We start from the raw sequence: 922,746 nt of genomic DNA on the forward strand, positions 1-922,746 counted from the left end.
GGGCAGCAGGACATCGCGCTGACAGGCCACGCGATCGAGGCCCGCGTCTGCGCCGAAGACCCCTCGCGCGGCTTCCTGCCGTCCGGCGGAACCGTCCTCGCGCTGCACGAGCCGCAGGGCGACGGCGTGCGGACCGACTCCGGCCTGAGCGAGGGCACGGAGGTCGGGAGCCTGTACGACCCGATGCTGTCCAAGGTCATCGCGTACGGCCCCGACCGCCCCACCGCCCTGCGCAAGCTGCGGGCCGCGCTCGCGGAGACGGTCACCCTGGGGGTGCCGACGAACGCGGGCTTCCTGCGGCGGCTGCTCGCCCATCCGGCGGTGGTGGCAGGCGACCTGGACACCGGACTCGTGGAGCGTGAGGCCGAGGACCTGGTCCCCAAGGGCATCCCCGACGAGGTGTACGAGGCCGCGGCAGCCGTCCGCGCCACCGCCCTCGAACCAACCGGTGACGGCTGGCGGGACCCCTTCTCGGCCCCGAGCAGCTGGCGCCTCGGCGGCACTCCCGCCCCGCTGACGCACCACCTGCGCGTGCCGGGACACGAGCCCGCGGCGCACATCGCGGGCGAGGGCCCGCGCACCGTGGAGCCCGGCCGCGTCACGGTGCACGTGGACGGGGTCGCCCACACCTTCCACCGCGCCGCCGACTGGCTCGGCCGGGACGGCGACGCCTGGCACGTCCAGGACCACGACCCCGTGGAAGCCGGCCTGACCGGCGCCGCCCACAGCGGGGCCGACGCCCTCGCCGCCCCCATGCCCGGCACGGTCACGGTCGTCAAGGTGGCCACCGGCGACCGCGTGGCCCAGGGGCAGAGCCTCCTGGTGGTGGAGGCCATGAAGATGGAGCACGTCATCTCCGCCCCGCACGCGGGCACCGTCAGCGAACTCGACGTCACACCGGGCGCGACGGTCGCCATGGACCAGATCCTCGCCGTGGTGATCCCCGACGAGGCCGAGGGAGACACGGAATGACCACCGACGCACGGACGGGCGGCCTCCCCATGACCGTCCCCTCCCCGGCCCTGCCGCCCCGCGTCCGTATCCACGAGGTCGGCGCCCGGGACGGCCTGCAGAACGAGAAGGCGCTCGTCCCCACGGAGATCAAGGCGGAGTTCATCCGCCGCCTCGCCGCCGCGGGCCTCACGACCGTCGAGGCGACCAGCTTCGTGCACCCCAAGTGGGTGCCCCAACTGGCCGACTCCGAGCAGCTGTTCCCGCTCGTGCGGGACCTCGCCAAGGACGGCGGAGTGCAGCTTCCCGTGCTGGTGCCGAACGACCGGGGCCTGGACCGCGCCCTGGCGCTCGGCGCGCGCGGCGTCGCCGTCTTCGTCAGCGCCACGGAGTCGTTCGCCAAGGCCAACCTCAACCGCACGATGGCCGAGGCGCTCGCCATGTCGGAGCCGGTCGTGGCCCGCGCCCGCGAGCACGACGCGCAGGTGCGGGGCTACCTCTCCATGTGCTTCGGCGACCCGTGGGAGGGCCCGGTGCCCATCGCCCAGGTCGTCCGCACCGCGAAGGCGCTCCTGGACATGGGCTGCGACGAGCTGAGCCTCGGCGACACCATCGGCGTGGCCACCCCGGGCCATGTCCTGGCCCTGCTCGCGCAGTTGAACGAAGCGGGGGTGCCGACGGACCGCATCGGCGTGCACTTCCACGACACGTACGGCCAGGCGCTCTCCAACACCCTCGCGGCCCTGCAGCACGGCGTGCGCACGGTCGACTCCTCGGCGGGCGGCCTCGGCGGCTGTCCGTACGCGAAGAGCGCCACCGGCAACCTCGCCACCGAAGACCTCGTGTGGATGCTCGACGGCCTCGGCATCGAGACCGGCGTCGATCTCGGCAAGCTCACCGCCACCAGCGCGTGGATGGCCGAACAACTGGGCCGACCCAGCCCCTCCCGCACCGTCCGTGCCCTGTCGGGCACCTCCCACCAGGAGCAGTGAAGAACGATGGACCACCGTCTGTCCCCCGAGCACGAGGAACTCCGCCGCACCGTCGAGGAGTTCGCGCACGAGGTGGTCGCCCCGAAGATCGGCGACCTGTACGAGCGCCACGAGTTCCCGTATGAGATCGTCCGCGAGATGGGCCGCATGGGCCTGTTCGGCCTGCCCTTCCCCGAGGAGTACGGCGGCATGGGCGGTGACTATCTCGCCCTCGGTATCGCGCTCGAAGAGCTGGCGCGCGTCGACTCCTCGGTGGCGATCACTCTGGAGGCGGGCGTCTCGCTCGGCGCGATGCCGATCCACCTCTTCGGTACGGAGGAGCAGAAGCGGGAGTGGCTGCCCCGGCTCTGCTCCGGTGAACTCCTGGGCGCCTTCGGCCTGACCGAGCCGGACGGTGGCTCGGACGCGGGCGGCACCCGCACGACCGCGGTGCTCGATGGCGACGAATGGGTGATCAACGGCTCCAAGTGCTTCATCACCAACTCCGGCACGGACATCACGGGCCTGGTCACGGTCACCGCCGTCACCGGCCGCAAGCCGGACGGCCGTCCGCTCATCTCCTCGATCATCGTGCCGTCCGGCACGCCGGGGTTCACGGTCGCCGCTCCGTACTCGAAGGTCGGCTGGAACGCCTCGGACACCCGCGAGCTGTCCTTCGCGGACGTCCGGGTGCCCGCGGCGAACCTCCTCGGCGAAGAGGGCCGCGGCTACGCCCAGTTCCTGCGGATCCTGGACGAGGGCCGGGTCGCGATCTCCGCGCTCGCGACGGGCCTCGCGCAGGGCTGCGTCGACGAGTCCGTGAAGTACGCCAAGGAGCGGCACGCCTTCGGCAAGCCGATCGGGTCGAACCAAGCCATCCAGTTCAAGATCGCCGACATGGAGATGCGGGCGCACATGGCCCGGGTCGGCTGGCGGGACGCGGCGTCACGCCTCGTCGGCGGCGAGTCCTTCAAGAAGGAGGCGGCGATCGCGAAGCTCTACTCCTCCACGGTCGCGGTCGACAACGCGCGCGAGGCCACCCAGATCCACGGCGGGTACGGCTTCATGAACGAATACCCCGTGGCACGGATGTGGCGGGACTCCAAGATCCTGGAGATCGGCGAGGGCACCAGCGAGGTGCAGCGCATGCTGATCGCCAGGGAGCTGGGATTCGCGGGATAAGCACCCCCGCGTCGGGGAAGGCGCCCGCGGGGGCCACTGGACAGCACCTTAGGTTAGGTTAACCTAAGCGCTAGTTCCGGCCAGTGGCCCCACCGTGCCGCCGTCCTCACGAAAGCAGAGACCCACATATGTCCCACGCCCGCTTCCCTCAGCCCTCCCGCCGCGGCATTCTCGCCGCCGGTGGCGCCCTCGGCCTCACGGCCCTGCTGGCAGCCTGCGGTGACGAGAAGAAGAGCGGCTCGGGCAAGGCGGACGCCGGTGACTCCGGCCCCTGGAGCTTCAAGGACGACCGCGGCAAGACCGCCCAGGCCAAGAGCACGCCGCAGAACATCGTCGCCTTCACCGGCGTCGCCGCGGCGCTCTTCGACTACGGCGTCGAGGTCAAGGGCGTCTTCGGCCCGACGAAGACCAAGGACGGCAAGGCCGACGTCCAGGCCGGTGACATGGACGTCAGCAAGCTGACGATCCTCGGCAACGAGTGGGGCAAGTTCAACATCGAGAAGTACGCGAGCCTCGCCCCCGACCTCCTCGTCTCCACGATGTTCGACACCGCGGGCACCCTCTGGTCCGTCCCCGAGGACAGCAAGGACAAGATCCTCAAGCTCGCCCCGAGCGTCGGCGTCAGTGTCTACGACCGCAAGATGACCGAGCCCCTCCAGCGCCTGCTCGCGCTCGCCGAGTCGCTCGGCGCGGACGTGAAGGCCGAGAAGGTCGTCAAGGCGAAGAAGCGCTTCGAGGCCGCCGCCGAGCGCCTGCGCAAGGTCGCCAAGGCGAACAAGGACATCAAGGTCCTCGTCGGATCGGCGAGCCAGGACATCTTCTACGTCTCCGGGACGAACCTCTCCGCGGACCTCGAGTACTTCAAGTCCCTGGGCGTGAACTTCGTCGAGCCGTCCGTGGCCGCCAAGAAGGCGAGCGGCGGCTGGTTCGAGAACCTGAGCTGGGAGAACGTCAACAAGCACGACGCGGACATCATCATGATGGACAACCGCACCGCCACCATCCAGCCCGCCGACATCGAGAAGCCGACCTGGGCGAAGCTGCCCGCGGTCAAGGCCGGGCAGGTCATCCCCCGCGTCACCGAGCCCATTTACTCGTACGACAAGTGCGCCCCGATCCTCGAGGACCTCGCCGACGCGATCGAGAAGGCGAAGAAGGTCAGCTGACACCTGCCGCCCCTTGCGCACCCTGCGCCCGAGCACAGCCCTCTCCGCATTTCGGAGAGGGCTGTTCCGTTTTCCTGCCTCTTCGTGACCACAGGGACCCCCTGGGTTTAACCACGGGGGTAGTTAGGTTAGGCTTACCTCACTTCCCCCAAGTCCCCTCACCCAGAGGAAGTTCATGCGCTCGCACCTGCTCAACGACACCACCGCGGAGCGTTACCGCAGCTCCGTGACCGAAGGAGTCGAGCGGGTGGCGGCCAGAATCGCCACCACCTCACGCCCCTTTACCGGCGTCTCCGTCGACGATCTCGCGCCCCGCATCGAGGCCGTCGACCTGGACGAGCCCCTGCACGACACCATCGCCGCCCTGGACGAGCTCGACGAGCTCTACCTGCGCGACGCCGTGTACTTCCACCACCCCCGCTATCTCGCGCACCTCAACTGCCCGGTCGTCATACCGGCCGTGCTCGGCGAGGCGGTGCTGTCCGCCATCAACTCTTCCCTCGACACGTGGGATCAGTCCGCCGGCGGCACACTGATCGAGCGCCGTCTCATCGACTGGACCGCCGAACGCATCGGGCTCGGCCCGGCCGCCGACGGCGTGTTCACCAGCGGCGGCTCGCAGTCCAATCTCCAGGCCATGCTGCTCGCCCGCGAAGAGGCCGCCAAAGCCGGAAAGCCCGCAACCGAGCTGCGCATCTTCGCCTCCGAGGTCGGCCACTTCAGCATCCAGAAGGCCGCGACGCTGCTCGGCCTCGGCGAGGACGCCGTGATCGTCATCCCCACCGATCACAACAAGCGCATGCAGACCGTGGCGCTCGCCCGCGAACTGGAGCGCTGCCGCGACAACGGCCTCACCCCCATGGCGGTCGTCGCCACCGCCGGCACCACCGACTTCGGCTCCATCGACCCGCTCCCCGAGATCGCCGAACTCTGCGAGCAGTTCAACACCTGGATGCATGTCGACGCGGCGTACGGCTGCGGGCTGCTCGCCTCGCTCAAGAACCGGCACCGCGTCGACGGCATCGACCGCGCCGACTCGGTGACCGTCGACTACCACAAGTCCTTCTTCCAGCCGGTGAGTTCCTCCGCCGTCCTGGTGCGGGACCGGTCCACGCTGAGCCACGCGACGTACCACGCGGAGTACCTCAACCCGCGCCGCATGGTGCAGGAGCGCATCCCCAACCAGGTCGACAAGTCCCTGCAGACCACGCGCCGCTTCGACGCGCTGAAGCTGTGGATGACCCTGCGCGTGATGGGCGCCGACGCCATCGGCGAGCTCTTCGACTCCGTCTGCGACCTGGCGGGCCAGGGCTGGGAGCTGCTCGCCGCCGACCCCCGCTACGACGTCGTCGTGGAGCCCCAGCTCTCCACGCTCGTCTTCCGCTACATCCCCGAGTCGATCTGCGACCCGTCCGCCATCGACCGCGCCAACCTCTACGCCCGCAAGGCCCTGTTCGCCTCCGGTGACGCCGTCGTCGCGGGCACCAAGGTCGGCGAGCGCCAGTACCTCAAGTTCACCCTGCTCAACCCCGAGACCACGGTCGCCGACATCACGGCCGTACTCGATCTGATCGCCGGCCACGCCGAGCAGTACCTGGGAGAGACCCTTGACCGCGCATCCTGATGACCGAGAACCACTGGACTTCGTCGGCATCGGCCTTGGCCCCTTCAACCTCGGCCTCGCCTGCCTGACCGAACCCATCGACGAGCTGAACGGCCTCTTCCTGGAGTCCAAGCCGGACTTCGAGTGGCACTCGGGCATGTTCCTGGAGGGCGCTCACCTCCAGACCCCGTTCATGTCGGACCTCGTCACCCTCGCGGACCCGACGTCCCCCTACTCCTTCCTCAACTACCTGAAGGAATCGGGGCGGTTGTACTCGTTCTACATCCGCGAGAACTTCTATCCCCTGCGCACCGAGTACAACGACTACTGCCGCTGGGCCGCCGCCAAGCTCTCCTCGGTCCGCTTCAGCACGACGGTGACCGAGGTGACGTACGAGGATGATCTCTACGTCGTGCACACCTCCACCGGCGACACCTTCCGCGCCCGGCACCTCGTCCTCGGCACCGGCACACCGCCGCACATCCCCGAGTCCTGCGCGGGCCTCGGCGGGGACTTCATCCACAACTCCCGCTATCTGCAGAGCAAGGCGGAGCTCCAGCGGAAGAAGTCGATCACGCTCGTCGGCAGCGGCCAGTCCGCCGCCGAGATCTACCAGGACCTGCTGAGCGAGATCGACGTCCACGGCTACCAGCTCAACTGGGTCACGCGCTCCCCGCGCTTCTTCCCGCTGGAGTACACGAAGCTGACCCTGGAGATGACCTCTCCGGAGTACGTCGACTACTTCCACGCGCTGCCGGAGGCGACCCGCTACCGCCTCCAGGATCAGCAGAAGACCCTCTTCAAGGGCATCGACGGCGACCTGATCAACGACATCTTCGATCTGCTCTACCAGAAGAACATCGGCGGCCCGGTCCCGACGCGTCTGCTCACCAACTCCTCGCTGCAGAGCGCCCGTCACGAGAACGGCACGTACACCCTCGGTCTCCACCAGGACGAGCAGGGCAAGGACTTCGAGCTGGAGTCCGAGGGCCTGATCCTGGCCACCGGCTACCAGTACGTCACGCCCGACTTCCTTGAGCCCGTCCGCGGCAGGCTCTGCTGGGACGGCCGCGGCCGCTTCCAGGTCGCCCGCAACTACTCGATCGACACCACGGGACGCGGCATCTTCCTGCAGAACGGCGCCGTGCACGCCCACTCGCTGACCAGCCCCGACCTGGGCATGGGCCCCTACCGCAACGCGTACATCATCGGTGAGCTGCTCGGCTCCGAGTACTACCCCGTCGAGAAGTCCATCGCGTACCAGGAGTTCGCCGTATGAGCACCACAGCAGCACTGACCCTGCGCCCCCTCGACCCCCTGAAGGACGCCGAGCTCCTGCACGGCTGGGTCACCCACCCCAAGGCCTCGTTCTGGATGATGCAGGACGCGACGCTGCCGGACGTCGAGCGCGAGTACATGGCGATCGCCGCCCACGAGCACCACGACGCGTTCATCGGCCTGCACAAAGGCGTCCCCGCCTTCCTGATGGAGCGCTACGACCCCCGGTACGTCGAGCTCGTCGGCCTCTACGAGCCGCAGCCGGGCGACGTCGGCATGCACTTCCTCACCGCGCCCTCGGACGTCCGCATCCCCGGCTTCACCCGTGACGTGATCACCGAGGTCATGCGGACGCTCTTCGCCGACCCGGCGACCCGGCGCGTCGTGGTCGAGCCCGACGTCGACAACACGGCCGTGCACGCCCTCAACGAAGCCGTCGGGTTCCGGCCGGCCGAGGTCATCCAGAAGCCGGAGAAGAAGGCTCTGCTGAGCTTCTGCACCCGCGAGCAGTTCGAACAAGCAGTACGCGAAAGGGAATTGGCGATATGACCCTGTCCGACGCAACGGCGCACCTCTCCCCCGAGCGCTGGGAGCAGGCCAACCGCCTCCTCATCCGCAAAGCCATCGCCGAGTTCTCCCACGAGCGACTCTTCACCCCGGAGCCGCTGGGCGAGGACAAATACGTCATCCGCAGCGACGACGCCCTGACCCGCTACCGCTTCACCGCCAAGCGGCTGCGGCTCGACCACTGGCAGGTCGACGCCGACTCGATCTCCCGGCACCGCGACGGCACCGAACTCCCCCTGAACGCCCTCGACTTCTTCATCGAGCTGCGTACGGCCCTCGGCCTGAGCGACGAGATCCTGCCGGTCTACCTGGAGGAGATCTCCTCCACCCTCTCCGGCACCTGCTACAAGCTCACCAAGCCCGCGATCCCGGCCGCCGAGCTCTCCCGCTCCGGCTTCCAGGAGATCGAGACGGGCATGACCGAGGGCCACCCCTGCTTCGTCGCCAACAACGGCCGGCTCGGCTTCGGCGTCCACGAGTACCTCTCGTACGCCCCCGAGACCGCGAGCCCCGTGCGACTGGTCTGGCTGGCCGCGAGCAAGCAGCGGGCCGCGTTCACCGCGGGCGCCGGCATCGACTACGAGTCGTTCCTGCGCGCCGAGTTGGGCCAGGAGACCCTGGACCGCTTCGACCGCAGACTCCGCGACCAGGGCCTCGACCCCGAGGACTACCTCCTGATCCCGGCCCACCCCTGGCAGTGGTGGAACAAGCTCTCCGTGACCTTCGCGGCGGAGGTCGCCCAGCGGCACCTGGTGTGCCTCGGCGAGGGCGACGACGAGTACCTCGCCCAGCAGTCGATCCGCACCTTCTTCAACACCAGCGACCCGGCCAAGCACTACGTCAAAACGGCCCTGTCGGTCATCAACATGGGCTTCATGCGCGGGCTCTCGGCCGCGTACATGGAGGCGACCCCGGCGATCAACGACTGGCTCGCGAACCTCATCGACACCGACGAGACCCTCAAGTCGACCGGCCTGACGATCATCCGCGAGCGCGCGGCCGTCGGCTACCGCCACCTGGAGTACGAGGCCGCCACCGACCGCTACTCGCCGTACCGCAAAATGCTCGCGGCCCTGTGGCGCGAGAGCCCCGTCCCGTCGCTTGCCGAGGGCGAGCAACTGGCCACGATGGCCTCGCTGTTGCACACCGACCTGGAGGGCGCGTCCTTCGCGGGCGCCCTCATCGAGCGCTCCGGACTCACCCCCGCCGAGTGGCTGCGCGGCTATCTGCACGCCTACCTCACGCCGCTCCTGCACAGCTTCTACATGTACGACCTCGTCTACATGCCGCACGGCGAGAACGTCATCCTGGTCCTCAAGGACGGCGTCGTACAGCGGGCGATCTTCAAGGACATCGCCGAGGAGATCGCGGTCATGGACCCGGACGCGGTGCTCCCGCCCGCGGTGGAGCGGCTGCGGGTCGAGGTCCCCGACGACCAGAAACTCCTGTCGATCTTCACGGACGTCTTCGACTGCTTCCTGCGCTTCCTGTCCGCGAACCTCGTCACCGAGGGCCTGGTGGACGAGGAGACGTTCTGGGGCGCCGTCGCCGAATGCGTGACGACCTACCAGGAGGCCACGCCCCAACTGGCCGACAAATTCAAGCAGTACGACATGTTCGCCCCGGAGTTCGCCCGCTCCTGCCTGAACCGGCTCCAGCTGCGGGACAACGAACAGATGGTGGACCTCGCCGACCCGGCGGGCGCGCTGCAGCTGGTCGGGACGTTGAGGAACCCGATCGCGTAGGCACACGCCCAAGAAAGCAGGCGCACCCTCATAAGCCGAGTGGGGCTCCCGAGACGGTCCTCGGGAGCCCCACTCTCATGCTCAGGCGGGTGTCACTTCGACGGCCAGGGCACCTCCGGCGACTTGAAGTAGCCGATGCCGAGCGCGTCCCAGCGCGGCCCCTGCTGGGCGAGCCGCTCCTTGTACGCGTCCCAGTCGTGCGTCGACGCCGGCGACCAGCCGAGCTCGGCGATGCCGGGCAGCCGCGGGAACGCCATGTACTCGATGTGCGCGGAGGTCGAGAGCGTCTCCGACCACAGCTCCGCCTCGACACCCTGGATCGAGTCCGCGGGCGCGCCCGTCAGATACGTCTCCGGGTTCCAGTCGTAGCTGCGCTGCACCGAGACGTAACCCGCCCAGGACAGGCCGAGCGGGGTGTCCTTGTCGTACTTCATGTCGAGGTACGAACGGTCGGCGGGCGAGAGGACCAGCTGCGTGCCCTTCTTCGCCGCGTTCACGACCTGCTCACGCTCGGCGGCGCCGGTGGCGTCGTAGCCCCAGTACTGCGCTAGGGCGCCCTTGGCGGGCGTGGCGCCGGTGAGCTGGTGCCAGCCGACCACGGTCTTGCCGTACTTGGCGACGACCGGCTGGACCCTGTTCATGAACTCCACGTAGTCCTCGTGACTGGTGGAGTGCGCCTCGTCGCCGCCGATGTGGATGTACTTGCCGGGCGTCAGGGCGGCGATCTCGCGGATGACGTCGTCCACGAAGTCGTACGTCACGTCCTTCTTGACGCACAGCGAGCTGAAGCCGACCTCGGTGCCGGTGTAGAGCGGGGGCGCGACGCCGTCGCAGTTCAGCTCGGCGTACGAGGCGAGCGCGGCGTTCGTGTGGCCCGGCATGTCGATCTCGGGGATCACTTCGAGCTGCCGCGATGCCGCGTACTGGACGATGTCCTTGTACTGGGCCTTCGTGTAGTAGCCGCCCTTGCCGCCGCCGACCTGCGTGGAGCCGCCGTACGTGGCGAGCCTGGGCCAGGAGTCGATGGCGATGCGCCAGCCCTGGTCGTCGCTGAGGTGCAGGTGCAGCTTGTTGACCTTGTAGAGCGACATCTGGTCGATGTAGCGCTTGACCTTGTCGACCGAGAAGAAGTGCCGCGACACGTCGAGCATCGCGCCGCGGTGCTCGTAGCGGGGCGAGTCCTTGATGGTGCCGCCCGCGACCAGCCAGGGGCCCTTCTGCTTGGTCGTCTTCTCGGCGGCCGCGGGCAGCTGCTGCCGTAGCGTCTGCACGCCGAAGAAGAGGCCCGCGGGCTTGCGGGCCGTGATGGTGAGCGAACCGCGCTTCGACTCCAGGCGGTAGCCCTCGGCGCCGAGGGACTTGTCCTTGGAGTTCAGCCGCAGCCGGATGCCGTCGCGGCCCTCGTCGTCGGTGACCTTCAGGGGGTAGCCGGTGGAGGGGCGCAGGACGCCCGCCAGATAGCCGCCGATCCGCTTCGCGTCACGCGAGTCGTCGACCCGGATGCGTGTCTTGGAGTTGATCTCGTACGGGGAGCCGCCCGGGTCCGTGGACGCGGGAGCCGGGATGACCTGGCCGAGCGGGGTCGGTGTGGTGGCCGTGGCTGCCTCCTTCGCACCGCTGCCACCACCGGGCGCGGCGGCCACGGAGGAGAATCCGGCCGCGGCGACGAGCAGCAACGAGCCGAACAGGCGGGTCGATCTGTGGTGCTGTCTCACGAGCGGGTCCCTTCGACGGGCCATCACTGTGGTGCATCGCAATCGAACGGTCACCATGGGTACCTTGCGCCCCGGAGCGGGTCAAGGGTGTAGACCACTTCCGCCGCCCTCCGATGGAAGAATCCTCGCATGGCGGAAATCATCCAGCGCGACGGGACATGGACCTTCGACGGAGAGACGCTGCGCCTTGTGCCGGGGCGCGACAAGAACGTGTCGCTGCTGCGTAAGTCGCTCGGAGAACTGGCTATGCCGGTGGGCGCGTTGGCGGGCATCGCCTTCGAACAGGGCAAGAAGTCGGGGCGGCTGAGACTGCGGCTGCGGGACGGCGCGGATCCGTTGCTCCACGCGGCCGGCGGCAGACTCGGGGACGCGGCGGATCCGTATCAGCTCACCGTGGAGCCGGATCGCTACGGGGTCGCGGAGTACGTCGTCGACGAGGTCCGCAACGCGCTGCTCATCGAGCAGGTGCCCGCCGCACCCTGCGACAGCTATCTGCTGCCGGGCCCCTCGGTGCCGCTGTCGGTGTCGGCGGGTGACGGCACGGCGAGCTTCGACGGCGAGACCATCCGCCTGGAGTGGAACTGGAAGACGGAGGAGGCGAAGTCCGCCGCCGGTGCGCGCACGCTGGCCCTCTCCGAGGTCGCGGCCGTGGAGTGGCAGCCCGCGGTGGGGCTGGAGAACGGCTACCTCCGCTTCGCCGTCCGGCACGCGCCGACCAAGGCCCCGCCGAAGTACGACCCGAACTCGGTCGAGCTGTGGGGCTTCAAGAAGGATCCGCTGATGGCGTTGGTCGCTGCGGCTGTGCAGGTGCGGTTGCCTCATCCGGCGGGAACGGGTGTCTCGAAGTCCCCGGCGGCTCCGGCCGCGCTGCCGGCGGCTGCCGTGCCCGCCCCTGCCCCTGCGGAGGACAGCCATGACGCGTTGCTGCGGCGGCTTCGTGAGCTGGGGGAGCTGCACCAGGCCGGGGTGCTCACGGAGGCGGAGTTCACCACGGCCAAGCAAGCGGTCCTGAAGCGGCTCTGAGCCAAAAGACCTTCCCTCCCACCACCCGATTGCCCCGCAGCGCCCCCATCAGGGCCGAAACTCGACGCGATCCTGCCCGGTATCGGGCAGGATTGTTGCACCCGGAGGGCTCTTCATCCAGGATCAACGAATGCACGACGACCTGGTGGATCACCTGACCCGCAGCACCCAGCTCCAGCGGGGCGAAGCGCTGCGTGTCATCCAGGACGTGCTCGCCTACTTCGACGAGACGACCGAGGATTTCGTCCGTCGCCGCCACCGCGAACTGCAGGGTCAGGGCCTGCTGAACGCGGCGATCTTCGAACAGATCTCGGCGGATCTCCATTACCGCGCGGTCGCGCCGCCCGAGCTCACCCTCAGGCAGCTGCGCCGCATCATCTACGGCTAGGACACCCTCCATGTGCGGAATCGTCGGTTATATCGGCAAGCGTGACGTCGCCCCGCTGCTCCTCGAAGGCCTCCAGCGCCTGGAGTACCGCGGCTACGACTCCGCGGGCGTCGTCATCACCAGCCCCAAGGCCACCGGCCTGAAGATGGTCAAGGCGAAGGGCCGCGTCCGCGACCTCGAGGCCAAGGTGCCCGCCCGTTTCAAGGGCACCACCGGCATCGCCCACACCCGCTGGGCCACCCACGGCGCCCCGTCCGACGAGAACGCCCACCCGCACATGTCGGGCGACGACAAGGTCGCCGTCGTCCACAACGGCATCATCGACAACGCCTCCGAGCTGCGCGCCAAGCTCACCGCCGACGGCGTCGAGTTCCTCTCCGAGACGGACACCGAGGTCCTCACCCACCTCATCGCCCGCGCCCAGGCCGACAAGCTGGAAGACCGGGTCCGCGAGGCCCTGCGCCACGTCGAGGGCACGTACGGCATCGCCGTCCTGCACGCCGACTTCAACGACCGCATCGTCGTCGCCCGCAACGGCTCCCCCGTGGTCCTCGGCATCGGCGAGAAGGAGATGTTCGTCGCCTCGGACGTCGCCGCGCTCGTCTCGCACACCCGCCAGGTCGTCACCCTCGACGACGGCGAGATGGCCACCATCAAGGCCGACGACTACCGCACGTACACGACCGAGGGCTCGCGCACGACCGCCTCGCCGACCACCGTGGAGTGGGAGGCCGAGTCGTACGACATGGGCGGCCACGACACGTACATGCACAAGGAGATCTTCGAGCAGCCCGACGCCGTGGACCGCGTCCTGCGCGGCCGCATCGACGACCGCTTCTCCACCGTGCACCTCGGCGGCCTGAACCTCGACGCGCACGACGCCCGCAAGGTGCGCCGCGTCAAGATCCTCGGCTGCGGCACCTCGTACCACGCGGGCATGATCGGCGCCCAGATGATCGAGGAGCTGGCCCGCATCCCCGCCGACGCGGAGCCGGCGTCCGAGTTCCGCTACCGCAACGCGGTCGTGGACCCCGACACCCTCTACATCGCGGTCTCCCAGTCCGGCGAGACGTACGACGTCCTTGCCGCCGTCCAGGAGCTGAAGCGCAAGGGCGCCCGCGTCCTCGGCGTCGTGAACGTCGTCGGCTCGGCGATCGCCCGTGAGGCCGACGCGGGCGTGTACGTCCACGCGGGCCCGGAGGTCTGCGTCGTCTCCACCAAGTGCTTCACGAACACCACGGTCGCCTTCGGCCTGCTCGCCCTGCACCTGGGCCGCATCCGCGACCTGTCGGTCTCCGACGGCAAGCGGATCATCGAGGGCCTGCGCAAGCTGCCCGGCCAGATCTCGGAGATCCTCAAGCAGGAGGACGAGATCAAGAAGATCGCCAAGGAGTACGCGGAGGCCCGCTCGATGCTCTTCATCGGGCGCGTACGGGGCTACCCCGTCGCCCGTGAGGCCTCGCTCAAGCTCAAGGAGGTCTCGTACATCCACGCCGAGGCCTACCCCGCCTCCGAGCTCAAGCACGGCCCGCTCGCGCTCATCGAGCCCGCGCTCCCGACGGTCGCGATCGTCCCGGACGACGACCTCCTGGAGAAGAACCGCGCCGCCCTGGAGGAGATCAAGGCCCGCAGCGGCAAGATCCTCGCGGTCGCGCACCAGGAGCAGGAGAAGGCCGACCAGACGATCCTCGTCCCGAAGAACGAGAACGAGCTCGACCCGATCCTGATGGGCATCCCGCTGCAACTCCTCGCCTACCACACGGCGTTGGCGCTCGGCCGGGACATCGACAAGCCGCGCAACCTCGCGAAGTCGGTCACGGTCGAGTAGTCCCGGCCTCTCAGCACCGACCCGCGGAAATGAACGACCCCTCGCGCGTGCCACCAAGCGTGCGAGGGGTCGTTCTTCAGGGGCCAGGGGCGCCCATTCCCCCGACCCGCGCCTGCCTCGGCCGGTAGCCGTCACTGCCCGGTCGGCAGGTGGTCGTGCCCCCAGTACGTACCCTTCACAAGGGCACAACCCACCTGTACGCACGAGTAGATTTATCTACACAGCAAGGAAGTTGACGCCTCGCCACCCTCACCCCACCTGGGACGGAGGGGCGTTACGGAATGAGGGGCGTTACGGAATGACCACGACGGGGCGTTGCGCGCGGCGCGCGAGCCGGCCCGCGACCGAGCCGAAGATGCGCCCCACGATTCCGTGCGTCGATCCGACGACGATCGCGTCCGCGGAGTACTCCCGGCCGACCTCTTCGAGTTCGTGGCAGATGTCGCCGCCGCGCTCGACCAGGATCCACGGGACTTCGGCGAGATAGTCCGCACAGGCCAGTTCGAGGCCGAGCACTTCCGTGCGGTGATCCGGCACATCGACGAAGACAGGTGGCTCGCAGCCGGCCCACACCGTGGTGGGGAGCCGGTTGGCCACATGGACGATGATCAGTCCGGATCCGGAGCGATGGGCCATCCCGATCGCGTACGAGAGAGCGCGCTCACTGGAGGTCGAGCCGTCGAATCCGACGACGACCCCGTGCCGGAAGGCCGGATCGCAGGAATGACGTGGCTGTTCCGCCGCCTGGGGGGTCGCCGTGGGGTCGGCGACCTGCCGCTTGCGGTCCGCTGGTTCGGAGAATTCGTGACCGGCCATGGGTGTCTCGGCGAAGGAGTCCTCTGTGGGAGGGTCGGCTCTGTTCGGGTCGTGCGGCGCAGTTATGGGGCGATACGGACAGGATCGGACAGGGACGAGGAGGAGCGGCGACCACCGGAGCTGTGTCCGGGAATCATCTTCCCAACCCCATACCCCCAAGGGTACGGCGACACTCCTCTCCTGCCCAGAGCTTGCTTCCGGCCCTGCGGGAGCCTCACAGCGTTCACCGGAGCATGCATGAGCGGCGCCCGTATGGCAATGGTTGCTGCCTCGTACAGGCGGTTTGGGCACCCACCCGCGTGGGCCGCCTTCGGCCACAAGGTTCACGCCAGTGACCGGCCGCGTGACCACGCGTTGAACGTGGGTACGCCACCGCCACAGGGAGCCCGCCGTGCCTGGACCGCCGTCCGTGTCCTCACAAGTCACGACGTCCTCACAAGCCACGACGTCCTCACACGTCGCCACGCAGAGCCACCGACGCCCGCCGGAGGGGGCGCGTGAGCGCCCGCGCGGTGGCGTCCCCTCGCCACGCGCCGAGGGGACGCCACCCACGCCCGCGCAGGACTCCGCGAGCGATGTCGTCCGCTGGGCGGCATTCAGCTGCGTCCTGGTTCCCGTCGTCCTGGTCTGGTACGGGACCTCACTGGCGGGAGCCGCCGGGTCGGCCCTCGGACTCGTGGCCGTGACAGGGGTCTGCCGGTTGCTGCTGCGGCAGTCCGAGCGCGGGGCGGCGCGGCTGGTCGATGAGCAGGGCCGGGGGCGGCACGGACGGTCGGGTTCGGGGGCGCACAGGGGCGGTCGGCATGCTGGTGGGTCCGCGCCGGGGGACTGACCGATTCGCGCGCACTCACCCATAACTTTTCAGCCAACTTCCTATGGCCATGCATTCCTTGGCCGAAGGGGCGCCCAACCCCGGTCCGACCAGGGCTGAAAGGCATGCGGAAGGCGGCTGAACCCTACGGGGACCGGCCACGGAGCCGAGGCGCACTTCCCAGCAACGCCCGTGAGTGCAACGCTTCGTGATCGACTGCTTCACGCCAAGTTGCCATGTCGACATAGTGCCGGGTCCTTAACTGGTCACCCCGGCAGCACGGGACGCAGTAGATTCGATCATGACTGTATTACGGCGGGGGACTGGTGGAGGACCGAGGGGAAACGTGCAGGAGCGACAGGTCCGACAGGAACGCCAAGAGCGCCGGGAACACAGAGACCGCAGAGACCGCAGAAAACAAAGAGAAAACAGAGCACGCCAAGAACAGGGAGCCGCGACGACCGAGGGGGGCTTAGCGCCATGAGCCACGACTCCACTGCCGTGCAAGAAGCCGCGTCGCGGAAGCTTTCCGGACGCCGCCGCAGGGAGATTGTCGCGGTGCTGCTGTTCAGCGGTGGCCCCATCTTCGAGAGTTCCATACCGCTCTCCGTGTTCGGGATCGACCGGCAGGACGCCGGGGTCCCCCGCTACCGGCTGCTGGTGTGCGCCGGTGAAGAGGGACCGCTGCGGACGACCGGGGGGCTCGAACTCACCGCGCCACATGGCCTGGAGGCCATCGGGCGTGCGGGCACCGTCGTGGTGCCGGCCTGGCGGTCGATCACCTCGCCGCCGCCGCCGGAGGCACTCGACGCGCTGCGCCGCGCGCACGAGGAGGGCGCCCGCATCGTGGGCCTGTGCACCGGCGCGTTCGTGCTCGCCGCCGCCGGTCTGCTCGACGGCCGCCCGGCGACCACGCACTGGATGTACGCACCGACGCTGGCCAAGCGGTATCCATCCGTCCATGTGGATCCGCGCGAGCTCTTCGTCGACGACGGGGATGTACTCACCAGCGCGGGGACCGCGGCCGGAATTGATCTGTGCCTGCACATCGTGCGCACGGACCACGGCAACGAGGCGGCGGGCGCGCTCGCCCGCAGGCTTGTCGTGCCTCCGCGCCGGGCCGGCGGTCAGGAGCGCTATCTCGACCGGTCGCTGCCCGAGGAGATCGGCGCGGATCCGCTGGCCGAGGTCGTCGCCTGGGCGCTGGAGCATTTACACGAACAGTTCGACGTGGAGACGCTGGCCGCGCGCGCGTACATGAGCAGGCGCACCTTCGACCGCAGGTTCCGCTCGCTCACCGGGAGCGCTCCCCTGCAGTGGCTGATCACTCAGCGCGTACTGCAGGCACAGCGGCTGCTCGAGACCTCCGACTACTCCGTCGACGAGGTCGCGGGCCGCTGCGGCTTCCGCTCGCCCGTGGCCCTGCGTGGCCACTTCCGGCGCCAGCTGGGCTCGTCGCCCGCCGCCTACCGGGCCGCTTACCGCGCCCGCAGGCCGCAGGGGGGCGAGCGGGCGCTGCTGGAATCCGCGCCGCCCATGCCCACCACGGCGCCGGTGAACGCGGAGAGCACGGGTCCCGTCCCGTCGCAGACACGGCGCACGGCGGCGGCGAGTGCCGTCGGCCCGTCGGCTTCGCTGTCCGCGGATCCGGGGAAGCCGAGCTCGGATGTGTACGCGCCAGGCCGTCCGCCACTGCCCGGCCAGAGGAGCGCGCCGTAGGGTAAGACGCATGAACGATCGCATGGTGTGGATCGACTGCGAGATGACCGGGCTCTCGCTGACGGATGACGCACTTATCGAGGTGGCCGCACTGGTCACCGACTCGGAACTGAACGTGCTCGGCGAAGGTGTGGACATCGTGATCCGCCCGCCGGACGCGGCGCTGGAGACCATGCCCGAGGTGGTGCGCAAGATGCACACCACCTCGGGGCTCCTCGACGAGCTGGCATCGGGCACGACGCTGGCCGACGCCGAGGAGCAGGTCCTGGCGTACGTACGTGAGCACGTCAAGGAGCCGCGCAAGGCTCCGCTCTGCGGGAACTCGGTCGGCACCGACCGGGGCTTCCTGCTGCGCGACATGCGGACGCTGGAGGAGTTCCTCCACTACCGCATCGTCGACGTCTCCTCGATCAAGGAACTGGCCCGGCGGTGGTACCCCCGGGCCTACTTCAACAGCCCGGACAAGAACGGCAACCACCGGGCGCTCGCGGACATCCGCGAGTCCATCGCCGAGCTGCGCTACTACCGCGAGGCGGTCTTCGTGCCGCAGCCCGGCCCGGACTCGGACACGGCCAGAACGATCGCGGCCAAGCACGTGCTGCCTGCGGATTAGCCTCCGCGGAACCCCTGTGTACGGGGTCCAGAAAAGGCGTGCGCGAGCACCCCTTCGGACCCTGTACACTTTTTCTCGGCCGGTCGGAAGAACGCAGAACGACCGGACATGGTGGGTGTAGCTCAGTTGGTAGAGCACCTGGTTGTGGTCCAGGTGGCCGCGGGTTCAAGTCCCGTCACTCACCCTGATTGATCAAGGCCCGGCCTGCGAAAGCAGACCGGGCCTTCGTCATGTCCGGACTCCCCCCTCGCGCCCGCGCCGCGCCGGGCCTCTTAGTTGCGTGTTTGCCAAGTGAGTGCCAAAATCGCAAGTGTACGATTCGCACGACCTTGGGGGATTTCCACATGGACCCGCAGACCGCCGCCGACCAACTCGCCACCGCCGAGCGGGCACCCACTCTCAACCGGCCCGCCCCGACAGGCGAGCGCGTAGCGGGCGTGGTGTCGTCGGCAGCGTTGTTCGGCGCTCTGTGGGCGGCTGCCGAGCAGAGGGTGCCGCTGGCACTCGGCATCCCGTTGTGCCTGGTGGGGCTGGCAGTGGTGGTCGGTTGGAACTACTTCCATCGCGAGCGTGCCCTTCGCCGCCCCCACACCTCGTTGGAGAGTGGCCTCGGGATCGCAGCGGGCTTCCTGCTGGGTCTCCCGGCGGGCAATGTCCTGTGGGACACCCCGGACTCCACCATCGGCATCGTGGTTCCGGCGGCAGCCCCCGCGCTGGCCCTGATGGGCTACTTGACGTCGCGGTGGAGGGCCTGATGAGCGAAGGGGGAGAACACCGGCAGGCACTGACCACGCTGATGCATTCGCCGGTGCGCCTGGCCGTGCTCGGCACCCTGCGGCGCGTGCACAACGCGTCGTTCGCTGATCTGTGTGAGGCCCTCGAACTCGATTCGCCAGAACTCTCACGGCAGTTGCGCGTCCTGGAGGAAGCGGGTGTGGTGGAGCTGGCCAAGCTGCGCGACGGCCGAGAACGCCGCGTGCGCACGTTCGTGCGCCTGTCCGACGACGGACGCACACGCTTCGAAAACTACCTCGCGCACCTGCGGGCCTTGGTCGGCGAAAGCTGACGGACCTCAGGGAACAGTTCAATTCGGGGCAAAGTGATGCCTCCCACGGGCGGTTCATGGAACCCCCGGGGCCTTGCACCCGTCGCGGCCGTGGCGCGCCGCGCTGTCGCTCCGGCTCAGACCGTCAGAGGCACAGGGTGGACCTCGTCGGCCTTGTGACCGGCGCGTTCGTGGATGCGCTGGACCGCGTCGGCCGATGGTGCTTCGGAGAGGCAGTAGACCGTCCCGGACTCCGGGTCCGCCCAGGCCTTCTTGAAGTGGACCCCTTCTTCCTTCTCGATGGCGAGGTCCGCCTGGTGGGCCTGCATCAGCTGGTCGGCCGTGATGTCCTTCATCCCGTGGTGGACGTCCATGAACTGGGACATGGCGTCGCACCCCCTTCCGGCATGCGCGTTCGAGCATTCGGGGCCGCCAAGGCCGATCGCCGGCCCCACTGTCTCCATCGTGCGCCTGTACGGGCACGGATGCGACGTCGGGGCCGCTGGCCGTTTGTCCCGGGCGGGTGTGTTCTCACACGGGGCGTGAAAGCCGGGCTCATGTGCGGGTCGCGCACACCCTTCCCGCTCTCGCGGGGGCGGTGCAGAGTGCGTGTGGCGCTTCGTGAGGTCCGTGTCGGTACGGGGCTCCGGGGCGCAAGGGCCGTCGGTTGCCTCCCGCGTCGGCGGCCCGCCCCACCCCGCCTCCCGCCGGTCCCTCAGGACGACGAGCGCTCCACCAGTTGCGTCGGCAGCACCAGTTGGCGGTGATCGAGGCGGCGGGCGGATGCCGGGCGGTCGTCCGCGATCTCGGCGAGCAGCAGGTCGATCATCGCCCGGCCCATCTCCTCGATGGGCTGGCGCACGCTGGTCAGCGGCGGGTCCATGTGACGGGCGATCGCCGAGTCGTCGAAGCCGACGAGCGCCACGTCGTCGGGTATCCGGCGCCCGGCCTCGCGCAGGACCTGGCGGGCGCCGGCCGCCATCACGTCGGAGCCCGCGAACACCGCGTCCAGGTCCGGGCAGGCCGCGAGCAGCTCGGTCATCGCCCTGCGGCCGCCCTCCTCCGTGAAGTCACCCGGCGCGACAAGACGCTCCTCCACCTCGCGGCCCGCGTCCGACAGGGCGGAGCGGTAGCCGTCCAGGCGGCGCTGGGCGCCGTAGACGTCCAGGCGGCCGGTGATGGTGGCTATGCGCGTGCGGCCGCGCCGCAGGAGGTGCTCCACCGCCGAGTGCGCACCGGCGAAGTTGTCGGAGTCGACCGAGGGCAGCGCCTCGTCGGCCGAGCGGCGGCCGCTGATCACCGCCGGGATCTCCAGCTGGGCGAGGAGGTCCGGCAACGGGTCGTCCGCGTGGACCGAGACCAGGAGGACGCCGTCGACGCGGTGGGCCGCGAGGTACTGGGCGAGGCGCTGGCGCCTGCGGTCGTTCCCGGCGAAGATCAGCAGGAGCTGCATCTCCGTCTCGCTGAGCTCCGCCCCGACCCCGCGCAGGACATCGGAGAAGTACGGCTCGGCGAAGAAGCGGGTCTCGGGCTCCGGCACGACCAGGGCGATGGCGTCGGTGCGGTTGGCGGCCAGGGCGCGGGCCGCGGTGTTCGGGACGTAACCCAGTTCGGCGACGGCCGCCTCGACCGCCGTACGGGTCGCCTGGCTCACCCGGGGTGAGCCGTTGATCACCCGGGAGACCGTCCCGCGGCCCACCCCCGCCCGCGCGGCGACCTCCTCCAGGGTCGGTCGCCCGCCGCTGCGGCCGCGTGGTCCGTGAGCTGGCATGGTCCGCCTCCCGTCGCAATCCCCCGGGCGAGGAATGTAGAGGAATGTAACAGCCCGATCTTCACCGGTCCGATGGGCCGAACGCGGGAGCGCACACGTGACGGCGCGAGCCCCCTCGTAACAGCCCGATAACTGAAGACATGTGTCTCTGTCCGGTCCCTTGACACCCCCGCCCCCAGCCACGACTCTTCAACTCATCACGTGTGGGAGCGCTCCCACACTACCTGACACGTACACATCCCGCACGTTCCCCGCCCGAGCCGAAGAGTCAAGCAACGGGGCAAGAAGTGCAGTTGGCCGGGGGGTCGGCACGTCAGGCAACAGGAGGACGCATGCACACGAGTTCCCGCCGACCCGGTCGGCTGGTGGCCATCGCGGCCGTGACCGCGCTGGCCGGCAGCCTGCTGGCCGGTTGTTCCAGCGACGACGACACCAGCTCCGAGGGCGGCGACGGCAAGGTCACGCTCAATGTGGGCACGTTCGGTGTGCTCGGCCTGAAGCAGGCCGGCCTCTACGCCGAGTACGAGAAGTCGCACCCGAACATCAAGATCAAAGAGAACGTCATCGAGCGGAACGACGCCTACTACCCGAAGCTCCTCACCCAGCTCCAGTCCGGCGCGGGCGTCAATGACGTCGCCGCCATCGAAGTCAGCAACATCACCGAGGTCGTGCAGACCCAGGGCGCCAAGTTCGAGGACCTGGGCAAGGCCGAGGGCGTGGACAAGTCCACCTACCTCGACTGGAAGTGGAAGCAGGCCACGACCGAGGACGGCAAGACGGTCGGCCTCGGCGTCGACATCGGCCCCACCGCGCTGTGTTACCGCAAGGACCTCTTCAAGAAGGCCGGTCTGCCCACCGACCGCGAGGAGCTCGCCAAGGAGTGGGCCGGCGACTGGGACAAGTACGTCGCGCTCGGCGAGAAGTACATGGACAAGGCCCCCGACGGCACCAAGTTCGTCGACTCGGCGTCCAGTGTCTACAACGCCGTCTTCGCCGGTGCGAAAGAGCGGTACTACGACAAGAGCGGCAAGGAGATCTACGAGGACAGCCAGGGCCGCAAGGACGCCTGGGACGCGGCGATGAAGGTCGCGGACGGCGACATGTCGTCCAAGCTCAAGCAGTTCGACCCGACATGGGACCAGGGCTTCGCCAACGCCAAGTTCGCCACCGTGGCCTGCCCGGCGTGGATGGCCGGGTACATCCAGGAGAAGACCGGCCCCGAGGGCAAGGGCCAGTGGGACATGGCCAAGGCGCCCACGGACGGCAACTGGGGCGGGACGTTCCTCGGCGTGCCGAGCGCGGGCAAGCACAAGAAGGAGGCGACGGAGCTCGCCGTCTGGCTGACGCAGCCCGAGCAGCTCGCGAAGGTCTTCGCCAAGCAGGCCAGCTTCCCCTCCACCCCGTCGGCGTACGACACGCTGAAGCCGTCGCCCGCGACCAAGGCGTACTTCAACGACGCGCCGATCACGGAGATCTTCGCCGACATCGCGAAGAACACCCCCTCGGCCGTCTACGGCCTGAAGGACGCCCAGATCGGCCAGTCCATCACGGACATCGGTGTGCTCCAGGTGGAGCAACAGGGCAAGTCTCCGGCGCAGGGCTGGGAGGCCGCGCAGAAGGAGATCAAGGATGTTCTGGGACAGTGACGCGCATGTCCGAGACCGCTGAGTACGCCGAGACCGCGTCCCCCGGTGAGGGGGACGCGGCCCCGGCCGCGTCCGGGAGGCGCAAGGCCTCTCCCACGTCCTCGTGGCGCAGCCGCCTGTACCGCTGGGACATAAAGGCGTCGCCGTACGTCTTCGTCGCCCCCTTCTTCCTCTTCTTCGGTGCCTTCGGGCTCTTCCCGCTGCTGTACACGGGCTGGGCGTCGATGCACCGCCTGTCGTTGACCAACCTCGACGGCAGCACCTGGATCGGCCTGGAGAACTACACCAACCTGCTGCGGAGCGACTACTTCTGGAACGCGCTCGGCAACACCTTCACCATCGGCGTCATCTCCACCGTCCCCCAGCTCGCCGTGGCGCTCGGCATCGCGCATCTGCTCAACTACAAGCTGCGCGGCTCCACTCTGTGGCGGGTGGCGATGCTCGCTCCGTACGCCACGTCGGTGGCGAGCGCCTCGCTGGTCTTCACGCTGCTCTTCGCGTGGGACGGCGGGATGGTGAACTGGATCATCGGGTCCGTGGGCATCGATCCCGTCAACTGGCGTGAGTCGTCCTGGGGTTCGCAGTTCGCGGTGTCCTCGATCGTCATCTGGCGGTGGACCGGCTACAACGCGCTGATCTATCTGGCGGCGATGCAGGCCGTGCCGCACGACCTGTACGAGTCGGCCGCGCTGGACGGCGCGTCGCGCTGGCAGCAGTTCCGGCACGTGACCATCCCGATGCTGCGGCCGACGATCCTGTTCACGGTGGTCGTATCGACCATCGGGGCGACCCAGCTCTTCGGTGAGCCGCTGCTGTTCGGCGGCACGGCCGGGTCCAAGGGCGGCGCCGACCACCAGTTCCAGACGCTCGGTCTCTATCTGTACGACCAGGGCTGGATCAACGGCCATCTGGGCCGGGCATCGGCCGTCGCCTGGCTGATGCTCGCGATCCTGCTGCTCATCGCCGCGGTCAATCTGCTGATCGCCCGACGTCTGAGGAAGGACCGATGAAGTCCCGCACATCGGGCCCCACGACGGACCTCGCCCCCGATCCGCCGGGCGATGTGATCACGAGCCCACGGAAGAGCCCCGCCCCGGGCCCGAAGCCGGCCCGCCCGCTGGGGCTCAAGGCCGGCCGCACGATGCACGCCGGGCCCGTGACCTACGTCGTCCTCGCGCTGTTCACGGCCGTATCGCTGGCCCCGCTGATCTGGACGGCGATCGCCGCGTCCCGTACGAGCGGGCGGCTCGCCCAGACCCCGCCGCCCCTGTGGTTCGGCGGGAACCTCTTCAAGAACCTGGAGCGTGCCTGGACCGAGGCGAGCCTCGGGGACGCGATGCTCAACACCACGATCGTGGCGGGCACCATCACCATCGGCACCGTCCTGTTCTCCACGATCGCCGGATTCGCCTTCGCCAAGCTGAAGTTCAGGTTCAGCGGTGTGCTGCTCCTGCTGACGATCGGCACGATGATGGTGCCGCCGCAGCTGAGTGTCGTACCGCTCTATCTGTGGGTCGCCGACCTGCAGTGGACCAATCAGCTCCAGGCGGTGATCCTGCCGACGTTCGTGAGCGCCTTCGGGGTGTTCTTCATGCGGCAGTACCTGGTGCAGGCGCTGCCGAGCGAACTCATCGAGGCGGCGCGGATGGACGGGGCGAGCAGTCTGCGCATCATCTGGCACGTGGTGTTCCCCGCCGCGCGGCCCGCGATGGCGGTGCTCGGCCTGCTGACGTTCGTGATGGCCTGGAACGACTTCCTGTGGCCGATCATCGCGCTGAACCAGTCCAACCCCACCGTGCAGGTGGCGCTCAACTCCCTCGGTACGGGCTACATCCCGGACCGGGCGGTGATCATGGCGGGCGCGCTGCTCGGCACACTGCCGCTGCTCCTGGCGTTCGTCCTCTTCGGCAAGCAGATCGTGAGCGGCATCATGCAGGGCGCCGTCAAGGGCTGAGGCCCCCGCCGCCCGTCACGGGCCGGGGCCTCCGCCGCCCGTCAGCCGGGGCGTACGTCGCCCGTCAAGGGCCGGGGCCCCCGCCCGCCTCACTGCCGGGTGCCAGGGCCGGGCCGCCACCTCGGCCCCGGCACCCCGCCTCTCTCTTCCCCTGTCCGCCCACCCCACCCATGGGAGCGCTTCCATGCCTGAATCCCTCGCCTTTCCGGCCGATTTCCTCTGGGGCGCCGCCACGTCCGCGTACCAGATCGAGGGCGCCGTACGTGAAGACGGCCGCACCCCCTCCATCTGGGACACCTTCAGCCACACACCGGGCCGGACGGCCGGCGGTGACACGGGGGACGTGGCCGTCGAGCACTACCACCGCTACCGCGACGACGTGGCACTCATGGCGGACCTCGGCCTGAACGCCTACCGGTTCTCCGTCTCCTGGTCGCGGGTGCAGCCCACCGGACGCGGGCCTGCCGTCCAGCGCGGGCTCGACTTCTACCGGCGGCTCGTGGACGAGCTGCTGGCCAAGGGCATCAAGCCCGCCCTGACCCTCTACCACTGGGACCTGCCGCAGGAGTTGGAGGACGCGGGCGGCTGGCCCGCGCGGGAGACCGCCTACCGCTTCGCCGAGTACGCGGGCTTCGTCGCCGAGGCCCTCGGTGACCGCGTGGAGTCCTGGATCACGCTCAACGAGCCGTGGTGCAGCGCCTTCCTCGGCTACGGCTCGGGCGTGCACGCCCCTGGCCGCACCGACCCGGCGGCCGCCCTGCAGGCCGCGCACCACCTCAACCTCGCGCACGGCCTCGGCACCCAGGCGCTGCGCGCCGCCCTGCCGGCCCGTGCCCAAGTCGCGGTGAGCCTCAACTCCGCGGTGGTCAGGGCGGTTTCGGACGGCCCTGAGGACCAGGGAGCCCGCCGCCGCATCGACAACCTCGCCAACGGCGTTTTCCACGGCCCGATGCTGCACGGCGCCTACCCCGCGAACCTGTTCACCGACACGGCCCGGATCACCGACTGGTCCTTCGTGCGCGACGGCGACCTGGCCGCCGCCCATCAGCCGCTGGATGCCCTCGGCCTGAACTACTACACGCCCGCGCTGGTCTCGGCCGCGCAGCACGACCCCGCGAACGCACGCAACGACGGGCACGGCGCCAGCGAGCACTCCCCGTGGCCGGGCTCCGATGACGTGGCCTTCCACCAGACGCCGGGCGACCGCACCGAGATGGGCTGGACCATCGACCCGACGGGCCTGCACGAGCTGATCATGCGCTACACCCGTGAGGCGCCGGGCCTGCCGCTGTACGTCACCGAGAACGGCGCGGCCTACGACGACAAGCCCGACCCGGAGGGCCGCGTCCACGACCCGGAGCGCATCGCCTACCTGCACGGCCACTTGGCGGCCGTCCGCCGGGCCATCACGGACGGCGCCGACGTCCGCGGCTACTACCTCTGGTCCCTGCTCGACAACTTCGAATGGTCATACGGCTACAGCAAGCGCTTCGGCGCGGTGTACGTCGACTACGACACGCAGGCCCGCACCCCCAAGTCCAGCGCGCACTGGTACGCGGGCGTCGCGGCCGGCGGTGAGCTGCCACGCGAGTACGCCGCGGACTGACCCGCGGGTCCGGCAGCCCCGAGGGGCCGAGTGGCACCGCGCCACGCGGCTCCTTAGGTTGCCCATATGGCACATACAGCAATAGAGCGGGCACGGTGAGCGCCGGTGGGCGTACTCCGTGATCACCCCGAGTTCGCACTGTTCATCTGCCTCGCCCTGGGCTATCTCGTGGGCAAGGTGCGCGTCGGCCCCATCACGCTCGGCGGCATCTGCGGCACCTTGATCGTCTCGCTGCTTCTCGGCGCGTGGGCCAAGGTCGTCGTCTCCGACGACGTCAAGACGATCTTCTTTGCACTGTTCATCTTCGCCCTCGGCTATCTCGCGGGCCCGCAGTTCTTCTCCAACCTCAACCGCGAGAGCCTGCGCTTCTTCGTGCTCTGCGGCATCGAGCTCGTCTGCGTCCTCGGCATCGCGCTCGGCCTCGCCAAGGCCTTCGACCTGGACGTCGGCACCGCCTCGGGCATCCTGGCGGGCGCGGCCACCGAGTCGGCCGTCGTCGGTACGGCGACCGAGGCCATCGGCAAGCTCGACGGCCTCACCCCGGACCAGATCACCCAGTACCAGGGGCACGTCGCCACCGCGTACACGGTCTGCTACCTCTTCGGCCTGATCACCATCGTGCTCTACACCAGCCAGATCATGCCGATGATGCTGCGCATCAACCTGCGGGACGCCTCGCGCGAACTGTGGGAGAAGATGCGCGGCTCGGGCGGCGGCCTGGAGTCCGACGAGCGGCAGGCACTGCCCGGCATGGTCGGCCGCACCTACCTGGTGACCACGGGCGACGGCAGGACCGTCGGCGACCTGGAGTCCGAGCTCGAAGGACGGGTCACCGTCGAGGCCGTCAAGCGCGGCAGCAAGCAGCTCACGCCCGCGCCCGGTCTGGCGCTCACCCTCTCCGACCTGGTCCTGGTGGTCGGCCGCCGCGCCAACGTCATCGAGTCCGGACACCTCATCGGCCCCGAGACCCCTGGCATCCCCGGCGTCGACACCCCCCTCGCCACGGCCCAGGTCTCCGTCACCGAGAAGTCGTCGGACGGCAGCAGCGTGGACGAGCTCCAGCGCGCGCACCCCGAGTTCATCAAGGACGGCGTGTACGTCACCGACGTACTGCGCGGTGATCAGCATCTGCCCGCGGCCGGCAACACCACCGTGCGCCGCGGTGACGTGCTCACCCTGGTGGGCGCGCGCTCGGGCCTGAACAAGGTGGTCGGCAGGATCGGCGCGGTCGTCAAGAACGACGCCACCGACTTCATCTACCTGGGTCTCGGCATCGCGGCCGGTTCCCTGCTCGGCCAGGTCGTCGTGCACTTCGGCGACGTGCCCATGTCGCTCGGCACGGGTGGCGGCTGTCTGGTCTCCGGGCTGCTCTTCGGCTGGTTCCGCTCCCGCAAGCAGACCTTCGGCGCGTTTCCGCCGCAGGCCGCGAACACGCTCAAGGACATGGGCCTGGCGATCTTCATCGCCTGTACGGGGCTCGTCTCGGGGCCGCAGGCCTGGCCGCTGCTCAAGGAGTACGGCGTACTGCTGCCGTTCGCCGGGATCGCGATGGTCCTCGTACCCGCGACGATCTCGCTCATCGTGGGCAGCAAGCTCCTGAAGATCGAGAAACCGCTCCTCATCGGCGCCATCGCGGGCCAGCAGTGCTCGACCCCGGCGATCACCTCCGTCACCCAGGTGGCCCAGAGCTCGGTCCCGCTGCTCGGCTACACGATCACCTACGCCCTCTCGAACTTCCTGCTGCCTCTGACCGGGCCCATCCTCGTCGGCGTACTGGGGGCTTAGACAATGATCGACTTCCTCAACCGGAACATCTTCCAGCCCCATCCCGAGCTGCTCGTCTTCATCACCGTGGCGCTCGGTTTCCTCTTCGGGAAGCTGCGCTACCGGGCGATCGGGCTCGGCGCGGTCACCGGCTGCCTCATCGCGGGGCTGCTGCTCGGGGCGCAGTTCAAGGTCGAGATCGACGGGACGGTGAAGAACCTCTTCTTCACGATGTTCCTCTTCGCCCTCGGCTACAAGGTCGGCCCGCAGTTCTTCCGCGGCCTGAAGAAGGACGGCCTTCCGCAGGTCCTCAACGCGGTCGTCGTCTGCGTCACCGGCCTCCTCGTCTGCTGGGCGTTCGCCGCGATGCTCGGGTACGGCCCCGGCCTCTCGGCGGGGCTGCTCGGCGGGGCGCTCACGCAGTCCGCGGTCATCGGTGTCGCGGGCGACGCGATCTCCAACCTGCCGGGGCTCAGCTCCGCGCAGGCCAAGAGCGAGTCGAACCTGGTCGCCATCGGCTACGCCGTCACGTACCCCCTCGGCACGATCCTGTGCGCGATGCTGCTCGCCAACGTGCTGCCCCGGCTCTACCGCAAGGACCTCGCGGCCGAATCCGCCGCCCTGGCGAAGGAGTTGGACGCACCCGGAGACAACCCCGACCTGGCCGAGGGCTACTACGAGGTCGTCCTGCGCGCCTACACCATCCAGCGCCCGGACCTCGCCGGCCGCACCATCGAGGACTTCGAGAACCAGCAGCGCGAGCTGGGCCGCCGCCTCTACATCACGCGCGTACGCAGGGAAGGGAACATCCTCGACCACGATCAGCACACCACCCTGCGCGAGGGGGACGTCGTCGCGCTGAGCGCCTTGCGCGGCTCGCTCGTCGAGTTCGACCCCCGTACGCACATCGGCTCGGAGACCGACGACGTGGAACTCCTCGGCTACCAGACCGAGTCCCTGCACGTGGTGGCCTCCGAGAAGGAGCAACTCGGCAAGACCATCGGGGACTTGCGCCGCGAACCGTTCATGGTCGGCGTCTACGTCGACAAGCTGTACCGCTCCGGAGCCGAGTTCCCCTACCGCCTCTCCACGAAGCTGGAGCGCGGCGACACCCTGATCCTCACCGGCCCCAAGCGCCTGGTCGATCCGGCGGGCAAGGAGCTCGGCAAGCCCGTGCCGACGTCCTTCGCCACCGACATGATCTGGGTCGGCCTCGGCATCTTCCTCGGCGGCTGCATCGGCATCCCGGCGCTGACTGCGGGCGGCGTGCCGATCTCGCTCTCCACCTCCGGCGGCGCGCTGATCATGGGGCTCGTCTTCGGCTGGATCCGCGGCAAGTACCCGACGTACGGGAACGTCCCGCCCGGCGCCCAGTGGTTCATGGACACGCTCGGGCTCTGCCTCTTCGTCGCGGTCGTCGGCATCAACGCCGGGCCGAGCTTCACCTCCGGGCTCTCGACGGCGGGCTGGGGCCTTCTCCTGTTCGGCGCGATCGCCACGGTGATCCCGCTGATCGTCGGCTTCCTCTTCGGGCATTACGTGCAGAAGATCCGCTTCCCGATCCTGATGGGCGTCCTCGCGGGCGGCCAGACCACCACCGCGGCGATCGGCGCGATCAACGAATCGTCCAGGTCGCAGATCCCGACGCTCGGCTACACGATTCCGTACGCCGTCGGCAACGTGCTCCTGACCATCTGGGGCGCAGTCATCGTCCTGCTCCACCACTGACCCCCGCTTCCCCCCCACGTGAGGAACGAGCTGTGCCCAAGACCACTTTCACCCGCGCGGAGATCCAGTCCTTCGCGCAGCTCAGCCCCTTCGAGCTGAAGGACAAGTTCATCCAGATCGCCCAGGCGGTACAGGCGGACAAGCCGGGGCAGAAGGAGACGTCCAGCGTCCAGCTGCTCAACGCGGGCCGCGGCAACCCCAACTGGGTGGCCACGGGCCCCCGCGAGGCGTTCTACGCGCTCGGCTACTTCGCCCTCTCCGAGTCCCGCCGCGTCTGGACCGCCGACGACCTGGGCGGCATGCCGGAGAAGAAGGGGTCGGGCGCCCGCTTCGACACCTTCGTACGGCAGCACCCGGACCTGCCCGGCATCGAGCTGCTCCAGAAGTGCGTCGAGCACGCCATCGAGCGGTTCGGCTTCGACCGGGACGACTTCATCCACGAGCTGACGGACAGCTCGGTCGGCGACAACTACCCGGTGCCCGACCGGATGCTGAAGCACGCCGAGCAGATCGTGCGGGGCTATGTCGCCGACGAGATGTTCGACAGGAAGCCGCCCGCCGACAACCTGTCGCTCTTCGCCACCGAGGGCGGCACGGCCGCCATGTGCTACATCTTCGACTCGCTCATGAAGAACGGCGTCCTGCACAAGGGCGACAAGATCGCCCTGATGGTGCCGGTGTTCACGCCGTACATCGAGATTCCCGAGCTCGACACGTACGAGTTCGACGTGACGTACATCGAAGCGAGCATGTTCGCCGAGGCGGGCGTGCGGGAGTGGCGCTACCCGGAGGAGGAGGTCGCCAAGCTCGCGGACCCCGACATCAAGATGGTCTGCCTGGTCAACCCCTCCAACCCTCCCTCGCTCGCGCTCAGTCGGCGGGTCGCGGACCAGATCGAGCAGATCGTCACCACGTCGAACCCGAACCTCCTGATCGTGACGGACGACGTGTACGGGACGTTCGTCGAGGGCTTCCGCTCCATCGCCGCCGACCTGCCGCGCAACACGCTGCTCGTCTACTCGTACTCCAAGCACTACGGCGCCACCGGCTGGCGGCTCGGCGCCATCGGGCTGCACGACGACAACGTCATCGACGAGCTGATCGCCGGGCTGCCGCAGGAGGAGAAGGACCGGCTGGCCAAGCGGTACGGGACGCTGACGCTCGACCCAGGCAAGATCAAGTTCATCGACCGCCTGGTCGCGGACTCCCGGCAGGTGGCGCTGAACCACACCTCGGGGCTCTCGCTCCCGCAGCAGATGATGATGGCCCTCTTCTCCCTCTTCGACATGCTGGAGGAGGGGCAGGCGTACAAACACCGTATCCGCGCGATCGTGCGCCAGCGGCTCGAACTGCTCCTGGAGGGCGCCGAGATGAAGATCTCGGAGGACCCGGAGCGGGCCTGCTACTACATCGAGCTCGATCTGCTCGCCGAGGCCGAACGCGTCCACGGCAAGGACTTCGCCGACTTCCTGGAGAAGAACTACGAGCCGGTCGATCCCCTGTTCAGGCTCGCCGAGCAGACCCATGTGGTGCTCCTGAACGGCGGCGGGTTCGAGGGTCCGGAGTGGTCGGTGCGGGTGTCGCTGGCCAACCTGGACGACCTCGACTACCTGAAGATCGGGCACCACCTGCGCGCGATCTTCAACGACTACGCGTCGGAGTGGCAGGCGAGCAAGGCCTGACCGCACGAGTGGCGCCCCGACCGGGTGGGGGGATGCCGGTCGAGGCGCCGTGGGGGGTGGTGGCTTGGGGCCTACTTGAAGGCGGCGAACGCCTTCGTGAAGGCGAGCGGCTCCTGCTCGATCGACGAACAGGTGGGCTGCGCACCGTTGTTGGCGCCGCCCTCACAGGCCTTGTCGCGGGTCGAGGACCACATGTGCAGCCGGCCGATCCCCTTCTCCTCGGCGAACTTCACCAGTTCCGTGGCGTCGTCGACCTTGAAGATCTCGGTGGTGACGTCGTTGACGCCGATCATCGGGGTGACCGCGACGGCCTTCCAGGCCGCCTCGTCGGACAGGTCGAGGGCGCCCTTGATCTGCTTCTGCGTGGCGGTGGCCGCGTCGATGGCGTACTTGCCCATGTCGCCGCTGTAGGACGGGCCGTAGTCCATCGCCATGATGTTGACGGCGGAGACCTGCACGCCGTTCTTCTTGGCGTCGGCGACGAGGTCGACGCCCGGCTGGGTCAGGCCCTCGGGCATGACGGGCAGCGTGAACGAGACGTCCAGGCCCTCGTGCTCCTTCTGGAGCTGCGCGATGGCCTGCGCGCGGCGGGTGTTGGCCGCGGTCTCGGGAAGGGCCGCGCCCTCGATGTCGAAGTCGACCTTCGTCAGCTTGTACTTGTCGACGACCTTGCCGTACGCCTTCGCGAGCTCGTCGGCGCTGTCGCACTTGAGGCCGAGCTCGGAGCCGGCCGCGCCGCCGAAGGACACGCGTACGTCGCCGCCCTTGGCCCGCAGGGCATCGATCTGCGAGGCGACCTTGTCGTCGTCGAGCCCGGTGGTGCCGCCCCAGAGCGGCTCGCAGCTGCCTCCGGAGGTGATGAAGGCGAGGGTGAACTCCTTGACGCCGGTCTTCTCCGCGGTGTCGACGAGGTCGTACGCGGGGGCGAGGGACGTGTCCACGAAGGGGGAGAACTTGGCGCTCTCCGCGGCCTTGACGGTGTCCTGCGCGGGAGCCTTCGTCGCCAGTGCCGTCCCGGAGAAGAGGAAAGCGCCGCCGCCGACGAGGCCGGCGGCCACGAGCCCGCCTATGACCTTGGACTTGGTGCTCACCGTGCGTCGATGCGTACTGCTCATCGCGTGCCTGCCTTAGCTGTGCGGGGGGGTGGGGTGCGTGCAGCACGCTAGCCGCGCGGAGGCGGGACATTGCAGGCAATTGGGGCTCTGCACTGGAACTTAGGGTGGGCTTAAGGGAGCGATCGGGGCCGGTTAAAGGTCGCCGGGGAGCTGCGGGGTAATCGGGTGGGTGGGCGGGAAAATATCCGCCGCGAAGCGGCGGTTCAGGGGCTAGCGGACACTCGGGGCGCGCTTTCGGCGGCGTACAGCGGCACCCCGGTGCCCCCGCCCCCCGGCGACAGGCCGACGCCCGTCAAGCTGAATCCAAATCCGCACCTCCGTGCCGCCCAGCACGGACCGCCCGATGCGGACATCGCCACCGGTGGACTCCGCGAGCTGCCGCACGATGTCGAGCCCCAGGCCAGTGGACCCATCGGCCCCCGACCCCGCGCCCCGCGCCAACGCCGCCTCAGGATCGGCGATCCCCGCCCCCGCGTCCGACACCAGGACAATCACCGCATCCTCGCCACTGTGCACGTCCACCGCGAACGCCGCGCCCTCCCGCGTGTGCCGGAAGACGTTGCCGAGCAGCGCGTCGAGGGAGGCGACCAGCTCGGGACGCGCCACCGGGATCCACACCGGCCGCTCCACCCCCGCGACCCGCACCTCGCGCCCCTCGTCCTCCGCGAGCGCCGACCAGAAGGCCATCCGGTCCTGGATCACCTCGGAGGCGTCGCAGCCCGCGCCGGGGCCGACCGCGGCGGTCTGCGGCTTGGCGTCACGGGCGGTGCGGATGATCGTGTCGACCTCGCGCTCCAGCTTCTCCACCGCGATACGGGTCTGCTCGGCCGCTGGGCCGTCGCCCAGCGAGGCCGCGTTGAGCCGGAGCACCGTCAGCGGGGTGCGCAGGCGGTGCGACAGGTCCGCCGCGAGCTCCCGTTCGTTGGCGAGCAGCTGCACCACCTGGTCGGCCATGGAGTTGAACGCCACGGCGGCCAGGCGCAGTTCGGTCGGCCCCTCTTCCTGGACCCGCGCGCCCAGCTTTCCGTCGCCGAGCGACTGCGCCGCGCCCACGAGCCGCTTGGCGGGCTGCACCATGCGTACGCCGAGCCGGTCCGCCACCGCCACGGAGCCGATGATCAGGGCGACGCCGACGCCCGCGAGGACCAGCCACGCCGTGGTCACGCCGTTGCTGACCGCGCCCTCGGGCACGAAGATCTCGACCACGGCGATCTGCCCGGAGCTCAGCGCCGTCGGCTGGAGCAGCGCGAAGCCGCCGTCGACGGTCGCCGTCCGGGCCCGTCCCTCCTTGCGTGTGGTCTCCACCGCGTGCGCGTCCGCCCGCCGGTCGCCGATCTCCAGGGCGGGCGCCTTGCCGATGGGCGGCACATACACGGCCATGCGGCCCTCGCCGCCCGCCTCGGACGTGGCGACGGCCCGGGTCAGCTGATCGCGGTCGGTGGTGATGGAGAGCGTGGGGCCCATGCCGGCCGCGTGCCGCTCGGCGTTCGAGAAGGCACGGTCGCGCGCCATCTCCTGGATGACCAGGCCGAGCGGCACCGCGAAGGCGACCACGACCATCGTCGTGACGGCCAGGCACACCTTGACCAGTGCCCACCTCACAGCGGTGGCTCCAGCTTGACGCCGACACCCCGCAGCGTGTGCAGATAGCGCGGCCGGGCGGCCGTTTCGCCCAGCTTCCGCCTCAGCCACGACAGATGTACGTCGATGGTCTGGTCGTCCCCGTAGCTCTGCTGCCACACCTCGGCGAGCAGCTCCTTGCGGGGTACGACGACTCCGGGCCGCCCCGCGAGAAAGGCGAGGAGGTCGAACTCGCGCCGGGTCAGATCGAGCCGCGCCCCGTCCAGCTCGGCCTGGCGGCGCAGCGGGTCGATGGCGAGCCCGCCGACCCGTATCTCCCGGCTAGGCGGGGCCTCGCCCGCCGTGACGCGCGAGCGGCGCAGGACGGCGGCCATCCGGGCCGAGAGATGCTCGACGGAGAAGGGCTTGGTCAGGTAGTCGTCGGCGCCGTCGTTCAGGAGCCTGACGATCTCGGTCTCGTCGTCGCGCGCGGTGGCGATGATCACGGGGACGTCGGTGATCCCGCGCAGCATCTTCAGCGCCTCGGAACCGTCCAGATCGGGCAGACCGAGGTCCAGGATCACCACGTCGAACTGGAAATGGGCCACCTCGCGCAGCGCCTCGAGGGCGGTGCCGACGCTGCGCACGGTGTGCGATGCCTCGGTCAGATGCCGGATGAGAGCGGAGCGTACGAACTGGTCATCCTCGACGACGAGCACACTTGCCATGGGCGGCACCGTACGCCATATGAGTGACCCCGGTCCTCCTGGTCCTCCCCGGTCCTGCCCGGTCCTCCGGCGACGCCGACGGCTCCCGTGGTGCAGTATGGCTCGCGATGCGCAGAGGACTCATACACGCAATGGCCTGGTCGCTCGCCACGGGCGCGGCGGTCACGCTCTCCTGGTGGGGCGTCCACACCGTCATGGCGGGCACCGCCTACGACCCGCCGCGTGCCGTACCGCTCGCGTCCGACGGCGAGCGTGCCGAGCCGCTCTCCTCGTCCACGCACCGCGCGGACCCGACGCCGACCCCCTCGCCCTCGAAGTCGAAGAAGCCCTCGAAGTCGTCGAAGCCCCCCGAGAGCAAGCCCTCGAAGACCAAGTCCGCGAAGCCCAGCAGCCCCTCCGCTCCCGCTCCCGCACCCGGCAACGTGAAGAGCTACTCCACCGAGGGCGGCCGGGTCGTCTTCGACCTCGGCAAGGATTCCGCGACGCTGGTGTCGGCGACCCCGGCGGCGGGCTGGTCGGTGCAGGTGTGGAAGCAGGACACCTGGATCAGGGTGGAGTTCACCTCGGGCGCCGACAAGGTCTCGGTGTTCTGCACGTGGCACGACCACGCCCCGGCCGTAGAGATCAACGAGTACTGACCGGTCGGTTCGGCGGAACGACCAGACTTCGGAAAATCCGGCGGAACGTCCTCAGCGGACCGCCCTCAGCGAGCCGTCCTCAGCGAACCGGTCTCAGCGGAACACCGAGGGCGGCGGCGCCGGTGACGCCACCGCGCTCGCGTCCGTGACCGCCGCCGCTCCCCCGCTGAAGTCGATGAGCGCCCTGCCGTGCTCGACCCGTGCCGGATGCGAGTCCCCCGCGCTGCGCCGGGTCAGCTCGGCGATCGGCAGCGGCCGGTCGGAGCCGACGAGCACCGCGTTGCCGAAGCGCTTGCCGCGCAGCACCGCCGGGTCGGCGATGAGCGCGAGCTCCGGGAAGAGCGTGGCTGCGGTGGCGAGCTGGCCGCGCAGATGCGCGAGCGGCGGTCCGTCGGCGAGATTGGCCGCGTAGAGACCGCCGGGCTTCAGGACCCTGCGTACGTCACCGAGGAACTCGGCGCTCGTGAGGTGGGCGGGGGTACGGGCGCCGCTGAAGACGTCGGCGATGACGAGGTCCGCCCAGCCGTCCGCGATCTTCGCGAGGCCTTCGCGGGCGTCGGTGCCGCGCACCCGGACCCTCGCCTGCGGGTCCAACGGCAGTGCGCGGCGTACGAGTTGGATGAGCGCCGTGTCGCGCTCGATGACCTGCTGGGTGGAGCGCGGCCGGGTCGCGGCTATGTAGCGGGCGAGGGTGAAGGCGCCGCCGCCCAGGTGCAGGGCCTGGATGGGCTTGCCGGGCGGCGTGACCAGGTCGGCGACGTGGCCGAGCCTGCGCTGGTACTCGAAGTCGAGATACGCCGGGTCGTCGAGGTCGACATGGGACTGCGGGGCGCCGTCCACGAGCAGCGTCCACGCGCGCGGCCTGTCCCGGTCGGGCATCAGCTCGGCGAGCCCGCCGTCCACCTTCTCGACGACGGCTTCCGCCTCTTCCCGGGACCGCCTGTTCCTTGCCATCGGACCATTATCGGCGTACGCGCGGTGGGCGGCCCGATGACCTTGGGAGCACCGCCCCGTCGCGGGCTCAGCGGCAGTTGTCGGCGGCCTCGATGGTGCGGGCCGCCTGGCCGAGCGCCGCACGCAGGACGGCGGGGTCGGTGACCGGATCGGCCTCGTCGGGAGGCAGCAGCCAGCCGGTGCCCGCGACCGGAGGTGGCGGGGGTACGGGCTCCGGCTCGGCGTGCAGGCGCATGCCGCGCCCCGAGGTCTGCGTACAGGCGCTGCCCGGCAGGTCCCAGGCGTCGGCGGTGCCGGGCGGGACCAGGAAGCCGAGGGTGTCGCAGCTCCCGTCGTGCAGGACGGGGCCGACGGCGTCGCCCGCCCCGCGGCGCAGGATGTCGACGGCTTCGAGGCCCTGGCGGGCCGGGACCGTGACGAGATCGCAGCAGTCGGCAGCCTCCGCGGGGCGGGCGCCCTGCTGGGGTGGTGCGCTGCGGTCCTGGGTGGGCAGGTGCCGTGCCGTGGTCAGCGACGCCCGCGATTCGCCGTTCTCCACGCCGATCTCCAACAAGGGGACCCCTCCTCGCCAGGGTGGAAGCCGCGTCGCTCCCTCTCCTCATGGTTCAACGCGGGACGGCGTCAACAGCTACGGCGCAATGCCGCCGCAAAGGATGGCAGTTCATGGCGGATCGTGGGTGAGATATCCGGTTTGTAGCCAAACTCCGCGTGCCGTCCCCATCACAGCGGGTACGTTCGTGCTCCGCCGGAACAGGGGCAGCACCGTCGGATCCACAGGATTCGGCGCGATCCGGCACGATCCGTACGAGAGGGTCAGGCCATGGCGTCGTCACCGATGGCATCGTCAACTCCGTCCCCACGACCGAATCTCTCCTTCCGGCAGCTGCGCGGACAGCGCTCGCCGGGCGAGTTCGCCGCGCTGATCCGCAGGGCCGCTCGCGAGATCGGTGAGCGCGTCAGCTGCGACGCCCGGTACATCGGACGCGTGGAGGCGGGCGAGATCCGTTGCCCCAACTACGCGTACGAGCGGGTGTTCCTGCACATGTTCCCCGGCCGGACGCTGACGGATCTGGGGTTCGCACCCCGCTCCGCGGTGCGCGGACGGGGGGCGCGCACCGAGTCCGACGCGCCCGCGTCACACACCACGATCCAGCTGTATGAGTCTCCCCCGTCCGGGCCGGTGGGCCCCGAACTGCACGAGTGCGACCCGTACGAGATCCAGAGTCACGAGGAGATCGACGTGCGGCGTCGCGCATTCATGAGCGGTACGGCCACCGTGGCCGCCGCCTCTCTGGGACCCTTCGGGCTCGCGGAACCGAGCCCTGCCGAAGCCACCGCGCAGAACGGCGGCCGGGCCGGCGAGGCCGAGGCGACCGCGGTCGAGGAGGCCGTGCGCAGGATCCGGCTGCTCGACGACCGGCACGGCGCCGACGGCCTGTACCGACGCGCGGCGGCCCCGCTGCGGACCGCCTACGCGCTGCTCGACGCGGGCACCACCCGCCAGACGATGGCCGACCGGCTCTACACGGGCGCCGGAGAACTCTCCATCTCCGTGGGCTGGTTGGCACACGACTCGGGCCGCTTCGACGACGCCCGCTCGCACTACGCGGAGGCTCTCGCGACGGCCCGTATGGCCGGTGACCCGGCCCTGGAAGCACACGCCTTCTGCAACACGGCCTTCCTCGCACGCGACGCCGGGCGGCCCCGCGAGGCGGTGCGGGCGGCCCAGGCGGCGGCGCGGGCCGCCCGGCACCTCTCGTCGCCGCGGCTCCTCTCGCTCCTCGCGCTGCGGGAGGCCGGGGGCTGGGCGGGGCTCGGCGACCGGGCGGGCTGCGAGCGGTCACTGTCCCACGCGCACGCCCTCTTCGACCGGGGCCCCTCGGACGCCGACCCGGAGTGGATGACCTTCTACGGCCCCGGCGAACTGGAAGTCCTGGAGGCCCAGTGCTGGTCGGCGCTCGGCGACTGGGAGCGGGCCGCACGGCACGCGCGGCGCGCGGCGGGCATCGCGTCGGCGCAGACCCCGCAGTTCACCCGCAACATCGCCCTCTACACCGCGGAGCTCGCCGACGACCTGGCCCGCGCGGGCCGCCCGGACGAGGCGGCGACGGCGGGGATGCGCGTGCTCGGGCTCCTGGACGAGGTGCAGTCCTCGCGCATCCAGTCGATGCTCGCCACGACCGCCCGCGTGCTGCTCCCGCACCGGCGGGCCTCTGGTGTGTGCGGCTTCCTGGAGCGGCACGCTTCCCTGCCGCGGGCGGTGTAGCCGGCCCCCGCTCCCCCGGCGACTGCTGCTGCTACTGCTCCGCCAGGTGTCCGGTGTCGTTCCAGGATTCGATGGCCGGTTCGCCGTAGGCCCAGCCCAGGGTGGAGATCGAGGTCGGGTTGAGGCGGATGCGGGCGGCGAAGTCGATGCCGAGGCCGAGCCAGCGCGCTCCGATGGAACGCAGGATGTGCCCGTGCGCGAAGACCAGGACATCACGGTCCGCGCTGCGGGCCCAGGCCACCACCTCGTCGGCGCGGGCGGTGATCTGCTCCAGGGTCTCGCCCCTGGGGACGCCGTCGCGCCAGATGAACCAGCCGGGGCGTACGCCCTGGATGTCGGCCGGGGTCATGCCCTCGTAGGAGCCGTAGTCCCACTCCATGAGCGCGTCCCAGGTGGTGGCACGGTCCCCGAAGCCGGCGATCTCGCAGGTCTCCCGCGCGCGGGACAGCGGGCTGGTGCGCACCTCGACGCCCGGGAGGCCGTCGAAGGGCGCGCGGTGCAGGCGCTCACCCAGGAGCTTCGCGCCGCCCCGGCCCTCTTCCAGGAGCGGGACGTCCGTCCTGCCGGTGTGCTTCCCGGACAGGGACCACTCCGTCTGTCCGTGGCGGGCCAGCAGGATGCGCGGTGCCATGTCGAGCCTTTCCGAGCCGACAGCCGTCGGTGGAGACCATCAGGCCATCGGCTGCCATAGAGCGAATTCTGTGGACAGCGAACCGTCCGTACCCTCCATCATCACTCACGCACCCCGTCGCGATCACTCGTGCCCGCGAGGAGCAACCCGGTCGTCGATCTCTGCGTCTAAGACGACCGGGGACCGCCTCAGCGGGCTTTCGCGTACGCCGTAAAGTGAGGCGGCGGCGAACACCGCATGACCAAAGACAGATGGGGGACCGACCGGATGCCGCAGACCCACGCTCCGGGCACCGGGGGCATAGTCGGGCGCCGGCTTCGCTGGTGGACCGAGCTGCCGCTGCTCGTGCTGGTGTACGCCGCGTACTCGGCGGGACGGCTGCTGGCCCGCGGTGACGTGTCGGGCGCCGTCGACAACGGCCTGGACATACTCCACGTCGAGAAGCTCCTGCGCCTCAACGCCGAGCACCCGCTGAACCGTCTGTTCACCGACCACTCCTGGATAGGCGTCCCCGCCGACTTCTGGTACGCGTCCCTGCACTACCTGGTCACGCCCCTGGTCCTCGTCTGGCTCTTCCGCAGCCGCGCGGTCCACTATCGCGCCGCACGCGCGTGGCTGATGACCTCCACCATGATCGGCCTGATCGGTTTCACGCTCATGCCGACCTGCCCGCCCCGCCTGCTGAGCGAGGGGTACGGCTTCGTCGACACCATGGCGCAGTACAGCGACTTCGGCTGGTGGGGCGGCGAGGCGAGCGCGCCGCGCGGGCTCGGCGGCATGACCAACCAGTACGCGGCGATGCCGAGCCTGCACGTGGGGTGGGCGCTGTGGTGCGGGGTCGTGCTGTGGCGTCACGGGCGTTCGCCGCTGGTCAGGGCCGCGGCGGTGGCCTACCCCCTGATCACCACGATCGTCGTGATGGGCACCGCGAACCACTACTTCCTCGATGCCGTCGCGGGCGCAGCGGTGATGGGCGTCGGGCTGCTCCTCGTACGGCCGGTGCTGCGGGTCGCGGACCGGATGAAGGCCAGGGTCGGACTGCCGTTCGACGCCGCGCGGCCTTCGGCCGAGGTGCGGGCCGGGGCGCGGTCCAGGTCCTTCGCGGGCTCGCCCGCTGCCTCTTCCGCCCCGGATTCCTCACTTGTCAGTGGCGGGTGCCAGACTTCGACGGGTGAGCGAATTCCCCGGCCGCGACAGCGGCCTGCCGAGCCAGGCGCCGAGCCGAGTGCCCGCCCCGCCGAAGCGGGGGACGGCGCTAAGACAGCGGCTCGCTGAACTGCGCGGACCCGACGTGCCCGCGGCGCCGCTGGACGCCCGCGCGCTCGCGGCCCTCGCCGCGAATCCGGGGTGCAGGCGGCGCGCGCTGCTCGACGGCGCGGGTGTGGACAAGGCTGCGCTCGCCCAGTCGCTCGGCTCCCCCGCGCCCTTCGGTCAGTCTCAGTTCGCGTTCATGCGGGGCAATGCCTTCGAGGCGAAGGTCAAGGCGGACGGCGGCGCGGAGCTGCTGCGCCTGGTGCACGGCCGGCTCGGCGGCGGCCCGGAGCCCGTGCCGGGCGAGTCGTCCGTCCCCGACCTGGCCGCGGTGGGCCCCGAAGGCCGCGCGGCCCGCACCTCGCTGGCGCTGCGGGAGGCGACCGAGGCGACCGTCGCCACCGAGGAGGCGACCGAGGCGACCGTCGCCACCGAGGAGGCGACCGAGGCGACTTCGACGGGGGGCTGGACCCTCCTTGACCACCCCATGCTGGCGCTCGACGTCGCGGGGACGCCCGCCTTCCTCGAACCGGACGCGGTGGTGGTCCACCCCGACGGCAGCTGGACGGTCGTCGAGATCAAGTCCTTCCCGATGATCGACGGTTCGGCGGACGCGGCGAAGGTGGGCGCGGCGGCGCGCCAGGCCGCGGTGTATGCCCTGGCGCTGGAGCGGGTCGCGGCGCACATGGACCCCGCGCCCCGCATCCGGGACCACGTGCTCCTGGTCTGCCCCAAGGACTTCTCCAACCTCCCCACGGCTTCGGCGATCGACGTCCGCAAACAACTCTCGGTGGCGAGGCGCCAGTTGGCCCGCCTGACCCGCATCGAGGACATCGCGGCGGCGCTCCCGGAGGGCACCACCTTCGACGTGAACCGCCCCGCGCCCGACCTGACGGCGGCGGTCGAATCGGTCCCCGCGACCTACGCCCCCGAGTGCCTGGCCGCCTGCGAGCTGGCCTTCCACTGCCGCGAACGCTCCCGCGACGAGGGCTCGGTGACGTCCCTGGGCCGTTCGGTGCGGGGGGAGCTGGGCAGCCTGACGACGGTCGAGGACGTCCTGTCCGCGGCCACCGGCGCCTCGGGCGACCCCGCGGACCCGACAGTGGCGGCGCTGAGGAGAGCGGCGGCACTGCGAGCCGAGGCGTTGGCTGGCGGGGGCGCCTCGGGCGGGGCGGGGGGTCCGGAGTGCTGACGCCTCCACGACCCGGCCGCCACGCGAGGCGTCGCACCCCCGGGGCATGCATGGCTGCACGGGGGTGCGGGGGCGCTGGGCGCTGCCCGGGTCGGGACGGGGCGGTGTTCTCCGTCGCCCGCACCACTGCACGGCGGCGGTTGCCGCTTTTCTCCCACCCGCCCACCCGCTCTGGAGCCTTCGGGCGGGCGCACGTCGCTCGCGTCAGTGTCCCGCGGCTGCCGTCGCCTTTTCTTCGGTGCGTGGAGGGTGCCGGGTGATCGGGTGGGTGGGTGGGGGAAATCCGCCGCGAAGCGGCGGGGCAAGGGACGGCGGCCCGCAGCCGCCGACGAACCACACACCGCAAAAGCCCAGCGCAGCGGCCCCGCAGGGGAGGACGGCAGCCCGATGTCACTGATCGACAACCTCGCCCGCCTGGAGGCGGTGGCAACAGGCCGAGCCCAGCCAAGAGCAACGGCCCGGCACCGCCACCTCTCCCAGCGCCCCCTCGTCCTCGTCCCCCTCATCACCGCCGGCGAGGCAGGTGCCCCGCTCGGCGCGCTCGTCGGGACGGAGCGCACCTCGCCCCGCCTCCTCGTCGTACCCCAGCCCCGCGACCGCGACCTCCGCTTCACCTTCCTGGCACAACTCGCGGACACCGTCCTGGAGTACGTCGACTCGTTCACGGACGACGTCGAGGCGGCGGAGCGCAGCGAGACGGACCCGGAGACCGGCAAGCGGGTCAGGGTGGAGGTCGAACTCTGCTCGGAAGCCCCGCAGTTGATCGTCCCGAGCCGCGCCGGCATCGACTTCGTACGGCTCATCGGCCGCTCGACCCGCTTTCGCCGCACCGCCGAGCAGGACCCGGAGACGCCGTACCCCGCCCCGCCCCGCGTCCCCCTCCTCGGCCGCTGGCTGACCCACTTCGGGGAGCGGGCCCGCGTCCCCGGCTCCTCGCTGCTCGTCGCGATGACCGAACTGCTCTCCCGGCACTGGGCCACCGGTCAGTCCAGCCTGGAGGACCAGCACCTCGGCGCCCTGCTCGCCTGGATCGAGGCCCCGGAAGGAACATCCGGGGCCGACGCCGCGCTCCGCGCCGAGCTGGCGCGGGACGCGGGCGGCCAGCTGCTCTGCCCACCCGCGGGGCCCGCCACGGACCCGGCGTTCGACAACCACCTCCTCGCTCCGGCCATCGAGCGCTACGACCGCGCGCGCGGCGCCCTCGCCACCGCCGAGGACGGCGTCCAGTCGGACACCCGTCTCGCCGAACTCGCCGCGGCCGAACGGGAGATCCGTTCCCTGATCGAGAGCAGGACCCGCCCCACCTGGGACGCGGTGTGGCGCGGCCTCGACGCGCTCTGCACGCTCCCCGAGGCCCCCCGCGCCGCCGACCGCTGGACCCGCGACCGCTGGTCGTTCACCGGCCACCGCGACCGCGTGACGGCGGGCGAACCCCCGCAGCCCCGCAGGGACGACGCGGTCACGGCGGCGAACAAGCTCGCCACGCGCGAGCGCGAGCAGGCCAGGCTCGAAGCCCAGGAAGCACTCGACGACCCCCTGGTGATGGCGGGCCGCCGGCTCGCGGGCGAGGCCTTCGCCGGTGAGGTGACCGAGGTGGTCATGGCGTACAGCGAGAGCAGGAGTCCGAGGCCACGCCCGCTGGTCACCGTCCGCACGGACGACCGCCCGCACCTGGCCGAGCGCGTGAAGGTGTACCGCTCGCTCCAGGGCAAGCCGCAGACAGCCGAGTTCGTGATGTACGAGGCGGAGGGCGGCGGCGCTTCCGTCGTGCTGCGCATTGTCGACAAGATGGGCCGCGGCAAGGAGGCCGAGCCCGGCTCCGTGCCGGAGAAGGGCGACCGGATCTGCTGGACCCTCTTCGAGCACGAGCAGCGCGGCGGACCCAAGCTCCCCGACCCCGAGGAGACGCCGTGGACCCACGGCGGCCCGCCGGGCGACGCCGCCGAGCGTCCTGACCCCGTGACGCCGGAGGACACCCTGTGAGTCCGACCGCTCCCTTCGACCGCGCTTCGTTCGACCCCGGCGCGGCGGCCACCCGGGCCACGGACGCGATCCTGCACGACACGCTGCACGGCGCGCACCGCGGCGTCGTCGTCGACTCGCCGCCCGGCGCGGGCAAGTCGACGCTCGTGGTCCGCGCGGCCCGTGAACTGGCCGCCGCAGGGCGCCCGTTGATGGTGATCGCCCAGACGAACGCCCAGGTCGACGACCTGATCCTGCGCATCGCCGAGAAGGATCCCGAGCTGCCGGTCGGCCGTCTGCACAGCAGCGACCCGGACGCGTACGACAAGGCCCTCGACGACCTGCCCTCCGTCCGTACGTCCACGAAGGCCGCCGACCTCGCCGGGCTCGACATCGTGGTGTCGACCGCGGCGAAGTGGGCGCACGTCGAGGCCGGCAAGCTCGACGCGCCCTGGCCGCACGCGATCGTGGACGAGGCGTATCAAATGCGCTCGGACGCGCTGCTCGCGGTGGCCGGGCTCTTCGAGCGGGCCCTGTTCGTGGGCGACCCGGGGCAGCTCGACCCGTTCTCGATCGTGGGCGCCGAGCAGTGGGCCGGCCTCGCGTACGACCCCTCGGCGAGCGCGGTGACGACACTCCTCGCGCACAACCCCGAACTGCCCCAGCACCGCCTGCCGGTGTCCTGGCGGCTTCCGGCGTCGGCGGCCCCGCTGGTCTCGGCCGCGTTCTATCCGTACACGCCCTTCCGCAGCGGCACGGACCACGGCGACCGGCGGCTCAACTTCGGTGTGCCGTCGGATGGTTCGGGGCCGGACCGGGTGATCGACGAGGCGGCGGACTCGGGCTGGGGCCTGCTCGAACTGCCCGCGCGGAACACGCCGCGCACCGACCCCGAGGCCGTACGCGCGGTGGCCCAGGTCGTCCGGCGCCTCCTGGACCGCGGCGGCGCGGCCACGTCGGAGCGCGGCCCGGAGCCCACTCCTCTGACGGCCGACCGCATCGCCGTCGGCACCGCGCACCGTGACCAGGCGGCGGCGGTGCGCGCGGCCCTCACGGAACTCGGCGTCACGGACGTCACGGTGGACACCGCCAACCGGCTCCAGGGCCGCGAGTTCGACGTGACGGTCGTGCTGCACCCGCTCTCCGGCCGCCCGGACGCCACCGCGTTCCACCTGGAGACGGGCCGCCTCTGCGTCCTGGCATCCCGCCACCGCCACGCCTGCATCGTGATCTGCCGCGCGGGCGTCAGCGAACTACTGGACGACCACCCGTCGACGGAACCGGTCCAACTGGGCGTAACGGTGAAGTTCCCGGACGGTTGGGAAGCGAACCACGCGGTACTGGCCCGCCTGGCCGAGCATCGCGTGGCGTGGCGCCCGTGACATCCCACACCCCCTGGCCGCCGGAGGGCGGCGGGAAGCCCCACACCCCTAGGCCCCCCGCCCCCTTGCGCGGCAAGGGAGAATGGAAGACGGCCCCACGGCCGGAGAACGTACGAGGAGGACGAACCATGGCGGAGCCCGAGCGGCCCCGGACCGAGCAGCGCCTGCGACCCGCGCCCCTGCTCTTCGAGCCCGCGGAAGCCGTCGCCGACCCGGAGCACTTCTTCGACCTGGAGTCGATGGAGGACCCGCGCGAGCTCCTGGCCCGTGCCACCGAGCTGACCCACGCCTTCCGGGCCGCGACGGACCGTTCGGTCGAGTTCCAGGCGATCGCGGCGGCCCAGCTCGCCGACCCCCGGCGCTTCGACCGGCTGACGCCCGCCGCGATCGCCGAGCGCGCCCAGTGGACCGAGGACTACGCGAAGAAGATGGTCGAGTTCGGCCGGGATCTCCAGCGCGGGGCCGGCGCGGGTGGCGGCGGCCCGGAGGCCTGAGGCGACCCCGGAGGAGTCCTCCGCGAGAAGGTCGCGGGGCATATGCCACGGGGCAAGGTACTCCCTCCCGCCCCTTGCTGTCCCGGTTTCTGGCAACTCTCCGAACTGGAACCCTCACCACCGGTAGATGTAGTTGCCATGAGCAGCACACGTCTCCACCCGGCCCCCGCCCAGGACATCTCCGACGTCACCACCGAGGGAGCCGCCTGGCTCGCCTCCGCGGAAACGTATCCGCGCAGCACGCTCGCCCACTGGCGCAGCCGCCCCACCGCCCCAGCCGTCCTCCCCTGCGGCTCCGTTTTCGACGTGGTGAGCGTCCCCGCGGTCTTCGGCCGGCGGATGCTCGACCGCTTATGGGAAGACGGCCCCGGCTCGGGCCCCGTCGCCGCGCACCGCGGCCGCACGTTGCTCTTCGCCGCCCCCGGAACCGCCCAGCGGCTGCCCTCGCTCCTTGAGTGGGAGGAGTGGGGCCGTGCCGTGCCCGGCATCCTCTGCCACGGCACGGGGGACGCCGTGACGGTGCCGCCGGTCACCGCGAAAACCCGTGATGCCGCGCCCTCCGGCCACCCCCAGGGCCACCTGGAATCGCGCTGGCTGGTGGCCCCCGACGCCCGGCATCCCTGGCTTCCCGGGCCCGAGGTCATGCTCTGGGCCTGCGTCCGCGCGGCCCGCTCGGCGGCCGGCTCCGCGGTCCGTATATCGATTTTTCCTGGCGGCGATCAGAGTGCTAAGGTCTACGACGTCAGCAGGCGCCGCTAGCTCAGTTGGTTAGAGCAGCTGACTCTTAATCAGCGGGTCCGGGGTTCGAGTCCCTGGCGGCGCACAGACAGAAAGAAGCCCCTCGCGCAAGCGGGGGGCTTCTTTCATGCCCGATGCCCCGGTGAGGACCCGGCGGCACCCGCCCGTGAGCCACCCGCCGGCGGAGACCACCTCAGCCCACCGACACGTTCACCGTCCACGCCCCGGACGCCGTCCGCCCCTCGACCTCGACGCGCACGTCCTCGTCCTCGTCCGGCACCGTGAAGCTCTCCCCCGCCACCACCGGCGCGTCCGCGAGCGGCGGATACACCGAGTCGCCCCAGCACGCCTCCGACCGAGGATGGGCGTCGAGGACCTCGACCGGGCCGCCGCCGGACGGCGCCTCGTTGCGTACGCGATAGACGAGCACCCCCTCGGCGCACGTCGCGCGGTCGTTGCCCTGCGCGTCGCGCGCCTCGAAGGCGATCGCGCTGCCGCGCCCCGTGCGGACGACCGCGAGCTTGGTGCCGCCGACGCCCCCGCGCGCGGGCCGCTTCGACAGCGGCTCCAGCGTCAGCCGCCGCCCCTCGCCCTCCACGCACGCCACCTGCCGCCGGTCGAGCCAGCCGAGCTTCCACTTGTGCCAGCCGAAGAGGTCGGGGGAGAGCCCGAACTGGCTGCCCATGACGTCCCAGTCGCCGACGTGCGTGTCCCAGTCGCCCTCGCCCTCCGTCGGCCGGTGGTAGAGGTCGGGCAGGTCGAAGACGTGACCGGTCTCGTGGGCGAGGACGTTGCGGTCCGGCGGATGCCGCTCGAAGACCGTGACGATGCGCTTGATGTCCGTACCGTCGGCCCGCATCGGCCGGTCGAAGTTGACGACCTTCGTCGCGTCGGAGTTGACGCCCGGCGCGTCCGGGTCGGCGACGAAGTAGACGACGTCGTACCGCGAGAAGTCGACGTGCGGATCGGCGGCGCTCATCGCGTCCCGCAGGTAGGCGCTGCGCTTGGAGGCGTTCCAGTCGCGCTGTATGGCGTACGAGGTGGAGTCGTCCGGCATCTCCACCCACTCGCGCTGCGGGTGCGGGCGCAGGGCGAACCTTCCGTAGGAGGCGCGGTCGAAGAACTGGCTCGTGGCCGGGAAGTAGTCGGCCACCAGCTCCTCGGGGGCGATCTGGGGCGGGGAGTCGGGGAAGGAGAGGAAGACCATCACCGCGTCGAGGGCCCGGTCGGGGCGCGTGTAGGCGCCGTTCCAGGAGTCAAGGCCCTCCGAGTGATGCGCCGGTGTGCGCTGGAGCGCGCACGGGACCACCGGGGTCTCGGCGATGGCGGGACCCGCGACCAGCCCCGTTGCGGCGAGTGCGGTCAGGGACGTAAAGGCGGCGGCCGTGCTGCGCAACCGGGGTCTCTCCCCTCCACGGGTGAGTCCCCAGGGGGGTAGCTGACGCGGCACGTCCACCTCCGGGTGCGGGTTACGGGGCATCCCACCCACCCTGTGACGCTTTTTTCCATTACGCCCTGTTTGACTGACCCAGCCGGGTGACGCGCCACTCCCGGAGCGCTCACGGAACGTCACAAGTTGTCGCCGGGTGGATTGAGGCGTAAAGGAAGCAGTACACGTGCGAGCAGAAACGATCTGCCGCCGGGTGGGCGCCACATCCACGCCGGGCATGCGTCTGTCCTATGCCTACCGTGGCCGCCACGCGCCGCCGCTCTGTGGCTGGATGCGCCCTCGGGCCAGCCCCTATGATCGGCACACTTTCCTGCGCGGGCCCGGCCTCGCCGAACAACTGCACTGCGGGAGCAAGTGGTGAACGGAACGTCTGAAGGCCAAGCGCCCACAGCGGTCACAGCACCCGACCTCGCCAGGGCGCCCATCACGGAGCGTCGCCATCCGGGGCAGCGGCCCGACCACCGGGCCGCTTTCGCCGCCGCCCCTCTCGCCCTCGGGGTCGTGGACGGCGACGGCCTCGTCGTCGATGCCAACGACGCGCTCGCCGAGCTGCTCGGCGCGTCCCCGGACGAGCTCGTGGGACGTCTCGCCGCCGATCTGGTGGACCTGGCGTCGGACGCGCGCACCTGGCACGCCTATCGCGAGGTGCTCCGCGGCCGGCAGGCGAAGCTGCGTTGCACCCGGCGCCTGAAACACCCCGACGGGCACTCGCCGTGGGTCCAGATCACCGTCTCGCCGATGCCCGGCGGGCGTACGGTGCTGCTCGCCGCCACCGACATCAGCGCGCGCCGCGAGCTCCAGGCCCGGCTGCGGCATCTGCAGATGCACGACCCCGTGACCCGGCTGCCCAACCGCAGCCTGTTCTTCGAGCGGCTGGCCGCCGCGCTCGAAGCGGGGGCGTACGACGACACGGGAACCGGCCGGATCGGGCTCTGCTATCTGGACCTGGACGGATTCAAGGCGGTCAACGACACCCTCGGCCACCGGGTCGGCGACCGGCTGCTCGCGGCGGTCGCGGAGCGGCTGACGCGCTGCGCCGACGAGGCCGGTCACGGCAGGACGTCGGTGCCGCTGGTCGCGCGGCTCGGCGGCGACGAGTTCGCGCTGCTGGTGGAGGACTCGACGGGCACGGACCAGCTCGCCGACCTCGCCGACGCGGCGCTCAAGGCGTTGCAGGACCCCTTCGATCTGTCGGGCCAGCGGCTCTCGGTCTCGGCATCGATCGGCGTGGTGGAGCGCCGCGCGGCCGGGACGACCACCACCTGTCTCATGCAGGCGGCCGACACGACGCTGTACTGGGCGAAGTCGGACGGCAAGGCGCGCTGGACGCTCTTCGACCCCGAGCGCAACGCCCACCGCATGACCCGCCAGACACTGTCGAGTTCCCTTCGCCCGGCCGTCGAGCGCGGCGAATTCCTGCTGGACTACCAGCCGTTGGTGCGACTTGAGGACGGCGGTGTGCGGGGGGTCGAGGCGCTGGTGCGGTGGCAGCATCCGCGCTTCGGTCTCCTGACGCCGAATCGGTTCATCGCACTGGCGGAGGAGGACGGTTCGATCGTGCAGCTGGGCCGCTGGGTGCTGCGGACGGCATGCCGCCAGGCCCGGCAGTGGCAGCTGGACCACCCGGAGCGGCCGCCGGTCTTCGTGAGCGTCAATGTCGCGGTGCGGCAGGTGTGGGACTCGGACCTGGTGGCCGATGTGGCGGAGATCCTCGCCGAGACGGAACTCTCCCCCGAACTACTGCAGTTGGAGCTCACGGAATCAGCGGTGATGGGCTCGGCGGGCCGCCCGCTCCAAGCTCTCCAGTCGCTCAGCGACATGGGGGTGCGGATCGCCATCGACGACTTCGGCACGGGGTACTCGAACCTCGCGTACCTGAGCCGGCTCCCGGTCTCCGTCCTCAAGCTGGACGGCTCCTTCGTACGTGGCTTCCAGTACGACGCGGAAGCGGGCGAGGCGCACATCAACCCCGCCGACGAGGTCATCGTCGAGGCCCTGGTGCAACTGGCGCACCGGCTCGGCCTGACCGTCACCGCGGAGTGCGTGGAAACCTCGTCCCAGGCGGCGCGGCTGCGGCGGATCGGCTGCGACACCGGGCAGGGGTGGCTGTACTCCCGCCCGGTGGCGCCGGATCGTATCTCCGCCTTGCTGGCGGCGGGTTGAGGGCTACGCGCCGGGCAGCCCGTAAGCGTCGGCGATCAACTCGTAGGAGCGCAGTCGCACTTCACCGCTGTGGGCGTTGGCCGTGATCATCATCTCGTCGGCGCCGGTGCGCTTGGCGAGGTCGTCGAGGCCGGTGCGGACCTGGTCGGCGGTGCCATGGATGACGTTGGAGTTCCAGTTCTGGATGAACTCCCGCTCCATCTCACTGAATTCGTACGCCTCGGCCTCCTCGGGAGTCGGGACGAGCCCCGGCTTCCCGGTGCGGAGGCGGACCATGTTCAGCGCGGCGGCGAGTACTTGCCGCCGGGCCTCCTTCTCGTCGTCGGTGGCCAGCGCGGAGACGCCGATGAGGGCGTAGGGGGCATCGAGGACGGCGGACGGCTTGAAGGACTCGCGGTAGAGGTCGAGGGCCGGGATCGTGTTCTGCGCGGAGAAGTGGTGGGCGAAGGCGAAGGGCAGGCCGAGGACTCCGGCGAGGCGGGCGCTGAAGCCGGACGAGCCGAGCAGCCACAGGGGCGGGCGGTGCGGGGACTGGACGCCGCCGGGTGAGGTGGCCTGGACCGGTCCCGGGACGGCGTGGATACGGCCGTACGGGTGCCCGTCGGGGAAGTCGTCGTCCAGGAAGCGGGTCAGCTCGGCGAGCTGCTGCGGGAAGTCGTCGGCGCCTTCGTTCAGGCGGTCCGTCCTGCGGAGCGCTGCGGCGGTCGCGCCGTCGGTGCCCGGGGCGCGGCCCAGGCCCAGGTCGATGCGGCCCGGGGCCATGGCTTCCAGGGTGCCGAACTGCTCCGCGATGACGAGGGGGGCGTGGTTCGGGAGCATGACGCCGCCCGAGCCCAGGCGGATGCGGTCGGTGTGGGCGGCGAGGTGGGCGAGGATGACCGCTGGGGAGGAGGAGGCGACTCCCGGCATGGAGTGATGCTCGGCCACCCAGTAGCGGTGGTATCCGCGGCCCTCCGCCAGCCTGGCGATCTCCACGCTCTTCTTCAAGGCGTCGGTGGCGGTACGCCCCGCGCCCACGGTCACCAGGTCCAGTACGGAGAGCGGGACCGGCGCGCTGCCGTGCCGCTCGCCGCGGATGTCGTCGCTCGGGTCCACTGTCACGGGGTCCAGCCTCCTGCTGCGCGGTGCGTGCTCCTACTCCGCGGTCCAACAGGAGGGGGGCTCCGTTTTATTCCCCGGGGTCCCCCTGCCCGAACAACCTCTCCCACCCACCCGCCCGATTGCCCCGCGTCCACCCCTGCCCGAACAAGCCTTTCCTCCCACCCGCCCGATTGCCCCGCGGTGACAGGGGGTGGGTGGGCGTAACGGGCGGGTGGGATTGGGGAAGGGGTCGACCGGGGGGAGCGACGAACGGCGCCTACCGCCAGCGGGTGGGTGGAGAACACGCCGCCTGGGCGGGCAGCGCCACGCACCCGCAGTCGGCAGCGAGAGGCGAGGGGACGTGCCGGTATGTCTGCCCGGAGCACAGCTCCCGAAGACACCGGGAGCCGAAGCAACCCCACGCCCACCGGACGATAGCGAGGACGGACATACCGGCGCGGCCCCGCACCCGAAGACGGACCAGCTCCGAAGTCGCACACGCCCGCAGTCGGCAGCGCGCGGGAGGGGACGTGTCGGTTTGTCTGCCCGGAGCACGGCTCGCGGCACTCCGGAACCGAAGCAACCCCACGCCCACCGGACGATAGCGAGGACGGACATACCGACGCGGCCCCGCACCCGCACACGGACCAGCCCCGCAGCAACGCACGAGGGCCCGCAGCCGGCAGCCCACGCAAGGGGACGTGCCGGTATGTCCGCCCGGAGCACGGCTCCCGCAGGCTCCCGAGCCGAAGCAACCCCACGGACGGACGCACGGACGGGCCCCCGCTACCCCCGAGCCTGCACCACCGGCTCCTTGGTGAAGAGTGCGCCCAGGGACGGGGCGTTCACCCGGCGGGATGCGAGGCGTAGTGCCTCCCAGACCGTGACCTGGTTCGCCGTCAGGACCGGCTTGCCGAGGTCCTGCTCCAGGTCATGGATGTACGCCGCGGTGTGCAGCGCCGTATCGGGAAGCAGGAGCGCCTCCGCGTCGGGGTGGTCGCCCGCGTGGGCCATGGCCCTGACCTCCTGCCAGCCCCACGTACCCACCTCCGCCGCCGTGATGATGCCGTTCGACTGCGTCGACACGACCTCCACGCCGGCCGCCTTCAGGAACGAGGCGAAGAGCCCCGCCACGTCCTCCGGATACGTGGCGGCGACGGCGACTCTGCCCGCCCCCACCTCCCGCGCCGCGTGCGCGAACGCGAAGGACGTACTGGAAGCCGGCAGGCCCGCGGAGCGGGCGAGGGCGCGGACCTGCTCGTGCGCACCCTCCCAGCCGAAGACGAAGCTCGCGCTGGTGCAGGCCCACACCACCGCCTCGGCCCCGGACAGACGCAGCTCCTCGACCCCGGCGGCCAGCCGTGCCGTCGACCCCATCTCCAGGAGTGCGTCGACCCGGTGCGCGTCCTCGCCGATGTCGGTGTGGACGACCTGCAGCCGGACATCACTTCCCAGCATCTGCTCCATGCGGGGGTAGTCGTCCTCAGCCGAGTGACCCGGATAGAGGAAACCAAGTGCGGTCACTTCCAGCCTCCTTCAAGGCAGCGTTGGTGGTCCTTCGGGCAGACCCTGGGGCGGATCGAGCGGTACCACACCGGGCAGCTCGCCCGGCGCGGCGACCGGGCCCGTGCCCGGCCTGGCACTCGGATTGATCAGCGCCTGGTAGGGCCCTACGGCATGGGTACCCAGCCTGCGCAGGGCGGACCACATCGTCACCTGGTTCGCGGAGATCACGGGCATCCGCAGCTCCGCCTCCAGCTGCGGAATGACGTCGTACGTGGCGAGGTTGGTGCAGCTGATGAAGAGCGCGTCGGCCCCGCCGAGCACCGCCCGCCGTGCCATGTCCGCCACGTCCTTGTAGGGGACTTTCCAGATGTGCCTGGTCAGGCCCAGGTAGGCGCGGCCGGTGACGGACACCCCCGACTCGCCCAGGTACTCCTCCAGGGACTGCGTCACGGACCAGGTGTAGGGCGTGACGAGCGCGATGCGCCGCGCGCCCAGATCCTCGAGCGCCTCGAGCAGCGCGCCCGACGTGGTGACGGCGGAGACCTCGCCCTCGCGGGTCATGGCCTCGCACATCGCGCGCTCGCCGGCGATCCCACCGACGAAGCTGCCCGACGTGCAGGCGTACGCGAGGACTTCGGGTCCGATCGCGCTCAGCGCGCGCACCGCCTCGCCGAGCGTTTCGTGCTCGCTGACGAGTCGTGCCAGGTCAAGGCTTACCTCGACGGGGACGTACGGGGTGCGGGTCAGATGGAGGGAGATCTCGTCCGGCACCCAGCGCCAGAGCTCCCGGTCGAGTGCGAAGTCGAAAGGGGCGACGACACCTACACCGCGTTGAGGGTGTGGTCCGCCGAGGAAGGAGACGTCCATGAGCAGGCCCCAAGTTCGTGCGTACGTGCATTGGAGGGACCGGCCGGGGGCCGGGAGATGCGGAACCGGCGACGCGCCGGGACGTCGGGACGGGGCAGAAGGCGCGAAAAAAGCGCTACAGAGTGTGCTACGGCCTCATACGGAGCGTACTTAACCGTGGGGTGCTTGTGATAGAGCACCTCTGTTGACGAAGGTAGTTTCAGGTGCGAGCGTGGTCAATCCGCGCATCTCAGACGGCTCTGGCCGACACAGAACTAAGGGAAGCGGACTCTCATTGCGAAGCGGTTTCTCCTCGATGTCCTCGACCTGCGAGCCGGCCTCCGAGCCGACCTCCGAACCGGCCTCCGAATCGACGAAGGACCCGATGTCCGAAACAACCGTTCTGGTCCTTGACGCCCCGTCCCCCGCTCCGCCGCCCCGTCTCGGCAGCCTCACCGGCCGCGCCCGGATCCTGCACGCGGACGCGGACACCCTGGCGGACCAACTCCCCCTCGCCGACGTGCTGCTGGTGTGGGACTTCCTCTCGGACGCCGTGCGCGACGCCTGGCCGGGCGAGGGCCGCAGGCCCCGCTGGGTGCACACCGCGAGCGCGGGCGTGGACCGCCTCATGTGCCCGGAGCTCGCCGAGTCCGACACGCTGGTGACCAACGCCCGCGGCGTCTTCGACCAGCCGATCGCCGAGTACGTGGCGGCCCTCGTCCTCGCCATGGCGAAGGATCTGCCGCGCACCCTCCAGCTCCAGGGCGAGCGCACCTGGCGGCACCGCGAGACCCAGCGAGTGGCCCGTACGCGCGCGTGCGTGGTGGGTTCGGGGCCGATCGGGCACGCCATCGTCCGCATGCTGAAGGGGCTCGGGATCATCACCGCCCTGGTGGGGCGCAGCGCCCGGGGCGGCGTGCACGGCCCCGAGGAGCTCGACCGGCTGATGGCGCGGGCCGACTGGGTGGTGTGCGCGGCGCCGCTCACGGACGACACGCGCGGCATGTTCGACGAGCGGCGCTTCGGGATGATGCAGCCGTCGGCGCGTTTCATCAACATCGGGCGCGGCGCGCTCGTCGTGGAGGACGATCTCGCGGCGGCCCTGTCGAAGAGGTGGATCGCGGGCGCGGCGCTGGACGTCTTCGAGCACGAGCCGCTGCCCGCGGACAGCCCGCTGTGGACGGCGCCGGGCCTCCTCGTCTCCCCGCACATGAGCGGCGACACGGTGGGCTGGCGCGATGAACTGGGCGCTCAGTTCGTCGAGTTGTACGAGGAGTGGGCGGCCGGGCGGCCTCTTTCCAACGTGGTCGACAAGAAACGTGGGTATGTACCCGGGAATTGATCACTGCCGAACGTCACGTCCCACCCCCTGAGGAGCGTGCATGACCGAGCTCACGGATCTCACCGCGGTTCAACTCGTCGACTCCTACCGCAAGGGCGAAGTCAGTCCGGTCGACGCGACACGGGCGGCGCTGCGCAGGGCCGGTGAAGTGCAGCCCGCGGTGAACGCCTTCGTGCGCGTGGACGACGAACAGGCTGTCGCGCAGGCCGAGGAGAGCGCCGGGCGGTGGCGGCGCGGTGAGCCGCGGGGGCTCCTCGACGGGGTTCCGGTCTCGGTCAAGGACATCCTGCTGCAACGCGGCGGCCCGACGCTGCGGGGCTCGAAGTCCGTCCGCCCGGAGGGGGCTTGGGACGAGGACGCGCCGTCGGTGGCGCGGCTGCGCGAGCACGGCGCGGTGTTCATCGGCAAGACGACGACGCCCGAGTTCGGCTGGAAGGGCGTCACGGACAGCCCGCAGAGCGGGATCACGCGTAATCCGTACGACACCTCGCGCACCGCTGGTGGCTCCAGCGGCGGCAGCGCGGCGGCCGTGGCGCTCGGCGCGGCGCCGGTGTCGCTGGGCACGGACGGCGGTGGCTCGGTGCGCATCCCGGGCGCCTTCTGCGGGATCTTCGCGCTGAAGCCGACGTACGGCCGGGTGCCGCTGTACCCCGCGTCCGCGTTCGGCACGCTCGCGCACGTCGGCCCCATGACGCGGGACGCGGCGGACGCGGCGCTCCTGATGGACGTCATCAGCGGCCCCGACCCCCGGGACTGGTCGCAGCTCGGCCCGGTCGCGGACAGCTTCAGCGCGGGTATCGAAGGCGGCGTACGCGGCCTGCGCATCGCGTACTCACCCTCGCTCGGCGGCCAGGTCGCGGTGCGGCCCGCGGTGGCCGCCGCGGTGCGGCAGGCGGTGGAGTCCCTCGCCGCGCAGGGAGCGTACGTCGAGGAGACGGACCCCGACTTCACGGACCCGGTGGAGGCCTTTCACACGCTGTGGTTCAGCGGCGCCGCGCGGGTGATCCAGCATCTGCCGCCGGAGCGGCGGGAGTTGCTCGACCCGGGGCTGCGCGAGATCTGTGCGCAGGGCGCCCGGTACAGCGCGCTCGACTACCTTGCCGCAGTTGACGTACGCATGGAGCTAGGCCGTCGCATGGGCCGCTTCCACCAGACGTACGACCTCCTGGTCACTCCGACGTTGCCGATCACCGCGTTCGAGGCGGGAGCGGAGGTACCGAAAGGTTCCGGCCATCGTCGGTGGACGGGATGGACGCCGTTCACGTACCCCTTCAACATGACGCAGCAGCCGGCCGCGACCGTCCCCTGCGGGACGGACCGGGAGGGGCTGCCGATCGGGGTGCAGATCGTGGGGGCGCGGCACGCGGACGCGCTCGTCCTGCGGGCCGCGCACGCGCTGTACGAAGCGGGCAGCGCGAGGATCGCGCCGCCCGCGGTGAACTGAGCTCCCTCGGCGGCTACGCCCTGCGGAAGTTCAGCGTCTCGCCCTGCGCGCCGCCGCGCCACAGGTCGTTGCAGGCCTCGGCCATCCGGTCGAGGCCGTCGACCACCTGCCCCCAGACGATGCCGGGGACCCAGCCGACGTCGCCGTTGAGCAGCAGGTTGTTGCGCTCGTAGAAGAGGGCGAGGTCCACGACCGTGGCGCCCGCCTTGACGTCCGCGGCCGGTTCGTACCCATAGGACTGTGTGCCCAACTGTGTCCCGTTGAACGAGAAATAGCAGAGGTCGCCGGGAATGGGGGTGACTGTCGGGTTCTCCAGAGGTGGCTCGCGGTCCGCGAAAGCCGGAAAGAGGGCGTAGATCTCATTGCGGGCGTACTTCGCGTGATAGACGTCCTCGCTGAGCGGAAGTGCCTCCCACACCGCCGCGCAGGTCAACGGGGCCCGGTCGTCGAGCAGCTTTGCCGTGCACTGAACTCCCCGCTTGGCGAGGGAGACTTCGATGAATCGGTCTGCCATGTGTCCCATGCTCCTCCCTGGGTCAAGAGGACAACGATTGCATCAGGGGCTGAAATTGGCCCGCATATCTTGCGTCGAGTCGGGTAGCCGCGCGCCCATGGCTCCACCACTTGGGAACAACGAGGGATTCATCGGCAAAGCAGTACGCCGCCGCTCTCTGCTCACCGGAGCGAGCGTGGCGGCACTGGGGGTTTTCGGGGGCGCGGCCTGCAGCCGGGTGCCCGAGGAAGGGAAGGTCGAGGGGGGAGATCTGCTGGACCGGCTGCGTGACGCAGGTGAGGTCCGTATCGGGGTCGCGGGCGAGGTCCCGTTCGGATACATCGACGAGAACGGTGAAGTGACCGGGGAAGCGCCGGAAATCGCCAAAGTGATCTTCCCTCGCCTTGGCGTGCCCAAGGTCAAGGCGGTGCCCACCAAGTTCGGTGCGCTGATCCCCGGGTTGACCCAGGCGCGGCAGTTCGACGTGGTCTCGGCAGGCATGTACATCAGCCCCGTGCGTTGCGAGCAGGTGCTGTTCTCCGATCCCGACTACCTGATGCTCGACTCCTTCATCGTGAAGAAGGGCAATCCGCACGGCATCAAGAGATATGAGGACATCGCGAAGAAGGGCCTGAAGCTGGCGAGTGGTACGGCCTACGCGCAGATCGCCACCGCCGAGGGGAACGGCGTGAAGTCCGTCCTCGTGGTGCCCGACCAGGTGGCGGGCGCCGACGCCGTCGCACTTGGCCGGGTCGACGCCTTCGCCGGGACCGCGGTCACCGTGCGCGACGTGGTCAAGGACAATCGGCGGGTGGAGGCGACGAAGCCCTTCCAGCCGCTCGTCGACGGCGAACCGGTCTACGGGGCGGGTGGTTTCGCCTTCAGGCAGTCCGAGAAGACCCTGCGGGACGCCTTCAACAAGGAGCTGCACAAGCTGAAGGAGAGCGGTGAACTGCTCAGGATCGTCAAGCCGTTCGGGTTCACCGAGACCGAGATGACCGATCTGACGGCCGAGAAGCTGTGCCCCCCGGTGAAGGGAGCCTCCTGATGATGTCGTCGGAGTTCTTCGAGAACTGGTTCCTGCCCGGCATCTGGATCACCGTGCAGGTCACCTTCCTCAGCGCGGCCCTCGCCTTCCTGATCGCCTTCCCCATCGGGGTCCTTCGCACATCCCGCCTGTGGATCGTGCGCTTCCTCGCCGGGACGTACTTCGAGATCTTCCGCAGCACCTCGTCGCTGGTCTTCATGTTCTGGATCGCGTTCACAGTGCCCGCGCTGTTCCGGATCAGCTTCGAGCCGCTCTTCGCCGGCGTCATCGCCCTGGGCATCACCTACGGGGCGTACGCGTCCGAGATCGTGCGCGGCGCGCTCGCCGCGGTGCCGACAGCGCAGCGCGAGGCGGGCATCGCCCTGAACTTCACGCCGTCGCAGCGGCTGCGCCGCATCGAACTGCCGCAGGCCTGGCCCGAGATGCTGCCACCGTTCAACAACCTGCTGATCGAGCTGCTCAAGGGCACCTCGCTCGTCTCCCTCATCGCGGTGGCCGACATGACCTTCGCCGGCGATCTGCTCCGTCTCGTCACGACCGAGAGCGGGCCGATCTACACGCTGCTGCTCGGGCTGTACTTCGTGTTCGCCTTCATCCTCACGCGCGGCATGCGCCTCCTTGAGCGGCATGCCAAGAAGGGCGTGGGACAGACTCCCGAGAAGCTGGGGCTGTTCAGCGGGATCCGCTCCAAGTCGTCGATCGACGTCGTCACCGGCGGGGGTGCCAAGTGAACTGGGACTGGCAGAACGTCGATGACTTCATGCCCCTCTTCTGGGACGGCGTGTGGATCACGCTCAAGGCGCTGTTCTTCGGCACCCTGATCGCCTTCTCGCTCGGCATGGTCTGGGCCATCGCTCAGCGGTCGGACAAGAAGTGGATCAGCTGGCCGGTGACGGTGTTCACCGAGTTCATCCGGAACACTCCGCTTCTGGTGCAGCTGTTCTTCCTCTTCTACGTGGTGCCGGAGTGGGGCCCGTCCATGTCCCCGCTCGTCACGGGCATCGTCGGGCTCGGCCTGCACTACTCGACATACACCTCCGAGGTGTACCGGGCGGGCATCGAGGGCGTCCCTGAAGGGCAGTGGGAGGCGGCCACCGCGCTCAGCCTCACCAAGCAGCGCACCTGGACCGCGGTGATCCTGCCGCAGGCCGTGCGCAGGGTGATCCCCGCGCTCGGCAACTACGTGATCGTCATGCTGAAGGAGTCGCCGCAGATGGCTGCCATCGGCGCGCTCGACATGCTGGGCCAGGCCCAGGGATACAGCCAGGCGACCTTCACCTACGAGGCGATCAGCATCGTGGGCATCGCGTTCATCGTCATCGCCTACCCGGCCTCTCTTCTTCTGCGAGTTTTGGAGCGTCGTCTTGTCCGCTGACAGCAGCACTTCCCAGGAAACCCCCAACCCGGCCGTCGACGGCCGCGAGCTGATCCGCTTCGACAAGGTCGTCAAGCGCTACGGGTCGAACACCGTCCTCGACGAGCTCGACTTCTCCGTGGACTCGGGCAAGCACGTCACGCTGATCGGCCCGTCCGGATCCGGCAAGACCACGATCCTGCGTCTCCTGATGACCCTGGTGAAGCCCGATCAGGGCACCATCAAGGTCGGCGGCAACTACCTCATGCACGAGGAGAAGAACGGCAAGCTCGTCCCGGCGGGCGAGAAGCACATCCGCGAGGTCCGCAAGAACATCGGGATGGTCTTCCAGCAGTTCAACCTCTTCCCGAACATGAAGGTCCTGCGCAACATCATGGAGGCCCCGGTCAACGTACTCGGCCTGTCCAAGGACGAGGCGGAGCAGCGGGCGCGCGAGCTGCTCGATCTGGTCGGGCTCGGGGACCGCGCCGACGCGTACCCGACGCAGCTCTCCGGCGGCCAGCAGCAGCGCGTCGCCATCGCGCGGGCCCTCGCGATGCGCCCGCAGGTGCTGCTCCTGGACGAGGTCACGTCCGCGCTCGACCCGGAGCTGGTGGCGGGTGTCCTCGACGTCCTGCGGGACATCGCGCACACCACGGACATCACGATGCTCTGCGTGACCCACGAGATGAACTTCGCCCGTGACATCTCGGACCAGGTCCTGATGTTCGACTCGGGCAGGGTCATCGAGGCCGGGACCCCGGAGAAGATCTTCACTGAACCCGAGCACGAGCGCACCCGGGAGTTCCTCTCCGCGGTGCTGTAGCCCCCGATCACCGAGCGGCAGGCAACAGGACCGAGGACGACGGAGCGGGACCGTGGCGTCAGAGCCACGGTCCCGCTGGGTCGTCACCCCGCTGGCGTCACCTCGATGAGGAGGTACTCCGACTCCGCCATGTCCGTGCCGTCCTGGATGGTCTCGCGGCGCAGGACATTCAGGTCGCGGTCGGTCTCATCGGCGAGGCGCTGCAGGCCGGGAAGATCTCCCTTGGTGCTGCTGAAGAAGAGGAGTACCGAGCCGGACTCCGTGGTCCAGTGCGGGGCCTCTTGCAGGAAGCGCCGGTGGGCTTCGTACCCGGGATCGAGGAAGGCGTGCTCGTGCGGGGACACGAACTCGTGGTCCTCCGGGGCCCAGATGAAGTTGGAGTTCCAGAAGATGACGTCGAAGCGTTCGTCCTCGGCGAGGCCGGCGAACAGGTCGCTGTGCACGGCTTTGACGCGATCGGTGACGTCGTGGCGGGCGGCGTTGAGACGGGTGTTCTCGACGGCGTGCGGATTGATGTCGGCGCCGACCACGCGACGGCAGCCCGCAAGCGCGGCCGTCACACAGATCAGGCCGGTGCCTGATCCCATCTCCAGCATGGAGTCCCACGCGAACCGCCCCGGCTCCAGGAGACCGAGGAAGTCGAGCGAGACGTTGGTCGAGGGCCGGTAGATCGGGGCGAAGACCTCGTCGAGGAGATCCCACTCCTTGTCGTACAGGGTGAAGGTCTTGGGCCTGTCGTCCCTGGTCACGTCGTTACTGCTGAGTGCGAGGGTCCGCCGGTAGTAGCTTTCCGGGGTTTCCACCTGAGACATTGCGTTCTCCAATGAGGGCCGCTGTCCGGTTCGCTTTCGATGTGCGTGTGGGCATGATCCTTCTGCCCTTCGCCACTATGCGGGCCCCGGCCGGGCGAACAACGGATGCTGCCGCAGAGGGTCGAAATTCGGCCGGACGGTCACTCATCGGCCCTGAAGGCCATTTCCCGCAGGTACTTGCGGTACCAGGAGCCCCATCTCTCGACCTGCTCCATGAGAGGCTCAAGGCTGCGCCCCGCCGGTGTGAGCTCGTACTCCACCCTCGGCGGCACCTCCGGAAACACCGTCCGGTGCACCAAGCCGTCCCGCTCCATCTCGCGCAGCTGTCTGCTGAGCATCCGATGGGTGATGTCGGCCGGCAGGGCCCGTTGGAGCTCGTTGAAGCGATGCTTTCCACGGAGCAGATACAGCACAATCAGAAGCTTCCACTTGCCGCCGACCACCGCGAACATGACCTCGGTGTCGCAAAAGTCGGCGATGCTTTCCAGGCGCTCAGATAAGTGACTGATTTGAAACCCCCTCGCAGCCGGTATACAGCGTGGTACTCAGGACACCGCGTAATACCAGGTCACAGAAAAGACCGTACTTGCACACCGTACTAGTTGTGTTCACGCTAGATGGGTGATCATGGAGACAGAACGACACCCGCAACGCCGCTGGGTATCACTGGCCGTGCTCTGCGCCAGCCTGCTGCTCGTCGGCATGGATCTGACCGTGCTCCACGTGGCTGTGCCGACCATCAGTCAGCAGCTGCTGCCCAGTGGCTCCGAACTCCTGTGGATCGTCGACGGCTACGCGCTCACTGTGGCCGCCGGACTCATCACCTGCGGGACGCTCGGAGACCGGTTCGGACGAAAACGCATGCTGATGACCGGGTTCGCGGTCTTCGGCCTCGCGTCGCTCGCCGCGGCCCTGTCGGACGGGCCCCTTCAGCTGATCGCCGCCAGGGCCGCGCTCGGAGTCGGCGGCGCGATGATCATGTCGAGTACGCCGGCCATCATCCGGGGCCTCTTCCCCGACGACCGGGAGCGCTCGGTCGCGGTGGGTCTGTGGGTATCTGCGTACAGCGTCGGTGTCTCGGTGGGGCCACTGCTCGGCGGCGCCCTGATCGAGCACTTCTGGTGGGGGTCGGTCTTCCTCGTCAACCTGCCGATCGTCCTCGTCGCGCTCGTCGCCGGTGTGCTGCTCATCCCGGAGTCGAAGAATCCGCGGCCGCACCGGTGGGACGGCGCGAGCGCCGTGCTGTCCGCTCTCGGGCTCGCCGCCGTGGTCTACGGATTCCAGAAACTCGGTGAAGGATCCGGTTCCGGATCGGCGGTGCTGACCTGGAGTGTGCTGGTCGCGGGACTTGGCCTGTCGGCCGCGTTCGTGATCCGGCAACGGCGGATCAGCAATCCGCTGGTCGATCTCTCACACTTCGCCGACCGGCGGTTCACGCTGGCCTCCCTGTGCACGATGGTGTGCTACGGCTCCTATGCCGCGCTGCTGTTCCTGCTCACCCAGCGGCTTCAGCTCGCGGACGGGTACTCGCCGCTGGAGGCCGGGCTCGCACTGACCCCGCTCGCGGTGGCCAACGCCGTCGGTGCCGCGTTCGCCCCTCGGTTCAGCGCGCGGTTCGGGCACCGACACGGGTTGTCCGGCGGGCTGTTGCTGCTGGCTGCCGCGATGGCCGCGTTCGGCGTGTTCGGCGCGGGAGGCAACTATCCGGCGCTGATCGCGGCGGGACTCGGCTCCGGGGCGGTCATGACGCTGGGCTCCGACATCATGCTGAGCTCCGCGAGGCCGGAGCGCGCCGGTGAAGTAGGGGCACTCCAGGAGACCTCGTTCTCGCTCGGGGCCGGGCTGGGGCTCGCCTTCCTCGGCACCACGATGTCGCTGGTCTACCGTTCGACGTTCAAGACGGTGCCCGAGGCCACTGACGCACAGGCGGAGAGCGCTCGTACCTCACTGGGCGCGGCCTCCGAAGTGGCGGCTCGCGTCGGCGGCGAGGTCGGCGACGCTCTCCTGGAGAGCGCGCGGAAGTCCTTCGACACCGGGTTCACCGTGGCCACCACCCTCTCCGCGGCAGCGCTCGCACTGCTCGGCGTGGTGGCCGCGGTGGGGCTGAGGAAAGAGCAGACGCATTCCGGCCCATCGGAACCATCCGCCGCCAAGGAGCGCGATGGCGAGAACGTGTCGGCCGAAAGTCGGCCCGAATGACCGTGGGCGGCAATAACCGCTGAAGCGGCCGCATCATTCTGCGTCACCTGATTGTTCTCATCCATTTCCCCCGAGGGCCGACATGTGCCCAGAACCGGGGATCCGAAGAGAAATACAAGGAGAAAGAGAATGACCACATTCGAGGAAACGGGTACCCGGGCGGCCGAGCGGGAGACCGTGTGGAGCAGTTCCGTATGGGAGCCCCAGATGGGATACGCCCGCGGAGTGCGGGTCGGCAACCAGGTCTTCATCGCGGGCACCGTCGCCGCCGACGGCGAGGGAAACCCGCAGGGCGAGGACGCCTACGCGCAGAGCGACTTCATCATCCGGAAGATCCAGGGCGCCCTGCGCGATCTGGGATCGGATCTGGAGCATGTGGTCGCCACGGCGACCCACCTCAGCGACTTCAGCCACTTCGACGACTACGCCCGTGCGCACAAGGAGCACTTCGGCGCCACTCCCCCGGTGAACACCACGGTGCAGGCCCAGCTGGTCAAGCCGTACTTCCTGGTGGAGATCACGGCGACCGCGGTGGTGCCGGAACTGACGGCGCGGGGTCTGCGATGACAACCACACAGATACGCCCGGCACTTGACGGCTTATCGGGTGCCACGCACGTTCCTCATTCGAAGCCCCACATGCAGCGCGCCCTCCTGTTGAGCCTCCTGGCGAACGCGCCGAGCACCATCGTGAATCCGGCCTGGTCGTCCGAGGCGGAGAGCCTCTTCAGCTCGGTGCGGGAGTTCGGCCTCGACGTCACCGGGCAGGACTCCCGGTCCCTGCAGCTGACCGGCGTCGGCAAGTCCGTGAGGCCGGGCAGCGCGAAGGTCTCCGTGGTGGGGTCGGCGTTCAACTTCCGTGCCATGGCGGCGGTCGCCTGCCTCTCCCCGGGCGAGACCGTCCTTGAGGGGAACGCGGCGATGCTCAAGCGGCCGGTCACGGAGTACCTGAGTTTCATCCCCGAACTCGGAGGCACGCTCACCGACATCAGCGACGCCGGCCATCTGCGGACTCGGATACGGGGCAGCAGCCGGCTCGGTGGCACGGCGACGGTCGACACCCAGCACAGCTCACAGGTGCTGACGAGTGTCCTGCTGATCGCTCCACTGGCCGAGAGGCCCGTCCGCATCCGGTGCACGACCGCCGGTGCGGTGGGCGAAGGTTACATCGGCCTGACAGAGTCGATGATGCGGCGGCAGGGGGCCGGCATCGAGCGGGACGGCTCGTCGTTCGTCGTACATCCCAGCGTCTACGACGCGGGAGTGCACGAGCTGGCCTCGGACTTCACCGCCCTGTCCTATCTGGCCGGGGCGGTGGCGACGGCTGGGCACGGGTCCGTCACGATCGACGACTACTACCCGTCGGAGCTGAGTTCGGAGCGGGATTTCCTCGCCGTCCTCGACCAGCTCGGGATACGTACGGCGTACGACCCCGTCGAACGACGGCTGCGGATCGAGAAGGGGGATCCGACCGCAAAGCACATCGAGATCGACGGCAGCAACATCCCCACCGTCGTGCCCACGCTGGCCGCCATCGCTCCGTTCGTCGAGGCGCGCGTGACGTTGCGCAACGCCGGCCACGTCAACCATCACAAGTGCCGTCGTGTGGATGTGATGATCCGTGAACTGACCCGGATGGGCTGCCGGATCGGGCCGAGCCACGGCCCCGACGGACGAGTCGACGGCTTCGTCACCTCGGGGCGACAGACGCCCGCGGGCCGCGTCACGCTCGACAGTCACGGTGATCACCGGATCTTTCTGAGCCTGGCGACGGCGGCGCTCGGCGCCGCAGGCCCTTCAGCCATCGGCGGCGCGGAGCATCTGCACGCCAGCTTCCCCGACTTCCTCACCTCGTTGAACACCCTCGGTGCCGGCGTCAGCCCGGCCTGACCTCTTCGTAGGAGACAGAAGCATGGGTTTCGTACAGTACAAAGCACTGCACATACACCCGGCGGGAGAGCTCAAGGGCGCGGCGAACCCGCCCGCGTCCAAGAGTTGTTCGGCGCGGGCCGTGCTGGCCGCCGCGCTGGCGCCGGGCCGCAGCGAGATCGACAACATCGCCGGAAGCCAGAACGTCCGCGCCATGATCGACAGTTGCCGGGCCCTTGGCGCCGGGATCGATTTCCCGGCGCCCGACCGCCTGGTGGTCACGGGTTCGGGACGGCAGCAGGACGGGGTCACCGTCAATCCGGGGAACTCCGGGGTGGTGCTTCGGCTCCTGATGGGCGCGACGGCCGTGCTCCGCCGCACCACGTTCATGACGCCGTTCAGCGCGTCCCTGGGCCGGCGCTCCAACAGCGAGATGGTCGACGCGCTGCGCACGCTCGGCGTCGAGGTGACCGCGGGCGCGGAGGGGCGGCTGCCCATCACGCTCGACGGCAGGCGGGTGCACGGCGGGGACGTCAGCATCAACAGCCGCCGCAGTTCGCAGTACCTCAGCGGGCTGCTGTTCCTCGGCGGGCTCCTGGACGAGCCGCTGACCGTGCGCGTACCGGACGAACTGAAGGCGCCTGCGCCGGTGCACACCACGCTCGCCGTGCTGCGCGCGACCGGCGTCGATGTGGTGCCCGCCGACGACTTCATGTCCTTCGCGGTCGCCGCGGACACCCGCTTCGAGGCCGCTCACCACCGCATCGGGTCCGACCCCGCGAGCACGGCCGCGCTGCTCGCGCTTGCGGCGGCGGTCGATTCCACGGTCGACATCGACCACCACGGCCTGGAGGAGCTGGACGGCGTCCTCGAGCACCTGCTGGGCATGGGGGTGGCCCTCGACGTGGGCGAGCGGAGCGTACGGGTGCGCGGCGGCGGGACGCTGCGACCGCTCGACTTCGACGGGGCGAAGGCACCGGACGCCGTGCTGCCGCTGGCCGCGCTGGCCGCGCACGCGGACGGGACCAGCCGCTTCCACAACATCGAGCACATCCGCTACAAGGAGTGCGACCGGATCAGTGACTTCCGTCGCGAGCTGGAGCGGGCGGGTGTCGCCGCGGAGGAGAAGCAGGACGAACTGATCGTCCACGGCTCGTCCAAGGGCGTGCGGGGCGGGGTCGCCGTAGACAGTCACTACGACCACGCCGTCGTCATGGCGATGAGCTTGATCGCGTTGCGCAGCCGCGAGGGCCTGACCGTCAACGACCCGCAGTACGTCGCCCAGACCTTCCCGGACTTCTTCGAGCAACTGCAGCGCATCGGCGGACGCGTCACGGTGCAGAGTTGAGGAGCGTCGCAGACCATGTGCGGAATCGCAGCGATCATCGACACCGCCCCGAGTGCGGACACCGAGCGGCAGTTGGAGCGCCGCGACCGGGAACTGCTCGGCATGCTCGGCCGGATCCGCCACCGGGGCGACCCGGAGTGCTTCGCGGAGCGCTCGGTCGGGACCGGAGCGGCCCTCGGCACGAACCGGCTGGCCATCGTCGACCGTGAGCACGCCCAGCAGCCCCAGACCGACGCACAGGGACAGATCCGGGTCGCCTACAACGGAGAGCTCTACGGATTCGGGACCGTGCGCAAGGAGCTGGAGGACCTCGGCCACACGTTCCGTACGGCCTCGGACACCGAGGTTCTGATCCACGGCTATCTGGAGTGGGGCGAGAAGCTGCTCGACCGTCTCAACGGCATGTTCGCGTTCGTGCTCCACGACCTGCGGGACGGGACGTTCCTGGCCGCCCGGGACCACGTAGGGATCAAGCCGCTCTACTACGTCCGGCGGGGCACGGCCTACTACTTCGCGTCGGAGCAGAAGTGCCTGCTGACGTACGACGCCCCGATTCACACCGTGAGTCCGGGGACGTACCTCAAGGACGGCCGGGAGCAGCGGTACTTCAGCCTGTCGACGCAACCGCGCGACATCGGCCCGCAGGACGCGGTGGCGACCTACCGCCGGCTGTTCGACGAGGCGGTGCGGCAGCAGGTGGACACGGATCTGCCACTCGCGGTGACGTTCAGCGGCGGGATAGACAGCGCGGCCGTGCTCCACACGGCACGCCGCTTCCACCCGGCGGTGACAGCCTTCACGATCGGCTTCGAGGGCTCGGCCGATGTCGAGGTGGCAGAGCGCTACTGCCGGGAGGAGGGAATCGCGCATGTGGTCGCCCGCCTCGACCGGCAGGAGCTGATCGACGCCATTCCGGAGGTCGTGCACGGGGCCGAGTTCTTCGAGGCGATCGACGCCATGGACACCTGTGTCGGGCAGTTCGCCTTCCGTCTCGTCAAACAGCACGGGTTCAAGCTCGCGCTGTGCGGCGAGGGGAGTGATGAAGTCAACGCGGGATACGACCTGTTCAGGCAGCACGACGATCCTGTCGGGCTGATGCGCTACCGGGTCCACAATCTGCACCGGACCGATCTGCAGCGGGTCGACCGGTCGAGCATGATGCACTCCGTCGAGACACGGGTGCCTTTCATGGACCGTCACCTCCTGGAGTTCGCCTACTCGGTGCCGATGGACCTGAAGCTCCGCGACGGGCAGGACAAGTGGCTGCTGCGAGAGGCGTTCCGCGGCCGGCTGCCGTCGTATCTCGTCGACCGGCCCAAGATCCGGATGCCCGACGGCAGCGGCCTGAAGAACACCCTTGTGGATTACGCCCGCACGCAGGGCGGTGTCGAGCCCGGGCTCGGCGCGGACATCGGTGTCGATACACCGGAAGGGGCGTTCTTCCTGCAGCAGTACCTGAAGGCCGGGTTCCCGATGCCGCGGGAGCGGCACAAGAGGGCGGGTTACGACTACTCCGCCAACGGTTACTTCGAGTTCGTCTCCTAGGGGTCCGCCTCCCGGGGGTCCGTCTCCCGGGAGGCGGACCCCCAGGGGTGGCTCAGGCCACCAGACCGAGGAAGGCACAGCCCGTCATGTACAGAGCTCCCTTCTGGCCCGCACCCCACATGGACCGGCCCGTCAACGCGTGGGTACGGCTGCCAGGTTCGAAGTCCATGACCAACCGCGCCCTGGTCCTCGCGGCGCTCGCCGATGAACCGTCCACCGTGCGCGAACCCCTGCACAGCCGTGACAGCGCTCTCATGGCCGGCGCCCTGCGCTCACTGGGCACCACGATCGAGGAGACGGCCGACGGCGCCTGGCGCATCACGCCGGGTTCGCTGCGTGGCCCGGCCGACGTGAACTGCGGCCCCGCCGGTACTGTCCTGCGTTTCCTGCCGCCTGTGGCCACGCTCGCCGAGGGGCGGGTACGGATCGACGGCGATCTGCAGGCACGCAACCGCCCCATGGCAACCGCGATCAACGCCCTGCGGCTGGTGGGCGCTCAGCTCAGCGGGCACGGCCTGCCGTTCGAAGTCCACGGCAGGGGGCGCCTGTTGGGCGGTCCGGTCACCGTGGACGCGTCCCGGTCGTCGCAGTTCGTCTCCGGGTTGCTGCTCGCGGGCGCACGGTTCGAGCAAGGCGTCAGCGTCACACATCGCGGAGAGCCGGTGCCCTCGCGGCCGCACATCGCCATGACCGTGCAGATGCTGCGGCGCGCGGGCGTCGAGGTCGACGACTCGACGCCCGACGTCTGGCACATCCGTCCCGGCCCGGTCCACGCACTGGACACCAAGGTCGAGCCCGACCTCGCCGGCGCGGCGCCGTTCCTCGCCGCGGCGGCGGTCACCGGGGGGACAGTGACCGTGCCCGGCTGGCCGGAGTCCACCACTCAGGCCGGTGCTGCCATCCGCGACATCCTCGGGGAGATGGGCGCCTCCTGCGCTCGTACGCCCGAAGGGCTGGCCGTGACCGGGCCCGGACGGTTGCAGGGCATCGACGTGGATCTGCACGCTCTCGGTGAGCTCACTCCTACCGTCGCCGCGCTGGCGGCCCTGGCGGACGGGCCGTCGCGGCTGCGCGGGATCGCGCACCTGCGCGGCCACGGGACCGACCGCCTCGACGCACTCCAGCGGGAGCTCAACGCGCTCGGCGGCGCGGTGGAGCAGAACTCCGACGGACTTCTCATCACCCCGCGTGCCCTGCACGGCGGTACCTGGCACGCCTGCAACGACCACCGGCTGGCGACGGCGGGCGCGATCCTGGGCCTCGTCGTCCCGGGGATCGAGGTGGACGACATCACCGCGACGGGCAGGACGCTGCCCGACTTCCCGGATCTGTGGGAAACGATGGCCAAGGGCTGACACCCCGTCGGCAGCGGTCAGCCACGCCGGCACCCAGCCGAGGCCCACCCCTGCGCTCCTTCGCCCCCTTTCGACTGGGAGGAACCATGGCCAAGCCTGCGCCGGCCGCGCCGCCGCCCGCAGAGCTCCGTCCCGGCGAGCCGGTCACGAGCCTCATCGACGACACTCCGGTGACCTGGTTCCACCGCCGGCTCACCGCCTTCTGCTCCGGCGGCCCCTTCCTCGACGGCTTCGCACTGGGCGTCGTCGGCCTCGCCCTGCCACAGATCGCCCGGCAGTGGCAGCTGAGCGGCCTGTGGCAGGGCATGCTCGCGGCGGCGGCACTGCTCGGCATCCTCGTCGGGGGCCTCGTCTTCGGGTACGTCACCGACCTCGTCGGCCGCAAGGTGATGTACTCCCTCAACATCGCCGCGATCGCCGTGTGCGCGGCCGCCCAGTTCTTCGTCACCGGGCCCGAGCAGCTGCTGGTGCTGCGTGTTCTGCTCGGCGTCACCATCGGGGCGGACTACCCCATCGCGTCCTCGCTCCTCGCGGAGTTCGCTCCCCGCAGGTCCCGCCCGCGGCTGATCGGGCTGCAGACCATCATGTGGTCGGCGGGCAACGCGTCGGCGTACCTCGTCGGTGACGCGCTGCTGCGGCTCGGGCCGGACGCCTGGCGGTGGATCCTCGTCTCCCCCGCCGTACCCGCGCTCGCCCTGGCGCTCCTGCGCGTCGGTACACCCGAGTCCCCCCGCTGGCTCCTGAGCAAAGGCCGTACCGACGAGGCCCTGCGGGTGATGCGCAAGGTGTACGGGCCGGGCGCCCGGCTCGACGGGATCGAGAGCCGGCCCGCCGCCACGGAGTTCCGGCAGGTCTTCCAAGGCGTGTATCTGCGGCGCACCCTCTTCGTGGCCGTCTTCTGGACCTGCTCGGTGACGCCGGTCTACGCGCTGTACAGCTTCGCTCCCATGCTGCTCGACGCCCTGGGCATCGACACCGCAGGGGGTACGGAGACGGACAACCTGGGGTCGGTGGCCATCGGTCTGCTGCTGCTCGCCGGAACGGTCGTGGCCACGCTCGTCGCGGGCCGGGTGCGCAGGCGGACGCTGCTCGTCCTGCCCTTCGCCATCGCCAGTGCGAGCCTGCTGGCGCTGGGCCTGGTGCCGGAGACGTCCGTGGGGGCCGTCGCTCTCCTGCTCGGCGTGTACACGCTGTTCATCGGCGGCCCGACCATCCTGCAGTGGATCTATCCGAACGAGATCTACCCCACGGAGATCCGTGCGACGGCCTTCGGCGTCGGGGTCGCCACCAGCCGGGTGGGAGCGGTGCTCGGCACCTTCGTCGTACCCCTGCTCCTGACGGGCGTAGGCGTCTCGGCCACGATGCTCGTCGTCGGGGCCATCAGCGCGGTCGGGGCCCTGGTGTCCGTGTGGCTCGCGCCCGAGACGCACGGACATACGCTCGATGAGGCGGCGCGGAACGGTTGAGCCTGCGTATCGCCCTGCTCACCTTGCCGCGGAGCGGGGTGCGCATGACTGTGGCATATGCCAGGGTGGCGCGTTCCTGCTGACAGAGCTGGGACGCGCCACCAATCTCGTCAACAGCCGCTCCACATGGGCCTCTTGGCGGCTATCGTGGGACGGAGCCCAGCTGTCCGGAACCGTTCCACGCAGGGGGAAGCCGTGGCGCTGAAGCACGAGCCGACCACGCCGCAGCACTCGGTGCAGAGCGCCCTGCGGGTGCTCGAGATCGTCGCCCGGCACGACGGCGGCGTCACCGACGTCGAGCTCGCCCGGCAGACCGGACTGCCCGCACCCCGGCTCGCCGCCCTGCTGCGCATGCTGCGCCGCGAGGCGTACGTCGAGCAGGTGGCCGACGGTGCGTATGTGGCCGGCGCATCCCTCGCCCGCCTCGGCTCGGCCCACTGCCGCGACCAGGCCCTGCGGGACAAGCTGAAGCTGACCCTCGACGGGCTGCGCGACTCGATCGGCGCCGCCGTCTACATCAGCCGGTACGAGGACGGCGAAATCAAGATCACCGACTTCGCGGACGGCCCCCGCACCCCCAAGGTCAACGAGTGGGTGGACTTCCGCTCCTCCGCGCACGCCAGCGCGGTCGGCAAGAGCCTGCTGACCCAGCTCGACCTGAACGGCCGCAGGGACCACCTCTCCCGCCACAAGATGGCCCGCCTCACCTCCCGGACGATCACGAACGAGCGGGTGCTGCTCAACCGCCTCGCCGCCCAACCCGCCACCGTCCCGGTCCTCGACCTCCAGGAGTACGCGGTCGGCACGGTCTGCGCCGCCGTCCCCATCACCGCGGGCTCCGCGGTCGGCTGCCTGGCGCTCTCCCTGCCGGTGGAGCACGCGCACCGGCTGCGGGAAGCGGCCCGGACGCTCAACCGCGGTGCGGCGCCCGTGCTGCTCTCGCTGGCGATCTAGGCACGCCTCGCGGGCGGTCCCGAGCACCCTCCGGGACCAGGTATTATTTTCGAGTCAGCAGGCGCCGCTAGCTCAGTTGGTTAGAGCAGCTGACTCTTAATCAGCGGGTCCGGGGTTCGAGTCCCTGGCGGCGCACTAGCGATCAGGTCGCTGACCTAGGGCTTCTCGGTTCTCCGAGAAGCCCTTTCGCGTTTCTCAGGTGCCGCTCGTCGCCGTGATCAGATCCCAGGCCGCCCCGTCGGGCTGGAACACCTGGTCCTTCACCTCGGGCGGGCGCATCCCCGCGGCGACCCTGCGGTGCCAGTTCGCCACGAAGGCGGGCGCCGGCACGGGCAGCACGCGCGCGGCGGCGAGGGCGCCGCCCGCACGTGCCCGCCGGTAGTGCGGGTTCGCCCGGCACAGCTCCTCGTCGAGCACGCCCGCGAAGGACGTCACGCCCGAGGTGTCCGCACCGCTCAACGCGGCGGCCACCGTGTAGTGGTGGGACCCGTCCGCCCGCTCCGGCCTGGCGGTCATGTTGATCACATCGATGCCGGTACGTCGCGACGCCTCGGCCACCGCACGCACCAGCTGCATCTCGCGCAGCCGCTCTCCCGCCACGTCCGAGAGGCCCGCCCGGCCCGCGTACGCGACCCGGGGCGCCGCTCCCACCCGGTCCACGACGTGGGCCACATCGCCCAGGACATAGCGGTACAGGCCGCCCAGGTGCGAGAGGACGACGTGGTAGTCGCGGCCGGGTTCCAGCTCGCCGTACAGGAGGGTGGGGGTGTCCGCGCGCACGTCGTCGGCCGCGTCGACGAACTCGTACAGCGCGGACGAGACGGCCAGGTGGCCCGCGTGCGGGTGCCGGTCGAGCGGCACCCCCACCGGCCCCTCCGAGGCCGCCGCCGGGGTGGGAAGGACGGTGACGTCGTCGCCGTACACCTCCCGCAGGCGCGGCAGATACAGCGAGGCGACGCCGCCGGTCCAGCAGTAGAGCACGCGGACGCGGGGCCAGACCGCGGCAGGCGCGGGGCCGTGCCGCTCGAGCTCGGCGGCGCGGACCGGGTCGGGGGTGCCTCCCGGGCGGCCGCCGAGGGTGCCGTCGCGCACGTCGCGCAGGATCCGCGGCCACCACTGGGCGAGCAGCTCGGGCAGCATCGCGAGCATCGTCGGATTGTGGCCGATCACGCAGCGCACGTCGTGCTCCACGGCCATGCGCAGACGGAGGTAGAGCTTTTCCAGGTAGTCCCGCTCGTCCACCGGCACGGGCAGCTCGGCCCACGGCGCCTCGCTGCCGGGCTCCCGGAGGGTGACCCCGAAGCCGCCCCGCAGATCGGCCTGGCTCGGGCCGAGGCTCGGCCGCCCCGACCGCGTGGTGTTCGGCCGTGCGAGCCGGTCGTGGCGGAGGTTCAGGGTGGCCGCGCCCAGCGAGAGGGACTCGGGGAAGTACTCGGCGGGCACGCCCATCGCCGCACGGAAGTAGGGCAGGTAGACGTTCCTGAGGAACGGCTCCGTCACCGGTATCCGCTTGCGCGAGCCGGTGCTGCCGCTGGTGGTGAAGAAGAGCCGCGGCTCCGCACGGGTGAGCACACCGGGTGCGCCGTCGGCGGCGCGGGCCAGCCAGGGGTCGTACTCCTGGTAGGTGCGCAGTGGCACCGCCCTGCGGTACTCGTCGAGCGTGCGGACGCCCGAAAGGCCGTGCTCCGTGGCGAACTCGCTGCCCGCGGCCTGGGCGAGCAGTTCCTCGAAGACGTGGCGCTGCGCCTGGGCGGGGTCGGCCACGGAAGCGGCCAACTGGCCCTTGGCGCGGACCAGTTCCTGCCGGAAGGCGGCGTCGCCCGGGTGGTTGCGCGGAGGTCGCACGGTCACTCCTTCATGGCGCGCAGGACGTGGTCGGTGGTGGCGGCGATGTCCTGGCCCGCCGGGACGTGCTCGACACGCAGGCCCCTGACCGCGTCGAGGAGTCCTGCCCGCAGGTCGCGCTGGAAACGGGTGAAGGACTCCACGTCGGGTGCCGGCCCGTAGTACTCCATCGGGTTGCACAGGGCTCCCGCGCCACTGCGCCGCCACGCGGTGGCCGGCGCCACGTCCAGGAGGACCACACCGGACGGGCGCGGCAAGGACTGCCAGTACTCCTGCCAGGGCCCGTCGGTCAGGCCCAGGAGGCGGCATTTGACCAGGATCTTGTAGTAGTAGGAGTCCAGGAGCGGGGTGCTCTCCGGCGGCGCGGTGAGGACGCTGTCCCGCAGGTAGGCGACCGCGACGTTCAGCAGCGCCATGACGTAGTCCGGTGAGTTCCCTCCCGCGTACGCCTTGCCGAGAGCGGCAGGCAGCTGGGCCAGGGCGCGGTAGTCGCCGGTCAGCATCGGCGGGTCGTACGACGTGGGCCGTACGCGTCCGCCGCGGTCCGCGAGGGCGGCGAGTACCGACGACTTGCCGCAGTAGTCGGTGCCGAGCAGGACCCAGAAGTCCGGGTCAGCCACGGGCGTCCTCCTCGGCCTCGACGCGCGCGAAGGCGCGCAGCCGGTCGGGGTCGCACGGGTCCTGATGCACCCTCACATAGCAGGGCTCGGCGATGGGTTCTGGCAGCTCCTCGACGTGATGGACCGTCAGTACGTCACCGGGGGCCAGGACTCCGGTCAGCACGGACTCGGCCAGGGTGTGATTGACGTGCACCAGATAGCGCGGCAGGGAGAGCCCCGCGGTGGCGACCGTCATCCGCCGGCGCCGGGCGCCGCCGCCCCGCCGCGCCGGCCCCGCGGGGGCGTGGGGCACGTCGAGCGTGAAGGGGCCCGGCAGGACGGAGGGCAGGTCGCCCTGGACCGCCCGCAGCAGCAGGCGCAGTTCGCGGTGGGTGACGCGGGGGCCGGCGGCGTACCAGGCGACCTGGCCGTCGGGGGCGACGACGGAGGGCGGCAGACGGCCCGCGAGGTTCCGCGGATTGCCCGCGAGGAACACGGTCCGGGTGAAGTCGGCCTGCCACCGCGCCCGGTCCCGCGGGGGCAGCCAGGTGGCGAAGTCCAGTGCGGAGCGGGCGAATCCGCGCGGGTCGAAGCCGCGCAGCACCGCCACGGCGGACGCCCCGGTGCGCCGCGGTCCCGCGGCGCGTATGCGGGTGTCCAGAAGCTCGCGGAGTTCTTCTTGCGTGTGCATTCAGACGTACACCTTTTTGAGCAGTGTCCGGCCCGCGGATGCCCGGTCCCGCGCGAGCAGGGCGGTGGTGAGCCGGTAGGGGTCGACGTACGGATGCGGGCGCGCGTGCCGGCGCAGGTGCCGGACCAGGCCCGGGTCGGCGGCGCCGGGGTCGTGGTCCGCCGGGAGTTCGGCGAGCAGCCGCGCGGCCCGCGCCATGCAGCGCCCCACCAGTTCGGGCCGGTAGGGCTCGCGGTCGCCGCGGCCCAGCGTCGCGACGAAGTAGAGCCGCATGCCGAGCCGGTAGGTGCGCGGGCCCACCAGGTCGAGGAACCGCCCGGCCAGGTCGGCCGCCGTGCGGCCCTGCCAGCCGCCGTACCTGCTGGAGGGCGGCGGGCCCGCGGCCCTGCCGTCGGTGCGCACCCGGCCGACGGAGACCAGGCAGACCCGGGCGCCGAGCCGGGACAGGACGTAGCGCACGAGGACGTAGTCGGGCAGCGACGCGCTGTCGAAGGGGAGCACGATGGCGTCGTACGCGCCGATCAGCGGGACGAGTTCGCGCAGCACCCCGGCGAGGTAGTTGGCCTGACCGTCGGCGCCCGCGAGACGGCGCAGGGGGAGGCCGTGCGCGGTGCCGTCCAGGTAGACCGGGCCGTTCCAGGGCCGGTGGTCGACGCACAGACCGTGCTCGGCCAGGAGGTCCACGAGGGCGTCGAGCGTGATCAGCGGGGGTTTGTGCACCCGCAGGCCCGGGTCCGGGATGCCGAGTTCCCGATAGCGGTCCACCCACAGGTCGAGGATGCGTGCGCCCGCCGGATGCAGGGCGCCGCTGCCGCCGATGGGACCCCGCAACTCGGGGCCGGACTCCCGCTCCCGCTGGTAGGCGACGTACAGACCGCCGATCCTCTCCTCGTCGAACGCGGAGAAGTCCGTCCCGGGGTACACGGCGTCGAGATGGGCCCAGAAGCCGTGGGTCTGCGCGTTGTCGACACCGACCGTCCAACTGTGCAGATGGTCGGTGGAATGCAGCAGTCCGGTGGCCCGGTGCAGCACGTCGCTCCAGAGCAGTCCTTTGACGTGGCTCAGGGTGAGCGGCTTGGTCGGGGCTATCGGGACGGGGGCGACGAGCACGCGCCACCGTGCGGGGTCGTCGCTCGGCATGCCGGGACTCTATGTCCGGCCGCCCGGCCCGCCGGGCCTCCCGGACGAGGACTGCAGGAACATGCCAGCTACCGTCGCCGGGCCGTCCCCCGGGCCCTCTGCCGCGTCCCGGCACGGCGCCCGCACCGCCGGGTCCTGCGGAAAACCCCACCCCGTTCGACGGCAATCCGCATACCGCCGCCGAGCCACGGTTTCTAGCGTTGCTGATGAATCCCGATGGCTGTGCCACAGCCGCCGTCCCGCCAGCTTGGAGAAACCGCATGGATCTCGTGACTCTCGCCCTCCCCCAGGAACCCGCGGGCGGCATCGCGGGCTGGGCGGCCGACCTCGTGGACGCGATGGGCGCTCCTGGCGCCGGTCTCGCCATCGCCCTGGAGAACCTCTTCCCGCCGCTGCCCAGCGAGGTGATCCTGCCGCTGACCGGCTTCGCCGCCGGACAGGGCGTGATCAGCCTGGCGTCCGCGCTGTTCTGGACCACGCTCGGCTCGGTGGTCGGCGCCGCCGTCCTGTACTGGATCGGCGTGCTGTTCGGCCGTGAGCGCATGCACGCCATCTGGGCCAAGCTGCCGCTGGTCAAGAGTTCCGACCTGGAGCGCACCGAGCAGTGGTTCGCCAAGCACGGCACGAAGGCGGTGCTCCTGGGCCGCATGGTGCCGATCTTCCGCAGCCTCATCTCGATCCCGGCCGGTGTGGAGCGCATGCCGCTGCCGGTCTTCCTGGCCCTGACCACCGTGGGCAGCCTGGTCTGGAACTCGGTCCTCGTGATGGCGGGTTACTGGCTCGGCGACCAGTGGGACACCGTGGGGACCTACGTCGGATTCCTCTCCAAGGCCGTCGTCGTCCTGGTCGTCGCCGCCATCGTCGTCTACGTGGTCATGTGCGTGCGGTCCAGGAAGCAGCCGCAGGCGCAGCCCCAGCACCGCCGTACCTCCTGACCCACGACGATGACAGGCAACGCGACAAACACCCGTCCCCTTCCCGTCCAGGCTGAGCGATCTTGCCCCGGCGGTGCGGCGGCACTAGTGTCGGCAGGCGTGAAGGGGGACCTGGCAGGCGCGGACACCCATCGTCTTCCGTCGCCGCTCGACCCGCGGCCGGAGAACGGTGGCGCCCTCGCACCCCCGGTGCAGCCGACGGCGCGCCTCCTGAGGGTGGCCGGTGTCCTGCTCAGCTGCTTCACCGCCCTGCTCGGCCTGCTGTACTTCATGCTGGCCGGCGCCCTGCTCGGCGCCTTCCTGCTGTGGCCGCGCACCCGCGGCAGGGCCCACGCCCTGCTCGTCGCGGGGGCCCGCAGGCTCGCCGCGCTGGAGCGATCGAGGCGCTCGGTCTTCTTCCACGACAGGTTCCCCGAGCACCACGCCTCCGACCAGCAGGTGTTGCGCTACCTCGCGGCCCGTACGTACACCGGCCTGCTGTGCAGCATCGTGGTCGGACTGCTCGTCTTCGGCGTCATCCTGGCCGGGCTGCTCGCCGCGGGCGTCGCCCGGTCCACGATGACCTGGCAGGAGCTGCTGACCCAGGTGGTGCTCGGCAGCGTCCTGCTCTTCCTCGACGTACAGGGCCTCTTCTCGCTGGCCGCCCTGGACACCCGGCTGGCCCGGGAGTGCTTCGGGCCCTCCGAGCGCGAGCTCCTCGAGCGGCGCATCAACGAACTGGCCGCCAGCCGCGCCGCGGTGGTGCACGCGGTGGACACCGAGCGGCGGCGCGTCGAACGCGATCTGCACGACGGCGTCCAGCAGCGTCTCGTGGCGCTGGCCATGCTGCTCGGCCGGGCCCGGCGCAGCAAGACGCCGGAACAGGCGGACGCTCTCCTGGAGCAGGCGCACAAGGAGTCCCAGGAAGTCCTCACCGAACTGCGCGAAGTGGCCTGGCGGGTCTATCCGTCGGCGCTCGACAACCTCGGTCTGCAGGAGGCACTCGGCGGGGTCTCCGAGCGGTGCAGCATTCCGATAAGGATCGAGTACGACGTTCCCGAGCCGCTGCCGCCGTCCCTGGAGACGGCCGCCTACTTCGTCGTGTCCGAGGCCGTGACCAACGCGGCCAAGCACTCGTCGGCCGAGGACATCTTCGTCAGCGTCAAGGCGTGCGACACGTTCCTGGCCATCCTGGTCCGCGACAGCGGCGTCGGCGGCGCCGATCCGGCGGGCAGCGGTCTGACCGGACTGCACAGCCGGGTGGCCGCGCTCGACGGCAGCCTGAACGTCCACAGCCCCATCGGGGGCCCCACCACCATCACCGCGGAGCTGCCGTGCGCGTAATCCTCGCCGAGGACTCGACCCTGCTGCGAGAAGGGCTGATCCGGCTGCTCACCGAGGAGGGCCACGAGGTGCTCGCCGGGGTGGGCGACGCCGTCTCGCTGTTGCGTGAGGTGGAGACGCAGACGCCGGACATCGTGGTCACCGACATCCGGATGCCGCCGACCCACACCGACGAGGGGTTGCGTGCCGCGGTGGAGATCCGCAAGCGCTGGCCCGGCGTCGGCGTGCTCGTGCTCTCCCAGCACGTGGAGCGCAACTACGCGGCGCAGCTGCTGACTTCGAACGCCGAACGGGTCGGCTACCTCCTCAAGGACCGCGTCGCGCAGGTCGACGAGTTCCTGGACTCGCTGGAGCGGATCCACGCGGGCGGCGCCGCCATCGACCCCGAAGTCGTACGGCAGCTGGTCATCCGCACCACGCACACCGACCCCCTCTCCCGCCTCACGCCCCGCGAGCGCAGCGTCATCGAGGCGCTGGCGCAGGGCCACACGAACGCGGCCATCGCGCAGAAGCTGCACATCTCGCTGAGCTCGGTCGAGAAGAACCTCAACATGATCTTCGACAGGCTCGAGCTCTCGCACACCACCGGCTACAGCCGCCGGGTGCTCGCGGTGCTGCGGTACCTGGAGTCCTGACGCCGCACGGACGACGACTGGCCCCGGATCCGCACCGCGGGTCCGGGGCCAGTCGCCTGTGGGGGGTTCTCTGGTCACCTGCTCCTACTCGAAGGAGTAGGGGTTGAGCGCGTCCTCCGGCAGGTGCTCGAGCTCGACGCGGTCTCCGATGCCCGCCTCCTCGGCGAGTTCGAGGAACACGTCGAAGGCCACGTGGTCCTCGAGCGCGAACCCGGTCGAGTCGAAGACGGTCGTCTGCTCCCGCAGCGGCTCGGTCAGTTCCGGGTTGGCGCACAGCGTCAGCAGGTCGGGCCCGAGGTCGCTCTCCTCCAGCTGCTGGCACTCGCCCTCGCGCAGCGCCTGGCCCACGTGGTCGGCGGTGACGAAGGACGAGGTGAGAACGGCCTTCGGCACCTCGAACTTGCCGATGAGGTCGGCGCCGATGGCGTTGATGTGGACGTGCGGGCGCAGGTTCTCGCCCGGCAGGACCGGACCCTCACCGACGCCGACGGAGGTGACGGTGCAGATGATGTCCGACTGGGCCTCGATCTCGGCGAGCGTGGCGACGCGGACCTCGGCGTCCAGGAAGTCCACGCGGCTCGCGTACGAGGCGGCGTGCACGGCATCGATGTCGTACACGAGGATCTGCTCGATCGGGAAGACCCGGCTGAGGGCGTGCGCCTGCGTCACTGCCTGCGCGCCCGCGCCGACCAGGCCGAGGACCTTGCTGTCGGGCCACGCGAGCAGCTTGCTCGCGATGGCCGCCGCGGCGCCCGTACGGATCGCGGTGGGCAGAATGCCGTCGCCGACGGCGAGCAGCCGGCCCGTCACGTCGTCGTAGCGGGTGAGGGATCCGATGATGGTCGGGAGCTGGAACGTCTCGGGGTTCGTCGGTGTGTAGCCCACCGTCTTGATCGTTATGGAATTTCCCGGCTGATGATGCGGCATCCACTCAAGGATCGCCGTGTCGTCCGGGCCGCGGAGGAACCCTTCCCGGGAGGGCGTCACGCCTTCGCGTCCCGGGGTCGTGAACACCTCTTCCAGCCGGGCGATCATCCGGTCCATGAAATGGTCACGGCCGTTCTCCTGGACGAGCTTGGCAACATGCTGCCGGGTGAGGATCAGGGTTTCCACTTTTCTCCCTCGAATAGCATCGCTCTTGGCACTTAACTGCCAATTGAATTCAATCCGGCTCGGTTTGAGCCCAGACTGTGTCCGATCCGCGCCGGATCGAGCCATTTCGCAAGAAGCTGTATTACTCGGATCCGCCTTTAGAAAGTAACGGCCGAAATTTGCGCGGGTCAAGATTCTACGGCTCCCTTACGGTTTCCCGCAGGGTCGACCCTGCGGGAAACCGCAGGGTCGGATCTGCGGAAACCTCTGGATACTGCGGTGGTTTACCTCGTATCCACGTCCTGGGCGCATCACTAGCGTTGCTCTCGTCGTCAGCGGACAGCCGCTCCCGGCGGACCGTGCAGCAATGGAAGGAATAAACGGTGCGAAAGAAACCGGCAACGGTACGGATCGCGCGATGGAGCGCTACACATTCGTGGACGGCCATCGGACTCTGGATCGCCTTCGTCGTCCTGTGCCTGTTCCTGGGCGGAGCGGCCGGCACCAACAAGATCAGTGACGACGAGTCGGGCGTCCGCGAGTCCGGCCGCGCGGGCAAGATCGTGGCCTCCGGGGACTTCACCGAGAAGGCCGAGGAGAACGTCCTGATCACCGCCGAGTCCGGCGGCGCCCTGGACAAGCAGTCCGCGCAGCGGGCCGCCGCCGACGTGCAGCGCCGGATGAAGGCGCTCGACGGCGTGGAGAGCGTCGGGGATCCGGTGCCCGCGCCGAACGGCAAGGCGCTCCTGGTGCCGGTGGTCATGAAGGGCGACACCGAGAACGCGGACACCCGCGTACAGCCGCTGCTCGACGCCAGCGCGGCCGCGGAGGAGGCCAACGCGGGCCTGCGGATCGAGCAGGTGGGCACGGGGTCGACGGCCAAGGGCCTCTCGGAGACTCTCGGCGAGGACTTCAAGAAGGCCGAGCTGATCAGCCTTCCGCTGACGCTGCTGATCCTGCTGGTCGTGTTCGGCGCGATCATCGCCGCCGGTGTGCCCGTGCTGCTCGCGATGTCCTGTGTGGGTGCGGCCATCGGCCTCTCCACGCTCGCCTCGCACGTGCTGCCGGAGACCAGCGCGGTCACCAACGTCATCCTGCTGATGGGCATGGCGGTGGGCGTGGACTACTCGCTCTTCTACCTCAAGCGGGAACGCGAGGAGCGCAGGCGCGGCAAGTCCCACATCGACGCGATCGAGATCGCGGCCGAGACCTCCGGCCACACCGTCGTGGTGTCCGGCACCACAGTGATCGTCGCCATGGCCGGCCTCTACCTGGCCAACGAGCCCACGTTCGCCTCGCTCGCCACGGGTTCCATCATCGTGGTCGCGGTCGCCGTGCTCGCCTCGCTGACGGTCCTGCCCGCCCTGCTCGGCAGGCTCGGCTCGTGGGTCGACCGTCCGAAGGTGCCGCTCCTGTGGCGGCTGACCATGCGCTCGGGCGAATCCCGGGTGTGGCCGGTGCTCCTGAAGCCCGCGCTGTCCAAGCCGTGGCTCACGCTCGTCGTCTCCGCGGGCGCCCTGGTGCTGCTCGCCCTGCCCGCGCTCGACATGAAGCTCAAGCAGCCGGGGTCGGACGACCTGTCCAGGGACATCGCCGTCGTACGGGCCATGGACCGGCTCACGGACGCCTTCCCGAGCGAGGGAACCGTGCACCAGGTCTCGGTGCGCGTCCCGGCCGGTGAGGGCGCCGAGGCCAAGGCCGCCCTGAACAAGCTGCTCGAACGGACCGCGGACGACAAGCGCTTCGCGCACGACCAGAAGCCGACGATCAAGGAGTCCGCGAACCACCGGGTGTTCACCGTCAACGTGGGCACGCCGTTCCAGCCCAAGAGCGACGGGGCCAAGGAGTCGCTGGACGTCCTGCGCGCCTGGCTGCCGCAGGCGATGGCCGACGTGCCCGACGCCGAGCACGGTGTCGGCGGCAAGGTGGCCCAGGGCGTGGACTTCACGGACCACCTCAAGGAACGCATGCCGTGGGTGGTGGGATTCGTCCTGCTCCTGACCTTCGCCACCATGATCCTGATCTTTCGCTCTCTGGCCGTGGCGGTCTCGGCGATCCTCCTGAACCTGCTCTCCGCCGCTGCCTCCTTCGGTGTCCTCGCGGCGGTCTTCCAGAACACCTGGGCCGAGAAGCTCCTGGACTTCCACAGCACCGGGGCAGTCGTGTCCTGGCTGCCGCTGTTCCTGTTCGTGGTGCTCTTCGGCCTCTCGATGGACTACCACGTCTTCGTCGTGAGCCGGATCCGCGAGGCGGCCGCGCAGGGCACGTCGGTCAAGGACGCGGTCCGCGAGGGCATCACGAAGTCCGCGGGTGTGGTGACCAGCGCGGCGATCGTCATGGTCGGCGTCTTCGCGATCTTCGGAACGCTGAGCATGGTCGAGTTCAAGCAGCTGGGCGTGGGCCTGGCCGCGGCGATCCTGCTCGACGCCGTGGTGATCCGCATCTTCGTCCTGCCCGCGCTGATGACGGTGATCGGCAAGTGGAACTGGTGGCCGGGCCGCGTCTCGTCCGGCGGCCGTCACGGCCAGCCCCCGACGGGCTCCGACACCGACGCCCAGGGCCACCCGCAGGCTCAGCAGCAGCCTCAGTACGCACAGTTCGCGGCGCAGCAGCAGGGCTACCAGCAGCAGCCGGCACAGCAGCAGGGCTACGCGCAACAGCCTCCGCGGCAGCAGGGCTACCAGCAGCAGCCCTCGCACCGGCAGCCGGAACAGCACCACCAACAGCCCTACCAGCAGCCGCAGCCTCCGCTGCCGCCGCGTGATTCCTCGCGGCCCGACTTCTACCAGTAGGTAGAGCGGGTCCCTCCGACGGAGGGAGGGCGTCCTGGCACCCCCGGCCAGACGTCCTCCCTCCTTTCTTCGTTCTTCCCCGGCGCCGTCCGCGGCCCCGGGCTCCCGGTGGCAACTTCCTGTCTGCAGCTTCCTGCCAGCGGTGTCCCGCCGGGCAGCCCCGCGCTGCCAGGGTGACGGGCATGGCTACAGCAACCGGCAGAGCCGGGATACGCGCCCTGTTACCGAAGTTGAGGCTCCTGTTCCTGACGATCGCCCTCGGCCTGATCTCCTCCGGAACCCTCACGGCACCGGCAGCGGCGGCCCCCGCTCACGCCGCCTCCGGATGGCAGCCCGCACAGGCCCCGGACGCCGCCCGGGGCTTCAGTTCGTTCGTGCCGTTCGGCGGCGGCTCCGCGGTCGCCCGCAGCAGTGTGCAGACGAGCAGCACCTGCCTGCCCTGCGAGTACGACCACTCCCTGTGGAGCAGGCAGGACGGCGCCGCCGCATGGCGCGCGGTCCCGCTGCCGGCCGGCGTCTCGACCGACGTCCTGGCCGGCACCGCGCCGGACGACGCGTGGGGCTTGGGCCGCAACGACCGCGGCTACTTCAGCGCGCACCACTGGAACGGCTCGGTGTGGACCGACCGGACCTACCCCGACCTGGAGATCCTGGCTGCCCGTGCGACGTCGCGCGGCACCCTCTGGGCGGTCGGCAGCTACCGCGGCGCGGGTGACGCGACGATCCCCGGGGCGGTCGCCCGCTGGGACGGGACCAAGTGGTCCCTGACGCAGCTGCCCGTCCAGAACCACTGGACCAGCCTCAAGGCGCTGCACGTGGTGTCCGAGAAGGACATCTGGGCCGTCGGCTCGACCACCGAGCGCACCCTGAACGGCCAGTCGCGACCGTATGCGGTGCACTGGGACGGCTCGTCCTGGACCGAGGTCGGGCTGCCGTCCGTCTCGGCCCTCTCGGGCAGCGCCAACGCGGTCACCACCGGCCCGAACGGCGAGGTGTGGATCGGCGGCATCGACCGCAACCCGTGGGCGGACAACGGCTCGGGTCCGCCCAAGGCCTTCGCACTGCGGCGCAGCGGCACCGAGTGGAAACTGACGTTCGTCCCCGCCGTCCAGGCGACCGGTGACGAGAGCAAGGACAACCTCGCCGTGCGGGCCCTGGCCTTCCACGACGGGCAGTTGCTGGCCGGGCTCACCGCGCACGAGAGCAAGAACCAGGCCCTCGCCCGCTGGACCGGCACGCGCTGGGAGCCGGTTCCCGGACCGGGGGCGGGGACGTTCTCCGAGGTGTCCGCGCTGACCAGCACGGCGGACGGGACGCTGTGGGCCAGTGGCCTGCACTCCCCGCGCCATCAGTACAAGGGATACGCCGCTTCGCTCGCTCCGGGGGCGGATGCCGACTGACCGTACGGCCGGAACGCGGGGATAGGGGAGGCGCCGGTGGCGCCTCCCCTCAGAGTGCGAAGAAGTCCGCTCAGAGTGCGAAGAAGTCCACGATCGCCTTGTTCACGCCTGCCGGGTCCTCCAGGTAGCCGTAGTGGCCGCAGTCGGGCATCAGGGTGAACTCGGCGCCCGGGATGGCGTCGGCGACCTCGCGGCCCAGGTGCGGCGGGGTGATCAGGTCGTCGGCGAAGGACATCACCAGGGTGGGGACGCGGATGCCGCGGTAGGCGGCGAGCCGGTCGTCCATGTTGCTGATGTCCATCTGGGCGCGCTGGCCGGGACCGGCCGGTGGTGAGAGCTCGAACAGGTCGAGCCAGTCGGCCATGTCCCTGTCGTCGTTCAGTGTCCGCGGGGACAGGGACTTCAGGGCGCGCAGCACAGCGGCGTACTCGGCGGGCAGCCGCACCCCGGAGTCGTGCAGTGCGATCTCGGCGCGGGTGAGCCGTGCGCGCAGCACGTCGGTGCGGCCGCGCGTGGCCATCAGGACGGCCTGGCGGACCAGCTCAGGGCGGGCCAGGGCGAGTTCCTGGGTGACGAACGCGCCCATCGAGGTGCCCACGACACGGCACGGGCCGATGCCGAGGCGCTCGATGAGCCCCGCCACGTCGTCCACCATGTCCTGGAGGGTGAAGCCCTCCGGGCACTCGGAGGTCGGCGGGATGCCGCGGTTGTCGAAGGTGATCACGCGGTGTCCCGCGGCGGTGAGCGCGGGCACCTGGTGCAGCTCCCAGACCGTGCGGCCGCCGCCGGTGCCCTGGATGAGCACCACGGGGTCGCCCTGCCCGGTGTCCTGGTAGTTGAGTCGGATTCCGTTCACCGGGATGACCGGCATGTCTCATGTCTCCCTGGTCGTGCCGGCGGCCCGCCGGCCGGGCGGGTGTGCCGGCGGGCGGGCCGCATGACTGCGCGCGGCGGCGTCAGGCCGCGGCGCCCGAGCCCTCCATGGACGCGATCAGGCTCTTGGGGCGCAGGTCGGTCCAGTTGGCGTTGATGTACTCCAGGGCCGCCTCGCGGGTGCTCTCCCCCAGGGCGGTGCTCCATCCGGACGGGATCTCGACGAAGGCCGGCCACAGCGAGTGCTGCCCCTCGTCGTTGACGAGCACGAGGTAGGTGCCCTCGGGGTCCTCGAAGGGATTGCTGCTCATTCGATTGCTCCTTCTGGAGAGACTAGAGAAATGCGAATCCGATTCCGCGGGTTGCGCGCGGTCTTTTACAAGTGATCGGCGAGGAGATTGCCGATGCGGGCCACGTGCCGGGCATCCGTCATCAGATTTCCGTGCGTCGAGTCTATAGCCCGGACATCGACGGTTCCGCCGACAAAGGATTGCCACAAGTTGACATCCAGGCGGTCGGATCTGTCGGCGTCCGACTTTCGGTCGGCGGAGATGAAGAGGACGTCGCCGTCGAAGAAATCCGGCTCGAATTTGCGCATGATCCGGACATTGTTCACGTATACATCCTTGAGCGCCAGCATGTCCTGCGCCTCCAGGTGCGCAAGGGCCTGGTTTCCGGTCTGCAGGAACTCCCGGAAACGCAGCAGGACCGCTTCCTGGTCTGCTATGAGATCGGCCATCTCGAACTCGAACCCCATGGCCTGCATGTTGTGCGCGACGACCTCGTGCTCCACCGGGTCGGAGGTGTCGGCGTCGGCGTTCGGCGGATAGGCGTCGAGCACGGCGAGCAGGCCCACCTCCTCGCCGTCGGCGCGCAGCCGGGTGGCCAGGGCGTGCGCGGACAGACCGCCGAAGGACCAGCCCGCGAGCCGGTAGGGGCCGTGCGGCTGTACCGCGCGGATCTGGGCGAGGTAGTCCTCGACCATCTCGTCCATGGTGGCGGGCAGTCGGCCCTCCCCGTCAAGGCCGCGCGCCTGGACGCCGTAGACGGGCACGTCCGGGCCGATGTGCCGGACCAGGCCCGAGTAGCACCAGCTGAAGCCGCCACCGGGGTGCAGGCAGAACAGCGGGGCGGCCGAGCCGCGCGCCCGCAGGGGCAGCAGCACCCCGGTCGAGGCACGGCCCTCGGTGACCGTGCCGCCGGCCAGGACGGCGGCGATGGCGGCCGGGGTCGGCGCCTCGAAGACGGTACGCACGGGCAGTTCGACGCCCAGGTCCTCGCGGATGCGTCCGACGAGCCGGGCGGCGAGGAAGGAGTGTCCGCCGAGCTCGAAGAAGTCGTCCTCGGCCCTGGCCCGGTCCACGCCGAGCACCTCGGCGAACAGGGCGCACAGCGTGTGCTCCTCGGGCGTCACGGGCTCCCTGCCGCCGCCCGCCGCGTAGGCCGGCGCCGGGAGCGCGGCCCGGTCCAGCTTGCCGTTGGGCGTCAAGGGCAGCGCGTCGAGGGTGACGAACGCGGCGGGCACCATGTGGTCGGGCAGCCGCCCCGCCACGCGGGTCCGCAGCTCGCCGTCGGCGGGCTGTCCCGCGGGCACCACATAGCCGACGAGCCGCCGGTCCCCCGGCCGGTCCTCGCGCACGACCACGGCGGCCTGCGCCACGTCCGGCTCCGCGGTGAGCGCGGCCTCGATCTCGCCGGGTTCGATGCGGAAGCCGCGGATCTTCACCTGGGTGTCGGCCCGGCCCAGGTAGACCAGTTGCCCCTCGCCGGTGAAGCGGGCCAGGTCACCGGTGCGGTACATGCGGGCGCCGGCGGGGCCGTACGGGTCGGCGACGAACCGTTCCGCGGTCAGCCCGGGACGGCCGTGGTAGCCGCGGGCCAGGGCGGCGCCCGCGATGTACAGCTCTCCCGCGACGCCGGGCGGCACCGGGGCCAGCCAGGGGTCCAGGACACGCACGGCGGTGTTGGCGACGGGGATGCCGATGGGCGGCGCCCCCTCGTCCCACTCCTCGGTCCTGACGGGAAGCTGATGTGCCGTCACCACGTGGGTCTCAGCGGGCCCGTAGTGGTTGTGCAGCCGTCGCCCCTCCCCCGCGGCGCAGAAGACGCGGATGGCTCCGTGCGGGGTGAGCGCCTCGCCGGCCTGCACCAGGTCGGTGAGGTCGGGCAGGGTCAGGCCCTGGGCGTTCGCGGCCTCGCAGACCGCGTCGACGACGAGGTTGGGCGCGTACAGCTCCTGGACGCGGGCGTCCTGGAGCCAGCGCGCGAGCCGGGCCGGATCGCGCCGCACGTCCTCGGAGCAGACCACCAGAGTCTTGCCGGAGAGCAGCGCGGAGAGGATCTCCTGCACGGAGACGTCGAAGCTCACGGCGGTGAACTGCGCGACGCGGGTGCCCGGGCCGCCGGGGAGCGCCTCGTCGTGCCAGTCGAGCAGGTTGCCCAGGGCGCCCGCGGGCATCGCGACGCCCTTGGGGCGGCCGGTCGATCCCGAGGTGTAGATGACGTACGCCGGGTGGTCGGGGTGGTACGGCACGCTCAGGCGTCCAGCGCCGGATTCGGCCGCCTCCCGTTCCGCGGAGGGCTCGTCGACCACGAAGGTGCGGTCCTCCTGCCCGGCGGGCAGCACCTCGCGCACCGCGCGCGTGGTGAGGACGACGGAGGGGCAGGCGTCCTCCAGCATGTAGGCGATGCGGTCGGCCGGATACTCCGGGTCGAGGGGGAGATAGCCCGCTCCCGCCTTGCCTATCGCGATCAGGGCGGTGACCAGGTCGGCGGAGCGGGGCATGGCGACCGCGACCAGGCTCTCGGGGCCCGCGCCGCGGTCGGCGAGCAGCCGGGCCAGGCGGTCGGCGCGCGCGTCGAGTTCGGCGTAGGTCAGAGAGCCGTCCGGGGCCTCGACCGCCACCGCATCCGGGGTGTTCGCGGCGGCCTCCTCGAACCGGCCCGCCAACGAGCGCCGGGGGAAGGCGCGTTCGGTGGTGTTCCACTCGTGGAGGACCAACCGCCGTTCCGTGTCGGTGAGTACGGACATCTCACCGATCCGGCGCTTGGGATCGCCGGTCGCCTCGTCCAGGAACCGCAGCAGCCGCGCCACGAGCGCCTCGGCGGTGGACCGGTCGAACAGGTCGGTGCTGAACTCCAGGCCCGCGCCGAGCCCGGCGGGGGCGCCGTCGTCCGCGCGGCGCTCCGCGAAGGAGAACAGCAGGTCGAACTTGGCCGACGCGGTGTCGGACTCCACCGGCGCCACCGTCAGGCCGGGCAGCTCGGGGCCCGACTGCGCGGACCTGTCGGTGTTGTTGAAGGTCAGCATGGTCTGGAAGAGCGGGTGCCGCACCAGCGAGCGGGCCGGGTTCAGCTCCTCCACCAGGCGCTCGAACGGCAGGTCCTGGTGGGCGTAGGCGGCCAGGTCCGACTCCCGTACCCGGGCGACCAGTTCGCGGAAGGTGGGGTTGCCCGACGTGTCGGTGCGCAGCACGAGCGTGTTGACGAAGAAGCCGACGAGGTCGTCCAAGGCGTCGTCGGTGCGGCCCGCGACGGGCGTGCCGAGCGGGATGTCGCTGCCCGCGCCGAGCCTGCTCAGGAGGGCCGCGACCGCCGCTTGCAGGACCATGAAGGGGCTGGACTGGGTGGCGCGGGACAGGTCGGTGATCTTCTGGTGCAGCGGCCCGGGGACCTCGTACAGGACGCGGTCGCCGCGGTTCTCTGTGACGGGGGGCCGCGGCCGGTCGGCGGGCAGTGCCAGCTCGTCCGGGAGTCCGGCCAGCGCCTCCTTCCAGTAGGCCAGCTGGCGGGAGATGGGGCTGGTCTCGTCGTCCTCCGCTCCGAGGACGTGGCGCTGCCAGAGGCTGTAGTCGGCGTACTGCACGGGCAGCGGGGCCACGGCGGGCGCCTCGCCCTCGCGCCGGGCCGCGTAGGCGCCGGTGAGGTCGCGCGCCAGGAGCGGCACCGACCAGCCGTCGCCCGCGATGTGGTGGATCACCAGGAGCAGTACGTGTTCCCGCTCCCCCGTGCCGAACAGCCAGGCGCGCAACGGCACTTCGGTGCCGAGGTCGAAGGCGTGGCGTGCGGCCTTCGCGAGGTGCCCGGGCAGCTCCGCGGGGCTCACGCCGGGCACGGAGGTCAGTTCGGGCCGGGCCCGGTCGCCGTCGAGGACGATCTGGTAGGGGCCGTCTGCGTCCTCGGCGAACACGGTGCGCAGGACCTCGTGCCGCCGTGCCACGTCCGCGAGCGCGGCGCGCAGCGCCGTCTCGTCGAGGTCGCCGGTGAGGCGCAGCGCGAAGGGGATGTTGTACGTCGCGCTGGGGCCCTCGAAGCGGTTCAGGAACCAGAGCCTGCGCTGGGCGAAGGAGGCGGGCACCCGCTCGGGCCGCGGGTCGGCGGGCTCCAGGGCCACGCGGGCGCCGCCGGCCTCCGTGAGCGCCCGTCCGAGCGCGGCGACCGTGGGCGCCTCGAAGAGCCCGCGGATGGCCAGTTCGGCGCCGAGGACCGAGCGGACGCGGCTGACCAGGCGGGTGGCGAGCAGCGAGTGGCCGCCCAGTTCGAAGAAGTCGTCGTCGATGCCCACGGACGGCACTCCGAGCAGCTCCGCGAACAGGCCGCACAGGATCTCCTCCTGCGGGGTGCGCGGGGCGCGCCCGGTGGTGCCCGCGCCGAAGTCGGGGTCGGGCAGCGCCGCCCTGTCCACCTTGGCGTTGCCGGTGAGCGGCAGCGCGTCGAGGACGAGGTAGGCGGACGGGACCATGTAGTCGGGCAGTTCGGCGGCGGCGTGGGCGCGCAGTTGTGCCGGGGCCGGGGAGGCGCCCTGCGCCGGGACGACGTAGGCGACGACGCGCTTGTCGCCGGGCCTTGCCTCGCGGACGGTGACGACGGTCTGGCCCACGGCCGGGTGGGCGCCCAGCACGGACTCGATCTCGCCGAGTTCGATGCGGAAGCCACGGATCTTCACCTGTGCGTCGGCACGCCCGATGTAGTCCAGGGTGCCCTCGGTGTTCCACCGCACCACGTCGCCGGTGCGGTACATGCGGGTGCCCGCGGGGCCGTGCGGGTCGGCCACGAAACGCTCGGCGGTCAGGCCCGCACGTCGCCAGTAGCCGCGGGCGAGCCCGGCGCCGGCGATGTACAGCTCGCCGGTCGCACCGGCGGGCACCGGACGCAGGGAACCGTCCAGGACTCGCAGCGCGGTGTTGTCCAGGGCCGTGCCGATGGGCATGGCGGCCGGCACGTCGGAGCCCGCGGGCAGCGCGTGCCGCACGGCGAACGTCGTCGTCTCGGTGGGCCCGTAGCCGTCGACGACCGTGAGGTCGGGACAGGCCGCCATGGCCCGGCGCACGGAGGCGGCGGGGACGACGTCGCCGCCGGTCCACACCTCCCGTACGCCGCGGAGGTGTTCGGGCGCCTCGTCGGCGATGAGCTGGAAGAGTCCCGAGGTGAGCCACAGGGCGCTCACTTCGTGCTCGACGAGGAGCTTGCCGAGCGTGTCGGCGTCCAGGTCGCCGGCCGGGGCGACGACGGCGGTGCCGCCGGACAGGAGCGGCACCCACATCTCGTAGGTGGAGGCGTCGAACGCGTGCGGCGAGTGGACGAGGGTCCGGGCGTGCGCGCCGCCGGCGAACGAGCGGTCGTGGGCGAGTTCGACGACGTCCCGGTGGGTGACGGCGACGCCCTTGGGAGTGCCGGTGGATCCCGAGGTGTGCATGACGTAGGCGAGCTGGTCAGCGGCGATGGACACGTCGGGCGCGCTCACGGGCGTCACGTGGTCGCCGTCGCCGTCGCCGGTCAGCAGCACGGTGGCGCCCGTCCCCGCGGCCCGTCCGTGGTTCGCCGCGTCGGCGAGGACGAGGGTCACGCCCGCACGGGCGAGGGTCTGCCGCAGCCGCTCGTCGGGGTCCGTGTGGCGCATCGGGACATAGGCGCCGCCCGCCTTGAGGATGCCGAGGACGGCGACGACCAGCTCCGCGGAGCGTTCCATGAGCAGGGCGACCGGCGTCTCGGGGCGTACTCCGGCCTCGATGAGGCGGTGGGCCAGCCGGTCGGACAGGGCGTCGAGGTCGGCGTAGTCGAGGGATGTCCCGCCGCAGCGGACGGCCTCGGCGTGCGGGGTGCCGGCGGCCCGGGCGCGGAACGCCTCGGGCAGGGTCGTCACCGGCACGTCCGTGGTGGCGCCGCGGCCCAGTTCCAGTGCGGCGCGCCGCTCCTGCGGGCAGAGCGCGTCGAGCCGCCCCAGGGGCAGTTCGGGGGCACGGGCCACGGACTCCAGGACGCGGACGAGGCGGTCCATGACGGCCCGGGCGAGATCGGGCGCGATCAGGTCGGGCTGGTGGTCGATGCGCAGGCGCAGACCGCCGCGTCCGACGGCGACGAACGCCAGGGGGTAGTGGGTGGCGTCGCGGTTGCGGGCGGCGGTGACGGTCAGGCCGCGGAAACCGCCGGGCTCGTCGTCCTCGGCGCCGATGTCGGTCGGGTAGTTCTCGAACACCATGGTGGTGTCGAAGAGTTCACCGGCTCCGGCCAGCCGCTGCACCTCCGCGAGGCCCAGCTGCTGGTGTGCCTGCAGCCGGGTCTGCTCGTCCTGTACCCGGCGCACCATGGCCAGGAGCGGCTCGTCGGGGCGCAGCCGCACCCGCACGGGCAGCGTGTTGATGAACAGACCCACCATGGTCTCGATCCCGGCGAGCTCCGGGGGCCGTCCGGAGACGGTCGTGCCGAACACCACGTCGTCGCGTCCGGTGAGGCCGCCGACGACGACCGCCCAGGCGCCCTGTACCAGGGAGTTGAGGGTCAGGGCACGGTCCCGCACGAGCGCCGACAGCTTCTCGTACGTCGCCTGGTCGACCTCGGCCTCCAGGCGGCCGGGGACCTGCGGGGTGCGTTCGCCGTGCCGCTGCGCGACGAGCGTGGGCCCGTCGAGCCCGGCCAGGGTCTCGCGCCAGGCCGTCAGGGCGGCTTGGCGGTCCTGCTGGGCCAGCCACTGGAGGTAGTCGCGGAAGGGCCTGACCTTCGGCAGTCCGCTGTCGTCGCCCTTGGTCGCGTACAGCTTGAGCAGTTCGCGCACCAGCATCGGCTTGGACCAGCCGTCGAGCAGGATGTGGTGGTTGGTCAGGACGAACCGGAAGCGGTGGGTTCCGAGCCGCATCAGGGTGAACCGCATCAGCGGCGGCTTGGCCAGGTCGAACCTGCGCAGCCGGTCCTCTTCGAGAGCCCGGTCCGCGGCGGCCGCGCGCTCCTCCTCGGGATGGCCGGTGAGGTCGAGCTCCTCCCAGGGCAGGGCCACCTGGTGCGGGATCATCTGCACGGGCCGCTTCAGTCCCGCGTAGCGGAAGGCGGCGCGCAGGTTGGCGTGCCGGGCGAGCAGCGTGCGGCACGCGGCGCGCAGGGCGGCCGTGTCGAGGTCTCCTTCCAGGTCGATGGCCTGCTGCACCAGGTAGACGTCCGTGGCCGTCTCGTCGTACACGCTGTGGAAGAGCAGACCTTCCTGCAGCGGTGCCAGCGGCAGAATGTCCTGAAGTCCGGACTGTGTCGCCATTACGACGTCCTCCACTCGTCTTCGAGCAATTCGATTTCGTTCTGGTCAAGGAGACTCAGCGACACGTCGGAGACGGTCAGGCCGCCGGCGTCGGGGCGTTCGGCGTGCGCCACGAGGGCTTCGAGGGCCTGGAACCACAGGTCGGCGAGTTCGCGCACGCCGCCCTCGTCGAGGATTCCCTCGGCCCAGGTCCAGGTCGCGGTCAGCTCGGGGCCGCTCGGCCCGTCGTTCGTACGGGCGTTGAGTTCGAGGGCGTGGGCGAGTGGGACCCGCGGGTCCGTGCCGCCGAGCCCGGCCGCGGTGGCGAGCACCGTCCAGTCGGGGATGTCGGCGCTGCCCGCGTCCTCGGTGCCCGCGGTGGCGAAACGGCCCAGGTAGTTGAAGGCGACCTGGGGTGCGGGGAGCCCGGCGAAGCCGGCCGCGGTGGCGGGGTTGAGGTAGCGGGCCAGGCCGTAGCCCATGCCCTTGTCGGGCACCGACCGCAGCTGTTCCTTGACCTCCTTGACCGCTTCACCGGCCGTGGGGCCGCCCGCGAAGGCGTCGGCGAGGTCGCTGACGCCCGCGTCCAGACGTACGGGGTAGAGGTTGGTGAACCAGCCCACCGTCCGCGACAGGTCCGCGCCCTCCACGACCTGTTCCTCACGGCCGTGACCCTCCAGGTCCAGCAGCAGACCACTGCCGTTCCCGGCCCGCCAACGTGTCCAGGCGAGTGTGAACGCCGCGAGGAGCACGTCGTTCACCTCGGCGTTGAACACCGAGGGAACCCGCGTCAGGACCGCCTCCGTCACCGACACCGGCAGCGCCATGGCGACGTGCGCCGCGGTGGCGTACGTGTCCCGGGCCGGGTCGAGCGGCCGGTTGCCCAGGGTGGGTTCGGCGCCGCGCAGGACGCTCTGCCACCACGACGCCTCCGTGGACCGGGCCGGCCGGGCCGCCTCCTCGGTCAGGCGCTGGGACCAGCGGCGCAGCGAGGTGCCCACCGGCTGCAGCTCGGGCGTGCGGTCCGCGGCGAGGGCCGCATAGGCCTCCGCGAGGTCCGGGACGAGGATCCGCCAGGACACCCCGTCCACCACCAGGTGGTGGACGATGACGAGCAGTACGCCCGGCACCTGGGCCCCCCGGTCGAACCACACGACCTGGGCCAGGCTGCCCGTGGCCAAGTCGAGCCGCTCACGGGCGGCCTCGGTCTCCCTGCGGACAAGCTCCTGACGCGCGGCTTCGTCGAGACCTGCGGCCGACACCCGGCGCACGCGGGACGCGGCGTCCACCGTGCCCGGTTCGCGGATCTCCAGGCGCCACTCGGGCGCCGGCGTCAGCCGCGCCCGCAGCGCGTCGTGGTGGTCGAGCAGGGCCCCCACCGCCGAGACGAGGTGATCGTGCCGCAGGGACGCGGGCACCTGCACGAGGCGGGACTGGTTGAACTGGTCGGCGGGGCCGCCCCGTTCGAGGAACCACCGCTTGATCGGGGTGAGCGGCACCTCGCCGATGCCCGCACCCGCCTCCTCGGCCGGAGCGCCGGTCGCCTCCTGGACGACGTCGGCGAGCGCGGCCACCGTGCGGTGCTCGAAGACGTCCCGCACGGACAGTTCGAGTCCGGCCCTGCGGGCCCGGCTGACCAGCTGGATCGACATGATGCTGTCGCCGCCCAGGTCGAAGAACCCGTCGTCGATGCCGACGTCGGCGAGGCCGAGGACATCGGCGAAGAGTCCGCACAGGGCCTTCTCGCGTTCGGAGCGCGGCCCGCGCCGGCTCGCGTCCTCGGAGCCGTACTCCGGCGCCGGAAGGGCGCGTCGGTCCAGCTTGCCGTTGAGGGTGAGCGGCAGTTCGTCCAGGACGACGACGGCCGACGGGACCATGTAGTCGGGCAGCGCGGCCGCGACATGGCCGCGCAGCTCGTCCGGGTCGGGGGCGCCCGCCGCCGCGACGACGTATCCCACGAGCCGCTTGTCTCCGGGGCGGTCCTCGCGCAGGATCACCGCGGCCTGCGTCACGTCGGCGCGGCCCGCGAGCACCGCCTCGACCTCGCCGAGCTCGATGCGGAAGCCGCGCAGCTTGACCTGGTCGTCGACCCGGCCCGCGAACTCCAGGCGGCCGTCGGCGTGCCAGGACACCACGTCACCGGTGCGGTACATCCGCTCGCCGCCGCCCGCGAACGGGTCGGCCACGAAGCGCTGCGCCGTCAGGTCGCCGCGGCCCAGATAGCCGCGGGCCACGCCTGCGCCCGCGATGTACAGCTCGCCGTTGACGCCCGGCGCGACGGGCCGCAGCCGGTCGTCCAGGACGTACAGGCGGGTGTTCCACAGCGGGCGGCCGATCGGGACGACGGCCTCGGGCACCTCTTCGGGGGCGCGCAGCTGGTTGACCGCGGAGAACACGGTGGTCTCGGTGGGCCCGTACTCGTTGGCGACGACCGTGCCGGGGCAGGCCTCCAGGACGCGGCGCACCGCGACCGGCGACACGACGTCGCCGCCCGCCCAGATCTCCCGGACACCGCGGAAGCACGCGGGGTGCTCCTCGGCGAGGACCCGGAAGAGCCCGGCGCTGACGAAGAGACCCGACACCTCCTGCCCGGCGATGGCCGCGGCCAGGTCGGCCGCGTCCAGGCGCCCAGCCGGGGCGACCACGATGCGGCCGCCGGTCAGGAGCGGCGTCCAGATCTCGAAGGTGGAGGCGTCGAAGGCGTACGGGGAGTGCATGAGTACGCGCTCGTGGTTGCCGCGCCGCCAGTACTGGTCGCCCGCCAGGTGGACGACGTTGTGGTGGGTGTTGGCGACGCCCTTGGGGGTGCCCGTGGAGCCCGAGGTGTACATCACGTAGACGAGCTGTTCCGCGTCCGTGGCGATGCCAGGGTCGTCCTCCGGCCGGCCGATGATGTCGTGCCCGGGGCCGACGCGCAGCACCGGCGCCTGGACGGCGAAGCCCACGTCGCCGGGCGCGCGGTCGGTGAGCAGGGCCACGGCCTCGGTGTCCCGCAGGATGAACTCGGAGCGGGACGCGGGCTGCTGGGGGTCGATCGGCACGTAGACGCCGCCCGCCTTGAGCACGGCGAGCGTCGAGACGACCAGTTCGGCGGACCGCTCCTGGAAGACCGCGACACGGCTCTCCTTGCCGACGCCCATGCCGACGAGGTGGTGCGCGAGCCGGTTGGCGCGCTTGTTCAACTCGCCGTACGTCAGGGTCAGCTCTCCGGCGACGACGGCCACCGCGTCCGGCTCGGCGGCCGCCCGCTCCTCGAAGAGGGCGTGCACGGAGGTGTGCGACGGGTGGTCGACCGCCGTGTCGTTCCACTCGACGAGCATGCGGTGCCGCTCGTCGGCGTCGAGGATCTCGGCGTCGCCGATGGGCCGCCGCGGGTCGTCGGCGAGCGCTTCCAGCATCCGCACGAAGCGGTCGGCGATGCTCTGCGCGGTCTCCCGGTCGAGGAGTTCGGTGCTGAAGTCGAGCGCGCAGCCGAGCCCCGCGGGCCGCCCGGGGGCCGCCGCGTGCTCCGCGATCTCGAAGGAGAGGTCGAACTTCGCGGACGGGGCGCCCAGCGGACGTCCGGTGACGGCGAGCCCGGTCCGCCCGCCCAGGTCCGTGCGGTCACCCGCGAGGCGCCCGGCGTTGTCGAAGCTGAGCATGGTCTGGAAGAGGGGGTGCCTGGCCAGGGAACGCTCCGGGTTGACCACCTCCACGAGCCGCTCGAAGGGCAGGTCCTGGTGCGCGTACGCCGCCAGGTCGTGGGCCCGCACCCGCTCGAGGAGCTGGGCGAACGTGGGGTCTCCCGAGGTGTCGGTGCGCAGCACCAGCGTGTTCACGAAGAACCCGACCAGGTCGTCGAGCGCGTCATCGGTCCGTCCCGCGATCGGCGTGCCGATCGGGATGTCCGTCCCCGCGCCGAGCCGCGTGAGCAGAGCGGTGAGGCCGGTCTGGAGCACCATGAAGAGGCTCGCCCGGTGGTCGCGGGCGACCGCCGTCAGCCGCTCGTACGTCTGCGGGGAGAGCTCGAAGACGACACGGTCACCCTCGTACGAGGAGACCGCGGGCCTCGGCCGGTCGAAGGGCAGTTCCAGCTCCTCCGGAAGGCCGCCCAAGGTGTCGCGCCAGAAGGCGAGTTGACGCGACGCCTCGCTGTCCGGGTCGCTCTCGGAGCCGAGGACGTCCCGTTGCCAGATGCTGTAGTCCGCGTACTGGACCGCCAGCGGGGTCCAGGCAGGGGCTTGGCCCTCGCAGCGGGCCGCGTACGCCGCCGTCAGGTCACGCACCAGGGCGCCGCGCGACCAGGCGTCGCTCGCGATGTGGTGCGTCAGCAGGAGCAGCGCGTGCCGGTCGGCGCCGAGCTCGAACACCGAGGCCCGCAGCGGGGCTTCGGACTCCAGGTCGAAGACGTAGCCGGCGGCTCGGCGCAGCAGGCGGTCCACCGACGCGTCGTCCGTGCGCTCGACCACCAGCGGCACCCGGACGTGCTCGGCGTCCAGGACCACCTGGTACGCCTCGCCGTCCGAGCCCTCCGCGAAGACGGTGCGCAGGCTCTCGTGCCGGATCGCCACGTCAGTGAGCGCGGCGCGCAGTGCCTCCGTGTCGAGCGGGCCCGTGAGGTCGAGCGAGACGGGCACGTTGTAGGCGTCGCTCGGGCCCTCCAGGTGCTGCAGGAACCAGAGCCGCTGCTGGGCGTGCGAGAGCGGCACACGGGCGGGCCGCACGACGGGCACCACCCGGCCGCGCGCACCGGCCGCCTCGTCGAGGGCGTCGGCGAGGCGGGCGACGGTGGGCGCCTCGAAGAGGCGGCGCACCGGCAGTTCGGCGTCCAGCGTGGTGCGGACGCGGCTGACCAGGCGGGTGGCGAGCAGGGAGTGGCCGCCGAGCTGGAAGAAGTCGTCGTCGATGCTGACGGCTTCCATGCCGAGGACCTCGGCGAAGAGGCCGCAGAGGATCTCCTCGCGCGGCGAGCGCGGGGCCCGGCCCTCGCTCTCCGGCCCGTAGTCGGGAGCGGGCAGCGCACGGCGGTCCAGCTTCCCGTTCGGAGTGAGCGGGAAGGTGTCGAGGATGACGAAGGCCGACGGGACCATGTAGTCCGGGAGTTGGGCTCCTGCGTGGTCCCGCAGGGCCTGGGTGCCCACCGGTGAACCGGCCCGGTCCTCGCGGATGTAGGCGACGAGGCGTTTGTCGCCGGGGCGGTCCTCGCGGACCAGGACGGCGGCCTGGGCGACCTGCGGGTGCCCGGCCAGGACCGTCTCGATCTCACCGAGCTCGATACGGAAGCCACGCAGCTTGACCTGGTCATCGACCCGGGACAGATACTCCAGCTCACCGTCCACGGTCCACCGCACCAGGTCACCGGTGCGGTACATACGGGAGCCGGCCGGACCGTACGGGTCCGCGATGAAACGCTCGGCCGTCAGAGCGAACCGCCCGTGATAGCCACGCACCACACCATCACCGGCGATGTACAGCTCACCCGGCACCCCGGCCGGAACCGGACGCAGACCACTGTCGAGCACGTACACCTGCGTGTTCGCGATCGGCCGGCCGATCAGCGGCGAACGGTCCCACACCTCCCAGGCCGTCGACCAGATCGTGGTCTCCGTCGGCCCGTAGAGGTTGGTCACCGACTCCGCGGACTCCACGAGCGCCCGGGCGAGGTCACCGGGAAGGGCTTCGCCCCCGACGAGCACCCGCACACCCGAGAGCACCGAGGCATCCTCGGCGAGCAGCGCACGCCACAGGCTCGGCGTCGCCTGCATCACCGACACACCCTCGGCCACCACCAGACGGGCAAGCGCGGCCGGATCACGGACGGTCTCACGATCGGCGACCACCACAGCCGCACCACTCAACAACGGCACGAACAACTCAAGACCCGCGATGTCGAACCCGACCGTGGTCACCGCACCCAGACGATCACCAGCAGCCAGAGCGAACCGATCCCGCATCGCCACAAGGAAGTTCACCAGCGGCGCCTGCGGAACCACCACACCCTTCGGCCGCCCCGTCGACCCCGACGTGTAGATCACGTACGCGGAGTTGCGGAGGTCGGCGGGCACGGGTGCGAGGCCGGGGGCCGACGGGTCCGCCAGAGCGGACCGCACGGCCGGGTCGTCGAGCAGGAGCCTGGGGATGTCGCTGTCCGGCAGGCTTTCGGCCGACTCGGCGGCGGTCAGGATCAGCGGCGGTGCGGCGTCGTCGAGCATGTAGGCGAGACGGTCGGCCGGGTACTCCGTGTCCAGCGGCAGATACGCCGCCCCCGTCCGCCACACCGCGAGCAACGCCACGACCAGATCCGCGTCACGCGGCAGAGCGACCGCCACGAACCTCTCCGGCCCGGCACCACGCGCAGCCAGCAGGCTGGCAAGCCGGTCCACACGCGCACTCAACTCACCGTATGAGTACGCCACTTCACCAGCGACCACCGCCACCGCATCACGATCGGCAGCCACCCGCTCCTCGAACAGCTCCAGAACCGAACGCGCGGGAATGTCGCACCCGGTGTCGTTCCAGCCGGCGAGCAGCGTGCGTGTCTCGGTGTCGTCGAGAAGGTCGATCGTGCCGAGCGGGGCGTCGGGGGCGGTGACCATGCCGCGGATCACGCGCAGGAAGCGCGCGCCGAGGGTCTCGACCGTGGAGCGGTCGAACAGGTCGGTGCTGTACTCCAGGACACCGCCGAGCCCGTGTTCCCCCGCCACCTCGGCGAACGCGAAGGACAGGTCGAACTTGGCGACCGCCGTGTCCGCCACGGCCCGCGTCACGGAGAGACCGGGCAACTGCGCGACGGCGTCCTCGACGGTGGCCGTGTCCGTGTTGTTGAAGGCCAGGAGCACCTGGAAGAGGGGATGACGGGAGAGGGAGCGCTCGGGGTTGACGGCCTCCACGAGCCGCTCGAAGGGCAGGTCCTGATGCGCGTACGCACCGAGGTTCGTCTCACGGACCCGGGCGATCAGGTCGCGGGCCGTGGGGCTTCCCGAGGTGTCCGTGCGCAGGATCAGGGTGTTGATGAACACGCCGACGAGGTGCTCGACGGCACTGTCCGTGCGGCCGGCGACGGGCGTCCCGATCGGGATGTCCTCACCGGCGCCGATCCGGGTGAGCAGGCCCGCGAGCGCGGCCTGCAACACCATGAACGGGCTCGAACCGGTCTCCCTGGCGAGAGCCACGACGTCCGCGTACAGCTCCGCCGGGATCTCGAAGGGGATGCGGTCGCCGCGATACGAGGCGACTGCGGGCCTTGGCCGGTCGAACGGCAGCTCCAGCTGGTCCGGCAGGCCTGCCAGGGAGTCTGTCCAGTAGGTGAGTTGGCGCGCGATCTCGCTCTCGGGGTCGGTCTCGGAGCCGAGGACTTCGCGCTGCCAGACGCTGTAGTCCGCGTACTGCACGGCCAGCGGGGCCCAGGCCGGTGCGCGGCCCTCGACGCGGGCGGCGTAGGCGGTGGCCAGGTCACGGGCCAACGGGGCACGTGACCACGCGTCGCTCACGATGTGGTGCAGGAGGAGAAGAAGCACGTGCTCCTGGTCGTCCACCGTGAACAGCGTTGCCCGCAGCGGGAGTTCGGTGGACAGGTCGAATCCGGTCCGCGCGGCTTCCCGCACCAGCTCGTCGATGTCGTCGGGCCGGGCCGTCACTACGGCGAGACCGGGGCGCGCCTGCTCGGCGTCGACCGGGAGAACGATCTGCCGCGAGCCCGCGGTGTCCTCGGCGAAGAGGGTGCGCAGGCTCTCGTGCCGTCCGACGACGTCCGTCAGCGCCTGGTGCAGCGCGGCACGGTCGAGCGGTCCGGTCAGACGGAGCGCCACCGGAATGTTGTACGTGGCGTTGGCACCGTCGAACTGGTTGAGGAACCAGAGGCGTTGCTGGGCGTAGGAGAGGGGGATGCGGTCGGGGCGGGGCCCGGCGGTGATCCCGCGGCGGGCTCCGGCCAGGCCGCCGTCCAGTGCCTTGGAGATGCCGGCGACGGTGGGGGTCTCGAAGAGCTGCCGGATGGGCAGCTCGGCGCCGAGCACCGTGCGGATACGGCTGACCAGACGGGTGGCGAGCAGCGAGTGACCGCCGAGACGGAAGAAGTCGTCGTCGATCCCTACGGTGTCGATGCGGAGCAACTCGGCGAAGAGCCCGCAGAGGATCTCCTCGCGGGGCGAGCGGGGCGCGCGGTGCTCGCTGGATTCGGTCCCGTATTCGGGGGCGGGCAGGGCGCGGCGGTCCAGCTTGCCGTTGGTGGTCAGCGGCAGGGCTTCGAGGGTGAGGAAGGCGGACGGGACCATGTAGTCGGGGAGCTGGGCGGCGGCGTGCTCGCGCAGGGCCTCGACGGGGAGGGCCTCCTGGCCGGCGTCGGGCACGAGGTAGGCGACCAGGCGCTGGTCACCGGGCTGGTCCTCACGGACGATGACGGCCGCCTGGGCGATGGCCGGCAGGGCGGTCAGCACGGCTTGGATCTCGCCGAGTTCGATACGGAAACCGCGCAGCTTGACCTGATCGTCCACGCGGCCCGCGTAGACCAACTGGCCGTCGGCGTTCCAGCGGGCCAAGTCACCCGTGCGATACATCCGAGACCCGGACGGACCGTAGGGATCGGCGGTGAAGCGTTCGGCCGTCAGGTCGGGACGCTGCCAGTAACCGCGAGCCAGGACGGCGCCCGCGATATACAGCTCGCCTGCCACGCCGACCGGGACCGGCTTCAGCCTCGCGTCCAGGACGTAGGCGCGGGTGTTCCAGAACGGGCGGCCGATCGGCACCGCACCCGCAGCGACCTCCTGCTCCGGCTCGATACGGAAGTCGGTGCAGTTGACCGTCGCCTCCGTCGGGCCATACGCGTTCACGACCGTCACACCCGGGTGCGCCGCACGCCACGCAGCAAGTGCCTCGCTGTTCAGGGCCTCACCACCGGTGATCAGCGTTCCCGAAGGCGAGACCTCCCCCGGAAGCGCCTCCAGCAAAGCCAGATGCGAGGGCGTCACCTTCATGAACGAAGGCCGACCCGCCTGCGCGGCCTGCTCATCCAGCTCGGCCAGCACCACACGCCCGCCGGACACCAACGGCGAGTACAAAGCCGTCACCGTCAGATCGAAAGCCACCGACGAATGCAGCAGAGCCGACCCAGCAGCATCCCCATACACCTCACGCGCCCGCTCCAGGTAATGACCCACCGACGCGTGCTCGACCACCACACCCTTCGGACGCCCCGTCGAACCCGACGTATAGATCACATACACCGGGTGACGCAGCTCCAACGGCACCACACGATCCACGTCCGTCACCGGCGCATCCGAGAAGCTCTCGGCCCCGGCCAGGACAGCCGCATCATCGATGACCAGCACCGGATCCGCATCCGCCAAGATGTGCGCGATCCGCTCCGCCGGATACTCCGGATCAACCGGCACATACGCACCACCGGCCTTCACCACACCCAGCAACGCCACCACCAGATCCACCGACCGGGCCAGCTTCACACCCACAAACCGCTCAGCGCCCACACCCTGCGACACCAGCCACCGCGCCACCCGATTGGACCGTGCGTCCAACTCCCTATACGTCAGGGAGACATCACCAGCAACAACAGCAACCGCATCCGGAGACTTCGCAGCCTGCTCCCCGAACAGCCCTGGCAGCGACACACCCCGAACACCCCGGACAATGCCGTTCCACTCCACCAACAACCGCTCACGCTCAGCGGCCTCAAGGATCTCCAACTCCCCGACAGCGAGAAGCGGATCCGCAGCCACCGCCTCAAGCACCCGCACGAAGCGGGCGACGATGGCTTGCGCCGTTCTCCGGTCGAAGAGATCCGTGCTGAAGTCCAGGGCTCCGCCGAGCGCGATGGTCTCGCCCGTCGCGGCGCGGCGCTCCCCGAGGCGGAACGAGAGGTCGAACTTCGCGGCGCCCGCGTCGATGGGCTGACCGCTCACCGTGAGGCCAGGCAGCGAGGCGACGGCGTCGCCGGCGCCCTGATCTGTGTTGTTCAGGACCAGCATGGTCTGGAAGAGGGGGTGCCGGGACAGCGAGCGTTCCGGGTTGACCACTTCCACCAGCCGCTCGAAGGGCAGGTCCTGATGCGCGTACGCCGCCAGGTTCTGCGCCCGCACCCGCTCAAGAAGCTGGGCGAACGTCGGATCACCCGAGACGTCCGTCCGCAACACCAGCGTGTTCACGAAGAACCCGACCAGGTCGTCGAGCGCGTCATCCGTCCGCCCCGCGATCGGCGTGCCGATCGGAATGTCCGTCCCCGCACCAAGACGCGAGAGCAACGCGGCAAGCGCCGTCTGCACGACCATGAACAGGCTCGCCCGGTGGTCGCGGGCGACCGCCGTCAGGCGTTCGTATGTCTGCGGTGAGAGCTCGAAGGCGACGCGGTCACCCTCGTACGACGAGACGGCGGGCCGAGGCCGGTCCGTGGGGAGCGTGAGCTCCTCCGGGAGGCCGGTCAGAGTGTCGCGCCAGAAGGTGAGCTGGCGTGCGACCTGGCTGTCCGGGTCGCTCTCGTCGCCGAGGACGTTCCGCTGCCAGACGCTGTAGTCCCCGTACTGGACCGACAGCGGGGCCCAGGCGGGGGCCCGGCCGTCGCAGCGGGCCGCGTACGCCGCCGTCAGGTCGCGGGCCAGCGGGCCCATCGACCAGGCGTCACCCGCGATGTGGTGGACGACCACGAGCAGCACGTGCTCGTCGGCGCCGATCTCGAACAGCCAGGCACGCAGCGGCAGATCCTCCGACACGTCGAAGGGGGTGCGCGCGGCGCGGTTGACCTCGTCACCGACGCGGGTCTCGTCGACGGGGGCCACGGTGAGGGCAGGTGCGGCATCGGCGGCATCGCGTACCACCTGATACGCGCCCTCGGCGTCCTCCGCGAAGACCGTGCGCAGGCTCTCGTGCCGGGCGACGACATCGGCCAGGGCCGCCTCCATCGCCGCGTGGTCCAGGGCTCCCGAAAGGCGGAGGGCCACGGGGATGTTGTACGTGGAGTTGGCGCCCTCGAACTGGTTGAGGAACCACAGGCGCTGCTGGGCGAGGGAGAGCGGAAGCCGCTCGGGACGCGGCGTCGCGGCCCGGAGCGGGGTGCGCGCCCTCGCCGCGTCGCCGAGTGCACCGGCGAGCTGGGCGACGGTGGGCGCCTCGAAGAGGCGGCGCACCGCGATCTCGGCGTCCAGCGTGGTGCGGATGCGGCTGACCAGCTTGGTGGCCAGGAGCGAGTGGCCACCCAGACGGAAGAAGTCGTCGTCGATGCTCACCGACTCGACACCGAGGACCTCGGCGAAGAGGCCGCAGAGGATCTCCTCGCGCGGCGAGCGCGGGGCGCGGCCCTCGCTCTCCGGCCCGTAGTCGGGAGCGGGCAGCGCACGGCGGTTCAACTTGCCGTTGGCCGTCAGCGGGAAGGTGTCGAGGGTGACGAAGGCCGACGGGACCATGTAGTCGGGGAGTTGGGCTCCCGCGTGCTCGCGCAGGTCCTGGGCCGACGGGGCCCCCGTGGCCGCCGGGATGACGTAGGCGACGAGGCGTTTGTCTCCGGGTCGGTCCTCGCGGACCAGGACTGCGGCCTGCGCGACCTGCGGGTGCCCGGCCAGGACCGTCTCGATCTCACCGAGCTCGATACGGAAGCCACGCAGCTTGACCTGGTCATCGACCCGGGACAGATACTCCAGCTCACCGTCCACGGTCCACCGCACCAGGTCACCGGTGCGGTACATACGGGAGCCGGCCGGACCGTACGGGTCCGCGATGAAACGCTCAGCCGTCAGAGCGAACCGCCCGTGATAGCCACGCACCACACCATCACCGGCGATGTACAGCTCACCCGGCACCCCGGCCGGAACCGGACGCAGACCACTGTCGAGCACGTACACCTGCGTGTTCGCGATCGGCCGGCCGATCAGCGGCGAACGGTCCCACACCTCCCAGGCCGTCGACCAGATCGTGGTCTCCGTCGGCCCGTAGAGGTTGGTCACCGACTCCGCGGACTCCACGAGCGCCCGGGCGAGGTCACCGGGAAGGGCTTCGCCCCCGACGAGCACCCGCACACCCGAGAGCACCGAGGCATCCTCGGCGAGCAGCGCACGCCACAGGCTCGGCGTCGCCTGCATCACCGACACACCCTCGGCCACCACCAGACGGGCAAGCGCGGCCGGATCACGGACGGTCTCACGATCGGCGACCACCACAGCCGCACCACTCAACAACGGCACGAACAACTCAAGACCCGCGATGTCGAACCCGACCGTGGTCACCGCACCCAGACGATCACCAGCAGCCAGAGCGAACCGATCCCGCATCGCCACAAGGAAGTTCACCAGCGGCGCCTGCGGCACCACCACACCCTTCGGCCGCCCCGTCGACCCCGACGTGTAGATCACGTACGCGGAGTTGGTGAGGGCGGGTGCGGCGGGCAGGTCGGTCGTCGAGGCGGCGTCAGCGAGGGCCTCGGCGGTCTCCGGCGCGTCCAGGAGGATCGTCAGGACGTCGCTCTCGGGGAGCAGGGCCGTCAGTTCCGCCGTGGTGAGCAGCAGGGGCGGTGCGGCGTCGTCGAGCATGTAGGCCAGACGGTCGGCCGGGTACTCCGTGTCCAGCGGCAGATACGCCGCCCCCGTCCGCCACACCGCGAGCAACGCCACGACCAGATCCGCGTCACGCGGCAGAGCGACCGCCACGAACCGCTCCGGCCCGGCACCACGCGCAGCCAGCAGGCTGGCAAGCCGGTCCACACGCGCACTCAACTCGCCATACGAGTAGGTCACTTCGCCCGCGACAACCGCCACCGCGTCCCGATCGGCAGCCACCCGCTCCTCGAACAGCTCAAGGACCGAACGCGCGGGCATGTCGCACCCGGTGTCGTTCCAGAGTTCGAGGATGCGGCCGCGCTCGGCCGCGGTCAGCAGGTCGATCCGGCCGAGGGGCGCGTCGGGCGCCGCGAGGGCTTCCGTGAGCACGCACAGCAGCCGGTCGACGAGGGTACGGGCGGTGTTCCGGTCGAACAGATCGGTGCTGTACTCCAGCGTCCCGCCGAGCGCGCAGACCTGCCCGTCCTCGTCGTGCCGCTCCATGAAGCCGAAGGCAAGGTCGAACTTGGCGACCGACGACTCGACCGACTCGCGCTCGACAGCCAGACCGGGAAGCTCGTCCAGCGACCCCAACGCACCTTGGTAGTCGGTGTTGTTGAGGGTGAGGAGCACCTGGAACAGCGGGTGCCTGGCCAGGGAGCGCTCGGGGTTGACGGCCTCCACGAGCCGCTCGAAGGGCAGATCCTGATGCGCGTACGCACCGAGATTCGTCTCACGGACCCGGGCGACGAGCTCCGTGAACGCCGGGTCGCCCGAGGTGTCGGTGCGCAGCACGAGCGTGTTGAGGAAGACGCCGATCAGGTCGTCCACGGACTCGTCGGTGCGGCCGGCGACGGGTGTGCCGATCGGGATGTCGTTGCCCGCGCCGAGCCGGGTGAGCAGGGCGGCGAGCGCGGCCTGCAACACCATGAACGGGCTCGACTGCGTGGTCCGGGCCACCTCGGCCATGCGCCGGTACAGCTCCGCGGAGATCGCGAAGGGCACACGGTCGCCGCGATACGAGGCGACTGCGGGCCTTGGCCGGTCGAACGGCAGCTCCAGCTGGTCCGGCAGATCAGCCAGGGAATCCGTCCAGTAGGCGAGTTGGCGGTTGATCTCGCTGTCCGCGTCGCCCTCGGAGCCGAGGATCTCGCGCTGCCAGATGCTGTAGTCCGCGTACTGCACGGGCAGCGGGGCCCAGACGGGCGCCTGCCCCTCGACGCGGGCGGCGTAGGCGGTGGCCAGGTCACGGGCCAGCGGGGCACGCGACCACGCGTCGCTCACGATGTGGTGGGTCACGACGAGCAGGACGTGGCTGTCCGCCGAGACGGTGAACAGCCAAGCCCTGAACGGGATGTCCGCACCCAGGTCGAACGGCAGCGCGGCGGCGCGCGCCAGCTCGTCGTGCAGTGACCCCTCGTCGGTCCCGACGAGCTCAAGGGCGGGTCGCGCCTGCTCTGCGTCGGCGGAGAGGACGATCTGACGAGGGCCGTCGCCGTCCTCGGAGAAGAGGGTGCGCAGGCTCTCGTGACGGCCCACGATGTCGGTCAGCGCGGCGCGCAGGGCGTCCGTGTCGAGCGTGCCGGTCAGGCGCAGGGCGACAGGGGCGTTGTACGTGGCGCTGGGCCCCTCGAACTGGCTCAGGAACCAGAGGCGTTGCTGGGCGTAGGAGAGGGGGATGCGGTCGGGGCGGGGCCCGGCGGTGATCCCGCGGCGGGCTCCGGCCAGGCCGCCGTCCAGTGCCTTGGAGATGCCGGCGACGGTAGGGGTCTCGAAGAGCTGCCGGATGGGCAACTCGGCGCCGAGCACAGTTCGGATACGGCTGACCAGTTTCGTGGCCAGGAGTGAGTGGCCGCCGAGACGGAAGAAGTCGTCGTCGATCCCGACGCTTTCGATGGCGAGGATCTCACCGAAGAGCCCGCAGAGGATCTCCTCGCGCGGCGAGCGCGGAGCACGGCCATCGCCCTCGGGTCCGTATTCGGGGGCGGGCAGGGCGCGGCGGTCCAGCTTGCCGTTGGTGGTCAGCGGCAGGGCGTCGAGCACGACGAAGGTCGACGGGACCATGTAGTCGGGGAGCTGGGCGGCGGCGTGCTCGCGCAGGGCCTCAACGGGGAGGGCCTCCTGGCCGGCGTCGGGCACGACGTAGGCGACCAGGCGCTGGTCACCGGGGCGGTCCTCACGGACGATGACGGCGACCTGGGCAACCTGGGCATGGGATGCCAGCACGGCCTGGATCTCGCCGAGTTCGATACGGAAACCGCGCAGCTTGACCTGATCGTCCACGCGGCCGGCGTAGACGAGCTGGCCGTCCGTGTTCCAGCGGGCCAAGTCACCCGTGCGATACATCCGAGACCCGGACGGACCGTAGGGATCGGCAGTGAAACGTTCGGCCGTCAGGTCGGGACGCTGCCAGTAACCGCGAGCCAGGACCGCGCCCGCGATATACAGCTCACCTGCCACACCCACCGGGACGGGGCGCAGGGCCGCGTCCAGGACGTAGGCGCGGGTGTTCCAGAACGGGCGGCCGATCGGCACCGCACCCGCAGCGACCTCCTGGCCCGGCTCGATACGGAAGTCGGTGCAGTTGACCGTCGCCTCCGTCGGGCCATACGCATTCACGACCGTCACACCCGGGTGCGCAGCACGCCACGCAGCAAGCGCCTCGCTGTTCAGGGCCTCACCACCGGTGATCAGCGTCCCCGAAGGCGAGACCTCACCCGGAAGCGCCTCCAACAAAGCCAGATGCGAAGGCGTCACCTTCATGAAGGTCGGCTGACCTGCTTCTGCGGCCTGCTCATCCAGCTCGGCCAGCACCACACGCCCGCCGGACACCAGCGGCGAGTACAGAGCCGTCACCGTCAGGTCGAACGCCACCGACGAATGCAGCAGAGCCGACCCAGCAGCATCCCCATACACCTCACGCGCCCGCTCCAGGTAATGACCCACCGACGCGTGCTCGACCACCACACCCTTCGGACGCCCCGTCGAACCCGACGTATAGATCACATACACCGGGTGACGCAGCTCCAACGGCACCACACGATCCACGTCCGTCACCGGCGCATCCGAGAAGCTCTCGGCCCCGGCCAGGACAGCCGCATCATCGATGACCAGCACCGGATCCGCATCCGACAAGATGTGCGCGATCCGCTCCGCCGGATACTCCGGATCAACCGGCACATACGCACCACCGGCCTTCACCACACCCAGCAACACCACCACCAGATCCACCGACCGGGCCAGCTTCACACCCACAAACCGCTCAGCACCCACACCCTGCGACACCAGCCACCGCGCCACCCGGTTCGACCGTGCGTCCAACTCCCCATACGTCAGGGAGACATCACCAGCAACAACAGCAACCGCATCCGGAGACTTCGCAGCCTGCTCCCCGAACATCCCCGGCAGCGACACACCCCGAACACCCCGCACAACGCCGTTCCACTCCACCAACAACCGCTCACGCTCAACGGCGTCCAGTACCTCGACCCCGCCCACAGCGCGTCGCGGGTCCGCGGCTACCGCTTCGAGCACCCGCACCAAGCGGGCGACGAGCGTCTCGGCGGTGCGGCGGTCGAAGAGGTCCGTGTTGAACTGGAGCGCGCCGCGCAGGCCTCCCGGTGTGCCGGTGGAGCCGTGGGACTCGGCGAAGGAGAAGCCGAGGTCGAACTTGACGCGGTTGGTCTCGACCGGCTCGTGGTGCACGGTGAGGCCGGGGAGCTCGGCGATCGCGTCGAGGGCTTCGACGGGGCCCGCGTTGTTGAGGTTGAGCATGGTCTGGAAGAGGGGGTGCCTGGCCAGGGAACGCTCCGGGTTGACCACCTCCACGAGCCGCTCGAAGGGCAGGTCCTGATGCGCGTACGCCGCCAGGTTCTGCGCCCGCACCCGCTCAAGAAGCTGGGCGAACGTCGGATCACCCGAGACGTCCGTCCGCAACACCAGCGTGTTCACGAAGAACCCGACCAGGTCGTCGAGCGCGTCATCCGTCCGTCCCGCGATCGGCGTGCCGATCGGGATGTCCGTACCCGCACCAAGACGCGAGAGCAACGCGGCAAGCGCCGTCTGCAGCACCATGAAAAGGCTCGCCTGGCCGCCTCGGGCCACGGCCACGAGGGCTTCGTGCTGCGCCGGGGAGAGCTCGAAGGTGACGACGTCACCTCGGTGCGTGGCGACCGCGGGGCGCGGGCGGTCGAAGGGGAGTGTCAGCTCCTCCGGAAGGCCGGCCAATGCCTGCTTCCAGTAGGACAGTTGACGGTCGAGCTCACTTCCGTCGGAAACCCCGTCGGAGTCTCCGTCAGTACCTCCACCCAGCAGGTCCCGCTGCCAGATGCTGTAGTCCGCGTACTGCACGGGCAGCGGTGTCCAGGACGGTGACCGGCCGTCGCAGCGGGCCGCGTACGCCGCCGTCAGGTCGCGGGCGAGCGGGGTGCGCGACCAGGCGTCGCTGGCTATGTGGTGCGAGAGCAGGAGAAGGACGTGCTCGTCGTGGCCCAGCTCGAAGAGCCAGGCGCGCAGCGGCTGTTCCTTCGAGAGGTCGAAGACGTGCTGCGCGGCCCGGTCGAGCTCGGTGCGCAGGCCGCTCTCGTCGGTCGGCACGAAGGTCAGGACCGGCTCGGCCTCGGCCGGGTCGAGGACCACCTGGTGCGGGCCTTCGGCGTCCTCGGCGAAGATCGTGCGCAGACTCTCGTGCCGTCCGGTGAGGTCGGCGAGGGCCTTCTTCATCGCCGTACGGTCCAGGGAGCCCGAGAGCCGCAGCGCGACCGGCGAGTTGTAGGCCGCGCTCGGCCCCTCGAACTTGCCGAGGAACCACAGGCGCTGCTGGGCGTAGGACAGCGGGAGCCGGGCGGGGCGCGGGTCCACGGCCGTGACGCCGGCGCGGGCGGCGCCGTTGCCCGCGTCCAGGGCGCCGGAGACACCGGCGACCGTGGGGGTCTCGAAGAGCTGGCGGATGGGCAGCTCGGCGCCGAGTGCCGAACGGATGCGGCTGACCAGGCGGGTGGCGAGCAGCGAGTGACCGCCGAGCTGGAAGAAGTCGTCGTCGATGCCGACGGACGGGGTGCCGAGCACCTCGGCGAACAGACCGCAGAGGATCTCCTCGCGCGGCGAGCGCGGAGCACGGCCCTCGCCCTGCGTCCCGTACTCCGGGACGGGCAGCGCCCGCCGGTCCAGCTTGCCGTTGGGCGTGAGCGGGAACGTGTCGAGGGTGACGAAGGCCGACGGGACCATGTAGTCGGGGAGTTGGGCCGCTGTGTGGTCGCGGACGGAGTCCGTCGTGACGGTGGCGCCGCCGGTGGCGACGTACGCGACGAGGCGCTTGTCGCCGGGCTGGTCCTCGCGGAGCAGTACGGCGGCCTGGGTGACTCCGTCGTGCGCGGCGAGGACGGCTTCGATCTCGCCGAGCTCGATGCGGTAGCCGCGCAGCTTGATCTGGCCGTCGCCGCGGCCGACGAACTCCAGCTGGCCGTCGTCGTTCCAGCGCAGCACGTCGCCGGTGCGGTACATGCGGGAGCCGGCCGGGCCGTAGGGGTTGGCGACGAAGCGCTCGGCGGTGAGGTCGGAGCGGTGCCAGTAGCCGCGGGCCAGGCCGGTACCGGCGATGTACGCCTCGCCGGGGACGCCGACGGGGACGGGCCGCAGGCCGCTGTCGAGGACGTACACCTGGGTGTTCCAGAACGGGCGGCCGACCGGGACGGGTCCGGTGGGCGAGGGGGCGCCCGCGGGCAGGCGGTACTGGACGCTGTTGACGGTCGCCTCGGTGGCTCCGTACACGTTCAGGAGGTCGGCGCCCGGCCGGCGGGAGCGCCAGCGGTCGGCGACCTCGCCGAGCAGCAACTCGCCGCCCAGCATGATGAGTTCGCTGGGTGACGCGTCGTCGGGCAGCGCTTCGAGAAGGGCCAGGACGCTGGGCGTTCCCTTGAGGAAGGTGGGGGTGACCCCCTGCGCGGCGTACTCGTCGAGCTCCGCGACGCGCACCAGGCCGCCGGAGACCAGGGTGGTGTAGAGGGCGGTGACGGTGAGGTCGAAGGAGACCGGGGAGTGCAGGAGCGAGACGCCCGCCATCGCCGGGTAGGCGTCACGGGCCCACTGGAGGTAGGCGCCCAGGGAGCGGTGCTCGATGACGACGCCCTTGGGGCGCCCGGTGGATCCCGAGGTGAAGATGACGTACGCGGGGTGGGCCGCCCGCAGCGGGCCGTTCCGCTCGGCGTCGGTGGGGGCGGTGGCGGGCCGGTCCGCCAGGGCCGCGGCGAGCTCCGGGGTGTCGAGGAGGAGTTGCGGGGTCTGCGTCGCGGGCAGGGCGGCGGCGAGCTCGCGGGTGGTGAGCATGAGCGCGGGCTCGGTGTCGTCGAGCATGAACGCGATGCGCTCGGCCGGGTAGTCGGGGTCGACCGGCAGGTAGGCGGCGCCCGCCTTGAGCACGGCGAGCAGGGCCGTGACGACCTCGGATGTGCGGGGCAGGGCGATGGCGACGAACTGCTCGGGGGCGACGTCCCTGCCGATGAGGTGGTGGGCGAGGCGGCTGGAGCGGGCGTCGAGTTCCGCGAAGCTGAGCGTCTCTTCGCGGCACGTGACGGCGGGTGCGTCGGGGGTGCGGGCCACCTGGTCGCGGAACAGGTCGAGGACCGTGGCGTCCGGGACGTCGTGCGCGGTGTCGTTCCACTCCCGCAGGACGAGGCTGCGCTCGGTGTCGGCGAGCAGGTCGAGGCGGCCCGTCGGCTGGTCCGGGTCGGCGGCCAGGGCGCGCAGGACGCGGACGAAGCGGCCGAGAACACGCTGGGCGGTGTCCTCGTCGAAGACGTCGGGGCGGTAGTTGAGCCTGAACCGCATGGTCTCGCGGGCCGAGGCGATGAGAAGCAGCGGGTAGTGGGTGGCTTCCCGGTTCTTGCCGGGGGCGACGCTGATGGCCGCGCCGATGCCCTCGCCGGCGGAGCCGGAGCGGTTGACGGGGTAGTTCTGGAACACCATGGAGGTGTCGAAGAGTTCGCCGTGTCCCGCGGTGCGCTGGATCTCGGCGAGGCCCAGGTGCTGGTGCGGGGTGAGGCGGGCCTGCTCGTCCTGGACGCGGGTGAGGAGGGCCGCGAGGGGTTCGGCGGGGCGCAGCCGTACGCGGGTGGGCAGTGTGTTGATGAACAGGCCCACCATGGCCTCGACGCCTTCGAGCTCGGGCGGGCGGCCCGAGACGGTGGTGCCGAACACGACGTCGTCGCGGCCGGTGTGCTTGCTCAGGGCGATGGCCCAGGCGGTCTGGACGACGGTGTTGAGGGTGATGCCGCGGCCGCGGGCCGTCTCGGTGAGGGCGGTGGTGTCGCTCTCGGAGAGGGTGGCCTGCACCTCGGCTCCGGCGACGGCGGCGCGGCCCGCGTCGGGCGCCACGTGGGTGGGCTCGGCGAGGTCGGCGAACGCCTCGCCCCAGGCGGCGCGCGCGGCGTCCTGGTCGCGGGTGCCGAGCCAGTGCAGGTAGTCGCGGTAGGGGCGGACGCGGGGCAGGGCCCCGGCCTCGTTCCCGGCGTCGTACAGCGTGAAGAGCTCACCCATGAGGACGGGCAGCGACCAGCCGTCGAGCAGGAGGTGGTGGTTGGTCAGGACGAGCCGGTGGTGCGTGTCGCCGAGCCTGATCAGCGTGAAGCGCAGCAGCGGTGGCCGTGCCACGTCGAAGCGGGTGGCACGGTCGGCGGCGATCAGCTCGGCGGCCGCGTCCTCGCGTCCGGCCGCGGGCAGGCCCGTCAGGTCCTTCTCGGCCCAGGGCAGCTTGACCTCGCGCATGACCAGCTGCGCCCAGTCGCCGTTCTTGCGCTGGCGGAAGGCGACGCGCAGGTTGGCGTGCCGGGTGAGGAGGGTCTCTGCGGCGGTGCGCAGCACGGCGCTGTCGAGCGCGCCCTCGATGTCGAAGGCGATCTGGACGACGTACGGGTCGAGTCCGCCCTCGTCGTAGACGCTGTGGAAGAGCAGGCCCTCCTGGAGCGGGGCCAGCGGCAGAATGTCCTCGATCTTCCGCGGGGTGCGACTCACTTCTGGCCCTCTTCTTCCTCGAACGCGTCGAAACCGTCGAACTCGTCGAACTCGTCGTCACTGAACTCGTCTTCGAATGCCTCGATCTCGTCCTGCGTGATCGAGGCAAGGGACACGTCGGAGGGGGTGAGGCCTCCGGCGTCGGGGCGCTCGGCGTGGGTCACGAGCGCTTCGAGGGCCTGGAACCACAGGGCGGCGAGTTCGCGTACTCCGCTCTCGTCGAGGATTCCGTCGGCCCAGGTCCAGAACGCCACCAGCTGTGCGCCGTCGGGTCCGTCCTGGGTGCGGGCGTTGAGCTCCAGCGGGTGGGCCAGCGGCAGGTGCGCGGGGTCGCCCCCGACGCCGTCGATGCCGGTGAGCGGGGTCCAGTCGGCGGCCCGGCCGCTGTCGGCGGCGTTGAATCGGCCGAGGTAGTTGAACGCGACCTGGGGCGAGGGGAGTTCGTCGAAGCCCGGTGCCGTCTGCGGGTTGAGGTAGCGGACCAGGCCGTAGCCCATGCCCTTGTCGGGCACCGACCGCAGCTGTTCCTTGACCCGCTTGACCGCTTCACCGGCCGCGGGGCCGCCCGCGAAGGCGCCGGCGAGATCCGCGCCGCCCACGTCCAGACGTACGGGGTAGAGGTTGGTGAACCAGCCCACCGTCCGCGACAGGTCCGCGCCCTCGACGACCTGTTCCTCACGGCCGTGACCCTCCAGGTCCAGCAGCAGTCCGCTGCCGCTCCCCCGCCACCGTGTCCAGGCGAGTGTGAACGCGGCGAGGAGCACGTCGTTCACCTCGGCGTTGAACACCGAGGGAACCCGCGTCAGGACCGCCTCCGTCACCGGCACCGGCAGCGTCACCGTGGCCTGCCCCGCCGTGCCGTACGTGTCCCGGGCGGGGTCGAGCGGACGGTTGCCCAGGGTGGGTTCGGCGTCGCCGAGGACGCTCTGCCACCAGGCGGTGTCGGCCGCCCAGGCCGGCTTGACAGCTTCCTCCGTCAGGCGCTGGGACCAGCGGCGCAGCGAGGTGCCCACCGGCTGCAGCTCGGGCGTGCGGCCCGCGGCGAGCGCCTCGTAGGCCTCCGCCAGGTCGGGGACGAGGATCCGCCAGGACACGCCGTCGACCACCAGGTGGTGGATGACGACGAGCAGTACGCCGGGGTCGTCGGCGCCCCGGTCGAACCACACGGCCTCGGTGAGCGCACCCGCCGCCAGGTCGAGTCGGTCACGGGCGCGCTCGCCCTCCTCGCGTACGAGGGCGTCGAACCCGGCGCGGTCGAGTCCCTCCGCGGGCACCCGGCGCACGTGGGACGCGGCGTCCACCGTGCCCGGTTCGCGGATCTCAAGGCGCCACTCGGGCGCCGGCGTCAGCCGCGCCCGCAGCGCGTCGTGGTGGTCGAGCAGGGCCCGCACGGCTCCGGTCAGCGTGTCGACGTCCAGGTCGGCGGGGACTCGCAGGAGGGCGGACATGTTGAATCCGTCGAGGTCGTCGCTGCGCCGGGTCAGCCAGTGCTTGATCGGGGTGAGCGGTGCGTCACCGATGCCCGCGCCCGGCTCCTCCACGGTCGCCCCCGTCGTCTCCTGGACGACGTCGGCGAGCGCGGCCACCGTGCGGTGCTCGAAGATGTCCCGCACGGACAGTTCGAGTCCGGCCCTGCGGGCGCTGCTGACCAGCTGGATCGACATGATGCTGTCGCCGCCGAGGTCGAAGAACCCGTCGTCGATGCCGACGTCGGTGACGCCGAGTACCGCCGCGAACAGGTCGCACAGGACCTTCTCGCGCTCGGTGCGCGGGCCCGCGCCCGATGCCCCGCTGAGCACTTCGGGGGCGGGGAGCGCGCGCCGGTCCAGCTTGCCGTTGGGGGTGAGCGGCAGTTCGTCGAGGACCATGACGGCCGACGGGACCATGTAGTGCGGCAGGTGCTGTTCGAGGTGGCCGCGCAGGGTGCGGGCGAGGTCGGTGTCCGTGGACGCGGCCGTCGGTCCCTCGGGGACCACGTACGCGACGAGGCGTGCGGGGCCCGAGGTGTCCTCGCGGGTGAGGACGGCGGCCGTACCGACGGCCGGGTGGTCCTCCAGGACGGCCTCGACCTCGCCTGGCTCCACGCGGAAGCCGCCGATCTTCACCTGGTTGTCGGCGCGGCCGAGGAACTCCAGCTCGCCCGCCCGGTGCCAGCGCACGATGTCGCCGGTGCGGTAGATCCTGCTGCCCGGCGTCCCGAACGGGGAGGCGACGAAGCGCTCCGCGGTGCGGTCCGGGCGGCCGAGGTAGCCGCGGGCCAGCTGGGCGCCGCCGATGTAGAGCTCGCCGCGGACCCCGGCGGCCACCGGCCGGAGCAGGTCGTCGAGGACGTACACGGAGGCGTTCCACAGGGGTTGGCCGATGGACGCGGACGAGGGCCACTCGTCGATGTCGTCGGGCAGGGTGGCGGTGGTGACGGCGTGGGTCTCGGCGGGGCCGTAGATGTTGTGCGCCATCCGCCGCCAGCCGCCCGAGCAGAAGTCGCGCAGCTCGGTGCTGAGCCGGAACTGCTCGCCGCCCTGGAAGATGTCGGTGAGCGAGTCGAGCGGGTCGCCCCGGTCGGCGGCGGCCGCGAGGACCGCGTCTATCACCAGGGTGGGTGCGAACAGCTCGTTGACTCCGTAGCGGGTGATCCAGGCGGCCAGTTCGTAGGCGTCGCGCCGCACCTGGTCGTCGGGGATGACCAGGGTCTTGCCGACGACCAGGGCCTGCAGGATCTCCTGCACCGCGAAGTCGAAGGACACGGCGAGGAACTGCGCGGTGCGGGTGCCCACGCCGCCGCAGTAGGTCCCGGTGTGCCAGGCGAGGAGGTTGACGAGCGAACTCATCGGCATCGTGACGCCCTTGGGCGTGCCCGTGGAGCCCGAGGTGTAGACGACGTACGCGGGGTGGCGCGGGTCGAGGGGGCGGGTCCGGTCCGCGTCGGTCAGGTCGGTGTCCGCGGCCGCGGCGAGCTCGGCGGCCGTGGCCGGGTCGTCGAGGACCGCCCAGGTGGTGTCGGCCTCGCCGAGCAGCGGCCGGGTGGCGCTGTCGGTCACGACGGCGCGGGGCGCGCAGTCGTCGAGGATGGCGCGCAGCCGCTGCTCGGGCGCGGAGGTGTCCAGGGTGAGGTAGGCGGCGCCGGTCTTGAGCACGGCGACCAGGGCGACCACAAGGTCGGGCGAGCGGGGCAGCCCGATGGCCACGACGTCCTCACCGCCGATGCCGGCGGCCACCAGGTGGCGGGCCAGGCGGTTGGCGCGGGCGTTGAGTTCGCCGTACGAGAGGCTGACGTCCTCGGCGATCAGGGCGGTCGCCTTCGGCACCTCGGCGACCTGCTGCTCGAAGAGCACCGGCACCGGCCGCGTCGGCACCTCGTGCGCGGTGTCGTTCCACTCGGTCAGGATGCGGTGGCGCTCGTCGGGCCCCAGCACGTCGATGCCGCCGATGCGCTGTGCGGGGTCGGCGGCCACGCACCGCAGGATCCGCGACAGGCGGTCGGCGAACTCGCGCGCCGTCTGGCAGTCGAACAGGTCGCTGTTGTACTCGACGGCGCCGTGCAGGCCCGTGGGCTCGCCGTCCGGGCCGTACGTCTCGTCGAAGAAGAACGCCAGGTCGAACTTGGCGCGGCCGGTCTCCGGCGCGCTGACGTCGACGGTCAGACCGGGGAGGCGCAGTACGTCGAGCGCGTCCTGGTTCTTGTCGAAGCCGAGGAGCACCTGGAAGAGCGGGTGCCTGGCCAGCGAGCGGGCGGGGCTGAGCACCTCCACGAGCCGCTCGAAGGGCACGTCCTGGTGGGCGTAGGCGCCGAGGTTCGTCTCGCGGACGCGGGCCACCAGGTCGGCGAAGGCCGGGTCGCCGGAGGTGTCGGTGCGCAGCACCAGCGTGTTCACGAAGAACCCGACGAGGTCCTCCACGGCCGCGTCGGTGCGGCCCGCCACGGGGCTGCCGATGGGTACGTCCGTGCCGGCGCCGAGGCGGGTGAGCAGGGTCGCCACGGCGGCCTGGACGACCATGAAGAGGCTGGAGCGGGTCTCGCGGGCCAGCGCTGCCAGGCCCGTGTGCAGGTCGGCGGGGATCTCGAAGGGGACGCGGCCGCCCTGGTAGGACTGCCGGGGCGGGCGTGGCCTGTCGACCGGGAGTTCCAGCTCCTCCGGGAGCCCGGCGAGCGCCTCCTTCCAGTAGGTGACCTGGCGGGTCAGCTCGCTGTCGGGGTCGTTCTCGGAGCCGAGGATCTCGCGCTGCCACAGCGTGTAGTCGGCGTACTGGACCGGCAGCGGCTCCCAGGCGGGAGCGGACTCCTCGATGCGTGCCGCGTAGGCGACCGAGACGTCCCGGGCCAGCGGGCCCATCGACCAGCCGTCGCCCGCGATGTGGTGCACCACGAGCACAAGCACCTGCCGGCCGTCGTGCGCGCTGAACAGCCATGCCTTGACCGGCAGTTCGGTGGTGAGGTCGAACTCGTGGGACGCCGCCGCGAGCACCTGGCCGTCGAGCGCGTCGGGTGCGACCGTGACCTCGACGAGCTCGGGCCGGGCCTGGGCGGGTGGCAGGATGATCTGCCGCGCGCCTTCGGAGTCCTCGGTGAACAGGGTGCGCAGGCTCTCGTGCCGCTCGACGACGTCGGCGAGCGCCCGGCGCAGCGCGGCGCGGTCCACGGTGCCGGTGAGCCGCAGCTCCACCGGGATGTTGTAGGTGGCGCTCGGGCCCTCCAGGTGGTTGATGAACCACAGCCGCCGCTGGGCGTACGAGAGCGGGATCCGCGGCGGCCTGGTCACGGGCACGACCGGTGGCCGGGCGCCGGAGGCCTCGTCGAGCACGGCCACGACACCGGCGACCGTGGGGTTCTCGAAGAGCCTGCGGATGGAGATCTCCGCGCCGAGCACCGAACGGATGCGGCTGAGCAGCCGCACGGCGGACAGCGAGTGGCCGCCGCGGTCGAAGAAGCTGTCGTCGATGCCCACGGAGGGCACCCCGAGCATCTCGGCGAAGATCGTGCACAGGATCTGTTCACGGGGGCTGCGCGGGGCGCGGGACCGCGCCGGCGCGACCGTCGTCCCGTGGTCCTCGTCGCCCGCGGCGATCCGGAGTTCGCCGTGCCGTGACCAGTGGCCCACGTGGTCCGTGCGGTACATCGGGCCGCCGCCCTCGAACGGGCACGGCACCCAACGGGCCGGGTCGGCGGCGAGGTCCTCGCCGCCCGCGACGTACACCTGTCCCGGTACGCCGGGGGCGACCGGGCGCAGCCCATCGTCGAGCACGTAGATCCTGGTGGCCCGCACCTCGTCGGGCAGGCCGAGCCGGGCGAGGGCGGCCGCGGCCCCCTCCCGGGCGAGGTCGCTCCACGTGCCGAGGACCATGGCGCGCTCGGCCTCGTCGAGGAGTTCGACGTCCGACAGCGTGCGGTCGGCGCTCTCGGCCATGCACGCGAGGAGACGCAGATAGCGCCCGGCGGTGGCACGCGCGGTGTCCTGGTCGAAGAGACCGGCGTTGAACTCCAGGGCGGCGGCGATGCCCGCGGGCCGCCCCAGCGCGTCGAACCGCTCGGTCAGTTCGAAGTTGAGGTCGAACTTGGCGTCCCCGACTTCCGACATCTCCAACGCCGCGTCGAGACCGGGAAGTTGGGCGACCTCGGCGAGGGTGGCACGCGGGTCGGTGTTGTGCAGGGTCAGACAGACCTGGAAGAGGGGGTGGCGGGAGAGGGAGCGCTCGGGGTTGACGGCCTCCACGAGCCGCTCGAAGGGCAGGTCCTGATGCGCGTACGCGGCAAGACCCCGCTCGCGCACCCGCCCGATCAGCTCGGTGAACGTCGGATCGCCGGAGGCGTCGGTGCGCAGCACCAGCGTGTTGGCGAAGAACCCGACCAGCTCCTCCACCGCCGCGTCCGTACGGCCCGCGACGGGCGTCCCGATGGGAATGTCGTGCCCTGCGCCCAGCCTGCTCAACAACCCCGCGAGTCCGGCCTGGAGCACCATGAACAGACTGGAGCGGGTACGCCCCGCCAGCGCCCCGAGGGCCTGGTGCAGCCCGGCGGGGATGGCGAACTCGGTCCGCCCGCCACGCTCCCCGCTCTCCTCGCCGCGCGGCCGGTCGAAGGGCAGCGCGAGCTCGTCCGGGAGCCCCGCCAACGCGCCCTGCCAGTAGTCCAGTTGCCGTGCGATCTCGCTCTCGGGGTCGGTCTCGGAGCCGAGGACTTCGCGCTGCCAGATGCTGTAGTCGGCGTACTGGACGGGCAGCGGAACCCAATCGGGAACGGTCCGCTTGACGCGCGCCGCGTACGCCTGGGCCAGGTCGCGCGCCAGCGGACGCATGGACCAGCCGTCCCCCGCGATGTGGTGCAGCAGCAACAGAAGCACGTGCTCCTCGTCGCCCAGCGCGAACAACGTGACGCGCAGGGGCAGTTCGGTGGTGAGCTCGAAGACGTGCCGGGCGCCGGCGGCCAGCTCGGCGGCGAGTTCGTCCTCCCGCACCGCCCGCACGGGCAGCTCGACCCCGGCGGACTCCGGAGCCAGGATCACCTGCCGGAAGCCTTCGTCATCCTCGGCGAAGAGGGTGCGCAGGCTCTCGTGCCGTCCGACGACGTCCGTCAGCGCCTGGTGCAGCGCGGCACGGTCGAGCGGTCCGGTCAGGCGGAGGGCGCCGGGGGCGTTGTAGGCGGTGCTGTCCTCGTCCAGGAGGTCGAGGAAGCGGAGGCGTTGCTGGGCGTAGGAGAGGGGGATGCGGTCGGGGCGGGGCCCGGCGGTGATCCCGCGGCGGGCTCCGGCCAGGCCGCCGTCCAGTGCCTTGGAGATGCCGGCGACGGTGGGGGTCTCGAAGAGCTGCCGGATGGGCAGCTCGGCGCCGAGCACCGTACGGATACGGCTGACCAGACGGGTGGCGAGCAGCGAGTGACCGCCGAGACGGAAGAAGTCGTCGTCGATCCCTACGGTGTCGATGCGGAGCAACTCGGCGAAGAGCCCGCAGAGGATCTCCTCGCGGGGCGAGCGGGGCGAGCGGTGCTCGCTGGATTCGGTCCCGTATTCGGGGGCGGGCAGGGCTCGGCGGTCCAGCTTGCCGTTGGTGGTCAGCGGCAGGGCTTCGAGGGTGAGGAAGGCGGACGGGACCATGTAGTCGGGGAGCTGGGCGGCGGCGTGCTCGCGCAGGGCCTCGACGGGGAGGGCCTCCTGGCCGGCGTCGGGCACGAGGTAGGCGACCAGGCGCTGGTCACCGGGCTGGTCCTCACGGACGATGACGGCCGCCTGGGCGATGGCCGGCAGGGCCGTCAACACGGCCTGGATCTCGCCGAGTTCGATACGGAAACCGCGCAGCTTGACCTGATCGTCCACACGGCCCGCGTAGACCAACTGGCCGTCGGCGTTCCAGCGGGCCAAGTCACCCGTGCGATACATCCGAGACCCGGACGGACCGTAGGGATCGGCGGTGAAGCGTTCGGCCGTCAGGTCGGGACGCTGCCAGTAACCGCGAGCCAGGACGGCGCCCGCGATATACAGCTCGCCTGCCACGCCGACCGGGACCGGCTTCAGCCTCGCGTCCAGGACGTAGGCGCGGGTGTTCCAGAACGGGCGGCCGATCGGCACCGCACCCGCAGCGACCTCCTGCTCCGGCTCGATACGGAAGTCGGTGCAGTTGACCGTCGCCTCCGTCGGGCCATACGCGTTCACGACCGTCACACCCGGGTGCGCCGCACGCCACGCAGCAAGTGCCTCGCTGTTCAGGGCCTCACCACCGGTGATCAGCGTTCCCGAAGGCGAGACCTCCCCCGGAAGCGCCTCCAGCAAAGCCAGATGCGAGGGCGTCACCTTCATGAACGAAGGCCGACCCGCCTGCGCGGCCTGCTCATCCAGCTCGGCCAGCACCACACGCCCGCCGGACACCAACGGCGAGTACAAAGCCGTCACCGTCAGATCGAAAGCCACCGACGAATGCAGCAGAGCCGACCCAGCAGCATCCCCATACACCTCACGCGCCCGCTCCAGGTAATGACCCACCGACGCGTGCTCGACCACCACACCCTTCGGACGCCCCGTCGAACCCGACGTATAGATCACATACACCGGGTGACGCAGCTCCAACGGCACCACACGATCCACGTCCGTCACCGGCGCATCCGAGAAGCTCTCGGCCCCGGCCAGGACAGCCGCATCATCGATGACCAGCACCGGATCCGCATCCGCCAAGATGTGCGCGATCCGCTCCGCCGGATACTCCGGATCAACCGGCACATACGCACCACCGGCCTTCACCACACCCAGCAACGCCACCACCAGATCCACCGACCGGGCCAGCTTCACACCCACAAACCGCTCAGCGCCCACACCCTGCGACACCAGCCACCGCGCCACCCGGTTCGACCGTGCGTCCAACTCCCTATACGTCAGGGAGACATCACCAGCAACAACAGCAACCGCATCCGGAGACTTCGCAGCCTGCTCCCCGAACAGCCCTGGCAACGACACACCCCGAACACCCCGGACAATGCCGTTCCACTCCACCAACAACCGCTCACGCTCAACGGCCTCAAGGATCTCCAACTCCCCGACAGCGAGCAGCGGATCCGCAGCCACCGCCTCAAGCAGCCGGACCAGGCGATCCTGGTGGGCGGCGAGGTCACGCTCGTCGTACAGCTCGGGGTCGGCGTCGAACTCGACACGGAGGCCCGCGTGGGAGTCGGCCGTGCCATAGAAGTTGACCTTCAGGTCGTTCACCGGGCCCGTGGACAGCGGGTGGGCGACCGAGGGGCTGTCGCCGAAGCGGGGCTCGTTGGCGAAGGCCATGACGTTGACCGTCGGGCCGAGGCGGGCCTGGCGGCCGCCGGACAGGCCGAGTTCCTGGACGAGTTGCTCGCCGCGGAACCGCTGGTGGCGCAGTACGTCGGCCAACGCACGGGAGACCTGGGCGGTGAGGTCCGAGAACGACATGTCCCCGGTCGGCGTGACCCGGATGGGCAGGACGTTGACCATCGCGCTGGGGGTGGCGATCGAGGCACGGCCCGTGCGGCCCGCGAGGGGCAACGCGAAGGTGAAGTCGGTCCGGCCCGTCATCCGGTGGAAGAACGCGGCGGTGGCGGCCATGGCGAGGGCGGGCCACTGCGCGTCGAGCCGCTCGGCCAGGCCGGTGAGGCCGCGTACCAGCGCCGGAGGCAGGGTGATCACGCGGCGCAACCGGCTGTGGGTACTGCCTGCCTGACGCCCCGCCAGCGACAGCGGGTCCGGCAGGTCGGCGAAGGCCGCGAGCCAGTGGGTGCGGTCCCGGCCGTGGCGGCGCGACGAAGGGTAGGCGGCCTCGTCGGCGACGACCTCGTCGAGGGTGGCGAAGCTGGTCGTCCGGGGCTGCTCACCGGCGAGGAGCGCGGTGTAGATGGCGGCGACGCGGGCCGCGTACACGGAGTGGCCGAAGCCGTCCAGGACCGCGTGGTGGTAGCGGTGGAAGTAGAAGGACCGGTCGTCGGCCAGGGTCAGCAGCGTCTGGGCGCTCAGCGGTGCGCGGGAGAGGTCGAAGGGCTCCGCCATCTGCTCGCGCATCCACGCGTGGGCCGCCTTCTCCGGCTCCGCCTCGTCCCGCAGGTCGACCAGGCGCAGCGGCCAGGGGTCGAGCGGCTCGACGACCTGCCAGAGACCTCCTTCGCTCCCCTCGCCCTCGTTGCCCGCGGCGCCCCCGTCACCGTCGCCGTCCTCCGAGAAGTACGACCGCAGCGCCTCCGTCTCCTCGACGGCGCGCCGCACAGCGCGGTCGAGGGTGCCCACGTCGACGGGACCGCTGATCTCGTAGTAGCCGCCGCAGTTGTAGAGAGGGCTGTCCGGCTGAAGTTGCTGGGCGACCCAGATGCCCAGTTGGGCGGCGGCGACCGGTCGACGGACCATACGGACGTCGGACATGGGAATGCGGTCCTCTCTCGGTGCGGCTCTCGGTTCTGCGGGGTGACGAAACGCGGCGGCGTGTCCGCGGCCGGCGGCCGGGCGTCGTGGCGGTCAGGCGAGTGGCGGTCAGGCGACGTGGCGGTCAGGCGTTCTGGGCGAGTTCCTCGACCAGGGCCTTGCTGAGTCCGTCGATGGTCGGGTTGTGCCACATGACGGTGGGGTCGAGGGAGATGTCGAGGTGGTCCTCCAGCTCGGCGGCGACCGCGAGGACGTACAGGGAGTCGAGTCCGTAGTCGGTGAGCGGCACGCTCGTGTCGATGGTGTCGGGGGTCCGCTCCAGGTGGGTGGCGATGCAGTCGGTCAGCCAGAGGCTGAGGCCCTCGGCGGTGTGCTCGGTGGGCTGCTCGACGCCGGTTTCCGGCATGGGGGTGCTCCTTCGAGGCGTTTCGGTTTCAGGTGGTCTGCTGTGAAGCGGGTGAAGCGGAGTTCAGGGGCGGCCTGCGAACGGCCGGTCGGGAAGCTGACGTGCGGTGAGGCCGAAGGACCGGGAGGTCTCGTACCGGCAGGTCAGCTCCGCGTACAGGCGCTCCTCGACCGTGCCCGACGGCTGCGTGACGCGCCGCGCGGGCGCCGTGACGGCGCGACCGGGAGCGGCGTCGAGGAGCTCCGGGTCGGTGAGCTCCGCGACGGTGGGTGCGGCCAGGAAGGCGTCGAGGTCGACCGCCTCCGCCAGAGAGGCCGCTCCCTCGGCCTCTCCCGCACCGGCACCGGCACCGGCGCCGGCACCGGCGCCCACGCCCGCTGCCGTGTCCGGCGCGAAGAGCACCCGTTGGGTCTGGGCCAACAGCACCTGGAACACGGCCTGTTCGCCCTCTCTGATGTAGAAGCGCGAGCCCATCACCACGGACAGCCGGTCCATCGCACCCTGCAGGACGCGCGGCCCGAGGCTGCTCGCCGGCCGTGGGTCTTTGCCGCGCACGGCAAGGGTCGTGAGGGTGTCGCACAGGAGAAGGTCGGCGTAGGCACCGGCGAGCATGGAGCGGAGGTAGCGGATGTCGATGGCCGCGGCGCCGTAGAGACGGCGTGCGCGCAGGTGGCGCACGGTGATGCGGAGCGCGGAGTCCAGGGCCCCGGCCGCCGCGCCGATACGCACCGCGCCGGCGGTCTCCCCGGTCACGGGGCAGTCGGCGGCGACCAGGGGAGACCTGCGGCTCAGGGCGCGCAGGGCGTGCAGCAGTTCCTCGGAGCCGCGGTGTCCGACGGCGAGGCCGGTGTCGGCGAGGAGCGCGGCGCCCTCCGGGAGCGGCCGTCCGGCCTCGCTCGCGGCGAGGACGGCGCCGAAGCCGAGGGGGTTCGTCGCGTCGTAGGGGTCGCCGAGGCGTTCCTCGACGGTGTCGGCGAGGCCGGTGGCCGCGGTGGCCGTGGTCATGAGGCGCTCGCTTCCTGGGTGTCGGGAGCCGGTCCCGGTCGGTGGCCGCCGGGGGCCGCGGCCAGCCGGTCGAGCAGGGAGTACGGCGCGCCGGGCCCGGCGGGGCGGGCGAGCAGCGCGTCGGCGAGCTCGCCGTGGACGCGGCGTTCCGTCTCCTCGACGTGCTCGCCGAGGTCGGTGAGCGCCTTGACCAGGCAGCCGCGCAGCCAGGTGTCGTCCGCGCCGGCACCCGCGTGCTCCGCGCCGCGCAGCCACAGGTGCAGCGCGGCGGCCGCCCCGAAGCACAGCTCGAACCGCTCGGCGAGTTCGAAGCCGCGCACAGGCACGGCGCGCGGCGCGAACCGTGCCCCCGCCATGTCCTCGTGCAGCCGGCCGGCGGTGGCGTGCAGCCGCGCGGCGAGGTCGGCGAGGCCCTCGGAGGCGAGGCCCTCGTCCGCGAGGTGCCGGACCTCGGCGGCGGCCACGGGCAGGCTCGCGACGACGGAGGCGCCACTGCTGGAGATCAGATTGAGGGAGTCGGTCCTGAACGGCCCCGGCGCGGTCCGCGCGGTGGTCGCGGCGGCGAGGCCCGCCGCGTCCCAGCGGCCCTTGCGGTAGGCGCGGGCCAGGCGGGGGAACTGGTCGATCAGGGCGTTGCGGTTGACGAGGCTGCTGCCGTCGAAGATGCCGATGATGCGGTGGTCCCGCTCCACCTTGGCGAACTCCCCGTGCGGGTCACCGGGCCCCGCGAGGCCGTGCGGGCCGAGCAGGTGGAACAGCCGGGCGATGAGATCGTCGACGTACGCGGGCACCGAGGCCTTGGCGACGGCGGAGACGACGCTCATCTCCCCCGTGAGGGCGTGCACGGAACGTACCGCCACCACGCTCGTCGCCTCGGCGAGCAGCAGGGTCGCGGTCGCCTCACCCAGTTCGGCGCGTACGAGGGGTAGTTCGGCCAGGCTCCGGCCGCTCTGTGTGCGGGTGCGGGCCGCGAACCGCGCGGCGAGACCCAGGGCGTGGTCGCCCGCGCCGAGGGACATGGCGACGCATCCGGTGCGGGTCACGTGCAGCGACTTGAGGATGATCTCGACGCCCTGCCCCGTCCTGCCGACGAGCGCTCCGTCGGCCAGCGGCGCGTCATGGAAGGCGATGCCTCCGATGGCCGCGCCGCGGATGCCGTACGTGGGCACCTTCGGCAGGTCGGTGTACTGGTCGGGCGCCAGTTGCTCCTTGTCGACGAGGAAGAGGCTGAAGCCGAGCGGGCCGCCGGCCTCGTCGGTGCGGGCGAGCACGGTGACCAGATCGGCCCTGGTGACGTTGTTGATCAGCCACTTCTCACCGGAGAGCCGCAGCCCCCCGGAGACGCCCGAGGACCCGGCGGTTCCCTCGGTCCGCGTCCCGACGACCTCGCCGGCCAGCAGGTCGCTGCCGTGGTGGCGTTCGGTCAGGGCGCACGACACGACCGCCCCGTCGATGATCCGCTGCCCGAGGCGCGCGGCCTGACCGGAGTCGCCCGCGATCCAGGTGGACACGGCGCCCAGGTAGGTCTTGCCGTGGGCGGCCGCGACGGTCAGGTCGACGCGTGAGACTCCCCGCAGGAGCTGCATGACGACACTGAAGTCGTCCAGGGCGCCGCCGTGTTCGACCGGGACGTAATAGCGGGGCAGGCCGAACGCGTCGAGCACCCGGCACGCCTCGTCGGGGAAGGTCTCCGCACGGTCGAGCGCGGCGAGGGCCTCGACGGAGAACGGCTCCCCGGGCCCGGTGAGCCCGTCGAGCAGCGCCGTGAGCTCCTCGGCCGGGTCGGCCCCCGCCAGGTGCGCCGAACCGGGGCGAGCGGCCGTGGTCATGCCGAGGCCCCGGCGACCGCGGGCGCGACGGGCTCGCTGAGGAGGTTCTGCTCGTAGTCGGCGTAGGTGGGCTCCAGTGCCCCGGAGCGGAACAGCTCCCGCATCGCCGAGCGCTGGATCTTCCCGCTGGTGGTCCTGCGCACACCGCCGGGCCGCAGCAGCAGGACCGCGCCGACGGGGGCGCCGAACTCGCGGGCCACGGTGAGCCGCATCCCGGAGGCGAGTTCACGCAGCCGCTCGGGGTCCTTGATGCCGCGCACCTCGTGCGTGACGACGAGCACCTCGTCGCCGCCCCGCGCGCCCTGTCCGGGCACGGCGAAACAGGCACCGACGAGGTTTCCCAACTCCGGCTGCTGGGAGCGCAGTTCGTGCTCGATGTCCTGGGGGTAGAGATTGCGGCCGCGCAGGTTCAGTACGTCCTTGATGCGGCCGGTGATGTAGAGGTCGCCCTCGTGCAGGGCGCCGAGGTCGCCGGTGCGGAGGTAGCCGGTGTCGCCGTCGGCCGTGGTGGCACGGAACTCCGCCTCGTTGGTCGCGTCGCGGTTCCAGTAGCCCTGGCCGATGACGTCACCGCGCAGCCAGATCTCGCCGACGCCCCCGTCGGGCAGCACGCGGCGGGTGTCCGGCTCGACGATGCGTACCTGCGCGCCGGTCGGCGGCCCGCAGTTGACCACCTCGCGGCCGGGCTCGCCGGGGGCGGCGACGCGGAACTCGTTGAGTTCGAGCTGCTCGGCACTGACGGTGCGGGCGCTCGGCGGGGTGTCGACGGCACCGGAGACGAAGAGGGTCGCCTCGGCCATGCCATAGCTGGGCGCGAGGGTCTCGGCGCGCAGGCCGGCCCCGGCGAAGCGCGCGTGGAAGCGCTCGAGGACGGCGGCACGCACCGGCTCCGAGCCGTCGACGGCGTGCCGCAGACGGGACAGGTCGAGGCCTTCCATGTGCGCGTCGGTGACGCGCCGCGTGCAGACCTCGTACGCGAAGTCGGGCGCGGCCGAGAAGAAGACATCGAAGCGGTCGATCATGCGCAGCCACAGGTGGGGGCGCTTGAGGAAGGTGCTGGGGCTCATCAGGACGGTGGCGGAGCCGAGCATCAGTGGCGGGATCATCAGGCCCATCAGGCCCATGTCGTGGAAGTGCGGGATCCAGCCGCCGCCGCGGGTGGTGGCGTCGAGCCCGAGCCGCCGCGCGATGTTGTCGGTGTTGTGCAGCAGATTGCCGTGGCTGATCATCACACCCTTGGGATCGCCGGTGGACCCCGATGTGTACTGCAGGACGGCGAGCGTGTCGTGGTCGGCGTGCGGCGCTTCCCAGCCGTCCGGGCCCGGCCCGGCGCCGTCGTCGGTGGCCAGCAGGGGGAGCCGGCCGAGCCCCTCCTCGGTGATCCACTCCTCGACGGCCGGACGGGTACCGGTGTCGGTGAGGATCGCCGTGGCGCCCGCGTCGTCCGCGATGCGCTTCACCCGGTACCGCTCGTGGCGGTAGCGGCCGGGCAGGGAGGAGGGAACGGCGACGGCGCCGGCGTACAGGCAGCCGAAGAACGCGGTCAGAAAGGCGAGTCCGGCCGGGTACAGGAGCACCACCCGGTCACCGGGGGCGACGTGTTCCCGCAGCCGCGTCGCGATGGAGCGTGCCTCGCGGTCCAGCTCGGCGTACGTCAGCCACCGCGCTCCGTCCTCCTGATCGGGGTCGGTCACGAACACGGCCGCTTGCTGCTCCGCCCGCTCTTCGGCATGCCGCCGAAGTATCGCGACGACATTGGGGGCGGTGACTGTCTCCGCCATATTCGAAGCCCTGCCCTTCGCGTTCTCGAATTTCCTGTTCATGCACCGGTCCGGCACCGTGAGACTTTCTACAGGGGGGTTCCTGAGCCGGGAAGCCGCATGACAGCAAACTGCACCACGTACCCCCGCCCCCGGCCGCAACCGGGTCAAACCACCCGTACCGCATGGCCATTGAGGCTTCACGAGGCCAGTACCGGCCAGCGGGAACAGCGTTCGGGCGGCCTCGACGCCAGTAAAGTCGGAGCCCTGCCACCTTTCTGGCACCCCCCTCCTTCTCGTGCCCCCTTTTCGTGAATCCGGGATTCCCATGCATTCGATACAAGGCACCGAATCTCCCTCCGTTCTTGTGACGGGAACGTCCTCCGACTCGCACACCTGGAACCTCGTCTTCCTGCAATTGCTGCTCGAGGAAATGGGCCACACGGTCGCGAATCTCGGACCCTGCCCGCCCGACGAGCTCGTGGTGCGGAGCGCCGTCGACGTACAGCCGGGCCTGATCGTCGTCAGCAGCGTCAACGGCCACGGCTTCAACGACGGTCTGCGCCTGATCCGTGCTCTGCGCGCCCGTCCCGAGCTGGCCCTGACCACCGTCGTCATCGGCGGCAAACTGAGCACCGACGGGCTGCGCAACGTCGGCCTCGTGCGCCAGTTGACCGCGGCCGGCTACGACCGGGTGTTCGACGACGGCAGCCTCGACGAGTTCCAGGTACTGGCCGCCGCCCGGGTGCCCGCCCGAGCGGTGTCGTGACGACGGAGCCCTTGCGCCCGGTGTCCTTCGGCGACTTCGTGTCGCGGGCCCACGCGCGCGGCACACTCGTGGTGCAGCCGCGGATGGGCTTCAGCGATCCGCGGCTGATGCGCGAGGGGCTGGCCGCGACGCGTGCCGCCGACGCCCTCACCGTGGGCACCCTGACCCTCGACAGCTACACCCGCGTGCGGGACCTGGCCGCGGCGCGCAAGGCCGTCGACGAGGGTGTCCCCCTCAACGGCTATCCGCTCTGCACGCACCCCGCCGCCACCACCCACACACTCCTCGACGGCGTCCTCGACGCCGATTTCCCCGTCCAGGTCCGGCACGGCTCCCCCCGCCCCGAGCACATCGTGGCCCGGCTGCTCTCGCTGGGACTCGACGCCACCGAGGGCGGCCCGGTGTCTTACTGCCTGCCCTACGGCCGAACCAGCCTCGCCGACGCCGTGGCCGCGTGGCGTTCGGGCTGCACGATGCTCGCCGAGGCCACCACCACCGCGACCCCCCACCTGGAGAGCTTCGGCGGCTGCATGCTCGGGCAGCTGTGCCCGCCCTCGATGCTCATCGCCATCAGCGCGCTCGAAGGCGCCTTCTTCGCCCAACACGGCCTGCTCAGCGTGTCCTTGAGCTACGCCCAACAGACGAGCCACGAGCAGGACCGCGAGGCGGTGGCCGCGCTGCGACGGCTGGCGGGCGAACTCCTGCCCGGCGTCGACTGGCACATCGTGCTCTACGCCTACATGGGCATGTACCCGCACTCGCGCCCCGGCGCACTGAGTCTGCTCTCGGCGGCGGCCCGCCTGGCCGTCGAGTCCGGCGCCGCCCGCCTGATCGTCAAGACCGCGGCCGAGGCCCACCACATCCCGAAGATCGCGGACAACGTGGAGGCCCTGGAGACGGCGGCGGCAGCCGCCGCGCGGGCCGCACCGCTGCCCGACATCGGCGACTCCGAGGTGTACGAGGAGGCCCGCGCCCTCGTCCACACCGTCCTCGGCCTGCACGAGGACATCGGTGAGGCGCTGCTCGCCGCCTTCCGCCGCGGACTGCTCGACATTCCCTTCTGTCTGCATCCCGACAACGCCGGGCGGACCAGGAGCTTCATCGACGGCGACGGCCGGCTGCGCTGGTCGGACACCGGGGCGCTGCCCATCGGCGGTGCGCGGGCACCGTCCCGCCGCTCGCTGACGTCCGGCGACCTGCTCGCCGCGCTCTCCCATGTGCAGCGGACCTACGACTCCGGAGGAACCCCATGACCAGCCCCCCGCCCCTGCCGGTCGCCGGAGCCCCCGAGCTCCGCTGGCGGGGCAGCAGCCCGCGGGCACAACTGCGGATCCTCACCGGGCGTTCGGTCAGGGCGCACTTCGCGAACCGCAAGGCCGTCGTGCTCAGCATGTTGCAACCGGTGTTCATGCTGGTCCTGCTCAGCCAGGTCTTCGGCGCGATCGTCGACCGGGACCAACTGCCGGACGGCATCACCTACATCGACTATCTGCTGCCCGCGCTCCTGGTGACCACCGGCATCGGTCCCGCCGTGGCCTCCGGCATCGGCCTGGTCCGCGACATGGACAACGGCGCCGTGTCCCGGCTGCGTACGCTGCCCATCCACGCCTCACTGATGCTGTTCGCCCGCAGCTTCGCCGATCTGCTGCGCACAGCGGGGCAGTTGGCGATCCTCCTGCTCGTCGCCGTCGTCTTCCTCGGCGCCGACCCGGCGGGCGGCGTCCTCGGGATGCTGGCCGCGCTCGCCCTGACCTGTGTCGTGGTGTGGGCGATGACCTGGGTCTTCCTCGCGCTCGGTGCGTGGCTGCGGAACTCGGAGGCGATGCAGAGCGCGGGCTATCTGGTGACCTTCCCGCTGATGTTCGCCTCCAGCGCGTTCGTCCCCGCGGAGCGGCTGCCCGACTGGCTGCAGGTACTGGCCACCGTGAACCCCTTGTCGTACGCGATGGACGCGTCCCGCTGCCTCGCGCTGAACCAGCCCCTCGGCACCGAGGTGTGGTCCGCGCTCGCCGCGAGCCTGCTGGTCGCCGTCGTCGGTTCGACCCTGGCCGTCCGGGCCTTCCGCAGGCCGACGGCCTGATCCCGGACCGCGCCCGCGCCCTCCCCCGGCGCGGGCGCTTTCCCGTTCCCTGCCGCAGAGTTGGAGACTCGCCATGACCTCGCCCGTGACCACCTCACTCGCCCGTCTCGACGCCGGGCCGATCCCACCCGCCGACGCCGCGCAGTGGCTGGCCGGCCATCTGGACCAGATCCGCGCAGCGGTCGCCGGGCACGGCGCCGTCCTCGTCCGCGGTCTGGGCCTCGACGGCCGCGCCGCCGCGGGTGCCGCGCTGCGCCAGGTCATCGGAGAGGCCGTCACCGAGCGCGAGGGCTTCGCCCCCCGCGACCGGTACGGCGACGGCGTGCACTCCTCGTCGCACTGGCCCGCCGACCAGCCCATGTGCATGCACAACGAGCTCAGTTACGCCGCGCAGGCCCCGAGCCTGATGGCCTTCGCCTGCCTCACCCCGCCGACGCGGGGCGGCGTGACGGCGCTCGCCGGCACCCGGGCGGTCCTGCGCGGGCTGCCGGCCGAGCTGACCGAGCCCTTCCGGCGCGATGGCTGGCTCCTCACCCGGCACTTCAATCCGCTGGTGGGCCTGGCCTGGCAGGAGGCGTTCGGCACCGACGACCCGAAGGCTGTGGACGAGTACGCCGCGCGCCACGCCATCGACGTGCGGTGGGACGCGGACGGCGGCCTGCACACCCGGCAGCTGCGGCCCGCCGTCGTCACCCACCCCGGCACCGGCGAGGACTGCTGGTTCAACCAGATCGCCTTCCTCAACGAGTGGACGATGGCCCCCGATGTCCGCGAGTTCCTCACGCAGGAATTCGGCCCGGAGGGGCTGCCGTTCAACACCTTCCACGCCGACGGCACCCCGCTGGACCGGGAGACCGTCGATCTCATCAACGAGGTGTACGAGCAGCACACCGTCCGCGAGCCGTGGCAGCGCGGCGACCTGATGGTGGTGGACAACATCCGCATGGCCCACAGCCGCGAGCCCTACCAGGGCGAGCGCGAGATCCTGGTGGGCCTCGGCGAACCCTTCCGCCCCTGACCGTACCCACGGGCCCACGTGCCCACGTGCCCACGTGCCCACGTGCCCACGTGCCCACGAAGAGGGGCCGCGTCCGGAAGTCCGGACGCGGCCCCTCTGCCGTGCGTTGTGCTCCGTCAGTCGAAGCTCAGCGTGCGGTACACCGTGACGTTGCCCGCCAGTTCCTGGCACGCCTGCGCCGCCGCGGCCAGCTGGTTGTGGCAGTCCGGCGCCGCGGTGTCCAGGAGGACGCCGAGCGTCGTGCCGCTGTGCCCGACGACCACGCCGAGACCCCCCACCTCACGGCAGATGTCGATCATCGGCTCCAATGACCGTTTGTGGCGCAGGACTTGGTTCATCCGCGCGCTCGCGGTCGCGACCGCGCCGACCTCGGCCAGGTCACGGCGGGCCACGGCGCCCGAGACGCGGTCGAGGAGGCGTGCGTACTCCCGCCGGTCGGCCGTGGTGAACGGCTTGGGGATGCTGTTGAAGTCGACGGTGTCCACCGCTCCGCCCTCGTCGATGCTCACGACGGCCATCGAGGGCAGCGACCCGAGCTGGGCGCGCAGCCGCACGCTGCGGTGGTGGAAGGCGACGACGGACGGGTAGAGCACCCCGTCGGTGGGCTCGATCCTGGCGAGGTAGGACTCGATACGGCGCGGCGGCATCTCCTCGTCCAGGGCGTTGCCCACCGCCCGCGCGGTGGCCACCAGGTCCGCGGACGAGCTGGCGAGCCCCTTGCCCTCGGGGATCATGCTGTCGATGCGCAGCACTCCGCCGGCGGGCCGCGCCACATCCTCCATGATCATGGCCGTGAGTCGCTTGGCCTTCTTCTTGTGCGGCGGCCAGACCTCCAGGGTGTCGGAGTCCGGGTCCAGTTCGAACCTGGCCATGGCCCAGCGGGCGACGGGCAGGGTGACGAGGAAGTCCCCGTCCTCCTCGGGCAGTACGCCCTGGAGCAGTTCCCCGAAGGTCCCGAAGGCCGCACTGACCCCGGTCGCCCCGACGCGGCGGTAACCTGCGCCGGGTGCGAGCGTGCCGATCGTCCTCACGCCGTTCCTCCTCGTATCAGCGCGGCGGTCTCCTGCGCGCGGGTGCTCACGAAATAGTGGCCGCCCTCGGCGAGAACGTGCAGCGTGACCAGGTCGGACACCACCTTCCAGTCGCCGTAGGTGTCGGCGAATCCCGCCGTCGACGGGTCGTCCTGCGCGAGGACGACCTCCACCGGGGCGCCGATGCCGTACGGCTCGATGTCCTCGCGGATGCGGATCAGCCGGTTGTTCGTGGTGAGCACGTCGTGCCGGTATGCGCGGCCCACCACGTCGGCGCGCTCGGGCCGCAGCTCGTCCAGCTCCACGTAGGCGTTGTCGGCGCGCAGCCGGGACAGCAGGGCCCGGTTGTCGGCCGTCTCCACCTCGGCCGTCTCGGCGCGCAATGCCTCGGCGTCCTCGAGGAGCAGGGCGCCGATGAAGACCCGCTCGGCGGGCCGGCCCCTGTCCTGAAGGCGTCGCGCCGTCTCCAGGGCGGTGACGGCGCCCGCGCAGTGGCCCCACAGCAGGACCGGCGTGTTCACGCGCTCGCCGATCTCGTCCGCGACCCGGTCCGCGATCTCGTCGATGCCCGCGAGCGGCTCGTCGTCGCCCGCCAGGTCGTGGCCCGGCAGCTCGACGCCGAGGACGGCGATGCCGTCCCGCTCCAACGCCGCTGCGAGCGAGCGGAAGTTGACGGCGTTGCCGCCCGCGTACGGGAAGCAGACCAGTGTGTGGTGCGGGTTGCGGACGCCGGAGAGCGACTGCAGCAGGCCGGTGGTGCCGGCGGCGGCGCCGCCCGCGTTCTCGCGTTCGGCGAGTACCGCCGCGAGGTCGGAGAGGACCGGGTGTGCCACCAGGTCCTTGAGGGAGAGCGCCCGGTCCATGTTGACCAGGAGCCGCACCGCGGCGAGGGATGTGCCGCCGAGCTCGAAGAAGTTGTCGGCCCTGCCGATGCGTTCCAGGGGTGCGCCGAGGACCTCGGCCCACAGCATCGCCAGTCGCCGTTCGCCCGGCGTGTTCGGTGCGGCGTACGTCGCGCCGCCGTGGCCCAGGGTGCCCGCGAGGCGGATCAGGGCCTTCTTGTCGACCTTGCCGTTCTCGGTGAGGGGCAGCCGCTCCAGCTGGTGGAAGTAGGTGGGCACCATGTAGTCGGGCAGCAGTCCGGCGAGGAAGTCCCTGGCCCGCTCGGCGGGCAGCTCCTCGTTGCTGGCGAAGAACGCGACGAGGTTGCGCAGTTCGCCGGGTCCGCCGTCGATGACGACGGCCGCCTCGCGGATGCCCTCCAGGGTGAGCAGCTTGTTCTCGATCTCGCCGATCTCGATGCGGAAGCCGCGGATCTTGACCTGCTCGTCCCTGCGGCCGAGGTACTCGATGCGGCCCTCGGGCAGCCAGCGCCCGAAGTCGCCCGTGCGGTACATCCGGGTGTCGTCCCGGAACGGGTCGGGTACGAACGCCTGCCGGGTGCGCTCCTCGTCGTTGATGTAGCCGCGGCCCACGGCGACCCCGGAGAAGGCGATCTCGCCCGGGGAGCCCAGCGGCGCGAGCCCCAGGTTCTCGTCGAGGATGTAGGTGTTGACGTTCCGCAGCGACCTGCCGACGGTCACGAAGTCGCGCTCGGGCACGCCGTCCAGGACCTCGTGCATGGTGTCGTCGGACACCTCGGTCGCGCCGTAGGCGTTGACCAGCTTGATGTCGGGGAAGGCGGCGAACCAGCGCTGCACCAGGTCGTACTTGAGCGCCTCGCCGGTCACCGACAGGGTGTGCAGGGCGCCGAGCGGCCGCGGATGCTGTTCCAGGTGCGTGAGGAGCACCTCCAGGTACGAGGGGACGATCTGCGCGACGGTGACCGCGCCCTCGACGATCTCGTCCAGGAAGCCGCTGACGTCGAGCAGCAGCGCGGTGTCCACGATGCGTACGCTGCCGCCGGTGAGCAGCGGGGCCGCGAACTGCCACAAGGAGATGTCGAAGCACTGTGACGCGGTCTGGGTGACGACTTCGCCGGGTCCCTCCGCGATCTCCATGTCGTCGATCTTCATGTAGAGGTGGTTGAGCATGCCGACGTGCTCGCACAGGGCGCCCTTGGGGGCGCCGGTGGAGCCGGAGGTGAAGTAGATGTACGCGGCCTGCCCCGGGGCCACGGACACCCCGGGCGCCCCGGTGGAGACGCCGGACGCCTGGATCTCGGGCACGGAGAGCAGGACGGGCGGCGCGGGTACGGCGGCCGCCGCGTCCCGCATCAGGCCCGCGCTGCCGGGCTCGGTGAGCGCGAACCCGCAGGCACTGCGCTCCAGTTGGGCCGCGACGCGGTCGGCGGGGAAGTCGGGGCGCACCGGCAGATAGACGCCGCCCGCCTTGAGGACGCCGAGGGCTGCGGCGATCCAGTCGAGGGTGCGGTCCATGGCGACGGCGACCACGTCCTCGGTGCCGGCACCCGCGGTGAGGAGCGCGTGGGCGACACGGTTGGCGCGCTCGTCCAGCTCGCGGTACGTCAGGCGGGCGCTTGCGTGCACGGCGGCGACGGCGTCCGGAGCACTGCGCACCCGCTCTTCGAACAGGTCGACGAAGGTGCGCTCCCCCAGTTCGACCCGCGGGCCGGCAAGTCCGTGCAGCTGGGTCTCGACCTCGGGGGCGGAGAGCAGCTTCTGCCGGTGGTGCAGCTGGGCGGGGCCCGCCACGAGGTGCTGGAGCGCGGCCAGGTGGTAGCCGGCCAGACGGTGCGCGTACTCCTCGTTCAACTCGGCGCGGTCGTAGGCGACACCGAGGACGAGGCCGCCTCCGCTGTCCTGGGTGAAGCTGACGCGCAGTACCTCACCTGGGGTTTTGCTTACGGCTTTGCTCACATCCGCACCTGCGGGATCGCCTGCGGCTTTGCTCATCGCGGCGCCCGCTTCGAGGCCGGACAGGTCGATCACGGCCTCGGGCGTCGCCTCGGCGGTGTGCGTGTCGGACAGGGCCCCGGCCGCGTGCGTCACGAGCTCCGCCCAGCTGGAGTCGTCGACGGCCAGGCGCAGCGGCGTGGCCGGGCGGCCCGCTTCGGCGACGTGCCCGATGAGCAGGCCCCGCTCGGCCGACACGCTCGCCAGGACCCTGGCGTGCGCGGCGAGGAGCAGTTCCCGCCGGGTCGCGCCCAGTTCGGCGGCGGTCCGGTCCAGGTCCCGCAGCAGTTCGTCGGGCAGTGGTGTCCGGTGCAGCCCGGTGCCCTCTTCGCGGGCGGTGGGCCAGGTCCACCGGGGAATTCTGGTGAAGGCCTGCTGTCCTGTCCTGTCTGTCATCGTCCCCCGACCCCTTCGCTTTCCGATGCTTCGTGCGTCTGGTTCTCAAGCTCGATCCTGATCAGCCCAGCGGCGTCCAGCGCGTGCCGCTGTGCCTCGTCGCCGCTCGCCCCGGTGGCCACCACGCAGCCCAGGCGGTCCTGGAACGAGTGCGTGATGCGCAGCGTCCTGCCGACCGTGGCGGTGCCCGTCGTGGCGGCCGTCACGACACCGGGTGCCTGGGCCGCCGCAGCGACTCCCTCGACGGCGGCGATGCGTCCCTCCCGGCCGTCGTCCTGCGCGAGGAGGAAGCGGATCGCCGCGTGGGACGCGCCGGGAGCGGCGGGCTGCGCGTCCTGGCCCGCCGCCTTGGCGATCACCTCGTCCACGAGGTCACGGCCGGTGGCGGCCCGCACCGCGACGGGGATCATGCCCCCCGCGAGGCGCGGGTTGACCTCGATGACCACGGGACCCTGGGCGGACATCCGCAGTTCGGTGTGGGCCGCGCCCCAGCCGAGGCCGAGGGCCGCGAGCGCCGCACGGGCCGTGTCACCGAGCGCGGCGACGGTGGCGGGAGCCACCGGCGCGGGCACGTCGTGCCCGGTCTCCACGAAGTACGGCTCGGGTCCGGTGTGTTTGCCGACGACGGTGACAACGGTGTCGTCGAACGTCTCGACGGAGAACTCCGGCCCGACCACGGCTGCCTCGACCAGGATCCGCGAGGGCACCGGAGTGCCGCGCTCGTCCGTCGCCCGGCCGAGCAGCTCGCGGGCCCAGGCCTCGGTCTCCGCCGGGTCCCGGCACAGCTTCACGCCGACCGAGCCGGAGCCGCTGACCGGCTTGAGCACCACGGGGTGGCCGATGCCGGCGGCGGCCGCGACGGCCGCGTCCACCTCGCCGACCGCTTCGAAGCGGGGCACGGGAACGCCTGCCGCGGCGAGCGCCGCGCGCTGGACGTCCTTGGCCCGGCAGGCGGCGACGGCGTCACCGTCGGGTGCGGGCAGCCCCAGCTTGGCGGCGGTCCGCGCGGCGGTCGCCACGAAGTACTCGGAGCTGGAGGCGATGCCCGCGAGGCCGGAGCCGTCGGCGAGCGCGGCACATCGCTCGTACACGGCGTCGGCGTCCGACGAGTCGAGCACCACGGTCTCCACGCCGTCCTCGGCGACGTACGGATACCGGCCCGGGTCCCGGGTCAGCAGCACAGGACGCAGTCCACGGGCGCGGGCGGCGGCGCAGAAGTCGCGCCCGGTACCGGTGGTGTTGCTCTCCAGAAACGCGAACCATCGCGGTCCGGTCGCGCTCATCGTCTCTCTCCCCTCGTCGCCCGGCGCGCCACGATGTCGCCGACGGCCGTGTCCAGTTGAAGCTCCGCGGCGCGCAGCCGGTCCCGGTGCGCGACGAGGCGTTCGCCGTGTGCGGCGAGCCGCTCGCGCAGGGTGTGGACCGTGTCCTCGCACGTGCCCGGGCCACCGCCGCGGTCATGGGCGTCGACCACGTCGGCCAGCGACGGGACCTCCGCGCTCACGTCGGCGGGCATCCCGTCGGGCAGGGTGATCTTCGTGAGTTCACTCTCGCCCGACTCGATGGCCTCGCGCACCGCCGCGCCCACGACGTGGTGGGCGGTGCGGAACGGAACGCCCTGGGTGACGAGGCGGTTGGCGATCACGGTGGCGGTCACGAAGCCCTCCCGCGCGCGCTGTGCCATCCGCTCGGACACCGGCCGGGCGCCGCTCACCAGGACCTGGGCGAGCAGCACGGAGTCGCGTACGGCCGCCAAGGCGGACCAGGCGCCGGAGACCGCTTCGGTGCCGACCTCGATGGAGTTGGTGAACGGGGTGGACTTCGTGGCCGACGCACAGGCCGTCCAGGCGCCGACGGCGTGGGCCGCCTTGGCCTTGACGTGCTCCAGGAGGAACGCGTTGCGCTTCTGCGGCATGGCCGAGCTGCCGCCCACGAGCCGCTCGGGGAACTCGATGAACCCGAACTCCTGCGTGCTCCACAGCTGGAGATCGGTGGCGAGCCTGCTCAGGGTCAGCCCCGCACCGGCGGCGGCGCCCAGGGCGCGCAGCACGGTGTCCCGGGCGGCCACGGCGTCCATCGCGTGCAGCGGAGGGCCGTCGAAGCCAAGCAGGGCGGCGGTGCGGGCAGGGTCGATGGGCAGGTCGGTGCCGGAGACGGCGCCCGCGCCCAGCGGGCAGCGGTCCAGCTCCTCCAGGGTCTGCCGCAGGGCGGTGATGTCGCGGTCGAGCGCGCTCGCGATGCCGGCCAGGTAGTAGCCGTAGCTGATCGGCATGGCCGGCTGAAAGTGCGTGTAGACGGGCATCGGCACGCCCCGGTGGGCGCGGGCGCGGGCGAGCAGGACGGCCTGCATGCGCTGCGTCTCGCCCAGGAGGTCGATGAGTTCACCGCGCAGCCGCATCGCGGTGATGGTCGCCTTGATGTCGTTGCGGGAGCGGCCGGTGTGCAGTTTGCCGCCGACCTCCGTACCCAGCTCGGCGACGAGATGACCCTCGTACATCAGATACAGGCCGCGCGGTGCGTCCATCTCGTACAGCTCGGCGAACTCGTCGGCGCGCAGCCGGGTGATGCCGGCCAGGAGCGCGGCGGCTGCGTCCTCGGGCAGCAGTCCGCACTCGGTCAGCATGACCACGTGTGCGAGGTCGATGGTGGTGGTGTGGTGCAGTTCGTCGCGGATCTCGGCGGGGCCCGGCGTCCCGTAGACGACGCGCCGCGTGCGCGCCCCGAGTGTGCGGGTGAGCCGGCCCGTCCCGGCCTCGGCGGCCGTCATGACCGGGCCGGTGCGGGCAGCGGCCGCGAGGAGCGGGGCACGGCGCCCGGCACGTCGTCGTAGGGGCGCCGGTCCCAGGCGAGCCGGGTCCAGCTGTCGCCCGCGTCCGCGAAGTCGGCGATCAGCGTGGGCTCTTGGGGCAGGGCGGGCAGGGTGTGGCCCTGCTCGGCGAGCCAGGCGTCGTCGTACACGGTCGCCTGGTAGCGGTAGCCCTCGTCGGGGAGCATGACCACGCACGTCCGGTCGGGGTTGCGCTCGGCCCACCACCGCGCGGCGAGGTAGGCGGCGCCGCTCGTGGGTCCCTGGAAGAGGGCGTGCCTGGCGTGCAGCGCGCGGGTGGAGGCGTAGGCCTCGGCCGCCGAGCACCAGTGCACCTCGTCGAAGACGGTGTGGTCGAGGTTGGCGGGCCACAGGCTGTTGCCGAGGCCGCGCAGCGAGCGCGGTCCGTCGGGCTGGCCGAACAGCACGCTGCGGTGCGTGTCGACGCCGATGGCGCGGGTGTGCGGGGTGACCTCGCGCAGGCCGCGCACGGTGCCGCACATGGAGCCGCCCGATCCGACAGGACCCACCACGCAGTCGACGCCGCCGAGCACCTTGGCGAGCTGCTGGGCGACCACTCCGTACGAACGCGGGTTGTCGGGGTTGGTGTACTGCTCGGGGCAGTACGAGGAGGGAAGTTCGGCGCGGATCTCGGCGAGCCTGCGCAGCCGGGCCTCCTGGAAGCCGCCGACGGGCGCGGGTTCCGGGCAGATCTCCACCCGGGCGCCCAGGTCGGTGAGTCTGCGGTACAGGTTGGCGTCGATGGCCGGGTCGCTGACCAGGATCAGCTCCCGCTCCATCAGAGCGGCCTCCATCGCCAGGGCCAGCCCGAAGGTGCCCGACGTGGTCTCCACGATCACCGTGTCGTCCGTCAACTCACCGCGCTGGTCGGCGTGCTGGAGGATGTAGTGGGCGGGCAGCAGCTTCATCAGCGTGAAGGCCGCGCCGTACAGGTTGGGGGCCAGCCGGATGATGCGCGGCATCATCGTGGCCTCGGTGATCGAGTGGTACGCAGGCGTGGTTACCGCCATGGAAGAGCTCCCAGGTGATGAGGGGGGAAGGTCAGGAGTGCGCCGGAGCGACGGGGGACTGCTCGGCGAGGCTGACGTAGACGTCGTCGAGGGTCGGCTCGGCCAGGGAGATCTCGACGATGCCCACACCCGCGTCGTCCAGGGCCCTGACCACCGCGGCCAGACCGGTGGACGACTCCACGGGGACGGCGACGAGACCGTCGGGCTCACCGGCCGCCGGCTCGAGTCCCGCGGCGCGCAGGGCGTCGAGCGCGACGGGGACGGACCCGGCGCGGGCCAGGGTGGCGCGGACGGTGCTGACACCCAGCTGCCCCTTGAGCTCCGCGACCGTGCCGTCGGCGATGATCGTGCCGTGCCCGAGGACGACGACCCGGTCCGCCAACTGCTCGGCCTCTTCGAGGTACTGGGTGGTGAGCAGCACCGTCGTGCCCTCGGCCACCAGTTGACGCACCAGCTCCCACAGGGCGTTGCGGCTGACGGGGTCGAGCCCGGTGGTCGGCTCATCGAGGAACAGCACCTGCGGGTGGCCGACGAAGCTGCCCGCGAGGTCGAGGCGGCGGCGCATTCCGCCGGAGTAGGAGCGCGCGGTTCTGTCCGCCGCCTTGGTCAGGTCGAACATTTCCAGCAACTCGTCGGCCCTGGTGCGTGCTTCGCTCTTGCTCGCACCGAGCAGCCGGGCCACAAGGACGAGGTTCTCGCGCCCCGAGAGGCCTTCGTCCACGGCGGCGTACTGGCCGGTGAGGCCGATACGCCGTCGCACCTCGGCCGCCTCGCGCACCACGTCGAACCCGGCGATGCGGGCCGTGCCGCTGGTGGGCGGCAGCGCCGTGGCAAGGATGCTCACCAAGGTGCTCTTGCCCGCGCCGTTATGTCCGAGCAGGCACAGGACTTCCCCTTTCCCAATGCTGAGGCTGACACCGTCGAGGGCCTGCATGGAGCCGAAACTGCGGCTTATATCTCTCGCTTCGATCATCACGCTGCTCACGGAATGTCATTCCTCGCAAATTGCGGATCAGGGCACCCAAGGTGCAGGCAAACCATTCCTACATTCCCCGCACTTCGCGCCACAAGGACGGCTACAGCAAGCTGCCATGGGGTACTCGGGGCACCCGGAATTCCGGGCGTGCGTGACAAGTTCTTACCCGGCCCGCCGACGCCCGACGGCGGACCCTTCGGTCAGGGGGGCCAGCAGGCCGAGCTCGACGGCGCGTGCACCTGCCTGAAACCTGGAGTTGGCTCCGAGCTCACGCGTTATTTCTGCGACGTTCCTGCGATAGGTGCGCACGGACATGCCGAGTTCGCGGGCGGCGACTTCGTCGGTACGGCCGGAATTGAGGGCGAGCAGGATCCGCCGGGCGAGGGCGCTGCGGGAGCGGTCGCTCAGGCCGCGGTAGTCCGAGAGCGCGGCGCTGGACGACCAGGAGACGCTGAAGAGCGTGCGCAGGTTGCGCAGGACGGCGGAGGCGTGGATGACGACGGCCTCGCGGACGCTGATGCCGTTGCGGGACCACACCACGCCCGACACCCCGTCGGCGAGGACCATCTCCTGGAGCGGCGCGGTGACGAGCCGGGCCTCGACGCCAGGGGCGTACTTCTCGAGGTGCTCGGCAAGCGCACGGTCCTCCACCAGGCCGATGCGGCCCAGGAGTTCGACCTGGACGCCGCGCGCCGCGGCCCGGCCGAGGTGTCCGATCAACTGCAGGGTCTCTTCCTCGCCCTTGCCGGAGAGCACGACGGAGAGCGACCGTCCGGCCGAGGCGATCACGCGCTCGGTGGCGACCCCGACGGATCCCTCGTCCGGGTCGAGGGCGGCGATCAGACGCCCTTCGCTGCGATGACGGTCGACTGCGGATTCGACGAGCTTGCACGCTTCGAGCAGCATGCGTTCGACCTCGCCGCTGGAGGGTCCGGATGAACCAGATCTCAGCTCGGCGAGTATCGGGCCGGAATCCGATACATTGTCAGAATTGATAGACGTACGCGGCACAGCTCCCCCTGAAGCTTAACCAACATGAGCCCGAAGACGACTAGTTCGAAATGTATTTTGAGTACTCTGCGGAATGAACGACGTCACAGAGAAACAGTTCAAGAACAGTCGGAATTAACCGGCGCCCGACACGAGGCATTCCTCACGTCGGCATGCTTGGCCGGACATCAACACCTACGAAACACTGGCAATGCCCCCGTCCCCCGTGGACACCCGATGCGCGAATCGCACATTTCGGATTCAAGACATCCGCACGGGACGTCAGTTGTTGCACAGTAACCAAAGCGGCCTCCCATAGTCAACGCGCCCCGGTCAATGCTCCACTCTCCAAATTACGGGAAACCTCATTGTATGATCGTGGGACGCCAGCTACGCGTGCGGCACATGGTTAGACACGGCGTAAACAGACTCACGGGTAACACACGCGAGCCTCCCGGCACACCGTCCTGTGAGGAATGGTGCGCCGGGAGGCCGCGGTGATCAACAAATCCTGGTGCTCAAGCCTAGGACAACTGGCCGTCATAGTCGGGCAACTTGAATGTACGCTCGGCGTGCCCGCCCTCGAAGTCCGTCCCGTTGTTACCGATATTGGCGATGATCGTGTAGCCGAGCCCTTCGATCTGGGCCCGCTTCGCGGCCTTGAACTCGGCCGGGCTGCCGAAGAGATCGCCGATGGAGCGCTGGTAGAGGCCGGCCACCGGGTAGCCCACGGACTTCAGGTTCGCCTTCGTCACGAACTCGATCAGGTCAGGGCGCGCGGTGACGAAGAACACAGCCACACCATGGTCGTTGGCGTACTGGGCCAGTTCGAGCACCGGCTCGACCTCGGGGGTCGGCGGGAACGGATGGAAGTGCGTCTCCAGGGAGGTGTTGTCGATGTCGAGGACGATCGCCTGCTTCTGGCCCGCGCCCTCTTCGATGCGCCTTTCCAGATACGGGCGGGCCTCGTCGGTCACCTCGAGCACATCGCGCTGCCAGGTGCCGTAGTCGACTCCGGCCGCCGCCGCCACCGTGGCCCGGGTGGTCTGCTGCGCGGCGGGCTGGTCGGCCTGCGCCCCGCCGACCACGCCGAAGCCCCATATGGTCGCCACCGCGACGGTGGTTCCCACACGCCGTCTCCACTGCGCCATCGTATGAACGTCCCCTTGTGAAGTGCTGCGAAGTGCGGCGCCCAGTGCCGCCCGATGACGTCAACCTAAGCCGCGCGAAAGGGAGTTGTCGCAGGTGCTGGCCACAACCGGAGGGGGGCCTCAGGTGGCACGTGTCATGTACCGAGCACGTCGTCCGGCTTGCGCCGAAGCGGCTTGATCCGTGGCAGGTTGCTGCCACGGGCTGCGGTCGTCGACGATGACGCTGCTCGGCCACCGTGCCCGCTGGGCGCGACGGCGGCTGCGGCTGCGGCTGCGGCTGCGGCTGCGGCTGCGGCTGCGGCTGCGGCTGCGGCTGAGCCATCAGCGGTACGGGGTGTGCGAGGCACCGTCCTTCGGCTCCGCACCGGTCAGGCGAGCACGACCCAGTCCATGACCAGGGCGGCCACCAGGCCGACGGCGAGGAGATAGCTGCCGAGCCTGGTCCGACCGCGCCTGCTGAGTTCGATCACCAGGCCGCAGAGGACGAGCAGCAGCCCGTACACCCCCACGACCAGCACGGACGACCGGCTCGCCAGGCGTACGGCGAGCACTACGGCCGCCGCGGCCATCAGCACCGAGGCCGCGGCGATCCGTATGCGCCGGGCCTGGCGCGGCGTGAGGCCTGCCCGTATCTGGTCTGACGTGCTCATGGTTCAGGATCGTAATCGAATGGGACGGTGGCCGATGCATCATGCATGCTTCCGGCCGCCGCCCCGTGCGTCCGGGCTCACGAGCGCAGGTACGCGAGGACCGCGAGCACTCGGCGGTGGGTTCCGTCTCCGGGTGGCAGATCCAGCTTGCCGAGGATGTTGCCGATGTGTTTGCCCACCGCCGCCTCGCTGACGACGAGTTCGGCGGCGATCGACGCGTTCGACCTGCCCTCGGCCACCAGGCCGAGCACCTCGCGCTCGCGCGGCGTGAGTTGTTCCAGGGGGTCGCGGCGGCGCCTGATCAACTGCCGTACGACCTCCGGGTCCACGACCGTCCCGCCGTCCGCGACCCGCGTCACCGCGTCGGCGAACTGCTCGACCTGGCCCACCCGGTCCTTGAGCAGATATCCGACGCCGGTGCCGTCGCCGGTGTCCAGGAGCTCGGCGGCGTACGAACGTTGCACGTACTGGCTGAGCACCAGGACCGGAAGCGTCGGCCGCCAGGACCGCAGGGCGAGGGCCGCGCGCAGGCCCTCGTCCTGGAAGGTGGGCGGCATGCGTACGTCGGTCAGGACGAGGTCCGGTTCGTGCGCGTCGACGGCGGCGCGCAGCCCTTCCGCGTCGCCGAGCGCGGCCGGCACTTCATGACCGAAGCGGGCGAGCAGGCCGATGAGCCCCTCACGGAGCAGCACGCTGTCCTCGGCGACGACGACCCTCAGTCGGCGGTGAGGTCCTGCGGGTGCTGGGCTCGGCACGGTATCTCCACGGACAGTACGGTCGGGCCGCCGGGTGGGCTGGTGAGCGTCAGTGTGCCATCGAGCACCGCGAGCCGGTCGGCCAGGCCGGTGAGGCCGGTGCCGCGGCCGGGGTCCGCGCCGCCTTTCCCCTCGTCGCGCACGTCTATACGGAGAGTGCCCTGCTCGTGCCGTGCGCGGATGTGCGCACGGGGCGCGTCGCTGTGGCGGGCGATGTTGGTGAGTGCTTCCCGAGTGGCGAAGTACGCGGCGGACTCCACGGGTTCGGGGAGGCGCGGCAGACCGGCCAGGTCGGTGTCCACGGGGATCGGGGAGCGGTCGGCGGCGTCTTCGACGGCGGCGGCGAGGCCGTAGTCGACGAGGACCTGGGGGTGGATGCCGCGGATGAGCTCACGCAGTTCCGTGAGCACGTTCCCCGCCTCGTCGTGGGCCGTGGCGAGCTGGTCCGCGAGGGGGCTGCCGGGGGCGGCGTCGAGCCTGGCGAGGCCCAGGGTCATGGTGAGCGCGACGAGCCGCTGCTGGGCACCGTCGTGCAAGTCCCTTTCAATGCGCCGCCGTTCGGCTTCGAAGGCGTCGACGAGACGGGCCCTGGAACGGGTGACTTCCGCCAGCTGGGCGGCCAGCTCGGCCTCGCGGGGCGCGAGGAGGAGGCGGACGAGGGAGGCTCGTGCGGTGGCGTAGGCGCCGAGGGGGTGGAGCAGCGCGGCGAGCAGGACGAGACCGAGGAGAGCGGTGGCGAAAGCGTGCGGGTAATCGCTGACGATCCACAGCTTGGCCGCGCGTATCTCCCCTCCATCGAGGGCGAGTTGGACAGGCGCGGCGATGAGGAGGGCGGGGGCGCCGACGGTGCAGGCGAGCACGAGCAGATCGAGGGGCCACAGCACGAGGGCGAACAGCACGGCGTACGCGAGCTCACGCCAGGTGGCCTGCTCCCTGAAACGCACCTTGAACCAGGCGAGGACGCCGGGGGCTTCGGGGGTGCGGTGGGGCGAGCGGGCGGTGGGGGCGGGGTCGACGATACGGAGCCGGCGGCGTTCGATGGCGGCGATGGGGATGCCGGTGAGGGCCAGGAGAGGAAGAAGGGGGAGCCCTACGAGAACGAGGGCGAGGCCAGCACTGACGACAAGAGCAAGCACCCCACCGACCAGAACCAGACTCCCGAGCAACACACCCCCCAGAAGGTAGAAGACACCCCTCCAGGCCGCCCGACTCCCCACCCACACAGTTTCCCTGGCCATGGGGGCCACGGTAGGGCAGGTCTGGCACAGGGCGGACGCGGGGCAATCTGTTCGTTCGCAGGTGAACGCGGGGCAATCGGGCGGGTGGGCGGGAAGGCCTGTTCGGCGCGAGGCGGATGCGGGGCAATCGGGCGGGTGGGTGGGGGCCCCGGCAGGGGAAACACGCTCAGGCCGGCAGCAGGCCCTCGCGGCCCTGGGCGCGGTACAGCCCCAGCAGCACGGACTCATCGGCGGAGGTGAACCGCCGGTAGACCCCCACCCCGGAGCCGAGGCCGGGGCCGGAGCCGGGGCGCCACCAGACAGACCCCCCGCAGCGGAAACCCTCCCGCCGCAGAACAGAGCGGGCCACCTTGTTGGTGGCCGTAACCGGCATACGCCCGACCACCCGCACGAACCGAGGCGCCATCTTCGTCCCCAGGTCCGGCTGGGCCAGGAGGAACTCGGCGAAGGCGAGGGGATCGAACTCCACCCCGGCCCGCGGACAGACCGCGGCCATCACCTGATCCCCCGCCACAGGATCAGGAACCGCGTACACCGCGACGGCGGCCGCCCCCTCCCACCGCGCAAGGATGTTCTCGATCATCGCCGCCGCCAGGTTCTCGCTGTCCACCCGCAGCCGGTCGTCCGTACGCCCCGCGAAGTAGAGGAACCCCTCCGCGTCCCTATAGAAGAGATCCCCCGTCCAGTACCAGCCGTCCCGAAGCCGCGCCGCATCCGCCTCGGAGTTCCGCCAGTACCCCTGGAACGGCGTGCGCCCCTTGTTCACCAACTCCCCTATCGCCGCCTCCCCGTTCAGCAGCCTGCCGTCCGCCGCGAAGACAGCGACCGGGCACTCCTCCCGCGTCCCGGGATCCACCACCGCCAGTTCGTCCCCCGGCGCCGGCCGCCCGATGGCCCCGGCCGGCGTGTCCGGCGTTCGCTGGATCGCGGCCCCGCCCTCCGAAGACCCGTACCCCTCGACAAGCCTCGCCCCGAACCGCTTCTCGAAGCGTGCCGCGTCCACCGCACCGGCCTCCGTGCCGAAGCCCATCAGGAGGGGGTTGTCCGTGTCGTCGGGGCGTTCGGGCGTGGCCAGGATGTACTGCACAGCCCTGCCCACGTACGTGAAGTACGTGACCCCGTGCGCCCGTACGTCGTCCAGGAACGCCGAGGCCGAGAAGCGCCGCCGCAGCGCCACCCCCGCCCCGGCCGCCAGCGCGGGCGCCCAGTCCGCGATCACCGCGTTGCCGTGGAACATGGGCATGCAGATGTAGTGGACGCCCTCCGGGCCGAGCCGGAAGTGGCCGGCCAGGGACTGCCCGGCCGCCGCGAGACGCCCCTGGGTGCAGATCGCGGCCTTGGGCGCGCCCGTCGACCCGGAGGTGAAGTAGAGCAGCATCCGCCTCGACGGGGTCGCCGTCCGCGAGATCTCCGGGCGCGCGTCCGCATAAGGGGCAAGCAGCTCCCCGTACGCCTCCGTGTCCGTCACCAGGACGCGCACGCCCGGGAGTTGCAGGCCGTCGAGGAGGGCGAGATGCGCCCGTTCCGTGATCAGTACCCGGCAGTCTGTGTGCACGATGTCGCGGGCCAGTTCCGCGCCCCTGCGCGTGGGGTTGATGCCCGCTACCGCCGCGCCCGCGAGCGCCGCCGCGCTCAGCCACAGGGGGTACTCGGGGGTGTTGTCGAGCAGCACGCCGACGTGCGGCTCCACCCCTCTCGGCAGCAGGTCGGCCAGGAGCGCCGCCCTCACCGCGGCGCCCGCCGCGACCTGGTGGTGCGTCATCTCCTGGTGCTCGAAGCGCACCCCGGGGCGGTGGTCGCCCCAGCGCGCCCGCACGAGTTCCGCGACGGTGCTCCCGGTGGACTCCATGGCCGCGCACCATAACTGATGCGCCGTCAGATAGGGAGAGAGGGCTTCTCGGGTCACGGAGGGAACCGAGGAGGCAGGTCCGCGCACACCGTGCCGGTCATGGACGGCGTGCGCGGAACCAACCCGTGGGGAATACCGTGGCGCTTGAAGCCCTGCTCAGAACTTGACGTCGGAGCAGGCGTAGAACGCGTTCGCCGTGTCGTGGACCGTCCACACCGCGACGATCACGTGGTGACCGCTCCTGCCGCCGGGAATCGTTCCGGAGTGCGAGAGCGTGGCGGGCGGCTGCTGTCCGTTGTAGGGGACGTTGAGGAACGGGGCCGTGTCGAGGGCGGCGCGGGTGACCGGCTTGCTCTCGTCCCAACCCTGCTTGGTTATGTAGTACTTGAAGTCGGTGGTGCGGTGACGTGCGGTGAACTGCCAGCGGAAGCTGTAGTTCTGACCTGCGCTGACACTGGTCGTCGGCCAGGCTCCGCCGCCCGGCGCCTTCGGCTGGTTGAGCGAGTCGAAGCCGCCGATGCCCGCCGAGCAGATCTTGCCGTCGGCCGGCCCTGACGCCGGGAAACCCTTGGGGCCCTCGACGCTCTGGGGTTCGTACTGGATGGAACCGCAGCCGCTCACCGTGCCGTTGGCACAGTTGATCTGGCGGCTGGCGGGCAGGTCGGTGTATCCGTGGCCGCTCGCGCCGCCGGACGAGAGCGCGAAGGCCCCGACCGTGGTGGCGCCGAGCAGGGCCGCGTACAACTTCTTGTTTCGCATGCTGCCGCTCCAGGGGAAACGTGGGGGTTCCGTGAGCCGTGCGCGCGCTGCGGCACTGCGGGTGCAGTGGGATGCAGTGAGTTGCTTTGAGTTGCTTTGAGTTGCAGTGAATTGCAGTGGCTTTGCGTTGAGTTGCGATGAACTGCAATGAACACTGCGGTCTAGACCAAGCCCAGATTATGGGCGGTAGTTGAACATGTCCATACCAACCGTGGAGACGATCCGATCGCAGCGGTGGCGCGACTTCTCCACGAGATCGCCGTTCGGGCTGTCGTTCGTCGCCACCCAGGCCGCCGCCCCGTCGACTGTCAGGCCACCCGCCAACTGCCTTTCGATCAGGCGCTGTTGGCGTACCTCCGCTGGTGCCGCCACATACCAGCACTCCCCCATCAGCTCCCGCGCCGCACGCCAGCCGGGCAGATCGCAGGCCAGATAGTTCCCCTCGGTGACGACGAGCCTGGCGTGCGGCGGGACCCGGTGCCGGGCGGCCACCGGTTCGTGGAGAGTGCGGTCGTAGTCGGGTACGTAGATGTCGTGGCCGGTGTCGGAGAGGACCCGGCCGAGCAGCGCTCCGTACCCCCGTACGTCGAAACTCGGCTCCGAGCCCTTGCGGGAGGTCAGGGAGAGGCGCTCCAGCTGATCGTTCGAGAGGTGGAAACCGTCGAGCGGCAGATACGCGGCTCCCTCGCCGATCTCCTCCACCAGCGCACGCGCGAACGTCGACTTGCCGGCGCCGGGCGGCCCCGCGATCCCGAGGAGGGTGCGGGGCCGGTCCGCGGTCAGCCGCCAGGCGTCCCGGGCCAGGGCCGCGAGGCCGGGGGCATCGGCGGTGGCTCGCTCAGGGGCGTGGCCAGGTACTACTTGCTCAGGGGCGTGGTCATCGTTCTCCATGCCCCGTATAGAACGCCACCGTCAGGTCCTTGACCAAGGCCTTGCGCTCGTAGTCGTCGAGCTCGACGAGACCGCGGGTGGTCAGCCGGGTCACCGTGTCCTCGACGGAGTCCACCACCGAGGTGAGCACGCTGTCGCGATGCCGTGCGTCCAGGGCGGCGACCCGGCGCAGCCGCATGGTGTCGGCGATCTCGGGGGCGTACTCGATGCGGGTCGGCTGGGCGGAGAAGATCTCGACGCCGACCGGTTCGGCCTCCGCCGCGAGCATCCGGGTGAGCGCGTCGCCCACCGCGTCCGCGTCGCGCAGGGTCGGGGTGTCGTCGTGGAAGGCGTCGGCGGGCAGCCGGGACAGGACACGGGCGGTCGCCGCCTCGACGCACTCGCGCAGATACTCCTGGTGGTCGGCGACGCCGAGGGTCGCGCGCGCCGCGTCCTTGACCCGCCAGACCACGAGGACGACGACCCGCAGCGCGACCCCGCCCCGGTCCACCGCGGGCATCGGCTCGCTGCGCCAGTGCCGCAGGCGTACGTCGACACGGCGGCGCAGGAGGAGTGGGTTGACCCACATCAGGCCGGTGCGGCGGACGCTGCCGCGGTAGCGCCCGAAGAGGGAGAGCACCCACGCCGAGCCGACCCGGCCGCGGGCGAGCCCGCCGAACCCGAACAGGGCGAGCGCGCCCGACCCGGCGAGGGAGGCCCACTGCGCGATGCCGAGCCCGGCGTTCGTGTCGTAGCCGCCGCGCCCGTCGGGCCAGGGCAGCCCGGCCGCTCGCGCCAGCGGCTCCGGCAGCACCCCCGCCCAGCACAGCGCGGCCGCGCACCCGGCGACCCCGGCGCTCCCGCCGAGCACACCGACCGCCCCGGGCAGCACGCGGGCCGGCCGCTCGCCGAGCGCCGGATCCACCTCGGGCAGCGGGCGCGGGGCCACCCTCGCCGGGGGCCGCCGGGCGGCGCGGGGCTGCTCACCCGTTCCGTGCCGCCGCCCCACCACGGCGGGCGACAGCGAGACCCCGGGGTCACCGGGATCGTCACGGAAGAGCAGATGGATGGGGATCTCGGTGGTGGCCTCGCTGTGAATCAGACGCGGCGGTCGCGCGGCGGGCGTATCCGGGGCGCCGGTGGCCCGCGGTTCCTCGGGCTGAGGGGCCTGTGACCGTGATGCCGCTGTCGCACTCATCCTTGCCTCCACCTCATCGGTGCCTCGATCCCGTCCATGCCGCGGCCACTTCCGCTCTCCTGATCCGCACCCCTGGAGCGCGTGGCCCCGCACAGCTGGTTCATGCGAACAACCGCCGCCAGGTCTCGGGGCCGGGGAAGCCGTCCGCCGCCGCGCCCCGCCAGCCCTGCGCCCGCTGGAACGCCTCGACGTTGCGGCGGTCGCTCTCGCTCCAGAGCGGGCCAGGACCCTGTGCGTAGTGCTTGCCGTAGCCCTTCTTCACCAGCTGCCTGCCGAGCTTCTCCACCGACGGGCTCGGCCGGCCGGGGCGGAACACTCCCCTGCCGGGGTAGGCGGGCGCCCCGGCCTGGGGGGCCGCTCCCGCGCGGGGGATGTCACGGCCCTTGCCCGTCATCAGGTACGACCAGGTGGCGGGGCCCGGCAGGCCGTCCGCGTCACGGCCGGTCCAGCCCTGCGCCAGCTGGAACGCCTGCGTGGCCCTGCGATCGGCCTCGCCCCAGCGCGGGCCGGGCCCTGTCGTGTAGAAGCGCGCGCCGCCCCGCCCGATCAGCGCCTTGCCGAGCTGCGTGACGTACTTGTTGTCGGCGCCGGGGCCGAACGATCCCGCTCCGGGGTAGCGCGTCACGGTCGCCGGCCCCTTGCCGCCGGGCGTAGAGCTCGTCACCCGTTTGTAGCGGTACGCCAGATAGCGGTTCCCATTGCTCCAATAGGCATAGGGAGTCGTCTGCTTCCGGGCGTGCGGGCGGGCCTGTTCGTACGCGACGTACTGCGTGCCCGCCGTGTTCGCCCAGCCGCCGAAAATGGTGACGTGCGACCCCTTCTCGGGGTTCGCCGGATTATGGAAGAGAAGGATGTCGCCGGGCTGCAGATCGCTCTTCGTAATGCGTACGGCGAACGAGGAGAGGCTGCCCGTCCATTCATTGGTGCCGAGATTCCAGGCCATGGACACATAGCCCGAGCAGTCCTGCCGGTATCCGTCGGACCAGTACGAGGTCATGCTGTACGGCACCTTCGCCGCGACCCACTTCTTGGCGCGGGCCATGATCTCGGCCCGCGTCGTAGCCGGCGCCGCCGACGCCACGGGGCCCGGGGAGCCCGGCGCACCGTGCAGTGCGCTCGTGTGGCCCTGCGGGCTGTCGGGGGCGGGGCCTGTCGCCCCCGGGTCCTCGTCCGCCGGAGCGCCCTGGATGCCGGGAGCCGCCACCGCGGGAAGCGCCTGGCCGCCGCCGAGCACGGTGCCCGCCGCCGCTGCGATGACCAGGGCGCGCCGCGCGCCGTGCGCCGCCGGGTGACCGCCTTGCCGTACGGGGAGTGCGTGGGTCATGGTCCGTCGCCTGTGAATACATCCGGGGCAGTCGCAGTCGCTCTCCGGGTCGAATTCCTCGAATACCGGAGCAACGTCCATGCGATTCCCCTCACACTCCAGGAAAGAATGCCTGCGTCGCATCTGCACAGTCGTCAGCTTCTCAACTGTCCGGTGATATCGCATGTTGACGGTCCGAATGATGGAGGCGTCCGTATTCAGGCTCCCGAACCCGCCTGAGGTCCGCCCCCGGGCAATGCCAGGGACGCCGGGCGCCGGGCCGCGGTGGTGCGGAGCACCCGTCGGCATCCGGTAGAGTTCTCCAGGTCAGCAGGCGCCGCTAGCTCAGTTGGTTAGAGCAGCTGACTCTTAATCAGCGGGTCCGGGGTTCGAGTCCCTGGCGGCGCACAGACAGCGAAAGCCCTCCGTTCACGCGGGGGGCTTTCGTCGTGCTGCCCCCGGCGGAGTTACCGCTACCGTTGCGCCATGGCGCGCGACATTCAGGAGCGGATCAAGAAGCTCATCATCGACCAGCGACTGCCTTCCGGGGCCTCTCTGCCGACCGAGCCCGAACTGATGGAACGCCTCGGCGTCAGTCGGAACTCCGTGCGAGAAGCCCTCAAGGCGTTGCAGGCGATGGGCATCGTGGAGATCCGGCACGGTTTCGGCACCTATGTCGGACCCATGTCGATGGCGCCCATGATCGAGGGCCTGACCTTCCGCACGGTGGCCGGCCACTACCGCGGCGAGGACAGCCTGCTCCAGCTCCTGGAGCTCAGGGAGGCCGTGGAAACGGGGCTCATCGCGCGCCTCGCCGGTCGCATCCCGGCCGCGGACCTGGCCGAACTCGACGCCCTCGTGGACCGGATGGACTCCGAGACGGCGGCGGCGGCGGACGACGGCAGCGGCGGCCGGCCGGGCGCCGTGCGCACCGAGACCGACCGAGCGTTTCACGCCACTCTCTACCGCTGTCTGCGCAATCCACTGCTCGGCGAGGTCCTGGAGGCGTTCTGGGACGCCTTCCACAAGGTACGTACCGATCTGGTCGACGTTCCGCAGGACCCCAAGGTCACCTGCCGCCAGCACCGGGAGATCCTCGACGCGGTCCGGTCCGGCGATGTGCTCCGTGCCGAGCGGGCGATACGGGAACACTTCGGTAATATTCGAACGCGATTGAGCGCTCCTGTCCCAACAGGCAACTCAAATCGCTCGTATGACCGGTAAACCCCTTGTTTCGCTCTTGCGATCATGGCAAAGGGCGTAGAACCTTGTGCTGGAGCCATTGGCTCACATGAGGCAGGCGGTGCGGGGCAGTTGGGGGCCCGCCCGAAGCCCGGACGGGGATGGGGACCGGGGGGTCCCGTTAACGATTGGATGCCGAGGGGGGCATCATGCAACCGGAAGGTAGCTGTTCCATGTCTAAGGGGACGGTGGCCTGCCACTGATGCGTCCGTGAAGGTCGGGGGACCGAGTCGGACGGAAGGACCAACGAACACGCGGACGACCGCGTGCGGGGGGATGACTCATGACGTCGACGCCGACGGGCGCCCGGCCGAACGACCCGTCAGAGACGACTCAGCTGCGGGTGCCATCGCACCGGACAGGCGGGTTCCGGCGTATCAAGAAAGCCTTGCCGAGGTACGACTACGAGCACTACAGCCGTCTCGCCGGGCCGCTGACGCAGCCGGATCCGACCAAGCCGTACAAGGTGCAGTACCGCTCCCTGCTCTCGCAGGAGCCGCACCGGATCAGAGCCGCGCTGATGCTGGGAGCGGCGCCGCTGCTCTCCCTCGTGCTGCTGGCCTGGCTGCTGCAGCCGACGCACTGGACGAAGCGTGACTACGTCGCCAACGACTGGCTGCCCACGCTCGACATCGTCATGCTCATATCCATCGGCCTGATCGAGTTCTTCCGCTGCATGAACGTGCTGTCGAACGCGCACGCCACGCTCGTAGCCCGTGACCCGATACCCGTGGTGCCCGAGACCGGCACCCGCGTCGCCTTCCTCACCTCCTTCGTGCCCGGCAAGGAACCCCTTGAGATGGTGACGAAGACGCTGGAGGCGGCGGTCAGGATCCGCCACCGCGGTCTGATGCACGTATGGCTCCTCGACGAGGGCGACGACCCCGCCGTCAAGGAGGTCTGCCAGCGGCTCGGCGTGCACCACTTCTCCCGCAAGGGCATAGCGAAGTGGAACATGAGCAAGGGCCCGCACCGCGCCAAGACCAAGCACGGCAACTACAACGCCTGGCTGGACGCGCACGGCGACGACTACGACTACTTCGCATCGGTCGACACCGACCACGTCCCGATGCCCAACTACCTCGAGCGGATGCTCGGCTTCTTCCGCGACGAGAACGTCGGCTTCGTCATCGGCCCGCAGGTCTACGGCAACTACGACAACTTCATCACCAAGGCCGCCGAGTCCCAGCAGTTCCTCTTCCACGCGCTGATCCAGCGCGCGGGCAACGCGTACGGCTCCCCCATGTTCGTCGGTACGAGCAACGCCGTACGCATCAGCGCCCTGAAGCAGATCGGTGGTCTGTACGACTCGATCACCGAGGACATGGCGACCGGCTTCGAGATCCACCGCGCCACGAACCCGCGGACCGGCAAGAAGTGGAAGTCGGTCTACACCCCGGACGTGCTCGCGGTCGGTGAGGGCCCCAACGCCTGGACGGACTTCTTCACCCAGCAGCTGCGCTGGTCGCGCGGAACGTACGAGACCATCCTGAAGCAGTTCTGGAAGGCGCCGTTCTCGCTGCCGCCGGGCCGCCTCTTCAACTACACGATGATGGTCATCTTCTACCCGATGTCCGCCATGAACTGGATCCTGGCCGCGCTCTCCTGCGCGCTGTTCCTCGGCATGGGCGCATCGGGCGTGAACATCGACCCGACGATCTGGCTGATGCTGTACGGCAACGCGTCCGCGCTGCAGATCGGCCTCTACATCTGGAACCGCCGCCACAACGTCTCGCCGCACGAGCCCGAGGGCTCCGGCGGTATCGCGGGCATGGTGATGTCGGCGCTCTCCGCTCCGGTCTACGCACGTTCCCTGCTCGACGCCGTGCTGCGCCGCAAGAGCAAGTTCGTGGTGACCCCCAAGGGCGATTCGGCTAGCCCGGACACCCTGTTCGGCACGTTCCGCATCCACCTGTTCTTCATCCTGGTCTTCGCCGGCTCGATGGCCGCCGCGTTCGTGTTCGACCACGTCCACCCGGCGATGATCATCTGGGCCACGTTCGCCCTGCTGATCACGGCCGCGCCGATCTTCGCCTGGCGCTGGGGGATGCGGCAGGACAAGAAGAAGCGCAAATCCCAGCACGGACCCGGAGCTTCGGGGCCGCCCTCGGGCGGCGGGGACCCGATGGTGCCGCAGCAGCGTGACGCCACGGCGCAGCTGCCCCAGGCACACCAGCCTCCGCAGGCGCCGCACGCGCCGCAGCAGAAGCCCAGCTGGGCAGCGAACGACCAGACCATGCAGATCGCCCTTGGGGGACGTAAGAAATGAAGGACCGCTCCAGCCGCCGCCGCGCCCGACGCATCGCGATAGGCGCGGCGGTGGTCATAGCGCTGGCCGGGATGAACGGCCCGTGGCTGTGGCGCGTGGGCTCGGAGAAGTACCACGACTACAAGATCAACAAGCCGGAGTACAAGGCCGACAACGGCCACTGGCAGGTCGTGAACTTCCCCGAGGAGTACCGCCAGAACACGATCCACGCGGCGCTCCTGCACACCGGCAAGATCCTCCTGGTCGCCGGCTCCGGCAACAACCAGAAGAACTTCGACGCCAAGAAGTTCGACACCCGCCTGTGGGACCCGGTCAAGAACACGATCAAGAAGATCAAGACGCCCGTCGACCTCTTCTGCACCGGCCACACCCAGCTCGCGAACGGCAATCTCCTGATCGCGGGCGGCACCCAGCGCTACGAGAAGCTCAAGGGCGACATCACCAAGGCCGGCGGCCTGATGGTGGTGCACAACGAAGACCCGGACAAGCCGATCACGCTGCCCGCGGGCACGAAGTTCACCGGCAAGAAGAACGGCAAGACGTTCGTCTCCAAGGACCCGGTCGTCGTCGAGCGCGCCAAGAAGGTCTTCGACAAGCAGACCGGCGCCTTCGTCCGCAACGAACCGGGCCTCGGCCGGGTGTACGTGGAGGCGCAGAAGAGCGGCACGAAGTACGAGACGGGTACGCAGGACAACTACCGCGTGCAGGGCCTCAAGGGCGCCGCCACCCGCAACACGTACGGCATCGCGCAGAAGCTCGCCCTGGACAAGAAGGACTTCCAGGGGATCAAGGACTCCTTCGAGTTCGACCCGGTCGCCGAGAAGTACATCAAGGTCGACCCGATGAACGAGGCCCGCTGGTACCCCACGCTGACGACGCTCTCGGACGGCAAGGTGCTCAGCCTCTCCGGCCTCGACGAGATCGGCCAGCTGGTCCCGGGCAAGAACGAGGTCTACGACCCCAAGACGAAGAAGTGGACCTACACCAAGCAGGTCCGCCAGTTCCCCACCTACCCCGCCGTGTTCCAGCTGGAGAGCGGCAGGCTCTTCTACTCGGGCTCGAACGCGGGCTACGGCCCCGATGACGTCGGCCGCAAGCCCGGCACCTGGGACCTGGAGAAGAAGGGCAGCTGGAAGGGGATCCCGGGGATGAGCGACCCCAACCTCCTGGAGACGTCCAACACGGTCGAGCTGCCGCCCGCGCAGGACCAGAAGTACATGGTCGTCGGCGGCGGCGGTGTCGGCGAGTCCAAGAAGTCCAGCAAGAAGACCCGCATCGTCGACCTCCTGGACGACAACCCGAAGTTCGTCGACGGCCCCGAACTGGAGAAGGGCACGCGTTACCCGCAGGCCTCGACCCTGCCCGACGACACGGTGCTCATATCCGGCGGCTCGGAGGACTACCGCGGCCGCAGTGACTCGAACATCAAGCAGGCGCGGATCTACGACGCCAAGACCGGCGACATGCGACGGGTGGCGGACCCGGAGGTCGGGCGCAACTACCACTCGGGCTCGATCCTGCTGCCCGACGGCCGCGTGATGTTCTTCGGCTCCGACTCGCTCTACTCCGACAAGGCCAACACCAAGCCCGGAGAGTTCGAGCAGCGCATCGAGATCTACACCCCGCCGTATCTCTACCAGGGCTCGCAGCCCACGCTCACCGGCGGCCCGAAGGAGATCAAGCGGGGCGGGTCGGGCACCTACAAGACCCAGCACGCCTCGTCCATCAAGACGGCCCGCCTGATCAGGCCGAGCGCCTCGACGCACGTCACGGACATCGACCAGACGTCCGTCGCGCTGGACCTGAAGAAGTCCGCGGGCGGCGTCACGGTGACGATCCCGAAGGAGAAGAGCCTGGTGGAGTCCGGCTGGTACATGCTGTTCGTCACGGACGACCAGGGGACACCGAGCAAGGCTCAGTGGGTCCACGTGCCGTAAGTAGCGCCCCGTAAGGGGCGCGGGGAACTGCGCGAGCAACCAAAGAAAAGCCGCAGTCGCATCTGACGGAATCCCGGCAGATGCGACTGCGGCTTTTCGCTACTTCGCGCCCGCGGCCAGCTTCAGCGCGTACTCAGGCCACCACTCCCCCGCCTTGGGGCCGCCCCTGCACGTGCCGTCCGACTCTCCGGGTCGCTTGACCCAGAGATACGCGTCCACCAAGGGATCACCCGTCTTGGTGGTCGGCGCCTCGCCCAACGCACGCCCCGGCGGGTTGCACCAGGTGTCCTTGCCCTTGGTGTACGGGCCGTTGCCGTTGCGCGCGGTGTCGATGACGAACGGCTTGTTGCCGATCTTCGCCGAGAGCTTCTTGCCGAACTCCGTGCTGGCCTCGGTGGTCTGGAAGTTCGAGACGTTCACCGAGAAGCCGTCGGCCTGCTCGACGCCCGACCACTTCAGGGGCTCCCAGAGCGAGTCGGGGTTCTTCCAGCCCGCGTTGCCCGCGTCCAGGTACACCTTGGTGTTCTTCAGGGACTTGAGCTTCTCGATGGCGCCCTTGAGGAGGTCGTAACGCTCCTCGTGGAACTCCTCGGGCGTGCAGTTGTCGACCATGTGGAGCACGGCGTCCGGCTCCAGGATGATCGTGGCCCTGCGGTCGCCGATGCCCTTGGCGACCTGGTCGATGAACTTCCTGTACTCGTTGCCGTCGGCCGCGCCGCCGCCCGAGTACTGACCGCAGTCGCGGTGCGGGATGTTGTAGAGAACCAACAGGGCGTCCCGGTCGGCCTTCTGAGCGGCCTCGGTGAAGCCGCGCGCCTGGTCCTCCGCGTTCTCCGGGACGATCCATTCGGCGACCGGCTGCTCGGCGATCTTCCGGATGAGCCCGGCGTCGTCCTTCTTGCCGTCCTTCTCGTACGTGGCGACCTGCTTGGCCGCGTTCCCCTCCGGGTTGACCCAGTACGGATCGGAGCCCTTGGGCTGCTGCTTGACCGGCTGCCCCGAAGACCCCTCCTCGCCCGAGCCGTCATCGGAGGAGCACCCCGACAGCAGCAGCGCAGCCCCCGCAAACGCCGCCGCAGCCTTCACCCCCCGGGACGCGGTCCGATGACCGCGGCCGGTGCCTTTGTGGTACATCCACTCCCCCTTGGGTGCACTGTCCGATTCTCAATCCTGACATACGCACTCCCCGCTCACGAGGCCCGCCCGTCGGCTGCGGAGACCTGTAGGAGACCTGTTACAGCACGGCGTCCGGGGGTAGGCGCAGTGCGCGGGGTGACGCTGTAGGGGAGGAGACCATGCGGGATCGCATCTCTGAACTACGGCTGGCCCACGTGCTTGTGGAGACCACGAACACCCTGGACGACGACTTCGACCCGGAGCGCTACCTCGGCCGGGTCGCGGGCCACTGCGTGGAACTGCTCGACGCGTCCGCCGCCGCCGTCATCTTCGACGTCCCCGGCACCCCCGCGCTCGCCACCGGTGGGCACCCCCGCGACCTCGCACTCGGCCTGCTCGGGGCCCAGCAGAGCGGCGGGCCCTGCGTGGAGAGCCTCGGCACGGGGCGGCTCGTGGCGCCTGTGCGGCTCGCGGCGGCCGAACCCGCGCGGCGCTGGCCGGAGTTCACCGCCCTGGCCCGGCGCCACGGCATCGGTGTGACGTACGCGGTGCCGCTGCGTCAGCGCGAAGCCCTGCTCGGGGCGCTCAACGTCTTCGTGCCCGAGACCTCCCCGGGCCCGCACGCCGACGGTGAGTTGAGTCTCGCGCAGGCCATCGCCGACGCCACCGCGGTGGGGCTGCACAACCACCGCGCCTACACGGAGTGCCGGACCCGCGCCACACAGCTCCAGACTGCCCTGACCAGCCGCGTACGCATCGAACAGGCCAAGGGCGCACTCGCCGAGCGCTGGCACACGGGGGTGGAGGAGGCCTTCGATGCGCTGCGGCGGTACGCCCGCAGAGAACGGCTGGCCATCGACGTGGTCGCCACCGAGGTGATCAAGGGATCGCTCGATGACGCGGCGCTGCGCGGCAGTTGGTCCGGGCCTTCCTGAAGGCCGCCCCGGCGACCGGCGCCACCTGCGGGGATCACGGAGCGGATGCGGATCACGACTTGGCGTCAAACCACCTCTAGGCTCCGGCGCTCATCCGTTCTACAGTCGTCTCAACGGCCCAAGCCCCCGGCCTGATCGCCCATCCCTTACATCGGGGTTGCCCACCGAACCTCCCGCGCCGGCGCCGGGTTACTCCCGCAGCTCGTGCGCGCGCGGTCGAGGACCAGCCCGGTCGACGGCTCCGGGGGGAGCGGGCCGCCGACCGGGCCGGGTTGTCCCGGTCTCCGGACCACGCGCCCCTCCGTGCCCTGCGACCCCACTCCGGTGAGGTAGGCGGACACCACCACGTTCGCCGAGTACGTCCCGGTCGCCCGGTCGAACGTGCCGCCGCACGTGATCAGACGGAGCTCGGCGCGGCCCTCCTCATGGGGGCCGTACGCCTTCTTCGCGTCGAAGTGGTTCCTGTTGATGACCTGGACGTCGTCCACGGTGAACTCGGCGACCGAGCCGTCGTCCCGGGTCACCCGGATCTTCTCGCCGGGGCGCACCGCACTGAGGTCGTAGAAGACCGCGGGGCGCGTCTCGGTGTCGACGTGGCCCACGAACAGGGACGTGCCCTCGGCGCCGGGGCGCGTGCCGCCGCCGTACCAGCCGACGGAGCCCGCCTGCTCGAAGGGCGGCGGATCGATGGCACCGTACTGATCGAGGCCGCGGGTGATCACCGGAGCCTGTACCCGCAGCGAGGGAACGTCGACGCGCAGCGGCCTCGCCGCGCCCAACGGCTCGTGTGCGTCCGGGAGTTCGACGGCGAACGGCCGGCCGACCGCCGCCACGTCGCCGTTCGTGGGCTCCGAGACACCGCCCCGTACGTCGGTGATCTCGCTGCCCCACAGCCAGAGCCCTACGAGCGCAAGCGCCCAGGCGATCCCGGTGAGGAAGCGCCCGTGCCCGGTCGGCCCCTCATGGTCCGCATCGTGACCTGCCATGTCGCTCGTCGCCCGTCACTCGGAGCGGCGCCGGCGCACGCTGCGCACGGCCACGGCCACGGCCGCCACCCCTGCGAGGACCAGGCCGATCACCGCGTGCCGGGTGCCGGGGCCGGCCTCCTGGGTGTGCGCGGCCAGCTCGGCGGAGCCGCCGCCGCCCGCGCGGACCGGGGAGCGGGGTTCGGTGTTCTGCTGGTTGGGGGGTTCGGCGTTCTGCTGGATGACGCGCAAGGTGCCCACGCCCTGGTGCGGGTGGCCGTCACAGACGACGGTGACATCGTGCGTACCCTCGACGCCGTCCCGGATGGTGGCCGAGCCGTTCAGGGTGTACTTGTCGCCGTCCCTGCCGGTCAGCTTCGCGTCCCCCGTGAACGCCCCCGACCCGGCGGACCCGGTCGTGCCGTCGCAGCCCGTGACGCTGATCTCCACCTTCGCCCCGGCGGCCACGGTGTCCGGTGAGACCGTGGCGTGCACCTTGGCCTCGTCATGGGCGTACGCGGGCGCCGTGGCGGCCATGGGGAGCACGGCGAGGGCAGCGGCCCCGGCTATGCCACACAAGGTGAGTGATCCTGTACGCATCGTGAACCTCCTGTTCCGAGGTTCACGCGCGGCGGCGGCTCACGCCTCCCGTGTGCGGCAAACGGGTGGTTTTACACGCGATCGACCAGGTCAGCGATGGAGTCCACGATGTTGGAAGGACGGAACGGGTGCTGGTCGATGTCCGCACGGGTCGTCAGGCCCGTGAGCACCAGGAACGTCTCCATCCCGGCCTCCAGACCGGCGAGGATGTCCGTGTCCATGCGGTCGCCGATCATGGCGCTGGTCTCGGAGTGCGCCCCGATCGCGTTCAGGCCGGTCCGCATCATCAGCGGGTTCGGCTTTCCGGCGAAGTAGGGGTTGCGGCCGGTGGCCTTGGTGATCAGCGCGGCGACGGCCCCGGTCGCGGGCAGCGGGCCTTCCATGGAGGGCCCGGTCTCGTCGGGGTTCGTGCAGATGAAGCGGGCCCCGCCGTTGATCAGCCGTACGGCCTTGGTCATGGCCTCGAAGGAGTACGTACGGGTCTCGCCGAGCACCACGTAGTCCGGGGCGTGGTCGGTCAGGACGTACCCGATGTCGTGCAGGGCGGTGGTGAGACCCGCCTCGCCGATGACGTACGCCGTGCCGCCGGGGCGCTGGTCGTCCAGGAACTTCGCGGTGGCGAGCGCCGAGGTCCAGATGTTCTCGACGGGCACTTCGAGGCCCATGCGGTTGAGCCGGGCCTGGAGGTCGCGCGCGGTGTAGATCGAGTTGTTCGTCAGGACCAGGAAGGGCTTGCCGGACTCACGGAGCCTCTTGATGAAGGAGTCGGCGCCGGGGATCGGAACGCCCTCGTGGATGAGCACGCCGTCCATGTCGGTGAGCCACGATTCGATGGGCTTGCGCTCTGCCATGGGGTGCACTCCTGCGGTGTACGGGTTGGCTGGGGCGCCGGGACAGCGCTGTGCCGACGCCCCCACCCTAATCAGGAAGCGGTGATCGTGACCCCGTCGATCACCCAGTACCAGTTGTTGCCGCCGGTGTAGCGGAAGCGGACCTGAGCCTTGGTGGCGCCTGCCGGGACCTGGAGAGCGATGCTCTCGACGACGGACGGGGTGTCCGCTGTGTACGTCTTCACGACGGCCGGGGCCCCTCCGTCGTACGAGACGAGCACCTCGCCCTTCTGCGGGGCCTCCTGGCGGTAGTACGTCGTGTAGGTGAGGGTGGCCCGCGCACCGCCCCGCACGTCGTACGAGGGGCTGACGAGCGTCGAGTCGAAGGTGCCCGAGTAGGACTTGTCGGTCCACTCGTCGCCATCGGCGACCGCGAAGACGTTGCGTGCGCGGATGTTGAGCTCACGCCGCTGGTCGCGCTCGGTCTTCGTCCAGAACTCGTCCGTGGTGAAGGACCAGCCGCGCCATTCGGTGATGCCGCCCGAGCCCATCCGGGAGTTGTCGACGCTCCAGCCGCTCGGCGGTGTGTGCGTGAAGCCGACGACTCCGGCGCCGATGCCGGTCTCGTCGACGGGCCCGGTGAGCTTGGCGCGCAGGGCGTCGAACGCGTCCGGCGTGGGCTGCTGCACGGGACGGCCGTCCAGGCCCCAGGCCGGGTCGATCGCGACGCCGAGGTGGGCGAGGGCGCTGGCGGCGATGTCGGGCATGCGCACGTCGTGGCGGACCGAGCCCGCCGTCACCCCACCACCCGTGGCGATCATGAAGGTCTGGCGCTCGGGCCAGCTGGAGCCGCCGTGGCCGCCGGCGTCGGTGTGCCCGTGGTCGGCGGTGATCATGATGAGCCAGTCCTCTGCGCCGTACGTGGCGCGGGACTTGACCGCGGCGACGATCTGGCCGACCTGGGCGTCCGCGCCCTTGATCGCGTCGAGATAGGCCTGGCTCGCGGCGCCGCTGTCGTGGCCCGCGTGGTCGATGTTGTCGAGCTGGACGAAGACCGCGTCGGGGTTGCCGCCCTTGACCTCGGCGACGGCGCGGGCGGTGGTCCCGGCGTCGTACTCGGCGCCGGGCGTGGAGACCCGGGTGTCGACCTTCGCGGAGAAGACGATGTCGGTGATCGGGGCCCAGGACGAGACCGCGTAGGTCCGAAGGTTGGGCTTCGCGGCTTCGATCCGGGTCATGAAGTCCGGGTAGGCGGCGAGGTTGTGGCCGGTGAACTCGTTGTTCACGACCCGGTGCTTGTCGGGCCAGACGCCCGTGATGAGCGTCGACCAGCCGGGGCCCGACGAGGTGGGCGCGAGCGGGTTGGCGTAGATGCTGCTCGGCGCGGTGAGCCCCGCGCTCATCAGGCCCTTGAGCGCGGGCGCGTCGGCCTCCTTGATCCTGCCGAGCAGGGCGCCGTCCAGGCCGATGACCAGGACCTTGGGGGTCTTGGCCGCGGCCCTGGCGACGGCGGCGAGTGGCCCTGCGGCCACCGCGATGGCGGCGGTGGAGACGAGGAGCGAGCGGCGGGATATGCCGTGCGACGACACGTGGTCCTCCGGGGTGTGTAGGGGGCTGGAGTTCGTGAGGGCGGGCGGGCGCATGCCAACGCCCCTGGAGAACCAGGGGCGTTGGGTCCATACCCGTTATCTTTTCGCTATCGAACCCCCGGGGCCAAGGGGGCGACGGTGAACTCTCGGTGCGGCGGTGAACTCTCAGCTACCGGTCGCCGACTTCCAGTCCTCGACGTACGTCTGGAGGTTCTTGGAGATGTCGGACCAGTCCGGCTCGAAGACCTCGACCCCGTCGACGATCTTGTCGAGGGCAACGGCGTTGGGGTCGGTGGCCTTGATGTCCTTGCGCGCGGCGAAGCCGCCGCCGATCTCGCTGACCTGCTGCTGGGCCTTCTGGCCGAGCAGGTAGTCGAGGAACTTCTTGGCGTTGGCGTTGTGCGGGGCCTTGTTGACCAGGCCGGCAGCGTAGGGCAGCGCGAAGGTGGTGGGCTTGCCGCCCTCCTTGGCCGGGAACCAGAGGCCGAGGTTCGGCATGTCCTTGGACTGGGCGTAGTTCATCTGGACGTCGCCGTTGGCGGCGAGGAGTTCACCCTTGTCGACCTTGGGCGCGAGCTTGCCGGTGGAGGCGGACGGGCCGACGTTGTTCGTCTGGAGCTTCTTCAGGTAGTCCATGGCGGGCTTCTTGCCGCCGAAGTCGTGCATCGCCTTGATGAGCACGGCGGTGCCGTCACCCGCGACGCCGGGCGTGGAGTACTGGACCTTGTCCTTGTACGAGGACTTGGTGAGGTCCTCCCACGTCTTGGGCGCCTTGCCGCCGCTGAGCTCCTTCTTGTTGTAGATGAAGCCGAAGTAGTTGTTCACCACGGAGGTCCACTTGCCGTCGGGTGCCTTGTCGGCGCCGTCGACCTGGTCGGAGCCCTTGGGCTTGTAGGCCTGCAACAGGCCCTTGTCGTCGGCCTGCTGGATGAACGGCGGCAGGGTGATCAGGACGTCGGCCTGTGTGTTGGACTTCTCGCGGACGGCGCGCTGCACCATCTCACCGGAGCCGCCCTCCACGTAGTTCACCTTGATGCCGGTCTTCTTCTCGAAGTCCTTGAAGACCTGGTCGTACCAGCCGTCGCCGTTCTCGCCCTTGAGGCCGTCGGCGCTGTAGACGGTGACCTCCTTCGCGTTCGACGCGGAGGACTCGCCGCCGCACGCGGTGAGGGACCCGGCGAGGACGAGGCTGCCGGAGACGGCGGCGATCGTGCGGACGTGGCGGACTCGGGTAAGGCGGGACATGACGTTGTGTACTCCTTGAAGCCTGGGGGATGAGGTCTGGGCTCAGCGGTAGGAGGCGCGGGTGCGGATGCGGGAGACGCCGAAGAGGACGAGCAGCGTCGCCGCCATCAGGACCACCGCTACGGCGGCGCCGGTGAAGAGGGAGCCGCGGTCGGTGGCCGCGTAGATCTGCACGGGCAGCGGCATCCAGTCCGGCGGGTAGAGCATCATCGTGGCGCTCAGCTCGCCCATGGAGAGCGCGAAGCACAGGCCCGCGGCCGCCGTGAGCGACGGCAGCAGGAGCGGCAGCTTCACCCTCCACAGGACGTACGAGGGCCGGGCACCGAGCGATGCGGCGGCCTGTTCGTACGCCGGGTCGAGACGGACGATGGCAGCCGAAACCGACTGGTAGGCGAACGCCGTGACAAGAATGGCGTGCGCGAGGATCACGATCCAGCGTGTGCCGTTGAGGATCATCGGCGGCTTGCTGAACGCGACGAGTATCGCGAGCCCGACGACGACGGAGGGCACGGCGACGGGCAGCATGAAGAGCGTGTCGAGAACACGCTTGCCGCCCCTCTTCAGCGAGGCCGCGGCGAGCGCGGCCCAGGACCCGACGGCCAGCGCGAGCAGGCTGGCGCTGACGGCGGTGACCAGGCTGGTGGTGAGCGCCTTGAGCGATTCCCCTCGGGTGGCGGACTCGTAGTGCCCCGTGGTGAATCCGGACGGAAAGGCGCCGGACCAGTGCGAGGAGAACGAGGCGGCCAGGATCACGAGGAGAGGCAGCGCGAAGAGAGGCAGGAAGAAGACGAAGAAGAAGACCCAGGTGGCCAGCTTCCCCTTGCGGCTATGCACCAACACGACGGCTCACCACCCGGTAGAGGCTGTAAAGACCCACGGAGATCGCGATGTTGACCACCGCGACGACACAGGCCGCCGGATAGTCGGACTCGAGGATCGCCTTGCTGTACACGAGCATCGGGAGGGTCGTGACCCCCTTGGCTCCAGTGAAAAGCACGATCCCGAACTCGTTCAGACACATGACGAGTACGAGGCTGCCGCCCGCGGCGAGGGCGGGCAGCGCCTCGGGCAGGATGACCCGCCGGATGACGCGGCCGGGCTTGGCCCCGAGGCTCGACGCCACCTCGATCTGCGCGGTGTCGATCTGCGAGAAGGCGGCGAGCAGGGGGCGCATCACGAAGGGCGTGAAGTACGTGATCTCGGCGAGGAGGACACCCCAGGGGGTGGTGAGGAACTGGAAAGGACCTTCGGCGGCCCCGGTCGCGTCCGTCCACATCCCATTGGCCATCCCCTTGGTGCCGTAGATGAACAGCAGGGCGAGGGTGATGAGGAAGGACGGGAAGGAGAGAAAGACGTCGATGAACCGGGCGACGGCCTTCCCTCCCGGGAACGGCACGAAGGCGATGATCAGCGCGAGCGCGAACCCGAGGACGAGACACCCGACGGTGGACCCGACGGCCAGCCACACGGTGGTGCCGAGCGCCTCACGAAAGGCGTCGGAGGCGAAGACGTCGGAGTAGGGCTGGAGGGAGGTCCCACCGGTGTCGGGCTGAACGGACTGCTGGACGACGAGGGCGAGGGGGTAGAGGAAGAAGAGGGCGAGGAGAGCGATGGGGGGCAGGGCCCACACGAACGCGGGGAGTCGTTTCTGCTGTGGGCAGGCGTCCCGCAGGGCGGGACGGGTGGGCACAGCCCCCGCTGCCGGGTCACTCTTAACGAGGCGTCCACCGGAGCTACCCATCGGCCACACCACCCGACAGCAGCACCGCGTCTTCCGGCGCGAAGTGCAGCGTGACCTCGTCACCGATACCCGGCGGGGTCCGCAGCTCCCGGAGGTCCGCCTTCACCCGCTGCCCTGCGACATCGACGTACAACCGGTGGGTGGCCCCCCGCCATTGGACCTCGGCGACGCTGCCGGAGAGGGCGTTGGGGCCCTCCCCGAGGCCGACCAAGTGCGGCCGCACGCACAAGGTGGCCGTCACCCCGGAGACCACCTCACCGGTGTCGACCTTGAGCGACGTTCCGGCGAAGGTGACGCCCCCGTCGGAGACCGTCACCGGCAGCAAGTTCGCGTTCCCCACAAAAGAAGCCGTGAACTCGGTCCGGGGCGACCGATAAAGCTCCTGCGGAGTCCCGCAGTCCCGCAACCGCGCCCGGTCCATGACGGCGATGCGATCCGCCAGGGTCAGCGCCTCCACCTGGTCATGGGTGACGTACAGAATGGAGACGTCCGGCAACTCCCGGTGCAGCCGGGCGAGTTCCCCCAGCATCCCCGACCGCAACTGCGCGTCAAGCGCGGAAAGCGGCTCGTCGAGCAGAAGCACCCCCGGCCGGATGGCCAACGCCCGTGCGATGGCGACCCGTTGCTGCTGCCCTCCGGAGAGCTCCCGGGGAAACCGCTTGGCGTACGAGGCCATCCCCGTCATCTCGAGCGCCTCGGCGACCCGCCCCGGAATCTCGGACTTGGCGACCTTCTGCGCCTTCATGCCGAAGGCCACGTTCTCCTCGACCCGCATGTGCGGGAAGAGCGCGTACTGCTGGACCACCATCCCGATGCCCCGCTGATGCGGCGGAAGGCCGGTGACATCGCGCTCCCCGATGAACACCCGCCCGGACGCGGGCCGCACGAACCCGGCGACGGCCCGCAGCGCGGTCGTCTTTCCCGAGCCCGAGGGCCCGAGCAGGGCCATGACCTCGCCGGGCTCGACGGTCAGGTCGAGCGAGTCGAGCACGGTGTTCTTGCCGTAGGCGACCGAGACGTTCTCGAAGCGGATCCCGCTGTGCACGCGCGTGGGGGTGCTGCCGCTCATTCGTCAACACCCCTGAGTATCCGCGGGAGTTCGGCGACCGACCCAAGGACGTGGGTGGCCCCGGCCCCCCGCAGCACCTCGGCGTCGTGCGCCCCGGTGAGGACCCCGGCGACCACACCGGCCCCGGCCCGCACCCCGCTCCTCATGTCGTACGCCGTGTCGCCGACGACGGCGACCTGCCGGACGTCGTCCACCGCGCCCGTGCGCAGGAAGGCGCTGAGCACCATGTCCGGGTAGGGCCGGCCGCGACCGCCCGCGTCGGCGGGGCACAGGGTCAGCTCGACCAGGTCCCGCCAGCCGAGGGCGCCGAGGATGGCGTCCTGGGTGACCCGAGCGAACCCGGTGGACAACACCACGGTGAGCCCTGCCGACTTCAGCTCCTCGACGGCTTCCCGCGCGCCGGGGATCGGGGCGATCAGGCCGCCGTCGACCAGCTCCCCGTACGCCTTCTCGAAGGCCACGTTGGCCCGCTGGGCGAGGGCCTCCTCGCCGAACAGATACCGGAAGACGGAGATCTTGGACTCGCCCATGGTGGCGCGTACGTAGTCCAGCTTCTCGGCGTGGTCGGCCGAGCCGGGCTCGACGCCGAGCTCCCGCGCGGCGGCGGCGAAGGCCTGCTCGACGAGGCCCCCGTCGGCGACGGTGGTCCCCGCCATGTCAAGGACCACGAGGCCGATGCTGCTGTCGTGTGCGGTCATTCCACTCACCATCCCAACTCGTTCGCGGTCTTCTCCGCGATCGCGGGCGAACACGTCATGCCGCGCCCGCCGGGCCCGGTGACCAGCCACACGCCCTCGCGGACCTGCTGCCGGTGCACGACGCGGGCCGTGTCGACGCACTGGGCGTACACGCCGGCCCAGCGCCTTTTGATCTTCGGCAACGGGCGGCCAAGGAAGCCCTCGACGACCTCGGTCAGGTGGTCGTAGGGGTCTTCGAGGGTGTCGAAGGCGAAGGGGTGCTCGTACTCGTGGGTGTCGCCGATGGTCAGGCCGCCGTCCTTGCGCTGCACCATCAGGAGCTGCATCTTGTGCTCGGCGGCGGTGGGCGTCTGCGCCTGTCCGGCGTTGAGCGCGTCGAGGGCCTCGGACTTGTACGCGGGGTAGTAGCGGAAGCTGTCGGCGTCGGCGACCGAGGTGGTGAGTGCCTCACCGAGGGCTTCCGTCTGCATCATCTGCAGCCGTACGCGCCGCACGGGCAGGTCGGGCCCGGCCAGCTCCCGCACGAGGCCGCCGAGCCAGGCGCCGGTGGCGAGCACGACGACATCGCCGGTGTGCACGTCGCCGTGGTCGTCCCGCACCGCGTTCTCACCGACGACCTCGCGGACCTCGCGGCCGGGCAGGAAGGTGTAACGGGGCGAGGCGCGAAGGGCCTCGCGCAGCCGAAGCTGAGCGGTCCGCGGCTCCACTGCGGCATCCCGCTCGCACCACAGCCCGGCGATGAAGTCACCCCGCAGCGCCGGGTTGAGGGCGCGGGCCTCGTCGGCGTCGAGCAGCTTGTAGCCGCGGGCCGCCGCGTCGGGGCGGGTGAGCGCGGCCTCGGCGACCGCGCGCTCGCGTTCGTTGCGTACGAGGGTGAGGGAGCCGTTGGCCCGGAAGCCGAGACCCTCCACCCGCGCGCCTATCTCCTCCCACAGTTCCCGGGCCCGCAGGGCGGTGTCCAGCTCCTCGCCCCCGGCGCGGCCGCTCACCCATATCTGCCCGAAGTTGCGCAGCGAGGCTCCTCGGGCCTCGCTCTCGCGCTCGATCTGTACGACCTCGTGGCCGCGTTCCACTGCGTGCCAGGCGTGCATGGTTCCCACCACGCCGGCTCCTACGACGATGACTCTCACGGCGGCAACGCTCCTGGGGACGAGTGACCCGCCGTGGTCCTGACGGCAACGGGACGGTGAACTGCCACCCAAGGTTGGCCTAGACCCGTTATCGTTCCGTTACTTCCATCTCTGATCGCCGTACGGGGAAGGGGAGTTGTCCAGCTGAAGGTCAGCCGCCGTTACCCAGATGGGTGGAGAAGGAGAACCGGTCGCCGCGGTAGAGGGTGCGGACCCGCTCCAGGGGGTGGCCCGCGGTGTCCCGCGAGACGCGGTGTATCAGCAGCATGGGCAGCGCGGGAGGGGTGCCGATGAGCAGGGCCTCGCGGGGGGTGGCGAGGACGGTCTCGATGCGTTCGTCGGCGTCACCGAAGGAGATGCCGAGCTGGTCGCGCAGGTAGGCGTAGAAGGAGGAGTCGGGCTCGAACTCGCGGTCGAGCGCGGGGACGCGGGCGACGGAGACGTACGTACTCTCCAGGCCCACCCGCTCGTCGTCGGCGAGCAGCACACGCTCCATGTGCCACACGGGCTCCCCCTGCTCGACCCCGATCTCGGCGGCGAGGGCGGCCGGGGCGGGAAACCGATCGAGGGAGATGAGATTCCGCCCGGGGATGCGCCCTTGACGCCGTACGCCTTCCGTATAGCTCGCGAGGGCCAGCGGCTGCTCCAGCTTGGGCCCGGCGACGACGGTTCCGCGCCCTTGCCTCCGCAGCCGCCCTTCGAGCAACAGCTCACGCAGCGCCTGCCGCACGGTCTCCCGGGCCACCTCGTACCGCACGGCGAGATCCCGCTCGGTCGGCAGCGTCTGCCCGTCCCCCAACTCCTCTATGAGGTCGGCGATCCTGGCCTTCACCGCGTAGTACTTCGGAATGCGGCCGTGCTCGGGAATGCCGGAGCGGATGGGGGCGCCGGGGGCTTGGGCGAGCAGGTGCGCGGGAGGGTGAGGGGGGTGAGGGGGGTGAGGGTGCGGGGGATTCGGGTTGTCCACCGGGGAATGTTCGCAGACTCACGTGAACAGGCAGGTGAACGCAGGGGGCTTCGTGGGGGGCGCTGCTCGACGGCTGGGTGCTGCGGGGCTGCGGCTTGAGGGCCCGGCCCGCGGCTTCGTACGGGGCGTCGCTCAACGCCTGCGCGCAGCGGATCGCAGGCGTCGGGTCCCTGCGATGAGGGCCCAGCCCGCGGCGAACAGCGCCGCGGCGACGGCGCTGACACCGAGGAGGGCGCGGGGGCCGGTGGCGGCGAGTTCATCGGCGTACGAGAAGCCGCCGGTGTCGCCGGAGTCGGAGAGCTCACGCCCGCCACTACTCCCGCCGTCGCGCCCTACGCCGGGGCTCGCTCCGGTGTCGGGGCCGACACCGCCGCCGTCATTGCCCCCGTCCGCGCCCCCGTCGGGGCCCTCGATGTCCTCACCCTCACTCTCCACGGCCTCGGTGCTGATACCGAAGGGGTAGTCCTCGGACTCGCCCACCCAGTCGCCGTCGTCGGCACGGCGCTGGACGACGGCGGCGGAGATGACGGCGTGCTCGGAACGGGCTTCGGAGGTGAAGGAGAGCCGCACCTTGACGGTGAGCGTGCGCCCCGCCTCGACGGTGAACCCGGGAAACCCGTCGTCGAAGACGCCGACGTTCTCGTCCCGGTCGGTCCGCTCGAAACGGACGGGCCGCCAGTTCGTGCCGTCGTGAAACTCCAACTGGACCTGGCGGGGCCGCAGCTCGCGCTCCTTGTCGACGATGACGACGACGGGGTGGATGTTCCCGCAGCTGCCGCGAGTGGTGTTGCCCAACTCGACGGACCAGGTCCGGAACCCACCCCCGGCTTCGTAGGCGTCGGGCCCACCCTTGATCCGGGTCCCGATGGGAAACTCACGATCACCGCTGGGTTCGGAGCAGGTGGGGGGCTGAGCCGCGTGCGGCCGCTGCACGACCGCGACTGCTGCCACGGCGTCACTCGCGGGCAGCACTCCCGCCACCCCGGCCGCCAGCACGACGGCGGCAGCGGCGGCGATGCCTGAGGCGAGGGAGCGGCGGAGTCGCATAAGGGACCTTTGCTGAGCTCGGAGCGGGCGGGGCAGGGCACGGAGGCGGGGCTAGGCCTCTATGACACGGCTCATGGCCCGCGACCTTGCCACGTCCGACGCCGCCCCCCGGGTGCGCCACAACCCCGTACCGCCGACTGCCCCGCGCAAGTTCCTCCTATCAGCCGACTTTCAGCTGATACGGGTTACGCCGGGCACCACCGGAACCGGCCGCGCCCCCGCGGGGACCGGGGGGCCGGGGGACCACGGGGACCGGAGGGCCCACGGAACCAGCGGGGTCCGCCCCCGGCCCACCCGAAGCACCGCCGCGCAACACCACGCCCCGTAAGGGGCGCGGGGAACTGCGCGGCCGACCCCCACAAACCCGCAGCAAAGGGCCGGACCGCAGGACACCCCGCCCACCCCCCGGCGCGTCAGCCCCTATAAGGGGCGCGGGGAACTGCGCGGCCGACCCCCACAAACCCGCAGCGAAGGGCCGGGCCACAGGACACCCCGCCCACCCCCCGGCGCGTCAGCCCCTATAAGGGGCGCGGGGAACTGCGCGACCAGCCCCCACAAACCCGCACCGCCAAACCAAGCCAACAGCCCCGCCCCCCAAAGCCCCCAACGCCCCCGGCAGGCCACCGCACAAGCCCAGCGCAGCGCCCCGCGCCCCGCCCAGCACCCCGCGGAGCGACTACCCCCGGCCCACCGAAAACGCCACATCCGCCCGCCCGAACAACGGCGCAAGGAGCAGTTGCGCAGCGCCCTCCGCGACGGCCCGCTCGCCGCCGGACGCGACGGCGACGGGGACCTCCGGGTTCCCGCCGCCCCGCCGGGTACGGGCGGTGACGACCGACCTCACCCCTCGTACGAAGCGCTCCTCGTCCGCCAAAACCGCCCGCCCACCCAGCAGTACGAGGTCGATGTCGAGCAGGCTGACCAGATTCCCCGCCCCCGCCCCGAGCACCCGGGCCGCCTCGTCCAGATCACCCCGCGCGACCGCCGCAAGGCACAGCGCCTCGATGCAGCCGCGGGCACCGCACTCGCACGGCGGGCCATCCAGCTGGACCACCTGGTGGCCGAACTCCCCCGCCCCGGTCCGCGCCCCGCGGTACAGCCCCCCGCCGAGCACGAGGCCCGCGCCCAGACCCGTCCCGAGGTGCAGATACGCGAAGGACTCCGCCACCCCGCCCAGCGCGAGGCCCAGCGCCGCCGCGTTCGTGTCCTTGTCCACCACCACCGGCAGCCCGAGCCGCCCACCGAACGCGTCCCGCAGCGCGAACCCGTCCCAGGCGGGAAAGCCGGTCACACGGTGCAGCACCCCGGAGGCGTGGTCGAGCGGGCCGGGAAGTGCGATGCCGACGCCGAGCAGTCCAGGTGCGGGCGGCCCTGGCGACGTCACCCCGCCCAACGCCAGATCCCGCACCACCTCCACCGCCACGTCCACCACCGCCTCCGCGCCCGCGGCGAAATCCAGCGGCGCCCGGCGTTCCGCGACCACGTGGCCCGTCAGGTCGACCAGGACCGCCGTCAGCTCGTCGCGGTCCAGGTGAAGGCCGATCGCGTGGCCCGCCTCCGGGACCAGGCGAAGCAGCGTCCGCGGCTTGCCCCCGGTGGACGCGCGCCGACCCGCCTCCGCCGCCAGGCCCTCCGTACGCAACCGCGCGGTGATCTTGCTGACGGCCTGCGGCGTGAGCCCCGTACGCTCGGCCAGCTCGAGGCGGCTGATCCCGCCGTCCCCCGCTGTGCGCAGCAGGTCGAGCACGAGCGCGGCGTTGTGCCCGCGCAGCGCCGGCAGGTTCACCCCGGCACCCGCCCTGCCACCGTTGCCAGCGTTGTCGCCACATCCCGTACCCGGCCTCGCCGCATCAGTGCTGTTCACACCCCCATTGTCGCCCGCGCTTGCGCTTTGGCAACACCGTTGCTTAAGTGGAACGCATGACTGGTATGACAGGTATGACTGGTACAGGCTCGGCTGGCTCAGGCTCAGGCTCCGACACCCCTCTACGCGTCGCCCTCATCGGATACGGCCTCGCCGGCTCCGTCTTCCACGCCCCGCTGATCGCCGCCACCGAGGGCCTCGTCCTCGACACGGTCGTCACGTCGAACCCCGAGCGGCAGGCCCAGGCCCGCGCCGAGTTCGGTGACGGGCTGAACTTCGCCGCGTCGGCCGACGACCTCTGGTCCCGCGCGGACGAGCTCGACCTGGTGGTGATCGCGTCCCCGAACAAGACGCACGTCGCGCTCGCGACCGCCGCCCTCAAGGCGGGCCTCCCGGCCGTCGTGGACAAGCCGATCGCGGGCACGGCCGCCGAGGCGCGCGAGCTCGCGGCGCTCGCCGACGACCGCGGCCTGCTCCTCTCCGTCTTCCAGAACCGCCGCTGGGACAACGACTTCCGTACGCTCCAGAAGCTCATCGCCGACGGCGAGCTCGGCGACATCTACCGCTTCGAGTCCCGCTTCGAGCGGTGGCGCCCGCAGCCCAAGGGCGGCTGGCGCGAGTCCGGGGACCCGGAAGAGATCGGCGGCCTGCTGTACGACCTCGGGTCCCACGTCGTCGACCAGGCGCTCATGCTCTTCGGCCCCGCCCGTTCCGTGTACGCCGAGTCCGACGTCCGCCGCCCCGGCGCCGAGGCCGACGACGACACGTTCATCGCGATCACGCACGAGAACGGCGTCCGCTCCCACCTGTACGTGAGCGCCACCACCGCCCAACTCGGCCCGCGCTTCCGCGCGTTGGGCTCGGCGGCGGGCTATGTGAAGTACGGCCTCGACCCGCAGGAAGCAGCACTGCGCGACGGCAAGCGTCCCACGGGCGAGGGGAGTTGGGGCGAGGAGCCCGAGTCCATGTGGGGCCGGGTCGGCTCCGGCGAGTCCCCGCTGACGGGCGGCGGCACCCCGGTCAGCACGCTGCCGGGCGACTACCCCGCCTACTACGCGGCCGTGGCCGCCGCACTCCGGGGCACGGGCCACAACCCGGTCTCCGCGCACGAGGCCGCATCGGCCCTCGACGTCCTCGAGGCCGCACGCCGCTCGGCCCGCGACGGTGTGACGGTGGTCGTATGACGACGCCCACCACACCGACGCCCGCCGCACAGACGCCCGCCGCCTCGCCGACGGCACCCACGGTGGAGGAGCTGGAGACCCAGGAACTCCGCCTGGTCCTGCCCCACTTCACGTACGAGGACGCCTGGGCGCTCGGCACCCTCCTGGTCGACCTGGCCCGCGAGCGCCAGGCCCCGGTGGCCATCGACATCACCCGGGGCGGCCAGCAGCTCTTCCACGCGGCACTGCCGGGATCGACCCCGGACAACGACGCCTGGATCGCCCGCAAGCGCCGCGTCGTCGAGCGCTACGGCTGCTCGTCGTTCCTGGTGGGCACGCGCTTCCGCGCCAAGGGGACGACGTTCGAGGAGTCGTCCCGCCTGGACCCGGACGTGTACGCGGCGCACGGCGGCGCGTTCCCGATCGCAGTGCGGGGCGCGGGCGTCATCGGCACGGTGGTGGTCTCGGGCCTCCCCCAGGCGGCGGACCACGCACTGGTGGTGGAGGCACTGGAGCGCTTCGCGCCCCGGTAGGGGCGCGGGGAACTGCGCGCTGAGCCACGACGCACCCGCAGGCGGCGCCGGCGGAAGACCCCCTCCGCCGGCGTCACCCGGGGCGCACCGAGGAACCGCCGCGCCCCCGCCCCGAAGGGCTACGCCTGGCCGAGCTCCTGCCGCTGCCGCCCGAGCCCATCGATCTCCAGCTCCACCACATCACCGGCCCGCAGATACGGCTTCGGCTCGGGCTGCCCCATGGCCACCCCCGCCGGCGTACCGGTGTTGATGACGTCACCCGGGTACAGGGTCATGAACTGGCTTACGTAGTGCACCACTTCCGCCACCGGGAAGATCTGCTGGGCCGTGGTCCCGTCCTGCTTCAGCTCGCCGTTGACCCAGAGCTTCAGGGACAGCGCCTGCGGGTCGGCGACCTCGTCCGCCGTCACCAGCCACGGACCCAGCGGGTTGAACGTCTCGCAGTTCTTGCCCTTGTCCCAGGTGCCGCCGCGCTCGATCTGGAACTCGCGCTCCGAGACGTCGTGCGACACCGCGTATCCGGCGACATGCGCGAGCGCCTGCTCGTCCGACTCCAGGTAGCGCGCGGTGCGCCCGATGACGATCGCGAGCTCGACCTCCCAGTCGGTCTTCTCCGACTTGCGCGGCACCAGGACCGTGTCGTGCGGGCCGACCACCGTGTCCGCCGCCTTGAAGAAGATGACGGGCTCGGCGGGCGTCGCCGCCCCGGTCTCCTGCGCGTGATCGTGGTAGTTGAGCCCGATACACACGACCTTGCCGATGCGGCCCACCGGCGGCCCGACCCGCAGCCCCGCCGCGTCGAGCGCGGGCAGCTCGCCCGAATCGGCGGCGGACCGGATCCGGTCGAGGGCCGCCGGGTCGGCGAGCAGCGCCCCGTCGATGTCCGTCACGGTCCCGGAAAGGTCCCGCAACGTGCCGTCGGCATCGAGCAGCGCCGGGCGCTCGGCCCCCGCCGTACCGACTCGCAGCAGCTTCATGGTCAATCTCCCTTTGGTCGAGCGCGCCCACTCACCTCCGGCGATCGCGTGGCCCGGATTGGGGCCTCCCCTGCTCGAACGGAGTTGAGAGCTTGGGGAAGGGTTGCGGCCATCGGAGGTTGGAAGATCCTCCAAGGTCGGTGTCCATCCCGCAAGACCCTGTTCACAGACCGGACCATTACCCAGCGGTAGCCAGCGCGCCCGCCCCGCTCGCCCCGTACGGCATGTCGCGGTAGAGCACGGCACGCTCGACCGCGCTCCAGGTCGTACTGGTGACCACGTACAGCGCGGCGGCGAGCGGCACGAAGGCGACGGTGAACAGCGTCATGAACGACATGAAGGGCATGATCTTGGTCATCGCACCCATGCCGGGCACCTGCTGCCCCGCGTCTCCGGCCGGCGTGGCCCCGGCCGACGCGGCCGACGCGGCCATCTGCACCTTCGTACGCCGGAAGTTGAAGGTCGCGACGGCGGCGACGATCGCGAAGAGCGCGAGGTAGACAAGCCCCTGCGCCCCGAAGAGGCCACCCTCACCGAGCGCGTCGGCCCACCGCCCGCCGAGGGGCGCCTCGAAGAGCTTGTGCTTGAGCAGCGCGTTGGCCTCCCCGCCGATGCTGCTGCTGGAGAACAGGTGGTAGAGCAGGAAGAACGCCGGAAGCTGGAACAGGCTGGGCAGGCACCCGGAGAGCGGCGAGACCTTCTCCGCCGCATGCAGCTCGAGGACCGCCTTCTGCAACTTTTCCGGGTTCTTGGCGTGCTTCTTGCGCAGCTCGGCGATCTGCGGCGAGAGCTTGGCCCGCGCCTTCTGGCCACGGGCCGAGGCCCGTGAAAGGGGGTGGACGAGGAGTCGTACACACGCTGTGAACAGCACGATGGCGGCGGCCGTCGCGGAGGCGTGGAAGAGCGGTTCGAGCAGGTCGGCGATGGAGCCGACCAGGTCAGCGAACAGAGACATGAAGCTGGACAGGAAGCCGGACATGGAGAAGCCCTCCGGGGGTCTCGTCGTGCCGAGGAAAAGGGGCAGGTGCTCTTTTCGGCGTGACGGCCCACGAAGGGGGCTTCGGGTGTGCGGTGCTCCCTACGCGGCCGTCATGACGGGACGGCCCGGTGCTCGGGGTCGCCTTCGCCCGGCGGCGTCGGGATCGCGCTGCGGCAGGAAGGCCGTGCGCTTCTCGCGGTCGCGCATGGCTGTACGTACCCGAGTGCGGGGCACGGCGGGAGCGCAGCGCGCGGCGATGAGGGAGCAGACGGCGAGCGCGGAGCCCGCGGCGGCGGTCGCGGCGAGCGCGACGGCGGCGGTGAGGCTGCTCGCGTCGAGGAGGACGACCTCGACGAGGAGGAAGAGGAGGAGCCCGGTGGGCCGGAGGGCGGCTTTCCAGCTGCGGATGACGTTCGTGGCGTCCTGCATCGCTCTCGCCCCCCTCTCCTTGATCCTCAAGATCCCTCGTTACTAGGTATTGCCCGTTATACAGGATCGGCGTTGGAGGCCGGAAGGAGAGCCCGGAAGCTTCCGCGGTTCCGGGGGCTTCGCGGTTCCGGGGCCCCGGGACCCCCTTAGCGCGGCCGCTTAGCGCGGCCGCATGGAACGCAGCTTCCCCCACACGATGAGCCGGTACTTGGAGGTGTACTCGGGGGTGCAGGTGGTGAGGGTGATGTAGTACCCGGGAGAGCGGTAGCCGTGGCCCTCCTTCACGTCACTGCGGGGCACGGGCCGGATGACGCCGCTGTCTCGGGCGGAGGTCTGGCCAAGGGTCTTGTCCACGGCGTACGTGTAGATGGCCCGCTCGGTCTCGACGACGAGCTCGTCGCCGTCCCCCAGCCGGTTGATGCGACGGAAGGGCTCACCGTGGGTATTACGGTGCCCGGCGAGCGCGAAGTTCCCTCCCTGGCCGGGCTGGGCGGTGCGCGGGTAGTGCCCGACGTACCCCTTGTTCAGCACCCCGTTCTTGCTGACGCCCTCGGCGACGGGCACGCGTATCCCGATGCGGGGAATGCGGAGGACGGCGTAGGCCTGGTCCCAGTCGGGGGTGGGGCCGGCCCCACCGACACGCGAGCCCTCGGCGCCCGACGCGGCACCAGAGTCGCCGGCGGCATGCGAAGGAGGGGAAGAGGAACCGGAAGCCGAGGAGGAGGAAGAGGATGAAAGGGAGGAAGGGGAGGAAGGGGAGGAGGAACCGGAACCCGGACTCGTCCCCCACTCCCGCTCAAGGGCCTGGACCTGACGCTCGGCGCCTTCGCGGGCCTGGCGGTTGGTCCACCACAGCTGGTGGGCGACGAGGAGCAGCAACACAAGCCCGCAGGTGACGGCAGCTTCGGCGCACGCCCACACCCCCCGCAGGACGGCACCCCGCCCCCTGCTCCGCCCCTGCACCACCACAGGAACCCGCTCCCGCAAGGCCACCACCCCTCTCCCGGCCGCCCGCACGATAGAGCCGGGTCCGCCAAGTAGCCATGCCTCCACCATCCGGATCCGCACGGCAACCCTCCTGCAACGCCCCCACTCGGCAGTACGGTGTCCCGTATGCGCCCCGACACGCCTGCCGACCACATCGCCGAAGCCGAGCGCCTGGAGCGGACTGCCGGCTTGTACCCCGAGGACACCGAGCACCTGCTCGTCCAGGCCGCGGCCCACCTGGAGCTGGCGGGCGAGCGCGACCGCGCGACCACGCTCTACGACCGCCTGCTGGCCCCCGACGCCCCCCGCCCGGCGTCGGCGCCCACCCTCATCCGGGCCCTGAAGGCCTCGAACCTCTGGGAGTACGGCCACGAGGCGGAGGCAAGGGCCATCATCGACGGAGTCCGTGCGGCGGCCCCGCGCGACCCGGCCCCGTGGGTGATCGTGGCGGAGTCGCTGGAGGCCCACGACGAACTGACGCAAGCGCAGGAAACGTTCACCCAGGCCCTGGAACTCCTCCTGCCACCAGGCGGCTCCGCGGGCGCCCCGTCCTACGACCAACGCCCGCTGCTGTTCGGCCGCCACCGGGTGCGCCGCTTGCTGGGCGCGGAGCACGACGCATGGGACGCCCTGGCGGACGAGGTCTCGTCGTCCCCCGTCCCCCTGGACGAACTGCACGACCCGAAGCGAATCTGGTCTCTGGGCTCGGACAACCCGGCGGAGCTGCGAGCGGAAATCTCCCGAATCCAGGCGGAATTGGGCTCGTACAGAGAGGCGCTCTCCCGCCCGTTCCCGGTAGCGGTCCTGCACTGGCCGGCAACGGAACTGACGGAACTCCTGACGGCGTACCCAAGCCTGGAATCGGAATACCCGTCCCACGAGGCCCACTTGGCAACGATAGAGGAATCCCTAAGAGAACTCGCGACGTCCGGCACCCCAAACCTGGGCATCGTGACAGGCACGGTCCCGTCCTACGAGGCTTTCGCAGCCTCAGAGGGCACAGACCCGACGGACGTGTCGCTGCTCCCGCAGTACGCAACGACACTGGCGGCACGGGGACGGGCTGCGGGGTGGCCGCCGGAGGCGGGGGCGGGGTGTTGGTGCGGGTCGGAGCGGGGCTATGGGGAATGCCACGGGGCGCCGCAAAGCTAGAGCGCCAGGTCGGTCGTAAGTAGGGCCCTGGGAGCGTGCGCGCTAGACCCCCTTCCAGGCTCCAGGTGACCTGATCGCAATCATGAGTGAACCGACCGTCTACAGCCCCTGGAAGGCACTCCATTACAGTCTCCGGCCTGATAATCACCGACTATCCACATCAAAAGGACATGCTGGAGCGCTTGGAAGTCGAGCGCTCAGTTCGGGACCGCCACCGCAACCTTCTGGTCGCTGCGACTGGAACAGGCAAGACCGTGATGGCAGCCCTCGACTACAAGCATCTGCGCAGCAAGGCGGGGAGCGACTTACGTCTCCTTTTTGTCGCGCATCGCAAGGAGATTCTGGACCAGTCTCTGCGCACATATCGAGGCGTGCTGGACGACGCGGACTTCGGTGAGCTCCTGTACAGCGGTGAGATTCCGCAAGATTGGACTCATGTATTCGCAAGTGTCCAGTCTCTCAACGCAAAGGCGCTAGAGAGGCTTGCCCGTGATCACTTCGATGTCATCGTCATCGATGAATTCCACCACGGCACTTCTCCCACGTATCGAAAGATAATTGATCACTTCAGACCTGGCGAGCTACTCGGCCTGACTGCGACGCCCGAGCGCATGGACGGCAAGAACATTCAGGATGAGTTCTTTGACGGCCACATCTCTGCCGAGATGCGACTGTGGGAGGCCCTGGAGAATGATTTGCTCAGCCCCTTCCATTACTTCGGTATCAGTGACGAAACGGATCTCAGGTCCGTGGAGTGGAAGCGCGGCGGTTACGACTCGGCTTCTCTTAGCAACGTCCTCACGGGGAGCGAAATACGCGCACGCCTCGTTGTGAAGTCCGTGCGTGAGCGGGTCGCAGCACCAAGCAAGATGCGCGCCCTTGGCTTCTGTGTCTCCGTCCCCCATGCACACTTGATGGCCCGCCAGTTCTGTAAGTACGGGATCAGGTCCGTGGCCCTCTCCGGCGAGACTTCAACGGACGTCCGGGAGCAAGCACTCACCGACCTCAAGGCTGGCAAGCTTCAGGCCATCTTCTCTGTCGACCTTTTCAACGAGGGCCTCGATGTCCCCGATGTCGATACGCTGCTTCTACTTCGCCCCACTGCGAGCGCCACACTCTTCCTCCAGCAGCTCGGTCGCGGTCTGCGCCGTACGGAGAACAAGGAATTCCTCACAGTTCTCGACTTCATCGGACAGCACCGTAAAGAGTTCCGTTTCGAGAACCAATTCCGGGCTCTGACGAATCTCACCAGGAAGCGTCTGCTCGACAACCTGAACAACGACTTCCCCCTTCTGCCTGCAAGCTGCCAGATCATCCTGGAAGCCAAGGCCAAGCAGACCATTATCGCGAACATCAAGGAACAGCTCAACGTCAACGTATCCGCGCTTGCCCGCGAGGTATCCGCGTATGCCGAGACCCACCTAGCAACTTACCTAGAGGAGAGCGGGCGCGAACTGAAGGAGGTCTACCGTGGAGGCAATGGCAATTCATGGACGAACCTGCTGCGTCGCACCAGCCTGCTCACGGGCCCAGCCCCCGCAGGAGAGTCGGGCCTACTCAAGCGCATCCCTTCCTTCCTCCACGTAGATGACCGGGAGCGCATCGAGGCTTACCAACAACTCCTGGCCGACAACGCACCTCCCTATGAGACCTTGACTCCGGTAGAGCAGGGCTATGCCCGCATGCTGTTCTTCAACATTTGGGACAAGGCAGGTGGTTACTCGACCTACCAGGAGGGGCTGAGTTCACTGCGCGGGCAAGATGCGTTCCGCCATGAACTCCACCAGGTGCTCGACCACTGCCTAGCCACTGCCGATCATTTCCCTCTTCCCCTTGAAGGGGCACACCGCGATGTCCCGCTGAAGATCCACAGCTCCTATAACCGTTCCGAAATCCTCGCCGCCCTCGGCGTGGCCCGGTTCGGCGGACAGATGCCAGGATCTTTTGCACAAGGAGTAGTTGACGCGAAGTCGCTCGATACCGACGCCCTGCTCATCACGCTGGAGAAAGACGAGAAGGATTTCTCACCCACTATCCGATACAAGGACTACGCCCTGAGTCCCTCTATTTTCCATTGGGAGTCGCAGAGCACTACCGACGAAGACTCCGCCACAGGACGCCGATACCGCGAGCATGTGAGTCGCGGCAGCCACATCCTGCTCTTCGTTCGCCGATACAAGAACACAGACATCGGCGGCGCCGAGCCCTGGATGCTCCTGGGTCCCGCCCGCTACGTCTCCCACCAGGGCAGCAAGCCCATGGCAGTGAAGTGGGAGCTTGAGCAGGAGATGCCGGCCGACGTATGGACGTACTCGGCAGCTACCTGCAACTGAGCGGGCAGGGTGCGAACTTAGGGTCAAGTCTCTGCTCCAGACTCCGCCTCGACGTGCATCTGCGCCCGGTCCAACACCTCGTCAGGATCACAGCCGCGGGCCTGAAGCCAGTGAAGGAGGTCGGTGATCAGATCGATCGCCACCTCCTCCGCTACTGCTACGGCAAGACGCCCCGAGCCTGACACCCACCCCGGGCGTACGCCGCCGTAGAGCAGTAGGTGCTCTTCAGCCCGCATGACTCGCGGACCTCTGGCATCCCCGAGGGGCGCATCAAGATCTGTCGCCAACTCACACCACACCACCTTCGAGTCACCACAGAGCACCACGCCCCAGCGGTGATCGGAGACTGCATCGACGAGGGTCATCCCTCGCCCCGCCTCAGCATCAGATGCTGCGTCGATGAGCGTCGGAAGTGCTCGCGGATCCGGATCACGAACCTCGAGACGGAGATACGCATCTCTCATGACCACCGTGAGAGAGGCCGCCGTGCCGACGCCCACGTGGCGGATGACGTTTGATGCCAGTTCCGCGACGCAGGTCTGCGCTGGCTCGATCAGCTCCTGCAAGCCCCACAAGGGCAGCCGAAGCCTCAATGCACGCCGCAGTCCCGAAATTTCGCTGGGTTCAGCCAGGAAAGGTTGCACCCAAGGGCCCCGCCGGACACATTCGCTCGCGTAGATCATGGCCACCTACCTCCGTGCATCGCACCTCGCTGCGCTGCGTGACTGTCGATCACTCCTAGTGAGAGAGTCGCAGCGGGTTTCCCGTCATGCAACATGCACGGCGAGATTCCCCCTAAGGGGTGATTGGCCTTCCACGCCGCTTCCGGTGAGATGGAAACTCCGCTACAGCAGGAGGAGTTGACATGGCCGGTTCCCCGACCGCTCGCCGTCGTCGATTGGCGATCGAGCTCAAGAAGCTCCGCGAGGAGAACGGCTTCACCTGCAACCAGGTGGGCAACGAGCTTGACTGGAGCAGCTCCAAGGTCAACCGCATGGAGACTGGGCAAGGGCGCGTCCAACCATCCGACGTGGCTGCGCTGTGCCGCTTCTACGAAACCTCGGACGAGCTGCGCGATCTACTCAAGTCCTTGGCCAAAGAGTCGAAAACGAAGGGCTGGTGGCACGCGCACGGCGATGCCGTCCCATCATGGTTCTCCGTGTACGTCGGCCTAGAGCAAGCCGCCTCCAACTTGCGCAGCTACCAGGGCGAGTTCATCCCGGGCCTGGTCCAGACACCCGGCTACGCCTTCGAACAATGCCGCGCCTGGGTCGACCACACTGCTGAAGAGATCCAGCGCATGGTCGACGTGCGGATGCGTCGACAAGATCTACTGGCAGGGGATGGCGCGCCTGACCTGTGGGCTGTTGTGCACCAGAGCGCGCTGATGCACGTCGTTGGAAATCGACAGGTGATGTCCGCGCAGCTCGAACGTATGCTGGAAATGGCGAAGTTGAGGAACGTGACGGTCCAAGTCTTGCCGTTCGATGCAGGCGCGTACCCCACAACCGGGCCGTTCACGATCCTTGGCTTCCCCGAGCAAGAGGACCCGGACGTGGTGTACCGGGAAGGGCTGACAGATTCCGTCTACCTCGAGCACCCCGCAGATGTGGACCTCTACGCGAAGGCATTCGACCACCTCAGGGCGCTTGCCTTGAGTCCACAGCGATCGACCTTGCTGATCAAAAAAGTTCTGGAGGAGCACTCCCGATGACGCTGGCCCTAAGTGTCCCGTGGCGCAGGAGCAGTTACAGCAACGGCATGGGGGGAGAGTGCGTTGAGGTCGCCGCGCGCCCTGCCGTCATTGCCGTGAGGGATTCCAAAGCCCCATCTGGGCCCCACATAACGATGGGCGCTCGCCCCTGGGCAGCCTTCCTGGACGCGGTGCACTCAGGGAACCTGAGTTAACTGGCTGGCTGGTGCGGGTCGCGGATGATCGCCCCCGCTCGGTCGAGGAACGCCGAGTGCGCATGCGTCATTTCGCGGTTGGCTCGATCCCAGTGAGCCCACGCCTGACTCTGGCTTCCAGGCGATGAAGCACCCACTCCTTGCGCCATTCTGAGCGCCTGGGTCGCCTCAAGGGTGCTCACCGTCAGTTCATGCGCCAGGCGAATCACCTCTTCGGGCCCCCACAGGGCGAGTTGCCTGGAACGCGACTGCATGGCCAGGGCTCTCTCAGCAAGCTCGTCTCGTGCTTCATCTGAAAGCCTCCCGCCCGCACGTATCCCGGGGGCCGCTCTTGCCAACGTGTCTTCGACTGCCGCTTGGGCGTCAAGCAGCTGCCCGTACGCCTGCTGTCGCTGGCTGCGCACCCACTGAAAGTGTTCGGCCGCAACCTGACCCTCAACCTGAAGGCGCGCTGCCTCTACTGCCTTGAATCCACCGATCTTTGCCCCACGCACAGCCCAGACTCCCCCAGCGAAGGCACCTGCAACAGCCCCCACAAGCCCAATACCGCCGGCCAGTACAGCAGCTATTCCCTGATCCATGCCCTCATCGACCTCTCGCCGCCAGACGTACCAAAGTGGAACACTGGGCCGCGATTTGACCTACATGTGTCCCCTTGGGACTCGCAGACTAGCCTCTACGCCATGACGACATCCGAGCCCGCCATCAAGCCCGGAGATGTCCGCACTCGAGCGGAAATCCGTCCAGTGTTAGGGGGAAGCCCGCAAGGCGGCATATGTCCGTCGGAGTCAAAGAAGACCGTCGTTCTCTTCTCAGACATCAACGCTGGTGAGCAGTACGGGTACCGCGACGGTTGGCTCGCCGAGGAAGACGACCTAGGCCCCATCTTCACGTACACGGGAGCGGGCACTCACGGGGATCAGACTTTTGGCGGCTTGTACGGCAAGGGCAACTCCGCTGTTCTCCAGCACAACGAGCACGGACGCACCCTTCACCTGTTCATAGCCGAGGGGAAGTCTCAAGGATCTGCTGCTCGCACGCACCGCTACGTCGGCCCCTTCAAAGTCGATGAGCGCGAGCCCTACTACTTGCGGCAGGCTCTCGGTGACGGTGAGGCAGCCCGAAGCGTCATCGTCTTTCGCTTGCGCCCCACTGACGAGGTGTATCGGTCCGACGCACATGTGCTTCCCCGAGCAAGACAGACAAAGCCCATCTTCGTACGGGCCAGGGAAGCAACGCGCCTAGCAAGGGCGCAGCGGAGGCAACGGAGACAGCAACGCAGCCTTACACCCGAGGCCATGGTGGCGCAGCGCGGTGAGGAATTGCGCGAGAGCTACGAGGACAGACTGAGCGAAGCTGGCCACTCAGTCGGCCACCTGCAAGTAGAAATCAAGGACAAAACCGCCACTCTTCTCTCTGACCTCTACGACGAGAGCGACAACACCCTCTACGAGACAGCCGGTAGCACCTCTCGTGAAGCCATCCGGACTGCTCTGGCTCAACTCTTGGACATCAGTCGATATCTACGTTCGATGGAGCACAGCCAGCCACTCCGGCTCATGGTGCTGTCTCCTGAGTTGCCCGACACAGACATACGCGAGCTCCTCGAGGAGCATGACGTCGGCGTTATCTACCGGAACGAGACGGGAGGTTTCTCAGAGTTTCGGGGTGCGCCACGTCCTCCTGCAACCACTGGCAGAGTGACTGTCCCTTGTCTCGAATGCCCAACCTTCAGTCGCTAGTGATCGCTGGAGCCCATCCCTGCCTGTGGCGGCCGGGCCCGTGAAGCACACGCGCGGCAGCGCGTACCACTCACCATCGACGACCCTTTGCCCGAGCTTCCGATGCCGAACGTCTCGCTCAATTCGGCGCCTACGACTCCCAGATCCGGCGTGATCGATGAAACGGAAAGAGGACCCGCTCCCGGCGGGCCCTCTTTCTGGGTTCTGCTGGTGTTGCTGAGGACTAGTCCTCGTGGTGGCCCGCGACGTGGCCCGTGGCCTTGGTGATGCCTGCCATGCCGCCGACGTTCTCGTAGGTGAAGCCGGCCATCGAGCCGTTGTTGTCGCTGCTTTCGCCGTGGCCCGCGGCCTTGGTGATACCGGCGGGGCCGCCGACGTTCTCGTAGGCGAAGCCGGCACGCCAGCCCTGGTCGTCGTCGGCGAGGGCGGTGCCGCTGGCGCCCAGTACGGCGCCGGCGGTGAGGGCGGTGACGGCCAAGGCGGTACGAATACGCATGGGGTCCCTTTCAGGTACGGGGTCATGGGGTGGGGGATGCGTGCGGGGTTTTCCCTATTTCCTGACCGCACAGACCTGACCCTCCGCAATTCACCCGGACAGGCGCCCGACCAGGCGCACCCTCACCCGGACAGGCCCGCGACCGGGCGCACCCTCATCCGGACACTCGCCCGCGCGGACCCTGCGGAACGTGCCCGTTACCCGACCCGCTCTTCCCAGTCGATCCTGTGGTCGAACTGCCAGGTGCCCCATACCGCTCCCCCGGCCCCGCCCACCTTCGTTGCCACCGGCAGCAGTGCGTCCCGCAGAGCTCGGCTTACTGGGCCCGCTGGTTTTGGGGTGGCCGTGCGGGCTGCTGCTGACGTGGCCGTCGGTGTTGCCGTCGTGTGTTTCAGGATGCGGTCCACCCTGGGGCGGCGCAGGGACTCGTACGCCTTGAATGCCTTGCCCGGGGGCAAGTCCCGTAGGCAGCGGGCCAGTTCCACCGCGCTCTCCGACGCCAGCGACGCTCCCTGGCCCGATGTCGGCGGCGTCGCGTGCGCCGCGTCGCCGATCAGCGTCATGCGGCCTCGGCTCCACGTCTGGATCGGAGGCATCGTTTCTGTGGGGCCTGTGATCAGCAGGTCCTCCGCGGGCGTGTCCCGCACCAGGTCCGGCGCCGGAGTGCGGTCGCTCGCGAACGCCTCTCCCAGGCGCTTCAGCCACTCCCCCGCGCCCACCGCCTGCGCCTCCGCCGACGTCATCGGCTCGCGGTGCGGCAGGTTCGCGAACCAGGCCGCCGAACCGTCGTCGAAGATCTGGTAGGCGAAGTACGCCCGCTTGCCGTAGCACATGTACAACACCCCCGAAGTTGACGGGAGTTCCGTGCTCGGTACGCGTGCCGTGAACGTCAGCGTTCCGGCGTAGTGCGGCTTCGGTGTCGTCGGGTCGATCAGTTTGCGCACCGTCGAGCGCAAGCCGTCCGCGCCGATCAGGATGTCCGCCCTCGCCAGTGAGCCGTCCGAAAGACGGGCCGTCACCCCGGCACCTGTGTCGGTCGCGTCCAGCAGGCGCTTGCCCCGGTGAACGGGGATCTCGCGGTTTGCCGTCTCCCTCGCGATCGCCTCGTACAGCTCCGTTCGCCAGACGAAGCGCGTGGCGGGGAGTTCCTCGGGCGGGGACAGCTGAGCCAGGTGTCTGCCCGTCCAGCTGCGCAGGCCGAGCGCGGTCACCGGCGTGCCGATCGCGCGCACCGTCTGCGCCGCGTCGATCGCCTCCAGCGCCTGCTGGCCGTTCGGCGCGATCGTCATCCCGCCGCCCCTGCCGGAGCCCCGGCCCCTGGGCACGGCGTCGTCGTACGCCTCGTACACACTTGCCTCGATGCCCGCCTTGTGCAGTGCCATCGCCGCCACCAGGCCTGCGATACCACCCCCGATGACCAGGGCGGTTCGGGTACTGGAAGCAGGGGTTCGCGCGGTCATCTCTACTATCGGTCCCTCGTCGGTGCGCCTTCGATCGCGCCGCTCGGCCGCAGCGCGCACCCTCACCAACCTACGCGGGGCAGGCCCCCTCGCCGCAAGGCTTTCCTGGCGCGTTAGCCTCGGGCCTCGGATGCATTGAGGACGTATCGGCTCGAAGCGTGGCCGGGAGCGTCGGCCGAAAGCCGGGAAAGCGAGGCAGGCATGGCAGGCATGGCGAAGGTACCCGCAGCTGCAGTGGCCGCCGGTGGGCTCGTCGGGGGGTACGCCGTCGCCCGCTGGACCAAGAAGCGGCCCCTCGGTGGTGTCGTCCTCGCCGCCGCCGGAGCCGCTGCCGCGCAGCAGTGGCGGCAGAGCGCGGGCGCGAAGACCGCTGCCGCGCTCAGCGTCACGTACGTCGCCGCCTTCGCCGGATCCCATCCGCTCGCCAAGAAGGTCGGAGCCTGGCCCGCCGTCTTCGGGGTCGCGGGGGGCGTGGGGCTTGCCTCATGGGTACTTGCCGACCGGAGGGATCATCGGGCGTCGGCCGGTGCCGTTTGACGCCGGGGCGTCGGACTCCGGGGCGTCGGACTCCGTTGCGGCTGTGCTGTACGACCCCGGCGCTTCCGGACGCCAACGCTAACGACTGAGTTCCTCGCTGTCCCTGAACAAGCGCGCGAAGCCTGCCACCGCGAGCACCCCCGCCCCCATCACCAGCACGAAGAACCCCCACGCCAGCGGCCACACCGCCGCGTCCGGTGCCGGGTGGCTGTCGAAGGAGACGTACATCAGCGTCGCCGGCGGTCCCGCCACCAGGAGCAGTGCCCAGCCGAGGCGGTCGCGGTAGCCGAAGTAGGCCGCCAGGGACAGCATCGCGACCGTCAGGGCGGCGATGCCGAGCGCCGTCACCGGTGACGTCTCGTTGATCGCGCCCGGCGTTTCGGGGCGGTTGCGCAGGTCCCAGGGCAGACAGAGGAGGTACGCCCCCACCGCGAGGCCCGCGCCCAGCGCGCGCGTCGTCCAGCGACGCAGGGGCGGGTCTCCGGGCAGGGGCGTCAGCAGGTTCTGCTGCCACATCCGCGGGCTCATGCGCTGCCAGATTCGCGGGCTCATGCGCTGCCAGATTCGCGGGCTCATGCGCTGCCAGATTCGCGGGCTCATGCGCTGCCAGATTCGCGGACCCATGTGCTGCCACATCCGCGGACTCATCCGCTGCCATATCCGCGGGCTCAGGTGCATCGACTTCGCCGTCATGCGTACGACCTTGCCGACTTCCCCAGGGGGCGCGACAGAGTACGCGTACTCAGAACCGAGCCTCCTGCTGAGATGAACGCGCCCCCGTCTACCAACGCACCCGCACCTCCCGCAGGCTCCGCATGAGGGAGGTGCGCCACTGCGGTGTGCCGGTGCCCGCGCCGTCGAAGGCGAGGCCCGGGAAGCGGTCCAGCAGGATGCGCAGGGCCAGGGTCGCCTCCAGGCGGGCCAGCGGGGCGCCCAGGCAGTGGTGCAGGCCGTGCCCGAAAGCGAGGTGGGCGCGGGTCTCGGCCGGATCGCGGTGGATGTCGAAGCGGTCGGGGTCGGGGAAGCGCGCGGGGTCGCGGTTCGCGGCGGCGATGGAGAGCACGACCCGCGCTCCCGCCGGTATGTCGGCGCCGCCGAGGGTGAGGGGTTCGGCGGCGTAACGGTACGTGCCCGCCGGCGCGGGCGACTCGAAGCGGAGTGTCTCCTCCACGGCGCCCTTCAGCAGCTCGGGGTCGGCGCGGAGTGCGGCGAGTTGCTCGGGGTGGCCGAGGAGCAGGTGTACGGCGTTGGCGATGAGGTTGACCGTGGTCTCATGTCCCGCGACGAGCAGCAGGAAGGCCATGCCGAGCAGTTCCTCCGGGGTGAGACGGTCCACCCCGCTCCCCTCGCCGGCCTCGCCCTCGGCGCGCGCGCCGCCCCCGGCGCCCGCACCACCCCCGTCATGGGCGCGGACCAAGGCGTGCAGCAGATCGCTCTCCGCCGCGTCCCGCAGCTGCCGCTTCTCCTCCGCGAGCCCCGCGAGGTACGCGCCCATCTCCTGCGAGGCGCGCGCGGATTCCTCTGGTCGGTCGAGGGCGACGACCTTCGTGGACCACGCCCGGAAGGCGGGCCGGTCCAGGTCCGGCACACCTAGCAGCTCGCAGATGATGGTGAGCGGCAGCGGATAGGCGTAGGCGGCCACGAGGTCGGTATGGCCGTCGGCGGCCACGGCGTCCAGGAGCGCGCCGGACGCCTCCTCGATGCGGGGCCGCAGGGCCTGGACGCGGCGGGCGGTGAACTCGCGGGCCACCAGGGTCCGCAGGCGGGTGTGGTCGGGCGGATCGACCTGGAGCATGTTGCGGCCCACGGCGTACAGGCCGTCGTCCTCGAAGTCGGCGGAGTGCCGCACGTCGTTGAGCAGCCTGGGGTCGGCGAACGCGGCGCGCACCTCCTCGTGTCCGACCACCAGCCACGACTCGTCCCCGGTGGGGAAACGTACGTAATGGACGGGCCCGCGCGAGCGCAGTGCCCGGAAGGCGGCGTACGGGTCGGCGGTGAAGTCGTCGGTGAGGTCGTCGAGTCGGACGGTGGGGTGTTGCGTGCGCATGCGCGACTCCCTGACAGAAGCGGGCGGAAGTGGGGAGAGCTCCCTGTTTCAATTCCGGAGGCGACCGTAGCATGAAGTGGGGACCACTCCCGACTTTGCTGCGCGCCGGTTACACCGACCCGGGTGGAAGGATGCGGCCATGGACGGAGAGGAAGCGCAGAGGGCAGGGGGAGCACAGGTAGCTCCGAGGGCAGCCGGAGCGCAGGACACGGAGGTCCCGCACCGCGTGGCGGTCCTCGTCAGGGACGGTGTCCTGCCGATGGAACTGGGCCTGATCCACCAGCTGTTCGGCAACGCGCGCTCACCGCGGGGCACGCGCCTCTACGAGCTGACGACCTGTGCCCTGACCCCCGGCATGATCCGCACGGACGCGGACTTCCCCGTCTACGCCGAGCACGGCCCCGACGCGGTGGCCGCCGCGGACACGGTGATCATCCCGGCGTCGCACGAGGAGGACGAGTCGCTGGGACCGGCGCCTGGCGGGTTGTCACCTGCCTTGGCGGGCGCGCTGGAGTCCGCATCCGGCGCCCGTATCGCCTCCATCTGCACCGGCGCGTTCGTCCTCGCGGCGGCGGGTCTCCTGGACGGCCGCAGGGCGACGACGCACTGGCTGTCGGCGGACCTCTTCGCCCGTACGTTCCCTGCTGTGACGGTCGATCCGGACGTCCTGTACGTCGACGAGGGCAGGACCCTCACCTCCGCGGGCGAGGCGGCCGGCATCGACCTCTGCCTGCACATGATCCGCGGTGACCACGGGGCGGCGGTGGCGGCCGACGTGGCCCGCCGCAACGTCGTACCCCCGCACCGCGAGGGCGGCCAGGCCCAGTACATCCGGCGCCCGGTGGCGGAGCCCGCCCTGACGTCGACGGGCCGGGCCAGGGAATGGGCCCAGGAGCGCCTGGCCGAACCCCTGACGCTGGCCGAGATGGCCGCGCGGGAGTCCATGAGCGTGCGCACGTTCAGCCGCCGTTTCCGCGAGGAGACGGGCCTCACGCCGATGCAGTGGCTGACCCAGCGCCGCGTGGACCGGGCGCGCGAACTCCTGGAGGAGACGGACCGCACGGTCGACCGCGTCGCGGCGGAGGCAGGCTTCGGCACGGGAGCGTCGCTGAGGCAGCACTTCCAGGCGGGGCTCGGGGTGTCACCGGGGGCTTACCGGATGACGTTCAGGGGGACGCGGGGGCCGGCCTAAGGGGCCGGGCTGACCGGAGGGAAGCCCCCCCCCCACAACCCTCAGCCCGACGCCTTCGCCTCCGACAACGGGCTCGCGATGTCCTCCAGAGAACGTCGCTCCGCCTTGACCGCGAACACCGCCGCCACCAAGCCCGCCGCGCACATCAGGCCCGCCCCGATCTGGAAGGCGAGGACCGTGTCGCCGACGACGCCCGACTCCGTCAGCTTGGCGAAGATCAGTGGGCCGCTGATGCCGCCGGCCGCCGTGCCGATGGCGTAGAAGAAGGCGATCGCCATGGCTCGGGTCTCCATGGGGAAGATCTCCGAGACCGTGAGATACGCGCTGCTCGCGCCCGCCGACGCGAAGAACAGGACCACGCACCAGCAGGCGGTCAGCGTCGCCGCGCTCAGCGAGCCGCGGTCGAAGAGCCACGACGTGACGAAGAGCAGGATGCCCGAGACGATGTACGTCGACGAGATCATGATCCGGCGGCCGACCGTGTCGAAGAGCTTGCCGAGGAAGAGCGGGCCGAGGAAGTTGCCCGCGGCGATGACGGCGAAGTAGTAACCCGTACTGCCCGAGGGGACGTCGAAGAACGTGGTGAGGATCGCGCCGAAGCCGAAGGTGATCGCGTTGTAGAGGAACGCCTGGCCGATGAAGAGGGAAAGGCCGAGCACCGCCCGCTTGGGGTAGTCGCGGAAGACGGTCTTGGCGATGAGCCCGAAGCCGATGCTCTTGCGCTGGTGGATGGTGATCTCGCGCTCGGGCGGCGGCAGGCGTTCGCCCTTCTCCTCCTCGATCTCCCGCTCCACCGACGAGACGAGGGCGTCCGCCTCCTCGCCGCGGCCGTGGATGAACTGCCAGCGCGGGCTCTCCGGGACATGGCGGCGTACGAGGAGGATGACCAGGCCCAGGACGACGCCGAGGGCGAAGGTGAGCCGCCAGCCGATGTCCTTGGGGAAGATGCTGGTGTTCAGCATGACGACCGAGAGCAGCGAACCGCCGATCGCGCCCAGCCAGTAACTGCCGTTGATGATCAGGTCCACGCGCCCGCGGTACTTGGACGGGATCAGTTCGTCGATGGCCGAGTTGATGGCCGCGTACTCGCCGCCGATGCCGAAGCCGGTGAGGAAGCGGAAGAGGAAGAACCACCAGGCGTCGAAGGAGAGCGCGGTGAGCGCGGTGGCCCCGAGATACACCGCGAGGGTGACCATGAAGAGCTTTTTCCGGCCGTACTTGTCGGTGAGGCGGCCGAAGAAGAGGGCGCCCACGCAGGCCCCCGCCACGTACAGGGCCGCCGCGGTGCCGGTGATCTGGGCCGAGCTGATCGCGAGGCCGCTGCCCTCCTCGGAGAGTCGGCTCGCGATGTTGCCGACGGTGGTGACTTCCAGGCCGTCCAGGATCCAGACCGTCCCGAGGCCGATGACGATCATCCAGTGCCATCGGGACCAGGGAAGGCGGTCGAGACGGGCGGGCACGGCCGTGGTGACCGTGGCTTCGGTGCCGCTGGACGACATCGGGGCCTCCTTGCACCGAAGCGGGTGGACGGCCTTACGAGTGCCCTGCCGGGCGGCGCTTACGCCCCGCTCTCCCCGTTCTCCTCGGCCGTCGGCGGGTCATCCGCCCAGCGCGTGCGACACCGTGTAGATCGCGAGGCCCGCCAGCGCTCCCACCACCGTGCCATTGATCCGGATGAACTGCAGGTCGCGGCCGATGTGGGCCTCGATCTTCTTCGAGGTGTGCTCGGCGTCCCAGCCCGCGACCGTGTCGGTGATCAGTGAGGTGATCTCGTCGCGGTACGTCGTCACCACGTACACCGCGGCGCCCTCGACCCAGCCGTCCACCTTCTGCTGAAGCCGCCCGTCCGTCGCCATCCGTGTGCCGAGGGAGAGCAACGCGGCCCGCACCCGCAGCCGCAGCTCGCTGCGCTCGTCCTCGGCGGCGGCCACGATCATCTGACGCACCGCCGACCAGGCGGAGGCGATCAGGTCCTGCACCTCGCCACGGCCGAGCACGTCACGCTTGAGGCGCTCCACGCGCTCGCGGGTGTCCGAGTCGGACTGCAGGTCGTCGGCGAAGTCGGCGAGGAAGCGGTCGACGGCGCCGCGGGCGGGGTGCTCGGGCATGTCGCGCATCTCGGTGAGGAAGCGGAGGAGTTCCTTGTAGACCCGCTCGCCGACCTTCTTGTCGACGAACCGCGGGGTCCAGCCGGGGGCGCCGCCCTGCACCGCGTCCATGACCGACTCGTCGTGCTCGACCAGCCAGTCGTGGGCGCGTACGCAGACCAGGTCGACGACCCGTTTGTGGCCGCCGTCCGCGACGACCTTCTCCAGCATCTTTCCGATGCCCGGTGCGATCTCCTGGGCGTCGGCGCGGCGGGTGATGGCCTCGCCGACGACCGCCTGGACGTCCGAGTCGCGCAGGACCGTCAGGGCGCCGCGCAGGGCCGTGGCGAGCTCCGCCGTCACCCGATCGGCGTGATCGGGGTCCGCGAGCCAGGTGCCGAGGCGGGAGCCGATACCCACCGCGCGCAGCCGGCCCCGTACGACATCGGATGAGAGAAAGTTCTCACCGACGAAGTCGCCGAGGGAGGCGCCCAGTTGGTCCTTCTTGTTCGGGATGATGGCCGTGTGCGGGATGGGCAGGCCCAGGGGGTGGCGGAAGAGCGCCGTGACCGCGAACCAGTCGGCGAGCGCGCCGACCATGCCGGCCTCGGCCGCCGCCGCGACATAGCCCGCCCAGGCGCCCGCACCGGAGTTCTGGGCCCACTTGGCCAGCACGTAGACCAGCGCGACGAAGAGGAGCAGGCCCGTCGCGGTGATCTTCATCCGGCGGACACCGCGCCGCTTCTCCTCGTCGGCGGGGCTGTACGTGAAGCCACCGCCCCCCGGAGCGAAACCGCCGCCCGTACCGGAGGCGGACGTGCCGGAGCCGGACGTGCCGGAAGGGACGCCGCTTGACGGGCGGAGCCCGCGGGCATGCTGCCCGGCAGAGTCCGCTTCAGCCGCGCCCTCCGGCCTTGATCGATTCGTGCGTTCCACTCACTCCACCTGACCCGTTCGCGTGGTTCGCGGCGTCCTCATCCGTATTGTCCCCGTCTCTCTGCGTCCCTTCCTGACCGACTCCTGGAACGGACCACAAGTTCCCGGCGTCTGAAGGGGCGGAGGGGGGCAGTGTCGGCCGCCTCACGGCCCATGACGCATCATGGGGTGATCACATCGGAGCCTCGGTCGGGCTCCCCCTGCTCGAGGAGACACAGCCCGCATGACCAAGCGTCACGGTTATGCCCTGCTTGCCGCGGTCCTCGCGGTAATAGTGGTGATTTCCGCCGTCATATACCTCGGTGTATCCAGCGACGACGGATCTCAGGACACCATCAGCGCGGGGCCCCGCAGCCCGCGCAACTCCGCGGCTCCGGCCTCCGCCGGAACGTGGGTCGGCTCCTGGGCCGCATCCCCCGCCGCCGCGGAACCAAACACGCACCGCGACGGCTTCGCGGGCCGCTCCATCCGCAACGTCGTGCACACCAGCGTCGGCGGTGACAGCGCCCGCATCACCCTGTCGAACCTGTACGGGCAGACGCCGCTGAGCATCACCCACGCCTCGATCGCCGTCGCCATGGGTGCGAACAACCCGTCGGCCGCGCCCGGCACCCTGCGCCGCCTGAACTTCAACGGCAACACGTCCGTGGTGATCCCCGCGGGCCAGCAGGTGATGAGCGACGCGGTGCGGCTGCGCGTGCCGCACGACGCCGATCTGCTGGTCTCGACGTTCTCGCCGACGCCCTCGGGCCCGGTCACCTTCCACCCGCACGCCCGCCAGGTCAGCTACGTCGCCGACGGCGACCGTACGGAGGACTCGAACGGCGCCGCGTACACCCAGCAGAGCACCTCCTGGCGCTACCTCTCGGCCGTGGACGTCCTGTCCAACGAGTCGGACGGCACCGTCGTCGTCTTCGGTGACTCGCTCACCGACGGCATCTCCTCCACGATGGGCGCCAACGCCCGCTGGACCGACACCCTCGCCGACCGCCTCCGCGAGGAGTCGGGCGCCCCGCGCTACGGCGTCGTGAACGAGGGGATCAGCGGCAACCGCATCCTCTCGGACGGCAACGGCACCCCCGCGGACAACCCGAGCGGGCTCACGCGCTTCGACCGTGACGTGCTCGACCGTACGGGCGTCAAGGCCGTCGTCGTGGCGCTCGGGGTCAACGACATCCTGCGCAACCCGCACCAGAACAACCCCGACCGCATCGTGGAGGGCCTGCGCGAGCTGACCCGGCAGGCGCATACGCGCGGGCTGCGGGTCGTCGGGGCGACCCTGATGCCGTTCGGCGGCCACCGCGGGTACCAGCCGCAGCTGGAGAACGTGCGCCAGGCGGTGAACGAGCAGATCCGCGACGGCAAGGTGTTCGACGAGTTCGTCGACTTCGACCGTGCGCTGCGGGACCCCTACGACCCCCGCAAGCTGCGTGCCCAGTTCGATTCCGGCGACCATCTGCACCCGAGCGACGCGGGCTACCGGAAGATGGCGGAGACGTTCAACCTCGCGCACCTGCGGGGCTCCGCGGCGGCCGAGCTCTAGGCCCGGCCGCTACTCACCGCCTCCGGCCGTCGTCAGCCGGCCGTCGTCAGCCGGGCGCCGTCAGTCGGCCGTCGTCAGCCGCCGGATCCGCCGGTCCCGTCGTCGCCGGGCGACGGATGCGACGTGTCGGACCTGTGCTGGTGCTCGTGGCGCCGTCGGCGGTGCTGGTCGGCGCGCTCCAGGTGCCCGGCGCGCTGCTCCAACTGGGCCGCGCGCCGCTCCTCGCGCCGCTCAAGACGCTCGCGGCGGCGCTCCTCCTTCAGGCGCTGCTTCTCCATCCGGCGCATCTTGCGGTCCACGCCGACGCCGCCCATCAGGGCGAAGCCCTTGACGACGACGCGGGGCGAGCCGGGTGTCCCCTCCCCGGTCGCCTTGTCCTCGAAGCCGCCCATGAAGCCGAAGCCCTTGACCACGACGGTCATCTCGGGCGGGACGATGACCTGCATGCCGCCCATGATGGTCCAGCAGCGGATCTCCACGTCGCGTTCCGTGAAGCGCGCCTCGCGCAGGTCGATCTCGCCGCCGCCCCACATCGCGAACCCGTCGAACTGCCGGCCGACCACCCAGCCGCCCTTGCGGCTGAACCCGCCCCAGAACGCGAAGCCGAGGGTCGACGACGGCTCGCCGCTCACCATCCGCTCGGCCCAGTCGATGGCGGCGGGGTCGTCGTCCACCGGGCCCTTCACCATGGACACCTTGGTGCCCACCGCCGGCAGATCCGCCGTGATCGGCTCGAGCTCGCCGTACGTACGCGCCTTGTACGTCGCGTCCAGGCGCTCCTCGAACTCCTCCATGTCGAGCCGGCCCTCGGCCACGGCGTCACGGAGTCGTTCGGCGACGCGGTCACGGTCGGCGTCGGCGGCCCGGAGGTCCGGGAGATGAGGCTGCTCGTCGGTCATACGCAGAGCCTACGAGGTCGCCTTCTCCGCGTACATCTTGGCGATGACGGCCTCGATGTCGGGCTCCCTGACCGAGAGGTCGACCATCGGATACCGGGCCGCGACCCGGGCGACAAGCGGAGCTGCCGACTCCGAAGCGGGGAAGGCGAGCCACTGCCGCGGGCCCTCCACCTTCACCACCCGAGCCGACTCCACCTCGATGGGCGGAAGTTCGCGCTCCAGGTCGACGACCAGGGTGCGCTCGCTCTCTCCCACCTCGTGCAGCCCGGCGAGGGCGCCGTCGTACATCAGACGGCCGTGGTCGATGACCATCACCCGCTTGCAGAGCTGCTCGATGTCGGTGAGGTCATGCGTGGTGAGCAGGACCGTCGTACCCGCCTCCGCGTTCAAGTCCCGCAGAAAGCCCCGGACCTTGGCCTTGCTGATCACGTCGAGCCCGATCGTCGGCTCGTCCAGGTACAGCACCTCCGGATCGTGCAGGAGCGCCGCCGCGATGTCGCCGCGCATCCGCTGGCCGAGCGAGAGCTGGCGCACCGGAACGTCCAACAGTGCGCCCAGCTCCAGGAGTTCGATACAGCGGTCGAGGTTCTCCTTGAAGCGGGCGTCCGGGATCCGGTACATCCGGTGCATCAGGCGGTACGAGTCGATCAGCGGCAGGTCCCACCACAGGGTGGTGCGCTGGCCGAAGACCACACCGATGCGCCGCGCCAGGCGGGTGCGCTCGCGGGAGGGATCGATCCCCGCGACGCGCAGCCGTCCGCCGCTCGGCGTGAGAATCCCCGTCAGCATCTTGATGGTCGTGGACTTGCCGGCGCCGTTCGGGCCGATGTAGCCGACCATCTCGCCGCGCGGCACGGTGAAGGAGATGCCGTCCACGGCACGCACCTCGTGCCGCTCGCGGCGCAGGAAGCCGGTCTTCTTGGCGACGTCGAAGACCTTCTCGACGCCCTCCAGCTCAATGAGGTTCGTTTCCACGGCTGTTCAGCTCCCTGTGCTGCGATACGAACGAAGACCGGTGCGCCAGGCGAGGCCCGCGAGCGCGAGAAGGAGGGCGGCCACCAGCGGCGGTGTGAACGCCACCCATGTCGGCAGGTCCAGCGGATAGGGCCGCCCTAGGACGTACAGCGCGGGCAGCCAGTTCACGAAGGCCAGCGGCAGGATGAAGGTGACGCCGCGCACCAGGTCCTTGGCGAAGACGGTCGGCGGGAACTGGAGCAGCGTGGTGCCGCCGTACGTGAACGCGTTCTGCACCTCGGCCGCGTCCTGCGCCACGAACTGGAAGGCGGCGCCCCCCACGAACACGGCGGCGAAGATGCCCGCGCCGCAGAGCAGCATCAGCGGCACCATGAGCACCTTCAGCGGGGTCCAGTCGACGTCCAGGACCACCAGCGCGTACCCGAGGACGAGCGAGGCCTGGAGCAGGCGCCCGAGGCGGTGCAGCCCGAAGCGGTCGGCGGCGACCTGCGCGATCACCGGGGCGGGCCGCACCAGGAGCGTGTCGAGCGTGCCGTCACGCACCCGCTTGCCGAGCCGGTCCATGGACCCCAGGGCGAGGTCGGTGAGCCCGAACGAGGTGCAGGTGGCGCCGTACAGGAAGGCGATCTCGGAGAGCGAGTAGCCGCCGAGCCGGTCCACCTGGGAGAACATCAGCAGGATCGCCGCGAAGTCGAAGGCGGTCACCGCGAAGTTGCCGATCGCCGTCATCACGAAGGACAGCCGGTAGGCCATCAGGGAGCGGATCCACATGGCGGAGATCAGCCGGTAGGCCCGCAGCCCGTCCCGCACCTGCGCAAGGCATTCCCGTACGCGCGTCAGCTCAGCCACCCTGCACCACCACCCGACGCGTGGCCACGGCCTGAAGCAGCCGCCCGGCCGTGAGCAGCGCCGCGGCCCAGCCGATCTGGAAGGCGTACGTCCGCAGCAGGTCCACGCCCGTGTGCCTGCCGAGGAACACATCGGCGGGCACCTGGAGCAGCGCCGACCAGGGCAGCGCGCGGGCGAACTCCCCGAGCGCGCCGGGGAAGACGTTCAGCGGGAGCAGCATCCCGGAGAAGAACGTGCCCGCGAGCATCGCCACCTGCGAGGTGCCCGCCCCGTCCATCAGCCAGAACGCGGAGAGCGCCACCAGGAACCGGATCGCGAAGCTCACGAGCGCGCCGAGGAGCACCGCGAGGAGGAACGCGAGCCAGCGCCCCAGCTCGGTGGGGAGGGCGAGATCGAAGACGAGGGCGCCGACCACCATCGGCACGACACCGCGCCCGAGCAGCTGGAACAAGGCGCGGCCCAGGTCGGTCGCCAGCCACCAGAGCTGCAGGTCGGCGGGGCGGTACAGGTCGACGGCGATGTCCCCGGTGCGGATCCGTTCGATCAGCTCGCCCTCGAAGCCACCGCCCATCAGCGCCATCACCGTGAGCAGCGCCTGGCCGAGCCACACGAAGGTCAGCGCCTGCGACTGGTCGTAACCGCCGAGCCCCGGCCGCTCGTCCCAGAGCGCGATGTAGGTGTACGCGAGGATCAGCCCGAAGACGGTGTTGGTGAACACTCCCGCCAGCGTGGCCGTCCGATAGGTCGCGTATCGCCTGAACCCTCCGCGGGCGACGGCCGCGTACAAGCGGAACCGTCCTGTACGCACACGCATCCCCTTTAGCGAGAGTGTTGATGAAGGCCTTGCCCGGTCCGGGCCAAAGGGACGGAGCCTAGTGTGGCCGTCAGCGCTCGTGCCAGGCATTTTCGGCGCAGGGCGCGTGCCTGGCGGGGAACGCATGAAGCGACAGTGTGCAATGGGTCGTACGAGGCGTGCGTGACGTACGACGCGAACCGGGAGTTCCACGAGATATGAGCAGCGACGAGCCGCAGCAGCAGGGCGCCGAAAAGCCCGAGGGATGGGCGCCCCGCGAACCCGTGGACGACCCGGCAGACACCTCGGGCGGCACCTCGGCCGGCACACCGGCCGGCACCCCGGCAGCCACATCGGACACGCCGGACGCCGAGGACACCGGCAAGAAGGGCAAGAAGAAGCGCCCCAAGCGCAAGGGCTGGCGGCGGATCTTCCCCACCTGGCGCATGGTGCTCGGCGGTTTCATCCTGCTGATCCTGCTCTGCGTCGGCGGCTTCGTCGCCGGCTACATGATCGTCGAGATCCCGCCCGCCAACGCGGCGGCCACCGCCCAGAGCAATGTCTACCTCTACGCCGACGGCAGCCAACTGGCCCGCGACGGCGAGGTCAACCGCGAGAACGTCCCGCTGAGCCAGATCCCCAAGGAAGTCCAGCACGCGGCGCTCGCCGCCGAGGACCGCGACTTCTACAGCGAGTCCGCGGTCGACCCGAAGGCGATGATCCGCGCCGCCTACAACACCGTCACCGGCAAGGGAAAGCAGTCCGGTTCGACGATCACCCAGCAGTTCGTGAAGAACTACTACCTGGGCCAGGAGCAGACGGTCACCCGCAAGGCCAAGGAGTTCTTCATCTCCATCAAGCTGGACCGCGAGGTGAGCAAGGAGGACATCCTCGCCGGGTATCTGAACACCAGCTACTTCGGGCGCAACGCGTACGGCGTGCAGGCCGCGGCCCAGGCGTACTTCGGCAAGGACGTCAAGAAGCTGAACACCGCGCAGGGCGCCTATCTGGCGACGCTCCTCAACTCCCCCAACGCGTACGACGTGGCGACCCACCCGGAGAACAAGAAGCGCGCCGAGGGCCGCTGGAACTACGTCCTGGACGGCATGGTCAAGGAGGGCTGGCTCAGCGCCGCCGAACGGGCGAAGACCAAGTTCCCCGCGCCGAAGGAGGCCAAGGGCGCGTCCAACCTCTCCGGGCAGCGCGGATATCTCGTCGGCGCCGTCGAGGACTATCTGGTGGCCAACGACATCGTCGACGAGGACACCCTGGACAAGGGCGGCTACCGCATCACCACCACCCTCCAGAAGGGCCGCCAGGACGCCTTCAAGAAGGCGGTCGACGACCAGGTGATGTCCAAGATCGACAAGGACGCCCGCAAGGTCGACCGCAACGTGCGCGCGGGCGGCGCCTCGATCGACCCGAAGACCGGCAAGGTCGTCGCCATGTACGGCGGCATCGACTACACGAAGCAGTACGTCAACAACGCCACGCGCCGCGACTACCAAGTGGGCTCCACCTTCAAGCCGTTCGTCTTCACCTCGGCCGTGGAGAACGGCTCCGTCACCCAGGACGGCCGGCCCATCACCCCCAACACGATGTACGACGGCACCAACAAACGCCCCGTACAGGGCTGGGACGGCGGGGCGTACGCCCCCGAGAACGAGGACAACGTCGACTACGGCGACATCACCGTCCGTACCGCCACCGACAAGTCCGTCAACTCGGTCTACGCACAGATGGCCGTCGACGTCGGCTCGGACAAGGTCAAGGACACCGCCGTCGCCCTCGGCGTCCCCGAGACCACCCCCGACCTGACCGCGTCCCCCTCCATCGCGCTCGGCCCCTCCACCGCCTCGGTCCTGGACATGACGGAGGCGTACGCGACGCTCGCCAACCACGGCAAGCACCCCACGTACACGATGGTCGAACGGGTCACCAAGGACGGCCAGGAGATCGAACTGCCGGAGCCGAAGACCGCGCAGGCCGTCAGCCGCGAGGCCGCCGACACCACCACGTCGATCCTGCAGAGCGTCGTCGACGGCGGCACCGGCACGGCCGCGCAGGCCGCGGGCCGCCCCGCGGCGGGCAAGACCGGCACCGCGGAGGAGGACAAGGCGGCCTGGTTCGCGGGCTACACCCCCGAACTCGCCACCGTGGTCTCCGTGATGGGCCAGAACCCCGACACCGGCGCGCACACCCCGCTGTACGGGGCGCTCGGCCAGCCCCGCATCAACGGCGGCGCCTACCCCGCGCAGATCTGGGCGCAGTTCACCCGGGACGCCCTGGAGGACGAGCCCGTACAGGACTTCGACCTGCAACTGGAGGAGGGCGCCGACGTGCCGCCCGTCCCGGACCCCTCGGACGTCGAGGAGGACCCGGCAACCGGCGGCGCGGCCACCGGCGGTGACCAGGGCCAGACCCAAGGGCAGGACCAGGGCCAGACCGAAGGCCAGGACCAAGGGCAGACCCAGGGCCAGGACCAGGGCCAGACCGAAGGGCAGGACCAGGGGCAGACCGAGGGCCAGACGGACGGCGGTGCCACCGTGGACGGCGGAGCGACCGACGGCGGCATCCCCACCGACCCGGGCACCGCCCAGGGCGGCCAGACCGACGGCTCCACCGTGGACGGCGGAACGGGTGACGGTGGCGCGGACCTGGGCGGCCTGACGGAGGGCGCGGCCAGAAGGAAGGGCGAGGGCAGCCCGGCGTACTACTACTAGCGCCCCGGGGCCGGTGACAGCCCCGGGGCCGGGACGTACTCCCTAGTGCCCCGAGGTCGCCTTCAGGCCCACGACGGCGACCAGCAGCAGCACCACGAAGAAGATCCGGGCGGCGGTGGCGGGCTCACCGAGCACCATCATCCCGACCACCGCCGCACCGGCAGCACCGATACCGACCCACACGCCGTACGCCGTGCCGATGGGCAGCGTCTTGGCGGCGTGCGAGAGCAGCATCATGCTGGCGACGATCCCGAGGCCGGTGAACACGCTCGGCCACAGCCGCGTGAACCCCTCGGTGAACTTCATCCCGATCGACCAGCCCACCTCGAGCAGACCGGCGACGATCAACAGAACCCAGGCCATGACGGCACCTCCGACACGTAGAGACGCGAGATCGCGTCACTTCAATGGGGGTGCGTCGTCTTTGCGGAAACCCGGTACGGCGCGTCTCGTCGGGGTCCTTAAAAGGTAGCAAACGCCACGCGTAAGGGGCTGGTGACGATGGTCACCAGCCCCTTACCGACTACTTCTGTACGGCTACAGATACAGGCCCGACGGCTACAGATACAGGCCCGTCGAATCCTCGGAGCCCTCGAACCGGTCGGCGGCCACGGCATGCAGATCACGCTCGCGCATCAGCACGTACGCCACACCCCGCACCTCCACCTCGGCCCGGTCCTCCGGGTCGTACAGCACCCGGTCACCCGGCTCCACCGCACGCACGTTCTGCCCGACGGCGACGACCTCGGCCCAGGCAAGACGCCTGCCGACAGCGGCGGTCGCGGGAATCAGGATGCCGCCGCCCGACTTGCGCTCACCCTCGGCGGAGTCCTGCCGCACGAGCACACGGTCGTGCAGCATCCGGATGGGCAGCTTGTCGTCGTGGGTGCTGTGTCCCTTGCTTTTGGCGCTCACGCCCCGAACCTACCTGGCGCGGGCCCGCGCGGACGATGCCGGGTCAGCCCTCGCGTCCTCGCGGCCCGCCAAGTCGGCCCCAGCGTCCTCTCGGTCCGCGAGGTCAGTCCCTGCGGCGCCGCGTGCTCACCGCGAGCATCCCCACCAGACCGACGACCACCAGCGCCACCGGCACGATGCGCTCCAGACGCGGCGCACCGTCCTCGTGCACCAGCTGGCCCCGCACATCGGAGACCACGCGGTTCGCACCGACGTACGCCCGCCCGAGGGAGTGGTCCACCTTCGCGGAGACCTTGGCCTTCGCGTCACCCACGATCGTCTTCGGGTGGACCCGCACCCCGATCTCGTCGAGCGTCTCGGCGAGCGTCACGCGACGGCGCTTGATGTCCGCCTCGATCTGCGCCGGGGTCCTGCTGTCCGACGTGTCCGACACCGCGCTGCCTCCGTGGTCGTTTCCGGCTGTCTGTTTCCTTCTGTACGTGTCGCCGACAGTCTGTCAGCTCCGCGCGCCCCGCACCCCGCGGCACCCCTATTACGCTCGACTCCGTCACCAGACGTTTTCACCACACGTTTTACGAGTAATCCGCTGATGATCACGAACATGGACATGAGTATGACCATGAACATGAGCATCCTGTGCGAGGAGACCGAAAGATGAGCGAGCGACTCACCCCCGGCGACACGGCCCCGGCCTTCACCCTGCCGGACGCGGACGGCAACGAGGTCTCCCTGGCCGCCCACAAGGGCCGCAAGGTCATCGTGTACTTCTACCCGGCCGCCCTCACCCCCGGCTGCACCAAGCAGGCCTGCGACTTCACGGACAACCTCGACGCCCTCGCCACCGCGGGCTACGACGTCATCGGCGTGTCCCCCGACAAGCCGGAGAAGCTCGCCAAGTTCCGCGAGCAGGAGAACCTCAAGGTCACCCTGGTCGGCGACCCCTCCAAGGAGACCCTGGAGGCGTACGGCGCCTTCGGCGAGAAGAAGCTGTACGGCAAGACCGTGACCGGCGTCATCCGCTCCACGGTCGTGGTCGACGAGAACGGCAAGGTCGAGCACGCGTTCTACAACGTCAAGGCGACGGGCCACGTAGCCAAGATCATCAAGGACCTGGGCATCTGAGAGACCTGGGCCTCTGAGGACCCGGGCATCCGACTGCCCCCACCCCTCCCCATCCACCCGCTGTGACGAAGCCCCCTTCAAGGGGGCTTTCGTTTGCATCGGCCATCTTCGAGCAAGTGATCCCTGGAGGACTGTTCGCAGAATGGAAGGAACCACGTCATGGCGGCCCACGAAGAAGCCGAGGCCGACGCCGACGCGCTCAAGCGACACCGCACCCTTTTCCGGGCCGTCAAGCGGCGCAAGGACCCCCCTCTGCGCCGCACCGACATCACGGTCACGGACGAGGCGGCGGTCAAGCGGGCGGTCAAAGCCGCCTCGCTCGGCAACGCCATGGAATGGTTCGACTTCGGCATCTACAGCTATCTCGCCGTCACCATCGGCCACGTGTTCTTCCCGTCCGGGAACGACACGGTCCAGCTGATCTCCTCGTTCGCCACCTTCGCGGTGTCCTTCCTGGTGCGTCCCATCGGCGGCATGGTGTTCGGCCCAATGGGCGACAAGATCGGCCGCAAGAAGGTCCTCGCCCTGACCATGATCCTCATGGCCATCGGCACCCTCGCCATCGGCCTGATCCCGTCCTACGCCAGCATCGGCTTCTGGGCCCCGGTCCTGCTGATCTTCTTCCGCCTCATCCAGGGCTTCTCCACCGGCGGTGAGTACGGCGGCGCGTCGACCTTCATCGCCGAGTACGCCCCCGACAAGCGCCGCGGCTTCTTCGGCAGCTTCCTGGAGATGGGCACCCTCGCCGGCTACACCGGCGCGGCAGGCCTCGTCCTCATCCTCAACAGCGCACTCGGCGCGGACACCATGGAGCAGTGGGGCTGGCGCGTCCCGTTCCTCGTCGCGGGACCGCTCGGTCTCGTCGGCCTCTACCTGCGGCTGAAGCTCGACGAGACACCCGCGTTCCAGAAGATGGAGGACGCCACCTTCCACTCGGCGTCCGAAGGCGCGTCCACCGTCGAGACCACGGCCAAGGGCGACCTCGCCAAGATCTTCCGCCAGCACTGGCCCACGCTGATCCTCTGCATCGCGCTCGTCGGCGCGTACAACGTCACCGACTACATGCTCCTGTCGTACATGCCGACGTACCTCTCGGACGAACTCGGCTACGACGACTCGCACGGCCTGCTGATCCTCATCGGCACCATGGTCGTCCTGATGCTGCTCATCACCCAGGTCGGCAAGCTGTCCGACCGCTTCGGCCGCAAGCCGCTCCTGATGACCGGCATGGTCAGCTTCCTGGTCATCTCCATCCCGGCGTTCCTCCTGATCAAGCAGGGCAGCCTGATCGCGGTCTCCGCCGGCATGCTCCTCCTGGGCCTCTCCCTGCTCTGCCTCCTCGGCACGATGTCGGCAACGCTCCCGGCCCTGTTCCCCACCTCGGTCCGCTACGGCTCCCTGTCGGTGGGCTACAACATCTCCGCCTCCCTATTCGGCGGCACGGCCCCCCTGGTCATCACATCCCTGATCAGCATCACGGGGACGGACATGATCCCGGCGTACTACTCGATGGCGGCGGCGCTGGTCGGCATCATCGCGGTGTCCTGCATGAAGGAAACAGCCCAGAAGCCGCTGTCGGGCTCCCCGCCGTCGGTGGGAACGAAGGAGGAGGCGGCGGAGATGGTGGAGGCAGCGGCCCCGGTCCCCCGCTTCTGACTCCTCCCCCCCTCTCCGGGTCCGGAACGGCCCGCCCCACTTGCACGTGGGGCGGGCCATTCCGCATTTCGGGCGTGACTGTCCGATAAGCGGTTCGTTAGCCCGTACGAGACTGCGACGCGCGGTCGGATACGGAGGGGAACGATGCCGGACCCGTACAGCAGGGATCGGTTGACGTCGGTCGTCGCCGAGGCCCGCAATTGGACTGACCTGATGCGGCGCCTCGACCTCAGGCCGAGCGGAGGGCAACGGCGCGTGTTGCAGGAGAAGGTGGCCTGCCACGGACTCGACACGAGCCACTTCGCCCAGCGCAGCCCATGGCGCAAGTATCCGGACGCCGCGATAGCTGACGCCGCCGTGTCGTCGTCCTCGCTTCGCGAGGTGGCACTCAAGTTGGGCGCCGCACCAGCCACCGGGACGCTCTCGCACATCCGCCGCCGCATCAGCGCGGCCGGCATCGACATCAGCCACTTCCCCGGCATGGACCGCCCCGAACTTGACCTGCCCTTCACCCCCGAGGAACTGCGGGCAGCGGCCTCGGAAGCGACAAGCGTGCGCGGCGTGGCGCGCGCCTTGGGGATACCTGACGACAGCCGCTCTCGCGCGGCGTTGGGCCGCATGCTGCGCGCGCAGGGCGTCGACACCGGGCACTTCTCCCACCAGCGTCCGCCGATCCCGGAGCAAGAACTCCGCGACCTGGTACGAAGCTGCGACAGCTACGCCGCCGTGATGCGGGGCCTCGGCATCGAGGTCGACGACACCAACCACCGCCGCGTTCGACGCGCGGCAGCGCGCCTCGGCCTCGACACCACCCACTTCAAACGACGGGCCTGGGCGCAGCCGGAGCGTCCCGCACCTCCGCCCATCGCTGATCGGGTGCTGGTCGTGCTGCCGGATCACGCCGGACGGACCAACAGGACTCAGCTCCACCGAGCCCTGACCGAGATCGGGTTGCCGTACGTGTGTGCCGGGTGTGGCAGCACCGGTGAATGGCTCGGGCGCCCGATCACCCTGCAGATCGACCACGTCAACGGGAACTGGCGCGACAACCGGCGGGAGAACCTTCGGTACCTGTGCCCCAACTGTCATGCGCTGACGGAGACGTGGTGTCGGCAGAAGGGGAGGGAGCCGCTCGCCGGATAGCCATCGGCCCTCGTACACTTACAGCCGCCCGTCACAACTGACGACGGGCGGCTAGCGGCGGTGGCGCAGTGGCGACGCAGCAGACTTAGGATCTGTGGCCCTTGAACGGGCTTGAGGGTTCGAATCCCTTCCGCCGCACAGTGAATGGCCTGCGAATCAGAGGTTTGATCGCAGGCCATTTCCATGCGCCGCTCAGCCCAACAGCTCCCGTACCACCGGCACCAGCGCCCGGAACGCCTTGCCCCGGTGGCTGATCGCGTTTTTCTCGTCGGCGGAGAGTTCCGCGCACGTGCGGGACTCGCCCTCCGGCTGGAGGATCGGGTCGTAGCCGAAGCCGCCCGTGCCGGACGGGGTGTGGCGGAGGGTGCCGCGGAGTTGGCCCTCCACCACCCTTTCCGTGCCGTCCGGCAACGCGAGGGCCGCCGCGCAGGCGAAGTGGGCGCCCCGGTGGGCGTCCGCGTCGATGTCGCCCAACTGGGCAAGCAGCAGCTGCAGGTTCGCGGTGTCGTCGCCGTGCTTGCCTGCCCAGCGGGCGGAGAAGATGCCGGGGGCGCCGCCGAGGACGTCGACGCAGAGGCCGGAGTCGTCGGCGACCGCGGGGAGGCCGGTGGCCTTGGCGAGGGCGTGGGCCTTGAGGAGGGCGTTCTCGGCGAAGGTGAGGCCGGTTTCCCTGACGTCGGGGATCTCGGGGTAGGCGTCCGCGCCGACGAGGTCGTGGGTGAGGCCTGCGTCGGCGAGGATCGCCCTGAGTTCCGTGATCTTGCCGGCGTTGCGGGTGGCGAGGATGAGGCGGGTCATGGTGATTAGTATCGACCAGCGTCCCGGCCCGCGGACGCTACGGGGTGCAGACCTTGGTCAGCTCGCTCGTCGCGTCGACGATCGGCTTGAGGTCGGGTGTCGCGTCGCCGTTGTCGATGGACGTGCGGACGTTGCCGACGGCCTTGTCGAGGTCGTCGACCGCCTTGTTCACGTCGGTGTTGTCGGTCTTGTCGCCGATCTCGTCGATGTTCTTGTCGATCTTGTCGAGGGCCTCGTCCGCCTGTGTGGGGTCGTCGCCCGCCTTCTCGACGGCTTGCTGGAGGTCGGTGACGCTGTCCGCGATGGCGTCCGCGGTCTGGACGCAGTCCAGGGCCTTGTTGACGGCGTCGCAGCCGACCAGTCCTACGCCCGCCGGTACGGCGATGAGAACTGATGTGATGGCGATGGCGATACGGCGGTGGCGCGCGGCCATGCGTGGGTCCCTCCCCGAGTGCTGTTACGGGCGCACGGCTTTGCCCGGGCGCCCGTAACCGTAAGAACGCTTGTGGGGGGCCTGTTGGTTGCCTGTGGGCCGGGGCCGGTTGGCGGTTGGCGGTTGGCGGGTCCGCTGCTTCTCTACTTCGTTGCTTCGAGTGCTTCGCGCTGGAACGCGGCGAGGTCCTCGCAGCCGCCGACCGCGAGGTCGAGCAGCGCGTTGAGTTCCTTGCGGTCGAAGGGCTCGGCCTCGGCGGTGCCCTGGACCTCGACGAAGCGGCCGTCGCCGGTGCAGACGACGTTCATGTCGGTGTCGGCCTTGACGTCCTCCTCGTAGCGCAGGTCGAGGAGGGGTACGCCGGCGACGATGCCGACGGAGACGGCGGAGACGGTGTCGGTCAGCGGCTTGCGGCCGGCCTTGATGAGCTTCTTGCCCTGGGCCCAGGCGACGGCGTCGGCCAGGGCCACGTAGGCGCCGGTGATCGCGGCGGTGCGGGTGCCGCCGTCGGCCTGGAGTACGTCGCAGTCGAGGACGATGGTGTTCTCGCCGAGCGCCTTGTAGTCGATGACGGCGCGGAGGCTGCGGCCGATGAGCCGGGAGATCTCGTGGGTGCGGCCGCCGATCTTGCCGCGTACGGCTTCGCGGTCGCCGCGGGTGTTGGTGGAGCGCGGGAGCATCGAGTACTCGGCGGTGACCCAGCCTTCGCCGCTGCCCTTGCGCCAGCGCGGGACCCCTTCGGTGACGGAGGCGGTGCAGAAGACCTTGGTGTCGCCGAAGGAGATGAGGACGGAGCCCTCGGCATGCTTGCTCCAGCCGCGCTCGATGGTGATCGGGCGAAGCTGTTCGGGGGTACGGCCGTCGATGCGGGGCGCGGAGAGAGGCGTGGAGGACATGCGGCTGACCCTATCGGCAGATGGAGGGGGTCCCGCGTCCACGCATGGCCGAGGGCCCCGCCGGTCTCGGCGGGGCCCTCGGGTGTCGTGAGGTCAGTTGCTCACATCATGTCTTCGATGTCGGCGGCGATCGGGTCGGCGTCCGTGCCGATGACGACCTGGATCGCGGTGCCCATCTTGACGACGCCGTGGGCGCCGGCGGCCTTCAGCGCGGCGTCGTCGACCAGGCCCGGGTCCTTGACCTCGGTGCGGAGGCGGGTGATGCAGCCCTCGACCTCTTCGATGTTGTCGATGCCACCGAGCCCGGCGACGATCTTCTCAGCCTTGCTGGCCATGGTGTTCTCCCTGTTCTTAAAGGACGCGGCCTCACCACACCGTAGGCCCGCTTTGTCACGGTAACGCACGGTTGGAGCATCTTCGCGGGCGGTTGCGGCACTCGTACCCAATGATGGCGATCAAGGTGCCATCCCTCTTGCCATTCCTGCCGGGACGGCACCGCACTCGTTCCGCAACTGGTCTACACCAGTTTTCAACGCCCGCCAAACCTGGCCTGTTCCGGAGGGGACGCCGATGAGTTCCGAAGCAGCAGCGGTGCCGCAGAAGCGGTGGTGGAACGGGCTTTTCCAGGGCCTGCAGAAGATGGGCCGCAGCCTCCAGCTGCCCATCGCTGTCCTCCCCGCCGCCGGCATCCTGAACCGCCTCGGACAGCCGGATGTCTTCGGCGCGGACGGCCTCGGCTGGGACAACGTCGCCAAGGTCTTCGCGGCGGCGGGCGGCTCGCTCCTGGACTCCACCCTCGGCCTGCCCCTGCTGTTCTGCATCGGCGTCGCGATCGGCATGGCGAAGAAGTCGGACGGCTCGACGGCGCTCGCCGCGGTCGTGGGCTTCCTCGTGTACTACGCGGTGCTTCGCGCCTTCCCCGACGACTGCCCGGCGGACACCACCTTCGGCGCCGCCGGGATGTGGAGCGGCGTCTGTATCGCGGAGGACGGGACGCCCGCGCAGGCGGCGTACCAGAATCCCGGGGTCTTCGGCGGCATCGTGATGGGCCTGCTCGCCGCGTGGTTCTGGCAGCGCTACCACCGCGTGAAGCTGGTCGACTGGCTCGGCTTCTTCAACGGCCGCCGCCTGGTGCCGATCATCATGGCGTTCGTCGGCCTGGTCTTCGCCGGGATCTGTGTGTGGGTCTGGCCGCCCATCGGTGACGCGCTGACCAGCTTCTCCAAGTGGCTCGTGGACCTGGGGTGGCTGGGCTCGGGAATCTTCGGCGTGGCCAACCGCGCGCTGCTCACGGTCGGCCTGCACCAGTTCCTGAACACCTTCGTCTGGTTCCAGTTCGGCGACTACACGAAGCCGGACGGCACGATCGTGCACGGCGACATCAACCGCTTCCTGGCGGGCGACCCGACGGCCGGTCAGTTCACATCGGGCTTCTTCCCGATCATGATGTTCGCCCTGCCCGCCGCGGCCCTCGCCATCACACACGCGGCCCGTCCCGAGCGCCGCAAGGTGGTCGGCGGCCTGATGCTCTCGGTCGGCCTGACGTCGTTCGTCACCGGCATCACCGAACCGATCGAGTACTCGTTCCTGTTCATCGCGCCCGCGCTGTACGCGATCCACGCGGTGCTCACCGGCGTCTCCATGGCGGTGACGTGGGCGCTGGGGGTCAAGGACGGCTTCAGCTTCTCGGCGGGTCTGATCGACTACGTCATCAACTGGAGTCTGGCGACCAAACCCTGGCTGATCATTCCGATCGGTCTTGTCTTCGCCGCCGTGTACTACGTCCTGTTCAGCTTCGTGATCCGCAAGTTCGACCTGCATACGCCGGGGCGCGAGCCGGAGGAGGAAGCGGAAGCACAGGACTCGGAGCAGACGAAGGCGTAGTCGCTGGCAGGGCTCGCGCCGCGGCCCGCTCCCGCATCTCAGCGGAAGACCCTCGGTCCTCAAGGTCCCGGGGTCTTTCAGCGTGTATTTCGCGTTATGGCGGACCCCACAAAACTCGTGGGTTCCTTACGTCACCTTCACCGTGCTACAACAGGTCTACACCACTAATTGGTGTAGACCACGCGGCCGTCGGCCGCGGCCCCCGGAGACGCCGCCGTCCCCCACTTCCGTGTCCCCAGGCGGCGCCTTGCCCACTGGAGGAAGTTGTGTCCACGGCCAGTTCCGCCCCCGCGGCCGAGAAGAAGAAGGGCGCCGGCGTGATGGCTGTCATGCAGCGCATCGGCCGCAGCCTCATGCTGCCGGTCGCCGTGCTGCCCGCCGGAGCGCTCCTGGTCCGCCTGGGCCACGACGACATGCTCGGCAAGCCGTCCATGCCGGACTTCATCAACAAGATCGCCGGCTTCATGGCCGCCGGCGGCGGCGCGATCATGGACAACATGGCGCTGCTGTTCGCCGTCGGCATCGCCATCGGCTTCGCCAAGAAGTCGGACGGCTCCACGGCGCTCGCCGCCGTCACCGGCTACCTGGTCTTCAAGAACGTCCTCGGCACCTTCACCGACGGCAACCTGCCGAAGGAAGCGACCGTCGTCGACGGCAAGATAGTCATGGCCGAGAAGGCCGTCGACGCGGGCGTCCTCGGCGGTGTCGTCATGGGCATCGTCGTCGCCCTGATCTACCAGCGCTTCTACCGCACGAAGCTGCCCGACTGGGCCGGCTTCTTCGGCGGCCGCCGCCTGGTCCCGATCCTGTCGGCCTTCGCGGGCCTGTTCATCGGCATCATCTTCGGCTACATCTGGCCGGTCCTCGGCACGGGTCTGCACAACTTCGGTGAGTGGCTCGTCGGTTCCGGCGCCGTGGGCGCGGGCATCTTCGGTGTGGTCAACCGCGCGCTGATCCCGGTCGGCATGCACCACCTCCTGAACTCCTTCCCCTGGTTCCAGGCCGGTGACTACGAGGGCAAGCACGGCGACATCGCCCGCTTCCTGGAGGGCGACCCGACCGCGGGCCAGTTCATGACCGGCTTCTTCCCGATCATGATGTTCGCCCTTCCCGCGGCCTGCCTCGCGATCACGCACTGCGCCCGTCCCGAGCGCCGCAAGGTCGTCGGCGGCATGATGTTCTCGCTCGCTGCCACCGCGTTCGTCACGGGTGTGACCGAGCCGATCGAGTTCACGTTCATGTTCATCGCCCCGGTCCTGTACGCGATCCACGCGGTGCTCACCGGTGTCTCCATGGCGCTGACCTGGGCGCTCGGCATGAAGGACGGCTTCGGCTTCTCCGCCGGATTCGTCGACTACGCCATCAACTTCGGCATCGCGAAGAATCCGCTGGGCCTGGCCCTGGTCGGCCTCTGCTTCGCCGCGCTCTACTACGTGGTCTTCCGCTTCGCGATCACCAAGTTCAACCTTCCGACGCCGGGCCGCGAGTCCGACGAGGAGATCGCCGAGCTCCAGAAGGCCGAGGGCAAGTAGCCTCCGCCCCACTTCGGGACGTAAGCCCCGCACCGTTGCGACCAACGGTGCGGGGCTTTGTCCGTTCCGTCCGCCTACGGTCGTCCTTATGACGACTCCTCGCGTGACGACCCCCCGCATCCTCGACCTCGACCGCGACGGCCTCGCCGCACTCCGCGGTCGCTCCCTGACCGCTTCCGTGGCCGCCGCAGAGGGCCGCACCATGGTCGGCGAGGTCTTCGCTGACCGGGCCGCCCTCGTTCCCATGCCGGGCATGCCCGGTGTGCACAACGCCGAGCTCGTCGCGGCCTTCGGCGCCGACATCGTCGTACTGAACCTGATCGAGCGGGCCTGGGACGGCGAGCGGCTCGATCTGCCGGGCCTCGGCACGTTCGCCTCGATCACCGAACTCGCCGCCTTCATCGGCCGGCCCGTCGGCGTCAATCTGGAGCCCGGCGACGTCCCCGAGATCCGCCGCGCCAAGCCCGAGTACGCCAGGCGGCTCATCGACATGGGGGCGGCGATGCTCTGCCTGACGGCGAATCCGGGGACGGGCGGTTCGTACGAGGGGCTCGCGCGGGTGACCGAGGAGCTGCGGCAGGGCCTCGGGGACGACGTCGCGCTGTGGAGCGGCAAGATGCACCACGCGGGCCACCCGGAGCGCGTCACGGCCGCACGGCTCACCTCGCTCGTGGACGCGGGCGCCGACGGTGTGGTCATGCCGCTGCCGGGGACGCTGCCCGGGGTCACCAAGGAGCTGGCGGCCGAGGCGGTGGCCGCGGTGCAGGACGCGGGGGCGGTCGTGATGGGGGCGATCGGCACCAGCCAGGAGGGCAGCCACGCGAACGTCGTGCCGCAGCTGGCCCTGAACGCGAAGGAAGTGGGCGTGGACGCCCACCACTTCGGTGACTCCTACCTGCCGGGCATGTGCGATCCGGAGGTCATGTACGCGTACTCGGTCGCGATCCGCGGCCGCCGCCACACCTGGAACAGGATGGCGCTGGGCGGCCGCGGGACCAGGCGCTGACCGGCGGCGCGCTAGACCTCGTAGCTGTGGCCGGGCCGCGCCAGTTCGGCCGTCCCGTCGTACACCTCGCGCGCGTCCGCCAGGTTCACCTGGGGGTCCGTCCACGGCGGGATGTGGGTCAGGAGCAGGCGCCCGGCACCCGCGCGCCGGGCGGTCTCGCCCGCCTCACGGCCGTTGAGGTGCAGGTCGGGGATGTTCTCCTTGCCGTGCGTGAAGGCCGCCTCGCAGAGGAACAGGTCGGTGTCGGTGGCCAGTTCGTCCAGCGCGTGGCACACACCCGTGTCTCCCGAGTACGTGAGGGACCTGCCCCCGTGCTCGACGCGGATGGCGTACGCCTCGACGGGGTGGCACACCTTCTCCGTACGGACGGAGAACGGGCCGATGTCGAACGAGGCCGGCTTCACGGTGTGGAAGTCGAAGACCTCGCTCATCGAGGAGGCCGAGGGGGTGTCGGCGTACGCGGTGGTGAGGCGCTGTTCGGTGCCCTCGGGTCCGTAGACCGGGAGGGGGGCGCAGCGGCCGCCTTCGTGCCGGTAGTAGCGCGCCACGAAGTAGGCGCACATGTCGATGCAGTGGTCGGCGTGCAGATGGCTGAGGAAGATCGCGTCCAGGTCGTAGAGACCGACATGGCGCTGCAGCTCGCCCAGGGCGCCATTGCCCATGTCGAGAAGCAGCCGGAAGCCGTCGGCCTCGACGAGGTAGCTCGAGCAGGCCGAGTCCGCGGACGGAAACGACCCCGAGCAGCCGACGACGGTGAGCTTCATGGAGCGGAAACCTCCGGGGGCGAAACGGGGGTTGTGCGGGGCGTTGCGGGGGGTTCGCGAAGTGCCTGCGGGAGGCTCTTCGGGGAGTCCTGCGGTCCGTCGAGCGTAAGGCGCAAAACGTCAGGTCGCTCCTCCGTCGTGGGCCGTTGTGGGAGAACTCACCTGCGCTGTCACCGGTTCGGGGGGCGCGCGGGGCCGGGAGCGCCCCGGTACCGTCTGCGGTATGGATACGTCATGGTGGCTCGCGCTGGGCGCCGTGGTGGTGCTCGCGGCGGTCGCCGCGGTGGTGGACGGCAGGGGCCGCAGCGACCGCGGGCCCCGCGGCCGGACCACCCGGCCGCCGGGCAGGCCACGCGGGCCGCGGCGGGGGCAGCCCGCGCCGAAGCCCGCGGAGATCTGGTGGGCGAAGGTGCCTTACGAGGACGGGCCGGGCACGAAGGACCGGCCCTGTCTCGTGCTGTCCGTGCGGGGGCAGAGCGCGGTCGTCGCGAAGATCACCAGCAGGTACCACGACGAACGGGCCGGGGTGATTCCGCTGCCGCCCGGGTCGGTGGGGGACGCGCGGGGCCGCCCCAGTTTCCTGGAGACGGACGAGCTGCGGGACGTGCCGGTGTGGGAGTTCCGCAGGCGGGCGGGGATCGTGGATCCGGCGCTGTGGGATCAGGTCCGTTACCTGGCGGGTTGAGCGGCGACGTAAAACGCGGGGCGGGCCGGATGTGTCCGGCCCGCCCCGCGTTCGTCTGTGTTCGGCGCTAGGCCCACAGTTGGCCCTGGAGCGTCTCGATGGCCGCTTCGGTCGTCTCGGCGGTGTAGACGCCGGTCGACAGGTACTTCCAGCCGCCGTCGGCCACGACGAACACGATGTCGGCGGGCTCCCCCGCCGCCACCGCCTTCTTGCCGACGCCGATCGCGGCGTGCAGGGCGGCGCCGGTGGAGACGCCCGCGAAGATCCCCTCCTGCTGGAGCAGCTCCCGGGTCCGCGTCACCGCGTCCGCCGAGCCGACCGAGAAGCGGGTGGTCAGGACGGACGCGTCGTACAGCTCGGGGACGAAGCCCTCGTCGAGGTTCCGCAGGCCGTACACGAGGTCGTCGTAGCGGGGCTCCGCGGCGACGATCCTGATGTCCGGCTTCTGCTCGCGCAGGAAGCGGCCCACGCCCATGAGCGTGCCGGTCGTGCCGAGGCCCGCCACGAAGTGGGTGACGGAGGGCAGGTCGGCGAGGATCTCGGGGCCGGTGGTCGCGTAGTGGGCGCCCGCGTTGTCCGGGTTGCCGTACTGGTAGAGCATCACCCAGTCCGGGTGCTCTGCCGCCAGCTCCTTGGCGACGCGTACCGCCGTGTTGGAGCCGCCGGCCGCCGGGGACGGGATGATCTCCGCGCCCCACATGGCCAGGAGCTCACGCCGCTCCTGGGAGGTGTTCTCGGGCATGACGCACACGATGCGGTAGCCCTTGAGCTTGGCCGCCATCGCGAGCGAGATGCCCGTGTTGCCGGACGTCGGCTCCAGGATCGTGCAGCCGGGCGTCAACCGCCCGTCCTTCTCCGCCTGTTCGACCATGTGCAGCGCCGGGCGGTCCTTGATGGAACCGGTCGGGTTACGGTCCTCCAGCTTCGCCCAGATGCGGACGTCGTCGGACGGGGAGAGCCGCGGCAGGCGGACGAGGGGCGTGTTGCCCACGGCCGCCAGCGGGGAGTCGTAGCGAGGCATCCGCGATCAGACCATGCCGCCGGCCACGGCCGGCAGGATCGTGACGTTGTCGCCGTCCGCGAGCTTGGTGGAGATGCCGTCCAGGAAGCGGACGTCCTCGTCGTTCAGGTACACGTTCACGAAACGGCGCAGCTTGTCGCCGTCCACGATGCGCTCGGCGATGCCCGCGTGCCGCGAGTCGAGGTCGCTGAAGAGCTCGGCGAGGTTGTCGCCGCTGCCCTCGACGGCCTTGGCGCCGTCGGTGTAGGTGCGGAGGATGGTCGGGATGCGGACCTCGATGGCCATGGCTTGGGCTCCTGTCGGGAGAGTCACGTGGGTGGGCGCGCGGCGGCCCGGTCGTGCGGAGTGCGTAAGTGCGGGGTGCGGGGTGCGTGGGCGCGGATGCGCGAGTGCGCAGGGCGTTACGCGGAGGTGGCGCCGCGGCTCACGGCCGTACGGCGGCGGCTGTCAGCGCGAACAGATCGCGCTGGAGAGCCTGCACAAATCGACGTGCAGACGCGCAACGAGCAGCATGCCCGGCATCTTGTCGCTCACGTCGTGGGGAACCATGCGGTCATCGTATCGATTCCCGGTCCGGGTTCTGGAATGTGATCTCACATCGTGGATGGTTTGCGTCCATCACGTGGATGAGGGGAGCCGCGGCGCAGCTGAGGGCAGGTAGGTGACCGTCGGAGCGCCCGTGGCCGGATGCACCGCCACCTCCGCCGTCACCCCGTACACCTCGGCGAGGAGTTCGCTGGTCAGGACCTCCTTCGGCGCACCTGACGCGACGAGGCGGCCGGCGTCGAGCACGTACAGACGGTCGCAGTAGTACGCGGCCAGGTTGAGGTCGTGCAGGGCCAGGAGGTTCGTGGTGCCGAGGTCGCGGACGAGGGCGAGGATCTCCAGCTGGTAGCGGATGTCCAGGTGGTTGGTCGGCTCGTCCAGGACGAGGACCGCGGGCTCCTGCACCAGCGACCTCGCCACCAGGGCGCTCTGGCGCTCGCCGCCGGAGAGCCCGGCGAAGACACGGTGGGCGAGGCCGGCCGCGCCGACGCGTTCCAACGCGTCGGTGACCAAGGCGGCGTCCTGCGCGGTGTCCGCCTCCCAGAAGCGCTTGTGCGGGGAGCGGCCCATGGCGACGATCTGCCGGACGGTGAGCTCGAAGCCGGTGTGCCCGTCCTGCGGGACGGTGGCGATGCGGCGGGCCCGTTCCTTGGCCGAGCGGGCCGCCAGGTCGTCGCCGTCCAGGAGCACGCGGCCGCCGGTGGGCGCCAGGGCGCCGTAGACGCAGCGCAGGAGGGTGGTCTTGCCGCTGCCGTTGGGGCCGACGATGCCGATGGTCTCGCCCCGGGCCGCGTGCAGGGTGACGTCGTCGACCAGCCGCAGGCCGCCGGACGTCTCGTACGTGAGGTTCTCGGTGCGCAGCATCATGCCGGTCATGCGGGGGCCCCTTCCTGCGTACGGTTCTTGCGCAGCATCCACAGGAAGAACGGGCCGCCCGTCAGCGCCGTCAGGACGCCGACCGGGATGTCCTGCGGCGCCGCGACCGTGCGCGCGGCGAGGTCGGCCGCCACCAGGAACACCGCGCCCATCAGGGCCACCACCGGCAGGAGCGCCCGGTGTGCGGCGCCGACCAGCATCCGGGCGGCGTGCGGCACCATCAGGCCGACGAAGCCGATGGCCCCGCTGTAGGCGACGAGTACGCCGGTCAGGAGCGAGGCGAGGACGAAGACGGCGGCGCGGAAGCGGGCCGTGTCGAGTCCGAGGACGGTGGCGCCCTCCTCGCCGACCAGGAGCAGGTCGAGGGGGCGGGCGAGGGCGACGAGCAGGGCCGTGCCGAGAATGAGTGCGATACCGGGCAGCGCGAGCATGTCCCAGCGGGCGCTGCCGAGGCCGCCGAGGGTCCAGTACAGGACTTCCTTCAGGTGGTCGGCGCTGTCGGAGGTGATCAGGATCAGGCTGGTCAGGGCGGAGAGGATGTACGAGACGGCCACCCCGGAGAGGATCAGGCGGCCGGTGGCGAAGCTGCCGCCTCCTGACCTTGCCAGCGTGTAGACGACGAGGAGCGAGAGCAGGGCTCCCGCGAAGGCCGCGGCCGGGATCGTGACGGTGGTGGCCAGGCCCGCTCCCAGGCCGAAGACGCTGCCGAGGACGATGACGGCGACGGCTCCGGCGGATGCGCCGGAGGAGACGCCGAGCAGGAACGGGTCGGCCAGGGGGTTTCTCACCAGGGCCTGGAGGACGGCGCCTATTACTGCCAGGCCTGCGCCTACGGCTGCGCCGAGCAGGACCCTTGGGAGTCTTACGTCCAGAACGATGGTGCGGAACGGGGAAGGTTCCGCACCTCCCGTCAGGATCTCCAGGACGTCGGCGGTGGGTATGCGTACCGAGCCCAGGGCCAGGCCCGCCACGACCGCTGCCGCGAGGGCTGCGCAGAGCGCCGCGATGACTGTCGCGTAGCCCAGGCGTCTGCGGGTTCGTGCGGCCCTGGCGGGGCTCTCCCCAATCCCGCCCCTTCCCGAAACCGGGGCTCCGCCCCGGGCCCCGAACTGGTTGCCGTCAGTCACCGGCTTCGCCGAGTTCGTCCTCAAACGCCGGACGGGCTGAGATTTCACAGCTGGTCCGCCAGCTTCCCCACCGCCGCCGGGGCCCTCACCCCCACCACCGTGTCCGACAGCGGCAGTACCGCGAAGCGCTTGTGCTTGATGGCGGGGATGTCCGCCAGGACCGGGTCGTCGAGGAGGCGCTTCTTCTTCTGGGCGACCGTCGTGCCGCCGTAGTCGAGGATCACGATCACCTCGGGCTTGCGGTCGACCACCGACTCCCAGGACGCGTCACCGAAGGACTTGTCCAGGTCGGCGAAGACGTTACGGCCGCCCGCACGCTCGATGATGTCGTTGCCGATGCCGCGGCCGCCCGCCGTGAAGGCGGTCTTGTCGCCGCTGTCGTAGACGAAGACGGGGACGGGCTTCGACTTCGCCTCCGTCTGCGCCAGTTCACGCTTCGCCGCGGTCACCCACTTCTCCGCCCGCGGCCGCACCCCGAACGTGCTGCCGACCTCGCGGACTTCCTTGTAGACGTCGTCCATCGAGACGGGCTTCTTGGCGCAGCCCTCCACGTTCAGGCGGCTCTCCACGCCTGACTTCGCGAGGGCCCCGCGGCTGCGGCCCTCGCCCGCGAGGAAGGACGACGCGTAGCCGCCGTAGACGAAGTCGGGGTTCGCGGCCAGGAGTTTCTCGTAGGAGGGGTACTCCTTGGCTAGGACGGGGGTGTCCGCGTACGCCTTCGCGTACTTCGGCAGGACCTTGTCGTCCAGGTACGCCGTGCCCGCGATGCGGTCCTCGAGACCCAGCTCCAGCATCACTTCCGTGACGTGCTGGTTCATCGTGACGGCGCGCTTCGGGGGTGCTTCGTACGTCGTCTTCACGCCGCAGTTCGTGACCGTGTACGGGAAGCCTGGGGCCTTGGACTCCGGCTTCGAGTCGGCGCCGTCGGAGGACGAGCACGCGGCGAGCGGGGCCAGCAGGGCCGCGGCGAGCAGCAGACGTATGGGGCGGGACATGGCTGAGCTGCCTCCTCCAGGGGATTTCCGCGTCCCCTGCGTCGTGGGAGAAGAAGGCGGCAGGTCAGTTCCTGACTGCCCCACCCGCGAAGGGTGGGGTCACAGTGGCGGGACCGTGCCGGATTCGCACCGGCTTCCTGGGTCCTGCCGCCTCGAAGGTGAAGCTCAGTATGCCTGGAGGATCAGTACGCCTGGACGACCTTCACCTCTTCTTCGGTGACCTCGCCGTCCACGATCCGGAAGGAGCGGAACTGGAAGTCGCCCGCGTCGTCGGTGTCGGCCGTGGAGACCAGGACGTAGTGGGCGCCCGGCTCGTTGGCGTACGAGATGTCGGTGCGCGAGGGGTAGGCCTCGGTCGCCGTGTGCGAGTGGTAGACGATCACCGGCTCCTCGTCGCGGTCGTCCATCTCGCGGTAGAGCTTGAGGAGGTCGCCCGAGTCGAACTCGTAGAACGTGGGCGAGCGTGCCGCGTTCAGCATCGGGATGAAGCGCTCGGGGCGGCCGGTTCCCTCCGGGCCCGCGACCACACCGCAGGCCTCGTCGGGGTGGTCCTGGCGCGCGTGCGCGACGATCTGGTCGTGGAGGGCCTGGGTCAGGGTCAGCATGGCAGCCAGGATAAGCAGAAGGGCCGACCCGTACCGAAGAGTGGTACGGACCGGCCCACATGCTGGGATCGAGCGGGAATGACCTGACGGTCAGGACTTGATCGCGTCCTGCTTGTCCGCCTCGCCACCACCCGTCGACTGCGTGTCGTTGCGCTTCTGCATGACCAGATAGCCGACGCCGAGGATCAGCGCCCACACCGGAGCGGCGTAGAGCGAGATCCGCGCGTCCTTGTCGATGCCCATCATGACGATGACCATCGCGATGAAGGCGAGCGCGAACCAGCTCGTGAACGGAGCTCCCGGCGCACGGAAGGTGGACATCGGCAGCTCGCCGCGGTCGGCCTTGCGGCGGTACTTGATCTGGCAGATCAGGATCATGATCCAGGCCCACATGCCGGAGATGGTCGCGAAGGAGACGACGTAGTTGAACGCCTCGCCCGGCCACTGGTAGTTGATCCAGACGCCGACCAGCATCAGGGTCGCGGAGAAGGTGGTGCCGACCAGCGGCAGGCCGTTCTTCGTCAGCTTGGTGAAGAACTTCGGGCCCTGGCCGTTGAGCGCGAGGTCGCGCAGCATGCGGCCGGTGGAGTACATGCCCGAGTTGCAGGAGGAGAGCGCGGCCGTCAGGACGACGAAGTTGACGATCGCGGCGCCGATGCCGAGGCCCATCTCCTGGAAGGCCGCGACGAACGGCGAGACGCCCGGCTGGAACGAGGTCCACGGCACGACCGAGAGGATCATGACGAGGGCGCCGACGTAGAAGACGGCGATGCGCCACGGCACGGTGTTGATGGCCTTGGGCAGGACGGTCTTCGGGTCCTTGGACTCGCCCGCGGTGACGCCGACCAGCTCGACGGCGAGGAAGGCGAACATCACGATCTGCAGCGTCATCAGCGTGGAGCCGATGCCGTTCGGGAAGAAGCCGCCCTGGTCCCACAGGTGGGAGACGGACGCGGTGTCGCCGGCGTCGGAGAAGCCGATGGTGAGGATGCCGGCGCAGATGAGGATCATGCCGATGATCGCGGTGACCTTGACCATCGAGAACCAGAACTCGAGCTCACCGAAGAGCTTCACGGAGATCAGGTTGGCGCCGTACAGGATGACCGTGAAGATCAGCGCGTAGGCCCATTGTGGAATGGCGTCATGTGTCCAGTACTGCATGTACTGGGCCGCTGCCGTGACTTCCGTGATGCCGGTGACGACCCAGAAGAGCCAGTACGTCCAGCCGGTCACGTACCCGAAGAACGGGCCGATGAATTCACGCGCGTACTCCGAGAAGGAGCCCGACACGGCGCGGTACATGAGCAGCTCGCCCAGGGCCCGCATGATGAAGAAGATGACGAGGCCGGCGATGGCGTACGCCAGGATGAGGCTCGGACCGGCCTTGTGAATGGCCTTGCCCGCACCGAGGAACAGGCCGGTGCCGATGGCACCGCCGATCGCGATCATCTGGATCTGCCGGGCGCCGAGCCCGCGCTGATAACCCTCGCCTGACGTGCCGGACGAACCGCCCGTTCCGCCGGCCTCATTGCCGTCGTGATGCTCTTCGACCTGCACTGAGGTCATGGTGACGCCTTTCTCCACGCTGATCCGTGCCCGCAGTCTGCGTATGGCAACGGATCAGGTCCTGATCCCCCCGGATATGGATGGAGTGCTACCGGCGGTCTGCCGGCCCGAGCGCCACCGGTGACATGGGTGGCGTCACCGAGTGGTCGTGAAGATTTATCACGGCCGTGACAGTGATCGGCCGTGGCACGTGTGGCTCACGCCACGAGAAAAACCGGACAAAATTCCCTCGGCGCCTCAAAAATGGGCAGTTAAGTGACGCGATCGTTATCCGGATTTGAGCGTCCGATGAGCGAACGGAGTGTAATCGCTGCCGCTTACACCGACTTTGCGGGCGACCGTGGCCACTTCCGTGTGACTTCTAACCGATGAGGGTGGCGACCAGCGTCTCCTGCAGACCGCCGAGCCAGAGATAGGCCATCACCATCGGCTTGCGGGCGTCGGAGTCCGGCAGCTGGTAGAGCAGGTCCGTGTCCTCCTCGTCGGTCACCTCCAGGCGGGCGCCGATCGCGAGGCGGAGGTCGTTGAGCGCGCCGAGCCAGTGCCGCGACTCGTCGGCGGACAGCTTCAGGACGGCGCCGCCCTCGCCCTTCGACGTCAGCGCGTCCAGGCTGCGGATCACCACCAGGGCGTCCTCGCGCTTCTTGGCCCGCAGGTCGTTCTCGGTGAAGCGCCTGAACTCCGAGGAGTAGGCCCGCAGTTCGTCGGCGTCGGTGGCGCCCTCCTCGCTGCCGGGCCCGCCATAGGCGTCCGGAAGGAGCCGCTGGAGGACCGGGTCGGTGGGCGGCTCGCTCGGGCCTTCGGCGAACAGCTCCGCGAGCGGATCGTCGGGGGCGTCCTCGGCCGGGCCCGGACCGATCAGCTCCAGGAGCTGGACGGCGAGGGACCGGATGATCGAGATCTCGACCTCGTCGAGCGCGACGGCCGCGCCGCCCCCGGGAATGGCTTCGAATTGTCCTGGCATCAGATGCGTCGCTACTTCCGGTCCTGCTGGAGGGTGGCCCACAGACCGTATCCGTGCATGGCCTGTACGTCGCGCTCCATCTCCTCGCGGGAGCCGGTGGAGACGACCGCGCGACCCTTGTGATGCACGTCCATCATCAGCTTCGTGGCCTTCTCCTTCGAGTACCCGAAGTAGGACTGGAACACATAGGTCACGTAACTCATCAGATTGACCGGGTCGTTGTGGACGAGCGTGATCCAGGGGACGTCGGGCTCCGGGACGGCGAAGGTCTCTTCGTCGGATTCCGGGCGGGTGATCTCTGCGGGAGCCGTACTCACGCCACCCATGCTGCCACCCGCAGGGGGCCCTCGCACAAATGGACTCAGGAAATCGTCAGAGTGACGAGATGCGGGGTAGCATCCTTCGTATGAACACAGCGGACCTTGGGCTGCCGGTGGATGTTCCGTCGACCGCGCTCTTCACGGATCACTACGAGCTCACGATGCTGCAGGCCGCGCTGAAGGCCGGCACCGCCGACCGGCGCTCCGTCTTCGAGGTCTTCACCCGCAGACTGCCCGAGGGACGCCGCTATGGAGTGGTCGCCGGAACCGGCCGCGTCCTGGACGCCGTGGAGAACTTCCGCTTCGACGCCGACGTCATCGGCTTCCTGCGCGAGCGCCGTGTCGTCGACGAGGAGACCCTCCAGTGGCTCGCCTCGTACCGCTTCAGCGGTGACGTCTGGGGCTATCCGGAGGGCGAGGTCTACTTCCCCGGCTCGCCGATCCTGCGCGTCGAGGGCTCCTTCGCGGAGTGCGTGCTCCTGGAGACGGTGATCCTCTCCATCCTCAACCACGACTCGGCGATCGCGGCCGCCGCCTCCCGGATGGCATCGGCCGCCGGTGAGCGCCCGCTGATCGAGATGGGCGCGCGGCGTACGCACGAGCTGGCGGCCGTCGCCGCCTCGCGCGCCGCGTACGTCGGCGGCTTCACGACCACGTCCGACCTGGCCGCCGGGTTCCGCTACGACATCCCGACGGTCGGCACATCGGCCCACGCCTTCACCCTCCTGCACGACACCGAACGCGACGCCTTCCAGGCGCAGGTGGACTCCCTCGGGCCCGGTACCACCCTGCTCGTGGACACGTACGACGTGACCGAGGCCGTCCGCACCGCCGTCGAGGTCGCCGGGCCGGAGCTCGGCGCCGTGCGCATCGACTCCGGGGACCTGCTCCTGGTCGCGCACCGGGTCCGGCAGCAGCTGGACGAGCTCGGGGCGACCGCGACGAAGATCGTCGTGACCTCCGACCTGGACGAGTACGCCATCGCCTCGCTGGCTGCGGCGCCCGTGGACGCGTACGGGGTCGGCACCCAGCTCGTCACCGGGTCCGGGCACCCGACCTGCTCGATGGTCTACAAGCTGGTGGCCCGCGCCCACTCGGCGGACCCGCACGCCCGCCTCGAACCGGTGGCCAAGAAGTCGCTCGGCGCCAAGTCGTCGGTGGGCGGGCGCAAGTGGGCCGCGCGCCGGCCCGACGAGTACGGGGTCGCCGAGGCCGAGGTGATCGGCACGGGGGCCGTGCCGGTGGAGCTCGCCGACCACCAGCTGCTCGTCGAGCTGATCAAGGGCGGTGAGGTGGTGGCGCGCGAGCCGCTGGACACCGTGCGCGACCGGCACGCGGAGGCGCGGGGCCGGCTGCCTCTGTCGGCTACGCAGCTGTCGAAGGGCGAGGCCGTCATTCCGACGGAGTACGTCTGATTGTGCTGATGTGCGCCGGAGCGGAGAGGGGGTGTTCGAACGCCCTCTCCCGCATCGCGTTCGAAGTCTCTACGCTCGGTTCATCCGGCCGAGTCCCCCTCTCCCTCCCCCAATGCCTACGAGTCTTGCCGAGCCGAAGGACACCCGATGCGCCGCGCTCTGATCGTCGTCGATGTGCAGAACGACTTCTGCGAGGGCGGCAGCCTCGCGGTCGCCGGGGGTGCCGATGTGGCCGCCGCGATCACCGAGCTGATCGGCCAGGCGCCGGCGGGCTACCGGCACGTGGTGGCCACGCGTGATCACCACATCGACCCGGGCGACCACTTCTCCGACCGGCCGGACTTCGCCCGCTCCTGGCCGCCGCACTGCGTGGCGGGCACGGAGGGGATCGGGTTCCACCCGAACTTCGCGCCGGTCGTGGCGTCCGGGGCCATCGACGCGGTGTTCGACAAGGGGGCCTACTCGGCCGCCTACAGCGGGTTCGAGGGGGCCGACGAGAACGGCGTCCCGCTGGCGGACTGGCTGCGGGAGCGGAAGATCAACGAGGTGGACGTGGTGGGAATCGCCACAGACCACTGCGTACGCGCCACGGCCCTCGACGCGGCCCGTGAGGGCTTCGGCACGACGGTCCTGCTCGACCTGACGGCCGGCGTCTCCAGGGAGTCGACGGAGCGAGCGCTGGAGGAGCTACGGGCGGCGGGGGTGGAGCTGACCGGAAAGCCGGTCGGCTGAGCCCCGCAAGGAGCGCGGACCCCGTAGCGAGCCCCGCAAGGGGCGCGGGGAACGGCGCGGCCAGCCCCCACCGGTCCTGCGGGCAAAATCCGACCGCGTTCGGGGGGGGCAGCGGCCCCCGCGGATCAGACCCCTGAAGGGCTGACCGCCGGCCCCCCGGGTCTCTGACCCTGAAGCGCCTGCCGCTTCAGAGCACGAATCGGATGCCAAAGCTCAGCGGCAGCGTCCGGCGCCGTACGCCATATCAGCCCGTCCGGATGATGAAGCACCGCCGTGATCTCGTCCGGCGTCGGCGGCTCCGCGTTGCCCCGCAGATAGACCGCCCGCAGGCCGAGGTTCCGCAGGCGGGTCAGGGCCCTCGCGCGGTTCACCGCGTGCACGATCATCCGGACGCTGCCACCGCCCAGTGCGGGGTTCGGCAGCGTCAGGGCCACCACCACGCTGCCGTTCGGCAGCTTGCTGAAACCTCCTGCGGACATGGCTGGTCACACCCCCGTGAGACGACGCACAGAGCCCCTGGCCGGACCCTGTGTCAATAAGAAATCCACAGGACGCACCTAAACACGATCGGCCGCCGCCCGCTAGAGGGCGACGACCGATCATGGCTTGACCTGCGGAAATGCCGATTACTTCGTGGAGGGACCCACCTGGACCGTCATCGAGGACCCATCCTTCGGCTGCTTGATGATCTTGATCTGGGTGTTGGTGTCAGTGACCTTGACACTTCCCGTGGGGTTCTCCTCGAACCAGTAGGTGCCCTTGCGGTCGTCGAAGACCGGGACACCCTTCTGGGACTTGATCTTCAGCGCGACGTCCGCGTTGTGGAGCGTGAACTTGTCGGTCGCGAACTTGCTGAAGGGCGCGTCGAACGGCTGGATCTTGTTCCGCAGCAGGGTGCCGTCCGTCCACTTGAGCGGCTTGGCGTGCGCGTCCACCGGCAGGATCAGACCCTGGCCGGGGTGCGCGCTGGTGTTGTTGTCCTTCTGCGAGGTGTCCCACTGCCAGACCATCAGGCCGGTCTGGTACGGGTAGTGCTCGACCCAGTCCGGACGGGTCTTGGAGAAGCCGAAGTTGTACGGGCCGACCTTCAGGGTCTTGTCGTACGACACGTACTGCCGGTTCTCGGCGAGGTAGTACTGGTCGTACTTCTTGGTGAAGGACTCGCCGATGCGCGAAAAGCCCTTCGCCGTCCAGCCGTTGTCGTCGCCCTCGGCGCCGTCCTCGAAGACCTTGGCACCGTCCGCGGTGATCGCGAGGGCGTCGGCCGCGAAGCCCTTGCCGCCCGCGCCGCCGTCCGTGGAGTAGCGGAAGCGAAGATCGATCTTCTTGCCGGCGTACGCGTCGAGCGGGAACGCCAGCTTCTTGTACGCACCCGACGCACCGGTCAACGCGGGCTTGTCACCGGCGTCGCGCGGGATGGCCTTGCCGTCCGCCGTGCCGTCCACAGGCGTCCAGTTGGCGCCGCCGTCCGTCGACACCTCGGTGTAGAGGTAGTCGTAGTTGGCCTCGATGTCCCACCAACCGTCGAGGGAGAGCGCGGCCTTGGACTTGCCGGTCAGGTCGACCGAGCGCGTCAGGGTGTTCTTGAGGTCGTCGCCCTGGTCGCTCCACCACTGCTTGGAGCCCTCGGTGGGCTTGGTGACCGTGGTGGTGACGGCCTTCTTCGGAAGGTCGACGACGAGCGCCTGGCGGTGACGGGTGTTGTACTCCGAGACGCCCAGCTTGTGCTCGGACGTCGTCGCGGCCTTGGCCTTGGCGTAGTCGAGCCAGCCCAGCTGGAACTTGTCCCAGGCGGTCATGTCGCCGGGCAGGTCGCCGATGGCGTCCTTGCCGGTGCCGAGCCAGGAACCGGCCGACATCAGCGACCAGAAGCCGACCGAGTTCTCGCCCTTGCCCGTGGTGTCGTACAGGTCGGGCAGACCGAGGTCGTGGCCGTACTCGTGGGCGAAGACGCCGAGGCCGCCGTTCTCCGGCTGCATCGTGTAGTCGCCGACCCAGATGCCAGAGTCGCCGATCTGGGTGCCGCCCGACTTGTTGTTCGCGGGCCCGGTGTTGCCCGCGTCGTTGCCGTACGCGTACCAGCGGTGCGCCCACAGGGCGTTGGTGCCCTCGGCGCCGCCGCCGGCCGACTCGTCCTCGCCCGCGTGGACGATCTGGAAGTGGTCGATGTACCCGTCGGGCTCGTTGAACTCGCCGTCGCCGTCGAAGTCGTAGCGGTCCCAGAGGTCGTACTTAGCGAGGTCCGCCTTGATCTGGGCGTCCGTGCGGCCCTGGGCCTTCTGGTCCTTGGTCCAGGCGGTGACGCCGTCCTTCACCGCGTCCCAGACGTTGGCGCAGTTGGTGTCGCCGCAGTAGTTGGAGCCGTAACGGGCTTCGTTGTAGTCGACCTTGACCCAGTCGGAGACCTCTCCGTCGACCGAGTAACGGCCGGACGAGGTCTTCTCGTAGTAGGTCTTCAGGGACTCCTTCTTCTTGCCCTTGGAGTCCTTGCCCTCACCGAAGTACAGGTCCTGGAAGTGCTGCTGGTTGTAGTCCTTCTGCCAGGCCGTGCTGTTGTCCTTCGCACGGTCCGGCTTGGCTATCTTGTTGTGCGCGGGGCCGGGCTCGCCGCCGTACTTCTTGACCGGCGCCTCGGGGCCGTCCGGGCCGTCGGGGTCGTACATGGTGGTGTCGTCCACCTTGTCGCCAAACTCGACCAGGATCGTGAAGATCTTGTCGGTCTTCTCCCGGCCGAGCTCGACGTACTTCTTGTCGTCGAGCTTCACGACCTGGGAGCCGCCGCGCTTCTGTACCTTGGCGTCGCCCTCGATGACCTGCTGGAGGGCGGCCTTGCGCTGCTGGGCCTGCTCCTTGCTGAAGGGCCCGTCCAGGTCGTGGTCGACCTGCGCCTTGGCCCGGCTCGGGTCCTGCCGGTCGATGGCGGGCGCGCCGCCCGGACCATCTTCCTTGGCCGACGCGGTGGCTGCCGAGAACGTGGCGGCTGCCGCGGCCATCGCCACGGCAGCCGCGGTGGCTCTGAACGTCCGTCTACTGACTGTCACTTGATGCTGTCCTCCCCCGCGTCCGCGCGAAGGCGGGCCGAGGTCCCGGTCGGAGGAGGTCCGCGCGCGATACGCGTCACAAGTGACGACATTCGACCGGAGATGCGGGAGAAAAGACAGACCTTGACTTGAACACACCAAGTGCACTATGCAGGCGCGGAGATCCGCTATCCGAACACGATCCGGACGCGTGCGCCCGCCCGTCGGCATGGTCAACAGGCGCGCCCCGCCGTCCACTTGCTGGACGTCATGAACCCGTGCGCCCCCTGTGCTGCCGCACCGTGGGTTAGGTCACGCTTACCGCCCGTTCCCGTCGGGCATGCAGCAAAATAGAGTCAATCGACGGTGCGCTACCGCGCGAGATGGCAGATCTCAAGTCGCCGCAGCCGGGCGTCCTTTGATTCGCATACAGCTTCACATTGGGCACGACCACCCCGCATCCGCTGTCCCTAGGACGGATTACGCCATGCCTCGTCCCATGCCGCTGCCTCGTCCGACCCCCGCCCAGATCACCTACGGCACGCTGACCGTGGTCTTCTCCACGCTGTCCATGCTGCTGCTCTCACAGACGAGTTCGGGCATCGGGGTGGCGGTGATAGCCGCGGCCGCGCTCCTGCTCGGATTACTGGTGGCGATGACGGTGCCACAGCCAAAACCCACGGCCTCACCGGCCGCACGCGTCCCGGCCCAGCGTGCCTCCGCTCCCGTACTGGCCGAGTCCGTACGCGAGCCGGCGGGCCCGTGAGGTCCACGAGCCCGCCGGAACTGCCGCTCTGCCGCTCTGTCGCTCTGCCGCTCTGCCGCCTCAGCGGTCCGACGTGATCAGCCGGTGCTGACCACCACCGTCTTGGCAGCCTTGTCGTGCAGGCCCTGCTTGTAGGGCTTGTCGAAGAAGCTCCAGCCGCCGCAGATCGCCGTCCAGATACAGGCACAGCAGAACGCGAACGGCAGCCACAGGACGGCCGCGCGGACGAGCGCGGTCTGCACGGTGGGGGTCGCACCGTCGTTGAGGTTCGCGACCCTGAGGCCCAGCCACTTCTTGCCCAGGGTCTGGCCCGTCCTGGAGATCATGAAGGTGTCGTACGCGATGTAGAGCACGGCGGCGAGCACCGACTGCCCGAAGCTCTTCCCGTACTGCACCTTGTCCGGGTCGACGTCGAACTCGCTGGTCCCGAAGCCCCAGGAGAGCAGCCAGACGACGACGCCGACGAGGATCATGTCGAGGATGCGGGCGAGCACGCGTTTGCCGCTGTCCGCCAGGGGCGGCATGCCGGCCAGGGGGTCGTTCCCTCCGCCGCCGTAGGGATCTCCGCCGCCCCCATAAGGGCCTTGGCCGCCGCTTCCGCCGTACGGCGGGGGTGGCGGGGGCGTGCCGTAGGGGGAGCCCGAGCCGCTGTCCGGCGGGGGCTGCTTCCTGAAGGGGTCGTTGTCGTCGGGGGGCGGCGGGTACTGCGGCGGTTCGGTACTCATGGGGCGAGTCGACCGCGGAGGCGCCGGGGGCGCATCCGGCGAGGGGCTGTCTGGGTTAAGGAGCCGGAGGGGCTGAATCTTTCAGCTCCTCCGGCGTGCGACAGCTAACCCGCCACAAACGTTCCCGCAGCCTTGTCGTGCCAGCACTGGCGCCACGGACGGTCGAACACGCACCACAGGACCCCGACGACCCCGACGACCAGGACCCCCGGCACCGCGTAGACGAGCCACCGCTTCAGCGCCGATCCGAACGACGGCGTCTCGTGCTCCTCCATGTCACGCACCTGGAGACCCAGGACCCTCTTGCCCAGCGTCCGCCCCCACTTGGCCGTGGGCAGTACCTCGTAGAGGATGCCGAAGAGGAGCAGGACGCCCAGGACCATCCCCAGATATCCCGCCGTGGTGCCGTCGAGCAGCCACACGGTGACCTTCTCGCCCGACATCTTCGCCGCGTCGATCTTGCTGTCGACGTGATCGGCGGCCTTCGTGCCGAGCGGCAGCGCCGCCGCCCCGGTCACGGCGGCCAGGACGACCGTGTCGATGAGCCGCGCCGCGAACCGCTTGCCGAGCCCCGCGGGCCGCCCCGCCGCCTGGTTCTGCGCCATCGCGAGGAACGGGTCGTTGGCCACCGGCTTCCACGGCACGACCGGCTGCTGCTGTCCGTCACCCTCGGCGGCGAGCCGGTGCACCTGCTGCGCCCACGAGGGCGACCCGCCACCGGGCCCCGAGGTCACGGGCGACGCCGCGCCACCCGGCGCACCGCCCTGCTGCGGGACGGACGGCTGTACGGGGGCAGGCGCGGGTGCCGGCGAAGGCGCGGAGGCCTGCGGAGGCACGGCGGCCTGCGGGGGCGCCGGGGTCTGCGCCGCGGCGCCGGAGGACTTCGGGCGCAGCGCCCGGATCGCCATGGTGCCCTCGGTGGCGGGAGCAGCCGCGGTGGGGCGGACCGGTCCCGAGGGCCTGCGGAACGTCACGGTGCCCTCCGCCGGGGGCTGCTCCTGCTGCGGCGGCACGCCCGGCTTGATCGCTCGGATCTGCACCGTGCCCGGCCCGTTCACCTCCTGGGGCTTCTGAGGCTTCTGAGGAGCAGCCTCAGAAGCCTGGGGAGCCTGAGGAGAGGGCGCGTCCTCAGGAGCGGAGGCCGGCGCGGAGGCGGATTCGGGGGCCGAACCGGCAGCCGGCGCGCTCGGCACGCGAGGGTCACGCGGATCCCGGGCACCCGAAGCTCCCCGCTGCTCGGGCTCACCCCACGAGACCCGCCGCTCCTGCTCCCCGCCGAGCCCCGTCTGCCGAGCCGCGTCCGCCTGCCAGGCGGAGGCGGGCTCGGGCCTCGACCCGTGCTGCGAGGCGTCGGCGTCGACCGTGCCGGCCGCCGCCTCGGGCGCCGTCAGGGGCTCCTCGTCGAAGAAGTGCGGCCCGGTCTCCTCCGCGGGCGCGGGCGCCGCCGCTCCCGCCCCCGGAGGCGCGGGGAGCGATTCGCCGTCGGTCGGGGCGGGACGACTGGTCCCGGGCACCCAGGCCGCGCCGTTCCAGTACCGGACATATCCGGGAATGGACGGATCGGGGTAGTAGCCTTCGCGGGGCCTGTCGTCGCCTGGGGCCGGAGTTGGGGCGCTCATGTCCGTCGTCCCGTATCTGCTCGGGGGTCTTTTTGAGGCTCCACATCTATCAGACCTCCGCGTGCGCCTGTGCCTCTCCTGCCCTACAGACCACTTTCCGGGCACAGTTCAAGCACGTACGAAAAACTTTCCCGAACCCGCGTAATGCTCCGCGACCATCGCGCTCTCTCCCTGCACGGGCCCGCTCCGTGGCCCCGGACACGGAAGGAAGAGCATCGACATGCACACCGTGGTGGAACGCGAGCTTGAGCTCAAACTCGTCCTCTCGCCGGAACGCGCGATCCCCGTCCCGGCCCGTCTCACCTACCGCACCGATGATCCGTACGCCATCCACATCGCCTTCCACATCGGCTCCGAGCACCCCGTGAACTGGACGTTCGCCCGCGAACTTCTGGTCGAGGGGGTGTTCAGGCCCTGCGGGCACGGCGACGTCCGGGTCTGGCCGACCAAGGTGGAGGGGCGCAGCGTCGTCCTGATGGCGTTGACCTCACCCGACGGTGACGCCCTCCTCGAAGCGCCCGCGCCCGCCGTGTCCGCGTGGCTGGAGCGCACGCTGCGGGTGGTCCCTCCGGGCTCTGAGGCTGAGCGGCTCGGCATCGACGACGGCCTCGCCGAGCTGCTCACGCCGACCACGGGCCGCGCCGACGAGCTGTGGCTGCGCGACCCCTGGCCCTCTGACGAGTCCAAGGACGGTGAGTGAACTCCGCCGCCACGGGGGCGCCGTACACGGACCTGGGGTCAGAACAGCTTGCCGGGGTTGAGGAGGGAGAGCGGGTCGAACGCGGCCTTGACGGCGCGCTGCATCTCCACGCCCACCGGGCCGAGTTCACGGGCGAGCCAGTCCTTCTTGAGGACGCCCACGCCGTGCTCGCCGGTGATCGTGCCGCCGAGTTCCAGACCGAGGGCCATGATCTCGTCGAAGGACTCACGGGCACGGCGGCCCTCGTCGGCGTCCGCGGCGTCGAAGCAGACGGTGGGGTGGGTGTTGCCGTCGCCCGCGTGCGCGCAGACGCCGATCGTGAGGTCGTACTTCTCGGCGATGCGGTCCACGCCTTCGAGCATGTCGGCGAGCTTCGAGCGCGGCACGCACACGTCGTCGATCATCGTCGTGCCCTTGACGGCTTCGAGAGCGGTGAGCGACAACCGCCTTGCCTGGAGCAGCAGTTCGGACTCCGTGGCGTCCTCGGCGGGGACCACCTGGGTGGCGCCCGCGGCTTCGCAGAGCGCGCCGACCGCCGCGAGGTCCGCGGCGGGGTGCGGGGTGTCGAAGGCCGCGAGGAGCAGCGCTTCGGTGGTCTCCGGGAGGCCCATGTGGGCCAGGGCGTTCACGGCCCTGATGGTCGTGCGGTCCATCAGTTCCAGGAGCGAGGGACCGTGCCCGCCCTCCATGATCCTGCATACGGCGTCGCAGGCGGCCCGCGCGGAACCGAACTCGGCGGCCAGCACCAGCTGTTGGGGCGGCTGGGGCTTCAGGGCGAGGGTCGCGCGGACGACGATGCCGAGGCTGCCCTCGGAGCCGACGAAGAGGCGTGTGAGGTCGTAGCCGGCGACGCCCTTGGCCGTGCGCCGTCCGGTGCTCATGAGCCGTCCGTCGGCGAGGACGACGTCGAGGCCGAGCACGTACTCCGCCGTCACCCCGTACTTCACACAGCACAGGCCGCCCGATGCCGTGCCGATGTTCCCGCCGATGGTGCAGGTCTCCCAACTGGAGGGGTCCGGCGGGTAGTAGAGACCGTGTTCGTTCACTGCGCGGGAGAGCGTGGCGTTGACGACGCCGGGCTCGACGACCGCGATCCGGTCGACGGGGCTGATCTCCAGGATGCGGTCCATCTTGACCAGGGACAGCACGATGCAGCCCTCGCTGGCGTTCGCGCCGCCCGACAGGCCCGTGCGGGCGCCCTGTGGGACCACCGGGATCCGTAGCCCGGTCGCCGTGCGCATGACGTGCTGGACCTGCTCGACGGTCCGTGGCAGGACCACGACGGCCGGGGTTCCGGCGTCGCAGAAGCTGGCCATGTCGTTCGCGTACGAGGACGTGATGTCGGGGTCCGTGAGGACGGCGTCGACGGGGAGGCCCTCGTGAAGGAGTTCGATGAGTGTGCGGCTCATGATCACAGCCTCGCACTCGGGGCCATCGGTGTGAACCCGTGTGCGACGCCCGTCCGCGTGCCGGGATGTGCTCTTCGTATTGACGCACAGTGAGCGCCATGGAGATCGAGACCGGGTCCGCGTCCGAGACCCAGAAGGCCCCCGCGGCGCCCGCCGCCCCCCAGGCCCCCGCGGCCCCGCAGAGCCGCCGTCCGCCGTCCGCGCCCGCCATCTGGAGCGAGTCGTCGCGGGACGCGCGCCGCTCCCCCTCCCTGCGGCGGGTGCTGCTCACCTCCGTCGCCGGGTGCCTGGTGCTCGGCGGCGTGGTGGTACTGCTGCCCGACGGGGGCAAGAAGGCGGCGCCGCCCGCCCTCGGGCCCGCGGGGCGTGCGATGGCGGCGGCGGGCGCGGGGGCCCCGGCCGCACTGCCGGACCTCACCGTGCTGATCGGCGAGCGTGAGGCGCAGGTGCGCAAGCATCCCGGGGACGACGAGTCGTGGGCGGTGCTCGGGGCCGCCTACGTCGAGCGGGGCCTTCGGACCGCGGACTCCGCCTACTACCCCAAGGCGGAGGAGGCGCTGCGTACGTCCCTGAAGACGCGGCCCGTGGGCAACGCGCAGGCGCTGACAGGCATGGCGGCGCTAGCGAACGCGCGGCACGACTTCCGCGGGGCGAAGACGTGGGCCGAGAGCGCGGTGAAGCTGGCGCCGAAGCGGTGGTCGGCGTACCCGCCTCTGATCGACGCGTACAGCGGTCTGGGTGACGCGAAGGGCGTGGGGAAGGCCCTGGAGACGCTCAAGGAGCTGAACCCCGGCGCCTCCGCCGTGCTGGCCCGGTCGGGTCAGGTCTACCGGGACCGCGGCTGGCGCGAGGACGCGGCCTCGAAGCTGATGGACGCGGCGGCGCTCGCGGCGGGCCCCGCGGAGAAGGCCGCGTGCCTGTACCGCGTGGGCGAGCTGTCCTGGGAGCGGGGCGAGCCTGCGGAGGCCCTTCGCTACTACGAGGCGGCGCTGGTGGCGGACCCTGACCACCACCCGTCCCTCGCCGGCAAGGGCCGGGCGCTCGCGGCTCTCGGCCGTACGGCGGAGGCGCTGCGCTCCTATCACAGCGCGCTGGTCAAGCAGCCGGCGCCGGAGTACGCCCTGGCGCTCGGCGAGCTGTACGAGTCGCTGAAGCTGGCCCCGGCCGCGCGGGCGCAGTACGACGTGCTGCGGGCCCGGGTGAAGCAGGTGGGCGTCAACGGCGTCAACGATTCAAGGATCCTCGGCCTCTACGAGGCGGACCACGGGGACGCGGACGCGGCGGTGGGCCGCCTGCGGGCGGAGTTCAAACGCCACGGCAGCCCGGAGGCGGCGGACGCGCTGGGGTGGGCGCTGCACCGGGCCGGTGAGGACAAGGAAGCCCTGAAGTACGCGACGCGGGCGACGGACAAGGGCCCGCTGAGCGCGGTCTTCGCCTACCACCGGGGTGAGATCGAGCGGCAGCTGGAACGGTACGGGGCCGCGCGGCGGCACATCGGGGAGGCGCTGCGCCTGAATCCGTACTTCTCGCCCCTGCTGGCTCCGAAGGCCCGCCAGGCCATGGAGTCCCTGGGCGAGCCCCCGGACGGGGGCCCGGCCCAGATGTACGCCCCCGAGCCGCCCTCCGCCCAGGAGACGACCCCCACGCGCCCCCGCCCGAAGCCCACCCCGAAACCGACCCCGAGCCCCTCCGCCGCGTAGGGCTGCGCGTAGGGCCCATGGCGGAGCCGCGGGCTCAGAGGTTGCCGCGCTTCTCCTGCTCGCGCTCGATCGCCTCGAACAGCGCCTTGAAGTTGCCCTTGCCGAAGCCCATCGAGCCGTGCCGCTCGATCATCTCGAAGAAGACCGTCGGGCGGTCCTGGACCGGCTTGGTGAAGATCTGCAGCAGGTAGCCGTCCTCGTCGCGGTCGACCAGGATCTTCAGCTCGCGCAGGGTCTCCACCGGGACGCGCGTCTCGCCCGCCCACTCGCCCAGCGTGTCGTAGTACGAGTCGGGGGTGTCCAGGAACTTCACCCCGGCCGCGCGCATGGTGCGTACGGACTCCACGATGTCGTTCGTGGCGAGCGCGATGTGCTGGACGCCCGCGCCGCCGTAGAACTCGAGGTACTCGTCGATCTGGGACTTCTTCTTGGCGATGGCGGGCTCGTTGATCGGGAACTTCACCTTCAGGGTGCCGTCCGCGACCACCTTCGACATCAGCGCGCTGTACTCGGTAGCGATGTCGTCGCCCACGAACTCCTTCATGTTCGTGAAGCCCATGACCTTGTTGTAGAAGGCGACCCACTCGTTCATCTTGCCGAGCTCGACGTTGCCGACGCAGTGGTCGATCGCCTGGAAGGTGCGCTTGGCGGGCGGCTCGACGATCGGCGACGCGGCCTCGAAACCGGGCAGGTAGGGGCCGTCGTAGCCGCTGCGGTCGACGAGCGTGTGGCGGGTCTTGCCGTACGTCGCGATGGCGGCGAGGACGACCGTGCCGTTCTCGTCCTTGACCTCGTAGGGCTCGGTGAGGCCGCGGGCGCCGTGCTCGACGGCGTACGCGTACGCGGCGCGCGCGTCCGGCACCTCGATGGCGAGGTCGACGACGCCGTCGCCGTGCTCGGCGACGTGGCCCTCGATGAAGTGGCCCCAGTCCGTCGACGCCTTGATGACGGAGGTGAGCACGAAGCGGGCGCCGCCGTTGGTGAGGACGTAGGAGGCGGTCTCGCGGCTGCCGGTCTCCGGGCCCGAGTAGGCCACGAGTTTCATGCCGAAGGCCGTGGAGTAGTAGTGGGCCGCCTGCTTGGCGTTGCCCACGGCGAAGACGACCGCGTCCATTCCCTTGACCGGGAAGGGGTCTGCCTCGCGCGCGGTGTGGGGGGTGCCGGAGGTGGCCGACGTGGGCTGGGTGTTCGCGGTAGCTGCCATGTCGGCAGGCTCCCGCCGTATCGCAAGGTGCGCAATAGTTTGCGTTTTCAGTGGGCAATATGCACAGCGGCAGGCCAGGATGGGCGGGCTATCTGTACATGATGACCACCCTCGGAGCGGAGATGAGCGCACCATGACGATCGATCATCTGGACGGCAGGCTCATCGTGCTGCTCGCCCGCGAGCCCCGTATCGGCGTCCTGGAGGCGTCCCGCCGGCTCGGTGTCGCGCGCGGGACCGTGCAGGCCCGGATGGACCGCCTTCAGTCGAACGGAGTCATCCGCGGCTTCGGACCGGAGGTCGACCCCGCCGCCCTCGGCTACCCCGTGACCGCCTTCGCCACGCTGGAGATCAAACAGGGCCAGGGCGCCGACGTACGGGCGCATTTGGCGACCGTCGCCGAGGTGCTCGAACTGCACACCATCACCGGCCACGGCGACATGCTCTGCCGTCTGGTGGCCCGTTCGAACGCGGATCTCCAACGTGTGATCGACCGGGTCGTGGGTTTTGATGGCATCGTCCGGGCCTCCACGGCGATCGTCATGGAGAACCCTGTTCCCCTGCGGATCATCCCGTTGGTCGAACAGGCGTCAGAAGACACCTGATGCGGGTAGGTAGCACGGCGTACAGCAGCACCACGCACGCAGCACGCGGGCGGCGGGAGACTCCCGGCGCCGTCTGAACCGCGCCGGGCAGGTGAGCAGTTCAGTGAACTTCTGGGACTACCTCGGCAACCGCCACCAGCAGTTGCTGACGGACGCGTACCAGCACGCAAGCGCGGTCTTCCAGTGCATGGTCGTGGCGACCGTCATCGGCGTACTGATCGGCATCGTCACGTACCGCAGCGAGTGGGCGGGCAATCTGGCCACGACCGCGACGTCCACGATCCTGACCGTCCCGTCGCTCGCCATGATCGGTCTGCTGATCCCCGTCGTCGGCCTCGGCGTGGCCCCGACGGTCATCGCCCTGACCCTCTACGGCCTGCTGCCCATCGTGCGCAACGCCATCGTCGGGCTGCGCGGCGTCGATCCCTCGCTGGTCGACGCGGCCAAGGGCATCGGGATGTCGCGTGCCGCACGCCTCGTCAAGGTGGAGCTGCCGATCGCCTGGCCGCCGATCCTGACCGGCATCCGCGTCTCCACGCAGATGCTGATGGGCATCGCGGCCATCGCCGCGTACGCGTCGGGCCCCGGCCTCGGCAACGAGATCTTCCGCGGCATCGGCTCGCTCGGCAGCAAGAACGCGCTCAACCAGGTGCTCGCGGGCACGCTCGGGATCATCGTCCTGGCCCTGCTCTTCGACGCCGCGTACGTCCTGATCGGCCGCCTGACCATTTCGAGGGGTATCCGTGTCTGAGACCACCGCGACTTCCACCGACGGGGCGACGGCCAAGGACGCGGCGGCCCCGAACGCCCCCACGGGCGCGACGATCGAGCTGGAACACCTCACCAAGCGGTACGCGGGCAGCGGCGACCCGGCGGTGGACAGCGTCAGCATGGAGATCAAGGCCGGCGAGATCGTCATCCTGGTCGGGCCCTCGGGGTGCGGGAAGTCGACCACGCTGAAGATGATCAACCGGCTCATCGAGCCGACCAGTGGCCGCATCCGCATCGGCGGCGAGGACGTCACCGACATGGACCCGGTGAAGCTGCGCCGGCGTATCGGTTACGCGATCCAGTCGTCCGGGCTCTTCCCGCACATGACGGTCGCCCAGAACATCGCCCTCGTGCCGAGGATGATCGGCTGGGGGAAGTCGAAGATCAAGAACCGGGTCGAGGAGATGCTCGACCTCGTCGGGCTCGACCCCGCCGAGTTCCACGGCCGTTATCCGCGCCAGCTCTCCGGCGGCCAGCAGCAACGCGTGGGCGTGGCACGGGCGTTGGCGGCCGATCCGCCCGTACTCCTGATGGATGAGCCGTTCGGCGCGGTCGACCCGATCACCCGCGACCATCTCCAGGACGAGCTGATCCGGCTCCAGCACGAGCTGCACAAGACGATCGTCTTCGTCACGCACGACTTCGACGAGGCGATCAAGCTCGGCGACCGCATCGCGGTGCTGCGGGAGCGCTCGCACATCGCGCAGTTCGACACCCCGGAAGCCATCCTCACCAACCCGGCCGACGACTTCGTGTCCGGTTTCGTGGGCGCGGGCGCGGCCCTGAAGCGGCTCAACCTCACCCGCGTACGCGACGTGGAGATCGCCGACTTCGCGACGGTGACCGTCGACGACCCGCTCCAGGACATCTTCGACAGGCTGCGGGCCAGCGGCACGAACGAACTGCTGCTCCTCGACAAACGCGGCCGCCCCTACAAGTGGCTGCGGCGCGGCGACCTGATGCGGGCCAAGGGCTCGCTGGCCCGCGCGGGCACCCTCGTCCACGACACGGTCACCCGTGACGCCACCCTGCGCGACGCGCTCGAAGCGGTGCTCACGGACAACGCGGGGCGGGTCGCGGTCACCGGGCGGCGCGGGGAGTACACCGGCGTCGTGGACATGGAGACGCTGATGAACTCCGTGCACGAGATGCTGGAGGCCGACCGGCTCGACGCGGTGGAGCACCAGCACGAACTCCAGGAGCAGCGGGCCGAGTTGACCCATCACGAGCAGGAAGGCCCCGCAGGGGGTGCGAAGGCGTGAAAGGCGTCCCCGGGAGCAACCCCCGGATCCCCGACCGCACACCGGCCCCCGACGAGGGACCAGGGCCGCGGCCCGACGGCGAGCACGAGGTCAAGGGCCACCTCTTCCGCGACACCGGCGAGGCCGAGCCGGAGCCGCCGCCCTCGCGGACCGCGGCCTCCACCGGACTCAGAGGGCGGATCGGCTGGCAGAAGCTGACCATCCTGCCGGCGTTCATCGCCCTCATCCTGCTGCTCACGTGGTGGTGGTTCGAGCAGGCCGACCTGGACTCGATCTCGCAGAACGCGCTGGCGGACGGCAATGTCTGGCTCAGGCTGCGCCAGCACATCCAGCTGACGGTCATCTCCACGTTCTTCGTGCTGATCATCGCGATCCCGCTGGGCATCCTGCTCACCCGCAGAAGGCTCCGCAAGGCGGCGCCCGGCGCGATGGCCCTGGCCAACATCGGCCAGGCGACGCCCGCGATCGGCCTCCTCGCCCTCCTGGTGATCTGGATCGGCATCGGCGAGAAGGCGGCCCTGATCGGCATCATCATCTACGCCGTCCTGCCGGTGCTCTCCAACACGATCGCGGGCCTGAACGCCAACGACCCGACGCTCCTGGAAGCCGCGCGTGGCATCGGCATGTCGCAGTGGGGCGTCCTCGGCAAGGTCGAACTCCCGCTGGCCGTACCGCTGATCCTGGCGGGTGTGCGCACCGCGCTCGTCCTGAACGTGGGCACGGCGACACTCGCCACCTTCGGCGGTGGCGGCGGGCTCGGCGACCTCATCACCACCGGGATCACCAACCAGCGGATGCCGGTCCTGATGCTCGGCTCGATCCTGACGATCGCGCTCGCGCTCCTGGTGGACTGGCTGGCCTCGCTGGCCGAACTGGTCCTGCGTCCGCGTGGGTTGGAGGCCGGGTCATGAGGGTCACGTTGCGTACGGCGGCCGTCGGCGTGCTGGGCGGGGCCCTGCTCGTGAGCTGCGGACTGACGAGCGGCAGCCCGATGGTGGACGACGTCAAGCCGGGCTCGATCGGCAAGGGGCTCCCCCTCAAGGGCGTCGACCTCACCGTCACGTCCAAGGAGTTCACCGAGCAGCTGATCCTCGGCGCGATCATGGGCATCGCCTTCGAGGCGGCGGGTGCGAGCGTCCTCGACCGGACGGGCATCCAGGGCTCGATCGGCGCCCGCGAGGCCGTCAAGAGCGGTGACGCGGACGCCATGTACGAGTACACGGGCACCGCCTGGATCACGTACCTCGGCAACACCGAGCCCATCGACGACCCGCGCAAACAGTGGGAGGCGGTGCGCAAGGCGGACGCGAAGAACGGCGTCACCTGGCTGCCGCCCGCCGAGCTCAACAACACGTATTCCCTGGCCATCAACAAGAAGAACGAGGCCAAGTACAAGCCGAAGACGCTCTCGGACGTGGCGGCCCTGTCGAAGAAGGACCCGGACGCGGTCACGCTGTGCGTGGAGAGCGAGTTCTCCTCGCGCGAGGACGGTCTGCCGGGCATGCAGAAGGAGTACGGGATGAAGATCCCCACCTCCAACATCACCAAGATGGACACCGGGATCATCTACACCCAGGTCTCCAAGGGGACGTGCACGTTCGGCGAGGTCTTCACCACCGACGGCCGCATCAAGGCGATGGACCTGACGCTGACGAAGGACGACAAGCACTTCTTCCCCAACTACAACGCCGCCCCGGAGATCAACTCCAAGGCGCTCAAGGAGCACCCGAAGATCGCGGAGATCCTGGACCCCATCACGAAGAAGCTGAACAACACGGTGGCCCAGGAACTGAACTCCAAGGTGGACGTGCAGGGGCAGGATCCGCACGAGGTGGCGCTGGAGTGGCTGGTGCAGGAGGGGTTCGTGAAGGAGGGGTAGTTCACGCCCTTCCGGCCGTGCGGCCACTTGCAAAGACTCCGTTGCAGAGAAACCGTTGCAACGGAGTCTTTGCAAGTCTACGGTTGAGCCATGACGGACGGTACGGCTGACCCTGAGGACCGGAAGGTCCATACGCTCACCCCCCGCTCCCTGCGGGGCCTCGCGCATCCCCTGCGGATGCGGCTGCTCATCTCGCTGCGGCGCGAGGGCCCGGCGACCGCGTCCCAACTGGCCTCCCGGCTGGGCGAGTCCAGCGGCGCGACGAGTTACCACCTGCGCCAGCTCGCGGCGCACGGCTTCGTCGAGGACGCGCCGGACCGGGGCAAGGGGCGGGAGCGCTGGTGGCAGTCGGCGCACCAGGGAACGCGCCTGGACGAGTCACTCATGAACGACCCGGACCCGGCGGTGCGCGGCGCGGTCGCCGTCTACCTCCACGAGGTCGCGACGCTCCACGCCACGGAGGTCTCCACCTGGATCGGCACACAGCACGACTGGTCAACGGAGTGGACGGACAGCTCCGACCTCAGCGACTACACCCTGCGTCTGACGCCCGAGCTCACCACGGAACTGGCCGGCAAGCTCAGCGAACTCATCGAGAGCTACCGCCCGTTGGCGGTCGACGAGAACACTCCGGGCTCCGCCCCGGTGCGCGTGCACACCCACGTCTTCCCGACGCACTACACCGAGTGAGAGGCAACGCCATGCACCCCGACATCCACCTGCTGCTGCACCACGCCCGAGCCACGGACCTGCGCCGGACCGCACCCTTACGCAAGGCGCGCCCCCAACTTCGCACTCAACTGGGCTGGACCATGGTCGAGTTGGGCCTTCGCCTGGTCAGCAGCTCGGGACCTTCCCGCCCCGGTCAAGGGAACGCAGCGCGTCAACCGTGCCCGACAGCGTCGTGATCGGGATCAGCCGCAGCCCCGCCGGCAGCTCGGCCTGAGCGTCCGAGCACTCGGCCTTCGGGACCAGGAAGACGCTCGCGCCGTCCCGCTTCGCGGCCTGCGTCTTCAGCGCGACACCGCCGACCGGGCCGACCTTGCCGTCGTCGGAGATCGTGCCCGTGCCCGCGATCTTCCGGCCGCCCGTGAGGTCCCCGCCGCTGCCGTTGCCGTCGATCAGGTCGATGATGCCGAGCGAGAGGAAGAGGCCCGCGCTCGGCCCGCCGATCTTGCCGAGGTCGACCTTGACCTTCACCTTGTCCGTGCCGTCGACGCCGTTCTCCTTGAGGTAGGAGAGCGCGGCGCGCGTGGCCGTGTCCTGCGACTTCTTCATGTCGCCGAGATTGTGCTTCTCGACTTCCTTCACGTTGTCGCCGGTGGGGTACACCGCGTCCTTGGGCATCACGGAGCGGTCCGTACGGAACCAGCCGTCCACCACGTCGCTCAGGCTCGCGTTCATGTCGGGCCCGGTGGCCACGATCGTCGTCATCCGCAGCTGCCCCTTCGGCTCCCTGGTGGGCGTACCGGTGATCGTGATGACCGGCTTGCCCTCGCTCTCGCCGAGTACGTTCGCCGTCGACCCCGGCTGGGCCACGGCGAACGGCAACGGCGCGAGACCCGCGACGGCGAGCAGGGCGACCACGGGGGCGGCACAGACGGCGAGGGCCTTGGGGCGCGTGAGGCTGGAGAGGGAGAACACGGGATCAATCTAACGGACGTGCATTTTCAGCCTGCCTGTCAGGCGGCGACGGACGAGCGGCATTCAGCCCGTCCGGCGTCTGAGGACGAACTCGGCGGAGCCGGTGATCAACGGCGCCCAAGACAAACCGCTCGCCCGCGCGGCCTCAGCGCAACGCGTCCGCCACCTCGCGGGCCGCGTCCACCACCCGCGGCCCCACCCGCTCCGGCACGGAGTCCGCCAGCATGACCACGCCCACGCTGCCCTCTATCCCGGTCACGCCGACCAGGGGCGCCGCGGCCCCGCTCGCGCCGGCCTCCAGCTCGCCGTGCGTCAGCGCGTAGCCGGGGTCGGTGGCGAGGCCCTGCCGGGCGGCGAGGATCGCGCGGCCCGCGGCGCCCCGGTCCAGGGGGTGCCGGAAGCCGGTCCGGTAGGCCACGTGGTAATCCGTCCAGGTCGGCTCGACGACAGCGACGGCCAGGGCTTCGGTGCCGTCCACCAGCGTCAGATGCGCCGTCGCGCCTATGTCCTCGGCGAGGGAGCGCAGAGCGGGCAGCGCGGCCTCGCGCACCAGCGGATGCACCTGGCGGCCGAGGCGCAGCACCCCGAGGCCGACCCTGGCCCGGCCGCCCAGGTCACGACGGACCAGGGCGTGCTGCTCAAGGGTGGCGAGCAGGCGGTACACCACGGTGCGGTTCACACCGAGCTTGTTCGAGAGCTCGGTGACGGTGAGCCCGTGATCGGTGTCGGCCAACAGCTTGAGGACACGCAGTCCTCGGTCGAGCGTCTGGGAAGTCTCCGCGGTCACGACGCCCACTCCTTAGATGAGGGTCGACGGCCCCTTTACGCGGCGGTAGCGTCGCCGGTCCCGTGGGCGACGCGCGTCAGAGGCCGCCGGTCGGAACTCCGGCTGCGCTCCGCGGCGGCGCTGCCACGGGGCGTGTACGTTGCGGGGACATTAGCGAGGCCGTCCCGCTCAGCGGAAGACTCCGTCCAGAATCCGGGCACGACTCCGGTTGTTAGGGGCGCAATGCCCCATACGCGGGGCCCTCCACCAGGGGTGCACACGACTCCCGCACACGCGGAACACACGCCTCCTCCCCCGCGCCCGAAGACCCGGGGTCCGGAGAGCGCACGCTCACTTCATGCGGGTGGCCCACTCCCCGACCTTGGCGATCCGCTGCCGCAGCTGGCCGGCGGTGGCCTCCGCGCTCGGCGGACCGCCACAGGTGCGGCGCAGCTCGGTGTGGATCACACCGTGCGGCTTCCCGCTCTGGTGGGAGTACGCGCCGACCATCGTGTTGAGCTGCTTGCGCAGCTCCAGCATCTCCTTGTGGGAGACCACGGGCCGCCGCTCGGCGGGCAGTTCGAGCAGGTCGGCTTCCTCGTCGGGCCGCTTCTTGCTGTGCGCGATCTGCCGGGCCTGGCGCTTCTGCAGCAGCATCTGTACCTGGTCGGGTTCGAGGAGGCCGGGGATGCCCAGATAGTCCTGCTCCTCCTCGCTCCCCGGGTGGGCCTGCATGCCGAACTCGGCGCCGTCGAAGAGAACCCGGTCGAAGACGGCATCGGACTCCAGGGCCTCGAAGGAGAACTGCTCCTGCTCGCCGGTGTCCTCGTCCTGCTCCTTGTTCGCCTCGTCCATCTCCTGCTCGGACTCGGCGTAGGGGTCCTCTTCCCCTTCCTTCTTCGGCTTGTCGAGTACGTGGTCGCGCTCGACCTCCATCTCGTTGGCGTGGCCGAGGAGGTCGGGGACGGTGGGCAGGAAGACCGACGCGGTCTCGCCGCGCCGCCGGGAACGCACGAAGCGGCCCACGGCCTGGGCGAAGAACAGCGGCGTCGAGATGGTCGTGGCGTAGACCCCCACGGCGAGGCGCGGCACGTCGACGCCCTCGGACACCATGCGGACGGCGACCATCCACCGGTCGGTGCTCGCGGTGAAGTCGTCGATGCGCTTGGAGGCGCCCACGTCGTCGGAGAGGACGACGGTGGCCTTCTCCCCCGTGAGCTCGCGGATCAGCTTGGCGTACGAGCGTGCGGAGTCCTGGTCGGACGCGATGACGAGACCACCGGCGTCCGGGATGGCCTTGCGCACCTCGGTGAGCCGCTGGTCGGCGGCTTTCAGGACGTTCGGCATCCACTCGCCGCGAGCGTCCAGGGCCGTGCGCCAGGCCTGCGAGATGGCGTCCTTGGTCATCGGCTCCCCGAGCCGCGCCGCGATCTCGTCGCCCGCCTTCGTGCGCCACCGCATGTTGCCGGAGTAGGAAAGGAAGATCACGGGCCGGACGACGCCGTCGCCGAGCGCGCTCCCGTATCCGTACGTGTAGTCGGCGGCGGACCGCCGGATGCCGTCGTTCCCCTCCTCGTACGCGACGAAGGGGATCGGGTTGGTGTCGGACCGGAACGGCGTGCCGGTGAGCGCGAGGCGCCGGGTGGCGGGCTCGAAGGCTTCGAGGCAGGCCTCGCCCCACGACTTCGAGTCACCGGCGTGGTGGATCTCGTCGAGGATGACGAGGGTCTTGCGCTGTTCGACCCGGTTCCGGTGGAGCATGGGCCGCACGCCGACACCGGCATAGGTGATGGCGACGCCCTGGTACTCCTTGCTGAGCGGACCCGCGCTGTACTCCGGGTCCAGCTTGATCCCTATCTTGGCCGCGGCCTCCGCCCACTGCTTCTTCAGGTGCTCGGTCGGCGCGACCACCGTCACCTGCTGCACGACGTGGTGGTGCAGCAGCCAGGACGCGAGCGTCAGCGCGAACGTCGTCTTGCCGGCGCCGGGGGTCGCGACGGCGAGGAAGTCACGCGGCTGCTCCTGGAGATACCGCTCCATCGCCCCCTGCTGCCAGGCACGCAGCTTGTTGGCGGTGCCCCAGGGGGCGCGGCCGGGGAAGGCGGGAGAGAGGTGGTGCGATGCGGAGTTGGCGGCGGTGGTAGTCACGGTCTCCGGGTTTTGACGTCTGGGGTACGTACGACAACCGGGCCACCCTACCGGTGAAGGTTGACGCCCCGCGGAGAGCGGCACGGGGCCCGGATCGGATGCGACCCGTCTCACATCCGGCCCTCAGACGGCGGTACGTTCCGTGAGCCGCGTCGCCACCCAGGCCCCCACCAGCGCCACCACCGCCATCGGCAGGAATACGGCGACGAAGGCCCCCGGGTGTGACGCGCCCGCCTCGGTGGAGCCGTGGGCGTCGACCATGCCGCCGCCCAGCGCGGCGAAGGCGGCGCCTCCCGCGGCCAGGAGCAGGGCGTTGGAGAGGCCGTCGGAGATCTGGAGGGCGGCGGAGTTGCTGCCCGCGTCCTGCGGGGGCGAGAGGCGCAGCAGGAGCACGCTGGTCGAGCCGATGACCGTGCCCATGCCGAGGCAGCCGAAGGCCCAGGCCACCGCCACGATCCAGACCGGGACTGCGTCGATCAGGACCGTCGGCGCGGTGGCGATGGCCACGGCGACCAGGAGCATCCCGGCGACCATGAGCCGCGTCCGGTGCGGTTCCATGCCCGGCCGCGACTGTACGAAGGAGCCGAGCGCCCAGGTCGCGCCGCCCACGGCGAGCGAGAGTCCGGCCATGGTCGGCGAGAGCCCGCGCTGGGTGACGAGCATCAGCGGCACGAAGGACTCGGCGGCGATGAACGACCCCGCGGCCATGCCGCGAAGGAGCACGACGGACGGAAGCCCGTGTGCCGCCCGGTACGTGCCACGCGGCAGCAGACCGAGGACGGCGGGCACGAGCACCACGGCGCCGACCGCCGCGGGCAGCAGCGAGAGCCACCGCAGCTCCTGACCCGCGTACTGGAGGAGCCCGGCGCCCAGCGAGATGCCGAGCGCGAGGCGGATGCGGCGGCGGTCGAAGGGCCCGGCGGGCGCATCGGAGACGGGCCCGGCGGCCCGGCGCCGGATCTGCGGCAGGGCGAGCGCGAGCGGCGCCGCGACGAGCACCGGAATGCCGACGAAGACCCAGCGCCACCCCAGGTGCTCGGTGACGGTCCCGGAGACCAGTGGCCCCACCACGGACGGCACGACCCAGCTGGCCGCGAACGCCGCGAGTATGGAGGGCCGCAGATGGTCCGGGTAGGCGCGGCTGACCACTACGTACAGCGCGACGATGACGAGCCCGCCGCCGAGCCCTTGCACGGCACGGCCGAGGATGAACATCCACATGGCCTGGGCGGTCCCGGACAGGACGAGCCCCGCCGCGAAGGCCCCGATGCCGGAGGCGAGCGGACCCAGCGGCCCGCGCCGGTCGGCCCACTGCCCGGAGAGCACCATGCCGAAGAGGCTGGTGGTGAAGTACGCGGAGAAGCCGAAGGCGTAGAGCGAGACGCCGTTCAGCTCACGGGCGGCCACCGGCATCGCGGTCCCGACGGCGGTCGCCTCGAAGGCGATGAGCAGCACCACGGAGACGATGCCGAGGCTGAGGGCGCGGTAGGACCGCCCGAGCACTCCGCCCCCGACGTCATCGGTCCCGGTCCCGGTCCCGGTCCCGGTTCCGGTCCCGGTCCCGGTCCCGCCACGATCGTCCGGCTCGGGCGTGAGGGTCGGCGCCGAGACCACGTCGGTGGCGGAGACCACGTCGGTGGCGGAGGCGATGTCGGTGGCGGAGGCGATGTCGGTCACGGCGGCGACGTCAGGGGCGGAAGCGACGTCGGTGTCGCGCGGTTCGGGAGCGGCCATGCTGGCCAGGGTAAGGGGCTAGTCGGGAGTTGACCCCTGTCGGGAGGTCTGACCTCCCTGGTCCCTTCGTCGTACGCCTCCACTGGCCGCGCCCGGCCCACTAGCCTGTTCCAGCAGCGCCGGGAGTGAAGGGGACGGATCACAAGGTGGCAGCGGTCCAGGAAGCGGCTCGGCCCCAGGGACCGCCGGCGGATGTCGCGGTCCTCTTCGTGCACGGCATCGGCGACCAGGTGCAGGGCGACACTCTTCAGTCGTTCTCAGGACCTTTACTCGCAACCCTCGCTCAACTCCCCGGCAGCGAGGCAGTGTTGGGGCCGGTCGACCCCGTGGAGGAGCCCCCCGAACTCGGTGAACCGCTCCGTGTCACGCTGCGCCGGACCGCCGGCGGCGGTGAACAGACCACGGCCACCTGGCTGTTGAGCGAAGCCTGGTGGGCGAAGAGCTTCTCCGCCCCGTCGTACGGGCAGCTGGTCCGCTGGCTGCTCCTCGCCGGACCGCAGACCATGTACCGCCACGCGCTGCGGTATCTGATCGTGCCGCGCCCCGCCCGCCAGCTCTCGGCCCTCACCACGACCGTGCTCAACAACCCCTACGGGCTCATCTACATACGCCTGCCGCTGCTCGTCTGGCGACGGGTGCTGTACCCGATCGTGATGGTCTCGACGGCGCTGGTCCTGCAAGTCCTCTTTTTGCTCCTCGTTCCGCTGGCGGCGGTCCCGCTGCTGCGTCGCGGCATCCAGCGGATCCAGTATCTGCTGGTCGCCACCGTCGGCGACAGCCTCGCCTTCGTCGCCGTCCCCGAGTCGTTCGACCGGATGGTCAACAGGGTGCGGGACGAGCTGAGTTCACTGGAGTCGCGGGCTTCGCGGATCATCGTGGTGGCGCACTCCCAGGGCGCGGCGGTGGCACACGAAGCGCTCAGACACGACCCTTGCCCTTCGGGGAAGATCACCTCCTTCGTCACGCTCGGCGCCGGTCTCGACAAACTGTCGGTCCTGCGGCAGAACAAGGACGCGGGCCTGCTGGACACCCTGTCGGGAATCGGTGCGCTGTGGGCCATGCCGCCAGCGGCCGGTCTCGTCCTCCTCGGTACGCAGGACATCCCCGAAGCCACCGCCGACGTGATCGGCCCCATAGTGGGCGTCCTGTTCTGCACGGCCGCCGTCGCGGGGGCGCTCCTGCCGTTACGCCGCTACCGTCGCCTCCAGCAGAGCATCGACGCGGGGCTGCCGCTTCCGCGCCAAGGCGATCGCATGGAGTGGGTCGACATCTACGCCTCCGCCGACCCGGTTCCGCACGGGCCGTTGCTGCGGGTGACATCACGCCCGTGGCTCCTGGACCCCCGGCGGGCCAACGTCGCCTCCGTCGAGGTGCAGAACTACAAGTCCCTCGTCCGGGACCACACCACGTACCAGAAGAACGTCGAGCAAGTCCTCCTGCCGCTCCTCGACCGCATCTGCGCCGCGACACCGATCCGCCCGACGCGTGCCACCGGAGACCGGGACTACGAACGGCTCGTGGAACGCGGCTGGTCGTGGCGCGAGCAGCGCACACGGTGGCGGGCCCGCACCCGCCTCAGCACCGTGCTCGCCCTCTGGATCCTGATCACTCCGCCCGCGAATACCCTGGCCCACCCCCTGCTGCTCGTGGCCGCCCAGCTCTGTCTGCACGCCCTGGCCACCGGCCCCGTCTGGGGTCTCTGGGACGAGGACGAGTCCCGCAGACTCCTCCGCCACCGCCCCACCAGGTCCACCCTCCGTATGGCGGTCTTCCTGCTGACGGCCGCCCTGCCCTACGCCGCTCTGACCGCCGCCCACCTCTGGATCACCGGGGACACGGGCATGGCCGTGTTCTGCGGGGTGCTCTTCGCCCTGCTGTGGCTGCCGGACCTGCCGTCGATGCTGCGGCGCCGGGCGCGGATGCCGGTGGTCGTGGACGACACGAACAGTGGGCCCAACTCCCTGTGAGGAGCTCCCTAAGGGACCTCCCTGCGAGGGGCCGCGCACGAACGCCCGTATATGAACGCGGTATGGCAACCCCGTTGCGGGCGCGGTGATTTCCTTGAGGTGCCGGTTCCCGGCGCCTAGGTTCGAGGAGTCGAGTACAAGCTCGGCCGTGTGCCCGAGTGGCTCAGGGGCTGGACTGCAAATCCAGTAACGCGGGTTCGATTCCCGCCACGGCCTCAGCGAGAGGGGCGGTCCCGTTCGGGGCCGCCCCTTGCTCGTGCCGTGCTGCTCAGATCCGCGCCTCGTCGAGCCCCGCGAGAACCGCGTCCACCGTCTCCTCGACCGTCAGGTCCGAGCTGTCCAGCCACAGCCCGATCCTCGGTGTCGTCTCACGGAATCCCGTGTCCAGGTCCTCCACGGTCCACGCCCCGTACCCGGTCTTCCCGCGCCCGGCCTCCCGCGCGGCGACCGCGTCCGGCCTCGGGGCGAGCACGACGACGTGGACGGGTCGCGTACGCAGCAGCTCCACGTACGTCTTCAACTCCTCACCCAGGATGACGTCCTGGACCACCGTCACGAAGCCCGCGGCCGCGTACGCGTCGGCCGTCGCCGCCGACAGGCCGTACCGCAACCGGAGTTGGGCCGCCGCCTCGTCCGATGCGCCGGGCTCGTACTCCTGGCCGCCCGACACGATCATCCGGCGGAAGACGTCACCCCGCACATGCGCGGCGCGCGGCAGCCGCTCGGCCAGGGCCTGCGCCACCGTGGACTTGCCCGACGCCATGATGCCGGTGATGACGACGACCCCGCTCGGCGGCACCGTCACGTCGCGACCGCCGCCTGCGGACGGATCGGGAGGCGGTTCACGGGGCGGCCGGTGGCCGCGCGCACCGCTGAGGCCACTGCCGCCGGAGTGGTCACCACCGGCACCGCGCTCGCGGCCTTCGCGCCGAAGGGCGCCACCACGTCCCGCTCCTCCACCAGCTTCACGATGCGGATGTCGGGGGCGTCCAGGGCGGTGGGGAGCGCGTAGCCCGTCAGGTCCGGGTGGCGGACCAGGCCGCGCGGCGTGCGGAGGTTCTCCGTGAGCGCGGCGCCGACTCCCTGTGTGACGCCGGCCTCGATACGTACCTTCAGCTGGCTCGGGTTCAGGATGCGGCCCACGTCCTGGGCGACCGCCAGCTCCACGACCCGTACCGAACCGATCTCGATGTCCACGTCCACGACCGCGCGGATCGCGCAGAACGCCATGCCGACGAACGCGTCGCCCTGGCCCGCCTCGTCGAGGGGCTCGGTGGGGTGGGGGCGGCACTGGGCCGTGGCCCACAGTTCCTTGCCGTCCATCGCCTCCGTCACCGTCGTGCTCAGCACCCCGTCGTACGAGGTGATCTTGCCGTCGGTGATCTGGAGCAGCTCGGTGGACATCCCGAACTTGTGGGCCAGGGGCTGGAGAAGCTGCGTGCGGACCATCTTCGCCGCGCGCTCCACCGCACCGCCGGACACCCAGGTGTGACGGCCGTGGCAGCTGGGCCCCGCCGGGGGCTGGTCGGTGTCGACGGGGGCCACGCGGACCTCGTCGATACCGAGCGTCTCCTGGACGATCTGGCGGGCGAGCGTGGTGAAGCCCTGGCCCGTCTCGACCGCCGCGCAGATGACCGTCGCGACCCCGTCGTGGACCTTCACGGTGGCCGTGGAGACTTCGTCCGTGCCCTCGGCGCCCAGGAGTTGGACCATGCCGAGGCCGTAGCCCACGCCACGGCGCACGGCGGCCGGCTCGCCCGCGCCCTCGGGGCCGCCGGGCAGCAGCCACTCGTCCTCGGGGGTGTCCTTGGGCAGCTCCGGGAGCGGGAAGTCCCGTACGGCGCCGAGGAGTTCGGCGACCGGTGCCGGGCACGTCACCGTCTGGCCCGTGGGCAGGATGTCGCCCGTGGCCATCGCGTTGCGCAGCCGCACCTCGGCCGGGTCGATACCCAACTTCTTCGCGATCTTGTCCATTTGGGCTTCGTAGGCCGCGCAGACCTGCATGGCGCCCTCGCCCCGGACATGCCCGGACGGCGGGTTGTTCGTGCGGACCGCCCAGCCCTCGATGAAGGCGTTCGGGACGACGTACGGACCACAGGCGAAGGAGACGGCGGCGGCGAGCGCTTCGGACGACGTGTCCGCGTACGCGCCCGCGTCGAGCAGGACCTGCGCCTCCACCTTCACCAACTTGCCCTCGGCGTCCGCGTGGTGGCGGTAGCGCAGGAGCGTCGGGTGGCGGTGGGCGTGGCCGAGGAAGGACTCCTCGCGGGTCGCCGTCAGCTTCACCGGGCAGCCCGTCGTCAGCGCGAGCAGGCCGAGCGGGAGATGGAAGCTGGCGTCCTCGCGGTCGGCGGTCGCACCGGGCACGCCGGTCACGACGACCTTCACGATGTCCGGGTCGATGCCGTAGCAGGACGCGGCCATGTCGCGGTCGGTGTGCGGGTCGGTGGAGGCGATGTACAGCTCCACACCCCCGTCGGGACGCGGCACCGCGAGCCCCGCCTCCGCTCCGATCGGCGCCGGGTCCTGGCGGCCGATGCGGTAAAGGCCCTCGACGACGAGCTCGCCCGCCGCCTCCGGGTCGCCGTGCCGCAGCGGGATGTGCCGGATCAAGTTGCCGTCGGGGTGCAGGGGTTCGGCCGCGAAGGCCTTCTCCGGGTCGGTGACCGGTTCGAGGACCTCGTACTCGACGAAGATCGCGGCGGCGGCCATCCGTGCCGTGTCCGGATGGTCGGCGGCCACGGCGGCGATGGGCTCGCCGTGGTGGCGTACGACGTCGGAGGCGAAGACCGGCCGGTCCGGGGTCTTGCGGCCGTGCAGCGCGTCGCCGGGCACGTCCTCGTGCGTGACGACGGACCGCACACCCGGCATCTCGCGCGCCTGGGACGTGTCGATCGAGACGATGCGCGCGTGCGCGTGCGGCGAGCGCAGGACGGCCGCCCACAGCAGCCCTTCCGCCCACAGGTCGGACGCGTAGGGGAAGGTGCCCTCGGTCTTGGCGCGGGACTCCGCGGACGGCAGCGACGCGCCGATGCCGTGCGGCAGCGGCTCGGGGCCGGGCTGCGTCTCCACTGCGGTCGCGGTGTTCGCCGTGCCCGCGGCTTCGTTGCTCACGCCTGGCCTCCGTCCTGTCCGTAAGGTCCTTCGTACGATCCGCCGTGCGCCGTCGGGTTGACCCCTCCGGCGCCCGGTCCCGCCTGGTGCGGAATGCGGGCCTCGCCCGCGTGGTCGTCGTGCGCCGACGGCTCCGCGGCGGCGGCGGACGCCTCGCGTTCGGCGACGACCTCCTGCACGGCGTCGAGCACGCCGCGGTAGCCGGAGCAACGGCACAGGTTGCCGCACAGGGCGCGGCGGGTCTCCAGGTCGGACGGGGCGGGGTTGCCCTCGAGGAGGTCGTGCACGGTCATGGCCATGCCCGGTACGCAGAAGCCGCACTGGACGGCGCCGCAGGCCCCGAGCGCCCGCTGCACGTCGGAGGGCCTGCCGTCGACGGCGAGGCCCTCTACGGTGCGCACCTCGCTCCCGGCGGCGGTGGCCGCGGGCACCAGGCAGGAGGCGACGAGACGGCCGTCCACCTGGACGTTGCAGGCACCGCACTCGCCCTGCGAGCAGCCGTCCTTGGCGCCCGCGAGGCCGAGGCGCTCACGCAGGACGTAGAGGAGGGACTCGCCGATCCAGGCGTCGGTGACGGGGCGGTCGGCGCCGTTGACGCGCAGGACGTAGGAGCAGAGGGGGTGTTCGTCGGCGAGGGCGGTGGCGGTGACGACCTCTTCGGGGTCGTCTTCTTCGCCCTCGGCCTCGGCTTCGGTCCCGGCTTCGGCTTCCCCCGCGGCTTCGACGTCGACCTCGGCTTCGGCTTCGGGCTCGGTGTCCGCTGCGGGCTCGGCTTCGGCTTCGGCTTCGGGCTGCGGCTCGGGCTCCGGTTCCGGCTCCGCGGGCGCCTCGGGTGTCACGGGCTCCTCGGGCACCACATGCATCTCGGGAGCGACCGGCGGCTCAGGGACGAACGCCTCCGGGGGCACGACCGGCTCGTGGGGCTGCGGCTGGACGCGCGGCTGCGGATACGGATACGGGTACGGGTACGGCCCGGTGTGGTCGACGTGCTCGGCGTGCTCTGCATGCTCGACGCGCTCTGCATGCGGGTACGGCTCGACGTGCGGCTGCTGCACCGGCTGCTCCGACCACGGCGAACCCGCGCCGGCGCCACCGGTGGCCCACGGGGCCGCCGCGCCGCCGGGCAGCGTCGCGGGCGGCGTACCGCCCCACTGCGCCGCGAGCGAGGACGTGGTGAACTCGCCCGATTCATCCGGAAGATCACCATTGGCGACGGGAATCGACCACTGCCCGGTGACATCCGCCGGGGCGGGGGCGGCGGGCGCGTGTCCCTCCGCCTCGTGGAAGCTCCACTGCCCGGTGGCCCGGGGGTCGTACCCGTGCTCCTGCTCGTGGACCGGCGGCTCGGGCTCGGGGACGCCGCCCGCGTCGGGCCACCGCACGTTCTGGACACCGGCGCCCGCCGCACCCGCGCCCGTCACCTCGGGCGGCATGACCCAGACGCCGGTGGCGGACGGGTCCGTCGCGTCGGCGCTCGTGGGGGTGACCGTTATCTGCGGCGGCACATAGCCGTGGCCGGGTGCGGCGAGCGGCGAGTGGTCGAAGGCGTCGAGGGCGCCCTCCGGCAGCTGCACGAAGGCCGTGGCGTCCGAGTCGTACTCGCCCTGCGGATGCGGCTGCCAGCCGCCGTTCGCGGTACTTCCGTCGTGCCGGTCGTCACTCACGACAGCGCCCTCCCCAGTGCTCGTCGGGCCAGCGCGGCGACGGTGCGCCGCAGGTGCAGTACGGCGGGCGGCAGCGGCTGCGGTGAGCCGTCGTCCGCCGGGGGCTGGTCGGGGATGCACGCGGCGGCGACGTACTCACCGAAGGCGGTCAGCGCCTCCGGCACGATGGTGCGCTCGCCGTCCCAGTCGATCAGCGAGGCGACCCACTGCTCGGCCTCCAGGGGCCGCAGCGGCATCGGCGCGACGGCGCCGACCGCACAGCGCACACCGCGCCGCGCCGGGTCGAGGACGAGCGCGACGGAGGCGATGGCCCGGCCGGGCCCGGTGCGTCCGGTCGCCTTGAGGAAGACCTGCGGGGCATGCAGGAGCGGCAGCCGTACGAAGCCGATGAGTTCGCCGGGGCGGAGCATGTCCATCCCCGCGAGCAGATGCGAGACGGGGACCTCGCGGCGCGCGCCGCCGGCTCCCGCGATGACGAGGACGGCTTCCAGGGCGGCCAGGACGGGCAGGGTGTCGCCGGTCGGCCCCGCCGTGGCGATGTTGCCGCCGAGGGTGCCCGCGTTGCGGATCTGCGGGGGCCCGGCGGCGCGTGCGGCGGCGGCGAGCGCGGGGATGAGGGCGGCGAAGTCGGGGCGCCCGACGCGTGCGTGGGTGAGACCGGCGCCGAGCAGGGCGTGACCGTCCTGGTACTGCCAGCCGCGGATCTCGCTGATGCGGCCGAGGCCGACGAGCGCGGCGGGGCGCAGGAGGCCCGCGTTGACGGAGGCCATGAGGTCGGTGCCGCCGGCCACGGGCACGGCGGCGGGCATCGCGGCGAGTGCCTCCACGGCCTCGTCCAACGTCGCAGGCAGCGTCGCCGTCTGCGCTGTGTGCGCCGCCTGCGGTGCGTGCGTGCTCAAAACCGGCTGCCCCTTCCCGATGTCCGGCGGCTTTCTCGCCGTGTCCACCGTTACGCCTGTTCCGCCGTACGGTACGTGCTCACAGCCCGGACGTGGCAACTCTGGCACATCTTCCCCGGCCCCCGGCGCGGGGGTCCGCTAGGAGCCATTCGTCCGCAGACCTGGGGGATGTGCCGTTTTCACACGCCCTCGCCGGTCAGCGGGAATTGCCACTCTTCGGTGACCCTTGTACGGCTTTGGTCAGGCCGCCCACGCTCTCAGCGCGGGCGGTCCGACACACGGACTATGGGGTGCGCCTCACACGTTCGGGGGCGCCCCGTCGATCGGGCGTCCGAGCACCCCCGGGCGCTTCTGCCACGGCAACGGGCCGCCGGGCGGGCGGTAGTCGACGCCGAGTGCGTCAAGTCGCGCGTAGTGCGGGGTCATTCGCCGCTCGAAGTCGGCGAAGTCACGCTCGGCGGACGGCGGGAGCGCGCTCCAGGCGACCTCGGCGAACGCGGCGAGGCGCGGGAACACCTGGTAATCCACACGTGCGTGGTACTCCATCACCTCGGTCCACACGTTGGCCTGGGTGCCGAGGACGTGGCGGGCCTCCTCGGCGGTGAGCTGGGGCGGCAGCGGCTCGAAGCGGTAGACGTCCTCCAGGGTGCGGACGAAGCCGATGGGCGCGGGCTCGTCGGGGCCGGCGTCCTGACGGTGGTCCAAGTACACCTGCTGCTCGGGACACATGACGACGTCGTGACCGGCCTTGGCCGCCGCGATCCCGCCGCCGTACCCGCGCCAGGAGGACACGGTGGCGCCGTCCGCGAGGCCGCCCTCCAGGATCTCGTCCCAGCCGATGAGGCGGCGTCCGCGCTCGGTCAGCCAGGTGTCGAAGTGCCGGATGAACCAGCTCTGCAGCCCGTTCTCGTCGCCGACGCCGAGTTCCTTGATGCGGGCCTGCGCGGTGGGCGACGCCTTCCACTGGTCCTTGGGGCATTCATCTCCCCCGACGTGGATGAAGGTGGAGGGGAAGAGTTCGAGCACCTCCTCGAACACACCCTCGTAGAAGCGAAGGGTGTTCTCGGTCGGGGCGAGGACGTTCGGGTTGACGCCCCAGGTGTCCCAGACGCCGAGTGAGGAGGTATCCACAACATCGGTGTTGCCGAGCTCGGGATAGGCGTGGATGGCGGCCTGCGAGTGTCCGGGGATGTCGATCTCCGGTACGACGGCGATGTGCCGCTCATGGGCGTAGGCGACGATCTCGCGGATGTCGTCCTGCGTGTAGAAGCCGCCGTGCGGGGTGTCGTGCCACAACTCGGACGCGCGGTGGCCCCACTTCGAGCGCGGCCGCCACGAACCGGCCTCCGTCAGCTTGGGGTAGCGCTTGATCTCGATGCGCCAGCCCTGGTCGTCGGTGAGGTGGAAGTGGAAGACGTTCAGCTTGTGGGCGGCGAGCAGATCGAGATACCGCAGGACGCCGTCCTTGGGCATGAAGTGCCGGGCCACGTCGAGCATCATTCCGCGCCAGCGGAAGCGGGGGCTGTCCTCGATGACGACCATGGGTACGGTCCACTGCCGCTCCCGGTCGACCGGGGCCCGCCGGAACGCCTCGGGCCCGAGCAGCTGCCGGAAGGTCTGCGCGCCCCAGAAGACGCCTGCGGCGCTGCCGCCATCGATGCGGATCGCGTGGCCGTCGACGACGATGCGGTAGGCCTCGTCCGCCAGCGCGGGGTCGACCCCCAGCACGATCCCGTTGTCGTTCTCTCCATCCGGAAGCGGTAGCCCCGTCGCTGCTCCTACCGTGTCGCGCAGCCACCGCGCGACACCCTCGGTGCCAGGCTGCGCGTGGAGCACGGTCTCGTCGTCCAGGGGAAAGAGCCCCTGTGTGGGCGGTACCCAACGGGTACTGATCGGCGCGGGGATCAGTTGCTCAAAGGTCATGCGGCGAATCTGCCACGCGATTGCACAACGCAAAAGGGGCGTTGCGGCACACGCAACGCCCCTCGGCGAAGAGGGTCATGGATCCCGCAGGGGGCTACAGGGGGGCTACTTCTTGCCGCCGCCCTTGCCGTCCTTGCCGCCCTTGTCCTTGTCGCCACCGGCGCTCATGGACTCGTAGATCTCCTTGCACATGGGGCAGACGGGGTACTTCTTCGGGTCGCGACCCGGCACCCACACCTTGCCGCAGAGCGCGACGACGGGCGTACCGTCGAGCGCGCTGGCCATGATCTTGTCCTTCTGGACATAGTGCGCGAAGCGCTCGTGGTCACCGTCACCGCTCGACACCTGCGGCGTCGGCTCAACGAGGGTCCCCGTACCTGCCCCGCGCTCGGGCTCGGGCTCAAGAGTGCTCATGGCATCCAAGGGTACCTACGCCCACGGCGTGCGGGCAGCGTCCGTGCCGGGGCGGGCCTCCCGGGGGGGGAGGGTGAGAGGGCGGAACCGACCGATCACCGGTCGAGCCATCTGGTCCGCATGGCCCATGCGGACAAGCCCAACGCAGTTGTCCGCCCGGTGGGCACCCCGCCCAGCGGCGTCCCCGAGCTCACCCCGCCCGCATTCAGCGCGAGCGCCCGCCCGCGCCGCTCCTCGGGAACGAGGGAGGCGGCTGCCGCGGTGGAGAGCGCGGAGTAGACCCCCGCGCCGATGCCCGCCACCGCCCGGGACACGAAGGAGCACGGCCGCCGCGCCCCGCACCGGGCCCGGCCCTCACACCGCCCCGCACGCCGCCTTCCGGGCACCCTCTCCCTCTGCCCCGCCAGGCTCCGCCCCGCCAGACTCCGTCCCCGTCGCGCCCCGCCGCGCCCGCACCCGCGCCCCCGCGAGATGCAGCACGAGCCCGGCCGCCGCCACCGCGGCCGCGAGCCACGGCAGCCGTTGCGCCGGGAGCCCGGCCGCCAGCGCCAGGCCCGCGAGGCCGGAACCGACCGCGCTGCCCAGGTACAACGCCGAGTTGTTCAGGGCCAGGGCCACCGTGCCCCGCTCCGCCCGCAGAGCCAGCAGCCGGTGCTGCTGCGGGACTTGGAGTGCCCAGCCCGCCGCACCCCACAACACCAGGGCGGGGAACGCCGCCGCGCCGAGCAGCGGCAGTGCCGCCTCCGCGAGCACCAGTACCAGCAGGACGCCCGCCACCAGGGTGACCACCCGGCCCGTACGGTCCACCAGCGGGCCCGCGAGGACGCTGCCCAGGATTCCGCCGATCCCCCACGCCCACAGGTAAGGAGCGACGCACGCTTCCCCCACGCCGCCCGCCGCCGACAGGACCGGGGCCAGATACGTGTAGAGGCCCAGGCTCGCCACCGCGGCCAGGAACGAGACCCCCACCACCGGCAGCACCGCGCGGTCCGTCAGCGCCGCGAGCCGTGCGCGTACCGGCACCGGCGGCTCCGCCGGAACCTGCGTAAGCCACACGGCGAGCCCCATGAGCGCGATCGCCCCGAGCCCGGTCACCACCCACATCGTGGCGCGCCAGCCGGACCGCTCGGCCAGCAGCACGCCCAGCGGCACACCCAGCACCGTCCCCGAGCTCATCCCGCCCATCACCAGCGCGAGCGCCCGCCCGCGCCGCCGCTCGGGGACGAGGGAGGCCGCTGCCGCGGTGGAGAGCGCGGAGTAGACCCCCGCGCCGACGCCCGCGACCGCGCGGGACGCGAGGAGCACGGCCAGCGACGGCGCCAGAGCCGTGAGCCCGTTGCCGAGAGTGAAGACGCCGAGCGAGGCGATGATCAGCATCCGGGGTCGTACGCCGGACATGAGCCCGGCGACGAGCGGCGCGCTCACCGCGTACGCGAGCGTGAAGACGGTGACCATCTGCCCCGCGAGCGAGACGGTCGTCCCCAGATCCCGAGCCACCACCGGCAGCAGCCCGGCCATCACATAGGCGTCGAGCCCCAGCGTGAAGGCCCCCAGAATCAGCAGCCAGATCTTGCGCACAGCGACACACCCGCTCCCTGCTCGTACGGTGCGGCTCGCGAGCCGCGGAGCGGGAAACGTAGGCAGCTTCCGCGACCCCGGGGAAATGCCTCCCGGAGGCTATTTATGCTGGGGCGGCATGGATCATGTTCCGGCCGACGGCCTCGCCTCCATCGACCTCCGCCACCTCCGCGGATTCCTCGCCGTGGCCGACGAGTTGAGCTTCACGCACGCCGCGGACGCCCTGCGCACGGGCCAGCCGGCTCTCACGCGCACCATCCGCGCCCTGGAGACGGCACTCGGCACCCGTCTGCTCACCCGCACCACGCGCCGCGTGGAACTCACCGAAGCGGGCAGCCGCCTGCGCGAGGAACTCAGACCGCTCCTCAAACGCCTCGACGCCACCCTGCGCGAGGTCACCCACGGCGAACCCCCGCTCCTGCGCCTCGGGTTCATCTCCCTGCTCCCGGAAGCCTGCGCCACCCGCAACGCCGCCTTCGAGGCCGCGACCGGCGCTGGCATCCGCCTGGTCCGGCGCGACACCCTCCTGGCTGGCCTCACCTCGGGCGCCTGCGACGTCGCGGTCGTACGAGGAGACATCCCGCCCGGCGCGGCCGTGCGCACCCGCGTACTCCTGCACGAGCCCCGCATCGCGGTGGTGGCACGCGGCGCGGCCGAACTCGCGGGGCGCCGCGTCGTGGACTGGACGGAGCTCGCGCGGCTCCCCCTGGTCGTGAACACCGTCACCGGCACCACGCACCCCGGCCTGTGGCCGCGTGACGCGCAGCCCGAACTCGCCTGCACCGCCGACAACTTCGACGAATGGCTGGAGGCGGTGGCGGCCGGCCACGGCGTGGGCGTGGCCCCGGAACCGGTGGCCCGCAGACACAGCCACCCCAACCTGCGCTACGTACGCCTGAAGAACGCACCCCAGGTGCCGGTACACCTGGCCATCCCAACCCACGAAGCACACCCACTGGCGGAGCGTTACTTCCTCGCCCCGGCCACCGGACCTCACGCAACAACATAGACCGACAGCGACCGCGCCAGATCCTCAAGGTCGTCGGCGGCCCGCAGGAGGTGGGCGACATCTTCGGTGGCCGTCCATACGACGACGTCCGCCTTGGGCTCGTCCACCTGCCAGCCATAGCGGACGCAACCCAGCAGGTGGGGCGAGTCGGTCTGCGGCACGTAGCGGAAGGTGGTCAGCCCTTCACCCAGCTTCTCGGACCTGATGCTCTTCACCACCGCGGGCTCGATGGCCCGCGGGTCGTCCGCCTCCGTGAGGGCACGGAGGGTCGCCTCACGAGGGCCCGAAGCGGGTCCGATCGCCGCACAGACCGGGAGCGGCAGGTCGGTGGGCTGATCGAGATGGAGGAAGACCCAGTGATCCGAGCCAGCCGGCGCGAACGCCTCGGCGCAGCGCTCCAGGGTGCCCGCGACGAAGTCCACGCCGTTCGGGCCCGGGTCGAGGTCGTGGTCCTCCCACAGCTCCTCGGCGACCTCCCGGGACCAGGCGCGGATGTCCTCCCAGACGGACGAGGGAGCCGTCAGCCCGGACCGTGGCGGGACCATCACCCAGGGCGTGGGATCGACGTGCTCGATGTCGAGGATGGCCCAGAAGTACTCGCTCATCCCCGCCTCCAGCGGAAATTCGCCATGAGGGCGTCGAACCATTCGACGAGGACCTCGGCCAGCTCGTCCCGGGGACTGCCCCGGCGGACCGCGAGGGCCAGGAGGCTTTCGGAGACGAGGATCGATGCCCCGATGCTGAATTCCCCCAACGGCCTGACCGGCAGGTAGAGGTCCAGGGCCTTGCTCTTCACCGCCTGGGCAACGGCTTCCCGAAAGTGGCGTTCCAGTTCACGCTTGTAAGGGCCGATCTTGTCCGGCGGCGCATCGGCGGGGACGCGGGCGTAAGCGTCGTCGAGGATCCGGCGAATAGCCTCCTCCGTGCCCTGCCGCAGAGGGACTTGGGCCCACTGGTCGGGGAGGGTGATGCGGTAGCCGGTAACTGGGCCCTGCCGGTCGATCTGCCCTGCCGACCGGCTCGACTCAGCCGGCACGAAGCCGCTCCTTGCGGTTGAGGTGCCACATGCCTGCGAACCCGGCGAGGCATGCGGCTACGGCGATCCAGAGGATCAAGACATTCTGGACGATGGCGAAAGACAACGCGTAGAGAAGATAAAGACAGAGCGCGACCTGAATCATGGTGCGCTCACCCCTCAGCGCCTCCCAGTCCTCTGGACTCCTAGCCAGATAGATCAGAAGACCTGGAGTGAGAGCGCACAGGGACCACTCCCAAGTGGGCGGAGGAAGCAGCTCATCTCCCAGGAAGTCCTCACTCATCGGACCGGCGAACAGACGCAGCAGCCCCAGCAGCAGGATCACCTTCATGGCTCCCAGACAGAGGCTGAGACGCCACACGTGCCGGGATTCCCGTTCTCGCGCGCCTGCCGGCCGCGGCTCACTCCGAATGGCACCCAGCTCCCAGCTGCTTCGCCGACTTGTTGAGCAACTCATAGTCGACGGCCAGATCAGAATCGGGCATTCCCCCGACCTCCCCTCACATCTCCTGCACGTTCATGCCCTGCACACGGCAGCTACGAGCCGGGCGGGGGGCGCACTGGGCTACGAACGCTACGCCCCGAGGGCCCCTCAGTTCAGCGACGGGTCGTCCGGATAAGTGGCCACCATCGCCAGCTCACTCCGCTGTCGCCGAAGCACCGCGCGCCACAGCCGCTCCGGGGCCGGGGACGAGACGTCGCCGGGTTCGGACTCGACCACGTACCAGGCGCCCTCGACCAGTTCGTCCTCCAGCTGGCCCGGGCCCCAGCCCGCGTACCCGGCGAAGATCCGTAGCGAGCCGAGCGCGGGGGCCAGGAGTTCGGGGGGTGTGTCCAGGTCGACCAGGCCGATCGCGCCGTGCACGCGGCGCCAGCCGATGGGTTCCCCTCTGCCCTGCCGCGCCCTCACGCCGGAGGCGGGCCCCTCCTCGCCGGGGATCACCGCCACGCCGAGCGCCGAGTCGAGCGAGACGGGGCCGCCCTGGAAGACGACGCCCGGCGCGCCGGCCAGCTCGCCCCAGTCCTCGAGGATGTCCGCGACGTCCACCGGCGTGGGCCGGTTGAGGACCACGCCGAGCGAGCCCTCCTCGTCGTGGTCGAGGAGCAGCACCACCGCGCGGTCGAAGTTCGGGTCCGCCAGGGCAGGCGTAGCCACGAGCAGCCGCCCTGTGAGCGAGGACACCTCGGTCATGAACGACATGATCCCGCATCTTTGCCCCGCGAGGGGAGGCAATGGCCTTACCGGAGTGAATGCAGCTCAGGGCGCACTGAGGCGGCCGGAGCGCACACTTTGGGCGGTGACCCGGAGTGTCCGGTTCCGAACGGCTCGTGTTGTCACGGACTCCTGACGCGGTTTACGCGTCCTCAGCCTTACGGAAGGGGGGTACGCGCCCATTACGCTTGCCCTTTGGTCCACCCGTCCATCCAATCGGAACGCGAGATTCATGACCGTCACCGACGATGTACTGCTTGTCCACGGCGGAACCCCGCTGGAGGGCGAGATCCGTGTCCGCGGCGCGAAGAACCTCGTGCCCAAGGCCATGGTCGCCGCGCTGCTCGGCAGCGCTCCGAGCAGGCTGCGCAATGTCCCAGACATCCGCGACGTGCGCGTCGTACGCGGACTCCTGCAGCTGCATGGCGTGACGGTACGCCCCGGTGAGGAGCCGGGCGAGCTGGTCATGGACCCCTCGCACGTGGAGAGCGCCAACGTCGCGGACATCGACGCCCACGCCGGGTCGTCGCGGATCCCGATTCTCTTCTGCGGGCCGCTCCTGCACCGCCTCGGGCACGCCTTCATCCCCGGCCTCGGAGGCTGCGACATCGGCGGCCGGCCGATCGACTTCCACTTCGAGGTGCTCCGCCAGTTCGGCGCGACCATCGAGAAGCGCGAGGGCGGCCAGTACCTGGAGGCCCCGCAGCGGCTCCGAGGCACGAAGATCCAGCTGCCGTACCCGTCCGTGGGCGCCACCGAGCAGGTCCTGCTGACCGCGGTGCTCGCGGAGGGCGTCACGGAGCTCTCGAACGCCGCGGTCGAGCCCGAGATCGAAGACCTCATCTGCGTACTGCAGAAGATGGGCGCGATCATCGCGATGGACACCGACCGGACCATAAGGGTCACCGGTGTGGACAGCCTGGGCGGCTACAACCACCACGCCCTCTCGGACCGCCTGGAGGCCGCCTCCTGGGCTTCCGCGGCCCTGGCGACCGAAGGCAACATCTACGTCCGCGGCGCCCAGCAGCGGTCGATGATGACGTTCCTGAACACCTACCGGAAGGTGGGCGGTGCCTTCGAGATCGACGACGAGGGCATCCGCTTCTGGCACCCGGGCGGCTCGCTCAACGCGATCGCCCTGGAGACGGACGTGCACCCCGGCTTCCAGACGGACTGGCAGCAGCCCCTGGTCGTCGCCCTGACGCAGGCCGCGGGCCTGTCGATCGTGCACGAGACGGTCTACGAGTCGCGCCTCGGCTTCACCTCCGCGCTCAACCAGATGGGCGCACACATCCAGCTCTACCGCGAGTGCCTCGGCGGCTCCGACTGCCGCTTCGGACAGCGCAACTTCCTCCACTCGGCGGTCGTGAGCGGCCCCACGAAGCTCCAGGGCGCCGATCTGGTCATCCCCGACCTGCGCGGCGGCTTCTCGTACCTGATCGCCGCTCTGGCGGCCCAGGGCACGTCCCGCGTCCACGGCATCGACCTGATCAACCGCGGCTACGAGAACTTCATGGACAAGCTCGTGGAGCTCGGCGCGAAGGTGGAGCTGCCGGGCAGGGCCACCCTCGGCTGACGCTTCACCAGCCGTACGGACATGGAGAAGGGGCGGTCACCCGGTGGGTGACCGCCCCTTCTGATTGCTGCTTCAGGCTACTTGCCCTTGGCGGCTTCCTTGAGCTTGGAGCCCGCCGAAACCTTGACGCTGTAGCCGGCCGGGATGTTGATCGGCTCGCCGGTCTGCGGGTTCCGGGCGGTGCGAGCGGCACGGTGGGTGCGCTCGAAGGTCAGGAAGCCGGGGATGGTGACCTTCTCGTCGCCCTTGGCAACGATCTCGCCGACGGTCTCGGCGAACGCCGCCAGCACGGCGTCGGCGTCCTTGCGGGTCACCTCGGCGCGGTCGGCCAGCGCGGCCACCAGCTCACTGCGGTTCATGTTTGTACTCCCGTGTTCTTCTTGCCGTTGAGGCGTGCCACGCGGCGGGGCCGCATGATGGGCACAGCGAAGCCGATGCTGCCAGGGTCCTCGGTCAGGCCCCGGACCCGGGTCCGTCATCCGGACCCTCGCGCCCAGAAAGGCATCCTGCCCCCACCTGCGGCGGGAAAGCCAATCCGGGCCCCTTCGGGTCACACGAAAAGCTTCACCGCCCCTGGCAAGGTGGCAGTCGGGGGCGCGCTTCCACGCCACCCTAGAGGGCCTTTGAGGGCCCTGCGTTCCGCGACGCGCCGTACTACTGGGCCGTGGCGCCTGTCACAGCCACCCCGGCGGCCTTCGCCGCGCTGCGCACCGCATCGGCGACCGCGCCCGCGACCTTGTCGTTGAAGACGCTGGGGATGATGTAGTTCGGGTTGAGCTCGTCCTCGGCGACGACGTCCGCGAGGGCGCCCGCCGCCGCCAGCATCATCTCCGTGTTGACGGTGCGCGACTGGGCGTCGAGCAGACCGCGGAAGACGCCGGGGAAGACCAGGACGTTGTTGATCTGGTTCGGGAAGTCCGAGCGGCCGGTGGCCACGACCGCCGCCGTCTGGCGGGCGACCGTGGGCTCGACCTCGGGGTCGGGGTTCGCGAGCGCGAACACGATGGCGCCGTCGGCCATGGCCGCGACGTCCTCGGCGCCCAGGACGTTCGGAGCCGAGACGCCGATGAAGACGTCGGCGCCGACGACCGCTTCCTTGAGGGTGCCGCGTGCACCCTCGGGGTTGGTGTTGTCGGCGATCCAGCGCAGCGGCGAGTCCGGCGCGGCGTCCACGAGGTCCTCGCGGTCCGCGTGCACGACACCGTGGATGTCGGCCACGACGGCGTGCTTGACGCCCGCGGCGATGAGCAGCTTGAGGATGGCCGTACCGGCCGCGCCCGCACCGGACATGACGACGCGTACGTCGCCGATTCCCTTGCCCACCACGCGAAGTGCGTTGGTCAGCGCGGCGAGCACGACGATCGCGGTGCCGTGCTGGTCGTCGTGGAAGACGGGGATGTCCAGGGCCTCGCGGAGCCTGGCCTCGATCTCGAAGCAGCGCGGCGCCGAGATGTCCTCGAGGTTGATGCCCGCGAAGCCGGGGGCGATCGCCTTCACGATCTCGACGATCGCGTCCGTGTCCTGGGTGTCCAGGCACAGCGGCCAGGCGTCGATGCCGGCGAAGCGCTTGAAGAGGGCCGCCTTGCCCTCCATGACGGGCAGCGCGGCCTTCGGGCCGATGTTGCCGAGCCCGAGGACGGCCGACCCGTCCGTTACGACCGCAACGGAGTTGCGCTTGATGGTGAGGCGGCGCGCGTCCTCGGGGTTCTCGGCGATCGCCATGCACACGCGGGCCACGCCCGGGGTGTAGATCATGGAGAGGTCGTCGCGGTTCCGGATGGGGTGCTTGGACGCCATCTCGATCTTGCCGCCGAGGTGCATCAGGAACGTACGGTCGGAGACCTTGCCGACGGTGACGCCCTCGATGGTGCGCAGCTGCGCGACGATCTCGTCGCCGTGCGTCGTGGAGGTCGCCGCGATCGTGACGTCGATCCGGAGTGCCTCATGGCCGGACGCCGTGACGTCGAGGCCGGTCACCGAGCCTCCGTGGGACTCGACGGCCGTGGTGATCTGGGAGACCGCGGTGCCGCTCGCCGGCACCTCCAACCGGACCGTGTTCGAGTAGGAGACGCTGGGCGCCGTTGCCATGGCCGACTTCCTCTGCTTTCACCGTGTTGCTCTTGCCGTCCGATGGTCGCACCTACCACTGAGTACGTGGTAGCCGCCTCGGATTGCGAACTTTTCGTTCACCAGCTTTTCGGAAACCGGTTTCCACCATACGAGAAGTTGGAGGCGGTCGGTAGGGGCAAACGGAAACCGGTGGTTGAAAGCCGGAAGAGGCCCCCGTCACGTGGTGACGGGGGCCTCTTCCTGACGCTCAGTGACACCGACCCGCCATGCTCGCCTCGCGGCAAGTGGTCGCTCGTAGCGACGATGGTTGGGCCCGGGGGCTTGGATCGGGCCGGTGCCACATCAACGGTAACAAACGATCCCCGTAAGGCAATTCCCGTCCCGAGAAGTCTCCGAAGTCATACGCGGAGCAGGCCGGGACCACACTCGAAGAGCAGGCCGGGACCTCACTCGCGGAGCAGGTCCGGCACGCCTGCCGCGTCCGGCTCGTCGCGCTCACCCGACAGGACCGTCAGCTGCTGCGTGGCCCGGGTCAGCGCCACGTACAGGACCCGCAGGCCCGCCGGGGACTCGTCCGCGATCTCCGCGGGCGAGACGACCACCGTCGCGTCGTACTCCAGGCCCTTGGCCTCCAGGCTGCCCAGGGCGACGACCCGGTCGCCGAGCCCGGCGAGCCAGCGCGCCGCCTGCTCGCGGCGGTTCATCGCCACGACGACGCCGACGGTGCCGTCCACCTGGTCGAGCAGCCGGGCCGCCTCCTCGCGCACCGAGGCGCCGAGGTCCTTGTCCCGTACGACGGCGAAGCGAGGCTTCACGCCGGTTGACCGTACGGCTGACGGGGACTCGGAGCCCGGCATCGCGAGCGCGAGCACCTTGGCGGCGAGATCGGCGATCTCCGCGGGGTTGCGGTAGTTGACGGTCAGGGTGAAGCGGCGGCGCGGGCGGCTGCCCAGGGCCTCGTCGCGGGCGGCCGCCGCCTCGTCCGGGTCGGACCACGAGGACTGGGCGGGGTCGCCGACGATCGTCCACGTGGCGTGCCGGCCCCTGCGGCCGACCATGCGCCACTGCATGGGGGTCAGGTCCTGCGCCTCGTCGACGATGACGTGCGCGTACTCGGTGCGCTCCGCGGCGAGCCGCTCGGCGCGTTCGCGCTGGGACTCCTCGCGCTGCGGCATCAGTTCCTCGAGCCCGGTGAGCAGGTCGAGGGGGTCGAGATCCTTCTTCTTGCGGGGCCGGTGCGGCGTGCCGAGGATCGACTGGAGCTCGTCGAGGAGCGCCACGTCGTGCACGGACAGGGCGTCGCGCTTGAGGGAGCGAGCGACCTTGCGGACCTCGCCGGGGTTCAGGACGCGGCGCGCCCAGCGGCCCAGGCGCCGCTCGTCGCCCATCGCGGCGAGCACGGCGCGCGGTGTGAGCTCGGGCCACCAGGCGTCGAGGAAGCGGATGAAGTCGTCCTCGGACGTGATGTCCTCGTCGAAGGACGAGCGCAGCTCGGCGGCCAACTCCGGGTCGCTGTGCCGGCCCGCGGAGCCGGACTGGGACCACAGGGCGTCCAGGAGGAGCTTGCGGGCGCGCGGGCGCAGCAGGTTGACGGGGGCCGTGCCGCTGAGCGCGTTGCGCCGGATGCGGCCCAGCGCGTCGGCCTCCAGCTCCAGGCGGCGGCCGAAGGCCACCACACGGAGGCGCGTGGGGGTCTCGGCGGGAGCCTGGGGCGCGTCGTCCTCGTCGTCGTCCCCGAAGGCGAGCTGGCCGTCCTGGGAGGCGGGCTTCGCCGTCGTGCCCGTACCGCCCTCCAGAGCGCCCCGTGCGGCCTTCCGCAGGACGTTCAGCATCCGCGACGAGCCCTTGACCCGGGCCACGGCCGGAGAGTCGTAGACGGTCGCCCCCTCGGGTGCGGCCTCGTCGGCCAGCTCGCCCACCGCGCGGATGGCGACCTGCCCCTCCTCGCCCAGCGAGGGCAGCACGCCCTCCGTATAGGCCACCAGGAGCGGGGTCGGGGAGACGATGAGGATGCCGCCCGCGTACCGGCGTCGGTCCTGGTAGAGGAGGTACGCCGCGCGGTGCAGGGCCACGGCGGTCTTGCCGGTGCCGGGGCCGCCCTCGACGTACGTCACCGAGGCGGCGGGCGCCCGGATCACCATGTCCTGCTCGGCCTGGATCGACGCCACGATGTCCCGCATCGTGTGGCTGCGGGCCTGACCGAGCGCCGCCATCAGGGCGCCGTCACCGATGACCGGCAACGACTGACCGCCCAGGGTGGCCTTGAGCTCCGGGCGCATCAGGTCGTCCTCGACGCCGAGGACCTTGCGGCCCTTGGAGCGGATGACCCGGCGGCGTACGACACGTCCCGGGTCGACCGGCGTCGAGCGGTAGAACGGCGCGGCGGCCGGGGCGCGCCAGTCGATCACCAGCGGGGAGTAGTCGGCGTCCAGGACGCCGATGCGGCCGATGTGCAGGGTCTCGGCGATCTCGGCGGTGTTGTTCTCGCTGACGGCGTCCTCGGCGGGCTCGACCGACGTGTACGCGCCGTCCGGGCCCTTCTTGCCGTCCTTGCCGAGCAGCAGGTCGATGCGCCCGAAGAGGAAGTCCTCGAACTCGTTGTTGAGGCGGTTGAGATGCACTCCCGCGCGGAACACCTGGGCGTCACGCTCGGCCAGCGCGCCCGGCGTGCCGACCTGGGAGCGCTTGGCCGCGTCGGTCATGAGGAACTCGGCCTCGTGGATCTTCTCCTCGAGACGCCGGTAGACCTGGTCGAGATGTTCTTGTTCGACGCTGATCTCACGGTCGCGTACGTCGGCCACCGAGGCCCCTTTCCGGACGTGCAGCTGCCCAATCGAGCAGCCGTCTACCGTACGCGAAAGGGGGCCCCTGTGTGCACTTCCGCTAGGCGTCCACCTCCACCAGACGGTCGCCGTCGAAGGTGGTCACCTCGAAGTGGTCGATGTCGTTACGGTCCATCGCGGCGCCCCCGTGGACGTACAGGGGGCTGCGTGCCCATTTGTTCGGGCTGTCCTCGATGCCGTACCCCCACTTCGGGACGGACCAGGTGGTCACCGTCTCCTTCTCGCCGTCCTTGCCGACCGCGACCAGGGAGCACTTGAGCGGGCCCTTGACGTTCTTCAGCTCGAGAACGGTGTGCGTGCCCCAGGCCTTCTTCTCCGTACCGACCGTGGCGCTGACCTTGGTCGTGGGGTCCGTGGCCTTGATCTTGTCGTCCATGTGGTTGAAGAAGGCGTCCTCGGCGGGGCTCGTGGGATGCGGTTCGCCCGCCACGGCCTTCGAACCGCCGCCGTCGTTCACCGCGAGGACCGTGAGCGGGCCGCCCACGATCAGGGCCGCCGCCGCGGCGACCAGGAACATGCCGCGCCTGCGCTTTTGCGCACGCTTCACGGAGACCTCGTCCACCAGCCGGTCAGCGAGGCGCGGGCTCGGCCTCGCGGCCAGCTGTTCGCCGATCGCCGGTACGCCGCGGGTCCCCGGGAAGTCCGCGAGCGCGGCCAGCATCGGCTCCATGCCGGAGAACTCCTCCAGCTGGTGCGCGCAGAACTCGCAGCCCGCCAGATGGACTTCGAAGGCCGTGGCCTCCGCGTCGTCCAGGATGCCGAGGGCGTAGGCGCCGACGGTCTCGTGCATGTCCCCCTGCGCGCCATGACTGGTGTAGTCGGACTCGTTCATGCCGTCACCCCCCGCTCCTCGAGCGCCAGCTTCATCGAGCGCAGCGCGTAGAAGACCCGCGAGCGCACCGTCCCGCTCGGTATACCCAGTGTCTGGGCCGCCTCATTGACCGTACGCCCCTTGAAATAGGTCTCGACAAGTACCTCACGGTGCGCGGGAGTCAGGTCGTCGAGCGCGTCCGAGAGAGTCATCAGCCACAGCGCCTTGTCGATCTCGTCCTCCGCGGGGATGACCTCCAGCGGCGACGGATCGACCTCCTGCGGCCGGGCCTGCCGGCTGCGGTGGCCGTCGATGACGATGCGCCGGGCGACCGTCACCAGCCAGGGGCGTACCGAACCGGTCGCACGATTGAGCTGACCGGCGTTCTTCCAGGCACGGATGAGCGTTTCCTGTACGACGTCTTCGGCGCGCTGCCGGTCTCCCGCCACCAGGCGGAGCACGTACGCCAGCAGAGGACCCGCGTGCTCGCGGTACAGGGCGCGCATCAACTCCTCGTCGGGTCCGTGGCGTTCAGGGACCAGGCGATGTCGGCGAGGACGTTCCTGCGGGCGCTCATCGGCCACGGCGGAATCCTTGCGCACGTCTGCCTCCGGTGTCCGCTCTTCGTCTTGGCTGGCTCACCGGGGATGTACGTAGGCGGGGGCGGTTGCGTTCAGCCGCCCCCGGAAGAAATTCGATCAGGCACGCGCGAGCGCGGCCCGCCGCCGGTGCCTCGCCACGCGCTCACGGTTGCCGCACACCTCGCTCGAGCACCAGCGGCGGCGCCGCCCGCGGGACGCGTCGAGGTACACGAGAGGGCAGTTGTCGCCCTCGCACTGGCGCAGCAGGGCGCGCGCGGCGGGGTCGGTGAGCAGGTCGACGGTGTCCCGCGCGACGGCGGCGAGCAGGGCCGCGCGGCCGGGGTCACCGTCCAGGGCGCGGACGAGGCTGCCGTCGGGCCGCCGGACGGCGCGCGGGGCCGGTGGCGCGGCCGCGGCGAGGGCGTTGACCTTGGCCAACTGCGCGTCGTCCGGCCGCCCTTCGATCTCGGCGAGCACCAATTGGCCGATGTGCCCGCGCAGTTCACGGAAGGCCACGAGCCAGACCGGGCCGGCCCCCCGCAGGGCCGTGCGATCGGGGATGAGCCCGGCGCCCGCGAGCCAGGCTCGCAGCCGGTCCACGGAGTCGAGCCGCTCCACGGGATGGTTCGTCGCCACGAGGTCCAGACAGCTCCGCCCGGAATCGAATCGCAGCTCGTACGTGGCCGGGTCCATGCCCAGTGCCATGCCCCTGTCACCGCCTTGTGGGGTTACCGGTGAGTGCTCCCCCTACAGTGCCTCGCCGCGGGCGGGCGCGGAACCCCTGCCACCGGTCGTGGCTGAGACGCCCGCTTATGGAGGCGCGCTTCGAGACCATGGTCCGGCGGCCTTCCGGCCGGTTGACTCGGTTACATGAAAGCGAACCGTGAGACGAACAGGCGGGTGCACCGCACCGCCGATGTGATGCTGGGGGCGGCCGTCGTCGCCATGGGCCTGATCGCCGGAACCTTCTACATCTTCTCCTGCGGTGTCATGCCGGGCCTCGGACGCAGCGACGACCGCGTCTTCATCGAGGTCATGCAGAACACGAACGACGCGTTCAACAATCCGGTCTTCTTCGCGAGCTTCCTCGGGGCCCTGCTCTTCACGGCGGTCGCCACCTGGCAGCTGCGCGGCACGGGCCCCTACCGGTGGGTTCTCGCGGCGCTCGTCGTCTATCTCGTGGCCTTCGCGATCACATCGGTCGTGAACGTGCCGCTGAACGAGGAACTCGCGGACGCGGGCGACCCGGCGAAGATCAGCGATCCGGCCGCGGTGCGCGACACGTTCGAGGACCCGTGGCTGGCCTGGAACGCCGTGCGGACCCTGCTGTCCACCGTCGCGCTCGGCCTGCTCGCTCGGGCGCTCGTGCTGCGGGGACGGGACACCAGGTCACGTGCCGGGGCTCGTCAGTCCGAGTACTTCGACTCCGCGGCCGGATCCAACGCGAGCCGGTAGCCACGCTTGACCACCGTCTGGACGAGCTTCGGCGCGCCAAGTGCCGTACGCAGCCTGGCCATCGCGCTCTCCACGGCGTGCTCGTCGCTCCCGGCGCCGGGCAGCGCGCGCAGGAGTTCGGCGCGGGAGACCACCCACCCCGGGCGGCGCGCGAGGGTCCGCAGCAGCGACATGCCGGCGGGGGGCACGGGCCGCAGCTCGTCGTCGACCAGGACGGCGTGGCCGCGGATCTCGACGCGGTGCCCCGCGATGGGCAACGTACGGGCGCGGGAAGGCAGTTCCTGGCACAGGACCTGTACGAGGGGGCCGAGCCGGAAGCGTTCGGGCTGCACCGTGTCGACGCCGCGGGCCTGCAGCGGCAGCGCGGTGACCGGGCCCACGCAGGCGGACAGGACATCGTGCTGGAGGGCGGCGAAGAGCTCGGGGCCCATGCCGCGGTCCTCGGCGCGGGCCAGGAAGGACGCGGCGGCGGGGGCGCTGGTGAAGGTCAGCGCGTCGACGCCGCGGGCGACGGTGGCGTCGAGGAGCCGGTCGACGGGCGCGAGGTCCTCGGGCGGCATCCACCGGTAGACGGGCACGCCGACGACCTCCGCTCCCCCGGCGCGCAGCGACTCGATGAAGCCGGGCAGCGGTTCGCCGTGCAGCTGGAGCGCGATGCGCTTGCCGTCGACGCCGTCGTCGAGCAGCTTCTCCAGCACCTCCGCCATGGACTCGGAGGAGGGCGACCACTTCTCGGTGAGTCCGGCGGCGCGGATGGCGCCCTTGACCTTGGGCCCGCGGGCGAGCAGCTCGACATCCCGCAGACACTTCAGGAGCGCCTCCCCGAACCCCCACCCGTCGGCGGCCTCGACCCATCCGCGGAATCCGATCGCGGTGGTGGCGATCACCACGTCGGGCGCGTGGTCGATCAACTCCTTTGTGGCCGCCAGGAGTTCGCTGTCGTCGGCGAGCGGAACGATGCGCAGTGCGGGTGCGTGCAGGACGGTGGCGCCACGCCGCTGGAGCAGCGCACCGAGCTCGTCGGCGCGGCGCGCGGCGGTGACGCCGACGGTGAATCCGGCGAGGGGGGCGTTCTGACGACCGGCCTGTCGACCGGTCGGAGTGGTCCCGTGCATGGCAGCTGCTTTCGTCCCGCTAGTACCGCGTGATGGATGATCCGGGGTTGAACGAGCCTGCCAACGGCCCGTGACAACCCCGGTTCACCACGATGTCGTACGTGTTACACCAGGCTACGACCACCCCTGAGTCAGACCTGCGCGTACGTGAGCTGGGGCTTCTCCTCGGCGTCCGGGGTCGGCCCGGAGCCCGGGGTCGGCCCGGAGCCCGGGGTCTGCCCGGAGCCCGGGGCCTGCCCGGAGCCCGGGGTGGCCGGGACGGCCGGGACGACCATCGGGCGGCGGAGGTATACGGCCCACGTGACGCAGAAGCAGGCGGCGTAGAAGACGAGGAAGGCGACGAAGGCACCCGTCCCCGACCCCACGGTCTGGAAGGACTGCCGGAAGGCGAGATTGATCCCGAGCCCGCCGAGCGCGCCGACGGCGCCGATGAGCCCCATGGAGGCCCCGGAGAGGCGCCGACCGTAGGCCGCCGCGGCCTCCCCGTGGAGCCCCTTCTGGAGAGCCTTGGCCTGGAAGATGCCGGGGATCATCTTGTAGGTCGACCCGTTTCCCAACCCGCTCAGCACGAAGAGAACGACAAAGGCGGCGACGAAGAGGGCGAGCGACTCCCGCATGGAGGCGATGACGACGACGCCGGTGGCCGCACCCATCCCGACGAAGTTCCACAGGGTGATGCGGGCCCCTCCGAACCGGTCGGCGAGCCGTCCGCCCACGGGCCGGATCAGCGAGCCGAGGAGCGGCCCGATGAACGTGACGGCCGCGGCCTGCAACGGCGTACGTCCGAACTGGGTCTGCAGCACGAGCCCGAACGCGAAGCTGTAACCGATGAAGGAGCCGAAGGTCCCCACGTACAGAAACGCCATGATCCACGTATGGGCGTCGCGGACGGACTCCTTCGCCGCGCCGGTGTCGTTCTTCACCGTGGCGAGGTTGTCCATGAAGAGGGCGGCGCAGACGGCGGAGACGAAGATAAGAGGGACATAGATCCCGAGCAGCACGCGGGGCCCGCCCCCGGCCCCGATGACGGCGAGCCCGGCGAGCTGCACGACGGGGACGCCGATGTTGCCGCCCCCGGCGTTCAGACCGAGCGCCCACCCTTTCTTCCGCAGCGGGAAGAAGGAGTTGATGTTGGTCATGCTGGACGCGAAGTTGCCCCCGCCGACGCCGGTGAGGAGGGCGCACACCATGAAGGTGGTGTAGGAGGTCCCCGGCTCCATGACGACGAAGGCCGCGGTGGTGGGCAGGAGCAGCGCACCGGCCGCGATGATCGTCCAGTTACGCCCTCCGAAGCGGGCGACGGCGAAGGTGTACGGCACGCGGGCGACGGCCCCCACGAGGGTCGCCATGGACACCAGGAAGAACTTCCCGGCGGGGTCGATCCCGTACTCGGGCCCCATGAACAGGACCATCACGGACCAGAGGGTCCAGATGGAGAACCCGATGTGCTCCGAAAGGATCGAGAACCCCAGATTCCGCCGCGCGACGCGCTCGCCCCCCTCCTCCGTCCAGAACCTCTCGTCCTCGGGGTCCCACCGCTGGATCCACATGACAGCCCTCATCTCCACGACTAGCGAGTGATGGCCCGAAGGTATGGACCCCGGGTTTCAGCCCTGTGGCCCGCGGTGACCGGCGGGGAACTTCGCTCTCACGTGGGGGTGGGGCGGTTGGTGAGGGGCGGCGAACGAGGTCACCGGTTGATGGACTGGATCTCCTCCACTGCCACTTGCTGATCGGCGCCGAACTCACCCGGGGGCAGGTCACCGCCCTCGCCGGTGGTACTGGTCCAGCTGATCTTCCAGGTGAGGGTGGCCTGGAGGTTGTACGAGCCGTCGCCGGATGAGCGGAGGTATTTCACGCCGCACGGGGGTTGGGTGTCGCCGGGAGTGCCTTTGGCGCGGGGGGCGCCGATCTTGCCGTTCACGATGGGACATTCGCCGGAGGCGGGGTAGGTCTCGGCGTCCTTCGTCCCCGGGTCGATCGAGAGCGACATGGGTTCAGCGGTCGTGGTCGCGGAAAGCCCCGAGCCCGGAATGCTCGCGGTGACGGAGACCTTCTTGAACTTCGCCTTGTCCAGCCAGGCCCAGGTCGGGAGATTGACCTTCGTCGTACCCTCGGGCGCCATCTTGATCTCGGTGCTGGGTACGGGCAGTTCGTCGTAGGCGTACTCGGCGAGGATCTTCGGCGAGACTGCGAGGGGCTCCTTGGGGGTGTCACCCGTGGGCACCCAGAAGGGAAGCTTGTTGCAGGAGTTGGCCCCGGGTTCGTCCTTGCGCTTCTCGTTGATGGCCGCCGCCCAGAACTGTCCCTCGCCCTGTTTGTCGAGGTTGTAGTTCTTGTAGGGGTTGCCTTCCTTGAAGTACGAGTCGAACACGTTGCCCACGAAGTCGCCGATCCCGAACGTCTTCATCTGCCGGAACGCCTTGACGGTGGCCTGGATCTCCTTCGGCGAATAAGCGGGCTCGTACCAGCAGGCTGGGGGGTCCCAGTTGCTGTTGGCGGGGGTGAGGGTTCCGGTTTTGGCGGTTTCCTGGGCGCCGTTGACGGTCGTCTGGATCTTTGTCTCGACGGTGAGGTTCTGGTCCTGATGCCCGCCCTTGGCCTGTGGAGCAGTTGTCTCCGCCCCCTTACCGCCAGAGGCATAAGCGACGCTCGGAACCAGGGCGGCGACCAACGCGAGGAGAGGAACGAACCGGCGGCTCAGCCTGTGCTGGTTCACCGCTTGCAACGCTTCGCTGCCGTCGTGGTCAACACGCTTGTGGTCTGCCAGATGCCGTCCTCGTTCTTCTCCAGTCGGGTGTTGTAGAAGGCATAGTCCTGGTCGGACTCCGGGATCGACCTGTCTACCCTGCCGGTCTTGCGATCCTTCGGATACGTCTTGCTGGTGTCCTCGCAGTACGTCACCACGGCGGCGCCATCCTTGAGGAACGTGACCTCGCGGTCGTAATACCGGGTGGTCCCGACGAAGGTCTTGCCCCTCTTGTAGAAGCCCTGAACGTGATCCGCCGCCGACAGCAACGCATTGCCCGACGAATAGAACTTCAGCGCAGGATGCTCCTCGGCATCGACCGTGATCGCCTCGTCTAGCGAGGTAATCCTCCGCTCGTTGTCCGCGAGGATCGCATCCTTCTTCGGGTCGCCTGTCTTGCCGCCCTCGAAGACATGCTTCACGTCCTTAGGCAGCTTGATCTCCGGCCGCTCAATCCCGTCGTCAGACGCTGACGGCGACGGCGACTCTCTCTTCTTGTCCCCCGACCCCGCGCCCGCGATCTTGTCGTTCTCCTTGGCGTCGCCATCGCCCCCTCCGCAAGCAGAAAGCGAAAGGACTGCGGCAGCAGTCAAGGTGGCCGCTGCGAGCAGGGCGGGTCGGCGGTTCACGGTCAGCTCCTGATGAGGCGAGGGTTCTCTGGAGTGAACCAAGCTATCCATGAGGCAAGGGCGGCGTCACGTCGAGGTCCGCGGCCCGCAGAGACATAGGCGGGCATAGCACCTGTACAGCACCGCCGTTGGCCGATACCGATCGCTCAGCGCAGCTCGGTGATCACCATCAGGCGCGGTTTCCGGGGCCTCTCGACCCTTTGGTTCAGCGAAGTCACCCAGCCGTACGGCACGCTCACCCCAATGCCCCGTCCAGCGCCCGGGCGGTCAGCAGCCGACAGGGGAGCCAGCGTGCGTTCCTCGTTCGTCACGTGGTCCACCACCGCGCGGTCGACCAGCTCGCGGCCCGCCTCCGTCAGGCGGACCCGGATCGCTCGGCGGTCGGGGTGGCGTTCGATCAGGTCCTTACGTTCCGATTCTGGGTTCCACTCACTCGCCGCGACAACATCGCCCACGCAAGTTCCCATTTTGATACGACTAACCGAGTTGGGCACCCTTGTGCGAATTTCGGATCTGCAATGCATGCGGAGCCGGTCAACTCAACGCCCCACAGGTTGGGACAGGGCCGTTCGCATGAAAGCATTTGCATCATGGGCATCGTCAGTTGCTCACACGAAGCCGTCGCCCGACTGGAGTCAGAAGTGAACCGCCGCATCCTGCTCGTTGCGGTCGGGGTCGCCGCAAGCACCTCGCTTTTGCTGACCGGCTGCTCTACAGGCGGCGGTGACGGCGACACGTCCGACAAGATCAAGACGGCTGGCGACAATGAAGCTTCGGCATCCCCCAGCGCGTCGGCGAAGCCGGGTGGGACTGAGCGACCAAAGATCAAGCTGCCCAAGTCCTTCCAAGTTGACTTCGCAGGCTGGACGAACAGCGATCCGAAGCTCCAGACCATCTTGAATGACGGGAAGGACCGGCTGCGCGCCGGATACGCCGCCATCATCGCGGGTGATCCGCAGGACAGCGCGTTGAGGTTCTACAGCTCGGGTGCAACTCTCAAGTCCGCCCCCGACTGGGTCAAGAAATACGAGGATCTCACTCTCAAGGGGAGTGTCCGCGTCTTCGATCCACAAGTACATGTGAGCAACGAGGGGTTCGGCGTCCTCTTCTATTGCGTTGACGAAGCCAAGGGCTACACCAGGAACGTCAAGGCGGGCAAGACCGAAGGCACGCCGGAAGGCGACGACCCGAAGGTCCAGTACCGCACACGGCTGGACAAGAACGCTGAGGGCGTGTGGCAGACCTCGACCGTCCAGACGGACAAGGGAGGGTGCGACCAGTGGACACGCATCAGGCGCACCGGCGGCTGTGCGTTGGCTCTGCTCACCGCCACAGCCGTCATGTTCCCCCGTCGAGCGCTCGCCGTTGGTGAGGGAGGAGAGGCTTTCGAGACCGCCAGGACATGAACGTCCAGGAGATCCAGTCCATCAACCGCTGACCAGGGTGGGCGGTGTGGGCTCGCCGCCCAGCTGCGCAATTGCACCGAGAAGCAGGCGAGCCCTGAGACAGGGAGATGAACGTGAGCGACCTCTATATCGACAGCGACATGCTGGACCGGGTACGTCGCAACCTGCGAAACATTGAAGATCTCCTAGGGAAGCCGATTCGCGCGATGGCTGATATCGACGCTAAGGCCATGGGGGCCATAGAACTCGAGCACCGCATGGATGAGTTCGGCGGCGAGTGGGCATACGGCATCAGCCAGATGAAGAAGTTCGCCAAAGGGGCAGCGAAGACGCTGGACGCCATCGAGAAACAGTTCGACAAACTCGACGTCGACCTGGCCGCCGAACTATCGAAGGCGGCAAAAGAGAAGTGAGCGCTCCCTCTGTCGAGGCCTTCCCGGTCCTCGGGTTTGTTCCGTGCCCTGGTGACCACGACGCGGTCGACAGGGTGGCCGCCGCGATCCGTGAGACGTGTGGCGCGCTCGGCGAAATCAAACGAGTCCTCCGGGCGGCCGATGACGGCGAATGGCGAGGTAAGGCCGCCGTCGCCTTCCGAGAACTACTCGATGACGATTTCCGACCGAAGATCGAGGACGCCTTCGACTCCTTCGACGGCGCCAAAGATGTGGCCCGGAGCTGGGCCGACTACATGCGCGACAAGCAGAAGGTGGCACGCAGCCTGGAAAGGGAGGCCGCCGAGGCCCAACGTGCCGCTGACAAGGCGAAGAACGAGAGGGAAAAAACCAGGGACGAGCCAGATTCGGCCCAGAAGCAAGGTTCACCCAACGGCACGCTCGATGAGACCGATCCCGTCGAAGAAGTACGCCGGCGAGCACGCACCCTTCACCGCAATTACGAGAGCGAAGGCGAAGCAGCAGCCAGCCGTCTGAAGAAGGCTATTGATGTCGCCCCCAATGAACCTGGATTCTGGGAGGATTTGGGAGATAAAATCGGCGGTTGGCTTGATGACATCGGCGACTTCCTTGCCAAGTTGCACGACTACGCCATCGAATACCTGGGAAAGATCGCACCCCTACTGGACCTGATCGGGGACATCGCTGGCCTACTCAGCGCACTAACAGGCCTCTTGGCCTTCATTCCAGGTCTCCAGTTCCTTGCGGCTGCTTCTCTATTCCTGTCGGGCACAGCACTCGCAGCACACTATCTATCCGCGGTCGGTACCACCGGAAGCTTCGGCAAGGCGGTACTGACCAAGGACGTCATCGTGGACGCCGCCGGATTCGGCCTCGCCAAAATGGGCAGCAAGGTCGGGGACAATGTTCTTTCCGCCGCCAGACTGTCGGGTGCGCCGACGCGCACGGTGCGCCAACTTGTAGGCCCGGCCAAGGAAGTTCCGTTCGGGTTCTTCCATCTTGCGATGGGTGGATCAAGCGCCGCTGGAAGCGCAGGGTACGCCATGGGACAGAACGAAATGTCCTCACGCACTGCGGCGTTCTTCATGACCTGGACAGGAAACGGGATGACGGCTGAGGGCGGCGGCGACGCCATTGAGACGGTGGGCAAGATCGCCACATGGGAGTTCGGTCCGACCACTCAGCAGCCGAAGGTGACCGAATGAGCAGCTACACCACGCCTGCACGCGCCATCGAACCCGGCTACGTCAAGCTCTGCATCCCGCCCGACTGGTTCGATCTCATGAGTTGCGGGGGCGACAGAGAGGCAACTCGGGCGAACTGTGCCGAACTCATTCGCGTTACCTATCCGAGCACTCCGGCCGACCGCCGGGAGGAGTTCACCGACGTCCTGATGCTGCGTTACGACCACCTCTTCGCCAATGGTGTGCTGATGCACGGGGTCGTCACCGCTCCGTTGCCGAGTACGGGCGCGCCGGTGGTCTGGCAGATTTTCGCAGGTATCGTCGCCGTGCCACCAGCGCCGCCCGAACTCGACCTCGGTGCACTCTTGTCCCGCGTCCTCGACGAGGCACTCGTGCAGGGCATGGCCTACGCCGAGCGATTCACCACCGACATGGGCGTCGGCATCGGATTCATGGCGCAGCCCCCAGTGGAGGTTCCTGCCGGCTGGATAGCCGATGTGCCGCCCGATCTGCGGACAGGCCTGGCTGGCGTGCTGAGCTGCCCTCCTGAGGGGGGCAAGGGGCTCCTGGTCATGGGAACGTGCCTCGATCCCGATCAGGTCCGGGAACTAGCTGGCCTGGTGGCCGTGATAGCCGGACACTCAGTCTTTGTGACTCCGGACAGCAGTTGATCTGAACAACAGGGCGACAGAGGAACCTAATGACCAATACCGCCAGCGACCACCCCGTGACGAGACGGTCGCCTCTGCGGGCTGAACCCGTGCCCGATCCGCCCGGCCCACCAGAGTCGTGGCCCAGTCGCCCCGAACTCCTGCGAGCGCAGGCGCAGGCACTCGGCACACTTGTCCGAGAGGATCTTTCAAGGCTTCGAGCAGCCGCGTACTTCGCGTGTGCGGTAGCAGTCTCCTTCATCGTGACGGTTGTGCCGGCAGTAATGACCGACACCCTCACGTCCGACACGAGTGACGCTGCCGACGTGGCGGTGTATGCGGTGCTGTTCGCCATCCTCCTCGGGGTCATCGCCGTGCCTGCTCTGCTGGTACTGCGCGCCTTGCGTACCCGAGGGAGGCGCCGCTGGTACTTGCTTCGCGAGTGGGCGAAGGTGGACCGCGGCCACGATGCGCAGTTCCCCACTGCTTACGGCACACAGACCCCCCACGCGCGATTCATGGGCGCGGGCCTGATTTTCCTCCTGCTGGTCGCTCTCGCGGCGACCTTGATCGCGTCCTCAACCGACCCGCAGGCCGCTGCGGCTCTCCCCGGCGTCGTCGTCGCCGGGCTGTTCACCTGGGCCCCGATCAAGAAGTACGCCGTTCGGCACACCTGGGCCGGACGGGAACAGGCAGCACGAGGGCGGGCGCGCATGCGCCAGGTGCACCGAGACCGGCTGACGGAGGCGGCGCCGATCCAGCAGCCTGGGGTTCACCCGGGACTTCTCTACATCGCCTGCCTCAGTCCGACGGTCATCGTCGGCATCATCCTTCTCGTGGCGCGCCCGAAGAACGTCGCCGTACTGGCTGTTCTTGGCCTGCTCGCACTAGCCTGCCTTGCGCTGAGTGCACCACTGCTCCTGCTCAAGCGACGTCGCGAGCGCATCGTGCTCGCCGAAGCCGCGAACGCACTGCGCCCGTCGTTCAACGCCGGAGTAGTTGTGCGTCCAGTCCGCTATGGCCTCAATGAGCTGCCCGAGCAGAGGGAAGCCCACTCGTCGTACGCGTGGGACGACGGCCCGCCGCGTATCGGCGCCCTGGCCATCCGAACCGAGACCCTGAGCCTCCGCGGAACCGACGGGGGCGCCCTCGACATCCCTCTGACCGACCTCGCTGGAGTTGTTTACCTGCCGTCGGCCGCCGCCTGGCTGCATCCCAGCGTCGACCTGCTCTTGCATTCAGGGCCAGGCATCGAGCTCAGATCCCCTCATGCCAAGGACATCGCTGCCGCACTCGCCGACAGCGGGGTAGCGGTGACGCCGATGTGACCCGCACTCACCCCAAGCGCGTATCCCCCAGCGAAACCAACAACCTCCGCAACGCCCCGTCCAGCGCCCGGCGGTCAGCTGCCGACAGGGGGGCCAGCATGCGTTCCTCGTTCGTCACGTGGTCCACCACCGCGCGGTCGACCAGCTCGCGGCCCGCCTCCGTCAGGCGGACCCGGATCGCTCGGCGGTCGGACGGGTCGGGGTGGCGTTCGATCAGGCCCTTGCGTTCCAGTTTGTCGAGACGGTTGGTGATCGCGCCCGACGTCACCATGGCCGTCTTGAGGAGGCCGCCCGCCGTCAGTTCGTGCGGGGCGCCCACCCGGCGCAGCGTGGCCAGTACGTCGAACTCCGCGAACTCCAGGCCGTGTTCGGCGAAGATCGGCTTCATTCCCTTGCTCAGCAGGTGGTCCGCCCGCTTGATGCGGCCCACCAGGGCCATCGCATCCAGGCCCGCCGCGTCCATGTCCGGGCGCTCACGGTGCCACTGGGCGCGCAGCTCGTCGATGGCGTCGGTGTCAGCGACGGCGTCCGCGGTCGCGTCGGCCTTCGGGTCCGTCTTCGGGTCGGGCATCGGCTCGTCCGTCCTCTCCTGCCTCGGGGTGGGTCCGCCCGGGGATCAGTTATCTCAACGCTCAGATACTTGACGTTCGTAGACCTGAGGCCCATGGTTATCTCAACGTTGAGAATAACAGCGTTCAGCGAAACCTAGGGGGAGCCTCATGTCCATCAGCAGCCCGCGCGCCGGCACCGGCACCAGCACCGCCGCCAACCAGACCACCGGCGGCGGCCGGCCCGCCCCCGGCCGCCGCACCTCCGCCCTCGCCGCCGCGGGCCTCGCCGCCATCGGCCCCGCAACGTGGGGCACCACCTACGTCACGACCACCGAACTGCTGCCCCCGGACCGCCCGTTGCTCGCCGCGGCCCTGCGCGCGCTGCCCGCCGGGCTCATCCTGCTCGCCCTCACCCGGCGGCTGCCGAGCGGCGACTGGTGGTGGAAGGCGGGGGTTCTCGGGCTGCTCAACTTCGGGGCCTTCTTCCCGCTGCTGTTCTTCGGCGCCTACCACCTTCCCGGCGGCGTCGCCTCGACGGTCGGCGCCGTCATGCCGCTGCTCGTCGCGGGCTTCGGGATCGGTGTGCTGAAGGTGCGGCCCACGCGGCGCACGCTGATCGCCGGGCTCGTGGGGGTCGGCGGCGTCGGGCTGCTCGTCCTGCGCGGCAGCGCCTCCGTCGACCTCGCGGGAATCGTGGCCATGCTGGTCGCCACCACGCTGATGGCGCTCGCCGTCGTACTCAGCAAGCGCTGGGGACGGCCGGAGGGTGTCTCGTTGCTCGCTCTCACCGGATGGCAACTCACCGCCGGTGGGCTGGTGCTGGCGCCGATCGCCCTCTCCTTCGAGGGGCTCCCCGGCCACTTCACCGGGGCCAACCTCGCCGGCTACGCCTACCTCGGCATCATCGGCACCGCCGTCGCGTACGCCCTCTGGTTCCGCGGCATCGAGCGGCTCCCCGCGTCGTCCGTCTCGTTCCTGGGGCTCACGAACCCCGTCGTCGCCACCCTCGCCGGGCTGCTCCTGCTCGGGCAGACGCTCACCCTCTGGCAGGTCGCCGGGCTCGTACTGGTCGTGGCGAGCGTCCTGGTCGGGCAGGGCCGCCGCCGCAGGACCCGCATCTCGTAGCCCCGAGCACAACATCCCCCCGAAGAACGCCACCAGACCCGCCCCCGGCCGCGAGCCCGAACACGCCGCCGTCACCGCCGTGGCGGTCCTGGACGAGGCCGAACGCCCCAAGCACCACCGCGCCCGCTTCACCGCCGGGTACTGACCGCCCCGCTCCAGCGGTCCTCACCTCAGGTCCGCTCCAGCGGCCCTCACCTCAGCCCCGCTGGAACTCCCGCTCGGCGCCGCCCGCAGAACTCAGCCCCGGTGCGCCCCGCCCCGCGAAGGCGCGGCAGAGCGCCGGGACTTCGCCCCGTTCGGCCACAGCCTCGGGCTCCGCTTCGCCGCGAGGTCCTCGATCCAGCCCACGGCCATCACCATCAGGCCGATCAACGGCCAGACCAGGACGGTCATCCACAGCATGTACGTCGAGTCGAGCGCCGAGCTCCAGCGCTCGTCCTGCATGAACGGCAGGTCGTACGCCATGTCGATGATCGGCACCGTAGCCATGATCAGGAGGTTGTGCCAGAGATAGATCGTCACCGCTCGGTTGTTGGAGAGGGTGATGAGCTTGTCCCAGCTCTTCAGGCGGCCCGGCAGCTCCTGCCAGGACGGCGAGTACTGGAAGAGGATGACGACGAAGCCGAACGACCAGGCCGCCTGGGCCAGCGGGATGTCGTTCAGGTCCCAGCCGTCCGGACCCAGATGGCCCGAGGCCCACCACAGGCCGAAGGCCATGATCAGGGCCGAGACCGACACCGCCACGTAGCGCGGGACGCGGGCCAGCACGCCCTCCTGGTGCGCCATGCCGAGGACCCAGCAGCTGCCGTACACCCCGAAGTCCGAGACCGCGTTGCCCGTCTCGCCGGGGATCTTGACGATCTCCGTGGCGAGCACCGCCGTCAGGGCGAGCGGGGCGAAGAGCGTCGCCCACGGGACCCTGCGGAACGCCCACAGCAGGAGCGGCGAGGCGATGACGAACCAGAGGTACGCGCGGAGGTACCAGAGCGGGCCCGCCGCCTGGGCCGGCCAGGTGTCCTCCAGGAGGCCCGCCTTGTCCCCGATGTGCCAGGGGAAGGGCGGGGCGCCGATCGGGAACACGTAGTTGACCAGGCTGACCAGGCCCCACGTGTCCCCGTGGTCCGGGTCCTTGGTGACGTTCCAGCCGCCGTAGAAGAGGAGGAAGAGCGCGACCGCGCTGAACGCCCACATGGGCGGGAGCAGCCGGCGTATTCGGCCTCTGATCACTCCCCATGCCGGGCGCTTCAGCGAGCGCGCCATCAGCGCGCCCGCCAGGGCGAACATCACGCCCATGGAGGGGAACAGGATCGTCAGCCAGGCCCAGCCGAACAGGTGGTAGACGACGACGCGGACCAGGGCCAGCGAGCGCAGGACGTCGAAGTAGCGGTCACGGCCCGGCTTCTTGGAGGCAGCCGGGGTGGCCGGAGCGGCCGGAGCGGCCGGGGCGGCCGGGGCGGCCAGAGGCCCCGTGGCCGCCGCCGGAGCCGCGGCGGCCCAGGGATCGGCGGTGTGCGCCGGCACCTGGGGCATCGGCTGCGTGGGATAGGTCATGCGACGGGCCTCCGGTCAGGGCTGCCCGTCCGCTGCTGCGGAATCGAGGGCGGAGTTCCAAGGACGCCCGTGCGCCGGAGCTTCTGCCAGCGAAGGCGGCCTCCGGTCAGGGCGGTGATCCAGGACTGCAGCAGCACGACGTACATCAGCTGCCGGTAGAGGATCTGCTGCAGGGGCAGCGAGATCAGGTGGGTCATGCGCTCGCGGTCCAGCCGGAAGGCGTACGCCGCGCACACCGCCTGGACGGCGAGCACGCCGAGCCACGCGATGATCGTCTTCTGGGTGGGCCCGAAGACCAGGCCGTAGAGCAGGAACACGTCGATCAGGGGCGCCAGGAGCGGTGCCAGGACCATGAACAACGACACCAGTGGCATGCCCACCCGGCCGAAGCGGCCCGAGGGACCGGACTCGATCACCGAGCGGCGGTGCTTCCAGATCGCCTGCATCGTGCCGTACGACCAGCGGTAGCGCTGCGACCACAGCTGCTGCACCGTCTCCGGCGCCTCGGTCCACGCGCGCGCCTTCTCGGCGTACACGACCCGCCAGCCGTCGCGGTGCATCGCCATCGTGATGTCCGTGTCCTCGGCGAGGGTGTCGTCGCTCATGCCGCCGACCCGCTCCAGGGCCGAACGCCGGAAGGCTCCCACGGCGCCGGGGATGGTCGGCATGCAACCGAGCATGTCGTACATCCGGCGGTCGAGGTTGAAGCCCATCACGTACTCGATGTGCTGCCAGGCACCGATCAGCGAATCCCTGTTGCCGACCTTCGCGTTGCCCGCGACGGCGCCCACGCGCGGGTCGCCGAACGGCTGCACCAGCTCGCGCACGGTGGACTGCTCGAAGACCGTGTCGCCGTCCATCATCACGATGAGGTCGTAACGGGCGTTGGCTATACCGCGGTTGAGGGCGGCGGGCTTGCCCGCGTTCTGCTGCCGTACGACGCGTACGTTCGGCAGGCGGAGTCCCTCGACGATCAGCGCGGTGCCGTCGGACGAGCCGTCGTCGATGACGATGATCTCGATGGGGTGGTCGCTCGTCATCAGTGAACGGACCGTGGCCTCGATGCACTTGGCCTCGTTGTAGGCGGGCACGAGGACCGACACCGGTTCGGTGATGTCGGGGCCCCAGCGGAAGCCACGCCTGCGCACCTTGCGCGCGTGCACCGCGGAGAGCAGCAGCATCATGCCGAAGCGGAGCATGACCAGGGACCCGATCACGGCGAGGGCCACGACGAGTACGCCGGTGATCTTCTCCGACGCCCCGACCAGGAAGACCCAGGCCTTGCCCTTCCACAGGTCGAGGCCGCTGACCGGCGCGTGCGCGCTGGGTGCGTCCAGGGCCTCGGTGAGATTGGTGAAGTGGTAGCCCTTGTCCTGCAGATCGGGCAGGAACGTGTCGAGCGCGGCCACCGTCTGCGAGCGGTCGCCTCCGGAGTCGTGCATCAGGACGATGGCGCCGTCGCCGTTCTTGGGCGTGGCCCGGCGAATGATCTCGTCGACGCCGGGACGCTTCCAGTCCTCGCTGTCGGTGTTGTTGACGACGGTGAGGTAGCCGCGGCTGCCGATGTACTGCGTCACCGGCCAGGACTTGTTGTCCATGGCGTCGGAGAAGGAGGAGTACGGCGGGCGGAAGAGGGAGGTGCGGACACCGGCGGCGCCCGCGAGGGCGAGCTGGTTCTGCGAGAGCTCCCAGTCGATGCGGCTCTTCGACTGGTACGACAGGTCGGGGTGGTTGAACGTGTGCAGGCCGACCTCGTGGCCCTCGTCCACCATGCGCTCGACCAGGTCGGGGTGGCGCGATGCCATCGTGCCGGTGACGAAGAAGACGCCGTGCGCGTGGTGCTTCTTCAGTACGTCGAGGACCTTGGGCGTCCACTCCGGGTCCGGGCCGTCGTCGAAGGTCAGTACGAGGCGGTGGCGGGGGACGCTCAGCGTCTCCTCGTGGCCGCCGCGGGTGTCGATGACCGGGCCGCCGCCCTCGAGGATCTTCTTCGGGACCTGGTCGGTGGCCGCGGGCGGGCGCACGCGGTGGTCGGCGAGGATCTCGCTGTGGGTGTAGCCCCGCAGCATGAGCATCGCCATCAGGGCGACCAGGAGGAGCAGGGGCAGGAGATAACGCAGGGGCAGCCTGCGTCGCTTGCCGCCGCGGGCCGGCTGGGCGCGGCGTCGGCCGCCGCCACCGCCGCCGCGGGTCTGCGCTCGGGCGTTCCGGTTCTGGGCGCGGGCGTTCCTGTTCTGGGCGCGGGCGTTCCGGGGCTGGGCGTGACTGTGCCGGGAGCCGGCGGACCGGCCCCTGTTGGTGCGGGTGTTCATAGCTGTGCGCCCTCCGAGGGCTGCTGGCCTGCGCCTCGCGGGGACAGCTGACCGGCCGCCCGGGCGCTCTGCGGGGACTGTTGGTCGGCGGCGGGCTGCACGGCGGGGACTTCGCCGCCGCCTCCGGACGCGCCTGGCGGGGTCTCGGTGGACGGGTCCGGGTCCGGCGTCGTGGGGTCGTCGGTCGGGTCCGGGTCCGGGTCCGGCTTCGGGGGGTCGTCGGTCGGGTCGGGGTCCCCGCCGCCGTCCGTGGGGTCGGGGTCGGGCTTGCCGCCGCCGTCCGTGGGGTCCGGGTCGGGCGAATCGCCCGGCTCGACCTTGCCGTCCTTCGTCTTCGACGGGTCGGGCCTGCCGTCGTCGCCGGTCGCGGGAGCGGTGGTGCCGCTCTCCGACGCTCCGGGTGACGGGGTCGCGCCGGGTGAGGCGGAGGGGTCGAGGGGGTCGGCCGGGCGGTCCGGTGTGTCCACCTTGCTCGCCGGCTTCTCGTCCTTGGGGTCGATCGGCAGCCAGGGCGCGCTGGAGTTGCCCGAGAGCAGGGTGCTCACGATGATCACCGCGTAGACGGCGCAGGCTATGCCGACGGTCACGCCTATCCGGCGGTACCTCCGGCTGCGGCGGCCCGTCTCGTCGACGAAAACCGGCCCGTCAGGCGCATTCTGATCACTCTCGGCGGCAAGATCCGCCAGCTGTCGCCCCACCCCGTCGATCTGAACGGTGACCTCGTTCGGATCATGGGTGTGTTCCGGTAGGGCACCTTCTCGCCAATTCTCCATGCGTACGCACAACCCCCCACATAACCTGACTCGGGCGCGCACGACTCCGGGCAACTTGCCGTCGGACCGGGCCCCCACCCGGCCCGAGCGCCCCCCTATCACACCGCGCCCGGACCATGAATGTAGCGCACGGCGGTGACAGTCGTACTAATCCTTCATTCCAGGCTCATCATGATGAGGGCATCCGTGGCCGGAACCCACCCGTCCTCGGGCCTTCGCAGCCACCCCTCGGCGGCGGCCAGCTCGGCCGCCGCCGCACGCAGAGCGTCGACCCCCGGGTGCGCGAGCCCCTTTCTCCACACCAGGGACACGGGTGACAGTGGTACGGGGTCGATCAGGGGCCGCAGGACCGCTTCGGGCATGGCCGGAAAGTCCACCACGGTGAGGACCGGGGTCCGATTCTTGGCCATGATCCGCCCGAACTCCTCGGTGCCCACCGCGAGGGGCGCGGGCGCCGCCACCTCGATCCCGCGTCCCTCGAAAAGGCGATGCGCGAGGTCGGTCCACTCCAGCGTCCGGGGGTTCCCCGCCCCCGCGTACACGCTCTCCCCCGCGAGCGCGCCGAGCGGCACCGCGTCGAGCTCGGCCAGGGGGTGGCCGAGCGGCAGCAGCACCGCCATCGGCTCGTACCGCACGGGCTGGTGGGCGAGCCGTGCCCGCACCGCCGGTTCGAGCCCGGCGTACCGCCCGAAGGAGACGTCGAGCCGACCGGCAAGGATCTCGGCGGCGGCCCCGGTGAGTCCGCTCTCGAAGCGGGCCATCAGCTCACACTCCGGGACGAGTTCGCGGGCCCGCTCCAGGACGCGGCCGCAGGTGAGCCCCGGGCTGTTCAGGTCCACGAGCAGCGGGCGCGCCGCACCTCCGCTTCCCGTGCCGCGCGCGAAGGCCGCCGTCAGGTCGTCCTGCGCCTCGATGACCCGCCGCGCGTACGGCAGCAGCCGCTCACCCTCACCGGTCAGCGTGACCTGCCGCGTCGTCCGCACGAAGAGATCGGCCCCCAACTCCCGCTCCAGGCGGCGCACATCGCGGCTGAGCGCCTGCTGGGCGACGTACAGCCTGGCGGCGGCCCGCGTGAAGTGCAGCTCTTCGGAGACGGCCAGGAAGGCGCGCAGGAGGCGGGGGTCCAGGTCGCGGGGCGCACCGGGTATGCGGGGTTGTGCCCGCGGCTCTGCTGTCACTCCGGGAACTTACAACGGGAGTGCGTGAGTCGGGCCCCAGAAGGTGTTGGACCCCACACCACCGCCCCGGTGAGGGTGATCCCATGCCGCCCGCCGAATCCCATGGGCCTCACGAGCCTCACGAGCCTCGCCGTCCCCGCCTGCCCCACACCTCCCGCGCGCCCCGCCGCAACCCTTACGCCCGCCTCTTCCGCATACCCGGAGCCACCGCCTTCACCATCGGCAACCTCATCGCCCGCCTCCCCATGGGCATGTTCAGCGTCAGCGCCGTCATCATGATCGCCGGAGCACGCGGTTCGTACGCGCTCGCCGGCGCCGTCACCGCGACGGGCCTCGCCGCGACCGCCGTCGTGGCCCCCTGGACGGCGCGGCTCGTCGACCGGCACGGCCAGGCGCGGATCGCCGTCCCTGCCACCGCGATCGCCGCGCTCGGCTCCCTCTCCCTGCTGCTGTGCGTGCACTACGGGGCGCCCGACTGGACCCTGTTCGCCTCGTACGCCGCGACCGCCACCACCCCCAACACCGGGGGCATGTCCCGGGCCCGCTGGGCCCACCTCCTGAAGGACGACGAGCGGGCCGTGCACACCGCCAACTCCTTCGAACAGGCAGCGGACGAGCTGTGCTTCATGCTCGGACCCGTCCTCGCGGCCTTCCTGTGCGGGGCGCTCTTCCCGGAGGCGGGCACCCTCATCGGCGTCGTGCTGCTCCTGACCGGCGTGCTGCTCTTCGCCGCCCAGCGCGGGACGGAACCGCCGCCCCGGGGACGTACGGCGGACAAGGAGAAGTCGCCCCTTCGCGCGCGCGGGATGCCCACTCTGCTCGCCGCCTTCCTCGCCAGCGGTGCCGTCTTCGGCTCGATGGAGGTCGTGACGATCGCCTACGCCGACGCGCAGGGCCACAAGTCGGCCGCGGGCGTGATCCTCGCGCTCCAGGCCGCGGGCTCCTGTGCGGCAGGCCTCCTCTACGGGACGGTCAAGCCGAGCGGGCCCGCCGACCGCCGTCACATCCTGTGCGCCGCCGCGATGGCGATTTTGATGACGCTGCCGCTCCTGGCGGCCACCCTCACCGGCTCACTCCTTGTGCTCGCCGGGGCTCTCCTTGTCGCCGGTATGGCGACGGCGCCGACGATGGTCACCGGGATGAGCCTGGTCCAACAGCGCACCCCCGAGGGCCGGTTGAACGAGGGCATGACCCTCGCCGTCACCGGCCTCCTCGGGGGCATCGCCTGCGGCGCCGCGTGCGGCGGCTGGGTGGTCGAGCACCTGAGTCCCGCCAGGGGTTACGCGGTCCCGGTCGCCGCCGCGTGCTGCGCGCTGCTGCTCAGCATCGCGCAGGCTTGCGCCACGAGCACTCCAGGTCCCCGCTCGCCTCGGCCGCACGCTCCGAGCGCGGCCTGACCAACACGGCCCTGTCCTCCGTCGACTTGGCGAGCGTCACGACGATCGCGTCCTCCAGGGCCTTCACCGACGACGGCATGTAGTTGTTCAGAATGATGCTGAACACCAGCTCACGCCCGCCCGCATCCTTCACGTACCCCGAAAGAGCGGACGCCCCGGTCAACGAACCCGTCTTCGCCCTTACGTTGAGGGCCGCCGGCGTCCCGCACATCCGGGTGCGCAGGGTACCGCCGACGAACTTGTCCGGGTCGCAGGCCACCGGAAGGGACTTGTACCAGTCGGCGTACCAGGGCTCCCCCTTCGCCGAGAGCAGCAGCTTGGTCAGCTGGTCGGCGGGGGCGTTGTTCTTGCGCGAGAGGCCGGAGCCGTCGACGTGGCGGAGCTTGCCGGGGTCGACACCGGCGGTCTTCAAGTAGCCGCCGATGGCGGCGAGTCCGTCCGGCCAGCTGCCGGGCCGCCCTGTCGCCTCGTACCCCATGGTCTTCGTGAGGTTCTCCGCGTGCATGTTGTTGGAGAGCTTCATGAAGGGAATCATCAGCTCCTTCAACGGCATGGAGTCGTGCGACGCGAGCCGCCGCGCGCCCTTGGGGGTGGCGGTTCCGGCCTTGGTGGGCCCGCTCACCCGCACGCCGTGCGCCTTCAGGGCGTCATGGAAGATCGCGGCGGCGTACCCGGTGGGCTCCCACACGGTGATCCACTCCTTGGTGGCATCACCTCCCACGGGAACGTTGCCGGTGGCCGTGATCGTGTTGGTCCCATGCTCACGCTCGACGGTGAGCGTGTCCTCGCCGCCGGCGGGGACGGTCTTGGCGGTGTTTTCGACGTCCACGTAGTCCGTCTTCGGCGTCACCGACACCTTCGGCCTGTCCCCGGCCTTCGCGCCGGGCGAGGCCTCGACGATGACCGTGCCCGTGTCGTAGTCGGTGTCCGGGGCGACGCTCAGCGGGGAGATCTGGGCGGCGTAGTACGCGAATTCGTCGTCGCCGGCCCAGGTGTCGCCGATGCGCCGGTCGTCGAACCGGGTGTCGTCCGCGACGAGACGCCCGGAGACCTTCCGGACACCGGAGTCGGCGACTTTCCCGGCCAGCCGTCCGTAGTCCTCGGCGAGGGTCGTCGGATCGCCGGTGCCGCGCAGGTACAGGTTTCCGGAGAGGGTGGTGCCGCGCCGCTTGCCGTCGGTGAGCACATCGGTGGTGAAGCGGTAGTCGGGGCCGAGCTGCTCCATGGCGGCCGTGGACGTCAGGAGCTTGGTGTTGGAGGCGGGCATCAGGCGTCCGCTGGGCAGGTGTTGGTAGAGCACGTCACCGGACGCGGCGTCGGCGACGACGACGCTCGCCGTGCCGCCCTCCATCCGGGGATCGCCGAGGATGGTGTCGATGGCCTCGGGCAGGCCGCTGCGTTCGGCATCCGCCCCGGCGGGCGAGCTGACGGAGAGGGTGGCCGCCGCGACGCCGAGCACGGCGGGCCAGATCCAGTGGCGCATACGGGCGTTGACGCGTCTCACAGGTCTACTCATGACCCAGCAGCATCCCCGACTCCCCGCCCCCACAACAGCCCCCACTCCGGTCGACTACACCGACACGCCACATCTGCCATCGCCACCCGGCGCCCAGGGACAGCCGGAGGGGGAGCCCCACCCCGCAGGCAGCCCGAGGCAAGGACCACCCCGCTGATAACAAGCCCCGCGCCCGCCCTCAGTCCGAAGCGTCCAGCTCGCCGCGGCGGCGCGGCAGCAGTGTGGCCAGGAGCAGGATCGCGGGGGCCGGGTCCGAGGGGGTTACGCCGGCCCGGCGGCAGACCAGGGCGTCCGGGTCGGCCTGGGACTGCTGGAGGCTGTAGCCCTCGGGGCAGTTGGGGCCGGCGTCGCCCGACTCGCCCTTGGGGCCGCGCTCACCGCGCGGTCCCGCGGGGCCCGCCGGGCCTTCGGGACCCGCGGCGCCACCCGCACCGTCGGAGCCGCGGGCGCCATCGGCGCCGTTGGTGCCCGGGGGGCCCGCCGCCCCCGCCGGTCCCTCCGGGCCCCGCTCGCCGGCCGCGCCGTCCTTCCCGGCCGCGCCCTCGCCACCGTCCGCTCCCGGTTCACCGGCCTCCCCCGGCTCACCCTGGTCCCCCTTGCGGCCGCCGTCCCCCGGCATCCCCTTCTCGCCCGGCTTCCCGTCCTCACCCGGTGAACCCGCGGCGCCGGGCGAACCCGGTACCCGCTCCCGGGACACGAGGTCATCGACGGCGTCGGAGGGGTCCGGCGCCGCAGGGGTGTCGCCGTGGGAGCGGACCTGCGCGCGCAGGGTCCGTACATCACGGGCCAGGGTGGACACGGCCTCGCCGCGCCGGTCCGCCTCGGTGGCGAGCCGGTCGGCACGGCGGTCACCTGCGTCGATACGGGCCCACAGCAGCGCCGCGACACCGCAGAGCGCGACCAGCACACACACGAGGAAGACGGTGCGCCAACGGCGGGCCAGGAGTCGCTCGAGCTGGATCACGGAGTGCCTCCGAGCCTTTGGTTGGCGATGAGCAGCCGGGCGATCTCGCTCTGGTCGTGGACGTGCAGAGCGTTCAACTCAGCGAGTTTCGTGTCGCGTTCAGCGACCTGCCGCTCCAACCGGTCTCGCTCGGTCTGCAGCTTTTCCGTAAGACTGGAAAAGCCCATGAGCGCGTTCTCACCGCGCTTGCCGAGATAGGCCACCACTGCCGCGCCGAGAACCCCGAGGCTGGCGAGAAGGGAACCTAAGAGCGTGATGGTGGCATCCAAGCGACTGCCTCCTGCACCTTGCGTACTCGGCCGGACTTCCGTGCCGCCCGGCCGTTCGGGAACCTGCACTCGGTTGCAGTAACGAGTCACATGCCCAGAGGATGTGCCCCAGTGTTCCGTGCCCCGCACACGGAAAAAGCCCCCTGGCCTGGTGGCCAGGAGGCTTAGACCTCACATGGGAATTGTGGAGATGGCGGGAATCGAACCCGCGTCCAACGGTGCAAAAGGAGGGCTTCTCCGAGCGCAGTTCGCTTCGATTTTCTCGGCCCCGGAGATCTCGCGAACAAGTCTCCGACGGGCCCAGCCACTGTTTGATTTCCCATCGAACCCCGTGACCGGGCTCGATGGTTTAGTTCCCTAGATTATGCCAGGGTCCGGATCGGGAACACCCCCGGGCTGACACCCATTAAGGGTCCTTCACTCACTGCTAATTAAGCAGCGAGGGCGAAGGACTGGGAATCGCTCTTGGAATTGGCGATTATTGGTTGCGACATATGGTTTACGAGATCATTGCCGCTTCCTCGGCTCGCTTCCCCTGCTTCGACATCCGCTGTCGAAACCGATCATCCCCATGTTGTTTTTTCAATAGCCGCCCCGGCTGTGCGGGGCAGTGCCCATCGTACGTGACCAACGCCCGACGGGGCCAGCCAATTCCCGCGCGCCCCACCAGGACCCCTCCGGGACCCGCATGGAGCCCCGGGGCTAGGCGCTGCGCTGGCGCCGCTTGGCCGCCTCGATGGCGCGGTTCGTCTCGCGCAGGTCCTGCTTCTCCTTGAGCGTCTGACGCTTGTCGTACTCCTTCTTGCCCTTGGCAAGGGCGATCTCGACCTTGACCCGGCTGTCCTTGAAGTACAGGGCCAGGGGCACGATCGTGTGACCCGTCTCCTGCGACTTGGACTCCAGCTTGTCGATCTCCGCGCGGTGCAGCAGCAGCTTGCGCTTACGCGTGGCGGAGTGGTTGGTCCACGTGCCCTGCACGTACTCCGGGACGTGGATGTTGTGCAGCCACGCCTCGCCGTGGTCGATGTGCACGAAGCCGTCCACCAGGGAGGCCCTGCCCATCCGCAGCGACTTGACCTCGGTGCCCATGAGCACCAGGCCGCACTCGTACGTGTCCAGGATGTGGTAGTCGTGCCGCGCCTTCTTGTTCTGCGCGACCATCTTCTTGCTGGGGGCCTTCTCGGCGGCCTTGGCAGCCTTGCGCTTTACCTTTTCCTTCGCCATAGTGCGGCCATTTTCGCACTACGAGGGGGGTCCGAGGCCAGTCAATACTGTCTCGGCCCGCATCTCGGCGCCGTCCTCGACCTCCAGGTCCGGCGTGATGCCCCTGCCGTCGACCGCCTGCCCCGAAGGAGTGCGGTAGTGCCCGACCGTCAGTTCGGCGACCGAGCCGTCGGGCAGCCGGCTCGGCATCTGGACCGAGCCCTTGCCGAACGTCTTCGAGCCCACCACGACCGCGCGGCCACGGTCCTGCAAGGCGCCCGTGAGGAGTTCGGCCGCGCTCATCGTGCCGCCGTCGACCAGCGCGACCACCGGCTTGGTGGTGTCACCGCCCCGCTGGGCGTGCAGGGCCTTCTGCCGACCCCGTACGTCATACGTCGCCACCAGACCGCCGTCCACAAGCCCCGAGGCCGCCGTGACCGCCTCCGACACCAGGCCCCCTGAGTTGCCGCGCAGGTCGAGCAAAATCCCGGCGCCCTCGGGCGCCTCACGCACCGCGGACCGCACCCGCTCGCCGGCCCCCTTGGTGAAGGCCTCGACCTTGATCATGACGGCGCCGCTCGCGAGCTGCGTGACCGTGACGGAGTCCGTGGAGAGGCGGGCCCGGTGCAGTGTCTCGGTCCACGCGCGCGTGCCCCGCGCCAGGCCGAGCTCGACCGGGGTGCCGGCGCGGGCGCCGCGCAGCAGGGACACGACCTCGGTGACGGGCCGTCCCGCCACGCGCTTGCCGTCGATGCTCCTGAGCCGATCGCCCTCGCGGATGCCGGCCTGATCGGCGGGGCCGCCGTGCTGGACCCTGGAGACCTCGATGCGCCCGTCCTCCGCACGCCGCGCCCAGAGACCGACACCGGTGTACGCGCCGTCGAGGGCCTGCTCGAACTCGCGGTACTCCCCGGGGGAGTACACCGAACCCCAGCGGTCGCCGCTGCGGCTGACGACTTCCTCCGCGGCCTTCTTGCCGGACTTGCCGTCCGCCATCGCCTCGGCCGCCGCGTCGGCGGCCTGGTCGGCGGCGTCACCGGACGAGGCGACGGAACGGGTGGACGGCGCGGGCGACTTCCGGCCTTCCCCGGAGGCCTCGCTCCAGGACCCCGTGGCCGCGCCGGTGGCGAGCACGCTCGCGAACACCAATGTCAGGGCCGCCCCGCGGCGGATACGGCGGGGCCGGGAGAGCAGTTCACACAACCGGTCGGGGCCTGACATGCCGGTGAGTCTAGGACAACGAAGGGCGCCGCACGGCCGGTTGAACCGCACAGCGCCCTTCGGAACAGGCGGGTCTTGTCACACCTTGAGGTACTTGCGCAACGCGAAGAACGCCGCAAGCGCGGGCATCAGCAGACCGATGGCGAGCACCAGCGGCAGCTTGGTCAACACCGCGTCCCACCCGATGAAGTCGATGAGATTCATCTTCTCGGAGAGCGCGAGGCCGTGGTCGATGAGGAAGTACCGCCCCACGAGAAGCATCCCGCAGGCGAGAGCGCCACCGATGAGCCCGGCGACGGCGGCCTCCATGATGAACGGCATCTGGATGTAGAAGCTGGACGCGCCGACGAGCCGCATGATGCCGGTTTCACGTCTGCGGCTGAACGCCGATACGCGCACGGTGTTGACGATCAGCATCAGCGCGACGACGAGCATCAGCGCCATCACCGCGAGCGCCGCCCAGTTCATGCCGTTGAGCAGCTCGAAGAGGCTGTCCAGAGTGTCCTTCTGGTCCTCCACGGACTGCACGCCGTCACGCCCGGAGAAGGCGGTGGCGACGACCTGGTACTTCTCCGGGTCCTTCAGCTTGACGCGGTACGACTCCTGCATCTGGTCCGGCGTGAGGGAGCTGGACAGCGGGGAGTCGCCGAACTGCTCCTTGTAGTGCTTGTACGCCTGGTCGGCCGATTCGTACTGCACCGTGTCGACGACGGGCATCTTCTTCAGATCGGTCTTGATCTGGTCCTTCTGCTCGTTCGTCACCGCGCCCTTGGCGCACTTGGGGTCCTGCTCCGCGTCCCCCTTGTTGCAGAGGTAGATCGAGACGTTGACCTTGTCGTACCAGTAGCCCTTCATCGTGCTCACCTGGTCACGCATGAGCAGCGAGCCGCCGAACAGAGCGAGCGAGAGCGCTACGGAGACGATGACCGCGAAGGTCATCGTGAGATTACGGCGGAGACCGACGCCGATCTCCGACAGGACGAACTGGGCGCGCATGGCTCCCTTTCAGTGGATCAGTGCGATGGATCAGTACGGGTCGTCAGTGCTGGTAGCCGTAGACGCCGCGCGACTGGTCGCGGACGAGACGGCCCTTCTCCAGCTCGATGACCCGCTTGCGCATCTGGTCCACGATCTGCTGGTCGTGGGTCGCCATGACGACGGTCGTGCCGGTCCGGTTGATCCGGTCGAGCAGCTTCATGATGCCGACCGACGTCTGCGGGTCGAGGTTGCCGGTCGGCTCGTCGGCGATGAGGAGCTTCGGCCGGTTGACGAAGGCGCGTGCGATCGCCACCCGCTGCTGCTCACCACCGGAGAGCTCGCCGGGCATCCGGTCCTCCTTGCCGCCGAGTCCGACGAGGTCGAGGACCTGGGGCACGGACTTGCGGATCTCGCCGCGGGACTTGCCGATGACTTCCTGCGCGAAGGCGACGTTCTCGCCCACGGTCTTGTTCGGAAGGAGGCGGAAGTCCTGGAAGACGGTGCCCAACTGGCGCCGCATGTGGGGCACCTTGAAGTTGGAGAGGCGCGCGAGGTCCTTGCCGAGGACGTGCACCTGGCCGTGGCTGGTGCGCTCCTCGCGCAGGACCAACCGCAGGAAGGTGGACTTTCCGGAGCCGGAGGAGCCCACCAGGAAGACGAACTCGCCCTTCTCGATCTCCAGGGAGACATCCCGGAGGGCGGGCCGGGTCTGCTTGGGGTAGGCCTTGGAGACGTTGTCGAATCGGATCACGGATGCACCACGGGTCGCCGGGGGTAGGTGAGCGTGACCATACGCGAAGCCGGTACGCGAGCGCAGTCAGCGTCCTGAGTTGCGCGAATTGTCGCGGATATACCACGGAACGTAACAGTCTGAAACCGGCGAGGACAGGCGGGCCGCGCCGAAATTCGTGGAAGCTGGCACAGTGGTAGGGGGAACGGTTGGGTTCCCTCCAGCGTTGGGCAGGCTGTAACTGTGCGGGAGGAGGAGCGCATGACCCATGACAGGTTGGTGTGCGCGAACTGCGCGGGGCCCGTGAGTGAAGGCCGCTGCCCCGTCTGCCGGGCCAGCCGCGAGCGCCTGCAGCAGGAGGGACCGTTCGGCGGTCTCAGCCCTGCGGCCCTGATAGGGGTGCTTGTCGTGCTGATCGCGGCGGTGGCTCTGCTGGCGCACCAGACCGCTTAGCGCGCCAGAAGGCGCGTCCCAGAACGCCCAGAAGGGCCCGGAGCTGGCTGCTCCGGGCCCTTCTGTCATGTCATGCGCCACGCACGGTCCCGTACGCGGATGCCGTCGCCCTGGATCAGGCGGCCGCGCCGCGGTTGCCGACGAAGCGCGGCAGGATGCGGAAGCCGATACCGCCGGCGATCATCGTCGCGGCGCCGATCAGCAGGAACGTGGTCTCGGCGGCGCCCGTCTCGGCGAGCTCGCCCTTGTCGGCCTGGTCACCCTGCTCGACCGGGGCGGAACCCGTGTCGGTCAGGCTGTCCTTGCCCTTGCCCTGCTCGACGGGGTTGGAGCCGCCGTCGGGGTTGTTGTCGTTGCCACCGGTGCCGCTGCCACCGGTGCCGTTGCCGTTACCGGGGTCGCTCGGGTCCTCGGTGGGCGTACCCGGGTCCGTCGGGTCCTCGGTGGGCTCCGTGGGCTCCTCGGTGGGCTCCGTGGGCTCCTCCGTGGGCTCGGTCGGCTCCTCCGTGGGCTCGGTCGGCTCCGGGTCCTCGGTGGGCTCGGTCGGGTCCGGGTCCTCGGGGATGCCCGTCGGCTCGGTGGGACCGGCGGTCGGCTCGTCGTCGTCCTCGCCGATGCCGACGTCGACACCGATGCCGTCCTCGTCGGCGCTGGCGCTGGCGCTCGCGCCGCCGAGGTCGACACCCACGTCGAGGGCCGAGGCGGCACCGGCGGCGGTCAGCGAAGCGCCGGCGGCGATCACCGCACCGGCCGCTATTCGCGCTACGCGGATCCGCGTCTTCTTGGTCATCTGGCTGCTACCCCCAGTAGCTGAATCGTCAGTGAGGCAGCGTCCGGGACTGCGTTCGTCAGGAGCGCTGCTGTCCGCCCCCACAGATCACACGCGCCCCAGAGATACGCATGCCGCTCGCTAGCCTTTCCAGTTTCCCCAGACACGTCAAGGTCGTTGCGTACGCGATGTCTGAAATAGCAGCAGTTGACCGGCCTACGGAGATGTGACTGTGACGTAAAAGGCAACTGCCGCCTCATGGGCGGCAGTTGCCTTGTCGATAAAGCGGCGCTTACTTCTCCTGCTGCTTGCGCCAGCGAATTCCGGCTTCGAGGAAGCCGTCGATCTCGCCGTTGAACACGGACTCGGGGTTGCCCACTTCGCACTCCGTGCGCAGGTCCTTGACCATTTGGTACGGGTGCAGGACGTACGAACGCATCTGGTTGCCCCAGGAGTTGCCGCCGTCCCCCTTGAGGGCGTTCATCTTCGCCTGCTCCTCCTGGCGGCGGCGCTCGAGGAGCTTGGCCTGGAGGACGTTCATCGCGCTCGCCTTGTTCTGGATCTGCGAGCGCTCGTTCTGACAGGAGACGACGATGCCGGTGGGGATGTGCGTCAGGCGGACCGCGGAGTCGGTCGTGTTGACGCCCTGGCCGCCGGGGCCGGACGAGCGGTAGACGTCGATACGCAGCTCGGACTCGTCGATCTCGATGTGGTCGGTCTGCTCGACCACCGGGAGGATCTCGACTCCGGCGAAGGAGGTCTGGCGGCGCCCCTGGTTGTCGAAGGGCGAGATGCGGACGAGACGGTGCGTGCCCTGCTCGACCGAGAGCGTGCCGTACGCGTACGGGACCTGGACGGCGAAGGTGGTCGACTTGATGCCGGCCTCTTCCGCGTACGAGGTTTCGTAGAGCTCCGTCTTGTAGCCATGGCGCTCGGCCCACCGCAGGTACATGCGCTGCAGCTTCTCGGCGAAGTCGGAGGCGTCGACGCCGCCGGCCTCCGCGCGGATGGTGACGAGCGCCTCACGCGCGTCGTACTCCCCGGAGAGGAGCGTGCGGACCTCCATCTCGTCCAGCGCCTTCTTGACGGCCGTGAGCTCGGTCTCGGCCTCGGCGCGGGTGTCCGGGTCGTCCTCCTCCTCGGCCATCTCGAAGAGCACGCTGAGGTCGTCGATACGCCCGCGCAGGGCCTCGGCCTTCCGCACCTCCGCCTGGAGGTGGCTCAGCTTGCTGGTGATCTTCTGTGCCGCTTCCGGGTCGTCCCACAGGGACGGCGCGGCCGCCTGCTCCTCGAGCACGGCGATGTCTGCCCTCAGCTTGTCGAGGTCCAGGACGGCCTCGATCGACTCCATGGTCGAGGAGAGGGACTTGAGCTCTTCGGATACATCGACGACTGCCACGGGACCAGCCTAACGGCTGGACGCAAGCGGTCGGGCCCCCCGGCCTGGGGGGCAGCTTTCCTCTGGCCCCTGGGCCTGCCGCGCGGGTCCTGGCCGGGGGCATCCCCGCTCGGCGGCACGCCTGCCCTCCGGCGGGCGCGGAGGCCCTCCGCTCGGCGGTACGCCCGCCCTCCGCCGGGCGCGGAGACCCTCCGCTCGGCGGCACGCCCGCCCTCCGCCGGGCGCGGAGACCCTCCGCTCGGCGGTACGCATGCCGTCCGGCGGGCGCGGAGACCCTCCGCTCGGCGGTACGCATGCCGTCCGGCGGGCGGCTGGGGTCGGTCTGGGCCGCCGCTTCGCGGCGGATCTCTCCCGCCCACCCACCCGATCACCCCGCAGTCGCCCCGTCGTCGCCCTTACCCGGGGCGCTCGGGCGGGGGCGGGCGGGAGACCCCGGTGCCGCTCACGCGGGTACCGAGGTGGCGCCGGTGACCGGGTGGGCGGGATGCCCCGGGCCCGCTGACACCGGTACCGACGTGGTGCCGGGTGATCGGGTGGGTGGGCGGGAGGCTCCCGTGCCGCTCACGCCGGTACCGATGTGGCACCGGTGACCGGGCGGGTGGGATGCCCCGGGCCCGCTGACACCGGTACCGACGTGGTGCCGGGTGGGCGGGAGACCCCGGTGCCGCTCACGCCGGTACCGATGTGGCGCCGGTGACCGGGCGGGCGGGATGCCCCGGGCCCGCTCACACCGGTACCGACGTGGCGCCGGGTGATCGGGCGGGCGGGTGGGAGACTCCGGTGCCGCTCACACCGGTACCGATGTGGCGCCGGTGGCCGGGCGGAGGCATTCGGCGCGGAGCGGCGGGACTGGGGCCCAGAATGAGGGAGGGTCAGGGCGCCGAAGGGGCGGAGTTCTTCGTGTCCTGGGGGGTTCCGTTCGCGTCGTCACCGTTCGTGGCCGCCCACGTACCGATCCCGGCTGCAGCGACGAGCACCGCTCCCGCCACGCCCAGCGTGATCCTGCGGCGGCGGGCGGAGGAGCGGTGGCGGGCCGAGCCGGGGCGGGCGGAGCCGGAGGCGCGGGGAGCGCGGGCCGTGCCTCGGGCGCCCCCGGCGAGCTCGTCGGGCCCCGGGACCCGCATGGAGGTGTGGGTGTCGCGGTTCGAGTCGGGGGACGAGGCGGGGACCAGGGGGACCGCCCCGCGCCGGGGCGCGCCCGGAGCCGCCGCCGGAGGGGCCGGCTCGTCCTCCGCCTCCTCGGGCGGCGCCTCCGTGTCCGGCTCGTCCACGTCCAGCGGCGGCATCCCCGCCACGAGCGACTGCAGCTCCCGCAGCCGCGCCGCGAGCTCCGAGGCCCGCAGACGGGACGCCGGGGCCTTCGCCAGGCACTGGACCATCAGCTGCCACAGCTCGTCCGGGATACCAGGGAGGGGGACGACCGTTTCTGTCACGTGGCGGCGCAGGACCGCTCCGGGGTGGCCTCCCCCGAAGGGGGTGAAGCCCGCGAGCAGCTCGTACAGGACCGTGGCGAGGGCGTAGATGTCGACGGCCGCGCGCGGGGGCAGGCCCTCGATGATCTCCGGGGCGAGGTAGTCCGGCGTACCGATGATCTTCGTCGCGCGGGTCCTGCGCGGGGAGTCGATCAGCTTGGCGACGCCGAAGTCCGTGAGCAGGGCGGGGTGCGAGCCCCCGGGGCCCAGCGGTCCCTGCATGTCGAGCAGGACGTTCTCCGGCTTCACGTCACGGTGCACGATCCCCGCCGCGTGCGCCGCCGCGAGGCCGTCCGCCACGTCGGCCACGATCGCCACCGCCGCCTCCGGAGCGAGGCGGCGCTCGCGGTCGAGGCGGGTACGCAGGTCCGTGCCGCGGACGAGGTCCATGACCAGGGCGAGATCGTTCCCGTCGACCACCAGGTCGTGGACGCCCACCACGCGCGCGTGGTCGAGGCTGAGCAGGGCCGTGCGCTCCTGGACGAAGCGGCCGACCAGCTCCTGGTCGGACGCGAGGTCCTCGCGCAGCAGCTTGATGGCGACGGGACCCTCGGGTCCCTCGCCGAGCCACACCGTGCCGGCGCTGCCCCGACCAAGGATCTGGTGGGCGGTGTACCGGCTGCCGATCTTGCGTGCCAAGACTGCTCCTACGGATGCGTGTTGGCGACAAAACTACGCGGCCTCGACGCCAACCTTCACTCCAGGAGCAGAAATCACCCCGCAGGTGTCGACAAATCCCCAGAGTCGGGAGGGGATTCGCCCACCACTGTCCGCCGGACGGCTACTTGCCGCCCAGTTTGCCCATCCAGCCGGAGACCGTGTCGTACCAGTCCGTCAGCTGTTCCCAGTAGCCCTTCGTCGTGCCGATCCACTCCTGGAGCGGGCTCAGCTCCCAGACGAGCCAGCTCGCCACGAAGAGGATGATCAGCGTGAAGAGGCAACCCTTGAGGCAGCCGAGACCCGGGATCTTCATGCGGTTCGGGTTCGAGCCGCGCTGCCTGGGCTCACGCGGCGGCCGGCCCGCGGGCGGCTGCTGGGGCGGCGTCTGCTGCGGCGGCGCGTACTGCTGACGCTGCGGCTGCTGGGGCTGCTGCGGCTGGGGCGCGTACTGCTGACGCTGCTGCTGCGGCGCGTACTGCTGGGGACGCTGCTGGGGCTGCGGCTGCTGCACCTGGCGCTGGGGACGCCGGCGGCGCAGCGGGTCGTCGTTCGGGTCCAGGTACGACTGGACCTGCGTCTGGTCGTTGCGGTCCCGCGCGGCCCGCATCTGGTTCTGCCAGGGGTGCGGGTCGTTCGGGTCGGCTCCGGGCTGGTTCGGCGGCACCGGCGGCATGACGGCCGTCGGGTCGGCGGCGCCGCGGTTGCCCGCGTCCCCCGCGCCGGGGCCCGCGCCGGTGTTCTGCATGACGCTCGTCGCCGCGTTCGGGTCGTACGAGCCCGCGTTGTTCGGGAGCACCTGGGTGGGATCGGCGGCTCCGGCCGTCCCCGGCACCATGGCGGGGTCCGGGTCGGGCATCAGGAGGGCGCCCACGCCCTCCGCCGCGGCGATCTGCGCGCTGGACGCGTGCACACCCACGCCGTCCGCGACGGCCCGCAGGCCGCGCGCGAGGTTCTCGGCGCTCGGGCGGTGGTCGGGGTTCTTGCTGAGGCAGCGCTCTATGACCGTCCACAGCGGGTCCGGGACCGTGGAGGGGCGGCGCGGTTCGGCGCTCAGGTGCTGGTGCAGCACTTCCAGGGCCGAGCCGCCGCCGAAGGGCGGGCGTCCGGTGACGAGCTCGTACAGGAGGATGCCCGCGCCGTAGATGTCGACCGCGCTGGTCTGCGGGCGGCCCTCGGCGGACTCGGGCGCCACGTACGCGGGCGTGCCGACGAACTCGTGGGTGCGGGTCAGGCCCGGTGAGTCGGCGAGGCGCGCGATGCCGAAGTCGGTGAGCATCGGGTGCATCGCGCCGTCGGCGTCCTGCTTGAGCAGGACGTTCGCGGGCTTCAGGTCCCGGTGCACGACCCCGTCCGCGTGACTCGCGGCGAGGGCGTCGGCGATCTGGGCGGTCATGAGGGCCGCCGCGACCGGCGTGAGCGGGCCGTTCTCGCGGAGGTAGCGGTGCAGGTCAGGGCCCTCCACCAGGTCCATGACGAGCGCCAGGAGCTCCCCCTCGACGACCAGGTCACGGGTCCGCACGATGTTCGGGTGCGTGAGCCTGAGCAGGACGGATCGCTCGCGGAGGAACCGCATCACGATGTCCGCGTCGTTGGCGAGCTCCTCCTTGAGGACCTTGATCGCGACGGTCTCGCCGGGCTGGCCGGCGACGGCCGCCTCCGCACCCGCGGTCTCGCGCTGGCGGGCTCGCCAGACGGTGCCCGTGGCGCCGCGCCCGAGCGGCTCCTCGAGCAGGTACTTGCTGCCTACCGGCCGCACGTCATGCTCCCTGCTGATCTGCTGATCTGGCTGGTGTGTCCGGACCCGGCTACCCGCCGGAAGATGTTCCGACCCACTGTAATGCCGCCGAACGGGGCACCGGCCGGTCACATTCCGCCCCGGCCGCCGGGTGACCGGATAGCTGTTCGGTGGAAAGACGCCTCATGGATGCCGTTGGTTGCCGAATGGCGTCGAATTGACCTTCGTCACGATGAGATGACCGGCGATCGCAACGGTCCAAGCAGGCACTTTTCCGAGCAGAGCCGACCAATCAAGATCACTTACGGGTGGCCGCCGGGCGTGTTGTCAGTGGCAGGTGCGAGGATGCTTGTCTGTTACTGGCCGACGTGGCCGTGTGCGGTGGGGGGAATCACAGCGCGAGTCCCCGTGCCCTGCGGCAAGGGCAGAAGGGACCGCTGACGGCGATGCAGATCCGGCTGACCGTCCTCGGGCCGCGCAGCGGCCAGACCGCCGAGCCCCATGGCCGCCCCGCCGTGCCCCGCGGCGCCAGTGACGTGCTGGTCACCGCCCCGGCGGGGACCGCTCTCGCCACGGTCGCCTCCGGTCTCGCCGCCGCCGTCGCGGGCGGCGAAGGCCCCCTCGTCCTGTACGCGGATTCGGAGCGCCTCGACACCCAGCGCTGCACCCTCGGGGAGCCCCCGCTGATAGACGGAGCGGTGCTCTCGCTCGGCTCCCCCGCCGAGCCAGGACCCGAACTGGCCGGAGCCGCCGCCCAGTTGCACGTGGTCGCGGGCCCCGACGCGGGCGGTGTGCACCTCCTGCACGGCGGCCAGATCCGGGTCGGCCGCTCGGCGGACGCGGACGTCCCGCTGGACGACCCGGACGTCTCGCGGCTGCACTGCGCGGTGACGCTCACCCCGGACGGCCAGGTCACCGTCACGGACCTCGGATCCACGAACGGCACGACGGTGGACGGCCACGAGATCACCGACCACCCGGTGCGCCTGACCCCCGGCTCCCTGCTGCGGCTCGGCGAGTCCGCGCTGCGCTTCACCGCCGGCGACGGGACAGGAGGCGCGCTGCCGACAGCCCCGGACGGCGAGGGGCACGTGCGCGTGCGGGTCGCCGCGAGCGCCGAAGCCACCCGCGGCGCGCCCCCGGAAGCGGGCGGCACGCCTGCTTCCGGCACCCACCATGCGTACGGCTCCGCGGGCTGGGGCGCATCGGGCGAGGAGAGCCAGGGCGGCGCCTTCGGGCAGACGCCCCTCGGCGAAGTGCCGCTCGTGCCCCAGCAGGGCGGCGCCCCGGATGCCGAGAGCACCCGCGTCGGCACCCCCGCGCGCGGGACGCCCGTGCCGCGCACGCTCCGCAAGCGGGGCTCCCTGTCGTCCTGGGCCCGGCGGCTGACAGGCGCCCGCGACGACGATTATGGACCGGCGGGCCACGAAAACGATGCTTACGGGACCGGGAGCGCCGCCATCGCCCCGAAGCCGGCGGCCCCCACCCCGGAGGACCTCGCGGTGGCCGCCGCCGCGCGGACCCCGGAGTCCTGGCCCGACCCCGCGGCCCTGCTGCTCACGGCGCTGGGCCCGGGCCCACGCCTCTGGGAGCGCGGCCCCGGCCACCCCGAGGCACTCGCGGTCCGGCTCGGCACGGTGGACCGCGCGGCCCCGGACGAGCGGGGCCTGCTGCCCGCCGTCCCCGTGACCGTCAGCCTGCGGGAGGCGGGCGCGCTCGGCCTCGCGGGCCCGCGGGAGCGCCTGACGGGGCTCGCCCGCGCGGTCGTCGCCCAGCTCGCCGCGCTGCACTCCCCCGACGCCCTGGAGATCGTGCTGCTCAGCACGGACCGCGCACGGCCCGCGCCGGAGCGCGCCGCCGAGTGGTCCTGGCTCGGCTGGCTCCCGCACCTGCGGCCCACGCACGGCCAGGACTGCCGCCTCCTCCTTGCCTACGACCGGGAGCAGGCGGCAGCGCGCACGGGCGAGCTGCTGCGACGCCTCGACGACCACGTGGCGGACAGGGCATCCGTGACGGACAGCTCCGGCGGCACTTCCCCCGACCTCGACCCCGGCCCCGACCCCGGCCCCGGCCCCGGCCCCCGCACCGTAGTCGTGGTGGACGGCGATCCCGGGTCCGCAGGGCTGCGCGAAGCCGTGGTGCGCCTTACGCGGGAAGGGGCCGCCGCCGGCATCCATGTCGTCTGCCTGGCGGAGACCCCCGCGGCGTCGCCCGCCTCCCCGGTGTCGGCCACGTACGAAGCCGCCTGCTCCGTGGCGCCCGCCTTCCGCGCCTGCGGTGCCGTCGCGCTGCTCAGCGGTGACGTGGCCACCGCGCTGCGGCTGCTGCGGACCGTGGACGGGCAGCCCGCGGGGCGCGGCACGGTCGCCGCGGTGGACGCGGTGTCGCAGGCCTGGGCCGAGCGGTTCGCCCGCGCCCTCGCGCCTTTCCGCACGGACGGGTCGCCCGGCGACGGGCACGCGCGCGTGTCCGCACCGCTGCCCCAGATGGCCCGGCTCCTGGACGAGTTGGGACTCGCACGGGCCACCCCCGCGTCCCTGATGGCGCGGTGGGCGGCGGCCGCCGATGACTCCGACGCGCTGGGCGGGCGTGCCTGGACGGTCCTCGGGGCGGGCCCGCGCGGCCCCGTGGTCGTGGACCTCACCTCCGAAGGCCCGCATCTCCTGGCCGAGGGCCCTTCGGGCAGCGGTCGTACGGAGCTGTTGCGCTCCATCGCCGCCTCGCTGGCCGCGGCGGAGCGCCCGGACCGCCTCGGCATGGTCCTGATCGACGGGCGGGACAGCACGGGAAGTGGGGGCAGCGGCACGAACGGGGGGAACGTAAAGCTGGTCGAGGGCCTCGCGGTCTGCATGGACCTGCCGCACGTCACGACCCATCTCGCCGCCAACGACCCCGTGCGGATGCGGGAGTTCGCCCAGTCGCTGACCGCCGAACTGAAGCGCCGGGCCGAGCTGCTCGGACGGCTCGGGTTCACCGAGTGGCACGCGCAGCGCCCTTCGGCCGGCGCGGGCAGCGTGACAGGCGCGGGAAGCCTGGCGGGCGGGGGCGGCGTGGACACCGTGGTCGCCATGAGCCCCGGGGGCGATCTCGACCCGCCGCCGAGTTCCACGATGCGGCTGCGGCCCGCCGCCGCCCGCAAGGGGGCGGAGCCGGGACCCCCGCTGCCCCGTCTCGTCGTCCTCGTCGACGACTTCGACGCGCTGCTCTCGCCCGCTCTCGGGTCACCGGGGCGCCCCGCCGCGGGGTCCGTCGTGCGGGCGCTCGAAGCGGTGGCCCGGGACGGGGAGCGGCTCGGGGTGCATCTGGTGGCCACCACCGCGCGCAGTGAGCGGACCGCGGAGACGGAGCTGGGGCGGCGGGCGGCTCTGCGGATCGTCCTGGACGCCGTCACGCCGGGGCCGGAGGAGCCCGCCCCGGGGCGAGGAGAGCTCCGCACTGCCGATGGGCGGACAAGTCCCTTCCAGGCAGGACGAGTTACGGGCCGCATTCCTCGTACGTCCACGGTGCGGCCCACGGTGGTCCCCCTGGAGTGGGAGCGGATGGGCGACCCTCCGGCCCGTCGCCCGGTGCGCGAACTGGGCAACGGGCCAACGGACTTGGCGCTCCTGGCCAGCGCGTTGGAGCGCGCCGCCCGCTCCGTCGCCGCGGATCAGGTGCCGTCTCTGCTGTAACGCCCGCCCGGTGGGGATGCCCCGCAGGTCATGGCGCCACGTCACAACGCCATCACGATCACCGGGTTGACACTGTTTGCGCTCTTGCCGCCCCTCCCCGCGCGGGCGTAGACAGACCGCACGGCACTCGCCAGGGCAGAGAAACGGGGCAGTGATGCGCAGCAGTCTTCGATCACGCAGGACACCGCAACACCGGCGTACCACGGCCAAGTTCGCCGCGGCCTTCGTCGCGGGCGCGCTCGCGCTCACCGTCACCGCGTGCGGCGGGGACGACGGCGGGGAGAAGGACAGCGGGGACAAGGGCGGCGGCAAGGAGGACGGCGCCACGGTCCAGCTGCCCAAGCTGGACGGGCAGACCGTCTCCGTCTCCGCCGTCTGGGGCGGCTCGGAGCGGAAGGTCTTCCTCAAGGTCCTCGACGAGTTCGAGAAGCGGACCGGGGCCAAGGTCACCTTCGTACCGGCCCAGGACCCCATCATCAGCTTCCTGGAGTCGAAGGTCGCGGGCGGCCAGCCGCCGGACGTCGCGATGCTTCCGCAGGTCGGCGCGATCGAGCAGGCCGTGGAGAACAAGTGGGCCAAGCCGGTCGGGCCCGAGGCGCAGAAGCAGCTCGACAAGAACTACGCGCAGGGCTGGCAGGACCTCGGAACCGTCGACGACAAGCAGTACGGCGTGTACTTCAAGGCGGCCAACAAGTCCCTGGTCTGGTACAACACCCAGGTCTTCGACAACGCGGGCGCCAAGGCACCCAAGACGTGGGACGACTTCGTGAAGACGGCCCAGACCGTGTACGACTCCGGCGTACCGCCGGTCTCGGTCGCGGGCGCCGACGGCTGGACCCTCACCGACTGGTTCGAGAACATCTACCTCTCGCAGGCGGGCCCGGAGAAGTACGACGACCTCGCCGAGCACGAGATCAAGTGGACGGACCCCTCCGTGAAGGAGGCGCTGACCACGCTCGGCGAGATCTTCGGCAAGAAGGGCTTCGTCGCGGGCGGCGCCGACAAGGCGCTGCAGACCGAGTTCCCCGCCTCCGTGAAGCAGACGTTCACCGGCGGCGACCAGCCGAAGGCGGGCATGGTCTTCGAGGGCGACATGGTCTCGCTGCCGATCTCGGAGACGAAGGCGAAGATCGGCACGGACGCCAAGGTGTTCCCCTTCCCGGCGGTCGGCGACGAGTCCCCCGCGGTCGTCGGCGGTGACGCAGCCGTGGCGCTGAAGGACAGCAAGGGCGCCCAGGCTCTGCTCACGTTCCTCGCGTCACCGGACTCGGCCAAGATCTGGGCGGAGTCGGGCGGTTTCGTCTCCCCGAACAAGGAGCTCGACCTGGCGGCGTACCCGAACGACGTGCAGCGTGACATCGCCAAGGCGCTGATCGCGGCCGGTGACGACATCCGCTTCGACATGTCCGACCAGGCCCCGCAGGCCTTCGGCGGCACGCCCGGCAAGGGCGAGTGGAAGGCGCTGCAGGACTTCCTGAAGAACCCCAAGGACGTGGCGGGCACGCAGAAGGCGCTGGAGACGGCCGCCGCCGCGGCCTACAAGGACTGACCCGGTGGCGTCCGCGAACGCCGGGGGCGCGCCGAGTGCGGCGCTGCCCCCGGCCCCGAAACCGCGCAAGAGCGTGACCGGCACCCGCAAGGGCATGGCGGTGCTGTTCCTGGCACCGGCTCTGGTGCTGCTCGGCGCGCTCGTCCTCTACCCCATCGGGTACTCGGTCTTCCGCAGCTTCTTCGACAAGTCGGGCGACTTCACCGCGTTCGGCAACTACAAGACCCTGTTCACGGACGACACCATCCTGACCGCGATCAAGAACAACGCGATCTGGGTGGTCGTCGCCCCGACCCTCTCGACGGGGCTCGGCCTGATCTTCGCCGTGCTCACCGAGCGGATCCGCTGGGGCACGGCGTTCAAGCTGGTCATCTTCATGCCGATGGCGATCTCGATGCTCGCGGCCGGCATCATCTTCCGGCTCGTCTACGAGTCGGACCCCGACCGGGGTGTCGCCAACGCCATCGCCGTGACCGCGCACGACACCTTCGCCGAGTCGTCCGCCTTCCCGCAGGCGCACCCCAGTACGGAGTCGCCGCTGAAGTCGGCGAGCGGCGGGGCCTTCATCACGCGGAAGCCGGTCAGCGCGGGCACTCCGGTGATGCTTCCGCTGACCGGTGTCGCGCCGGACAGCATGCCGGACGACGCCAAGTCCGCCGCGGCCGCGAAGCCGGACCCCGACAAGGTCACCGGAACGGCCTGGCAGGACTTCACGCGCGGCAAGGGCCGGGGAGAGATGAACGCCCCGGACAAGGCCGAGTTCGGCTACCCCGGCATCAAGGTCGAAGCCGTCAAGAACGGCAAGGTGGTGGCATCGGCCGAGGCCGCGGCGGACGGCACCTTCGCCCTCCCCAAGGAGGCCGACGGGGCCCAACTCCGCTTCCCGGCATCGAACTTCCGCGAGCCGTACAACGGCGTCGACTGGCTCGGCCCCTCCCTCATCACGCCCGCGGTCATCGGCTCGTACCTGTGGATCTGGGTGGGCTTCGCGATGGTCCTGATCGCGGCGGGTCTCGCCAGTGTGCCGCGTGAACTCCTTGAGGCCGCCCGGGTGGACGGCGCCAACGAGTGGCAGGTGTTCCGCAGGATCACGGTGCCGATCCTCGCGCCGGTGCTCGCGGTGGTGACGGTCACGCTCATGATCAACGTCCTGAAGATCTTCGACCTGATCTTCATCATCGCGCCGAACTCCTCGAAGGACGACGCGAACGTCCTGGCGCTCCAGCTCTACAACTCCGCGTTCCTCGACGAGGATTCAGGCGTGGCGAGCGCGATCGCCGTGCTCCTCTTCCTCCTCGTGATCCCGGTGATGCTCTTCAATGTGCGGCGACTTCGGCGGGAGGCTCGGCGATGACCACCCAAGTCGAAGCGGTGAAGGCGAAAGAGTCGCTCGGCGGGCGGATCGCCGCCGTCCTGAGCGGCACCGCCGTACGCGTCTTCCTCGTCGTCGTCGCGCTGTTCTGGCTGGTGCCGACGATCGGTCTGCTGCTCGGTTCGCTGCGCACGTCGGCCGACATGGCGGAGAGCGGCTGGTGGAAGGTCTTCTCCACGCCGTCGCAGATGACGCTGGACAACTACACGACCCTGCTCAAGGACGAGACGATCACCGACTCGATCCTGTCCAGCATCATGATCACCGTCCCGGCGACACTGCTCGTCGTGATCATCGGGTCCCTCGCCGGGTACGCCTTCGCGTGGATGGAGTTCCCGGGCCGCGACTGGTGGTTCATCGGCGTCGTCGGGCTGCTCGTGGTGCCCGTGCAGGTGGCGCTGCTCCCGGTGTCGAAGATCTTCGGCGCGATCGGGATCTTCGAGTCGACGATCGGCGTGGTCATCTTCCACGTGGCCTTCGGCCTGCCGTTCGCGATCTTCCTCCTGCGGAACTTCTTCGCGGAGATACCCCGCGAACTTCTGGAGGCGGCACGCCTGGACGGAGCCGGTGAACTGCGGCTGTTCTTCCGGGTCGTGATGCCGCTCGGCGCGCCCGCGATCGCCTCGCTCGGCATCTTCCAGTTCCTCTGGGTCTGGAACGACATGCTGATCGCGCTGATCTTCGCCGACTCCAAGAGCCCGCCGATCACGGTCGCGCTCCAGCAACAGGTGCGCTCCTTCGGCGACAACGTGCAGATCCTCGCCCCGGGCGCGTTCATCTCGATGGTGATCCCGCTGGCCGTGTTCTTCGCGTTCCAGCGGCAGTTCGTGTCCGGCGTGATGGCGGGCGCGGTCAAGTAACGGACCTTGCCGGCACAGGTGCAGACGTTCGACGAGTGAGGCGGCCCCACGAGCGGGGCCGCCTCACTCGCACCCCTCCCCCAAATGCCACATTCGGCGTAACTCGACCGGCGGCCGGGCCGTTTCCGGGCAGTATGCCCGCGCCGACCCATGGATGTGCCTTGCCCCGGTTCAGTGTCATCGTGCCCGTGTACAAGGTGCAGGCATATCTGCACGCATGCCTCGAATCCGTCCTCGGGCAGTCGTTCACGGATCTTGAGCTGATCGCGGTCGACGACGCATCCCCGGACGCGTGCGGCGCCATCATCGACGAACACGCGGCCCACGACGCCCGGGTGAAGGCCGTCCACCTCAAGGAGAACGTCGGCCTCGGCCCGGCACGCAACGCGGGCATGGCGCACGCCACCGGCGAGTACCTGATCTTCCTCGACAGCGACGACACCCTCACCCCTGGCGCCCTGCACGCGATCTCCGACCGCCTCAAGGAGACGGACGGCCCGGACGTCCTGATCTACGACTACGCGCGCACGTTCTGGTCGGGCGAGGCCGTGCGCAACCAGTACGCGGCCCTCCTGACGGAGGAGGGCCGGGCCCCCTTCCGGCTGATCGACCGGCCAGGTCTGCTGCGCCTGTTGATGGTCGCCTGGAACAAGGCATACCGCCGCGACTTCATCGAGCGCGAGGGCTTCACCTTCCCGCCCGGCCTCTACGAGGACACGCCCTGGACCGCTCCGGTCCTGATGAAGGCGGACGCGATCGCCACCCTCGACCGGGTCTGCGTGCACTACCTCCAGCGCCGCCGCGGCAGCATCCTGCGCACCACCACCCGCAGACACTTCGAGATCTTCGACCAGTACGAGCGGGTCTTCGCGTTCCTCGACGAGCACCCGGAACTCTCGGCGGCCTGGCGGCCCGTCCTCTTCAGGAAGATGGTCGACCATCTCTCGGCGGTCTTCACCAAGCGCGACCGCCTCCCACGCGGCAGCCGCGCCGAGTTCCTGCGCAGGGCCCGCTCCCACTACCGCCGTTACCGCGTCCCCGGCCCCAGGCCACGCGCCCGCGCCCGCGTGCGGCACGGCCTGGTGCGCCTCGGCACCCACCGCACCTACCGGACCCTGTGGGCGGCACTGCGGTTCAGATCACGGGCCAAGCGGTACGCCACGACCGCACACCGCCGCGCCAAGGACGCCGTGCTGCAACTGCACTACCGCGTCCAGCTGCGTCTGCCGCTGCGCGCCGACCGCGCGGTCTTCTCCTCGTACTGGGGGCGCGGCTACGGCTGCAATCCCGGCGCCCTGGAGGCCGCGATGCGCGAGCACGCCCCGCACATGCGCACCGCGTGGATCGCGGACCCCTCCCACCACCACACCCTGCCGACGGCGACCCGCAGGCTGTGTCCCGGGACGGCCGCGTACTGGACCGCCCTCGCGCGCTCCAAGTACCTCGTCAACAACGTGGACTTCGACCGCAGGCTCGTCAAGCGCCCCGGCCAGATCATGATCCAGACCCAGCACGGCACGCCCCTGAAGCTGATGGGCCTCGACCTCCAGGACCGTCCCGCCGCCGCCCGTGGCATGGACTTCGCCGCCCTCCTGCGCAACGCCGACAAATGGGACTACGTCCTGTCGGCGAACCGCCACTCCACGCTGGTCTGGGAGCGCGTCTTCCCGGCCTCGTTCACCACGCTCGAGTACGGCTATCCGCGCAACGACATCTACCAGCGGGCGAGCACCGCCGACGTGGCCCGCCACCGCGAGTCCCTCGGCATCCCCCGGGGCGCCGTCGCCATCCTCTACGCGCCCACCCTGCGCGACTACCGCCACTCGCAGCTGCGCTCCCTCGACCTGGAACGGATCCTGCGCGGCCTCGGCCCCCGCTACGTCATCCTGACCCGCGCCCACCACTCGTACGAAGCCCCCTTGGCGCCCTCGTCGGACCGTCTGATCGACGTCTCGCACCACCCGAACGTCGAGACCCTCTGTCTGGCGTCCGACGCCCTGGTCACCGACTACTCGTCGCTGATGTTCGACTACGCCAACCTCGACCGACCCGTCGTCCTGTACGCCACCGACTGGGAGGCGTACGAGGCGGCCCGCGGCACCTATTTCGACGTGCGTGAGTTCCCGCCCGGCGTGATCGCGCGCAGCGAGGACGAGCTCACCGACATCTTCGCCACCGGCCACTGGCGCGGCTCGCGCTCGGCGCAGCTGCGCGCCGCGTTCCGAGACCGCTTCTGCGTGTACGACGACGGTCGGGCCGCTGAACGAGTTGTGAGGCATGTGGTGCTCGGTGAGGCAGGGGGTCTACCGTCTGTGGCGCCACTGGCGGACCGGCATCCGGCGCCGGCCGCCGGAGTGGCCGACGTGCCGCTGCCGCGGGCCGACGCCTTCCCGCCCACTCCGCGCTGCTAACCCCCCGCACCGTCCTCCTTCCCCCATCCCCTGGGACCCGATATGCAGAACGCTTCCGCCAACACCGGCCACCTGCCGCGGCCGAGCCGACTCTCCGACGTGAAGGGGTGGTTCCACCCGGTCGACCAGGTGCTCTTCGACTGGATCCTGAGCCGGCAGCGCGATCTGGAGCAGCGGGGTGATCTGCTGGAGCTCGGCGCCTATCTGGGCAAGAGCGCCATCTTCATGGGCGCGTATCTCCGTCCGGACGAGACGTTCACCGTCTGTGACCTCTTCGACTCCCCCGCCCCCGACGAGGCCAACTCCGCCGAGATGGGCCGCTCGTACGCCACGCTGACGCGCCGCGCCTTCGAGGCCAACTACCGCTCCTTCCACGACGGTCTGCCGCGGATCGTCCAGGAGCCGTCATCGGGGATCACCGCGCACGTGGAGCCGGACAGCTGCCGCTTCGTGCACATCGACGCCTCGCATCTGTACGAGCACGTCCACGCGGACATCGCCGCCGCCAAGGAGGTGCTCGGGCCGGACGGGATCGTGGTGCTCGACGACTTCCGGGCCGAGCACTGTCCGGGCGTGGCCGCGGCGACCTGGGGAGCCGTGGCGAGCACCGGGCTCAAACCGCTGACCATCACGGCCACCAAGTTCTACGGGACATGGGGGAGTTACGACGCGATCCACGCCGATCTCGCCGCGTTCCTGAAGGAACGCGACGACATGTGGCACGGCGCCGAGGAGGTCGCGGGCTTCCCGATGATCCGGATCAGCGGCAAGAAGGCGAGGCAGCCGGAGCACCCGGTGTCACGGCACGCGGAGGAACCCGCCCCGGAGGCCCCGGCCGCCGGCCCGCCCCGGCCCACCGGCGCCGGGAGCCGGGCCAAGGGCCTGCTCTCGTCCCTGCTCACGCGCTCGGGCCGTTCCTGACCTCCGGAGAGTTCACCGCTCCAGGAGTTCGAAGAGTTCCTCCCAGCGTTCAAGGACCCGTGCCTCGGAGAACCGCTGGACGTTCCTGCGGGCCCGTTCCCCCATCGCGTCCCGCAGCCGTGGGTTGCCGGTGAGGCGCAGGACGCGGTCGGCGAGGGCCTCGATGTCGCCGGCGGGGGCGAGCAGGCCGTCCTCGCCGTGGCGCACGATCTCGCGGACGCCGGGCGCGCAGTCGAAGGCGGCGCAGGGCACCGCGCTGGCCATCGCCTCCATCAGGGCCAGCGGGAAGCCCTCGCCGCGGGACGACTGCACGAAGAGGGAGCTCTCAGCGAGCACGCCGGGCACATCGCTGGTGCGGCCACGCCACTGGACCGAACCGTCGAGGCCAAGGCGCGTGCACTGCCGCCTGAGGTCGGCCTCGTCCGCTCCGGCGCCGTAGATCCGCAGCGTCCAGTCGGGGCGCTGCGGGGCGACCAGCGCCCAGGTGTCGACGAGCATGTCGACGCCCTTCTGGTCGGCGAGCCTGCCGATGCTGCAGACCACCTTGCCCTCGCGGCGCGAGGGCACGTCGGGGAGGTGGGCCAGGGCGTTGGGCATCGCGCCGACGTTGTGCATGCCGTCGGCGATCCAGTCGTCGGCGTCCTCCTGGGTGAGCGCCAGCCAGCGGTCCACGGCGGGGTAGCTGCGCCTGATCGCGCGGTAGCGGTGGCAGGCGCGGGTGTAGGCGTACGACTCATGGCTCATGCCGATGACGCGCAGGCCCGCGGTGTCCGCCTCCCTGATCCACTCCATCGGCCAGACCTGCGTGACGATGGCGACCGCGCCGGGGCGTGCGGCACGAAAGAGCTGCGAGAGCCGGTCGACGGTGCGGCGCTTGGCGGCGGCCCGCGCGGCCTCGCGCCGCCACGCCACCACGTTGAGCCGGCCGATGCCGCTGACCGGGCGCGGGGTCGGCGGATGCTCGCGGTAGAGGCTGGTCACGGGGTAGCCGCGGTCGTCGGGGAGGGCCAGTTTCAGCTCGGCCTCGTGGACGCCGATGACGTGCACACGGTGGCCGTTGCCCTGGAAGAGCCGCGCCATCTGGTGGGCCCAGGCGGTGACACCGCCGAGTTCGTCGACGGTGTTCGCCACGAGGAAGACATCGCGGCTCTTCCTGGCGGCCGCGATCCTCGTGGTCGCGATCGTCGTGGTCATGCCCCGTCCCTCTTCTCGGTGTTCCCGAACCGCTCCCCGAAGAGCGTGTCCACCACGCGGGCCGCGGCCCGCCCCCGGTCGTACGCGCCGAACCGCGCGGCGAACGCCCGCCGTGGCTCGGCCCACGCCACATCGGACTGCTTCAGCGTGGCGAGTACGCGCAGCAGCTCCTCCTCCGTCTCGACGACCGGCCCGCCCGCCTCGTCGCGCAGCGCGAAGTAGCAGCCACGCTCGGCCGCGTACGCGTCGAGGTCAGGCGCGAAGTGCACCAACGGCCGGTCCAGGAGCGCGAAGTCGAACATGATCGACGAGTAGTCGGTCACCAGGACGTCGGCGAGGCAGAGCAGCTCGCTCACGTCGTGGCGGGCGGATACGTCGATGACGGTGCCGGGCGGGCAGACCGGAACGCCGGCCGCCTCCATGTAGTGGGCGCGCACCAGGAGGACGTGGGTGTCGCCGAAGCGGTCGGCGAACTTGCGTACGTCGAGCGGCAGTTGTACCGGCTTGTGGTCACCCGCGGGCAAGCCACGGAACGTCGGCGCGTAAAGGACCACCGTCTTGTGGTCGGGGATACCGAGTTCGGCGGCCAACGACGGCCGCGGGAAGCGGCCTGAGGCCTCGTCGCGGGCGCGCGCGGCGACCAGCCGGTCGTTGCGCGGGTAGCCGCAGCGCAGCAGCCGCTCGTCGGGGATGCCGTAGGCGCGGGCCAGGGTCTTGACGTCGTGCTCGGAGCGCACCAGGAAGTGGTCGAAGCGGTCGACTGCCTCCGTGAGCCGCTCGCGCTGCGGGGCGTTCTGCATCTTCAGGCGCGCCTCGTCGAACCCCATCCGCTTGTACGCGGAGCCGTGCCAGGTCTGGAGATACGTGGTGTGCCGCGGCTTGTCGAGTGCGTGCGGGAAGCCTTGGTTGTCGATCCAGAACTCGGCGCGGGCAAGGGCCCACAGATAGCGCCAGGACCAACGGGGCACGAGGCGCGCGGAGTCGGGGAACCCATCGGCCGAAGCGGCGTACGACCAGGTGCAGCGCAGCCGCAACCGCCGGTCGACGATCTTCTGGTGGACCGCGCGCGGGCTGTCGCCGTAGTGCCTGCCCATGTGGCTCTCGAAGACGACCGATCCCTTGCTGACGGGGAGCCTCAGGAGCACACGCCGGTAGACGCGCGTCTTGACCGCCTTGCCGCTGAGCCTGCCCCACCTCCTGCGCAGGGCGCGCAGCCGGACCTTGAGTTTGCGCGCGGGGCGGAAGTGCGTGACGTAGTGCAGGGCCGACCGCAGCGTGCGGGCTGCGCGGTGGCGGGGCGCGGGGCGCAGCTCCAGCTGGTTCCCGCCGGTGACGGCGGCCCCTTGGCCCTCCCCCACGGTCTCCGGCTCGGCGACGAGTTCGGTGGTCAGCTCCCGGCCGCCCGCAGCGAGTTGGAGCCGCGGCTCCCAGGCGCGGTCACGGATGCCGAGGTCCCGCAGCCGGGCGGTGAGGCCCGTCCTGGCGCGCCAGACGACCGCGCCGCCGTCGTAGTGCACCTCCTCCACGGGTACGCGGAAGCCGCGCCGCCCCGCGCCCGGCGCCCGCACCTCGAGGCTGGCGGTGAGCGGTGGCCGGTCGGGCACCAGGCCGCCGGGCAGCACGACGCGCCCTTCGAGGACTGCCTCGCCTCCTACGACGTCGTACCGCGTGAGGCGGTTCAGGAGCGGCGTGTCGGCCAACTCGCGATGTTGGTGGCCGAGTTCACTGACGTCGAGCACTTCTCGTACGCGCGGGTCGTCCAGCCCGTCCGCGCGCCAGTAGACCTTCCCCTCCCGCTCGGTCAGCTCCGAGACGACGGTGCCCGGCCGCGCGAGCGCGTACGCGGCGGCGAGCACGCCGTCCGTGTCGCCGTCCGCGAGCAGCCGCACGCACACCCGCTCCACGGGATCGAGGGCGTCCAGGGCCCGCAGGTCCACGCGGCCCTGGAGGTGCGGGGCGAGACCGGCGGCGGCCCGGCGCCGTTCCTCCGCGGTGAGCCGCGGGAACGTACGGGCGCAGGGCACCACGTGGTCGACGAGGAAGGCACGCTCACGCCGGTCGCCCAGGTCGAGACGGCCGAGGCTCACCAGGAGCCCGGCGACGCGGTCGTTGGCGGCGGCGAGCGCGGGCGTCTCGCGGGCGGGGTCGGACGCCGCACGGTGGGTGGTGATCAGGTTCGGCACGAGGGTGATGCCGCGGACCCCCAGGGCGGCCTCGACGCCGAAGAGGACCTCGCTGTGGTCGAGGTCCTGCGCGTACCGCAGACGCATGCGGTCGAGTACGTCGCGGCGGACGCAGAACCCGGCGGTCAGGGAGTCCCTGGTGACGAGTTCGGGGGCGTCGGAGAGGTGCTCGATCTTCCGTGTCCGCGCGTGCAGTTCGGCCTGCCAGGCCGGGCCGCGCTCCTTCTTGCCGCTGCTCGTCAGCCGCGTCCAGCGCCCCGCCACCAGATCGGCTCCGGTGGAGCGCGCGGCTTCGAAGAGGTTCCGGCAGGCGTTCCGCTCCAGGAGTTCGCCCTCGCCGAGCACGATGACGTACCGTCCGCGCGCCGCGTCGAGCCCGAGGTTCCGCGCGGCGGCGAGGGGCAGCACGCTACCGGCGCGGACCAGGCGTACCCGGTGCGGCTGGTCGGCGGCGAGCGCCTGCGCCGCGTCGCGGGCGGGCCCGTCGGCCCCGGGGTCGACGAGGACCGCCTCGACGTTGTTCATCGTCTGGTCGAGCACGGACCGCACCGAGAGATCGAGCGCGTCCGCGTCCGTTCCCGCGACCACGACACAGCTGACGTCGTGCAGATCCGGCGTGCTCATGCGCGGCCCCCTTCGAGCATGGCGTCCACGACACCCGCGGCCGCGTGCCCGTCGTCCAGGTCGCAGAAGGCCTCGCGGAACCTGTCGTACGCGTCGGCGTAGGGGGCGGTGGCGGCCAGCGGGTCGCGCAGCGCGGCGATCACCTCGTCGCTCGTGGCGAGCAGCGGTCCCGGCGCCTGCGCCTCGAAGTCGAAGTAGAAGCCGCGCAGGGTGTCGCGGTAGTGGTCGAGGTCGTAGGTGTGGAAGAGCATCGGGCGGCCGGTCTGCGCGAAGTCGAACATGAGGGACGAGTAGTCCGTCACCAGGACGTCGCTGATCAGGAGCAGTTCGCTGACATCGGGGTGGCGCGTGACGTCGCGCACGAAGTCGGAGCCGGGGACGGTGCCGCCGACGAGGTAGTGCCTGCGCACGAGGAGCACCTGGTCGTCGCCGATGGCGCGCTCGGCGGCGTCGAGGTCGAGCTGGAGGTCGAGGGCGTAGCGTCCTGCCTGCTTGGGCTGGTTCTCGCGCCAGGTGGGCGCGTAGAGGACGACGCGTCTGCCTTCGGGGATGCCGAGCCGTTCGCGTACGGACGCCGCGACCTTGGCGCGGTCGGGGGCGTGCAGCAGGTCGTTGCGCGGATAGCCGCGTTCCAGGACCTCGCCGGTGTAGCCGAAGGCGCCGCGCAGGACGGGCGTCGAGAAGCGGTTCGGGGAGACGAGCAGGCTCCACTGGTCGGCGCGGCCGGGCAGGGTCGCCATGAAGGCGCGGTCTCCGGACGCGTGGCCCGCGAGGTCGCGGCCGATGCGCTTGAGGGGGGTGCCGTGCCAGGTCTGCACGACGTACTGGCCCTCGGCGCGCTCGAACCACTCGGGCAGCTGGGTGTTGGTCACGATGTAGCGGCTGCGGGCGAGGGCCTCGTGCCACTCGGCGGACCACAGGGCGAGGGGCGTGGCGCTCTCGGGCAGCGCGACCTGCTGGTCGCGGACCACCCACAGGTGTTCCATCTCGGCGCCTCTGGCGACGAGTTCCTCGTGCACGGCGCGGGGCGAGTCGGAGTACTGCCGTCCGTCGAAGCTGCAGTAAAGGACGGCGTCCTTCAGCGGCGCGCCGCGCAGGGCGGCGTACTGTTCGCGCAGTTCGCGCCGGCGCGGGCCGCCACGGTCGGCCACGGGCAGCGCCGAGCCCGAGCGCAGATGGAGGCCGTCGTGCGCGTGGCGTTTCAGACTGATCTCGCGGCCTGACCTGGTGCGTACGAGCGGCAGTTCACGGCCCTTGCCCGGCGCCACGCACACGGGGGTGTACTGCTCGGGGTCGCTCGCGCCCGGCTCGCGCAGGAAGAGGTTCCAGCGCCCTTCGGCGAGCGGCAGGGCACCTCCGGGCCCCGGCACGGCCTCGGGACGCAGCGCCGCGGCGAATCTCCCGCCCTCGATGCGCACCGGCACCACGGCCTCGTCGCCGTGGCCGCCGTGCACGAGGACCAGTTCCCCGGAGCGGGCCGCCGCGTCGGGATGGCTGCCCTCGACGACCAGCTCGTCCTCCCAAGTCACGGAGTCGACGAGCGGCCGCACGGTCTGATCGCGCAGCTCCAGGTTCCCCGACGCGTTGGCGAGGACGAGGAGTTCACGTCCCGGAAGGAGCCCGTAGCGCCCGGCCGGCACGTCGGGGCAGGCGGCGAGCGGTGTGCGGTCGCCGCCCTCGCGGACCAGCGCGACACCCCACGGGTCGGCCTCGCGCGGCTCACCGGTGCGCTCGTCCTCGGCGGCGTGGAAGAGGCCGAGCGGCACGTCGGCGCTGAAGTCGCGGCCGTTCACCAGAGCGGGGACGTAGTGCGCCTCCTTGGTGGCCCAGTTCTCCACCCGCAGGGCGTCGACGGCCCGCGACTCCCCCGGCGCGAGCCTCCCGTGCAGCCGGACGGTGCCGCCGCAGCCCTCGTGCGCGACCAGCCGCCCCGCCACCCGCTCCGTGCGCAGCCTCAGCCGGCCCTTGCTGAGGGTGACGGCCACGCGGAGGAACTCCTCCAGATACCGCACGGGCAGCCGCGGCGGGCTGAGCGTCCGGACCGGGCCGGTGCGCGGCAGCCACCCGCTGACCACGCCCATCTCCAGTTTCCAGGTGGTGCTGCGCCGCTTGGTGACGGTCCTGCGGGGGTCGATGACCGTCTCGAACCCCGACCGGTCGTAGCTGTGCAGTCCCTGCTTGGAGCGGTACGTCGCCTCGCGTGCCCGCACCGTGCGCAGCTTCAGCGGCAGCACGCGCCGCCGCCCGGCCCGCAGCCAGGCCACCCTGGCGCGCGCTCCGACACGTCCCGCGGGCAGGTTGGGGATGTAGGCGTAGCCCTTGAGCCGCAGCCTGCCCTGCTCGTCCCAGGCGACATGGGTGAGCCGCGCGTTGAGCGGCAGGTCGGACCGCTGCAGGGCGACGGTCTCGCGCGGCAGTGCGCCGATCCCGGGGAACTCGGCCCTGCGCCGGCGCAGACCGCGCACCCGGAAGGCCTCGGGGTGGGACTTCTCGTACGCCATGAAGGCGATCAGGTCGGTGACGCGGCGCCGGCGGATGAGCTGCCAGCGGACGCGCAGGGCGAGCGGCGGGGCAGCGAGGACCGCGGGGTCGACGGTGTCGGCGAAGGCGTTGGCCTGCTCCATGAAGACGTCGTGGTACGCGGAGTCACCGTGCGGCAGGGCTTCCATGAACAGCCACAGGTCGCCGGAGAGCACGGTCGTGTCGTAACGCCGCTTGGCGTCCGTGAACACGTCCGCCCGCGGTGTTCCTGCCGCCTCGGCGGCCTGCGCGGCGAGGAAGCCGCTGGCCGCGAGGACGGCGGCGGTGCGGTCGCGGACGGCGCGGGGCTTGGCGCGGCGGCTGGTGATGGAGCCGTCACGGTCGCGCCAGAGGTAGACGGGCTCCTTCAGTACGTCGACGGAGCCGGCGAGGAAGTGCGCGGGGATTGTGACGGGGGTGTCCTCGAAGAGCACGCCCTCGGGGAAGGTGAAGGCGTGCCGGTCCCAGAAGTCCCTGCGGTAGACCTTGTTGCAGGCGATGCGGTCGCCGAGCAGGACCCAGTCGCGGGTGACGTGCGTCGCGCTGCGGTCGCTCTCCATCATCTTGCGGAACATCGGCGACTGCTCGCTCCTGCCGCCGGAGCGCAGCCGGTGGACGTTGCCGGTGACGAAGTCGGACCCCGAGTCCTCCAGTGCGGCCAGCATCAGCTCGTAGGCGCCCCGCGGAACGACGTCGTCGCTGTCGACGAACGTCAGATACGTGCCCCGCGCCTCGCGCACCCCCGTGTTCCGTGCCGCCCCGAGCCCCGCGTTCTCCTGCTCGACGAGACGGAATCTGCCGTCCTGCGCGGCGAACTCGCGGGCGATGGCCGGGCTCCCGTCGGTGGAACCGTCGTTGACCATGACGACTTCGAGGTCCGGCATGGTCTGCTCGGCCAGTGACCGAAGGCAAGGGGCGAGAAACTCCTCGACGTTGTAGACGGGGACGACGACGGCGAGTCGGGGTGTCATGCGCTGCGCACATTCCTTCCGGAGTACTGACGGGCACGGCTGCGCGTCCTGCTGAGGGCCACTCGGTTAACAACGACCGCCCTTCCGGGTCACCCGCACAGAGCCATACGAGTGAGCGCGCGAACGGGCCCGGCACCGGTGGCCGAAAGCCGCCGGGCACCGGGCCCTCTCACGTGCCGCCGCCGGTCAGGGCTTCACGGCGATGCGGCCCTCGTCCATGCGCAGGAGCAGCAACCGCTCGCCGGTCTTGTCCATGAACTCGTCGACCGCCTGACGCGATCCCTGCCAGTAGCCGTAGTCGTCGATGAGCAGGACGCCGCCGCTGACCAGCCGCCCGTACAGGTGCTCGAGTTCGTGCTGGGTCGAGGCGTACCAGTCGGTGTCCAGGCGCAGGACGGAGATCTGCTCGGGTGCCTCGCGCGGGATGGTCTCCTCGACCCTTCCCTGCACGTAGTGCACGCGCTCCTTGGGGTAGGGCACCTTCTCGAATCCTGACCTGACGTCGTCGAGAGAGGCGACCGCCCAGATCGGGCGGTCCTTGCCCTGCCGTGCGAGCAGTTCCTCGGCGGACTTGCCGTCCAGGCGCAGGTCCTCCTCGGTGGGCGGGGTCATGCCCTCGTAGGTGTCGAAGAGGTAGAGGTCGCGCTCGCTCTCGCCGGCGGCGAGCAGCGCCTTGGCGCAGGCCTGCATCGAACCGCCGCGCCACACGCCGCACTCGACGACGGAACCGGGGATGTTGTGCCGGACGACGTGCCGGGTCGCCAGGATGAAGGCGTTCAGCCGTTCGGGAGAGGTCATCGTGTACGGCTTCACCGCACGGATGATCTCCTTCGCCTCTTCGTCGTAGTCGGCGGGGAGGTTCAGGCCCTTCGGCTTCGGCGCCGGGGCGGGCTTCGGCGCCGGGGCCGCCTCCGCACGCTGGGCCGGCACCGGGGCGCGAGTCAGCTGGTATCCGGTCAGTTGCTTCAGTGCGCCATTCACAGCGCGTCGCCATGCCATGGAAGCGGACAGTACGCGCAAGTCATCCTTATTGCCACATTCCGTCAACACGTGTTCATCTGGCGTCACTTACGGCCGAAACGGATTCCTCGGCCCCTTCGCGCGGGGCCACCACCTTGGGCCTGCCGCACTCGGTGCGCCCCTCGGCGGGCTTGGGCAGCGGGACGCCGTCGACCCCGCCGACCTTGTTCGCCCACCAGTTGGTGGTGCCGCGCACGAAGGCCATGGTGAGACTCGGGTAGTTCCTGGGGCGCTGGAACACGCCGACGGAGTCGCCCCAGTAGGCGTGCTTGGCGTCGATGTCGCCGTAGGCGTGGCGGATGCCCTTCATGGGCGGGAAGTCCGTGTAGGCCTCGCGGAGTTCGAGCCGGGTGTAGGCGGCCAGGGCGCGGAACCCGTCGGGGTAGTAGCGCCAGCAGTCCTGCGCGTCGTGCACATGGCCGCGCGAGGGCGCCGTGATGAAGGCGATGCCCTCCGGCTTCAGGACGCGCGCGATCTCCAGCATCGTCGCCCAGAAGAAGGGGATGTGCTCGAAGGCCTGCCCGGAGATGACGAAGTCGGCGCTGCGGGACTTCACGGGGATGCGGTACGGCTTCGTCATCACCGCGTCGACATTGCGGCCGTCGAGCACGTCGACGCCCACGTACTCCGTCTCGCGTCCTTCGAGCAGCGCCTTGTGCGTGCGGGTCTGCCCGTCGGAGACCCGGGCGCCCAGGTCGACCACCCGGTGACGCTTCCCCGTGGGCATGTACTGCTCCACACAGAGTTCCATCTGTTCGTACGCCGACTGGTGCACGTGTCCTCCAACGCTGGTACACAGAGCCTGGATGTGGATTTTCTCCGCATACACCGCACTTAACGTGTATCGACACAGCTGCTCCACTTGCGGGGAGTGCGCCGGGCACACCACTTCCTCGCCGGTTCCTCGACGTACGTGAACATCGCCCAGGACAGCGCGACCACGGTGACCCCGACGCCGAGGAGCGTGAACACCGCGGAGTTCTCCGGCTGCGGCCGGCCCCAGGTGTCGATGATCAGCCGGTTCAGGGTCTGGTGCAGCAGATAGAAGGCGTACGACCAGAGCCCGAGCAGCACCATCGGGCGCGAGCAGAGCCAGCCGCGGTGTCCGGTCAGCTCGCGCTGGACGTAGGCCGCGATGAACAGGACGGCGAAGAGCGCCGCGACCGACCTGAGGGCCCAGGTGAGCTGCCCGGCCGCGTACGGCCCGAAGAGCGAGGCACGGTTGCTGTGGACGACGGCGTACGCGACGAAGCAGGCGAACAGCACGGACGGGTTGAGCCGCAGCCGGTGGCCCCGGCGCAGGGCCAGGGCGCAGGCCATGCCCACGCCGAACTCCGGAAGACGGACCACCGGGTGCCGCATGATCCATTCGCTGGCGAAGGGGGAAAGGTGGGTGGCGGTCCACCAGTTGAGCGCCCACATCGCCACGAGCCCGCCGACGGCCAGCGGCACCAGGGTGCGGGTGCGCAGGCGCAGGACGTGACGGATCACGAAGGGGAAGAGGAGATAGAAGAAGACCTCGACACTGAGGGTCCACGCGACGCCGTTGCCCGGGAACACCGGGGTGACCCCGGGCAGCCACGTCTGCACGAGGAACAGCGAGGCGACGAAGCTGAGGATGTCCGTCGGCACCCCGCCCCAGAGGTAGAACACCCAGATGCAGGGCACGGTCGCGACCAGGTGGGCGGGCCAGATGCGGCCGAACCTGCGCCAGTAGAAGTGGCGGGCGCGGGTGCCGGGGCGGTGCCCCCAGGTGAGCAGGAACCCGGAGAGCACGAAGAAGAAGTCGACGCCGGTCGCGCCCAGCCTGGAGTACGGGAAGAGCAGCGGCGCGTGGGCGACGCCCCCGTAAGCGCTGAGTCCGGTGAAGTGGTGCACGAACACCGCGAAGGCGGCGAGGAAGCGCATCCCGGTGAGGGAGTCGACCCGGGACGCGGTCTCGACGGAGGTCCCGGATTCCGGGAGGGGGCGGGTCTGCCTCGGAAGTGCCGTCGTCATGCGGTGGTCTCCTCTCCCGCGCGCAGGGCCGGGGCGCAGCCCGCCGGGCGCATCTCGGCGACCATGGCGTCCAGGGACGGGCGCACACGCTCGCGCAGGGCGGTGATCAGGGCCGGGTCGCGCACCGCGTCGCTTCGGACGTAGTCGCCGCCGTTGCCCTCGCGGTAGAGCGGGACGTATCCCGCGGTCGCGAGGAGGGGCTCGGTCAGGCCCGTCTTCGCGGTCCACGCCGCGTGGACGTGGAGCAGTTCGGGGCGCACCTCGTGCAGGACGTGGTGGCGCAGGGCGGCCGTGTCGCGGGCCGCGTACGCGTCGGCCACGCGGCGGTCGGTCAGGCCCGCGAGGTCCAGGACGCGCAGCCGCGAGGTCAGCAGGGTGCCGCCGAGGTCGGGCAGGGCGACGGTGGCGTCGCGCAGGCCGAGGCTCGCGGCGTACATGTTGAAGGTGTCGCCGTAGCGCTCGGCCACGAAGCACATGGACAGGGTCGGGCGGTGGACGAACCTGCGGTTCGGCGCGGCCTGTCCGGTGACCGAGAGCAGCAGGGCGCCCGCGAGCGCGCAGCCGAGCAAGGCGCGCGCGCGGGGACTTTCCGCACGCCACACCGCGCCCGCGGCCAGGGCGCACGCCGTCGCCGCGAGCACCCACACCGGAGTCGCGAAGCGGTACAGCGCCATCCAGTCCCTGCCGAGCACGCCGTACGCGAGGAGGGTCAGGGCCAGCGGGACGAGCAGCGCGGCCAGGGCTCTGCGGGGCGCTCCGGGGCGGGCGAGCGCGATGCCGGCGCAGGCCGCGCCGATCAGGGCGAGCGCCCAGCCGCCGTACGTCAACAACTCGCCGGAGCTGGCGAGTTGACCGAGCCGCGGGGGCTTCTGGGCCTTGGCGACCGCGGTGTTCGGCACCCAGAGCCCGAAGGTCGCGCGGCGCCACAGCAGGAACGCCGCGTACGGCAGCGCGAAGGCCGCGCAGCTCAGGGCCGCCGCCCGCACGGCGCGCGCGATGCCGTCCCGGCGCAGGAACAGCAGCACGGTCACGGGGTAGGCCGCGGCGAGCACCGCGCCGTCCGGCCGGGTCAGTGCGGCGAGCAGCGCGATGGCCCCCGCGGCCGCGGCGACGGCGGGCCGCAGCAGGGTGCCGCGCACGACGCCGCGGACGAGGAGCGCTCCGGTCGCGGCGGCGGTCAGCGCGTACAGCGGGTTCTCCAGGCCCGAGAAGGACCACGCCACATACGACAGGTTCGCGGCGAGGACAACTCCGGCGAACAGCGTCACCGCCCAGGCCCGGCCCGGCAGTACGGCCCGCGCCGCCGCGGCCACGCAGGCGAGCACGCCCGCCGTGCAGAGCAACGCGAGTGCCTTGGGGTAGAGCACCAGGTCGCTGACGCCGAGCAGTGCGCCGTGGTCGAAGAGGCCGAGCCTGCGGCCGACGAGGAGCAGGGCGAGCCAGGAGGGGTTGGAGTACCCCTCGACGGGGTCGGCGCCCGGCTGCTGCACGGGGCCGAGGCCCTCGTCGATGCTGCGGGCGTAGGCGAACGTGATGGCCGCGTCGTCGACGATCCACTGACCGAGCGCGCTCGCGCGCCAGGCGATCAGGAGCGTCGCGAGCGCCACGGCCGCGGGGTCGGCCCAGCGGCGGCACCTCGACCGGAGGGTCGACGGGCGGGCCGAAGAGGGGAATTCGGCCGGGCGTGCGGATAGTTCCTTTGGTTTCTTGCGGCGCTGGAACTGCGCGAGGGGACTGGTCATTAGGGGGCCAACTTACACAAATCGCCCACAGTCACGCTCCCTTCCGCCACGCGGGTGACCCAGGGGCGGCCACACCCCGCGCCGGGGCGGACAACGGGCCGCCCCGGAACGAAAAACAGGCAAAGTGGCACAATGCACCACATTGGGTTCACGCCATGACCCCGGCCCTGCCGCCCGCAGCTCGGCGGCTCGTCGCCACCGCACGGACGACCCGCTTCCGAGCGGAACGCGCCGCCGCGGGGCGGGTGAGCGGCGGGGCCCGGACGCTCCTCGCGCCCGTGCATCTGTCGATCCGGGACAGCCGTACGCTCAACGTCGCCGTCGCCGCGCTCCCTGGGGAAGAGGCAGGCCGTGCCCAGCTGATCGTCTCGCGCGGCCGCCGCCGTTTCCGGGTCCCGCTCACCCTCGAACACCACGGCCACGACGGCCCCCTGTTCACCGGGACCACCACCCTGCGCGACGTACGCCACGAAGAGGGCGCGCCCGGCGGCCCTCGCCTCGGCGAGGGGGTCTGGCGGCTCACGGTCGTCACCGCCGATGCCCGTGGCCGCGTCCGGCGGCGCGGCATCGGCATCGACGCGGACCCCGAACTGCCGTCCACGCCCACCCTTCAGCACGCCCCCGACCCCCGCACCGGCACGCTCATCCGCGTCGTCCGGTGCCGCAGCGGGCGCGCCGTGCTGCAGGTGACCCGCTCCCGGCCGCGCGCCGAGCTCGTGCGGTTCGTGCCCGGCGGTGACGGCATCGTCGTCCACGGGCGGCTCGTCATGGCGGGCGCGTCGCGGCGGTGGCGTGCGAAGGCCGTGCGGCGGCGGGACGGGGTCACCATGCCCGTCGGGGCGGTGTGGGACGGCGCCGAGTTCAGTCTCCGGCTGCCGCTCAAGGAGATGGCGGGGGCGAGCCCCGGCCAGTGGGTGTGGGACTTCCACGTGGAGGCGGAGACCTCCGGCGCCTCGTTCCCCCTCGGGCGGTGGCTCTCCGACGTACGCGACCCCTCGGCCGCCTACCCGACGCCCTTCCGTGTCTTCGCCCTGCCGGACGGCTCCCTGGTCCGCGCGCACGCCCACTTCACCAAGTCCGGCGCCTTCGGCCTGACGTGCTGGGACATCTCGAAGGAGACCTCATGAAGATCACGTACCTCCTCGGCTGGGGCGACGAGATGGGCGGCACCGAGCTGGCCACCTACACCCAGGCGCAGCATCTCGCGGACCGCAACGACGTCGAGGTCATCTCCGTCTTCCGCACCCGCCCCGAGCCCTTCTTCCCCGAGGCCCGCAGCCTCCCCGTCCGCTACCTCGTCGACCGCACGGCATCCCCCGAGCGTCCGGTGCGCGGCTCGCGCCTCGACGAGGCCGCCTGCCGGACCCTGGCCGCGCTGCCCAGCGAACTGATCGATCCCGCCTGGGAGTCCGCCTTCGACCGCCTCTCCGACATCGAGATGGCCACCGCCCTCGCCACCCTGGACACCGACGTCCTGGTCACCACGACACCCGCCCTGATGGCCGCCGCCGTCGAGCTGGTCCCGGCCAGGGTCGTCACCGTGCACCTGGAGCACCGGTCGACCCAGCGCCGCGGCCGCTCGGGTGAACCCCTGCTCCTGCACGCGCCGCGCCTGGACGCCCTGGTCACGCTCACCGACCGGACCCGCGACTGGATCGCGGACTCCCTCGGCGCCACCGCGCCCGAGCTCGCGGTCATCCCGAACGCCGTGCCCGACGGCTTCAGGCCCCGCGCCGACGGCGAGAGCAAGGTCATCGTCATGGCCGCGCGACTCACCGGCGAGAAGCGGGTGGACCACGCCGTGCGGGCCTTCGCCGAAGTCGCCGACGCCTACCCGGACTGGACCCTGCGCGTCTTCGGTGACGGGCCCCGGAGGCAGCACCTTCGCCGCCTGGTCGACGGTTTCGGGCTCCAGGACCGCGTCGAACTCCTCGGCATCTGCCAGGACATGCCCGCCGAGTGGGCCAAGGCGGGCCTCACCCTGATGACCGCCCACAGCGAGGCGTTCCCGCTCGTGCTGCTCGAAGCGCTCGCCGCGGGTGTGCCCGTCGTCGCGTACGACGTCCCGACCGGGCCCGCCGAGATCGTCAGGCACCGCGTCGACGGGCTGCTCGTACCCCCCGGGGAGGTGCGTGAACTGGCCGCCGCGATGAGCGAGTTGATGGGCGATCCGGAGACCCGCCGGTCCTACGCCCGCGCGGCCCGCGAAGGGGTCTACGCCCGCTTCTCCTCCACGGATGTCACGGCCCGCTGGCAGGAGCTCTACTCCCGGCTCGTGGCCCGGCGCGACGCCCCCGAGCGGCTCGACGACCGCGCGGACCGGGTGGCGCTCGGTGTGGCGTCGGGCGGCAGCGGCTTCCGCCCGACCGCGCCGTACACGTTGAACGCCGCCCCCGGGGAGGACGAGCGCACCCGTGAGGACGAGATCGCCGCCGCGGACAGCACCGGCCTGATCATCCGCTCCGTGGGCCGCCTCGCCGAGCGCCGCGACGACGTACTCGCCCCCGAGATGGCCGACTGGAACCTCCAACTCGCCGCCACCGCCCTGGAGTCGGCGGACATCCCCTATGTCCTCGTCCGTACTTCCGGCACCGCGTACACCCTGGCCGTGGCCGACGACGAACGTGACGGCGCGCTCAAGGCGCTCTCCGAGTCCCTGCACGGCCAGCCCGTCTACGCGGAGCTGGTCCACCCCAGGGACGCGGCCCCGGGAGTCGTGCTCGCCGAGCGTCTCGACTGCGTCGGCGAGGTCGCGGGCGTCAAGCTCTTCAAGCCGGTGACCACCACGACCCTCTCCCTGCGCCACGGCGTGCAACAGGCCTGCACGGTGGCGTTCTGGCCGCGGCTCGCGGACGACGGGACCGACGCCCGGCGCGCGCCCTTCGGCACCACGCTCGCCGGAGCGGAGCTTCCCTCGCTGAAGCCGACGGCCACCCTCCGAGTCGGCGACCGGACGTACCCCACCCTCGACGTCTTCGCCCAAGTCCTCATCGGCGACGTGGACTTCCCCATCGACGCGGTCTACACCTGGGTCGACGACTCCGACCCCGAATGGCGCGCCCGCCGTGCGGCGGCCCTCGGCCGCCCCGAGGACGACGCGTCGCCGGACCACGGCGCCGTCCGCTTCCGCAACCGCGACGAGCTGCGCTACTCGCTGCGCTCCCTGGCGATGTACGCGCCCTGGATCCGGCACATCTACCTCGTCACGGCGGGCCAGACCCCGGCCTGGCTGAACGAGGAGCACCCGGGCATCACGGTGATCGACCACCGGGACCTCTTCGCCGACCCGGAGGCCGCGCTCCCCACCTTCAACTCCCACTCCATCGAAAGCCAACTGCACCGCATCGAAGGCCTGTCGGAGCACTTTCTCTACTTCAACGACGACGTGTTCCTGGGCCGCCCCACCACCCCGGACACCTTCTTTCTCAGCTCGGGCACGGCCCACTTCTTCTGGTCGTCGGTGTCCGTGCCCACCCTTCCCGTCGCACCCGACGACGAGGGCTACCGTGCCGCGGCGAAGAACACCCGCACCTTGCTGCAACGAGAGTTCGGAAGGACGACGACGCACGGCTTCGTCCACGCGCCCCACGCCCTGCACCGCAGCGTCCTCGCGGAGCTCACCGAGCGGTTCCCCGACGAGCTCGAGGCCACCGCGCGCAGCCGCTTCCGCTCGACGAGCGACCTCGCCCTGGTGTCGTCCCTGCACCACCACTACGCGTATCTCACCGGCCGATCCGTGCCGGGCGGCATCGCGTACGACTACGTGAACATCAGCCGGCGCACGCACCACGCGCGCCTGGGCCGGCTGCTCCAGGACCGCGGCAAGACGGTCTTCTGCATCGGGGAGACCCCGGACAGCGACCTGGCCGACGAGGAGAAGGCGCTCGCCATCCGCGCGTTCCTGACGGCGTACTTCCCGGTGCGCTCGCCCTACGAGCGCGGCGCCTGACCTTCGAGGAACAGCTGCCGCACCACCCGCTCGGCGGCGCCCCCGTCGTCGTAGGGACAGAACCGCGCCCGGAAGGCCTTGCGCAGCCGCGCCGTGTCGGCCGTGTCCCACTCCCCGCTCCGGAAGAGCCCGGCCAGCTCGTCCTCGGTGGTGGCCACGGCCCCCGGCGTCTCCCCCGCACGCCCCGACAGGAGGTCGAAGTAGGTGCCGCGGGCCAGCCGGTAGGCCTGCCAGTCGGGGGCGTACGTCACGATCGGGCGGTCGAGGCAGGCGTAGTCGAACATCAGTGACGAGTAGTCCGTGACCAGCGCGTCGGCGGCCAGGCAGAGGTCCTCCACGCGCGGGTGGCCGGTGACGTCGACGAGCTGGGGGTGGGCCCGCAGGCCCGCTTCGGCGCCGTAGAAGTAGTGGGCGCGCACCAGCAGCACGTACTCCTCGCCCAGCACACGCACGAAGCGCTCCAGGTCGAGGCCCGGCAGGAAACCCTTCTGGTAGTCGCGGTGCGTGGGCGCGTAGAGGAGGACCGTCCGGCCGTCCGCGACGCCCAACTCCTCGCGCAGGCGGAGGGTTTCGCCCGCAACCGCCGTGAAGTAGACGTCGTTGCGCGGGTAGCCGGCCTCCAGGGACTGGTAGGCCGTCGAGGGGTAGACGCGCTCCCAGACCTCCGTGGAGTGCGGGTTCGCGGAGAGGCTGAAGTCCCACTGGTCGGTGTGGTCGAGGATCTTCTGGAAGCTGATGCCGTGCGTGCCCGCCGGGTAGCGGCGCTGGTCCAGGCCCATCTTCTTGAGCGGTGTGCCGTGGTGGGTCTGGAGGTAGACCTGGCCGGGGCGTTTGGTGAACCCGCCGGGGAAGCTGGAGTTGTTGATCAGATACGTGGCTCTCGCCATCGTCTGCCAGTAGCGGCGCGACCCCTCGATGACGTACTCGACGCCCGCGGGCACCTTGTGCTTGTTGCGGCTGGAGACCACCCATACGCCCCTGATGTGCGGGGCCAGTTCGCGGGCCTTGGCATGGATGGCTGCCGGGTTGCAGGAGACCCCGCGGTTCCAGTACGCGCCGTAGACCGCGAGGTGGGGGTCCAGCGGGCGGCGCAGGTCGGCGCGGTAGGTGAGGCGCATGACGCGGGCGCGCAGCTTCTTCTTCCGGTCCTTGAGCTTGCGGGTGACGCTGCTTCTGCGGGAGCGGCTCTTGCGGTGCGCCTCGTAGGCGGCGTACGAGGCGGTGGCCAGGGCCCGTTCGCCGGGGGTCGGCGCCGGGCCCGCGGGGCCGTACGTCCGGTAGAGGCGGGCCGCCCCGCGGAAGAAGTCCCGCCGGTCGCCCGGCGCGATACGCCCCGCGTCGTCGAGTACGGCGAGCAGATGCGCGGCCGCGTGCGGGACGAGCCGGGCGCGGTCGGCGGGGTCGGCAGCGGCGAGCAGCTCCTCGTAGCGCCCGATGACCGCGAAGTGCGCCCGGCCCGGGGTCTTGGCGAAGCTGCCGCCGCGCCGCTCGCGCCAGCGGACGCAGGGCGTGTCGAGGGTGACGGTGCGGGCGCCGTCGGCCATGGCCGCGCGGCGCACCGGCACCACGTCCTCGTACGGTCCTTCGCTGAACGCGAGGCGGCGCTCCTGCCAGAAGCCGCGCCTGAAGACGCGGTTCCAGGCGGCGACGGTGACGCCGAGCGGGTCCCCTGCCAGGTCGTCGCCGCCCGCGCGCACGTTCTCCCACCAGTCGACGCGGTCATGGGCGAAGAGCAGGACGTCCGGGTCCTCGGCCTCGTCCAGGGCTTCGGCGATCGCCTCCAGGGCGCCCGGCTTGAGCAGGTCGTCGCCGTCGAGGAAGAGGAGGTAGGTGCCGGTGGCGCGGTCCGCGCCGATGTTGCGGGCGGGGCCGGTGCCCGCGTGGGCCGGGGCGCGCACGAGTTGCGCGCGCGGGTCGCGTTCCGCACACTCCGCGGCGATCGCGGCGGACGCGTCCGGTGACGCGTCGTCCACGACGATCAGCTCCAGATCGCCGAAGCTCTGATCGAGCACGGAGTCCAGGCATTCCCGCAGGTAGCCCTGGACGCGATGGGCGGGGACGACAACCGAGAAGCGCGACATGGACACCGACCGTAGTCAGCCGGACACGACCTGTCGAAGACCGTTCGTCACTCATTGGGGTGAAGAGGGGCAAAGAACTTGACCGGAACGGGCAAAAGGGATGAATACGCCCGTACTCCCATGATTGCTCCCCCGTGAAAGGCCGGTCGCCGTGCAGCCCCGTCTCAGCGTCGTCGTGCCCATCTACAACGTCGAAGAGTTTCTGGAGGAGTGTCTGGAGTCGATCGCCGGGCAGACCATGGCCGATCTGGAGGCCGTGCTCGTCGACGACGGCTCCACGGACGGCAGCCCGCGGATCGCCCGCGAGTTCGCGGCGAAGGACCCACGGTTCGTCTACGTGCGCCAGCCGAACGCCGGCCTCAGCGCCGCCCGCAACACCGGGGTGCGGCACGCGACACCCACCGCCGAGTACCTGACCTTCGTCGACAGCGACGACGTCGTGCCGCACGACGCGTACGCCCGGATGACCGGGAGTCTGGACTCGACCGGGTCCGATTTCGCCAGCGGCAACGTCTGGCGCCTGAACGAGCGCGGCCGCCAGCAGGCCTGGCAGTACAAGTGGCTCACCGAACCGCGCTCGCGCACGCACATCAGCCGGGACCTGGAGCTCCTCGCCGACCGCGTCGCCTGGAACAAGGTCTTCCGGCGCGCCTTCTGGGACCGGCACGGCTTCACCTTCCCCGAAGGGAAGCTGTACGAGGACACGCCGGTCATGATCCCCGCGCACTTCCTCGCGGGCTCCGTGGACGTGCTCAGCGACCACGTCTACTACTGGCGGGTGCGCGAGGGTTCGATCACCCGGCGGCGCACGGACGTCAAGGGCGTACGCGACCGGATCGCGGCGTGCGCGCACGTCAGCGCGTTCCTCGCCGAGCACGCGCCCGAGCTGCGGGGCACGTACGACACCTCCTGCCTGCGCGACGACTTCGTGTACTTCCTGGAGGGCCTGCCCATGGGCGGGCCCGAGTACCGCGCCGCCTTCATGAAGGGCGCCGCCGCGTTCCTGCGCCGCGCGGATCCCGGGGTCGTCGCCGGACTTCCGGTCTCGCTGCGCGTGAAATGGCATCTCGTACGCGAAGGGCGCACCGCCGACCTGATCGACCTGCTCACCTTCGAGCAGCACAACAACAAGAACGCCTTCGAGGTCCGCGGCGTGGTGCGGCGCAGCGCCGCCTACCCGCGCGGCTCGGGCGGTCACATCCGGGTGCCGCGGGAGCTCGCCCGGCTCGGCCGCGGCGAACTGCCGGTCATCGCCCGTGTGCGGGAGGCCAGTTGGAGTGCGGACGGACTGCTGCGGATCAGCGGGTACGCGTACGTGCGCAACCTGGAGGCGACGCGCCCCGGGCACTCCGTCAAGGCCGCGATCCTCAAGTCGGCCCACAGCAGGACACAGTTGAGGCGGGTCCCCACCCGGACGGTCGCCGCCCCGCAGGCCACCGAGAACTCCCGGCAGCAGCTGCACTGCTACGACCTCTCCGGGTTCGAGATGACCGTCGACCCCGAGCAGCTGAAGACCGGCGGCCGGTGGCGGCCGGGCAACTGGCTGCTCGGCGTGGTCGTCGCGGGCCACGGTTCGGTGCGCCGGGCCGCGGTCCGCCCCCTGGACGGTTCCGCCGCCCAGTCCGTCGTACGTGAACTGGGCGACGGGCTGCGCCTGGTGCTCGGCTTCAGCAAGGGCCGCCTGGTGCTGAAGATCCAGGCGTACGTGGCACGGGTCGACGCCCACCACCGGGACGGCGACGCGATGGTGCTCAGCGGCCATCTGCCGAGCCACCTGCGGCCGACCGCCCTGCGCCTGACGCACAAGCACGCGGCGGCGGAGTTCGACTACCCCGTGACGCTGTCCGGCGACGACCGCTTCGACGTGCGCGTGCGCCTCGCGGACCTGGAGGACATCGCGCCGACCCCGCACCTGGCCCCCAAGGAGGTCGAGCCCCCGCACGGCGACCGCTGGCAGGCCAACCTGGTCCTGCCCGACGGCAAGCTCAAGTCCCTCGCGGCGGCCCTCGACCTGCCGCCGGGCCGTTACGCCTCGCACGACGGCGGCCGCGAGCTGTGCGCGACGGCGAACGACCAGGGCCAGCTGGTCGTCGAGCTGACCCGGCAGCCGGTCGCCGACCGGGTGGCGTGGCGCGTGGACGGCACGCTGACGATCGAGGGCACGGTCCGCGACGCGAGCTGGGACACGGCGGAGCTGGTGCTCCGGCACAGCGGCCGCGACGAGGAACTGACCCTGCCGGTGGAGCGCACGGACGGGCGATTCAAGGCGGTGGTGGCGCCCGGCGGCGGGGTGCTGGCGGAGGGGCGGTGGTACGCGTTCCTGCGGGAGACGGAGGCCGGCGCGGGTGCCGCCGCCGCGTACGGCGCTTCGCAGGACGGCATGCCCGTGCGGCTGCTCGCCTCCGTGTCCGCCGCCTTTCCGCTCCACCAGACCGTGGACGGGCGGGAGTTCACCGTGGACCGGCGGTTCGGGGACCGGCTCCTCATCGAAGCGGGGTCCGTGCTCGCGCGCGGTGAGCGGGGGGCCTATCGGCAGCACCGGCTGCGCACCGCGCACTATCCGCGGCAGCGCACGCGGCAACTGCGGGACGCGGTCCTCTACTTCGACGGGGACTCCCCGCGCGCGGTCCACGAGGAGCTGGTGCGGCGCGGCGTGGACGTCGAGCACCTGTGGGTGACGCGGGACCAGCAGACGCGGGTGCCCGCGGGGGCGCGGGGCGTGGAGGAGCACAGCACCGCGTGGTACGAGGCGCTCGCCCGCTGCCGCCGCATCGTCACCGCCGGCCATCTGCCCGACTTCTTCGAGCGGCGGGACGGGCAGACCGTCGTACAGACCTGGAACGGGGCGCCCCTCAAGCGCATCGGCACCGACCTCATCGACACGCTCTACGCCGACCACGGCCACCTCGACGTCCTGCCGAAGCTGTCGCGCCAGTGGGACGTGCTCGTCTCCCCGAACCGCTTCTCCACCCGTCACCTGGGACGCGCGCTCGCCTACGAGGGCGAGGTGATGGAGGCGGGCTCGCCCCGCAACGACATCTTCTTCTCCGAGGACCGCGACAAGGTCGCCGAACGCGTGCGCCACGAGCTGGGCATCGCCCCGGACAAGCGGGTCGTCCTGTACGCGCCGACCTACCGGGACCACCTCGCCTGCTCCCCCGGCCGCTTCCGCTACGAGGCCGCGCTCGACTTCGCCGCGGCGCAGGACGTGCTCGGCGACGACCACGTCCTGCTCGTGCGCAAGCACCCGCTGGCGGCGGGACGGCTGCCCGGCGCCCGCGCACCCTTCGTACGCGATGTGTCCGCACACCCCCGCACGGCCGAACTCCTCCTGATCTCGGACGTGTTGGTGACGGACTACTCCTCCCTGATGTTCGACTTCGCGCACACCGGGCGTCCGATGCTCTTCCACGCCTACGACCTGGAGCACTACCGCGACACGGTCCGCGGTTTCTACCTCGACTTCGAGACCAGCGCGCCGGGGCCGCTGCTCGCCTCCACCGGCGAGGTCGTCGAGGCGCTGCGCGACCTGGACTCCCTCACCGCCCGGCACGCCGAGGCGTACGCGGCGTTCCGCGAGGCCTACTGCGACCTGGACGACGGGCAGGCCGCGTCCCGGGTCGCGGAGAGGCTCATGCGATGACCACGGCCACGCTCGGGACCCGCAGGAAGACCCACGGCGCGACGGCTCTGAACCGGCGCAAGCGGTGGCGGCCGAGCCCGTACGTCGTCTTCGGCGGTCTCTTCTGGATCGTCATGTCGCTCGCCTTCTGGCGGGTGCCGATGTGCTGCGACTTCGGGCAGCACGCGGCGGTGATCGAGCGGCTCAAGGCCGACCTGCTGCATCCGCGGCACCCGATGGCGGACCTGCCGGGCGCTGGCAGCCCGTACTACTCGCCGTACGCGGTGGCGCAGGGTGTCTTCGCGCGCGTGACGGGTCTCGCGGGCTGGGAGGTCGTGAAGCTGGCGGGTCCGCTGAACCTGCTGGTACTGCTCACGGGCCTCGGGCGGTTCGTGCGGGTCCTGACGTCACGTCAGTGGGCGCCTGTGCTGGCCCTGTTGGCGATGGTGGTGCTCTGGGGCACCCGGATGGCGTGGTGGAGCGGCTACCTCGGTCTGATGTCGATGACGGGGAACCTCGGCTACCCGTCGACGTTCGCGATCGGCCTGGCGTTCTGGGCGTGGGGCCTGGCGGGCTCGCTCGCGAAGTCACCGCGGGGCGTCCTCGCGTACGTGGGTCTCGGCGCGCTGTGCGGGGTGATCCTGCTCGTCCATCCGATCTCCTCCGTGGCGGCGGTGATCGGGGTCGTGGCGTTCGCGGCCTCGGGCCTGCGCCCCTTCGCGGCGGCGTGGAAGTGGGCGGCGACCGCCGTGACGGCGGCGTTGCTCGCGGCGAGCTGGCCCTACTTCTCCGTCTTCTCCCTCGTCGGTGACGAGAGCGTCGACTGGATCCACCGGCAGCTCTACACCGAGATGCCGCAGCGCTTCTGGCTCGCGCTGATCGGCCTGCCCGCGCTCGCCCTGCGCCTGCGGAGGAACCGGCGCGACCCCCTGGCCTTGATGTTCGTCCTGGACTGCGCGGTCGTGGCGTACGGCTGGCTCAGCGGCCACTACACCTACGGGCGCATCCTGGGCCTTACCCTCGTCCCCCTCCAGTTCGCCCTCGCCATCGAGCTGGCCGCGCCCCGCCCCTGGCGCCGGTGGCGCATGGCCCTGGGGGGTGTGGCGGCCACCGGTGCGGCCATCGGCTTCTGCACGCTACAGGCGGGCGCGGTCGTGCCGCGCGCCCTGGATCCGGTGGGCTTCGACCAGCCGCCGCGGTGGCCCGGCTACGGCTGGGCGGTGCGCCACCTCGACCGGGGCGATGTCGTCCTGACCAACGGCTACTACCCCACCCGCTCCATCCCGGCGTTCGGCGCCAATCTCGTCGGGCCGGCCTGGCCGGACGCCTCGCTGGCCGAGGACACGCGCAACCACCGCCTCCAAAAGGTGCGCGACTATCTCTCCCCCGACTCGACCCGCGCGGAACGTGAGCGGATCGTGCGCCGCTACGACGTGCGCTGGCTGCTGCTCTCACCCGACCAGCAGGTTCCGGACGAGGCCGTCGTGGTGGCGTGGGGGCCGCGTACGGGCGAGGTGCTTGCGCGGGTGAGCGGCGGGCACACGGGCGGGGGCGCCGGGAGCACCGATGCGGGCACCGGGAGCACCGATGCGGGCACCGGAGCACGAAATAACCCGGGACCCCCCAAGACCCCCTAATCGGATAATTACCAGGAACCTATAAAATTCCCCCGTGGATCCCTCTTTGTCTCTCTCGCCCCCGTCGCCCCCGTCGCCCCAGGTCTGCGTCGTCGTGATCGGCTACAACGACGCCGCGCACGTCTCGGACGCGGTGCGCTCGGCGCTCGCCCAGGGCCCCGCCGTCCGCGAGGTGATCGCCGTCGACGACTGCTCGACCGACGGCAGCGGCGAGCTGCTCGCGGAGCTCGCCCGGGAGGACCCGCGCGTCAAACCGATCCGCCGCGCCGCCAACAGCGGCGGCTGCGGCACTCCGCGCAACGACGGGATCGAGGCCACGACGTCCGCGTACGTGATGTTCCTCGACAGCGACGACGTGCTGCCGCCGGGTGCGGTCGACGCCCTGCTCAAGGCCGCGGCCCGGCACGACGCCGAGGTGGTCTCCGGGCTCTGCGTGCGCCGCGAACTGCCCTCCGGACGCGAGAGCCCCTGGCAGCCCCTGCTCTACACCGAGCCCCGGCTCATCGCGCGGCCCGAGCTGCGCCCCCGTCTGGTCCACGACACCCTGTGCGTCAACAAGCTCTACCGCACCGACTTCCTGCGAAAGCACGCGCTCCGCTTTCCCGAGGGCCACTTCACGTACGAGGACTTCGTCTTCACGGCCCGCGTCATGGCGGCGGGCCCGCGCATCGCGCTGATCACGGATCCCGTCTACGTGTGGAACGTGCGCCGCACGGCGGCCAAGCTGTCGATCTCCCTCGACCGCTCGTCCATCGCCAACTGGCAGGCCCGACTGGAGGCCCACCGCCAGTCGGTCGAGATCCTCCGGGAGGCACGCAGCGCGTCGGGCGACGCGGGCAAGCGGCTCGCGCGCGCCGCCCGCGCCAAGTTCATCGACCACAGCCTGCGGATGTACGCGCGTGAGCTCACCACGCGGAGCCCGGAGTACCGCCGGGAGTGGTGGACGGCCACGCGCGCGTACCTCACGGCCTTCGACACCGCCGACCTGGACGCGGCGCCCGCGCCGGGCCGGATCATCGCCCGCGTGATCCTCGCCTCGCCCGAGCCGCGCGACCTGACCCGCATCCAGGAGGTGGCGGCCCGCCCCGCGCGCCTCGCGCCGCCCTACGCCCACTCGCCCGACGGCACGCCCATCTGGTCCGACGACCTCCCCCAGGTGACCCTGGAACACCTCCTCCTGCGCCCCATCCGCCTCCTCCCGCTGGCGGTCGACGCCGAACTGCGCCCCCGCGCGGGCGGCAGCCGCCTCACGCTTCGGCTGCACGAGCTGTACGGGCGGGTGGCGGAAGCGGGCCCGGCCACGGTCGACGTGGAGCTCGTCCCGCGGAACGCCGACGGCCCCGCGCTGCGCCGCACGGCGGCGTTCGGCCCGCCGGACGCCGAGGGGTGCTGGCTCACCGAGGTGGTCCTCGACCTGGGCTCGCTCGGCGGCGGCGTGTGGGACCTGCGGCTGCGCCTGCACTTCGGCGACGGTACGACGCGCGAGACGGCGGCGCGGGCGGTGGCGGGGCCGGGTCTGCTGCGGCGCACGGCACTGCTGACCCGCCGGGGGATCCTGCTGGCCCAGCCGTACAGGACGCAGGCGGGGAACCTGGCGGTGCGGCTCGCGCCGGGGGTGCGGGGCGTGCTCGGGGTGGCGCGCAGGCGGCTCGCGCGCTGGGTGAGCGGAGCGGGACGCTGACGCTGCCCGAACACGGACCTCTGCGACACTGCACAACCATCCAACCGGAACCGCACAACCATCCACCCGGACCCACAGAAGAAGGCTGACTGACGATGACCTGGCTGATCACCGGCGGCGCCGGCTACATCGGGGCACACGTGGTCCGTGCCATGACGGAGGCGGGCGAGCGGGCCGTGGTCTACGACGACCTGTCCACGGGCATCGCCGAGCGCGTCCCGCAGGGCGTACCGCTGGTGACCGGCTCGACGCTCGACGCGGAGCTGCTCGCCCGCACGCTGAAGGAGCACGCCGTCACCGGCGTCGTGCACCTGGCGGCGAAGAAGCAGGTCGGCGAGTCCGTCGAGCAGCCCCTGCGGTACTACCACGAGAACGTGGAGGGGCTGCGGATCCTGCTGTCGGCGGTGACCGACGCCGGCGTCACCTCCTTCGTCCTCTCCTCCTCGGCGGCCGTGTACGGCATGCCGGACGTGGACCTGGTGACGGAGGAGACGCCCTGCCTGCCGATGAGCCCGTACGGCGAGACGAAGCTGGCGGGCGAGTGGCTGGTCCGCGCGACGGGCCGGGCGCACGGCCTGTCGACGGCGTCGCTCCGCTACTTCAACGTGGCGGGCGCGGCGAGCCCCGACCTCGCGGACACGGGCGTCTTCAACCTGGTCCCGATGGTCTTCGAGAAGCTCACGGCCGGCGAGGCGCCACGCGTCTTCGGCGCGGACTACCCGACGCCGGACGGCACCTGCGTACGCGACTACATCCACGTGGCGGACCTCGCGGAGGCCCACGTGGCGACGGCCCGCAAACTGGCCACTGCCCCGGCGGGCACGGACCTGACGCTCAACATCGGCCGGGGCGAGGGAGTCTCGGTCCTGGAGATGGCCACCCTGATCAACGAGGTGACGGGATACGACCTGCCACCCACCGTGTCCCCCCGCCGCCCCGGCGACCCGGCGAGGGTGGTGGCATCGGCAACCCGCATCACCACAGAACTCGGCTGGTCGGCCAAGCGGGACGTACGCGAGATGGTGACGTCGGCGTGGGCGGGATGGGTGCGCTCGCATCCGGGTGCGGACAGGAAGCAGGAGAGGGCGTAAGCAGGCGAGGGCGCTGCGTCGCGCCCCTCCTCACCCCCTGTTCAAATACGCCAGCACTGCCAGCACCCGCCGGTGGCCGCTGTCGGTTGGTGGTAGGCCCAGCTTGGCGAAGACGTTGCCGATGTGTTTGCTCACCGCCCGGTCCGACACCGTCAGGGCCGTCGCGATCGTTCCGTTGTCCCGGCCCTCCGCCATCAGTTGGAGCACCTCGCGCTCCCGGGGCGTCAGCGAGTCCAGGGGGTCGTTTCGGCGGCGGGTCAGCAGTTCCGTTACCACCTCCGGGTCCAGGGCCGTTCCGCCGCCGGCCACCCGGTCCAGTGCGTCGAGGAACTCGTCGACCCGCCCCACCCGGTCCTTCAGGAGGTAGCCGACGCCGCCCGCGCCCCCGCCCAACAGCTCGGCGGCGTACGTCTCCTCGACGTACTGGGAGAGCACGAGCACCGGCAGCCCGGGGATCTCCTGCCGCGCGGCCAGCGCGGCCCGCAGCCCTTCGTCACGGAAGCCCGGCGGCATCCGTACGTCCAACACAGCGACGTCCGGGCGGTGTTCGAGCAGCGCGGGCAGTACCTCGGGGCCGCTCGCCGCCACCGCCACCACCTCGTGCCCCGCGGAGGACAGCAACAGGACCATCCCCTCCCGCAGCAAGGCGTTGTCCTCGGCGATCACCACGCGCACGGCAGCTCCACTTCGATCACGGTCGGCCCCCCGACGGGGCTCGCCACTTCCACGGTCCCGTCCAGCGCGGCGACCCTGCGCCGCATCCCGAGCAGCCCGGTGCCACCCGCGTCGTCCGCGCCGCCCCGCCCCTCGTCGCGTATCGACATCCTCAACACGGCGTCCGACCGCGCGAGTTCAACCGTCGCCTCAGCCGCCCCACTGTGCTTGGCGGCGTTCGTCAGCGCCTCCGCGACGACGAAGTAGGCCGCCGCCTCCACGGCCGCGGGCGCCCGCGGCCCCTCCTCCACGCCCTCCGCGCGCACCGCCACCTCAAGCCCGCTGCTCGCCGCGAGCGCCCGCACCGCGCCCACCAGCCCCCGGTCCGTCAGGATCGGCGGATGGATGCCGCGTACGACGTGCCGCAGCTCGGTCAGGGCCTCCTCCGCCTGGTCCTGCGCGTCCGCGAGAAGTTTCCGTGCCGCCTCGGGGTCCTTGTCGAACGCACGCCTCGCGAGCCCCACCCGCATCGACATCGAGACGAGACGCGCCTGCGTGCCATCGTGCAAGTCCCGCTCGATGCGCCGCAGTTCGGCCCCGTGCGCGGCGACCGCGCCGGCCCGCGTGACGGTCAGCTCCTCGACCCGCTCGCTGAGCCGCACGGCCCGCTCCGCCTCCGGCGACGCCTTGAGCAACGCCCCCGACCAGGCCGCCTCCAGGTCCGCGATGCGCGCCACCAGCGGCAGCACCACCGCGCGGCGACCGAGAAGACCGCACCACACACCGTCGACCAGCATCCCGACGGCGAACACCGGCAGCGACACGTACAACAGCAGCCAGCCGTAGACGAAGTGCAGTCCCAGCCACCGCAGATCGCGGTACGTCGCCGGGTCCGTGACCCCCGCGCGCACCCGCTCGGAGAGCGTGCCGGTCAGCGGCACGTACGCCTCGGGGATGTCCGTGCCCGTCCACAGGGCGACGCGGCGCCGCTTGAAGCCCGCCATCCGGCGCAGCATCAGGACCGTCTCGGGCATGACGCCCGCACCGACGACGATGAGCGTGGTGACGAGGGTGAGGAGGATGACTCCGACGAAGAGGTACGACGCCAGGGAAAGCAGCGCCGCCACGGCCAGTTGCTCCAGGGCCCGCCTCGTACGCCGCAGTGTCTCCCGCATGGCCATGAGGCTATGCGACCGGGCTCACACGCGCGGTCGAGGCCGCTCCCGGGCCGGGGGTGTAGCGGGCTACACCCCCGTCTCGGGAGAGCACACCCTCGCCACACGGCCCGCGCACAGGCAGAGTTGATCTCGCAGCGGGCCACGCCCCGCACCCCGCACCCGACTTGAGAGGCCCCGCCCCATGAAGCCCCTGCTCTGGCTCGTCTTCGCGCTCGCCCTGGTCACCAACGTCTCCACCAGCTTCGCCTTCGACGGAGTGAAGCAGGTCCTGATCAGCGTGGGCACCGGCGTCGTCACCCTCGGCTCGGCCGCGGCCCTGTTCCTGCTGCGGGAGAAGCGGCAGAGGCAGGAGAAGCGGGCCTGACCTGGTCCCGAGGCACCCTCACAACGCCCGCAGCGCCGCCGCCGTAGCCGACGCGAGGCTGCCCAGATAGCCCTTGGGCAGCTCGGCCCGCACCACCACCGACCGCCAGTAGAGCGGCCCCGACACCAGGTCGAGGGCGAGGTCCTCGTCGACACCGTCCCGCACCTCACCGCGCGCCACGGCCGCCCGCACGATCCCGTTCGCCACCCCGTGCTGCCCCTCCCGCAAGGCCTTCTGCATGGCCTCCGCGATCTCGGGGTTGCGTGCCGCCTCCGCCTGGAGATCGGGGATCACCTGCGAGGCCACCGGATGCCGCAGGGCGCGCGACGTCACCTCGTACAGCAGCCGCAGATCGCCCTCCAGGGAGCCGCTGTCCGGCATTGGCAGGCCCTGGACCGCTATCGCCGACACCAGGTCGAGCACGAGGTGCAGCTTGGAGCGCCAGCGCCGGTAGACGGCGGTCTTGCCGACGCCCGCGCGGCGTGCGATGCCCTCGATGGACATGCGCGCGTACCCGACCGCCGCCAGCTCCTCGAAGACGGCGGACCTGATGGCCTCGGTCACATCCTCGCGGAGCACCGCGGCCCCCGCGGGCGCCCTGCGGCGCGGCTGCTCACGCGGCTGTTCATCTCCTGGCCTGCTCGTCGTCATACGGACAGCATAGAACGTGACGACGATACGGTTGCGTTCCGACGTCACATGGACCTACTCTCGACGTTGCGACGATACGGGCCCGTCCCGACGTAACGACGTCACGAGTAAGGAGCCGCGGAAGTGAGTCAGGTCCTCGACGCACCACCCCGCACGGTGGCCCCGGTCCCCGACCCGGCCGAGCTCGCCGCCCGGCACGGCCTGACCGTCAGCGGCGCCCGCCCCACGCTCCCCGGGTATGTCCGGCAGCTGTGGCAGCGGCGCCACTTCATCACCGCCTTCGCGACCGCCAAGCTCACCGCCCAGTACAGCCAGGCGAAGCTCGGCCAGGTGTGGCAGGTGATGACGCCGCTCCTGAACGCGGCGGTCTACTACTTCATCTTCGGCGTGCTGATGGACACCAAGCACGACGTCCCTGACTACGTCCCGTTCCTGGTCACCGGCGTCTTCATCTTCACGTTCACGCAGACCTCGGTGATGGCGGGCACCCGCGCCATCGCCGGCAACCTCGGCCTGGTGCGCGCGCTGCACTTCCCGCGGGCCGCGCTGCCGATCTCCTTCAGCCTGCAGCAGCTCCAGCAGCTCCTGTTCTCCATGGGCGCGCTCGTCGTGATCCTGCTCTGCTTCGGCGTCCCGCCGGCCATGTCCTGGCTCCTGGTGGTGCCGGTCCTGCTGCTGCAGTTCACGTTCAACACGGGCCTGGCCCTGGTGGTGGCCCGGTTGGGCAGCAGGACGCCCGACATCGCCCAGCTGATGCCGTTCGTGCTGCGCACGTGGATGTACGTGTCCGGGGTGATGTGGAGCATCGACGCGGTCCTCAAGGACCAGCACCTGCCGCACGCGCTCAAGCTCCTCCTGGAGTGCAACCCGGCGGCCGTCTACATCGACCTGATGCGCTTCGCGCTGATCGACACCTTCCGGGATGGCCAGCTCCCGCACCACGTCTGGGCGTGGGCGGTGGGCTGGGCGCTGCTCGCCGGCGTCGGCGGGTTCATCTACTTCTGGAAGGCAGAGGAGACGTACGGCCGTGGCTGAGACGACGACAGCAACTCCCACAACGACAGAGCCCGCACTCCAGGCACCCGCTCCCACCGTCATCGTCGACCGGGTCGACATCGTCTACCGCGTCCACGGGGCGGGCTCCGCCACCGGCCGCGGCAGCGCGACCGCCGCCCTGGGCCGCATCCTCAAGCGCGGCAGGAAGGGCGGCGAGGAGAGCGGCGTACGCAAGGTGCACGCCGTCAGGGAGGTCTCCTTCACCGCCCACAAGGGCGAGGCCATCGGCCTGATCGGCACGAACGGCTCGGGCAAGTCGACCCTCCTGAAGGCGATCGCGGGGCTGCTGCCCGTCGAGAACGGCCGCATCTACACCGACGGCCAGCCCTCCCTGCTCGGTGTGAACGCTGCCCTGATGAACGACCTCACCGGCGAGCGCAACGTCCGGCTCGGCGGCCTGGCGATGGGCATGAGCCGCGAGCAGATCCAGGAGCGCTACCAGGAAATCGTCGACTTCTCCGGCATCAACGAGAAGGGCGACTTCATCACGCTCCCGATGCGCACGTACTCCTCCGGCATGGCGGCCCGACTGCGCTTCTCCATCGGCTCCGCCAAGGACCACGACGTCCTGCTCATCGACGAGGCCCTCGCGACCGGCGACCGCTCCTTCCAGAAGCGCTCGGAGGCCCGCATCCGCGAACTGCGCAAGCGCGCGGGCACGGTCTTCCTGGTCAGCCACAACAACAAGTCGATCCGCGACACCTGCGAACGCGTGCTCTGGCTCGAACACGGCGAGCTGCGCATGGACGGCCCGACGGCGGACGTGCTCAAGGAGTACGAGCGCTTTACGGGCGGCAAGAAGTAGTCACCGTTCGAGGAACGCGAACAACTCCTCCCAGCGCCGCACGACTTCATCCGTCGTGTAGCGCTGGATGTTCACCCTGGCCAGCTCCCCCATCCGGTCCCGCAGCTCCTTGTCGGACATCAACGTGTCCAGCCTGCGCGCCAGTTCAGCCGTGTTGCCGAGCCGCGCCAGCAGCCCGTCCACGCCGTCCTGGACGATCTCGTGCACGCCGGGCGCGCAGTCGAAGGCCGCGCACGGCACCGCGGCGGCCATCGCCTCCATCAGGGCGAGCGGGAAACCCTCGCCCCGCGACGACTGCACGAACACCGAGCCGCCGCGCAGCGCCCCCGGCACATCGCCCGTGCGGCCCATCCACTCCACGGAACCGTCGAGGCCAAGGGCCGTGCACTGCTTCTTGAGTATCTCCTCGTCCTCGCCGGAGCCGTAGATCCGCAGCTTCCAGTCCGGGTGCAGCGGCGCGACCTCCGCCCAGGTGTCGAGGAGCATGTCGATGCCCTTCTGGTCGTGCAGTCGGCCGATGCTGGTGACGACCTTCTCGGTGCGCCGCGAGGGGACCTCGGGCATGAACGGCAGCGGGTTCGGCATGAAGGACGCGTTGTCCATGCCCTGCCTGATCCACAGGTCGGCGTCCTCGCGGGTCAGCGCGAGCATCCGGTCGACGTCCTTGTAGTGCTTGCGCACGCGCCCGAAGCGCGAGCACCCCCGCGAGTAGGCGAACGACTCGTGGCTCATGCCGATGACCGTCAGGCCGGTGGTGTCGGCGAGTTCGACCCACTCCATCGCCCACACCTGCGTGACGATGACGACGGCTCCGGGCCCGGCCTTCGCGAAGAGCGCGGTCAGCTTGGCGGCCTGCTCGTGCATGCCCTGCTCGCGCCGCCTGCGCTGCCGGTGCTTGGCCACGTTGAGCCGCCCCTTGATGCCGCGCGCCGGGCCGACACGGGGCGGGTGCTCGTCGTACAGCGTCGTGGTGGGGTACGGCAGGTCCGTGCCGACGTCCTGCGGCACTTCGGGCTCGGTGATGCCGATGACGTGCACGCGGTGGCCGCGCTCGACGAAGAGGCGGGCCATCTGGTGGGACCAACTGGTGACCCCGCCCAGCTCGTTGACGCTGTTGGAGACGAAGAAGATGTCCCGCGTCCGCTGCGCCGTCTCGATCGCTGCTGCCTGACTCACTTGCCGCTCCAGTGCGAGAAGAACTGATCGACGACGCTCTTGGCGGCATCGCCCCGGTCGTACTCACCGAAATCGGCCACGAACCGCTGCCGGGCGCCCGCGTAGTCGAGCGCCTGCTCGTCCAGCGCCTTGAGCGCCCCGAACAGCTCGTCCTCGGTGTCGACCACCGGCCCGGGAGCCCGCTCCCGCAGGTCGAAGTACGTCCCTCGCCCTTCGTGCACGTACTCCTCGTAGTCGTACGTGAAGAACAGCATCGGCCGGTCGAGGAGGGCGTAGTCGAACATCACGGACGAGTAGTCGGTGATCATCGCGTCGGCGAGCTCGTAGAGCGGGGTGACGTCGTGGTGGGCGGAGACGTCGATGACGCGGCCCCGCACGGACGGCGGGAGCACCACGTGGTTCAGGTAGTGCGAGCGCACGAGCAGCACATACCGGTCGCCGAACTCCTCGGCGAACCGCTCGACGTCGAAGGGCAGTTCAAAGCGTCCGTGCCGGCCGCCGTGGCGACGGAAGGTCGGCGCGTAGAGAAGCACCCGCTTGTCGTCGGGTATGCCCAACTCGGCTGCCAGCGGCCCGCGTTCGCGCACTCCGCTCGCGTCCTCGGCTCGCTTGGCCCGCACCAGCGCGTCGTTGCGCGGGTAGCCGACCCTGAGCAGCACCTTCTCCTTCAGGCGCAGGGCCTTCGCCAGGGTCCGCACATCGTGCTCGGAGCGGACCAGGAAGCGGTCGAAGCGGTCCAGGACGCGCTGCTGCTCTTCCTGCCGCGCCTTGCTGCGCAGCTTCCATGCGGGCTCGTCGAAGCCCATGCGCTTGAGCGCCGAGCCGTGCCAGGTCTGGATGTACGTCGTCTGGGGCCGCTTGGTGAGCTTGAGCGGGTAGCTCTGGTTGTCGACCCAGAACTCGGCCTGCGCGAGGGCCTTCAGATACGGCAGCGACCACCTCCGTACCAGCGTGGCGTCCTCGGGGAAGCCCTTCGGGTCCCCGGCATAGGACCACACGGCGTCGAAGTCGAGGCCCTGGCGCCGCATCTCCTCGTAGATCGCCCGGGGGCTGTCGCTGTACTGCTTGCCGAGATGACTCTCGAAGACGACCGTGCCCTTCTTGACCGGCAGGCGACTGAACACCTCGTCGTACACGCGCAGTTTGCTCCGCCCGGACGTGAGGTCCTTGCGCAGCTTTCTTGCCTTACGGAAGCCGGACTTGGCGAGGCGCCCCGGCACGCCGTTCGTCCCGCGGGCCACCAGGTCCTGGATCCGGTCACCCGCCGCCTCCCGCGTGACGAGCCGGAACGCGAGGTGCCCGCGCTGCGAGACCTCGGGCTCCATGTGGTCGGCGACGAGCCGGGTGAGCCGCGGCCGCACCGGGAGCTTTCCCTCGGCGAGCCCCGGGTCGCACGCGGTGAGCCGCGTCCTGGTGCGCACGCCGTCGGCGACGAGGTGCAGGCGCACGTCCCACACCGCGTCGAAGACGCCGAGCGGGCGCAGCCGCCGCGCGAGGTCGACGGAGGCCTCCCAGACGATCGCGTCGCCCTCGTACCGCACGGCGGTGACCGGGAAGCGGAAGGACTGCAGGCTGCGGCGGCGCGCGCTGAACTCGAGCTCGGCGCTGAGCACGGCGTCCGGGCCGACGACACCGAGCGGGTTGGTGACGCGGCCCGCCATACGGACGGTCCCCGCGGTCTCCTCGTACCGTGTCAGGACGTTGCGCAGGAACATCTGGTCGAGCCGCTTGGTGTGATAGCCGAGCTCCGTCACGTCCAGGACGTGGCGGCCGACCGGGTCGTCGAGATGCTCGGCGCACCAGTACACGCGCCCGTCCCGCTCGGCGAGCGGTGCGGAGATCTTGTCGCGGTTGGTGAGGGTGTCGACGGCGGGCAGCAGGTTCTCCCAGTCGCCCTGCTCCAGGAGGTAGGCGCAGATGGCCTGAATCGGCTGCACCTCGTCGTACGCGGCGTGGTCGATCCCGGCGAGATAGTCGCGGGCGAGCCCGGCGAACTCCTGCCGGTAGGCGGCGTCGCGGAACGGCAGGTCGCGCAGGTGGAGCACCAGGTCGTGCTTGAGGTACTTGACGTCCTTGGCGAGCCGCACCTCGTCGAGGCCGCGCTGCGCGAGCAGCACGTCGATCCGGCGGTGGATCTCCATCCGGTGCTGGAAGTTGACCATTTCGTGGCGCCGGTTGCTCACCGACTTCACCGGGCCGCGCGCGTAGACGTGCCAGAAGTAGACCTGGTTCGCGATGAGGGTGATGCGCCCGGCGGCGAGGTAGGCCTCGGCGATGAACATCAGGTCCTCGTAGAACATCCCCTTCAGGAAGCGCAGGCCGTTCTCGATGAGGAAGTCGCGCCGGTAGAGCTTGTTCGTGGACAGCGTGTCCCACACGAACAGGTCGGTCAGCTCCTCGACGGAGTCCAGGGTGCGGGTCCGGGCGTACAGCCACGGGTACCACGGCTCGCGCTTCTTGTTGCGCGTGTCCATGTGCACCCGTACGCAGAGCCCGGAGACGATGTCGGAGCCGTCGCGCTCGGCGGCTTCGAGGAGGTTGCGGCAGGCATTGCGCTCCAGGACGTCGTCGCTGTCCAGGAACATCACGTGGCTGCCGACGGTGTGCCCGATGCCCACGTTGCGGGGCTCGCCGCAGCCCCCGCTGTTCTCCGGCAGCTGGTAGGCCCGCACCCGCTCGGGGTGCTCGGCGGCCAGCTCCTGCGCCGTCTCGTACGAACCGTCCGTGCTGCAGTCGTCGACGATGACGACCTCTACTCCGCGCAGCGTCTGGTCGAGCACCGACCGCACGGCGGTCGGCAGCCGATCGGCGTCGTTGTAGACGATCACCACGACGGACACATCGGGTCGCTCCCCCGGCGTCCCCCGCTCACCTATCGCTCCCATGCGTCCCTCCAGTCAGATGCCAGCTCATCCTACTAATTATCGCTAATGCCCGATTAGCACCCTTCGAGGGGGTGTGAATGGCTTACAGAGGTGCCGCGATAGGGTCGCGCGCGAGCCACCCGGCGAGAGAAGGGGACGCCCCGAGCCTGATGGCTCGGGGCGTCCCCTTCTCTCCTGCTGTGGGCCAGGGGCCTACGTGTGCGAGCGCAGCAGCGTCCGCATCGTCCGCATGGCGACCGAGAGGTTCGCCAGGTCGAACGAGTCCGAGCTCTGGATCTCGTCCAGGGTCGTCCGCGACCGGCTCAGGATCGCCGCGTTCTTCTCCTCCCAGGCCTTGAAGCGCTGCTCGGGAGTGTCCTCGCCGTTCCCGGCGGCCAGCACGTCGGCCGTCAGGGCGGCGTGCGCCGCGTACAGGTCCTCGCGGATCGACGCACGCGCCATCGACTGCCAGCGGTCGGCCCGAGGCAGCTCGATGATGCGGTCCATGAGCTGGGTGATCCGCAGCCGGTCCGCGAGGTCGTAGTAGACCTCGGCGACGGCCATCGGCTCCTTGCCCATGCGGTCGGCGATCGCCACGATGTCGAGCGACGGGAAGGCCGAGGAGAACCCGGCGACGCGCTGGGCGAGGTCGTCGGGGACGCCCGAGCCCGTCAGCTCGTCGCGGATGCTCTGGTACCACTCCTGGTCGGAGCCGCTCAGGAGCTTCGGCAGCTCGGTCCAGACCTTGGCGACTCCCTCTCGGAAGAAGTCGATGGTCTCGGCGAGCTGGAGCGGCTGCGGCCGGTTGTTGAGCAGCCAGCGCGTGCCGCGCTCGACGAGGCGGCGCGAGTGCAGCCGGATCTGCGTCTGGACATCGGCGGTCACCACGTTGTCGAGCGCCTCGACCGCGTCCCAGACCTTGCTCAGACCGAAGATCTCGCGGGCCGAGAGCTGCGCCCGCACGATCTCCTCCAGCGAGGCTCCCGTCTCCTCGCGCAGACGGTGCAGGAACGTCGAACCACCGGTGTTCACCGTGTCGTTGACGAGCACCGTGGTGACGATCTCGCGGCGCAGCGCGTGCCCGTCGACCTGCTCGGGGAACTTCTCCCGCAGGGCCTTCGGGAAGTACGCGTGCAGCAGCCCGCGCAGGTACGTGTCGTCCGGCAGCGTCGTGTGGATCAGCTCGTCGGCCGCCGTGATCTTCGTGTACGCGAGGAGCACGGCGAGCTCGGGCTGGCTGAGCCCGCGGCCGGAGTTCAGGAGCTCACGGATCTGCCGGTCGGTGGGCAGGAACTCCAGCCCTCGGTTCAGGTGTCCGTCACGGCCCAGGCGGCGCATGAAGCGCTGGTGGGCGTGGAGGAGGGACGGGGACTGGGCGACCGCGTTCGACAGGGCGGTGTTCTGCGCGTAGTTGTTGCGCAGGACCAGGGTCCCGACCTCGTCCGTCATCGCGGCGAGGAACGTGTTGCGCTGCTTGACGGTCATGTCGCCGTTGGCGACGACCGAGTTGAGCAGGATCTTGATGTTCACCTCGTGGTCGGAGGTGTCCACGCCCGCGCTGTTGTCGATGGCGTCGGTGTTGATGCGCCCGCCGGCCCGCGCGAACTCGATGCGGCCCAGCTGGGTCAGACCGAGGTTGCCGCCCTCGCCGACGACCTTGACGCGCAGGTCGGCGCCGTTCACGCGGATCGCGTCGTTCGCCTTGTCGCCGACGTCGCTGTTCGACTCGACCGACGACTTCACGTACGTACCGATGCCGCCGTTCCACAGCAGGTCCACCGGCGCCTGGAGGATGGTCTGCATCAGGTCGGCCGGCGTCATCTTGCCGACGCCCTTCTCGATGCCGAGTGCCTCGCGGATGTGGGCGTTCAGCTGGATCGCCTTGGCGCTGCGCGGGAAGATCCCGCCGCCCGCGGAGAGCAGCTCCTTGTTGTAGTCGGCCCAGGAGCTGCGCGGCAGCTCGAAGAGACGACGGCGCTCCGCGTACGAGGTCTCGGCGTCCGGCCTCGGGTCGATGAAGATGTGCCGGTGGTCGAAGGCGGCCACCAGGCGGATGTGCTCGGAGAGCAGCATGCCGTTGCCGAACACGTCACCGGACATGTCGCCGACGCCGACGACCGTGAAGTCCTCGGACTGCGTGTCGGTGCCCAGCTCCCGGAAGTGCCGCTTGACGGACTCCCAGGCTCCGCGGGCGGTGATGCCCATGCCCTTGTGGTCGTAACCGGCGGAGCCGCCGGAGGCGAAGGCGTCACCGAGCCAGAAGTTGTACGACTCGGCGACCTCGTTCGCGGTGTCCGAGAACGTCGCGGTGCCCTTGTCGGCGGCGACGACGAGGTACGTGTCGTCCTCGTCGTGGCGCACGACGTCGGCGGGCGGCACTACCTCGCCGGCGACGAGGTTGTCGGTGATGTCGAGCAGCGCGGAGATGAACGTCTTGTAGCAGGCCACGCCCTCGGCCAGCCACGCGTCACGGTCCACGGACGGGTCGGGCAGCTGCTTGGCGACGAAGCCGCCCTTGGCGCCGACGGGCACGATGACGGTGTTCTTCACCATCTGCGCCTTGACCAGGCCGAGGATCTCCGTGCGGAAGTCCTCTCGCCGGTCGGACCAGCGAAGACCGCCGCGGGCGACCTTGCCGAAGCGCAGGTGGACGCCCTCGACGCGCGGCGAGTACACCCAGATCTCGTACGCCGGGCGGGGCGCGGGGAGGTCGGGGATGGCCTGCGGGTCGAACTTCATGGAGACGTAGCTGTGCGGCTTGCCGCCCTCCGCCTCCTGGAAGAAGTTCGTGCGCAGGGTCGCCTTGATGACGGTGAGGAAGGACCGCAGGATGCGGTCCTCGTCCAGCGAGGCGACCTGGTCGAGGGCCGCGTCCAGCTCCTCCAGCAGGGCGTCCGTCAGCTCGACGCCGGCGCGCTGGCGGTCCGGGGACATCCGCGCCTCGAAGAGCGAGACGAGCAGCCGGGTGGTGTGGACGTTGTTGAGGAGGGTGTCCTCCATGTAGTCCTGGCTGAAGGTGGCGCCCGCCTGGCGCAGGTACTTGGCGTACGCGCGCAGGACCATCGCCTGGCGCCAGTTGAGCCCGGCCCGCAGGACGAGCGAGTTGAACCCGTCGACCTCGGCCTCACCCGTCCAGGCGGCGGAGAAGGCCTCCTGGAAGCGCTCGCGGCCGTCGTCGCCCAAGTAGTCGCCGTTGCCGTTCTGCGACTTGGGCAGGCGCAGGCCGAAGTCGTAGATCCAGGCGTTCGTGCGGTCCGTGCAGCGCAGCTCGTAGGGCCGCTCGTCGGTGACCTCGACGCCGAGGCGCTGGAGGACCGGCAGGACCGCGGAGAGCGAGACCTGGCCGCCCGAGCGGTAGATCTTGAAGCGGCGCTCACCGGGGGCGGCGCCCACCGGCTCGTACAGGCTGAGCGCGAAGTCCTCGCGGCCGTGCTTGAGCTCCTCCAGGTGCTGGAGGTCGGCGACGGCGGCGCGCGGCGTGTGGTCGGCCTTGTAGCCCTCGGGGAAGGCGCCCGAGTAGCGGCGGAGCAGCTCGGCGGCGCGCTCCTCGCCGCACTCGGCGGTCAGCGCCTCGCCGAAGCCGTCGGCCCAGGAGCGGGCGGCCTCGACGAGCCGGGCCTCGATGCGGTCGGTGTCGGCGTCGGTGAGCTGCGGAAGGCCGCCGCCCGGCGCGACGCGGACCACGAAGTGCAGCCGGGAGAGGATCGACTCCGTGTTCCACGCGGTGAAGTCGACGCTGTCGCCGCCGAGCTCCTCCTTGAGGATGTCGATGATCCGCAGGCGCACGCCGGTGGTGTAGCGGTCACGCGGCAGGTAGACGAGCGCGGAGTAGTAGCGGCCGTACTCGTCCTTGCGCAGGTACAGCCGCAGCCGTCGCCGCTCCTGGAGGTAGAGCACGGACGTGACGATGGCGCGCAGCTCGTCGGGCGGCGTCTGGAAGAGCTCGTCGCGGGGGTACGTCTCCAGGATCTGCAGGAGATCACGCCCGTCGTGGCTGTTGGGCGAGAAGCCCGCGCCCTTGAGCACTTCCTGGACCTTGCGGCGGATGACGGGCACGCGGCGCACGGACTCGGTGTACGCGGCGGACGAGAAGAGCCCGAGGAAGCGCCGCTCACCGACGACGTTGCCCTCGCCGTCGAACTTCTTCACGCCGACGTAGTCGAGGTAGCTGGGCCGGTGCACGGTGGCGCGGCTGTTGGCCTTGGTGAGCACGAGGAGCTTGTGCTCGCGGGCCTTCGCGCGCGCGTCCGCGGGCAGCCGGCTGAAGGAGGGGCTGACCGGATGGTCCTCCTCGCCCTCGTGCTTGGGGTCGGCGCGCAGGATGCCGAGGCCGGTGCCGGGCACGGCGGCGAGCGAGTCGTCCTCCGTCAGGTCGTACTCGCGAAAGCCCAGGAAGGTGAAGTGGTTGTCGGCGAGCCAGCGAAGGAGCTCGCGGGCCTCGTCGACCTCCTGGTCGCGCAGGTCGTCCGCGGTCGGCTCGGTGGGGAGCTCGTCGGCGATGCGCAGCGCGGCGTCGCGCATCTTCTCCCAGTCCTCGACGGTCTCGCGTACGTCGGACAGGACACGGAGCAGATCGGCGCTGATCTGCTTCAGGTCCGCGCGGTCGGTCTCGCGGTCCGTCTCGACGTGGATCCAGGACTCGGTCACGGCGTCGTGCGGACGCTCGGTGCCGGGGTCGGCGAGGACTTCGAGCAGCTTGCCGGTCAGATCGCGCCGGACGACGACCTGGGGGTGGATCACGACATGGATTCCGCGCCCCTGCCGCGAGAGCTCGTTGGTGACCGAGTCGACCAGGAAGGGCATGTCGTCCGTGACCACCTCGACGACGGAGTGGCTGCACGTCCAGCCGTTCTCCTCGACGGTCGGGGTGTGCACTCTGACGTTGGCCGTACCCTGCGGGCGGTTCTCGGCCAGGCGGTAGTGGGAGAAGGCTGCTCCGAAGACGTCGACCGGGTCACGGTCGGCAAGGTCCTCCGGGGCGGTGTGCAGGTAGTAGCGCTGGAGGAACGCGAGGGCCATGTCCTCGTCAGGAGTGGCCTCGTCGCCCTTCGACCCGGTCGGTGCCCCATTCGGTAGGCGGCCACCGACCGGGCTGTTCTCAGCTACCCGGGCCGCCCTGGTGAGCAGCTCGGCTTTGGCTTCGTCCAGCTTGGTCTGCATTGTCCTCTGACTCCTGTCGCGCGCCGTTGCGTGACGTATAAGGAAGTGATCCGACGTAACGCCGCGACGCGGGGTCTCCGGTCGAGGTCGACGTTATGCCGCGGTGATAGACGGGCGGGCGGTTATCCGCCATTTTCAGCGGTTTCGCTGACCGATGGCCGGGATGATCCGGCTGGCCGCACCGCGAAGAAGCGTCAGCGACGCCCCGGGCACGGATGTCCTCCGTGTTCCCCGGGCGCAGGGCGGGGACGTACGCGCCCCCGCGGGATATAGCGCTGATCACGGGACAAGGCTATCGCCCTCCACCCGGGAGTCGTCATGAGCCGTATGTGTACAAAAGCAGGGGTGGAAGTTTGACACTCTGCACAGAGACTTTCGCGCCACTTGTCGGCGACGGCCCCTCTCCACGGACCGATGGGCCCCTTGGCAAACCGGACGGGCGGATGCACGTTGAGCGGGACGGACGGACAGCGCGCGAGTGGGAGCGAGCACCGAGATGGCAGCCAAGATCCTCATAGTGACGGGCGACGCAGCGGAGTCGCTCGAAGTCCTCTACCCCTTCCAGCGGCTGCGCGAGGAGGGGTACGACGTCCACATCGCCGCCCCCGCCCGCAAGACGCTGCGGTTCGTGGTGCACGACTTCGAGCCGGGCTTCGACACGTACACGGAGAAGCCGGGCTACACCTGGCCCGCGGACCTGGCCTTCTCCGAGGTCGACCCCGGCCAGTACGTGGCCCTGGTGATCCCGGGCGGCCGGGCGCCGGAGTATCTGCGCAACGACCCGGAGCTCCGCAAGATCCTCAAGTCCTTCTTCGACGCGGACAAGCCGGTCGCGCAGATCTGCCACGGCCCGCTCCTGACCGCGGCGATCGGCGGCCTGAGCGGCCGCAGGGTGACGGCGTATCCGGCCCTGGAGCTGGACATGCAGAGCGCGGGCGCGACGTTCCGTGACGCGGAGGTGGTGGTCGACGGCACGCTGGTCTCGGCCCGCGCCTGGCCCGACCACTCGGGCTGGATGCGGGAGTTCCTGACGGTGCTGAGGGCGAAGGCGCCGGTGACGTAGGCGGGATCTGGGGACCTAGGCGGCCAGACGCTCGGCGACATCCACGGCCTCGGCGAGGCTGTCGACCACGGGAACGTCGACCCCGACGGCCTCCAGGCTGGCCCGGCTGTGGGAGCCGCCGGTGTAGAGCACGGCCTGGGCACCCACGTGCGCGGCGGCGACGGCGTCATCGACAGCGTCCCCGATAACGACGATCCGCTCGGCGGCGGTTACCCCTTCGAGAGCCGCGAGGTGCCGCACCATCCGCTCGGCCTTGCCGGCGTGCGAGGTGTCCGTGCGGCCGTCGATGCGCACGAAGTGCTCCTCGATCCCGTGCCGCCGCACGATCGGCACGAGGTGCTCGTGCGGCGCGAGCGAGAGCAACGACTGCGTACGCCCGGCTGCCCGCCGGTCCGCGAGCAGCTGGGCGGCGCCTTCGGCGAGCCCGCAGGCCTCGGCCCGCGCCCAGTAGTGCTTGTGGAACACGGCGTCCATGACCTGCCACTCGGCGTCCGTGGGCAGCCGCCCCATGAGCCGCTCGTAGAACAGCGGTACGGGTACGCAGTACAGCTCGCGATACCGCTCGAGCGTGATCGGCTCGAGCCCGAGCTCCGCGAAGGAGGCGTTCGTGGACTCGATCACCGCATGAATGTCATGCAGCAGAGTCCCATTCCAGTCCCACACGATATGCGCCCCATGCGCCAACTTCCCCATGCCAAAACGGTACCCGCCCGGGGGCGAGGGCTCGCCCGGAATCGGATGCAGAGCAACGGGCGGGCGGGCGGGAAAGGCTCGTTCGTCCAGGAAAAGCCGCAGGGCAACCCAGCCCAAGCCCCGCAGGGCCCCGCAGGGAACCCTCAGGCAATCAGCCCAGGAATCTCCTGCGTCGCGAACCACAACAACTCGTGGTCCTCGACGTCACCCCCCAGAAGCCCCGCAGCAACATCCGCCTCAGCCCCCTCCGCATCCACATGCACGGCGGCGACCTTCTTCAACGGCAGCACCCCGTCGACCCGCACCTCACCAAGCTCCTCCACACGCGCCCCCTGCTCAAGCGCACCGTCCGGCACATCCGCGGCCAGCACGACCCGGCGGCGAGCCGCGCCCGAGTCGTCGGCGATCAGCCCCAGCGAAGCCGCCGCGGCCTGGCTCAGGGCGGCGTACTCCAGCTCCTCGGTGTCGTCGGAGCCGCACCACTCACGCAGGGCGGGCGTCACGGCGTAGGCGGTCAGCGGCCCCGGCCCCAGCTCGCCCGCCTTGTGCACCTCGGCGAGGCGGCTGAGGGTCAGGGGAACGTAGACGCGCATGACGGCCCGCTTTCACAGTCGGAAGCACAAATCCTGAAGGCGCCAGAAGCCATCCGAAGGCACCGGAACAGGCCCCCAGAATACGTCCGGGAGTCCCCCTTCGAGCTGCCCCCCACACCCACCCCCCGCGTCACCCCGCACCCCCGCCCTTCACCCGGCACACCCCAACGCCCCCATGGATCCGGAGACCCCCGATCACCCTGATAGGTGACTCCCCCGGCCCACACCCACCACACCCGCGGCCCCTTGCACCCCCCACCCCGCCCCCCGTACAAGATCTCCGACGGAAGTTACTCCCCGGTACTGGCGCCCCGTGGCCATCACAACCGCCACGACCACCGAGGCCGGACCCCCAACGCCGGAGGCGACACGCAATGCACAAGGTGATGACCAGGCCCCGCACCCGCCCGGCAACCACCCGCCCGCCGGGCCGCACAGACCCCCGCCGCCCATCGGCAGCACGTACCCCACGGACGCCCGCGCGCCCCCTCAGGACCCCGCCCCAGCCCCCACCGCACCCCACGGAGCTCTTCACCGAGCGGCTGCTCCTGGTCCTCAGCGGGCAGAAGCCGGTCCACTGGGCGGCACGCCACATCGCCCACACCGCCTTCGACGACCTGACCCGCCTCGCCGAGCGCACCCCCCTGAACGTGAACGGCCGCCGCCCCACGATCCACCGCATCGGCCACTACGAACCCCGCCCCGGCGTCTACGAGGTCTTCGCGAGGATCGGCGCGGGCCCCGCCCTCAGGGCCCTGGCGTTCCGCCTGAGCCTCGGCTCGGACCAGAGGTGGCGCTGCACAGCGGTGGAGGTCGGCTCCCCGCCCCCGTGACAGCGCGAAGGGCCGGACACACCCGTGCCCGGCCCCACGTCACGAACGACTGCCGGCAGCGCCGACGCCGCCACATCTCAGCGCAGCGTCACTTCTTGCGGCGCCGCCCACCCTTCTGAGCCTTGCGCCGCTCCGCCCGGGTCATGCCGTCCGACTCGGACCGCACCCCCGCGTCCTCGGTCTCGAAGTCACCCTCGTCGACCCCGCCCTCGGCGTTCGGCGCCTGGAAGTGCAGACGGTCGGGCCGCTGCGGAGCCTCGAGCCCCTTGGCGCGGATCTCGGGACGGCCACCACCGGCGGGAACGGCGTCCTTCTTGTCCAGGGAAGCCCCGGCCTCGGCGGAGTCGGTCACCGGGACCTCCTCGACCTGCTGCTCGACCTGGACCTCCAGGTTGAAGAGGTAGCCGACGGACTCTTCCTTGATGCCGTCCATCATGGCGTTGAACATGTCGAAGCCCTCGCGCTGGTACTCGACCAGCGGGTCCTTCTGCGCCATCGCGCGGAGGCCGATGCCCTCCTGGAGGTAGTCCATCTCGTAGAGGTGCTCGCGCCACTTGCGGTCGAGCACCGAGAGGACGACCCGCCGCTCCAGCTCACGCATGATCTCGGAGCCGAGCTGCTCCTCACGCGCCTCGTACTGCTGGTGGATGTCGTCCTTGATGGACTCGGAGATGAACTCGGCGGTCAGCCCCGCGCGGTCACCCGCGTCCTCCTCGAGCTCCTCGATGGTGACCCGCACCGGGTAGAGCTGCTTGAAGGCGCCCCACAGCCGGTCGAGGTCCCACTCCTCGGCGAAGCCCTCGGCGGTCTCCGCCGCGATGTACGCGTCGATCGTGTCGTCCATGAAGTGCGTGACCTGCTCCTGGAGGTTCTCGCCCTCCAGGACGCGGCGACGCTCGCCGTAGATGACCTCGCGCTGGCGGTTGAGGACCTCGTCGTACTTCAGGACGTTCTTACGCGTCTCGAAGTTCTGCTGCTCGACCTGCGACTGGGCGGACGCGATCGCGCGCGTCACCATCTTGTTCTCGATCGGCACGTCGTCCGGGACGTTCGCCATGGCCATCACGCGCTCGACCATCTGGGCCTTGAACAGGCGCATCAGGTCGTCGCCGAGCGAGAGGTAGAAGCGGGACTCGCCCGGGTCGCCCTGACGGCCGGAACGACCGCGCAGCTGGTTGTCGATGCGGCGCGACTCGTGGCGCTCGGTGCCGAGGACGTAGAGCCCACCCAGGCTCTTGACCTCCTCGAACTCCGCCTTCACGGACCGCTCGGCCTTCTCCAGGGCGGCGGGCAGCGCCGCGGCCCACTCCTCGACGTGCTCGACGGGGTCGAGGCCGCGCTGGCGCAGCTCCGCCTCGGCGAGGTCGTCGGGGTTGCCGCCGAGCTTGATGTCCGTGCCTCGTCCGGCCATGTTCGTGGCGACGGTGACGGCGCCCTTGCGGCCGGCCTGGGCGATGATCGGCGCCTCACGGTCGTGCTGCTTGGCGTTGAGGACCTCGTGCTGGACGCCGCGCTTGGAGAGCTGCTGGGAGAGGTACTCCGACTTCTCCACGGAGGTCGTGCCGACCAGGATCGGCTGGCCCTGCTCGTGCTTCTCGGCGATGTCGTCGACGACGGCGGCGAACTTCGCGACCTCGGTGCGGTAGATCAGGTCCGACTGGTCGGCGCGGACCATGGGCCGGTTCGTCGGGATCGGCACGACGCCCAGCTTGTAGATCTGGTGGAACTCGGCGGCCTCGGTCATGGCCGTACCGGTCATGCCGCAGAGACCGGGGGTCTCCTTGCCGTCGTGGTCGTGGCGCTTGTAGAGGCGGAAGAAGTTCTGCAGGGTGATCGTGGCGAGTGTCTGGTTCTCGTCCTTGATGTCCACCCCTTCCTTCGCCTCGATCGCCTGGTGCATGCCCTCGTTGTAGCGGCGGCCGGCGAGGATACGGCCGGTGTGCTCGTCGACGATCATGACTTCGCCGTCGATGACGACGTAGTCCTTGTCCTTCTTGAAGAGTTCCTTGGCCTTGATGGCGTTGTTCAGATAACCGACGAGCGGCGTGTTCACCGACTCGTAGAGGTTGTCGATGCCCAGCCAGTCCTCGACCTTGGCGACACCGGACTCGTGGATGGCGACGGTGCGCTTTTTCTCGTCGACCTCGTAGTCCCCGGTCTCCTCGATGCCCTTGAGGGTGTTGCCCGCCTCGCCCTTGGTGAGGCGGGTGACCAACTTGGCGAAGTCGCCGTACCACTTGGTGGCCTGGTCGGCGGGGCCGGAGATGATCAGCGGCGTACGGGCCTCGTCCACCAGGATCGAGTCGACCTCGTCGACGATCGCGAAGTTGTGGCCGCGCTGCACCAGTTCTTCCTTCGACCACGCCATGTTGTCGCGCAGGTAGTCGAAGCCGAACTCGTTGTTCGTGCCGTACGTGATGTCGCTGGCGTACTGCTCGCGGCGCTGGGCCGGCGTCATGTTGGCGATGATGCAGCCGACGGACAGGCCAAGGAACTTGTGGACGCGGCCCATCATCTCGGAGTCGCGCTCGGCCAGGTAGTCGTTGACCGTGATCAGGTGCACGCCCTTGCCCGACAGGGCGTTGAGGTACGCGGGGAGGGTGCCGACGAGCGTCTTGCCCTCACCGGTCTTCATCTCGGCCACGTAGCCGAGGTGCAGCGCGGCGCCGCCCATCATCTGAACGTCGTAGTGCCGCTGGCCGAGGACGCGCTTGGCGGCCTCACGCACCGTGGCAAAGGCTTCGGGGAGGAGGTCGTCAAGGGTCTCGCCGTCGGCGTAACGCTCCTTGTACTCCTCGGTCAGCGCGCGCAGCTCGGCGTCGGAGAGGCTGACGAAGTCCTCTTCGATGGAGTTGACCTGGTCCGCGATGCGGTGCAGCTTGCGCAGGATCTTGCCTTCGCCTGCACGCATGATCTTCGAGAGGACGGACACGGGGGTTGGTCTCCTTGCCGGTCGGGCCTGGCATGGTCGGTTTACTCATAGGGCAACGGCCATCGTAAGCGAGGAGCGGGCCGCGCCGGGAGGTCTGCCGATACGTCAACGGACGGGGGGCCTGGAAGGTGCCGGGTTGTGCCGATCAGCGCTCGGCGAAATGCGGGTGAAACCTCGGCCGGAAGCGCTGGCCCACTGGGCCCCCACCCCCGCAGAATCACCGGATGGAGCCCGTCACCCTCACCACCGAACGCCTGATCCTGCGCACGTTCACGCCCGCCGACACGGACGAGACGTTCGAAGCCTGCCAGGACGCCGACATCCGGCGCTGGACCACGATCCCCTCGCCGTACGTGCGCGCGGACGCGGAGGGCTTCATCACGCGCATGGTGCCGGACGGCTGGCGCCACGACACGGAGTACACCTTCGCCGTACGCCCCCGGGGCGGCGGCCCGCTGATCGCCGCCGCCAGCCTCCACCACCCGCGCTCGGGCGCCTGGGAGGTCGGCTTCTGGACGGCGAAGGAGCACCGGGGCAGCGGCTACATGACGGAGATCGTCCTCGGCCTGGCCAGGTGGGCCTTCACCGACCTGGGCTGCAACCGCCTGGAGTGGCGCGCCGAGGTCGGCAACGCGGGCTCACGCGCGGTGGTGGAGAAGGCCGGCTTCACCTTCGAGGGCACCCTGCGCGGCGCCCTCCTCAACAAGGCCACGCTCCGTGACTGCTGGGTGGGCGCCCTGCTGCCGGGCGACATCGGCCTGCCGTCGATCCTGCCGTACCTGCCCGCGCGGCACTGAGGCGCGTCCCGGCCGCCCGCACCGCCACCCCGCTCCCGCAGACCGGTTCCGCAGGCCGGTTCCCGCAGGCCAGGCGGTGTTGTCAGTGCCGCCCCCTATCGTTTCCGGCATGACGAGCCTGCCGCGCCCCGCCTTCGACCTCGCCGCCGACGAGGCCCGCCGCATCGCGCTCCGCGCCCAGGGATTCCTGGGCGCGCCGGACCGCAGGTCCGGTGTGCGGGGCGTGCTGCGGCATCTCGGGGCGGTCCAGCTCGACACGATCTCGGTCCTCGCCCGCTCGCACGAGCTGATTCCGTACGCCCGTCTAGGCGCCGTAGGCCGCGGCAGGGTCGAGGCGGCGTACTGGGACGGCACATCGGGCACCGGCCCGGCCCGGCCGCACGCCTTCGAGTACTGGTCGCACGCCGCGTGCATCCTGCCCATCGAGGAGTGGCCGCACTTCGCCTTCCGCCGCCGTGCCTACCGCACCCGCCCGCACTGGCACCACGACCTGCCGGACGGTGCGTACGACACGGTCATCAAGCAGCTCACCGCCGAAGGCCCCCTCACCGCGACGGAGTTGGGCGGCGCGAAGAACAAGGGTGAGTGGTGGGACTGGTCGGACGCGAAGGTCGCCGTCGAGCGTGCGCTGATGTACGGCGAGGTGGTCTGCACGGAGCGGCGCAGCTGGAAGCGGGTGTACGACCTCGCGGAACGCGCCATTCCGGAAGCGCTGCTCCATGACGATCTGGACGACGCGGAGTGCCTGCGCCGTCTGGTGCGTCTGGCGGGACAGGCACTCGGTGTCGGCACGCGCGCGGACATCGCGGACTATCACCGCCTCAAGGGCGAGCAGTTCGACGCGGTGGTCGCGGACTCGGGCCTGGTCCCGGTGACGGTGGAGGGCTGGGACAAGCCCGCCTGGGCCGATCCCGCGGCCCTGCGGACGACCCCGCGCGGCCGCCACCGCACGACGCTCCTGTCGCCCTTCGACTCCCTCATCTGGGAGCGGGCCCGCACGGAACGGATCTTCGGCTTCACCCACCGCCTGGAGGCGTACGTGCCCAAGCCCAAGCGGATCCACGGCTATTTCGCGATGCCGGTCCTGGCCGGCGGCCACCTCGTCGGCCGGGTGGATCCGGCCCGCGAGGGCAGCACGCTGGTCGCCAAGCAGGTGTCGCTGGACGGCCCCAAGTCCGTGCCCGCGGTGGCTCAGGCCCTGCGTGAGGCGGCGACCTGGGTCAACTGCGATTCCGTACGGGTGGAGCGTGTGGACCGCCCCGAGCTGACCGCCGAGCTGATCCGCGCCCTGGGCTGAGCGGGGCCTCAGCGGATCTCGAGGATCTTCTCCCGCATCGCGTACACGACCGCCTCCATCCTGGAGTGCAGCTGCAGCTTCTCCAGGATGTTGCGGACGTGGTTCTTCACGGTGTTCTCGGAGATGAACAGTTCCTTCGCGATGTCGCGGTTGTTCATGCCCGTCGCCACGAGCTTCAGCACTTCGAGTTCCCGGTCGGTCAGCCGCGGCGCGGGCACGAGTCTGCGCTCGTCGGTGCGCTGGATCATCGACTTGAACTCGGTGAGCAGTTTCGACGCCATGGACGGGCTGATCTGCGACTGCCCGTCTGCCACCGCGCGGATCGCCGTGGCCACTTCGTCCGTGGAGATCTCCTTGAGGAGATAGCCGGTGGCGCCCGCCTTGATCGCTTCGTAGAGGTCGGCTTCCTCGTCGCTGATCGTCAGCATGATGATCTTCGCGCTGGGCGCGACCTCCTTGATGGAGGTGCACGCCTCGATGCCGCCGCGCTTGGGCATGCGTACGTCCATCAGGACGATGTCCGGCAGCAGGTCCGCGGCCTTGTCCACCGCCTCGGCGCCGTCGCCCGCCTCCCCCACCACCTGGATGTCCTCCTCGGCGGCGAGGACGATCTCCAGGCCCCGGCGGAAGAGCGCGTGGTCGTCCACCACAAGGACCCTGATGGGCTCCTTGCGCGGTGCGCCCATGTCGGTGCCGATACCGATGCCGTCGTCGTCATCGGCATCCCGCATCGGTCCGAAGCTGTCCGCCATCGTTCCTCCCCCTGAAGGCCATGGCCCGTTGTGCGTCGGCTGCCGCCAACCCGAGGCAGCAGCACACCGGTTGGCCGGCTCCGCCCATGATTTCATGCCCGGACGGCCGCGCGGTGCGCGCAGGGGTCGCATGATGGTGCCCCTGGGGGCGCACACGCGCTCCAGGGGCACCCTCTCGGCCTTCGACCGGCCTGGATCAGCCGCCGAGCGCACCGCCCCCGCCGGCGGACTCGGCCCGCGCGACCATGGGGTCGGTGTCGAGGCGGATGACGCCGTAGTCGTAGGCGTGCCGCCGGTAGACGACACTCGGTTCCTTCGACTCCGAGTCGACGAACAAGTAGAAGTCGTGTCCGACCAGTTCCATCTCGTAGAGCGCCTGGTCGAGCGACATCGGGGCCGCCACGTGGCTCTTCTCGCGGACCACGAGCGGGCCTTCGCCCTGGATCTCCAGTGAGCCGATCCTCTTGACGGGGATACCGTCCGGCTCTTCCTCACGTACGACGGTGCCGTCTCCGTTGAGAGTCGCCGCGTCCGGCACCCGCTCTGCCACCTCGGCGGCGGAGAGCCTGCCGGTGCCGCGCCGGTTGTGGCGCTTCTCGTGCTGCTTGCGCAGCCGTGCGTCGAGCTTGGCGGTGGCCAGGTCGAGCGCCGCGTACGGATCGGTTGCCGAGGCCTCCGCGCGGATCACGGGTCCGCGCCCGCGGAGTGTGATCTCCACGCGGTCGGAACGGTCGGCCTGACGCGGGTTGGCCTCCTTGGACACCTCGACGTCCAGGCTGATCACCTTGCCGTCGAGCTTCTGGATCTTCTCCAGGTTCAGCTTCTCGGCCACGTGCTTGCGGAACCGCTCGGGCACCTCGGTCTTGCGGCCCTTGACGACGATGTCCACGCAGAACTCCGTTCCCGGATCGCCCCGCTTCGGTGGCGGAGCATCTCCCTTTTGCACCAGGCCCCGGTGACTCCCGGAGCCTCGGACTCGGTGACTTCCACCTCCTCCTCCCCCGTGAACAAGATCTCCACCCCGACCGGCCCGGTTGTTTGCGAAAAAACCCGGCGACCGGCATTCCGATATGCGAGGGACGGCCTCCGCCATTCCTCACAACCGAACATATCTCGCCCGGACGGATGTCGTCACCCTCTACCGCCGCATACCTCCATTCAGGTGTATTGACCCTCTCACTACCTGCAACGATGCAAGTTCCCAGTCAGTTCCGGTTTATTCCGAAAGAATCCGGTGAGGAGGCAACAACAGCCGCAGTGATCGTGTTCTCGCGGGTAATTTCACGGGCTGTTACCAACGCGGCCGGCCCTTTCCCTTCCGTGTGTACGTCACGTATTGCGCGCGCGGCCTCGGCCAAGGACGCGCCCGTGGTCATCAGGTCGTCCACGATCACGACCCGCCCACCGGCGAGGAGCCGCACGCCCCCGGCGGTCACCTCAAGGGCACCCCGCAGATTCACCTGCCGCTGACGGGAGTTGAGCCCCGCCTGGTCGGCCACGGCTCGCCGCTGGCGCAGCACGCCGAGCACCTGGGCCCGCGTCCCGCCCCGCCTCAGCTCACCCGCGGCGGCCAGCGCGATCCGCCGTACGGGATCGTGCCCTCGCGCCCGCACGGCCGCGCGAGCCGACGGCACGGGCACGAGCAGTACCGGAGCGTCACCGGCGCCCCCCACGCCGCCCTCCCGCACCGCGATGCCCTCCCGCCCCGCACTCTCCCGCAGCCCCGCACGCACAGCCCCGGCAAGACCCGCGCCCAGCGGCCCCACGAGCCCCAGGGCGCCCCGCTCCTTGTGCGCGAGCAGCACCGCCCGCACCGCGTCCCCGTACGGAGCCGCCGCGTGCACCACCGGCAGCCCACGCGGCCGGGGATCCGGGCTCACGCGGCGCGGCGCGGCCCCGCACAGGGCCTCGCGGCACTGCGCGCAGAGCGCCGCACGAGGCCTGCCACAGCCTCCGCACTCGGCCGGCAGCACCAGGTCGGTGAGGTCCTGCCACCACCTCGGCATGCCCTCCACTGTGCCAAGACGCACGCGCCCCTGCCACCCCTGTGGACAACCGCCTGTGGACAACTCCGGGACGTGGTAACAGCGTTGATCGGGGCCCTCGACTCGCAGCCCGGCGGGGGCTCAGCCCGGATAAACCGGCGCTGTCCCCTCCTTGACCACCGTCTGCCACTGAGCGCCCGTCGGCAGCCGCACTATCCCGTCGTCCGAGTGCGCCACCAGCGGCTGCCGCTCGTCCTCGGACGCCGCTATCTCCTTCACGCCCGTGAGACCGGGCAGCGTCGCGTTGGCGGGCACCGAACCGTCGCTCTGCACGTACCGCATCTGCTGCACGCCGCCGGACTCGCGCCCGACCACCACGAGACGGCTGCCGCCCGCCCACGACATGGCGGTGACCTCCTCCATCTGCGGTGCCGCCCGGCGCAGTTCGTCCACGGAGATCTCCGGCTGCTCGCCCTTGGCGCCGGTCCGCTCGACGCGGCCGATCTGCAGGGACGTCTTACCGTCCTTCTTCACGAGGAGCGCGACCCGTACACCGTCCGCCGACACCCGCACCGCCTCGATCCGCCCGTCGAGGTTGGGGATCTTGACCGACAGCGGCTCACCCGCGCCCTGCTCCAGCCACAGGAGCCGCGGCCGCTTCGGGTCACGATCCGCCACCCAAAGGTCGCCGCGGCCGTCCCAACTCGGCGTCGAGAGACCGTCCTCCTCCGACTTGGCCTTGCTGCGCACCTCGGGCTTGCCGAGCGCGCTCTCGGAGACCAGCGACCCCATGTAGAGCGAGCGCCCGTCGAGCGACACCCCGGCCGCCCGCTCCTCGTCCCGCGACACGGCGGCGGAGCGCAACGGCTGCCCGCCACTGCCCAACTGCCCCCGCACGGGCTCCGGCGCCTTCTTGTCGCTCTCGCCGGCCCGCATCCGCACCAGGCGCCGCTTGTCGTCGATGAGGTACTGATAGACGGGGTTCTCCGCGGTGCGGCGCGAGGCGACGGACTCGGCCCGCTCCTTGCTCAGGACGCACAGCTGCGAGCCGTTGCGGCGCTGGAGCTCCACCTCCTCGACACCGGAGGACGTCAAGTCCTGGAGGGTGAAGAGCAGTTGGGCGGCCATCTCCGTGCACCGCTCCTGGCCTATGGCGTCGGCCTTCCCGTTCAACGGCACCGTCAGCTTGCCCTGGTCGTCGGGCGCCATTGTCCTGGTGCCCGCCTTGAGTCGCGTGTCCGAGGGGAAGCGCGTGCCCACGACCCGCTTGAGCCAGGCGGTCGGCCCGTCGAGCAACGCCTTGACCGTCTCCGTCACCGGGTCTATTCGCTGGCGTATGTAGACGGGGTCGGCGACGAGCCCCTCCTGACCGGCACTGGGCGTACCCAACGAACGGGTCGCGAAGTAGTACTTGTTGACGGACCAGTAGATGCGCTGGAAGTCGGACTGTCCGAGCACGACGCCCTGCGGCACCCCGTCGATCCGCCACTCCTTGCCGTTCGGCCCGTCCTGCTGGGTGAGGTGCACGAACTCGCTGTACGGGCGGTCGTCCAGCTGGTAGGCGTGCTCCTTGTCCACGGTGGCGACCTTGCGGCCGGTCAGCGGGAACGAGCGCCCGGTGTCACCGTCGTCCCCGACGCTGCCCGTCCCCGGGGTCAGCCCGTTCTCGAGCACCGTGGTCTGCACATCGGGGTTCCAGGTCCTGGACGCCTTCTTGGTCAGATACTTGCGCGCCATCGCGAACTCGGGGTCATCGCTGGTCAGCGCCTCCAGGAAGCCCTGGACGATCTCCACGGGGGCCGCGTCCTCACCGGGCGGCATCGCGTAGACCCGCACCTGCGACTGCGAGTCCGGCCGCTGGGAGGCGTCGACCGCCTTCAGGTTCCCGCTGTCGGGCATGGAGGCACACCCCGCGAGCAGCACCCCGCAGGAGCCGAACAGCACACCGGCCCGCAGTGGACGCCGACGAGCGCGGCGATCGTGGTCAGCGCCCACGAGAGGCCTCCCCTTCCCTTGCGGGATCCGTTTCCGTCTCACCCGCGTGCTCGCCCGCGACATCGCCCGCGCGACCCGTGTCCGCCGCGAAGCCCGCGCCGGTGCCCGCTGCGGCGTCCGCCCCCGGGGCGCCGGAACCGGCGCTCGGGTCGGAGTCATCCAGCGGGCGCCGCGGCACGACCCGCGCGCCGCTGCCGGGCAACGCCGTGGGGTCCGCCGTCGTGGCCGCCTGGGCGAGGCGCGGCGCGATCGGCGCCTTCGCCGGGACAGGTGGCGGCACCCGCTCCGACACGGCGGGCTGCGCGGGCACCGTGGCGAGCTTGTTCGCGCCGCCGGACGGAAGGCCCGCGTCGGTCAGGCCTCGGTGGCGCCGCGAATCCTCGGGCTCCAGCGGTATCGGCGAGCCCCGCAGCGCCTCGTCCGCCGTGCGCGGCAGCGTCAGACGGAACTGCGAACCGCCGCCCGGCTCGCCCCACGCCTGCAGCCAGCCGCCGTGCAGCCGTGCGTCTTCGAGGGCGATGGAGAGCCCGAGGCCCGTACCACCGGTGGTACGCGCGCGTGCCGGGTCGGCCCGCCAGAAGCGGCTGAACACCCGGGTCGCCTCACCCGGCTTCAGCCCCACTCCGTAGTCCCGCACCGCGACCGCGACCGCGCCGCCCGCCGCCGCGAGCCGCACCACGACGTCCTGGCCCTCACCATGCTCCACGGCGTTGACCACGAGGTTGCGAAGAACCCGCTCCACCCGGCGCGCGTCGGCCTCGGCGACCACCGGCTGCTGGTCCCCGACGACCCTTATGTGTGTCCCCTTGCGCTCCGCGAGCGGCTCCGCGCCGCCCACGACCCGTCGTACGACCTCACGCAGGTCTATCGGCTCGGCCTCCAGGGCCGCCGCGCCCGCGTCGAACCGGCTGATCTCCAAAAGGTCCGCGAGCAGCGTCTCGAAGCGGTCCAGCTGGTCGGCGAGCAGCTCGGCCGACCGCGCGGTCACCGGATCGAAGTCCACGCGCGCGTCATGGATGACATCGGCCGCCATCCGTACGGTCGTCAGCGGCGTACGCAGCTCGTGCGACACGTCCGAGACGAACCGCCGCTGCATCCGCGAGAGCTCCTCCAGCTGCTGGATCTTCAGCTGGAGGTTTTGCGCCATCTTGTTGAAGGCCTCGCCGAGCCGCGCGATGTCGTCCTCTCCGGTGACCTTCATACGTTCCTGAAGGCGCCCGGCGGACAAGCGCTCGGCGATGCCCGCGGCCATCCGTACCGGCGTGACGACCTGGCGCACCACCAGCCAGGCGATGGCACCGAGGAGCACCACGACGAACAGACCCGCGGTGGCCAGCGTCGTCCTGACGACGCCGAGGGACTCCTCCTCCTGCGTCAGCGGGAAAAGGTAGTACAGCTGGTACGGCTTGCCGTTCAGGTCGTTCAGACGCTTGCCGATGACCAGGCCCGGCTGGGCGTCACGACCGTCGTTGAAGACGATCCGCGTATTGCTCTGATAGGCCCTGGTGCCCTCGTCGACGCTGCTGCGCAGCGCCTCGGGAACGCTCTGGATCGGGTCCACGCCCCCGGAGGCGCGCGGCCCGCGCACACTGTCGTCGCGGGCAGGGGACGTCGGGCTCAGCGTGACCACGTTGAACGCGCTCTGGCCACCACTGGAGAGCTGCTCGACCAGGTCGGACATCCAGACAGCCGTGGGCGGCGTGGTCCCTCCGTCGGGCGTGCCGCCACCACCGTCCTGCCCGGAGCGCGGCCGAGCGGAGTTCGCCTCCTCCTGAGCCGCCCTGAATCCACCGTCGGCCTGGCTCTGCGAGGCCTTCACCTTGGCCTTGAGCAGGCCGTTGTTCACGGAGCTCATGACGGCGAACCCGAGCATGAGCACGACGCCGAGCGACATCAGCAGGGTCGTGACGACGACCTTCAGCTGGATGTTGCGCCGCCACAGCCGCACGGCGGGCAGCAGCGGACGCCGCACCCAGCGCACGAAGAGCCTCAGGACGGGACTGCCCTGCACCCCGTCCTGCAGCAGCAGACCGCCGTCGAGGAGCCGCCCGAACGTCGAGGCACGCCGCCCCCCAGTCCGCCCCGGGCGACCGCCCGGAGCCGGAGCCCCGGGCGGCACGGGGGAACTGTCCCGTGACATGTCAGCTCGGTCCGGCCTTGTAGCCGACACCGCGGACGGTCACCACGATCTCCGGGCGCTCGGGGTCCCTCTCGACCTTCGAGCGCAGCCGCTGGACGTGCACGTTCACCAGACGGGTGTCGGCCGCGTGGCGGTAGCCCCAGACCTGCTCGAGCAGCACCTCACGCGTGAACACCTGCCACGGCTTGCGGGCCAGCGCCACGAGCAGGTCGAACTCCAGCGGGGTCAGCGCGATCGACTGGCCCTCCCGCTTCACGGAGTGCCCCGCCACGTCGATGACCAGGTCACCGATGGTCAGCTGCTCCGGCGCGGGCTCCTCGGACCTCCGCAGCCGCGCCCTGATGCGGGCCACGAGCTCCTTCGGCTTGAAAGGCTTCACGATGTAGTCATCGGCGCCGGACTCAAGACCCACGACGACGTCCACCGTGTCGCTCTTGGCCGTGAGCATGACGATCGGCACCCCGGACTCCGCCCTGATCAGGCGGCACACCTCGATGCCATCACGGCCCGGCAACATCAAATCCAGCAGTACAAGATCCGGCTTTGCCTCCCTGAAAGCGGCCAGCGCCTTGTCGCCATCAGCTACGAACGACGGCTCAAAACCTTCACCACGCAGCACAATCCCGAGCATCTCGGCCAGTGCGGTGTCGTCGTCGACGACAAGGACTCGTCCCTTCATGCCTGACATCATCCCATTAGCTCATCGATACCTGGCGTGACCTGGCACACAGCTCGCCGAGGCCCCCTGCTGTCACGGGCGACACGACGCCTTCCTCGGTGACGATCGCCGTCACCAACTCCGGCGGTGTCACATCGAACGCGGGGTTGTACGCCTGGGTCCCCAGAGGTGCCACCGCGATCCCGCCTCCCGCCTCAAGCCCGGCCATCGGCACATACGGTGCCGTGACCTCCGTCACTTCATGACTCGCCCGCTGCTCCACCTCGATGGACGCTCCGTCCGGGGTGTCCGGGTCCACGGTCGTCACCGGCGCCACCACGATGAACGGCACGTGGTGGTAGCGGGCGAGCACCGCGAGCGGATAGCTCCCCACCTTGTTGGCCACCGAACCGTCGGCCGCGATGCGGTCCGCGCCGATCAGCACGGCATCCACCTCACCCGCCGCGAACAGCGACCCCGCCGCATTGTCCGTAAGCAAGGTGTACGCCATTCCGGCCCGCGCCGCCTCATACGCGGTCAGCCTCGAACCCTGCAGCAAGGGACGCGTCTCGTCCACCCACAGCCTGCGCAGACGCCCCTGCCGGTGCGCGGCAAGGGCCACCGCGAACGCCGTGCCCTCCCCGCCCGAGACCAGCGCCCCCGTGTTGCAGTGCGTGAGGATCCGGTGACCGCCGCCGGGCAACAGCTCGTCGAGGAGCGCAAGACCGTGCGCCGCCATCCTCCCGCTGGCCTCGGCGTCCTCCCGGTGCAGCGCCCGCGCCGCCGCGAGCGCGGCCGCGCCCGCCCGCTCCTGGCCGACCCCGCCCGCGACCGCTGCGCGGTATGCCGTCAGGGCCCTGCGTACGCCGTACCCGAGGTTCACCGCGGTGGGCCTCGCCCCCGCGATCGCGCCCGCCGCCTCGTCCACGTCGAAGCCGCGTACGGCGGCCAGCGCGACGCCGTAGGCACCTGCTATGCCGAGCAGCGGCGCCCCGCGCACCGCCAGCGTGCGGATCGCCTGCACCAGGGCGGGCGCGTCCGTGCACACCAGCTCGGTCTCCTCGCCGGGCAGCCTGGTCTGGTCCAGGAGGACCAGTACGGGGCCCTCCGGCGGCTCGGCCCAGCGGATCGCGGAGATCGCCGGTTGCGCCGCTTTGTCTGTGTTCGCCGAGCTCGTCGGCGTCTCGGTCGGCCGTGTGTCCTCGCCTGATTGCGCGTACTGATCAGCCATCCGCCCAGTCTGCCCCGTACCTGACGGACAATTGAAGGTGTGCAGCCCATACGCTGCCCGGTCACCGCACGGGTGTGCCGTGGCACGATGGCTGCCAACCTGCCGCCGCGACCGCGGACGGGCACCGTGAAGGAGCGACGATGAACGACACTCCGGGCTGGGCTTCGCCCGGATCTGCCCCCTCCGACCCCTCCGACGACGGACAGGACTCCGGCAAGCGCGAACCCGCCGAGCCCGCGGACCGCCCCGACGGTCCTCCATCGAAGTGGTCCAAGGAGCAGCCACCGCCCGCCCAGTGGTCCGCCCCCAGCCCGCCGGCCCCCGGCCAGACCCCTCCTCCCCCGCCGCCGCCCGGCGGCGGCTGGGGAGGCGGACGTCCGGGCGGCCCCGGCCCCGGTGGACCCGGTGGCCCGGGCGGCTACCCCGGCTGGGGCGCCTGGCAGGGCCCGCCGCCGGCCGCCAAGCCCGGCGTGATCCCGCTGCGGCCCCTGGGCGTCGGCGAGATCCTGGACGGCGCGGTCTCCACGATGCGTACGTACTGGCGCACGGTGCTCGGCATCTCCCTCGCCGTGGCCGTGTTCACGGAGATCGTCGTCATCCTGCTCCAGAAGTTCGTCCTCAACAACAGCGCTTCCACGGAGGCCCTGGACGACCCGAGCGCCACCGTCGGCGAACTGACCCGCGCCCTGGGCGACACCCTGCTGAGCTCCGGCGTGGTCCTGCTGATCACCCTGCTCGGCACGGTCATCGCCACCGCCCTGCTGACGATGGTCACCAGCCGCGCGGTGCTCGGGAAGCCGGTCACCACGGCCGAGGCCTGGCAGGACGCCAAGCCGCAGCTGCCGAGGCTGATCGGCCTGACGCTGCTGCTCCCGCTCATCGGCGTGGCGGTCGTCGCCGTCGGCTCCGTGCCCGGCGTACTGATCGCGGTGGCCGGTGCGACGGACGCGGGCATCAGCCTGGCCGTCCTCGGCGGATTCGCCGCCCTGATCGTCGCCGTCTGGCTGCTCGTCCGCCTCTCGCTCGCCTCGCCCGCCCTGATGCTGGAGAAGCAGGGCGTGAAGAAGTCGATGACCCGCTCGGTGAAGCTGGTGCGCGGCTCCTGGTGGCGCGTCTTCGGTATCCAGCTGCTCGCCGCGATCATCGCCAACGTAGTGGCGTCGATCATCGTCATCCCCTTCACCCTCATCGCGGGCGCGGTGAGCGGCGACGGCGTCACCAGCTTCCTCGATGGCGGCACCGACGAACTCGGCTGGACCTTCCTGATCGTCAGCGGCATCGGCTCGGTCATCGGCTCGATGCTCACGTTCCCGATCACGGCAGGCGTCACGGTCCTCCTCTACATCGACCAGCGCATCCGCCGCGAGGCCCTCGACCTGGAACTGGCCCGTGCGGCCGGCCTCCAGGGCACCGGCGGACCCAACACCCCCGGAACCCCGGGGAGCTGATGCGGTGACGGGGGCAGCACTGCGCGGAGCAACGGCGGTCGTCCTGCGCAGGGGCGACGACGACCCACCGGTGACGATCCCGCGCGCCCCCGCACGGGAGGCGGCCGAACGCGAACTGTCCGACCCCGCGTACCACGAGAACGACCCCAGCCTCCTGCAGCGTGCCCTGAACCGCTTCTGGGAGTGGGTGGACGGCCTGTTCACCGCCGCCTCGGGGGCAACCCCGGGCGGCGCACTCGGCCTCTTCGTCGTCATCGTCGCCGTACTGGCCATCGCGGCGGCCCTGTGGTGGCGCCTCGGCACCCCGCACCGCGCCCCCACCTCGTCCCCCGCCCTCTTCGACGACCGCCCGCGCACCGCGGCGGAACACCGCGCAGCCGCCGAGGCACACGCAGCCCAGGGCCACTGGAACCAAGCGGTCCAGGAACGCATGCGGGCGATGGTCCGCTCCCTGGAGGAGCGCGCGCTCCTCGACCCCCGCCCGGGCCGCACAGCGGACGAAGCAGCAGCGGAAGCCGCCGTCCCCATGCCGACCCACGCCACCGAACTCCGCGCGGCGGCCCAGTCGTTCGACGCCATCACGTACGGCGCCCGCACAGCGACAGAGTCGACGTACGACCGCCTGACAACCCTGGACAAGGCCCTAACAACAACAAAACCAACCCTGCCCCACACCCCCCAGGGAGCCCCCAATTGACGGCCCCCCAGGACCCACCCAACCCGGACGACGCCCCAAAACCCTCCCCGACGTCCGACGCGACGGCGAACGAGACCGAGCGCAAGGCCCGCGCCACGGACGGGACACCCGGCCCCGAGGACCCCACGCCCCCCGGGGACGAGAACGCCGACGACGCCCGCCCCGACGAAGGCAAGCACACCACCGAAGCCCGCCCCCACAGAGGCGAGAACCCGAGCAGCACCCGCCCCACCGCCAAGGGCGTGGACCAGAACAACGCCGGCCCCAGCGCGAAGCCTCACCCCGGCGAAAGCAAAAGCACCACCGGCAGCGGACCCACCGCCACCACCACCGCCTCCGCGATCCCAGCCCCCGCCACCACCCAGGCCACCCGCCTGCCCACGGCCCCCTCCACCACAACCACCGCCGCAACCACCCCCACCGCCCGTTCCACCACAGCCCTCGCACCCGCCCCGGCAGCCGGGACCGGCACCGAGGCAGAACCCGGGCTCGGGGCCTCCCCCGACCCCGCCATCCCCGCCTCTCCGGCGCCCACCTCCTCCGCCCCAACCCCCCGCCAGCTCTGGACCAGAACCCGTGGCATCCTCCTCGCCCTGGTCGTCCTCCTGGCAGCCGCCATCGCCATCGCGGCCGCCCGCTCCGGCGCCCAGCACGGCCGCCTGGACCCACGCTCGGCCGATACCTACGGCAGCCGCGCCGTCGCCGAACTCCTCGCCGACCGCGGCGTATCCACCCGCGTGGTCACCACCTCCGAGGAGGCCAGGTCGGCGGCGGGTCCGGACACCACGCTCCTGGTGGCCGAGCCCGACCGGCTCACCGAGCGCCAGCAGTCACGCCTCCACGCGGCCACCGAGGACTCCCGAGGCCGCACCGTGCTGCTCGCCCCCGGCACCCCCTCGGTCAGCACCCTCGCGCCCGGGGCCACCGCGGACGCCACCCCCAGCCTCGACTCGACGCTCTCCCCCCGCTGCGACCTCCCCGCCGCCGAACGCGCAGGCCCCGCCGACGTGGGCGGCCGCCGCTACGAGACCCTCGCCCCGGACGCCGACGCCTGCTACCTCAGCGACGGCCTCCCCGGCCTGCTGCGGCTCCCGGCCGCCGAAGGGCCCGGCGACACCGTCGTACTCGGCGCCCCCGACGTCCTCTTCAACGACCGCCTCGACAAGCAGGGCAACGCCTCACTGGCCCTGCAACTCCTCGGCTCCCACCCGAACCTGGTCTGGTACCTCCCCTCCCCCGCCGATGGCACGGCGAGCGACGACTCCGCCGACCGCAGCTTCTTCGACCTCATCCCCGACGGCTGGCTCTGGGGCACCCTGCAACTCACCATCGCCGCCGCACTCGCCGCCCTGTGGCGAGCCCGCCGCCTCGGCCCGCTGGTCCCCGAACGCCTCCCCGTCGCCATCCGCGCCTCCGAAACCGTCGAAGGCAGGGCCCGCCTCTACCGCAAGGCCAACGCCCGTGACCGCGCGTCCGCCGCCCTCCGCTCGGCCACCCGCACCCGCATCGCCCCCCTCCTCGGTGTATCCCCCGCCCAGGCGCACACGCCCGAGACCCTGCTCCCCGCCCTGTCCACCAGGCTCCACGCCCCCGGCCAGGACCTGCACCCCCTCCTCTTCGGCCCACCTCCCGCCACCGACGCAGCCCTCATCACCCTCGCCGACCAACTCGACGCCCTCGAAAGAGAGGTACGTACTTCATGATGGACCCGACCACTGACAACGCCGGGAGCTCCGGCAGCGCCCGCTCCTCCCTGGAGTCCCTGCGCACCGAGATCTCCAAGGCCGTGGTCGGCCAGGACCCCGCGGTGACGGGCCTCGTCGTGGCCCTCCTCTGCCGCGGCCACGTCCTCCTCGAAGGCGTACCTGGAGTCGCGAAGACCCTGCTCGTCCGCGCCCTCGCCGCCTCCCTCGAACTCGACACCAAACGCGTCCAGTTCACCCCGGACCTGATGCCGAGCGACGTCACCGGCTCCCTCATCTACGACGCCCGCACCACCGAGTTCTCCTTCCAGCCGGGCCCGGTCTTCACCAACCTGCTCCTCGCCGACGAGATCAACCGCACCCCGCCCAAGACCCAGTCCTCCCTCCTCGAAGCGATGGAAGAACGCCAGGTCACGGTCGACGGCACCCCGCGTCCCCTCCCCGAGCCCTTCCTCGTCGCGGCCACCCAGAACCCGGTCGAGTACGAGGGCACGTACCCCCTCCCCGAAGCCCAGCTGGACCGTTTCCTCCTCAAGCTCACCGTCCCGCTCCCCTCCCGCCAGGACGAGATCAACGTCCTCACCCGCCACGCGGAAGGCTTCAACCCCCGCGACCTCAAGGCCGCCGGCATCCGCCCCGTAGCGGGCCCAGCCGATCTGGAGGCAGCCCGGAACGCGGTCGCCAAGACATCCGTCTCCCCGGAGATCACCGCCTACGTGGTGGACATCTGCCGCGCCACCCGCGAATCCCCGTCCCTCACCCTGGGCGCCTCCCCCCGCGGCGCGACCGCGCTCCTCTCCACGGCCCGCGCCTGGGCCTGGCTGACGGGCCGCGACTACGTCATCCCCGACGATGTGAAGGCCCTCGCCCTCCCCACGCTCCGCCACCGCGTCCAACTCCGCCCGGAGGCCGAGATGGAGGGCGTGACAGCCGACTCCGTGATCAACGCGATCCTCGCCCACGTCCCGGTCCCCCGCTGATGGCCCTCACCGGCCGCACAGCCCTCCTGGCGGCCCTCGGCAGTCTCCCCGTAGGCATCTGGGACCCCAGCTGGACCGGCGTCCTCGCCGTGAACGCCCCACTGGCCCTGGCCTGCGCCTGCGACTTCGCCCTGGCCGCTCCCGTGCGACGCCTGGGCCTGACCCGCACAGGCGACACCTCCGTACGCCTCGGAGAACCCGCCGCCATCGAGCTGACCGTCACCAACCCCTCAGGCCGGCCCCTGCGAGCCCAGGTCCGCGACGCCTGGCCCCCCAGCAGCTGGCACCCCGGCACCGAGGTCGACGCGTCCCGCCACCGCCTGACGATCCCTCCCGGCGAGCGCCGCCGCCTCACCACCCGCCTGCGCCCCACCCGCCGAGGCGACCACCAGGCAGACCGCGTCACTATCCGCTCGTACGGCCCCCTCGGCCTCCTCACCCGCCAGGGCAGCCACAAAGTCCCCTGGACCCTCCGCGTCCTGCCCCCCTTCACCAGCCGGAAGCACCTCCCGTCCAAGCTGGCCCGCCTCCGCGAACTCGACGGCCGCACCAGCGTCCTGACCCGCGGCCAGGGCACGGAATTCGACAGCCTCCGCGACTACGTCCCCGGCGACGACACCCGCTCCATCGACTGGCGCGCCACCGCCCGCCAGTCCAATGTCGCCATCCGCACCTGGCGCCCCGAACGCGACCGTCACATCCTGCTGGTCCTCGACACCGGCCGCACCTCGGCGGGCCGCGTCGGCGACGCCCCGCGCCTCGACGCCTCGATGGACGCGGCCCTGCTCCTCGCGGCCCTGGCCTCCCGAGCGGGCGACAGAGTTGACCTCCTCGCATACGACCGCCGCGTACGCGCCCTGGTCCAAGGCAAAGCCGCAGGCGAGGTACTCCCCTCGGTCGTCAACGCCCTGGCCACGCTCGAACCGGAACTCGTCGAAACGGACGCCCGAGGCCTGACCTCAACGGCTCTCCGCACGGCAACCCGCAGCTCCCTGGTAGTGCTGCTGACCAGCCTGGACGCGGCCCCCATCGAGGAAGGCCTGCTCCCCGTGCTCTCCCGCCTCACCCAACGCCACACAGTCCTCGTGGCATCGGTGGCCGACCCGCACATAGAGCAGATGTCCAAGGCCCGCGGAACAACAGAGGCTGTGTACGACGCTGCTGCCGCCGCCCAGGCCCACACGGAACGCCACCGCACGGCAGAAAAACTGGTCCGCCACGGAGTCACGGTCGTCGACGCAACACCGACGGACTTGGCCCCGGCACTGGCAGACGCCTACCTGTCACTAAAGGCAGCCGGCCGCCTCTGACGGAAAACAAAAAAGGCCCCGAAAAGGGGCCTTGACCACAAAAGTCCATAACGCAGAAAACCCCCGCACCCTGAGGGTGCGGGGGTTTCCCGTTAATAATAGTTCGGCGGCGTCCTACTCTCCCACAGGGTCCCCCCTGCAGTACCATCGGCGCTGTGAGGCTTAGCTTCCGGGTTCGGAATGTAACCGGGCGTTTCCCTCACGCTATGACCACCGAAACACTATGAAACTGTCAACCGCACCGTAGTCGTGGCCCGACATACGGGGTTGTTCGTGGTTTCAGAACCAACACAGTGGACGCGAGCAACTGAGGACAAGCCCTCGGCCTATTAGTACCAGTCACCTCCACCCGTTACCGGGCTTCCAGATCTGGCCTATCAACCCAGTCGTCTACTGGGAGCCTTAACCCCTCAAAGGGGGTGGGAATACTCATCTCGAAGCAGGCTTCCCGCTTAGATGCTTTCAGCGGTTATCCTTTCCGAACGTAGCCAACCAGCCATGCCCTTGGCAGGACAACTGGCACACCAGAGGTTCGTCCGTCCCGGTCCTCTCGTACTAGGGACAGCCCTTCTCAATATTCCTACGCGCACAGCGGATAGGGACCGAACTGTCTCACGACGTTCTAAACCCAGCTCGCGTACCGCTTTAATGGGCGAACAGCCCAACCCTTGGGACCGACTCCAGCCCCAGGATGCGACGAGCCGACATCGAGGTGCCAAACCATCCCGTCGATATGGACTCTTGGGGAAGATCAGCCTGTTATCCCCGGGGTACCTTTTATCCGTTGAGCGACGGCGCTTCCACAAGCCACCGCCGGATCACTAGTCCCGACTTTCGTCCCTGCTCGACCCGTCGGTCTCACAGTCAAGCTCCCTTGTGCACTTACACTCAACACCTGATTACCAACCAGGCTGAGGGAACCTTTGGGCGCCTCCGTTACTCTTTGGGAGGCAACCGCCCCAGTTAAACTACCCATCAGACACTGTCCCTGATCCGGATCACGGACCCAGGTTAGACATCCAGCACGACCAGAGTGGTATTTCAACGTTGACTCCACGAACACTGGCGTGCCCGCTTCAAAGTCTCCCACCTATCCTACACAAGCCGAACCGAACACCAATATCAAACTGTAGTAAAGGTCCCGGGGTCTTTCCGTCCTGCTGCGCGAAACGAGCATCTTTACTCGTAGTGCAATTTCACCGGGCCTATGGTTGAGACAGTCGAGAAGTCGTTACGCCATTCGTGCAGGTCGGAACTTACCCGACAAGGAATTTCGCTACCTTAGGATGGTTATAGTTACCACCGCCGTTTACTGGCGCTTAAGTTCTCAGCTTCGCCAACCCGAAAGTTGACTAACCGGTCCCCTTAACGTTCCAGCACCGGGCAGGCGTCAGTCCGTATACATCGCCTTACGGCTTCGCACGGACCTGTGTTTTTAGTAAACAGTCGCTTCTCGCTGGTCTCTGCGGCCACCCCCAGCTCATGGAGTAAATCCAATCACCAGTGATGGCCCCCCTTCTCCCGAAGTTACGGGGGCATTTTGCCGAGTTCCTTAACCATAGTTCACCCGAACGCCTCGGTATTCTCTACCTGACCACCTGAGTCGGTTTAGGGTACGGGCCGCCATGAAACTCGCTAGAGGCTTTTCTCGACAGCATAGGATCATCCACTTCACCACAATCGGCTCGGCATCAGGTCTCAGGCACAAGTGTGACGGATTTACCTATCACACGCCCTACACCCTTACCCCGGGACAACCACCGCCCGGGCTGGACTACCTTCCTGCGTCACCCCATCACTCACCTACTACCACCTTGGGTCGGCGGCTCCACCACTTCCCTTTGCCCGAAGGCTCCAGGACGGCTTCACGGCCTTAGCATTAATGGGCTCGATGTTTGACGCTTCACAGCGGGTACCGGAATATCAACCGGTTATCCATCGACTACGCCTGTCGGCCTCGCCTTAGGTCCCGACTTACCCTGGGCAGATCAGCTTGACCCAGGAACCCTTAGTCAATCGGCGCACACGTTTCTCACGTATGTATCGCTACTCATGCCTGCATTCTCACTCGTGAACCGTCCACCACTCGCTTCCGCGGCAGCTTCACCCGGCACACGACGCTCCCCTACCCATCCCAGCAGGCGTTGGCCCTATATGCTGGAATGACACGACTTCGGCGGTACGCTTGAGCCCCGCTACATTGTCGGCGCGGAATCACTTGACCAGTGAGCTATTACGCACTCTTTCAAGGGTGGCTGCTTCTAAGCCAACCTCCTGGTTGTCTCTGCGACTCCACATCCTTTCCCACTTAGCGTACGCTTAGGGGCCTTAGTCGATGCTCTGGGCTGTTTCCCTCTCGACCATGGAGCTTATCCCCCACAGTCTCACTGCCGTGCTCTCACTTACCGGCATTCGGAGTTTGGCTAAGGTCAGTAACCCGGTAGGGCCCATCGCCTATCCAGTGCTCTACCTCCGGCAAGAAACACACGACGCTGCACCTAAATGCATTTCGGGGAGAACCAGCTATCACGGAGTTTGATTGGCCTTTCACCCCTAACCACAGGTCATCCCCCAGGTTTTCAACCCTGGTGGGTTCGGTCCTCCACGACCTCTTACAGCCGCTTCAACCTGCCCATGGCTAGATCACTCCGCTTCGGGTCTTGAGCGCGCTACTGAATCGCCCTATTCGGACTCGCTTTCGCTACGGCTTCCCCACACGGGTTAACCTCGCAACGCACCGCAAACTCGCAGGCTCATTCTTCAAAAGGCACGCAGTCACGACGTACAGCACAAGTGCTGCACGCGACGCTCCCACGGCTTGTAGGCACACGGTTTCAGGTACTATTTCACTCCGCTCCCGCGGTACTTTTCACCATTCCCTCACGGTACTATCCGCTATCGGTCACCAGGGAATATTTAGGCTTAACGGGTGGTCCCGCCAGATTCACACGGGATTTCTCGGGCCCCGTGCTACTTGGGTGTCTCTCAAACGAGCCGCTGATGTTTCGACTACGGGGGTCTTACCCTCTACGCCGGACCTTTCGCATGTCCTTCGCCTACATCAACGGTTTCTGACTCGCCTCACAGCCGGCAGACTGTGAAAGAGAGATCCCACAACCCCGCACACGCAACCCCTGCCGGGTCTCACACGTATACGGTTTGGCCTCATCCGGTTTCGCTCGCCACTACTCCCGGAATCACGGTTGTTTTCTCTTCCTGCGGGTACTGAGATGTTTCACTTCCCCGCGTTCCCTCCACACTGCCTATGTGTTCAGCAGCGGGTGACAGCCCATGACGACTGCCGGGTTTCCCCATTCGGAAACCCCCGGATCAAAGCCTGGTTGACGACTCCCCGGGGACTATCGTGGCCTCCCACGTCCTTCATCGGTTCCTGGTGCCAAGGCATCCACCGTGCGCCCTTAAAAACTTGGCCACAGATGCTCGCGTCCACTGTGCAGTTCTCAAACAACGACCAACCACCCATCACCCCCGCCAAGCGGCGAAGTGCACTGGGGTCGGCATTGAAGGCAGCCTGACGGCCATACCTTCAGATACCCAACAGCGTGCCCGGCCCGATCCCCTGACTTTCACGTTCCACGCCGAAGCAGTACTAGTGAAGCCAAACGATCGTGCCGAATAGTCAACGTTCCACCCATGAGCAACCAGCATCAGACGTTCGCTGATGAACTGGCCTCTGACCAACCGGAGTTGGTAAGAAGTGCTCCTTAGAAAGGAGGTGATCCAGCCGCACCTTCCGGTACGGCTACCTTGTTACGACTTCGTCCCAATCGCCAGTCCCACCTTCGACAGCTCCCTCCCACAAGGGGTTGGGCCACCGGCTTCGGGTGTTACCGACTTTCGTGACGTGACGGGCGGTGTGTACAAGGCCCGGGAACGTATTCACCGCAGCAATGCTGATCTGCGATTACTAGCAACTCCGACTTCATGGGGTCGAGTTGCAGACCCCAATCCGAACTGAGACAGGCTTTTTGAGATTCGCTCCGCCTTGCGGCTTCGCAGCTCATTGTACCTGCCATTGTAGCACGTGTGCAGCCCAAGACATAAGGGGCATGATGACTTGACGTCGTCCCCACCTTCCTCCGAGTTGACCCCGGCAGTCTCCTGTGAGTCCCCATCACCCCGAAGGGCATGCTGGCAACACAGAACAAGGGTTGCGCTCGTTGCGGGACTTAACCCAACATCTCACGACACGAGCTGACGACAGCCATGCACCACCTGTATACCGACCACAAGGGGGGCACCATCTCTGATGCTTTCCGGTATATGTCAAGCCTTGGTAAGGTTCTTCGCGTTGCGTCGAATTAAGCCACATGCTCCGCTGCTTGTGCGGGCCCCCGTCAATTCCTTTGAGTTTTAGCCTTGCGGCCGTACTCCCCAGGCGGGGAACTTAATGCGTTAGCTGCGGCACCGACGACGTGGAATGTCGCCAACACCTAGTTCCCACCGTTTACGGCGTGGACTACCAGGGTATCTAATCCTGTTCGCTCCCCACGCTTTCGCTCCTCAGCGTCAGTAATGGCCCAGAGATCCGCCTTCGCCACCGGTGTTCCTCCTGATATCTGCGCATTTCACCGCTACACCAGGAATTCCGATCTCCCCTACCACACTCTAGCCTGCCCGTATCGACTGCAGACCCGGGGTTAAGCCCCGGGCTTTCACAACCGACGTGACAAGCCGCCTACGAGCTCTTTACGCCCAATAATTCCGGACAACGCTTGCGCCCTACGTATTACCGCGGCTGCTGGCACGTAGTTAGCCGGCGCTTCTTCTGCAGGTACCGTCACTTTCGCTTCTTCCCTGCTGAAAGAGGTTTACAACCCGAAGGCCGTCATCCCTCACGCGGCGTCGCTGCATCAGGCTTTCGCCCATTGTGCAATATTCCCCACTGCTGCCTCCCGTAGGAGTCTGGGCCGTGTCTCAGTCCCAGTGTGGCCGGTCGCCCTCTCAGGCCGGCTACCCGTCGTCGCCTTGGTGAGCTTCTACCTCACCAACTAGCTGATAGGCCGCGGGCTCATCCTGCACCGCCGGAGCTTTCAACCCCCTCCCATGCGAGAGGGGATATCATCCGGTATTAGACCCCGTTTCCAGGGCTTGTCCCAGAGTGCAGGGCAGATTGCCCACGTGTTACTCACCCGTTCGCCACTAATCCACCCCGAAGGGCTTCATCGTTCGACTTGCATGTGTTAAGCACGCCGCCAGCGTTCGTCCTGAGCCAGGATCAAACTCTCCGTGAATGTTTACCCGTAATCGGGTGCACATCCGCGTTGAGCGGAACCAGGAAGAGGAATAATCTTCCGGTTCACAGCGTCCTCGCTGATGTTTTCTTCAAAGGAACCTCGTCCCGACCATGACGGCCGAAGACGGGGTATCAACATATCTGGCGTTGACTTTTGGCACGCTGTTGAGTTCTCAAGGAACGGACGCTTCCTTTGTACTCACCCTCTCGGGCTTTCCTCCGGGCGCTTCCCTTCGGTGTTTCATTTTGTCTTGCTGTTCTTGCCGTCTTGCGTTTCCGACTCTATCAGACTCTTTCGTGTCCGATTTCCTCGGTGCCTTTCCGGTTCCCGCTCCGGCCTTTCGGCTTTCGCGTTTCCCTTTCCGGCGAGTCCGACTTTATCAGAAGTTTTCGGCCGGTCTTACCGGCTGGAGTTTCCGATTTATCGGGTGCGGCTTCTTGGCTTATGAGAATCAAGAAGCAGGCAGATATTAGCTGCCGCCGCTGGACTTGTCCAGCTCTAGGCAACTGTTCGAATCTACCTCCCCAGTCCTTCCGTGTCAACGGTTTTTCTGGGGCGTCGAGGACACTAGCAGGTCAGCAGGGGCGGACGCACATCACGCTGCAGTGGGGACCGTGGCACTGCGTTCCGCGGGGTCCAGGTCGCCCGTGGCGCCGGCTCGTGCCGCCCTGCCGCCCAGGACGTAGACGTAGACGAGGAAGGCCAGTTCAGCGGCGATTCCGATGCCGATTCGGGCCCAGGTCGGCAGGCCGGAGGGCGTGACGAAGCCTTCGATGGCTCCCGAGACGAACAGGACCAGGGCCAGGCCCACTGCCATGCCGAGGGCGGCTCTTCCCTCCTCGGCGAGGGCTGTTCGGCGTGAGCGCGGGCCCGGGTCGATGACGGTCCAGCCGAGGCGCAGGCCCGTACCGGCGGCTACGAAGACCGCGGTCAGTTCCAGGAGGCCGTGCGGGAGGACCAGGCCGAGGAAGGTGTCCAGGCGGCCGGCGTCGGACATCAGGCCGACGCCTACTCCCAGGTTCAGCATGTTCTGGAAGAGGATCCAGATGACGGGGAAGCAGAGGAAGGCGCCCAGGACCAGGCACATGGCGGCTGCTTGGGCGTTGTTCGTCCAGACCTGGGCCGCGAACGATGCTGCCGGGTGGCTCGAGTAGTACGTCTCGTACTCGCCGCCGGGACGGGTGAGCTCGCGCAGTTCGCTGGGGGCCGCGATGGAGGACTGGACCTCGGGGTGTGTGGCGATCCACCAGCCGATGACGGCCGCGAGGACTGTGGAGAGGAGGGCCGTGGGCACCCACCAGTGGCGGGAGCGGTAGACCGCTGCCGGGAAACCGTGGCTCAGGAAGTGTTTGGCGTCTCGCCAGGATGCGCGGCGAGTGCCCGTCACGGCGCTACGCGCGCGTGCCACGAGGTGGGTGAGGCGGCCTGTGAGCTGCGGGTCCGGGGCGCTGGACTGGATGAGGGAGAGGTGGGTGGCGGTGCGTTGGTAGAGCGCGACGAGTTCGTCGGCCTCGGCTCCGTTGAGGCTGCGCCGACGGCGCAGCAGGGCGTCGAGTCGGTCCCACTCTGCTCGGTGGGCGGAGACGAAGACGTCGAGGTCCATCAGGTGGCTGCTCCTCGTACTGCGGCGCGATGCTGCCTCAGCTTGGCAGACTGGCCGTTCCTAGGGCAGGGCAGGGAAGGGCGGTTGGCGTGAGTGAGCTGGTGACGGGCGAGGCGGTGGCGCTTGAGCTGCGCCCGGCGAAGCTGCCGAGTCGTGGGCTCGCCGTACTGATCGACCTGGTGGTGGCCTGGGCGGTGTACCTGGGGGTGACTGTGGCGATCGTGGCCTCCACGTCCTCGTTGGACGATGCGGCTGCCGCGGCGGTCGCCGTGGCGACCTTCGTGCTGATCCTGGTGGGCGGGCCGATTGCGGTGGAGACGCTCAGTCATGGGCGGTCGCTGGGGAAGATGGCGTGCGGACTGCGGGTGGTGCGGGACGACGGGGGGCCGATTCGGTTCCGGCACGCGTTGGTGCGGGGTGCGGTGGGGGTCGTCGAGATCCTGCTGACGTTCGGGGTCGTCGCGTGCATCGCTTCGCTGGTGTCGGCGCGGGGGCGACGGCTCGGGGATGTGTTCGCCGGGACGCTTGTCGTGCGGGAGCGGGTGCCGGCTGGGCAGACGCCCTTCATTCCCCCGCCGCCGCCTTGGCTTTCGGGGCGGTTCTCCGAGCTCGACCTGTCCGGGGTGCCTGATGGGCTGTGGCTCGCGATCAGGCAGTACCTGACGCGGATGGGGCAGTTGGACCCGCAGGTGGGCTGGACGATGGCCGAGCGGCTTGCCGGGGACCTCGCGGAGCGTACGGGGGCGCCGGCTCCGCAGGGTGTGCCGCCGGCGGCGTACCTCGCCGCGGTCGTCCAGGAGCGGCAGGCGCGTGACGCTCGGCGGGCGTTCGGGGGTGGGGGTGCGGCGCCTGCTGCCGGGGCGGGGTACGAGGCGCCCGTGTACGAGGCGCCGGCTGTTCCCGCTCGGCCGGTGTTTCCAGAGCATCCCGCGGAGCCCTCGGTCGTGCGGGAGCCGCGTGACGCGGGAGCCGCGCCTCCCGGCACCGGGTTCGTGCCGCCCGCGTAGAGGTCCCGCTCGGACCGGGGGGCGGGGGCGGGGTCGGGGTCAGGCGAACGTCGACGGCGGGGATTCGAGGTTCTCGAGCTCCATGCCGGGGGCGGAGAGCACGACGTCGCCAGAGATGTGGATGGCGTGCTGCTCGCCGGTGTCCAAGGCTGTGACCTGGTATTCGTCCACGATCAGGGGTCCGTTGTCAGTGGCGTGTGCTTCGCTCTTCAGCAGGGCCCAGGACTGGTCGAGGGTGCGGGGGGCGAGGACCGGGTCGGTGAAGGCGACGAGGCGGACGCGGGTCGCGGGGGAAGCGGGGGTGAGGCGCAGGAGGCGTGTTGTTGCGACGAGGAAAGCGGGGGATGTGCCGGTGAAGGCGTGGGCTGGGGCGTTGTCTTCGGTGGCGTGGGTTCCGGTGGGGTCGGTGCGGACCCAGGTGACGCCGTCGATCGCCGCGGCGCGGATCTGCCAGTCCCCCGCGTGCAGTTCGAGGCGGATGGGGCGGCCGAGCTCATCGAGAGCGAGGTCCACGGAGCCGGCGGGCGCGCCTGAGGGTGCGTTCCGCTGCGCGACGTAGCGCCAGCCGGAGGGGCCGGGGGCGCAGTGGAAGTGTTCTTCACCGAGGGGGGTGTGGTCGTGCGGATCGTGAAGCGAATAGTGGCCGCGGGGCATGGGACTCGGTCCTTGTAGGGGGCTGATTCTTGTCCGAGGGGCGGGGCGGACCGCCGGGGCCCGCCGCAGGGAGAGGCTGCTGCCCGGTCCATCCCGGAGCTCAACGTAGGCCAGCCATGATGCCGTGCCGCTTCGGGCCCTTGGTCCGCCGCGTCCCCCGACTCGCGATCACCGCGACCACCGCGACCACCGCGACCGGCCACCTTGCCGCGTCGGATGTGGCCATGCCAGTGAGAGCGCCACCCGTGACGGCCACCGCGCCCGCCCGCGCGCTGCCCTCACCGAACGCCCGCCTCGCTCGTCGTCGCCCTGCGGCGCGACGGACGTCGGCACCAAGGGTGCGCTGCTCGGCCGCGGAGCCGGCGTCTGCTGTGGGGGCGGGTGCCGGAGGTGTCTGCCGGGTCCTGGGCTAGCTGGCAGTGCCGGTTGGGCAGCCAGGGGTCCAGGTCCGTCAGGACGGACCAGAGGCGGGGCAGGGCAGCCGTGCAAGCGGGTGCCCCGGATCTCGGAGGCTCGGAGGCTCGGAGGCTCGGAGGCTCGGAGGCTCGGAGGCTCGGAGGCGCGAGCCTTCGCCGCCCCCCCTCTGAATCAGTTGCTCGGTCGTGCAGTCGGGCCCGTTCCGGCAGCCCCCGTCCGCGGTTGAGGAAGATGCGGGCCGGGAGCAGAGCGGCCCGAGCCTGGCCGCGCCCCTCCCGGAGCAGCAATGCTCGGCCGGGCAACCGGCCCGGTATCGGCGGCCCGCGTCTGCGGCAAGGCGAGCTGCTCGCCCCGGCCAGACCGGGGACGGGATCCGACCACGCAACTGAGCGCCTCAGACAGCAGTCCGCTACAGCGACACGACAGAACGGCGGGCCTGGAGCACGTGCCCAAGGCAGGCCGGATCGCGCAACCGAACGCCTTCGGCCCTCGGCACCCACGGGCGCGAGCCTGCCCCGACGCCTCCCGGGTCAGCAGCGCTCGGCGGGCGGTCGGGCCCGTTCCGGCATCCCGCGTCCGCGGCGAGCCGAGGGTCGTCTGCTCGGCGCATGGCAGGGCGGCGGTGGCGTTGCACGGACGGGCGCAGGCCCCCGCCGGGAGGGCGAGGGCCTGCGGTTGAGCGGGTGCCGGGGGTGTGGGCCGGCGGGCTGCTCAGTAGCGGTAGTGGTCCGGCTTGTACGGGCCCTCTACCTCTACGCCGATGTACGCGGCCTGCTCGGGGCGGAGCGTCGTGAGCTTCACGCCGAGCGAGTCCAGGTGGAGGCGGGCGACCTTCTCGTCCAGGTGCTTGGGGAGGACGTAGACGTCGGTGGGGTACTCCTCCTGCTTGGTGAACAGCTCGATCTGGGCCAGGGTCTGGTCCGCGAAGGAGTTGGACATCACGAAGGACGGGTGGCCCGTCGCGTTGCCCAGGTTCAGCAGGCGGCCCTCGGAGAGGACGATGAGGACCTTGCCGTCGGGGAACGTCCACGTGTGGACCTGCGGCTTGACCTCGTCCTTGACGATGCCCGGGATCTTGGCCAGACCGGCCATGTCGATCTCGTTGTCGAAGTGGCCGATGTTCCCGACGATCGCCTGGTGCTTCATCTTGGCCATGTCCGAGGCCATGATGATGTCCTTGTTGCCGGTCGTCGTCACGAAGATGTCGACCTTGTCGACGACCTCGTCGAGCGTCGTGACCTGGAAGCCGTCCATCGCCGCCTGGAGGGCGCAGATCGGGTCGACCTCGGTGATGATCACGCGCGCGCCCTGGCCGCGCAGGGACTCGGCACAACCCTTGCCGACATCGCCGTAGCCGCAGACGAGGGCGGTCTTGCCGCCGATCAGGACGTCCGTGGCGCGGTTGATGCCGTCGATCAGGGAGTGGCGGCAGCCGTACTTGTTGTCGAACTTCGACTTCGTCACGGCGTCGTTCACGTTGATCGCCGGGAAGAGGAGAGTGCCGTCGCGGTGCATCTCGTACAGGCGGTGGACGCCCGTCGTGGTCTCCTCCGTCACGCCGCGGATCTCCGAGGCGAGCTGGGTCCACTTCTGCGAGCCCTCGGTGATGGTGCGGTTGAGGAGCTGCAGGATGACGCGGTGCTCGTCCGACTCCGCGGTGTCCTCGGAGGGGACCTTGCCGGCCTTCTCGTACTCGACGCCCTTGTGGACGAGGAGGGTGGCGTCGCCACCGTCGTCCAGGATCATGTTCGGGCCGCCGGTGGGGGTGTTCGGCCAGGTCAGCGCCTGCTCCGTGCACCACCAGTACTCCTCCAGGGTCTCGCCCTTCCAGGCGAAGACCGGGATGCCCTGGGGGTCGTCCGGGGTGCCGTTCGGGCCGACGGCGATGGCCGCGGCCGCGTGGTCCTGGGTCGAGAAGATGTTGCAGGAGACCCAGCGGACCTCGGCGCCGAGGGCGACCAGGGTCTCGATGAGGACGGCGGTCTGCACGGTCATGTGCAGCGAGCCCATGATGCGGGCGCCGGCCAGCGGCTGGGCGGCGGCGAACTCCTCGCGGATCGACATCAGGCCGGGCATCTCGTGCTCGGCGAGGGTGATCTCCTTGCGGCCGAACTCGGCCAGGGAGAGATCGGCGACCTTGAAGTCCTGGCCGTTGATGAGAGTCGTCATTGGCGAGCTGCTCCTCGTGGGATCGATCGAGGGTGGGTGGACATGGCTGACCTGCGACAACGGCACAGAAGAGCACCGGTTGCGCAGCAGCGCAGTCCGTCGGAGGCCCTCTCTCCCTCGGACGGCACCCGCGAAAGGGCCGCCCGACCGCCATCAGCAGCGACGTCTGGCTCGGTCACAAAGCTACACCGATTGGCCCAGCGAGCCCCAGCCCGCCTCCCGGGGCGTCGGAGCGGGCGTGGCGCCCCGGGAGGGCCACGGGCGCGGCCCGGCGGGGCCCCGGACGGGACCCTGGACGGGGCCACAGACCCGCCGATTCGGGACCTTTGCGCTTTTGAACCTGTGCTTGCGTGTTGCAGGATGCCTTGAGATCGGGAACATTTGCGCGATCTTGTTTGGCGAAGGCGTTAGGAGATCCACGTGACCCATCCGGCCGATCCCCCCATAGGCGGGAGCAGCGGCGAGCAGAAGAAGCTCAAGCTGCTCGCCGTGACCGCCTGTCCGACCGGTATCGCCCACACGTACATGGCGGCGGAGAAGCTCTCACAGGCGGCGGAGAGCCTCGGCATCGACATGAAGGTGGAGACGCAGGGCTCCATCGGGGCCGAGAATGTCTTGACTGACAACGATGTCAGAGATGCTGACGGCATCATCATCGCGGCGGACAAGGACGTCGACCGCGGTCGTTTCGTGGGCAAGCGCGTGCTGTCCGTCGGGGTGTCCGAAGGCATCAGCCGCCCCGAGCAGCTGATCGAGCAGGTGCAGAGCGCGCCGGTGCACGGCGGGGGCGGTGGCGGCGGGTCCGCCGAGGCTGCCTCCACCGGCGGCGGAGGCGGAGGCGGCAAGGAGCGGAGTCTCGCGTACAAGGCGCTGATGAACGGCGTCTCGTACATGATTCCGTTCGTCGTGGTCGGTGGTCTGCTGATCGCGATCTCGCTCGCGCTCGGCGGCGACGCGACCGCCAAGGGCTATGTGATCCCCGAGGGCACCTTCTGGGCGCACGTCAACGCCATCGGAGTCATCGGCTTCACGCTGATGGTGCCGATCCTCTCCGGCTATATCGCCTATGCGATCGGCGACCGGCCCGCGCTCGTGCCCGGCATGATCGGTGGCTGGATCGCCAATACCGGCGAGCTGTACGACTCCAAGGCGGGCGCCGGCTTCATCGGGGCCATCGTGACCGGCTTCCTCGCCGGTTATCTGGTGCTGTGGATCAAGAAGGTCAAGGTCCCGAAGTTCGCCCAGCCGATCATGCCGATCATCGTGATCCCCATCGTCGCGACGACGGCACTCGGCCTCTTCTTCATCTACGTCATCGGCAAGCCGATCTCGTGGATCTTCGAGCATCTGACCGACTGGCTCAGCGGGATGACCGGGACCAGCGCGATCCTGCTCGGCGCGATCCTCGGGCTGATGATCGCGTTCGACATGGGCGGCCCGGTCAACAAGACCGCCTTCCTGTTCGGTACGGGCCTCATCGCGACCGGCAACCAGACCGTCATGGGCATGTGCGCCGCGGCCATCCCGGTCATGCCGCTCGGTCAGGGCCTGGCCACGCTGATCAGGCGCCGGCTGTACTCCCAGCAGGAGCGCGAGACCGGCATGGCGGCGCTGTTCATGGGCATGTTCGGCATCTCGGAGGGTGCGATCCCCTTCGCGGCCGCGCGGCCGGCGCAGGTCATCCCGGCGAACATGCTCGGCGGCGCCGTCGCCGGTGCGATCGCGGGTCTCGCGACCGTGAAGGACGCGGTGCCGCACGGCGGACCGATCGTGGCCGTTCTCGGCGCCGTCGGGGGCGTACCGATGTTCTTCCTCGCCATCGCGTGCGGCACCGTGGTCACCGCCCTCGCCACGGTCACCTTGGTCGACATCAGCGAACGCAAGCGGCGCGGGGCGCCGGTCGTGGACGTGCCGGGCGGCCCCGAGCCGGCCCTCGCGGGCGTGGCAGCGGGCACGGGAGCGGGCGCTGGAGCGGGCGCGGGCGCCGGAGCCGTCGGCTCCGGGGCTTCCGCGGCGCCGCAGAAGGCCCCTGCCGCGGCTGCGGCTCCTGCCCCGGCGGCTGCCGCCGCGCCCGCCCCCGAGGAGCAGGACGAGGACGAGGATGATGAAGTCCTTTCCGGCTATCTCACCGAGCAGACCGTGAAGGTCCAGCTGGACTCCGCCGACAAGGACTCCGCGATCCGCGAGATGGCGAACCTCCTCGCGGCCACCGGCAAGGTGGACGACGTCGAGGAGCTCGTGCGGACCGCTCTGCGCCGCGAGGAGCAGGGCACGACCGGCCTGGGCGAGGAGATCGCCATCCCGCACGCGAAGACCGATGCGGTGACCTCGCCGGTCGTCGGGTTCGCGCGGTCGGCCGAGGGCATCGAGTGGGGTGCGCTCGACGGTACGAAGGCCAAGCTCATCTTCATGATCTCCGTGCCGGAGGCGGCCGCCGGCGACGAGCATCTGCGGATTCTCGCGCTGCTGTCGCGCAAGCTGATGGACACCGGCTTCCGGGAGCGGCTGGAGGCGGCGCCCGACGAGGCGGCGATCCTCGAGGTGCTGCGCGAGGTTCGATAACCACGGCAGTCACATGGCTGGGGCCCCGCATCTGCACGGTGCGGGGCCCCAACTGCGTACGGGAGTGGCGGAAGGTCAGTGGGCGCCCGGCGACTTCGCCGGGTTGGTGCCCTCGGCGGCTGCCGACTCGCTGTAGATGTCCGGCTCCAGGTAGATCACGCGGGCGATCGGGACCGCGGCGCGGATGCGCTCCTCGGCTGCGTTGATGGCGGCGGCCACCTCGGCGGCCGTCTCGTTCGCCTGGACGGCGATCTTGGCGGCGACGAGGAGCTCCTCGGGGCCGAGGTGCAGCGTGCGCATGTGGATGACGCGGGTGACCGTGTCTCCGTCGACCAGCGCCTTCTCGATCTTCTCGACGTCCTCCGTGCCCGCGGCCTCTCCCAGGAGGAGGGACTTGGTCTCCGCGGCGAGGATGATCGCGATGAGGATCAGCAGGACACCGATGCAGAGGGTGCCGATGCCGTCCCAGACGCCGTCGCCGGTCGCGAGCGCGAGGCTGACGCCGACGAGGGCCAGGATCAGACCGACCAGGGCGCCGAGGTCCTCCAGGAGCACGACGGGCAGCTCGGGCGCCTTCGCGCGGCGGATGAACTGCGTCCAAGTGAGCTTGCCGCGCGTGTGGTTCGACTCCTGGATGGCCGTACGGAAGGAGAAGGCCTCGGCGATGATCGCGAACACCAGGACGCCGACCGGCCAGTACCAGGCCTCGATCTCGTGCGGGTGCTTGATCTTCTCGTAGCCCTCGTAGATGGCGAACATGCCGCCGACCGAGAAGAGCACGATGGAGACCAGGAAGGCGTAGATGTAGCGCTCGCGCCCGTACCCGAACGGGTGTTGCGGGGTCGCTTCGCGCTTCGCCTTCTTGCCGCCGAGGAGCAGCAGCCCCTGGTTGCCCGAGTCCGCGAGCGAGTGCACGCTCTCGGCGAGCATCGACGACGAGCCACTGAAGAGGAACGCGACGAACTTCGCCACCGCGATCGCGAGGTTCGCGGCGAGTGCCGCGACAATCGCCTTTGTTCCGCCTGACGCGCTCATGTGTGCCCGTTGTCCCTTCGCCTGCGTACGTTGCTTGTCCACTGCCGCTTTGCCCGGCCTTTGCGGTGGGTCATTGTTGCAGCACGAGGAGGCGGCGGTGTGTCAGGCCACCACAGTGGCCCGGAAGACCGTGCCCACTCCGGACAGTTCAGCCTTTTCGTCCGCGGGGACGAACACGGACTGCCCGGCCGTGAGTTCACCGGCGTCGCCCACGCGGACGGTGCCCGCGACGCAGAGCAGGATCTGCGGGGTGGCGGCGGTGAGGTCGTGCGGTGCCGCGCCGTCGGACAGGACGAAGCGGGAGAGGCGGAACTCGTCGATCGGGGTTTCGTAGACCTCTTCGCCGTCGGGCGAAGCCTCCGGGCGCAGCACTCCGGGGTCGGTCGGCTCGAAGCGGACGATACGCAGGAGTTCCGGTACGTCGACGTGCTTGGGGGTCAGGCCGCAGCGCAGCACGTTGTCCGAGTTCGCCATGATCTCCACGCCGAGGCCGTCGAGGTAGGCGTGCGGGACTCCGGCGCCGAGGAACAGGGCCTCGCCGGGCTGCAGTCGGACGTGGTTGAGGAGCATCGCCGCGATGACGCCGGGGTCGCCGGGGTAGTGGTGCGCGATGCCCGCGTACGGGGCGTAGGCGCCGCCGAGGCGTTTGGCGGCCTCGGTGACCTCGGTGACGGTCGCGGCCATCTCCTCGGGGTCCGCGGTCAGGACGGCCGTCAGGACCTCGCGCAGGGCGCCGTCCTCGGGCTTGGCGTGCAGGAGGTCGACGTACGGCTTCACGGAGTCGACGCCGAGTCCGGCCAGCAGGTCCGCAGCCTCGACGGGGTCGCGGAAGCCGCAGAGGCCGTCGAACTCCGTGAGGGCGCAGATCAGTTCGGGCTTGTGGTTGGCGTCCTTGTAGTTGCGGTGCGGGGCGTCGATCGGGACGCCCCGGCTCTCCTCGTCCTCGTAGCCCTCCCTCGCCTGCTCCAGGTCGGGGTGCACCTGGAGTGAGAGGGGGGCGCCCGCCGCGAGGAGCTTGAGGAGGAAGGGCAGGCGCGGGCCGAACTTGGCGACGGCCGCCCTGCCGAGCTCGTGCCCGGGGTCCTCGTCGATCACCTCGTCGAGCGGGCCGCGCCCGGTGCGCGAGGGCGCGCCGGGGTGGGCGCCCATCCACATCTCGGCCTGCGGCTCACCGGTCGGCTCGACGCCGATGAGCTCCGGGATGGCGGTGGTGGAACCCCAGGCGTAGGGGCGGATGGTGTTGGTGAGGCGGTCCACGGAGGAGTTCTCCCTTACGTACGTACGTGCGCTGGGGCATTGGTGCGCTGGTGCATTGGTGCGCTGGCGCGCTGGCGCGGGGTCTCAGGTCATGACCGGGCCGAGGTCATGATCGGTCCCTCGGGGCGAGCGCCAGGTAAACGGCGGCGAAATCCGTGACGGCGATCAGCTCCGCGAGGGACTCCAGGTCGTCGCCGTCCTCCGGTTCGAGCTCGCTGAGCGCGATGTCGTGGCCGTGGGCGAGCTCGCGGGCCGCGGGCGCGGCGCTGAGGCCTCCGGCGTCCACCGGGCGATCGCGGAGCAGGACGACGCGGGCGCGCAGCTGCTGGGGTTCCTCGACGCGGTCGCGGAAGAAGTCGTCGCCGTCCTCGCCGGGGGCGAGGTTGCCCGCGAGCAGGGCGCCGTGCGCTGGCAGGGACTCGGGCAGTTCACCGGCGACCGCGGGGTGACCGGCGAGCTCGGCGAGGGTGGCGGCGAAACGGCGGCCCGCGGGGCCCGCGAAACGGCCCTCGGTCCAGATCACCGGGAGGGCTTCGGCCAGCTCAGCGGCGAGCGTCTTGGCGGGGTTGCTGTACGTCGCGATGACGGGGCCGCAGCGTTCCGCGACGTGATCGAGGCGGTCCGCGATCTTCTCCAGGGTCTCGGCCGGTGCGGTGATCAGGCCGGTGCGGTCCAGGAGGATGAGGAGCGGGGTGAGCAGGGCCCAGAGGGTGGCGGGGGCGGACGCGGCGGCCTCGTCGTCCAGGCGGCGCGCCTCGTACGACTCGGAGGCGCGCTCTCCGTCGTGCGGGGCCTCGTACTCCCCGTACGGGGAGGTGGCCATCGCGACGGTGAGGCCGTGCGAGCCCTCCACGCCCTCGGCGAGCGGGGAGCGGGCGGGGGCGACGGCCACGACCGTGCAGCCGCGGCGGTAGGCCTGCTCCGCGAGGAGTTCGAGGCCCGGTTCCGTGCCGTCCGGCGTTGCGATGAGCAGCAGGTCGAGGGGGCCCGCCCAGCCGGGGAGCGCCCAGCGCAGGGCGCCTGCCGCGGGGGCTACGCCGGTGGGGGCGAGGCGGATCACGGGGCAGCCGGCGCCCGCGAGGGTGCCGAGCAGATCGGCCACGCAGGTGGCGGCCGTGCCGGGGCCCGCGATCAGGATGGCGCGGGGGCGGCCGTCCGGCTTGAGCTGCGTGAGCCCGGCCTCCGTGGCGTGCCGCACCGCTGTGCGGACGCGTGCGCCTGCCTCCGCTGCGCCGCGGAGGAGGCCGCGGCGGTCGGCCACGGCGAGGGCCTCGGGGGCGTCCAGGAGCGATTCGTCCAACATGGGGGTCGGGCCTCCGATTCGCCGGGCGACGGGGCGGGGCCGCCGCCGGTCGCACTTCTTGTCGTTACGCCGTTACGCCGTTACGCCGTTACGCGGTTCGCGCTGGGCTTGCGAGGGCCTTGCGGAGCCTTACGCGGGGCGGCGGGCCTCGTCGACGAGGAGTACGGGGATGCCGTCGCGGACGGGGTAGGCGAGGCCGCAGTCCTTCGCGGCTGCCGTGCAGACCAGCTCCGTGTCCGCCTCCTTGAGGGGGGCGTGGCAGGCCGGGCAGGCGAGGATCTCCAGGAGGCCGGCTTCGAGCGGCATGGGGTGGGTCCCTTCGAGCGGGGCTAGCGGGTTGGGGTGAGGGATGTCGCCTGGTCAGCCTACCTCTGGCCCCTGGGCCTTGGGCGTGTCTTCGGCCGGGGCTTCGCCCCCGGCCCCCGGTGGGGCGTCTGCCCGGGCTTCGCCCCCGGCCCCGGGCGGGGCGTCTGCCCGGGCTTCGCCCCCGGCCCGGAGTGGGGTGGGCCGGGGCTTCGCCCCAGGCCGTGGCCCCGGGGGGGGCGACTGTCGTTTGTTGTCTGCGGCCCGGTGGACGTTTGTGCCCACCCGTTCCGCCCTGCGGAACGCCTGCCCACAAACGCGGCGGGCGGGGGTAAGAGCTGGCGGGATGGCTGCCCGCAGACCCGGCGGGGCGGGTGGGCAGGGGCGGCCGGACGCCTGCCCGCAAACGCGGCGGTCGGGGTGGGCGGGGCAGGAGCGCCCGAACCACTGCCCACAAACGCGGCGGCCGGGCTGCGTGGGTAGGGGCGGCCGGACGCCTGTCCGCAGACCCGGCGGTCGGGGTGGGTGGGCAGGGGCGGCCGGACGCCTGCCCGCAAGCAGGCGTGTGGGGGGGTCGGTTAGGACCTGATGATGGCGAGGGCCTCGTCTCGGGTGGATTTCATTGTGGGCTCGTCCCTTGCTTCCACGTTCAGGCGCAGGAGTGGTTCCGTGTTGGAGGCGCGGACGTTGAACCACCAGTCCGTGGACGTCACCGTGAGGCCGTCCAGTTCGTCGAGGGTGACGCCCTCCCGCGTGCCGTATGCCGCCTTGATCGCGGCCAGGCGCGCCGTCTGGTCGTCCACCGTGGAGTTGATCTCGCCGGAGCCCGCATAGCGGTCGTACTGCGCGACGAGGGCCGACAGGGGGCCGTCCTGGCCGCCGAGCGCCGCGAGGACGTGGAGCGCGGCCAGCATGCCCGTGTCCGCGTTCCAGAAGTCGCGGAAGTAGTAGTGCGCCGAGTGCTCGCCGCCGAAGATGGCGCCCGTCTTGGCCATCTCCTCCTTGATGAAGGAGTGGCCCACGCGGGTGCGGACCGGCGTGCCGCCGTTCTCCCGGACGACCTCGGGGACCGACCAGGAGGTGATGAGGTTGTGGATGACCGTGCCCTTGCCGCCGTTCCGGGCGAGCTCGCGCGACGCGACCAGGGCGGTGATCGCCGACGGGGAGACCGGGTCGCCGTTCTGGTCGACGACGAAGCAGCGGTCCGCGTCGCCGTCGAAGGCGATGCCGAGGTCGGCGCCCTCCTCGCGCACCCGCTTCTGCAGGTCCACGATGTTCTTCGGGTCCAGAGGGTTGGCCTCGTGGTTCGGGAACGTGCCGTCCAGCTCGAAGTACATCGGTACGAGCGTGAGCGGCAGGCCCTCGAACACCGTCGGAACGGTGTGCCCGCCCATGCCGTTGCCCGCGTCGACGACGACCTTGAGGGGGCGGATGGAGGTCAGGTCCACCAAGCCGCGCAGGTGAGCCGCGTAGTCCTTGAGGGTGTCCCGCTCGGTGAGCGTGCCGGGCGTGGCCGCCGGCTCCGGGGCGCCGGTCTCCGCCCAGTCCTCCACGAGCGCGCGGATCTCGGCGAGGCCGGTGTCCTGTCCGACGGGGGCGGCGCCCGCGCGGCACATCTTGATGCCGTTGTACTGCGCGGGGTTGTGCGAGGCCGTGAACATCGCTCCCGGCAGGTTCAGCGCGCCCGACGCGTAGTAGAGCTGGTCCGTCGAGCAGAGGCCGATCTCCGTGACGTCGACGCCGAGCGCCGCGGCCCCGCGCGCGAAGGCCCGCGAGAGGCCGGGCGAGGAGGGCCGCATGTCGTGCCCCGTCACGATCGCGTCCGCGCCCGTCACCTTCGCGAAGGCGGCACCGAACAGCTCGGCCAGCGACTCGTCCCACTGGTCCGGGACCACCCCGCGCACGTCGTACGCCTTCACGATCTGGGACAGATCAGCAGTCACGGCCAACCCTCTCTGCAGGTTCTGCGAGTTCAGCGGTTTCGGTGAGCACTCGGGCGAGTGCTCGCCGGTCACCCCAAACTACCCGCAACAACTGACAACCAGCTGTGAGCGGCGTCAAGCCGCCGTCAGCCGGACCTCGATGCGCACGCGGACCTCAGGGCCTCGTCACGGCAGCATCCAGCCGAGCACCACCGTGCTCTGCCCCACCACGATCAGGCACATCACGAGGAGCAGGCCGAGGCTCCAGGGCAGCACCTTGCGCAGCAGATCGCCCTCCTTGCCCGCGAGTCCGACCGCCGCGCACGCGATCGTCAGGTTCTGCGGCGAGATCATCTTGCCCAGTACGCCGCCCGAGCTGTTGGCGGCCGCGAGCAGCTCGGGCGAGAGCCCCGACTGTTGAGCCGCCGTCACCTGGAGCGCGCCGAAGAGGGCGTTGGCCGAGGTGTCGGAGCCGGAGACCGCGACGCCGAACCAGCCGAGCACCGGCGACAGGAAGGCGAGCCCGGCCCCCGCCGCCGCCACGAAGTGGCCGATGGTGGCGGCCTGCCCGGACAGGTTCATGACGTACGCGAGGGCGAGCACGGAGGTGACGGTGAGGATCGCGAACCGCAGTTCGTGCACGGTCGCGAGCCACTCCTTCACCGCCACGCGCGCGTGCACCCCGATGACGGCGGCCGTGCCCACCCCGGCGAGCAGCACGAGCGTGCCGCCGGTCGCCACGAGCGGCAGCGAGAAGAGATTCCCGCCGACCGGGTCACCGTCGGGACCGGCGACGTTCAGGAAGGGCCAGTCGAAGGTCTGCGTCGCCTTGGCCAACGCATCCTTCACCGGCGGGATTTGAGCGACCGAGAAAATGGCGACGATCAGGGCGTACGGGGCGTAGGCGCGCAGGATCTCGGGGCGGGGGTCCTCCTGATCGAGGTCTTCGCTGCGTACGCCGGTGAGGACGGCGACGCGTACGGGCTCGGCGGCGGGTTTGCGGGCGCCGGGCACCGCCATCAGCGCGCCCGCGCCGGCCAGCGCAGCCCCGATGTCGGCCAGCTGGGCCGAGACGTAGTTGGACGCGGCGAACTGGGCCACGGCGAAGGCGAACCCGCACACCAGGGCGGGCACCCAGGTCTCGCGCAGACCGCGCCGCCCGTCCACCAGGAAGACCAGGAGCAGCGGCACCACCAGGGCGAGCAGCGGCGTCTGGCGGCCGACGACCGTGGCGACGGTGTCCAGCGGGAGCCCGGTGACCTGCGCGAGCGTCACCACAGGTGTGCCCATGGCGCCGAAGGCGACGGGCGCGGTGTTGGCCACGAGGGCGACGACCGCGGCTTTGACCGGGTCGAAGCCGAGCGCCACCAGCATGACCGCGGAGATCGCGACGGGCGCCCCGAAGCCGGCGAGCGCCTCAAGGAGCGCCCCGAAGCAGAAGGCCACCACGAGCGCCTGGATGCGGGGATCGTCCGAGAGCCGGCCGAAGGAGCGGCGCAGGATGTCGAAGTGCCGGGTGCGGACCGTCATCCGGTACACCCACAGGGCGTTGACGACGATCCACAGGATGGGGAAGAGCCCGAAGAGGGCGCCTTGCGCGGCGCCGGAGGCGGTCTGGCCGAGCGGCATCCCGTACGCGGCCCAGGCGACCACGACGGCGACTCCCAGGCCGATGAGACCCGCGTGGTGGGCCTTCATGCGGACGACGCCGAGCAGGACGAGGACGGTGAGCAGGGGCAGGGTCGCTATGAGGGCGGACAGGCCGAGCGAATCGGCCACGGGCTCCAGCTGCTGCACGTACACGGGCGACTCCCCGATTCCGGTTCCGTATTCCGCGATGCGGAAGGTGATCTCTCACGGGTGGGGGAATGGTCATCTCGCCGACATGCGCACGTCAATGGGGTGCACAAGAGAACTTGTTCAGCGATGAACGACAGGGGTCTACGGAGAGGGGCGGTTCTGCGGTTCCGGAAAACGCAGTGGGGCGGTTCAGGAATCCGGTGAGCGCAGCACCCGTAGATGGCCGCGGCGCGCGACCTCCATCGGGTCCGCCCTGCGGGCGCCGCCGCCGGCCTCGGCGGCGCGCTCCTGGGGGCGGGCCGCCTCACGGACCGCGTTGGCGAGCGCTTCGAGATCGTCACCGCTGGGGCGCGCGGGACCGGAGGCGTCGGCGAGGCGGACGACCTCCCAGCCGCGGGGCGCGGTGAGGCGCTCGGAGTGCTCGGCACACAGGTCGTAGCAGTGGGGTTCGGCGTAGGTGGCGAGGGGGCCGAGGACCGCGGTCGAGTCGGCGTAGACGTACGTCAGCGTCGCGACGGCGGGACGGCCGCAAGCGGTGCGCGAACAGCGACGTACAGGGCTCACGATGTTGGACGGTACCGCACTCTTGAGCGGGCCGCGACGACTCTCAGCGAGGTCACCCCACCGTGTCGTGCCGTGATCCCCGCCACGGGAGGCTCTCGCGGCGCCTCGCTGACCTGCGGCGACACAAGGGGTGCGGCTGGCCGTCGGTGTTGAATCCGGTCACCACTTGGCGCAAATCCCGTCATTCGTCGCGTGATCGACGGTCCTGGAGAGATACGGAATCGGGCCCAACTCTGGCCCGAACGGTCATCGGGCGACATGCCGCGCGCCGGACCGAAGCCGTACGCAAGAGGCACCGAAGAGGTACGGATGAGGCACGGATGAGGCACGGACGAGGTACGGAAGGCCGGTCGAAGCTGTGCTGAAACGGCGATCTCGAGGACTACTCTTCGTCAGTGATGGACGACCCCGTACAGCCCCGCACCGCAGACCCGAGGCCCCGCCGCCGCGACCGCCACGGCAGGGGCATGCGCGGCCCCGTGGCGCCTCCCCAGGTGCCGCTGTCCGCCAGCCGCGCCGAGGTCTTCACCGACCTGGTGCAGGACTCCGTGGAGCGGCTCGAGCGGCGGTGGCCGCAGCTGAGCGAGATCGACTTCCTGGTCCTGGAGGTCCCGGCGCTGGGGCGGGGCGCGGGCACCGGCGATGACGACTGGAACGACGACGTCGTGCCGCTCGGGGGCACGATCGAGGCTTCCGGCGACCGTCCCGCGCGGGTGGTCGTCTACCGGCGACCGGTGGAGATCCGGACCAAGGGGCGGGACGAGCGGGCCGCGCTCGTCCACGAAGTGGTGGTCGAGCAGGTGGCCGAACTCCTCGGGCTCTCGCCCGAGTCGGTGGACCCGCGGTACGGGGAAGACACCTGAGGGCCTCCCCCGCCCTGCCCGACTTTCCGGCTGCCCCACGGCCCCCGAAGGCCTACTTCTGCAGCACCTTCAGATCCTGTTTCGCCTCCGGTACCGACACCATGCCCCGGTCGTCCGGCAGGGTCTGGACGGTGAACATCGGGACGCCGTCCTCCGGGTCCTCCAGCATGCGCGAGGCGTAGACGCCCTCCCCCGAGCCCTCCGACGCCGGTTCCACCGTGAGCGCGTACGTGCCCTTGAGGCCGGCCGGGACGGGGGCCTTGATGCCCAGGGTCGTGCCGCCCTTGACCGTGTAGGTCTTGCTCGTCGACGAGCCGCCCTCGCTGCCGTCCGACGCCGTGACCCGCACCTTCCCGGTCTTGCCGGGGGCCACGAGTGACAGCGTGGAGCCCTTGGCACGGTTGTCGGCCACCGTCGCGCGCGTGCCGATCGCGTTCGTGGCCGGGATGAACGCCGTCTCCTGGTCGGCGCCCTTGCCCCGGGTCACGCGCAGGGCCGCCACCACGGGCACCGCGTCCTCGGTCGGCGTCAGGATCAGCGAGCCCGCCTCGCCCTTGGTGACGTCGCCGAGGTCGACGGCGGTCGTCATGCCGGACTTCACGTGCAGGTTCGCGTGGCCTGCCGGGCTGATCGAGCCGCTGGGCGCGGCCAGTTGAACCTTCAGGTCGGCGTCCTCGACGCCGGGCGCGAAGGCGACCAGACGGGCCGACGTGGCGTCCTTGGGGATGCCCGGCAGGACGAGGCGGCTCGCGGGGTCGGCCGACGCGGGCAGCCAGTCGCCGCCGAGCTTGTCGTCCGACGACTGCACGGCGGCCGCGACCCGGCCGCTGCGCGCGGTCACATGCATCGTGAGGTTGGTCTGCTCCTTGGGCGAGAGCGTGGACAGCAGGACCGGGACGCTGGAGTGCGGCTGGACCTGGATCGCCTCCCCCACCTCGGTCTTGAGGGCGCCGTCCTTGCCGTACAGCTCGATGTCGACGACGGCCGCCGAGTCGTCCGGGTTGGTCAGGTGGACGTAGTCGCTGCGGTCCTCGGCGGTGCTCGCGCCCGGGAACCAGAAGTCCGTGTCGGGCGCCGTGCAGTTGGCGCCCTGGAGGCCGCGGCCGCTGCCCACGGCGTACTTGGTGGTCTGCTGGACGGTCCACCCCGGGGCCAGCTTGCCGTCGGCGGTGCCGAGGAGCGCCGGAGACTCTCCCCCGGACTCCTGCCCGGTGACGGGCTTGCCCGGTGCCTTCGAGGTCAGGAAGGGCTTGTCGTCGTCCTTCTTCGGCTCCCTGGCGGAGCCCTCCGGTGTGACCTTCAGCGCCCTGGTGGCGGGCAGCAGCTCCGCCTTGCCGGATGGGGCGGAGGCCCCGCCCTTGGGCGTGAACGCCGTGTACGAGGTCTCGGCGAGGTCGGACGCGCTGGGCACCGGGCAGAGCAGGCTGCTGCGCTCGACGGGCAGCCGCGCGGCCGCCTTCGCGCCGTCATCGCCGCTGCCGTCGGGCGCGCTGGCCGCGGCGAACCCGGTGACGGCGGCGAGCGCGGCCACCGCGGCGATCAGGGACTGGGTCGTGCGGTTCACTGCTGGCTCCCGTCGGGGCGCTCACTGTCGGTGCCGTGCGGCGGCTGCGGAGGCTGGGGCGGCATCGGGGGCTGCTGCCCGTACGCGGCGTCGTACGACTGCCCGTACTGCTCGCCGCCTCCCTGTGCGCCTCCGTAGGCGTACGGGTCGTACTGGCCGCCCTGGTACGGGTCCTGATAGGCGGTCTGGTCGTACGAGCCGGCCGGGTACTGCGCGTCCTGGTACTGCTGCTCGCCCTGGTAGGTGCCGTAGTCGGCGCCCTGATGGACGGGGGACTGCCATTCCTCGTACGACTGCGACTGCTGCCCGGGCACCGCGGCGAAGGCCTCCTCCTGCGGAGGAGGCGGGGGCGTACCGGCGTCTTCCTGTCCGGCGACTCCCTGCGCGGCGTCCTGTTCGGCCTGGGCGGCCCGCAGCCTGCGGGCCCTGCGGCCCTCGCCCTCGACCGGCTGCGCGGGGATGACCGGCTCGTCCGGGAGGTCGTCGTCCACGTGACGGCGACGTCCGGGAAGGGCGAGCACCACCAGGACCACGGCGAGCGCGCCCTGGACCCACAGCCATGCCGTGTGGCCCGCGGGCGTTTCGTGGGTGACGTCCAGGCGGCCGCCGGACGCGGGCAGGTCGAAGCCCTGCGCCCAGCCGTCCAGGGTGGTCCTGGTCAGCGGTCGGCCGTCCAGGGTCGCGGTCCAGCCCTCGTCGGCGGCGTCGGCGAGCCGCAGGGTGCGGCCCTCGTCGCCGGCGGGGATGTTCGTGTGCAGCTCCACGGGGCCCGCGGCGACCGGCAGGGGGTCGCCGGACTCGGGGACGATCGCGGCGCGCGCGACCTGCCGGTCCACGCGCCACAGGGCGCTGCCGTCCTCCTGGCTGAGCCGGGTGAGGCCGGGGGTGGAGTCCAGGGTGCGGCTCATCTGGCGGGGCGCGCCGTCCCGTACGAGGACGTAGCGCACGGCGAAGCCGCCGAGCTGGTCGGCCTGGTCGGCGCCGGAGCCCGCGAGGAGCCGGGCCACGATCTTGTCCAGGCGTTCGTTCGAGCCGCCCGCGTCGGCGAGTTCGGCGTCTCCGAGCCGGGCACCCGAGCCGCGGACGAGGGTGTACGACACCTGGGCGGCGGACTCGCTGTCCAGGACGAGCGTGCGGGCCTGGTCCTGCGTGCCGCTCTCCTCGGCGACGAACGCGGGCACCTGCACCGGGTCGCGCCGCTCCAGGGGGCCGTCGGCGCCACGGATCATCCACCCGGCGGCGACGAGCAGCGGCCCGGCGGCCGCCGCGAAGGCGATGAGGACGGCGACCGGCTGGCGCCAGCCGAAGCTCTGCTCGGCGACACGCGTGCGTGCCCCGTCGGCTCCGAGCGCGGCGGCGGCGAGGAGCGCGATGCCGTACGCGAGAGTCGCGGGGCCCGCCCACGCCGAGCCGTTCGAGAGCGCGGCGAAGACCAGCGAGACCAGTGCGACGATCCAGGCGGTGCGGACGGCGAGCTGCCGCTCCGTACGCAGGAGCGCGGCGAGCGCGGCGAGCACGATGCCGATGAGCAGCAGCCCGTCCACGGTGCCGGGGCCGCCGGGGCTGCCGCCGAGCAGGTCGAGCCCGGTCGCGGAACCGACGCCGAACGCCAGTCCCGCCTCACCGAAGAAGCCGAAGGGCAGCAGCGAGAGCGACCAGGGCGCGAGCATCAGGAGCGGGGTGCCGAGCGCGGCGAGGAAGCGCAGGCCGTACGCCGTGATGTCACCCCTGCGCACCACGAGGAGCGCGAGGCCGAGCACCAGGGCGATCGGCCACACGATCGGCGTGAAGGCGGTGGTGATCGTCAGGAGCAGGGCGAACGCCCAACTGGCGCGCCAGCTCCCGCGTGTGCCCTCCGGCAGGGTGAGGCCGCTCGCGGCGATGCCCGCGCGGGCCATGAGCGGCAGCAGGATCGCGAGGACGGCGGTGCCGACGTGCCCGCCCGCGAGCGCGCCCGTGGCGGCCGGCAGGAAGGCGTAGGCGACCGAGGCCCAGGCGCGCAGCAGGCGCGACTCGACAAGCGGGCGTGAGGCGAAGTAGGCGGCGAATCCGGCCAGCGGCACCGAGCCGACGAGGAGCACCGTGACCGCGAGGCCTGTGGACCCGAACAGCAGGCTGCTGAGGCCCGCGACGAGCGCGAGGTAGGGCGGCGCCGACCCCGTGCCGCCGGTCCCGACGGGGTGCCAGGCGTCGAGGTAGCGCGCCCAGAGGGCCGATGAGTCGCCGGGAGCGGGCAGCAGCGCGCCGCCTGCGAGCGCACCGCTGCCGAGGAGTTCGCGGCAGGCGATGAGCGAGGCGAAGAGGAGCACCACGAAGAGCATCGGGCCCGGCTTGCGGGCGAGACGCTTGAGGCGGGCGAACTGCTCGACCTGGAGGAAGTCCGCGTCGTCCCCGCCGGGGCCTGTCTCGACGGCTCCGTGCCGCCCCGCGCCGGTGACGGCCTCGGGGTCGGAGCGGCCGACGATGTTGCCAGCCACCTGTTCGACGGTGGCGCGCACGGTGGCGCCCGGCGGCGGGAAGAGCGGCCGCATCTCGGCCGGTTCGAGCGCCGACTTGCCGCGCTTCTTGCGGGCGGCAGCGATCCGTCCGGGCCGCAGCAGTGTCCCGAGGAGTCCGGCGACCTCATCGACGGCCTGGCCCGGGACCTTGCCGACGAGATACGCGACGGTGCGCAGCAGGGTGCCGATGACGAGCCGCAGGAGCACCCAGGGCAGCACGGCCGTACGGGCGTTGACGAGGAGGGTGTAGACGGCGCCCGCCTTGTCCACGCGGTGCGGCGACGTCGCCGTACGCCCGACGCAGTCGACGGTGCGGCGCTCGCGCGAGGAGGCCTCCGCGTGCCGGACGACGGCTTCGGGGGCGATAAGGACGCGGTGCCCCGCGTTCTGGGCGCGCCAGCACAGGTCGACGTCGTCCCGCATGAGCGGCAGGCGCCGGTCGAAACCGCCGAGTTCTTCGAAGACGTCACGCCGGATCAGCATGCCCGCGGTGGACACGGAGAGCACGGGCCGTACGTGGTCGTGCTGGCCCTGGTCCTGTTCGCGGCGGTCGATGCCGGTCCAGCGGCGGCCGCTGTTGGCGATGGAGACGCCGACTTCCAGGAGCTGGCGGCGGTCGTACCAACCGCGCAGCTTGGGGCCGACGATCGCGACGTCCTTGCCGACCTCGCGTTCGTTCTCCACGACACGGAGCAGTTCGGCGAGGGCGCCGGGTTCGGGTGCGCAGTCGTCGTGCAGCAGCCACAGCCACTGCTCGGGCTCGCCGTGCGGCAACTCCGGGAGGTCGTAGGCCTCGTCGCGCCAGGTCCGGCTGACCGGGTCCCAGCCGCTGGGGCGCTTCAGGTAGGGCAGCTCTTCGGGGGTCAGCACGCCGGCGGTGCGGTTCGCCTCGTCGACGGCGGTGCCGAAGCCGGAGCGCCGGGCCAGGTGCAGGACGCGGTCGGGGCCGAGTGCCTCGGTGACCAGGCGGGCGGAGTCGTCCGCGCTGCCGGTGTCCGCGGCCACGGCGTTCTGCACCGGGCGCTCCTGGCCGAGCAGGCCGGCGAGGGCGTCGGGCAGCCAGCGGGCGCCGTCGTGGGAGACGATCACGGCGGTGACTACGTGCCGCGGGAACTCAGGTGCGGCAGCGGGGTCGTGGTGACTGGCTGCCGAATGGCTGTGCACGGACATCGAGGTACGGGCCCCGGTTCGATGGACTGTGGTGGACGCCTGCGCTTCATGGGGGCGCCGGGGCGTCTCGGACGGGGCCCCACACTAACGGCTGACATCACGACAGCCCGCCGCCTGTGGATAACCCACGGGCGACGGGCTGTTCCTTACGTAGGGGTGTGTGGCGTTTGGTCGGGCGAACCAGCTGGTGTTCAGACGGCGGCCTTCTTCAGACGGCGGCGTTCCCGCTCCGAAAGACCGCCCCAGATACCGAACCGCTCGTCGTTCGCCAGTGCGTACTCAAGGCATTCCGAACGAACCTCACAGGCGAGGCAGACCTTCTTGGCCTCTCGCGTGGAGCCGCCCTTCTCGGGGAAGAAGGACTCGGGATCGGTCTGGGCGCACAGCGCGCGCTCCTGCCAGCCGAGTTCCTCGTCCGCGTCCTCGACCAGCAGTTCCTGAACCAGCTCGGTCATGTGCGCCCCTCGTCTGTCTGTGCGTCCCCGTCGTGCTTGCCGTTACCGATTTCGGTTGAACGACACGAGTGAAATTACAAGTGTGCCGATCCGGGCCAGTCAAGCCGAGATCTGCTATTGGGCCCCTTATTCACCCTGCGGAACCAAGGTAATGCGGAAAGTGTTCAAATCGGCATAAACCATGACACTTGCCTGTGGCCCATCCCGAGGCATCCCGAGACCGCCTTCACCTGGGAAGGACGTCACGGAGATCGATCCCGTTGCGACCGGTGCACCGAAGCGAAGGGGATCACATTCGGGTCACGGGAGCACGCCGGGGTTTACGCGCCGGTTGATGCGCCATGTGTCCGGTCCACTCGGTGCACAAACCTTTCACCGCGGAGAACAACCGGATGAGGTGAAACATATCCCACATAACGGACATAGAGTTGACAGGGAAGGTGTGAGCCGCTGTTCTAGTGGGCATGCTCGCAAACTTGGCACTCTCGACGACCCGCACCAGCGGGCTCCTCGGTGCTGTCCACGCGCGCTGTCGCTGTTCCTGCTCCAGCTGTTGAGCCTCCCCGCTTCCAGCTGTTGAGCCCGCTCCGGTGCTTCACCGCCCGAGCCGCCTCACCCTCCCTCGCGACACCCCAGCACTCACGTTGAGGAACCACCGCACCATGAACAGCGACAGCGACCTCCAGATCGCCGGCGACATCCTCGAAGTCACCCACCTCCTGCAGCCCGCCCGCGAGCACCCGGCCACCGTGGCCGAGTTCGTCGGCCTCGCCCGCACCATCGCGGCCGACCGCGCCCAATGGGCCCACCTCGTCGAGTACGACGCGACGAGCCGGTGGTACCACCGCCTGCGCACCGGCCCTGGATACGAGGTCTGGCTGCTCTCCTGGGTCCCCGGACAGGGCAGCGGACGGCACGACCACGGCCGCTCCAGCGGCGTACTCACCGTCCTCGACGGCGAACTGACGGAGCGTACGGAGCGCGGACAGCGCGCGCTCGGCGCCGGGGCACAGCGCGTCTTCGCGCCCGGGTACGTCCACGACGTCGTCAACGACTCCCTGGAACCGGCCGTCAGCCTGCACATCTACTACCCCGGCCTGACGGACATGCCGATGCACGCGGCGCAGTGCGGCGTACGGGCCACCGCTCCGGCGGCCGGAGATGTCGTAACCGCCTGACGCGCTGTCGTACCTGCCTGACATGCTTGGCCCATGCGCATTGTGGTCCTGGCCGGCGGTATCGGCGGCGCCCGTTTCCTCCGCGGGCTCAAGAAAGCCGCGCCTGACGCGGACATCACCGTCATCGGCAACACCGGTGACGACATCCACCTGTTCGGCCTCAAGGTCTGCCCCGACCTCGACACCGTGATGTACACCCTCGGCGGCGGCATCAACGAGGAGCAGGGCTGGGGGCGTACGGACGAGACGTTCAAGGTCAAGGAAGAACTCGCCGCGTACGGCGTCGGGCCCGAGTGGTTCGGGCTCGGCGACCGGGACTTCGCCACGCACATCGTGCGCACGCAGATGATGGCCGCCGGTTTCCCGCTCAGCGCGGTGACGCAAGCGCTCTGCGAGCGCTGGCAGCCCGGCGTGCGGCTCATCCCGATGTCGGACGACCGCATCGAGACGCATGTCGCCGTCACCGTCGACGGCGAGCAGAAGGCCGTGCACTTCCAGGAGTACTGGGTGCGGCTTCGGGCGTCCGTGGACGCGCACGCCGTCGTACCGGTCGGGGCGGACCAGGCGAAGCCCGCGCCCGGCGTCCTGGAGGCGATCGCCGATGCGGACGTCGTGCTCTTCCCGCCGTCCAACCCCGTGGTGAGCGTCGGCACGATCCTCGCCGTGCCGGGCATCCGCGAGGCCATCGCCGACGCGGGCGTGCCCGTCGTCGGGCTCTCCCCCATCGTCGGGGACGCGCCCGTGCGGGGCATGGCCGACAAGGTGCTGGCCGCGGTGGGCGTGGAGTCCAATGCCGCCGCGGTCGCCGAGCACTACGGAAGCGGGCTGCTCGACGGGTGGCTCGTCGACACCGTGGACGCCGGGGTCGTGGACCGGGTCGAGTCGGCGGGCGTCCGGTGCCGGGCGATCCCGCTGATGATGAGTGACATCGACGCGACCGCCGAGATGGCGCGCGCGGCGCTCGCCCTCGCGGAGGAGGTGCGGGCGTGAGCTCTCCCGAAGCCGCCGCCGGGTCCTCGCCGTCGTACCGCGTGTGGGCCGTCCCCGGGCTGCCCGAGGTGCGGCACGGGGACGACCTCGCCAAGCTGATCGCTGCGGCCGAGCCGGAGCTCGTCGACGGGGACGTGCTCCTCGTCACCTCGAAGATCGTCAGCAAGGCCGAGGGGCGGATCGTCGGGGCGAGTGACCGCGAGGCGGCCATCGACGCCGAGACCGTACGGGTCGTGGCGCGACGCGGGACCCTCCGCATCGTCGAGAACCGGCAGGGCCTCGTGATGGCCGCGGCCGGTGTCGACGCCTCCAACACGCCCGCCGGGACGGTGCTGTTGCTGCCCGAGGACGCCGACGCGTCGGCGCGTGCGGTGCGGGAGGGGCTGCGGGACGCCTTGGGCGTGGACGTCGGCGTCGTCGTCACGGACACCTTCGGGCGTCCCTGGCGCAACGGCCTGACGGACGTCGCCATCGGGGCGGCGGGTGTGCGGGTCCTCGACGATCTGCGGGGCGGCGTCGACGCGTACGGCAATCCGCTGAGCGCGACGGTCGTCGCCACCGCGGACGAGCTGGCCGCCGCGGGCGATCTGGTCAAGGGGAAGGCGGGTGGGCTGCCGGTCGCGGTGGTCCGCGGGCTGCCGCACGTCGTCGGGGAGAGCGGTGGGTCCGATGCAGGGGCCCGGGTCATGGTGCGCGACTCCCGTGACGACATGTTCCGGCTCGGTACGTCGGAGGCCGTACGGGAAGCGGTGACGCAGCGGCGGACCGTGCGGGAGTTCACGGACGAGCCGGTGGACCCCGGGGCGGTGCGGCGGGCCGTGGCGGCCGCGGTGACCGCGCCCGCGCCGCATCACACGACGCCGTGGCGGTTCGTGCTCCTCGAGTCCGAGGACTCGCGCGTGCGGCTGCTCGACGCGATGCGGGACGCTTGGGTCGCGGACCTGGAGGGGGACGGGAAGTCTTCGGAGTCCATCGCCAAGCGGGTGCGGCGGGGGGATGTGCTGCGCAGGGCGCCTTATCTGGTGGTGCCCTGTCTGGTGATGGACGGCTCCCATACATACGGGGACGCGCGGCGGGACGCGGCCGAGCGGGAGATGTTCGTGGTCGCGGCCGGGGCCGGGGTGCAGAACTTCCTCGTCGCGCTTGCCGGTGAGCGCCTTGGCTCCGCCTGGGTCTCCTCGACGATGTTCTGCCGGGATGTCGTACGGGACGTTCTCGGGCTTCCGGGGTCGTGGGACCCGATGGGGGCGGTGGCTGTGGGGCATGCGGCGGGTGAGCCTGCGGCTCGGGCTGGGCGGGATGTGGGGGGCTTCATCGCGGTGCGGTGACTCGCCTCGCCCCTGGGCGTTGGGCGTTGGGCGTTGGGCGCTGCGGGACTGCGGGGGCTCATTTCGGGTGCGGGTTCGTGGGGGCTGGTCGCGCAGTTCCCCGCGCCCCTGACGGGGCCCGCACGTCCTCGATACAGCCGCGGGTCCGTCGTGGTTGCTCGCGCCGTTCCCCGCGCCCCTTACGGGGCCCGCGGGTCCGTCGTGGTTGCTCGCGGCGTTCCCCGCGCCCCTGACGGGGCTTGTCAGAGTAGGGCGATGTCCGTCTTTGGCATTTTGGGTTTTCTGCGGGCCGGGGTGCGGCCGCTCAGGAGGATGAGGCGGGCCGCTCGGTGGCGTTGGCCCTCGTAGGGGGTCAGGAGGCGCAGCATTTCCTCGTCGTCCGCCTCTCGGTTGTCCGCGAGGGCGAAGCCGACGATGCCCGGCAGGTGCAGATCGCCGACCGTGACCGCGTCCGGGGCGCCGTTGCTGCGCTGGACCGTCTCCGCCGACGTCCACGGGCCGATACCCGGGATCAGTTCCAGGCGGGCCTGCGCCTTGAGGGGCTCCATCGCCGCCGCCTCCTCCAGGCGCGCCGCCACTCGCGCCGCCCGCAGGATCGTCGACGCGCGCTTGTTGTCCACGCCCGCCTTGTGCCACTCCCAGGACGGGATCGAGGTCCATGTCCTCGGGTCCGGCATGACGTGCATACGGAGCTGGGCTGGGACGGGGCCGGGTGCCGGTTCGCCGTACTTGCGCACCAGGAGGCGCCATGCGCGGTACGCCTCGTCCGTCGTGACCTTCTGTTCCAGGATCGACGGGATCAGGGACTCCATCACCAGGCCCGTACGGATCAGGCGCAGGCCCGGTCTGCGGTGCGCCGTCGCCGCGAGGAGGCGGTGGCGGGGGGTGAAGTCCTCCGGGGCGTCCGACTCACCGAGGAGGTCCGGGAGTTGGTCCAGGAGCCAGGTCGCTCCCGGGCCCCAGGCCTGGGCCTCCACGGTGTCTCCGCGGAGGGCCACTCTGAGTGTTCCGGGGCCCTCGGGGGTGCGGCTTGCTCGCCAGGCTTCGCCGGTCGGCGTCGTACGGAACGTGGGGTCCGCGGGGCCCCTTCGGAGCGGGCCTACCGTCAGTCCCAGGTTCAGGGGGTAGGGCGGGGTCCAGGTGCGGGTTCTGGCCGTGGTGGCCTGGCGGGGCATGCCTGCCTGGCCCACCGCCTGGGGGATCGCCGTTTCGCCGCCGCGCACTGTGGTGCGGGTGGGGGTGACGCGGGGGGCGAAACGGGATGACATCTGTACGAGGGTAGGGGCTTTTTTGTCCCCTACCCCGCCCCTTCCCGAAAACCCGCTGGCGCGGGGGCCTTGGTGGACCTCATCACCGGCTTCGCCGAGTTCGTCCTCAAACGCCGGACGGGCTGAAGGATCACCGGACGGGCTGGGAGGAGCGAAGCTCCTCTACTGGTCCGACGAGAACCTGACCGACCCCGCCGGCAGCCCCGCCCCGCACCACACCCGTACGCCCTCGCGCAGTTCGTTGTCGGCGCCGACGTCCGCTCCGTCGCCGATCACCGCTCCCGCGAGGACCGTGCGTGCGCCCACCCGCGCGCCCGCGCCGATCAGCGAGTCCGTGACGATCGCGTTCGGTTCGATGATCGCGCCCGCGAGGACCGTGCTGCCGTCCACCCGTGCGCCCCCGCCGATCACCGCGTGCTCGCCGACCACCGTGCCGCCGGTGAGCTTCGCGTCCGGCGCGACCGTGGCGGTCGGCAGGACCAGGCGGTCGCCGCAGCGGCCGGGGATCGCGGGGGACGGGGCGCGGCCAAGGACCAGGTCCGCCGAGCCGCGCACGAAGGCCTGGGGCGTGCCCAGGTCCAGCCAGTACGTCGAGTCGACCATCCCCTGGAGGTGGGCTCCGGAGGCCAGGAGGTCAGGGAACGTCTCGCGCTCGACCGAGACGGGGCGGCCCACGGGGATGGTGTCGATGACCGAGCGGCGGAACACGTACGCGCCCGCGTTGATCTGGTCGGTGACGATCTCCTCGGGGGTCTGCGGCTTCTCCAGGAAGGCCTGCACCCTGCCCGTCGCGTCGGTCGGGACGAGGCCGTACGCGCGGGGGTCGGTGACCTTCGTGAGGTGCAGGGAGACGTCCGCCCCCGACTCCTCGTGCGTCGAGACCAGGGCGCGGATGTCCAGGCCCGTGAGGATGTCGCCGTTGAAGATCAGGACCGGCTCGTCGGGTCCCGAGTGGAGGCGCGAGGCCACGTTGCGGATCGCGCCGCCCGTGCCGAGGGGCTCGGTCTCCGTGACGTACTCGATGTGGAGACCGAGCGCCGAGCCGTCCCCGAAGTACGGCTCGAAGACCTCGGCGAGGTAGGAGGTCGCCAGGACGATGTGCTCCACGCCTGCCGCGCGGGCCCGCGCCAGCTGGTGGGTGAGGAACGGGACGCCCGCCGCCGGAACCATCGGTTTGGGGGTGTGCACCGTGAGCGGACGCAGCCGTGTTCCCTTGCCGCCGACCAGGAGGATCGCTTCTGTCACCTGTCGTCTCTGCTTCCTGCTGGGGCCGGCCGAACTTTGGGTTGCGGCCGGCCAGTGTATGCAGATGGCCGTGCAGATCGTGCAGTGCGCCGTGCGGGTCGTGCGGTGTGCTCCGTGGTACGGGACCGGCCTCAGCGGCCCTGGTGACGGGCCGAGTCGGAACGGGCCTTGCCCAGCTTCTTGTACAGGCGCAGGCCCGGGCATTCCGTGGCGAATCCGTCACGGTGCCCGGAGATCACGTTGAGCCGGACGTTGCTGCCTTTCTTGTACTTGTTTCCTCCACCGGACCGCAGATATGTCTTCCCGCTCGGGTTCGCGCCGTGCAGGCCGAGCTTCCACGCCGTCAGCCGGGCGATGGCGCTCACGGCGGCGGACGGCGGGTTGGTGGAGCCGAAGCTGCCGAGGACGGCGACCCCCGTGGTGTTGCTGTTGAAACCGAGAGTGTGGGCCCCGAGGACGGGCTTGGCCACACCTCCGGCACGTCCTTCGTAGATGTTTCCGCACTTGTCGACCGCGAAGTTGTAGCCGATGTCACGCCAGCCGCTGCTCTTGACGTGGAAGCGGTAGATGCTGCGCAGGAGGGAGGGCGCCTGCGAGCAGCGGTAGTTGTTGCCGGACGCGCTGTGGTGCACGAAGGCGGCCTTGACGGTCTTCGTGTAGCCGAAGTTCTTCTCGCGGATCTTCTCGTCCGCGCCCCAGCCCTTGCGCGTGATGATGCGCGGCCGGGGGCCGATGTGGGGTTTGACCTTCCCGGCGTCCTCCGGGCCGCCGCGGGCCTCGACGAGGTCGGACTCCGTCTCCTCCTTGCTGAGCGCCGGGATGACGGAGGCGCCCAGCGGGGCGAGGTCGGCGTTGACCGCGGAGGACGCGGCGGCCTCGGCGGTCAGGGCCGGGGAGCGGGGGCCTTCGGGCGCGGAGCCCTGCGGCGGGGGCTCGGCGCCGGGGTCGACGAGTTCGAGCCGCAGGCCCTCCGGGAGGGCGCGCTCCACGGGGGACTCCGTGGCGCCGCGGTGCTCTCCGCGGGCTTGCGCCGCCTCGCCCCGTACGCGGATCTCGACCCCGTCCGAGTCGCCGACCCACAGGGGCGCCGTGGAGCCGCGGACCCTGCCCGTGGCCCGCTCCGGGTCGTCCGGGTCGGCGGCGTGCTCGTGGTTGTGGGTCTCCACGGGCTGCCAGCCGGACCAGTTGCTGGTGCCGCTCGCCCGCGTGCGGACCTGGACGCTGCCGTTCAGCTCGTCGTCCGGGTCGTCCCAGATGACACCCACGAGGGAGAACGGGCGGACCTCTCGCTGGAGCAGGCCCTGTTCGGCGGCCTCGCCGCCGGGCGAGCGGTCGGAGCCGAGCGGGGTGAGCGGGAGTGACTGGGTGCTGCCCGGCACCGATACCGCCAAGGGCCCGGCAGGCGACTGAGGGGCCGGAGTCGCGGCGCGGGCACCGGACGACGGCAGGGTGAGGGGAAGGGCCAGGGCGGCCGCGCACGTGACGCCGATCGAGGAAGCTAGAAATCCACGCATACGACTGATAGTTGGCATAGCGCGACAATTCTGTCCATTGGGGAATTGACGGTCCGTCGGTTCGTGTCCGCCGAACCGGTGGCCCGCACTCCCTGCGCCACGCCCCGGGCATCAGGGCACGCGCGTACCCTTGCGCCCGTGAACGCCACCGACCGCACCCCTGCCGACCTGCTGCGATCCGCGCTCGCCGCGGACCCGGGCCGCCCGCTCATCACCTTCTACGACGACGCCACGGGCGAGCGCGTCGAATTGTCCGTGGCCACCTTCGCCAATTGGGTGGCCAAGACCGCCAATCTGCTCCAGGACGATCTCGCCGCCCAGCCCGGCGACCGGCTCGCGCTGCTGCTGCCCGCGCACTGGCAGACGGCGGTCTGGCTGCTCGCCTGTTCGTCCGTCGGCGTCGTCGCGGACGTGGGCGGCGACCCCGCCGGCGCCGACCTCGTGGTCAGCGGGCCCGATGTGCTGGACGCGGCCAGGGCCTGTTCCGGGGAGCGGGTCGCGCTCGCGCTGCGGCCGCTCGGCGGGCGCTTCCCGCAGACCCCCGATGGCTTCGTGGACTACGCGGTCGAGGTGCCGAGCCAGGGCGACCGCTTCGCGCCGTACGCCCCCGTGGACCCGGACGAGCCCGCCCTCACCGTCGCCGGGGCCGGCGAGCTGACGGGTGCGGAGCTGGTGGAGCGGGCTCGTGCCGATGCCGCCAGCCTTGGGCTCGACGCCGGCTCCCGGCTCCTTTCAGGGCTGTCGTACGAGACGTGGCAGGGCCTGAGCTCCGGGCTGTACGCCCCGCTGGCGGCGGGCGGCTCCGTGGTGCTCTGCCGTCACCTCGACCAGCTCGCCGACGGCGGGCTCGACAAGCGCGTCGAGGACGAGCGGGTCACCGCCACCGCGACATAGCGCCCCCTTGCCGGGCCCCGGCGGTTCCCCCGTTCGGCTCACCCGAGCCCCTGGCCCGCAGGCCCCCGGCGTCACGTCGGTCCATGGTCGTAAGAGCGCACCATGCACCGACGTCGCTATGAGGGGTGGCCCCACACGTGTCCGACACCGCAGGCACGCCCGCCGGACCGGAGCACTCGGGTCCGGACGACGCCCAGCCTGAGCCGCCGGCCACGTACGCACCGGGCGCGGGCTCCAGCCCGACGGGCGTGGGTATCGCCCGGCGCAGGCGGCGCTGGCTGCGCTGGACGGCCATGGGCGCCGCGGGGCTCGTCCTGGTGGCGGGGGGCGCCGGGTGGGCGGTCTACAACAAGCTCGACGGCAACATCACCAAGGACACCGACGCCGCGGCGGAGCTGGCGCGCTACGAGAAGGAGCGCCCGACGGCGCTGGTCAACGGCGCGCAGAACATCCTGCTCGTCGGCTCCGACACCCGGGCGGGCCGGGGCAACAAGAAGTACGGGCGCGACCCCGGCACCCAGCGATCCGACACCACGATCCTGCTGCATCTCGCGGCCGACCGGCACAGCGCGACCGCGGTGTCGATCCCGCGGGACGTGATGGTGGACATCCCCAGCTGCCGCACGAGCGACGGTTCGCGGACGCGGGCCCAGTTCGCCCAGTTCAACTGGGCGTTCCAGTTCGGCGGGACGGCCTGCACCATCCGTACGGTCGAGAAGATGACGAAGATCCGCGTCGACCACCACATGGTCGTGGACTTCGCAGGGTTCAAGGACATGGTCGAGGCGGTCGACGGCGTACAGGTCTGCCTGAAGAAGCCGATCAACGACAAGGCGGCGCGTCTGAAGCTGCCCGCCGGCCGCCACACCCTCAACGGCGAGCAGGCGCTCGGCTATGTGCGGGCCCGCAAGAGCATCGGCAACGGCAGCGACACCGAGCGGATGGACCGCCAGCAGCAGTTCCTCGCCGCGCTCGTCAACAAGGTGCAGAGCAATGACGTCCTGCTCAATCCGGCGAAGCTCTATCCGGTGCTCGACGCGGCCACTTCTTCCCTGACCACGGACCCGGCACTTGCGAGTTTGCGTGGTTTGTACGAACTGGTGCGCGGCATGCGCAACATCCCCACAGAACAGGTGCAGTTCCTCACGGTGCCCCGTCGGTCGTATGTCTACGACGCCAATCGGGATGAACTCGTCGAGCCCGCGGCGGACGAACTCTTCACCCGGCTCCGAACGGACGCACCCCTTCAAGTGACGCGCAAGGAGCCCGACCCCACCCCCAGCGCCGAGCGTGCAGACGACGACTCGGAGTCCCCTTCTCCTACGTCGAGTCCCGCTCCCACTTTCCGCGGCAACACGGCCGCCGGAACGGCCTGCGAGTAAAGCCATCCTCAAGCGCAAGACCGCCCGCACAAAGAAATAGGGCGGATTGCCCAGTTGTAGGGGAGTGGAATTTGTCACCGGCGTCGTTCGACGCTGAACTGGCCGGATAGTGTGAGCGATCCGGTGCGCCGGGCCCTTCGTGCCCGCGCACCGCTGGACGATTGACCGAGCGCCTTGTCTTGAGGGGGGAAAGGCGCCGCGTGGCCCCGACGGAGGACGCAGCTAACCGTGGACGCGCAAGGCCGTGGGCGGGCGGAGAACATCGACCCCGCAGACCAGTGGGTGCTCAACCCGAACACCGGCGATTACGAACTGCGACTGAGCCCTTCCGCTGGGCAGTCGTCAGTGCCTGGACCTCGCAGATCACCCAGGTCCACGTCACGCCAGGGAACGCGCGGCCGCGATGGCCGGCGTGACGACCGCCGTGACGAGCCGCGGGACGTGCCGCCGCAGCGCAGGCGCCGGGCTCCGCAGCCGGAGACGGCGGGCGGGCGGCGCAAGCAGAAGCCGAAGAAGTCGAAGAGCAAGAAGATCCTGACGTGGACGGGCGGCTCGCTCGCCTTCGTCCTCGTCGCGGTCGGTGTCGGCGGGTACGTCTACTACCAACACCTCAACGGCAACATCAACTCGATCGCCGACGACGGCGCGAGCACCGGCGGCTTCAGCAAGGACCGCGCCATCAACATCCTGGTGATGGGCACGGACAAGCGCAGCGGCGAGGGCAACGAGAAGTACGGCGACAAGGGAAGCGTCGGCCACGCCGACACGACGATCCTGCTGCACGTCTCCAAGGACCGCACGAACGCCACCGCGTTGAGCATCCCGCGCGACATGATCACGGACATTCCGGACTGCCCGACCACGATGGAGGACGGCAGCAAGAAGACGATCGCCGGGACGCAGGACGCCCGCTTCAACGAGAGCCTCGGGCAGAGCGAGCGCACGCCGAGCTGCACCATGCGTACGGTCACGAAGATCACCGGAATCGTGCCGGACCACTTCATGGTGGCCGACTTCAACGCGGTCAAGACGCTCTCCAGCGCGGTCGGCGGCGTCGACGTCTGTCTGGCCAAGGACATCGACGACCCGGACTCGCATCTGAAGCTGCCCGCGGGCAAGCACACCATCGAGGGCGAGGACGCGCTGGCGTTCGTCCGCACACGCCACTCCGTGGGCACCGGCGGTGACTTGAGCCGCATCGAGCTGCAACAGCAGTTCCTCAGCTCGCTGATGCGCAAGCTCAAGTCGAACGACACCCTGACCAGCCCGTCGAAGATGATAAAGCTGGCCGAAGCGGGCACCAAGGCGCTCACCGTCGACTCCAAGATCGCGGACATCATGAAACTCCGTGACCTGGGCATGGAGCTCGGCAAGCTCGACATGAAGAACCTCAGCTTCGCGACCGTGCCCGTCATCGACAACCCGGCCGAGAAGGTCCACACAACGGTCGTCGTGAACGAGGCCAAGGCCGACCCGCTGTTCTCCATGATGCGCGCCGACGAGTCGCTGACCGCGGTGAAGAAGAAAGAGAAGAAGGAGAAGGCGGCGGTCGCCGCCCGCCTCAAGGGCAGCAAGTCCGATGCCTCCGAGGTGCGGGTCAACATCTACAACGGCAGCGGGAAGACCGGCGCCGCTCAGGCAACTCTCACGTACTTGCAGAACACTGAGGGCATGTCCAAGGCCAGTCAGCTCGGCAACGCACCGTCCGACCTCGAGAAGACGACGCTGGAGTACGCCCCCGACCAGGCCGACCAGGCCCGGCGGCTCGCCGATGTCATGGGGCTCTCCGGCTCCGCGATGAAGCCCGGCAAGAGCGAGAAGAACTCGCAGGGCCTGCCCGCCATCAAGCTGACGCTCGGCAGCGACTTCAAGGGGGCCGGGGTGCCCATCAGTGCCCCGTCGAAGGCGCCGGAGGGCATTCAGAAGGTCGAAGCGGACAAGACTGTGTGCGCCAAGTGACCTGAGGCGGTCATTCTGCGTCTGACTGGGCGCAGAATGGCCGTATTTCGGGGTAGCGCGGGGAGGGGCAGGGGATGGGGAGAAGCAGCGTGCGTGGGGAGGGGGCGCGACAACGCGTCCCGCACGCCAGTGATCATGGCCTGGAAGGAGGCCCGCCGCACGAGGGAGGGGAGCCCTCGGCGAGCGGCGGGCGCCGCGGGCGTAGCCGTGGGGGCGGCGGCAGCGGCAGCCGGGCACCGCGTCCCAGACGGCGGATACTCCGCTGGTCGGCAACGATCCTTTCGGTACTGATACTTGGCACGGCCGGCGCCGGATATCTCTGGTACCAGCATCTGAACGACAACCTGGAGACGGACGACCTGAACCTCGGCGAGCACCGGGCCCCCGAGCCCACGCCGAACGCGGCGGGCCAGACCCCGCTGAACATCCTGCTGATCGGTTCGGACGCGCGGGACTCCAAGGAGAACCAGAAGCTCGGCGGCGCCAAGGAGACGTTCGGGGGCAAGCCGCTCGCCGACGTCCAGATGCTGCTCCACCTGTCGGCCGACCGTACGAACATGTCGGTCATCAGCATGCCGCGCGACACCCTGGTGGACATCCCCAAGTGCACCGACCCGGACGGCGGCAAGGTCTACGAGGCCTCGACGCAGCGGACGATGACAAATCAGACGCTCGGCCGGGGCGGTCCCGGCTGCACGGTCGCCACCTGGGAGAAGCTCACCAACATCCACATCAACCACTTCATGGAGGTGGACTTCGCGGGTGTGGTCTCCATGGCCGACGCCATCGGCGGCGTACCGGTCTGTGTGGACGCCAACATCCACTCGCGCGACAGCCAGGGTCACGGCTCCGGTCTGAAGCTGGAGAAAGGCACCACGGCCATCAAGGGCGAGCAGGCCCTGCAGTGGCTGCGCACTCGTTACGGCTTCGACGACGGCAGCGACATCAGCCGCGCCAAGGCCCAGCACATGTACATGAACTCGCTCGTGCGCGAGCTGCGGAACAACGCCGGCCTGAGCAGCCCCAACAAGCTGCGCAGGCTCGCCGAGACGGCCACCAGCGCACTCAAGGTCGACGACGGCCTCGGCACGGTGAAGAAGCTCTACGACCTCAGCAACGAGCTCAAGAAGGTCTCGCCGGAGCGGACCACGATGACGACCATGCCGTTCGAGTACGTGGGCGCGCGCGTCATCCCCAAGCCGGGCGACGCCGAGCAGCTCTTCCGCCTCGTACGCGACGACATCGCGCTGGACGGCAAGGGCAAGAAGAAGCCCGCGGAGGAGAAGCTCTCGGACGACCCGGCAGCCGCGGACGACGCGATCGCCGTGCAGGTGCGGAACGGCACCCGCACGGACTTCGAACCGCCGGTCAGCGGGCGGGCGAGCGCGGTGACGCAAGTCCTCGCGGGCAAGGGCTTCACCAAGGCGGCAGCCGACACGACGACGGCTCTCGCCGAGGAGAAGACCGTCATCCGGTTCCCCAGCGCCGACCTGGAGGGCGACGCCCAGCGGGTCGCCAAGTCCCTTGGCATGAAGCTGAGTTCGGTGAAGAAGTCGACGGACGTCTCCGGGGTCACCCTGATCGTCGGCGCCGACTGGCGGGAGGGGAACGCTCCCCCCAGGTCGAAGCAGGACGACAAGACGCCGGACTCGGCCGAGGCGCTCAACGGCTCGGACAAGAAGGCGTGCATGCACGTGGACCCGAAGTTCACCTGGAAGTGAGAAGCGGTTTCCGGCCCGCCGTCGGCGGGCCGGACGCCGCCTTTCAGGCCTCGCTGAGCACGGCCGGGCGCCGGGAGGCGATGACCTTCTTGGCGAGGGAGCGCGGGCTGGTCAGAAAGCCCCAGCCCCACGACATGTGCATGGTCGCGAGGGCCACCGGGATCTGCAGGCGCGCCTTCAGCGGCAGCCCCTTGCCCGCGGGCAGTGAGCCGGCCGTGATCGCCGCGAGGTAGCCGGCGGGGACGACGAAGCCCCAGGGCGTGACCAGCGCGCCCACCACGACGCCCGCGGCGATCGCGCAGACCGCGGTCGGCGGCGCGAGATAGCGCAGGTTGATGGAGCCCTCGTGGTAGCGGGCGACCACGTGCCGCCAGCGGCCGTAGTCCTTGTACTGCTTGGCGAGGGCCTTCACGCTCGGCCGCGGGCGGTACTGCACCCTCAGCTCGGGCGAGAACCAGATGAGCCCGCCGGCCTCACGGATACGGAAGTTCAGCTCCCAGTCCTGGGCGCGGATGAACTCCTCGTTGTAACCGCCCTGCTGTTCCAGGGCCTCGCGGCGGAAGACGCCGAGGTACACGGTCTCCACCTGCTGGGCGGCGCCGCCGGTGTGGAAGGCCGCGTTGCCCACGCCGATCTTCGACGTCATGGCGGCGGCGACGGCGTGCTCCCAGTCGTTCTCGCCCTCGGCGTGCATGATGCCGCCGACGTTCTGCGCGCCGGTCTCCTGAAGGAGGCGTACGGCGGTCGCGATGTAGCCGGGCGAGAGGATGCCGTGGCCGTCCACGCGCACCACGATCGGGTGGCTGGAGGCCTTGATCGCGGCGTTCAGGGCCGCGGGCGTGCGGCCCGTGGGGTTCGGGACGGTCTGCACCTTCGCGCGGTGGCCCGCGGTCTCGGCGACCAGTTCGGCGGCGATCTCGTCCGTGCGGTCCGTGGAGGGGCCAAGCGCGACGACGACCTCCATCTCACCGTCGTACTCCTGCTCGAGGATCGCGGAGACGGCAGCACGCAGATGCCGTTCCTCGTTGAGCACCGGCATGATCACGGATACGGCAGGAAGCTGCTCGTCGGGCGTCGCGTTCATCGGCGCCACGTTACCGCGAATGGGGGACACGGGCGCGCGCCGCCCGGCCTGCTGCCCCGGGTCGCAGATCGTATGGGCCTACGGTTCTCGCAGTCCCCGGCCCCTCACGAGTCCTCCCCCCACCCGTCCGGCCAGGCCCGCCCGTCACCGCGGAGGTGTCCCCCCACGTGCCCACACCGCCCCGCCGCTCCTTCACCCCGCCCCCACGTGGCCCGCGCCCTCCTCGTGCGAGGCAGCCGGGGCAGCAGCCGGCGGGGCGGCCGGTCAAGCAGTGCAGGCGGCCACGGTGGACCATGCGGGTGGCGACGGGGTTCTCCCTGACGGTGCTCGTGGCGGCCGGGATCGGGCACGGCGTGGTCACCAGCCTGGACACCGAGATCGCCCGGGTCGACGCCTTCAAGGACATGAAGAACCGGCCCAAGGGGGGCAACGGCATGAACGTCCTGCTCGTCGGCACCGACGGCCGGGACAAGATCACCAAGGCGGAGAAGCACAAGTACCGCCTGGGCGGAGCGCCCTGTCACTGCACGGACACGATCATGATCGTGCACATCTCGGAGGACCGGAACCGCGCCAGCGTCGTGAGCCTGCCCAGGGACAGCTTCGCGATGATGCCCGAGCACGTCGACCGGAACTCCGGCGACCAGCACAAGGCGCATCCGGTCAAGCTGAACGCGGCGTACGCGGAGGGCGGCCCGAACCTCACCGTGCGGACCGTCGAGAACATGACGAAGGTCAAGATCGACCACTACCTCGAGGTGGACTTCACCAGCTTCATGAAGACCGTGGACGTGGTCGGCGGCGTCGAGATCTGCACCACACGCCCGCTGAGGGACTCGTACACCGGGCTCAACCTGCCCGTGGGCACGCACCGGCTGAACGGCGGCGCCGCCCTGCAGTACGTCCGCACGCGGCATGTCGACGGCACGTCCGACCTGGGGCGGATGCAGCGCCAGCAGCGGTTCCTCGCGGCGCTGATCTCCAAGGCGACCAGCAGCGGGGTGCTGCTCAACCCGCTCAAGTTCCGCGACGTGTCCCGGACGCTGCTCGGCTCGGTCCGGGCCGACCGGGGCTTCGGCACGAACGAGATGCTCGCCCTGGGGCGGGCGATGCGGGGCTTCTCGCCGAGGTCGTCGGAGTTCACCACCGTGCCGCTGCTCAGCAAGGGCGTGATGGTGCCGGGCATCGGGTCGACGCTGAAGTGGGACCCGGTGCGGTCCACGAAGCTCTTCCAGGCGCTGCGTGACGACCGGCCCCTCGCGGCGCACAACCTGGGGCGCAGGGCCATCGTCGACGTGTCACCGCAGCAGATCCGGGTGCAGGTGGACAACGCCACGGGTGTGCCGGGCCTCGGCAAGCGGGTCGACAGCGGGCTGCGGGCCACCGGCTTCCGGACGACGCGGGTCCCGGGCAATGTGCCGGGCGTACCGCTCAAGCGCACGATCGTCGCGTACGACCCGCGCTGGGACCGCTCGGCGAAGTCCCTGGCGACGGCGCTGCCCGGCTGTCTGATGCGGCCGGTGAAGGGGCAGGGCGCGACCTTGAAGGTGCTCGCGGGCCAGGACTTCAAGCAGGTCAGGCCGGTACGGGCCGAGGACGCCTACCAGGGCGAGTTCGGGGCGGTGACCGGTGACCAGGTGGTGTGCCGGTAGGAAGGCCTGCCGGCGGGACGGCTGACCTGGGGACGGCTGACCGGCGGGACGGCTGACCTGGGGACGGCTGACCGGCAGGACGGCTGACCTGGGGACGGCTGACCGGCAGGACGGCTGACCTGGGGACGGCTGACCGGCGGGACGGCTGACCGGGCCGGCACCGGCGGTCAGTCGTCGAGGCCCTCCGCGGCGCGTGCCTGCCGCAGCTCCTTGATGGCCCGGCGGCGCGCGAGGCGGTGCGTGCGCCTGATCTGCGCCTCCTGATACCGGCGGCGGTCCCGCTCGGTCTCCGGAAGTACCGGCGGCACGCCCCGCGGCTTGCCGTCCGCGTCGACGGCGGCGAAGACGAGGTAGGCGGAGCCGACCTGCTGCGCGGGCGTCGACTCGTTCCAGCGCTCGGCAAGGACCCGGACGCCGACCTCCATGGAGCTGCGTCCCGTCCAGTTGACCTGCGCCTTCACATGGACGAGGTCACCGACCCGCACCGGCTCCAGGAAAGCCATCTCGTCCATGGACGCGGTGACCGCGGGCCCGCCCGAGTGCCGCCCCGCGACAGCCCCCGCGGCGTCGTCCACCAGTTTCATGATCACACCGCCGTGCACCGTCCCGAGGAGGTTGGTGTCGCCGTGGGTCATGATGTGGCTGAGAGTCGTGCGGGACGCCGAGGTGGGCTTGCCCGGAATCTCCGATTCCGTGCCGGGGGCCAGGTCTGTCATGGGCTCCACCCTATGTCTGACGTATGTCACGACCGCGCCCGGCCGCTTTGCATCAGCTCTGCAACAGCCCTGAACCGAAATCATGCCCGCCCTGTAAGGCGCATGGGCAGAGACGGCACACTGGGCCACATGAGCGATTGGCCTGACGACCAGGGCAACGGCCGCGCGTACGGCCGTGGCAGCGGGAACCCCCAGCCCGAGGGTGCCCGTGTGATGCGGCACGTCCAGCGCGGCGGCGGGCCCGGCCGACCGGGCCAGCAGCAGGGAAGCGTCCCGCAGCAGCCGACGTACGACGACGGGTACGGCCAGCCGTACGGCGACGCGCGCGACGACATGTTCGAGCCCCGCGGCCCCCGCCAGGACGGCTACGACAGCGGCTACAACACCGGCCAGGTCTACGGCACACCGAACGGCCCGGGACAGGGCGGCCAGGGCGGCGGTGACGGGTACGCCACCCGCGCACCCCGCCCCGCACCGAACTGGCGCCGCCGCCTGAAGATCGGCTCGATCACCCTGGTCGTGGTGCTGCTCGCCGTCTCGATCGGCACGTACTTCTGGGCCGACTCCAAGCTCAAGCGCGAGGTCGACCTCTCCAAGGTCATCGAGCGCCCCGAGGGCGGCGCGGGCACGAACTACCTGATCGTCGGCTCCGACAGCCGTGAGGGCATGTCCGACCAGGACAAGAAGGACCTCCACACGGGCTCCGCCGAGGGCAAGCGCACGGACTCGATGATGATCCTGCACGTCGCGGACGACGGCGGGAACACGATGATCTCCCTGCCCCGCGACTCGAACGTGACGATCCCCTCCTTCAAGGGCGCCGAGTCCGGCAAGCTCTACCCGAACCAGGGCCGCCAGACGAAGCTCAACGCGGCGTACGCGGAGGACGGCCCCGAGCTGCTCGTGCGCACCGTCGAGTACAACACCGGCCTGAAGATCGACCACTACGCCGAGATCGGCTTCGGCGGCTTCGCCAAGATCGTGGACGCGGTCGGCGGCGTCGAGATGGACATCCCCGAGGGCTTCAAGGACGAGAAGTCCGGCGCCGACTTCGAGGCGGGCAAGCAGACGCTCGACGGCAAGGAGGCCCTGGCCTTCGTCCGCACCCGTTACGCCCTCAAGGGCAGCGACCTGGACCGTACGAAGAACCAGCAGAAGTTCCTCGCGGCCCTGGCCAACCAGGCGGCGACGCCGGGCACGGTCCTCAACCCCTTCAAGCTCTACCCCACGATGGGCGCGGGCCTGGACACGCTGGTCGTCGACAAGGACATGGGCCTGTTCGACGTGGCGTCCATGTTCTGGGCGATGAAGGGCGTCACGGGTGGCGACGGCAAGTCCATGAACATGCCGCTCGCGGGCTCGACCGGCGGCAACCTCCTGTGGGACAAGGCCAAGGTCAAGCAGATGGTGGAGCAGCTGAACAACGACGAGAAGGTCACGGTCTCGGGCGGCTGAGCCGCTTCCCGAGCACGCCGAAGGGGCCCCGCCGACCGTCCGGCGGGGCCCCTTCGGCGTGCTGTCACCTGCCGCCACCACCGGCCCGTACCCCGAACGCTTCGCCCGCCGCGAAGCCGCGGCTCTCGCGTGTCACGGTGGACCGGACCCTCCCTGAAGCCGGAGCGCAGCCATGGCAGATTTGCAGGTCGAATACGACACCACCGCCGAAGCCGGAGAACTGGACCGGCCCGCCGAGCGGCCCCCCGAGCCCCCACCCATATCCGAGCCCGGTCCTGAACCGACCGCGCCGGAGCCGACCGCACCGGAACCGTCGGCGCTGGAGCCGCCAGCGCCGGACCCACTGCGGCACGCCCGCGCCCTGCTCGCCGCGCATCCCGTCGCCGACGGCTACAGCGGACTGCCCTGGGCACTGCGCGGGCTGCCCTGGTACGACCTGGAGCTGGGTGAGAGCGCCGTCGACGCCGACGTGCCCCGGCTGCGGTCGGGCGGCGTGGGTGCGCAGTTCTGGTCCGTACACGTCCCGGACGGCATCGCCGGCGACCGTGTCCTCGGCGCGACCCTCGAACAGATCGACCTCGTCAAGCACGTCGTCGGCGGCCACTCCGAGGGACTGCGCCTGGCCCGTACGGCCTCCGAGGTGGCCGACGCCCGCCACTGCGGCCGGATCGCCACCCTGATCGGCCCGGCGCGCGCCGAGGCGCTCGGCGACTCGCTCGCTACGCTGCGCGCCCTGCACGCCCTCGGCCTGGTCTCGCTCACGCTCTCCGGTACGTCATGGGCGGGCCCCGACGGACTCACCCCGTTCGGCGAGGAAGTGGTGCGCGAGCTGAACCGGCTCGGGGTGCTCGCCGAGCTGTCCGGCGCGTCCGAGGCCACCGCGCGCCGGGTGCTCACCGTCTCCAGGGCGCCCGTCCTGTTCACCCGCTCGGGAGCCCGCGCGCTGCGGGACGCCCCGGGGAACCTGCCGGACGAGCTGCTCACCGCGCTGGGCGCCACCAAGGGCCTGTGCCTGGTGCCCCTGGCGGCCGAGCAGACGGGTTCCTCGATCAGCGAGGTGGCGGACCACATCGATCACGTACGCCGTCTCGCGGGCCCGGAGTGCGTGGGCCTCTCGGGGATGTACGACACGTCGGTCGAGCACCCCGAAGGCCTTGCCGACACCTCGCGTTATCCGCACCTCGTCGCCGAGCTCGTCGAACGCGACTGGTCCGACGACGACCTCGCGCGGCTGACGTGGGGCAATGCCCAACGGGTGCTGCGCGGGGCGGACTTCGCGGCGCGGGCGGCACGGGACAGGCAGCGGCAGCAGGCGGCCGGCTGAGGTCCGGGCCCCGCCCCCGGCCCTTTCAGTCCGCGGCGATCCAGCAGAGGCAGAAGGGATGCCCTGCTGGATCGGCGTAGACGCGGAAGTCGCGCTCGCCGTTGTCGTCGTCCACGTCGAGCGGCTTGGCGCCCAGGGCGAGTACGCGCTCCTGGGCGCGTTCGACGTCCTCGACGCTCGGGCCCACGTCGATGTCGAGGTGGATCTGCTGGGAGCCGGTTTCCGCGTGCGGCCAGTCGGGCGGGCGGTGGCCGGGGGCCTCCTGGAAGCAGAGGCGCAGGCCGCCGGGGGCCTGGAGGGTGACCCAGTCGTCGCCACCCTCGGCATCGGCCTCGATCTCACCACCGATCAACTGCTGGTAAAAGTGAGCCAGTTGATAGGGATCCAGGCAGTCGAGCACGACATTACGCAGGCGTCCGACGGGTGCCGTGGGTGCCGCGGGTGCCGCGGGTGCCGTGGGTGCCGTGGGTGCCATGGTCGTTCCTTTCCTCTACGGGATTCAGTTTCAGCAGGCGCAGAGACAGAACGGGTGCCCTGCCGGGTCGGCGTACACGCGGAAGCTCCGCTCGCGGTCCTGAGTGTCGAGCGCTGTGGCGCCGAGCGCGAGCACCGCCTTCTCGACGGCGTCCAGCTGCGCCCGCTCCACGTCGAGGTCCAGGTGGAACTGCTGCGAGCGGGCGGCCTCGGGCCACTGCGGCGGTACGTGGCCGGGGGCGGCCTGGAACGCGAGCGTGGTGCCGCCGTGGCCTTCGAGGGTGACCCAGTCTTCGCCGTCCTCCTTGGGAGTGCCGCCGATGACGGCCGCGTAGAAGGTGGCGAGTGCGAGGGGGTCGGGACAGTCGAGTACGACGACGCCGAGTTTGGCGAGGGGCATGACTACTTCTCCTCGTTCGCGGGCGGGTTACTGGAAGCGGGCGGCTACCAGTAACGGTTACTGCATACTCCCGCACAAGGGGTAACGTCGCAAGCATGAATGACAGAGCACCCGCTCCCGGGGGCCTCGCACTGATTCAGGCGCTGGTGAACACCTTGGACCTGGAGTCGGGCGCGGACGCGCTCCAGACGCCTGAAGGGCGCGCGCCGTTCGGGCTCGCGCCCGGTGCGGAGGTGGCGGCGGCGCGGGAGCTGCGGGAGGCGCTGCGGGTGGCGTGTCTCGCCCATGCCGGGCACGGGCCGCACGCGCCTGCGCCCCCTCTGGGTCAACTCCTCGCCACGGCGCCGCTGTTGGTGACGGTCTCGGAGGAGGACGGCTCGGCGGGGCTGGTCCCCGCGGAGCCGTCCTCGCTCACCTCACGGGTGGCGGCGGCCATCGCTGAGGCGGTGGCCGCGGGCACGTGGGCTCGCCTCAAGGCGTGCGAGGCCGGGGACTGCCACTGGGCGTACTACGACCGCAGCCCGGCCGGGCGGAGCCGGTGGTGTGACATGGGGGTGTGCGGGGCGCGCGCCAAGATGCGGGCGTACCGGGCGCGGAAGTCCCCGCGGGGCGACCGGAGCTAGGGCACCCCGCATCCGCCTCGCGCCGAACAGGCTTTCCCGCCCACCCGCCCGATTGCCCCGCAGCGGCCAGCGATTGGCTTCAGGCTTTACGCCGCCGGCCGACCCATCGCCCGGTAAGTCCAGCCCGCCCCCCGCCACACCGCGGGGTCCAGCGCGTTGCGGCCGTCCAGGATCAGCCGCTCCGCGGCCACCTCGCCCAGCGCCACCGGGTCCAGCTCCCGGAACTCCCGCCACTCCGTCAGATGCAGCACGGCGTCCGCGCCCCGCACCGCCTCCACCGCCGACTCCGCGTACGCCAGCGTCGGGAAGAGCCTGCCCGCGTTGTCCATCCCCTTGGGGTCGTACACCGTGACCTGGCCGCCCTGGAGGTGGATCTGCCCGGCGACGTTCAGCGCGGGCGAGTCGCGGACGTCGTCCGAGTCCGGCTTGAACGTGGCGCCGAGGACCGCGACCCGCTTGCCCAGGAAGGACCCGCCGCCCAGTGCCTCGCGCGCCATCTCCACCATCTGCCCGCGCCGCCGCATGTTGATGGAGTCGATCTCACGCAGGAAGGTCAGCGCCTGGTCCGCGCCCAGCTCCCCCGCCCGCGCCATGAACGCCCGGATGTCCTTGGGCAGGCAGCCACCCCCGAAGCCGATCCCGGCCCGCAGGAACTTCTTGCCGATCCGGTCGTCGTACCCGAGCGCCTCCGCCAGCTTCACGACGTCTCCGCCCGCGGCCTCGCACACCTCGGCCATCGCGTTGATGAACGAGATCTTCGTGGCGAGGAAGGAGTTGGCCGCGGTCTTCACCAGCTCCGAGGTCGGGAAGTCCGTCACGACGAAGGGTGACCCCTCGCCCACCGGGCCCTCGTACACCTCGCGCAGGAGCTTCTCGGCGTGCGCGCTGCGTACGCCGACGACGATGCGGTCGGGGTGCAGGGTGTCCTTCACCGCGAAGCCCTCCCGCAGGAACTCCGGGTTCCAGGCAAGCTCGGCCTCCGCGCCCACCGGCGCCGCGGCGGCCAGCTCGCGCGCGAGGCGCTCCGCCGAGCCGACCGGCACGGTGGACTTGCCCACGACCAGCGCGGGCCGCGTCAGGTGCGGGGCGAGCTGCGCGAAGGCGCTGTCGACGTAGCTCATGTCGCAGGCGTACTCGCCATGCTTCTGCGGGGTGTTCACGCAGACGAAGTGGACGTCACCGAAGGCCGCGACCTCGGCGAAGTCCATGGTGAAGCGCAGCCGCCCACTGGAGCCCTCGATCCCGGCGACGTGCTTGCGCAGCAGGTCCTCCAGGCCGGGCTCGTACATCGGGACCTCGCCCCGCTGCAGCATCTCGATCTTCTCGGGCACGACGTCGAGGCCGAGCACCTCGAAACCGAGCTCGGCCATGGCCGCGGCGTGTGTCGCACCGAGGTAGCCGGTGCCGATCACGGTGATCTTGAGGGCCATGCGGTGCTCCAGGGGTCTACGGCCGTCAGTGCGGTGCCCGAGCATAGTCGGGCCCTTGACCGGGCACGTTTCCGCCATCGCCACCCGCCGACCGACCGTTGTCGGCAAGCTCACGTATCCGTCGCGTGAGCCGCCCTCTAAAATTTGGGTTACTTAACGGTAATTAGCGTCCTTGGAGCGTGAGAGACCTTGGCCGGATCGGCTGATTTCGACCTGTACCGCCCGTCCGAGGAGCACGACATGCTCCGCGACGCGATCCGTTCGCTCTCCGAGGCGAAGATCGCGCCCTTCGCCGCGGCGGTGGACGAGGAAGCCCGCTTCCCGCAGGAGGCGCTCGACGCCCTCGTCGCCTCCGACCTGCACGCGGTGCACGTACCGGAGAGCTTCGGCGGCACCGGCGCCGACGCGCTCGCCACGGTCATCGTGATCGAGGAGGTGGCGCGCGTCTGCGCCTCGTCCTCGCTCATCCCGGCCGTGAACAAGCTGGGCTCGCTCCCCGTGATCCTCTCCGGGTCCGAGGAGCTGAAGAAGAAGTACATGACGCCGCTCGCCAAGGGCGAGGGCATGTTCTCGTACTGCCTCTCCGAGCCGGACGCCGGTTCGGACGCGGCGGGCATGAAGACCAAGGCCGTCCGTGACGGGGACTTCTGGGTCCTGAACGGCGTGAAGCGCTGGATCACGAACGCGGGCGTCTCCGAGTACTACACGGTGATGGCCGTGACGGACCCGACCAAGCGCTCGAAGGGCATCTCCGCCTTCGTCGTCGAGAAGTCGGACGAGGGCGTCTCCTTCGGCGCCCCGGAGAAGAAGCTCGGCATCAAGGGTTCGCCGACCCGCGAGGTCTACTTCGACAACGTCCGCATCCCCGCCGACCGCATGATCGGCGAGGAGGGCACAGGCTTCGCCACGGCGATGAAGACCCTGGACCACACCCGCATCACCATCGCGGCCCAGGCGCTCGGCATCGCGCAGGGCGCGCTCGACTACGCCAAGGGGTACGTCCAGGAGCGCAAGCAGTTCGGGAAGCCGATCGGCGACTTCCAGGGCGTGCAGTTCATGCTCGCGGACATGGCGATGAAGATCGAGGCCGCGCGTCAGCTGACGTACGCCGCCGCGGCCAAGTCGGAGCGCGGCGGCGCGGACCTCACCTTCCAGGGCGCCGCCGCCAAGTGCTTCGCCTCGGACGTCGCGATGGAGGTCACCACGGACGCCGTCCAGCTGCTCGGCGGCTACGGCTACACCCGTGACTACCCCGTCGAGCGGATGATGCGGGACGCGAAGATCACGCAGATCTACGAGGGCACGAACCAGGTCCAGCGCATCGTGATGGCCCGCAACCTGCCCCAGTAGAGCTTTCGGCTACCGGTCCCGCACAAACGCGACGGCCCCCGGCGCTATGCCGGGGGCCGTTCGCATGGGCTCTGTCAGGTGTGGCTGCGGACCACTATCGCGACGCAGGTAGACGCAGGCAGCCGGGGCGTTCCGCGACCGTCGGTGTGATGCGTACCACTCCCTGGGTGCCTTGGGTCGGGCGTGCGCGATCATGACCGGAATGGACGCTCACTTCCTTGGTATCGCCGATCTGGTCGAAACTCCGGCCGTGGCGGTCGTGGTCGACGTCATGCGTGCTTTCACCGTGGCTCCCTGGGCCTTTGCCCAGGGGGCGGAGAAGATCGTTCTTGCCGAGTCGCTGGACGAGGCCCTGGCACTCAAGGCTCGCCACCCGGATTGGGCGGCACTCAAAGACGGTCCGCCCGCGCCCGGGTTCGAGATGGTCAACTCTCCAGGCATGTTGAGGTCTGTTGACCTCGGCGGACGGACCGTTGTGCAGAAGACCACGGCAGGGACGGTCGGCGCCCTTGCGGTCAAAGAGGCGTCGCTGGTGCTGTGCGCCAGCTTCGTGGTGGCGGAGGCGACGGCTCGGCTCTTGCGGACACGCAGGGGTGACGGTGTCACGTTCGTGGTCACTGGCGAAGGCGGGCAGGCCGATGAGGATCTGGCGTGTGCTCAATACATCGCTCGGAGGACCACCGAGGCCGGGACGGATGCCGCTGAGTTCCTCCGTCGCGCTGCCGAGTCCCGCGCCGCCGCCGAGCTGACGGAAGGTGTGCGTCAAGGAGTCCATCCTGATGACGTCGCACTCTGTCTTGAGCTCGACCGGTTCCCCTTTGCCATGGTGGCGACCTTGGAGGACTCACTCATGGTTCTCCGCCCGTGCGCCGTACCTCCGCTGACCGACGAGGCGTCGATCTGATTCTGGCTGTTCGAGCCGTCCGCTCCCTCATCGCTGACGCGGTGGCGTCACTGGGCTGACCAGCGAGGGAGGCCGCCGGGTTAACCCTCGGGCGGGCCCAGTACCGGCGGGCCGCCCCACGGGAGTTCCAGCGCCGTCCGCAGCGCGCTCACCGTCCCCTCGCCGATTCGGTCGGCCAGCTCCTGCTCCGCGCGGCGCAGGACCAGTTCGGCCCTGCGGTGCGTGCGCTCGCCCTCCGCCGTTCGCCGGATGAGGCGCTGCCGCCCCGACGAGGGGTCGGGGACCTGCTCCAGGAGACCCGCCGAGACCAGGCCGTGCACCGCCTGGTGCGCGGTCTGGCGGGTGACGCCCATGCGGCGGGCCAGCTCGGAGGCCGTCGTGCCCTCCTCGTCGAGTACGGCGAAGAGGCCCGCCTGGGTGGGCGAGACATGGATCTCCCCCGCCTCCTCCAGCGTCGCGAGGAGCGCGTCCTCGAACCAGCGCCGGGCGTCGCCGAGGAGCTGGGGGAGGTTGCGGCCGGTGCCGTTGGCGTGCATGCCGTGAGCCTATGGGTTCGGGGCCGACGCTTGCCCGTCATGGACTCATTATGTCAGGCTGCCTGACATTCCCCTCGTTCAGCCATCCCCCTGGAGAGCTCATGACCATCGAGTACGCCACCCGTTACCGGCGCTCCTCACGCATCCCCGCCGAACCGGGCAAGCCCTACGTCATCGAGAAGGGCGAGGGCGACCGGGCCCATCTCTTCGGCGACCTGATCACGATCTACGCGGGCGGCGAGCAGACCGAGAACGGCTTCAACTTCTTCACCGTCGAGGGCCCCAAGGGCAACGTCATCCCCGCCCACCTGCACCCCGACACGTACGAGGTCTTCTACGTCACCCAGGGCGCCGTCCGCCTCTTCGTCGAGGACCTGGAGGGCGAGCAACTGGAGAAGCTCCTCACCCCCGGCGACTTCGGCTTCGTGCCCAAGAACTGTCCGCACGCCTACCGCATGGAGCGCCACCACAGCCAGGTCGTCGGCGTCGCCGCGGGGCCCGGTGGCACCTTCGAGCGGTTCTTCGAGACCCTGGGGGCGCCCGCCGAGGAGCTCGGCCTGCCGCGCGAGCCCGTGATCCCCACGCCGGACAAGTTCGCCACCGTGCCCGAGCGCTACGACGTCCGCTTCCTGCCCGAGCACCAGTGGCGCACCCGGTGAGCGACGCTCTGCGGGGGCTGATCGCCGCGCCCCACCCGGATGTGGCGCCGCTGCCGGCACCGGGGCCGCGGGTCCTGCGCGGCGTCCCGTACGGCGAGGTCGACGGCGGTCGTCCGCTGGAACTCGACCTCTGGCTACCGGAGGTCGCCGGGAGCGGGCCCGCGCCTCTCGTGCTCTTCGTGCACGGCGGCGCGTGGCGGCGAGGGCGCCGTGACGACATGGGACTGCGCACCCGGGACTGGAGTCCGGGGCCGTTCGCGCGCATCGCCGCCGCGGGCTTCGCGGTGGCCTGCGCCGACTACCGGCTCAGCGGAGAGGCCCGCTTCCCCGCCCCGCTCGACGACCTGCGGACCGCGTTGCGCTGGCTGGGCCTGCGCGGACCGGAGCTCGGCGTCGACACCGCGCGGACCGTGGTGTGGGGCGAGTCCGCGGGCGGGCACCTGGCCTCGCTCCTGGCACTCGACCCCGAGGTCTCGGCCACCGGCGCGGTGATCTGGTACGCCCCGAGCGACCTCACCGTCCCCCGCGGCCCGTTCGACCCGCACAGCGCCACGACCCCGGAGGCTTTGCTGCTCGGCGCCGCCCCCGCGGCCGTACCGGAACTGGCCCGCGAGGCAAGCCCCGTGACCCGGGTCCACCCCACCGCCCCGCCCTTCCTCCTGATCCACGGCGAGCGGGACACGATGGTCCCGGCGACACACAGCGAGACACTCGCCGCCCGGCTGCGGGAGGCGGGTGCTCCGGTGGAGCTGCGTGTGGTGCCTGGCGCCGACCACGGCTGGTACGGCGCGCCCGACGCCGAGGTGGAGGACGTGTTCGCCCACTCGCTGCGGTTCGCGCGGGGCCTCGTGGGCTGAGACACGCGAAGACGCCGACGGCACGACTGCGGAAGACGGAAGCCGAGGTGGAGCTGCGTATGGTGCCTCGCGCCGACCACGGCTGGTGCCGCGCGGCGGAGGCGTCTGTTGGAGCAACGCGAAGGGCGGGGGCGGCCCGTCGGCCGCCCCCGCCCTGATGCCCGTAGGCCCGTGTCCCCGTACGCCCTCAGCCGTCCAGCTGCTGGAGCGTCGCGTTCGACGGGCCGCGGCGGGACTGCTCGTCCCGTGCCACGTCCTCCGCCGCGCCGAGCACGCGGACCGCGTTCTGCCACGTCAGCTTGGCCAGGTCCGGCTTCGACCAGCCGCGGGTCAGGAGCTCCGCGATCAGGTTCGGGTAGCCCGCGACGTCGTCGAGACCGTCCGGGGTGAACGCCGTGCCGTCGTAGTCACCGCCGATGCCGATGTGCTCGATGCCCGCGACCTCGCGCATGTGGTCGAGGTGGTCGGCGACCGTCGCCGCCGTGGCGACCGGGCGCGGGGTCGACTCCTCGAAGGCCGCGTGGACCTTCATCGCGTCCGGCGTCGTGTCCAGGTGGTGGAAGCCGTGCGCACGCATGTTCTCGTCGGCCGCCGCCGTCCAGTCGACCGCCGCCTGGAGGACGAACTTCGGGACGAACGTGGCCATCGCGACGCCGCCGTTGGCGGGCAGGCGCTCCAGGACGTCGTCCGGGATGTTGCGCGGGTGGTCGCACACCGCGCGCGACGACGAGTGCGAGAAGATCACCGGCGCCACGGAGGTGTCCAGGGCCGCCCGCATCGTCGTCGCCGCCACGTGGGAGAGGTCCACGAGCATGCCGCTGCGGTTCATCTCACGGACCACCTCGCGGCCGAAGGCCGACAGGCCCCCGACCCCGGGCTCGTCCGTCGCCGAGTCCGCCCACGCGATGTTGTCGTTGTGCGTCAGCGTCATGTAGCGGACGCCGAGCGCGTGCAACGCCCGCAGCGTGGCGAGGGAGTTGTTGATGGAGTGGCCGCCCTCGGCCCCCATCAGGGACGCGATGCGGCCCTCGGCCCGCGCCTCCTCCATGTCCGCGGCCGTCAGCGCGCGGACCAGATCCCCGGGATACCTCGTCAGCAACTGCTCGACGCAGTCGACCTGTTCGAGCGTCGCGCTCACCGCCGCGTCGCCCGTCAGGTCCGTGCGGACGTACACCGACCAGAACTGCGCACCGACCCCGCCCGCCCGCAGACGGGCGATGTCCGTGTGGAGATGGCCCGTCTGGTCGGCCGCGATGTCGAGGCGGTCGATGTCGTAACCGGCCTTCTCGCGTAGCGCCCAGGGCAGGTCGTTGTGCCCGTCGACCACCGGGAACTCGGCGAGGAAGGCGCGGGCGTCAGCGAGGGAGGCGCTGTCCTGGGACGTCATGCCGCTCACTTCCCCGAGCCGAAGCCGAAGCCGGAACCGGCGCCCTCGACCTTCGTACGCAGCCGCTTGCCCTTCTCCGTGGCCTGTTCGTTCAGCTCCTGCTGGAACTCCCGCATACGGCCGAGGAGTTCGGGGTCGTGCGCGGCCAGGATGCGCGCCGCGAGGAGGCCCGCGTTGCGCGCGCCGCCCACCGAGACCGTCGCCACCGGAACGCCCGCGGGCATCTGCACGATGGACAGGAGGGAGTCCATGCCGTCGAGGTACTTGAGCGGTACGGGCACGCCGATGACCGGCAGCGGCGTCACCGAGGCCAGCATGCCCGGCAGGTGCGCGGCGCCTCCGGCCCCCGCGATGATCGCCTTGAGGCCGCGGTCCGCCGCTTCCTCGCCGTACGCGACCATCTCGCGCGGCATGCGGTGCGCGGAGACGACGTCGACCTCGTAGGGAATCTCGAACTCGTCGAGCGCCTTGGCCGCGGCCTCCATGACCGGCCAGTCGGAGTCCGAGCCCATGACGATGCCGACGACAGGTCCTACGGGTCCTGCGGGTCCTACAGGTGCGGTCATTCCGTGATCGTCCCTCTGAGGTAGCCGGCCGCGTGACTGGCGCGCTCCAGCACGTCGTCCAGGTCGTCGCCGTAGGTGTTGACGTGACCGACCTTGCGGCCGGGCTTCACGTCCTTGCCGTACATGTGGATCTTCAACTGCGGGTCGCGTGCCATGCAGTGCAGGTACGCCTGGTACATGTCCGGGTAGTCGCCGCCCAGGACATTGGCCATGACCGTCCACTTCGCCCGCGGGCGCGGGTCGCCGAGGGGCAGGTCGAGCACCGCGCGCACGTGGTTCGCGAACTGGGACGTGATCGCCCCGTCCTGCGTCCAGTGGCCGGAGTTGTGCGGGCGCATCGCCAGTTCGTTCACCAGGATGCGGCCGTCGCGCGTCTCGAAGAGCTCGACCGCCAGATGGCCGACCACCCCGAGCTCCTTGGCGACGCGCAGGGCCAGTTCCTGGGCCTGGCCCGCGAGGTCCTCCGAGAGATCGGGGGCCGGCGCGATGACCGTGTCGCAGACGCCGTCGACCTGCTGCGACTCGACGACGGGGTAGGCCACGGCCTGGCCGTGCGGCGAGCGCACGACGTTCGCCGCGAGTTCCCGCGCGAAGTCCACCTTCTCCTCGGCCATGACCGGGACACCGGCCCGGAAGGGATCTTCGGCGTCCTCGACGGAACGGACGAACCACACCCCCTTTCCGTCATAGCCGCCACGCACCGTCTTGAGGATCACGGGGAAGCCGTCGCCCTCGGCCGCGAAGGCGGCCACGTCGGCCGGGTCCCTCACGATCCGGTGGCGTGGGCACGGCACGCCGATCTCCGTGAGCTTCTCGCGCATCACGCCCTTGTCCTGGGCGTGCACCAGCGCGTCGGGCCCCGGGCGCACGGGGATGCCGTCCGCCTCCAGGGCCCGTAGATGCTCGGTGGGTACGTGTTCGTGATCGAAAGTGATCACGTCGCAGCCCCTCGCGAACTCGCGCAGCGTGTCGAGGTCGCGATAGTCGCCGATGACGACATCGCCGACGACCTGCGCCGCGGAGTCCTGAGGGGTGTCACTGAGGAGCTTGAATTTCAGGCCGAGGGGGATACCCGCCTCGTGGGTCATGCGGGCGAGCTGACCGCCGCCGACCATGCCGACTACCGGGAACGTCACACCCCCAGGGTATCGGCCCGTATCGGCCACGTCGGAACGGCCGGTTCCCGTGCACCGCACGGGCCCTCCCGTCACAGAGCCGACACAGTGTGGAGGCGTCCCCGCGCGACGGACGGGGGTCGCTGGTTAGCATGGCTGGGTTGACGCGACCGAATCACCAGATACGTCGACGAGGACGAGACCGAACGAATCGACGACGGGGGTTGGGGCGACCACCATGAAGGAACGTGGCGCACTACGGGTGCGACTGGATCAGCTCGCGCGCGAAGTGGCCAAGTTCGGTGCGGTGGGTGCCCTGGGCACGCTGGTGAATTTCAGCGTCTCCAACCTTCTGTGGCACACCACGGACCTTCAGGCCGTGCGCGCGAACGTGATCGCCACCGTCGTCGCCATCGCCTTCAACTACGTGGGTTTCCGTTACTTCACGTACAAGGACCGTGACAAGAGCTCCCGCACCAAGGAGCTCACGCTGTTCCTGGTCTTCAGCGCGGTCGGCCTGGTGATCGAGAACGGCGTCCTGTACGCGGCCATCTACGGCTTCGACTGGGACAGCCCGCTGCAGCGCAACATCTTCAAGTTCGTGGGCATCGGCATCGCCACCTGCTTCCGCTTCTGGTCCTACCGCACCTGGGTCTTCAAGGCGCTGCCCGCGCGGGAGACCGTCGCCCGTGCGGAATCGTTCCTGGAGGGCGGCTCCACGGCGGCCACGGGGTCCACGGCGTCCACGGGGTCCACGGCGTCCACGGCCGTGGCGGCCGACCGGAAGCGGCCGGCCGGGCGGGGCACGCGCTAGCGCACCGTCTCCTCCTCGTGCCACCGGTCGCTTTTCTGCGGCGGCGTACGCGACAGGAAAAGGCCGAAGACCGGCGGCCTGGTCTGCAGCATCTCCAGGCGCCCGCCGTCCGCCTCGGCCAGGTCCCGGGCGACCGCGAGGCCGATGCCCGTGGAGTTGCGGCCGCTGATGGTGCGCTCGAAGATCCGCGCGCCGAGATCGGCGGGGACGCCGGGGCCGTCGTCGGTGACCTCGATGACCGTCTGGTTGCCCGTGACGCGGGTCCGCAGGGCGACGGTGCCGCCGCCGTGCATGAGCGAGTTCTCGATGAGGGCGGCCAGGACCTGCGCGACCGCCCCGGGGGTGCCCACGGCCCGCAGATGCCGCTTGCCGGAGCTGACGATGGCGCGGCCCGCGCTGCGGTAGGCCGGGCGCCATTCCTCCAGCTGCTGCTTGACGACCTCGTCCAGGTCGAAGGAGACGGCGGAGCCGGTACGCGGGTCGCGTGAGTTCGTCAGGAGCCGCTGCACGACGTCGGTGAGGCGCTCGACCTGCGCGAGCGCGATCGTGGCCTCCTCCTTGACCGTGTCCAGCTCGTCGGTGACGGTGATCTCCTCCAGGCGCATGGACAGGGCCGTCAGAGGCGTACGCAGCTGGTGCGAGGCATCCGCGGCGAGCCTGCGCTCGGCGGTCAGCATCCGGGCGATCCGCTCGGCGCTGCCGTCCAGGACATCCGCCACGCGGTCCAGCTCCGGCACCCCGTAGCGCTTGTGGCGGGGCCTCGGGTCGCCCGAGCCGAGGCGCTCCGCGGTCTCCGCGAGGTCGGTGAGCGGCGAGGCCAGGCGGTTGGCCTGGCGTACCGCGAGGAGTACGGCGGCGACGATCGCGAGGAGGGCCACGGCGCTGATGATCAGCAGGGTGCGGCCGACCTCCTGGGTGACCGCGGTGCGCGGCTCCTCGACGGTGACCTTCTCGCCCTCCTCGCCCTTGGCCGTGTCGTGGATGACGTCGCCGGCGGGGCGGGAGCCGATCTCGATGGGGGCGCGGCCGGGAATCTCGATGAGGGCGTAGCGGTCGGTGTCGACCGCGGCCACGTCGCGCAGGATCTCGGCGCTGATCCGCTCGTCGCTGATGAGCCTGCTGTCGACGACGCTGGCCAGGCGGAGCGCCTCACTTGTCACTCGCTCCTGGGCGCTGCTGCTGATGGTCCTCGTCTCGACGATCACCAGACTCACACCGAAGACTGCGATGACTACGAGGACCACGGCGAGGGTGCTGCTGATCAGTCGACGGCGCATTTACTCAGTGTCGCCGATCGAAGCCCCCGTCAGGGGCGCGGGGAACTGCGCGGCCCGCCACGACGAATCCGCAGACGCGTCTGCCTACGGCGGGTTCCTGGCGGGTGCGGGTCTTCTTGGGTTGCTCGCGCAGTTCCCCGCGCCCCTGACGGGGCACTGCCCGGCGCCCCCCGGCGAGGAATCAGCTTTTCTCGAAGCGGAAGCCCACGCCCCGCACAGTGGCGATGTATCGCGGGTTCGCCGCGTCGTCGCCCAGTTTCTTGCGCAGCCAGGAGATGTGCATGTCCAGGGTCTTGGTGGACGACCACCACGTGGTGTCCCAGACCTCGCGCATCAGCTGGTCGCGGGTGACCACGCGGCCCGCGTCGCGGACCAGGACCCGCAGCAGGTCGAACTCCTTGGCCGTGAGCTGGAGCTCCTCCTCGCCCATCCAGGCGCGGTGCGACTCCACGTCGATCCGCACGCCGTGCGTGGCCGGAGCCTGCTGCGGCTCGGCCGCGCCGCGCCGCAGGAGGGCCCGGACCCGGGCGAGCAGCTCGGCGAGGCGGAAGGGCTTGGTGACGTAGTCGTCGGCGCCCGCGTCCAGGCCGACGACGGTGTCCACCTCGTCGGCACGGGCGGTGAGGATGAGGATCGGCGCCGTGTGCCCCCCGGCGCGGAGGCGGCGGGCCACCTCCAGGCCGTCCATCCCGGGCAGCCCCAGGTCGAGTACGACGAGGTCGACGCTGCCCTGCAGCCCGGCGTCGAGGGCGGTCGGGCCGTCCTCACGCACTTCGACCTCGTACCCCTCCCTGCGCAGGGCACGGGCCAGCGGCTCCGAGATGGACGCGTCGTCCTCGGCGAGCAGTACACGGGTCATGGGGTGATGGTAGTCCGCGCCGGAAGACCGTCGTGGGGTGATCGCCCGCCGGCGGTCGACCCCTGCGGCTATGGGGTGCCATCCTGAGGATCACCTTCAAATGTGGGCCGATGGTTCCGAAGTAACCTGTGATCCATCTCTCAAGTCCTTCCATATGCCGCACTGTCGTGGCGTATGGTGACCCAACGCCTGATGCACTATGCAAGGACCTTTGGCCCGCTGTGCGGCCTTAGGTCTCTTTTATGTGCGGGCCGGCTTCTGCCAGCCTTGAAAGGAATGACCTGTGGTCGGGCCCTGAGCGTGATGACGCGCCAGGGCGTGGATCTCGGAGTCGCCGTACCAGCGCCTTCCTCGACGGAGCGCGAAACTCCCCCCGGGCGTGGGGGTGTGGACGGTAGGACCCCGGTGCCGACCGCCCCCCACCGGGCGCGCACACGCTCTTGCCGCGCGTCCCGAACACGAGGATCGACCCATGGCGTCCAGCCTGACGAAGGACTCAGCCGGTACCCCTGGCACTGAGAAGACCTTCTTCGGCCACCCCCGCGGACTGGCCACACTCTTCATGACCGAGATGTGGGAGCGCTACAGCTTCTACGGCATGAAAGCACTGCTCCCGCTGTACCTGATCGCCCCCGGCGGCATGAACATGTCGGCCACGACGGCGACGGCGATCTACTCCGTCTACATGTCGATGGTCTATCTCCTCGCCATGCCCGGCGGCTGGATGGCGGACCGCTTCTGGGGGCCGCGCAAGACGGTCGCCATCGGCGCTGTCGTCGTCATCCTCGGCCACATCACGCTCGCCCTGCCGAGCTCCGCGACGTTCTTCGCGGGCCTCGGTCTCGTCGCGCTCGGTTCCGGCCTCCTGAAGGCCAACATCTCCGCGATGGTCGGCCACCTCTACGACGGCCCGGAGGACCCGCGCCGTGACGGTGGCTTCACGCTGTTCTACATCGGCATCAACGTGGGCGCCTTCCTCGCCCCGCTGACCATCGGCACCGTCGGCGAGAACGTCAACTGGCACTTCGGCTTCGCGCTCGCCGCGATCGGCATGGCGCTCGGCCTCGGTCAGTTCATGCTCGGCTCGCGCCACCTCAGCGCGGAGAGCAGCGTCGTCTCGCAGCCCGCGACGCCGCAGCAGCGCGCTTCCGCCCTGCGCAACGGCCTGATCTGGCTGATCGTCGCGGTCGCGCTCTACTCGTTCCTCGGTGTGACCGGCAACTTCGCCGACTGGGCCCTGATGCCCCTCACCATCGCCGGTCTGGTCATCCCGGTCACCGTCCTGGTCCGCATGAAGCGCGACAAGGAGCTCACGGACCTGGAGCAGTCCAAGCTGTCGGGCTACGTCTGGTTCTTCATCGTCGCCGCCGTCTTCTGGATGATCTACGACCAGAACGGCTCGACCCTGTCGATCTTCGGCGAGCACTCGACCACGAACAACCTGCTCGGGTTCGACTTCCCGACCTCCTGGTACCAGTCGCTGAACCCGATCTTCATCATGGCGCTGGCCCCCGTGGTCGCCTCCGCGTGGCTGTGGCTGAACAAGCGGGGCAAGGAGCCGAGCACCGCGGTCAAGTTCGCCTCCAGCCTCACGCTGATCGGCATCTCGTTCCTCGTCTTCCTCATCCCGCTGATCGACACCGCGAGCAACGGCGGCAAGGTCAGCCCGATGTGGCTGGTGTCGATCTACTTCATCCAGACCGTCGGCGAGCTCTGCCTCTCCCCGGTCGGCCTGTCGGTCACCACGAAGATGGCCCCGGCGAAGTACACCGCCCAGATGATGGGTGTCTGGTTCCTCGCGGTCACCGCGGGCGACTCCGTCACCGGTCTGCTGACATCGCCGCAGCTCGGGATCGATCTGAACAACTCGGGTGCGGTCGCGGTCGAGGCGGTCATCGCGGTCATCGCGGGCTTCGGCATCTGGATGAACCGCAAGAAGGTCAAGGAACTGATGGGTTCCGTGAACTGACGTCCGCCACGCCCCCGACGGGGCCGGCAGACGCGTGAAAGGGCCGTCGCACCTCTGCGGGTGTGGCGCCCTTTCGTTCGTCCACTCGCACGAACAAGGGATCGTTCGCTAACCCGTGGCGGTGACGCGGAACGTTTCCGTGCCGGTGGCGGAGCCGCGCGGTGCAGCATCTGGCCATGCGACGTACGTTGCCGACCCTCGCCCTGTGTGTGGCGTTGCTGTCGTCCAGTGCCGCCGTCGAGGCCGCACCAAGCCCCTTGCCGGGCCAGACCTTCTCGTACGGGGAGCACGCGCGGCAGAACATCACCGTGTACGGCGACCGGTCCGGGCACCCCGCCCTGATGATCCTGCACGGCGGCTCCTGGGTGCGGGACACCGACTGGAGCGGTCGGGCCCGGTGGTTCGCGGAGCGCGGGTTCACCGTGTACGACACCGACTACCGGCTCGCCTCGGACGCCGCCTGGCCCGCGCAGCGCGACGACGTCCTCGCCGCCCTGCGGTGGATCAAGCGGCGCGGCGGCGGCACACCCGTGGTGCTCGGGTCCTCCGCCGGCGGGCATCTCGCCGTCAGCGCGGGGGCCTACGGCGCCGGGCGGGAGCGGGTGCGGGGCGTGGTGGCCCTCTCCCCCGTGGCCTCGCCCTACCGCGCCTGGAAGGACGGCGGGATGACCGCCGCCGCTCCGGCCCAGCGCAAGCTGCGGGGTACGGCGGAGCTGCTCGCGGGGTGCGTGCCGGACCGGGCCTCCGGGCGGTGCTGGAAGAAGTGGGTCGACCTGGTGGCCAAGTCGCACGCCTCCGGCAAGGACGACGCGCCCCTCTACCTCACGCACTCGGCGGCGGACTTCGTCCCGGTCGCCCACTCCACGGACCTCGCCCACGCCCAGACGATGGCGGGCCTGCGGGACGTCACGGTCCGCGTCGAGCCGGGCACGGCGCACGGGGGTGAGCTGTTGCGGGACCCGGGCTTCGCCCAGACCGTGCTGCGGTGGCTGCGGCAGCACGTTTGAGCAGCGTCCAGGGGTAGGCGCCCCTTTAGGGGCGCGGGGAACTGCGCGCTCAGCCGACGGCAGCCGGCGGTCGACGCAGACGCGTCTGCCTACGGCGCCTGGTCGGCGGGTGCGGGCCGCCCTGGGCCGCTCGCGCAGTTCCCCGCGCCCCTGGCGGGGCCTCAGTGCAGGCCGTTCCTCCGCCTCGGGAGGAACGTGAACACCGCGCCGCCCAGCAGGATCACCGTGCCCGCGACGAGCCCTAGCGCCCGCAACGCCCCGTTGTCGTCCGCGCCGGTCTCCGCGAGGTCACCGCCACCGCCCGCGGCACCCGCGGCGGAACCCCCGGCGGAACCGGAGCCCCCGGCAGATCCCGAACCGCCGGCCGCGCCGCCAGGCTGAGCCGCCGTGTCGATCTCCAGGGAGACCTCCGCCTTGGACGGCGTGCACGTCGTCGTCGTACCCAGCGCCTTGACCGTGAGGACACCCGGCGAGAGCGTCGACTTGCCGTCGGCGCCCGGCTTGTACGTGCCGGTCAGGTCAGGGATGGTCATCGGGTCGCCGGACTTGATGGGCTCCTTGTTGGTGGGCCCCTCGACGTGCACCGTGCCCTTGTCCGCGCCGCCCAGCTTGACCTCCATGGACGGCTTCACAGAGTCCGCGGGGATGTCGGCGGGGCTGTCCATGACGGACTTCTTGAACTCGACGGTGAGGCCGTAATTCCCGCCCTCCTTCTTGGCGTTGATCTGGACGGGGGACGTGGCGTCCTTGTCGCCGATGGGCGTCTTGCACTTGTACGGGGTCTGGACTTCCTTGCCGGGGAAGTCGGTCTTGCCGCCGTCGTCGCCACCGCCACCGGTGGAGCCGCCGCCGGTGTCACCGCCCGTGTCGCCACCGCCCGTGTCACCGCCGCCGGTGTCCCCGCCGGACGCGGAACCGCCCGACGTACTGCCACCGGACGTGCCGCCGCCCGAGGCCGTGCCGCCCGAACTGCCGCCGCCCTCCGTCACCTTGATGGTCGCGCCCGCCTTGACCTCTTCCTTGGGCGTGCACTTGGTGTCGGTCGACATCGGCTTGCTGACGTTGATGTTGTACGCGCCCGGGGTGAGCGTGACGTCGCCCGCCTTGGTCAGCTTCAGCTTGGCCTTCATGTCGGACAGGATCATCGGGCTGTTCTTCTTGATCGGCGGGTTCACGCGCTCGCCCGCCACCGCCAGGTCACCACTCTGGCCGCCGCCCAGCTTGATCGTGCCGGTCGGCTTCACCGTGTCCTTGTCCAGGTCGAGGATGTCCGGGTTCTTGGACGCGGCCTCCGTGGTCTTCCATACGACCTCGACCTCGTCGCCCACCTTCGCGGTGGCCGGCGCGGTGATCTCCACCTTCGTGGTGCCCTGCACGGGTGGCAGACCCGAGATCGGCGGCGGTATGCACTCCGTCTTGTACGCCACCTCGGCCGCCTGCGCGGGGCCCGCGCCCAGCAGGATGCCCGCCCCGCCGAGCAGCAGCGAGACCGAGGCCGCGCCCGCTCTCCGTCGTGTGCTGATCACGTGTTTCCCTTCGTCGTCGGGCTGTTCTCTGACGGTGCGGAGAGCTGTCCGGCGGCGGGTGCGGTCCCGGCGCCGGGGTCTGTGTCAGGGGTGAACCACGGGAGGGTGCCCGTGTTCGTGGCGGTGTCCTTGCCGGACGGCCCACCGGTCTCGCGGGACGGCTTCGTACGGGGCGTACGGGCCGCCTCGTCCGCCGCGACCGCCCCCTGGGGCAGCCGCAACTTCGGGATGCGGTCGGTGAGTTCGGCGATCCTGCCGGTACGGTGACGCCCCGCGGGACGGGAGCCGCGGCCGCCGCCCCGGCGGCGGTTCGGACGGAGCCTGTCCACCACCGCCATGCCGATGCGGAAGACGGCCGCGGGCACGACGACGCAGAGCAGGATCCAGAAGACGGTCACGCCCCACGGGCGGCCGACGCCCCAGGGCTGTTCGGCGAGCACCTTGCCGCCGAACCTCAGGGAGACGAGGTAGTCGCCGTGCGCTCCGGCTGAGAGCTCGACCGGGAGCTTGATCTGGGCCTTCTTGCCGGGGGCGATGGTGCCCCGCCACTGCTGTTCCTCCCACTGCGGGGCGAACACGCCGTGGGAGGTGCCGACTTGGAAGACGGGGTCCTTGACCGGGGCCGAGCCGACGTTGCCCACGGTGAAGACGAACTTGCGGGACGGCGGGGCGCCGAACCAGGTCAGTACGCCGCTGGAGCCTTCGAGCCGGGTGTCGGTGAGGACGGAGAGCTTCCCGCCGCCCTGCTGCTCGGTCAGGGGCTTCACGGGATGACCCGCGACCTTGAATGCGGCGTCCGCCTGCGCCTTCTCCCCCGTGACGGTGGCCACGTGGACCACACAGGGGCAGGGCTTGGGGGGCTCGGCCACCGGGAGTTTCTTGCTGAAGGCGCCCTTGCCGTCCGTGGTGACGGCACGGCCGGTGTCGTTGGCGCAGGAGTTCGTGCCGCCCGGCACCCCCTTGCCCGGGGTGGCCTGACCGCAGACCAGCATCATCAGCAGGGCGTTCTTGCGCCACCCCGCGCCCTTGACGGTGATGTCACCGCCCTTGCCCGCCTCGGCCTTGGAGAGAGTCACCGTCGGCTTGTCGGCGGCCGTGGCCCCCGCCGCCGGGAGCAGCGCGAAGGCCAGTGCCGCCAGCACGGCGGTCGCGGCGATGTACCGCTTGAGTTCCCACAACGGGTTGCCGTTCACAGCTGCTCTCCCTTTGCCGTCCCCACTCCCGCCAACTCCGGTCCCGTAACGCTCGGTTCGGGTTCCTCGTCCGGTGCCGGGCCCCCGTCCGCGCGCTTGCGTCCGCGTACGAACCAGACGCCCGCCGCCACGAGACCGAGCACCCCCGCGCCCGCCCCGGCCACCGCTCCCCACGGCACGAAGCGTGCCGACGCCGTCGCCTTGCCGTGGGCTCCGCCCGCCGCCGTCACCGTGAGCGTGACCTCGACGGAGTCGAGCGCGGGGGCGTCCGTCCACGGTTCCGTCAGGGTGACCCTGCGGCCCGGCAGGAGCTCCACCGGGAGCGTGCGGGGGCCCCGGTCGAGCAGCGGGCCGAAGAGACCCTCGGCGTGGACCGTGAGCTTGGGGGTCAGGACGGTGTTGCCGCGGTTGACGACGTCGTACGAGATGCGTCCGTCATCGGCCCGCACGCGCTCGACCGTGAGCGCGGACAGCGTCGGGCCGCTCACCCGCAGATGCACGCGGACCCCGGCGTCCCGGCCGCCCTCCCGCGCGACGACCGCCCCGGGGTGGTCGCCGGGCACCGCGCTCTCGGGGATGCTCACGCTGAACGGCACCTCGGCGCGGGTGCGCGGCGGCACCTTCACCTTGCTGCGCGCGAACGTGATCCAGGAGCCGGTGTCCTTCGGCCTGCCCCGCTCCAGCGAGAACGCCCCGCCCTCGGTGTTGTCCGCGTCGGCGCCGCTCAGCTCCACCGTGCGCGGCTTCGACCCCGGGTTGGTGACCGTCACCGTGTCCTCCAGGACGGAGCCGGGCGTGCCCTCCACGTAGAAGTAGGGCCGCCCGTCCTTCGCCGGCCGCGTCCCTCCTCCCGCGGAGGGCGCGAGCGTCCACGCTCCGGAGTCGTCGGCGAACACCGGAGTCGCCGGCGCCACGCCCGTCACCAGTAAGGCCACGGCCACGGCGAGAGCACGGGCAACGGACAGCAGCGACGGCATCGGCGGCTCCTGGATCTTCGTACGCTGGGCGTCGTACGCGGCGGTCGGGACGGGCGCGCGCGGTCACCGCGTCCCCGCGACGCCGCGCACCGCGCCTAGCGCGACCGGGCCGCCTGGTTCCTGCGGGTCAGCCAGAGCGCGCCGGCCGCGCCCGCGAGCAGCACCGTGCCGCCGAGGGTGCCGAGCGCGATGGCGGAGTCCGCGGGGCCCGTCTGGGGGAGCTCCTCGCCGCCGGAGGGGGCGCTGGCCGAGCCGCCGGAGCCGCCGTCGTCACTCGATCCGCCTCCGCCGGAGCCGCCGTCCGTGGAGCCACCGCCGCCCGAGCCCTTCACGTCCAGCGAGAGCGAGGGCTTGGGGCTGTTGGACGGCGTGCACGTCGTCGTCGTACCGAGCGCCTTGATGGTGAGGACACCCGCGGTGAAGGTGACCTTGCCGCTCTTCTTCGGCGTGTACGTCCCCGACAGATCGCTGATCTTGATGGGGGTGTTGGCCGGGATCGCCTTGTCGTTGGGCGCTCCGGAGACCGGCACCGTGCCGCTCTCCGCGCCGCCCAGCTTGATGAGCGCGCTCGGCTTCATCGCACCCTTGCCCAGCTCCACCGGGCTTGAGGAGACGCCCTTCTGGAAGGACATGGTGAGCTTGTAGCCGCTGCCGCTCTTCACGCTCTTGATATCGATCGGCGAGACCGCGCCTTTGTTCCCGATGGGCGTCTTGCACTGGTAGTTGACGTCCTGGACCTCGGCCTGCGCGGCGGGGGCGGCCATCAGCACCGCCGAGCCGCCGGCCAAGGCCGTGGCAAGCGCGAGCGCGGCCCTACGTTTCTGGTACGACACCTCGAGTTCCCCTCATGCCGGTCGTGGCGTGCCGCGGTGCGGATTTACTGACGGCACATCAGATTGGGCGCTCAAGGTACGCCCGGGGCCTTGCCGAGGGAAGACAAAGAACGCGCCGGATCTTCAGTGATCCGGCGCGTATACGAACCGTGGGTAACCCAAGGGGGAACTGAGCGGAGGCCGAGCGGGCCCTACACGGGCGCGCTCAGCTCGGCCCACACCGTCTTGCCCGCCACTCCCGGGGTGCGGACGACCCCCCAGTCCAGGCAGAGCCGCTGGACTATGAACATCCCGTGCCCGCCGGGCCGGCCGGCGCGGTGCGGGGTGCGGGGCGCTGGCTGACCGGGGCCGCGGTCGGACACCTCGATCCGCAGCACCTTGCTGTCGGTGGAGATCCAGAGCTCGTCGGGGCCCTCGGCGTGCAGGCAGGCGTTGGTCACCAGCTCGGACACGACGAGGAGGACGTCCTCCGCCGCCGCGCGCTGGTCCGCGCCCGCCGCGGGCAACCAGCCCCACGCCTGCAGCGCCTGGCGTGCGAAGTCCCGGGCGAGGGGAACGATGCCACTGGCGCCGTTCAGGCTCAGCCTGCGGACCTGGCGCCCCTGACGGCCGGTCGCCGCTGAGGCGGCCTGGTCCGCGGGAGCGGCCGCGACGACGGCCTCGTACTCCGGGCCGCGGTCGCCCGGCGAGCAAGGCCGGGTGGTGCTCATCAGCGCTTCACCTCACCGACAAGAGGACTCTGGACAAGGAACTGGACAAGTAGCGGGGCTCCAATAGGGATCATCGGCTGCTCGGCCGTTCCTGCTGTTGATTTGGCAACGTCTGTTCGCGGGGCGCTGTCTACGCATCCAGGGTGTCTCCTGCCCGGACGAACCGTGAGAACACCCACTTGTTCGACGCGACCCGTGTGACGCTGGTAACGCTATGATCACACAGAGGCAACTGACGCGTAACTCTTGAGCACGCTCCGTCAGCGGGCCCCCGGGTCAGTCGGCCAGCGCCTCCGCGAGCGTCTCGTGGACGGTGAAGACCGCCTCGGCCCCGGTGATCTCGAAGACCCGGGCCACCACCGGCAGCATCCCTGCAAGATGCACCCCACCTCCCGCGGCCTCGGCCTTGAGCCGGGCCCCCAGTAGGACATTGAGTCCGGTGGAGTCCATGAACTCCAGACGCGAACAGTCGACGACCAGCCGCGAGAAGCCGTCGTCGAGGCAGGCCTCGAGTGGTTCACGCAACAAATCGGCGGTGTGGTGATCCAACTCACCCACCGGAGTCACGACGACGCTCGGGCCCTCGGCCCGGACTTCGACCAGAAGCCGGCCCCGATGCGCGCTACCGACTGTCCCGCGGTCCATTACGTGTCTCACTTCCGACCGTCGTGGCTGTTGATGACGCCCCTGAACATTACGCCTTCCACACGCCCTCGGGTACCCGAACATCCGCCCGGAAACGGACATTTCACTGCAGAACGCACTTGCGACCGGGCTGTGGAAACGGGTAGGGGTAGAAGAGACAGTAATCAACACGGACGGCTTTGGAGGCGCCGCACACCGCAGTGCACGTATTGGCATCGGCAGCCATATGCCGAGAACGATGGAGGACACCATGTCACCCCGGCTCGACGAATCGCGCACTGACCGAGCGACGTCGACACTCTCACCTCACCGTACCGAGCCCGAGATCCCCGGTCCCCGCACGGAAGCATCGCCGGTGGACATCCCGGCCCTGACGGCCGTGGCGGACACCGTGGAGACCGCGGAGACCGTGGCGGAGACGGACGCCTTCGAGGCGCTTTCCGACCTGCCCGAGATCCCGCCGTTCGACGAGGTGGGCCCGCTGGACGCGAGGGCTCTTTCCAAGACCCTCTTCGAACGCCTCGAGTCCCTCGAGGAAGGCACCCACGAGTACGCGTACGTCCGCAACACCCTGGTCGAACTCAACCTCGCCCTGGTCAAGTTCGCCGCCTCCCGGTTCCGCTCCCGCAGCGAGCCCATGGAGGACATCATCCAGGTCGGCACGATCGGCCTGATCAAGGCGATCGACCGCTTCGAGCTGAGCCGAGGCGTCGAGTTCCCCACCTTCGCGATGCCGACCATCGTCGGCGAGATCAAGCGCTTCTTCCGCGACACGAGTTGGTCGGTGCGTGTTCCGCGCCGCCTTCAGGAACTCCGGCTGGACCTCGCCAAGGCGGGCGACGAACTCGCCCAGCAGTTCGATCGCGCCCCCACGGTGGGCGAGCTCGCCGAGCGCCTGGGCATCTCCAACGACGAGGTCGTCGAAGGCATGGCGGCGTCCAACGCCTACACGGCCAGCTCGCTGGACGCCCAGCCCGAGGAGGACGACTCCGAGGGCGCGCTCGCGGACCGCATCGGCTACGAGGACCACGGACTCGAAGGCATCGAGTACGTCGAGTCGTTGAAGCCGCTGATCGCCGAACTGCCGCCGCGCGACCGGAAGATCCTCTCGCTCCGCTTCGTCGCCAACATGACGCAGTCGGAGATAGGCGATGAGCTGGGCATCTCGCAGATGCATGTCTCGCGGCTGCTGTCGCGCACGCTCGTCAAGCTCCGCAAGGGGCTGACTGTCGACGAGTAACCCCGGCCGGTTGACCTCGCTGTCCTCCTGTCCCCGACCACCGGACGGGCTCGCTACAGAGCCCGTCCGGTGTTCTGTCTCTCGCCCCCTGGACCCCTCACCCTGAAGCCTGCAACCCCTGTAGCCCGTGGAGCCCCTGGAGTGCCGCCGAGACGGCCGCCTCCGCGTGCAGCCGCGTCGTCGGGAAGACCGGCACCGGGCTGTGCTCCTGCCCGATGAGCAGCTCGATCTCGGTACAGCCGAGGATCACGCCGTCGGCTCCTTCCCGTACGAGATCACCGATGACCCTCTGGTACCCAGCGCGAGACTCCTCACGCACCACCCCGAGGCACAACTCCTCGTAGATCACCTGGTGCACGAACGCGCGCCCTCCCGCGTCCGGCACGAGCACGTCGAGCCCCCGGGCGGCCAGCCGCTCCCGGTAGAAGTCCTGCTCCATGGTGAAAGCGGTCCCGAGCAGCCCCACGCGCCGCAGACCGCCCCGCAGCACCGCGTCGGCGGTGGCGTCCGCCAGGTGCAGGAGAGGCACGGAGAGAGCCTCCTGAACCTGCTCTGCGACCTTGTGCATGGTGTTGGTGCAGATCAACACGAGATCGGCCCCGGCAGCCTCAACCCCCTCGGCAGCCCTCACCAGCACGTCCCCCGCCTGCTCCCACTCCCCCGCGACCTGGAGCCGCTCGATCTCGGCGAAGTCGACGGAGTACAACACGCACCGCGCGGAGTGCAGCCCCCCGAGCCGCTCCCGCACGAGCTCGTTGAGCAGCCGGTAGTACTCGGCACTCGATTCCCAACTCATGCCGCCGATGAGGCCGATGGTCTTCATGGGGCCAGGATGCCGTACCGGGCGGGGGCCTTCAGGCGGGCAGCGGAACACCCCGCTGCCAGACCTCGCTGACCAGCGGGACTCCCGGGCGGTAGGCCAGGTGGACGTGGCTCGGGGCGTTCAGGAAGGCCAGGTCGGCGCGGGCTCCCTCGCGGATTGTGCCGATGTCCGTGCGGCGCAGGGCTGCCGCGCCGCCCGCTGTCGCGGACCAGATGGCCTCGTCGGGGGTCATGCCCATGTCCCGTACCGCCAGGGCGATGCAGAAGGGCACGGAGGACGTGAAGGAGCTGCCCGGGTTGCAGTCCGTGGAGAGGGCGACCGTCGCGCCCGCGTCCAGGATGCGGCGGGCGTCCGGCCACTCGGCTCGGGTGGAGAACTCCGCGCCGGGGAGGAGGGTCGCCACCGTGTCGCTGTTGGCGAGGGCGTCGACGTCCTCGTCCGTGAGGTGCGTGCAGTGGTCCGCCGATGCCGCGTCCAGTTCTACGGCGAGCTGTACTCCGGGGCCGTACGAGAGCTGGTTCGCGTGGATGCGGGGATGCAGGCCCTTGGCCTTGCCCGCCGTGAGGATCGCGCGGGCCTGGTCGCCGTCGAAGGCGCCCTTCTCGCAGAAGACGTCGATCCAGCGGGCGTGCGGGGCGCAGGCCTCCAGCATGGGGCCCGTGACCAGGTCTACGTACGCCGCCGGGTCGTCGGCGTAGTCCGGGGAGACGATGTGGGCGCCCATGTACGTGACTTCGTCGGTGTGGCGGGCCGCGATGCGGAGGGCTCGGGCCTCGTCCTCCGTGTTGAGGCCGTAGCCCGACTTCGTCTCGAAGGTGGTGGTGCCCTGGCGCAGGGCCTCGCGGAGGTAGTGGGTGAGGTTCGCTTCGAGCGTGGCGTCGGTGGCGGCGCGGGTGGCGGCCACCGTGGTGCGGATGCCTCCCGCGGAGTAGGCGCGGCCCGACATGCGGGCGTTGAACTCCTGGGTGCGGTCGCCCGCGAAGACGAGGTGGGAGTGGGAGTCGACGAAGCCGGGGATGGCCGCGTGGCCCTTTGCGTCGTGGGTCTCGTCCGCCGCGGGGGCCTTGGCGGCCGGGCCCACCCAGGCGATGGTCTCGCCGTCCAGGACGACGGCCGCGTCCGTGAGGAGGCCCAGGGGGCTTCCGTCCCCTTGGGAGGGGTCGTTCGTCACGAGGCTGGCGATGTTGGTGATGAGGGTGGTGGGCATGGGGGCTCCGTTATGGCTGGGGTTCGGGCAACAACTCGCTCCGGCGCGAGAGCCTTGGTGGCCGTCATCACCGGCTCCGCCGAGTTCGTCCTCAAACGCCGGACGGGCTGAAAATGGCCAGCTCCGGGGCAATCGGGCGGGTGGGTGGGAGAGGCTCGTTCGGGGCGGGCGAGGCTGCCGGGGGGGCATGGGCCAGGTTCCGCCCCGGCGGCCCCGCCGCCCCGCTCAGTCTCGTAGCGCCGCCACCGCCTCCCCCAACGCCCCCGGCACATCGTCGACCAGGGCGTGGACCCCGTCCCGTACGACATGGCGGCCCCCCACCACCGTGTCCCGCACATCCGCGGCCGTCGCCGCGAAGACCGCCGTCTCCGCCGCAAGGCGCGGCAGCGGGCCCGCCGTGCGGACCGAGTCCAGGGCGATCGTCGCGAAGTCGGCGAGCGCCCCGGGCTCGATCACTCCCGCCTCGCCCCACCCCAGCGCCGCGTGCCCGTCCACCGAGGCCGCCCGCAGCAGCGCCGCCGCCGTCCAGTGGCCCCGCGTGTGCGAGCGCAGGCGCTCGTTCAGCTCCATGGCCCGCGCCTCTTCGAGGAGGTCGATGACCGCGTGGCTGTCGCTGCCCAGGGAGAGCGGGCTGCCCGCCTGCTGGAGGCGGACCGCCGGGCCGATGCCGTCCGCCAGGTCGCGCTCCGTCGTGGGGCACATGCACGTGCCGGAGGATGACCGGCCGAGGAGCGCGATGTCGGCGTCCGTGAGGTGCGTGTTGTGCACGCCCGTCGTGCGGGGGCCCAGCACTCCGTGGTCCGCCAGGAGCTGTGTCGGCGTGCGGCCGTGCACCGCCTGGCACGCCTCGTTCTCCGCCGTCTGCTCGGAGAGATGCACGTGGAGGGGGGCCCGGCGGGCCGCGGCCCATTCCGCGACGACTCCCAACTGCCGCGCAGGCACCGCCCGTACGGAGTGGATCGCCGCGCCGACCCGGGCGTGGCCGCGGTCCTTGAGGGCCGATGCCCGCTCCGCCCACGCCTGAGTCGTGCCGTCGGAGAAGCGCAGCTGGTGGCGGTTCGGGGGCTCGCCCCGTGTCTCCGAGAGCAGCCCCGACGCCACGTACGCCGTGTCGAGGAGCGTGATGCGGATGCCCGCGTCCGACGCCGCCTCGATCAGCGCCTCGCCCATCGCGTTGGGGTCGGCGTAGGCGACACCGCCCGGCCCGTGGTGCAGGTAGTGGAACTCGCCCACCGCGGTGATGCCCGCCAGGGCCATCTCCGCGTACACCGCGCGGGCCAGCGCGTGGTACGTCTCGGGCGTCAGGCGGTCCGCCACCGAGTACATGACCTCGCGCCACGTCCAGAACGTCCCGGAGCCGACCTGGACCGTGCCGCGCAGGGCCCGGTGGAAGGCGTGGCTGTGGGCGTTCGCCAGGCCGGGGAGCGTCAGGCCGCGCAGCACCGTCGCGCCGGGCGGGGGCGCCCCGACGTCCCTGCGGACGGCGGTGATGCGCTCGCCCGTGACCTCCACCGCCACGCCCGGCTCCACCGTCGGGTCGAGCCAGGCATGCTCAAGCCAGTACGTCCGAGTCGTCATCGGCACGCCAGCCCTTCCAGTACGTCGGCCAGTGCGGTCACCCCGGCCACGCAGTCGTCCTCGGCGGCGAACTCGGCCGGGGAGTGCGAGACGCCCGTGGGGTTGCGTACGAACAGCATGGCGGTGGGGATCGACTCGGACAAAATACCCGCGTCGTGTCCCGCGCCCGTGCCCAGGACGGGAATGCTCCGGTCCGTGGCGCCGCCGAGGATCGTGCCCAGTTCGTCCCGCAGGGCGTGCTCGAACTCGACCACGGGCGTGAAGGACTCGCGTACGACGTCGAGGTCGATGCCGTGCCGGTCCGCGTACTCACGGGCCGCCTTCTCGATGCCCGTCACGACCGTGTCGAGGGTGGACTGGTCGGCCGCCCGGGAGTCGAGCCAGCCGCGCACCAGGGACGGGATGGCGTTGACGCCGTTCGGCTCGACCGAGATCTTGCCGAACGTGGCCACCGCGCCCGCGAGTTCGGCTTCTCTGCGGGCCGCGAGCACCGTCTCCGCGTACGTCAGCATCGGGTCCCTGCGGTCCACCAGGCGTGTGGTGCCCGCGTGGTTGGCCTCACCCCTGAAGTCGAAGCGCCAGCGGCCGTGCGGCCAGATGGCGGACGCGATGCCCACGGGGTCGCCGGAGAGGTCGAGGGCGCGGCCCTGCTCCACGTGGAGCTCGACGAACGCGCCGACGCGGGCGAGGCGTTCGGGGTCGGGGCCGATCGACTCAGGGTCGTAACCGGCTGCCTCCATCGCCTGCGGCAGCGTGACTCCGTCGGCGTCCGTCAGCCGTTGGGCCGCCTCGACGGTCAGCTTGCCCGCGGTCAGGCGTGAGCCCACGCAGGCCAGGCCGAAGCGGGCGCCCTCCTCGTCGCCGAAGTTGGTGATGGCGAGGGGGCGCGTGAACGCGACCTTCCTGGACCGGAGTTCGTCCAGTGCCGCGAAGGCGGAGACCACCCCGAGCGGGCCGTCGAAGGCACCGCCGTCCGGTACGGAGTCCAGGTGCGAGCCGGTGACGACCGCGTCGCCGCGGGACGGATCGCCCAGCCAGGCCCACTGGTTGCCGTTGCGGTCGACCTCGTAGTCGAGGCCGCGCGCCTCCGCCTGCGCCTGGAACCAGAGGCGGCACTCGGCGTCGACGCCGGTCCAGGCGAAGCGGCGGTAGCCACCGGAGGCGTCGCTGCGGCCGATGGGCCGCAGCGAACGCCACATGGCGTGGAACGTGTCGCTCACGCCTGGTCACCCTCGCTGCTCTGGCCGGCCTCGTCGCCCTCGCGCATCGGAACCCGTACGCCCTTCTCGTCCGCCACCGACTCCGCGATGTCGTACCCCGCGTCCACGTGCCGGATGACGCCCATCCCGGGGTCGTTGGTCAGGACGCGGCGGATCTTCTCGCCGGCCAGCTGCGTGCCGTCGGCGACCGAGACCTGGCCCGCGTGGATGGAGCGGCCCATGCCGACGCCGCCGCCGTGGTGGATGGAGACCCAGGACGCGCCCGAAGCGACGTTCACCATGGCGTTCAGGAGCGGCCAGTCGGCGATCGCGTCGGATCCGTCGAGCATGGCCTCCGTCTCGCGGTACGGCGATGCGACGGAACCGCAGTCGAGGTGGTCGCGGCCGATGGCGAGGGGGGCGGCGAGGGTGCCGTTGCCGACCATGTCGTTGAACATGTCGCCGGCCTTGTCGCGCTCGCCCTGGCCGAGCCAGCAGATGCGCGCCGGGAGGCCCTGGAAATGGACGCGCTCCCCCGCCATCTTGATCCAGCGGAGCAGGGACTCGTTCTCCGGGAAGAGGTCGAGGAGCGCCTTGTCGGTCTTGTGGATGTCCGATGCCTCGCCGGAGAGCGCCGCCCAGCGGAACGGGCCCTTGCCCTCGCAGAAGAGGGGGCGGATGTAGGCGGGGACGAAGCCGGGGAAGGCGAACGCGCGGTCGTAGCCCGCCAGTTGGGCCTCACCACGGATCGAGTTTCCGTAGTCGAAGACCTCCGCGCCCGCGTCCATGAAGCCGACCATCGCCTCGACGTGCCGGGCCATCGACTCACGGGCGCGGGTCGTGAAGCCCGCCGGGTCCTTGACCGCGTACGACGCCATGTCGTCGAAGTCGACGCCGGTGGGGAGGTACGCGAGCGGGTCGTGGGCCGAGGTCTGGTCCGTGACGATGTCGATCGGGGCGCCCTCGGCGAGCATGCGCGGCAGGAGGTCCGCCGCGTTGCCGAGCAGGCCGATGGAGAGGGGCCTGCGCGCGTCGCGGGCCTCCACCGCCAACTGGAGCGCGTGCTCCAGGGAGTCGGCCTTCACGTCCAGGTAGCGGTGCTCGATGCGGCGTTCGATGGCGCGCGGGTCGACGTCGATACAGATGGCGACGCCGTCGTTCATGGTGACGGCGAGCGGCTGGGCGCCGCCCATGCCGCCGAGCCCGGCGGTGAGGGTGATCGTGCCCGCGAGGGTGCCGTTGAACTTCTTGGCGGCGACCGCGGCGAACGTCTCGTACGTGCCCTGGAGGATGCCCTGCGTGCCGATGTAGATCCAGGAGCCCGCGGTCATCTGCCCGTACATGGTGAGGCCGAGCTGCTCCAGGCGCCGGAACTCCTCCCAGTTCGCCCAGTCGCCCACGAGGTTCGAGTTGGCGATCAGGACGCGCGGCGCCCACTCGTGGGTCTGCATGACGCCGACCGGGCGGCCGGACTGGACGAGCATCGTCTCGTCCTGCTTGAGGGTCTTCAGCGTGCGCACCATCGCGTCGAAGGAGCGCCAGTCGCGGGCCGCCTTGCCGGTGCCGCCGTAGACGACGAGCTTGTCGGGGTGCTCGGCGACCTCGGGGTCGAGGTTGTTCTGGAGCATGCGGAGGGCGGCTTCCTGCTGCCATCCCAGGGCGCTCAGTTCACTGCCGCGCGGTGCCCGTACGGGGCGGGGTCCTGACATGGCGATTGCCTCCTCGCGAAAAGCTCTGCTTGCGGTCTGCTCGTGGTGCGCTGCTGTGACCTTGTTATTCACATCCTGCGGCGTTGAATAGAGCTAGTCAATACGTTGACGGGGCAGCGGTGCCGCGTCGCGGATGATTGGCTTGAACACATGAGCGATCAAGGCGCGGAGACCGCAGAGCTGTCCGCGGGGGCCGTAGAGCCGTCGGCGGAGAACGCAGAGCCGTCCGCAGGGACCGTAGAGCCGTCCGCGGAGACCGTGGAGCTTCCCGGGGCGGGCCGGCAGGCATCCGCGGAGGCGTCCGCGCATCGGGCCGCCCGGCGCGACCAGGCCGTCCGCGCCGCCGTGGAGCAGGGCCTCGTCGACCCCGCGTCCCCCATCGTCGGCCTCCTGGACGTCACCGGCATCCGGGCCGCCGCCGCCACCCTGCGCGCCGCGTTCGAGGCGGTGACGCCGCCCGGCACACCCGTCCTGCACGCCTTCGCGGTGAAGGCATCGCCCCTGGTCCCGGTCCTGCGCCTGCTCCGTGACGCGGGCATCGGCGCCGAGGTGGCCAGCCCCGGCGAGCTGGCCCTCGCGCGGGCCGCGGGTGTGCCGCCCGCGCACACCGTCCTCGACTCGCCCGCGAAGACCCCCGCGGAGCTGCGCGAGGCGCTCGCACTCGGCATCGCCGTCAACGCCGACAACCCGCAGGAGCTCTCCCGCATCGACGCGATGACGCGGTCGGCGCCCAGCACCTCCCCCATCGGCCTGCGCGTGAACCCGCAGATCGGCGGCGGCTCCATCGGCGCCCTCTCCACCGCGACGGCCACCTCCAAGTTCGGCGTCGCGCTGCTCGACGAGGGCGCTCGCGAATGGGTCGTCCAGGCCTACCTCGACCGTCCGTGGCTGACTCGTCTGCACGCCCACTCCGGGTCGCAGGGCATGCCGCTCGACATGATGGTGCGGGGCGTCTCGGCGACGTACGAACTGGCCGAGGAGATCAACGAACGGGCCGGCAGGCAGCAGATCGACACCATCGACATCGGCGGCGGCCTGCCCGTCAACTTCGGCTCGGACGAGGAGAGTCCGACCCACGCGCAGTACGCGCGCCGCCTCAAGTCCCGTGTGCCGGGGCTGCTCGACGGGCGCTACGGCCTGGTCACCGAGTTCGGCCGCTCACTGCTCGCCAAGCACGGCACCATCCTGGCCCGTGTCGAATACGCCAAATCGGCCGGCGACCGCCCCGTCGCGGTGACGCACGCGGGCGTCCAGGTGGCGGCGCGCACGGTCTACGCGCCCGCGTCCTGGCCGCTGCGGATCGCCGCGTACGACGCGAAGGGGCGCCCCAAGAGCGGCGCGCCCGTGGGCCAGGACATCGCGGGTCCGGCCTGCTTCGCGGGCGACCTGCTCGCCGAGAACCGTCCGCTGCCGCTGCTCGAACAGGGCGACTACGCGGCGGTGCTCGACACGGGCGCCTACTACTTCGCGCACCACTACTCGTACAACAGCCTTGCCAGGCCCGGGATCTACGGCTTCGCCGCGGGCGCAGGCCAAGACCTCACCTTCGCCACGGTGCGCGAGCCGCAGACCCTTCAGGAGATCGTCGCCGAGTCCGGGGGCGGGCGGCGGGACGCGCTGCGCGACCTCTGAGGTTGCTCAACTCCCGCATGCCACGGCCCTTCCGGGGCAGACCCTCCCTCCGGGCAAGCTCTCTCGGGGGAGAAGATCCTGTGACAACATCCGACACCGCCAACAGCACTCCACCACCGGCCGAAGAACCCGCGCTGCACCGCGCGATCGGCCCCAAGCTCCTGATCCTCTTCGTGATCGGCGACATCCTCGGCACCGGCATCTACGCCACCACCGGCAACGTCGCGGGAAAGGTCGGCGGCGCGCTGTGGCTGCCGTTCGCGATCGGCTTCGTCGTGGCGATCCTGACGGCGGCGTCGTACGTCGAGCTGGTCGGCAAGTATCCGAAGGCGGCGGGCGCCGCCCTCTACACGCAGAAGGCCTTCAAGGTCCCCTTCCTCACCTTCATCGTCGCGTTCATGGTGATGGCGTCCGGGCTCTCGTCGGCGAGCGCGGCGGCGCGCGCCTTCAGCGGCGACTACCTGAGCGAGCTGACGAGTGACGCGCTCCCGCCGACGCTGATCGCGATCCTCTTCATCCTCGCGCTCGCGGCGCTGAACCTGCGGGGCGTCTCGGAATCGGTGAAGACGAACGTCGTCCTCACCCTCGTCGAGCTGACGGGCCTCGCGATCATCCTCGCGATCGGGGCCTACGCGGTCCTGAGCGGGGACGGCGACCCGTCCCGTCTGACGGACTTCGAGACGGGCGGCGACGGCACGGGCTTCGCCCTGATGACGGGTGTTCTCGGCGCGACCGCGCTCGGTTTCTTCGCGTTCGTCGGCTTCGAGGACTCGGTGAACATGGCCGAGGAGACGAAGGATCCGACGCGCACGTTCCCGCGGGCCATCTTCATCGGCGTCGCGGTGACGGGCACGATCTACGTCCTGGTGGCGCTGGTGTCGTCGCTGCTCGTGGACTACAAGGTCCTCGCGGGATCGAGCGGACCGCTCCTGGAGGTCGTGAAGGCGGGCGGCGTCGATTTCCCGCACAAACTCTTCGCCCTGATCGCCCTGTTCGCGGTCACCAACTCGGCGCTGATCAACATCATGATGGCCTCGCGGCTCTGTTACGGCATGGCCAACGAGCGCATCCTGCCGCGCGCGATGGGCCGGGTCCTGTCCCGCCGCCGCACGCCGGTCGTGGGCATCGTCTTCGTCTCGCTCCTGGCCATCGGTCTGGTGTCGACGGGCGAGATCGAGGGCCTCGGTGACACCACGGCGTTCCTGCTCCTGTGCGTGTTCGCGGTGGTCAACGTGGCGGTCCTCGTCCTGCGCAGGGAACGGGTGGAGCACGAGCACTTCCGTACGCCGACGGTGTTGCCGGTGCTCGGCGCGATCACCGCCCTGATCCTGGCGAGCCCACTGGCGGACCGGCCCGCGGAGGTCTACATCCGTGCGGGGGTGCTGATCGCGATCGGGATCGGACTGTGGGGCGTGAACAAGGTGGTACTCAAGGCGCGCGGCGAGGAGTGACAGGAGGCGGACCCGGCGGACACAGCGGACACGAACCGGTCGCCGCCACGAACCGGTCGCCACGCGGAAACTTCCGGTCAGGATCAGGCCCAGCCTGATCCCGCCTCGCACTGATCCCGTCGAGCTCTGGCATGTTCCTCTGGAAATTGCCCATTTCCCGAGAATCTCCACGACTTCTGCGTACCTTCCTCACACCGGGCGGCGGTGAGCCCCCGGTCGGGTGGTAGGGGCCACCCGGTTCAACCCTGGGGAAGGGGAGCCGCGTGCCCGGAATCGACGAGTGTCTGCTCGAAGCCATGGCACTGCCCGGTGCGCGCGGTGCGGCGATCGTCGACTGGACCAGCGGACTCGCGCTCGGTTCGGTCGGCGATCCACCCGGCGGCGACCACGAGGCGACCGCCGCCGAGACCGCGGAGGTGGCGCGCTCCGCGGCGGAGTACCAGGCGTTCGCGCCCAGGGACGACGAACTGGACACGGAGCGGGACTCGGAGCGGGACTCGGAGCGGGACGAGAGGCCGGACTCGGAGCCGAACCCGGAGCGGGACGACCGCAAAGGGCTCCCCGTCGAGGACCTCATGCTCACCACGCGGACCGGGTTCCATCTGATCCGCTTCGTCGAGACGACCTTCGACAGCAGCGTCTTCCTCTACCTCTGGCTCGACCGGCGCACCGGCAACCTCGCGCTCGCCCGCATGCGGCTGCGCGACCTCTCCGAGCGCCTGGTGCTGGTGTGAGCGCCATGAGCATCACCGCGCCCGCCACCTCGCCCATGCTGATGCGGCTCGCCGCCGAGCGGGCGACCGGAGCGCTCCTGCGTGACCAGGGCGCCCTCTATCTCGTCGACGGTCGCGTCGTGCACGCGGAGAGCCCCGCGGCACCGGGCATAGACGTCCTGCTCACGGCCGGCGGGAAGCTGCCACCGCAGGGCTGGCAGGAGGCTCTCTCACTGGCGGGGACCCGCAACGAGGTGGGGAGGCAGCTGATCGACAGCGGCCGGGTCACCGCGGGCGAGCTGGAGGTCTGCCACATCGGGGCGCTGTTCGACGCCGCGTTCTTCGTCCTCGGCCCGGCGAGCGGACCCACCCGGTTCCGGTACGGCGTCGCGCACTGGCTCGGCCGCGTGCGCCCGGTGGCGGCCGAGGCCGTGGAGCGGGAGACCCGGCGGCGCAGGGCACTCCTGGACAGCGTCTGGCCCTGCCCCGACCTGGACACCTCTCCCGTCGTGGCGCGCCCGCCCGCGGCCGGTCAGACGGTCACCGGGCGGCAGGACGCGCTGCTGCGCCTTGCCGACGGCGTCCGTACGCCGACGGCCATCGCCTGGGCGCTCGGCCGGCCGTCCTTCCACATCCTGATCGAGGTCAGGCGGCTCGCCGCCGCGGGTCTCGTGGAACCTCCGCGGACACCCGACCGGGCCCCGCTGACGCCGACGCTCCCCGCCCCGGCCCACGAGGACCTCGCGGAGCCGGACGTCGCCCTGTTGCGCCGGGTCCGCGACGCGCTGGAGGCCAGTCTGTGAACCAGTCCGTGAACTCGACGGCCGTTCAAGGGACTTGGCGCCCGTGCCCATGAAGCTTTTCGCGCTCTGGAAGCGCGCAGGGAGGAGAGAGCTGATGGCTGCCGAGGCCGACGTACTCGTCGAACTGAAACGGCTGCGGACCAGGATCCCTCAGCTCAAGGGCGCCCTGACGGCCAGCGTGGACGGCTTCGTGCTGGCGCAGGACGCGCCGGACGTCGAGCCGGAGGGTCTCTGCGCGCTCACCGCCGCGGCGCTGGGAGTGGCCCTGCGCCTCTCCGACGCGACGCATCAGGGCGGCTTCCGCGAACTGCTCATCCGTGGCGAGGGCGGCTATGTGGCGACGTACACGGCCGGGTCGTCCGCCGTGCTCACGCTGCTCGCCGAGTCCCGCGTCAACGTGGGCCGGCTGCACCTGGAGGGCCGCCGTTCCAGCGTGCTCATCGGAGAGCTGGTCGACGCCGCCGTCGAACGAGCGGAGGAAACCTGACCCATGTCCCCCACCACACCTTCGTCATCCCCTTCACCGCGTACGCCCAGCAGACGGAAAGGAAGTGCGAAATCCATGGCCAACACAGAGACATCGCTCAAGGAAGTCACCACCTCGATCGAGGGAGTCATCGGCGCCGCCCTGGTCGACTACACGAGCGGCATGGCCCTGGGCACCATCGGCGGCGGCAAGGACCTCGACCTGGCCGTCGCCGCGGCCGGCAACACCGACGTCGTGCGCGCCAAGCTGCGCACGATGGAACTCCTCAACCTCAAGGACGAGATCGAGGACATCCTGATCTCGCTCGGCAGCCAGTGCCATCTGATCCGGCTGATCAAGGGCCGCAACAACAACGGCCTGTTCCTCTACGTGGCCCTGGACAAGGACCGCTCCAACCTGGCCATGGCCAGGCACCAGCTCAAACGCATCGAGGCGAACCTGGACGTCTGAGACCGGACGTCTGAGACCGGACCGAGGAAGGGGTGGACCGGGCCCGCGGGCCCGGTCCACCGTGCGTCCGTCCCTCTCACTCCACGAAGAGCCCCCGCGCAGCCGCCCCCGCGTCGAACTCCTCCAACCGCGCCTGCGCGTCCGGCAGTCCGTCGCACATCGCCTCCAGCAGGACGCGGCCCAGCAGCATCGGGGCGCAGGCCGTGTCGAAGGCCAGGCCCGTTCCCACCGCCGCCGGGAGGAGGAGGTCGGAGTGCGCCGCCACGGGGGCGAACGCCGAGTCCGCCACCGTGACCACCGAGAGGCCCGCCCCCTGCGCGTAGGCGAGCGCGTCCACCACCTCCCGGGGGTGGCGCGGCAGCGCGAAGCACAGGAGGGCCGAGGCTCCCGCACGGACCGCCGCGTCGATCCGGTCGGCCAGCATCGTGCCGCCCTCGTCGAGGAGCCGTACGTCGGGGTGGACCTTCGCAGCGAAGTACGAGAAGCCGTACGCCTGCGACGCGGCGGCCCGCAGGCCGAGCACGGGGAGCAGGCGCGAGGAGGCGAGGAGCCGCCCGGCGCGCTCCACCGGAGCCGGGTCGGCGAGCACCTCCGCCAGGTGCCGCAGGTTCGCGATCTCCGCCTCGACCGCCTGCTGGTACTCGTTCAGGGACGCCTCGCCCGCCGCCTCCGCGGGCGCGAGCTCCCGCAGGTGCCTGCGCAGCGCCGGATATCCGTCGAAGCCGAGCGCCACCGCGAAACGGGTCACCGACGGCTGGCTCACCCCGGCGAGATCCGCCAGTTCGACGCTGGAGAGGAAGGGGACGTCCGCCGCCCGCCGCACCATGCAGTGCGCGATGCGCCGCTGCGTGGGCGTGAGGCGGTGCCCCTCGAAGAGCACTTGCAGCCGCGCCGCAGGACTGTCACTCATACCGTTCCCCTCACAACGCCCTGACTCTCACCCAGGTTTGACCACAGCTCCGTGAACCGGTCGAGCAGCCCGGCCGCCGCCGTCACATCATCCGTCAACGGCCGGTCGGCCAGCTCCGCGTCCAGGACCGCGTCGGCCAGTTCGAAGGCCCGGCCCACCGGCAGGTCGGGGTCAAGGCGCATGTCCCGCTGCCTCAACGCCCGCACCGCCGCGACCAGTTCACAGCCGACCACCAGGCGGTACGCCTCGCACGCCCGCAGCGTCTGGCGCGCCGCGAGCGAGGCGAAGCTGGCCTGCTCCTCGACACCGCGGGAGAGCACGGCGTGGCCGAGGGACGCGGGGGCGGAGAAGGCCCGCAGGTCGCCGAGGGCCGCGCCGGCCGCGTACTCCAGGATCATCACACCCGACGACGCCGGTTCGCCGTCCGCGAGGAAGGGGCGCAGGCGGGTGAAGCCCGGTTCGTTCAGCGTGGAGAGGCGGGACGTCGACAGGCGCGCCGCCTGGCTCACCGCGAGCCTGAAGTGGTCGAGGGACAGGGCGAGTTGGGCCAGGTAGAAGCCGCCGTGGTGGTACGCCGCCATGTCGTCCGCCGAGATCAGCGGATTCTCCGCGGCCGCGTTGATCTCCACCGTGAGCACGTCCTCCAGGGCGTCCGCCGCGTCGTGCGCGGGCCCATGGATCTGCGGCACGCAGCGCAGGCCGTACGGGTCCTGGATCCGGCCGAGCGGCGGCGTGGGGCGGTCGGGCGCGCCGAGGAGGAGCCGCATGCGCTCGGCGACCATGTACGAACCCGCGTGCCGCCGCGCCTCGTGCACGGGCAGCGCGTACGCCTCGTACGAGCCGTCGACCGCCATCAGGGTCAGCGCCGCCACCACCTGCGTCGCCGCGATCAGGCCGCGCAGCTCGTGCAGGGCGAGCGCGGACTGGCCGAGGGTGAGGGCGTTGCTGCTGATCAGGGCGAGGGCGTCGTTGTTGTCGAGGGGTTGCGGGTCGGGGGCCGCCCCCGCCCCCTGCCAGGGGTGCTCACCCGCGAGGGCGAGGCCCATCTGCGCGAGCGCGGCGATGTCGCCCGTGCCGACCGAGCCGAATTCGTTGACCTGGGGGTAGGCGCCCGTCTCCAGGGCCTCGCAGAGCGCCGTGACGACGGTCGGGCGCAGCCCCGCGCCGCCCGCGAGCAGTTGGTTGGCGCGGACCGCGAGCATCGCGCGCACCTGCCGCGCGGGCAGCTCCTCACCGATCGCCCCGGCGTGGCTGCGCAGCAGCCGCAGACCGTGGTCGGAGGCCGCCTCGGTGGGCACGGACTCGTTCCGGTTGGCGCCGACGCCGGTGGAGCGGCCGTAGACGCGGCCCCAGGAGGCGATCTCGCGGGCGGCGTTCCATGAGAGCTCCACCCGCTTCATGCCGTCCGTTCCGGGTACGGGCTTTGCGGTGGATTCGGCCATACGTACGACATCTGCGACCATCAGTCCCCGGCCGTCCAGGACGACGACCGAGTCACTGGCGTCGGTCGCCCTGGCAGGTGCCCTGTCCGCGATACGAGACGACATCACTCGTCATTCCTCCTCAACCGGGCGCTCCGTCTTGCCCTGCGACCACTCGTTGCCAGTGATTTATGCCGGGGCGTGGACAAGCTATTGACAATCTATTCAGTCAACGAGAACTCTGCATGACGATATACAGCCGGGCAAGGGACTCCTCATGATCCAATTCGATACGGTCCACAAGCGCTTCCCGAACGGCACGACCGCGGTCCACGACCTGACCCTCGAGATGCCGGAAGGGGGCGTGACCGTCCTCGTCGGATCTTCCGGTTGCGGCAAGACGACGACGCTCCGCATGATCAACCGCATGGTCGATCCGACCTCCGGGACGATCAAGGTCGGCGGCAAGGACGTCCTGGAGCAGGACGCCGCCGAGCTGCGCCGCTCCATCGGTTACGTGATCCAGCAGTCCGGACTCTTCCCGCACCGCACGGTCCTGGACAACATCGCGACCGTGCCGCTGCTGCTCGGCTGGGGCCGCAGGAAGGCGCGGGCGCGGGCGGCGGAGCTCCTGGAGACGGTCGGCCTCACCGCCGACGCCGGGAAGCGTTACCCGCACCAGCTCTCCGGCGGCCAGCAGCAGCGCGTCGGCGTGGCGCGTGCGCTCGCCGCCGACCCGCCGGTGCTCCTGATGGACGAGCCGTTCGGCGCGGTCGACCCCGTGGTGCGCACCCAGCTCCAGGACGAACTCCTGCGCCTCCAGCGGGAGTTGAACAAGACCATCGTCTTCGTCACGCACGACATCGACGAGGCGGTCCGGCTCGGTGACCGCATAGCCGTCTTCCGCACCGGCGGCCACCTCGTGCAGTGCGCGAGCCCCGCCGAGCTCCTGGCCCGCCCCGCGGACGACTTCGTCGCGGACTTCCTGGGCGCGGAGCGCGGCCTGAAGCTGCTCTCCCTGACGACCATCGCGGAGGTCCCGCAGGCCCCGGCCCCGGAGGGCGGCGTGTGGACGCTGCGGCTGGACGCGGCGGGGGCGCCGGTTGCCTGGCGGCACAAGGACGGCGACGCGGCGGACGTCCCCGTACGCCCCCTGCGGGACGCGGACTCGCTGCTCTCGGCACTGAACGAGTCCATAGCCGCCCCCAGCGGCCTGGTCGCCCGCGTCGACGCGACGGGCACCCTGACGGGCGTGACATCACGGGACGAGATCCACGAGCACGCGGGGCAGGTGCACACCGGCGCGAGCGCGGCGGTCGCGGCCTCCGACGCGGTGGACGCGGCCACGGTCGGCGCAAGCAAGGCTGACTCATGACCGTTGACTGGTCGTGGATAGCCGACCACACCGACGACCTCACCACCCTCACCCTCTCCCACCTCCAGGCCGCCCTCACCTCCGTACTCCTCGGCCTGCTCATCTCGCTCCCCCTGGCCGTCATCGCCCACCGCGTGCGCCCCCTGCGCGGGCTGCTCCTCGGCCTGTCGAACGTCCTGTTCACCATCCCGTCCATCGCGATCTTCGTGCTGCTCCTGCCGGTCAGCGGGCTCACCCGCACCACCACCGTCATCGGTCTGACGATCTACACACTCGTCGTGCTCCTGCGGAACACCGTCGAGGGTCTGGACTCCGTACCCGCCAAGACGAAGGAAGCCGCGAAGGCCATGGGCACCCGGCCCCTTCGCACCCTGCTCACCGTCGAACTCCCCCTCGCGCTCCCGGTGATCATGGCGGGCGTACGGATCGCGACGGTCATGGCGATCTCCCTCGTATCCGTCGCGACCTACATCGGCGACGGCGGTCTCGGCCAGCTCTTCACGGACGGGTTCCAGCGCAACTTCCCCACCCCCGTCATCGTCGGCGTGGTCCTGACCCTGCTGCTCGCGCTCGTCGCGGACGCGCTGCTGGTCACCCTCCAGTACGTCCTGACTCCCTGGACCCGCCGCAAGAGGAGCGCGTGACATGTACGAACTCTTCAAGAACCTCGGCGCCTGGCTGGTCAGCGGCGAGCAGTGGGCAGGCCCCGACGGCATCGGGCACCGCCTCCTGGAACACCTCCAGTACTCGCTGCTCGCGACCCTGATCGCCGCCGCGATCGCGTTGCCGCTCGGGCTGCTCATCGGGCACACCGGACGCGGCGCCTTCGTCGCCATCAACCTCTCCAGCTTCGGGCGCGCGCTGCCCACGGTCGGCCTGGTCGTGCTGGTGTTCCTCGCCAGCGGCCTGTCCATGTGGCCCGTCTACATCGCCCTCGTGGCGCTCGCCGTCCCCTCCATCGTCACCAACACCTACGCCGGGATGACCGCCGTCGATCCCGAGGTGCGGGACGCGGCACGCGGCCAGGGCATGCGCTGGTACCAGGTCCTCCTCCAGGTCGAACTGCCCCTCGCGATGCCGCTGATCATGACCGGGCTGCGGCTCGCGCTCATCCAGGTCGTCGCGACGGCCACCATCGCCGCGTACGTCTCCTTCGGCGGGCTCGGCCGGTACGTCTTCGACGGGCTCGCCCAGCGCGACCTCGTGCAGGTGCTCGGCGGCGCCGTGCTCGTCGCGGTCGTCGCCGTCGTCCTCGATCTCGCGCTCTCCGCACTGCAGCGCGCCCTCTTCCGCCACCGCCCCGCCAAGTCGGCCTAGGAGCACACCAGATGGCCCCCATCAACCGCAGGACCGCTCTCGGCGGGCTCTTCGCCGCCGCATCCGTCCCCGCGCTCGCCGCGTGCAGCGGCGGCATCACCTCCCTCGACGGGGGAGGTTCCGGCGGCGGAGGCGGTGGCTCCAGCAAGAACGGCGTCACCATCGGCACCGCCAACTTCACCGAGAACCAGGTGCTCGGCTACCTCTACGCCGCCGCCTTGGAGGCGGAAGGCGTGAAGACGACCGTCCGCCCCAACCTCGGCACCCGCGAGATCCTCATCCCCGCGCTCAAGGGCGGCGACATCGACCTCCTGCCCGAGTACCAGGGCGCGCTCCTGCACTACCTCGACACCAAGGCGAAGGCCACCGAGGAGGGCGAGATGCAGAACGCCCTCGCCATGGTCCTGCCGCGCGGCCTGCAGATCCTGCCCTACGGCAAGGCCGAGGACTCCGACGCCTTCGTCGTCACCCGGGAGACCGCCGACAGGTACGGCCTCAAGACGCTCGGGGACCTCGCGAAGCACAACGGCAAGCTCGTCATCGGCGCCGCCCCGGAGGTCAAGAAGCGCCAGGTGGGCTCGGTGGGCCTCAAGGACGTGTACGGCGTGGAGTTCAAGGAGTTCAAGTCCCTTGATTCCTCCGGGCCGTTGGTGAAGGGCGCCCTGAAGAAGGGCGACGTCGACGTGGCGAACCTCTTCACCACCGACACGGACATCATCGCCGAGAAGTGGGTCGTGCTCACCGACCCCAAGAACCTGATCCCCGGCCAGCACATCGTCCCGCTCGTCGCCGACCGCAAGGCCGACTCGACGGTCCGCAAGGCGCTCGGACGCCTGGGCAACGCCCTGACGACCAAGGACCTCACCGAACTCAACCGCCTGGTGGACAAGGACAAGAAGGACCCCGAGGACGTCGCGGACGACTGGGCGGCGAAGCACGGGATCACCAAGAAGTAGCCCACGCAAGAGGTAGCTCGTACAGCAGCAGGGAGTTCACCGGATCATGGCAGACACTCTCGTGGAGCGGCGCTCCATCGACGTCGTCCCCGACGACGAACGGCACGGCACCGCGTTCAGCCAGTTCACGCTCTGGCTCGGCGCCAACCTCCAGATCACCGCGGTCGTCACCGGCGCGCTCGCCGTCGTCTTCGGCGGCGACGTGGTGTGGTCGGTGGTCGGCCTCCTGCTGGGCAACCTGCTCGGCGGCGCCGTGATGGCCCTGCACTCCGCGCAGGGCCCGAAGCTCGGCCTGCCGCAGATGATCCAGTCCCGCGCCCAGTTCGGGGTGCGCGGCGCCGTCGTACCGCTCCTGCTCGTCATCCTCATGTACGTCGGCTTCTTCGCCAGCGGCAGCGTCCTCGCGGGGCAGGCCACGGCTCAGCTCACGCACACGAACGACACCACCGGCATCATCGTCTTCGCGGTGATCACCGCGGTGGTGGCGGCCGTCGGCTACCGCGTGATCCATGTCCTCGGCCGGGTGGCGAGCGTGATCTGCGCGCTCGCCTTCATCTACCTGGGCATCCGACTCCTGGACCGCGTGGACCTCTCGGCGCTCCTGAACGACGCGCACTTCGACCTGCCGATGTTCCTGCTCGCCGTCTCCCTCTCGGCGTCCTGGCAGCTCGCCTTCGGGCCGTACGTCGCGGACTACTCCCGCTATCTGCCGCGTACGACGTCGGGGCGGGCCACCTTCTGGTGGACCCTGTCCGGGTCGGCGCTCGGCTCGCAGTGGTCGATGACGTTCGGCGTGCTCGTCGCGGCGAGCGCGGGCGACGCGTTCCTCGACAACCAGGTCGGATACGTGGTCGGCCTGGGCGGCACGGGCCTGATCGCGTCCTTCCTGTACTTCGTGATCGCCCTCGGCAAGCTGACGATCAACGTGCTCAACACCTACGGCGGCTTCATGTCGATGGTGACCAGCATCAGCGGATTCCGGGGCCAGAAGGTCCTCTCGCCACGCGGCAGGGCGGCGTACATCACCCTGATCATGATCGCGGGCACGGTGGTGGCGCTGCTCGGCAAGGACAGCTTCCTGACGTCCTTCAAGGACTTCCTGCTGTTCCTGCTGACGTTCTTCACGCCGTGGTCGGCGATCAACCTGGTCGACTACTACCTGATCTCCAAGGAGCGCTACGACATCCCGGCGCTCTCGGACCCCCACGGCCGCTACGGCGCCTGGCGCTGGGACGCGCTGACGGTCTACGGAGTGGGTCTCCTCGCCCAGCTGCCCTTCCTCGTGACGCACTTCTACACCGGCCCGCTGGTGGAACCGCTCGGCGGCGCCGACATCTCGTGGATCGTGGGCCTTGTCGTCCCGGCGGCCCTGTACTGGCTGCTCGCCCGCCGCGACACGTCGCACATCCCCTCGCAGCGGCAGGAAGAAAGGGGGGATAGCCCCACTGTCAGGCCGACGCCGGCTGCGTAACGTAAAAACCATGGACACCCGTGACGCCGAACTCAAGAAGGAACTCGACGCCACTCTGCATGCCCGCAGAGAGCTGGGCGAAGAGTACGAGTCCGCGCTGGTCGACTCGTTCCTCGGGAAGGTCGAGCAGCGCCTGGACGGCACCATCGACCGCAGGATGCGCCGGCACATGGCCGAGCAGCAGATGGTCGTGGCCCGAGGCTCCCGCGCGCCGAACAGTCCCGTGGACTCGTGGGGTGAGCGCTTCGGCTTCGGCATCGTCTCGCTGATCCTCGCGATCCCGCTCTCGGCGATCGGTGTGGTCAACGCGGACCTGCCGGGCCTGTTCGTCACCTGGGGCGGCATCGTCGGCGTGAACGCCGTGCACTCGATGCGGGGCATGAGCTTCGGCCGCGGCAAGGACCGCGGGCGGAAGTCGGAGTGGGACGACTGAGGCGGGCCGCTCCGACCGCCCCTCCTGTGTACTGACAAAGCGCCCCTCCTCTGTACTGACAAAGCGCCGGACAGGGAGCCGACGGAGCGCTAAGTTAGTCACATGACTAACTCAGCCGGTCCGCCGGCCTCACCACGCGGCGAGCGCCGACGTGAGCAGCTCGCCGACGCCGGTGTGGAGTTGCTGGCCCAGGACGGCTGGCCCGGTGTCACCACCCGTGCCGTCGCCGAGCGCGCGGGCGCCAACCTCGGCCTGATCCACTACTACTGGGGCGGGCTGCCGGCACTGAAGGCTGCCATCGCCCGCCGGGCCGGCGAGCAGGTCTTCGACCCGGTGACCGAGGAGCTCAGCGGAACCACGACGCTCGAAGAGGCGCACTCCAAGCTGATCGAGCTGCTGTCCGCCCCGCACGACGACAGAACCGCCCGGCTGACGGTCGAGCTGATCGCGGGCGCGGCCCGTGACCCCCTGCTCGGCGATGTACTGCGGGAGTCGCTCACCGCGACCAGGGCCCAACTGCGTACCTGGCTCAAGGGCGTTGCCCCGGACGCACCGGACGGCAGCGAGACCGTACTGATCGCGCTGCTCGACGGCATGCTGCTGCACCGGATGCTCGATCCCGACCTGGACAACCGGGAAGCGCTCTCGGCCCTGTCGCACTTCCTGCCGGGCCGCGCCGCTCCCGACGAGAGCCAGACCCCCTGATGGCACAGCCCGGGAGATCCACCGTGGAAGAGACCAAGCCGAGCTGGGCCTTCGGCGCCGGTGCCACCCGCGTCGAGAAGGGGCTCGCCTACGCGGTCTCCGTGTTCGGCGTCTGCGCGCTGGTGGTCGGCGGACGAGGTCTCGGCTGGTCCTGGTGGCAGTGGCTCCTCGGCGTCGTGCTCGTGCACGATCTGGCCGGTGGCGTCGTCGCCAACGGCCTTGACTCCGCCAAGCGCTTCTACCACTCCCCCCTCACCCGCACCGACTCGGTGTTCGCCCGCTTCCTCCACCACCCGGTGGGCTTCACGGCCCTCCACTTCCAGCCCGTCCTGATCGCCCTCGTGATACCGGGCGGCCCCTGGTGGTGGGGGCTGCTCTGGTACGGCTGGGCCCTCACCGGCGCGATCACCGTGGACCTCGTGGAGGAGCGGCTCAAACGGCCGGCCGCCCTCGCTTTCGTCGTCACCGGGATCATGGTCGCGGGCTACGTCGACTCCCCACCCGGGCTCGACTGGCTGCCGGCCGTACTGCTCCTGAAGCTGGTCCTCGCGCATGGTGTGCCGGAAGGCCTCGGCCGCCGGGACGCCGAAGCAGGTGACGGGCCATCGCTGCCCTAGGCGCGCGCCCGGCGTATACGAAGTTCGTGCGCGGGGACCGCCGCGCCCCCGGTTTCCCAGGGGGCGGGACGACGGCGGTCCCCGCGAGGGACTGCGACCGGGTCAGGGCCGGGCCGCGTCCGGGCGTTCAGAGGTCCGGGAGCCGCTCCGGAGTTCCTGTACGCCGACAACCACCAATGTGCCGGAGCCGTGTTAAGCGGGTGCTGCGCGAACGTGTCGTGCTCGTACCACTTCCGCGAAGTTCGCCCCACGGCCCACGGCTCCGGGCACACCGGGCGCCTACTGCTCCTACTGCCCCTGCTGCTCCGCCAGGAAGGCCAGCAGGTCCTGACGGCTCACCACACCCGTCGGCTTGCCCTCGACCAGGACGATCGCCGCGTCGGCACCGCCGAGCACCGACATCAGGTCGGCGACCGGCTCGCCGGAACCGACCTGCGGCAGCGGGTCCGACATGTGCTTCTCCAGCGGGTCGGAGAGCGAGGCACGCTGTGTGAACAGGGCGTCCAGGAGCTCGCGTTCGACGACGGAGCCGATGACCTCGGCCGCCATCACGTCCGGGTGGCCCGCGCCCGGCTTGACGATGGGCATCTGCGAGACGCCGTACTCACGCAGTACGTCGATGGCCTCGCCGACCGTCTCCTCCGGGTGCATGTGGACGAGCGAGGGCAGCTCGCCACCCTCCTTGCGGCGCAGTACGTCACCGACGCGAGGCGCGTCGCCCGCCTGCTCCAGGAACCCGTAGTCGTTCATCCACTCGTCGCTGAAGATCTTGCTCATGTAGCCGCGGCCGGAGTCGGGCAGCAGCACGACCACGACGTCGTCGGGGCCGAGCCGCTCGGCGACGCGCAGCGCGGCCACCACGGCCATCCCGCAGGAGCCGCCGACGAGGAGCCCCTCCTCCTTGGCCAGGCGCCGCGTCATCTGGAAGGAGTCCTTGTCGGACACCGCGATGATCTCGTCGGTCACATTGCGGTCGTACGCGGTCGGCCAGAAGTCCTCACCGACGCCTTCGACGAGGTAGGGCCGCCCGGAGCCACCGGAGTAGACGGACCCCTCGGGGTCGGCGCCGACGATGGTGACGCCGCCCTCGGAGATCTCCTTCAGATACCCGCCCGTCCCGGAAATGGTGCCGCCGGTCCCGATGCCGGTCACGAAATGGGTGATCTTCCCTTCCGTCTGCTCCCACAGCTCGGGGCCGGTGGAGTGGTAGTGGGAAAGGGGGTTGTTCGGGTTGCTGTACTGGTCGGGCTTCCAGGCGCCGGGCGTCTCGCGCACGAGGCGGTCGGAGACGTTGTAGTACGAGTCGGGGTGCTCGGGGTCGACGGCCGTGGGGCAGACGACCACGTCGGCGCCGTACGCCCGCAGCACGTTGATCTTGTCGAGGGAAACCTTGTCCGGGCAGACGAAGATGCACTTGTAGCCCTTCTGCTGGGCCACGATGGCGAGCCCGACCCCGGTGTTGCCGGACGTCGGCTCGACGATGGTGCCGCCGGGCTTGAGCTCCCCGCTCTGCTCGGCCGCCTCGATCATGCGCAGCGCGATGCGGTCCTTCACGGAACCGCCGGGGTTGAAGTACTCGACCTTGGCCAGGACGGTCGCCTGAATGCCCGTGGTCACGTTGTTGAGTCTCACCAGCGGGGTGTTGCCGACGAGACTGATCATCGAGTCGTGGAATTGCACCGTTGTCTCCGGGCTGCGATGTAGTGCGACGAATGGGTGTCGTCAGCGTAAGGCTCCCGTTCAGTCGTTCACCTCCGGTTGCGATTGGCCGACCGTCCTTACGGGGCAATGAGTTGATGTAGGGCGGTACGAGGAGGTGGCTGCAGGGCATGTCGAGGGCGAGGGTGGCGCGGCGGATCGCCGCGGGCGCGGCTTACGGCGGCGGAGGGATCGGGCTGCTCGGTGCGGCGGCCGTGGGCGTGGTGCTCGCCGAGGTGCAGTTGGCGAAGCGGTCCGTCGGGAACAGCGGGGAGCATCCGGCTCCACCGCGGGCCGACGGGCGCTACGGCTGGGGGTTCGCGGACCGGGACGGCGCCGAGCCCCTGCGGTTCGCGATGCTCGGCGACTCGACCGCCGCCGGGCAGGGTGTGTACCGGGCCAGGCAGACTCCCGCGGCGCTGCTCGCCTCGGGGCTCTCGGCGGTGGCCGAGCGGCCGGTGGAGCTGCGGAACGTGGCGCTGCCTGGCGCCCAGTCGGACGACCTGGACCGCCAGGTGACGCTGCTCCTGTCCGACCTGGCGTCCTGGGCGCCGGATGTCTGCGTCGTGATGATCGGCGCGAACGACGTGACGCACCGGATGCCGGCGACGCGGTCCGTACGCCTTCTGGCGTCGGCGGTGCGGAGGCTGCGGACGGCGGGTGCGGAGGTGGTGGTCGGAACCTGCCCCGACCTGGGAACGGTCGAGAACGTCTACCAGCCCCTGCGCTGGATGGCACGCCGTGTCTCACGCCAGCTGGCCGCGGCGCAGACGATCGGCGTGGTCGAACAGGGCGGCCGCACGGTCTCACTCGGGGACCTGCTCGGCCCCGAGTTCCTGGCGAACCCCCGGGAGCTGTTCGGTCCCGACAACTACCACCCCTCCGCGGAGGGGTACGCGACCGCGGCGATGGCGGTGCTGCCGACGCTGTGCGCCGCGCTCGGCCTGTGGCCGGAGGAGGAGCGCCCCGACGTCACACGCCGGGAGGGATTCCTGCCGGTGGCGCGTGCGGCCGCGCAGGCTGCCTCGGAGGGGGGCACGGAGGTCGCGGCCGCGATGCCCACGGGCCCACGAGGCCCCTGGGCCCTCATCAAGCGCCGCCGCCGACGCCGTATCCACCACACCCCGGACCCGTCCCCCTTGCCGCAGTAGTACTGCCGGGGGCTTGCCCCGCCCTGGCAGTACTGAGCAAGCGCTTAGAAAAATGCGGCCCGCATCACAGTCCCCGACCGATGACCGACAGCGATACGTACAGGTAACTTCCCAAGGAGTCCTGCCCCCTCGCCCCAGGAGTTCCGTGATGCCCGAAGCCGTGATCGTCTCCGCCGCCCGCACCCCGATCGGCCGCGCCTTCAAGGGCTCCCTGAAGGATCTGCGGCCCGACGACCTGACCGCCACGATCATCGAGGCCGCCCTCGCCAAGGTCCCCGAGCTCGACCCGAAGCTCATCGACGACCTGATGCTCGGCTGTGGTCTGCCGGGTGGCGAGCAGGGGCACAACCTCGGCCGCATCGTCGCCGTGCAGATGGGCATGGACCACCTGCCGGGCTGCACCATCACCCGGTACTGCTCCTCCTCCCTGCAGACCTCCCGCATGGCCCTGCACGCCATCAAGGCCGGCGAGGGCGACGTCTTCATCTCCGCCGGCGTGGAGATGGTCTCCCGCAGCGTGAAGGGGTCCAGCGACGGGCTCCCGGACACCCACAACCCCCTCTTCGCCGACGCCGAGGCCCGCACCGAGGCAGTGAGCAAGGCCGAGGGCTCCACCTGGCACGACCCGCGCGAGGACGGCCTGATCCCGGACGCCTACATCGCGATGGGGCAGACCGCCGAGAACCTGGCCCGCGCCAAGGGCGTCACCCGTAAGGACATGGACGAGTTCGGCGTCAGGTCCCAGAACCTCGCCGAGGAAGCCATCAAGAACGGCTTCTGGGAGCGCGAGATCACTCCGGTGACGACCCCCGACGGCACCGTCGTCAGCAAGGACGACGGGCCCCGCGCCGGCGTCACCCTCGAAGGCGTCGAGGGCCTCAAGCCCGTCTTCCGCCCCGACGGCCTGGTCACCGCGGGCAACTGCTGCCCGCTCAACGACGGCGCCGCCGCCCTCGTGATCATGAGCGACACCAAGGCCCGCGAGCTCGGCCTGACCCCGCTCGCCCGCATCGTCTCCACCGGCGTCACCGGCCTCTCCCCCGAGATCATGGGCCTCGGCCCGGTCGAGGCGTCCAAGCAGGCCCTGTCCCGCGCGGGCCTCACCGTCGACGACATCGACCTCTTCGAGATCAACGAGGCCTTCGCCGCCCAGGTGATCCCCTCCTACCGCGACCTGAACATCCCGCTCGACAAGCTGAACGTGAACGGCGGCGCCATCGCGGTGGGCCACCCCTTCGGCATGACCGGCGCCCGCATCACCGGCACCCTCATCAACAGCCTCCAGTTCCACGACAAGCAGTTCGGCCTGGAGACGATGTGCGTCGGCGGCGGTCAGGGCATGGCCATGGTCATCGAGCGTCTCAGCTGACCCTCGGGCACCCGTTGACATCTGCGGAGCCCCCACGGATCCCCCGCATCTCCATTGATTCGTGACTCAATCTCCCCCAGGATGTGACCTATCTCCTGGGGGAGATGCATATGCCCAGGTCAGAGCACATCCGTGGATAAACTCCGGGCCGAAAGACCTGTCCAATTCGTGACGTAATGCACTGACAGGTGGATCGTGCAGGCTTCAAGCTGATGTAGGAAGTCGGGGGTCGACTTGAAACCGGGAGTACGTCAGTGAGCGCCATGCCTCTTGCCTTGCTGCTCTCCACGGCCGCTGCCACGGCCGTGGGTGCCGCCGCCCTGCACGCCGTGCACGGGCTTCGGAAGCAGATCACGACGCTGCGCACCGAGCTGGCCCAGAGCCGGCCGGCCACCGCGCATGCCACCGTGCCCGCCGCCCGCACCACTCCGGACACCGACGAGATACGCACGGCTGTAGCCGAGGCCCTCGCCGAGGAACGGGAGCGCGAGCTGGCCGAGGCGCGGGCCTTCTGGGCCGCCCAGGAAGCCCGCGACGCCTCGGACGCGCCCTCCCTGCTCAGCGGCCTGCCCGGCCTCTCGGACATGGCCGACGAGCTGTTCCTGCCGCGCCAGGCGGATTTCGCGGGCCTGGAGGCGGACAGCCTGGAGCCGGTCATCGAGCCGTACGGCGACCCGGTCGACGAGTTCGCCGCCGACTCCCCGGAGCTGGCCGCGGCCCGCCGCCGGCACCCCTCGCACCCGGACTTCGTCCCGGTGCAGTCGCCCGTCAACGGCGACCACGAGCGCACGGTCGCCTGTCTTGAGGAACTGGCCGACGCCCGCACCGCCCTCTCCGACGTCCGTCCCGGCCCGCTCGGCACACTGGACGTCTACGTCTTCGCGGACGGCACCACGCTCTGCATGACGCCGGGCCACCGCGAGACCGCGGAGCTGCTGGCCGACGCCCTCGCCGACGGCCACACCCCGGTCCTGCTCGGCGGCTCCGGAGTCTCCGGTGCCTACGCGCTGACCTTCGAGTGCGGCGCCGAGAACGTCTACATCCTGGCGGACCGCGTCATCGCCTCCGTCTGACCGAAGCGACCCCGGCGGTCCGCCGGGGTCGGGGTCACACCCCGGCGCGCTTCTGCGCCTTCTCCACGAGGATCAGCGCCTCCGCGAGCTGGCCGGAATCCGCCAGCACAAGGGCCAGATCCCGCCCCGCGACCGTGATCTGGTCGGCCGCCGCGAACATCCCCGCGTCCGGCATCTCTCGCGGCTCCTCGTCCGGATCCTCGATCCGCTGCGCCCACGCCGCCAGTTCCCTGGCCAGAGCGAGCGCCTCGGCCGCCGCCCCCCGCTGCAAGCGGCTCTGCGGGGCGGCCCGCAACCGGTCGGCGAACTGGTCCACTGCGGCCGTCAAAGGCGTCGTATCAAGCACCCGGCGACCTTATGCGCCCGGGCGGGACTGTTGCCAACGCCCCAACGCTCAGGCACGGTGGCGTGAAGGCCGGAACACATCGCGACGCGTCCGGAGGCGCCGATGTCCCAAGTCTTCTCCGAGGAGACCCACCGCAACCTGATCGCCCGAATCCCCCACTGCACCGGTCGTGAGATCTCCGACTGGATCCGCGCCGTGGACGAAGGCCCTTCTCTCTTCCGCTTCGAGGAGAAGGTCAGCTGGCTCCGCGCGGAGCACAACCTGGCTTACGGGCACGCCAAGGCCATCATTCACGAGTACGACTTGCGGCGGGCCGCGCGCAAGCTGCTCTGACTCCCCATGTCCGCCTCACTCACCACCTCACGCACGACCTCACGCACGACCTCACACAACGGCGAAGGGCCCCGCGGAACGTTTGTTCCGCGGGGCCCTTCGCCGGTTCAGGCGCGTCAGTCGTTGCCCTGCAGGATGGCGATCAGACGCAGGAACTCGAGGTAGATCCAGACGAGCGTCATCGTCAGACCGAACGCCGCGAGCCAGGCCTCTTCCTTCGGAGCGCCGTACGCGATGCCGTCCTCGACCTGCTTGAAGTCCAGGGCGAGGAAGCACGCGCCGAGCAGGATGCCGACGATGCCGAAGACGATGCCGAGGCCGCCGCTGCGGAAGCCGAGGCCGTCACCGCCGCCGATGACCGCGAACAGCAGGTTCACGGCGGTCAGCAGCAGGAAGCCCATCGCCGCGGCCATCACGAAGCCGTAGAAGCGACGGTTGACGCGGATCCAGCCGGCCTTGTAGGCGACGAGGACACCGACGAAGACGGCCATCGTGCCGAGCACGGCCTGCATGGCCGCGCCGTCCGCGATGCGGTTGTCGACGACGCTGGAGACGACGCCGAGGAAGACACCTTCCAGGGCGGCGTACGTCAGGATCAGCGCGGGCGATGCCTTGCGCTTGAAGGCCTGCACCAGGCCGAGGAGCATCGCGATGAGGCCCGCGCCGATGGCGATGCCGTACGACTTGGGCAGATTGGCGTCGTCCACGGGCAGCAGCGCCCAGGCGAGCGCGGCCGTGACCAGCAGCGTGCCGAGCGTGGTGGCCGTACGCATGACGACGTCGTCCATCGTCATGCGTCCTGCGGTGGTTACGGGCGCCTGGGGGGCGCCGTGCTGCAGGTCCTGCTGGGCGTACGGGTTCGTCGCGTACGGATTGGTGGGCGCCTGCTGGCCGGCACCCGCGTACGGGTTGCCCTGCTGGGTCTGCGTCCCGACGGCGGGTCCCCCGGCCTGCGGCTGCGTGCCGAAGCCCGCGTAGCCGTTGTCGCGGCTGAACCCCCGTCGCGAGAAGACCGGGTTGCTGCTCCTCATTTCACTCCTCCATGGCCACCGAGCGTGGCTTTGGGTCAAGAGTAATGCGTAGGCAAAAGGAAGACCCTAGTGCTTGGGGAGGATCTTTCCCTCCTTGTGACCAAGAACGTCTCGCCCAGTGCTCTCTGTTCCCGGTGAGGCGGGCGATACTCCCTCGTCGGCCGGGGTGTGGCGGTTGCGCCGGACGAGTGGCACCAGCGAGATCGCGACGGCTCCGAGCACCGCGGCGACGGCGAACGTGGTGAAGCCGAGGGACGCGTTTCCGCCGGAGACGACGGCGCCTCCCAGCCACGGTCCGACGACCGCACCCGTACGCCCGACGCCGGTGATCCAGCCGAGCCCGGTGGCGCGCTGGGCGGGCGTGTAGACGGACGGGGCGGAGGCGTAGACCATCACCTGCGCCGAGAAGAGCCAGATGCCGGTGACGAAGACGATGGCGTACGCGACGCCGAGCGGCAGCTCCGCCTTGAGCAGGAAGGCGCCGCAGGCGGTGAGCAGGAACCAGATCGCGGAGATCCGCACGGCGCCGAACTTGTCCGCCATCCGCCCCGCGACGAGCATGCCGACGATGCCGCCCGCGTTGATCACCATGAGGAAGGTGACGGAGGAGGAGAGGGAGTAGCCGGAGGCGCGCATCAGCTCGGGGAGCCAGGTCGAGACCCCGTAGACCAGGAGCAGACCGGCGAAGGACGCGAGCCACAGGAGCGGGGTGGCGAACCGCTGGCCGGGGCCGAAGAGCGAGGCGACGGCGGCGAAGCGTCCCTTGGCACCCGCCTCGGGGGCTTCGGCGAGCGTCGGGGACGGCAGCAGGTACCGGGCGGCGACGGCCTCTGCCTCGCTGGTGCGGCCCTTGGCGAGCAGCACGCCGGGCGACTCGGGCAGCCACTTCAGTACGAGGGGGATGGCGACGGCGGCGGGGATGACGCCCGCCCAGAAGACGACGCGCCAGCCGTGGTCGGGCCCGAGCCACAGCCCGAGGCCCGTGGCCGCCATGCCGCCCGCGTGGTACGAGGTCATCATCAGGCCGGTGGCGAGAGCGGCCCTGCGCGGGGGCGCGAACTCGGCGACGATCGCGAGGCTGATCGGCATCAGACCGCCGAGGCCGAGCCCGGCGATGAAACGGCCGCCTCCGAAGACGGCGGCGGTGGGCGCGAGGGCGCAGACCGCGGAGCCCAGGGAGAACAGCGCGACGCTGCCCGTGACCATCGGCTTGCGGCCGATCCAGTCGGTGAGCGTGCCGCAGCCGAGGGCGCCGATCAGCATGCCGAAGGTGGTCCAGGAGCCGATGGTGCCGGCGGTCGACGTGGTGAAGCCGAAGTCCTTGTCGTCGATGAGGTGCGGCATCACGGCGCCGTAGATGTTGACGTCCATGCCGTCGAAGAAGACGACGAGCCAGCACAGGGCTATGACGGGGGCGACGGATCTGAAGGTCCGCTGGGGCGCGGCGCCTTGGGGAGCGGTCACGGGGCTCTCACTTCTTTGTGGGACCTGGTGGGGACGGGGGTTTTCGTGTCGGGCTCAGGCGAGCGGGAAGCCCGTGTAGCTCTCGGCGAGGTCGGTCTCCGCCGAGCGAGCCGTGGTGATGCGGTCCAGCTGAGCGAGCTGGACGCGGTCATCGAAGGGCGTGGCCTCGGGGGCGCGGTGCAGCATCGTGGTCATCGCGTACGAGAAGCGTTCGGCCTGCCAGACGCGGCGCAGGCAGGTCGCGGAGTACGCCTCCAGGCGCGCGTCGGAGCCGGTGTCGCGGAGTTCCACGAGCGCGCGGGCGAAGGTGACGACGTCGCCGACGGCGAGGTTGAGGCCCTTGGCTCCGGTGGGCGGGACGATGTGGGCGGCGTCCCCGGCGAGGAAGACGCGTCCGTGCCGCATGGGCTCGTGGACGTGGCTGCGCATGGGGGTGACGGACTTGGAGATGATGGGCCCGCGCTTCAGGGTCCACTGCGGATCGTCCGTCTCCAGGCGGCGGTCCAGCTCGTCCCAGATCTCCTCGTCGCCCCAGTCGGCGGCGTCCGTGCCCGCCGGGACCTGGAGGTACGCGCGCGTGACGGTCGGCGACCTCATGGAGAGCAGCGCGAAGCCGCGGTCGTGGCGGGCGTAGACCAGTTCGTCGTGCGAGGGCGGCACGTCGGCGAGGATGCCGAGCCAGCCGAAGGGGTACGTCCGCTCGAAGACCCGGGAGATGTCGGCGGGCACGGCCTTGCGGGCCACGCCCCAGGAGCCGTCGCAGCCCACCACGTAGTCACATTCCAGGACGTCCTCGCGGCCCTGGTGGCGGAAGCGGACGCGCGGGGTCTCGGTCTCGGCGCCCTCCACGGCGAGCGCCTCCGCCTCGAACAGCAGCGGGCCGCCCGCGGCGAGCTGGAGGGCTATGAGGTCCTTGCAGACCTCGGTCTGGGCGTAGACCATCACGGACCGGCCGCCGGTCAGCGCGGGGAAGTCGACGCGGTGCCTGCGGCGGTCGAAGCGCAGCTCGATGCCGTCGTGCGGGATGCCCTCGCGGTCCATGCGGGCTGCGGCGCCCGCCTCGCGCAGGACGTCGACGGTGCCCTGTTCCAGGATTCCGGCGCGCTGGCGCTGCTCGACGTAGGCGCGGTCGCGGGTCTCCAGGACGACGGAATCGATGCCCGCGTTGTGCAGCAGGCGGGCGAGGAGCAGGCCCGCCGGTCCGGCTCCGATGATTCCGACAGTGGTGCGCATCGGCCGACCCCTCCACTTGTGCGTCCGTCCCCCGGCTTGTTCGCCTGGTGAACTTTCGTTCATAATGTGCTGACGGGAGTCTCCGACCGGACCCAGCGGCTGTCAACGGTTTGCGGGGCATCCGTTTTCGACCCGTGTCCCACCGCGCGAGGAGCGGCGCCATGCCGGAAGAGTCCGTACGCCCCCTTCAGCGCGGTCTCGCGGTGCTTCGCGCCCTCGCGGTCGGCGAACAGGTCAGGGCGGGCGACCTCGTGCGCGCGACCGGCCTGGCCCGCTCGACGGTGGACCGGGTGGTGGCGACCCTGGTCCGCCTCGGCCACGTACGCGAGCACGGCCAGGAACTCCACCTCACGCCCCGCCTGATGGAGCTCGGCAACGCCTACCTCGCGACGAGCGGGCTGAGCGGCGAGGTCGCGGCACGCACCGCACGGCTCGCGGACGACCTCGACGAGTCGGTGTCCCTCGCGGTGCCGGACGGCGACGGCGTCCGCTTCGTCACGCAGGCAGCGCGGCGCCGCGCGATGTCGGTGGCCTTCCACATCGGCGATCTGCTCCCCGCCGAGCGGTGCGCGCCGGGCGCGCTGTTCGCCGCCGAGTGGGACGAGGCGGCGTGGGCGGCGTGGCGGGCACGCGTGGCCGCCGATCCCGGGGGTCACGCCTTCCCCGCGCTGCCGCCCGGCCCCGCGTCCACGCCCCCGCCCCCGGACCTCGCGGACCGTGTGGAGCGCTCGCGCGCGACGGGCTGGGCGATCGACGACCAGCTGATCGAGCCGGGCCTGATCGCGACGGCGGTCCCGGTGCGCGACGCGAAGGGCCGCGCGCGGTACGCCCTGTCCGCGGTGAGCCACACCAGCAGGCACACGGCGCGCGGCCTCGCGGAGCTCGTGCTGCCACGGCTGCGCGCTGAAGCCGCGTACCTGGAGTGCCTTCCGCCCGCCGCATCGCCGTACGAAGACAGCGAGTTGACGTCTGGTCAGCCGCTGGACGCGGCCGAAGCGAAGGCGGAACTCGGACCCGGCTTCCTCCAGTCGCTCGCCCGCGGCCTCGACGTCCTGCGCGCCCTCGGCCGGGCCCACGGCGAGGGCCTGCCGCTCACCGCGATCGCCGCCGCCACCGGCCTGCCACGCGCCACCGCACGCCGCTGTCTGCACACCCTGGAGCTGGAGGGGTACGCGGCGCACGACGGCCGCCTCCACCGCCCGCTCCCCCGCGTCCTGGAGCTCGGCTACGCGCGTCTTTCCCGCCTCGGCTTCGCGGACATCGCGGAGCCGCACCTGCGCCAACTGACGGGCCGGGTCCACCAGTCGGCGTCGGTGACGGTGCTCGACGGCACGGACATCCTCTACGTGGCGCGGGCCGCGACGGTCCGCGTCATGAGCGTCCACATCACGCTCGGCACGCGCTTCCCCGCCTACCCCACCGCCATGGGCCGGGTCCTCGTCGCCGGACTCCCGCGGGAGGACCGCGCGCGCCTCCTGAAGGCCGCCCCGCCGCGCCCCCTCACCCGGCGCACCGTCACGGACCCGGCGGACCTGCACCGCCTCCTGGAGCGGGCCGCCGCCGACGGCTACGCCACCGCGGACGAGGAACTGGAGGAGGGCCTGCGCTCGGTCGCCGTACCGATCGAGGACGCGCAGGGGCGTGTGGTCGCCGCGTTGAACGTGGCCCAGCACGCGGGCACCGCCCCGCTGGACGAGACCGTCGGGGCGCTGCTTCCCGCGCTGCGCGAGACGGCGGCGGCGATCGAGGCGGACCTGCACACGGCGGCGCGCTTCAACGGCGCGCTGATGCCTTGGCGGAAGTACCCGCCGACTGCTTAGCGGAGGTGCCCGGAGCCGGACTTGAACCGGCACGCCCGCTAGGGGCAGCGAGGTTTAAGCTCGCCGTGTCTGCATTCCACCATCCGGGCAGGCCATGGGCTCCGCATCAAGTGATTCGACCCTATCGGGAGGCGTCCCCCGAACAGCGGAACAACAGCCCGATGTTGTCTTATTTTATTGACGTCTGAGGGTGCATCAGCCACCGGTACGGCCCATCGGTACATGCCGCAGGCCCTTCCACCGCTGTGCGGCCTCCGTGACGGAATGACGGAATTTCACCGTCTCCGCCCAGCCCGCGAGTCACCGGCGAGTGGTACCCGCCTCAGGGGCCGGGGTCATCCCCAGGTATGACACGGGCCGACTCGAGTCCGACTGGAGAGGGCCCCCGGAACCGGAACAGCGGCTGACTACATGGCGCGGATCTGCCCGCACGATGGAGTACGTCCCCACTCGTCGTCCCGACAGGAGCACCGCCCCGTGACCACCACCCCCTTCGCCGCCCGCAGCACCGCGGTGGCCGCACGCGCCACGGACCTCTCCAAGGTGTACGGACAGGGCGAGACCCAGGTGGTCGCCCTGGACCATGTCTCCGTCGACTTCCGGCAGGGCGAGTTCACCGCGATCATGGGCCCGTCGGGCTCCGGCAAGTCGACCCTGATGCACTGTGTCGCGGGGCTCGACAGCTTCAGCGGCGGCTCCGTGCGGATCGGCGAGACCGAGCTCTCCACCCTCAAGGACAAGCAGCTCACCAAGCTCCGCCGGGACAAGATCGGCTTCATCTTCCAGGCCTTCAACCTCCTGCCGACGCTGACGGCCCTGGAGAACATCACGCTGCCGATGGACATCGCGGGCCGCAAGCCCGACAAGCAGTGGCTGGAGCAGGTCATCTCCATGGTCGGCCTGGCGGAACGGCTCAAGCACCGGCCCACGGAGCTCTCCGGCGGCCAGCAGCAGCGCGTCGCCGTGGCCCGCGCGCTGGCCTCGCAGCCCGACATCATCTTCGGCGACGAGCCGACCGGAAACCTGGACTCGCGCTCGGGCGCCGAGGTCCTCGGGTTCCTGCGCAACTCCGTACGCGAACTGGGCCAGACCGTCGTGATGGTCACCCACGACCCGGCGGCCGCCTCGTACGCGGACCGTGTGATCTTCCTCGCCGACGGGCGGATCGTCGACGAGATGCACGGGCCGACGGCGGACGGGGTCCTCGACCGCATGAAGCACTTCGACGCGAAGGGCCGGACCAGCTAGCGCTCCGAGCGGCGTCGGCAGGTACTCACCTGCGGGCACGCCGTGGCTGGTCGCGCAGTTCCCCGCGCCCCTTCAGGGCCCTCCCTCTCTCCCCCACCAGGACACACACCCATGTTCCGTACCGCCCTGCGCAACGTGCTCGCGCACAAGGCCAGGCTGTTGATGACCGTGCTCGCCGTCATGCTCGGCGTCGCCTTCGTCTCCGGCACCCTGGTCTTCACCGACACCTTCGGCAACGCCTACAAGAACAAGTCGGCCAAGAGCTTCGACCACGTCTCCGTCGCCATCCAGCAGTGGGGCGGCGAGGACGACGAGGCCAAGCAGAAGCCGCGCCTGACCGACTCCCTGCTCAAGAAGGCGGACGGCCTGCCCGGAGCCGACTCCGCGATCGCCGGCGTCACCGGTTTCACCGCGCTCGCCGACAAGGACGGCAAGCTGGTGGGCGGCGAGTGGGGCACCTCCGGTGCCAACTACTTCCCGGGCAAGGACGGCAAGGACCCGCGCTACGACTTCGCCAAGGGCGCCGCCCCGAAGTCCGCCGGTGACATCGCCCTCGACTCCCGCACCGCCGAGCGCACCGGCTACAAGGTCGGCGACACCGTCCGCTACTCCACCGACGGACCCGTGCACACGGCGAAGGTCAGCGGCGTCTTCGACACCGAGGACGGCAGCGTCCTCGCGGGCGGCAGCCTGGTGGTGTTCGACAACGACACCGCGCTGAAGGTCCTCGGCAAGACCGAGTACGACGAGATCGACGTGAAGGCCGCAGCGGGCACCTCCGAGACCGCGCTCAAGAGCTCGATCGACAAGATCCTGCCGAAGGACTCCAAGGCCCTGACCGGCGCCGAGCTCAAGTCCGACCAGGACGAGATGATCGAGCGGCAGACCAGCTCGATGAGCCAGGTCCTGCTGATCTTCGCCGGCATCGCGCTCTTCGTCGGCATCTTCATCATCGCCAACACCTTCACCATGCTGGTCGCCCAGCGCACCAAGGAACTGGCCCTGATGCGCGCCGTCGGCGCCTCGCGCCGTCAGGTGACGCGCTCCGTGCTCATCGAGGCGTTCCTGGTGGGCCTGGTGGCCGCCGTGACCGGCTTCGCGCTCGGCATCGGCGTGGCCGTGGGCCTGGAGTCCCTGATGAACTCCGCGGGCGCCTCGCTGCCCGACGGACCGCTCGTCATCGCCCCGCTCACGATCGTGGTCGCCCTGATCATCGGCGTGGTCGTGACCATGCTGGCCGCCTGGCTGCCGGGCCGCCGCGCCGCGAAGATCCCGCCGGTCGCCGCGATGAACAGCGTCCACGCGACGCCGACCACCCGTGGCCTGATCGTCCGCAACACCATCGGCTCGATCATCGTCGCCATCGGCACGGTCATGATGTTCATGGACGACAACTACGTGATGTCCGGCGGCGCCGCGACCATCCTCGTCGGCGTCATCGTCCTCACGCCGCTCCTGTCGCGCCCCTTCATCGCCGCGTCGGCCCCGCTCCTGAAGCCCTTCGGCGTCCCGGGCAAGCTGTCCCGGCTCAACTCGGTGCGCAACCCGCGCCGCACGGCATCCACCGCCGCGGCCCTGATGATCGGCCTGACCCTCATCACGGCGATGACGGTGGTCGCGACCTCCATGAGCAGCGCCATCAACAAGATGGCGGCCGACTCCCTGAAGGCCGACTACACCGTCTCCATGGCGAACTACCAGCCGCTGACCCCCGAGGTTCGCGAGAAGCTGGACAAGCTGCCCGAGGTCGAGGCGAGCAGCCCGCTGCGCACCACCTACGGCGAGCTCGACGGCTCGTACGGCCAGGTCACCGGCGTCGACGAGAAGGACTTCGGCAAGGTGGCGAGCCTGGACTTCACCAGCGGCTCGCTCGCGGGTCTGAAGGGCGACTCCACGCTCCTGGACAGGGAGACCGCGGACAAGAAGGGGCTCAAGACCGGGGACACCGTCCCGGTGACGTTCGACGACGACAAGACGGTCAAGCTGAAGATCGCCGGCGTCTACGAGCAGAACGAGATGATCGACGGCCTGTTCACGCCGCTCGCCGTGGTCGACGCGCACATGTCCAAGATCACCGACCAGCAGGTCCTGGTGAAGATGGAGGGCGGCACATCCGCCAAGGCCGAGGACTCCATCGTCAAGGCCCTGGGTGACAACCCCGCCCTGAAGATCCAGGACAAGGACGCGATCAGCAACGAGATCGGGGGCGCGATCAACATGATGCTGAACATGCTCTACGGCCTCCTGGCGATGGCCATCCTGATCGCTGTCCTCGGCGTCATCAACACCCTGGCCATGTCGGTCTTCGAGCGGAAGCACGAGATCGGCATGTTGCGGGCCATCGGCCTCGACCGCGCGAAGGTCAAGCAGATGGTGCGCCTGGAAGCGGTCATCATCTCCCTGTTCGGCGCGTTGCTCGGCATCGGCCTCGGCCTCTTCATGGGCTGGGTCGCGGGCAACAGCATCTCCGGCTCGCTGAAGACGTACTCCATGGAGATCCCGCTCGGCCGTATCGCGATCTTCCTCTGCATCGCGGGCCTGGTCGGCGTCCTCGCGGCGATGTGGCCGGCCCGCAGCGCGGCCAAGCTGAACCCGCTGATGGCGATCAAGGCCGAGTAGCACCGGCGGTAGGACGTGAACGAGTGGGGCCCCGGGCGATCGCCGCCCGGGGCCCCACTCGTCCGCGTCCTACCGCCAGGCGCGGGCCCGCAGCGGCATCCCGGAGGTGCCCGTGTCCGGGGTCTTCACCGCGAGGACCTGGTTGACGCCGATGCTGTTGCGCTCGAAGGCGAGCGCGGACGCCGCCATGTAGAGGCGCCAGATCCGGGCACGGCCCGGCGACGTGAGCCGCTGGCCCTCCTTCCAGTTGGCCTCCAGGTTGGCCACCCAGCGGCGCAGCGTGAGGGCGTAGTGCTCGCGGATCGCCTCCACGTCACGCACCTCGAACCCGGCGCGCTCCAGCTGCCCGACGGTGGACCCCACGGGGGCGAGCTCGCCGCCGGGAAAGACGTAGGCGTCGATGAAGTCGTCGACCTCGTACGCCGACTCGTCGGCCTGCGGGCGGCGCGCGATCTGGTGGTTGAGGAGCCGCCCGCCGGGCTTCAGGAGGGCGTGCAGATCCTGCGCGTACTCCAAGTACCGCTCGGCGCCGACGTGTTCGGCCATGCCGATGGAGGAGATGGCGTCGTACGGTCCGTCGCGCACGTCGCGGTAGTCCTGTACGCGGATCTCGACCCGGTCGGTCAGGCCCTCCTCCGCGATGCGCTTCCTGGCATACGCGGCCTGCTCCTGGGAGAGCGTGACGCCGACGACGGTGACGCCGTGCTCGCGAGCCGCGTGAATCGCCATGGAGCCCCAGCCGCAGCCGACGTCCAGGAGCCGCATGCCGGGCTTCAGGGCGAGCTTGCGGGAAATCAGTTCGAGCTTGTCGCGCTGGGCGTCCTCGAGGGTGCCGTCGGGCGACTCCCAGTAGGCGCACGAGTAGACCATCGAGGGGCCGAGCACCAGCTCGTAGAAGTCGTTGCCCACGTCGTAGTGGTGGCTGATGGCCTGCCGGTCGCTGCCCTTGGTGTGCAGATGCAGGGTGCGCCGCCTGCGCATCTCCTCCGGCGGCGGGGCCGGCGGCAGGAACGGCGCGGCGAGGCCGATCAGAGTGCGGGCCGCGACACGGAACTCGGGGTCGCGCAGGGACTCCCGGAGGCTCTTGGCGTCCGCGTCGCGCTCCCAGATGAACTCGGCGAGTTCGTCGAGCGCCGCGTACAGATCGCCCTCGACGTCCAGGTCACCGGCCACCCAGGCACGGGCGAGGCCCAGCTCGCCCGGCTTCCACATCAGGCGGCGCAGGGCGCGGCGGTTGCGCACGACGAGGGTGGGGGCACCCGGCGGGCCTGCCTCCGAACCGTCCCAGGCACGAATGCGTACGGGGAGCGGCGCTCCCAGCAGTTGTTCGGCGAGGCTCTTCAGCCGCAGTGCGGCGTCTGGCATGGTGCACACCTCCGTGATGGGGATCCCGGACAGCTCAACACCACGTAAACACCAACCGGACGCTTGCGCAGTCCCGTTGCGGCGTCACGGATCGGCAAAATAAGTGTAAGCACCATGTATGCGCGGACGGAAAAACCCGAAGGGGCCGCCCGCACCACGGATGGCGGGCGGCCCCTTCGGGGCAGTTCAGTGACCGGAGGTCAGGAGGCCTTGGCCTTCTCCTCGGCCTTGACGGCCGGGGCCTCGGCCTTGACCGCGGGCTTCGGCGCGGGCTTGGCGGCCTCGTAGAACTCCTCGCGCGGCGTCTCCATGGCGCCCAGCGAGACGACCTCACGCTTGAGGAAGACCGCGAGGGTCCAGTCCGCGAAGACGCGGATCTTGCGGTTGAACGTCGGCATCGCCATGCCGTGGTACGCGCGGTGCATGTACCAGGCGAGACGGCCCTTGAGCTTGATCTTCATCTTGCCCATGACGATCATCGCGACGCCCTTGTGCAGGCCGAGACCGGCGACCGCACCCTTGTTGGCGTGGCTGTACTCCTTCTGCGGGAAGCCCCGCATGCCGGAGATCACGTTGTCGCCGAGGATCTTGGCCTGACGCAGCGCGTGCTGGGCGTTCGGCGGGCACCAGGCGTTCTCGTTGCCGGCCTTGCGGGCCGCCATGTCCGGCACCTGGGCGTTGTCGCCCGCGGCCCAGATGTAGTCGGTGCCCTGGACCTGGAGGGACGTCTGGGTGTCCACGTGGCCACGGGGGCCGAGCGGCAGACCGAAGCGGGCGAGCGCCGGGTTCGGCTTGACGCCGGCCGTCCACACGATGGTGCTTGAGTCGACCTCGAGGCCGTTGTTGAGCACCACGTGGCCGTCCACGCAGGAGTCCATGCCGGTCTTGAGGTAGACCTCGACACCGCGGCCCTCGAGGTGCTCCTTGCCGTACTGGCCGAGCTTCGGGCCGACCTCGGGAAGGATCTTGTCCGCGACGTCGACGAGCACGAAGCGCATGTCCTCGCGCTTCACGTTGGTGTAGTACTTGGCCGCGTCGCGGGCCATGTCCTCGACCTCACCGATGGTCTCCGCACCCGCGAAGCCACCGCCGACGAAGACGAAGGTCAGCGCCTTGCGGCGGACGTCCTCGTCCGTCGTGGAGTCAGCCTTGTCCAGCTGCTCGAGGACGTGGTTGCGCAGGCCGATGGCCTCCTCGATGCCCTTCATGCCGATGCCCTGCTCGGCGAGGCCGGGGATCGGGAAGGTGCGGGAGACCGCGCCCATCGCGATGACCAGGTAGTCGAAAGGCAGCTCGTACGCCTCGCCCACGAGGGGGGCGATCGTGGCGACCTTGCGGTCCTGGTCGATGGTGGTGACCCGGCCGGTCAGAACTTCCGCCTTGGGCAGCACGCGTCGCAGCGGGACGACGACGTGCCGAGGCGAAATGCTGCCGGCGGCGGCTTCGGGGAGGAAGGGCTGGTAGGTCATGTACGACCGGGGGTCGACGACCGTGACGGTCGCCTCTCCGTAGCGCATCTTCTTGAGAATGCGCCGAGCTGCGTACAGGCCTACGTACCCACCGCCTACTACGAGGATCCTGGGACGCTCCGTGGTGCTCATGCCATCGAGTATCCACCTGCCCGGCAGGGGTCGCTCGTGCGCCCCTTCACAAGCATGGGGGGACCCTCTGCTATAGTTCGCCGCCCACGTGACGCAGGCCATAGAGCCCCAGGGGAACCACGCGATGACCCGGGACGTTGTGCACCCCTTGTGAGCTGCCGCTCTGGCCCCTCCGGCGCACTGGACCACTGAGCCGCCCCACCCTCAGGACCCACCCCCGAACCTTCGGTGTCGCGGGTCCTGAGCCTCTTTGGGGGCACTTTCGGGGGCCAGGAACCCCCGAACATCGTCCAACCGAGCCGATTTCCTTGTGAAGAACTTCACGAACTTCGTGCGGCGCGGTCAGGCGATGGACCATCCGATGCCGTCGAGGATGTCGTGTTCGCTGACGACGACCTCCCTCGCGCCGGTCCTTTCCATGATCGACAGGAGTACGAGAGCGCCCGGGACGATGACGTCCACGCGCCCCGGATGCATCACCGGGATCGCGGCACGCTCGTCGTGCGTGGCCCCGGCCAGCCGGCCGACGATCTCACTCACCTGCTCGTAGGAGACACGGGAGTGGTGGATCGCCGCGGAGTCGTACTCGTCGAGGCCGAGCGCGATCGCGGACACCGTCGTCACCGAGCCCGCGAGGCCGACCAGGGTGCGCGCCTCGCGGATCGGCACCGTCTCCTCGGCCAGGTCGAGCGCGGCCGTGATGTCGGCGCGGACGGCGGCCAGTTCGGCGGGCGCGGGCGGGTCGGTGCGGATGTGCCGCTCCGTCAGGCGTACGCAGCCGACGTCGACGGAGCGGGCGGCGCGGACGTGGTCGTCGCCGACCACGAACTCCGTGGAGCCACCGCCGATGTCGACGACGAGGTAGGGCTTGGCGAGGTGGTCGCTGCCCGTCAGTTCCTTCGTCGCGCCCGTGAAGGAGAACTCGGCCTCCTGGTCACCGCTGATGACCTCCGGCTCGACGCCGAGGATGTCCAGGACGCCGCGGACGAAGTCGTCGCGGTTCTCGGCGTCGCGGGAGGCGGAGGTCGCCACGAAGCGGACGCGTTCGGCGCCGTGCGACTTGATGACCTCGGCGTACTCGCGGCACGCGGCGAAGGTCCGTTCCAGGGCCTCCGGGGCCAGCCGGCCCGTCTTGTCCACGCCCTGGCCCAGGCGCACGATCGTCATCCGGCGGTCCAGGTCGACCAGTTCGCCGGTCAGCGGGTCGGCGTCCGCCACCAGGAGGCGGATGGAGTTCGTACCGCAGTCGATCGCGGCGACGCGGGTCATGCGCTCTCCCCCGCGGGCTCACCCTCCGCAAGGGACACGCACGCCCCCTTGCGCCACCACTCCGGCAGCATCGCGATCGCCTCGTCGCCCAGGGGGTTCACGCCGGGGCCCGCGGCCAGGGAGTGGCCGACCAGGACGTGCAGGCACTTCACGCGGTCCGGCATGCCGCCCGCGCTGGGGAAGCCCTCAAGGACCTCGATGGCGTCACGGCGCGCGATGTAGTCCTCGTGCGCCGCGCGGTAGGCGGCCGCCAGCTCGGGGTCCGTCTTCAGGCGCTCCGACATCTCCTTCATGACGCCGTTGGCCTCAAGGGTGCCGATCGCGGACGCGGCCCTCGGGCACGTCAGGTAGTACGTCGTCGGGAACGGCGTACCGTCCGGCAGGCGCGGCGCCGTCTCGACGACGTCCGGCTGCCCGCACGGGCAGCGGTGGGCGATGGCCCGCAGGCCGCGCGGCGGACGGCCGAGCTGCTGCTTGAAGGCCTCGACGTCGGCGTCGGTGGGCTCGGTGCGCGGGGTGGTCGGCGGGGGCGTTTCCATGCCTGTCTTTCGATCGGTTCTCTGCGAGAGGTTGTACGGAGGAATGGGGGGTGTGGCTGCGTCAGCCGCGGTCAGCCGTCGGCCGGGCGGTCCGCCTTGTCGACGCCGTCCCAGACGTTCGAGTACCAGGGCCTGGCGGCGGCCCCCTGGTCGGTGCGCTGCTTCTTCGCCGCCTCGGGGTCGATCACGGTGAAGCCGGTCTCGCCCGGCATCACGTAGTGCAGCCGGTCCCGGATGCGCTGCTCCGCGTACGCGTCGTCCCGCCAGCGGGCCTTCTCGTCCCGCAGCTTCTCGACGTGTCCGCGGCGCTCGGCCTGCTCCTTGCGCTGGTCGGCGATCTCCGCGCGCTGGGAGACGTACTGCCTTATCGGGTAGGCGAGCGCGACGACCAGCGAGCAGAGCACGAGCGCCAGGAGCGCGGCGCGTCCCGTGAGGCGGGAGCGGCGCGCCTGGCGCTTGGTCTGCGAGCGGTAGACACGCTCCGCGGTCTGCTCGCCGAGCAGCCGCAGTCTGGTCGCGGTGGAGAACCGGTCGCGGTCCTTCACGGCCATGTGTGCCGCCTCCCCGATACGTACGTACGTCCCCGCACACGGTACGGGACCGAGTACGGGGACGTAGGTAACTACTCAGGGCAGCTGAGCTCAGCCCTTGAAGCGGGGGAACGCCGAACGGCCGGCGTAGACCGCCGCGTCGTCCAGGATCTCCTCGATGCGCAGGAGCTGGTTGTACTTGGCGACGCGCTCGGAGCGGGCCGGGGCGCCGGTCTTGATCTGGCCGCAGTTGGTGGCGACGGCGAGGTCGGCGATGGTGACGTCCTCGGTCTCGCCGGAGCGGTGCGACATCATGCACTTGAAGCCGCTGCGCTGGGCCATCTCGACGGCGTCGAGCGTCTCGGTCAGCGAGCCGATCTGGTTGACCTTCACCAGGAGGGCGTTGGCCGACTTCTCCTCGATGCCACGGGCCAGGCGCTCGGGGTTGGTGACGAACAGGTCGTCGCCGACGAGCTGCACCTTGTCGCCGAGCTTCTCGGTGATGTCGTTCCAGCCGGCCCAGTCGTCCTCGAACAGCGGGTCCTCGATGGAGACGAGGGGGTACGAGGAGACGAGCTCCTCGTAGTACTCGGTCATCTCGGCGGCCGAGCGGGACTTGCCCTCGAAGGCGTACGAGCCGTCCTTGTAGAACTCGGACGCGGCGACGTCGAGCGCGAGCGCGATCTGCTCACCGGGGACGTAACCGGCCTGCTTGATGGCCTCGAGGATGAGGTCGAGCGCGGCGCGGTTCGAGTCGAGGTTCGGGGCGAAGCCGCCCTCGTCGCCGAGACCGGTCGAAAGTCCCTTGTCCTTCAGGACCTTCTTCAGCGTGTGGTAGACCTCGGTGCCCCAGCGCAGGGCCTCGGAGAACGACTCGGCGCCGATCGGCGCGATCATGAACTCCTGGATGTCGACGTTCGAGTCGGCGTGCGACCCGCCGTTCAGGATGTTCATCATCGGGACGGGCAGCAGGTGCGCGTTCGGGCCGCCGAGGTAGCGGAAGAGCGGCAGGTCGGAGGCCTCCGACGCGGCGTGCGCGACGGCGAGCGAGACGCCGAGGATGGCGTTGGCGCCGAGCGAGCCCTTGTTGTCGGTGGCGTCGAGGTCGAACATCGCCTGGTCGATCAGGCGCTGCTCGGTGGCGTCGTACCCGACGAGCTCCGGGCCGATCTGCTCGATGACGGCGAGGACGGCCTTCTCGACGCCCTTGCCCTGGTAACGGTTGGGGTCACCGTCACGGAGTTCGATGGCCTCGAAAGCACCGGTGGACGCACCGGACGGAACGGCGGCACGACCCGTGCTGCCGTCGTCGAGGCCGACCTCGACCTCGACCGTGGGGTTGCCTCGGGAGTCCAGGATTTCCCGGGCTACGACGACGTCGATGGACGGCACGAGCATCTCCTTCTGGGATGTGACGCGGGTACGCGAGGCGTTGGCCTCGCGGACACGAGCCTAACCGGCTCCCGGACAACAGCCAGCCGACCGACCGTCCTGTGGACAAACCGAGAGCGAAATGTTTACGAACGGAACAAACATACCCCGCCCCGGTGCGTACGGGGGATACGCGCACCGGGGCGGGGTGGACCCGTGGGAACGGGGGCGCCCCTTGAGGGGCGCGGGGAACTGCGCGACAAGCCACGAGCGCCCGCAGGAAATAAGACCAGCGAGGCGCCCCGCCAGACCTAGCTGAGGTGCAGCTGCTGGCCCGGGAAGATCATGTCGGCGTTCTCGATGATGTCGCCGTTGAGCTTGTACACCTTGTGCCAGCCGCCCTTGACGTCCTCCGCCTTGGCGATCTTGGAGAGGGTGTCACCCTTCTTGACCTTGTACTCGCCGTCGCCCTTCTTGACCGTCTCGCCGGTCGGGGTCTCGACGGTCTTCTTGGACTCGGTCTTCGGGGCCTCGGCCTTGGGAGCGGCCTGCTGCGGCTGCTCGGTCTGCGGCGTGGGCTGGCTCTTGGGCTGCTCCTGGGTCTGCTGCGAGGCGCTCTCCTGCGCACCGCCACCCTCGTTGGAGGCGCTGGAGAGGCCGACGCCGCAGCTCGGCCAGGCACCCTTGCCCTGGCCCGCGAGGACCTTCTCGCCGATCTCGATCTGCTGGGCCTTGGAGGCCTTGTCGGCGGTGGGCGCGTACTTCGTGCCGCCGTACGCGGACCAGGTGGACGACGAGAACTGCAGGCCGCCCGTGTAGCCGTTGCCGGTGTTGATGGACCAGTTGCCGCCGGACTCGCACTGGGCGACGGCGTCCCACTCGGAGTTGGTCGCGGCGGAGGCCGAGCCGGCCGCCATCAGCGGGGCTGCGACGGCGACGCCGGTGACACCGGCGAGCGTGGCGACGCGAGTGGCCTTGGACGCGCGGCGGTGCTTGCCCTTGCTGGAAAACAGCATGAGTGATCCCCTCACCGACGCCTGCGAGGTGAGCTGTCGGGTTCGGGCCAGTGAAGTTGCCCGGCCGCGCTTCATGAGCGCGACTTAACCCCTAGCCGTTCCTGTCCGTTCGTCCGCCTCGCTCTCGCGATGCTGAACGGCCGGGCCCGGCGCAAACCTTGGGTCCCCCGCTCCTGCCTACGGCGCTTACGCGACGACTGTTCCCGAACGGCCGTTGGCAGGACTCGGCGTACCGACCGGCGGGGCCCGCTGTGGCGAGCGGTCACGACCGTAGTCATGCGATCGCCGGAATTTCAAAGACGATCAGGGCTTCTGAGACCCATGTCTCACTTGCGCCAATTGGTACATCGAGCGCAAAGCGACTCGCCAACTACCCCTACTTTTCGCCCAAATCGAGGCTCTGACCGGGCAGGATGAGATCCGGGTCGGAGCCGACCGACTGCTCGTTCTCGGCGTACAGACCGGCCCACCCGCCCTGCACGTCGTGCTCGTCGGCGATGGTCCAGAGGTTGTCTCCGGAGCGGACCGTGTACGTCCCCTCGGAGCCGTCCTTCTTGCGCTCGTCGCCACGGGAGGCGTGCCGGCCCGAACCTTCGCGGGGGGCATCGGCGGACGGCTTGTCGTCCCCGCTGTCGCCGCGGTGGCGGCCTTCGCCCTCACCGGCGGACGGGGTGGGGGCGGGCGAAGTCTCATCGTCCGGGCCGGACTTGTCCGTGTGTCCCGACTCGGGCGAGTTATCCGCCTTGCCCTCTTCGTCGTGATTCTTGTCTCGCGATTCGTCGTCCGCGGCGGGCTTCTCGGACGGCTCGGCGCTGTCCGAGGAGTCGGCCGACCCGCTCGGTGACGTACTCGGCTCGGACGAATCGCCGGAGTCCTTCGTGTCCGAAGGCTTCGACGGCTTCGACGACTCCGGCGATTCCGACGACCCGTCAGAGGAGTCCGCGGAGCCGGAGGGGTCCGAGGGGTCAGAGGGGATCGTCGTGATCGGGGCACCCGGGTCGACGTCGGCGGCCGCGCCGTCCTGGGTGAGGCCGGCGATCGGCGCGCAGCTCGGCCAGGCCTCGGGCCCCTGGTCGTCGAGGACCTTCTCGGCGACGGCTATCTGCTGCGAGCGGCTGGCCTGGTCGGCGCTCGGCGCGAAGTCGAGGCCGCCGTAGTCCTCCCAGGTCTGCTGGGAGAGCTGGAGCCCTCCGTAGTAGCCGTTGCCCGCGTCCGCGCTCCAGGATGCGCCGCTCTCGCACTCCGCGAGCTTGTCCCACGTGGCGGTGTCCGCCGCGCTCGCGCTGGTGGCGCCGAGCAGCGGGATGGCGATGGCCGATCCTGCGACTCCTGCCGCGACGATCAGGGCCGGGGCCTGGCGGGGGCGTCGGTGACGACCATTGCCGGAGAGCATGCGGTTGCCTTTCGCGTGACTGGAGCGACGACTGCGGCACGGGATGCCGAGTCGTCGGTGAACGTAGCGGCAGTCGAACGCTTGTCACAAGTCGATGCAGCGGAGATCACGTGAAAGTCACAGCCCTGACGACCCGTCATCTAAACGTCGTTTTGAAGGCTTCTCATCCGCCGATTATTTGCTCTGCTGTGCGGGTGTGAACTCCACGGGCAGCGTGCGCAGTCCGCGCATGATGAGCCCGCCGCGCCACCTCAAATCACCAGGTTCTGCCGCAAGGCGCAGGTCAGGGAGGCGGCGCAGGAGCGTCGCGAGCGCGGCCTGGCCCTCGAGCCTGGCGAGGGGCGCGCCGAGACAGTAATGAATGCCATGGCCGTAGCCGAGGTGTTGGTTGTCGCGGCGGGAGAGGTCCAGCGTGTCCGGCTGAGCGAATCGCTCAGGGTCGCGGTCGGCGGCGGCGAGGACGACCAGGACGGGGTCGCCGGCGGCGATGTCCTCCCCGCCGATCGTCAACGGCTCGGTGGCGAACCGCCACGTGGCGAGCTCGACGGGACCGTCGAAGCGGAGGAGTTCCTCGAGCCCCGTCTCCAGGAGCCCAATGTCACCGTCCTTGAGGGAGTCCTGAAGCCGCTCGCGCTGCTCGGGGTGGGTGAGGAGGGCGAAGGTGCCGTTCCCGATGAGGTTGACGGTGGTCTCGAACCCGGCGAAGAGAAGGATGAACGCCATCGCGGCGGCCTCGTTCTCCGTGAGGTGCTCGCCGTGGTCGGAGGCGCGGATGAGTCCGGAGATGAGGTCGTCGCCCGGTTCGAGGCGCTTGCGGTGGATCAGCTCGGCGAGATAGCCGCGCATCTTCTTCACGGAGCGGGCCACCCCGCCCCTCGGCCCTCCCCCGTGGCGGATCATCATCCCCGCCCAGTCGCGGAAGTCGTCCTGGTCCTCGCGGGGCACGCCGAGCAGGTCGCAGATCGCGTAGATGGGGAGCGGGAAGGCGAAGTCGTGGATGAGGTCGGCTTCCCCCTTCTCCACGAACTGGTCGATGAGCTGGTCGGTCAGCTCCTGCACCCGCGGCGCGAACTCGGCGACGCGGCGGGGCGTGAAGGCCTTGGAGACGAGGCGGCGCAGGCGGGTGTGGTCCGGCGGATCGATGTTGAGCAGATGCGTCATGAGGTTGGCGCTGCGCTCGCCGGGGATGCCGGTCTTGCTCTTCGCGTCCGAGGGCTCGCCGTGATGGGCGGGATTCTTGCTGAGCCGCGCGTCGGCGAGCGCCTGCTTGGCATCCCCGTATCGGGTGACCAGCCAGGCCTCCACACCACTGGGCAGCCTGGTCCTGCGCACGGGCGCGTTCTCACGGAGCCAGGCGTAGGCGGGGTAGGGGTCGGTGGCGAACTCCCATGTGAAGAGTTCTGGCCCCTGGGCCTCGGACACGGGGGTGTGCGCCCCTGCGGGGCAGGCTGCGGGGGTGTCCCCTGCGGGGGCCGGCGGCTGGTCTTGCATGGGGTCGACGTTATCCCGGCGTCCGCATGGCGGATTCCGGCCCCGGGGTCCTCGTGGCCCTCATCACCGGCTCCGCCGAGTTCGTCCTCAAACGCCGGACGGGCTGATCAGTCCCCTGCCCCGGACGGGCTGGTACTCCCCTGTGCCTCGCCCTCCGCCGCCAGGACCGCGTCCCGGTAGGCCCGAGCCGCCGCTCTCAGGGCCGCCTCCGGGTCCACACCCTCCGCCTCCGCGTGCAGGGCGAGCGCGAGGAGTTCGTAACCGACGCCGTCCCCGGAAGGGAAGGGGACCTCAAGGCCCGCCGTCCGTACCCGGGAGGCCAGCTTCGACGCCAGTGCCAGGCCCGGCTGGCCCAGGGGGATCCCCTCCGTGACCGATGAGCGCTGCTTCTCCTCGGCCTTCGTGCGCAGCCAGTGCGCCTTCACGTCCTCCGGGGTGTCCGCCGAGTCGTCGCCGAACACGTGCGGGTGGCGGTGGATGAGCTTCTCCACGATCGTGCCCGCCACGTCGTCCACGGAGAAGGGGGCCTCGTCGTCCTCCTCGGCGATCCTCGCGTGGAAGACCACCTGGAGCAGGACGTCGCCCAGCTCCTCCCGCAGCTCGTCCCTGTCCCCCTCCTCGATCGCCTCGACCAGTTCGTACGCCTCCTCGATCGCGTACTTCGCCAGGCCCTTGTGCGTCTGCTGGGACGACCAGGGGCACTCGACGCGGATCTGGTCCATGACCTGGACCAGGTCGAGGAGGCGCGCACCCGGCAGGTCGTACGACGCCGGGAGCAGCTCAAGGTCGGGCATCGCGACGCGGCCCGAGCCCGCGAGCCTCGCCAGGCCGTCCGTCAGGGCGCTGTCGCCATCGGCCGTGGCGATGACGATGACCGTGCGGTCGCCGGCGCAGGCATCCACCAAGTCCTGGGCCGTGGGCGACGCCTGCTCCACCCGCACGCCCGCCTCGCGCAGATACGGCAGCTGGGGGTGTCCGGCGTCGGCGCACAGGACCTCGTCGGCCCCGTGCAGGGCCTGCCACGCGGGCCAGGAGAGCAGTCCGGGGGCCACGCGGTGGCTGGTGGTGAGGAGGATGACGCGGCCGGGGGCGTCGGCCTGAGGCGTGGTTGCGTTCACCCGTCGAACGTAACGCACGCCGCCGACGGCCCCCGACCCACGGCCTTACGCCTGCTCGGGGCCCGCCGCGCCGCCCCCGGAGACCTCGCGCACCCACGGCGTCTTGGAGTCCGCGCGCTTGCTCTTCTCCACGTCCCACGTGCCGTAGCGCGGGTTCAGGTCCACGCCCAGCTTCTTGGAGGCCTTGGAGAGTTCCTTCCAGAAGACCGCCTGGCCCTTCGGCGCGTTCATGTCCGCGCCCAGTTTCCTGGCGAGCTTCTGGGCCTCGATCTCCGTGCGGAGGCTGTTCTCCAGCTGGGACGGGGCGACGCTGTACTGCTGGAGCCAGCCTTGTTCGAGCTGCTTCTTGCCGCCCGCCTGCTGTTCGAGGCCCGCTCTCATCCGCTGGATGTCGCGGCGCGACACGTCGACGCCGGCGTCGACCGCCGCCTGGTGCAGCACCTTGTCGAGGACCATCGTGTGCAGCGTGCTGCGGGTGAGGCCGCCGGACTTGGCGATGGCCTGCTCGTACTGCTGCTCGTCCGGGATCGCGGCGCGCTGTGCGGCGCGCACCTCGTTCACCCGGCCCTCCAGCTGCGAGACCGTGATCCGGTCGTTGCCCACGACGGCCGCGGCGCCCGGATGGGCTTCGGCACCGCAGGCGGTCAGGAGGGGGGCCGCGGCGATCGCGGCGGTGGAGAGGACGAGCGCGGTGCGACGGCGGCGGTGCAAGTGAGCCTCCCGGTCGGAGATTGTGCGGCGGTGCACAAAGTCTTGCGGTGATCGATGTTAGGGAGTGGCCGGTCTCTCGGCCACCCATTCGACCAACGATTCGCGCGGAGTTGGGGTACGTTCCCGCCTTCAGCCCCGCACCTGGCCCAGCCACTGCAACGTACGCCGGATCTCCACGGGGAAGGGGTGGCCCACCCCGTGCATCCGCTCGGCACGGGCTCACAGGCTCACAGCAGGTGCCGCACCCACACGTTCGGCTCCACGTACACCGCATAGCCGCGCTCCGGCTCGCAGAGCACCGGCACCAGCGCGCCCGGCACCTCGACGGGACCGGCGGTGTCGAACGGCAGGCCCGTCCACGCCCGCCACTGCGCGGTCGAACCGGACACCGTCATCGACGCGTGCGCCACCTTCTCGATGGTGCCGCCCGCCCGGACGTGCACCCGCAGCCACGGGTCGGCCGGCAGCCCGTCGTCCCGCTTGCGCTGCGCGTACGTGTCGATCAGCTCGGCCGGTTCGAGGTGCTTGGCGTTCGGGCGGACCGGGGCCACGACCTGCGCGTGGCCTCGCGCGCGTGCGTTCTCGCGCATCGCGGCGAGCATCCGCCCGGAGACACCGTGCCCGAGGAACTCCTTCGCCACGGTGATCTCGATCGCGCTCACCGTGTCGGGCTTCCTGCCGTGCCGCAGGTCGGAGAACGCCCACAGCATGACCTGGTCCCAGCCGCCGTCCGGCAGCTCCCTGCGCCCGTCGGCGTCCAGCGCGAACGGCACGCTGAACGCCTTGGCCGCGACCGTGCCCCCCTCGTCCGTGGCGACCAGGACGTACTCGGGAAGGTCCTTGACGATCCGCCCGATCATCGACCACGCGATGGGATCGTTCCCGATGAACTCCGGCCAGGTGTCGTCCATCTCCCAGAGAGGCCCGGCGAGTTCGGGCCGCTCGGCCAGCGTCGTGATCTTGAGGTCCATGCCCCAGACGGTAACGGGCGGGGACCAGCATGTTAAGCCATTTATCTGTACCTACGAGTACGTACAGACGACCGGGCCTCAGCGCGCGTGGAACCGCCCCGGCGCCGCCGTCGGACCGCCCCCGGCCGGCAGCTTCTCGCGCGGGCAGTCCGACAGGACCCGCTTCATCGCGTCCCGCTCGGCCCCCGTCACCCACACCTCGTACTTCTTCTTCACCGCCACCTGCCGCGCCACGTAGGCGCACCGATAGCCCTTGTCCGGCGGCAGCCACGTGGCCGTGTCGCCGTCCCCCTTGCCGCGGTTGGGGCCCGCGTCGACCGCGAGGAGGTTGAGCGGGTCGTTGGCGAAGGCGATGCGCTTGCTCGGCTTCCACGTGCCCGCGCCCTTCTGCCAGGCGTCCGAGAGGGCGACGAGATGGTCTATGTCGACCTGGCTGCGACCGCGCACGAACGTCACGTCCTTGCCGGTGTACGGGTCGGGCGAGAGCGCGCCGGACGACACCTCACATTCCTCGCCGTCGCTGTACTTCACGTCCTTGAGGTCGCGCTTGAGGATGTCGTCGCGGGTTCCGCAGCCGTTGGAGTCCGTGTCGGCCCAGGGGCTGCCGAAGCGGTCGCGGTCGTAACCGGTCTTGGGGGCGCGCCCCTTGACGGTGAGCGTGTCGACGGCGGCGAAAGCGGGTCCCCCCTTGGCGTCGGGCCCCGAAGAGCCGCCGGGCTCCGCCTCCAGGGTGCAACCGCTGACGACGAGCACGAGCAGCAGCGCGGTCCCGACTCCCTTGCCGCGAAGGCTCACTGGACCGTCACCTCCGCCCCGAGCGCGAGCGTGCCGGGCGTCACGACGTCCGCGTACACGCCGATGCACATGCCGCGCGAGGCGGTCAGCGTCTTGAGGACGCGGTGGTCGGCCGGGAGGCCGCGCTGGGCCTGGGTGGTCATGACGCAGCGTTCGACGCGCTCGACGACGCGCAGCCGCGGGCCGCCGTCGAAGGCGATCTCCCGGCCGACCCAGCCCTCCTCGATCCAGGGTTCGTCGGTCTCGACCACGATGTTCTTGCGCAGCCTGCGCACGTCGACGGGCTCGGGGTCGCCGAGCAGCTCGCCGAGTGCGCGCAGCGAGGCGGTGCCGACCAGGGAGACGGCGCCCGCGTCCTGATGGCTCACCTCGCCTTCGCGCACCAACTCCACGCCGGCTCCGAAGAGTTCGGGCACCCGCGGATCGCCGGGCCGCAGCCTCTCGCCGTCCGGGGTGGTGACGACGGGGCCGCCGTCCTCGTACGCGGCGGAGTACTCCAGCATCCCCGGCGTGCGCCGGAACCTGCGGGTGCTCTTCCCGCTCCCCAGCTTCCCGTCCGCGTACCGCAGGGCCCACAGCCGGTCACCGGCCACGCCCCGCTCGTCGAGGACGAGCCGCTCGTGTTCCTCCCCCAGCATCGACTTCACCGGAAAACAGACCAGCCCCACCACGGCTCCATGCCCCACGGCACATCCCCTCCCCTGACCCACGCGCTTCGGTCTCTCCCCGTCACCGTAATGGCGTCGGCATTACCTCCGGCGTAATCGCCCCCTCCCCGGCGCTACGGAAGTATCGACGGCATCGCAGGAACACCGACCGAGGAGTCCGGATGACCGTCAAGCCCGCCACCGAAGACGCGACCCGCGCCGCCGTCCAGGCCTTCCTGGGGTTCCGGCTCAGCGGTGACAGCGAGGGCCTCACCGCCCTCTTCGCCGACGAGGTCGACTGGATGCTCGCCGAGAATCCGGGCGTGCCGTGGATCCGGCCGCGGACCACCGCCGCCCAGTGCGCCGCCCAGTCCGCCGAACTCGCCGCGCACACCGTGCCGGAGAAGGCCGGCGCCACCGTCGACACGATCGTGGTCGAGGGAACGGAAGCCGTGCTCTTCGGGCAGCTCCGGGGCACCGTGCGGGCGACCGGCAAGTCCTTCGAAGGCCCCTTCGCGCTGCGCCTGACGGTCGAGGACGGGCGGGTCACCCGGCACCACCTCTACGAGAACAGCCGCTCGATCGCCGACGCCTGCACCCCGTGACCGCCCCCTACGACCCCACGATCGTCGTCAGGAACTCCCCGACCCAGCCGAGGAGTTCACGCCCCACCAACGGCTTCCCGCCGACCTTGGCCGTCTTCGGGCGCGGCACGAGCAGCTGCTGGGCGTTGGCCTTGATGACCGTGCCGGGGTAGAGCCGCTTGAGGCGCAGCTCCTGCGACTCCCGCAGCTCCACCGGGGCGAACCGGATGTTGTTGCCCTGGAGCACGATCTCGCCGACCGAGCACGCGCGGGCCAGCATGCGCAGGCCCGCCACCAGCAGGAGGTTCTCCACGGGCTCGGGCAACTTGCCGTAGCGGTCGGTGAGTTCCTCGCGCACCGCCTTGACGTCCTGCTCGCTGCTCGCGGACGCGATCGAGCGGTAGGCCGCCAGGCGCAGCCGCTCCCCGGGGGCGTAGTCGTGCGGGACGTGCGCGTCGACCGGCAGCTCGACCTTGACCTCCAGCGGCGGCTCCTCCTCCACGCCGCCCTCCAGGGACGCGCGGTAGTCGGCCACCGCCTCGCCCACCATGCGGACGTAGAGGTCGAAACCGACGCCCGCGATGTGACCCGACTGTTCGCCGCCCAGGAGGTTGCCCGCGCCGCGAATCTCCAGGTCCTTCATCGCCACGTACATGCCCGCGCCCATCTCCGTGTGCTGGGCGATGGTCGCCAGGCGCTCGTGGGCGGTCTCCGTGAGGGGCTTCTCCGGCGGGTAGAGGAAGTAGGAGTAGCCGCGCTCACGGCCACGGCCGACACGGCCGCGCAACTGGTGGAGCTGGGAGAGGCCGAAGTTGTCGCCGCGTTCGACGATGAGGGTGTTGGCGTTGGAGATGTCGATGCCCGACTCGACGATCGTCGTCGAGACGAGCACGTCGAACTTCTTCTCCCAGAAGTCCACCACCACTTGTTCCAGGGCCTGTTCGGACATCTGGCCGTGCGCGGTGGCGATGCGGGCCTCGGGGACGATGTCCCGCAGCCGGGCCGCCGCGCGGTCGATGGACTCGACGCGGTTGTGGATGTAGAAGACCTGGCCCTCGCGGAGCAGTTCGCGGCGGATGGCCGCGCCGATCTGCTTCTCCTCGTAAGGGCCGACGAAGGTCAGGACGGGGTGGCGCTCCTCGGGGGGCGTGGTGATGGTCGACATCTCGCGGATGCCGGTCACGGCCATTTCGAGCGTACGGGGAATGGGGGTGGCCGACATGGTCAGGACGTCGACGTTGGCCCGCAGCTTCTTCAGCTGTTCCTTGTGCTCGACGCCGAAGCGCTGCTCCTCGTCGACGATGACCAGGCCCAGGTCCTTGAACTTCGTCTCGGACGAGAAGAGGCGGTGCGTGCCGATGACGATGTCGACCGAGCCGTCACGCAGGCCCTCCAGGGTGGCCTTGGACTCGGTCTCCGTCTGGAAGCGGCTCAACGCCCGCACCTTGACGGGGAATTGGGAGTACCGCTCGCTGAAGGTGCCGAAGTGCTGCTGCACGAGCAGCGTCGTCGGGACCAGGACCGCGACCTGCTTGCCGTCCTGGACCGCCTTGAAGGCGGCGCGGACCGCGATCTCCGTCTTGCCGTAGCCGACGTCGCCACAGATCAGGCGGTCCATCGGGACCGTCTTCTCCATGTCGTCCTTCACCTCGGCGATGGTGGTCAGCTGGTCGGGCGTCTCCACGTACGGGAAGGCGTCCTCCAGCTCGCGCTGCCAGGGGGTGTCGGGGGCGAAGGCGTGGCCGGGGGCCGCCATGCGGGCGGAGTACAGCTTGATGAGGTCGGCGGCGATCTCCTTGACCGCCTTCTTCGCGCGCGCCTTCGTCTTCGTCCAGTCGGCGCCGCCCAGGCGGTGCAGCGTGGGGGCCTCGCCGCCGACGTACTTGGTGATCTGCTCCAGCTGGTCGGTGGGGATGTAGAGGCGGTCGCCGGGCTGGCCGCGCTTGGCGGGGGCGTACTCCACGACCAGGTACTCGCGGGTGGCGCCCTGGACGGTGCGCTGCACCATCTCGATGTAGCGGCCGACGCCGTGCTGCTCGTGGACGATGTAGTCGCCGGCCTCCAGGGTCAGCGGGTCGATCGTCTTGCGGCGGCGGGCGGGCATCCGCTGGCCGTCCTTGCCGGCCGCCTTCTGGCCGGAGAGGTCGGTCTCGGTGAGGACGGCGAGCTTGAGCGCCGGGTCGATGAAGCCGTAGTCGATCGAGCCGCACGTGACGTGCACGAGGGAGGGCGTGAGCTCGGCGAGCTCCGCGTCGAGGCGGGCCGCGATGCCCTCGCCGCCCAGGACCTCCACGGTGCGGGCGGCCGGTCCGTGGCCCTCGGTCACGTAGACGGTGCGCCAGCCGTCGGCGAGCCAGCCCTTGGTGTCGGCGAGGGCCTTCGCGGTGTCGCCGCGGTAGGTCTCGGTGGCGTGCATGCCGAGCTTGAGGGTGTCGCCCGCCGCGTCAGCGGCAAATGTCGCCGTAAGATCTTCGTCGGCGGCGAACGGCGAGACCGACCACCACATCATGCCGAGGTCGCTCGCGTGGTCGCGCACGTCCGCGATGCCCCACAGGGAGGCCGCGCCCACGTCGATGGGAGCGTCACCGCCACCGGCGGTCGCCGCCCAGCTGGCCTGGAGGAACTCCTGGCTGGTCGCCACCAGGTCGGCGGCCCGGGTCCGCACGCGCTCGGGATCGCAGACCACGGCCATGCTGTCCTGCGGCAGTACGTCGAGCAGCAGCTCCATGTCGTCGACCAGGACCGGCGCGAGGGACTCCATGCCCTCGACGGCGATGCCCTCGGCGATCTTCCCGAGCAGTTCGCCGAGCTCCGGGTGCTGCTCGGCGAGGGTGGCGGCACGTTCCCGTACGTCGTCGGTGAGGAGCAGCTCGCGGCAGGGCGGGGCCCACAGGCCGTGCTCGGCGACTTCGAGGGAGCGCTGGTCGGCGACCTTGAAGTAACGGATCTCCTCGACGTCGTCGCCCCAGAACTCGACGCGGAGGGGGTGTTCCTCGGTCGGCGGGAAGACGTCCAGGATGCCGCCGCGCACGGCGAACTCGCCACGCTTCTCGACCAGCTCCACCCGGGAGTACGCGGCTGCCGCGAGGGCCTCAACGGTGTCGTTCAGGTCCACGCTCTCGCCGGTGCGCAGGGCCACGGGCTCCAGGTCGCCCAGGCCCTTGACCTGCGGCTGGAGCACCGAGCGCACGGGGGCGACGATGACGGAGACGGGGCCCGTCTCGGGGTCGTCGGGGCGCGGGTGGGCAAGGCGGCGCAGGACGGCGAGGCGGCGGCCGACGGTGTCGGAGCGGGGGGAGAGGCGCTCGTGCGGGAGCGTCTCCCAGGAGGGGTACTCCACGACGCCGTCCGGCGGGATGATCGTGCGCAGGGCTGCCGCCAGGTCCTCGGCCTCGCGGCCGGTCGCCGTCACGGCGAGAACGGTGCGGTTCGTCTCACGGGCGAGGGCGGCGACCGCGAAGGGCCGGGCGGCGGGCGGGCCGACCAGGTCGACGTGCATGCGGTTGCCGTCGGTCGCGGCCTTGACCGCTTCGGCGAGTGCGGAGTCCTTGACGACAGCGTCGAGCAGACCGTGCAGGCTCATGTGGGCTTTCGCTTTCCGTCCAGGTTCCAGGGCGCGCGGGGGCAACGCGAACCGCCCGGCACGTCGCACGGGCCGGGGATCTCCAGCGTACGACTCCGGACTGACAGCCGCTGCACGGAAAGTGCTTATCCAGCCCGTCCGGCGTTTGAGGACCGGGGTCCGGGGCGGAGCCCCGGGAACGGCGCGGGAGCCCCGGGAACGGCGCGGCGGCCGGAGGAGGCAGAACCGGGCGCACACGAATCGGCCCCCGGCAGGCGATGCCTGCCGGGGGCCGATCTCCCGCACCCCCGTAGCGGGAGCTACTCCGTGGCGATGGCGTTCAGGACGTTCATCCGGCCCGCCCTGAAGGCGGGGACCAGCGCCGCGAACAGGCCCACGAAGGCCGAGCCGATGAAGACGGTGATGATCGTCGGCCAGGGGATCTCCAGGACCTTCAGGCCCTCCAGGGCGAGCAGCTTCTGGGCCGTCGCACCCCAGCCCATGCCGAGGCCGAGGCCGAGCAGGGCGCCGAAGAGGGCGATGACCACCGACTCCAGGCGGATCATGCGGCGCAGCTGGCGGCGCGAGAGGCCGATCGCCCGCATCAGGCCGATCTCACGGGTCCGCTCGACCACCGACAGGGCGAGGGTGTTCACCACGCCCAGGATCGCGACGATGATCGCGAGGCCGAGCAGCCCGTAGACCATGTTCAGCATCTGGCCGACCTGGTCCTTCAGCGTCTGCTTGAAGTCGGTCTGGTCCATGACCTTGTACTGCGGGTAGTCGGCCATGGCCGCCTTCAGCGACTTGTACGCCGCGTCCTGCTGGCCCTTCTCCGCCTTGGCGAACATGATCTCGTTCGGCGGCATCCGGTCGGCGGGCACGTACTTCGCGGCGGTCGAGATGTTCACGTACATCGCGCCCCCGTCGATCGTGGCGTCGCTCGACGTGATGGCCCGGACCGTCATCTCGCCGGTCCTGCCGTGGTCGAAGGCGAGCTTCACCTTGTCGCCGACGGTGATGCCGTGGTCCTTGGCGAAGTCCTCACCGACCGACATCGAGTCCGGCTTGTAGGCGTCGGCGAGCTTGCCGGCGACGGGCTCGCTGCGCAGGTCCTCGGCGTAGGTCGCGTCGGCGGCGCTCAGGCCGACCTTCTTCGCGGTCTTGCCGTTCGGGGCGGTCAGGTCCGCCTTGACGTCCTTGTACTGGGTGATGTGGGCGATGTGGTCGGCCTTCTCCAGGGACTTCGCGGCCTTCGGGGTGATCGCCTGTCCGTTGTCGGACTGGATGATGAAGTCCGCGCCGACCGACTTGTCGAGCTCGTCCGTGGCCGAGGCGACCATCGAGGAGCCGACCACCGACAGGCAGGCGACCAGCGCGAGGCCGATCATCAGGGCCGCCCCTGTAGCGCCGGTGCGGCGCGGGTTGCGCAGGGCGTTGCGCTCGGCCATCCGCCCGACGGGCCCGAACATCCGCAGGATCACGACGCTGATGACGCGGACCACGCCATTGGCGAGAACCGGGCCGATGACGACGAAGCCGATCAGGGTGAGGACGACGCCGCCGCCGAGGAAGAGCGATCCCTCGCTCGCCTTGTCCGCCTGGGAGGCGGTGTAGAGGCCGAAGACACCGGCGCCGGTGAGGACCAGGCCGATGACCGCGCGCAGGGCGCTCGCCTTGCCGTCGGCCGGTGTCCCGGCGTCACGCAGGGCTGCCATCGGGGAGACCTTGGCGGCTCGCCTGGCGGGGAGGTAGGCGGCGAGGACGGTGACGACGATGCCGAGGACCATGCCGACCACGGGCGTCGTCCACTTGACGGTGAGGTCCTGGGTGGACAGCTCCATGCCCATGCCGGACATGAGCTGCATCAGACCGACGGCCAGACCGACGCCCGCGCCGACGCCGAGGACCGAGCCGATGACGCCGAGCAGCAGCGCCTCGACGAGCACCGAGCGGTTGACCTGCTTGCGGCTCGACCCGATGGCGCGCATCAGGCCGATCTCGCGGGTGCGCTGGGCGACCAGCATCGAGAAGGTGTTGATGATGAGGAAGATGCCGACGAGGAAGGCGATCCCGGCGAAGCCGAGCATCGCGTACTTCATGACGTCGAGGAAGCCGCTGACGCTCTTGCGGCCGTCGTCCGAGGTCTCCTGCTGCGTCCTGATCTTGTACGCGGAGGCCTCGGCGCCCATGGCCCCGGTGACGTTCCGCTTGAGCACCGCGTCACTGACGCCGGCGGCGGCCACCACGTTGACCTGGGTGAACTTGCCGGTGGAGCCGATGAGTTCGCGCTGCGCGGTCGCCGTGTCGAAGTAGATGATCGCGGCGCCGGGGTTGGTCACCTTGAAGGTGGCTATGCCGGAGATCCTGGCGGTGTGGTCGCCGGAGACGGCGATCGTGCGCAGCTCGTCACCGATCTTGAGGTGGTGCTTGTCGGCGGTGTCGGAGTCGACCATCACCTCGGTGGGGCCGCGCGGGGCGTGCCCGGAGGTGATGTCCATCGAGCGCTTGTCGTTGTCCGTCCAGTTGCCGGCGATGGTCGGGCCGCCGCCGGTCGGACCCACGTTCTTCTTCTCGGAGTTGACCACGGTGACGGCGGTGCTGCTGACCGCGCCCTGCGCCGACTTCACCCCGTCGGCCTTCTTCGCCCGCTCTACTGCCGATGCGGGAATCGACTCGGGCCGGCCGCTCTCCCCCGTCTCCCCCGTGTCCTTCGCGTCCTTGGACGTGACGGTGACGTCGGCTGACGTCGCGGCGAAGAGCTTGTCGAACGTCGTGTTCATCGTGTCGGAGAAGACGAGCGTGCCGCAGACGAACGCCACCGACAGGACCACGGCCACGGCGGAGAGCGCCATGCGGCCCTTGTGCGCGAAGAAGTTGCGCATCGAGGTCTTGAGGACGCTCATGACGTACGCCCCCGGGCGTCGAAGTCCTTCATGCGGTCAAGGACGCTCTCGGCGGTGGGCGAGTACATCTCGTCCACGATCCGGCCGTCCGCGAGATACAGCACCCGGTCCGCGTACGAGGCGGCCACCGGGTCGTGCGTGACCATCACGATGGTCTGCCCGAGCTCGGTCACCGACTTGCGCAGGAAGCCCAACACCTCCGCACCCGCACGGGAGTCGAGGTTTCCGGTCGGCTCGTCACCGAAGATGATCTCGGGGCGCGCGGCCAGGGCGCGGGCCACGGCGACGCGCTGCTGCTGGCCGCCGGAGAGCTCGGTCGGGCGGTGCTTGAGGCGGCCCGCGAGACCGACGGTCTCCACGACCTGGTCCAGCCAGCCGCGGTCGGGCTTGCGGCCCGCGATGTCCATCGGGAGCGTGATGTTCTCGATGGCGTTGAGCGTGGGCAGGAGGTTGAACGCCTGGAAGATGAAGCCGATCCGGTCCCGGCGAAGCTGCGTGAGCTTCTTGTCCTTCAGGCCGGTGATCTCGGTCTCGTCGAGGTAGATCTGCCCGGAGGACACGGTGTCCAGGCCCGCGAGGCAGTGCATCAGGGTCGACTTGCCGGAGCCGGAGGGACCCATGATCGCGGTGAACTGCCCGCGGGCGATGTCCACGTCGATCTCGTCGAGCGCGACGACCCGGGTCTCCCCGGACCCGTACGCCTTCACGACCTGGCGCGCCCGTGCCGCCACGGCCGTACGCCCTCCAGTGCCCCCGTGCCTGGGAATGGTTACAGCCGATGTCACGGTATGTCTCCTCAGTCGGTTACGCGGTGGATCAGGTGTGCTCGGACGTGTTCGCCGCGCATAAAGAGTCTGGTCGTCCGACGGCCCCTGCGCCCTGGTGCCCAGCGCAGTCTTCTGCTGGGGAAAACCCCACCCCCGAAGGTGTGGCTGGTCCGACCCGAGGTCTCCCCCGAGTGCGCCCCGAGGTCTCCCCCGAGCGCGCCCCGAGGCGCTCCCCCAAGTGCGCCCCGAGGCACTCCCGCTGCCGCCCCGTCGGCATAAAGCCAATCTAAGAAGCGGCAGGGGCCTTCTCATCCTCCGGCGGTACGAACGCTCCCCGGTCCGTAGTACGGAGGTTCCCCTAGGGGATCTCCACCTCCCGGGGGAGCGGTTCTCGGGGCCGCTCCTCCCTCCTGCCGACCGGACACCGGCCCACCAGCCAGGATGCTCACCACCCCTGCCCCGGACGCACATCGGGTGAGAAGGTGGCCGGAAGCAATTAGATGCAGGGGGAAGGAAGTTCGGTGGGCGGCACAGGCGGCATACCCTCGGCCACGCGGGACACCCGGCGGCGCGGACCCGTCGTCGCCGCCCTCATGCTCGCCATGGCGCTCGCCGCCCTCGACTCCACGATCGTCTCGACGGCCATCCCGCAGATCGTCGGCGACCTCGGCGGCTTCTCCGTCTTCTCCTGGCTCTTCTCCGGCTATCTGCTCGCCGTCACCGTCACCCTGCCCATCTACGGCAAGCTCTCCGACACCTTCGGCCGCAAGCCCGTCCTCATCGCGGGCAGCATCCTCTTCCTGATCGGCTCGGCCCTGTGCGCCGTGGCCTGGAACATGGCGGCGCTCATCGCCTTCCGCGTCGTCCAGGGGCTGGGCGGCGGCGCGCTCCAGGGGACGGTGCAGACCCTGGCCGCCGACCTCTACCCCCTCAAGGAACGCCCCAAGATCCAGGCGAAGTTGTCCACCGTATGGGCCGCCTCGTCGATCGCGGGGCCCGCGCTCGGCGGCCTGATCGCCGCGTACGCCGACTGGCGCTGGATCTTCCTGATCAACCTGCCCATCGGGGCGGTGGCGCTCTGGCTGATCGTGCGCCACCTGCACGAGCCGCAGCGCGCGGAGACCACCCGCGGGCGCACCGACTGGGCCGGCGCGTTCACCGTCTTCGCCTGCGGCGGCGTCCTGCTCACCGCGCTCGTGCAGGGCGGCGTCGCCTGGGGCTGGCTCTCCGCGCCGTCGCTCGCGCTGTTCGCGGGCGGGCTGCTGCTCGCCGGGGCCGTCGTGGTCATCGAGCGGCGCGCGGCGGAGCCGATCATCCCCGGCTGGGTCTGGCGCAGGCGCACCATCGCCGCGGTCAACCTCGCCCTGGGCGCGCTCGGCCTGCTGATGGTCGCGCCCACCGTCTTCCTGCCGACGTACGCCCAGTCCGTGCTCGGCCTCGCGCCGATCGCCGCCGGGTTCGTGCTCTCCGTGATGACCCTGAGCTGGCCGGTCTCCGCCGCCCTGAGCCAGCACGTCTACCGCAGGCTGGGCTTTCGCGACACGGCGCTCATCGGCATCAGCGGCGCCGCGCTCTTCCTCTTCGCGTTCCCCTTCCTGCCCTACCCGGGGCAGGCCTGGCAGCCGGCGCTGCTCATGCTGCTTCTCGGCGCGGCGCTCGGCCTCTTCCAACTGCCGCTGATCGTCGGGGTGCAGTCCACCGTCGGCTGGTCCGAGCGCGGCACGGCCACCGCCTCCATCCTGTTCTGCCGCCAGATAGGCCAGACCCTGGGCGCCGCCCTCTTCGGCGCGGTCGCCAACGCGGTCCTCACCTCACGGCTCGGCGGCGCGGGCTCCCTGGACTCGGTGGCACACGCCCTGGAGAACACCACGGACCCGGGCGCGGTCGCCGACCCCGAACGGCTGCGCCGCGCGGTCGACTCGGCGGTGGACACCGTGTACGTGGGGGCGGGGTGCGCGGCGGTGCTCGCACTCCTCGTACTGGTGTTCCTGGCCCCCCGGTGGTTTCCGGTAATCGGGGCGGAGACCCCGGAGAACGGCGAGGTGGGAGGCCCGGAGGGCAGCGGAAAGGCCGAACTTGCCCCGCGCGAAAGCCCCCTGAACAGACCGGCCGAATAGACCGACCAACCAGTATGGGAAAAACCCTTCGCGGCCGCGCTACTTACCAGTAGCGTGCTCGGTCCTCACCTCTCGCTCCCTGCGGTCCCGCACCGGACCGACGCCGCGCAAGGAGAACCCGGGATGTCCTACCCTCACCCACCCCACGTCCCACCCCACAACTCCACCCCCGCCTCCCCCTCGTATCCCACGTACCACTCCTCCCCCTCCTCGCCCACCTCCCCCTCCTCGCCCTCGTATCCCACGTACCCCTGGCAGCCCGTCGCGCCGCCGCCGCCCCCGCCACCCCCACGGCTCCCCCGCCACCCCGCACTCGGCCGCCACAGCGACCTGCGCCACCTGCGCAGCGCGTACCGCTGGCAGCGCCGCGTCGCCACCCTCACGGCGCTCGGCTACTTCACGCTCTTCCTGATCCTCTCCGCCTTCGCCCCGTCCCTGATGACGGACACGGTCTCCGGCGGACTCTCCACCGGCCTGCTGCTCGGCCTGTGCCAGGTGCCCGTCACCCTGCTCGCCATAGCGCTGTACGAGTTCACGGCCCGCCGCAGGGTCGACCCGCTGGCCGAACGGCTGCGCAAACTGGCGGAGTTGGAGGCCAACCGATGAGCCCCTCCACCCCACCGGTCAGCCCCGGCCTCACCCTCGCCACCGACTCCGCCCAGGCCATGTCCCTGGTGGCGTTCACCGCCGTCGTCACCCTCACGCTGCTCCTGTGCGTGATGACGGGCCCCGACCGCGACAACCTCGGCGAGTTCTACAGCGGATACGGCGCCCTCTCGCCCATGCGCAACGGCCTGGCCATCGCGGGCGACTACATCTCGGCGGCGACCGTGCTCGGCACCGGCGGAATCATCGCGCTCCTCGGATACGACGGCGTCGTCCTCGCCCTGAGCACGGCACTCTCCCTCATGCTCCTGATGTTCCTGCTCGCCGAACCCCTGCGCAACGCGGGCCAGTTCACCATGGGCGACGTACTGGCACGCCGGATGCCGGGACGCGCCGTACGCATCACGGCCTGCGCGGCGACCCTGGCCGCGCTGATCCCCCTGATGCTGGTGCAGCTTGCGGGCGCGGGCGACCTGCTCTCCTTCATCCTCGGGTTCTCCGGCGAGGGCGTGAAGACGGCATGCGTCGTCGCACTCGGCGCACTCATGATCAGCTACGCGGCGATCGGCGGCATGAAGGGCACCGCCCTCATCCAGATCCTGAAGATCGTGATCCTGCTCGGCTCCGGGGTGGTCATCGCCGCCCTGATCCTGCGCCGCTTCGACTGGGATCTGGGCGCGCTGCTGGCAGCCGCCGAGCAGGGCAGCGGGCTGGGCCCCGCCTTCCTCCAGTCCGGACTCCAATTCGCGGGCGGCCCCCACCCCGGCCTGGACATGGTCAGTTCGGAACTGACGGTGGTCCTCGGCGGCGCGTGCCTCCCCCACGTCACGATGCGCATGTACACGGCCCGCAGCGCGCCCGAGATACGGCGCTCGATGTCCTGGGCGGTGTCGTCGGTGGCGCTCTTCGTCCTCATCATCACCATCGTCGGCTTCGGCGCGACGGCGATGATCGGGCGCGCGGCGATCGCGCAGGCGGACCCGCAGGGCAACACGGCGTATCTGCTGGGCTCCAAGGCGGTGTTCGGCGTGCACGCCTCGACGTTCGAGACCCTCATCTTCACGACGGTCACCACGGCGATCTTCCTGACGCTGCTCGCCTCGGTCGCCGGAATGATCCTCGCCTGCGCCAACTCCCTGGCCCACGACGTCTTCGCACACCTGCGCCTGCGCAAGGAGCTCACCCCGCGCCGCGAGATGACACTGGCCCGCGTCTCGGCGCTCGCCATCGGGGGCCTCGCGATCGTCCTGGCGGTCATGGTCCAGCACCACAACCTGCAACCGCTGGTCACGCTGTCCTTCTGCCTGGGCGCGTCGGCCCTGGCCCCGGCGCTCGTCTACAGCCTCTTCTGGCGCCGCTACACCCGCAGGGGCCTCCTGTGGACCCTGATCGGCGGCACCCTCGGCTCGATCATCCTCATGACGGGCACCAACCTGGTCTCGGGCTCGCCCACTTCGGCGTTCCCGAACCACGACTTCAACTGGTTCCCCTTCACCACCACAGGCATCGCCTCCATCCCCCTCGGATTCCTCCTGGGCTGGCTGGGCACGGTGTCATCGGGCCCGAGGGAGTCGGAGAAACAGCGCGGGAGGTACGAGGCGGTGGAGGGCTGGATCCTGGCGGGGGTGACGAGGAGGTAGATACTGCGGGGCAATCGGGTGGGTGGGCGGGAAAAGAATCCGCCGCGAAGCGGCGGCCTAGGACACCCGCCCGGTAAGCGCAGCGAGACTGCTCCGCACATGCTCCATGTGCGCCCGCACCTCGTCCCACTCCTCCCCGTGCTCCCGCAGCATCCGCTCGGTGTCCCGCGCGATCGCCTCCTCCCGCACACCCGCGGCGGCGACCAGCTCCGCGCCCCGCGCCTCCGCGTCCTCCTGCCCGTGCCGTGCGGACTCCTCGGCCTCCGCGAAGGCCCGCTCGGCCTCGGAAAGGCGGGCCTCCGCGGCGGCCACGAGCGAAGCCTCGTGAGCCTCCGCCTCGGCCTCCCGCAGGGCGATCTCCCGCTCCGCGGCCTCCCGGCGCTCGGCGTGCTCCTTCTCCTGCTCCTCCAGGAGCGCGGCACTGCGCTGCCGCGTCTCCCGCAGTGCGGCAAGGGCCTCCCCCCGCCACTCCTTCACGTCACGGCGGGCCGCGATCCGCGACTCGTCCGCGGCGGCGCGGCAGGCGAGCAGCCGCTGCCGGGCCCGCTCCTCGGCCTCGCCGAGGATCTCATCGGCGTACGCCCGAGCGGCCTCGCGGATCTCCCGCGCCTCCGTCTCGGCCGCCTCCGTCACGCTCCGCACGTCGGCCTGCGCCGACTCCCGTAGGGCCGCGGCCTCCGCCTCGCTCTGGGCGAGGATGCTGCGCGCGCGCTCGCTCAACGTCTCGTACGTCTGCGGGGCGAGCCGCGCGACCACGTCCCGCAGCCGCTCCGCCTCCGCCTCCATCTCCTTGGCGAGGACGGTGAGCCGGGCGGCACGTTCCCACGCGCCGTCGCGGTCCTGGGACAGATCGAGGGCGTACGCGTCCACCTGCTCGGGACGGTAGCCACGTCCCCGCACGACGACGAAGCCGTGCTCCTCCGCCGTAGAACCGCTGCTCATCCTTGAATCCCTCCTCCGACGCACCACGCGCGTATTACGCGATTGGCGCACATCTTGATGGATCAAGCGGAAGTGCTCATAACGCGACACTCCGCACATCTCATCCGCTCAAGGATGCGTTATTTCTTGCCAGAAGTCGGAATCGGGGGTCTGTTTCTTTACGGCGCGGCAGGCACGGCCCTGCCCACCGCGCCAAGCCCGCCGCTTCGCGGCGGGCCAGGAACGCGCAAGGCGCTCGCCCCCCGCAGGGGACGAGCGCCTTGCATGACCAAGCAGCCCGGCAGGGGGGGCGAGCCTCAGAGCAACCCGTCCCACATCTGCTCAAGCAGTACCGACCACCAGCTCTCCGGCGAAGCCAGCGCCGCCGGGTCCAGTGCCGCGAGCTGGCCCTGGAAGTCGACGGTCCAACGGCCCGCCTGCTCCTGGTTCAACCCGTACCGCAGCCGCCACATGCGACCCAGCAGCGCCAGGCAGCGCGCGAACTCAGGCAGGCCCGTGTTCACGAACTGCGGCGGCACCGGCGCCCCGCCGGGACCGGCCTCCACGGGCACGGCGACGATGTTCGCCGTGCCGTACTGGACGCAGATCGCGCGGCCGAAGTCACTGCCCATGACGAGGTACGAACCCGCGTCCGACGCCGCCTGCACCCCACGCTCCTGCGCGGTCTCCGCGAGCGTCGGCACCGGACGGCCCGGCTGGGCCTGCGCCCAGAAGAACGGGCCGAAGTCGACCGGCAGACCGGCCACGACGAGCGTGTGCGCCACGAGGTCGGGCACGCCCTGCCGGGAGACCGCCCGCTGGTCGAAACGGAAGATGCCGGGCCCGAACGCGCCCATCAGCTCCTGCGCCACGCCCTCCGGCGGAATCGGCGGCACGGGCTGCACCTGCGGCAGCGGCGCGCGCACCGGCGCGGGACGCGCGGGACCGTCCGCGACCTGGTGCAACTCGGCCTGGTGCGCGATGAGCTGCTGCATCCCGCCCTGCCGGGACCCGTGGTCCCTGCCGTACGGGGCGATGCTCGTGATCCGCGCCTGCGGCCACGTCTCCCGGATCATGCGGGCGCAGTACGCGCCGGGCAGCTCGCAGGATTCCAGCTCCGTGTGGAGTTCGAGCACCTGCTGCGGAGGCACGTTCATGCCGCGCAGCTCGTGCAGGATCTGCCACTCCGGGTGCGGGGTACCGGGCGCCGAGCGGCGGATGAGCTGCTGCTCGGAGCCGTCCTGCGCGCGGTAGCGGAGCACGGCCTGGTAGCCGGGGCCGACGGTCGGCTGACCGGTGGGCGGCTGCGGATAGCCGTAGGGCTGACCAGGCTGACCAGGCTGACCAGGCTGACCAGGCTGACCAGGAGCAGGCTGCCCCGGCGCGGGCGGCGGCGGCATACCGGGAGCGCCAGGAGGAGGACCTGGCACGCCGGGAGCCTGCGGCGGCATGGGCGCACCCGGACCGCCGACCGCGGGCCCGGCCAGCATGGTCGCGGCATGGTGGACGCCACCACCGGCAGCACCAGGACCCTGCGGGGGCTGCGGCGCACCAGGAGCACCCGGCGGGCCGGGAGGCTGCGGCGCACCCGGAGCACCAGGGGCACCCGGCGGCTTGATCCCACCAGGCCCGCCCAAGCTCGGGTCCGCCAACATCGTCGCCGCATGGTGCACACCGCCCGGAGGCGTACCCGGAGCACCGGGAGCACCGGGCGGACCAGGAGGCTGCGGCGCACCAGGAGCACCCGGAGCGCCAGGAGCACCCGGCGGCTTGATCCCACCAGGCCCGCCCGAGCTCGGGTCCGCCAGCATCGTCGCCGCATGGTGCACCCCACCGGGAGGCGTACCAGGGGCTGCGGGCGGCTGCGGCGCACCCGGAGCCGCGGGCGGCTGAGGTCCGTCGGGGCCGAGCGCGGAGACGAGCTGCGTCGGGACGTAACCGCCCGCCGGGGTGCCCGGAGCACCGGGACCGGACGGCGGCGGCGTACTGCCCGGCTGCACACCGGGAGTCCCCGGAGCGCCGGGAGGCGGCGGTGTACTGGCGCCGCTGCCCCGCGCTCCACGCGGCGGCGCCTGCGCCTTGCTGGTCGCGGCGTCGGCGATGTCCCCGGCACCGGGCGGCACCGCGCCGGGAGCGGCGCCCTGCGGGTAGCCGTACGAGGAGGGGTCCGGAGCGCTCACGCCCGGAGGCGGCGGCATGTTCACCGCGGCACCGGCGGGCGGCGGCAGATTCGGCCCCGGAGCGGCCGGAGGCTGCGCACCGGGGGCGCCGGGAGCCCCGGGGCCCTGCGGATAGCCGTAAGCGGACGCGTCAGGCGCACCGGCGGCCGGAGGCGGCGGCAGGTTCGGGGCGTCGAGCGCGGGGGCGACCGTCGTCGACGGAAGGCCGCTGCCGCCGTGCATCAGCGCGGTCTTGGCCTCCGGCGCCACTCCGGGCGGCGGAGTGTCGTCATCGTCACCGCCGACCAGCGGCGGCGCGAACACCGTCGCGGGCGCCGGCACCGAACGGTCGTCGCCGGACTCCGCGTTGGTGTCCGTACCCGCCCACGGGGTGTCCGCGGCGGGCACAGCCGACGCCCCGGCGGCCGGCCACGGCGTACCGCCACCGGGCGCCTCGGGGGCTGCGGACGCGGCGGGAGCCACGGGGGCCTCGGGAGCCGAAGGCGCGGCAGGTGCCGCAGGCGCGGCCTGCGCAGCCGACGCCGGCGTCCCCGCCGAACTCGCCGAACTCGCCGAACTCGTCGAACTCGCCGACTCCGCCCTGCGATCCGGAATGCCCAGCTTGTCCGCCGCCTCCTGGAGCCACTCCGGCGGGCTCAACAGGAACGACGTCTGATTCAGGTCCACCCGCTCCGGCGCAGCCGGCGCCGCGTCCTCCGGCGCCACATCCGGGACGCCGTACTCCTCCTCGTACCGGCGGATCACCTCGCCGACCGGCAGACCCGGCCAGAGCGTGGCGTCGCCGCTGTCCCGCGCGATGACGAGCCGCTGACGGCCGCCGTCGGACACCGGACCGTTCTCACGGTCCTCCGCCCACACGACGAAACCGAGCTCGAACTCCCGCACCCGCACCTCACGGTGCTGGTACCCGGGCACATCGCCGTTGATCCACTCCTCGGCGCGCTCCTGCGCCTGCGCGAAGGTCACCATCGACAAGTCACTCCCCCACCGGGACGGCGCGCGCGAAGCCACCGTCCACCATCAGGTTCGCCACGGTCTCCAACTCCGGCGGATTACCCGCGAGCCGGGACAAGAACGCGTCGAAGTCGTCACCGCACGGCAGCAGCAACCGCTGCACACGCTCGGCCGGCGCCCAGGCGGCCGCCTCCGACACGTCGCGTGCGTCGTCGTACGCGCAGAACCACACCGAACCGATCCGGTCACCCTTGACCTTCACGGCGAGAATGCCGCCCTGCACGAAGCCAACTCCCAGATAGTCCTTGGTGAGATGGTCGCGCAGGCACTTGTTCACGTACACCAGGTCGTTGACCGCCGCCTCGTCCCGCACCGTGAAGAACGGCTGGTCGATCAGGAGGCCGAGCTCCGCGTCCAGCGCCGTACCGACCGGCGCGCAGCCGCCCGCCGCCTTCAGGAAGGAACGGTAGGCGCCGGGCAGCCGGTACCCCAGCTCCTCCTCGGCACCGAGGACGTCCTGCTCGCTCACCGCCACCGCCGACTTCGGCAGCGCCAGATGCGCGGGACGGGTCTCCTGCAGCGGACGCGTACCCCTCTTGTTCTGGTCCACCGGCGTCGTCGCGAGCCCGCCGTGATGCCGCAGCAGCGCCTTCACCTCCACCGGCACCAGCTCAAGACGCCTGCCGCCCGGCACGTGGTGCCAGGTCCAGCCGTGCGGAGTCGCCACCGGCGGAATCGTGTCCCACAGGTCATGATCCGCCGCGGCCATCGCCGCGTTCGCGGAGACATAGTCCGTCAGGCGCAGCTCGTCGACGCCGAAACCCTCCGGGGGCTCGGCGATCTCGGCGGCCGCACGCGCGTAGGCGGAGAAGTCCGGATAGCCGTGCTCGTCCACGCGCACACCCCTGGGATGGCGCGTGGCCCGGACCGGATCCGGGAAGTGCACGACCTGCCCGGCATAGGCCGCGTTCGGCGGTGCGGCCTGCTGCCCCAGCCGACCTGTCGTCATGGCGGTTGCCCCCTGCGGCACTGTTAATGGTTCTGCGGATGTCGACAGCCTATGCGTAAGGACGACACCGGTCACCGGGCCTCCGGTTCCATGACCAGCAGCCACCGGACCGTCACCGTGCGACGAAAGCCAGGCGTGTCGCGGTGCCCCAGCTTCCGCACCACCCGCCCCATTTGGCAGGCTGTCACCGCAACGCGGGGGCGTGGCACACGCGGTCACAGCCGCGAGTTGCGGGGAGGGAAGCACCACCATGCACACGGCACAGACCGGCACGAGCGGCCACACGACGGCCACGACGGCGCCCACGGCGACCACGACGGCCACCGACAACCCCGGCGACACGGGAGATCCACGCGTCGGCTGGAGCAGCGCCACCGCGCACGCGCCCATGCTGCGCCAGCGCCGCGACGGCATACTCCCCACCGTCGCCGCCGCACTCTCCGTCCGCGGCGCGACCCTCACCTGCACCGCGGGCCGCGGCGAGGAACCTCCCGCCCTGCACCCACTCGTACAGGACTTCCTCGACACCCTCACAAGCGGCCAGCGCGAACGCTTCACCGGCCGGTGCGCCGAAGCCATCCTCATCTCACGCCACCTCACGGCCGCCGACAGCAGCCGCTCCAAACGCGCGGCACGAAAACCGATGACCAACGGCGAGGCCCGCAAAGCCCTCAAGCACGCCAAGCTCACCACCCGCCGCATCCGCGAGGACGGCGACCCCCTCCACGGCGGCTTCGCCCGCCCCTGCCGCTCCTGCACCGCCCTCACAGCGCACTTCGGCGTACGGATCGTGGAACCCGCGACCCCGGAATCCTGATCCCCACCACCGAACCGCTGACCCCGAACCGCAACGAGGGCCACCCATGCACACCGAACAGCACACCGACCACCCCACCACCCCCACAGCCGCATCCCCCCGCTTCCCCGTCCCCGTCGACGCCGCCCTGCGCGCGGCCGGCTGGACCCCCGGACGCTGGGACATAAAGCAGGCCGAGATCTGGGCCGACGTCCTGCGCCGCCACACCTCACCCGCAGGACACCAGCACGCCGTCTTCCCCGCCGCCGTCGAAGCCTGGGCCGAATTCGGCGGACTGCACATCGCACCGCAGGGCCCCGGCCGCCACATAGCCCCCGCCACCGTGCACCTCGACCCCCTCTACGGCCTCCACCTCGCCCGCACCCTCGGCGACCTCGGCCGCGCACTCGACACCCAGGTCTGCCCCATAGGAGAGGAGACCGAGACCCAGGCACTGCTCGCCATCGACGCCGAAGGCCGCGTCTACAGCCTCGACCACAGCGGCGACTGGTACCTCGGCTCCCACATCGACGAGGCCCTCGCCACCCTGGCCTCCGGCACCCAGCCGGAACGCCTCAAGACAGGCTGAACGCGGACTGCCGCCACGAGAACTAGGCCACGGCGGCCGCCGCCGGCAACACCGCCGACACCCGGAAACCACCCGCATCCGTCGGACCCGACACAAAAACACCGCCCAGCGCGACGACCCGCTCCTTCATACCCACCAGACCATTGCCCCCACTCGGCAGCCGGGCATCCCCCGGACCCACCTCCGGCGGCGGCTCGTTCTCCACCTGCATCGCGATCTCCGCACCCCGATGCGCGAGCCGCACAAACGTCTTGGCGCCCGCCGCGTGCTTGTGCACGTTCGTCAACGCCTCCTGAACCACCCGGTACGCCGTCTGCTCGACGTCCGCCGCATACGCACGGGACTCGCCCTCCACGGACAGATCCACCACCATCCCCGCCGCACGGGACTGCCCCACCAACTCGTCCAGCTCCGCCAGACACGGCCCGTCCTCGTCCACCGCACGCGAGGCCGCAGCAGCCGCCGCGAACCCCACGGCCGCCAACGGCACAGCATCCGACACCGACCCGTGCCGACCCCCTACCGCCGGCGTCGGCTCCCCGGTCCGCAGCACACCGAGCATCTCGCGCAACTCCGTCAGAGCCTGCCGACCCATATCCCCCACGAGAGCGGCATTCTTGACCGCCTTCTCAGGATCCTTCCGGGCCACAGCCTGCAACGCGGCAGCATGCACCACCATCAAACTCACCCGATGCGCGACCACGTCATGCATCTCCCGCGCGATCCGGGTCCGCTCCTCGTTACGCGCCCACTCCGCCCGCTCCTCGGCCCGCTCGGCCAGCAGCTGCAACTCACCCTTCAGGCTGTCCGCACGCTCCCGAAGACTCTCCATCAGCCGCCGCCGAGCGCCGATGTACAGCCCGAGCAGGATCGGCGGCGCGGTCAGCCCGACCGACGTGGTGATCGCGATGAACGGTATGAACCCCTCCGCGAACCCCAGCTCCCCGCTCTCCATGTCCTGCCGGGTCCGCACAAGAGTCACGATGAGCGTCCCGAGCAACGACATCGCCGCAAGAGAACCAATGATCCGCCGAGGCAACTCAGAAGCGGCCAGCGTGTAAAGCCCGACGACGGTCAGAAGGACCCCCATCTGAGCCGGCGTGATCGCGATCGAGATCAACACCACGGCGATCGGCCACCGCCGCCGCAACACCAGCGAAGCCCCCGCCAGCACCCCGAACGCGACCCCCACCCCCGTGGGAACCCCCGTGTCCCCCGCGAACGTGATCCCCTCGGCCCCGCACTCCGCCGCCGAGGCCAACGCAAGCCCCACATCCAACACGGCACTACGCCGCCGCTCCCACCACCACGGCCCGCTCACGGCCGCGATGTGCTTCTCCCCCGTCGTGGTCATGCCTTCCAGCCTACGGGCGACAACCCCTCCTTTTCCGGCGAGTTTCCGGCTCAGTGATCGAACGCACGCGCTGTTCGATGCAAAACGAAACGGCCAGAAACCCCTCGAACTGTTGAATCGCTTCTTCTTTCCGACCGGACGTTCGCATTCCGGACGAGCGTTGCCGCATGACAGAGATCACGGGCAAGTACGCCGACTTCGAGGGGTTGCGGGAGCGGGCGGTCGCGTTGCGGCGGGAGGGGTTGAGTCTGCGGCAGATCTCCGAGGAACTCGGGGTCCGCAACAAGGAGACCTTGAGCCGCCTCGTGCAGGGCGAACCTCCCGCCGAGTGGACCAAGCGCCCGAGGGCGAAGGACGACCTGCGGGAGCGGGCGCGCGAGCTGCGCCGCCAAGGCCGGACGTACGACGAGATCCAGGCCGAGCTGGGCTGCTCGAAGAGTTCGGTCTCCCTGTGGGTACGGGATCTGCCGAAGCCGAAGCCTCGCTACACGCCAGAAGAGCAGCAGGCACTCATGCGGGAAGGACTCACGAAGCTCCGGACCGCCCAAGACGAGCAGCGAAAGATCACGAAGCTCGCGGCGATAGCCGAGATCGGCGAGCTGAGCGATCGTGAGCTGTTCGTCCTGGGCGTTGGTCTCTACTGGGCGGAGGGGCAGAAGAGCAAGCCCTACGCCCGCCGCGAGGCGGTCACCTTCATCAACAGCGACCCCGATGTGATCCGCGTCTACCTCGCCTGGCTCGATCTGCTCGGGATCGCCCCGGAACGTTTAAACTATCGCGTCATGATCCACGAGTCCGCCGACGTGGCAACTGCGGAGGCGTACTGGGCCGACCTGGTACGGGTCGATGTCTCGACCTTCCAGCGGACCACGCTGAAGAAGCACAACCCCAAGACCGTCCGGAAGAACACGGGGGATGACTACCGGGGTTGCCTTGTCATCAGAGTCCGGCAAGGTGCCGATTTGTACTGCCGGATCGAGGGGTGGTGGACGGGGATCGTGACTGACGCCGCGACTCAGCTCGGGTAAGGTCTGAGGGGCTGTCCCCCGTGGTGTAACTGGCAGCACACTAGTTTTTGGTACTAGTAGGACAAGGTTCGAATCCTTGCGGGGGAGCCACGGCTCACAAGCCCTGTGTTCGGGTCCTGACCGCAAGGTCAGGACCCGCCCTCATTTCCGCCCCCCATCCCCCCGGTATCCTGCGGATGTCCAATCCCCGCACATCCGAAGCCGAAGGGCATCCCCGTGAGCGCCAACTGCCCGGCAGCCGTCATCGTCCTCGCAGCGGGTGAGGGCACCCGTATGAAGTCGGCCACTCCCAAGGTTCTGCACGAGATCTGCGGACGTTCCCTCATCGGGCACGTCCTCGAGGCCGCGTACGCGCTGAGCCCGGAGCGGCTCGTGACCGTCGTCGGGTTCGCCCGCGAGCAGGTCGTCGGTCATCTCTCCGCCGTCGCCCCGGACGTACGCACCGCCTATCAGAGCGAGCAGAAGGGCACCGGCCACGCCGTCCGTATCGGCCTGGACGAGCTCGGCGGTTCCGTGGACGGGACCGTCATCGTCGTGTGCGGTGACACCCCGCTGCTGACCGGTGCGACTCTGCGGAAGCTGGCCGAGACGCACACCGGTGACGGGAACGCCGTGACCGTGCTGACCGCCGAGGTGCCGGACGCGACCGGTTACGGCCGGATCGTGCGGGACGGTGAGAGCGGCGCGGTGACCGGGATCGTGGAGCACAAGGACGCGACCGAGAAGCAGCGTCTGATCCGTGAGATCAACTCCGGTGTGTTCGCGTTCGACGGGCAGTTGCTCGCGAAGGCGCTGGGCAAGGTGCGTACGGACAACAGTCAGGGTGAGGAGTACCTGACCGATGTCCTGGGGATCCTGCGGGAGGCGGGGCATCGCGTGGGCGCGGCCGTCACCGGTGATCACGAGGAGATCGCGGGGATCAACAACCGTGTGCAACTGGCGCAGGCCCGCCGTACTTTGAACGACCGGCTGCTGACCGAGGCCATGCTGGCGGGTGTGACGGTGGTGGATCCGGCGTCGACGTGGATCGACGCGACGGTGACGTACGAGCAGGACGCGCTCGTGCACCCCGGCACGCAGCTCCACGGCGCCACGCATCTGGGCGAGGGTTCGGAGGTGGGGCCCAACACGCGTCTGACGAACACCAGGGTTGGTGCGGGTGCGCGGGTGGACAACACGGTGGCGTACGACTCGGAGGTCGGGGAGCAGGCGAGTGTCGGTCCGTACGCGTATCTGCGGCCGGGTACCCGGCTCGGTGTGAAGTCGAAGGCCGGCACGTTCGTGGAGATGAAGAACTCGAACATCGGTGAGGGTACGAAGGTGCCGCATCTGTCGTACGTGGGTGATGCGACGATCGGTGATTTCACCAACATCGGTGCTGCGAGCGTGTTTGTGAATTACGACGGTGAGGCGAAGCACCACACGACGGTGGGGTCGCACTGCAAGACCGGTTCGGACAACATGTTTGTGGCTCCTGTCACTGTTGGGGACGGTGCTTATACGGCGGCGGGTTCGGTCATCACGAAGGATGTTCCGGCGGGTTCGCTGGCTGTGGCCCGTGGCCAGCAGCGGAATATCGAGGGTTGGGTGGCGCGTAAGCGTCCGGGGAGCGCGGCGGCGAGGGCGGCGGAGGCGTCGTCCGGGGAGTCCAGGAATTCGGCAAGCGGAAGCTGACCGGAAACAGGTGCGTCGGACACGGCGTACCGTGATAGATGCACACCATTTCGGCCGCTCAGCGCATCGGACTGTGTTTTTTCCGAGGCGTGCGAGGACGGCAGCGGGAAGAACTCGTCTGAGGAGACTAGTGCTGTGACCGGGATCAAGACGACCGGCGAGAAGAAGTTGATGCTCTTCTCCGGCCGCGCCCACCCCGAGTTGGCCGAGGAGGTCGCACACAAGCTGGGTGTCGGCATCGTGCCGACGAAGGCTTTCGATTTCGCCAACGGTGAGATCTATGTGCGGTATCAGGAGTCGGCTCGTGGTGCGGACTGCTTCTTGATCCAGAGCCACACGGCTCCGATCAACAAGTGGATCATGGAGCAGTTGATCATGATCGACGCGCTGAAGCGCGCGTCGGCCCGCTCCATCACCGTGATCGTGCCGTTCTACGGGTACGCGCGTCAGGACAAGAAGCACCGCGGCCGTGAGCCGATCTCGGCCCGTCTGGTGGCGGACCTGATGAAGACGGCGGGCGCGGACCGCATCCTCACGGTCGACCTGCACACGGACCAGATCCAGGGCTTCTTCGACGGCCCGGTCGACCACCTCTTCGCGCTGCCGGTCCTCGCGGACTACGTGGGTGCGAAGGTCGACCGTTCGAAGCTGACCGTGGTCTCTCCCGACGCCGGCCGGGTGCGTGTCGCCGACCGCTGGTGCGACCGTCTGGGCGCGCCGCTGGCGATCGTGCACAAGCGCCGCGACAAGGACGTCGCCAATCAGGTCACCGTGCACGAGGTCGTCGGTGACGTGAAGGGCCGCGTCTGTGTGCTGGTCGACGACATGATCGACACGGGTGGCACGATCTGCGCCGCCGCCGACGCGTTGTTCGCGCACGGTGCGGAGGACGTCATCGTGACGGCGACGCACGGTGTGCTCTCCGGTCCGGCCGCGGACCGTCTGAAGAACTCCAAGGTGAGCGAGTTCGTGTTCACGGACACGCTGCCCGACCCGGGCGACCTGGAGCTCGACAAGATCACGGTGCTCTCGATCGCGCCGACCATCGCGAACGCGGTGCGTGAGGTCTTCGAGGACGGTTCGGTGACGAGCCTCTTCGACGAGCAGGCGTAGTCGCCGCGGGCTTACTGAAGATCGATTTCTGGGGCGGCCTCCCCGCCGGGTAGACTCACGGAGTTGCTCGGCGAGGGAGGCCGTACTCATTGGAGTGCGGCGGTCCGTTATCGACGCGCTCTTCGTAGCAGGCCAGTAAGTCGTGGCCGGGTGACCGATTCTGTTCCGTCACCGCTTTGTACGAGGAGTGCACATGTCCGAGGTGAAGATCTCCGCCGAGGTCCGCAGCGAGTTCGGCAAGGGCGCCGCCCGCCGTCTGCGTCGCGCCGACAAGCTGCCCGCCGTTGTCTACGGCCACGGTGCCGAGCCGATGCACATCACGCTGCCGCACCACGGCACGCTGATGGCGCTCAAGACCCCGAACGTCCTGATCAACCTGGACATCGACGGCAAGAGCCAGCTGGTCATCCCGAAGGCCGTCCAGCGTGACGCCGTGCGCATCGGCATCCTCGAGCACGTCGACCTGCTCCTGGTCCGCAAGGGCGAGAAGGTCAACGTCGACATCTACGTGCACACCGAGGGTGAGCTCGCCCCGGGCGGCAACCTGCTCGAGCACGTGCTGAACGCGCTGCCCGTCGAGGCCGAGGCCACGCACATCCCGGAGTCGGTCACCGTCTCCATCGCCGGTCTCGAGGCCGGTGCGACCGTTCTCGCCAAGGACATCACGCTGCCCAAGGGCACGACCCTGGCCGTCGACGAGGACACCGTCGTCCTGCAGGTCCTGGCCGCGCAGGCCGAGGAGGCCGCTGCCGAGACCGAGGGTGAGGGTGAAGCCGCCGAGGCCTGAGCCTCGACAGCGTTCGCCTGAGCTCGACCGGTTCATCCGGGTTCGACCTGCCAACCGCCGCTCCGCGCTCCTGCGCGGGGCGGCGGTTGGGCTATGAAGGAGACATGCAGATGACGACGGACCCCGGCGCGCCCTGGCTGATCGTGGGTCTGGGCAATCCAGGCCCTGGGTACGCCATGAACCGGCACAACGTGGGCTTCATGGTGGCCGATCTGCTCGCGGAGCGGATCGGTGGCTCGTTCAAGCGCAGCGGGCGTGCGCAGGCGCAGGTGTTGGAGGGCCGGATCGGTCCGGCGGGGCCGGGCAGTCGCCGTGTCGTCCTGGCGAAGCCGATGTCGTACATGAACGTGTCGGGTGGTCCGGTGACGGCGCTGCGCGACTTCTACAAGGTCCCGACGGCGAACATCGTCGCGGTCCACGACGAGCTGGACATCGATTACGGGACGCTGCGGCTGAAGCTGGGTGGTGGCGACAACGGTCACAACGGTCTGAAGTCGATGACGAAGTCGATGGGGTCCGACTATCACCGGGTACGGTTCGGGATCGGGCGTCCGCCGGGGCGGATGCAGGTGGCGGACTTCGTCCTGAAGGACTTCGGGTCGGCGGAGCGCAAGGAGCTGGGGTACTTCGTGGACCGCGCGGCGGACGCGGCGGAGACTCTGGTGATCGAGGGGTTGGAGCGGGCGCAGAGCTCGTACAACTCCTGAGCGGTTCCTGTGTGGTGGCCCGGGGCGGTTGACTGAGCGCATGCCCATGGCCAAGGATCGCCGCCATGAACGCGCTGCTTCTCCTCCGCCGGGCGGCGATGGGCGCGCTCGCCGTGCTGCTGCTCGTCGCGGGTTTCTGGGCGTCCTGGGGCACTGCGCAACACGTGATGCTCACCGACGACCGTGAGCGGGGCACGATGCGGGTGACGCGGTGCTCCTCCGACGACTGCTTCGGGTCGTACGTCTCCTCGACCGCCGGTTTCCCGTCCCGCGAGAAGGTCGTGATCGACCGCTCGATCGCGGAGGAGAAGGGGTCGAGGATCCCGGTGGCCGTGAAGCCCGGCTCCGACGAGGTCGTCCGCACGGGTGGCCCCGGGTTCCTCCACGCGTGGCTGCCGCTGGGCGGCGCGCTGCTGCTTGCCTCGGTGGTGGTGGCGGGGGGCCTGCGCCTGCCCCGCACGGCGTGGGGGCTGGCCCTGGCGGGCGGCGCGCTCCTGACGGCGTCTTTCGTGACGCTGGCGTTCTGACCTGCGGGTGGGCGCTCCGGGTCCCGGAGCGCCCACCCGAGAGGGTCAGCCTGTGTTGCGCAGGCCCGCTGCCACACCGTTGACGGTGAGCAGCAGCGCGCGGCCGAGGAGCGGATCCGGGTCCTCGCCCGCCGCGGCCGCGTCCCGCTGGCGCTTCAGGAGGGCGACCTGGAGGTACGAGATCGGGTCCAGGTAGGCGTCACGGATGCCGAAGGTCTGCTGGAGCTCCGGCTGGGAGCCGAGCAGTTCTTCTCCGCCGGTGATCCGCAGGACTTCCTGGACCGTCAGCGCATGCTCGGCCTCGATCACGTCGAAGACGTGCTTCAGCTCGTCGGGGACCAGCGTGTCGACGTAGTGGCGGGCGATCCGCAGGTCCGTCTTCGCGAGCGTCATCTCGACGTTCGAGAGGAAGTTACGGAAGAAGTGCCAGTGCTCGTGCATCTCGCCGAGCACAGTGTCCAGTCCGGCTTCCCGCAGCGCCTTGAGGCCCGAGCCGACCCCGAACCAGCCCGGCACGATCTGCCGCGACTGGGTCCAGCCGAAGACCCACGGGATGGCGCGCAGTCCGTCGAGCGAGACGCCCGAGCCGGGGCGGCGTGAGGGCCGCGAGCCCAGGTGGAGCTCGGCGAGCTGGTCCACCGGCGTCGACGCGAGGAAGTAGTTCGGCAGGTCCGGGTCCTCGACGAGCTTGCGGTAGGCGGTGTGGGCCGCGTCGCTCACCACGTCCATCGCCGCGTCCCAGCGGGCGAGCGCCTCGTCCGACTGGCGGGGGGCGGTGTGCAGGGCGGATGCCTGCAGCGTCGCCGCCACCGTCAGTTCGAGGTTCTCCCTGGCCAGGGACGGCACCAGGTACTTGTCGGAGATGACCTCGCCCTGCTCGGTCACCTTGATCTCGCCCTCCAGCGTGCCCCACGGCTGCGCGAGGATCGCGTCGTGCGAGGGGCCGCCGCCACGGCCGACGGTGCCGCCGCGGCCGTGGAAGAGGCGCAGGCGCACCCCGTACCGGTGCGCGACGTCACGGAGCCTGCGCTGGGCGCGGTGGATCTCCCACTGGGAGGTGGTGATGCCGCCGAACTTGGAGGAGTCGGAGTAGCCGAGCATGACCTCCTGGACGTCGCCCCGCAGCGCGACGAGCCTGCGGTAGGAGGGGTCGGCGAGCATCTCGTCGAGGATGACGTCGGCGGCGCGCAGCTCGTCCGTCGTCTCCAGGAGCGGCACGATGCCGATCTTCGCCCAGCCGGCGTGCAGATCGATGAGCCCGGCCTCGCGGGCGAGGACGGCCGCCGCGAAGACGTCGTCCGCGCCCTGGCACATCGAGATGATGTACGACTCGATGACCTCGGGCCCGAAGACCTGCAGGGCCTTCTTCACGGTGAGGAAGACCCCGAGGGTCTTCTCACCGGCGGCGTCCAGCGGAGCCGGGGAGGGGCCGAGCGGCCTGCGGGAGCGCAGCTCCTTGGCGAGCAGCTTCTGCCGGTACTCGCGCGGCATGTCCACGTAACGCCAGGACTCCTCGCCCAGGCGGTCGAAGAGCTGGCCGAGCGCGTGGTGGTGGGCGTCGGCGTGCTCCCGTACGTCCATGGTGGCGAGCTGCAGGCCGAACGCGGCGAGCGTACGGATCGTGCGGTTCATGCGGCCGTCGGCGAACAGGGCGCCCTTGTGCGCGCGCAGCGACGTCTGGACGAGGGTGAGGTCGTGCAGGAGTTCGCCGGTGCCGAGGTAGTCGCGGCCGTCCACGTGGGCCGTGCCGCGGGCCAGGCGCTCCTTGGTGTTCTCCAGCTTCTGCCGGATGCAGGTGGCCTTGAGGCGGTAGGGCTCCTCGGAGTTCAGCCGCTTGTAGCGGGGGCTGATCTCGGGCAGCCGCTCCAGGTCGAGCTGGAGGGAGGCCTTCAGTTCCTCGGTGGCTCCGGTGTAGCGGATGGAGTTGGAGAGGAAGCCGCGCAGCTCGTCGACCAGGGCGAGGGCGTCGTTGATGCCGTGCTCGTGCTGGAGGATCAGGACGTCCCAGGTGACGGCGGGCGTCACGTTCGGGTTGCCGTCGCGGTCACCGCCGATCCAGGTGCCGAAGGTGAGCGGCCTGGTGCCTTCGGGCAGCTGGACGCCGACGCGCTCCAGCTCGGCGGTGAGGTCCTCCAGTACGTCCCCGACGGCGCCGGCGTGCAGCTCGTCCAGGTAGTAGATGGCGTTGCGGGCCTCGTCCGCGGGTTCCGGACGGACGACGCGCAGCTCGTCGGTCTGCCACACCAGGTCGATGCTCTCGGCCAGGCGGGTGTCGTGGCGGCGCCGGTCGGACTCGATGACCGGGGTCTCCAGGAGCTCGGCGATGCGGCGCAGCTTGTTGAGGACGGAGCGGCGGGCGGCCTCGGTGGGGTGCGCGGTGAAGACGGGGCGCACGTTCAGGTGCTCCACGGTCTGGCGCAGGTGCTCGGGGTCGGCGTCCTTGAGCCGGTCGGCGGTGCGGGACAGGAGCCCGCCCTCCGCGGCTCGGCGGGCGCGCAGCTCGCGTCCGCGGTGGACCTGCTCGGTCACGTTCGCCAGGTGGAAGTACGTGGAGAAGGCGCGGACCAGCTTGGCCGCGGTCTCCAGTTCGGTGCCACCGAGCAGGCGCGCGGCGGCCTCGCCGTCCTCACGGGTCAGGCGGCGGACCTTCTCGACCAGTTCGAGGAGCTCTGAGCCCTCCTGACGTACGAGGGTCTCGCCCAGCAGGTCGCCGAGTCGGCGGATGTCGGCGCGCAGCTCGGTGCTGGCTGTGGTGGTCTGGTCGTCGGCACTGCTCACAGGTGCGGCTCCTTGCAGATTCAGAAGGTGCGGCGCGTAGCGCTTCCCTGGAAGGGTGGTGGTGGGAGACGGGAGGGCGCACGTCAGGTCTGGGAGGGGGCCCCGGTCGGATATGAATCCGTGTTCCGGGGGAACTAGAGAGAGCGGACCGCGCTGTCCGACCGTTCCAAGGATAGGTGTCACATTGCGGCACGGACTCGCGGCCTCTCGCCGCCGGGTTCCGCGCTGCCATACTTACGTCGCCGTAGGTTACGGGACCGTAGACAGCGCGGGTCCCGTGATCGTGTGCCCGCCGCACGCGCGCCGTGACCCTCAACCCTCGACCCCACAGGGGACGTGCCCATGACCACATCTTCCGATGCGTATTCCGACACCGATGTGATCGAAGACGCTTCACTCTCCTCCGCCCCCTCCGCGACGCTGGGCGGTGAGCAGAAGCGGTCGGTGGAGCAGATCGCGCTGCTGCTCTTCATCACCGTCCCGTTCCTCGCCCTGGTCGCGGCGGTGCCGCTGGCCTGGGGCTGGGGCGTGAGCTGGCTGGATCTCGGCCTGCTGGTGTTCATGTACTACCTGGGCTGCCACGGCATCACCATCGGCTTCCACCGTTACTTCACGCATGGCTCCTTCAAGGCGAAGCGTCCGCTGCGGATCGCGCTGGCCGTGGCGGGGTCGATGGCGGTGGAGGGCCCGCTGGTGCGCTGGGTGGCGGACCACCGCAAGCACCACAAGTTCTCCGACGCGGACGGCGACCCGCACTCCCCGTGGCGCTTCGGCGAGACGCTCCCGGCCCTGATGAAGGGCCTGTGGTGGGCGCACATCGGCTGGATGTTCGACGAGGAGCAGACGTCGCAGGAGAAGTACGCCCCGGACCTGATCAAGGACCCGGCGCTGCGCAGGATCTCCCGCCAGTTCCTCCTCTGGACGATCGTTTCCCTTGCGATCCCGCCGCTGGTCGGCGGCCTGGTGACGATGTCGTGGTGGGGCGCCTTCACGGCGTTCTTCTGGGGGTCGCTGGTCCGGGTCGCGCTGCTGCACCACGTGACGTGGTCGATCAACTCGATCTGCCACGCGGTGGGCAAGCGTCCCTTCAAGTCGCGTGACCGTTCGGGCAACGTGTGGTGGCTCGCGGTCCTGTCCTGCGGCGAGTCCTGGCACAACCTCCACCACGCCGATCCGACGTCGGCGCGGCACGGTGTGCTGAAGGGCCAGGTCGACTCGTCGGCCCGGATCATCCGCTGGTGCGAGCAGCTGGGGTGGGCGACGGATGTGCGCTGGCCCTCGGAGTCCCGTATCGACTCCCGCCGGAAGCAGAAGGCCGTCGGCCCGGCATGATTGACGACGTGGCGACCGACTCCAGCAATTCCAGCCCTGCCAGCAAAGAGAAGCAGCCCCGGCGTACGCGCCGGACCCGGATGACGGGTGCCGAGCGCCGGGAGCAGTTGCTGGACATCGGCCGCACGCTCTTCGCCGCCAAGGGCTTCGAGGGCACGTCGGTGGAGGAGATCGCGGCGAAGGCCGGGGTCTCCAAGCCTGTCGTGTACGAGCACTTCGGCGGCAAGGAGGGTCTTTACGCGGTGGTGGTGGACCGCGAGATGCGGGCGCTCCTTGACGGTGTGACGGGGGCGTTGACGGCGGGCCATCCGCGCGAGCTCCTGGAGCAGGCGGCGTTCGCCCTCCTGGATTACATCGAGACGTACACGGACGGCTTCCGCATCCTGGTCCGTGACTCGCCGGTGGCGCAGTCGACGGGCACGTTCGCCTCGCTCATCTCGGACATCGCGACGCAGGTGGAGGACATCCTGGGCCAGGAGTTCAAAACCCGCGGCTTCGACCAGAAATTGGCCCCCCTCTACGCGCAGGCGCTGGTCGGCATGGTCGCGCTGACGGGCCAGTGGTGGCTGGACGTGCGCAAGCCGAAGAAGGCGGAGGTGGCGGCGCACCTGGTGAACCTCGCCTGGCACGGCCTGGACGGCCTGGAACCGAAGCCGCGCCTGATAGGCCACCGCAAGAGTTAGTCCCCCTTCAGGGCTTCGGGTGCTCCGGTTCAAGGAACTCCAGCCGGTTGCCCACCGGGTCGTCGGCGTAGAAGCGGCGGTGGCCCGGCAGGGTGTCGTCCCAGGTGATGGGGGTGCCCCGGGACGTGAGGCGTTTGGCGTACGCGGTGATGTCCCGTACCCGCAGCCCTGGGTGCGCCTTTCGGGCCGGGCGGAAGTCGGGCTCGATGCCGAGGTGGAGCTGTACGGCCCCGGCCAGGAACCAGCAGCCGCCCCGCGCGGCCAGCGCGGGTGGCTTGGGGGTCTCCGTCATGCCGAGTACGTCGACGTAGAAGGACCGCAGCTCGGGCTCGCTGCCCGGCGGCGCGGCCAGCTGGACGTGGTCGATGCCGGTCAGCATGGCGGCTCAGCCCTTCCGCCGGGCCACGGCGAACACCCTGCGGAAGGGGAAGACCGTGCCGCCCGGCCCCGCCGGGTAGGCCTTGCGAAGCAGCTCCCCGTACTCCGCGAGGAACGCCTCCCTCGCCTCCGCGTCGCCCGCGAGGGCGGTCAGCACTGGCCGCAGGCCCGTCCCCTTCACCCAGTCAAGGACCGGTTCCTCCCCCTCCAGGAGGTGCAGGTAGGTCGTCTCCCACGCGTCCACTTCGCACCCCAGCGGAACGAGCCGCTCCAGGTAGGCCGTCGGCGGGAGCACCGCGTCCGCGTGGCGCAGGCGCCCGCCGAGCCGCTCCCGCCACCGCTCGGACTCGCTCAGCTCGCGCATCAGGACGTGGCTCGGGGCGTCGAAGTTGCCGGGGACCTGGAAGGCGAACGTGCCGCCGGGGGTCAGCGCCGCGATCCAGGCGGGGAAGGAGTCGGGGTGGCCCGGCACCCACTGGAGGGTCGCGTTGGAGAAGATCAGGTCGTACGTCCCCTCGGGCGGCGCCCAGTCATCGGCGTCCGCCGCGGCGAAGTCGAGGCGACCGCCACCGGCCGTGGGGCCCGCGAGGCGCTCCGCCTGCTCCAGCATCTGAGGAGAGTTGTCGTAGCCGGTGATGTGCGCGGTGGGCCAGCGTTCGGCCAGGAGCCGGGTGACGTTGCCGGGCCCGCAGCCCAGGTCCGCGACACGCGGCGGACGCCCGCCGGTGGCGGGGAGTCCGGGAACGCGGGCCAGCAGGTCCACGAAGGGGCGGGCCCGGTGCCCGGAGTGGCGCAGGTACTGGCCCGGGTCCCAGGTGGGGGCAGGGCTGCCGCTGGGGGCGGGGCTGCTGGGGGCGGCGGTCATGGGTGGGGCCTCCTCGGGTCGCGGCGCCTGCCTCGGACCGGCGCGCACTGCCTTCGCGCGACCGGCGTCGTACTGCCTTCGCGCGAGCGGCGTCGCACTGCCTTCGCGCGAGTGTCGTACAGGCGTCACATCACCTTCGTACCGGCGCCATACGCACGTCGTAACGCCATCCTCGACCCAAAGTATCTTGACGTCAAGAGACTTCATGTCGACAGACCCCCTACACTGATCGTCATGGAGGACGAGGTCGACCGTCTGGTCGCTGCATGGCGCCGGGAGCGCCCCGACCTCGACGTGGAACCACTCGAGGTGCTCAGCCGCGTCAGCAGGCTCGCGCGGCATCTCGACCGGGCCCGGCGGCTCGCGTTCTCCGAGCACAATCTGGAGCCCTGGGAGTTCGACGTACTGACGTCGCTGCGGCGCGCGGGCGCGCCCTATCAGCTCTCCCCCGGCCAGCTCCTCACCCAGACCCTGGTGACGTCCGGCACGATGACCAACCGCATCGACCGGCTCGCGAAGAAGGGCCTCGTCGAGCGGCTGCCCGATCCCAGCGACCGGCGCGGGGTCCTCGTGCGGCTGACCGAGGAAGGGCAGGACCGCGCGGACCAGGCCCTCGCCGGACTCCTCAAACAGGAGCGGGCGATCCTCGCCGAACTCTCCCGCGGGCAGCGCGGCGAACTGGCCGGGCTGCTACGCCAGTTGACCGCCCCGTTCGACAACATCCCCGGCTAGGTCGACCGGACCCACCCCTGCCCTGCGCGCAAGGGCGACGGCCGCGAGCGTGGAGTGGACACCCAGCTTCCCCAGCACGTTCTGCATGTGCGTACGCACCGTGTGCGGGGAGAGGAAGAGCCGCTCGGCCACGGCCTTCCTGCCCAGGCCCGCCACCATGCAGCGAAGGACCTCGCGCTCGCGCGGGGTCAGCGACTCCACCAGGCGCTCGGATTCCGTGCGGTGCTTGCGCGCGGCCGTCAGCTCGCGCAGGACGCCGGTGAGCAGCGCGGGCGGCAGATGGGTCTCCTCCCGCAGCACACCCCGTATGACCGTCAGGAGCCGGGAGAGCGAGCAGTCCTTGGCGACCCAGCCCGAGGCGCCGGCCTGCAGCGCGAGGGCGGCCCTGCGCGGGTCGTCCTTCTCGGCGAGCACGACCGTACGGACCGTCGGCTGGCCCGAACGGACCCCGGCCACCAGGGATATGCCGTCCACCAGGCCGTCCGCGTTGCCCTCCTGCACCGAAGGTGCGGGCCGCACGCCCTGCACGGCGCTCGCGGACGCGCCGAGATCGGCGTCGACGAGCAGGACGTCGTATCTGCGCCCCTCGGCCATCCCCCGCTCCAGGCAGCGCAGTGCGGCCGGGCCGCTGCCCGCCGCGGACACGTCGACGTCGGGCTCCGCCGCCAGTGCCGCCGCGAGCGACTCGGCGAAGATGCGATGGTCGTCGACGACCAGGACTCGGATACGGACCACTGAAACCCCCTCCCCCAAGCCCTCCTCGGAGAGCAGGGGATACCCCCGTCAAAATGACGTCGGAGGACGTACGGTGCGGGCACGACACCCGGAACGGGGGTCACCGCAGTCGCACGGCCGCCGCCGAGCTGTGACTGCCACCCCCACGCCGGGTGTCGTACCCGACTGTCTCGCCCCCTGATCAGTGCCGGCCCCCACCGGCACTGCCACTCAGAGTAGGGCCGCACGGCAGGAGCGGAAGGTAATTTACAGAACTGACTGGCCAGCGCGTTTATGGTGAGCCGTATGTTTCGTATTGAGACAGGAGTCGACAAAGAACGGTTCGCTCTGCTCCTCGCCGGGCTCCAGGACGCGAACTCCAAGGCCTCACCGGTGATCCGAACACTGCGGGGCACCCCGGAGGATCGTGAGATACCGCTGGCCGTCTGGCTCATGGAGCGCACGGAGGGCCTCGTCGGCGGTCTCGCCGGGCACACGTGGGGGCGCTGGCTCCACGTGAACCACCTCTGGGTCAGCGAGAAGCACCAGGGAGCGGGCCTCGGCGCCCAACTGCTCGCCGAGGCCGAACGCATCGCGCACGAGGAGCGCGACTGCCGCAACTCCCGTGTGGAGACGTGGGACTTCCAGGCGCCGGGGTTCTACCGCGGCCAGGGTTACGAGGTGGTGGCGGTGATCCCCGACTACCCCGAGGGTGCCAAGGAGTTCACCCTGACGAAGCGGCTGGGGGGTTAGGCGGGCGGCCGGCGCCGGGCGAGGTCACCTCTCCCGGCGCGCCCCCGCCGACGGGACCGCCGGGAACACCCGCGGGGCGGTGAAGCCCGCCGAAGCGAAGGCCTCCAGGATCGACTTCGTCACCGGCTCCGCGTCCGCCTCCTCCACCAGGACGATCGCCGAGCCGCCGAAGCCGCCGCCCGTCATGCGCGCGCCGATCGCGCCCGCCGCGTTGGCGCAGGACACCACCAGGTCCAACTCCTCGCAGGAGATGCGCAGATCGTCCCGGAGTGAGGCGTGCCCCTCGGTCAGGACGGGGCCGATCGCCCGCACCTCCCCCGCGTCGAGCAGACCGATGACCTGCTCCACCCGGTGGTCGTCCGAGACGATGTGGCGGACGTAGCGGCGGACCTTCTCGTCCGTCAGTTTCGCCAGGGCGGCGGGGAGTTCGGCGTACGGGACGTCCCTGAGGTGGCTCACGCCCAGTTGTCGCGCGCCCTCCTCGCAGCCGGCCCGCCGCTCCGCGTACGCCCCGTCGCCCAGCTCGTGCTTGACCCGGGTGTCGACGACGAGCAGCCGCAGGCCGTGCGCGGCGAGGTCGAAGGGCACCTGCCGTATCGCCAGGTCCCGGCAGTCCAGGTGCAGGGCATGGCCCTCGGTGGCGCAGGCGGACGCCATCTGGTCCATCACTCCGCAGGGCACGCCCACGAAGGCGTTCTCCGCGCGTTGCGCCAGGACCGCCAACTCCGGTCCGGAAAGGCCGAGTTCGTACAGGTCGTTCAGGGCGAGTGCCGTGACGACCTCCAGGGCGGCGGACGAGGAAAGGCCCGCCCCGGTCGGCACGGTCGACGCGAGGTGGATGTCCGCGCCCCCGGAGACCGTGTGGCCCGCCTCCCGCAGCGCCCACACCACGCCCGCGGGGTAGGCGGCCCAGCCGCCCTGCCCGTATTTCGACAGGGGGGTCAGGTCGTCGACCCGCAGTTCGGCGACCGGGGCGTCGATGTCCGCCGAGTGCAGGCGCAGGACGCCGTCGCTGCGGCGCGCCACCGCCGCCACCGCGGTGTGCGGCAGCGCGAGCGGCATCACGAAGCCCTCGTTGAAGTCCGTGTACTCGCCGATGAGGTTGACCCGGCCGGGTGCCGACCAGACCCCGTCCGCCTCGTACCCGTACAGCTTCGCGAACTGCCCCGCTACGTCCATCAGTTGCCCCTTAGCCCCAGTTACCGCTGAGCGAACGCCCACGCGTCCGCGACGATGCCCGCGAGGTCCGCGCGGGACGGATTCCAGCCGAGCCGCTCCCGCGCGGTGGCCGCGGACGCGACGAGGACCGCCGGGTCGCCGCCGCGGCGCGGGGCCACGACCTCGGGGATCGGGTGTCCGGTGACCTGGCGGACGGTTTCGATGACCTCGCGCACGGAGAAGCCGTTGCCGTTGCCGAGGTTGCAGATCAGGTGCTCGCCGGGCGTGGCCGCGTCGACGGCGAGGAGGTGCGCCTGCGCCAGGTCCGCGACGTGGATGTAGTCGCGCACGCAGGTGCCGTCCGGGGTCGGGTAGTCGTCGCCGAAGACGTTGATCGCCTCGCGACGGCCTTGCGCGACCTGGAGGACGAGGGGGATCAGGTGCGACTCGGGGTCGTGCCGCTCGCCGTAGGCACCGTACGCGCCCGCCACGTTGAAGTAGCGCAGCGAGACCGCGCCCAGGCCGTGGGCGGTGGCCTCACCGGTGATCATGTGGTCGACGGCGAGCTTCGACGCGCCGTAGGGGGAGGTCGGGGCGGTGGGGTCGCTCTCCGTGATGGGGGTGCTGACCGGTTCGCCGTACGTGGCCGCGGTGGACGAGAACACCAGCTTGCGCACGCCCGCTTCGCGCATCGCGGCGAGCAGCGCCATCGTGCCGCCGACGTTGTTGTCCCAGTACTTCTCGGGCTTCACGACGGACTCGCCGACCTGCGAGAAGGCGGCGAAGTGCAACACGGCGTCGAAGGAGGAGTCCAGCCACTTGGCCGCATCGCGGATGTCGCCCTCGATGAACGTGGCGTCGGCCGGGACGCCCTCGCGGAAGCCGGTCGAGAGGTTGTCGAGGACGGTCACCTCGTGGCCGGCCTCGATCAGATGCTGGGCCACCACGCTTCCCACATAGCCCGCCCCGCCGGTGACCAGGTACTTACCGCTCATGAACTCGCTACCTCTCGCAGTCGCTGGGCCGCGGCTTCCGGCGGCACGTCGTTGATGAACACGCTCATGCCGGATTCGGAACCCGCGAGGAACTTCAGCTTGCCCGAAGTGCGGCGAATGGTGAAAAGCTCGAGGTGGAGGGCGAAGTCGTCCCGGTTGACCGCCGTATGTCCGTCGGCCTCCTCCAGCGCGCCGAAGGGTGCCTGGTGCCACGCCGCGATGTACGGGGTGAGCGGCTCACCCCCGGTCCCGCCCTCACCGTCACCTTCACCTGCGCCGAAGATCCGGTCGAAGCGCCTCAAGAGTTCCAGGTACACCTGGGGAAACTCTGTGCGCGCCGCTTCGTCGAGCCCCAGCAGGTCCGGCACCCGCCGCTTGGGGTGGAGGTGCACCTCGTAGGGCCAGTGCGCGGAGTAGGGGACGAACGCCACCCAGTGCTCGGCGTCCAGGACCACGCGCTCGCCGGCCGACTCCTCGGCCACGACGTCGTCGAAGAGGTTGCGGCCCGTCGCCTCCTTGTGCGCGGCGACCGACCGCAGCATCAGGGACGTACGCGGGGTGACGAAGGGATAGGCGTAGATCTGCCCGTGCGGGTGGCCGAGGGTCACGCCGATCTCGGCGCCGCGGTTCTCGAAGCAGAACACCTGCTCGACGGAGGGGAGGTGCGATAGCTCCGCGGTCCTGTCGGTCCAGGCGTCGAGGACGAGGCGGGCCTGGTCCTCGGTGAGGTCGGCGAAGGACGAGTCGTGGTCGGAGGTGAAGCAGACGACCTCGCAGCGTCCCGCGTCCCCGGCCAGCGAGGGGAAGCGGTTCTCGAAGACCACCACGTCGTACGAGGAGTCGGGGACCTCGCTCAGCCGCTCTCCCGCGGAGGGGCACAGCGGGCACTGGTCGGCCGGCGGGTGGTAGGTGCGGCCCTGGCGGTGCGAGGCGATGGCGACCGCGTCGCCCAGGAGCGGGTCCCGGCGGATCTCGGAGGTCGTGGAGATGGGATCCAGGGGCCTCCGGTCGATGGCGTCGCGCACGGCGTCGTCTCGCGAGTCGTAGTAGATGAGCTCACGACCGTCTGCGAGACGGGTCGAGGTCTTCTTCACGTCCGGGGCTCCTCACCAACACCCACCCAACATAACCGCACATAACAAATCACAAGGCAACAGCATCGTCAATGCCTGCAGGCTGCCGCCCGCAAGCCGAGCACTCCTCCTCCTCAAGCTGAGCGTCAGCTATGCGCCCGATCACAATCCAACAAAGAACACCAACAGAAGTCTTCAGTTATTGAAAGGAGGGGCGTAGGTTCCGGTCTGATCAGTTCGCGCAACGAAGCGAGTTCACGCATGCAGTCCCCCACACAGACCCTGGCCGAGGGGCTTCGGCTGCCCACCAACGGCCTCGACTACGCGATCCTGGCGATCTACTTCGCCGTGGTCCTCGGCATCGGCTTCGCCGCCCGACGCTCCGTGAAGACGAGCCTCGACTTCTTCCTCTCCGGGCGCTCCCTGCCCGCCTGGGTCACCGGCCTCGCGTTCGTGGCCGCGAACCTCGGCGCGACCGAGATCCTGGGCATGGCGGCGACCGGCGCCCAGTACGGCGTCGCGGTCGTCCACTGGTACTGGATCGGCGCCATCCCCGCGATGGTCTTCCTCGGCCTCGTGATGATGCCGTTCTACTACCGCAGCAAGGTCCGCTCGGTCCCCGAGTTCCTGCTCCAGCGCTTCGACAAGTCGGCGCACCTGCTCAGCTCGGTGCTCTTCGCGTTCGCGGCGATACTCATCGCGGGCGTGAACCTCTACGCCCTGTCGATCGTCGTCGAGGCGCTCCTCGGCTGGCCGCAGTGGGTGGCCATCGTGGTCGCCGGGTTCTTCGTCCTTGCGTACATCACGATCGGCGGGCTCTCCTCGGCGATCTACAACGAAGTCCTCCAGTTCTTCGTGATCCTCGCCGCCCTCATCCCGATCTGCGTCATCGGCCTGAAGAAGGTCGGCGGCTGGGACGGTCTGAGCGGCTCGATCGAGGAGTCGCACGGCGGGAACTTCATGACCGCCTGGGGCGGCACCGGCATCGGTGACGCCAACCCGCTCGGCGCGAACTGGCTGACGATCATCCTCGGCCTCGGCTTCGTGCTCTCCTTCGGGTACTGGACGACCAACTTCGCCGAGGTGCAGCGCGCCCTGTCCGCGAAGAACCTCTCCGCCGCCCAGCGCACCCCGCTGATCGCCGCCTTCCCGAAGATCTTCATCGTCTTCCTGGTGATGATCCCGGGCCTGGTCGCGGCCGTGCTCGTCCCGAAGATCGGCACCGCGGGCTCGGACCTCACCTACAACGACGCGATCCCGTACCTGATGCAGGAGTTGCTGCCCAACGGCGTGCTCGGCATCGCGGTGACCGGCCTGCTCGCGGCGTTCATGGCAGGCATGGCGGCGAACGTCTCATCCTTCAACACCGTGTTCACGTACGACATCTGGGCGAAGTACGTGGTCAAGGACCGCGAGGACGGCTACTACCTGAAGTTCGGCCGTCTGATCACCGCGATCGGCGTGCTCGCCTCCGTCGGAACGGCCTTCATCGCCGCGTCGTTCTCGAACATCATGGGGTACCTGCAGACGCTGTTCACCTTCTTCAACGTCCCGATGTTCGTGGTCTTCATCATCGGCATGTTCTGGAAGCGCGCCTCCATGAAGTCCGGTGTGTGGGGTCTGGTCGCGGGCACGTCCGCCGCGATGATCAACTACTTCTGGATCTACAAGCAGGGCATCATCGACATCCCGACCGACCAGGGAGCCAACTTCGTCTCGGCGATCACCGGCTTCGTCGCCGGCGCCGTGGTGATGATCGCGGTCACGCTCTTCACCGCACCCAAGCCGGAGGCCGAACTGGCCGGTCTGGTCTACGGGACGACGGCGCCCGGCGTCGAGGAACCGCCCGCCGAGGGTGACGACGCCTGGTACCGCAAGCCCGCGCTGCTCGGCTGGAGCGCGATCGTGCTGGCCGCGGCCTGCTACCTGCCGTACTCGTTCTGATCCCGATCGGAGGTCTGGAAGATCATGTCTGAACTGCACAAGGAAGTCTCCGATCTGGAGCGCAAGTCCGCCACGGCGGCACGCCTCTTCGACATCCGGCGCATCATCGGCGGCCTGTTCGTCGTCTACGGCGTCATCGTGTCGATCGCCGGGATCTCACCGTCCGACGCCGACATGAAGAAGGCCGAGGACATCAACATCAACCTCTGGTCGGGCCTTGCCATGCTGGCGCTCGGACTCTTCTTCCTCGGCTGGCTGTGGCTGCGTCCCACTCCGCCGCCCACCGAGGCACCGGAAGAGGACAAGTAACATCCCGCGACGGGGCCCGAGTTCACTGTGCCGGTGGCTCGGGCCCCGTCGGCGCCCCCGGGTCGTCCGTGAAGGCCGGCGCGGGCCGTTCCGCACGGTCGAGCAGGCCCGTGCGCGCCGCGAGCGCCGCGGCCTCCAGACGGGACCCGACGCCCAGTTTCATCAGGACGCGCTGCACGTGCGTACGGGCCGTGCTGGGCGCGATCCGCATTCCGGCCGCGATGAGGCGGGTGTCCTCGCCGTCCGCGACCCGCACGAGGACCTCGACCTCGCGCGGCGTCAGCATCTGAAGCAGCCGCTGCCCCTCGTCGTCGGGCTGTGCGGCCGGATTGAGCAGCTCGCTGAAAGCGCCCTGGAGCAGCTGCGGCGCGACGGCCGCCTCACCGGCTCTCGCCTTCATGATGGCGCGCTCGACACCCTCGATGCGCTCGTCATGGCGTACGTATCCCGAAGCCCCGGCGGCGAACGCCGCGGCGATGCCGCGCGGGCTCGGCACCGGGCCGAGCACCACCACGGCCACCTGCGGCCGCTCCCGCTTGATCTTCACGACCGGATCGAACATGCCGGCCTCCGCCGGCGTCGCCGTGCCGAGCAGGCAGACCTCAGGGGCCCGGCTGATGACCAGCTCCGCCGCCCCGGCCGCGGGCGCGGCCGCGGCGAGCACCCGGTGTCCGCGCAGCTTCAAGGCCGAGGCGAGTGCCTCGGCGAGCAGTCGGTGGTCGTCGACCACCATGAGTCGCACACCCATCGAGCAACCCCCCACTTTCCCCCACGAATCCCCCACGGATCGAGGGCCCCCCGGCCCTACGCCCACTCATTCCCCGGAAGCTACACGCTTGTTCGACGCTGCGCGCCCCCTCCCGGCGATAAGCGGCCCGGAATGCGGAAATCCCGGCCGAATACGAGTGAGAGGGGGTACGTGTGTACGGAACAGAACACGCGGAAAGCCGGACGGCCCCGTTCCCTCGTGGGGAACGGGGCCGTCCGGTGCGTACGCGGGGATCGAAGTCCGGTGCGTACGCGGGGATCAGAAGGGCTACTTGGCGACGAAGCCCAACGCCGTGTACTCCTTCTCGTCCTTCGAGTACGGCTTGCTGATCAGCTCCCTGCCGAGGTACAACATGCCGTCGGTGTATAGGAGTTCGTTCGATTTCGGCACCATGCCGCTGATGGCGCTGCCGACGGACTCGGCCGCCGGGGTCTCCAGAAGCTTGGTCTCCTTCATCGTCTTGCCGTTGAGGGAGACGACCTGGGCGCCCTTGTCGTAGCCGGCGTCCTTGTACGCGAGGACGTTGCCGCCGTCCATGCGGATCGGGAACATCTCGCCGTCCTCACCCGCGTCGGCACGGTCACCCGTGGTCTTGCCGGTGGCCAGCGAGAACGCGATGATCTCGTTCGTCTGGCTGTACTCGCTGCCGCCGCCGTCGTGCTGGCGGGTGGGGATGTAGAGCTTGTCGTTGCCCACGGCCAGCGAGGTGCAGGCGTAGACGACGTTGACCTCGCAGTCGTGGTCGTACTTGCCGTCGGGCAGCGAGATCTTGGCGCGGAGATCGCCCTTGTCGTCGAGCGAGAAGACGTCCGTGACGCCGCTCGCGGTGATCTCCTGGGTGTCCTGGCCGAAGACGACGGGGCGCGTCGAGATGATCTTGGCGTTGTCGACGCCCGGCGTCACCGGGTACGTCCACTTCGAGTCGCCGGTCTTGGCGTCGAGGAGCTGAACCTTCAGCTTCTCGTCGTCGTAGTCACCGCACTTCTGGACGGCGACGAGCTGCTCGCCGCCCGCGTAGCCCTCGTCCTGGCACTCCTCGCTGGGGTCGGGCTCCCAGAGGTGGTCGCCCGACGTGAGGTCGAAGGCCGCGCCGCCTGCGCTGGAACCGGCCGCGACGGTGCTGCCGCTGATGGTGACCTCCTCGACGCGGGCATCCATGCTGCCCTCCTCGATGGTCTCCGTCCAGAGCTTCCTGCCGTCCTTCAGGTCGACCGCGGAGATCTGCGAACAGGTCTTGTGGTCACCCTTCTTGGTCCGCTTGCCGTCCTCGTAGGCGACCGCGACGATGCCGTCCTTGGTGACCTCGCGCGAGCCCGCGCACGTCTGGCCCTTCAGTGGCAGCGTCCACAGCTCCTTGCCGTCGGAGGGGTCGTACCCGACGATCTCGTTGACGCCCGCCTTGGCGTAGACGTCCTCGGTGAGCCAGGAGCCCTTGATGCTCCAGACGTCGTCCTTGGGAACCTCGGGCTGCGGGAGCTGCATGGAGACGGTGGCGCTGGTGTTGGCCGGCACCTTCTCCTTGCCGGGGCCGCTCGGGCCCTGCTCGCCGCCGCCCTTGCCCTCCTCGTCGCCGCCCTTGCCGCCACCGGTCGAGCCTCCGGAGCTCGCCTCGGTGTCGTCCTTCTGCGTCGAGGCGACGAAGACACCGCCGCCGACGATCAGGGCGATCGCGACGACCGCACCGATGATGATCTTCATCTGACCGCTGAGCTTCGAACCGCCCGAGCCGCCGGGGACGCCCGCCTGCGGGGCCATCGGCATCGTGCCGGGCTGCTGGTAGGCGCCGTACGGGGCCTGCTGGCCGTACGGCTGCGTCGGCGGCTGGCCGTACGGCTGCGTCGGCGGCTGGCCGTACGGCTGCGTCGGCTGGCCCGGGTAGCCGTAGCCCTGGGGCTGGCCGGGGGGCGGTGTGCCGGGGGCCTGCGGGTAGCCGTAGTTGGGCTGGCCCTGCGGCGGTGCGGGCGGCTGCGCGGGCGGCGTCTGCGGCTGGGCGGGCGGCTGCGCGGGCGGCGGGGTCTGCGGGTAGCCGTACGACGGGTTGTTCGGCTCGGGGGCCTTGCCGAAACCGCCGGGCGGCAGGTCCTGCGGTGCGCCGAACCCGCCCTGCGGGGGCTCGTTGGGCGGCTGGGGCGGCTGGGTCATGACGTCGATTCCTTGGGGACGAGAGATGAACTGAGCGACGAGGAGGGCGCGGGCGCCTGCACGGAGAAGGGGGCGGGCGCCTGCCCTGCGGAGAAGATCACTTGCCGTAGGCCAGCATCAGCTTCTCCTGGCCCTTTGCGCTGCCCGAGAGCCGCGTCGTGGAGATGTAGAAGCGACCGTCCACGTAGTCGACGTCCTTCGAGTAGAAGCCGCTCTCGATCTCAGCGGTCCCCTCGGGGTTCTTCAGGAGCGTCTTCGGCTTGTGCGAACCCGAGAGCGGGATCGAGACGACCTGACCGCCGGAGTCGTACGACGGGCTGACGTAGGCGATGAGCGAATCGCCGTCCACCTTCATCGGCAGCATCGATTCCTCCAGCGGCGACTTCACGCGCCAGGCCTCCTTGCCGGTGGCGAGGCTGATCGCCACGACCTCGTTGGCCCCGGAGGTCGCCTCGGTCGGCAGGTAGAGGTTCTTGTCGTCGGTCGTCGCGCCCAGGCAGCCCTGGAGGCTGCCGCCGAGGAACGACGAACTGCCGCACTCCGGCGCGAACTTCTCGTCGACGCCGACCTCAGAGCGGGTGGCGCTGCTGTTGGGCTTCAGCGTGGTGATGTTCCACTGCTTCTTGTCCTCGTTGGTGAGGTAGACGATCGTCGGGCTCTCGGAGTAGATCCGGCCGATCTGCCAGCCCTTGGGGAACTTCTTCGTCCACACGACCTTGCCGGTCTTGGGGTCGATCTGCTCGAGCTCGTCGTGCTCCGTGGAGGAGCCCGCGCCGCACGACAGGGCGCGGAGGATCTTCTTCCCGCCGGTGAAGCCGCTGGGGAAGCAGGCGCCCTCGTCCTTCTTCTCGGAGACGAAGAGCTCCTTGCCGTCACTGATCCGCAGCGCCGTGCCGGACTGGGAGCGGCCGACCATCAGCGTCTCACCGGTGATGGAGAGGTCGACGTTGAGGGACATGTCGAAAAGACCCTCCTCCTCGACCGTCTTCGTCCAGCCCTTGCCGCCGGTCTCCAGATCGATGATCCGGACCTGGCTGCACTTGGCGTCGTCCTTCTGCCCGTCCTTGTAGGCGACGGCGATCTTGTTGTCGTCCGTGACCTGCGGGGTCGTGCCACAGATCTTCTGCGGCAACTTGACCGTGGGCCAGGCCTGTTCGCCCGTCTTGACGTTGTAGGCGGTGAGCTCCTTGTACGCCGCCTTGACGGCGATGTCACCGTGGACCCACATGCCGTTGGCGTCGGCGCCCGAACCGGGCACCTTGGGCGCTTCCTTGTAGAAGAGCACCTTCGCCTCACCGGGCTGGCGGCCCGCGTTGAGGTCCTCCTTCTCGCCCTGCCCGTCGCCCTCGCCGTCGCCCGGGTTGGCCGGCGCCGACGCGCTCGCCTTGGGGTCGTCGCTCTTGCCGGCGGCGGACTTCTTCTTGCCGCCGCCGTCGTCACCGCCGACGACCGCCCAGGTGACGCCGCCGATGACGAGCGCGGCCGCGGCCACGGCCGCCACGATCAGACCGGGCTTGCCCTTGAAGGGGTTCTTGCCGCCGCCACCGCCGACGCCGGGCGGATGGGTGCCCGGCACGCCGGGGGGCGGGAACTGCTGCTGCGGGTAGCCGTACTGGGGCTGCTGGGCGTAGGGGCCCGGCTGCGTGGGCTGGCCGTAGGGACCCGGCTGACCGGGCTGCGTGGGCTGGCCGTAAGGTCCGGGCTGGTTGTACGGTCCCGGCTGCCCCGGCTGCTGCGGGTAGCCGTAACCCGGCTGGGGTGCGGGCGGAGTCTGCGGGTATCCGTAACCGGGCTGGGGCGCGGGCGGGGTCTGCGGGGCTCCCGACGGCGGGGCCGGCGGCGAGCCGGGCATCTGCGGTGGCTGGCCCGGTGGCTGCGGAGCGGCTCCCTGCCGTGGATCCTGCGGAGCTCCGAAACCGCCGGACGGCGGCTGGTTGGGCGGCTGAGTCATCAGCGCTTCCCCCTTCACTGATTTTTCGGCACGCCAAGTGGTGCTCAGGCCGACCTTTCTATCACCCTGAGCGCCGGGCACGACTGACCGGTCCGCCCCCTGTTCCCAAGGGAGGACCGGCCCGTGATGCGTCCGTTACGAGACCTCTACGCGCTCTCCGCGAGCTCCAGCCAGCGCATCTCCAACTCGTCGCGCTCGCTCACGAGTTCGCGCAACTCGGCGTCCAGTTTCGCCACCTTTTCGAAGTCGGTGGCGTTATCGGCGATTTGGGCGTGCAGCCACGTCTCCTTCGTGGACATCTTGTCCAGCTGCCGCTCGATCTTCTGCAGTTCCTTCTTCGCGGCGCGGGCGTCGGCGGAGGAGACGGTCTTCTGCGGGGCGGCCGGCGCGGAGGATCCGGAGGCCCCGGAGGACGAGGCGAGCGGAGCCGCGGGCGCGCCCGCGGCCGCCATCCGCTTGCGCCGTTCCAGGTACTCGTCGATGCCGCGCGGCAGCATGCGCATCGTGGCGTCGCCGAGCAGCGCGAAGACCTTGTCGGTGGTGCGCTCCAGGAAGAACCGGTCGTGGGAGATCACGACCATGGACCCCGGCCAGCTGTCGAGGACGTCCTCGAGCTGGGTCAGCGTCTCGATGTCGAGGTCGTTCGTCGGCTCGTCGAGGAAGAGGACGTTCGGCTCGTCCATCAGGAGGCGAAGCAGCTGGAGCCGCCGCCGCTCACCACCGGACAGGTCACCGACGGGCGTCCACTGCTTCTCCTTGTTGAAGCCGAACGTCTCGCAGAGCTGCCCCGCGGTCATCTCCCGGCCCTTGCCGAGGTCGACCCGCTCGCGCACCTGCTGCACGGCCTGCAACACCCGCAGCGTCGGGGAGAGTTCGGCGACTTCCTGCGAAAGGTAGGCCAGCTTCACGGTCTTGCCGACGACCACACGCCCCGCCTCGGGCTGTACGTCGCCGTCGGAGCGCTGCGCCTGCGCCATCGCGCGCAGGAGCGAGGTCTTGCCCGCGCCGTTGACCCCCACCAGGCCGATGCGGTCGCCGGGGCCGAGCTGCCAGGTCAGGTGCTTGAGCAGCACCTTGGGCCCGGCCTGGACGGTCACGTCCTCAAGATCGAAAACTGTCTTGCCGAGCCGGGTGGTGGCGAACTTCATCAGCTCACTGCTGTCCCGGGGCGGCGGCACGTCGGCGATGAGTTCGTTGGCGGCCTCGATGCGGTACCGGGGCTTGCTGGTGCGGGCGGGTGCGCCGCGCCGCAGCCAGGCGAGCTCCTTGCGCATCAGGTTCTTGCGCTTGGTCTCCTCGGTGGCCGCGATGCGCTCACGCTCGGCGCGCGCGAAGACGTAGTCGGAGTACCCGCCCTCGTACTCGTAGACGGACCCGCTCTGTACGTCCCACATGCGCGTGCACACCTGGTCGAGGAACCAGCGGTCGTGCGTGACGCAGACGAGCGCCGAGCGCCGCGTGCGCAGGTGCTCGGCCAGCCAGGCGATGCCCTCGACGTCCAGGTGGTTGGTCGGCTCGTCGAGCACGATCAGGTCGGGCTCGCCGATGAGCAGCTTCGCGAGCGCGATACGGCGCCGCTCGCCACCGGAGAGCGGCCCGATGACGGTGTCGAGCCCCTGCGGGAAACCAGGCATGTCGAGCCCGCCGAAAAGCCCGGTCAGCACGTCCCGGATCTTGGCGCTGCCCGCCCACTCGTGGTCGGCGAGGTCACCGATGACCTCGTGCCGCACGGTGGCCTCGGGGTCGAGGGAGTCATGCTGGGTGAGCACGCCGAGCTGAAGCCCGCCGTTGTGCGTGACCCGTCCGGTGTCCGCCTCCTCCAGCTTGGCGAGCATCCGGATGAGGGTCGTCTTGCCGTCTCCGTTGCGCCCCACGACGCCGATCCGGTCTCCCTCGGACACGCCGAGGGAGACACCGTCGAGCAGGGCACGGGTGCCGTACACCTTGCTGACTGCCTCGACATTGACCAGGTTGACGGCCATTAACGCTCCAGGGAAGGGGATCGATCGACCTCCAGCGTAGTCGCCCGGCCGGGGCGTCCTTCTCGGGCTCCGGAGTGCGGGGGCGATCACTCTTTGTGATGACGATGCCGTGAACCGGCGGCTACCGTGGAGTCGCTGGCCGAAGAATCCCGTCCATGGGAGGAACCATGACCGCCGAGTCCGTTGAGCAGCATCGCTGGGCGTTGCCCCCGCGTGACGGTTACACCGTGGACGACCTGCTCACGCTGCCCGATCTCCCGCCGCACACGGAGTTGATCGACGGGAGCCTGATCCTCGTGAGTCCCCAGCGCTACTTCCACTTCGCCGCGATCGACCTGCTGGTGGCGGGACTGCGCCGCACCGCGCCGCCGGAACTGGGAGTCGTGCGCGAGATGACGGTGGTATTGGACAAGCGCAACGGCCCTGAACCGGACGTCTCTGTCATCAGAGCCAGTGCCAAGACTGGACGGATGCAGACGCACTTCCAGGGCCCAGACGTCGTACTGGCCATCGAAGTGGTGTCCCCCGAGTCCGAGTCACGTGATCGCACGACCAAGTTCCAGAAATACGCCTCCGCGGGCATTCGCCACTACTGGCTGGTCGAGGCGGCGGGCCCGGACGACTACCCGGTCATCCAGGTCTATGAGTTGGGGCAGGCCTCCGGCACGTACGCCTTGACCGGTATCCACCACGACCACCTCAAGCTCAGCGTCCCGTTCGACATCGACATCGACCTCACCGCCATCGACGAGCTGTAGGCGCCCGCTCCACAAGCAGCCACCCCACCAGCGCCATCCCCACCGCCACCGGCGCCGTCACCCGCACCGCGATCAGCATCGCCGTACGCCCTTCCAGAAGCCCCCCGAACCCGACCATCGAGAGCCCGAGCACCCCGAAGAGGCAGAGTGTGACGCCCACGGCGGCTGCCGGGCCCGCGCCCGGCGCCTGCGTCAACTCCCTTGCCGTGACCGGCTTCTCGAAGCGGCGGAAGGCGGCGACCAGCAGAGCGGTGAGCATCATCGCGGCCGCCATCCGCAGCGGAACCTGCGTCCACCACTCCCCCGTCGCAGGCTCCGGCAACGGCACGTCCGCCGCGATCAGCACCCCGTACACCCCGAGCATCGCCGTCAGGTGCCACAGGAACGCCGTCATCGAGACCCCGTTCGCCGCCACCACGCCCCGCCACACCCGGGGCCGCGCCAGCCACCGCGTAGCCGGCCCGCGCAGCAGCTCCACCGCTCCCACCAGCCAGATCCCGTGGCAGAGCAGGGCGAAGGTCGGCGGCGCCATGTTCGAGACGCGTTCGCCGGGCATGCCCACCATGGAGAGGGGATACGGGCCGAAGGCGACCAGGGCCGCGGCTCCCGCGAGGCCGGCCCCGGCCATCGCCGCGGGCATCCGCAGCCTGCCGTCCGCCCGCAGGAAACCGAGCTGATGCACGGCGAGCCATACGAAGGCGAAGTTCAGGAACTCCACGTACGGGACGCCGAAGGCGAAGCGCGCCACGTCCACCGCGCCCGCGGCGAGCACGAGTCCCCCGAACGCGCCCCAGCCGTACCGCTCGTGCAGCCTCAGCAGCGGCGGTGTGAAGGCCACCATCGCGAGGTAGATGCCGATGAACCACAGCGGCTGGGCCACGAGCCGCAGCGTCACATCCAGCAACGCGCCACGCTCGCCCAGGAGTTGGACTAGGAGCGCGGCGGCTCCCCACACGCCTATGAACACCATCGTCGGCCGCAGCAGCCGCTGCAGCCGTGCCCGCAGGAACGCCGAGTAGACGGAAAGCCCGGGAGCCTTCCGGCTCAGGGAGCGGTACGACAGCGCGTGCGAGAAGCCGCCGACGAAGAAGAACACCGGCATGATCTGCAGTGCCCAGGTGAGCAGTTGCAGGTCGGGCACGACGGCGAGGAGGTTGCCGACGTCGGTGCGGCCGTCGTCCCCGACGGTCACCGCCGCCATCAGCCAGTGGCCGACGACGACCGTGCCGAGCGAGGCGACCCGCAGCAGGTCGATGTACCGGTCGCGCCCGGTGGGCGTCTGCTCGGCCAGTTCGCGAACGCTTGATCCCATGTACGTACGGTCGCGCGCGCCGCGGGCCCGGCGTCAGCGCGAACGTACTCAGATCCGCGCCTGAGTACCCGCGCGCCTAGAGCAGCGTGGCGCCGGGCGCCGGTGAGTCCGCGACCCGCGCGGTGCGGCAGGTGCCGGAGGCCGAGAGCGCTTCGGCGACCCGTCGCGCGGACTCCGCGTCCGCGGCGAGGAACGCCGTCGTGGGCCCGGATCCGGAGACGAGCGCGGCCAGGGCTCCCGCGTCCGTGCCCGCGGCGAGGGTGTCGGCGAGCGAGGGGAAGAGGGACAGGGCGGCGGGCTGAAGGTCGTTGGATACGGCGCCGGCGAGGGCCTCGGCATCCCCTCTGCGCAGAGCGTCGAGCAACCCCGCCGACGCCTCCGGAGCGGGGGCGTCGGGGGTGAGCCGGTCGAACTCGCGGTAGACCGCGGGGGTGGAGAGCCCGCCGTCGGCCACCGCGAACACCCAGTGGAAGTTTCCGCCGACCTCCAGGATCTCCAGCTTCTCGCCGCGCCCCGTGCCGAGCGCCGCCCCGCCCACCAGGCTGAACGGCACGTCGCTTCCCAACTCGGCGCAGATGTCGAGGAGTTCGTCGCGCGAGGCCTCGGCCCCCCACAGCGCGTCACACGCCAGGAGCGCGCCCGCGCCGTCCGCGCTGCCGCCGGCCATGCCGCCCGCGACGGGGATGTCCTTGGCGATGTGGATGTGCACGTCGGCCGTACGTCCATGGCGTGCGGCAAGGAGCTCGGCGGCTCGCGCTGCCAAGTTCGTGCGGTCCAGGGGCACTTGGTCGGAGCCGGGCCCGGAGCATGTCACGCGCAGCTGCTCGGCGGGCGTCACGGTGACCTCGTCGTACAGCCCGACCGCGAGAAAGACGTTGGCGAGGTCGTGAAATCCGTCCGCGCGCGCGGCACCCACCGCCAACTGGACATTGACCTTCGCGGGAACGCGGACGGTCACGCTGTCACTCACGAAGCGGCTCCCTTGTGCTCGGCGATCCGCGCGAACTCCTCCACCGTCAGGGCCTCACCGCGCGCCTGCGGCGAGACTCCGGCGGCGACGAGGGCCGCCTCGGCCGCTGCCGCCGAGCCCGCCCACCCGGCGAGGGCGGCGCGCAGGGTCTTGCGGCGCTGGGCGAAGGCCGCGTCGACGACGGCGAAGACTTCCTTCTTCGAAGCGGTGGTCTTGACGGGCTCGGCGCGCCGCACCAGGGACACCAGGCCCGAGTCGACGTTCGGCGCGGGCCAGAAGACGTTGCGCCCGATGGAACCGGCGCGCTTCACGTCGGCGTACCAGTTCGCCTTCACGGACGGCACGCCGTACACCTTCGAGCCCGGCGCCGCGGCGAGGCGGTCGGCGACCTCGGCCTGCACCATCACGAGCGTGCGCTCGATGGTGGGGAAGGTGTCGAGCATGTGCAGCAGGACCGGCACGGCGACGTTGTACGGAAGGTTGGCGACCAGCGCGGTCGGGGCGGGGCCCGGCAGCTCGCGTACGAGCATGGCGTCACTGTGCACCAGCGCGAAGGAGTCCGCCTTCGCGGGGAGGCGGGCTCCGATGGTCGCCGGCAGCGCGCCCGCGAGGACGTCGTCGATCTCGACCGCGACGACGCGGTCCGCGGTGTCCAGCAGGGCCAGTGTCAGCGAGCCGAGGCCGGGGCCGACCTCGACGACCACGTCCTCGGGGCCGACTTCCGCGGTGCGGACGATGCGGCGGACGGTGTTGGCGTCGATGACGAAGTTCTGGCCGCGTTGCTTGGTCGGGCGTACGCCGAGGGCGGCTGCCAGCTCGCGGATATCGGCTGCGCCGAGCAGAACCCCGGTCTCACTGTTACTCACCCCCACAGGTTACGGGCCCCGGCCCCTGGGCCCCGCCACTGCCAGCCCTGGCCCCTGGGCCCCCACCACTGCCGAACCCCGCAGCACCCCCTCCCCGAACAAGCCTTTCCCGCCCACCCGCCCGATTGCCCCGCATCCCCCCCGGACTAACAAGCTCTTCCGCCCCTTACAACCGCCCCCCGCAATGCGGCCAAGGGCTGGCTCCCCGCTGTACGTACAGCTTCTTCGCGCGGTACGTCTGTTCCTCCGATGACGCGTCCTGCGGGCGGCCCGTGCCGCCGAGGCCCTGCCAGGTTCGGGTGTCGAACTGGTACAGGCCCCCGTACGTCCCCGACGGGTCCACCGCGTTCGGGCGGCCGCCCGACTCGCAGTGTGCCAGCGAGCCCCAGTTCAGACCCTCCGCGCCCGCGACCGAGTTCGGACGCTGCTTCGTACCGACCTTCACGATCCGCGTCTGCGGCTCCCGCACAATCTCCGACCGCAGCCGCCGCGGCTTCTGCTTGACGCCGTTGACCGTCCGCAGCGCGTACGTGACCCGCCGCGTCCCCTGGTGCCCCTGCCGCTCCACGACCTCCGTACCGGCGAACAGCGACGGATCGTCCGTCCGCCGTACGTCGAACGGAATCGGCTCCTCCCGCACCTCCTTCCGCCCGGAGATCCGCATGACGGTGACCGTCTGGCCGTCGCGCGGGAAGCTGCCGGGCGGGACGGAGGTGGTGTCCTGGCCGTGCAGGCTGATCCCGGACTCCTCGACCGCTTCCCGCACCGTCGCCGCGTTCGTACGGATGGTCCGCTCACGGCCGTCCGCCATGATCGTCACCGTGCGCTCGGTCCGTACGTCGAGATCGAGGCCGTCCCGCTCGATCCGCTTGCTCCGCGACGTCGACAGATAGGCACCCTCGGCCCGCACCCCGAGCTGCCGCAGCGCCCCGTCTACCGTGCGGGCCGTCGTCCACACCTCGCGCCGCTGCCCGTCGAGGGTGAGCTTGACCGGCCGGCCGTAGCGGACGGCGATCTCGTCACCGCTGGCCAGCGCCGCGCCCGCGGCGGGCGCCACGATGTCGTGCGCGCCGAAGTCCACGCCCTCGTCCTCCAGCAGCTCCCCCACGTCGTCCGCGAAGGTGTGCAGGGTCCGCGACTCGCCGTCGACGCTCAGCCGCACGGCCTTGTCGTTGGCGACGAAGGCCGAGGTGCCGCCCGCGAGAAAGGCGACGACCAGCGCCTGCGGCAACAGCCGCCGCAACGTATCCGGCCGCTCGGCCCGCTCGGGCACCTCGGAGGGGCCCTGCGGCCGCGGTCCCGGCCGCGGCTTCGCCTTCTTCCGCCGGGCCGCCCGCCGCGCCTCGGCCCGCCCCCCGCCGGGGAGGATCACGGTGGCCTGCAGGGGAAAGAACTCCGGCTCCGCCCCCAGCTCCGGCTCCGGATCCCGCTCCGGCTCCGGCTCATAGGTCGTGCCGCCCCCGTACAACGTCTCGTAAGACGTCGCGTACTGCGGCGAAGGCGACGGCGACTGCGGCGCATGACTCACGACGACGCTCCAGCGTTCTCGTTCTGGTCCGGATCGGGCGAGGCGGACCAGAACCTAGCGGAGCGACCGTCACTCTCCAAAGCAGGACGGCTACGCAGTGTCGCGGCGCGGCCCGGAATCACCAGGCCACGGGCGTTATCGGTCAGTAATCAAATGCGCGCGCCGTATTGACCGAGATCGCCTCGGCCATGGCGTCCTCGCCGATCCCCCGCACCTCGGCCATGGCCCGCAATGTGACCGGAATGAGATACGGCGCGTTAGGCCGTCCGCGGTAGGGAGCGGGCGTGAGGAAGGGCGCGTCCGTCTCCACGAGGACCAGTTCGAGGGGCGCCACCGCCAGCGCGTCCCGCAGACCCTGCGCGTTCTTGAACGTCACGTTGCCCGCGAAGGACATGAAGTACCCGTGTTCCGCGCAGACTTGGGCCATCGCCGCGTCGCCCGAGTAACAGTGGAAGACGGTGCGCTCCGGAGCCCCCTCCTCCTTCAGGATCCGCAGCACATCTTCATGGGCCTCGCGATCGTGGATGACCAAGGCCTTGCCGTGCCGCTTGGCGATCTCGATGTGGGCGCGGAAGGACCGCTCCTGGGCGGCCTTGCCCTCCGGTCCCGTGCGGAAGTAGTCGAGCCCGGTCTCGCCCACGCCCTTGACCTGCGGCAGCGCCGCCAGCTCGGCGATCTCGGCGAGCGCGGCGTCCAGCGCCCCGTCGCCGCCCGCCTCGCGAGCCCCCTGCCGGGACCACCCGTCGGGATCGCCGTGCACGATGCGCGGCGCCTCGTTGGGATGCAGGGCGACGGTGGCGTGCACGCTCCCGTGCGCGGCGGCCGTCTCCGCGGCCCAGCGCGAACCCGCCACGTCACAACCCACCTGCACGACCGTCGTCACACCGACCGCGGCGGCCTTGGCGAGCCCCTCCTCCACCGTTCCCGACTGCATGTCGAGGTGGGTGTGCGAGTCGGCGACCGCCACCCGAAGGGCTTCGGGCAGCGGCGGCGCGGCGTTCTTGGTGTCGGCGTTCTTGCCGTCGGCACTCGTGCCGCCGGCGTCCTTGGAGGTGGAGGTGGAGGTGGAAGGCATACCCCCGATCCTACGAAGCGGGCGTCAGCCCGCCTTGCGGTGGTGGAAGGGATGCAGCAGAGCCGACAGATGCCAGTGGTGCTGCTTGGGCTCGCGGGGCTTCGTCTCCTCCGCCCCCGCCCCCGCCGCCGCGTCGTCCGCGGCCACCGCCTTGGGGGTGTGATGCCGCTGCAGCAGATCGAGCACCGACGACACCTGCCCCGCCCGCATGATCCGTACGACATGCCCGCCGCAGTTCACGCACGTCGGCCGGGTCAGGGGCGACGGCACATGCCGGCCGTCGGCCATGTACATCACGAATTCCTTGCCCTTGCCGTCCACGTGATGCTCGATGTCGTACGACTGCTCCCAGCCGTGCCCGCACCTCATGCAGGCGAAGGCGTACGACTCGTGGACGGTGTCTATCGCGGTGGACGCCGTGGTGTGGTGACCCGTGTCGGCGATCTCACTCATGCCAGCTCCTCTTGTCCGCTGGACAAGCGCTGCCGGACGGGCTTCCCCCGGCCGGAAGCGTGGGGACGGGTGCGTCCCTTCGACCAGTGGACGCCTTTCCCGGAGCGAGCGCATCAGACCTGTCGACAGTTGAAGCCGATTTGGCCTTTCCTTAGCCTTCAGGCCTGGTGCGCGGCTCGCACTTTGCCTTTCACGATAGTCCTTTGCCGTCCGATGGGACGGCCCGAGCCGCATTCTTTGCCGCCACGACCGCATCGAAGACCTCGCGCTTGGGCAGCCCCGCTTCGGCCGCGACGGCGGCGATCGCCTCCTTGCGTCGCTCCCCCGCCTCCTCGCGCACCCGCACCCTGCGCACCAGCTCGTCCGGGCCCAGGTCGCCGGGGCTCTTCTCCGGTGCGCCCTCGACGACGACGGTGATCTCACCGCGTACGCCGTCGGCCGCCCACTCGGCGAGTTCCTTCAGCGAACCCCGCTTGACCTCTTCGTACGTCTTGGTCAGCTCGCGGCAGACCGCGGCCCTGCGCTCGTCGCCGAACGCCTCGGCCATCGCGACGAGGGTGTCGTCGATACGGTGCGGTGCCTCGAAGTAGACGAGCGTGCGCCGGTCGTCGGCCACCTCGCGCAGCCGCGAGAGCCGCTCGCCCGCCTTGCGCGGCAGGAAGCCCTCGAAGCAGAAGCGGTCCACCGGGAGCCCCGAGAGCGCGAGCGCGGTGAGCACCGCGGACGGGCCCGGCAAGGCCGTGACCCGGATGTCCTTCTCCACGGCCGCGGCGACGAGGCGGTACCCGGGGTCGGACACCGAAGGCATCCCGGCGTCCGTCACGAGCAGCACCCGCGCGCCGCCGGCCAGGGCCTCGACCAGATCGGGCGTGCGTGCGCTCTCGTTGCCCTCGAAGTACGAGACGACCCGTCCGCCCACCTGCACGCCGAGCGCCTGGGTGAGCCTGCGCAGCCGCCGGGTGTCCTCGGCGGCCACCACATCGGCCGACTCCAGCTCGGCCGCGAGCCGCGGCGGCGCGTCCGCGACATCGCCGATGGGCGTGCCCGCGAGGACGAGGGTCCCGGCGGACGGGTTTCCGGGGGGCGGGTTTCCGGGCGGCCGGCTGTCGGGAGAATCTGCGCTTCCTGTCACGGTTCCATCCTCGCAGGGGCCGGGGCGCGGGACTCACACAGTCGGGTTCCCTACGATGGCGCGGTGACCAGTACCGCGTCTTCCCCGGACACCCGCCAGGGCCAGGCAGCCGAGGAGCAGCAGCCGTCGTGGCAGCACAGGCTGCGCCGCTTCGGTTATGTGGCGCGGCCCACCGAGCCCACGGCGGATGTCCGGGCCCGGCTCGTGCCCGCGTACGCCGAACCGGGCCCACGCCTGTGGGCGTCGCTCGGCATGCCGAAGAGTTACGCCGGCCAACTGGTCCGGTGGTCGGGCTGGATCGGCCCGCTGCTGATCACGCTCGTCGCGGGGCTCACGCGGTTCTGGAATCTCGGCAGCCCGAAGGCCGTGATATTCGACGAGACGTACTACGCCAAGGACGCCTGGGCACTGATCCACCGGGGCTTCGAGGTCAACTGGCCCGAGAAGGTCAACGACACGGTCCTGCAGCAGGGTTCGGGCCTCACGATCCCCACGGACGCCGCGTACGTGGTGCATCCGCCGGTCGGCAAGTACGTCATCGGCGTCGGCGAGTGGCTCTTCGGCTTCGATCCCTTCGGCTGGCGCTTCATGACGGCGGTGCTCGGCACCCTGTCGGTCCTGATGCTGTGCCGGATCGGCCGGCGGCTCTTCCGCTCGACGTTCCTGGGCTGTCTGGCGGGCGCGCTGCTCGCGGTGGACGGGCTGCACTTCGTGATGAGCCGCACGGCGCTGCTCGACCAGGTCCTGATGTTCTTCGTGCTCGCCGCGTTCGGCTGCTTCCTGATCGACCGGGACAAGGCGCGGGAGCGGCTCGCTGCGGGGCTGCCGGCCGACGAGGACGGCCGGGTCCGCCCCGACGTGTACGTCGCCGAGACACTGCGCCTGGGGTGGCGTCCTTGGCGCTGGGCGGCCGGTCTGTGCCTGGGTCTCGCCTTCGGGACCAAGTGGAACGGCCTGTACATCATGGTCTTCTTCTGCTTGATGACCGTCCTGTGGGACGTGGGCGCCCGCCGCGTCGCGGGCGCCGAGCGACCCTACCGCGCGGTCCTGAAGCGGGACGTGTTCCCGGCGTTCGTCTCGACGGTGCCGGTCGCGATCGGCGTGTACGTCCTGTCCTGGCTGGGCTGGATCCTCTCCCCGACCGACGGCACCGGCGGCTACTACCGCAACTGGGCGGCCACGGACGGCAAGGGCGGCTCCTGGACGTTCCTGCCCGACTGGCTGCGCAGCCTGTGGCACTACGAACACGCGGTCTACGACTTCCATGTGGGGCTCTCCTCGCCCCACACCTACCAGTCGAACCCGTGGAGCTGGATCGTCGACGGCCGCCCCGTCTCGTACTTCTACGAGTCGCCGCTGCCCGGCAAGGACGGCTGCCCCTCCGACACCGCGGAGAAGTGCGCCCGCGAGGTCCTCGCGCTCGGCACTCCGATGCTGTGGTGGGCCGGCGCCTTCGCGCTCCTCTACATGCTGTGGCGCTGGGTGTTCCGCAGGGACTGGCGCGCGGGCGCGATCGTGTGCGGGATCGCGGCGGGTTATCTGCCGTGGTTCATGTACCAGGAGCGGACGATCTTCTTCTTCTACGCGGTCGTCTTCGTGCCGTTCCTGTGCCTGGCCGTGGCGATGATGATCGGCGCGATTCTCGGTCCGCCGGGGTCCAGTGAGCGGCGGCGGGTCGTGGGGGCGGCGGCCTCGGGCGTCCTGGTCCTGCTGATCCTGTGGAACTTCATCTGGTTCTGGCCCATTTACACCGGCCAGGCCATTCCGATCGACTCCTGGCGGGCCCGAATGCTCCTGGATACGTGGGTATAGCCAGGTGCGTGTAGTGCACACCTTGGACACCTTCGGATAACGGCAGCCTCGTACCTCCCCCGCGCCACTTATCGTTGCCGGCGAGCAACCTTCCCGAATTCTTTCGGGAAGGCTCCTGGGGAGGGGACGCGGCATGCACAAAGGGGTGAAGATCACTCTGGTCGGTGGAGTGTTCGCCGTCATGGTCGGGGGCGCGGGGTACGGCGCGTACAACCTGGTGAACGGCGTGACGGGGGGCGGCGGTTCGTCGGCGTCGGGGCCCGAGACGGTGAAGACGGGGCCGCCGACGAGCGGCGAGATCGCCGACACGACGGAGAAGTTCTTCGGCGCGTGGGCCAAGGGCGACGCCGAGGAGGCCTCGCACTACACGAACAACGCGGAAGTGGCCTCGCGGGTCCTGACCGGCTACCGCGAGGACGCCCACCTGACGAAGGTGAAGATCACGCCGGGCAGGGCCGCGGGCACGACCGTGCCGTTCTCGGTCGAGGCCACGCTCTCGTACAAGGGGAAGACCAAGCCGTTCGCGTACGACTCCGAACTGACCGTCGTCCGCGGCAAGACCTCGGGCAGCGCGCTCGTCGACTGGTACCCCTCGGTCGTCCACCCCGACCTGAAGCGGGACGACACCCTGGCCACCGGTGAGGCAGCCACGCCCCCCATCGAGGCCGTCGACCGGCACGGTCAGGTCCTGGACAAGAAGGACTACCCCTCGCTGGGCCCGGTCCTGGACCAACTGCGCGCGAAGTACGGCGACAAGGCGGGCGGCACCCCCGGCGTCGAGCTCTACGTCCAGCACGCGGACGAGGCCGCGGCCACCGAGACGCTCCTCACGCTCGCCAAGGGCAAGGCGGGGCAGCTGAGGACGACGCTGAGCGCGCCCGCGCAGCGAGCCGCGGAGAAGGCGGTGGCGCAGCACGCGAACTCCTCGGTGGTCGCCGTGCAGCCGAGCTCCGGCGAGGTCCTCGCGGTCGCCAACCACCGGCAGGACGAGTTCAACGCGGCGTTCCAGGGCAAGCTGGCCCCCGGCTCGACGATGAAGGTCATCTCGGCGGCGATGCTCATCGACAAGGGCGTGACGAAGGCGAGCGGCCCGGCGCCCTGCCCGGACTCCGCGGTCTGGCAGGGCCGGCGCATAGACAATCTCCCGGGCCTGGCCCCGAACGAGAACGCGACCCTGGCGGACAGCTTCGCGCGCTCCTGCAACACCGCGTTCGTGAAGCTGGTCGACGAGGACGGCATCACGGACGACTCCCTCACCGAGGAGGCCCGGGACGGCTTCGGCCTCGGTCTCGACTGGAAGGTCGGCATCCCCACGCAGGACGGCACCGTCCCCGCGACCGCGGGCGGCGAGCGCGCCGAGGCCATCATCGGCCAGGGCAAGGTGCAGATGAACCCGCTCAACATGGCGTCGGTCACGGCGACCGCGATGACGGGAGCCTTCCGGCAGCCGGTCATCGTGGATCCGGGCCTCGACGACCGTCAGCTGGCCCAGGCACGCGGCCTTCCCGCGTCCACGGTGCAGCAGCTGCGCCAGATGATGAACCGCACGGCGGTCAGCGGCACCGGCGCCCGCGCCATGTCCGGGCTCAGCGGCAGCATCGGCGCGAAGACGGGATCGGCCGAGGTCTACGGTCAGGAGAAGCCCAACAGCTGGTTCACCGGATACCGCGGTGACGTGGCGGCCGCGGCGGTGGCCCAGGAGGGCGGCCACGGAGGGGACACGGCCGGCCCTATCGTGGCGGCGGTGCTTGCCGCAGGCAGTTGAGGTGATTGGTCGGGGGCTTCATGAAAGCCCCCTAGTGTTGGGCCTTCCGGTGCAGGGCTTGGGGGCTCTGTGGTCTGGGATCTGCGGAGGGTCAGTGGGCAAGCGAGGGCGCGCCAGCGAGCGCAAGGGCATCAGGAACATCACGGGCAGACCGGGCACTTCGGGTGCTCCGGGTACCCCGGGGGCTTCAGGCGGTCCGGGTGGGCCGGGCGGTCCGGGCGTCCCGGGTGGGCCGGGCGTCCCGGGTGGGCCGGGCGTCCCGGGTGGGCCGGGCGTCCCGGGTGGTCCGGCCACAAGGAGCGCCAAGGTGCACCCCGGTGTGCTCGGCGGAGCCGCGGCCGTGGTGGTGTGCGGCGTGGGCATCGCCGCGTACAGCCTGATGGGCGGGTCCGGCGGCGACGGTGGACCGTCGGTGGACGAGAAGCCGGTGGCCGCGGGTCCGCCGACGGCCGCCGAGGTCCGGGCCACCACGCAGGACTTCCTCGCCGCGTGGGAGAAGGGCGACGTGGCGAGGGCCGCGGCGCTCACGGACGACCGGACGGCGGCGAAGACCGCCCTGACCGCGTACGCCAAGGACGCCCACCTCACGAAGGTGAAGCTGACGCCGGGCAAGCGGGCGGGCGCGAAGATGCCGTTCTCGGTCACCTCGACGGTCTCGTACGAGGGAACGAACAAGCCGTTCGCGTACGAGTCCGAGCTGACCGTCGTCCGACGGAAGCACGACGGCAAGACGCTGGTCGGCTGGCAGCCCTCCGTCGTCCACCCGGACCTGAAGGACGGCGACCGCCTGGTGACCGGCGAGGCCGGGGACCCGCCGATCAAGGCGGTGGACCGGGACGGCGGCGAGCTGACGGCGGCGAAGTACCCCTCGCTCGGCACGGTCCTCGACAGCCTGCGCGAGAAGTACGGCGACAAGGCCGGCGGCAAGGCGGGCGTGGAGCTGCGCGTCGTGCGCAAGGACAGCGCGAAGGACGCCGAGAAGTCGGCGACGACGAAGGACGACGCGAAGGCGACGCCCGACAAGACGCTGCTCACGCTCTCCCCCGGCACTCCCGGCACCCTGAAGACCACCTTCGACGCCTCGCTCCAGGCGGCGGCGGAGAAGGAGACCGGCAAGCGCAAGCAGGCCTCGGTCGTCCTGGTGAAGCCGAGCACGGGCGAGATCCTGGCGGCGGCCAACTCGAACCCGACCGGCTTCAACATCGCGTTCCAGGGCTCGCTGGCCCCGGGGTCGACGATGAAGGTCGTCACATCATCGCTTCTCCTGGAGAAGAAGCTCGCGGGAGTGGACAAGAAGCACCCCTGCCCGAAGTACGTGACGTACGGCGGCTGGAAGTTCCAGAACGACGACAAGTTCGAGATCAAGGACGGCACGTTCCGCGCGAGCTTCGCCCGCTCCTGCAACACGGCCTTCATCAGCCAGGCCGAGAAGCTGCAGGACGACTCCCTGACCAAGCAGGCGCAGGAGGTCTTCGGGCTCGGCCGCGACAACTGGTCGATCGGGGTCCCGTCCTTCGACGGCGCGATCCCCGTCCAGAGCGACGCGCAGATGGGCGCCTCGCTCATCGGCCAGGGCGGGGTGCGGATGAGCCCACTGAACATGGCGTCGGTGGCGGCCACGGTGAAGTCGGGCACGTTCAAGCAGCCGTACCTGGTCTCGCCCGAGCTCGACAAGCGCACGCTCGCGACGGCGCCCCGCAAGGTGTCGGGCGCGACGGCTTCGGCGCTGCGCGACCTGATGCACTACACGGCGGTGGCGGGAACGGCCGTGAAACCGATGTCGGGCCTCGGCTCCGACATGGGCGCGAAGACGGGCTCCGCGGAGGTCGACGGCCAGAAGAAGCCCAACGGCTGGTTCACGGCGTACCGCGGTGATCTGGCGGCGGGAGCGGTGGTGCAGGAGGGCGGCCACGGCGGTGACTCGGCGGGCCCGCTGGCGCGGGCGATGTTCCTGGCGGACAAGTAGTCGATCATGTCCGGGGGCGGGACCGTCCGCTATACGGATACACGGTCGCGTGCCCGGTACACGGACCGCTAGCGTGCCGGGCATGAGCGCTACAGAGTCCCCCGCCCACCCCCGTTTCGCCGCGGCCCTGACCGAGCTGGGCCTCGCTGACCTGGTCAGCGAGGTCCGCCGCTTCCCGGAGGCGACCCGCACCGCCCAGGAGGCCGCCGCCGCCATCGGCTGCGAGCTGAGCCAGATCTGCAAGTCACTGATCTTCGCGGCGGACGGCGTCCCGGTCCTGGTCCTGATGGACGGCGCCTCGCGGGTCGACCTGGAGCTCGTACGGTGGGAGCTGTGCGCGGCGAAGGTGACGCGCGCGAAGGCGGACGTCGTCCGGGAGACCACGGGTTACGCGATCGGCGGCGTACCGCCTTTCGGCCACGCGACGAGGACCCGGGTCCTCGCGGACCGCTCCCTCCTCGACCACGAGGTGGTGTGGGCGGCGGCGGGCACCCCGTACGCGGTCTTCCCCATGGCGCCCAAAACCCTGATCTCCCACGCGAACGGCACCCTGGTGGACGTGCGCGAGCTCGCCAAGTGACGCCGCTGGTCACGGCGGCGGTCCTGCTTGCCGCCGTCACGCACGCGAGCTGGAACGCGATCGCGCACCACATCACGGACAAGCTGGTCGGCTTCACGCTGATCTCGGGCGGCGGCCTGCTGATCGGCCTGCTCATAGCCCCGTTCGCGGCGATACCGGCGGCAGGCGCATGGCCGTACCTGATCGTCTCGGCCCTGATCCACGTCGGCTATTACGCCCTGCTCATGAAGTCGTTCAAGCTGGGCGACTTCGGCCAGGCGTACCCGATCGCCCGCGGCACGGCGCCCCTGGTGGTCACGGTCCTCGCGGCTGTCTTCGCGGGCGAGATCCCGGACGGCTGGCAGGCGGCGGGCGTCGCGGTCTCCTGCGCGGGCCTGACGGGGTTGGCGCTCTGGGGCATACGCGGCACGGGCCGCCGCCCCGACTGGGCGGCGATCGGCGCGGCGCTCGCGACGGGTGTCTCGATCGCGGCGTACACGGTGGTGGACGGACTCGGCGTACGGGCCTCCGGCTCCTCCATGGGCTACATCGCGTGGCTGATGATCCTGGAGGGGTTGGCGATCCCGGTGTACGCGGCGTACCGCTGGCGCGGGGCTTTCGTGCCCCGCCTGCGCCCGTTCGCGGCGGTGGGCCTACTGGGGGCGGCCCTCTCCGTGGCGGCGTACGGCCTGGTCCTGTGGGCCCAGACGAAGGCGGACCTGGCGCCCATCTCGGCACTCCGCGAGTCGTCGATCATCGTGGGCGCGGCGATAGGCGCGATCTTCTTCAAGGAGAAGTTCGGAGCGCCGAGGCTGGCGGCGGCGGGTCTGATGGTGGTGGGGATCGGGCTGATGCTGCACGCGGGGTGAGGGGGCGGCCGGGTCAGCCCTGCGTCGCGTTCGTCGCATGCCTCGCGTACGAGACGAAGCTCTGCCAAGTCCCGGCGCGGACAACGAGTTGGGGGCTGTGCTGCACCTTGGAGTCCCGCACGTGCACAGTGTCGGGGCAGGTGGCGACCTCGACGCAGTCGCCCTGGCTGCCGCTGCTGTAGCTGGACTTGCGCCAGGAAAGGGCTACCTCGACGCAGTCGTCACCCTCGGAGCCGCTGTAACTGCTCTTGAACCAGGCCAGTTCGGACGTGCTCATAGCGCTGCCGTCGCGTACGGCAGGAAACTCCGCCACATCTCGGCAGTGACGGCGAGTTGCGGGCCGTGCTGCACCTTGGAGTCCCGTACGTGCACGGTCTCGGGGCACGCGGCGACCTCGACGCAGTCGCCGTCGCTGCCGCTGCTGTAGGTGGACTTGTGCCAGCAGAGGGCTACCTCGACGCAGTCGTCGCCCTGCGAGCCGCTGTAACTGCTCTTGAACCAGGTCAGTTCGGACGTGCTCATAGCGCTCCTCGTATCCGCTTCAAGAGGCCCTTGGAGTCCTCTGGAGTGAGGGCCTGTGAGCGCAGTCTCGCATAGCGCTGGAGCATGATGCTGACCTCTTTTCGGTCGGTAATCAGCAGGCCGCCGCGCTGCCCCTCGGCGTAGCCGTACCACCTGTTCTCGGAAGACTCCAGCACTTGCAGCGGTCCGTCGAACCCTGCATGATCCGGCTGTAGCAATGGCATGATCTGCAACTCAGCGTTGAACTGGCCTGCTCGCTCAAGCAGATGGTCGATCAGCTCTCGTGTCGTCTCTGGCCCGCCGGTTCGGCGCTCAATCAACGCCTGCTCAATGATGAAGCTAAAGGTGATCGGTGGCCGTCGCTGGAAGAGGTCCTGCCGTTCCAGGCGGGCCGCCACCTGCTGATCGACCTGCCCTTCATCCTTGACGGGTGGGACGCTAACGGTCACCGCCCGCGCGTACGCCTCCGTTTGCAGAAGCCCCGGGATGACCCGGCACTCGTACGTCCACAGAGTGACCGCCTCAGCCTCAAACCGTGCCCACTGCCGAAACCAACTGGCCAACCCCGGCTGTCGCGAAAGATGCCGCGCCGCACCCCGCAGCGCGCCAAACGCATCCAGGGCCTCCTCCGCCCGCTCAACGAAGTCCGACTGGGGAAAGCGGCGGCCCTGCTCGATCTTGGCGACCGTCTGGACCGAGTACCCGACCGACTCGGCGAACTCCTCCTGCGTCAGGCCCGCCCGTTTCCGGAAGGCCTTGAAGACCTCGCCGAACGTCCGCAGACTGTCCGACACCTCCGGCTCACCGCAGCCCGGCGACCCGCCCGCACCGTCCGTCATACGAGGACACCTCCCGTACGCCTGCCCCGCGACCCACTCCGAACCCGCCCATGGTTACGGTCAGTTGCCAGCACTGTCTACTGTCCGTACTAGTACTCTGACGCAGAGTGCTAGTCGCTGACCTGGTACGCGGAGTCCACCGGCGGCCATTTTGGGGCCATGACGCCCAGCCAGCCTCCCCAAGTGCCCGTCACCGAGCGTGTGTTCGCCCAGCGATTCAGCTCCACTTCACGGGGGGCCCGCCTAGCCCGGCACCTCACCCTGCACCGGCTCGACGCATGGGGCATCCCGTACGACTCCGACGCCTCGGACACCGCCGCCCTGCTGGTGGCCGAGCTGGCAGCCAACGCCGTCGCCCACGGCCGCGTTCCCGGCCGTGACTTCGAGATGCGGCTCAGCCTCGACGCGTACACCCTCCGCATCGACGTGTCGGACCCACGCGGTGAGCGTCGCCCCGACGGGGCGGGAGCCGCCGAGGCCCCGTCGGCGTGGGCGGAGGGCGGGCGCGGACTGTTGCTCGTAGAGGCACTGGCCGACCGGTGGACCGTCCTGGACCGCCTGCCCATCGGCAAGACGGTCCGCGCCGAACTGGACCTGCGTCCTCGTTGACCGCGCCTGGACATCGCCAGCCCTTATCGGAGCGTGCTGAACCAGCGCACCACCTCCGCTGTTCCCCGCACGTTCGAGCCGAGGTGCCGTGACTTCTGGTGGTCGACGGCGCCGAGGTCGACGACCGGCACCCCGATTCCCCTCTTCCGGAAGTCCGCGGCGCAGTTGGCCGTGTTCCGGACGGTCGCCTGCTCGTCGCCCTGCGCCATGTAGAGCCGGGTCGGGGCCTCGGGCTTCCAGTCCTTGCACACGCTGTCGGTCGCCCGCAGTCCGGCCGCGAGGCCGCCCTTCGGGCTGGCCAGCAGATCGCGTCCGTACGGCGTCAGCAGTTCGTCCAGCGTGCGGGGCAGTGCGCTGATCATCTGCGGGCCGGTGTGCATACCGTCGAAGAGTTCTTCCACGGCGGGGTCGCGGAACACCTCGCCCGGGTTCTCGTACACATCGTGGACGCGGTCGAAGGCGACCAAGGTGTACGCGGCGTACGCCATGCTCGACCTCGGCTCCAACTCGCCGTCGTCCGCGAGCAGCGCCGGGATCTCCGCACCTGCGAAGTCGTAGGCCCCGCTGATGGGGGCGAGGGCACCGAGTCTGAAGTGCCGGTCCTCGCCCGCCTGGAGGGCCCTGCCGAGCCCGAGCGCGGCCGACGCACCCTGTGAGAAGCCGGTGACCAGGACGTCACGGTCCAGGGTGCGTCCGGTACGCGGTGTGAACTGCCGGGCGGCGCGGAGCAGATCCAGGGAGGCCGTGGTCTCGGACGGCACGTCCATCCAGGGATGCTTGCCGGGGCCTGTGCCCATGCCGAGGTAATCGGGTGCGACGGTGGCGAAGCCTGCGGAGGCGTACGTGATGGAGGGGCCGGTCAGGAACACCTTCCGCTGCATCGAGGGCGCGTCGATGCGGTGGACGCCGGTGCCGTGGGCGAACGAGACGGTGGGAAGACGTCCTTGGACCCCGCGGGGGAGGGTGAAAAGACCGCTTGCAGTGGTGGGTCGGCCCTTGGCGTCGATGGTGCGGTAAACGAGGCGGTAGGCGTCCACGCCGTGGCGGGCGGCGCCGGGGTCGTACCCGGAGGAGGTGAGCTCGGCTGCGGAGTCCTTGCGTGACGTGAGGGTGTAGAGCAACTCGGCGGAGAGCAGCGTGCCGCGCTGAGGGGCAGCCGTGGAAGAGGGAGCGGTAGCTGTCCGTGATTCGGCGGCGGCGACGCCCGCCCCGGCGAGGATCGTGGCGACGACGGTCGCGACTGTGGTGACTCGCAGGTGGCGGCGCGCGGTTCGGGCGACAGGCATGGAGTGTTCTCCCTCATCAGGTCCTGGCGATCTGAAGCGGGTTCAGCCTCCAACGGGAAGAGCGCTGGAGGCACTGGTGCCCACCCCCTGGTGTGGGGGAGGGGTAAGCCCCCCGGAGCGCCGGTTCCTGTTGCGTGTAGCTGCCCTCCGGTGGCGACATCACCTGAGGTTCCAGGCCCTCCCCGCATCGGCGAAGAACCCACGTGAGCCCGGCACTTCGCGCAAAGCCTCGTTGACCGCCCGCAAAAGCCCCTGCGCCCGCGGGTCCGCCGTAACCCCCTTCTCCATCCCGTTCGTCACATACCCGAAGCCCACCCCCGACTCCGGATCGGCGAAGCCGAGCGCTCCCCCGCGCCCGGGGTGACCGAACGAGCCGGGCCAAGGAGGGGCGACGCGCCCCCGTGCAGCATGTAGCCGAGCCCGAAGCGGGTGTTCACGATCAGGACCCGGTCCGCCCCTGCGGACGCCTCGCCTCGCGCCAGCGCCACCGTCTCCGGAGCGAACAACCGCGTCCCGCCCTCGACTTCACCGATCAGCGAGGCGTAGAACCGTGCCAGTGACGAAGCCGTCGCGATGCCGTTCGACGCGGGAAGGACCGCCGTCCGGTACGCCGGGTCGTTCTCGTCCGGCGACGGGGTGATCGCGCCGAAGGCCCGCTGGGTGAGGGAGTCGGGGTTCGCGCATGGCCGTGGATTCCCTAGCCGTTCACCTTCACCGTCTTCGGATCGAAGCCAAAGGGGAGTTCGAGCCGGTGCGCTCCCATCAAGGCCTCGTCGCCGAGCAGCTCTCCCGTCGGGCCGTCCGCCGCGATGACGCCCTCGCTCAGGATCAGGGCCCTGGGGCAGAGTTCGAGTGCGTAGGGCAGGTCGTGCGTGACCATGAGGACCGTCACGTCCAACGAGCGCAGGATGTCGGCCAGTTCGCGGCGTGAGGCCGGGTCCAGGTTCGAGGACGGTTCGTCGAGGACCAGGATCTCCGGCTCCATCGCGAGGACCGTCGCCACCGCGACCCGCCTGCGCTGGCCGAAGGAGAGGTGGTGCGGCGGGCGGTCCGCGAACTCCGCCATTCCCACCTGGGCAAGGGCCTTGTGGACCCTGGCCTCCAGCTCGGGGCCGCGCAGCCCGGCCGCCGCCGGGCCGAACGCCACGTCCTCCCGCACCGTCGGCATGAACAGCTGGTCGTCCGGGTCCTGGAAGACGATGCCGACCCGGCGCCTGATCTCTGCCATGTGCTTCTTGCCCACGGGGAGGCCGGCGACGGTGACCGTGCCCGCGCCGCCCGTCAGGATGCCGTTCAGGTGCAGGACGAGCGTCGTCTTGCCCGCGCCGTTCGGGCCGAGCAGCGCCACCCGCTCGCCACGGCCGATCCTTATGTCGACGCCGAAGAGCGCCTGGTGCCCGTCGGGGTAGGCGAAGGCGAGGCCCGAGACCTCCAGCGAAGCAGCGGTGTCCGTCACAGCATCCATCCCAACACGCAGACGACAAGAGCGGCGCCCGGCAGGGCGAAGGCGTACGTCCACTGTGCACGCGAGGCCGTGACCTCGTCGATCACCGGCATCGAACCGGCGTACCCCCGGCTGACCATCGCCAGGTGTACCCGCTCGCCCCTCTCGTACGAGCGGATGAAGAGCGCGCCCGCGGACTTCGCCAGGACGCCCCACTGGCGCACGCCCCGCGCCTCGAAACCGCGGGACTCGCGGGCGATCTTCATGCGGCGCATCTCGTCCGTGATCACGTCGCCGTACCGGATCATGAACGAGGCGATCTGGACGAGCAGCGGCGGCAGCTTCAGGCGCTGCAACCCGAGGAGCAGCGAGCGCAGTTCGGTGGTCGACGCGAGCAGGACCGATGCCGCGACGCCGAGTGTGCCCTTGGCCAGGACGTTCCAGGCGCCCCACAGGCCGTTCACGCTGAGGGACATGCCGAGTACGTCGACCCGCTCGCCCTCCGCCACGAACGGCATGAGCACCGCGAACGCCACGAACGGCACCTCGATGAGCAGCCGCTTGAGGAGGAAGGGGAGCGGAACGCGGGACGCGTACGCCACCACGCCCAGCAGCACCGCGTAGACGCCGAACGCCCACATGGCCTCGCGCGGCGTGGAGACCACCACGAGCACGAAGCAGAAGACCGCGGCCAGTTTGGTGTGCGGGGGCAGGGCGTGGACCGGTGAGTGGCCGGGGCGGTAGAGCCGGTGGGCGTGGCCCGCACCCATGTCAGGCTTTCTCGGGGGTCTCGGAGGTCTCGGAGACGGAAGCCGTGGACGCCGGGTCCGTGTCCGTCGAACGGCGGCGACGCAGCGCCCAGAAGACCGCCGAGCCCGCGACGACGGTGACACCGACGCCGATCACACCCGCGAGGCCGCCGGAGAGGCGGGCGTCGGTGATGTCCTTGACGCCGTAGTCGGCGAGCGGGGAGTCCGAGGTGGCGTGCTCCTCGGCCTTCTTGTCGATGCCCTTGTCGGCGGCGACCTTCTCCAGGCCGTCGGGGTTCGCGGAGGCGTAGAAGCTGACGAAGCCGGCGAGGACGAGGGAGGTGACCAGGCCCGCGATCCATACCTTGCGGTGCGAGCGGGCGGCGACGGGGGCGGGGGCGGGCTCCTCGGCCGGCTCCGGGGCGTCGACCAGTTCGCCGCCGACGCGGAGCTTGAGCTTCTGGGTCAGGCCGCGGGCGCCGTACACGAGGTCGGGGCGGACCGCGATGACGGCGCCGACGGTGAGTGCGGTGATGGCCGCCTCGCCGATGCCGATCAGGACGTGGACGCCGACCATGGCGGTGGCGACCTTGCCGATGGAGACGTCGGTCGTGCCGCCGAGCGCGTAGAGGAACGTGAAGGCGACGGCCGCGGCGGGCACGGAGATGAGCGCGGCGACGAAGGAGGATGCGGTGATGGAGCGGCGGCTGCGCGGGAGCACCTTCACCAGGCCGCGGAAGGTGAGATAGGCCACGACGGTGGTGACGACGGCCATGTCCGTGATGTTCACGCCGAGCGCGGTGAGGCCGCCGTCGGCGAAGAGGACGCCTTGCATGAGGAGTACGACGGACACGCACAGGACGCCCGTGTAGGGGCCGACGAGTATCGCGGCGAGGGCTCCGCCGAGCAGATGTCCGCTGGTCCCGGCGGCGACCGGGAAGTTCAGCATCTGCACCGCGAAGATGAAGGCGGCCACGAGGCCGGCCAGCGGCGCGGTCCGCTCTCCCCCACTCTCCGAGCGGGAGGTGCCCCCAAGTTCGCGCCGTGCGCCTCGGAGGCTGACGGCGACCGCCCCGGCGGCGATGACCCCGGTGACGGCGGAGACGGGTGCGTTGATGAATCCGTCGGGGACATGCATGCGCGCGCTCCTGGGCAGGACAGGAAGAGGAAGGCAGAGCGGATCGCTCGTGAACCGTTCAATGATAGTGCTCTATTGCGAACGGCTTGCAAGAGCGGTTCCTACCCAGCGCCTGTCCAGTTATCCCGGTCACTCCTGGAGCAGGAATCGGAATATATGGGACATTAGAGGGCAGAGCGCGTGGGATGGTGAGCGTGATGGTGAGGAGTTCGGCGATGTCCGCAGTAGAGCAGTTCGCACGTGCCCACGTCGTCACGGACTCCCCAGAGGACCAGCTCACCGTCCCCGCCGTCCTCCGGTACGACCCGGAGGCCGACCCGCAGGCGGTGCGGATCGGCCTCCCCGGTTCTCACGAAGGCTCCCACGAGTGGACGTTCGCGAGGCAACTGCTCGAACAGGGCCTGCGAGCCCCGACCACCAGCGGTGACGTACACATCTGGCCCTGTGGCCGGGTCCAGACGGTCATGGAGTTCCACTCGGCGCAGGGGGTGGCGGTCGTACAGTTCGACGCGTCGGCACTGATCCGCTTCCTGCGCCGCACATACGCCGCCACCCCAGTGGCCCACTGACCCTCCGCTCAGACGCGCGAGAGCTCCCGGTCCTCGTCCGACCCCGGGCGACCGGAGGCATCGAGGTCACGCAGCCCCTCGCCCTCCACATCGACATTCGGCAACGCCCGGTCCAGCCACCTCGGCAGCCACCACGCCTTCTTGCCGAGCAGCGCGAGCACCGCGGGGACCAGCGTCATGCGCACGATGAACGCGTCGAAGAAGACGGCGATCGCGAGCCCGAAGCCGATCATCTTGACCATCTGCTCGCTGGAGCCGATGAAGCCCGCGAAGACCGCCATCATGATCACCGCGGCGGCCGAGACCACCCGTGCACCGTGCCGGAAGCCGGTCACGATCGCCTGGCCGGGCCGCTCCCCGTGGACGTACGCCTCTCGCATGCGCGTCACGAGGAACACCTCGTAGTCCATCGCGAGGCCGAAGACGACGCCCACCATGAAGATCGGCATCATCGACATGATCGGGCCCGTCTGCTCCACGCCGAAGAGCGAGCCGAGCCAGCCCCACTGGAAGACCGCGACGACCGCGCCCAGAGCCGCGAGGACCGAGAGCAGGAAGCCGAGTGCCGCCTTGAGCGGGACCAGGACGGAGCGGAAGACGACGATCAGGAGGAGGAAGGCGAGGCCGACGACCAGGGCCAGGTAGGGCAGCAGGGCGTCGTTCAGCTTCTCGGAGACGTCGATGTTCATGGCCGTCGTGCCGGTGACCATGACGCTCGCGCCCGTGTCGGACTTGATCTCGCCGCCCGCGTCGCGGATCGCGTGCACGAGGTTCTCGGTCTCGATGCCGCTGGGCTTGGAGGACGGGACGACGCTGATGATCGCCGTGTCGCCCGCTTTGTTGATCATCGGCGGAGCGACCGAGAGGACGTCGTCGAGTCCGGAGATCGTCTTGGTGATCTCGCCTGCGGCGGCCTTCGGGTCGTCGCTTCCCTTGAGGTCGGCGACCGTCATCAGCGGGCCGTTGAAGCCGGGGCCGAAGCCGTCGGAGACCAGGTCGTACGCCTTGCGCTGGGTCGTGGACGTCGGCTGCGAGCCGTCGTCCGGGAGGCCCAGTTCGAGGGAGGAGACGGGCAGCGCCGCGGCGCCGAGGCCGATGACACCGACCAGCAGCACCGTCAGCGGGCGGCGCACGACGAAGCGGGCCCACCGGGTGCCGAGGTTGTCCTTCGGCTCGGCGTCCGCCGCGGCTTCGGCCTTCTTACGGCCGCCGCCGAGCACCTTGCTCTTCTCGCCCGTCGGCTTGACCCTCTTGCCCGCGTAACCGAGCAGCGCCGGGATCAGGGTGAGCGCGATGAGCACCGCGATGACCACCGTGCCCGCCGCCGCGAAGCCCATCTTGGTGAGCATCGGGATGTTCACCACGGCGAGGCCGACCAGCGCGATGACCACGGTGAGCCCGGCGAAGACGACGGCCGAACCAGCGGTCCCGACGGCACGCCCCGCCGCCTCCTCGCGGTCCCGTCCGTCGGCGAGTTCGCCCCGGAAGCGGGAGACGATGAAGAGCGCGTAGTCGATGCCGACCGCGAGGCCGATCATCATGGCGAGCGTGGAGGTCGTCGTCCCCAGGTCGAGCGCGCTGGCCAGCGCGGTGATCGTGGAGACACCGATGCCCACGCCGATCAGCGCGGTGAGCAGCGGCAGACCCGCCGCGATCAGCGAGCCGAAGGTGATGACGAGAACGACGGCGGCGACGGCGATGCCGATGATCTCGGTGGCCCCGGTCTCGGGCATCGCCTGCAGCGCGTCACCGCCGACCTCGACCGTCAGCCCGGACTCCCGCGCCTCGTCGGTCGTCTTCTCCAGCGCGTCACGGCTCTCGTCGGTCAGCTCCATCGAGGTGACCTCGTACGAGACCGACGCGTACGCCGTGGAGCCGTCCTTGCTGACCGTCTTGGTCTTGAAGGGGCTTTCCGCCCGCGCGACCTCGTCCGAACCGGACTTGAGCGCGGCGACGGTCTTCTCGATCTCGGCCTTGTTGGCCGAGTCGGTGATCTTCTCGCCGTCCGGCGCCTTGAAGACGACCTTGGCGCTCGCACCGTCCGCGCTGGCTTCGGGTGCGCGCTCCTCGAGGAGGTCGAAGGCCTTCTGGGCCTCCGTACCCGGAATGGAGAAGGAGCTGGACGCAGCGGTGGGCGCGGACGCGGCGCCGACTCCGGCGAGCGTCAGGAGCGCCACCCATATCAGGGCGACGAAGTGCCGTCGCCTGAAGGCGAGTCGGCCGAGTTTGTAGAGGAAAGTGGCCACGAGGGCGTACTCCCGGTCAGGTCGTGGTGTCTACAGGGCAGGGGGGATCAGCCCGACGACGTGAGCGGTCGCGTCAGGTGCAGGTGGTGAACTTGTCAGAGGTGCGGGTCAGACGCCGAGAGCGGGGAGGATCACGGCGTCGACGTAGGAACGGAGGAACTCACGGTCGACCGTGCGGTCCTCGATCAGGTCACGGGCGACGAAGCCGCCGACCATCATGTGGATGACGAAGTCCAACGCAGGGTTGTCCGGGGCCACTTCACCCCGCTCCACGGCCCTGCGCAGCAGTGCGTTCAGGCCGGTGATCTCCGGCTCGATGAGCAACTGCCGCAGCGCCTGGTGGAGTTCGGGATTTCCGTGGATGACGTGGAACAGGCTCCGCATCAGCGCGGCGTCCCGCTCCATCTGACAGTCGTCCGAACGGTTCGCCATTTCCAGCAGATCGCCGCGCAGGGATCCGGTGTCGATGTCCTCGATGGACACCGGCTTGTTGTGCCGCAGCGCCCTGGCGATCAGCTCGGGCTTGCTCCCCCACTGGCGGTAGAGGGTGGCCTTGCTGGATTTCGTGCGGGCCGCGATGGCGTCCATCGTGAGCGCTTCGTACCCGACCTCGCGGAGCAGGTCGAGCGCGGCCGCGTAGAGCTCGGCCTCGCGCTCGGGTGTGATCCGGCTGCGCCGCGCCGTTGCCGCCTCAGCCATGATCCCTCCGCCTGCCGGTCGCGTCCTTGTCGAAACTGTTGCGTACGCCATGACTGTACCCGCGGGCTTAACGAAACGAAACCGTTTCGTACGTGTGCTGCATCACGCACTCCCCGTGCCTTCCCACCCCCTGTACGAGTTGCCGCACCCCTCGCCCCGGAAAAGCATGGTGAAGTGACCGACGCGCGCGATGAAGCCCATGCTGACCACGCCTACCTGCGATTTCCGCACCTCAGCGGCGACCGTCTCTGTTTCGCGGCCGAGGACGATCTCTGGGTGGCACCGCTGAGCCCGGACGGAGCCCCCGCGGGCCGGGCCTGGCGGCTGACCGTCGACCGGACCAAGGTGAGCCATCCGCGCTTCTCGCCGGACGGCCGCCACATCGCGTACACGACATGGCGCAGCCTCGACCCGGAGATCCATCTCGCCCCGGTCGACGGCGGCCCGGCCCGGCGCCTCACCTATTGGGGCAGCACGGACACCCGGGTCTGCGGCTGGTCGCCGGACGGCGACATCCTCGCCGTCTCCTCGCACAATCAGCCCTTCTCGTACTTCTGCTGGGCCTACAGCGTGCCGACCGACGGATCACCCGGCGGCAAGCTGCCCTGGGGGCCCGTGTACGACATCGCGGTCAACGACATCGACGGTGAGCGCAAGACGCTCCTGCTGACCGGAAAGCCGCCGCACGAGCCCGCCGCCTGGAAGCGCTACCGCGGCGGGGCCATGGGCCGCCTGTGGGTGCACGGGGAGCAGATCCTGCCCGACCTCGACGGGCATCTGGACGCCCCGATGTTCGTGGACGGCAGGATCGCCTTCCTCTCCGACCACGAGGGCGTCGGCAACCTCTACTCCTGTCTGCCGGACGGCTCCGACCTGCGCCGGCACACCGACCACGACGCGTTCTACGCCCGGCACGCCTCCAGTGACGGCGCGCGCGTCGTCTACCAGTGCGCGGGCGACCTCTGGCTGGTGGACGACCTGTCCCCGGACTCCGTGCCGCACCGCCTCGACGTGCGGCTGGGCGGGCCGCGCGCCGGACGCCGGATCTACCAGGTGCCGGCCGCGCAGCACATCGACTCGCTCTCCGTGGACGCGACGGGCCGGGCCAGCGCCGTCGTCGTACGCGGCAGCCTGTACTGGCTCACGCACCGGGACGGGCCCGCCCGCACCATCACCGACACCCCGGGCGTGCGCGTGCGGCTGCCGGAGATGCTCGGCAAGGGCGGGCAGGTCGCCTACGTCACCGACGCGGAGGGCGAGGACGCCGTCGAGATCGCCTATCTGCCGCGCGCCAGCGGCGACCGCGCGCCGCGCAGGCTGGCGCAGGGGCAGCTCGGCCGGGTCCTCGAACTGCTCTCCGATCCCGAGGGCGAACGGCTCGCGATCGCCTCGAACGACGGTCGGCTCCTCCTCGTCGACGCCACCGAGGAGGGCGAGGGCGAGGTGACGGAGCTGATCCGGTCCGTCAACGGCCCCGTGCGTGACCTGGCGTTCTCGCCGGACGGCTCGTGGCTGACGTGGTCCCACCCCGGCATCGGGCGGTCCCTGCGGCACATCAAGATGGCCCGCATCGAGGGTCCTGGGCACCGCATCATCGTCGACGTCACCAACGGCCGCTTCGAGGACGAGAACCCGGTCTTCACCAGCGACGGCCGCTATCTCGCCTTCCTCTCCTGGCGCGGCTTCGACCCGGTCTACGACGTGCACACCGGCGACCTGTCCTTCCCGCTCGGCTGCCGCCCCTACCTCGTGCCCCTGTCGTCGGCGACCCCATCGCCCTTCGCGCTCTCCCCCGACGGCCGCCCGGCCGCGGGCGGACTCGACCCGGCCGACGGCCTGTCGCCCGCCGGGTCCGCCATCGTCGAGGTGGAGGGCCTGGAGAGCAGGGTGACGCCGTTCCCGGTCTCGGCGTCCAAGTACTCGGCCCTCCACCCCGTCAGCGGCGGCGGTCTCGTCTGGATGCGCTGGCCGATCTCGGGGGCGCTCGGCGAGACGTTCGCCAACCCGTCGGACACCTCGGGGCGGCCCACTCTGGAGTACTTCAACATCACCAAGGGCAAGAAGTCCGAACTGGTCGATCACCTCGACCAGTTCGCGCTCAGCGGCGACGGTTCGCGGCTCGTGGTGGTAGACGACGGCGATCTGCGCGCGGTGCCGTCGACGGAGTCCGGCGACAGCGACACGACCACCTGGATCGACCTGCGCCGCATCCTGCACGAGGTCGACCCCGCGGCCGAGTGGCGCCAGTCGTTCGACGAGGCGGGCCGCCTCATCCGGGCCTACTTCTGGGAGCCGCACATGTGCGGCATCGACTGGCCCGCGATCCTGGAGCAGTACCGGCCGCTGGTGGAACGGGTGGCCTCCCCCGACGAGTTCGCGGACCTGCTCCGCGAGGTCCTCGGCGAACTGGGCACCTCGCACGCGTACGTCTCCCCCGCTCGCCGCAACGAAGGCCCGCCGCACTACCAGCGGGCGATGGGTCTGCTCGGTGCCAACCTCGTCTGCCGGGACGGCAGTTGGATGGTCAAGCGCATCCTGCCCGGCGACTCGTCCGACTCCAAGGCGCGCTCACCGCTGGCGGGCGCGGGCATCCGTGAGGGCGCGGACCTCACGCACATCGACGGCCGCCCGGTGGACCCGGTGACGGGCCCCTTCCCGCTGCTCGCCGCCGCGGGCGGCACGACGGTGGAGCTGACGTTCCAGCCGGCGGAGGGGCAGGGCAGGTCGAGGAGGGTGGCGATCGTCCCCCTCATCAACGAACGCCCCCTGCGCTACCAGGACTGGGTGGCCAAACGGCGTGAAGTCGTACGGGAGTTGAGCGGGGGCAAGTGCGGATACCTGCACATCCCCGACATGGGCGGCTCCGGTTGGGCGCAGTTCAACCGCGACCTGCGCCTGGAGGTCTCGCTCCCGGCCCTGCTCGTGGACGTACGCGGCAACGCGGGCGGGCACATCAGCGAGCTGGTGGTCGAGAAGCTGACGCGGAAGATCCTGGGCTGGGACCTGACGCGTAACGCCCAGCCGGTGTCGTACGCGTCGAACGCGCCCCGGGGCCCGGTGGTGGCCCTCGCCGACGAGGCGACGTCCTCGGACGGCGACATGATCACGGCGGCCTTCAAGCTGCTCGGCCTGGGGCCCGTCGTGGGCCAGCGCACGTGGGGCGGCGTGGTGGGGATGACCGGGCGGCACGTGCTCGGTGACGGGACGATCATCACGGTGCCGATGAACGCGGGGTGGTTCGACGAGTACGGCTGGTCCGTGGAGAACCACGGCGTCTCCCCTGACCTGGAGGTGCTCCGCACGCCCCTGGACTGGGCGGAGGGACGCCACGCCCAGCTCGACGACGCGGTGCGGATCGCGCTGGACCTCCTGGCACAGCAGCCGGCGGCGGAACCACCGAGCCTCGACGACATCCCGGACCGCCACCGGCCGGCGCTGCCGCCGCGGGGGTAGGGGGCTTCGGCGGGCGTGACCGAGGTCGGCGTGCACCCGTAATTGATCGAAATGCGAGGTTCGCGCCCTCATGTAAGTCTGGTCGAGGCCCCTCCCACCTCACCCTCTAGGAGTGAACAAGCATGGGCATCAAGGACCAGTTCCAGGACAAGGCCAACGACCTCGCCGGCAAGGCGAAGGGCGCCATGGGCAGCGAGAAGGACGAGGCGAGCGAGCGCGCTTCGCAGGCCCGTGACGACGCGCGGGAGCGCGGCCAGCAGGCCCAGGAGGAGACGCGGGAGCGCTCCGCGAAGTCCCCGGACGAGGCACAGCGGGCTGCGCAGGAGCAGCAGGACAAGTTCAACCAGGACTACGACGCGTAACGCTGCGCTGAGCTTGAACCGTGGGACCCCTGGGACGCCGGGGGTCCCACTGCTGTGGGGGGGCGGGGTCATCTGCCTTGCTTGGGGCGGCCGCCTTCGTCTGCTGCTCGGTAGGGGGCGGGCGTCTTCGTCTGCTGCTCAGTAGGGGGCGGGCGTCTTCGTCTGCTGCTCGGTAGGGGGCGGGCGTCTTCGTCTGCTGCTCAGTGGGGCGGGTCCTGTCCCGCCGCTTCGCGGCGGATTTCCCCCACCCACCCACCCGTTACCCGGAGGCCGGACCCCACCCGCCGCACCACATGCGCCCCCCACCACGCGACACGACAACCGGCCCCCACCCGCCCCACCACAACGGCGCCCCACCCCACCCGTCACACCGCGGGGCAATCGGGTGGGTGGGCGGGAAAGATCCGCCGCGGAGCGGCGGGACAGGGACGCCCCCACGGCGGGCCAGGAGCCCCCGCACCCACGGCAGGGCAGGTGCCCCCGGGCCCCCGCCGGGACAGAAGCCAGCCCCCGGGCCCGCCGGGACAGAAGCCCCCGAACCCCCGAGCCCCCGCAGGGACGCCCCCGGCAGGGAGGCGCCCCGCCCACCGCCAGGTGGGAACTACCCCCCGGTACGGGCCTGTTCGTCGGCGGAGCCGCCCGCGCCCACGAGCCCCGTGGAGACCGAGCTCAGCCGGGGTTCGAAGCGCCGCATCTCGCGCTGCCCGACCGAGCCGATGACCCCCGGCAGGTATCCCCGGATGCCCTGCATCCCCCGCAGCCACCACTGCGCGTACACGTGGCTGGACCGGCGCTCGATCCCGGCGACGATCCGGTCGACGGCAGGACCCAGCGGGTACGTCTTGTTGGACGGCCACGGCAGCCGCTGCCGAAGCTCCCGCATGACGTCGTTCTCGTCCGCGCCCCGCACCATGTCCGTATCCGTCCAGGACAGGTAACCGACGCCCACCTTCACGCCCTTGTAGCCGACCTCGGCCCGCAGACAGTGCGCGTACGCCTCGACGCCCGACTTCGAGGCGCAGTACGCCGTCATCATCGGCGCCGGAGTGATCGCCGCGAGTGAGGCGATCTGCAGCAGGTACCCCCGGCTCTCCATCAGGACCGGCAGGAACGCCCGTCCCGTCACCGCGCTGCCGATGAGGTTGACCTCGATCACCCGGCGCCACGCGTCGGGGTCGGACTCGACGAAGGGACCGCCGTTGGCGACGCCCGCGTTGGCGACGACGATGTCGACCTTCCCGAACCGCTCCTTGACCTCCTGCGCGACCCGGGCCATCGCGTCATGATCCGTGACGTCCGCGTGCCAGGCCTCGGCCTCGGTGTGCAGCCGCCCGGCGACCTGCTTCAACTCGTCCGGCTCCAGGCCGACCAGCGCGACCTTCGCGCCCCGCGCCGACAGCTTGCGCGCGAGCAACTCCCCCACGCCACGCGCCGCCCCGGTGACGACCGCGACCTGACCCTCAAGGCTGACCTTGCTCATGCGCTGCTCCCTTCGAGCCCCTGGACCTGCTGATCGCCGACCCGTACGTACCTCTTCACGAGATCCCTGATCCCGTCCGATATCGCTTCCGGCGCCTCGACCGGCGTCATGTGACCGAGCCCCGGCAGCTCGGTGAGACCGAGCGAGTTCGGCAGCATCGCCGCGATCCGCCGCGCGCCCGCGACCGGCGTCATCCGGTCGGCGGTACCCGCGATGACCGCGGTCGGCACCGTCAACTCGAGGATCCCCGCGTCGAGTTCGAGCTCGTCGAGCACGTGCGACCAGCGGTAGCGCACCACCCTCGGGCACCCGTGCACGATCCGCGCGCACACGTCGACCCGCTCCGGGGGCGAACCGGCGCCCATCGTCGCGTACTTGAGGATCTTGCGGGCCATGGGCGTCACGGGACCCAGCGGCGCCTTCGCCCCGAGCACCGACCGCGTGAGCCGCGTCCGTATCCGCCCGGCCCGCATCGGCACCACGAGCGACTCGGCGACGAGCCGCGAACTCCCCGTGCTGCACAGCAGAACCGCCGCCGCGTGCTCCCGGAATCCGGGCCGCGTACTCGCGGCCATGATCGTCATGCCGCCCATGGAGTGCCCGGCCAGCACGGCCTGCTCCCCGGGCTCGAGAGTCGCCGCGAGCACCGCCTTCAGGTCGTCGGCGAGGGCAGTCGTGCTGTAACCCTCCACCCCCACCGGCGCGGCACTGCGACCGTGCCCCCGCTGGTCGTACGCGATCACCCGGTGATCGACGGCCAGTTCACGTATCTGCGCCGCCCAGAAGGCGGTCGAGCAGGTCCACCCGTGCGCGAGCACCACCGCGGGCGCGCCCTGCGGACCGTGCACCTCGACGTGCAGCGGCGCACCGTCCGCCGACACCACGGTCAGCTCCCGCGCGGCGGAGGGCGGCGCGAAGGGCCCGCTCGTCGTCACATGCGTCAGCCTGCTCATGCCCCCGCCTCGACCTTCTTCGCCTTACGGGACTTCGGCGACGCCGCGTCCACACTCACCCGGGGCGGCCGCACCACCTCGTACTCGGCGAGATCGACCCGCCGGGTGGCGGCGCGGAACTCGCTCGTCGTGCCCGGCCAGATCGTCGTGTTCACGCCGTTCTCGTCGAGGTACCAGCTGTTGCAGCCGCCGGTGTTCCACACGGTGCGCTTCATGCGCTCCTGCACCTTGTCGTTCCAGGCGTCCACGGCGCCGGCACGCACGGCGAGCGCGGCCCGGCCACCCAGCACGTCCAACTGCCGCATGTAGTCGGCGAGATAGTTCAGCTGGGACTCGATCATCAGGATCATCGAGGAGTTGCCAAGACCCGTGTTCGGGCCGATGACCGTCATGAAGTTCGGGAAGCCCGCGGCGGTCGCGCCACGCAGGGACTTCATCCCGTCCTTCCAGGACTCCATCATCGTCCCGCCGTCGGCGCCCACCACACGGTTGGCGATCGGCATGTCCGTCACATGGAACCCCGTACCGAAGATGATCGCGTCGACCTCGGTCTCGGTGCCGTCCGCCGCGACGACGGTGTTGCCGCGCACCTCGCTGAGCCCGCTGGCGACGACGTCGACATTGGGCTGCGCGAGCGCCGGGTAATAGGTGTTGGAGAGCAGGATCCGCTTGCAGCCGATGCGGTACGACGGTGTCAGCTTGGCCCGCAGCGCCGGGTCCTTGATGGCGCGTGCGATGTTGCGCTTGGCCAACTGCTCGACCGCACCGAGCTCGTTCGGCCGCTTGGTGAACGCCTGGACCTGCAACTCCCGTATGCCCCACAGGATTCCGCGCCGGGCCTGCGTGGTGAACGGCAACTGGCGGTGCAGCCAGCGCTCCGCCTTGCTGATGGCGCGGTCCATACGCGGCATCACCCAGGGCGGGGTGCGCTGGAAAAGGGTCAGCCTGCCGACCTCGCGCTGGATGGCGGGCACGATCTGGATGGCGGAGGCGCCGGTGCCGATCATCGCCACGCGCTTGCCGCGCAGGTCGTAGTCGTGGTCCCAGCGGGCGGAGTGGAAGACCTTGCCCTCGAAGGTGTCGAGGCCCGGGATGTCCGGGAGCTTGGGGTCGGAGAGCGGCCCGGTGGCGGAGACGACGACGTCGGCGGTGAGGGTGCCGTTGCTGGTCTCGATCTCCCACCACAGCCGGTCGGCGTCCCAACGCAGCAGCTTCACCTCGGTGTTGAGGCGGATGTGCGAACGCAGGCGGAAGGTGTCCGCGACCTGCTCCAGGTACTCCTGGATCTTCCCCTGGCCCGAGAAGGTGCGGGGCCAGTCGGGGTTGGGCGCGAAGGAGAACGAGTACAGGTGCGAGGGCACGTCGCACGCGCAGCCCGGATAGCTGTTGTCGCGCCAGGTGCCGCCCACGGCGGCGGCCCGCTCCAGGACGACGAAGTCGGTGACGCCTTCGCGGCGCAGCCGGACCGCGGCGCCGAGCCCGCCGAACCCGGACCCGATCACCGCCACCCGCACATGCTCGCGCCCGTCCTCCTGTCCGCGCCCTTGTCCGCCGTCCTGCTCGCGCCCCTGCTCGCGCTCCCGCTGGCGCTCGTCCTCGGCCATGCCGCCGCCTCCCGAACTGCATCACGACTCTGCCAGTGACCACTGGCGCAATTGGGAGACTAGAACAGCTGCGTACTGATGGGTAGGGGTTCGGCGTCGCGAGTTACCGCCGGTAGAGGCTCCACCCGTTACCGGCGGCAGAACACGCGCACGATCCACCAGCACATAGGCTGCTTCCGTGGCAGAAACACGCGAGTACCGCATGGAGGAGCTGGCCAAGGTCGCCGGCATCACGGTGCGCACCGTGCGCTTCTACCGCGAGCGCGGCCTGATCCCGCCACCCCGTCGCGAGGGCCGCATCGCCTGGTACGACGACCATCACCTGGCCAGGCTGCGCACGATCGCCGCGCTTTTGGAGCGCGGCCACACCCTGAGCGGCATCGCGGAACTCGCGGAGGCCTTCGAGAACGGCCGCGACGTCGGCGAACTCCTCGGCATCGGCGAATCCACCGAGGAGACCCCGGTCCGCCTCACCCCCGAGGAACTCGCCGACCACTTCGCGGGCGAGGTCACCCCCGAGAACCTCGCGGCGGCCATGGACCTCGGCTACCTCGGCACGGACGGCGACGAGATCGTCCACGTCAGCCGCCGCCTCCTGGATGTCTCATCGGCCCTGGTCCGCGAGGGCATCCCGCTGGCGGCGGTCCTGGAGGCGGGCCAGCGCGTGCGCGAACACGCCGACGCGCTGGCCGAGTTGTTCATCACCATCATCCGCACCCACACGCCCCCCGAGGCGGGCAACGTCAGCATCGACCGCCTGCGCCCGCTGGCGAAGAGCGTGGTCGAGGCGGAACTGTCGATGGCGTTGGACCGCCGCTTGGCGTCGGAGAAGCCGGAAGATGTCTAGCCGGTCCGGTGACACATCCAGCCCGTCCGGCGTTTGAGGACCGGGGTCTGGGGCGGAGCCCCAGTCCTACCTCGGCAGGAACCACCGAGCCTTGTAGATCCCGCCCCCGACCAACTCGTACTCCCCCCGCGGCCGATGGACACTCACCCTCGTCGTCCACCAGGTCTCCTCAAGGCCGCTCTCCGGCACGGTGGAGATGACCTGCCCCGTGCGCGGATCGTTGCCGACGCCCTTCACCGACTTCCGGGAGATCTCATCCGCCCCCGCGAAGTCCTGCACAAAGGCCCGGCCCCCGATGTCGTACTGGAAGACGGACGCGTTCGTCGTCACCCAGAGCCGCCCCCGGCGCCCGGCCACGGGGAAGAGATCATGCCCGCCGGGTGTCTTGCCAGGCGTCCCGACCGGCAGCCCGACCGAGGACCGGCGCCGCAACGTCGGCCGCGCCCGCGTCCCACCCACCTTGTACGTGACCAACTCGTCGTCACCGATGGCCCACAGCACCTCGCGCGCACCGTCCCAGTGCAGCCCGTGCGCACCCTTCAGCTCCGCCTCGGCATACCGCGACGCGTCCGGCCCCTGCGACGCCGCGTACAGCCTGACCAGCGCACCCGTACTGCACGCCACCGCGACGTTGCCGTCCGGCAGGATCTCCGCGCTGTGCGGGTTGAAGAGGTCGTCACCCGCACCTATCGCCGTACCCCAGTAGCGCCTGCCCGAGGGGTAGTCGACGACAGCCACGAATCCGAAGGACGCCGTGGTCAGGACGTACGTACGCCCCTTGTGCCTGCGCACCTTCGACTCGCTCGGATACACCCAGCTGTACTCCGGCCGGAGGTCCTCGTACCCCTCGTACCGCGTCGGCGAGAACGCCCACCGCACGACGGATGGTTCGTGCTCCGGGTCCCAGACCCTGCGCCGCGGATCGAGCACGAGGATCTGCTGGGTCGCCTGCTCGGTGAGGAGTACCGGCGGGGTGCCCCGGGGCACTCCCCCGGTGGCAGGCGCGGGGGACGCGGCGGCAGCCGGCAGACCCGAACCGATCCCGATCCCCGCCCCGACCCCCGCGCCCAGAGCCCCGAGCAGCACATTCCGACGTGACGGTCTCGACATACCGGACATGAAGTCTCCCCCACACGGCTGACAGTTGAGACATTGTCAGGTACGCGCTCGCAACATGCCATGGCGCCGCGCGGCATCACATGTCGTAGACCACCGTGACGGGCGCATGATCCGACCACCGCTGCTCATGCGTGGCCGCCCGCTCCACGAACCCCTTGACCGCACGCTCCGCGAGCCCCGGCGTCGCCACGTGGTAGTCGATCCGCCAGCCCGTGTCGTTGTCGAAGGCGCGCCCCCGGTAGGACCACCAGGAGTAGGGACCCTCGACATCGGGATGCAGCGCCCGCACCACGTCGACGTAGCCGCCGCTCTCGTTCTCGAAGACCTCACTGAGCCAGGCACGCTCCTCGGGCAGGAAGCCCGAGTTCTTCTTGTTGCCCTTCCAGTTCTTGAGGTCGGCCTCCTGGTGCGCGATGTTCCAGTCGCCGCAGACCACGACCTGGCGCCCCTCGGCGGCGGCCCGCTGCTTGAGCCCCTTCAGGTACGTGAGGAACTCCCCCATGAAGCGGACCTTCTCGTCCTGCCGGTCCGTGCCGACCTCGCCGGACGGCAGATACAGGCTGGCGACCGTGACGCCGGGCAGATCGGCCTCGACGTAACGCCCACTGGCGTCGAACTCCTCCGACCCGAACCCCACCTGCACGCGATCCGGCTCACGCCGCGTATAGAGGGAGACGCCCGCGCGCCCCTTGGCGGCGGCCGGCGCGTGCACGACGTGCCAGCCCTCGGGCGCTCGCACCTCATCCGGCAGCTGCTGCGGCTCGGCCCGCACCTCCTGGAGGCAGAGCACGTCGGACGAGGTCTCGGCGAGCCACTCGACGAAGCCCTTCTTGGCGGCGGCGCGCAGCCCGTTCACATTCACAGAGGTCACTTGGAGCATCCCGGAACGATACCGGCACCAGGCACACTGAAAACGGATACCCGCACACCATCGCATAGAAGTACGATACTCCGCATGACTATTCAGCCCGCGCCGCAGCATCCCTCCGTCGAGCTGCGCCCCACCCCCTTCGACCATCCCGACGCGGTCAAGCTGAACGACCGCGTCCAGCTCGAATACGCGGAGCGGTACGGCGACGAGGGCGACGTCACACCCCTCGACCCGGCCATGTTCGCGGCCCCGCGCGGTCTGTATCTCGTCGCGTACGACGAGACCGGCACCCCGGTGGCCACCGGCGGCTGGCGCGGCCACGAGGAGAACGACGAGGGTTACGCGAACGGTGACGCCGAGATCAAGCGCATGTACGTCACCCCGGAGGCCCGCGGCCTCGGCCTGGCCCGCCGCATCCTCGCGGCCCTGGAGGACCACGCGCGCGCGGCGGGACGTACGCGCATGGTCCTGGAGACGGGCACGAAGCAGCCGGAGGCGATAGCCCTCTACGCGTCGACCGGCTACACCCCGGCCCCCTCGAAGTTCGGCCACTACCGCTTCGAGGACCTGAGCCGCTGCTACGTGAAGGCCCTGTAGTTCGCCGGCGCCTCCACCCCGGACACAGCAAAGATCCCGCCCGGTTCGAAGAACCGGACGGGATCTCATGTGCAGTGGACCTGTGGGGATTTGAACCCCAGACCCCCTCGATGCGAACGAGGTGCGCTACCAGACTGCGCCACAGGCCCTTGCAACGAGTGAAACTCTAGCATCCCGATCCGGGTGCTCGGAAATCCGTTCCTGGCTGGTCAGGCCTCACTCGTTGGCGGCCCGCGGCCGCTCCCCGTCCTCGTACTGATCGAAGAGGGGCGTACGGCCGCGTTCGCGGGCCCTGCGCGCGGAAGCCGCACGGCGTGCGTCGCTGCGCCCACCGCCTCCGTCCGCGCCCTGGGCACCCTCGGCGCCTTGCGCGTCGGCGTCGTAGTCGGCGTACTCGCTCTCGTCCGTCTCGCCCCGCGCCTCGTCGGCGGTGGGCTCGACGGAGCTCGACCGCGCCGAGCTCCAGGCGTCGGGTGCGCCCAAGTCGACGTCGCCGGTGGCTCGCGGGGCGACCGGGGCGGTCACGTACGTGGGCAGGGGTACCGGTACCGGGTCCCAGCTGTCGCCGTGACCCGGGCGGCGCTGGCGCTCACGCTGCTGGTCCACCCACTCCGCGTGGTCGGTCTGCTCGACCAGGGCGCGGCGGTCGGCGGCGAGTGCGGAAAGACCGGTCTCCGTCTCGGTGGCCGGTCCCTCCTCCGGGTCGTCGACCACGGCGTCCGCGCCGCCCGACGCGCGCCGGCGCGGCTGACGGTCCCGCAGCCGCTGCGCGGCGACCTCGGCCCTGCGCCGGTCCATGGTGTAGGTGAAGCGGCGCCGCTCCTGGCCCCGCAGATACACGATGTACGCGCTCAGGAGCGCGGCCGGCGCCGCGGGCGCCCAGAGGAACGCGAGCCCTCCGACGGCGGCGACGACCGTGCCGATCGTGAAGGCGATGAAGAGCATCACCGTCGTACGCCGTCGGCGCGCGAGCACCTTCGTGCGCCGGGCGCGCGCGGCGGCTTCCGCCGACGCGGCCCGCTGGGCGGGCGACTGCTGGGGCCGCGCTCCGTGCGGGGCCGAGGACGGGACCGGGGTCGGGACCGGTGCCGGAGGCTTCGCGGGATGCGACTGAGGGTGCGCCTGGTGAGGGTGCGCCTCGTGCCGTGCCGGAGGCTGCTGTGCCTGGGGTTTGACCGGCGCCTTGTCCTGCGGCTCCGGCCGCTCTTCCTGGCCGCCCTGTCGATGCGGGGGCGCGACGAAGGCCCGGACGTCCACCGAGCCGGTGGCGTTGTCCGGGTCGCGCGACTCCTCCTCTTCAGGCGAGCGCGCTTGCAGGTCCTTGGCGTACCGGCGCTCCATCCCCGCTCGTCCGGACAGGAGCCGGATGGCGGTGCTGAAGCGTTCCGTCGGACGGGCTTCATTGAGCTCGTCCTGCCTACGGAGCCACATCGGCACCAAGTAGGCGGCCCAGGCCCCGACGATGACTGCGTAGATGAGGCCGCTGCTGCTCACGCCTCACACGGTAGAGGGGTTTGCTTGAGGCCATCTGCCAATTGAGCCGGTGTGTCGCACGATCTGGCTGATATCTCGAACTTTTTTTGTGACTGGTGCGATCAACAGGCCACCGGGACCGTGAAATTAATGCCTCAGAGGGACCAAGTCGGGCCCCAGACGGTCGATCACCGATCAATTTCAAACACTTATTCTATTTACGCGGTGTTCCGAGGTCGTGCCTGGTGCCAGCGCCGGAGCAACCCTTCCGGTACCTCTTCCGCGGTGAGCGCGAAGACAAGATGATCGCGCCAGGCGCCGTCGATGTGGAGATAGCGTGGACGAAGTCCCTCCTCGCGGAATCCGAGTTTCTCCACGACCCGCCGACTCGGCCCGTTCTCGGGGCGAATACAGACCTCGATACGGTGCAGCCCGACGGACCGGAAGCAATGGTCCACCGCGAGAGCGACGGCGGTCGGCATCACGCCGCGGCCCGCGACCGACTGGTCGACCCAGTAGCCGACATGGCCCGAGCACATCGATCCCCAGGTGATCCCGGCGACCGTCAACTGCCCCACGAGCCGCCCCTGGTACTCGATCACGAAGGGCAGCATGCGCCCGGCGTGCGCCTCGGCGCGCAGATGCCGGACCATCTGACGGTACGTCGGGCGGTGCACGATCGGGCCGCTGGGCGTGGGCGGCGGGATGGTCGCCTCCCAGGGGCGCAGCCAGTCCCGGTTGCGCCGGTTGACCTCACGCCAGGGCCGCTGGTCGCGCATCTTTATCGGACGGAGGGCGACGTCGCCGTCCGTCAGCTCGACGGGCCAGGAAGGGCTGTTCAGCTCGCACCACCCGGGGGTCTGGGGTGGTCGCCGCCCCGGAGCTGCTCGACGGCGTGCGTGAGGAGGGGTTCGAGGACGGCGATGCCGTCCCGTACGCCGCCGGTGGAGCCCGGCAGGTTCACGATGAGGGTGCGGCCCGCGACCCCGGCCAGACCGCGGGACAGCGCGGCCGTGGGGATCTTCTCCCTGCCGTACGCGCGGATCGCCTCCGGGATGCCGGGCACCTCGTGGTCGATGACGGCGCGGGTGGCCTCGGGGGTGCGGTCGGTGGGCGAGATGCCGGTGCCGCCTGTGGTGAGGATCACGTCGAACCCGGCGTCGGCTCCGGCGCGCAGGGCCTGCTCGACGGGGTCTCCGTCGGGGACGACCTGGGGGCCTTCGACCTCGAAGCCGAGCGCGGCAAGCGCCTCGGCGATGATCGGGCCGCCCCTGTCGGCGTAGACCCCGGCGGCCGCGCGGTTGGAGGCCGTGACGACGAGTGCACGGTAGGCGGTCATGCGCCGACTCCTTCGCGGCTCCAGTCCCCGGACTTGCCGCCGGTCTTCTCCTCGACGCGTACGTCCGTGATGACCGCGCCCTTGTCGACGGCCTTGACCATGTCGATCACCGTGAGGGCGGCGACGCTCACCGCGGTGAGCGCCTCCATCTCGACACCGGTGCGGTCCGTCGTCTTCACCGTGGCGAGGATCTCGACGGCGTCGTCCGCCACGGAGAGGTCGAGTTTCACTCCGGAGACGGCCAGCGGATGGCAGAGCGGGATCAGGTCGGGGGTGCGCTTGGCGCCCATGATGCCCGCGATCCGCGCGGTGGCCAGGGCGTCACCCTTGGGCACGCCCTCGCCCCGCAGCAACTCGATCACGCGGGGCGAGACCAGGACGCGGCCACTGGCGCGGGCGGTGCGCGCCGTCACGTCCTTCGCGGATACGTCGACCATGCGGGCGGCGCCCGCTTCGTCGATGTGCGTCAGTCGCTGCTCGGTACTCATGTGCTGTGGCGCTCCCGGTCCGGGCCCTCCGGCGGTGCGGCGCAGGGGGGCCTATGTGCGCGACACCGTACCGCGCGCACGCGCCTTTCAGCCGAGCAGGACCACTTCGACATCGGCGCCCGGCTCCACCGACGTGGTGTCCTCGGGGACGACGATCAGCGCGTTCGCGTGCGCGAGCGCCGCGACGAGGTGGGAGCCCGCGCCGCCCACGGGCCGCACGTCGCCCGCGTCGGCGTCGTACTGTCCGCGCAGGAACTGCCGCTTCCCCGCGGGAGAGGTCAGCGCCTTGTCGGCGATGAGCTCCGCGCGCGCCGTGGGCCGGTGGACGTCCGGTAGACCCATCAGAGCGCGCACCGCGGGACGTACGAAGATCTCGAAGGAGACGTACGACGACACGGGGTTGCCCGGCAGGGCGAGCAGCGGGGTGTGGTCGGGGCCGATGGAGCCGAAGCCCTGTGGCTTGCCCGGCTGCATGGCGAGCTTGCGGAACTCGACGCCGCTGCCCGTCCCGACGCCGTCCTCGTCGGCTCCCACGGAGGAGAGGGCTTCCTTCACGACGTCGTACGCCCCGACGCTGACGCCGCCCGTGGTGACGATGAGGTCGGCCCGGATCAGCTGGTCCTCGATGGTGGAGCGCAGCGTCTCGGCGTCGTCGGCGACCGCGCCCACGCGGTAGGCGATCGCTCCGGCGTCCCGGGCCGCCGCGGTCAGCGCGAAGCTGTTGGAGTCGTAGATCTGGCCCTTGGCCAACTCCTCGCCGGGCTGGATCAGTTCGCTGCCGGTGGACATGACGACCACGCGGGGGCGAGGGCGCACCTTCACCGTGCCGCGGCCGATCGCGGCGAGCAGGGCGATCTGCGGGGCGCCGAGGACCGTGCCCGCGGTCAGCGCGCGGTCGCCGGCCTGTACGTCGCTGCCACGCGCCCGCACGTGCGCGCGTGCTTCGGCGGGGCGGTGTACGCGGACCTCGCCGGAGGCTCCGTCGGGGGCGGCGCTGTGGGCGCGCATTCCGGAGACGGGGCCTTCGCCGAGGCCTCCGTCGGTCCACTCCACGGGGACGACGGCCTCGGCGCCGGGCGGCAGCGGGGCGCCGGTCATGATGCGGGCGGCCTGGCCCGCGCCGACGTCCGGCTGCTCGCCCTGGCCCGCGGCCACGTCGCCGATGACCGTCAGGACGGCGGGGAACTCCTCGCTGGCGCCCGCGATGTCTGCGACCCGGACCGCGTATCCGTCCATGGAGCTGTTGTCGAAGGGCGGCAGCGAGACGGGCACCGTGACGTCCTCGACGAGGACGCAGCCCTGGGCGTCGAGGAGTTGGAGCTCGATGGGCTCCAAGGGGCGGACGGATCCGAGGATGTCGTCCAGGTGCTCGCTCACCGACCAGACGTGTTCCTGGCCGGTGACTTCGGTCGTCGCGCTGCTGCTCAAAGTGCTACATCTCCTCGGACACGTAACTGCGAAGCCAGGCCTGGAAGTCCGGGCCCAGGTCTTCACGTTCGCACGCGAGTCTGACAATGGCACGCAGATAGTCGCCCCGGTCACCAGTGTCATAGCGCCGGCCCTTGAAGACGACGCCGTGCACGGGACCGCCGACCTTCCCCGCGGCGTCAGCCGCTGATTGATACTGCGCCGCGAGCTGCTGGAGTGCGTCGGTGAGCTGGATCTCGCCGCCGCGGCCCGGCTCGGTCTTGCGCAGTATGTCGAAGACGTGCGGGTCAAGGACGTACCGGCCGATGATGGCGTAGTTGCTGGGGGCGTCCGCGGCGTCGGGCTTCTCGACCAGACCGGTGATCTCGACGACGTCGCTGTCGTCGGTCGGCTTCACCGCCGCGCAGCCGTAGAGGTGGATCTGCTCCGGGGCCACCTCCATGAGGGCGATGACGCTGCCGCCGTGCCGCTCCTGGACCTCGACCATGCGGGCGAGCAGCGGATCACGCGGGTCGATCAGGTCGTCGCCGAGGAGCACGGCGAACGGTTCGTTGCCGACGTGCGGGGCGGCGCACAGGACGGCGTGACCGAGTCCCTTGGGGTCGCCCTGGCGTACGTAGTGCATGGTCGCGAGGTCGCTGGACTCCTGGACCTTCGCGAGCCTCGCCTCGTCGCCCTTCTTCAGAAGGGCCGACTCCAGTTCGTAGTTGCGGTCGAAGTGGTCCTCGAGGGGGCGCTTGTTGCGGCCCGTGATCATGAGGACGTCGTCGAGGCCGGCGGAGGCGGCCTCCTCGACCACGTACTGGATCGCCGGCTTGTCGACGACCGGCAGCATCTCCTTGGGAGTGGCCTTGGTGGCCGGCAGGAACCGGGTGCCGAGACCTGCTGCGGGGATGACAGCCTTGCTGATCCGCGGGGGGTGAGACTCAGTCATGTCCGTAACCATAACCGGTGAGTATGTGCGGAATCTGTGGGTCAGGACATTTTGTTCTCATATGAGCGCACCTGGAAGGGTTTGTGAGCGCACCATGAAAGAAAACGGCCCGAACCAGCCGCCCGGCCAGCCAACCAAGCGCACGTTGCGCGGAGAATTCCTCGCGGTGAGAAGCCGGTTGACTAGGGATGACGCGCAGAAGGCCGCCGCGGTTCTCGCCGACCGCGCATTGGAGCTTCCGGAGCTCTCCGGAGCGCGCACGGTCGCGGCGTACGTCTCCGTGGGGAGCGAACCGGGGACGCGCGCCCTCCTTGACGTCCTCCACGCGCGCGGGACGCGGGTCCTGCTCCCGGTGCTCCTCGCGGACAACGACCTGGACTGGGCGGCCTACGAGGGGGAGGGCTCGCTCACCCGCGTGCAACACCCGGGCAAGATCGCACTCTTGGAGCCCTCGGGGGCGCGACTCGGGCCCGACGCCGTCCTGGCGGCGGACGCCGTGCTGCTGCCGGGCCTGGCCGTGGACACGCACGGGATGCGCCTCGGGCGCGGCGGCGGGTCGTACGACAGGGTGCTCGACCGGCTGGTGCGGGCCGGGGCGGATCCGGCCCTGGTGGTGCTCCTGTACGACACGGAAGTCGTCGCGCACGTCCCCAGGGAGCCGCACGACAAGCCGGTGCACGCCGTCGTCACGCCGTCGGGAGTACGCCGCTTCCGCTGACCCTCCAGCGAAGTGAAAGGGCCCTCCACGCGCGCGTGGAGGGCCCTTTCACTGCTGTGTGCGGCGCTTCAGGGCCGCAGCACCAGGCTGTCGTTCGTGCTCTTCTTCACGGCGTCCTTCGAGAAGGACCACGGCAGCAGCTCGCCCTTGACCCACTTGCTGGTCTGGTCGGTGTAGTGCGCGCTGTAGGCGTGCCCGGAAGCACCGGTGAGGTTGATCCACTTCGACTTGTCGAGGTCGTCGAGGTTCACCACCATGCGCATCGACGGCACCCACTGCACGCCGTAGCCGCCCGCCGCGTTCCAGCCGGTGGCGTTGACCGCCGCCTCGCCGCCGCCCAGCTTGAACGGGCCGCGGTTGAGCATGAACTGGAGCCAGCCGGGGCCTTCGACGCCCAGGGTCTGGTTCTTCAGGGTCAGCCGGTGCAGGCGGCCCCAGCTCCAGGTGTCGACGTCCTTGCCGAGCTTGGCCGTCAGGTCCCAGCGCGCGTCCTCCATGGCCCGGCCGAACAGCTGGTCGCGGGTCTTGGTCTCGGCGTCCGTGCGGGTCCTGGGCGACTTCCACCAGTCGTTGTCCTCGTCGTCGAGGATCGACCGGATCACTTCGTAGTAGCGGTCGCCGCCGTCGGGCTGCGCGGATTCCGCGTCGCGCTGGCCGCACTCGCGCACCGGCTCGGCCTCGTCGGCGGGACCGGTGTTCCCGGCCGGCTCGACGTTCAGGCACTGGCCCTTGACCCGCAGCTCCTTGGGCAGCTTGTTGCCGATGGAGAGCTTGAGGATGTTGCGCCACACCGAGTTGAAGTACGCGGCTGCCGCCGAGTCGGCGTCCTGGGTGTAATCCCAGCCCTCGAGGAGCTTCTGCGCCTCACGGACGTAGCTGTCCTTGACGTCGATCTTGAGCAGCTTGGGCACCAGCAGCTTGGCGATCTCGCTGCTGTTGTCCATCTGCATGGTGCGCATGTCCTCGGTGGAGACCTTCCCACCGTTCTTGATCTTCGACTGGATCAGGTCGGTGATGCGCTGGCTGCGCGCCCCGTAGCCCCAGTCCGCCGTGAGCTTGTACGGGTAGTCCGACTTCTCGCTGTCGATGACGGCCTGGTTGGCGGTCACGATGTAGCCGCGCTTCGGGTCGTACTCGTAGGGCAGCGCGGACTGCGGGATGTAGCCGGTCCAGCGGTAGTCGGAGTCCCAGCCGGGCGCCGGGAGCGCGCCGTCGCCCTTGCCGCGGACCGGGATCCTGCCCGGTGCCTGGTAGCCGATGTGGCCCTTGGTGTCCGCGTAGATCAGGTTCTGCGAGGGCACTTCAAAAGAAGACGCCGCCTTGCGGAAGTCGGAGAAGTCCTTCGCCTTGTTGAGCTCGAAGACGGCGTCCATCGACCTGCCCGGCTGCAGCGCGGTCCAGCGCAGCGAGACGCCGTAGCCGTCGCCCCGGTCGGGGGCCGCGCTGTCGACGGTGGCCTTCTTGCCGACCTTCACCAGTTCGTCGTCCCGGTCGGACAACAGGGGGCCGTTGCCGGTCTCCCGCACGGTGATCTTCTTGGACTTGCCACCGGCGACCTTGATGGTCTCCACGCGCGTCTTGAAGGGCAGCACCTTGTTGTCGTACGAGTAGCCGTCGCCCTCGAACTTCTCGAGGTAGAGGTCGGTGACGTCGGCGCCGAGGTTCGTCATGCCCCAGGCGATGTCCTGGTTGTGGCCGATCACCACGCCCGGCATACCCGCGAAGGTGTAGCCGGAGACGTCGTACTGGCAGTCCTTGGAGACCGACCGGCAGTGCAGGCCCATCTGGTACCAGACGGACGGCAGCTGGGGTGACAGGTGCGGGTCGTTGGCGAGCAGTGGCTTCCCGGAGATCGTGTGGTCGCCGGAGACCACCCAGGAGTTGGAGCCGATGCCGTTGCCGTTCGGGCCGAGACCCGCGTCCGGGACCTTGTCCAGGACGTCGGAGAGGCCCGACAGCTGGGACTGGAGGCCGTCGGGGGCCTGGGTGTTGCCCGCGAGGCCCGTGCCCGCCGCGCCGCCCGTCTGCGACTGGCTGCCCGTGCTGCTGCCCTTGCCGTCGTACTCCTTGGTGGCGCTGTTGTACGTGCCCTCCTGGACGATGGGCTTGTTCCGGGCGTACGGGTACTCCGGGTACAGGTCCTTGATCTGGGACGGGCCCAGGCGGCTCGTCATCAGGGAGCGGTCGATCTCGTCCTGCATGTTGCCGCGCAGGTCCCAGGCCATGGCCTTGAGCCACGCCACGGAGTCGACGGGGGTCCACTCCTGGGGCTCGTAGTCGTTGGTGAAGCCGAGGGCGGCGTACTCCAGGGAGATGTCCTTGCCGCTCTTGTCCTTCAGGTAGGCGTTGACTCCCTTGGAGTACGCCTGGAGGTACTTCTTCGTCGCGGGCGAGAGCTTGGAGTCGTACTCCTTCTGCGCCACGCGGTGCCAACCGAGCGTCCGCAGGAACTCATCGGTCTTTACTTGGCCCTTGCCGAACATCTCGGAGAGGCGACCGGAGGTCATATGGCGGCGGACGTCCATCTCCCAGAAGCGGTCCTGCGCCTGGACGAAGCCCTGGGCCATGAAGAGGTCGGCGTCGGACTCGGCGTAGATCTGCGGGATGCCGTTGCCGTCGCGCTTCACGTCCACGGGACCGGCGAGGCCGTCGAGCTTGATCGTCCCCTTGGTCTGCGGGAAGGAGGCACGCACCGTACTGACGCTCCAGTACGCCCCGTAGCCGATGCCCGCCACGATGGCCAGGACCAGGACGATCACGAGGAGGCGGGCTCGGCGCCCCTTCTTCTTGCCGGACTTATGACCGGAAGAGGCGGTGGTATTCGAGGGCATCGCTGTCCTTGCTGTCCTTACGCGAGCGGCAGGGCTGGCTGGGCGGTGGTGGGAGCGCTGGAGCAACTGTAGGCGCAGGGCACCGCGACCTCGGACGCGGAGTCAGGAACCTACATCGCGACGCATCGTGTGAGTGTTCGAGGGCGTCAAGGAAGCGTTAACAATTAGGTAAGGTAACGAAGTACTTGGCTCGCGCGGAGGAAGGAACGGCCCCTGACTGTCCACGACCTCAACCAGCTTCTGCTCATCTGCTCGCTCGTCCTGCTCGTCGCGGTCGCGGCGGTCCGCATCTCGTCGCGCAGTGGGCTCCCCAGCCTGCTTCTCTACCTCGGCATCGGCATTGCCATCGGCCAGGACGGCATCGGCAACGTCACCTTCAACAATGCCGAGTTGACGCAGGTCATCGGCTATGCGGCGCTCGTCGTGATCCTGGCCGAGGGCGGTCTCGGCACGAAGTGGAAAGAGATCAGACCCGCCCTGCCCGCAGCCGCCGTCCTGTCGCTCGCCGGCATCGCGGTCAGCGTCGGCGTGACGGCCGCCGGTGCCCACTACCTGGTCGGCCTGGAGTGGCGGCAGGCGCTCATCATCGGCGCGGTGGTCTCCTCGACGGACGCGGCTGCGGTCTTCTCCGTGCTGCGGAAGGTGCCGCTGCCCTCCCGCGTGACGGGCATCCTGGAAGCGGAGTCGGGGTTCAACGACGCCCCTGTGGTGATCCTGGTCGTGGCCTTCTCCATGGCGGGCCCCGTGGAGCACTGGTACGTCCTCGTCGGCGAGATCGCCCTGGAGCTCGCGATCGGCGCCGCGATCGGCATCGCGGTGGGCTGGCTCGGCGCCTACGGCCTGCGGCACGTGGCGCTGCCCGCCTCGGGCCTCTACCCCATCGCCGTGATGGCCATCGCGGTCGCCGCCTACGCGGCGGGAGCCATGGCGCACGGCAGTGGATTCCTCGCCGTCTACCTCGCCTCGATGGTCCTCGGCAACGCGCGGCTGCCGCACTGGCCCGCCACCCGGGGCTTCGCCGAAGGCGTCGGCTGGATCGCGCAGATCGGCATGTTCGTCCTGCTCGGGCTCCTGGTCACCCCGCACGACCTGCTCGACGACATGTGGCCCGCGATCATCATCGGCCTGATCCTGACCGTCGTGGCACGCCCCCTGGGGGTCGTCGCGAGCCTGCTGCCGTTCCGCATGCCCTGGCAGGAGAAGGCCCTGATGTGCTGGGCCGGCCTGCGCGGGGCCGTGCCCATCATCCTGGCCACGATCCCGATGGTGAACGGCGTCGACGACAGCGAGCGGATCTTCAACATCGTCTTTGTCCTGGTCGTCGTCTACACCCTCATCCAGGGCCCCACGCTGCCGTGGCTGGCCAGGAAGCTGCGCTTGGGCGACTCTTCCGGCGCCGCCGACCTGGGCATCGAATCGGCGCCCCTGGAGCGGCTTCGCGGGCACCTGCTCTCGGTGGCGATCCCGAAGGGGTCGCGGATGCACGGCGTCGAGGTGGGCGAACTGCGGATGCCGGCGGGGGCGGCGGTCACGCTCGTCGTACGCGACGGCGAATCATTCGTGCCGCAGCCCACGACCGTCCTGCAGCGCGGGGACGAGCTCCTGGTGGTCGCGACCGACCCGGTGCGGGACGCGGCGGAGAAGCGGCTGCGAGCGGTCGGACAAGGCGGAAAACTGGCCGGATGGCTGGGAACCGCTGGTCAGGACGCTGAAGAGCGGGGAAATCACAGGTGACGGGCGCCTCAATCTCCGTATTCACAGGTCTGATGGCGCCATTCCCTGTACGATGAAGACACACTTCTTCTGTACCACCTGATTTCTGTACCACCTGATCGAACCACCTCTGTCTGAAGCAGAGCTGGCGCCGACCGTATGGCGGCCGCGTGTCCCCGCAGTGGACAACCGGCATCTACCGCAGTCCCGCGCAAGAGGACAGCTCTCGGTGCCGTCGCCCTGAAACGGGGGCCGCGCTACCAGGCGGCAGAAAGGCACGGGCCGTGGCATCCACGGTCACCTCCCGCCCCGGATACGGACAGCTGCTGCGCACCCGCGGCGCCTGGACGTTTCTCCTGCCCGGCTTCGCGGCGCGCCAGCCCTTCGCGATGCTGACCATCTCCATCGTGCTGCTCGTGCAGCACACCACCGGCTCGTACGGCGTCGCCGGCGCCGTGTCGGCCGTCACCGGTGTCTCCATGGCGGTGTTCGCCCCCTTCGGCGGCAAGCTCGCCGACCGGTTCGGCCAGCGGGCCGTCCTGGTGCCCGGCGTACTCATCCACACGCTTTCGGTGCTCTCCCTGACAGTGCTCGCGCTCTCGGACGCCCCCTTGTGGGCGCTTTTCCTCGCCGCGGTGCCCACCGGCGCCTCGCAGCCGCAGATCAGCCCCATGGTGCGGGCCCGCTGGGGCGTCAAGCTCCAGGACACCCCGCTCGCGGGCACGGCGGCCGCCTTCGAGTCCGTCACGGACGAGCTGACGTTCGTCCTCGGCCCGCTCTTCGCGACCGCGCTGTGCACGACCATCGACCCGGCCGCCGGACTCTTCACGGAGGCCGGACTCACGCTGGTCGGCGGCCTGCTGTTCGCCGCCCAGAAGAGCACCCAGCCCAAGCCCGCCTCCCGCGAGGAGCACGCGCGCGTGGAGCACGTCTCCGCGCTGCGGATCCCCGGTGTACGCGTCCTGATCGTCACCTTCCTCGGCATCGGCGCCGTCTTCGGCGGTATGCAGGTCTCGCTGGCCGCCTTCACCGAGTCCATCGGCGAACCCGGCCTGAACGGCGTCCTGTACGGCACGTTCGCGGCGGGCAACATGCTCTCCGGGCTGGTCTGCGGCGCCATCGTCTGGAAGATCGCCCCGCAGCGGCGCCTCCTCGTCGGGTACGCGGCGCTGACCCTGATGGCCTCCGGGCTGTGGGCCGCGCACTCCGTGGCGCTGCTCGCCGGTCTGGGACTTCTGGTCGGCGTCTGCATCGCGCCCGCGCTGATCACCGGCTACACCCTGGTCGACCGTCTCGTGGCCCCGTCCGGGCGTACGGAGGCGTTCACTTGGCTCACCGGAGCCGTCGCGCTCGGCCAGGCCGCCGCCGTCACGGTCGCGGGACAGCTGGAGGACCACTTCTGGGACGGCGCCGGATTCCTGGTGCCGCTGGGCGGTACGGCACTGGCCCTCGCGGTGCTCGTGAGCCTGCGCTCGCGGCTCGTACCGCGGTCCGTCGGACGCACCGTGGCACGTGGCGTGGGTCACCGCGAGCCGGTCACGGTGGACTGATCTCGCGGAATACGTCACTATGGACCGTCGTTAGCACTCATCGAGTGAGAGTGCCAGGAGGAAGCAAGTGCCGACGTACCAGTACCAGTGCACCGAATGCGGCGAGGGCCTCGAGGCGGTGCAGAAGTTCACGGATGACGCTTTGACCGTGTGCCCCAGCTGCGACGGACGCCTCAAGAAGGTGTTCTCGGCCGTCGGCATCGTCTTCAAGGGCTCCGGCTTCTACCGCAACGACAGCCGCGGCTCGTCGTCGAGCAGCACGCCGTCGACGGCGAACGCGTCGAAGTCCTCGGACTCCAAGGACTCGAAGTCGTCGGACTCCAAGGACTCGAAGTCGTCGGACTCCAAGTCCGCCGCGGGCACCTCGTCCTCGTCGTCGAGTTCCTCGGGCTCGGACTCGAAGTCCTCGAGTTCGTCGGCCGGGTCTTCCAGCTCCTCCAGCTCGTCGGCCGCCTGATCTCATCTTCCTCCGTGTCCCCGCTGTCGTACGACGGCGGGGATCTCGGCGTTCCAGAGCCCTCCGCCAGCAGAATCCTGGGCGTCACCGAGCCCGGCTACTGTGCTCGGCATGGTGAATACGGCGAACGCGACGCGGGCCGAAATCGGTGTCATCGGCGGCTCCGGCTTCTACTCCTTCCTCGACAACGTGACCGAACTCCAGGTCGACACCCCCTACGGAGCGCCGAGCGACTCGCTCTTCATCGGTGACCTCGCCGGGCGGCGGGTCGCGTTCCTGCCCCGGCACGGCCGCGGCCACCATCTGCCGCCGCATCGCATCAACTACCGGGCCAACCTGTGGGCGTTGCGCTCCGTGGGCGTACGGCAGGTGCTCGGCCCGTGTGCGGTGGGCGGGCTGCGGCCCGAGTTCGGGCCCGGGACGCTGCTGGTGCCCGATCAGCTCGTGGACCGCACGAAATCGCGTACGCAGACGTACTTCGACGGGGTTCCGTTGCCCGACGGAAGCATCCCGAACGTCGTGCACGTGTCGCTCGCGGACCCGTACTGCCCCGTCGGGCGCGGCGCCGCGCTGAAGGCGGCCCGCGGGCGGGAGTGGGAGCCGGTGGACGGCGGGACCCTCGTGGTGATCGAGGGGCCACGGTTCTCGACCCGCGCCGAATCGATCTGGCATGCGGCGCAGGGCTGGTCGGTGGTGGGCATGACCGGACACCCGGAGGCCGTGCTCGCCCGGGAACTGGAGCTCTGCTACACCTCATTGACACTGGTGACGGACCTGGACGCCGGTGCGGAGAGCGGCGAGGGTGTCTCGCATGAGGAGGTGCTCCAGGTGTTCGCGGCGAATGTGGACCGGCTGCGGACGGTGCTGTTCGACGCGGTGGCGGGGCTGCCGGCGGAGGGCGAGCGGGACTGCCTGTGTGCGGGGGCGCTGGGCGGGATGGATTTGGGGATTCGGCTGCCGTGAGGTGGAACGGGGGACGGCGGAACTTCCCCTTCGGGTGAGGGAGTTGTCCACAACTCGGGAGTAGTGCACGGGGCTCAGCGGGATTCGGCGCGGGCCTGCATCGTGAGAGCGGAAGGCAAGATCCGCAGCTCGCACGACGCAGCAGGCTCGCTGTATTCCACTGACTCTCCCGACTCCGCAGGTGGTGGCCGACATGCCGCAGGTTTCCGCAGACTTCTCCTCCCCTTCACCTCCCCCGCCGTGCCCGGTGCCGCACTTCGCTCCCGTGCGGGTCCGCGGCGGGCGCCGACGCCTGCGAAGGCTGCTGCGGCACAGACGGCGGGCGATGGCCGCGGGGCTGGCGGTGACCGCGGCGGCACTCGTGGCGGCCGGGCCGCGGGACGCGGAACGGGCGCGGCCACAGGGGAATCCGGCCGCCGCTGCCGTGCCCGCGCGGGAGTCGGAGCGGGGGGATCGGGCCGCCGCTCCGGTGACGGCGCCGGTGCGGATCGCGGACGCGGAGACGGTGCGTCTTCTGCACAGGGGCGATCGCGTCGACGTCGTCGCGTCCGACGGCTCCGCGTCAAAGGTGGTGGCGGCAGGGGCCAGGGTGACCGAGGTGCCCGAACCTCAGGAGGGCGCGGCCGAAGGCGCCGCCGAGGTGGGCGCGCTGGTCGTGCTCTCCGTGCCGAGAGCGACGGCGGCACGGCTCGCCGGAGCCGGTGCGAGCATGCGTCTGGCGGTGACGCTGTGCTGATTCAGAATGTGTGCGACTGCACTGACTTCTTGTCAAGTAGCTCATTCGAGCTACCCAATTGGACAGTCCTGCCAGGCCCTGACGTAGTTTGCGAAGCTGTCTGTTTCACGAACTGCATTTGCAACGAAAGGCCTCGTGGTGAGCGAGAAGAACGAACCGGGTCTCTGGGACGGCTTCAAGGCCTTCCTGATGCGCGGCAATGTCGTCGACCTGGCGGTCGCGGTGGTCATCGGAGCCGCGTTCACGAACATCGTGAACTCCGTGGTGCAAGGTGTCATCAACCCGTTGGTCGGCGCCTTCGGTACGAAGGATCTCGATCACTACAGCTCGTGCCTCAAGGCCCCGTGCAGCATGAAGGCCGACGGCACGGTGGAGAGCGGCATCCCGATCATGTGGGGTTCCGTGCTCAGCGCGACCCTCAGCTTTCTGATCACCGCGGCCGTCGTCTACTTCCTGATGGTCCTGCCCATGGCCAAGTACCTGGCGCGGCAGGCCGCGCGGAAGGCCGAAAAGGAGGGCACGCAGGAGGTCATGGAGATCTCGGAGCTGGAGGTCCTCAAGGAGATCCGCGACGCCTTGGTGGCGCAACGCGGCTCTGGGCACGACGAGCGGTAGCGGGGGCTCAGAAGTGGTGGGGCGGCTTCTCGTCGAGGAAGCGCGCCAGGTCGGCGGCGCTGTCGCCGCCGACCGGAGGCCGCTCTCCCCACCCGCGGTCCGTGTCGTCCGAAGACTGCTGCGACAGGGGGTCGTCGAAGACCAGGGCGCTCTTCGGCTTCTTCGGCGCCTCGGAGCCCTGTGGGGTCTCCGATTCCTTCGGATCGCGCGGTTCGGGGGCGGGGGCGGTGCTCATACATCCAGGGTACGTCCGTGGGGCGCCACCGCAGCCGTCAGACAGCCGTGAGCCCCTGAGCTGCGAAGATCTCCTTGGCCGCGGCCACCTGCCCGGGGGTGGGCGAGGGGGTGTCGCGCAGGGTGAAGTCCTTGCCGAGGGCGGACCACTTCGCCTCGCCCAGCTTGTGGAAGGGCAGCACGTCGACGCGCGAGACGTTGCCGAGCGAGGCGGCGAAGCGGGCGACGCCCTCGATGTTCTCCGGGTCGTCGGTGAGGCCGGGGACGAGGACGAAGCGCACCCAGACGTCCTTGCCCAGGTCCGCGAGGCGGCGGGCGAAGTCGAGGGTCGGCTGCAGGGGACGCCCGGTGACCTTCTTGTACGTCTCGCGGTCCCAGGACTTGATGTCGAGGAGCACGAGGTCGACGTCACGGAGCAGGGCGTCGGTGGCGCGCACGCCGAGGAAGCCCGAGGTGTCGAGGGCGGTGTGCAGGCCCAGTTCGTGCTTGAGGCGATGCAGCAGTTCACCGGTGAAGACGGGCTGCAGGAGGGGCTCGCCGCCGCTGACCGTGGCTCCCCCTCCCGCAGCCGAGATGAACCTGGTGTACTTGGCTGCCTCCGCGATCACGTCGTCGGCGGTGGTCCGCTTGCCGTCCCGCATCCGCCACGTGTCGGGGTTGTGGCAGTACAGGCAGGTCAGCGGGCACCCGGAGAGGAACGTGACGAAGCGGGTGCCCGGTCCGTCGACGCCGGTGGACAGGTCCCAGGAGTGGAGGGATCCGGTGACCGGTCGCCGGGTGACCGCGGCCGCCGGGGTCGCCGTGTCGAGCAGGACAGCCATGGCAGAACTCCCGTGCTGCTGGTGGGCTCAGAGGGAGCCGTGGAAGGTGCGGTTGATGACGTCGAGCTGCTGGTCGCGGGTGAGCCGGATGAAGTTGACCGCGTAGCCGGAGACCCGGATGGTCAGCTGGGGGTAGTTCTCCGGGTGCTCCATGGCGTCCTGAAGGGTCGCCTTGTTCAGCACGTTGACGTTCATGTGGAAGCCGTCGCTGGCCATGTAGCCGTCGAGGACTCCGGAGAGGTTCTGGATCCGCTCACCGGCGGTTCGGCCGAGGGCGTCCGGGGTGATCGTGTTGGTGAGCGAGATGCCGTCCTCGGCGTCGTCGTAGTCGAGCTTGGCGACCGACAGCGCGGAGGCGATGTAGCCGTGCTCGTCACGGCCGTTCATCGGGTTGGCTCCGGGGGCGAAGGGTTCGCCGGCGCGGCGGCCGTCGGGGGTGTTGCCGGTCTTCTTGCCGTAGACGACGTTCGAGGTGATCGTCAGGACGGACTGGGTGTGCACCGCGTTCCGGTAGGTCGGGTGCTGTCGGATCTTGCCCATGAAGTCCGAGACGATCCGCCGGGCGATGTGGTCGGCCCGCTCGTCGTTGTTGCCGTAGGCGGGGTAGTCGCCCTCGATCTCGTAGTCGACGGCGAGGCCCGTCTCGTCGCGGATGACCTTGACCTTGGCGTGCTTGATGGCGGAGAGCGAGTCGGCGGCGACGGACAGGCCGGCGATGCCGCAGGCCATCGTGCGCAGGATCTCCTGGTCGTGCAGCGCCATCTCGATGCGCTCGTAGGCGTACTTGTCGTGCATGTAGTGGATGACGTTCAGCGCGTGGACGTACGTCTTGCCGAGCCAGCCGAGCATCGCGTCATAGCGCTCGGCGACGGTGTCGTAGTCCAGGTAGTCGCCCTCGATGGGCTCGAAGCCCTCGACGACGCGCTTTCCGGTCTTCTCGTCGCGGCCGCCGTTGATCGCGTAGAGGAGGGCCTTGGCGACGTTGACGCGGGCCCCGAAGAACTGCATCTGCTTGCCGACGGCCATCGCCGACACGCAGCACGCGATCGCGGTGTCGTCGCCGTACTTGGGCCGCATCAGGTCGTCGGACTCGAACTGAATGGCGGAGGTGTCGATGGCGACCTTCGCGGCGAAGTCCTTGAAGCCCTTGGGCAGTTCGCGTGCCCAGAAGACCGTCAGGTTCGGCTCGGGGGCGGGGCCCAGGTTGTAGAGGGTCTGCAGGGCGCGGAACGTGGTGCGGGAGACGAGCGGGCGTCCGTCCTCGCCGATGCCGGCCATCGACCAGGTGACCCAGGTCGGGTCGCCGGAGAAGCCCTCGTTGTACTCGGGGGTGCGCAGGAAGCGGACGATGCGGAGCTTGATGACGAAGTCGTCGATGAACTCCTGGGCCTCGGTCTCGGTGATGCGGCCGGACTCGATGTCGCGCTGGAGGTAGATGTCGAGGAAGTTGTCGATGCGGCCGATCGACATGGCCGCGCCGTTCTGCTCCTTCACGGCGGCCAGGTAGGCGAAGTACAGCCACTGGACGGCCTCGCGGCCGGTGGTGGCGGGGCCCGAGATGTCGTAGCCGTACGACATCGCCATGTCCTTCAGCTCGCCGAGCGCCTTGATCTGCTCGGAGGTCTCCTCGCGGGCCCGGATGACGTCCTCGGTGGCCCACTCCTCCCCCAGCGTGGCCTTGTCGGCCTCCTTCGCGGCGATGAGGCGGTCGACTCCGTAGAGGGCGACGCGGCGGTAGTCGCCGATGATGCGGCCTCGGCCGTAGGCGTCGGGCAGGCCGGTGATGATGCCGGAGGAGCGGCAGGCGCGGATCTCGGGCGTGTAGGCGTCGAAGACACCTTCGTTGTGGGTCTTACGGAGGTGCGTGTAGACGTCTTTGACCTCGGGGTCGGCCTCGTAGCCGTAGGCGTTGAGCGCGCTTTCGACCATCCGCCAGCCGCCGTTGGGCATGATGGCGCGCTTGAGGGGGGCGTCGGTCTGGAGGCCGACGATGAGGTCCGCGTGGTCGGCGGCGGTGCCGGCGACGTAGCCGGGCTTGAAGGCGTCGATGCGGGACGGGGTCTTCACGTCGACGTCGTGGATGCCGCGCTCGATCTCCGCGGGGAACTTCTCGAGGAGCGTCTGCCAGACCTGGGTGGTGCGTTCGGTCGCGCCGGCCAGGAAGGAGTCGTCGCCCTCGTACGGGGTGTAGTTCTGCTGCACGAAGTCGCGGACGTCGATGGCGTCCCGCCACAGGCCGCCCTTGAAGCCGTCCCATGCCTCGCCGTGCACTGTCGTTTCCGCGGGAGTGGCAGTCATCGCCGGCACCTTCCGAATCGCCTTTTCGCTGTGCCTCCATTGCACTGCGATCTGGTCGGTCGAGGGCTCCGCAATGGTCCTCACTTCAGGGCCCGAGGTCCTCTCTTGCCGCCCTCGAAAGCCGTCGCACCTACTTTGACCTGGGGTTCCTCTAAGGACTTTGGACCTAAGTTCGCTTGTGAAAGCATTCACAAGAATATCCGGACACACCAATGGGCCGGGTGCTCCCACACCCGGCCCACGGTGCCGACGCCGCTGTGGACGTCAGCTCGGGGACTCAGCGCCCTTACGGGCGTAGAACCACCAGCAGACCGCGATACAGCTGACGTAGAAGGCCACGAAGCCCCACATCGCGCTGGTGACCGCGAAGTTGGCGAACATCGCCGGGATGAAGAAGAAGCCGTAGGCCGCGATGGCGGAGGTGAAACCGGTGACGGCGCCCGCTTCCATCTCGGACTGCTTCAGTGCCTTGGTGTAGGCGGGGGTGCCCTCCGTCAGGCCCTTCAGGTGCTGGCTGCGGAAGATCACCGGGATCTGGCGGAACGTCGAGCCGTTGCCTATGCCCGAGAAGAAGAACGCGCACAGGAAGCAGGCGAAGAAGCCGTAGAAGTTGCCGTTGTCGCCGCCCGAGGGCAGGAAGTTGATCACGCCGATGATCGAGACCGCCATGCCGACGAACGAGATGATGGTGACCCTCGCGCCGCCGATCTTGTCGGCGATCCAGCCGCCGGCCCAGCGGGCGAGCGCGCCCACGGCCGGGCCCATCCAGGCGTAGGTGGCCGCGGAGTAGGCCGCGTCGATCGGCGTGAACGTGGTCTTGATGAGCATCGGCAGAGCCGCGGCGAAGCCGATGAAGGAACCGAACGTGCCGACGTACAGCCAGGTCATCAGCCAGTTGTGCTTGCGCTTGAAGATGATCTTCTGCTGGCTGAAGGGGGTCGATGCGACCTTCAGGTCGTTCTGGCCGAACCACGCGACCACGGCCAGGATCACCAGGACGGGCACCCACAGGAACGCGGCGTTCTGCAGCCACACGGACGTGCCGTCCGCCTTGTGCTGGGCCGAGCCGACCGCGAGGACCGAGCTGGTGATGACGATCGGGGTGACCAGCTGGACGACGGAGACACCGAGGTTGCCGAGGCCACCGTTGATGCCGGTGGCGTTGCCCTTGTCGCGCTTGGGGAAGAAGAAGCCGATGTTGGCGAGGGACGAGGCGAAGTTGGCGCCGCCGACACCGCAGAGGGCAGCGATAGCGATCATCACGCCGTACGACGTGTTCGGGTCCTGCACCGCGATGCCGAGCCAGATCAGCGGGACGACCAGGACGATCGTGGAGAGCGCGGTGAAGCGGCGCTGGCCGATCATCGGGCCGAGGAAGGTGTAGAAGACGCGCGCCGTGCCGCCGGTGATGCCGGGGACGGCCGTCAGCCAGAACAGCTGAGAGGTGGAGAAGCCGAAGCCGACGTCCTTGAGGTTGGTCGCCGTGACCGACCACACCTGCCAGACGACGAACGCGACCAGGAGGGCGGGGACGGCGATCCACAGGTTGCGGGAGGCGACCTTCTTGCCGATGGACTTCCAGAAGAGCTCGTTCTCCGGCTCCCAGTCGGTGATGGTCTTGCCGGGACGGTACTGAGCGGGGTCGTACGCCGTGCCCGCGGGGGCGAGCTGCGCCTCTTGCGGGTTCTCTTGAGTGGCAGGCGTTCTCATGTTGGTTCCCAGTTCGCTACGGGTCCCGACCTTGCTCCGGGGCCTGACATATCCACCGTCGCGTGCGCGGTTCTTCGGGAGCAGAGGCGTAGGGCATCAGCCGTCCAGCCCAAAGACACGAAGGTCAGGGGGCCTTCGGCCCCGTTCGGCGGAAGCCGTCTGCTGTGCTGGCCGCATGACGTCCACCCCGGCCTCCGGGCCGCCCCAGGATCCGGCCCACAAACCGCCTCCCACGCCCGTATCCGCCACCCTGCGGCCCCTGCGATCACGCGGGCGCGAGGAGGCGCATCGGGCCGCGACCCCGCTGGAGCTCTTCTTCGACCTCTGCTTCGTGGTGGCGGTCGCGCAGGGCGGGGTCGAGCTGGTGCACGCCGTGGCCGAGGGGCACGCGGGCGAGGGTGTGCTCAATTACGCGATGGTGTTCTTCGCGCTGTTCTGGGCGTGGGTCAACTTCTCGTGGTTCGCGTCGGCGTACGACAACGACGACGTGCTCTACCGGGTCGTCACACTCGTGCAGATCGCCGGGGTGCTGGTGTTCGCCGCCGGGGTGTCCAAGGGGTTCCAGGAGCACGACTTCCTGCTGATCTGGCTCGGGTACCTGATCATGCGGGTCGCGCTCACCAGTCAGTGGCTGCGGGTCGCCAAGTCGGCCACGGGCGCCGAGCGCAGCACCGCGCTGCGGTACGCGGGCGGTGTGCTGCTCTGTCAGATCGGCTGGTCGGGGCTGCTGTTCCTGCCCGAGGACGCGCGCCTGTGGCTGTTCCTCGTGATGGCGGTCGCGGAGATGTGCGTGCCGGTGTTCGCGGAGCGCGGCTACACGACGGCCTGGCACCCGCACCACATCTCCGAGCGGTACGGCCTGTTCACGATCATCGTGCTCGGCGAGACGATCGCGGCGGCGACCGTCGCCGTGAAGTCCGGCATCGAGGAGAACGACGCGCTCGGCGAACTCCTGCCCATCGCGGCGGGCGGACTCCTGATGGTCTTCGCCGCGTGGTGGATCTACTTCGTCGTACCCATCCACGGCCGCCTGCGCGGCAACCGGCAGGCCTTCCTGTGGGGATACGGGCACTACGTCATTCTCGGTGCCGCCGCAGCGATCGGTGCCGGGCTCGAGGTCGCGGTCGAGGAGGCCGTCGGCAAGGCGCACATCTCGACGCTCGCCGCGTCCGCGGCCGTGACCGTGCCGATGGCGCTGTATCTCCTCACCGTCTGGCTGCTGCACTCCCGTTACTACAAGGTGGGGATCGCCCAGCAACTCGTGCTGCCGGTCAGTGCGTTGGCGACCTTGGCGAGTACGTTCGCCGGGGGCTGGGCCGTCCTGGTGGCGGGGCTCGTGGCGACGGCCGCCGTCGCGACCGGCGTGACGCTCACCAGCCGGATGGCCCGGCGCACGGCGCGCAACTCCCCCTCGTGATACGCACGTCGGTATGACCACCCACTCCTCTCTCACCGACGTACCCGGCCTCCGCGTCGGCCACGCGACGCTCACCGGCGAAGGCCGCCTCACCGGCACCACTGTCGTGCTCGCCCCGCCGGGCGGCGCCGTCGCGGCCGTGGACGTGCGCGGCGGCGGCCCCGGCACCCGTGAGACCGATGCCCTCGACCCCCGCAATCTGGTGCAGCGCGTCGAGGCCGTCGTGCTGACCGGCGGCAGCGCGTACGGCCTGGACTCCGCGGCCGGCGTCATGGCGTGGCTGGAGGAGCAGGGCCGCGGCGTCCGGGTCGGCCCCGACCCCTCCCACGTCGTCCCCGTGGTCCCGGCAGCCTGCGTCTTCGACCTCGGCCGCGGCGGCGACTTCACGGCACGCCCCGACGCCGTGACGGGCCGTGCCGCGGTGGAGGCCGCCGCGGGCAGCGAGCCGTTCACCCCCGTCGAGGAGGGGAACGTGGGCGCGGGCACCGGAGCCGTGGTCGGCAAGGTCAAGGGCGGTATCGGCAGCGCGAGCGTCAGGCTGGACTCGGGTATCACCGTGGCCGCCCTGGTCGTGGCGAACGCGGCGGGCTCGGGGGTCGACGCGGGGACGGGTGCGCTGTACGGGCGGTACTTCGAGGGGCGGCCGGTGAGTTACCCCGACCCCGGGGTCCATGAGGAGGCCACGCGGCGCCTCGCCGAAGCCGCCTCCGTCTCCGCCTCCGCCGCCGCCTCCGCCGCCGGGAGCGGGCCTCCGCCGCTCAACACCACCCTTGCCGTGGTCGCCACGGACGCCGCACTCAGCAAGGCCCAGGCGCAGAAGCTCGCCGGCACGTCGCACGACGGCATGGCGCGCGCCGTGCGCCCCGTCCATCTCCTCAACGACGGGGACACCGTCTTCGCCCTCGCGACCGGTGAGCACTCCCTGGCCGCCGACGCCCCCCTCGCCCTGAACGAGATCCTCGCGGCGGGCGCGGACATGGTGACGGCGGCGATCGTCCGTGCGCTCCTGGCCGCGGAGTCCGTCGAGACACCGGGCGGCAAGTTCCCCTCGTACCGCGACCTTTACGGCACCTAGCGAGGAGCAAGAAGCAAGTACCAGGCAGCAATCAGCACATAGCTTCCAAAGAAATCCCTAAGGGAATTCCCAGAAAGAACAGCTACAAATAGCCGCGGATCGCGGCGCGTTGGGGCAGCCGGCGGGTCATGTCCATGTGCCCGCCCTCACATCAAACGGACGGAACCTTTCCGCCCGCAGGCCGCTCTTAACTCGTATAACTCTTACTGGTTCATAACGCGCACTTCGCACAAAGATGGAGCAGCCCGTGACAACGTCGCACATAGCCAAGCCCCGGCGGCGCACTCTTCTGGCGGCCACCGCGCTCGCCGCCGTGGGTGCGCTCGCCCTCACGGCCTGTGGCGGCGACGCGGACGCCAATGGCGACAGCGACGGCAAGGACGGCAAGTCCAAGACGCAGGGCGCCGACATCACCATCTCGGCGAAGGACGGCTCCACCGGCGCCTCCATCAACGCCACCGGCGTCAAGGTCGAGGGCGGCAAGCTGACCGACGTGAAGATGACCCTGGTCTCCACCGGAGCGGCGGTCGACGGCACGCTCTCCTCCGACGGCACCAGCTGGAAGCCCAAGGCGCAGCTCGAGCGCGGCATGAAGTACAAGATCGAGGCCAATGCCGAGGACGGCAAGGGCAAGGAAGCCACCGAGAACTCGATCTTCACCACCGTCTCGAAGGCCAACAGCTTCATCGGCAGTTACACCCCCGACGGTGGCACGAAGGTCGGCGTCGGCATGCCGGTCTCCTTCAACTTCGACAAGGCGATCACCGAGAAGCAGTCCGTCCAGTCGCACATCAAGGTCACCTCCGACAGCGGCCAAGAGATCGTGGGCCACTGGTTCGGGAACCAGCGCCTCGACTTCAGGCCCGAGGAGTACTGGAAGGCCGGCTCCAAGGTCACCATGAAGATCGACCTGGAGGGCGTGAAGGGCGCGGACGGCGCCACCGGCGTACAGAACAAGACCGTCACCTTCACCATCGGCCGCGCGCAGGTCTCCACGGTCGACGTGAAGGCCAAGAAGATGACGGTCGAGCGCGACGGCAAGGTCATCAAGACCATCCCGATCTCCGCGGGCAGCCCGTCGAACCCCACGTACAACGGCAAGATGGTGATCTCCGAGAAGTTCACCCAGACCCGTATGAACGGCGACACGGTCGGCTTCGGCGGTGAGTACGACATCAAGGACGTCCCGCACGCGATGCGCCTGTCGTCCTCCGGCACCTTCATCCACGGCAACTACTGGGGCTCGCCCTCGATCTTCGGCAGCGCCAACACCAGCCACGGCTGCGTCGGCCTGCAGGACGCGCAGGGCGCGGGCGATTCCAGCACGCCGGGTGCGTGGTTCTACGACAACTCCCTCATCGGGGACGTCGTGACGGTCAAGGGCTCACCGGACGAGACCATCGCCCCGGACAACGGCCTCAACGGCTGGAACATGTCCTGGAGCGAGTGGACGGCGGGCAGCGAGGGCTGATCCGCGGGCTGATTTCAGTCGCCCTCTCCGGCCCTCTCACCAGGCCCAACACCGCGTGCCGCACGGGAACTTGCCGTGCGGCTCGTGCGTTTTCCGGTTCCCGGGCATGATGTCCGACCCAGGGGCTACGGTATGCACTCACAAGGTGACATGCAGCAACGCCGGGAGAGACCTTGAGCGTTCCGTACGAGCACGAGACGGCGTGCGAGCCACAGGCTGCCGAGCAGAAGTCCACGCACTCCCCGCAGGAACATCTGGAGCGGCTTCTTCGCCGCGCCATGAACTCCTTCGACCTGCCGGACGACACGATAGGACGCCTCGACTCGGCTCTGGCGTACGACAGTTCGCTGCACTCCGCGCACCACAGCGCGGGCCTGCACCGCGAGACCTATCGCCACACGTGGCTGCTCGCCGACGCCGGCGCGCTCACTCTCTGGGAGCTGGTGCACAACACCGGCCCCGGCAGCGTCCACCAGTTCGAGCTGTACGCGGACGAGGAAGAGGCCGGCGTCGCCACCTCGCGTCTGCCGCTCCCGCCCGACACCCCCGCCACCGGTTGCGAGCAGCCGGTGGTGCTGCAGCTCCCGGTGGCCGACGAGCCCCGCCACACGTACGTACCGGACGACTCCGCGGACCACGGCCGCCGGCTGCTGCGCCGCGCGGAGAACGAGGTGGGCGAGGGGCGTCCCGGCGAGGAGCTGGAGCGGTTATTGCGCTCGGCGTTCGCGCATCAGATCACCCAGGCCTTCGGCCGCCCCTGCCTCGCGGGCGAGGCACGCCTCTCCTTCTCGCTCTACGAGCACGCGTTCCTGCTCTTCGACGGCAGCGAGCTCAGCCTCTGGGAGGTCGAGCACACGGTCACACCCGACAAGCGGCACCGCTGCGAGGTGTACGTCACCGAGGAAGCGGCCCGCGCGGCGATGGAGCAACGCGCGAGGAGCATTCCGCAGCAGCGTACGAAGAAGTAGGGGCGCCGTTTACGCCTCCAGGAGCGCCGTACGGCTTCAGGGGCGCCGTACGGCTTCAGGGATGCCGTACGACTTCAGGGGCGGCTGTCGCCGAACTGTCGTACCAGGCCTGCGAAGGCGGCCCGCTCCTCCGCCGTCAGGTCGACCGTCTCCGCGCGCGGCGGGCCCGACTGCGCCGGCAGCGCGCGCAACGCCTGGGACCGGCGCCAGACCTCCACGTCGACCTGGTCGCGCCGCATCACCCGCACCAGGCCCACGGCCCAGACGACGGTCGCCGTGGCCAGAACGGCCACGCCTGCCTGCTGGAGGATCGAGACATTCTGGAACATGCCGCACAGTAGACATCACGACCCGGGGCTTACGACAGGGGGGTTGTGGGACTTACGTCCTGAAGTGACGCATGTCGCACAACCCCCCTCATAGGGGCCGAACCCTCCGGGGTCCGGTCAACCGGGTTCAGACGGCCGCGGGCACCCGCTTCTCCGCCACGGCTTCCTCGGCCGTGACGCCGCTCTCCGAAGGGGCCGTCCGCCGGGCGCCCTTGAGCAGAATGACCGCCAGGGTGGACACACCGACACCGGCGACGATCGCCACCAGGTAGAGCAGCGGCTGCCCGATGAGCGGCACCACGAAGATGCCGCCGTGCGGCGCCCGCAGCGTGCAGCCGAAGGCCATCGACAGGGCGCCGGTGACCGCTCCGCCCGCCATCGACGCGGGGATCACCCGCAGCGGGTCGGCCGCGGCGAACGGGATCGCGCCCTCCGTGATGAAGGAGGCGCCCAGGAACCAGGCCGCCTTGCCGTTCTCGCGTTCCGTCTTGGTGAAAAGCCGGCCGCGGATGGTGGTGGCGAGGGCCATGGCGAGCGGCGGGACCATACCGGCCGCCATCACCGCGGCCATGACCTTGAGGCTGCCCTCGGTCGGGTTGGCGAGGCCGCCGACGGCGAAGGCGTACGCGACCTTGTTGAGCGGACCGCCGAGGTCGAAGCACATCATCAGGCCGAGGATGACGCCGAGGATGATGGCGTTGGCGCCGGACAGGCCCTCCAGCCAGTCCGTGAGCGCGCTCTGCAACGAGGCGATGGGCTTTCCGATGACGAGGAACATCAGGAAGCCGACGATCGCGGACGAGATCAGCGGGATCACGACCACGGGCATGATGCCGCGCAGGACGGCGGGGATCCGTACGCGTTGGACGCCCATGACGACCGCGCCCGCGATCAGGCCGGCCGCGAGGCCGCCCAGGAAACCCGCGTTGATCGTGACGGCGACGGAGCCGCCGACGAATCCGGGGACGAGTCCTGGCCGGTCGGCCATTCCGTACGCGATGTAGCCGGCGAGGACCGGCACCAGGAAGGCGAAGGCGAGTCCGCCGATCTGGAAGAGGAGCGCGGCCCAGCTCGTGGTGTCCGTCCACACGAAGTGCTCGGCTACGGACGGCGCCTTGTCGATCTTCCAGCCGCCGATGGCGAAGCCGAGTGCGATGAGGAGGCCGCCGGCGGCGACGAACGGGACCATGTAACTGACGCCGGACATCAGCCACTTGCGCAGCTTGGTGCCGTAGCCGTCACCGCTCTCGCCCGCGTCGTCCACGGGGCTCGTCCCTGCGGCCCCCGAGGTGACATCGCCGCGGGCCGCCTTCTCCCGGGCCTCGGCGATGAGTTCCGCGGGGCGGTTGATGCCCGCCTTGACGCCCACGTCGACCGTGGGCTTCCCGGCGAAGCGGTTCTTGTCCCGTACGGGGACGTCGTGGGCGAAGACGACCGCGTCCGCGGTGGCTATGACCGCCGGGTCGACGCGGGTGAATCCCGCTGACCCCTGGGTCTCGACCGTGAGCTCCACGCCTGCCTCGCGGGCCGCGTTCTCGAGGGACTCGGCGGCCATGTAGGTGTGGGCGATGCCGGTCGGGCAGGAGGTGACCGCCACGATGCGGAACGGCTCCGCCGGGGGTTCGGGGTCGTCCGACTGCGGGTCCGTGGGGGCTTCTGCCGCGCTGCGCGCGGCTTGTTCCCCGCCCACCCGCCCATTGCCCCGGATCAGGTCCGTCGCCGTCTGCGCGTCAGCGGCGCCCCGCAGCGCGCTCGTGAACTCCTCGTCCATCAACTGCCGTGCCAGCGAGGAGAGGATGGTCAGGTGGGCGTCGTCCGCACCGGCCGGGGCGGCGATCAGGAAGATCAGGTCGGCGGGCCCGTCCGGCGCCCCGAAGTCGATGCCGTCGGCCGAGCGGCCGAAGGCCAGGGTCGGTTCGGTGACGTGGGCGCTGCGGCAGTGCGGGATGCCGATGCCGCCGTCGAGACCGGTCGGCATCTGCGCCTCGCGGGCCGCCACGTCGGCGAGGAACCCGTCCAGGTCGGTCACCCGGCCCAGGGCCACCATGCGCTCGGCGAGGGCACGGGCCGCCGCTTCCTTGGTTCCGGCGGACCGGTCGATTTCGAGGTCGACCAGTTCCGCGGTGATCATCTCGCTCATCGCGGGCTCCTTCGCACGCGTATCGCCCGGAGGGCGGGGGTGGGGACGGGGGTGTGAGGGTGGGTGGTGTGGGTGTGGGCGCTCATGGCGCGGGCTCCGTCAGTACGCGGTCCAGGGGGACCTCCGCCGTGACCGTGACCGCGCCGGGTGCGAGGTCCGAGGGGGTCGGCATCGCACTGCCGGGGAGCTGGACCGCCGCCGCGCCGTGCGCCACGGCCGAGGCGAGGGCGGGGGCGCCGGTGCCGCCCGCGATGAGGAAACCGGCCAGGGAGGAGTCACCGGCGCCGACGTTGCTGCGTACGGCTTCGACCGGAGCGCTGCCGAAGTACGTGCCCGAGTCGTCCACCAGGAGCTGGCCGTCCGCGCCGAGACTCGCGAGGACGGCGCGGGCGCCCAACTGCCGCAGTTCTTCGGCGGCCTTGACGGCGTCGCCGACCGTCGTCAGGGGCCGGCCCACCGCTTCGGCGAGCTCCTCCGCGTTCGGCTTGACGACGTCGGGGCGTTCGGCGAGGGCGGCGAGCAGGGCCGGGCCCGAGGTGTCGAGGGCGATCCGGGCACCCGCGGCATGCGCGCGGGCCACCAGGTCGGCGTACCAGGAGGGGGCGAGCCCGCGGGGCAGGCTGCCGCAGCAGGCGATCCAGTCGGCTCCGGTGGACCGCTCCCGCACGGCGGTGAGCAGCAACTCGGCTTCCGCCCGCGTCAGTTCGGGCCCGGCGGCGTTGATCTTCGTGAGGGTGCCGTCCGGTTCGGCGACGGCGATGTTGGAGCGGGTCTGGCCCGCGACCGGGACCGGCGCGACCTCGATGCCCTGCTCGTCGAGGAGCTGGGCGACGAGCGCGCCGGGTGCGCCGCCGAGCGGCAGGACGGCGAGCGTCGCCGCGCCGGCCGCCGCGACCGCCCTCGATACGTTGACGCCCTTGCCGCCCGGGTCCATCCGGTCACCGGTGGCCCGGATGACCTCGCCGCGGTCCAGCGAGGGGACCTCGTAGGTGCGGTCGAGGGAGGGGTTGGGGGTGACGGTGAGGATCATGCGCGTACGTACCGTTTCGTTGCCGTGCTGTGTGCTGCCGCTGCTCGCGTGCGTGTCCGTGCCGGTTCCGCTCATGCCCGGATCACCTCCGTGCCATTGGCCTCGATCGCCGCGGCGTCCTCGGGGCCGAGCCCGGTGTCGGTGATCAGCAGATCCACGTCGTCGAGACCGCCGAAGCGCGCGAAGTGCTCCTGGCCGTGCTTGGTGGAGTCGGCGAGGAGAACGACGCGGCGGGCCGCGCCGATGGCCGCGCGCTTGACGGCGGCCTCTGCGAGGTCGGGGGTGGTGAGGCCGGCCTGTGCGGAGAAGCCGTTCGCCGCGACGAAGAGGACGTCGGCGCGGATCTCTCCGTACGCCCGCAGCGCCCACGCGTCGACGGCGGCGCGCGTACGGCTGCGGACGCGGCCCCCGATGAGGTGGAGCTGGATGCCGGGGTGGTCGGCGAGGCGGGCGGCGGTGGGAAGGCCGTGCGTGACGACGGTGAACGTCGCTTCCAGCGGGAGGGAGGCGGCGAGGCGGGCCACCGTCGACCCCGCGTCGAGAATGACGCTTCCTTCCGTGGGGAGTTCGGCGAGGGCGGCGCGTGCGATGCGGTCCTTCTCGTCGGCGGACGTTCCCTCCCGCTCCGCGAGGTCGGGCTCGAAGTCGAGGCGTCCTGCGGGGATGGCACCGCCGTGCACGCGTCGGACCAGGCCGGCCCTGTCGAGGGCCTTCAGGTCACGCCGGATGGTCTCGGCGGTGACCTTGAACTCCTCGGCCAGCGACAGGACGTCGACCCGTCCCCCGTCGCGTGCGAGCCGCAGGATGGCCTGCTGCCGCTCCGGTGCGTACATGTCCGCTCGCCTCCGCCTGATGCCCGAGCCTGTGGTTCTCCTGGCAGAGTACGGCTCTTCTGGGCGCAAAGTAAACAGCCCCGGACTTAATCCGGACACAAACGGACTTCCGCCTCTGCCTTGCCGGGTCCTAGGCCCTGCGACTCCCCCGCATCCGCCCCTGCCCGAACAGGCCTCTCCCACCCACCCGCCCGATTGCCCCGCGGTCCCGGTGCCGTACTCGAATCCCTGGACGCGGCGGCGGCCCGGGCAGAGCTCCAGGCTCCACCCGGGCCGCACACCGCCCTGTCCGCCGTCACCGGCTGCTACCCGCTCATGGGGTCAACGCGGCCTCCCGACCGGAGAGTTCAGCTCCGGCGACCTCGGAGCCGGCCTCGACCTCGGCCTCGACGTCCGCGTCGTCGCCGCCCCCCTCGACATGCTGGCGCGGCTTGCTCGGCAGGGCGAACATCAGCAGGAAGATGGCGACGAGCACGCCGACGACCCACCACAGCGAGTTCTGGAACGCGCCCACTATCTCCATCGGCATCTCGCTCCGCGCCGCCCTCTCGTCGATCACGCCGAAGAACACCACGGAGACCAGGCCTAGTCCGAGCGCCGTGCCCATCTGCTGCACGGTGTTGAGCAGCCCGGACGCGGACCCGGAGTGCTCACGCGGCACGTCCGAGAGGATGGCGTCGGTGAGGGGCGCGACGATGAACCCCATTCCGGCGCCCATCACGACCAGCGGCAGCGCCATCTGCCAGGACGCGATGCCCGCGCCGTAACGGTCCGCCTCCCAGATGTAGAGCAGCACCCCGGCGGCCATGAGGAGCGCGCCGCCCTGCAGCACCTTGCGCCCGAACCGCGGCACGAGCTTCTGCACGGACATACCGGCCGCCACCGAGACGGCGATCGAGAACGGGATGCCGGTCGTGCCGGCCCGCAGCGCGGTCCACCCGAGCCCCGTCTGCATGTAGATCGTCCAGACCAGGAAGAAGATGCCCATCGTGACACCGAACACGGTCTGCACCGCGATGCCTGCGGCGAAGCTCTTCACCTTGAACAGGGAGAGTTCCACGAGGGGCGAACCGTCCTTGGCCGCCTTCGCCTTCTCGTACGCGATGAGCGCGCCGAAGACGACGAGTCCGCCCGCCATCACCACGTGACCCCACAGCGGCCAGTCCAACTCCCGCCCACGGGTGAGCGGGTAGAGGACCATCAGCAGGCCGAGCGTGACGAGGGCGACGCCGACGAGGTCGAGCTTGAGGGCCTTCGGGGCCTTGGACTCGGTGATGAACTTGCTGCCGAGGATCAGTCCCGCGATGCCCACGGGCAGGTTGATGAGGAAGATCGGGCGCCATTCGAGCCCGAACAGATTCCACTGGGTGAGGAGCGCGCCGAGCAGCGGACCCGATACGGCGCCGAGCCCCACGATCATCCCGAAGAGCCCGAAGACCTTGCCGCGCTCGTGCGCGGGGAAGGTGGCGTGCACGATCGACAGGACCTGCGGCACCATCATCGCGGCCATGCCGCCCTGCAGGATCCGCGACGCGACCAGCATCTCCGGGTTGGCGGCGAACCCGCAGAGCGCGGAGGCGATCGTGAAGCCGCCGATCCCTATCAGGAACATCCGCTTGCGCCCGTGGATGTCACCGAGCCGTCCGCCGGTGATGAGGCCTGCCGCGAAAGCGAGTGCGTAACCCGCGGTGATCCACTGGATCTGGCTGTCCGTGGCGCCCGCGTCCTCCTGGATGGACGGGATCGCGATGTTCACGATGGTGACGTCGACGAGGTCCATGAAGGCCGCGGTCATCACGATGGCGAGGGCGAGCCAGCGGCGCCGGTCGGCGGCGGTGGCGGCGTCCGATCCTGGGGATGCTGGGGCGGGGTTGCTGAAAGTCATGAGGGGAGACTAGGAGCCATATAGGCCAGTGCATGTCCTAGATGCGCGGCATCCTGAAAGACATGACATCGACTCCCGGCAAGACCCCGAACACCTCGGAAAGGACCGGCGGTTCCGGCGGCTCCGGCGGCTCCGGCGGCTCCGGCGGTACGGACACGCCGGCTCGGCTGCTGCAACTCCTCTCCCTGCTCCAGACCCCGCGCGAGTGGCCGGGCGGGGAGCTGTCGGACCGGCTCGGCGTCAGCCGCCGGACCGTGCGGCGCGACATCGACCGGCTGCGGGACCTCGGCTATCCGGTGCAGGCGAGCCAGGGCGCGAGCGGCGGCTACCGTCTGGTCGCGGGCAAGGCCATGCCGCCGCTCGTCCTGGACGACGAGGAGGCGGTGGCGATCGCGGTGGGTCTACGGGCGGGGGCGGGCCACGCGGTGGAGGGGGTGGAGGAGGCGTCCGTACGGGCCCTGGCAAAACTCGAACAGGTCCTCCCCTCGCGCCTGCGCCACCGGGTGCAGACCCTCCAGATCGCGACGACGCCACTGACCAGTGGGGACGGGGCGAGCATCGCGCCCGAGACGCTTACGGTGATGGCGTCCGCGGCGGCGGGCCAGGAGCGGCTCCGCTTCGCGTACCGCTCCGGGGACGGCACGGAGTCCCGGCGCCTGACCGAGCCGCATCGTCTCGTGTCGACGGGGCGGCGCTGGTATCTGGTGGCGTACGACATCGACCGCGACGACTGGCGAACGTTCCGGGTGGACCGGGTGTCGTCGCCCTTCGCGACCGGCGCGCGCTTCGTCCCCCGGGAGCTGCCCACCGGGGACGCCGCGGAGTACATCCGCCGGTCGATGTGGCGGGCCCAGCCTTCGTATGCGATCGACGTGACGTTCGAGGCGTCCGCGGAGGCCGTCGCCGGGGCGTTCCCCTCGGCGCTGGGTACACCGGAGCCCCTTTCGGCCACGAGGTGCCGGCTCCGTTCGGAGGTGACGGACGCGGTGGACTGGCTGGCGGTCCGCCTGACCATGACCGGCCACCCTTTCGTGGCCCACGGCCCACCAGAGCTACTGGCTTCCCTCCGGGAGCTGGGCTCCCGCATGACCCGGGCGGCGGGACCGCCGACGTAACTTCCCCCGCCGGCCGGGGGGGGCTCCCCTATCCCGCGCTCCGCGCGGATCTCTCCCACCCACCCACCCGATCACCCCGAAGCAACGGGCGGGGACCCGATAGCCCCGCAGCTGTCCCCCGGGTAACGGGCGGGCGGGCGGGAAACCTCCGCGCGAAGCGCGGGAAAGGAGCCCCCCACAGGCGCAAGGCAGGAACGAGCCCCGGTGCCGGGGGGGGATGGCACCGGGGCTCAGCTGGTGGACAGCTAGGCGGGGCCGCTCAGGCGGCCGCGTCGAACCCCGTATCCCGAGCCAACTTCTTCAGCTCGAGAAGCGCATGCTTCTCGATCTGGCGGATCCGCTCCCGCGTCAGACCATGCTGCTTGCCGACCTCCGTCAGCGTCCGCTCGCGGCCGTCCTCGATCCCGTACCGCATCTTGATGATGGAGGCCGTGCGCTGGTCGAGGCGGCCGATCAGGTCGTCGAGCTCCTCGCTGCGCAGCAGCGTCAGGACGGACTGCTCGGGCGAGACCGCGGAGGTGTCCTCCAGGAGGTCACCGAACTGCGTGTCGCCGTTGTCGTCCACGCCCATGTTCAGCGAGACCGGGTCGCGCGCCCAGTCCAGGACGTCCGTGACACGCGCCGGCGTGGTGTCGAGCTCGGCCGCGACCTCCTCCGGCTCCGGGTCGCGCCCGTTCTTGCGGTTGAACTCGCGCATGACACGGCGGATCCGGCCCAGCTCCTCCACCAGATGCACGGGGAGGCGGATCGTGCGGGACTGGTCGGCTATGGAGCGCGTGATGGCCTGACGGATCCACCACGTGGCGTACGTGGAGAACTTGAAGCCCTTGGCGTAGTCGAACTTCTCGACCGCGCGGACCAGGCCCGCGTTCCCCTCCTGGATGAGGTCGAGGAGCGGCAGACCGCTGCGCGGATAGCGGCGGGCCACGGCGACGACCAGACGGAGGTTCGACCGGATGAAGACGTCCTTGGCGCGCTCGCCGTCGGCGACGAGCGCCTCCAGCTCCTCGCGGGACGCGGAGGCACCGGGGACGGAGTCCTCGACGTCGCCGTCGATTATCTTCCGGGCGTACACACCGGCCTCGATGATCTGGGACAGCTCGACTTCCTTGGCGGCGTCGAGCAGCGGCGTACGCGCGATCTCGTCGAGGTACATGCCGACCAGGTCGCGGTCGGCGATCTCCCCGCCTACGGCGCGAACACTGCGTGCCGCGTCGGTCTCGCCGGTGGAGGCGGACTTACGACGGGCGACGGCACGGGTTGCCATGCGTGCTCCCTTGCGTGTGGAGGTCCTGGTCGGCCCTTTTCACGGGCCTCTGTGGTGGAGACGTGGTGGAAACCACACCCTTCCGGGTGCCCTGCTTCCGATGGAAACAACGACTGGAATCCGGACAGAATTCCCAAGCCGAGCAACTATTTTGCTGACGTTGCAGTACCCTGTGCCGCCACAAAGGGAGGCCGGATGACGTCGGAACGTAATGAGGTGCAGGTCAGGCCGGGCGCGGAGGCCGATCTGGAGGCCCTGACCGCCATCTACAACCACTACGTACGTGAGACGGCGATCACATTCGACACGGCCGTCTTCCTGCCGGAGGAGCGCCGCCCTTGGCTGCTCTCCCATCCTGAAGACGGCCCCCACCGCCTCTTGGTTGCCCAGGAGCGGGATTCCGGGCTGATCCTCGGGTACGTCACGAGTTCTCCTTTCCGGGCCAAGCCCTCGTACGCCACCTCGGTGGAAGTCAGCGTCTACTGCGCGCCGGACGCCGCGGGCCGCGGTATCGGCACCCTGCTCTACAAGGCGCTCTTCGAGGCCCTCGAAGGCGAGGACCTGCACCGCGCCTACGCCGGGGTCGCCCAGCCGAACGACGCTTCCGGCCGCCTCCACGAACGTTTCGGCTTCCGGTACGTCGGCACGTACCGCGAGGTGGGCCGCAAGTTCGGCCGCTACTGGGACGTCGCCTGGTACGAGCGTCCCCTCGGCCCGGAGACCGGAAGCGGGACCTAGGTCCCGTCGGCTCCGTCCTAGGTCCCGACCCAGGACGCCAGGCCGTTACGCCCCGTCCCGGCCCCGCCTAGCGTGCCCGCATGAATGCCACGGCCGACACCACCGGCACCCTCGACGACGCCCTGCAGCGCCTGCACGCCTCGGGCCCCGAGCGGCTCGGACGGCTCACCAACCACGCGCCGATGGCCGTCGAGGCGCTCGCCGCGCACGGCCACTCCGGTGCGGTCCACCGCTGGCTCGAGCTGTACGCGCCGAAGTTGGAGGGGTACCCGAGCGCGGTCGAGCCAATCACCGGCGACAACCGGCGCGCGGCCCTCGGCGATCCGCGCCGTCAGCCGAACTGCACCGACCTCTTCGCGAGCCCCATCCAGAACCCGTCGATCACACTGCGCTGCCCGCCCAGGTCCCCCGAGGCCTCGGCGGCCCCCAGCGTCACGAACAGGGGCGCGAAGTGTTCCGTACGCGGGTGCGCGAGCTCGCCCGCCGGGGACTTGTGCCGGAAGTCGAGCAGGCCGTCCACGTCACCCGCGTCGAGCGCCTCGTGCCCCCACGCGTCGAACTCCGCCGACCACGACGGCACTCCGCCGTCCAGGTGACGCAGCGCCGCCAGATTGTGTGTGAAGAAGCCGCTGCCTACGAGGAGTACGCCCTCGTCCCGCAGCGGCGCCAGCTTGCGGCCGATGTCCGTCAGGCGGCGCGGGTCGAGGGTCGGCAGGGAGATCTGGAGCACGGGGATGTCGGCGTCGGGGTACATCTCGACGAGCGGGACATAGGCTCCGTGGTCGAGTCCGCGATCCTCGATGTCCTGCACCAGCGTGCCCGCCCCGCGCAGCAACGCGCGTACGGAATCAGCCAGTTGAGGGGCGCCCGGGGCGGCGTACGTGACCTGGTAGTAATGCTCGGGGAAGCCCCAGAAGTCGTACACGAGCGGCAGCGTCCGCGTCGCGCCGATGGCCAGCGGGGCCTCTTCCCAGTGGGCGGAGACCATGAGGATGGCTTTGGGGCGCGGCAGCTCCGCCGACCAGGCGCGGAGCTGGTCCGGCCAGAGCGCGTCGTCGGCCAGCGGGGGTGCGCCGTGGCTGAGGTAGAGGGCGGGCATGCGCTCCTGGGTTGCGGTCATGGCGGCGCCTCCGAGAACGTACAAGAAGAGACTTGCTTTAACTCTCAAGCTTTCACTCGGGAGTGACCTACTCCCGTATTGTTTAAGATTCAAGGAAGGGCTGCGTACAGTGGAGTACATGGACACGGCACCCACTTCTCCCCCCGACCTTCCCGATGGGGAACCGCGCTGGCTCGACGACGACGAACAGCGCACCTGGCTCGCGTATCTGCAGGCCAGCACGCTCCTGGAGGATCACCTCGACCGCCAGTTGCAGCGCGACGCCGGTATGCCGCACATCTACTACGGCCTCCTGGTCCAGCTCTCCGTCGCCCCGCGGCGGCGGATGCGCATGACCGAGCTGGCCAGGAACACCAAGATCACCCGGTCCCGCCTCTCGCACGCCATCGCGCGCCTGGAGAAGAACGGCTGGGTGCGCCGCGAGGACTGCCCCTCCGACAAGCGCGGCCAGTTCGCGATCCTCACCGACGACGGGTACGAGGTGCTGCGCAGGACGGCGCCCGGACATGTCACCGCCGTGCGCCAGGCCCTCTTCGACCGGCTCACCCCGGAACAGCAGAAGTCCCTCGGCGAGATCATGATGATCGTCGCCGAGGGACTTCAGCCGAAGGAGGCGGGGGCGGACCTGCCCTGGCTCCGCTAGGCCCCCCTTACCGAACCGGGGTCAGTGCGCGACCACCGGGATCCGGATCTCGTCCTCGGCACCCTCGCTGTCACCGGAGCCCGAGGCGGCGGGAGCGCCGCCCTGGGAGCCCGTGTTGATGAGGGCGAAGGCGATCGCGGCGGCGCCGGCGAGGATGCCGACGGCCCACCAGATCGCGCTGGTGTACCCCTCGACCATGGCCTGCGCCTGCACCAGCTTCTGGGCCGCGGGAGTCGTCGCGCCCGCCGCGTGGTCCGCGAGGTACGCGGTCGTGGCGGAGGCGGCGATGGTGTTCAACAGGGCGGTGCCGATGGCGCCGCCGACCTGCTGCGAGGTGTTGACCATCGCGGAGGCGACACCGGAGTCACGCGGCTGGACACCGTGCGTGGCGAGCGACATGGCGGGCATGAACGCCGTACCCATGCCGAGGCCCAGCAGCAGCTGGCCGGGCAGGATCACACCGGCGTACGACGTACCGACGTCGAGCTGCGTCAGGAACAGCATGCCCACGGCGGCGACCAGGAAGCCCGGACCCATGAGCAGCCGCGGCGGGACGCGGGTCATCAGGCGGGCGCCGATCTGCGTGGAGCCCGTGATCATGCCGACGATCATCGGCAGGAACGCGAAGCCGGTCTTCACCGGCGAGTAGCCCTGGACGATCTGGAGGTAGTACGTGAGGAACAGGAACAGGCCGAACATCGCGATGATCGCGAGGCCGAGCGACAGGTAGACGCCACCGCGGTTGCGCTCGGTCAGGACGCGCAGCGGAAGCAGCGGCGACTTGACCTTCGACTCGGTGAGGACGAACGCGGCGAGCAGGACGGCGGACGCGACGAACATGCCGATGGTCAGCGAGTCCGACCAGCCGGCCGACTCGGCGCGCGTGAAGCCGTAGACGAGCGAGACCAGACCGAGGGTGGACAGGACCACGCCGGGGATGTCGAGCGGCGAGCGGTTGCGGCCGCCGGCCGGCTCACGGATGACGAAGTACGCGCCGAGCGCGGCGACGACGGCGAACGGGATGTTGACGAAGAACGTCCAGCGCCAGTTCAGGTACTCGGTGAGGAAGCCGCCGAGGATCAGGCCCACGGCGCCACCACCACCGGCGATCGCACCGTAGATGCCGAACGCCTTGGCGCGCTCCTTGGCGTCGGTGAACATCACGGCGAGCAGCGAGAGGGCGGCGGGTGCGAGGAGCGCGCCGAACACACCCTGCAGGGCGCGGGCGCCCAGCATCATGGCCTCGCCGGTGGCGGCGCCGCCGAGCGCGGAGGCCGCCGCGAAGCCGATCAGGCCGGTCACGAAGGTGCGCTTGCGGCCCCAGAGGTCGGCGATGCGGCCACCGAAGAGCAGCAGGCCACCGAAGGCCAGGGCGTAGGCCGTGATGACCCACTGGCGGTTGCCGTCCGAGATGCCCAGGTCCTGCTGGGCGGAGGGCAGCGCGATGTTCACGATGGTCGCGTCGAGCACGACCATCAGCTGCGCGAGCGCGATGAATATCAGCGCTTTCCAGCGCCTCGGATCTGTTTCTGACATGGAAGTAGCCACCTAGCGGTACGTGTGGTGAAAAAGTGACGGAAAGGCGATGCGGTGCGGAGCCGGTTCGGGCGGGGCTCAGGACTGGCGGAGGTCCTCCAAGGTCGCCGCCTCACCGGGCAGCTCGGAGCGGGCCGGCGCCATCAGGCCGTCGAGGAACAGCTGGAGATGGCGGTGGACGAAACGGTCCATGTTCGGGCACGCCGTGCCGGGCAGCGGCCTCGTGAGCTGGGAGAGGGCGACCATCAGGTCCCCGACGGCGATGTCGGTGCGCAGCTGCCCGGCCGCGCGCGCCCGTTGCATCAGCCCGTCGATCGCGGCTTCGAGCCGCTCACGGGCGTCGACCAGATCCGGGTGATCAGGGTCGAAGGCCGCCTGGAGGATCGGGCACAGGGCGCCGATCCGCTCGTCGGCGGAGGCATGGACGAACCGGCGCAGGACGTCGAACGCGACGCTCGGATCGGCGTCGGCCGCCACCGCCGCCTCTTCGGCGTGGGCCGAGACGCGGTCGGTGACCAGCAGGACGACCTGATGGACCAGTTCGGAACGGTCGGAGAAGTGCCGGTAGACCGTGGCGTTACCGACGCCGGCCCGGCGCGCGACCTCGTCGAGCGGCACGTCGGGGCCGAACTCGACGAACATCTCGCGTGCGGCGGCGACGATCCGCTCCCGGTTGCGCAGGGCGTCGGCCCGCGGGCGGGGCGTGGGGCGCTGCGCGGTGGCGGTGTCCACGGCGGCTCTCCTCAAGCTTGGGGTCGGGCCTCCGGACGGTGCCGGAGCCTCTGCTGCGCGATGCGGGGAATCTCTCCCCGTTTCGCTCGGACACAGGTCTAAACGGGGAGCGAGTCCCCGGATATTTCCTCCGCTCCGACTTTCTCCGTGTGACCTGGATCACAGCTACCTGAACAAGAAACCCACGATCGGTCGCTCCCAGCGAGCGCCCGCGCACCCACCGGCACAGGGTGATCGGAAGGGTGCAGCCAGGACCGGCGGCTGCCGCAAGGGGAAGGCCCACGCATGCAGCAGCCGACCTGGAGGCAGCAGATACGCGGAGCGCGACGTGGCACGGCGATAGCCACGTGCGCCGTCCTTGGCCTCACGGTCACCACATCGGCGAGCACCGGGCGCCTGATGGAGGAATCCCCCACGGCGGCCGGCCCCGCATCGCTGGCCCGCGCCTCGACCCTCAGCCCGTGCATGATCAACGGCACGATGGGCGTCCAGATGTCGGAGGGCGTGCCCACCTCCGCCGGCTACTCCCGCTCCACGGGCACCGTCCGGGCCCTGAACCTCATGGTCGACTTCTCCGACGCCCGCGGCGACGGCACCGCCCTCGACCGCCTCAAGGAATTCTTCCCGCAGACATCGGACTGGTTTCGCACCAGCTCCTACGGGAAGCTCGACTACCGCCCCGAGTCCCCGATCCCGGACTGGCTGCGGATGCCCAAGAGCTTCAAGGAGTACGGGATAGAACGCGGCGCCCCCTTCGATCCCGGCTACCGCGAGCTGGTCCAGGACATCGTGGCGGAGGCCGACCCGGACGTGGACTTCCGGGAGTACGACCTGGTGAACATCCTCATGACGCCGAACGCCGGTCCTTCCGCGCTCGACACGGTCCTTTCGGTGACCTTCGCGGGCAACACCGAGGCACCCGTCGCGGACGGCGTCCCGGTCTCCAACGCGTCCTTCGTCTACAGCCGCCAGGACGACGGTTCGGGCAGCTACCGCGAGACCGGCTACCGCGTACTCCCCCACGAGAACGGCCACGTCTTCGGCCTGCCCGACCTGTACACGCAGGACGGCGGCGGCGCGGTCGGCCACTGGGACATCATGAGCGAGGACTGGGGCGCCAACAACGACCTGCTGGCCTGGCACAAGTGGAAGCTCGGCTGGCTCGGCGACGACCAGATCAGCTGCGCCTCGAACGCGGGCACCACCGAGCACACGCTGAGCCCACTGCCGGCCGAGGGCGGCACCAAGCTCGCCTTCGTGCCGCTGAGCACACGGACCGGGTACGCCGTCGAGGTGCGCACCCGTGGCGGCAACGACGAGGCGGTCTGCAAGCCCGGAGTGCTCATCTACCGGGTGGACGCGGAGGTCGACACGGGCCAGGGCCCGGTCACCGTCTCCGACTCCACGAAGGACAGCGGCGGCTGCACGCGCCGGCCGAACGTCCACGCGGAACTCTCCGACGCGACCTACGAGCCTGGCCAGACGTTCACGGACGAGAAGACGGGCGTGCGCATCACGGTGACGGCCATCGACGGGGAAGGGCGCTACCGGGTGCACGTCACGCGCCCTTGAGGGCGTGGCTCAGCCGCCGTTGACCTTCGATGACCCGGCGCCGGGCACGGTCTGCTGCACCTGGCGCAGGAAGGCGGCGTTGTCCGCGGTCTTGCGCAGGCGCTCGATCAGCGCCTCCAGGTTGCTCTGTGCGTCCCTGCCGTGCAGGGCACGCCGCAGGCCGCGTACTGCGGTCAACTCGTCGGCGGGCACGAGGAGTTCGTCACGGCGGGTGCCGGAAGGGGTGACGTCGACGGCGGGGAACACCCGGCGCTCGGCCATGCCGCGGTCGAGGCGGAGCTCCATGTTGCCGGTGCCCTTGAGCTCCTCGAAGTAGTAGTCGTCGGCGCGCGATCCGGTCTCCACGAGCACGGTGGCGAGCATGGTCAGGGACCCGCCCTCCTCGGCGAGGCGCGCGGCACCGAAGAGCCGCTTGGGGCCCTGGATGGCGGCGGCGTCGACACCGCCCGAGAGAGTACGGCCGCCGCTGGACGCCGCGTTGTTGTACGCGCGGCACAGCCGGGTGAGGGAGTCGAAGAGCATGACGACGTCCTTGCCCTCCTCGGTGAGCCGCTTGGCGCGCTCCACGGCCAGTTCGGCCAGGGCGATGTGCTGCTTGGCGGGCCGGTCGAAGGTCGAGGCGAGCACTTCGCCGCGCACGGAACGCTTCATGTCCGTGACTTCTTCGGGCCGTTCGTCGAGCAGCACCACCATGAGGTGCGCCTCGGGGTGGTTCGCGCTGACGGCGGCGGCGATCTGCTGGAGCAGAACGGTCTTGCCGGTGCGGGGCGGCGCGACGATCAGGCCGCGCTGGCCCTTGCCGACGGGGGCGACGAGGTCGATGAGCCGGGTCGCGACGCTGCCGCCGCCGGCACCCTGCGTTTCCAGATGGAGCCGTTCGCGGGGGTGCAGCGGCGTGAGGTCGCCGAACCGTGCGCGCCTGCGCAGGGCTTCGGCGGAATGGCCGTTGACGCGCTCGACGTCGGTGAGGGTGCGGGCCTTGCCGCAGGTGCCCTGCACCATGTCGCCCGCGCGCAGGCCCAGTCGGCGGATGAGCGCCGAGGGGACGGTCACGTCGTTGGGGTTGGGGAGGCAATCGCCGGTCCGGAGATGGCCGTTGGCGTTGTGACTGACGTCGAGGATGCCGGCGGCGGCGACGGGAGCCGCGGCAGACGTGCTGGGGGTCGTGGGCGTCGTGGTGGTCGTGGTGGTCCTGTTTCGGGTGATCGTTGCGGTACTCATGATGGGGTCCTTTCGCGGACATGCGAATGAGGGGCCCGGCAGGACGGTGTGTTCACGTCCCGTGCGTCGGGCGGAGAGAAGAGCGGAGAGAAGAACTGCAGCAATGGGCTTCGGTGCAATACGGAAGCTGCGGAGCTGCGGGGGCCTCGATGAGGCGGAAGAAAGAAGATCGGCACCGGCGCCGCGGAAGGGCGGCGTACACACGTGCTGTTCGCAAGGTAGCACAGCTTCGGGGCCGCCAGTCGTGACGTGCGTCACCAGGGCGAGGGCTCGACCGGCACGGGACCCACATGCCGCGCTCCCTCGTTATGTGGGCCCCACACATGGGAACCCCGCGTGGCGCACCCTTACGTTTCCGGCCATGACGAGCCCCATTCCCCGCGGTGACGCCCCCGCAGGAGCCGCAGGACCCGCAGGAGCCGCAGGACCCGCAGGACCCGCCGGAGCCGCCGGAACCGACCTCACCGGGCGCACCGCCCTGGTCACCGGCGGCGCGAGCGGCATCGGCCGGGCCTGCGCCGTGGCCCTGGCCGGTGCCGGCGCCTTCGTCCATGTGGTGGACCAGCACGCCGACGCGGCCAAGGACGTGGCCGACGCGATCGACGGCGAGGCGCACGCCGTTGACCTCGCCGACCCCGCCGCGGTGGACACCCTGCCCACCCGCGTCGACGTCCTCGTCAACAGCGCCGGGCTCCAACACGTCGCCGCCGTCGAGGAGTTCCCCCCGGAGCGGTTCGACCTGATCCAGCGGGTCATGGTCACTGCGCCGTTCCTCCTGCTGCGCCGGACACTGCCCCACATGTACGACCACGGCTGGGGCCGCGTCGTGAACATCTCCAGCGTGCACGGCCTGCGCGCCAGCCCCTTCAAGTCCGCCTACGTCGCCGCCAAGCACGCCCTGGAGGGCCTGAGCAAGGTCACCGCCCTGGAGGGCGCGCCGCACGGCGTCACCAGCAACTGCCTCTGCCCCGGCTACACCCGCACGCCGCTGGTCGAGGACCAGATCAGCGCGCAGGCGGCCGCCCACGCGATCGCCCCGGAGCAGGTCCTCACCGACGTACTGCTGCGGCGTTCCGCGGTGAAGCGTCTGATCGAGCCCGAGGAGATCGCCGCCGCCGCGCTCTGGCTCTGCGGCCCGCACAGCGGCTTCGTGACCGGCGCGTCGCTGCCGCTGGACGGCGGCTGGACCGCCGCCTGAACTCCCGCTCCCCGCACGGCATTTCACATCCCTGTCTCACATCCCCGTCTCACATCCCTGTCGCGGCCCGCCCCCATCGGGACGCGAGACGTCCCCATCGAGAAACGGATCACGCCATGGCAGCCGCAACGCCGCGTCCCCAGGGCAATAACCCGGGCAAGGCCCCGGGGAAGGCCCCGGGCAAGCCGGGTATCGCCCGCATCATCAGCGCCAGCCTCATCGGCACCACCATCGAGTGGTACGACTTCTTCCTCTACGGTTCCGCCGCCGCCCTGGTCTTCAACACCCTCTTCTTCCCCAACAGCGACCCCTTGGTCGGCACCCTCCTCTCCTTCCTCACGTACGCCGTCGGCTTCGCGGCCCGGCCGCTCGGCGGCGTCGTCTTCGGCCACTACGGCGACAAGATCGGCCGCAAGAAGCTTCTCGTGCTCAGCCTGATGATGATGGGCGGCGCCACCTTCGCGATGGGGCTGCTGCCCACCCACGCCACGCTCGGTGTCGGCGCCCCGATCCTGCTCACGGTGTTGCGCCTGATCCAGGGCTTCGCGCTCGGTGGCGAGTGGGGCGGCGCCGTCCTGATCGTCTCCGAGCACGGCGACGACAAGAACCGCGGCTTCTGGGCCTCCTGGCCGCAGGCGGGCGCCCCCGGCGGCAATCTCCTGGCCACCGGCGTCCTCGCGCTCCTCGCCGCCGTCCAGTCCGACGAGGCGTTCCTCGCCTGGGGCTGGCGCATCCCCTTCCTGCTCTCCGGCGTGCTCGTGATCATCGGCCTGTGGATACGGGTCTCGGTCTCGGAGTCGCCGCTGTTCCTGGAGGCGCAGGCGCGCGCGGAGGCCGAGGCGGCCAAGGCGGGTGCGGCCGCGGTCGCCAAGCAGGACGCGGCGGTCGTCGAGGTCTTCCGGCACAACTGGCGCGGTGTCCTCACGGCCATCGGCACCCGGCTCGGCGAGAACGTCTCCTACTACATCCTCACGGCCTTCGTCCTCGTCTACGTCACCGTGCACCTGGAACTGCCCAAGAGCACCGCCCTGAACGCCGTCCTCATCGGATCCGCCGTCCACTTCGTGACGATCCCGCTGTGGGGTGCGCTCTCCGACCGCATCGGCCGCAGGCCCGTCACCCTGATCGGCTCGGTCGGCATGGGGGTGTGGGCGTTCGCGTTCTTCGCGCTCGTCGACAGCGAGTCCTTCGCCGTGATCACCCTCGCGGTCACGGTCGGCCTGCTCCTCCACGGCGCGATGTACGGGCCGCAGGCCGCCTTCATCTCCGAGATGTTCGACACGAAGGTCCGCTACTCCGGGGCCTCGATGGGCTCCCAGCTCGCGTCCATCATCGGCGGCGCCCTCGCCCCGATCATCGCGGTGGAGCTGCTCAAGGACTTCGACTCGGCGACGCCGGTGGCGCTGTACGTCTGCGTGACGGTGGTGATCACGACGCTGACCGTGCTCGTGGCGAAGGAGACGCGTGGCCGTTCGCTCGCCTCCCCCGCCGAGAGGGATTCGGCTTCCGAGGGTGCGAGCAGTACGGCCTCGGCGACAATCGGAAGCTGAACCGCACCCCGTACGCGCGCACCAGCGGCCCGCGCACCCCGCTCCCGGAGGCGACACGTCGTATGTCCAGCTCGCCAGACGCCGTCGACCGCGCCGCCCACCACGCCGGCCACCAGGAGCGGGCGTGCGCCTCCGCCCTGCGTGAGCTGCTCGACCTCCTCGCCCAGGACGCGCCGGCCGAGCAGTTCGCCCGGCCGGCCGCGGCGGCGCGCGCGGCCGGGGCGAGCGGCGCGGAGCTCACGGCGATCGACGAGGCCACGCAGACCGCGCTGCGCGTGCGCCGCACCCTGAACCAGCACCAGCGCAGGGAGGCCGAGCTCACCGCCCTGTTCGACACGGCGGGCGACCTCGCGGCCCTGCGTGACCTGGACGCGGTGCTGCGCGCCATCGTGCACCGGGCCAAGCTGCTGCTGCGCACGGACGTCGCGTACCTCTCCCTCAACGACCCGGTGGCGGGCGACACCTACATGCGTGTGACGGACGGCTCGGTCTCCGCCGCGTTCCAGAACGTGCGCCTGGGCATGGGCGAGGGGCTCGGCGGCCTGGTCGCGCAGACCGCCCGCCCGTACGCAACCGTCGACTACGAGATCGACACCCGCTTCAAGCACACCGGCCCCATCGACAGCGCCGTACTGGAGGAAGGCCTGCACGCCATCCTCGGCGTACCGCTGCGCCAGGGCAAACACGTCATCGGTGTCCTGTACGCCGCTGACCGCACCGCCCGCGCCTTCACCCCGGACGAGGGCGCGCTGCTGTCCTCGCTCGCCGACCATGCGGCGATAGCCATCGACAGCGCACGCAGGATGGAGGAGACGAGGACCGCGCTCGTCGACCTGAACGAGGCGTCGCAGACGATCCGCGCACACAGCGAGGCGCTGCGCCGGGCGGAGGACGCGCACGACCGCCTGACGGATCTCGTGCTGCGCGGCGGGGACTTCACGGAGGTCGCCACGGCCATCGGCGCCCTCCTGCGCGGCGGCACCCTCATCCACGACGCGGACGGCACGGAACTCGCCCGCGTCGGGGGCGGGGGCGCCGCCTCATCCGTCCGAGCCGAGGGCGGACCCGCCCGAGCGGACGGTGGACCTCGCCGAGCCGATGCCGGACCCTTTCGAGCCGCGGCCGAACCCGGCCGAGCCGACGGCGCACCCGGCCGAGCCGACGGCGGGCCCGGCGGAGCTGACGGCGGACCCGGCCGAGCCGCCGAACTCGCCGGAGCCGGAGGACCCGGCACGCGTCCGGCCAAGGGCGGCGCCGACCGCCCCGCGCCCCCCACCGAGGAGGGGGCAACGCCCGCCACCGAGGAGGGGGCAGCGTCCGCCACCAAGGAGGAGGAGGCAGCGTCCGCCACCAAGGAGGAGGCCGGGCCCGCCACCGTAGGGGAGGCCAGGCCCGCCACCGTAGGGGAGGCCAGGCCCGCCACCGCCGAGGAGGCCGGGCCCCGTCCACCCGCCGCCGACGGCGGGGCCGAGCGCCGCATGCCCGCGGCGGCCAAGGGCGCCGCAGAACCCCGCACACGCGCGGCCAAAGGCACCGCCGAACCCCGCACGCCCCCAGCCGAGGCCATCGCCGCGTCGCGGGCCAGCGGACGGGCCGTCCCCTTCGACGGCACCTGGGTGTGCGCCGTCCTCGCGGGCCCGGAGCTGCTCGGCAGCATCGCCCTCACCGACCGTGCCGACCTGGGCGAGGCCGACCGCCGCCTCTTCGAGCGCGCGGGGGTCGTCACGGCGCTGCTCCTCCTCCTGCGCCGCTCGGCCGCCGAGGCGGAGGACCGCGTACGCGGCGAACTCCTCGGCGACCTGCTCTCCCTCTCCGGTACCCCGGGCCGCCTCACGGCCCGGGCCCGCCGCCTGGACGTAGACCTGACGCTCCCCCACTCGGTGTTCGTCGGGCACAGCGACGCGGCGTCCCGCCGGCTCCTGCTCTCCTCCGCCGCCCGAGCCGCCCGCGCCCGCCGCGGCCTGTCCGGCCTTCACCACGACCACGTGGTCCTCGTCATCCCGGCCGACGACACCGGCGCCCGCGCCCGCGCGCTCGCCACCGAGCTCACCCAGGCCGCCGGGGCCCCGGTCACGGTCGGCGCGGCGGGCCCCGCCACCGGCCCCGAAGCCCTCGCCCAGGCCCACGCGGAAGCGCTGCGCTGCCTCTCCGCCCTGCGGGCCCTCGGCCACACCGGCCGGGGCGCGGCCCTCCCCGACCTCGGCTTCCTCGGCGTACTCCTAGGCGAGGGCACGGACTTGGACTCCTACGTACGCCGCACGCTGGGCCCCGCCCTGGACTACGACGCCAGGCGAGGCACGGAGCTCATCCACACGCTGCGGGCCTATTTCGCCTGCGGGATGAGCCAGTCCAAGGCGAAGGACGCCCTGCACGTCCACGTGAACACCGTGGTCCAACGCCTGGACCGGGTAGGCCACTTGCTCGGCACCGACTGGCAGTCCCCGGAACGCTCACTGGAGATCCAACTCGCCCTGCGCCTGCACGCGTACACGGGGGCGCCGGAGTCGCCGGGATCGCCGTAGGGCCTCCCGGCGGCAGAAGCGGTCCGGCGAACGCCCCCACCGCCCTGAGCTGCACCAGGCACCACCGCCCCACCCCCATCCGCTACCCTGTCTGAAACCGCCATCCGTGGCGGCACCAGTACGCCCCGCCTTCGTAGCTCAGGGGATAGAGCACCGCTCTCCTAAAGCGGGTGTCGCAGGTTCGAATCCTGCCGGGGGCACACGACAAAGGCCCCGGACCGATCTTGGTCCGGGGCCTTTGACATCCACCTCTGAGGCCGAGAGCTCAGGCAGCCGGGTTCCCGCTCGTGTCGGTCTCCGGTTCGTCCGCCGCGTATGGGTGGACGTAGTCGCCCTTGTTGAAGGGGGTGAACCACGTCGAGAGGTCCGTCGGGGCAGGGGCGAGGGGGGTGGGTGGGTCGGCTTCCTCGGTGTAGGGCATTCCGTCTTCGTAGAGCGATGCGTGGTCCATGTCCTCGTGGACGCGGTCCGCGAAGTGCTTCAGGGCCGCGGCGACTCCCTCGTCGAGGAGGCCGAAGGTTTCCAGCGTGACCTCGGCCTCGCGCAGCAGGAGGCGAAGTGTCAGCTCCTCGGCTACGCAGCTCAGCTTCTTGAAGCTTCCCTGCGTCAGCCGCGTGGTCAGGGAGATCGCCGTCACCAGGAAACGGCGGGCGAAACGCGCGTCGTATTGGAGTGCGTGGCGCGGGGGCAGTTCGTCCAGGAGCCACAGGGGGCGGGCGCATTCGGCGACGTTGGTTCCCTCACGGTCCAGCGCGTGCGCGTCCTGGAACAGCTCGTCCAGGAGCACGTCCGTTCCCCAGATCAGCGCCCCGGCCGCCAGCTCGGCCTCCTCGGTCGAGATCACGGAGTCGTCGGAGGCGGCAGCTTGCCTCGGGGATTGTTCGCCCTCCTCCGGGACCCCGAACATTCCCGCGCCGATCGCCGCCAGCCGTGGTGCCAGGGTGCGGATCTTGGAGCGGATTGCCTCCGTCTCGACCGACGTCGCGCTCGGGTCGGTCGGCGCTGTTCCTCCCCCGGCCAGCCCCATCAGTCGCGCGCGGCGGGACTCCAGGTCGTCGGGCGGGGCGTCCGGGCCTTCCGCCGCGGCCAGGCTCTCCTGCGCCAGGTCCGGACGCAGCTCCACCTGGCACCGCTCGACGGTCCACTCCGCGAGCAGCTCCGTGCGCTCCAGCAGCTCCTCCACCAGTTCCCGTACGGCTTCCTCGGCGAGCTCGAGCGCCGGGGCGTCCACGAAGACCTTGAGCAGCGCCCCGCCGGGATACACGCCCACGAAGGTGTCGAGGAGCTTCACCTCCGTCCCGTCGGGCCCCTCGATCTCCACGACGGACTCGAAGCCGTCCTCAAGAAGGGCTCCGGCGCCGACCCGCTGCAGCTCGTCCAGCTCGGAGGAGCCGTCGGCGACCCGGGTATCCACACTCACTGCGTACGTCACGCGACACAGCCTCGCAGGTGAGGCTGCGGGTTGCGCCCGCAATACCTACTTCGCCCGCCGCGCCCGCGTCACATCCGTACGGCCCGCATGGCTGCCGCCGCCCTCGCCATTTCCACCTGTGTCGCTCCGTGTCGAGTGACTCCGTGTCGAGTGGCTTCGCCTGGGAACGCGTGTAGTGAACCCATGGCGCGCGTTCCGCCGGTCCCCCGGGCACAGTCAGGGTTCGCATGCTCCCGTGGCGGCCGGCGCACTCCCGCGCCGTCGGCCCCACGGTTGAGGCGGGCCGGCCGTGGCCAAGGGGAGCTGCCGCGGCCGGGCCCTGCTCTGTGCCCTCCTCCGTGCCGGGCGCTGTGCCCTGCTCTGTTACGTCCCCCTAACACGCCCACGGCCAACCACCGCCCCCACCTCCGCCCTCTCCCCCACCATGGGGACACACACGCAGGGAAAGCCGGCGCGCAAGCCCGGGAATCCGCGCGCCCGCAAGCCGAGCCGCCGACGTCGAGGTCAACGTCTCGTCGACTATCCACGCACCGGCAGACGCGGGCTCCGGCGGTGGCTTCCCTCCTGGCGGCAGTCGGCCGGAGCCCTCGGCTTCAGCCTCTCCGCCCTGGTCTGCCTCTTCGGGCTCGTGTACGCCTCCGTCGACATCCCCGATGAGAACGCGGCCGCCCGGCGCGAAGCCAACGTCTACTACTGGGCCGACGGCACGCAGATGGTGAGCACCGGTGACGTGAACCGGCAGAACGTGCGGCTGTCGGAGATTCCCGACGCCGTCGAGAACGCCGTCATCGCCGCCGAGAACGACACCTTCTACAGTGACTCCGGCGTCTCGCCAAAGGGCCTGGCCCGCGCCGCCGTCAACATGGTCCGCGGCCAGGAGACGCAGGGCGGCTCCACCATCACCCAGCAGTACGTGAAGAACACCTACCTCTCCCAGGACCAGACGGTGACGCGGAAGGTCAAGGAGTTCGTCATCGCGTTGAAGGTGGACCGGAAGAAGAGCAAGCGCGAGATTCTGCAGGGGTATCTCAACACCAGTTGGTTCGGGCGCGGCGCCTATGGGATCGAGGCCGCCGCCCACGCCTATTACGGCATCCCCGCGCGGGAGTTGGATCCGAGCCAGGGGGCAGCGCTCGCCGCGTTGTTGAAAGGCGCCGAGCAGTACGACCCCTCCGTCAGCGCCGTCAACCACCGCCGCTCCGAGGCCCGTTGGAAGTGGATACTCGACCGGCAGGTCGCGGCCGGGCTCATGAAACCCGCGGTGCGCGGGAAGTTCACCACCTATCCCGAGCCCCACAGGGAGTCCCGCGCCACCAGCCTCGGCGGTCAGACCGGCTATCTCGTCGATGTCGCGAACAAGTACGTCAAGCAGCACACCTCCCTCACCGACAAGGACCTCGCGCGCGGCGGCTACAAGATCCACACCACCTTCGACAAGGACAAGGTGCGGCGCCTGAAGCGCGCTGTCGAGGGCGTACTCGACCGCGGCATCGACCCGAAGAAGCGCGACGCCGACAAGGGCGTGCAGGTGGGGGCCGCCTCCGTGCGGCCGGCCGACGGCGCCATCGTCGCCCTGTACGGAGGGGCCGACGCCACCGAGCACTTCACCAACAACGCCGACACGACCGGCGTCCCCGTCGGGTCCGCCTTCAAGCCGTTCGTCCTGGCGTCGGCCCTGGAGAACGGCCTGCGCACCCCGGCCGGGCGCGGCACCCGCGGCACCCGGTGGCAGCCCGCCTCGGCCGGGAGCTTCTACGCCGATGACGGCCTCCTCCAGGAATCCGCCACCCCCACGAGCAGCCCCGCGGACAGCCCCGCGGACAGCCCCGCACGCCGCCACGCCGGCGGCGGGGCTGCCGGGCCCGACGCCGCTCACCCCACCCTCCGCCAAGCCCTGGCGAAAGGCGGCAACGCCACCTACGTACGCCTCGGCAAGGACGTCGGGTGGGAGCGGGTGCGGCGCACCGCCGTCGCGTCCGGGCTCTTGGAGAGCAGCATGGCGCGCCTGGAGCGGACCTTCCCCGTCGGAACGTCGACGCCCAGCGCGATCCGCATGGCCGGCGCCTACGGCACGTTCGTCAACCGCGGCCTACGGCACGACCCGTACTCGGTGACCAAGGTCGTCAAGGGCGACGAGGCCGCCGCCGGGCTCGCGCGGCCCGGCGCGCGGCGCGCGCTCGATCCGGATGTCGCCGACGAGACGGCCGAGGCGATGCGGGGTGTCGGCACGTCAGCCGTCGACCGCCCGGTCGTCGCCGGGCGCACCGGGGACCAGGACCGCCTCAGGTCGGCGTGGTTCACCGCCACCACCGAGGAGTTGTCGACCTCCGTGACGATGTTCCGGACAGGACCGGACGAGCCGCAGCTGCTTCCCATGTCGGGGGTGGGCGGGGCGAAGTCGCAGCACGGGAACGTCTTTCCGGTACGGATCTGGCAGGACTACGTGAAGTAGCCTCCCGGGGCCCCTGTGCCCAGGGCCTAAGGACTTCAGGGCCTCAGGGCGCTCTTCCCCAACCCCCCGCCCGGCTGTCATCGTTCCGATATGTATCCCTATGGGCCACCGCCCGGGCCGCCGCCCCGCATAGACGCGCGGCAACTACGGCCCCGGCAGCGGTGGTTCGTCGTGGCCGCGCTGATCGCGGCGGTCTGCGTGGGCGTCGGCATCGCGAGTTTCGTGCTGACGCTGACCTCGACGGTGGACTCCGTCGACGACGGCAAGGCGTTCGCGAGCGGGCGGTCCGTCACGCTGCGGTTCGGGCCCGATGACGACGCCGCCATCTACGTACGCAGCCCCTTCGCCGCCCGCGCGCACTGCGCGATCGTCTCCGGGCCCACCGGCTCCGAGCCACGGGTGACCACCCCCGACAGCACCTTCACCGTCACCAAGGGCGGCGGCGAGTGGGAGCGGGCGTTCGTGCTGAAGTCGGAGACGGCCGGGGACTACCGCGTGAGGTGCGACGACCCGCGCGGCGCCCTCACCTTCGCCCCCGGTGACGACGCCGACCTCGCGTCCTTCGTCGGCGGCATCGTCGTGACGGTCGTCGTGCCGCTCCTCGGCCTCCTCGCGGCCTCCGGCATCGCGATCATCGTCGGGGTACGGCGCGGAAGGCACCGCCGGTGGCTGGAGGCGCAGGCGTACTACGGCCACCGCGGCGCCGGCAACGGCGGCGGCTGACCTTCCCCCAGCGGGGGACCTTCCCCCAGCGGTTGACCTTCCCCCAGGGGCAGAGCCCATCGTCCCGCGTGCCGGGTCGAGGGGCCCGGTGACGGAGGATGCCCCCATGGACACCGAACCGCTGCTCTCCATCGGCGAGTTCGCGGCCCGCGCCCGGCTCTCGCCCAAGGCACTGCGCCTGTACGACCGCCTCGGGCTGCTGACCCCCGCGTACGTCGACGAGTCCACCGGCTACCGCCACTACCGCGCGGCGCAGGTGGAACGCGCCCGCACGGTCGTCCTGCTGCGCCGCCTCGGGATGCCGCTCGCGGACATCACCGCGACGGTACGGCTCGACGGGGAGCAGGCCGAGCGGGCGGTCGCCGCGTACTGGGCGGACATCGAGGAGCGGCACGCGGAGCGGCGCACGCTCGTGGGGTATCTCCGTGGACGACTGTCCGAGAGAGGTTCCGAGATGTACGGGAAAGAGTTCGAGATCAAGACCGTCGACGTGCCGGAGCAGTGCGTCATCTCCGAGAGCAGGCACCTCCTGTCCGAGGAGCTGCCCGTCTGGATCGGCGCGTCGACGCGCCGCCTGGAGGAGGCCGCCGAGAGCGAGTGCGGCGGGGTGGCGGCCTCGCCGTTCGTCGTCTACCACGCCGAGGTCACCCAGGACAGCGACGGTCCCGCGGAGGCCTGCGTGCCGGTCAGGGACGCGGCGGCGGCGCGGGCGTGGGCGGCGAAGGCGGGCGGCCGGCGGGGCACGAAGTCCCGTGTGGAGCCCGCCCACCGGATCGCGTACACCCGCATCACCAAGGCCCAGGTCTCCTATCCGCAGATCCTCGGCGCGTTCGAGGCGGTGGAGGCATGGGTGACGCGCGAAAGCCTGGAGGTCGCGGGCCCGTGCCGCGAGATCTACTTCGTGGAGTGGGACGCCGCGGGCCCCGAGGACCCGGTGTGCGACGTGGCGTTCCCGGTGGCCCCGGCGCAGTGAGCCGCTGGCGCTACGAGGAGGGGGCCGTCTCCGCCGCCCGGCGGAGACGGCCCCTCCCCCGGACCGACGCGGTCGGTCTCCGGCGTCCATAGCTTCGACGTATGCGACGCCACCTCACAGACCTCCCGCGAACCGGCCCCCGCCCGGGCTGGGCCCACGCCGCCGCGCTCTGGCTTGCTGTCAGCTTCGTCTGGCATCTCCAGATGGGGGTGATGTACGAGGACTCCATCGGCCCCGGCGAGCACAGCGGCACCAAGATCGCGGTGTTCCTCGCCTACGACGGGCTCATCACCCTCATGTCGGCGGCCGGGGTGGGCTGTGTCCTCGCCACGGTCAGGCCCTGGGGTGCCCGCGTGCCGCGGTGGCTGGTGCGGGGGCCGCTGCTCTTCGGCTGTGTGCTCCTGACGGTCCGCGGCCTTCCCGGTCTCGTCGAGAACATCACCGTGGCGACCGGCCTCACCCCGCACGGACTGCTCGGCCTGGACGACGAGGCGGCCGACACCGGCACGTGGGAGTTCTGGAAGAGCATGCTGATCAACGCGTACTTCTTCCTGGGCGCGGTCACGCTCGTACCGGCCACCCTGCGCTACGTCCGCCGTGTTCCAGCGGCCTCCCAGGCGTCCGTCTAGCGAACGCTCTCGCGCAGCTCCTCCGGGCAGGCCGTGCCGCGCGGCAGCTGGTAGGGGGCGCCGAGGCGGTAGACGCCGGGGCCGGGAGCGAGGAGTTCGGTCCACTTGTCGCCCTCGGCGTCCTCCTCGGCCTCCATCAGACAGCCGTTGACGTTCTCGAACTGCTTGGGGCGGTCCTCGTCGGTCTCGCGCTGCCGCTTGGACTCCTCGGTCTCCTTCGGGCCTTCGACGCCCTTCCCGTCGGCGTCGACGAGGCTGAGCCACGGCGAGTACGGGACGCGGATCAGGACGCGGCCCGCCTCCTTCACCTCGATCGTCATCCCGCCCGCCTCGGCGCGGTCGACGACCGCGGGCGGATCGGCGAGCGGGGTCGGGTCGGTGACCTCGTACAGCTGCCAGTTGGAGTCCACCCACACCTGCTTCAGATACGGCAGGCCCCGCTCGACCAGCGCGGCCTCACGCTTGCCGCCGTCGCCGTCGGGCTCGCCCTTGGGCAGCACGACGTACCGCACGGACCAGCGCTGGAGCCACTCGTGGTAGTTCGCGGAGTTGAGGGTGTCGTCGTAGAAGAGGGGGTTGCGCTTCATGTCCGCCTGGCGGTTCCAGCCGCGGGCGAGGTTCACGTACGGCGCGAGCGCGGAGGCCTCGCGGTGACTGCGCGCGGGGACGACCTCGACGCGGCCCTTCTCGGCGCCGACCTCACGGAGTTCGTTGACGAGCGGCGCGAGCTCACGCGTCCAGGAAGCCTGGGGCGTCGTGTGCACGATGTCGTCGACCGCCTTGAACCCGACCCAGCCGGTGAAGGCGACGAGCGCCATGACGAGCGTGTACCACTTGCGGGACTTCTTCACCGTGAACGGCAGCGCGGCAAGGAACGCGACGCCCCCGAAGGACATCGCGAGCCGGGAGATGTTGGAGCCGATCTGCGAGCTGATCAGCCAGACACCGAGCACGAAGGCCGCGTACACGGCGGTGGTGATCCGCACCGTCTTCCACTGCTTCGGTACGAGGAAGAAGACGAGGCCGGAGCAGATCAGGGGCAGCGACGCGGACCCGAAGGACATCGGCTGCGTGCCGGAGAACGGAAAGAGCCACGCGGACAGGCCCACGACGACGGCGGGCGCGACCCCGAGTGCGTACGCGCCCGGGTAGCGCTTGCTGAGGAACAGCGCGACGGCGACCAAGCCGACGAAGAGGCCGGCCACCGGGCTGCCCATGGTCGCGAGCGCGGCGAACGGCGCGGCGACCAGCGCCTTCGCCCACCGCTTGTAGCGCCAGCGGTAGGGCCAGCAGAAGACGGCCGCGACGGCCATCAGCGCGAACATCTGGCCGAGCCCGTACGTCACGCGGCCCGACACCGCGTTGCAGAACAGCGCGAAGACACCCGCGAACGCGGGCCACAGCGGCTGCCTCACCGCGCGGCTGCGGACCAGGATCATCGTGAGCAGCGCGGCGGAGACCGTACCGGCGATCATCATCGTGGTCCGGACGCCGAGCACCGACATCAGATACGGCGAGACGACGCTGTACGACACCGGGTGCATCCCGCCGTACCAGGCGAGGTTGTACGCGGAGTCGGGGTGGCGGCCGACGAACTCGGCCCAGGCGTCCTGAGCGGCGAGGTCACCCCCGCTGTTGGCGAAGGTGAAGAACCACACGACGTGCAGGACGGCCGCGGTGAGGGTCGTGATGGTCACGGGGTTGCGCAGGAACCGCGCCCACCGGGTGGGCCGTTCGGGAGCCGAGGGCTCGCCCCGGCGCTGGGCGGGCAGCTGTATTCGCGCGCCGGTGCGGGTGCCGCCACCGGTGCCGGGCTCAGGATCGGCGTCGTCGGCTCGCGTCGGCTCCGCTGTGGCCACTTGCGGCACTCCCCGTGTCGTTCTGTCCGTCCGGGGCCGCGCCAGGGGGTCCGTCCCGGAACACCCCGTCGCTCAGCCCGGCGCACTGCTCCCCGAACTCGTGACGCTAGCACGCACGGCGCACAGGGAGCCTGGGGCGGGGGCTCCCCGCGCGGGGGTTCAGCCGGGTTCGGCCAAAGCGTGGGCATGGGCGGCGGCTTGCGCCTGTGCCCATGCCCACGTACGTGCTCCGCGGTCTGCTGTCAGTGCCTCAGCCGACGCGCGTGAGCTTGGCGCCGAGGCCCGGCTCCGCGAGGTCCTTCTGGAGCGCGACGGGCACCTCGACGGCGCCGTCCTTGCCGTCGCCGACGCTCAGGACACCTACTTGGGTGCCGGCCTTCGCGGAGTGCGGAACCGTGCTTCCGGCCTTGTCGCCGAGCTTCAGCTTCACGGTCAGGCCCGACCAGCCCGCCGCCTTGACGTCCTTGGTGGCGACGACCGGGGTCGTGCCGCCCAGACCGTCGTCGACCTCGCCGACGACATCGCCCTTCTTCACGATCGTCTTCGCCGTGAGCGCGCCCTGGCCGGCCTCGATGAGCTTGCGGGTGACGCCGGTGACCTCGTCGATGTTGGCCACGCCGTTGTCGCCGTACTGGCCGAGGGCGGCACCGATGATCGTGCGGGTCTGGCCGCCGACCTTCTTCTCCGCGGCGAAGAGGATGTTGCCGCCCGCCGCGGTGGTGGTGCCGGTCTTGATGCCGATGGCGACCGTCGGGACGAGCCCGAAGAAGTTGTTCTGCTTGTCGCCGTTGAGGTCCTTGTAGCTGGGCTGGCGGGAGATCTCGTTGAAGACCGGGTCCTCCATCGCGGCCCTGCCCAGCTTCACGAGGTCCTCGGCGGTGGAGACGGTCGTCTTGTCCAGGCCGCTGGGGTCCGTGTAGTGGGTGTTCTTCATGCCGAGTTCCTTGGCGGTCTTGTTCATCTTCGCGACGAACTCGTCCTCGGAATCGCTCTTGGTGTCCCAGCGGGCGAGCAGCTTGGCGATGTTGTTCGCGGACGGCAGCATGACCGCCTGCAGCGCCTCGTACTCGGTGATCTTCTGACCCTCGGTCACCTTGACGACGGACTCGTTGCCCGCCTTGCCCGTCTTGTAGTGCTTGGCCGCCGCGGCGTCGACCGGGATGTCCGGACCGGGGTCGCCACCCTTCTTCAGGGGGTGGTCGCGCAGGACGAGATAGACCGTCATGACCTTGGCGATGCTCGCGATCGGCACGGGCTTCTGGTCGCCGGACGTGCCGAACGTCCCGATGCCGTTGACGTCCATCGCCGCCTGGCCCTCACCCGGCCACGGCATGGACGGCTTGCCCCCCTCGAAGGAGACGGTCTCCTTCGCGGTGAGCGTCAGGGTGGGCGTCGGCAGGGGCCGCACGGCCTGTACGACCGCAAAGACGATCACCAGGAGCAGCACCAGCGGCGTCCAGATCTTGACCCTCCGCACGGCGGTGCGGACGGGGGTCTCCGGAGGCGGCGGCGTGTTGGTCAGCTCGGCGAGGAGATCGAGCGGCGGCCGCGGGGGAAGCGGCTGCTGGGTGGTGCGCTCGGGACCTACGTTGGCCTTCTCGGGCGCGGACGCCTGCTCTGGCGTGGGCGCCTTCTCTGGCGTGGGCGCCTTCTCTGGCGTGGGCGCCTTGGCTCCGGGGGGTGTGGCTGCCGGGGGCTTCGGGGCGCCGTCCAGGGGCTTGAGCGCGACGAACTTGCTGGTGCGCTCAGCGTCACCCTCGGGCTTCGCTTCGGGCTTTGCGTCCGGCTTTGCGTCCTGCTTTGCGTCCGGCTTCTTGGCCCCGGGCTTGTGGTCGCCCAGCTTGAGCATGGTGGTCGGCTGGTCGACGGCCTTCGGCGACACCGCCTTGAACACGGCGGTGGCCTGGTCGACACCGCCGGTGGGGGCGTCGTCGCCGGAGGGCTTTTCGCCGGTGCCGGATTCGGTGCCGGATTCGGCAGGGGCGTCGGCCGAGGCCTTGGGGGCGCTGTCGGCGGGGGCGGGGGTGCCGGTGGTCTTGGCCTCCCCGGAGCTCTTGCCACTGCTCTTGCCGCCGGAGGGCTTGTCGGCTTCGGCGGCGCTGGGGGCGGCGGCTGCGGCTGCTGTTGCGGCTGTGGCTGTGGCCGCCGAGGGGGCGGGGTCGGCCTTGGGCTTGGCGTCCGGTTTGGGCTTGGCGTCCGGCTTGGGGTCGGTGGACTTGGCCTCCGGCTCGGGATCGGAGGGCTTGGCGCCCGGCTTGGGGTCGGTGGACTTGGCCTCCGGCTCAGGGTCAGAGGGCTTGGCGCCCGGCTTGGGGTCGGTGGACTTGGCCTCCGGCTTGGGGTCGGAGGGCTTGGCGCCCGGCTTGGGCTCGGTGGACTTGGCCTCCGGCTCGGGGTCGGAGGGCTTGGCGCCCGGCTTGGGCTCGGTGGACTTGGCCTCCGGCTCGGGGTCGGAGGGCTTGGCCTCCGCCCTGGGGTCGGCAAGCTTTGCGTCAGCCTTGGGGTCGGCGGACTTGGCGCCCGCCTTAGGGCCGGCAGGCTCAGCGGCAGCCTTGGGCTCGGCGCGCTTTGCGTCCGCCACGGGGTCGGCAGGCTTTGCGCCAGCCGTGGGCTTGGTGGCTTTGGCATCCGTCTTTAGGCCGGCGGGCTCAGCGGCCGCCGTCTGCTCGGCGGACTTGGCGTCGGCCTTGGGCTCGGCAGGCTTGGCGTCCGCCTTGGGCTCGGCAGGCTTGTCGTCCGCCTTAGGGCCGGAAGGCTCAGCGTCAGCCGTGGACTCGGCGGGCTCAGCGCCCGTCTGAGGGCCGGCAGGCTCAGGGTCAGCCTCGGGCTTGTCAGGCTTGGCGTCTGCCGTGGACTCGGCGGACTTGGGGTCGGCAAGCTTCGCGGCAGCCGTGGGCTCCGCGCGCTTTGCGTCTGCCATGGGCTCGGCGGCGGCGCGGGAGTTGCCCGTGTTGCCGGAGGGGCCGTCCTCGTCCCCAGCTCCGTCGGCCTGCTCGGGCTCATCGGCGGCGTCAGAACCAGCCGCGCCCGCAGGCTCGGAGGCGCTGTCGACGCCGGCGGCCGCGTCCCCCGGCTCATCCGCCGCCTCGGTGGTGGCACCGGCACCGGCACCATCGGCGTCGTCCGCGTCTTCCTCGTCAGCCGAGTCACCTGCGGAGACGTTCGCCTCCGCAGGCTGGCCGGACACCCCGGACCCGCCAGAACCGGCGGCCTCCTCCGTGGACGGGGAATCGCGCTTCTCGGCGCCCTCTGCAGCCGTCTCCGCGGCCCCGGGGGTCTCCTCGTCCGCCGAGGCCACCCACGCCGCCACAGCGGCCCGCAGGCGCGCGTCACCGGGCTCGGCGGCCTTGGTGCCCTTGGCCGGCTCCTCGGCAGCCGCCGAGGACTCCGTACGCTCCTCCGGGCCGGAGGCCACGGCTCGCGTCGAGAAGACCGCCGTCGCCTGGTCCTCCCGCGTCTCGTCCCGCGTCTCCTCCCGCGCCGCGGGGACCTCTCGGGCCACCGCGAGGCGCGGGTCGCGTTCATCCGGCGCCGGTGCCGGCACGGACGGCTTTGCCCCAGTCGGGTTCCCCGACGACTTCCGCTGCTTCGACCTGTCGGGGGTCTCGCCCGCCACCGATGCCTCCTCGTACGCCACGCCGCTCGCGTTGCCGTTGCGCCAAAACACGGCCGGACCCGCTGTCCGAACCATGTACCAGTGTCCTGTGTGGGGGCTTAACCCCCGTGGTAGACGAGAACGACATACCTACTGGTTCCCGTACTTACCGGTCACGCACTCTCGACAGACCAATGTGAGAGGGGTCACCCTGTCATTCATCCACGCGGGGAGGCATGGATGGGCAAGAGCCGCAGAACGATTCCGGAGGAGCTTCTGCTGCTCGCTTTGGACCCGGCCACGGGTACCACAGCGCAGCCGCAGTCGCTCGACCTCGGTCTGGCCGGAGCACAGCTAGTGGAGCTGGCGCTGGCCGGACGGATAGCCCCAGACGGGGATCGTATCGCCGTGGTGATGCCACGGCCGACCGGAGATCCGACTCTGGACTCCGCACTGGAACTGCTGCGCAGGCGCGGCAGCCCGGTTCGGGCGGTCCACTGGATTGGCGGGCCCCGACTGGGGCTGCGCCAGATCTACCTCGCGCACCTGGAGCGGTGCGGCATGGTGCATGCCGTATCGGGCCAGATGTGCGGAGTACTGCCGACGACTCGCTACCAAGCGACGGAGACGGCAATCAGCCGGGACATCAGGTCCCGGCTGGACAGCGCGATCCGCACCGGCGTACCACCGGACCCGCGGACCGCGGCGCTCGCCGCGCTCGCTCACGCAGTGGGACTCGGCAAGCACCTCTACCCCGGCAACGAAGGGCGTTCATCGCGCTCCCGTCTCCGGGACCTGATCAGGCACGACCCGATGGGCGGCCTCGTGGCGCACGCCGTGATGGACGTCCAGAACGGCGTGGCCGCTCAGCCGCGCCGCAGCCCGGCCCCAGCGGGTCCGGGTGGGCCGGGTGGACCAGGTGGACCAGGCGGTGGCCGACAACCGGCCAGGACCGCGCCGGAACCCGGCGGGGTTCCGATGCAGCCGCGCCGCGGATCCATGGCACGTGCCGTGGCCCACTGAGTCACGGGCATCAGCACCACTGCGACACCGCACCACCGCACCACCGCACCACCGGCAACAGCAACGCCGCACCGCAGTCCCCCAGACCCGGTTCGGGAGCCGCTGGGCCGCGCGGGGCACTGGCACCGGGACGTCCGGACGACGACACCGGTACCTCCGCCCCGCGCGGCCGCACGTCGTGGCGCCGTGCGTCCGGGCCGCACCCCTCACACCAGTCCTCACGTCCACTCCGTGTTCGTGTCGCATTGCAATGCATTGCAATGCAATGCGGTTCGCCATTCACATCCGCTGTTTCCCAGCGGTGCGCGACACGTTGGTGGCACTCTGCTGAACAGCAGATACGCAAAGTAGAGGCATGTAGTCGGAGGTGCACGTCCGTGGCGTCCAGTGTCAATCCCACCGTCAGGCGACGCCGGTTGGGCCAGGAGCTCCGCAGGCTCCGCGAGCTCAAGGGCATGACGGCCGAGGAGGTCGCCGAGCGCCTGCTGGTCTCGCAGTCGAAGATCAGCCGCCTCGAGAACGGCCGCCGTTCGATCAGCCAGCGCGATGTACGCGACCTCTGCGGGGTCTACGAGGTCGAGGACCACCGCATCGTCGACTCGCTCATGCAAATGGCCAAGGACTCACGCCAGCAGGGCTGGTGGCACTCCTTCGGCGACATTCCGTACAGCGTCTACATCGGCCTGGAGACGGACGCCGCTTCCTTGCGCGTGTACGACCCGCAGGTCGTCCCCGGCCTGCTCCAGACCCGGGCGTACGCGGAGGCGCTGATCACCGGCGCGCTGCCGGAGACCACGCCGACGGACATCGAGAAGCGGGTCCAGGTCCGCGTCCGCCGCCAGGAGCGCATCAGCGCCCCGGAGAATCCGCTGCGTCTGTGGACCGTTCTCGACGAGTCCGCGCTGCGCCGCGTCGTCGGCTCCCGGCATCTGATGTGCGACCAGTTGGAACACCTCGTAGAGCAGTCCCAACTGCCGCATGTGACCGTCCAGGTGATTCCTTTCGAGATGGGCGCGCACCCGGGCCTCAATGGCCAGTACGCGATCCTCGAGTTCCCGGACGCCGCGGATTCCAGCGTGGTCTACATCGAGGGCGTCACGAGCGATCTCTATCTGGAGAAGGCGAACGACGTCCAGCAGTACAGCGTGATGTACGAGCATCTGCGGGCACAGGCCCTGAATGTGGATCAATCACGCCAACTCATCGCAGACATCGCGAAAGAGTACGCGCGCTGAGGCGTACGCCTCGTATGTGACGTCCGGGGCGGATGAGCGCCGCACGGTACACCTCCCCCTCGGCGAGGCGGAAGACCCCACTGGAATATGCCATCCGGTCGAGTGAACGCTTCCTTCACTCGGCGATGTTGGCGAGTAGCGTCATTCACGCCATCGAGCAACATCCGTTGGCGCAGCCGCTCTTGGCGGTGACCGCAACTCAACAACTGGGCAAACCGGAGTAACCATGGCAATTCATCAGGGCGCTACGAATACGTGGGTCAAGTCCTCGTATTCCACGGGAAACGGCGCGTGTGTCGAGGTCAAGTCGCCGATTGCGTCGGCGATTTCGGTCCGCGACTCGAAGGTCACCGAGGGCCCCGTCCTCGCCTTTCCCTCCGACTCATGGCGCGCGTTCGTCTCCGAAGTCGGCCGGGAGAAGTAACGAGAGACCGACAATTGCATAAGCAGAACCGATTGAGCCCTCTCGACTGGCCCGCCGTCCCGGCCGAGGGGGCTCGGCCTTGCACCGGCCCGACCATGGGCAAGCTCGAAGTCGCCTAACGGAGTTGATCGACGTACGCGTCCGTTCCCGGCACCGTGGGAATGAACGGCGCCACCAGCTCCACCCTCCCCAGACCCGACTCCGCCACCGCGTCCACCCGCCCGGCGAAGTGCTCCTGCCAGCACTCACTCGGATCGGCCTGGAGGAACCAGAGCAGCGTCAGCCTGGTGTCGACTCCCTCGACCTGCTTCACGTACGTCATCCGGTCACCCGGCAGCGGAGTCGGCCGGAAGATGGTCACCATCGCGGCGGGAGACCCCGCGAGGGCGCGCGGCAGCTGCCCGGCCCGCAGCCACTCCAGCAACTCGGCGCGCTGGTCGCCCGTTTCGGCGTCGATGACTTCGAGCACGAGGCCCTGGTAGGGGTGGTCGAGCGCGTGGAAGTCGCGGGGCCCGGCGGCTCCGTCGCGGTAGACGGTGGCCTCGTGGTCCTGGAAGGCCGTGAAGACGTGCGTGCGGTCCTGGTAGACGCGGCCGTCGCGGTTGAGGCGTTTGTTGATGCCGACGGTCCACTTCATGTGCTCGTCGTAGCGGCCGTCGGTGACCCAGTACGTGGAGAGGTAGCAGCCCGCGGTCACGGGCTGGGCCACCGCCGACTTCTCGGGCAGACGCAGGAGTTGGAGCTCCCGGGTGGCCACCCAGCGGCGGCCCGCGTACATCCAGGGCATCGCCATCGCGCCGGCGTAGTAGTGATCGTCCTCGTACCAGCGGTTGTACGCGTACTCATGGCCCGGGTGCGGCTCGACCATGGTGATCAGGGCGTGGCCCGGGTGCACGCCGTACGGTCCGACGCCGGCCAGTTCTCCGTACGCCGCACTGCGGGTGTCCTCGCTCATGAGTCTTCCTTCCTCCGGTGGACGCCCATACTCTGACGCCCCGTCAGCAAAACTGCCAGAGCCGGGAGGCGCCGCATGCGCTCGCTCCTCGAAGGAAAGACCGTCGTCGTGTCGGGAGTCGGCGCCGGCCTCGGCCACCAGGTCGCGGCCGCCGTCGTACGGGACGGGGGCAACGCCGTGCTCGGGGCGCGCACGGAGGCGAACCTCGCCAAGTCGGCCGGCGCGAGCGACCCCGAGGGCACGCACACGGCGTACCGCCCGACCGACATCACCGACGAGGCCCAGTGCGAGGCACTCGCGGACCTGGCGCGCGAGCGCTTCGGGCGGATCGACGCGGTGGTCCATGTGGCCGCCTGGGACAGCTACTTCGGCGGGGTGCAGGACGCGGACTTCGCCACCTGGCAGCAGGTCATCGACGTCAACCTGCTCGGCACGCTGCGGATGACGCGGGCCTGTCTGCCCGCGCTCAAGGAGCGGGGCGGCTCGGTGGTGTTCATCGGCACGCAGTCGGCCGTCGCGGCTCCGTCGCAGGTGCGGCAGGCGGCGTACGCGGCGTCGAAGGGGGCGCTGACGTCGGCGATGTACTCCCTGGCGCACGAGGTGGGTCCTGACCGGATCCGCGTGAACACGGTGCTGCCCGGCTGGATGTGGGGCCCGCCGGTCGAGGCGTACGTCCAGTTCACCGCGCACACCGAGGGCGTGCCGGAGGAGGAGGTGCGGGGCCGCCTCGCGGCACGGATGGCGCTGCCGGACCTGGCGACGGACGGGGACGTGGCGGACGCGGCGGTGTTCCTGGCGTCGGACATGGCGCGGGCGATCACGGGCCAGTCGCTCCTGGTGAACGCGGGAGAGCTGATGCGGTAGGCGCGGCTCGGCTCGACTCAACTCAACTCAACTCAACGGTCGACGGCTGTACGGGATTTCGGTCCCGTACAGCCGTTTTTTGCATGCCCGGGAGCCACGAGTTCCCCGGCTACTACGGTCAAGTATATGAACGAAGGTCAGCAAACAGAACGATTTTACTTGCTCTTGACCTCACGGGCGGTTGTCGGCAGCGCACGCCCGAACCCACGATGAGCGGGCACTTCAAGGCCGCCCACGTCCGTATGTCACGAAACTGGCGAAGTGCACGGCATTTCAGCGCAGTTCACAAGGCGGACCCCTGGAGGGGGCACATGAACAGTCTCGACTGGGCCGTGCTCATCGGCTACTTCGGCATCATGGTCGCGATCGGCGTCTGGTCCCACAAGCGCGTGGACAACGTGAGCGACTTCTTCACCGCGGGCGGCAAGATGCCCTGGTGGCTGTCCGGCATCTCGCACCACATGTCCGGCTACAGCGCGGTGATGTTCACCGGGTACGCGGGCATCGCGTACACCTACGGCGTCACGTCCTTCATCACCTGGTCCTTCCCGATCGCGCTCGGCATCGCCATCGGCTCGAAGCTCTTCGCGCCCCGCATCAACCGGCTCCGCTCACGGCTGCACGTGGCATCGCCGCTCGAATACCTCAAGAACCGCTACAACCTGAAGACACAGCAGGCCCTCGCCTGGTCCGGAATGCTCCTGAAGATCGTGGACGTGGCGGCCAAGTGGGCGGCCATCGCCACCCTGCTGTCCGTCTTCACCGGCATCTCGATCAACCAGGGCATCCTGATCACCGGCGTGATCACCGCCATCTACTGCACCATCGGCGGCCTGTGGGCCGACGCGCTCACCGAGCTCGGCCAGTTCATCATCCAACTCCTGGCCGGTATCGCCATGTTCGTAGCTGTGGTGTCGAAGCTCGGGCCGCACGGCGGCTTCTTCGGCGTCTGGGACGAGCCCGAACTCCAGGGCCACGCAGAGCCGTTGGTCGGGCCGTACGGGACGATCTTCCTGCTCGCGTTCCTCTTCATCAAGCTCTTCGAGTACAACGGCGGCATGCTCAACCAGGCCCAGCGCTACATGGCCACGTCGAGCCCCCGCGAGGCCGCGCGCTCGGCACGGCTCTCGGCGATCCTGTGGCTGGTGTGGCCGGTCATCCTCTTCTTCCCCATGTGGATGTCCCCGCTCCTGGTGGACGCGAAGAAGCCCGACGGCTCCGACTCGTACGCCCTGATGACCGAACAGCTGCTGCCTCACGGCCTGTTGGGCCTGGTCATCGTCGGCTTCTTCTCGCACACGATGGCCATGTGCTCCTCGGACGCCAACGCCATCGCTGCGGTGTTCACGCGGGACGTGGCGCCGGTGCTCTCCCGGCAGGCAAGGCGCTGGAACGAACGCTCGGGCCTGCTCGCGGCCCGTCTGACGACGGTGATCTTCCTGGGGCTCTCGATGGCGGTGGCCACCCAGGTCAACTCCCCCACCTTCAAGGACATCATCACGGTCGTCATCAAGTGGGTGGCGGGCCTGATGGGCCCGATCGCGATCCCGATGATGCTGGGTCTGCTGCGCACGTTCCGCAAGTCCGGGCCGACCGCGGCGCTGACCAGCTGGTCGATGGGGCTGCTCGCCTTCTGGCTGGTCAACTACCCGATCAACTGGAGCGTCGAGGGCGGGGTGCCGCTGGAGTACCAGGTCTCGATCCCGCTGGCGGTCTCGCTGGTCCTCTACATCCTGGTCGGCTATCTGAGGCCGGAGGACACTCCGGAGCGGGACGCGATCATCGAGAAGATCAATACGGATGGGGATGGCTCCGCCGGTTCAGCAGTTGTTCCGCCCCCGGCCGAGGCGGCGGACGAAGTGGTGGCCCCGCGCGGTCCGTTGCCGTAGATCACCGGCTTCGCCGAGTTCGTCCTCAAACGCCGGACAGGTTGATAACTGCCTGTCCGGCGTTCTTGCTCACCTCACGCCCGCGGATACCTTGCGAGCCACCCCGGCGACGACACCGCCGGCCCGTGCAGCGCGGGCCCCTGTGTCATCTCCATCGCGAAGTCGTCCGCCAGCTCAAGGATCGTGGCCCGTCCCTCCAGCTCCGTGAGCCAGCCCGGAGGCAGCGCGGTCTCGCCGTGCAGCGCGCCGAGCAGTGCCCCGCACAGGGCGCCCGCGGCAGCCGACGCGCCCCCGTGATTGACGGCGAGCCGCAGCCCGTGCCGGATGTCCTCGCCCACGAGAGCGCAGTAGACGGCGGCGGCGAGCGCGCCCTCGGCTCCCCCGTCGCCCATCAGTTCCTCCACCCGGGAGGGAGTGGGCATCCCCTGCCGCACGGCTCCCAGGGCGTGTTTCAGCGCGTCGGTCACGGGCTGGTGGCCGGGCCGGGCGGCCAGCAGGGCGAGCGCCCGCTGGATGGCTCCGTCCAGGGACTCACCGCGGGCCAGACCGTGCACGAGGACGGTGTGCGCGCCCGCGGCGAGGTAGGCGGTGGGGTGCCCGTGCGTCTGTACGGCGCACTCCACGGCGAGCTGGAGCACCAGTTGCGGCTCCCAGCCGACCAGGAGCCCGAAGGGAGCGGACCGGGTGACGGCCTCGGCTCCCTGTTCCTCCGGGTTCTTGGGGGCTTCGAGCGTCCCCATGTGCTCGTCCCCGAGCCCGACCAGACAGGCGCGGGCGGGCGAGCGGCGCGAGTAGAGCCACTCCTCGCGGGCCAGCCACCCGTCTTCCTTGCGCCGCTCGTCGGGGCCCCAGTCGCTCTGGGTGGCCGCCCAGCGGCGGTAGGCACGGTGCAGATCGGTGGGCGGATGCCAGGCGCCGGTGTCGCGCCGCACCTGGGCGCGTATGAGTCCGTCGACCGTGAAGAGGGTCAGCTGCGTGGCGGCGGTGACCGCGCCGCGCCTGCCGTGGGCGGGGGCGGGTTCGGTGAGCCCCTCGGCGCCGTGGGCCTCCCGTATCCCGTCGAGGCTCAGTGAGTCGACGGGCGCGCCCAGCGCGTCCCCGACGGCGGCCCCGAGCAGCGTGCCCCGGACCCGGCTGCGGAAGTCCTGCTGCTCGGCGCGGCCCCAGACTCCGGTGGCTGCTGCGGTGCTCACGGCACCTCCTCTCGTGGCTCGCCCCCTGCACTTCTGTGCGTCTTCTGCGCAGCACTGTAATCGACCGAGAACGGTCGGTTCGGGGTCGATGCGATATCTAAGGAGACGCCCTTCAGATCACTTTTGACCGGCCTTCACCAGGGCTTTCATGGATCTCCGCAGACGCTCACCGCTGCCGGAAAGCGTCCCTGGCCGCGGTCACCCTGGCCAGGCGCGGCGCCAGGCGGGTCCGGTCCGCGCCCGGGGCGCGCACGATCTCGGTGAGCAGGTCGGCGAGTTCGGCCAGGTCGTCCCACTCCACTTCGGGCGCCGCCGCGGTCAGTACGCGCTCCAGGCTCGCGTCGAGCGCCGGCCAGTCGGCCAGGGCCGCGCCGGACACCACGTACAGACAGTCGCGCGCGCCGGGCCGCGGGTCCTCTGCCTGCCAGAGGCGGGTGGCCTCCTGCCACAGCGGGGCTGCGGCACGCACCCCGTCCGCGCCGCTCGCCGCCAGAGCCAACGCGAGCGCCGCGTACGCCGCGTCCTGCGCGCGCAGCGTCAGCGCCGCCTCCCGGGCGCGGTTCCACTGACCGGTCATGCGGTACGCCTTGGCCAACTCCTCGGCGTCGTCCGGGTTCCCGCCGGGAGCCTCGGCCTTCAGGACGTCGAGCGCCCGCTCGGGACGGCCGGTCCACATGTAGACAGCGGCGGTCTTGCGGCGCACCCAGTCCGGGTCGTAGCCGATCTCGGCGTAACACGCGATGTCGGCCATGGCCTGCTCCCAGTGCCCGGTGGCAAGCCGGGTCAGCGCACGGACGATGACCGCCCAGCCGTTGCCCGGCTCCGCCTCGATGGCACGGTCGAGGTCCGCCGACGCCTCCTCGTAGTGGCCGAGTCTGCGCAGCACCGAGCCACGCATGACGCGCGCCAGCTGGTTGCCGGGGTCGATTTCGAGGACACGGTCGAGACCGGAGCGGGCCTCCTCGTACCGCTTCAGGTCGTTCAGCGCCGCCGCGCGCTGGTACAGGACCCACTCGCTGTCGGGCCACAGGACGCTGGCCCGGTCGGCGTCGGCGAACGCGCGCTCGTGGTCGGAAAGGCCCCGGTGCACGTTGGACCTGCGGGCCAGCGCCCAGGCGTTGGACGGTTCGAGTTCAACGGCCCGGTCCAGGTCGGCCAGCGCCTCCTCCCGCCGCCCGAGGTCGTCCAGTGCCGCTCCGCGGCTCGCGTACGCCGAGGCGTACGTATCGCTGAGGCCGATCGCCCGGTCGTACTCCGCGAGAGCCTCCTCCGGCCGCTCCGCGGTGCGCAGGGCGTCACCCCGCTCGCAGGCCACGAACGCCGACCGCGGGGACACACGGGCCGCGCGGTCGAGGTCCGCCATCTGCTGCGCGTGCTCCCCGCGGGAACGTCGCAGCCGCGCACGGCGCGCCAGTGCCCACGCGTACTCCGGGTCGAGTTCCACCGCCCGGTCAAGGTCGGCGAGCGCCGCGTCGTCCTGTCCCAGGCCGGAGCGTGCGACGCCCCGGGACGCCCAGGCGAACGCGTCCGACGGATCGATCCCGATCGCGCGGTCCAGGTCACGGACCGCCTCCTCCCAGTGGCCGAGGACGCGGTGGGCTTCACCCCGGTCGTTGAGGGCCTGGGCGTCGTCCGGCGTGATGGCGAGCGCCAGGTCGAACTCACCGACCGCGGCGGCGAATTCCCCTTGCAGGGCCCGGGTCACCCCCCGGCCGTAGTAGGCCCGCGCCAGCCGCGGATCGAGGCCGAGAGCACGGTCGTACTCGGCCAGCGCCTGGTCGTACGCCCCGCTGTTGCGAAGGTCGCGACCCCGCAGCATCCGCGCGAACGCCTGCCCGCCGGCAGCGAACCCGGCACGGTCGGCGAGGAGCCCCAGGGCGTCCACGCACGCGTTCGCGCTCAGCGCGGCCGTCAGGTCCCGCCCCCACCGCCCGGCCGCCGCGGCGTCGGCGTCCTCCCCGGCGTCCACAAGCACCCGCGCCCAGCGCCGCGCCACGACCTCGCCCACGTCACACGCGTCGACGACGTCCCGCAGCACGACGGGCAACGCCTCCCGCTCCCCCGCGCACAGCAGGTGATACGACTCCGCGAGCCGCAGCTCCCGCCACGGCTCGTCCTGCCACAACTCGGCGGCGTCGCGCCCCGCCGCCGCTTCCGCCCGCCACCCGCCGAACGTCCCCGCAAGGCGAGCGTGCGCCTGCGCCCACCCCCGCGGCGACCCCTTGCGCTGCGACCGCAGCATCGGCGCCCGCACCACATCGTGGTACTGCACCCGATCACCCCGGTCGCTCACGAACGGCAGCCCCCGCAGCCACCCGAAGAGCCCCGGCACCTCGGTCTCCGCACAGACCCCCTCCACCGCCGCCCGGAACACATCCGCGTCAAGGCGCCTCGGCAGCGCGCACGACAACGCCACCGCCCTGCGTACGGGGTCCCGCTCCCACTTCAGGAAACGCTCCACAGCGGTGGCGCTCGGGTCGCCGACGTCGTCCGGGGCGGCGGGCCTGCCCTCGGCGAGGGTGGAGACCAGGACGGGCAGGCCGCCGGAGAGCCGCAGGACCTCCTCCACCACCGGCTCCGCCACCACTCCCTTTCCGGCGAGCAGCCCCCGTGTCTCCAGCTCCGTGAAGGGGCCGAGCGGCACGTCCATGACGAAGTCGCCGTAGCCACCCCACCTGGCCGCGTCGAAGGGCTGCTGGCCCGCCGTCACCACGACCACGTTGGCGGGCAGCGCGCCGTGCCGGTCGGTGAGCATCACGTCGTGCAGCCAGCCGTCCAGGAACGGCGCCGTCCTCTCGTACGTGTCGAAGAAGAGGACGATCCACGGCGTCCCCTTTCCCGCATCGGCGAGTTCGTTCAGGAGGACCGGCGTGAGGACCCGCTCCGGGGAGAGGACCAGCTGGACGTCGTCCTGGTTGCTGAGGCGTGCGCTCAGACCGGCGCGCAACCGGTCGGCTCCCATGGCGAGTTGGCCGGGGTCGACCGCGCCCGCGAAGGCGCCCACGCCCGGGATGAGCCCGAGGCCCACCAGGCTCGCGCGAGCCGCGGTCATGCTGCCCGTCGAAGGCGCGGGCACCGCCAAGGGCCCAGGCTCCGGACCCGGGTCGGGCAGCACCGCCGCCGAGACCGACTCGGCTTCGTGGCGGCGCTCGCGGTGGGTCGCCAGAAGCCGGGTGAGTTCCTTGCAGCGGCGGCCCTGCAGGGCGAACTGTGAGCTGATCGCCGCCATCGCCTCGGGCACGCTGCCCACGGCCTCGTCGACGTACGCGGTCAAGGCGCCACGCTCACGGGCCAGTTGCTCCCACTCGCGCACCAGCGACGTCTTGCCGACACCGCCGATCCCGTGGACGTGGAACAGGAAACGGTGCCGGTCGTCGGCCGCCGGCACGTCGAAGTTGGCGCGGAAGGCGTCGAGTTCACCTGTGCGTCCGACGAAACCCGCCCGCCTCCGGCGGCGGATCAACTCCTGCATGGACGGCTGCTGAGCCCCCGCCGACGCCACCACAGGCCCCACCCTCCCCGCGCACCCGACAGACCTTGCGCCCAGTGTTCCACCGCTCCCCCAGAGGGCGGGCCGGAACCGGTGGCGGGAAACAGCGGGCAACGTAACAGGAATGTCCGGGCGACGTAACAAGAAACCTGCGGGGTACAACCACCCCTCCCGTACGCCGGTCTCCTCTGGTGTCACAGCAGTTTCCCCACAGGAGGACAAGTGCGTCGCTCACTCATAGCCGCCGTCGCGGTCACCGCGCTCGCCACCCCGTTCGCGGTCGTCGCCACGGCCGGTTCCGCCGCCGCGGCGCCCACCGCGGCGGGCAAGCCCGTGACCGACTTCAACCACGACGGATACGCCGACCTCGCCGTCTCCGCGCCCCGCGGCGCCGTGAACGGCACGTCCGGCGCCGGCTACGTATCGATCGTGTACGGCTCGGCGTCCGGCGCCGACACCGCGCACGCCAAGCAGGTCGACCGCACCACCGCGGGCGTGCCCGGCGACCCCGAGCAGGACGGGGGCTTCGGTGCGAACACCGAGGCCGCCGACCTCGACGGCGACGGGTACACCGACCTCACCGTGAACAACGGCAAGGGCGACGCGGTGCTCTGGGGCTCCGCGAACGGCCTGACCCAGGGCGGCGAGCTGCCGGGCGAGTACGTGAACGACCTGAAGTCCGGCGACTTCAACGGCGACGGCAAGGCCGACCTCGTCGCCAACTCCTCGTCCACCCTGGAGGTGCGCTACGGCCCCTTCACCCGCGACGGGAAGCCCGCGTCCACCACGTCCGTCGACAACCAGGACGACGGCCCCCAGGACCTCATGGTGGGCGACGTGACCGGTGACGGCGCCGACGACCTCGTCACCAGCCACGGCTTCGAGGAGATGCAGCACTCATCGCGCCTGTGGAAGGGCAGCGAGGACGGCCTCGCCAAGACGTCGACGCAGACCAAGAAGTTCACGACGAACGGCGTCATCGCCGACGTCAACAAGGACGGGTACGGCGACCTGGTGGCCCGGGAAGTCGACGAGGTCTCCGAGGTACAGGCGTACGACGCGGGTGCGATCCGGGTCGTCTACGGCTCCAAGACCGGCTTCTCCACCCGCACCGCGAAGATCGACCAGGACACCGCGGGCGTCCCGGGCGTCGGCGAGGAGGGCGAGATCAACAGCCCCGACAAGGGCGACCAGTTCGGCTACTCCGTGACCGCGGGCGACGTGACCGGTGACGGCTACCAGGACATCGTTGTCGGCGTGCCCGGCGAGAACCTCGACACCGTCGAGGACGCCGGCGCGGTCGTCCTGCTCAAGGGCGGCGCGAACGGCCTGACCGGCACCGGCGCCCAGGCCTTCAACCAGACGACGGCGAACGTCCCCGGCGTCTCGGAAAAGGACGACGCCTTCGGTACCGCCGTCCAGCTCACCGACGTCAACAAGGACGGCCGCGCCGACCTGACCGTGGGCACCCCGCAGGAGGACGGCACGACCAAGGACTCGGGCGCGGCCTGGCTGCTGCGCGGCGCGGGCGCGGGCCTGACCACGACCGGCATCACGTCGTTCAGCCCGTCGTCGCTCGGCACCCCGGAGGCAGGGGCCCTCTTCGGCGACGAGCTCGCCGGCTGACCCCTGCCCCTGACTCCTGACCCCTCCCCCGGTACGACTTACTCCAGTACCGGCAGCAGCTCCGGGAGGTGGCCGTCCGACGCGGCGGCCGCCTCCCGGCGCTCCACCGGCACCTCGCCGTACAGCGTCGTCCGCGGCTTCGCCGGGCGCCCCGCCTCCTCCGCGATCGCGACGAGGTCCTTCACCGAGCGGTACGAGCCATAACTGGAGCCCGCCATCCGGGAGATGGTCTCCTCCATCAGCGTGCCGCCCAGGTCGTTCGCCCCCGAGCGCAGCATCTCCGCCGCGCCCTCCGTGCCGAGCTTCACCCAGCTGGTCTGGATGTTGGGGATGTGCGGGTGCAGCAGCAGCCGCGCCATCGCCACCACCGCGCGGTTGTCGCGGGTGGTCGGCCCCGGACGCGCGATGCCCGCCAGATAGACCGGCGCGTTCGTGTGGATGAAGGGCAGCGTCACGAACTCCGTGAAGCCCTCGACTCCCTTGGCCAGCGCGTCCCGCTGCATCCCGGCCAGCGTGCGGAAGTGCCCGAGCCAGTGGCGCGGCTGGTCCACATGTCCGTACATCATCGTGGACGAGGAGCGGATGCCCAGCTCGTGGGCCGTGCTCACGACCTCGATCCATGTCGCCGTCGGCAGCTTGCCCTTCGTCAGGACCCAGCGCACCTCGTCGTCGAGGATCTCCGCGGCGGTGCCGGGGATCGAGTCCAGGCCCGCTTCCTTCGCCGCGCTCAGCCAGTCCCGTATCGAAAGTCCGGTCCTGGTCGCGCCGTTCACGACCTCCATCGGCGAGAAGGCGTGCACGTGCATGCCCGGCACGCGCTCCTTCACGGCCCGCGCGATGTCGAAGTACGCGCTGCCGGGCAGGTCCGGGTGGATGCCGCCCTGCATGCACACCTCGGTGGCGCCGACCTCCCACGCCTGCTGGGCCCGGTCCGCGACCTGGTCCAGGGAGAGCGTGTATGCGTCCGCGTCCGTGCGGCGCTGGGCGAAGGCGCAGAAGCGGCAGCCGGTGTAACAGACGTTCGTGAAGTTGATGTTGCGCGTGACGATGTACGTGACGTCGTCGCCGACCACCGACTTGCGCAGATCGTCCGCGACGGAGCACAGCGCGTCCAGGGCGGGCCCGTCGGCGTGCAGCAGGGCGAGCGCCTGCTCGTCCGTCAGGCGCGTCGGGTCGTCGGCGGCCGTCTTCAAGGCGGCCCGTACGTCGCCGTCGATGCGCGAGGGGACCATGCCGGGCGCGGCCTGCTCGCGCAGGGCCTCCCAGTCGCCGTACACCTCGTCGAAGTCGTCGCGCCGGTCGGACGTGCGGCCCGTCGTGTCGATGGTGCGGTGCAGGTCGGTCCGGCCGGAGGCGGCGACGTAACCCTCGTCGGGCTCCTGCCACGGGTGGCCCTCCACGACCGCGTCGGGGCGCGCGAGTCCCGTCTCCGGGTCGGCGAGCGCCCGCACGTGCGGCAGGAGCCGCGGGTCGAGCCACGGCTCACCGCGCTGCACGAACTCCGGGTAGACACACAGCCGTTCCTCCAGGCGGAAGCCCGCTGCGGCCGACTGCTCGGCCAGCTCGTCGAGCTGCGGCCAGGGCTTCTCGGGGTTCACGTGGTCGATCGTGACCGGCGAGACGCCGCCCCAGTCGTCGATGCCCGCGCCGATGAGGCGGTCGTACTCGCCGTCGACGAGATTGGGCGGCGCCTGGAGGCAGCCCGACGGGCCCATGATGTGCCGGGCCACGGCGACCGTCGCGACCAGGTCGTCGAGCTCGGCGTCCGGCATGCCGCGCATCGCCGTGTCCGGCTTGGCGCGGAAGTTCTGGATGATCAGTTCCTGGATGCCGTGGTACGAGCGCGACACGCGGCGCAGCGCGAACAGCGACTGCGCGCGCTCCTCGTACGTCTCCCCGATCCCGATGAGCAGGCCGCTCGTGAAGGGCACGGACGAGCGCCCCGCGTCCTCCAACACCCGCAGCCGTACGGCCGGTTCCTTGTCGGGCGAGCCGTAGTGCGGCTGGCCCGGCTCGGACCACAGCCGCTCGGAGGTGGTCTCCAGCATCATCCCCATGCTGGGCGCGACCGGCTTGAGGCGCTGGAAGTCCGTCCACGTCATGACGCCCGGGTTGAGGTGCGGCAGCAGACCCGTCTCCTCCAGGATGCGGATCGAGATGGCGCGTACGTACGCGATCGTGTCGTCGTATCCCGCTGCCTCCAGCCACTCCCGTGCTTCCGGCCAGCGGTCCTCGGGCTTGTCGCCGAGGGTGATCAGGGCTTCCTTGCAGCCCATCTCGGCCCCGCGTCGCGCGATGTCGAGGACCTCGTCCGGGGACATGAACATGCCGTGGCCCTCGCGCCGCAGCTTGCCGGGGACGGTCGCGAACGTGCAGTAGTGGCACTTGTCCCGGCACAGCCGGGTCAGCGGGATGAAGACACTCTTCGAGTACGTGATGACGCCGGGGCGCCCCGCCGCGGCGAGGCCCGCGTCGCGCACCCGTGCGGCGGACGCGGCGAGGTCCTTCAGGTCGTCGCCGCGTGCCTGGAGCAGCACGGCGGCCTCCGCGGTGTCGAGCGCGACGCCGTCCCTTGCGCGTTTGAGCGCGCGGCGCATGGCGTTCGCGGTGGGTCGTGCCGGCGCCGGCGCCGGCCCCTGGGGTGCTTTGTCCTGCGGCGCGCTGTTGGTCATGCGTCCGAGCATACGAGCGACCGCGCGGAGAAACAGCTACAGGTCAGTGCCGGTCACCGCAGGCGGGTGTGGGGTGCACGTATCGGCTGCACGTATGGCTGGAATCCATCCAGCGCGCGCAGCACCTCCGTTTCTCCGCCCGCCGGGAGTTGCACGATGACCTCGTCCACGCCGAGTTCCGCGTAGTGGGCGAGCTTGCCCTCGGTCGGCTGCACGGCGGAGAGCGCCACGTACAGCTGCGCGGGGTCCCGGCCCGCATCCGCCCAGGCGGTGCGCAGGGCGGGGAGGTTCTCGCGCAGCCCTGCGCCGCCGATGGGCAGCCAGCCGTCGGCGTACTCCGCGATCTGCGCGAAGAGCTTGGGGCCTGCGGCTCCGCCGATGAGGGTGCGGGGGCCGTGCAGAGGGCCTCCAGGCCGCGGGCGCGGCGCACGCCTGGGCTTCGGCAGGGCATCGCTGGCCCGCACACGCGCGAACTCCCCCTCGTACGAGGTGGGTTCCTCCGCCCACAGGGCCCGCATGACAGCCATCCGGTCCCGCACGAGCGCGCGCCGGGTGCGCCACTCGACGCCGTGGTCGGCGGCCTCTTCCTTGTTCCAGCCGTAGCCGATACCGAGGGTGAAACGGCCGCCGGAGAGGTGGTCGAGGGTCGCGATCTGCTTGGCCAGGTCGATCGGGTCGTGCTGCCCGACGAGCGTGATGTTCGTGCCGAGCCCGAGCCGCTCCGTGACGGCGGCGGCCTGCGCGAGGGCGACGAAGGGGTTGAGCATGCGGGCGCACTCGGGCGGGAGTTCACCGCCGGGGTACGGGGTCTCGCGGGACACGGGGATATGGGAGTGCTCGGGCAGATAGACCCCCGCGAACCCTCGCAGCTCCAGCTCCTGGGCCAGGCGGATCGGGGTGATGGTTTGGTCGGTGAGGTAAAGGGTGGCGGCAACTCGCATGTGGTGGCCTCCGGATCCAAGAGCGACGGGCCTCACTTACTAGCCGCCACCGACACAGGAGTCCATGCCGGGCCCGCTCCTCTCGTCCGTCGTCGGTAGTACGCGACCGTCACCGCGATCAGCAGTGGCGCCCATAGGAGCAGGGGCGCGTAGCAGGCGACGAGGATCGTCTGCCGGATGGCGTTGTCCGTTACTCCGGGGCCCAGATCCGCGTATGCGGCGTAGACGAACCAGCCCGTGATCAAGAAGAGGCCGGCGGCTCCGAGCAGCGCCGGGACCACCGCGGCCAGCGGCCGCACCCGGCGGCCGCCGATCAGCGGTACCCACCCCGGCACGACCTCGCCCCACCCCCGCACCAGGCCGAGCGTCAACAGGGCGAGGCATTCGGAGACGACGCTGAGGCCCAGGACGTAGAGCGTCTCGCCCCAGCCTTCGACGGGCATGTCCGCCATCGGAAGCCCGGCGACGAGCGCGACCCGCCACAGCCCGGAGGGCAGGGTGGCCAGGGGCACGGCGTGGGCGGCGAGCGCGGCCCACCGGGGGACGTCGGGCAGTGCGGTCAGCTTCAGTGGCATGGCAGCCATGCTGGCCGCGGGCACCGGGCCGCCACATCGCCGTACGGGCGGATCGTGGCCCGTACGCCTCCGCCGCCCGGCGGAGGGAAAAATCCGACCGCCTCACGCGCCCGCCGAATTACCCTGCCCTCATGAGCCGAAGGCGCCGCAAGAAGATGTCGGCCAAGCTGGTCCTGGCGGCCCAGGAGGGCCGCACCACCGAAGTGAGAGCGCTGCTGCGCGCGGGCGCGGACCCCAAGGCCGCCGACGCCGACGGCACGACACCGCTGTACGGCGCTTCCGTCCACGGCGCGGCGCCCGCCGTCCGGGCACTCCTGGCGGCAGGCGCGGACCCCGACTCCGAGAGCGGCCACGGCGACCAGGGCACGCCCCTGTGCGGGGCCGCGTGCTGGGGCCACACCGACGCCGTCCGTGAACTCCTCGCGCACGGCGCGGACCCGAACCTCCGCGAGGACCACGGCACGGGCAACACCCCGCTGTACTGGGCGACCCACGGCTCACACCAGGAGACGGCCGCGGCGCTTCGAGCGGCGGGCGCTAGCGCCTAGGCGCGGGGCCGCGCTTCCCCTAGGGTTCCGTCATGCGACTTCGCTTCGCGACCGTACTGCTGCTGCTCGGTGCGCTCCTTGGCGGGACCGCCTCCGCCGGCGCGTACGCGGCCCCGCCACGGACCGCAGCGGCCTCCACGTCAGCAACCGCCTCCACGTCGGCAGCGCTCTCCACGTCAGCTGCGGCTTCCGCCCCGGCGGCGGCGCCGGCCGCTCCCGGCGCGGACGAGTCGAAGCCCAAGCCCCGGAAAAAGAAGAAGGGGAAGGGGAAGGGCGGGTCGCTCGGGCTGGTCGAGGGCGTCATCATCGCCGCCCTCGTACTCGTCCCCCTCCTCATCGTCCTGCTCGTCCTGCGCCGCACCCGCAGGGCCCGCCGCGGCGTCTGAGAGCGGCGGACCGGCGCCCTCGCCCGACACCCCGCAGAAGTCTGTCAATTGCCTTCCCTTGCCGCAGAGTTCACGGCTGAATACCAGGGTTGCCCTGCAGTCCCTTCCGACACCCTGGGGAGCCGACACATGTGCGAGGACGAACACCACGGGACCAGACCCGCCAACACACCGCTGAACCGACGCGGTCTGCTCGTGACGGGAGCCGCCGCCGCGCTTACGTTGAACACCGTGAGCTTCGCGAGCGCAGCAGGGCGTGACCCCAAAAGCGGCGACGAGACCAAGGTGGTGCGCGGCACGCTGCCCACCGGATCGCCCGACTTCGTGTACCTGCCGGTCGAAGTACCCGACGGCGTACGGGAGATCCACGTCGCGTACACCTACGAGAAGGTCACCGTCCCGGCGGGCACCCAGGGCAACGCCCTGGACATCGGCATCTTCGACCAGCGCGGCACCGCACTCGGCGGCAAGGGCTTCCGCGGCTGGTCGGGCGGCGCGCGCACGGAGTTCTTCATCCGCGCCGACGAGGCCACGCCCGGCTACATCCCGGGCCCGGTCAAGGCGGGCACCTGGAACATCGCACTCGGCCCCTACACCGTCGCACCGCAGGGCCTGCCCTACGAGGTCACGATCACCCTCAAGTACGGGGCGCCCGGCAGGACGCCGAAGCCCGCCTACCCGCCGGAGCGGGCGAAGGGCCGGGGCCGGGCCTGGTACCGCGGCGACTGCCATCTGCACTCCTGGCACTCGGACGGCAGGCGCACCCCGGCGGAGATCGCCGCCCTCGCGCGCGCGGCCGGCCTCGACTTCATCAACTCCTCCGAGCACAACACGCACTCCGCGCACGCCCATTGGGCCGAAGCCGCGGGCGACGACCTCCTCGTGATGCTGGGCGAGGAGGTCACCACGCGCAACGGCCACGTGGTCGCCCTCGGCACCGACCCCGGCACGTTCATCGACTGGCGCTACCGCGCACGCGACAACCGCTTCGGCAAGTACGCCCGCGAGATCCGTGACGCGGGCGGCCTCGTCGTCCCCGCCCACCCGCACGCCACCTGCATCGGCTGCAACTGGAAGTTCGGCTTCGGGGAAGCGGACGTGATCGAGGCGTGGAACGGCCCCTACACCCCGGACGACGAGATCGCCCTCGCCGACTGGGACAGCACCCTGGTCGCCTCGGTCCGGGGCCGGGGGCGCTGGATCCCGGCCATGGGCAACAGCGACGCCCACCGCGACCCCGACCCCATCGGCACCCCGCAGACGGTGGTCCTCGCGGACGACCTGTCCCGCGAGGCGATCCAGGCGGGCATCCGGGCGGGCCGCAGCTACGTCGCCGAGACCAAGGACGTCACGCTCGAGTTCACCGCCACCGGCGGCAGGGGCAAGCAGGCGGGCATCGGCGAACGCCTCCACGTCGAGCAGGACGCCCCGGTGACGGTCCGCCTGGACGTCACGGGCGCCCCCGGCTGCACGATCCGCTTCGTCACGGACCAGGGCGTGCTCTTCACCGGCCCCGCGCTGCCCGCCTCCGGGACCGGCACGGCGGAGTGGCGCACCACGCCGTCGTACGCCGCCTACGTACGGGCCGAGGTCCGCCACGCCCCGGTGACGACGGGGCTCCCGGGCCCGCTGCGGGCGTTCACGAACCCGGTGTTCCTGGGCCGGAGCTAGTCACTTCGGGGGCGGCGGGGCGGGGCCAGGGCGACCTTCATAGGGTCGAAGATCCGAAGCCGCCGCCCCCGCTGCCCCCGCTGCCCCAGGAGAGCCCCCATGCCGTCCACCCCGCCGTCCCCTGAGCCCAGGCGGCCCCGCGTCCTGCTCGTCACCGACCTCGCCTACGAGGCGCGGGGCCGCCGGTACTGCGACGAGGACATCGCGCTCGCCTCCCGCCTCCGCGAGGACTTCGACACGGCGCTGTGCCACCCGCTGGACGCGGCGGCGCTGATGGACTCCTTCGACGCGGTGCTGATCCGCAACAGCGGCCCGGTCCTGAACTACCAGGCGGCCTTCGACGCCTTCCGCACCCAGGCGCTCGCCTCGGAAACCCGCGTGTACAACCAGCTGACCGGCAGCGCGGACATGGCGGGCAAGCAGTACCTCGTCGACCTGACGGCGCAGGGCCACCCGGTGATCCCGACGGTCGACCGCCTGGCGGACGTGGGGAAGCTCCCGGCCACGGCGGAGTACGTCATCAAGCCCAAGCAGGGCGCGGACTCGATAGGCCTGGAGTTCCTGACCCGGGCCGAGCTGGAGACCCACGCCGCCACCAAGGCCGACGGCACGCTCCTCATCCAGCCACGCATCGACTTCGCGTACGAGTTGTCGTTCTACTTCGTCGACGCCACGTTCCAGTACGCACTCCACGCACCGCACCCGGACAAGCGCTGGGCCCTGGAGCTCTACACCCCGACCCCCGCCGACCTGGCCTTCGCCCAGCGGTTCATCGACTGGAACACCATCGACCACGGCATCCAGCGCGTCGACGCCTGCCGCACGCGCTCAGGGGACCTGCTCCTGGTCGAGCTGGAGGACCTCAACCCCTACCTGTCCCTGGACCTCATCCCCCAGGAACACCGCGACGCCTTCATCACCGGCCTGAAGGCGTCGCTGCACAGCCTCCTCGGGCGCTGAGCGTCAGTCCGCGACGACCAGCGCCGGAGTGTCCCGCTTCAGGACCTCGCCCCGGAAGAACGCGGGGCTCTTGCGGCCCATCACCAGCATGATCACCACGCCGACCAGCAGCAGGCCCACGCCGATCACGAAGACCGAGCCGACACCGAAGACGGAGGAGCCGCTGCCGTAGGCGGGGTTCCACATGTCCACGAGCGTCTTGACGAAGACCGCGGTCAGCAGGATGCCGCCGAACACCGGGAAGAAGCCCTTGAAGGCGAAGTCGCGTACGGAGGAGAACAGTGCGCGGCGGAAGTACCACGCGCAGGCGAAGGCCGTCAGCGCGTAGTAGAAGCAGATCATGAGGCCGAGGGCGTAGATCGTGTCGACCAGGACGTGCTCGGAGACCAGCGTCATGACCGTGTAGAAGACGCCGGTCGCGACGCCCGCGACGACCGTCGCGCGGCCCGGGGTCTTGAACCGGGGGTGCACGCGCGCGTAGGAGGCGGGAAGCGCCTCGTACGTCGACATGGCGAGGACCGTGCGCGCCACCGGGATGAACGTGGTCTGCAGGCTCGCGGCGGCCGACGCGAGGACCGCGACGAAGAGCAGGATGCCAAGGCCGTTGCCCATGATGGGCCCGGCGAGCGCGGCGAAGACGTTGTCGGAGGTGTCCGGGTTGGCGAGGCCGAGGCCCTTGTCGCCGGAACCGACGGCCATCTGGGCCGCGATGCCGGTGGCGAGGTAGGAGCCGATCAGGACGACCATCGAGATGAGCGCCGCGCGGCCCGGGGTCTTCTCGCTGCCGGTGGTCTCCTCATTGGCGGTCAGACACGCGTCCCATCCCCAGAACATGAAGATCGACAGGGAGAGGCCGGCCGTGAAGGCGCCGAAGGACTGGACGGAGAACGGGTTCAGCCAGGACCAGGAGAAGTCCATGGAACCGGCGATGTCACCGCTGCGGGCCTTGCCGAGGGCCATCACGACGAAGAGCGCGAGCACCACCAGCTGCAAGCCCACCAGCGCGTACTGCACGCCCTTCGTGGCCGTCATCCCGCGATAGCTGATCGCGGTCGCCGCGGCGATGAGGCCCAGGCACGTGAGGATGTGGACGGCCTTGTTGTCGTCGAGGGCCGCCACCGAGTCACTGCTCGTGATCTCGCCGGCCAGGAGCCAGAAGTATGAGGTCGCCACCCCTGCGAGGTTCGACAGGACGATGATCGTGGCGATGACCAGGCCCCAGCCGCACATCCAGCCGATCCGCGGGCCGAAGGCCTTGACCGTCCAGGTGAAGGACGTGCCGCAGTCCGGCATGGCCTTGTTGAGCTCGCGGTAGGCGAAGGCCACCAGGAGCATCGGCAGGAAGCCCGCGAGGAAGACCGCGGGCATGGCGAGGCCGACCTCACCGGCCGTGGAGCCGAGGGTCGACGTCAGGCAATAGACGGGGGCGACGGTCGAGATGCCGATGACGGCGCTGCCCATGAGGCCGACGGAGTTACCGCCGAGCCCTTTGGCGCGTACGCCCCCGTCGGGGGCGCCGTTTACCGTGTCTCCGGCCTGGGGCCGTACGTCCAACTGGGTCATGAACAGGACGTTAAGGGCTGCGGTTTCCACATACGGAGGGTCGAGATCCGCATCTGGCGTCTTGCAATCGATGGGCGAATCGGGACAGACGCCATTGATTGCTTGATCGCTCAACCGGAACGGTTGCTCATTGCCAGGCAAAAGCCAGACCGTCCGGTATGCGAGAACCGCAGCACTGTCCGTTTTGCCCGTTTCAAAATTTTCCCGAGCGTCTTCCCGCGTTCCACATAACGGACATCGACCGGGTCACATCCCCCCGTGTGCCGCATCACCCGGGCGCCGCATCACCCCGGCCACACGATCGACTGCAGCTCGCTGTACGCGTGCAGCGCGTACGACCCCACGTCCCGGCCCACCCCGCTCCTCTTGAACCCGCCGAACGGCGCCTCCATGTTCCGGCCGATGGTGTTCACGCCGACCCCGCCCGCGCGCAGCCGCCGCGCGACCCGGAAGGCGCGGGCCACGTCGCCCGACCAGACGTAGTCGAGGAGGCCGTAGTCGCTGTCGTTGGCGAGCGCGATGCCCTCCTCCTCGTCCTCGAAGGGGACCACCACCACGACCGGCCCGAAGATCTCCTCCCGGACCACCCGCATGTCGTTCGTGCAGTCCGCGAGCAGCGTGGGGGCGACGTAGAAGCCCTTCTCGAACGAGGCAGGGCGCTCGCCGCCCGCGACGACCCGCGCGCCCTCCTTCCGCCCCAGTTCCACGTACGACTCGATGCGGTCCCGGTGCGCGGCCGAGATCACCGGGCCGACGATCGTCCCCTTCTCCCGCGGGTCCCCGACCTTCATGAAGCCGATGTAGCCCCGCAGCTTCTCGATCAGGGCGTCGTAGACGGCACGGTGCGCGATCACCCGCGTCGGGGCCGTGCAGATCTGGCCGCTGTAGAAGGAGAACGTGGTCCCGATGCCCGCCACCGCCGAGTCCGGGTCCGCGTCCTCGAAGACGAGCGCCGCGCCCTTGCCGCCGAGCTCCATCAGCTGGCGTTTCATGTCGCGGCCGCACACCTCGGCGATGCGCTGCCCCACCGACGTCGAGCCGGTGAAGCTCACCATGTCGACGTCCGGGGAGTCCACGGCCGCCTCGCCCACCCCGGGGCGCGCGCCGCTCACCACGTTCACCACACCGGGCGGCGCCCCGGCCTCCTCCAGCGCCGCCGCCATCCGGTACACCGACAGCGGATCCTGCGGGGCGGGCTTGACGAGGACCGTGTTGCCCATGGCCAGGGCGGGCGCGACCTTGCCCGCGGGATTCGCCCACGGGTTGTTGTACGAGGTGATGCAGGTGACGACCCCCACCGGCTGACGGACAGTGAGCGCCCCCACGACGCCCGCCTTCCCCATCGGTCCCGCCTCGTTGATCTGCGGCGGCAGGCCTGCCTCCACCGGTTCCAGGGCGCCCTTCGCGTACCGCTTGAAGCGCGCCACCGACACCGCGACCTGCATGCCACGCGCCGTGCCGGTCGTCGCCCCGCTCTCGGCCTGCGCGAGTTCCGCGTACGGGCCCATGTCGCGCTGCATGATCGACGCGGCGCGGTCCAGGACCGTGGCCCGCTCCTCCGGCGTCGTACGCGACCAGGTGGCGAAGGCCTCGCGGGCGGCGCCGGCCGCCGCGTGCACCTGCTCGCGGCTCGCCTCGGGGGCGAGGCCGACCACGTCCTCCGTCGCGGGGTTGATCACCTCGTAGTGCCCGGCGGTCGGCTCGACCCACTCCCCGCCGATGAACAGCCGTTGCCCGTCTGCGAGTTGGCCGCTCACTTGGTGCTCACCGTCCTGGTGTCCCGCCCCGAACGAAGCACCGTGCCGGGCGTCGCGCCCGTCACGCGGTCCTCGCGGATGGCCTCGACCCCGTTGACCCACACGGCGTTGACGCCGATGGCCTTGGAGTCGAGACGCGGGCTGTCGCCGGGCAGGTCGTGCACCAGCGTGGCCTTGCCCGCGTCGATGCGCTCGGGGTCGAACAGGACGAGGTCGGCGTGGAAGCCCTCCTCGATACGGCCCCGCTCCCGCAGCCCGAACAGCTGCGCGGGATCGTCGGTGAGCATCTTCACCGCCTGCTCCAGGCCGAGCAGCTTGCGGCCCCGCAGGCAGTCCCCGATGAACCGGGTCGTGTACGGGGCGCCGCACATCCGGTCCAGGTGCGCGCCCGCGTCGGAACCGCCCAGCATGACGTCCTCGTGCTGCCAGGTCTCCTGGCGCAGGGCCCACGAGCCGGGGTCGTTGTCGGAGGGCATCGGCCACAGGACCGTACGCAGGTCGTCGTTGGCGCAGATCTCGACGAGGCACTGGAACGCCTCCTGGCCGCGCTCGGCGGCGATGTCGCCGACGACGCGGCCGGTGAGGCCTTCGTTCTCCCTGGAGTACGTGTCCCCGATGACGTACCGGTCGAAGTGCGTGAGCCGCCGGAAGACCCCGGCCTCCTTGCTGTCGGCGCGCCGCAGCATCTCGCCACGGACCTCCGGGTCGCGCAGTTTCGCGATCCGCTCGGGAACGGGCAGGCCGAGCACGTCTCCCCACCCCGGGATCAGGTTCAGGGCGCAGAAGGTGCCGAGCGACATGTTCATGGGGGTGAGGATCGGCATCGTCAGTGCCACGATCCGGCCCCCGGACTTACGGGCGCGCTCGCTGGCGACCAGCTGGCGCGGGACGCGCTCGGGCACGGCGGCGTCGATGGTGAGGACGTTCCAGTTCAGGGGCCGCCCGGCGGCGGCGCTCATCTCCACGAACAGATCGATCTCGTCGTCGCTGAACTGATCCAGACAGCCCGCGACGATGGCTTCGAGCTGGGTGCCCTCGTGCTCGGCGACGGCCCGGCTGAGCGCCAGCAGCTCGTCGGGCTTCGCGTGGCGGGATGCCACCGGCTGCCCGTCGCCGTCCGAGTGCGTGGACGACTGCGTGGTGGAAAGACCCCAGGCGCCGGCGTCCATGGCGTCGTGGAAGAGCCGCAGCATCTCCTCCATCTGCTCGGGCGAGGGCTGCCCGCCCACGGCGTCCGCGCCCATGACGTAGCGCCGCAGTGCGCAATGCCCCACCATGAAGCCCGCGTTGACGGCGACGCGCCCCTCCAGAGCATCCAGATACTCGCCGAACGAACTCCATGACCAAGGCGCACCCTCTTCGAGGGCCACCAGGGACATGCCCTCGACCTTGGACATCATCCGCCGCGTGTAGTCGGCGTCCTCGGGACGCGCGGGGTTCAACGGCGCGAGGGTGAAACCGCAGTTGCCGCCCGCGACGGTGGTGACACCGTGGTTCAGGGACGGGGTGGCGTAGGGGTCCCAGAAGAGCTGGGCGTCGTAGTGCGTGTGCGGGTCGACGAAGCCGGGGGCGAGGACGCGTCCCTGGGCGTCCTCGCTGGACCGGGCCTCTTCGACCGTGGTCCCCGGCTCGGCTATGACGGCGATGCGCCCGCCCCGGATACCGACATCGGCGATGTACGCGGGGGCGCCGGTCCCGTCGACGACGGTGGCGCCTTTGATGAGGTGGTCGAGCATGACGGTGGACAGCCCCCTTGATCGGTGGTTTTTCGGTGCGGATTCGACCCGTCCAGAACGGGTGGGTGGGCGGGAGAAGCCCGTCCGGCGCTTGAGGACACGCCCGAAGGGCGCAGAGGGTGCCCCGGCCTCCGTCCGGGAAGGGAAGGCCGGGGCAGCTGGAGGGGGGGTTCAGGAAGCCCCCGCCTGACGGAAGCGCGACGTCCGATGCACAGGATCCGTATCGATCTTCGGAATGACGTGCTCACCGATCAACTTGATCGTGTTCTTCGTGTCCTCGGGCGAGATCCCGATCGGAAGACCGAAGCTGAGCTGATCCGCCCCCGCCTGCTCCCACCGCTTGCACTGCGTGAGCACCTCGTCCGGGTCGCCGCAGATCATCAGCTCCTCGGCGATCAGCAGCTCGATGATCTCCTCGGTGTACTCGGGGAGCAGCTCGGGCCACTCGGGAATGCCCTCCGGCCGCGGGAACGTGTCGTGGTACCGGAACAACAGCGACTGCAGGTAGTTGAGCCCGCCGCTGACGGCGATCTCGACGGCCTTCTTGTGCGTTTCCGCGCAGATCGCCGTCGAGGTCACCATGACGTTGTCGTTGACGAAGTCACCGACCGGCTCGGCGTTCTTCACGGCCGTCTTGTACGACTCCAGGACCCACTCCATGTCGGAGACCTTCTGCACGCTGAAGCCAAGGACCCCGAGCCCCTTCTTGCCGGCCATCGCGTACGAGGGCGGGGACCCGGCGGCGTACCACATCGCCGGGTGCGACTTCCCGTACGGCTTGGGCAGGACCTTGCGGGGCGGCAGCGACCAGTGTTTGCCCTGGAAGCCGACGTACTCGTCCTGGAGCCACATCTTGGGGAACTCGGCGATGGTCTCTTCCCAGAGTTCCTTGGTGTGGTTCATGTCGGTGATGCCCGGCATGAAGCCGAGTATCTCGTGCGACCCGGCGCCGCGCCCCGACCCGAACTCGAAGCGGCCTTCGGAGAGATGGTCGAGCATGGCGACCTTCTCGGCGACCTTGACCGGGTGGTTCACCGGGGCGAGCGGGTTGAAGATCCCGGAGCCCAGGTGGATGCGGTCGGTGGCGTGGGCGAGATAACCGAGGAAGACGTCGTTGGCGGAGAGGTGTGAGTACTCCTCCAGGAAGTGGTGCTCGGACGCCCAGGCGTACTTGAAGCCGGACTTGTCGGCCTGGATGACGTACTCGGTCTCCTCGATGAGCGCCTTGTGCTCTGCTTCGGGGTCGACCTTGGCCCGCTCGGCGGGCACGTATCCCTGTACAAAGAGACCGAATTCCACAGAGGTTCACCATCCTCGTGAGTATCTTCGAGTTACGAGTTTCTGACGAACCGTCAGATTGGGTTGCGTCGACTGTTCCACCGGCCGCGATGACCGTCAATACCCGCGGGCGGCCTTACTGACGTGACGTCAGACCAAGCTCCGGTCACACGATGCTGACCCCCGCGAGCCACCCACCGTCGATCACGAACGGCTGCCCGGTGATGTACGCCGAGTCGCCCCCGGTGAGGAAGAGCGCGAGCGCGGCCACCTCATCGGGCCTGCCGATGCGCCCGAGCGGCACGAGCTTCTTGTAGAGCTCGGCGACGGCTTCGCGCGCCTCGGTGGGGTCGGCGGTCGGGTCGAGCTGCGCCGGGTTGGTCATCGGGGTGTCGACGGCTCCGGGACATACGGCGTTGACGCGGATGTTCTGCGCGGCGAGCTCCAACGCGGCGACACGGGTGAGCCCGAGGATGGCGTGCTTGGTCGCGGCGTACGCGCCGACGTACGCCATCCCGGTCATCGCCGTGTACGAGGCGGTGTTCACGATGGTCCCGCCGCCGGCCGCCCCGATCTCGGGTGCGACGTTGCGGATGCCGAGGAAGCAGCCGATCTGGTTGACCCGGATGATCTGCTCGAACTCTTCGAGCGGGGTGCTGACGAGCTCGTTGAAGCGCAGGATCCCGGCGTTGTTGACGAGCCCGTCGATCTTCCCGAAGGCGTCCTTGGCAGCGCCGACCGCCGTGGCCCAGTCGGCTTCCTGGCCGACGTCGAGGTGCACGTACTTGGCCACGTCGCCGCCGAGTTCCTTGGCGAGGGCCTCGCCCTGGTCGTCGAGGACGTCGCCGATGACGACCTTCGCCCCCTCGGCGGCGAAGAGCCGCGCCTCCTGCTCTCCCTGCCCGCGCGCCGCACCGGTGACGATGACGACACGTCCGTCCAGCTTGCCCATGCCTGTCTCCTTGAATGAGCCGGGTGGAGCTGTCAGTTGAGGTGCGGAGCGACTTCGGCGGCGAACGCCGCCATCTGGTCGGTGAGTTCGGTACGGCTACGCGAGCGGAACCGCACCTGGATCTGCTGGACGCCCATCGCGCCGTACGCCCGCAGCGACTCGGCGAGAGCGTCCGGCTTCCCGCTGAGCGTGCGCCGCCCGAGGGACCAGGTGGGCTCCCCCACGTACAGCGGCTCGGCGATGGCGCCCACGACGACCGGCTCCGCGATCCCCGCCTCCTCCCTCAGCCGCTTGAGCCGGGCGATCTGCGCGGGCAGTTCGTCGCGCGGGTCGCCCTGCGGCAGCCAGCCGTCACCGCGCACGGCGGCCCTGCGGACGGCGGCAGGCGATGAACCCCCCACCCAGATGGGCACGCGGGGCTGCGCGGGCCGCGGCTGCTGGCCGAGCCCACTGAAGTCGTAGGTCTCGCCGTGGTGTTCGGGGTACTCCTCGGGCCCGAGCGAGGCCTTCAGCGCGTCGATGGTCTCGTCGAGGACTGGCCCGCGCCGCTCGAAGTCGGCGCCCACCGCGTCGAACTCCTCCTGCACATGACCTGCCCCGACCCCCAGGATCAGCCGCCCGCCGCTGAGCCGGTCGAGGGTGGCGTACTGCTTGGCGGTGACGAGTGGATGCCGGAGCCCGACGACGGCGACGTGGCTCATCAGCCGTACGTTCTCGGTGATCCCGGCGAGGAAGGAAAGGGTGGCCACCGGGTCGTACCAGACGGTGCTCATGGTGTCCGCGAGCCGCCGGGGTATCGCCACGTGGTCGCAGCTCGCGATGTACGCGAAGCCGCTGCGGTCGGCGGTGCGGGCGATCTCGGCGAGGTCGTCGGCGGTGGCCTCCGCCTCCCACGCCTCGGCGTACATGACGCTCTGGGACTGGATCGGGAGCTGCATCCCGTAGACCAGTCGCCCTTGCGGGAAGATGTGCGCCGGCGCGTTGGCAGCCATGGGAATCCAGCCCCTCACCTTGATCTGACGGTACGTCATATACGGCGACGGCACTCATCGTGGTAGCTGACGCATCGTCAGGCAAGAGGTGCGGGGCCACTCCTCCGAAGGGGGGCGGGCGACTCGCTCCTCCGAAGCAGGGTGGCGACCGCCCGGCCGGGCAGGCCGGAACGGGAAGCCCGCCGCCCCGCGGACTCCCCGTTCCCGACCTCGCCCCCGCGCCCGCTCTCCGCTACGCCCCGGGCCCCGCCCACAGCCCGTCGCTCGTGAGCCCGAGCAGATCGATCGCGTTGCCACGTACGATCCGGTCGACCACGTCCGGCGCGAGGTGGCCCATCTGCGACTCCCCCACCTCACGGGACTTGGGCCAGGTCGAGTCGGAGTGCGGGTAGTCCGTCTCGTACAGCACGTTCCCCACGCCGATCGCGTCGAGGTTCTTCAGCCCGAAGGCGTCATCGAAGAAGCACCCGTAGACATGCTCGGTGAAGAGCTCGGACGGCGGCCGGTGCACCTTGTCGGCGACCCCGCCCCAGCCGCGGTTCTCCTCCCACACCACGTCCGCGCGCTCCAGGATGTACGGGATCCACCCGATCTGCCCTTCCGCGTACATGATCCTGAGGTTCGGGAAGCGCTCGAACTTGCCGCTCATCAGCCAGTCGACCATCGAGAAGCAGCAGTTGGCGAAGGTGATGGTGGAACCCACGGCGGGCGGCGCGTCCGCGGACGTGCTCGGCATCTTGCTGCTCGACCCGATGTGCATGGCGATGACGGTGCCTGTCTCGTCGCAGGCCCGCAGGAAGGGGTCCCACTCGTCCGTGTGGATGGAGGGCAGTCCCAGGTGGGGCGGGATCTCGGAGAACGCGACGGCGCGCACGCCGCGGGCGGCGTTGCGGCGGACCTCGGCGGCTGCCAGCTCGGCGTCCCAGAGCGGAATGAGGGTGAGCGGTATGAGGCGGCCGTGCGCCTCGGGGCCGCACCACTCCTCCACCATCCAGTCGTTGTACGCGCGCACGCCGAGCAGGCCGAGTTCGCGGTCCTTGGCCTCGGTGAACGTCTGCCCGCAGAAGCGGGGGAAGGTGGGGAAGCAGAGGGCGGACTGGACGTGGTTGACGTCCATGTCGGCCAGCCGGTCCGGCACGCTGAAGGACCCCGGCCGCATCTGCTCGTAGGTGATGACTTCGAGCTTGATCTCGTCCCTGTCGTATCCGACCGAGGTGTCGAGGCGGGTGAGGGGCCGGTGCAGGTCCTCGTAGATCCACCAGTCGCCTATGGGTCCGTCGTCCCCCTTCGCCCCCATCACCGGGGCGAACTTCCCGCCCAGGAAGCTCATTGACTTCAAGGGGGCCCGGACGATGCGCGGCCCGCGGTCCTGGTACTTCGAGGGGAGCCGGTCACGCCAGACGTGGGCGGGCTCAACGGTGTGGTCGTCCACCGAGATGATCCTCGGGAACGTCGGCGGGGTCTCAGTGGTCTCCATGCGCTCCACGGTAGCGCTCATCTGACGACCCGTCAGCTCCCCGTCGGCCACTTGTCGGCCATCCGTCCGCCATCCACCGGCCGTTCGTGCGCCGGTCATCCCCGTCCCCGAGTGCGTGGACCCTGTGAGAGCCGTCTCGCACAGCTGACGCATCCGCCGTCAACAAGGCAAACTGGCGGGGAGCAAGAGCCAGGTGGCGAACGGAACCAGGCAAAGGGTGACAATCGCGGGCAGGGCAGACCCGCGCGCACGACCAAGCACGGTGACGGCCGGGCACGGAAGGGCAGCAGGGGGAGCGATGGACGGTGTACCGCGAGTACCGGACCAACGGCGTCCGGCCCCGGGGAACGCCCCCGAGGGAGTGAGACCGCACTTCAGCGTGCTCGGTCCCGTACGCGCGTGGCACGGCACCGAGCAGCTGTCCATGGGCTCTCCGCAGCAGCGCGCCCTGCTCGCGGCTCTCCTGCTGCGGGACGGCCGCACGGCCACGTCACACGAACTGATCGACGCGCTCTGGGGCGAGGACCCGCCGTCGCAGGCCCTGGCCGCGGTCCGTACGTACGCGTCGCGGCTGCGCAAGGTGCTCCCCGCCGGGGTCCTGGTCAGCGAGTCGGGCGGGTACGCGATCGCGGTGGCCGACGGCGCGCTCGACCTGGCGCTCGCGGAAGACCTGTCGACGGAGGCCGAGAAGGCACGCTCGGTGGCCGACCTCTGCCAGGCCCGCTCCCTGCTGAACAAGGCGCTGAGCCTCTGGGACGGCGAACCCCTGGCCAACGTCCCGGGCCCGTACGCGGAAACGGAACGCACCCGCCTGGAGGAGTGGCGCCTGCAGCTCCTGGAATCCCGCCTGGACATGGACCTGGAGGTCGGCTGCCACGCGGAGGCGGTCTCGGAACTGACGGCGCTGACCGCGGCGCACCCGTTGCGCGAGCGCCTGCGCGAGCTCCTGATGCTGGCGCTGTACCGCAGCGGGCGCCAGGCCGAGGCCCTCGCGGTGTACGCGGACACGCGCCGCCTGCTCGACGACGAGCTGGGCGTGGACCCGCGCCCGGGTCTGAAGGAACTCCAGCAGCGCATACTCCAGGCGGACCCGGCCCTCGCGGAACCCTCGGCGGCGACTCCGGAACCGGCTGCGGCGGCCGTACGCCCGGCCCAACTCCCGGCCACAGTCCCCGACTTCACCGGCCGCGCATCCTTCGTATCCGAACTGAGCGACATCCTCTCGGCGGCGGAGGGCCGGGTGATGGCGGTCTCGGCGCTGGCGGGTATCGGAGGCGTGGGCAAGACGACCCTCGCGGTCCACGTGGCGCACGTGGCGCGGACGTACTTCCCCGACGGACAGCTGTACGTGGACCTCCAGGGAGCGGGCGCGAGGGCGGCCGAGCCGGAGACGGTCCTCGGCGCGTTCCTGCGAGCCCTGGGAACAGCGGACTCCGCCATCCCGGACTCCCTGGAGGAGCGGGCGGCGCTCTACAGGTCGGTCCTCGACGGCCGCAGGGTGCTCGTGGTCCTGGACAACGCGCGGGACGCGGCCCAGGTACGCCCCCTGCTGCCCGGCATGGAGGGCTGCGCGGCCCTGGTGACGAGCCGGATCCGGATGGTGGATCTCGCCGGGGCCCACTTGGTGGACCTGGACGTCATGTCCCCGGAGGAAGCACTGCTCCTCTTCACGCGGATCGTGGGCGAGGAAAGAGTCCAGTCCGAGCGCGAGGCCGCGCTGGACGTGGTCGCGGCCTGCGGCTTCCTCCCCCTGGCGATCCGCATCGCCGCCTCACGCCTGGCGGCGCGCCGCACCTGGACGGTCTCGACCCTCGCGGCCAAGCTGGCGGACGAGCGGCGCCGCCTGGACGAGCTCCAGGCGGGCGACCTGGCGGTCAAGGCCACCTTCGAACTGGGCTACGGCCAACTGGAGCCGGCGCAGGCGAGGGCGTTCCGCATCCTGGGCCTGGCGGACGGCCCGGACCTCTCCCTGGCCGCGGCGGCCGCGGTCCTGGACCTGCCGGTGGAGGAGACGGAGGACTTGCTGGAGTCCTTGGTCGACACCTCCCTGGTGGAATCAGCAGCGCCGGGCCGCTACCGGTACCACGACCTGGTCCGCCTCTACGCGCGTGCGTGCGCGGAACGGGAACTGCCGCCGGGAGAGCGGGAATCGGCCACCTCGCGGTTGCTGGACTTCTATCTGGCCACCGCCACTGGGGTCTACGCACTGGAGCGACCGGGAGACCGGCTGGTGGACCACCTGGAGCGTACGGACTACGCGGGGCTGCGGTTCTCCGAGGGTGCCACCGCTCTCGACTGGCTGTACGCCGAAGCCGACAGCCTGCTCGCCTGTGTACGTCAGTCCGCGAGCGACGGAAGCATGCTGAGACGGGCCGTCGACCTCCTCTGGGCCGCAAAGGACCTCGCCGAGTCGGGCGCCAACTCGCACCAGTACGAGACGACGGCGGCAGCGGTCCGCGATGCCGCCAACGCCGCCGGTGACGAACGGGCGGAGGGACGCGCCCGTACGACGCTGACGAATGTCCTGCTGGTCTCGGGGCGCTTCAACGCGGCGGACGACGAAGCACGGCTCGCCACGCTTCTCGCCGAAAGGGCGGGGGACACAGTTCCCATCTGCTGGGCCTCGAACGACCGCGGGATCATCGCCATCTACCAGAACCGCCATGCGGACGGCGAGCGGTATCTCCAGCAGGCGATCGACAACTTCCGCGCGATCGGCAACCAGGTCGGTGAGGCCAGCGCCCTGTGCAACCTCTCCCGGATTCACGTCGCCATGGGGCGTACGACCAGCGCTGTCGAGCTCGCCCGGCAAGGCATCGCCATCTACGACAACATGGGGCTGACGCTGCGCCTGGCCAACGGCCGCTTCGCTCTGGGCATCGCGCTGACCCGCGCGGACCGCCACTCCGAGGCTCTCGACGAACTGTCGGAGGCGCTCACCATCTTCACCGAGAACCGCCAGCGCCTCTGGGAAGGAACCACTCACTTCAGGATCGCCGAAGCCCACCTCGCCGCCGGCCGCCCCGCGCAGGCCGCACAGCACGCAGAGCAGGCACTGGCCCTTCGCTGCATCGGCGGCGACTGGATGCGCGGCAACGTTCTGACGACCCTGGGCCGGTCCCTGGCGGAACTCGGCCAGGCGGACAGGGCGAAAGCCTGCTGGACGGAAGCGCTCGCGATCTACCTCCAGTCCGATGCCGCGGAGGCGGACGAGGTACGACAGCTCCTCGCGCCCGTGGCGGCCGCCTAGGGGACTGCGGCCCCCGTTCATCAATCGTTTATCGACACCCGGCACTCTCTTACATGTCGAACCGTCGCTTCGGGGGGCAGACGGCTTGGCGGAGAGCCGGACCGATATGGTGTCCGGCTCTACGACGCCCGTCCGGCGGCCCTCGGGGGAGCTGCCGGGCGGGCCTTGTTTCCAGAGTCAGCTCTACCAACAGGGGAGTTCAATCCATGAGCGACGCCAAGAAGAAGACCGACGACCCCACCACGCAGGACAACCACGCGGGCAGCGAGCCCGCGGACATCACCACGCAGGACAACCACGCGGGCAGCGAGCCCGCGAAGATCACCACGCAGGACAACCACGCGGGCAGCGAGCCCGTGAACTAGACCTTCTTGCACGGGGATTCGACCGCGGTGGCGCGGAGGGGGAGCCACCGCGGTCGACGCGTGTCCGGGGTCGCCAGGCGTGGCCTCCGGTCCGCCGGGTCTGCCGGGCCCGCCCCCTCCCTGGGGACAACCCGGTGGCAGGAAAGGTGGGGTGGTCGTCAGGGCGGACACATTGCGGACATCGGGGCGCGGCACAAGACTCGGACCCGCGGGCCGCACGCCTTCCCGCACCTACCGCCTCCGTTGTCGCCCTCGACGTCGTGTCGCCCTCGACGTCGCCTCCGGGAAGGGACCCCGACCCCATGCAGATCGCGATCCTCCTCTACGACAAGTTCACCGTCCTCGACGCGATAGGCCCCTTCCAGACCCTCGCCGGGCTTCCCGGTGCCGAAGTCGTCTTCGTCGCCGAAGAGGCCGGGCCCGTGCTCGATGACACCCGCGCCCTCTCCCTCGTCGCCACCAAGTCCCTCGCCGAGGTGAGCAGCCCGGACATCGTCGTCGTACCGGGAAGTCCGGAGCCCGATCTCGAGAACGAGGCCGTCCTCCAGTGGCTTCGTCGCGTCGACGCCACCACCACCTGGACCACCTCCGTCTGCACCGGGTCGCTCATCCTCGCCGCCGCCGGCCTCCTCAAGGGCCGCCGGGCCACGTCCCACTGGCTCGCGCTCGAGCAGATCGAGCAGTTCGGGGTCGCGTCGACCGGGCAGCGCGTCGTCTTCGACGGGAAGTACGTCACCGGCGCGGGCGTCTCCGCCGGGATCGACATGGGCCTCACGCTCGCCGGGAAGATCGCGGGCGACGAGCACGCACAGACCGTGCAGCTCCTCATCGAGTACGACCCCCAGCCGCCGTACGACGCCGGCTCCCCGCAGAAGGCCCCCGCCGCCCTGGTGGAGAAGTTCCGGTCGCAGCCCGTGCCGTAGCGGACCGGGTCCGGTAGGGCCGCGTCAGGCCGCTCATGCCCCGTCGTCGTCGTGGACCGACCTCAGCCAGTCCACCAGGATGCGGTTCACCTCGTACGCCCGTTCCTGCTGCACCCAGTGCCCGCAGCCGTCGAGGATGTGCGAGGAGACCAGGCCGGGCAGGGTCTGCGGGTACGCCTTGATCGCGTCGGCCAGCCACGTCGTCGACGCGTCCTGGTCGCCGCCGATGAAGAGCGAGGGCTGGACGACGGGGGCGCCGTCCCAGGCGGCCAGGTCCTCCCAGTCGCGGTCGACGTTGCGGTAGCGGTTCAGCGCGCCCGTCAGGCCGCTGCGCTCGAACTCGGCCGCGTAGACGTCCAGATCGGCCTCCGTCAGCCAGGAGGGCAGCCGCCCTGCCTCTACCGCCTCTCCCGCCACGAAGCGGTCGGACATCTTTCCGCCCCGGCGTACGAAGTGCGGGCTCCCGTCATCGGGTGACGGCATCGTGTCGGCCGACAGGCTCGCGTAGAACCCCGCGAGCCAGCCCCGCACATCCGGCTCGATCTCCGCCTCCGCCCGCCCCCGCTCCTGGAAGTAGCTGACGTAGAACTCCTCGTCCTCACCGCCGATCCGAGCGAAGGCGTCGGTCGGCCGGAAGCCGTTCCTCGGCGCGTACGGGACGCTCAGCAGACCCACCGCCGTGAACACGTCCGGCCTGAGCAGCGCCGAGTTCGCAGCGATCGTCGAGCCCCAGTCGTGCCCCACGATCGTCGCCGTCCCCGCACCCGTCCCCGCACCCGAGCCCGCACCCACCCCCGCCCCCAGCGCGCGTACCACTCCGACGTTGTCCGCGACGTGCGCCAGCATCCCGTACGCGTCCACCTCCCACGGCTTCGACGAGCGCCCGTAGCCGCGCACGTCGATCGCCACCGCGCGGAAGCCCGCCTCGGCGAGCACCGGGAGCTGGTGGCGCCAGGAGTACCAGGACTCGGGGAAGCCGTGCACGAGAAGGACGAGCGGGCCCGCCCCCTGCTCCACCAGGTGGATCCGGCCACCGGGGACGTCCACCAGTCGGTGGTGCTGCGCGGGGTGCGGCATGGATCCTCCCGGATCAGATCAGCGCGTACGTCGGACGCACGACGTTCGGACCTATGACGTCATGATCCTGGGCCCACCCCTCCCCCGCCCGCGAGGAACTTTGCCGGGTCACCAAATGGCTCAGCCGCGCGCCACCACCACCGCCACCGCCGCCTTGAGGTCCGCCCAGAACTCCGGACTGACCCTGACCCGGAACCCGAGGCGGTACACCGTCGTCCGCTCCCTCCCCCGCACCCGCAGTCGCACCTCCGTGGGGCCCGGGTGCGAGCGGAGGATGTCCTTCAGCCGGCCGATCGTCCGTGGGGTCACCTGCGGCTCGTGCATGTCGAGGACGACGGGCGCGTCCACGGCCGCCTGCGAGAGGTCCGGTACGGAGAGCTCCATCCCCACCAGACGCGGGACGTCCTCGCGTTTGTCGAGCCGTCCCTTCACGAACACCACGGTGTCCTCCACCAGTTGGGCGGACAGCAGCTGATACGTCGCCGGAAAGAACATGCACTCCAGCGAGCCCGCCAGATCCTCCACCGTGGCGACCGCCCACGCGTTGCCCTGTCTGGTCACCTTGCGCTGCAGCCCCGAGATGATGCCCCCGATGGTCACCACCGCACCGTCCGCGTGCTCGCCGCCGGTCAGACTCGCGATCGCCGCGTCGGCCCTGGCGGACAGGACGTGCTCGATGCCGAACAGGAGGTGATCGGAGACGTAGAGGCCGAGCATCTCCCGCTCCTGGGCGAGGAGATACGTCTTCTCCCACTCGTCGGACCCGAACTCCACATCAGCCCCGACGCCCAGCACGGCCCCCTCACCCTCACTCTCCCGCCCGGCCTCACCCCCGAAGAGGTCGAACTGCCCCTCCGCCTCCTTTCTCTTCACCTGCACGGCGTTGTCGATCAACGGCTCGTAGCACGCTGCAAGGCCCTTGCGCGTGTGCCCCATCTCGTCGAAAGCGCCCGCCTTGATGAGGGACTCGGTGGTCCGCTTGTTGCACGCGGTCGCGTCCACCTTCTGCAGGTAGTCCGGGAAGGATTCGTACTTTCCCTTCGACTCCCGGCATTTGACGATCGCATCGACCACGTTCGTTCCGACGTTCCGTACCGCCGTGAGCCCGAAGAGAATGACGTCGTCGCCACGCGCCGCGAAGTTCGCCACCGACGCGTTCACATTCGGCGGCAGGACCCTGATCCCCATGCGGCGGCACTCGTTCAGATAGACCGCCGACTTGTCCTTGTCGTCACGGACGGAGGTCAGCACCGCGGCCATGTACTCCGCCGGATGGTTCGCCTTCAGGTACGCCGTCCAGTACGAGACCAGCGCGTACGCCGCGGCATGCGCCTTGTTGAACGCGTAACCCGCGAAGGGGACCAGGACGTCCCAGACCGCCTGAACGGCTTCGTCGCTGTATCCGCGCTCCCTGCATCCGTCCCGGAACGGCACGAACTCCTTGCCCAGGACCTCCTTTTTCTTCTTGCCCATCGCGCGGCGCAGCAGATCGGCCTGTCCCAGCGTGTAGCCCGCGAGCACCTGGGCCGCCTTCTGTACCTGCTCCTGGTAGACGACAAGGCCGTACGTCAGGCCGAGCACGTCCCGCAGGGCCTCCTCCACCTCCGGGTGAATGGGGGTGATCTCCTGCTGGGCGTTCTTCCGCAGCGCGTAATTCGTGTGCGTGTTCATGCCCATCGGGCCGGGGCGGTAGAGCGCGGTGACGGCCGTGATGTCCTCGAACTCGTCCGGTTTCATCAGCCGCATCAACGAACGCATCGGGCCACCGTCGAACTGGAAAACGCCCAATGTGTCGCCGCGCCCGAAGAGTTCGAAGGTGCGGCGGTCCGCGAGGGGAATGGAGAGCAGGTCGAGGTCGATGCCCTTGTTCGCCGCCACCATCTTGACGGCGTCGTCCATGATGGTGAGGTTTCGCAGGCCCAGGAAGTCCATCTTGAGCAGGCCGAGCGACTCGCACTGGGGGTAGTCCCACTGCGTGATCGTCACGCCATCGCTGTGCCGCACCCACACCGGCACATGGTCGGTGATCGTCTCGCTGGACATGATGACACCGGCGGCGTGCACGCCCATCTGCCGGACCAGGCCCTCCACACCCTTCGCGGTGTCGATGACCTTCTTCACGTCCGGCTCGTTCTCGTACATCCCCCGGATCTCGCCCGCCTCGCCGTAGCGCGGGTGCTTGGGATCCGTGATGCCCGCGAGCTCGATTCCCTTTCCACCCGCGTCCGGTGGCATCGCCTTGGTGAGGCGGTCACCCATCGCGTACGGATATCCGAGCACGCGCGCGGAGTCCTTGATGGCGTTCTTCGCCTTGATCTTTCCGTACGTGCCGATCATGGCGACCTTGTCGGCGCCGTACTTCTCGGTCACGTACCGGATCACCTCGACGCGCCTGCGCTCGTCGAAGTCGATGTCGACGTCCGGCATCGAAACCCGCTCGGGGTTGAGGAAACGCTCGAAGATCAGGCCGTGCGTGATGGGGTCGAGGTCGGTGATGCCCATGGCGTACGAGACGAGGGAACCGGCCGCAGAACCGCGCCCCGGGCCGACCGCGATGCCGTTGTTCTTGGCCCACATGATGAAGTCGGCGACCACGAGGAAGTACCCCGGGAAACCCATCTGGATGATGATGTCCATCTCGTACTCGGCCTGCCGCGCGTACTCCTCACCCACCCCCGCGGGGAAACGCCGCCGCATTCCCGCGGCGACCTCCTCCCGGAACCAGCTGATCTCCGTATAGCCGTCCGGAACGGCGAACCTCGGCATGAGGTCGCGCTTCTCGAACATGCCGGTGGTGTCGATCTGCTCGGCCACCAGGAGCGTGTTACGGCAGCCCTCCTGCCAGGCGTCCGAGGAGTCGATGGCGTACATCTCGTCCGTGGACTTCAGGTAGTAGCCGGTGCCGTCGAAGCGGAAGCGGTCCGGGTCCGACAGGTTCTTGCCCGTCTGAATGCAGAGCAGGGCGTCGTGCGCGACGGACTCGTGCGCGTACGTGTAATGCGAGTCGTTCGTCACCAGCGGCGGGATTCCCAGCTCCTTGCCGATCTCCAGAAGACCGTCGCGGACCCGGCGTTCGATCTCGATGCCATGGTCCATCAGCTCCAGGAAATAGCGGTCCTTGCCGAAGATGTCCTGGTACTCACCCGCCGCCTTGCGGGCCTCCTCGTACTGGCCGAGGCGCAGCCGGGTCTGGAGCTCTCCGGAGGGGCAGCCGGTGGAGGCGATGAGGCCCTCCGACCACTGGGAGATCGTCTCCTTGTCCATACGCGGCCACTTCTGCAGCCACCCCTCGGCATACGCGTCCGAGGAGAGCCGGAAGAGATTGTGCAGGCCGGTGCTGTTCGCCGCCCAGATCGTCTTGTGCGTGTAACCACCCGAACCCGACACGTCATCGCGCTTCTGGTGCGGCTGACCCCACCTGACCTTCCGCTTGTCGCGGCGGGACCCGGGGGCGACGTACGCCTCGATGCCGACGATCGGCGTCACGCCCGCGTCCTGGGCCGAGTGGAAGAAGTCGTACGCCCCGTGCAGATTGCCGTGGTCGGACATGGCGACATGCGTCATGCCCATCTCGTTGCAGGCGTCGAACATGTCCGTGAGCCGCGCGGCACCGTCGAGGAGCGAGTACTGGGTGTGGACGTGCAGGTGGGTGAAGGGCTTCGGCACTTCCACTCCGGTGTTCAGTCGGCGGCGGTCGGGGCGGAATCGGCTTCCTCTTCGAGCCGTCGGGTGATGACGCGCAGGCCGGCGGCCACGTCGTGCGCGGACGGGGCGTGGTCCGGGTCGATGAGCCACTGCTGGGTCAGGCCCGCGACGAGGGCCATGTGCACCGAGCCGACCGCGCGGGCCGTGTCCGGGTCGTCGGCGGCGTCGATGCCGTGCAGATGGGCGGCCATCTCGGGGCGCGCGCGCTCGTACGCGGCTGCGATCTGCTCGCGGATCTCGGGGGCGCGCTCGGCCTGGGCGAAGGCTTCCGTGCTCGCGACCAGCATGGGCCGGTCCGTGGCCGCGGAGCCGATGATCCGGGCCCACATCCGCTCCAGGGGCTCGGGGGCCCGCGCGTCCGGTGGCACGGCAACGATCGCCGTGCCCCACTCCATGAGGGTCTCCAGGAGTGCGGCGTTGAGCAGGGCCTCCTTGGAGCCGTAGTGGTAGTTGATCGTCCCCACGGGGGCGTTGTTCGCGGCTGCGGCGATGTCCCGCGAGGTCGTCCGCGCGTACCCCCGCTCCTGAAGGCATCGCTTGGCGCCGACCATCAGCTGTTCCCGGTGTCCCATGGGTCCACCGTACAGCAGAGTTGAACGTCCGTTCAGAACGCTCGTTCAGAACCGACGTTCAAGACCCACTACCAGCACCGCCCCCCAGTGGGCCCCGAAAATCGTTGGACAGCCGACGCGTACCTCGCCGATAGTGCGGCGCATGGCCTCTCTCGTGCGCCACCTCACCTTTGACTGTTCCGACGCCTACCGACAGGGCACCTTCTGGGCCGAAGTACTCGGCGGGAAGATCGCCGACGACGACTTCCCGGGGGACCCCGAAGCCCTGGTCACCGCCGACGGCATCGCCGTGCTGTTCGTGACCGTGCCCGACACCAAGACCGTCAAGAACCGCCTGCATGTGGACCTCCAGCCGCAGGACCGCACCCGCGACGAAGAGGTCGAGCGGCTCCTCGCGCTCGGCGCCAAGGTCGTGGGCGACCACCGGCGGCCCGACGGGCGCGGCTGGGTGACCCTCAGCGACCTGGAGGGCAACGAATTCTGCGTCGAGCGCAGCGCGGCCGAGCGCAGTGCGGCCGAGCGCAGCGCCGCCGGCCAGGAAGGGAGCAACTAGGGGCGTCGGCAGCGCAGTTCGTGCTTGACGACCTTGCCGCTCGCGTTCCTCGGCAGCTCCGTCACGAACTCGATCTCCCTGGGGACCTTGTAGTTCGCCATCTCGCGGCGTGACCAGGCGATCAGGTCGTCCGCCGTGAGGACCGCTCCCGCGCGCCGGACCACGTACGCCTTGCCGACCTCGCCGAGGCGCGGGTCCGGTACGCCGATCACCGCCACGTCCGCCACCTGCGGGTGCACGCCGATGAGTTGCTCTATCTCCGCGGGGTAGGCGTTGAACCCGCCGACGATGAACATGTCCTTGATGCGGTCCGTGATGCGGAGGTTTCCGTCCTCGTCGAGGACCCCGACATCGCCCGTCCGCAGCCAGCCGTCCGGCGTGAGGGTCTTCTTCGTCTCCGCCGGGTCCTCGAAGTAGCCCTGCATGACGTTGTGTCCGCGTACGAGGACCTCGCCGGGGTGGCCAGGGGCGAGCTCGTCGCCGCCGGGGCTCACCACCCGTACCTCCGTGTCCGGGATCGCCCGGCCCGAGGTGGAGGCGATGACCTGGGCCGCGTCTCCCTGGCGGCACATCGTGACGATGCCGCTCGCCTCGGAGAGGCCGTACGCCGTCAGGACCGTGGCGATGTGCAGCTCGGCGCGCAGCCGCTCGACCAGTCGCAGCGGGACCACCGCCGCGCCCGTCACCACCAGGCGCAGGGCCGACAGGTCGTGCTGGTCGCGGGCGGGGTGGTCGAGGAGGGACTGGTGGAGGGTGGGCGGGCCGGGGAGCACCGAGATCCGTTCCGCCGCCACGTTCGCGAGGACCGTGTCCACGTTGAAGACCGGCTGCGGGATCATCGTCGCGCCGCGCATCAGGCAGGCGATGATCCCCGCCTTGTAGCCGAAGGTGTGGAAGAAGGGATTGACGATGAGGTAGCGGTCGCCTTCCCGCAGGCCCGCGAGCTCGCTCCAGATGCCGTAGCAGCGCAGACTCTGGGCGTGGGTGATGACCGCGCCCTTGGGGCGGCCGGTCGTGCCCGAGGTGTAGACGATGTCCGAGGGGGACGAGCTGTCGATGCTCGCCGCCCTGGCCCGCACCTCCGCACCGCTCACCCCGTCACCGCCGGCCAGGAACTCCTTCCAGGTGCGGAAGTCCTGCGGGGCGTCGTCGGCGAGGACGACCACCTGCTCCAGGCGCGGGAGTCCCGGCAGCGGCCCCTCCCCCGGCCCCTCCGCCGTGGCGCGCCGCAGCGAGGCGACGTACGACGTGCCGAGGAACGTGCCCGTCACGAAGAGCAGCTTCGCGCGGCTGCGTTGCAGTACGTAGGCCGCCTCGGCGCCCTTGAAGCGGGTGTTGAGGGGGACGAGGACCGCGCCCGCCGACACCGCGCCGAGCGCGGAGACGATCCAGTCCAGGGTGTTCGGCGCCCAGACGGCCACGCGGTCACCGGAGTTGACCCCGCTCGCCATGCACGCGGCGGCGGCTCGCTCCACGCGCCGGCCGAGCTCCGCGTACGAGACGCGGGTGCGGCCCTCGACGACCGCTTCCCGGTCCCCGTACCGCTCGGCTGCCGCCCGGACCAGTCCCGGGATGCTGCCCCACTCCAGGTCGCCGCGCATCGCAAGCCCCTCCGCCGCAGTAGCTGACTATCCGTCAGATTAGCTGTAACCTGACGCGCTGTCAGCAGTCGGGACGACGTATGGCGAAGCCCTGGGCCTCGCCACTCGCGGAGGTGTCGTTGCCCATGGCTTCACTCAAAGACGCTACAGCGATAGTCGGGATCGGGCAGACCGCGTTCGCGAAACAACTGCCCGAGGACGAGAAGACGTTGGCCTGCCGGGCGATCGTCGCAGCGCTCGACGACGCGGGCATCGCCCCCTCCGAGGTCGACGCCTTCGCCTCGTACACGATGGAGGAGACGGACGAGGTCGAGGTCGCCAAGGCCATCGGCGCGGGCGACGTGACCTTCTTCAGCAAGGTCGGCTACGGGGGCGGCGGTTCCTGCGCGACCATCGCCCACCTCGCGGCCGCCGTCGCCACCGGCCAGGCGAGCGTCGGCATCGCCTGGCGCTCGCGCAAGCGCGGCAGCGGGCCGCGCCCCTGGAAGAACACGGCGGTCCAACTCCCCACCCCCGGCCAGTGGACACGCCCCTTCGGCCTGCTCCGCCCGGCGGACGAGATCGGGATGCTGGCGCGCCGCTACATGCACGAGTACGGGGCGACCCGCGACCACCTCTTCAACGTCGCCCTCGCGTGCAGGAACCGGGCGAACCAGAACCCGGCGGCGATGATGTACGAACGTCCGCTCACCCGCGAGATGTACATGTCGTCCCGCTGGATCAGCGAGCCACTGTGCCTCTTCGACAACTGCCTGGAGACGGACGGCGCGTTGGCGTGCGTGATCGTGTCGGCCGAACGGGCGCGGGACTGCCGCCAGAAGCCCGTGTACGTCCACTCCGTCGCCCAGGGGCTGCCGGCCCAGCACCACGGGATGGTCAACTACTGGAACGACGACCCGCTGACGGGCCCCGCGTGGACGGCGGCCCGCCACCTCTGGAAGCAGGCGGACTTCGCTCCGCAGGACGTGGACGTGGCCCAGATCTACGACGCGTTCACCCCCCTGATCCCGCTGTCCCTGGAGGGCTACGGCTTCTGCGGACGCGGCGAGGGCGGCGCGTTCACGGAGGGCGGCGCGCTGGAGAGCGGGGGCCGGCTGCCGATCAACACCGGGGGCGGCGGCCTGAGCGAGGCCTACGTCCACGGCTTCAACCTCATCAACGAGGGCGTGAAGCAGCTACGGGGCACGAGCACGGCGCAGGTGCCGAACGCGGCCACGTGCTTGGTGACGGCGGGCGAGGGCGTACCGACATCGGCGGTACTTCTGCGGGCCCCGTAGGGGCGCGGGGAACTGCGCGAGCAACCAAGACGAACCCGCAGCCGGACAAGGACGACGACATGGCAGACGCGATCACCGAGACCACCGAGCCCCTCCTGTCCCCCACGATCGACAAAGACGGCGCCCCCTTCTGGCAGTACGCCGCCCAGGGCGAACTGCGGATCCAGGCCTGCGCCAACCCCAGCTGCGGGGAGCTCCGGTGGCCGCCAAGGCCCTGCTGCCCCCACTGCCAGTCCTTCGAGAGCGAGTGGCGCCGCATGAGCGGACGCGGCCGCATCTGGTCCTACGTCCGCCCGCACCCGCCCCTGCTCCCCGCGTACGCGGAACACGCCCCGTACAACGCGATCATCGTCGAGCTGGCCGACGACCCCCGCATCCGCCTGGTCGGCAATCTCGTCACCGCCCCGGACGCACCGCTGAACTCCGTGGACCCCGAGCGAATCCGTATCGGAGCGAAGGTGCAGGTCGCGTTCACCGACGTGAACGGGATCGCGATGCCCCGCTGGCTCCTGGAGCGGCCATGAGCCTGCGTACGGCGATCGACAAGGACACGGGCGTAGCGGTCGTCACCCTCGACCGCCCGGCCCGGCACAACGCCATCGACACGGAGACGGCGGAGCAACTGGCCACCGCCTGGCGCGAGTTCCGCTTCGACGACACCGTGCGGGCGCTCGTGCTCACCGGGGCCGGGGAGAAGGCGTTCTGCACGGGCATCGACCGCGACACGGATGTCCCGCAGCCCGGCTCCCCCTACTCGATGGACGATCCGCTGCTCTCCGTCGGCCCCAAGGCGAACGACCTGTGGAAGCCGGTCATCGCCGCCGTCAACGGCATGGCGTGCGGCGGGGCCTTCTACCTTCTGGGCGAGGCGGAGTTCGTCATCGCCGCCGAGCACGCCACGTTCTTCGACCCGCACACCACGTACGGCATGGTCAGCGCGTACGAGGCGATCCTCATGGCGCAGCGCATGCCGCTCGGCGAGGTGGCCAGGATGTCGCTGATGGGTACGGCCGAGCGGGTCTCCGCGCGGAGGGCGTACGAGATCGGCCTGGTCTCCGAACTAACCCCGGCCGCCGACCTGTTGGCGGCGGCCGCCCGCGCCGCGGAGGTCATCGCCACGTACCCGACCGAGCCGGTCCAGGGCACGGTACGAGCCCTCTGGGCAGCGAAGGAGGCCGCCCGCACCCAGGCCCTGTCCCAGGCCCCGCACCTCATCGCGCTCGGCAATCTGCCCCCGGAGCGACAGGCGGGTCTCTTCACGGGGCGCGGCAGCGGCTTCCGTATCAGGTGAGCGCAGCAACCAACCGCCTCGCGCGGTTCACGCACTCGGCGTAACGTCACGAGTGGACGGCCGCCGTCCGGAGCCCCTTCCGAAGCTGGTACGACGGCCGTCACGAGGCGTGTTCTGCGCCCGGTGGCTCGACGCGGGGTAATCGGGTGGGTGGGCGGGAAAGATCCGTCGCGCAGCGGCGGCGCAGGCCGGACACGGCCCGGACACGGCCCGCACCAAGAGACAGGCACCCGGGCCGCTAGGACCGAGCCGTGCCCGTCCCCCGCTCCGCGTCCAACGCGTACACGCACCGATCCTTGCTGCACGCGTACACGACGCCATCCCGCACCACCGGCGCCCCGGTGATCTCGCCGCCCGTGGCCAGCTTCCAGCGCAGGCGGCCGTCGTCCGCCTTCAGCGTGTAGAGGAGGTGGTCCGTCGAGCCGAAGTGGATGCGCCGGTCGGCCACGACGGGCGTGCCGACGACCTCGCCGCCGGCCTGGAACCGCCACTTCGGCGTGCCCGTGACCGCGTCAAGCGTGTAGAGCCCCTTGCCGCTGCCCACGTGGACATGGCCGTCGGCGACCAGGACGGGCTCGATCGACGCCCGGGACTCCGTGGCGATGCGCCACCGGTCACGGCCGTCCGTGGCGTCGAGGGCGTACACCGTGCCGAGGTAGTCCGCGAGGTACACGCCGCCGCCGGTGACCGCGGGCCCCGGCGCGAACGTGGGCGGACACAGGAACGCGGCGGGCGCCTCGAAGTGCCAGCGGACATGCCCCCCTGCCACGTCGATCGCGAGGACCCGCGAGCCCGCGGAGACGTACACGTACCCGTCCTGGGCGGGCGCGAGCCGCACCGGGACGCCGCCGCAGGAGGCCGCGTCGCCGATGGGGTACGACCAGCGCTCGTCGCCGGTGCGGGCCTCCAGGGCGCGCAGGCGCGCGTCCTTCCAGACGTAGACCGTGCCGTCGTGGACGACGGGTCCCGCCTCGGGGGTCTCGAAGTCGGTCTGCGCCCCGGTGATCTCCCAGAGCTTCTGGCCGCTCGCGGCCTCCCAGGCCTGTACGCCGCCGCCGCGCGTCCCGGTGACGACGGTGCCCCGGTCGGCCTGGAGGGAGTACACCCAGGCGTCGGTGTTCAGGCGCCACAGGTCGGTGCCGTCGGAGCCGTCGAGGGCGTAGAGCGTGGGGCCGTCGGAGGCGTGGATACGGCCGTCGGCGACGCCCATGGACCAGGCGACGTCCCGCGTCTTGAAGCTGCGCCGGCCCGTGCCGACGTCCAGGGCGTGCACCTCGAAGGACGTGACGTACACGAGGTTCCCCGCGACGGCGGGCGTACCCCACACGTCGTTGGACATCCGGAAGCGCCACGGCCGCCACGCGGCCCCCGCGTCCGGCGCGGCGGTGGGGGCGGGCACCACGGGGTCGGTGCCGTTCGCCGCGGCCTTGGACCGCGACCACGAGGCGGCGAGGCCGTTGTCGGCGGGCATCGAGCCGACGGCGGCCCGTGCGTCGGCCACCCGCGGGCCGGGACCGATCGGCACCTTCGCCCCGGCCAGGTGGACGGGACCGGCGTCCGGCACACCCCCGAAGGGTGGCGGCTGCGTCGGCGGTACCGGCGGCGCGTGCTGCGGAGGGGGCGGCGCGACGGCGGGTGCGCCACCGCGGCCACCGCTCCTGCCGGAGGAGGCGAGCGCGGCCCGCGCGGGCGGACGGCCTCCCCTGCGGGCCTCGATCAGGGCGACGGCCCGCTCCGGCAGCCACGCGGACGCGGTGCCGCTGTCGCCGTCCTCGCTCTCCGAGGCGAAGAGGTGCGGCGCGAGCTGGGCCTGGAGGTCGGCGGGGCTGGGCCGCAGCGCCGCCTCCATCTGCATGCACGTCTCGATGAGCGGACGCAGCTCGTCCGGGAGTCCCTCCAGGTCGGGGCCTTCGCGGAGCAGCATGAAGACGGTCTCCACGGGGTTCGCCCCGTGGAAGGGCGCGTGGCCGGTGGCGGCGAAGACGAGCATCGAGCCGAGCGAGAAGACGTCGCTGGCGCCGGTGACGCTGCGGGAGTCCTTGGCCTGCTCGGGCGACATGTACGCGGGTGTGCCCACGGCGACGTTCGTCATGGTCAGGCGGGTGTTGGAGACGCCGGACGCGATACCGAAGTCGATCACGCGCGGGCCGTCCTCCACCACGAGGACGTTCGACGGCTTGAGGTCGCGGTGGACGAGTCCCGCGCCGTGGATGGACTCCAGGGCCTCGGCGACGCCGGCCGCGAGCCAGCGCACGGCCTGGGTGGGCAGCGGACCGTGCTCATTCACTATTTCCTCGAGCGAGGGAGCGGGCACGTAGGCGGTGGCCAGCCACGGCACGGCCGCGCGCGGGTCGGCGTCCACGACGGCGGCCGTGTAGAAACCGGAAACGGCCCGTGCCGCCTCGACCTCGCGCGTGAAGCGGACGCGGAACAGCTGGTCCTCGGCGAGCTCGGTCCTGACCGTCTTGATCGCCACGCGCCGCCCTGACGCGGAGCGCGCGAGGTAGACAAGGCCCATGCCACCGGCTCCGAGCCTGCCGAGCACCTCGAACGGGCCGATCCGCCTCGGATCGTGCTGCGTCAGCTGATCCACCACTTGCCCTGCCACCTCCCCGTACGCGGGCGCCGTATGGGCGGCCCCGTGCAGCGTCTCACCACCGAGCCGCTACGGCGGCACGCACCCTGATTCTTCCTGTCCGGGGCGGTGGTTGCGAACCCGGGGCGGGATCGGGGTGTTGTGGGACAAAGAAGACGCAAGAAGAAGGAGATATGTGAGCGAAACTTGATTCGAACACACGAACTATTCACGTACGGCTCACCACCGGCGCGTGAAATCGAGCGAAATACGCCCCTCGATACGGCCCCCAACCCCATTTGCACTCGGCCGAATCGCGCTCCGATCACCCCTCGGTAAGCTGACGGCATGACAGGACAGGTACGTACCGTCGACGGCCGCGTGGCCGGTCGGCGAGGTCAGGCGACGCGTCAGAAGCTGCTCGACTGCCTCAGCGAGATGCTCAGCTCCTCGCCCTACCGGGACGTCAAAGTCATCGACGTCGCCCGGAAGGCGGGGACTTCACCCGCGACCTTCTATCAGTACTTCCCCGACGTGGAAGGCGCCGTCCTTGAGATCGCCGAGCAAATGGCGGCCGAGGGAGCGGAGTTGACCCAGCTCCTCGACGGCCGCTCCTGGGTCGGCAAGGCGGGGTGGCAGACCGCACAGGAGCTGGTCGACGGCTTCCTCGACTTCTGGCGCAAGAACGACGCGATCCTCCGGGTCGTCGATCTGGGCGCCGCGGAGGGCGACAAGCGCTTCTACAAGATCCGCATGAAGATCCTGAACTCGGTCAACAACTCCCTTACGGACACGGTCAAGGAGCTCCAGGCCAAGGGCAAGGTCGACAAGGACGTCAGCCCGGCGGCGATGGCCGGCTCCCTGGTGGCCATGCTCGCCGCGGTCGCCTCGCACCAGCGGGGCTTCCAGAGCTGGGGCGTCAAGCAGGCCGAACTGAAGCCCAATCTCGCCCTGTTGGTGCATCTGGGCGTCACAGGCAAGAAGCCGACGAAGTAGCCCCTGCGGGGCTCCCGTCCTTTTGTCCTGTCAGCCTCAGCGGCGGATCACTTTTGTGGTCCGCCGCTGTGGTCCCTGCCGGGCATCGCGGCATCAACCGCGCCTCTCCAGGCGGAACAAGCGGATCTCCCGCTCCACCCGGGATTGATACGTGGCATACGGCGGCCAGAAGGTCAGCGCCGCCTCCCAAGCCTTCTCCCGCTCCTCACCCCTCAACAGCCGTGCCCGTACCGGGATGTCCTTGCCCTGCCAGCTGATGTCCGCGTCGGGGCCGGCCAGCAGATTGCCGGTCCAGGCGGGGTGCCCCGGGCGCCCGAAGTTGGAGCCGATCAGGATCCAACTCCCGGACTCCTCCGGCATACAGGCCAAGGGTGTGCGCCGCGGGACCCCGCTCTTGGCGCCACGCACCGTCAGGATCACGCCCGGCAGCATCTTCGCGCTGAGCAGCACCTTGCCGCGCGTGAGGCGGTGCACGGTGCGGTCCATCGCGGGTATGAAGCGCGGGGCGATCTTCGCGAAGGCCCGCGTGGACGACACCTTCTGCATCAGGCGGACTCCGGGCGGCATCAGACGGCCACCGTCGGCTGCGCTTCGGGGGTGGGCGCCGTGGCCGCGCGGAACAGGTCGGCCCGTTCCGCCGCCCGCGCCCGCAGCCGGTGCACGGGCCCGAAGAGCAGTTCGTCGCTCGACGCGCGCTTGAAGTACAGATGCGCCTCGTGCTCCCAGGTGAACCCGATGCCGCCGTGCAGCTGCACCGCCTCCGAAGCGGCGGTCCGCAGCGCGTCGAGCGACTGCGCGAGCGCGAGGCCCCCGGCCTGCTCGGAGGCCTGCCCCGCCACCTGTCCGGAGCCCGTCCCGGTGGCCCAGGCCGCGTAGTAAGCGGCCGACCGCGCGGCCTGTACCTGGACGTACACGTCCGCGAGCCGGTGCTTGACCGCCTGGAAGGAGCCGATGGCCCGCCCGAACTGCTCGCGCTGCTTGACGTACTCGACGGTCCGTTCAAGGGCCCGGTCCGCGGCGCCCACGGCCTCCGCGGCGAGCACGGTCGCGGCGATGTCACCGACGGCGGCCAGCGCACCCGGCACATCGGCATCGTCAACGGCGCCCAGCAACTCGGCCTCCACATCCCGCAGTTCGACGCGGGCCTGCGGCCGTGTCTCGTCGAGGGAGGTCTGCCGGGTCCGTACGAGTCCGGCGGCTCCCTCCGGCACGAGATAGAGGAGCGTACGGGAGCGGGCGAAGCCCCCGGTGTGTGCGGCCACCACGAGCAGCCCCGCGCTGTGCCCGTCCAGCACCTGTTCCGCCTGCCCGTAGAGCCGCCAGACCCCGTCGTCCGAGAGCTTGGCCTGCACGCCGCCCGCACGGCCGCCGCCCGACCAGTCGCCTACGTTGTCGCCGACCAGGCCGAGCGCGGTGGCGAGTCCGGTGCCGGGCACGGCGAGCGCGGCGGTGAGGCCGCCGGTGGCGATGCGGGGCAGGAGGTGCGACCGCTGCTCGTCGGTGCCGAGCCGGTGGAGGAGCGGGGCGACGAGCGCGGCCGTGGCGAAGAGGGGCGAGGGGGTCAGGGCGCGGCCGAGCTCCTCGCCGCTGAGCGCGAGCTCCGCCGGGCCGCACCCCACACCCCCGTACGACTCGGGGACGGCGATGCCGGGCAGGCCGAGCTGTTCGGCGAGGGCGGACCAGAGGGAGGCGTCGTATCCGGCGGGGGTGCGGACCGCGGCCTTCACCTCGTCCGGGCCGCAGCGTTTGGTGACGAGCTCACGAAGGGTGCGGCGGATCTCTTCCTGTTCCGCGGTGAAGGCGGCGTCCATCGGCGGGCTCCTCCCCGGGGTGGCGGCCATGCCCGCCACCCGAATCTGACGGGCCGTCATGCTAAGACCGTGCCGACCAGATGCACAGGGCCACGACGCCATGTAACACCTCCCGGCGAAGCGCGCACCTGATGTACCGTCAGATTTATGCCAACTCCCCTTCCCCACAGCGCTCCTGTGGCGTCGGCCGGTACGGGCGCGGCGGCCACCCGCCCGCGCAAGGTGGCCGTCGTCGGCATATCCCTGTCCGACTGCGGTCGCGTCGACGAGGCCACCCCCTACGCCCTGCACGCCCAGGCGGCCCGCCGCGCCCTGGCCGACTCGGGCCTGGGCCGCGACGTCATCGACGGCATCGCGTCGGCCGGCCTCGGCACGCTCGCCCCGGTCGAGGTCGCCGAGTATCTGGGCCTGAAGCCGCGCTGGGTCGACTCCACCTCCGTGGGCGGCTCCACCTGGGAGGTCATGGCGGCCCACGCGGCGGACGCGATCGCCGCCGGGCGCGCGAACGCCGTGCTCCTCGTCTACGGCTCGACGGCGAGGGCGGACATCAAGGCCGGGCGGCGCACGTCGAACCTGTCCTTCGGCGCGCGCGGCCCCCTCCAGTTCGAGGTCCCGTACGGGCACTCCCTGATCGCCAAGTACGCGATGGCCGCGCGCCGCCACATGCACGAGTACGGCACGACGCTCGAACAGCTCGCCTCGGTGGCCGTCCAGGCACGGGCGAACGCGGCGACGAACCCCGACGCGATGTACCGCGACCCGATCACGGTCGACGAGGTACTCGGCGGCCCGATGATCGCGGACCCGTTCACCAAGCTGCACTGCTGCATCCGTTCCGACGGCGGCTGCGCGGTGCTCCTCGCGGCGGAGGAGTACGTGGCCGACTGTGCCTCGGCCCCCGTGTGGGTGCTCGGCGCCGGCGAGCACGTCTCGCACACGACGATGTCGGAATGGGACGACTTCACGGTCTCCCCGGCGGCGGTGAGCGGACGCCTCGCCTTCGAACGGGCCGGGGTACGCCCCGAGGACGTGGACATCGCGCAGATCTACGACGCCTTCACCTACATGACGCTGGTGACGCTGGAGGACCTGGGGTTCTGCGCGAAGGGTGAGGGGGGCGCGTTCGTGGAGAAGGGCCGCCTGCTGCGGGACGGCGAACTGCCGACGAACACGGACGGCGGCGGTCTCTCCGCCCAACACCCGGGCATGCGAGGCCTGTTCCTCCTGGTGGAGGCCGTACGGCAACTACGCGGAGAGGCGGGCGAGGGCCGCCAGGTACGGAAGGCGGGGGGCAGCCTGCCGGAGGTGGCGGTGGCTTCGGGGACGGGCGGGTGGTTCTGCTCTTCGGGGACGGTGGTGTTGGGGCGGGGGTAGGGGGATTGCTGCGGGGTGCGGTCCTGCGGGGGTCGCCCTCGCCCCAGGCTTGGACCGCTCACGTGGATTCGCCGAGCCCTCCCGTAGATTCGCCGGATGGACGACACCGACAGGCCCGATGACATCGCCCACGGCCGCGCCCTCCTCCGCTCCCTCCGTGTCTGGGACACCGAACTGCCCCCGTTCGAAACGGAGACCGCCCCCGCCGACCCGCTGCCTCTCTTCTGGCAGTGGTTCGTGGACGTGGCCGAGGCGGGGCAGGTGGAGCCGCACACGATGACGCTGGCCACGGCGGACGAGTCGGGCCGCCCGGACGTACGGACGCTGATGCTGCACGACGCGGACACCGACGGCTGGCACTTCGGCTCGCACACGGGCAGCGCCAAGGGCCGCCAGCTCGCCGCGCGCCCGGAGGCCGCGCTCGGGTTCTACTGGCCGGTCCAGGGCCGCCAGGTCCGGGTGCGCGGCCGGGTCACGGCGGCGAGCGCCACCGCGAGCCGCGCCGACCTCGCACGTCGTTCACCAGGGGCACTGGCGTCGGCGCTGGTCGGCAGGCAGAGCGAGGTCCTGCCGTCGTACGGGGACCTGGTGGCCGCGAGCCAGGCCGCGTGGGAGCACGCGCAGGCGGAGCCGGACGCACCGGCGCCGAGCTGGACGCTGTACGTGCTCGAACCGGTGGAGGTCGAGTTCTTCCAGGGGGACGCGCGGCGCAGGCACGTGCGGCTGCGGTACCGCAGGCAGACGGACGGAAGCTGGCTCAAGGAGCTGCTGTGGCCGTGAGGGACCCGGCCCGCACGAGCGTCCAGGGGTGAAGCGCTGCTAGGTGAAGCTGTACTGCGTGAAGTCCCGCACCGGGCGGAACCCGAGCCGCTGATACAGCGCGTTGCTCGTGGGGTTGTCGAGGTCGGTGAAGAGCAGCACCTCGTCCGCGCCCGCCGCGACCGCGGCGCCGCTCACGGCGGCGGTGACCGCGCCCGCGTAACCGCGCCCGCGCAGGTGGGCCGGGGTGTAGACGGGGGCGATCCTGACCTGGCCCGCGACCCGGCGGGTATTGCCCGCCATGGCGACGGGCGTGCCGTCGGGCGCTTCCCAGAGGGTGACGCCCCCGTAGGCGAGGCGGGCGTCGGCCCATGCGCCGGCGTCCATCGCGGGCTTCTCCCCTATGGCCTCGTGGAACTCACCGTGCCAGAGCACGAGCAGCGCCCGGTCGCCGCCGGTGGCGACGCGCGCGCCACCCGCCGGTGCGGGCACGGGCGGGGTGAGGGTGCCGAGGCGGTACAACCGCTGGGCGTAGTGGACGACGGGGGTGGCGTGCGTCCGCCGCTGCCAGGCCGCCGAGAACGCGGCCGCGGTGGCGCTCTCGGCCGCGACCCCGGCAGGCGCGAGGCCCGCGTCGGCGAGCACTTCGGCGAGTTCGTCGGCCGCGGCGGCGATCGCGTGGGCGTCGGCGTCGGCGAGCGGGCTGAGGGTGGGCAGGTGCGGCGGGGTCCACACAAAGGCACCGCTCACGGCGCCGTCACCGTCGGCACGGATTCCGAAGAGGGGGTCTTCCTTCCCGTACACGTGCAGCCCACGCGTACGGAGCATGTCGGTGACGCTGAGCAGCGCGGTGTGCAGGGCGGGCGCCGAGTGCAGGAAGGCCGCGGCGCGCGAGTGGAACTCGTCGAGGTCGGAGGTCAACCGCCAGACAGCCGCATGCGCACTTGGGGAGGCCATGGACCATGATCTCCCTGGCCGCGGGCCCGACGGAAGTGAATTACGCGGCATGCAGCAGCAGGCAGTACACCCCCCGTGGCTACGGGGCGGCCCGCGGCCGGAACACAGGGACCACCGTCCCCTCCCCCACATCCCGGAACCGCACCTCCAGCGCCATCCCGATCCGCAGCTCGCCCTCCGCGCAGTCGACGATCTCCGTCATCATGCGCGGGCCTTCGGCGAGATCGACGACCGCGGCGACGTACGGGACGCGGGCGCCGAACGGCGGCAGGTCGTTCCGGTGCACCACTGACCAGGTGTAGAGCGTGGCGTGGCCGCTCGCCCGCTGCCAGGCGACGTCCTCGCTCCAGCAGTGGGGGCAGAACTCGCGTGGGTAGTGGTGCGCCTTGCCGCATCGCCCGCAGCTACGGATCAGCAGCTGACCTTCGGCCGCCGCGTCCCAGTAGGGGCGGGTGAAGGCGTCGGCCTCGGGGAGGTCGAAGCGCGGGCTCGCGGAACTCGAAGTACTCACAAGGACGGCCCCGTTTCCTGACGCCACACCACAACCACTTCTGACGGTACGTCAGTTCACCGCATGCGCGGCGCACACGCAAGACCCGAAAGACACGCAAGACACGCAAGACACGCAAGACACGCACCCAAAGCAACGCGCACAGGGAGGTGTACGAGTAGGAGGCGTACGCAGGAGGGCGGATGCCGCACAGGGTCCGCCGACGTGGCGCGCAACCCACGGACGAAGGGCGCGCCGCGCATACCCGTGATCAATTCGCAACCGGTTTGGGGCTTGACCGTCCCCCATCAAGTGATCGCGTGATTACTCTCAGGTTCATGGCCGACACCACTCCCCCACAAGCGCCACAGCAAGACCGTCCTGTGTACGTCGTCGGCGGTGGACCCGGCGGGCTCTCCGTCGCGGCGGCGCTGCGTGCCCGCGGCGTACGCGCGGTCGTGCTCGAGAAGTCCGACCGGGTCGGCGCCTCCTGGCGCTCGCACTACGACCGCCTGCACCTGCACACGACGCGCCGCCTCTCCGCCCTGCCGGGGCTCGCGATACCGCGCTCCTTCGGTCGCTGGGTGTCACGTGACAACGTGCTCCGCTACCTGGAGAAGTACGCCGAGTTCCACCAGCTGGAGATCGTCACCGGCGTCGAGGTGTCCCGCCTGGAGCGTACGGCCGACGGCGCCGGCTGGCTGCTGCACGCCACCGGCGGGCGGGAGTTGACCGGCAGCGCGGTGGTGATCGCCACCGGGTACAACCACACGCCCCACCTGCCGGACTGGCCCGGCCGCGACACGTACACGGGCGAACTCGTGCACGCGAGCGCCTACCGCGACCCGAGCCCGTACGAGGGCAAGGACGTCCTGGTCGTGGGCGTCGGCAACACCGGCGCCGAGATCGCCGTCGACCTCGCCGCGGGCGGCGCGGCCCGCGTCCGCCTCGCGGTGCGCACCGCGCCGCACATCGTCCGCCGCTCCACCGCGGGCTGGCCCGCGCAGCGCACGGGCATCCTGTGCCGCAGGCTGCCCGTCGCGCTCGTGGACCGTCTCGCGGGCCCGATCGCCAGGGTGAGCGTCCCCGACCTGACGGCGAAGGGGCTGCCCCGCCCGGCCACCGGCCTGTACTCGCGCGTCAAGCAGGGGGCGATCCCGGTCCAGGACGTGGGCCTCATCGACGCGGTGCGCAAGGGCAAGGTCGAACCGGTCGCGGCCGTCGACTCCTTCGAGGACGGCAAGGTCGTCCTGGCCGACGGCACCCGGATCGCCCCCGAGGCGGTCATCGCGGCCACGGGCTACCGCCGCGCACTGGAACCGCTCCTCGGCGACCTGGGCGTACTGAACGCAAAGGGCACCCCGCTGACCCGCGGCCCCCGCACCACGAAGTCGGCCCCCGACCTCTACTTCACCGGCTTCACGAACCCCATCAGCGGAATGCTGCGTGAAATGGCCCTGGACGCAGAAAAGATCGCAAAGGCCATAACGAAATCCCACCCAACACCCCGCTGACAAGCCCCAAGCCCAGGCCCCGCAAGGGGCGCGAGCCCGGGCCCCGCAAGGGGCGCGGGGAACTGCGCGCTCAGCCAAGACAAGCCGGCAGACACTCGACGAACGCACAGCCCCCAAGGGGCGCGAGGAACTGCGCGCCCAGCCAAGGCAAGCCAGCAGACACCACACACCCCAACACCCCCAAAAACGCCCGTGGCCGGTACTACACCCTCCCGAAACCCCACCCCCCGAAGGGGGAGTAACCCCCCGGGCCCCCCGGGTACTGCTAAAGGGCCGCCCCCACTTCGTGCAGCACTGTTCCTGACACAGCGTCAGTTCAGTAATCTGACTATGCGTCAGTTGGAGTTGCTGTCACACAGGAGCGGGCGGACCGATGCTTGGATCGACTTACGGCACCTTCACCACCGACCCCCGCCGCGCGCGTGTTGTGGCCTGCGGCGAAGCCCCGGCACCCGCCGTCCACGGACACGCCGCCACGGCGGACGACCTGGACGTCAGCGGACGCCCCCTGCACGCCGACATACCGGACCTGGACCGGTTCTTCCGCCCCGAGGCCGTCGCCGTCATCGGCGCGTCGGACGCCGACGGACGGCCGAACACCGGCATCACGCGGCAGCTCATGGACTGGGCCGAGCGGGGCGGCGCCCGGCTGTACCCCGTGCACCCCACCCGCCGGTCCGTCTTCGGCACCCGCTGCTTCCCCTCCGTCGCGGACCTGCCGGAACAGGTCGACCTGGCCGTACTCCTCGTCAGCGATCCCCTTCCCGTGATCGAGGAACTCGCCGAGGCGAAGGTGAAGTTCGCCGTCGCCTTCGCCTCCGGGTTCGCCGAGACCGGAGAGGAGGGCGCGGCGGCCCAGGCCCGCCTGGCCGCCGCCGTGGAACGCTCGGGCCTGCGGCTGCTCGGGCCCAACACCAACCTCAACGCCTTCGAGAAGTTCCGTGACGACCTCGAAGGCCCCGCCATCGCCCTGATCACCCAGTCCGGCCACCAGGGCCGCCCCGTCTTCACGATGCAGGAGATCGGCGTACGCCTCTCGCACTGGGCGCCCACCGGCAACGAAGCCGACCTGGAGACCTCCGACTTCATCTCCTACTTCGCCGAACGCCCCGAGGTCGGAGCCATCGCCTGTTACGTCGAGGGGCTCAAGGACGGCCGCTCCTTCCTGCTCGCCGCCGACCGCGCCGCCCAGCGCGGCGTGCCCGTCGTCGCGGTCAAGGTCGGCCGCACCGAGACCGGCGCCCGCATGGCGGCCTCACATACCGGCAAGCTCACCGGCGCCGACACGGTCGTCGACGCGGCGATGCGGCAGTACGGCGTGATCCGCGTGGACGGCCTCGACGAACTCCAGGACACGTCCGCCCTGTTGGCGCGGGCGAAGCCTCCGAAGGCCGAGGGCGTCGTCGTCTATTCGATCTCGGGCGGCACGGGCGCGCACTTCTCGGACCTGGCGACCGAGGCGGGGCTGCGGCTTCCGCCGCTCTCGGACGCCAAGCAGACGGAGCTGCACCAGTGGATACCGGACTACCTGAACGTCGCCAACCCTGTCGACAACGGCGGCCACCCGGTGGGCGACTGGCGCGGCCGGAAGATCATCGACGCGATCCTGGACGATCCGGAGGTGGGGGTGCTGATCTGTCCCATCACCGGCCCCTTCCCGCCCATGAGCGACAAGCTGGCGCAGGACCTGGTGGACGCGGCGGAGCAGACGGACAAGCTGGTGTGCGTGGTCTGGGGCTCTCCGGTGGGCACCGAGGAGGCCTACCGCAGCACGCTCCTCGGTTCGTCGCGCGTCGCCACCTTCCGCACCTTCGCCAACTGCATCACGGCCGTACGCGCCTATCTGGACCACCACCGCTTCACGGCCCGCTACCGCTCCCCCTTCGCCGAGGCCCCGCGCACCGCCTCCCCGTCCTTCCGCAAGGCGCAGGCCCTGATGCGGCCCGGCCAGCAGCTGAGCGAGCACGCGGCGAAGCAGCTGCTGCGCGCGTACGGGATTCGCGTACCGCGTGAGCAGTTGGTGACCAGTGCGGCGGCGGCCGTGCGGGCGGCCGGGCTCGTCGGCTACCCGGTGGTGATGAAGGCGTCCGGGGCGCGGCTCGCCCACAAGAGCGAACTGGGCCTCGTGAAGGTCGGTCTGACCTCGGCCAGTCAGGTGCGGGACGCCTACCGGGAGCTGACGGACATCGCCCGCTACGAAGGCATCGCGCTGGACGGTGTCCTTGTCTGCCAGATGGTGGCGCGGGGCGTCGAGATGGTGGTGGGCGTGACGCAGGACGATCTCTTCGGTCCGACGGTGACCGTCGGGCTCGGGGGTGTCCTTGTCGAGGTGCTGCGGGACGTGGCCGTACGAGTGCCGCCGTTCGGGGAGTCGCAGGCCTCCGCGATGCTGTCCGAACTGCGTGGGCGTGCGTTGCTCGACGGGGTCCGGGGGGCGCCCCCCGCCGACGTCGACGCGCTCATCGAAGTCGTCCTGAGGGTGCAGCGGATGGCGCTCGAACTGGGCGACGATCTCGCCGAGTTGGACATCAACCCGCTGATGGTGCTGCCCCAGGGGCAGGGGGCGGTCGCGCTGGACGCCTTGGCCGTCTGCCGCTGAGCGCCTCTCCGGACCGCCGCTTCGCGCCGGACCGCGACGGCCGCTTCGCGCCGGATGTTTCCCGCGCACCCACCCGATTACCCCGCCCACGAATCGGAGCCACTCCCGCATGTCGGACACCCCCCTGGACTCATTGGTACTCCACGCCACTGACAACGCCGTCTCGTGGATCACCCTCAACCGGCCCGAAGCCATGAACGCCGTCACCTGGGACCAGCGCGAACGCGTCATCTCGCTGCTCGCCGACGCCTCGTCCGACCCCGACGTCAGAGCCGTCGTGATCACCGCGACCGGCAAGGGTTTCTGCGCGGGCGCCGATCTGCGCGGCGCGCCCAGCGGCGACGCCGAGCGCGTGCCCGGTGACGTGGCCCGCACGATCAGACTGGGCGCCCAGCGCCTCATCGCCGCCGTACTCGACTGCGAGAAGCCGGTGATCGCCGCGGTGAACGGCACCGCGGCCGGTATCGGCGCGCATCTCGCGTTCGCCTGCGACCTCGTCGTCGCCGCCGAACAGGTCAGGTTCATCGAGGTGTTCGTGCGCCGCGGCCTGGTGCCCGACGGCGGCGGCGCCTATCTGCTCCCACGTCTCATCGGACCGCAGCGCGCCAAGGAGCTGATGTTCTTCGGGGACTCCGTGCCGGCCGCGGACGCCGAACGCCTCGGGCTCGTCAACCGCGTCGTACCGGCCGACGAGCTGGAGAAGACGGCCCGCGCCTGGGCGGAACGCCTGGCGGCGGGACCGACGCGCGCCATCGCCATGACGAAGCAACTGGTCAACGCGTCCCTGCAGTCGGACCGCGCGACCGCCTTCGCGGCGGAGGCGGCTGCGCAGGAGATCAACATGACGACGAAGGACGCGAACGAGGGCGTCACCAGCTTCGTGGAGCGCCGCTCACCTTCGTACGAAGGCCGCTGAGGCAGCCCGCACAGCCCGCACCCTTCCCATCTGACGGGCCGTCAGCTTCAATGGTTGGTGTGATGGGACATGCAGGGATGGCGGCCACCGTCGTCCGATACCTCAGGTCGGTCGGCGCTCCGACCGCCACCGGTCCGGTCGAAGTCCTTCCGCGTCCGCAGCTGCGGGCGGTCGGTGACGACGAGCGGGCGCCGCTCGACGCGGGTGAGTTCCGGCGCGTGCTCGGGAACTTCGCGACCGGCGTGACCGTTGTCACGGCACCGGCATCCGAAGGCGAGGAAGGCCCGGCGGGGTTCGCCTGCCAGTCCTTCTCCTCGCTCTCCCTCGACCCGCCCCTGGTCTCCTTCATGGTCGCGCGTACGTCGACGACGTGGCCGCGCATCGCGCGCGCGGGCGTCTTCTGCGTCAACGTCCTCGGCGCCGACCAGGGCGCGCTGTGCCGCGGCTTCGCGGTGAGCGGCGCCGACAAGTTCGCCGGTGTCGTGTACGACGCCGCGCCCGTCACCGGCTCGCCCCGCCTGGCCGGCGCACCGGCCTGGATCGACTGCACGATCCAGGCGGTGCACACCGGGGGCGACCACCTGATCGTGGTCGGCCGGGTGGACGCGCTGGGCGCCACGGACGACGGCGAACCGCTCCTCTTCCACCGGGGCAGGTTCGGCACGCTCGCTACATGACCGCGGGCCGCACGGCCTTCTCGTCGCCGGCCCGCCGGATGACCAGCGCCATCAGCGCCGCCGCCGCGCACAGCGCCCCGGAGGCGATCCACATCACGTCGTACGACCCGAAGGCGTCCCGTACGACGCCGCCGACGACGGCCACGATCGCGGCTCCCACCTGGTGCGAGGCGAGCACCCAGCCGAAGACGATGGCGCTGTCGTCGCCGTACTGCTCGCGGCACAGGGCCAGGGTCGGCGGCACCGTCGCCACCCAGTCGAGGCCGTAGAAGACGATGAAGAAGATCATCGGCGGGTGCACGGTCGGCGCGAGCAGCAGCGGCAGGAAGAGCAGCGAGACGCCGCGCAGCGCGTAGTACACGGCAAGGAGACGCCGCGCGTCGAAGCGGTCCGTGAACCAGCCGGACGCGATCGTTCCCACGACGTCGAAGACGCCGATGACGGCGAGGAGCGAAGCGGCGGCCGTGATCGGCATGCCGTGGTCGTGCGCGGCGGGCACGAAGTGCGTCTGGATCAGGCCGTTCGTCGAGGCGCCGCAGATGGCGAAGGTCCCCGCGAGCAACCAGAACGGTCCGGTGCGTGCCGCCTTGAACAGCACGGTGACCGCACGCCGCGCGGCCCCGGTGGTGGGCGGCGGCTTCTCCACGAACTCCGCGGAGCCGTACGGCTTCAGGCCCACGTCCGCCGGATGGTCGCGCAGCAGCAGCCACACGAACGGGACGACGGCGAGCGCGGCAAGGGCGACGGTCACGGCGGCGGGCCGCCACTCATGGGCATCCACGAGCCAGGAGAGCAGCGGCAGGAAGATCAGCTGACCCGAAGCGGAAGCCGCCGTCAGGATGCCGGTGACGAGCCCGCGCCGCGTGGTGAACCACCGGTTGGTGACGGTGGCCGCGAAGGCGAGCGCCATGGAACCCGAGCCGAGGCCGACGAGCAGCCCCCAGCACAGCAGCAGCTGCCAGGGGTGCCGCATCCACACGGTGAGCCCGGAGCCGAGCGCGATCACGACGAGCGCGACCGCCACGACCCGCCGGATGCCGAAGCGGTCCATCAGTGCGGCGGCGAACGGCGCGGTGAGCCCGTACAGCGCGAGGTTGATGGAGACCGCGAGGCCGATCGTGCCGCGCGACCAGTGGAATTCGTCGTGCAGCGGGTCGATGAGCAGGCCCGGCAGGGAGCGGAACGCGGCGGCGCCGATGATCGTCACGAAGGTGACGGCGGCGACGAACCACGCCCGGTGGATACGGCGCCGTCGCCTCGGCGCCTCCCGGGGCGCCTCGACCGTCTGATTCACGTCTGTCTGGGTCACGACAACCAGCATCCGGATCCGGGGCACCCTGATCGAGTGGCCCGAAGGACAGCGTTGACTAGGATCGGGCCATGGCCTCAGAGACCGGCATCCCGAACGCGACCACCGCCCCGCACCGCGTGGTGGTCCTGGCCCTGGACGGCGTGATCCCCTTCGAGTTGGGCATCGCGCAACGGATCTTCGGCCGTGCGAGGACCACCGAAGGCACGTGCCTCTACGAGGTCGTGACGGCCTCCGTCCGCCCTCCGGGCCCGGTGCGCAGCGACGCCGACTTCGCGATCCTCGTGGAGAACGGCCCGGAGTGCCTGGCCACCGCCGACACGGTGGTGATCCCGGCGTCGTACGAACTGGGGCCGGTCTACGAGGAGGGCGTCCTGACCGAGGAACTGGCCTCGGCCCTGGCGCACATCACACCGGGCACGCGCCTGATCTCCATCTGCACGGGCGGGTACGTGCTCGCCGCGGCGGGCTGTCTCGACGGCCGCACCGCGACGACGCACTGGGCGTCGGCGGAACACTTCCAGCGTCTCTTCCCCCGGGTCACGGTGGATCCGGAGGTCCTCTTCATCGACGACGGGGACATCCTCACCTCGGCGGGCGTGGCCGCGGGCCTCGACCTCTGCCTCCATGTCGTACGCCGTGACCACGGGGCGGCGGTCGCCAACGAGGTGGCCCGCCGTACGCTGGTGCCGCCGCACCGGGACGGGGGCCAGGCCCAGTACATCCAACGCCCCGTCCCGGCACCGCAGTTCGCGACGACGACGGCCGCGCGGGCGTGGGCCCTCGCGCGGCTCCACGAGCCGATTCAGCTCCGCGACATGGCGGATCAGGAATCCATGTCCGTACGCACCTTCACGCGCCGCTTCCGTGAGGAGGTGGGGATCAGCCCCGGCCAGTGGCTGGCGCAGCAGCGGGTCGAGCGGGCCCGCCACCTTCTGGAATCCAGCGATCTCTCCGTGGACGGGGTGGCGCGGGACGCGGGCTTCGGTACGGCGCAGTCCATGCGGGGGCACTTGCAGGCGGCCCTGGGTGTGACCCCGACCGCGTACCGCCGCACGTTCCGCGCCGGCGCGAGCGGCTCCCTCCTTTCTCGGGCCCCCCGCAGCCTTCCCTGACCGAACAGGCCTCTCCCGCCCACCCGCCCGATTGCCCCGCAGCAACCGGCGAATCGCCGCAGTCGGCAGCGCGCGCGAGGGGACGTGCCGGTATGTCCGCCCGGAGCACGGCTCCCGAAGGCTCCGGAGACGAAGCAGCCCAGCGCCCACCGGACGATAGCGAGGACGGACATACCGGCGCGGCCCCGCACCCACCCACGGGCCGGCCCCGCACAACGCACGACCGCCCGAACCCAGCAACGCACCGCCAAATGCCCGCAGGCCCCTCAGAACGTCAAAACCCCCCGCGCCACCCGCCCCGCCTCCGCATCCCCCACCGCCTTCGCGAAGTCCTCCACCGGATACGTTTCCGTCACCAACTCGTCCAGCAGCAGGCGCCCCGCCAGATAAAGCTCCGCGTACAGCGCGAAGTCCCGCTGCGGGCGGGCGGAGCCGTAGCGGCAGCCCAGGATGGACTTGTCCAGGAACAGGGACGACACCAGGAACGACGCCTCCGCGGTGGCCGGTGGCACCCCCAGCAGGATCGCCTGCCCATGCCGGTCGAGAAGGTCGATCGACTGGCGGATCAGCTCCACCCGGCCCACGCACTCGAAGACGTGGTCGGCCCCCGTCGGCAGCAGCTCCCGCACCCCCTCCGCCTCCGCCGAGGAGAAGAAGTGCGTCGCGCCGAACTGCCGTGCCACGCCCTCCTTGTCGGGGTTCGCGTCGACCGCCACGATCCGCGTGGCCCCGGCGATCCTCGCCCCCTGGAGGACGTTCAGGCCGATCCCCCCGGTACCGATCACCACCACGCTGTCACCCCGGTCGACCTTCGCGCGGTTCAGGGCGGCGCCGACCCCCGTCACCACCCCGCACCCGATCAGCGCCGCCGACGTCAGCGGAATCTCCTCCGGGATCTTCACGGCCTGCACGGCCTTCACCACCGTGCGTTCCGCGAACGCGGAGTTCGCCGCGAACTGGTAGACCGGCTCACCGCCCCGCGAGAACGGCTGGTCCGGCATCCCGATCGCACGCCGGCACATGGTCGGCCGCCCCCGGTTGCACTCCCCGCACGCCCCACAGCTGGCGATGGTCGAGAGCGCCACATGGTCACCGGTGCTCACATGCGTCACCCCCGCACCGACCGACTCCACCACCCCCGCCCCTTCATGCCCGAGCACCACCGGCGAGGGGAAGGGGATGGTCCCGTCGATGACCGACAGGTCGCTGTGGCACAGCCCCGCTGCCTTGACGGCGACCAGCACTTCCCCCGGCCCGGGTCCCCGGATCTCCAGGTCGTCGACTACCTGGACCCGACTCCCCTCAGCCCTGCTCCTGTCGAAAACGACACCCCTCATCGCGCCTCCCTCGGCAGGCCGAGCACACGCTCGGCGATGATGTTCCGCTGAATCTCGTCCGAGCCGCCGTAGATGGTGTCGGCCCGCGTGAAGAGGAACAGCCGTTGCAGGGCGTCGAGTTCGTACGGGGCGTCCTCGCGCCAGTCCCCGGGGCCGACCGCCCCTACCGCCCCCCGCACCGCCATGGCCAGCTCGCCGAGCCGCTGATGCCACCCGCCCCACAACAGCTTGGCCACGCTCGGCGCCCCGGCATCAGGACGCGAACCCCCCGAACTCCCCGAACCCCCCGAACTCCCCAACGTACGCAGCGCGTTCCACCGCATGACCCGCAACTCCGCCCACTGCCGCACAAGCCGGTCCCGCAGCACGGGATCACCGACCGCCCCGCTGTCGACGGCCTCCCGGACCACGGCCCCCAGCTCCTCCGCGAACCCGATCTGCTGTACGAGGGTGGAGACTCCCCGCTCGAAGCCGAGCAGCCCCATGGCGACGCGCCACCCGTTGCCCACGCCGCCCACGACGTGCGAGGCGCGCGCGACCGCCCCGTCGAAGAAGACCTCGTTGAACTCGCTCGTTCCCGTCAACTGCCGGATGGGCCGCACCTCGATGCGGCCGGGCTGGTCCATCGGCACCAGCAGGAACGAGATCCCCCGGTGCCCGCACGACCCCGCCTCCGTGCGCGCAAGCACGAAGCACCAGTCCGCCTGATGGGCGAGCGAGGTCCAGATCTTCTGCCCGGTGACGCGGTACACGTCGCCGTCCAACACCGCCGCCGTCCGCAGCCCCGCCAGGTCCGACCCGGCCCCTGGCTCGCTGTACCCCTGGCACCACAGCGCATCCCCGCGCGCGATGGGCGGCAGGAACTCGTCCCGCTGCTCCTGGCTGCCGTACGCGAGCAGGGTCGGGGCCAGCAGGTTCTCGCCGATGTGGCCGTGGCGTCCGGGTGCCCGCACCCGCGCGTACTCCTCCGCCCAGACGACCTGCTGGGTCAGCGTCGCCCGCCGGTTCCCGTACGCGCGGGAGTCCGTGTCCCAGCCGAGGCCGATCCACCCGCCCCGGCCCAACTCCCGCTCCCAGGCCCGCCTTTCCGCCGCGCCCTCGTGCTCACTGCCGGGCCCGCCGCGCCCCGCGGCCCCGGCGAACGCCCCCGTCAGATGCTCGCCGAGCCACGCCCGTGCCTCCGCCCGGAACTCCTCGTCCTCAGGACCGAATCCGAATTCCACCGCCTGGTCCGCCCGGCCTACGCGTTCGGCCGGTCTTTGGCGGCGGCGGCCTTCGCCATCGCCTCCACCTGGGCCAGCAGCGGCATCGGGTCGACCCCCACCGTCCCCGGCAGGAAGTCGGCGATCTTCTCCGGGGTCCAGCCCCCCTCGACATACCCGGCCCGCAGCTCACGCGGCTGCGCCCACACCGCGATCTTCGGGCCCGCGACCGTGTAGACCTGCCCGGTGATCTTCTCCTGCCGGGCACGCTCGCTCAGCAGATACGTGACGAGCGCGGCCACGTCCTCCGGCTCCCCGATCTCCTTCAGCTCCATGGGCACGTTGGCGGACATCCGGGTCCGCGCGACGGGCGCCACCGCGTTCGCCGTCACCCCGTACTTGTTCAGACCGAGCGCCGCGCTGCGCACCAGCGAGATGATCCCGCCCTTGGCCGCGCTGTAGTTGGCCTGTGCGACGGACCCCTGGTGGTTGCCGCTGGTGAAGCCGATCAGCGTGCCGGTGCCCTGCTTCCGCATGACCGCCGAAGCTGCCTTGAATACGGTGAACGTGCCCTTCAGGTGTGTGGCGACCACCGGGTCCCACTCCTGCTCGGACATGTTGAAGAGCATCCGCTCCCGCAGGATCCCGGCCACGCACACGACGCCGTCGATCCGCCCGTACTCGGCGAGGGCGACGTCCACGATCCGCTGCCCGCCCGCCATGGTCGAGATGTCGTCGGCCACGGCGACGGCGTCGCCGCCCGCCGCCTGGATCTCCTTGACCACGCCGTCGGCTATCTCACTGGTCGGCTGCGCGCCCTCCATGGAGACGCCGTAGTCGTTCACGACGACCTTCGCGCCCTCGGCCGCGGCGGCGAGCGCGACCGCCTTGCCGATGCCGCGCCCGGCACCGGTCACGGCCACCACCTTGCCTGCCAAGAAGTTCCCCACGTCCGGCCCCTTCCCGCGGTTTCTGACGGACCGTTAGATTCTATGACCCGTCAGACACCAGAAGACAAGCCCCGGGGAGTACCCATGTCAGACTCGGCACCCACAGGCTCCGCGGAACCGTCATCCACCGGACCGGCGTCCACGGGCGCGGCCCACTCCGCGCTGCCCCCCGAGTTCTTCGACATCGCCAAACGCGTGAACAACTGGGGCCGTTGGGGGCCTGACGACGAGATCGGCACGCTCAACCTCATCACCGACGAGGTCGTCCGCGAGGCCGCCGCCACCATCCGCACCGGTCGGCGCATCCCGCTCGCACTGCCCCTCAAGGAGGACGGCGTCCAGACCGGGCTGATACCCGGCCGCGTCAACCCACTCCACACGATGGTGCAGATCAACCAGGAGCTCTTCGGCCCCGGCACGGTCGCCACCAGCGACGACGCCGTCACGATGGGCCTGCAGACGGCCACCCACTGGGACGCGCTCACCCACGCGTCACACTCGGGGAAGATCTACAACGGCCGTCCCGCGGACACCATCACCGCCCACACCCGCGCGCGGTTCAGCGGCATCGACAAGGTGCCGCACCTCGTCTCGCGCGGCGTACTGCTCGATGTCGCCCGCGCCAAGGGGCTCGACCGGCTGCCCGGAGATCACGCGGTCACTCCCGAAGACCTCGCGCAGGCCGAGGAGTTCGCGGGGCTCACCGTCCGCGCCGGCGACATCGTCCTCGTACGCACCGGGCAGCTCCAGACCTACCTGGCGGGCGACAAGCACGCGTACGGCTATCCGTCCCCCGGCCTCTCGGTGCGCACCCCCGAGTGGTTCCACGCGCGCGACGTCGCGGCGGTCGCCAACGACACCCTCACCTTCGAGATCTTCCCGCCCGAGATCGAGAACCTCTGGCTGCCCGTGCACGCGCTCGACCTGGTCGAGATGGGGATGCTGCAGGGCCAGAACTGGAATCTGGAAAAGTTGTCCACAGCCTGTGCAGAACTTTCCCGCTACAGCTTCCTCCTCTCCGCGATGCCCGAGCCGTTCGTCGGCGGCACGGGGACACCCGTCGCACCGGTGGCGGTGTTGTGAGCTTTCCGAACCTTCCGTGAGCCTTCGGATGGCGGCGCGTCCCGGCTCCCGCCCCGAGCGCGTCGCCGCGCACGCCGCCATCCGGCTCCGGCGCGCTGGTCCTGCCCTCTTCGGCCACGAAGGGACCGGCGCCGACGGCGACCCACGTCTCGCCAAGGACCGGGCCACAGACCACCGTCCCTCGACGTCCCCTCGCGGCGAATCGCTGCACACAAGCGTGATCAATCGGACACGGTTCGTCAACACCCGCCCGGTGATTAATGAATTATGCCGCTTATGTACCGACCGCGCACGGCCGCGCATCGTGGCACGTGACGGCGCATGCGGACTCCGGACGCCGCCACGCGGGGCTCAGACCGCCTCGTAGGCGACGTCCTCGTAGGTCGTCCCGTCGAACGCGACCGCCGCGACGCCCGGATCGCACCGGTCCACCTCGCACCAGATGCTCTTGCCCGCGCCCTCGGTCTGCCAGCCCCAGCGGTCGGCGAGGCCGTCGACGAGCTCAAGGCCCCGGCCGTTGGTCGCGTCGCCGTCGGCATGCCGCTGCTTCGGCGGACGCGCGCTGGCATCGGCCACCTCGACCCTGACCGTCCCCGGCCCCGCGCCCGCGGCCTGCGCGGGCACGTCCGGGGCGTCGGAGAGCCGCATGCGCAGCACGGCCGGACAGCCCGTGTGCACCACGGCGTTGGTGACCAGCTCCGAGATCAGCAGGATCAGCGTCTCGGCCAGTGGCTCGTCGGCCCCTATCCCGGAACCGGCGAGCCGCGAGCGCGCCCACCTCCGAGCCCGCCCCACCTCGGCGGGGTCGGGCCTGACCTCCAGCTGAACTTGAAGCACCTGCACCGCTCACACCATCCGAACCGGCGGACACATCGCCTCGCGACTCCACGGGGTCACGGAACGTGATCCCCTTGAGAGACAGCATGGTTGACGTTCAGTCACCCCAACAAGCGCTTCAGGCATATTCCAGCGCGAAGGAGTACGCGTGCGGCATACTGTGCGACGCGCGCTGCGGGGGGTCGAACAGGTGGGCATGAAGCCCCTTCCTGCACTGCGAGCGGCACGCATTGCCGGGCCCGGCGCCGCCTCAGGGGCAACACCGGCATGGCTCGACCTCAGAACCACTCGCATCTCACACAAGGTACCGGAGCGGAAGCCCGACTCCGTGCCGTGACGAGTCAGGCATAGGACACAACCCGGTATCGACGCTCAGTAGCCTCCCCCCACTTCGGGGACTTCACAAGTCGATCACTCTCCGCACCCGGGAGCGTCACAGCGCCGCCGCGAGCTCCTCCTCCGCCCGGGCCGCCGCCTTTCCGAGGCCCGCCCGCACCCAGGCACGCTTCAGATGCAGATGCACGTCCGCCTCCCAGGTGAAGCCCATACCGCCGTGCACCTGAAGGCAGTCGCGCGCGCCACGCTCCGCCGCCTCGTCGGCGAGCAGCTTGGCCGCCGTGATCTCCGCTCCGTCACCGGTGACTGACGCCGCGTACACGGCGGCACGCGCGACCTCGGTGCGTACGAGCATCTGGGCGCAGAGATGCTTGACGGCCTGGAAGGATCCGATGGATCTGCCGAATTGGGTACGTTCCCGTGCATAACGGACCGCCATCTCGCAGGTCCTGCCCGCGCTGCCGAGCTGTTCCGCCGCGATCAGCAGGTCCGCCTCGGATGACGCTGCCGCCGTGAATGCCGATGGCGCCTCGGACGACGCCGCCCAGCCTTGCTGGTCGCCCGGCACCCGGTGCAGCGGCGTCAGCGGGTCGACGGAACGCAGGGGTACGGCGCCGGAGACATCCCCGTGGACGACATCCGCCTCGTCCAGCCAGGGGACGAGCCCGCCCGAGACGGTCGTCACCACCGTCGCCCCCTGGGCCGCGCCCGTGACCTCACGCGCCGCGAGGAACGTGGCCACCAGCGGCCCGGGGAGCAGCGCTCGCCCCGCCTCCTCGAAGACCAACACGGCCTCCGGAAGCCCGAGTCCGACCCCGCCCTCCTCCTCCGGCACCCGCAGCGAGAAGAACCCGGCTTCCCCCAGCTCCCGCCACAGGGCCCGGTCGAGCGAGGGAGTCCCGGAGTCCGCCGCGGCCCGCAGGGCGGCCGCGTCGAACCGCCCGTCGAGCAGCTCGCGCACGCCACCCTGCAACGCCCGCTGGTCCTCCGTCAGTTGGAAGTCCACGCGCCCCCTCACCGCCCCTTCGGCAGGCCGAGTATCCGCTCGGCCACGATGTTCTGCTGGATCTGCGAGGTCCCGGCGGCGATCGTGTACGAGAGCGAGGAGAGCCGGTCCAGGGTCCAGTCGTGGCCCAGGTCGAGCGCCCCGGGTCCGAGCACCTCGCCCGCGGCCTCGTACAGCTCCTGGCGTGCGTGCGAGTAGCGCAGCTTGAAGACGGAACCGCCGATGCCCGGTACGCCGCCGCCCGCCCGCTGCGACTCGCTGACGTTCCACTGCGTGAGCCGCCACAGCGCCCCGAACTCCGCGCTCAGCCTGCCGAGCCTGCGGCGCAGGACCGCGTCGTCCCAGCGGCCGTTCTTGCGCGCCTCGCGGGCCAGTTCGCCGAGGACCCGGCGGCAGGCGACGACCTCCCCCACGAAGGCCGTCCCGCGCTCGTACGACAGCGTCACCATCGTCACGCGCCAGCCGTCGTTCTCCGCGCCGACGCGGTTGGCGACCGGGACGCGCACCTCGTCGAGGAACACCTCGGCGAACTCGGTCGAGCCCGCGAGCGTGCGCAGCGGGCGGACCGTGATCCCGGGGGCGTCCATCGGCATCGCGAGCCATGAGATGCCGCGGTGCTTGGGCACGTCCTCGCTCACCGGCGTCGTCCGCACGAGGAGTTCGCACCAGTCGGCGACCTCCGCGTGCGAGGTCCAGATCTTGGATCCGCTCACCACGTAGTCGTCGCCGTCGCGCCACGCGCGCGTGCGCAGCGACGCGAGGTCGGAGCCCGCGTCCGGCTCGCTGAACCCCTGGCACCACACCTCGTCGCCGCGCAGCACGGGCGGCAGCCACCGGGCGCGCTGTTCCGGGGTCCCTTCGGAGGCGATGGTGGGTCCCGCGTGCAGCAGGCCCACGAAGTTCGCCCCTACGTAGGGCGCGCCCGCCTTCTCCGTCTCCTCCAGGAAGATCAGGTGCTGGGTCGGGGTGGCGCCACGGCCGCCCGCGTCGACGGGCCAGTGCAGCCCCGCGTACCCGGCGTCGTACAGCCTGCGCTGCCACCCCATGTCGTAGGCCCGGCGCCCCGGCCAGTCCAAGGGGTCGGGTCTCGGCGGCAGTTGGGGGAGTGTCCGGGCCAGCCACTCGCGCAGGCCCGCCCGGAAGGATTCCTCCTCCTGCGTGTAGGTGAGGTCCACGTCGTCCCCCTCCGGTCGTCTCTCCGGCCCCTCCGGCACATCTGATGGCCCGTCAGAACGCAGGCTAGCCCCGCACCCCTGGACCGACAAGGCGCTGAGCCTTACGCTCTCGGCACGATCTGACTGCCCGTCAGTTAGTGGCCTTCGGTGAGGGGATCGCATGAGGACCTCGGAGAACGAGACCGCGTACGAACTGGGAGCGTCGGGCACCCTCTGGGAGCTCATCGAGCGCCGCGCCCGGCTCACCCCCGACGCCCCCGTCCTCATCCAGGCCGCCGCCGACCCCGCCGACGACCGGACGCTCACCTTCGGCGAACTGCACGCCCGCTGCGAGCGCGTGGCCGCCGGCCTTTACGAGATGGGTGTGCGCCCCGGCACCGTGGTCGCCTGGCAGCTGCCCACCCGTATCGAGACCGCCCTGCTCTCCTTCGCGCTCGCCCGCGTCGGCGCGGTCCAATCACCGGTCATCCCGTTCTACCGCGACCGCGAAGTCGGCTTCGCGCTGCGGGAGTCGAAGGCCGAGTTCTTCGCCGTGCCCGGCGTGTGGCGCGGCTTCGACCACGTGGAGATGGCACGCCGGCTCGGCGCGCGCGGCGTCTTCGAGGCGTACGCGTACGACGATCTGCCCGACGCCGACCCGTCCGTCCTGCCCGCGCCGCCCTCCGACGGCACGTCGGTGCGCTGGATCTACTGGACGTCGGGCACGACGTCCGACCCCAAGGGCGTGCTGCACACCGACCGTTCGCTGATCGCGGGCGGCTCGTGCCTGGCCCACGCGCTGCACCTCTCGGCGGACGACGTCGGCTCTATGGCGTTCCCCTTCGCGCACATCGCGGGCCCCGACTACACGGTGATGCTGCTGCTCTACGGCTTCCCCGCGGTGATGTTCGAGACGTTCGCGCTGCCGGACGCGCTCGACGGCTACCGGCGGCACGGCGTGACGGTGGCGGGCGGCTCGACCGCGTTCTACTCGATGTTCCTCGCCGAGCAGCGCAAGCTGGCGCCGGGCGAGAGGCTCATCCCCTCCCTGCGCCTCCTCGCGGGCGGCGGTGCGCCGAAGCCGCCGGAGATCTATCACGCGGTCGTACGGGAGATGGGCTGCCAACTCACCCACGGCTACGGCATGACCGAGGTGCCGATGATCACCATGGGGGCCCCGGACGACACCGCCGAGAACCTGGCGACGACGGAGGGGATGCCGCCGCCGGGCATGGAGATCCGGGTCACGGACGCCGAGGGGAAGGAAGTACCCGCGGGGGTCGACGGCGAGGTGCGGCTGCGCGGGGAGGCCGTCTGTCAGGGCTACTTGGACGCCGAACAGAGCGCCGGGGTCTTCGACACGGACGGCTTCCTGATCACGGGCGACCTGGGGCACGTACGGCCGACGGGGCATCTGGTCCTGACGGGCCGGGCCAAGGACATCATCATCCGCAAGGGCGAGAACATCTCCGCGAAGGAGATCGAGGACCTGCTCCACCGGCATCCGGCCGTGGACGACGCGGCGGTCATCGGCCTCCCGGACCCCGAACGGGGCGAACGGGTCTGCGCGGTGATCGAGCAGCGGACGGGCGCGCACGACGACGCGGGCGCCCTGACCCTGGAGGCCATGACCGCGTATCTGCGCGGGGAGGGCCTGTCCACGTACAAGCTGCCGGAGCAACTGGAGCTGGTGGAGGCCCTTCCCCGCAACGAGACGCTGCGCAAAGTGCTCAAGTACAAGCTGCGGGAGCGGTTCACGCGGGGCTAGCCCGCGTGGGCGCTCACTCGGGACAGCGCACTCGGGGACAGCTCACTCGGGGACGGTGAAGTACGCCGCGAACGCCGCGACGATCTCCTCCTCCGTCACACGCCCGTCCTGGTCGGTGTCGAGCGAGCCGCCCGCGGCGCTCGCGATGTCCTGCGGGACGCCGAGCGCCTTCAGCACGCGCTCGACCTCCTGAGGGCTGACCGAACCGTCCCCGTCACCGTCCGCGACGGCGATCACGGCGTCCAGGAACGGCCGTGCGATCTCGGCGAACCGGGCCGGGTTGTCCCGCAGGCGCTTGACCGCGCCGCCCACGAACTCCGGCTTGGTGATCCGCTGGTCACCGTCACGGTCGGCGATCCCCGCCATGCCCTGCCAGAAGCCCTCGGCGCCGATGTAGAGCGCCTGCCCCTTCTCGGAGCGTGCTGTCGCGCCGAACTCGGTGAGCAGGGCGGCGGCCGCCGTGCTGAAGTCCTCACGGGAGATGTAGCCGTTGCCGTCCTGGTCGAAGGTGGCGAAACGGGCCGCGATCTTACGCTCGTACTCGGCACTGTCCATGGTGTTCGGGCCGCCTCACTTCTGCGGTTGGGTGCGTGTGCACAGGGGGTTCCCTGGGTGTCTCTGGCAGCGAGCGTACGTCTTCGGCGACCGCCCGGAGGCGGGAAGCCGACGCTTGTGCCAAGACCGGGACAAGAGAGGTTGTACCAGGAGCCGGCTGTCGGTGATCTTCGGGGTCTCCCCGCCGGGGGCAGCCCGCCGGGGACCGCCTCGCGCGGAGACCTCACGCGGAGAGCGGGATCGCCTCGTCGTCCACCGCCGCCGTCACGTCCGGGAAGACCTCGAAGAGCCGGCGTACGCCGAGCGCCGCGAGGACGCGGTTCACGTGGGAGCCGTCCTCGGCACCCTTCGCCGGCAGTATCAGGCGCAGGCGGCCCTGGCAGGAGCGGAACAGACGGCGCGTGGCGATCAGCACGCCCACCCCGCTGGAATCGCAGAACAGCACGTCGGAGAGGTCGAGGACAAGACTGTGCCGGCCGTCGGCGACGGCGTCGTGCACGCGCTGGCGCACGACAGGCGAGGTCACCAGGTCCATCTCGCCGGACACCCGCAGCACGGCCCAGCCGTCCTGCTCGTCCACGGCCACCTGCAGCGTCACTCGCACGCCTCTCGCTCGCTGATACCGCTCGCTCGTAGCTCGCCGATGCGGAAGCCTTCCCTACGCTTCCTACGTCGCGGCTGCCCCGCCTCTTCTCCATGAAACACCAGTGATGCCGCTCCCTATCATCCGAGGCCGGGCGGAGGCGCACTTTGCCTTAAAGGGAGTGCGTTGTCGGTGGTGGCGACTACATTCGATGGAGGGTTCGGGCAAGGAACGGCACGCGCAGAGGGGGCCGCATGGCGAAGGAAGCGCCGCGCCGCTGGGACCGCCGCATGCAGCAGCGGCTGGCGCACGGGGAGGCGGCAGCCCTCGGCGAGCTGTACGACCGCTTCGCCTCGCTCGTGCACGGCCTCGCCCACCGCGTGCTCGGCGACGAGGACGCCGCCGACCGGATCACCCGCGAGGTCTTCGCCCACGTCTGGGAGAACCCCGACGCGTACGACCCCAAGCAGGGCCCCCTGCGCTCCTGGGTCGCCACGCTCACCCACCAGCGGGCCGTCCGGCGCCTTCGCCAGACCGAGTCCGCCGCCCTGGCCCGCGGCGGCGAGGGCACCACCGAGGACCTGGAGCGCAAGGTGCGCCGCGCGTCGGCCGCCGCCCGCGCCGACTACATCGTCACGGCCATGCCCGCCCCGCTGCGCGCCGCCCTGGAGCTGGCCTACTTCCAGCGGCGTGACTACCGCCAGACGGCGGCCGACCTCGGCGTGACGGAGGACGAGGCCCGGCGTCGTCTGCGCCTCGGTCTGCAACTGCTCTCCACCGCGAACGACGCGGCGGCACCCGCCGACCCGCACCCCTCACCGGGCGCCCGCCCCGGTTACGGGAGAGCGCTGTGAACGGGCCCGGCCGGCAGGAACCGTTCGAGGAACCGGACCGCCCCGAGAACGGAGACAGCAACGGCAACGGCGGCGGAAACGGCGGCGGTGAGCACAAGGACGCCCGTCGCCCGCCTCGTATACCGCTGCCCCGCACCTCCATAGAGGACACCGGCGCCCCCTTGCCCGACCCTCCGCTCGCCCTCGACCACCGCGTCCTGAAGTCCCTGCTGGGGGCATGGGCGCTCGCCGCCTGCTCGGTCGAGGAAGCCGTGGCCGTCGAGGAGCACCTGGGCCACTGCGGCCCCTGCGCGGAAGAGGCGCTGCGGCTGCGCGACGCGGTGGGTCTGCTGCATCAGGAGGAGAGCCTCGACCTCGACCCGGGCCTGCGCAACCGCGTCATCGAGAGCTGCCTGGGGCGGCGCCCGCCCCGTATCCCGGTGCCCGAGTGGGCCGTTCCGTACGACGCCGAGACCGCGCGGCTCGACGCGCTCCTGCGGGACATCGGCGATTCGGAGTGGCACGCTCCGGTGCGTCTGCGGTGGTTCGAGGAGGACAGTCCGGTCAGCCGCAAGACGACGGTGGCCGGCGTGATCGCACACCTCCTCGCCGTCGACGGCCTGGTCGCGCTGGCCCTCGGCCTTGACGACCCCCTGGGCAGGGAGGCGCCACCGCGGTCCGGCCCGGGGCACCGCACCGAGGCGTACTGGCGCGCCTCGTACTTCCCGCCCACGCGCGCGGTGCGCGGCCCCTGGCGTGAGCAGACCCACGAGCTGATCCGCACGGTGTCCTTCGCGGGAGGGGGCACGCACGGCTCGCGCGCGGGCTCCGGCGGCCTCCCCGTCCCGTACAGCCCTCCGGACGAGCAGGGCAAACGCGTCGGACTGCCGCTGCGGGACTCGATGCTGGACCGCGCCTTCGAGTGCTGGATCCACGCGGGAGACATCGCGGAGGCGGTGGACTACCCCTACGAGCCACCGTCCCCGCGCCATCTGCACCGCATGATCGACCTCGCGGCCCGGCTGCTCCCCGGCACGCTCGCCGACCGCCGCCGCGCGGGGCTCGCCGCCCCGGTGCACGGCCTGGTCGCGGCGGGCGCCCCGGGCCGCAGCCTGCGCCTGGAGGTCGAGGGCATGGGCGGCGGCGAGTGGTTCATCCCCCTCGACTCCCCCGGCGCCGACGCGTCGGCGGACCGCGAGGTGGCCCATGTGGCACTGGACGGCGTCGAGTTCTGCCGCCTGGCCGCGGGCCACGTCTCTCCGGAGGAGGCAGCGGCGGGACAGGTCGGGGACCGCGAGGCGATCAGGGACGTGCTGTTCGCGGCGGCGTCACTGAGCCGGATGTAGCCAAGGGTGCTCCGGCCCAGGCAGGCCCGCCCTAGGCGAAGACGACCGTCCGGCGGCCGTTCAGCAGAATCCTGCGCTCGGCGTGCCACTTGACGGCTCGGGCGAGCGCCTGGCACTCCACGTCCCGGCCGATCGCGACGAGCTGGTTCGGCGTGACGTCGTGGCCGACCCGCTCGACCTCCTGCTCGATGATCGGGCCCTCGTCGAGGTCCGCCGTCACGTAGTGCGCGGTGGCGCCGATCAGCTTCACACCGCGCGCATGCGCCTGGTGGTAGGGCTTCGCGCCCTTGAAGCTCGGCAGGAAGGAGTGGTGGATGTTGATGATCCGGCCGCTGAGCTGCTTGCAGAGGTCGTCCGAGAGGACCTGCATATAGCGGGCGAGGACGACGAGCTCCACGTCCTCGGCACGCACCAGCTCCAGGAACTGCGCCTCGGCCTCCGCCTTGTTGTCCTTCGTCACCGGAATGTGGTGGAAGGGGATGTCGTACGAGGCGACCAGCTCGGCGAAGTCGGTGTGGTTGGAGACGACCGCGGCGATCTCGACCGGCAGCGCGCCGATCCGCGAGCGGAACAGCAGGTCGTTCAGGCAGTGCCCGAACTTCGACACGAGGAGGACCACACGCATCTTGTCGTCGGCGCGGTGCAGCTGCCAGTCCATGTGGAAGGAGTCACCGATCGCGGCGAAGCTCGCCCGCAGCTTCTCCACCGTCACCGGCGGCTCCGCCGAGAAGTGGACGCGCATGAAGAAGAGTCCGGTGTCGTGGTCGCCGAACTGCTGGCTGTCCTCGATGTTGCAGCCGGTCATGAAGAGATAACTCGACACGGCGTGCACGATGCCCTGTTTGTCCGGGCAGGAGAGGGTGAGGACGTACTGCTCAGCGGGGGCGGGGACCTTCTCGTTCATGCGCCCAAGGTTCCCACAACCCGGGCGCCCCAGGGGACCATTCCCGACGGGCGGGAAAGTGCCTAGCCCGCCGACCGCGTCATGATCCGCAGCACCTCGAGCGTCCGCGGCGGCACGTCCGCCTCCTCCCCGTCACTGACGGAGAGCCGCACATGCGCCTCGCGCGCCGCACGGACCGCCTCCGGCCACCCCGGGTGGTCCAGATAGGCGGAGACCAACGCGTCGGGCCCGACCTCGTGCATGATTCGCAGCACCCGCAGCACCGCCGTGTCGACCAGGGCCGCCTCCTCCGCGTCGCGGAAGATCGTCCCCACGTACTTCTCGGCGGACCAGTTGTCGAGCCACGTGTCCTCGACGAGCCGGTACACGGCGTCGGTCACGTCCCCGTACTCCTCGCGCCCGGCGAGCCAGCACTCACGCTGGAAGCCCGGGTCGGAGAGCATGTGCAGCGCCGAGCGCACGTTGCTGCGCCAGCGCCACCACGGCATGTCGTTCGTTGGCATGCCGCCCATGGTGCTTGAGCGACGGCCGCGACGGGAAGAGTTCTCCGAACCTTGCACGGTCACCGATCGTACGTTCCCCTTCCGGGCAGCCGAATCGGCCCCTGTCATTCACCTTCTTGTCACCATGCGTTGAGTGCGCGTCACTCCATGGTTGGCGCTGCGACGGAATCGTGCATGACCATGCCCGTCTCGCGACGCACCTTGCTTCCCCGCCCCTCCAAGTCCACAGCGCTCACCGCGGCCGCCCTGGTGGCGGCGTGTGCGTCCCTGACCGCCGCGTGCGGGGTCATCCCCGGCTCCGCGGGGGAATCCGGGGAGGACCCCGTGACCGTCATGACCTGGGCCCCCGAGAAGACCAAGGCGACGAACAAGCCCGGCGTCCCCGCGATGGCGCAGGCCTACGCGCGCTGGGTCAACGCGAACGGCGGCATCGACGGCCGCGAGCTCAAGGTCATCACCTGCAACGACCACAACGATCCGGTGGGCGCCGCCGACTGCGCCCGCAAGGCGGTCGACATGAAGGTCGCGGCGGTCGTCGGCTCCTACAGCCAGCACGGCCGGTCCTTCCTCTCCCCCCTCGAAGTCGCGGGCATCCCCTACATCGGCGGGTACGGCGTCACCGACGAGGAGTTCAGCAGCCCCCTGTCGTACCCCGTCAACGGCGGCGAACCGGCACTCATGGCGGGCAACGGCCGCCAGCTCGCCGCCCGCTGTGAGCGCGTGTCCCTCGTACGCCCCGACACGATCGCCGGCGACGACCTGCCGGGGCTCCTCGACGCGGGCCTCGCCGAGGGCCACCGCTCGCCCTCCGCCGACATACGGGCTCCCGAGGACGGCACCGACTACACCGCGCAGGCCGAGCAGGCGCTGGAGCGGGCGGGCACCGGCGGCTGTGTGACGGCGGCGCTCGGCGAGCGCACGGACACGTTCTACGACTCCTACCGGCGCACCGAGGACGCGTACCCGACCGCGAGGATCTCCTCCGTGCTCGGCAGCGTCGACCAGTCCCTCGTCGACCGCACGGGCGGCGGCAACGGCCCGTACGAGGGCGCCTACCTCACCGGCTGGTATCCCGCGGCCGGCGATCCCCGCTGGGACGACATGCACGAGGTCATCCGCCGGCAGGCGTTCGGCGACAACCGGGTCGATCCGACGGACGCGGGCGTGCAGACGACGTGGATCGCCTACACGGTCCTGAAGCAGACCATCGAGTCGCTCGACGGCGGCGAGGTCTCGTCACGGACGCTGCGGCGGGCCCTCGACAAGGGGCTCAAGGTCGAGACCGGCGGGCTCACGCCCACCCTGAGCTGGCGTTTCAAGGACATGCTCGCGGCGAGCGACTTCCCGCGCCTGGTCAACGCCGACGTCACCTTCCAGATGGTGCGCGACGGCCGCCTGGTCCCGGCCCGCAAGGGTTTCGTGAACGTCTCGAAGACCCTGGAGCAGGTGAAGTGACCCGCCCGCTCCCGCTCCCGGCCTTCCCGGCGCCCTAGAGCTGCGACTTGTCGCGGGTGGTGAGCCCGTACTGCTTGGCGATGGTGTTCCACAGCCCGGCCGCTTCCTGCTTGGCCGTGGTCGCCTCGCCGCTCGACTTGTTCGCGGCGACCGCCTGCGGAGTCGTGCGGGCGTGGCCCTTCTTGCAGCCCTTCTTGCCCGCGACCTGGCCCGCCCACGCGGCGTAGTGGTTGTCGGCCGCGGCTGATGCCTTCCAGGCCTTGGTGAGGGAGGCCGTCAGCTGGGCGTTGGCCGGGAGCTTGTCCACGGAGAGCTGCGAGAGGCGGGTGACCAGGCCGTTGCGCTGCTTGGCGGCGTTGCGCAGATCGGTGGCCGACTTGGCGAGGTCGGCGCACTTTCCGACGTTGCGTACGGCGCCGATCACCGAGTCACGGCTGTTGTTGCTGTCGGCGAGGAGCTTGTCCAGGGCGATGGCCTGCTCCTCGGCGGGGTCGGCGGAGGGCGAGGGTTTCTCGTCGGCGGGCGCGGACTCGGAGACGGTCTGGGGACTGTCCTTCTCCTCGTCACCGCCACCGCCGCTGAGGAGGGCGCCCGCTCCGACGCCGACCAGCGCGATGACGACTCCGACGGCCGCGAAGAGCGGCACCTTCGATCCGGTGCGGCCTCCGCCTCCTCCGCCGCCTCCGCCGTGCGGGGCGGGAGCGGCGCGGCGCGCGGCACGGCCCCCGCCATCGCCGTGGCCCGCGGGCTGCGGCGGCTCGAAGCGGGGCATCTGCTGGGTCGACGCGGGGCCTTCGGGCTCCGCCTGCTCGGTACGGAAGAGACTGTCGAACTCGGCGGGGGGCTGCCGGTCGCCCGGGGCGCCGGGCCGTATCCCGAAGGGCGCCTTGCCGGGCTCCGCGGGCACGGGGGCGATGAACTGCGTGGGCTCGCTGTCGGAACCGGCCGCCGGGGGCAACGGCGAGCGCCCCAGAAACTGCGTGGCTTCCGCCGCGGGCGCCTCGGGCGGCAGGGCGCCGGGGCCTACGGGGGGTATGTACTGCGTGGCGCCTTCGTCGGCGCCGGGTGTCGCGGGTATGTACTGCGTCGCGTCCGCGTCACCCGCGGCGGCGGGCGGCAGCGGGGCGAGTCCTCCCGCGACGGGCGGCAGGGGTATGCCGCCCCCGGATCCACCGGAACCCCCGGGGGGAAGCTGCCCGGCCTGCGCGGCGGGCGGAAGCGGCTGTGCGGTCTGCCCGGGGTACGAGGCGTCGGCGGGTCGGCCCGCGTGGGCTCCAGCCGCCTCGGCTCCGGACTGCCCGGCGTGGGCCCCGCCCGTGCCAGGCCCTGCGTAGGGCCCGTCGGCGGCGTGCGGCCCGGCGTGCGCGCCCTGGTGCCGGCCGCCGGGGGTCTGACCTGCGTGCTGACCACCCTGGGGCTGCCCCCCGTGCCGACCACCTTGAGCGTGACTCGCGCGCTGGCCGGCCGGGGACTGCCCTGCGTACTGCTCACCCTGCGGCTGGCTGGCGTACTGGTCGCCCTGGGGCTGGCTGCCGTACTGGTCGTCGCCCTGCGGCTGCCCCGCGTACTGACCGCCTTGCGGCTGGCTGGCGTACTGGTCGCCCTGGGGCTGGCCCGCGAGCTGCCCACCTTGCGGCGGCCCTGCGTACTGCCCCGCCTGCGGGCCCTGCGGCTGGCCCGCGTACTGACCCGACTGCTGGCCACCCTGTGACTGGCCCGCGTAGTGCCCGTCCTGTGACTGCCCCGCGTACTGCCCGCCCTGCGACTGACCCGCATGCGGCCCACCCTGCGACTGCCCCTGCTGCTGGCCCGCGTGCGGCCCACCCTGCTGCTGGCCCGCGTGCTGGCCCGCCTGAGCGTGCCCCGCGTACTGCCCACCCTGCTGCTGCCCCGCGTGCGGCCCACCCTGTGGCTGCCCGCCGTACGGCGCACCCGCACCCTGCGCCGCCCCGTAAGCGGCCCCCGGAGCCTGCCCGCCGTATGCGGCCCCCGGGGTCTGGCCCCCGTATGAGGCCCCCTGCGGCTGCCCGCCGTACAAGCCGTCCTCCGGCTGGCCGTAAGCACCGCCCATCGGCTGGCCCGCGTACGAGCCGCCCATCGGCTGGCCCGCGTACGAGCCACCCGTCGGCTGGCCCCCGTACGAGCCGCCCTGCGTATAGCCCTGCTGCTGCTCGTGCTGGCCGTGTCGGCCGGGCTGTGTGCCCTCCGTGGGGTGCGGCGCGTCCGCTCCGTACGGCTGCTGCGGGGGCGACGCGGGGTCCCAGGCCTGGCCCGAGCCGGGCGGCGGCGGGTCCGCGGGGGCCGGGCCCCAGGGCTGGCCCCAGGGGCTGCCGCCCGCGGGAGCCACGTGGTCGCCGGTGGTGCCGGGCATCAAGGGCTCGCTTCCGTCGGCAGGCAGCACGATGCCTTCGTGCGCGTGCCGGTCCGCGGGATGCGGATCGGAGGAAGCGGCGCCCTGCCCGCTCTGCTGCGTCACCGGGACTCCTACGAATGGGGGACCTACGGAACCGTCGGCTCACGCTACCGGGTCGCCACAGCCCTCTGCCACGCAGCTCAAACCTCCAGCGCCCCATCAATCGCGGAAGTAACAAAAGCTCTCCGCGAAACGCTGGTTATGTCAACGGGAAGACCGGCCGCGAACAGGAGTTCGCCGTTCACGGCGCGGAAAGGGCCGGGACGGGCCACGTTCACCGGTGCGCGACACACCTCACAAACTCTTCACGCACCGCAGAGCCCTCACCGGCCCGACAACCGCCCCGACAGCGCCCCGGTCTCCCGCTTCCTCACGCCGCCTGGACGTCCATCCGCGCCCCGAACTCCCTTACCACCGGCTCCTCCCGGTACGGATCGAGCCGCTGCTGGAAGTCCTCCAGATACTCGGCACCGCGGTTGGACCGCAGCGTGCCGAGCAGTTCGACCGCCTTCAGGCCCGTGTGGCAGGCCTGTTCGACCTCCCGCCGCTGCACCTGGGCCGTGGCCAGCAGGACGAGGCCGATCGCCCGCCGCCGCGCCCGCGTCTCCGGATGCCCCGCGAGAGACTCCTCGGCACTGCGCGCCGCCGCGTCCGCCTGCCCCAAGTCGCGGTGGCAGTGCGCCAGTTCATCGGCGAGGTACGCGTGGTCGAAGTGCTTGATCCAGACCGGGTCGTCGCCCGAGTCCCCCTCCCCGGCCGCCCGGTCCATCGCCTCGACCGCACGGCCCGCGACGGCCTGCGTGGAGCGCCCGTCCCCGAGCAGCGCGTGTCCCCTGGCCTCGGCGGCGTAGAACATGGCCTCCGCGCGCGGGGTGACCCGACCGCGCGTCCCCTCCTGGGCCGCCCGCGCCAACTGCGCGATCTCCCGCGGGTTTCCGAGCTGGGCCGCGAGATGGCTCATGGACGCGGCCAGTACGTAGCCGCCGTATCCGCGGTCGCCCGCCGCCTGTGCGAGCCGCAGCGCCTGGATGTAATAGCGCTGGGCCAGGCCCGGCTGGCCCGTGTCCACCGCCATGTACCCGGCGAGCTCCGTCAACCGCGCTACGGCGGAGAACAGTTCGCGCCCCACCGCCTCGCGGTAGGAGCCGGCGAGCAGCCCCGACACCACGCTGTTCAGGTAGTGCACGACGACCGGCCGCACATGCCCGCTGCCGTACTGGTGGTCCAGCTGCGTCAGCGCCTGCGTCATGGCCCGCACCGCAGCCACGTCGGACGGCCCGACCCGCGGCCCGGCCATCCGGCCGACCTGCGCGTCCGGGGACGAGATCAGCCAGTCCCGGCTCGGCTCGACGAGCGCGGACGCGGCGACGGACGAGCCGGACAGGAAGTCCCGCCGCCCCACGTCGCTGCGCCACAGCTCGCAGACCTGCTCGATGGCGCCGAGCACGGTGGGCGAGAACTGCAGGCCCACACCGGAGGCGAGGTCCTTGCCGTTAGCCATGCCGATCTCGTCGATCGTGACGGTCCGGCCCAGCTTGCGGCCCAGCGCCTCCGCGATGATGCCGGGCGCCCTGCCGCGCGGCTGCTGACCGCGCAGCCACCGGGCGACCGACGTCTTGTCGTAGCGCAGATCGAGACCGTGCTCCGCGCCGCACATGTTGACCCGGCGGGCCAGGCCCGCGTTCGAGCAACCCGCTTCCTGAATGAGTGCCTGCAGCCTTTCGTTGGGCTGCCGCGCGACGAGCGGCCTTGCGGCCATGGCGTACCCCCTGATGTGCACCGTGGTTCATCTGGACGGACCGGACAGAGGGGCCGGAATCAGCCACCCCAGATGATCAATGCCCTTGGAACAAACGGAAGATGCACCACAAACGGACGATAAGTCGGCAACTGGGCATCTTCGGAGTGCCACAGCCTTGGCTACCCGCACATGGAACCCATTCCCCATGCGCGCCCCCGCCCGTGCACCCATGCGCCCCACATGCAGGATCGATGCTCCGCCCCCGCGCACGCGCGAGCCGTAACCGTAGGTGTCGGGCGGAGTTGAGAAGTCCGTGGAAGAGACCATGGGAGTCACGTCAGCCGCGCACATCCCGAAGCAGCGCGGGGAATCCTTGCTGGACACGGCCGTGCGATACGCGGAAGAGCGCCACTGGGACGTGTTCCCCGGGACGTGGCTCGAGTCCGTCGAGGGGGCCGAGATCTGCTCGTGCGGTGACACCGCGTGCACGACACCCGGTTCGCACCCGGCGCGCGAGGACTGGGCCACGCAGTCGACGGGCAGCGCGACCGTCGCACGGCGCCTGTGGTCGAAGCAGCCGAAGGCCTCGATCCTGTTGCCGACGGGCCGTACGTTCGACGCGATCGACGTGCCGGAGACCGCCGGGTTCCTCGCTCTCGCCCGCATGGAGCGGATGGAACTGACGCTCGGCCCCGTGACGTGCACACCCGATCGCCGGATGCAGTTCTTCGTCCTTCCCGGCGCCACCGCGAAGGTGCCCGACCTGGTACGCAAGCTCGGTTGGCCGCCCGCCGCGATCGACCTCGTGTCCCTGGGCGAAGGGGCGTACGTGGCCGCTCCCCCGACCCGCTTCGGCGCGTCGGGCGCCGTGCAGTGGGCCTGCCGCCCCACCGCCGCGAACCGCTGGCTCCCCGACGCGGAGGAGATCATCTCCCCACTGGCGTACGCGTGCGGGCGCGAGGCGCGGCGGTAGCCGGCACAGGGGGCGCGCAGACGCCGGACGGGCTGGATATCCAGCCCGTCCGGCGTTCCGGCTTCCGACCGACGTATCGTGCGGAACCGGCGACGAAGGGCGGACACGGTGAGCGAAGAAGTACCGGCGGCTGTACGGGTGCAGGGGCTCTGGAAGTCCTTCGGCCAGCAGATCGCCGTCGCCGGGATCGACCTCACGCTGCCCGCGGGCAGATTCATCGGCCTCGTGGGCCCGAACGGCGCCGGAAAAACCACGACCCTCTCCATGGTGACCGGGCTCCTGCGCCCCGACCGGGGCACGGTCGAAGTCGTCGGCCACGACGTGTGGTCCGACCCCGTCCAGGTCAAGGCCCGCATCGGCGTCCTGCCCGAAGGGCTGCGCCTCTTCGAACGCCTCTCGGGGCGCGAACTCCTCGCCTACACCGGGCGGCTGCGCGGACTCCCCGGTGACGAGGTCGACAAGAGAGCCACCCAGCTCCTTGACGTACTCGACCTCGCCGGGGCCCAGCACAAACTGGTCGTCGACTACTCGACGGGCATGCGGAAGAAGATCGGACTCGCCGCCGCCCTGCTCCACAACCCCGAAGTGCTCTTCCTCGACGAGCCCTTCGAAGGCGTCGACCCCGTCTCCGCACAGACCATCCGCGGCGTACTGGAGCGCTACACCGCGTCCGGGGCGACGGTCGTCTTCTCCTCGCACGTCATGGAGCTCGTCGAATCGCTCTGCGACTGGGTCGCCGTGATGGCCGCGGGCCGCATCCGCGCCCAGGGCACCCTCGCCGAGGTCCGCGGCGACGCCCCCTCGCTCCAGCAGGCGTTCCTGGAACTGGTCGGCGCGAGCAGCCGCGACACCGGCTCGCACCTCGACTGGCTGGGCGGCGGCACCCGATGAGCACGGCGCCCTCCCCCTCGGTCACCCCCGTCTTCGTACGGCTGAAGCTCTCGCTCCTGCGCAACGGCCTGCACCAGTCGACAGGACGCCGCGCCGCCTACATCGCGTCGGTCGTCGCCGCGCTCCTTGTCGCCGCGCTCCAGCTCCTCGGCCTGATCGCCCTGCGCGGCAACGAACACGCCGCCACCGTCTCCGTCCTGCTCACCGCCGTGCTCGCGCTCGGCTGGGCGGTGATGCCGCTGTTCTTCGCCAGCGGTGACGAGACCCTCGACCCCACCCGCCTGGTGATGCTGCCGCTGCGCCCACGCCCGCTGGTGCGCGCGCTCCTCGTCGCGTCCCTGGTCGGCATCGGCCCCCTCTTCACCCTGTGCCTGGTGCTCGGCTCGGTCATCTCACTCGCGCACGGCGCGACGGCGGCCGTCACCGGCGTCCTGGCCATCGCCCTCACCCTGCTCGTCTGCGTGGCCCTGGCGCGCACGGTCGCCGCCGCCAACGTCCGCCTGCTGACCAGCCGCAAGGGGCGCGATCTGGCCGTTCTGAGCGGCCTGGTCGTCGCGGTCGGCGCACAGGTCGTCAACTTCGGCGCCCAGCGGCTCGGTTCGTCCGGCCTCTCGCAGCTCGACCCGGCGGCGGACGTCGTGCGCTGGATTCCGCCCGCGTCGGCGATCGGCGCCGTCGACTCGGTGAGCAAGGGCTCGTACGCCACCGGTATCGCCCAACTCGCCCTGAGCGCGGCGGCCCTCGCCGCCCTCCTCGCCCTCTGGCAGCGCAGCCTGACCCACCTCATGACGACCCCCGACGGGTCGACGCTCGCGGCGTCGGGCCCCACCAAGGCCCGCCCGGCACGGGGCCTCGGCCGGCTGCTCCCCGGCGGCCGCACCGGCACGGTCATGGAACGCAGCCTGCGTTACGTGTGGCGCGACCCGAAGACGAAGGCGGCCTGGGTGACGTCCCTGGCCATCGGCCTCATCGTGCCGCTCTTCAACGCCCTCCAGGGCACGGGCTCCATCTACTTCGCGTGCTTCGCGGCCGGCATGCTCGGCGTCCTGATGTACAACCAGTTCGGCCAGGACACGTCGGCGTTCTGGATGGTCGCGATGACGATCTCGTCGACGTACGACGCCTACGTGGAACTCCGGGCCCGCGCACTGGCACTCCTGCTGATCACCCTCCCGTACGCGACGCTGGTGACGGTCATCACGGCGGCCGTACTGGGCGACTGGACGGGCCTCGCGGAAGCCCTCGGCCTCTCCTTCGCCCTGCTCGGCGCGATGCTGGCCACCGGCGCCTGGTCATCGGCGCGCTTCCCCTACTCGATCCCGCAGGAGGGCTACAAGAACGTGGCCCCCGGGCAGGCGGGCCTGGCCTGGATCTCCATCTTCGGCGGGATGGTCGCGGCGGCCCTGCTCTGCGCCCCGGTCCTCGCCTTCACGATCTGGCTGCACGTCTCGGGCGAAAGCTCCTGGTCGTGGGTGCTGCTGCCGCTCGGCGGCGTGTACGGAGCGTTGATCACGTACGCCGGCCTGCGGATGGCGGCGCCGAGGGTGGCGCGCAGGCTGCCGGAGATCCTGACGGCGGTCAGCAAGGGCTGAACGCAGACGACCCGCGAGCCGTGGTCCCCGCCGTACGGAACGGCGGGGAGCCGGCCGGACGTACCGGCGGCTCGCGGGTCGGGTGACTGCTTGGGATTGGGCCGGCTGCACGCACATCACACGTGCTGGTCCGGCGCCGAAACCGAGTTGCGACGACGGGCCACTAGCCCGCAGTCACCTCACGCGTCCGGTTTCCATACATCTGCCGAACCACCTCCTCTCCGTGATGACTCACACCATAGGAACCGGGTCGGCTCGGCTCAACCGGTTTTTCGAGAAGGCGACGAGACGGGCTCAGGCCGGGTGTCGTAGGCATATCCGTCGCCGCGCTGGAGCAGCCGCAGATTCCTGTACGAGACGTTGATCCGTCCCGCCGGCGTGGCCAGGCTGTGCTGTCCCCTGGCCCGTACAGAGATACGTCCGTTCCAGGTGCCCGCCCACTTTCCGGTGGTCGGCGTGGCACGTACGAGGTCCCCGGTGATGTATCCGAAATGCTGTTTGGTCCGGGCGCGTTGAAGCCGGGGAAAACCGAAGCGGTCGGGGGTGGTGCGGGCGTAGGAGCCGCGTCCGGTCGATTTCACGACCAGAACGCGGGCGGGCACACGGACGATCCGGCCGCCGTTCCCACGATCCAGCTCGCCGATGGCCAGCGCGTCGGTGGTGTGGGTCTTGTCGAGTCCCGTCGCGGCCCGGTTCCGTTGTGTACGGATGCCCGTCCAGGCGTGCACTGGTGGCCCGAGAACGCCCAGTGCCTCGATGAGCTGCCGACGTGTCGAGTTCATGACGGCGGCGTCACGCAGGGGCGGACGGGTCTGCGCACGAATCCGCGCGAGCCGTTCGGGCTGGTCGGCAAGGAATTCGGCCACGGGTTTGCTGCCCTTGGCCTGGTTGCAGGGGGCGCACGCCAGTACGAGGTTGGAGACCCTGCTGGAGCCGCTACGGCTGCTGGGGAGGATGTGGTCGATGTTGAGAGGCACGCCCGTCGCTCCGCAGTAGGCGCAGACTCTGCCCCCGGTGGCGAGCAGGAAGGCACGGGCGTCGGTTCCGGCGAGGGTGCCGTTCCGGTATTCGGACCCTTGGAGTTGTTTCCCCACACCCATGGAGTGGGTGTCGAACGCGACGCTCTCCACGTGAATCTCCGTTACCGGCGCGTAGCGACACAAGCGGTGAGCAAGGGAGAGGGTGGTGTCGACCCGGTGACGCAGCGACGGGGCAAGCCATCGCACCGGACGGGTGCGGTTGTCGCTTCGCGGCGCTCGGTGACGGAGGTTCGCGGATCGTCGTCTGCGCCGGTACCCGGCACGCTGTTCCATGCAGTGCCGGATCTGCTCGCCGCGGTGCCGGAGCTCGGCCGTCACCAATCCCCGGCGCACGAGGACCGCGCGTCCGCGCCTGTCGGTCTCCGTCTTCTCGTCCGTGAGGGCGAGGCCGGTCCCTTGAGAGCCGGGGTCGATACGTAGCTGCACTCCGTCGACCTCCGAGTCGGCGCGCGTGCGGTCCTTGAGCCGGATGGTGAAGGGGAGGTACCGATGGATCACCGCCCGGCCGGAGTTGAGAAGCTCCCGGGCGCGGGCAGGGTGGCACGGCATCAACGGCCTCCGGTCCTTGGCCAGTACGAACACTCTGCTCGCACCGATGCCCCCGGTGTACCTGGGGGATGTGGGAACGTCACCGCTCCCGTTCTCTGCCGTCTCCGCCGCCGCAGCGGCCGATCCGGCGTGACGCCGACGGGGTTTGACGCGATACCCGCCGGTCTCCCCTCGCCCATGTTCCCCGCCGGTGCCCCGCACGGTGGCGGGGAGTCCGTGAGCCGTTTCGTCCTTGCTCCTGAGGGTGTCTGCTCTCACGGATTCCAGAGCGGGCTGCTGAGGAAGCACAGCCCGGTGGGTCTGCTCGCCTGCGGGAAACGTAGTCATCGAAGAGCGCCTTCCTTTGACCTGGTGGTCCTGATGACTTGGGCTGATCACTCGGCCTGTCCCTCTGAGGGGCAGGCTCCGGTGTGAGGCGAAGAGCGAGTGATCCCCCTTCGTGTGTATTCGCTGCCGACGCTAGCTGTCGCGCGTCTCCAGAGGGTCTGGACCACTCAACGTCAGCCATCTGTGCGAATCTTTGGACGTGCGTCTGATCCTGGGCACCCCGCCCCCGCTCCACATTTCGGGGGCAACGATTTCGTCCGACTTCTGGGAAGTGCCTGTGGGGTGCGTCACGTTCGAGTTCAATGATCTGACGTGCGGTACACGCGGAACATGCAGCTCATGAGGACACGGCCTGCAGGGGGTGCCAGGTGAGTGCTTCCCGGCGTAGCGGAACCACCGACGAGCTGGGGCCGGAGGAACCCGAGCCCGGTGGGGCCGAATTGCTCGCGGCGTTGCTGGACGGGATGGACGCCGCCCTGTGTGCGTTCGACGCCGATGGGGTGGTGACGCACTGGAATCGTGAGGCCGAGCGGATTCTCGGGTGGTCGGCGGCGGAGGCCGTCGGGCGGCAGGGGTTCGCGGGGTGGGCGGTGCGGACCGCCGATGCCGAGGAGGTCGAGGCGCGGCTGCTGTCGGCCATGGAGGCGCACGGGCGGCAGGTGCACGAGTTCGCGCTCCTGACGAAGGACGGCGGGCGGGTGCTGGTGCGGACCCAGTCGGCTGCCGTGCGGGGCGGGGACGGTAAGCCCTCCGGGGTGTACTGCGCGTTCAGCGAGGTCCATGCGCAGATCGACCTGGAGCGTTCCATCGCGCTGAGCGAGGCTCTTTTCGAGAGCGCGTCGTGGGGTGTGGTGCTCGTCGACGCCGATCTGCGTCCCGCCGTGGTGAACGAGCATGCCGCGCGGTCGCTGGGGATGGGGCGTTCGGCTTTGCTGGGGCGGCCCCTCGGGGAGTTGCTCGGGCAGGGTGTGGAGGAGCTGGAGAGCGCGCTGAGTCATGTGCTCGCCGAGGGGGCTCCGCCGGCGCCCGCCGAGATGTGGGTGTCCGTGCGGGCCACGGAGAGCGGTGAGCCGGAGCGGCGTTGCTGGCGCAGCGGCTTCCTGCGGCTCGCGTCGCCGCTGGCGGAGGAGCCGGTGCCGCTGGGGGTCGCGTGGCTCTTCCTGGACGTGACGGAGGCCAAGCAGACGGAGCAGGAGGCGGCGCAACTGCGCTTCCGTTCGCAGCAGTTGCACCGGGCGGCGCGGGCGGCGGGCGAGTGCGAGGATCCGACGGAGGCGGCGACGGTTCAGCTGGACTTCGCGCTGGCCGGCTTCGCCGATCACGCGCTGATCGATCTGGTGGCGGGCGAGGGGGGTACTACTCCGGTGCGGCTCGTGCGGGCCGCGGCCACGCCCGCGGGGGCTCCTGGCCCGTGCCTGCCGGCGGCCAGGGCGGGCCTGCCCGTCCGCTATCTGGAGGGCCACCCGGCTCCGCAGTGCGTGGACCGGGTGGGTTCCGTACGGGCGAGCGCCGGCACCGCGCCGCCCGAGCGCGCCCGGGAGTGGGCGGCGGCCAGACAGTGGCCGGAGGACACCGTCCACGCCCTGTGCACGGTGCTGCGCAGCCGGGGGCGGACGTTGGGGGTGGTGACGTTCCTCCGGGGGGCGAGCCGTACGCAGTTCGAGCGGGCGGATGCGGCGTACGCGGAGAGCGTCTCGGCGAGGGTTGCGGCCTCGCTTGACCTGGCCCGGGTGCTGGGCGGCTGAGGGCCCGCCTGCCGCGGGGGCGCGGGGCTTTCCGGCCGCTGCTTCCCTGCCGGGGGCGGGCCGCGTATCCCCCACCGGTGGGCGGGCGTTCGGGGGCGCCGCGTTTCTCCCTGCTGAGGGAGGGGGTTCGAGGCCGCCGCGTTTCTCCCGGTCAGTGGGCGGGGGGTCAAGGCCGCCGCGTTCCCCTGCCGGTGGGCGGGTGTGCAAGGCCGCCGCTTCGCGGCGGATCTTTCCCGCCCACCCACCCGATCACCCTGCGGTGCATCGAGTGAGTGATCATCCGCCGCCGGGCAAACGGGTGGGCGGGTGGGGAAATCCGCCGCGAAGCGGCGATTCAAAAGTCCACCCGCCGGCAAGGGCAAGGCGAATCCGTCCCCCCGGCCGGCTAGGCCGCGTGCAGCGCCAGTGTCGGGGAGAGCCGCGCCGCGCGGACCGCGGGGTACAGGCCGGCCACCGTTCCGATGACCAGCGTCGCGCCGAAGCCGCCGCTCACCGCCCAGAGGGGGACCACCCAGGGGAGGCCGCCCGACGCCGCGTACACGCCCGTCGCCGCCGCGCCCAGGGCGATTCCGGCGAGGCCGCCGAGGCCCGAAAGGAGGAGGGACTCCGTCACGAACTGGATGCGGATCTGCCCCTTCGTCGCGCCCATCGAGCGGCGCAGACCGATCTCGTACCGTCTCTCCAGGACCGAGATGATCATGGTGTTGGCCACGCCGACTCCGCCCACCAGCAACGCGATCCCGCCCAGGCCAAGGAGCAGCGTCGAGAACGCGCCCTCCGTCGCCGCCTTCGCCTGCAGCGCCGACGACGGGTCGGTGACCTGGACGTTGCGCGGGTTCTCCGGGTCGATCGACGCGGCGAGCAGGTCACGGACCTTGTGCACCGAGGCGTCGGTCGAGCGCTCGTACACCGACGTCGGGCGGCCGTCGAAGCCGAGCTCGCTCTTCGCCGCGTCCCAGCCCACGAGCGCCGAGCGCTCCACGTCGGGCGAGAGCGGCAGCGGGTCGAGGATGCCGACGACCGTGAAGTACCGGTCGTCCACCCAGACCTGCTGGCCGGGCTCGGTGATGCCGAGGCGTTGCGCCGCGACGTGGCCGAGGACGATCGACGGGTAGCGGCTGTTGGCCGCGTTGAACCACGTGCCGCTGTCCATCTCGCCGCGCAGCACCTTCAGCAGGCCCTCGGTCGTCGCCTTGACGGCGATGCCGCCGGTTTCGTCCTCGGGGATCTTCTCGCTGCGCCGCACGGTGTTGTCCAGGTCGCCGGTCGCGCCGACGTCCTGTACGCCCTCCACGCGCGAGACCCGGCCCGCCGCGTCACGCGGCAGCACCACCTTCTCCCCGGAGAACATCGGCTCCCCCGGGGCCGCCACCAGCATGTTCGTGCCCAACTCGTCCAACTCCTCCATAAGTTGGGCCTTGCTTGAGGAGGAGATGCCCACCACCGCGATCATCGTCGCTATCCCGATGGCGATTCCCAGGGCGGAGAGCACGACCCGTACCGGACGGCTGCGCAGTCCCGCCGAGCCGACGTGCAGGACGTCCCGTGGGCCGAGCCGTGCCGCCTTCAGGCGCACGTGTCCGACGCGCTTCGTACGGATCATCCGGCGAACACCCCCGCAGAAGCAGTCGCGGAGTGGACGTCCGCCACCACCTGCCCGTCCCGTATCCGCACCTGCCGCGGCAGCCGCTCCGCGATCTCCGTGTCGTGGGTGATGACGGCGATGGTCGCGCCCTCCGCGTTGAGATCGTGCAGGAGCTCCATCACCGCCTCGCCGGACGCGGAGTCCAGTGCCCCGGTCGGTTCGTCGGCCAGGAGCAGGTCCGGCGCCCCGACCACCGCGCGCGCGATCGCCACGCGCTGCTTCTGGCCGCCTGAGAGTTCGTGCGGGCGGTGTTTCATGCGGTCCGCGAGGCCCACCCGGTCGAGGGCGTCGGCGGCTCTCGCGCGGCGCTCCCCCCGCGAGAGCCCGGAGTACAGGAGTCCCTCGGCCACGTTGTCGCGCGCGCTGATCCCCGGCACCAGATGGAACGCCTGGAACACGAAGCCGATGTGCCGTGCGCGCAGCGCGGACAGGCTGCGGTCGGCGAGCGTCGCGACATCGTGTCCCGCGATGGCCACCGAGCCCTCCGAGGGGCGGTCCAGGGTGCCGATGATGTGCAGGAGAGTCGACTTGCCGGAGCCGGACGGGCCGACGATGGCGAGGAGTTCGCCCTCCTCGACCCGCAGGTCCACCCCGCGCAGGGCGGCGACGCCACCCGGGTACTCCTTGGTGACCCCGCCCAACTCCACGACGGCGCTCATATCTTGGGCACCCCGACCTTCATGCCGTCCTTCAGACCGCCCCCGGTGACCTCGACGCGGCCCTGGCCGAACATGCCGAGCTCGACCTTCACCTGGCGGGCGCGGCCGTGCTCGACGACCTGGACGCCGTAGCCGCCGCCGGGCAGCGCGAGGAGGGCGTTGACGGGGACGGACAGGACGTCCTCGCGGGTCTCTCCGGTGAGGTTCACCGTGACCGGGGACTGGTCGAAGCCGTCGACCTTGCCGGGGTCGTCGAAGGAGACCGTCACCGGGATCTTGGGCGTCTTGTCGGCCGGGTCGTCACCCGGCTTGGCGGTCTTGCCGACGGAGGCGACCTTTCCCTTGGCGGTCGAGCCGTCCGGCAGGTCCACGGTGACCTTGGTGCCCACCTTGGCGAGCTTCCCCTCGGCGACGTCGAGCTGGAAACGTACGACCCGCTCGGAGCCGGTCGTGCTGAGCACCGGCTTGCCCGGCGCGACCTGGTCGCCGACGGCCGACTCGGTGGACTTCACGCGGACGCCGCCCGGCGAGAAGGCGATCTCGTCGGGTCCGACACGACCCGTCTGCTTGCGCTCGTGCGCCTTCTGCCACTGCTTGACGGCGTCCGCCGTACCCGCCGTGTACTCGTCGTCGACGGCGAGCCCGGCGCCGTATCCGAGGGCCTGGAGGTTCTCCTCGAGCTGCCGTACGTCGTTGCCCTCGTCGCCCGTCTTCAGCGTGCGGTACATGGGTTCGGTGCCGTACATGAGGCGCACCGGGACGCCGTTGACCTCGTACAGGCGCCCGTCGCGCTTGATCGTCGAGCCGGTGCCCGCGGACCAGGTGAGGGTGCCGGTGGTGCCCGCGTTGACCTTGCTTTCCTTGGCGTAGCCGAGGGTGCCGTCGGTCTGGGTGCCGCTGCTGAGGTCGCCGCGTTCGACGGGGGCGGTGGCGGGCGGCAGGCCGGTGTCCTGGCTGACGGACTCGTCCTTGCCGTTGTCGGCGATGGCGGTGACGGCGACGCCGCCGCCGGTGATGGCGAGCAGGGCCACGACGGTGGCGACGACGGCGGTGCGGCGCCTCACGCGACGATGTCCTTGCACGCCTTGGCGGCCTTCTCCATCTTCTTCGCCTCGGCGCCCTTGGGGACCTTCTGCGCTTCCATGGCGCCGCCCTCGAACTTCGGGTCGGGCATGTTGAAGCCGTTCTTGCGCATGCACTGGGCGTACTTGAGCATCTTGTCCTTGTCGGCCTGCGTGGGGCCGCCGCCCGACATTCCGCCGTCCTTGCCCATGCAGGACTTCATGGCGGCCTCCATCTTCTCCTTGCTCAGGTCGCCGCCGATGGTGATGCCGCGGGTGTCCTCGCCGGCCTTGGGCTCGGGCACCTTGAGGCCGTGCTCGCGCAGGCACTCGCGCTCCTTGAAGGCGGCGTCGGCCTGCTTGCCCTTGCCGCCGTCGGCCTTGTCCTGGCTGCTGCTGTCGCCGCCGCCGCCCGACGAGCAGGCTCCGGCGAACAGGGCGAGCGCGGCGAACCCCGATGCGATGGCGGTCGAACGCGTACGAGTCCTCATGGCGGTCCTCATGGCTTCCCCTTCACTGGTCGCGTCGGCGCGGCAGCGCACCGACGCGCTCAGGCTGACGGGAAGGGAGGTTTCGTTTCTCTCAACGGAGACGCTTACACCGACGAAAGGTGCACTTCAGGTACACAGGGCCGATGCGCGTACTGCTGGTGGAGGACGAGGAATTCCTGGCCGAGATGATCGCCGACGGGCTGCGCCGCGACGCGCTCGCCGTCGACGTCGCGGCCGACGGCCTGACGGCGCTGCGCAAGCTCCAGCTCGGCGAGTACGACGTCGTCATCCTGGACCGGGACCTGCCGGGCCTGCACGGCGACGAGGTGTGCCGCAGGGTGGTGTCGCAGCGGCTGCTCACCCGTGTCCTGATGCTGACGGCTTCGGCCACGATCAGGGACCGGGTCGCGGGGCTCGGCCTCGGGGCCGACGACTACCTGACCAAGCCCTTCGCGTACGACGAGCTCCTGGCCCGCGTCCTGGCCCTCGGCCGCCGCACGCGCCCCGCGCTCCCGCCCGTGATCGAACGGGCGGGCCTTGTCCTGGACACGGCCCGGCGCCAGGCCAGCCGCGACGGCCGCCATCTGGCGCTCTCCCGCAAGGAGTTCGCGGTCCTCGAGGCGCTGCTGCGGGCGGAGGGCGCGGTGGTCAGCGGCGACGACCTGATCGAACAGGTCTGGGAGGAGGACACCAGTTACCGCACGAACGCGGTCCGCGTCACCCTCTCCAAACTCCGCACCAAGCTGGGCGACCCCCCGGTGGTGGAGACAGTGCCGGGCGCGGGCTACCGGATCACGGGGCGGTCGACGTGAGGCGTCTGCGCATCGGGCGCCTCAGCAGCGAACGCGCACGCCTCACCGCCCTGTACGGCGGCATGCTCCTCCTGGCGGGAGCGCTGCTCACCGGGCTCGTCTACTTCCTGGTGCGGCAGGGGCTCTACTCGACGATCAGCACCGCCGTCACCACCGCCGTGCCCGCCCGCAGGCTGAACCCGCCCTGGCGGATGCCGACCCCAGCCCCCTCGGCGTCGCCCGCCAGGCGGATGCCCGCCGACGGCATCACGGACAACGACATCACGCAGGGTCTCGCCGTGACGAAGATCAGCGATGTCGCCGAGCAGGCCGCCCTGAGCCGGCTGCTCACCGTCTCGGTCATCGTGCTGTTCGTGTACGCGGCGCTCTCCATCCTGCTCGCCTGGTGGATGGCGGGCCGCGTCCTGCACCCGGTGGCCGTGATCACCGGCACCGCGCGGCGCCTGTCCGGCGAGAACCTGCACGAGCGGATCGCGCTCGACGCCCCGCCCGGCGAGCTGAAGCAGCTGGCCGACACCTTCGACGAGATGCTCGGGCGGATAGAGCAACTGGTCAGCGCGCAGCAGCGGTTCGCCGCGAACGCCGCGCACGAGCTGCGTACCCCGCTGGCCGTGCAGCGGGCCGCCGCCGAGATCGGTCTCGCGGGTGAGCCGGACGCACGGCAGGTGGCCCGGATCCGTACGAAGCTCATCTCCGTCGCCGACGACAGCGAGCATCTGATCGAGGGGCTGCTGCTCCTCGCCACATCGGAGCGGGGTCTTGAGCGGCGCGAGCCCATCGCCCTCGACGTCATCGCCGACGCGGTGGCGGAAGGGCTCGCGGACCGGGCGGCCGAGCGGGACGTGACCGTGTCCGTGGCCGCCGAGCCGCTGACGGTCCTCGGCGACGGCGTGCTGCTCGACCGCCTCGTGCACAACCTGGTGGCGAACGCCGTGGACTACAACGTCAAGGGCGGCCGCGTCGAGGTACGCACGGGACCCGAAGGCATCGAGGTCACCAACACCGGGCCCGTCGTCCCGCAGGAGACGGTCCCGCACCTCTTCGAGCCCTTCCGGCGCCTTCAGGAACGTACGCACGCGCGCGGGGAGGGGGCGGGGCTCGGCCTGTCCATCGTAGACGCGATCGCCCGCGCCCACGGCGCACGGGCGACCGCGGAGGCGAACGGGGCAGGGGGCGGGCTCACGGTCCGGGTGCGATTCCCGTCGGGGCGCTGAGCGCCCCTTCAGGGGCGCGGGGAACCGCGCGAGCAACCACAGCTCACCCGCAGACGCTCAGCGCCTGTAGAAGATCCGGTCTCCGTACTCCTCGAAGACCTTGCCGTTCCACTCGTGGCCCCCGTCCACGTTCCCCGACCGCAGCACCGGCGGCTCGACGCCCCGCGCAGCCAGCCGCTCGACGGCAGTCGCCATCATCGCCTGCATGATCGCGTTCGCGACCACGCTGGAGGCGGGGCCGAAGGGCGCGCCGACCGTGTCGAGGCCGAGCTCCGCGTCACCGAGGGTGATCTTGGAGTCGATCACGATGTCGCAGTGGTCCTTCAGGAAGGTCCCGGACACGTGCCGCGACTTCGTCTGCGTCGCGTACGCCACGGACGTCACCCCGATGACCTTCAGGCCGAGCGCGCGAGCGTTCATCGCCATCTCCACGGGCAGCGAGTTGCGCCCGGAGAGCGAGATGATCACGACCACGTCGCCGGAGCGGGCCGGCGAGGAGTCGAGGACGGCGCCCGCGAGGCCGTCGACGCGCTCCAGGGCCGAGCCGAGCGTGGCGGGCATGACGTCGATGCCGACGACCCCGGGGACGGCGAGGAGGTTCATCAGGGCGAGGCCGCCGGCGCGGTAGACGACGTCCTGGGCGGCCAGCGAGGAGTGCCCGGCGCCGAAGGCGAAGAGCCTGCCGCCCGCCTCGACCGCGTCGGCGAGCAGCGTGCCCGCCGCGTCGACGTTCCCGCCCTCCTCGTCACGCACCCGCCCGAGCAGCCCGATCGCGGCGTCGATGTACTGACCGGCCAGCTTGCTCTCGCTCTTCGAGCCCATGCGCCGAGGAACCTTTCCGGGTCCGTATGTGTTCTGTATGTACGTGGTCCGTACGCACGTCCTGCACGTATGTCCTGCACGCTTTCCCGTGTGCCGCGGATCACGTTGCGGTCTGGACCAGTGCCCTGTCAATACGGCCCGAGCACGCCGTTCGGCCCGCCTGGACCGGGTTTTCCCCTGGCGCGACCCGGTTGTCAGCGGTATGCGTCAGACTTGAGGGCAGGGCCGGCCGCACGAGCGAGATCTGAGGGGCACCCATGTCGGGGCTTATTGACACCACTGAGATGTATTTGCGCACCATCCTCGAGCTGGAGGAGGAAGGTGTGGTCCCCATGCGCGCCCGGATCGCCGAGCGTCTCGACCAGAGCGGGCCGACGGTGAGCCAGACGGTCGCGCGCATGGAGCGCGACGGCCTGGTGGCCGTCGCCAGCGACCGCCACCTGGAGCTGACCGAGGAGGGCCGCAGGCTCGCCACCCGCGTGATGCGCAAGCACCGCCTGGCGGAGTGCCTGCTCGTCGACGTGATCGGCCTGGAGTGGGAGCAGGTCCACGCGGAGGCGTGCCGCTGGGAGCACGTGATGAGCGAGGCGGTGGAGCGCCGCGTCCTGGAGCTCCTGCGCCACCCCACCGAGTCTCCGTACGGCAACCCGATCCCGGGCCTGGAGGAGCTGGGCGAGAAGGACGGGGCCGACCCGTTCCTGGACGAGGGCATGGTCTCCCTGGTCGATCTCGACCCCGGCACGGAGGGCAAGACCGTCGTGGTGCGCCGCATCGGCGAGCCGATCCAGACGGATGCGCAGCTGATGTACACGCTGCGGCGCGCGGGTGTGCAGCCCGGCTCCGTGGTGAGCGTGACGGAGTCCGCGGGCGGGGTGCTCGTGGGCAGCAGTGGCGAGGCCGCCGAGCTGGACACGGAGGTCGCCTCGCACGTCTTCGTCGCCAAGCGCTGAGGCCCGCCGGACCTGGGTTCGGCGCGCTTCAGGTCCTGTTACCGGGAGTTCGTGTCAACTAGCGGTAACGGTTGGGCAGTTGTGAAGACTTCGGGACCGGACGGCGTCCAAGATTCAGTGTGCGGAATCGCAGCGCCCGGACGTTTTGCGTGCAAGGCTGTCGCGAGAGGCATATGACCTGAGGGCTCTTGACCGGGTCGGCGCCGGGTCTGGCCGCCACGGCCGTGGGAGGGGGCAGGAGAATGTGCCCATCTGGTGAGCGGGAGCGCGGACGCGTTCGAAGCGAGGGCCCCGGCGCCCTTGAGCGCCGGGGCCTGTCCTCCCCTGTTCTGACCCGGAGCCCCGAGCTCCCAGGGTCATCCCCCTCGGACCGTTTTCCCCGAGCGGTCCGCCTCCCGTTGAAGATCTCCCCTCGGCGGCGGCGACCAATCCTTGAGCGTGGTCACTCGAACGAGGGGTGTTGCCGGCGATCCGGCCGCTTTCGAAAAAGAGTTCGATAGCGTGCGGGGGTGCGTGACAGAACCAGGCGTTCAGCCCGAGATGATTCAAGGGGGGTGCCAGGAACGATGGTGCGGCGCATTGACGTGACGGGCGCGGGTGGCGTACACCTCGCGGCCTGGGAGTTCGCCGATCCTCCGAAGTCCAGGGAGGCCGAAGGGCCGCCCGGCGGCGTCCTGTTACTGCACGGCCTGATGGGCCGGGCATCCCACTGGGCGGGCACCGCCCGCTGGCTCGCCGAGCGGCATCGCGCGGTCGCACTCGACCAGCGCGCGCACGGACAGAGCGAGAAGCCCCCCGAGGGCCCCTTCACCCGCGATGCCTACGTGGACGACGCCGAGGCCGCGCTCGTCCAGCTCGGCCTCGCCCCCGCCGTCCTGGTCGGCCACTCCATGGGCGCGCTCACCGCCTGGCAGCTCGCCGCGAAGCGCCCCGACCTCGTCCGCGCGCTGATCATCTGCGACATGCGGGCCTCCGCGCTCGGCGCCGCGTCGCAGCGCGAGTGGGAGGACTGGTTCAAGGCCTGGCCGGTGCCCTTCGCCACGCTCGCCGACGTACGGAAGTGGTTCGGCGAGGACGACCCCTGGGTCGAGCGGCCCAATCCGTCGCGCGGCGAGTTCTTCGCCGAGGTGATGACCGAGGGCCCGGACGGCTGGCGCCCCGTCTTCGACCGCGACCAGATGCTGAAGTCCCGCGAGACCTGGGTGTACGACGCCCACTGGGAGGATCTGGCCCAGGTCCAGTGCCCCGCCCTGGTGGTGCGCGGCCTGGACGGCGAGCTGGGCCGTGCCGAGTCCCAGGAGATGGTCCGCGTGCTGCCCCGCGGGGCGTACGCGGAGGTGGCCGACGCCGGACACCTGGTGCACTACGACCAGCCCGAGGCCTGGCGCGAGGCGATCGAGCCCTTCCTGGACGGAGTCCTGACGGGGTAGGGCCGGCGGTCCGCGTCCTCAGGGGCTGAGGCGTTCCACGGTCCAACCCGCATCGCCCGCGTCGCCCGCGTCGCCCGCACCCGCTCCCTGCTCCGTGTGCACGTAACGCAGGCGGTCGTGCAGGCGGTTCGCCCTGCCCTGCCAGAATTCCACCGCCTGCGGTACGACACGGAAGCCGCCCCAGTGCGGGGGCGCGGGCACCTGCTCGCCCTCCGGGTAACGCGCCTCCAAGTCGGCGTACGCGCGGTCCAGTTCATCGCGCGTGGCGATGACCGATGACTGGGCGCTGGCCCAGGCGCCGAGCTGGGAGCCGTGCGGGCGGGTGCGGAAGTACGCCACCGTCTCCTCGCGGGCGACGCGCTCCGCCGTGCCGGTGACGATGACCTGTCGTGCCATCGGGTGCCAGGGGAAGAGCAGCGCGATGTTCGGGTTCGCGGCCAGTTCGCGGGCCTTGCGGGACGCGTAGTTGGTGAAGAAGACGAAGCCGCGCTCGTCGTACGCCTTCAGCAGGACCGTGCGTGAGCTGGGGCGGCCCGCGGTGTCCGCCGTCGAGACGACCATGGCGTTCGGCTCGTACAGCCGGCCCTCGTCCGCCGCGGCGAGCGCCTGCGAGAACCAGCGCGCGAACAGCTCGACGGGCGTGGCGGGCGCATCACCCTCGACGAGTCCGTCGAGGCCGTAGTGGGCACGTATGGCTGCGGGATCGGACACGGGAGGGGCGGCGGCGGCAGATGAGGAGGCTGATGCGGAAGCGGCGGCTCGATCGGTCACGCGGTCATCTTGCCGTATACGAAGGGCTGTCCGACGGGGTGTCGTGCGCCACGGGGAGGTGACGTGTGGCACTGAGTGCCGCATACCATCGCCAAGGGTGGCACCAAGGGATATCGTTCCGCTGCCGTATCGGTTGGGTGACCACCAGCCGCACGGGGCATCACCGGGATGACCGATCCGGACCGCGAGTCGAACACCGGCCGCCGAAAACGCACCGGAAGACCGCGGAACCGGACCGAAAACGCCCACTTCTGACACATGGTCACGAGCTGCCTGTCACCACCATCTGTCGTACACATCACGAGGAGCCGCCTGATGTCCGACTTCGTACCCGGACTTGAAGGAGTCATCGCGTTCGAGACGGAGATCGCCGAACCGGACAAGGAAGGCGGCGCGCTTCGCTATCGCGGCGTCGACATCGAGGATCTGGTCGGCCACGTCTCCTTCGGCAACGTCTGGGGCCTGCTCGTCGACGGCGCCTTCAACCCCGGTCTGCCGCCGGCCGAGCCGTTCCCGATCCCGGTGCACTCCGGCGACATCCGCGTCGACGTCCAGTCGGCGCTCGCGATGCTCGCCCCCGTGTGGGGTCTGAAGCCGCTCCTGGACATCAGCGAGCAGGAGGCCCGCGACGACCTGGCGCGCGCCGCCGTCATGGCGCTCTCCTACGTCGCCCAGTCCGCCCGCGGCCAGGGCCTGCCGATGGTGCCGCAGCGGGAGATCGACAAGGCCGACACGGTCGTCGAGCGCTTCATGAAGCGCTGGCGCGGCGAGCCCGACCCCAAGCACGTCCAGGCCGTCGACGCGTACTGGACGTCGGCCGCCGAGCACGGCATGAACGCCTCCACGTTCACGGCCCGCGTCATCGCGTCGACGGGCGCGGATGTGGCGGCGGCGCTGAGCGGTGCCGTGGGCGCGATGTCCGGCCCCCTGCACGGGGGCGCGCCCTCCCGGGTCCTCGGCATGATCGAGGAGATCGAGCGGACGGGCGACGCGGTCGCGTACGTGAAGCAGGCCCTGGACAAGGGCGAGCGTCTGATGGGCTTCGGTCACCGGGTGTACCGGGCCGAGGACCCCCGCGCGCGGGTCCTGCGCCGCACGGCGCGCGAGCTGGGCGCTCCTCGCTACGAGGTGGCGGAGGCGCTGGAGAAGGCCGCGCTCGACGAGCTGCACGCCCGCCGCCCGGACCGCGTCCTCGCGACGAACGTCGAGTTCTGGGCCGCGATCGTCCTCGACTTCGCCGAGGTGCCGGCGCACATGTTCACGTCGATGTTCACGTGCGCGAGGACCGCCGGGTGGTCGGCGCACGTTCTTGAGCAGAAGCGGACGGGGCGGCTTGTCCGCCCCTCGGCCCGGTACATCGGCCCTGGGTCGCGGGACCCGCGGGCGGTCGAGGGGTACGGGGATATCGCGCGCTAGGGAGGCCTTGGCTGCCGCCATCACCGGCTTCGCCGAGTTCGTCCTCAAACGCCGGACGGGCTGAGACTCAGCTCGTCCGGCGTCCGGCTCAGCGCAGCGCCCCCTCCACCAGCCTCGCCCACTCCCGCACCACACGTTCCCGCCTCGCCCCGTCATCCGTCAGCAGGTTCGCGAGGCCGAGGCCCCGCGCCATGTCCAGGAGCCCCTGGACCGTCTCCCGCACCCCCGGCCGAGACTCGTCCGCCCCCAGCAACTCCACCGCGATCCGGTGCGTCTCCCGCCCCACCCGCGCCTCCAGCTCCGTCACCCGGGAGCCCAGCTGCGGCTCATGGGACGCCGCCACCCACAGATGCAGCGCCGCCCGGAACAGCGGGCCCGTGTAGAGGTCCACCAGCGCCGCCACCACCGAGGCACGGTCCTGGGCCGGAAGCTCTCGCAGCGCGGTCGAGCGCTGCTCGGCCACGTACTCCACCGCCGCCGTGAACAGGTCCTCCCGCGTGGGGAAGTGATGCTGGGCCGCGCCCCGCGAGACCCCGGCCCGCTCGGCGACGACGGACACCGTGGACCCCGCCCAGCCGCTCTCGGCGAGACACGCCACGGCGGCCTCCAGGAGCCGTTGGCGCGTCGCACGGCTGCGGTCCTGCTTGGGCGAGCGATCGGCACGGTCGGCTCGGTTGGCACGGTCGGCCGCGGTCACAGCACCCATGGGCACTCCCGTCGTTCGAGGAACGCCCCCATCCCCTCCCGCGCCTCCTCCGATGCGAAGAGCCGCGCGGACAGGGCGACGAGGGCGTCCGTGTGGTGGTCGAATGCGTCGAGCACCCTAGCCGTGAGCAGCTTCTTCGTCTCGGCCAGGGCCTGCGGCGCCGCCTTCCGCAGCCCCGCAAGGAGCGGCGTCAGCTCCGCGTCCACGTCGTCCCCCGCCACCGTCACCAGACCGATCCGCGCCGCCTCCGCCCCGCCGAAGCGCTCCCCGGTGAGGAAGTAGCGCGAGGCGGCGCTCGGGTCGAGCCGGGACAGCAGCGGCATGGAGATCACCGCGGGCGCCACCCCGATCCGTACCTCCGTCAGCGCGAACGACGCCCCCGGCCCCGCGGCCGCCATGTCGCACACGCCCAGCAGTCCGAGACCGCCCGCCCGCACATGCCCGTCCACCCGGGCCACCACCGGCTTCGGCAGCTCCAGGATCTGCCGGAGCAGCCCCACGAAGGCGGCCGGGTCCGGCGGCTCCCGCAGGTCGGCGCCCGAGCAGAACGTGGAGCCGGTGTGCGTGAGGACCACCGCGCGTACGTCAGGGTCCTTGCCACAGTCGTCGAGCGCCTCGGCGAAGCCGTGCAGGAGCCCCGCCGAGAGCGCGTTGCGGTTGGCGGGGTTGTCCAGCGTGAACGTGACGATGCCGCGCTGCGGAGATGAGCAGACAAGGCTCATGGGAACTCCCTCTGATCGAGACCTACGAGGCCGGCGGCTCAGTACGACTTGGGCAGGCCCAGCGTCTGGTGCGACACGTAGTTGAGGATCATTTCCCGGCTCACCGGCGCGATCCGCGCCACCCGTGACGCCACGATCAGCGAGGCGAGGCCGAACTCCTTCGTCAGGCCGTTGCCGCCGAGCGTGTGCACCGACTGGTCGACGGCCTTCACGCACGCGTCGGCAGCCGCGAGCTTGGCCATATTGGCGGCCTCGCCCGCGCCCATGTCGTCGCCCTCGTCGTAGAGCCTCGCGGCCTTCTGCATCATCAGGCGGGCCAGTTCGATGTCGATGTGGGACTGCGCGAGGGGGTGGGCGATCGCCTGGTGGGCGCCGATCGGGCTCTTCCAGACGCTGCGTTCCTTGGCGTAGCCGACCGCACGGGCGAGGGCGAAGCGCGCCATGCCGAGCGAGAACGCCGCCGTCATGATCCGCTCGGGGTTGAGTCCTGCGAACAGCTGGAGCAGCCCCGCGTCCTCGTCGCCCACCAGGGCGTCGGCGGGCAGGCGTACGTCGTCCAGGGTCAGCTCGAACTGCTTCTCGGGGGCCTGGAGTTCCATCTCTATCTGCCGCCGCTGGAAGCCCTCGGTCTCGCGCGGGACGATGAAGAGGCACGGCTTGAGGCTGCCGGTGCGCGCGTCTTCCGTGCGGCCCACGATCAGCGTCGCGTCGGCGATGTCCACACCCGAGATGAACACCTTGCGGCCGGTCAGGAGCCAGTCCCCGCTCGCCTCGTCCTTGCGGGCGGTCGTGGTGATGCGGTGCGAGTTGGAGCCCGCGTCGGGTTCGGTGATGCCGAAGGCCATGGTGCGGCTGCCGTCGGCGAGACCGGGCAGCCAGGTCCGCTTCTGCTCCTCGGTGCCGAAGCGGGCGATGACGGTGCCGCAGATCGCGGGCGAGACGACCATCATCAGGAGGGGACAGCCCGCAGCGCCCAACTCCTCAAGGACTATGGAGAGTTCCGCGATCCCGCCGCCTCCGCCGCCGTACTCCTCGGGGAGGTTCACGCCCAGGTAGCCGAGCTTGGCCGCGTCCGCCCACAGCTCGTCGGGGTGGCCTTCGTCCGCCACGACCCGGGTCATGTACGGGCGGCCGTAGCGCTTGCCCAGGGCGGCGACCGCCGCGCGCAGGGCCTGGTGCTCTTCGGTTTCGAGGACGGTGCTCATACGGGTTGCTCCTCCTGTACGACGCCTGCGGTGTCTTCGACGGCCACGACTGCGAGCAGCGCCCCGACCTCGACCTGGCGGCCGGGCGCGGCGTGCAGGGCGGTGAGCGTGCCGGAGGCGGGAGAGGAGATACGGTGCTCCATCTTCATGGCCTCCAGCCAGATGAGGGGCTGCCCGGCGGTCACCCGCGCCCCTTCCGTGAGCCCGTCGGCCAGACGCACGACCGTGCCGGGCATCGGGGCGAGCAGGGAGCCGGGCGACTGCCTGGTGGTGGGCTCGGGGAGCAGCGGGAGCGCGGTGAGGGCGGTGTTGCCGACGTACACGCGGTCACCGCCGTAACGGTTCACGGTGAACTGCCTGCGCACACCGTCGACTTCGAGCACGACGAGCTCGCCGGACACGGCCAGCACCCGCACCCCCTCCGCGCTCAGCCCCTCCCGTGTGTGCCGGTAGCGCACCTCGTGTTCGGCGCCGTCCGGCTCGCTCCGGAAGAGCTTGACCTGCGGCTGCGACGCGAGGTTGCGCCAGCCGCCGAACCGGGAGCGCCCGTGCGCGTCGGCGAGCGCGGCGGCCAGCGGGGCGTGCGGGTCCGGGGCGGGGGCCGCGAGGTCGGCGAGGTGCCGGTCGTAGAAGCCCGTGTCCATGCGGGCCTCGACGAACTCCGGGTGCCGCAAGGACCGTACGAGCAACTCCCTGTTGGTGACGGGCCCGTGGACGACCGCGCGCTCCATTGCCCCCGCGAGGGCACGCAGGGCCGCCGCCCGCGTGGGGGCGTACACGATGGCCTTGGCCAGCATCGGGTCGTAGTGCACGCCGATCGTGTCGCCGTCCACGTAACCGGTGTCGAGCCGCACGCCCGGCACATGGAGCCGGTGCAGGGTGCCGGTCTGCGGGGCCCACTCGGCGGCCGGGTCCTCGGCGTAGAGGCGGGCCTCCACCGCGTGGCCGCGCGCGGGCGGCGGCTCTTCCGCGAGCCGTTCGCCCTCCGCGACCTGGATCTGCAGCGCCACGAGATCGATCCCGAACACGGCCTCGGTGACCGGGTGTTCGACCTGAAGGCGGGTGTTCATCTCCAGGAAGTGCGCGCGGTCGCCCGCGACCAGGAACTCCACCGTGCCCGCCCCGCGATATCCGGTGACGCGCGCCGCCCGCACGGCCTGCGCGTGCAGCTCGTCGACGAGCCCGTCGGCCAGCCCCGGCGCCGGTGACTCCTCGATGACCTTCTGGTGCCTGCGCTGGAGCGTGCAGTCCCGTGTGCCGAGCGCCCAGACGGTGTCGTACGCGTCGGCCATGATCTGCACCTCGACGTGCCGGCCGCCCTCCAGATAGGGCTCGACGAAGACCTCGCCGTCCCCGAAGGCACTGGCCGCCTCGGCGCCGGCGGCCGCCAACTCGCCTTCCAGATCGCCCAGTTCCCGTACGACGCGCATGCCGCGCCCGCCGCCACCGGCCGCCGCCTTCACCAGGACCGGCAGTTCGGCTTCGGTGACCTTGCCCAGAGGCGCGATGCCCATGAGCTCCTTGGCGCGCGTCTTGGAGGCCATGGATTCGATGGCTTCGGGCGGCGGCCCGATCCATACGAGCCCGGCGTCGAGGACCGCGCGCGCGAAGTCCGCGTTCTCGGAGAGGAAGCCGTAGCCGGGGTGGACGGCGTCCGCGCCCGCCGCCTGCGCGGCCTTGACGACGAGTTCACCCCGCAGATACGTGTCCGCGGGCGTCGCGCCCGGCAGCCGTACGGCGGAGTCGGCCTCGCGGACGTGCAGGGCGTCCGCGTCCGCGTCGGAGTACACGGCCACGGTGGCGATCCCGAGGTCCCGGCAGGTGCGGAAGACGCGGCAGGCGATCTCGCCGCGGTTGGCGACGAGGATGGTGCTGATCGTGGTGGGGTTCGTCATGGGAGTCCTCACATCCGAAAGACGCCGAAGCCACCGCGCGCGCCCTCGTAGGGGGCGGTGTGGATCGCGGACAGACACAGGCCGAGGACCGTGCGGGTGTCGCGGGGATCGATGACCCCGTCGTCGTAGAGCCGCCCGGAAAGGAACATCGGCAGCGACTCCGACTCGATCTGCTGCTCCACCATGGCGCGCAGGCCCGCGTCCGCGTCGTCGTCGTAGGGCTGCCCCTTCGCGGCGGCGGAGGTGCGGGCCACGATCGACAGGACCCCGGCAAGCTGCTGCGGCCCCATGACCGCCGACTTGGAGCTGGGCCAGGCGAAGAGGAAGCGCGGGTCGTAGGCGCGTCCGCACATGCCGTAGTGCCCGGCTCCGTACGAGGCGCCCATCAGCACGCTCAGGTGCGGCACCCGGGAGTTCGACACGGCGTTGATCATCATCGCGCCGTGTTTGATGATGCCGCCCTGCTCGTACTCCTTGCCGACCATGTAGCCGGTGGTGTTGTGCAGGAAGAGCAGCGGAATGTCCCGCTGGTTGGCCAACTGGATGAACTGCGCGGCCTTCTGGGACTCCTCGCTGAAGAGCACGCCCTGCGCGTTGGCCAGAATCCCGATGGGATAGCCGTGCAGTGCGGCCCACCCCGTCGTGAGGCTCGTCCCGTAGAGCGGCTTGAACTCGTCGAAGTCGGAGGCGTCGACGATGCGGGCGATGACCTCGCGCGGATCGAAGGGGACCTTGAGGTCGCCGGGCACGATGCCGAGCAGCTCGTCCGCGTCGTACTTGGGCGGCTCGACGACGGTGTTCGCGGCCGGATCGAAGTACGCCTTGCGCCAGTTGAGGCGTTTGACGACCCGCCGCGCCTGCCGCAGCGCGTCGCGCTCGTCCTCGGCGAGATAGTCGGCGAGGCCGGAGGTACGGGCGTGCATCTCGGCGCCGCCGAGCGACTCGTCGTCGCTCTCCTCGCCGGTGGCCATCTTCACCAGCGGCGGACCGCCGAGGAAGACCTTGGCACGCTCCTTGACCATGATCACGTGGTCGCTCATGCCGGGGACGTACGCGCCGCCCGCCGTGGAGTTGCCGAAGACGACGGCGACCGTCGGGACACCGGCGGCCGACGACTGGGTGAGGTGCTTGAAGAGCGCACCGCCCGGGATGAAGATCTCCTTCTGGGACGGCAGGTCGGCGCCCCCGGACTCCACGAGATGGATGGACGGCAGCCGGTTGGCGTGCCCGATCTCATGGGCGCGGAAGGCCTTCTTCAGGGTCCAGGGGTTGCTCGCGCCGCCGCGCACGGTCGGGTCGTTGGCGGTGATCAGACATTCCACGCCCTCCACGACACCGATGCCGGTGACCATCGAGGCGCCTACGGGGTAGTCGCTCCCCCAGGCGGCGAGCGGCGACAGTTCGAGGAACGGCGTGTCAGGGTCCAGGAGCAACTCGATCCGCTCCCGGGCGAGCAGCTTGCCGCGCTTCCGATGCCGGGCCACGTACTTCTCGCCGCCGCCCTCAAGAGCCTTGGCCTGCTCGGCGTCGAGCTCGGCGAGCTTGCCCAGCATGGCCTCGCGGTGCTCGGCGTACTCGGCGCTCGCGGGGTCGAGCGCGGACGCGAGGACGGTCACGGGAGTACCTCCGTCGGTTCGGTCACTTCTACGAGTCCGGCCGGTACGTCGACGTGGCGGGCGCGCAGCCACTCGCCCAGGCCCTTGGCCTGCGGGTCGAAGCGGGCCTGGGACGCGACGCCCGCGCCGAGGATTCCCCCGACGACGAAGTTCAGCGCCCGCAGGTTCGGCAGGACATGGCGTACGACGGTCAACTCGGCGGCTTCGGGGATGAGTTCGCGGAACCGCTCGACGGTCAGCTCGTGGGCGAGCCACCGCCAGGCGTCGTCCGTGCGCGCCCAGACGCCGACGTTCGCGTCCCCGCCCTTGTCGCCGCTGCGGGCCCCGGCGACGAGGCCGAGGGGGGCGCGGCGGGTGGGGCCGTCCGGCAGCGGCGTGGGCAGGGGCGGCTCGCCCAGTTCTTCGAGTACGAGGGTGTCGCCGGCGCCCGCGACGGGGTGCCGCTCACCGCCGGGAAGGACGGCCACATGGTCGACGGTGCCACGCTCGACGTACGCGGCTTCGAAGACTCCGTAGGGCGCGCCCTTGCCCGGGGGCGCCGTCACATGGAATCCGGGATAGCTGCCGAGGGCCAGCTCGATCGCGGCGCCGCTCAGGGCGCGGCCGACGGGGTCCTGCCGCGGGTCGCGCACGACGAGCCGCAGCAGAGCGGACGCGGTCTCCTCGCTCGGGGCGTCGGGGCGGTCGGTGCGGGACAGTTCCCACCGCACCTCCTGGGGGCGGGACTTGGACCGGGTGAGCGCGTCCTCCACCTGAGCCCGCACGAGCCCCGCCTTGGCGTCCACGTCGAGTCCGGTGAGGACGAAGACGACTTCGTTGCGGAAGCCGCCGAGCCGGTTGAGTCCCACCTTCAGGGTCGGCGGCGGGGCTTCGCCGCGCACACCCGCGACGCGCACCCGGTCGGGCCCCTCCTGCGTGAGGGTGGCCGTGTCGAGCCGGGCGGTGACATCGGGCCCGGCGTACCGGGCGCCGGAGGTCTCGTACAGCAGCTGCGCGGTGACCGTGCCGACGTCGACGAAGCCGCCCGTGCCGTCCTGCTTGGTGATGACGCTCGACCCGTCCTCATGGATCTCGGCGACCGGAAAGCCTGGCCGGAGCAGCTCGCCCTGCGAACGCTCCCCGAAGAAGGCGTAGTTGCCCCCGGTGGCCTGCGTCCCGCACTCCAGGATGTGCCCGGCGACCACCGCACCCGCGAGCCGGTCGTGGTCGCCCTCACCCCACCCGAAGTGGGCGGCGGCGGGCCCGCTGACGAGAGCGGCGTCGGTCACGCGCCCGGTGACGACGACATCGGCGCCGGCGCGCAGACAGGCGGCGATCCCGGCGCCGCCGAGGTAGGCGTTGGCGGTGAGAGCATCCGGGAAGCGGGGCCCGAGGTCGTCCCCCTCCACATGCGCGACCCGCGCACCGATCCCGAGCCGGCCCGCCAACTCCCTTACGGCGTCGGCGAGCCCGCCGGGATTGAGCCCCCCGGCATTGGCGACGATCTTGACCCCCCGCTCCTGGGCGAGCCCCAGACACTCCTCCAGCTGCCGCAGGAAGGTCTTCGCGTAGCCGCGCGCGGGGTCCTTGAGCCGGTCACGCCCGAGGATCAGCATGGTCAGTTCGGCGAGATAGTCGCCGGTGAGGACGTCGAGCGGACCGCCGGTGAGCATGTCGCGCATGGCGTCGAAACGGTCGCCGTAGAACCCGGACGCGTTGCCGATCCGCAGCGGGGCGGTGCGTGAGTCAGGGTCGGAGGCGGAGGCAGGGTCGGAGCCGGGGGCGGAGGCCGGGGCCGTCACTGGTCGGCGCCCTTCGCCGGGCGTCCCGGTCCCGGCGGGCCCGCGAAGGCCTGCGCGATGTCCAGCCACCGCTCGGCGTCGGCGCCTTCCGCACGCAGGGCGAGATCGTCCCGGTGCGCGCGCTGCGTGACGAGAAGACAGAAATCGAGCGCGGGCCCGGTCACGCGCTGAGCGGCATCGTCGGGGCCACTGGCCCACAACTCCTCCGAGGGCAGCCGCAGCTCGACCCGGAAGGGACTGTCGGGCGCACTCGATCCCCGTACACCGAAGGAGAAGTCCCGGGCCCGGACCCCGATATGAGCCACGTGCCGCAACCGGTCGGTCGGCTCCCGCTCGACGCCCAGCGCGTCGGAGACGTCCTGGCCGTGGGCCCAGGTCTCCATGAGCCGTGCGGTAGCCATGGAGGTGGCCGACATGGGCGGCCCGTACCAGGGGAAGCGGGTGCCGCGCGGGGCGGCGGTCAACGCCTTGAGCAGGGCATCGCGCCCGTCCCGCCACCGCGTGAGCAGCTCACCGGGCGGCAGCGCGGCCCCTTCCTCGGCCCCGTCGTCGACGAAGGAATCGGGAGCCGCGAGCGCCTCCTCGACGAGCCGGCCAAAGGCGTCCCCGTCGGTGACGGCGGTCAGCGCGGCCCGGTCGGTCCAGGCGAGATGGGCGATCTGGTGGGCGACGGTCCAGCCGTCAGCAGGGGTGTCGAGCGCCCAAGCCCGCTCGCCCAACCCCTCCACGAGCTGGTCGAGTTCCTCGCTCTCACGGCGCAGATCATCGAGTACGGGCACAGCTTCGGACACGGAGCGCTCCCCTCGGGGCACGACGGTGTGCCCCGGAGCATGGCAGCGCCCGGAGAAACAAGCAAGCGTGCTTGCATTACTTTCCGGTCGTCTCCGGGACCGTCGCCGTCGCGCCCGGTTCCGCGGCTTCCGGTACTGCCGCGCCCGGTTCCGCCGCGCCCGGTTCCGTCGCGCCCGCGACCACGGCTTCGGGGGTGGACCCCGACACGACGTCCCCGGAGGCGCGGGGCTTCCCGCGTCCGACCTGGGTCCGCACGGCGCCCATGCTGGCGGCGATGACGAGCGAGATGGCCAGCGCCTCGTTCACGGAGAGGGCCTGGTTCAGGACGAGGAACCCGGCGACCGCCGCGATGGCCGGTTCCAGGCTCATCATGATGGCGAAGGTGGAGGCGGGAAGCCGGCGCAGGGCGAGCAGTTCGAGCGTGTAGGGCAGCACGGAGGACATCACGGCGACGGCCGCGCCAAGGGCGAGCACCTCGGGCCGCACGAGCTTGTCCCCGGACTCGATGAGACCGAGCGGCAGGAAGAGCACGGCCGCGACGACCATCGCGAGGGCGAGCCCGTCGGCCTGCGGGAAGCGACGCCCCGTACGGGCGCTGAACATGATGTACGTGGCCCACATGGCACCGGCGCCGAGGGCGTACGCCACACCGGCCGGATCGAGCCCGCTGAAGCCGCCCCCGCCGCCCAGCAGAAAGACGCCGCACAGGGCGAGCCCGGCCCAGACGAGGTTCACGGCTCGGCGCGACGCGAAGACGGAGAGGGCGAGCGGCCCGAGCACCTCGAGCGTCACGGCGGGCCCCATGGGAATCCGGGCGACGGACTGGTAGAAGAGCCCGTTCATCCCGGCCATGGCCACCCCGAAGGCGACCACGGTGCCCCAGTCGGCCCGCGAGTACCCCCGCAGCCTGGGCCGGCAGACGATCATCAGCACCAGCGCGGCGAAGGCGAGCCTCAGGGTCACGATGCCGAGGGCTCCGGCCTTGGGCATCACGCTCACGGCGATGGCCCCGCCGAACTGCACGGAGACACCGCCCGCGAGCACCAGCCCGACGGGCCCCAGGGCACCCCACCGCCCTGCGGGCACCGCCTGACCACTCCTCGACGCGTCCACAACCGACCCTTCCACTTCTCCGACGGCTACCAGTCCACTCACCTGAACTGCCCCGTCCAAGGTAGTAGACCACGTCAGGATTGTGGAGCCCTTTCACTGCTGTACGCAAACGGCGTCCACATGCCGAGGTGCGGACCACCCCCCATCCGCCCCCTCACGAGCGGGCGAGAGCTTCCCGCCACACCGGGCTGTCGACGTAGTGGTTGTCGAAACGCTCGGAGGACTCCGCGATCGCCTTCGGGTCGGCCTCACCGCGCATCACACTGCCGAGGAGACGCAGGTAGTCGAAGCGGCCCATGCCCGGGGTGAAGAGGAACAGCACATCCGCCTCGCGGCCCGGAGCCGCCGCGAAGGCGTGCGGGGTGTGCGGGGGAACGGCGAGGAAGTCGCCCGCGTTCAGCACGGTGACCTCCTCCCCCACCAGGACCCGCAGCGAGCCACTGATCACGAAGAAGAGCTCGGTGGCCTTGGTGTGCAGGTGCGCGGGAGCCCCTACGGCCCCCTCCGCGAACGAGGACCGGTAGGCGGTGAATCCGCCCCCCGTTCCGTCCGCCCCGTCCACCCCGTCCGTCTCGGCCAGGAACGTCATCACGCTGCTCGGATCGGCACTGGTCTCGGCCTCGGAAGCACGGGTGATGAGGGCGGCGAAGTCGGCGTTCGTGCTGCTCATGGCGGTAACTCCTTCAATCTGCGACGCGGTCGCGCCGTGCTGTGAGCACCACTCTATGAAGCAGAAAGACCCCTGAGAGAGTGCAATTCACCCCAGGAATCAGAGGTCAATTCGCGGTCGATTCGCACCCCGGGTCTCACCGTGGAACCCCGGCCGCCCCCCGCGGCGTCTTGGGTGCAGTCACCACGGAACGGCAAGCGCACGGAGGTCGGGTCAGTCATGGAACGCGAGCGGAACCGGCCCTACCGCGGCGCGGCGTACGGCTTCACCCTGCGGGTCTCCGCCCTGACGGCCCTCGTCGGCTGCGCGATCCTCGCCGGGGGGTTCGCGGCGGCGTGGGACACCTTCGAGGGGGTCAGGGACTACGCGGACCGCAACATCGCCAACGAGGACTCCTACGTCGCCTACGCCGACGGCGGCTGGTTTCCGTTGGTGAGGGTCGGCCTCGTGGTCTCGCTGCTGCTGCTCGTGCTGGCACTCCTGGTCCTCTCCGTCCTGCACGCCGCGTACGCCGTCGCCGAGTCCCACTCCACGCGCGACAGCGGGCCGCTCACCGTCCGCGAGTTGTGGCGCCGCACCCGCGGGCGCCTGCCCGCCGCCCTCACCGTCAACGCGCTGAGCGCACTGCCTGTGGGTGCCATGGCGGTGGCGGGATACATGCTGTGGATGACCGTCGAGCGCGAGGAGGTGCCGGGAGTCCGGCCCACGCCCATCGGCGAGACCGCGACCCCGCTGTACACGCTGGTGGGGTGGGTGCTGCCGATCGCCGTCATATGCCTGGGCCCGCTGATGTACTTCCGCCTGTCGCTGGCCACCGCCGAGACGGTCCTGGAACGCCGTTCGCCGCTCAAGGCGTTGTACCGCTCGTGGGTGCTGACCCGCCGCGCGCGTACGCGCACCCTCGGCCTCGGCACGCTGCTCACCGCGGGCGCGGCACTCGTCGTCCTCCTGGCTGCGTACGCGCTCGCCCCTCTCGCCCACTTCGCCGGACTCGGCATGCTGTGGCTCAGCGACGACAACGTGTGGATCACCGGCGTACTGGTCTTGATCCTGCCCACAGCCGTGGCCCTGCTCCTGCTGCCTCCGCTGGTCATGCCCCTGGTGAGCGGGACGTTCGCCCGCCTGGGCGGAGAACTGCGGGCGCGCGAGGGGGCCGGGCGTCAGGCCGGCTAGGAGAGCGGGGAGAGGGCGGGCGGCTGGGCGTCCCCTCCCCTTCAGGCCCCTCAGGTCTCCTCCAGGCCCCCTCAGGTCTCCTCCAGGCCCTCCGCCAGAACCTCCGCCAAGTGCCGCCCCCGCGCCCCCTCCCCCAGCTGTTCCAGCTGGGTTCGGCAGGAGAAGCCGTCCGCCAGGATCACCGCCCCGCGTCCGCTCCCCGCCTTCACCGAAGGCAGCAGTTGCTCCTCCGCGCACGCCCGCGAGACCTCGTAATGGCCCGCCTCGAAGCCGAAGTTGCCCGCGAGGCCGCAGCAGCCGCCGCTCAACTCGCCCTCCAGGCCCGCTCGCTCACGCAGGCGGCGTTCGGCCGCGTCGCCGAGCACCGCGTGCTGGTGGCAGTGCGTCTGGCCCACCACCGGGCGGTCGATCCGGGGCGGCGACCATTCCGGGGCCAGTTGCTCCAAGGCCTGCGCGAACGTCCGTACGCGGGAAGCCAGTTCACCGGCCCGCTCGTCCCCGGCCAGCAGCTCCACCAGGTCCGTCGTCAGCGCCGCCGCGCAGCTCGGTTCGAGGACGACGAGCAGCGCCCCCGAGTCCAGCAGTGGCACCATCCGCTCCAGAGTGCGCCGCATCACCGCCCGCGCCCGGTCCAGCTGCCCCGTCGACACGTACGTCAGGCCGCAGCACACGTCCCCCGGCGGCACCACGACCCGCAGCCCCGCCTCCTCCAGGACCCGCACCGCCGCCCGGCCCACCGCCGGTGACAAGTGGTCCGTGAACGTGTCCGGCCAGAGCACAACCGTCGGGCCTCCGGGGGCCGCAGACGCCTCCCGGTTCCGGAACCACCGGCGGAACGTCTCCCCCGCCAGCCGCGGAATCTCCCGCTCCGGTGCGATCCCGCCCAGCCGCTTCGCCAGCGACGCCAGCACCCCGACGCCCGCCAGCGCGTTGGCCACCCCCGCCGTCCGCGTCCGCGAGGCCAGGCGCAGCCACAGCGGCAGCCAGCCCATCGCGTAGTGCGCCGCGGGGCGCCTGCGGCCTTCGTAGTGGTGGTGCAGGAACTCCGCCTTGTACGTGGCCATGTCCACGCCCACGGGACAGTCCGACCGGCAGCCCTTGCAGGACAGGCACAGGTCGAGCGCGTCCCGCACCTCCTCCGAGCGCCAGCCGTCCGTGACCACGTCCCCCGCGAGCATCTCGTGCAGCATCCGCGCCCGGCCCCGCGTGGAGTGCTCCTCCTCGCCCGTCACCCGGAAGGACGGGCACATCACCCCACCGCCCGAACCGGCCGACTGCGTACGGCACTTGGCGACGCCCACACACCTGCGCACCGCCGCCGAGAAGTCACCGCCGTCATGCGGGTAGCCGAAGGCCACGTCCACCGGCCCCCGCGGCAGCGGGTCGAAGCGCAGGTTCGCGTCCAGCGGCGCGGGCCGCACCAGCATCCCCGGGTTCAGCAGGTCCGCCGGGTCCCACACCCCCTTCACCCGCTCGAACAGCCGGACGAGGTCAGTCCCGTACATCTTCGGCAGGAGCTCGGCCCGCGCCTGGCCGTCCCCGTGCTCGCCCGACAGCGAACCGCCGTGCGCAACGACGACCTCCGCCAGGTCCTCCGAGAAGCGCCTGAAGCGCCGCACGCCCACCTCGCTCATCAGGTCGAAGTCGATGCGCACGTGAATGCAGCCGTCCCCGAAGTGCCCGTACGGAGTGCCGCGCAGGCCATGCTCGGCGAGCAGCCCCCGGAAGTCCCGCAGATACGCGCCGAGCCTGGCGGGCGGCACCGCGCAGTCCTCCCACCCCGGCCACGCCTCGCTGCCGTCCGGCATCCGCGTCGCCGTCCCGCTCGCGTCCTCCCGGACCCGCCACAGGGCGCGCTGCCCCGCCGGGTCCGTCACGACCACCGCGTCCACCGTGTCCCCGCGGACCGCCCGCGCGATCGCCTCCGCACGCGCGCGTGCCTCACCCTCGTCCGCGCCGCCCGTCTCCACGAACAGCCAGGCACCGCCCTTCGGCAGCCCCTCGGAACCCCGCACGAGATCGGCCGCCATCCCCTCCACGGTCAGGGGGCCGTGCACAAGCAGCCCGGAAGCCGCCTCCGCGGCGGCGCTCTCGTCGGCGTACCCGAGGACGGCGAGCGCACGGGCGCGTGGCGCGTCGACGAGGCGTACGACCGCTTCCGTCACCACGCCCAGCGTTCCCTCGGAGCCGCAGAAGGCGCGGGCCAGATCGACGCCGCACTCGGGGAGCATGGCGTCGAGCGCGTAGCCGGAGATGCGGCGCGGAAGCTCCGGGAAGCCGGTGCGCAGGAGCTCCAACTCCCCGTCCACCAGGGCTCGCAGGCCCGTCGGCGCGCCCGACCAGCCCTGCCCGAGCGCGAGCCGGTCGCCCGCGCCGCTCACGACCGAGAGCGAGGCGACGTTGTCGGCGGTCGTGCCCCAGGCGACCGAGTGGGAGCCGCAGGAGTTGTTGCCGATCATCCCGCCGAGCGTGCAGCGGTTGTGCGTGGACGGGTCGGGGCCGAAGGTCAGGCCGTGCTCCCCCGCGGCGCCCCGCAGGGCGTCGCAGATCACCCCGGGCTGGACGACCGCGGTCCGTGACTCCGGGTCCAGGGAGACGATGCGGTTCATGTGGCGGGTGAAGTCGAGGACGAGCCCGGTGCCGGTCGCCTGCCCGGCGATGGACGTACCGGCGCCGCGCGCCACGACCGGCACCCCGCGCTCCCGGCACACGGCGAGCGCCGCCACCACGTCGTCCTCGTCGCGCGGGGCGAGGACGCCGAGCGGCACGCGACGGTAGTTGGACGCGTCCATGGTGTTCAGGGCCCGCGCGGTGACGGAGAAGTCCACCTCCCCGCACACCGCTGCCCGCAGTTGCTCTTCCACGCCTCCGAGATCACTCATGCCCATATCCATGCCCTCAATATGCATCCGCGAAGGCCCGTACCGGCCGCAGTCAAACGCCCGACGCGCGCCTATAGTTGCCGCGACTTGATCATCAGAACCCCGTGTGGACCCAGAGGAGAGCCCCGATGACGACCGGCTGCCCCGCCCGCAACGCACCCGACCGCATCGTCCTCGACCCCTTCGTCACCGACCTGGACGGCGAGAGCGCCAGGCTGCGGGCCGCGGGCCCGCTCGCCGAGGTGGAGCTGCCCGGCGGCGTACCGGTCTGGGCGGTCACGCACCACGCCGAGGCGCGCCAACTCCTCACCGACAAGCGGCTGGTGAAGGACATCGAGGTGTGGGGTGCCTGGCGGCGCGGTGAGATACCCGCGGACTGGCCGCTGATCGGCCTCGCCAACCCCGGCCGCTCGATGCTGACGGTGGACGGCGAGGAACACCGCCGGATGCGCGCCCTGGTCGCGCAGGCGCTGACGCCGCGGCGGGTGGAGCGGATGCGGGAGCGCATCGCGGAGCTGACGAAGGGGCTCCTGGACCGGCTGCCGTCCGACGGTGGCCAAGTGGTCGACCTTAAGGCCGAGTTCGCGTACCCCCTGCCCATGTACGTCATCAGCGACCTGATGGGCATCGACCCCGCCGACCACCCCCGCCTGAAGGTCCTCTTCGACAAGTTCTTCTCGACGCAGACGCCGCCCGCCGAGGTCATGGCGACCCTCACCGAACTCGCCGAGATGATGGGCAGGGTCGTCGCGGCGCGGCGCGCCGAGCCGGGCGACGATCTGACCAGCGCCCTGATCCTCGCGTCGGAGGGCGGCGACCACCTCACCGACGCGGAGATCGTCTCCACCCTCCAGCTGATGGTCGCGGCGGGCCACGAGACGACGATCTCGCTGATCGTCAACGCGGTGGTGAACCTCTCGGCCCATCCCGAGCAGCTCGCGCTGGTCCGCTCCGGCGAGGCGAGCTGGGACGCGGTGGTCGAGGAGACCCTGCGCCACTCGACGCCGACCTCGCACGTCCTGATCCGGTTCGCGGCTAAGGACGTACCCGTCGGCGACAAGGTGATCCGTGAGGGCGACGCGCTGATCGTGTCGTACGCGGCGATCGGCCGCGACGAGGGGGCGCACGGCCCCACGGCGGACGCCTTCGACATCACGCGCACCTCCGCGAACCGCCACATCTCCTTCGGCCACGGTCCGCACGTCTGCCCAGGTGCGGCACTGTCCCGCCTGGAAGCGGGGGTGGCGCTCCCCGCCCTCTACGAGCGTTTTCCCGCGCTGACCCTGGCGGTCGCCCCCTCCGAACTCCGCAACAAGCCGGTGGTGACGCAGAACGACCTGTACGAGCTGCCGGTGATCCTGGCTCCGTCCGGCGGTCTCACCCGACGGACACCCGAAGGCCACGACACCGGAAGCCGTTAGGCTCGTCCCGTGGCTGAGATCCAGATTCCCGCTGACATCAAGCCCGCCGACGGACGTTTCGGCGCGGGCCCCTCCAAGGTGCGCACGGAGGCGCTGGACGCGCTCGCCGCCACCGGTACCTCTCTGCTCGGCACCTCCCACCGCCAGGCCCCGGTCAAGAACCTGGTCGGCAAGGTGCGCGACGGTGTGCGCGACCTCTTCTCCCTCCCCGAGGGTTACGAGGTGATCCTGGGCAACGGCGGCTCCACCGCCTTCTGGGACGTCGCGACGCACGGCCTCATCGAGAACAAGTCGCAGCACCTCGCCTTCGGCGAGTTCTCGTCCAAGTTCGCCAAGGCCGCCAAGCTCGCCCCGTGGCTCGCCGAGCCCACCGTGATCAAGAGCGAGCCGGGCACGCACCCGGAGCCGCAGGCCGAGGCGGGCGTGGACGTGTACGCGTTCACGCACAACGAGACCTCGACCGGCGTCGCCGCCCCCATCAAGCGGGTGGCGGGCGCGGACGAGGGTTCCCTCGTTCTGGTGGACGCGACCTCCGGCGCGGGCGGCCTGCCGGTCGACATCGCCGAGACGGACGTCTACTACTTCGCCCCGCAGAAGTCCTTCGCCTCCGACGGCGGCCTGTGGATCGCCGCGTTCTCGCCGGCCGCGATCGAGCGTGCCGAGCGCATCCACGCGAGCGGCCGGCACGTCCCGGAGTTCTTCAGCCTCCCGACGGCGATCGACAACTCCCGCAAGAACCAGACGTACAACACCCCGGCGCTCGCCACGCTCTTCCTGCTCGCCGAGCAGCTGGAGTGGATGAACGGCCAGGGCGGCCTGGAGTTCACCACCGGCCGCACGGCCGCCTCCTCGCGCACGCTGTACGGGTGGGCCGAGGAGTCCAAGTACGCGACGCCGTTCGTCACGGACCCCGCCAAGCGCTCGCAGGTCATCGGCACGATCGACTTCGCGGACGAGATCGACGCCGCCGCGGTGGCGAAGGCTCTGCGGGCCAACGGGGTCGTTGACACCGAGCCGTACCGCAAGCTCGGCCGTAATCAGCTGCGCGTGGCGATGTTCCCGGCGATTGATCCTTCGGATGTCGAGGCGCTGACGAAGTGCATCGACTACGTCATCGAGAAGCTCTAGCTTCGGCAGTTCTACGTGGATGGGGGCGCTCGGCAGGATCATCTGCCGAGCGCCCCCATCTCTGCGTGGACAACGCTCAGTCCACACCTGCGGGTGCGTCGTGGCTGGTCGCGCAGTTTCCCCGCGCCCCTTACGGGGCTACCGGCTCAGCTGCTTGAACTTCCGTACCGCCAGCGGCAGGAACAGGAGTGAGATCGCGATCGGCCAGACCACGGCCATTAGGACCGCGTTCTGCTCGACCCAACTCGCCCCGCCCGCCCCGGGGTTGCCGAACAGCTCGCGCGCGGCCGTGCCCGTGGAGGAGACCGGGTTCCAGGCCGCGATCGGCGCCAGCCAGTCCGGCATCAGGGACGGCGCGACGAAGACGCTGGAGATCATGGTGAGCGGGAAGGCGACCGCGTAGAGCCCGCCCGCCGCCTCCGGGGTCGGCACCACCAGGCCCAGGAACACGCCCACCCAGATCAGGCTGAACCGCAGGAACAGCAGCAGGCCGAAGGCGGCCAGGGTCTCCGGCAGCCCCGCACTCGACCGCCAGCCGATCGCGAGCGCGGTGAGCGCGAGGATCGTCAGCTCGGCGCAGGCCACGATCAGGTCGGCGAGGCCGCGCCCCGCCGCCACCGCCGAAGGGGCCATCGGCATCGAACGGAAGCGGTCGATGACGCCCTTGGTGGAGTCCGTGACCACCGCCATCGCGGTGTTCATGAAGCCGAAGGCCATGGTCATCACGAACATGCCGGGCATCAGGAACTGCTTGTAGTCGCCGTCGTCGCCCCCGCCGGGCACCTTCATCGCCTCGCCGAAGACGAATCCGTACAGGAGCACGGAAATGATCGGGAAGCCGAGCTGCCAGGCGATGTTGACGGGCTGGCGCTGGAACTGGGTGAGGTAGCGGCGGGTGACGTTCCAGGTGTCGGACAGGGCCCAGTGGAGGCGGCCTCGCACGGGTGGCGCGTCCGCGCCTTCAGCCGTCAGTACGGTGCTCATGCCGCGACTCCCGTCTTGTCGTCGATTCCGGCGGCGGCTTCCGCGGGAGCGGTCGCCCCTTCCTCGTCCTCCGTGCGGTGTCCGGTCAGCCGCAGGAACACGTCGTCGAGGCTGGGCCTGCGCAGTCCGATGTCCTCGACCGCGACTCCCTGGTCCTGGAGGGTCCGTGCCACGTCCGTCAGGGCGCCGACCCGGTCGGTCACGGCCGCCTGGACGCGCCGCTCCAGGTCGACGGCCTCGGGCACGCCTTTTGCGACCCGGGCGACGGCCTTCAGGGCCGCCGGCAGGTCGGCGGCCTCGCGCACCACGACCTCCAGATAGCTGCCGCCCACCGTGTTCTTCAGGCCGTCCGGGGTGTCGTCGGCGATGGCGCGGCCCTGGTCGATGACGGTGATCCGGGAGGCCAGCTTGTCGGCCTCCTCCAGATACTGCGTGGTGAGCAGGACGGTCGTGCCGTCCTCGACCAGCTTCCGTACGGTGTCCCAGACTTCGAGGCGGCCACGCGGGTCGAGTCCGGTGGTCGGCTCGTCCAGGAAGAGGACGGCGGGCGCGAGGATCATCGACGCGGCGAGGTCGAGCCTGCGCCGCATGCCGCCGCTGTACTGGCCCGCTCCCTTGCCGGCCGCGTCCACCAGGTCGAACTGCTCCAGGAGTTCCTGGGCGCGCCGCGCGGCCAGCCTGCCGCCCAGGTGGAAGAGGCGGCCGAACATCTCCAGGTTCTGCCGGCCGGTGAGGACCTCGTCGACCGCCGCGTACTGGCCGGTGAGGCCGATGCGGCTGCGCACGACGTCCGGCCTGCGCATCACGTCCGCGCCCGCGACCTCGGCGCGTCCGCCGTCGAGCCGCACCAGCGTCGCGAGGATGCGCACGGCGGTGGTCTTGCCCGCGCCGTTCGGGCCGAGCAGTCCGTGCACCGTGCCGCGCTCCACGTGCAGGTCGAACGCGTCCAGGGCCTTCTTCTCGCCGTAGCGCTTGTCGAGCCCATCGGCCCGCACCGCGTATTCGTCCGTCTCGCCCACTGCCCCTCCAGCCCTTCACGTCCCGGTCGCCGGGACCCCAAATGGGTACGCCGTACTCAATAGAGAGTACACCGTACTCAATTTTGCGGGTACACCGTACCCAATTTCTGGTCGGACGATTAGGCTGACCGTCATGACGAGCACGAACGGCAGTGAGACCCAGCGCACCGGCAGCGACATCGCCCGCAGCCTGGAGCTGCTCTGGGGCGAGGGCGAACGGCCCACGCGCGGCCCCAAGCCCGGCCTCACCCTGGAGCGGATCGTCACCGAGGCGGTGCGCCTCGCGGACGCCGAGGGGCTCTCGGCGGTCTCGATGCGCCGCCTGTCCACGGAGCTCGGCACCGGCACGATGTCCCTGTACCGCTATGTGCCGGGCAAGGGCGAGCTGATCGACCTGATGCTGGACCGGGTGTACATGCCGCCCGCCGACGCCCGGCCCCCGGGCGGCGGCTGGCGCGAGGCCGCGGAGACGTACGCCCGCGAGACGCTCGTCCTCTACCGCGCGCACCCCTGGCTGCTCCAGGTGAACCAGGCACGCCCGGTGCTCGGCCCCGGCTCGGTCGGCGGCCTTGAGCTGACCCTGGCCGGCATCAAGTCGATGGGCCTGAGCGACCCCGAACTGATCGGCGTGATCGTCATGATCGAGGGGTACGTCACCGGGGTCGCCCGCACGCAGGTGCACGAGGTCGAGGCGGTGAAGAAGAGCGGCCTGACGGACGCGGCGTTCTGGGAGGCGCAGACCCCGACCCTCGGCCGCATCATGAACAGCGGCCGCTACCCCCACCTCGCCGGACTCTCCGACGACGCGTTCGGCTCGCAGTTCGACCATTTCGAGTTCGGCCTGCAGCGCCTGCTCGACGGGCTCGACGTCCTGGTGGCCCGGCGCGACGCGGAGACGGGCGCCGCCGGGGAGGCCTGAGCCCCCGCCCGGTCAGCTGCGCCGGAACACCCGCTTGAGACCGAAGAAGGCGGCGAGCACCACGGCGAGGGCCAGCGCGCCCACCTTGAGGTCGCCGGTGAGACCGGAGCCCCCGTCGCCACCCGCCTCGCCCGAACTGCCTGCTCCGGACGATGAGTTGTGGCCGCCGCCCGCGCCCTCCACCTCGACGGGCTCGACGTCGCCCTGCGCGCCTTCGGTGCCGTACATGAGGGTCGTCCCGTCGGGGGTGTACGTCACGGACTCGCCCTGCCGCTGCAACGGCACGCTCAACCGCCCCTGGCGCTCGGGCTTCTCGCCCCCGCCCTTCCAGGTGTACGAGACACCGCCGAGGTAGCCCCGCAGTGCGAGCTGCTTGCCGTCGGGCGAGAAGGCGCCGTCCGTGGTCCAGAGCCCGGTGTCGCCGAGCCGCTTGAAGACGTTGGTGCCGGAGGCGGACATCTGCTCCGGCCCCTCGTACAGGCCGCCGCCCTCCTCCTTCTTGTCGGCGATGTAGATCCGCCCGGTCCTGGGGTGCACCATCAGCGCCTCGGCGTCGCGCGCCCCGTCCTCGTACTTCACCGTGTACTGGGTGGCGCGCACCGTCCGGTCCGTCAGCTTCTTCGGCTCGGGCAGCTTGTAGATCCACACGTGGGACCAGGTGCCGCCGAGGTTGTCGCCGATGTCACCGACGTAGATGTTGCCGTCGCCGCCGACCGAGACGGCCTCCACGTCACGGGGCGTGCCGACGCCGGTCAGGGTGATGGTGGCGACGGTCCTGCCCGTCCGGCCGTCCACCGCGTAGAGCAGGGCGCCGTTCTTGTCCTGGTCGTTGTGCGTCCAGTAGATGCCCGGGTGGGCGCGGGAGGCGGCGAGGCCGCTGGACTCGATGACGCGGGGGTCCTTGATGGTGAACCCGTCGTGGCTGTCGTCGGCGGCGGCGGGGCCGGAGACACTCAGCAGGACCAGGGACCCGGCGGCGACGGCACCCATGGCGCCCAGGGCACCCATCGAAGAACGCAGTGAACGCATGGGCCAAGCCTGCCACCCCCGCGCGGAGTGACGGACGTCCGCCGGGTGTTCAGCCTCACATCGCAGGCCGGGGCGTTGATCCGCGATGATGAGCGGATGCTCAGGTTCATGTTCGTCGGCGACTCGATGACGATCGGCAGCGCGGGGGAACACACCTGGCGCCACCGCATGTGGCAGCACCTGCGGGCCACGCTCGGTGACACGGCCTTCGCCGTGGTGGGCCCGCGCACGGCGCTGCACGACAAGGCGTCCGGCGAACCGGTCTCGCATGCCTACGCCGACGCGGACCCCGGCTTCCCGCGCCACCACTTCGCGGGCTGGGGCGAGGGCTGGCTGCACATGGCGCCGCAGATCGCCGACGCGGTGCGACGGGACAGCCCGGACGTCCTGCTCATCTCCCTCGGCCTGATCGACCTGGGTTTCTACACGAACGCGGACCAGACAGCCGGGAACGTACGCCGTTTCGTGGCGGAGGCCCGGTCGGCGAACCCGCACATCCGCCTCGTGCTGCTGCCCGTGATACCGAACATCCGGGCCCGCACGGACGCCCCGTTCGCGGCGGAGGTGGCCCGTTTCAACGTGCTCCTCGCCAAGGCGGTGGCGGACCTCGACACGGGCGCGTCCCCGCTGCTCCTGGCCTCGACCCCGCCGTCGTACGACATCGACACCGACACGTACGACGGCACGCACCCGGGCGCGAGCGGCGAGCACAAGCTGGCGGCGGCTTTCGCGGACGCGATGCACCAGGCGTGGAGCCTCGGCGCCCCGTACGCGACGACGCGCCCGCCCCTCCCATCGCTGCCGCCCTTGCCCCGCGCGTGGCCCCCGTTGGGGGAGCACATGACCGGGGTGTCCTTGTAGCTGTAGACATCCCCAGCGGCATGGGCGACATCTCCCCAACAGGGGTGCCCCGCACGGCGGTACGGCATGATCGCTCCCATGAACTACCAGGAGCGCAGGCTCCAGCGCGTCGTCTGGACCTACACGGGCTTCACCATCATCGGCGTCGCCGTCGGCTTCGGCTTCGCCGTCCTGGCCGGCCTCGGGGACACCGGCCGGTCCGCGTCCGTCGGCGCGTGCGCGATCGTCGGCGTCGGTGCCGCGGTGGCGTACCTGCTGCGATCGGCGGACTGACGTGGCCCGCAGCCGTATCCCTCGGCTGCTTGCGGCCCCGTCACCCAGCCGTGCGTCACGTGGCCCGCGTCAGGCGGTTGGCCAGGGTCGACATCGTGTACGTGCCGATCCCCATCACGACTTCGAGGGCGTTGCGTTCCGTGTAGCCGTGGGCGAGGAACGCCTTCAGGTCTTCGTCCCCCACGCCGCCCGCGGTGGCGAGCACCTCCAGCGTGAACTGCCGCACTGCCTCAAGGCGTTCGTCACTCAGCGCCTCGCCCTGCCGCAGGGCGGCGATGAGCTCCGTGCCGGCGCCCAGCTTGCGCAGCTTGGCGGTGTGCATGGTCACGCAGATGTGGCAGTCGTTGCGTACGGCGACGGTCATGATGACGACCTCCCGCGCCACGGGCTCCAGCGTCGACCGCTCGAAGGACGCGCTCAACTCCAGGAATCCGTTGAGCAGTTCGGGTGACTCGGCGAGCAGGGCCACCGCGCTCGGCGTCTTCCCGAAGGCGGCAGCGGTGCGCTCCATCGCGGCGCGGGACGCTGCCGGTGCGCTCTCCACGGTGTGCTCGGTGAACAAGAAGTACCCCCTACGATGGACAACGTGGTTGACGATAAGAAGGTAAACCAGGTTGTCGATTCCCGCAAGGCCCCGGAGGAGCGCAAGGCCCCTGCGGAGGACGGGCCCGGCTTCGAGCTGCCCCTCCTCCTCTTCGCCGGGTTCCGCACCCTGATCGACCGGCTCCACGCCGAGCTGGCCCGCCAGGGCCACCCGGACGTGCGCCCGGCCCACGGCTTCGCGATGCAGGCGATCGGCGCGCGGGGCGCGAGCGCGAGCGAGGTGGGCCGCCGGCTCGGCGTCTCCAAGCAGGCCGCGGGCAAGACCATCGACCGCCTCATCGCCCTCGGCTACGCGGAACGCACCGACGACCCCGCCGACGCCCGCCGCAAACTGGTCCGCCTCACCCCGCAGGGCACCGACGCCCTACGCCGGTCGGCGGCGGTCCTCGACGAACTGCGGACGGAGTGGGCCTCCGCCCTGGGCGCCCGCCGCCTGCGCGCGATGGAGGACGACCTGCGCACGGTCGTACCACCGGACGCGTTCCGCCTGGACGCGGCGGGGTGGCTCGGGGGCTCGTGACCGGACGTGACCTCGGCTCCGTGCGTATCGTTGTACTGCGCGGCTGCACTCGACCGAGCGGCAGCCGGGGAGGAGCGCCACGATGACCGTCGTAGACGACAGGATCGAGATGGCTGAGATCGGCGCCAAGCTCACCTTGGACATGATGTTCGAGTGGCTTGAGAGGATGCCCGTCCCCGAGGGAATCAAGACCGAGATCGTCGGGGGGCACATCTTCATGTCGCCGCAGCGGAACACCCACTGGGCCATCACCTTCGGCATCCTGACCCAGCTCAGCACCCGCTTCTCGATTGAGCGCCAGAAGTCCGACGTACGCATCGATTACCCGGGGCACCTGAACGGCTTCGCCAGCGACGTGACACTGGTGTCAGAAGACGCCGTCATGAATGACAAGGGGCAATGGCGTCATGAAGACGTCGAGTTTGTGGCCGAAGTGATCTCCAAGAGCACGGCGACGAACGACTACGGCCCGAAGAAGGCCGCCTACGCCGCAGCCAATGTCCCTGTCTATGTGATTGCCGACCCCTACCAGGGCAGGATCTACGTCCACACCGACCCCAAGGAGGGCGAGTACACAACCGAGTCGAAGTACGGCTTTGGTGAGGACATCGACCTCACCAACACCCTCCTCGAACTCACCCTCAAAACCGACGCCTTCCCCCGCGACTGACCTCCCCGGTCCCCACTCTCTTGCCTGGAGCCCACTCCAAGACATTGACTGGGCGACCATGGAGTACACGCAGCTGGGACGCACAGGACTCAAGGTCAGTCGACTCGCGCTCGGGACCATGAACTTCGGGCCACTGACCAACGAGCCCGACAGCCACACGATCATGGACGCCGCGCTCGACGCGGGCATCAACTACTTCGACACCGCCAACGTCTACGGGTGGGACGAGAACAAGGGCCGCACCGAGGAGATCCTCGGCACGTGGTTCACGCAGGGCGGCGAGCGGCGCGACAAGACCGTCCTCGCCACCAAGATGTACGGGAACATGGCGCTCGACGGAAAGCCGGCGTGGCCCAACCACGACCTGCTCTCGGCGGTCAACATCCGCCGCTCCGTGGAGGCTTCGCTCAAGCGGCTGCAGACCGACTACATCGACATCTACCAGTTCCACCACATCGACCGCCGCACTCCCTTCGAGGAGATCTGGCAGGCGATTGACGTGCTGATCGGCCAGGGCAAGATCCTCTACGCGGGTTCATCGAACTTCCCCGGATACAAGATCGCCCAGGCCAACGAGATCGCCTCGCGGCGCGGCAGCTACGGCCTCGTCAGCGAGCAGTGCCTCTACAACCTCGCCGAGCGCAGCGCCGAGATGGAGGTCATCCCGGCCGCCCAGGACTACGGCCTCGGCGTCATCCCGTGGTCGCCGCTGCACAGCGGGCTGCTCGGCGGCGTGCTGAAGAAGGAGGGCGAGGGCAAGCGGCGCGCGGGTGGGCGTGCCGCCCAGGAGCTCGCGAAGCCCGAGGTGCGCGCGCGGGTCCAGGCCTACGAGGACCTCCTCGACAAGCACGGCCTCGCGCCGGGCGAGGTGGCACTGGCGTGGCTGCTCACCCGGCCCGGCATCACGGGGCCGATCGTCGGGCCGCGTACGCCCGAGCAGCTCACCAGCGCGCTGCGCGCGGTCGATCTCAAACTCTCGGACGAGCTGCTCGACGCCCTGGACGAGATCTTCCCGGGGCCGGGGCCTTCGCCGGAGTCCTTCGCCTGGTGATCAGCTGAGGTGTGCGGCCGCGGTCATCGCCTCCGTCTCACTGGCCGACCGCGGCCGCCACTGCCACGACGACGAACATCAGCACGAGCACACCGGCCATGATCCGGTTCCTGGTTTTCGGGTCCACGTAGTCGAGGTTAACCGGCTCCGCCCAGTGGCCATCGACCGACCACCTCATAACGGGGCCGCTCCCCCGGCACCCCGCTCACGGGCAGATTGCTCCGTACGAGGGTCAGCTCGGCCACGGTCCACTCCGTACCGTCGAAGTCCGCGAGGGCGTCGGCGTACGCGCGCAGGGACGGCTCTCCGTGGCCGCGGGCCAGGGTCAGGTGGGGGCGGTAGTGGCGGTGCTCCTCCATGGGGATGCCGGACTTGCGGGCTGCGGCGTCCGCCCTTCGGGCGAGGAGGCGCAGGGCTTCCACGTCGCCGCGGGCCCCTGCCCACAGGGCTCGGTCGCCGAAGTGGCCTCCGGCGTGGAGGGCGAGGGGGAAGGGGGGTGTGCGGTGCGCGGCTCGCTCCAGGCGGGTGGAGAGCTCCGGGACCGCCTCGTCGGGTACTTCCGCCATGAAGGCGAGCGTGAAGTGCCAGCTCTCGCGGCGCGTCCAGCGGAGGTCTTCGGCGCCCGGCAGCGTCTTCAACTTCTCCACTGCGTGGGCCAGTTCGTCTGCCGCCGCGGGAGGCGGCAGGAGTGCCGCGAAGAGTCTCATGGGGTGAGTTTCGCCTCCGGCGGGGTCTTTCCCCAACCCCGCCCCTTCCCGGCTGTGACATTTGCGGCTCCGCCGCGGGCCGCTCCGGCGCGGGGGCCTTGCGTGCCGCAATCACCGGCTTCGCCGAGTTCGTCCTCAAACGCCGGACGGGCTGAAATCCAGCGGCCTGGGGAAAAGATGACCGCATGGACAGCCACAGCCACATAACCATCCGCCCCACCGGCCCCGACGACATCCCCACCGTTCTCGCCCTCTTCGACGAAGCCGTCGCCTGGCTCGTGTCGCAGGGCCGTACCGGACAGTGGGGCGACCAACCCTGGTCGACGAACCCCAAGACCATCGCCCTGGTGGAGAAGTATCTGACCACCGGCTCCGCCTGGATCGCGGAGATCGGCGGGCAGCCGGTCGGCACGGTCACGCTGACCGACGGGCCGGGGTCGTACATCCCGCCGGTGGACGAGCCGGAGCGCTACATCCACCTGCTGGCCTCCCGGCACGGCACGGGCGCGGGCGCCGCCCTCCTGGCGCATGCGGCCGAGGAGACCCGGAAGCAGGGGGTCTCCCTGCTCCGGGTCGACTGCTACGCGGGCGGCGACGGCAAGCTCGTGGCGTTCTACGAGCGCAACGGCTTCACACGGACCGAGACCTTCGTCGAGCAGGACGGCACCTGGCCGGGCCAGATCCTGGCCCGGCGGGTGTCGTAGCCGGACGGGAAGCGGCCTACGCCGCCGTTGCCAGCTGTTCGCGCGGCACGAACTGCACGTGCTGCCGCCCGCGCCGCAGATCCACCTTGAGCCGCAGGTTCGCGGCGCGGGCCAGCATCAGGCCGACGCCGACCGCGGCCACGGCGCAGATGAGGCCGCCCACGGCCATGCTGACGCGCACTCCGTACGCGTCGGCGAGCCAGCCGAAGAGGGGGCCGCCCAGCGGCGTACCGCCGGTGAAGACCATCATGAAGAGGGACATCACCCGGCCCCGCATCTCGGGGTCGGTGGCCATCTGGACCGAGGAGTTGGCGGTGACGTTCACCGTCAGACCGAGGATGCCGATCGGCACGATCAGCGCGACGAACATCCAGAGGTCAGGCGCGAAGGCCGCCACGATCTGCAGCACGCCGAAGGCGATCGCCGCCCCTGCGAGCAGCCGCAGGCGTGAGGTCCCGCGCCGGGCGGCGAGCAGAGCGCCCGCGAGGGAGCCGATGGCCATCAGGGTGTTGAAGAGCCCGTACATCCCCACGCCGCCGTGGAAGATGTCGTCCGCGAAGGCGCTCAGCCAGATCGGGAAGTTGAACCCGAAGGTGCCGATGAAGCCGACGAGGACGATCGGCCAGATCAGTTCGGGGTGCTTGGAGACGTAGTTCAGGCCTTCCCTCAGCTGTCCCTTGCCGCGCGGCTTGCGCGGTGTGGGGTGCAGCTCGCGGGTGCGCATCAGCATCAGGCCGGTGAGCGGCGCGAGGAAGGACAGGCCGTTGGCGAGGAACGCCCAGCCGGGTCCGACGGCGGCGGTGAGGCCACTGGCCACGGCGGGGCCGATGAGGCGTGCGGACTGGAAGTTGGCGGAGTTCAGGCTGACCGCGTTGCGCACCTGGTCGGGGCCGACCATCTCGGACACGAACGACTGCCGGGTCGGGTTGTCGACGACCGTGACGAGACCCGTGAAGAACGCCGCGAGGTAGACGTGCCAGACCTGGACGTTGCCGCTCAGGGTGAGCGCCGCCAGGAACAGGCCGCTGATGCTCATCGCGCCCTGGGTGCAGAAGAGCAGCTTCCGCTTGGCGAAGCGGTCGGCGATGACGCCGCCGTACAGACCGAACAGAAGCATCGGCAGGAACTGCATCGCGGTGGTGATGCCGACCGCGGCCGAGGAGCCCGTGAGGCTCAGGACCAGCCAGTCCTGGGTGATGCGCGCCATCCACGTGCCGGTGTTGGAGACAACGGCGCCGGAGGCGAAGAGCCGGTAGTTGCGGATCTTCAGCGAGCTGAACATCGACGACTTGGCGGGGGCTTTGTCGAGGGTGGTTGGTGCGGGGGCGGAGTCTGCTCCGGATCCCGTACTCAAAGTGGGTTCGCCTCCTTGGCGTCGTACGGACACGCGGCGGGCGGGGTCCCACCGCGCGCGCTTTCTACAGCTGTCTACAGATGTGCGAGCTTCTCCAGGACGGGCGCGGCGGCGCGCAGTCGCTCCCACTCGTCCTCGTCGAGGTGCTCGGCCAGGCCGGCCAGCCAGGCGTTCCGCTTGCGGCGGCTCTCCTCGAGCATGGCCTCGGCCGTCTCCGTCTGGGTCACCACCTTCTGGCGGCGGTCCTCGGGATGCGGTTCGAGCCGGACGAGACCCTTGGCTTCGAGCAGCGCGACGATGCGGGTCATCGACGGCGGCTGCACGTGTTCCTTGCGGGCCAGCTCACCGGGGGTGGCGTGGCCGCAGCGGGCGAGGGTGCCGAGCACCGACATCTCGGTGGGGCTCAGCGACTCGTCGACCCGCTGGTGCTTGAGTCGACGGGACAGGCGCATCACGGCGGAGCGCAGGGAGTTCACGGCGGCGGCGTCGTCACCATGGGAGAGGTCCGGCATGTTCGTTAGAATAACTCATTACTCTAGCTAAGGACCACCCGGGTTCCCGCGTCACACGTCACAGAACCCTTTCGTCACCCATATGAGTGAGGTGACTTCGGAAAGCAGGACAAGGGCCGCCGGGCGGCATGGACCCTGTCACGCATGGGATCGACAGTGCTCAGCCTGCGAATAGACGGTGAGCTGCTCGACCGGCTCAAGCAGCACGCCGCGAAAAGGGGAATGAGCGTCCAGGACTACGTGGTCGGGACGCTCATTCGCGGTGACTTCGACGAGCGTTTCCGCTCGGCCGTCGAAGAGACGGAAAAGTTCTACGGGGCGGCCTGACGGCCGCCCCGTGTGTACTGACACCCCCGGACCGCCGCCTACGTGAGGCCCAGCGCCGGCATCAGGTAGTAGAAGGCGAAGACGGCCGACACGATGTACATGGCGACCGGCACCTCGCGGGCGCGGCCCGAGGCCAGCCTCAGCGCGGTGAAGCTGATGAAGCCGATGCCGATGCCGTTCGTGATCGAGTACGTGAACGGCATCATCATCATCGTCAGGAACGCCGGAATGGCGATGGTGAAGTCCGTCCAGTCGATCTGGCCGATCGAGCCGGACAGGATCAGGAAGCCGACCGCGAGCAGCGCGGGCGTGGCCGCCTGGGACGGGACCATCGTCGCGATGGGCGTGAGGAACAGCGCCACGGCGAAGAGACCGCCGGTGACGATGTTGGCGAAGCCCGTACGGGCGCCTTCGCCGACGCCCGCCGTGGACTCCACGAAGCAGGTGGTGGCGGACGAGGACGAGGCGCCGCCCGCGGCGACCGCGATGCCGTCGACGAACAGGACCTTGTTCATGCCCGGCATGTTGCCCTTGGCGTCGGTCAGCTTGGCCTCGTCGCCGACGCCCATGATCGTGCCCATGGCGTCGAAGAAGCAGGACAGGAGCACGGTGAAGACGAAGAGGATGCCGGTGAGCAGCCCGACCTTCTCGAAGCCGCCGAACAGGCTGACCTGACCGACGAGGCCGAAGTCCGGGGTCGCGACGGGGTTGCCGGGCCACTCGGGCGTCGTCAGGCCCCAGGAGGGCACGGTCGCGACCGCGTTGATGACCATCGCGACGATCGTCATGACGACGATGCTGATGAGGATCGCGCCCGGCACCTTGCGCACGAGCAGGCAGAGCGTGAGCACCGCGCCGAGCACGAAGACGAGCACGGGCCAGCCGTTGAGGTGCCCGTCGCCGCCGAGCTGCAGCGGGACCGTGGTCTGTGCGGCGTCCGGCATGCGCGAGACGAAGCCGGAGTCAACGAGGCCGATCAGCATGATGAAGAGGCCGATGCCGATCGCGATGCCCTTGCGCAGACCCAGCGGCACGGCGCTCATCACCCGCTCCCGCAGTCCGGTCGCCACGAGCAGCATCACGACGAAGCCCGCGAGGACGACCATGCCCATGGCGTCGGGCCACGACATGCGGGGCGCGAGCTGGAGGGCGACCACGGTGTTCACGCCGAGGCCGGCGGCGAGCGCGATCGGGACGTTGCCGATGACGCCCATGAGCAGCGTGGTGAAGGCGGCGACCAGGGCGGTGGCGGTCACCAGCTGGCCGTTGTCGAGCTGGTGCCCGTACATGTCCTTCGCGCTGCCCAGGATGATCGGGTTCAGGACGATGATGTACGCCATCGCGAAGAAGGTGGCGAAGCCGCCGCGGACTTCCCTGGCCAGGGTCGAGCCCCGCTCCGTGATCTTGAAGTACTTGTCGAGGCCCCCGTGCGGGGAATTCGGGTGCGGCGGTTTGGCATCGACCGGAGCAGTGGCCGAGGGGGACATGGGGAACCTCATGACCTGTGATGGAGAGACGTGCGGGGGAATGCGCCGAACCCGAACGAATTTGTATCTTCGCACGAAAGCAATCGGCCATTAATGAGCCGTTTCAGTATGAATACATGAAGGGGAATGCGCTATCTCCGCGCGTAGACCCTTGTGGCGCAAGGGTGCGCCGGGCCGGGAAAGGGCTCGTACCGGCCGATGCGCCGGGGCGGGAAAGGGCGCACACCGGCGGCGCACCGGCCGCGTGGGGGCCGCCGCCCGCCGCCTCGTAAGCTGGGCGCATGGAGAAGTGGACCCCCAAGCACGACGCGCCGGAGCCCCTGGAGGGCCCCGTCGTCGCCACCATCACGGGCGGCACGATCCTCTGGTTCGTCCTCTTCCTGGTGCAGCTGCCCTTCTACGGCTGGTTCGACGACCGCGACGCGACCTGGTGGGTGTGGACCTGCCTGGCCGGCGCCGGCCTCGGCCTGATCGGCATCTGGTACGTGCGGGGCCGCGACGCCGCCCTCAAGCGGGACGCGGAGCGCAAGGCGCAGACCGCCGCGGAGTAACGCGCGCCCCGCGGTCGCGTACGTACAACCACGGGAGTGTCCGTGTCCTACCGTGGTCGCATCTTTGGGGCGCTCAAGGGGTGAAGCCCCCTCCCCGCCCGTACCGTCGATGCCATGACGCATATCGACGCGGGCGCCGAGCTCGACCCGGTCCACCCGGTGGCGCCGCCCAGCGGACGCGCGACGGGTCTGACCGCCGCCGAGGTCGCCGAGCGGGTCGCACGCGGCGAGGTCAACGACGTACCGATCCGCAGTTCACGGTCCGCCACCGAGATCGTCCGGGCGAACGTCTTCACCCGCTTCAACGCGATCATCGGCGTGCTCTGGGTGATCATGCTCTTCGTCGCGCCGATCCAGGACTCCCTCTTCGGCTTCGTGATCGTCGCCAACACGGGCATCGGCATCATCCAGGAGCTGCGCGCCAAGAAGACCCTGGACGGACTCGCGGTCATCGGCGAGGCGAAGCCGACCGTGCGGCGCGACGGCACCGCGGCCGAGATCTCCACCTCCGAGATCGTCCTCGGCGACCTGGTGGAACTGGGCCCCGGCGACAAGATCGTCGTGGACGGCGAGGCGGTCGAGACCGAGAGCCTGGAGGTCGACGAGTCGCTCCTGACCGGTGAGGCCGACCCGGTCATCAAGAAGCCCGGCGACAAGATGATGTCGGGCTCCTTCGTGGTCGCGGGCGGCGGCGCGTTCACCGCTACGAAGGTCGGCCGCGAGGCGTACGCGGCGCAGCTGGCCGAGGAGGCCAGCCGCTTCACGCTCGTCCACTCCGAGCTGCGCTCCGGCATCTCCACGATCCTCAAGTACGTGACGTGGCTGATGGTCCCGACCTCGATCGGCCTGATCATCAGCCAGCTCGTCGTCAAGGACGACAACTTCAAGGAGTCCATCGCCTACACCGTGGGCGGGATCGTCCCCATGATCCCGGAGGGCCTCGTGCTCCTCACCTCGGTCGCCTTCGCGATCGGCGTGATCCGCCTCGGCCGCCAGCAGTGCCTGGTCCAGGAACTCCCCGCGATCGAGGGCCTGGCCCGCGTCGACACGGTCTGCCTCGACAAGACCGGCACCCTCACCGAGGGCGGCATGGACGTCACCGAGTTGCGTCCCCTGAACGGCACGGACGAGACGTACGTACGGAAGGTCCTCGGCGCCCTGGGGGAATCCGACCCGCGGCCGAACGCCTCGCTCCAGGCGATCATCGACGCCTACCCCGACAGCGAGGAGTGGCGCTGCACGGAGTCGCTGCCCTTCTCCTCGGCCCGCAAATACAGCGGCGCCTCCTTCAGCGAGGGCGACGGCGACGACTCGGCGTGGCTGCTCGGCGCCCCGGACGTGCTGCTGCCCGACGGCGACCCGTCCCTCGCCGAGATCGAGGACCTGAACCAACAGGGCCTGCGCGTACTGCTCCTGGCCCGCGCCGCCGGTGCGCTTGACGACCCGGACGTGGCCTCGGGGGCCCGCGCGACCGCCTTGGTCGTCCTGGAGCAGCGGCTGCGCCCGGACGCCGCGGACACCCTGCGGTACTTCGAGGAGCAGGACGTCAGCGCGAAGGTCATCTCGGGAGACAACGCGGTCTCCGTGGGCGCGGTCGCCGGGAAGCTGAGCCTGCCGGGCGCGGAGAACACCGTGGACGCCCGCAAGCTGCCCACGGAACAGGGCGAGATGGCCGAGGCCCTGGACGCCAACTCCGTCTTCGGCCGTGTCACCCCGCAGCAGAAGCGCGACATGGTGGGCGCCCTCCAGTCACGCGGCCACACGGTCGCGATGACGGGCGACGGCGTGAACGACGTCCTGGCCCTGAAGGACGCCGACATCGGCGTCTCGATGGGCTCGGGCTCCGAGGCGACGCGGGCGGTCGCGCAGATCGTGCTACTGAACAACAGCTTCGCGACGCTGCCCTCGGTGGTCGCGGAGGGCCGCCGGGTCATCGGCAACATCACGCGGGTGGCGACGCTGTTCCTGGTGAAGACGGTCTACTCGGTGGTCATCGCACTGCTTGTGGTCTGCTCGCAGGTGGAGTACTTGTTCCTGCCGCGCCACTTGACGCTCCTGTCGACCCTGACGATCGGCGTCCCGGCCTTCTTCCTCGCCCTCGCGCCCAACAAGGAGAGGGCCAAGCCGCACTTCGTACGAAGGGTCATGCGGTACGCGATCCCGGGCGGGGTCGTCGCGGGCGCCGCCACCTTCTGCACGTATCTGCTCGCCCGGAGCCACTACTCGGGCGCGGGCGCACGGGAAGCCGAGACCAGCGCGGCCACGCTGGCGCTGTTCCTGATCGCCATGTGGGTCCTCGCGATCATCGCCCGCCCCTACACGTGGTGGCGGCTCGGTCTGATCGGCGTGATGGGTCTCGGCTTCCTGCTGGTGCTGACCGTGCCGTGGCTCCAGGACTTCTTCCAACTGAAGCTGGTGGGCACGACGATGCCGTGGGCAGCGGTCGCCATCGCGGCGGCGGCCTCCCTGATCATCGAGATCATCTTCCGCTGGGTGGGCCGCCGCTTTCCGGCGTGACGTCCGGGCTCAGGGCGCGGGCCGGGCTCGGGCTCGGGCTCGGGCTCGGGCTCGGGCTCGGGCTCGGGCTCGGGCTCGGGCTTTCAACGGCTGTCGGTGTCCTTGGGGTGCCGCAGAGCCGCGTACAGGACCCAGACGGTTCGCTTGCCGGGGTCGATGACATAGCGGACACGTCCCCCGCTGGTGATCTCGTACTCCCACTGATCGAGATCACACCCGTTGTGCCGGTGTCTGGCGAGGGCGCCGCGCAGACGGTGCTGCCGGTCCGGATTGGTCGGTGCGTCGGGGGTGGCGCGCAGCACGGACAGGCAACGGCGGGCGTTGGCCAGGGCCAGGCGACACAGCTCTTCCCAGCCTCTGGCGGCCTCGCTGGTGCCGAACCGCACGTCCCACTCGTCCTCGGGAGGTGGCACCGTCACCCTGTCGCCGCGTTTCGGCGTCATCCGGGGAGGTCCACCGGCCCGAAGTCGCCCTCGGTGGCCTCTGCGACCGCGCGGTGCTCTGCCGGGTCCGCCTTGATGCGGGCCGTGGCACGCCAGCCTGCGATGACCTCTGCGGCGTTACGGTCGAGGTCCAATTCGGCCGCGTCCGACAGTGCCTCGACCAACTCGACCGTGAACTCCCGCACCTCCGGGTCCTCCAGATGCCGAGCCCAGGGGAAGACTTCCGGTATGGCCAGGAGCAGCGCTCGGACGCTCGCGTCGTGACGCATCAGGGCGACGAACACCCGCGAGGCTGTGGTCAGCGACTGGTCCCGCTGGTCCTCGCGACCGGCCTCGGTCAGGTAGAAATCTTGCGCGTCCCGGTGTGTGACGCGCAGCCTGCCCAGCCGCGCCGCCCGCTCGGCGACGGCCTTCGGGTTCCGGGAGAGGTCGGAGAAGGTCACGGCTTCGGGACGACTGAGGCTCATACGGCAACGGTACTCAGAATGTAATCTGATGTCGAGCGGATTTTCCCGATCCCGCCGGCCATAACCACCCTCAGTCGAACCAGCGATCCCGTTCCAGTTCCTCCGTCCGGGACGGATCCTCCAGCAGCGCCGCCACCTCGAAGCGCCGCGGCCACTGCCCCGCCGCCCAGGCGAGCCCCGCGGCCACGCCCTCCAGCGTCGCGGCATGCACCGTGCCGTCCGGGCTCCGCCGCCAGTCCAGCTCCACGCCCCCCGCGGTGAGTTCCTCGTACTCGACGTACGTCGAAGGCGTCGCGGGGCCGAGAAGGACCCGCACAGCATCCAGCACAGGATGCTCGACCCCCTCCCCCGAGGGGGCGACCGCGGCCGTCTCGCTCAGCCTCCGCACCTGGAACAGCTCGGCCAGATCACCCGCCCTGCGGGGCTCCACCGGCAGCAGCGCCACACCCCCGGCCAGCGGCAACAGATCGGGCGCGTCGGCGACCACCGCGTCCGCCACGTCGACGACCACGACCTCACCGTCCACGACGGCTCGCACCTCGTCCGGCAGCGTCACCTGCTCCGGGTCAAGATCGGCCAGAGCCCCGTACAGCGCGTGCAGCTGCGCCGCCGAAACGGTCCTCTCCGGGTCCGCGAGCCGGTCGAGCAGCTCGGCCGCGCCGCCGGGCTCCTCCAGGAGCGCGGCGACCGACGTTCGGACGCCGAGCGCCCGCAGCACCTGCTCGTCGTCGAAACCGGCGGCATCGGCGGCGTCGTAGAGCCCTTCGAGCAGCGGATCGCCGCCCGAGGCCCGCAGACCGGCGGGACGCCGGCCGCCGAGCACGGGATTCCCGCGCAGCCACCACGCCGTGTACGACCGCACGCTCTCCGTCGTGCCGTCCGGCAGCAGGATCCGCAGCGGCTGCGTCAGGGCGTCCCGCAGCGGCGGGCGCGAGAGCATCGCGAGGGCCTGCGGCCAGCAGTCGTCGTCGACCAGGTCCAGGTCCCGTACGGCGATGATCTCGGTGGCGACGGGCGGGACGGGAGTCTCCGGCAGCCGGTCGAGGGTGTCCTCGCACCACACATCCACGGCATCGAGCAGCCCCGCGTCGTCCGGCTCCGCGAAGTCGCCGTCGCGCGGCTCCAGTTCGTCGGGGTCGAGCACGACGTCCGTGGCGCGGACCAGGGCGAAGGTGGCGAGCACACCGCACGCGGCCAGCGGCTGCTCGCCCCAGCGCTCGGCGAGCTCGGCGTCCACCGTGGCGAGTTCGTCCTCGCGCATGATCCGGGCGAAGGGGCTGCCGGGCAGGACGAGTTCACCGGCGGGAGCGAGTTCGCCCTCCTCGTCGGGCAGGGCGAGCGCGCCGAGCCAGGGCTCGTCGCCGGGCGCGAGGTTCGCGTCACGGGCGAGCGAGAGCACGGTGTCCGCGAGCTCCTCGGCGTCCGGGGCGTCCTCGTCCCACGTGTCGTCGTCCAGGGAGGCGGCGACGGCGGCACGTACCTGCGGGGTCGTCAGGACGGCGCGGGGCGTGGCGGGCAGGGCGCCGAGCTTCTCCAGGAGGGGATGCACGGCGTCGGGGTGCGCGACCTTCAGACCGAGGCGTACGAGGGCGGCCGGGTCGCTGTCGTCGCCGGTGACCGGCAGGAGGACCTGGCGGGGCCCGATGGTGGTGCGTCCGTCTGCGAGCGGGACAGGAAGCCCGGTGAGCCGGTCGGGGTCGACCCCGGCGAGGGTGTCGTACAGCCGGTGCCACCAGTCCGGCTCCCGCTCAAGGCCGGCGAGGCGGTCGATCGCCTCGGTCAGCGGGACCCGGGCGACCCCGAGGGTGCGCAGCTCGGCGCGCCGCTCGAGTCCCGCGGGCAGCAGGCTGGGCAGCACGTCGGCGAGCACGCGTACGGTGTCGGCGCCCGCGCCCTCCACGACCTCCGCGTCACGCGGCCGCAGCGCGACGGGGACCTCCCACTCGGGTACGTCGGGGTCCTGTTGGGGCACGGCCTCCACCGCGGGCGGCAGGAATGCCGTACGGGGCAGCCGGTCCAGGATGGCCTGGCGCAGGGCGCCGTCGAGCTCGCTCTTACCGAGGGGGCCGGGGACGAGGCTGATGATTCCTTCCCCGACGGGCCGCCAGTCGGCGAGGAGTTCGGCGTACGCGTCGGCCGCGCGCTGCACGAGGAAGTCGGTCAGGGGGCCTGGCGCCGCGTGCCGCCGGGTCGTGTCGAGCGGGAACGAGGCGATGAGCAGGGCAGGCACCCCGAGCGGCTCGTCGCTCGGGGTCGGCGCGTGCAGGACGGGGGCGCTGCGGGGCGCCTGCGGGGCGCCTTCGCGGTCGGTGGGGACGGCCCAGGTGACGGACCAGTGGGGCCGCAGCCGCTCCTCGACGGGCCGGTCGGCCAGGAGGTCCTGGCCGAGCGCGCCCCGCCGGCTGACGGTGCGCCAGCGGGTGTCGCCGTCGCGGGTGTCGGAGACGTCGACGTAGCCGGGCTCGGCGGTGCGGCGCAGGGTGCGGGAGGCGTGGTCGCCGACCTGGACGACGACTTCCTCGAGGCCCGGCAGGGCGAGCAGCAGAGCATCGTCGATCTCGTCGAGGAGCCGTACGACGAGGTCCTCCGCGGCGGCGTCCCGCAGGGGCAGGATGACGACGGTGTCGTACCCCTCCGGGGCGGAGCCTTCGGCGGCGAAGGGCAGCCGCAGGAGCGGCACGTGGCCGTCGCGGCGCCGGACCTCGTCACCCAGGCCGGGGCTGAAGCGGGCGGTGTCGGCGGCGAGTTCGCGTGCCTCGCTCAGGGACCAGCGGACTCCGCCCGTACGCCCCACGAGGGCGGGCTCGTCCGACACGGCGAGGACGGCGGCGAAGCCGACGCCGAAGCGCCCCACGGCGCCGTTGTCCTGCTCCCCGTCCCGCTCCTCCCGCTTGGCGGACGCGCGGAGGGTGGACAGGGACTCGACCCCGGTGGCATCGAGGGGGGTGCCGTTGTTGGCGGCGGCGAGGACTCCGTCCCGGAGGGTGAGGGCGAGACGTCCCGGGGCGCCGGCGCGGGCTGCGGCGTCAGCGGCGTTCTGCGCGAGCTCGACGATCAGGCGGTCCCTGTACCCGCCGAGGGCGAGGTCCTCCTCCGCGTTGGCGTCCTCCCGGAACCGGGCCGGGCTCGCCGCCCAGGCGTCGAGGACGCCCCGCCGGAGCCGTGCCGTGCCGAACGGGTCAGTACCCTCGGCCGCCGGCCGCACGGTCTTGCTCACGGTGTCGTCTCCCTCGCTCGGTTCGCGGGGCGAACGGTACCGCGTCCTGCGGTTTCCCCGACGCGGGTGGCTGGCCGCCTGGCTGGACCGCACCTGCCCTGCCGGGGGCGGCGGGATCCCGACCGCGAGCCGGCGGCCGCCTTCCGCGCTCCGCGCGAGCCTTTCCCACCCACCCACCCGATCACCCCGCAGCACGGTCCCTCACCGTAGGAGCACTGAGACTGCAGCAAGTTCACTGCCTGCAGGCCGACGCACTTCCCGCGCTCCGCGCGGGGTGTTTCCCGCCCACCCACCCGAGCACCCCGGGGTAATCGGGTGGGTGGGCGGGAAAGATCCGCGCGGAGCGCGGTGCTGAAAGCCGGCAGGCCGCAGTCAAGAAACAGGCCGGGCCAACGAAGACGAGCCGCCGGGCGAACGGGTGGGTGGGTGGGGTGAGCCCGCGCGGAGCGCGGTAGGGCCTCTGCCGGGTTGCAGGCGAGGGAGGGGCCCGGACAGCACCCGCAGGGGGGCACAGCCCCGGTCGCGGGGCGAGCCCGAGCCGTCCCCCCAGCGGGAGCTCAGCTGTGGCCGAGTTCCTCCGGAGCCCCCTCCACCGGCACCGAGCCGGAGTCGGGAGCGGGCCGCAGGGGGAGGACGTCCACCCGGGTCTCGTCGAGGACGGGCGCGGCGGGCCGCGACGGAGTCGGCATCACGGCCGCCTCCGAGTGGCCCCCGCAGCCGTACGCCAGGGAGACCACGTGCCCGTCCGCGGGGCCGAACTCGTTGGCGCACACACCGAACGCCTGCCCGAGCGATCCGCCGATCGGGGCAAGGAAGCCACAGCTGACGCAGGACGCGGGCGCGGCCTGCGCCATCGCCGTCTTCGCGCCGTGCGACTCCTCCCAGCGATCGGCCGCGGTGTGCAGCCCGTACCGGGAAAGGACGCGCGCCCGGCGCATGCCCAGCTCGTCGGCGATCGCGGCGATCGAACCGCGCGCGGGCGCCGCGGGCAGCTCGGCGGGCGAGCCCGCCGTCACTTCCGCGTCCTCCGCCTCGACCAGCTCCGCCATCTCTTCCGAGAACACGGAGTTCGGCGGCGGCTCCTCCTCGCCCGAGTAGCCGGGCTCCAGGCGCAGGTCCTCCGCGTCGGTGGGGAGCAGGTCCCCGGGGCCCATGTCACCGGGGCGCAGCCGCTCGCTCCACGGCACCCACTCGGGGGCCAGCAGGGCGTCGGGACCCGGCAGCAGCACCGTCTCGTCGAGCGTGACGACCTTGGCGCGCGAGGCGCGGGCCACCGTCACGGCCCAGCGCCAGCCGCGGTAACCGAAGTCCTTGCACTCGAACAGGTGCGTGACGACGCGGTCGCCCTCGACCACGGCCTCGACGTGCTCGCCGACCACACCGGGCGCGGCGGCCTCCTCGGCCGCGTCCCGGGCCAGTCCCACCGCCTCGGCGCACAGGCGGTCGGGAGTACGCGGGGTACGCGGGGTACGGCTTCGCGTTGTCGCTGCGCTCACAGGTATCGCTTCTCCATTACGCCGTCTCACGAGTGCGCCACCCATACGCGGGAGTGCGGACGGAGCGGACCGGAGGGCCGCGTCGACGTCCGCGCCCGAACGTCCTCGGGCGCACCTACGTCATCCATTCTGCGGGATGACCGAGAGGCGCGCGGCCAAGAACAACCGCCGCAGGCGCGCTACGCACGCTACCTTCTCCTGGCCCCTGGGCCTACACCGGCGTGTCCGCCCCTCTGCCGCGGGCCCGGTCCGATGCCGCTTCGCGGCGGTTTTCCCGGCCGCCCACCCGATTACCGGGCAGTCGATACGCGCTAGCGCGGGCCATAAGGGGGCACTATGACGAGGTGGCTGCCGCAAGGTCGTCGTCCCAGGGCATCAGCGGACGGGGTTCGGTGCTGAACCGGGCCGCCCGCTCGATCGGCCGCGCCCTGCACCTGCCCTTCACCGGCACGGCCCGCGGCATCCGCAAGGCCACGCACGCGCACGGCGCGGGCGAGTCGGGGCTCGGCAAACTCATCGAGCTGCACGCGGTGAACGGCGCGGGTGACGTCATGATCACCATCGCGCTCGCGTCGACGGTCTTCTTCTCCGTCCCCACGGACGAGGCGCGCGGCCGCGTCGCCCTCTACCTCGCCATCACCATGGCGCCCTTCACCCTGCTCGCCCCCGTCATCGGCCCCCTCCTGGACCGCCTCCCGCACGGCCGCCGCTACGCGATGGCCGCCGCGATGCTGGCCCGCGCCCTCCTCGCCCTGCTGCTGTCCGAGGCGGTGATCACCGGGAGCCTTGAGCTCTATCCGGCGGCGCTGGGCGTCCTGGTGGCCTCCAAGGCGTACGGGGTGGTGCGCAGCGCCGTGGTGCCCCGGCTGTTGCCCAAGGGGTTCTCCCTGGTCAAAGCCAACTCCAGAGTCACGCTCGGCGGTCTGCTCGCCACCGGGATCGCGGCCCCGATCGGCGCGGGGCTCCAGGCGCTCGGGCCACGCTGGCCGCTGTACGGCGCCTTCGCGCTGTTCGTCGTCGGGATGATCCTGTCCCTCTCGCTGCCACCGAAGGTCGACTCGGCGAAGGGAGAACACAAGGCGCTGCTCGCCGCCGACGAGGAGCATCTGCATCTGCACGCGCGCGCCGAAGCCGCCACGGACACCTCCAAGAAGCGACGTCTCGGGCTCCGTACGGTCGGGCCCGCCGTCACGCACGCCCTCACCGTCAACGCCTCGCTGCGCTGTCTCTCCGGCTTCCTCATCTTCTTCCTCGCCTTCCTGCTGCGCGAGGAGCCGCTCGGCGGCCAGAGTGCCGCGGTGTCCCTGGGGATAGTGGGGGTCGCGGCCGGCGTGGGCAACGCGCTCGGCACGGCGGTCGGCGCCGGGCTGAGATCGCGGGCGCCGGAGCTCATCATCGTGACCGTCGTCGCCGTCGTCCTCGGTGTGGCGATCACCGCGGCGGTGTTCTTCGGGGCGGTGGGTGTGGCATGCCTCGGCGCGGTGGCGGGCTTCGCGCAGGCCATGTCGAAGCTCTCCCTGGACGCGCTGATCCAGCGGGACGTACCGGAGGAAGTGCGGACCTCCGCCTTCGCCCGCTCGGAGACCATCCTCCAGATGGCGTGGGTGGTGGGCGGCGGAATCGGCATGGCCCTGCCGCTGATCGGGTCACTGGGGCTCGCGGTGGGCGCGGGGATCGTCGCCGTCGGCTGGCTGACGACCGCGCGTGGCCTGCTCTCGGCGGCCCGGCACGGCGGCAAGCGCCGCCCGCGGGTGGCGTGAGCGGGGCAGATCAACGGGTGCGGCACGCCGCGACCCCCACGTGGCGGGACGGCACGGGGTGCCCGATAGCCTTCGCCCATGACCTCCCTGCTCCGCGGCGGAGCCGCACACGTTCTCAAGCCGGCACGCCGTCGCCGTTCCGTGGCCGCCCTCGGCGCTGTGTCCGCCGGACTCCTCGTCCTGTCGGCCTGCGACAAGCCGACGCCGCTCGCCACCGTCACGGTCGGCAGTGACTCGGTGAACACCGAGGCCTCCTGCTACAACGACGGCAAGGAACTCGCGGGTTCCCAGCTCCAGGACTGCCTGAAGGAAACGGACGTCAAGTCCATCAAGGTCGACCCCGACGAGAAGGTCCGCTTCGGCGTCGACCCCGAGGTCGCCGACAAGGGCTGGACGCTCCTGATGAACGGTCAGCCGCTCACCGAGGCCAGCAACAAGACGTACGTCGTCATCCCCGGCAGCGTCTTCTTCAACCAGCAGTACGGCGGCGGCACCAACTCCACCACCGTCAGCCTCCTCGAAGGCGGCAAGGGCTCGGCGGCCAAGGCGACCGGCCTGTGGTCGTTCAAGCTCAAGAAGGACGCCTGACACCTCCCTTGAGGTCCTTTCCCCGCGTACTGGTAGCCACCGCGGTCCCCGCCGAACGGGACGCGGTGGCCGACCGCCTGCCTCCGCACGCCGACGCGATCGCCGTCGGTGTCGGCCCGGCGGCCGCCGGTGCGCACACGGCGGCAGCCCTCGCGCGCGCCTCGTACGACCTGGTGGTCTCCGCCGGGATCGGCGGCGGTTTCCAGCCTGACGCGCCTCTTGGCTCCCTCGTGCTCGCCGACGAGATCACCGCCGCCGATCTGGGCGCCGCGACGCCCGACGGCTTCCTGCCCGTCACCGAACTCGGCTTCGGCGCCGTGACCCACCGGCCGCCGCCTTCCCTCGTACGGGACCTGGCCGCGGCCTGCGGCGCCGCCACCGGCACCGTCCTGACCGTCTCCACCGTGACCGGCTCCGCCGAGCGCGCCGCCGAGCTGCGGCGACGCCATCCGCGGGCCCTCGCCGAGGCGATGGAGGGGTTCGGGGTCGCCGAGGCCGCCGCCGCGTACGGGCTGCCCGCCCTGGAGATACGCGCCATCTCCAACGCCGTCGGGCCCCGGGACCGCGGAGCCTGGCGGATCGGCGAGGCGCTGGGCGCGCTGGGGGACGCGTTCGGGAAATTCGCGCCCGTACTGGAGAGTTGGAACCGGCATGACTGAATCACCCGCGCAGGACGCCCACGACGCGAACACCCTGCGGATCGCTTTCTCGCCCTGCCCGAACGACACGTTCGTCTTCGACGCCTGGGCCCACGGCCGCGTACCGGACGCGCCCGCGCTCGATGTCACGTTCGCCGACATCGACATCACCAACGGCGTGGCCGAACGCGGCTCGGACGAGTTCGACGTAATGAAGGTGTCGTTCGCCGTGCTGCCCTACGTCCTCGACGAGTACGCGCTGCTGCCGTGCGGCGGGGCTCTGGGGCGTGGCTGCGGCCCGCTGGTCCTGACCCGGGAGGCCGGGGTCGACCTGACGGGCAAGACGGTCGCCGTGCCGAGCGAGCGGTCGACGGCGTACCTGCTGTTCCGGCTCTGGGCCGCGGACACCGTGGCCGGCGGTGTGGGCGAGATCGTGGTGCTGCCCTTCGACCAGATCATGCCCGCGGTGCGGGACGGCAAGGTCGACGCGGGACTCGTCATCCACGAGGCGCGTTTCACCTATCAGAACTACGGGCTCCACCGCCTCGCCGACATGGGCGAGCACTGGGAGGACACCACGGGCCTGCCCATCCCGCTGGGCGCGATCATCGCCAGGCGGTCGCTCGGCGCGGACCGGCTGCGGCAGCTCGCGGACGCGGCACGCACCTCGGTCCGCATGGCCTGGGACGACCCCGAGGCCTCGCGTCCCTATGTGCAGGAGCACGCCCAGGAGATGGACCCGGCAGTCGCCGACCAGCACATCGGCCTGTACGTGAACGAGTTCACGGCCGACCTCGGTGAGAACGGCTACGCGGCGATCCGCGGGCTGCTGACGCGCGCCGCGGCGGAGGGGCTCGTTCCGCCCCTCGCGCCGACCGCGCTCGCGTTTCCCTGAACTAGACGTCCAGCTGGTCCGCGACCGCCCGCAGCAGGCCGGCGATCTTCGCGCCCGACGCCTTGTCGGGGTAGCGGCCCTTCTCCAGCATCGGCGTGATGTTTTCCAGGAGGGTCGTCAAGTCCTGGACGATGGACGCCAGTTCGTCCGGCTTGCGCCGCTGCGCGGCCGCGACGGACGGCGTCGGGTCGAGGATCGTCACCGACAGGGCCTGGTCACCGCGCTGGCCCGCGACGACGCCGAACTCGACGCGCTGGCCGGGCTTGAGTGTGTCGACACCTGCGGGCAGTACGGAGGAGTGCACGAAGACGTCGCCGCCGTCATCGCGGGAGAGGAAGCCGAAGCCCTTCTCGCTGTTGAACCACTTGACCTTGCCGGTAGGCACCTGAAGTCCTCGTCCTCGTACTTGTCGTCGTACGTCGTCGTACGCGTCTATGCCGCGGAAAACGGCTCTGGATAGCACTACAGCGGGTCGCCCGACCCGCCGGAACCAAGACTATTGGTCCGGGAGCCGGTGACAAGACGTCCCCGGATTCTTCCTTCGCGCTGGGAACTACCCTGGTCGGGTGCGTGACAAAACCCAAGCGAGTTCCGCCGGACCGGGCGATGGCCTGGTCCGTACCGGAGCGATCATCTTCTTCGTCGGAGCTGTGGCCACTCTGGTCACGGTGGCCCCACTGTTCCTCGGCACCGAGCCCTTTCCGTCCATCGCCTACGCGGTGTGCATGCTGATGGGCGTCGGCTTCGTCGTCGCCGTGGCGGGAGTGCTGCGCGGTATCGCCGTACAGCGCCGCCAGGCCAGATCGGCGGCCACCTGACAGCTCTCAAGCGGCGTTCGCGACGTACCCGTCGAGCCAGGCGGGGAACTCCGTCAGGTCGCTGAGCACCACGTCCGCGCCCGCCGCGCGCAGTTCCGCTGCGTCGCACGGCCCGGTCGCCACCGCGACGGACAGCGCGCCCGCCGTACGCGCGCCGCGTACATCACCGGTGTGGTCACCGACGTACACCGCCGCGTCGTGCTCGCGCAGCGCCTCCGCCTTGGCCTCGGCCCACAGCCAGCCGATCACCGCGTCCGCCTCGATGCCGAGGTGCGCCAGGTGGAGCTTCGCGTTCGGCTCGTGCTTGGCGGTCACCACGATCGCCCGGCCACCGTGCGAGCGGACGGCCGCCACGGCCTCACGGGCGCCGGGCATCGCGAGCGTGGGGGCGATGGCGTATGTGGGATAGATCTCACGGTAGCGGTCGCCCATCTCCTGGATCCGCTCCGCGGGGAACCAGTTGCGCAGCTCCTCCTCCAGGGGCGGGCCGAGCCGGCTGATCGCGAGATCGGCGTCTATATACGTTCCGGTCTCGGCGGACAGGGCCAGATAGGCCTCTTTGATGCCGGGGCGGGAGTCGATCAGGGTCATGTCGAGGTCGAAGCCGACCGTCGGAGCGCGTGAGGTCATGAGGCCATTGTGCAGAGGCCCGACGCGTGGGTGACGGGCACTGGGGTCGCCCTTACGATTGGCGCTCAGCGCTCAGCCAGGCCCTACCGAGCTTTCCGTTCAGCCCCGCCGAACCGAAACGAGCTCAGCCGATGCGTGTGCCCGCCAGACGCGCCGTCACGATGACGGCGGCCGTCGTGGCCCTGCTGCTCGCGGTGCTGCTCAGCCTCTCCGTCGGCGCCCGCGCCATCGCGCCGTCCGCCGTCATCGACGCCCTGCTGCACGGCGGGCACAGCGACGCCGCCGAGGTCGTCCGCGAGATGCGGGTGCCGCGCACGCTCATCGGCCTGATGGTCGGCGCCGCGCTCGCCCTCGCCGGCACGGTCCTGCAGGGCATCACCCGCAACCCCATCGCCGACCCCGGCATCCTCGGCGTCAGCCAGGGCGCGTCGGTGGGCGTGGTGCTGGCGATCGCCTTCGCGGGCGTGCACACCCTGACCGGATACGTCTGGTACGCCTTCGTCGGCGCGGGCATCGCGTCCGTCGCGGTGTACGCGATCGCCGCGAGCGGACGGGGCGGTGCCACCCCCGTGAAGCTCGCGCTCGGCGGGGCCGCGATCAACGCCCTGCTGGTGTCCGTGACCACCGGGATCCTCACCACCAAGGCGTCCGCCCTGGACGAGTTCCGTTTCTGGCAGGTGGGCTCGCTCTCCGGGCGTGACGCGGAGATAGCCGGGCAGATCTGGCCGTTCCTCCTGGTGGGGCTCGTCCTCGTACTGTCCGTGGCACGCGGACTCGACGCGCTCGCCCTCGGCGAGGACGTGGCCAAGGGGCTCGGCCAGAAGGTCGCGACGGTGCGGATCGTCGGCGGACTCGGGGCGACCGTCCTGACCGGGGCCGGGGTCGCGGCGGCCGGCCCCATCGCCTTCATCGGCCTCGCGGTCCCGCACATCGCCCGCGCGATCGTGGGCAGCGGACACCGCTGCGCGCTGCCGATGGCCGCGGTCCTCGGGCCCGTGATGCTTCTCGTCTCCGACACCGTGGGGCGCATCATCTTCCCGCCGAGCGAGGTGCCGGCCGGGGTGATGACGGCACTGATCGGGGTGCCGTTCTTGGTGGCCTTGGTGCGACGCAGGGCGGTAGCAGCATGAGTGGCCGTTGTGGGCAGGCGTTCCGCAGGGCGGAACGGGTGGGCACAACCCAGGATGCGGGCCCACCGATAAAGCTACGTCCAGCTGGATATGCCGTACTGCGGCTAGGGAAAGCCGCGTTCCTCCTGCACCGCAGGGCAACGGCAACCGCGGTCGGCCTAACCCTGCTCCTGGCGGCGACCAGCCTCACGTACCTCTGCACAGGCGAGTCCTTCGTCGCCCCGGCCGAGGTCCTGAAGGTCCTGACGGGGCAACCATCCCCCGACGAACTGGTGGTGGGAACGCTGCGCGAACCCCGCCTGGCCGTAGCCCTCCTCGTCGGCGCCGCCTTCGGAGTCGCGGGCGCGCTCATCCAGACCGTCGCCCGCAACCCCCTGGCGAGCCCCGACATCATCGGCATCAGCCAGGGCGCGAGCGCCCTGACGGTGGGCGCGATGACCCTCGGGGTCACCTCCGCCACCGTCCTGCCCTACCTCTCGGTACTCGGCGGCATCGCGGCCGCCGCCCTCGTGTACGTCTTCGCCTGGCGCGGCGGCCTGCACGCCACCCGCTTCGTGCTCATCGGCATCGGCTTCGCGATCGCCCTGCGCTCCCTCACCACGCTCTTCATGACCAAGGGCGACCATCTCGTCGCCCAGCAGGCGCAGATCTGGATGACGGGCAGCCTCAACGGCCGTGGCTGGACGGAGGCGTCGCCCCTCGCCCTGACCCTGCTCGTCCTGCTCCCGTTCGTGTTCTGGGCCGCCCGCGCCCAGCGCTCGGTGACCATGGACGACGACACGGCGACCGCCCTCGGGACTCGCCTCGGGCACGTACGCCTCGGTCTCGTCCTGCTCGGCGTCGTCCTCGCATCGGTGGCGACGGGCGCCGCGGGCCCCGTCGACTTCGTGGCGCTGCTCGCCCCGCAGACCGCCCGCAGGCTGACCCGCACCGCGCAGATCCCGCTGCTCTGCTCGGCGTTGACCGGCGCGCTGGTCCTGGTCATCGCCGACCTGCTGGCCCGGCGGCTCTTCTCGCCCACCGAACTGCCGGTCGGCGTCCTGACGGCGGCCGTCGGAGCCCCGTACCTGATCTGGCTGATCGTGCGAAGCCACGGCGACCGCAGCCGTTCCGTCCGCAATGGAGGCACCTCGTGACCGCCGCCGCCCGCCTCAGCGCCCGCGAGCTGACCCTCGCCTACGAGGACCGCGAGGTCGTGCACGAGCTCGACCTCGTCGTGCCCGACGGGAGGGTCACGGTCATCGTCGGCCCCAACGCGTGCGGGAAGTCGACCACGCTGCGCGCGCTCGGCCGCCTCCTCAGGCCCAGGCGCGGCGCGGTCCTGCTCGACGGCGGCGCGCTCGCCGAACTGCCGACCAAGAAGATCGCCCAGCAGATCGGGCTGCTGCCGCAGACGCCCGTAGCGCCCGAGGCCATCACCGTCGCCGACCTCGTCGCGCGCGGCCGCCAGCCGCACCAGCGCTGGTGGCAGCAGTGGTCCGTCGAGGACGAGCGGGCCGTGACGGAGGCGATGGAGCGTACCGACGTGGCCACGCTCGCCGAGCGGCCCGTGGACGAGCTGTCGGGCGGTCAGCGCCAGCGGGTGTGGATCGCGATGGCCATCGCGCAGGAGACGGACATCCTGCTCCTGGACGAGCCGACCACGTATCTCGACATCGCGCATCAGGTCGAAGTGCTCGACCTGGTGCGCCAGTTGGCCGCCGAGGGGCCCGACGGCGAGCGCGGCAGGACCGTGGTCGTCGTGCTGCACGACCTCAACCAGGCCGCCCGGTACGCCGATCACCTCGTCGCCATGAAGTCGGGCCGGATCGTCGCCGAGGGCGCGCCCGCCGACGTCGTCACCGAGGATCTCGTACGCGAGGTGTTCGGTCTGGAGTGTGTGGTGGTACCGGATCCGGTGACGGGGTCGCCACTGGTGGTCCCCGGCGCTCCCTGGGCCGCCGAGCCGCGCCCGCACCCCTCGTCCGACCGAAAGGTGGCCCAGAAACCATGACCTCACAGACCAGCTCCGCGAACCGCCGCCGTGCCCTCGCGGCAGGCGCCCTCGCCCTCGGCGGCACGCTCGCGCTCTCCGCCTGCGGGTCGTCGGACTCCGGCAAGAACTCCGACTCCGGTACGGGCACGGGCAGGACGCACGTCGTCAGGACCGCCATGGGTGACGTGAAGGTCCCCGTCGCCCCGAAGCGGGTCGTCGTCCTCGACACGGCCGAGCTGGACTCCGCGATCACGCTGGGCGTGAAGCCGGTCGGCTCCACGCACGTCGAGGCGTCATCCGGCTTCCCGGGCTACCTGCCCAAGGACAAGGTCAGCGGCATCAAGGACGTCGGCGAGATGCTGAACCCGAACATGGAGGCCATCGCGGCCCTCGAACCGGACGTCATCCTCACCAGCAAGATCCGGCACGCCGCGAAGTACGAGCAGCTCAAGCAGATCGCGCCGACGGTGATGACGGAGAACACCGGCCACCCCTGGAAGGAGAACTTCCAGGTGCACGCCGACGCGCTGGGCAAGAAGGCCGAGGCGAAGAAGGTCGTCTCCGCGTACGACGCGCACGCCGAGAAGGTCACCACCGCGGTCGGCGGCCCCGCGAAGGCCAAGGCGACGGAGGTCAACGTCGTGCGTTTCGTGGAGGGCGCGGACATCCGCATCTACGGCGAGCAGACGTACGTCGCCACGCTCCTCGATGACGTGGGCCTTGGCCGCCCCGCCGTCGCCGCCAAGGCCAAGGACGGGTTCTCGTACGACGTGTCGCCCGAGAAGATCGACCTCGCCGACGCGGACGTCATCTTCCGCTCCACGTACGGCGACCCGAAGAAGTCCAAGCAGACGCAGACCGTCGGCAGCAGCCTGTGGAAGAACATGGACGCGGTGAAGAAGGGCAACGTCCACACGGTCGACGACGAGCTGTGGATCCAGGGCATCGGTTACACGGCGGCGAACAAGATCCTGGACGAGATGCAGCAGGCGCTGACGAAGAAGTAGGCGGCGCGGGGGAAGCCGGGAGAAGCGGAACGAGGCGGCGCACTCCGACGTGGTGTCGGTGTGCGCCGCCTCGGGGGGTGGCTCGGGGGCTGAGCGGACGAGCTGCGGGTGCTGCCCGCGGGGCCGTGACGGCTTCGCGGTGTCATGGGACCTACTTCGGGTCCTCGTTGAACTTCGACTTGGACCAGTAGTAGCCGAGCACGGTCAGTCCCAGGCACCAGGCGACGGCGATCCAGCCGTTGTTGCCGATCTCGCTGCCGAGCAGGAGGCCGCGCAGGGTTTCGATGGCCGGGGTGAAGGGCTGGTACTCGGCGATGGGCTGGAACCAGCCCGGCATCGAGCCGACCGGGATGAAGGCGCTGGACAGGAGCGGCAGCAGGATCATCGGCATGGCGTTGTTGCCGGCGGCCTCGGCGTTCGGGCTGACCAGGCCCATGCCGACGGCGACCCAGGTGAGTGCCATGGCGAACAGGACGAGCAGCCCGAAGGCGGCGAGCCACTCCAGGGCCGTGGCGTCGGTGGAGCGGAACCCGATGGCCACGCCGACGGCGCCGACCAGGACCACGCTCATGACCGTCTGGAGGACGCTGCCGACCACGTGCCCGATGAGCACCGAACCGCGGTGGATGTTCATGGTGCGGAAGCGGGCGATGATGCCCTCGGTCATGTCGTTGGAGACGGACACCGCGGTCCCGATCACGGTGGAGCCGATGGTCATCAGCAGGATGCCCGGGACGATGTAGGCGATGTAGTCGGAGCGGTCCGCGCCGCCGATGCCCGCGCTCATCACGTCGCCGAAGATGTAGACGAAGAGCAGCAACAGCATGACCGGGGTGAGCAGCAGGTTCAGGGTGAGGGACGGGTAGCGCCGGGCGTGCAGGAGGTTGCGGCGCAGCATCGTGTTCGAGTCGCGGACGGCGAGGGCGAGGGAGCTCATCGGGCGTTCTCCTTGGTTCGGGCGGGCTGCTCGGCGGGCTGGCTGGGGAGGGTGGTCGGACCGGTGAGGGCGAAGAAGACGTCGTCGAGGTCGGGGGTGTGGACGGTGAGTTCGTCGGCCTCGATGCCGGCCGAGTCGAGCCGGTCGAGGATGGAGCGCAGTTCGCGCTGGGTGCCATCGCTGAGGATCTGGAGGGCGAGTGCTTCGTCGTCGCGGGTGACGTCGTCGAGGGCGGTGGCGGCGGTGCGGTAGGCGTCGGGGTCGGTGAAGCGCAGCCGTACGTGGCCGCCGGGGATGAGTCGCTTCAACTCCTCGGCCGTGCCTTCGGCCGCGATCTTGCCGTCGTTCAACACGGCGATGCGGTCGGCGAGTTCGTCGGCCTCTTCGAGGTACTGGGTGGTGAGGAAGACGGTGACGCCATCGGAGACCAGCTCCCGGATGATGGCCCACATGTTGTGGCGGGAGCGGGGGTCGAGGCCGGTGGTGGGCTCGTCGAGGAAGATGATCCGCGGGTTGCCGACCAGGGTCATGGCGATGTCCAGGCGGCGCTTCATGCCGCCGGAGTAGGTGGAGGCCGGCTTCTTGGCGGCCTCGGTGAGATCGAACCGCTGAAGGAGTTCGGCGGCGACGCGGCGGCCTTCCCCTCTGGGCAGGTGGTGCAGGTCGGCCATGAGGAGCATGTTCTCCTCGCCGGTGATCAGGCCGTCCACGGCGGAGAACTGACCGGTGACACCGATCGCGGCGCGTACGGCCTGGGGGTCGGCGGCCAGGTCGTGGCCGCCGACGTGCAGGTCTCCGGCGTCGGCGGTGATGAGGGTGGAGAGGATCTTCACGGCGGTGGTCTTGCCCGCGCCGTTCGGCCCGAGCAGTGCGAACACCGACCCTGCCGGAACGGTGAGATCGATGCCGGCGAGCACGGTCTTGTCGCCGTAGGACTTGCGTAGTCCGTTCGCCGCGATGGCGGGGGTGGTCATGGTGGATGCTCCTCGGGGTCTACGGGGGCTGCGGGTTCTGCGAGGCCTACGAGGCCTACGAGACTTACGAGGCCTGCGAGCCTTGGGGGTCAGATGCTGCGGGCGGTGATGTCGCCGTAGGCGGTGGTCGCGTGGATGTTCAGGCCGGCGTCGGCGCCGTCGGCGTTCTTGAGCGTGTTGTGGATCCGGCCGAAGGGGGTGCCGGCGTCCAGGGACGCGGAGACTCCGCGGGCGGCGCCGACCGAGATCTCGCCGGACTCCGTCCGCAGGGAGACCGTGCCGTGCACGGCCTCGGCGACGTTGAGATCACCCTTCTGCGTACTGATGTCCGCGGAGCCGCCGAGCCGGCCGACCGAGACGTCACCGGCCTGGAGGGCGAGGCGGGCGCTCGCGGTCTCGTCGAGCTTGACCGTGCCCTGCGCGGCCTCGAAGACGACGTCGCCGAGCCGGCCGACGCCCCGGAATTCCGCGGCGGCGGCCTTCGCCTCGACGCGGGAGCCGGCGGGCAGTTGGACGGTCACCTCCACGGATCCGGAGCCGCTGCCGAGGATGCGGTTCTTCGCCGGGGCGCCCTCGATCCGCAGGACGCCGTCGACGAACTCGACCGTGGTCTGCTCCGCCGCCGTCACGTCGCGGTCCTTCGAGGCGTTCGCGGGCCGGACCTCGACCGCGGTGTCGGCCCGGTCGGCGGCGATGAAGCGGAAGCTGCCCGCAGGGATGTCGAGGACGGTGGAGATCGGGGCGGGGGTGTCGAAGTTCTGCATGGTGTGCTCCTTCGGGTCGTTGTTTCCGACATGAGAAAAGCTACGTTGCGTTCACGACCCTGGCAACAACTTTGTTGCACGCAGAACACAAACTCCCAGTTCAACTCCCCTTTTTCGTTGCAACGCTTCAGAAGGTAACGCAACGTCAATCACCTGTGCGTTGCAATAGACTGAGAGCGAACGCTATGGTGAGGGCATCCGAGGAGTACGAAGGAGATCGCGATGCCGGGCGGCAGACTCACTCAGCAGGAACGTCAGCAGATCGCGCTGGGGCTGGCCGACGGCCTCGCCTACGCGGAGATCGCCAGACGCCTCGACCGTCCGACCTCGACGATCACGCGCGAGGTGATGCGCAACGGCGGCCCCACCGCCTACCGCGCCGATCTCGCCCATCGCGCCACCGAACGCCGCACCCACCGCCGCAAGGCCGCGCCCCGGGAGCCGGACACGGCCCCGCAGGCTCACGGACGTGACGCCGAGGCCGTGCGCGAGTTCGAGGAGACGCTCACCACCGTCTTCATGCAGTCGGGAATGCCCAAGATGATGGCCCGGGTCCATGCCTGCCTGTGCACCACCGACTCGGGCAGCCTCACGGCGTCCGAACTCGTCCAGCGCCTTCAGGTCAGCCCGGCGTCCATCTCCAAGGCGATCACGTTCCTGGACGGCCAGGGCCTCATCCGCCGGGAGCGCGACGAACGCCGCCGCGAGCGCTACGTCGTCGACGACGACATCTGGTACCAGGCCATGATGGCCAGCGCCCGCTCCACCGCCCACGTCGTGCAGACCGCACGGCAGGGCGTCGGCATCCTCGGTCCCGGTACGCCGGCCGCCGCCCGACTCGAGAACATCGCGCGCTTCCTCGACTTCGTCAGCGAGAGCATCGCCCGCGCCGCGGACCAGGCCCGCGAGGTTCTCCACACGAAGCCCGGGGCGGCGCCGGACGACAGCGCGGAGCCGGACGCGGACCACGGCTAGGCGCCGCTGCCCGAACTCGGCTGCGGATCAGGGGCGTTGACGCTGTGAGCGCCACAACAGGTAGAGGGCGGAGGCGATGGCGGCGCCGCGTACCACCCACGGCCAGGTCTCGGCCATCGCGTCGCTCATGTGGCCGTCGCGGACGGGGTCGCCCCAGCGGCCTTCGTTCCTGCCCCACAGCCAGGTGATCCCGGCGGCCACGGAAAGCCCCGGCAGACCGATCACGGCCCACTTCGCCTCGGCGCGGCTGAGCCTGCGCGAGGCGTAGGCGAGAAGCCAGCCGCCGCCCAGTGCGAGCCAGTTGCCGAGGATGGCGCCGACGGTGAGGAGGGCTGCGGCGAGCAGGAGGAGGGGGTTGGTGAAGCGGGCCGGGGCGAGGGCTGCGGTGGTGGGGCGGGGGAGGCGGAGGCGACGGCGAGGCCCGGGCAGGGCCTCGTCAACAACTCCTCCTTCCTTCTCCCCGTCGCCCTCATCCTCGGCGGCTTCGTCCTCGTGGCGCTGCTTCGGCGGGGGTTTGAGGAGCTCCGGGATTTCCACGCCGCCGGTAAAGCCCGGCACGGTGTCGGCGAGGCCGAAGGGGCTGCTGTCCACGCGCCACCAGTCGGGCTCGGAGCCGCTCGGACCGAGCTCGTCCGTGCTCGCGAGGTGCGGCGGTGACGGCAGGTCCTCCTCGGGCGGCTCCGGCTTCTCCGCCGCGGGGCGGGGCCGGGGGATCACGCGGCGCGCCCGCTTGGGGCGTTCCTTCGGCTCCGCTGTGCGCTGGGTGGGGACGGCGGGGCGGGGCTCGGCGGTCTTCGGTACGTCACCGCCACCGGAGCCCGCGGCTTCGACGAGGTCTTCGGGGGTGCCGAGGCGGTCCAGGATGCGGCGTATCGCCGCCGGGCTGTCGACCGTGGTCTTCGCCCGGCTCCGGTCGATCTGGTTCCGCAGGTCGGACACGAGGCGCATGCGGGTGCCTGAGGGCAGCTGGTGCTGCTGGGCCAGGTCGCCGACGCGGCTCAAATAGTCGAAGACGAGCTGATCGCTCTCGATCCCCACGAAGTCCCCTCCGGGGTGGTCCTGTTGACGCCTTACCCGTACCCGACGGTACCGCTTCCTGGCGTGGGCGCCCTAACCTCCACCCCCCGCATCCTCCCCTTACCGAACAGACCTCCCCACCCACCCACCCGATCACCCCGCATCCACCCCTGCCGAACAAACCTCTCCCACCCACCCGCCCGATCACCCCGCATCCGCCTCGCCCCGAACAGGCCTTTCCCGCCCACCCGCCCGATTGCCCCGCAGCGACTGGAGTAGTGGGGTGGGGGTGAGGGGCGATCCGCATGGCGCGGAAGAGGGGTGGGGGCCAGCGAGGGTGGGGGTGGCTGTGGGGTGGGCGGGTGACGTACGCGGCGGGGTGGAACCTGCGTTGCAGCCATCCGCAGTCGGCAGCGCGCGCGAGGGGTCGTGTCGGTATGTCTGCCCGGAGCACGGTTCGTGGCGTTCCCTCGCCGAAGTATCAAGTCGGCCACCGGACGATAGCGAGGACGGACATACCGGCGCGGCCCCGCACCCACAGACGAACCAGCCCCGCAGCACCACACGCCCGCAGACGGCAGCGCACGCGAGGGGACGTGCCGGTATGTCTGCCCGGAGCACGGCTCCCGAAAGCCCCGGGGGCCGAAGCAACCCCACGCCCACCGGACGATAGCGAGGACGGGCATACCGGCGCGGCCCCGCACCCACACACGGACCAGCCCCGCAGCGCCACGCACCCGCAGCCGGCAACGAACCCGCGCCCGCAGACGGCGCGGCAGCGTTGGACGAAGCGCTACCGTGAGCCTGATGAGCACCGACGAGCAGCCCCAGCGCCCAGCGGACAGCCCCCGGTCCCTCGCCGAGGCACTCCGCTCCCGTGACGACGCCTCCCTCGGCGCGCTGCTCCACGCCCGCCCCGACCTGCTCACGCCGGTCCCGAACGACCTCACCCAGCTCGCCACCCGCGCAGCCACCCGCGCCTCGGTGGTCCGCGCCCTTGAGCGGCTCGACCGGTTCGCCCAGCAGGTCGCCGAGGCCCTCGCCGTGGCTCCGGAACCAGCGACGTACGAGGAACTGCACGCCCTCGTCGCCGGGGACGAGGAGGGCGGGGAGGCCGATGTCTCCTCCACGCTTCGCGCCGCCGTCGCCACCCTTCGCGAGCAAGCCATCGTCTGGGGCTCCGACGACCGCCTCCGCCTGGTCCGCACCGCACGCGAACTCCTCGCCCCCGCCCCGCAGTACCCCTCCCCCACCGGCCTCGGACCCACCGTCGCCGAGGCCACCGCGGGCATGTCGCCGAACCGCATGCAGGACATCGTGGCGGCGGCCGGGCTGCCGTCCACCCATGACGCGGTCTCGGCGGTCCGCTCCCTCACCGAACTCTTCACCGACCGCACCCGCATGTCCGCGCTGCTCGACGAAGCCCCCGCCGAGTCCGTCGAAGTGCTCTCGCGGCTCGTCTGGGGACCGCCGTACGGCCAGGTCACCGCCGACCCGGCCCGCCACCTGCGGTGGCTCCTGGACCGCGGGCTGCTGCTTCCGACCGCGCCCGGCACCGTCGTACTCCCCCGCGAGGCGGCCCTGCACCTGCGCGCGGGCCGCGCCCACCGCGTGCTCGAACCGGCTCCGCCCGCCGTCGAGCCGCTGCGCGAACACCGTCCACAGGCTGTGGACGCGGCGGCGGCGAGCCAGGCGTACATGGCGCTCGACACGGTCGAGGAGCTCCTGAAGGACTGGGACGAGGGCGGCCCCACCGTGCTCCGCGCGGGCGGCCTCAGCGTGCGCGACCTGAAGCGGACGGCGGTCGCCCTGGACGTACCCGAGCCGGTGGCGGCGTTCTGGGTCGAACTGGCCTACGCGGCGGGCCTCGTGGCGTCGGACGGCGAGGCGGACGAGCGGTACGCGGCGACGCCCGCCTACGACGACTGGCAGGAACTGCCCGCCGCCGAGCGCTGGTCGATCCTGGCCACGGCATGGCTGACCGCGACCCGCACGGCGGGCCTGATCGGCGGCCGTGACGGCAAGGACCGCACGCTGTCGGCGCTCGGCCCGCACCTGGACCGCTCATCGGCGCCGGAGATCCGCCGCCGCGTGCTCACGCTCCTCACCACCCTGCCGGACGGCGCGAGCCCGACCCCCGAGTCGGTGCTGGCGCGCCTGCGCTGGGAGCGCCCCCCGCGCGGCAGCACGACTTCCGGCACCCCGGGCGCCCCAAGTACATCCCCCGGCACCCACGCCCACGCCAACGCCCCCATGGAACTGCGCGCCCGCATCGCCCAATGGACGCTGAACGAGGCGGAGTTGCTGGGCGTCACGGGACGCGGGGCGCTGTCCGCGCACGGACGGGCGCTGCTCGGTTCCGAGAGCGAGGACGGTTCCGCGGGAGCCGCGGCCCCTCACCCCTCCCCCGCCGAACTCGCCGCTTCCGGCGCCCGAGCCGCCAGACTCCTCGCCCCCCTGCTCCCCGAACCGCTCGACCACGTCCTGCTCCAGGCCGACCTCACGGCCGTGGCCCCGGGCCCGCTGGAGCGCCCGCTCGCCGAGACGCTGTCCGTGCTCGCCGACGTCGAGTCGAAGGGCGGGGCGACGGTGTACCGCTTCACGCCCGGCTCCGTGCGCCGCGCGCTCGACGCGGGCAAGGCCGCATCCGACCTGCACGCTTTCCTGGCCGCGCACTCGCGTACGCCGGTGCCGCAGCCCCTCGCGTACCTCATCGACGACGTGGCCCGTAAACACGGCCACCTGCGGATCGGCGCCGCGTCCGCGTACGTACGCTGCGACGACGAGGCCCTCCTGAACGAGATCCTCGCCGACAAGCGCTCCCAGGGCCTGCGCCTGCGCCGCCTCGCGCCGACCGTGCTCGCCGCGCAGGCCGACCCCGGGGCGCTCCTCGAAGGACTGCGCGGGATGGGCTTCGCGCCCGCCGCGGAGAGCGCCGAGGGCGACGTACTGATCACGCGGGCGCACGCCCACCGCTCGCCGCCCCGCGCCAGACCGGAGCCGGTCCACGACGGGCCGCCGCTGCCCGACACCACCCTGATCGGCACGGCCGTACGCGCCATCCGCGCCGGCGACCTCGCGTCGACCGCGCCCCGCAAGGCGACCCCGGAGAAGGGCGACGCGCTGCCCCGCACCACCGCCGCGGAGACCCTCGCCACGATGCAGGCCGCGGTCCTGACCGGCGAGGCGGTGTGGATCGGCTACGTCAACGCGGAGGGCTCGGCCAGCCAGCGCGTGATCGCCCCGATCCGGGTGGAGGGCGGCTTCGTCACGGCGTACGACCACACGGCGGACGAGGTGAAGACGTACCCCCTGCACCGGGTCACGGGCGTCGCGGAGCTGGCGGACGACTGAGGGAGCCGGGCCGGGCCTGTGACATAGGCGGCCCCGCGGTCCGGGCCGTATGCGCGCGCCATGCGGCACACTGGACGTTTGGCTTACCGAAAGGGTGCGCGCGTGAATGGTCCCCTGATCGTCCAGTCGGACAAGACTCTCCTGCTCGAGGTCGACCACGAGCAGGCGGAGGCCTGCCGCCGTGTCATCGCGCCCTTCGCGGAGCTGGAGCGTGCTCCCGAGCACATCCACACCTACCGCGTGACGCCGCTCGGGCTGTGGAACGCCCGCGCCGCGGGGCACGACGCCGAGCAGGTCGTGGACGCGCTGGTGGAGTTCTCCCGCTACCCCGTGCCGCACGCGCTGCTCGTGGACATCGCCGAGACGATGGCGCGCTACGGCCGGCTCACGCTCTCGAAGCACCCCACGCACGGCCTGGTCCTGACCACCACCGACCGGCCGGTCCTGGAAGAGATCCTGCGCTCCAAGAAGGTGCAGCCACTGGTCGGGGAGCGGGTCGACGCGGACACCGTCGTCGTCCACCCCTCCGAGCGCGGCCAGGTCAAGCAGACCCTCCTGAAGCTGGGCTGGCCCGCCGAGGACCTCGCCGGTTACGTCGACGGCGAGGCGCACCGCATCGACCTCGCGGAGGACGGCTGGGCGCTGCGGCCGTATCAGAAGCAGGCCGTCGAGGGGTTCTGGCACGGCGGCAGTGGTGTGGTCGTGCTGCCCTGTGGAGCCGGAAAGACGCTGGTCGGGGCCGGTGCCATGGCGGAGGCCAAGGCGACGACGCTGATCCTGGTGACCAACACGGTCTCCGCGCGGCAGTGGAAGCACGAGCTGATCAAGCGGACCTCGCTGACCGAGGAGGAGATCGGCGAGTACAGCGGTACGCGCAAGGAGATCCGCCCGGTCACCATCGCCACGTATCAAGTCCTGACGACGAAGCGGAAGGGCGTCTACCCGCACCTCGAACTCTTCGACTCCCGCGACTGGGGCCTGGTCATCTACGACGAGGTTCACCTGCTGCCCGCGCCCGTCTTCAAGTTCACCGCCGACCTCCAGGCGCGGCGGCGGCTCGGCCTGACGGCCACGCTGGTGCGGGAGGACGGCCGCGAGTCGGACGTCTTCTCCCTCATCGGCCCCAAGCGGTTCGACGCTCCGTGGAAGGAGATCGAGGCGCAGGGGTACATCGCGCCCGCGGACTGTGTCGAGGTGCGGGTCAACCTGACGGACTCGGAGCGCCTCGCGTACGCGACGGCCGAGGCCGAGGAGAAGTACCGCTTCTGCGCCACCACCGCCACGAAGCGGAAGGTGACGGAGGCGCTGGTGCGCAAGCACGCCGGGGAGCAGACCCTCGTCATCGGCCAGTACATCGACCAGCTCGACGAACTCGGCGAGCATCTGGACGCGCCGGTCATCAAGGGCGAGACGACGAACGCGCAGCGCGAGAAGCTGTTCGGCGCGTTCCGGGAGGGCGAGATCTCCGTACTCGTCGTCTCGAAGGTCGCGAACTTCTCGATCGACCTGCCCGAGGCTACGGTCGCGATCCAGGTGTCGGGAACGTTCGGCTCCCGGCAGGAGGAGGCGCAGCGGCTTGGTCGTGTGCTGCGTCCGAAGGCCGACGGCCATGAGGCCCGCTTCTACTCCGTCGTGGCGCGGGACACCATCGACCAGGACTTCGCGGCGCACCGGCAGCGGTTCCTCGCGGAGCAGGGTTACGCGTACCGGATCGTGGACGCGGACGAGCTGCTGGCCGACAACTGAGGACGGCTGCGACCGCCAGGGCGAGCAGGGGGTAGGGCGAGGCGAGCGGCTGCTGCCAGTGCGGCAGTTGCAGGTCGAGGCCACCCTGGTGCGGTACGAGCCACAGGGTGCGGGCCGTGAAGAGGGTCGCCACCGCCGCGGTCAGGCGGGGGCGGCCCTCCGCCATGAGCAGGACCAGGAGCGGTACGCACCAGATCCAGTGGTGGGACCAGCTGATGGGTGAGACCAGGAGCGCGGTGGCGGCGGTGATGAGCACGCCGCGGGGTTCGCTGGGCGTGCGGGCGGCGAGCCACAGCCCGAGGGCGGCGATGAGGGCGGCGGGGACGGCCCACAGGAGGCCGGGGTGCGGGTCGTGCGTGACTCTGGCGATGAGCCCTTGCATCGACTGGTTGTCGACGATCCACGCCTTGCCGACGCGGCCGGTCTCGAAGATGCGGCGGGTCCAGAAGTCGACGCTGGCGGCGGGGAGGACCGCCGCGCCGAGCGCGACGGTGCCGATGAGGGCTCCGGTGGCGGTGAGCCCTTCGCGTACGCGACCTGTGAGGAAGAGGTACGCGATGAAGATGGCGGGGGTGAGCTTGATCCCGGCGGCGATGCCGATAGCGATGCCTTTGCCGGGGGTGCCGGGTGCGCGAGTGAGATCCCAGAGGATCAGACAGCCGAGGGCGAGGTTGATCTGCCCGAAGAGGATGGTCTGGAAGACGGGCTCGATCCAGAGCGCGAGGGCGGTGCCCGCGAGGAGGGGGGCGGTGCGGGTGGGGAGGCCGGCGAGGCGGGTGGAGAGGTGGATGAACAGGACGAGGAGGGCGACGTTCCCCGCGAGGAAGGTGAGCTTGAGGGCGGGGAGGGGGAGCCAGGTGGTGGGTACGAAGAGGAGGGCGGCGAAGGGCGGGTAGGTGGCCGGAAGCTTCCACTCGGTGACGGTGAACCCGTAGAGATCCCGCCCACCCACGACGGCGGCGCCCTCCGCCCGGTAGACGAGGGTGTCGGCCATGGGGATGCGTTGAGCGAGGCAGAGGGCGGCGAGGGCGAGGAGGGAGCCGCCGAGGAGGATGACGGCGGGGGCGGACCGCCAGTCCGTCACGCACGGCGACTCACCAACAACAGAGGGTTCCTGCACGCCCGCGACCTTAGTGGACCTCGGGCCCGGTCCGACGGCGGGTACGGGGCCGCGCCGCGCCGTTATGTCCACCCTCGCCATCGCGCGCCGCCTACTGCGGGTGCGTGCGGCTACGGGGCTGGTCCGTGTGTGGGTGCGGGGCCGCGCCGGTATGTCCGTCCTCGCTATCGTCCGGTGACCGCGGGGCTACTTCGCCCCCGGAGCGCCGCGAACCGTGCTCCGGGCAGACATACCGACACGCCCCCTCGCGCGCGCTGCCGACTGCGGGTGCGTGGCGCTACGGAGCTGGTCCGTGTGTGGGTGCGGGGCCGCGCCGGTATGTCCGTCCTCGCTATCGTCCGGTGGCCGGCTTGCTACTTCGCCCCCGGAGCGCCGCGAACCGTGCTCCGGGCAGACATACCGACACGACCCCTCGCGCGCGCTGCCGACTGCGGATGGCTTCAACGCAGGTTCCCTAGCCGCGTACGTCACCCACCCACCCCCACGGCCACCCCGCCCCTCGCTGCCCCCACCCCCACTTCCGCGCCGCCCACCCACCCACCCACCAGGCTGACCACCCCTCCAGTCGCTGCGGGGCAATCGGGCGGGTGGGCGGGAAAGGCCTGTTCGGGGCGAGGCGGATGCGGGGTGATCGGGCGGGCGGGTGGGAGAGGTTTGTTCGGCAGGGGTGGATGCGGGGTGATCGGGTGGGTGGGGGGGAGAGGTCTGCTCGGCAAGGGGCGGATGCGGGCCCCGGGAAAGGCAGGTCGGCGGCCTTCCCGCCCCGGGGGGAAATTCGGTGGCCCGGGGTGGGGGTGGGGCATAAGATGCCCGGTCTGCCCGCGTGCCTCGCGCCCGCCACCGCCCGGTCGGCAACCGGCCGGCCCAGACCCCACACCCCCGCCCGCCGGAGGCAACCGTGCACGCCCAGCCCGACCCCCTCTCCCGAGAGCGGAACCACCTGGCCGCATCCCGCTCGGCCCTGAGAGCCATGCGCGAGGACGCCGAGGCACTCGACATCCGCGACGTCACCGCGAACTGGGTCAACGCCGCCGTCCTGCAGAGCCAGCTCGACGAGCGGATCAAGTCCCTCGCCGACCTCTCCCACACCCCCCTCTTCTTCGGTCGGCTCGACTATCTCCACGCCCCCGGCGCCGATCAGGCGGAAGGCGCCGAGGGCGAGCAGTTCTACATCGGGCGGCGGCACGTCCACGACGCCGACGGCGACCCCATGGTCATCGACTGGCGCGCCCCCGTCTCGCAGCCCTTCTACCGCGCCTCCAAGAAGGCGCCGATGGACATCGCCCTGCGGCGGCGGTTCGGATACACGGGCGGCGAACTCACCGCGTACGAGGACGAGCACCTCAGCGACGCCGACGCCCGCCCCGACGAGGCCGAGCAGACCAGCAAGCTGCTCCAGCAGGAGATCGAAAGGCCCCGCGTCGGCCCCATGCGCGACATCGTCGCCACGATCCAGCCCGAGCAGGACGAGATCGTCCGGAGTGGCCTCGGGGGCTCCGTGTGCGTGCAGGGAGGACCCGGCACCGGCAAGACCGCCGTCGGCCTGCACCGCGTCGCCTATCTGCTCTACGCCCACCGCGAGCGCCTCGCCCGGACCGGCACCCTCGTCATCGGGCCCAACAGGTCCTTCCTGCACTACATCGAGCAAGTCCTGCCCGCGCTCGGCGAGTTGGAGGTCAAGCAGGCCGCCGTCGACGACCTCGTCGCCCATGTGGAGGTGCGGGGGACGGACGATGCCGCCGCTGCCGTCGTCAAGGGTGACGCCCGCATGGCCGCCGTCCTGCGCAAGGCCCTGCGGTCCCACGTCACCATGCCCGACGAGCCCGTCGTCGTGGTACGCGGGTCACGGCGCTGGCGCGTTCCCGCCTACGAACTCGAGGAAATCGTCGGTGAGTTGCTTGACCGCGACATCCGGTACGGGGCCGCCCGCGACGCCCTGCCGCAGCGCATCGCGCACGCCGTGCTCGTCCGGATGGAGCAGGCCGGCGAGGCCCCCGACGACCGTGTGCAGGACGCCGTCGCCCGTAACTCCGCGGTGAAAGCCGCCGTCAAGGCGATGTGGCCGCCTGTCGATCCCGCGAAGCTGGTGCTGCGGCTGCTCTCCGACGCCGACTTCCTCGCCCAGCACGCCGAGGGGATCCTCGATCACGACGAGCAGAAGCTGATCCTCTGGACGAAGCCCGCGCGGAGCCTCAAGACCGCCAAGTGGTCGGCCGCCGACGCCGTGTTGATCGACGAGGCCACCGATCTCGTCGCCCGGACCCATTCCCTTGGGCATGTCGTGCTCGATGAGGCGCAGGACCTCTCCCCCATGCAGTACCGCGCCGTAGGGCGCCGCTGCACCACCGGTTCTACCACCGTCCTCGGCGACCTCGCCCAGGGCACCACCCCCTGGGCAACGCGGAGTTGGGAGCAGGCCCTGGAGCATCTGGGGAAGGGCGAGGCGGTGGTGGAGGAGCTCACCGCGGGCTTCCGTGTGCCGCGGGAGGTCATCGCGTACGCCTCCCGGCTGCTGCCCTCCATCGCCCCCGGGCTCGCCGAGGTGAAGTCCGTGCGTGAGTCGCCGGGTTCGCTCGTGGTGCGGCGCACGGCGGATCTCGACGCCGCGTCCGTCGAAGCCTGCGTCGAGTCGCTGCGGCAGGAGGGGTCCATCGGGCTCATCGCCGCCGACGCCCGTATCCCCGCGCTCGCCGAAGCACTCGGCGCCGCGGGGATGACGTACCTCTCGCCCGGCGACGAGACCACCGCGGAGTCCCGGCTCACGCTCGTACCCGCCTCCCTCGCGAAGGGACTTGAGTACGACTACGTGGTCCTCGACGAGCCCGCCGCCGTCGTCGACGGCGAGCCCGACGAGCGGACGGGACTACGACGGCTGTACGTCGCCCTGACCCGCGCCGTCTCGGGCCTCACCGTCGTGCATGCCGCCGCACTGCCGGAGCAGCTCGCCGCCTAGGCGTTCTCCTCGGGGCCGCTCGAGTCGTCCGCCGGGGCAGCGGCGGACGGCAGGTGCGTGACGAGGAGCACGAGGCCCGCGAGGGTCACCACCCGCGTGGCGGCGTCCAGGCCGTTCCAGTCCTCCGACTGCCACATGGCGAACCATTCGCCGCCGATCCCGATGAAGCCCGCCCCGAACAGCACGAGGATCATCAGCAGCCCGATCGTGCCCGTCCGTCGCGCCCGGCGCAGTCCCTGGGGGCGGCGCAGGGCCCCGGCCCACAGGACCGTCGCCGTGAGCAGGACGAGGCCGGCCAGGGTCTCCCAGACGATGATCGCGACGTACGCGGTGTCCTGGAGCGCGGTGGATCCCACCGCGCGCCACATCAGGTCGTCGTCCTTGAAGGTGGTGTCCATCGCCAGGACATGGCGTACGAACTGCTGGTTGGAGTCGAAGTCGGTTATGTTCCCGAACGCGACGAGTGAGATGTAGAGCGCCACGGTCCCGGTGAGCAGCGTCGCGGCGACGGACAGTGTCCCGGCCGCGAGCAACCGCTCCGCGCCCCCGGGACGCGTCTTGCCCGTGGGAAGTTTCTGATTCGTGGCACGCGCCTTGTCTGCGGGACGCGTCTGGTCTGCTGGTGTCGGCATGAAGTCCCCTCCTTGTCGGACCAGTTGTATCGCGTCCCGCGCCGGGAACGATCAGCCGTCCAGCGCTTCCCGCCACCGGGCGACGGCCGCGGCACAGACCGGCGCCGACCAGCCGTCGGGCCGGGAGGCCCCGCCGATGTGGAACGCGTCGACGCCCGCCGCCCTGAGCTGCGGCAGATGGTCGAGGCGCAGGCCGCCGCCGACCAGGATCTGCTGCTCGTAGCCCTGCTCGCCGGAGCGCGCCGCCTCGGCGAGCAGCGTGGGCAGGCCGTCGTCCACGCCGCTCGCCGCGCCCGCGGTGAGATAGGTGTCGAGGCCGGGCAGGTCCGCGAGCTGCTTGCGCAGGGCGTCGCGGTCGGGGGTCCTGTCGATGGCCCGGTGGAACGTCCAGCGGCAGCCGTCGAGCGCGCCCACCACGGTCTCCACCGCCGCCAGGTCGGGCCCGCCCGTCTCGTCGAGGAACCCGAGGACGAACTCGTCGGCGCCCGCGTTCCTGAGCTCGCGCGCACGGCGTACGAGAGCGTCGACGTCGCCCGCGTCGAAGCCGTCCGCGAGGCGCAGCATCACGCGCAGGGAGATGTCCACGGCGGCGCGGATCTCGGCGAAGGTCCCGCGGGACGGGGTCAGGCCGTCCGCGGCCATGTCGGTGACCAGCTCGAGGCGGTCAGCGCCTCCGGCCTGGGCGGCGACGGCGTCCTCGGCGTCGAGGGCGATCACCTCCAGGACTGCACGCTTGCTCATGGATGTCTTCCTTAGGGTCCGGGGCCGCGGGGCGGGCGACCGGGGGTGGGCGACACGGAGGTCTCCGTATACGCCACACATAGGTCTAGTCCAATTACCCAGCCTACGCGCAGATCACCCCGGCGCGCCTCATGCGCGCCGGGGTGATCGCAAAGACATGTACACGTCGAACTGACCGGGAGTTAAGACCGTCATCCCCCGGCCTTCAGCTCAGCGGCTTGAAACCCCGCAGCCGCAGCGAGTTGCCGACCACGAAGACCGAGGAGAACGCCATCGCGGCGCCCGCGAGCATCGGGTTCAGGAGGCCGGCCGCGGCCAGCGGCAGCGCGCCCACGTTGTAGGCGAAGGCCCAGAAGAGGTTCGACTTGATCGTGCCGAGCGTTCTGCGGGAGAGGCGGATGGCGTCCGCCGCCGCGCGCAGGTCTCCCCGTACGAGAGTGAGGTCGCCCGCCTCGATCGCGGCGTCCGTGCCCGTGCCCATCGCCAGGCCCAGGTCGGCCTGGGCGAGCGCCGCCGCGTCGTTCACGCCGTCGCCGACCATCGCCACGCTCCGGCCCTCCGACTGGAGGCGCTTGACCACGTCGACCTTGTCCTGCGGCATGACCCCCGCGATGACGTCCTCGGCCGCGATGCCCACCTCGGCGGCCACCGACGCCGCGACCGCCTCGTTGTCGCCGGTCAGAAGGATGGGCGTGAGGCCGAGGGCACGCAAGCGGCGGATCGCCTCCGGGCTGGTCTCCTTCACCGCGTCCGCCACCTCCAGGACGGCCCGCGCCTCGCCGTCCCAGGCGACCGCGATGGCCGTACGCCCGGCCGCCTCGGCCTCCGCCTTCGCCCGCTCCAGCTCGACGGGGAGCCCGATCGCCCACTCCTTGAGCAGCGCCACGCGCCCCACCAGGACCGCGTGGCCCTCGACGACGCCCTGGACGCCGAGGCCCGCGACGTTCGCGAAGTCCTCGGGCGCGGGCAGCGTGCCGACCCGCTCGGCCGCTCCCGTGGCGACGGCCTGGGCGATGGGGTGCTCCGAGGAGTGCTCCAACGCCCCTGCCAGACGCAGGACTTCGTCCTCGGTCGTGCCGTCCGCGACATGCGTGGCGAGCAGGGTCATCTTGCCGGTGGTGACGGTGCCGGTCTTGTCCAGGACGATCGTGTCGGCCTTGCGGGTCGTCTCCAGGACCTCCGGACCCTTGATCAGGATGCCGAGCTGGGCGCCGCGCCCGGTGCCGACCATGAGGGCGGTCGGCGTCGCGAGTCCCAGGGCGCAGGGGCAGGCGATGATCAGTACGGCGACCGCGGCGGTGAAGGCCGCCGTGAGTCCGGAGCCGTTGCCGAGCCAGAAGCCGAGCGTGGCGACGGCCAGGGCGATGACGACCGGGACGAAGACCGCGGAGATCCTGTCGGCGAGGCGCTGGGCCGCCGCCTTGCCGTTCTGCGCGTCCTCGACGAGCTTGGCCATACGGGCGAGTTGGGTGTCGGCGCCGACGCGGGTGGCCTCGACGACCAGGCGCCCGCCGACGTTGAGCGTGGCTCCGGTGACCGCGTCGCCCGGGGCGACCTCGACCGGCACGGACTCGCCGGTGAGCATGGAGGCGTCGACGGCCGAGGCGCCCTCGACGACCCGGCCGTCGGTGGCGATCTTCTCTCCGGGCCGCACGAGGAAGCGGTCGCCGACCGTCAACTCGCCCACAGGGATGGTCGCTTCACGCCCGCCGTCCCGCAGGACCGTGACGTCCTTGGCGCCGAGCTGGAGCAGCGCCTTCAGGGCCGCGCCCGCCTTGCGCTTGGAGCGGGCCTCGAAGTACCGCCCGGCCAGGATGAAGGCGGTGACGCCCGCCGCGGCCTCCAGGTAGATGTTCCCCGCGCCGTCCGTGCGGGAGATGGTCAACTCGAAGGGGTGGGTCATGCCGGGCGTCCCGGCCGTGCCGAAGAACAGCGCCCACAGCGACCAGACGAACGCGGCCGATGTGCCGACCGAGATCAGCGTGTCCATCGTCGCGGCGCCGTGTCGCGCGTTCGTGTACGCGGCCTTGTGGAAGGGCCAGGCCGCGTACGTCACGACCGGCGCCGCGAGGGTCAGGGACAGCCACTGCCAGTACTCGAACTGCAGGGCCGGGATCATCGCCATCGCGACGACGGGCAGGGAGAGCAGTACGGCGGTGGTCAACCGCTCGCGCAGCGGCCGCAGTTCGTCGTCCGCCTCCCGCTCGCCGCCGTCCGCGTCCGACTCCCCCGTGCGGGCCGGTGCGGGCTCCTGCGCGGTGTACCCGGTGGCCTCGACGGTGGCGATCAGATCCTGTACGGCGACGTCCTGGCCGCGGTAGCTGACCTTGGCCTTCTCGGTGGCGTAGTTGACGGTCGCCTCGACGCCGTCCATGCGGTTGAGCTTCTTCTCGATCCTGGCGGCGCACGAGGCGCAGGTCATGCCGCCGATGGCGAGTTCCACTTCGGCGGTGGACGCCACCTCGGGGGTGCCGGGTGTGGTCGACATGGCTGCGGGCTCCTTGTGACGGGGGCAGATTCCGAGGGTACCCGGGGCGGGTACCTCTGACGGGGTCCGTTTATACCCCTGGGGGGTACCAGACGCAAGGGCGGTTCCGGCTTGACTTGGTACCCCCAGGGGGTATCTTCGAATGTACGAGGAGCGGCCGACCTGACGACCGGACGACCGGCCCACTCCACTCGCACTCGGGAGCTGTCATGAACACCGGACTGAAGATCACCGCCTTCACCGCCGCCGTCGCCGCGACGTTCGGCACCGCGTACAGCGTGGGCCAGGGCGTCGACCCCGTGACCGCGGAGAAGAAGCCCGCGAGCGAGGACGGCGGGCATGGCGGGCACACGGGCGAGAAGGAGAAGCCGGCCGGCGAGGAGGCCTCCGCGGGGCACGCGGAGGCCGTGCCCGGTGGTCTGCAGATCTCCGAGGGCGGTTACGCCCTCGACCTCCAGACCTCCCGCATCGACGCCGAGAAGCGCGAGGAGCTGCGGTTCAGGGTGGTCAAGGAGGGTCGGGGCAAGAACGTCACGGCGTACGAGAGGGAGCACGGCAAGGAGCTGCACCTCATCGTCGCGTCACGTGACCTGACGACCTACCGTCACCTGCACCCGACCCGGGCGTCGGACGGTACCTGGTCGACTCCGGTCGAGCTGCCGGAGGCGGGCGGTTACCGCGTCTTCGCCGACTTCAAGCCTGCGGGGGCGAAGGAGGGGCTGACGCTGGGGGCGGATCTCGCGGTGGCGGGCAGGTACGTTCCCAAGGCGCTTCCTGGGGCGGGGGCGCGGACCTCGGTCGACGGCTACGAGGTCACTCTCCAGGGCGAGTTGAAGCCGGGGAAGGCGGCTGACGTGACGCTGAACGTGGAGAAGAACGGCAGGCCGGTGACCGATCTTCAGCCGTACCTGGGTTCGTACGGGCACCTGGTCGCGTTGCGGGCCGGTGACTTGGCGTACCTCCATGTGCACCCCACCGGTGGGCCCGGTGATGGGCGGACGAAGCCGGGGCCTGGCGTCTCCTTCGCGGCGACGGCTCCTAGCGGGGGCGCTTATCGGCTGTTCCTCGACTTCAAGCATGAGGGGGTTGTGCGGACGGCCGCCTTCACGGTCCGGACCGGCTCCGCCGGGGGCCCCACCGAGTCCCAGCCCCCGGCCCACACGCACTGAGCGAGACAGCATCTCCTGCGGGCCGGTGGGGGTCGCTCGCGCAGTTCCCCGCGCCCCTAAACCCCCACCCACCTGCAGGCACATCGTGGTTACTCGCGCCGTTCCCCGCGCCCCTAAACCCCCTCCCGCCCGCGGGCGCGTCGTGGTTGCTCGCGCCGTTCCCCGCGCCCCTAAACCCCCTCCCACCTGCGGGCACGCCGTGGTTGCTCGCGCCGTTCCCCGCGCCCCTAAACCCCCTCCCGCCCGCGGGCGCGTCGTGGTCGCTCGCGCCGTTCCCCGCGCCCCTTCGGGGCGCCCCGAAGGGGCGCGAGGAACTGCGCGCCAAGCCACGACGGCGCAGCAGTCACACACGGCGAGCACCACCCCTAGGGGCGCGGGGAACTGCGCGACCAGCCACAACCGGCCCGCAGACACAAGACGACCGGCACCACCCCCAGGGGCGCGGGGAACGGCGCGAGCAACCACAACCCACCCGCAGGTACAAGACGGGCGCCACCACCCCCAGGGGCGCGAGGAACCGCGCGGCCAGTCACGACCCGCCCGCAGCCGCGACCCCGCAGGGAAGCCGGCGCTCAGTCGAAGAGCGGCAGCTCCCCCTCCCTCGCCCCCGCCAACTCATACCGCGTCCCCGCAAGAGGCCGCCCCGTGTACAGACGGACCAGGGTCGGCGCGTCCCCGATGTAGCGGGCCGGCGGACGCCGGCCGTCCGGAACGCCCAGGGAAAGCGGCTCATCCCACCCGTCCACATCCGCATGCAGCGAAACCGCCGACGTCGACCTGCTGTACTCCCCCAGCAGCGTCAACGCATCCCCGAGCCCCGCCCCTCCATACGCCCCCGGCAGCCCCCACGCCTCCCGCACATCCCCCGCATGCACCCACTCCCCCAGCGCCACACCGTCGAGCCGCCCCTTGAACGCCACCATGACCGCACCCGCCTCCGTCATGCCGTGCTCGAGCTCGTCCACGATGCGGGAGTTGGGCCAGTCGGCGCGCTCGGCGATGTCGCGGTCGTTGCTCTCCGGGCTGTACACGCCCTCCTCGAACCGCTTCTCGACGACGCGCGCCAGCGCCGAGCTGCAGTGCGCGAGCACATGCCGCACCGTCCAGCCCGGACAGCAGGTCCTGATCGCGTAGGCGGAGTCGTCGGCGGCCCTCAACAGCGGGATCAGCAGGTCGCGTTCGGTGCGCAGCAGGCGTCCCGGGCGCTCGGGATCGTACGCCTCGTCATGTGTGTACGTGGTCGCAGTCATGCCGCAAGCCAACCCCCCTCCGCCACGCATGACAACGGGGTAAGGACACCAGCCCCTCCCCGTTCTACACCCCCTGGGGGTATCAACGCATCCACGCGTTAGAGTCCCCCCATGCCCCACCACGACAAGGAACTCCGCGCCCGCTGGCACGCGACCCTGCTGCGCGTGAGCGAAGGGACCCCCGACCCCGCGCCCTACGCGGACAACCTGCTCGCGCGCTGGGCCGAGCCGCAGCGGCGGTACCACACCACCGCTCACCTCTCGGCGGTCCTCGATCACATCGACGTACTGGAGGAGCACGCCGAGGAGCCCGACCTCGTACGGCTCGCGGCGTGGTTCCACGACGCGGTGTACGCACCGGACCGCTCCGAGAACGAGGAACGCAGCGCCCGCCTCGCCGAACGCGCCCTCCAGGAGAGCGGGTTGATGCCCGCCGCGACGGCGGAGGTGGCCCGCCTCGTCCGCCTGACCGTCACCCACGACCCCGCCGACGGCGACCACAACGGCGAGACGCTGTGCGACGCCGACCTGGCGATCCTGGCCGCCGCCCCGGACGCCTACGCCGCGTACGCCGCCGCTGTCCGCGAGGAGTACGCCTTCGTGCCGGACGAGGACTTCCGCGCGGGTCGGGCCGCGGTGCTCCGGCAGCTCCTGGCCCTGCCCCGGCTGTTCCGCACGCCGCACGGAGCTGCCGAGTGGGAGGGCCCGGCGCGCGAGAACCTGGCGACGGAATTGCAGCTGCTCGGCGCCTGACGCTCCCGTACGCTCGCCGCATGCTTTCCATGGGTGGGGACCAGGTCGAGGAAGCCGTGGCGCACGCGGCGAAGGTGCTGCGTGCGGCAGTCGGGCTCGACTGGAGCGTGCGGGCGGGTGGCCTCGACTGGAGCTGCCTGGAGACGGCCGAGCACATCGCGGGTGACCTCGTCGCGTACGCGGGGCAGTTGACGGGCCGCGCGCAGGACGCGTACGTGCCCTTCGAGATCGCCTTCGACGAGGGCGCGGGCCCCGAGGACGCGATCCGCGTCATCGAGTCGACCGGCGGCCTGCTCTCGGCGGTGGTGCGCACCACGCCGCCGGGGGTCAGGGCCTACCACCCGTACCCGCACGGCAGCGCGGACGCGGTGGGCTTCGCGGCGATGGGCGTCGCGGAGGTACTGCTGCACACGTACGACATCGCGCAGGCCCTCGGCGTGGACGCGAAGCCGCCGGCCGCGCTCTGCGAGGCGGTGCTCGCCTGGCTCTTCCCGCAGGTTCCGCCCGCGCGCGCACCCGAGGACCACTGGGCGACGCTGCTCTGGGCCACGGGCCGCGGCACCCTGCCGGGGCGCCCCCGCCTCGACAAGTGGCGCTGGCACAACGCCCTCTCGATCCCCGCGGGCCGGATCGCGCTGCGGGAGGTCTCCCCCGCGGCGGCGGCGGATCTCGCGGCGGGCGGGCCGGGGGGCCTGACGTGGATCGAGGGCGGGCCCTTCGACGGGACGCGGCGGGCCGCGGAGATGGTGACGAAGGCGTACGCGTCCGGGGTGCACCGGCCCGAGTGGGGCATGTTCGCCCTGGTGCGGGCGGAGGACGAGGTGGCGGTCGGCGGCATGGGCTTCCACGGGCCGCCGGACGAGGAGGGGATCGCCGAGGTCGGCTATGACCTGGCGGTCGGCGCGCGGGGCCGGGGGTACGCCTCGGAGGCCCTGGACTCCCTCTCCGCCTGGGCGCTGGCCCGCCCGGAACTCTCCGCGCTCCTGGCCCTGATCGAACCCGCCAACGAGCCCTCGCAGAGGGTGGCCCTCCGGGCGTCGTACGTCCGAGCCTCGGACCGCGGGGACCTCCGGGCTTACCTGCGGCGGGGTTAGCGGGGGCGGGGGTAACGGAGGCGGGGGTAATGGAGGCGGCTGCGGGCACCCAGGGAATGCCGCGCCCCACCCCCAGCGTTCCCCACTGTTATGCCCACCCCAGCCCCGAAGCGCATGCCCGTCGCCGTCTACATCCTCGGCCTCGCCGTCTTCGCTCTCGGTACGAGCGAGTTCATGCTCTCGGGGCTCCTGCCCCCCATCGCGGACGACATGGACGTCTCCATCCCCCGCGCGGGCCTCCTCATCTCCGCCTTCGCCATCGGCATGGTCATCGGCGCCCCCCTCCTGGCCGTGGCGACCCTGCGGCTGCCCCGCCGGACGACCCTCATCACGCTCATCACCGTCTTCGGACTCGGCCAGGTCGCCGGGGCGCTCGCGCCCACGTACGAGATCCTCTTCGCGTCCCGCGTCGTCAGCGCGTTCGCCTGTGCGGGGTTCTGGGCGGTCGGCGCGGCCGTCGCCATCGCGATGGTGCCGGTCAACCAACGCGCCCGCGCCATGGCCGTGATGATCGGCGGCCTCTCCATCGCCAACGTGCTCGGCGTCCCCGCCGGCGCCTTCCTCGGCGACAACTTCGGCTGGCGGTCCGCCTTCTGGGCGGTCGGCGCCGCCTCCGCGATCGCTCTCGTCGGCGTACTGACGCTCATCCCGCGCATCCCGCTGCCGGCCGAGAAGCCGCGCCTGAAGCGGGAGCTGACCATCTACCGCGACCGGCAGGTCTGGCTCTCCATCGCCGTCACCGCCCTCGCGGCGGGCGGCGTCTTCTGCGCGTTCTCGTACCTCTCCCCGCTCCTGACGGACGTCGCGGGCCTCGACGAGGGCTGGGTGCCGACCGTCCTCGGCCTCTTCGGGCTCGGCGCCCTCATCGGCACGGCGATCGGCGGCCGCGTCGCCGACGCGCACCTCTTCGGCGTCCTGCTCAGCGGCATCGCGGCCTCGACGGTGTTCCTCGTGACGCTCGCGCTGTTCGCCGGCACGGCGGCCGTGGCGATCGCCCTTTCCTTCCTCCTCGGCGTCTCCGCCTTCTACACCGCCCCGGCGCTCAACGCCCGGATGTTCAACGTCGCCGGCGCCGCCCCCACCCTGGCCGGCGCGACCACGACGGCCGCGTTCAATCTGGGCAACACCGGCGGCCCCTGGCTCGGCGGCACGGTGATCGACCTCGACCTGGGCTACGCCTCGACGGCGTGGGCGGGCGCGGCGATGACGGCCGTCGCGATCATCGCGGTCAACGCGTCCCTGCGGCTGCACCGCAGGACACCGAGCCGCGTGGTCACGGCATCGGCGGGCGGCACGAGTGACACGAGCGGCACGAGCGGCACGAGCGACACGAGCGACACCGCTACGCCGGCCGCCCCTTCGGCCGCCGCAGCCCCGCCTCCGTGAGCCTGCGCACCAGTTCCTTGGAGCCGATCTCCACCGCGCCCGCGCGGACCGCGTCCTCGTAGCGGTGCGACGGCAGGTCGTAGTGGTCGCGCTCGAAGGCGCGGGCGGGGGCGCCGATGCCCGCGGCGAACGCGTGCAGTTCCTCGTACGAGACGTCGCTGACCAGGTGGGACCACATGCGGCCGTGACCCGGCCACGTCGGCGGGTCGATGTAGACCGTCACGACAGGCCGCCCACCGGGGCCACCACGACGCCCGCCTTGCCGCACACCCAGTGCGGGTCGGGCCCCAACTCGGGCTCCACGTCCAGCGCGTGCGGGTCACCCGCGCCGCAGACCGGGCAGAGCGGCCAGCGGCCGTAGCGCTCCAGGAGCGCGTCCTGGACGTCCTGGGCGACCAGGCCCGCCACGTACTCGACGCCCTCGGGCCACTGCTCGACCCACCAGCGGCGGTGCGCCACCGACTCCTCGACCAGCGAGACGACCTCGGCCTGGGCGACCTCGCGCGCCACGAGATCGGCGAGGACAAGTGCACGAGCGGCATGCAGCGCCTGCTCCAGGGGGTCGATCGCGTCCATGCAGCCATTGTCCACCCCACGCGCAACCCGCCGAAGATCCAACCGGAACGGAGGTGAGGCAGGTGACCGAGATCGGGACCAAAGGGGTCTTGACCCATTCGGGGTCCGAAAATATCTTTCAAGCGTGACCAATGACGTGAAGGAAATTTTCGCGGGCGCGGCGCCCCCCGCCCCGGCCGCCCTCGCGGCCAAGGTGCGGACCCTCGCACCGTCCATGACCCGCTCCATGCAGCTCGTCGCCGAAGCCGTCGCGGGCGACCCCGCGGGCTGCGCGGCCCTCACGGTCACCGGCCTCGCCGAGCTCACCGGCACCAGCGAGGCCACGGTGGTCCGCACCGCCCGCCTCCTCGGCTACCCCGGCTACCGCGACCTGCGGCTCGCCCTCGCCGGACTCGCCGCCCAGCAGCAGTCGGGCCGCGCGCCCGCCGTCACCGCCGACATAGCCGTCGACGACCCGATCGCGGACGTCGTGGCGAAGCTGGCGTACGACGAGCAGCAGACCCTCGCCGACACCGCGGGCGGCCTCGACACCGTCCAGCTCGGCGCCGCCGTCGCCGCGCTCGCCGTCGCGCCCCGCACCGAGATCTACGGCGTCGCCGCCTCCGGCCTCGTCGCCCAGGACCTCGCGCAGAAGCTCCTTCGCATCGGCCATATCGCCCACGCGCACTCCGACCCGCACCTGGCCGTCACGAACGCCGTCACCCTGCGCTCCAAGGACGTGGCGATCGCGATCACGCACTCCGGGTCGACCGGTGACGTCATCGAACCGCTGCGGGTCGCCTTCGAGCGCGGGGCGACGACCATCGCGATCACCGGCCGCCCCGGCAGCCCCGTATCGCAGTACGCGGATCACATCCTGACCACCTCCACCGCGCGTGAGAGCGAGCTCAGGCCCGCCGCGATGTCGTCGCGCACGAGCCAGCTGCTCGTCGTGGACTGCCTGTTCGTGGGCGTCGCCCAGCGGACGTACGAGACGGCCGCCCCCGCGCTCGCCGCCTCGTACGAAGCGCTCGCGCACCGCCACAGCCCGCGCGGCGGCACCCGCTGAGCCGACCCCCGTAACGCCCGCACCCGCCACCCCCCGCACACGAAAGAGCCGCACCTCATGACCTCCACGACCGACGCCACGGACTCCCCCGCCCCCGGAAGCGGATCCGGATCCGGGGACACGTACGGCGAACTCCGCGCCCAGCTGGACACGCTCACCACGGAGGCGTTCAGGCCCGAGCTCTCCGAGATCGACCGGCTGCCCACGTCGGAGATCGCGAAGATCATGAACGGCGAGGACGCCACCGTGCCCACGGCCGTCGCCGAGCAGCTCCCGGCGATCGCCGCCGCCATCGACGCCACCGCGGAGCGCATGGCCCGCGGCGGCCGGCTCATCTACGCGGGCGCGGGCACGGCCGGGCGCCTCGGGGTGCTCGACGCCTCCGAGTGCCCGCCCACCTTCAACACCGACCCGGCCGAGGTCGTCGGCCTCATCGCGGGCGGCCCGAGCGCCATGGTCACGGCGGTCGAGGGCGCCGAGGACAGCAAGGAGCTCGCGGCCGAGGACCTGGACGGGCTGCGCCTCACCGCGGACGACGTGGTCGTCGGCATCTCCGCCTCCGGCCGCACGCCGTACGCGATCGGCGCGGTGGAACACGCCCGCACCCGCTACGGCGCCCTCACCATCGGCCTCTCCTGCAACGCGGACAGCGGTCTCGCGGCTGCCGCCGACCACGGCATCGAGGTCGTCGTCGGCCCCGAACTGCTCACCGGCTCGACCCGCCTGAAGGCGGGCACGGCGCAGAAGCTCGTCCTCAACATGCTGTCGACGATCACGATGATCCGCCTCGGCAAGACCTACGGAAACCTGATGGTGGACGTACGCGCGTCGAACGAGAAGCTGCGCGCCCGCTCGCGCCGGATCGTCTCCCTCGCCACCGGCGCCTCCGACGAGGAGATCGAGGCCGCGCTCGCCGCCACCGACGGGGAGGTGAAGAACGCCATCCTCACCATCCTCGGCGGGGTGGACGGCCCCACAGCGGCCGACCTCCTCGCCTCGTCGGACGGCCACCTCAGGGCAGCCCTCGACACCTCCCGCACGAACCGCACCCCCCGCACCACCTGACTGACCTCCCCCAGCCGCTGGAAGAACAGCGCCACCCGCACGCACAGCAAGGCACCCCGCACATGGCAACTGACAAGAACCGCGCCACGGCCGCCGCGATCCTCCCCCTCGTCGGCGGCGCCCAGAACGTCACGTCCATCGCCCACTGCATGACGCGCCTGCGCCTGAGCCTTGCCGACCGCTCGCTGGTCGACGACGAGGCCCTGAAGGCACTGCCCGCCGTGATGGGCGTGGTCGAGGACGACACGTACCAGATCGTGCTGGGCCCGGGCACCGTCGCCCGCGTCACGCCGGAGTTCGAGGCCCTGGTGGCGGAGGGCCGCACCGAAGCCCCGGCCGAACTCACCCTCACGGCCGAGGAGTTGGCGGCGCAGGGAGCAGCGATCAAGGAAGCGAGAAAAGCGAAGAACGCAACCCCCTTCAAGCTCTTCCTGCGCCGCATCGCGAACATCTTCGTGCCTCTGATCCCGGCCCTCATCGGCTGCGGCATCATCGCTGGCATCAACGGCCTGCTGATCAACCTGGGTTGGCTGCCGGGCATCACCCCGGCACTCGCCGCGATCGCCTCCGGCTTCATGGCGCTGATCGCGGTGTTCGTGGGCTTCAACACGGCGAAGGAGTTCGGCGGTACGCCGATCCTGGGCGGCGCGGTGGCGGCGATCATCGTGTACGCGGGCGTGGCGAACATCGAGGCGTTCGGCCAGAAGCTGTCACCCGGTCAGGGCGGCGTCCTGGGCGCCCTCGGCGCCGCGGTCCTGGCCACGTACATCGAGAAGTGGTGCCGGAGGTGGGTCCCCGAGGCCCTGGACGTCCTGGTCACCCCCACCATCACGGTCCTGCTCTCCGGCCTGGTCACGATCTTCGGCCTGATGTTCCTGGCAGGCGAGGTCTCGACGGGCATCGGCACGGCGGCGAACTGGCTCCTGGACAACACGGGCGCGTTCGCGGGCCTGGTCCTCGGCGGCCTCTTCCTCCCCCTGGTCATGCTGGGCCTGCACCAGGCCCTGATCCCCATCCACACGACCCTGATCGAGCAGCAGGGCTTCACGGTCCTGCTCCCCATCCTGGCGATGGCGGGCGCGGGCCAGGTGGGCTGCGCGATCGCGGTGTACAAGCGCCTGCGCCACAACACGTCCATCCGTACGACGATCAAGTCGGCGCTCCCGGCAGGCTTCCTGGGAGTCGGCGAACCCCTCATCTACGGCGTCTCGCTCCCCCTCGGCCGCCCCTTCATCACGGCATGCGTGGGCGGCGCGGCGGGCGGCGCGTTCATCGGCTTCTTCTCGATGATCGGCGAGAAGGTCGGCTCCACGGCGATCGGCCCGTCGGGCTGGGCCCTGTTCCCCCTCCTGGACGGCAACAAGGGCCTGGGCCTGACGATCGCGATCTACGGCGGCGGCCTCCTGGTCGGCTACGCGGTGGGCTTCGTCGCGACGTACTTCTTCGGCTTCAGCAAGCAGATGCTGGTGGACCTGAACGCGGATGTGGACGCGGGCGAGTCGGCGGCGGCCCGCAGCGAGGCCGTCCCCTCGGCACCGACGCCCACCGAAGGCGACGGCAAGGAGAGGCAGCCGGCAGCGGTCTGATCCTCCCGGGCCCTTGGGCCCTCAGCGCCCGAGGGCGGCACCCCGCACATGACGGGGGCCTCCCTCGGCCGATCTCGGGATCACGCCGCGTGTACACGCTGATGCGTACGCTCGCCTCATGAGCGAGTACGTCACCGTCCGTGAAGCCCGCGCCCATCTCGCCGAGGTCGTCGACAAGGCCGAGGCGGGCGAAGTGACCGTGCTGACCCGTAAGGGGAAGCGCGTAGCGGCCTTGGTCCCCATCGAGGTCCTGGACGCACTCGACGAGGCGAGCGACGAGCTGGCCGCGCGCGAGGCCGAGCAGCATCGCGACGACCCCACCGTCAGCATGATCGAGCTCCTCGCGGACCTTTTCGAAGCGGACGGCGGCAAGGGCGAGGGCGACCCCGTGAACACGCCTTCCGCTTCACCCGCATCCTGACGGTTCTCACCGCACTCGGTGACGACCCACGTCGCGAAGACGCGGACAGCAAGAAACTCCCAGGCCATGACGGCCTGTACCGGCTGCGCGGCGGTAGCCGGCGTGACGTCTACCGCAACCTGTAGCGCGTCTACGTCCCCGCGCCCACCGGCCGCCGCAGCAAGTAGACCCCCGCGCCGGACACCAGAACCGCCATGCACGCGATGAACACAAGGCCCGCGCCCTCCAGGCCCATCGGGCCCGTCAGCAGGCCCACTCCGATCACCGGCAGTGAGATGCCCGTGTACGCGACCACGAACAGCGTCGAGATCACCGCCGCGCGCCGGTCCGTGGGGGATGCCGCGGCCACCGCCGACAGCGCCCCGCGGAATGCCAGGCCTTGCCCGCAGCCGCCGACCACCGCGCTGAGTACCACCAGCGCCAGCAGATCCCAGTGCAGCGCGCCCGCGAGCAACACGAGGCCTGCGAGGAGTGCGGCGCAGCCCAGGGGCAGTGACCGGCCCAGCCCGACCCGGCCGGTCGCCAACTGCCCTGCCGTGGAGGCGAAGAAGGCCAGCGCGACGACCAGGCCGCTGACCGCGTGGTTCTCCACGTCCAGGGACTCCGCGAGGAACGCCGGGCTCACCGACGTGAACACCCCGAACAGCGCGAACCCCACGAACGAGGCGATCCCCGCGGGCACGAACACCGCCCGCACCTGCGGCGGCACCCCGGGCCGCTGCGGCCGTACCGTGCTCAGCGGCCTCGGCTCCCGCACGGTCTCCGGGAGCCGCAGCAGGACGACGGCCGAGACGGCGACCAGCGCCAGGTGCACGGCGAACGGCAGGTACAGCGGCCAGTCCGCGTACTGCGCGAGCACACCTGCGAGCAGCGGCCCGCAGCCGAGGCCGCCCATGTTGGCTGCCGTCGCCACGAACGTGGCCCGGGAGGCGCCGACGTGCGGTGCCGTGTCCATCACGTACGCCGTTGCCGCCCCGGTGAACAGACCTGCGGACAGCCCCGAGAGCAGCCTCCCCGCGTACAACCAGCCCATCCCGACGGCGCACAGGAAGCAGACGGCGCTGGCCGCCGCGCAGCCCAGGCCCCACAGCAGGACGGGACGTCTGCCCACGACGTCCGAGACGTTGCCCGCGAGCAGCAGCACGCCGATGACCGCGAAGGCGTACACCGCGTACACGACGGTGACCGTCAGCTCGGAGAAGCCGAACTTGTCCTGGTAGAGGCTGTAGAGGGGAGTCGGCAGCGTGGTGCCCGCCATGCAGACGGCGAACACCGCCCCGCTGAGCAGACACTGCCGCCAACGTCGTTGATCAACGTCCATGCCGCCGACGCTAACCCCGGGCACCGCCTCGGCCCCGGATGGACGCCTGATTCCGAGGGCGTGGCGCGAGGCCATAATGTCGTTCACGACGTAGGGCGGTCCGGGTACGGAAGACTTGTACACGCATCGAAGACGCGGACGCCGTCCCACCCGGCGGCTTGATCACTGCGCCGGCTGCCCCAGCGGCCCCTCCCGCACATTGCGCTGGCGCACCTCGACGGCGAACCTCTCCGCCGTCACGAAGTCGTTGTCGTCGTGCACGATCACGAGACCGTGGTGAGCGGCAGTCGCACAGACCTGGAGGTCGACCGCCGACAGCGACTTGTGCGCGCCCTGCTCGGCGGCGCGCAGCTGCACGGCGCCGACCCACTTCGCCGCGCTCTTGGGGACGGAGACGTCTCGGTAGAGATCTCCCAGCAGAGCGCTGAACGTCTCGTACTCCTTGAGGCTCCTCGCGGATTTCAGGAACTCGGCACGCTGCGGGTAACACGAGCGGATTTCACCGTCCGCCGCCGCCTCGCGCCACGCGGCGGCAAGGGGGGCATCCCGCAGGAGCCGCCAAAGCGCCGAGCTGTCCACCAGGTACCGGCTCATTCGCGCGACGCCTCCTTCTCGGCGCGATGCGCTGCCTCTGCTCCCTCGACGTCCCAATCCTGGCCGAGCGCGATGAACCTGTCGTAGGCAGCGGCTCGCTGAAGCCGCTTGTTGTACTCCTCCAGCGCATGCGCGACAGCCGCCGTCTTCGTCCGGTGGCCGCCGAGACGCTTGGCGGTCTCCAGGGCCTCGTCGTCGATTTCGATGTGTGTCAGCGACATCTCGATCTCCCGCCATGTACATAGAGGGCCCACTTGTACCCCTCTGAGTGTACATAGCAGGGCCCCACCCTGCCGGTGCGATCCGCTCACGGCAGCCGCCTCTCCCGGTTCAGCCTGCGCACCCGCTCCCGCAGCACGTCCCCCGCCGGCGCCTCCCCGATCGACTCCGGCGGACAGTCCCACTCCCGGCCGCCACCGAGCGGTCTCAGCTGTACGAGGCCGCCCTCGCAGCCCATGACCTGGCCGACGCTGCCGTCCCGGTAATCGACGGCGTACGTCCCCGCCTCCGGCACCCCGGGGTCCTCCTCGTTCACCGCGAGCCCTCCACCACGGCGGCCAGGCGCAACGCCGTGTCGAGATTGCAGCGCCCCAACTCCACCAGCGGCAGGGCCCCTTCCGCCGCCGCCGTCAGCGGATCCATCCGCAGGGACGGCAGCGTGACCCCGGCCTCTTCGAGCCCCGCCCTCAACTGCCGCACGACCTCCTCCACCGCCCGCACCCGTTCCTCCGCCGTCAGCGCCATGACCTCCGCCTCTCACACTCGGTGTTGCCGTTTCCTCACTAAGCGTGTCCGGTACTGCGTAGCCTGAGAAGCAACCGCGTCCCAACAAACCGCCTTGTTGGATGAGGAGTTGCCCATGACCGGCCGCCGCAAGGACCTCGACCCCTCATCGAACCCCCGCGCCCTCCTCGGCTGCGAGTTGCGACACGCGCGCGAGCGGAAGGGGATCAGCCAAGAGGCCCTCGGCGCACCTCTGTTCGTCAGCGGTTCGTTCATCGGCCAACTGGAGGCGGGCACGCGGCGAATGCATCTGGAGTACGCCCACCACTTCGACGAGGTGCTGGATACGGGGGGCTTCTTCGCCCGCAACTGCCGGGCGGTCGCCAAGTCGAAGTACCCGGATCATTTTGCCGAGGCGGCGGAGGCGGAGGCGGTGGCTACGGGGATTCGGGAGTACGCGCCCTTGCTGATCCCCGGGTTGCTGCAAACAGAGGGGTACGCACGGGCCATGTTCCGGAGTGGGCGCCCGACGGCAACACCGGATGTCATTGACGAGTTGGTGAAAGCCCGTCTAGAGCGAGCGCACATCCTGCGCGATCCAACAACGCCGCTGTTGTGGGCGGTACTCGACGAGGCATCAATCCGCCGAGTGGTCGGCGGGCACGCCGTGATGGCCGAGGCCTTGCACCACGTCGCCGCACTCGGACGTCGCCACCGGGCGATCGTGCAGGTAATACCCTTTTCCGCAGGTGCCCACCCGCTCGTCCAGGGCTCCCTCAAGCTCATGACCTTTGAGAGTGCACCTCCGCTTGCCTACGCAGAGGGAGTCGAAACCGGGCGCCTTGAGGACGACCCAGCCACAGTCACACGGCAGACTCTGGCCTACGATTTGTTAGGGGCCAGCGCATTGTCACCACAAGCTTCCCTGGCTCTGATCGAATCAGTGGCAGAGGATTACGCCCATGAGGACCACCCCTGAGCACGACCTAAGCGCAGCTACTTGGCACAAGTCCACGTACAGCGGCCCTGACGGAGGCAACTGCCTGGAGATGGCCCGCTGGCGCAAGTCCACGCACAGCGGCGCCAGCGGCGGCGACTGCCTCGAAGTGGCCGACGGGCACCCGAACCTCGTCCCCGTCCGCGACTCCAAGAACCCCGCCGGCCCGAAGCTCGTGTTCCGGGCCACGGCCTGGTCCGCCTTCCTCGCGGACCTCAAGGACAGCTGACCCCGAAGCTCAAGCGCCGAGCCCCGAGCCCTCTTTTCAAGGAACGGGAGGCGGGCCTCAACCCGCCCTCCCTCCCTCGGAGTTGGCACAGTCGATCACTTTCGGGCTTCGACTTGCCACGCAGTGTGACGACGCTCTAGCGTGCCCGAATAACGAACGACCCCCGCCAGGTGCTAGCAACACCTGCGGGGGTCTGCCCAACAAGATCGAATAACAGAGGTTCGATCCATATGGATGCCATCCAGCTTAGTGCTGCCGTGCGCCCGACGCACGCGACTCCCCACCCCCTCGCCAATCCGGGTTACGGCAAGCGCTCCGCGCCGGACCAACAACCCCGCACGGCCAACGACTTCACCCACCTCCCACCCCGCGAAGCCGCCATCGCAGCCAGCATCGACCGGCTGCCCGACGGCGCGGACATCTCCGTAAAGACCCTGGCCAAGCACCTCCCGTACGGCCAGTGCGCCCTCCGCACCGCCCTCAACAGGCTCCAGGCGGCCGGGCACTTGAGGCGGGGCAGGGAACACGTATACGGAAGTGGCAGCGCTCGCTGGATCACCCGAACGTGGTTCTCGCGGACGGCGCGGGACGACACCTGGTGGACGGCATTCACGCGCGGCGAGGTACCGGACCCGGAGCCGGACAGACCCCAACGCCCCACCCGCAGCCGCGCGTTCATCCTCCTCGCAGCCCTCGGCCGGACGGCCCCCGCACTGTCCCTCTCGTACGCGGACTGCGTCGCCCTGGAACCCCAGCTCACGGAGTGGTTCACGCGCGGCGCCACGGAGCCGGACATCCTCCGCGCCCTCACGGCAGGACTCCCCACCCCGGTCCACAGCCCGGCGGCCCTCATCCGCAGCCGCCTCACGACCAAGCTCCCGCCGGCACCAGTCCCCCGCCCCGCGCTCCGCGTCCTGGAGTGCGGGAGTTGCGGAACCCCCGGCCGCCCGGAGGCCCTGCCCGGCGGCACCTGCGGCCCGTGCCGGGGCGAACGGAGCCCGGCACCCCGCACAGCGCCGCTCCCACCCGCAGCGGTCCACGCCCACGCGGCGGCGGCCCGCAATGCAGCTGTCAGCTCACAGGAAAGGACACACGCATGACCGCTCCAACGGTCCGCCGACACACAGCCGGGGCACGATGGAAGGGAGGAGGCACCACCATGACCCCTGGCACCGATGAGCGCCCCCAGATGTCCGTCGAGGAATTCGAAGAGCTGGACCGGCTGGCCCCAGAGACCGTGCGTCTCGAATTCCTCGGCGGCCGGGTGTACGTCAAGCACGGCCCGATCGACGTCGAGGACTTCGAGGAGCTCGCCCGCGTGGCCCCCGAGACAGTCACGCTCGAACTCATCAACGGAAAGCTTGAGGTCAAGCCCGTGCCGGACGGCGACCACGGATCGATCGTCATGTGGGTGCTTCGGCAATGCATGATGCAGCGCCCCGAACTGGCCCTGCACCTGGAGCAGGGTCTGCGCGTCGACACGTACCGGAAGGGCTGCATCAGGCCGGACGGCTCTCTGACCCCGGTCGACTACTTCGCCGGACAAGGCGAGTGGGCATCCCCCGACGGCGTACTGATGGCCGTCGAGGTGACTTCCCGCGACCGGGACACCGATCGCCGCGACCGACAGGACAAGCCGCGCGCCTACGCCTACGTCGGCATCCCTGTCTATCTGCTCATCGACCGTGAGAACCACACCGTCGTCGTGTACAGCTCACCGGAAAACGGCGTCTACCAGAGCCGCCGCCCATTCCACTACGGCTCCACCGTCCGCCTCCCCGCCCCAGTAGCCATCACTCTAGAAACCGAAAAGCTCAAGGACTATGCCAACTGATCCCACCCCCTGGCCCCGGCAGGCAGGTCCCCGCCGTCCACCGAGGGCCCAGGCCGCGTCTGAGGAGTACGCGAGCGGTGGCGGCATGCGGCACAGTCAGGGACCCCCGCGCGAAGGCTGAACCGGCCCCCTCCCGGTCGCCTTCGCGACATACTTCCCCGGCCCCGGCAGGCCCCCTCAGGCCCCGCTGACCGAGTTCCGCCGCTGACACGACCGCCGCCCGGCCGTCGACCACGGCGCCCCGAAGACTCCCCGGCCGACGCAGTGCAAATGCCGCCATTTCCCCTCTGTCCGAAAGGACCCCGCTCCCCGCGCGGAAACCTGAGACCACCTTCCGGCACCTACGTGACGTATCGAGGATGGCACCGAACGTCATCGAAGCGGCACAACCGGAGGGGACCCTTCATGACCGACCGCAGCGGGCCCAACCAGCCCCACGAGCCCCACGAGTCCAACGAGTCCAACGACCCCCACGAGCCCACCGAAGAGCAGATCATCGAGGCCTGGCGGTCCGCCGCCCACATCACCCTGGCTCCCGGCCCCCAGGAGGTGTCCGAGGCGGCCCCCACCCCGGACCAGGAGTGGACGCTGCCGGGCGGCAGGGCCTGGGTGTACCTCGCCGACCCCGGGCAAGGGCTCACCAAGCCCGTGATCCTCGCCGACGGCTTCAGCGCGGGACCGAGCGACCTGGACTTCCTCTACGAAGGCCTGGACCGCGGCGAGTACGCGCTCATCAGCGAGCTGCGGACGCGCGGCAGGGACGTCATCATCCTCGGCTTCGACGAGCGCAGCGCCTCCATCCTGGACAACGCCGTGGCGGCGCGCTCGGCGATCCAGGAGGCGATCGCGCGGCGCACCGGCGACCACCCGCTGACCGTAGGCGGCTTCAGCATGGGCGGCCTGGTCACGCGGTACGCGCTCGCCAAGATGGAACACGACGGCGTCGACCACCAGACCGCGCTGTACCTCTCCTACGACAGCCCGCACCGCGGGGCCTGGATCCCGATCGGGCTCCAGTCGTTCGCGCACTACATCCGGCGGCTCAACGCGGCCTTCTCGAACCAGATGAACAGCCCGGCCGCGCGCCAGCTCCTGTGGCAGCACATCGCGGAGTGGGACGACACCCCGGAGACCGACAAGGAGCGCGTCGAGTTCCTCGCCGAGCTGGAGCGGGTCGGCGGCTGGCCGAGCCGCCCGCGGAAGATCGGCGTCGCCAACGGCGTACGTACCGGCGTCGCCAACGGCATCACCCCGGGGCGGCGGGCGTTCCGCGGCAAGGGCCTCGCCATCACCGGCACCCACCTCCACACGCAGCCCGAGGGGGTGGATCAACTGGTCGCCCAGCTACGGGTGGTGACCCTGCGCAAGCCGCAGATCCGCACCTCGGGCCTGCCCGAGATCGACGGCGCACCCGGCGGCACCCTGGAGGGCTTCGGCATCCTCGCCGACGAGCTGAACAGCATCCCCGCGATCATCGGCCTCGGCGCGGAGGCCGAGATCCGCGAACACTGCTTCGTACCCTCCGTCAGCGCGATCGCCCTGCGCGACATCAACACCCACGAGAACCTGCACACCCCGTTCCCGGAACAGTCCGAGGACAGCGAGTTGGACGAGTACCTCTGCGCCACCCACAACGAGCCCCACACCCTGATCACGCAAGAACTCTGCACCTGGCTGCTCGACCGCCTGCCGTAGTCACGCACAGCTGCACGGCTCCGGAAACGCCCGAGGGCGGCACCCCTTCGTGAGAAGGAGTGCCGCCCTCGGTTCGCGTGAAGCGATGAACCGCTGATCAACCAGAGGTCGATCAGAAGTCCATGTCACCGCCCGGCATGCCGCCGCCGGCCGGGGCAGCGCCCGCCTTCTCCGGCTTGTCGGCGATGACGGCCTCGGTGGTGAGGAACAGCGCGGCGATGGACGCGGCGTTCTGCAGGGCGGAGCGCGTGACCTTCGCCGGGTCGAGGATGCCCTCGGCGATCATGTCCACGTACTCACCGGTCGCGGCGTTCAGGCCGTGGCCGACGGTGAGGTTGCGGACCTTCTCGACGACGACGCCGCCCTCAAGGCCGCCGTTGACGGCGATCTGCTTGAGCGGGGCCTCCAGGGCGAGCTTCACGGCGTTGGCGCCGGTCGCCTCGTCACCCTCGAGCTCCAGCTTCTCGAAGACGGCGGCGGCCTGCAGCAGCGCCACGCCACCACCGGCGACGATGCCCTCTTCGACGGCCGCCTTCGCGTTGCGAACGGCGTCCTCGATGCGGTGCTTGCGCTCCTTGAGCTCGACCTCGGTCGCGGCACCGGCCTTGATGACCGCAACACCGCCGGCGAGCTTCGCCAGGCGCTCCTGCAGCTTCTCGCGGTCGTAGTCGCTGTCCGAGTTCTCGATCTCGGCGCGGATCTGGTTGACGCGGCCCTGGACCTGGTCGCTCTCACCGGAGCCGTCGACGATCGTCGTCTCGTCCTTGGTGATGACGACCTTGCGGGCGCGGCCGAGCAGGTCGAGACCGGCGTTCTCCAGCTTGAGGCCGACCTCCTCGGAGATGACGGTGCCACCGGTGAGGATGGCGATGTCGCCGAGCATGGCCTTGCGGCGGTCACCGAAGCCCGGGGCCTTGACGGCGACGGACTTGAAGGTGCCACGGATCTTGTTGACGACCAGGGTCGACAGGGCCTCGCCCTCGACGTCCTCGGCGATGATCAGCAGCGGCTTGCCGGACTGCATGACCTTCTCGAGGAGCGGAAGGAGGTCCTTCACGTTCGAGATCTTCGAGTTCACGATCAGGATGTACGGGTCGTCGAGCGACGCCTCCATACGCTCCATGTCCGTGGCGAAGTACGCCGAGATGTAGCCCTTGTCGAAGCGCATGCCCTCGGTGAGCTCAAGCTCGAGACCGAAGGTCTGCGACTCCTCGACGGTGATGACGCCTTCCTTGCCGACCTTGTCCATCGCCTCGGCGATGAGCTCGCCGATCTGGGTGTCGGCGGCGGAGATGGAGGCGGTCGAAGCGATCTGCTCCTTGGTCTCCACGTCCTTGGCCTGCTCGAGCAGGGCGCCCGAGACGGCCTCGACGGCCTTCTCGATGCCGCGCTTGAGGGCCATCGGGTTGGCACCGGCGGCTACGTTGCGAAGGCCCTCGCGGACCAGCGCCTGCGCCAGGACGGTCGCGGTCGTCGTGCCGTCACCGGCGACGTCGTCCGTCTTCTTCGCGACCTCCTTGACCAGCTCGGCGCCGATCTTCTCGTACGGGTCCTCGAGCTCGATCTCCTTGGCGATGGAAACACCATCGTTGGTGATCGTGGGGGCGCCCCACTTCTTCTCGAGGACGACGTTGCGACCCTTGGGGCCCAGGGTCACCTTGACGGCGTCGGCGAGCTGGTTCATGCCGCGCTCGAGGCCGCGCCGTGCCTCCTCGTCGAACGCGATGATCTTGGCCATGTGAAGTGGTCCTCCCGGACAGGGGTGGCATGCTCCGGATCGCGCCAGTGCCCGCGACGGACGGCCTGCAAACCTTGTGGTTCCTTGCCCCACCCGGCCTGCGGGCCTCACCGACCCGATCCAAGTTCTGTCACTCTCACTCGGAGAGTGCTAAGCCCAATGATTAGCACTCGACCCCTACGAGTGCAAGCGCCTCTCACGGATCTCAGACGTACGAGGGGGGTGCGTCCCCGGCCGGGCCGCCGGGGGACGCACGAGGGCCCGCACCCCTGTCGGGATGCGGGCCCTCGTCACTCGCTAAGTCGCTGGCCGATCGCGCCGAGATCAGACGGCGAGCTTGACCATGTCCGCCTGCGGACCCTTCTGGCCCTGCGAGATCTCGAACTCCACTCGCTGACCTTCTTCAAGGGTGCGGTAGCCGTCCATCTGAATCGCGCTGTAGTGGACGAAAACATCCGCACCACCGTCGACCGCGATGAAGCCGTACCCCTTCTCCGCGTTGAACCACTTGACGGTGCCCTGAGCCATGCCTAACTCCCCTATTACTGGCCCTTGCACGGGCCCGCACTTCGCGGACCCGGGTCAGACCTCACCCCCCCAATGGGTTGTGGAGGCGTGCGCCGGAACGCGTCGACCGCGGCTGAATGTATCTGTCCAACTGCCCTCTGCAACAGGTCAATCGGACGAGAATTCTGGGCACGCCTGATCGGTAATATGCGGAGAATTCGCCGGAGTTCAGGGCAAGTCGGGCCAGACAAATGCCACGGAGGGGGCAAATGGGCAGTGCACTTTGGCTACTTCTTGTCGCCCTCAGGGCGACTTCGTATATGCGCTCGGCACAAACAGGAAGCTCGCTTCCCAACTGTACCGCGCTCAATCGCATGGAATTGCCCCCTCCGCTTCTCTCGCGGAGGGGGCAATGTCAATTACGCAGGGTGTTTCTTTAAAGGATCAACCACCGGCGACGGCGGGGATGATGGAGACCCCCGCGCCGTCCGGCGTCGCGGTCTCAAGACCCTGCTCGAAGCGCACGTCGTCGTCGTTCACGTAGACGTTCACGAAGCGCCGCAGCTTGCCCTGGTCGTCCAGGACGCGCGCCGCGATACCGGTGTGGTTCTTCTCCAGGTCGGCGATGACCTCGGAGAGAGTCGCCCCCTCGGCGGCGACCTCGGACTGACCGCCGGTGTAGGTGCGAAGAATGGTGGGGATGCGGACCTTGACGCTCATTGATTCACCTCGGTAGTTCAGGAGGGGCGCCCGTGAGGGGCGCCCCGTCAGGGGCGCGGGGAACTGCGCGACCAGCCACGACGGCCCCGCAGTCAGCGAACAAGCTCAGCCTGCGAGCCCGGCGGCGCGAAACGCGTCAAGGCTGGGGCGAATCGTGGCGGTCGCCTGAGACGTCTCGGCGACCGCGTCGAGAGTCTTGAGGCCGTCACCGGTGTTCAGCACGACCGTGGTCAACGCCGGGTCGATGAGCCCCGCCTCGATCAGCTTCTTGGTGACGCCCACGGTCACACCGCCCGCGGTCTCCGCGAAGATCCCCTCGGTCCGGGCGAGCAGCTTGATCGCGGAGACGACCTGCTCGTCGTTCACGTCCTCCACCGCCCCGCCCGTGCGACGCGCGATGTCGAGCACGTACGGCCCGTCGGCGGGGTTGCCGATGGCCAGCGACTTGGCGATGGTGTCCGGCTTCTGCGGACGCACGACGTCGTGCCCGGCCTTGAAGGCGGTGGACACCGGCGAGCAGCCCTCGGCCTGGGCGCCGAAGATCTTGTAGGGCTTGTCCTCGACGAGGCCGAGGGCGATCAGCTCCTTCAGACCCTTGTCGATCTTCGTGAGCTGCGAGCCGGAGGCGATCGGGATGACCAGCTGGTCGGGCAGGACCCAGCCGAGCTGCTCGCAGATCTCGTACGCGAGGGTCTTGGAACCCTCGCCGTAGTACGGCCGCAGGTTCACGTTCACGAAGCCCCAGCCCTCGCCCAGCGGGTCGCCGATGAGCTCGGAGCAGAAGCGGTTCACGTCGTCGTAGTTGCCCTCGATGCCGACGAGCTCGCCGCCGTAGACCGCGGCCATGACGACCTTGCCCTGCTCCAGGTCGTGTGGGATGAACACGCAGGAGCGGAAGCCGGCGCGGGCCGCGGCGGCGCCGACGGCGCCGGCGAGGTTGCCGGTGGAGGAGCAGGAGAGCGTGGTGAAGCCGAAGGCGCGCGCCGCCTCGATGGCCTGCGCCACGACGCGGTCCTTGAAGGAGTGCGTGGGGTTGCCGGAGTCGTCCTTGACGAACAACTTGCCCTGCTCGACGCCGAGTTCGCGGGCGAGGTTGTCGGCCTTGACGAGCTTGGTCCAGCCGGGGTTGATGTTCGGCTTCTCGGCGACGTCCGCGGGGACGGGCAGGAGCGGGGCGTAGCGCCAGATGTTGTCCGGACCGGCCTCGATCTGCTTACGCAGCGCCTCGGGGTCACCGGTCGGCAGGTCGTACGCGACTTCGAGCGGGCCGAAACAGGCCTGACAGGCGAAGATCGGGCCCAGCGCGTAGAGCTCGCCGCACTCGCGGCAAGAGAGGCCCGAAGCGGGGCCGAGGTCCACGGACCCACTGTGGGAAGGCGTGGTGGAGGGGGTGGTGTCGAACGTTCCGACAGTCTGCGCAGCCATGGAGGCGAGGCCCTTTCTCCTCATCTTCCTCGCGGCGCATCTCGCCGCGAGACGGAATTGGCACCTTCCCCACCGAGACCTCGCGTGCGTGGTCGGCGGGATGGTTGCCGGGGCTTCAACGGGCCGTATCCCTCTGCCCCTCTGGATGAGCGGTATGGCGCCGGGCTTCAGGGGCCCGGGGCGTTTGTCGCGCGATGACCCCGGCATGCGATGGTCATCGGCGTTGTTCAAGACTGTAACCGACGGCCTGGACCCTTGAGATAGTCGTCCGAACGGCGAGATGGATCACACCCAGGCCACGGACCGGGCCGCACGTCGGGCCACACACAGGAGGAGCCACCCGTGCTGGAAGAGGCCGAGCGCTGGCTGACCAGGCGTTCCTGGTCGGTTGCGGACCGTCCGCTCAGCGCGCTGCTGGACGCCAAACGGGCGTCGGGAGCCTCGGTGAGCGTCGTCCTGCCCGCCCTCGACGAGGAGGGGACGGTCGGCGCGATCGTCGCCGAGATCCGCCGCGAGCTGGTGGAGAAGGCGGCCCTCGTGGACGAGCTCGTGGTGATCGACTCCGGCTCGAAGGACCGCACGGCCGAGGTCGCCCGGGAGGCGGGCGCGCGGGTCGTGCACCGGGACGAGATCCTGCCGCGCCTCCCGGCCGTGCCCGGCAAGGGCGAGGTGCTGTGGCGCTCACTCCTGGTGACCGGCGGCGACATCGTCGCGTTCGTCGACGCGGACCTGAGGGAGTTCTCGGCGGACTTCGTGACCGGGATAGTGGGCCCCCTCCTGACCGATCCCGACGTGGACTTCGTGAAGGCGATGTACGACCGCCCGCTGGCCGGAACCGCCGATCAGGGCGGCCGGGTGACCGAGCTGATGGCGCGCCCGCTGCTCAACATGCACTGGCCCCAGCTCGCGGGCTTCGTCCAGCCGCTGGGCGGCGAGTACGCGGCACGCAGGTCCCTCCTGGAGCGGCTGCCGTTCCCCGTCGGTTACGGGGTGGAGCTCGGCCTGCTCGTCGACGCGCTGCACACCGTGGGCCTGGACGCGCTCGCGCAGGTCGATGTCGGTGTGCGCAAGCACCGGCACCAGGACGGGCAGGCGCTCGGCCGGATGGCCGCGGCGATCTACCGGACGGCGCAGCTGCGGCTCGCGCGCGGCCATCTCGTACGGCCCGAGCTCACCCAGTTCGAACGGGGCGAGCAGGGGTTCGAGCCGCGGACCCATTCGGTGGACACGGAGGAGCGCCCGCCGATGCGCGGCATCGCGGAGTACACGGCACGCCGCGTGGCGTAACACCCCAAGCCGGGCATTTTGTCTACATTCCCCATTTATGTGGGTCCTTGTGTGGTTCAGACAGGTATGGGTCAGCCAGGTATGGGTCAGACAGGCAATGGGAAACGCGCCCCGCGTCGGTGCCATGGCCATGGCCACGGCCACCCTCGCGGCCGGAGCGCTCGGCGCCGCGGCCGTGCCCGCCGCGGCGGAGACCGAAGGCAGCGGCAACGGCACCGCCCGCACCGGGCGTGAGCAGCCGGACGTCACCATCACCACCGTGCCCGCGAAGCGGACCGCGCCGGTGTGCAGTGACGTCTGGACCACCATCGTCCTCGCGAACCCCTCGGAAAGACCGCGCACGGGGGCCGTCGCGTCCTGGCCGGCGACGCCCGGCTCGAAGAAGCCGGTGGCGAGCAGCGGCGAGGTCACCACACAGGGACGGACGTACGTGTGGAAGGGCGACGTCCACCAGCGCGGCAAGGTCACCGTCACCCAGCGGCTGAAGACGCCCTGCACCTCCGGTGAGGCGCGCGCGATCACCGTGACGGCACCCGGCAGCAACTGCCCCGCGACCGTCCGGGGCGGCGGCGCCCCGTGCACGTCGGCGATCCTCGCCCAGCGGGTGCAGGCGCGGCCGGCCCCGCAGCGGCAGGAGGAGCCGGTGGGGATGGCGAGCGGGCCCCGGGGGCTCGCCGAGACGGGCGACGAGTCGGACACGATGCTGTACGCGGGTCTCGCGATCGCCCTGTGCACACTGGGGGCGCTCGCGGTGGCGGCGGCGAGAAGCAGACGTTTGAGCCCTCCCCCGAAGGGCTAGGTTCGCCACATGGTCTCCGAGCACGCCGCCCAGGTCCTCGTCGCGTCCAACCGCGGCCCCGTCACGTACACCCTTGAAGAGAACGGGGAACTGACGGCCAAGCGGGGCGGAGGCGGACTCGTCTCGGGTCTGAGCGCGATCGGGGACGATGCGGATGCCCTGTGGGTCTGCGCGGCGCTGGGCGACGGCGACCGGGAAGCCGTGCGGCGCGGGGTCGGTGAGCCGGGCGTGCGGATGCTCGACATCGATCCGCAGGTGCACGCCGACGCGTACAACGGGATCGCGAACTCGGTGCTGTGGTTCGTCCACCACATGCTCTACCAGACCCCGCTCGAACCGGCCTTCGGCCCGGAGTTCCGGGCGCAGTGGGCGTCGTACGAGACCTACAACCGCGCTTTCGCCGAGGCACTCGCCGAGAGCGCCGCGGCGGGCGCGGCGGTCCTCGTCCAGGACTACCACCTGGCGCTGGTGCCGGGGATGCTGCGCGAGCTCCGTCCCGACCTGCGCATCGGCCACTTCTCGCACACGCCGTGGGCGCCGGTCGACTACTTCCGGATGTTGCCGGACGACGTCGCCGAGCAGCTGCTTCGCGGCATCCTCGGGGCCGACCGGGCGGCGTTCCTCACGGGCCGGTGGGCGGACGCGTTCACGGAGTGCTGCGTGGCCGTCCTCGGCGGTACGACCGGTACGCGGATCGGGGTGCACGGCCTGGGCGCGGACGCGGATTTCCTGCGGGAGCGGTCGCGGCGGGCGGACGTGGAGGAACGTCTTGTCGCGCTGCGGGAGCAGATCGGGGGCTCCGGCGACCGGAAGGTGATCGTCCGCGTCGACCGGACGGAACTGTCGAAGAACATCGTGCGGGGCCTGCTCGCCTACCGCGAGCTCCTTGAATCCCGCCCCGAGTGGCGGGAGCGGGTGGTACACGTCGCCTTTGCGTACCCCTCGCGGCAGGACCTCTCGGTGTACCGCGACTACACGGCGGAGGTGCAGCGGGTCGCCGACGAGATCAACTCCCGCTTCGGGGTGGAGGGCTGGACCCCGGTCGTCCTCCACGTGAAGGACGACTTCGCCCGTTCCCTGGCGGCGTACCGCCTCGCGGACGTGGCGCTGGTGAATCCCATCCGGGACGGCATGAACCTCGTGGCCAAGGAGGTGCCGGTCGTCTCGGACGAGGGGTGCGCTCTTGTCCTGTCACGGGAGGCGGGGGCGTACGAGGAGCTGGGCGAGGACGCGATCGTCGTCAACCCGTACGACGTGACGGGCACGGCTGCGGCGTTGCACGCGGCGCTGACGATGCCTCTGGAGGAGCGGGCGGAACGCACGAAACGCCTCGCGGCGGCGGCTACGGCTCTCCCCCCGGCCCAGTGGTTCCTGGACCAGCTGCGGGCGCTGGGGTAGGGCGACCCTGCGGGGCTCTCCCCAATCCCGCCCCTTCCCGGCTGTATCTATTGGCGGCTCCGCCGCGGAGGGGGCTCCGCCCCAGACCCCGCTCCTCAAACGCCGGAGGGGCTGAATCTTTCAGCCCCTCCGGCGTTTGAGGAGGGCCCTCGCGCCGAGCGAGTTTTCGGGAAGGGGCGGGGTTGGGGACTCGAAAAGTCTGTCCGCCCTCACCCCAGTTGAGCCGCGATGGCGGAGAGTAGCTGCACCACGCCCTGGGGCCCGTCCACCACCACATCGGCCCGCTCCGCCAGCTCCACCACCTCCGCACTGCCACTGCACACCAGCAGCCCCCGCACCTGGTCGGAGCGGAGCTTCTCCACCGCCGCGAAAGCGGGGAGATCGCCCAAGTCGTCGCCCGCGTACAAAACACTCTCCGCGCCGACCTCCCGTACGTAGTCGGCGAGGGCCACCCCCTTGTCCATGCCCGGCGGGCGCAACTCCAGGACCATGCGGCCCGGTTCGACGATCAGGCCGTGGCGGGACGCCAGCTCCGCCAGCGGGTCGCGCAGCGCCTCGAAGGCGGCCTGCGGGTCGGCCGCGCGGCGGGTGTGGACGGCCACCGCGCGGCCCTTCTCCTCTATCCACGTACCGCGCCAGGCGCCGATCGTGTCCAGGAACCCCGGCAGTTCGGCGCGCACGGCGGCCACCCCGGGGTGCGGCTCGGCCGCGTGCACGGTGGCGGAGACGGCGTCCCAGCGCTCGGCGCCGTAGTGCCCGAGCACGACGAGGTGTTCGAGGCCCGGAACGCCCGCGAGGCCGCCGTGGCGCACCGCCACGCCCGCGGGGCGCCCGGTGACGACGGCGACGGACAGCACCTTCGGCGCGAGCGCGGCGAGGGCGGGGACGGCGTCGGGGTGGGCGCGGGCCTGCTCGGGGTCGGGCACGATCGGGGCGAGCGTGCCGTCGAAGTCGAGCGCGATCACGGTTTTCCCGGGCCGCGCGAGAAGCGCGGCCAGGCCCTCGCGCCCCGCGGGGGTCACGGGCTCGGGCAGCTCGGGAGAGTTCGGCGAATACTCAAGGTCACCCATGGGCCCGACCCTACGCTCAACGCTCCTTGCGCCGGGACTCCCTGACCCGCCGAAGCCGGTTGACGGTGACCGGATCGTGCGCGAGGGCGCGGGGATCGTCGAGCAGGGCGTTCAGGAGCTGGTAGTAACGCACCGGCACCAGGCCGAGCTGCTCGCGCACCGCCCGCTCCTTGGCGCCGGGACCGGTCACCCAGTCGCGGCGCTCAAGGGCGAGGATCGCGCGATCGCGCTCGGAGAGACCGGTGTCGGGGAACGCGTCGCCGGAGGAATCGGCGGGATCGGAGGGATCGGCGGGATCCGTGGCGTCCTTGGCGTTTTTGGCGTCCGTCATGCCGGCCACGCTATTCCGAGTTCTCCTCGGTGGCCGCCTTGGACTGGATCTGGCCGAGGATCGACGCCGGATTGCCGTTCTCGTCGACGGTCTTGCCGATGTACTTCTTGACGTCGACGGACACCTGCGCCCAGGACGTCTTGCCGACGGGGTACAGCTGCGAGGTGGGCAGCTCGTCGAGGAACTCGGCGAGCGCCTTGTCGTTCTTGTTGCCCGTCATCTGCTCGGCGGCGGTGTTCGTCACGGGCAGCAGGTCGTACTCGCGCGAGAAGTCCAGGACGTTCTCGGTGCTGTAGGCGAAGTCGAGGAACTTGCCGACCTCCTCGCGGTGGCCCTTCTGCTTGAAGGCCATCATCCAGTCGGCGACGCCCATCGTGGCCTGGGCCTTGCCGTTCACGCCGGGCATCGGCACCATGCCGTACTTCACGCCCTTCTTGGCAGCCATCTGCATCAGCGTGGGATGGCCGTTGAGCATGCCGACGTCGCCGCGCGTGAAGGCGGCGAAGGCCTCGGCGCGGTCGAGCTTGGCGGGGGGCGTGGGGCCCGTCAGGCCCTTGCCGACGAGCTCGTCCTTCAGCCAGGTGAAGGTCTTCACGTTCTGCGGGGAGTCGATGTCGTACGTGCCGACGTTGTCGGTGTAGCCGCCGCCTCCGCTGAGCAGCCACTGCATCGTCTCGGCCTGCGCCTCTTCCTTGCCGAGCGGCAGGGCGTAGGGGATCTTCACGCCGCGCGCCTTGAGTGTCCTGGCGGCGGCCGCGAGATCGCTCCAGCTCTGCGGCGGGGTGAGTCCTGCGTCCTTGAAGATCTTCTCGTTGTAGAAGAGCAGGCGCGTGGAGGAGGCGAACGGCATGCCGTACTGGACGCGCTTGAGCTCGCCCGCCTCGGAGAGGGGGGCCATGAAGTCGGCCTGGGTGGAGATGGAGACCAGGTCTTCGGTGCGGTACAGCTTGTCCTGCGCGGCGTAGTCGGCGTAGGCGCCGATCTGGGCCATGTCGGGGGCGTCGCCGGCCTTGACCATTTCCTTGACCTTGCGGTCCACGTCGGTCCAGGAGTAGACGTCGACGTCGACCTTGATGCCGGGGTTCTTGGCCTCGAACTTCTTGGCGAGCTCGTCCCAGTACTTCTGGGAGCTGTTGGCCTTGGAGTCGCCGTAGTCGGCGGCCACCAGCTTGAGGGTGACGTCGCCGGAGTCGCCCGGACCGCCGCAGCCGGCGAGTACCGCCGCCATGCCCAGTGCGGCTATCGCCGCGGTCAGTCCTGTCGCGCGCCGCTGCACAGCTGTTCCCACCCTCGATGATCTTCGTGAACTGCGATTTTCCCTCGTGTATGGACACGAGGTCTACACCACCTCAGTATCGCTTGTGCAACGGCGTACCAATGACGTCCCACCGGCAAGGAGCCCTGACGCATGTCGCGTACCGCAGCAGAGATCGCAACGCAGCCCGCCTGCTGGCACCGGGCGGCCGAGGCCGCGCTCGCCTTCGACGGGCTGCCGCGGCCGGGCGAGCGGGTGGCTGTCACCGGGTGCGGGACGTCGTGGTTCATGGCCATCGCGTACGCGGCGCTGCGCGAGGCCGCCGGGCAGGGTGAGACGGACGCGTTCGCGTCGTCGGAGTTCCCCGCCGGGCGGACGTACGACCGGGTGGTGGCCATCACGCGTTCCGGTACGACGACCGAGGTCCTGGAACTCCTCGGCGAGCTGAAGGGCACGGTCCCGACCACGGCGCTCACCGCCGATCCGAAGACGCCGGTCATGGAAGCGGCGGACTCGGTGGCGGTCCTGGACTGGGCGGACGAGGAGTCGGTCGTCCAGACCCGCTTCGCGACGACGGCCCTGGCCTTCCTGCGGGCCGGGCTCGGCGACGTCCCCGGCGTGAAGCCGGTCGCCGAGGCGGCGGCGGACGCGGAGCGCGCGGTGCGGGACCCGCTGCCTGCCGCTGTCGTGGAGGCCGAGCAGTGGACGTTCCTGGGCCGCGGCTGGACGTACGGCCTCGCCCTGGAGGCGGCGCTGAAGATGCGGGAGGCGGCGGGCGCCTGGACGGAGTCGTACCCGGCGATGGAGTACCGCCACGGGCCGATCGCCATCACCGGCCCCGGCCGGGTGGCGTGGATGTTCGGGGCACTTCCGGAGGGGCTCGCGGGGGATGTCGCCCGGGTGGGCGGCGAACTGGTGACCCACCGGACCATGGACCCCATGGCGGACCTGATCCGGGCCCAGCGGCTAGCGGTGGCCCTGGCAGAAGCACGGGGCTACGACCCGGACCGCCCGCGGAACCTGACGCGGAGCGTGATCTTGGGCTGAGGGGGGTGCCAGGCCCGCCCGCCCCGGGGGGCGTTGGCAATCACCTTTCGGTGGGTGGGCGGCTGCCCCCGAACCGCCGCTTCGCGGCGGATGTCTCCCTCCCACCCACCCGATCACCCAGCAGCACCCCAACCCCGAACGACGCACCACCTCCCACCCACCCGGGCTCCGCCGCGCAGCGGTGGACAAAGCCCGGCGCACCGCGGGGTAACGGGTGGGTGGGTGGGGGAGATCCGCCGCGCAGCGGCGGTTCAGTGAAGCCCGCCCCGGGCGGAGGCAGAGCCCTCGCCCCAGTGGGGCGTAAAGGGGCGCCCCGCCGCGAAAAGGGCCTCGCCCCCACGCAAGCACCCCGAAGTGGACTAGACCTCTCGCGGCGTAGGCGCGACACTGTCACCCGTGAGACATGTCATCGCCCTCGATGTGGGCGGCACCGGAATGAAGGCCGCCCTGGTCGGAGCGGACGGCGCGCTCCTGTACGAGGCGCGGCGGGCCACCGGCAGGGAGCGCGGGCCCGACGCCGTGGTCGAGTCCATCCTCGGCTTCGCCGCCGACCTCCGCGCCCACGGGATCAAGGAGTTCGGGGAGCCCGCCGCCGCGGCCGGTGTCGCGGTCCCCGGGATCGTCGACACCGAGCGCGGCATCGCCGTCTACGCATCGAACCTCGGCTGGCGCGACGTCCCGATGCGCGAGCTCCTGAGCCGCAGGCTGGAGGGCGTACCCGTGGCACTCGGCCACGACGTCCGCACCGGCGGCCTCGCCGAGGGGCGGATCGGCGCGGGGAAGGGCGCCGACCGGTTCCTGTTCGTGCCGCTCGGCACGGGCATCGCCGGAGCCATCGGCATCGGCGGCGGCATCGAGCCCGGCGCCCACGGCTCGGCGGGCGAGATCGGGCACATCATCGTGCGCCCCGGCGGACCGCCCTGCGGCTGCGGCCAGCGCGGCTGCCTGGAGCGGCTCGCATCCGCGTCCGCCGTGAGCGAGGCCTGGGCGGCGGCGAGCGGCGACCCGGACGCGGACGCGGCGGACTGCGCCAAGGCCGTGGAGTCGGGCGACCCGCGGGCCATCAGGGTCTGGCAGAACGCCGTCGACGCGCTCGCCGACGGTCTCATCACCGCCCTCACCCTCCTGGACCCGCACACCCTGATCATCGGTGGCGGTCTCGCCGAGGCGGGGGAAACCTTGTTCACACCCCTGCGGGCGGCCATGACGGAACGGATCGTCCAGTTCCAGACCCGGCCCCTCATCGTCCCCGCCGCCCTCGGCGACACCGCAGGATGCCTGGGCGCCGGCCTGCTCGCCTGGGATCTCCTCGGCGAACCCGGGCCCCCGCCCGCCACTGACCCCGACTCCACGGAGGTAACCGCCTGATGGCCGCTAGCAAAGTTCTCGCCGGTGCTCAGGTGGTCCTGCCCACCGGGACGCTCACCGACGGCCGCGTGATCGTCGACGGCACGCGCATCGCCGGAAGCGCTCCCGCGGATGCCGAGGTCATCGATCTCGCTCCCGGCCACTGGGTGGTCCCCGGCTTCGTCGACATCCACAACCACGGCGGCGGCGGAGCCTCCTTCACCTCCGGCACGGTCGAGGACGTGCTCAAGGGCGTCCACACGCACCGTCTGCACGGCACGACCACCGTCGTCGCCTCCACCGTCACCGGCGAGATGGACTTCCTCGCCCAGCGGGCCGGCCTGCTCAGCGAACTGGCCGAGCAGGGCGACATCGCGGGCATCCACTTCGAGGGCCCCTTCATCTCGCCGTGCCGCAAGGGCGCGCACAGCGAGGTGCTCCTGCGCGACCCGGACCCCGCCGAGGTCCGCAAACTGATGGACGCGGCCCGCGGCCGGGCGAAGATGTTCACGCTCGCCACGGAGCTGCCGGGCGGCATCGACTCCGTACGGCTCCTCGCCGAGCACGGCGTCATCGCGGCCATCGGGCACACGGACGCGACGTACGAGCAGACGGTGGAGGCCATCGACGCGGGCGCCACCGTCGCCACGCACCTCTACAACGCGATGCCGGGCCTCGGGCACCGCGAGCCGGGCCCGATCGCCGCGCTCCTGGAGGACGAGCGGATCACGGTCGAGCTGATCAACGACGGCACGCATCTGCACCCCGCCGCGTTCGAGCTGGCCTTCCACCACGCGGGCGCCGACCGCACCGCGCTCATCACGGACGCGATGGACGCGGCGGGCTTCGGCGACGGGCGGTACATGCTCGGCCCGCTGGAGGTCGAGGTGAAGGACAGCGTCGCGCGCCTCGTCGAGGGCGGTTCGATCGCGGGATCCACCCTCACCCTGGACCGCGCGTTCAAGCGCTCGGTGACCGTCGACGGTCTCGCCGTCGACGACGTCGTGCGGGCCATCTCCGCCAACCCGGCCAAGCTGCTGGGGATGTACGACAAGGTCGGCTCGCTGGAGCCCGGCAAGGACGCCGACCTGGTCGTCCTGGACGCGGAGTTCGAGCTCAAGGGCGTCATGCGCAAGGGCGAGTGGGTCGTCGCGCCCACGCGTTGAGAGGCGTCGGGGACAAGGCGGTTGGTCCGGACCCCTGGGCCTACCGCCTTCTTTTTGGCATGATCAGCCGCGCAAGAGGACAGCAGCAAGCGCGTTCTCCAGTGATCCCGGGGGTGGGCGACAAGTGATTCTGACGGTCACGCTGAACGCCGCCCTGGACATCACCTACCGCGTCCCCGCCCTCACCCCGCACGCCTCGCACCGCGTCACCGAGGTCATCGAGCGGCCCGGCGGCAAGGGCCTGAACGTCGCCCGCGTCCTCGCCGCCCTCGGCCACGACGTGACGGTGACGGGCTTCGCGGGCGGCGACACGGGCCGCGTCCTGCACGAGCGCCTCACACGCGAGCCCCGCGTCACGGACGCGCTCGTGCCCGTCGACGGCGCCACCCGCCGCACGCTCGCGATCGTCGACGCGGCGACCGGCGACACGACGCAGCTGAACGAACCGGGCCCCGCGGTCTCGCCCGCCGAATGGGCCGCGTTCCAGGAGTCGTACGAGGAGCTGCTGCGCCGGGGCACGGCGGCCGTCGCGCTCTGCGGGAGCCTGCCGCCGGGCGTCCCGGTCGGCGCGTACGGCACGCTCGTACGGGCCGCACGCGCCGCCAAGGTCCCCGTGCTCCTGGACACCAGCGGCGAGGCGCTGCGCCGTGGCGTCGCCGCCCGCCCCGACATCGTCAAGCCGAACGCCGACGAACTGGCCGAGCTGACCGGCTCCCACGAGCCCGCCCAGGCCACCCGCGACGCCCGCCGCAGAGGCGCGTACGCCGTGGTGGCGTCCCTGGGCGCCGATGGCCTGCGCGCCGTCACGCCGGAGGGCACCTGGCAGGCGGCCCCGCCCACCCGCGTGCGCGGCAACCCGACGGGCGCCGGTGACTCGGCGGTGGCGGGCCTGCTCTCCGCCCTGGTGGAGGAACTCCCGTGGCCGCGGCGCCTGGCGCGGGCCGTGGCCCTGTCCGCGGCGACGGTCGAGTCCCCCGTGGCGGGCGAGTTCGTGCCCTCGACGTACGAAGACCTGCTCGCGCGGGTCGCGGTGACCGGGGAGGCCACCGCGGCGTGAGACCACGCGTCACCGCGTGGGCGACACACCAGGCGACGCACAACGGGCCGTGCCGGCCCAGGAATTGGGGACATTCATCGTGCCACTCGTATCCACCGGCGACCTGGTATCCGACGCGCGCGCGGCGGGGCGCGGGGTCGCCGCGTTCAACGTGATCACGCTGGAGCACGCGGAGGCGATCGCCGCCGGGGCCGAGCAGGCCGGCTCCCCCGCGATCCTGCAGATCTCCGAGAACGCCGTGAAGTTCCACGGCGGCCGCGTGTCCGCGATCGCCGCGGCAGCGGCGGCGGTGGCGAAGGGGTCATCGGCCCCGCTCTCCCTGCACCTGGACCACGTCATGGACCCGGAACTCCTGCGGGCCGCGCACCCCGAGGGCTTCAGCTCGGTGATGTTCGACGCGTCGAAGCTGCCGTACGAGGAGAACGTCAAGGCGACGGCGGAGGCCGTGCGTTGGGGCCACGAGCGGGGCATCTGGGTCGAGGCGGAGCTGGGCAAGGTGGGCGGCAAGGAGGGCGAGGCCCCCCTGGACGCGCACGCGCCCGGGGTGCGGACGGACCCCACGGAGGCGGCGGCCTACGTGGCGGACACCGGCGTCGACGCCCTGGCGGTGGCGGTCGGCTCGTCCCACGCGATGACGTCCCGTACGGCGACTCTGGACCACGAGTTGATCGCCGCGCTCACGGCGGCGGTCCCCGTACCGCTGGTGCTGCACGGCTCAAGTGGCGTACCGGACAACGAGATCCGGCAGGCCGTCGCCTCCGGCATGGTGAAGATAAATGTCGGCACGGCCCTCAACACGGCGTTCACGGGTGAGGTGCGCGCATACCTCGGCGCCCATGAGCAGGGCGTCGACCCCCGGAAATACCTCGCCCCGGCTCGCGAGGCGATGGCCGGGACGGTGGCGGGGTTCCTGGGGCTGCTGACGTAGTACCGGGAGCAGCCCCAGGCAGGCGGTGACGGCTCAGCCCTTGTCGCCCTCCACGAGCCACATCTGGTCGATGTTCGCCCCGACCGTGCCGCACAGGTCGCTCTGGGCGCAGGTGAGCGTGACCGAGTTGGTGCCCTTGGTGAGCTGGACCACCGCCCAGGTGTTGGTCCAGCCCTTCTCCCAGTTCCCCTCCTCCGCATGGGCGAAGTTCTTCATGTTCAGGGGACGGGTCTGCTTCTTGCCGTTGACGAGAATGGTGGCGTTCGAGTCCTTGCCGGGGACGCCGTAGTTCACGTGGAGGCTGTACGAGCCGGACTTCGGGATGCCGCTCACGTTCCACGTCACCTGGGCGCCGACCTTGTCGAACCCGGAGACATAGACACCGCCCTCGGACTCGGCGCCCTCTATGTCGGAGGCCGTCGTCGTGCCGCCCTCCAGCTTCAGGGCCTTCGCGTCCGTCTTCGGCAGGTCGGCCGGACCGTCGGGCTCCTTCGTCGGCTTCTCGCTGGGCTCGACCGTCTCGGCCTGCGTGGAGCCGGCGCCCGCGTCCGTCTCGCCGCCCTTGTCGTCGCCTCCGCCGAACAGCATCGCGGCGCCGATCCCGATGGCGACGACCGCGACGACCGCGATCGCGGCGATCAGGAGGCCCTTGGTGTTGGGACCGCCCCCGCGACCGCCGGAGCCGCGGGACGCCGGGGTGTACTGCGGCGCCGTGGGGGCTCCGCCGGGCTGCGTCTCCGGAGCGGCGTAGTGCGCGTTCGGCTGGCCGTAGGCCTGCTGCTGCGACGGCACCTGCTGGCCGTACGCGGGCGCGGCCTGCGTGCCGTAGGCATTGGGGCGGCGGTCGCCGACCGCACGCACCTGGTTGTACGAGGACCGGGAACCGGGGTACCCGTAGCCGCCCCCGCCGCTGGGCGGGGTGGCGCCGGCCGCCTGTCCGTCTTCGTACAGATAGCCGAACGGGTCGTCGTCGCCCTCCGGCGGGTTCGGCGCGTGTTCGCCGTTATTGCCGGGCGTCATTCCCAGGTCACTCCCTCATATCGCTGACCGGGGGAGCCTACCCGCTCCGGGTAGGCCCATTGGGTGGCGTACGCCTCATCCGGCCCGCCTGTGCTGCTTGGCACGTGACCGCTTCTCCACGTACATCCGCTGGTCAGCGGAGTGCAACACCTCGTCTGCCGACATCCCGCAGTGCGCCCAGCCGATGCCGAAACTGGCACCTACCCGGACCGCTCGCCCGTCCACCCGTATCGGCGGGATGATCGCGTTCCGCAGCCGGACCGCGAGGTCCTGCGCGTCGGCACGGCCGAGGCCGTCCGCGAGGACGACGAACTCGTCACCGCCGAGCCTCGCCACCGTGTCCCCGTCACGCACGCCGCTGGTCAGGCGCCTGGCCACCTCGATGAGGACGGCGTCACCGGTGTGGTGCCCGAAGCGGTCGTTGATCGACTTGAAGCCGTCGAGGTCGCAGAAGAGCACCGCGAGGCCCTTGGTGCCGTCGTCCGTGTCCCCGTGCCCCTCGGGCGGCGCGACGGTGTGCACGTGGTGGTCGAAGCCGTCGGCGCCCTGCTGGAGTGCATGCGCGTTGTTCGAGCCGTAGTCGAAGCTGTGCTGCCCGTCGGCGTCGTACACGCCGTCGTACGCCGCGTCCAGCGAGTCCACCGCGCTCGGCTGGCCCGCGTGCGGCCTGCGGCAGAGGCGGGCGCTGAGGCGCGAGCGCAGCTCGGCGGAGTTCGGCAGGCCGGTGAGGGAGTCGTGCGAGGCGCGGTGGGCGAGCTGGAGCTCGCGGCGCTTGCGTTCCTCTATGTCCTCGACGTGGGTGAGCAGGAAGCGCGGCCCGTCGGCGGCGTCGGCGACCACGCTGTTGCGCAGGGAGACCCAGACGTACGTCCCGTCGCGGCGCGCGAGGCGCAGCTCGGCCCTGCCACCCTCGGCGGAGGTCCGCAGGAGCGTGCCGATGTCCTCGGGGTGGACCAGGTCGGAGAACGAGTAGCGGCGCATCGCGGAGGCGGGGCGGCCGAGAAGACGGCACAGGGCGTCGTTCGTGCGCAGGATGCGGCCGTGCTGGTCGCCGCCCATCTCGGCGATGGCCATGCCGGACGGCGCGTACTCGAAGGCCTGGCGGAAGGACTCCTCGCTGGCCCGCAGTGCCTGCTGCTCGCGTTCCAGGCGGACCAGGGCGCGCTGCATGTTGGCGCGCAGGCGGGCGTTGCTGATCGCGATGGCGGCCTGGAAGGCATACATCTGGAGGGCCTCGCGGCCCCAGGCGCCGGGCCTGCGGCCGTTGCGGGGACGGTCCACGGAGATCACGCCGAGCAGTTCGCCGCCGGCGGCGCCCGTCGCGTACATCGGGGCGAAGAGGCGGTCGGCCGGGTGCCACTCGTCCTCGAAGCGGGGCTCGGGGCCGTCGGTGTACCACTGCGGGACGTCGTCCTCGTCCAGGACCCAGCCCTCGGTGTACGAGATGAACCGCAGGGCGCCCCAGGCCTCACCCATGGCGAGGCGCTTCTCCCAGGCCTCACGGGAGCCGACGCGGCCGGTGATGAGGGCCTCGGCGGCGGTGTTGCCCGCGAAGGCGGCGACCACGAGGTCGCCGTCGGGGCGCACGAGATTGACGCACGCCAGCTCATAGCCAAGGCCGTTGACCACGCCGTCGGCGACCGTCTGCAGCGTGTCCGCCAGGCTCCGGGCCGTGTTGAGATCCGCCACCACCTGATGCAGCTGCCGCAGGGTCGCAAGACGGACGTACGGCTCCGACTCGGTCTCCATTGCTCGCTCTCCCCGAGACCTCGACAGCAACTCCAGGATTCGCAGCGCCCTTAGTGTTCTCGTCGTACCTGAGTTTTCCCCAGTGTCTGATTGCCACCGTCACTGAATCACAGCGAGCAGCTCACTCGGTACACAGGGTCAACAAAATATGGGTCCTGTGACTCAAGTCACAGATGGGAAGCCTTCGTTGGTCCAGTCCACTCCTGCGTCACACACCCTGCCAGGGCGCCGCGGGCATCGGCCATCGGTCCTAGGCCCGGCCTCGGCCCTGGGCCCGATGTGGCGGCGGGGGCGGCCCGGTTAGCGTCACTCTTGTGGTTCCCGTACTGAAGACATCTGCCGAGAGCGCTGCCGCGACTCCCCCTGCCCCGCCCTCCCCCCGTGCCCCGTCCCCCGACGGGCATCCTGTGGGGGTGAGCAACGAAGAGTTCCGCGCCGCCATGTCCCGGCTCGCCGCGGGGGTGGTCCTGGTGACCGCCCGCGAGCCGTCCCTCGACGCGGACGACCCGCGGGCACCGGTCGGGGAGGACGTCGGCATGACCGCGACGGCCTTCCTCTCCGTGTCCCTGGACCCGCCACTCGTGCTGGTCAGCCTGCGTGAGGGCTCCCGGATGGACGACCTGCTCGCCGAGCAGCCGCTGTGGGGCGTCTCGGTGCTCTCCGAGAGCCAGCGCCACATCGCGGGACGGTTCGCGATGAAGGGCAGGATCAGCGACCGGCTCCTCTTCGAGGACATTCCCTATGCCAGGGGCGAGACGTCGGGGGCGCCGTTGATCGGCGGCGCGCTCGCGACGCTGGAGTGCCGGACCGAGCAGACCGTGACAGCGGGTGACCACACTCTCGTCATCGGGCGCGTACTTTCGGCTGATCTGCCGAGCGCCGACGGTGGCCCATTGACGTACTTCAAGGGGAAGTACCGACAGCTGGGCTGATGGTTTTTGCTTCAACTGACTTTGCTGGCGCACCTTTGCGCTCAGGGGCGCCGACCGGGCCGGGGCGCCGAACGGGCCGGGGCTCAGCCCCAGCCCTCCCCCGAGCGGCCGCGCTTGGTCTGGCCGCGCTGCTTCTTCTCGCGCAGCCGCCGTTCGTTGATGCCCCGGGGGATCTTCGTGGCGCGACGGGGCCGCGGCGGCGGCGCGGTGGCCTCCGCGAGCAGCGAGGCGAGGCGGGTGGCCGCCATCTCGCGGTTGCGCCACTGGGAGCGGTGCTCGGAGGCCCGCACGCTGACGACGCCGCCGACGAGGCGGGCAGCCAGCCGCTCCAGGGCGCGTTCCTTCCACACCGGGGGCAGCGCTTGGGTGTTGGCCAGGTCGAACCTCAGCTCCACCTGCGAATCGCTGGTGTTGACGTGCTGACCGCCCGGCCCGGAGGACCTGGAGAAGCGCCACATGAGCTCGGCCTCGGGCAGGGAGACGGAGCCGCGAATGACATAGGGACCGGACATGGGTCCTATCGTCCCGCGTCTGTCCGGTCCACGTCACCCGCATTTACGGCGCGCCACGCTTGCGACGTAAGGGGCGCAAGAGACGAGTAAAGAAAGTAAAAGGACCTGGAACCTCTGGGACCCCGGTCGACGTTCATAGGGGTGACGGTAGCTTCGTCCCCAGTACGAAGCCCGTTCGTACGCAACGAGGGAAGGGACTCCCAACAATGGCAGTAAGCCTGTCCAAGGGTGGCAACGTCTCGCTCACCAAGGAGGCTCCGGGCCTGACCGCCGTCACCGTGGGCCTCGGCTGGGACGTCCGTACCACCACTGGCACCGACTTCGACCTGGATGCCTCGGCCATCGCGGTGAACCCGCAGGGCAAGGTCTTCTCGGACCAGCACTTCGTCTTCTTCAACAACAAGGTGACGCCGGACCAGACCATCGAGCACACCGGTGACAACGTCACGGGTGAGGGCGAGGGCGACGACGAGCAGATCAAGGTCAACCTGGCGGGCCTCCCGGCCGACATCGACAAGATCGTCTTCCCGGTCTCGATCTACGACGCCGAGAACCGCTCGCAGAACTTCGGCCAGGTGCGGAACGCCTTCATCCGCATCATCAACCAGGCCGGCGGCACGGAGATCGCCCGCTATGACCTGAGCGAGGACGCCGCCACCGAGACCGCCATGGTCTTCGGCGAGCTGTACCGCAGCGGCGCGGAGTGGAAGTTCCGCGCGGTCGGCCAGGGGTACGCCTCGGGCCTCGTCGGCATCGCGCAGGACTTCGGCGTCAACGTCTGAGGTTCATAGGCCAGTTCACGAGGGCCCCCGGCGGAATCTCCGCCGGGGGCCCTCGTCGTGGGGAGGGTGCCGGTGTCGTCGGCTGTGTCGCGAGGGAGCCGGTGGCCTCGGCGGGGTTACGCGGTCTTGGGACCGCAGCGCATACCGATGTAGACGCAGCCCGTGCCGTCCTCCAGCGTGGAGAAGATGACGGGCATGTAGTCCTCGCTGAACGCCGCGCCCACCCCCGTGCCGGCGAAGACCGTCTCGGTCACCGGCACCAGATCGATCTCCAAGGGCTCGGAGAAGTCCTTCATGCCGTCGACGAACTCGTACACCGCGTGGCCGGCGCCGTCTCGTTCCGTCACGGTGATGACCACGCCCTCGCGCCGGTACGTCCCGACGAGCGGCGCGAAGTCGACCACGGGCGGCTGGGCCGGCGGGCCGAAGGGCTCCGGCATCCTCACCTCGGCCAGATCGGCGAGGAGTTCGCGGTAGAGCGCCGCGTACAGTTCCCGCGCACCACCGCCGTTGGTGAGCAGTACGACCGCGACGCCTGCCGACGGCACGACGCGCAGGTAGCCGTACTGCCCGATGGAGGCGCCGTCGTGGCCATACCCCTGGACGCCGTCCCAGTCGTACAGGGTCCAGCCGAGTCCCCAGCCGTCCGCGCTGACCGTCCACTTGTCGGGGGAGCCGACGACGCGTCGCTGCATGAGCGCGACGGTCTCCTCGGACAGTACGCGCGTGCCGTCCTGCGCCACGCCGCCGTCGAGGTGCATCCCCGCGAGCCGCGCGACGTCTCCGGCCGTGGCGAGGACCCTGCCGTACGGGCCCGCCGAGCGCGGCATCAGGTCCCAGGACGGCGCCGGGTCCGGGTCCTGGCCCGCCTCGCCCAGGTGTCCCATCGCCGCGCGGAAGCGCAGCGCCTCCTCGGGCAGCGTCATGGTGTGCGAGAGGCCGAGCGGCGTGAGGAGCAGGTCCTTCAGGGCCTCGTCCCAGACCTTGCCGGTCACCACCTCGATGATCCGGCCGAGGACGTTGTACCCGACGCTGCTGTAGGAGAGCGCGGCGCCGGGCGGGCAGTCGAGCGCCACGTCCCGCGCGGCCTCGACGTACTTGGCCAGGCAGTCGTCGCCCCGCCCGCTGTCGTAGGTGAAGTCGCAGGTGAGACCGCTGGTGTGGCTGAGCAGCCGACGCGTGGTGATCGCCTTGGTCGCGTCGGGATCGGCGACGGAGAACTCCGGCAGCACGTCGGTCACCGGTGCGTCCAGGTCCAGTTCACCTGATTCGGCGAGCCGCATGATCAGGCTGGCCGTGTAGACCTTGGCGATCGAGCCCAACTGGAAGACCGAGTCGGTCGTCGCCTCCACGCCCGTGCCCCGGTGCAGCACACCACTGGCGAGCTCGTGGACGGTCCCGTCGACGAGCAGCGCCAGCGAGGCGGCCGGGACATGGTGCTCGGCGCGCAACGTGTCGAGGCGGGCCTGCCAGTGGGCGAGGTCCAGCTTCCGGCCCGCCGAACTCCGGCTCCCCCACTCGCCGTTGACGTCCCAGCTGCCCTGCTCGTCCCAGTTCACGGCGTTCTTCGACATGTCGTCCCCCACTCGTTGCGTACGGCGTTCTTCGTTGCGAACACTGTACGCATGATGGAACGCCGTACGCAAGAGGCGTACAGCGTGCGCTAGAGTCCGGGGCGAAGGATGACCACGCAGAGACGAGGGCGTATGCCAGCCGACAGGAAGCCGAAGCCGCGCACATCGGTGTGGAGCCGTCCGCACCCACGGCAGCGGGAGCACCTGAGTCGCGAGCAGATCGTGGCCGCGGCCATCGAACTGCTGGACGCGGAGGGCATCGAGGCGCTCACCATGCGCAAGCTCGGAACCCGCCTGGACACCGCGGCCACCTCCCTCTACCGGCATGTGGCCAACAAGGACGAGCTGATCGAGCTGGTCGTCGACCACGTCTACGGAGAGCTTCAGATGCCGGCCGCCGCCGACCGTCCCCAGTGGCGCGCGGCGGTCACCCGCATCGCGACCGACCTGCGGGCGATGGCGCTGCGACACCCCTGGATCGCCCCCGAACTGGGCCAGGTCGGTCTCGTCCACATCGGTCCGAACGCCATGCGGATGGCGGCGGGGCTGCTGGCACAGTTCGAGTCGGCGGGCTTCCCCTCGGACGAGAAGGACCGGGCCGTGGGGACACTCACCGCGTACGTCGTCGGTATCGCGACCTCCGAGGCCGCCTACCTCTCACTGATCGCTCGCAGCGGCAGGACCGAGCAGGAGTGGGTGGCGGGCCTTCGCCCGGCCTTCGACGAAGCCTCTCAGCAACACCCGGCACTGCGGGAGGGCAGCTCCGCCCGGCAGGACGTGCACCCCCAGCAGATCCGCGACGGCGATTTCGCGTACGGGCTGGACCGGGTCCTCGACGGCCTGACGGCCCGGCTCGACGGCTGAGCGACGTCCATCTCACCGACCTTCACCAGCCGTTGCCCCCTGACGCCCCTTGGAGCGCTAGGGACGCGCCGGCTTCCCCTCCCCGTACAGCCACGGGCCCCAGATGGCGCGCACCTTCTTGCGCGCCGTCTCGCTGCCCGCGTGCTTCTCCACGTAGCGGGTGAAGTCACCGGTGTCCGCGTTGCCGTGGCGGTGGGTCCTCGTCCAGCCCTGCACGATGTCGTAGAAGGTGTCGTCGCCCACCGCCCGGCGGATCTTGTGGATGACCATGGCGCCCCGCTCGTACACCGGGCTGTCCGAGATGTCCGCGGCGGACGGCGGCCTCGCGGGCGGGAAAGCCCAGATGGCGTCGTTGTCCTCCTGGTCCTCGTAGTAGTCGCCCGCGTAGATCTGGTCGAAGATCTCCTGCGCGCTGTCGCCGTCGTTGTCCTCCTGCCAGAGCCACTCGGCGTACGTCGCGAAGCCCTCGTTCAGCCACATGTCCCGCCAGGACTTGGGCGTCACGGAGTTCCCGAACCACTGGTGCGCCAGCTCGTGCACGATGAGCTGGGGTTCGGGGGCGCCGGGGTAGGTGGGCCGGGTCTGGGTCTCCAGGGCGTAGCCCGCGTCCCCCTCCCCGGCGACGATCGCGCCGGTCGACGAGAAGGGGTAGGGGCCGAAGTTCAGCTCCTGCCACTCCATGATCTCGGGGATGCGGGCGAGCGCCTTCGCACTGGCCTTGGCCTCGGAGGGCAGCACCGCGGTGAGCACCGGGATGCCGGACTTCGTCGTCGACTTCTTCACCTCGTACGGCCCGATCGCCACCGTCGCGAGATAGCTGGCCATCGGCTCCGCGCCGTGCCAGGCGAAGGTGGTGCGGCCGTTCTTGGTCGACTCGCGGGTCAACTCGCCGTTGGAGATGGCCTTCAGGCCCTGGGGGACGGTGACGCGTATGTCGTACGACGCCTTGTCCGAGGGATGGTTGTCGGCGGGGAACCACGCCATCGAGCCGGACGGCTCGCCCAGCGCGATGGCACCTTCCTCTGTCCGCAGCCAGCCCTCCTCGGAGTCGTCCGGGTCGGTGATGGTCTCCGGGCTGCCGGAGTAGCGGACGACCGTGCGGAACGTCTCGCCCTCGTCGAGGTCGTCCGCGGGCCGGATCGTCAGCTCCTGCCCGTCGCGGTGGAAGGAGGCGCCCTTGCCCTCGACGCTCACGCCCTTCACCTCGAGCCCCTTGAGGTCGAGGTTGAAGGCACTGAGGTCCTGTGTCGCGCGCGCCGTGATCTCGGCCGTACCGGTGAGGTGACGCGCGTCGGGGTCGTACCCGATGGCCAGGTCGTAGTGCGCGACGTCGTAACCGCCGTTGCCCAGCTTGGGGAAGTACGGATCACGCACGCCGTCGGCCCCGGGCGTGCCGCGCACTCCGGAGCCGCTGCACGCGGTGAGGACGAGGGCGGTGAGGGCGGCGGCGGATGTCCCGCGCAGCGCCGTGGATCGTAGGTGCACGGATGCGATCTTATGCGGCATATGTTCGTCCGGCTGCCCCGCCCGCACACGGCGGCGCCGCCCTAGAGAACCGCGACGCCCAACGGGCGCGCCCCCGCCGGGAGTCGGTGCGTGTCGCCGCTCTTCAGGTCGATGACGGTGATCCCGTTCCAGAAGCCGTCGCGGGTGAAGCCGCCGGTGACGTAGGCGGTGCCGCCGTCCTCGGAGACGGCGATGTCCTCGTGCGGGCCTTCGAGCGGGAAGACCTTCTCCTTGCCGTCCTTCGTACGCATGGTCAGCGAGGGCCCCTCGTCCGACGAGGGGTCGATAGGTCCCGTGCCGACCGCGAACAGCGTGCCGTCCTGCGTGATCCGCGCGCCGTGCTGGTGGGTGTTGGCCGTCATCTTCTCGATGGCGGACTCCCCCGTGCGCGGATCGAGCACGACGAGCTTCTCGCCCTCGAAGGGCAGCAGGAGCTTGCCGTCCGAGGGGCGCACGGCGGCGTAGTGCGGCTTCAGCCAGGAGCCGAGGCCGCCTTCCGTGCCGTAGGGGGCGACTTCGATGCGGCGGGGTTCGAGGGAGTCGGCGCGGACCACCGTCACGTCGAAGGAGTCGTGGTTGGTCGCGTAGACCTCGCGGCCGTCCTTCGACACGTCCACGTCGAAGGGGCGCCGGCCCACCGGAACGGTGTCCGTGGCCTCGCGCTTCCCGGTGTCGATGACCTCCAACGTGCCCTTCCCGTCCGGCACGTTGACGCCCACGTAGGCGTGCTCGCCGTCCGGGGAGAGGGCGATGCCCATGCCGCCGCCTCGGTACTCGCCGGTCGTCACGGGGCCGGTGTCGGTCTCGTAGGGGATGCGGTCGACGCGTTCACGGGTGTGGGTGTCGACGACGGCGACGGCGTCCGCGGTGGCGATCCAGGCACGGCCGTCATCACCGACGGTCAGGCCGTACGGGGCCGTGCCGACCCGCACGGATTCGATGGGGCCGCGCTCGGGGTCGACGAACGTGACGGTGTCCGCGCCGAAGTCGGCCACCAGGAGGGTGCCGTCGGGGGTGCGCTGTTCCGCCGGCAGGGTGGCCGTGGCCTTCGCGCGCGTGGGCTCGGCAGCACGCTCGGTGCCGGAGGCCGCCCGGCTGTCCGCGGCGGCGCCGCAGCCCGCGAGTACCGCGGCCGCGAGGACGGCCGACGCACCCGTGGCGAAGACCCGCGCCTTCACGCGGCGTCCCTCAACAGCGCGGCGATCTCGGCGAAACCGCGGCGCTCGGCGTGCGCGAGTGGCGGCACGCCGTCCCGGTCGGCGAGGCCGGGCGTGGCGCCCGCGGCGAGCAGCAGTTCCACGATCTCCTGGTGTGCGCGCCCGCCGTCGCCGAGGATCACGGCCTCCAACAGGGCGGTCCAGCCGAGGTCGTTGACGTGGTCGACGTCGATGCCGGTGACGCGCAGGACTTCCCGTACGTACGCGACGTGGCCCCGCTCGGCCGCGGGGATCACGGAGATCCCGCCGAAGCGGTTACGGAGCTTCAGGTCGGGCCCCGCGGGCAGCAGGACGTGCAGCATGGCGACGCTGCCGGTCACGCCGGTGGCAAGCCAGGGGCTTTCGGCGCGGTGGTCCTGGGCGTCGACGTCGGCGCCCGCGGCCACCAGGGCCCGTGCGGCCTCGACGTGATCACCGGTGACGGCGAGCAGCAGCGGGGTGCGCAGCTCGGTGTCGCGGGCCTCGACGCGGGCACCCGCGTCGAGAGCGGCTCTCACCTCGTCGGCGTTCCCGGCCCGTGCGGCGTCGAGCAGCCGCTGGTCCTCGGCGGTCCTCGCCATGGTCGTCCTCCTCGTCGTCGTACGGACCGGAAACAGCCTCGGTGTCATGAGATCCGCTGGCTTCAGCGGCCGAGCGCCGCGACGCCCGCCTTGGCGAACTTCTCGTCCAGGTCGCCGCTCGGGGCGCCCGCGACACCGATGCCCGCGATGGGCGCGCCCTTGGCGGTCACCGGCGCGCCACCCGCGAGGAACAGCGTGCCGGGGATGTCCTTCAGGTTCGGGGCCTGCTCCAGGCGCTTGACCAGCTCGGAGGTGGGCGCGTTCCAGGAGACGGCGGTGTAGGCCTTCTTCACGGCGGACTCGGGGGACTGCGGTCCCGCGCCGTCGCCGCGCAGCTCGACGATGGTGTTGCCGTTGCGGTCGACGACGGCGACGGAGACGCGCTGGTTCTCCTTCTCGGCGGCGTCGAGGGTTGCCTGGGCGGCCTTGGTCGCGGCGTCGATGTTCAGGTGCGTCGACTGCGTGAGGTTCTTGTTGCCCGCGTCGGCGGCGACGGCGGCCTTGGGAGCGGCGGCCGGGGCCTCGGCGCTGGCGGAGACGGCGCCGAAGGTTCCGGCGCCGAGGACGGCGGCGGTGGCGGCGATGGTCAGGACACGGGTGCGGCGGGAGAGCTTCTGCATCGGGGGCTCCTCGGGGTGAAGGCGTGAAGGCGGCGGGTTTCGGGGGAGGTCGTTTCCCCTGGTTCGGGGGAGGTCGTTTCCTCTGGTTCGGGGGAGGTCGTTTCCTCTGGTTCGGGGGAGGTCGTTTCCTCTGCGATCAATCCTCCGGCCGCATCCGGGGCCGACCCCTCGACGTACCGGCTGCCACCTGCGCGCGGCTCGGACGACACGAGGGTCAGCCGATCGGTTGACCCCACGGTGGCCCCACCGGGTCACAATGAGGTTGTTTGCGCAGTTGGTTGTTTGCGCAGTTCAGGAGCTAGTCGGAAGGAGCGAAGCCGTGGAGCAGGCCGCAGGCGCCCCCGAAGAGCCCGCCACCCCACGGGGCGACTCCTCCGGCCGACCACGCGTCACCCCGCAGGCACCCGGCCACGCGGGCAGGGGGCCCGAGGACCCCGACTCACGCTGGCTCGCAGCCGTCATGCACACGGCGTTCTTCCTGCTCCTGGGCTCTTCGCTGACCCGCTTCCTGATGCGGCACCCCGGCGAACCGCGCACCCCGTGGATCATCGCGCTCTCGGTCTCCCTCGCACTTCTCTACGTGCTCGGCCCCGCCATCGGCGCCCGCCCCACCGCACCCCGCCGCCTCACCTGGCTGATCCTCGTCGTGACCGTCTGGGTCGTGCTGGTCATACTCGCGCCGAGCTTCGCGTGGTGCGCGGTGCCGCTCTTCTACACCGGCCTGCGTACGCTGCCGCCGCGCGCCGCCCTGTTCCTGGTGGCCGTCCTCACCGCCTTCGTGGTCGTCGCGCAGCTGCGGCTCGCGGGCGGCTTCGACCCGAACCTGCTGCTCGCGCCGCCCGCCTGGGCCGCGGTGGCGACCGCCGTCTTCCTGTACATGCAGCGCCAGGCGGCCCGTCAGCGCACGCTCATCGACGACCTCATCCGCACCCGCCGCGAACTGGCCGCCACCGAGCGGCGCGAGGGCACGCTCGCCGAGCGCCAGCGCATCTCCATGGAGATCCACGACACCCTCGCCCAGGGCCTGTCCAGCCAGCAGATGCTGCTCCAGGCCGCGGACCGCGTCTGGGACACGGACCCGGCCAAGGCCCGCACCCATGTCCGTACCGCCGAGTCGATCACCGAACGCGGCCTCGCAGAGGCCCGCCGCTTCGTGCACGACCTCGCGCCCGCCGACCTCGCCGACGGCGGCGGCCTCGACGAGGCCCTGCGGACGCTGGCCGCGCGCACCGCGCTCGACGCGGGCCTCACGGTCCGCTTCCACTCCGAGGGTGCCCCCGCCCCGCTCCCGGACCGGACACAGTCCGCGCTGCTTCGCATCGCGCAGGGCGCCCTGGCCAACGTGACGGAGCACGCGGGCGCGGCGACGGCGGCGCTGACGCTCACGCACCTGGACGACCAGGTGGTACTCGACATCGCGGACGACGGCTGCGGCTTCACTCCCACCGAATCGCCTTCCGCCCCCGACCGGCGGGGCCACGGGTTGCCCGCGATCCGGGCCCGAGCACGGCAGCTCGGCGGCACACTGACGATCGAGTCGGCGCCGGGCGAGGGCACGGTGCTCTCGGTGGCGATCCCACTGACCCCCCAGGAGCCCTCATGACGCCCCACGGCGCGCCCCCGGTCCCCCCGGTCCGCCTCCTGGTCTGCGACGACCACATCGTCGTACGGGCCGGACTGCTCGCCCTGCTGGGCAGCGCGCCGGACATCGAGGTGGTCGGCGAGGCGGGCACCGGCGAGGAGGCGATCGCGCTCGCCGCGAAGCTGGCCCCGGACGTGGTCCTGATGGACCTGCAGCTGGGCGAGGGGATGGACGGTGTGGAGGCGACACGCCGCATCACGTCCGTCGCCGCCCCCGCGCCCCACGTCCTGGTCCTGACGACGTACGACACGGACGCGGACATCACCCGCGCCATCGAGGCGGGCGCGACCGGCTATCTCCTGAAGGCGGAACGCCCCGAGGAGCTCTTCGCCGCGATCCATGCCGCCGCGCAGGGCCGCACCACGCTCTCCCCGCCGGTCGCCTCCCGCGTGATGGCTCGCATGCGCAAGCCGCTGCCGACCCTCACCGACCGCGAGCTCGACATCCTCGGCCAGCTCTCCCAGGGCCTCGGCAACCGGGAGATCGCGCGGGCGCTGTTCATCAGCGAGGCCACGGTGAAGACACACCTGGGCCGGATCTACGACAAGCTCGGGGTGGACACGAGGGCGGGCGCGGTGGCGGTGGCCAAGGAGCAGCGGCTACTGCCCTGAGCTGCGCCGTCCCGCCGCTGCGGGCCATGACACCATCGACCACGTGCTCGACATCGGCTACGCCCTCTCCCACCGCTTTCCCGACCCCCCTCAGTTCGACTACCGCCGCGCGGATGTGCATGCGCTGCGGCACGACCTGTTCTGCGGGGACGTGTATCTCGCGGACACGAAGGCGGACCGGGAACTGTCCACAGCCTGGGGATGGGTGCCCGTCCTGGACTTCGCGTGGGCGCTGTGCGACATCGTCGAGCGGGTGGACCAGGACCCGCGGGGCAGCCGCGCTTCCCGCCCCCAGTACGCGGAGCTGGACTTCACGGAGTCGAGCGACCGCATGCTGTTCACGCGGCGCTTCGGGTGGGTGGACATCGAGGCGGACTGGATGCGGGCGGAGGAACCACCCCTGACGTTCTCCCACTCCGAACTGCGCCGCGAGGCCCGTGACTTCCTCCAGGACCTCCTGGCGGATCTCATCGACCTCCACGAGCCGCTGGGGGACAACCCGGCGATCTGGACGCTCCAGTCCCGCTTTCCCCGGGCGTAGGCGCCCACCGGGACCCCCCGCATCCGCCCGCCGCCGAACAAGCCTCTGCCGCCCACCCGCCCGATTGCCCCGCGGTGACGGGGGGGACAGGCAGGTGGGCGGGTTGGGGGCAGCCCGACAGGGCGGGGCGGGGCGGGTAGGCGGGTTAGGAGGCAGCCCGACAGGGAGGGCAGGGCGGGCAAGTGCCACGCGCCCGCAGTCGGCGACGCTCGGGAGGGGACGTGCCGGTATGTCTGCCCGGAGCACGGTTCGCGGCGCTCCGGAGCCGAAGTAGCAAGTCGCCCACCGGACGATAGCGAGGACGGACATACCGGCGCGGCCCCGCACCCACAGACGAACCAGCGCCGCAGCGACACGCGCCCGCAGACGGCAGCGCACGCGAGGGGACGTGCCGGTATGTCTGCCCGGAGCACGGTTCGCGGCGCTCCGGAGCCGAAGTAGCAAGTCGCCCACCGGACGATAGCGAGGACGGACATACCGGCGCGGCCCCGCACCCACCCACGCACCGGAACCGCAGCAACGCACGACCGCCCGCAGACGGGCCCGCGCCGCCCACAGACGGGCGAGACCCGCAGCCGCCCCAGCCCCGCAGGGACCCCGCAGGGACCCCGCAGCCGGAAGCGCGCCGCCCCCAGAGACAGACCAACCCCGCAGGGCCCCCGCCCCCAGAGGCGACCCCCACTGCCAAAGCCGGACGCTAGTCCACCCGTACGCCCACCTGCGCAGCAAACGCCGGCGCCAAGTCCATCAGCTGCGCCGCACTGATCACCGCCCCCGCCAAGCAGTCGATCCCCCGCAGGATGTCCACCTCGGCAGCGGACCGCAGGTCGACATCCTTCAGGCGGGCCCCGCTGAAATCCGCCCCCTTCAGCACGCAGCCCACGAACTCCACCCGCTCGAGCACCGCCTGCCCGAAGTCCGGCTCCACCAGCACGCACCCCTCGAAGACGACGTCCTTCAACCGCGCCTTCCGCAGGTTCAGATAGTCGATCTTCCCGCCCCGCACGACCACCCGCTCCAGCACACTCCCGTGCAGCTGGACACCCCCAAGCCGCGCGTCCACCACCTCCACGTCCCGCAGCGACGCCTCCACCAGCTCCGTGCCGACCCCCCGCAGCTCCGTCAGCACCGAGTCCACGAAGCGTGCCCTGCTGAGCCGCGTCTCGGTCACCCCGCAGCCCGTGACCGCGCAGTCCAGGAACAGCGCTCCCCCGCCGTCCTGCCCCGCGAGATCGAGGTCCCGGAACTCGACCCCGTCATAGTCCCCGTCGGGCTCGAGCCCAGCCTCCCCGAACCCCCGCAACCCAGGCAGCCGCACCTCCGGCCGCCGAGCCTTCTTCACTCCCGCCGCATCCCTCGCCGTATCCCTCTGTCCCATCCACCCATCCTGCACTCACCCACTGACAACACCCCCGCACCCCCATGTCACATCCCGGGCACCCCCGTCCGTCGTACCGAGTGAGCGCACCGACCCCGGCACCGACACCGACACCGACACCGACAGGAGCCCACCCCATGCCCACCCCCCGAACGCCCCTCAAGCCCCTCACCATCATCGGCGGCGGCTTCGCCGGCCTCGCCGCGGCGATCAGCGCCGCGGAGTCCGGCGCCCGGGTCACCGTCCACGAGGCGCACCACACCCTCGGCGGCCGGGCCCGCACCGCCGAAGGCGCGTACCGCACGAACGAAGGGCCGCACGCCCTCTACAACGGCGGCCCCCACTGGACCTGGCTCAAGCAGCGCGACCTCATCGGCCCCCTCTCCCCCATCCCGCCCCTCGAAGGCACCCGGCTCCGCCTCCACCACCAGGGCAGGCTCCGCCGCACCCCACCCCTCGCGATGCTGAAGCTCCTGCGCCGCAAGCCCGAACAGGCGCCGGTGGACGTGGACTTCATGACCTGGGCCACCGCCGAGGTCGGCGAGGAAGGCGCACGCGCCGCCGCCCACTACATCGCCGTGGCTACGTTCCACCACGACCCCGGCTCCCTCTCCGCCCGGTTCGTGCACGAGCGCCTGCGCCGCGCCACCAAACTGCCCCCGGAGGCGCACTACCCGAGCGGCGGCTGGGGCTCGGTCATCGACCGCATGGCGACACTCGCCTGGAACCTGGGCGTACGCGTGGAGACCCTCTCCCGCGTCGACACCCTCGCCTCCCTCCCCGCCGCGGGCCCCGTCGTCGTGGCCACCTCGCTCCCCGCGGCCCGCGCGCTCCTCCAGGACGACAGCCTCCAGTGGGACAGCGCCCGCACCACCCTCGTCGACGTGGCCCTCACCTCCCGCAAGAGCGACCTCTTCGCACTCTCCGACCTGGACAGGACCGGCTGGATCGAGCGGTTCACCACCCAGGACCGCGGTCTGGCCCCCGCGGGACAGGAACTCATCCAGGGTCAGATCCCGCTCACCCCCGAGGAGTCCAAGGCGGACGGCTCGGCACGCGCCGACCACCTGCTCGACCTCGGCTTCCCGGGCTGGCGCGAACGCCTGGTCTGGCGGCGCGACGCCGTGTCCAACGGCCGCACCGGAGCAGTGGACCTGCCGGGCACCACCTGGCGCGACCGCCCCGCGATCGACCGCGGCAACGGCGTCTACCTGGCAGGGGACCAGGTCGCGGCGCCCGGCCTGCTCTCCGAGGTCTCCTTCAACAGCGCCATCGAAGCGGTCTCGCTCGCCCTGGCCCGGACGAGGCTTGACCTCAAGTCCGCTTGAGGTACGAGGGTGGCTTCCACACCGGGAGAACGCACCGCCCCACACTCCGCCACCGCCCACCCACCTCGTCACCCAGGGAGCGAACCCCATGCACGCCATCCGCCTGCACACCTTCGGCCCGGCCGAGCACCTCACGTACGAGGAAGTTCCGGACCCGGCGGCGCGGGCCCCCGGCCAGGTCCGCATCGCGGTGACCGCGGCGGGCGTGCACCTCCTGGACACCGCGATCCGCGAGGGATTCCAGGGCCCGCTGCCCGAACTCCCCGAGCTGCCCACGATCCCGGGCCGCGAAGTGGCCGGCACGGTCGACGCCGTCGGCGAGGGAGCCGACGGCAGCTGGCTCGGCAAGCGCGTGGTCGCCCACATCGGCTTCGCCCCCGGCGGCTACGCCGAGCTCGTCGTCACGGAGGCCTCCCGCCTGCACGAGATTCCCGCCAGCCTGGACGACGCACAGGCCGTCGCCCTCATCGGCACGGGACGTACGACGATGGGAATCCTGCAGTTCGCCGAGCTGACCCCCGTCTCCGTGGCCGTCATCCCCGCGGCGGCGGGCGGCATCGGCACGCTCCTGGTCCAGTACGCCAAGCACGCGGGCGCCACGGTGATCGGACTGGCGGGCGGCCCGGAGAAGACGGCCACGGTCGAGGCGAACGGCGCCGACCTCGCCGTCGACTACAAGAACCCGGACTGGCCGGACGAGGTCCGCGCGTTCCTGGCGAAGCTCGGCGGCAGCGGCGTGCCGGGCGCCACCGTGGTCTTCGACGGGGTGGGCGGCGACGCGGGCATGGCCGCCGTGGACCTCCTCGCCCCCGGCGGCGCGCACGTCGTCTTCGGCTGGTCGGGCAAGGGCCCGCACGACGGCGAGCCCCTCACGTTCACCGACGAGCAGCTCGCGGCCCGCGGGATTACCCAACTCAACGTCCTGGGCCCGGAGATGATGCGCAGGGCGGGCAGCGACAACCCGGTCCGCGCCCTGGAACTCGCCGCGCTCGCCGAAGCGGAGAAGGGCCACTTCATCCCGGCGGTGCAGCGCTACCCCCTGGCGCGGGCGGCCGCCGCCCACGCCGACCTGGAGAACCGCCGCACCACGGGCAAGGTGGTACTGATCCCCTGACGAAGCCCCCCGGCTACTCGGCGACAGCCCCCAGCTCGGCCAACGCCCCATCGGTCAGCCGATACACGGTCCACTCGTCCTGCGGCAACGCACCGAGCGACTTGTAGAAGTTGATCGACGGCTCGTTCCAGTCGAGCACGGACCACTCCAGGCGCTCGTAACCCCGCTCCACACAGATCCGCGCCAGCTCGCGCAGCAACGCCTTCCCGTGCCCGCCGCCGCGCGCCTCGGGCCGTACGTACAGGTCCTCCAGGTAGATCCCGTGCACCCCGCGCCACGTGGAGAAGTTCAGGAACCACAGGGAGAACCCGACGGCCTCCCCCGACACCTCGTCCTCGGCGATGTGCGCGAACGCGGCGGGCCGCTCCCCGAAGAGCGCTTCACGCAGCTGCTCCTCGGTGGCCCTGGCCTCGTCGAGTGCCTTCTCGTACTCGGCGAGGTCGCGGACCATGGCGTGGATGACGGGGACGTCGGCAGGCGTGGCGTGACGAATCATGCCCGCAGGCTAACCAGCCCACCCACCGGGACCAACCCGCACCCTAAGACCACCCACCGGGACCAACCCACGCCCGGAGACCACCCACCGGGACCAACCCGCGCCTCACGCCCCGAGCAGCCGCCGCGCCAGCTCCAGGTCCTCCTCGTCCGGCTCCCGCCCGTCCTCGATCTCCCACAGCGCGTTCTGCAGCACCCGGGCCAAGGTCCAGGCGCGCGCCCGCTCCCTGTCCAGCCCCAGCACCTCGCTCATCGCGTCGAACCGCCACAGCAGGTCGTCCGGGTCGAAGCGGTTGTTGAGCGCGGGCCAGAGGTCGAACCCGGGGTCCCCCGCCAGCGGCTTCGGGTCGATGGCCAGCCACGGTTCGCGCTCGGCCGCGAGGACGTTCTCGAAATGCAGGTCCCAGTGCAGCAGCCGGTCACCGGGCTCCCCCACGACCTCGCGCAACGCACCCCCGCACCGCTCCACGATCGCGCGCCGGTCCGGGTCACGGATCGCCTTCAGGGCCCCGGGCAGGTCGTCGAGCATCTCCCCCGCGATGTCCGCGAGCCGCCGCATGCCCTCGGGCGCGGGCACCGAGGTGAGCCGGGCGAGCAGCCCGGCGATGACGAGGACCGCCTGGTGGGTGTCCTCCATCGTCGACAACATCCGCCCGGAGTCGAGCCGTTCGAGCAGCATCGTGCCCGTCCGGTCGTCGTGGTCGAGCAACCGCACCGCCCCGTCGCCGTCCCACACCCGAAGCCCGACCGGCTCGCTCTCGGTCTCCTCGTCGAGGAGCTGGAACTTCACCGCGGCAGGGGTGCCGTCCCTCCGCACCACGGGCAGCACGAGCGCGGCCATGCCGTGCATCGAGGGGCCGTCGACCCTCAGGTCCCACCGCTCGACGAACTCCGCCACGAGCGCGGGCAGCGCCGCGATGAAGGCACGCCCCGGCTCCCCCGCGTACAGGTACTGCGACTCGATCAGCTCGTCCGGAATGCGAATGTCGATCACGCCCGCGACGCTACCGGCGTGGGTGAATCGCCGCATGGGGATTATCCGGGCCTCCACCCACCGCGTCCGGGCGGGCGTCCACGGCATCAGGGCCTACGTCCGCAGCGCTCCGGGAACGTACATCTGGCTCGCGGTCCTCTTCGTCACGACGGTCGCGGTGCACCACATGTCGCCGGAGTTCGAGAAGGACTTCCTGCGCCAGCGCTCCACGAACATCAACGAGCTGTCACAGCACCCCGTCCGCGTCCTGATCTCCAGCGCGCTCTGGACCGACGGCGGCACCTGGCTGTCGTACGCCGTCCTCTACACCCTCTTCCACGCCACCGCCGAACGCTGGCTCGGCACCGCACGCTGGCTCGCGGTGGCCGCCGCCGCGCACATCGGCGCCACCCTCATCAGCGAGGGCGTACTCGCGCTCGCGATCCACCACGGCGCCGCCCCGGCATCGTCCGTCAACACCCTGGACGTAGGCGTGAGTTACGCGCTGGCGGGCGTGATCGCCGTCCTTACCTACTGGGTGCCGAGCCCCTGGAGATACGCGTATCTCCTGATCGTCCTCGCCGTGTACGGCACTCCGCTGATCACCGGCAGGACCTTCACCGACCTGGGCCATTTCACATCGGTCCTGATCGGCCTTGCCTGCTACCCGCTGACCCGGAGTGCCGTACGCCCCGCGCCGAGGAGCTGGGCGGTGAAGAGCCTCAGGAGATCCCGGAGGCCTTGAGCTCCTTGGCGAACGCGTCCCGGTCGAACAGCGAGTTACTGGCCGCCTTCTTGCCGTCGATGACCACGGTCGGCGTGCCCTGCATGCCATCGTCGGAGAAGGCCTGCATCGCCTCACCGACCCACTTCTTGTACGTCCCCTTCTGCACGGCCTTGTCGAACTCGGCGCCCCGCAGCCCGTCCACCTTGTCGGCGATCTTCAACAGGAAGGCAGGCGTGAAGGCGTCCTCGGTCTCGCTCTCGGGCTGGTTGGCGAAGACCGCGGCGTGGTACTGCGGGAACTTGCCCGCCTCCACCGAAGCCCGCAGCGCGTTCGCCGCATTCACCGAGCCGCTGCCACCGAGGTTCTTGTCGAGGAACGACGCGAGCGTGTACTCGACCTTCACCTTGCCCTCCGCCACCGGCTCCACCAGCGCCTGCGCGCCCGTCTCCTCGAACTTCTTACAGATCGGGCAGCGCGCGTCCTCGTACAACTTGACCGTATGCGCCGCCTTCGGGTCGCCCACCGTGATCACGCCACCCTTCACCGTGGCGGGCGACTTCGCGAGCACGTCCGTGCCGGCCGGCGGCTCCTTCGCCTCGGGACCACCGGTGGACGCGGCCTCCGACGCCGACCCCTTGTCATCGCCACCGCCCGTGAAGTCCTCGGGCCCACAGGCGGCAGCGCCCCCGGCGACGAGTGCGGTGGCGGCCACCGCGGCGACGATGCGCCCGGCCTTGCGTACGGCCATCTGAACAGTCCTCCTGGATCTCGGCACCTGACGCTTCGACATCGCCACGTGCCGGATCAACGTATCGGAACGGCCCCCTCCGAACCCCTCCCCAAAGTCCCCACCAGCGCAGTAACGTCCGGCTCATGAGCAGCACGATCAACGGCGGCATCTCGTTCTGGTACGCGGACCACGGCACCCCGGCCCCCCGTGAGCCCCTGCCGGGCGACGAAAGTGCCGACGTCTGCATAGTCGGCGGCGGCTACACAGGCCTGTGGACCGCGTACTACTTGAAAAAGGCCGCCCCCTTCCTCCGCATCACCGTCCTGGAGCAGAAGTTCTGCGGCTACGGAGCCTCCGGCCGCAACGGCGGCTGGCTCTACAACGGCATCGCGGGCCGCGACCGCTACGCCCGCCTGCACGGCAGGGAAGCGGCCGTCCGCCTCCAGGAGGCGATGAACGACACCGTCACCGAGGTGATCGAGACGGCGAAGACGGAAGGGATCGAGGCCGACATCCACCACGGCGGCGTCCTGGAAGTCGCCTACACCCCGGCGCAGTTGGCACGCCTGAAGGAGTTCCACGCCGCGGAGCTCGCGTACGGCGAGAAGGAACGCACCCTGCACGGCGCCCGCGAGACGGCCGACCGCATCCGCGTCGCGGGCGCCGTCGGCTCCACCTGGACCCCGCACGGCGCACGCCTGCACCCAGTGAAACTGGTGAAGGGCCTGGCGTCGGCGGCAGAAGCACTCGGCGTGACCATCCACGAATCAACACCCGTCACGGAGATCAAGCCGAAACACGCCATCACCCCGTACGGCACGGTCCGCGCCCCGTACATCCTGCGCTGCACGGAGGGCTTCACGGCGTCCCTGAAGGGCCAGCGCCGTACATGGCTCCCCATGAACTCCTCCATGATCGCGACAGCACCCCTGACCCCCGCCCAATGGGAATCGATCGGCTGGGAAGGCCGCGAGACGCTCGGCGACATGGCGCACGCGTACATGTACGCCCAGCGCACCGCCGACGGCCGCATCGCACTCGGCGGCCGGGGAGTCCCGTACCGCTACGCCTCGAAAACGGACAACGACGGCCGCACCCAACCGCCCACCATCGAGGCCCTGCGCGAGATCCTCACCCGCTTCTTCCCGCAACTGGCCGGGGTCGAGATCGCCCACGCCTGGTCCGGCGTACTCGGCGTCCCCCGCGACTGGTGCGCCACCGTCACCCTGGACCGCGCGACGGGCCTCGGCTGGGCGGGCGGCTACGTCGGCTCGGGCGTCGCCACCGCCAACCTCGCGGCCCGCACCCTGCGCGACCTGGTCCAACAGGACTCGGGCCAAGCAGGCCCCACGGACCTCACGACCCTCCCCTGGGTCAACCACAAGGTCCGCAAGTGGGAGCCGGAACCATTCCGCTGGATCGGCGTCCAGGGCATGTACGCCACATACCGCCACGCGGACCGTCAGGAACTCACCACGCCGACCGCCAGGGCCCCCCGCCTGGCCCGCATCGCGGACCGCCTGTCGGGCCGCCACTGACCCACACCCACACGCGCCGCGCCCCGCTCCCGCTCCCACTCCAACCGAAGCCGGACCTCCCGCTGACGCTGCCCTGGCGCTGCGCCTCGGAAGCACTTCGGACATGAAGAAGCCCAGGTCAAGATCGCCCTGACCTGGGCTTTTGAGCCGCCTGTCGGAATCGAACCGACGACCTTCGCATTACAAGGGCGGCGCTCTGCCAACTGAGCTAAGGCGGCACTGCGCACGACAACGCCGCACGCGAGGCTGCTCCACCTTACACAGAGCCTGATCCCCCAAGCCACGGAGTTGCCCAGCCGCCCACCTCCAGATCCACCCGTAACCACCCGCGCACCCGTTCGTTGAACGGACTGAAGTGCTGTTCCGACTATCGGACTGTGGGACCCGGGGAGGGGTGCATGGAGGACGCGACGGAGAAGCCCAAGGCGGTGACCGGCTCAGAAGCCAAGCGCGTCAAGCGCGAGGCGCTGGGCATCGCCGACCGCCGCAAACACCACGCCCGCCCTGCCTCTCCCATGAAGAGTCGCGCCAAGGAGCCCGGCACGCAGCAGCGCGTCTACCGGTTCCGCTGCTATCCGACCGAGGCGCAGGCCACACAGTTGGAGAAGACGTTCGGCGCCTGCCGTTGGGTCTACAACGAAGGTCTTGCCCTGCGTTCCGGGGCGTGGGAGCGGCACCGGGTTAATGTCGGCTTCGCCGAGACGTGCCGAGCACTGACGGGCTGGCGGCATGCGGAGGGGACGTCGTGGGTGCAGGAGGTGTCCTCAACGGTGCTGCAGCAGTCGTTGCGGCATCTGGATCATGCGTTCACGGCATTCTTCAAGGGTGGGGCGAAGTATCCGAGGTGGAAGAAGAAGCACCGGGCGCAGGATTCGGCGACGTACGTTCGGACGGGGTTTCGCTGGGTGGAGGATGTCGAGCGGCCCGGGACTGGTTCGGTCACGCTGGCCAAGCAGACGTCTCCGCTGGATGTGCGGTGGTCGCGTGCGCTGCCTGCGCAGATGCTTCCGGTGCGGTTGTCGGTGACGCGGGACCGGGCGGGGCGGTATTTCCTCTCCTTGCTTGTGGAAGAGGTGATCGCGCCTCTTCCCTCCGCGTTTCTTCCCGGCTCGCGGGAGCCGAAGGCCGTGGGTCTGGATCTGGGGCTTGCGTCGCTCGTCACGCTCGACGACGGGACGAAGCTGGAGAATCCGCGGCTGCTGCGGCGGTATGCGGAGAGGTTGGCGAAGGCGCAGCGTGAGTTGCATCGGAAGGTGAGGGGTTCGAAGAACCGGGAGAAGGCCAGGCGGGAGATCGCGCGTCTTTTCGCGCTCATCTGCGACGTTCGCAGGGACATGTTGGATCAGTTCACCACCCGCCTCGTGCGCGAGAACCAAGTGCTCGTGGTGGAGGATCTGTCCATCGTGACCCTGTTGCGTCCTGCGCGTGGCAAGGGCAGGCGGCGCAAGGCGAAGCTGAATCAGTCGATCATCGATGCCGCGTGGGGCGAGCTGTTGCGGCAGCTGCGTTACAAGTGCGAGTGGTACGGCCGGACGCTGGTGGTCGTGGACCGCTTTTTTCCTTCTACGCGCCGTTGCTCGGCGTGCCATGTGAAGGGGCCGAAGCTTGATCTCGCGGTCCGGGAGTGGACGTGCGGCGAGTGCGATGTGGTTCATGACCGGGATGTGAATGCGGCGGTCAATCTCCGGGACGAGGGGATGCGGTTGTACTGGCTGGTTGCTGCCGCGCTGCCGCCGGGCCGGAAGGCGCCGACGGTGGTCAAGGCGTCGGAGCTTGAGGAGTGTCTGCTGGTCGCGTAGGTGCGCGGCTGGTGCGGTACGGACCGACGGGCCGTCGGCCGGAATGCCTGTGGAGTTCGTGTAAGACCGTGCGTGATGACGGGGTAGCCCGTTGTCCGTCGGCGGTGGGCCGTGAAGCAGGAAGCCTTGGGGTGGGTCAAAAGTGGGGTGCTCTGCCACCTCATGCTCAAGGCACGGATCAAAAGGCACCCGCTCTGCCAAGCTCGAAAATTCCCTCGAAACCCGCAGCTCCCCGACTACTGACAGACCCACACCCCCCGGGGTACGGTCACGAGCAGTTCACTCAGGTGGACTACACCACTCCTCTCTTTACAACGGATCGTCCGGCACGTTCCTGCCGGTGAAGGGGGCCCTCACCATGGCCACTGTTTCGTTCGACAAGGCGACCCGCATCTACCCGGGTGGCGACAAGCCCGCCGTCGACCAGCTTCAGCTCGATGTCGCGGACGGCGAGTTCCTCGTCCTCGTCGGTCCCTCCGGCTGCGGAAAGTCCACCTCCCTGCGCATGCTCGCGGGCCTGGAGGACGTGAACGCCGGAGCGATCCGCATCGGTGACCGCGACGTCACGCACCTGCCGCCCAAGGACCGGGACATCGCCATGGTGTTCCAGAACTACGCGCTCTACCCGCACATGACGGTCGCCGACAACATGGGCTTCGCCCTGAAGATCGCGGGCGTCAACAAGGCCGAGATCCGCCAGAAGGTCGAGGACGCCGCGAAGATCCTCGACCTCACCGAGTACCTCGGCCGTAAGCCGAAGGCCCTCTCCGGCGGTCAGCGCCAGCGTGTCGCCATGGGCCGCGCGATCGTGCGTGAGCCGCAGGTCTTCCTCATGGACGAGCCGCTGTCGAACCTCGACGCCAAGCTCCGTGTCTCCACGCGTACGCAGATCGCCAGCCTCCAGCGGCGCCTGGGCATCACCACGGTCTACGTCACCCACGACCAGGTCGAGGCCATGACCATGGGCGACCGCGTGGCCGTACTGAAGGACGGGCTCCTCCAGCAGGTGGACAGCCCCCGCAACATGTACGACCGCCCGGCCAACCTCTTCGTCGCCGGCTTCATCGGCTCCCCCGCCATGAACCTCGTCGAGGTCCCGATCACCGACGGCGGCGTGAAGTTCGGCAACTCCGTCGTGCCGGTCAACCGCGAGGCGCTGTCCGCCGCGGCCGACAAGGGCGACCGCACGGTCACCGTCGGCGTCCGCCCGGAGCACTTCGACATCGTCGAGCAGGACGGCGCCACGGCGAAGTCCCTCTCGAAGGAGACCGAGGACGCCCCGGCGGGCCTGGCCGTCTCCGTGAACGTCGTCGAGGAGCTCGGCGCCGACGGATACGTCTACGGCTCCGCTGAGGTCGGCGGCGAGCACAAGGACCTCGTGGTCCGCGTGAACGGTCGCCGGGTCCCGGAGAAGGGCACGCAGCTGCACGTCGTGCCGCGTCCGGGCGAGATCCACGTGTTCTCGACGTCGACGGGCGAGCGCCTCACCGACTGACGATCCCGCTCACCAGCAAGGACAGGGCCCCGCACTCCGGTGCGGGGCCCTGTGCGTTCGCCCACGTTGTCGACAAATACCCCGGCAGACCGGTCATTTCGCCGGGCGCGCGTCAACACCGCTCCAAAGAAACCTCATTCTCCGTCGCTCGACCGAGTGACGTAATGTCGCCAAATCATCACCGACCGCTACGCTCACTCGCGTGACGCACTCCGCCAACTACACCCAGAAGCCGCGCCGAGCCCACCGGGGCCCCGCCCGCCGCATCGGCCGCACGCTCGCCCTCGTCCTGCCCGTGATGCTGGTGCTCTCCGGGACCCTCGCGGTCACCAGCGTCAACTGGTCCCAGAGCTCCTCGGATTCGATGCTCACCGCATCCGCCGACGATCTCTCCGCACCGGCCAAGTCCCGCGCGCCGCAGGACATCCTGCGCGACCGGCTCCTCCTGGAGCTCCAGGAGAAGAACCCGGGTGTCGCGCTCACCCACCTCCAGCAGGAGGTGAACCGCCACCCGTCGCTCGCCAAGCACTGTGTCTCCATCGCCCGTGCCCTCGGCCGCGCGGCCGTCCGGGCGTACGGCCCGACACGCGCCCAGTCGTACTCCCGCCCGGTCTGCGACACGTCCTTCGCGACAGGTGTCGCCGCGCAGTCGTCTTGAGCCGTCCGGCGACGGAGGACAGGGGTCCGGGTCGGAGCACCGTCACGTCCGCATATCGTGCGGTGCATGACCTCTGACCCGCACCCCGTCCAAGCCGTCGTCCTGGCCGGAGGCCAAGGCTCGCGCCTGCGTCCGTACACCGACGACCGGCCCAAGCCGATGGTCGAGATCCCCGGCACGGGGACCCCGATCATCGGCCATCAGCTTTCCTGGCTCGCGGCCGAGGGCGTGACGGACGCGGTCGTCTCCTGCGGCCATCTCGCCGAAGTCCTCCAGGAGTGGCTGGAGTCGGCGGACCTCCCCCTGAACGTCACCACGGTGGTCGAGAACGAACCCCTGGGGCGCGGCGGAGGCCTGAAGTACGCCGCCCGCCACCTCCCGCACGCGGACCGCCCCTGGTACGCGACGAACGGCGACATCTGGACCCGCTTCTCGCTGCGCGACATGGCGGCCTTCCACGCCGAGCGCGACGCCACCGCGACACTCGCCCTTGCCCGCCCCCGCATTCCGTGGGGCGCCGTCGAGACGGACGCGTTCGGCCACATCACGGACTTCATCGAGTCCCCGCCGTCGCCCTACCTCATCAACGCGGGCGTGTACGTCTTCTCCGCCTCGTTCACCGCGCTCCTGCCGGACCGCGGCGACCACGAGCGCACCACGTTCCCGCGCCTGGCCCGTGAGAAGAGCCTGGCGGGCTTCCCGCTGCCGCAGGGCGCCTACTGGCGGGCGATCGACACCGCGAAGGACCTCACCGAGGCGGCCAAGGAGCTTGCGGGCAAGGAGGGTTGAGGCCCTCTGCCGCCATGCATACGTACGTACGCCGATGGGCCCCGCACAGTGACTGTGCGGGGCCCATCGGCGTTCACGAAGACCGGGCGGGTCAGCCGCCGCCCAGGAGGCCGCCCACGAGCCGGCCGTTGCCGCCGCTCGTGCTGCCGCCGCTCGTACCGCCCTCGGGCGCCGCGCCACCGGTGCCGCCGCCGCTGGACGTGGGTCCCGCGGTGGCCGACGGAGGCTGCTGGGGCGAGGTCTGCTGCGGAGGAGCCTGACCGGTGGTGCCCTGGGTCTGGCTCGGCTGCTGCTGGCCGGTGCCCGCGGCGGCGGACTCGCGCGCCGCACCCGGAGTGGTCACCGTGGCGCCCTGTGTGGGGCTCGCGGAGCTGCCCCGCGTCGGCGTCCCGGACCCGGAGGCCGTGGGGCTCTGCGACTGGCCCTGGCGCTGCTGCTGCTGCTTCCCCGGCTCTCCGGGGAGCGGTGAGCCCGGCAGTTCGTTGCGCGGGGCCTCGCCGGGTCCCGGTACGGTCACGCGGTCGGCGTCCCGGACGGCGCCGCCGAGCATCGAACCGATGAGCAGCGTGAGCCCGACGACGAGCCCTCCGATGAGCGCACCGCGCCGCAGTACTCGGCGCCGCAGCTCCCAGATGTCCACGCGCGGCCCGAGCGTCCGCCAGGCCTCGCCCGCGAGACGTCCGTCGACGGAGTAGACGGGCGCGCCGGCGATGATCAGCGGCGACCATGCGGCCAGATAGATGATGTCGGGCGCGTCGTAGGCGGGGACGGTCTTCCAGCTGACGGTGACGATGAGCGCGGCGGACAGGAGCACGCCGATGCCGGCCGCGACCCGCTGCCAGAGACCGAGCACCGTCAGGACGCCGACGATGATCTGCAGGAAGGCGATGCAGAGCCCGGCGCCCACCGGGTGCGAGAGGGCGAAGTCCCGCAGCGGCTCGGCGAGCGCCCAGGGGTGCAGCGAGTTGAGCCACTTGACCATGGAGCCGCGGTCGCCGCCGTCGAAGTACACGGGATCGCAGAGCTTGCCCATGCCGGCGTAGATGGAGATGAACCCGAGGAAGACGCGCAGCGGAAGCAGCACGACGCCGAGGTTCATGCGGCGGCCGGGGTAGTAGGCGTGCCGCACGGGGTCGGCCCCGTGCCGCCGTACGACCTGGCGTTCGCCCGTGTCGTCGAAGTCGTCGCCGAAGTCGTCGTCCCCGTAGGGGAGTTGTTCGTCGAGATCGCTCTCCGGCATCGGCATGCGCGGAATGAGCCGGGTCCCGGGGTCGGGGTGGCGGGGGCCGATGACGGCAGGCGTGGGCTGCGTACTCTCGAGATCGTCCTCGTCGATGCGTGGGATGACCTGCGTGGCACCTCCGTCGTCGTAGGAGGAGCCGCCTGCCTCGGCCGAATGGCGCACGCCGGTTCCACGCACCGCCTGCAGCAGTCCGGTGGCTCCGGGATCGCCGGGTTCCGACTTCCCGCTCCAGACGACGGGCGTGCGGCGCCGGGCTGCGGAGCCGGCGGCGGGGATACGCACGGTGCCATCGGCATTGCTCAAGTGCCGTGCGATACGCGGGGATTGGGTCCGCTGCGCGGTGGGGAGCTGCACGCGGAAGCTCGCGTGGTTCACGATGACCTGGGCCGGGTCGCTCGGCACCTTCACCATGCTCAGCGCGGGAGCTTCGTCGAACCCTGACGAGCTTCCCCCCGTGGGATTGCGGGGCGTTCTGGTGTCCACACTCATCTAACCGAGTGATGTGTGTTTAGGACACTGCCTTGACCGCGCGGAAATGTCCGGACCGCGTCAAGATCTTCCCCGGGCGCCGGCCGGCGCGGTTTCCGCGGGCCGGCCGACGTCCGGGGGTGCGGATCAACTCCGGCGCCTGGACGCCTCGTAGAGCACGACGCCCGCCGCGACACCGGCGTTGAGGGACTCCGTGCCGCCCGGCATGGGGATCCGTACGCGGTAGTCGCAGGTCTCGCCGACCAGCCGCGAGAGGCCCTTGCCCTCGCTGCCGATGACGATGACGACGGGACCGGAGAGCGCTTCGAGGTCGCCGACCTCGTGCTCGCCGTCCGCCGCGAGCCCGACGATCGCAAGCCCGGCCTTCTTGTACGACTCCAGGACGCGGGTCAGGTTGGTGGCCCGCGCCACGGGCGTACGGGCCGCGGCACCGGCGGCCGTCTTCCACGCGCCCGCGGTCATGCCCGCCGCCCTGCGCTCGGGGACGACGACGCCGTGCCCGCCGAAGGCGGAGGCCGAGCGGACCACGGCGCCGAGGTTCCGCGGGTCCGTCACGCCGTCGAGCGCGACGATCAGCGGGTCCTCGCCCTGGTCGTACGCGGCGGCGGCGAGCTCCTCGGGGTGCGCGTACTCGTAGGGCGGCACCTGGAGCACGAGGCCCTGGTGGTTGAGCCCGTTGGTCATGCGGTCCAGCTCGGGGCGGGGGGCTTCCATGAGGTGGATGCCGCCGCGCTCACCGGCGATCTGCAGCGCCTCGCGGACGCGCTCGTCGTTGTCGATGAACTGCTGGACGTAGAGCATCGAGGCGGGCACGCCCTCGCGCAGCGCCTCGACGACCGAGTTACGGCCGACGACCATCTCGGAGGTGCCCTTGCCGCGGCCCTTCACGGGAGAGGGGCGGCGACCGCCGGGCCCACCCGAGGCCTTCTTGGCCGCGGCGTTGGCGATGCGGTTCTTCTTGTGTCCCTTGCGCGCCTCGGCGGGCGGCGTCGGGCCCTTGCCCTCAAGGCCGCGGCGCCGATTTCCACCGCTGCCGACCTGCGCGCCCTTCTTGCCGGACATGCGGCGGTTGTTAGCGGCCATGACCTACCTGTCTCTGTGTTGCGTGCGGCTGCCTGCGTGCTGCATGGCTGCCCACTGCGGGACTGCGTACGTATATGAAGTGTGCCGCCCGGGTCGCCGGGCGGCACATCGCGAGGTCGAACGCTCAGCGCGGGCCGAGAGTCCACCGCGGTCCGGTCGGGCCGTCCTCGATGACGAGGCCCGACTGGTTGAGCTGGTCGCGGATGGCGTCGGCGGTGGCCCAGTCCTTGCGGCCACGCGCCGCCTCCCGCTGCTGGAGCACGAGACGTACAAGCGTGTCGACGACCCCGTGGAGGTCCTCGCCGCGGTCGCTCTCGCCCGCCCACTGCGGGTCGAGCGGGTCGAGGCCGAGGACGCCCAGCATGGCGCGCACCTCGGCGAGCCGCTCCACCGCGGCTTCCTTGTCGTCGGCGGCCAGGGCGGAATTACCCTGCCGGACCGTCGTGTGCACGATGGCCAGCGCCTGCGGGACGCCCAGGTCGTCGTCCATCGCGTCGGCGAAGGCGGGCGGCACCTGGGCGGCGGGCTCCACGACGCCCCCTGCCTTCTCCACCACGCGCTGCACGAAGCCCTCGATCCGCGCGAACGCGGACTCGGCCTCGCGCAGGGCCTCCTCGCTGTACTCGATCATCGAGCGGTAGTGCGGGGTGCCCAGGTAGTAGCGAAGGACGATCGGGCGCCACTTCTTGACCATCTCGGACACGAGGACGGAGTTGCCGAGCGACTTCGACATCTTCTCGCCGCTCATGGTGACCCAGCCGTTGTGCACCCAGTACCGCGCGAACGCGTCGCCGAAGGCCTTGGCCTGCGCGATCTCGTTCTCGTGGTGCGGGAAGATCAGGTCGATGCCGCCGCCGTGGATGTCGAACTCACGGCCGAGGTACTTGTGGGCCATGGCCGAGCACTCCAGGTGCCAGCCGGGACGGCCACGGCCCCAGGGGGTCTCCCAGCTGGGCTCCCCCTCCTTGGCCCGCTTCCACATGGCGAAGTCACGCGGGTCGCGCTTGCCGGTCTCGCCCTCGCCCTCGGGCTGCAGGAGGTTGTCGAGCTCCTGGTTGGACAGCTCCAGGTAGCCGGGGAAGGACTTCACGTCGAAGTAGACGTTGCCGTCCGCCTCGTACGCGTGGCCGCGCTCGATCAGGCCGCGCATCATCTCGACCATCTCGGTGATGTGACCGGTGGCACGCGGCTCGTAGGTGGGCGGCAGGCAGCCGAGGACGTCGTAGCCGTCGTTGAAGGCGCGCTCGTTCTCGTACCCGATCGACCACCACGGGCGGCCCTGCTCGGCCGACTTCCGGATGATCTTGTCGTCGATGTCCGTGACGTTGCGGATGAAGGTGACGTCGTAGCCGCGGTAGTCGAACCAGCGGCGCATGATGTCGAAGTTCAGACCCGACCGGATGTGTCCGATGTGCGGGGCCGCCTGCACCGTCGCGCCGCACAGGTAGATCGAGACACAACCGTCGGTGAGCGGGCTGAAGTCTCGGATCTGCCGGGCGCTGGTGTCGTACAGGCGAATCGTCACCACACCAGGGTAGTGGGCGCAGGGCAGTGCCCTGCGACCTCCGGGGTCAACAGGGCACGGAACTGTGACACGCGCGGGCGCGAGAGGCCTCAGATGCGGCCGGCGACCTTGCGCGGAGTGACGCGGACGACGACGCGGGGCGCCTCGTTCACGGAGGACGGGTTGAACTCGGCGTACTTGAGGCCGGTGTACTTCAGGGCCAGCTCGTCGATCAGCTCCCGCCCGCCCTCGGTGGTCATCGTCACCTCGCCGCGGATCTCGGCGTAGGTGTACGGGGCGTCGAAGGGCTGGAGGAGCACCGTGACGCGGGGGTCGCGGCGCAGGTTCTTCGCCTTGCGGCGGTCGATCGTGGTGGAGAAGAGCAGGTCGTCGCCGTCGCGCTTCACCCAGACCGGTGAGACCTGGGGGCTGCCGTCGGGCTGGATGGTGGCGACGGAGACGAACACGGGGGTGTCGAGCAGGGCCTTGAGCTTGTCGGACAGTTCGGCGGGCATAGGGCGCCTCTCTCGTACGTCGCTGGCTGACGCTGTGCTGCTGTCGGGTGCGCTCCCGATACTCCTCCAACGCGCCCCGTCCCAGCGGCATTTCGCCCGCACCGCCGCCGCTGTCAGCCCGTCCGCACGACCAGTGCCGTCGCGATCGCGGCGAGGCCCTCGGCGCGGCCGGTGAGGCCGAGCCCGTCCGTCGTCGTGCCGGACACCGCGACGGGGGCGCCGGCGGCGGCGCTCAGCGTCTTCTGCGCCTCGTCCCGCCGCTTGCCGACCTTGGGGCGTACGCCGATGACCTGGACGGCGATGTTGCCGATCTCGAAGCCTTCGGCGCGCACGATCCTGGCCGCCTCCGCGAGCAGCGTCACACCGGAGGCGCCGGACCACTGGGGCCTGCCGGTGCCGAAGTGCGCGCCGAGGTCGCCGATGCCGGCCGCGGAGAACAGGGCGTCGCAGGCGGCGTGCGCGGCGACGTCCCCGTCGGAGTGCCCGGCGAGGCCCGCGCTCTCGCCCTCCCAGAGGAGCCCGGCACACCACAGCTCGCGGCCTTCCTCGAAGGCATGCACGTCGGTGCCGATGCCGACCTGCGGGAGCGTCATGCGCGGCTGCTGCTCAGAAGCCATCGTTGGCCCTCCTGCGGGCGAGCACGGCCTCGGCGAGGACGAGGTCGAGGGGCCGCGTGACCTTGAAGGCCTCCTCGTGGCCGGGTACGACGACGACCTGGAGGCCGAGCTGCTCGACCATGCCGGCGTCGTCCGTGACGTTCTCGGTGACCGTCTCGTGGGCGCGGACGAGGATGTCGCGGTCGAAGCCCTGCGGGGTCTGCACGGCGCGCAGGCGGGCCCGCTCGGGTGTGGCGACCACGGGCTCGGGCCGGCCGGGCTCCTTGGGGTCCCCGGGCTCGACCTGCTTGACGGTGTCGGTCACGGGCAGCGCGGGGACGACGGCGGGGGCGCCGTCGCGTACGGCCTCGATGACGCCGTCGACGGTGTCGACGGGCACCAGCGGACGGGCGGCGTCGTGCACCAGGACGACGCCGATGCCGTCCGGCAGGGCGTCGAGACCGAGCTTCACGGACTCCTGGCGGGTTTCGCCGCCGGGGACCACGACGAAGTCGGTGCGCTCGGGCAGCGCATGGTCGGCGAGGAGTGACTTGACCTCGGCGGCGCCCTCCGGCGGGGCCACGACGACGACGAGCGAGACGGCGCGGGATGCCGCCATGGCCCGTACGGCGTGGATGAGCATGGGCGTGCCGTTCAGCGCGCGGAGCGCCTTGGGGGCGCCCGGGCCCAGCCGCACGCCGCGTCCGGCGGCGGGGATCACGACCGCGGTGCGGGATTCCTCAGACATCGCTTCCGTTCAGGTTTGTGTGCTCGGCCGACGTGGGTATGGCCACAGCGACGCCGGGCGCGGGCCTTTTGACCGGACCCTTCCGTGACATCTGGTCGAGCCAGCTGCCCGAGCCCGGCACTCACGCTTCAGGGATGACGCGCATCAGGGATGGACGCTTCAGGATGGCGTCCCTCAAGGATTTCGTCCGGGTACGAACATGCCGCAGCGCCCGGCGACACCATTGAGGGTCAGCGGGCACCGCGGCATTTCATGGCGCCAAGACGTGTGCCTGTGTCAGGACGCGATCAGGACGCGAGGACCTCGTCAAGCAGGGCCTCGGCCTTGTCCTCGTTCGTGTTCTCCGCGAGGGCGAGCTCGCTCACCAGGATCTGGCGAGCCTTGGCGAGCATGCGCTTCTCGCCCGCGGACAGTCCGCGCTCACGCTCACGACGCCACAGGTCACGCACGACTTCCGCGACCTTGATGACATCGCCCGAAGCGAGTTTCTCGAGATTTGCCTTGTAGCGACGGGACCAGTTCGTCGGCTCTTCGGCGTACGGCGCGCGCAGTACTTCGAAGACCCGGTCGAGCCCGTCCTGACCGACCACATCACGCACGCCGACGAACTCCGCATTGTCCGCAGGCACACGTACCGTCAGGTCGCCCTGGGCGACCTTCAGCACCAAGTAGGTCTTGTCCACGCCTTTGATCTGGCGAGTCTCAATGGCCTCGATCAGCGCGGCCCCGTGATGGGGATAGACCACGGTGTCGCCAACCTTGAACGTCATGTGACAGGTACCCCTTCCGTGGCTATCCATCCTAACACGAGAACCGCCTCTTCTGAATGGCGTTTTCGCAGGTCAGGGCATATCTCGGGGCTTGACAACAGCAACAGGAACGTGCTGCGAAGGGCTAGTGGAGCGAGGTATTCGCAGGTGGGAGCGGCTCTTCGGGGAAGCGGAAACGCGCCCGTCACGCCCCCTCCGAGAGCGCTCCACGAGGCCGAACGTCCCGTTTTGCCGGGTTCCGAGCGGTGAACTTCCGCTACTCCGTTCGGCGACCGGAGTGACGTGCGGGCTCCTGTTCGACATGAATCCGAAATTGATCAAGCGCCCCCGGTGATCAATTCCCCGGACTTCCCCGGACCGCCATGCATTCCTTACCGGAAATCCGCAGGAGGAGCCGTGACGACACTTGACGGCACTTAAGTGAATGGTGAACGAGAGGTCAATGTCGAGGACGTGACGGCAGGGGCGTGCATGTCGGGACACGAGCCGTGGGAGAACGGCTCACCACCCGTAGGGGCGGGTCGGGTGCGGTGGTGCGGGAACGGCTCGGTAACCTAAGCCCGCTGACACACACTTAGGGCGGCTTTACGGCCGCCCGCCCCCCCGTTCCGCCCTCGTTCAAGGAGTTGCCGCCGCCGTGAGCCGCAGCCTTCGACGTGGCGCCATCGCCGCCACCGCCATCGCGTTCTCGCTCGCGTCGCTCGCCGCGTGCGGCGCCGGTAACAACGCCCAGACGCACGAGATCAAGCCGGACAACGCCGCGATCACCGTCGGCGACATCAAGATCCAGAACGCCATGGTGATCACCCAGCCGGATCTGAAGTCGACCGGCCCCGCGGTCATCGCCGCCACGATCTTCAACAACGGCAGCACCGACCAGAAGCTGGAAGAGATCGCGGTCGACGGCACCGGCAAGAAGGCCAAGATCACGCCCGCCAAGGACGACAAGGTCTCCAAGCGCGGCGGTCCGCTGACCATCCCCGCGGGCGGCTCGGTCATCATCGGCGGCAAGGACAACGCCTCCGCCGTCCTGCCCAGCAGCCGCGAGGCCGTCAAGGACGGCAACGCGCAGCCGGTCACCTTCGCCTTCAGCAAGACCGGCGACGTGAAGATGCAGACCTTCGTCGTGCCGGCCGAGAGCTACTTCAAGAAGTGGGGCCCGACCGAGGTGCCGAAGGCCCCGGGCTCGGGCGCTTCGTCGAAGCCGTCCGGCAGCGCCTCGGCCGACCCGTCGGGCTCGCCCTCCACGAACCCCTCGGGCACGCCCGCCGACGGTGCGAACACCGAGCCGTCCGGTGCGGCCTCGTCGCCGGCCGGTGGCGGCACGCAGTCGCACGGTGCGGGCGACGCCGTCGAGCACTGATCGACGTACGTACGCATCGCCTTACGTACGCATCGCCGTATGCGCGGAAGGGGCGGGAACCCGGTGCCGGGTTCCCGCCCCTTTCGCGTGGCTTCTACTGAGGAGCCGTCTACGGCTCGAACTTGTAGCCGAGGCCGCGCACCGTGACCAGGTAGCGCGGGGCGCCGGGGTCGGGCTCGATCTTGGCGCGCAGGCGCTTGACGTGGACGTCGAGGGTCTTGGTGTCTCCCACGTAGTCCGCGCCCCAGACGCGGTCGATGAGCTGCATGCGGGTCAGGACGCGGCCCGCGTTGCGCAGGAGCATCTCCAGGAGGTCGAACTCCTTGAGGGGCAGGTCGACCTTGGAGCCGGAGACCGTGACGACGTGCCGGTCCACGTCCATACGGACCGGGCCCGCCTCCAGGGCCTGCGGCGCGACCTCCTCGGGCTCGCCGCGGCGGCGCAGGACCGCGCGGATGCGGGCCACGAGCTCACGGGACGAGAAGGGCTTCGTCACGTAGTCGTCGGCCCCTATTTCGAGTCCGACCACCTTGTCGATCTCGCTGTCCTTGGCGGTGACCATGATCACCGGGACGTTGGAGCGGCCGCGCAGCTGGCGGCAGACCTCCGTGCCGGGCAGGCCCGGCAGCATCAGGTCGAGCAGGACGAGGTCGGCGCCGTTGCGCTCGAACTCGTCGAGTCCGTCCGGGCCGGTGGCCGCGATGGCGACCTCGAAGCCCTCTTTGCGAAGCATGTAGGACAGGGCGTCGGAGAAGGACTCCTCGTCCTCTACGACGAGCACTCGGGTCACGGAAGGACCTCCGGGGCAGGAATGGGTTCGTACGAAGTGGTCTCTTCGGGCCGTGCGGTGTCGGCTTCGCTGCCGTCTCCGCGGTGACCGGATCCGCGGTCGCGGTGCGCGGCTGCTTCGGGCAGCCGCAGCGTGAAGGTGGAGCCCTGTCCCTCGGAGCTCCACACGGTGACCTCCCCGCCGTGCGAGGCGGCCACGTGTTTGACGATGGCGAGGCCGAGGCCGGTGCCGCCGGTGGCCCGGGAGCGGGCCGGGTCCACTCGGTAGAAGCGCTCGAAGATGCGCTCCTTGTCCTTGTCCGAGATGCCGATCCCCTGGTCGGTGACGGCCACCTCGATGAGGTCTCCCCCGGGTGCGCTGACCCGGCGGGCCGCTATGCCCACGCGGGTGCGGGCGGGCGAGTAGTTCACGGCGTTCTCGACGAGGTTGCCGAGTGCCGCGGCCAGCTGGCCCCGGTTGCCCCATATCTGCAGGTCGGCGGTGCCGCCCGCGGCCATGGTGATCTGCTTGTGGGAGGCCTGGTGACGGCTGCGGTCGATCGCCTCCGCCACCAGTTCATCGACACGGACGGGTTCGGCGTCCTCCAAGGGGTCGTCGTTCTGGACCCGGGAGAGGTCGATGAGTTCCTGGACGAGGCTGGTCAGGCGGGTCGCCTCGATCTGCATGCGGCCCGCGAAGCGTTCGACCGCCTCGGGCTCGTCGGAGGCGTCCATGACGGCCTCGGAGAGCAGGGAGAGTGCCCCCACCGGGGTCTTGAGCTCATGGCTCACGTTCGCGACGAAGTCGCGTCGTACGGCCTCGATGCGGCGGGCCTCGGTGAGGTCCTCCACGAGGAGCAGGACCAGGCGGGAGCCGAGGGGGGCCACGCGTGCGGAGACGGCGAGGGCGTCGCCCCGGCCGGTGCCGCGGCGTGGCAGGTCCAGCTCGACCTGGCGTATCTCGCCGTCACGGCGGGTGTCGCGTGCCATCTGGAGCATGGGCTCCACGGCGAGCTTGCCGCCGCGGACGAGCCCGAGGGCGTACGCGGCCGAGCTCGCCTTGACGACGCTGTCCGCCTCGTCGAGGACGACGGCGGACGAGCGGAGCACGGAGAGTACGGTGTCGACGCCCGGTGGCAGTACGGGGTCGGTGTGCAGGGAGGTCCGGGTGGGGCGTTTCAGGTCGCGCTCGCTCCAGCGGAACGCCAGCATGGCGATGACACCGGTGCACACCCCGGCGATCGCTGCCGCTGCGGCGACCGCCGCGTTCACGTCCATGCCTCCAGGTTATGCGCCCTTTACGCACGGGCCACAGCCATACGGGGGCCCGCTCGAACACTCGTCGCCCAGAGTTCACCGAGGGGACGGGGTTGGTTCACTTCGGCCGAACGGGTTGCTCCGGCCCGTGCCGGTGCGGCTCCCGGCGTGGCGCTGCCCGTCGCCCACAGTTCACCTCGGTGACAGGGACGGTTCATTCGGGGTGCCGGAAACGGACGCGTCCGAGCCGCACCGTGGGAGCGTGGGGGTCACCCCCCGGGACGTACTAGAGAGGGACATCCACATGCGGGACGCGTACCACGAGGAACTTGACTCGATCGGCGAAGGCCTGGTCGAGATGGCCCGCCTTGTCGGGTCCGCGATCGGGCGCGCCACCACGGCCATGCTCGACGCCGACCTGAAGATGGCGGAGAGCGTGATCGCCGCCGACCAGAAGGTCGACGATCTGCAGCACGAGCTGGAGGCGCGCGCGATAGCCCTCCTCGCGCGGCAGCAGCCGGTCGCCACCGATCTGCGCATCGTCGTCACCTCGCTGCGGATGAGCGCCGACCTGGAGCGCTCGGGCGACCTTGCCCAGCACGTCGGCAAGCTGACCCGCCTGCGCTTCCCGGCGTCGGCCGTTCCGCAGGATCTGCACGCGACGATCCTGGAGATGGGTCAGCTGGCGCAGCGCCTCATGGCCAAGGCGGCCGAGGTCATCATCACGAAGGACGTCGACCTGGCCCTCCAGCTGGAGCAGGACGACGACGAGATGGACCTGCTGCACCGGACGCTCTTCCAGCACCTGATGGACGACCGCTGGAAGCACGGCATCGAAACGGCCGTGGACGTGACGCTCCTGGGCCGCTACTACGAGCGCTTCGCGGACCACGCGGTATCGGTGGCGAAGAGGGTCGTGTACTTGGTGACGGGCGAACACGCGGACGAGATGCAGCAGACGGGGGCGCCGGTGGAGGGGGCCTGACCTTCGCATCGGACCGGGCTCCGCTGGTGGTGGGGGCCTGGCCCCCGCACCGACCCGGACTCCGCCAGTGGGAGGCCGGCCCCTCACACCGGCCCCGGACCCCCACCGCCGGACGGAGTCCGGCACAGCGCTCCGAAGCCTGGGAGGCGCCCCGGCGCCGAGCAGTGCGAGGGGCGCACGAGGAAAGGTGACGGGGGCGCCGGTGGAGGGGGCCTGACCTTCGCATCGGACCGGGCTCCGCTGGTGGTGGGGGCCTGGCCCCCGCACCGACCCGGACTCCGCCAGTGGGAGGCCGGCCCCTCACACCGGCCCCGGACCCCCACCGCCGGACGGAGTCCGGCACAGCGCTCCGAAGCCTGGGAGGCGCCCCGGCGCCGAGCAGTGCGAGGGGCGCACGAGGAAAGGTGACGGGGGCGCCGGTGGAGGGGGCCTGACCTTCGCATCGGACCCGCTGCGTGAGGGTGTGCCCCGCCGCTGGTGCGGGGCACACCCTTGTGTGCTGGGAGCGGTGGCGGCTCAGCCGCAGCAGCCGCCGCACTGGCACGGTCCGCCCGACTGGCAGCCGCAGCCGCAGCCCGAGCCGCAGCCGCAGGAGCCAAGGAGCACGAGCTCGGGCAGGCCGGGCGTCTTCGCCGGCTGCCCGGGGGCGGTTTCGGTCTTGGGGGACTCGGCCATGGGTCTCCTCCTCGAAGGCGTACTGCCTGATGCCCATTCCATGCCCACTGGGAGGGGCGCAGCAACGGCGCACACGCGCGCGGGTGTTGACGGGCGGGCAGCGGCGCCGCCCCTATGCGCGGGCGGGAAGATCGGCGGCCTCGCCGGACGCGGGAGCCGCCGGCACGGCGACCGTTTCCACCGTCTCCCCCTCGGCGGGCAGCCCCCGCATCAGCGACCAGTAGCCGAGGGCGGCGACCGTTCCGATGACCGCGCAGGTGGCCCAGAGCCACTGGGCCCCGAAGCGGTCGATGACGAAGCCGGACATCAGCGGGGCGACGAGCGAGGCCACGGCCCACGACAGGGTGTACATGCCCTGGTAGCGGCCCCTGCCGTGGGTCGGCGAGAGGCGTACGACGAGGCCGGTCTGAGTGGGGGCGTTGACGATCTCGGCGAGGGTCCAGACGCACACGGTCAGGGCGAAGACGCCGATGGACCCGGCGAAGGCGGTGAGGCCGAAGCCGTAGCCGGCGAGCAGCGCGGAGATGACAAGGAGCCGCTGCGGGTCGCGGTGTTCGATGAACCGGGTGACGGGGATCTGTAGGGCGACGATCAGTACGCCGTTGACGGCGATGGCCACTCCGTAGTCGGCGGGTGTGAACCCGGCCTCTCCCATGGCGACGGGCAGCCCCACGGAGCCCTGCATGAAGATCAGCGCGATGAGGAACGAGAGCCCGACCACACCCATGAAGCGCCCGTCACGCAGGACGGTCCCCAGCCCGACCTCCGGATCCGACTCCTTCTCCAGGGCGGTCCGCACCGGCCGCGACTCCGGCAGCTTCATGAAGACGACGATGGCGCAGACCATGGTCATCACGGCTTCGATGAGGAACCCGGCGAGGTAGCTGAACTCGGCGATGAAGCCCGCGCCCGCGGACGAGATCGCGAACCCGAGGTTGATGGCCCAGTAGTTGAGCGAGAAGGCCCGCACCCGGTCCTCGGGGCGGACGATGTCGGCCATCATCGCCTGCACGGCGGGCCGGGACGCGTTGCTCGCCATGCCGACGAGGAAGGCGACGGCCGCGATGGCCAGGGGGTCCTTCATGAAGCCGAGGAGGGCCACGGAGAGCGCGGTGGACGCCTGGGCGATGAGGAGGGTGGGCCGCCGCCCGAGCCGGTCGGTCATCACGCCCGCGCCGAGCGAGGAGACGACTCCGCCGAGTCCGTGCAGGGCGGCGACTAGACCGGCGTACGTCGCGGAGTAGCCGCGGTCGAGGGTCAGATAGAGCGCCATGAAGGTGGCGACGAAGGCGCCGAGGCGGTTGACGAGGGTGCTGATCCACAGCCACCAGAACTCGCGGGGAAGACCGGAGACGGACTCCTTGGCGGCGCGTCTCAGGGCGGCGAGTGGCATAGGGGTCCCCCCACAGGATCTGACGGGCAGGTGAGTGCCGACGCATGAGCGCGCCGAGGTACGAGTGCCGTAACGCCGCAGCGCCGCAGCGTCGCAGCGTCGCAGCGTCGAAATGTAAGTGTCTCTACCGATGCTCGAACATTACGACGCACTGACCCGGAAGAGCCAGTGGATTGGCAGAACCCGTCAACTGACGCCGCCCTCACGGCCGCCCTGTCCGGGCCGCGGGCGGACGCGCGGGGCACCCGGCGGTTCGATTACGCTCAGGGGCATGGCCGACGCACCGTACAAGCTGATCCTCCTCCGCCACGGCGAGAGCGAGTGGAACGAGAAGAACCTGTTCACCGGCTGGGTGGACGTCAACCTCACCGCGAAGGGCGAGAAGGAGGCGACGCGGGGCGGCGAGCTGCTCAAGGACGCCGGGCTGCTCCCCGACGTGGTCCACACGTCCCTCCAGAAGCGCGCGATCCGCACCGCCCAGCTCTCCCTGGAGTCCGCCGACCGCCTCTGGATCCCGGTCCACCGCAGCTGGCGCCTGAACGAGCGGCACTACGGCGCGCTGCAGGGCAAGGACAAGGCGCAGACGCTCGCCGAGTTCGGCGAGGAGCAGTTCATGCTCTGGCGCCGCTCGTACGACACCCCGCCGCCGGCGCTCGACCGCGACGCGGAGTACTCGCAGTTCGAGGACCCGCGTTACGCGACGCTCCCGCCGGAGCTGCGCCCGCAGACGGAGTGCCTCAAGGACGTCGTGGTCCGGATGCTCCCGTACTGGTTCGACGGCATCGTCCCGGACCTCCTGACCGGCAGGACGGTCCTGGTAGCGGCCCACGGCAACTCGCTGCGCGCCCTGGTCAAGCACCTGGACGGCATCTCGGACGAGGACATCGCGGGCCTGAACATCCCGACGGGCATCCCGCTGTCGTACGAACTGGACGCCGAGTTCAAGCCGCTGAAGGCCGGAGGCACGTACCTCGACCCCGACGCGGCGAAGGCGGCCATCGAGGCGGTCAAGAACCAGGGCAAGAAGAAGTAAGCAGGACGATCACGCCCCGGCCCGCGCCTATGGCGCGGGCCGGGGCTCTCGCACGGCCGAAGGGTCAACCTCACGGACCGCCCGCGTCCGAGATCCCCCGGGCGAGCTCGCCAAGGCGGTGAGGACTACAGGTCCCGCTGGGCCTCGTACAGGTTCCGTGGGCGTACCGCGTTCGTCGTGCCGTAGAGCTCCAGGCGTGCGTGCAGGTCTCCGGAGAAGTCCGGTACGTCGATCTGGTCGAACTCGCGGACCTCGTTGATGCCCACCGTGGCGCTGTACGGGGCCAGGCCGTCGATCTTTACCAGGCCCGCCCGCTCGTTGGTGACGCGGATGTTCCAGTGGGTGAAGCGGGCTCCGAAGAGGGGGCCCGCGCTGGTGTCTCCTCCGTGGCGGCCGTTGTTCTCGACCGTGATGTCCGTGCGGACGTTCGCGAAGGGCATGCCCCTGTGGCTGTCGAACGTGCCCATCTCCATCTCGCCCCGGGACCAGACGTTGTAGGAGGACAGGCCCTCTACGTTGATGCCGTGGAGCTGGGTGTCCGAGGGCGCCGGGGTCGTGCGCCGGTCTATGCGGAAGTCCTCCGTCAGGTTGTCGTGCGAACCCTCCCGGCAGAAGTACGGGTGGTGCGCACCCCGGCCGGTGACACGTGTGCGGCGCAGGGTGCAGGCCGATGCGCTGACCAGGCCGAAGCCGTTGTCCACGTGCCGGACCACGATGTCGTCCGCCCAGCAGTCGTACGCGCACTGGAACGTGACCCCGTTGTAGCCCTTGTCCAGGAGGTGCGGGGACTGGGGCTTCTCGACTGCTTCGAGGGTCAGTGCTTCGACTCCCGCGCCCGTGAGTGCCGTTACGTGCGTCGTCAGGCGCGGGCCCCACTCCTCGCGTACGTCCAACGGAAGCGGCCGCTCCAGGGTGACCGTGCTTTTGTTTACCGAAGTGATCCGCACCGGCCACTCATAGGGGACGTACGACGTGAGCTTCGTCTTGTCGTCCCAGGTGTACGCCTCCGGGCCATCGCCCCCGCCCGCCATGTGCTCCAGGAGCGTGTGGTCCGCGTCGTCCGCGAGGCGCAGCAGCACCAGGTCGCCCTTGTGGAGGCGGGAGGGGTCCGTGACCCTCAGGGCGCGGTCGCCCCGGCGCGCGGGGGCCGTGGTCGTGAGCGTCTGCCATGCGTCGCGTTTGTTGCCCGTCCAGCCCTCGAAAGGCCACTCCTTCGCCCTGATGGCCGTCGTCAGCGACTCCCAACGTGACTGCGGGCAGAGCCAGATGAGGCCGCCCGCCCAGGACCAGCTGGACTTGTCGCCGCCGTACCGGGAGCCGTACGGGCCGATCAGTTCCGTGAGGCTCTTCGTCGCGTGGAGGGTGGTGCGGGCACTGCCCGCCCCGCGGAGCACCACGTTGTCGTGGGCGATGCGGATGATGTCGTCGATGCGGTAGTCGCCGGGCGGGATGACGACCGCGCCGCCGCCCCTCGCTCCCGCGTCCGCCAGGGCGCGGTTGATCGCCGGGGCCGCGTCCTGCGTGCCGTCCGGCCTCGCTCCGTAGTCCCTTACGTTCGCGACCACCTTGGGGCGAGGGAGGCGGCGGGTGCCGCAGTGGGCGCCTGCGCGGGCTACGTAGGGGACCTGGGGGTGCGTGTACGGGGTTGCCTTGAACTCCCCCCAGAGAAGGGGGGTTTCGCCTGCTCCCGCGTGTGCCTGTGTCGACCCACCGCTCGCGGTGACCACCGCCACGACCATCGCGCCGCCGAGTACGCCACGTCTGCTGGGGTGTTCCATGCCCATGCCCATGCCCCTGCCCATGCCCGCCGCCACCTTCCATGGATGTGAACGCCATTCACGTCTGCGATGGGCGCGAGCATGCCATGGGTGCCCCCTACGGGGAAGGAGTCGCGCTAAGCCTCTTGGCTCTCCGGTGCCAGCCCGCCTCAGCCCGCGTCAGCCCGTGTCAGCCCGCGTCAGTCCTGCGCGGCTGGGTCAGGTGAGTGAACGCGTCCAGGTTGCGCGTGGACTCGCCCCGCGACACCCGCCACGCGTACTCCTTGCGGATCGCCGACGCGAATCCCAGCTCCAGGAGCGTGTTGAAGGAGCCGTCCGCGTTCTCCAGGACCGAGCCGAGCAGACGGTCGAGCTCGTCCGGGGTGACCGCCGAGAGCGGGAGCTTTCCGGTGAGGTAGATGTCGCCGAGGGAGTCGATCGCGTAACTCACGCCGTACAGGCGGAGGTTGCGCTCGAGGAGCCAGCGGTGCACCGCGTCGTGGTTCTCCTCGGGGTGCCTGATCACGAACGCCGTCAGCGACAGCGCGTGCTTGCCGAGCTTCACGGAGAGGGTCGTCGACAGTTTGCGCGTGCCGGGGAGCGTCACCACGTACGAGCCCGGCTCCGGGCTCTCCCACTCCAGGTCCGCCTCCGTCAGCGTCCCCTCGATGATCTCCGCCGCGCCCGCCTCATCAGCCATGATGCGAGCGTACGCGACGCCTGTGCTCGTGCACGGCCGCCGTGTACACGTCCGCCGTGGCCGAAGCGGCCGTGTCCCAGCCGAAGGACTCCGCGTGCAGCGCGGCGGCCTCACCCATCCGGTCCGCGAGGTGCGGGGTCTCGGCGAAGTCGCGCAGCACGCGCGCGTAGTGGGCCGGTTCGTGGCCGTCCATCAGGAAGCCCGTGACCCCGTCGCGTACGGCGACCGGCAGACCGCCCACCGACGCCGCGAGGACCGGAGTGCCCGCCGCCTGGGCCTCGATGGCCACGAGCCCGAACGACTCGCTGTACGACGGCATCACCAGGACCGAGGCCGCCCTGAACCAGTCCGCGAGCTGCTCCTGGCCCACCGGCGGCTGGAAACGGACGACGTCCGCGATGCCGAGGCGCGCGGCCAGCTTCTGCAGCCCCTCCGGCTTCGCGAGACCGCTGCCGCTCGGGCCGCCCACCACGGGGACGACGATGTTCGAACGGAGCTCGGGGCGCTGGTCGAGGAGGACGGCCACCGCGCGGAGCAGGACGTCCGGCGCCTTCAGGGGCTGGATGCGGCCCGCGAAGAGCGGGACGAGCGCGTCCTGCGGAAGGCCGAGGCGGTGGCGGGCCGCCGCGCGGCCGTCGGCGGGCCGGAAGCGGTCGAGGTTCACGCCGGGGTGGACGACGGCGACCTTGCCGGCCTCGGCCTCGTAGTGCCGTACGAGCTCGTCGGCCTCTTCGGAGGTGTTGGCGATCAGCCGGTCGGCCGCCCGCACGATCTGCGTCTCGCCGATCACGCGCGCCGCCGGCTCGGGGGTGTCGCCCGCCGCGAGCGCCGCGTTCTTGACCTTGGCCATCGTGTGCATGGCGTGCACCAGCGGCACGCCCCAGCGTTCGGCGGCGAGCCAGCCGACATGGCCGCTGAGCCAGTAGTGGGAGTGGACCAGGTCGTAGTGGCCCGGACGGTGGCCCGCCCACGCCTGCATCACACCGTGCGTGAAGGCACAGAGCTGGGCGGGCAGCTCCTCCTTCGCCAGGCCTTCGTACGGACCCGCGTCGACGTGGCGCACGAGGACGCCGGGGGCCAGTTCGACGGAGGGCGGCAGCGCGCCCGTCGTCGAGCGCGTGAAGATCTCGACCTCGATGTTGATGGCGGCCAGGCGCTTGGCCAGCTCCACGATGTAGACGTTCATGCCGCCCGCGTCGCCCGTGCCCGGCTGGTGCAGCGGGGAGGTGTGCACGCTGAGCATGGCCACCCGGCGGGGGCGCCGGTGGGTGCCGGGGATCCGCAGCCTGCTGGGCGCTGCCGGCGAGCGACGGCCGAGCCTGGTCACGTACTGGCTCACGTGGCGGTCCTCCTTGTGCGCGCGCGGGCATGGCTTGCGGGAGGGCGTGCACGGTCCTCCAGTGGGAGAACATCGGAAGGAGCCGCTCCATTTCCTGTTTGCCAAATCATTACCGGCCAAGGCTCAACCGGTGAGCGCACGGCCAGCGCACGGCCAGCGCACGGCGAGCGCACCCGGCTCGGTCGCGTACCCCGCCACCAGGGCGCATACCCTTTCCCCCATGGCCTCCCGCACCCCTTCCCGCCCCGTGGGAACGGTGACGCGCGGGACCACCAACCCCAACCGCCTGCGTCGCATGGACCGCTGGATCGCCGCCACGCACGGCGCCGAGCTGCGCCGCTCCACCGATCCCCTCGCCGTCGACCTCGGCTACGGGGCCGCGCCCTGGACCGCCGTCGAGCTGCTCCTGCGGCTGAGAACCGCCGCCCCGCACGCGCGCGTGGTCGGCGTCGAGATCGATCCGGCGCGGGTCGCGGCCGCGAAGCCGTACGAGAGGGAAGGGCTGTCCTTCCGGCACGGCGGCTTCGAGATCCCGCTGCCGGGGAGACCCACGCTGATCCGGGCCGCGAACGTGCTCCGGCAGTACGACGAGGAACAGGTCGCCGCCGTGTGGGAACGCCTGTGCGGGCGGCTCGCGCCCGGTGGGCTGCTCGTGGAGGGGACGTGCGACGAGATCGGGCGGCGGCACGTCTGGGTCGCGCTCGGGCCCGAAGGACCGCGCACGGTGACCTTCGCGACCCGCCTCGGTTCGCTGGACCGGCCGTCCGACCTCGCCGAGCGCCTGCCCAAGGCGCTGATCCACCGGAACGTGCCGGGCGAGCCGGTGCACGCGTTCCTGCGCGACTTCGACCGCGCCTGGGCCGCCGCAGCCCCCTACGCCTCTTACGGCGCGCGGCAGCGGTGGATGCGGGCGGTGCGGGACCTGGCGGCGGACTGGCCGGTTGCGGACCGCGCCGCGCGCTGGCGGCAGGGTGAAGTGACGGTTCCGTGGGGAGCGTTGGCGCCGCGTCAGGGGTGAACGCGCGGGGTGCCTACGGGTGAATTCGCGAGGCGGCGCCGGGTGAACTCCGCGTGCGGCGCGCCGCGAAGGGAACGATCTACGCGTGCCGTTCGTCACATGGGGCGGGTGGGGATCGGAGTTGTTGCTGTGCCCTGTCGCATTGCGCGTCGGCGTGGCACCATCCCCGGGGCACCCGTAAGTTACTGACGGTAAATCAGCTCTGGGGAGGCGGACGTGACCGGCAAGCGGAGTTCGACTGTGGCCGGCCTGGCGCTGATCTGCGCGGCAGCGGTGCTCGGCGCACCGGGCACGGCCCACGCGAGTCCGGCGAAGCCAACGCCCGGCAAGGCCAAGTCCCTTGAGGACCTGCGCAAGGAGATCGAGAAGCTCTACCACGACGCGGGCGTCGCCACGGACGCGTACAACGCGGCGGAGGAGAAGAGCGAGAAGCAGTCCAAGCAGATCGTGAAGCTCGCCCGGTCCATCACCGAGGGCCAGCAGAAGCTGGACAAGCTCAAGTCCCGCGCGGGCGCCGCCGCCCGCGCCCAGTACCGCAGCGGCGGGATGTCCTCCGAGGCCCGGCTGATGCTGAGCGACGACCCCCAGGAGTTCCTCGACGGAGCCGGGCGGATGCGGCAGGGCCACAAGGCCACCAAGGGCATGATGACGGAGATGGAGCGGACGCAGGAAGACCTGCGGATCTACGCCAAGGACGCCACCGCCCAGTGGAAGAAGCTGGAAGCCAACCGCAAGGCGAAGGCCGAGTCGAAGAAGAAGATCAAGAAGAAGATCGAGGCCGCCGAGGAGATGGAGTCCAAGCTCGAGAAGAAGGAGCTCGAACGGCTCCGGAAGCTCGAGGAGGAGGCCCAGCTCAAGAAGCAGTCGGCGTGGGTGAGTTCAGGTGTCCTGAAGGACATCAAGGGCAAGGCGAGCGGCCCCGGCAAGAAGGCCATCGAGTTCGCCACCGCGCAGATCGGCAAGCCGTACGTCTGGGGCGCCGAGGGCCCGTCCTCGTACGACTGCTCCGGACTCACGTCCAAGGCATGGGCCGCCGCGGGCAAGGGCATCCCGCGCACGTCACAGGAGCAGTGGAAGCAACTGCCGCGCATCGACATCAAGAACATGCGCCCCGGCGACCTGATCATCTACCACGCGGACGCCAGCCACGTCGGGATGTACGTGGGTGACGGAGCGATCGTGCACGCGCCGCGGCCGGGGCGCGATGTCACCGTCGCGGGCGCGGGCTCGATGAAGATCCTCGGGGTCGTGCGGCCCGACAAGTAGGGGTTCAGGGCCCGACAAGTAGCAGGTGCGGGACCCGGCAAGTAGAAGGTTCGGGGCCCGACAAGTAGGGGTTTCAGCCTCCCGAAGCAGCCCTTTGGGGCCCGGCGCCCGCTCTGTGCCGTACGTCATGTGACCCACCGCACCCTCGGCCCGCCTCTCAACCCTCCGGGCGTGATGTTCGTCATCCCTGCCGGAGGCCGTAGTGCCCAATTGCGGTCCTTGTTGCGGCATATGACGGTGGCTGTTTTTCGCGCGCCATTCCAATCGGGCCTCGGCTAACGCTATGGTCCCCTGTCGGTGGAGCGTTCGACCGTCGATCCACCATGCCCTCGGGGGGAGGGAAGGAAACCGAAGCCATGCCCGTACCCATACCGCGGCAGAGGGCGATCCCGGCCGCGGAAGGCGGTCAGGCTCACGCTCTGCCGACGCCGACGCCCGCTCCCGTGCGGGCGCCCGAACCCATACCCGCACCCCTGGAAGCCCTGGACCCCGTGCCGGCGCCCAGGGACACCGACCAGCAGGCGAGCGGCCCCGGCCTCAGCCTCCTGGTGATCGAGGACGACCCGGTGGGCTCCCTGAGCGTCCCCCAGATGCTCGACTCCGCCGGCAAGCCCATCAGGGTCCGCACCGCCCGCAACCTCACCGAGGCCGAGCGGCTGCTCACCGACGACGTGCACTGCATCCTGCTCGACCTGGCCCTCGCCGTCCCGGCCGCCACCCCCGAAGAGGAGGCGGACGAGCTCGCCACGCTCAAGCACGTCCTGCGCCTCGCGCCCCGGCACGCCGTCCTCGCGCTCACCGCGAGCGGCGACACCGAGGGCGGCGCGGAGGCCGTGCGGGTCGGCGCCCAGGACTATCTCTTCCGTGACGAGCTGGACGGGCGGCTCCTGAGCCGCGCCATCCGGTACGCCGTGGAGCGCAAGCGCGCGGACGCCGCCCAGCGCCAGCTGACGGAGTCGCGTCTGCGGGCCCAGGAGAACGCCCGTCTGGAGCGCGGTCTGCTGCCGACGCCGCTCCTGGACGGCTCACCGCTGCGGTTCGCCGCGCGCTACCGCCCGGGGCGCTCACGGGCGCTGCTCGGCGGCGACTTCTACGACACGGTGCGCACCCCCGACGGCTCCGTGCACGTCATGATCGGCGACGTCTGCGGCCACGGCCCCGACGAGGCGGCGCTCGGCGTCGAGCTGCGCATCGCCTGGCGGACGCTGACCTTCGCGGGCCTGTGCGGCGACGAGCTGCTCAGCACGCTGCAGAAGGTCTTGGAGCACGAGCGCGCCGACGACGAGATCTTCGCGACGCTCTGCACGGTCGACATCGCCCCCGACGGCCGCCGCGCCGGGCTCTGCCTCGCGGGCCACCCGTCACCGCTGATCGCGCGCGACGGCCACCTCGCCGAGCTCCTGCCGTACGAGAACAACGGCCCCGCGCTCGGACTCCTGCCGAACGCCCGCTGGCCGCGCCGCCAGGTGGAGCTCGGCGGCAAGTGGAGCCTGATGCTCTACACGGACGGCCTGATCGAGGGGCGCATCGGCCAGGGCAACCAGCGCCTCGGCCAGGACGGCATGGTGGAGATGCTGCGCCGCCAGATCGCCGCGGGCCTGCGGGGCGACGAGCTCCTGGAGGCCGCGGTGAACGAGGTGCGCGAGCTGAACGGCGGGGATCTGACCGACGACGTGGCCGTGCTGCTGCTCGACCGGGACCGCTGACGGCCCCTGCCGCACGGCCGGCGAGAGCCTCAGCGGCCGCCGTTGTACGGCCCGTACGGACCGTCGCTGCTGGAGCCGCGGCGTCCGCCGCCTCCGCCGCCGGTGATCTGCCGCACCGCGGGCCGCACGTCGACCATGTAGACGATGGTCGCGATGAGGCCGATGATCGGCAGGAACGACAGGATGTTGAAGATCAGGTTCACGATGAAGGCGAGCCCGAGGATGATCAGCCAGAACGGCTTGGTCTTCTTGTCCGCCGCGCGATAGGCGTCCTCACGCCGGATGGCCGCGTCGACGAGCGCGAAGCCGCTGAAGACGATCAGCGCCAACGACAGCAGCCACATGAAGTTCGCGAACCCCTGCATCAGCACTACGTCCACCACCAGTCTCGGCTCTTGAAGCCATACAAGCCCCGCAAGGCGTACAAGCCCCGCAAGGCATCGAAGCTCTTGAGTACGCGGACACCGTACCCGCTACCCGATGAACGGGCCGGGCACTTCGAGAGTGCCCGGCCCTACACATGACAACCGATCCGCCGCGCGCCTACTTGGCGGGCGGCGTGGTCTTCTTCGCCACCGGCTTACGGGGGGCCGGGGCCTTCTTGGCGGCCGGCTTCTTCGCCGGGGCGGCGGCGGCCTTCGGCTCGGTGGAGGCCGGCCCGGTGGAGGCCGAGGTGCCCGACTCGGCGGAGGCCGGCTTCTCGGGGGCGTCCGGCTCGACGGCCACGGCCAGCTCGGTGATCTCGTCGGCGGCCTCGCCGCGCCAGGTGCGCACGGCCTGCTCGCCGTGCTCGGCGACCTCTTCGTACTTCTCGCGCGCCTTCACGGCGTACTCGGCGGCCACGCCGACCGAGCTGAGGGCGAAGCCCTGCGCGCTCTCGCCCAGCTTCTTCAGGTCGGTGTCGAACGAGCCGAGCAGCTCGGTGACCCTGGCCTGAAGGGTCTCCTGCGCCTCCTTGGCGCGGGCGACAGCCTTGTCCTGGACGGCCTTGGTGTCGGTGTTGCGCACGGCGTCGATACGGGTCGGCGCCTCGGCGAGCAGCTGCTCGATGGCGCCCGGCACCTTCTTCGCCTGCTGGAACGCGAGGTCGGCGGTGCCGACGACGAAGTAGGCGGGGGTGGTGTCGGTGAGGGTGTTGCGCAGGTCGTCCTTGATGGCCATGGCGATGGTCCTCCCGGGTTCGCGTCAGCTCGTACAGCTCGGTGGTCGGCTCGTACAGGTCGGTCAGCTTGAGGGGTCGTCCTTGGGGGCGGCATCCGCGTCATCCGCGATGTCCAGGGCATCCGCGACGTCCACGTCGTCCGCGTACTCCGAGACCTCGAAGCCGTTCTCTTTTCTGAACGACTCGTAGATCTGCAACAGGACCTGCTTCTGCCGCTCGTTGATGGAGGGGTCGGCGAGGATGACGGCGCGCGTCTCCAGCTCGTCCCGCTCCTTCTCGTCGAGGATCCCGGCCCGGACATAGAGCGTCTCGGCGGAGATCCGCAGCGCTTTGGCCACCTGTTGCAGCACGTCGGCGCTCGGCTTGCGCAGGCCGCGCTCGATCTGGCTCAGATACGGATTGGACACTCCGGCGGCGTCGGCGAGCTGCCTGAGCGAGAGCTGCGCGTTGCGCCGCTGCTCACGCAGGTACTCACCGAGATTGCCGACGTTGAGTGATGCCATGCGTCGATACTGCACACCCCTTGCTAACTATTGCAAGCGCCTGCTTGCAAAAGTGCGCCACGCCACTCAATAGGGGTGCGATCTGGGGTACGTGTCCCGTCTCCGTGCAGTTGAGGCAGTCCCGGTCTTTGTGAGGCATCTGGGCACACGTCTCGCTCAATCTCGGGCATTCGGTGTGATGTCTCGGGCAATCTGAGGCAGCGGTTCGCTCTGCCTTCTACGGTCGTTACGGCTGGTCAGCGCGCCGAGTGGGGGTGGCTGGTGGAGGCAGGGGATTTCTGGCTGGAGTACGTCGACAGCCGGGGTGAGTCACATGGCGGGCCGCTTGAGGTGGTGTGGCCTGTGCGTTTCGAGGCTGTCGGGCAGGTTCGGGGGTTTCCGTCGTACCGGGGGCAGCGCAATTTCCCCGGCTGGTACTGGGCTGTGACCAGCGCGGAGTTGGTGGGTTACGAGTCATGGGCGGAGCTCAGCCACCTGATGCGTCTGGATGCCGAGCCGGAGGTGGTCGGGGTGGCTTCCCAGCCGTTTCGGCTGTCGTGGCGTTACGGCGGCGGGCGTCGGCGGATCAGGCACACGCCGGACTATTTCGTACGCCGTCGGGACGGCAGGGCTGTGGTGTTGGACGTGCGTCCGGATGAGTTGGTCGAGCCGGAGGACGCGGCGAAGTTCGCGGCCACGGCCGTGGCCTGCGCCCGGGTCGGCTGGGGTTACGAGCGGGTCGGGGTGATCGATCCAGTACTGGCGGCGAATCTGCGCTGGCTGTCGGGCTACCGGCATCCGCGGGTACGGCGTGAGCCGGTGGCGGAGTGTCTGCGGGCGGTGTTCGCCCAACCGCAAGGCTTGCTTGCCGGGGTCCGGGCGGTCGGAGATCCGATCGCCGTGCTGCCGGTGCTCTTCCATCTGCTCTGGCGCCGGGAGCTGGCCGTGGATCTGGTGGGCGAGCGGTTGTCGGCGGTGACGGTGGTGCATCCGGCACCCGTCGCGGCGAGGGAGGTGGAGAGCGATGCCGACACGTCCGCGGCTTCTGTCGCTGGGTGACCGGGTCCGCTACGAGGGGCGCGAGCACAGCGTCGTCGCTCTGCACGGGACGTCGGTGCGGCTGGTCGACGATGCCCAGGGCGCGAGCGTCGTGCTGCTGGGCCATCTGCTGGCCTCCGAGGGGTTCGGCGTGCTCGGCACGGGTCCTTCCCGCCCGCCGTTGCCGCAGGAGGGGGTGCTGGATGGCCTGCCTGCGGAGGAGGCCGAGCGGGTCCGGTGGTGGCAGCGGCACCTGACCGAGCTGATGACGGGCCATCCGGATGCCGATCACGGCACGCCGGTGAGAGCCGAGTACGACCCGGACGTGCGCTCGGTGCGCCAGCGGGAGCTGGCCAAACTCGCCGAACTCCGGGAGACCGGCATGGAGGTGGCCTTGAGCACGCTCCAGCGGCTGCGCGCCCGTTTCGAGCGCGAGGGGGTGGCGGGGCTGGTGGACCGGCGGCTGGTCAAGCCCTCCACGGGGACAGGCCGGGCCGATTCGCGGGTAGTGACGGCGATCGAGAAGGTCGTGAACAGTCGGACCGACGAGGCGACCGTGTCCGCGCAGGTGCTGCGGCGCCAGGTCGAACGGCTCCTGGCGGACGAGCACGGTGTCGGGACGGTGACGCTGCCGTCGCGGGCCGCGTTCTACCGGCTGCTTCAGGCGGTCTCAACGGGACGGCATCTGCTGGGCTCGGCCCGCACCCGCCGCTCGCTGGGCAAGCAGCCGAAGCGGATGTTCGGGCAGCTCGCGGCAGCACGGTCGGGCGAGGTGATGGAGATCGACTCCACACCGCTGGACGTGCTGGTCGTCCATGACGACGGGACGGTGGACCGCTGCGAACTGACCGGGCTGGTGGACCTGGCGACGAAAACTCTGGCGGCAGTTGTGCTGCGTCCGTCGACGAAGGCGGTCGACGCCGCCCTGCTGCTGGCACGGGCGATGACACCGGAGCCGGTGCGACCCGGCTGGTCGGACGCACTGCGCATGTCCCGGTCGGTGCTGCCCTACGCCTCGCTGCTGCCGCTGGACGAGCGGCTCGCCAAGGCCGCCGCGAAGCCGGTGATTGTCCCGGAGACGGTGGTGAGCGACCGGGGCAAGGCATACATCTCGGATAACTTCCGCAACGCCTGCCGCCACTTGGGGATCTCGTTCCAGCCCGCGCACCCCGACACCCCGACTGACAAGCCGCACATCGAGCGGACGCTGGGCTCGGTCTCGACGATGTTCGCCCAGTACGTGGCCGGCTACACCGGCCGCAGCGCCGAGATGCGGGGCAAGGATCCTGCCGCGCAAGCGGCCTGGTCCATCCACGAACTCCAGGAACTCTTGCAGGAGTGGGCTGTGGCCGTCTGGCAGACGAGGCCGCACGACGGGCTGCGGGACCCGCTGATGCCGGACCGTCCGCTGAGCCCGAACGAGAAGTACGCCGCGCTGGTCTCAGCGGCCGGATACGTGCCGGTCGCCCTGGATCAGGAGGAGTACATCCAGCTCATGCCCCGCAAGCGGCGGGTCATCGGATCCGGCGGCGTGCGGATCAACAACCGCACCTACGACGCCCGCGCACTCGGCCCCTACCGGCGTCAGCCCTCCGGAGCCGGTCCGGACGGCAGGCTCTGGGAAGTCCACTACGACCCCTACGACATCTCCCGTGTCTGGGTACGCAACCACCGTGAAGGCGGCTGGATCACCGCGACCTGGCGCCACCTGCGCACCTCTCCCGTCCCCATGGGTGAGCTGATCTTCGACCGGGTCCACCAGGTGCTGGCCGAACGCGAAGGACGCAGACCGGACGAGGAAGCAGTCGCACGCGCCGCGGCCGAACTGCTGGACCGGGCGACCGACGGACCCGACGACCGCCCCACTCGGCGGCAGAAGGGCAAGAACCGAGCGGACGGGCGGCGCGACCGCAAGGCCGCCGCCCGCACCCGGGCCACCAGCGCCGCAGCCTGGCCCCGGCCCGTCTCGTCCGGCCCCGAGGAACCGCCGGACGAAACGACTCACGAATCCGAAGCGGTCGAGGAAGCCGACGAGTTGGCCAAGGTCGTGCCATTGGGCATCTTCGACGCCCGCGAGGAGGCGAAACGATGGTGGTGAACCCCTCCGCCGACGGCATGACACCCACCGACGAGGAACGCGTCGACCCGCCCACGACACTGGCAGGCTGGCGGCACTTCGTCGACAGGGACGCGGCCACCTTCCCACTCGCCTCCGACCGAAGCTGGGAAAGCATGGGTGACCCGGTCCGCAACTCCTATAACGAGCGGCGCATCGACTACCACTCCGAACTGCAAGTCGTGCGGACGTCCACAGTCAACGAAGTCGCCCACCAGGGCAGACTGCTGACCCTGCTCAACCGCCGGGAACACGGCGCCCGGCGGGGCCTGATCATCTCGGGCGAGCGGACCACCGGGAAGACCACCGCCCTGCGGCAGCTCGGCAGGCTGCACGAACTGCGCACCCGGCAGCGCTATCCAGACAGCAGACGGGTCCCGGTCGTCTACGTCACCGCCCCGCCCAAGGGATCGCCCCGAAAACTCGCCATCGAGTTCGCCCGGTTCCTGGGACTACCGGCGATCTCGCCCCGGCACAACACCGTCGACATCACCAGCGCCGCCTGCCAGGTCCTCATCGAGGCCCGCACCGACTTGGTCCTGGTCGACGAGATCCACCTGATGAACCTGGCGACCACTGCCGGTGAAGAACTGTCCGACCACCTCAAATACTTCACGGAGCACCTGCCTGCGACCTTCGTCTATGCGGGCATCGACGTCGAGCACTCCGGACTGTTCACCGGTATCCGCGGCGACCAGATCGCCGGCCGCTGCACACTCCTGCACACCGGCCCCTTCCCGCTCAGCTCCGAGTGGGAGGCACTGGTGGCGACGATGGAGGCCACGCTCCGGCTCCACCACCACACGACCGACACCCTCGCTGGCCTGCACCCCTACCTCCACCAGCGCACCGGAGGAATGATCGGAAGTCTCTCCCACCTGATCCGGGCCGCCGCGATCTCCGCGATCCTCGACGGCAGCGAGCGCATCACCCGTCGTCAGCTCGACACCATCCACGTCGACCATGCCAGCGAAAGGGCCTTCCGGGGCGAAGCCAGACGCGGCAGGACAGCCTGATGGCCGGCCGACAACGAGGTCCTGCTCCCGTCACCTCACTGCCGTTCACTCCGGTCCTGCTCCGTCCGCTGCCACATACGGTCACCCCGTTCGCGAACGAGACGCTCGACTCCTACCGCCGACGCCTCGCTGCCGCGAACCAGACCGAGTTCCGCACCATGCGCAACCCCTCACGCTGGCTCCAGTGCCCGCTCAACGAACTCGAACGGCTGGAACTCATCAGCGGCCAGCCCCGCACCACCCTGCTCTGGGCACTACCGGAATTGCGGCACCACGCACCCGACATCGTCCCGCCACCCGAGACCTTCATCGTCAACCACCGGCCCGCCTGCGACCTCTGCGCCTGGCGCTCCGGCAGCAACGGCCAGCCCATCCACGTCTACATCCGAGGGTTCCACGACAACGTCTGCATCCGTCATCAGCGCTGGCTGAGCTGCGGACACGCGAACGAATCCAAGCAGATCGACCTGGCACAGGCTCCCGAGATCGTGCAGGCTCAGATCCTTCTGGACCAGCTCGAACGTCGACACGGCGCCGCCGTTCTCCTTGAGTGTTACCGCCAGTGCGAAAAGTTCTGGACGGAAGTAGACAGTCGGGCACTGGTGCACCGAGACAGAGATGCCGTTCTCCAGCGAATCTATCGACCCAGCACCAAGACCCTCCCGGACCGCTTCGCCATCCATCGGACACCACGGCTCAAGCGAGTCGCCAACTATCCCCAGGCGGCCAGGCTCACCAAGCTGATCATTTCGCTGGCACTACAGCCTGAACTGGAACGACGAGTCGCACACATCACCAGCGAAACCCAGATCGCGTTCACACAAGCCTTTCCCCTGGATCGCCACCCTCGCGGGATCACAATCCACTGGCTACGCCAACGACTCGGCGTCTTGGCGGAAGCCGTCGCCAAATGCCTCACCTCGAACGAGACAGACGAATCCGAACCGTCTCGCTCAACCTGAGGCACCCCAGGTCAGGGCCTCAGCCTGCCTCATCTTCAGCGAGACCGGACAGTACGACTTGGGCTGACGCCGCCTGGTGCCATGCATGGCACCAGTGGCACCAAATCGCATCACGCGCGGGCGCAGCCTCACGCCCACCCACACCCCTCCCCCCGCTTTACGCAGGCCAGGCCCCTTGCGCCGCCGCGACATCAATAATGACTCGACATGGCACCACAGGTGTGCCACTATGGCGCCACCGCAACAACCGCAGCAACCAGGGAGGGGTCGGATCATGGCGACAGCAGAGAATCGGCAGTCGACGGCACCCGGCGCCTTCACCGCCTTCGCCCGCTTCGTGTTCTGTGGCGGCGGGGTCGGAGTCGCATCCAGCTTCGCCGTGGCGGCCCTGGCCTCCTGGCTTCCCTGGGCCCTGGCCAACGCCCTGATCACGGTGGTCTCCACGCTCCTGGCCACCGAGTTGCACGCCCGCTTCACCTTCGGCGCGGGGGGCCGGGCGACCGGGCGGCAGCACGCGCAGTCGGCCGGGTCCGCGGCGGCCGCGTACGCGGTGACCTGCCTGGCGATGCTGGTCCTTCAGCAGCTGGTGGCGTCGCCCGGCGCGATGCTCGAACAGGTCGTCTACCTGTCGGCCTCCGCGCTGGCCGGTGTCGCACGGTTCGCCGTGCTGCGCCTGGTCGTCTTCGCCCGCACCCGCTCGCAGGCCACGACCACGGCCACCACCCGCACCGCCCACCCCGCTCGCACCGCCAGGCCCGTGCACCCCGTGCACGCTGCCGTGTCCCCCGCCGGACTCTGCCCCGCGGCCTGACCCCCGCGCCGCGCTCACCGGCGGTCGGTAACGTTCCCCATGTGTCCGCCTCTCTCTCCGACCTCGTCCGGCTGCGCCAGGCCCGTGACCGGATGGACCGCGACTACGCGGAACCCCTGGACGTCCCGGCGCTGGCCAGAGCCGCCCTCATGTCGCCGGGGCACTTCTCGCGCAGCTTCCGCGCCGCCTACGGCGAGACGCCGTACAGCTATCTCATGACCCGCCGCATCGAGCGGGCCAAGGCGCTGCTGCGGCGCGGGGACCTGTCGGTGACGGAGGTCTGCATGGAGGTCGGCTGTACGTCGCTCGGCTCCTTCAGCTCACGGTTCACCGAGCTGGTCGGCGAGAGCCCGAGCGCGTACCGGGCCCGCGACCACAGTGAGAGCGCCGGCATCCCCGCCTGTATCGCCAAGATCCGCACCCGGCCGGTCAGGAACGGAGAAGCGAAACCCGACGCCGGTCCGTAGCGTCGTACGCATGGACATCAAACTCGCGCAGTGCTTCATCGCCGTCGACGACCACGACAAGGCGCTCGCTTTCTACCGCGACGCGCTCGGCCTCGAAGTGCGTAATGACGTCGGCTTCGAGGGGATGCGCTGGGTGACGCTCGGTTCGCCGTCTCAGCCCGACGTCGAGATCGTCATCGAGCCGCCGCTCGCCGACCCGAACGCCACCGACACCGACCGGCAGGCCGTGGCCGAGCTGATGGCCAAGGGCCTGCTGCGCGGCGTCATCTTCCGGACCGACGACGTCGACGCCACGTTCGAGCGGGTCCGCGCCGCCGGGGGCGAGGTTCTTCAGGAGCCGATGGACCAGCCGTACGGCGTCCGCGACTGCGCCTTCCGCGACCCGGCGGGCAACATGCTGCGGATCAACCAGCCGGGCAAGAAGTAGGGAGCGCCTACGCCCGGGGTCCCGGATCCCGGATCCCGGATCCCGGGACCCAGGGCCCGGGAACCCGCGGCCGTGACCCTCGCGTGTGACCATTCGGCAACAAAAGGCCGGAGAAGCGTGCACTCTGCCGCATGATGAAGCTTCACCACGTCCTGGCGTGTCGGAGTTCCATCGCGCCCTGGAGTCACGGGCCTTGGGGGGACCGATGAACAAGCCGCTGCGTCACATAGCACTCTTCTGCGGGGTGCTCACGCTCGCCCTGCTGCTGCGCGCCACGTGGGTGCAGTTCGCCGAGGGCGAGTCGCTCGCGAAGCACGACAAGAACCGCCGCGTGCAGATCGAGGCCTTCTCCCACCCCCGCGGCGACATCATCGTGGGCGGCAAGCCGATCACCGGCTCGAAGGAAGTCAGCGGCACCGACTTCAAGTACCAGCGGGTCTTCAAGGAAGGCCCCATGTACGCGCCGATCACCGGCTACTTCTCGCAGGCCCAGGGTGCGACCTTCCTGGAGGGCGTCGAGAACGACGTGCTCAGCGGCGACGACGACCGCCTCTTCATCCGCCGCACCCTGGACATGCTGACCGGCGAGAAGCGCCAGGGCGGTGACGTCATCACGACCATCGACCCCAAGGCCCAGAAGGCCGCCTACCAGGGCCTGGTGGACCTCGACGCCCGGGGCGCGGTCGTCGCGCTCGACCCGCGCTCCGGGAAGGTTCTCGCCTTGGCGAGCACTCCCTCGTACGACCCCTCCGTCTTCGCCGGGATCTCGCAGAAGGAGGGCAAGGAGTTCTCGCGGCTCGGCGAGAACAAGGACAAGCCGCTCTCCAACCGTGCGCTGCGCGAGATCTACCCGCCCGGATCCACCTTCAAGATCCTCACCGCGGCGGCCGCCCTGGAGCACGGCGTGATCGACGACATCGACGAGCGCACCGACGCCAAGGCCCCCTACAAGCTGCCGCTCAGCTCCACCACGATCGGCAACGACGTGCCGGGCGCCCCCTGCGACAAGGCCTCCCTGAAGGTCGGCATGCAGTGGTCCTGCAACAACGTCTTCCTCGACACCGCGCTCAAGGTCGGCGACGACGACATGCGCGAGACGGCCGAGAAGTTCGGCTTCAACAAGCAGCAGTTCATCCCCGTGCGCGCCTCCGCGAGCAGCTACCCCGACGGCCTCGACAAGCCGCAGACCGCCCTGACCGGCATGGGCCAGGGCAGCCTGACCAGCACGCCGCTGCAGATGGCGATGGTCGCCGCGGGGCTCGCCAACGACGGCACGGTGATGCAGCCGTACATGGTGGAGGAGCTGCGCGGCCCCGACCTCTCCACGATCGAGAAGGGCAAGCCGCAGGAGCTGAGCCAGGCCGTCTCCGAGGACACCGCGGGCAAGGTGCAGGAGATGATGGAGCACACCGTCGATGAGGGCACGGCGAGCAAGGCGCAGATCGACGGCGTCACCGTCGGCGGCAAGACCGGCACCGCCCAGCACGGCTCGAACGTCAACGACGAGCGGCCGTACGCCTGGTTCGTCTCCTACGCCAAGAACGACGACGGCTCGTCGCCGGTCGCGGTCGCCGTCTTCGTCGACCCGAAGGACATGAACATCCCGCGCTCGGAGATCGCCGGCGGCAAGCTCGGGGCGCCGATCGCGAAGGCGGTGATGGAGGCGGTGCTGGACGACTGAGCGCGCCGGTGATCCCGGAGCGCGAACGTCAGCCCTCGTCTCCCCGGCCCTCCAGGAGCCGCCCCGCAAGCCGCTCGATGCGCGCATGCCAGGCGGCGAGCGCCTCGTCCGTGGCCGTCCCGCTGTCGAACGGTCCGGTCTGCGTGAGGACGAGCCGGGTGCCGTACCCCGTGCCCTCACCGAACTCCCAGCGCACCTCGCCCTTGGGATGCACGGCGTACGTGAGCGACACCGGCGCCCGCAGCGCGGTGACCGGGCCCGCGGAGACGCCGTCGGCCAGGAACCCGTCCGGGGCCGTGTCGCCCTCCAACGGGATCTCGTCCGCGCAGAGTTCGGCCCACACCGCGTCCGCGGACCGCACCAACTGCCGCTCGAAACGGATGCCGTCGCCGGTGGCCTGCCCGTGGCCGAGGTCGAACTGCTCCAGATACGCCTCGTGCAGCTCGCCCACGTCCCGGCTCACCTCGGCCTGCCCGCCGTCGAGGAACTGACCGAGCGCCGAGATGCACAGCTGCCAGCCCGCGGCGAAGCTCGGGGCGCCGAAACGGTCGCCGAAGGTGTGGACGAGGGTGAGGAGCGAGCCACGGCCGTCGGGGCCGTCCGGTGTGATCTCCCACCGCAGGTGGTCATCGCCCCAGCTGAAGGCGAAGAGGCGGGGCTCGTCGGCGTCGGTGACCTCGCCGGTCATGCCGGGGCCCTCGTCACCGGGGAAGTGGAAGCCCATCGCGCCGCCGGGCCGCAGCTCCAGCGTCACCTCGGAGGGGAACCACTGGGCGAGGTGCTCGGGCCGGGTGATCGCGGCCCAGACGGTGGCGGGCGGGTGCGCGAGGCGGCGCTCCATCCGCAGGACGTTCCGGCCGCCGTCGTCGCCGGCGGGGGTGAGGGTGTCGGAGTGCGGGTTCATGAGGAGTCACCGTCCATGCTCGTCAGGGTTCATCGGGACCCACCCCACCGCCGTCCATGACGTCGAGGTGCCGTTCGAGTGCGTCGAGCCGGTCCGTCCAGAGGTGCCGGTAGTGCGCGAGCCAGGCGTCGAGCTCGGCGAGGGGCTCGGGCCGCAGCTCGTACCAGCGACGCTGCGCGTCCTGCCGCACCCGCACCAGGCCCGCGTCGCGCATGATCCGCAGATGCTTGGACGTGCCGGGCTGGCTCAGGCCGAGCCGCTCGGTGAGCTCACCGACCAGATGGGGACGTTCGAGCAGCAGATCGAGGATCTTGCGGCGGCTCGGCTCGGCGAGGACGTCGAACGGTATGGGCATGATCTCAACATAACTTTCAGGCTATATAACCGCAATGGCATGTACTCACGGGCGGGCCGGGGCCGCCTCACGCCTCCCAGGGCAGCGGCCTGCTGTGCAGCACGTCCAGCCGGGAGACCGCCCTGGTCAGGACCACGTACAGGCGGCTGGGTCCGCGCTGTTCCGCCTCCGCGATGGCGGCGGGCTCGACGGCCACCACATGGTCGTACTCAAGGCCCTTCGCCATGGAAGCGGGCAGCACCGTCACGCGTGCGCCCAGGTCGTCGGGGCCCGCGCTCTCGATCCCGGCCTCGGCGAGGGCCGAACGCAGGCTGTCGGTACCGGCGTCGGCGGCGATGACGCCGACCGAGCCCTCGCGGGCCAGCGCGGCACGCACCGCCTCGACGGTGGCGGAGGCCAGGTCCCGTACCTCACGCACCCTCAACTCCCCGTCCGTGCGCAGCGATCGAGAGGGCGGTACGTCGACGTCGAGCGAGGCGAGGACGCGGTTGGCGAGGCCCACGACCGCCTTCGGTACGCGGAAGCCGACGGTCAGAGGCGTGATCGAGGCGTCGGGTTTGCCGAGGTGGGCGAGGAGTTCGGGCCAGCCGCGGGCGGCCCACGGGGTGGTGCCCTGAGCGAGGTCGCCGAGGACGGTGAGCGAGCCGAAACCGGCGCGGCGGGCGATCACGCGGGCCTCCATCGGGGAGAGGTCCTGCGCCTCGTCGACGACGATGTGGCCGTAACCATCGGGCCGTTCGAGCAGTCCGTCGATCTCGTCGAGCAGCACCAGATCGGCGGCGGACCACTTCGCCGACTTGTACGAGCGCGGGGGCTTGGTCCAGCGGATCGCCCGCTGCTCGTCGGCGTCGAGGATGCCGTCCGCGGCGGCGGCGAGCGCGGCCGGGTCCGCGAGCAGGGCGGCGAGCACCTCCTCGGGCCGGACCCTGGGCCAGACCTCGTCGACGAAGGCGGAGACGGAGCGGGCACGGGAGATCTTCCGCAGCCAGGCGTTGTGCACGGCGCCCGCGCGGCGCTCGGCCTGCTCCTGGATGCGCCGGACGGCACGGGTGCGCACGCGCTCGCGGCCGACGGCGTAAGGGGGTTCCTCGGCGCGCACGTCCGAGATGATCCGCTCCAGCTCGTCGAGCGCGACCCGCCAGGTGTACGAACCGTCGGGCACGGCAAGGGAGTCGGCGGGCGGCGTGACGCGCGAGTAGAGGGCGCGGCGCAGGACGGCGGCCATCCGGGCGTCGTGCTTGACGCTCGCGGCGGCTTCGCCGTCCCGGGCTCGCACGGGGGCCGCGGGTCTGGCGATCTCGTCCGCGACGGTGGACTGACGCACGCCTGTCTCACCGAGGGAGGGGAGCACCTCGGCGATGTAGCGCAGGAAGGTGCGGTTGGGGCCGAGGATGAGGAGTCCCGCGCGCTGCACGCGCTGGGGGTGGGTGTAGAGGAGGTACGCGGCGCGGTGCAGGCCGACGGCGGTCTTGCCGGTACCGGGCGCACCCTGGACACACACGGACGAGGCGAGTTCACCGCGCACGAGGTCGTCCTGCTCGGGCTGGATGGTGGCGGCGATGTCCCGCATCGGGCCGACGCGGGGGCGCTCGATCTCACCGGCGAGGATGCGGCTGCCCTGCGCGGGCGGGGCGAGCGGGATGCCGTCCGGCGTGCTGCTGCCGGCCAGTGGCTCGTCCTCCAGGCCCGTGAGGTCGGCGGATGCGCCCTTGCTGCCGGGGGCCCAGCCGAAGCGGCGCCGGACGGCGACGCCTTGGGGGTCACGGGCCCCCGCCTGGTAGAAGGCGCGGGAGACGGGGGCGCGCCAGTCGACGACGAGGGGCGGGGCGGAGGGGTGCTCGGTGATGCGGAGGCGGCCTATGTGGTAGCTCTGCCCGCGGTGGTCACCGGCTTCGGCGGCCTCGGGGCTCTCGGCGGCGAAGTCGAGACGGCCGAAGAAGAGCGGGGCATCGGGGAGTTCGCGCATCGCCTTGGCGTGGCTGCGGAACTGGTAGCCGAGGACTTCGGCGTCGGCGCCGGACGCGGAGACGTCGGCTCCGCTGATGACCTGCTCCTCGGCGCCGTCGACCATGCCGGTGAGGGCGGCGCGGCAGGTCTCGTGGTAGCGGCGTTCTCGGGCGAGGGCGGCGTCGAGTGAAGAGAGTGACGAGAGTGAAGAGAGTGAAGAGGAGGCGGTGTCGGGAGGTCGTGAAGACGGGTCGGGAGGTCGCATGCACCCCAGAATAATGTAACCGAGTAACATTTATTACTGAGACTCATGACTGCGCTAAACTCCCGCCATGACGGAAGAAGAAGCAGCGGCTTCGGCCACTACCGCCGATTCCGAGGGCGGCGGCCCCGGCCTGCGCGAGCGCAAGCGGCAGCGGATGTACCAGGCGGTCTCCGACGCGGCGATCGCGCTCTTCCTGGAGAAGGGCTTCGAGAAGGTGCCGGTGGCGGAGGTGGCGGCGGCCGCGGACATCTCGAAGCCGACTTTGTTCCGGTACTTCCCGGCCAAGGAGGACCTCGTACTCCACCGGTTCGCCGACCATGTGGACGAGGCGGCGAGGGTGGTGGCGGGGCGCCCCGCCGGCTGCTCCCCACTGGACGCGCTGGAGCGGCACTTCCTCGACGGCCTTGAGCGCCAGGACCCGGTGACCGGCCTGTGCGACAACGTCCACGTACTCGCCTTCCACCGACTGCTGTACGGGACGCCTTCGCTGGTCGCGCGGCTGTACGCGTATCAGGAGCGGTCGGAGGGGGCGCTGGCCGAGGCGCTGGGCGAGGCGACGGCGGGCCCTCGGGCCGACGACACCCTGACCGCGCGGCTGGCCGCGGGTCAGATCATCGCCGTACAACGCATCCTTGCCCTGGAGAACTGGCGCCGGATCGACGCGGGCGCCAGTGCGGGGGCCTTGCGGCCGGGGGCTGTGGCTGCGTCGAAGGGTGCCTTCGGGCAGCTACGGAGGGGGCTCGCCCAGTACGCGGGCCCCGAGTAACCGCCTCCCGGCGCGGGTGCCGCCCCGAACGGGCCTTTCCCACCCGCCCAATCAACCCGCAGTCACCCCTGGCCGGACAAGCCTTTCCCACCCACCCACCCGATCACCCCGCAGTCAGCCGCCTCTCAAGCGCCCCCCGCTCCCCCCACCAACACCGCCACCCCATCCAGCACCCGTCCGATCCCGAATTCGAACTCCGTGTCCTCCTCGTCCGCCACGTCGAGCACCCCCGCCGCGAGCGTCCGGCGCAGGGCGGGGAAGCGTTCGGGGGTGGGCGAGGTCAGGGCGTCGATGGTGCGTGCGTAACGCCGCATCACCTCGTCGGGCTCCCGGCCCCCCGCCCTCATGGCCGCGTCCAGATCAGCCATGAGCGTGACCTCGTTCCGCACGAAGCCAGCCACCAGCATCAGTACGGACAGCTTCCAGGCCTCCTCGAGCCCACTGCCGTCGAGCGCCGCGAGGCCCTGCTCCATCCACTCCAGGGAGTGGGGCGACGCGGGCGGTGACGTGATGGGGATGCGTACGAGCCACAGGTTGCGCCGGAAGACGTCACGCTGCGCCCGCGCCCACCACTCCAGGCGCGCTCGCCACCCCATGATCTCCGCAGGCATCTCGGGCGGAGCCCCGGTCGCCGCGTCCTGCATGAGGACGTACAACTCGTCCCTGGCGGACACGTACCGGTAGAGGGACATCGGCGAGACGCCGAGCGACTTGGCGACCCGCCCCATGGTGACCGCGCCGATCCCCTCCGAGGCCGCGACGGCGATCCCCGCGTCGACGATGCGGTCGAGGCTCAGGCCGGGCTTGGGCCCTTTCGACGGCCGCTCGCGCAGCCCCCAGGCGGTTTCGAGGGTCACGGAAAGCCCGGAGCCCTCCTCGCCGGCGCTTCCACCGTCCACCGCCATGATCCGCCTCCGCCTCCTCCTGAGCTGCCGTGCTTGACGCACATCGTAGTTCTGCGTAACCCTTACTCAGTAATGCGTAGACCATACGCAGTAGAGGGAGTAACCCATGCCACCACCAGCCATCGAGGCAACAGCCCTCACCAAGGCCTACCGAACGGGAACAGGAACCGGAACCGGCCGCGACCGCACCATCCCCGTACTCCGCGGCATCGACCTCCACGTCCCGCCCGGCACCGTCTTCGCCCTCCTCGGCCCGAACGGCGCGGGCAAGACGACCGCCGTCCGCATCCTCACCACGCTCACCACGCCCGACGCGGGCATGGCGCGGGTCGCGGGCCACGACATCCGTACGGCGCGACGCGAGGTCCGCCGGGCGATCAGCCTCACCGGCCAGTTCGCGGCGGTCGACGAGACGCAGACCGGCGCGGAGAACCTCCGCATGATGGCGAGGCTCGCGGGTCTCTCCCGCCCCGCGGCCCGCGCACGAGCCGCCGAACTGCTGGCCCGCTTCGACCTCACGGAAGCGGCCGACCGCCTGGTCCGCACGTACTCGGGAGGCATGCGCCGTCGCGTCGACCTGGCGGCGGGACTCGTGGGCGACCCCGAGGTCATCTTCCTGGACGAGCCGACGACGGGCCTCGACCCGCGGAGCCGCCAGGGGATGTGGGAGGTGGTGCGCGAGCTCACGGCACAGGGCACGACGGTCTTCCTGACGACCCAGTACCTGGAGGAGGCCGACCAGCTCGCGGACCGCGTGGCGGTGCTGCACGAAGGAGCGATAGCGGCGGAGGGCTCCCCCGCGGACCTCAAGTCCCTCCTGCCGGGCCACCGTCTGGACGCGACGCTCACCACCCAGGAGTCCTACCTGCGCCTCACCGACCGGGCCACGCACCACGTGCCCGAAACCCTGACGCTCGGCTTCCCGACGGACGGCACGGCAGGAGGCGTACGCGCGCTCCTGGACGACCTGGACCCGGCCCGCACGGATGTCGCGACCTTCAAGCTCCACGCGGCAACGCTGGACGACGTCTTCCTGACCCTCACAAGCCCGTCGAACAACCCGTCGTGCAGTTCGTCGAACAGTTCGTCGCACGGCCACCCGCCGAAGGGACTGGCCCATGTCTGAAGTGTCTGAAGCCCTGATCATGACCGGCCGGTCGATCCGCATCAGCCGACGGAACGTGGATGCCCTGATCACCTCGATGGCGCTCCCGGTGATGCTCCTGCTGATCTTCGTCTACTTCTTCGGCGGCGCGATCAAGACGGACACCCGGTCCTACGTCACGTACGTGGTCCCCGGAGTCCTCCTCCTCTGCGCCGGCTTCGGCTCGTCGAACACGGCGATCGCGGTGACGGAGGACCTGAAGGGCGGCATCATCGACCGCTTCCGTTCCCTGGACATCGGCGGCACCCAGATCCTGGCGGGCCACGTCTTCGCCTCGGTGGCCCGCAACCTGCTCGCCACGTCCCTGGTCCTGGCCCTGGCCTTCGCGATCGGCTTCCGCCCGACGGCCACCCTGCCCGGCTGGCTCGCGGCGACCACCATCCTCCTGGCCTTCATCCTGGCCCTGTCCTGGCTCTCGGCAGCGGTGGGCCTGCTGGCCAAATCCCCCGAAGCGGCCGGCGGCTTCACCTTCTTCGTGAGCTTCCTCCCCTACCCCAGCAGCGCCTTCGTCCCCACCTCCACCATGCCCGACTGGCTCCAGGCCTTCGCCGACAACCAACCGGTGACGCAGGTGATCGAATCCCTGCGAGGCCTGCTCCTCGACCAGCCCGTGGGCGCGACCCCTTGGATCGCCCTGGCCTGGTGCACAGGAATCCTGACGGCTTCGGCGGCGGCGTCGGGCGCACTGTTCAGGAGGCGGACGGCGTGAGGGGTCGCGCCAGGTCCCAGAGCGTCTCGAAGAGCTCCTTGCGCTGCTTGCACTTCTCTCTGGCGGCGGCCCCCGCGTCGACATGCCAGCGCGTCAGGGAGGCGTGGTACCCCATCAGGTCGAGCACCTGCCGACCCGACTCATCATTCGCGGGCTGTATCACCAGCTTGTCGTAGATCCCGTCGAAGAGCTGCTCGTCGTTGATGAGACAGAACTTCAGGGAGGGAGAAATGTGCAGGACGCGAAAGTGCGGGTCGAGTTCCGCCTTTCCGTCCAGTTGCAGTCGTCTGGCCAGGTTCCTCATGCTGCGCTCGTACCCGTGCACCTGCGCCAGCAACTCGGCCCGCAGCAGGTCGTCGTCCTCCGCTTTCCCCTCTCCGTTGAGCATGCCGGGTATCTCCATCGGCTTGGTGAAGTCCGGTACGAGGATGCGCACCCTCACCTGCGGCCGCACGCTGCCGCGGAGGTCCTCCAGGCTCGTGGTGATCTGGTCGACCACCGTCTGGCCCGTGAATCCGATGGCATCGATGTGGGCTTCGCGTGACAGCAGCGACTCGTCGAAATACGTCTGGAGGTGGCGCGTCAGCACAGTTTCCCTGGTGGCTGGTCTCATCGCGGCGTTCAGCTTCTGGACCTCGCTGTACAACACGTAGCCCACCAAACTCAGGACGGCGCCTCCGAGATAGGCCTTGCCCTCCAGGGCGTCACCCACCGGCTGCACGAACTGGGCGACCAGACCGAGACCGAAGATGGAAAGAAGCAGCACCCTGGTGACGACGCTCTCGGACTGCGCCCACCCCTCCACGACGCGCTGTCTGACCGACACCCTACGAGCCACCAATTCCCCCTCGCATCAAGCGTGTTGATCCGCAGGGGCTCATGGTGCCCGGTTCGTGGCCGGTCAGGAAGGGCCCGTCTCCACCAGGTCGACCAGGGGCTGAAGCGTCGTGATGATCACCTCGGCTCCGGCGGCGCGCAGAGGAGCCGCCTTGCGTTCGTCGCGTGCGTATCCGACGAAGCGGACCCTCGCCTTCTCGGCCGCTTCCAGATCGGTCACCGTGTCACCGATCATCACCGCGTCCTCGGGCTCGGAGCCCAGAGCTTCCAGGGCCCGGCTCAAGGAGTGCGGGTCGGGCTTCAACAGGCTGGGTTCATCCGTCCGCCCGTAGATGTGCGGCCCGAACGCGTCCCGGAGCCCCGCCCTGTCGAGATAGGCGGCGACAGCCGTGGGTGAATTGTTCGTCACCACGGCGATCCGGCACCCCCTCGCCCGCAGAGCGAGGATGAGGTCACCGGCCCCAGGGGTAGCAGGGGCCGTCCGCGCCGCCTCCACCTCACCGTCCGTGAGCAGGGCTTCGAGCGAGGGGACGAGGTGCTTGCCCAGGGGGTCCTGGTCCATGGCCCGCAGGACGTCGTGCGGATCAATGGTCTTCCTGACCGCCTCGGTGAGACGGTCCCCCAGGCCGTGCGCGGAAACCAGGTCCCTGAGATCCTGGGCGACGCCCTGCGACGATCCGTTCGGGAACAGCCGGCAGACGGGTCCGTCGAAATCGAGGAGAACACAGCGGTCCGGTGACCGGGAGAGCCAGTCGGCGAGCTCCGTGAACCGGTCCGTTCCGATGGGCTCGCCCTCATGGCCGTCTGTCACATTGACCCAATCGTCGTGGGCACCGGCCGATCGCGCCGGCTCGGGCGCCCGCTGGTGGCGCGGTCCGGCCTGCCAGTCCCGCAGAGCTCGCACCACCTGCCACTCATCCGGTACGTCCACCAGCTTCAGGGGCTCAGCCGCCCGCCGCAAGGCCCGGCAGATCTTCAGGGACGCGGATACGTAGTCGTTCTCGTGCGGCTCCGGCGGCAAGGCCAGTGCAGCCCTCATGACGTCGGGAAACACCGACTGGGCGTACTCGAAGTCCAGATAGACGCCGAGGTCGGTGTCGAGCCCGGCCACCATGTCCTCGTGGCCCGCGCGCGTCATGGCCTCGGACCACAGTGACGTCATACGCCTCTGCTCGTCCTTGTCGTAGCCCATCCGTACGAGATGGGTGGCGAGGTCGTGCAACGGATCGCCGTATATGGCCAGTTCCCAGTCGATGACGACCAGTTCGCCTCGGTCGATCACCACGTTGGCACGGTGAACGTCGGTGTGCAGCAAGCAGAACGGGCGGGACGTCAGGGGAGGGCGGTGTGGGTCGTTCTTGAAGTTGGTCACGATGTCGGCCTTGATGCCCACAGCTTCGAAGAGCGTGTCGAACCTCTGCCGGTTGGGGCGGTGCACGTGTTCCTCGGTGAAATCGATGAGCCAGTCGAGAAAACGTCTGCTCTCACCGGACTGCGGCCAGTCCTCCGGGCGAGGGGGCAGCTCTTCCTCCGGTACATCTGCCGTCCGGGCGAAGAACTCGGCGAACGCGCTCATCAGTTCGTCGTCGACCGGACCGTCAGGATTCACGTCGGACAGCGCTTGGCCCGCGCGGTAGGCGTGCATCGACCAGTCCCCGAAATCCGCGAGACACCGTGGCACTTCCCGCAGATATCGGGTCACCACCGACAGCAGCTGCGCCTCGCTGCGCCAGATGCGCGGCACCACCTCGACTCCGGCGAGCGGCGTACGGCACTTGACCTGTGCCCGCAGAGGCATCAGCAGGAGGATCGCCAGGGACCAGCCGAGCGGCACGACGTAGTTGACATTGTGATGCCCGTTCGTAACTCGACCATCAGGTCGATCCCGATAGGAATCAGCGAGACGGCGAACCAGTGCCTGATGGGCTCTGCGAGGCAGAGGTGACGACATGAGCGCAGAGGTTATCGCCTACAGCACCTCGCCCTTACCACACGCCACATTCTGGACCCTGTCGGAGCGGTATGAATATCCCTCAGTGGGCCATGGTGAACAGTTCCCGGCAGGAGTTGAATCAGGTTTGTCCCCGCAGCACCTTCAGGATTGTCCCCGCAGCACCTTCAGCAATGGCTGCAGCGAACTCACCACACACTCCGCCCCCGACTCCTTCAGGAGTTTCGCCTGCCTCTCGTCACGCGCGAATCCCAGGAAGGCCACCCTGGCCCGCAGGGCCGCTTCGCAGTCCGTAGCGGCATCGCCGATCATCAGCGCGCTGGAGGGTTCCGCGCCCATGGCGCTGAGTGCGCGGTTGAGGCAGTGCGGGTTCGGCTTGAGGAGGTGCAGGTCCTGGGTGCGGCCGTAGATGTGCGGGGCGAAGCAGTGGCCCAGCTGTCGGCTTTCGAGGTAACGGCTCACCGCACGCGGCGAGTTGTTCGTGGTGACGGCAAGGCGGGAGCCCATGGCGTGCCACGTCATGATGAGAGGGTCCGCGTACTGGGTGGGCCAGGCCGATGCCACCGCCGTCAGCTCCTGATGTGTGAGTCGTTCCTCCAGCTCGGTCACCAGATCGCTGCCGGAGTGCCTGCGGTCGACCGCACGCAGGACGGCATGCGGATCGGGCTGCTCCCGCTCCTCCGCGGTCAGCAGCCCGTGCAGCCCTCGCCCCTCGAGCCAGCGGACCTGCTCACTCGCGATCCGCTCCGCCGAGTGCCCGGCGAACAGCCGGCAGATGGGGCCGTCGAAATCGAAGAGTACGAAGCGGGCTCGTTCGATCAACTCACGCAGCTTCTTGGTCTCTTCTGCCATCCACTCAGTCTGCGTCGTATCAGGAGTCACTAAGAGAGTGTCAGCTCCGTCGCGATGGTTGCCCAGAGCGCGTCGAACCATTTCTGGGACTCTTCCACGAACGCCGCGTCCCGGGGGGCCGCGTTCTTGTCGAAGGAGAACAGCGGCGACTTCAGTCCGGACACGTCGAACGCCTCCATCTCCGCGCTGCCGAGATCCAGCATGCTGCGCTCGATCGTGTAGTAGGCGAGGAGCGCCTCCGAGCCGTTGAGCAGATACAGCTTGACCGGCGGCGTGAACGGCAGTGCGCGGAACGACACGTCCACGTCGATGCCGTGCGAGGACCGCAGGGCGCGCAGGTTGTGGCGCAGTACCTGCCCTTGAGTGTTGCGCTGCGCCAGCCATCGCTGGTGCACGCGGCCGTCGTCGTCCTGCCCCTCGGTCGGCCGGGGAAAGGCCAGCGTGATGCCGCTGCTGGGGAGCAGGATGCGCACGTTGATGGACTCGGGACGTATGTCTCCCCCGTGGATGAGACGCAGCGGCTCCCCCAGCGCGATCATCAGGGTCTCCGCCGTGTACGACACGACATCTATCCGCACCCGCGGCTCCGAGAACGCGTCGGCCAGCCGTGGTGCCAGGCCCACCATCGAGGCCTGGGGTTCCACACCCGCCGATGTCGAGACCGGCGGCTCCGCCGCGATGCGGGGTGGGCTGCCCTTGCTCACGTTGGCGAGCAGTCCGTCCCCCTGCAGTGTCTTCAGCGCCTGCCGCACCGTCCCGCGTTCCACGCCGAACTCCTCCGCGAGCAGCGCCTGCGTGGGGAGGCGGTCGCCCGGTTTGAGGTCGCCGGTGCGGATGCGGTCGCGGAGGGTGTCTGCGATGTCCTGGGGAGTGAGTTTTCTGCCGTTCACTGCAACGTTCTCCTGGGTCACGACCAGACGATACAACTCGTCGCCATCTCAGGGCAGTTGTCTAGAAGTTGTTTATGTCATGGGACCAAGTGGGGACAACTAAAGTGAAGTTGGTTGCCAACTCATCCGAGATGGCAGAAGGGGGAACCATCATGGCCGTCCTCGCCCTCCTCGCAGCAGCCTTCGCCGTCACCGTCGAACAGTTCGTCCAGTGGCGGTACGGGCCCGTGGGCATCATCGGACTACTGCTCCTGACCATCGGAATCAAGGCGAAGAGCCCCACCTGCAGCTCCATCGGCGCCGTCGTGCTCGCGCTGATGATGACCGGGCCCGCGCTCTAGCCGGGGGCCGGCCGAGCCCCCCGCTATCGGCGGGCGAGTTCCAGGTCCTGGCTGATCGTGCCCCACAGCGCGTTGAACCACAGATGGGACTGCTCCACGAACGTCGTGTCCCGCAGACCGTCGCCCTGCTGGAAGGGGAAGAGCATCGACTGCGCGCCCTGGGCGTCGTACATCTCCAGGTTCTCGTGGTCGATCTCTTCGCTCTGCCTGGTCAGCGTGTAGTACGCGAAGAGCGCCTCGGAGCCGTTGAGCAGATACAGCTTCACCGGCGGCGTGAACGGCAGCGCGCGGAACGAGACCTGTACGTCGATGCCGTGCGAGGTCCGCAGCGCGAGGAGGTTGTGGCGCAGCACCTGCCCCTGCGCGTTCCGCTGGTCGAGCCAGCGCTTGTGCACCTGCCCGTTCTCGTCGTCCCCGCTGTCCACCGGCGCCGGAAAGGCGAGATCGATGCTGCGGCTCGGCAGCAGCACCCGGACGTCGACCTTGGCCGGTTTCCGCTGTCCGGCGTGAATCTGACGCAGCGGTTCGCCGATCGCCATCGTGAGCGAGATGGAGGTCAGACAGAGCGCGTCGATCTCCACGTGCGGGGCCTCGAAGGCCGCGGCGATGCGCGGGGCGAGGCCGACCATGGTGGGCTGCGGCTTCACTCCGCCGGGCCCGGACAGCACCTGCTTCGAGGTCATGGCGACCGTCGCGGGGCTCCCCTTGGACACGTTCGCCAGCAGGTTCTCGCCCCGCAGCGTGCGCAGCGCCTCGCGTATCGCGCCGCGCTCGACGCCGAACTCTTCGGCCAACTCGGCCTGGGTCGGCATGCGTTGGCCCGGCCGCAACGCACCGGACCTGATCCGGTCGCGCAGTTCGTCGGCCACCTCGTGGTGCGATCTTGGCGGCCTCTTCATCCCATTGACTGGGGCAGGTTCCGGGCTCACAACCAAACAGTACAACTTCGCGCCATCTTTGGGGAGTTACTCGGAAGGTGGTTATGAATCGCGCCATCGCGGAGATAACTCAGATGAAGTTGGTAGCCAACTTAGGCAACCTGGCAGGAACCCCAAGGGGTTGGCCACCAGGGGTGGGCCTTCGGAAGGCTGCCGACCGGATGGGACGGGGACCGCTTGCCCCGTCCCGAAAGGGGGAACGTCATGCCGCTCATCGCCATCGTCATCGCCGCCCTCGCCATCGGATTCGAGCAGCTCATCCAGTGGAAGTACGGACCGATGGGCATCGTCGCCTTCGTCCTGCTGACCGTGGGCATCAAGGCCAAGAGCACCAAGATCAGCGGCGTCGGGGCTGCGCTCCTCGTCCTGCTGCTCGCCCAGTCGGGCTGACAGAGCTGGCTGACCGGGCTCCCATCCGGAGGGGAGCCGGGAGTCCGGTCAGCCATCACCACGACAGGTGCAGCGACACCAGGTACACCGGTCAGAAGATGTCCGGGCACCACGGGCGTCGGGACGTACGGAACAGGGCGTCGGCGACAGCGGCGGCGCCCGACCGCTCCTCCGTGACCCGCCCCGCCGCCGCGAGCCGCACCGCGGACTCGTCACCGAGCCACAGCGTCCCCAACTCACCCACGCCAAGGGACAGTTCGGCCGGGTCCGCGGTCGGCGCGCACACCGCGCCGCCGGGCGACGCGTCAAGGCGGTAGCGGCCACCCGCGAGGCCCGCGCGGTCGCCGATCTCCAGGACGAGGGACGCCGACGCCTCGTACGTACGCGCTTCCAGGGCCCGTACGACATCCAGGATCCGCACCCAGAGCCAGTCGGTCTGCCTGCTGAGGCCGGCGGCGCGCGGGTCGGGCAGGAAGAGCGGGAGCAGGTCGTCGGGGGCACGGTTGCCCGTCTTGACGACGCTGACCCAGTCGATCGAGCAGACGTAGTGCCACAGGGCGCGTTCGGCAGCGGGCGTGGTGGCGATCAGTCCCTGCACGGTCGCGGTGTGCCGCGGCTGGTTGCTGTCACTCCAGCTCTCCTCCGTCGCGTACGTGACCAGGCCCTCGACCTCGCCGGACGGTGAGCGGTAGAGGGCGTGGAAGGGCTCGGTCCACGGGTTCTCCGGGGTCACGCACTGCCCGGTGTTCTCCCGCCACCACCCCTCGTCTCGGCTGATGACCCCGTGCCGCTGGGCCCGCAGCCGCTCGTGCAGGGGCGGGCCCTCCTTGCGTACGTCGTCGCCGTCCACGAGGTCGATGCGGGCGCCGTCGTCCGGGCCCGCCCAGCGGGGGTCGAGCCCGGCCCGCGGTACGTCGATGGTCCACTCGGTGGCGGTGGTGGCGGGCCCGAAGCCGTAACGGCCGTAGATCGGGTGCTCGGCGGCGATCAGGGTGGCCACGACGTCGCCGCGCTCCTTGGCCGCGGTGAGGTCGGCGGACATCATGCGGCTGAGGAGGCCGCGGCGGCGGTGGGTCGGGGAGACGGTGACGCCGGATATGGCGTTGGCGGGGACGGGGGCGCCGCCCACCGCGGTGAGCTGCTGCGGGAAGGACCTGAAGGTCGCGACGGCGCGGTCGCCGTCGAAGGCGGCCTGCCTGCGGCGGACGTCGAGGCCCTCCCTGCGCAGGGCGACCACCTCGTCCGAGACCTTGGCCAATGGCCTCAGGAACCCGGCGTTGGCGGCCCGGATCCACTCCCGGAGCTCGTCCTCGGTGATGGCCCTGACGTCAAGATCGCTCATCCGGCCAGGCTAGGTCCGCGGGGGCGGGGGGTGCATCTGGTTTCCCGGGGGGCGCGGAGACCCCGGGGCCCGGGTGGCCGCCCTTCGCCTGCGGGACGTCTCTCCCTGGCCCGCCGCTCCGCGGCGGATCTTTCCCGCCCCCCCACCCGATTGCCCCGGAGTGATCCCGGGGGGGCGGGCCCGGGATATCGGCTGCGTGGCCTCTGAACCGAAGCAGGCGGGAGAAAGCCTCCCCGCAGGGCGGAACCGGCGCGGGCCCCCTACCCGCCAGGTCCTAGAACGCCGCCCGGATCTCCCCCACCTCGGTCGCGCCGCCCAGCAGTGGTGCGCGGCCGACTCGGGTGAGCACGTCCTCCTCCACGCCCGCCAGGCGCAGCGCGCGGGCCAGGACGGGGCCCAGGGCCCGTATCCCCCCGTCGTCCACCTTGAAGGCGAGCGCGCGGCCGTCAGGAAGTGCGAACGCCTGGACCGCCTCCGCGCCCATCTTGGAGAGGGCACCCGGGATCTCCCGCATGAGCCAGGTGTCGGGGCGGCGCGTGCCGGCCACGTACTCGGGGTGGGCCCGCATCGCGTCCGCGACCCTGCGCTCCGCCGTCTCCCCGGGGGCGAGGACGAAGTGCCGGAAGGCGCGGGCGAGGCCGGTCAGGGAGATCGCCATCAGGGGGGCGCCGCAGCCGTCCGTGCCGACGGCGGCCACCCGCTCCCCCGCGGCCTCCTCGACGACCTGGAGGATCAGCTGCTGGAGGGGGTGGCCGGGGTCCAGGTAGGAATCCGTGGGCCAGCCGTTCAGGTCGCACACCGCCAGCATCGCCGCGTGCTTGCCGGAGCAGTTCATCGTGACCCGGTCACGAACGGCGCCCGCCGCCAGATAGGTCTCGGCCTCGACCGCGTCCAGCGGGAGATCGGGCGGGCACTGCAGGTCGGCCGCCGTCAGGCGGTACTCCGCCAGCATCTTCTGGACGAGGTCCCGGTGGAACACCTCTCCGGAGTGGCTCGCCGCCGCCAGCGCGAGGCGCTCGCCCGCCAGGTCGAGCCCCGCCCGCAGCACCGCCGCCGCCTGCATCGGCTTGTTGGCGGACCTGGGGAAGACGGGGGCGGTCACGTCGCCCATCGACAGCTCCACGCTGCCGTCCGCCGCGAGCAGCACCAGACTGCCCCTGTGACGGCCCTCGACGAAGCCCGAACGTACGACCTCGGCGAGGACCGGGGCTATGACAGGGGTGGCGACGGACTCGGCGGACGTCGAGGTCATCTTCGGCCTTCCGGGGCGGGGGTGGCGTGGCGGCCGCCCGCGGAAGCCGGGGTCACCGGGTCACGCGAGCAGGTCGTCCACTTGTGCTTCGCCTTCACGGTACCTGCGGGCGATCTCCGCGCTGCAATCGTCCGCCGTGCGCTGCAGCTGCTGGCGGCGCCGGGAAACCTGCTGCTCGTAGCGCGTGAGCCGGCCCATGGCCGTGTGCAGCTCGTCGTCCGTGCGGGCGTCCAGGTCGGAGAGCTCGACCTCGGCGAGCATCTCCGTCGCCAGGAGGCCGTACTCCGCGCTGTGCGGCGTGCCCAGCGTCACATGCCGGGCCGACGACCGGTGCCGGGCGGGGGCGTCCGTGAGGATCTCCGAGAGCCGGTCCACGAGTGGCCCCTCCGGAGCCGGGCCGCCCTCCGGTCCCGGCGCCGCGGGGTCCCTGCGGCGCGCGACCTCGGCCCGCAGGATGTCGATACGCCCCTGGAGCAGACGCCGCACATAGCTCAGGTCGGCCTCGTTCTGCTGCGCGTCCCTGCGCAGCTCACGCAGCTCGCGCAGGAGCAGCGCGGCGATGTCGTGCTCGGGCTGCTCGGACAGCACCGCGCCGGCCGTGCGCTGCCTGGGCGGGCGCGGCACGTTCGTACGTCGCGCCGCGCTCAGGCGGGTCAGCGACACAGATCCGGGCGGCTGCCCCGTACTTGGTGTGCTCATGTGGCTCTACCGTCCCCTCGACCGGCGCGGTACACCGCGTGTGAGCATCGTGCCACCCCCGGTGGCCGCTATGTGAGCGAGTGCCCCTAATCGGCCCCAGATGGGGGGTTCAGGACACCCCATGGGCGGCGCATACGGCGGCGCACCACGGCCGTACGGAGCAGGCGCCGGGAGAGGGCCGGGCGGGGGCCGGGCGGACGGCCGGGCAGGCGGCCGAGCAGGCATGATGGGCCGTATGCGTGCTGTGGTGCAGAGGGTGGACGGGGCGAGCGTCGTCGTCGACGGCGAGAACGGACCCGAGACGGTCGGCGAGATCACCGGCGAGGGACTGTGCGTCCTGGTGGGCGTGACCCACGAGGACACCAAGGAGAAGGCGGCCCAACTGGCTCGAAAACTCTGGTCCGTTCGGATGCTGGCCGACGAGAAGTCCTGCTCCGACATCGACGCCCCGCTGTTGGTCATCAGCCAGTTCACGCTGTACGGCGACGCACGCAAGGGCCGCAGGCCCACCTGGAACGCCGCCGCACCCGGCGACGTCGCCGAGCCCCTGGTCGACGAGGTCGTCGCCCAACTGCGGTCCCTGGGCGCCACGGTGGCGACGGGCCGCTTCGGCGCCCAGATGCGGGTGACCCTGACGAACGACGGCCCGTTCACGGTGCTGCTGGAAATGTGACAGCAACGGGTGGGCGGGCAAATCGGGCGGGTGGGCGGGAAAGATCCGCCGCGAAGCGGCGTGCAGGACCACCGCCCAAGGCGAGCCGCCCAGGCTACGGCTCGACCACGACCTCCTGCGAAGCCGCCACCGCCCCCGCCAGCAGCCCCGCGTCCAGCGGAACGTTCCGCTTCACCAGGGCCAGGGCGATCGGGCCCAGCTCGTGGTGACGTACCGCCGTCGTGATGAAGCCCAGCTTCCGGCCCTCCTCGCCCTCCGAGGCCAGACGCAGCTCCGTACCGGCCACCGGCAGGTGGACCTCGCTGCCGTCCAGGTGCAGGAAGACCAGGCGGCGCGGCGGCTTGCCCAGGTTCTGGACGCGGGCGACCGTCTCCTGACCGCGGTAACAGCCCTTCTGCAGATGCACCGCCGTACCGATCCAGCCCAGCTCGTGCGGGATCGTGCGGTGATCCGTCTCGAAGCCGAGCCGCGGCCTGTGCGCCTCCACGCGCAACGCCTCGTAGGCGAGGATGCCGATCGCGGGGCCGTTCGCCTCCGCGTACGACTCAAGAGACGCACGCGGCAGGAACAGGTCCCGGCCGTGCGCCGTCTCCCGTACGACGACACCTTCCGGGACCGGCGCGATCGAACCGGCCGGCAGGTACACGACCGCGAACTCGTCCGTACGGTCGGCGACTTCGACCCGGTTGAAGAACTTCATGCTCTCCAGATACGCAACCAGCGCCTCCTGCGAACCGGGCTCGACATGCGCCCACACCGTCTCGCCGTCGTCGACGAGATACAGGGCGTGCTCGATGTGGCCGTTCGCGGAGAGGATCAGCGCCTCGGTGGCCTGCCCGACCGGCAGCTCCGTCACATGCTGGGTGAGCAGCAGATGCAGCCAGCTCAGCCGGTCGGGGCCGGAGACGGTGACGACGCCGCGGTGCGAGAGGTCGACGAAACCGGTGCCGTCGGCGAGGGCGCGCTGCTCACGGAACAGATCGCCGTAGTGGGCCGCGACGCCTTCGTCCACGCCCTCGGCGGGGACGGCGCCGGGCAGGGACAGGAGGGGGCTCTTCATGTTCACCCACACTACGACCTGCCGGTACGCGCGGTTATTCCTTGCCGGCAGGCCCGGACTCGTGGCCGGAACAGTTCTCGCAACGCCCGAAGATCGCGAAGTGCTTCAGATCCGTGTCGAAACCGAACGTGTCCCGCAGCTTCGCGGTGAACTCCGCGGCCACCGACACATCCGCCTCGATGACGTTCGTGCAGTCCCTGCACACCAGGTGGATGTGGTGGTGGCGGTCCGCCAGGTGGTACGTCGGCGCGCCGTGCCCCAGATGCGCGTGACTGACCAGGCCGAGCTCCTCCAGGAGCTCCAGCGTGCGGTACACCGTGGAAATGTTGACCCCCGACGCCGTCTTCCGCACTTCGCCGAGGATGTCGTCGGGGGTCGCGTGCTCAAGGGTGTCGACGGCTTCGAGGACAAGCTGGCGCTGCGGCGTCAGCCGGTATCCGCGCTGCCGCAGGTCGCTTTTCCAGTCGGTGCTCACCACACCTCGGAGTGTAGGCCTACTTGAAGAAAGCGATGCCGTCGTCCGGAAGATCGCCGAGGCCCCTGGCCATCTCGGCGACGTCCTCGGGCGAGACGACCTTCTTCAGCTGCGCCGACATGTACGGCCGCAGCGGCACCTCGGGGGTCTGCTTCTCGCCGACCCACATGAGGTCGCCCTTCACATACCCGTAGAGACGCTTGCCGCCGGTGTACGGGCCGGAGGCCGCCGTACGGGCGACCGCGTCCGTGACCAGGTCGATCTGCGGCTTCTGGTCGGCGAGCTCGCCGTACCAGACCTCGACGACGCCGTCGTCGCGCACCATCACGGTCTCGACCTTGCGGTCCTTGTCGATGCGCCAGAAGCCCGACTCGGACTCCAGCGGCTTGACCTTGTTGCCCTCGGCGTCGAGCACCCACGTGTGCGAGTGGTACTCGATGAAGTCCCGCCCGTCATGGGTGAAGGACACTTCCTGGCCGAAGTTCGCCTTCTCGGCGCCGGGGAAGTCGGTGACGCCCGCGCCGGCCCAGTTGCCGAGGAGCCAAACGAGGGGCACGAGGTCGGGGTGCAGGTCGGACGGAATCTCGATCATGGGAAGCTCAGACGATCTCTAGGTGGCGTACGGGACGTACGGGGCTCAGCGCTGACCCTGGTACAGCTTCTTCACGGCCAGTCCGGCGAACGCGAGAACGCCGACGCAGACCAGAACCAGCAGGGCGGAGAAGAAGGCCTCAAGCACGGGGTGCTCCTCGGTGAGCTATGGGGTGAGCTAGTGGGGCAGGTATCAGAGCCGCTCCCACTGTAGTCGTGCGCGCCCCGCCGCTCTCTGCGAGGTGGCCTTACGAGTGACCGCGTGGATGGCCATACGATGCCGCCATGGCGAAGAAGCTCGTGATCAAGGTGACAGCGGGGGCCGACGCCCCCGAGCGCTGCTCCCAGGCGTTCACGGTGGCGGCCGTGGCCGTGGCCAGCGGGGTGGAGGTCTCGCTCTGGCTGACCGGCGAGTCGTCGTGGTTCGCACTGCCGGGCCGCGCGGCGGAGTTCGAACTGCCGCACGCCGCGCCGCTGCCCGGCCTGCTCGACTCGATCCTGGCCGGGGGCCGGATCACCCTCTGCACGCAGTGCGCGGCGCGCCGCGACATCACCGAGAAGGACGTGCTCGAAGGGGTGCGGATCGCGGGCGCGCAGGTGTTCGTCCAGGAAGCCACGACGGACGACGTCCAGGCACTCGTCTACTGACAACTCCGAGCACCCCGCCACACCCAGCCCCGCCTACTGCCGTGGCCGCCGCTTGCCGTCCAGCTCGTCCCACCACTCGTCGGACTTCGAGTCCCCCGAGGGATCGTCCCACCAGCGGTCATCGGGACCGCGCCGGTTGGCGACCATGGCGGCGACGGGCGGAATCACCATCGCCACGACACACATCCCGACGGCCACAGGGATGGACCAGAGCCGCACGACGCCCCACGCCAGGACGAAGAGAGTTACGCAGACCCCCATCATGGCGAAGTAGGCGTGCCGCCTTCGCGCATACATACAACCAGCGTAAGCCGAAGGACCGCACCCCGATCCAGTGGCGTCCAACCGTTCCTGATCATCAAGTCTTGCCGGGCTCCGGATACGGAACCGATCTCGATGGCCTGCCCGGAACGGTTCTGGGCAGACTGGACCGCTGTTCGATGCCGTCGGCGCAGCGCATCACGTGCGACGTCCTCGGGGTGAACTTGGGCCTTGAGCGCGTGACCAAGGCGGGCTGGAGTGATGACACGGTCGGGCGATGGTCTTCCGTACCAGCCCCGGAATGCGCTCTCACGCCTCCGATGCGGGCGGCTTCCGTCTGCTTGCGGAGTACGGTCTTCTCTGCCCTGCGCCGCGCGCCCAAGCCCTGGCCAAGCCTCCCGAGCACGATCGCCGCAGCGTCGTGTCGGGACGTCTTGTGCGACTTCGTGCTGGTGGTCCTGCGCCAGTGCTGGGCACCCCAACGACTGGAATAGGCGGGATCCACCACGATCACTGCCAGGCCCGCCCGATGCGCCATCGCGACCAGCCTGGCGGCGAACCTCGCCGTCGGCATCCCCGCCACAACAGCCCGGAATCGTCGCCCGCCGGGCCCCATCCACCCGCAGGCTTCACGGGCGGTGTCGAAATCCAGGTCCTCGATGACCAGAGCTGTAGCCCCCAAGTCCTTGGCACGGCGAATCAGCGTGCTGCAGGCATGCCGGACGTGGGCATCGCGCCTCGAACCGGAGCCGCGGTAGTCGACTTCGACACGTTCCGGGCGCCCCACCGGGTTGCCATGTACGTCCAGGCGCCAAGCGGCGAGATGGTCGGCATTGTGATCGACGCCCACCACCCCGCCTGCCAACGCCGACTTCATCAACTGCTCGTCGTACGCGAAGGCGCAGTCGGCCTCCAGTCGATAGCGACCGAAACGATCACAGTGCGCGGCGTGGCGGGTGGCGAGCTCGGGAGGCAGCTTGATGAGTACCGTTCCCCGCGGACTGATCTGGATCGACTGGTTGCCGTAAGTCTTGCCCGACTCCCCGTCGGCCTCGATTCGGGTGCGCGCATCGCTCCAACGCCGCCGCCACTGGACCAGGTCGGTACCGGCCTCGTCCAGGTGCAGCCGGTTGCCCAAAAGATCCTTCCCGCCGCGCACCACGTGCACCCTCCCCGCGGCGAGCTCGGCAGCAACCCTGGCGGCATGGGCGCTCAGATGCTGAAGGCGCTGTTGCTTTGCAGCCCGTACGTGCTGAGTGGGATATCCGCGGGTACGGGTGACCACATCACAGGAGGCCACCGGAACCGCGAGACGCTCCTTGATCGCGGCGACCGCCGCGTTGAGCCGGCGCAGGTGGGCGGCCTGCCCACGGCGGGCCAGTTCCCACTGTTCATTGGATCCCCGCACGATCGTCCCGGCCCAGCGGGAAGAGGTCAGGGCAGTCAGCTCTCGCTTGCGGCGTGCGAAATCCGCAGCGGAATGCTCTTCCCCCAGGAACGTTCGTTCAGCCAGATCTCGCACGGCCAACTCAGACAACAGGCTGCCGAGTTCACGCAGGATCAACTCGTCACGCGTCGAGAGCCGCAACCGGGTCCGCACCGCCAGGCCGGGCGAGGGCGTCGCAAGACGGGGCGGTGCAAGAACGCGCAAGCCGGAGGGAGACCGCTCCACCATGCCTCCCCCTCTCGTACGCCCGTCGAACAGGACAACGAACCGCGGGAATGAAGGTCACTCTGGTGGCCCAACGCGTTCTGATGCCGAACGGCACGAAGGGCCGCGTCCCGGATACGGAGCGTCCAACCCCCTGGGATGCGGCCCTCGGCCGTTCACGCGCATCGAACCGCGCGCGAAGAACTAGACCGCGATCGCGACCTCCGCCAGGCCGCCCGTCTGGGCCACGACCGTGCGGTCCGCCGTGCCGCCCGGGATCAGGGCGCGCAGCGTCCACGTGCCCTCGGCCGCGTAGAAGCGGAACTGGCCGGTGGCCGAGGTGGGGACCTCGGCGGTGAACTCGCCGGTCGAGTCGAGCAGGCGCACGTAGCCGCTGACGGGCTCGCCGCCGCGGGTCACCTGGCCCTGGATGGTGGTCTCGCCGGGCTTGATGGTCGAGGCGTCGGGGCCGCCGGCCTTCGCTCCACACATATGTCGAATCCGTCCTTCAGGCCTTGTGGGTTACTTGTTGGCGCCGAGCTCGATCGGCACACCGACCAGGGAGCCGTACTCGGTCCAGGAGCCGTCGTAGTTCTTGACGTTGGTCTGGCCGAGCAGCTCGTGCAGGACGAACCAGGTCAGGGCCGAACGCTCACCGATGCGGCAGTACGCGATGGTGTCCTTGGCCAGGTCGACCTGCTCGTCCTCGTAGAGGGCCTTGAGCTCGTCGTCCGACTTGAAGGTGCCGTC

At 70.5% G+C, this 922,746-nt stretch carries 762 protein-coding genes, 11 tRNA genes, 3 rRNA genes, 1 other RNA gene, 7 pseudogenes and 4 riboswitches (2 of these 788 only partly in view); of the genes and pseudogenes, 351 read left to right on the forward strand and 433 right to left on the reverse strand.

Annotated elements, in window-relative coordinates:
* The 8 genes from ABXJ52_RS13195 to ABXJ52_RS13230 form a co-directional block, all read left to right on the forward strand.
* On the forward strand, nt 1–972 hold the 3' end of the coding sequence (locus ABXJ52_RS13195; RefSeq protein ID WP_367049026.1) for an acetyl/propionyl/methylcrotonyl-CoA carboxylase subunit alpha. It extends 975 nt beyond the left edge of the window; only the last 972 of its 1,947 coding nucleotides appear in the window; the start codon falls outside the window, past its left edge; its stop codon occupies nt 970–972.
* Entirely contained in the window at nt 969–1,943 is a 975-nt protein-coding gene (locus ABXJ52_RS13200; RefSeq protein WP_367042094.1) for a hydroxymethylglutaryl-CoA lyase, read from the forward strand. The genes ABXJ52_RS13195 and ABXJ52_RS13200 overlap by 4 nt, the downstream gene beginning before the upstream one ends.
* A gap of 6 nt (nt 1,944–1,949) precedes the next feature.
* Nucleotides 1,950–3,104, forward strand: coding sequence for an acyl-CoA dehydrogenase family protein (locus ABXJ52_RS13205; protein ID WP_367042095.1), 1,155 nt, complete (start codon nt 1,950–1,952; stop codon nt 3,102–3,104).
* Between the two features lie 128 nt (nt 3,105–3,232).
* Nucleotides 3,233–4,270, forward strand: a complete 1,038-nt coding sequence (locus ABXJ52_RS13210; RefSeq protein ID WP_367042097.1) for an ABC transporter substrate-binding protein — start codon at nt 3,233–3,235, stop codon at nt 4,268–4,270.
* Between the two features lie 175 nt (nt 4,271–4,445).
* Nucleotides 4,446–5,894, forward strand: a complete 1,449-nt coding sequence (locus tag ABXJ52_RS13215) for an aspartate aminotransferase family protein (protein ID WP_367042099.1) — start codon at nt 4,446–4,448, stop codon at nt 5,892–5,894.
* Complete coding sequence (locus tag ABXJ52_RS13220) at nt 5,878–7,152, forward strand: lysine N(6)-hydroxylase/L-ornithine N(5)-oxygenase family protein (RefSeq protein ID WP_367042101.1); 1,275 nt, start codon at nt 5,878–5,880, stop codon at nt 7,150–7,152. Before ABXJ52_RS13215 ends, ABXJ52_RS13220 begins: the two co-directional genes overlap by 17 nt.
* On the forward strand, nt 7,149–7,700 hold the full coding sequence (locus tag ABXJ52_RS13225; protein WP_367042103.1) for a GNAT family N-acetyltransferase: 552 nt from the start codon (nt 7,149–7,151) through the stop codon (nt 7,698–7,700). The genes ABXJ52_RS13220 and ABXJ52_RS13225 overlap by 4 nt, the downstream gene beginning before the upstream one ends.
* On the forward strand, nt 7,697–9,463 hold the full coding sequence (locus tag ABXJ52_RS13230) for an IucA/IucC family siderophore biosynthesis protein (RefSeq protein ID WP_367042105.1): 1,767 nt from the start codon (nt 7,697–7,699) through the stop codon (nt 9,461–9,463). The genes ABXJ52_RS13225 and ABXJ52_RS13230 overlap by 4 nt, the downstream gene beginning before the upstream one ends.
* Nucleotides 9,464–9,555: 92 nt before the next feature.
* Here ABXJ52_RS13230 and ABXJ52_RS13235 read toward each other — a convergent pair whose 3' ends face one another.
* Nucleotides 9,556–11,178: a beta-N-acetylhexosaminidase gene (locus ABXJ52_RS13235; protein WP_367042107.1), complete on the reverse strand. Its 1,623-nt coding sequence runs from the start codon at nt 11,176–11,178 to the stop codon at nt 9,556–9,558.
* Nucleotides 11,179–11,307: 129 nt separating this feature from the next.
* Between ABXJ52_RS13235 and ABXJ52_RS13240 the strand changes: the two genes are divergently transcribed.
* The 3 genes from ABXJ52_RS13240 to glmS all read left to right on the forward strand — a co-directional run bounded on the left by ABXJ52_RS13240 (nt 11,308) and on the right by glmS (nt 14,417).
* Entirely contained in the window at nt 11,308–12,201 is an 894-nt protein-coding gene (locus tag ABXJ52_RS13240; protein ID WP_367042109.1) for a DUF4429 domain-containing protein, read from the forward strand.
* A gap of 130 nt (nt 12,202–12,331) precedes the next feature.
* Nucleotides 12,332–12,589 (forward strand): hypothetical protein, encoded by a 258-nt coding sequence (locus ABXJ52_RS13245; RefSeq protein WP_367042111.1) that lies wholly within the window; start codon nt 12,332–12,334, stop codon nt 12,587–12,589.
* A 10-nt stretch (nt 12,590–12,599) separates the two neighbouring features.
* Nucleotides 12,600–14,417 (forward strand): glutamine--fructose-6-phosphate transaminase (isomerizing), encoded by a 1,818-nt coding sequence (gene glmS, locus ABXJ52_RS13250; RefSeq protein ID WP_367042112.1) that lies wholly within the window; start codon nt 12,600–12,602, stop codon nt 14,415–14,417.
* Nucleotides 14,418–14,708: 291 nt separating this feature from the next.
* Here glmS and ABXJ52_RS13255 read toward each other — a convergent pair whose 3' ends face one another.
* The gene (locus ABXJ52_RS13255) at nt 14,709–15,233 is read right to left on the reverse strand and encodes a universal stress protein (protein ID WP_361836208.1); all 525 of its coding nucleotides are present in this window, start codon (nt 15,231–15,233) and stop codon (nt 14,709–14,711) included.
* Between the two features lie 409 nt (nt 15,234–15,642).
* Here ABXJ52_RS13255 and ABXJ52_RS13260 point away from each other — a divergent pair, with 409 nt between their 5' ends.
* From ABXJ52_RS13260 to ABXJ52_RS13285, 6 genes are all read left to right on the forward strand, one after another.
* On the forward strand, nt 15,643–16,065 hold the full coding sequence (locus ABXJ52_RS13260) for a hypothetical protein (protein WP_367042113.1): 423 nt from the start codon (nt 15,643–15,645) through the stop codon (nt 16,063–16,065).
* A gap of 459 nt (nt 16,066–16,524) precedes the next feature.
* Nucleotides 16,525–17,763: a helix-turn-helix domain-containing protein gene (locus ABXJ52_RS13265; RefSeq protein ID WP_367042115.1), complete on the forward strand. Its 1,239-nt coding sequence runs from the start codon at nt 16,525–16,527 to the stop codon at nt 17,761–17,763.
* A 10-nt stretch (nt 17,764–17,773) separates the two neighbouring features.
* On the forward strand, nt 17,774–18,376 hold the full coding sequence (gene orn / locus ABXJ52_RS13270; RefSeq protein WP_367042117.1) for an oligoribonuclease: 603 nt from the start codon (nt 17,774–17,776) through the stop codon (nt 18,374–18,376).
* 111 nt (nt 18,377–18,487) lie between these two features.
* Nucleotides 18,488–18,560, forward strand: a tRNA-His gene (locus ABXJ52_RS13275).
* Between the two features lie 160 nt (nt 18,561–18,720).
* Nucleotides 18,721–19,131 carry a hypothetical protein gene (locus tag ABXJ52_RS13280; RefSeq protein ID WP_367042119.1) on the forward strand — a complete coding sequence of 137 codons (411 nt, stop codon included), beginning with the start codon at nt 18,721–18,723 and terminating at the stop codon, nt 19,129–19,131.
* Nucleotides 19,131–19,442, forward strand: a complete 312-nt coding sequence (locus tag ABXJ52_RS13285; RefSeq protein WP_367042120.1) for a transcriptional regulator — start codon at nt 19,131–19,133, stop codon at nt 19,440–19,442. The genes ABXJ52_RS13280 and ABXJ52_RS13285 overlap by 1 nt, the downstream gene beginning before the upstream one ends.
* A gap of 116 nt (nt 19,443–19,558) precedes the next feature.
* On the opposite strand, the gene ABXJ52_RS13290 is transcribed toward ABXJ52_RS13285, so the two are convergent.
* Nucleotides 19,559–19,807 carry an SCO4226 family nickel-binding protein gene (locus tag ABXJ52_RS13290; RefSeq protein ID WP_367042122.1) on the reverse strand — a complete coding sequence of 83 codons (249 nt, stop codon included), beginning with the start codon at nt 19,805–19,807 and terminating at the stop codon, nt 19,559–19,561.
* Between the two features lie 329 nt (nt 19,808–20,136).
* Nucleotides 20,137–21,192 carry a LacI family DNA-binding transcriptional regulator gene (locus ABXJ52_RS13295; protein ID WP_367042124.1) on the reverse strand — a complete coding sequence of 352 codons (1,056 nt, stop codon included), beginning with the start codon at nt 21,190–21,192 and terminating at the stop codon, nt 20,137–20,139.
* Between the two features lie 332 nt (nt 21,193–21,524).
* Here ABXJ52_RS13295 and ABXJ52_RS13300 point away from each other — a divergent pair, with 332 nt between their 5' ends.
* The 7 genes from ABXJ52_RS13300 (at nt 21,525) to ABXJ52_RS13330 (ending at nt 31,572) form a co-directional block, all read left to right on the forward strand.
* Nucleotides 21,525–22,838, forward strand: a complete 1,314-nt coding sequence (locus tag ABXJ52_RS13300; protein ID WP_367042126.1) for an ABC transporter substrate-binding protein — start codon at nt 21,525–21,527, stop codon at nt 22,836–22,838.
* 5 nt (nt 22,839–22,843) lie between these two features.
* Nucleotides 22,844–23,848 carry a sugar ABC transporter permease gene (locus ABXJ52_RS13305; RefSeq protein WP_367042128.1) on the forward strand — a complete coding sequence of 335 codons (1,005 nt, stop codon included), beginning with the start codon at nt 22,844–22,846 and terminating at the stop codon, nt 23,846–23,848.
* A gap of 131 nt (nt 23,849–23,979) precedes the next feature.
* Nucleotides 23,980–24,792 (forward strand): carbohydrate ABC transporter permease, encoded by an 813-nt coding sequence (locus ABXJ52_RS13310; protein ID WP_367049028.1) that lies wholly within the window; start codon nt 23,980–23,982, stop codon nt 24,790–24,792.
* A 184-nt stretch (nt 24,793–24,976) separates the two neighbouring features.
* Nucleotides 24,977–26,398, forward strand: a complete 1,422-nt coding sequence (locus tag ABXJ52_RS13315; protein ID WP_367042130.1) for a GH1 family beta-glucosidase — start codon at nt 24,977–24,979, stop codon at nt 26,396–26,398.
* Nucleotides 26,399–26,503: 105 nt separating this feature from the next.
* Nucleotides 26,504–28,183 carry an aspartate-alanine antiporter gene (gene aspT, locus ABXJ52_RS13320; RefSeq protein ID WP_367042131.1) on the forward strand — a complete coding sequence of 560 codons (1,680 nt, stop codon included), beginning with the start codon at nt 26,504–26,506 and terminating at the stop codon, nt 28,181–28,183.
* 3 nt (nt 28,184–28,186) lie between these two features.
* Nucleotides 28,187–29,890 (forward strand): aspartate-alanine antiporter, encoded by a 1,704-nt coding sequence (gene aspT, locus ABXJ52_RS13325; RefSeq protein WP_367042133.1) that lies wholly within the window; start codon nt 28,187–28,189, stop codon nt 29,888–29,890.
* A 32-nt stretch (nt 29,891–29,922) separates the two neighbouring features.
* Nucleotides 29,923–31,572, forward strand: coding sequence for a bifunctional aspartate transaminase/aspartate 4-decarboxylase (locus ABXJ52_RS13330; protein WP_367042135.1), 1,650 nt, complete (start codon nt 29,923–29,925; stop codon nt 31,570–31,572).
* Between the two features lie 71 nt (nt 31,573–31,643).
* Here the strand turns inward: ABXJ52_RS13330 and ABXJ52_RS13335 are convergent.
* From ABXJ52_RS13335 to ABXJ52_RS13345, 3 genes and pseudogenes are all read right to left on the reverse strand, one after another.
* Nucleotides 31,644–32,531 (reverse strand): annotated as a pseudogene (locus ABXJ52_RS13335) (chitinase); the annotation flags it as partial.
* A gap of 366 nt (nt 32,532–32,897) precedes the next feature.
* On the reverse strand, nt 32,898–34,289 hold the full coding sequence (locus ABXJ52_RS13340) for a HAMP domain-containing sensor histidine kinase (RefSeq protein WP_367042137.1): 1,392 nt from the start codon (nt 34,287–34,289) through the stop codon (nt 32,898–32,900).
* Nucleotides 34,286–34,975: a response regulator transcription factor gene (locus ABXJ52_RS13345; protein WP_367042139.1), complete on the reverse strand. Its 690-nt coding sequence runs from the start codon at nt 34,973–34,975 to the stop codon at nt 34,286–34,288. The genes ABXJ52_RS13340 and ABXJ52_RS13345 overlap by 4 nt, the downstream gene beginning before the upstream one ends.
* A gap of 107 nt (nt 34,976–35,082) precedes the next feature.
* Here ABXJ52_RS13345 and ABXJ52_RS13350 point away from each other — a divergent pair, with 107 nt between their 5' ends.
* Nucleotides 35,083–35,613 (forward strand): hypothetical protein, encoded by a 531-nt coding sequence (locus ABXJ52_RS13350; RefSeq protein WP_367049030.1) that lies wholly within the window; start codon nt 35,083–35,085, stop codon nt 35,611–35,613.
* Nucleotides 35,614–35,706: 93 nt separating this feature from the next.
* Here ABXJ52_RS13350 and ABXJ52_RS13355 read toward each other — a convergent pair whose 3' ends face one another.
* On the reverse strand, nt 35,707–36,567 hold the full coding sequence (locus ABXJ52_RS13355) for a fused MFS/spermidine synthase (protein WP_367042141.1): 861 nt from the start codon (nt 36,565–36,567) through the stop codon (nt 35,707–35,709).
* Between the two features lie 67 nt (nt 36,568–36,634).
* Entirely contained in the window at nt 36,635–37,120 is a 486-nt protein-coding gene (locus ABXJ52_RS13360) for a hypothetical protein (RefSeq protein ID WP_367042142.1), read from the reverse strand.
* Between the two features lie 267 nt (nt 37,121–37,387).
* On the opposite strand from ABXJ52_RS13360, the gene ABXJ52_RS13365 reads away from it, so the two are divergent.
* On the forward strand, nt 37,388–38,833 hold the full coding sequence (locus ABXJ52_RS13365; protein WP_367042144.1) for a tetratricopeptide repeat protein: 1,446 nt from the start codon (nt 37,388–37,390) through the stop codon (nt 38,831–38,833).
* Between the two features lie 31 nt (nt 38,834–38,864).
* Here ABXJ52_RS13365 and ABXJ52_RS13370 read toward each other — a convergent pair whose 3' ends face one another.
* Nucleotides 38,865–39,464 (reverse strand): histidine phosphatase family protein, encoded by a 600-nt coding sequence (locus ABXJ52_RS13370; protein WP_367042146.1) that lies wholly within the window; start codon nt 39,462–39,464, stop codon nt 38,865–38,867.
* Nucleotides 39,465–39,731: 267 nt separating this feature from the next.
* Between ABXJ52_RS13370 and ABXJ52_RS13375 the strand changes: the two genes are divergently transcribed.
* The 7 genes from ABXJ52_RS13375 to ABXJ52_RS13405 all read left to right on the forward strand — a co-directional run bounded on the left by ABXJ52_RS13375 (nt 39,732) and on the right by ABXJ52_RS13405 (nt 46,568).
* Nucleotides 39,732–40,739, forward strand: a complete 1,008-nt coding sequence (locus ABXJ52_RS13375) for a phosphatase PAP2 family protein (protein ID WP_367049032.1) — start codon at nt 39,732–39,734, stop codon at nt 40,737–40,739.
* Entirely contained in the window at nt 40,690–41,907 is a 1,218-nt protein-coding gene (locus ABXJ52_RS13380; protein WP_367049034.1) for a hypothetical protein, read from the forward strand. The genes ABXJ52_RS13375 and ABXJ52_RS13380 overlap by 50 nt, the downstream gene beginning before the upstream one ends.
* 387 nt (nt 41,908–42,294) lie before the next feature.
* Nucleotides 42,295–43,890: a hypothetical protein gene (locus ABXJ52_RS13385; protein ID WP_367042148.1), complete on the forward strand. Its 1,596-nt coding sequence runs from the start codon at nt 42,295–42,297 to the stop codon at nt 43,888–43,890.
* Nucleotides 43,887–45,251 (forward strand): AAA domain-containing protein, encoded by a 1,365-nt coding sequence (locus tag ABXJ52_RS13390; RefSeq protein ID WP_367042150.1) that lies wholly within the window; start codon nt 43,887–43,889, stop codon nt 45,249–45,251. Before ABXJ52_RS13385 ends, ABXJ52_RS13390 begins: the two co-directional genes overlap by 4 nt.
* 128 nt (nt 45,252–45,379) lie before the next feature.
* Nucleotides 45,380–45,745, forward strand: coding sequence for a hypothetical protein (locus ABXJ52_RS13395; protein WP_367042152.1), 366 nt, complete (start codon nt 45,380–45,382; stop codon nt 45,743–45,745).
* 138 nt (nt 45,746–45,883) lie between these two features.
* Nucleotides 45,884–46,504 carry a bifunctional DNA primase/polymerase gene (locus tag ABXJ52_RS13400; protein ID WP_367042154.1) on the forward strand — a complete coding sequence of 207 codons (621 nt, stop codon included), beginning with the start codon at nt 45,884–45,886 and terminating at the stop codon, nt 46,502–46,504.
* Nucleotides 46,495–46,568, forward strand: a tRNA-Lys gene (locus ABXJ52_RS13405). The genes ABXJ52_RS13400 and ABXJ52_RS13405 overlap by 10 nt, the downstream gene beginning before the upstream one ends.
* Nucleotides 46,569–46,676: 108 nt before the next feature.
* Here the strand turns inward: ABXJ52_RS13405 and ABXJ52_RS13410 are convergent.
* On the reverse strand, nt 46,677–47,963 hold the full coding sequence (locus ABXJ52_RS13410) for a M6 family metalloprotease domain-containing protein (protein WP_367042155.1): 1,287 nt from the start codon (nt 47,961–47,963) through the stop codon (nt 46,677–46,679).
* Nucleotides 47,964–48,290: 327 nt separating this feature from the next.
* On the opposite strand from ABXJ52_RS13410, the gene ABXJ52_RS13415 reads away from it, so the two are divergent.
* Nucleotides 48,291–50,096, forward strand: a complete 1,806-nt coding sequence (locus ABXJ52_RS13415; RefSeq protein WP_367042157.1) for an EAL domain-containing protein — start codon at nt 48,291–48,293, stop codon at nt 50,094–50,096.
* 3 nt (nt 50,097–50,099) lie between these two features.
* Here ABXJ52_RS13415 and ABXJ52_RS13420 read toward each other — a convergent pair whose 3' ends face one another.
* The 3 genes from ABXJ52_RS13420 to ABXJ52_RS13430 form a co-directional block, all read right to left on the reverse strand.
* Nucleotides 50,100–51,197 (reverse strand): LLM class flavin-dependent oxidoreductase, encoded by a 1,098-nt coding sequence (locus ABXJ52_RS13420; protein WP_367042159.1) that lies wholly within the window; start codon nt 51,195–51,197, stop codon nt 50,100–50,102.
* 765 nt (nt 51,198–51,962) lie between these two features.
* Nucleotides 51,963–52,700 carry a decarboxylase gene (locus ABXJ52_RS13425; RefSeq protein ID WP_367042161.1) on the reverse strand — a complete coding sequence of 246 codons (738 nt, stop codon included), beginning with the start codon at nt 52,698–52,700 and terminating at the stop codon, nt 51,963–51,965.
* Nucleotides 52,701–52,712: 12 nt separating this feature from the next.
* Complete coding sequence (locus tag ABXJ52_RS13430) at nt 52,713–53,549, reverse strand: decarboxylase (protein ID WP_367042163.1); 837 nt, start codon at nt 53,547–53,549, stop codon at nt 52,713–52,715.
* 364 nt (nt 53,550–53,913) lie between these two features.
* Here ABXJ52_RS13430 and ABXJ52_RS13435 point away from each other — a divergent pair, with 364 nt between their 5' ends.
* Nucleotides 53,914–54,870, forward strand: coding sequence for a D-2-hydroxyacid dehydrogenase (locus ABXJ52_RS13435; RefSeq protein ID WP_367042165.1), 957 nt, complete (start codon nt 53,914–53,916; stop codon nt 54,868–54,870).
* A gap of 40 nt (nt 54,871–54,910) precedes the next feature.
* Entirely contained in the window at nt 54,911–56,314 is a 1,404-nt protein-coding gene (locus ABXJ52_RS13440; RefSeq protein WP_367042167.1) for an amidase, read from the forward strand.
* 13 nt (nt 56,315–56,327) lie between these two features.
* Here the strand turns inward: ABXJ52_RS13440 and ABXJ52_RS13445 are convergent, their stop codons facing one another.
* Nucleotides 56,328–56,828 (reverse strand): DUF3830 family protein, encoded by a 501-nt coding sequence (locus ABXJ52_RS13445; protein ID WP_367042169.1) that lies wholly within the window; start codon nt 56,826–56,828, stop codon nt 56,328–56,330.
* A 97-nt stretch (nt 56,829–56,925) separates the two neighbouring features.
* On the opposite strand from ABXJ52_RS13445, the gene ehuB reads away from it, so the two are divergent.
* The 4 genes from ehuB to ehuA are packed head-to-tail and all read left to right on the forward strand — an operon-like array spanning nt 56,926 to nt 60,035.
* A complete protein-coding gene (ehuB, locus tag ABXJ52_RS13450) occupies nt 56,926–57,855 on the forward strand; it encodes an ectoine/hydroxyectoine ABC transporter substrate-binding protein EhuB (RefSeq protein WP_367042170.1) in 930 nt (309 codons plus the stop codon).
* A gap of 2 nt (nt 57,856–57,857) precedes the next feature.
* Complete coding sequence (ehuC, locus tag ABXJ52_RS13455) at nt 57,858–58,586, forward strand: ectoine/hydroxyectoine ABC transporter permease subunit EhuC (protein WP_367049035.1); 729 nt, start codon at nt 57,858–57,860, stop codon at nt 58,584–58,586.
* Nucleotides 58,583–59,230: an ectoine/hydroxyectoine ABC transporter permease subunit EhuD gene (gene ehuD / locus ABXJ52_RS13460; protein WP_367042172.1), complete on the forward strand. Its 648-nt coding sequence runs from the start codon at nt 58,583–58,585 to the stop codon at nt 59,228–59,230. The genes ehuC and ehuD overlap by 4 nt, the downstream gene beginning before the upstream one ends.
* Nucleotides 59,220–60,035, forward strand: coding sequence for an ectoine/hydroxyectoine ABC transporter ATP-binding protein EhuA (ehuA, locus tag ABXJ52_RS13465; RefSeq protein ID WP_367042174.1), 816 nt, complete (start codon nt 59,220–59,222; stop codon nt 60,033–60,035). The genes ehuD and ehuA overlap by 11 nt, the downstream gene beginning before the upstream one ends.
* Nucleotides 60,036–60,118: 83 nt before the next feature.
* Here ehuA and ABXJ52_RS13470 read toward each other — a convergent pair whose 3' ends face one another.
* Both ABXJ52_RS13470 and ABXJ52_RS13475 read right to left on the reverse strand, forming a co-directional pair.
* Nucleotides 60,119–60,847 carry a methyltransferase domain-containing protein gene (locus ABXJ52_RS13470; RefSeq protein WP_367042177.1) on the reverse strand — a complete coding sequence of 243 codons (729 nt, stop codon included), beginning with the start codon at nt 60,845–60,847 and terminating at the stop codon, nt 60,119–60,121.
* Nucleotides 60,848–60,987: 140 nt separating this feature from the next.
* Nucleotides 60,988–61,299, reverse strand: a complete 312-nt coding sequence (locus ABXJ52_RS13475) for a helix-turn-helix domain-containing protein (protein ID WP_367042178.1) — start codon at nt 61,297–61,299, stop codon at nt 60,988–60,990.
* Nucleotides 61,300–61,474: 175 nt separating this feature from the next.
* Here ABXJ52_RS13475 and ABXJ52_RS13480 point away from each other — a divergent pair, with 175 nt between their 5' ends.
* From ABXJ52_RS13480 to ABXJ52_RS13520, 9 genes are all read left to right on the forward strand, one after another.
* Nucleotides 61,475–63,046: an MFS transporter gene (locus ABXJ52_RS13480; protein WP_367042180.1), complete on the forward strand. Its 1,572-nt coding sequence runs from the start codon at nt 61,475–61,477 to the stop codon at nt 63,044–63,046.
* Nucleotides 63,047–63,175: 129 nt separating this feature from the next.
* Nucleotides 63,176–63,613, forward strand: coding sequence for a RidA family protein (locus ABXJ52_RS13485; RefSeq protein WP_367042182.1), 438 nt, complete (start codon nt 63,176–63,178; stop codon nt 63,611–63,613).
* Entirely contained in the window at nt 63,610–64,935 is a 1,326-nt protein-coding gene (locus ABXJ52_RS13490) for a hypothetical protein (protein ID WP_367042184.1), read from the forward strand. Before ABXJ52_RS13485 ends, ABXJ52_RS13490 begins: the two co-directional genes overlap by 4 nt.
* 22 nt (nt 64,936–64,957) lie before the next feature.
* Nucleotides 64,958–66,262: a 3-phosphoshikimate 1-carboxyvinyltransferase gene (aroA, locus tag ABXJ52_RS13495; RefSeq protein ID WP_367042186.1), complete on the forward strand. Its 1,305-nt coding sequence runs from the start codon at nt 64,958–64,960 to the stop codon at nt 66,260–66,262.
* A gap of 15 nt (nt 66,263–66,277) precedes the next feature.
* Nucleotides 66,278–67,807 carry an asparagine synthase-related protein gene (locus tag ABXJ52_RS13500; RefSeq protein WP_367042188.1) on the forward strand — a complete coding sequence of 510 codons (1,530 nt, stop codon included), beginning with the start codon at nt 66,278–66,280 and terminating at the stop codon, nt 67,805–67,807.
* A 119-nt stretch (nt 67,808–67,926) separates the two neighbouring features.
* A complete protein-coding gene (gene aroA / locus ABXJ52_RS13505; protein WP_367049037.1) occupies nt 67,927–69,162 on the forward strand; it encodes a 3-phosphoshikimate 1-carboxyvinyltransferase in 1,236 nt (411 codons plus the stop codon).
* Nucleotides 69,163–69,248: 86 nt separating this feature from the next.
* Entirely contained in the window at nt 69,249–70,628 is a 1,380-nt protein-coding gene (locus ABXJ52_RS13510; protein WP_367042189.1) for an MFS transporter, read from the forward strand.
* Between the two features lie 195 nt (nt 70,629–70,823).
* Complete coding sequence (locus tag ABXJ52_RS13515) at nt 70,824–71,582, forward strand: IclR family transcriptional regulator C-terminal domain-containing protein (RefSeq protein ID WP_367042192.1); 759 nt, start codon at nt 70,824–70,826, stop codon at nt 71,580–71,582.
* Between the two features lie 61 nt (nt 71,583–71,643).
* A tRNA-Lys gene (locus ABXJ52_RS13520) sits at nt 71,644–71,717 on the forward strand.
* A gap of 60 nt (nt 71,718–71,777) precedes the next feature.
* Here ABXJ52_RS13520 and ABXJ52_RS13525 read toward each other — a convergent pair.
* From ABXJ52_RS13525 to ABXJ52_RS13540, 4 genes are read right to left on the reverse strand one after another with little or no spacing between them, the layout of a single operon-like run.
* Entirely contained in the window at nt 71,778–73,427 is a 1,650-nt protein-coding gene (locus ABXJ52_RS13525; RefSeq protein WP_367042193.1) for a GH3 auxin-responsive promoter family protein, read from the reverse strand.
* Between the two features lie 2 nt (nt 73,428–73,429).
* The gene (locus ABXJ52_RS13530) at nt 73,430–74,047 is read right to left on the reverse strand and encodes a hypothetical protein (RefSeq protein WP_367042195.1); all 618 of its coding nucleotides are present in this window, start codon (nt 74,045–74,047) and stop codon (nt 73,430–73,432) included.
* Nucleotides 74,040–74,717, reverse strand: a complete 678-nt coding sequence (locus ABXJ52_RS13535) for a DUF6182 family protein (protein ID WP_367042197.1) — start codon at nt 74,715–74,717, stop codon at nt 74,040–74,042. The genes ABXJ52_RS13530 and ABXJ52_RS13535 overlap by 8 nt, the downstream gene beginning before the upstream one ends.
* Nucleotides 74,718–75,857 carry a hypothetical protein gene (locus tag ABXJ52_RS13540; RefSeq protein ID WP_367042199.1) on the reverse strand — a complete coding sequence of 380 codons (1,140 nt, stop codon included), beginning with the start codon at nt 75,855–75,857 and terminating at the stop codon, nt 74,718–74,720.
* A 260-nt stretch (nt 75,858–76,117) separates the two neighbouring features.
* Between ABXJ52_RS13540 and ABXJ52_RS13545 the strand changes: the two genes are divergently transcribed.
* From ABXJ52_RS13545 to ABXJ52_RS13555, 3 genes are all read left to right on the forward strand, one after another.
* A complete protein-coding gene (locus ABXJ52_RS13545; RefSeq protein ID WP_367042201.1) occupies nt 76,118–76,792 on the forward strand; it encodes a DedA family protein in 675 nt (224 codons plus the stop codon).
* 99 nt (nt 76,793–76,891) lie between these two features.
* Nucleotides 76,892–78,115 carry a sensor histidine kinase gene (locus tag ABXJ52_RS13550; protein ID WP_367042203.1) on the forward strand — a complete coding sequence of 408 codons (1,224 nt, stop codon included), beginning with the start codon at nt 76,892–76,894 and terminating at the stop codon, nt 78,113–78,115.
* Nucleotides 78,106–78,750 (forward strand): response regulator transcription factor, encoded by a 645-nt coding sequence (locus ABXJ52_RS13555; RefSeq protein WP_367042205.1) that lies wholly within the window; start codon nt 78,106–78,108, stop codon nt 78,748–78,750. Before ABXJ52_RS13550 ends, ABXJ52_RS13555 begins: the two co-directional genes overlap by 10 nt.
* 84 nt (nt 78,751–78,834) lie before the next feature.
* On the opposite strand, the gene ABXJ52_RS13560 is transcribed toward ABXJ52_RS13555, so the two are convergent.
* Nucleotides 78,835–79,863 carry an ornithine cyclodeaminase family protein gene (locus tag ABXJ52_RS13560; protein ID WP_367042207.1) on the reverse strand — a complete coding sequence of 343 codons (1,029 nt, stop codon included), beginning with the start codon at nt 79,861–79,863 and terminating at the stop codon, nt 78,835–78,837.
* A 362-nt stretch (nt 79,864–80,225) separates the two neighbouring features.
* Here ABXJ52_RS13560 and ABXJ52_RS13565 point away from each other — a divergent pair, with 362 nt between their 5' ends.
* Both ABXJ52_RS13565 and ABXJ52_RS13570 read left to right on the forward strand, forming a co-directional pair.
* Nucleotides 80,226–82,634 (forward strand): MMPL family transporter, encoded by a 2,409-nt coding sequence (locus ABXJ52_RS13565; RefSeq protein WP_367042208.1) that lies wholly within the window; start codon nt 80,226–80,228, stop codon nt 82,632–82,634.
* A gap of 182 nt (nt 82,635–82,816) precedes the next feature.
* The gene (locus ABXJ52_RS13570; protein WP_367042209.1) at nt 82,817–84,034 is read left to right on the forward strand and encodes a hypothetical protein; all 1,218 of its coding nucleotides are present in this window, start codon (nt 82,817–82,819) and stop codon (nt 84,032–84,034) included.
* A 70-nt stretch (nt 84,035–84,104) separates the two neighbouring features.
* Here the strand turns inward: ABXJ52_RS13570 and ABXJ52_RS13575 are convergent, their stop codons facing one another.
* The 9 genes from ABXJ52_RS13575 to ABXJ52_RS13615 form a co-directional block, all read right to left on the reverse strand.
* Nucleotides 84,105–84,905 carry an alpha/beta hydrolase gene (locus tag ABXJ52_RS13575; protein WP_367042210.1) on the reverse strand — a complete coding sequence of 267 codons (801 nt, stop codon included), beginning with the start codon at nt 84,903–84,905 and terminating at the stop codon, nt 84,105–84,107.
* A gap of 85 nt (nt 84,906–84,990) precedes the next feature.
* Complete coding sequence (locus ABXJ52_RS13580; protein WP_367042212.1) at nt 84,991–85,218, reverse strand: MbtH family protein; 228 nt, start codon at nt 85,216–85,218, stop codon at nt 84,991–84,993.
* A gap of 65 nt (nt 85,219–85,283) precedes the next feature.
* Nucleotides 85,284–92,429: an amino acid adenylation domain-containing protein gene (locus ABXJ52_RS13585; RefSeq protein WP_367042213.1), complete on the reverse strand. Its 7,146-nt coding sequence runs from the start codon at nt 92,427–92,429 to the stop codon at nt 85,284–85,286.
* The gene (locus ABXJ52_RS13590; RefSeq protein ID WP_367042215.1) at nt 92,429–112,927 is read right to left on the reverse strand and encodes a non-ribosomal peptide synthase/polyketide synthase; all 20,499 of its coding nucleotides are present in this window, start codon (nt 112,925–112,927) and stop codon (nt 92,429–92,431) included. The genes ABXJ52_RS13585 and ABXJ52_RS13590 overlap by 1 nt, the downstream gene beginning before the upstream one ends.
* Nucleotides 112,924–122,781 (reverse strand): amino acid adenylation domain-containing protein, encoded by a 9,858-nt coding sequence (locus tag ABXJ52_RS13595; protein WP_367042216.1) that lies wholly within the window; start codon nt 122,779–122,781, stop codon nt 112,924–112,926. Before ABXJ52_RS13595 ends, ABXJ52_RS13590 begins: the two co-directional genes overlap by 4 nt.
* A gap of 124 nt (nt 122,782–122,905) precedes the next feature.
* Nucleotides 122,906–123,187, reverse strand: a complete 282-nt coding sequence (locus ABXJ52_RS13600) for an acyl carrier protein (protein ID WP_367042218.1) — start codon at nt 123,185–123,187, stop codon at nt 122,906–122,908.
* A gap of 63 nt (nt 123,188–123,250) precedes the next feature.
* The gene (locus ABXJ52_RS13605) at nt 123,251–124,192 is read right to left on the reverse strand and encodes a hypothetical protein (protein WP_367042220.1); all 942 of its coding nucleotides are present in this window, start codon (nt 124,190–124,192) and stop codon (nt 123,251–123,253) included.
* On the reverse strand, nt 124,189–126,021 hold the full coding sequence (locus tag ABXJ52_RS13610; RefSeq protein WP_367042222.1) for an acyl-CoA dehydrogenase: 1,833 nt from the start codon (nt 126,019–126,021) through the stop codon (nt 124,189–124,191). The genes ABXJ52_RS13605 and ABXJ52_RS13610 overlap by 4 nt, the downstream gene beginning before the upstream one ends.
* Nucleotides 126,018–127,802 (reverse strand): fatty acyl-AMP ligase, encoded by a 1,785-nt coding sequence (locus ABXJ52_RS13615; RefSeq protein ID WP_367042224.1) that lies wholly within the window; start codon nt 127,800–127,802, stop codon nt 126,018–126,020. Before ABXJ52_RS13615 ends, ABXJ52_RS13610 begins: the two co-directional genes overlap by 4 nt.
* 346 nt (nt 127,803–128,148) lie before the next feature.
* Between ABXJ52_RS13615 and ABXJ52_RS13620 the strand changes: the two genes are divergently transcribed.
* From ABXJ52_RS13620 to ABXJ52_RS13635, 4 genes are all read left to right on the forward strand, one after another.
* Entirely contained in the window at nt 128,149–128,550 is a 402-nt protein-coding gene (locus tag ABXJ52_RS13620; protein ID WP_367042226.1) for a cobalamin-dependent protein, read from the forward strand.
* Entirely contained in the window at nt 128,547–129,803 is a 1,257-nt protein-coding gene (locus tag ABXJ52_RS13625; protein WP_367042228.1) for a methylaspartate mutase, read from the forward strand. Before ABXJ52_RS13620 ends, ABXJ52_RS13625 begins: the two co-directional genes overlap by 4 nt.
* On the forward strand, nt 129,800–130,630 hold the full coding sequence (locus tag ABXJ52_RS13630) for an ABC transporter permease (protein ID WP_367042230.1): 831 nt from the start codon (nt 129,800–129,802) through the stop codon (nt 130,628–130,630). The genes ABXJ52_RS13625 and ABXJ52_RS13630 overlap by 4 nt, the downstream gene beginning before the upstream one ends.
* Before the next feature lie 73 nt (nt 130,631–130,703).
* Entirely contained in the window at nt 130,704–131,648 is a 945-nt protein-coding gene (locus ABXJ52_RS13635) for a TauD/TfdA family dioxygenase (RefSeq protein ID WP_367042232.1), read from the forward strand.
* 116 nt (nt 131,649–131,764) lie between these two features.
* On the opposite strand, the gene ABXJ52_RS13640 is transcribed toward ABXJ52_RS13635, so the two are convergent.
* The 8 genes from ABXJ52_RS13640 to ABXJ52_RS13675 form a co-directional block, all read right to left on the reverse strand.
* Entirely contained in the window at nt 131,765–132,679 is a 915-nt protein-coding gene (locus tag ABXJ52_RS13640; RefSeq protein ID WP_367042234.1) for a kinase, read from the reverse strand.
* On the reverse strand, nt 132,676–135,930 hold the full coding sequence (locus tag ABXJ52_RS13645) for an amino acid adenylation domain-containing protein (protein WP_367042236.1): 3,255 nt from the start codon (nt 135,928–135,930) through the stop codon (nt 132,676–132,678). Before ABXJ52_RS13645 ends, ABXJ52_RS13640 begins: the two co-directional genes overlap by 4 nt.
* Nucleotides 135,927–137,213 carry an ATP-grasp domain-containing protein gene (locus ABXJ52_RS13650; RefSeq protein ID WP_367042237.1) on the reverse strand — a complete coding sequence of 429 codons (1,287 nt, stop codon included), beginning with the start codon at nt 137,211–137,213 and terminating at the stop codon, nt 135,927–135,929. The genes ABXJ52_RS13645 and ABXJ52_RS13650 overlap by 4 nt, the downstream gene beginning before the upstream one ends.
* A complete protein-coding gene (gene argH, locus ABXJ52_RS13655; RefSeq protein WP_367042238.1) occupies nt 137,210–138,697 on the reverse strand; it encodes an argininosuccinate lyase in 1,488 nt (495 codons plus the stop codon). Before argH ends, ABXJ52_RS13650 begins: the two co-directional genes overlap by 4 nt.
* Nucleotides 138,694–139,767 (reverse strand): cysteine synthase family protein, encoded by a 1,074-nt coding sequence (locus tag ABXJ52_RS13660; protein ID WP_367042239.1) that lies wholly within the window; start codon nt 139,765–139,767, stop codon nt 138,694–138,696. Before ABXJ52_RS13660 ends, argH begins: the two co-directional genes overlap by 4 nt.
* 31 nt (nt 139,768–139,798) lie before the next feature.
* Nucleotides 139,799–140,752 (reverse strand): ATP-binding cassette domain-containing protein, encoded by a 954-nt coding sequence (locus tag ABXJ52_RS13665; protein WP_367042240.1) that lies wholly within the window; start codon nt 140,750–140,752, stop codon nt 139,799–139,801.
* A gap of 153 nt (nt 140,753–140,905) precedes the next feature.
* Entirely contained in the window at nt 140,906–141,649 is a 744-nt protein-coding gene (locus tag ABXJ52_RS13670) for a TrmB family transcriptional regulator sugar-binding domain-containing protein (protein ID WP_367042241.1), read from the reverse strand.
* 608 nt (nt 141,650–142,257) lie between these two features.
* A complete protein-coding gene (locus ABXJ52_RS13675; protein WP_367042242.1) occupies nt 142,258–142,863 on the reverse strand; it encodes an HAD family acid phosphatase in 606 nt (201 codons plus the stop codon).
* A 202-nt stretch (nt 142,864–143,065) separates the two neighbouring features.
* On the opposite strand from ABXJ52_RS13675, the gene ABXJ52_RS13680 reads away from it, so the two are divergent.
* Nucleotides 143,066–143,278, forward strand: coding sequence for a hypothetical protein (locus tag ABXJ52_RS13680; protein ID WP_367042243.1), 213 nt, complete (start codon nt 143,066–143,068; stop codon nt 143,276–143,278).
* Here the strand turns inward: ABXJ52_RS13680 and ABXJ52_RS13685 are convergent.
* The 8 genes from ABXJ52_RS13685 to ABXJ52_RS13720 all read right to left on the reverse strand — a co-directional run bounded on the left by ABXJ52_RS13685 (nt 143,253) and on the right by ABXJ52_RS13720 (nt 151,608).
* Nucleotides 143,253–143,534 carry a hypothetical protein gene (locus ABXJ52_RS13685; protein ID WP_160505209.1) on the reverse strand — a complete coding sequence of 94 codons (282 nt, stop codon included), beginning with the start codon at nt 143,532–143,534 and terminating at the stop codon, nt 143,253–143,255. The genes ABXJ52_RS13680 and ABXJ52_RS13685 overlap by 26 nt on opposite strands.
* 77 nt (nt 143,535–143,611) lie before the next feature.
* Nucleotides 143,612–144,289, reverse strand: coding sequence for a response regulator transcription factor (locus ABXJ52_RS13690; RefSeq protein WP_367042244.1), 678 nt, complete (start codon nt 144,287–144,289; stop codon nt 143,612–143,614).
* Nucleotides 144,250–145,527, reverse strand: a complete 1,278-nt coding sequence (locus tag ABXJ52_RS13695; protein WP_367042245.1) for a sensor domain-containing protein — start codon at nt 145,525–145,527, stop codon at nt 144,250–144,252. The genes ABXJ52_RS13690 and ABXJ52_RS13695 overlap by 40 nt, the downstream gene beginning before the upstream one ends.
* 166 nt (nt 145,528–145,693) lie before the next feature.
* Nucleotides 145,694–147,376, reverse strand: a complete 1,683-nt coding sequence (locus tag ABXJ52_RS13700; RefSeq protein ID WP_367042246.1) for an AMP-binding protein — start codon at nt 147,374–147,376, stop codon at nt 145,694–145,696.
* A 156-nt stretch (nt 147,377–147,532) separates the two neighbouring features.
* A complete protein-coding gene (locus ABXJ52_RS13705; RefSeq protein WP_367042247.1) occupies nt 147,533–148,135 on the reverse strand; it encodes a lytic polysaccharide monooxygenase in 603 nt (200 codons plus the stop codon).
* A 177-nt stretch (nt 148,136–148,312) separates the two neighbouring features.
* Complete coding sequence (locus ABXJ52_RS13710) at nt 148,313–149,026, reverse strand: nucleoside/nucleotide kinase family protein (protein ID WP_367042248.1); 714 nt, start codon at nt 149,024–149,026, stop codon at nt 148,313–148,315.
* Entirely contained in the window at nt 149,013–150,203 is a 1,191-nt protein-coding gene (locus ABXJ52_RS13715) for an SPFH domain-containing protein (RefSeq protein ID WP_367042250.1), read from the reverse strand. The genes ABXJ52_RS13710 and ABXJ52_RS13715 overlap by 14 nt, the downstream gene beginning before the upstream one ends.
* A 100-nt stretch (nt 150,204–150,303) precedes the next feature.
* Nucleotides 150,304–151,608 carry a peptidoglycan-binding protein gene (locus ABXJ52_RS13720; RefSeq protein ID WP_367042252.1) on the reverse strand — a complete coding sequence of 435 codons (1,305 nt, stop codon included), beginning with the start codon at nt 151,606–151,608 and terminating at the stop codon, nt 150,304–150,306.
* A gap of 232 nt (nt 151,609–151,840) precedes the next feature.
* Here ABXJ52_RS13720 and ABXJ52_RS13725 point away from each other — a divergent pair.
* From ABXJ52_RS13725 to ABXJ52_RS13740, 4 genes are all read left to right on the forward strand, one after another.
* Nucleotides 151,841–151,914: transfer RNA gene (locus ABXJ52_RS13725), tRNA-Lys, on the forward strand.
* Between the two features lie 78 nt (nt 151,915–151,992).
* On the forward strand, nt 151,993–152,730 hold the full coding sequence (locus tag ABXJ52_RS13730) for a FadR/GntR family transcriptional regulator (protein WP_367042253.1): 738 nt from the start codon (nt 151,993–151,995) through the stop codon (nt 152,728–152,730).
* 301 nt (nt 152,731–153,031) lie between these two features.
* Nucleotides 153,032–155,017 carry a glycosyltransferase family 2 protein gene (locus ABXJ52_RS13735; protein WP_367042255.1) on the forward strand — a complete coding sequence of 662 codons (1,986 nt, stop codon included), beginning with the start codon at nt 153,032–153,034 and terminating at the stop codon, nt 155,015–155,017.
* Complete coding sequence (locus tag ABXJ52_RS13740) at nt 155,014–156,954, forward strand: kelch motif-containing protein (RefSeq protein WP_367042257.1); 1,941 nt, start codon at nt 155,014–155,016, stop codon at nt 156,952–156,954. The genes ABXJ52_RS13735 and ABXJ52_RS13740 overlap by 4 nt, the downstream gene beginning before the upstream one ends.
* A gap of 99 nt (nt 156,955–157,053) precedes the next feature.
* Here ABXJ52_RS13740 and ABXJ52_RS13745 read toward each other — a convergent pair whose 3' ends face one another.
* Nucleotides 157,054–158,088, reverse strand: a complete 1,035-nt coding sequence (locus ABXJ52_RS13745) for a glycoside hydrolase family 6 protein (RefSeq protein WP_367042258.1) — start codon at nt 158,086–158,088, stop codon at nt 157,054–157,056.
* Nucleotides 158,089–158,249: 161 nt separating this feature from the next.
* Here ABXJ52_RS13745 and ABXJ52_RS13750 point away from each other — a divergent pair, with 161 nt between their 5' ends.
* Nucleotides 158,250–159,005, forward strand: a complete 756-nt coding sequence (locus ABXJ52_RS13750) for a GAF and ANTAR domain-containing protein (protein ID WP_367042260.1) — start codon at nt 158,250–158,252, stop codon at nt 159,003–159,005.
* A 314-nt stretch (nt 159,006–159,319) separates the two neighbouring features.
* Here the strand turns inward: ABXJ52_RS13750 and ABXJ52_RS13755 are convergent.
* The 13 genes and pseudogenes from ABXJ52_RS13755 to ABXJ52_RS13815 form a co-directional block, all read right to left on the reverse strand.
* Nucleotides 159,320–159,991 (reverse strand): annotated as a pseudogene (locus tag ABXJ52_RS13755) (class F sortase); the annotation flags it as partial.
* A gap of 15 nt (nt 159,992–160,006) precedes the next feature.
* Entirely contained in the window at nt 160,007–160,570 is a 564-nt protein-coding gene (locus ABXJ52_RS13760; RefSeq protein WP_367042262.1) for a hypothetical protein, read from the reverse strand.
* A 71-nt stretch (nt 160,571–160,641) separates the two neighbouring features.
* Nucleotides 160,642–161,421, reverse strand: a complete 780-nt coding sequence (locus tag ABXJ52_RS13765) for an HAD-IIA family hydrolase (RefSeq protein WP_367042264.1) — start codon at nt 161,419–161,421, stop codon at nt 160,642–160,644.
* Nucleotides 161,422–161,492: 71 nt separating this feature from the next.
* Nucleotides 161,493–163,043: an alkaline phosphatase family protein gene (locus tag ABXJ52_RS13770; RefSeq protein ID WP_367042266.1), complete on the reverse strand. Its 1,551-nt coding sequence runs from the start codon at nt 163,041–163,043 to the stop codon at nt 161,493–161,495.
* Between the two features lie 111 nt (nt 163,044–163,154).
* Nucleotides 163,155–164,234 (reverse strand): 2-aminoethylphosphonate ABC transporter substrate-binding protein, encoded by a 1,080-nt coding sequence (locus ABXJ52_RS13775; RefSeq protein WP_367042268.1) that lies wholly within the window; start codon nt 164,232–164,234, stop codon nt 163,155–163,157.
* 42 nt (nt 164,235–164,276) lie between these two features.
* Nucleotides 164,277–165,074, reverse strand: a complete 798-nt coding sequence (locus tag ABXJ52_RS13780; RefSeq protein ID WP_367042270.1) for an ABC transporter permease subunit — start codon at nt 165,072–165,074, stop codon at nt 164,277–164,279.
* Nucleotides 165,061–165,975 carry a 2-aminoethylphosphonate ABC transporter permease subunit gene (locus tag ABXJ52_RS13785; protein ID WP_367042272.1) on the reverse strand — a complete coding sequence of 305 codons (915 nt, stop codon included), beginning with the start codon at nt 165,973–165,975 and terminating at the stop codon, nt 165,061–165,063. Before ABXJ52_RS13785 ends, ABXJ52_RS13780 begins: the two co-directional genes overlap by 14 nt.
* Complete coding sequence (locus ABXJ52_RS13790) at nt 165,968–167,044, reverse strand: ABC transporter ATP-binding protein (protein WP_367042273.1); 1,077 nt, start codon at nt 167,042–167,044, stop codon at nt 165,968–165,970. The genes ABXJ52_RS13785 and ABXJ52_RS13790 overlap by 8 nt, the downstream gene beginning before the upstream one ends.
* Nucleotides 167,041–167,742 (reverse strand): phosphonatase-like hydrolase, encoded by a 702-nt coding sequence (locus tag ABXJ52_RS13795; RefSeq protein ID WP_367042275.1) that lies wholly within the window; start codon nt 167,740–167,742, stop codon nt 167,041–167,043. The genes ABXJ52_RS13790 and ABXJ52_RS13795 overlap by 4 nt, the downstream gene beginning before the upstream one ends.
* Before the next feature lie 5 nt (nt 167,743–167,747).
* Nucleotides 167,748–168,872 carry a TIGR03364 family FAD-dependent oxidoreductase gene (locus ABXJ52_RS13800; protein ID WP_367042276.1) on the reverse strand — a complete coding sequence of 375 codons (1,125 nt, stop codon included), beginning with the start codon at nt 168,870–168,872 and terminating at the stop codon, nt 167,748–167,750.
* A gap of 151 nt (nt 168,873–169,023) precedes the next feature.
* Nucleotides 169,024–169,779 (reverse strand): GntR family transcriptional regulator, encoded by a 756-nt coding sequence (locus ABXJ52_RS13805; protein ID WP_367049038.1) that lies wholly within the window; start codon nt 169,777–169,779, stop codon nt 169,024–169,026.
* 192 nt (nt 169,780–169,971) lie between these two features.
* Nucleotides 169,972–170,886, reverse strand: a complete 915-nt coding sequence (locus ABXJ52_RS13810; protein ID WP_367042278.1) for a hypothetical protein — start codon at nt 170,884–170,886, stop codon at nt 169,972–169,974.
* Between the two features lie 676 nt (nt 170,887–171,562).
* A complete protein-coding gene (locus ABXJ52_RS13815) occupies nt 171,563–172,672 on the reverse strand; it encodes an ROK family transcriptional regulator (RefSeq protein WP_367042279.1) in 1,110 nt (369 codons plus the stop codon).
* Between the two features lie 152 nt (nt 172,673–172,824).
* Here ABXJ52_RS13815 and ABXJ52_RS13820 point away from each other — a divergent pair, with 152 nt between their 5' ends.
* Nucleotides 172,825–173,934 (forward strand): Gfo/Idh/MocA family oxidoreductase, encoded by a 1,110-nt coding sequence (locus tag ABXJ52_RS13820; RefSeq protein ID WP_367042280.1) that lies wholly within the window; start codon nt 172,825–172,827, stop codon nt 173,932–173,934.
* Nucleotides 173,931–174,446 carry a heme-degrading domain-containing protein gene (locus ABXJ52_RS13825; RefSeq protein WP_367042282.1) on the forward strand — a complete coding sequence of 172 codons (516 nt, stop codon included), beginning with the start codon at nt 173,931–173,933 and terminating at the stop codon, nt 174,444–174,446. Before ABXJ52_RS13820 ends, ABXJ52_RS13825 begins: the two co-directional genes overlap by 4 nt.
* Nucleotides 174,447–174,565: 119 nt before the next feature.
* Here the strand turns inward: ABXJ52_RS13825 and ABXJ52_RS13830 are convergent, their stop codons facing one another.
* The 4 genes from ABXJ52_RS13830 to ABXJ52_RS13845 form a co-directional block, all read right to left on the reverse strand.
* Nucleotides 174,566–175,423, reverse strand: coding sequence for a fumarylacetoacetate hydrolase family protein (locus ABXJ52_RS13830; RefSeq protein ID WP_367042284.1), 858 nt, complete (start codon nt 175,421–175,423; stop codon nt 174,566–174,568).
* A 178-nt stretch (nt 175,424–175,601) separates the two neighbouring features.
* The gene (locus tag ABXJ52_RS13835; protein WP_367049040.1) at nt 175,602–176,390 is read right to left on the reverse strand and encodes a YidC/Oxa1 family membrane protein insertase; all 789 of its coding nucleotides are present in this window, start codon (nt 176,388–176,390) and stop codon (nt 175,602–175,604) included.
* Between the two features lie 111 nt (nt 176,391–176,501).
* On the reverse strand, nt 176,502–176,831 hold the full coding sequence (locus ABXJ52_RS13840) for a DUF6412 domain-containing protein (protein ID WP_367042286.1): 330 nt from the start codon (nt 176,829–176,831) through the stop codon (nt 176,502–176,504).
* Nucleotides 176,832–176,990: 159 nt separating this feature from the next.
* Nucleotides 176,991–177,761 carry a class E sortase gene (locus ABXJ52_RS13845; RefSeq protein ID WP_367049042.1) on the reverse strand — a complete coding sequence of 257 codons (771 nt, stop codon included), beginning with the start codon at nt 177,759–177,761 and terminating at the stop codon, nt 176,991–176,993.
* Between the two features lie 183 nt (nt 177,762–177,944).
* On the opposite strand from ABXJ52_RS13845, the gene ABXJ52_RS13850 reads away from it, so the two are divergent.
* Complete coding sequence (locus ABXJ52_RS13850) at nt 177,945–178,970, forward strand: SEC-C domain-containing protein (protein ID WP_367042288.1); 1,026 nt, start codon at nt 177,945–177,947, stop codon at nt 178,968–178,970.
* 119 nt (nt 178,971–179,089) lie between these two features.
* Nucleotides 179,090–181,303 (forward strand): annotated as a pseudogene (locus ABXJ52_RS13855) (DUF3427 domain-containing protein); the annotation flags it as partial.
* 23 nt (nt 181,304–181,326) lie between these two features.
* On the opposite strand, the gene ABXJ52_RS13860 reads toward ABXJ52_RS13855, so the two are convergent.
* The gene (locus ABXJ52_RS13860) at nt 181,327–181,869 is read right to left on the reverse strand and encodes an ATP-binding protein (protein WP_367042290.1); all 543 of its coding nucleotides are present in this window, start codon (nt 181,867–181,869) and stop codon (nt 181,327–181,329) included.
* A 299-nt stretch (nt 181,870–182,168) separates the two neighbouring features.
* On the opposite strand from ABXJ52_RS13860, the gene ABXJ52_RS13865 reads away from it, so the two are divergent.
* From ABXJ52_RS13865 to ABXJ52_RS13875, 3 genes are all read left to right on the forward strand, one after another.
* Nucleotides 182,169–183,017 (forward strand): helix-turn-helix transcriptional regulator, encoded by an 849-nt coding sequence (locus ABXJ52_RS13865; RefSeq protein WP_367042292.1) that lies wholly within the window; start codon nt 182,169–182,171, stop codon nt 183,015–183,017.
* Complete coding sequence (locus ABXJ52_RS13870; RefSeq protein WP_367042294.1) at nt 183,014–183,211, forward strand: DUF397 domain-containing protein; 198 nt, start codon at nt 183,014–183,016, stop codon at nt 183,209–183,211. The genes ABXJ52_RS13865 and ABXJ52_RS13870 overlap by 4 nt, the downstream gene beginning before the upstream one ends.
* Nucleotides 183,212–183,894: 683 nt before the next feature.
* Complete coding sequence (locus ABXJ52_RS13875) at nt 183,895–184,953, forward strand: hypothetical protein (RefSeq protein WP_367042296.1); 1,059 nt, start codon at nt 183,895–183,897, stop codon at nt 184,951–184,953.
* Between the two features lie 223 nt (nt 184,954–185,176).
* Here ABXJ52_RS13875 and ABXJ52_RS13880 read toward each other — a convergent pair whose 3' ends face one another.
* Together ABXJ52_RS13880 and ABXJ52_RS13885 are read right to left on the reverse strand one after the other, a co-directional pair.
* The gene (locus tag ABXJ52_RS13880) at nt 185,177–185,449 is read right to left on the reverse strand and encodes a hypothetical protein (protein ID WP_367042298.1); all 273 of its coding nucleotides are present in this window, start codon (nt 185,447–185,449) and stop codon (nt 185,177–185,179) included.
* A 197-nt stretch (nt 185,450–185,646) separates the two neighbouring features.
* A complete protein-coding gene (locus ABXJ52_RS13885) occupies nt 185,647–186,909 on the reverse strand; it encodes an NAD(P)/FAD-dependent oxidoreductase (RefSeq protein WP_367042300.1) in 1,263 nt (420 codons plus the stop codon).
* A 210-nt stretch (nt 186,910–187,119) separates the two neighbouring features.
* On the opposite strand from ABXJ52_RS13885, the gene ABXJ52_RS13890 reads away from it, so the two are divergent.
* Nucleotides 187,120–187,446: a hypothetical protein gene (locus ABXJ52_RS13890; protein WP_367042301.1), complete on the forward strand. Its 327-nt coding sequence runs from the start codon at nt 187,120–187,122 to the stop codon at nt 187,444–187,446.
* A 78-nt stretch (nt 187,447–187,524) separates the two neighbouring features.
* Here the strand turns inward: ABXJ52_RS13890 and ABXJ52_RS13895 are convergent, their stop codons facing one another.
* Together ABXJ52_RS13895 and ABXJ52_RS13900 are read right to left on the reverse strand one after the other, a co-directional pair.
* Complete coding sequence (locus tag ABXJ52_RS13895) at nt 187,525–187,998, reverse strand: hypothetical protein (RefSeq protein WP_367042303.1); 474 nt, start codon at nt 187,996–187,998, stop codon at nt 187,525–187,527.
* 229 nt (nt 187,999–188,227) lie between these two features.
* The gene (locus tag ABXJ52_RS13900; protein WP_367042305.1) at nt 188,228–189,493 is read right to left on the reverse strand and encodes a cytochrome P450; all 1,266 of its coding nucleotides are present in this window, start codon (nt 189,491–189,493) and stop codon (nt 188,228–188,230) included.
* A 139-nt stretch (nt 189,494–189,632) separates the two neighbouring features.
* Between ABXJ52_RS13900 and ABXJ52_RS13905 the strand changes: the two genes are divergently transcribed.
* Nucleotides 189,633–190,685, forward strand: coding sequence for a helix-turn-helix domain-containing protein (locus ABXJ52_RS13905; RefSeq protein ID WP_367042307.1), 1,053 nt, complete (start codon nt 189,633–189,635; stop codon nt 190,683–190,685).
* Nucleotides 190,686–190,726: 41 nt separating this feature from the next.
* On the opposite strand, the gene ABXJ52_RS13910 is transcribed toward ABXJ52_RS13905, so the two are convergent.
* The gene (locus tag ABXJ52_RS13910) at nt 190,727–192,184 is read right to left on the reverse strand and encodes an MFS transporter (RefSeq protein WP_367042308.1); all 1,458 of its coding nucleotides are present in this window, start codon (nt 192,182–192,184) and stop codon (nt 190,727–190,729) included.
* Between the two features lie 99 nt (nt 192,185–192,283).
* A complete protein-coding gene (locus ABXJ52_RS13915) occupies nt 192,284–193,495 on the reverse strand; it encodes a DUF445 domain-containing protein (protein ID WP_367042309.1) in 1,212 nt (403 codons plus the stop codon).
* A gap of 436 nt (nt 193,496–193,931) precedes the next feature.
* Between ABXJ52_RS13915 and ABXJ52_RS13920 the strand changes: the two genes are divergently transcribed.
* Nucleotides 193,932–195,251 carry an SGNH/GDSL hydrolase family protein gene (locus ABXJ52_RS13920; RefSeq protein WP_367042312.1) on the forward strand — a complete coding sequence of 440 codons (1,320 nt, stop codon included), beginning with the start codon at nt 193,932–193,934 and terminating at the stop codon, nt 195,249–195,251.
* 74 nt (nt 195,252–195,325) lie between these two features.
* Here the strand turns inward: ABXJ52_RS13920 and ABXJ52_RS13925 are convergent, their stop codons facing one another.
* The 4 genes from ABXJ52_RS13925 to ABXJ52_RS13940 are packed head-to-tail and all read right to left on the reverse strand — an operon-like array spanning nt 195,326 to nt 198,788.
* The gene (locus tag ABXJ52_RS13925) at nt 195,326–196,150 is read right to left on the reverse strand and encodes a DUF1707 domain-containing protein (protein WP_367042314.1); all 825 of its coding nucleotides are present in this window, start codon (nt 196,148–196,150) and stop codon (nt 195,326–195,328) included.
* A 9-nt stretch (nt 196,151–196,159) separates the two neighbouring features.
* A complete protein-coding gene (locus tag ABXJ52_RS13930) occupies nt 196,160–197,125 on the reverse strand; it encodes an ABC transporter ATP-binding protein (protein ID WP_367042316.1) in 966 nt (321 codons plus the stop codon).
* 6 nt (nt 197,126–197,131) lie between these two features.
* A complete protein-coding gene (locus ABXJ52_RS13935) occupies nt 197,132–197,974 on the reverse strand; it encodes an ABC transporter permease (protein WP_367042317.1) in 843 nt (280 codons plus the stop codon).
* The gene (locus ABXJ52_RS13940; RefSeq protein ID WP_367042319.1) at nt 197,967–198,788 is read right to left on the reverse strand and encodes an ABC-2 family transporter protein; all 822 of its coding nucleotides are present in this window, start codon (nt 198,786–198,788) and stop codon (nt 197,967–197,969) included. Before ABXJ52_RS13940 ends, ABXJ52_RS13935 begins: the two co-directional genes overlap by 8 nt.
* 197 nt (nt 198,789–198,985) lie before the next feature.
* Between ABXJ52_RS13940 and ABXJ52_RS13945 the strand changes: the two genes are divergently transcribed.
* Nucleotides 198,986–201,490 (forward strand): transglycosylase domain-containing protein, encoded by a 2,505-nt coding sequence (locus tag ABXJ52_RS13945; RefSeq protein ID WP_367042320.1) that lies wholly within the window; start codon nt 198,986–198,988, stop codon nt 201,488–201,490.
* A gap of 42 nt (nt 201,491–201,532) precedes the next feature.
* Here the strand turns inward: ABXJ52_RS13945 and ABXJ52_RS13950 are convergent, their stop codons facing one another.
* From ABXJ52_RS13950 to ABXJ52_RS13960, 3 genes are all read right to left on the reverse strand, one after another.
* On the reverse strand, nt 201,533–201,853 hold the full coding sequence (locus ABXJ52_RS13950) for an SMR family transporter (protein ID WP_160505255.1): 321 nt from the start codon (nt 201,851–201,853) through the stop codon (nt 201,533–201,535).
* Between the two features lie 49 nt (nt 201,854–201,902).
* Nucleotides 201,903–201,964, reverse strand: a riboswitch (guanidine-III (ykkC-III) riboswitch).
* An 84-nt stretch (nt 201,965–202,048) separates the two neighbouring features.
* Nucleotides 202,049–202,351: a co-chaperone GroES gene (locus ABXJ52_RS13955; RefSeq protein WP_367049044.1), complete on the reverse strand. Its 303-nt coding sequence runs from the start codon at nt 202,349–202,351 to the stop codon at nt 202,049–202,051.
* A gap of 157 nt (nt 202,352–202,508) precedes the next feature.
* A complete protein-coding gene (locus tag ABXJ52_RS13960; protein WP_367042322.1) occupies nt 202,509–202,838 on the reverse strand; it encodes a DUF3618 domain-containing protein in 330 nt (109 codons plus the stop codon).
* A 221-nt stretch (nt 202,839–203,059) separates the two neighbouring features.
* Here ABXJ52_RS13960 and bcp point away from each other — a divergent pair, with 221 nt between their 5' ends.
* The 4 genes from bcp (at nt 203,060) to ABXJ52_RS13980 (ending at nt 206,464) form a co-directional block, all read left to right on the forward strand.
* Nucleotides 203,060–203,527, forward strand: coding sequence for a thioredoxin-dependent thiol peroxidase (gene bcp, locus ABXJ52_RS13965; RefSeq protein WP_367042323.1), 468 nt, complete (start codon nt 203,060–203,062; stop codon nt 203,525–203,527).
* A 159-nt stretch (nt 203,528–203,686) separates the two neighbouring features.
* On the forward strand, nt 203,687–205,183 hold the full coding sequence (proP, locus tag ABXJ52_RS13970; RefSeq protein WP_367042324.1) for a glycine betaine/L-proline transporter ProP: 1,497 nt from the start codon (nt 203,687–203,689) through the stop codon (nt 205,181–205,183).
* Nucleotides 205,184–205,327: 144 nt separating this feature from the next.
* Nucleotides 205,328–206,326, forward strand: a complete 999-nt coding sequence (locus ABXJ52_RS13975; RefSeq protein WP_367042325.1) for an HNH endonuclease — start codon at nt 205,328–205,330, stop codon at nt 206,324–206,326.
* A gap of 54 nt (nt 206,327–206,380) precedes the next feature.
* A tRNA-Leu gene (locus ABXJ52_RS13980) sits at nt 206,381–206,464 on the forward strand.
* A gap of 54 nt (nt 206,465–206,518) precedes the next feature.
* On the opposite strand, the gene rdgB is transcribed toward ABXJ52_RS13980, so the two are convergent.
* The 4 genes from rdgB to ABXJ52_RS14000 all read right to left on the reverse strand — a co-directional run bounded on the left by rdgB (nt 206,519) and on the right by ABXJ52_RS14000 (nt 208,788).
* Nucleotides 206,519–207,124 (reverse strand): RdgB/HAM1 family non-canonical purine NTP pyrophosphatase, encoded by a 606-nt coding sequence (gene rdgB / locus ABXJ52_RS13985; protein WP_367042327.1) that lies wholly within the window; start codon nt 207,122–207,124, stop codon nt 206,519–206,521.
* Nucleotides 207,125–207,161: 37 nt separating this feature from the next.
* Nucleotides 207,162–207,557 carry a hypothetical protein gene (locus ABXJ52_RS13990; protein WP_367042328.1) on the reverse strand — a complete coding sequence of 132 codons (396 nt, stop codon included), beginning with the start codon at nt 207,555–207,557 and terminating at the stop codon, nt 207,162–207,164.
* A gap of 143 nt (nt 207,558–207,700) precedes the next feature.
* Nucleotides 207,701–208,453 carry a ribonuclease PH gene (rph, locus tag ABXJ52_RS13995; protein ID WP_367042329.1) on the reverse strand — a complete coding sequence of 251 codons (753 nt, stop codon included), beginning with the start codon at nt 208,451–208,453 and terminating at the stop codon, nt 207,701–207,703.
* Between the two features lie 101 nt (nt 208,454–208,554).
* The gene (locus ABXJ52_RS14000) at nt 208,555–208,788 is read right to left on the reverse strand and encodes a PTS glucose/sucrose transporter subunit IIB (protein ID WP_367042331.1); all 234 of its coding nucleotides are present in this window, start codon (nt 208,786–208,788) and stop codon (nt 208,555–208,557) included.
* A gap of 235 nt (nt 208,789–209,023) precedes the next feature.
* Here ABXJ52_RS14000 and ABXJ52_RS14005 point away from each other — a divergent pair, with 235 nt between their 5' ends.
* The 3 genes from ABXJ52_RS14005 to ABXJ52_RS14015 all read left to right on the forward strand — a co-directional run bounded on the left by ABXJ52_RS14005 (nt 209,024) and on the right by ABXJ52_RS14015 (nt 212,875).
* Complete coding sequence (locus ABXJ52_RS14005; RefSeq protein ID WP_367042332.1) at nt 209,024–210,337, forward strand: PTS transporter subunit EIIC; 1,314 nt, start codon at nt 209,024–209,026, stop codon at nt 210,335–210,337.
* 266 nt (nt 210,338–210,603) lie between these two features.
* Nucleotides 210,604–211,869, forward strand: coding sequence for a PTS transporter subunit EIIC (locus ABXJ52_RS14010; RefSeq protein ID WP_367042334.1), 1,266 nt, complete (start codon nt 210,604–210,606; stop codon nt 211,867–211,869).
* Nucleotides 211,870–211,957: 88 nt separating this feature from the next.
* Nucleotides 211,958–212,875: a hypothetical protein gene (locus ABXJ52_RS14015; protein WP_367042336.1), complete on the forward strand. Its 918-nt coding sequence runs from the start codon at nt 211,958–211,960 to the stop codon at nt 212,873–212,875.
* An 11-nt stretch (nt 212,876–212,886) separates the two neighbouring features.
* On the opposite strand, the gene ABXJ52_RS14020 is transcribed toward ABXJ52_RS14015, so the two are convergent.
* Nucleotides 212,887–213,639, reverse strand: a complete 753-nt coding sequence (locus tag ABXJ52_RS14020; protein ID WP_367042337.1) for an MBL fold metallo-hydrolase — start codon at nt 213,637–213,639, stop codon at nt 212,887–212,889.
* Between the two features lie 223 nt (nt 213,640–213,862).
* Here ABXJ52_RS14020 and ABXJ52_RS14025 point away from each other — a divergent pair, with 223 nt between their 5' ends.
* The gene (locus ABXJ52_RS14025; RefSeq protein WP_367042338.1) at nt 213,863–214,324 is read left to right on the forward strand and encodes a type II toxin-antitoxin system PemK/MazF family toxin; all 462 of its coding nucleotides are present in this window, start codon (nt 213,863–213,865) and stop codon (nt 214,322–214,324) included.
* Between the two features lie 67 nt (nt 214,325–214,391).
* Here the strand turns inward: ABXJ52_RS14025 and ABXJ52_RS14030 are convergent, their stop codons facing one another.
* The 10 genes from ABXJ52_RS14030 to clpS form a co-directional block, all read right to left on the reverse strand.
* Nucleotides 214,392–215,345 (reverse strand): cysteine synthase, encoded by a 954-nt coding sequence (locus ABXJ52_RS14030; protein WP_367042340.1) that lies wholly within the window; start codon nt 215,343–215,345, stop codon nt 214,392–214,394.
* A 6-nt stretch (nt 215,346–215,351) separates the two neighbouring features.
* Nucleotides 215,352–215,630, reverse strand: a complete 279-nt coding sequence (locus ABXJ52_RS14035) for a MoaD/ThiS family protein (protein ID WP_367042342.1) — start codon at nt 215,628–215,630, stop codon at nt 215,352–215,354.
* A gap of 162 nt (nt 215,631–215,792) precedes the next feature.
* Nucleotides 215,793–215,894 carry a putative leader peptide gene (locus tag ABXJ52_RS14040; RefSeq protein WP_336605789.1) on the reverse strand — a complete coding sequence of 34 codons (102 nt, stop codon included), beginning with the start codon at nt 215,892–215,894 and terminating at the stop codon, nt 215,793–215,795.
* Between the two features lie 69 nt (nt 215,895–215,963).
* Nucleotides 215,964–216,767, reverse strand: coding sequence for an ABC transporter ATP-binding protein (locus ABXJ52_RS14045; protein ID WP_367042344.1), 804 nt, complete (start codon nt 216,765–216,767; stop codon nt 215,964–215,966).
* Nucleotides 216,764–217,792: an iron ABC transporter permease gene (locus ABXJ52_RS14050; protein WP_367049046.1), complete on the reverse strand. Its 1,029-nt coding sequence runs from the start codon at nt 217,790–217,792 to the stop codon at nt 216,764–216,766. The genes ABXJ52_RS14045 and ABXJ52_RS14050 overlap by 4 nt, the downstream gene beginning before the upstream one ends.
* Before the next feature lie 146 nt (nt 217,793–217,938).
* Entirely contained in the window at nt 217,939–218,889 is a 951-nt protein-coding gene (locus ABXJ52_RS14055) for an ABC transporter substrate-binding protein (RefSeq protein WP_367042345.1), read from the reverse strand.
* A gap of 44 nt (nt 218,890–218,933) precedes the next feature.
* A riboswitch (cobalamin riboswitch) is annotated at nt 218,934–219,082 on the reverse strand.
* Nucleotides 219,072–219,494 carry a M67 family metallopeptidase gene (locus tag ABXJ52_RS14060; RefSeq protein WP_160505274.1) on the reverse strand — a complete coding sequence of 141 codons (423 nt, stop codon included), beginning with the start codon at nt 219,492–219,494 and terminating at the stop codon, nt 219,072–219,074. (Overlaps the previous riboswitch by 11 nt.)
* 90 nt (nt 219,495–219,584) lie before the next feature.
* Nucleotides 219,585–221,060 (reverse strand): amino acid permease, encoded by a 1,476-nt coding sequence (locus ABXJ52_RS14065; protein WP_367042346.1) that lies wholly within the window; start codon nt 221,058–221,060, stop codon nt 219,585–219,587.
* Nucleotides 221,061–221,421: 361 nt separating this feature from the next.
* Nucleotides 221,422–222,024 carry a DUF2017 domain-containing protein gene (locus ABXJ52_RS14070; protein WP_367042348.1) on the reverse strand — a complete coding sequence of 201 codons (603 nt, stop codon included), beginning with the start codon at nt 222,022–222,024 and terminating at the stop codon, nt 221,422–221,424.
* An 11-nt stretch (nt 222,025–222,035) separates the two neighbouring features.
* Entirely contained in the window at nt 222,036–222,350 is a 315-nt protein-coding gene (gene clpS / locus ABXJ52_RS14075; protein WP_367042349.1) for an ATP-dependent Clp protease adapter ClpS, read from the reverse strand.
* 80 nt (nt 222,351–222,430) lie between these two features.
* On the opposite strand from clpS, the gene ABXJ52_RS14080 reads away from it, so the two are divergent.
* Complete coding sequence (locus tag ABXJ52_RS14080) at nt 222,431–223,759, forward strand: nicotinate phosphoribosyltransferase (protein WP_367042350.1); 1,329 nt, start codon at nt 222,431–222,433, stop codon at nt 223,757–223,759.
* 147 nt (nt 223,760–223,906) lie between these two features.
* Nucleotides 223,907–224,491, forward strand: a complete 585-nt coding sequence (locus ABXJ52_RS14085) for an isochorismatase family protein (protein WP_367042352.1) — start codon at nt 223,907–223,909, stop codon at nt 224,489–224,491.
* A gap of 125 nt (nt 224,492–224,616) precedes the next feature.
* On the opposite strand, the gene ABXJ52_RS14090 is transcribed toward ABXJ52_RS14085, so the two are convergent.
* The gene (locus tag ABXJ52_RS14090; RefSeq protein WP_367042353.1) at nt 224,617–224,970 is read right to left on the reverse strand and encodes a hypothetical protein; all 354 of its coding nucleotides are present in this window, start codon (nt 224,968–224,970) and stop codon (nt 224,617–224,619) included.
* 147 nt (nt 224,971–225,117) lie between these two features.
* Nucleotides 225,118–227,532, reverse strand: coding sequence for an immune inhibitor A domain-containing protein (locus tag ABXJ52_RS14095; RefSeq protein ID WP_367042354.1), 2,415 nt, complete (start codon nt 227,530–227,532; stop codon nt 225,118–225,120).
* Nucleotides 227,533–228,016: 484 nt separating this feature from the next.
* On the opposite strand from ABXJ52_RS14095, the gene ABXJ52_RS14100 reads away from it, so the two are divergent.
* On the forward strand, nt 228,017–228,277 hold the full coding sequence (locus ABXJ52_RS14100) for a hypothetical protein (RefSeq protein ID WP_367049048.1): 261 nt from the start codon (nt 228,017–228,019) through the stop codon (nt 228,275–228,277).
* A 77-nt stretch (nt 228,278–228,354) separates the two neighbouring features.
* Here ABXJ52_RS14100 and ABXJ52_RS14105 read toward each other — a convergent pair whose 3' ends face one another.
* On the reverse strand, nt 228,355–229,002 hold the full coding sequence (locus tag ABXJ52_RS14105; RefSeq protein WP_367042356.1) for an RDD family protein: 648 nt from the start codon (nt 229,000–229,002) through the stop codon (nt 228,355–228,357).
* Between the two features lie 104 nt (nt 229,003–229,106).
* A complete protein-coding gene (locus ABXJ52_RS14110; protein ID WP_367042357.1) occupies nt 229,107–230,621 on the reverse strand; it encodes an RDD family protein in 1,515 nt (504 codons plus the stop codon).
* Nucleotides 230,622–230,841: 220 nt separating this feature from the next.
* On the opposite strand from ABXJ52_RS14110, the gene ABXJ52_RS14115 reads away from it, so the two are divergent.
* The gene (locus tag ABXJ52_RS14115) at nt 230,842–231,321 is read left to right on the forward strand and encodes an SsgA family sporulation/cell division regulator (protein WP_367042359.1); all 480 of its coding nucleotides are present in this window, start codon (nt 230,842–230,844) and stop codon (nt 231,319–231,321) included.
* 38 nt (nt 231,322–231,359) lie between these two features.
* Here the strand turns inward: ABXJ52_RS14115 and ABXJ52_RS14120 are convergent, their stop codons facing one another.
* A complete protein-coding gene (locus ABXJ52_RS14120) occupies nt 231,360–232,730 on the reverse strand; it encodes an FAD-linked oxidase C-terminal domain-containing protein (protein ID WP_367042361.1) in 1,371 nt (456 codons plus the stop codon).
* Nucleotides 232,731–232,828: 98 nt separating this feature from the next.
* Here ABXJ52_RS14120 and ABXJ52_RS14125 point away from each other — a divergent pair, with 98 nt between their 5' ends.
* Nucleotides 232,829–234,430, forward strand: a complete 1,602-nt coding sequence (locus ABXJ52_RS14125) for a tetratricopeptide repeat protein (RefSeq protein WP_367042362.1) — start codon at nt 232,829–232,831, stop codon at nt 234,428–234,430.
* Nucleotides 234,431–234,464: 34 nt separating this feature from the next.
* Here ABXJ52_RS14125 and hppD read toward each other — a convergent pair whose 3' ends face one another.
* The gene (gene hppD, locus ABXJ52_RS14130; protein WP_367042365.1) at nt 234,465–235,634 is read right to left on the reverse strand and encodes a 4-hydroxyphenylpyruvate dioxygenase; all 1,170 of its coding nucleotides are present in this window, start codon (nt 235,632–235,634) and stop codon (nt 234,465–234,467) included.
* Between the two features lie 133 nt (nt 235,635–235,767).
* On the opposite strand from hppD, the gene ABXJ52_RS14135 reads away from it, so the two are divergent.
* From ABXJ52_RS14135 to ABXJ52_RS14160, 6 genes are all read left to right on the forward strand, one after another.
* A complete protein-coding gene (locus ABXJ52_RS14135; protein WP_160505290.1) occupies nt 235,768–236,238 on the forward strand; it encodes an Lrp/AsnC family transcriptional regulator in 471 nt (156 codons plus the stop codon).
* A gap of 103 nt (nt 236,239–236,341) precedes the next feature.
* Nucleotides 236,342–236,989 (forward strand): ABC transporter permease, encoded by a 648-nt coding sequence (locus tag ABXJ52_RS14140; protein WP_367049050.1) that lies wholly within the window; start codon nt 236,342–236,344, stop codon nt 236,987–236,989.
* Between the two features lie 73 nt (nt 236,990–237,062).
* The gene (locus ABXJ52_RS14145) at nt 237,063–238,271 is read left to right on the forward strand and encodes a betaine/proline/choline family ABC transporter ATP-binding protein (RefSeq protein WP_367049052.1); all 1,209 of its coding nucleotides are present in this window, start codon (nt 237,063–237,065) and stop codon (nt 238,269–238,271) included.
* A 26-nt stretch (nt 238,272–238,297) separates the two neighbouring features.
* On the forward strand, nt 238,298–239,182 hold the full coding sequence (locus ABXJ52_RS14150; protein WP_367049054.1) for an ABC transporter permease: 885 nt from the start codon (nt 238,298–238,300) through the stop codon (nt 239,180–239,182).
* The gene (locus tag ABXJ52_RS14155) at nt 239,179–240,150 is read left to right on the forward strand and encodes a glycine betaine ABC transporter substrate-binding protein (RefSeq protein ID WP_367042367.1); all 972 of its coding nucleotides are present in this window, start codon (nt 239,179–239,181) and stop codon (nt 240,148–240,150) included. Before ABXJ52_RS14150 ends, ABXJ52_RS14155 begins: the two co-directional genes overlap by 4 nt.
* Nucleotides 240,151–240,240: 90 nt before the next feature.
* Entirely contained in the window at nt 240,241–240,840 is a 600-nt protein-coding gene (locus ABXJ52_RS14160; RefSeq protein ID WP_367042369.1) for a helix-turn-helix domain-containing protein, read from the forward strand.
* A 147-nt stretch (nt 240,841–240,987) separates the two neighbouring features.
* On the opposite strand, the gene ABXJ52_RS14165 is transcribed toward ABXJ52_RS14160, so the two are convergent.
* The 4 genes from ABXJ52_RS14165 to ABXJ52_RS14180 all read right to left on the reverse strand — a co-directional run bounded on the left by ABXJ52_RS14165 (nt 240,988) and on the right by ABXJ52_RS14180 (nt 246,442).
* Complete coding sequence (locus tag ABXJ52_RS14165) at nt 240,988–241,794, reverse strand: S16 family serine protease (protein ID WP_367042371.1); 807 nt, start codon at nt 241,792–241,794, stop codon at nt 240,988–240,990.
* A gap of 145 nt (nt 241,795–241,939) precedes the next feature.
* Nucleotides 241,940–242,581: a helix-turn-helix domain-containing protein gene (locus ABXJ52_RS14170; RefSeq protein WP_160505296.1), complete on the reverse strand. Its 642-nt coding sequence runs from the start codon at nt 242,579–242,581 to the stop codon at nt 241,940–241,942.
* Nucleotides 242,582–242,911: 330 nt separating this feature from the next.
* Nucleotides 242,912–244,708, reverse strand: coding sequence for a DEAD/DEAH box helicase (locus tag ABXJ52_RS14175; protein WP_367042373.1), 1,797 nt, complete (start codon nt 244,706–244,708; stop codon nt 242,912–242,914).
* A gap of 123 nt (nt 244,709–244,831) precedes the next feature.
* A complete protein-coding gene (locus ABXJ52_RS14180; RefSeq protein ID WP_367042375.1) occupies nt 244,832–246,442 on the reverse strand; it encodes an MFS transporter in 1,611 nt (536 codons plus the stop codon).
* A gap of 146 nt (nt 246,443–246,588) precedes the next feature.
* Between ABXJ52_RS14180 and ABXJ52_RS14185 the strand changes: the two genes are divergently transcribed.
* Nucleotides 246,589–248,409 carry a hypothetical protein gene (locus tag ABXJ52_RS14185; RefSeq protein WP_367042376.1) on the forward strand — a complete coding sequence of 607 codons (1,821 nt, stop codon included), beginning with the start codon at nt 246,589–246,591 and terminating at the stop codon, nt 248,407–248,409.
* 144 nt (nt 248,410–248,553) lie between these two features.
* Nucleotides 248,554–248,625, forward strand: a tRNA-Cys gene (locus ABXJ52_RS14190).
* Nucleotides 248,626–248,677: 52 nt separating this feature from the next.
* On the opposite strand, the gene ABXJ52_RS14195 is transcribed toward ABXJ52_RS14190, so the two are convergent.
* The 7 genes from ABXJ52_RS14195 to ABXJ52_RS14225 all read right to left on the reverse strand — a co-directional run bounded on the left by ABXJ52_RS14195 (nt 248,678) and on the right by ABXJ52_RS14225 (nt 258,001).
* Complete coding sequence (locus ABXJ52_RS14195) at nt 248,678–249,214, reverse strand: AAA family ATPase (RefSeq protein ID WP_367042378.1); 537 nt, start codon at nt 249,212–249,214, stop codon at nt 248,678–248,680.
* Complete coding sequence (locus ABXJ52_RS14200; RefSeq protein ID WP_367042379.1) at nt 249,211–251,523, reverse strand: molybdopterin cofactor-binding domain-containing protein; 2,313 nt, start codon at nt 251,521–251,523, stop codon at nt 249,211–249,213. The genes ABXJ52_RS14195 and ABXJ52_RS14200 overlap by 4 nt, the downstream gene beginning before the upstream one ends.
* Nucleotides 251,520–253,187, reverse strand: coding sequence for a 2Fe-2S iron-sulfur cluster-binding protein (locus ABXJ52_RS14205; protein ID WP_367042380.1), 1,668 nt, complete (start codon nt 253,185–253,187; stop codon nt 251,520–251,522). Before ABXJ52_RS14205 ends, ABXJ52_RS14200 begins: the two co-directional genes overlap by 4 nt.
* On the reverse strand, nt 253,184–254,086 hold the full coding sequence (locus ABXJ52_RS14210) for an FAD binding domain-containing protein (RefSeq protein WP_367042381.1): 903 nt from the start codon (nt 254,084–254,086) through the stop codon (nt 253,184–253,186). Before ABXJ52_RS14210 ends, ABXJ52_RS14205 begins: the two co-directional genes overlap by 4 nt.
* Before the next feature lie 297 nt (nt 254,087–254,383).
* A complete protein-coding gene (locus tag ABXJ52_RS14215; RefSeq protein ID WP_367042382.1) occupies nt 254,384–256,009 on the reverse strand; it encodes a beta-N-acetylhexosaminidase in 1,626 nt (541 codons plus the stop codon).
* A 105-nt stretch (nt 256,010–256,114) separates the two neighbouring features.
* The gene (locus ABXJ52_RS14220) at nt 256,115–256,423 is read right to left on the reverse strand and encodes a DUF3039 domain-containing protein (RefSeq protein ID WP_160505308.1); all 309 of its coding nucleotides are present in this window, start codon (nt 256,421–256,423) and stop codon (nt 256,115–256,117) included.
* A gap of 354 nt (nt 256,424–256,777) precedes the next feature.
* A complete protein-coding gene (locus ABXJ52_RS14225; protein ID WP_367042383.1) occupies nt 256,778–258,001 on the reverse strand; it encodes an MFS transporter in 1,224 nt (407 codons plus the stop codon).
* 118 nt (nt 258,002–258,119) lie between these two features.
* Between ABXJ52_RS14225 and ABXJ52_RS14230 the strand changes: the two genes are divergently transcribed.
* A complete protein-coding gene (locus ABXJ52_RS14230) occupies nt 258,120–259,010 on the forward strand; it encodes a LysR family transcriptional regulator (protein ID WP_367042386.1) in 891 nt (296 codons plus the stop codon).
* Here ABXJ52_RS14230 and ABXJ52_RS14235 read toward each other — a convergent pair.
* The 4 genes from ABXJ52_RS14235 to ABXJ52_RS14250 all read right to left on the reverse strand — a co-directional run bounded on the left by ABXJ52_RS14235 (nt 258,995) and on the right by ABXJ52_RS14250 (nt 261,247).
* Nucleotides 258,995–259,615, reverse strand: coding sequence for a hypothetical protein (locus ABXJ52_RS14235; RefSeq protein WP_367042388.1), 621 nt, complete (start codon nt 259,613–259,615; stop codon nt 258,995–258,997). The genes ABXJ52_RS14230 and ABXJ52_RS14235 overlap by 16 nt on opposite strands.
* On the reverse strand, nt 259,612–260,046 hold the full coding sequence (locus ABXJ52_RS14240; protein ID WP_367042390.1) for a hypothetical protein: 435 nt from the start codon (nt 260,044–260,046) through the stop codon (nt 259,612–259,614). The genes ABXJ52_RS14235 and ABXJ52_RS14240 overlap by 4 nt, the downstream gene beginning before the upstream one ends.
* The gene (locus tag ABXJ52_RS14245) at nt 260,036–260,377 is read right to left on the reverse strand and encodes a hypothetical protein (protein ID WP_367042392.1); all 342 of its coding nucleotides are present in this window, start codon (nt 260,375–260,377) and stop codon (nt 260,036–260,038) included. Before ABXJ52_RS14245 ends, ABXJ52_RS14240 begins: the two co-directional genes overlap by 11 nt.
* A 261-nt stretch (nt 260,378–260,638) precedes the next feature.
* Nucleotides 260,639–261,247: a YqgE/AlgH family protein gene (locus ABXJ52_RS14250; protein ID WP_367042393.1), complete on the reverse strand. Its 609-nt coding sequence runs from the start codon at nt 261,245–261,247 to the stop codon at nt 260,639–260,641.
* A 244-nt stretch (nt 261,248–261,491) separates the two neighbouring features.
* Here ABXJ52_RS14250 and murA point away from each other — a divergent pair, with 244 nt between their 5' ends.
* On the forward strand, nt 261,492–262,835 hold the full coding sequence (gene murA / locus ABXJ52_RS14255) for a UDP-N-acetylglucosamine 1-carboxyvinyltransferase (RefSeq protein WP_367042395.1): 1,344 nt from the start codon (nt 261,492–261,494) through the stop codon (nt 262,833–262,835).
* A gap of 77 nt (nt 262,836–262,912) precedes the next feature.
* On the opposite strand, the gene ABXJ52_RS14260 is transcribed toward murA, so the two are convergent.
* From ABXJ52_RS14260 to ABXJ52_RS14285, 6 genes are all read right to left on the reverse strand, one after another.
* Nucleotides 262,913–263,194: an HU family DNA-binding protein gene (locus ABXJ52_RS14260; protein ID WP_016645140.1), complete on the reverse strand. Its 282-nt coding sequence runs from the start codon at nt 263,192–263,194 to the stop codon at nt 262,913–262,915.
* Nucleotides 263,195–263,489: 295 nt separating this feature from the next.
* Nucleotides 263,490–264,923: an NAD-dependent malic enzyme gene (locus ABXJ52_RS14265; RefSeq protein WP_367042398.1), complete on the reverse strand. Its 1,434-nt coding sequence runs from the start codon at nt 264,921–264,923 to the stop codon at nt 263,490–263,492.
* A 428-nt stretch (nt 264,924–265,351) separates the two neighbouring features.
* Nucleotides 265,352–267,706, reverse strand: a complete 2,355-nt coding sequence (locus tag ABXJ52_RS14270; protein WP_367042400.1) for a UvrD-helicase domain-containing protein — start codon at nt 267,704–267,706, stop codon at nt 265,352–265,354.
* 82 nt (nt 267,707–267,788) lie between these two features.
* The gene (locus tag ABXJ52_RS14275) at nt 267,789–268,580 is read right to left on the reverse strand and encodes a zf-HC2 domain-containing protein (protein ID WP_367042402.1); all 792 of its coding nucleotides are present in this window, start codon (nt 268,578–268,580) and stop codon (nt 267,789–267,791) included.
* Nucleotides 268,577–269,161 (reverse strand): sigma-70 family RNA polymerase sigma factor, encoded by a 585-nt coding sequence (locus ABXJ52_RS14280; RefSeq protein ID WP_367042403.1) that lies wholly within the window; start codon nt 269,159–269,161, stop codon nt 268,577–268,579. The genes ABXJ52_RS14275 and ABXJ52_RS14280 overlap by 4 nt, the downstream gene beginning before the upstream one ends.
* A 96-nt stretch (nt 269,162–269,257) precedes the next feature.
* The gene (locus ABXJ52_RS14285) at nt 269,258–269,845 is read right to left on the reverse strand and encodes a CGNR zinc finger domain-containing protein (protein WP_367042405.1); all 588 of its coding nucleotides are present in this window, start codon (nt 269,843–269,845) and stop codon (nt 269,258–269,260) included.
* A 165-nt stretch (nt 269,846–270,010) separates the two neighbouring features.
* Between ABXJ52_RS14285 and ABXJ52_RS14290 the strand changes: the two genes are divergently transcribed.
* Nucleotides 270,011–270,595 (forward strand): anthrone oxygenase family protein, encoded by a 585-nt coding sequence (locus ABXJ52_RS14290; protein ID WP_367042406.1) that lies wholly within the window; start codon nt 270,011–270,013, stop codon nt 270,593–270,595.
* Here ABXJ52_RS14290 and ABXJ52_RS14295 read toward each other — a convergent pair.
* The 5 genes from ABXJ52_RS14295 to ABXJ52_RS14315 all read right to left on the reverse strand — a co-directional run bounded on the left by ABXJ52_RS14295 (nt 270,547) and on the right by ABXJ52_RS14315 (nt 275,543).
* Nucleotides 270,547–271,710: a uroporphyrinogen-III synthase gene (locus ABXJ52_RS14295; RefSeq protein ID WP_367042408.1), complete on the reverse strand. Its 1,164-nt coding sequence runs from the start codon at nt 271,708–271,710 to the stop codon at nt 270,547–270,549. The two genes, ABXJ52_RS14290 and ABXJ52_RS14295, sit on opposite strands and share 49 nt — an antisense overlap.
* Nucleotides 271,711–271,841: 131 nt before the next feature.
* Nucleotides 271,842–273,260 (reverse strand): nitrate/nitrite transporter, encoded by a 1,419-nt coding sequence (locus tag ABXJ52_RS14300; protein WP_367042410.1) that lies wholly within the window; start codon nt 273,258–273,260, stop codon nt 271,842–271,844.
* Nucleotides 273,261–273,400: 140 nt separating this feature from the next.
* Nucleotides 273,401–274,429 carry a hypothetical protein gene (locus tag ABXJ52_RS14305; RefSeq protein WP_367042412.1) on the reverse strand — a complete coding sequence of 343 codons (1,029 nt, stop codon included), beginning with the start codon at nt 274,427–274,429 and terminating at the stop codon, nt 273,401–273,403.
* Nucleotides 274,426–275,088, reverse strand: a complete 663-nt coding sequence (locus ABXJ52_RS14310; protein WP_367042413.1) for a hypothetical protein — start codon at nt 275,086–275,088, stop codon at nt 274,426–274,428. Before ABXJ52_RS14310 ends, ABXJ52_RS14305 begins: the two co-directional genes overlap by 4 nt.
* A gap of 146 nt (nt 275,089–275,234) precedes the next feature.
* Nucleotides 275,235–275,543, reverse strand: a complete 309-nt coding sequence (locus ABXJ52_RS14315) for a hypothetical protein (RefSeq protein WP_367042414.1) — start codon at nt 275,541–275,543, stop codon at nt 275,235–275,237.
* A 135-nt stretch (nt 275,544–275,678) separates the two neighbouring features.
* Here ABXJ52_RS14315 and ABXJ52_RS14320 point away from each other — a divergent pair, with 135 nt between their 5' ends.
* The 5 genes from ABXJ52_RS14320 to ABXJ52_RS14340 all read left to right on the forward strand — a co-directional run bounded on the left by ABXJ52_RS14320 (nt 275,679) and on the right by ABXJ52_RS14340 (nt 280,069).
* Nucleotides 275,679–276,494, forward strand: a complete 816-nt coding sequence (locus tag ABXJ52_RS14320) for a hypothetical protein (RefSeq protein ID WP_367042415.1) — start codon at nt 275,679–275,681, stop codon at nt 276,492–276,494.
* 113 nt (nt 276,495–276,607) lie between these two features.
* Nucleotides 276,608–276,907 (forward strand): hypothetical protein, encoded by a 300-nt coding sequence (locus ABXJ52_RS14325; protein WP_367042417.1) that lies wholly within the window; start codon nt 276,608–276,610, stop codon nt 276,905–276,907.
* The gene (locus ABXJ52_RS14330; protein ID WP_367042419.1) at nt 276,904–278,112 is read left to right on the forward strand and encodes a putative T7SS-secreted protein; all 1,209 of its coding nucleotides are present in this window, start codon (nt 276,904–276,906) and stop codon (nt 278,110–278,112) included. Before ABXJ52_RS14325 ends, ABXJ52_RS14330 begins: the two co-directional genes overlap by 4 nt.
* On the forward strand, nt 278,109–278,762 hold the full coding sequence (locus tag ABXJ52_RS14335) for a hypothetical protein (protein ID WP_367042421.1): 654 nt from the start codon (nt 278,109–278,111) through the stop codon (nt 278,760–278,762). The genes ABXJ52_RS14330 and ABXJ52_RS14335 overlap by 4 nt, the downstream gene beginning before the upstream one ends.
* Nucleotides 278,763–279,025: 263 nt before the next feature.
* Nucleotides 279,026–280,069: a hypothetical protein gene (locus ABXJ52_RS14340; RefSeq protein ID WP_367042422.1), complete on the forward strand. Its 1,044-nt coding sequence runs from the start codon at nt 279,026–279,028 to the stop codon at nt 280,067–280,069.
* Between the two features lie 7 nt (nt 280,070–280,076).
* Here ABXJ52_RS14340 and ABXJ52_RS14345 read toward each other — a convergent pair whose 3' ends face one another.
* Nucleotides 280,077–280,640 (reverse strand): MarR family transcriptional regulator, encoded by a 564-nt coding sequence (locus ABXJ52_RS14345; protein WP_367042424.1) that lies wholly within the window; start codon nt 280,638–280,640, stop codon nt 280,077–280,079.
* Nucleotides 280,641–280,788: 148 nt separating this feature from the next.
* Here ABXJ52_RS14345 and ABXJ52_RS14350 point away from each other — a divergent pair, with 148 nt between their 5' ends.
* The gene (locus ABXJ52_RS14350; RefSeq protein ID WP_367042426.1) at nt 280,789–281,745 is read left to right on the forward strand and encodes an EamA family transporter; all 957 of its coding nucleotides are present in this window, start codon (nt 280,789–280,791) and stop codon (nt 281,743–281,745) included.
* A gap of 237 nt (nt 281,746–281,982) precedes the next feature.
* Here ABXJ52_RS14350 and ABXJ52_RS14355 read toward each other — a convergent pair whose 3' ends face one another.
* From ABXJ52_RS14355 to ABXJ52_RS14370, 4 genes are all read right to left on the reverse strand, one after another.
* Entirely contained in the window at nt 281,983–283,296 is a 1,314-nt protein-coding gene (locus ABXJ52_RS14355) for an acyltransferase (protein WP_367042428.1), read from the reverse strand.
* The gene (locus tag ABXJ52_RS14360) at nt 283,293–285,608 is read right to left on the reverse strand and encodes a glycosyltransferase (protein ID WP_367042429.1); all 2,316 of its coding nucleotides are present in this window, start codon (nt 285,606–285,608) and stop codon (nt 283,293–283,295) included. Before ABXJ52_RS14360 ends, ABXJ52_RS14355 begins: the two co-directional genes overlap by 4 nt.
* Nucleotides 285,605–286,195: a hypothetical protein gene (locus ABXJ52_RS14365; RefSeq protein WP_367042430.1), complete on the reverse strand. Its 591-nt coding sequence runs from the start codon at nt 286,193–286,195 to the stop codon at nt 285,605–285,607. Before ABXJ52_RS14365 ends, ABXJ52_RS14360 begins: the two co-directional genes overlap by 4 nt.
* A 341-nt stretch (nt 286,196–286,536) precedes the next feature.
* Nucleotides 286,537–287,559 (reverse strand): LysR family transcriptional regulator, encoded by a 1,023-nt coding sequence (locus tag ABXJ52_RS14370; RefSeq protein WP_367042432.1) that lies wholly within the window; start codon nt 287,557–287,559, stop codon nt 286,537–286,539.
* 83 nt (nt 287,560–287,642) lie between these two features.
* On the opposite strand from ABXJ52_RS14370, the gene ABXJ52_RS14375 reads away from it, so the two are divergent.
* Entirely contained in the window at nt 287,643–288,956 is a 1,314-nt protein-coding gene (locus tag ABXJ52_RS14375) for an MFS transporter (protein WP_367042434.1), read from the forward strand.
* On the opposite strand, the gene dacB is transcribed toward ABXJ52_RS14375, so the two are convergent.
* From dacB to ftsE, 8 genes are all read right to left on the reverse strand, one after another.
* A complete protein-coding gene (dacB, locus tag ABXJ52_RS14380; RefSeq protein WP_367042436.1) occupies nt 288,880–290,472 on the reverse strand; it encodes a D-alanyl-D-alanine carboxypeptidase/D-alanyl-D-alanine-endopeptidase in 1,593 nt (530 codons plus the stop codon). The genes ABXJ52_RS14375 and dacB overlap by 77 nt on opposite strands.
* A gap of 178 nt (nt 290,473–290,650) precedes the next feature.
* The gene (locus ABXJ52_RS14385; protein ID WP_367042438.1) at nt 290,651–291,436 is read right to left on the reverse strand and encodes a collagen-like protein; all 786 of its coding nucleotides are present in this window, start codon (nt 291,434–291,436) and stop codon (nt 290,651–290,653) included.
* A complete protein-coding gene (locus ABXJ52_RS14390) occupies nt 291,433–291,705 on the reverse strand; it encodes a hypothetical protein (RefSeq protein ID WP_367042440.1) in 273 nt (90 codons plus the stop codon). Before ABXJ52_RS14390 ends, ABXJ52_RS14385 begins: the two co-directional genes overlap by 4 nt.
* A 182-nt stretch (nt 291,706–291,887) precedes the next feature.
* Nucleotides 291,888–292,276: a transfer-messenger RNA gene (gene ssrA / locus ABXJ52_RS14395) on the reverse strand.
* Nucleotides 292,277–292,407: 131 nt separating this feature from the next.
* Nucleotides 292,408–292,929 (reverse strand): SsrA-binding protein SmpB, encoded by a 522-nt coding sequence (smpB, locus tag ABXJ52_RS14400; RefSeq protein ID WP_160505334.1) that lies wholly within the window; start codon nt 292,927–292,929, stop codon nt 292,408–292,410.
* 18 nt (nt 292,930–292,947) lie between these two features.
* Nucleotides 292,948–294,129 carry a S41 family peptidase gene (locus ABXJ52_RS14405; protein WP_367042442.1) on the reverse strand — a complete coding sequence of 394 codons (1,182 nt, stop codon included), beginning with the start codon at nt 294,127–294,129 and terminating at the stop codon, nt 292,948–292,950.
* Nucleotides 294,130–294,207: 78 nt separating this feature from the next.
* Nucleotides 294,208–295,125 (reverse strand): permease-like cell division protein FtsX, encoded by a 918-nt coding sequence (gene ftsX, locus ABXJ52_RS14410; protein WP_367042445.1) that lies wholly within the window; start codon nt 295,123–295,125, stop codon nt 294,208–294,210.
* A gap of 43 nt (nt 295,126–295,168) precedes the next feature.
* On the reverse strand, nt 295,169–295,858 hold the full coding sequence (gene ftsE, locus ABXJ52_RS14415) for a cell division ATP-binding protein FtsE (protein ID WP_030788113.1): 690 nt from the start codon (nt 295,856–295,858) through the stop codon (nt 295,169–295,171).
* A 240-nt stretch (nt 295,859–296,098) separates the two neighbouring features.
* Between ftsE and ABXJ52_RS14420 the strand changes: the two genes are divergently transcribed.
* On the forward strand, nt 296,099–296,290 hold the full coding sequence (locus ABXJ52_RS14420) for a hypothetical protein (protein WP_160505338.1): 192 nt from the start codon (nt 296,099–296,101) through the stop codon (nt 296,288–296,290).
* A 115-nt stretch (nt 296,291–296,405) separates the two neighbouring features.
* Here ABXJ52_RS14420 and ABXJ52_RS14425 read toward each other — a convergent pair whose 3' ends face one another.
* The 4 genes from ABXJ52_RS14425 to ABXJ52_RS14440 all read right to left on the reverse strand — a co-directional run bounded on the left by ABXJ52_RS14425 (nt 296,406) and on the right by ABXJ52_RS14440 (nt 302,346).
* Nucleotides 296,406–297,080 (reverse strand): hypothetical protein, encoded by a 675-nt coding sequence (locus ABXJ52_RS14425; RefSeq protein WP_367042447.1) that lies wholly within the window; start codon nt 297,078–297,080, stop codon nt 296,406–296,408.
* A 271-nt stretch (nt 297,081–297,351) separates the two neighbouring features.
* Nucleotides 297,352–298,458 (reverse strand): peptide chain release factor 2, encoded by a 1,107-nt coding sequence (gene prfB / locus ABXJ52_RS14430; protein WP_367042449.1) that lies wholly within the window; start codon nt 298,456–298,458, stop codon nt 297,352–297,354.
* Nucleotides 298,459–299,330: 872 nt separating this feature from the next.
* Entirely contained in the window at nt 299,331–300,569 is a 1,239-nt protein-coding gene (locus tag ABXJ52_RS14435) for a serine/threonine-protein kinase (RefSeq protein WP_367042451.1), read from the reverse strand.
* A gap of 142 nt (nt 300,570–300,711) precedes the next feature.
* The gene (locus tag ABXJ52_RS14440; RefSeq protein WP_367042453.1) at nt 300,712–302,346 is read right to left on the reverse strand and encodes a serine/threonine-protein kinase; all 1,635 of its coding nucleotides are present in this window, start codon (nt 302,344–302,346) and stop codon (nt 300,712–300,714) included.
* 425 nt (nt 302,347–302,771) lie between these two features.
* Here ABXJ52_RS14440 and ABXJ52_RS14445 point away from each other — a divergent pair, with 425 nt between their 5' ends.
* From ABXJ52_RS14445 to ABXJ52_RS14470, 6 genes are all read left to right on the forward strand, one after another.
* Nucleotides 302,772–305,996, forward strand: coding sequence for an FHA domain-containing protein (locus tag ABXJ52_RS14445; protein WP_367042455.1), 3,225 nt, complete (start codon nt 302,772–302,774; stop codon nt 305,994–305,996).
* A gap of 154 nt (nt 305,997–306,150) precedes the next feature.
* A complete protein-coding gene (locus ABXJ52_RS14450) occupies nt 306,151–307,545 on the forward strand; it encodes an ABC transporter substrate-binding protein (RefSeq protein ID WP_367042456.1) in 1,395 nt (464 codons plus the stop codon).
* Between the two features lie 4 nt (nt 307,546–307,549).
* Nucleotides 307,550–308,899, forward strand: coding sequence for a sugar ABC transporter permease (locus ABXJ52_RS14455; RefSeq protein WP_367042457.1), 1,350 nt, complete (start codon nt 307,550–307,552; stop codon nt 308,897–308,899).
* The gene (locus ABXJ52_RS14460; protein ID WP_367042458.1) at nt 308,896–309,777 is read left to right on the forward strand and encodes a carbohydrate ABC transporter permease; all 882 of its coding nucleotides are present in this window, start codon (nt 308,896–308,898) and stop codon (nt 309,775–309,777) included. The genes ABXJ52_RS14455 and ABXJ52_RS14460 overlap by 4 nt, the downstream gene beginning before the upstream one ends.
* A 161-nt stretch (nt 309,778–309,938) precedes the next feature.
* On the forward strand, nt 309,939–312,188 hold the full coding sequence (locus ABXJ52_RS14465; RefSeq protein WP_367042460.1) for a bifunctional glycosyltransferase family 2 protein/CDP-glycerol:glycerophosphate glycerophosphotransferase: 2,250 nt from the start codon (nt 309,939–309,941) through the stop codon (nt 312,186–312,188).
* 42 nt (nt 312,189–312,230) lie between these two features.
* Complete coding sequence (locus ABXJ52_RS14470; RefSeq protein WP_367042462.1) at nt 312,231–313,109, forward strand: class I SAM-dependent methyltransferase; 879 nt, start codon at nt 312,231–312,233, stop codon at nt 313,107–313,109.
* A gap of 12 nt (nt 313,110–313,121) precedes the next feature.
* On the opposite strand, the gene ABXJ52_RS14475 is transcribed toward ABXJ52_RS14470, so the two are convergent.
* From ABXJ52_RS14475 to ABXJ52_RS14505, 7 genes are all read right to left on the reverse strand, one after another.
* Nucleotides 313,122–314,303 carry a glycosyltransferase gene (locus ABXJ52_RS14475; RefSeq protein ID WP_367042464.1) on the reverse strand — a complete coding sequence of 394 codons (1,182 nt, stop codon included), beginning with the start codon at nt 314,301–314,303 and terminating at the stop codon, nt 313,122–313,124.
* Nucleotides 314,300–317,110 carry a CDP-glycerol glycerophosphotransferase family protein gene (locus ABXJ52_RS14480; RefSeq protein WP_367042466.1) on the reverse strand — a complete coding sequence of 937 codons (2,811 nt, stop codon included), beginning with the start codon at nt 317,108–317,110 and terminating at the stop codon, nt 314,300–314,302. Before ABXJ52_RS14480 ends, ABXJ52_RS14475 begins: the two co-directional genes overlap by 4 nt.
* Entirely contained in the window at nt 317,107–320,601 is a 3,495-nt protein-coding gene (locus tag ABXJ52_RS14485; protein WP_367042468.1) for a CDP-glycerol glycerophosphotransferase family protein, read from the reverse strand. The genes ABXJ52_RS14480 and ABXJ52_RS14485 overlap by 4 nt, the downstream gene beginning before the upstream one ends.
* A 186-nt stretch (nt 320,602–320,787) precedes the next feature.
* Nucleotides 320,788–321,600 (reverse strand): TylF/MycF/NovP-related O-methyltransferase, encoded by an 813-nt coding sequence (locus ABXJ52_RS14490; RefSeq protein ID WP_367042470.1) that lies wholly within the window; start codon nt 321,598–321,600, stop codon nt 320,788–320,790.
* Nucleotides 321,601–321,655: 55 nt separating this feature from the next.
* Nucleotides 321,656–322,396: a methyltransferase domain-containing protein gene (locus tag ABXJ52_RS14495; RefSeq protein ID WP_367042472.1), complete on the reverse strand. Its 741-nt coding sequence runs from the start codon at nt 322,394–322,396 to the stop codon at nt 321,656–321,658.
* 59 nt (nt 322,397–322,455) lie between these two features.
* Complete coding sequence (locus ABXJ52_RS14500) at nt 322,456–323,619, reverse strand: acyltransferase (RefSeq protein ID WP_367042474.1); 1,164 nt, start codon at nt 323,617–323,619, stop codon at nt 322,456–322,458.
* Nucleotides 323,616–325,361 (reverse strand): hypothetical protein, encoded by a 1,746-nt coding sequence (locus ABXJ52_RS14505; RefSeq protein WP_367042476.1) that lies wholly within the window; start codon nt 325,359–325,361, stop codon nt 323,616–323,618. The genes ABXJ52_RS14500 and ABXJ52_RS14505 overlap by 4 nt, the downstream gene beginning before the upstream one ends.
* A gap of 155 nt (nt 325,362–325,516) precedes the next feature.
* Here ABXJ52_RS14505 and ABXJ52_RS14510 point away from each other — a divergent pair, with 155 nt between their 5' ends.
* Together ABXJ52_RS14510 and ABXJ52_RS14515 are read left to right on the forward strand one after the other, a co-directional pair.
* Nucleotides 325,517–326,488: a hypothetical protein gene (locus tag ABXJ52_RS14510; protein ID WP_367042478.1), complete on the forward strand. Its 972-nt coding sequence runs from the start codon at nt 325,517–325,519 to the stop codon at nt 326,486–326,488.
* On the forward strand, nt 326,485–329,310 hold the full coding sequence (locus tag ABXJ52_RS14515) for a stealth conserved region 3 domain-containing protein (RefSeq protein WP_367042480.1): 2,826 nt from the start codon (nt 326,485–326,487) through the stop codon (nt 329,308–329,310). Before ABXJ52_RS14510 ends, ABXJ52_RS14515 begins: the two co-directional genes overlap by 4 nt.
* Here ABXJ52_RS14515 and ABXJ52_RS14520 read toward each other — a convergent pair.
* Nucleotides 329,292–331,391 carry a bifunctional glycosyltransferase family 2 protein/CDP-glycerol:glycerophosphate glycerophosphotransferase gene (locus tag ABXJ52_RS14520; protein ID WP_367042482.1) on the reverse strand — a complete coding sequence of 700 codons (2,100 nt, stop codon included), beginning with the start codon at nt 331,389–331,391 and terminating at the stop codon, nt 329,292–329,294. The two genes, ABXJ52_RS14515 and ABXJ52_RS14520, sit on opposite strands and share 19 nt — an antisense overlap.
* A 151-nt stretch (nt 331,392–331,542) precedes the next feature.
* Between ABXJ52_RS14520 and ABXJ52_RS14525 the strand changes: the two genes are divergently transcribed.
* From ABXJ52_RS14525 to galE (ABXJ52_RS14540), 4 genes are all read left to right on the forward strand, one after another.
* A complete protein-coding gene (locus ABXJ52_RS14525) occupies nt 331,543–335,034 on the forward strand; it encodes a CDP-glycerol glycerophosphotransferase family protein (protein ID WP_367042484.1) in 3,492 nt (1,163 codons plus the stop codon).
* Nucleotides 335,031–336,650 (forward strand): hypothetical protein, encoded by a 1,620-nt coding sequence (locus ABXJ52_RS14530; protein WP_367042486.1) that lies wholly within the window; start codon nt 335,031–335,033, stop codon nt 336,648–336,650. Before ABXJ52_RS14525 ends, ABXJ52_RS14530 begins: the two co-directional genes overlap by 4 nt.
* Nucleotides 336,651–336,684: 34 nt before the next feature.
* Nucleotides 336,685–338,331 (forward strand): glycosyltransferase family 2 protein, encoded by a 1,647-nt coding sequence (locus tag ABXJ52_RS14535; protein ID WP_367042487.1) that lies wholly within the window; start codon nt 336,685–336,687, stop codon nt 338,329–338,331.
* 95 nt (nt 338,332–338,426) lie between these two features.
* Complete coding sequence (galE, locus tag ABXJ52_RS14540) at nt 338,427–339,422, forward strand: UDP-glucose 4-epimerase GalE (protein WP_367042489.1); 996 nt, start codon at nt 338,427–338,429, stop codon at nt 339,420–339,422.
* A gap of 30 nt (nt 339,423–339,452) precedes the next feature.
* Here the strand turns inward: galE (ABXJ52_RS14540) and ABXJ52_RS14545 are convergent, their stop codons facing one another.
* Nucleotides 339,453–340,097, reverse strand: a complete 645-nt coding sequence (locus ABXJ52_RS14545; RefSeq protein WP_367042490.1) for a response regulator transcription factor — start codon at nt 340,095–340,097, stop codon at nt 339,453–339,455.
* Nucleotides 340,085–341,251: a sensor domain-containing protein gene (locus ABXJ52_RS14550; RefSeq protein ID WP_367042492.1), complete on the reverse strand. Its 1,167-nt coding sequence runs from the start codon at nt 341,249–341,251 to the stop codon at nt 340,085–340,087. The genes ABXJ52_RS14545 and ABXJ52_RS14550 overlap by 13 nt, the downstream gene beginning before the upstream one ends.
* A gap of 184 nt (nt 341,252–341,435) precedes the next feature.
* On the opposite strand from ABXJ52_RS14550, the gene ABXJ52_RS14555 reads away from it, so the two are divergent.
* Nucleotides 341,436–341,618 (forward strand): hypothetical protein, encoded by a 183-nt coding sequence (locus tag ABXJ52_RS14555; RefSeq protein ID WP_367042494.1) that lies wholly within the window; start codon nt 341,436–341,438, stop codon nt 341,616–341,618.
* A gap of 18 nt (nt 341,619–341,636) precedes the next feature.
* Here the strand turns inward: ABXJ52_RS14555 and ABXJ52_RS14560 are convergent, their stop codons facing one another.
* Nucleotides 341,637–342,269: a TetR/AcrR family transcriptional regulator gene (locus tag ABXJ52_RS14560; RefSeq protein ID WP_367042496.1), complete on the reverse strand. Its 633-nt coding sequence runs from the start codon at nt 342,267–342,269 to the stop codon at nt 341,637–341,639.
* A 123-nt stretch (nt 342,270–342,392) separates the two neighbouring features.
* On the opposite strand from ABXJ52_RS14560, the gene ABXJ52_RS14565 reads away from it, so the two are divergent.
* Both ABXJ52_RS14565 and ABXJ52_RS14570 read left to right on the forward strand, forming a co-directional pair.
* The gene (locus tag ABXJ52_RS14565) at nt 342,393–343,304 is read left to right on the forward strand and encodes an ABC transporter permease (protein WP_367042497.1); all 912 of its coding nucleotides are present in this window, start codon (nt 342,393–342,395) and stop codon (nt 343,302–343,304) included.
* On the forward strand, nt 343,297–344,130 hold the full coding sequence (locus ABXJ52_RS14570; protein ID WP_367042499.1) for an ABC transporter ATP-binding protein: 834 nt from the start codon (nt 343,297–343,299) through the stop codon (nt 344,128–344,130). Before ABXJ52_RS14565 ends, ABXJ52_RS14570 begins: the two co-directional genes overlap by 8 nt.
* Here ABXJ52_RS14570 and ABXJ52_RS14575 read toward each other — a convergent pair whose 3' ends face one another.
* The 3 genes from ABXJ52_RS14575 to ABXJ52_RS14585 all read right to left on the reverse strand — a co-directional run bounded on the left by ABXJ52_RS14575 (nt 344,131) and on the right by ABXJ52_RS14585 (nt 353,330).
* On the reverse strand, nt 344,131–345,306 hold the full coding sequence (locus ABXJ52_RS14575) for a glycosyltransferase (protein WP_367042501.1): 1,176 nt from the start codon (nt 345,304–345,306) through the stop codon (nt 344,131–344,133).
* Nucleotides 345,303–348,191, reverse strand: coding sequence for a bifunctional glycosyltransferase family 2 protein/CDP-glycerol:glycerophosphate glycerophosphotransferase (locus ABXJ52_RS14580; protein WP_367042503.1), 2,889 nt, complete (start codon nt 348,189–348,191; stop codon nt 345,303–345,305). The genes ABXJ52_RS14575 and ABXJ52_RS14580 overlap by 4 nt, the downstream gene beginning before the upstream one ends.
* A gap of 192 nt (nt 348,192–348,383) precedes the next feature.
* Entirely contained in the window at nt 348,384–353,330 is a 4,947-nt protein-coding gene (locus ABXJ52_RS14585) for an NAD-glutamate dehydrogenase (RefSeq protein ID WP_367042504.1), read from the reverse strand.
* 496 nt (nt 353,331–353,826) lie between these two features.
* Between ABXJ52_RS14585 and ABXJ52_RS14590 the strand changes: the two genes are divergently transcribed.
* Nucleotides 353,827–354,393: a DJ-1/PfpI family protein gene (locus ABXJ52_RS14590; RefSeq protein ID WP_367042505.1), complete on the forward strand. Its 567-nt coding sequence runs from the start codon at nt 353,827–353,829 to the stop codon at nt 354,391–354,393.
* Nucleotides 354,394–354,408: 15 nt separating this feature from the next.
* On the opposite strand, the gene ABXJ52_RS14595 is transcribed toward ABXJ52_RS14590, so the two are convergent.
* Together ABXJ52_RS14595 and ABXJ52_RS14600 are read right to left on the reverse strand one after the other, a co-directional pair.
* Nucleotides 354,409–355,086: an HAD family hydrolase gene (locus ABXJ52_RS14595; protein WP_367042506.1), complete on the reverse strand. Its 678-nt coding sequence runs from the start codon at nt 355,084–355,086 to the stop codon at nt 354,409–354,411.
* Between the two features lie 143 nt (nt 355,087–355,229).
* The gene (locus ABXJ52_RS14600) at nt 355,230–355,679 is read right to left on the reverse strand and encodes a hypothetical protein (RefSeq protein WP_367042508.1); all 450 of its coding nucleotides are present in this window, start codon (nt 355,677–355,679) and stop codon (nt 355,230–355,232) included.
* Nucleotides 355,680–356,065: 386 nt separating this feature from the next.
* Between ABXJ52_RS14600 and ABXJ52_RS14605 the strand changes: the two genes are divergently transcribed.
* The gene (locus tag ABXJ52_RS14605) at nt 356,066–356,512 is read left to right on the forward strand and encodes an Rv3235 family protein (protein ID WP_367042510.1); all 447 of its coding nucleotides are present in this window, start codon (nt 356,066–356,068) and stop codon (nt 356,510–356,512) included.
* Between the two features lie 88 nt (nt 356,513–356,600).
* Here ABXJ52_RS14605 and secA read toward each other — a convergent pair whose 3' ends face one another.
* Complete coding sequence (gene secA / locus ABXJ52_RS14610; protein ID WP_367042512.1) at nt 356,601–359,444, reverse strand: preprotein translocase subunit SecA; 2,844 nt, start codon at nt 359,442–359,444, stop codon at nt 356,601–356,603.
* A gap of 224 nt (nt 359,445–359,668) precedes the next feature.
* On the opposite strand from secA, the gene ABXJ52_RS14615 reads away from it, so the two are divergent.
* On the forward strand, nt 359,669–360,241 hold the full coding sequence (locus tag ABXJ52_RS14615) for a GNAT family N-acetyltransferase (protein ID WP_367042515.1): 573 nt from the start codon (nt 359,669–359,671) through the stop codon (nt 360,239–360,241).
* Between the two features lie 109 nt (nt 360,242–360,350).
* Nucleotides 360,351–361,538, forward strand: coding sequence for a crosslink repair DNA glycosylase YcaQ family protein (locus ABXJ52_RS14620; RefSeq protein WP_367042517.1), 1,188 nt, complete (start codon nt 360,351–360,353; stop codon nt 361,536–361,538).
* A gap of 8 nt (nt 361,539–361,546) precedes the next feature.
* Here the strand turns inward: ABXJ52_RS14620 and ABXJ52_RS14625 are convergent, their stop codons facing one another.
* From ABXJ52_RS14625 to mtnA, 7 genes are all read right to left on the reverse strand, one after another.
* Complete coding sequence (locus ABXJ52_RS14625; protein WP_367042519.1) at nt 361,547–362,290, reverse strand: response regulator transcription factor; 744 nt, start codon at nt 362,288–362,290, stop codon at nt 361,547–361,549.
* Nucleotides 362,291–362,486: 196 nt separating this feature from the next.
* Nucleotides 362,487–363,236: a ribosome-associated translation inhibitor RaiA gene (raiA, locus tag ABXJ52_RS14630; protein ID WP_367042521.1), complete on the reverse strand. Its 750-nt coding sequence runs from the start codon at nt 363,234–363,236 to the stop codon at nt 362,487–362,489.
* 259 nt (nt 363,237–363,495) lie between these two features.
* Nucleotides 363,496–364,296, reverse strand: coding sequence for a phosphoribosyltransferase family protein (locus ABXJ52_RS14635; protein ID WP_367049056.1), 801 nt, complete (start codon nt 364,294–364,296; stop codon nt 363,496–363,498).
* 120 nt (nt 364,297–364,416) lie between these two features.
* Nucleotides 364,417–366,174, reverse strand: a complete 1,758-nt coding sequence (locus tag ABXJ52_RS14640) for an LpqB family beta-propeller domain-containing protein (RefSeq protein ID WP_367049059.1) — start codon at nt 366,172–366,174, stop codon at nt 364,417–364,419.
* An 85-nt stretch (nt 366,175–366,259) separates the two neighbouring features.
* Nucleotides 366,260–368,410 carry an MtrAB system histidine kinase MtrB gene (mtrB, locus tag ABXJ52_RS14645; RefSeq protein WP_367042523.1) on the reverse strand — a complete coding sequence of 717 codons (2,151 nt, stop codon included), beginning with the start codon at nt 368,408–368,410 and terminating at the stop codon, nt 366,260–366,262.
* A gap of 1 nt (nt 368,411) precedes the next feature.
* Entirely contained in the window at nt 368,412–369,101 is a 690-nt protein-coding gene (mtrA, locus tag ABXJ52_RS14650) for a two-component system response regulator MtrA (protein ID WP_202121190.1), read from the reverse strand.
* A gap of 4 nt (nt 369,102–369,105) precedes the next feature.
* Entirely contained in the window at nt 369,106–370,299 is a 1,194-nt protein-coding gene (mtnA, locus tag ABXJ52_RS14655; RefSeq protein WP_367042526.1) for an S-methyl-5-thioribose-1-phosphate isomerase, read from the reverse strand.
* A gap of 140 nt (nt 370,300–370,439) precedes the next feature.
* Here mtnA and ABXJ52_RS14660 point away from each other — a divergent pair, with 140 nt between their 5' ends.
* From ABXJ52_RS14660 to ABXJ52_RS14680, 5 genes are all read left to right on the forward strand, one after another.
* The gene (locus tag ABXJ52_RS14660) at nt 370,440–371,747 is read left to right on the forward strand and encodes a hypothetical protein (protein ID WP_367042528.1); all 1,308 of its coding nucleotides are present in this window, start codon (nt 370,440–370,442) and stop codon (nt 371,745–371,747) included.
* Between the two features lie 4 nt (nt 371,748–371,751).
* Nucleotides 371,752–372,444: a DUF4129 domain-containing protein gene (locus tag ABXJ52_RS14665; protein ID WP_367042530.1), complete on the forward strand. Its 693-nt coding sequence runs from the start codon at nt 371,752–371,754 to the stop codon at nt 372,442–372,444.
* A gap of 512 nt (nt 372,445–372,956) precedes the next feature.
* Nucleotides 372,957–374,147, forward strand: coding sequence for a DUF4350 domain-containing protein (locus tag ABXJ52_RS14670; RefSeq protein WP_367049061.1), 1,191 nt, complete (start codon nt 372,957–372,959; stop codon nt 374,145–374,147).
* Complete coding sequence (locus ABXJ52_RS14675) at nt 374,147–375,127, forward strand: MoxR family ATPase (RefSeq protein ID WP_367042532.1); 981 nt, start codon at nt 374,147–374,149, stop codon at nt 375,125–375,127. Before ABXJ52_RS14670 ends, ABXJ52_RS14675 begins: the two co-directional genes overlap by 1 nt.
* On the forward strand, nt 375,127–376,437 hold the full coding sequence (locus ABXJ52_RS14680) for a DUF58 domain-containing protein (RefSeq protein ID WP_367042534.1): 1,311 nt from the start codon (nt 375,127–375,129) through the stop codon (nt 376,435–376,437). The genes ABXJ52_RS14675 and ABXJ52_RS14680 overlap by 1 nt, the downstream gene beginning before the upstream one ends.
* 101 nt (nt 376,438–376,538) lie before the next feature.
* On the opposite strand, the gene rrf is transcribed toward ABXJ52_RS14680, so the two are convergent.
* The 4 genes from rrf to ABXJ52_RS14700 all read right to left on the reverse strand — a co-directional run bounded on the left by rrf (nt 376,539) and on the right by ABXJ52_RS14700 (nt 383,298).
* Nucleotides 376,539–376,655, reverse strand: a 5S ribosomal RNA gene (gene rrf, locus ABXJ52_RS14685).
* A gap of 91 nt (nt 376,656–376,746) precedes the next feature.
* Nucleotides 376,747–379,870, reverse strand: a 23S ribosomal RNA gene (locus ABXJ52_RS14690).
* A gap of 296 nt (nt 379,871–380,166) precedes the next feature.
* Nucleotides 380,167–381,692: ribosomal RNA gene (locus ABXJ52_RS14695) — 16S ribosomal RNA — on the reverse strand.
* Together the 16S, 23S and 5S rRNA genes form the textbook arrangement of a ribosomal RNA operon.
* 598 nt (nt 381,693–382,290) lie before the next feature.
* Nucleotides 382,291–383,298, reverse strand: coding sequence for a stage II sporulation protein M (locus tag ABXJ52_RS14700; protein ID WP_367042536.1), 1,008 nt, complete (start codon nt 383,296–383,298; stop codon nt 382,291–382,293).
* Nucleotides 383,299–383,387: 89 nt separating this feature from the next.
* Between ABXJ52_RS14700 and ABXJ52_RS14705 the strand changes: the two genes are divergently transcribed.
* Entirely contained in the window at nt 383,388–384,305 is a 918-nt protein-coding gene (locus ABXJ52_RS14705) for an RDD family protein (RefSeq protein WP_367042537.1), read from the forward strand.
* A 39-nt stretch (nt 384,306–384,344) separates the two neighbouring features.
* Here ABXJ52_RS14705 and ABXJ52_RS14710 read toward each other — a convergent pair whose 3' ends face one another.
* Both ABXJ52_RS14710 and ahcY read right to left on the reverse strand, forming a co-directional pair.
* A complete protein-coding gene (locus ABXJ52_RS14710) occupies nt 384,345–384,959 on the reverse strand; it encodes a hypothetical protein (protein WP_367042539.1) in 615 nt (204 codons plus the stop codon).
* Between the two features lie 1,128 nt (nt 384,960–386,087).
* Nucleotides 386,088–387,545, reverse strand: coding sequence for an adenosylhomocysteinase (gene ahcY / locus ABXJ52_RS14715; RefSeq protein ID WP_367042541.1), 1,458 nt, complete (start codon nt 387,543–387,545; stop codon nt 386,088–386,090).
* A 420-nt stretch (nt 387,546–387,965) separates the two neighbouring features.
* On the opposite strand from ahcY, the gene ABXJ52_RS14720 reads away from it, so the two are divergent.
* A complete protein-coding gene (locus ABXJ52_RS14720) occupies nt 387,966–390,107 on the forward strand; it encodes a fructose-specific PTS transporter subunit EIIC (RefSeq protein WP_367042542.1) in 2,142 nt (713 codons plus the stop codon).
* A gap of 75 nt (nt 390,108–390,182) precedes the next feature.
* Here the strand turns inward: ABXJ52_RS14720 and ABXJ52_RS14725 are convergent, their stop codons facing one another.
* The 7 genes from ABXJ52_RS14725 to ABXJ52_RS14755 all read right to left on the reverse strand — a co-directional run bounded on the left by ABXJ52_RS14725 (nt 390,183) and on the right by ABXJ52_RS14755 (nt 398,291).
* Nucleotides 390,183–391,142: a cation diffusion facilitator family transporter gene (locus tag ABXJ52_RS14725; RefSeq protein WP_367042544.1), complete on the reverse strand. Its 960-nt coding sequence runs from the start codon at nt 391,140–391,142 to the stop codon at nt 390,183–390,185.
* A gap of 102 nt (nt 391,143–391,244) precedes the next feature.
* Nucleotides 391,245–392,399, reverse strand: a complete 1,155-nt coding sequence (gene manA, locus ABXJ52_RS14730) for a mannose-6-phosphate isomerase, class I (protein ID WP_367042546.1) — start codon at nt 392,397–392,399, stop codon at nt 391,245–391,247.
* A gap of 106 nt (nt 392,400–392,505) precedes the next feature.
* Nucleotides 392,506–393,702 (reverse strand): SIS domain-containing protein, encoded by a 1,197-nt coding sequence (locus ABXJ52_RS14735; protein WP_367042547.1) that lies wholly within the window; start codon nt 393,700–393,702, stop codon nt 392,506–392,508.
* Between the two features lie 129 nt (nt 393,703–393,831).
* Nucleotides 393,832–394,008, reverse strand: a complete 177-nt coding sequence (locus ABXJ52_RS14740; RefSeq protein ID WP_160505390.1) for a Trm112 family protein — start codon at nt 394,006–394,008, stop codon at nt 393,832–393,834.
* Nucleotides 394,009–394,583: 575 nt separating this feature from the next.
* On the reverse strand, nt 394,584–395,948 hold the full coding sequence (locus ABXJ52_RS14745; protein WP_367042549.1) for a phosphomannomutase/phosphoglucomutase: 1,365 nt from the start codon (nt 395,946–395,948) through the stop codon (nt 394,584–394,586).
* 165 nt (nt 395,949–396,113) lie between these two features.
* Complete coding sequence (locus tag ABXJ52_RS14750) at nt 396,114–397,730, reverse strand: lactate permease LctP family transporter (protein WP_367042551.1); 1,617 nt, start codon at nt 397,728–397,730, stop codon at nt 396,114–396,116.
* Nucleotides 397,731–397,916: 186 nt separating this feature from the next.
* Entirely contained in the window at nt 397,917–398,291 is a 375-nt protein-coding gene (locus tag ABXJ52_RS14755; protein ID WP_030793262.1) for a DUF3499 domain-containing protein, read from the reverse strand.
* 398 nt (nt 398,292–398,689) lie between these two features.
* Here ABXJ52_RS14755 and ABXJ52_RS14760 point away from each other — a divergent pair, with 398 nt between their 5' ends.
* Nucleotides 398,690–399,154 carry a metallopeptidase family protein gene (locus tag ABXJ52_RS14760; protein WP_367042554.1) on the forward strand — a complete coding sequence of 155 codons (465 nt, stop codon included), beginning with the start codon at nt 398,690–398,692 and terminating at the stop codon, nt 399,152–399,154.
* A 52-nt stretch (nt 399,155–399,206) separates the two neighbouring features.
* Here the strand turns inward: ABXJ52_RS14760 and ABXJ52_RS14765 are convergent, their stop codons facing one another.
* The 3 genes from ABXJ52_RS14765 to ABXJ52_RS14775 form a co-directional block, all read right to left on the reverse strand.
* On the reverse strand, nt 399,207–400,718 hold the full coding sequence (locus ABXJ52_RS14765; protein ID WP_367042555.1) for a DUF5719 family protein: 1,512 nt from the start codon (nt 400,716–400,718) through the stop codon (nt 399,207–399,209).
* Nucleotides 400,715–404,386, reverse strand: a complete 3,672-nt coding sequence (locus tag ABXJ52_RS14770) for a glycosyltransferase family 2 protein (RefSeq protein WP_367042557.1) — start codon at nt 404,384–404,386, stop codon at nt 400,715–400,717. Before ABXJ52_RS14770 ends, ABXJ52_RS14765 begins: the two co-directional genes overlap by 4 nt.
* A gap of 191 nt (nt 404,387–404,577) precedes the next feature.
* Nucleotides 404,578–404,841, reverse strand: coding sequence for a WhiB family transcriptional regulator (locus tag ABXJ52_RS14775; protein WP_016642094.1), 264 nt, complete (start codon nt 404,839–404,841; stop codon nt 404,578–404,580).
* Nucleotides 404,842–405,503: 662 nt separating this feature from the next.
* Here ABXJ52_RS14775 and ABXJ52_RS14780 point away from each other — a divergent pair.
* Genes ABXJ52_RS14780 through ABXJ52_RS14790 form a run of 3 tightly spaced genes read left to right on the forward strand, consistent with a single transcriptional unit; the run spans nt 405,504 to nt 408,337 of the window.
* On the forward strand, nt 405,504–406,019 hold the full coding sequence (locus tag ABXJ52_RS14780) for a cysteine dioxygenase family protein (protein ID WP_367042559.1): 516 nt from the start codon (nt 405,504–405,506) through the stop codon (nt 406,017–406,019).
* A 33-nt stretch (nt 406,020–406,052) separates the two neighbouring features.
* Nucleotides 406,053–407,009 (forward strand): 2-phospho-L-lactate transferase, encoded by a 957-nt coding sequence (gene cofD, locus ABXJ52_RS14785; RefSeq protein ID WP_367042561.1) that lies wholly within the window; start codon nt 406,053–406,055, stop codon nt 407,007–407,009.
* Nucleotides 407,006–408,337 (forward strand): coenzyme F420-0:L-glutamate ligase, encoded by a 1,332-nt coding sequence (locus ABXJ52_RS14790; protein ID WP_367042563.1) that lies wholly within the window; start codon nt 407,006–407,008, stop codon nt 408,335–408,337. Before cofD ends, ABXJ52_RS14790 begins: the two co-directional genes overlap by 4 nt.
* Nucleotides 408,338–408,579: 242 nt before the next feature.
* On the opposite strand, the gene ABXJ52_RS14795 is transcribed toward ABXJ52_RS14790, so the two are convergent.
* The 3 genes from ABXJ52_RS14795 to ABXJ52_RS14805 form a co-directional block, all read right to left on the reverse strand.
* Nucleotides 408,580–409,605, reverse strand: a complete 1,026-nt coding sequence (locus ABXJ52_RS14795) for a DNA-3-methyladenine glycosylase 2 family protein (RefSeq protein ID WP_367042564.1) — start codon at nt 409,603–409,605, stop codon at nt 408,580–408,582.
* Nucleotides 409,606–409,767: 162 nt separating this feature from the next.
* Nucleotides 409,768–410,850, reverse strand: a complete 1,083-nt coding sequence (locus ABXJ52_RS14800) for an NDP-sugar synthase (RefSeq protein WP_367042566.1) — start codon at nt 410,848–410,850, stop codon at nt 409,768–409,770.
* 131 nt (nt 410,851–410,981) lie between these two features.
* The gene (locus ABXJ52_RS14805) at nt 410,982–412,364 is read right to left on the reverse strand and encodes an N-acetylmuramoyl-L-alanine amidase (protein ID WP_367042568.1); all 1,383 of its coding nucleotides are present in this window, start codon (nt 412,362–412,364) and stop codon (nt 410,982–410,984) included.
* Between the two features lie 138 nt (nt 412,365–412,502).
* Between ABXJ52_RS14805 and ABXJ52_RS14810 the strand changes: the two genes are divergently transcribed.
* The 4 genes from ABXJ52_RS14810 to ABXJ52_RS14825 all read left to right on the forward strand — a co-directional run bounded on the left by ABXJ52_RS14810 (nt 412,503) and on the right by ABXJ52_RS14825 (nt 418,320).
* Entirely contained in the window at nt 412,503–413,258 is a 756-nt protein-coding gene (locus ABXJ52_RS14810; RefSeq protein WP_367042570.1) for a TIGR03089 family protein, read from the forward strand.
* Between the two features lie 248 nt (nt 413,259–413,506).
* Nucleotides 413,507–414,640: an LCP family protein gene (locus ABXJ52_RS14815; protein ID WP_367049063.1), complete on the forward strand. Its 1,134-nt coding sequence runs from the start codon at nt 413,507–413,509 to the stop codon at nt 414,638–414,640.
* 228 nt (nt 414,641–414,868) lie between these two features.
* Nucleotides 414,869–416,599 carry an LCP family protein gene (locus ABXJ52_RS14820; RefSeq protein WP_367042572.1) on the forward strand — a complete coding sequence of 577 codons (1,731 nt, stop codon included), beginning with the start codon at nt 414,869–414,871 and terminating at the stop codon, nt 416,597–416,599.
* Nucleotides 416,600–416,673: 74 nt separating this feature from the next.
* Nucleotides 416,674–418,320, forward strand: coding sequence for an LCP family protein (locus ABXJ52_RS14825; protein WP_367042574.1), 1,647 nt, complete (start codon nt 416,674–416,676; stop codon nt 418,318–418,320).
* A gap of 43 nt (nt 418,321–418,363) precedes the next feature.
* Here ABXJ52_RS14825 and ABXJ52_RS14830 read toward each other — a convergent pair whose 3' ends face one another.
* Nucleotides 418,364–419,404: a glycosyltransferase family 2 protein gene (locus ABXJ52_RS14830; protein ID WP_367042575.1), complete on the reverse strand. Its 1,041-nt coding sequence runs from the start codon at nt 419,402–419,404 to the stop codon at nt 418,364–418,366.
* A gap of 293 nt (nt 419,405–419,697) precedes the next feature.
* Between ABXJ52_RS14830 and ABXJ52_RS14835 the strand changes: the two genes are divergently transcribed.
* Nucleotides 419,698–421,056, forward strand: coding sequence for an LCP family protein (locus ABXJ52_RS14835; protein ID WP_367042577.1), 1,359 nt, complete (start codon nt 419,698–419,700; stop codon nt 421,054–421,056).
* Between the two features lie 167 nt (nt 421,057–421,223).
* Here the strand turns inward: ABXJ52_RS14835 and ABXJ52_RS14840 are convergent, their stop codons facing one another.
* Complete coding sequence (locus ABXJ52_RS14840) at nt 421,224–421,772, reverse strand: acyl-CoA thioesterase (protein WP_351163175.1); 549 nt, start codon at nt 421,770–421,772, stop codon at nt 421,224–421,226.
* Between the two features lie 129 nt (nt 421,773–421,901).
* On the opposite strand from ABXJ52_RS14840, the gene ABXJ52_RS14845 reads away from it, so the two are divergent.
* The gene (locus ABXJ52_RS14845) at nt 421,902–423,227 is read left to right on the forward strand and encodes an LCP family protein (protein WP_367042579.1); all 1,326 of its coding nucleotides are present in this window, start codon (nt 421,902–421,904) and stop codon (nt 423,225–423,227) included.
* A 172-nt stretch (nt 423,228–423,399) separates the two neighbouring features.
* Nucleotides 423,400–424,551 (forward strand): dipeptidase, encoded by a 1,152-nt coding sequence (locus ABXJ52_RS14850; protein WP_367042581.1) that lies wholly within the window; start codon nt 423,400–423,402, stop codon nt 424,549–424,551.
* 25 nt (nt 424,552–424,576) lie between these two features.
* On the opposite strand, the gene ABXJ52_RS14855 is transcribed toward ABXJ52_RS14850, so the two are convergent.
* Both ABXJ52_RS14855 and ABXJ52_RS14860 read right to left on the reverse strand, forming a co-directional pair.
* Nucleotides 424,577–425,026: a VOC family protein gene (locus ABXJ52_RS14855; RefSeq protein WP_367042582.1), complete on the reverse strand. Its 450-nt coding sequence runs from the start codon at nt 425,024–425,026 to the stop codon at nt 424,577–424,579.
* Between the two features lie 30 nt (nt 425,027–425,056).
* Nucleotides 425,057–425,425, reverse strand: a complete 369-nt coding sequence (locus ABXJ52_RS14860; protein WP_367042584.1) for a VOC family protein — start codon at nt 425,423–425,425, stop codon at nt 425,057–425,059.
* Nucleotides 425,426–425,520: 95 nt separating this feature from the next.
* On the opposite strand from ABXJ52_RS14860, the gene ABXJ52_RS14865 reads away from it, so the two are divergent.
* Nucleotides 425,521–426,048 carry a CGNR zinc finger domain-containing protein gene (locus tag ABXJ52_RS14865; RefSeq protein WP_367042586.1) on the forward strand — a complete coding sequence of 176 codons (528 nt, stop codon included), beginning with the start codon at nt 425,521–425,523 and terminating at the stop codon, nt 426,046–426,048.
* An 86-nt stretch (nt 426,049–426,134) separates the two neighbouring features.
* On the opposite strand, the gene ABXJ52_RS14870 is transcribed toward ABXJ52_RS14865, so the two are convergent.
* Nucleotides 426,135–427,478, reverse strand: coding sequence for a UDP-glucose/GDP-mannose dehydrogenase family protein (locus tag ABXJ52_RS14870; RefSeq protein ID WP_367042587.1), 1,344 nt, complete (start codon nt 427,476–427,478; stop codon nt 426,135–426,137).
* A gap of 189 nt (nt 427,479–427,667) precedes the next feature.
* On the opposite strand from ABXJ52_RS14870, the gene ABXJ52_RS14875 reads away from it, so the two are divergent.
* Nucleotides 427,668–428,828: an acyl-CoA dehydrogenase family protein gene (locus ABXJ52_RS14875; RefSeq protein ID WP_367042589.1), complete on the forward strand. Its 1,161-nt coding sequence runs from the start codon at nt 427,668–427,670 to the stop codon at nt 428,826–428,828.
* 202 nt (nt 428,829–429,030) lie between these two features.
* Nucleotides 429,031–429,732 (forward strand): 2-phosphosulfolactate phosphatase, encoded by a 702-nt coding sequence (locus ABXJ52_RS14880; RefSeq protein ID WP_367042592.1) that lies wholly within the window; start codon nt 429,031–429,033, stop codon nt 429,730–429,732.
* A gap of 80 nt (nt 429,733–429,812) precedes the next feature.
* On the opposite strand, the gene ABXJ52_RS14885 is transcribed toward ABXJ52_RS14880, so the two are convergent.
* Nucleotides 429,813–430,268, reverse strand: a complete 456-nt coding sequence (locus tag ABXJ52_RS14885) for a MarR family transcriptional regulator (RefSeq protein ID WP_367042594.1) — start codon at nt 430,266–430,268, stop codon at nt 429,813–429,815.
* A 101-nt stretch (nt 430,269–430,369) separates the two neighbouring features.
* Between ABXJ52_RS14885 and ABXJ52_RS14890 the strand changes: the two genes are divergently transcribed.
* Complete coding sequence (locus ABXJ52_RS14890; protein WP_367042597.1) at nt 430,370–430,927, forward strand: quercetin 2,3-dioxygenase; 558 nt, start codon at nt 430,370–430,372, stop codon at nt 430,925–430,927.
* Nucleotides 430,924–431,784, forward strand: a complete 861-nt coding sequence (locus ABXJ52_RS14895; protein WP_367042599.1) for an alpha/beta hydrolase — start codon at nt 430,924–430,926, stop codon at nt 431,782–431,784. The genes ABXJ52_RS14890 and ABXJ52_RS14895 overlap by 4 nt, the downstream gene beginning before the upstream one ends.
* Nucleotides 431,785–431,971: 187 nt before the next feature.
* On the opposite strand, the gene ABXJ52_RS14900 is transcribed toward ABXJ52_RS14895, so the two are convergent.
* From ABXJ52_RS14900 to ABXJ52_RS14910, 3 genes are read right to left on the reverse strand one after another with little or no spacing between them, the layout of a single operon-like run.
* Complete coding sequence (locus ABXJ52_RS14900) at nt 431,972–433,171, reverse strand: dipeptidase (RefSeq protein ID WP_367042602.1); 1,200 nt, start codon at nt 433,169–433,171, stop codon at nt 431,972–431,974.
* A gap of 5 nt (nt 433,172–433,176) precedes the next feature.
* The gene (gene purE / locus ABXJ52_RS14905; RefSeq protein WP_367042603.1) at nt 433,177–433,737 is read right to left on the reverse strand and encodes a 5-(carboxyamino)imidazole ribonucleotide mutase; all 561 of its coding nucleotides are present in this window, start codon (nt 433,735–433,737) and stop codon (nt 433,177–433,179) included.
* A complete protein-coding gene (locus ABXJ52_RS14910; protein ID WP_367049065.1) occupies nt 433,734–434,852 on the reverse strand; it encodes a 5-(carboxyamino)imidazole ribonucleotide synthase in 1,119 nt (372 codons plus the stop codon). Before ABXJ52_RS14910 ends, purE begins: the two co-directional genes overlap by 4 nt.
* Before the next feature lie 238 nt (nt 434,853–435,090).
* Here ABXJ52_RS14910 and ABXJ52_RS14915 point away from each other — a divergent pair, with 238 nt between their 5' ends.
* Nucleotides 435,091–435,666, forward strand: coding sequence for a GtrA family protein (locus tag ABXJ52_RS14915; RefSeq protein ID WP_367042605.1), 576 nt, complete (start codon nt 435,091–435,093; stop codon nt 435,664–435,666).
* Here the strand turns inward: ABXJ52_RS14915 and ABXJ52_RS14920 are convergent.
* Nucleotides 435,663–436,943, reverse strand: a complete 1,281-nt coding sequence (locus tag ABXJ52_RS14920; RefSeq protein ID WP_367042607.1) for an ATP-binding protein — start codon at nt 436,941–436,943, stop codon at nt 435,663–435,665. The genes ABXJ52_RS14915 and ABXJ52_RS14920 overlap by 4 nt on opposite strands.
* A 181-nt stretch (nt 436,944–437,124) precedes the next feature.
* Entirely contained in the window at nt 437,125–437,802 is a 678-nt protein-coding gene (locus tag ABXJ52_RS14925; RefSeq protein WP_363211617.1) for a response regulator transcription factor, read from the reverse strand.
* A 472-nt stretch (nt 437,803–438,274) separates the two neighbouring features.
* Between ABXJ52_RS14925 and ABXJ52_RS14930 the strand changes: the two genes are divergently transcribed.
* Together ABXJ52_RS14930 and ABXJ52_RS14935 are read left to right on the forward strand one after the other, a co-directional pair.
* Nucleotides 438,275–439,771 carry an oligopeptide:H+ symporter gene (locus tag ABXJ52_RS14930; protein WP_367042609.1) on the forward strand — a complete coding sequence of 499 codons (1,497 nt, stop codon included), beginning with the start codon at nt 438,275–438,277 and terminating at the stop codon, nt 439,769–439,771.
* Between the two features lie 176 nt (nt 439,772–439,947).
* Nucleotides 439,948–440,778 (forward strand): alpha/beta hydrolase, encoded by an 831-nt coding sequence (locus ABXJ52_RS14935; protein ID WP_367042612.1) that lies wholly within the window; start codon nt 439,948–439,950, stop codon nt 440,776–440,778.
* Nucleotides 440,779–440,939: 161 nt separating this feature from the next.
* Here the strand turns inward: ABXJ52_RS14935 and ABXJ52_RS14940 are convergent, their stop codons facing one another.
* The 6 genes from ABXJ52_RS14940 to ABXJ52_RS14965 all read right to left on the reverse strand — a co-directional run bounded on the left by ABXJ52_RS14940 (nt 440,940) and on the right by ABXJ52_RS14965 (nt 446,662).
* Nucleotides 440,940–442,301: a hypothetical protein gene (locus tag ABXJ52_RS14940; RefSeq protein WP_367049066.1), complete on the reverse strand. Its 1,362-nt coding sequence runs from the start codon at nt 442,299–442,301 to the stop codon at nt 440,940–440,942.
* Nucleotides 442,301–443,497, reverse strand: coding sequence for a hypothetical protein (locus ABXJ52_RS14945; protein WP_367042614.1), 1,197 nt, complete (start codon nt 443,495–443,497; stop codon nt 442,301–442,303). Before ABXJ52_RS14945 ends, ABXJ52_RS14940 begins: the two co-directional genes overlap by 1 nt.
* Nucleotides 443,494–444,474 (reverse strand): DUF916 domain-containing protein, encoded by a 981-nt coding sequence (locus ABXJ52_RS14950; protein ID WP_367042617.1) that lies wholly within the window; start codon nt 444,472–444,474, stop codon nt 443,494–443,496. Before ABXJ52_RS14950 ends, ABXJ52_RS14945 begins: the two co-directional genes overlap by 4 nt.
* Before the next feature lie 95 nt (nt 444,475–444,569).
* A complete protein-coding gene (locus tag ABXJ52_RS14955; protein WP_367042619.1) occupies nt 444,570–445,307 on the reverse strand; it encodes an LPXTG cell wall anchor domain-containing protein in 738 nt (245 codons plus the stop codon).
* Between the two features lie 191 nt (nt 445,308–445,498).
* Nucleotides 445,499–446,017: an ATP-binding protein gene (locus ABXJ52_RS14960; RefSeq protein WP_367042620.1), complete on the reverse strand. Its 519-nt coding sequence runs from the start codon at nt 446,015–446,017 to the stop codon at nt 445,499–445,501.
* Between the two features lie 276 nt (nt 446,018–446,293).
* Nucleotides 446,294–446,662 carry an STAS domain-containing protein gene (locus tag ABXJ52_RS14965; RefSeq protein WP_367042622.1) on the reverse strand — a complete coding sequence of 123 codons (369 nt, stop codon included), beginning with the start codon at nt 446,660–446,662 and terminating at the stop codon, nt 446,294–446,296.
* Nucleotides 446,663–446,912: 250 nt separating this feature from the next.
* On the opposite strand from ABXJ52_RS14965, the gene ABXJ52_RS14970 reads away from it, so the two are divergent.
* Entirely contained in the window at nt 446,913–447,902 is a 990-nt protein-coding gene (locus ABXJ52_RS14970; RefSeq protein ID WP_367049068.1) for an RNA polymerase sigma factor SigF, read from the forward strand.
* A gap of 97 nt (nt 447,903–447,999) precedes the next feature.
* On the opposite strand, the gene ABXJ52_RS14975 is transcribed toward ABXJ52_RS14970, so the two are convergent.
* The 5 genes from ABXJ52_RS14975 to hutU form a co-directional block, all read right to left on the reverse strand.
* Nucleotides 448,000–448,725, reverse strand: coding sequence for an aspartate/glutamate racemase family protein (locus ABXJ52_RS14975; protein WP_367042624.1), 726 nt, complete (start codon nt 448,723–448,725; stop codon nt 448,000–448,002).
* Nucleotides 448,726–448,756: 31 nt separating this feature from the next.
* Nucleotides 448,757–449,932 carry an imidazolonepropionase gene (gene hutI / locus ABXJ52_RS14980; protein ID WP_367042626.1) on the reverse strand — a complete coding sequence of 392 codons (1,176 nt, stop codon included), beginning with the start codon at nt 449,930–449,932 and terminating at the stop codon, nt 448,757–448,759.
* Nucleotides 449,933–450,157: 225 nt separating this feature from the next.
* Nucleotides 450,158–451,510, reverse strand: coding sequence for a formimidoylglutamate deiminase (locus ABXJ52_RS14985; protein WP_367042628.1), 1,353 nt, complete (start codon nt 451,508–451,510; stop codon nt 450,158–450,160).
* The gene (locus ABXJ52_RS14990) at nt 451,507–452,709 is read right to left on the reverse strand and encodes an allantoate amidohydrolase (RefSeq protein ID WP_367049070.1); all 1,203 of its coding nucleotides are present in this window, start codon (nt 452,707–452,709) and stop codon (nt 451,507–451,509) included. Before ABXJ52_RS14990 ends, ABXJ52_RS14985 begins: the two co-directional genes overlap by 4 nt.
* Before the next feature lie 17 nt (nt 452,710–452,726).
* A complete protein-coding gene (gene hutU, locus ABXJ52_RS14995; RefSeq protein WP_367042630.1) occupies nt 452,727–454,418 on the reverse strand; it encodes a urocanate hydratase in 1,692 nt (563 codons plus the stop codon).
* Nucleotides 454,419–454,568: 150 nt separating this feature from the next.
* Here hutU and ABXJ52_RS15000 point away from each other — a divergent pair, with 150 nt between their 5' ends.
* From ABXJ52_RS15000 to ABXJ52_RS15025, 6 genes are all read left to right on the forward strand, one after another.
* On the forward strand, nt 454,569–456,050 hold the full coding sequence (locus ABXJ52_RS15000; protein ID WP_367042632.1) for a diaminopimelate decarboxylase: 1,482 nt from the start codon (nt 454,569–454,571) through the stop codon (nt 456,048–456,050).
* An 80-nt stretch (nt 456,051–456,130) separates the two neighbouring features.
* Nucleotides 456,131–457,501 carry an APC family permease gene (locus ABXJ52_RS15005; protein WP_367042634.1) on the forward strand — a complete coding sequence of 457 codons (1,371 nt, stop codon included), beginning with the start codon at nt 456,131–456,133 and terminating at the stop codon, nt 457,499–457,501.
* A 263-nt stretch (nt 457,502–457,764) separates the two neighbouring features.
* Nucleotides 457,765–458,235, forward strand: coding sequence for a hypothetical protein (locus ABXJ52_RS15010; RefSeq protein WP_367042636.1), 471 nt, complete (start codon nt 457,765–457,767; stop codon nt 458,233–458,235).
* A gap of 5 nt (nt 458,236–458,240) precedes the next feature.
* Nucleotides 458,241–459,017, forward strand: a complete 777-nt coding sequence (locus ABXJ52_RS15015; protein ID WP_367042638.1) for a transcriptional regulator — start codon at nt 458,241–458,243, stop codon at nt 459,015–459,017.
* A 94-nt stretch (nt 459,018–459,111) separates the two neighbouring features.
* Nucleotides 459,112–459,504: a roadblock/LC7 domain-containing protein gene (locus ABXJ52_RS15020; protein WP_363211634.1), complete on the forward strand. Its 393-nt coding sequence runs from the start codon at nt 459,112–459,114 to the stop codon at nt 459,502–459,504.
* A gap of 75 nt (nt 459,505–459,579) precedes the next feature.
* A complete protein-coding gene (locus ABXJ52_RS15025) occupies nt 459,580–459,954 on the forward strand; it encodes a hypothetical protein (RefSeq protein ID WP_367042640.1) in 375 nt (124 codons plus the stop codon).
* 76 nt (nt 459,955–460,030) lie between these two features.
* On the opposite strand, the gene ABXJ52_RS15030 is transcribed toward ABXJ52_RS15025, so the two are convergent.
* Complete coding sequence (locus tag ABXJ52_RS15030) at nt 460,031–460,864, reverse strand: MurR/RpiR family transcriptional regulator (protein WP_367042642.1); 834 nt, start codon at nt 460,862–460,864, stop codon at nt 460,031–460,033.
* Nucleotides 460,861–462,411: an aromatic amino acid ammonia-lyase gene (locus ABXJ52_RS15035; protein ID WP_367042644.1), complete on the reverse strand. Its 1,551-nt coding sequence runs from the start codon at nt 462,409–462,411 to the stop codon at nt 460,861–460,863. Before ABXJ52_RS15035 ends, ABXJ52_RS15030 begins: the two co-directional genes overlap by 4 nt.
* Before the next feature lie 151 nt (nt 462,412–462,562).
* On the opposite strand from ABXJ52_RS15035, the gene ABXJ52_RS15040 reads away from it, so the two are divergent.
* The 8 genes from ABXJ52_RS15040 to ABXJ52_RS15075 all read left to right on the forward strand — a co-directional run bounded on the left by ABXJ52_RS15040 (nt 462,563) and on the right by ABXJ52_RS15075 (nt 469,159).
* Nucleotides 462,563–463,660, forward strand: coding sequence for an ABC transporter ATP-binding protein (locus ABXJ52_RS15040; protein ID WP_367042646.1), 1,098 nt, complete (start codon nt 462,563–462,565; stop codon nt 463,658–463,660).
* On the forward strand, nt 463,657–464,304 hold the full coding sequence (locus ABXJ52_RS15045; RefSeq protein ID WP_367042648.1) for an ABC transporter permease: 648 nt from the start codon (nt 463,657–463,659) through the stop codon (nt 464,302–464,304). The genes ABXJ52_RS15040 and ABXJ52_RS15045 overlap by 4 nt, the downstream gene beginning before the upstream one ends.
* A gap of 1 nt (nt 464,305) precedes the next feature.
* Complete coding sequence (locus tag ABXJ52_RS15050) at nt 464,306–464,977, forward strand: ABC transporter permease (RefSeq protein ID WP_367042650.1); 672 nt, start codon at nt 464,306–464,308, stop codon at nt 464,975–464,977.
* Nucleotides 464,978–464,997: 20 nt separating this feature from the next.
* The gene (locus ABXJ52_RS15055) at nt 464,998–465,933 is read left to right on the forward strand and encodes an ABC transporter substrate-binding protein (protein WP_367049072.1); all 936 of its coding nucleotides are present in this window, start codon (nt 464,998–465,000) and stop codon (nt 465,931–465,933) included.
* A gap of 46 nt (nt 465,934–465,979) precedes the next feature.
* Entirely contained in the window at nt 465,980–467,404 is a 1,425-nt protein-coding gene (locus tag ABXJ52_RS15060; protein WP_367042652.1) for a cytosine permease, read from the forward strand.
* A gap of 10 nt (nt 467,405–467,414) precedes the next feature.
* The gene (locus ABXJ52_RS15065; protein WP_367042654.1) at nt 467,415–467,837 is read left to right on the forward strand and encodes a hypothetical protein; all 423 of its coding nucleotides are present in this window, start codon (nt 467,415–467,417) and stop codon (nt 467,835–467,837) included.
* A 102-nt stretch (nt 467,838–467,939) separates the two neighbouring features.
* A complete protein-coding gene (locus ABXJ52_RS15070) occupies nt 467,940–468,542 on the forward strand; it encodes a TetR family transcriptional regulator C-terminal domain-containing protein (protein WP_367042656.1) in 603 nt (200 codons plus the stop codon).
* Nucleotides 468,543–468,565: 23 nt separating this feature from the next.
* The gene (locus tag ABXJ52_RS15075) at nt 468,566–469,159 is read left to right on the forward strand and encodes a hypothetical protein (protein ID WP_367042658.1); all 594 of its coding nucleotides are present in this window, start codon (nt 468,566–468,568) and stop codon (nt 469,157–469,159) included.
* A gap of 288 nt (nt 469,160–469,447) precedes the next feature.
* Here ABXJ52_RS15075 and ABXJ52_RS15080 read toward each other — a convergent pair whose 3' ends face one another.
* Nucleotides 469,448–470,839 (reverse strand): cystathionine beta-synthase, encoded by a 1,392-nt coding sequence (locus tag ABXJ52_RS15080; RefSeq protein ID WP_367042660.1) that lies wholly within the window; start codon nt 470,837–470,839, stop codon nt 469,448–469,450.
* Nucleotides 470,840–470,988: 149 nt separating this feature from the next.
* Between ABXJ52_RS15080 and ABXJ52_RS15085 the strand changes: the two genes are divergently transcribed.
* The 3 genes from ABXJ52_RS15085 to ABXJ52_RS15095 all read left to right on the forward strand — a co-directional run bounded on the left by ABXJ52_RS15085 (nt 470,989) and on the right by ABXJ52_RS15095 (nt 474,450).
* Complete coding sequence (locus ABXJ52_RS15085; protein WP_367042662.1) at nt 470,989–472,008, forward strand: SGNH/GDSL hydrolase family protein; 1,020 nt, start codon at nt 470,989–470,991, stop codon at nt 472,006–472,008.
* Between the two features lie 148 nt (nt 472,009–472,156).
* Nucleotides 472,157–473,377: an acetyl-CoA C-acetyltransferase gene (locus tag ABXJ52_RS15090; protein WP_367042664.1), complete on the forward strand. Its 1,221-nt coding sequence runs from the start codon at nt 472,157–472,159 to the stop codon at nt 473,375–473,377.
* Nucleotides 473,378–473,640: 263 nt separating this feature from the next.
* Complete coding sequence (locus ABXJ52_RS15095; protein WP_367049074.1) at nt 473,641–474,450, forward strand: hypothetical protein; 810 nt, start codon at nt 473,641–473,643, stop codon at nt 474,448–474,450.
* Between the two features lie 34 nt (nt 474,451–474,484).
* On the opposite strand, the gene ABXJ52_RS15100 is transcribed toward ABXJ52_RS15095, so the two are convergent.
* Entirely contained in the window at nt 474,485–474,796 is a 312-nt protein-coding gene (locus ABXJ52_RS15100) for a hypothetical protein (RefSeq protein ID WP_367042666.1), read from the reverse strand.
* A gap of 102 nt (nt 474,797–474,898) precedes the next feature.
* Between ABXJ52_RS15100 and ABXJ52_RS15105 the strand changes: the two genes are divergently transcribed.
* A complete protein-coding gene (locus ABXJ52_RS15105; protein WP_361832622.1) occupies nt 474,899–475,129 on the forward strand; it encodes a DUF4287 domain-containing protein in 231 nt (76 codons plus the stop codon).
* 116 nt (nt 475,130–475,245) lie between these two features.
* On the opposite strand, the gene ABXJ52_RS15110 is transcribed toward ABXJ52_RS15105, so the two are convergent.
* From ABXJ52_RS15110 to ABXJ52_RS15120, 3 genes are all read right to left on the reverse strand, one after another.
* Nucleotides 475,246–476,160, reverse strand: coding sequence for a Bax inhibitor-1/YccA family protein (locus ABXJ52_RS15110; RefSeq protein ID WP_367042669.1), 915 nt, complete (start codon nt 476,158–476,160; stop codon nt 475,246–475,248).
* A gap of 66 nt (nt 476,161–476,226) precedes the next feature.
* Complete coding sequence (locus ABXJ52_RS15115; RefSeq protein ID WP_367042671.1) at nt 476,227–477,624, reverse strand: MFS transporter; 1,398 nt, start codon at nt 477,622–477,624, stop codon at nt 476,227–476,229.
* A 54-nt stretch (nt 477,625–477,678) separates the two neighbouring features.
* Nucleotides 477,679–478,857: a 4-hydroxybenzoate 3-monooxygenase gene (locus ABXJ52_RS15120; RefSeq protein WP_367042673.1), complete on the reverse strand. Its 1,179-nt coding sequence runs from the start codon at nt 478,855–478,857 to the stop codon at nt 477,679–477,681.
* 161 nt (nt 478,858–479,018) lie between these two features.
* On the opposite strand from ABXJ52_RS15120, the gene ABXJ52_RS15125 reads away from it, so the two are divergent.
* Nucleotides 479,019–480,677: an IclR family transcriptional regulator C-terminal domain-containing protein gene (locus ABXJ52_RS15125; protein ID WP_367042675.1), complete on the forward strand. Its 1,659-nt coding sequence runs from the start codon at nt 479,019–479,021 to the stop codon at nt 480,675–480,677.
* A 6-nt stretch (nt 480,678–480,683) separates the two neighbouring features.
* Here ABXJ52_RS15125 and ABXJ52_RS15130 read toward each other — a convergent pair.
* Nucleotides 480,684–480,766: transfer RNA gene (locus ABXJ52_RS15130), tRNA-Leu, on the reverse strand.
* Between the two features lie 388 nt (nt 480,767–481,154).
* On the opposite strand from ABXJ52_RS15130, the gene ABXJ52_RS15135 reads away from it, so the two are divergent.
* Both ABXJ52_RS15135 and ABXJ52_RS15140 read left to right on the forward strand, forming a co-directional pair.
* Nucleotides 481,155–481,925, forward strand: coding sequence for an ABC transporter ATP-binding protein (locus ABXJ52_RS15135; RefSeq protein ID WP_367042677.1), 771 nt, complete (start codon nt 481,155–481,157; stop codon nt 481,923–481,925).
* Between the two features lie 111 nt (nt 481,926–482,036).
* The gene (locus tag ABXJ52_RS15140; protein ID WP_367042679.1) at nt 482,037–484,544 is read left to right on the forward strand and encodes an FtsX-like permease family protein; all 2,508 of its coding nucleotides are present in this window, start codon (nt 482,037–482,039) and stop codon (nt 484,542–484,544) included.
* A 69-nt stretch (nt 484,545–484,613) separates the two neighbouring features.
* On the opposite strand, the gene ABXJ52_RS15145 is transcribed toward ABXJ52_RS15140, so the two are convergent.
* The 14 genes from ABXJ52_RS15145 to ABXJ52_RS15210 all read right to left on the reverse strand — a co-directional run bounded on the left by ABXJ52_RS15145 (nt 484,614) and on the right by ABXJ52_RS15210 (nt 499,400).
* Nucleotides 484,614–485,909 carry a cyclopropane-fatty-acyl-phospholipid synthase family protein gene (locus ABXJ52_RS15145; protein WP_367042681.1) on the reverse strand — a complete coding sequence of 432 codons (1,296 nt, stop codon included), beginning with the start codon at nt 485,907–485,909 and terminating at the stop codon, nt 484,614–484,616.
* Nucleotides 485,910–486,109: 200 nt separating this feature from the next.
* Nucleotides 486,110–487,510 (reverse strand): NAD(P)/FAD-dependent oxidoreductase, encoded by a 1,401-nt coding sequence (locus ABXJ52_RS15150; RefSeq protein WP_367042683.1) that lies wholly within the window; start codon nt 487,508–487,510, stop codon nt 486,110–486,112.
* Nucleotides 487,511–487,852: 342 nt separating this feature from the next.
* A complete protein-coding gene (locus ABXJ52_RS15155; RefSeq protein WP_367042685.1) occupies nt 487,853–488,779 on the reverse strand; it encodes a Ppx/GppA phosphatase family protein in 927 nt (308 codons plus the stop codon).
* Nucleotides 488,776–489,318: a DUF501 domain-containing protein gene (locus ABXJ52_RS15160; RefSeq protein WP_367042687.1), complete on the reverse strand. Its 543-nt coding sequence runs from the start codon at nt 489,316–489,318 to the stop codon at nt 488,776–488,778. Before ABXJ52_RS15160 ends, ABXJ52_RS15155 begins: the two co-directional genes overlap by 4 nt.
* A 71-nt stretch (nt 489,319–489,389) precedes the next feature.
* Nucleotides 489,390–489,869 carry a septum formation initiator family protein gene (locus ABXJ52_RS15165; protein WP_367042688.1) on the reverse strand — a complete coding sequence of 160 codons (480 nt, stop codon included), beginning with the start codon at nt 489,867–489,869 and terminating at the stop codon, nt 489,390–489,392.
* A gap of 90 nt (nt 489,870–489,959) precedes the next feature.
* Entirely contained in the window at nt 489,960–491,240 is a 1,281-nt protein-coding gene (gene eno / locus ABXJ52_RS15170; RefSeq protein WP_367042690.1) for a phosphopyruvate hydratase, read from the reverse strand.
* A 290-nt stretch (nt 491,241–491,530) separates the two neighbouring features.
* Nucleotides 491,531–492,235, reverse strand: a complete 705-nt coding sequence (locus tag ABXJ52_RS15175; RefSeq protein ID WP_367042692.1) for a transglycosylase family protein — start codon at nt 492,233–492,235, stop codon at nt 491,531–491,533.
* Nucleotides 492,236–492,238: 3 nt separating this feature from the next.
* Nucleotides 492,239–492,430: riboswitch (cyclic di-AMP (ydaO/yuaA leader) on the reverse strand.
* Nucleotides 492,431–492,611: 181 nt separating this feature from the next.
* Nucleotides 492,612–493,628: a transglycosylase family protein gene (locus tag ABXJ52_RS15180; protein ID WP_367042694.1), complete on the reverse strand. Its 1,017-nt coding sequence runs from the start codon at nt 493,626–493,628 to the stop codon at nt 492,612–492,614.
* 174 nt (nt 493,629–493,802) lie between these two features.
* On the reverse strand, nt 493,803–495,119 hold the full coding sequence (locus tag ABXJ52_RS15185; RefSeq protein WP_367042696.1) for a cytochrome P450: 1,317 nt from the start codon (nt 495,117–495,119) through the stop codon (nt 493,803–493,805).
* A gap of 107 nt (nt 495,120–495,226) precedes the next feature.
* On the reverse strand, nt 495,227–496,237 hold the full coding sequence (locus ABXJ52_RS15190) for a nucleoside triphosphate pyrophosphohydrolase (protein WP_367042697.1): 1,011 nt from the start codon (nt 496,235–496,237) through the stop codon (nt 495,227–495,229).
* A 45-nt stretch (nt 496,238–496,282) separates the two neighbouring features.
* Complete coding sequence (locus ABXJ52_RS15195) at nt 496,283–496,948, reverse strand: SurA N-terminal domain-containing protein (RefSeq protein WP_367042699.1); 666 nt, start codon at nt 496,946–496,948, stop codon at nt 496,283–496,285.
* A gap of 227 nt (nt 496,949–497,175) precedes the next feature.
* Nucleotides 497,176–497,919, reverse strand: coding sequence for an N-acetyltransferase (locus ABXJ52_RS15200; protein ID WP_367042701.1), 744 nt, complete (start codon nt 497,917–497,919; stop codon nt 497,176–497,178).
* 78 nt (nt 497,920–497,997) lie between these two features.
* Nucleotides 497,998–498,672 carry an HNH endonuclease family protein gene (locus tag ABXJ52_RS15205; protein ID WP_367049076.1) on the reverse strand — a complete coding sequence of 225 codons (675 nt, stop codon included), beginning with the start codon at nt 498,670–498,672 and terminating at the stop codon, nt 497,998–498,000.
* Between the two features lie 38 nt (nt 498,673–498,710).
* On the reverse strand, nt 498,711–499,400 hold the full coding sequence (locus tag ABXJ52_RS15210; RefSeq protein ID WP_367042703.1) for an MOSC N-terminal beta barrel domain-containing protein: 690 nt from the start codon (nt 499,398–499,400) through the stop codon (nt 498,711–498,713).
* A gap of 143 nt (nt 499,401–499,543) precedes the next feature.
* On the opposite strand from ABXJ52_RS15210, the gene ABXJ52_RS15215 reads away from it, so the two are divergent.
* Entirely contained in the window at nt 499,544–499,966 is a 423-nt protein-coding gene (locus ABXJ52_RS15215) for a nuclear transport factor 2 family protein (protein ID WP_367042704.1), read from the forward strand.
* A gap of 7 nt (nt 499,967–499,973) precedes the next feature.
* Here ABXJ52_RS15215 and mfd read toward each other — a convergent pair whose 3' ends face one another.
* The 3 genes from mfd to ABXJ52_RS15230 form a co-directional block, all read right to left on the reverse strand.
* Entirely contained in the window at nt 499,974–503,528 is a 3,555-nt protein-coding gene (gene mfd / locus ABXJ52_RS15220) for a transcription-repair coupling factor (protein WP_367042705.1), read from the reverse strand.
* Between the two features lie 299 nt (nt 503,529–503,827).
* On the reverse strand, nt 503,828–506,413 hold the full coding sequence (locus ABXJ52_RS15225) for an FtsX-like permease family protein (protein WP_367042708.1): 2,586 nt from the start codon (nt 506,411–506,413) through the stop codon (nt 503,828–503,830).
* Nucleotides 506,410–507,198, reverse strand: a complete 789-nt coding sequence (locus ABXJ52_RS15230) for an ABC transporter ATP-binding protein (RefSeq protein ID WP_190083515.1) — start codon at nt 507,196–507,198, stop codon at nt 506,410–506,412. The genes ABXJ52_RS15225 and ABXJ52_RS15230 overlap by 4 nt, the downstream gene beginning before the upstream one ends.
* 482 nt (nt 507,199–507,680) lie before the next feature.
* Between ABXJ52_RS15230 and ABXJ52_RS15235 the strand changes: the two genes are divergently transcribed.
* The 3 genes from ABXJ52_RS15235 (at nt 507,681) to ABXJ52_RS15245 (ending at nt 511,543) form a co-directional block, all read left to right on the forward strand.
* Nucleotides 507,681–509,297 carry an MFS transporter gene (locus ABXJ52_RS15235; protein WP_367042711.1) on the forward strand — a complete coding sequence of 539 codons (1,617 nt, stop codon included), beginning with the start codon at nt 507,681–507,683 and terminating at the stop codon, nt 509,295–509,297.
* Nucleotides 509,298–509,420: 123 nt separating this feature from the next.
* Complete coding sequence (locus tag ABXJ52_RS15240; RefSeq protein ID WP_367042713.1) at nt 509,421–509,903, forward strand: DUF485 domain-containing protein; 483 nt, start codon at nt 509,421–509,423, stop codon at nt 509,901–509,903.
* Nucleotides 509,900–511,543 carry a cation acetate symporter gene (locus tag ABXJ52_RS15245; protein ID WP_367042715.1) on the forward strand — a complete coding sequence of 548 codons (1,644 nt, stop codon included), beginning with the start codon at nt 509,900–509,902 and terminating at the stop codon, nt 511,541–511,543. Before ABXJ52_RS15240 ends, ABXJ52_RS15245 begins: the two co-directional genes overlap by 4 nt.
* A 57-nt stretch (nt 511,544–511,600) precedes the next feature.
* Here the strand turns inward: ABXJ52_RS15245 and ABXJ52_RS15250 are convergent, their stop codons facing one another.
* The 3 genes from ABXJ52_RS15250 to ABXJ52_RS15260 all read right to left on the reverse strand — a co-directional run bounded on the left by ABXJ52_RS15250 (nt 511,601) and on the right by ABXJ52_RS15260 (nt 516,607).
* On the reverse strand, nt 511,601–512,485 hold the full coding sequence (locus ABXJ52_RS15250; RefSeq protein WP_367042717.1) for a cellulose-binding protein: 885 nt from the start codon (nt 512,483–512,485) through the stop codon (nt 511,601–511,603).
* Nucleotides 512,486–512,781: 296 nt separating this feature from the next.
* Nucleotides 512,782–515,613: an SUKH-4 family immunity protein gene (locus tag ABXJ52_RS15255; protein WP_367042719.1), complete on the reverse strand. Its 2,832-nt coding sequence runs from the start codon at nt 515,611–515,613 to the stop codon at nt 512,782–512,784.
* Between the two features lie 7 nt (nt 515,614–515,620).
* Nucleotides 515,621–516,607, reverse strand: coding sequence for an SMI1/KNR4 family protein (locus ABXJ52_RS15260; RefSeq protein ID WP_367042721.1), 987 nt, complete (start codon nt 516,605–516,607; stop codon nt 515,621–515,623).
* A gap of 250 nt (nt 516,608–516,857) precedes the next feature.
* On the opposite strand from ABXJ52_RS15260, the gene ABXJ52_RS15265 reads away from it, so the two are divergent.
* Nucleotides 516,858–517,424, forward strand: coding sequence for a YwqJ-related putative deaminase (locus ABXJ52_RS15265; protein WP_367042723.1), 567 nt, complete (start codon nt 516,858–516,860; stop codon nt 517,422–517,424).
* A gap of 46 nt (nt 517,425–517,470) precedes the next feature.
* A complete protein-coding gene (locus ABXJ52_RS15270) occupies nt 517,471–517,992 on the forward strand; it encodes an SUKH-3 domain-containing protein (RefSeq protein ID WP_367042725.1) in 522 nt (173 codons plus the stop codon).
* Between the two features lie 22 nt (nt 517,993–518,014).
* Here ABXJ52_RS15270 and ABXJ52_RS15275 read toward each other — a convergent pair whose 3' ends face one another.
* Complete coding sequence (locus ABXJ52_RS15275; RefSeq protein WP_367042727.1) at nt 518,015–519,346, reverse strand: histidine kinase; 1,332 nt, start codon at nt 519,344–519,346, stop codon at nt 518,015–518,017.
* Nucleotides 519,347–519,513: 167 nt separating this feature from the next.
* Here ABXJ52_RS15275 and ABXJ52_RS15280 point away from each other — a divergent pair, with 167 nt between their 5' ends.
* The 7 genes from ABXJ52_RS15280 (at nt 519,514) to ABXJ52_RS15310 (ending at nt 525,182) form a co-directional block, all read left to right on the forward strand.
* On the forward strand, nt 519,514–520,374 hold the full coding sequence (locus ABXJ52_RS15280; protein WP_367042729.1) for a hypothetical protein: 861 nt from the start codon (nt 519,514–519,516) through the stop codon (nt 520,372–520,374).
* Nucleotides 520,375–520,388: 14 nt separating this feature from the next.
* Nucleotides 520,389–520,464, forward strand: a tRNA-Gln gene (locus ABXJ52_RS15285).
* A gap of 126 nt (nt 520,465–520,590) precedes the next feature.
* Complete coding sequence (gene glmU / locus ABXJ52_RS15290; protein WP_367042731.1) at nt 520,591–522,048, forward strand: bifunctional UDP-N-acetylglucosamine diphosphorylase/glucosamine-1-phosphate N-acetyltransferase GlmU; 1,458 nt, start codon at nt 520,591–520,593, stop codon at nt 522,046–522,048.
* 135 nt (nt 522,049–522,183) lie between these two features.
* Entirely contained in the window at nt 522,184–523,161 is a 978-nt protein-coding gene (locus tag ABXJ52_RS15295; protein WP_266866016.1) for a ribose-phosphate diphosphokinase, read from the forward strand.
* A 193-nt stretch (nt 523,162–523,354) separates the two neighbouring features.
* The gene (locus ABXJ52_RS15300) at nt 523,355–523,948 is read left to right on the forward strand and encodes a 50S ribosomal protein L25/general stress protein Ctc (protein WP_367042733.1); all 594 of its coding nucleotides are present in this window, start codon (nt 523,355–523,357) and stop codon (nt 523,946–523,948) included.
* Between the two features lie 104 nt (nt 523,949–524,052).
* On the forward strand, nt 524,053–524,655 hold the full coding sequence (pth, locus tag ABXJ52_RS15305; protein ID WP_367042735.1) for an aminoacyl-tRNA hydrolase: 603 nt from the start codon (nt 524,053–524,055) through the stop codon (nt 524,653–524,655).
* A gap of 65 nt (nt 524,656–524,720) precedes the next feature.
* Nucleotides 524,721–525,182 (forward strand): hypothetical protein, encoded by a 462-nt coding sequence (locus ABXJ52_RS15310; RefSeq protein ID WP_367042737.1) that lies wholly within the window; start codon nt 524,721–524,723, stop codon nt 525,180–525,182.
* A 45-nt stretch (nt 525,183–525,227) separates the two neighbouring features.
* Here ABXJ52_RS15310 and ppc read toward each other — a convergent pair whose 3' ends face one another.
* Complete coding sequence (gene ppc / locus ABXJ52_RS15315; RefSeq protein ID WP_367042739.1) at nt 525,228–527,960, reverse strand: phosphoenolpyruvate carboxylase; 2,733 nt, start codon at nt 527,958–527,960, stop codon at nt 525,228–525,230.
* Between the two features lie 342 nt (nt 527,961–528,302).
* Between ppc and ABXJ52_RS15320 the strand changes: the two genes are divergently transcribed.
* Both ABXJ52_RS15320 and ABXJ52_RS15325 read left to right on the forward strand, forming a co-directional pair.
* Nucleotides 528,303–529,292 (forward strand): fatty acid desaturase, encoded by a 990-nt coding sequence (locus tag ABXJ52_RS15320; protein WP_367042741.1) that lies wholly within the window; start codon nt 528,303–528,305, stop codon nt 529,290–529,292.
* On the forward strand, nt 529,289–529,975 hold the full coding sequence (locus ABXJ52_RS15325) for a TetR/AcrR family transcriptional regulator (protein ID WP_367042743.1): 687 nt from the start codon (nt 529,289–529,291) through the stop codon (nt 529,973–529,975). The genes ABXJ52_RS15320 and ABXJ52_RS15325 overlap by 4 nt, the downstream gene beginning before the upstream one ends.
* A gap of 7 nt (nt 529,976–529,982) precedes the next feature.
* On the opposite strand, the gene ABXJ52_RS15330 is transcribed toward ABXJ52_RS15325, so the two are convergent.
* Both ABXJ52_RS15330 and ABXJ52_RS15335 read right to left on the reverse strand, forming a co-directional pair.
* Nucleotides 529,983–530,354, reverse strand: a complete 372-nt coding sequence (locus tag ABXJ52_RS15330) for a VOC family protein (protein WP_367042745.1) — start codon at nt 530,352–530,354, stop codon at nt 529,983–529,985.
* Between the two features lie 6 nt (nt 530,355–530,360).
* Nucleotides 530,361–531,218: a trans-aconitate 2-methyltransferase gene (locus ABXJ52_RS15335; RefSeq protein ID WP_367042747.1), complete on the reverse strand. Its 858-nt coding sequence runs from the start codon at nt 531,216–531,218 to the stop codon at nt 530,361–530,363.
* Between the two features lie 234 nt (nt 531,219–531,452).
* On the opposite strand from ABXJ52_RS15335, the gene ABXJ52_RS15340 reads away from it, so the two are divergent.
* Nucleotides 531,453–531,950 carry a MarR family transcriptional regulator gene (locus tag ABXJ52_RS15340; RefSeq protein WP_160505514.1) on the forward strand — a complete coding sequence of 166 codons (498 nt, stop codon included), beginning with the start codon at nt 531,453–531,455 and terminating at the stop codon, nt 531,948–531,950.
* Here ABXJ52_RS15340 and ABXJ52_RS15345 read toward each other — a convergent pair.
* Complete coding sequence (locus ABXJ52_RS15345) at nt 531,909–532,685, reverse strand: response regulator transcription factor (protein ID WP_367042750.1); 777 nt, start codon at nt 532,683–532,685, stop codon at nt 531,909–531,911. The two genes, ABXJ52_RS15340 and ABXJ52_RS15345, sit on opposite strands and share 42 nt — an antisense overlap.
* A gap of 273 nt (nt 532,686–532,958) precedes the next feature.
* Between ABXJ52_RS15345 and ABXJ52_RS15350 the strand changes: the two genes are divergently transcribed.
* On the forward strand, nt 532,959–533,417 hold the full coding sequence (locus tag ABXJ52_RS15350) for a GNAT family N-acetyltransferase (protein ID WP_367042752.1): 459 nt from the start codon (nt 532,959–532,961) through the stop codon (nt 533,415–533,417).
* Between the two features lie 24 nt (nt 533,418–533,441).
* On the opposite strand, the gene galK is transcribed toward ABXJ52_RS15350, so the two are convergent.
* Genes galK through galT form a run of 3 tightly spaced genes read right to left on the reverse strand, consistent with a single transcriptional unit; the run spans nt 533,442 to nt 536,664 of the window.
* Nucleotides 533,442–534,596, reverse strand: a complete 1,155-nt coding sequence (gene galK, locus ABXJ52_RS15355) for a galactokinase (RefSeq protein ID WP_367042754.1) — start codon at nt 534,594–534,596, stop codon at nt 533,442–533,444.
* 20 nt (nt 534,597–534,616) lie between these two features.
* Nucleotides 534,617–535,570 carry a UDP-glucose 4-epimerase GalE gene (galE, locus tag ABXJ52_RS15360; protein ID WP_367042756.1) on the reverse strand — a complete coding sequence of 318 codons (954 nt, stop codon included), beginning with the start codon at nt 535,568–535,570 and terminating at the stop codon, nt 534,617–534,619.
* Nucleotides 535,567–536,664, reverse strand: coding sequence for a galactose-1-phosphate uridylyltransferase (gene galT / locus ABXJ52_RS15365; RefSeq protein ID WP_367042758.1), 1,098 nt, complete (start codon nt 536,662–536,664; stop codon nt 535,567–535,569). The genes galE (ABXJ52_RS15360) and galT overlap by 4 nt, the downstream gene beginning before the upstream one ends.
* Nucleotides 536,665–536,904: 240 nt before the next feature.
* Here galT and ABXJ52_RS15370 point away from each other — a divergent pair, with 240 nt between their 5' ends.
* Entirely contained in the window at nt 536,905–538,587 is a 1,683-nt protein-coding gene (locus ABXJ52_RS15370; protein WP_367042760.1) for a sodium:solute symporter family protein, read from the forward strand.
* A 24-nt stretch (nt 538,588–538,611) separates the two neighbouring features.
* Nucleotides 538,612–538,896 (forward strand): hypothetical protein, encoded by a 285-nt coding sequence (locus tag ABXJ52_RS15375; protein ID WP_367042762.1) that lies wholly within the window; start codon nt 538,612–538,614, stop codon nt 538,894–538,896.
* A gap of 22 nt (nt 538,897–538,918) precedes the next feature.
* On the opposite strand, the gene ABXJ52_RS15380 is transcribed toward ABXJ52_RS15375, so the two are convergent.
* The 4 genes from ABXJ52_RS15380 to ABXJ52_RS15395 form a co-directional block, all read right to left on the reverse strand.
* Nucleotides 538,919–539,644 carry a LuxR C-terminal-related transcriptional regulator gene (locus ABXJ52_RS15380; RefSeq protein WP_367042764.1) on the reverse strand — a complete coding sequence of 242 codons (726 nt, stop codon included), beginning with the start codon at nt 539,642–539,644 and terminating at the stop codon, nt 538,919–538,921.
* A 288-nt stretch (nt 539,645–539,932) separates the two neighbouring features.
* Entirely contained in the window at nt 539,933–541,807 is a 1,875-nt protein-coding gene (locus tag ABXJ52_RS15385; protein WP_367042766.1) for a PQQ-binding-like beta-propeller repeat protein, read from the reverse strand.
* A gap of 97 nt (nt 541,808–541,904) precedes the next feature.
* Entirely contained in the window at nt 541,905–543,758 is a 1,854-nt protein-coding gene (locus tag ABXJ52_RS15390) for a PQQ-binding-like beta-propeller repeat protein (RefSeq protein ID WP_367042768.1), read from the reverse strand.
* Between the two features lie 146 nt (nt 543,759–543,904).
* Nucleotides 543,905–545,740, reverse strand: coding sequence for an ABC-F family ATP-binding cassette domain-containing protein (locus ABXJ52_RS15395; protein ID WP_367042769.1), 1,836 nt, complete (start codon nt 545,738–545,740; stop codon nt 543,905–543,907).
* Between the two features lie 167 nt (nt 545,741–545,907).
* Here ABXJ52_RS15395 and ABXJ52_RS15400 point away from each other — a divergent pair, with 167 nt between their 5' ends.
* Nucleotides 545,908–546,498 carry a Uma2 family endonuclease gene (locus ABXJ52_RS15400; protein ID WP_367049078.1) on the forward strand — a complete coding sequence of 197 codons (591 nt, stop codon included), beginning with the start codon at nt 545,908–545,910 and terminating at the stop codon, nt 546,496–546,498.
* Here the strand turns inward: ABXJ52_RS15400 and ABXJ52_RS15405 are convergent.
* The 7 genes from ABXJ52_RS15405 to rsmI form a co-directional block, all read right to left on the reverse strand.
* Nucleotides 546,476–547,810 (reverse strand): acyltransferase, encoded by a 1,335-nt coding sequence (locus tag ABXJ52_RS15405; protein ID WP_367042771.1) that lies wholly within the window; start codon nt 547,808–547,810, stop codon nt 546,476–546,478. The two genes, ABXJ52_RS15400 and ABXJ52_RS15405, sit on opposite strands and share 23 nt — an antisense overlap.
* A gap of 76 nt (nt 547,811–547,886) precedes the next feature.
* The gene (locus ABXJ52_RS15410; protein WP_367042773.1) at nt 547,887–548,780 is read right to left on the reverse strand and encodes a 4-(cytidine 5'-diphospho)-2-C-methyl-D-erythritol kinase; all 894 of its coding nucleotides are present in this window, start codon (nt 548,778–548,780) and stop codon (nt 547,887–547,889) included.
* A complete protein-coding gene (gene rsmA / locus ABXJ52_RS15415) occupies nt 548,777–549,646 on the reverse strand; it encodes a 16S rRNA (adenine(1518)-N(6)/adenine(1519)-N(6))-dimethyltransferase RsmA (protein WP_367042775.1) in 870 nt (289 codons plus the stop codon). The genes ABXJ52_RS15410 and rsmA overlap by 4 nt, the downstream gene beginning before the upstream one ends.
* 166 nt (nt 549,647–549,812) lie before the next feature.
* On the reverse strand, nt 549,813–551,174 hold the full coding sequence (locus ABXJ52_RS15420) for a ubiquitin-like domain-containing protein (RefSeq protein WP_367042777.1): 1,362 nt from the start codon (nt 551,172–551,174) through the stop codon (nt 549,813–549,815).
* A gap of 142 nt (nt 551,175–551,316) precedes the next feature.
* Nucleotides 551,317–552,249 carry a TatD family hydrolase gene (locus ABXJ52_RS15425; protein ID WP_367042780.1) on the reverse strand — a complete coding sequence of 311 codons (933 nt, stop codon included), beginning with the start codon at nt 552,247–552,249 and terminating at the stop codon, nt 551,317–551,319.
* A 24-nt stretch (nt 552,250–552,273) separates the two neighbouring features.
* Nucleotides 552,274–552,702, reverse strand: coding sequence for a hypothetical protein (locus ABXJ52_RS15430; RefSeq protein ID WP_367042782.1), 429 nt, complete (start codon nt 552,700–552,702; stop codon nt 552,274–552,276).
* Nucleotides 552,703–552,892: 190 nt separating this feature from the next.
* Nucleotides 552,893–553,738 carry a 16S rRNA (cytidine(1402)-2'-O)-methyltransferase gene (gene rsmI, locus ABXJ52_RS15435; protein WP_367049080.1) on the reverse strand — a complete coding sequence of 282 codons (846 nt, stop codon included), beginning with the start codon at nt 553,736–553,738 and terminating at the stop codon, nt 552,893–552,895.
* Between the two features lie 159 nt (nt 553,739–553,897).
* Here rsmI and ABXJ52_RS15440 point away from each other — a divergent pair, with 159 nt between their 5' ends.
* The 5 genes from ABXJ52_RS15440 (at nt 553,898) to ABXJ52_RS15460 (ending at nt 560,805) form a co-directional block, all read left to right on the forward strand.
* Nucleotides 553,898–555,646: a phospholipid carrier-dependent glycosyltransferase gene (locus ABXJ52_RS15440; RefSeq protein ID WP_367042784.1), complete on the forward strand. Its 1,749-nt coding sequence runs from the start codon at nt 553,898–553,900 to the stop codon at nt 555,644–555,646.
* 133 nt (nt 555,647–555,779) lie between these two features.
* Nucleotides 555,780–557,411 (forward strand): penicillin-binding transpeptidase domain-containing protein, encoded by a 1,632-nt coding sequence (locus ABXJ52_RS15445; RefSeq protein WP_367042787.1) that lies wholly within the window; start codon nt 555,780–555,782, stop codon nt 557,409–557,411.
* 379 nt (nt 557,412–557,790) lie between these two features.
* Complete coding sequence (locus ABXJ52_RS15450) at nt 557,791–559,377, forward strand: penicillin-binding transpeptidase domain-containing protein (RefSeq protein WP_367049082.1); 1,587 nt, start codon at nt 557,791–557,793, stop codon at nt 559,375–559,377.
* Between the two features lie 82 nt (nt 559,378–559,459).
* Entirely contained in the window at nt 559,460–559,957 is a 498-nt protein-coding gene (locus tag ABXJ52_RS15455; RefSeq protein WP_367042789.1) for a YbaK/EbsC family protein, read from the forward strand.
* Nucleotides 559,954–560,805 carry a DMT family transporter gene (locus ABXJ52_RS15460; RefSeq protein WP_367042791.1) on the forward strand — a complete coding sequence of 284 codons (852 nt, stop codon included), beginning with the start codon at nt 559,954–559,956 and terminating at the stop codon, nt 560,803–560,805. The genes ABXJ52_RS15455 and ABXJ52_RS15460 overlap by 4 nt, the downstream gene beginning before the upstream one ends.
* 13 nt (nt 560,806–560,818) lie before the next feature.
* On the opposite strand, the gene ABXJ52_RS15465 is transcribed toward ABXJ52_RS15460, so the two are convergent.
* The 3 genes from ABXJ52_RS15465 to ABXJ52_RS15475 are packed head-to-tail and all read right to left on the reverse strand — an operon-like array spanning nt 560,819 to nt 562,166.
* The gene (locus ABXJ52_RS15465; protein WP_367042793.1) at nt 560,819–561,082 is read right to left on the reverse strand and encodes a DUF397 domain-containing protein; all 264 of its coding nucleotides are present in this window, start codon (nt 561,080–561,082) and stop codon (nt 560,819–560,821) included.
* Entirely contained in the window at nt 561,079–561,327 is a 249-nt protein-coding gene (locus tag ABXJ52_RS15470) for a DUF397 domain-containing protein (protein ID WP_367042795.1), read from the reverse strand. Before ABXJ52_RS15470 ends, ABXJ52_RS15465 begins: the two co-directional genes overlap by 4 nt.
* Complete coding sequence (locus ABXJ52_RS15475; protein WP_367042797.1) at nt 561,324–562,166, reverse strand: helix-turn-helix transcriptional regulator; 843 nt, start codon at nt 562,164–562,166, stop codon at nt 561,324–561,326. The genes ABXJ52_RS15470 and ABXJ52_RS15475 overlap by 4 nt, the downstream gene beginning before the upstream one ends.
* 159 nt (nt 562,167–562,325) lie before the next feature.
* On the opposite strand from ABXJ52_RS15475, the gene ABXJ52_RS15480 reads away from it, so the two are divergent.
* The gene (locus tag ABXJ52_RS15480; protein WP_367042799.1) at nt 562,326–562,775 is read left to right on the forward strand and encodes an ATP-binding protein; all 450 of its coding nucleotides are present in this window, start codon (nt 562,326–562,328) and stop codon (nt 562,773–562,775) included.
* A 23-nt stretch (nt 562,776–562,798) separates the two neighbouring features.
* On the opposite strand, the gene ABXJ52_RS15485 is transcribed toward ABXJ52_RS15480, so the two are convergent.
* The 5 genes and pseudogenes from ABXJ52_RS15485 to ABXJ52_RS15505 all read right to left on the reverse strand — a co-directional run bounded on the left by ABXJ52_RS15485 (nt 562,799) and on the right by ABXJ52_RS15505 (nt 567,392).
* Nucleotides 562,799–564,061, reverse strand: a complete 1,263-nt coding sequence (locus ABXJ52_RS15485) for a lipase (protein ID WP_367042801.1) — start codon at nt 564,059–564,061, stop codon at nt 562,799–562,801.
* Nucleotides 564,062–564,220: 159 nt separating this feature from the next.
* A pseudogene (locus tag ABXJ52_RS15490) lies at nt 564,221–564,475 on the reverse strand (hypothetical protein); the annotation flags it as partial.
* A 283-nt stretch (nt 564,476–564,758) separates the two neighbouring features.
* Nucleotides 564,759–565,526: an ABC transporter ATP-binding protein gene (locus ABXJ52_RS15495; protein WP_367042803.1), complete on the reverse strand. Its 768-nt coding sequence runs from the start codon at nt 565,524–565,526 to the stop codon at nt 564,759–564,761.
* Nucleotides 565,514–566,275, reverse strand: coding sequence for a cobalt ECF transporter T component CbiQ (gene cbiQ / locus ABXJ52_RS15500; protein WP_367042805.1), 762 nt, complete (start codon nt 566,273–566,275; stop codon nt 565,514–565,516). The genes ABXJ52_RS15495 and cbiQ overlap by 13 nt, the downstream gene beginning before the upstream one ends.
* Before the next feature lies 1 nt (nt 566,276).
* The gene (locus ABXJ52_RS15505; protein ID WP_367042807.1) at nt 566,277–567,392 is read right to left on the reverse strand and encodes an energy-coupling factor ABC transporter permease; all 1,116 of its coding nucleotides are present in this window, start codon (nt 567,390–567,392) and stop codon (nt 566,277–566,279) included.
* 215 nt (nt 567,393–567,607) lie between these two features.
* Here ABXJ52_RS15505 and ABXJ52_RS15510 point away from each other — a divergent pair, with 215 nt between their 5' ends.
* Complete coding sequence (locus tag ABXJ52_RS15510; protein ID WP_367042809.1) at nt 567,608–567,961, forward strand: SsgA family sporulation/cell division regulator; 354 nt, start codon at nt 567,608–567,610, stop codon at nt 567,959–567,961.
* 8 nt (nt 567,962–567,969) lie between these two features.
* On the opposite strand, the gene ABXJ52_RS15515 is transcribed toward ABXJ52_RS15510, so the two are convergent.
* Nucleotides 567,970–570,207, reverse strand: a complete 2,238-nt coding sequence (locus ABXJ52_RS15515; protein ID WP_367042811.1) for an MMPL family transporter — start codon at nt 570,205–570,207, stop codon at nt 567,970–567,972.
* 108 nt (nt 570,208–570,315) lie between these two features.
* Nucleotides 570,316–570,906 carry a TetR/AcrR family transcriptional regulator gene (locus ABXJ52_RS15520; protein WP_367042813.1) on the reverse strand — a complete coding sequence of 197 codons (591 nt, stop codon included), beginning with the start codon at nt 570,904–570,906 and terminating at the stop codon, nt 570,316–570,318.
* Between the two features lie 174 nt (nt 570,907–571,080).
* On the opposite strand from ABXJ52_RS15520, the gene ABXJ52_RS15525 reads away from it, so the two are divergent.
* Both ABXJ52_RS15525 and ABXJ52_RS15530 read left to right on the forward strand, forming a co-directional pair.
* Nucleotides 571,081–574,359 carry a S41 family peptidase gene (locus ABXJ52_RS15525; RefSeq protein ID WP_367042815.1) on the forward strand — a complete coding sequence of 1,093 codons (3,279 nt, stop codon included), beginning with the start codon at nt 571,081–571,083 and terminating at the stop codon, nt 574,357–574,359.
* Between the two features lie 122 nt (nt 574,360–574,481).
* Nucleotides 574,482–574,721 (forward strand): hypothetical protein, encoded by a 240-nt coding sequence (locus ABXJ52_RS15530; protein ID WP_367042817.1) that lies wholly within the window; start codon nt 574,482–574,484, stop codon nt 574,719–574,721.
* A gap of 601 nt (nt 574,722–575,322) precedes the next feature.
* On the opposite strand, the gene ABXJ52_RS15535 is transcribed toward ABXJ52_RS15530, so the two are convergent.
* From ABXJ52_RS15535 to ABXJ52_RS15545, 3 genes are read right to left on the reverse strand one after another with little or no spacing between them, the layout of a single operon-like run.
* Nucleotides 575,323–576,201 (reverse strand): SDR family oxidoreductase, encoded by an 879-nt coding sequence (locus ABXJ52_RS15535; RefSeq protein ID WP_367042819.1) that lies wholly within the window; start codon nt 576,199–576,201, stop codon nt 575,323–575,325.
* Nucleotides 576,198–577,154, reverse strand: coding sequence for an alpha/beta hydrolase (locus tag ABXJ52_RS15540; RefSeq protein WP_367042821.1), 957 nt, complete (start codon nt 577,152–577,154; stop codon nt 576,198–576,200). The genes ABXJ52_RS15535 and ABXJ52_RS15540 overlap by 4 nt, the downstream gene beginning before the upstream one ends.
* A complete protein-coding gene (locus ABXJ52_RS15545) occupies nt 577,151–578,758 on the reverse strand; it encodes an NAD(P)/FAD-dependent oxidoreductase (RefSeq protein ID WP_367042823.1) in 1,608 nt (535 codons plus the stop codon). The genes ABXJ52_RS15540 and ABXJ52_RS15545 overlap by 4 nt, the downstream gene beginning before the upstream one ends.
* A 202-nt stretch (nt 578,759–578,960) precedes the next feature.
* Here ABXJ52_RS15545 and ABXJ52_RS15550 point away from each other — a divergent pair, with 202 nt between their 5' ends.
* Nucleotides 578,961–579,605 carry a MerR family transcriptional regulator gene (locus ABXJ52_RS15550; RefSeq protein WP_367049083.1) on the forward strand — a complete coding sequence of 215 codons (645 nt, stop codon included), beginning with the start codon at nt 578,961–578,963 and terminating at the stop codon, nt 579,603–579,605.
* A gap of 66 nt (nt 579,606–579,671) precedes the next feature.
* On the opposite strand, the gene ABXJ52_RS15555 is transcribed toward ABXJ52_RS15550, so the two are convergent.
* Nucleotides 579,672–580,724 (reverse strand): DUF6528 family protein, encoded by a 1,053-nt coding sequence (locus ABXJ52_RS15555; protein ID WP_367042825.1) that lies wholly within the window; start codon nt 580,722–580,724, stop codon nt 579,672–579,674.
* A gap of 76 nt (nt 580,725–580,800) precedes the next feature.
* Nucleotides 580,801–581,604, reverse strand: a complete 804-nt coding sequence (locus ABXJ52_RS15560; RefSeq protein WP_367042827.1) for an exodeoxyribonuclease III — start codon at nt 581,602–581,604, stop codon at nt 580,801–580,803.
* A gap of 75 nt (nt 581,605–581,679) precedes the next feature.
* Between ABXJ52_RS15560 and ABXJ52_RS15565 the strand changes: the two genes are divergently transcribed.
* Complete coding sequence (locus ABXJ52_RS15565) at nt 581,680–582,192, forward strand: GNAT family N-acetyltransferase (protein ID WP_367042829.1); 513 nt, start codon at nt 581,680–581,682, stop codon at nt 582,190–582,192.
* Between the two features lie 75 nt (nt 582,193–582,267).
* Here ABXJ52_RS15565 and ABXJ52_RS15570 read toward each other — a convergent pair.
* From ABXJ52_RS15570 to galU, 7 genes are all read right to left on the reverse strand, one after another.
* Nucleotides 582,268–582,341 (reverse strand) — tRNA-Ala (locus tag ABXJ52_RS15570).
* Between the two features lie 67 nt (nt 582,342–582,408).
* Nucleotides 582,409–583,686, reverse strand: coding sequence for a gephyrin-like molybdotransferase receptor GlpR (gene glpR / locus ABXJ52_RS15575; RefSeq protein ID WP_367042831.1), 1,278 nt, complete (start codon nt 583,684–583,686; stop codon nt 582,409–582,411).
* Nucleotides 583,687–583,883: 197 nt separating this feature from the next.
* Nucleotides 583,884–584,507, reverse strand: a complete 624-nt coding sequence (locus tag ABXJ52_RS15580) for a GNAT family protein (protein ID WP_272902883.1) — start codon at nt 584,505–584,507, stop codon at nt 583,884–583,886.
* Nucleotides 584,504–585,004, reverse strand: a complete 501-nt coding sequence (locus ABXJ52_RS15585) for a MogA/MoaB family molybdenum cofactor biosynthesis protein (RefSeq protein ID WP_367042833.1) — start codon at nt 585,002–585,004, stop codon at nt 584,504–584,506. Before ABXJ52_RS15585 ends, ABXJ52_RS15580 begins: the two co-directional genes overlap by 4 nt.
* Nucleotides 585,001–585,492: a cyclic pyranopterin monophosphate synthase MoaC gene (gene moaC, locus ABXJ52_RS15590; protein ID WP_367042835.1), complete on the reverse strand. Its 492-nt coding sequence runs from the start codon at nt 585,490–585,492 to the stop codon at nt 585,001–585,003. The genes ABXJ52_RS15585 and moaC overlap by 4 nt, the downstream gene beginning before the upstream one ends.
* 87 nt (nt 585,493–585,579) lie before the next feature.
* Nucleotides 585,580–586,920: a gephyrin-like molybdotransferase Glp gene (glp, locus tag ABXJ52_RS15595; protein ID WP_367042837.1), complete on the reverse strand. Its 1,341-nt coding sequence runs from the start codon at nt 586,918–586,920 to the stop codon at nt 585,580–585,582.
* A gap of 4 nt (nt 586,921–586,924) precedes the next feature.
* Complete coding sequence (galU, locus tag ABXJ52_RS15600) at nt 586,925–587,854, reverse strand: UTP--glucose-1-phosphate uridylyltransferase GalU (RefSeq protein WP_367042839.1); 930 nt, start codon at nt 587,852–587,854, stop codon at nt 586,925–586,927.
* A gap of 94 nt (nt 587,855–587,948) precedes the next feature.
* Here galU and ABXJ52_RS15605 point away from each other — a divergent pair, with 94 nt between their 5' ends.
* Nucleotides 587,949–588,572 (forward strand): 5-formyltetrahydrofolate cyclo-ligase, encoded by a 624-nt coding sequence (locus ABXJ52_RS15605; protein WP_367042841.1) that lies wholly within the window; start codon nt 587,949–587,951, stop codon nt 588,570–588,572.
* A gap of 68 nt (nt 588,573–588,640) precedes the next feature.
* Here ABXJ52_RS15605 and ABXJ52_RS15610 read toward each other — a convergent pair whose 3' ends face one another.
* A complete protein-coding gene (locus ABXJ52_RS15610; protein WP_367042844.1) occupies nt 588,641–591,403 on the reverse strand; it encodes a penicillin acylase family protein in 2,763 nt (920 codons plus the stop codon).
* Nucleotides 591,404–591,616: 213 nt separating this feature from the next.
* Here ABXJ52_RS15610 and ABXJ52_RS15615 point away from each other — a divergent pair, with 213 nt between their 5' ends.
* The 6 genes from ABXJ52_RS15615 to mscL all read left to right on the forward strand — a co-directional run bounded on the left by ABXJ52_RS15615 (nt 591,617) and on the right by mscL (nt 597,437).
* Nucleotides 591,617–593,137, forward strand: a complete 1,521-nt coding sequence (locus tag ABXJ52_RS15615) for a potassium/proton antiporter (RefSeq protein WP_367049084.1) — start codon at nt 591,617–591,619, stop codon at nt 593,135–593,137.
* A gap of 263 nt (nt 593,138–593,400) precedes the next feature.
* Nucleotides 593,401–594,666 (forward strand): MFS transporter, encoded by a 1,266-nt coding sequence (locus ABXJ52_RS15620; RefSeq protein WP_367042845.1) that lies wholly within the window; start codon nt 593,401–593,403, stop codon nt 594,664–594,666.
* Nucleotides 594,667–594,733: 67 nt separating this feature from the next.
* Nucleotides 594,734–595,123, forward strand: a complete 390-nt coding sequence (locus tag ABXJ52_RS15625; RefSeq protein ID WP_367042847.1) for an FmdB family zinc ribbon protein — start codon at nt 594,734–594,736, stop codon at nt 595,121–595,123.
* Between the two features lie 111 nt (nt 595,124–595,234).
* Nucleotides 595,235–596,086 (forward strand): S-methyl-5'-thioadenosine phosphorylase, encoded by an 852-nt coding sequence (locus ABXJ52_RS15630; protein ID WP_367042849.1) that lies wholly within the window; start codon nt 595,235–595,237, stop codon nt 596,084–596,086.
* Between the two features lie 193 nt (nt 596,087–596,279).
* Nucleotides 596,280–596,822: a hypothetical protein gene (locus tag ABXJ52_RS15635; RefSeq protein WP_367042851.1), complete on the forward strand. Its 543-nt coding sequence runs from the start codon at nt 596,280–596,282 to the stop codon at nt 596,820–596,822.
* 138 nt (nt 596,823–596,960) lie between these two features.
* A complete protein-coding gene (gene mscL / locus ABXJ52_RS15640; protein ID WP_367042853.1) occupies nt 596,961–597,437 on the forward strand; it encodes a large conductance mechanosensitive channel protein MscL in 477 nt (158 codons plus the stop codon).
* A gap of 7 nt (nt 597,438–597,444) precedes the next feature.
* Here the strand turns inward: mscL and ABXJ52_RS15645 are convergent, their stop codons facing one another.
* The 4 genes from ABXJ52_RS15645 to ABXJ52_RS15660 form a co-directional block, all read right to left on the reverse strand.
* Nucleotides 597,445–597,672: a hypothetical protein gene (locus ABXJ52_RS15645; RefSeq protein WP_367042855.1), complete on the reverse strand. Its 228-nt coding sequence runs from the start codon at nt 597,670–597,672 to the stop codon at nt 597,445–597,447.
* Nucleotides 597,673–597,709: 37 nt separating this feature from the next.
* Nucleotides 597,710–598,492, reverse strand: coding sequence for a pyruvate formate-lyase-activating protein (gene pflA, locus ABXJ52_RS15650; protein WP_367042858.1), 783 nt, complete (start codon nt 598,490–598,492; stop codon nt 597,710–597,712).
* Nucleotides 598,493–598,519: 27 nt separating this feature from the next.
* Nucleotides 598,520–600,790, reverse strand: a complete 2,271-nt coding sequence (gene pflB, locus ABXJ52_RS15655) for a formate C-acetyltransferase (protein WP_367042860.1) — start codon at nt 600,788–600,790, stop codon at nt 598,520–598,522.
* Between the two features lie 264 nt (nt 600,791–601,054).
* On the reverse strand, nt 601,055–602,500 hold the full coding sequence (locus ABXJ52_RS15660; protein ID WP_367042862.1) for a NarK family nitrate/nitrite MFS transporter: 1,446 nt from the start codon (nt 602,498–602,500) through the stop codon (nt 601,055–601,057).
* 175 nt (nt 602,501–602,675) lie between these two features.
* Between ABXJ52_RS15660 and ABXJ52_RS15665 the strand changes: the two genes are divergently transcribed.
* From ABXJ52_RS15665 to ABXJ52_RS15680, 4 genes are all read left to right on the forward strand, one after another.
* Nucleotides 602,676–603,917 carry a low temperature requirement protein A gene (locus ABXJ52_RS15665; protein ID WP_367042864.1) on the forward strand — a complete coding sequence of 414 codons (1,242 nt, stop codon included), beginning with the start codon at nt 602,676–602,678 and terminating at the stop codon, nt 603,915–603,917.
* A 13-nt stretch (nt 603,918–603,930) separates the two neighbouring features.
* On the forward strand, nt 603,931–604,992 hold the full coding sequence (locus ABXJ52_RS15670; protein ID WP_367042866.1) for a P1 family peptidase: 1,062 nt from the start codon (nt 603,931–603,933) through the stop codon (nt 604,990–604,992).
* Between the two features lie 235 nt (nt 604,993–605,227).
* The gene (locus ABXJ52_RS15675) at nt 605,228–606,463 is read left to right on the forward strand and encodes an Ig-like domain-containing protein (protein ID WP_367042868.1); all 1,236 of its coding nucleotides are present in this window, start codon (nt 605,228–605,230) and stop codon (nt 606,461–606,463) included.
* A gap of 173 nt (nt 606,464–606,636) precedes the next feature.
* Nucleotides 606,637–607,431 (forward strand): DUF6227 family protein, encoded by a 795-nt coding sequence (locus tag ABXJ52_RS15680; RefSeq protein ID WP_367042870.1) that lies wholly within the window; start codon nt 606,637–606,639, stop codon nt 607,429–607,431.
* 74 nt (nt 607,432–607,505) lie between these two features.
* On the opposite strand, the gene ABXJ52_RS15685 is transcribed toward ABXJ52_RS15680, so the two are convergent.
* The 5 genes from ABXJ52_RS15685 to ABXJ52_RS15705 form a co-directional block, all read right to left on the reverse strand.
* Nucleotides 607,506–607,760, reverse strand: coding sequence for a hypothetical protein (locus ABXJ52_RS15685; RefSeq protein ID WP_367042872.1), 255 nt, complete (start codon nt 607,758–607,760; stop codon nt 607,506–607,508).
* 127 nt (nt 607,761–607,887) lie between these two features.
* Entirely contained in the window at nt 607,888–609,900 is a 2,013-nt protein-coding gene (locus tag ABXJ52_RS15690; protein ID WP_367042874.1) for a fructose-specific PTS transporter subunit EIIC, read from the reverse strand.
* Nucleotides 609,901–609,982: 82 nt separating this feature from the next.
* Nucleotides 609,983–610,930, reverse strand: a complete 948-nt coding sequence (pfkB, locus tag ABXJ52_RS15695; RefSeq protein ID WP_367049086.1) for a 1-phosphofructokinase — start codon at nt 610,928–610,930, stop codon at nt 609,983–609,985.
* A 71-nt stretch (nt 610,931–611,001) separates the two neighbouring features.
* Nucleotides 611,002–611,763 (reverse strand): DeoR/GlpR family DNA-binding transcription regulator, encoded by a 762-nt coding sequence (locus ABXJ52_RS15700; protein WP_367042877.1) that lies wholly within the window; start codon nt 611,761–611,763, stop codon nt 611,002–611,004.
* 313 nt (nt 611,764–612,076) lie between these two features.
* Complete coding sequence (locus tag ABXJ52_RS15705) at nt 612,077–613,648, reverse strand: MFS transporter (protein ID WP_367042879.1); 1,572 nt, start codon at nt 613,646–613,648, stop codon at nt 612,077–612,079.
* 62 nt (nt 613,649–613,710) lie between these two features.
* Between ABXJ52_RS15705 and ABXJ52_RS15710 the strand changes: the two genes are divergently transcribed.
* Nucleotides 613,711–614,763, forward strand: coding sequence for a transcriptional regulator (locus ABXJ52_RS15710; protein ID WP_367042881.1), 1,053 nt, complete (start codon nt 613,711–613,713; stop codon nt 614,761–614,763).
* 259 nt (nt 614,764–615,022) lie between these two features.
* Here ABXJ52_RS15710 and ABXJ52_RS15715 read toward each other — a convergent pair whose 3' ends face one another.
* Complete coding sequence (locus tag ABXJ52_RS15715; protein ID WP_367042883.1) at nt 615,023–616,030, reverse strand: sigma-70 family RNA polymerase sigma factor; 1,008 nt, start codon at nt 616,028–616,030, stop codon at nt 615,023–615,025.
* Nucleotides 616,031–616,225: 195 nt separating this feature from the next.
* Here ABXJ52_RS15715 and ABXJ52_RS15720 point away from each other — a divergent pair, with 195 nt between their 5' ends.
* Both ABXJ52_RS15720 and ABXJ52_RS15725 read left to right on the forward strand, forming a co-directional pair.
* Nucleotides 616,226–616,768: an N-acetyltransferase family protein gene (locus ABXJ52_RS15720; protein ID WP_367042886.1), complete on the forward strand. Its 543-nt coding sequence runs from the start codon at nt 616,226–616,228 to the stop codon at nt 616,766–616,768.
* Between the two features lie 80 nt (nt 616,769–616,848).
* Nucleotides 616,849–617,100 (forward strand): annotated as a pseudogene (locus ABXJ52_RS15725) (hypothetical protein); the annotation flags it as partial.
* Here ABXJ52_RS15725 and ABXJ52_RS15730 read toward each other — a convergent pair.
* Nucleotides 617,100–617,888 carry a class III extradiol ring-cleavage dioxygenase gene (locus tag ABXJ52_RS15730; protein ID WP_367042888.1) on the reverse strand — a complete coding sequence of 263 codons (789 nt, stop codon included), beginning with the start codon at nt 617,886–617,888 and terminating at the stop codon, nt 617,100–617,102. The pseudogene ABXJ52_RS15725 and the gene ABXJ52_RS15730 sit on opposite strands and share 1 nt — an antisense overlap.
* A 118-nt stretch (nt 617,889–618,006) precedes the next feature.
* On the opposite strand from ABXJ52_RS15730, the gene ABXJ52_RS15735 reads away from it, so the two are divergent.
* A complete protein-coding gene (locus ABXJ52_RS15735) occupies nt 618,007–618,531 on the forward strand; it encodes a MarR family transcriptional regulator (protein ID WP_367042890.1) in 525 nt (174 codons plus the stop codon).
* A gap of 21 nt (nt 618,532–618,552) precedes the next feature.
* Here the strand turns inward: ABXJ52_RS15735 and ABXJ52_RS15740 are convergent, their stop codons facing one another.
* Nucleotides 618,553–620,067 carry an MFS transporter gene (locus ABXJ52_RS15740; protein WP_367042892.1) on the reverse strand — a complete coding sequence of 505 codons (1,515 nt, stop codon included), beginning with the start codon at nt 620,065–620,067 and terminating at the stop codon, nt 618,553–618,555.
* A 78-nt stretch (nt 620,068–620,145) separates the two neighbouring features.
* Nucleotides 620,146–620,799, reverse strand: a complete 654-nt coding sequence (locus ABXJ52_RS15745) for a helix-turn-helix domain-containing protein (protein WP_367042894.1) — start codon at nt 620,797–620,799, stop codon at nt 620,146–620,148.
* Nucleotides 620,800–621,084: 285 nt separating this feature from the next.
* Here ABXJ52_RS15745 and ABXJ52_RS15750 point away from each other — a divergent pair, with 285 nt between their 5' ends.
* A complete protein-coding gene (locus tag ABXJ52_RS15750) occupies nt 621,085–622,371 on the forward strand; it encodes a M6 family metalloprotease domain-containing protein (RefSeq protein ID WP_367042896.1) in 1,287 nt (428 codons plus the stop codon).
* 9 nt (nt 622,372–622,380) lie between these two features.
* Here ABXJ52_RS15750 and rho read toward each other — a convergent pair whose 3' ends face one another.
* Nucleotides 622,381–623,592 carry a transcription termination factor Rho gene (rho, locus tag ABXJ52_RS15755; RefSeq protein WP_367042898.1) on the reverse strand — a complete coding sequence of 404 codons (1,212 nt, stop codon included), beginning with the start codon at nt 623,590–623,592 and terminating at the stop codon, nt 622,381–622,383.
* Nucleotides 623,593–623,953: 361 nt separating this feature from the next.
* On the opposite strand from rho, the gene ABXJ52_RS15760 reads away from it, so the two are divergent.
* The 4 genes from ABXJ52_RS15760 (at nt 623,954) to ABXJ52_RS15775 (ending at nt 629,062) form a co-directional block, all read left to right on the forward strand.
* The gene (locus ABXJ52_RS15760; protein ID WP_367042901.1) at nt 623,954–624,790 is read left to right on the forward strand and encodes a 3-hydroxybutyrate dehydrogenase; all 837 of its coding nucleotides are present in this window, start codon (nt 623,954–623,956) and stop codon (nt 624,788–624,790) included.
* Between the two features lie 116 nt (nt 624,791–624,906).
* Nucleotides 624,907–626,340 carry an MFS transporter gene (locus tag ABXJ52_RS15765; protein WP_367042903.1) on the forward strand — a complete coding sequence of 478 codons (1,434 nt, stop codon included), beginning with the start codon at nt 624,907–624,909 and terminating at the stop codon, nt 626,338–626,340.
* 62 nt (nt 626,341–626,402) lie between these two features.
* Nucleotides 626,403–628,862 carry a GAF domain-containing protein gene (locus ABXJ52_RS15770; RefSeq protein ID WP_367042905.1) on the forward strand — a complete coding sequence of 820 codons (2,460 nt, stop codon included), beginning with the start codon at nt 626,403–626,405 and terminating at the stop codon, nt 628,860–628,862.
* A 127-nt stretch (nt 628,863–628,989) separates the two neighbouring features.
* Nucleotides 628,990–629,062: transfer RNA gene (locus ABXJ52_RS15775), tRNA-Arg, on the forward strand.
* A gap of 65 nt (nt 629,063–629,127) precedes the next feature.
* Here the strand turns inward: ABXJ52_RS15775 and ABXJ52_RS15780 are convergent.
* Nucleotides 629,128–630,294: a hypothetical protein gene (locus ABXJ52_RS15780; RefSeq protein ID WP_367042907.1), complete on the reverse strand. Its 1,167-nt coding sequence runs from the start codon at nt 630,292–630,294 to the stop codon at nt 629,128–629,130.
* A 424-nt stretch (nt 630,295–630,718) separates the two neighbouring features.
* On the opposite strand from ABXJ52_RS15780, the gene ABXJ52_RS15785 reads away from it, so the two are divergent.
* The 4 genes from ABXJ52_RS15785 (at nt 630,719) to ABXJ52_RS15800 (ending at nt 635,071) form a co-directional block, all read left to right on the forward strand.
* Nucleotides 630,719–632,746: a transglycosylase domain-containing protein gene (locus ABXJ52_RS15785; RefSeq protein WP_367042909.1), complete on the forward strand. Its 2,028-nt coding sequence runs from the start codon at nt 630,719–630,721 to the stop codon at nt 632,744–632,746.
* A gap of 90 nt (nt 632,747–632,836) precedes the next feature.
* On the forward strand, nt 632,837–633,469 hold the full coding sequence (locus tag ABXJ52_RS15790) for a serine/arginine repetitive matrix protein 2 (RefSeq protein WP_367042912.1): 633 nt from the start codon (nt 632,837–632,839) through the stop codon (nt 633,467–633,469).
* Nucleotides 633,470–633,575: 106 nt separating this feature from the next.
* Complete coding sequence (locus ABXJ52_RS15795) at nt 633,576–634,442, forward strand: MerR family transcriptional regulator (protein WP_367042914.1); 867 nt, start codon at nt 633,576–633,578, stop codon at nt 634,440–634,442.
* A gap of 101 nt (nt 634,443–634,543) precedes the next feature.
* On the forward strand, nt 634,544–635,071 hold the full coding sequence (locus ABXJ52_RS15800; RefSeq protein ID WP_367042916.1) for a hypothetical protein: 528 nt from the start codon (nt 634,544–634,546) through the stop codon (nt 635,069–635,071).
* Here ABXJ52_RS15800 and ABXJ52_RS15805 read toward each other — a convergent pair.
* Nucleotides 635,068–636,930 (reverse strand): MFS transporter, encoded by a 1,863-nt coding sequence (locus tag ABXJ52_RS15805; protein ID WP_367042918.1) that lies wholly within the window; start codon nt 636,928–636,930, stop codon nt 635,068–635,070. The two genes, ABXJ52_RS15800 and ABXJ52_RS15805, sit on opposite strands and share 4 nt — an antisense overlap.
* Before the next feature lie 250 nt (nt 636,931–637,180).
* Nucleotides 637,181–640,597, reverse strand: coding sequence for a D-alanyl-D-alanine carboxypeptidase (locus tag ABXJ52_RS15810; RefSeq protein WP_367042921.1), 3,417 nt, complete (start codon nt 640,595–640,597; stop codon nt 637,181–637,183).
* Nucleotides 640,598–640,765: 168 nt separating this feature from the next.
* Between ABXJ52_RS15810 and ABXJ52_RS15815 the strand changes: the two genes are divergently transcribed.
* From ABXJ52_RS15815 to ABXJ52_RS15825, 3 genes are all read left to right on the forward strand, one after another.
* Entirely contained in the window at nt 640,766–641,548 is a 783-nt protein-coding gene (locus ABXJ52_RS15815) for a GPP34 family phosphoprotein (RefSeq protein ID WP_367042923.1), read from the forward strand.
* Between the two features lie 377 nt (nt 641,549–641,925).
* Nucleotides 641,926–642,783: a helix-turn-helix transcriptional regulator gene (locus tag ABXJ52_RS15820; RefSeq protein WP_367042925.1), complete on the forward strand. Its 858-nt coding sequence runs from the start codon at nt 641,926–641,928 to the stop codon at nt 642,781–642,783.
* 226 nt (nt 642,784–643,009) lie between these two features.
* The gene (locus ABXJ52_RS15825) at nt 643,010–643,207 is read left to right on the forward strand and encodes a DUF397 domain-containing protein (RefSeq protein ID WP_367042927.1); all 198 of its coding nucleotides are present in this window, start codon (nt 643,010–643,012) and stop codon (nt 643,205–643,207) included.
* Between the two features lie 115 nt (nt 643,208–643,322).
* Here ABXJ52_RS15825 and ABXJ52_RS15830 read toward each other — a convergent pair whose 3' ends face one another.
* The gene (locus ABXJ52_RS15830; protein ID WP_367042929.1) at nt 643,323–644,162 is read right to left on the reverse strand and encodes a hypothetical protein; all 840 of its coding nucleotides are present in this window, start codon (nt 644,160–644,162) and stop codon (nt 643,323–643,325) included.
* 75 nt (nt 644,163–644,237) lie between these two features.
* Between ABXJ52_RS15830 and ABXJ52_RS15835 the strand changes: the two genes are divergently transcribed.
* Entirely contained in the window at nt 644,238–645,026 is a 789-nt protein-coding gene (locus ABXJ52_RS15835; RefSeq protein ID WP_367042932.1) for an SDR family oxidoreductase, read from the forward strand.
* 311 nt (nt 645,027–645,337) lie between these two features.
* Complete coding sequence (locus tag ABXJ52_RS15840) at nt 645,338–646,915, forward strand: sodium:solute symporter family protein (RefSeq protein WP_367042934.1); 1,578 nt, start codon at nt 645,338–645,340, stop codon at nt 646,913–646,915.
* A 74-nt stretch (nt 646,916–646,989) separates the two neighbouring features.
* Here ABXJ52_RS15840 and ABXJ52_RS15845 read toward each other — a convergent pair whose 3' ends face one another.
* Both ABXJ52_RS15845 and ABXJ52_RS15850 read right to left on the reverse strand, forming a co-directional pair.
* Nucleotides 646,990–648,108 carry an ADP-ribosylglycohydrolase family protein gene (locus tag ABXJ52_RS15845; protein WP_367042936.1) on the reverse strand — a complete coding sequence of 373 codons (1,119 nt, stop codon included), beginning with the start codon at nt 648,106–648,108 and terminating at the stop codon, nt 646,990–646,992.
* Nucleotides 648,109–648,274: 166 nt separating this feature from the next.
* Nucleotides 648,275–651,580, reverse strand: coding sequence for a tetratricopeptide repeat protein (locus ABXJ52_RS15850; RefSeq protein WP_367042938.1), 3,306 nt, complete (start codon nt 651,578–651,580; stop codon nt 648,275–648,277).
* Between the two features lie 240 nt (nt 651,581–651,820).
* On the opposite strand from ABXJ52_RS15850, the gene ABXJ52_RS15855 reads away from it, so the two are divergent.
* On the forward strand, nt 651,821–653,224 hold the full coding sequence (locus ABXJ52_RS15855) for an FG-GAP-like repeat-containing protein (protein ID WP_367042940.1): 1,404 nt from the start codon (nt 651,821–651,823) through the stop codon (nt 653,222–653,224).
* A gap of 38 nt (nt 653,225–653,262) precedes the next feature.
* Here the strand turns inward: ABXJ52_RS15855 and ABXJ52_RS15860 are convergent, their stop codons facing one another.
* From ABXJ52_RS15860 to ABXJ52_RS15870, 3 genes are read right to left on the reverse strand one after another with little or no spacing between them, the layout of a single operon-like run.
* The gene (locus ABXJ52_RS15860; protein ID WP_367042942.1) at nt 653,263–655,896 is read right to left on the reverse strand and encodes a bifunctional FO biosynthesis protein CofGH; all 2,634 of its coding nucleotides are present in this window, start codon (nt 655,894–655,896) and stop codon (nt 653,263–653,265) included.
* A 53-nt stretch (nt 655,897–655,949) separates the two neighbouring features.
* Nucleotides 655,950–656,837 (reverse strand): TIGR03619 family F420-dependent LLM class oxidoreductase, encoded by an 888-nt coding sequence (locus ABXJ52_RS15865; protein WP_367042944.1) that lies wholly within the window; start codon nt 656,835–656,837, stop codon nt 655,950–655,952.
* 32 nt (nt 656,838–656,869) lie between these two features.
* Nucleotides 656,870–657,412 carry a hypothetical protein gene (locus tag ABXJ52_RS15870; protein WP_367042946.1) on the reverse strand — a complete coding sequence of 181 codons (543 nt, stop codon included), beginning with the start codon at nt 657,410–657,412 and terminating at the stop codon, nt 656,870–656,872.
* 131 nt (nt 657,413–657,543) lie between these two features.
* Between ABXJ52_RS15870 and ABXJ52_RS15875 the strand changes: the two genes are divergently transcribed.
* The 4 genes from ABXJ52_RS15875 to ABXJ52_RS15890 all read left to right on the forward strand — a co-directional run bounded on the left by ABXJ52_RS15875 (nt 657,544) and on the right by ABXJ52_RS15890 (nt 660,977).
* Nucleotides 657,544–657,960, forward strand: coding sequence for an ankyrin repeat domain-containing protein (locus ABXJ52_RS15875; RefSeq protein WP_367042948.1), 417 nt, complete (start codon nt 657,544–657,546; stop codon nt 657,958–657,960).
* A gap of 32 nt (nt 657,961–657,992) precedes the next feature.
* Nucleotides 657,993–658,346 carry a hypothetical protein gene (locus ABXJ52_RS15880; RefSeq protein WP_367042950.1) on the forward strand — a complete coding sequence of 118 codons (354 nt, stop codon included), beginning with the start codon at nt 657,993–657,995 and terminating at the stop codon, nt 658,344–658,346.
* 129 nt (nt 658,347–658,475) lie between these two features.
* Nucleotides 658,476–660,017 (forward strand): CehA/McbA family metallohydrolase, encoded by a 1,542-nt coding sequence (locus ABXJ52_RS15885; protein WP_367042952.1) that lies wholly within the window; start codon nt 658,476–658,478, stop codon nt 660,015–660,017.
* A 99-nt stretch (nt 660,018–660,116) separates the two neighbouring features.
* The gene (locus ABXJ52_RS15890; RefSeq protein WP_367042953.1) at nt 660,117–660,977 is read left to right on the forward strand and encodes a hypothetical protein; all 861 of its coding nucleotides are present in this window, start codon (nt 660,117–660,119) and stop codon (nt 660,975–660,977) included.
* A gap of 3 nt (nt 660,978–660,980) precedes the next feature.
* On the opposite strand, the gene ABXJ52_RS15895 is transcribed toward ABXJ52_RS15890, so the two are convergent.
* From ABXJ52_RS15895 to ABXJ52_RS15925, 7 genes are all read right to left on the reverse strand, one after another.
* Nucleotides 660,981–662,540: an APC family permease gene (locus ABXJ52_RS15895; RefSeq protein WP_367042954.1), complete on the reverse strand. Its 1,560-nt coding sequence runs from the start codon at nt 662,538–662,540 to the stop codon at nt 660,981–660,983.
* Between the two features lie 284 nt (nt 662,541–662,824).
* Nucleotides 662,825–664,297, reverse strand: a complete 1,473-nt coding sequence (locus tag ABXJ52_RS15900) for an aldehyde dehydrogenase family protein (RefSeq protein ID WP_367042956.1) — start codon at nt 664,295–664,297, stop codon at nt 662,825–662,827.
* Nucleotides 664,294–666,033, reverse strand: coding sequence for a D-aminoacylase (locus tag ABXJ52_RS15905; protein WP_367042958.1), 1,740 nt, complete (start codon nt 666,031–666,033; stop codon nt 664,294–664,296). The genes ABXJ52_RS15900 and ABXJ52_RS15905 overlap by 4 nt, the downstream gene beginning before the upstream one ends.
* Before the next feature lie 171 nt (nt 666,034–666,204).
* Entirely contained in the window at nt 666,205–667,332 is a 1,128-nt protein-coding gene (locus ABXJ52_RS15910) for an LLM class flavin-dependent oxidoreductase (protein ID WP_367042959.1), read from the reverse strand.
* A 145-nt stretch (nt 667,333–667,477) separates the two neighbouring features.
* Entirely contained in the window at nt 667,478–668,263 is a 786-nt protein-coding gene (locus ABXJ52_RS15915; RefSeq protein ID WP_367042961.1) for a glucose 1-dehydrogenase, read from the reverse strand.
* A gap of 32 nt (nt 668,264–668,295) precedes the next feature.
* Nucleotides 668,296–669,255, reverse strand: a complete 960-nt coding sequence (locus ABXJ52_RS15920; RefSeq protein WP_367042963.1) for an LLM class F420-dependent oxidoreductase — start codon at nt 669,253–669,255, stop codon at nt 668,296–668,298.
* 232 nt (nt 669,256–669,487) lie between these two features.
* Nucleotides 669,488–670,732 (reverse strand): amidohydrolase family protein, encoded by a 1,245-nt coding sequence (locus tag ABXJ52_RS15925; RefSeq protein WP_367042965.1) that lies wholly within the window; start codon nt 670,730–670,732, stop codon nt 669,488–669,490.
* 298 nt (nt 670,733–671,030) lie between these two features.
* Between ABXJ52_RS15925 and ABXJ52_RS15930 the strand changes: the two genes are divergently transcribed.
* The 3 genes from ABXJ52_RS15930 (at nt 671,031) to ABXJ52_RS15940 (ending at nt 675,270) form a co-directional block, all read left to right on the forward strand.
* Nucleotides 671,031–673,982 (forward strand): BTAD domain-containing putative transcriptional regulator, encoded by a 2,952-nt coding sequence (locus ABXJ52_RS15930; RefSeq protein WP_367042967.1) that lies wholly within the window; start codon nt 671,031–671,033, stop codon nt 673,980–673,982.
* Between the two features lie 206 nt (nt 673,983–674,188).
* A complete protein-coding gene (locus ABXJ52_RS15935) occupies nt 674,189–674,347 on the forward strand; it encodes a hypothetical protein (protein ID WP_367042968.1) in 159 nt (52 codons plus the stop codon).
* A 302-nt stretch (nt 674,348–674,649) separates the two neighbouring features.
* Nucleotides 674,650–675,270: a DJ-1/PfpI family protein gene (locus ABXJ52_RS15940; protein WP_367042970.1), complete on the forward strand. Its 621-nt coding sequence runs from the start codon at nt 674,650–674,652 to the stop codon at nt 675,268–675,270.
* A gap of 33 nt (nt 675,271–675,303) precedes the next feature.
* On the opposite strand, the gene ABXJ52_RS15945 is transcribed toward ABXJ52_RS15940, so the two are convergent.
* From ABXJ52_RS15945 to ABXJ52_RS15955, 3 genes are all read right to left on the reverse strand, one after another.
* Entirely contained in the window at nt 675,304–676,347 is a 1,044-nt protein-coding gene (locus ABXJ52_RS15945) for an alpha/beta fold hydrolase (protein WP_367042972.1), read from the reverse strand.
* 120 nt (nt 676,348–676,467) lie between these two features.
* The gene (gene dnaE / locus ABXJ52_RS15950) at nt 676,468–680,013 is read right to left on the reverse strand and encodes a DNA polymerase III subunit alpha (RefSeq protein ID WP_367042974.1); all 3,546 of its coding nucleotides are present in this window, start codon (nt 680,011–680,013) and stop codon (nt 676,468–676,470) included.
* Between the two features lie 14 nt (nt 680,014–680,027).
* Nucleotides 680,028–680,624: a TetR family transcriptional regulator gene (locus tag ABXJ52_RS15955; RefSeq protein ID WP_367042975.1), complete on the reverse strand. Its 597-nt coding sequence runs from the start codon at nt 680,622–680,624 to the stop codon at nt 680,028–680,030.
* A gap of 142 nt (nt 680,625–680,766) precedes the next feature.
* Here ABXJ52_RS15955 and ABXJ52_RS15960 point away from each other — a divergent pair, with 142 nt between their 5' ends.
* Nucleotides 680,767–681,177 (forward strand): VOC family protein, encoded by a 411-nt coding sequence (locus tag ABXJ52_RS15960; protein ID WP_367042977.1) that lies wholly within the window; start codon nt 680,767–680,769, stop codon nt 681,175–681,177.
* Here the strand turns inward: ABXJ52_RS15960 and ABXJ52_RS15965 are convergent.
* Nucleotides 681,174–682,778 (reverse strand): FadD3 family acyl-CoA ligase, encoded by a 1,605-nt coding sequence (locus ABXJ52_RS15965; protein WP_367042979.1) that lies wholly within the window; start codon nt 682,776–682,778, stop codon nt 681,174–681,176. The genes ABXJ52_RS15960 and ABXJ52_RS15965 overlap by 4 nt on opposite strands.
* A gap of 125 nt (nt 682,779–682,903) precedes the next feature.
* On the opposite strand from ABXJ52_RS15965, the gene ABXJ52_RS15970 reads away from it, so the two are divergent.
* The 3 genes from ABXJ52_RS15970 to ABXJ52_RS15980 are packed head-to-tail and all read left to right on the forward strand — an operon-like array spanning nt 682,904 to nt 685,346.
* On the forward strand, nt 682,904–684,055 hold the full coding sequence (locus tag ABXJ52_RS15970) for a lipid-transfer protein (protein ID WP_367042980.1): 1,152 nt from the start codon (nt 682,904–682,906) through the stop codon (nt 684,053–684,055).
* 59 nt (nt 684,056–684,114) lie between these two features.
* Complete coding sequence (locus tag ABXJ52_RS15975) at nt 684,115–684,579, forward strand: OB-fold domain-containing protein (protein ID WP_367042982.1); 465 nt, start codon at nt 684,115–684,117, stop codon at nt 684,577–684,579.
* The gene (locus tag ABXJ52_RS15980; RefSeq protein WP_367042984.1) at nt 684,576–685,346 is read left to right on the forward strand and encodes an enoyl-CoA hydratase/isomerase family protein; all 771 of its coding nucleotides are present in this window, start codon (nt 684,576–684,578) and stop codon (nt 685,344–685,346) included. Before ABXJ52_RS15975 ends, ABXJ52_RS15980 begins: the two co-directional genes overlap by 4 nt.
* 238 nt (nt 685,347–685,584) lie before the next feature.
* Here the strand turns inward: ABXJ52_RS15980 and ABXJ52_RS15985 are convergent, their stop codons facing one another.
* Entirely contained in the window at nt 685,585–687,942 is a 2,358-nt protein-coding gene (locus ABXJ52_RS15985) for a serine/threonine-protein kinase (protein WP_367042986.1), read from the reverse strand.
* Nucleotides 687,943–688,269: 327 nt separating this feature from the next.
* Between ABXJ52_RS15985 and ABXJ52_RS15990 the strand changes: the two genes are divergently transcribed.
* Complete coding sequence (locus tag ABXJ52_RS15990; RefSeq protein ID WP_367042988.1) at nt 688,270–688,917, forward strand: TetR family transcriptional regulator; 648 nt, start codon at nt 688,270–688,272, stop codon at nt 688,915–688,917.
* A 93-nt stretch (nt 688,918–689,010) separates the two neighbouring features.
* Here the strand turns inward: ABXJ52_RS15990 and ABXJ52_RS15995 are convergent, their stop codons facing one another.
* Nucleotides 689,011–689,484, reverse strand: a complete 474-nt coding sequence (locus ABXJ52_RS15995; protein WP_367042990.1) for a nitroreductase family deazaflavin-dependent oxidoreductase — start codon at nt 689,482–689,484, stop codon at nt 689,011–689,013.
* On the reverse strand, nt 689,484–690,728 hold the full coding sequence (locus ABXJ52_RS16000; RefSeq protein WP_367049088.1) for an acyl-CoA dehydrogenase family protein: 1,245 nt from the start codon (nt 690,726–690,728) through the stop codon (nt 689,484–689,486). Before ABXJ52_RS16000 ends, ABXJ52_RS15995 begins: the two co-directional genes overlap by 1 nt.
* A gap of 147 nt (nt 690,729–690,875) precedes the next feature.
* On the opposite strand from ABXJ52_RS16000, the gene ABXJ52_RS16005 reads away from it, so the two are divergent.
* Nucleotides 690,876–692,102, forward strand: coding sequence for an acetyl-CoA acetyltransferase (locus tag ABXJ52_RS16005; RefSeq protein ID WP_367042992.1), 1,227 nt, complete (start codon nt 690,876–690,878; stop codon nt 692,100–692,102).
* 96 nt (nt 692,103–692,198) lie between these two features.
* Entirely contained in the window at nt 692,199–692,882 is a 684-nt protein-coding gene (locus ABXJ52_RS16010; protein WP_367042994.1) for a pyridoxal 5'-phosphate synthase, read from the forward strand.
* A gap of 39 nt (nt 692,883–692,921) precedes the next feature.
* Here ABXJ52_RS16010 and ABXJ52_RS16015 read toward each other — a convergent pair whose 3' ends face one another.
* Both ABXJ52_RS16015 and ABXJ52_RS16020 read right to left on the reverse strand, forming a co-directional pair.
* Nucleotides 692,922–693,818 (reverse strand): GNAT family N-acetyltransferase, encoded by an 897-nt coding sequence (locus ABXJ52_RS16015; RefSeq protein ID WP_367042996.1) that lies wholly within the window; start codon nt 693,816–693,818, stop codon nt 692,922–692,924.
* 79 nt (nt 693,819–693,897) lie between these two features.
* The gene (locus ABXJ52_RS16020) at nt 693,898–694,329 is read right to left on the reverse strand and encodes a Zn-ribbon domain-containing OB-fold protein (protein WP_367042997.1); all 432 of its coding nucleotides are present in this window, start codon (nt 694,327–694,329) and stop codon (nt 693,898–693,900) included.
* A gap of 317 nt (nt 694,330–694,646) precedes the next feature.
* Between ABXJ52_RS16020 and ABXJ52_RS16025 the strand changes: the two genes are divergently transcribed.
* The 4 genes from ABXJ52_RS16025 to ABXJ52_RS16040 all read left to right on the forward strand — a co-directional run bounded on the left by ABXJ52_RS16025 (nt 694,647) and on the right by ABXJ52_RS16040 (nt 700,014).
* Entirely contained in the window at nt 694,647–695,822 is a 1,176-nt protein-coding gene (locus tag ABXJ52_RS16025; RefSeq protein ID WP_367043000.1) for an NAD(P)/FAD-dependent oxidoreductase, read from the forward strand.
* A gap of 373 nt (nt 695,823–696,195) precedes the next feature.
* On the forward strand, nt 696,196–698,421 hold the full coding sequence (locus ABXJ52_RS16030) for an acetate--CoA ligase family protein (protein WP_367043003.1): 2,226 nt from the start codon (nt 696,196–696,198) through the stop codon (nt 698,419–698,421).
* A gap of 109 nt (nt 698,422–698,530) precedes the next feature.
* The gene (locus ABXJ52_RS16035; RefSeq protein WP_367043005.1) at nt 698,531–699,337 is read left to right on the forward strand and encodes an enoyl-CoA hydratase-related protein; all 807 of its coding nucleotides are present in this window, start codon (nt 698,531–698,533) and stop codon (nt 699,335–699,337) included.
* Nucleotides 699,338–699,399: 62 nt separating this feature from the next.
* A complete protein-coding gene (locus ABXJ52_RS16040) occupies nt 699,400–700,014 on the forward strand; it encodes a flavin reductase family protein (protein WP_367043007.1) in 615 nt (204 codons plus the stop codon).
* On the opposite strand, the gene ABXJ52_RS16045 is transcribed toward ABXJ52_RS16040, so the two are convergent.
* Nucleotides 700,007–701,335 (reverse strand): MFS transporter, encoded by a 1,329-nt coding sequence (locus tag ABXJ52_RS16045; RefSeq protein WP_367043010.1) that lies wholly within the window; start codon nt 701,333–701,335, stop codon nt 700,007–700,009. The genes ABXJ52_RS16040 and ABXJ52_RS16045 overlap by 8 nt on opposite strands.
* 59 nt (nt 701,336–701,394) lie before the next feature.
* Here ABXJ52_RS16045 and ABXJ52_RS16050 point away from each other — a divergent pair, with 59 nt between their 5' ends.
* On the forward strand, nt 701,395–702,438 hold the full coding sequence (locus tag ABXJ52_RS16050; protein WP_367043012.1) for a helix-turn-helix domain-containing protein: 1,044 nt from the start codon (nt 701,395–701,397) through the stop codon (nt 702,436–702,438).
* A 266-nt stretch (nt 702,439–702,704) separates the two neighbouring features.
* Here ABXJ52_RS16050 and ABXJ52_RS16055 read toward each other — a convergent pair whose 3' ends face one another.
* From ABXJ52_RS16055 to ABXJ52_RS16065, 3 genes are read right to left on the reverse strand one after another with little or no spacing between them, the layout of a single operon-like run.
* Entirely contained in the window at nt 702,705–703,775 is a 1,071-nt protein-coding gene (locus tag ABXJ52_RS16055) for a Zn-dependent alcohol dehydrogenase (RefSeq protein WP_367043015.1), read from the reverse strand.
* A complete protein-coding gene (locus ABXJ52_RS16060) occupies nt 703,772–704,998 on the reverse strand; it encodes an acyl-CoA dehydrogenase family protein (RefSeq protein ID WP_367043017.1) in 1,227 nt (408 codons plus the stop codon). Before ABXJ52_RS16060 ends, ABXJ52_RS16055 begins: the two co-directional genes overlap by 4 nt.
* A gap of 17 nt (nt 704,999–705,015) precedes the next feature.
* Nucleotides 705,016–705,927, reverse strand: a complete 912-nt coding sequence (locus ABXJ52_RS16065; RefSeq protein ID WP_367043019.1) for an SDR family NAD(P)-dependent oxidoreductase — start codon at nt 705,925–705,927, stop codon at nt 705,016–705,018.
* A gap of 162 nt (nt 705,928–706,089) precedes the next feature.
* Here ABXJ52_RS16065 and ABXJ52_RS16070 point away from each other — a divergent pair, with 162 nt between their 5' ends.
* Nucleotides 706,090–707,010 (forward strand): cyclase family protein, encoded by a 921-nt coding sequence (locus tag ABXJ52_RS16070; RefSeq protein ID WP_367049089.1) that lies wholly within the window; start codon nt 706,090–706,092, stop codon nt 707,008–707,010.
* Between the two features lie 351 nt (nt 707,011–707,361).
* Here ABXJ52_RS16070 and ABXJ52_RS16075 read toward each other — a convergent pair whose 3' ends face one another.
* The 3 genes from ABXJ52_RS16075 to ABXJ52_RS16085 form a co-directional block, all read right to left on the reverse strand.
* Nucleotides 707,362–707,853 (reverse strand): ATP-binding protein, encoded by a 492-nt coding sequence (locus ABXJ52_RS16075; protein WP_367043022.1) that lies wholly within the window; start codon nt 707,851–707,853, stop codon nt 707,362–707,364.
* A 427-nt stretch (nt 707,854–708,280) separates the two neighbouring features.
* On the reverse strand, nt 708,281–709,189 hold the full coding sequence (locus tag ABXJ52_RS16080; RefSeq protein WP_367043024.1) for an acyl-CoA dehydrogenase family protein: 909 nt from the start codon (nt 709,187–709,189) through the stop codon (nt 708,281–708,283).
* Between the two features lie 8 nt (nt 709,190–709,197).
* The gene (locus ABXJ52_RS16085; RefSeq protein ID WP_367043026.1) at nt 709,198–710,364 is read right to left on the reverse strand and encodes an acyl-CoA dehydrogenase; all 1,167 of its coding nucleotides are present in this window, start codon (nt 710,362–710,364) and stop codon (nt 709,198–709,200) included.
* A gap of 160 nt (nt 710,365–710,524) precedes the next feature.
* On the opposite strand from ABXJ52_RS16085, the gene ABXJ52_RS16090 reads away from it, so the two are divergent.
* Nucleotides 710,525–712,111, forward strand: a complete 1,587-nt coding sequence (locus tag ABXJ52_RS16090; protein WP_367043027.1) for an AMP-binding protein — start codon at nt 710,525–710,527, stop codon at nt 712,109–712,111.
* 42 nt (nt 712,112–712,153) lie between these two features.
* Here the strand turns inward: ABXJ52_RS16090 and ABXJ52_RS16095 are convergent, their stop codons facing one another.
* Nucleotides 712,154–712,666, reverse strand: coding sequence for an EF-hand domain-containing protein (locus ABXJ52_RS16095; protein ID WP_367043029.1), 513 nt, complete (start codon nt 712,664–712,666; stop codon nt 712,154–712,156).
* Nucleotides 712,667–712,889: 223 nt separating this feature from the next.
* Nucleotides 712,890–713,264 carry an STAS domain-containing protein gene (locus tag ABXJ52_RS16100; protein WP_363211865.1) on the reverse strand — a complete coding sequence of 125 codons (375 nt, stop codon included), beginning with the start codon at nt 713,262–713,264 and terminating at the stop codon, nt 712,890–712,892.
* A gap of 239 nt (nt 713,265–713,503) precedes the next feature.
* Between ABXJ52_RS16100 and ABXJ52_RS16105 the strand changes: the two genes are divergently transcribed.
* Both ABXJ52_RS16105 and ABXJ52_RS16110 read left to right on the forward strand, forming a co-directional pair.
* The gene (locus ABXJ52_RS16105) at nt 713,504–714,103 is read left to right on the forward strand and encodes a sigma-70 family RNA polymerase sigma factor (RefSeq protein WP_367043031.1); all 600 of its coding nucleotides are present in this window, start codon (nt 713,504–713,506) and stop codon (nt 714,101–714,103) included.
* On the forward strand, nt 714,100–715,428 hold the full coding sequence (locus tag ABXJ52_RS16110) for an MDMPI N domain containing protein (RefSeq protein ID WP_367043033.1): 1,329 nt from the start codon (nt 714,100–714,102) through the stop codon (nt 715,426–715,428). The genes ABXJ52_RS16105 and ABXJ52_RS16110 overlap by 4 nt, the downstream gene beginning before the upstream one ends.
* A 31-nt stretch (nt 715,429–715,459) precedes the next feature.
* Here ABXJ52_RS16110 and purU read toward each other — a convergent pair whose 3' ends face one another.
* Nucleotides 715,460–716,332, reverse strand: a complete 873-nt coding sequence (purU, locus tag ABXJ52_RS16115; RefSeq protein ID WP_367043034.1) for a formyltetrahydrofolate deformylase — start codon at nt 716,330–716,332, stop codon at nt 715,460–715,462.
* A 62-nt stretch (nt 716,333–716,394) separates the two neighbouring features.
* Complete coding sequence (locus ABXJ52_RS16120) at nt 716,395–716,898, reverse strand: hypothetical protein (RefSeq protein ID WP_367043036.1); 504 nt, start codon at nt 716,896–716,898, stop codon at nt 716,395–716,397.
* Between the two features lie 111 nt (nt 716,899–717,009).
* On the opposite strand from ABXJ52_RS16120, the gene ABXJ52_RS16125 reads away from it, so the two are divergent.
* Nucleotides 717,010–718,290 (forward strand): ABC transporter substrate-binding protein, encoded by a 1,281-nt coding sequence (locus ABXJ52_RS16125; RefSeq protein WP_367043038.1) that lies wholly within the window; start codon nt 717,010–717,012, stop codon nt 718,288–718,290.
* 34 nt (nt 718,291–718,324) lie between these two features.
* Here the strand turns inward: ABXJ52_RS16125 and ABXJ52_RS16130 are convergent, their stop codons facing one another.
* Complete coding sequence (locus tag ABXJ52_RS16130; RefSeq protein WP_367043041.1) at nt 718,325–720,766, reverse strand: hypothetical protein; 2,442 nt, start codon at nt 720,764–720,766, stop codon at nt 718,325–718,327.
* Between the two features lie 307 nt (nt 720,767–721,073).
* Nucleotides 721,074–722,462: a transcriptional regulator gene (locus tag ABXJ52_RS16135; RefSeq protein ID WP_367043042.1), complete on the reverse strand. Its 1,389-nt coding sequence runs from the start codon at nt 722,460–722,462 to the stop codon at nt 721,074–721,076.
* A 307-nt stretch (nt 722,463–722,769) separates the two neighbouring features.
* Between ABXJ52_RS16135 and ABXJ52_RS16140 the strand changes: the two genes are divergently transcribed.
* The 3 genes from ABXJ52_RS16140 (at nt 722,770) to ABXJ52_RS16150 (ending at nt 725,900) form a co-directional block, all read left to right on the forward strand.
* Nucleotides 722,770–723,417 carry a bifunctional DNA primase/polymerase gene (locus ABXJ52_RS16140; RefSeq protein WP_367043043.1) on the forward strand — a complete coding sequence of 216 codons (648 nt, stop codon included), beginning with the start codon at nt 722,770–722,772 and terminating at the stop codon, nt 723,415–723,417.
* Between the two features lie 108 nt (nt 723,418–723,525).
* Nucleotides 723,526–724,308 carry an ABC transporter ATP-binding protein gene (locus ABXJ52_RS16145; RefSeq protein WP_367043045.1) on the forward strand — a complete coding sequence of 261 codons (783 nt, stop codon included), beginning with the start codon at nt 723,526–723,528 and terminating at the stop codon, nt 724,306–724,308.
* On the forward strand, nt 724,305–725,900 hold the full coding sequence (locus ABXJ52_RS16150) for a transporter (RefSeq protein ID WP_367043047.1): 1,596 nt from the start codon (nt 724,305–724,307) through the stop codon (nt 725,898–725,900). Before ABXJ52_RS16145 ends, ABXJ52_RS16150 begins: the two co-directional genes overlap by 4 nt.
* Nucleotides 725,901–726,160: 260 nt before the next feature.
* Here ABXJ52_RS16150 and iscB read toward each other — a convergent pair whose 3' ends face one another.
* The gene (gene iscB / locus ABXJ52_RS16155; protein WP_367043048.1) at nt 726,161–727,522 is read right to left on the reverse strand and encodes an RNA-guided endonuclease IscB; all 1,362 of its coding nucleotides are present in this window, start codon (nt 727,520–727,522) and stop codon (nt 726,161–726,163) included.
* A gap of 662 nt (nt 727,523–728,184) precedes the next feature.
* On the opposite strand from iscB, the gene ABXJ52_RS16160 reads away from it, so the two are divergent.
* Nucleotides 728,185–729,561 (forward strand): PAS domain-containing protein, encoded by a 1,377-nt coding sequence (locus ABXJ52_RS16160; protein WP_367043049.1) that lies wholly within the window; start codon nt 728,185–728,187, stop codon nt 729,559–729,561.
* Between the two features lie 385 nt (nt 729,562–729,946).
* Here the strand turns inward: ABXJ52_RS16160 and ABXJ52_RS16165 are convergent, their stop codons facing one another.
* Genes ABXJ52_RS16165 through ABXJ52_RS16180 form a run of 4 tightly spaced genes read right to left on the reverse strand, consistent with a single transcriptional unit; the run spans nt 729,947 to nt 733,417 of the window.
* Nucleotides 729,947–731,164 carry an ABC transporter permease gene (locus ABXJ52_RS16165; RefSeq protein WP_367043051.1) on the reverse strand — a complete coding sequence of 406 codons (1,218 nt, stop codon included), beginning with the start codon at nt 731,162–731,164 and terminating at the stop codon, nt 729,947–729,949.
* Nucleotides 731,161–731,865: an ABC transporter ATP-binding protein gene (locus ABXJ52_RS16170; protein WP_367043053.1), complete on the reverse strand. Its 705-nt coding sequence runs from the start codon at nt 731,863–731,865 to the stop codon at nt 731,161–731,163. The genes ABXJ52_RS16165 and ABXJ52_RS16170 overlap by 4 nt, the downstream gene beginning before the upstream one ends.
* A complete protein-coding gene (locus ABXJ52_RS16175) occupies nt 731,862–732,929 on the reverse strand; it encodes a peptidoglycan-binding protein (RefSeq protein ID WP_367043055.1) in 1,068 nt (355 codons plus the stop codon). The genes ABXJ52_RS16170 and ABXJ52_RS16175 overlap by 4 nt, the downstream gene beginning before the upstream one ends.
* A complete protein-coding gene (locus ABXJ52_RS16180) occupies nt 732,926–733,417 on the reverse strand; it encodes a hypothetical protein (RefSeq protein ID WP_367043056.1) in 492 nt (163 codons plus the stop codon). The genes ABXJ52_RS16175 and ABXJ52_RS16180 overlap by 4 nt, the downstream gene beginning before the upstream one ends.
* 143 nt (nt 733,418–733,560) lie before the next feature.
* Here ABXJ52_RS16180 and ABXJ52_RS16185 point away from each other — a divergent pair, with 143 nt between their 5' ends.
* Together ABXJ52_RS16185 and ABXJ52_RS16190 are read left to right on the forward strand one after the other, a co-directional pair.
* Nucleotides 733,561–734,229, forward strand: coding sequence for a response regulator transcription factor (locus ABXJ52_RS16185; protein WP_367043058.1), 669 nt, complete (start codon nt 733,561–733,563; stop codon nt 734,227–734,229).
* 62 nt (nt 734,230–734,291) lie between these two features.
* Nucleotides 734,292–735,443 carry an ATP-binding protein gene (locus tag ABXJ52_RS16190; RefSeq protein WP_367049091.1) on the forward strand — a complete coding sequence of 384 codons (1,152 nt, stop codon included), beginning with the start codon at nt 734,292–734,294 and terminating at the stop codon, nt 735,441–735,443.
* Nucleotides 735,444–735,500: 57 nt separating this feature from the next.
* Here the strand turns inward: ABXJ52_RS16190 and ABXJ52_RS16195 are convergent, their stop codons facing one another.
* Nucleotides 735,501–736,265, reverse strand: coding sequence for an SIS domain-containing protein (locus ABXJ52_RS16195; protein ID WP_367043060.1), 765 nt, complete (start codon nt 736,263–736,265; stop codon nt 735,501–735,503).
* 257 nt (nt 736,266–736,522) lie between these two features.
* Between ABXJ52_RS16195 and ABXJ52_RS16200 the strand changes: the two genes are divergently transcribed.
* Both ABXJ52_RS16200 and ABXJ52_RS16205 read left to right on the forward strand, forming a co-directional pair.
* Nucleotides 736,523–737,215, forward strand: a complete 693-nt coding sequence (locus ABXJ52_RS16200) for a metal-dependent transcriptional regulator (protein WP_361832210.1) — start codon at nt 736,523–736,525, stop codon at nt 737,213–737,215.
* Between the two features lie 566 nt (nt 737,216–737,781).
* Nucleotides 737,782–738,645, forward strand: coding sequence for an alpha/beta hydrolase (locus ABXJ52_RS16205; protein ID WP_367043062.1), 864 nt, complete (start codon nt 737,782–737,784; stop codon nt 738,643–738,645).
* An 18-nt stretch (nt 738,646–738,663) separates the two neighbouring features.
* Here the strand turns inward: ABXJ52_RS16205 and pdxH are convergent, their stop codons facing one another.
* Nucleotides 738,664–739,416, reverse strand: coding sequence for a pyridoxamine 5'-phosphate oxidase (gene pdxH / locus ABXJ52_RS16210; protein WP_367043064.1), 753 nt, complete (start codon nt 739,414–739,416; stop codon nt 738,664–738,666).
* Between the two features lie 315 nt (nt 739,417–739,731).
* On the opposite strand from pdxH, the gene ABXJ52_RS16215 reads away from it, so the two are divergent.
* Entirely contained in the window at nt 739,732–740,832 is a 1,101-nt protein-coding gene (locus ABXJ52_RS16215) for a citrate synthase 2 (RefSeq protein ID WP_367043066.1), read from the forward strand.
* Nucleotides 740,833–740,920: 88 nt separating this feature from the next.
* Here the strand turns inward: ABXJ52_RS16215 and ABXJ52_RS16220 are convergent, their stop codons facing one another.
* The 9 genes from ABXJ52_RS16220 to ABXJ52_RS16260 form a co-directional block, all read right to left on the reverse strand.
* Entirely contained in the window at nt 740,921–741,538 is a 618-nt protein-coding gene (locus ABXJ52_RS16220) for a TetR/AcrR family transcriptional regulator (protein WP_367043067.1), read from the reverse strand.
* A complete protein-coding gene (locus ABXJ52_RS16225; protein WP_367043068.1) occupies nt 741,526–742,260 on the reverse strand; it encodes an enoyl-CoA hydratase family protein in 735 nt (244 codons plus the stop codon). The genes ABXJ52_RS16220 and ABXJ52_RS16225 overlap by 13 nt, the downstream gene beginning before the upstream one ends.
* A gap of 38 nt (nt 742,261–742,298) precedes the next feature.
* A complete protein-coding gene (locus ABXJ52_RS16230; protein WP_367043069.1) occupies nt 742,299–743,465 on the reverse strand; it encodes an acyl-CoA dehydrogenase family protein in 1,167 nt (388 codons plus the stop codon).
* Nucleotides 743,462–745,360, reverse strand: coding sequence for a biotin carboxylase N-terminal domain-containing protein (locus tag ABXJ52_RS16235; RefSeq protein WP_367043071.1), 1,899 nt, complete (start codon nt 745,358–745,360; stop codon nt 743,462–743,464). Before ABXJ52_RS16235 ends, ABXJ52_RS16230 begins: the two co-directional genes overlap by 4 nt.
* A gap of 8 nt (nt 745,361–745,368) precedes the next feature.
* The gene (locus ABXJ52_RS16240; protein WP_367043073.1) at nt 745,369–746,976 is read right to left on the reverse strand and encodes a carboxyl transferase domain-containing protein; all 1,608 of its coding nucleotides are present in this window, start codon (nt 746,974–746,976) and stop codon (nt 745,369–745,371) included.
* Nucleotides 746,973–748,685: an acyclic terpene utilization AtuA family protein gene (locus ABXJ52_RS16245; RefSeq protein ID WP_367049092.1), complete on the reverse strand. Its 1,713-nt coding sequence runs from the start codon at nt 748,683–748,685 to the stop codon at nt 746,973–746,975. Before ABXJ52_RS16245 ends, ABXJ52_RS16240 begins: the two co-directional genes overlap by 4 nt.
* Before the next feature lie 68 nt (nt 748,686–748,753).
* Nucleotides 748,754–749,548 (reverse strand): TIGR03084 family metal-binding protein, encoded by a 795-nt coding sequence (locus ABXJ52_RS16250; protein ID WP_367043074.1) that lies wholly within the window; start codon nt 749,546–749,548, stop codon nt 748,754–748,756.
* 76 nt (nt 749,549–749,624) lie between these two features.
* A complete protein-coding gene (locus ABXJ52_RS16255) occupies nt 749,625–750,635 on the reverse strand; it encodes an EamA family transporter (protein WP_367043076.1) in 1,011 nt (336 codons plus the stop codon).
* A gap of 181 nt (nt 750,636–750,816) precedes the next feature.
* Nucleotides 750,817–751,332: a cupin domain-containing protein gene (locus ABXJ52_RS16260; RefSeq protein WP_367043078.1), complete on the reverse strand. Its 516-nt coding sequence runs from the start codon at nt 751,330–751,332 to the stop codon at nt 750,817–750,819.
* 219 nt (nt 751,333–751,551) lie between these two features.
* On the opposite strand from ABXJ52_RS16260, the gene ABXJ52_RS16265 reads away from it, so the two are divergent.
* A complete protein-coding gene (locus tag ABXJ52_RS16265) occupies nt 751,552–752,505 on the forward strand; it encodes a hypothetical protein (RefSeq protein ID WP_367043079.1) in 954 nt (317 codons plus the stop codon).
* A 71-nt stretch (nt 752,506–752,576) separates the two neighbouring features.
* Here ABXJ52_RS16265 and ABXJ52_RS16270 read toward each other — a convergent pair whose 3' ends face one another.
* Nucleotides 752,577–755,387 (reverse strand): FAD-binding and (Fe-S)-binding domain-containing protein, encoded by a 2,811-nt coding sequence (locus tag ABXJ52_RS16270; RefSeq protein ID WP_367043080.1) that lies wholly within the window; start codon nt 755,385–755,387, stop codon nt 752,577–752,579.
* Nucleotides 755,388–755,515: 128 nt separating this feature from the next.
* On the opposite strand from ABXJ52_RS16270, the gene ABXJ52_RS16275 reads away from it, so the two are divergent.
* The gene (locus ABXJ52_RS16275; RefSeq protein ID WP_367043082.1) at nt 755,516–756,808 is read left to right on the forward strand and encodes a cytochrome P450; all 1,293 of its coding nucleotides are present in this window, start codon (nt 755,516–755,518) and stop codon (nt 756,806–756,808) included.
* 9 nt (nt 756,809–756,817) lie between these two features.
* On the forward strand, nt 756,818–757,936 hold the full coding sequence (gene serC, locus ABXJ52_RS16280; protein ID WP_367043084.1) for a phosphoserine transaminase: 1,119 nt from the start codon (nt 756,818–756,820) through the stop codon (nt 757,934–757,936).
* A gap of 138 nt (nt 757,937–758,074) precedes the next feature.
* On the opposite strand, the gene ABXJ52_RS16285 is transcribed toward serC, so the two are convergent.
* Nucleotides 758,075–758,920, reverse strand: coding sequence for an ABC transporter permease (locus ABXJ52_RS16285; RefSeq protein ID WP_367043086.1), 846 nt, complete (start codon nt 758,918–758,920; stop codon nt 758,075–758,077).
* The gene (locus ABXJ52_RS16290; RefSeq protein ID WP_367043088.1) at nt 758,917–759,939 is read right to left on the reverse strand and encodes an ATP-binding cassette domain-containing protein; all 1,023 of its coding nucleotides are present in this window, start codon (nt 759,937–759,939) and stop codon (nt 758,917–758,919) included. Before ABXJ52_RS16290 ends, ABXJ52_RS16285 begins: the two co-directional genes overlap by 4 nt.
* A 133-nt stretch (nt 759,940–760,072) precedes the next feature.
* Here ABXJ52_RS16290 and ABXJ52_RS16295 point away from each other — a divergent pair, with 133 nt between their 5' ends.
* Complete coding sequence (locus ABXJ52_RS16295; protein ID WP_367043090.1) at nt 760,073–760,858, forward strand: TetR/AcrR family transcriptional regulator; 786 nt, start codon at nt 760,073–760,075, stop codon at nt 760,856–760,858.
* 12 nt (nt 760,859–760,870) lie between these two features.
* Here the strand turns inward: ABXJ52_RS16295 and ABXJ52_RS16300 are convergent, their stop codons facing one another.
* On the reverse strand, nt 760,871–761,887 hold the full coding sequence (locus ABXJ52_RS16300) for a WD40 repeat domain-containing protein (RefSeq protein WP_367043091.1): 1,017 nt from the start codon (nt 761,885–761,887) through the stop codon (nt 760,871–760,873).
* Nucleotides 761,888–761,983: 96 nt separating this feature from the next.
* Here ABXJ52_RS16300 and ABXJ52_RS16305 point away from each other — a divergent pair, with 96 nt between their 5' ends.
* Nucleotides 761,984–762,748, forward strand: coding sequence for an SGNH/GDSL hydrolase family protein (locus ABXJ52_RS16305; RefSeq protein WP_367043092.1), 765 nt, complete (start codon nt 761,984–761,986; stop codon nt 762,746–762,748).
* Between the two features lie 78 nt (nt 762,749–762,826).
* Nucleotides 762,827–763,021 (forward strand): hypothetical protein, encoded by a 195-nt coding sequence (locus ABXJ52_RS16310; protein ID WP_367043094.1) that lies wholly within the window; start codon nt 762,827–762,829, stop codon nt 763,019–763,021.
* A 55-nt stretch (nt 763,022–763,076) separates the two neighbouring features.
* Here the strand turns inward: ABXJ52_RS16310 and ABXJ52_RS16315 are convergent, their stop codons facing one another.
* Nucleotides 763,077–763,583: a carboxymuconolactone decarboxylase family protein gene (locus ABXJ52_RS16315; protein WP_367043096.1), complete on the reverse strand. Its 507-nt coding sequence runs from the start codon at nt 763,581–763,583 to the stop codon at nt 763,077–763,079.
* Between the two features lie 15 nt (nt 763,584–763,598).
* Between ABXJ52_RS16315 and ABXJ52_RS16320 the strand changes: the two genes are divergently transcribed.
* From ABXJ52_RS16320 to ABXJ52_RS16330, 3 genes are all read left to right on the forward strand, one after another.
* Nucleotides 763,599–764,144 (forward strand): MarR family transcriptional regulator, encoded by a 546-nt coding sequence (locus tag ABXJ52_RS16320; protein ID WP_367043099.1) that lies wholly within the window; start codon nt 763,599–763,601, stop codon nt 764,142–764,144.
* An 82-nt stretch (nt 764,145–764,226) separates the two neighbouring features.
* Complete coding sequence (locus ABXJ52_RS16325; RefSeq protein ID WP_367043100.1) at nt 764,227–764,814, forward strand: Uma2 family endonuclease; 588 nt, start codon at nt 764,227–764,229, stop codon at nt 764,812–764,814.
* A 58-nt stretch (nt 764,815–764,872) separates the two neighbouring features.
* Nucleotides 764,873–765,865 carry an aldo/keto reductase gene (locus ABXJ52_RS16330; protein WP_367043101.1) on the forward strand — a complete coding sequence of 331 codons (993 nt, stop codon included), beginning with the start codon at nt 764,873–764,875 and terminating at the stop codon, nt 765,863–765,865.
* A 137-nt stretch (nt 765,866–766,002) separates the two neighbouring features.
* Here the strand turns inward: ABXJ52_RS16330 and thpR are convergent, their stop codons facing one another.
* Complete coding sequence (thpR, locus tag ABXJ52_RS16335) at nt 766,003–766,572, reverse strand: RNA 2',3'-cyclic phosphodiesterase (RefSeq protein WP_367043103.1); 570 nt, start codon at nt 766,570–766,572, stop codon at nt 766,003–766,005.
* A gap of 185 nt (nt 766,573–766,757) precedes the next feature.
* On the opposite strand from thpR, the gene ABXJ52_RS16340 reads away from it, so the two are divergent.
* Complete coding sequence (locus ABXJ52_RS16340) at nt 766,758–767,276, forward strand: GNAT family N-acetyltransferase (RefSeq protein WP_367043104.1); 519 nt, start codon at nt 766,758–766,760, stop codon at nt 767,274–767,276.
* A 16-nt stretch (nt 767,277–767,292) separates the two neighbouring features.
* On the opposite strand, the gene ABXJ52_RS16345 is transcribed toward ABXJ52_RS16340, so the two are convergent.
* Together ABXJ52_RS16345 and ABXJ52_RS16350 are read right to left on the reverse strand one after the other, a co-directional pair.
* Nucleotides 767,293–768,630 carry an MFS transporter gene (locus ABXJ52_RS16345; RefSeq protein WP_367043106.1) on the reverse strand — a complete coding sequence of 446 codons (1,338 nt, stop codon included), beginning with the start codon at nt 768,628–768,630 and terminating at the stop codon, nt 767,293–767,295.
* Nucleotides 768,631–768,704: 74 nt separating this feature from the next.
* Entirely contained in the window at nt 768,705–769,142 is a 438-nt protein-coding gene (locus ABXJ52_RS16350; protein ID WP_367043108.1) for a MarR family transcriptional regulator, read from the reverse strand.
* A gap of 144 nt (nt 769,143–769,286) precedes the next feature.
* On the opposite strand from ABXJ52_RS16350, the gene ABXJ52_RS16355 reads away from it, so the two are divergent.
* On the forward strand, nt 769,287–769,469 hold the full coding sequence (locus ABXJ52_RS16355) for a ribbon-helix-helix protein, CopG family (protein WP_367043109.1): 183 nt from the start codon (nt 769,287–769,289) through the stop codon (nt 769,467–769,469).
* Between the two features lie 38 nt (nt 769,470–769,507).
* Here ABXJ52_RS16355 and ABXJ52_RS16360 read toward each other — a convergent pair whose 3' ends face one another.
* The gene (locus ABXJ52_RS16360; protein WP_367043111.1) at nt 769,508–770,956 is read right to left on the reverse strand and encodes an NCS2 family permease; all 1,449 of its coding nucleotides are present in this window, start codon (nt 770,954–770,956) and stop codon (nt 769,508–769,510) included.
* 281 nt (nt 770,957–771,237) lie between these two features.
* On the opposite strand from ABXJ52_RS16360, the gene ABXJ52_RS16365 reads away from it, so the two are divergent.
* Both ABXJ52_RS16365 and ABXJ52_RS16370 read left to right on the forward strand, forming a co-directional pair.
* Nucleotides 771,238–771,507 carry a DUF2530 domain-containing protein gene (locus ABXJ52_RS16365; RefSeq protein ID WP_367043113.1) on the forward strand — a complete coding sequence of 90 codons (270 nt, stop codon included), beginning with the start codon at nt 771,238–771,240 and terminating at the stop codon, nt 771,505–771,507.
* A 114-nt stretch (nt 771,508–771,621) separates the two neighbouring features.
* A complete protein-coding gene (locus ABXJ52_RS16370; RefSeq protein WP_367043114.1) occupies nt 771,622–774,024 on the forward strand; it encodes an HAD-IC family P-type ATPase in 2,403 nt (800 codons plus the stop codon).
* Nucleotides 774,025–774,107: 83 nt separating this feature from the next.
* Here ABXJ52_RS16370 and ABXJ52_RS16375 read toward each other — a convergent pair whose 3' ends face one another.
* The 4 genes from ABXJ52_RS16375 to ABXJ52_RS16390 form a co-directional block, all read right to left on the reverse strand.
* On the reverse strand, nt 774,108–774,467 hold the full coding sequence (locus tag ABXJ52_RS16375; RefSeq protein ID WP_367043116.1) for a hypothetical protein: 360 nt from the start codon (nt 774,465–774,467) through the stop codon (nt 774,108–774,110).
* Nucleotides 774,464–774,934 carry a prevent-host-death family protein gene (locus tag ABXJ52_RS16380; RefSeq protein ID WP_367043118.1) on the reverse strand — a complete coding sequence of 157 codons (471 nt, stop codon included), beginning with the start codon at nt 774,932–774,934 and terminating at the stop codon, nt 774,464–774,466. Before ABXJ52_RS16380 ends, ABXJ52_RS16375 begins: the two co-directional genes overlap by 4 nt.
* A gap of 70 nt (nt 774,935–775,004) precedes the next feature.
* Nucleotides 775,005–778,151, reverse strand: coding sequence for a molecular chaperone Hsp90 (locus ABXJ52_RS16385; RefSeq protein ID WP_367043120.1), 3,147 nt, complete (start codon nt 778,149–778,151; stop codon nt 775,005–775,007).
* 557 nt (nt 778,152–778,708) lie between these two features.
* On the reverse strand, nt 778,709–779,647 hold the full coding sequence (locus ABXJ52_RS16390; RefSeq protein WP_367043121.1) for a DUF3027 domain-containing protein: 939 nt from the start codon (nt 779,645–779,647) through the stop codon (nt 778,709–778,711).
* Nucleotides 779,648–780,021: 374 nt separating this feature from the next.
* Between ABXJ52_RS16390 and ABXJ52_RS16395 the strand changes: the two genes are divergently transcribed.
* The 4 genes from ABXJ52_RS16395 (at nt 780,022) to ABXJ52_RS16410 (ending at nt 783,528) form a co-directional block, all read left to right on the forward strand.
* Nucleotides 780,022–781,407 carry an MFS transporter gene (locus ABXJ52_RS16395; protein ID WP_367049093.1) on the forward strand — a complete coding sequence of 462 codons (1,386 nt, stop codon included), beginning with the start codon at nt 780,022–780,024 and terminating at the stop codon, nt 781,405–781,407.
* Between the two features lie 78 nt (nt 781,408–781,485).
* Nucleotides 781,486–781,995 (forward strand): DUF2771 domain-containing protein, encoded by a 510-nt coding sequence (locus ABXJ52_RS16400; RefSeq protein ID WP_367043122.1) that lies wholly within the window; start codon nt 781,486–781,488, stop codon nt 781,993–781,995.
* Nucleotides 781,965–782,654, forward strand: a complete 690-nt coding sequence (locus ABXJ52_RS16405) for a futalosine hydrolase (protein WP_367043123.1) — start codon at nt 781,965–781,967, stop codon at nt 782,652–782,654. The genes ABXJ52_RS16400 and ABXJ52_RS16405 overlap by 31 nt, the downstream gene beginning before the upstream one ends.
* Nucleotides 782,647–783,528, forward strand: a complete 882-nt coding sequence (locus ABXJ52_RS16410; RefSeq protein WP_367043125.1) for a 1,4-dihydroxy-6-naphthoate synthase — start codon at nt 782,647–782,649, stop codon at nt 783,526–783,528. Before ABXJ52_RS16405 ends, ABXJ52_RS16410 begins: the two co-directional genes overlap by 8 nt.
* 1 nt (nt 783,529) lies before the next feature.
* On the opposite strand, the gene ABXJ52_RS16415 is transcribed toward ABXJ52_RS16410, so the two are convergent.
* Entirely contained in the window at nt 783,530–783,913 is a 384-nt protein-coding gene (locus tag ABXJ52_RS16415) for a cold-shock protein (protein ID WP_055701393.1), read from the reverse strand.
* A 181-nt stretch (nt 783,914–784,094) separates the two neighbouring features.
* Here ABXJ52_RS16415 and ABXJ52_RS16420 point away from each other — a divergent pair, with 181 nt between their 5' ends.
* Complete coding sequence (locus ABXJ52_RS16420) at nt 784,095–784,346, forward strand: hypothetical protein (RefSeq protein WP_367043126.1); 252 nt, start codon at nt 784,095–784,097, stop codon at nt 784,344–784,346.
* A gap of 6 nt (nt 784,347–784,352) precedes the next feature.
* Here ABXJ52_RS16420 and ABXJ52_RS16425 read toward each other — a convergent pair whose 3' ends face one another.
* Nucleotides 784,353–784,976, reverse strand: coding sequence for an HAD family hydrolase (locus ABXJ52_RS16425; RefSeq protein ID WP_367043128.1), 624 nt, complete (start codon nt 784,974–784,976; stop codon nt 784,353–784,355).
* Between the two features lie 131 nt (nt 784,977–785,107).
* Between ABXJ52_RS16425 and ABXJ52_RS16430 the strand changes: the two genes are divergently transcribed.
* Genes ABXJ52_RS16430 through ABXJ52_RS16445 form a run of 4 tightly spaced genes read left to right on the forward strand, consistent with a single transcriptional unit; the run spans nt 785,108 to nt 789,088 of the window.
* A complete protein-coding gene (locus ABXJ52_RS16430) occupies nt 785,108–786,106 on the forward strand; it encodes an iron ABC transporter permease (protein WP_367043130.1) in 999 nt (332 codons plus the stop codon).
* A 38-nt stretch (nt 786,107–786,144) separates the two neighbouring features.
* Nucleotides 786,145–787,242, forward strand: coding sequence for an iron chelate uptake ABC transporter family permease subunit (locus ABXJ52_RS16435; protein ID WP_367043132.1), 1,098 nt, complete (start codon nt 786,145–786,147; stop codon nt 787,240–787,242).
* Nucleotides 787,239–788,099, forward strand: coding sequence for an ABC transporter ATP-binding protein (locus tag ABXJ52_RS16440; protein WP_367043134.1), 861 nt, complete (start codon nt 787,239–787,241; stop codon nt 788,097–788,099). The genes ABXJ52_RS16435 and ABXJ52_RS16440 overlap by 4 nt, the downstream gene beginning before the upstream one ends.
* Nucleotides 788,096–789,088 (forward strand): iron-siderophore ABC transporter substrate-binding protein, encoded by a 993-nt coding sequence (locus ABXJ52_RS16445; RefSeq protein ID WP_367043136.1) that lies wholly within the window; start codon nt 788,096–788,098, stop codon nt 789,086–789,088. Before ABXJ52_RS16440 ends, ABXJ52_RS16445 begins: the two co-directional genes overlap by 4 nt.
* Nucleotides 789,089–789,239: 151 nt before the next feature.
* On the opposite strand, the gene ABXJ52_RS16450 is transcribed toward ABXJ52_RS16445, so the two are convergent.
* From ABXJ52_RS16450 to ABXJ52_RS16460, 3 genes are all read right to left on the reverse strand, one after another.
* Nucleotides 789,240–790,025, reverse strand: coding sequence for an ABC transporter permease (locus tag ABXJ52_RS16450; RefSeq protein WP_367043137.1), 786 nt, complete (start codon nt 790,023–790,025; stop codon nt 789,240–789,242).
* Nucleotides 790,022–790,999 (reverse strand): ATP-binding cassette domain-containing protein, encoded by a 978-nt coding sequence (locus ABXJ52_RS16455; protein ID WP_367043139.1) that lies wholly within the window; start codon nt 790,997–790,999, stop codon nt 790,022–790,024. Before ABXJ52_RS16455 ends, ABXJ52_RS16450 begins: the two co-directional genes overlap by 4 nt.
* An 89-nt stretch (nt 791,000–791,088) precedes the next feature.
* Entirely contained in the window at nt 791,089–791,763 is a 675-nt protein-coding gene (locus tag ABXJ52_RS16460) for a DUF4097 family beta strand repeat-containing protein (protein WP_367043140.1), read from the reverse strand.
* A 222-nt stretch (nt 791,764–791,985) separates the two neighbouring features.
* Between ABXJ52_RS16460 and ABXJ52_RS16465 the strand changes: the two genes are divergently transcribed.
* Nucleotides 791,986–792,738, forward strand: coding sequence for a helix-turn-helix domain-containing protein (locus ABXJ52_RS16465; protein WP_367043141.1), 753 nt, complete (start codon nt 791,986–791,988; stop codon nt 792,736–792,738).
* A gap of 27 nt (nt 792,739–792,765) precedes the next feature.
* Here the strand turns inward: ABXJ52_RS16465 and ABXJ52_RS16470 are convergent, their stop codons facing one another.
* Nucleotides 792,766–793,776 (reverse strand): hypothetical protein, encoded by a 1,011-nt coding sequence (locus tag ABXJ52_RS16470; protein ID WP_367043142.1) that lies wholly within the window; start codon nt 793,774–793,776, stop codon nt 792,766–792,768.
* Between the two features lie 786 nt (nt 793,777–794,562).
* Between ABXJ52_RS16470 and ABXJ52_RS16475 the strand changes: the two genes are divergently transcribed.
* Complete coding sequence (locus tag ABXJ52_RS16475) at nt 794,563–797,109, forward strand: helicase-associated domain-containing protein (RefSeq protein ID WP_367043143.1); 2,547 nt, start codon at nt 794,563–794,565, stop codon at nt 797,107–797,109.
* Between the two features lie 102 nt (nt 797,110–797,211).
* Nucleotides 797,212–798,855 (forward strand): DNA repair helicase XPB, encoded by a 1,644-nt coding sequence (locus tag ABXJ52_RS16480; RefSeq protein ID WP_367043145.1) that lies wholly within the window; start codon nt 797,212–797,214, stop codon nt 798,853–798,855.
* 4 nt (nt 798,856–798,859) lie between these two features.
* Here ABXJ52_RS16480 and ABXJ52_RS16485 read toward each other — a convergent pair.
* Nucleotides 798,860–799,849: pseudogene (locus ABXJ52_RS16485) on the reverse strand (glycosyltransferase 87 family protein); the annotation flags it as partial.
* Nucleotides 799,850–800,873: 1,024 nt separating this feature from the next.
* Here ABXJ52_RS16485 and ABXJ52_RS16490 point away from each other — a divergent pair.
* Entirely contained in the window at nt 800,874–802,928 is a 2,055-nt protein-coding gene (locus ABXJ52_RS16490; protein WP_367043148.1) for an ATP-binding domain-containing protein, read from the forward strand.
* Here the strand turns inward: ABXJ52_RS16490 and ABXJ52_RS16495 are convergent.
* The 3 genes from ABXJ52_RS16495 to ABXJ52_RS16505 all read right to left on the reverse strand — a co-directional run bounded on the left by ABXJ52_RS16495 (nt 802,925) and on the right by ABXJ52_RS16505 (nt 806,789).
* Nucleotides 802,925–803,560 (reverse strand): DUF2165 domain-containing protein, encoded by a 636-nt coding sequence (locus ABXJ52_RS16495; RefSeq protein ID WP_367043150.1) that lies wholly within the window; start codon nt 803,558–803,560, stop codon nt 802,925–802,927. The two genes, ABXJ52_RS16490 and ABXJ52_RS16495, sit on opposite strands and share 4 nt — an antisense overlap.
* A gap of 51 nt (nt 803,561–803,611) precedes the next feature.
* On the reverse strand, nt 803,612–804,301 hold the full coding sequence (locus tag ABXJ52_RS16500) for a copper homeostasis protein CutC (protein ID WP_367043152.1): 690 nt from the start codon (nt 804,299–804,301) through the stop codon (nt 803,612–803,614).
* Between the two features lie 205 nt (nt 804,302–804,506).
* Complete coding sequence (locus ABXJ52_RS16505) at nt 804,507–806,789, reverse strand: heavy metal translocating P-type ATPase (RefSeq protein ID WP_367043155.1); 2,283 nt, start codon at nt 806,787–806,789, stop codon at nt 804,507–804,509.
* 209 nt (nt 806,790–806,998) lie between these two features.
* Here ABXJ52_RS16505 and ABXJ52_RS16510 point away from each other — a divergent pair, with 209 nt between their 5' ends.
* Entirely contained in the window at nt 806,999–807,958 is a 960-nt protein-coding gene (locus tag ABXJ52_RS16510) for a hypothetical protein (RefSeq protein WP_367043158.1), read from the forward strand.
* A 572-nt stretch (nt 807,959–808,530) separates the two neighbouring features.
* On the opposite strand, the gene ABXJ52_RS16515 is transcribed toward ABXJ52_RS16510, so the two are convergent.
* The gene (locus ABXJ52_RS16515; RefSeq protein WP_367043161.1) at nt 808,531–809,208 is read right to left on the reverse strand and encodes a maleylpyruvate isomerase family mycothiol-dependent enzyme; all 678 of its coding nucleotides are present in this window, start codon (nt 809,206–809,208) and stop codon (nt 808,531–808,533) included.
* A 111-nt stretch (nt 809,209–809,319) separates the two neighbouring features.
* On the opposite strand from ABXJ52_RS16515, the gene ABXJ52_RS16520 reads away from it, so the two are divergent.
* From ABXJ52_RS16520 to ABXJ52_RS16530, 3 genes are all read left to right on the forward strand, one after another.
* Complete coding sequence (locus ABXJ52_RS16520; RefSeq protein WP_367043164.1) at nt 809,320–809,961, forward strand: hypothetical protein; 642 nt, start codon at nt 809,320–809,322, stop codon at nt 809,959–809,961.
* Nucleotides 809,962–809,981: 20 nt separating this feature from the next.
* The gene (locus tag ABXJ52_RS16525; RefSeq protein WP_367043167.1) at nt 809,982–811,055 is read left to right on the forward strand and encodes a GNAT family N-acetyltransferase; all 1,074 of its coding nucleotides are present in this window, start codon (nt 809,982–809,984) and stop codon (nt 811,053–811,055) included.
* Nucleotides 811,056–811,169: 114 nt separating this feature from the next.
* Nucleotides 811,170–812,441: a Cmx/CmrA family chloramphenicol efflux MFS transporter gene (locus tag ABXJ52_RS16530; RefSeq protein ID WP_367049095.1), complete on the forward strand. Its 1,272-nt coding sequence runs from the start codon at nt 811,170–811,172 to the stop codon at nt 812,439–812,441.
* Here ABXJ52_RS16530 and ABXJ52_RS16535 read toward each other — a convergent pair.
* Nucleotides 812,398–812,664 carry a DUF4031 domain-containing protein gene (locus ABXJ52_RS16535; RefSeq protein ID WP_367043171.1) on the reverse strand — a complete coding sequence of 89 codons (267 nt, stop codon included), beginning with the start codon at nt 812,662–812,664 and terminating at the stop codon, nt 812,398–812,400. The two genes, ABXJ52_RS16530 and ABXJ52_RS16535, sit on opposite strands and share 44 nt — an antisense overlap.
* Nucleotides 812,661–813,017 carry a hypothetical protein gene (locus ABXJ52_RS16540; RefSeq protein ID WP_367043173.1) on the reverse strand — a complete coding sequence of 119 codons (357 nt, stop codon included), beginning with the start codon at nt 813,015–813,017 and terminating at the stop codon, nt 812,661–812,663. The genes ABXJ52_RS16535 and ABXJ52_RS16540 overlap by 4 nt, the downstream gene beginning before the upstream one ends.
* A 124-nt stretch (nt 813,018–813,141) precedes the next feature.
* On the opposite strand from ABXJ52_RS16540, the gene ABXJ52_RS16545 reads away from it, so the two are divergent.
* The 5 genes and pseudogenes from ABXJ52_RS16545 to ABXJ52_RS16565 all read left to right on the forward strand — a co-directional run.
* Entirely contained in the window at nt 813,142–814,065 is a 924-nt protein-coding gene (locus tag ABXJ52_RS16545; RefSeq protein ID WP_367043178.1) for a MurR/RpiR family transcriptional regulator, read from the forward strand.
* 57 nt (nt 814,066–814,122) lie between these two features.
* Nucleotides 814,123–815,130: an N-acetylmuramic acid 6-phosphate etherase gene (murQ, locus tag ABXJ52_RS16550; protein ID WP_367043182.1), complete on the forward strand. Its 1,008-nt coding sequence runs from the start codon at nt 814,123–814,125 to the stop codon at nt 815,128–815,130.
* Between the two features lie 62 nt (nt 815,131–815,192).
* Complete coding sequence (locus tag ABXJ52_RS16555) at nt 815,193–816,716, forward strand: PTS transporter subunit EIIC (RefSeq protein WP_367043185.1); 1,524 nt, start codon at nt 815,193–815,195, stop codon at nt 816,714–816,716.
* A gap of 118 nt (nt 816,717–816,834) precedes the next feature.
* Nucleotides 816,835–817,137, forward strand: coding sequence for a type II toxin-antitoxin system Phd/YefM family antitoxin (locus tag ABXJ52_RS16560; protein ID WP_367043189.1), 303 nt, complete (start codon nt 816,835–816,837; stop codon nt 817,135–817,137).
* Nucleotides 817,131–817,235: pseudogene (locus ABXJ52_RS16565) on the forward strand (type II toxin-antitoxin system RelE/ParE family toxin); the annotation flags it as partial. The gene ABXJ52_RS16560 and the pseudogene ABXJ52_RS16565, both read left to right, overlap by 7 nt.
* 32 nt (nt 817,236–817,267) lie before the next feature.
* On the opposite strand, the gene ABXJ52_RS16570 reads toward ABXJ52_RS16565, so the two are convergent.
* The 5 genes from ABXJ52_RS16570 to ABXJ52_RS16590 all read right to left on the reverse strand — a co-directional run bounded on the left by ABXJ52_RS16570 (nt 817,268) and on the right by ABXJ52_RS16590 (nt 819,796).
* On the reverse strand, nt 817,268–818,458 hold the full coding sequence (locus ABXJ52_RS16570; protein ID WP_367043192.1) for an MFS transporter: 1,191 nt from the start codon (nt 818,456–818,458) through the stop codon (nt 817,268–817,270).
* Nucleotides 818,459–818,620: 162 nt separating this feature from the next.
* The gene (locus ABXJ52_RS16575) at nt 818,621–819,052 is read right to left on the reverse strand and encodes a PIN domain-containing protein (RefSeq protein WP_367043195.1); all 432 of its coding nucleotides are present in this window, start codon (nt 819,050–819,052) and stop codon (nt 818,621–818,623) included.
* The gene (locus ABXJ52_RS16580; RefSeq protein ID WP_367043198.1) at nt 819,049–819,273 is read right to left on the reverse strand and encodes a type II toxin-antitoxin system VapB family antitoxin; all 225 of its coding nucleotides are present in this window, start codon (nt 819,271–819,273) and stop codon (nt 819,049–819,051) included. Before ABXJ52_RS16580 ends, ABXJ52_RS16575 begins: the two co-directional genes overlap by 4 nt.
* An 86-nt stretch (nt 819,274–819,359) precedes the next feature.
* Nucleotides 819,360–819,587, reverse strand: coding sequence for a hypothetical protein (locus tag ABXJ52_RS16585; RefSeq protein ID WP_367043201.1), 228 nt, complete (start codon nt 819,585–819,587; stop codon nt 819,360–819,362).
* Complete coding sequence (locus tag ABXJ52_RS16590) at nt 819,584–819,796, reverse strand: hypothetical protein (protein ID WP_367043204.1); 213 nt, start codon at nt 819,794–819,796, stop codon at nt 819,584–819,586. The genes ABXJ52_RS16585 and ABXJ52_RS16590 overlap by 4 nt, the downstream gene beginning before the upstream one ends.
* 115 nt (nt 819,797–819,911) lie before the next feature.
* Between ABXJ52_RS16590 and ABXJ52_RS16595 the strand changes: the two genes are divergently transcribed.
* The 5 genes from ABXJ52_RS16595 to ABXJ52_RS16615 all read left to right on the forward strand — a co-directional run bounded on the left by ABXJ52_RS16595 (nt 819,912) and on the right by ABXJ52_RS16615 (nt 824,530).
* Nucleotides 819,912–820,754, forward strand: a complete 843-nt coding sequence (locus ABXJ52_RS16595; RefSeq protein WP_367043206.1) for a helix-turn-helix transcriptional regulator — start codon at nt 819,912–819,914, stop codon at nt 820,752–820,754.
* On the forward strand, nt 820,738–821,001 hold the full coding sequence (locus ABXJ52_RS16600; RefSeq protein WP_367043208.1) for a DUF397 domain-containing protein: 264 nt from the start codon (nt 820,738–820,740) through the stop codon (nt 820,999–821,001). Before ABXJ52_RS16595 ends, ABXJ52_RS16600 begins: the two co-directional genes overlap by 17 nt.
* Before the next feature lie 230 nt (nt 821,002–821,231).
* Nucleotides 821,232–822,101: a hypothetical protein gene (locus ABXJ52_RS16605; protein ID WP_367043210.1), complete on the forward strand. Its 870-nt coding sequence runs from the start codon at nt 821,232–821,234 to the stop codon at nt 822,099–822,101.
* Nucleotides 822,102–822,160: 59 nt separating this feature from the next.
* Nucleotides 822,161–822,835 (forward strand): Uma2 family endonuclease, encoded by a 675-nt coding sequence (locus ABXJ52_RS16610; protein WP_367043213.1) that lies wholly within the window; start codon nt 822,161–822,163, stop codon nt 822,833–822,835.
* Nucleotides 822,836–823,240: 405 nt separating this feature from the next.
* The gene (locus ABXJ52_RS16615; protein WP_367043217.1) at nt 823,241–824,530 is read left to right on the forward strand and encodes a hypothetical protein; all 1,290 of its coding nucleotides are present in this window, start codon (nt 823,241–823,243) and stop codon (nt 824,528–824,530) included.
* A gap of 112 nt (nt 824,531–824,642) precedes the next feature.
* Here ABXJ52_RS16615 and groL read toward each other — a convergent pair whose 3' ends face one another.
* The 4 genes from groL to thrC all read right to left on the reverse strand — a co-directional run bounded on the left by groL (nt 824,643) and on the right by thrC (nt 828,920).
* Nucleotides 824,643–826,268, reverse strand: a complete 1,626-nt coding sequence (gene groL / locus ABXJ52_RS16620; RefSeq protein ID WP_361194440.1) for a chaperonin GroEL — start codon at nt 826,266–826,268, stop codon at nt 824,643–824,645.
* Nucleotides 826,269–826,592: 324 nt separating this feature from the next.
* A complete protein-coding gene (locus ABXJ52_RS16625) occupies nt 826,593–826,796 on the reverse strand; it encodes a cold-shock protein (RefSeq protein WP_005315736.1) in 204 nt (67 codons plus the stop codon).
* A 423-nt stretch (nt 826,797–827,219) separates the two neighbouring features.
* Nucleotides 827,220–827,495, reverse strand: coding sequence for a MoaD/ThiS family protein (locus ABXJ52_RS16630; RefSeq protein WP_367043229.1), 276 nt, complete (start codon nt 827,493–827,495; stop codon nt 827,220–827,222).
* 105 nt (nt 827,496–827,600) lie between these two features.
* The gene (thrC, locus tag ABXJ52_RS16635; RefSeq protein ID WP_367043231.1) at nt 827,601–828,920 is read right to left on the reverse strand and encodes a threonine synthase; all 1,320 of its coding nucleotides are present in this window, start codon (nt 828,918–828,920) and stop codon (nt 827,601–827,603) included.
* 17 nt (nt 828,921–828,937) lie between these two features.
* Nucleotides 828,938–829,072, reverse strand: a riboswitch (SAM riboswitch).
* 190 nt (nt 829,073–829,262) lie between these two features.
* Here thrC and ABXJ52_RS16640 point away from each other — a divergent pair.
* The 3 genes from ABXJ52_RS16640 to ABXJ52_RS16650 all read left to right on the forward strand — a co-directional run bounded on the left by ABXJ52_RS16640 (nt 829,263) and on the right by ABXJ52_RS16650 (nt 832,404).
* Complete coding sequence (locus tag ABXJ52_RS16640; RefSeq protein ID WP_367043233.1) at nt 829,263–830,207, forward strand: glucosyl-3-phosphoglycerate synthase; 945 nt, start codon at nt 829,263–829,265, stop codon at nt 830,205–830,207.
* A gap of 130 nt (nt 830,208–830,337) precedes the next feature.
* On the forward strand, nt 830,338–831,006 hold the full coding sequence (locus tag ABXJ52_RS16645) for a hypothetical protein (RefSeq protein ID WP_367043235.1): 669 nt from the start codon (nt 830,338–830,340) through the stop codon (nt 831,004–831,006).
* Nucleotides 831,007–831,015: 9 nt separating this feature from the next.
* Nucleotides 831,016–832,404 (forward strand): trehalose-6-phosphate synthase, encoded by a 1,389-nt coding sequence (locus ABXJ52_RS16650; protein WP_367043237.1) that lies wholly within the window; start codon nt 831,016–831,018, stop codon nt 832,402–832,404.
* Between the two features lie 209 nt (nt 832,405–832,613).
* Here ABXJ52_RS16650 and otsB read toward each other — a convergent pair whose 3' ends face one another.
* Genes otsB through ABXJ52_RS16665 form a run of 3 tightly spaced genes read right to left on the reverse strand, consistent with a single transcriptional unit; the run spans nt 832,614 to nt 835,033 of the window.
* Entirely contained in the window at nt 832,614–833,474 is an 861-nt protein-coding gene (gene otsB / locus ABXJ52_RS16655; RefSeq protein WP_367043239.1) for a trehalose-phosphatase, read from the reverse strand.
* A 16-nt stretch (nt 833,475–833,490) separates the two neighbouring features.
* A complete protein-coding gene (locus ABXJ52_RS16660; protein ID WP_367043242.1) occupies nt 833,491–833,805 on the reverse strand; it encodes a DUF3263 domain-containing protein in 315 nt (104 codons plus the stop codon).
* Between the two features lie 10 nt (nt 833,806–833,815).
* Nucleotides 833,816–835,033 carry an extracellular solute-binding protein gene (locus ABXJ52_RS16665; protein ID WP_367049097.1) on the reverse strand — a complete coding sequence of 406 codons (1,218 nt, stop codon included), beginning with the start codon at nt 835,031–835,033 and terminating at the stop codon, nt 833,816–833,818.
* A gap of 180 nt (nt 835,034–835,213) precedes the next feature.
* Here ABXJ52_RS16665 and ABXJ52_RS16670 point away from each other — a divergent pair, with 180 nt between their 5' ends.
* The 5 genes from ABXJ52_RS16670 to ABXJ52_RS16690 all read left to right on the forward strand — a co-directional run bounded on the left by ABXJ52_RS16670 (nt 835,214) and on the right by ABXJ52_RS16690 (nt 840,605).
* Nucleotides 835,214–836,107 (forward strand): sugar isomerase, encoded by an 894-nt coding sequence (locus ABXJ52_RS16670; protein ID WP_367043244.1) that lies wholly within the window; start codon nt 835,214–835,216, stop codon nt 836,105–836,107.
* 396 nt (nt 836,108–836,503) lie between these two features.
* The gene (locus ABXJ52_RS16675; protein WP_367043246.1) at nt 836,504–837,475 is read left to right on the forward strand and encodes an ROK family protein; all 972 of its coding nucleotides are present in this window, start codon (nt 836,504–836,506) and stop codon (nt 837,473–837,475) included.
* Entirely contained in the window at nt 837,475–838,620 is a 1,146-nt protein-coding gene (gene nagA / locus ABXJ52_RS16680) for an N-acetylglucosamine-6-phosphate deacetylase (protein WP_367043248.1), read from the forward strand. The genes ABXJ52_RS16675 and nagA overlap by 1 nt, the downstream gene beginning before the upstream one ends.
* 124 nt (nt 838,621–838,744) lie before the next feature.
* On the forward strand, nt 838,745–839,677 hold the full coding sequence (locus tag ABXJ52_RS16685) for a 1-phosphofructokinase family hexose kinase (protein ID WP_367043250.1): 933 nt from the start codon (nt 838,745–838,747) through the stop codon (nt 839,675–839,677).
* A 79-nt stretch (nt 839,678–839,756) separates the two neighbouring features.
* On the forward strand, nt 839,757–840,605 hold the full coding sequence (locus tag ABXJ52_RS16690) for a class II fructose-bisphosphate aldolase (RefSeq protein ID WP_367043252.1): 849 nt from the start codon (nt 839,757–839,759) through the stop codon (nt 840,603–840,605).
* 33 nt (nt 840,606–840,638) lie between these two features.
* Here the strand turns inward: ABXJ52_RS16690 and ABXJ52_RS16695 are convergent, their stop codons facing one another.
* Complete coding sequence (locus tag ABXJ52_RS16695; protein WP_367043254.1) at nt 840,639–841,625, reverse strand: CBM35 domain-containing protein; 987 nt, start codon at nt 841,623–841,625, stop codon at nt 840,639–840,641.
* Between the two features lie 75 nt (nt 841,626–841,700).
* The gene (cdgB, locus tag ABXJ52_RS16700; RefSeq protein WP_367043256.1) at nt 841,701–843,374 is read right to left on the reverse strand and encodes a diguanylate cyclase CdgB; all 1,674 of its coding nucleotides are present in this window, start codon (nt 843,372–843,374) and stop codon (nt 841,701–841,703) included.
* Between the two features lie 407 nt (nt 843,375–843,781).
* On the opposite strand from cdgB, the gene ABXJ52_RS16705 reads away from it, so the two are divergent.
* Nucleotides 843,782–844,306, forward strand: a complete 525-nt coding sequence (locus tag ABXJ52_RS16705) for a flavin reductase family protein (RefSeq protein WP_367043258.1) — start codon at nt 843,782–843,784, stop codon at nt 844,304–844,306.
* 83 nt (nt 844,307–844,389) lie between these two features.
* Here ABXJ52_RS16705 and arfB read toward each other — a convergent pair whose 3' ends face one another.
* Entirely contained in the window at nt 844,390–844,818 is a 429-nt protein-coding gene (arfB, locus tag ABXJ52_RS16710; protein ID WP_363312873.1) for an alternative ribosome rescue aminoacyl-tRNA hydrolase ArfB, read from the reverse strand.
* Between the two features lie 206 nt (nt 844,819–845,024).
* Between arfB and ABXJ52_RS16715 the strand changes: the two genes are divergently transcribed.
* Nucleotides 845,025–845,600 carry a TerD family protein gene (locus tag ABXJ52_RS16715; RefSeq protein ID WP_249589187.1) on the forward strand — a complete coding sequence of 192 codons (576 nt, stop codon included), beginning with the start codon at nt 845,025–845,027 and terminating at the stop codon, nt 845,598–845,600.
* A gap of 116 nt (nt 845,601–845,716) precedes the next feature.
* On the opposite strand, the gene ABXJ52_RS16720 is transcribed toward ABXJ52_RS16715, so the two are convergent.
* Nucleotides 845,717–847,174 carry a serine hydrolase domain-containing protein gene (locus tag ABXJ52_RS16720; RefSeq protein ID WP_367043261.1) on the reverse strand — a complete coding sequence of 486 codons (1,458 nt, stop codon included), beginning with the start codon at nt 847,172–847,174 and terminating at the stop codon, nt 845,717–845,719.
* Nucleotides 847,175–847,306: 132 nt separating this feature from the next.
* Between ABXJ52_RS16720 and ABXJ52_RS16725 the strand changes: the two genes are divergently transcribed.
* The gene (locus ABXJ52_RS16725) at nt 847,307–848,038 is read left to right on the forward strand and encodes a TetR/AcrR family transcriptional regulator (protein ID WP_367043263.1); all 732 of its coding nucleotides are present in this window, start codon (nt 847,307–847,309) and stop codon (nt 848,036–848,038) included.
* Between the two features lie 57 nt (nt 848,039–848,095).
* Here the strand turns inward: ABXJ52_RS16725 and ABXJ52_RS16730 are convergent, their stop codons facing one another.
* The 4 genes from ABXJ52_RS16730 to ABXJ52_RS16745 form a co-directional block, all read right to left on the reverse strand.
* Nucleotides 848,096–849,523, reverse strand: a complete 1,428-nt coding sequence (locus ABXJ52_RS16730) for a M1 family metallopeptidase (protein ID WP_367043265.1) — start codon at nt 849,521–849,523, stop codon at nt 848,096–848,098.
* Between the two features lie 62 nt (nt 849,524–849,585).
* A complete protein-coding gene (locus ABXJ52_RS16735; RefSeq protein ID WP_367043267.1) occupies nt 849,586–850,722 on the reverse strand; it encodes a YncE family protein in 1,137 nt (378 codons plus the stop codon).
* Nucleotides 850,719–851,321, reverse strand: a complete 603-nt coding sequence (locus ABXJ52_RS16740; protein ID WP_367043269.1) for an ankyrin repeat domain-containing protein — start codon at nt 851,319–851,321, stop codon at nt 850,719–850,721. The genes ABXJ52_RS16735 and ABXJ52_RS16740 overlap by 4 nt, the downstream gene beginning before the upstream one ends.
* A 62-nt stretch (nt 851,322–851,383) precedes the next feature.
* Nucleotides 851,384–851,941 (reverse strand): heme-binding protein, encoded by a 558-nt coding sequence (locus ABXJ52_RS16745; RefSeq protein ID WP_367043271.1) that lies wholly within the window; start codon nt 851,939–851,941, stop codon nt 851,384–851,386.
* Nucleotides 851,942–852,260: 319 nt separating this feature from the next.
* Here ABXJ52_RS16745 and ABXJ52_RS16750 point away from each other — a divergent pair, with 319 nt between their 5' ends.
* Genes ABXJ52_RS16750 through ABXJ52_RS16760 form a run of 3 tightly spaced genes read left to right on the forward strand, consistent with a single transcriptional unit; the run spans nt 852,261 to nt 854,735 of the window.
* Nucleotides 852,261–853,544: a sensor histidine kinase gene (locus ABXJ52_RS16750; RefSeq protein ID WP_367043273.1), complete on the forward strand. Its 1,284-nt coding sequence runs from the start codon at nt 852,261–852,263 to the stop codon at nt 853,542–853,544.
* Complete coding sequence (locus ABXJ52_RS16755; RefSeq protein ID WP_367043276.1) at nt 853,541–854,194, forward strand: response regulator transcription factor; 654 nt, start codon at nt 853,541–853,543, stop codon at nt 854,192–854,194. The genes ABXJ52_RS16750 and ABXJ52_RS16755 overlap by 4 nt, the downstream gene beginning before the upstream one ends.
* 43 nt (nt 854,195–854,237) lie before the next feature.
* Entirely contained in the window at nt 854,238–854,735 is a 498-nt protein-coding gene (locus ABXJ52_RS16760; RefSeq protein WP_367043278.1) for a hypothetical protein, read from the forward strand.
* A 697-nt stretch (nt 854,736–855,432) separates the two neighbouring features.
* Here ABXJ52_RS16760 and ABXJ52_RS16765 read toward each other — a convergent pair.
* The gene (locus ABXJ52_RS16765) at nt 855,433–856,113 is read right to left on the reverse strand and encodes a pentapeptide repeat-containing protein (RefSeq protein WP_367043280.1); all 681 of its coding nucleotides are present in this window, start codon (nt 856,111–856,113) and stop codon (nt 855,433–855,435) included.
* A gap of 137 nt (nt 856,114–856,250) precedes the next feature.
* Between ABXJ52_RS16765 and ABXJ52_RS16770 the strand changes: the two genes are divergently transcribed.
* The gene (locus tag ABXJ52_RS16770) at nt 856,251–857,441 is read left to right on the forward strand and encodes an FAD-dependent oxidoreductase (protein ID WP_367043282.1); all 1,191 of its coding nucleotides are present in this window, start codon (nt 856,251–856,253) and stop codon (nt 857,439–857,441) included.
* An 88-nt stretch (nt 857,442–857,529) separates the two neighbouring features.
* The gene (locus ABXJ52_RS16775; RefSeq protein WP_367043284.1) at nt 857,530–858,555 is read left to right on the forward strand and encodes a zinc-binding dehydrogenase; all 1,026 of its coding nucleotides are present in this window, start codon (nt 857,530–857,532) and stop codon (nt 858,553–858,555) included.
* Nucleotides 858,556–858,568: 13 nt separating this feature from the next.
* Here the strand turns inward: ABXJ52_RS16775 and ABXJ52_RS16780 are convergent, their stop codons facing one another.
* Both ABXJ52_RS16780 and ABXJ52_RS16785 read right to left on the reverse strand, forming a co-directional pair.
* The gene (locus tag ABXJ52_RS16780; RefSeq protein ID WP_367043286.1) at nt 858,569–859,051 is read right to left on the reverse strand and encodes a GNAT family N-acetyltransferase; all 483 of its coding nucleotides are present in this window, start codon (nt 859,049–859,051) and stop codon (nt 858,569–858,571) included.
* Between the two features lie 105 nt (nt 859,052–859,156).
* A complete protein-coding gene (locus ABXJ52_RS16785; RefSeq protein ID WP_367043288.1) occupies nt 859,157–860,080 on the reverse strand; it encodes an aminoglycoside phosphotransferase family protein in 924 nt (307 codons plus the stop codon).
* On the opposite strand from ABXJ52_RS16785, the gene ABXJ52_RS16790 reads away from it, so the two are divergent.
* Entirely contained in the window at nt 860,079–860,768 is a 690-nt protein-coding gene (locus tag ABXJ52_RS16790) for a rhomboid-like protein (RefSeq protein WP_367043291.1), read from the forward strand. The genes ABXJ52_RS16785 and ABXJ52_RS16790 overlap by 2 nt on opposite strands.
* On the opposite strand, the gene ABXJ52_RS16795 is transcribed toward ABXJ52_RS16790, so the two are convergent.
* On the reverse strand, nt 860,746–861,498 hold the full coding sequence (locus tag ABXJ52_RS16795) for a thioredoxin domain-containing protein (RefSeq protein WP_367043293.1): 753 nt from the start codon (nt 861,496–861,498) through the stop codon (nt 860,746–860,748). The two genes, ABXJ52_RS16790 and ABXJ52_RS16795, sit on opposite strands and share 23 nt — an antisense overlap.
* Nucleotides 861,499–861,623: 125 nt before the next feature.
* On the opposite strand from ABXJ52_RS16795, the gene ABXJ52_RS16800 reads away from it, so the two are divergent.
* Nucleotides 861,624–863,018, forward strand: a complete 1,395-nt coding sequence (locus tag ABXJ52_RS16800; RefSeq protein WP_367043295.1) for an FAD-dependent oxidoreductase — start codon at nt 861,624–861,626, stop codon at nt 863,016–863,018.
* A gap of 145 nt (nt 863,019–863,163) precedes the next feature.
* On the opposite strand, the gene ABXJ52_RS16805 is transcribed toward ABXJ52_RS16800, so the two are convergent.
* Nucleotides 863,164–863,236: transfer RNA gene (locus ABXJ52_RS16805), tRNA-Thr, on the reverse strand.
* Between the two features lie 180 nt (nt 863,237–863,416).
* Between ABXJ52_RS16805 and ABXJ52_RS16810 the strand changes: the two genes are divergently transcribed.
* The 4 genes from ABXJ52_RS16810 (at nt 863,417) to ABXJ52_RS16825 (ending at nt 867,759) form a co-directional block, all read left to right on the forward strand.
* Complete coding sequence (locus ABXJ52_RS16810; RefSeq protein WP_367043297.1) at nt 863,417–864,817, forward strand: RNA-guided endonuclease TnpB family protein; 1,401 nt, start codon at nt 863,417–863,419, stop codon at nt 864,815–864,817.
* A gap of 358 nt (nt 864,818–865,175) precedes the next feature.
* Nucleotides 865,176–866,312 carry a sn-glycerol-3-phosphate ABC transporter ATP-binding protein UgpC gene (gene ugpC, locus ABXJ52_RS16815; protein ID WP_367043299.1) on the forward strand — a complete coding sequence of 379 codons (1,137 nt, stop codon included), beginning with the start codon at nt 865,176–865,178 and terminating at the stop codon, nt 866,310–866,312.
* 202 nt (nt 866,313–866,514) lie between these two features.
* Nucleotides 866,515–866,970 (forward strand): hypothetical protein, encoded by a 456-nt coding sequence (locus ABXJ52_RS16820; RefSeq protein ID WP_367043301.1) that lies wholly within the window; start codon nt 866,515–866,517, stop codon nt 866,968–866,970.
* 66 nt (nt 866,971–867,036) lie between these two features.
* A complete protein-coding gene (locus ABXJ52_RS16825; protein ID WP_367043303.1) occupies nt 867,037–867,759 on the forward strand; it encodes a nucleotidyltransferase family protein in 723 nt (240 codons plus the stop codon).
* Nucleotides 867,760–867,850: 91 nt separating this feature from the next.
* Here the strand turns inward: ABXJ52_RS16825 and ABXJ52_RS16830 are convergent, their stop codons facing one another.
* The 7 genes from ABXJ52_RS16830 to ABXJ52_RS16860 form a co-directional block, all read right to left on the reverse strand.
* On the reverse strand, nt 867,851–869,491 hold the full coding sequence (locus ABXJ52_RS16830; protein ID WP_367043305.1) for a DoxX family protein: 1,641 nt from the start codon (nt 869,489–869,491) through the stop codon (nt 867,851–867,853).
* Between the two features lie 126 nt (nt 869,492–869,617).
* The gene (rlmB, locus tag ABXJ52_RS16835; RefSeq protein ID WP_367043307.1) at nt 869,618–870,574 is read right to left on the reverse strand and encodes a 23S rRNA (guanosine(2251)-2'-O)-methyltransferase RlmB; all 957 of its coding nucleotides are present in this window, start codon (nt 870,572–870,574) and stop codon (nt 869,618–869,620) included.
* Between the two features lie 124 nt (nt 870,575–870,698).
* Nucleotides 870,699–872,099 (reverse strand): cysteine--tRNA ligase, encoded by a 1,401-nt coding sequence (gene cysS / locus ABXJ52_RS16840; protein WP_367043309.1) that lies wholly within the window; start codon nt 872,097–872,099, stop codon nt 870,699–870,701.
* A gap of 89 nt (nt 872,100–872,188) precedes the next feature.
* Entirely contained in the window at nt 872,189–872,593 is a 405-nt protein-coding gene (locus ABXJ52_RS16845) for a PPOX class F420-dependent oxidoreductase (protein ID WP_367043311.1), read from the reverse strand.
* Nucleotides 872,594–872,706: 113 nt separating this feature from the next.
* Entirely contained in the window at nt 872,707–873,210 is a 504-nt protein-coding gene (gene ispF, locus ABXJ52_RS16850; RefSeq protein WP_367043313.1) for a 2-C-methyl-D-erythritol 2,4-cyclodiphosphate synthase, read from the reverse strand.
* On the reverse strand, nt 873,200–873,937 hold the full coding sequence (ispD, locus tag ABXJ52_RS16855; RefSeq protein ID WP_367043315.1) for a 2-C-methyl-D-erythritol 4-phosphate cytidylyltransferase: 738 nt from the start codon (nt 873,935–873,937) through the stop codon (nt 873,200–873,202). Before ispD ends, ispF begins: the two co-directional genes overlap by 11 nt.
* A 287-nt stretch (nt 873,938–874,224) precedes the next feature.
* Nucleotides 874,225–874,707: a CarD family transcriptional regulator gene (locus ABXJ52_RS16860; RefSeq protein WP_003953493.1), complete on the reverse strand. Its 483-nt coding sequence runs from the start codon at nt 874,705–874,707 to the stop codon at nt 874,225–874,227.
* Nucleotides 874,708–875,344: 637 nt separating this feature from the next.
* On the opposite strand from ABXJ52_RS16860, the gene ABXJ52_RS16865 reads away from it, so the two are divergent.
* Complete coding sequence (locus ABXJ52_RS16865) at nt 875,345–876,070, forward strand: DUF461 domain-containing protein (RefSeq protein ID WP_367043345.1); 726 nt, start codon at nt 875,345–875,347, stop codon at nt 876,068–876,070.
* Nucleotides 876,071–876,179: 109 nt separating this feature from the next.
* On the opposite strand, the gene ABXJ52_RS16870 is transcribed toward ABXJ52_RS16865, so the two are convergent.
* Together ABXJ52_RS16870 and ABXJ52_RS16875 are read right to left on the reverse strand one after the other, a co-directional pair.
* Nucleotides 876,180–876,860: a response regulator transcription factor gene (locus ABXJ52_RS16870; protein WP_018527980.1), complete on the reverse strand. Its 681-nt coding sequence runs from the start codon at nt 876,858–876,860 to the stop codon at nt 876,180–876,182.
* A complete protein-coding gene (locus ABXJ52_RS16875) occupies nt 876,857–878,116 on the reverse strand; it encodes an ATP-binding protein (protein ID WP_367043348.1) in 1,260 nt (419 codons plus the stop codon). Before ABXJ52_RS16875 ends, ABXJ52_RS16870 begins: the two co-directional genes overlap by 4 nt.
* Nucleotides 878,117–878,399: 283 nt before the next feature.
* Between ABXJ52_RS16875 and phoU the strand changes: the two genes are divergently transcribed.
* Nucleotides 878,400–879,080, forward strand: coding sequence for a phosphate signaling complex protein PhoU (phoU, locus tag ABXJ52_RS16880; RefSeq protein ID WP_367049099.1), 681 nt, complete (start codon nt 878,400–878,402; stop codon nt 879,078–879,080).
* 516 nt (nt 879,081–879,596) lie between these two features.
* Here the strand turns inward: phoU and ABXJ52_RS16885 are convergent.
* Nucleotides 879,597–879,755, reverse strand: coding sequence for a hypothetical protein (locus tag ABXJ52_RS16885; protein WP_367043349.1), 159 nt, complete (start codon nt 879,753–879,755; stop codon nt 879,597–879,599).
* Nucleotides 879,756–879,867: 112 nt separating this feature from the next.
* A complete protein-coding gene (locus ABXJ52_RS16890; RefSeq protein ID WP_367043351.1) occupies nt 879,868–881,148 on the reverse strand; it encodes an MFS transporter in 1,281 nt (426 codons plus the stop codon).
* Between the two features lie 271 nt (nt 881,149–881,419).
* Between ABXJ52_RS16890 and ABXJ52_RS16895 the strand changes: the two genes are divergently transcribed.
* Nucleotides 881,420–882,181, forward strand: a complete 762-nt coding sequence (locus ABXJ52_RS16895; protein WP_367043355.1) for a phosphoglyceromutase — start codon at nt 881,420–881,422, stop codon at nt 882,179–882,181.
* A gap of 125 nt (nt 882,182–882,306) precedes the next feature.
* Here the strand turns inward: ABXJ52_RS16895 and ABXJ52_RS16900 are convergent, their stop codons facing one another.
* The 3 genes from ABXJ52_RS16900 to mshA form a co-directional block, all read right to left on the reverse strand.
* On the reverse strand, nt 882,307–883,983 hold the full coding sequence (locus tag ABXJ52_RS16900) for a glycosyl hydrolase family 28-related protein (protein WP_367043358.1): 1,677 nt from the start codon (nt 883,981–883,983) through the stop codon (nt 882,307–882,309).
* 145 nt (nt 883,984–884,128) lie between these two features.
* Nucleotides 884,129–884,638, reverse strand: a complete 510-nt coding sequence (locus ABXJ52_RS16905) for a YbjN domain-containing protein (RefSeq protein WP_367043361.1) — start codon at nt 884,636–884,638, stop codon at nt 884,129–884,131.
* Nucleotides 884,631–885,977, reverse strand: a complete 1,347-nt coding sequence (mshA, locus tag ABXJ52_RS16910; RefSeq protein ID WP_367043363.1) for a D-inositol-3-phosphate glycosyltransferase — start codon at nt 885,975–885,977, stop codon at nt 884,631–884,633. Before mshA ends, ABXJ52_RS16905 begins: the two co-directional genes overlap by 8 nt.
* Nucleotides 885,978–886,197: 220 nt before the next feature.
* Between mshA and ABXJ52_RS16915 the strand changes: the two genes are divergently transcribed.
* The 3 genes from ABXJ52_RS16915 to ABXJ52_RS16925 all read left to right on the forward strand — a co-directional run bounded on the left by ABXJ52_RS16915 (nt 886,198) and on the right by ABXJ52_RS16925 (nt 889,967).
* Nucleotides 886,198–886,995, forward strand: a complete 798-nt coding sequence (locus ABXJ52_RS16915) for a class I SAM-dependent methyltransferase (protein ID WP_367043366.1) — start codon at nt 886,198–886,200, stop codon at nt 886,993–886,995.
* 216 nt (nt 886,996–887,211) lie between these two features.
* A complete protein-coding gene (locus ABXJ52_RS16920; RefSeq protein ID WP_367043369.1) occupies nt 887,212–888,261 on the forward strand; it encodes an NlpC/P60 family protein in 1,050 nt (349 codons plus the stop codon).
* 356 nt (nt 888,262–888,617) lie between these two features.
* Nucleotides 888,618–889,967 carry a SpoIIE family protein phosphatase gene (locus ABXJ52_RS16925; RefSeq protein WP_367043371.1) on the forward strand — a complete coding sequence of 450 codons (1,350 nt, stop codon included), beginning with the start codon at nt 888,618–888,620 and terminating at the stop codon, nt 889,965–889,967.
* Between the two features lie 29 nt (nt 889,968–889,996).
* Here ABXJ52_RS16925 and ABXJ52_RS16930 read toward each other — a convergent pair whose 3' ends face one another.
* The 3 genes from ABXJ52_RS16930 to ABXJ52_RS16940 form a co-directional block, all read right to left on the reverse strand.
* Nucleotides 889,997–890,350 carry a DUF2516 family protein gene (locus ABXJ52_RS16930; protein ID WP_367043374.1) on the reverse strand — a complete coding sequence of 118 codons (354 nt, stop codon included), beginning with the start codon at nt 890,348–890,350 and terminating at the stop codon, nt 889,997–889,999.
* A gap of 160 nt (nt 890,351–890,510) precedes the next feature.
* Nucleotides 890,511–891,128, reverse strand: coding sequence for a hypothetical protein (locus ABXJ52_RS16935; RefSeq protein ID WP_367043376.1), 618 nt, complete (start codon nt 891,126–891,128; stop codon nt 890,511–890,513).
* Between the two features lie 63 nt (nt 891,129–891,191).
* Nucleotides 891,192–891,632, reverse strand: coding sequence for a helix-turn-helix transcriptional regulator (locus ABXJ52_RS16940; RefSeq protein ID WP_367043379.1), 441 nt, complete (start codon nt 891,630–891,632; stop codon nt 891,192–891,194).
* A gap of 342 nt (nt 891,633–891,974) precedes the next feature.
* Between ABXJ52_RS16940 and ABXJ52_RS16945 the strand changes: the two genes are divergently transcribed.
* From ABXJ52_RS16945 to ABXJ52_RS16980, 8 genes are all read left to right on the forward strand, one after another.
* Nucleotides 891,975–892,670, forward strand: a complete 696-nt coding sequence (locus tag ABXJ52_RS16945) for a TnsA-like heteromeric transposase endonuclease subunit (RefSeq protein ID WP_367043382.1) — start codon at nt 891,975–891,977, stop codon at nt 892,668–892,670.
* On the forward strand, nt 892,636–894,747 hold the full coding sequence (locus tag ABXJ52_RS16950) for a Mu transposase C-terminal domain-containing protein (RefSeq protein ID WP_367043385.1): 2,112 nt from the start codon (nt 892,636–892,638) through the stop codon (nt 894,745–894,747). Before ABXJ52_RS16945 ends, ABXJ52_RS16950 begins: the two co-directional genes overlap by 35 nt.
* Nucleotides 894,738–895,781 carry an ATP-binding protein gene (locus ABXJ52_RS16955; protein WP_367043388.1) on the forward strand — a complete coding sequence of 348 codons (1,044 nt, stop codon included), beginning with the start codon at nt 894,738–894,740 and terminating at the stop codon, nt 895,779–895,781. The genes ABXJ52_RS16950 and ABXJ52_RS16955 overlap by 10 nt, the downstream gene beginning before the upstream one ends.
* Nucleotides 895,781–896,743 (forward strand): hypothetical protein, encoded by a 963-nt coding sequence (locus tag ABXJ52_RS16960; protein WP_367043389.1) that lies wholly within the window; start codon nt 895,781–895,783, stop codon nt 896,741–896,743. Before ABXJ52_RS16955 ends, ABXJ52_RS16960 begins: the two co-directional genes overlap by 1 nt.
* A gap of 274 nt (nt 896,744–897,017) precedes the next feature.
* Nucleotides 897,018–897,554, forward strand: a complete 537-nt coding sequence (locus tag ABXJ52_RS16965; protein ID WP_367043391.1) for a hypothetical protein — start codon at nt 897,018–897,020, stop codon at nt 897,552–897,554.
* A 92-nt stretch (nt 897,555–897,646) separates the two neighbouring features.
* Complete coding sequence (locus tag ABXJ52_RS16970; RefSeq protein WP_367049101.1) at nt 897,647–898,021, forward strand: helix-turn-helix transcriptional regulator; 375 nt, start codon at nt 897,647–897,649, stop codon at nt 898,019–898,021.
* A gap of 10 nt (nt 898,022–898,031) precedes the next feature.
* Nucleotides 898,032–898,448, forward strand: coding sequence for a VOC family protein (locus ABXJ52_RS16975; protein ID WP_367043393.1), 417 nt, complete (start codon nt 898,032–898,034; stop codon nt 898,446–898,448).
* A gap of 205 nt (nt 898,449–898,653) precedes the next feature.
* On the forward strand, nt 898,654–900,129 hold the full coding sequence (locus ABXJ52_RS16980) for a penicillin-binding protein 2 (protein WP_367043395.1): 1,476 nt from the start codon (nt 898,654–898,656) through the stop codon (nt 900,127–900,129).
* 28 nt (nt 900,130–900,157) lie between these two features.
* Here the strand turns inward: ABXJ52_RS16980 and ABXJ52_RS16985 are convergent, their stop codons facing one another.
* From ABXJ52_RS16985 to ABXJ52_RS16995, 3 genes are all read right to left on the reverse strand, one after another.
* Nucleotides 900,158–901,033 carry an SRPBCC family protein gene (locus tag ABXJ52_RS16985; protein ID WP_367043396.1) on the reverse strand — a complete coding sequence of 292 codons (876 nt, stop codon included), beginning with the start codon at nt 901,031–901,033 and terminating at the stop codon, nt 900,158–900,160.
* 22 nt (nt 901,034–901,055) lie between these two features.
* Nucleotides 901,056–901,388 carry a metalloregulator ArsR/SmtB family transcription factor gene (locus ABXJ52_RS16990; protein ID WP_367043397.1) on the reverse strand — a complete coding sequence of 111 codons (333 nt, stop codon included), beginning with the start codon at nt 901,386–901,388 and terminating at the stop codon, nt 901,056–901,058.
* A 67-nt stretch (nt 901,389–901,455) separates the two neighbouring features.
* The gene (locus tag ABXJ52_RS16995; protein ID WP_367043399.1) at nt 901,456–903,600 is read right to left on the reverse strand and encodes an AAA family ATPase; all 2,145 of its coding nucleotides are present in this window, start codon (nt 903,598–903,600) and stop codon (nt 901,456–901,458) included.
* Nucleotides 903,601–903,667: 67 nt separating this feature from the next.
* Here ABXJ52_RS16995 and ABXJ52_RS17000 point away from each other — a divergent pair, with 67 nt between their 5' ends.
* Nucleotides 903,668–904,366 carry a TetR/AcrR family transcriptional regulator gene (locus tag ABXJ52_RS17000; RefSeq protein WP_367043401.1) on the forward strand — a complete coding sequence of 233 codons (699 nt, stop codon included), beginning with the start codon at nt 903,668–903,670 and terminating at the stop codon, nt 904,364–904,366.
* Between the two features lie 125 nt (nt 904,367–904,491).
* On the opposite strand, the gene ABXJ52_RS17005 is transcribed toward ABXJ52_RS17000, so the two are convergent.
* Entirely contained in the window at nt 904,492–905,271 is a 780-nt protein-coding gene (locus ABXJ52_RS17005; RefSeq protein ID WP_367043403.1) for a TetR/AcrR family transcriptional regulator, read from the reverse strand.
* A 106-nt stretch (nt 905,272–905,377) separates the two neighbouring features.
* Here ABXJ52_RS17005 and ABXJ52_RS17010 point away from each other — a divergent pair, with 106 nt between their 5' ends.
* Nucleotides 905,378–906,397: an ATP-binding cassette domain-containing protein gene (locus tag ABXJ52_RS17010; RefSeq protein ID WP_367043404.1), complete on the forward strand. Its 1,020-nt coding sequence runs from the start codon at nt 905,378–905,380 to the stop codon at nt 906,395–906,397.
* Complete coding sequence (locus ABXJ52_RS17015) at nt 906,390–907,145, forward strand: ABC transporter permease (RefSeq protein ID WP_367043406.1); 756 nt, start codon at nt 906,390–906,392, stop codon at nt 907,143–907,145. Before ABXJ52_RS17010 ends, ABXJ52_RS17015 begins: the two co-directional genes overlap by 8 nt.
* Here the strand turns inward: ABXJ52_RS17015 and ABXJ52_RS17020 are convergent.
* The 4 genes from ABXJ52_RS17020 to ABXJ52_RS17035 form a co-directional block, all read right to left on the reverse strand.
* Nucleotides 907,126–907,971: a hypothetical protein gene (locus tag ABXJ52_RS17020; protein ID WP_367043407.1), complete on the reverse strand. Its 846-nt coding sequence runs from the start codon at nt 907,969–907,971 to the stop codon at nt 907,126–907,128. The genes ABXJ52_RS17015 and ABXJ52_RS17020 overlap by 20 nt on opposite strands.
* Before the next feature lie 75 nt (nt 907,972–908,046).
* Nucleotides 908,047–909,780 (reverse strand): HAD-IA family hydrolase, encoded by a 1,734-nt coding sequence (locus ABXJ52_RS17025; RefSeq protein ID WP_367043409.1) that lies wholly within the window; start codon nt 909,778–909,780, stop codon nt 908,047–908,049.
* 297 nt (nt 909,781–910,077) lie between these two features.
* Complete coding sequence (locus tag ABXJ52_RS17030; RefSeq protein ID WP_367043410.1) at nt 910,078–910,785, reverse strand: HAD family hydrolase; 708 nt, start codon at nt 910,783–910,785, stop codon at nt 910,078–910,080.
* Nucleotides 910,786–910,814: 29 nt separating this feature from the next.
* On the reverse strand, nt 910,815–911,702 hold the full coding sequence (locus ABXJ52_RS17035) for a GntR family transcriptional regulator (protein ID WP_367049103.1): 888 nt from the start codon (nt 911,700–911,702) through the stop codon (nt 910,815–910,817).
* A gap of 125 nt (nt 911,703–911,827) precedes the next feature.
* On the opposite strand from ABXJ52_RS17035, the gene ABXJ52_RS17040 reads away from it, so the two are divergent.
* Nucleotides 911,828–912,016, forward strand: coding sequence for a hypothetical protein (locus ABXJ52_RS17040; RefSeq protein ID WP_367043412.1), 189 nt, complete (start codon nt 911,828–911,830; stop codon nt 912,014–912,016).
* A 23-nt stretch (nt 912,017–912,039) separates the two neighbouring features.
* On the opposite strand, the gene ABXJ52_RS17045 is transcribed toward ABXJ52_RS17040, so the two are convergent.
* Nucleotides 912,040–912,915 carry a GntR family transcriptional regulator gene (locus ABXJ52_RS17045; protein ID WP_367043414.1) on the reverse strand — a complete coding sequence of 292 codons (876 nt, stop codon included), beginning with the start codon at nt 912,913–912,915 and terminating at the stop codon, nt 912,040–912,042.
* 243 nt (nt 912,916–913,158) lie between these two features.
* Between ABXJ52_RS17045 and ABXJ52_RS17050 the strand changes: the two genes are divergently transcribed.
* Nucleotides 913,159–913,344, forward strand: a complete 186-nt coding sequence (locus ABXJ52_RS17050; RefSeq protein WP_351168419.1) for a hypothetical protein — start codon at nt 913,159–913,161, stop codon at nt 913,342–913,344.
* Between the two features lie 91 nt (nt 913,345–913,435).
* Here the strand turns inward: ABXJ52_RS17050 and ABXJ52_RS17055 are convergent, their stop codons facing one another.
* The 3 genes from ABXJ52_RS17055 to ABXJ52_RS17065 form a co-directional block, all read right to left on the reverse strand.
* Nucleotides 913,436–914,686, reverse strand: coding sequence for a GNAT family N-acetyltransferase (locus tag ABXJ52_RS17055; protein ID WP_367043416.1), 1,251 nt, complete (start codon nt 914,684–914,686; stop codon nt 913,436–913,438).
* 274 nt (nt 914,687–914,960) lie between these two features.
* On the reverse strand, nt 914,961–915,938 hold the full coding sequence (locus ABXJ52_RS17060) for an asparaginase (protein WP_367043418.1): 978 nt from the start codon (nt 915,936–915,938) through the stop codon (nt 914,961–914,963).
* A 60-nt stretch (nt 915,939–915,998) separates the two neighbouring features.
* Nucleotides 915,999–916,637, reverse strand: coding sequence for an ABC transporter substrate-binding protein (locus ABXJ52_RS17065; protein WP_367043420.1), 639 nt, complete (start codon nt 916,635–916,637; stop codon nt 915,999–916,001).
* Between the two features lie 235 nt (nt 916,638–916,872).
* On the opposite strand from ABXJ52_RS17065, the gene dtd reads away from it, so the two are divergent.
* Nucleotides 916,873–917,310: a D-aminoacyl-tRNA deacylase gene (gene dtd, locus ABXJ52_RS17070; protein WP_367043422.1), complete on the forward strand. Its 438-nt coding sequence runs from the start codon at nt 916,873–916,875 to the stop codon at nt 917,308–917,310.
* A gap of 94 nt (nt 917,311–917,404) precedes the next feature.
* Here the strand turns inward: dtd and ABXJ52_RS17075 are convergent, their stop codons facing one another.
* The 3 genes from ABXJ52_RS17075 to ABXJ52_RS17085 are packed head-to-tail and all read right to left on the reverse strand — an operon-like array spanning nt 917,405 to nt 919,437.
* A complete protein-coding gene (locus tag ABXJ52_RS17075; protein WP_367043424.1) occupies nt 917,405–918,370 on the reverse strand; it encodes a folate-binding protein in 966 nt (321 codons plus the stop codon).
* A gap of 34 nt (nt 918,371–918,404) precedes the next feature.
* Complete coding sequence (locus ABXJ52_RS17080; protein ID WP_367043425.1) at nt 918,405–918,848, reverse strand: transcriptional repressor; 444 nt, start codon at nt 918,846–918,848, stop codon at nt 918,405–918,407.
* Between the two features lie 16 nt (nt 918,849–918,864).
* Complete coding sequence (locus tag ABXJ52_RS17085; RefSeq protein WP_344520961.1) at nt 918,865–919,437, reverse strand: FABP family protein; 573 nt, start codon at nt 919,435–919,437, stop codon at nt 918,865–918,867.
* A gap of 284 nt (nt 919,438–919,721) precedes the next feature.
* On the opposite strand from ABXJ52_RS17085, the gene ABXJ52_RS17090 reads away from it, so the two are divergent.
* Nucleotides 919,722–920,084, forward strand: coding sequence for a DsrE family protein (locus ABXJ52_RS17090; RefSeq protein WP_367043427.1), 363 nt, complete (start codon nt 919,722–919,724; stop codon nt 920,082–920,084).
* A gap of 33 nt (nt 920,085–920,117) precedes the next feature.
* Here the strand turns inward: ABXJ52_RS17090 and ABXJ52_RS17095 are convergent, their stop codons facing one another.
* From ABXJ52_RS17095 to ABXJ52_RS17110, 4 genes are all read right to left on the reverse strand, one after another.
* On the reverse strand, nt 920,118–920,381 hold the full coding sequence (locus tag ABXJ52_RS17095) for a DUF3099 domain-containing protein (RefSeq protein ID WP_367043429.1): 264 nt from the start codon (nt 920,379–920,381) through the stop codon (nt 920,118–920,120).
* A gap of 61 nt (nt 920,382–920,442) precedes the next feature.
* The gene (locus tag ABXJ52_RS17100; RefSeq protein ID WP_367043431.1) at nt 920,443–922,020 is read right to left on the reverse strand and encodes an IS200/IS605 family accessory protein TnpB-related protein; all 1,578 of its coding nucleotides are present in this window, start codon (nt 922,018–922,020) and stop codon (nt 920,443–920,445) included.
* Nucleotides 922,021–922,200: 180 nt separating this feature from the next.
* Nucleotides 922,201–922,488, reverse strand: a complete 288-nt coding sequence (locus ABXJ52_RS17105; RefSeq protein ID WP_367043433.1) for a DUF1416 domain-containing protein — start codon at nt 922,486–922,488, stop codon at nt 922,201–922,203.
* A gap of 30 nt (nt 922,489–922,518) precedes the next feature.
* A protein-coding gene (locus ABXJ52_RS17110; RefSeq protein ID WP_367043434.1) for a sulfurtransferase crosses the window boundary here: on the reverse strand, nt 922,519–922,746 show its 3' portion. It continues 618 nt past the right edge of the window; only the last 228 of its 846 coding nucleotides appear in the window; its start codon lies off the right edge, out of view; its stop codon occupies nt 922,519–922,521.

It is taken from the genome of Streptomyces sp. Je 1-332 (genome assembly GCF_040730185.1).
Taxonomy (GTDB): Bacteria; Actinomycetota; Actinomycetes; order Streptomycetales; family Streptomycetaceae; genus Streptomyces.

Coding starts and splice junctions, on each gene's coding strand:
- ABXJ52_RS16270 (WP_367043080.1), bottom strand. CDS start 755,387: ATGAGTGATCTCGGAGGCGTGGAAGAGCAACTGCGGGCAGCGGTGTGC.
- ABXJ52_RS15165 (WP_367042688.1), bottom strand. CDS start 489,869: ATGGCCGTGAAGGACCGCGACCGGTTCTCCACCGCGACCAGACTGCGG.
- ABXJ52_RS15925 (WP_367042965.1), bottom strand. CDS start 670,732: ATGGAGACCACTGAGACCCCGCCGACGTTCCCGAGGATCATCTCGGTG.
- ABXJ52_RS13955 (WP_367049044.1), bottom strand. CDS start 202,351: ATGCTGCACGACCGTGTGCTCGTGCGGCAGGACTCCGCCGAGGGTGAG.
- ABXJ52_RS15035 (WP_367042644.1), bottom strand. CDS start 462,411: ATGTCGTCTCGTATCGCGGACAGGGCACCTGCCAGGGCGACCGACGCC.
- ABXJ52_RS16525 (WP_367043167.1), top strand. CDS start 809,982: ATGCTTTCCATGGGTGGGGACCAGGTCGAGGAAGCCGTGGCGCACGCG.
- ABXJ52_RS13735 (WP_367042255.1), top strand. CDS start 153,032: ATGACGTCGACGCCGACGGGCGCCCGGCCGAACGACCCGTCAGAGACG.
- ABXJ52_RS14475 (WP_367042464.1), bottom strand. CDS start 314,303: ATGACCACGACGATCGCGACCACGAGGATCGCGGCCGCCAGGAAGAGC.
- ABXJ52_RS16570 (WP_367043192.1), bottom strand. CDS start 818,458: ATGGACGTTGATCAACGACGTTGGCGGCAGTGTCTGCTCAGCGGGGCG.
- ABXJ52_RS14030 (WP_367042340.1), bottom strand. CDS start 215,345: ATGCCTCGCTACGACTCCCCGCTGGCGGCCGTGGGCAACACGCCCCTC.
- ABXJ52_RS15480 (WP_367042799.1), top strand. CDS start 562,326: ATGACGCCCAGCCAGCCTCCCCAAGTGCCCGTCACCGAGCGTGTGTTC.
- bcp (WP_367042323.1), top strand. CDS start 203,060: ATGAGCGAGCGACTCACCCCCGGCGACACGGCCCCGGCCTTCACCCTG.
- ABXJ52_RS14700 (WP_367042536.1), bottom strand. CDS start 383,298: ATGGACCTCGACGTCTTCGTCTCCGCCCACCGAGCAGAGTGGGACCGA.
- ABXJ52_RS16990 (WP_367043397.1), bottom strand. CDS start 901,388: ATGCCCATACCGTTCGACGTCCTCGCCGAGCCGAGCCGCCGCAAGATC.
- ABXJ52_RS16860 (WP_003953493.1), bottom strand. CDS start 874,707: ATGACGTTCAAGGTTGGCGACACCGTGGTCTATCCCCATCACGGGGCC.
- arfB (WP_363312873.1), bottom strand. CDS start 844,818: ATGTCCGGTCCCTATGTCATTCGCGGCTCCGTCTCCCTGCCCGAGGCC.
- ABXJ52_RS13200 (WP_367042094.1), top strand. CDS start 969: ATGACCACCGACGCACGGACGGGCGGCCTCCCCATGACCGTCCCCTCC.
- ABXJ52_RS14680 (WP_367042534.1), top strand. CDS start 375,127: ATGGCCCTCACCGGCCGCACAGCCCTCCTGGCGGCCCTCGGCAGTCTC.
- ABXJ52_RS14085 (WP_367042352.1), top strand. CDS start 223,907: ATGCGCCGCGCTCTGATCGTCGTCGATGTGCAGAACGACTTCTGCGAG.
- murA (WP_367042395.1), top strand. CDS start 261,492: ATGACCGTCACCGACGATGTACTGCTTGTCCACGGCGGAACCCCGCTG.
- ABXJ52_RS16670 (WP_367043244.1), top strand. CDS start 835,214: ATGTCGCGTACCGCAGCAGAGATCGCAACGCAGCCCGCCTGCTGGCAC.
- ABXJ52_RS16845 (WP_367043311.1), bottom strand. CDS start 872,593: ATGCCCGCCGAACTGTCCGACAAGCTCAAGGCCCTGCTCGACACCCCC.
- ABXJ52_RS13370 (WP_367042146.1), bottom strand. CDS start 39,464: ATGGCACCGCGCATCCTGCTGGCCCGCCACGGACAGACGGAGTGGTCC.
- ABXJ52_RS15275 (WP_367042727.1), bottom strand. CDS start 519,346: ATGACCACGACGGGGGAGAAGCACATCGCGGCCGTGAGCGGGCCGTGG.
- ABXJ52_RS14155 (WP_367042367.1), top strand. CDS start 239,179: ATGAGGGTCACGTTGCGTACGGCGGCCGTCGGCGTGCTGGGCGGGGCC.
- ABXJ52_RS13480 (WP_367042180.1), top strand. CDS start 61,475: ATGGAGACAGAACGACACCCGCAACGCCGCTGGGTATCACTGGCCGTG.
- ABXJ52_RS16925 (WP_367043371.1), top strand. CDS start 888,618: ATGCCCGTACCCATACCGCGGCAGAGGGCGATCCCGGCCGCGGAAGGC.
- ABXJ52_RS13685 (WP_160505209.1), bottom strand. CDS start 143,534: ATGAGCACGTCAGACCAGATACGGGCAGGCCTCACGCCGCGCCAGGCC.
- ABXJ52_RS15995 (WP_367042990.1), bottom strand. CDS start 689,484: ATGCCGCCCGGAGTCCGCCTGATGCAGAAGGTGTCGTCCACGCGGGCC.
- ABXJ52_RS14230 (WP_367042386.1), top strand. CDS start 258,120: ATGGATCATGTTCCGGCCGACGGCCTCGCCTCCATCGACCTCCGCCAC.
- ABXJ52_RS16095 (WP_367043029.1), bottom strand. CDS start 712,666: ATGGACAGTGCCGAGTACGAGCGTAAGATCGCGGCCCGTTTCGCCACC.
- ABXJ52_RS14055 (WP_367042345.1), bottom strand. CDS start 218,889: ATGTCCCGCCCCATACGTCTGCTGCTCGCCGCGGCCCTGCTGGCCCCG.
- ABXJ52_RS13350 (WP_367049030.1), top strand. CDS start 35,083: ATGCGCAGAGGACTCATACACGCAATGGCCTGGTCGCTCGCCACGGGC.
- galE (WP_367042489.1), top strand. CDS start 338,427: ATGACCTGGCTGATCACCGGCGGCGCCGGCTACATCGGGGCACACGTG.
- ABXJ52_RS14060 (WP_160505274.1), bottom strand. CDS start 219,494: ATGCTGACCCTGACCCAGGCCCTCCACGACCAGATCGTCGCGCACGCG.
- hutU (WP_367042630.1), bottom strand. CDS start 454,418: ATGTCAGGACCCCGCCCCGTACGGGCACCGCGCGGCAGTGAACTGAGC.
- ABXJ52_RS15545 (WP_367042823.1), bottom strand. CDS start 578,758: ATGGCCGAGGACGAGCGCCAGCGGGAGCGCGAGCAGGGGCGCGAGCAG.
- ABXJ52_RS15890 (WP_367042953.1), top strand. CDS start 660,117: ATGCCGTCCACCCCGCCGTCCCCTGAGCCCAGGCGGCCCCGCGTCCTG.
- ABXJ52_RS16045 (WP_367043010.1), bottom strand. CDS start 701,335: ATGCTGGTTGTCGTGACCCAGACAGACGTGAATCAGACGGTCGAGGCG.
- ABXJ52_RS14850 (WP_367042581.1), top strand. CDS start 423,400: ATGGCAGATTTGCAGGTCGAATACGACACCACCGCCGAAGCCGGAGAA.
- ABXJ52_RS15530 (WP_367042817.1), top strand. CDS start 574,482: ATGGGCATCAAGGACCAGTTCCAGGACAAGGCCAACGACCTCGCCGGC.
- ABXJ52_RS14580 (WP_367042503.1), bottom strand. CDS start 348,191: ATGGGAGCGATAGGTGAGCGGGGGACGCCGGGGGAGCGACCCGATGTG.
- ABXJ52_RS14550 (WP_367042492.1), bottom strand. CDS start 341,251: ATGCGGGAGACACTGCGGCGTACGAGGCGGGCCCTGGAGCAACTGGCC.
- ABXJ52_RS16140 (WP_367043043.1), top strand. CDS start 722,770: ATGGGAGTCACGTCAGCCGCGCACATCCCGAAGCAGCGCGGGGAATCC.
- ABXJ52_RS14110 (WP_367042357.1), bottom strand. CDS start 230,621: ATGAGCGCCCCAACTCCGGCCCCAGGCGACGACAGGCCCCGCGAAGGC.
- ABXJ52_RS16825 (WP_367043303.1), top strand. CDS start 867,037: ATGACCTCTGACCCGCACCCCGTCCAAGCCGTCGTCCTGGCCGGAGGC.
- ABXJ52_RS14990 (WP_367049070.1), bottom strand. CDS start 452,709: ATGTGGCGTTCGCTGCGGCCCATCGGCCGCAGCGACGCCTCCGGTGGC.
- ABXJ52_RS15495 (WP_367042803.1), bottom strand. CDS start 565,526: ATGGATGCTGTGACGGACACCGCTGCTTCGCTGGAGGTCTCGGGCCTC.
- rph (WP_367042329.1), bottom strand. CDS start 208,453: ATGTCCTCCACGCCTCTCTCCGCGCCCCGCATCGACGGCCGTACCCCC.
- dacB (WP_367042436.1), bottom strand. CDS start 290,472: ATGAGTAGACCTGTGAGACGCGTCAACGCCCGTATGCGCCACTGGATC.
- ABXJ52_RS16980 (WP_367043395.1), top strand. CDS start 898,654: ATGAACAAGCCGCTGCGTCACATAGCACTCTTCTGCGGGGTGCTCACG.
- ABXJ52_RS16540 (WP_367043173.1), bottom strand. CDS start 813,017: ATGGACGCGATCGACCCCCTGGAGCAGGCGCTGCATGCCGCTCGTGCA.
- ABXJ52_RS14910 (WP_367049065.1), bottom strand. CDS start 434,852: ATGGTCGGCGGCGGTCAGCTCGCCCGCATGACCCACGAGGCGGGTATC.
- ABXJ52_RS16755 (WP_367043276.1), top strand. CDS start 853,541: ATGACGCCCCACGGCGCGCCCCCGGTCCCCCCGGTCCGCCTCCTGGTC.
- ABXJ52_RS14340 (WP_367042422.1), top strand. CDS start 279,026: ATGACCGACACCCTCACGTCCGACACGAGTGACGCTGCCGACGTGGCG.
- ABXJ52_RS15505 (WP_367042807.1), bottom strand. CDS start 567,392: ATGCATGTCCCCGACGGATTCATCAACGCACCCGTCTCCGCCGTCACC.
- ABXJ52_RS14515 (WP_367042480.1), top strand. CDS start 326,485: ATGAAGATCACGTACCTCCTCGGCTGGGGCGACGAGATGGGCGGCACC.
- ABXJ52_RS14880 (WP_367042592.1), top strand. CDS start 429,031: ATGGACGCTCACTTCCTTGGTATCGCCGATCTGGTCGAAACTCCGGCC.
- ABXJ52_RS14585 (WP_367042504.1), bottom strand. CDS start 353,330: ATGCAGACCAAGCTGGACGAAGCCAAAGCCGAGCTGCTCACCAGGGCG.
- ABXJ52_RS14045 (WP_367042344.1), bottom strand. CDS start 216,767: ATGACCGGCATGATGCTGCGCACCGAGAACCTCACGTACGAGACGTCC.
- ABXJ52_RS13445 (WP_367042169.1), bottom strand. CDS start 56,828: ATGGCAGACCGATTCATCGAAGTCTCCCTCGCCAAGCGGGGAGTTCAG.
- ABXJ52_RS15735 (WP_367042890.1), top strand. CDS start 618,007: ATGGACACGGCACCCACTTCTCCCCCCGACCTTCCCGATGGGGAACCG.
- ABXJ52_RS14770 (WP_367042557.1), bottom strand. CDS start 404,386: ATGTCCGTGCACAGCCATTCGGCAGCCAGTCACCACGACCCCGCTGCC.
- ABXJ52_RS15430 (WP_367042782.1), bottom strand. CDS start 552,702: ATGAGTGAGATCGCCGACACGGGTCACCACACCACGGCGTCCACCGCG.
- otsB (WP_367043239.1), bottom strand. CDS start 833,474: ATGGGTGACCTTGAGTATTCGCCGAACTCTCCCGAGCTGCCCGAGCCC.
- ABXJ52_RS14355 (WP_367042428.1), bottom strand. CDS start 283,296: ATGACCTATCCCACGCAGCCGATGCCCCAGGTGCCGGCGCACACCGCC.
- ABXJ52_RS14115 (WP_367042359.1), top strand. CDS start 230,842: ATGCACACCGTGGTGGAACGCGAGCTTGAGCTCAAACTCGTCCTCTCG.
- ABXJ52_RS17065 (WP_367043420.1), bottom strand. CDS start 916,637: ATGAGCACACCAAGTACGGGGCAGCCGCCCGGATCTGTGTCGCTGACC.
- ABXJ52_RS13510 (WP_367042189.1), top strand. CDS start 69,249: ATGGCCAAGCCTGCGCCGGCCGCGCCGCCGCCCGCAGAGCTCCGTCCC.
- ABXJ52_RS13475 (WP_367042178.1), bottom strand. CDS start 61,299: ATGTTCGCGGTGGTCGGCGGCAAGTGGAAGCTTCTGATTGTGCTGTAT.
- ABXJ52_RS15730 (WP_367042888.1), bottom strand. CDS start 617,888: ATGACCGCAACCCAGGAGCGCATGCCCGCCCTCTACCTCAGCCACGGC.
- ABXJ52_RS16300 (WP_367043091.1), bottom strand. CDS start 761,887: ATGCGTTCACTGCGTTCTTCGATGGGTGCCCTGGGCGCCATGGGTGCC.
- ABXJ52_RS13750 (WP_367042260.1), top strand. CDS start 158,250: ATGCGGGATCGCATCTCTGAACTACGGCTGGCCCACGTGCTTGTGGAG.
- ABXJ52_RS16275 (WP_367043082.1), top strand. CDS start 755,516: ATGACGACCGGCTGCCCCGCCCGCAACGCACCCGACCGCATCGTCCTC.
- ABXJ52_RS15510 (WP_367042809.1), top strand. CDS start 567,608: ATGTCCGCAGTAGAGCAGTTCGCACGTGCCCACGTCGTCACGGACTCC.
- ABXJ52_RS16900 (WP_367043358.1), bottom strand. CDS start 883,983: ATGGGCAGGGGCATGGGCATGGGCATGGAACACCCCAGCAGACGTGGC.
- ABXJ52_RS15685 (WP_367042872.1), bottom strand. CDS start 607,760: ATGTTCCAGAATGTCTCGATCCTCCAGCAGGCAGGCGTGGCCGTTCTG.
- ABXJ52_RS15120 (WP_367042673.1), bottom strand. CDS start 478,857: ATGCGCACCACTGTCGGAATCATCGGAGCCGGACCGGCGGGCCTGCTC.
- ABXJ52_RS15880 (WP_367042950.1), top strand. CDS start 657,993: ATGCGACTTCGCTTCGCGACCGTACTGCTGCTGCTCGGTGCGCTCCTT.
- ABXJ52_RS14635 (WP_367049056.1), bottom strand. CDS start 364,296: ATGCCGAGGTGGTGGCAGGACCTCACCGACCTGGTGCTGCCGGCCGAG.
- ABXJ52_RS13925 (WP_367042314.1), bottom strand. CDS start 196,150: ATGACCGACGAGCAGCCTCATCTCCCGGACCTCCGGGCCGCCGACGCC.
- ABXJ52_RS14805 (WP_367042568.1), bottom strand. CDS start 412,364: ATGCGTGGATTTCTAGCTTCCTCGATCGGCGTCACGTGCGCGGCCGCC.
- ABXJ52_RS14855 (WP_367042582.1), bottom strand. CDS start 425,026: ATGGCACCCACGGCACCCACGGCACCCGCGGCACCCGCGGCACCCACG.
- ABXJ52_RS14425 (WP_367042447.1), bottom strand. CDS start 297,080: ATGACCAAGAAGACGCGGATCCGCGTAGCGCGAATAGCGGCCGGTGCG.
- ABXJ52_RS14450 (WP_367042456.1), top strand. CDS start 306,151: ATGCGCAGCAGTCTTCGATCACGCAGGACACCGCAACACCGGCGTACC.
- ABXJ52_RS14235 (WP_367042388.1), bottom strand. CDS start 259,615: ATGAGCGAGTACTTCTGGGCCATCCTCGACATCGAGCACGTCGATCCC.
- ABXJ52_RS13545 (WP_367042201.1), top strand. CDS start 76,118: ATGGATCTCGTGACTCTCGCCCTCCCCCAGGAACCCGCGGGCGGCATC.
- ABXJ52_RS15785 (WP_367042909.1), top strand. CDS start 630,719: ATGGGGACACACACGCAGGGAAAGCCGGCGCGCAAGCCCGGGAATCCG.
- ABXJ52_RS15715 (WP_367042883.1), bottom strand. CDS start 616,030: ATGGCAACCCGTGCCGTCGCCCGTCGTAAGTCCGCCTCCACCGGCGAG.
- ABXJ52_RS13900 (WP_367042305.1), bottom strand. CDS start 189,493: ATGCGCACGCAACACCCCACCGTCCGACTCGACGACCTCACCGACGAC.
- ABXJ52_RS16915 (WP_367043366.1), top strand. CDS start 886,198: ATGGCCTCCCGCACCCCTTCCCGCCCCGTGGGAACGGTGACGCGCGGG.
- rdgB (WP_367042327.1), bottom strand. CDS start 207,124: ATGACCCGCCTCATCCTCGCCACCCGCAACGCCGGCAAGATCACGGAA.
- ABXJ52_RS15405 (WP_367042771.1), bottom strand. CDS start 547,810: ATGGGATCAAGCGTTCGCGAACTGGCCGAGCAGACGCCCACCGGGCGC.
- ABXJ52_RS15700 (WP_367042877.1), bottom strand. CDS start 611,763: ATGTACGCACCGGAGCGGCAGCAGGCCATCCTGCGGCTCGCACGCGAC.
- ABXJ52_RS16695 (WP_367043254.1), bottom strand. CDS start 841,625: ATGACGCCCGGCAATAACGGCGAACACGCGCCGAACCCGCCGGAGGGC.
- ABXJ52_RS13635 (WP_367042232.1), top strand. CDS start 130,704: ATGACCTCGCCCGTGACCACCTCACTCGCCCGTCTCGACGCCGGGCCG.
- ABXJ52_RS14835 (WP_367042577.1), top strand. CDS start 419,698: ATGCGGGTGGCGACGGGGTTCTCCCTGACGGTGCTCGTGGCGGCCGGG.
- ABXJ52_RS15250 (WP_367042717.1), bottom strand. CDS start 512,485: ATGAGCAGCGGTTCTACGGCGGAGGAGCACGGCTTCGTCGTCGTGCGG.
- ABXJ52_RS15030 (WP_367042642.1), bottom strand. CDS start 460,864: ATGAGTGACAGTCCTGCGGCGCGGCTGCAAGTGCTCTTCGAGGGGCAC.
- ABXJ52_RS16555 (WP_367043185.1), top strand. CDS start 815,193: ATGGCAACTGACAAGAACCGCGCCACGGCCGCCGCGATCCTCCCCCTC.
- ABXJ52_RS15485 (WP_367042801.1), bottom strand. CDS start 564,061: ATGCCTGTCGCCCGAACCGCGCGCCGCCACCTGCGAGTCACCACAGTC.
- ABXJ52_RS15705 (WP_367042879.1), bottom strand. CDS start 613,648: ATGACTTTCAGCAACCCCGCCCCAGCATCCCCAGGATCGGACGCCGCC.
- ABXJ52_RS15635 (WP_367042851.1), top strand. CDS start 596,280: ATGCCGCAGGTTTCCGCAGACTTCTCCTCCCCTTCACCTCCCCCGCCG.
- ABXJ52_RS15975 (WP_367042982.1), top strand. CDS start 684,115: ATGGCAGACGCGATCACCGAGACCACCGAGCCCCTCCTGTCCCCCACG.
- ABXJ52_RS14900 (WP_367042602.1), bottom strand. CDS start 433,171: ATGACGTCCCAGGACAGCGCCTCCCTCGCTGACGCCCGCGCCTTCCTC.
- ABXJ52_RS16725 (WP_367043263.1), top strand. CDS start 847,307: ATGCCAGCCGACAGGAAGCCGAAGCCGCGCACATCGGTGTGGAGCCGT.
- ABXJ52_RS17095 (WP_367043429.1), bottom strand. CDS start 920,381: ATGTATGCGCGAAGGCGGCACGCCTACTTCGCCATGATGGGGGTCTGC.
- ABXJ52_RS15790 (WP_367042912.1), top strand. CDS start 632,837: ATGTATCCCTATGGGCCACCGCCCGGGCCGCCGCCCCGCATAGACGCG.
- ABXJ52_RS17045 (WP_367043414.1), bottom strand. CDS start 912,915: ATGAAGAGGCCGCCAAGATCGCACCACGAGGTGGCCGACGAACTGCGC.
- ABXJ52_RS16105 (WP_367043031.1), top strand. CDS start 713,504: ATGGCGAAGGAAGCGCCGCGCCGCTGGGACCGCCGCATGCAGCAGCGG.
- ABXJ52_RS15905 (WP_367042958.1), bottom strand. CDS start 666,033: ATGCTCGACCACCTCATCAAAGGCGCCACCGTCGTCGACGGGACCGGC.
- ABXJ52_RS15720 (WP_367042886.1), top strand. CDS start 616,226: ATGACGTCGGAACGTAATGAGGTGCAGGTCAGGCCGGGCGCGGAGGCC.
- hutI (WP_367042626.1), bottom strand. CDS start 449,932: ATGCCCACCACCCTCATCACCAACATCGCCAGCCTCGTGACGAACGAC.
- ABXJ52_RS13795 (WP_367042275.1), bottom strand. CDS start 167,742: ATGACCGCACACGACAGCAGCATCGGCCTCGTGGTCCTTGACATGGCG.
- ABXJ52_RS16030 (WP_367043003.1), top strand. CDS start 696,196: ATGCTTGGATCGACTTACGGCACCTTCACCACCGACCCCCGCCGCGCG.
- ABXJ52_RS14950 (WP_367042617.1), bottom strand. CDS start 444,474: ATGCCGTCGCTGCTGTCCGTTGCCCGTGCTCTCGCCGTGGCCGTGGCC.
- ABXJ52_RS16800 (WP_367043295.1), top strand. CDS start 861,624: ATGAGCAGCACGATCAACGGCGGCATCTCGTTCTGGTACGCGGACCAC.
- ABXJ52_RS15280 (WP_367042729.1), top strand. CDS start 519,514: ATGACAGAGATCACGGGCAAGTACGCCGACTTCGAGGGGTTGCGGGAG.
- ABXJ52_RS16605 (WP_367043210.1), top strand. CDS start 821,232: ATGGATGCCATCCAGCTTAGTGCTGCCGTGCGCCCGACGCACGCGACT.
- ABXJ52_RS15045 (WP_367042648.1), top strand. CDS start 463,657: ATGACCGTTGACTGGTCGTGGATAGCCGACCACACCGACGACCTCACC.
- ABXJ52_RS13375 (WP_367049032.1), top strand. CDS start 39,732: ATGCCGCAGACCCACGCTCCGGGCACCGGGGGCATAGTCGGGCGCCGG.
- ABXJ52_RS14965 (WP_367042622.1), bottom strand. CDS start 446,662: ATGGACCGCGGGACAGTCGGTAGCGCGCATCGGGGCCGGCTTCTGGTC.
- ABXJ52_RS15865 (WP_367042944.1), bottom strand. CDS start 656,837: ATGCGAGTTGCCGCCACCCTTTACCTCACCGACCAAACCATCACCCCG.
- ehuC (WP_367049035.1), top strand. CDS start 57,858: ATGTCGTCGGAGTTCTTCGAGAACTGGTTCCTGCCCGGCATCTGGATC.
- mtnA (WP_367042526.1), bottom strand. CDS start 370,299: ATGGCTGATCAGTACGCGCAATCAGGCGAGGACACACGGCCGACCGAG.
- ABXJ52_RS15380 (WP_367042764.1), bottom strand. CDS start 539,644: ATGGGTGTGCGACTCATGGTGGTCGACGACCACCGACTGCTCGCCGAG.
- ABXJ52_RS13830 (WP_367042284.1), bottom strand. CDS start 175,423: ATGAAGCTGCTGCGAGTCGGTACGGCGGGGGCCGAGCGCCCGGCGCTG.
- ABXJ52_RS17005 (WP_367043403.1), bottom strand. CDS start 905,271: ATGGCGGTGGACGGTGGAAGCGCCGGCGAGGAGGGCTCCGGGCTTTCC.
- ABXJ52_RS15520 (WP_367042813.1), bottom strand. CDS start 570,906: ATGGCTGAGGCGGCAACGGCGCGGCGCAGCCGGATCACACCCGAGCGC.
- ABXJ52_RS16770 (WP_367043282.1), top strand. CDS start 856,251: ATGCCCACCCCCCGAACGCCCCTCAAGCCCCTCACCATCATCGGCGGC.
- ABXJ52_RS16615 (WP_367043217.1), top strand. CDS start 823,241: ATGACCGACCGCAGCGGGCCCAACCAGCCCCACGAGCCCCACGAGTCC.
- ABXJ52_RS13535 (WP_367042197.1), bottom strand. CDS start 74,717: ATGCACACGCAAGAAGAACTCCGCGAGCTTCTGGACACCCGCATACGC.
- ABXJ52_RS14640 (WP_367049059.1), bottom strand. CDS start 366,174: ATGCCCGACAGCGGGAACCTGAAGGCGGTCGACGCCTCCCAGCGGCCG.
- ABXJ52_RS15180 (WP_367042694.1), bottom strand. CDS start 493,628: ATGCTCTCCGGCAATGGTCGTCACCGACGCCCCCGCCAGGCCCCGGCC.
- ABXJ52_RS13810 (WP_367042278.1), bottom strand. CDS start 170,886: ATGCGACTCCGCCGCTCCCTCGCCTCAGGCATCGCCGCCGCTGCCGCC.
- groL (WP_361194440.1), bottom strand. CDS start 826,268: ATGGCCAAGATCATCGCGTTCGACGAGGAGGCACGGCGCGGCCTCGAG.
- ABXJ52_RS14615 (WP_367042515.1), top strand. CDS start 359,669: ATGGAGCCCGTCACCCTCACCACCGAACGCCTGATCCTGCGCACGTTC.
- ABXJ52_RS15225 (WP_367042708.1), bottom strand. CDS start 506,413: ATGAGCGTCCTCAAGACCTCGATGCGCAACTTCTTCGCGCACAAGGGC.
- ABXJ52_RS13290 (WP_367042122.1), bottom strand. CDS start 19,807: ATGTCCCAGTTCATGGACGTCCACCACGGGATGAAGGACATCACGGCC.
- ABXJ52_RS13305 (WP_367042128.1), top strand. CDS start 22,844: ATGTCCGAGACCGCTGAGTACGCCGAGACCGCGTCCCCCGGTGAGGGG.
- ABXJ52_RS14890 (WP_367042597.1), top strand. CDS start 430,370: ATGACCATCGAGTACGCCACCCGTTACCGGCGCTCCTCACGCATCCCC.
- ABXJ52_RS15185 (WP_367042696.1), bottom strand. CDS start 495,119: ATGCAAGACCAGCCGCCGGCCCCCGCAGGGGACACCCCCGCAGCCTGC.
- ABXJ52_RS16660 (WP_367043242.1), bottom strand. CDS start 833,805: ATGACGGACGCCAAAAACGCCAAGGACGCCACGGATCCCGCCGATCCC.
- ABXJ52_RS16150 (WP_367043047.1), top strand. CDS start 724,305: ATGAGCACGGCGCCCTCCCCCTCGGTCACCCCCGTCTTCGTACGGCTG.
- ABXJ52_RS13430 (WP_367042163.1), bottom strand. CDS start 53,549: ATGGACGTCTCCTTCCTCGGCGGACCACACCCTCAACGCGGTGTAGGT.
- ABXJ52_RS14725 (WP_367042544.1), bottom strand. CDS start 391,142: ATGAGCGCGTCAGGCGGAACAAAGGCGATTGTCGCGGCACTCGCCGCG.
- ABXJ52_RS16450 (WP_367043137.1), bottom strand. CDS start 790,025: ATGAGCTCCCTCGCCCTCGCCGTCCGCGACTCGAACACGATGCTGCGC.
- ABXJ52_RS14445 (WP_367042455.1), top strand. CDS start 302,772: ATGCAGATCCGGCTGACCGTCCTCGGGCCGCGCAGCGGCCAGACCGCC.
- thrC (WP_367043231.1), bottom strand. CDS start 828,920: ATGGCTGCGCAGACTGTCGGAACGTTCGACACCACCCCCTCCACCACG.
- ABXJ52_RS14930 (WP_367042609.1), top strand. CDS start 438,275: ATGGCGTCCAGCCTGACGAAGGACTCAGCCGGTACCCCTGGCACTGAG.
- ABXJ52_RS16380 (WP_367043118.1), bottom strand. CDS start 774,934: ATGAGCCTCAGTCGTCCCGAAGCCGTGACCTTCTCCGACCTCTCCCGG.
- ABXJ52_RS15885 (WP_367042952.1), top strand. CDS start 658,476: ATGTGCGAGGACGAACACCACGGGACCAGACCCGCCAACACACCGCTG.
- ABXJ52_RS16350 (WP_367043108.1), bottom strand. CDS start 769,142: ATGCCGGACCTCTCCCATGGTGACGACGCCGCCGCCGTGAACTCCCTG.
- ABXJ52_RS16445 (WP_367043136.1), top strand. CDS start 788,096: ATGACCTCACAGACCAGCTCCGCGAACCGCCGCCGTGCCCTCGCGGCA.
- ABXJ52_RS14375 (WP_367042434.1), top strand. CDS start 287,643: ATGCCGCCCGCCGAATCCCATGGGCCTCACGAGCCTCACGAGCCTCGC.
- ABXJ52_RS14825 (WP_367042574.1), top strand. CDS start 416,674: ATGGGGAGAAGCAGCGTGCGTGGGGAGGGGGCGCGACAACGCGTCCCG.
- ABXJ52_RS16895 (WP_367043355.1), top strand. CDS start 881,420: ATGGCCGACGCACCGTACAAGCTGATCCTCCTCCGCCACGGCGAGAGC.
- ABXJ52_RS14345 (WP_367042424.1), bottom strand. CDS start 280,640: ATGCCCGACCCGAAGACGGACCCGAAGGCCGACGCGACCGCGGACGCC.
- ABXJ52_RS16325 (WP_367043100.1), top strand. CDS start 764,227: ATGACCGTCGTAGACGACAGGATCGAGATGGCTGAGATCGGCGCCAAG.
- ABXJ52_RS16950 (WP_367043385.1), top strand. CDS start 892,636: ATGCCGACACGTCCGCGGCTTCTGTCGCTGGGTGACCGGGTCCGCTAC.
- ABXJ52_RS17055 (WP_367043416.1), bottom strand. CDS start 914,686: ATGAGCGATCTTGACGTCAGGGCCATCACCGAGGACGAGCTCCGGGAG.
- ABXJ52_RS14960 (WP_367042620.1), bottom strand. CDS start 446,017: ATGAGCACCACCCGGCCTTGCTCGCCGGGCGACCGCGGCCCGGAGTAC.
- ABXJ52_RS16905 (WP_367043361.1), bottom strand. CDS start 884,638: ATGGCTGATGAGGCGGGCGCGGCGGAGATCATCGAGGGGACGCTGACG.
- ABXJ52_RS14600 (WP_367042508.1), bottom strand. CDS start 355,679: ATGCGCGTCTACGTTCCCCTGACCCTCAGCCGCCTCGCCGAGGTGCAC.
- ABXJ52_RS16955 (WP_367043388.1), top strand. CDS start 894,738: ATGGTGGTGAACCCCTCCGCCGACGGCATGACACCCACCGACGAGGAA.
- ABXJ52_RS16430 (WP_367043130.1), top strand. CDS start 785,108: ATGCGTGTGCCCGCCAGACGCGCCGTCACGATGACGGCGGCCGTCGTG.
- ABXJ52_RS13310 (WP_367049028.1), top strand. CDS start 23,980: ATGCACGCCGGGCCCGTGACCTACGTCGTCCTCGCGCTGTTCACGGCC.
- ABXJ52_RS13315 (WP_367042130.1), top strand. CDS start 24,977: ATGCCTGAATCCCTCGCCTTTCCGGCCGATTTCCTCTGGGGCGCCGCC.
- ABXJ52_RS15450 (WP_367049082.1), top strand. CDS start 557,791: ATGGGCGGGTCCGGCGGCGACGGTGGACCGTCGGTGGACGAGAAGCCG.
- ABXJ52_RS15125 (WP_367042675.1), top strand. CDS start 479,019: ATGCCGGAAGAGTCCGTACGCCCCCTTCAGCGCGGTCTCGCGGTGCTT.
- ABXJ52_RS13440 (WP_367042167.1), top strand. CDS start 54,911: ATGACCGAGCTCACGGATCTCACCGCGGTTCAACTCGTCGACTCCTAC.
- ABXJ52_RS15710 (WP_367042881.1), top strand. CDS start 613,711: ATGACATCGACTCCCGGCAAGACCCCGAACACCTCGGAAAGGACCGGC.
- ABXJ52_RS16135 (WP_367043042.1), bottom strand. CDS start 722,462: ATGGCCGCAAGGCCGCTCGTCGCGCGGCAGCCCAACGAAAGGCTGCAG.
- ABXJ52_RS16040 (WP_367043007.1), top strand. CDS start 699,400: ATGGGACATGCAGGGATGGCGGCCACCGTCGTCCGATACCTCAGGTCG.
- ABXJ52_RS16125 (WP_367043038.1), top strand. CDS start 717,010: ATGACCATGCCCGTCTCGCGACGCACCTTGCTTCCCCGCCCCTCCAAG.
- ABXJ52_RS16875 (WP_367043348.1), bottom strand. CDS start 878,116: ATGGACGTGAACGCGGCGGTCGCCGCAGCGGCAGCGATCGCCGGGGTG.
- ABXJ52_RS13895 (WP_367042303.1), bottom strand. CDS start 187,998: ATGAGCCCGCGAATCTGGCAGCGCATGAGCCCGCGGATGTGGCAGCAG.
- ABXJ52_RS13880 (WP_367042298.1), bottom strand. CDS start 185,449: ATGCGTATTCGTACCGCCTTGGCCGTCACCGCCCTCACCGCCGGCGCC.
- ABXJ52_RS13365 (WP_367042144.1), top strand. CDS start 37,388: ATGGCGTCGTCACCGATGGCATCGTCAACTCCGTCCCCACGACCGAAT.
- ABXJ52_RS15445 (WP_367042787.1), top strand. CDS start 555,780: ATGCACAAAGGGGTGAAGATCACTCTGGTCGGTGGAGTGTTCGCCGTC.
- ABXJ52_RS15310 (WP_367042737.1), top strand. CDS start 524,721: ATGAACGCGCTGCTTCTCCTCCGCCGGGCGGCGATGGGCGCGCTCGCC.
- cbiQ (WP_367042805.1), bottom strand. CDS start 566,275: ATGGGTGCGGGCCACGCCCACCGGCTCTACCGCCCCGGCCACTCACCG.
- ABXJ52_RS13485 (WP_367042182.1), top strand. CDS start 63,176: ATGACCACATTCGAGGAAACGGGTACCCGGGCGGCCGAGCGGGAGACC.
- ABXJ52_RS16205 (WP_367043062.1), top strand. CDS start 737,782: ATGGTGCGGCGCATTGACGTGACGGGCGCGGGTGGCGTACACCTCGCG.
- ABXJ52_RS15665 (WP_367042864.1), top strand. CDS start 602,676: ATGACGTCCACCCCGGCCTCCGGGCCGCCCCAGGATCCGGCCCACAAA.
- ABXJ52_RS14860 (WP_367042584.1), bottom strand. CDS start 425,425: ATGCCCCTCGCCAAACTCGGCGTCGTCGTACTCGACTGTCCCGACCCC.
- ABXJ52_RS16510 (WP_367043158.1), top strand. CDS start 806,999: ATGAACACCGGACTGAAGATCACCGCCTTCACCGCCGCCGTCGCCGCG.
- ABXJ52_RS16965 (WP_367043391.1), top strand. CDS start 897,018: ATGGCGACAGCAGAGAATCGGCAGTCGACGGCACCCGGCGCCTTCACC.
- ABXJ52_RS14605 (WP_367042510.1), top strand. CDS start 356,066: ATGACCAGGCCCCGCACCCGCCCGGCAACCACCCGCCCGCCGGGCCGC.
- ABXJ52_RS13540 (WP_367042199.1), bottom strand. CDS start 75,857: ATGCCGAGCGACGACCCCGCACGGTGGCGCGTGCTCGTCGCCCCCGTC.
- ABXJ52_RS15815 (WP_367042923.1), top strand. CDS start 640,766: ATGGGCAAGAGCCGCAGAACGATTCCGGAGGAGCTTCTGCTGCTCGCT.
- ABXJ52_RS15340 (WP_160505514.1), top strand. CDS start 531,453: ATGGAGGACGAGGTCGACCGTCTGGTCGCTGCATGGCGCCGGGAGCGC.
- ABXJ52_RS14490 (WP_367042470.1), bottom strand. CDS start 321,600: ATGGCATGGCGACGCGCTGTGAATGGCGCACTGAAGCAACTGACCGGA.
- ABXJ52_RS13700 (WP_367042246.1), bottom strand. CDS start 147,376: ATGGAGTCCACCGGGAGCACCGTCGCGGAACTCGTGCGGGCGCGCTGG.
- ABXJ52_RS15400 (WP_367049078.1), top strand. CDS start 545,908: ATGACCGCCGAGTCCGTTGAGCAGCATCGCTGGGCGTTGCCCCCGCGT.
- ABXJ52_RS13840 (WP_367042286.1), bottom strand. CDS start 176,831: ATGCAGGACGCCACGAACGTCATCCGCAGCTGGAAAGCCGCCCTCCGG.
- ABXJ52_RS17050 (WP_351168419.1), top strand. CDS start 913,159: ATGCCGCTCATCGCCATCGTCATCGCCGCCCTCGCCATCGGATTCGAG.
- ABXJ52_RS15025 (WP_367042640.1), top strand. CDS start 459,580: ATGGCCAACACAGAGACATCGCTCAAGGAAGTCACCACCTCGATCGAG.
- orn (WP_367042117.1), top strand. CDS start 17,774: ATGAACGATCGCATGGTGTGGATCGACTGCGAGATGACCGGGCTCTCG.
- ABXJ52_RS15835 (WP_367042932.1), top strand. CDS start 644,238: ATGCGCTCGCTCCTCGAAGGAAAGACCGTCGTCGTGTCGGGAGTCGGC.
- ABXJ52_RS14215 (WP_367042382.1), bottom strand. CDS start 256,009: ATGACCTTTGAGCAACTGATCCCCGCGCCGATCAGTACCCGTTGGGTA.
- ABXJ52_RS14740 (WP_160505390.1), bottom strand. CDS start 394,008: ATGCCGCTCGAAGCCGGCCTCCTGGAGATCCTCGCCTGCCCGGCCTGC.
- ABXJ52_RS15265 (WP_367042723.1), top strand. CDS start 516,858: ATGCACACGGCACAGACCGGCACGAGCGGCCACACGACGGCCACGACG.
- ABXJ52_RS16475 (WP_367043143.1), top strand. CDS start 794,563: ATGAGCACCGACGAGCAGCCCCAGCGCCCAGCGGACAGCCCCCGGTCC.
- ABXJ52_RS14025 (WP_367042338.1), top strand. CDS start 213,863: ATGGATACGTCATGGTGGCTCGCGCTGGGCGCCGTGGTGGTGCTCGCG.
- ABXJ52_RS13975 (WP_367042325.1), top strand. CDS start 205,328: ATGCCGGACCCGTACAGCAGGGATCGGTTGACGTCGGTCGTCGCCGAG.
- ABXJ52_RS15870 (WP_367042946.1), bottom strand. CDS start 657,412: ATGCCACTGAAGCTGACCGCACTGCCCGACGTCCCCCGGTGGGCCGCG.
- ABXJ52_RS16765 (WP_367043280.1), bottom strand. CDS start 856,113: ATGGGACAGAGGGATACGGCGAGGGATGCGGCGGGAGTGAAGAAGGCT.
- ABXJ52_RS13595 (WP_367042216.1), bottom strand. CDS start 122,781: ATGTCCGACGTCCGTATGGTCCGTCGACCGGTCGCCGCCGCCCAACTG.
- ABXJ52_RS13230 (WP_367042105.1), top strand. CDS start 7,697: ATGACCCTGTCCGACGCAACGGCGCACCTCTCCCCCGAGCGCTGGGAG.
- ABXJ52_RS15425 (WP_367042780.1), bottom strand. CDS start 552,249: ATGCCTTCCACCTCCACCTCCACCTCCAAGGACGCCGGCGGCACGAGT.
- ABXJ52_RS16810 (WP_367043297.1), top strand. CDS start 863,417: ATGGAGGACGCGACGGAGAAGCCCAAGGCGGTGACCGGCTCAGAAGCC.
- ABXJ52_RS16560 (WP_367043189.1), top strand. CDS start 816,835: ATGAGCGAGTACGTCACCGTCCGTGAAGCCCGCGCCCATCTCGCCGAG.
- ABXJ52_RS14780 (WP_367042559.1), top strand. CDS start 405,504: ATGAACAGCGACAGCGACCTCCAGATCGCCGGCGACATCCTCGAAGTC.
- ABXJ52_RS16985 (WP_367043396.1), bottom strand. CDS start 901,033: ATGAACCCGCACTCCGACACCCTCACCCCCGCCGGCGACGACGGCGGC.
- ABXJ52_RS15585 (WP_367042833.1), bottom strand. CDS start 585,004: ATGACCGCCTACCGTGCACTCGTCGTCACGGCCTCCAACCGCGCGGCC.
- ABXJ52_RS16400 (WP_367043122.1), top strand. CDS start 781,486: ATGACCTCCCTGCTCCGCGGCGGAGCCGCACACGTTCTCAAGCCGGCA.
- ABXJ52_RS16055 (WP_367043015.1), bottom strand. CDS start 703,775: ATGAGGGGTGTCGTTTTCGACAGGAGCAGGGCTGAGGGGAGTCGGGTC.
- ABXJ52_RS16885 (WP_367043349.1), bottom strand. CDS start 879,755: ATGGCCGAGTCCCCCAAGACCGAAACCGCCCCCGGGCAGCCGGCGAAG.
- ABXJ52_RS14865 (WP_367042586.1), top strand. CDS start 425,521: ATGAATGACAGAGCACCCGCTCCCGGGGGCCTCGCACTGATTCAGGCG.
- ABXJ52_RS13990 (WP_367042328.1), bottom strand. CDS start 207,557: ATGGCCGCGCGCCACCGCCGTATCGCCATCGCCATCACATCAGTTCTC.
- ABXJ52_RS14710 (WP_367042539.1), bottom strand. CDS start 384,959: ATGCCCCGCGGCCACTATTCGCTTCACGATCCGCACGACCACACCCCC.
- ahcY (WP_367042541.1), bottom strand. CDS start 387,545: ATGACGACTCTCATCAACGGCCAGGACTTCAAGGTCGCCGATCTCTCC.
- ABXJ52_RS14530 (WP_367042486.1), top strand. CDS start 335,031: ATGACCACGGCCACGCTCGGGACCCGCAGGAAGACCCACGGCGCGACG.
- ABXJ52_RS15270 (WP_367042725.1), top strand. CDS start 517,471: ATGCACACCGAACAGCACACCGACCACCCCACCACCCCCACAGCCGCA.
- ABXJ52_RS13950 (WP_160505255.1), bottom strand. CDS start 201,853: ATGGCCTGGGTTCTGTTGATCGTCGCCGGTCTGCTCGAGGTGGGCTGG.
- galE (WP_367042756.1), bottom strand. CDS start 535,570: ATGAGCGGTAAGTACCTGGTCACCGGCGGGGCGGGCTATGTGGGAAGC.
- ABXJ52_RS14480 (WP_367042466.1), bottom strand. CDS start 317,110: ATGAGCACGCCGGATCTGCACGACGTCAGCTGTGTCGTGGTCGCGGGA.
- ABXJ52_RS13730 (WP_367042253.1), top strand. CDS start 151,993: ATGGCGCGCGACATTCAGGAGCGGATCAAGAAGCTCATCATCGACCAG.
- ABXJ52_RS16465 (WP_367043141.1), top strand. CDS start 791,986: ATGCCGGGCGGCAGACTCACTCAGCAGGAACGTCAGCAGATCGCGCTG.
- ABXJ52_RS16970 (WP_367049101.1), top strand. CDS start 897,647: ATGGACCGCGACTACGCGGAACCCCTGGACGTCCCGGCGCTGGCCAGA.
- ABXJ52_RS13865 (WP_367042292.1), top strand. CDS start 182,169: ATGGCCGGTTCCCCGACCGCTCGCCGTCGTCGATTGGCGATCGAGCTC.
- ABXJ52_RS14090 (WP_367042353.1), bottom strand. CDS start 224,970: ATGTCCGCAGGAGGTTTCAGCAAGCTGCCGAACGGCAGCGTGGTGGTG.
- ABXJ52_RS13850 (WP_367042288.1), top strand. CDS start 177,945: ATGCGCCCCGACACGCCTGCCGACCACATCGCCGAAGCCGAGCGCCTG.
- ABXJ52_RS16330 (WP_367043101.1), top strand. CDS start 764,873: ATGGAGTACACGCAGCTGGGACGCACAGGACTCAAGGTCAGTCGACTC.
- ABXJ52_RS15935 (WP_367042968.1), top strand. CDS start 674,189: ATGAGCGACGCCAAGAAGAAGACCGACGACCCCACCACGCAGGACAAC.
- ABXJ52_RS14035 (WP_367042342.1), bottom strand. CDS start 215,630: ATGGCCATCGAGGTCCGCATCCCGACCATCCTCCGCACCTACACCGAC.
- ABXJ52_RS16530 (WP_367049095.1), top strand. CDS start 811,170: ATGCCCGTCGCCGTCTACATCCTCGGCCTCGCCGTCTTCGCTCTCGGT.
- ABXJ52_RS16520 (WP_367043164.1), top strand. CDS start 809,320: ATGCCCCACCACGACAAGGAACTCCGCGCCCGCTGGCACGCGACCCTG.
- ABXJ52_RS14290 (WP_367042406.1), top strand. CDS start 270,011: ATGAAAGCGAACCGTGAGACGAACAGGCGGGTGCACCGCACCGCCGAT.
- ABXJ52_RS14500 (WP_367042474.1), bottom strand. CDS start 323,619: ATGACGACGGCACTTCCGAGGCAGACCCGCCCCCTCCCGGAATCCGGG.
- ABXJ52_RS14160 (WP_367042369.1), top strand. CDS start 240,241: ATGACGGACGGTACGGCTGACCCTGAGGACCGGAAGGTCCATACGCTC.
- ABXJ52_RS15085 (WP_367042662.1), top strand. CDS start 470,989: ATGTCGAGGGCGAGGGTGGCGCGGCGGATCGCCGCGGGCGCGGCTTAC.
- ABXJ52_RS14595 (WP_367042506.1), bottom strand. CDS start 355,086: ATGGGGAAGTTGGCGCATGGGGCGCATATCGTGTGGGACTGGAATGGG.
- ABXJ52_RS15145 (WP_367042681.1), bottom strand. CDS start 485,909: ATGCCAGACGCCGCACTGCGGCTGAAGAGCCTCGCCGAACAACTGCTG.
- ABXJ52_RS15020 (WP_363211634.1), top strand. CDS start 459,112: ATGGCTGCCGAGGCCGACGTACTCGTCGAACTGAAACGGCTGCGGACC.
- ABXJ52_RS15095 (WP_367049074.1), top strand. CDS start 473,641: ATGCCTCTTGCCTTGCTGCTCTCCACGGCCGCTGCCACGGCCGTGGGT.
- ABXJ52_RS16505 (WP_367043155.1), bottom strand. CDS start 806,789: ATGTCGACCACACCCGGCACCCCCGAGGTGGCGTCCACCGCCGAAGTG.
- murQ (WP_367043182.1), top strand. CDS start 814,123: ATGACCTCCACGACCGACGCCACGGACTCCCCCGCCCCCGGAAGCGGA.
- ABXJ52_RS16785 (WP_367043288.1), bottom strand. CDS start 860,080: ATGCGGCGATTCACCCACGCCGGTAGCGTCGCGGGCGTGATCGACATT.
- ABXJ52_RS15970 (WP_367042980.1), top strand. CDS start 682,904: ATGGCTTCACTCAAAGACGCTACAGCGATAGTCGGGATCGGGCAGACC.
- ABXJ52_RS15960 (WP_367042977.1), top strand. CDS start 680,767: ATGGCCTCTCTCGTGCGCCACCTCACCTTTGACTGTTCCGACGCCTAC.
- ABXJ52_RS13245 (WP_367042111.1), top strand. CDS start 12,332: ATGCACGACGACCTGGTGGATCACCTGACCCGCAGCACCCAGCTCCAG.
- ABXJ52_RS17090 (WP_367043427.1), top strand. CDS start 919,722: ATGGCGAAGAAGCTCGTGATCAAGGTGACAGCGGGGGCCGACGCCCCC.
- pth (WP_367042735.1), top strand. CDS start 524,053: ATGCAGATGACGACGGACCCCGGCGCGCCCTGGCTGATCGTGGGTCTG.
- ABXJ52_RS16795 (WP_367043293.1), bottom strand. CDS start 861,498: ATGGCCGTACGCAAGGCCGGGCGCATCGTCGCCGCGGTGGCCGCCACC.
- ugpC (WP_367043299.1), top strand. CDS start 865,176: ATGGCCACTGTTTCGTTCGACAAGGCGACCCGCATCTACCCGGGTGGC.
- ABXJ52_RS15090 (WP_367042664.1), top strand. CDS start 472,157: ATGCCCGAAGCCGTGATCGTCTCCGCCGCCCGCACCCCGATCGGCCGC.
- ABXJ52_RS13645 (WP_367042236.1), bottom strand. CDS start 135,930: ATGACAGACAGGACAGGACAGCAGGCCTTCACCAGAATTCCCCGGTGG.
- ABXJ52_RS15155 (WP_367042685.1), bottom strand. CDS start 488,779: ATGACCCGCGTCGCCGCGATCGACTGCGGTACGAACTCCATCCGCCTC.
- ABXJ52_RS16365 (WP_367043113.1), top strand. CDS start 771,238: ATGGAGAAGTGGACCCCCAAGCACGACGCGCCGGAGCCCCTGGAGGGC.
- ABXJ52_RS16740 (WP_367043269.1), bottom strand. CDS start 851,321: ATGGCGAGGACCGCCGAGGACCAGCGGCTGCTCGACGCCGCACGGGCC.
- purU (WP_367043034.1), bottom strand. CDS start 716,332: ATGAACGAGAAGGTCCCCGCCCCCGCTGAGCAGTACGTCCTCACCCTC.
- mtrB (WP_367042523.1), bottom strand. CDS start 368,410: ATGTCACGGGACAGTTCCCCCGTGCCGCCCGGGGCTCCGGCTCCGGGC.
- ABXJ52_RS15770 (WP_367042905.1), top strand. CDS start 626,403: ATGTCCAGCTCGCCAGACGCCGTCGACCGCGCCGCCCACCACGCCGGC.
- ispF (WP_367043313.1), bottom strand. CDS start 873,210: ATGGCTTCTGAGCAGCAGCCGCGCATGACGCTCCCGCAGGTCGGCATC.
- clpS (WP_367042349.1), bottom strand. CDS start 222,350: ATGGGTGGCGTGAGTACGGCTCCCGCAGAGATCACCCGCCCGGAATCC.
- ABXJ52_RS16090 (WP_367043027.1), top strand. CDS start 710,525: ATGAGGACCTCGGAGAACGAGACCGCGTACGAACTGGGAGCGTCGGGC.
- ABXJ52_RS15215 (WP_367042704.1), top strand. CDS start 499,544: ATGACCGTCAAGCCCGCCACCGAAGACGCGACCCGCGCCGCCGTCCAG.
- ABXJ52_RS14260 (WP_016645140.1), bottom strand. CDS start 263,194: ATGAACCGCAGTGAGCTGGTGGCCGCGCTGGCCGACCGCGCCGAGGTG.
- ABXJ52_RS15965 (WP_367042979.1), bottom strand. CDS start 682,778: ATGCGCGGCGACCTGGAGTGGGGCAGCATCCCGGGACTGGTCCGGGCG.
- ABXJ52_RS16610 (WP_367043213.1), top strand. CDS start 822,161: ATGACCCCTGGCACCGATGAGCGCCCCCAGATGTCCGTCGAGGAATTC.
- ABXJ52_RS16180 (WP_367043056.1), bottom strand. CDS start 733,417: ATGAGGACTCGTACGCGTTCGACCGCCATCGCATCGGGGTTCGCCGCG.
- ABXJ52_RS14360 (WP_367042429.1), bottom strand. CDS start 285,608: ATGAACACCCGCACCAACAGGGGCCGGTCCGCCGGCTCCCGGCACAGT.
- dtd (WP_367043422.1), top strand. CDS start 916,873: ATGCGTGCTGTGGTGCAGAGGGTGGACGGGGCGAGCGTCGTCGTCGAC.
- ABXJ52_RS14350 (WP_367042426.1), top strand. CDS start 280,789: ATGTCCATCAGCAGCCCGCGCGCCGGCACCGGCACCAGCACCGCCGCC.
- hppD (WP_367042365.1), bottom strand. CDS start 235,634: ATGGCAGCTACCGCGAACACCCAGCCCACGTCGGCCACCTCCGGCACC.
- ABXJ52_RS14870 (WP_367042587.1), bottom strand. CDS start 427,478: ATGGCCCTCAAGATCACCGTGATCGGCACCGGCTACCTCGGTGCGACA.
- ABXJ52_RS14845 (WP_367042579.1), top strand. CDS start 421,902: ATGAGCGATTGGCCTGACGACCAGGGCAACGGCCGCGCGTACGGCCGT.
- ABXJ52_RS17010 (WP_367043404.1), top strand. CDS start 905,378: ATGCCACCACCAGCCATCGAGGCAACAGCCCTCACCAAGGCCTACCGA.
- ABXJ52_RS14775 (WP_016642094.1), bottom strand. CDS start 404,841: ATGACCGAGCTGGTTCAGGAACTGCTGGTCGAGGACGCGGACGAGGAA.
- ABXJ52_RS16370 (WP_367043114.1), top strand. CDS start 771,622: ATGACGCATATCGACGCGGGCGCCGAGCTCGACCCGGTCCACCCGGTG.
- ABXJ52_RS14795 (WP_367042564.1), bottom strand. CDS start 409,605: ATGTCATCCCGTTTCGCCCCCCGCGTCACCCCCACCCGCACCACAGTG.
- ABXJ52_RS13885 (WP_367042300.1), bottom strand. CDS start 186,909: ATGACCGCGCGAACCCCTGCTTCCAGTACCCGAACCGCCCTGGTCATC.
- mfd (WP_367042705.1), bottom strand. CDS start 503,528: ATGAGCCTGCACGGTCTGCTCGACGCTGTCGTCAAGGACTCCGCACTC.
- ABXJ52_RS16720 (WP_367043261.1), bottom strand. CDS start 847,174: ATGTCGAAGAACGCCGTGAACTGGGACGAGCAGGGCAGCTGGGACGTC.
- nagA (WP_367043248.1), top strand. CDS start 837,475: ATGGCCGCTAGCAAAGTTCTCGCCGGTGCTCAGGTGGTCCTGCCCACC.
- ABXJ52_RS13905 (WP_367042307.1), top strand. CDS start 189,633: ATGGACGGAGAGGAAGCGCAGAGGGCAGGGGGAGCACAGGTAGCTCCG.
- ABXJ52_RS16645 (WP_367043235.1), top strand. CDS start 830,338: ATGGCCACGGCCACCCTCGCGGCCGGAGCGCTCGGCGCCGCGGCCGTG.
- ABXJ52_RS15050 (WP_367042650.1), top strand. CDS start 464,306: ATGTACGAACTCTTCAAGAACCTCGGCGCCTGGCTGGTCAGCGGCGAG.
- ABXJ52_RS14125 (WP_367042362.1), top strand. CDS start 232,829: ATGGAGATCGAGACCGGGTCCGCGTCCGAGACCCAGAAGGCCCCCGCG.
- ABXJ52_RS13265 (WP_367042115.1), top strand. CDS start 16,525: ATGAGCCACGACTCCACTGCCGTGCAAGAAGCCGCGTCGCGGAAGCTT.
- ABXJ52_RS15930 (WP_367042967.1), top strand. CDS start 671,031: ATGGACGGTGTACCGCGAGTACCGGACCAACGGCGTCCGGCCCCGGGG.
- ABXJ52_RS15875 (WP_367042948.1), top strand. CDS start 657,544: ATGAGCCGAAGGCGCCGCAAGAAGATGTCGGCCAAGCTGGTCCTGGCG.
- ABXJ52_RS15860 (WP_367042942.1), bottom strand. CDS start 655,896: ATGACCAACAGCGCGCCGCAGGACAAAGCACCCCAGGGGCCGGCGCCG.
- ABXJ52_RS13630 (WP_367042230.1), top strand. CDS start 129,800: ATGACCAGCCCCCCGCCCCTGCCGGTCGCCGGAGCCCCCGAGCTCCGC.
- ABXJ52_RS16170 (WP_367043053.1), bottom strand. CDS start 731,865: ATGAGCGCCGTCGTGGAGTTGGGCGGGGTCACCAAGGAGTACCCGGGT.
- ABXJ52_RS13820 (WP_367042280.1), top strand. CDS start 172,825: ATGACTGGTACAGGCTCGGCTGGCTCAGGCTCAGGCTCCGACACCCCT.
- ABXJ52_RS14000 (WP_367042331.1), bottom strand. CDS start 208,788: ATGGCCAGCAAGGCTGAGAAGATCGTCGCCGGGCTCGGTGGCATCGAC.
- ABXJ52_RS15565 (WP_367042829.1), top strand. CDS start 581,680: ATGACTATTCAGCCCGCGCCGCAGCATCCCTCCGTCGAGCTGCGCCCC.
- ABXJ52_RS13945 (WP_367042320.1), top strand. CDS start 198,986: ATGAGCAGCGACGAGCCGCAGCAGCAGGGCGCCGAAAAGCCCGAGGGA.
- ABXJ52_RS15740 (WP_367042892.1), bottom strand. CDS start 620,067: ATGTCAGAAACAGATCCGAGGCGCTGGAAAGCGCTGATATTCATCGCG.
- ABXJ52_RS16940 (WP_367043379.1), bottom strand. CDS start 891,632: ATGGCATCACTCAACGTCGGCAATCTCGGTGAGTACCTGCGTGAGCAG.
- ABXJ52_RS14135 (WP_160505290.1), top strand. CDS start 235,768: ATGACGATCGATCATCTGGACGGCAGGCTCATCGTGCTGCTCGCCCGC.
- galU (WP_367042839.1), bottom strand. CDS start 587,854: ATGACTGAGTCTCACCCCCCGCGGATCAGCAAGGCTGTCATCCCCGCA.
- ABXJ52_RS16780 (WP_367043286.1), bottom strand. CDS start 859,051: ATGATTCGTCACGCCACGCCTGCCGACGTCCCCGTCATCCACGCCATG.
- ABXJ52_RS15370 (WP_367042760.1), top strand. CDS start 536,905: ATGCAGTCCCCCACACAGACCCTGGCCGAGGGGCTTCGGCTGCCCACC.
- ABXJ52_RS15350 (WP_367042752.1), top strand. CDS start 532,959: ATGGTGAGCCGTATGTTTCGTATTGAGACAGGAGTCGACAAAGAACGG.
- ABXJ52_RS13385 (WP_367042148.1), top strand. CDS start 42,295: ATGTCACTGATCGACAACCTCGCCCGCCTGGAGGCGGTGGCAACAGGC.
- phoU (WP_367049099.1), top strand. CDS start 878,400: ATGCGGGACGCGTACCACGAGGAACTTGACTCGATCGGCGAAGGCCTG.
- ABXJ52_RS15375 (WP_367042762.1), top strand. CDS start 538,612: ATGTCTGAACTGCACAAGGAAGTCTCCGATCTGGAGCGCAAGTCCGCC.
- ABXJ52_RS15255 (WP_367042719.1), bottom strand. CDS start 515,613: ATGGTGACCTTCGCGCAGGCGCAGGAGCGCGCCGAGGAGTGGATCAAC.
- ABXJ52_RS13295 (WP_367042124.1), bottom strand. CDS start 21,192: ATGCCAGCTCACGGACCACGCGGCCGCAGCGGCGGGCGACCGACCCTG.
- ABXJ52_RS13705 (WP_367042247.1), bottom strand. CDS start 148,135: ATGCGAAACAAGAAGTTGTACGCGGCCCTGCTCGGCGCCACCACGGTC.
- ABXJ52_RS14120 (WP_367042361.1), bottom strand. CDS start 232,730: ATGAGCCGCACACTCATCGAACTCCTTCACGAGGGCCTCCCCGTCGAC.
- ABXJ52_RS14320 (WP_367042415.1), top strand. CDS start 275,679: ATGGGCATCGTCAGTTGCTCACACGAAGCCGTCGCCCGACTGGAGTCA.
- ABXJ52_RS15260 (WP_367042721.1), bottom strand. CDS start 516,607: ATGACGACAGGTCGGCTGGGGCAGCAGGCCGCACCGCCGAACGCGGCC.
- ABXJ52_RS16410 (WP_367043125.1), top strand. CDS start 782,647: ATGACTGAATCACCCGCGCAGGACGCCCACGACGCGAACACCCTGCGG.
- ABXJ52_RS15335 (WP_367042747.1), bottom strand. CDS start 531,218: ATGACCGCCGCCCCCAGCAGCCCCGCCCCCAGCGGCAGCCCTGCCCCC.
- ABXJ52_RS17025 (WP_367043409.1), bottom strand. CDS start 909,780: ATGCCTCTGCGGGCACAGGTCAAGTGCCGTACGCCGCTCGCCGGAGTC.
- pflA (WP_367042858.1), bottom strand. CDS start 598,492: ATGGCTGTCCTGCTCGACACGGCGACCCCGGCGGCCGCGGTCACCCGG.
- ABXJ52_RS14520 (WP_367042482.1), bottom strand. CDS start 331,391: ATGTCGCGCTTCTCGGTTGTCGTCCCCGCCCATCGCGTCCAGGGCTAC.
- ABXJ52_RS15065 (WP_367042654.1), top strand. CDS start 467,415: ATGGACACCCGTGACGCCGAACTCAAGAAGGAACTCGACGCCACTCTG.
- ABXJ52_RS16995 (WP_367043399.1), bottom strand. CDS start 903,600: ATGCGACCTCCCGACCCGTCTTCACGACCTCCCGACACCGCCTCCTCT.
- ABXJ52_RS13435 (WP_367042165.1), top strand. CDS start 53,914: ATGTCCGAAACAACCGTTCTGGTCCTTGACGCCCCGTCCCCCGCTCCG.
- ABXJ52_RS15395 (WP_367042769.1), bottom strand. CDS start 545,740: ATGGCCGTCAACCTGGTCAATGTCGAGGCAGTCAGCAAGGTGTACGGC.
- ABXJ52_RS14070 (WP_367042348.1), bottom strand. CDS start 222,024: ATGCCAGGACAATTCGAAGCCATTCCCGGGGGCGGCGCGGCCGTCGCG.
- ABXJ52_RS13660 (WP_367042239.1), bottom strand. CDS start 139,767: ATGGCGGTAACCACGCCTGCGTACCACTCGATCACCGAGGCCACGATG.
- ABXJ52_RS14245 (WP_367042392.1), bottom strand. CDS start 260,377: ATGAAGGTGATCCTGCTGCTGGGGCTGCTGCGTCTGTTCGCCGGTCCG.
- ABXJ52_RS13205 (WP_367042095.1), top strand. CDS start 1,950: ATGGACCACCGTCTGTCCCCCGAGCACGAGGAACTCCGCCGCACCGTC.
- ABXJ52_RS13745 (WP_367042258.1), bottom strand. CDS start 158,088: ATGTACCACAAAGGCACCGGCCGCGGTCATCGGACCGCGTCCCGGGGG.
- ABXJ52_RS15535 (WP_367042819.1), bottom strand. CDS start 576,201: ATGAGCAAGGTCAGCCTTGAGGGTCAGGTCGCGGTCGTCACCGGGGCG.
- argH (WP_367042238.1), bottom strand. CDS start 138,697: ATGACGGCCGCCGAGGCCGGGACGGGCCGGCTCACCCGCACACTCGGG.
- ABXJ52_RS14935 (WP_367042612.1), top strand. CDS start 439,948: ATGCGACGTACGTTGCCGACCCTCGCCCTGTGTGTGGCGTTGCTGTCG.
- ABXJ52_RS13605 (WP_367042220.1), bottom strand. CDS start 124,192: ATGACCACGGCCACCGCGGCCACCGGCCTCGCCGACACCGTCGAGGAA.
- ABXJ52_RS15795 (WP_367042914.1), top strand. CDS start 633,576: ATGGACACCGAACCGCTGCTCTCCATCGGCGAGTTCGCGGCCCGCGCC.
- ABXJ52_RS14830 (WP_367042575.1), bottom strand. CDS start 419,404: ATGAACGCGACGCCCGACGAGCAGCTTCCTGCCGTATCCGTGATCATG.
- ABXJ52_RS16580 (WP_367043198.1), bottom strand. CDS start 819,273: ATGTCGCTGACACACATCGAAATCGACGACGAGGCCCTGGAGACCGCC.
- ABXJ52_RS16305 (WP_367043092.1), top strand. CDS start 761,984: ATGCTCAGGTTCATGTTCGTCGGCGACTCGATGACGATCGGCAGCGCG.
- ABXJ52_RS15760 (WP_367042901.1), top strand. CDS start 623,954: ATGACGAGCCCCATTCCCCGCGGTGACGCCCCCGCAGGAGCCGCAGGA.
- ABXJ52_RS17105 (WP_367043433.1), bottom strand. CDS start 922,488: ATGTGTGGAGCGAAGGCCGGCGGCCCCGACGCCTCGACCATCAAGCCC.
- ABXJ52_RS13570 (WP_367042209.1), top strand. CDS start 82,817: ATGGCTACAGCAACCGGCAGAGCCGGGATACGCGCCCTGTTACCGAAG.
- aroA (WP_367049037.1), top strand. CDS start 67,927: ATGGACCGGCCCGTCAACGCGTGGGTACGGCTGCCAGGTTCGAAGTCC.
- ABXJ52_RS15945 (WP_367042972.1), bottom strand. CDS start 676,347: ATGCCGCACCCCGCGCAGCACCACCGACTGGTGGACGTCCCCGGTGGC.
- ABXJ52_RS13650 (WP_367042237.1), bottom strand. CDS start 137,213: ATGAGCGCGACCGGACCGCGATGGTTCGCGTTTCTGGAGAGCAACACC.
- ABXJ52_RS17085 (WP_344520961.1), bottom strand. CDS start 919,437: ATGATCGAGATTCCGTCCGACCTGCACCCCGACCTCGTGCCCCTCGTT.
- ABXJ52_RS16295 (WP_367043090.1), top strand. CDS start 760,073: ATGACGAGCACGAACGGCAGTGAGACCCAGCGCACCGGCAGCGACATC.
- ABXJ52_RS15060 (WP_367042652.1), top strand. CDS start 465,980: ATGGCAGACACTCTCGTGGAGCGGCGCTCCATCGACGTCGTCCCCGAC.
- ABXJ52_RS14590 (WP_367042505.1), top strand. CDS start 353,827: ATGGCAGCCAAGATCCTCATAGTGACGGGCGACGCAGCGGAGTCGCTC.
- ABXJ52_RS15660 (WP_367042862.1), bottom strand. CDS start 602,500: ATGAGAACGCCTGCCACTCAAGAGAACCCGCAAGAGGCGCAGCTCGCC.
- ABXJ52_RS14620 (WP_367042517.1), top strand. CDS start 360,351: ATGACGAGCCTGCCGCGCCCCGCCTTCGACCTCGCCGCCGACGAGGCC.
- ABXJ52_RS15320 (WP_367042741.1), top strand. CDS start 528,303: ATGACCACATCTTCCGATGCGTATTCCGACACCGATGTGATCGAAGAC.
- ABXJ52_RS13610 (WP_367042222.1), bottom strand. CDS start 126,021: ATGACCACGGCCGCTCGCCCCGGTTCGGCGCACCTGGCGGGGGCCGAC.
- ABXJ52_RS13470 (WP_367042177.1), bottom strand. CDS start 60,847: ATGTCTCAGGTGGAAACCCCGGAAAGCTACTACCGGCGGACCCTCGCA.
- ABXJ52_RS16575 (WP_367043195.1), bottom strand. CDS start 819,052: ATGAGCCGGTACCTGGTGGACAGCTCGGCGCTTTGGCGGCTCCTGCGG.
- ABXJ52_RS14470 (WP_367042462.1), top strand. CDS start 312,231: ATGCAGAACGCTTCCGCCAACACCGGCCACCTGCCGCGGCCGAGCCGA.
- ABXJ52_RS16000 (WP_367049088.1), bottom strand. CDS start 690,728: ATGGACGCCGCCTTCACCGCGGAACAGGAAGAGATCCGCCGCACCCTT.
- ABXJ52_RS16515 (WP_367043161.1), bottom strand. CDS start 809,208: ATGACTGCGACCACGTACACACATGACGAGGCGTACGATCCCGAGCGC.
- ABXJ52_RS16190 (WP_367049091.1), top strand. CDS start 734,292: ATGCTCCTCCTGGCGGGAGCGCTGCTCACCGGGCTCGTCTACTTCCTG.
- ABXJ52_RS16600 (WP_367043208.1), top strand. CDS start 820,738: ATGAGGACCACCCCTGAGCACGACCTAAGCGCAGCTACTTGGCACAAG.
- ABXJ52_RS13870 (WP_367042294.1), top strand. CDS start 183,014: ATGACGCTGGCCCTAAGTGTCCCGTGGCGCAGGAGCAGTTACAGCAAC.
- rlmB (WP_367043307.1), bottom strand. CDS start 870,574: ATGGCCGCTAACAACCGCCGCATGTCCGGCAAGAAGGGCGCGCAGGTC.
- ABXJ52_RS15390 (WP_367042768.1), bottom strand. CDS start 543,758: ATGACTCAGCCGCCCAACCAGCCGCCGTCCGGCGGTTTCGGAGCTCCG.
- ABXJ52_RS13400 (WP_367042154.1), top strand. CDS start 45,884: ATGAGCAGCACACGTCTCCACCCGGCCCCCGCCCAGGACATCTCCGAC.
- ABXJ52_RS15830 (WP_367042929.1), bottom strand. CDS start 644,162: ATGAGCGAGGACACCCGCAGTGCGGCGTACGGAGAACTGGCCGGCGTC.
- ABXJ52_RS13345 (WP_367042139.1), bottom strand. CDS start 34,975: ATGGCAAGTGTGCTCGTCGTCGAGGATGACCAGTTCGTACGCTCCGCT.
- ABXJ52_RS15840 (WP_367042934.1), top strand. CDS start 645,338: ATGAACAGTCTCGACTGGGCCGTGCTCATCGGCTACTTCGGCATCATG.
- ABXJ52_RS16230 (WP_367043069.1), bottom strand. CDS start 743,465: ATGAGCACCGTCCTCGAAACCGAAGAGCACCAGGCCCTGCGCGCGGCG.
- ABXJ52_RS13825 (WP_367042282.1), top strand. CDS start 173,931: ATGACGACGCCCACCACACCGACGCCCGCCGCACAGACGCCCGCCGCC.
- rho (WP_367042898.1), bottom strand. CDS start 623,592: ATGAGTACCGCAACGATCACCCGAAACAGGACCACCACGACCACCACG.
- moaC (WP_367042835.1), bottom strand. CDS start 585,492: ATGAGTACCGAGCAGCGACTGACGCACATCGACGAAGCGGGCGCCGCC.
- ABXJ52_RS13255 (WP_361836208.1), bottom strand. CDS start 15,233: ATGGCCGGTCACGAATTCTCCGAACCAGCGGACCGCAAGCGGCAGGTC.
- ABXJ52_RS16260 (WP_367043078.1), bottom strand. CDS start 751,332: ATGAGCAGCACGAACGCCGACTTCGCCGCCCTCATCACCCGTGCTTCC.
- ABXJ52_RS17040 (WP_367043412.1), top strand. CDS start 911,828: ATGGCCGTCCTCGCCCTCCTCGCAGCAGCCTTCGCCGTCACCGTCGAA.
- ABXJ52_RS13720 (WP_367042252.1), bottom strand. CDS start 151,608: ATGGACGTTGCTCCGGTATTCGAGGAATTCGACCCGGAGAGCGACTGC.
- thpR (WP_367043103.1), bottom strand. CDS start 766,572: ATGAGACTCTTCGCGGCACTCCTGCCGCCTCCCGCGGCGGCAGACGAA.
- ABXJ52_RS14760 (WP_367042554.1), top strand. CDS start 398,690: ATGGACGACCCCGTACAGCCCCGCACCGCAGACCCGAGGCCCCGCCGC.
- ABXJ52_RS16310 (WP_367043094.1), top strand. CDS start 762,827: ATGAACTACCAGGAGCGCAGGCTCCAGCGCGTCGTCTGGACCTACACG.
- ABXJ52_RS13575 (WP_367042210.1), bottom strand. CDS start 84,905: ATGCCGGTCATCCCGGTGAACGGAATCCGACTCAACTACCAGGACACC.
- ABXJ52_RS14405 (WP_367042442.1), bottom strand. CDS start 294,129: ATGTCAGGCCCCGACCGGTTGTGTGAACTGCTCTCCCGGCCCCGCCGT.
- ABXJ52_RS17000 (WP_367043401.1), top strand. CDS start 903,668: ATGACGGAAGAAGAAGCAGCGGCTTCGGCCACTACCGCCGATTCCGAG.
- ABXJ52_RS14920 (WP_367042607.1), bottom strand. CDS start 436,943: ATGCGCCGTCGACTGATCAGCAGCACCCTCGCCGTGGTCCTCGTAGTC.
- ABXJ52_RS15990 (WP_367042988.1), top strand. CDS start 688,270: ATGACAGGACAGGTACGTACCGTCGACGGCCGCGTGGCCGGTCGGCGA.
- ABXJ52_RS16015 (WP_367042996.1), bottom strand. CDS start 693,818: ATGGCCTCCCCAAGTGCGCATGCGGCTGTCTGGCGGTTGACCTCCGAC.
- ABXJ52_RS15455 (WP_367042789.1), top strand. CDS start 559,460: ATGAGCGCTACAGAGTCCCCCGCCCACCCCCGTTTCGCCGCGGCCCTG.
- ABXJ52_RS14250 (WP_367042393.1), bottom strand. CDS start 261,247: ATGTCGTTCATGACCGAGGTGTCCTCGCTCACAGGGCGGCTGCTCGTG.
- ABXJ52_RS13710 (WP_367042248.1), bottom strand. CDS start 149,026: ATGGAGAACGATGACCACGCCCCTGAGCAAGTAGTACCTGGCCACGCC.
- ABXJ52_RS15540 (WP_367042821.1), bottom strand. CDS start 577,154: ATGAGCAGGCTGACGCATGTGACGACGAGCGGGCCCTTCGCGCCGCCC.
- ABXJ52_RS14975 (WP_367042624.1), bottom strand. CDS start 448,725: ATGAAGACCATCGGCCTCATCGGCGGCATGAGTTGGGAATCGAGTGCC.
- ABXJ52_RS16745 (WP_367043271.1), bottom strand. CDS start 851,941: ATGCAGAAGCTCTCCCGCCGCACCCGTGTCCTGACCATCGCCGCCACC.
- ABXJ52_RS16265 (WP_367043079.1), top strand. CDS start 751,552: ATGGAACGCGAGCGGAACCGGCCCTACCGCGGCGCGGCGTACGGCTTC.
- ABXJ52_RS13765 (WP_367042264.1), bottom strand. CDS start 161,421: ATGGCAGAGCGCAAGCCCATCGAATCGTGGCTCACCGACATGGACGGC.
- ABXJ52_RS15690 (WP_367042874.1), bottom strand. CDS start 609,900: ATGAGCGAGATGATCACCGCGGAACTGGTCGACCTCGAAATCGACCGG.
- ABXJ52_RS16195 (WP_367043060.1), bottom strand. CDS start 736,265: ATGGGCTCGAAGAGCGAGAGCAAGCTGGCCGGTCAGTACATCGACGCC.
- aroA (WP_367042186.1), top strand. CDS start 64,958: ATGGGTTTCGTACAGTACAAAGCACTGCACATACACCCGGCGGGAGAG.
- ABXJ52_RS15325 (WP_367042743.1), top strand. CDS start 529,289: ATGATTGACGACGTGGCGACCGACTCCAGCAATTCCAGCCCTGCCAGC.
- ABXJ52_RS14080 (WP_367042350.1), top strand. CDS start 222,431: ATGAACACAGCGGACCTTGGGCTGCCGGTGGATGTTCCGTCGACCGCG.
- ABXJ52_RS14555 (WP_367042494.1), top strand. CDS start 341,436: ATGAAGCCCCTGCTCTGGCTCGTCTTCGCGCTCGCCCTGGTCACCAAC.
- ABXJ52_RS15645 (WP_367042855.1), bottom strand. CDS start 597,672: ATGAGCACCGCCCCCGCCCCCGAACCGCGCGATCCGAAGGAATCGGAG.
- ABXJ52_RS14510 (WP_367042478.1), top strand. CDS start 325,517: ATGACCCCGGCCCTGCCGCCCGCAGCTCGGCGGCTCGTCGCCACCGCA.
- ABXJ52_RS17060 (WP_367043418.1), bottom strand. CDS start 915,938: ATGACCTCGACGTCCGCCGAGTCCGTCGCCACCCCTGTCATAGCCCCG.
- ABXJ52_RS17015 (WP_367043406.1), top strand. CDS start 906,390: ATGTCTGAAGTGTCTGAAGCCCTGATCATGACCGGCCGGTCGATCCGC.
- ABXJ52_RS15560 (WP_367042827.1), bottom strand. CDS start 581,604: ATGCTCCAAGTGACCTCTGTGAATGTGAACGGGCTGCGCGCCGCCGCC.
- ABXJ52_RS15330 (WP_367042745.1), bottom strand. CDS start 530,354: ATGCTGACCGGCATCGACCACGTCCAGCTGGCCGCGCCGCCGGGCAGC.
- ABXJ52_RS16890 (WP_367043351.1), bottom strand. CDS start 881,148: ATGCCACTCGCCGCCCTGAGACGCGCCGCCAAGGAGTCCGTCTCCGGT.
- ABXJ52_RS16650 (WP_367043237.1), top strand. CDS start 831,016: ATGGTCTCCGAGCACGCCGCCCAGGTCCTCGTCGCGTCCAACCGCGGC.
- ABXJ52_RS16025 (WP_367043000.1), top strand. CDS start 694,647: ATGGCCGACACCACTCCCCCACAAGCGCCACAGCAAGACCGTCCTGTG.
- ABXJ52_RS15470 (WP_367042795.1), bottom strand. CDS start 561,327: ATGAGCACGTCCGAACTGACCTGGTTCAAGAGCAGTTACAGCGGCTCG.
- ABXJ52_RS14675 (WP_367042532.1), top strand. CDS start 374,147: ATGGACCCGACCACTGACAACGCCGGGAGCTCCGGCAGCGCCCGCTCC.
- ABXJ52_RS14295 (WP_367042408.1), bottom strand. CDS start 271,710: ATGCACGGGACCACTCCGACCGGTCGACAGGCCGGTCGTCAGAACGCC.
- ABXJ52_RS15245 (WP_367042715.1), top strand. CDS start 509,900: ATGAGCCCCTCCACCCCACCGGTCAGCCCCGGCCTCACCCTCGCCACC.
- ABXJ52_RS16285 (WP_367043086.1), bottom strand. CDS start 758,920: ATGAGCACCGTACTGACGGCTGAAGGCGCGGACGCGCCACCCGTGCGA.
- ABXJ52_RS16460 (WP_367043140.1), bottom strand. CDS start 791,763: ATGCAGAACTTCGACACCCCCGCCCCGATCTCCACCGTCCTCGACATC.
- ABXJ52_RS15110 (WP_367042669.1), bottom strand. CDS start 476,160: ATGAGGAGCAGCAACCCGGTCTTCTCGCGACGGGGGTTCAGCCGCGAC.
- ehuB (WP_367042170.1), top strand. CDS start 56,926: ATGGCTCCACCACTTGGGAACAACGAGGGATTCATCGGCAAAGCAGTA.
- ABXJ52_RS16790 (WP_367043291.1), top strand. CDS start 860,079: ATGGGGATTATCCGGGCCTCCACCCACCGCGTCCGGGCGGGCGTCCAC.
- ABXJ52_RS15300 (WP_367042733.1), top strand. CDS start 523,355: ATGTCCGAGGTGAAGATCTCCGCCGAGGTCCGCAGCGAGTTCGGCAAG.
- ABXJ52_RS14180 (WP_367042375.1), bottom strand. CDS start 246,442: ATGGCCGCTCCCGAACCGCGCGACACCGACGTCGCTTCCGCCCCTGAC.
- smpB (WP_160505334.1), bottom strand. CDS start 292,929: ATGGCGAAGGAAAAGGTAAAGCGCAAGGCTGCCAAGGCCGCCGAGAAG.
- ABXJ52_RS15385 (WP_367042766.1), bottom strand. CDS start 541,807: ATGACCCAGCCGCCCCAGCCGCCCAACGAGCCCCCGCAGGGCGGGTTC.
- ABXJ52_RS15675 (WP_367042868.1), top strand. CDS start 605,228: ATGGAGCAGCCCGTGACAACGTCGCACATAGCCAAGCCCCGGCGGCGC.
- ABXJ52_RS15140 (WP_367042679.1), top strand. CDS start 482,037: ATGTTCCGTACCGCCCTGCGCAACGTGCTCGCGCACAAGGCCAGGCTG.
- ABXJ52_RS14105 (WP_367042356.1), bottom strand. CDS start 229,002: ATGAGTACCGAACCGCCGCAGTACCCGCCGCCCCCCGACGACAACGAC.
- ABXJ52_RS15000 (WP_367042632.1), top strand. CDS start 454,569: ATGAGCGATCAAGGCGCGGAGACCGCAGAGCTGTCCGCGGGGGCCGTA.
- purE (WP_367042603.1), bottom strand. CDS start 433,737: ATGACCGCACCTGTAGGACCCGCAGGACCCGTAGGACCTGTCGTCGGC.
- ABXJ52_RS15240 (WP_367042713.1), top strand. CDS start 509,421: ATGTCCTACCCTCACCCACCCCACGTCCCACCCCACAACTCCACCCCC.
- ABXJ52_RS14625 (WP_367042519.1), bottom strand. CDS start 362,290: ATGGCGGACAGCTTCGGACCGATGCGGGATGCCGATGACGACGACGGC.
- ABXJ52_RS14560 (WP_367042496.1), bottom strand. CDS start 342,269: ATGACGACGAGCAGGCCAGGAGATGAACAGCCGCGTGAGCAGCCGCGC.
- ABXJ52_RS16320 (WP_367043099.1), top strand. CDS start 763,599: ATGGACAACGTGGTTGACGATAAGAAGGTAAACCAGGTTGTCGATTCC.
- ABXJ52_RS15895 (WP_367042954.1), bottom strand. CDS start 662,540: ATGACCCAGTTGGACGTACGGCCCCAGGCCGGAGACACGGTAAACGGC.
- glmS (WP_367042112.1), top strand. CDS start 12,600: ATGTGCGGAATCGTCGGTTATATCGGCAAGCGTGACGTCGCCCCGCTG.
- ABXJ52_RS15150 (WP_367042683.1), bottom strand. CDS start 487,510: ATGAGCACCACGGAGCGTCCCAGGATCCTCGTAGTAGGCGGTGGGTAC.
- ABXJ52_RS14005 (WP_367042332.1), top strand. CDS start 209,024: ATGAGTTCCGAAGCAGCAGCGGTGCCGCAGAAGCGGTGGTGGAACGGG.
- ABXJ52_RS16225 (WP_367043068.1), bottom strand. CDS start 742,260: ATGAGCCTTGTCTGCTCATCTCCGCAGCGCGGCATCGTCACGTTCACG.
- ABXJ52_RS14460 (WP_367042458.1), top strand. CDS start 308,896: ATGACCACCCAAGTCGAAGCGGTGAAGGCGAAAGAGTCGCTCGGCGGG.
- galK (WP_367042754.1), bottom strand. CDS start 534,596: ATGGACGTAGCGGGGCAGTTCGCGAAGCTGTACGGGTACGAGGCGGAC.
- ABXJ52_RS15175 (WP_367042692.1), bottom strand. CDS start 492,235: ATGCTGTTTTCCAGCAAGGGCAAGCACCGCCGCGCGTCCAAGGCCACT.
- ABXJ52_RS16340 (WP_367043104.1), top strand. CDS start 766,758: ATGGACAGCCACAGCCACATAACCATCCGCCCCACCGGCCCCGACGAC.
- ABXJ52_RS14985 (WP_367042628.1), bottom strand. CDS start 451,510: ATGACGACTCGGACGTACTGGCTTGAGCATGCCTGGCTCGACCCGACG.
- ABXJ52_RS16035 (WP_367043005.1), top strand. CDS start 698,531: ATGTCGGACACCCCCCTGGACTCATTGGTACTCCACGCCACTGACAAC.
- ABXJ52_RS15800 (WP_367042916.1), top strand. CDS start 634,544: ATGCGACGCCACCTCACAGACCTCCCGCGAACCGGCCCCCGCCCGGGC.
- ABXJ52_RS15630 (WP_367042849.1), top strand. CDS start 595,235: ATGGTGAATACGGCGAACGCGACGCGGGCCGAAATCGGTGTCATCGGC.
- cofD (WP_367042561.1), top strand. CDS start 406,053: ATGCGCATTGTGGTCCTGGCCGGCGGTATCGGCGGCGCCCGTTTCCTC.
- ABXJ52_RS16975 (WP_367043393.1), top strand. CDS start 898,032: ATGGACATCAAACTCGCGCAGTGCTTCATCGCCGTCGACGACCACGAC.
- proP (WP_367042324.1), top strand. CDS start 203,687: ATGGCGGCCCACGAAGAAGCCGAGGCCGACGCCGACGCGCTCAAGCGA.
- ABXJ52_RS14420 (WP_160505338.1), top strand. CDS start 296,099: ATGACCCATGACAGGTTGGTGTGCGCGAACTGCGCGGGGCCCGTGAGT.
- ABXJ52_RS16355 (WP_367043109.1), top strand. CDS start 769,287: ATGGGATCGACAGTGCTCAGCCTGCGAATAGACGGTGAGCTGCTCGAC.
- ABXJ52_RS13355 (WP_367042141.1), bottom strand. CDS start 36,567: ATGGCAAGGAACAGGCGGTCCCGGGAAGAGGCGGAAGCCGTCGTCGAG.
- ABXJ52_RS15765 (WP_367042903.1), top strand. CDS start 624,907: ATGGCAGCCGCAACGCCGCGTCCCCAGGGCAATAACCCGGGCAAGGCC.
- ABXJ52_RS13875 (WP_367042296.1), top strand. CDS start 183,895: ATGACGACATCCGAGCCCGCCATCAAGCCCGGAGATGTCCGCACTCGA.
- ABXJ52_RS16625 (WP_005315736.1), bottom strand. CDS start 826,796: ATGGCTCAGGGCACCGTCAAGTGGTTCAACGCGGAGAAGGGGTACGGC.
- ABXJ52_RS13285 (WP_367042120.1), top strand. CDS start 19,131: ATGAGCGAAGGGGGAGAACACCGGCAGGCACTGACCACGCTGATGCAT.
- ABXJ52_RS14505 (WP_367042476.1), bottom strand. CDS start 325,361: ATGACCAGTCCCCTCGCGCAGTTCCAGCGCCGCAAGAAACCAAAGGAA.
- ABXJ52_RS15915 (WP_367042961.1), bottom strand. CDS start 668,263: ATGGGCAAGCTGGACGGACGTGTCGTCATCGTCACCGGTGCGGCGCGC.
- ABXJ52_RS13300 (WP_367042126.1), top strand. CDS start 21,525: ATGCACACGAGTTCCCGCCGACCCGGTCGGCTGGTGGCCATCGCGGCC.
- ABXJ52_RS16935 (WP_367043376.1), bottom strand. CDS start 891,128: ATGGCCATCAAGGACGACCTGCGCAACACCCTCACCGACACCACCCCC.
- ABXJ52_RS13715 (WP_367042250.1), bottom strand. CDS start 150,203: ATGAGTGCGACAGCGGCATCACGGTCACAGGCCCCTCAGCCCGAGGAA.
- ABXJ52_RS15040 (WP_367042646.1), top strand. CDS start 462,563: ATGATCCAATTCGATACGGTCCACAAGCGCTTCCCGAACGGCACGACC.
- ABXJ52_RS15920 (WP_367042963.1), bottom strand. CDS start 669,255: ATGGCTGCCAACGCGCCGGCGCACATCTTCCCGCAAGGGCGACTGGTC.
- ABXJ52_RS13790 (WP_367042273.1), bottom strand. CDS start 167,044: ATGAGCGGCAGCACCCCCACGCGCGTGCACAGCGGGATCCGCTTCGAG.
- ABXJ52_RS17075 (WP_367043424.1), bottom strand. CDS start 918,370: ATGAAGAGCCCCCTCCTGTCCCTGCCCGGCGCCGTCCCCGCCGAGGGC.
- ABXJ52_RS13615 (WP_367042224.1), bottom strand. CDS start 127,802: ATGGCGGAGACAGTCACCGCCCCCAATGTCGTCGCGATACTTCGGCGG.
- ABXJ52_RS13490 (WP_367042184.1), top strand. CDS start 63,610: ATGACAACCACACAGATACGCCCGGCACTTGACGGCTTATCGGGTGCC.
- ABXJ52_RS15940 (WP_367042970.1), top strand. CDS start 674,650: ATGCAGATCGCGATCCTCCTCTACGACAAGTTCACCGTCCTCGACGCG.
- ABXJ52_RS13600 (WP_367042218.1), bottom strand. CDS start 123,187: ATGCCGGAAACCGGCGTCGAGCAGCCCACCGAGCACACCGCCGAGGGC.
- ABXJ52_RS15475 (WP_367042797.1), bottom strand. CDS start 562,166: ATGACGGACGGTGCGGGCGGGTCGCCGGGCTGCGGTGAGCCGGAGGTG.
- ABXJ52_RS15555 (WP_367042825.1), bottom strand. CDS start 580,724: ATGTCCGGTATGTCGAGACCGTCACGTCGGAATGTGCTGCTCGGGGCT.
- ABXJ52_RS15200 (WP_367042701.1), bottom strand. CDS start 497,919: ATGGACCTCAAGATCACGACGCTGGCCGAGCGGCCCGAACTCGCCGGG.
- ABXJ52_RS14885 (WP_367042594.1), bottom strand. CDS start 430,268: ATGCACGCCAACGGCACCGGCCGCAACCTCCCCCAGCTCCTCGGCGAC.
- ABXJ52_RS16215 (WP_367043066.1), top strand. CDS start 739,732: ATGTCCGACTTCGTACCCGGACTTGAAGGAGTCATCGCGTTCGAGACG.
- ABXJ52_RS14220 (WP_160505308.1), bottom strand. CDS start 256,423: ATGAGCACTCTTGAGCCCGAGCCCGAGCGCGGGGCAGGTACGGGGACC.
- ABXJ52_RS13910 (WP_367042308.1), bottom strand. CDS start 192,184: ATGTCGTCCAGCGGCACCGAAGCCACGGTCACCACGGCCGTGCCCGCC.
- ABXJ52_RS16960 (WP_367043389.1), top strand. CDS start 895,781: ATGGCCGGCCGACAACGAGGTCCTGCTCCCGTCACCTCACTGCCGTTC.
- ABXJ52_RS17030 (WP_367043410.1), bottom strand. CDS start 910,785: ATGGCAGAAGAGACCAAGAAGCTGCGTGAGTTGATCGAACGAGCCCGC.
- ABXJ52_RS13915 (WP_367042309.1), bottom strand. CDS start 193,495: ATGAAGATCACCGCGACGGGCCTGCTCCTCTTCGTCGCGCTGGTCTAC.
- ABXJ52_RS15105 (WP_361832622.1), top strand. CDS start 474,899: ATGTCCCAAGTCTTCTCCGAGGAGACCCACCGCAACCTGATCGCCCGA.
- ABXJ52_RS15605 (WP_367042841.1), top strand. CDS start 587,949: ATGAAAGAAAACGGCCCGAACCAGCCGCCCGGCCAGCCAACCAAGCGC.
- ABXJ52_RS16005 (WP_367042992.1), top strand. CDS start 690,876: ATGCCAACTCCCCTTCCCCACAGCGCTCCTGTGGCGTCGGCCGGTACG.
- ABXJ52_RS15550 (WP_367049083.1), top strand. CDS start 578,961: ATGGAGGAGCTGGCCAAGGTCGCCGGCATCACGGTGCGCACCGTGCGC.
- ABXJ52_RS14925 (WP_363211617.1), bottom strand. CDS start 437,802: ATGACCCGTGTACTGCTCGCCGAGGACGACGCGTCCATCTCGGAGCCG.
- ABXJ52_RS13695 (WP_367042245.1), bottom strand. CDS start 145,527: ATGGCCAGGGAAACTGTGTGGGTGGGGAGTCGGGCGGCCTGGAGGGGT.
- ABXJ52_RS16630 (WP_367043229.1), bottom strand. CDS start 827,495: ATGAGCGTCAAGGTCCGCATCCCCACCATTCTTCGCACCTACACCGGC.
- ABXJ52_RS16455 (WP_367043139.1), bottom strand. CDS start 790,999: ATGACCACCCCCGCCATCGCGGCGAACGGACTACGCAAGTCCTACGGC.
- ABXJ52_RS14265 (WP_367042398.1), bottom strand. CDS start 264,923: ATGGCAACGGCGCCCAGCGTCTCCTACTCGAACACGGTCCGGTTGGAG.
- ABXJ52_RS14915 (WP_367042605.1), top strand. CDS start 435,091: ATGAAGGAACGTGGCGCACTACGGGTGCGACTGGATCAGCTCGCGCGC.
- ABXJ52_RS13395 (WP_367042152.1), top strand. CDS start 45,380: ATGGCGGAGCCCGAGCGGCCCCGGACCGAGCAGCGCCTGCGACCCGCG.
- ABXJ52_RS16595 (WP_367043206.1), top strand. CDS start 819,912: ATGACCGGCCGCCGCAAGGACCTCGACCCCTCATCGAACCCCCGCGCC.
- ABXJ52_RS16495 (WP_367043150.1), bottom strand. CDS start 803,560: ATGCCGACACCAGCAGACCAGACGCGTCCCGCAGACAAGGCGCGTGCC.
- ABXJ52_RS13940 (WP_367042319.1), bottom strand. CDS start 198,788: ATGCGTGTGCGTACAGGACGGTTCCGCTTGTACGCGGCCGTCGCCCGC.
- ABXJ52_RS13920 (WP_367042312.1), top strand. CDS start 193,932: ATGACCAAGCGTCACGGTTATGCCCTGCTTGCCGCGGTCCTCGCGGTA.
- ABXJ52_RS16775 (WP_367043284.1), top strand. CDS start 857,530: ATGCACGCCATCCGCCTGCACACCTTCGGCCCGGCCGAGCACCTCACG.
- ABXJ52_RS14840 (WP_351163175.1), bottom strand. CDS start 421,772: ATGACAGACCTGGCCCCCGGCACGGAATCGGAGATTCCGGGCAAGCCC.
- ABXJ52_RS14660 (WP_367042528.1), top strand. CDS start 370,440: ATGAACGACACTCCGGGCTGGGCTTCGCCCGGATCTGCCCCCTCCGAC.
- ABXJ52_RS13240 (WP_367042109.1), top strand. CDS start 11,308: ATGGCGGAAATCATCCAGCGCGACGGGACATGGACCTTCGACGGAGAG.
- ABXJ52_RS13280 (WP_367042119.1), top strand. CDS start 18,721: ATGGACCCGCAGACCGCCGCCGACCAACTCGCCACCGCCGAGCGGGCA.
- ABXJ52_RS16220 (WP_367043067.1), bottom strand. CDS start 741,538: ATGGGTGCTGTGACCGCGGCCGACCGTGCCAACCGAGCCGACCGTGCC.
- ABXJ52_RS14285 (WP_367042405.1), bottom strand. CDS start 269,845: ATGGCACTGGGCATGGACCCGGCCACGTACGAGCTGCGATTCGATTCC.
- ABXJ52_RS13760 (WP_367042262.1), bottom strand. CDS start 160,570: ATGCGTACAGGATCACTCACCTTGTGTGGCATAGCCGGGGCCGCTGCC.
- ABXJ52_RS15850 (WP_367042938.1), bottom strand. CDS start 651,580: ATGCAGGAGTTGATCCGCCGCCGGAGGCGGGCGGGTTTCGTCGGACGC.
- ABXJ52_RS13500 (WP_367042188.1), top strand. CDS start 66,278: ATGTGCGGAATCGCAGCGATCATCGACACCGCCCCGAGTGCGGACACC.
- ABXJ52_RS13225 (WP_367042103.1), top strand. CDS start 7,149: ATGAGCACCACAGCAGCACTGACCCTGCGCCCCCTCGACCCCCTGAAG.
- pflB (WP_367042860.1), bottom strand. CDS start 600,790: ATGACTGCCACTCCCGCGGAAACGACAGTGCACGGCGAGGCATGGGAC.
- ABXJ52_RS16360 (WP_367043111.1), bottom strand. CDS start 770,956: ATGTCCCCCTCGGCCACTGCTCCGGTCGATGCCAAACCGCCGCACCCG.
- ABXJ52_RS16715 (WP_249589187.1), top strand. CDS start 845,025: ATGGCAGTAAGCCTGTCCAAGGGTGGCAACGTCTCGCTCACCAAGGAG.
- ABXJ52_RS14300 (WP_367042410.1), bottom strand. CDS start 273,260: ATGTGGATCCAGCGGTGGGACCCCGAGGACGAGAGGTTCTGGACGGAG.
- ABXJ52_RS16235 (WP_367043071.1), bottom strand. CDS start 745,360: ATGACGAACCCCACCACGATCAGCACCATCCTCGTCGCCAACCGCGGC.
- ABXJ52_RS16185 (WP_367043058.1), top strand. CDS start 733,561: ATGCGCGTACTGCTGGTGGAGGACGAGGAATTCCTGGCCGAGATGATC.
- ABXJ52_RS13410 (WP_367042155.1), bottom strand. CDS start 47,963: ATGCCCCGTAACCCGCACCCGGAGGTGGACGTGCCGCGTCAGCTACCC.
- ABXJ52_RS15955 (WP_367042975.1), bottom strand. CDS start 680,624: ATGGGACACCGGGAACAGCTGATGGTCGGCGCCAAGCGATGCCTTCAG.
- ABXJ52_RS15750 (WP_367042896.1), top strand. CDS start 621,085: ATGCAGCAGCCGACCTGGAGGCAGCAGATACGCGGAGCGCGACGTGGC.
- ABXJ52_RS16010 (WP_367042994.1), top strand. CDS start 692,199: ATGGACGACACCGACAGGCCCGATGACATCGCCCACGGCCGCGCCCTC.
- ABXJ52_RS16500 (WP_367043152.1), bottom strand. CDS start 804,301: ATGAGCAAGCGTGCAGTCCTGGAGGTGATCGCCCTCGACGCCGAGGAC.
- ABXJ52_RS13215 (WP_367042099.1), top strand. CDS start 4,446: ATGCGCTCGCACCTGCTCAACGACACCACCGCGGAGCGTTACCGCAGC.
- ABXJ52_RS16425 (WP_367043128.1), bottom strand. CDS start 784,976: ATGACCTCACGCGCTCCGACGGTCGGCTTCGACCTCGACATGACCCTG.
- ABXJ52_RS14275 (WP_367042402.1), bottom strand. CDS start 268,580: ATGAACGAGTCCGACTACACCAGTCATGGCGCGCAGGGGGACATGCAC.
- ABXJ52_RS16050 (WP_367043012.1), top strand. CDS start 701,395: ATGGCCTCAGAGACCGGCATCCCGAACGCGACCACCGCCCCGCACCGC.
- aspT (WP_367042133.1), top strand. CDS start 28,187: ATGATCGACTTCCTCAACCGGAACATCTTCCAGCCCCATCCCGAGCTG.
- ABXJ52_RS16200 (WP_361832210.1), top strand. CDS start 736,523: ATGTCGGGGCTTATTGACACCACTGAGATGTATTTGCGCACCATCCTC.
- ABXJ52_RS15465 (WP_367042793.1), bottom strand. CDS start 561,082: ATGAGCACGTCCGAACTGGCCTGGTTCAAGAGCAGTTACAGCGGCTCC.
- ABXJ52_RS15670 (WP_367042866.1), top strand. CDS start 603,931: ATGACCACCCACTCCTCTCTCACCGACGTACCCGGCCTCCGCGTCGGC.
- ABXJ52_RS15980 (WP_367042984.1), top strand. CDS start 684,576: ATGAGCCTGCGTACGGCGATCGACAAGGACACGGGCGTAGCGGTCGTC.
- ABXJ52_RS14040 (WP_336605789.1), bottom strand. CDS start 215,894: ATGGTTCCCCACGACGTGAGCGACAAGATGCCGGGCATGCTGCTCGTT.
- ABXJ52_RS14065 (WP_367042346.1), bottom strand. CDS start 221,060: ATGACCTCAGTGCAGGTCGAAGAGCATCACGACGGCAATGAGGCCGGC.
- ftsX (WP_367042445.1), bottom strand. CDS start 295,125: ATGCGCGCCCAGTTCGTCCTGTCGGAGATCGGCGTCGGTCTCCGCCGT.
- ABXJ52_RS16165 (WP_367043051.1), bottom strand. CDS start 731,164: ATGATCCGTACGAAGCGCGTCGGACACGTGCGCCTGAAGGCGGCACGG.
- ABXJ52_RS14735 (WP_367042547.1), bottom strand. CDS start 393,702: ATGTTGGACGAATCGCTCCTGGACGCCCCCGAGGCCCTCGCCGTGGCC.
- ABXJ52_RS13670 (WP_367042241.1), bottom strand. CDS start 141,649: ATGCTGCTCGAAGCGTGCAAGCTCGTCGAATCCGCAGTCGACCGTCAT.
- ABXJ52_RS14970 (WP_367049068.1), top strand. CDS start 446,913: ATGTCACCCCGGCTCGACGAATCGCGCACTGACCGAGCGACGTCGACA.
- pfkB (WP_367049086.1), bottom strand. CDS start 610,930: ATGATCCTCACCGTCACCCCCAACCCCTCCCTCGACCGCACCTACGAG.
- ABXJ52_RS13770 (WP_367042266.1), bottom strand. CDS start 163,043: ATGCGCCCGCCCGCCCTCACGAACTCCAGCCCCCTACACACCCCGGAG.
- ABXJ52_RS15070 (WP_367042656.1), top strand. CDS start 467,940: ATGACTAACTCAGCCGGTCCGCCGGCCTCACCACGCGGCGAGCGCCGA.
- ABXJ52_RS13785 (WP_367042272.1), bottom strand. CDS start 165,975: ATGGGTAGCTCCGGTGGACGCCTCGTTAAGAGTGACCCGGCAGCGGGG.
- ABXJ52_RS13580 (WP_367042212.1), bottom strand. CDS start 85,218: ATGAGCAGCAATCCCTTCGAGGACCCCGAGGGCACCTACCTCGTGCTC.
- ABXJ52_RS14335 (WP_367042421.1), top strand. CDS start 278,109: ATGAGCAGCTACACCACGCCTGCACGCGCCATCGAACCCGGCTACGTC.
- ABXJ52_RS15825 (WP_367042927.1), top strand. CDS start 643,010: ATGGCAATTCATCAGGGCGCTACGAATACGTGGGTCAAGTCCTCGTAT.
- ABXJ52_RS13775 (WP_367042268.1), bottom strand. CDS start 164,234: ATGTCCCGCCTTACCCGAGTCCGCCACGTCCGCACGATCGCCGCCGTC.
- ABXJ52_RS13740 (WP_367042257.1), top strand. CDS start 155,014: ATGAAGGACCGCTCCAGCCGCCGCCGCGCCCGACGCATCGCGATAGGC.
- ABXJ52_RS16590 (WP_367043204.1), bottom strand. CDS start 819,796: ATGGCGCTGACGGCGGAGGAACGGGTGCGGGCGGTGGAGGAGGTCGTG.
- ABXJ52_RS15015 (WP_367042638.1), top strand. CDS start 458,241: ATGAGCATCACCGCGCCCGCCACCTCGCCCATGCTGATGCGGCTCGCC.
- ABXJ52_RS14020 (WP_367042337.1), bottom strand. CDS start 213,639: ATGAAGCTCACCGTCGTCGGCTGCTCGGGGTCGTTTCCGTCCGCGGAC.
- cdgB (WP_367043256.1), bottom strand. CDS start 843,374: ATGGAGACCGAGTCGGAGCCGTACGTCCGTCTTGCGACCCTGCGGCAG.
- ABXJ52_RS15235 (WP_367042711.1), top strand. CDS start 507,681: ATGCAGGGGGAAGGAAGTTCGGTGGGCGGCACAGGCGGCATACCCTCG.
- ispD (WP_367043315.1), bottom strand. CDS start 873,937: ATGTCTGAGGAATCCCGCACCGCGGTCGTGATCCCCGCCGCCGGACGC.
- ABXJ52_RS13585 (WP_367042213.1), bottom strand. CDS start 92,429: ATGGCGACACAGTCCGGACTTCAGGACATTCTGCCGCTGGCACCGCTG.
- ABXJ52_RS15610 (WP_367042844.1), bottom strand. CDS start 591,403: ATGCCCTCGAATACCACCGCCTCTTCCGGTCATAAGTCCGGCAAGAAG.
- ABXJ52_RS14485 (WP_367042468.1), bottom strand. CDS start 320,601: ATGACACCCCGACTCGCCGTCGTCGTCCCCGTCTACAACGTCGAGGAG.
- ABXJ52_RS13890 (WP_367042301.1), top strand. CDS start 187,120: ATGGCGAAGGTACCCGCAGCTGCAGTGGCCGCCGGTGGGCTCGTCGGG.
- mtrA (WP_202121190.1), bottom strand. CDS start 369,101: ATGATGTCAGGCATGAAGGGACGAGTCCTTGTCGTCGACGACGACACC.
- ABXJ52_RS16375 (WP_367043116.1), bottom strand. CDS start 774,467: ATGACGCCGAAACGCGGCGACAGGGTGACGGTGCCACCTCCCGAGGAC.
- ABXJ52_RS13210 (WP_367042097.1), top strand. CDS start 3,233: ATGTCCCACGCCCGCTTCCCTCAGCCCTCCCGCCGCGGCATTCTCGCC.
- ABXJ52_RS16665 (WP_367049097.1), bottom strand. CDS start 835,033: ATGGCGGCGGTACTCGCCGGCTGCGGCGGTCCGGGCGACTCCGGCGAC.
- ABXJ52_RS17100 (WP_367043431.1), bottom strand. CDS start 922,020: ATGGTGGAGCGGTCTCCCTCCGGCTTGCGCGTTCTTGCACCGCCCCGT.
- ABXJ52_RS16830 (WP_367043305.1), bottom strand. CDS start 869,491: ATGAGTGTGGACACCAGAACGCCCCGCAATCCCACGGGGGGAAGCTCG.
- ABXJ52_RS14015 (WP_367042336.1), top strand. CDS start 211,958: ATGACGACTCCTCGCGTGACGACCCCCCGCATCCTCGACCTCGACCGC.
- ABXJ52_RS15160 (WP_367042687.1), bottom strand. CDS start 489,318: ATGGAAACGCCCCCGCCGACCACCCCGCGCACCGAGCCCACCGACGCC.